The sequence below is a fragment of the Mesorhizobium loti genome, assembly GCF_003148495.1.
Taxonomy (GTDB): domain Bacteria; phylum Pseudomonadota; class Alphaproteobacteria; order Rhizobiales; family Rhizobiaceae; genus Mesorhizobium; species Mesorhizobium loti.
This window is the reverse complement of record NZ_QGGH01000002.1, coordinates 1-916,834: the sequence shown is the minus strand read 5'-3', so window position 1 is coordinate 916,834 and position 916,834 is coordinate 1. Positions and strand designations below refer to the sequence as shown.

Here is a 916,834-nt window from a genome sequence, read left to right as displayed (position 1 = left end):
CCATCGCTTCGAAGCCGAAATAGGGCCGCTGATGACGGCACAAGGCGCACGCCTGCTCGCCGCTTTCGTGACCGAGCATGCCGAAAACAGTTTTCCGCGCCTGCCGGTACGGGCTGATGAAAACGTCTTCATCAGCATCACGGGTTTTGCCAGCGCAGAGGCACATGCCCGCCACAAGGCCACCCTCGTCGCCTCACCGGCATGGCAGGCCTTTTGGCAGGCCGCGCAGCTCGGCCTGACCAAACCAATGGAGACTTTACGACTGTCGCCCACATCGCAGTCGCTGGTCGGGCGTTAGACTTCAAATGCCTCGATGATGGCCTTTGCGACAAGGGCCGGATCTTCCCAATGCGGGTTGTGGCCACAGGTCTCGGCGCGGACGAAGACGGCTTCGGGAAGGGCGGACTGCAATGCCTGCTGGTGTGCCTCGCCGAACAGCGGGTCGCACGCACCGGCGATGATCAGCGTCCGGGCCTGCACGGCTCGCGCCGCGCCGGTCAGGTCGGCGCGGCGGATTTCCTCCAGGATCGCGCGCCAGCGCGGCGCCGGCATCGCCGAGGCATCTTTCGCCAGGCCGGCGAGAAAGGCTGGGGGCACGCCGGGTCGGCAGGCATGCCACCAGGCGTAGAACGGATCGGCCGGCGATATCGGGTCGTGCAGGGCCTCGACGCCGGCGACCAGCGGATGATCGGGCGCGAAATCGGGCTTCAACGTGCCGGCCAGGACCACCAGCCCGCCGATCAGCTCCCTGTGTCGCCCAGCCAATGCGATAGCCACCATGGCGCCCAGAGAATGGCCGACGACGACCGGCCGGTCGAGCCGCAAGCGCAGGATCAGCCCGGCAATATCGTCGGCGAAATCGGCGATGCCGCAGTTCTTGCCCGTTTGCGAGGCGCCGTGGCCGCGCAGATCCGGCATGATCAGCCGACGGCCGGCCAGATATGGCGCCAGAAGCGAAAAACTGCGACTGGTGTCGGTGAAGCCGTGCACCAACAGCAGCGCCGGCTCGGCGCCCGATATCTCGACATAGGCAATGTCGAGATCGCCGACCGTGACGAACTGCTTGCGGCCGGCCCAGGCGTCCTGCTCCGGCAAAGCATCCAGCACCGCCGGTCTCACAGGCCGAGCTTTTCCTTGACCGCGGCAAGGCCCGGCTTGCCGTCGAAAGTGGTGACGCCGGCAAGCCAGGCGTCGAGGCGGTTCTTGTTGAGCGTGATTGCCTTTAGCGCCCCGTCCTCCGGCTTCATGCCATCATTGATCAGATAGCCCATGCCGACATTCTCGAAATCGATGTCGAAGGCGAGATTCCCGAGGAATTGCGCGACGTTCGGGCATTGCTGCAGATAGCCCTTGCGCACCTGCGTCGTCACCGTCGCGGCGCCGAAGTTCGGGCCGAAGAACTTGTCGCCACCGGTCAGGTACTTGAAGTCGTACATCGTGTTCATCGGATGCGGCGCCCAGCCCTGAAAGACGATGAACTGCTTTTCCTTGATCTCGTAGCCGACCTCCGAAAGCATGCCAGCTTCGCTGGACTCGACCACCTGCCAGCCGTCCAGGCCAAAGGTGGGATCGGCGATGGCGTCCATCATCAATTGGTTAGAGCCGGGCTCGATGCCGTACATTTTCTTGCCGAACTTGTCGGCGAACTTGTGCAGGTCGGAGATGTCCTTAACGCCGGCATCCCAGACATAGGTCGGCACGGCGAATGTGTATTTGGCGCCTACGAGATTGACGCGCACATTCTCGATTGAGCCGTCCTTCTTGTAAGGCTCGTAATAGGTGACCATGGCCGGATCCCAGTAGCCCAGGAACAGGTCGAGATCCCTGTTCTTCATGCCCTCGTAGATGACGTTGATACCGAGTACCTGGCTTTGCGGCTGATAGCCGAGCGCCTGCAAAAGGACGTTGGCGACCCCCGTGGTGAAGGCAAGGTCGTTCCAACCGGGTTCGGCCATGCGCACAGTGCTGCACTGCTCGGCTTCGGCCGCCTGGGCCGCATGAGAGGCCAACATGAGGGCAGCAAGACAGACGCCATTTGCAAGGATGCGGAACATTCGGTTCTCCTCATTGTCAAATTGACCAATTGGTCTTTTTATTGTCCCATGGGTCAATTCTTGATCTAAGCGGGCGAAAATGTCAACGTGGATTCGCGATGCATGGACCGATCCCGTGAAACTCAAGCGCCTCAGTGAGATACGCCGCAAGGAGCTGCGGCAGGCGGCCTTCGCGGTGCTGGAGCGCGAAGGCATTGCCGGCGCGACACTGGAAAAGGTGGCGGCCCAGGCTGGCGCCTCAAAGGGCATCGTGCTGCACTATTTCCGCAACAAGCAGGAATTGTTCGAGCACGCGATGCGCGAGGCCAACGCCGTCCTGTGCCAGGCGGTGATTGCGCGGCTTCGCCGGGCGCATACCCCGATGGAGCGCATGGATGCGGTGATCGAGGGCAATTTCGAGGAGCATCTGTTCCAGCCGCCTCTGTGCCATGCCTGGTTGTCGCTCTGCGCCGAGGTGCCGCGCGACGAGAAGATGGCCCGTATCCAAAGAGTGATCCATGCGCGCATGCGCTCTAACCTGCTGTCGGGCCTGCGCGGCCTCGCCTCGCCGGCGGATGCCGACGACATCGCGCTTGGCGTCACCGCGCTGATCGATGGGCTTTGGCTGCGGCTCGGCCTGCAGCCGGGCAGCGTCTCGCGCGAACAGGCCGTCCGTCAGGTCAAGAATTATATCGCGGGCCGGCTGGCCCTGCGGGAGCTTGCGACCGCCGGCGCGTAAACCGGCCTCGGCTGACCTGCCGGCCGGCAGCGGTCGAAGTTCATACCGGGGGATAGGTCGACGGCTTGACCGCAGCCGCCACTATACGGTGCTCTCGACGAGGCAGAAATCCCTCGGGGCGTCGAATGAGACTTCACAACAAGCGCGCGCTGGTCACCGGTGGGTCGGACGGTATCGGCCTGGCGATCGCCGAGGCCTTTTCGCGCGAGGGCGCGGACGTCCTGATCGTCGGCCGCGACACCCGGAAGCTCGACGCCGCCCGCAAGCAGCTCGGCGGCACTATCGAGGCGCTGTCGGCCGATCTTGCCACATCGGCCGGCATCGCAGCCGTCGTCGAGCATGTGAAAAAATCCGGCGGGCCACTCGATATCCTCGTCAACAATGCCGGGGTGGCTTTCCTGGTGCCGTTCGAGACCGTCAGCGAGGCGCAGTTCCAGCAATCCTTCGCGCTCAATGTGACGGCCGTGTTCTTCCTCACCCAGGGCCTGCTGCCGCATCTGGCAACCGGCGCATCGGTGATCAACATCTCGTCCTATTTCGCCAACAAGATGATCCCGAAGCGTCCGTCGAGCCTCTATTCGCTGTCGAAGGGCGCGTTGAACTCGCTGACCAAATCGCTGGCCTTCGAACTCGGCCCGCGCGGCATCCGCGTCAACGCCATCGCGCCCGGCACGGTCGACACCGCCATGCGACGCAAGACCGTCGACAATTTGCCGGCCGAGGCAAAGGCGGAGCTGAAGGCCTATGTCGAGCGCAGCTATCCGCTTGGCAGAATCGGCCGCCCCGACGATCTGGCCGGTATCGCGGTCTATCTGGCCAGCGAAGAGGCGGCGTGGACCAGCGGCGGCATTTTTTCGATCGATGGTGGCTATACTGCGGGGTGAGGAGCTTTTCTCCCCCGTTGAGGGGGTGAGAAGCGGTCCGCGTAGCGGACGGGAAGCCAATTGCTTGGCTTTCCGAACGACGAACGCCCGGAGCGATAGCGAAGGGCCGGTCCGGCAGGCCAGAGGGGGTCGCCTCGCGTGAAGCGCCAGCCTGTTGCGGCAGCTAGGGGAGTTGCGCCGGGACGTACCGACCCCCTCTGTCGCCTTCGGCGACATCTCCCCCTCGAGGGGGGAGATCACCTTCAACCGATTTGCATCCTTGCCGCCCGCATTCTCCGCTTGAAGCCGTTTGTGCAACGCGATACGCCGTTGCCGACTTCGACAAGGAGAGACCCGTGACCGCTGCAAAGACCAGAACCGAAACCGACACGTTCGGCCCGATCGAAGTCGCCGCCGATCGCTATTGGGGCGCACAGGCGCAGCGTTCCCTTGGCAATTTCAAGATCGGCTGGGAAAAGCAGCCGGCGTCGATCGTGCGCGCGCTGGGCATCGTCAAGCGCGCGGCGGCCGAAGCCAATATGGACCTTCAGCGGCTCGACCCGGCGATCGGCAAGACGATTGTCGAGGCGGCGCAAGAGGTCATCGACGGCAAGCTCAACGACCATTTCCCGCTGGTGGTCTGGCAGACCGGCTCGGGCACGCAGTCCAACATGAATGCCAACGAGGTGATCTCCAACCGGGCGATCGAGATGCTGGGCGGCGTCATGGGCTCCAAGAAGCCGGTGCATCCCAACGACCACGTCAATATGAGTCAGTCGTCGAACGACACCTATCCGACGGCCATGCACATCGCCTGCGCCGAGCGCATCGTGCACGATTTGCTGCCGGCCCTGAAACATCTGCACAAGGCACTTGAAGCCAAGACCAAGGCCTTCGCGCACATCATCAAGATCGGCCGCACGCACACGCAGGATGCCACTCCCCTCACGCTTGGCCAGGAATTTTCGGGCTATGCCGCGCAGGTCGCCTCGTCGATCAAGCGTATCGAGCTGACGCTGCCGGGCCTGCAGGAACTGGCGCAGGGCGGCACCGCCGTCGGCACCGGCCTCAACGCGCCGGTCGGCTTCGCCGAACGGGTGGCGGATCGCATCGCCGCCATCACCGGCATCGCCTTCGTTACCGCGCCGAACAAGTTCGAGGCGCTGGCAGCCCATGATTCCATGGTGTTTTCGCACGGCGCCATCAACGCGGCGGCCGCGGCGCTGTTCAAGATCGCCAACGACATCCGCTTCCTCGGTTCCGGCCCGCGTTCGGGTCTTGGCGAACTGTCGCTGCCGGAAAACGAACCGGGCTCGTCGATCATGCCGGGCAAGGTCAACCCGACCCAATGCGAAGCGATGACGCAGGTCTGCGTGCAGGTGTTCGGCAACAATGCTGCCCTCACCTTCGCCGGCAGCCAGGGTCATTTCGAGCTCAACGTCTACAACCCGCTGATGGCTTACAACTTCCTGCAGTCGGTGCAGCTGCTCTCCGATGCCTCGGTCTCCTTCACCGACAATTGCGTCGTCGGCATCGAAGCGCGGGAAGACAACATCAAGGCGGCACTCGACCGCTCGCTGATGCTGGTGACGGCGCTGGCGCCGACCATCGGCTACGACAATGCCGCCAAGATCGCCAAGACCGCGCACAAGAAGGGCACCACGCTGCGCGAGGAAGCGCTCGCCACCGGGCTGGTCAGCGAAGCCGATTATGACCGCCTAGTGCGGCCGGAGGACATGACGCATCCGGGGTAAGCAATTCCAGGAAAAGTGTCTTGCGGTTTTCCGTCCGGAATTGCGTCAACCAGAAAACCCGACATTTCGCGACGGGAGAATTTACTCCCGTCGCGACCTGACCCGACGCGAATTTTGCGCGGGCCGCCCGATCACGGAAATGTAAGCGCTGTGAACAATGTGTCGCCAGTCTGGCGGCTTTGGTGAACAGTCCGCTTGCTCTATCTCACCGGTATCAACCCCTCCCGGAGAGAACCCCATGTCCATCAACACTTCAGTCGCCGCTTCCGGCACGTCCAATGCCTCGACCACCATCCTCCTCGGCCGCGTCCTGCTTGCGGTCATCTTCCTGCTGTCAGGCTTCGGCAAGCTCACCGCCATCGCCGGCACGGCCGGCTATTTCGGCAGCCTCGGCCTGCCCTTGCCGACCGTAACGGCCATTGTCGTCGGCCTGATCGAGCTTCTCGGCGGCCTCGCCATCCTCGTCGGCTTCCAGACCCGGATTGTCGCCTGGGTGCTCGCGATCTTCACTGTCGCCACCGGCTTGGTCGCCCACACCGGTTGGGCCGACCAGATGCAGATGATCCAGTTTCTCAAGAACCTCGCCATCGCGGGCGGCTTCCTCCTGCTGGCTTCCTCGGGCGCCGGCGCCTATTCGATCGACGCCAAGCGCGGCTGATCAACTACCACCAACAAATCAAAAAGAGGGGCGCGGAATTTTCCGCGCCCCTCTTTCGTTGTCTGTGCAGGCCTCCCAGGCAGCCGATTCCTGCTAGGGTCGCTGCGTCGGAATTGGCACAACCGCCCGACCCGACCCGACAACGGAGGTGAACGCATGCCCCGCAACGCGCTGCTCCTGCTTTCCCGGCTGCTGCTCGCCGCCCTGTTCGTGCCCTCCGGTTTCCAAGCGTTGAGCGATATTGCCGGCACGACAGGCTATTTCGCCGGCCTGGGCTTGCCGCTGCCGACGCTTGCCGCCTGGGGCACGGGACTGTTCGAACTCATCGCCGGGCTGCTCATCCTGGTCGGTTTCCAGACCCGGGTCATAGCGCTGCTGCTTGCCGCCTTCTGCATCGCCGCCGGTTTCATCGGCCATTACGGCCAGGGTGGCGGCGACCCGATTCTCGCCTTCCTGCACCAGCAGATGCTGATGAAGGACATCGCCATATCGGGCGGTTTCCTGGCATTGGCGATGGCCGGCGCCGGCGCCTGGTCGGTCGACGGGCGTGGTTTGGCGTAACGCCGACTTCACCGAGACGCTCTATTTATTTGACCGATATGCTGGGACCGCCCTCGACGGCCAACACCAGCCGGCGGTTGGTTATCCTTGCCAGTTGCGCCAGTCGCCCGGCCGGCCGTTCGCCATAGAGATCGGCCAGCGACGCCGGCAAGACCAGCGCCAGCACGCCGTTGCCGCGCTGTTCCCATTTCAGCCTGGGCATGATGCCGGGCATCGACGCCGTCAGCAGATAAACGACGCGCATCATCGCCGCCAGCACCCGTGCCCGCTCCAGATAGCGTGGCGTAGCCAGCGCCTTGATCTCGGGGGCGATGGCTTCGTTGAAGATGCCGTCGTGACGATAGGCGTTGGCCAGTGCCAGGAAGGCGCGGCCGGGATGGTCGACGCCGAAGAAAGACGCATGCGCGATGATATTGAGCGATTGCTTGCCGCGATATTCCGGATGCGCGCGCCAACCGATGTCGGCCAGCAATGCGGCTGCATGGCGATAGCGCGCCTCGTCCTCGGTCTCGTCGATGCCGAAGGCGGCAAAGGTCCTGGCTGTCCATTCGACAAGTTCATGCGCATGAGTGACGGAGCGTGAGCGCAGGCGGGCGAGTTCTTCCGAGGCCGAAATCAGCGGATCGGCCTTTTGCTCGGCCTCGTCGAGCAGCGAATAGAGAAAGCCTTCGCGCACGCCGAGCGCCGAAACGATGATCTTCGACGGCTGCATCGCCGCCATGATCTCCTGCAGCACGATGGCGCCATAAGGCAGCAGCGAACGGCGGTTCTTGGAAACGCCTTCGATCCCCTTGACCTTCTCGATCTCGGCTTTGGCCACCTGCTTGAGGAAGTTCGTCGCGCTTTCGGCCGATATCTCGTAATGGTGCATGACGCCGAGCGGATAGTTGGTCATTTCCATGTGCAGCCGGGCGAGATTTCGCCAGGTGCCGCCCACTGCGTAGAAGGGCCTGCCTTGCCCACCCTTCAACAGCTTCGCCTTCGCCAGTTCGTCACGCGCGATCTTCGCCGCCTGGGTCAGCGAGTTCTTCGCCATGTCCTGCAGGCGCAGGCCACCCAGCGGCAACGTTATGCCGTCACCGATCGCTTCGCCATTGACGTCGACCAGTTCGAGACTGCCGCCGCCCAGATCGCCGGCGATGCCATCGGCCGGATGGAAGCCGGAAATGACGCCGAGCGCCGAATAATAGGCTTCCTGCCGGCCGCTGATCACACGGATTTCGGTCTTGAGCACATCCTCGGCGCGGTGGATGAAATCGGGACCGTTGATCGCCTCGCGAGCGGCGGCGGTCGCCAGCACATACATATGTTCGGCGCCGGCCTGGTCGGAAAGCGCGCGAAAGCGGCGGAACTCTTCCATCGAGCGGGTCACCGCCTCGGGATCGAGCTTGCCGGTCGAAACGATGCCACGGCCGAGACCAGCCAGCATCTTTTCGTTGAACAGCATGGTTGGCGAGCGCGCCAGTCCCTCATAGACGACGAGACGGATCGAGTTCGACCCGATGTCGATGATGGATAGCGGTCGGCGGTCCTGCAACCGGCCCTGGGAATCAGACAGCATCAGCCGGACGCTGCGGCGTTCTTCTTGCGGCGCTTGAACTGCGCAATGCGCTTGGGCGCATGCGACTTCAGCGCGTCACCCCGTCCCGACAGGCTCGGATTGGTCATGAAATATTCCTGCGCGTTGAACGGTTCCTCGCCCTCCTCCAGCACCACGCGCCGGGAGGTTCCATCAGCCAATACGTCGAAACTTTGCTGATTGTCCATGATGTTGCCCAGCATGATCTGGCCAAGGATCTGTTCATGCACAGTTGGATTGGTGATCGGCACCATGGTCTCGACGCGGCGGTCGAGATTGCGCGGCATGAGATCGGCCGAAGAGATGTAGACGATGGCCTCGTCCGACGGCAGGCCGTGACCATTGCCGAAACAGTAAATGCGGCTGTGCTCGAGAAAACGGCCGACGATCGATTTTACACGGATGTTTTCCGACAGGCCCGGAACCTGCGGCCGCAGGCAGCAAATGCCGCGCACCACAAGGTCGATCTCGACGCCGGCGCGGCTTGCATCATAGAGCGCGTCGATGATGATCGGATCGACGAGCGCGTTCATCTTCATCCAGATGCGCGCAGGCCGACCCTCCACCGCATGGGCAATCTCGTCGGCAATGTGCTTCAGGATGCGGCTTCTCAGCGTGAACGGCGAGATCGCCAACCGCATTTCATCGGTCGGCTCGGCATAGCCGGTGATGAAATTGAAGAGCTGGGCGACGTCTCGGGCAATCGTCGGATCGGTGGTGAAGAAGGACAGGTCGGTGTAGATGCGCGCGGTCACCGGATGGTAGTTGCCGGTGCCCAGATGCACGTAGTTGCGCAGCTTGCCGTCCTCACGCCGCACCACCAGCGACATTTTCGCATGTGTTTTCAGCTCGAGGAAGCCGAACACGACCTGCACGCCGGCACGCTCCAGGTCGCGCGCCCAGCGGATGTTGGCTTCCTCGTCGAAGCGCGCCTTGAGCTCGACCAGCGCGGTGACCGACTTGCCGGCCTCGGCCGCGTCGACCAGCGCGCGCACGATCGGGCTGTCATTGGAGGTGCGGTAAAGCGTCTGCTTGATCGCCACCACTTCAGGGTCGGCCATCGCCTGGCGCAGGAACTGCACCACGACGTCGAAGGATTCGTAGGGGTGGTGGACGACGATGTCCTTCTCACGGATGGCAGCAAAACAGTCGCCGCCATGCTCGCGGATGCGCTCGGGAAAGCGCGGATTGTAGGGCGTGAATTTCAGATCGTCGCGGGGAACGGCGACGATTTCGGAGATCTGACTGAGCGCCAGTGGTCCGGTCAGGACGCTGATGCGGCTCGACGACACGCCAAGTTCGCCGGCGACGAAGTCGCGTAATTCGGCAGGCATCAGCCTGTCGAATTCGATGCGGATCACCGATCCGCGGCGACGCCGCTTGAGTGCCGTTTCGAACAGGCGCACCAGATCCTCGGACTCCTCCTCGACTTCGATATCGCTGTCACGGATGATGCGGAACGTGCCGGAGCCCTTGACCTCGTAGCCGGGGAAAAGCTTGCCGATGTAGAGGCCGACCGCCTCTTCCAGCGGTATGAAGCGGACATGATGCTTGCGGTCCGGCAGGCGGATGAAGCGCTTCAGCGCCACCGGCAGACGCAGCAGCGCGCTCATCTCTTCGCCATTCTTGCGGTGGCGCAATTGCAGCGCCATCGAGAAGCCGAGATTTGGAATGAACGGGAACGGATGCGCCGGGTCGATCGACAGCGGGGTCAGCACCGGGAACACCTGCTCCTGGAAATGGTCTTCCAGCCAGACCTTCTCCTCCTTGGTCAGCGCATCGCGGGTGATGCTCTCGATGCCTTCCTTGTTGAGCAGCACGGTGAGCGCCGAAAGGCTCTTCTGCTGGTCTTCCTGCAGCCGCTCGACCTCACGCAGCAGCTGTTCGAGCTGCTGTTCGGGGGTGCGGCCGTCAGGGCTCTTCAGCGTGATGCCCTCGCGCACCTGACCGGCGAGGCCGGCGACACGGACCATGAAGAATTCGTCGAGATTGGCGGCCGAGATCGACAGGAAGCGAACGCGCTCCAGCAGCGGATGATTGAGGTTCAGCGATTCCTCGAGAACGCGCCGGTTGAACTGCAGCCAGGAAAACTCCCGGTTGACGAAGCGATCGGGGTTGCCGCCCTCCGGACGAGCCACCTCGACGTTCACGAATTCGCTCTGCACCGGCTTCAGTTCGTTCATGGTTCCTGCTCTTCCCACCGCTCAGCCGGTTAACCGGCTTAACTTATCCTCTGACAGGCTTTTGCGACAGTTTCATTTCATCGATCTTGCAAAGAGGCCTGTTATGATCCAGATGCAGAAGAGACTGCGTTAAGGAGACGACGATGGCAGGCGGTTCCATTCCCCATTTTCAAAACGATGCGGGCCACCCGGCAATCGACATCGGCGTCAAGGAATTCATGTGCACGGGCGCCAATCCGCCTTTCGACCACCCGCATGTGTTTCTCGACATGGGTGGCGATAATGAAAAAGTCTGCCCCTATTGCTCGACGCTCTACCGCTATTCGCCAAAGCTGAAGGCGACGGAAACGCTGCCGGCCGGCTGCATCTATATCGACCAGGCCGCCTGAGTCTTCGCGACAAGCCCGATGAATGACACGCGATCCCGGCAAGTTGTCATCGCCGGGGCGGGTGTCGCCGGATTGACCGCAGCCCTCGCATTCGCCGAACGCGGCTACCCGGTTCGGGTGTTCGAACAGGCGCAGCGCCTGGAAGCAGCCGGCGCCGGCCTCCAGCTTTCTCCCAACGCGACACGCATCCTTCGCCAGCTTGGCGTGCTCGACCGTCTGCTGCCGGCAGCGGTGCGGCCGGAAGCGGTGGTCTTGAAGGATGCCGCAACGCTGCGCGAACTGGCGCGGGTGCCACTGGGACAAGCCGCTGAAACGCGCTGGCAAGCGCCCTATCTCGTGGCTCACAGAGCCGATCTGCAGAGCGCACTGACCGCGCGCGTTGCGGAGATATCGGATATCCATCTCACCACCGGTGCCCGTATCGGCAGCGTTGCCGCCGGCCCCGATGGCATCACGGCGACGGCCGAGATCGACGGCAAGACCATTGAGGCCGAGGGCTTCCTGCTGGTTGGCGCCGATGGCGTCTGGTCCTCGGTGCGCGCGCTTGTCGATTCGGCCAAAAGGGCGGCCTCGCCAAGAAGCCGGTTTTCCGGCGAACTGGCCTGGCGCGCGACCATTGCAGCGCAAAGTGCCGCAGGGCAGGCTTTCGCGGCGATCGGCGCTCCGGACTGCGTCACCACCTTCCTGCACCCGGGCTTCCATATGGTGGCCTACCCCGTCAGCAAGGGCGACGCCTTCAACCTCGTCGCCTTCACCAGAGGCGAGCGCATTGCCGAGGGCTGGTCCGGCCATGCCGATCCCGGCATCCTCGCCAGCGCAATGCGCGGCACCGCGCCTGGTCTTGCAGAACTGGTGGAAATGGTTGGTGCGTGGCTGACTTGGCCGCTCCACACTGTCGAACAGAACCAGCCTTGGACAATGCCGGACGGCATTGCGCTGATTGGCGACGCCGCGCATGCGATGACGCCGTTCGCGGCGCAAGGTGCGGCGATGGCGATCGAGGACGCGGCGACGCTTGCCGATATCATCGCCGACTTCCCCGCCGATCCGGCACAAAGTCTGCAAATCTGGGAGAACCTGCGGCGGCCGCGCGTCGCCAGGGTCGCTCGTCGCGGCGCCGTCAACCGACTGGCCTGGCATGCCACGGGCCCAGTGGCTATCGCGCGCAATCTGTTCCTGAGAATGCGCGCGTCGGACAAACTCGCGGCGGATTTGGATTGGCTCTATGGCTGGCGGGCAGCGGAGGCTGCTGTCAGGCGTTGAAAGCCTGACAGGCTGGCGGGACAGCGCCCCTCTCTGTCCTGCCGGACATCTCCCCCACGAGGGGGGAGATCGGCTGGCACCGCCGATTTCGCCAATCTCTAACGTTGCAGGAAAGCGCGAGGCGCCGAAACCGCCATCTCCCCCCTCATGGGGGAGATGTCCGGCAGGACAGAGGGGGGCGCGAAGGAATGAGGCGTCTCGCATTGGCGAAACGCGACAAGACGAGACAGCTAATTATACAGCCGCATCGACAGGCCAAGCGATACAGGCAGCGGGTTCCACCAGCCGGTGCGCAGGCCGGCGGTGCGCAAGGCTGCTGCCGTCCAGGTGTTGCAGCCGACCAGCGCGTTGAAATGGCCATTGGCTTCGTAGAAGCCGTCGAACCTGGAATAGGCCGCATCCGGAACAAGGATCGGACCCTTCGGCCCCCGCTGGAAACTCGCATCGATGAAATCGAGCAGCGCCACGAACCGATCCTCACCGATGTCGAACCCCGCGAGGTCCGGGCGCGATTCGACGATGTCACCGGCGACATCGACATGCATGACCGAAGCATCGATGGTCAGCGCCTTCATCACCGGCACCGCCTTCAACTCAGACCATGTCGGCGTCTCCAGGTAGAAAGCGCGGCCGCCCCAGCCAAAGACGATGTAGCGGACCCCCGGACTGTCGGCCGGTATGCCGGCGTCGACCAGGAAGTGGAAGCGCTGGCGCACGCTACCATCGACCGGAATGGCGATGTCCGTGTGGATGGCGTTCTTCAGCACCAGGATGTGGTGCGCCGTGGCGGGCCTGTCGGCGATTGCTTGCCAGAGCGGTCGCGGTACGAAAGTACCCAGCACGACGGCGAGCATAGCCCCAATCAAAACAAGGCCAAGAAAACGTCCCAGTCTTTTCATGAATGGCGGCCCTGCAGACGCGCTCTGGCGCGACACAAATCGCCCGCCTCCTGCTCATCCATACGCAAAAGAGCCCGGCAGTGTTTCAGCCGGGCTCCCCGTGGCCGTCGAAGGCCTAGTGCAGGATCTGCGACAGGAACAGCTTCGTGCGCTCGTGGCGCGGGTGGTCGAAGAACTCGGCCGGCGTGTTCTGTTCAACGATCTGGCCCTGATCCATGAAGATGACGCGGTTGGCGACCTTGCGGGCAAAGCCCATCTCGTGGGTGACGCACAGCATGGTCATGCCTTCTTCGGCCAGACCGACCATCGTCTCCAGCACTTCCTTGATCATTTCCGGATCGAGCGCCGAGGTCGGCTCGTCGAACAGCATGATGCGCGGGTTCATGCACAGCGAGCGGGCGATCGCCACGCGCTGCTGCTGGCCGCCGGACAACTGGCCGGGATATTTGTGCGCCTGTTCCGGGATCTTGACGCGCTTGAGGAAATGCATGGCGATTTCCTCGGCCTGCTTCTTTGGCGTCTTGCGCACCCAGATCGGCGCCAGCGTGCAGTTCTCCAGGATGGTCAGATGCGGGAACAGGTTGAAGTGCTGGAACACCATGCCGACCTCGCGGCGCACCTCGTCGATCTTCTTGAGATCGTTGGTCAGTTCCTTGCCGTCGACGATGATCTTGCCCTTCTGGTGCTCTTCCAGGCGGTTGATGCAGCGGATCATCGTCGATTTGCCGGAGCCCGAAGGGCCACAGATGACGATGCGCTCGCCGCGCATCACTTTCAGATTGATGTCCTTGAGCACGTGGAATTCACCATACCATTTGTGCATGGCGATGATGTCGATGGCGACATCGGTGGTGGAAATCTGCATCTTGGCGGCGTTGACCTTGATCTCTTCCGCGCTGACGGCATTTTCGGTGGCCATGACGGGATCCCCTTGTTCTTTTGTTTAGCGTTTGTGGCCGGTGTCGAGCCGGCGTTCGGTGAACATTGAATAGCGCGACATGCCGAAGCAGAACAGCCAGAAGACGAAGGCCGCGAAGATAAGACCGGACCTGGCGGTCTGCGCCGTTGCCCAGTTTGGGTCGGAGAAGTTCTGCTTCACGATGCCGAGCAGGTCGAACATCGAGATGATGATGACCAGGCTGGTGTCCTTGAACATGCCTATGAAGGTGTTGACGATGCCCGGGATGACCAATTTCAGTGCCTGCGGCATGACGATGAAATACATCTTCTGCCAGTAGCCGAGACCGAGCGAATCGGCACCTTCATACTGCCCCTTGGGGATCGCCTGCAGGCCGCCGCGCACCACTTCAGCCATATAGGCGGCGGCAAACAGCGACACGCCGATCAGCGCGCGCAGGAACTTGTCGAAGCTGACGCCCTCCGGCAGGAACAGCGGCAGCATGACGCTGGCAAAGAACAACACGGTGATCAGCGGGATGCCGCGCACCGTCTCGATGAAGACGACGCATAGCGTCTTGATGATCGGCATCTTGGAACGACGGCCGAGCGCCAGCACGATGCCCAGCGGCAGCGACACGGCAATACCGACGAAGGACAGGCTGAGCGTTACCAGCAGCCCGCCCCACAGCGAGGTCTCGACATGTGGCAGGCCAAACATGCCGCCGACCAGCAGGATGAAGGCGACGATCGGCAGCACAAAGAACAGCAGAATGGCATTCAGCCCTTTGCGCGGCACTTTCGGGATGAGCATCGGCACCAGCAGCGCCACGAAGAAGATGGCGACCAGGATCGGCCGCCAGCGCTCCTCGATCGGATAGCGCCCGACCATGAACTGGCCGAACTTGGCATTGACGAAAGCCCAGCAGGCGCCGGTCCAGCCATCCGGCTGGACGCCGCCTTGCGCCACGGTGGCGCATACGGTCCGGTCCGGTCCCGTCCACACAGCGTTGATGAACGCCCAGTTGATGATTTGCGGCAGGATCAGCGCCACCAGCGCGATGCCGGCGATGGTCAGAATGGTGTCGCCGGCAGAAGCGATCAGGTTCTTGCGCACCCACGCACTGAAACCCGTAACGCCGGCTGGCGCCGGCTGCGCCAGCACCATTTCGGTGCGCACCCAGGACATATCATGTTCTTGCATGTCCTTACCTCTCCACCAGCGCCATCTTGGCGTTGAACCAGTTCATCACAAGCGAGGTCAGGAGGCTGATGGCCAGATAGATCACCATCATGATCACCACGCCCTCGACAGCCTGGCCGGTCTGGTTCAGCACCGTACCGGCGGTCGCTGTCAGGTCCGGATAGCCGATGGCGATGGCGAGCGACGAGTTCTTGGTCAGGTTGAGATACTGGCTGGTCAGCGGCGGAATGACGATGCGCATGGCCTGCGGCACGACGACCAGCCGCAGGATCGATCCGGGCCGCAACCCCAACGCGCCGGCAGCTTCCGTCTGGCCCTTGCTGACGCCCCTGATGCCAGCGCGTACGATCTCGGCAATGAAGGCGGCGGTATAGCAGGACAGCGCCAGATACAGCGACAGGAACTCCGGCCTGACCTGGAAGCCGCCGGTCAGGTTGAAAGTCGATTGCTTCGGGTAGTCGAAAGTCAGCGGAAAGCCGCTCAGCGCATAGGCGAGCAGCGGCAGCCCGACGATCAGCGCCAGGGCTGTCCACAACACCGGAAATTGCTGGCCGGTCGCCATCTGCCGTTGCCGCGCCTTGCGCGCGACGAACCACGCCATGCCGATGCCGACAAGCAGAGCGACGAAGATCAGCCAGGAGCCGTCGCCCCACACGGCGCGTGGAAAATAGAAGCCGCGCTGGTTGAGGAAGGAGCCGAACGGCAGATTGATGCTGTCGCGTGGTGCCGGCAGCACGGCCAGCACGCCGGAATACCAGAAGAAGATGACCAGCAGCGGCGGGATGTTGCGGAACACCTCGACATAGACCGTGCAGATCTTCCTGATCAGCCAGTTCTGCGAAAGCCGGCCGATGCCGACAATGAAGCCGATGATTGTCGCGGTGATGATGCCGACGATGGCGACGATGACAGTATTTAGGAAGCCGACTAGGATGGCGCGGCCATAGGTCGAATCCGATGAATAAGCGATAGCGCTCTCGCTGATGTCGAAGCCGGCGCGGCCCTTGAGGAAGCCGAAGCCCGAAGCGATGTGAAGGCGCGTCAGGTTGGCAATGACGTTGTGGGCAATCCACCAGACGCCCGCCACCAGCAGAACGACGACCAGCGCCTGGAAGAATATGCCCCGGACTTTCGGATCGTTGATAAAGGAACCGCGGCTGGGCTCCTCGCGAAGAACTTCCTGCGATGCCATTCGACCGTCCCCTGGAAAGAGAAACCGGAAGGCAGACGACCTGCCTCCCGGATCACATTTCGATCAGCGGATCGGCGGAGCGTATTGCAGGCCGCCCTTGGTCCACAGCGCGTTGATGCCGCGCGCGATCTTCAGCGGGCTGCCCGAACCGACATTGCGTTCGAACATTTCGCCATAATTGCCGACGGCCTTGACGATGTTGACGACCCAGTCATTGGAGACGCCGAGATCGGTGCCGATCTTGGTATCGGCTTCCTGGCCGAGCACGCGCTTGATCTCAGGGCTGGCCGAATTCTTCATTTCATCGACATTGGCCTTGGTGATGCCGAGCTCTTCAGCCTGCAACAGCGCGAAATAGGTCCACTTGACGATGTGGTACCACTGGTCGTCGCCCTGGCGAACGGCCGGCCCGAGGGGCTCCTTCGAGATGATCTCGGGCAGCACGACGTGATCGGCCGGCGATCCCAGCGTCAGGCGAATGCCATAGAGGCCCGACTGATCGGTGGTGTAGACGTCGCAGCGGCCGGCGTCATAGGCAGCGTTGACCTCTTCCAGCTTTTCGAAGACGACCGGATTGTACTCCATCTTGTTGGCCTTGAAGTAGTCGGCGAGGTTGAGCTCGGTGGTCGTGCCGCTCTGCACGCAGACGGCGGCGCCGGAAAGCTGCAACGCGGAATTGACGCCCGGCAGCTTCTTGGCATTGATCATGAAACCCTGGCCGTCATAGTAGGTGACGCCGATGAAATTCAGGCCAAGTGCCGTGTCGCGGTTGATCGTCCAGGTGGTGTTGCGCGACAGGATGTCGATCTCGCCGGACTGCAGCGCGGTGAACCGCTCCTTGGCGCTGAGCGGCGTGAACTTGACCTTGGTGCCGTCACCAAAGACGGCGGCCGCGACAGCGCGGCAGAAATCCGCGTCGATGCCTTGCCAGTCACCCTTGTCGTCTGGCGCCGAGAAACCGGCGAGGCCGGTCGAGACGCCACACTGGATGAAGCCCTTCGCCTTGACGGTGTCGAGCGTGGTTGCCGACGCGGCCGACGCCACCAACCCAAGCGTGGCGGCGCCAAGAATGCCGATAGCAATATGTTTCATGACCCACAGACCCTTCTTCTGTTTTTCAGGGCAAACCCTGATTTTTTTCCCGTGTGAACGCAGTTCCCATTCCGGCCCATTCCCGGAACCCCGCATCGTAACCGACGCGCCGCCTCCCATTCACAAATGTCATCGAAGGCGATAATTCCTGTGAGGTCAAGGGAAATGACCGAAACCGAAAGAGTTTGAAAACCGATTGCCGCAAATGCCTGATTTACAGACAAACGCGCCCGCGATTTGGTCAGTAGCGCAAATAAAGGCGGCAAAGCTCATTCAATGCCAATGCGAGGCCAATGCGGACCGCGGTAGCGAAATCCTTCCCAGGCAACATCTCGGCGTTATTGACCTCAATGCGCAATGAATTGCCATATCCAAAGACTGTCATCTGTCAGTTGCGGGCCAATACTGGCCGGAGACAAGGGCTGTTCTCAAAGGGCTCGAAAGACGAACCAGGCGCCGATCGCAGCCATCAACGCGCCCGAGACGCGCGGGATCAACTGCCCGGTCGGGACCGTCTTCTCCAGGAGAACAAGGATGGCGATGCCGGCGATCCACAGCACGTTCATGACGCCCCCGACGAACAGCAGAGCCATCAGGGCCCAGCAGCAACCCAGACAATAGGCGCCGTGATCGATGCCGAGCCGAAGCGCGCCGAGCGGAGAGGAACGGAACCCGCCATGGCTGGCGAGGAACGCGATCGGCGCCTGACATTGGCGCAGGCAGACGCCCTTCATCGGCGTCCATTGATAGAGACCAGCGGCGATCAGGACGAGGCCACCGAGGATCGCGCTGTCGGTCGCCATCGAGGGATCGAGCAAGGCGAGACGGGCGAGCAGCCATTGCGCACCGGTTGCCAGGACGCTGAAGACGACCCAGACGGCAAGATAGCCGGCAAAAAACCATCCCGTCGAAGCGATGGGCCGGCCATCCGCGTGCGCCTTGCGGCCGACACCGGCATAGAGCAGCAACATCGGTGCGACCGAAGGCGTCATCATGCCGACCATCATCACCGCCCACATTGTGAAGATGAAAGCGAAATCGGCCGATGACCAGGTCCGGAACCCGGGCGCCACGGTGGCGCCCATGTCCATGCCGCCCGTGTCCATGGTCGACATGTCCATTCCAGCCATGTCGCCGCCTGTGCTGCCCGGTACGGGGGAACCGGGCATGACCATGTCGGCGGTGAGCCACAGCACATAGACCCAGGCGAGCAAGGCAATCACGACGAGCGCGGCCGTCACGACAGCGCGATCGCGCCGCAGCACCGCCTCGAGGGCCGTGTCGCCCATTGGATCAGGTCAATGCACGATGCCGCTCTGCGTGAGATGCAGATTGGCGAAATGGCTGTGCGTATCGGCCAGCTCGAACTTGATCGGGCCCGTCGCCTTGGTCCAGCCACGCCCGACCTCGGCGATCACGTATTCAAAGCCGTGCGGCAGGTCGATGCGCGCCTGATGCTCGGCGCCGGTGACCGGATTCTTGATCGGCTCGCCATGGCCGTCGGTTACGCCCTTGACGTGCAGCCGCCCGGTTCGCGCGTCGACGTCGACCTTGAATTCGATCGGGGCAAAGATCGGGTCGTGGAATTTCTCCAGCGTGGTCGAAAAGACCTGGAATATCGTTGCGCCTGGTTCGGTGTCGAGACCGCCCAATATGCGGAGCAGCGCTGCACGCTGGGCTTCGGTCGCCCGCTCGTCGATAACCACCGCGGCTTCGCCCCTGCCCTGGTGTATGGCGCCGGGCCAGCTGAAAATCCCGACGAACCGCAGTCCGTCGAGCTTGGTGTCGCCATGATGGCCGCTCTCGATTTCCATGCCAGCGACCGCCTGGCAGAATCCGTATGTCGGCATGGCGTTGAACTGGCACGGGCAGCCATAGGCGCAGTTGCAGTTGATGAATTCGCGCGCCTTCATTGTCCATTTGACGTCCGGCATGGCATTCCTCCCTTGCCGCGCTCACGCTCTGTGAGCGCGATCCGGATCGTAGAGGACCAGAAGGTGAACCGGCAACAACCATCCGGCAGCATCTGATCGAAGCAATCCGGCGATTAATATTAGCAATATACCATATACCTTTCACCGCCGCCCACAATAGGCCGATCGGCGGAGACTGGCGCAGCGCCGACAATGCGCCGCGGGGGTCATGCCGCACCCCGCATCGCCGGCTTTTGCCGCGACGAATTGGCATATTCGAAGTCCATCTCCTGGCGGACGGTGGCTGTTGCACGGTCCATGACGCCGCACTATGGCTAGCGGCTTGTCAAACAAGGCGATGCAGAATGGCGAAAGACGGCAGCGAGCACTTTAGCGGCGGGATCGGCATCAACACGCGGCTTGCCCATTCGGGCAACAATCCGCATGACTATTTCGGCTTCGTCAATCCGCCGGTGGTGCATGCCTCGACCGTGCTTTTTCGTGACGCGGCTTCGATGGCGGCACGCAGCCAAAAATACACCTACGGCACGCGCGGCACACCTACGACCGATGCGCTTGCCCACGCCATAGACGCGCTGGAAGGCTCGGCCGGCACGATCCTGGTGCCGTCGGGTCTTGCAGCGGTGACCGTGCCGCTGCTCGCCTTCGTGTCGGCGGGCGACCATCTGCTGATCGTCGATACCGTCTATCATCCGACCCGCAACTTCGCCGACACGATGCTGAAGCGGCTGGGCGTCGAGGTCGAGTACTACGCCCCCGATGTCGGCGCCGGCATCGCCGCGTTGATCAAGCCCAACACCAAGGTGGTGTTCACGGAATCGCCAGCCTCCAACACGTTCGAGGTGCAGGACATCCCGGCTATCGTCAAGGTGGCGCACGCCGCAGGCGCCATCGTCATGATGGACAATACCTGGGCGACGCCGCTTTATTTCCGTCCGCTCGACCATGGTGTCGACATCTCCATCCATGCGGCGACGAAGTACCCGGCCGGCCATTCCGACGTGCTGCTTGGCACGGTGTCGGCCAATGACAGCTGCTGGAAGCATCTTTACGAAAGCTTCTGCACGCTTGGCTGTTGCGCCGGGCCAGACGACGTCTACCAGGTGCTGCGCGGCCTGCGCACCATGGGCGTGCGCCTGGAGCACCATCAGCGCAGCACGCTTGCCATCGCCTCCTGGCTCGAGGGCCAGAAGGGCGTGGCGCGCGTGCTCCACCCTGCCCTTCCCAGCCATCCGGACCACGATCTGTGGAAGCGCGACTTCTCCGGCTCGAGCGGCATCTTTTCCATCGTGCTTGCCGGCGGCGGCCAGAAGCAGCAGCACGCCTTCCTGGACGCGCTGCGGATCTTCGGTCTCGGCTACTCCTGGGGCGGCTATGAGAGCCTTGCCGTGCCGGTCTGGCTCGGCGACCGCGTTGTTGCAAAAGCGCCCTATGAGGGCCCGTTGATCCGCCTGCAGATCGGCCTCGAGGATGTCGACGACCTGAAAGCCGACATTCTGCGCGGCCTGACCGCCGCGGCGGCTGCCTGAACGATTAGGCACTCGCCAAACTGATTCAGCAGACCATCGCAAGCACCTCGAAAGACTGGTGAAATACGCGCCCGCGATACGCAACCCCGGATGCCGCCGTGATGGATGCAGCCGTAACATAGCGGAATTCTATTCTCAGAAATCGTGGCTTGGCGGATCAATTTGGCTTTCAAATTCCACGAGGTCGCGCCATTGCGGTGCGATCATCACGGTTTCGATTTCCCCCTGGAATACCGGCAGAGTTTTCGACGTCATGGCTTTCCGCCTTTTTGTTCCTATTCTTGCCGGCGCGACGCTGCGCGAGCGCATCATCGCCTGCATCGGCGCGACGATCGGCATTGCATTGACCGGCGTGATCGGCGGTCTGGTGCTCGGCAACGGCCCGCACGTGCCGCTGCTGGTGGCGCCGATGGGAGCATCGGCGGTGCTGCTGTTCGCGGTGCCGGCCAGTCCGCTGGCGCAGCCATGGTCGATCATCGGTGGCAACACGATGTCGGCACTGGTCGGCGTGATCGTGGCGCATTTCATCCACGAAACCGCCCTTGCCACCGGCATCGCGGTGGCGCTGGCCATCGCCGCCATGTCGTTCACGCGCTGCCTGCACCCGCCGGGCGGGGCGGCCGCCCTGACCGCGGTGCTGGGAGGGCCTGCCGTCATCAGCGCCGGCTTCCTGTTTCCATTCGTGCCGGTGGCGCTGAACTCGATCCTGCTGGTGGCGCTCGGCTATGGCTTCCACAGACTGGCCCGGCGCAATTATCCGCATGTGCCGGTCGCAGCACCGGCGAACAGCCACGGCACCGTCGATCCGCCGGCACAGTCGCGCGTCGGCTTTCGGTCCGAAGACATCGATGCAGCACTTGGCGCACTCGACGAGACGTTCGATATCGATCGCAACGATCTCGACCGACTGCTGCGGCAAGTCGAATTGCAGGCGATGGTGCGCTCGCACAAGACCCTTCTGTGCGAGGACATCATGTCGCGTGATGTGATCTCGGTCGACGCGCACACCTCGGCCGACGCGGCGCGCCAATTGCTGCTTGACCACAACATCCGCACCTTGCCGGTCGTCAACGCCGAGGCAAGGCTGGCAGGCACCGTGGGATTGCGGGAACTGACCCTGGCCTCCGGCACGGTTGGATCCGTGATAACGCCCGCAGCGACAGCCGCCGCCGGTTTCACCGCCATGGGTCTGCTGCCCGTGCTCACCGACGGCCGCAGCCATGCGGTGATCATCGTCGACGACGACAAGCGGATTCTCGGGCTGATTACCCAGACCGATCTCCTGGCGGCCACCGCGCGCCTGCAGGCTGCTGACAGACCCTCACCGGGCGCGGTAGGGTAGCTGCCGCCGGACCCGGCGAAAAATCTTCGGGAACCTTTTGCCGGCAACGGCGTCCAATCTCTCAGTCGGGGTTCCGGTTCGGAGATTGGGTTGAGGAAACTGGCCATGCCTGCTGTCTTGACGGCCGTGCCTTCTGCTGAGTCAGGCGACATGCATCTCGTGCGGCGGGCGCTGGCGCGCGACGGCGATGCCTTCCGCACCATCATCAAGACACACAATCAGCGGCTCTACCGGATCGCGCGCGGCGTCGTGCGCAATGACAGCGAGGCCGAGGACATCGTCCAGGAGGCTTATGTCAGGGCCTTCGCCCATCTCGATGCGTTTCGCGGCGACTCCTCGCTCGCCACATGGCTGTCGCGCATCGTCATCAACGAGGCGCTCGGCCGCCTGCGCAAAAGGCGCAGAACGGTGGCACTGCCGGAAAATCCGCAAGCCGAGATCATCCAGTTCCCTCTCAACCCCAGCGACGATCCGGAGCGGACGATGGCGCAACGGCAGATCCTCCAACTGGTCGAACGGGCCACCGACAGCCTTCCCGATGTCTACCGGACGGTGTTCGTGGCGCGGGTGATCGAGGGGCTGAGCATCGAAGAGACCGCCGATCTTCTCGGCGTGCGGCCACAAACCGTCAAGACAAGGCTGCACCGTGCCCGCGTTTTGGTGCGCAAGGCACTGAACGACCAGATCGGACCGGTGCTGCTCGATGCCTTCCCCTTCGCCGGCCGACGTTGCGAAAGGCTGACCAGCACCGTCTTGCGGCGGCTCGGGCTGGAAAGCTGACCCTCACCGGATTCAGTTGATTTTGGCGGGAACGTTTGCCGCTGACCAGCATCCAATGACCGTCAACCGAGAAACACTGTCCGGGGCGATTTCAGCGTCCGGACGAAGGAGATGCCATGTCTATCCGACACACTGCTGCCCTTGCCGCCCTGCTGCTGCTCGGCACTGCCCCGTTCGCACAAGCCGCCGACAAGCCGACCGATCCGCAGATCGCCCACATTGCCTACACGGCCGGAGTCATCGATGTTGAAGCGGCCAAGCTGGCGATCGAGAAATCGAAGACCAAGGAAGTCGTGGATTTCGCCAAAGACATGGTTCGCGATCATGAAGCCGTGAATGTGCAGGCGCTCGACCTGGTGAAGAAACTCAAGGTCACGCCGGAAGACAACGCCACCAGCCAGGCGTTGAGCAAGGCGGCCGCCGAGGAGAGGGCCAAGCTCGCCAAGCTCGACGGTGCAGCCTTCGACAAGGCCTATGTCGACAACGAGGTCGCCTATCACAAGCAGGTCAACGGCGCGCTCGAAACCCTTTTGATCCCGTCGGCGCAGAATGCCGAGCTGAAGAGCCTGCTGGAAACCGGCCTGAAGATTTTCCAGGGCCATGAGCAGCACGCCGAACATGTCGCCGGCATGCTGAAGTAAGGACCGGGAGCATGCAGAAACGCCATCTTTGGATTGCCTTGATGCTCGCCGCCGGTACCGTTCCGGCGCGAGCTGAAACCATCCAGGTCACCATCGACAGGCTGGTGTTCTCGCCAGCCACCGTCGAGGCGAAGGTCGGCGACACGATCGAGTGGGTGAACAAGGATGTGTTCGCCCACACGGCCACCGTGAAAGGTAGCTGGGAGGTGATGATCCCGCCGAAGAAATCCGCAAGCCTGACATTGAAGACCGCGGGACCGGTCGACTATTTCTGCCGCTTCCACCCCAACATGAAAGGCCGTTTGGTGGTGGTGCCCTGATCCAGCGCCAACGAGGCCCGCCTGGCCTCATCAGGGCGCGCGATATGCGTCCACGACCCGTCATAGCGGGGCTCGCGGCGTGCGATCCAGGCATCCAGCCCTTCGCGCAGATCGCCGGTCGGGGCCATGCGGGCGAACTGCTCGGCCTCGACCAGCAGGCCTTCGGCGATGCTTTGGTTGAGGCCGCGCGTCACCGCCGTGAGGATGCTGGCGACCGCCAGATCGGAGTGCCGCAGGATACGCCTGGCCAGGCCGATTGCGGCCGGCATCAAATCGCCATGCGGCACCACCTGGTTGACGAGGCCGAGTTCAAGGGCCCGCTGCGGCGGAAACCAGTCGCCGGTCAACAGCAGTTCCAGCGCCCGCTTGCGCCCGGCGAGCCTGGGCAAACGCTGCGTTCCGCCAAAAGTCGGCGGCATCGCAAGGTTGATTTCCGGCTTGGCGAACAAAGCGCGTTCGCTGGCAATAGCCAGCGGCACGGCCTCGGTGATTTCGCAGCCGCCACCGAAGGCAATTCCGTTGACGGCGGCGATGACGGGTTTGCGGAAGGCCTCCAGCCTTGCCGTCAGCCGCTGCCCGCGCATGACGAAGTCCCGTATCGCGACATCGACGCCAAGCGCCACACTGGCCGCGAACTCGGGGATGTCGCCGCCCGCCGAAAACGCCCGCTCCCCTGCTCCGGTAAGAATGACCGCCCGAACACCGTCGTCGACTTCAATGTCGTCGAGGATCGCAAGCAGGCGATCGATCAGGGCATAGTTCAGTGCGTTGAGTTTCTCCGGCCGGTTGAGGGTGAGGATGGCGATCCCATCGCTGGTCTCGTTGAGGACAAGATCGGTCATTTGGCTTCCTTTCCAGCATGCGTTGACCGGAAGGGATCAGGTTTTCGATTGCTTGTATATTCACTAGTCGGTATACTCAACGCTATGCCTGAAGCATCCAGCCCTACCCGCAAACGCATCGTCGATGCCGCGACGAAGCTCTTCTATGCCGAAGGGATTGGCCGCGTCAGCGTCGATGCCATCGCCGAAAAAGCCGGGCTGACCAAGCGGACGCTGTACTATCACTTCAAGAGCAAGGACGATCTGATCGCTGCCTATCTCGATGCTCGCGACCAGCCCAATCTGAAGCAGATGGCCGGCTGGTTCGATGCCGCTGAAGGTGGTGCCGACCGCAAGGTCGAAGCGATTTTCACCAATCTGGCGCGTGTCGCCCGCCATCCCAAATGGAAAGGATGCGGGTTTCTGCGCACGGCCGCGGAGCTTGCCTCGATGCCTGGACACCCGGCAGTCAAGGCCGGATCGCGGCACAAGACAAATTTCGAAAAATGGCTCGCCGCCGAACTGTCGGCCCGCGGCGTCACCGCGCCGCATATGCTGGCGCGCGAGATCGTGCTGCTCATGGACGGCGCCTTCTCGAGCATGCTGATCCACCACAACCCCGACTATATCGGGGCGGCAGGGCACGCCGCGGCGACGCTTGTGCGGGCGCGATCGCAGAACAAGGACTGACTTGCCGTGGCTTGGAACGCAGCCGGCAAGCGTGGTATCGCAATGCCAGGAGGCGGTGATGCGTATCATCTTCCGATGTGATCCAATGTTGGTCGAGCATTTGCCCCGCCCGATCCCGGCGCGCGGCGCTCTGCCGGATTGGCTGCGCGCCATGCCCGCCACCGCCTATTCGGCGATCCACGGCCGCGACATTCGCACGCTCAAGCAGTGCCCACCCGTTATCGATGCGATGACCTACGGCTTCATGGTCCTGCTGCCGTGCGACGTCGTCGTCGACAAAGGCACCTTTTCCTGGGACTGGCAGATTCCAGACCCGGTTACACAGAACCACCCCAGAGCGCCATTGAGCTTCCACACGCCGGGGCAGCTCGCCGGCAGCCCGTTTGCTACGCCCGGTCAAGCCGCCCTCAAATTCAACAGCTTCTGGACCATCGAGGTCGAGGACGGCTGGTCGCTGTTCGCGATGCATCCGGTCAATCGCGAGGATCTTCCCTTCAGGCTGGTGACGGGCCTGGTGGATTCCGACCGGTTCAGCGATGGCGGCATCAATTTCCCGGCGATCTGGACGGAGCCTGGGTTCTCCGGCGTGCTCGGGAAAGGAACCCCGGTCGCGCAGTGCTTTGCGGTTCCGCGGGCCGCGCCGCAGCTGGAATATGAGGTGTTCGACGAGACGCGGCAGGCCGCCTATGCGCAGACGGTCGCGGATGTCCTGTCAACGCCGGGTGTCTACCGCAAACGGTTTCGCGCCCGGCGGGCGCGCTCCACCAGCGAGTGAGCGACGCAGCGCTTCCTCATCAAGCCACAGCCGACCACTCGGTGCCGATGTAAGTGCCATGGCGATGACGCCGAACGTGGATGGGCGCAGACGGTAGGCCGTTGAATACGCCAGCATTGCTTCATCGAGATCACCAGTTTCCTGCAAGACGACGCCCAGATTGACGGCAGCCTCCGGGGAATCCGGGCTCATCTCCAGCACGCGTCGATAGGCCTGGGCGGCGCCGCCGAACTTGCGCATGTCCTGACGCACCAACCCGAGATCAAACCAGGCAGCCGGATGCCCGCCGCCGGCGACGGCGCGTTCGAGCAAGCCCTCTGCCTCAACAGACGCACCGCGTTGCCAGGCAAGGCGCCCGAGGCGCGCCGCAGCTTCCTCGGATTTCGGATCCCGCTGCAAGACAAGTGTCCAACATTCGCGCGCGGCCAAAGCATTGCCTGCCTGATCGAGGGTACGTGCCCGCTCGATCAGTATTTCCGCCTGTGACGACAGCTTTGCCGCACGATCCAGCGGTTGCAATGCTGCTTCGAACCGGCCGTCGGCCCGGGCAATCCTGCACGCGAGAATCAAGGCGGGCACGTTGTCCGGACGAGCTGCCAGACTCGTCTCGATGCGCATGCGAGCCCCCGACAAGTCCGCCCTGGCGAACAGGACCGCCGCCAGAAGATGGCAAAGTGCCGGATCGTCCGGGTGTTGCTTCAGGCCCAGTTCGCATAGATGCGTCGCCTGGCCGTGATTGCCGGAATTGAAAGCGACCACCGCCCGGCGGATCAGATCGGCGCTTTCGCCTTGATTGGTGTTCACCATTGCTTTGCCGCTCCCTCTAGAACCCGAAGGCCAGCCATGCGGTGCCGGCCGCCAGCGTTATCAGCGTCAGCGGCAAGCCGACCTTGAAGAAAGCGCCGAATGACAGCGGCGTACCGGCGACCCGTGCCTGTTCGGCGACGATCAGATTGGCGACCGAACCCAGCAGCGTGAAATTGCCGGCCAGCGTCGAACTCATGGCGACGACCAGCCAGGCCCGCTCGGGGTTTTCGAGGCCGGGTATGAAAGGCCGGAGCGCCAGCACGGCCGGGACATTGCTCATGATGTTGGAGAGCACCGCGGTGAAGCCGGACAGCCGCCAGACATCGTCCAGCCCGAGGTTCTTTGCCGAGGCGATCATGTCGGGCGTGAGAAGTGTCTTTTCAGCGCCGGCGACGACCACGAACAGACCAGCGAACATGAACAGCAGCGGACCGTCGATCTCGCGGTAGATGCGTTCCGGCTTGATGGCGCGGGTGAGCAAGAGGATGGCACCGCCGATGAGCGCGGCCTTGGCGACGGGCACGCCGGCGAAGAAGGCGATTGCCAGTCCGATGCAGACCACCACCGCCTTCAGCACCTGCCCCTTATGCATGCGGCCACGCGAGACCTCGGGCGTCAGTTGGACCGTGCGGGCGAATTCGGCCCGGTAGACGACGCGGATGATGACAACGACCGCGACGAGGCCGAACAGAGCGACCGGAGCGAGCGCTGCCGAAAAGGCCGGATAGGAAATGCCCGACAGCGCGCCGATGACCATGTTTTGCGGATTGCCGGTGATGGTGGCGACGCTGCCGCAATTCGACGCGGTGGCGGTGGCGATCAGATAGGGGATCGGGTTGCGCTTGATGACACGGGTGACGTGGACCACGATCGGCGCCATGACAAGGCAGATGGCGTCGTTGACCAGGAAGGCCGACAGCACGCCGGTCAGCAGCGTCACCATCACCAGAAGCATGAAGGGCGCGTGCGCGTGCTCGATGGCGATGGCGCCAAGGCCGCGAAAGGCGCCTGACACTTTCAGATGCGCCACCACGATCATCATGCCGAGCAGAAGCGTGATGGTGTCGAAATTGATCGCCCGGTAGGCATCCTCCATGCTGAGCGCGCCGATGGCGATCATCGCGGCGCCGCCGAGCAGTGCGATCCCTGCCCGGTCGAGGCGCAGGCCCGGGATGCGGCCGATGGCGACACCGGCGTAAGTCAGGACCAGGATCAGCAGTGCCGCCGCGCCCATCAATGTCATCGTCAAGAAGTCCTGCTCGGTCTGTGGCGCGCCGCTGCCCGTCCGCCCCGTTGGTTCGTTTGCATGCCAGCTTTAGCGCGATGTCGGGATCGATGACAAACAGGCCGGCTTGTTGCGCCGAGAGTGTTCGCTCGGCCCAGGGGATGATGTGCCGCTCACCGGTTCGAGGTTCACGGGTTCAATATCCATGACATAGTACATCCCGTGATATGGGCCGACGGTCGAATGGTGTCGTCAGAACCTTCCCTTGATGGCGAACGGCGAGACCAGCGAAAAGCTACGCCTCGGTCCGGCAAACCCTGACTATCTCGACTTTGTCCGTCCAGACGGTTATCTCGATAAAGGCAACCGGGTGGTTCACCTGGAGAGCAAAAGACTGAATAACAGACCGCGAGCGCTATGGCGGAGACTATTTGGTTAAGTCCCTTCATCCGGGCGCGAAGCACAGATTCCGGATCAAGTTTCAAAGCAGTACCGGAAATCGGTAGATAGCCTGCGGGAGGCATCACATGAAATGCATGGTCATCAACCTTGATCGGTCTCCCGATCGACTTGCCCATGTCACGGCTGAATTCGCGAAAATTGGTGTCTTGTTCGATCGGGTTCCTGCCGTAGACGCGTTGCACCACCCGGAATTTGCCGAGACTTCATCCAGTCTAACCCCCACGGAAGTGGCCTGCCTCATGAGCCACAAGGTTTGCTGGAAAATCATCGCGGATGGTGATGATGCCTTTGGCGCGATCTTCGAGGATGACATCCTTTTGTCCGAAGCGGCTGGCCCGATGCTTTCCGATGATGGATGGATTCCGGCCGACGCGGATATCGTCAAGCTGGAAACGGGCTTAAGGAAGACCGTCATCGCGATGAAGCGCACTTCTGTCAGCCGTGCGTTTTCGGTGGCCAGATTATATGGATTACATTTCGGGTCGGCCGGTTATATTCTTTCCAGGCAAGCGGCGCTCGATCTGATCGCCCGAAGTCTCGTTGCGCCCGCCGATGAGGTCATCTTCGATCCGTCACTTCCGACGTCTTCAAGCAAAACCATATACCAACTCTTGCCCGCACTGTGTGTGCAACATGATCTTGTACGCGAGAAGGCCTCCGGGTTGACCAGCCTCCTTAGTGAAGAGCGGCTAGTGAGAGCTAGAGCAAATTCCGCTCCAAAGCGGAGCCCGGTCGAAAAGCTCGTGGTCGAAACGAGGCGCGTAGCACGGCAGATTTTCGATATCTGCCGGCTCAGGCGTGAGAAGACCATCCCCTTTCTCCAGTCGATGCCCGGGGCCTGATGTCTGTCCCAGCCAACCAGGGATCAGGGACTGTCATGGGGTCCCGAGGCGCGCGCGGTCTTTCCGAGTTGGTGACACAGTCGCTCCGCCGGAGCAGAACGTCTGTCGGAACCACGCTCCCGCAATCGACCCGGCGCGGTTCCGGGCGCTCGGAAACGAGCGACGGCGAGATGCCGCTAGTCCAGATAAAAATCCAGCCGCTGGCGCAGTGCCTGCGGCGAAAACAGCTGCTCGACGGTTTGCCGTGCCTTGAGGCCGACCGTCGCTCGCAACGCCGGGTCGGCTTTGAGATCGGCCAGGATCCGCGTCGCCTGTTGTGTCGTCTCGAACAGAAAACCGTTTTCGCCATGCCTGATATGGTCGGCGTAGCCGCCATGCGAATGACAGACCACAGGCAAACCACAGGCCATCGCTTCGAACACCACCCGGCCGAACGTCTCCACATGCGAACCGGTGCGATAGTAGAACACATCGAGCGTCGGCAGGAACTGTTCGGCCGCCAATTGACCCTGTGGCAGTAGTTCGAGTTGCGAATGCGGCTTGAGCCTGCCTTTGAGCACCGTGCCACCCTGAATCCGTAGCGCGACGCCACCCGCCAGCAATGTTTCGTAGAGCGGCACATCGTCCGCATGATGTTTGTCCGCGGTGTCGCGGCTCAACCGTCCCAGCGTGAAGGGACGACCCGACTTGGCCGGTTGTGGTAAAAAGCGTCCGATATCGATCGGCGACGGATGCACGACGCCATCAACCCGCAGCATGCGTTTTTGAAAATCGGAAATCAGCACCAGTTCGGGTTCCGGCCAGTTCAGCATGCGGGGCATGCGCGCCGTCAGCGCCATGACTTTCGGGTGGAAGGTATTGAAGACGTAGATCAGCCGGCGCGGCCGCGGGATCAGGTAAGGCCACATTTTGTTGCGCCAATGCGCGCCGAGAAAGACGTAGGTACCGCCATCCGGCACATCCCACTTTGGCAGTGAGATGCGGCGTATCGGGAAATGCCGCATCAATTCGCCGGACACCCTGGAGGAGGTTGCCCAAAGACGCACCTCGGAATCGGCACTTAACAGCCGGTGCAGGTCGAGAGTTTCAAGGTCGCTGCCACCGAAGGGATTCTGAAAGCCGTTGAACAAATGGATCATAATTGCTGCGCTTGCCTGACCGTCCCGCCATATGTTCGCCAGCATCAAGAAATCATGACCGCACCGTCGGCCGGAACGCTCAAAAACTCTGGAACCAAGAACGTTTCTGACGACGACGATACATCGTCGACAGAGGGGGAGTATACCGGTAAGAGGTTACAGTCCATGACCTATGGAACCGGCATGCCATCCGTAAAGATAGATTCCCTGCATGTAGTTGTGAGTATTTGAAAGCGTCGAGGGAGCGATCTGCCTCGGGTTCGAGAGCTTCTCGACCTGTCATCGGCAAGTTCTGTCGTCAGTGCACGGTGGCGACGCTGGGCGGAGGCACCGGAGAGACGCCCGCCGGATCGAAGCTGACTTGATCGCGTCCGTTCGACTTGGCCGTGTAAAGCCTTCTGTCGGCGGCGGAGAAGATTTCCTCATAGGTGGTCGGGCCGGTAAAGCTCGTGCCACCGATGCTGACGGAAAGCGGGCAAGGTCTGCCGCCGGGCGAAAAGTCCATCTCCCTGATGCGCCGGCGGATGCTTTCGGCAACCACCCAGGATTGCGAGGGATCCACGCCGGGCAGAAACACGCCGAATTCTTCGCCGCCGATGCGGCCGACAATATCGCCGCCACGCAGTTGCCCTTTGATCGCCTGCGCTATCAGCTTGAGCGCCTGGTCGCCGCAGTCATGGCCCAGGCGGTCGTTGATCAACTTGAAGTGGTCGGCATCGATGATCAGCAGCGCCCCCGAGCGGGTCTGCTCCTGCTTGCGGGTCTGCTCGAGATAGGCTTCGACCAGCATCGAGAAGGCACCACGATTCAGCACCGCGGTCAGGCTGTCGGTCGCGGCAATGACGCTGAGGTCGCGCTGGGCGATGGCCAGCTGGCGAATCTTCCACATGAGGAAAAACAGAAACGAGCCGCCCAGCACCAAAGGCAGCATCAGGTCGGTCATCTGCGCCCGCCACACGGCCTCGGGCGAAAGATAGGGGAAGTTGAAGGAATCGACGAAGAATGCCACGGCAATGAAGAATGCCGTACCGGCTACCGTGACAGCGATCACCCTGCCCCAGCTCGTCGGCGACAGATCGAGCTTCATCGCGTTCAACTCCGTTAGCCGCCGCTACTATGACGAACCAACGCAAACAAATTGATAAGACTTTCCCTCCAATTCAATATCGGGTCGATATCGGGCGGCATAGCGCCGAGCGCGGGGCACCGGAGGTCAGTGGCTTTGCGGCAGGGCAAGCCGCTGTTGGCCGCCCGCGACAGATGCTTGCGCGCGCGGACGCCGCAGGACGGCCGCCGAGAAAGGCGGCCATCCTGATTCCCGGCTTGAGGGTTTGGACCAAGCTGCTGGCAGAGCAAGCGGCGCTCGAAGCCAGACCGCCCGCCGTCAGTTGAGTGTTGGTTTACCCAGCGCGTCGACGACAAAGGATGCCGCGATCAGGTCGTCGGCATCAAGGCGCAGCGAGCCTTCGCCGCCTCCCATGATGGAAGCCACTTTCTGAAAGGCCTTCATTTCGTATTCGGTGATCCGGGCGTCCAGCATCCTGGCCTTGAGATCGGCGATGCGCCGATCCAGGGCCGAAGATATTCCTATTTCTCGGTTCGACATTGCAACACTCCTCCCCACCCGTATTTGCCTCCCACCGATCCGCTTTTTGTATGAGGCTTTGCGAATACAGGCGCCGAAACGCGCCGTGCGCGGGAAAGGTTCCGAAAAGGCTGAGTCACGAAATAATACGACAGCGCCGGCGGCTGCGCGATCCACGTCAATCCGACTCTCATCACACACTAACCACCTGAAATTATTGGCGATCCCGACAGGATTCGAACCTGTGACCATCGGCTTAGAAGGCCGGTGCTCTATCCAGCTGAGCTACGGGACCGCTGGCCGGCCCGTTGGGCCGGCTGGATATTTTTGCGCTGGCCGCCGTTCAATGCGTCCAGGGCGTCCTGCGGTCATAGCGGAAATTCTCCGCATAGGAAATCTGGCGGCGCTTGGTCTCTTTCGGCTCCTCGACGCGGTAGGCGAGCGCTTCCTTTTCGGCGTAGGCCACCGCCTCTTCCCTGGTGTCGAAGGTGAGCCTGATCTGGCTTCTCATGTCGCCCGACGTGGTGTAGCCCATCAGCGGGTCGATCTTCTTGCGCATCTCGGGGTCGAATTCCAGCACCCAGTGGCCGGTCTTGGCCTTGCCGGACTGCATAGCGGTTTTGGCTGGGCTGAAAATGCGCGCGGACATGGCCACCTCGTTATTGTGCAAGGCAGCATCGCCACCCTTCGCCCGTCATTACTGCGCAATGCACGCGGCGGCAAGGTTTTTGCACTTGCCATGCAACGCCGAAATGAATAGGCAACAGACCGTTCGGAGTGTAGCGCAGCCTGGTAGCGCATCTGGTTTGGGACCAGAGGGTCGGGAGTTCGAATCTCTCCACTCCGACCATCCTCTCCCGAAAACACGGTATCGATAGCCATTGGCACGGTCGCATGGTCACCTTGCGCCGTTTCCGCTCGTCGGCCTTGCCGAGGTCGCCGCCGGCTATATCGACGCCCACTCAGCCGTCTACCTGGCGGTCCGCCATTTCGCCAGAATGTGGCTGTGAGATCAGCTCTCAGGACCAGGCTAAATCTCGAATTCGCCCTGCCCTTCATCCATGGCGTTGACGGTTTCGGCGGCGAGCGTGCGCGTGATCGGCGTCTTGCGCTCGAGCGCGGTGCGGTCCAGCCTTTCCACCACGCGCATGGCCGTCGCCAGCGAGCGCTCGATGCGGCGCACGAGATACTGCACGACATGCGGCTCGACCTCGACCTGTCGGTCGGCAAACAGCTTGGTGATGACGCCGGCGAGCAGGAGATCGTCGGGCTCATGGATCTCGACTGTCGCCGCCGCCTTCAGCCGCGAGGCTAGATCAGGCAGCCTGACGCCCCAGGCCGATGGGAAGCGGCGCGCCGTCAGGAGCAGTGTGGAGCCGGCACCCCGCACCGCATTGATCAGATGGAACAGGCCTTGTTCGTCAACCGTCCCGGTATCGACATCGTCGATCAGCGCCGGCCGGGCGCCGAGATTGGCGATGCTGTCGCCAATGTGCCTGGCATCGACCGCCACCGCGCTGGCGCGCGCGCGCCAGATGGAGGCCAGATGTGTCTTGCCGGAGCCGGCGGGACCGGCCAGCACCACCACCGGTGAAGGCCAGTCCGGCCAGCGGTCGACCAAGGCCACAGCCTGATTGTTGGTGCCCGAGACGACGAGGTCGTCGCGCGAATAGCCGGTGCCATGGCCGAGATCGAGCGGCAACTGGCGCGGCGGGTCGGTTGGCTGGGCAGTCACTTCAGCGACGCGGTTGCGTGCGGTGGCCGCCGCCGCGATCGGCCGGAAGCTGCGACGCAGGTGCCGCGCCGTGGCCCTTGTAGAGCGGCGATTCGAGATAGCGGGCTATGGCAAACCGCACCAGCACGGCAACGGCGGCGGAAGCCGGCACTGCGATCAACAAGCCGACGAAGCCGAACAGCGCACCGAAGGCAAACAGCGAAAACATCAGCCATACTGGGTGCAGGCCGACGCTCTTGCCGACCAGCCGCGGCTGCAGGATGTTGCCCTCGATGAACTGACCGATGAAGAACACGACGGCGACGGCAACGATCATGGTCCAGTCCGGCCAGAACTGGACGAAGGCGACGCCGACGGCCAGCACCAGCCCGGTCAGCGAGCCGACATAGGGAATGAAGGAAATCAGCCCGGCGAACAGGCCGATGAGGATGCCGAAATTCAGCCCGGTCAGCGTCAGCCCGGTGGCATAAATTGCGCCCAGCACCAGGCACAGCGTGCCCTGGCCGCGCACGAAGCCGGCTGTGGCTGTGTTGATGTCCTTGGCGATGCCGCGCACCGTCGCGACGTTGTCACGCGGCACCCAGCTGTCGATGACCGCCACCATGCGGTCCCAGTCGAGCAGCATGTAGAAGGCAACCACCGGCGTCACCACGAACAGGCTGACCACCGAGACCAGTGCCACGCCGGAGCTCCACAGCGAGGTGAAGACGGTGGTGACGAGGCCGAAACCGGAGGTCAGCAGCGAATTCAGGCCGTCGCGCAGGCCATTGGCGTTGACGCCGAATTTCTGCTCCAGCCATTTCGGGTCGAACGACGTGATCAGGCTCTGCAACCGGGTCAGATATTCCGGCAATTTTCCGGCGAAATCGGCCATTTGCGTGGCCAGAACCGGAATGAGGATAACGAAGGCCAGCACCAGCACGATGAGGAAGGTGATGAGGATGACGACCGTCGCCATGAAACGGGACAGGCCGAGCCGCTGCAGCCGGTCGGCGACGGGATCGAGGAAATAGGCGAGCACCATGCCGGCGACGAAGGGCAACAGGATGGCGCTGAAGACATAGAGAAAAAGCGCCAGGATGACCGCGCTGGCCAGCCAGAAGAAGATCTGGCGGCGGAAGGCGGCGGACGCGGCAATGTCGACGGCCGCGGCCTCTATCGCCGCCGCTTCTGTCTCAGATGTCCGGAGTGGAGCCTTCGCCATAGCCGCTCATATGCCTCAGCCAAGCCACGAGATAGGCCGCGGCTGAAGCCACGGTCAAGACCCCGGACAGCAATATGAGGGCTGGCCTCAGTGGGTCGAGGTGAACGACAAGGGCGAGTTCGCCCAGCACAGTCGCGGCCAGCACGATCTGGATGGCGGTGTTGGCCTTCGACACGAACAGCGGTTTCATCTCGACCGGATGGGCCATGACGGTGGACAACACGACAGCGCAGACGATCAACGCGTCGCGCGACACCATGGTGACGACCAGCCAGAGCGGCAATTGCCCGATGAAACCCATGACCACGAACACCGAAACCAGCAGCAGCTTGTCGGCCATCGGGTCGAGATAGGCGCCGAGCCTGGACTGCTGGTTGAAACGGCGGGCGATGAACCCGTCGACGCCATCGGAGATGCCGGCGATGAGGAAGCCGGCAAAGGCCCAGTCCCAGCGCGCCTGCAGCATTGCCAGCACCACCGCCGGCACCAGAAGAAGGCGCAGGATGGTGATCAGGTTGGGGATGGTCAAATGCTTGGCACCTCCTCTTGGTCCGAGATAGATGATGAAGATGGTGGGTGGCAACAAGGGAGAAGCTGCCGATCTCCCCACAAGGGGGAGATTGGCTTTCGCCAATGCAGGAGCGCCTATGCGCGCGCCCTGTCCACGGTTTTGTAGGCCGAGATGGCCGTTATCCTTGCGGACCGAAACCGTTCATGCGAAGAGCCCGCGACAAGGAAAATTGTTGAACGGGCACCAGAAATGAGCAAGCGCGACGTGAACAAGCGCAAGAACGGGCTCACCTATGCCGAGGCCGGCGTCGATATCGATGCGGGCAATCTCATGGTCGAGAAGATCAAGCCGCTGGTGCGCGCGACGCGCCGGCCGGGCGCCGATGGCGAAATCGGCGGGTTTGGCGGCCTGTTCGACCTCAAGGCCGCCGGTTTCACCGATCCGGTGCTGGTGGCGGCCAATGACGGCGTCGGCACCAAGCTGAAGATCGCCATCGACGCCGGCAAGCACGACACGATCGGCATCGATCTCGTCGCCATGTGCGTCAACGACATCGTCGTTCAAGGCGCCGAACCGCTGTTCTTCCTCGACTATTTCGCCACCGGCAAGCTCGATCCCGACCAGGGTGCCGCGATCGTCGGCGGCATTGCCGAGGGCTGCCGCAAGGCCGGCTGCGCGCTGATCGGCGGCGAGACGGCTGAGATGCCCGGCATGTATCACGGCAACGACTATGACCTTGCCGGCTTTGCCGTGGGCGCTGCCGAACGCGGCCAGCTCTTGCCCACCGACGACATCGTCGAGGGCGACGTGCTGCTGGGCCTGGCTTCTTCGGGCCTGCATTCGAACGGTTTTTCGCTGGTGCGCCGCATCGTTGCCGTCAGCGGCCTGGCCTGGGGCGATCCGGCGCCGTTCAACGACGAGGCGACACTCGCCGAGGCGCTGCTCGAGCCGACCCGCATCTACGTCAAGTCGATCCTCAAGGCGATCCGCAACACGCATGGCATCAAGGCGCTCGCCCACATCACCGGCGGCGGCTTCCCGGAAAACATTCCGCGCGTGCTGCCCAAGGATTTTTCGGCCGAGCTCGACCTCGAGGCGATCGACGTCCCGCCCGTGTTCTCGTGGCTGGCCAAGACCGGCGGCGTGGCGCCGGAAGAGATGATGCGCACCTTCAATTGCGGTATCGGCATGATTTTGGCGGTCGCGTCCGGCCAGGCAGCACAGGTCGCGGCCGTGCTGCAGGAGGCCGGCGAGACGGTGACGCCGATCGGCCGCATCGTGCCGCGCAGGGATGCCGGCGTCATCTATCGGGGCTCGATTGGCCTATGAGCGCGCAGAGGAAACGCACTGTTGTCCTGATCTCGGGGCGCGGCTCCAACATGACCGCGCTGATCGCGGCGGCCAGCGACCCGGCTTTCCCGGCCGAGATCGTCGGCGTTATTTCCGACAAGGCGGACGCCGCCGGCCTCGGCATCGCCAGGGCGCGCGGCATCGCCACACAGGTCATCTCGCGTGCCGACCATGGCAGCAAGCAGGTGCATGATGCCGCGATCGACGCAGCGCTCGCGGCGTTCAATGCCGAGATCGTGGCGCTGGCCGGCTATATGCGCATCCTGACCCCCGGCTTCGTCCAGAAATGGCAGGGCCGCATGATCAACATCCACCCTGCCCTGCTGCCGGCTTTCAAGGGGCTCGACACCCATGCGCGCGCACTGGCCGCCGGCATGCGCATCCATGGCTGTACCGTGCATTTCGTCACTTCCGAGATGGATGACGGCCCGATCATCGCCCAGGCGGCCGTGCCGGTGATGGTTGGCGACACTGTGGATGCATTGGCTGCCCGTGTGCTGAAGACCGAACACCGGCTCTATCCGCTGGCGCTGGGGCTGGTCGCCGAAGGCAAGGCGCGCATGGAGGCCGGCCGCACCGTGCTTGCCCACTTTGCCGACGATGCCGACAACAGCACCTCGGTGGTGATGGCCCCCGACCCGCTGCGTGAGGAAGCCGACCTCGAGCATCTGGCGCGCATCACGCCGTGAGTCGAGAGCGTAACGATGAAACAGCTTCTCCTGCTTCGCCACGCCAAATCGAGCTGGGACGACCCTGATCTCGATGATTTCGACCGCCCGCTGGCCGAGCGCGGACTGAAAGCAGCCCAATTAATGGGCCGTGAGCTTGCGGCGCGCAACTGGCTGCCGGAGCTAGCGCTGGTGTCGCCGGCGCTGCGCACCCGCGACACCTGGCGGCTGGTGGCAGCGGAACTGTCCGTCCGCCCTCGGGTCGAACTCGCCAAAGCGCTCTACGATGCTTCAGCGGCGGATATTCTGAGCCAGATTCGTAAAACAGACGGGTCGAGCGGATGCCTGGTCGTGATCGGCCACAATCCGGGCCTGGAGGATTTGGCCAGACAGCTTGCCGGACCAGAGTCGGAGGCCAAGGCGCGCAAGAAGCTCGATGAAAAATTCCCGACTGCTGCCCTTGCGCGCTTCGTCTTCGAGGGCGACTGGTCCGGCCTGTCCTCCGCCCGGCTGACACATTGTCTGCGGCCAAAGGATCTGGGCTAGAAATCTGGTGTCGAGCGGGCGCGGCGGGTCAAATCCGCGGCGCCCGAGACATCAGTTGCCCCAGATGCCCTGGCCGGGTTCCGGCCAATCGGTGGTGGTCTTCGTCTTGGTACCGGCAGCCTTGTGCTCAGCCATATTCGTGTTCTTAACCGCCCCGGTGACGGCATGATCGACGCCGGCAACCGGGGCAGCCGGCTGGTTGGCACTGGTGGAGTTGTAGTGGTCACTGCCGGCAAAAGCGCTGCCCGTGGCAACGAGAATGGCGGCGGCGATAAGAGAAATCCTGTTCATTTTCAAGTCTCCTGGTTCTTTCCGTCAGGCGGCGCCTTGGGAGGACGGTTCCGCTAAGGACAAGACCCTGGGCAGTCCGGTTTTATTCCTGGATGTGGAATGTTTTTTTTGCCGGCTGCAGGATTGGCGCCTTTAGCCGAAGCCGCCCGGCCGGTGCCTCTTCCTCCGCGCAAAAAACAAGAGCGGTGGGCCAAGCCCACCGCTCTTTGTAGTCAAGTAATCAAGGCCTGCGTTGTTCAGTGGCCCCAGATGCCCTGGCCAGACTGAGCCGGCACCTTGGCATTAGCGTCGCCCTGTGCTTTTTCGGACTTCACGATCGAGCCGGTGTGCGAGGTGTCGATGTTGGAAAGCGACTGGCTCGAAGCCGACTGGTTGGCAACCGGCTGGTTGGCATTGTAAGAGCCATAGTTGTCGCTGCCGGCAAAAGCAGTGCCCGTGGCAACGAGGATAGCGGCGGCGGTAAGAGCGATCTTGGTCATTTTATTTACTCCTGAATTCAAGATTGGATTGATATCGGCAGTCGCGATTAGCGGCCGAAGAGATTGCGGTCAGCGCCCTGCGAAGCGGGGGCCTGGACGGTCTGCGTCGACTTCGAGATCGAAGCAGTGACCGACTGGTCGACAGTGACGGCAGGCTGATTGGCGTTGGCCGAGCCATAATTGTCGCTGCCGGCAAAAGCAGTGCCCGTGGCAACGAGGATGGCGGCGGCGGTAAGAGCGATCTTGGTCATTTTATTTACTCCAGTGTTTGTTCTGTCCGTCTAGTGGCGTGCCCTTGGGAGGAATTTCGCGTCGCTCGGACCACCCCGAGATGGGTTTGCCTCGCTGCGGATTCCAATCACGAAGATGTTCCATAGGCCGTGTGAATCCGCCCCTTGAAATTCAGCAAGGGGGTTCGGCGGGAGTAATTTTTATAAACAATATCAGATACTTATTGAAAACGTCGTTTTCCACACCAAGGCATTCGGGCCGCCGGTGTTCACTACGTGCTGCACGGTCCGTCAACAGAAATCGAACCGATCGGTTCGATTTGTGCGGCCACGCCACCATCTGAACTTCTGGATCTCCTGCATTTGCCTTGCGGATGGATCGAGATTATCGCTTGTGCACGATCATCAATCGGGCGCGACTTGGCGGTGCCAGTTGAAGAAGCGGGCGGAAATCCGGGTGACCTGCACCCCAGGACAGCGATAGAAATGCGGTTGCTGCTTGTAGAAGACAATCGCGAACTGGCGGATTGGCTGGGCAAGACCCTGCGTCAGGCGAACTATGTCGTCGACATCGTCCATGATGGCGAGGATGTCGAACACGCGCTCGCAGCCGGCGACCACGCGCTTGTCATCCTCGACCTGGCGCTGCCGCGCATGAGCGGGCTGGAGGTGCTGCGCATGTTGCGGGCCCGTGGCAACCGGGTGCCGGTGATCGTGCTGACCGCCAATGCCAGTCTCGACGGTCGGGTCAAGGGCCTCAATGAAGGCGCCGACGACTATCTGGCGAAGCCTTTCCAGATCGAAGAGCTCGAAGCGCGCATCCGTGCGCAATTGCGCCGAGCCAATGACCGCACCGCGCCGGTCGTTGCCTGCGGCGATCTCGTCTTCGACACCAACACGCGGCTGTTTTCGCTCGCCGGCGAGACGCTGGCGCTGACGCCGCGCGAGCACGCGGTGCTCGAACAGCTTGTAGTCAAGGCCGGGCGCACGGTGAGCAAGGCGGCATTGTCGGCCGCTATCTATGATTTCGAGACCGACGCCGACCCCAGCGCCATCGAGATCTATGTGCACCGCGTGCGCAAGAAGCTCGAAGGGGCGCGGGTCCGTATCGTCACGTTGCGCGGCCTCGGCTATCTCCTGCGCCTTGAAGACTAGGCGCCATGAGGATTAACAGTCTCCGCTTGCAGCTTCTTGCTTGGGTGGTGTTGCCGCTCGTCGGCCTCGCCACCATCAATCTGTGGACCAGCCACCGCAACGCGCTGGCAACCGCGGACCTCGTCACCGATCGCATGCTGATGGGTTCGGCGCGTGCTATCGCCGAACGCGTCGCCGTGACTGACGGCATGCTCGACGCCACGATACCGCCGGCGGCGATCGAGATGTTCGACACCGGCGATCACGACAGCGTCTACTACCATGTCAAGACCGCCGGAGGGCGGCTGCTGACCGGCTATCCGGATCTGCCGGAGGCACCGAAGTCCCCGGACACAGAGGCAACCTATCGCGACCATCGGCTGCGGTTGCTGACCTTCAGCCACACGGTGGTCGGCGCCGGAGACGATTCGCCGATCACCGTTACGGTCGGCGTCACGCTTGCCGGACACGACGCCATGGTGCAGCGTCTCTGGTTTGGCGCCTTTGCCCAACAATTGGCGCTGGTGGCGATTGCCGGTTTGTTCGTTCTGCTGGGCTTGCATCGCGGCCTTGCGCCCTTGATCCGGTTGCGCGACGCGGTGCGCTCGCCAAGCCGCAGCGAGTTGGATCCGGTCGAAGTGCCAGGGGCGCAAAGCGAAATCCGCCCGCTGATCGATGCGCTGAACGCCTATATGGAGCGCGTGCGGGCGCAGATGGCGGCGCAACGCCGCTTCATCGCCAATGCGGCGCACCAGTTGCGGACACCGCTGGCGCTGCTGTCGACACAGGCAAGCTACGCGCTGCGCGAAAGTGCCTCCGACGCGCGCCAGGAAGCGCTGATGGCGCTGCAGGCCAGTTCCGGCCGGCTGGCGCGGTTGGCCGAACAGCTCCTGACCCTGTCACGGGCGGAGCCGGGCAGCCGGCGGCCGCGCGCCGACCATATTGACCTTACCGAAGCCGCCCGCCACGTGCTGGAAACGCAGGCGCCGACAGCGATCGGCCGCAATATCGATCTCGGCCTCGAGGAGACCGGTCCGGTGCCGGTCATCGGCGACGGCACCATGTTGCGAGAGATGATCGTCAACCTCGTCGACAATGCGCTGCGTTACTCCCGGGCCGACGGCAGCGTCACGGTGAAATTGGCGACCATCGACGGCGAAGCCGTGCTGACGGTCGCCGACGATGGGCCCGGCATCCCGTTGGATGAGCGAGACCATGTGTTCGAACGCTTCTACCGCATTGCCGGATCGACCGAGGAAGGCAGCGGGCTTGGCCTGGCCATTGTGCGCGAGGTCGTCGACAATGCCGGCGGCCGCGTCACCCTTGGGGATGGCGCGGCCGGCGGTCTGGTGGTCGAGGTAAGGCTGCCGCTGGCAAGCAGCTAAGGTCTGTCGCCGCTCACTGCGTCTCATGCAGGGGCTGGGGACGCCATTTCGCCAGGCGATCCTCGATTATGGTCATCAGATATTCAGCACCCAGCGCCACCACCATCACGATGACGATCGCGGCGTACATGCCGGCGGCGTCGAAGGATCCCTTGGCGATGTTGATCAGCAGGCCGATACCGTAACGCGAGCCGACGAACTCGCCAACGATCGCGCCGATGATGGCAAAGCCGAAGCTGACATGCAGGCTGGCGAAGATCCAGCTCATCGCCGAAGGGACAATCACCGAACGGGTCAGCTGCCAGTTGGACGCGCCCAGGATGCGGGCGTTCGCAATCATTGCCCTGTCGGCTTCCCGCACGCCCTGAAAGGCATTGTGAAAGACAACGAAGAAAACCATCACGAAGGCAAGCGCCACTTTCGAAGCGAGGCCAAGGCCGAGGATCATGATGAAGATCGGCGCCAGGACGACGCGCGGAATGGAATTGATCACCTTGATGTAGATCGAGAAAATGTCGGCAGCCATGCGGTTGCGCCCGAGCGCGACGCCGATGATGATACCGGCAACCGAGCCGGTGACGAAGCCGATGACCGCCTCCTCCATGGTGACATAGAGATGATACCAGAGGGGACCCTCGGACGTTCCTTCCGTCGTCCATTCATAGAGCCGCTGCGCGATCGTACTCGGCATTGCGTAGAAGAACGGGTCGATCCACGCTTGGCGCGCGGCAATTTCCCACAAGCCTAGAAAGGCGACCAGAATGGCGACCCGCCAGAACATCACCGTGCGGCGGCGATTCCGTGCCGCCTTGGCGGCGGCGGCCTCGATTTCCGCATCGGAAGTGCCCGGCCTGAAAGCTCCTGCGCTGATATCGATGGTAGCATCGGTCATGGCGTTCCTCCTCAGGCCGCGGCACGTGCATAGCTGGTCTCGACCTCTTCCTTGAGATCAGCCCAGATCGTGCGCGAGTAATCGATGAAGCTCTGCTCGTAGCGGATATCGGCGACCACGCGCGGCCTCGGCAGATCGATCGTGTAGACCGACTTTACCGTGGCCGGTCCGGCGGTCAGGACATAGACCTTGTCGGCGAGCGCGATCGCCTCTTCGAGATCATGCGTTACGAAGACCACGGACGCCTTTGCCTCAGACCACAGGCGCAGCAATTCCTCATGCATCAGGACGCGTGTCTGCACGTCCAGCGCCGAAAACGGTTCGTCCATCAGCAGGATCTCAGGGCCGTTTATGAAGGTTTGGGCCAGCGCCACACGTTTGCGCATGCCGCCGGAAAGCTGGTGCGGATAGTGCTGCTCGAAACGCGACAGGCCGACGCGCGCCAGCCAGTCGCGTGCCGCGGCCGTGGCATCCGACTTCGTCCTGCCACGAAAGAGCGGGCCAGCCATCACATTCTCGATCACATTTCGCCAGGGAAACAAGGCATCGCTTTGGAAAACAAAACCGATGCGCGGGTCTATTCCCTTGACGGGCGCGCCCATGACACGAACCTCGCCGGCGCTTGGACTGGCCAACCCGGTGACGAGGTTGAGGGTGGTGGACTTTCCGCAACCGGTCGGACCGACAACGGCGACGAATTCGCCGCGCTCGACGGTCATGGTGAAATCGCGCAGCGCCGTCAGTGATTTGCCGGTGGGTGTGAGGAACCGCCGACTGACATTGATCAGTTCAATCGCTGGTGTGGTCTTTTCATGGGTCATGATGGAACTCCGGGTTCGAGCGGACGCCCGCCGTCGGCCAGAGCCGCCGGACGTGAAAAACCGACGGTTGCCGGCGCGACGACGCGCATCGCGCCGGCATGGTCTGCTACTTGGCGTTCTTGACGAATTCCGAGGTGTAGGTCTTGGAGAGGTCGATCTGCTTGCCCTGCAGTTCCTTCTTGAAGGCTGAAAGAACCGTCAGCACAGTCTCCGGGCCGCCTTCGGGCATGATCCCATCGGGGGTGAACATTGCCTTGCCGGCATCGAGGGCCTTCACGTAGCCTTCCTTGTCGCCGACATAGTAGTCTTGCGGCATCTTGTCGGCGATCTCGGCGCCACTATGCGTGTTGATGAATTTCTGCGTCTTGACGAAGGCGTTGGCCAGCTTCTGCACGATGTCCTTGTGCGCTTCGACCCAGTCGGTCTGCATATAGAGCGATGCGGCCGGGTAAGTGCCGCCCAGCGCAGCCTTGGTGCCTTCCATTGTGCGCATATCGATAAGAACGGACGCTTCGCCGGTCTTCACCAACCGGGTGATCGTCGGCTCTGTCGTCATGCCTGCCTGGATCTTGTCCTGCTGCATGGCGGCGATGAAGGTGGTGCCTGCGCCAACCGGAACCGAGGTGAAGTCACCGAGCTTCAAACCATTCTTGACGGCGAGATATTCCGTAAGAAAATTCGTCGATGAGCCCAGACCGGTCACGCCCAGGCTCATGCCCTTGAAGTCGGCAGGTGATTTGATCTCGGGGTGTTTCGTCGAAACAAGCTCGACCTCGCCTGGCGCCTGGCTGAACTGGACGATGGATTCGACGAATTTGCCCTTTGCCTGCAGATCGATGCAGTGGTCGTAGAAACCGACAACGCCTTGCACGGCACCGGCCAGCATCTCGTTTTCGGCATCGACGCCGGCCGGTTCATTCAGCAGCTCGACGTCGAGACCCTCGTCCTTGAAGTAACCGAGCGCTTCGGTCAGCTTGGCGGGCAGATAGATCTGTTTCTCATAGCCGCCGACCATGATGGAAACTTTTTCGTCGGCGCGCGCGGACGGCGCCGACAAGGCCATGGTGGCGACGAGTGCGGTTGTGGCGGCTGAATCAAGCAGAGTTCGCGCGAGCGACATGGCCTCTTCCCTTTGTTCGTTTCCCGCGCCCCTCTCTCTCCCATCGCTTTCCGCGACAATAATGGGGGCGCCCATGAACACTAAGGGCATCAACCTTTCATCCAGCTTTCAAGGAAAAGCTGAAAATCAAACCATACAGATTGGTAAGCTGTGGGTATTAGCCGGCCGCTGCGAGGCGGTCATGCCGCGAACACACAAGCCATCCCCCTGTTTCAATTGTTCAGCCCCAGCACGTCGCGCATGTCGTATTCGCCGGGCGGGCGTCCCGCCACCCAGAGTGCGGCGGCGATGGCGCCGCGGGCGAACATGATGCGGTCGCCGGCCGCATGCGACAAGGTAACAAGCTCGCCCTCGGCGCAGAAGCGGACGCTGTGCTCGCCGATGATGCTGCCGCCACGCATCACCGCAAAGCCGATTTCGCCGGCCGGACGCGCGCCGATGACGCCGTCGCGTACACGCCTTGCGACCGTCTCCAGCTCGATGCCGCGCCCGCCGGCTGCGGCTTGCCCCAGCATCAGCGCCGTCCCCGATGGTGCATCGATCTTGTGGCGGTGATGCGCCTCGACAATCTCGACATCCCAGTCGTCGGGGTCGAGCGCTCTCGCCGCCCGCTCGACCAACCCGACCAGCATGTTGAGGCCAAGCGAAAAGCTGCCGGAGCGGACGATCGCGATGGTCTTCGCGGCATCGGCAATATCAGCCAATTCCGCCGCATCGAAGCCCGTCGAGCCTATGACCAGGGCTGGCCCGCCGCGCCCAGCGCAAACCCTGGCCAAGTCGGCCGAGGCAGCCGGCGTGGTGAAATCGATCACGATTTCGGCCATAGCAAGCGCCTCGTCGCGGCTCAACAGACCTTCGCCGACGATGCCCGGCCGGTGGAAGCGGGCGGCGAGCGCCAGCCGCGCATCGTCCTGCACAGCGTCGGCCATCTGGCGGCCCATGCGGCCCAGCGCACCCGCGATGGCGACCCTGACCGGTGGTTGCGACATGGCGCTATCCCCGCGGCTATTTCCACATGCCGCGCATGCGCGCGCCGATGTCGACGCGCACCTCCGGCCGGGCCGCCCTGCCCTGTGCCGCCTGCGCGCTCGGCCATGATACCTGCTGGAACGCAGCGAGGATCGAAGCCGGGATGAAGCGGGTGCGCGAGGCATAGAGATGGCGGTCGCCGCGCGCCGCCTGGCCGTGCGGAAAGAAGCGCTGCGGCATGACCAGGTTGAGATTGTCCTTGGCCCGCGTCATCGCCACATAGAGCAGCCGGCGCTCCTCCTCGATGTCCTCCTTGGTGCCGACGCCGAGATCGGCCGGGATGCAGCCGTCGACGGTGTTGAGCACGAAGACATTCTTCCATTCCTGGCCCTTGGCCGAATGGATGGTCGACAGGATCAGATAGTCCTCGTCACGATGTGGCGGCCCGGCCTGGTCGCTGGTGGCGTCCGGCGGGTCGAGCGTCAGTTCGGTGAGGAACCGTTCGCGCGAGGCATAGCCCGAGCCGATCTGCTCGAGCTGCAACAGGTCGGCTCGGCGCGTCGTTGCATCCTCGTGGATGCGCTCCAAATGCGGCTCGTACCACAGCCTGATCCGTTCGAGATCGGCAGGCCATTTGGCGCCGGCCCGCAGGCCGGAATAGAGCGAGACGAAGCCCGGCCAGTCATCCGCCGCGCGTTGCGGCGGGCGCCAGCCGGCTAGCCCCATGGCCTCGTCGAGCGCTGTCGTCATCGTCTCGACGATCTGCGCCGCGGCCGAAGGGCCGATGCCCGGCATCAGCTGCAGCACGCGGAAGCCGGCGACCCGGTCGCGCGGGTTTTCGGCAAAGCGCAGCACCGCCAGAACATCCTTGACATGGGCGGCATCGAGGAACTTCAGGCCGCCGAACTTGACGAAGGGAATGTTGCGCCGTGTCAGCTCGATCTCCAGCGGCCCGCTATGATGCGAGGCGCGAAACAGCACCGCCTGGGATTTCAACGCCGTGCCGGCCTCGCGCTCGGCGAGGATGGTGTCGCAGACGAAATTGGCTTGCTCGACCTCGTCGCGCACGGTCACCAGCCTCGGTCTGTCGCTGGATTTGCGCTCCGACCACAGGTTCTTGGTGAAGCGCTCCGAGGCCTCGCCGATCACGGCATTGGCGGCGGCAAGAATGGTTTCGGTCGAGCGGTAATTGCGCTCCAGCATCACCACATCGGCGGCTTGCGCAAACTGGTTTGGAAAGTCGAGGATGTTGCGTACTTCGGCGGCACGGAACGAATAGATCGACTGTGCGTCGTCGCCCACCACCGTCAGCCCGGCGCCGTCGGGTTTCAGCGCCATGAGGATCGACGCCTGCAAACGGTTGGTGTCCTGGTATTCATCGACCAGCACATGGTCGAAGCGCCCACCCAGATGCGCTGCTATTTCAGGCTCGGCTGCCATTTGCGCCCAGTAGAGCAGCAAATCGTCGTAATCGAGCACGTTCTGCGCCTGCTTGGCCTCGACATAACCGGCGAACAATTGCTTCAACTGCTCCGCCCAACCGGCGCACCAGGGAAAGGCAGACCCCAACACCTCGTTAAGCGGCGCCTGCGCGTTGACGGCACGCGAATAGATGGCAAGGCAGGTGCCCTTGGTGGGGAAACGCGCTTCCGTCTTCGAGAAGCCGAGCTCGTGGCGGACCAGATTCATCAGGTCGGCGGAATCCTCGCGGTCATGGATGGTGAAGGCAGGGTCGAGGCCGATCTCCAGCGCATAGTCGCGCAACAGCCGCGCGCCGATGCCGTGAAAGGTGCCGGCCCAGGTCAGCGCATCGGTGATCACCGCGGCATCGCGGCCGAGTACTTCGCCGGCGATGCGCTCGACGCGCCTGGCCATTTCGGCCGCGGCGCGGCGCGAAAAAGTCATCAGCAGGATGCGGCGCGGATCGGCCCCTTTGACGATCAGATGAGCGACGCGATGCGCCAAGGTGTTGGTCTTGCCCGAACCGGCGCCGGCAATGACCAGCAGCGGACCGGCTATCTTGCCGTCGCCATGCTCGACGGCCTGGCGCTGGGCATCGTTCAGCCGGGCGAGATAGGCAGGCTGGACGGTCGGATCCCGAAAGGTCGAATCAGCGGTGGCGAGGTTCATCGCCCATCAAGCATCGTTTCCGCTTTGTTCGCAACGTCGATGCGAGGCAGACTTAGCCCCCGCAGACCGAGGGGGATCACGCCTAGCGTTGCGGATCGACACCAATCGCGGCTGACTGCCGACGCAAGGCTTCGCGATCATGTTGCGACGGTGGCAGCAACAGCGGGTCGACTGTATCGGGCACGTCATCGATCATCTGCCTGGTGAGGCGGTATGTGACATAAGCCAAAGCGCCGGCGATAAGCAGACGGAACATGGTTGCGTACTCCATTGGAACAGAACCAATCCGAGGGGACGGCATTTGGTTCCCTCCCGATTATCAGGGTATGTGATCGAGAGCCGCGATCGCTTCCGCTAACACTCAGCCCGTTCCGGTATTTCGGCGATGCATTCCTCCAGACGCTCCAGGCGGAACTTGGCATTGCGAAGTTCGTGTCCTGCCTCGTGCCGCCTATGGCGGCCCTGCGGAGAGGTCGCCATCAGGTCGCGCTCCAGTTCGGCAATGCGCGCACGCACCTGCCGGGCCTCGTCCTGACGCAACGCCTTGATCCATCCACGCCCGCGCATCGGTTTTCCTGCCAGCACCTTCGAAAGGCATGCCGGATTTATGTCGGAAAGACCCTAATTTCAGGCAAGCCCAAACGCTCTAAATTTAACTTCCGCTAATTTAGCATCAACAAAGGGGCTCTTTGGGGGAAGAAGGCCGGCGCCGCTTGGGAGGAGGAATGAAGCGCCGGCCAAGCGGATAATTAGGTCCGCCGCACAGCAGAAGGTAGCTGAGTCTTTCCCTGGCGTCATCGGGCGATTGTTTTCGTTAAAAACGTACCCTCGCCGGCCCGTCACCCGCGTGTCTTGACCATCATTCCGGCAATCTCCTTGAGGAGTTTTGCCGCCACGCCGGCGGTCAGGCCGGCGATGTCGCGAGCGGGATTTAACTCAACGATATCAGCCGCCACGATCGGCTGGTTGATCGACTGAATCAGGTTGATGACCTGACGAGTAGTCAGGCCGCCGGGTTCGCGATGCGAGACACCCGGCGCAAAAGCCGGGTCGAGCCCGTCGAGATCCATCGAGATATAGACCGGCGTCGTGAGGTCGAGCCGCAGATCATCGCTGAACCGCGCGGCCTCGATGACCTCGACACCAAACCGATCGAACTGGTCGCGATGATGGTCGTTGACGGTGCGCAATCCGACCTGGATGAGGCGGTCGGCAAGCCGCTCTTCCATGATGCGGGCAAAGGGCGAGGTGTGGGAGCGCGGATTGCCCTGATAGGCTTCATACATGTCGGGGTGCGCGTCGATGTGCAGAATGGTCAGGCTGGGGTGTCGGCGGCGCACCGCGCGCAGCACCGGCCAGGAGATGGCATGGTCGCCGCCGAGGCAGATCAGCGGATCGCCCAGTTCCAGCACGCGTCCAACCTCGCCTTCGATCAAATCCCATGGATCGGTGGCGGCGTCGAAACGGATGTCGCCATGATCGACCAGCCTGTCGGTCAGGTCGAAACCGGTTTCGCTCCACATGCTGTAGGCATCACAGAACAATTCGGGACGGATATGGGCGGGCGCAAGCGCTGCGCCCTTGGCGAAGGACGAATTGTCGTCGTGGGGAATTCCCAGAAGCGAAATCCTGGTCATCGGCATCCGGGCTCCGTCACTGGGAGTTCACAAAACTGGGGGAGTTCAATAAACCCCGGAGCTGGCTGGCAATAGCAGCGGTGCTTGGGCCAGCGGCGAGCGCGGTCTGGCGATCAAAAAAGCGATCATCTTCCCGCCTCGCCACACAGCCTTTGCCTGACCACGGCGACGTGGAAATTCGTGCCGAACAACAGCCCGTCATCGTTGAAGTCGTAGCTGGAATTGTGCAGCGGCGCGGAAGCCTCGCCATTGCCGAGGAAGACGAAACAGCCCGGGACGTGGTCGAGGAAACGGGCGAAATCCTCGGAGGCGGTCATCGGCTCGCGGGCGACAGCGATGTTGCCGGGCTCGAAGACGCCTCTTGCGGCCGCGAACGCGGCATCGACCAGTTCGGCATCGTTGCGCAGCGGCACGAACTCCCTGCTGTACTTGACTTCGGCGGTGACATTGTAGGCGGCGGCGGTACCCTCGGCGATGATGCGCATCTGCCGCTCGATCTCGGCGCTGACCTCGGGACGGAAGCTGCGCGCATCGCCGAGGATGCGGGCAAGGCCGGGCAGAGCGTTGCGGGTGCCGTCGGTGATCAGCTCGGTCACCGAAACCACCGATATGTCGGCCGGGCTCAGCCGGCGCGAGACGATGGTCTGCAGATTGGTGACCAGCGCGCAGGCGGCGACCAGTGTTTCGTTTCCCGCATGCGGCCGCGCGGCATGGCCACCGAGCCCTTTGAGCACGATCTCGAAATTATCCTCGGCCGACATGACCGGGCCGGCGCGGGTCTCGAAATGCCCGATCGGCAGGCCGGGCATGTTGTGCAGGCCAAAGATCTCGTCGAAGGGAAAGCGCCGCATCAGCCCATCGTCGAGCATGGCTAGCGCCCCCCTGCCCCATTCCTCGGCCGGTTGGAAAATGAAGCGCACAGTGCCGTCGAAACCGCCCTGCTCTGCCAGCAGCTTTGCCGCGCCGAGCAGCATCGTGGTGTGGCCGTCATGGCCGCAGGCATGCATGATGCCGGGATTGCCGGAGCGGTAGGGCGCGTCCGACTGCTCGGTGATGCGCAATGCATCCATGTCGGCCCTGAGCGCAATCGCCCGGTTGCCGCTGCCGCGCTTCAGCGTGCCGACGACGCCGGTGCCGCCAACCCCTTCGGTGACATCGTCCAACCCAAATTCGCGCAGTTTGGCGGCGACGAAGGCGGCGGTGCGCTCCTCCTCGAAACCGAATTCGGGATGCGCGTGCAAATCGCGCCGCCAGAAAATCATCTCCTGCTTCAGTGCATCGCGATCGAGTTCAGACATTCTTCTGCCCCTCCTGACCTACTTTGCCAGTTGCGCGGCCACATCAAGCAGGATGTTGGCGCCGGCAACAAGCTCGCCATCTTCGGTGTGCTCGCGCGGATTGTGGCTGATGCCACCGGCGCTCGGCACGAAGATCATCGCTGCCGGCGCGATCCGCGCCATCATCTGTGCGTCGTGGCCGGCGCCGGATGTCATCCGTTTGACGCCAAGACCACGGGCCCTCGCGGCGGCCTCGATACGTTCGACGATGCGGAGATCGAAGATCACCGGCTCGAAGCGGGCCAGTTGCTCGACCGAGATCGTCACCTTCTCGGCGGCGGCAAGCTGCTCGAGATAGGCGGCAAGTTCCGCCTCCTCCGCCTGCAGGCGCTGTTCGTCGGGATCGCGCAGATCGATGGTGAAGACGGCGCGCGAGGGAATGACGTTGATGGCATTCGGCTCGAAGCGGATCGTGCCGACAGTGGCGACGGTCGGCGCGTTCGAGGCTTTGGTCCGGTCGAGCAGGAAGGTGATGACCCGGGCGGCGGCGTGGCCGGCATCGCTGCGCATCGACATCGGCGTGGTGCCGGCATGGTTGGCGACGCCGTCGATGGTGACGCGTTGCCAGGAGATGCCTTGCAGATTCTCCACCGCGCCGATGGGCAAGCCCTCTCCCTCCAGCACCGGCCCCTGTTCGATATGCAGTTCGAGATAGGCGTGCGGCCTGAGAAAGCCGGGTTCCCGGTCGCCGGCATAGCCGATGCGGGCGAGTTCCTGCCGCAGCACGCTGCCGTCGGTGCCGACAGCCGCCAGCACCGTTTCGGCGCTGACCCCGCCGGCATGGGCCAGCGAGCCCATCATGTCTGGGGTGTAGCGCACGCCCTCTTCATTGGTGAAAGCGGCGACCGCGACGGGGCGCGACGGCAAGAAGCCTGATGCCTTGAGCGTTTCGATCACTTCCAGCCCGGCAAGCACGCCGTAGCAACCGTCATAGATGCCGGCATCGATGACGGTGTCGATGTGCGAACCGATAAGCAGCGGCGCCTGCCCGGCATTTTCCGGGCTTTGCCAGATGCCGAAGATGTTGCCGACCCGGTCGATGGCGACATCGATCCCGGCCTGCCGCAGCCAGCCGACGAAGAGGTCGCGGCCCTGCCTGTCGGTGTCGGAGGCGGCCAGCCGGATAAGCCTGCCCTCGCCATCCCGGCCAACAGCACCGAGTTCGCGGATACGGCCAAGCAGGCGCTGTGCATCGATCTCGATCATGCCGTTGCCTCTGCAGTCAACTTGCCGGCCAGCACATCGGCCGGGCTCATGCCAACCAGTTCGGCATAACGATGCGGGTCGGTGGCGCCTTCCGTGTTGATCGCCAGCACACGGGATTTGCCGTCGAGTTGAAGCTCGGCTCGGTTGTCGGCCACCGCCCGGATCAACCCGGCAAGGCCGACGCCGCCGCTTTCGCCGGCAACGATTACCGGATCGCCGGCGCTCGGCCGCGCCAGGCGCCGCATCACCGCGACGGCGTCGGCCTCATCCACCGTCATGAAGGCATCGGCGGCACGTGCCAGCACCCGCCAGGCGACCGGCGAGGCCCCGTAGCATTCGAGCATGGCCATCACCGTCGGCTGGCCGTGCGCGACCTTGACCGGGCGCCCGACCTGGGCGGCTGCAAAAACACAAGCGGCACGCGCCGGCTCGACCACGATGAAGGTCGGCCTGGCATCATCGAACACGATGGCCAGATGGCCGGCCAGCGCCGCGGCAATGCCACCGACACCGGCCTGCACGAAGACGTGGGTTGGCGTCCGAGGGAGCTGGCGCAAGGCTTCGCGCACGATCGCCGTATAGCCTTGCATGACCAGGCCGGGAATGCGCTCGTAGCCCGGCCATGAGGTGTCGGACACCACGGTCCAGCCCTTGTCGGCGGAAACCTGGGCGGCTTGCCTGACCGAATCATCATAATTGCCGTCGACGCGGATCATCTCGGCGCCATAGCGGGCGATCGCCGCGATGCGCTCCTCGCTGACGCCGGCGTGGACGAAGATCGCCGCTCGCGCGCCGACGAGTTGAGCGCCTTGCGCGACGGAGCGGCCATGATTGCCGTCGGTCGCACAGGCAAATGTCATCGCCGCGGCGACGGCCCGCACGTCAGGCCGATCGAGATCGGCCACATCGATGGGTCGGCCAAGCCGGCTGCCTGCCTCCTCCAGCACCAGGCGGAAGACGGCATAGGCACCGCCAAGCGCCTTGAAGCTACCGAGGCCGAGGCGAAAGCCCTCATCCTTGATGTGGATGGCGCCAAGTCCGAGTTCGGTGGCGAGCGCCGGCAGCGCATGCAGCGGCGTTATCAGGTGATTGTCGCGATGGGCAAGAAAACGCTCGACAGTGTCGGCGCCGGCCACGCCAAGGGTATCGGCATCGGCCGGATCGAGCGGCAGGCGATGCAGAGTATTGCGGTTGAGCAGGAACACTGGCGGCCTCCTTAGAGCCGGATGATTTCGGGTCGAATCGACCCGAAATCTGAATCCGTCTCTAAATCAAAGAGATAGAGAGCATGATGTCTGGACAAACGGTACCCGTTTGTCCGAGAAAACCGCTTCGCACTTTTCGGCATCATGCTCTGACGTTCAGCGAGAATATATTGCAGGATCGACGCAAAGGGCGCTGTAATATGGCCTCCCAAATGCAAGTTTGTTTCGCTAGGGATATCTCCATTGCCTGCATTGCCACCCTCGCTCGACAGTTTCGATCTCGCCATCCTTGCCATCCTGCAGCGCGACAACACGACGCCGCAGCGGCTGATCGGCGAGGCGGTGAACCTGTCGGCGCCGGCGGTGCAGCGCCGCATCAAGCGGATGGAGCAGACCGGCGTCATTGCCGGCAATGTCGCCGTCATCGAGCCCGCGGCTGTCGGCCAGCCCATCACCATCTTCGTCGAGGTGGAACTCGAGAGCGAACGCGCCGAACTGATCGACGCAGCCAAGCGGCAATTCTCGGGAACCCCTGAAGTCCAGCAATGCTACTATGTCACCGGCGAGGCCGATTTCATCCTGATCATCACCGTGGCCGACATGGGCGCCTATGAGGCGCTGACGCGAAAACTGTTCTTCGATAGCAACAATGTCCGAAAGTTCCGCACTTTTGTTGCCATGGACCGGGTCAAGGTCGGACTGACGGTGCCCTTGCCCGGCTGAGCGTTGCTGGCATGGCAGGCGCCGGCGGCCATGCTTTTGCCATTCTCCGGAAGCGAATTTGTCGGCGGAGGCGCGCTTGGACGAAACTACACCAGTTGCGATCATCGGTGCCGGGCCGGCAGGCCTGGCCATTGCCGCGTGCCTGCGGCAGGCCGGGGTCGACTTCGTCCTCCTCGAAAAAGAGCAGCAATCCGCCCCTGCATGGCGACGCCACTATGAGCGCGTCCACCTGCACACGACCAAACGCTATTCCTCGCTGCCCTTCGTGCCCTTTCCCAGGGATTATCCGCGCTATGTGCCGCGCGATCTTTTCGTCGACTATCTCGATGCCTATGCGCAACGCTTCGACCTGCGGCCCCGATTTGGAGAAGTGGTGCGGGCGATCACCCGGCGAGGCAGAAGCTGGCTCGTGGACACGACAACAGGTCCCCTGCCCGCTTCACAGGTGGTGATCGCGTCGGGCAACAATGCCGAGCCGCTGATGCCCGGATTTGCCGGCGCCGATGCCTTCAAGGGCAAACGACTGCATAGCGCCGACTATCGCAACGCCATGCCTTTTGCCGGCCAGTCGGTGCTGATCATCGGCATGGGCAACACCGGCGCCGAGATTGCCCTCGATCTGGTGGAAGGCGGTGCGCGGCCGACGATTTCGGTGCGCGGCGGCGTTCATATCGTACCGCGCGAACTGCTTGGCGTGCCCATCCAGATGATCGGCATGGCGGCGCGCCTGATGCCGGAACGCATCAACGATGCCTTGTTTCCTATCATCCTCGATCTGGCGCTGGGCAGGCTGGGGAAATATGGGCTCAGGCGGCCGCAGCAAGGAATGCTGCAGCAAATCGCGCTCTCGTCGCGCATTCCGACGATCGATGTCGGCACGGTCGGCAAGATCCGCGAAGGTGCGATCAAGATCGCACCCGATATTGCCGAGATCACCGAACAAGGCGTCCGTTTCACCGATGGCAAGCATGGCGAGTTCGATGCGATCATCTTCGCCACCGGCTTCCGGCCCGGCTATGCCAGATTGCTGGAGCCCGGCGTCCAGCCAGGCCGCAGCGGCGTCAATGCGAGCGCTTCGGATCTCGGTCTTTATCTCATCGGCTTTCACAATCCGGTCACCGGATTGCTGCGCGAAATCTCGATCGAGGCAGAGCAGATCGCTGACAACATCCGCCTCCGGCGAAACCGAAAGAAGGCAGCAGAAATCCTGCCGGTATGATTTGGCGCAAGAGGAACTGAGTTCTCGCCAACCTCACCCTGCCGCGCGCAGCCAGACCTTGTTGTCGTGGAAGGCAGCACCCCCGTAGGGCGCCGGCGCGTCGGCTCCGGTCAGCACGTTGATGCCTTCGCCGCGCTCATGCGCGCTGTTTGGCCAGATGCCTTCGGCGATGACGACGCCGCGCTTGATGCCTTCGAAGAGTTTTGCATGCAGCACGACTTCGCCGCGCGTGTTGCCGACCTCGACACGATCGCCGTCGGCCAGCCCAAGTGCTGCGGCATCATCGGGGTGCAGCAAGAGTTCCGGCCGGCCTTCCTTGGCCTTGGACACCGGTGTTTCCGAGAATGTCGAATTGAGAAAATTGCGTGCCGGCGATGTTGTCAGCCGGAACGGATGCGCCTCGTCGGCGACCTCGATCAGGTCGAAATGGTCGGGGAATTCCGGCAGCCGCGCCACCGGCCCGAACAGGCCCATGCTTTTCGGCGGCCGGTTGGGCGCCGCCTGCCCGGTCCAGTCGGCGCGAAAGTGGAATTTTCCATCCGCATGGCCAAATCCCCTAGTGAAATGCGCGGTGTCGAAATCCGGCTGCAGGTCGATCCACTTGTCTTCCTTCAAGCTGTCGAAGCTGCCCAGCCCGCGCTTGCCCAGGATGATGTCGATATGCTGCTGCTCGGTCAGGCCGAAGCCCGGACGGTCGGCGACGCCGAGCCGCTCAGCCAATTGCTCGATGACGAAATGGTTGGTGCGCGGCCCTTCCGGCGGCTCGATCAGCTTGGGGCCAAGCGTGATGTGCTGGTTGCCGCCGCCCTTGTAGACGTCGTCATGTTCCAGGAACATCGTCGCCGGCAGCACGACATCGGCGAGCTTGGCCGTGTCGGTCATGAACTGCTCGTGCACGCAAGTGAACAGATCCTGGCGCAGGAAGCCCTGCGTCACCAGCCGCTGCTCCGGTGCGACATTCACCGGGTTGGTGTTCTGGATCAGCATCGCCGTTACAGGCGGGCCGCCATAAAGCGCGTCGCTGGCACCGGTCAGCACCGGGCCGATGCGCGAATGGTCGAGATAGCGGATCGAGGGATCGCGCATCTTCGTGCCTTCCAGCACATCCTGGTTGAGCTTGAAGATGCCGGAATTGGAGTGGAAGGCGCCGCCGCCCTCATATTGCCAGCAGCCGGTGACCGCGGCGATGCAAGATGCGGCATGCATGTTGACGGCGCCATTGCGCTGGCGCGCGAAGCCATAGCCGAGCCGGAAATAGGTCCTTTTCGTCGTGCCGACGAGGCGGGCGAAGGCCTCAATCTCGGCGACCGTCAAGCCGGTGATCTCAGCCGCCCATTCCGGCGTGCGCGTCTTGAGATGTGCCTCCAGTCCCTTTGGATCGTCGGTGTACTTTTCGAGATAGGCACGGTCGGCCATGCCCTCCCGGAACAGCACGTGCATGACCGCGCAGGCCAGCGCGCCGTCTGTACCCGGCCTCAGCACCAGGCCGAGATCGGCCTGCTTCATCGTCGCGTTTTCGTAGACGTCGATGACGACGATCTTGGCGCCGCGCTCCTTGCGCGCCTTGATGGCGTGGGTCATGACGTTGACCTGTGTGACCACCGCATTGGTGCCCCAGATCACCACGCAATCGGATTTCGCCATCTCGCGCGGGTCCGGCCCGCGCAGCGCGCCGGCCCCCATCATCCAGCCGGTCCAGGCGAGATTGGTGCAGATCGAGCCGAAAAAGCCGGAATACTTTTTCGCATGGCGCAGCCGGTCGATGCCGTCACGCTGCACCAGCCCCATCGTGCCGGCATAGTAGTAGGGCCAGACCGTCTCCGAGCCGTATTTTTCCTCGGCCGCGATGAACTTTTCGGCGACGAGGTCGAGCGCGGCTTCCCAGCTCGCTTCTTTCCAGGCGCCGTCGCCCTTGGCGCCCGCCCGCACCAGCGGCTTCAACAAACGGTCCGGATGATGGACGCGGTCGGCATAGCGGGCGACCTTGGCGCAGATGACACCGGCCGTGTAGCTGTTGGCCTTGGCGCCGTGGACGCGGCCGATGCGGTTGCCATCGAGCAGTTCGACCTCGAGAGCGCAGGTCGAAGGGCAATCATGCGGGCAGGCCGAATGGCCGATCCTGAGCTTGGCGTGCTGGTTCATGGCACTTGTCTAACGGCTTTCGGGCGTGACGTGTAGGGCCAGTTACACGCCGTCAGTTCGCTTGAAGAGCGCATTGTAGGCACCGCATTTTGGGCAATGCATATGGCGTTCTACATGCGCGGCCCCTGCGCCGGCGTCGACGGTAACCAGATTGCCTTCTCCGCATTCAGGACATTTTACGACAGCCCCGGGATTGATCGCCAAAACCTTCGCAGCCCCAAGCCAAGATTCCTTCGACACACTCACTCCGCCGTGCCTTCCTCATATTCGGCCGACATGGTCAGCCACTTTTCCTCGTGGCCGGCCAGCGTCTGGGCCAGTTGCGATCGCTCCTTGGCCAGCCGTGTCGCCGTCGAGGGATCCTTTTCATAGACCGCCGGATTGGACAGCTCGTCCTCAATGCCGTCGATGCGCTTGCGGATGCGGTCCATCAGCGCCTCGGTGGCGCGGATCTCCTTGGCCAGCGGCTCGAAGGCGGCGCGGCGTGCGGCCGCATCGCGGCGGCGATCGGCTTTTGACGCCTTGTCGGCCTCGCGCTTGCCGCGGCGGTCGCCGGACACGCCGGTGACCAGCGTCTTGTAGTCCTCGAGGTCGCCGTCATACGGGTTGACCGCGCCGTCCTTGACCAGCCACAGCCGGTCGGCGGTCGCCTCGAGCAGATGGCGATCGTGCGAGATCAGGATGACGGCGCCGGGAAATTCGTTCAACGCATGGATCAGCGATTCGCGGCTGTCGATGTCGAGATGGTTGGTCGGTTCGTCGAGGATGAACAGGTTCGGGCCTTCGAAGGCCGACAGGCCCATCAACAGCCGCGCCTTCTCACCGCCCGACAGATCCTTGGCGGCGGTGTTCATCTTCTCAGTGGTGAGGCCGAACTGGGCGACGCGGCCGCGCACCTTCGATTCCGGCGCCTCCGGCATCAACCGGCGGACATGCTCATAGGCGTTTTCGTCAGGGCGGAGATCATCGAGTTGATGCTGGGCGAAGATCGCCACCTTCAGCCCGGGCGCCACCGTCATGGTGCCACTCTCCTGCTTGAGCCGGCCGGACAGCAATTTGGCGAAGGTCGACTTGCCATTGCCATTGGCGCCGAGCAGCGCGATGCGGTCGTCGGCGTCGATGCGTAGCGTCATCTTCTTGAGGATCGGCTGTCCGTCGGTGTAGCCGACATTGACGTTGTTCAGCGCCACGATCGGCGAGGCCACCGTCTTGACCGGTTCGGGGAACGAGAACGGCCGCACCGAATCGTTCACGATGGCCGCGATCGGCTTCATCTTTTCCAGTGCCTTGATGCGCGACTGTGCCTGTCTCGCCTTGGAGGCCTTGGCGCGGAAGCGTTCGACGAAGGATTCCATGTGCTTGCGGGCGGCTTCCTGCTTGACCCGGCCCTTTTCCTGCAATTCCTTCTGCTCGGTGTATTGACGCTCGAACTGGTCGTAGCCGCCGCGCCAGAAGGTCAGCTTCTTCTGATCGAGATGGACGATCGAATTGACGGCGCGGTTGAGCAGGTCGCGATCATGCGAGATCAAAAGCACCGTGTGCGGGTATTTCGACACGTAGTTTTCCAGCCACAGCGTGCCTTCGAGATCGAGATAGTTGGTCGGCTCGTCGAGCAGCAGAAGGTCGGGCTCGGCAAACAGCACCGCGGCGAGTGCCACGCGCATGCGCCAGCCGCCGGAGAAGGACGAGGCCGGACGGCGCTGCGCCGCGTCGTCGAAGCCGAGGCCGGCGAGAATGGTAGCGGCGCGAGACTCGGCCGAGTGCGCATCGATATCGGCCAGCCGCATATGGATGTCGGCGATGCGGTGCGGATCGGTCGCTGTCTTTTCCTCTTCGAGCAGCGCCGTGCGTTCGAGATCGGCCTTGAGGACGATCTCGATCAGCGGGTCCTCGGTGCCTGGCGCTTCCTGCGCCACCTGGCCGATGCGGGTACTCTTCGGCAGGCTGATCGAGCCTGTCTCGGACGGGAAATCGCCGGTGATGGCCTTGAACAGCGTCGTCTTGCCGGTGCCGTTGCGGCCGACAAGGCCGGCCTTGGTGCCGGCCGGCAAGGTCAGCGAGGCATGGTCGAGAAGCAAACGTCCGGCCATGCGGAGCGATAGGTCATTGATGATCAGCATGGCCGCGCTTTTGCACCGGACATCAACGCTTCGCAAGACCTTGTGGGCCAGTTGGCCGCACAAGGTCTTGAAACGACGCCCATGAGGGCGCCGTCAAAGCAGTCGAACAGTGGCTCGCCTACCGGGCAGGCAGCGCTCAGGCAGTCGCCTTGCGCTTCGTCGCCTTGGCGACAGTCGCCGGCGCTGCTGCCGGTTTGCGGCCAAGTCCTGTCGACTTTGCCAGCGCCGATCGTGTCGCCGAGTAGTTCGGCGCAACCATCGGATAGTCCGGCGGCAAGCCCCATTTGGCCCGATAGTCGTCCGGGCTCAGGCCGTAGTCGGTCCGCAGATGCCGCTTGAGCGACTTGAACTTCTTTCCGTCCTCAAGGCAGATGATGTAGTCGGGAAACACCGACTTCTTCGGATTGACTGCCGGAACCAGGTTTGGGGTTTCCGCGACAACTGCACCAGCGAGCTTGCGGACCGAAGCACTGACGCTGGCAATCAACTCAGGCAGACCGGAAGCCGGAAGAGGATTGTTGCCTACATAGGCCGAGACAATATCGGCCGTCAGCTCGATAACGGTCTTATCATCGATATTTGACAATTCTTTCACCTTATTTGCGACAAAATCATCCACCCCAGCGAAGACTTGTGTCGATGTATCTCTTTAACCGCGTCCCCCAACGGACCGCCAAGTCTCAAAAGGAATTAAGAATCGGCAAAAGTAGCTTTCATGCGAAATCGGCGCTATGCAAATTAGAAAATCTAATACTTGGAACTTGCAGACTTCGCAGCAGGGCTGTCGGCCAATATCTCCAGAATACGCTTCCAGCGGGCGCAACGCCCGAAATCCTTTTGTTCTATCGCCTTTTCGGCCTTCATCGCGGCGTAAAGCGGCGCCTCAGCGCCAAACTCCTTGATCAGCCAATGCGCTTCCTGAATGGCCAGACGTTCATTTTCGTCAAACATGGCTTTCGGCCTCCGAACGTTCCACACCGACCGCGACGCAACTGCCGATGACGAGGACGGCTCCGACAATGGCCGTCATCGTCATCCGTTCACCGGACAGGGTCAAAAGCAGGGTCGAAGCGATCGGCGTGAGATAGGCGACGACCGCGACCCTGCCACTGCCTTCAAGCTTCAAGGCGCGTGACCAGAAATAATAGCCCAACCCCATCGGACCGGCGCCCAGATAGAGGCCGAGAGCCAGGTCCGTACCGACGGGCCAGGCGAAGCCGTCGCGAACGCACCACAGAAACGTCAAGGCGACGCCGATCAGCGCCGATGGCAGCAACAGACGATCCGGCGAGGTGGCAATCCGTCCCACCATGATCGAATAGAAGGCCATGCACAGTGCGGATCCGAATGCGGTGAGATAGCCGACGAGATCGCCCTGGAGCCAAGACTGGTTACGCCCTCCCGAAATCACCAGTGCAACGCCAATGAAGCCCACCACCGCGGCAAGGCCCAGCACTGCCGGGCGCCGCGGATTCTCCAAGGCGATGACCGCCGCCGCGACCATCAACGGCCAGGTATAGGCCATCAGATTGGCCTCGATCACCGGCATCGAAGCGAAGGCGATGTATTGCAGCACCATGGTGCCGACCAGACCAATGAAACCGACCGCGAGAGAGATGAGCGCGGCCCCGGCCGTGACCGGCGCGGCTCTTTCCCGGCTCATCAGCCGGATGGCGGCGAAGACGAGTGCAGCGCCCGCAAATTGCAGGAACTGCACCTGCGACACCGGGTGGCTGGCCAGCAGGGATTTGCCGACCAGCGCATTGGTCGACCACAATGCAACCGCGCCGGCAGCGAAGACCAGCGCGGATATCGAGCCTGATCCATGCCGAAACAACCGGCATGGGACTCTATTTTGCTGTTCGACCATGATCCTGTCCGGAAACCGGTTCCCACTTTTCGGGATCATGGTTCATTACCATGATTCCCTGGCTCCGCCCGGAACCGACGCATCGACGGGGGCGGGTACCGGATGCTCTGCCTCGAACCGGCGATAGGCTGGCAGCTGGTTGGTCCAGACATCTTCGGCCAGCTCGTTGACCCACTCACGGTCGTGGTCGTTGTCGGCGGCGAGATAGAACATTCTATTATCGTCGACATAGGGTTTGGCCACCGAGCGCTGGTTGAGCACCAGTGTGACGCGCTCGCCGAACCGGATCGGGGCGGTGCGATGCAGGACGCCCAGGAACTGCCCGAGCGTCGCGTAGTTCATCTTGTGATCAATGCGCATGACACGATTGCGCGGGATCTCGCGGCCGGATTCGAGGATGGCGCGGCCGGTTTCCGAGTCATCGCAGAAGATTTCGAGGTGGCCGCCGACCAGCGGGTTGCTGATCGACAGCGGAATGAGTTCGGTGACCGGAACGCCATCGCAATGCCATTCGACGGCGCCGTCCTTCGGATTCATGAAGGTAACCGTCGAGCCGACGATCGACAGCGGATAAGGCTCCAGCTTGGTGCCCATCATGTCGGACAGCCGCTCCAGGCGCAGCTTGTCATGCAGCAATTCCTTGATCTCGGGGATGAAACGGTCGGCCCCGGTGATGAAGGTCAGATCGAGGTGCTTGTGCACGGCGTGGCTGGCCTTGAGTTTCAGAGCAGCCTCCTCGATCGCGGCAAGCAGTGCCGGGTCATAGCCGTGCAGATATTGCGCGACGCCGAAACTCGACACTTTCCAGGCTGTCTCATGGCCGATAATGGCTTCACGGCTCATCGCATAGCGCAGTTCGGGGATTGTATGGGCGTTCATTGTACTTCTCCAGGAGGGGGGCAACACTTGGTGAACAGTCGATTAATTCACCCACCCCTGTAAAATTAGGAATGCTGGTGCTAGTGTAAGCCAAGCTTAAGGTCGAAACCGTGCGTCTGCTCAGTCAGGTCAACCTCAATTCGCTTAAAATCGTGGAGAGTGCTGCGAGGCACGGGAATTTCACGCGTGCCGGCGAAGAACAGTTTATCACCGCTTCAGCGGTCAGTCAGCGCGTGAAAAGTCTTGAGGATCAGCTGCGCTTCAAGATCTTCCAGCGTGGCGGCAATGCGGTGTCGCTGACGCCGGAGGGCGAGACCTATGTCTCGCGCGTTCGCGAGGCGCTGGAGCGAATCGTCGCCGCCAGCATGGAAGCGACCGGGCAATCGCAGGAACATGTGTTGAAGATATCGGTGCTGCCGACCTTCGCGGCACGCTGGCTGTTTCCGCGCCTACCGCTGTTCCAGCGGCAATACCCGGACATCGAGATGCGCGTTTCGACCTCCTACGCGACGCATGAGTTCACAACCTCCGAGTTCGATCTTGAAATCCGCTATGGCGACGGTCACTTTAACGGGCTGCAATCCGATCTGCTGTTTCGGGAAGACCTGACGCCGGTGTGTAGCCGTAAGCTGTTCCGTGAGGTTCTCGGCGACACACCGCCGTCGAAGGTGACACCGGACGACCTCAGGCACTTCACGCTGCTGCATTCCGATACCTGCACGCAGAACTGGCAATCCTGGCTTGGTTTCGCCGGCGCCAGCTTCGTGCTCAGCGAGACCAAAAGCATCTATTTCGATTCGTGCATGATGTCCTATGAGGCGGCCAGTGCCGGGTTGGGGTTTGCCGTGGCCAATCGTGCCTATATGGCCAGCGATATCCGCGCCGAAAGGCTGGTAGCTCCCTTCGACGTGCACCACCCGAATACGGCGGGTTGGTATTTTGTCTCTCCCCCAAAGAGCCTTGCCGCTCGCAAGGTCCAGTTGTTCAAGCAGTGGGTGATGGCGGAAGCGGCTCTGACGCAGTGCCAGCTGGACAGCGAAATCAGCGGCGAGGCTTCGACGGCCGCCTGAATCTCGGGCAAGCATTTGGTTGTCTGCCGAGATTAGACCGGCAAGAAGCAAGTTGAGGCCTGCAGATTGGTGGCCTGATGTAGAGACGATGCTGCAACACAAAATGTAGCGATAGTCCGCGCGGGGCCTTCAAACTTTCGGACTCACAACCGCCGAACGTCGCAGGGATCAGGCGAAAGCCCTGCCCTCTTCGGTGCGCTGGAAGAGCATCAGGTCCAACCCCAGGCTTGGTCGTCCCAGGATGGTCAGAATCGTATGCGCCTGGCCGCGATGGTGGGTCTGGTGGTTGAATACATGATCCAGCGCCGGCGCCAGCCTTTGCGAGACCGTGCGCATGTCCGAGACGGTCATGTAGGTGAAGCGGCCCGTCAACGCCTTCTCGCTGAGGCCGCCGACCCAATCGATGATCCTCCGGTCCTCGGCTTCACGCGCCATCCGCAGACCGGTCAGCCCGCGATGCAGGATAGCGTCCAGCGTCGTCGGCGCGTCGCCCTCGCCGGTGAAGCGCTTCATCCAGATGCGGTCGGCCGTCAGCAGGTGGTTGAGCGTGCCCATCATCGAGCCGAAGAAGGCGCCGACATTGCGATTGAATTCCTCGTCGTCGAGCTCGGCGGCCGCATCGTAGATGCGGCCATTGGCCCATTGATTATAGGCCGCAAACATCATGAAATGCTGTCTCATGGCTTCCCCTCGGCTCGCGTCGATGCGGGGCCTACCTAACCCGCGAGGGGGCCGCCGCCAATGACCATTCTGCTCTATGACCTCGTCGGACGCGACACCACACGTCCGTTCAGCCCGCATTGCTGGAAGGTGGCGATGGCGCTTGCCCACAAGGGGCTCGACACATCAACCGCGCCGACGCGCTTTCTCGAGGTGCCCACTGTCGAGGGCGGCGTTTCGAAAACCATTCCGGTGATCCGCGACGGCGAGACGGTTGTCGCGGATTCCTTCGCCATCGCGCTTTATCTCGATGAAGCCTATCCGGATCGGCCGACGCTGTTTGGCGGTGAAGGCGGCAAGGCGATGGCGCGCTTCATCGAACGCTGGTCGCAACTGACCATCCATCCCTATGTGACCACCGCGGCGATCATGGACCTTCATGCCATGCAGGACGCGGAAAACGCCGTCTATTTCCGCCAGAACCGGGAGCAGCGTCTCGGCAAGCGGCTGGAAGACGTGATGGCAGCCCGAGACGCCGGGCTCGGCACTTTCAGGGCCTCGCTGGAACCCTTGCGTTCAATGCTCTTCTATCAGCCATTCATCGGTGGCGGTTCGCCGCTGTTTGCCGACTATATCGTCTTCGGCGCGCTGCAATGGGCGCGCATAGCCTCGCCTTACCAACTGCTCGACGACGGCGACGTGGTGGCGCAGTGGTTCACCCGCTGCCTCGACCTGCATGGCGGGCTGGGACGAAAGGTGGCCGCAGCAGCGTGACGCCGCAACGCCTGCCCTTGCCGCAAGGCAACACGAGGGCCGTCAATGTCCTGCGGAAAGGTCAGCAGCGAGGAGATAGCTGGGGCCTTACTTGGCCGCCGCCTTCTTTGGCTTGCTGGCCTTCGTGGTAGCCTTTGTTTCCTTGGGGGCGGCTTTTGCCTTGCCGGCGCCAGCTGCCTTCTTGGTTGGCTTTTTGGCTACCTTCCCCGCGGCATCCTCCTGGTCGACATCGGCCGCCGCCTGATGCCAATGGCGCTCATGGTGTCCGGCCGGCTGTCCCTCTTGCAGCCAGATCTGATGCGCGCGGTTGCGAATGCGTTCCTGACGATCGTCTGTCATGGTCATGTTGCTCCATGCGGGCCGACTTCAGCGCGGCGCCGACGCGCGAGTATAGCAAGCAACGCGTTGCTGTGCAGCCTCCGCCTCGCGGACCATCCGGCCCTCCGCTGGCGCTCCGGGCGTTCGTCACTCGGAAAGCCAAGCAATTGGCTTTCCGTCCGCTGCGCGGACCGTTCCTCACCCCTTGGCAATGGGCCGGGCGGCTTGTATAGAGCCCGCCACTCTCAATTCCATTCTCAGACAAGGACGACCCATGGCGCTCGAACGCACATTTTCCATGATCAAGCCGGACGCAACCCGGCGCAACCTCACCGGCGCCATTACCAGGATGCTGGAAGAGGCTGGCCTGCGCGTCATCGCCTCGCGCCGGGTCTGGATGAGCCGCCGCGAAGCTGAAGGCTTCTATGCCGTCCACAAGGATCGCCCGTTCTTCGGCGAGCTGGTGGAGTTCATGTCGTCGGCACCGACAATCGTGCAGGTGCTGGAAGGCGAGAATGCCATTGCGCGTAACCGCGAAGTGATGGGCGCCACCAACCCGGCCAACGCCGCCGAAGGCACCATCCGCAAGGTGCATGCGCTATCGATCGGCGAAAACTCGGTGCACGGCTCCGACGCGCCGGAGACCGCGGCAGAAGAGATCAAGTACTGGTTCTCGGACACCGAGATCGTCGGCTAAGCCGACAGTCCACACCTTGGATCTCGTAAAAAAGGCCGGCGTTTCGCCGGCCTTTTTCATTGACTTGAAACGGATCAGGTCTCGCGCACGAACTGCATGTACCAAGGTAAGACATGGAGCGTATATTGCCGACAATGGAGCGGACCACAGCATGACCAGTGCCATTCCGGGCTTCTTCCAGGGCACAGAGATGCCGAACAGCGGCTGGTGGGAGGCGCTGTGGCCCGACCCCGCCGCCGTGCTTTCGGCAACGGGGATCAAGCCAGGCATGGAGGTGATCGATCTCTGCTGCGGCGACGGCTGGTTCACGCTGCCGATCGCCAGGGTGGTTCGTCATGTCGTGGCCATCGATATCGATGCCGATCTGCTTGAAGCCGCCAGACGCAGGTTGGCCGAAAGCGGCGCGACGAATTGCGACTTTGTCGCGGGAGACGCCTATGAGCTTGCAAGCCTGGTGTCTCGACCCGCCGACTTCATCTTCATGGCCAACGCCTTTCACGGCGTTCCGGACCGGCCGCGTCTGGCGCGCGCGGTGCGGGCGACACTCAGCCCAGGCGGCCGTTTCGCCATCGTCAACTGGCACCAGCGCCCGCGCGAAACAACGATCGTCCAGGGCGAGCCTCGCGGACCTAGGACCGAATTGAGGCTGTCGCCAGAACAGACCATAGCAGCCGCCGAGGCGGGTGGCCTCAGGCTTACCGAACTGGTCGAGGTGCCGCCCTATCACTACGGCGCCGTGTTCGCACCGGCTGAGTGAGAGCATCTGTTCGCTACGGCACCAGCGTGCCGAGATCCGTGGTCAGGCCATGAGCCCGACCATCAAGATGCCTCAGCTTGCAGCGCTAAGGCGCAGGATTTCGCGGCCATCCTTGTCGGCGATGGTGAGCTTGCCGGCATCGACAGTGTATGATGCTGCCTTGGCCAATGCATCGAACAGCGCCTTTTCCTCAGCCATCACCTCCGGCGCGCAGGCCTTGTAGGTCGAGCCGATGTCGCTGATCGCGATCGTTTGGCCATCGACCTTGGCGGTGGCGAAATAGGTGTTGCAGGGGCCGCTGCCGCCTGCCTTGCCGGCCTCGCTGACCCTGAACGTCGCTTGCGGGGCGGTGATGGCACCGATGCCGTCGACATAGTCGACCAGCCAGAGCTGGTCAAAGACGGAAACCGCCGGCTCGGCGCTCGGCGTCACCATCTTCAGCATGATGGTCTGCGGCACGTCGGTCAGCGGATCGACCTGATGGCGCATATCGGAGATGAACAGGAGCTTGTCGTCGACGGTGATGCGGGCTTGCAACGCATAAGTCATCTGCGACCGGATGACGGAAGGGTCGAATTTGATCTCGAAGCTGATCGGCACCTGGCCGGCCGGCTTCACTTTCTGTTCGCCGATAATGGTGGCCGGCGCATCGGCCAGCGACACATCGGCAAGCTGGACAGAGAGCACGGCACTGGGCGGCAAGGCGATGCGCTCGCGATAGATCACCTCGCCTCTCACGGAATTTTCGGCGGCAACAGACAGTTCCGGCACGGCCAATATGCCGACGACCAGAGGCACGAAACCGAAGACGAAGAACTCCGCGATCCTGTCCAGCATGACCATCTCCCTTGCCCCGGGCCGCCAGTGCCCAGGTTGGCCAATGCCCCGGGCTGTCAACGCCCAAGCTGACCAACCGCGCTCAATTGGCCAAAGGATTGCGGTCAATGCATGGCTGCGGCGGTATTTTAGTCTGACGATTTCCAGCGGCCGGCCGCCTCGTCGTCGGCCTCCTTGGCCTCGACCCAACCGCCCTCGGAGCCGTCAGCGCGATGCTCCTTCTTCCAGAAGGGCGCGCGCGATTTCAAATAGTCCATGAGAAAGTTCGCTGCCTCGAACGCCGCGTGGCGATGCGCCGAGGCGGTCACCACCAGCACGATGTTCTCGCCGGGCGCGATCTTGCCATGGCGGTGAATGGCGGTGAGGCCCTGCAGCGGCCAGCGCTCGACCGCCTCGGCAGCGATGCGGGCGATCTCTGCTTCGGCCATGCCGGGATAGTGCTCGAGCTCAAGCGCCGACAAGGTGCCCTGCTCATCCCGGCAAAGGCCGGAGAAAGAAACCACTGCGCCGATATCGGCGCGACCTTGGGTCAGTCTGGCGATCTCGGCGGCGACGTCGAAATCCTGCGCCTGGATGCGCACGACAGGTACGACTGCGCTGGTCATGTCAGCCCCCGGTCATCGGCGGGAACAGCGCAATCTCACGCGCGCCTGCGATCTTCTCGCCGTGCTCTACATGCTCCTGGTTGATGGCGACGCGGATCACGTCGGGATATTGCAGCGCATGCTCGTATTCCTCGCCGCGCGATTTCAGCCAGCGCAGGAGATCGGCGACCGTCTCGACGCCAGCAGGCAGGTCGACGTCTTCCTCAGGCATGCCGATGCGTTCGCGCACCCAGGCAAAATAGATGAGCCGGGTCGTCATCTCATTCGTCCATGATGTGCTTGAGGCCGGCGCGGAAATAATCGTAGCCGGTGTAGAGCGTGACCAGGGCCGCGATCCACAGCAGCACCAGCCCGGTCTGGGTGGTCAGCGGGAAGATCTTGTCGCCGGCAGGCCCGGCCAGCAGGAAGGCGATGGCGACCATCTGGATCGCTGTCTTCCATTTTGCCAGTTGCGTCACCGGCACCGAGACCTTGAGCGCCGCCAGATATTCACGCAGGCCCGAGACGAGGATTTCGCGGCACAGGATGATGATCGCCGCCCACAGCGACCAGCCGGCGATGCCGGCATGACGGTCGGTGTCTGCGGCCAGCAGCAGCAGGCAGGTGGCGACCAGCAGCTTGTCGGCGATCGGGTCAAGCATCTTGCCGATGTTGGAGGTCTGCTGCCAGGCGCGCGCGAGGTAGCCATCCAGATAATCGGTGATCGAGGCGAGCAGGAAGATGATCAGCGCCGACCAGCGAGCGAAGTCGCTCGACTTGAGATGTCCTTCGAGAAAAAAGCACAGCACGACCAGCGGCACCGCGACGATGCGAGCGTAGGTGAGCATATTGGGCAGGTTGAACGCGCGCTTGGCCATATCTAGGGAACTCTTTCTGCCTGCCTACTCAAATCAGAAGCGAATGTGGGGGGTCAACAGGCTAGAATCGATTGGCCAGCCGAAAATACCCGAATCCGTCAGCTCTCATGAAAATGATTGTAGACCAGTTTGGCGACCTGTTCGGAAATGCCGTCGACCTTCCTCAGATCCTCGATGGCCGCGCGGCTGACCGCCTTGGCGGTTCCGAATGCAAGCAGCAGTGCGCGCTTGCGGCCGGGACCGATACCGCTGATCTCGTCGAGCGGGCTCTTGACCATCTCCTTCTTGCGCCGCGCACGGTGCGAGCCAATGGCGAAACGGTGGACCTCGTCGCGCAGACGCTGGACGAAATAGAGCACGGGATCGCGGACCGGCAGAGAAAATGAGTCCCTGCCCCTAACGAAGAAGCGCTCGCGGCCGGCATCGCGGTCCTGGCCCTTGGCGATGCCGATCGCCACCACCCGGTCCTCGATACCGAGATCCGAGAGGATCTTGCGCACCGCCGTCATCTGACCCTGGCCACCGTCGATCAGGATGACGTCGGGCCAGGCCGGGAAGCTGCCGGAGATATCGTCTTCGATATCATCGCCCGCTTCGGCTGCCATCGCCTCGCCTGCCGCCGCATCGCCGGCAACGGCAACATCGCCATGCTCCTTGAGCAGCCGCGAAAACCGCCGCTCCATCACCTCGCGCATCATGCCGAAATCGTCGCCAGGCGTGATCTCGGTCGAGCGGATGTTGAATTTTCTGTACTGGTTTTTGACAAAGCCTTCCGGCCCGGCGACGACCATCGCGCCGACCGCATTGGTGCCCATGATGTGCGAGTTATCATAGACCTCTATGCGCACCGGCGGCTTCGCCAGGCCGAAGGTCTCGGCAAAGCCGGCAAGCAGGCGTCCTTGGGTGGAGGTCTCGGCCAACCGGCGTCCGAGCGCCTCGCGGGCATTCTGCAGGGCGTTGTCGGTCAGGTCCTTCTTCTCGCCACGCTGCGGCACAGAGATCGCGACCTTGCGGCCGGCGCGGGTGGAGAGCGCCTCGGCCAGCAGTTCCTGATCCTCGACGCCATGCGACAGAAGAACGGTCCGCGGCGTCGGCTTGTCGTCATAGAACTGCGCCAGGAACGAACCCAACACCTCGGCTGCTTCCAACGCCGGATCGGCCTTGGGGAAATAAGCACGGTTGCCCCAGTTCTGGCCGGTGCGAAAGAAGAACACCTGGATACAGACCTGGCCGCCTTCCTGGTGGATGGCAAAAACATCAGCCTCGTCGACGGTCGCCGGATTGATGCCCTGGTGGCTCTGCACATGCGACAGAGCCGCAAGCCGATCGCGATAGATCGCGGCCCGCTCGAAATCGAGAGCTTCCGACGCTTGCTGCATCGCGGCCGAGATTTCCGTCTTCACCTTCTGGCTGCGGCCGGACAGAAAGTCCTTCGCCTCGCCGACCAGCTCAGCATAGTCCTGGTGCGAGACCTCTCCGGTGCAGGGGCCGGCGCAGCGCTTGATCTGATAAAGCAGGCACGGCCGCGTGCGGTTCTCGTAAAAAGAGTTGGTGCAACTGCGCAGCAGGAAGGCGCGTTGCAGCGAATTTATGGTGCGGCCGACAGCGCCGGCCGAAGCGAAGGGGCCGAAATAATCGCCTTTGCGCGAGCGTGCGCCGCGATGCTTGTAGATGCCGGGTGAAACATGGTCGCCGGTCAAAAGAATATAGGGAAACGACTTGTCGTCGCGCATCAGCACATTGAATCGCGGCCGCAAGCGCTTGATAAGATTGGCTTCGAGCAGCAGCGCTTCGATCTCGGTGCGGGTGACGACGAACTCCATCGTCGACGTCTCGCGCACCATGCGGCCGATGCGGGTGGTGTGGAAGCGGCCTTGCGCATAGTTGGTGACGCGCTTCTTCAGGCTGCGCGCCTTGCCGACATAGAGCACATCGCCGGCGGCGTTCATCATGCGGTAGACGCCGGGCGCGTTGGGCAGCCGCTTGACCAGCGTCTGGATCACCTCGGCGCCGACCATCCCTTCGGCATCGCCCGCATGCGGCGTCCAGTCGATAGCGGTGAAGGCGACATCGGGACCGGCTGGTTCGACGATCTCCTCGACCGCCTCGTCCTCGAGGTCGATATCGGGGGGCAGATCGTCGGCGCCGCCGCGCGGCTTGTTTTTGTGGTCTACAGGACTCATTCCGTCATGCCTGTCACATCGGGCGTCTGCCACGCAAGATGCTGGCCACCATCAAGCGCAATCATCTGGCCGGTGACCGAGCGTGCTTCCCAGAGATAGCGGATCGTGGCGCCGAATTCCGACAATTCCGGGCCACGCTTGAGGATCAAGCCATCGACTTGGGCGGCAAAATCGCTGTCGTCCTGGCGCGCGTTCTTCAAGGTAGGTCCCGGGCCGATGGCATTGACGCGGATGCGAGGGCCGAGCGATTGCGCCATCATCTGGGTGGCCGTCCACAAAGTCGACTTGGACAGCGCGTAGGAGAAATAGCGCGGCGTCGGCCGCCAGACGCGCTGATCGATCATATTGACGATCAGGCCCACCTGCCCTTCCGGCAACGCGCGGGCGAAATTCTGCGCCAGCAGCGCCGGCGCCTTCACATGAACGGCAAAGTGCCGATCCCAGGCCCGCCAGTCGAAATCCAGAACCGAATCGTCCTCGAACAGCGACGCATTGTTGACCAGCAGCGAGAGCGGTCCGAGCGCTGCTTGCGCCTGGCCGACGAGGTCGCCGACGGCATCCATATCGGTCAGGTCGGCGGCGATCACGGCGGCGCGGCCGCCGCCGGCGTTGATTGCGGCAGCCAACGCGTCGGCCTCCACACGCGAGCGGTTGCAATGGATGGCGACGGCAAAACCGTGAGCGGCGAGATCGTCAACGATTGCCCGACCGATCCGTTTGGCCCCGCCCGTCACCAGCGCCGTGGCTATGCTCATATGGTGTCAATCCTCAATTTCAGCCCGAAAACACGATGCCGGCGAAATATGGCCGGGCAGGCGTTAAATGGCGTTCGCACCTTGGGCAGCATTGTGGCGAAACAGCCTTTTCGGCGTCCCGACTCGCCTTTGACTCCAAACCGTCCGAGCGGAATATAGGACGCTGGACTCCTTGCACCAAGCGGTGTGCAGTGCAGCATGGAACGGCTCCTGCCATTTCGCTGTTGCGAAGATGCAACGTCAAGGTTCCGCCTCATTCGCGCCGGGGAATGACCCAAGTTCAGGTTCGCTTCAGCCGCATTTTGACACGACATTTGGAACCGACGAACGCCAGATCCGTTTCACCCCCCGGACGGGTAGATGGCGATCGTGAGAAACAAGCCTGTGTCCTGTGGCTTAAGGAGTAAAGAACAATGCAAGCCAATCTCAAATTCGCACGGCCGCTGGCCGTGGCGCTCGGGCTCTTCGCCCTCAGCGGAACTGCCTATGCCGCAGACGTCGTCCAGGAAGAGCCGCCGGCACCCGCGCCGATCGCTGAACTTCCGGTCGCTTCGTGGGCCGGCCCCTATGCCGGTCTCAACGTCGGCTATGGCTTCAGCGGCCATACCAAGGAAAAGGATCTGGGTGTTGACAATGTTGATGTCGGCACGAAGGGTTTCGTCGGCAGCGTCTTCGGCGGCTATCAGTGGCAGCAGGAGAACTTCGTCTACGGCGCTGAAGCCGAACTCGGCTACAATGGCGTCAAGGGCGACGATTCTGGCGTCAATTCCAAGGCAGGGTTCGAAGGTTCGCTGCGTGCCCGTCTTGGTTACGCCGTGACCCCGGAAATCCTGCTCTATGGCACCGGCGGTCTCGCCGGAAGGAGCCTGAAGGTGGAAGATCCGGCATTCGGTACGGACCGCGCAACGATGCTCGGCTGGACCGCTGGTCTCGGCACCGACATCAAGCTGACCGACAATGTGTTCGGCCGTGTCGAGTACCGCTACACCGACTTCGGCAGCAAGAGCTTCGATGGTATCGGCAAGGTCAAGGCCACCGACAACCGCGTCACCTTCGGCGTTGGTATGAAGTTCTAAGTCGTTCAAGCCACGACACGAAAAAGCCGGGCCTCGCGCCCGGCTTTTTTTTGAGCCTGAGTGGCCGCACAGGAGATCGAAGCGATCACCCTGGGCTAATCAAGTCGATCAGCCTGGCTGATCGGGCCGATCAACCGGGTTGGATCGGGCCGATCAACCGGGGATGCACGGCCTCAACTCTGGAAACTTCTCGTCGAAGCGCGCTGCCCATCGTGTCAGCCGGGCGCGACCCTTCTCCCATTTTCCGGCAAAGCGTAACGAGAGATAGCCGAGGCAGGCGCGCAGCGCCATTTGGCCGGCGGTGATCTTCTTCGGCAGCTTCGGCGGGTTGGCGTTGAGCAGATCGAGTGCTGCCGTGATCTTTGCCCATTGGCGATCGAGCCAGGGCTGGTAGACCATCTCCTCAGGCCGTGCGCGCCGCTCATAGACCATCGACAGCGCACAATCACAAATGCCGTCCGCCAGCGCCTCCAGCACTTCCGCCTCGAGCCGCTTGTCGGGATTGCGCGGGAAAAGCGCGCTCTTCGAAACCCGGTTGAGGTGCTGGGTGATGGCGCGGCTGTCATGGATCGAGCGGCCGTCGTCGAGCACCAGAACCGGGATCTTGCCGAGCGGGTTGGCGATCATCAAATCGGCCGGCTTCTCCTCGGTCTTGATCGGCACCAGATCGACGGCGATGCCGGCATAGGCCGCTGCCATTCGTACCTTGGAACTGTAGGGAGAAGACGACGCATAGAGCAGTCTGGGCATGATAGGTTCCTGTTTTGCAGGCGGGCAGTGTTGACCGATCAGACGCGATCGAGCAATGGCCACAAGCGGAAAACCCGGCCGCCAGCGAGCGACATGCATCAGCGTCGTTGACCGACACCGTTTAGCGAACGCTCCATGATGATGGTGCGTTCATCACCGTAGCAGCTGTCTCGAACTGCCTTGAATCCAAGCCCGGCGTAAAATGGCTCCGCCGTCACCGAGGACGGCACGGTCAGCACGGTGACGCCGCCAGCGTGCGCCGCTTCCTCAACCTCCGCCATAAGTCGTTTGCCGATACCACGGCCTTGCATTTCAGTATCCACAAAGACGGATCGGACAATGCTTCCATCGAGGCTGGCTGTTCCAACGATCCTGCCACGCACAACCGCGACAGAAACCCTCCGCTTCCTCAAAAGCGCAGAGACAGCGGATGGGCTGAAGTTCTGCTCCACGCGAGCGATGATGTCTTGCGAATAGTCTTTCGCATTGGTCTGTCGCAGAGCTGCCAGGATCACGCGGCTCACGGCTTCCGCGTCGTCCTTGTTGCCCTGCGAATCGTGAGTTCCGAAGTCACTTCACCACCAGGCAGCCGACCCGAATTCTCTGCGGAGCAGACAATGGTGGCACGCGGATCATCCAGTCAACAACCAAGACTGAAAAGCCTTACGCCGAACATTCGATCCGCATAGACGACACAAAAAAAGCCCCACCGGACTTCGCCCTATGGCGAAGTCCTGGGAGCTGCGAAAAGATATCCTCCGTCCGCCTCTGTCTCGCCTTCCGACTACCGAAGCAATGAGCGGGGCGCCTGTCAGGCACCCGCCCCTTGTGTCTCGGCACCGCCCCCGGCGAGGGAAGACGCGATTACTTCTTGCCGGCCTTCGCGGGTGCTGCCTTCGGCTTGGCCGCGGGTGCCGCTTTCTTCACCGGTGCCGAAGACTTCGCTGCCGCCGCCTTCTTTGCCGGTGCAGCCTTCGCTGCCGGTTTCTTGGCAGGTGCAGCTTTCGCAGCCGGCTTCTTTGCAGGTGCCGCCTTCTTCACTGCGGGTTTTGCCGCAGCCTTTGCAGCCGGCTTCTTGGCAGGCGCCGCCTTCGCAGCCGGCTTTGCCGCCGCCTTGGCAGGTGCCGCCTTCTTCACTGCAGGTTTTGCAGCGGCCTTTACTGCCGGCTTCTTGGCCGGTGCTGCTTTTGCCTTGGGCGCGGCCGCCTTCGGCTTGGCAGCAGGTGCTGCTTTCTTCACTGCAGCTGCGACCTTCGCCGTCGCTGCTTTTACGGGTGCTTTCTTTGCCGGTGCCTTGGACGCCGGCGCTTTGGATGACTGCTTAGCCATGCGATGCCCCTTCCGTTGTGCCGATGGCCGTAATGACCCGGCGCGCTCATGCATATCTGACTCGCGGCTTGCTAGCCAGCGAAGCAACAGACTGATTTCTGCAGCTTAAATTTTGGTTACGGATCACACATGATCGTGCTGATCGTCGCAAAAATCCGCTGCTGATCTTCGACCATTGCCTAGAGTGTACCGTCGACATTCTCTACACCCTGCGGGACCGTTCCTCTCGTGAAGCTCCGAAGATCAGTCAGCAGCTTTGCGCATCGATCTTCGGCCGATCATATCATGACCCCTGCTTCATCGGTGCGATCATCTCGTGCAAGCAGACGATCTATACTGCGAGCTGATGGCCGATCGCGGCTTCACCTTGTCAAGCACGATCGCATCACCCGCTTACATGCGAATTGACAGACAACTCTACATCACAGAGTATTCTGCATGGAATGCAGGAGTGCTTCAATGTCGATCGCACAGGATCAAGCGGCCCTGTCGCCGTTCAAGATTGCAGAGCCCCACGGCAGCGACCTCGGCCGTATCGGAGCTGACCGATGAGCGCCGACGAAATCATCCACCAGAGCACGCGGCTCAGGATCATGGCCGCCCTGAACATGCTGGAAAGGCGGCAAACGCTGGACTTCAGCCAGTTGAAGGCCATCATGGATGTCACCGACGGCAATCTCGGCGCGCATCTCGATACGCTGGCCAGGGCCGGCTATGTCGATATCGAAAAGCTGTTCGTCGGACGGCGGCCGCTGACGCGCGTCAGGGCGACGACGAGCGGACGGCGCGCGTTCCGCGGCCACGCGGCGTTCTTGCGCAAAATCCTCGATCAGGCCGAGGCGCCGCCGCGCAGAAAATAGCGCGGCGACTGCGCAAAACTTCTCAGCGCGTGGCGACCACGGCGAGGCCGGCACCGATCATCACACCGCCCGCCGCGCGGTTCACGCGACGCACGATCTTCGGTGTGCGCAACAGGTTGCGGACGCGACCGGCAAGGATGACATGGCCGCCGATCACCACGACCTCGACGGTCAGGATCACAATCATCAGCACACCGAGATGACCAGCGTTGAGTGATGCGCCGACGACGTTCGGCAGCAGCGCAACGTAGAACAAAGGCATTTTCGGATTGCCGAGATTGAGCGCGATGCCGGTGGCAAAAATCGTCAGCAGCCCGTGCCGTCCGGAGACGGGTTGCAGTTCCGGCACGACGGGCATGGCGGTCCACAGCCTGATGCCCATCCAGATCAGATAGGCCGCTCCGCCATAACGAAGCACCGTCATGACGAGCGTCATCTTGGCGGCGATGATCGACAGGCCGAAGGCGGCGAGGATCAGGAAGATGAGAATACCAACCACCGTGCCTGCGCCATAGGCGATACCCGAGGCGGCACCGCTGGAGATAGTGCGCGCGACGATCGTCATGTTGTCCGGTCCGGGGCTGGCAGCGTACACGAAGAAGGCAGCCGCGAAGGCAAGGATGGTGGCAAGGTCCATGAAGACTCCCGAAAGTGATCTGTTGCTCTCGGGCGTTCAGATTAGCCAGTTTGCCTGTCGGCGCCATCACGAAAATTCAGGATCTTCGCGATGCGCATTTTCGTCACGGCTGATAGCCGAGGCAGATGGCGCCGAGCGCGACGATGGCGCAAGCGCCGACCCGCCGTGGCGTCAGCATCTCGCCCAGGAACAGGCGCCCGATGAAGGCCGCGAAGACGACGCTGGTTTCGCGGATCGCGGTGATCGGGCCGGCCGGTCCAAGCGCGAAGGCCGCGACCACGACGCCGTAGGCCAGAAGCGCGAACAGGCCGCCGCCCAGCGCCTTCCAGGTTTCCGGCGCCCGCAGGTCGACGATGAGCCGGCCACGGCAGGCGACGAAGGTCGCCGGCAGCAAGGCGCCGTAGATCAGCAGGACCCAGGCGGTGTAGGCGCCGGCATTGCCCGCCGTGCGAACACCGATCGCATCGACGGTCGCATAGGCGGCGATGATCGCTCCCGTTGCCAGCGCATAGAGTATCGACGTCGTGGCGGCCCTGCCTCTTCCGAGCGAGAGACCCATGATGCCGCCGGCGACCAGCGCGACGCCGACGGTCTGCGACATGGTGAGCTGCTGGTTGGCCAGGAAGAACCCGCCAAGCGTGACAAGCAGCGGCACGCCCCCGCGAACGATCGGATAGACCTGTCCCAGTTCGCCATATCTGTAGGCGGCCACCAGAAACACGCTGTAGCCGACCTGCAGGCAGGCCGAGAGAACGATATAGAACCAGGCCGGTGAGGCCGGAAGGGTGTGGAAGACGGCGAAGGGAATGGCGAGCGCCGTGCTGGAAAAGCTCATGACGGTGACGGTCCACAACCTGTCGGCCCCGGTCCGCAGGAAGGCGTTCCAGGTTGCGTGCAGGACCGCCGCAAACAGCGCCAGTCCGATGACCAACGGGCTCATTGCGGCCTGCGCGAAGCAGCGACGATGCCCAGGGCCGCCTTGCGGGCGTCGCGAATAGCGGTGTCAGCCTGCCCCATCTGCGCAACCAGGGTCGCGCCTTCGATCAGCATCAGCAGCACCGTCGCCACACTCTCGGCGCGGTCACGCGGCATCACCTCTTCGAGGATCGACTGCATGCGCCGCTTGAGGCCGTTCTTCTGCCTGGCGGCAGCCTTGAACACCGGATGCCGGGGATCACCGAACTCGGCCAGCGCATGCGCGAACAGGCAGCCATGGAAATCCGGGCTGCGGAACCAACGTTCATGCCAGTCGAGGATTTTTCCGATTTTTTGCTCTGGCGTGATGCCCTCCTGCGCGAGGCGGTCGAGCTGGCTCTCAAAACGCCTGGCACGATAGTCGAGCACCTCGACGATCAGCTCGTCTTTGCTGGGGAAGTGGCGATACATTGTCATCTTGGCCACCTCGGCCTCGGCGATGATCCGGTCGATTCCAGTGGCATGGAAGCCTGCGCGCTTGAACAGCGCGTAGGCCGTTTCGACGACGTGCTGACGCTTGTCGGAACCAGGCGATGATGTCATGACGCTTACCAAGTAGTGAGACAGGTCTGTCTCATAGCTATGCGGCAGATCGAGCCTTCTGTCAACGCGGTACAGAAAAGCGCCCGCAGCCGATCAAGCCGCGGGCGCGAAAAGAGATAGGAACGGAAAGCCGGTTAGCGCAGGACGCGGCAGCGGCCGTTGTACACCATCCAGCGGTCGAAGCCCGAGACGCAGAATTCGACATTGTCGCCGATCGAGGCAAAACCCTGGCCTTCCTCGATCAGGTACCAGATGGTGCGATCGCGGCCGTCGGAGAGGCTGACGGTGGCGCCGCAGTAGCGGCGGCCGATCGGCCAGCTGTCGTTGGCCGGCAGGTAGCGGTGCTGGTGGATGCGCTGGAAATCGGTGATCTGCACGTTCGGCAGATGCGGCACGTGATGCACCTGGTAGGAGAAGCGGCTGGTGATCTTGTTCAGCACCCAGGCCTCGCCACAGACACCGCTGTCCTCATCGGAATAGATTGTAAGATCGGCCGCCTGCACTGCCTGGGTGACGCCGAGAGGCGCGGCAAGCGGAGTGCAGAGCGAAATCAGGGCGGCAAGTGCGGATTTGGCAAAGCGAGTCATGGCAGCCTCTCAAGGTCGATTGCGCGCACTGTGCGGATTCGCTTGGCGGCGGTCAAGCGGTTGCGGAAACAATGGTTTCCCAGTTGGGAACTGCGTTGGCCAAAGCCGGTCTTGCGCGAGCCCGGGTCGTTGAAGAGCACGCCTTCCTCACCCTTCCGGAACGCGGGCCTTTTCGCGCCTGGCGTCGCGAGATCCGAAGCCCTCCCCCGTCAAGCCTGCTCGCCTGCCAGCCATTCCAACGACCAGTGCGCCGGCCTCCCCACCGCAAGCAATCTGTGCAAAGCCGGCAGCAGCGTCCGCAGCTCGCCCTCCAGCGTGAATGGCGGGTTGACCACCAGCAGGCCGCTGCCGTCGAGGCTGGGCTCCGATGAAGCGGGCCTGATCTCGAATTCTATGTCGAGCAGCTTCGGGATGCCGGATTGCTTCAGCGCCTTGCGGAAGGCGATGATCGCCTTGCGGTCCTTGATCGGATACCACAGCGCATAGATGCCGCCAGGCCACCGCTTGTGCGCCCTCATGAGCCCGTCGACGAGGCGCTCGAACTCACCCGCCTCCTCGAATGGCGGATCGATGAGAACCAGGCCGCGCTTTTCCTTCGGCGGCAGATGCGCGCCGAGCGCCAGCCAGCCATCGAGTTCGATGATCCGGGCCTGGAAATCACCGGCAAAGAGCGTCCTCAGCTTCGCGACATCCTTGGGGTGCAGCTCGATCGCTGTCAGCCGGTCCTGCTTGCGCATGAGATGACGCGCGATCAGCGGCGAGCCCGGATATTTCTGGATACCACCCTCGGGATTGAGCGACCGCACCGTCTCCAGATAAGGCGCAAGCAGTGCCGCCACCGGTGCGGCAAACGGGGCATCGATCAGCCTGCCGATGCCGCCTTGCCACTCACCGGTCTTCTGCGCTTCGACCGACGACAGATCGTAGCGGCCGATGCCGGCATGGGTGTCGATGACCCGAAACGCCTTGTCCTTTTGCTTCAGATAGTCGAGCAGTCGCGTCAGCACGACGTGCTTGGCGACGTCGGCGAAATTCCCGGCATGATAGGCGTGGCGGTAGTTCACGTGGAGCCCCTGCCCCAGCGCGGCGGTGGCGGCTGCGCGTTCGGGTTTTTCGGCCGACCGCCGCCGGAGCGCAGGGTCAGCAAAAACCCGACCAAGCCGATCGCCACCAGCGAGAAGCCGACCGGCCGTGCACGACTGTCGATCTCGCCGACACCGGAGCGCAAGATGAGATCGACAGCTCGCATCGGGATATCGTCGGCATCGCCCGGTCCGACGGTGAAGATATAGGGGCCCGGGCTGACGGTCGCGATCACGCCGGCCTCGTCGCGAAAGATCTTGTCGGGCAGCTGCGGGCTTGCCTGGCGCGGGTTGTCGGAATGGTTGAATTGCAGCGTCGAGGCGAGCACCGTGCGGCCATTGCTGGCGGCGGTCAGCGTCAGCACGGTGCGTTGCTGCGAAACGATACGCTCGGCTCTTGCGGTCAGGTCGACCAGCACCCGCACCGGTGCGTCGCGGGCGGCGAGCGGCACTGTCAGCGGCTTGAAGCGGCCCTGCTCATAGACCCGCCAGGTGCCGATCCCATGGCCCGAGAAATTGCTCATCGCCCAGGGATAGATGACACCGATGCCGGTGCCGGCAAGCAGGATCAGGACAAACAGAAAGCGCATTCACATCACCACAGGATATCGTGACCTTGCCAATAGCGCCCCGACGGTCAAAAGGCGATGGCCAGCGGTGCAGCCATTCAGGAGGTGGATCAGGGTACGGGAACCAGCCGATTGGCAGCGTGGCTGTGCAAAGATGCAGACAAGGTTCCACCTATGCGCTCAAAAGCCGTTGCTAAAATGACCGGTATTCCACTGTGAAATGAACGCGCGCCCCTGAATTGCGCCACGCGGCTCATTCTTGGCGCTCCTCGCTGCCAAGCTTTGATTCTGCCTTGCAACAGCTTGCTGCGTCCGATTGCATATTTTTCAGCGGCCGCCTCAATACACTGATCCACAATGATGATCTGCCCTTGGACGCCCATGGTTCAGCCTCGTGGGCCTCGGCCGGCCTCATGATTAACCATTCGCAAACAGATATGATTAAGGAATTGCTAATTTAGTTGACTGTGATTTCCACAGGTATATTTTCGATGCGTTGGGATGTGCAATTTGGGCGAGCAATCGACGATGATGGCACCAGGCGTGTGATCGCGGCTTCGGGGCGCAGGAAATGCTGAACGGCAACACTTAAGTCGTGTCGTAGCACCAGTTCCTCGAACCCAGAGAACAATTAACGCACATCGGTGATGGCGATTCCGCAGATGCGGAGGTTTGCCACGTTCTCAAGGACGTGGCCGGGCAATGCTTTGTCCCGGCTCGGCGGTAGCGTGTGCGGTGCGTGCGAGGTCAGTATGGGTAAGCTTGTCAAGGTTCTGAAGCTGGAATCCGGCAGTCAAAGGGGCGCCAACCAAAGCCGAAGCCGCGCCCTGGTCGCCGGAGGCGCGGGATTTCTAGGATCGCATTTGTGCGAACGTCTTTTGCGGGACGGATACGACGTTGTCGCGCTCGACAATTTCCACACCGGCAAGAGATACAATCTCGGTGCCCTTCTGCGTAATCCGAGATTCACGTGCATCGAGCACGATATCGTCAATGCACTGCCTTCGGGCCTTCAGTGCGATGAGATCTACAATCTCGCTTGCCCAGCCTCTCCGCCGCACTACCAGGCAGACCCGATCCATACCTTCAAGACAAGCGTGCTTGGTTCGCTCAACCTTCTGGAGCTCGCGCGACAGAACAACGCCAAGATATTCCAGGCCTCGACGTCCGAAGTCTATGGCGACCCCTTCGTTCACCCACAGCCCGAGAGCTACTTCGGCAACGTCAATACGCACGGACCGCGGTCCTGCTACGACGAGGGCAAGCGTTCGGCCGAAACCCTGTTCTTCGACTATTCGAGAACCTATGGCCTCGATATCCGCGTTGCCCGCATTTTCAACACCTACGGCCGCCGCATGCAGCCCGATGACGGGCGTGTGGTTTCGAACTTCATCGTCCAGGCGTTGCGCGGCAAAGACCTGACTGTCTATGGCCACGGCCTGCAGACGCGTTCCTTCTGCTATGCCGACGACCTGATCGAGGGCTTTGTCCGGCTGATGAATGCGCCGAATGCGCCCGCGCACCCGGTCAATCTCGGCAACCCCGGCGAATTCACCATCATGGAACTGGCGACGCTGGTCATCAATTACACCAACGCCCGATCGAAGATCGTGCATCGGCCGCTGCCGATCGACGATCCCAGACAGCGCAAGCCGGACATCTCCTTTGCCAGGGCCAATCTCGGTTGGGAGCCGAAAATCAGCTTGAGCCAGGGGCTCGCGCGTACTGTCGAGTATTTTGACACCCTGCTCTACGGAAGTCACATGGCCAAAGGAGCCGCGGCTTCATGACCCGTGCGGCAATACTGGTGACGGGTGGGGCCGGCTTCATCGGCAGCCACACCTGCAAGCTGCTGGCCGCGGCCGGTTATATGCCCGTGGTTTTCGACAATCTGAGCCGCGGCAACACGAAGTCCGTTGCCTGGGGTCCGCTTGTCGTCGGCGATATCCGGGATCGGGATGCACTGCGGGGGGCGATGGAAACGTACCGGCCGACGGCAGTGATCCACTTTGCTGCGCTGGCCTATGTCGGCGAGTCCGTTCGCGAGCCGGCCGAGTACTATTCGACCAATGTAACAGGCACCATCGCGGTGCTCGATGCGGCGCGCGCTTGTTCCATCGAGAACATCATCTTCTCCAGCAGCTGCGCAACCTACGGCGTGCCGGAAGCGTTGCCCGTTCGCGAAACCTCCTCGCAGAATCCGATCAGCCCTTACGGGCGCACCAAGCTGATGGGCGAACAGATCATCGGCGACTATGCATCCGCATACGGAATGAAATTTGCGATCCTGCGCTATTTCAACGCTTGTGGCGCCGATCCCGACGGCGAGCTCGGTGAGTGGCATTCGCCGGAAACGCATCTGGTCCCCAGGGTGCTCATGGCCGCATCAGGCATCATAGACGAGATCGAGGTTTTCGGCACGGACTACGACACGTCGGACGGCACCTGCGTAAGGGATTATATCCATGTCAGCGATCTGGCCCGCGCCCATCTGAAAGCCCTCATGCATCTCGAGCGCGGCGGACAAAACCTGGCTGTCAACCTCGGCACCGGGCGGGGGGTGTCCATCAAGGAGATTGTCCAGGCGGTCAGCCGAATGACGTCAAGATCGGTTCCGGCCGTCTTCAGGAGCCGGCGCCCGGGAGATCCAGCAGAGCTCTACGCCGATCCCGGAAGCGCACGCGAACAGCTTGGCTTCGTGCCGGAGCTTTCCGATATCGACACGATCGTCAGGACGGCTGCCCCGTTTTTTGGGCTGAAGACGAAACCAATGAAACTGCCGCCAACCGAGGCGGCAGCATCCATCGCCGCTCGACAGATCAGAGGTAACGGGGCCGGCAGCTCGCGCGCTGGCCAAACCCGCTAGGGCTGCAGATAAAGGGCGATCCGCCTAGGAATGGGCCACCATCTCCCGGATTGAAAGAGACTTTCACCGGCGCCGGCGCGCGGACTTTGATCCGCTGCGGCGATGCAAAAGCGTAATCTTTTTCGCTCGTGCGCACTGTGCTGGTCATCTGGATCGTCGGCTCGGCTCTGAGCGAACGCACGAAGAATACAGCTTGGACCGGCTGGACGGGCTGGCTGCGGACCGCGTGGACCGCAGGCGGGAAAAGGACCGAACTGGTTTCGGTCGCATCCATAGCCTGACAACCTGCAACAGCAGAGATCATCGCCACGACCGCAACAATAGATGCGATATTTTTGCTTGGACGAAATGCACCCATCTCAGAATTGTTCATCATGTGTCCCTTGCCATCAAGTGTAAGCCTAGGACGCGTCGCGGCAACCTTTACCCTCGCCGCTTTCACGCCGCATGAGTGGACCACTCGCACATCACACCAGAATATTAGACATCACTAATTATTAAATTTCATCAAAACCGTATGGTCGGCCCATCATCTCGTCGTTCTGCAAGAAAAAATTGAATGCGGTCAATCAGCGGATCGGCGCGCCGACCACTCCAGCCGAACCGCGTGATACCTCACCATAGGCGATTCGCCAGTTTCTTGACAGGCGCCCGGCAAGAGCAGCCAGCAGGGATGGATTTTGGGTGGTTTGTTTAGCCAGTCAGGACGGTCCGTAGTGCCCAAATCTTTGGCTCCGTCCACGCCGAACGGCACATCAGAAACGAAGACGGGGCCACGGGGCTGGTCTGGTCGTGTCCCCGCGCGGCCAAAATACGGCCTAATTCTTGGAATCGACCAGCTTGCGGGTCTCTTCGAACTGCGAGCCCTTGGTGTTGCCTGCTTCGAATTTGCTATATTCGTCGGAAGGATCCTCGGGAGATCGCTTGAAACCGTACCATTCCCCATCCGGATCCTTGCGTTGCTGGATGTTCCCGCCCTGGATGCGGTGGCTGTAGCAGGTGCGGCGCTGCTCGCCAGTGTAACCCTTCGATCGCCAGGCGAGTTCCATGCACATCTTGCCTTCTTTGGTCACCAGCCATCTGCCCTCCGCGACGGATGCCGTGTCCTGTCCGGACGTCCAGGCCTCGAGGCGTCGATTGCCCTGCGCGAAATAGGCTGCTCCGTTCTTCCATACCCATGTTCGGTCGGCATAAAGAAGCTGCAGCTCATAGGCAGTTGGAACATTGGCGGTGTTTGCTTCCGCAGGTGCGCTGTCTTTGGCGGCAGCCGCGTGCGCCGTTCCTGGAAGAGCCATCTGGCCGCAAAGGGCCAGGATAAACAGAAGTTGCGTGCAACTTGCGAACCGACGACGTTCCTTGCATCGCCGACGGTCGACACCAAGGGGTGGCAATCTGGGCGGGGGCAATCTGGTTAGAGCTGTCGGCACAATTGGCGTTCGCATGTCTGTTTGGCTCAAGGCAGCGCTATCAGCGCTTTGACAGCCATGCGAACTATTTAACAGTCGCGAGAACGATGATGTCAACCTTTGCGAAGCAGACAGACGACAACTATTCGAGACACGCGCGCAGCCTGCAGTCGTCAAAATTAAGAATTGCGTCGTATATTCCTCCAACCCTGACAATCGCGCGCAAAAGCAGTATGCGCAGACATCCGGCGGGACGCGGTTTCAAATGACGGACGACCCGGAATTGAATCAGGCCGAAGGTCGGCAATACCTGCAGCAGTCGACCGACCGGGACACGGCTGCGCGCAACTACCTGAGTCCCAACACGGCGATCTTGCTGGGGATCCTGTTCATCGCAGGCATGTTCCGGTTCCACGACATCACCTTGCCGCTGGTCGATGCCTTCAGCTGGCGCGAGACAAGCACGGCGATGATGGCCGACAATTTCCAGCAGCGCAGCTGGAACATCTTCTTCCCGGAGGTCAGCTGGACCGGACCCGGGCCAAGCTATCAGGGCCGCGAGTTCCAGATCGTCAGTTATCTGACCGCCCTGCTCTACCAACTCTTCGGCTGGCACGACTGGTTCGGCCGCATGATTGCGGCCCTCTTCGGCCTGGTGACGGTGTTTTCGCTGCACAGGCTGACAGCGCTTTGCTGGGGCGAAACGCACGCCCATGTAGCGGCGCTCGCCTATGCGCTGATGCCTGCGACGATCATGATCGACAGCTCGTTTCTCCCGGAGCCCTCGATGCTGGCGTTGGTGACGCTCGGCATCTGGCTGTTCGTGAAATACTGGGTAGGCGGCAACGAGCGGCTGCTCCTGTTGGCCACGCTCAGCTTCACGTTTGGTGTGCTAGCAAAGCCCCCGGGCATCGCCGCCGGCTCCGTCATCTTCTATCTGGTGGCCTGCTGGATCTTACAGAAGCGATACAGACCGGCAATACGGACGTCGGTGAGTGGACTTCTCAGCCTCGCTGTCATCGCTGCCTATTTTAGCTGGGCGATACATCTTGGCCGGACATATCCACCGTATCATACCGCTGGTTTCGGATATATCTGGGACAGCGGCTTCTGGACTTTTTTTGACAACTATTTCTATTTGAATTCCGTTTGGAACAAATCGGTATGGTGGTTCTACGGTTATCCGATCATGATCCTGATCGTGATCGGATTCTGGCTGCCGCCAAGGCCAAGCACCGGATCCCAGGAGCGCATTCTTTCAGCCATCCCCTACGTTTGGCTGGCGGGCGCTCTGGTGGTCTATGTTGCTGCAGCGCGTGAAATCACCAGCAACCCGTGGAACTACCATATCTTCCATGTGCCGTTCGCCATGTTCTGCGCTCGCGGCGCGCTTGTGCTGGCGACGCTCGCATCCGGGATGACGTGGTCGCCGATGGTCGTCCTGCGCTCGGTCTGCATCGCGGCCGTGGTACTCGTCTGGTCGACATGTCCGCTGGTGAAGACAATGAAGGCGCCGATCGCCATGAACGGCAAGCTGCTTGGCGAGGAGCTGGCGCGGCTCGCCAAGCCAGGCGACCTGGTCATCGCCGTTGCTCCGGATGTGGGGGATCCCGTTGCCGTCTACTACAGTAGGATGCGCGGCTGGGTATTTCCTCCGGGCGGCGGTGACTTCAACTGGGCAATGTTCGTCAAGGACGACGCTACCGCGATCGCGCAGATCGAGGAGTTGCGCGCCGAGGGCGCGGACTTCCTCGGCGCCACAAAGAATGCCGAAGACGACAACAATCAGCTGTTCGTCGAGCACCATGCCGGGGTGATCGATTATCTCGACAAGATCGGGACCAAGCTCGTGGATTCGGATAAACTGCTGATCTATAAAATCAGCAGCCCTTGATGGAGCCAGAGATTAGGCAAAGGCCGGAAATGCGGCCGCCGCCGGCGGTTGCGCGGACAGCCTCTCCCGCGCAACCCAGGCAATGCGGTCGACCAGGCGACCCGATCCGCTACCAATGCCGTGGATCTTGAGATACAGCACGCCGGGACCGACGGAACTCAGGAGGAATTGTTGAAGCGAACGATTTCGATAATCGTGACGCTGGCCCTGCTGGCTTGGCTCGCCAGCGACTCGCGCTGGCGGATGGTCGGCGACGCCTTCGCCCGCATAACGCCTGGCGTATTCGCGGTGGCGACGATCGCGTTTTTCGTCACCTATGTCTTGCGCGCGCTGCGTGTCTGCGACGAGTTCCGCGACGAGGTGCACGGCCGTTTCGGCGCTTGCCTGCGCGTCATTCTGATCCACAATGCGATGATCAACGTCGTCCCCTTCCGTGGCGGCGAGACGGCCTTTCCCCTGCTCCTGCGCCAAGTCTTCGGCATACCGATCATGCGCGCCAGCGCCTCGCTGCTGTGGTTCAGGCTGCAGGATGCCTTCGTCGTTGGCGTGCTGGCCCTGGCGGTGTGGCCGGGCTTGCATCCGGCGATAAGGATCGCGGGCGTGGCCGCCTTGATCGCCGCCGCCTGGTATCTGCCGCGCTGGGCGCGCGCGCCGCATGACTGGGCCGGCCGCGGCAAGATCGTGGCGAAGCTCGGCACGCTGCGCGATGTCTTCACCGAAGCGACCGGGCGCTCGCGCTACGGCTGGTGGTGGACGATCGCCAACTGGTCGCTGAAGCTCGCTGTACAAGGATGGTTATTGGCAATGCTGCTGGGAACATCCTTTTCGACCGCCTTTCCGGGCGTCGTCGGGGCCGAAGGCGCCGCAATCCTGCCGGTGCAAGGCGTCGCCGGCTTCGGCACCTATGAAGCGGGAGCGGCGGCCGCGCTGCTCACCTCCGGCATCGACATGAAGGCAGGCCTGCAGGCGGCGCTGGCGCTGCACCTGTTCATCTTTTGCTCGGCTATCGCCACGGGCGCGATCGCCTGGCTGTTTCCCTCGAAATCGACGCTGCCGGGGAACCCGGCCGTCGGCTCTGCAAGGAAGTCATCGCTATGAACGTATTGCCTATCCCCGCTTCTGGACTGCCTGACGGCGCGGTGATGCCGGACCATACGCTGTCGATCGTCGTGCCCATGTACAACGAGGCCGAAAACGTCGAGCCGCTGCTGGCACGGATTCACCAGGCAATGGAACGCTACGACCAACCGTGGGAAGTCGTGCTGGTCGATGACGGCAGCACCGACGCGACGGTGAGCGAGATCCGGCGCCTGGCAGCGCATTACGGTCCGCATGTGCATGCGGTCGAGCTTGTGCGCAACTACAAGCAGACCGCCGCGATGCAGGCCGGCATCGACGCAGCGCGCGGCGACGTCATCGCCACGATCGACGGCGATCTGCAAAATGATCCCTACGACATCCCGCGCATGGTCTACCGCCTGCTGAGCGAAGATCTCGACCTGGTGGTCGGCTGGCGCAAGGACCGCCAGGAAGGTTTTTTCATGCGCAGGCTGCCCTCGCGCATCGCCAATGCGCTGATCGCGCGCGTCACCGGCGTGCGCCTCAAGGATTATGGCTGCAGCCTCAAGGTCTATCGCGGCAACGTCATCCGCAGCGTCAAGCTTTATGGTGAGATGCACCGCTTCATCCCGGCATGGCTGGCCACGGTGACGACCCCGAGACGCATTGCGCAGGAGGTGGTGACGCATCATGCTCGCATCCACGGCCAGTCGAAATACGGCATTTCGCGCACCTTCAGGGTCGTGCTCGACCTGGTCTTCATGTATTTCTTCATGCGCTACCGCACGCGGCCCGGTCATTTCTTCGGTGGCATCGGCATCGTGCTGGGCGCGTTGGGGTCCCTGATCCTTGCCTATCTGTTTGGTCTGAAGCTGTTTTTCGGTCAAGACATCGGAACGCGCCCGATGCTGTTCACCGGCTTCTTCCTGCTCATCGCCGGCGTGCAGATGGTGACGTCGGGTGTGCTGGCGGAAATGCTGGCGCGCGTCTATCACGAAGCGAACGGGTCGTCGGCCTATGTCGCGCGGCCGCAACCGGCACCCGGTGAAAATGATGGCGACGGCTGGCGGCGCATCGGCCGGTGACCTCGCAAAGCTGCTTCTGGACCGTGACGACTAGGTCTAGGCTGAAGGTGGCGAGGCTCGCCCGGCTTTCCGCAGGACGGGACTTCCTTCCACGACTGGATATTGCCGAACAGGGCCTCCGGAGGGCAAGAGGTAGCGGGCAGAGCCTGCGCCAACCTCTCGCCCTCGACTCGCCCCCGCCGAAGATCAGTATCGCGAACGGCAGCTCGAGCGTTGGCCAAAGCCGCTCGGGCTGCAGAGCCATGGCGAGCGGCCCAGCAGCGGACCGGCGTCGCCAAGGGTGTAGGAAACCTTCAGAAGCGCCGGCTTGCCGAGGCGCGGCGGCTGGATAAAGGCCGCATAGGCCAGCGCATTGGTGCGGGTCACGCTGGTCATGCGCACGACCGGCTTGCGGTGAAGGTCTCGCTTGTTTTTGAGATAGTGAATCTTGTGGCCGAGCTTGTGGACCGCAGGTTCGCCGCGAATCTGTCCGGTCTCGGCCGCATTAGCGCCCTGGGCACCCGCGACCATGGAGATCAACGCGGCTGCGGCAATAGTGTAGATGCACTTCCTGCCGATATTAACTGGGCCTTCAATGAACTTGTTCATCACCAATCCCCTGTTGCAGACTATAGGCAAAGGCACACCGCGGCATATTTTGTGCTGAGCGTTTTCCACGCCGTGTGAACTTCCTTTTCCATTGCACAATATTAGACTAAGCTTATTAAAATTCAGGCAAACGGCGTAGTGAGCGCCGTCTTTCCGCCTTGCGCTGGATTTTATTAAATTGCGATCGATCTCACGGATGTCGCACGAGGACGCGCGACGGGTTTTGGCGCGACGCGCTTTGGAGCCTCAATAGTCGTCGTTGTGGAAGAAGAGAGCCGTGGGCGGGAAACTGCCTCGTAGCTGTCCCGAGGCCGATTCTCGAGGCGTCAGCGGCTTGCATCCCAACTGGGGTCGAAATGCACCGTATAGTTTCCGAGCCCGCCCTGGCCGGCGCCGGAAACCGGAAAGATTACCCTGACAATGCGCAGATGGCCCGCGCCCTGCTGCAGCCCATAAATGCCTTGCAATCCGCGGTCATAGAATGCGGCGGCCGGAGCCGACAGCGCGAGCACGGCGAGTGAGGTGTGCAGGGCATATTTGGCGACATTGGCGCGCAGCGGGATCTTGTTCTCGATGACGTGCCTTGCGACAATTACGGCGACGAGCAATCCATAAAAGAACGCATTGAAAGCGGCGAACCAGTAGAAGCCGGCGGCGTTCGCAGGGTGGTCGACAAGAAGAACCGGCAATGATGCACCGACCGCAAGCACCACATAGGGAGCAACGACGCGGGTGGGCAGAAGGTTTTTCGGACCGCTGCCCTTTGGCGTAACTCGGAAATCGATGAACGACTTCGTAATATGGTCGCGGACCGCCGAGAGCGTGCCTGCCAGGACCCAAGGCCAGCGCGCCAGGAAAGCGACCAGCGTTCCTTCCCAGCTGATCGTCTTGGCGGTGAGCGGGCGCGACAGACCAAAGGCCTTCAGCAACATCACCAGCACGATCAGAGATGCCGCATTCGGCCCATAGTGGATGAGGAAGTCGACATACGTCACATTGGCGAACGTCTCGCCAGAAAGAAGCGCGTATATCGGCATGGCATACATCAGGAGGGAAAACCCAGCCAACAGCGGATACCAGAGCTGGCGGAACAGGAACTGGAATTTCGCCTGCGCCGTCATCCTCGGCAGGTAGGTCGGCGAGTATTCGAGCATGATGGTCACCAGGCTGCGCGACCACTGGAATTCCTGTGTGACAAAATCGGCAAAACTCTGAGGTCCGTCGCCATGCGCGATGGCATCAATTGCGTGCACGCCGCGCCATCCGGCTGCGATCAACAGCATGGTTGTCGAGTGATCCTCGGCCAGTTCCGGGCCAAGACCGCCCGCCTGCCTCAGCGCTTGGGTTCGCACCGCATAGTGCGAACCGATGCAGAGCGGCGTCCCATTGTTGGTATAGCAGGACTGCAGCGGCCCGTGGAGCATTCCCTCAGGAAACAGCCGGCCCCGCGCGGCCCAGCTTTCGTCGGCGTTCATGTCGCAAATGCTCGGCGCCGAAACATAGCCCACCGCAGGGTCGGCGAAGGGATAGAGGATTTCCCTGAGATAGCTCGGCGTCGGCACATGGTCGGCGTCCAGCTGGGCGACGAAGTCGTAGCGCTCATAACCGTAGTGGTCATAGAAAAAGGCTAAATTGCCTTCCTTGCAGCGGGTCCTGCGCGGCCATGTCTTGCGATGATAGTCGTCGCGCCCGCGGCGCGTAGAAATCAGCACATTGTGGGCTTCGCACCAGTGAACAGTCTCCTCGGAAGGATCTTCGTCGGCCAGCCAGGTGTCATGCGGATAGTCCTGCGCGAGCATCGCCTCCAGCGTGCGCTCGATCACGACGAACGGCTCGGACGGTGCCTTGGTTACCACCATGGCGACTCGCGATCCCTGTGGGACCGTGCGCAGCTTGGACGGTTTTTTCGACGCATGCACATTGGGGAAGAAAAAGAGTGGCATCAGCGTCAGCCACACGAAAGTAAGCGTCACGAAAATATAAGGGACCACGTGCTCGATGTGGTCGGGCTGCAACCACCAGACCCAGAAAATTATGAGGGTGAAGAGCCATGGAACCAAGCCCAGCGCCCAAACCCGTTGTTGAGCTGGCGACAAGGCCGGCACCAGAAAAGGCGCCTCGCCCGCCGGCATGGGTCCGGCAGTCTTCGACCGGCGCGATGACATCATATTGCCGACGACGCCGGCTTGCGCAGAATCACTCATACTACTACCCGCCGCCTGTTCGGGCTGTGGCCGAACGATGGCACACAGCCTTCAACCACCGGCCAGAATCAGCTCGCGCTCAAACAGAGTCAACAGAATTAAGCGTTCGTTAACCAAGACTCTTGAGAACTGGTTAACCTAACACTTTGAATCGACGGCGTTTTGAATGCGTGCGGTCAGACCGTCACCTGGGACACGGGTTGCTGGATCTCTATCCTCAGCAGCAAGCCAACAGACAACCTGGACCCGATCGACCCCACTCGTTAACCATGCTGGCAACAACTAGGTTAAGTATCCGTTAATTGCGCTTGACTCGCGGCATGCATAAGCTCTTATATTAGGACTGGATAATGCATCGGGAATGTTGGCGCGAATTTGTGAGTATCGCGGCGAACTTTCTCTCGTAGGCTTCCATCGTACCGGCGCCTCGGGAGACCACTTGATGGATGGCCTTGCGCAAGCACGCCAGTCCACAGTCGCTCTGAAACCCCACAGATCACGTCGATAGGCTCGATGAATTTGGGTTTGTCGTATCGATCGCTGTCGAAACGACATGGCGAAGTTTCAAGCTCCGCTGGAGATTGAGGCGATGGGAGGTCGACTATGAAATACTTCACAGCAACTACAGCCGCGTCAGCACTCATCCTGGGCGCAAGTCTTGCTTTTCCGGCGGCAGCAGGCTCTCCCGCAGGGACGGACCCTGTGAAGACGAGCTCCGCCGCTTCGGTGTTCGGCTCCTATGACCCCTATGGTGATTTCAGCGCCGACAAGACTGCCTCCATCGAGGAGCTGTTCTTGCCTTGGGAGGACGTTGACCTCTCGACGCTTCCGCTGGCCGACGCCTATGCGCAGCAGCGTGGCCGTTCGCTTTTGATCACCATCGAGCCATGGACCTGGTCGAAGGATTGGCGCATCACCCCGCCCGAATTGCGCGACGGCATTTTGAGCGGCAAATATGACGCCAACATGCAGGCAATCTGCGGCCTGGTGGGACAGATGAAGAGCCCGGTGACCATTCGCTGGGCGCAGGAAATGGAAGACACCAACGGCCGCTTCACCTGGGCCAACTGGGCCCCCAAGGACTGGATCGCCGCCTACCAGCGCGAAGTCGATGTCTGCCGCAAGGTCGCTCCCGCGGCCAAATACATGTGGTCGCCAAAGGGCGCGGAAGGCTTGGAAAAGTACTATCCCGGAGACAATTACGTCGATGTGATCGGGTTGTCGGTGTTCGGCCTCCAGAAGAAGGACAATGATGAGACCGGTCGGGACCGTAACTTCGCAGAGACGCTCAAGCCCGGCTATGATCGCGTCGCGGGTTTCAACAAGCCGATCGTGGTGGCGGAACTCGGCTATGTCGGAAAGCAGGACTATGTCTCGAAGTGGCAAGAGGATTCGCGCAAGTCCTATGCGGAGTTTCCGGCGCTGACTTCGGTCGTCTACTTCAACCAGAAGGAAGTGTGGCCGTGGCTGGGTGGCTATGGTCTGCCCGACTGGAGGGTGACCCAGCACGTCCTGCCTTAGGCGCATCGTGCCATCCCGACGCGATCGGGATGGATCTCCAATTTCCTTGTTTGACGGTGACCCATCCCGAACCGGCGGTTCGGGATGATGGTTGAGGCGTGGCGTAAATCAGTCTGTGGAGAAGTTTCGTGAAACGAGTGGTGGAAAATTGTCTCGGAGCGGCATTCGCCTGCTCCGTTCTTGTTCTTGCCTTCCAGGTTCCTGCGACAGCCAAGACGGCGACGAAAATCGCCGAGCAGGCGCAAAAGGCGGCCGTGGTTCCTGACGAAGGCGTCTACCAGATCTATCAAAACCATTCCTGGCTGTGGGGCAAGAAGGGCGCCGGGTTCTTTGCCGTCAAGCAGCGGCAGTTCGACGCCTGGACCAACGACAAAGGCAAGCCGGGCTATGGCGACGGGTTGTGGTTCATCCCCGGCGGCGGCAAGTTGTGCTGGCGCGCACAATGGCACGGTTCCTGGGGCGTGAAGGGCTCGATGACCTGCTTCGAGCATCGCCAGGCTGGCAAGGTGATCTACCAGCGCAAGGCTCCGGATGGCGACTGGTACGTTTTCGAGAGATTGAAATACGGCGACTACGTCACCAGGAAACAGAACCGGGTCAAGGCAAAGCTGTAGACTGTGTCTGCGACAGGCGGCTGGCCTAAAGCGTGTCGCGTCTGAGCGGTTTCAGGCGACCCGCTTTAGGTTTTGTTTTTGCGCATCTCGTTCCCCAAAACGAAGTCACTTTTGGGCGACATGCACTAGGCCTTGCGCTCCCAGCGGCGGTCTGGCGTCTGCTGCCAGTAGGTGACGGCATGGCCGGCGTCCTTCATCACCTTCCAATGCCCCCGCGCCGCCTCGACCTGCGCGGCGTCGTGGCCGTCGAACAGGAAGACGGCACGCTCGTAGCCACCAAGATCAGGCGGCACAGCGCCGTCAACCAGGAACCTTATCTTGGCCTGGTTGGGATTGCCGTCACCGGTGGTCAACAGGATCGGCTGTTCACCGGGATAAGCCTCACGGTCGGTGGCGTGCGCGAGGAACGAATCGTCGCGGAAGGTCCAAAGATGCTGGTCGAGCGCATCGCGGCGTTCCTCGGTGCCGGTCTGCACCACGGCGCGCCAGCCACGGTCGACGCTGCGCTCCAGGAGGCCTGGCAGCGCATCCTCCAGCGTCGATTCGGTCAAGTGGTAGAACAGGACGTCGGCCATCGCTTCAGTCTATAGTGCCATCGCTTCAGTCTATAGTGATTGAATCCGCTCATTGCTCATAATTGTCGCGCACCAGCCGGTCGAGCAGCCTGACGCCGAAACCCGAACCCCAGGATTGGTTGATCTCGTTCGACGGCGAGCCCATCGCGGTGCCGGCAATGTCGAGATGCGCCCAAGGCGTGTCCTTGACGAAGCGCTGCAGGAATTGCGCGGCGATAATGGCGCCGCCATAGCGGCCGCCGATGTTCTTCATGTCGGCATTCTTGGAATCGATCAGCTTGTCGTATTCGGCGCCGAGCGGCATGCGCCACAGCCGCTCCTGCGTTGCCTGCCCCGCCGCCGTCAGCTTTTCGGACAGTTCGTCATTGTTGGAAAACAGGCCGGCATAGTGCTGGCCGAGCGCGACCATGACGGCGCCGGTCAGCGTTGCCAGATTGACCATGAATTTCGGCTGGAAGCGGTCGTTGCAGTACCACAGCGCATCGGCCAGCACGAGGCGGCCTTCCGCATCGGTGTTGAGCACCTCGATGGTCTGGCCCGACATCGAGGTGACGATGTCGCCGGGGCGCTGAGCGTGGCCGTCGACGGCGTTTTCGACCAGGCCGATGACGCCGACGACATTGGCTTTCGCCTTGCGCGCAGCCAGCGCATGCATCAGGCCGGTGACCGCGGCCGCACCACCCATGTCGCCCTTCATGTCCTCCATGCCCGAGGCCGGCTTTATCGAATTGCCGCCGGTGTCAAAGGTGACGCCCTTGCCGACGAAGGCAACCGGGCTATCCTTTGGCTTGCCGCCGTTCCACTGCATGATCGCCATGCGGGCGCCGCGCGGCGAGCCTTGCGCGACACCAAGCAGCGAGCCCATGCCGAGCTTCTTCATCTCCTTTTCGGCCAGGATCTCGACCTTGACGCCGAGCGCCTCGAGTTCCTTGGCTCGGGCGGCGAACTCGACCGGCCCGAGCACGTTTGCCGGTTCGTTGACGAGGTCACGCGCCAGAAGGACGCCGTCGATCACCGCCTCGGCGTCGGTGAAGGCTTTTTTCGCCGCGGCTGGATCTGCCATGTGAATGGTCACCTTGACCGGCTTTTTCGGCTCTGCCTTGCCGTCGTCCTTGTCCTTCCTGGTCTTGTACTTGTCGAAGGAATAGCTGCGCAGAAGAATTCCCGCTGCAAGGCTCGCCGCATCCTTGCCACTTGGCGACGCGCCGGCGAGATCGAGCACCACCGCCACATCCGTCGCCTTGCGCAGCGACGCGGCAATGGTGCCGCCAAGCTTCAGCCACGCATAGTCGTCGAGCCCCGACACCTTGCCGGCGCCTATCGCCACCAGCCTGTCAAGCGACGCTTCCTGCGGCGCCAGAACCTCCACCACGCTAGCGAACTTGCCGGTGAACTCGGCCACCGGAAAGGCCCGCTCCAGTGTCTTGCCGGGATCGCAAGCCTTGGCGGCGTCGCTCAGGCCACCCTCATCCGCCAACAGCACGAAGGCTGTGCCCTTCTTGTTCGCCGCGGCCTGGGGTGCGGAAAATTTAGCGAATGCGATCGACGGTCTTTGGCTCATCATGTCCTGCTTTCGGGGAATGCGCGGCTTTTGGGGAAGTGGTTCGAAACGATGCGCGACATTTGGTCGTTTTGCTCCATTTGGCAAGACATTGCCAAATTCGCACCCCATATCACCGATGGAATCGATGGTGATTCTTCGCGGCACGGCCCCGCTTTTTGCCGCAACCTGTTGTTAACCATCGATGTTCTCCCTTTCTTATCCATTCCCGCCGACACTCCGGCCCGCCGGGGCGGGTGACTTGGAACGGGAACCGGATCGACCATCTGTTGGAGCCAGTTGTGCAGGCGCTGCCGGACAGCTACCCTTGTGCGGTGGCATGATGCCGTTCGAGAAAATCGAGAAAAGCCTTCATGAAGGTCGTTGAACGCTACATCATGCGCCGCGCTTTCGTGGTCTTCATGGCCGCGCTTGTCTGGACGCTGGCCATCGTGTGGACGACGCAGGTGCTGGCAAAGATCGACCTGGTCACTGACAGCGGCCAGTCGGCGCTGACCTTCTTCGAGGTCGCCGCCCTCATTCTTCCGTCCATCATCCCGATCGTCGTCCCTTTTGCGCTGGTGGTGGCGGTCGCGCAGACGCTGAGTGCCATGAATTCGGATTCCGAACTCGCCGTCGTCAACGCGGCGGGCGCCTCGCGCTGGACCATCGTGCGGCCGATCATGCTTTTGGCGCTGGCGGCCGCGGTCTTCTCCTTTGCCGTCGACAACGGCATCGATCCTTATGCCCGGCAGAAGAACCGGGCCCTGGTGGCGTCGTCACGCGCGGATCTGTTGTCGCTGATCATCCAGGAAGGCACCTTCCGCAAGATCGAGGACGGGCTGTTCCTGCAGATCGGCGAGCGGCTTCCCGACAATCGGCTGGGCGGCATTTTCGTCGCCGATTCGCGCGAAGAAGGCGTCAACCTCGTCTACTACGCCAAGACCGGCAGCATCGTCGAACGCGGCGGCGAAAAGGTGCTGATGATGAATGACGGCGTCATCCATCGCAAAACGCTGACTGGCGATCTCTCAGTCATACGCTTCACCTCCTATGCCTTCGACATGTCGGCCTTCATGGCGGCCGCTTCGGCGGTGACGCTCCTGCCGAAAGACCAGACGACCCAGTACCTGCTCAACCCGAGCGCCAACGACAAGAATTATCAGCAGAACCCCTCCGAATATCAAGCCGAGGTCAACCAGCGGTTTTCGGAATGGACGTATTCCATGGTCTTCGCGCTCATCGCGCTGGCGGTCGCCGGAGACGCGCGCTCGCACCGCGAGGCACGCGTCAATCCGCTGATCACGGCCATCGGGATATCGCTGTTCGTGCGTTGGCTGGGCTTTTTTGCCGCCAGCAAAGCCGATGAGATCCCGCAATATGCCTATATGGTCTATGGCGTGCCGATCGTGGCTTCCGCGGTGGCGATCTGGTTCATCGTCTCCAACCGGACCATGGAACTGCCGGTGGCCTGGGCCGACTGGATGACAAATTTCGCCACGCGCACCGGTGACAGCTGGAACGCTCTCAAACTGCGTTTGTCCAGACGCGGCACTTCAGGGCAAGGGGTCAGCTGATGGGCTGGACGCTGGGCCGCTATTTCTTCTTCCGCTATGTGACGATCACCATCTGGTTCTTCATCGGCCTCCTGGCGCTGGTGTTCCTGATCGATTTCACCGAACTCTCCGGCCGCACCACCGGCCTGCCCGGCTTCACCTACGGAACGGCAGTGGCCATTTCGGGGCTCCGAATGCCGATGATCATGCTGCAGACGGTGCCGTTTGTCGGTCTGTTCTCGGCGATGGCGACGCTGGTGTCGCTCAACCGGCGCTACGAACTGGTCATCGCGCGTTCCGCGGGCGTTTCCGCCTGGCAGTTCCTATTGCCATGCTGCATCGGAGCCTTGCTGTTCGGTGTCTTGTCGGTTGGCGTCATCAATCCGCTCGCCGCGCACGCATTCTCCTGGTCCGAGCAGATCGAAACCCAGCTGCGTTCCGGCAAATCGAACACGGTTTCAGCCGATGCCGCGCCCTGGATTCGGCAGAAAACCAGTTCGGGGGACACCATCATCGGTGCGCGGGCCATCCTGAATCAGGGCCTGGAGATGGCCGATGTCGTCTTTTTCATTCTCGACCCGCAAGGCAACATCGTCGAGCGCAAGGACGCCGCGCGCGCCTTCCTGCGCGACGGCTATTGGGAATTGCAGAACGTCAAGACATTCCAGAACGGCACGATCCAGGCATCGACAACCGATCGCGTGCCGACCAATCTGAAGCCCGAATTCGTGCAAGAGCGGCTGGCGCGCCCCGAAACCATCCCTTTCTATGATCTGCCGGGAAAGATCGAGGTTGCCCGCTCCTTCGGCCTCAAGGCAAATGCCTTTGCCATGCAGTTTGATTCGCTGGTGGCGTTGCCGTTCCTTCTCGTCGCCATGACGCTGATTGCGGCAACGGTTTCAATGCGATTTGCTAGGATGGGGCAGTCGGCAACGATGATTCTGGGTGGCATCATCGCCGGCTTTCTGCTTTATGTCGTTTCGGTGCTGGTGAAGGCATTCGGCGTGGCGGGATTCGTGCCGACTGTCGTAGCCGCATGGGTGCCGGTCGTAGTGGCTATGTTCTTCGGGGTGACTTTCCTGCTATACAAGGAAGACGGCTAGTGAGGGAGGCGTTTTTGCCCAGCAACAGGCAGGCCCGTTTGGCGCGCCTCTATGCGGCGACCGCCTTGGCGTGCGTGCTTGCATGCGTCGTCCCGATGCCGGCGTTCGCGCAGGATGTCGGTGACATGGCGACATCGGTTCCGTCAGGCTCGCAGATGCTGCTCGCTGCCGATACGCTGGTCTACAACAACGACAATCAGACGGTGACCGCCGTCGGTGGCGTGCAGATCGACTATGGTGGCAATCGCCTTGTCGCCCAGCGGGTCGAATACAACCGCAACACCAAGCGGATGGTTGCGAGCGGCAATGTCGAAGTCGTCAACAGCGACGGCACCAAGATCAATTCGGAACATATCGACATCACCGATGACTTCGCCGACGGCTTCGTCAACGCATTGCGTGTCGAAACCATCGACAAGGCCTATTTCGCCGCCGAAAGCGCCGAGCGCATGGGCGGCGTCCTGACCACGTTCCACAATGGCGTCTACACCGCCTGCGAACCGTGCGAGGACAAGCCCGACAAAGCGCCGACCTGGCGCGTCAAGGCCAGGAAGATCATCTGGAACGGCGAGAAGAAGACGGTTCGCTTCGAGAATGCGAATTTCGAGTTCTTCGGTTTCCCGCTCGCCTATCTGCCTGCATTCGAGATTGCTGACCCGACGGTGAAGCGCAAGAGCGGCTTCCTGATCCCCAGCATCGTCTACAAGAGCGATCTCGGTGTCGGCGTAAAAATTCCCTATTATTTCGCATTGTCACCGACCTACGACCTGACCGTCACCGGCTCCGGCTACACCAAGCAGGGCTTCCTCGGTGAGGCCGAATGGCGCCAGCGCTTCAACAATGGCCAGTACAGTTTGAAGATCGCCGGAATCCATCAGCAGGATCCCGATGCCTTCCTCGACACGACTGCCTTCCCCAGCACCGCTGGCCACAATGTCGATTCGGGCGCAGCGGGCGATCCCAACAAATTCCGTGGCATGATGGGCACGCAGGGCCAGTTCGCCATCAATCCGCGCTGGAATTTCGGCTGGGATGTGCTGCTGCAGACCGACAAGAACTTCTCGAACACCTATAACATCGACAAGTACAATGGCAGCGTCCACCAGTCGTCGGTCTATTTGACAGGTCTCAACGGCCGCAACTATTTCGACCTGCGCGCCATGCACTTCGAAGTGCAGGAAGATACACCCAACGACAACATCTCTGCGCGAAGCGGACAGCAGCCCTGGGTGCTGCCGTCGCTCGACTACGCCTATATTCCCGACGTATCGGTGGCTGGCGGCCAGCTGTCGCTCAATGTCAACTCGCGGGTCATCAGCCGCGACGATCTCGATCAGACCTACTTCACCCCTTACGTACCTGGTTCAGGCACGCAGCGTGTCCGTGGCATCGAAGGCGAATCGGGCCGCCTCACCGCCGAGGCCGAGTGGAAGCGGAGCTTCGTCACCGATGGCGGGCTGGTGCTGACGCCGTTGCTGGCACTGCAGGGCGATGTGGACTACCTGAACGCATCGTCGGCTTCGCTCGCCGCCATCAACCAGATGGCAACGAATTTGGGCGAGCAGGACGATATGCGCTCGTCATTTGCCCGTTACATGGCAACCGCAGGCCTCGAGATGCGTTGGCCGGTGCTGTTTTCCATGGCGAGCGGATCCAGCCATGTGATCGAACCGATGGCGCAGGTCTTCATGCGCCCGAACGAGCAGTATGTCGGCGGTCTGGCCGTTCCCAACGAAGACGCCCAAAGCATGGTGTTCGACGCGACCACCTTGTTCGAACGCGACAAGTTCTCCGGCTACGACCGCGTCGAAGGCGGTTCGCGCGCCAATGTCGGCTTCCGCTATTCCGGCTCGTACAACAATGGCTGGGGCACCAATGCCATTTTCGGCCAATCCTATCAGATCGGCGGCGAGAATTCCTTCGCGGCTCCGGATCTGGTCAATGTTGGCGCCTATTCAGGTCTCGACACGACCAAGTCCGACTATGTCGGCCTGTTCGGCATCAACAGCCCCAACGGCTTCGCGGCCTCGGTCAGCGGCCGTTTTGACGAACAGAGCTTTGAGATCCGCCGCGCCGAGGTGAAGGCCGCCTATTCCGGCCTGCCGGTGTCGCTGAGCGCCAAATACGCCTTCATCCAGGCCCAGCCGCTCTACGGTTTCACGACCGACCGCCACGAAGTCACGCTCGGTGCATCGACGCATCTCGCCGAGAACTGGCGCGTCTTCGGCACCGGAACCTACGACCTGCAGGAAAGCCTGTTGGTCAGGGACGGCGTCGGCTTCGCCTACAATGATTCCTGCTTCACCTATTTGATGACCTACTCGCAGTCGCGTGACCTGAACACCAGGGAGGTGTCGCAGACCATCGGCTTCAATCTGTCGTTCCGCACCCTCGGCGATTTCGGCTCGTCGAGCAGTGGCGTCGACACGATCCAGTAACAATCGGCGACATCGTTTCGCCGCATAGGGCTGGCACGGATTTCGCGCACCTGAAAAGATAAAAATTGGGCGGAGCCGGGATAGAATTGGGATGCCAACGATGAGGAAATACCTCTTTTCAGCAGGTTTTGCGCTGCTTGTGGCGGCGACGTGCGTGTCGATCACCGTGATGACGCCACCGGCTTTCGCCAGCGAGATCAAATACGTCGTCAACGACATTCCGGTCACCACCGGCGACATCGCCCATCGCGCCGCCTTCCTGAAGCTGCAGCGCAAGAAGGGTGACGCCGGCCAGGAAATGATCGACCAGACGCTGCGCATGGCCGAGGCCAAGCGGCTTGGTATCCGCATCAGCGACGCTCAGGTCGAAGCGGCGTATCAGCGCTTTGCGTCAAGCAACAAGATGCAGCTCAGCCAGCTCGACGGCGTCATGGAGAAGTCGGGCGTCACCAAGGGCCACTTCAAGGAATTCATCCGCGCCCAGATGGCCTGGAACCAGGCCTTGAGCGCGCGCTACCGTTCCGGCGACGGTACCGGTGCCGTCAGCGAACAAGATCTTGTCAGGAAGATGCTTGAAAAAGGCGGATCCAAGCCGAGCGCCACCGAGTACATGCTGCAGCAGGTCATCTTCGTGGTGCCGGCGGCAGAACGCAGCGCGACGCTGGGCAAACGCAAGCGCGAGGCCGACGCCATGCGCGCCCGCTTCAGCGGCTGCAACACGACGCGCGAATTCGCCAAGGGCCTGATCGACGTCACCGTTCGCGATCTGGGCCGGGTGCTGGCGCCGCAACTGCCGCCGGACTGGGCTGAGCAGATCAAGGCTACCAAGGTCGGCGGCGCCACCGTCACGCGCGAAACCGAACGCGGCGTCGAATTCATCGGCATCTGCTCGTCGCGCGAAGTGTCCGACGACAAGGTCGCGCAGATGGTGTTCCAGGGCGAAAGCTCCGGTGACAAGAACGCCGACGAACTCAGCAAGAAATATGTCGACGAGCTGAAGGCGAAAGCCCGCATCGTCAAGCGCTGACGTGGGCAGCACCGTGGCTGTGCTCGCGCTGAGCGCCGGCGATCCGTCCGGCATCGGGCCGGAGATCGCCATCGCTGCCTTCATGGCGCGCGAGGCTGCCGCCCTGCCTCCCTTCTATCTGCTCGCCGATCCGGCGCTGATCGCCTCCCGGGCGCGTCTCCTCGGCATTTCGCTGCCGGTCGTCGAAACGACATCGGCGCAAGCGGCGCAAGTCTTTGCCCGCGCCTTGCCGATCGTTCCACTGACCACCCGCTGCATCGACCGCCCTGGCCGACCCGACCCGGCCAATGCGGCCGCCACCATCGAAGCCATCGACCGCGCCGTCGCCGACTGCCTCGCCGGCGAAGCCTCGGCCGTCGTCACCTGCCCTATCGCCAAGAAGCCGCTCTACGATGCCGGCTTTCGCTTTCCCGGCCACACAGAGTATCTGGCACATCTGGCGGCCCGGCACAGCGGCGTCCAAGCGATGCCGGTGATGATGCTGGCAGGCCCCGACCTGCGCACCGTTCCCGTCACCATCCACATCGCGCTGGCCGAGGTGCCGAAGGCACTGACCACCGAACTGATCGTCGCCACTGCGCGCATCACCGCCGCCGACCTCATCGGCCGCTTCGGCATCGCCCGGCCGAGGCTCGCCGTTGCCGGGCTCAATCCGCATGCCGGTGAAGGCGGCGCCATGGGCCTCGAGGACGAGCGGATCGTGCGCCCGGCGGTCGACATCCTGCGTGCCGAAGGGATCGACGCTTTCGGTCCGCTGCCGGCCGACACGTTGTTCCACGCCCGGGCACGGGCCGGCTACGACGCAGCCCTTTGCATGTATCACGACCAGGCACTGATTCCGGCCAAGGCGCTGGCCTTCGACGAGGCGGTCAATGTCACGCTCGGCCTGCCCTTCATCCGCACCTCGCCCGACCACGGCACCGCCTTCGACATCGCCGGCAAGGGCGTGGCGCGGCCCGACAGCCTGATCGCAGCATTGAAGCTTGCCCGACGGCTGGCCGACACAAACACGAAGGCAGTTGCCGCATGAGACCGCAGGCATGAGCATCGACGGGCTGCCGCCGCTGCGCGAAGTGATCGAGCGTCATGGCCTGCAGGCAAAGAAGGCGCTCGGCCAGAATTTCCTGCTCGACCTGAACCTCACCGGCAAGATCGCCCGCACCGCCGGCGACTTGTCCGATGCAACCGTGATCGAGGTCGGTCCCGGTCCCGGCGGGCTGACCCGCGCCTTGCTCTCCAACGGGGCGCGTCACGTCATCGCCATCGAGCGTGACGAACGCTGCCTGGCTGCCCTTGCCGAAGTGTCCGATCATTATCCCGGCCGACTGGAGGTTGTGTCCGGCGATGCGCTGAAGACGGATTTCGCGGCACTTGCCAGTCGAGCGGCCGGGGACGGCGGCCCGGTAAAGATCGTGGCCAACCTGCCCTACAACATCGGCACGGAGTTGCTGGTGCGCTGGTTGACGGTCAGCGATTGGCCGCCCTTCTACACCTCGATGACTTTGATGTTCCAGCGCGAGGTAGCCGAGCGCATCGTCGCACCCGCTGGCAGCGACAGCTATGGCCGGCTGGGGGTTCTTGCCGGCTGGCGGACGGAGGCGAGGATCGCCTTCGACGTACCGCCACAGGCATTCACGCCGCCGCCAAAGGTCACCTCCTCGGTGGTGCATCTGGTGCCGCGCCTGACCCCTCTGCCCGCCGAGGTGAAAAAACTCGGACGCGTCACCGAAGCCGCCTTCGGCCAACGTCGCAAGATGCTGCGGCAAAGCGTGAAGAGCCTCGGCGGCGAGGCCCTGCTCGAACGCGCCGGCATCGATCCGACGCGCCGCGCCGAGACGCTCAGCGTCGAGGAATTCGTGCGGCTGACCAATGCGGCATGAGGGCTGACATGCAGGAACTTGGGGTGGTGCCTCGACTTTTCCCGCTTATTGTGGCGGGGCAAAAGACGTCCACCATACGCTGGCGCGAAACGACGATCGTGCCGGGTTACATGCGCTATGTCTGCGATGGTGACGCCACGTCGACAGCCATTGTGTGGGTTACGCGCTGTACGGAGATGCCGTTGTCGAAAGCTGCCGCCTTTGTCGGGCGGCAAAGCGAGTGGCCAAAGGATGTCATGCTGTCCGGAATGCGAGAGCACTATCCTGAGATCGAATGGACCGACAGCGTGCAGATCGTCGAACATCTGACGCCGGCCGATAGCATGCGTCTATCCAACTACCCGGCTGCCACACCGTAGCCGGTTCAGCCAGTCTTCTCGTCCAACAGTCCCGAGACGAAATCGAACAGGCCTGGCCGACGATCGCGTCTTAGCCGCTCGGCGACGACGATGCCGCGCACTTCGGCGAAGGCGCGGTCGAGGTCGTCATTGACGATGACGAAATCATATTCCTTCCAGTGCTCGATCTCGTTGCGGGCGTTTTTCAACCGCGTTTCGATCACCGCTTCCTGGTCTTCGGCGCGGCGCTTCAGCCGCGCCTTCAATTCCTTCATCGACGGCGGCAGGATGAAGATCGAGACGATGTCGGCGCGCATCTTCTCCTTGAGCTGCTGGGCACCTTGCCAGTCGATGTCGAACAGCATGTCGCGCCCTTCAGACAGCGCCAGTTCGGCCGGTTCGCGCGGGGTCGCATAGCAATTGCCGTGCACCTCGGCCCATTCCAGCAGCGCGTCGGAATCGCGCAGCCGCTCGAACTCGCGCATCGTCCTAAAATGGTAGTGGACGCCCTCGATCTCGCTGCCGCGGCGCGGTCTGGTGGTGACCGAGACCGACAGTTCGAGGCTGGAATCGCTTTCCAGAAGATTGCGCGCGATCGTCGACTTGCCGGCGCCGGATGGCGACGACAGGACGAGCATCAGGCCCCGGCGGCGAATGCGGGACCCCAAATCCTTGGCAACCATCGGCTACTCCAGATTCTGGATCTGTTCACGAAACTGGTCGACCACCGCCTTCAGTTCCAGCCCGATCGCGGTGACGGCGGCGGCATTCGACTTCGAACACAGCGTATTCGATTCGCGGTTAAATTCCTGTGCCAGAAAATCGAGCTTGCGGCCGACCGCGCCGCCGCCCTCCAGCAATGCCCGACCGGATGCGACATGCGTTTTCAGCCGGTCGATCTCTTCGCGAATATCGGCTTTGGTGGCCAGGAACGCCGCCTCCATGTGCAGCCGGGTCGCGTCCAGATTGGCGGAAGCGTCCATCAAAAGCCTGACCTGCTCGGCGATGCGCTCGCGGATCGCCACCGTCTCGCGTGACGGATCCGCCTCGGCCCGCAGCGTCAGCGCCTCGATTGTGTCGATATGACCCGACAACAGCAAAGCCAGCGCGGCACCCTCGCTTTGTCGTGCCTGTTCAAGCCCTTTCAGGGCCACATCGAGCGCGGCCATGATCGCGGCATCGAGCGCGGCCCTCGCCTCTTCGGTTTCGACAGTTTCGGGAATGTCGAGTACACCGCGCAGCGACAGCAACCCGTCTGATGTCGCGGGTGCAGCGCCGAATTGCTCCTGCAGCCGCTTGGCGAGCCCAGCCAAGTCCTTCAGGAAGGCTTCGTTGACGACCGGCTGCGCCTGCGCGCCCGCGGCACGGCCGATGGTCAGCGTCGCCTGGAAATTGCCGCGCGCAAAACGCTTCTGAAGTAGCTGCCGGACGGCTGGTTCCAGCCGCTCGAAGCCTTGCGCCAGTCGCAGCCGGACCTCGACGCTCTTGCCGTTGACGGACTTGACCTCCCAGGCGATCGAGGTGCCCTCATGCTCGGCGACGGCACGTGCAAAACCGGTCATGCTCTGCAAATTCATATCGCCCACACGTCCCTGGTGCACCACCCCGAAACCGGCTTTCCGGAGAGGAGCAAGTGCGGCTAGAAAATGACTGCGCCGCAGGCGCGTCGAAATCTGACGCGCGGCGCTCTTCCAAATGTCAGGGCATCGCCTGGTGAGCAATGCCCTTCCTTATTCTACATTCTACTGGGCAGCGCCCGCGTCACCGCCGCTGTCGTCGCCACCGTCAACCGGCACACTGTCAGCCGGCTTATCGGCATTGCTGTCGCCGGCGCCAGTTGTGTTGGCGGCCTTGGCGGCCTCATCTGCCTGCTTCTTCTGCAAGGCGCGATAGCGGGCGACATTCTCGTTGTGCTCGTCAAGCGTCGCGGCAAAGACGTGCCCGCCGGTGCCATCGGCGACGAAGTAGAGGTCGTCGGTCTTCGACGGGTTGGCCACCGCCTCCAGCGCTGCACGACCCGGATTGGCGATCGGCGTCGGTGGCAAGCCGTCGATCACATAGGTGTTGTAAGGCGTCTGCTTCTGGATGTCCGACTGGTAGATCGGCCGGTCCGCCGGCTTGCCCTTGCCGCCGAACAGCCCGTAGATGATGGTTGGATCGGATTGCAGGCGCATGCCCTTGGCAAGCCGGTTCAGGAAGACGGCGGCAACCCGTGAACGCTCGTCACCCTTTCCCGTTTCCTTCTCGACGATCGAGGCCAGCGTAACGAACTCTTCGATGTTGGCCAGCGGCAGGTCCGGCGCGCGCCGCTGCCAGACATCATCAACCAGCTTCTTTTGATCCGCCAGCAGCTTGTCGACCATCTGCTGGCGCGTCGCGCCGCGCGTGAAGCGCAGGGTGTCGGTGGCGAGACTGCCCTCTGGAGGCGTGGTCGCCGGCATATCGCCGCTCAAGGCAGTCTCGTCAGCGATGCGCTGCAGCGCCTGCTCGACCGTCAGCCCCTCTGGAATGGTCAGCGAATACATCACCGACTTGCCGCTCTTCAAAAGCTCCATGATGTCGCGCATGGAAGCCCTGGGCTTGACCTCGTACTCACCGGCCTTCAGTGCGGAATCATTGCCGAAGGCCCGCACGCCAAGGCGGAATACCCGGGCATCGCTGATCAGTCCGCGGCGTTCGAGCTGGTCGGCGATATCCTGGACGCCGGTGTTCGGCTTGACCAGAAAGGTGTCGCCATTGGCCGAGGGGCCGGGCTCGGTGAATTCCTGCTTGCCGAAATAGACCGCGACGCCAGCCGCCAGAACCATCAGCATCACCGAAGAGATGACGAAGTTCATGAACACGACGACCTGGCTGCGTGATGCACGCGAGCGCTTCGGCGGCGGCGTGCCGGCCTCCGGCCGCAACGCCTCGCTGGCCGTTTTCGGCACGATCGGGCCGGATGTCGCCGGCCGTTGCCCGAATTCTCCGTTGCCTGCCGGATTTGTGTTCATTTCGCCCTACCGTTTGATCGCCCAACGAATCCCCAGCGGCAGAGTAGGGGCGAATATGGCAAAATTGACGGCACGCCAAAGCGTCGCCCGATAGCCTGACGATCAGCCATTGTAGCGCTGGAAGACCAGCGACGCGTTGGTACCACCAAAGCCGAAGGAATTGGACAGCGCCACGTCGATCTGGCGGGCACGCGGCTTGTTCGGCACCAGGTCGATCGCGGTTTCGCGCTCCGGGTTGTCGAGGTTGATGGTCGGCGGCGCGACATTGTCTCTGATGGCAAGGATCGAAAAGATCGCTTCGGCGGCACCGGCCGCCCCGAGCAGATGGCCGATCGACGACTTGGTCGACGACATCGAAATCTTCGACGCGGCATTGCCGACAAGCCGCTCGACAGCGCCGAGCTCAATCGTGTCGGCCATGGTCGAGGTGCCGTGGGCGTTGATGTAGTCAACATCGGCAGGTGCCAGCTTGGCCCGATTCAGTGCGGCCGTCATGCAACGGAAGGCACCATCGCCATCCTCGGCGGGCGCCGTGATGTGATGCGCGTCGCCGGTGAGACCATAACCCGTCACCTCGGCATAGATCTTGGCGCCGCGCGCCTTGGCATGCTCGAGCTCCTCGAGCACGACAACGCCGGCGCCCTCGCCCATGACGAAGCCGTCACGGTCGCGATCATAGGGGCGCGACGCCGTTTGCGGCGAATCATTGCGCTCCGTCGACAGCGCCCGGCACGCGGCGAAGCCGGCGATCGAAAGCCGCGTCACCGGCGCTTCGGCGCCACCGGCGACCATCACGTCGGCATCGCCCCACATGATCAACCGGGCAGCATCGCCAATGGCGTGCGCGCCAGTCGAACAGGCCGTGACGACGGCATGATTCGGACCTTTCAGCCTGTGCCGGATCGAAACCTGCCCGGAGACGAGATTGATGATCTGGCCCGGGATGAAGAAAGGGCTGATGCGGCGCGGGCCGCGTTCCTTGAGGATCATCGCGTTCTCGGCGATGCCTTCGATGCCGCCAATGCCGGAGCCGATCAGGACGCCGGTGGCGCACTGCTCTTCATGCGTCTTGGGTTCCCAGCCGGAATCCTTCAGCGCCTCGTCTGCGGCGGCAATCCCGTACAGGATAAAGTCGCCGATCTTGCGCAATTCCTTCGGCTCGAGCACGGCCTCGGGATTGAAGGTGGCATTGCTGCCATCGCCACGCGGAATGACGTGGGCGATCTTGCAAGCAAGATCCTCCACCTCGAACTCTGTGATACGCTTGGCAGCGCTGCGGCCGGTCAGAAGTTCCTTCCAGCTGTGCTCAAAGCCCATGCCGAACGGCGACAGCAACCCAAGGCCCGTGACGACGACACGCCTCATCGCAGGTTCTCCCCGGTGATGACTGCAGAAAGCGTCAGGCCGAAGCCTTGTCGATGTACTTCACCGCATCGCCGACGGTCAGGATGGTCTCGGCTGCATCGTCGGGAATCTCGACGCCGAATTCTTCTTCGAACGCCATCACGAGTTCGACCGTGTCGAGGCTGTCGGCGCCCAGATCATCGATGAAGCTCGCCTGCTCCGTCACTTTGTCGGCATCGACGCCAAGGTGCTCGATGACGATCTTCTTGACGCGCTCTGCGGTGTCACTCATTTGGGCATCCTCGTCTTTTGTTTGTCTGTCTTCGTTAGCGGGCAGAATGCCGCTAATCAAGCTGAAAGATGGTCCTGCCGGAAACGCAACGGCTACAGACCGGTTTTTGCCCGAACCGCCGGGTTGCGGGCCGCATTACACGAAAAATAGCTGAGGTCCAAGCCGAAATGGTCTCTTTTCACAGCCCGCCGGACCTTGTTCAGAATTCGCCCTGCCGGGTCATATGGTGCGGTTTTCGAGAACCGGAGCGGAGCGTACTTGGAGTACGCGAGCACCGGAAGCGCAGACAACCGTAGCAGATGGCCGGCAAGGTGGAATTATCAACAAGGCCCGTCAGATCATCGCCATGCCGCCATTTACATGGATGGTCTGGCCGGTGACGTAGGCGGCTTCGTTGGAGGCGAGATAGGCAACGGCGGACGCGACTTCAGCGCTGGTGCCCATGCGGCGCGTCGGGATCGCCGCCATGATCGCCTCCTTCTGCTTGTCGTTGAGCTTGTCGGTCATCGCCGATTCGATGAAGCCCGGAGCGACGCAGTTGACGGTGATGTTGCGGGTGGCGATCTCCTGCGCCAGCGACTTGGAAAAGCCGATCATGCCGGCCTTGGAGGCGCAGTAATTGGTCTGGCCGGGATTGCCGGTGACGCCGACCACCGAAGTGATGTTGATGATGCGGCCGTGGCGGCGGCGCATCATCGGGTGGGTGAGTTCGCGGGTCAGCCTGAACACGGCGGTCAGGTTGACCTCGAGCACGGTGTCCCAGTCGGCATCCGACATGCGCACAAACAATCCGTCCTTGGTGATGCCGGCATTGTTGACCAGGATGTCGACGCCTTCGAGATCGGCCTCCGCCTTCTGGCCGAGCGCCTTGACGTCGTCACGGTTCGACAGATTGGCCGGAAACAGCTTGACCCGGTCGCCAAGCTCGGTGGCGAGCGCCTCCAGTTTCTCGATGCGGGTGCCATGCAGGCCGACGATCGCGCCTTGCGCATGCAGCACTCTGGCGATCGCCTCGCCGATGCCCCCGGATGCGCCGGTGACGAGAGCCTTGCGGCCAGTCAATTCGAACATTTTTGTCTCCTGATTGAGAAGAGAACACCCTGTTTTACAGGGATGGGATCAAATGACGCTTTATGCAAGCGCTGCCAATGCCGCCTCGACCTCAGCCGCAGAGCCGACCGACGCGGTGGCGATGTCGCGGTTGATGCGCCGCGCCAATCCCGAAAGCACCTTGCCGGCGCCAATTTCGTAAAGCGTAGTGACGCCATTTGCGCCGAACCATTCCACCGTCTCGCGCCAGCGCACGCGGCCGGTTATCTGTTCGACCAGGCGGCGGGCGATCTCGTCCGGATCGCTCGACGGCGCCACAGACACGTTGGAGACGACCGGGACGGCCGGCGCGTTCTTTGTCACACCGGCGAGTGCGTCGCGCATGACGTTCGCGGCCGGCGCCATCAGCGCCGAATGGAAGGGCGCGGATACCTGCAGCATCAGCGCGCGCTTGGCGCCCTTTTCCGTGCACAATTTTGCCGCCAGTTCGACCGCGGCCTTGGCGCCGGAAATGACCAGCTGGCCGCCGCCATTATCGTTGGCGATCTGGCAAACCGCCCCGTTGGCCGAGCTTTTGGCGGCTTCTGTGCAGGCAGCCTCGACATCGGCCTGCTCCAGTCCGATGATCGCCGCCATCGCACCCTCGCCGGCCGGCACCGCCGCCTGCATGGCATTGCCGCGGATGCGCAGCAGCCTGGCGGCATCGGCAACCGAAACGAACCCTGCGGCCGCGAGTGCCGAATACTCGCCCAGCGAATGGCCGGCGACATAGGCGACCTTGCCTTTCAGCGAGAAGCCGCGCGATTCCAGCGCCCGGATCGCGGCCAGCGACACCGCCATCAGCGCCGGCTGCGCGTTGGCGGTCAGCATCAACGTCTCTTCCGGCCCTTCCCAGATCAGCTTCGACAGGTTTTCGCCGAGCGCGTCGTCGACTTCCTGGAAGATCCTGCGCGCCTCGGGAAAGGCGTCGGCGAGATCTTTGCCCATACCGACTGCCTGGCTGCCTTGTCCAGGAAAGGTGAATGCAACGGCCATGCGAGGACTCCCAAGGGCTGGTTTTGCTTATCTGATAGACGAGTTTTTCTTGCCTGTGACGCAAGGCAGGTCGCCAAGTCAAGCCCAGTTCGACCCCGCCCGGCGGCGGCTTCGTCTGCCGAGTGCCTGTTCCGAAAGGCTTTTTGGCGATCACTCCTGATGAAAACCGCTCACGATTCGTTTGCTGGCTCTTCTTATTTTCGCTACAGGCGCTAGCTTTGCGTGACAATTCTATGACAATCGAGTGACGTGTTTGTCGCTGGGTGGGGAAGTTAAGGTGGCAAAGAGTTACAAACGCGCCGGCAAGGCCGCGCCACAGTTCTTGGAAGACGACCCTTCCACCGGCTATCTGCCGGGCAGGAGATGGCCGGTCGTGCGCTATGGGCTGATCAGCCTGGCGATCGCTGCCATGCTGGTGTTTGCCATCGAACTGATCGTGCGCGGCGACTTTGCTGGCACCGTCTCCTTCTTCCTGCAGCCGCTCAAGCCTGGCTGGACCACCATTGTCGTGTTTGCGCTGATCCTGATCGGCCTCGATGCGGTGCTCGGCCGCAGCCACCAGAGCCTGATGATCGTCGCGCCGCTGACCTTGTCGCTTGCCTTCGTCGGTCACCAGAAGTCGCACTATCTCGGCGATCCGCTCTATCCGACCGATTTCCTCTATGCCCGCCAGATTTTCGCGCTGCTGCCGCTCCTGGTGCGCGACCGGCCGATGACCGCGCTTGCCATGGTCGTCGGCATCGTCGCCGGCCTGTCGCTGCTCGTCTATGGCTGGCGGCTGTGGCGCCGCAAGGTTCCGGTGCTCAGCCGCAAGGGACGCCTTGCCCGGCTGACGCTGGCCGTGCCGCTGCTCGCTTTCTTCGTTTCGATCATGGACTATGCCACCTTCTCCTGGACCAGGGACAGGCTGCAGATCATACCGATCATGTGGGACCAGAAGGAAAATTATGCCTCCAACGGCTTTGCGCTGGCCTTTGCCCTCAACGTGCCGATGGCGCATGTCTCGGCGCCATCAGGCTATTCCGACAAGGCAATCGCGGCGATCAGCAGGACTGATGTGACCGCCTCGGTGCCGGCCGAGAAGCCCGACATCATCATCGTCATGAGCGAGTCCTTCTGGGATCCGACCAAGCTGCCCGGCGTCACCATCACGCCCGATCCGATCCCCAATGTGCGGGCGCTGCGCTCGGGCTCGATGTTCTCGCCGGAATTCGGCGGCATGACCGCCAACATCGAGTTCGAGGCGCTGACCGGCTTTTCCAACGCATTCCTGCCGGCCGGCAGCATCCCCTATCAGCAATATGTGCGCACGCCGACGCCTTCGCTCGCAACCTTCCTCAAGAGCCAGGGTTACCGCGCGCGCGCCATCCATCCCGGCACCAATTGGTTCTGGAACCGTGGCGCGGTCTACGCCGATTTCGGCTTCAACGATTTCAAGTCGGAAGAAACGCTGCCGCCGATGCAGAAGCGCGGGCCGCTGGCATCGGATGCGGCGATGACCGACGAGATCATCAGCGAGGCCGACGCCAGCGACGAACCGGTGTTCTTCTTTGCGGTCAGCCTGCAAAACCACGGTCCCTACGAGCCGAACCGCTATTACAATCCCACCCATACGGTGCAGGCGCCGATCAGCCAGTGGGCGCGCGAATCGCTGCTGAGCTACGCCGAGGGCTCAGCCGATGCCGATCGCGGTCTCGAACGCCTGGTCGAATGGGCGAAGAAACGCTCCCGCCCCACGGTGATCGCCTTCTTCGGCGACCATCTGCCGCCGCTGGGGCCGGTCTATGTCGAAACCGGCTTCCTGAAGGACAATGTCGCGCCGCGCAAGGAAGCGTCGCCCGAGGCCGCCCTCGAACACCACGAGACGCCGCTGGTCATCTGGTCGAACCGCACCGGGCCGGCTGAAGACATGGGCGCCGTCAGCCCGGCCTTCCTGCCCTATCATATCCTGAAGACGGCCGGCATCAGCCATCCCTATTACACCGGATTTCTGGGCCAGATGAGCGAACGTTACCGCGTCGTCGACCGCAACCTGTTGCTGACGCCGGCTGGCGAGGCCACGCCCGATTGGGCGCGGCAGAAAGAGATCGACCCGGCGATCCGCGATTTCCGCCTGTTGCAGTACGACATGATGTTCGGCAAACGCCACGCAGCGCCAGACTTCTTCCCCGAAACGGTCGACAAGGTTGTCGCCGCCCATACGAGTTGAACCGATCGATCCCGTGAGGAGCCGGCCGGTCTCTCTCGGGTCGAGCGTTCAATTCGTCAATTGCAGCTTCGTGAACTTGTTGGCGATCTGCAGGAACACGTTCGGCAGTTTGGTAGGATCGTTGACGGCATAATAGTCGCTCGGGTCTGAAGCGCAGGCGCTGTAAAGCGCGCGGTTGGCGGCGGTGTCGGACTGCAGCACCATGGTGTAGATTTGCACCCCCTCGTCCTTTAACTGCGTACAAACGCTTTTGGTCCAGCCGTCGACATTGCGCGCCGCGGTCGTCTGGTTGTCCGATCCGAAGCGGCCACCAGCCAGATAGCCATAAGGTGTGTAGTCGGATTTCGTCGGCTGTTCGCTGGCGCCATAGACGACGTTCTCGCCATCGGTGAGCAACAGCACGATCTTGCTGATGCCCGGCGTCTTCCAAGGCGCGCCATCGGTATAGGGCGCGGCGGGCGAAAGCACCCGCATCCCCCACGATAGGCCCTCGGAGACATTGGTGCCTGAACCGTTCCACTCGGTCATCTCGCCTGCTGCCTTACGCAGCTTGTCGAAATCGTCGGTCAGCGGGACGACGGGTGTGGGGCAAGCGCGGTTCGGGCCGACGGTGATGCGGGTGCCCGTCTCGGTGATGAGCTCGTTGACGGGCGCGATATATTTGGCGATCTTTTCCTTGGCAGGCTTGCCGGGCGTCACCAAATCGCCGACGAGATCACTGACATCGATGCCGAGAGCGTTGCCTTTCTGCTTATCGAGCTTGGTCTTGTCGTAGCCGTCGTCGAGATAGGAATTGTTGTAGTATTTATCTGAATTGCCATAGGAGGCAGACGGGGCCTGGGCAACTTGCGGATCGTCCGGCGCGAAATACGGAACGAACAACGTGTCGGGCCTGGCGGGATCTGGCGGGGTGTCGGAAATGTTGTAGGTGCCCGGTCGCGCCTCGACACAACCTTTCCATCCGGTACCGTTCCATCCGGGCTCTGTCCATCCGGTCTGCTTGAGCTGCTTGAAAAGCGCCATGTGATTGGGACGCTTACCGTCGATGACCGGGAAATTGATGCCGTTGGTGGACGACTTGCCGTCCATATCGATCCAGGACGGGTCGAATTCGTCACCGTCGACGTTGACGGCCGTAACGAATGGAACCAGCGAGGCACGGATCTGGCGCGTCGGCGACTTTGTCGATTCGAGCGTGTCGAGCAATGATTTGGTCGCTGTCCTCAGCGCCGTCATGCGCGCGCCGGCCATGGAGCCGGTGTTGTCGAGCACCAGCACGACTTCGAGCTGGTTGTTCGATTCGACGGCGGAGGCATCGACCACGATGTGCTTGCTGTCGCCGAACAGAAAGGCGAAGTTAAGACTGACGTCAGCGGAGGCAGTCGCCTTTGTCTTGACGAAATTGATGCCCTTGTCGACGGTCAACGTCGCCTGCGCATTGCCGAGTTCACCGTGCCCGACGATATTGGCCTGGAAATAGCGGTTGAAGGCATCATTGCGGGTGATGTCGAGATCGCCAAGATGCGAGGAGGCAAGGTTTGCCCCATCGAGGGCATTCTGCAGATTGCTCTTGGCCCGCATGAGGGTGGAGACATCGGTTGCGAAACCGACAGCCGTCAGGATGACCGGCAAGCCCAGTCCCAGCACGAGCGTGAAATTGCCGCTCGTTGAGCGCCAGAATTTGTCGAAAAGCATCCTTACCCCCGCAAATGCTTGCCGCGCTTTTTGTGCGCGGGCTATACGGCTTCTGCGCCTCCCATGATGAATCGACCGTTGACGGCGGGGGTTCAACTGCGCACAATCTAATAGTGTGGTTAAGGCGCAGTTGCCGGAAACCTCAAAGCCTGGGCCGTTGTTGCTGCTTGATTTTTCCGCCGCATGCGACACAGAGGACGCCGCCCGCCCTTGCGTTGCGGCTGGATTGCTATATAGACGCCCGCAATCTGCCGGTCCTTGCTGGGGGCTGAACGGAGGGCCGGAGGTTTTTTTCGAAAACCTTCGTGTGATGCCAGAAGTGCTTCCGCCTCCCGTGTCTCCGCTCTCGACCGTCTCGAAATGCTCCTTTCTTCCCCGCCCTTCGGGACCAGCGGGTCAGAGAAGTTGCAGAGGCTTTTGCCGCCGGGAACCGGGAGAGAAACGAAGAAAGGCACTGAACCACTATGGCTCTATACGAACATGTGTTTCTTGCCCGGCAGGACCTCTCGCAGCAGCAGGTCGATGCGCTTGTCGAACAGTACAAGGGCGTCATCTCCGCAAATGGCGGGTCCGTCGGTCGGGTCGAGAACTGGGGACTGAAGTCCCTTACCTACCGGGTCAACAAGAACCGGAAGGCTTACTACACGCTGATGGACCTGAATTGCCCCGCGGCCGCGCTCAACGAGATGGAGCGCCAGATGGGCCTGTCCGAAGACGTGCTGCGTTTCCTGACCATCAAGGTCGAGGCGCATGAGGAAGGCCCGTCGGCCATGATGCAGAAGCGCGAAGAGCGCTCGGAACGCGGCGGCTTCGGCGACCGCGACCGTGGCGATCGTGGCCCGCGCTCGTTCGGCGACCGTGATCGTGGCGACCGTGGCGATCGTCCGCCGCGCTCGTTTGGCGACGCTGGTGCCGATCGTGGTCCGCGCCGTCCGCGCGAAGGCTTTGAAGGGGGTGCAGAATAATGGTCGACATCAACCAGATCCCGACCCGGCGCCCGTTCCATCGCCGCCGCAAGACCTGCCCGTTCTCCGGCGCCAACGCGCCCAAGATCGACTACAAGGACGTGCGTCTGCTGCAGCGCTACATTTCAGAGCGTGGCAAGATCGTGCCGTCGCGCATCACCGCCGTCAGCCAGAAGAAGCAGCGCGAACTCGCCAAGGCGATCAAGCGCGCCCGCTTCCTCGGCCTGCTGCCCTACGTGGTTCGCTAGATCTTTTATGAGCGGGCGGTTTGCCGCCCGCTCTTCTCCCACGGCGACGGGCGCCGCAGGGTTGAGCTTCAAATCCCGGGTTGAGGTCAAAACCTCTAACTGCCGCGACAGGCAGGACAGCGACACCAGCGCCCCAGGCGCTCAAGCTTCCTGACCTGTTCCAGAGACATTCGGCGTCGATATCATCGATCGATTGGCGCCCAACCAAAGGAACAAAACCATGGAAGTCATTCTTCTCGAACGCGTTTCCCGCCTCGGCCAGATGGGCGATACCGTCAAGGTCAAGGACGGCTTTGCCCGTAACTTCCTGCTGCCGCAGGGCAAGGCTCTGCGCGCCAACGAAGCCAACAAGAAGAAGTTCGAAGGCCAGCGGGCCCAGCTCGAAGCCCGCAACCTCGAGCGCAAGTCGGAAGCGGCCCAAGTCGCCGAAAAGCTTGACGGCAAGAGCTTCATCGCCGTTCGTTCCGCCGGTGAAACCGGGCAGCTTTACGGTTCCGTTTCGACCCGCGACATCGCCGATCTGCTGACGGCGGAAGGTTTCTCGGTCAACCGCAACCAGATCCTGCTCAACCAGCCGATCAAGACTATCGGTGTCACCAATGTGGCGATCGCGCTGCATCCGGAAGTCGAAGTCACGATCACGCTCAACATCGCCCGCACGGCCGACGAAGCCGAACGCCAGGCCAAGGGCGAGACGCTGACCACCGCCGAAGCCATCTATGGCGACGACATCAACGACAACGCCCGGCCGGAAAACTTCTTCGACCCGAACACCGAGTTCGAGGGCGGCGAAGACAACGCCTGATCATACGTCGCAAGGCGATTGGAGCTGCGCTTCGATCACGATTAGAACTGTTCTGATCACTTTGCCGACATCCAGCAATACTGGACCAACGCCCGGGCCTCGCGCCCGGGCTTTTTTATGCCAAATGGAACTTTTCGAACCCCTATATATTGTTGCAGACTACAGCGTCGCGCGTCCTTTGGCCGCGCAAATGACGCTGTGGAACTTTGGTTCGGCGCAAGACCCTCGGTGAAAATCGATTCCGATTTTCGGGTCACGCGCCAAGACAGCTTGTCTGGCCGAGAGGGGACATTTGGTCATGAATATTCTGTTGAAACGCGTTCTCGACCGCCTGGTGCGGACCGGCAATCTCAAGGTAACCGGCCCCAAGGGCGCGACAGTGGTTTTCGGCGACGGCAGCGGCGAACCGGTGCACATGCATATCAAGACCGCGCATGCCGAGCGCGCCATCACCTTCGATCCGATGCTGGCTGTGCCTGAATCCTACATGGACGGCGAACTCGACATTCTCGAAGGTGGCGTGCTGGGCGTGATGCGCATCGCCTTCCAGAACATGGGCAGCGGCGGCATCGACGCCACCTGGTCGAAGGCCATCGAAGGCCTGCGCCACGCCTTCCGCCGCCTGCAGCAGATCAACACCGCCTCGCGCTCGCGCCGCAATGTGCAGCGCCACTACGACCTGTCGGGGGATCTCTACCGGCTCTTCCTCGACGAGGACATGCAGTATTCCTGCGCCTATTTCGAGCAGCCGGACATGACGCTCGACGAAGCGCAGGCCGCCAAGAAGCGCCACATCGCCGCCAAGCTCCGGCTGAAGGCCGGCCAGACGGTGCTCGACATCGGCTCCGGCTGGGGCGGGCTTGGCCTCTATCTCGCCAAGGCGTTCGACGTCGACGTGCAGGGCGTGACGCTGTCGACCGAGCAACATGGCGTCGCCACCGACCGGGCGCACGCGCAAGGGCTGGAAAGCCGCGTGCATTTCGAGCTCAAGGACTACCGCGAACTCAACGAGCGTTTCGACCGCATCGTCTCGGTCGGCATGTTCGAGCATGTCGGCGTCAACCATTACCGCACCTTCTTCGACAAGAGCGCGACGCTGCTCAAGCCGGATGGCGTCATGCTGTTGCACACGATCGGCCGTTCCGGCGTGCCATGGGCGACCAGCGCCTTCATCCGCAAATACATCTTCCCAGGCGGCTACATCCCTGCGCTCTCGGAAGTCATGCCGGCTATCGAGAAGTCAGGCCTGGTGGTCACCGACGTCGAGATTCTCAGGCTCCACTATGCCGATACGCTGAAGCACTGGGGCCAGCGCTTCGCGGCCAACCGCGACAAGGCCAAGGCGATCTATGACGAGCGCTTCTGCCGCATGTGGGAATTCTACCTGGCTGCCTCGGAAGCCGCCTTCCGCTGGCAGGACCTGGTCATCTTCCAGATCCAGATCACCAAGAAGAACGACACGCTGCCGGTGTCGCGCGACTACATAGCCAAGTGCGAGAAGGCGCTTGAGATGCGCGACATGGGGCATCGTGAAACGGCACCGGTCAAAAAGAGCCCTGCCGCCAGGCCGGCGCGCCGCCGCAAGGTTGCGGACCAGGAATAAGCATTGCCGCTTGCCATTGCCGGCTCCTGCACTGAAAAAGGTCCCGTGATCGTCACGGGACCTTTTTCATGACCTACGTCCTCTATGGCGCTGCCGCCCTGGCCGAGATCGCCGGCTGCTTCTCGTTCTGGGCCTGGTGGCGGCTAGGGAAGTCGCCGCTGTGGCTGCTTCCCGGCCTCGCCTCACTTGCCCTGTTCGGCTTTCTGCTGGCGCTGGTCGGCACGTCAGCCGCCGGCCGCGCCTACGCCGCCTATGGCGGCATCTACATTGCGGCGTCGCTTGGCTGGCTGTGGCTGGTGGAGGACGTGCGCCCCGACCGCTGGGATTTTGCCGGTGCTGCGCTCTGCATTGCCGGCGCTTCGGTGATGCTTCTCGCCCCGCGGGGCGCGTAAGATGGAGTTGCCGGCATCCCTTCGCCAAGGTGTCGAGCGCCTGCTCGAAAACGTTCCTCTGGCGGTACTCAAGCAAGCGGCAAAGACGTTGTCCGACCGCTACCGCGCCGAGCTGCGCGACGGCCGTCTGCACATGGCCGAGGATCTGGCGGTGAAGGCCTATCTGGCGACGCGGCTGCCGGCGACCTATGCCGCGATCCGCGCCAGCCTCGACGCGCTGAGCGACGCAAAGCCCGGCTTTCAACCCAGGAGCCTGCTCGACGTCGGCGCCGGCCCCGGTACGGTGCTTTGGGCCACGACCGATCAGTGGCCCGATCTCGAACAGGCGGTGCTGCTGGAAGCGAGCGCGGCGGTACGCAAGGTCGGCGAGACACTTGCCGGCGACGCAATTGCCGCCCGGACCAGATGGCTGGCGGGTGATGCCACCATCGACCTTGCCGACATCGAGCCGGCCGATCTGGTCACTTGCGCCTATGTGCTGGACGAGATCATTCCGGCATCACTGCCGAAGCTCATCGGCCGGCTCTGGCAACTCACTGGCGACACGCTGCTGATCGTCGAGCCGGGAACGCCCGCCGGCTGGCAGCGCATCCTTGCCGTGCGCCGGCAGCTGATCGAGGCGGGCGCACATGTGCTTGCGCCTTGCCCGCATCACGCGCCCTGCCCGCTCGCCCCGCCCGACTGGTGCCATTTTTCCCGACGCGTCGCCCGCTCGCGCCTGCACAGGCTGGCCAAGGACGCCGACGTGCCGTGGGAAGACGAGAAGTTCATCTATGTCGCAGCGTCCCGAGAGCGGCCCACTTCGCACCAGGCACGGGTTCTTGCGCCGCCGAAATCCGGTTCCGGCAAGGTTCTGCTCAAGCTTTGCCAGGACGACGGCACCGCCGCCGAGCGCTTGTTCACCAAGCGCGACGGCGCCGACTTCAAGCTGGCCCGGCGGTTGGACTGGGGCGACAGGCTGGCTTCCGAATAGGCAGCCGTGGCGTTTCGAACCGCGCCGAAGAAAAATTTCGGAGCGATGTCGAATCCAGGCCGTGCCGTTCGACCATTGGCGTTCTCGGACCTTTCGAGACGCCAAGAGTGTCAAACGACATCAGCCAACAGGAGAAACGCAATGAGCTATATCGCAGGATTTGTCGCCGCGGTGCCCGCCGCCAACAAGGAAGCCTATCGCAGCCATGTCGCCAAGGCGGCATCGGTGCTGAGGGAGTTCGGCACCACCCGCATGGTCGAAGGATGGGGCGACGACGTGCCCGGCGGCAAGGTCACCGACTTCAGAGGTGCGGTGAAGGCAAAGCCGGATGAAGTCATCACCTTTTCGTGGCACGAATACGCGGACAAGGCGGCGGCGGACGCAGCCTATCAGACGATGATGAGCGATCCGCGCATGGCGGAGATCGGCGCGTCCATGCCCTTTGACGGCAAGCGCATGATCATTGGCGGCTTCACGCCGTTCATCGACCTGAACACGACCGGCAAGACCGGCTATATCGATGGCTCGCTGGTGCCGGTGCCGGCCGCCAACAAGCAAGCCTACCTTGCCGTGGCGGCGAAGCAGGCCGCGGTGATCAAGGAACATGGCGCAAACCGCGTCGTGGAAGCGTGGGGCGACGATGTTCCCGACGGCGAGGTCACCGACTACCGTGGCGCCGTGAAAGCGACGGGAGACGAGGTTGTCGTCTATGCCTGGGTCGAATGGCCGTCGAAGCAGGTGCGCGACGACGCCTGGAAAAAGGTGATTGCCGATCCGCGCATGTATGCCGACGCCATGCCCTACGACAACCAGCGCCGGGTCCATGGCGGCTTCGCACCGATCCTCGACGCCTGATCCCAAGAACCCTCGTTTTCGACAATTCCTGGAGAAGGAGACCCACCATGCGTTATGCCTGTCTCATCTACTACCACCCCAAGACGCTGTTCGGCGGCAGCCCGGAGGCCAATGCCGTGCTTGCCGAATGCGCCGGCTATGACGAGGTGCTCAAGGCCAGCGGCCACTTCGTTACTGCCGAGGCCCTGGTGCTGCCGGAAGAGGCAATGACCGTGCAGGTCCGCGACGGCAAGATGTCGTCTGTCGACGGTCCGTTCATGGAGACCAAGGAAATCCTGGGCGGCATCATCGTCATCGAAGCCCGTGATCTCAACGAGGCGGTGCGGGTGGCGAGCGGCCATCCGCTGGCAACGATCGGCTTCGTCGAAGTCCGCCCGGTCGTCGACTTCAGCCAGCCGCCGCCGGTCCTGTGAGCACCGCCGGCCCGCGCGACGCCCTGGAGGCGGCCTACCGCACCGAGGCGCGGCGCGTGCTGGCGACGTTGATCCGCCTGCTCGGCGGTTTCGACGCGGCGGAGGAGGCCTTGCACGAGGCGTTCACTGCTGCCGCCGAACAATGGCCGCGCCAGGGTGTGCCGGCCAATCCCTATTCCTGGCTGGTCTCGGCCGGCCGCTTCAGGACCATCGACCGCTGGCGCCGGGAAGCGCGGCTGACCGGGGCTCTGCCCGAGCTCACGGCTCTGGCCGAGCCGACGCCGGAGCCGGCCGTGCCGGAAGACATCCAGGACGATGAATTGCGGCTCATTTTCGTCTGCTGCCACCCAGTGCTGACGCCGGATGCACGCATTGCCCTGACTCTGCGCGAAGTGGGTGGTTTGACCACCGAAGAGATCGCCCGCGCCTATCTGACGCCGGCACCGACCATCGCCCAACGCATCGTGCGGGCCAAGGCGAAGATCCGGGACGAGGCGATTCCCTACGAAGTGCCCGACCGCGGCGACCTGCCGGCGCGGCTCGAGAGTGCGCTGCAGGTGATCTACCTGATCTTCAACGAGGGGTACGCGGCAACCGAGGGGCCAAACCTGACGCGGGCCGATCTGTGCGCCGAGGCGATCCGGCTCGGCCGGCTGATGGTCGAGTTGCTCGACCAGCCGGAAGTGCAAGGGCTGCTGGCCCTGATGCTGCTGCACGAGGCGCGGCGCGCAACGCGAGTCGATGCCAGCGGCGACCTCGTGCTGCTGGAAGACCAGGAACGCGCGCTGTGGAACCGTGCGCTGATCGCAGAGGCCGACGGCCTGATCGGCCGGGCGATCGCCTCGCGCCGCATCGGACCGTATATCCTGCAGGCAGCCATTGCTTCCGTCCACGCCGAGGCGGCAGGCACGACTGAGACCGACTGGGCACAGATCGTCGCGCTCTACGATGCGCTCGGCCGCATCGACCCCTCGCCGGTTGTGGCACTCAACCGCGCCGCGGCCATAGGCATGCGCGACGGCCCGCAGGCCGGACTGGCGGCAATCGAGACGGTCATGGGACAAGGCGGGCTGGACGGCTACCATCTGGCTTATGCCGCACAGGCAGACATGCAGCGCAGGCTTGGCTTGACCGACGCGGCAAAGACCTCCTACCGGCGGGCGCTTGAGCTGACCCGGCAACCGGCGGAACGCCGGTTCATCGAGGGGCGCCTCAATCAGCTTTGAACGGAGTGGCTGCACAGGAAACCAGTGCTTGTTTTCCTGTTTTGTTCTCCCTATAGACGCGCTACATTCGTTCTTTCGATTCGAGTCAATTGTGATTCTTTCCACTGAAAAATCTTGGCTGTGAATCGCGGGTATCAAAGCTCATTGGACAGGCACTGGTGCAGATAAGTCAGCATGGACTTGTCACGTTCTGATATCGAGAAGCCGGGATCGAAATCGGGGACATCATGGCAGAAGCAGCGCGAAAATTCGGCGTGGCGGAAACACCGCTTTATCGTGAAGCGCCAAACAATATCGAGGCCGAGCAGGCGCTGCTCGGCGCCATCCTCGTCAACAACGATGCCTTCTACCGCGTCTCGGACTTCCTCAAGGCCAGCCATTTCTATGAGCCGCTGCACCGCAAGATCTTTGAGGTGGCGTCCGAGTTCATCCGCATGGGCAAGGTCGCGACGCCGATCACGCTGAAAACCTTCCTGCCGGCCGACGAGAAGGTCGGCGACATGACGATGGCGCAATATGTCGTGCGGCTGGCGGTCGAGGCCGTGACCGTCGTCAACGCCACCGATTATGGCCGCGCCATCTATGATCTCGCCACGCGCCGGGCGCTGATCACCGTCGGCGAGGACATGGTCAACATCGCCTATGACGCGCCGGTCGACATGGCGCCCGGCGAGCAGATCGAGGATGCCGAGCGGCGGCTATTCGAGCTGGCCGAAAACGGCCGTTACGATGGCGGTTTCGAAAGTTTTTCCGATGCATTGAAGAACGCCGTCGACATGGCCAGCGCGGCCTATATGCGCGATGGCCACCTGTCCGGCATTGCCACCGGCCTGCGCGATCTCGACCACCGCATGGGCGGCCTGCAGCCATCGGATTTGATCATCATCGCCGGCCGCCCGGGCATGGGCAAGACGTCGCTGGCCACCAACATCGCCTACAACATCGCGGCCGCCTATGAGCCTGCCCAGCAGGCCGACGGCTCCGTCAAGGCGGCCAATGGCGGCGTCGTCGGCTTCTTCTCGCTCGAAATGTCGTCGGAGCAGTTGGCCACCCGCATCATCTCCGAGCAGACCGAGATTCCATCCTCGAAAATCAGGCGCGGCGACCTGACGGAAGCCGATTTCGGCAAGCTTGTCGCCTACACGCAAGAGAACCACAAGCGCCCTCTCTATATTGACCAGACGGGCGGTATTTCTATCGCCCAGCTTGCGGCGCGCGCGCGCCGCCTCAAGCGCCAGCGCGGGCTGGATTTGATGGTCATCGACTATATCCAGCTGATGCAGGGTTCATCCGCCAAGGCGTCGCAAAACCGCGTCCAGGAAATCACCGAGATCACCACCGGATTGAAGGCGCTGGGCAAGGAGCTTGGCGTGCCGATCATCGCCCTCTCACAGCTCTCGCGTCAGGTCGAAAGCCGCGACGACAAGCATCCGCAACTGTCCGACCTGCGCGAATCGGGCTCGATCGAGCAGGACGCCGACGTGGTGCTGTTCGTGTATCGCGAGGAATACTACATCAAGAACAAGGAGCCGGAGAGAGGCACGCCGGAGCACCTCGCCTGGGAAACAAAGATGGTCGAGGTCCAGGGCAAGGCCGAAGTGATCATAGCCAAGCAGCGCCATGGCCCGACCGGCACCGTCAGCCTTGCCTTCCAGGGCGAGTTCACCCGCTTCTCCGACCTTGCCGAGGAGCATCACCTGCCGGAAAGGTTCGAGTAGCTTTTTGACCTACCCCAGCCCACTTCGCCCAGGCCATTTTCAAGCGGCATCCCTCTGATGGCCAAGTCGCGTGTTCAGTTCATCTGCCAGAGTTGCGGATCGGTGCATCAGCGCTGGGCCGGCAAATGCGATGCCTGCGGCGAGTGGAACACGCTGGTCGAGGAAGGCACGTCGGGCGGCATCGGCTCGGGTCCGGCCAACACGCGCAACGCCCGCAAGGGCCGCGCGGTGGTGCTGACCACGCTGTCCGGCGACATCGAGGACGCGCCGCGCATCATCTCGGGCATCGGCGAGCTCGATCGCGCCACCGGCGGTGGTTTCGTGCGTGGCTCGGCGCTGCTGGTCGGCGGCGATCCCGGCATCGGCAAATCAACGCTGCTCACCCAGGCGGCCGCCGCACTGGCGTCAAAAGGCCACCGCATCGTCTATGTCTCGGGCGAAGAGGCGGTCGCGCAGATCAGGCTGCGGGCGCAGCGGCTTGGCGTCGCCTCCTCTCCGGTCGAACTTGCCGCCGAGACCAATGTCGAAGACATCCTCGCCACAATAGCCGATGGCAAACGGCCTGACCTCGTCATCCTGGATTCGATCCAGACGCTGTGGACCGACCTTGCCGATTCGGCGCCGGGCACCGTCACCCAGGTGCGTGCCGCCGCGCAGGCGATGATCCGCTACGCGAAATCCACAGGGGCGGCGATCGTGCTGGTCGGCCATGTCACCAAGGAAGGCCAGATCGCAGGGCCGCGTGTCGTCGAGCACATGGTCGACGCCGTGCTCTACTTCGAAGGTGAAGGCGGGCATCATTACCGTATCCTGCGCACGGTGAAGAACCGTTTTGGACCGACCGACGAGATCGGCGTCTTCGAAATGTCGGACAAGGGCCTGCGCGAGGTCGCCAACCCGTCCGAGCTTTTCCTTGGCGAACGCCATGCCAAATCGCCCGGTGCTGCGGTTTTCGCCGGCATGGAGGGCACAAGGCCGGTGCTGGTCGAGATCCAGGCGCTGGTCGCGCCCTCCTCGCTCGGCACGCCACGCCGCGCCGTCGTCGGCTGGGACGGCGCCCGGCTGTCGATGATCCTGGCGGTTCTCGAAGCCCATTGCGGGGTCCGCTTCGGCAGCCACGATGTCTATCTCAACGTCGCTGGCGGCTACCGCATCTCCGAGCCCGCGGCGGATCTCGCGGTAGCGGCTGCCCTGGTTTCCTCGCTCACCGGTCTTGCCCTTCCCGCCGATTGCGTCTATTTCGGCGAAATCAGCCTTTCGGGCGCCGTGAGGCCGGTTGCGCATGCGCAACAGCGCCTCAAGGAAGCCGAAAAGCTGGGTTTTGGAAGCGCGGTTCTGCCCTCGGGCAGCGGGGAATTGGCCGGGGGGATCGGGGCCGGTTCTTTCCAGCCGACCGAGCTTGCCGACCTCGTGGCACGCATAGCCGGCTCACGCCGAAGCCGCGTGGACGTAGAAGACTAGAGCATCGGACCCAAGGGCGGGAACCGGTTTTGGGAAAACCCGATGCTCCGCGCTATAATGCGGCTCATGGAGTGGGGCGAAAGACATGCCGATTACGCTGCTTGACGGAATTCTCGTCGGCTTCACTCTGGTCTCGGCGATGCTCGCCATGGTTCGCGGCTTCTCGCGCGAAATCCTGTCCGTCGTCTCCTGGGCAGCAGCAGCCGCGGCGGCGTTCTTCTTCTACAAGCCGGTCCTGCCTTACCTCAAGCCCTACATCGAGAACGAAAAGATCGCCATGGCGGCCTCCGCCGGCGTCGTCTTCATCATCGCGCTGATCGTCGTCTCGGTCATCACCATGAAGCTCGCCGACTGGATCATCGATTCCCGAATCGGCGCGCTCGACCGTACCCTGGGCTTCCTCTACGGCGCCGCGCGCGGCATCCTGGTCGTTGCCGTCGCACTGCTGTTCTTCAACTGGTTGGCTGGCGCCAAGGCTCCCGCCTGGGTCACGGATGCCAAGTCGCGGCCTTTGCTCGAGCAGATCGGCGCCAAGCTCGAAAGCCTGCTGCCCGAGGATCCGGAAAACGCGATCCTCAAGAAGCTCAACCCGAATCAGCCGGCCGCCGAGACGCCCGCAGCTCCGGACGCCCCGGCAGCGGACGCTCCAGCAGGTGGCGACGATGCCAACACGCCGGCGCCTGACGATGACGCCGCAACACCGCCGGCGGACAACGCGCCGGCCAATCCAGCACCGGCTGCACCGGCAAACTGACGCCGAAAACGGCGTCAGGACCTAACGATGGTGTGAACGGCTGCACGGCGCGCGTTGCTTTCGACGCGAACCCGCACTATATGGCGATTTTAGCGGAGCTTAAGATGGCAGACGCAGACGACGTGCTTTCCGCCGAGGCCGACGACCATTTCCACGACGAATGCGGCGTGTTCGGCATTTTCGGCCGGCAGGATGCCGCGGCCATCGTCACATTGGGCCTGCATGCGCTGCAGCATCGCGGCCAGGAAGCGGCCGGCATCGTTTCCTATGACGGCAGCCAGTTCCATGTCGAACGCCATGTCGGCCTGATCGGCGACACCTTCACCAAGCAGCGCGTCATCGACAGCCTGCAAGGCAACCGCGCCATCGGCCACACGCGCTACGCCACCACTGGCGGCGCTGGCATGCGCAACATCCAGCCCTTCTTCGCCGAATTGGCCGATGGCGGTTTCGCCGTCGCCCACAACGGCAATCTGACCAATGCCATGACCGTGCAGCGCGCGCTGCAGAAGCAGGGCGCGATCTTCTCCTCGACCTCCGATACCGAGACGCTTTTGCACCTTGTCGCCACCAGCAAGGAGCGCGATTTGAACTCGCGTTTCATCGATGCGGTGCGGCAGGTCGAGGGCGCATTCTCGCTGGTGGCGATGACGGCCAAGAAGATGATCGGCTGCCGCGATCCGCTCGGCATCCGGCCGCTGGTGCTCGGCGATCTCGACGGCGCCTGGATCCTGGCTTCAGAGACCTGCGCGCTCGACATCATCGGTGCCCGTTTCGTGCGCGACCTGAAACCCGGCGAGATGGTCGTCGTCACATCCAAGGGCATTGAAAGCCTGTTCCCCTTCGAGCCACAGAAGACCCGCTTCTGTATCTTCGAATATGTCTATTTCGCGCGGCCGGATTCGTCGGTCGAAGGCCGCAACGTCTATGAGGTGCGCAAGCGCATCGGCGCCGAGCTCGCGGTCGAAAGCCCGGTCGAGGCGGACATCGTCGTGCCGGTGCCGGATTCGGGCACGCCTGCGGCGATCGGCTTCAGCCAGGCGGCGGGCATTCCCTTCGAGCTCGGCATCATCCGCAACCATTATGTCGGCCGCACCTTCATCCAGCCCGGCGATTCGATCCGCCACATGGGCGTCAAGCTGAAGCACAATGCCAACCGCCGCATGATCGAAGGCAAGCGCGTGGTGCTGGTTGACGACAGCATCGTGCGCGGCACCACCAGCCAGAAGATCGTGCAGATGGTGCGCGACGCCGGCGCCAAGGAAGTGCATATGCGCATCGCCTCGCCGCCGACACGCGCCTCCTGCTTCTACGGCGTCGACACGCCGGAGAAATCGAAGCTTCTGGCATCGCGCATGTCGGTGGAGGAGATGGCCGAGTTCATCCGCGTCGATTCGCTTGGGTTCCTTTCCATCGACGGGCTCTACCGCGCCGTCGGCGAGGCCAGCCGCGACAACGACCAGCCGCAATTCTGCGACGCCTGCTTCACCGGCCAGTACCCGACCCGCCTGCTCGACTTCGAAGGCCACGACAATGTGCGCACGCTGTCGCTGCTGGCGACGAGCGGGACGTAGGATTGCCGGTCTTTCGCCAGAGCGGTTCATCGTTTCACGGAAACGTAGAACCGCTCTATCTCCTTGTTTCGACGCAATTCCGGACGGAAAACCGTTTCACACTTTTCCTGGAATTGCTCCAGCCTTAGCCAGATTTCCGGAATCCATCGCATGACCCTCGACCTTACCGGCCGTGTTGCGGTCGTCACCGGCGCCTCGCGTGGCATCGGCTATTTCATCGCCAAGGAATTGGCTGCCGCCGGGGCGCATGTCATCGCGGTGGCGCGCACTGTCGGCGGCTTGGAAGAGCTCGACGACCAGATCAAGGCAGCTGGCGGCCAAGCGACACTGGTGCCGCTCGACCTCACCGACATGGCCGGCATCGACCGGCTGGGCGGCGCCATCCACGAACGCTGGGGCAAGCTCGACATTCTCGTCGCCAATGCCGGCGTGCTTGGCGTCATCTCGCCGATCGGCCATGTCGAAGCAAAAACCTTCGAGAAGGTGATGACCATCAACGTCACCTCGACCTGGCGGCTGATCCGCTCGGTCGACCCGCTGCTACGGCTTTCGGACGCCGGCCGCGCGATCATCCTGTCTTCCAACGCGGCGCACTCGGCGCGCGCCTTCTGGGCGCCCTATGCGGCATCCAAGGCCGCGGTGGAGACCATGATGCGCTCATGGGCGCATGAGACACAAAGCCTGCCGCTGCGGGTCAACGCCGCCGATCCCGGCGCCACCCGCACCGCCATGCGTGCCCAGGCGGTGCCGGGCGAAGATCCCGAGACGCTGCCGCACCCCTCCGAGATCGCCAAACGCATCGTACCGCTGGCCAGCCCGCAGCTGAAAGAGACCGGATTGATCTTCCAGGCCAAGCACAATCGCTTCGTCGCCTATCGGCAGCCGGAATAGAACTTGAGTCTTTTTTGATGCATGCCGGTTTTCCAAAACCGCTGCACACTTTTGGGCGACCTGCGTAGGGATTAAATAGGCCTCCGGAAACGTTTCTTCGACGTAGTCGAAGCCCAAACTGGAGGAACCACCATGCGTAAACTGCTTTTCGCCACCGCCGCTGTCCTGATCGCAGCTGTGGGCGCCGCCTATTCGCAAGACGCAACGATGAGCTTCTTCGTCACCGGTCTCGGTTCCGGCAAGGGCGCCGATCTCGGCGGCCTCAAGGGTGCCGACGCGCATTGCGCCTCGCTGGCGGAAGCCGCCGGTGTCACCGGCAAGACCTGGGCTGCCTATCTGTCGACCAGCGACACCGATGCGCGCGACCGCATCGGCAAGGGGCCTTGGGTGAATGCCAAGGGCGTCAAGATCGCCGACGACGTCGCCTCATTGCACAGCGATGCCAACGGCATCACCAAGCAAACGGCACTGAACGAGAAAGGCGAAGTGGTCAACGGCCGCGGCGACAAGCCAAACCGCCACGACATGCTGACCGGCTCCAAGCCCGACGGCACCAAGATCGCAGACCAGACCTGCGGCGACTGGACGATGAGCGGGGCGGAAGGGGCCGCGATGATGGGCCATCACGACCGCACCGGCCTCGACGAATCGGCTGCCGCCAAATCCTGGAATTCCTCGCATGCCTCGCGCGGCGGCTGCAGCCAGGAGGCGCTGAAGGGCACCGGAGGCGACGGCCTGTTCTATTGCTTTGCCACCAACTGAGTCGATTGGCTTCAAAAATTGGGGCTGGTACCCCCCGCCACATCACGCGGCTGTGATGTGGCGGTGGAAGGCTGCGCCGCGGTCATGCTTTCGTCATTTCTGTAGAGTTGGTAGGATCGCAGCGACTCCCACAACAAGCGCCCAACTGGCAGAGGAAATCCCCATGGCTACGACCGCAGCAGCGTTGGTCTGGTATCTGGTAATCGCCGGCCCGCAGGGCGGCATGGTCGTGCTGCCCAGCACCTTCGACAAGCGCGAACAGTGCACGGCCGCCATCACCGAATATCAGAAGCAGCCGACACCGGCCGGGTGGTCGGTGCAATGCGTGCCCAGCGCCTCGCCCTTCACCGACGAAGGCGACGCCGAGGAACCATCAGCACAGTAAGCGTCAGCGCCGCGCGCTGACCATCAGCTCCGGCTTCTGGCTGATGGTCTGGAACACCACGCAATAGCGCTCGGTCAACTTCAGCAGCGAGTCTATCCGCTCCTGCGGCTCGTCGGTGTCGAGCTTGAAATTAAGCCGGATGGCGCGAAAGCCGACCGGCGCATCCTTGGCGACACCGAGCGTGCCGCGAAAATCGAGATCACCTTCGGCTTCAACGGTTGCGGCGCCGAGCTTGAACTCGAGCGCCGTCGCCACCGCCTTCAGCGTCACCCCGGCGCAGGCCACCAATGCCTCCAGCAGCATGTCGCCCGAGCAAAGTTCAAGGCCTGAGCCGCCTGTTGCCGGATGCAGTCCGGCGATGGCAAGCGCCCTGCCCGTCTCCACCTTGCAGGCAACCGACTGGTCGTCGATCGAGCCCTTGGCGCGAAGCGTGATCAGGGCCTGCGAAGCATCGTCACGATAGGCCTGCTTCAGCGGCGCCTGCATGGCCTTCAATTCGGTCGCATCCATCGCTGTCCCTTTCATCGACTGTTTCCACCGCCGGCATCAGCCGTCCGATCGAGATTTGCGCCGACCGCCATGGGAAGGCAATGCCATTCCGCAATACGGGCCAGCCGCTGCCGGCGCTCTGTCCAGCCAGACATCTGCCCGCGAAGGGGAAGAGCGGATGTCATGCCGGCTTTCGCCCATCGCCAACGTCGCCAAGTGGCTTGACCGGAGATGCTGCCAGTTTCCCTCTGCCAGGAGTTGTCCGGCAGGACGAAGGGAGACGTGGAGGAACGCGACAGCGGCAGTTGTACGACCATACAGCCATTTCCTTTGACTTCGATCATCTCGGCCATACCTATGCGGGAGTCGTCCTCGCGGAGCCATCATGCCGGTCAAGCTGAAACTGATCTTCCTTATCCTGCCGATGCTTGCCGCCCTGGTGCAGCCCGTCCTTGCTGAAACGGCGGAGCGGCCGGCACCTTCGGGCGGCGTGCTGTCCCTGCTGCCGCCGCCGCAGACCACCAACCATTCGATCACCCTCGCCGGGCGCAAGCTGGATTATCAGGCAAAGGCCGCCACCCTGTCGCTGCTTTCCGGCAAGGGCGACGTCACGGCGGAGATCTTCTATGTCGCGTACACGCTGCAGCAACCGGCAAGCGTGGCCAAAGACCCGCAGCGGCCGATCACCTTCGTGTTCAACGGCGGCCCTGGAGCAGCGTCCGCCTATCTGCATATCGGCGCACTCGGTCCGCGTATTATCGCAACGGGAGCCGACGGCGAATTCCTGCCATCACCGCAAAGACTCATCGACAATCCGGACAGCTGGCTCGACATGACGGATCTCGTCTTCGTCGATCCGGTCGGAACCGGATATAGCCGCGAGGCACCGGGCCAGGACGCGCACGACTTCTGGGGCGTCAATCAGGATGCCAGCTCGATAGGCGCCTTCATCCGGCTCTATCTGGCGCAGAACGGCCGCACCGGATCGCCGCTGTTCCTCGCCGGCGAAAGCTATGGCGGGTTCCGCGCGGCGCTGCTCGCCAGGACATTGCAGGAAGACATCGGCATCAGTCCGAACGGCATCGTGCTGATCTCGCCGGCGCTGGAGTTCACGCTGGTGCAGCCCGACGAATTCGAGCCGCTGCATTGGGCGCTCGAACTGCCTTCACTGGCGGCGGTGCGCCTACGCGCCGAAGGCGTCAGCGGCGATGCTTTGCGGGAGAAGCTGGCCGAAGTCGAACACTATGCACTGGGCGATTACCTTACGGCGCTCACCAGCGGACTGGAGCAAGGCAAGCAACTGGCCAGCCAACGCGTGGCTGACATCACCGGCCTGCCGCTCGACCTCGTGCAGCGCAACTCCGCCCGCATCCCGACCGGCCTATTCGCAAGGGAGTTCTCCCGTGCCAGCGGCAAAGTGCTCAGCCCATATGACGCCATGATCGGCACGGCCGACATCGCGCCCGAGAGCGCCCGCATCGCCGGGCCGGATCCTGTGCTCGACCGCAGCGTACCGGCGCTGACGTCGGCGTTCGTCGGCTATATCAGCGACGAACTGAATTTCCGCACCGATGTCAGCTATCGGCTGCTCAATGGCGAAATCAGCCACAATTGGGATTACGGGACCAGCGCCTCGCGGCAAGGCTATGCCGGGGTGATGGACGATCTGCAGCGAGCACGCTCGCTGAACCCCTCGCTCGGCGTCGTGATCGTCAACGGCTACACCGACCTGGTCACGCCTTACCTCGCCTCGCGCTACCTGGTGAACCAGATCCCGTCGCTCGCCAATGCCAAGCCTATCCGTCTCCATGTCATCGAGGGCGGGCACATGATGTATTTCAGATCCGACGGTCGGCGCGCCCTGAAAGAGGCCGCTTCGGAGCTTTACCCGGCGACGCAATAAGCGTTGCGACAATGCGGCTCGTCATGGAACCCTGCCCCAACACAAGCATGGGGCTGGCGTAGCGCTGCACCGACTTTCACCCGTATAGCTTGGTGCCGAGGGAGCTGAATTCCCAGGTCCCTCGTGTTGCTCCTCACAGCATCACTGCCGTCCCGGCAATTTTGGTCCCACGCGCCTTATGGCCGATATTGCCATTCTCGAAACACGCGAGCGGGTTCTTGCCGGCATCCTGCTGACCGGTGCGGCCTATCTCCTGTTTTCGACGCAGGACGCTTCGATCAAGCTGCTGGTCGTTGGCATGAGCGTCTGGCAGATCATGTTCTTCCGCAGCATCACCATTCTGGGCGCCTGCGCGGCGATCGGCGGGCGACAGCTGTTTGCCGACACGGTGCGCTCGCCGATCGTCCGGCCGATGCTGGTGCGCAGCGCCTTCACGCTTGCCGCCTGGCTCTGCTACTACAACGCCGCGCGCAGGCTGCAACTCGCCGAACTGACCACCGTCTATTATGCGGCGCCGATCATCGTCACCGTGCTTTCGGTGGTGATGCTCGGCGAAAAGGTGCCGATGCTGCGCTGGCTGGCGGTGCTGATCGGCTTTGCCGGCGTGTTCGTCGCTTGCGACCCGACCCATCTCGGCCTGTCGGTGCCGGTGCTGCTGGTGTTGGCGGCCGCCTTTTTGTGGGGCATCGCCATCGTGCTCTTGCGCAGGACCGCCCTTGCCGAGCGCTCGATGATCCAGCTCCTGCTCAACAATTTCTATTTTCTGCTGTTTTCGGCGGTGCCGGCGTTGCTTTGGTGGCGGACACCGGATGGGGCTCAGTTGCTGCTGCTTGCCAGCGTCGGCGCGCTCGGCGGCCTGGCGCAATACCTCCTCTTCGAAGGCATGAAGCGCACACCGGCCTCGGTCCTCGCGCCGCTGGAATACACCTCGCTGTTGTGGGCGTTCGCGCTTGGGTTTGCGATCTGGGGTGACGTGCCGCGTCGCGAGGTGTTCCTGGGTGCTGCCCTGATCGTCGCCGCCGGACTGTTGATCGTCGGCACCGAGCATTTCCGCAAACGGCTATGATGTGGGTCACCATCATTGCTGACACTACGATGTCAGGACCAAGCGGCGTAGGCTGGCGGCATGACTGACATTGCAGCCGCCATCGACACCGCCGCGGAGCGCACGCTCGGCATCATCCTGGTGTCGTCCTCGGCGGCCGTTTTCGGCCTGACTGGCGTTCTGACAAAGTCGATCCATGCCGACCCATTGACCATCATCTGCTGGCGCGGCTTTGTCGGCGCGATCCTGATCAGTCTGTATGTGCTGTGGCGGCGTCACCGTTCCGGCACGCGCGAAACGCTGCGGCTTGGCTGGCGCGGCTGGCTGCTGGCGGTGGAAGGGGCGCTGGCCAGCATCGCCTTCATCTCGGCGTTCAAGTTCACCTTCGTTGCCAATGTCGCCGTCATCTACGCCACCGCGCCCTTCGTCACGGCACTGCTGGCCTGGGTTCTGACGCGCGAACCGTTCCGACTGCAGACGATGGTCGCCGCTGCCGTGTCGCTGTGCGGCGTGGCGATCATGGTCTGGTCCGGCTTCGGCACCGGCAATCTGTTCGGCGATGGACTGGCACTGCTGATGACCATCGGCAGCGGCCTCTACATGATCATGGTGCGCGCCTTCCGCGACACGCCGGTGGTGTGGGCCGGCGCGGTTTCGGCATTCCTCCTGTTTGTGCTCGGTTGGTTCGTCACCGATCCACTGGCAGTTTCGCCAAGGGATGCCGTTCTGCTCGTCACTTTCGGCGCGTCCTTCGCACTCTCCTCGATCCTGTGGACGGAGGGCGCGCGGCTCATCCCGCCGGCCGAATCCGGGCTGCTCGGCTCGGCGGAAGTGCCATTCGCGATCCTGTTTGCCTTCCTGTTCCTGGGCGAGATTGCACCGGCCGCCAGCATGATCGGTGGCGCCATCGTGTTGTGTGCGGTGTTTGCCCATGCGGGGCGGGACTGGCTGATGGCCCGCTCGCAACGCATGACGTCAAATATTTCTTAAAAAAGTGACACAGTCACGGAACCATCATCGGGGTCAGGCATTGTTGGTGCGACGGGCCATCCCCAAGTCCCCCCAAACCCCTCGGCCCGTCCTACTCCCAAGCCGACCGCAAGGTCGGCTTTTTCTTTGCCACTTGGCGACCGCAAGGTCGGCTTTTTGTTTGGGCATTCAGCCCGACAAGGCAAGGTTGCCGCTGAGCAGGGTTGCCAGATCGGCTGCCGAACCATCGGCACCGGCACGCAGCCGGATGGCGAACTCCGCCACAGGAACCGGCGGCAGGCCAAGCTCTCGCGGCGCCTCGACAATGCCGGAATGGGCAAAGCGGGCCGTCCGCAGCGTCAGCGCGACACCGGCGTTCACCGCCGTGCGCAGGCCGGCCAGACTGGCGCTGCCGGCAGCGATGCGGTAGCGGCGGCCGGCCGCGTCGAGCGCGGCCAATGCTGCTTCGCGAAAACCGCAATATGGATCGAGCAGCGCCAGCGGCAATTCCTCCTGCCGCGTGGCCAGCCCCTTTTGTGAGCAGAGCCATATCATCGGCTCGCGCAGCACACCGACCTCGTCCGACGCTGCCGCCTGGCGCATGACGATCGCCAGATCGAGGCCGCCAGACTGCAGCGCCTGCGCCAGTTCGGCGGAGCGGCCGACCCGCAGTTCGATCCTGACGCGCGGATGACTGACGGCAAAGGCACGCAGCAGGTCCGGCAGGCCGCTGTCGGCAAAATCCTGTGTCGTGCCGATGGCGACGCGCCCGGCAGCGCGGGCGCCCTTCAGCGCCAGCCAGGCCTCGCGATGCGCGGCAAGGATGCGCCTGGCATGGCCGACGAGATCCTCACCCGCCGGCGTCAGGCCGCGCCCCCGCCCTTGCGGCGCCAACAGCGGCTCGCCGACGATTTCCTCCAGCCGCTGCATCTGGGCGGTCACCGCCGAGGGCGAACGGCCGACGCTTGCAGCCGCCTGAGCCAGCGAGCCACTGTCGACGAAAGCGAGGAAGGTCCTGAGCAGATCGGGATCGAGGGTTTCCATAATTCGATTGTATCGAATCTTTGATTGAAAACAATTCGATTTTTTTGACTCAATGATGATGACATGGTCCTTCCAACGGCAATCAGACGCCGCTCAAACCAAGGAGAAGAGAAATGCCTATCATCACCGTCAGCGTCACTGGCAAGCCCGACGCGGCTCTTTCCGCTCGCATCGCCAAGGAGGCCACTGAAATCACCGCGACGCAGTTGCGCAAGGATCCGACGATCACCGCCGTTGCCGTGTCCTATATCGATCCGCAGCACTGGTTCGCCGGCGGCAAGTCACTAGCCGAGCATGGCACCAATACATTCTGGCTTGATATCAAGGTGGTCGACGGCACCAACACCAAGCTTGAGTTGGAAGCCTATCTGAAGGCGATCTTCTACGCCTTCAGCCGCCTGCTGGATGGCGTGCACGAGGAAAGCTACGCCTTCGTGCATGAAGTGCCGGCCGCTGCTTACGGCTATGGCGGCAAGACGCAGGAGTTCCGTTTCATCAGCGGACGGTTGGAGGCGGCGTGAGCAGCGCCGACTTCCCTTCCCCACGGGGAAGGCAAGAGACGTACTCATCCGCATTGACCTTGCTCCCACATCGTCTAGGTTCTGGCCGAAGCGGCCGCAAAAGAGCCGAGATGCTAAAAACGTTGGGAGAGACGCGGCATGGTCCTGACACTGGCGCTGCTTGCGGGTCTTGTTCTGGCCTGGCTGCTGATCGGCGTGGTGGAAAAATTCCGCCTCGGCCTGCGCTTCACCCAGGCGCTGCTCTATGTGCCGTTTAAGCTCGCTTACCGGATCGCCGACAACCGTATCAGGATCGCTCGCAAGGCGCAGGCCCCGGTCATCTACGTCATCTCGCATCAATCGCGCTTCGAACCGGCTCTGATGCTGTCGCTGCTGCCAGACGATACGCTGCATATTCTCGATGAGGTCTCGGCGCGCTCGCCTTGGCTCGAACCGTGGCGCGAGCTTGGCCGCACCATCGCCTTCAATGCCGAACATGTCTTCGTCAGCCGCCGGCTGGTGCGCGTACTCAAAGGCAAGGGCCGGCTCGCCGTCTATCTGCCGGATGCGGTCGAGCCTGACGTCAAGACGTTTCGGCTGTTTCGTGCTGTCACCCGCATTGCCATGCAGGCCGACGCTCGCATCGTGCCGATCTTCGTCGGCGGCGCACGCAGCCTGTCGGTGTCGTTGACGCCAGCGGACAAGGCACCGCGGCATTGGTTTCCACAGTTGTCGATCAGCGTGCTGGAGCCGATGACCATCGCCGAACTGGTGGCGCGCAACCCAGACCAGGCCTCGAACACCAATTCGCTGTTCGACCGTGTCGCCGAAGCCCGGCTTTTCGGCACCGACCTCGATCGTGGCCTGTTCCTGACCATGCGCGATGCCGCTGACCGCGTCGGCGCTTCGCACCCGATCATCGAGGACGTCATCTCGGGCGCGCTGAGCTACCGCAAGATGTTCATCGGCGCCCGCGTCCTGGGCAGGCGCTTCGAAGCGATGACGGCGCCGGGTGAAGCGGTCGGTGTGATGCTGCCCAACGCCAATGGCGTCGTGCTGTCGCTCACCGGCCTTCTGTCGGCCGGCCGGGTGGCGGCGATGATCAACTACACGGCCGGGCCGGCGAGCGTGACTGCCGCGGTGCGCACGGCGGTGATAAGGACCGTGATTTCCTCCCGCGCGTTCGTCGAGAAGGCCGATCTCGCCGATATCGTCGCGGCGGTCGAAAAGGGCGGTGCAAAGTTGCTTTGGCTGGAGGATGTGCGGACCAGCGTCACCGCGCTGGACAAGCTTGCCGCCGCCTTGCTGTGGCGCTGGCCGCTGCAACGGCAGGATGCGGCCAAGCCGGCGGTGATCCTGTTCACCTCGGGCTCGGAAGGCACGCCGAAAGCAGTCGTGCTGTCGCACAAGAACCTGCTTGCCAACGCCATGCAGGCCGAGGCGCGCATCACCATCTCGCCCGCCGACATCCTGCTCAACGTGCTGCCTGTGTTCCACTCCTTCGGCCTGACGGGCGGTACGATCCTGCCGCTGGTCACCGGGGTAAAACTGTTCCTCTACCCCTCACCGCTGCACTACAAGATCATCCCCGAGGTGGCGCGCAAGGTGAAACCGACCATCATGTTCGGCACCGACACGTTCCTCGCCAACTATGCGCGCACCGCCAAGGACGGCGATTTTTCCAGCCTGCGCTTCGTCGTCGCCGGTGCCGAGGCAGTGAAGCCGGAAACCCGCCGCGTCTATCGCGAGCGCTTCCAGGCCGAGATCATCGAAGGTTTCGGGCTGACCGAGGCGGCACCGGTGGTTGCCGTCAACACCGCCATCCATGGCCGCGACGGCACTGTCGGGCGGCTGCTGCCGGCCATGCGCATGAAGCTCGAGCCGGTCGAAGGCATCAGCGATGCCGGCCAATTGTGGCTAGACGGACCGAACCTGATGATGGGCTACATGACATCGGACCGTCCGGGTGAGCTGCAGCCGCTGACCGGCTGGCACGACACCGGCGACATCGTTGCGGTCGACCGCGAAGGCTTCATCACCATCCGCGGCCGCGCCAAGCGCTTCGCCAAGATCGCCGGCGAGATGGTGTCGCTGGGTGCGGTCGAGATGCTGGTGCAGTCGCTGTGGCCGGAAGAGCGCCATGCGGCAGTAGCGGTGCCGGACAAGAGGCGCGGCGAGCGCATCGTGCTGGTCACCACCGCCGACGACGCCAACCCGGACGAGTTGCGCAAATTCGGCAAACAGGCGGGCGCCGCCGAACTGATGGTGCCGAACGACATCGTCAAGGTGGAGGAAATTCCAGTGCTGGGATCCGGCAAGACGGACTATGTGTCGACGAGGAAACTGGCGATCGACAGGCTGGGGCTCGGCGTCGCCGCCTGAGTCAAATCAAGCACTCCGGCGAATTTTCTAACCTATATCGGAAGGCGGCACCTTCTCGCCCTCGAGCTTGGCGCGCTTGGAATAGGCGCGCACGCTGAACGGCAGGAAGATCAGGTAGCCGGCGACCGACGCGGTCAGCGTGTACCAGGGATAGGTCATCAGCAAGAGCACATAGAGCACGACACCAAGGATGATCGGCAACACCCTGTCACCCGGGATTCTCAGGCTCTTGCCGGAATAGACCGGCAGCCGGCTGACCAGCAGGAAGGCGACCAGGATGGTGAAGCCGGTGGCGACGAAGGCCGCCGGACGACTGGGCTCCAGCCCGGTGCGCAGGAAATAGAGATAGAGCGGCAGCATCACCAGCACCGCACCCGCCGGCGCCGGCACGCCGACGAAATATTCGGACTGCCATATGGGGCGATCGCCCTTCTCGTCGTCGAGCACGTTGAAACGGGCGAGGCGCAGCCCACAGGCGATGGCGAACAGGAGTGCTGCAATCCAGCCCGGCGAGCCGGCGCGGTCGAGCAGGAAGGCATAGAGCACCAGAGCCGGGGCCACACCGAAATTGACGATGTCGGCCAGAGAATCCATCTGGGCGCCAAATTTCGAGGTCGCCTTCAGCATCCGCGCCAGGCGGCCGTCAATGCCGTCGAGGAAGGCAGCAAGCAGCACCATCACCACCGCCGGCTCGAAGCGGCCTTCGAAGCCGAAGCGGATGCCGGACAGGCCGGCGCAGATGGCAAGCACGGTGACCAGATTGGGCAGCACCATGCGCATCGGGATCTCGCGGATGCGCGGACCGCCGCTGGCATGGGCCTCGAACTTTTTGTATTGCGTGCCCACCGTCAGGAAATCCGCACGAGGGGGGTGCCGGCGACACCGCCGAATTCGGCCAGCACGGTTTCGCCGCCGACGGCCGTCTGGCCAACGGCAACACGCGGCGTGGCAGCCAGGGGCAGGAAAACGTCGACGCGCGAGCCGAAGCGGATCAGGCCAAAACGCTCGCCAGTGCCTATCGAGCCGCCGGCCTCGGCCCAGCAGACAATGCGCCGCGCCACCAGGCCGGCGATCTGGACGGCGGCGATCGTGCCGTTGGGGCTCTCGATGACCAGGCCGTTGCGCTCGTTCTCAGTGCTTGCCTTGTCGAGTTCGGCATTGAGGAATTTTCCGGGCCGATGCTCGATTTTCGCAATACGGCCGCGCACCGGGGCGCGGTTCACGTGGCAGGAGAAGACGTTCATGAACACCGAGATGCGGGTCATTTCGACATTGCCGAGGCCGAGTTCACGCGGCGGCACAGCCGGCCCGACCGCCGAAATGATACCGTCGGCGGGGCTGACCACGAGGCGGTCGTCGACCGGCGTGACGCGCTCGGGATCCCGGAAGAAATAGACGCACCAAGCCGTCAGGATAAGGCCGATCCAGAACAGGATCGAAGAGAAATAGCCGAGGAAAAGGGTTGCCGCGCCAAAGGCCGCGATAAAGGGATAGCCTTCGCGATGGATCGGTACGAACGCGTTCTTGACCGTATCGACAAGGCTCATCGGGCTGGGGCGGGCTCCGTTTCAATTGCGGCCTCAATAGCCGAAAGCCCCCCTCGCCGCAACGCAACAATCGGCAAGGCCACATTGGCCGCAACCGGCAGCAGCGGTGATGCGCTAGCCTGTAGGCGTCGTTGCCGGCGGAATTCAGTGTCTCGCCGACCCACAACGCGCACGATGGCCGCCATGGGTGCTGTTCTGGCCACGCTGTCGGTGTCGGAACCGGGCCCCCTCGCACGTCCTTGGTGAGACAGCGTCCTCAACAGCCCTTCCGGCATGGCAACGCACAACCAGGAGTTCCACACATGCAGAAACCATTAGTCACCCCAGCGCGTCTCGTCACGGAAGGCCTTGCCTTCGGGGAATCGCCACGCTGGCATGACGATCGGCTCTGGCTCTGCAACTGGGGCACCGGCGAGATTGTCGCCATCGACGCCGGCGGCAACAAGGAGGTCGTGCTCACCGTGCCAGCCGTCCTGCCCTACTCCATCGACTGGCTGCCGGATGGTCGGCTGCTCGTCGTGTCAGGTCGCGAAGGCTTGCTGTTGAGGCAGGAAGCCGATGGAAGTCTCGTCATACACGCCGATCTGCATGACCTGTCGAAAAGCCCGTGGAACGAGATCGTCGTCGACGGGCGCGGCAACATCTATGTCAATGGCGGTGGCCCGGCGCCGGCGCCGGGCGAGCATTTCGGCCCCGGCACCATCGTGCTGATTGGCCCCGACGGCGCGGTTCGACAGGTGGCCGAGGATATCGCCTTTGCCAACGGCATGGCGGTGACCCCGGACAGCCAGACGCTAATCGTCGCAGAATCCCACGCCAACCGGCTGACCGCCTTCGACATCGCCGCCGACGGCAGCCTCGCCAACCGACGGATCTGGGCCGATCTCGACGGCTATCCCGACGGCATTTGCCTCGATGCCGAAGGGGCGGTCTGGTATGCGGATGTACCCAACAAGCACTGCGTGCGGGTGCGCGAAGGCGGTGAGGTGTTGCAGACGGTCACCGTCGATCGCGGCTGCTTTGCCTGCATGCTGGGCGGTGCAGACAGGCAAACACTGTTCATTCTCGCCGCCGAATGGCGCGGCTTCGAACACATGGTCAGCGACGCCCGCACAGGCCGGGTGCTCAGCGTCGAAGCGCCGGCACCTGGCATCGGCTGGCCGTAAGAAGCCCTACTACAGCCCGGGAACCCGCTGATAGTTGGCGATGTCGGCCCGCACGCCGAGCCGGGCGATCGTCTCCTGCGGGTTGAAGGCGATGCGCTCGTGCGCCGCCTTGACGATCGGCACGACGTTGTCGACCGCCGCCTGGCTTTCCCATTCGACGATGGTCACAAGGTTGAATTCGCCCGGCCCCGAGAATTGCTCGAGCAGGAAGTCCTGCACGAAGCCTTGTTGCAGGCGCAGCAATTCATGCGTTGTCCGGACCTTGGCGAGTATCTCCTCGCGGGCCGCGGCCGGGACGACGAACTTGTCCACCCTGAACACGCTGCCGCCATCAACATTCTGATTTGTCTTGCTCATTTCGATTGTTCCGTTCTTGATTCAAGCTGGTTGGCGGGCTCCAAGAACGGCCTACAATCTCAACTTAAGTTGAGGTCAAGCGGAAATTTCGATTGATTTGTAGAAGGGCTCGGACGGCGACGCTGCCGATCTCCCCCCTCGTGGGGGAGATGTCCGGCAGGACAGAGGGGGCGTGAAGGGTCGCCAACTTTTGGATGTCTTCAAAAGAATAGCCGCGCCTGCACGAAAAGAACCGGAGATGACAGCGGGACAGCGCCCCTCTCTGCCCTGCCGGCCAATCTCCCCCACGAGGGGGAGATTGGCACTCCATCGCCTATGACACCTCCGACGTCCGCCGGCGAACGATGACGCCAAGTTCGTCGCCCTCGCGGGCGATGCGCAGCCTTTCCTCGGCCTCGGTCGCCTCGCGTTGGCGGTCCCACATCGAGGCATAGAGGCCATGCTTGCGCATCAGTTCGGCGTGGGTACCGCGCTCGGCGATCTGGCCATCCTGCAGCACGATGATCTCATCGGCGGTAATCACCGTCGATAGACGATGGGCGATGACGATGGTGGTGCGGCCACGGCTGACCAGATCGAGCGCGGCCTGGATCTCCTGCTCGGTGTGGCTGTCGAGCGCCGAGGTCGCTTCGTCGAGCATCAGGATCGGCGGCGCTTTCAGGATGGTGCGGGCGATCGCCACGCGCTGCTTTTCGCCGCCCGAAAGCTTCAGCCCGCGTTCGCCGACCATCGATTTGTAGCCATCGGGCAATCGCTCGATGAACGGCCCGATCTGGGCGAGTTCGGCAGCCTTTTGCATATCTTCCTCGCTGGCGCCGATGCGGCCGTAGCGGATGTTGTAGGCAATGGTGTCGTTGAACAGCACGGTGTCCTGCGGCACCATGCCGATCGCTCCGCGCAGGCTCTCCTGCGTTACATCCCTGATATCCTGGCCGTCGATCAGCACCTGGCCGGACTGCACGTCGTAGAAGCGGAACAGAAGGCGCGAGATGGTCGACTTGCCGGCACCCGAAGGCCCGACAATGGCGACGGTCTTGCCGGCCGGCACCTCGAAGCTGATGCCCTTCAGAATCTTGCGGTTCGGGTCATAGGAGAAATGCACGTCGCGGAACTCGACCTTGCCGGCACTGACGGCGAGTGGCCTGGCATCCGGTTTGTCGACGATCTCCTGCGGAACATCCAAAAGGTCGAACATCTGCTCGATGTCGGTCAGCCCCTGGCGGATTTCGCGGTAGATGAAGCCGATGAAATTGAGCGGCACCGACAGCTGCATCAGCATGGCGTTGATGAAGACGAAGTCACCGACCGTCTGCGTGCCGGCCTGCACCTCGAGCGCCGACATGCACATCACAATGACGGTGCCGAGGCCGAAGATGATGCCCTGGCCGAAGTTCAGCCAGCCGAGCGAGGTCCAGATGCGCGTCGCGGCGACCTCGTAGCGTGCCATCGAACGATCGAAGCGCTCGGCCTCCATGCCTTCGTTGTTGAAATACTTGACCGTCTCGTAATTAAGCAGCGAGTCGATCGCCTTGGTGTTGGCGTCGGTGTCGCTGTCGTTCATGTCGCGGCGGATCGAGATGCGCCAGTCGCTGGCGCGGACCGTGAACCAGACATAGACCCAGACGGTGACCGCGACGACGGCCACATATTTCCAGCCATAGGTGTAGGCGAAGATGCCGGTGGTCAGCGCGAATTCGAGGATGGTCGGCGCCGTGTTGAGCATGATGAAGCGCACGATCGTCTCGATGCCCTTGGTGCCGCGCTCGATAATGCGAGACAGGCCGCCGGTGCGGCGTTCCAAGTGAAAGCGCAGCGACAGTTGGTGCATGTGGACGAAGGTGCGGAAGGCAAGCTGGCGCACCGCGTATTGGCCAACGCGGGCAAACAAGGCGTCGCGCAATTGATTGAAGCCTAGCTGCACCAGGCGCACGACATTGTAGGCAACGACCAGCATAACGGGCGCCAGAAGAAAGGTCGGCAGCGGCGGCACCGATTTGGCGTCACCGGCCAGCGCGTCGGTCGCCCATTTGAAAAAATAAGGACCGGCGACCAGCGTCAGCTTGGCGACGACCAGCAACAGCGTCGCCCAGGTGACCCGGGCTCTCAGATCGGCGCGATCCGCCGGCCACATGTAGGGCCACAGGTTGAGCAGCGTCTTGAAGGTGGAGGAGTCGGAGACGGTTTTTTCGGCCATTTCTTGTGCCTTCTTCTTATCTTTCAGCGGCCGGAGCAGCAGGAATTAACGAGCGCGGCGACCGATGCGGAAACATCAGCGAGCGCGGCACGATCGACCTCGTAGCGCGAGCGCTGGCGGTCGGGCTCGAACCGGACCAGACCAGCCTCGACAAGTATCTTCAGGTGTTGGGAAACGGTGGACTGCGCCAAATCGAAACGGTCGACCACCTCACGGCAGCAGCAGGAGTTGTTGGCCGACAGATGCTTTATGATTTCGATACGTGCCGGATGCGAAAGCGCCGCCATGCGGGCGGCGATAGCGCGGCTATCGGAGACGACATCTTCCGGCAAACGGCAGTGGCCGGCGGATTCAAAAGGGGATTCAGTCATCGTCCATCGGCGATAAACGATGAAAAGGCGCGGAGCAAGCTATCCCGATGGGTAGATCGGGCGACGCTGCCGATCTCCCCCCTCAAGGGGGAGATCGGCGCTCAAGCACCTTACTGCGACTTGGCAGGCGCCGTCGTTGCCTGCTCGCCCATCGCCTTGAGGTCGGCGGCTTCGCCTTCCTTCGACTTTTCCGGGACCTTGAACACCTGCCCCGGCCAGATGCGGTCGGGATCGCTGATCTGGTCCTGGTTGGCGAGGTAGATGGTCGAGAAGCGCACGCCATGGCCGTACACGCGCCGCGAAATCCGCCACAGCGTGTCGTGACGGCGGATGATGACGGCGCCATCAGCATGTTCGAGCTTGGGCGCCACGGTCTCGGGCACATCGCTTGGCGGCGTCGCCGCCGCCACGACGGCCGGAGCATCGGTGGCGGGAGCGGGCGTCGTGGCCGGAGCCGCGGCAACGGCCGGCGCCTCTGTAGCTGGTGCGGCAGGAGCAGGTGCCGGGGGCGCTTCGGCGGCAGCAGGTGCGGCCGGTTTTGCTTCGGCAGGCGCCACGGCGGCGATCGCTTCGCCCGGCTCGCGCTCGAACGGCACGGCGGCGCGGGCCACCACCTTCACGCCGTCGGCATCGAGACCGTCGACATGGATGGTGTAGCTGCCGACCGGAATGTCGCGCGTCGCCTCGACGAGGAAATGGCCGTCCGGCGACGTCTGCGCGTCACCGAGCAGGATGTCGTTGGCATAGGCGCGAACCTTGCGACCGGCATCGGCGAGGCCGGCGACAAAGATCTTGTTGCCGTCGATCTCGACCGCCTCGACGACGATCTTAGGCTCGGCCACGGCTGCCGCGGGCGGCGTCGCCGGCGCTGCCGGAGCCGGTGCTGCTTCAACCACGGCTGGCGCTGGTGCCGCCGGGGCGGCTGGTGCCGGAGCTGTGGCCGCGGGCGTTTCGGCTGCGGGAGCAGCCGGCGCGGCAGCCTGGTCGCCGGCAGCCGGTGCGGCCGGCTTTGTCTCGGGCGCGGGAACGGTGAGCAGTTCGGCCGGTTTGCCCGGCTCCTCGACCATGGCCAGAACCTGGCCGGCCGCATCCTTGGGAACAGAGACGACAGCGGTCTGCACCGAGGGCGTCACGACATCGCCCGTGGTCGCGCGCAGCGCAATCGTATAGTCGCCAGGCTTCAGCGGATCGTCGAGAATGATGACGAAGGCGCCATCGGGACCAGCTACGGTCGATCCAAGCACCGTCGAACCATTGAGGATCTCGACCTTTGCATTTGGAGCCGCATTGCCGGCGACGACGATCGAGCCATTGCTTTCGACGCGCACGACATCGAAGGACGGTGCGATCGGGCCGGCCGCAGCCGGGGCGGCCGGTGCCGTTGCCTGGGGCACCGCAGCAGGAGCTGCCGGGACCTCCGCTGACGGCAGCCGCGCTTCCGTGCCGGGATCGGCCGGTTTCGGCGCCGCGGGCGGCGTCAGCGCCGCCACTTCCGCTGGCGGCGTGTGATTGAGATACGGGTCGAGTGCGCCCGATACATAGGCGGTTCCCGCGGCCGCAACGGTCCCACCCGCCGCGAACAGGAACGCCTTCAATGGATTAATTGCCATACTTCCCTACCCCTTAGCCACCTAACGCCGGTCTAGCCTGTTTTGCCAAAGCCGACAAGAAAAAGCCCGCCCTTGTTAACCCTTGGGGCTTGACCGCGCTTTCAGACCCAATCACCAATCATCGTTATGAACACGATTCGATCCGTCTGCGTCTATTGCGGCTCGTCTCCGGGCCGCGATGAAACCTATATCAAGGCCGGACACCTGCTCGGGCGCTCGATTGCCAAAGCGGGACTGCGGCTGGTCTATGGCGGCGGCACCAAGGGTATCATGGGCGCTGTCGCCGAAGGCGCGCTCAAAGCCGGCGGCAAGGTGACAGGCATCATTCCACGCTTCCTGATCAACAAGGAAGCGACGGAAACCGCGCTGGACCGGCTCGATGAGCTCTTGATCACCGACAACATGCACGAGCGCAAACACAAGATGTTCGAGAAATCCGACGCCTTTGTGGCGCTGCCGGGCGGCATCGGCACGGTCGAGGAGATCGTCGAGGTCATGACCTGGGGGCAACTCGGCCATCATCGCAAGCCGATCGTCTTCGGCAATGTCGGCGGATTCTGGGATCCGATGCTGGCGTTGCTCGATCACATGGCCGCCGAGGGCTTCATCCACACCGCGCAGCGGGTCAAGCCGCTGGTCGTCGACGACCCCGAGGCGATCGTCGCCGCCATCATGGTGGCAGGGTCCTCCGTCGATGCGCCGACCGAGGGCGTGCAGTCGGTGATCGACAAACTTTAGGGGAGCAAAGGAGTAGGGCAGTAAGGCAATATGTGAATTGCCTGGAGTGTCTTCCCCTACTGCCCTACTGCCCTACTGCCCTACTGCCCTACTGCCCTACTGCCCTACTGCCCCAGCAGCCTGCCGCAAGCCGGCGATGACCGCGCGGCGGTCATGACGCCGCCAGGCAAGATAGATGGAAACCGTACGGTCGAACCACGGCAGGTCGCGAAACACGATCCGCGGCGGTGCGGCGGCACGCAGGCTGGCCTGCACCGTCGCCAGGCCGAGCCCGGCGCTGACCAGGCCGAGCGAGGTCAGCGGATCCGCCGTCTCATAGGCGATGTCGGGCAGAAAGCCGGCCTTGGCGCAAGCGGCGAGGAACTGGCCGCGATTGGTGTCGTCAGGCTGGCGCACGACGGTGATCCAGGTGCGACCGTCGAGGTGATACGGCCCGATCTCTGATACGTGAACGAGCGGATCATCTTCGGGGATCGCCAGCACCAGCGGTTCGTGCCGCAGCGCCATGGCGGCGACATCCGGGTCATTGTCGGCTGGCGGCGAGTAGACAAAGCCCAGATCCAGAGAGCGCTGCCGCAGTCCCTCCACCTGGGCGGCCGAACGCAAACTTCTCAGTTGCAGGTGGAAATCGGGCCGCTCGCGGCGGAATTGGCGCAGCATTCCGGCGACAAGCCCGGCATGCACGGCGCCTTCGACATAGCCGATGGCGAGACGACCAACGCCGCCGCTGGCCAGGTTGCGGCCGAACTCCTCCAAACGTCGCGCATTGGACAGCAGCGAGCGGGCCTCGGTGAGGAAGGCGCGACCCTCGGCGTTGAGATGGACCCGCTGTTTTGCCCGTTCGAACAGACTGACGCCAAGCTGCTCCTCGAGCTGCATGATCTGCCGGCTGAGCGGCGATTGCGAGATATGCAGCATTTCGGCGGCGCGGCCGACATTGCCGGTTTCGGCGACGGTGACGAAATACCTGATCTGGCGCAGGTCGAACATTTTTTCTCCAGAGCTTCAAGTCCTGCAAAGTCTCAACTCTAGCCTAATCAGTCTTGGACAGTCTGACCAGCGGAAGCGATACTCGGCCATCCCAACCAAAGGAGACCGCCATGCAGTTCTTTGCCCTTCTCACCCGCAACACCGCTGAGTTCAGCGATGCCGATTTCGCCCCGCTTCTGCCCGGCGAAGCCGAACAGCGGCGCACGCTTTACGCCGAGGGCGCGGTGCGTCAGGTCTGGAACCGCGGCGACATCCCGGGCAGCGGCATGATGTTCGAGGCAGCCGATGATGCAGAGGTCCGTGGCCATCTTGCCACCTTGCCGCTGGTCAAGGCCGGCATGATGGACATTGCCGCAATCGTGCCGCTCAAGCCCTACCCCGGATTCGGCCCAAAGCACTGACAGGGCACAATCCGGGGGTGGCAAAGGCGTCACCACCGGATTGGGTGATCGACAGACTGTGATCGGCTGTCAAGAAACCGTCACACGAAACCGGTTCGCTAGTGCTAGGAATCACGGTCAGGCGGCCGCCATGCGGTGCCATGTTCGAAACCTGCATCTGGCACCGCGCCCATGGATATCGCTCTCGCCCCGGAAGGCACTGATCTGTCGCCTTACCTGCCCGACGAGCACGGACTGTTCTTCATCTACCATTTCACGGCCGACGGCCTGCGTACCAAGGACCCGGCACAGGCGTGCTGGACCTGGCGCAGCTATCAGATCACCGACCTGCATGCACGCCAGGAGATCGGCACTGAGACGGCTTTGCCGAGGCCGGTGCGTGACGCCTTCCTTGCCCCCAGCCATGGCTGCCACATCGACTTCGAGGATGGCTGGCTCTATGGCGATCTGCCTGATCTCAGACACGACTTTTCGGAGGCGCGCGGGCTTGTCCATTTCCGCTTCGCCTTCAACGACGCGGTGCTGATCGGCGCGCGCAAGCAGCCGCTGGAATCGGTCGACGCCATTCGCAAGACGGTGGAGAATGGGGCGCGGAAATTCCGCTCGCCGGCGGAACTGATCGAGGCGGTCACGGGCCAGTCGCTCGACGGCATGGCGGCCGAGCTCGGCAAGCTGGGCGACACGCTCGACGGCATCGAGGACCGTGTCGTGCGCGATGCATGGCACAATGAACGACAAGCGCTGGTCGAGGCGCGGCGACAATTGGTGGTGATCCATCGGCAGATGGCGACGATCACCAATCTGTTCCGGCATCTCGATCATTCGCATCGCAACGAACTGCCTGACCCGATCAACGACATGGCGGTCAGGCTCTCGCAACGGGCGCATACTCTCTATCATGACGGCGAGCAGTTGCAGGCGCGCACAAGGCTGTTGCAGGACGAGCTCATGGCCAAGCTGACCATGCAGTCGAACCAGCTCCTCTATGTTCTCTCTGTCATGACAGCGGTGCTGTTGCCGATGACCATCATCTCGGGCCTGTTCGGCATGAATGTCGGTGGGCTGCCGTTGGTCGATACGCCGATTGGCTTCTGGGTGGTGACGGCAGTATCGATGGCTATCGCCGCGGCTACTTATCTGTTCGTCAGGCGGCTGGGCCGCGGATTGTAGCGCCTGCCGGCGGCTTTCAGCTAGACGCGAAGATCCTCGATGACGGTGCCGGCGGCGGCGACTTCCGCTTCGTGATCGGGCTCGCGCCAGGTCTCGGCAAGGCCAGCCGCATACCACTCGCGCATCGCTGGCAGGGCGAGCAACTGCGCCGGATAGGCTGCAGCCGCACCCTCGAAAACGAGACCATAGGACTGTGCGCGAAACGCCACAGGAGCAAAGAAAGCGTCGACGGCGGTGAAATGAGCGCCGGCCAGAAACGGCCCGCCGAAACGGGCAAGGCCATCGTTCCAGAGGTCGTCGAGGCGAAAGAGGTCCTGTTTCAGCGCGTCGGACATTGGAAACGGCTCTACGCGCAGGCCGCAACTCATCGGACAGGCGCCACGCAGTGCGGTGAAGCTCGAATGCATCTCGGCGGCGGCCGAGCGTGCCCAGGCGCGCGCCTTGGCCTCGGCAGGCCACACGCCATGGTGGCGCTCGGCCAGATATTCGGCGATGGCTAGCGAATCCCAGACCGCCCAACCGTCGTCGATCAGGCAGGGCACCCGGCCGCTCGGCGAGAACGGCCGGTAGAGGCTCCAGCTCGATCCGGTCGGGAACGGCGTTAGCCGCTCGTCGAATGGGATATCCAGCTCTCGCATCAACACCCAGGGCCGCAGTGACCATGAGGAATAATTCTTGTTGGCGATATGCAGCAGGTACATCGACACCCCTTACCGTGCGGGCTGCGGCGCGGCCCGGCGCGCTGTCGTCAACATCGACCAGGAATAGACTGCCAAGGCCGCCCAGATCAGCGCAAAGGCGATGGCCTGGGTGGTGCCGAAAGGCTCGTCGAAGATCAGAACGGCGATCAGGAACACCATGGTCGGCGCGATGTACTGCATGATGCCGATGGTGGAGAGGCGCAGCAGCTTGGCGCCGAAGGCGAACAGCAAGAGCGGTATCGACGTGACCGGACCGCAGCCGATCAGCAGCGCCGTATCGGCACCGCTGCTGGACACGATATGGTCCTGCCCGGTCGCGATCAGGTAGACGATGTAGCCAAGGGCCGGCACCGACAGCAGAAGCACTTCGAGCAAAAAGCCCTGGCTCGGGCCGATCGGCAGCGTCTTGCGGAAGAAGCCGTAGGCGGCGAAGGAAAACGCCAGCGCCAGCGACACCCAGGGCAGCTTGCCGCCCTCTATGGTCAGCACCGCGACGGCGACGGCCGCCAGCACCACTGCCGCGATCTGCAGCCGATCGAGCCGCTCGCCAAGCAGCAGCGCGCCGACGACGACGCTGACCAGCGGATTGATGTAGTAGCCGAGCGCGGTCTCGACGGTGCGGTCGGCGGCGATCGCCCAGACATAGATGCCCCAATTGACCGAGATCAGCGCCGCCGTCAGCGCGGCCATGGCGATGGTGCGCGGCGAACGCAGCGCCGCCTTGAAATCCGCCGTACGGCCGGCCCAGACCAGAACGGCGGCGGCGATCGGCACCGACCAGACGATGCGATGGGCAATGACTTCGGCGAGCGGCAGATGAGCGACCGCCTTCATGTAGAAGGGCAGCAATCCCCACAAGAGATAGGCGCCAAGCGCCAACAGAAAGCCGCGTCGTGCCTTCGAATCCGCGTCCAGGGCAATTGCTTCAGTGGCCATGAGCCAACGCTATGGCCCAGTCACCTTGGCAAGACCATCGCAAAGTTCTGATGGATCAATGGACTTTCGCTGATGGTTCAACCTTATTCGGCGGCCACCAGCCCGGCCATCTCACGGTTCTTCATCAGCTTGTAGACGATGGAATCCATCAGGGCCTGGAACGAGGCGTCGATGATGTTTTCGGAAACGCCCACCGTCCACCAGCGCGCGCCGGTGCCGTCATGCGATTCGATCAGAACGCGGGTGATCGCCTCGGTGCCGCCATTGAGGATACGCACCTTGAAGTCGGCAAGCTCCATGTCGGCGATCTCGCCCTGGAATTTGCCGAGGTCCTTGCGCAGCGCGATGTCGAGTGCGTTGACCGGACCATGCCCCTCGGCCACCGACATCTTCTCCTCGCCGTCCACCACCACCTTGACGATCGCTTCGGAGACCGTCTTCAACTGGCCGTTGGCGTCGAAGCGGCGCTCGACCATGCAGCGGAACGAGGTAACGTTGAAGAACTCCGGCAGCCCGTGCAGTATCTTGCGCGCCAGGAGTTCGAAGCTGGCATCGGCGCCCTCATAGGCGTAGCCCTCGGCCTCGCGCTCCTTGACCACCGATATCAGCGCGTCGAGCCGGTGGTCGTCCTTCGGCACCTCGATGCCGCGCCGCTTCAGCTCGGCGAGGAAATTGGCCTTGCCGCCCTGGTCCGAAACCATGACGCGGCGGCGGTTGCCGACCGTTTCCGGAGGCACATGCTCATAGGTCGCCGGCTCCTTGGCAAGTGCGGAGGCATGGATGCCGGCCTTGGTGGCGAAGGCGGAAGCGCCGACATAGGGCGCCTGCGCTTCCGGGGCGCGGTTCAGGAGTTCGTCGAAAGCGCGCGACAGGCGCGAAATGCCGGTCAGTGCCTCAGTCGAAATGCCCGTCTCGAAACGATTGGCGAAGGCCGGCTTCAGCGCCAGGGTCGGCACGATCGAGATCAGGTTGGCGTTGCCGCAGCGCTCGCCGATGCCGTTGAGCGTGCCCTGGATCTGGCGCACGCCGGCCTCGACAGCGGCCAGCGAATTGGCGACTGCCTGGCCGGTGTCGTCATGGGCATGGATGCCGAGATGATTGCCTGAAATACCGGACGAGATAACCTTCTCGACGATGGCGCGGACTTCCGATGGCTGCGTGCCGCCATTGGTGTCGCACAGCACCACCCAGCGCGCGCCGGCATCGTAAGCGGTCTTGGCGCAAGCCAGCGCATAGGTGGGATTGGCCTTGAAGCCGTCGAAGAAATGCTCGCAGTCGACCAATGCCTCCTTGCCGGCGGCGACCGCCGCCTCGACGGAGGCCTTGATGGCGTCGAGATTCTCCTCATTGGTGCAGCCGAGCGCGACACGGACATGATAGTCCCAGCTCTTGGCAACGAAGCAGATGGCGTCCGACTTCGACTGCACGAGTGACGCAAGGCCGGGATCGTTGGACGCCGACACCCCTGCCCGCTTGGTCATGCCGAAGGCGACGAATTGGGCGCGCGACGTGCGTTTCTCCTGGAAGAAGGCTGTGTCGGTCGGGTTGGCGCCGGGATAGCCACCTTCGACATAGTCGAGGCCAAAAGCGTCGAGCAGTTTTGCGATGGCGATCTTGTCCACGACGGAAAAGTCGATGCCCGGCGTCTGCTGGCCATCGCGCAATGTGGTATCGAAGAGATAGAGGCGCTCGCGGGTCATGGTCATTTGCTTGCAAACTTGTCCGTCGCGCGGATCAGCCGATCAAGGATGCCCGGCTCCGAATAAGCATGACCGGCGCCCTCGATCAGGTGGAAATCCGCCTTCGGCCAGGCCTTGTGCAGCGCCCAGGCATAGTGCGCCGGGCACGGCATGTCGTAGCGGCCATGGACGATGGTGCCAGGAATGTCGCTGAGCTTGTGCGCATCGCGCAGCAGCTGCCCTTCCTCAAGCCAGCCGGCGTGGACGAAATAGTGGTTCTCGATGCGGGCGAAGGCGACGGCATAGTCGTCCTGCCCAAACGGTCCGCTGGTCTCCGGCTCCGGCAACAGCGTGATCGTTTCGCCTTCCCACAGGCTCCAGGCGCGGGCTGCCTCGATCTGCGCCTTGCGATCCGTGCCGACCAGCCGCTTGCGGTAGGCGGCCATCATGTCGCCGCGCTCGGCCTCCGGGATTGGCGCCAGGAACCGCTCCCATTTGTCCGGAAACATTTCCGAGACGCCGAACTGATAGTACCATTCGAGTTCTGCACGCGTCAGCGTGTAGATGCCGCGCACCACCAGTTCGCTGACGCGTTCAGGGTGCGTTTCGGCATAGGCGAGCGCCAGCGTGGAGCCCCAGGAGCCGCCGAACACCAGCCATTTGTCGAAGCCGGCCATTTCGCGCAGCCGTTCGATGTCGGCGACCAGGTGCCATGTCGTATTGGCGTCGAGCGAGGCGTTGGGCGTCGATTTTCCGCAGCCGCGCTGGTCGAACAGGATGACGTCGTAAAGCTTCGGGTCGAACAGCCGCCGGTGTTTTGGCGAGATGGTGCCGCCTGGCCCGCCATGCAGGAACACCGCCGGTTTGGCGCCTTTGGTGCCGGAGCGCTCCCAGTAGACCTGATGGCCGTCACCGACATCGAGCATGCCGGAATCGAACGCCTCGACCTCCGGATAAAGCGTACGCAATTGATTGCTCATAGTTGTAAACCTTTGGTCGGCCAGTCCGCTGTTTCATGGTCGGGGTGCTGGAAGGAGATGATGGATTCCTGCCTGTTATAGTAGTCGGGATCCTGGTGGACGGGCTGATCGAAGATCGTCTCCACCCAGGGCAGCCGCGCAGCGTAGTTGACCTGTATCTGCGGGGCGAGATCGGAGCGGTCGTCGAAGGCACCGATAGCGATCTCAAGTCCTCCGGGCTGCCGGTAGGTCAGCGGCGTCCCGCAGCGGGCGCAGAAACCACGATCGATGTTGACCGACGACTGGAAATAGCTCGGCTCTTCATGGGTCCATTCGACGCCGTCCCTGGGTACCGTGACCAGCGCACCGAAGAACGAGCCGAACTGCTTCTGGCACATGCGGCAATGGCAGATCGACGGACGGCCGAGCGCTCCATGAATGCGGAAGCGTACGGCGCCACACTGGCAGCCGCCGGTTCGTACTGTCTCGGTCATGATCTTTCCTTCGGCGGCCATTGTTCGGTGTCGTGGTCGGGGTGCTGGTAGGAGACGAGATCGGCCAGATAGGAGGCCGACGACATATCGGCCATGGTGTCCTCGCCCGGCAGTTGCGGGATCGAGTCGACATAGGGCAGCTTTGCCTCGATGCCCCACTGGATGAGCGGCACGATCTCAGCCGGATTGTCGAACGCACCGATGGCGAGGCCAACGCCGTCCGGCGCGGTGAAGGTCAGCGGTGTGCCGCAATCCGGGCAGAAGCCGCGGTGGACATGGTTGGACGAGCGGAAGTATTTCGGCTCGCCGCGCGTCCAGTCGAGCCTGGCGCCGCGCACCGAAACCAACGGCGCGTAGAACGCGCCGAACGCCTTCTGGCACATGCGGCAATGGCAGATCGAAGCGTCGCCCAACGCGCCTTCAACGCGAAAGCGCACCGCGCCGCACTGGCAGCCGCCGGTGTAGATCGGCCGGTTGTCGAGGCTCATCGCCGCTCACTCCGGCGCATGGCAGACGGCCTCGACATTGTTGCCGTCGGGATCGAAGACGAAGGCAGCGTAGTAGTCCGGGTGATAGTGCGGGCGCAGGCCCGGCCCGCCATTGTCCTTGCCGCCGGCGGCAAGCGCGGCGACATAAAAGGTATCGACCTCGGCGCGGCTGCGCGCGGTGAAGGCGACGTGCTGGTGATCCTTGGGCTTGTCCTTGCCGGTGCTCAGCCAGAACACCGGCCGGTCACGGCCATAGCCACCGACCTTGGCACCGCCGGTGTATTCCAGCGGCACCATGTAAAGCAGGGAGGCTCCAAGCGGCGCCATCGCCTTGTCATAGAAAGCCTTCGAAGCGTCGAAATCGGCAACGGTGATGCCGAGATGGTCGATCATCTTTTTACCTCCCAGGTGGTGATGCGTTCGCCGGTGACGGGGTCCTTGCCGTCCTTCAACTGTATACCTTGTGCCAGCAGTTCGTCGCGGATGCGGTCGGCCTCGGCCCAGTTCTTGGCGGCGATGAATGCGAGACGCTTGGCGATAGCCTTGGCGACGTGGTCTTCATCAACCTTCGCCGACGCGACATCGAAGCCGAGGAACAGCAAAGACGCCTTCAGCGATGCAGCCGCATCGTTGCCGTCCGCTGCCTCGCCGGCCAACTGGGCCAACTGGGTCAGTATCTGGAAGGCGGCATAGGTGGCGAGATCGTCGGACAAGGCATCGATGATCTCCACGGGCAACTGCCCTGCCGCCGCCGGCGCGAGGTCGGCCGCCCGCTTCCATTTGCGCAGCATGTTCTCGGCCTCCTCCAGCTTGCGCACGGAAAAGTCAATCGGTTCGCGATAGTGCGTCATCAGCATCGCCAGCCGCAGCACCTCGCCAGGCCATTTGCGGCCGCCAAAGGTCTCGGTCTCCAAGAGCTCGTTGATCGAATAGAAATTGCCGAGGCTCTTCGACATCTTTTGCCCTTCGACCTGCAGGAAGCCGTTGTGCATCCAGATGTTGGCCATCACGTCCGTGCCGTGGGCGCAGCGCGACTGGGCGATCTCGTTCTCATGGTGCGGGAAGATCAGGTCGAGGCCGCCGCCATGGATGTCGAAAACCTCGCCGAGATAGGCGGCCGACATTGCCGAGCATTCGATGTGCCAGCCCGGCCTGCCCCTGCCCCATGGCGAATTCCAGCCCGGCTCCTCCGGCGACGACAGCTTCCAGAGGACGAAATCGCCAGGATTTTTCTTGTGCGCGTCGACGGCGATGCGAGCACCCGCTTGCTGCTCGTCGAGATTGCGCTTCGACAGCTGGCCGTAGTCCGGCATCGACGCCGTGTCGAACAGGACTTCGCCCGCGGCGACATAGGCATGGCCGCGTTCGATCAGGCTTTGAATCAAAGTGATCATGTCGGCCTTGCCGTCGGCGCGGGGCTCGACGAATTCGGTGGCGCGCGGCTCGACCGTCGGCTCCAAGCAGCCGAGAACCGCCACATCCCTGTGGAACTGATCGGCGGTCTTTTCGGTCACCCGCCGGATCGCCTCGTTGAGCGAGAGTTTTCCCGAAGAAATCTCGGCGCCGAAATCACGCAACGCGCGGGCGTTAATCTTATCATCGACATCTGTGATGTTGCGCACATACGTGACGTGCGCCTCGCCATAGACTTGGCGCAACAAACGGAACAGCACGTCGAAGACGATCACCGGCCTGGCATTGCCGATATGGGCAAAGTCGTAGACCGTCGGACCACAGACATACATGCGCACGTTGTTTGGATCGATCGGAACGAAATCCTCTTTCGTCCGCGTCAGCGTGTTGTAGAGGCGCAGGCCCTGCGATGCGTCAGACATTCGTGCCTTCCCGGTCCGTTACTTTATTTGAGCATGATCTGGTCCGAAAACCGGTTCCCACTTTTCGGGATCATGCTTTGGCTGAAATCGAGCGCGCCAAGGCGCAAATCGGATTCCAGCCTGCTGGCCAGGGCGTTTGTCCAATCTGGGGAAAGATGAGGCGAAAACGTCCGGACCAGCGCGAGGCTAGCCAATAATGCAAATGCCACAAATGGCGAAAGACGTTTTCATGGGCGGCTTTATCGCCTTGGCTTGTGTTGCCGTCAAGTCGCAAGTTTCGGCAAAAACGTCGCTGGATCACAGGTAATGACCCAGTGAAACATTTTATTAAACATGTCGGCACAGTCATGAAACATTCGTCGGCTAGATCAGCAGGCGTCACGATTTGGTCAGAATCGGCCATCAAACGCAGACACGAAAATGTTACCAGGGAAGAGAGACATGCCCCGAAGCAAGCAGGAATCCAACCGCGCCAAGCAACCGGCGCTGGCTAACCACTATCGCGCAATCGGTCCGGCCGCGATCGTCGCCGCCCTTCTCCACACCGCGAAGAAGAAGAAGCCGGCACAGAAGATCGTATCGCCCCGCGCCGCCTGAAGCGGTGTACGGCCGGCGCTCAAGGCGCCTGGCATGAGGGCGCTAACATGCGCCTCTGAAGAACAGCTGAGCTAGAACAACGTCATCTGACTGTCGTCCGCGCCGGGCTTCTGGCGCTTGACCTTCTCGGGCTCCGGCCCGATCTCGCCCCGCTCCTGTATCTCTGGTCCGGTGTTGGCGACCTTGTTGACGAGGTCGGAGATGGGAATTGCCTCGAAGAAATCCAGCTGCGCCGGCCGCAACAGATCGGCGACATCGCGCGGCTCGAGCGTGCGGCAATCCAGCCAGCGGGCGAAATCCCTGGGATCGATCACCACCGGCATGCGGTCGTGGATATGGGCGATGTCGGCATTGGCGTTGACGGTCAGGATGGCGCCGGTGTCCATTTCCGAACCGCCCGGCTCGGCATAGGTCTCGATCAGGCCGGCGAAGGCGACCAACCCGCCGTGCCTTGGGCGTATCCAGTAGGGCTGCCCCTTCTTGCCACCGGTTTGCCGCCATTCATAAAAGCCGGACGCCGGCACCAAAGCGCGGCGATGACGCATGGCCGCTTTGAACGAAGCCTTTTCGGCAGCGCCCTCAGAGCGCGCGTTGAACAGCAGTGGAAATTCCCTGGTGTCCTTCACCCAGGTCGGGATCAGCCCCCAGCGCACCAGCATCGGCTGCCGGTCCGGCAGATTCGAGCCCGGCGTCCGCGGGGGGCCGGCGATCGCCACCAGAATCGGCTGCGTCGGGGCGATGTTGTAGCGCGCCGGGAAATCCTCCAGTTCGGCCAAGCCTAGCAAGGCGGCAGTCTGGTCCGGCGTCGCGGTCAAGGCAAAACGTCCGCACATGGTCGATTGGCGCCCTTCGAATGGTTCGCTTTGAAAGTGGCGATGCAACCGGCGTTGCGCAACCGCTAAAGCTTCCCCATGCTGGGCGATCCACAACAGACCTGCCTTCACCTGATCGGGAATCCATGAACGAAGCGCGCAAGATACTTCCGGCAGTCTCGGTCGCCGTCGTGCGCGCAGACACCGTGCTTCTGGTCAAGCGAGCCCGGCAACCCTCGCAAGGGCTCTATGCCTTCCCGGGTGGCAAGGTCGAACCCGGCGAGACGCTGGAGGCAGCGGCAGAGCGCGAACTTCTGGAAGAAACCGGTTTACGCGCCACCGATTACCGCCCGCTGCAGGAAATCCACATCGACGGCAGGGACGACAGCCACCCGGTCGATTATCTCCTCACGGTCTTCGGTGCCGTCTATGCCGGCGGCGAGGCAGTGGCCAGCGACGACGCCGAGACCGCCGCCTTCTATACGCTCAGCGAGATGGCGGTACTGCCGCTCGCCGGCTCGGTGTTCGCCGTTGCGGAGGACTTGTTGGCCCCCGGCGGAGACGCCAGGCCGCAGCCCTGAAAATCGCCTTGCAGGCGACAAATTGTTTCGCCACAAAGACTTATGCTGTTTGGCAGAGCCAGAACGGCTTACGCCGTTCGGCAGACCACAACGGCTTACGCCGTTCGGTAGACCACAACGGCTTACGCCGTTCGGTAGACCACACGGCTAGCGCCGTTAGGTAGAGAAGGCTTATGAACCGTCCATCCTTGCTCCTCGCCGTGTGTCTTGCCGTCAGTGCGGCCGTCTCGGCACTGCCTGCGTTCAGCGCCGAGTCGCCGTTCGAGCCGGGGCTGATGCGATTGGCGGAGGTTCTGGGGTCGCTGCATTTCCTGCGCAATTTGTGCGGCGAGAAGGGCGACCAGTGGCGTGCCGAGATGGAGAAGCTGCTTGATTCGGAAAATCCGGACGCCGAGCGGCGCGCCCGCTTCATCGCCAGCTTCAATCGCGGCTACCGCTCGTTCGGCGGCACCTATACGCGGTGCACCCCCTCGGCGACCGAAGCCATCAGCCGCTATATGAAAGAAGGCGAGACGCTGTCCCGCGATATCGCCTCGCGTTACGGCAACTAATGCATATCGCCCAAAACAGCGGATTTTGGGACAACGACATGCATAAACAAAAGCCTGGAACGCGTTGACCGAATCCGTTTCAACGCGATCCGTTTAGGCAGGCAGGCCTGCTCATCAACAACTATCAGCACCATTGCTGGCGACGACTGAGATATCCGGCTTGTGCGAGCCGATATCTTGGTGCAATCCTCATGTTGCACTTCTGCAACAGTATTAACGAAACCTTACCGCGCGAAAGCGGAATTAACTCAAACTGAAGGTTTTCGCCCCGCAGGCCGCCCCAATCGGCTAAGTTTGACTCGAGCTGAACGCAGCTTCGCACAAGGCAATCGGGCTTTGTAAAAGACGATCAAAAAAATGTCGTATTTACAAATACTTAATTGTCCCTGCGTGTGAAATGAACAGATCAGGCCTGATCCACATCGACGGATCGCTGCTTGAAAGGGTGGACATTCGCTTATGGAACATGGTGTCAACGACATCGACGCGCTGGTCAGAGAAGAAAAACGCCTGACCGCCGTGGAAAGCCACAGCGAGGCCTGGGCGGAAGGTCTCTCCGCCGGCATAGAACCCGAGATCATTGCCGAAGCAGCGCTCGAAACCGCCTTCGGCGAGATGTTGCGTGCCAATGGCGAGACCTCGGCCCTTGCCCTGCTCGACCGTATGCGTGAAAAGGTGATTGCTGGCGCCTTCGAACCCGAACGGCTGCGGCACTGAACCGACGTCCGGTTCTTTGACGGCAAAATGCCGCTCGGGCGTCATGCCCGGAAGCAGGGAGAAACGGGCAGTGAGTTTTTCGATGTCAGGCAAGCCGCGTGGCTTGGTCCTCTGCATCTCCTTCGCCGCTTGCTGTGCCGCGATTCCCCTGGTTGTGTGTCTCGCGAGCAGCCCCGCCTATGCGCTGAGCGAGATCAAGCGCGAAGAGCTCCCGCCAACAGTCACGCCGCCGGCGGACGACGACATGTCGCCCCCGGGAAGCACCGTGCCAATGCCCAACCCGGTCGGAACGCCGCCGCCGACCACTGAACCGGCTGCTCCCAATGAAGCCGAGCCGGACAGTCCGGCGGATGGCGGCGTCACCAGACCGCGCGTCGATCCGGAGACGCCGGTACCCGAGGTTGTCTATGATCTCGGCAAGCTGCCGGAACCGGTGCGGCGCATGCACGATCTGATCGTCGAAGCCTGCAAGGGCGGCGACATCGAAAAGCTGCGGCCCTTGATCGGCAAGGGCGACAGCGCCACGCAGATATCGCTGACCGACATAGACGGCGACGCCATCGCCTTCCTCAAGGGGCTCTCCGGCGACCCGGACGGCCAGGAGATCCTGGCTATCCTGGAGGAGGTGCTCGATGCCGGCTACGTCCACCTCGATGCCGGCACGCCACAAGAACTCTATGTGTGGCCGTATTTCTTCGCCCTGCCGCTGGACAAGCTGGACGCCAAGCAGCGGGTCGAATTGTTCAAGATCGTCACCGCTGGCGACTTCGACGACATGAAGCAATTCGGCGCCTATATCTTCTACCGTGTCGGCATCACGCCCACTGGGCAGTGGACATTCTTCGTCGCCGGCGACTGAGCCTCTTAGGGAATCTAGACGACAAGGGCCTCGGCAAACTCCACCGCCCTACCCTGGCCTGGCGTGACGATTTCGCCCTCCCACATGACGCGGCGGCCGCGAATGACGGTGCCGACCGGCCAGCCGGTCACGTCTCTCCCGTCATAAGGCGTCCAGCCGGCTTTCGAGCCGGCCTGCGCATTGGTGATGGTCTGGCGCCGCTTCATATCGACGATGGTGAAGTCGGCGTCGTAGCCGGCGGCGATGCGGCCCTTTCTCGCCATGCCGAAGATGCGTTGCGGGCCGTGGCTGGACAGGTCGACAAAGCGCTGCAAAGTCAGCCGGCCGGCATTGACGTGGTCGAGCATGATCGGCACCAACGTCTGCACGCCGGTCATCCCCGACGGCGAGGCCGGATAGGGTTTTGCCTTCTCGGCGAGCGTGTGCGGCGCGTGGTCGGAGCCGAGCACGTCGACGATGCCTTGCGAAATGCCGTGCCAGACGCCGTCGCGGTGGCGCTTGTCCCGAACAGGCGGGTTCATCTGGATCAGCGTGCCAAGCCGTGCATAGTCGTCGGCGCTCAGCGTCAAATGATGCGGCGTCGCCTCGCAGGTCGCGACATCCTTGTGCTGTTCGAGGAACAAAATCTCCTCGGCGGTCGAGATGTGCAGGACATGGATGCGGGCGCGAACTTGCTGAGCGATGCGTATAAGCCGCTCGGTGCAGCGCAGGGCGGCGATCTCGTCGCGCCAGACCGGGTGCGATGAAGGATCGCCCTCGATGCGTTCGCCAAGTCGCTCGCGCAGCCGGAACTCGTCTTCCGAATGAAAGGCGGCACGGCGGCGCGTATTCCGGAGGATCGATGCCACGCCCTCGTCATCCTCGACCAGCAGATCGCCGGTGGACGAGCCCATGAAAACCTTGATCCCGGCCGCGCCCGGCAACCGCTCAAGCTCGCCGACATCCCCGGCGTTTTCGCGGGTGCCGCCGACCCAGAAGGCAAAATCGCAATGCATGCGATCCGTGCCGCGCCGAACCTTGTCGGCAAGCGCTGCCTCGCTGGTGGTCAAAGGATTGGTGTTGGGCATCTCGAACACGGCCGTGACGCCGCCAAGCACGGCCGCGCGCGAACCCGTTTCCAAATCTTCCTTGTGCTCCAGTCCCGGCTCGCGAAAGTGCACCTGGCTATCGATGACACCGGGCAGGATATGCAGGCCGCGGCAGTCGATCGTCTCGCCGGCCGACGCCTGGCGGAGATCGCCGATGGCAGCGATGCGCCCGTCCTTCACGCCGATGTCGCGAGCCCCTTCGCCGTCATGGTTGACCACTGTGCCGCCTGTCAGGATGAGGTCGTAGATCATGGCCATGCTCTCTTGCGGGGGGAGTGCCAGCGGCTTACGTAAAGGCCGACCGTTTTGCAAGATCAGGTTGCTTTTCCGCCCATGCCCTTTGCCCAGCTCAAAGACCGCGCCCTCATTTCCGTATCAGGCCCGGATGCCGAGCATTTTCTGCAGAACATCCTGACCACCGATCTCGACATCCTGGCTCCCGGCGAAGCCAAACCCGGTGCGCTGCTGACGCCGCAAGGCAAGATCCTGTTCGATTTCCTGATCTCGCGCGACGGTGAGAATGCATTCCGGCTGGAATGCCGGGCCGACATAGCGGACGATTTCGTACGCCGGCTGACGCTCTACAAACTGCGCGCCAAGGTCGAGATTGCCAAGGCAGATCAGGCGTTTGTCACCGTCGCCTGGGGACATGAATCAACACTCTCACAATCCGATTCAACGACGGCCGCCGACACGCGCTTTCCGAAGGGCGCCGTCACGCGTTCCTATGGCGAACCAGATGAGCGCAGCGATCTTGCCGCGTGGCAAGCCTTCCGCATTGCCGGCGGCATTGCCGAAAGCGGCAGCGACTACCAACTCGGAGACGCCTTCCCCCATGATGTGCTGCTGGACGAAACCGGCGGCGTCGGCTTCAAGAAGGGCTGCTATGTCGGCCAGGAGGTCGTCTCGCGCATGCAGCATCGCGGCACGGCCAGGCGACGCGTGCTGATTGTCTCGGCCGATAGGCTCCTGCCCGCACCGGGCACCGAGCTAACCGTCGCAGGACGGCCGGTTGGCACGCTCGGCTCGACCGTCGGCACGACCGGTCTGGCGATTGCCCGCATTGACCGGGTCAAGGCGGCGCTCGACGCCGGCCAGCCGATCATCGCCGCGGACGCCACCGTTTCACTTGCCATCCCGGCCTGGGCAAAATTCGCCTTCCCGCAGGAAGCCGTCAGCGCGGAGGAGGCCTGATGGCCGCCGACCGCGTCGGCGCGCCGGCACGCGCCTGGCAGCGCATGCTGTCGGGCCGCCGGCTCGACCTGCTCGACCCCTCGCCGCTCGATATCGAGATTTCGGATATTGCGCACGGGCTCGCCCGCGTAGCCCGCTGGAACGGCCAGACCAGCGGCGAGCATGCCTTTTCGGTTGCCCAGCACTCGCTGCTGGTCGAGGCGCTATTCTGTGACCTGGTGCCTGAGGCTTCGGCCGACGCCCGGCTGGCGGCGTTGCTGCACGACGCCCCCGAATATGTCATCGGCGACATGATCTCGCCGTTCAAATCGGTGATGGGCGGCAGCTACAAGGACTGTGAGTTGCGGTTGCAGCGCGCCATCCATCTGCGCTTCTCGCTGCCGCCGGAACCAACGGCTGCGCTGCGCAAGGAGATCAAGCGCGCCGACCAGATCGCCGCCTATTTCGAAGCAACGCTGCTTGCCGGTTTTTCGGCCTCCGAAGCTACCGAGTTCTTCGGCCGTCCGCGCGGCTTCAATGCCGACCGCTTCGATTTCACGCCACGCTCGGTGACCTGGGCGCAAAATGCGTTCCTGAAGCGGTTTTCCGCGATCGAGACGTCGCGGCACCAGGTTTCGGCACCCGCAATCGGCTAAAAACGCTAAATTAACCGGAACGGGTAACAGTGCGGTGTTCGATCACGACCCGCAGGCGCCTCATGCCCGTCGCTGATGCCAAGGATGGTTCGGCCGTCCCGGAACGGGAGGCCAAAGGCATGGATCGCTCGCGCCATATGGAAGATGAACTGCGCGAACAGAATGAACGCTTTTCGGCCGCAGTCGAGAACATGTCGCATGGGCTGTGCATGTTCGATGCCGAAGAGCGGATGATCATCTGCAACGGCAACTACATCAATATCTTCTGTCTCGACGCCAAGGTGATACGCCCCGGCATCCGGTTCCTCGACATTCTGCGGCACAGCGTCGACATCGGCGTCGCCTCGCAAAGCGCCGATGAACTCTACGCCATCCGCAAGCCCTATATCGACCAGGCGAAACCCTCGACCTACGAGGAGATGCTGTCGGATGGCCGCATCATCAACATCTCGCATCGCCCATTGGCTCTGGGCGGCTGGGTCTCGATCTACGAGGACATCACCGAACAGCGCCGTGCCCAACAGGATCTCAAGGAGCAGCACCGTCGCTTCGACGCAGCACTTGCCAACATGTCGCAAGGCTTGCTGATGTACGACGCCGACGGCAAGATGATCGTGCGCAACGGGCGTTTTCTGGAACTCTACAACGTCACCGCGGCGGACTTCCCGCTCGGAACGACGCACCGCGACGCGCTCGAACGATTGCTGGAACTCGGCATCTATACGAAGATCGACGTCGACAGCGAAGTCGCCAAGACCGAAGCCTGCCTGGTGGCGAAAAAAATGCATTCCGCGTATCGGCATCTTACCGACGGCAGGACGGTTCTGGTCACCCGCCAGCCGATGAGCGGCGGCGGTTGGGTGGCGACCTTCGACGATGTCACCGAGCGCCGCCGTACTGAAGAGCGCATGACCCATCTTGCGCATCACGATATGCTGACCGGACTGCCCAACCGCTCGATGTTTCGCGAACGGCTCGACCTTGCGCTGGAGGACGCGGCGGCCACGCCGTTGGCGATTTTCTCGCTCGATCTCGATCGCTTCAAGGTGGTCAACGACACCTGGGGACATCCGGCCGGCGACTGGCTGTTGAAGGGCGTGGCCGACCGGCTGCAGCGTTGCCTGCGCGGTGAAACGGACGTCGTCGCTCGCTTCGGCGGTGACGAATTCGTCATCATCCAGTTCAATTTCAAGGGCATTGCCGATGCCGAAAAACTGGCGAAGCGTGTCATCGAGGCGATCGCAAAACCGTTTCGCGACAAGAGCCGCGACATACATGTCGGCATCAGCCTGGGCATCGCCGTTTTCCCCGACGATGGCGGCGACGCCAATACGCTGCTGAAAAACGCCGATACGGCGCTCTATCGGGCGAAGAGCGAAGGGCGCAACCTGTATCGCTTCTTCGAACCCGGAATGGACGCCATGGTACAGGCACGGCGCGCACTCGAGATCGACCTCGAGACAGCGCTGCCGCGCCAGGAATTCGATCTGGATTTCCAGCCCATCATGAACATCGCCTCCGGCGAGATCGTCGGCGCCGAAGCCTTGATGCGCTGGCATTCCCCGACGCGCGGCACCGTGGCGCCGGACAACTTCATTCCGGTCGCCGAAGAAACCGGAATGATCGTGCCGCTTGGCGAGTGGGCGCTGAGGAAGGCTTGCACGGCGGCGGCAAGCTGGCCTGCTGGCCTGCGCATCGCGGTCAATGTCTCGGCCGTGCAGCTCAAAAGCGGCAGCTTTGCCCGCAACGTCATCTCGGCTCTGGCCTTTTCCGGCGTACCCGCCGGCCGGCTGGAACTGGAAATCACCGAAACCGTGCTGATGGACGAGAGTGAAGCCGTGCTGAGGACACTGCGACAGTTGCGCGGGCTCGGCATTCGCATCGCACTGGACGATTTCGGCACCGGCTATTCCTCGCTCGGTTATCTTAGGCGTTTTCCCGTCGACAAGATCAAGATCGACCGTTCGTTCATCCACGACTTGGGCAATCGCGACACCGCGGCGATCGTTCGCACCGTCATCGGGCTGGGTGCCGAACTCGGCATCACTGTCACCGCCGAGGGTGTCGAGACCGAGGCGCAGCTCGACATCCTGCGCGGCAATGGCTGTACCGAGGCGCAGGGCTACCTGATCGGCGTGCCGTCAAATGCGGCCGATATTCAGCGTCTGTTGAAATCCCGAGCGTTGCACAGCCAGACCGGCTGAGGTCGGCCACCATCAATGCAGCGTCTCGATGTACTTTTCGTGGAAGCTGACATAGCCCGGCTCGACCACCTTCAAATGCCGCTCGATCAGCGCATGAAACTGCGGCAGTTGATGAAACGGCACGCCGGGATAGGCGTGATGCTCGGCATGGAACGGCATGTTCCACGCTAGCTTGCGGACCAGCCAGTTGGTCAGCGTGGTCCTGGTGTTCTCCAGCATGTTGGCGACAAACGGACAACGGCCGTGCTCGGCCAGCAAGTAGAGCCGCAGAAACGGCTGGCCGAGCAAGGCCGGCAGGATCCAGACATAGAGAAGCACAGTGAGCCGGAAATAGACGGCCAGCAGAATGACCACGGCATAAAAGGCAATCATGGCGCGCGCCTCGATGCGCACCTTGTCGTGGCCTTTGGGCGGAACGTAGCTTTCCCCGCCGCGGTCCATCGCATTGGCATAAAGCGTCTTGAGGTGCCCCCACCACAACGGGATACCAGAGACATGGACGAGATATTGCCGCCATGTCTCCGGTTTGGGGAAGGCCAGTTCAGGGTCGTTCTCTGGGTCTTGCGTGTATCGATGATGGGCGAAGTGGAAGTAGCGAAACCAGTCCGCCGGCAGCGCGATCGCCAGGCTGCACACCCGTGCCACGGCATCGTTCAGCCATTGCGTTTCGAAAGCCGTACGATGAACCGTCTCGTGCAGCAGCGTGAACAGGAACACGATGAGGATACCTTGCGGCAGCATCAGCAGCGGCCAGAACGGCACCTTGGCGGCGATCAGTGATCCGATAATCACGATCGCGCCCCAATGAGCCGCAAGCTGAGCGAGGCCCGCGACATCCGACTTGGCGGTCAGGCGGTTGCGCTCTTCCTGCGTCAACGATGAAATTACGTCGCGATGATCCACGGGTTTCGATCCTGGCTGGGATTGATGAAACCTACTGTAGCCAATGAAAAAACTTTCCAAAAACGACGATTTCTGCAATTTTGATAAGCTGAGCTTATCTATCCGGTGATCATGGTCACACTTCCATCTCTCAAAGGACTTCAGGCCTTCGAGGCCGCGGCGCGTGCAGGCAGCTTTGCCGCGGCGGCGGAAGAGCTTTCGGTGTCGGCCGCCGCCGTCAGCCAGCTCATCCGGGCCGCCGAGGAGCAGATGGGCCGCAAGCTGTTCCACCGCGTCAACCGGCGCGTCGTCCTCACCGAGGCCGGCGTCGAGATGCTGCCCAGGCTGACCATGGCCTTCCAGGAGATCGGCAGCGTCTCGCGCGAACTGGGTGGCGATGCATTCCGCCCGCGCCTGGTCGTATCGGTACCGCCATCCATGGCCATGGGTTGGCTTTCTCAGCGTCTCGCCGGTTTTGTCGCAGGCCATGGCGCAGTCGACATATCGCTCAGAGGCGACGACGACCCGGTGCCGTTCGACCGTGAGTTGATCGACATCAGGCTCAGTTATGGCCCGCATTATCGCGAGCACCCGACCGAGGATATCGTCCAGGACGCAGTCTATCCCGTGTGTGTGCCCGGGCTGGCGGACACGGTCAAACCCGAAGGCCTCGCCAGCCTGCCGCTCATCCATACCGGCTGGGGACCGACTGGTGCGTCCTTTCCGTCCTGGCACAGCTGGTTCGAGGCCGCCGGCATCGAGCCCGGCCGGGCAGCGCAGCGCGGCCTCTCGGCCAACTCATCGCGCGCAGCACTCGACCTTGCCATTTCGGGATTGGGCGTGGCGCTGGCGCAAGGGATCTACTGTGCCGCGGCGCTGGAAGACGGCCGGCTTGTCAGGCCCCTCGCCCGGGCGCTGGAGCTGCGCCAGCCCTATTGCCTGACGATCCCGGAGCGCAGCGCGAGGCGCGATGTCGTGGCGGCATTTCGCCAGTGGCTGATCGACGAATGCCGGCGCGTAGTCGGCTCGCCGGCACTGCGTTGACCTGACAGGCGGCTATGGTCAGAGGTGGCCGCTCAATGCCTCTGCCATGTCCTTGCTCGTCGCCACGGGAACGATCTCGAATTCCACCAGATCCGCCCATTCGATGACCCAGCGCTGCAGCAGCGTGGCGTCATCGGCCTCCACCAGCAGGAAACAGCGGCTCATGTCCGCCGCGATCCAGCTGTGGTGCACGAGAAGCTCGTCCGGCTTCAGGCGGCCCCGGTCGCGAAAGCGGCGGTAGATCTCCTTGCGATCGCAGCCGGTAAAATCCTCGATCACGATGAACAGCATCTTTTCCCCCGATCAAATTACCGCCCGGGCCGGTCCAGCCGCTCCAGGAACCATTGCGTCAGCCGCACCCAGACCTCGTCCTTCTCGCCGGAATCCTCCCAGCCATGGTCGAGGTTGGGATTGTCATTCACCTCGATGACGAAGACGCCGTCCTTGGTCTCCTTGAGGTCGACGCCATAGAGCCCGTCACCGATGCAGCGCGCCGCCTTCACTGCCGTCTCGACGACATGCGCCGGCGTTTCCTTCAGCGTGAAGGTCTTGATGCCGCCCTGGTCGGGCTTGCCGTTGGCCTTGTGGTTGACGATCTGCCAGTGCTTCTTGGCCATCAGATAGTGCACGGCAAACAGCGGCTGGCCGCCGAGCACGCCGACGCGCCAGTCATATTCGGTCGGAATGAATTTCTGCGCGATCAGAAGGTCGGAATCCTCCAGCCATTCGGTGGCGAGCGTCTTCAGTTCCTCGAAGTTGGCGCATTTCTTGACGCCGCGCGAGAACGACGAATCCGGAATCTTCAGCACCAGCGGAAAGCCCAGCGTCTGCGCCGCCAGTTCGAGATCCGAGGTGCCGGCGATCATCACCGTCGGCGGCACCGGGACCTTGTTGTAGGCCATCAGCTCGTTGAGATAGACCTTGTTGGTGCAGCGGATCATCGATAGCGGGTCGTCGATGACTGGCATGCCTTCTTGCTGGGCGCGGCGGGCGAAACGATAGGTGTGATTGGAGATCGAGGTCGTCTCGCGGATGAACAGCGCGTCGTAATTGGCGAGCTTGGCCAGGTCCCGCTTGGTGATCGGCTCGATTTCGACGCCCATCTTCTCGGCGATCTTGGCCCAGTAGCGCAGCGACGAGATCTCCGAGGGCGGCAATTCCTCATGCGGGTCGACCAGCGTGGCGAAGGTGTAGCGCGCCGGTGTGCGGCCCTTGGTGTCGCGCCATTCCCGGTTGGTGTAGGTCTCCAGGCACTGGATAAAGCTTTTTTCCTCGTCCTCGGTCATGCGCGCCAACGGATGGAAACCGATCTTGCGGATCGAGGCCCATTCGGCGCTGTCCTTGATGTGGACTTCGAGCGCCGGTGCGCGGAACCAGTCGAACAACAGCTTGGCGAAACGGTCCCAGATTTTCGACGGCCCGATGCCGAAGAAGATGCAGACCTTTTGCGGAAAGACCCCGCCAATATCCTTGCGGCATTTGTTGAGCGCCAGTTCCAGTTCCGGCAGCGCGTGCTCATAGAGCTTGCGCTCCGACAGGTCGATCATCGTCTCGACGGTCGGGATCACCTTGTGGCCGCGCGAGCTTGCCAGCAGCGAGGCATAGTAGCCGCGGCTCTGGTAGGCGTAATTGTTCGACAGGTTGATGACCTTCGGCCGCTGGCCGCGAAACAGCGACGGGTGCGCGAGATAGTCGCGATTGGTGATGATCTTGTGTGGTGTCGCCACCTGGTCGAGATCGCTCTGCCTGCCTGTAAGAATAACCCAGGTCATTGTTATCAGCGCTTTCCCAGAGTGATGGCGGCACGCAGTCCGTCGCGGCCGAACTGCGCCATGTTCATGAAGATGCCGTAAGGCACTGGAATGTTGGCGGCATCAAGGATGGTCTCCTGCCTTTCGTCCTCGACCCAGGGGTCGTGGATCAGGATATGGTCGCCGTCATCGCCGATCGCCAGCACCCAGTGCGGCACCTTTTTGCCGAACATCAGGAAGCCGCTGATCAGCACCAGCACCAGTTTTCCCTCCGCGATCGAAGCCCTGATATCATCGATGGTGAACGGACGGTAATTCACCGGGATGCCGTAAAGTTCCGCGCGCCGGCGAAAGTCGACCTGAGCGAGTTCCATCACCCGACGCTTGTCCTCGCTACGCACCGATTGCAGAAACAGCGCGCCGTAGAAGGACACGTAGATCTCCGCCGCAAGCCCGCTCTCGTACCCCGAGACAGCGAGGCCGAATGGTTCGCATCCGCCAGGACCCGACATCATGAAGACGGTCGTCGCTTCACGCCACAGCCGGATTTCCATGACCGGATCCGGCACGAAGCCACGGTCGAAATTGGCCATCGCCATCATCAGGCAGCACGGGCCGCAGGTGAATTCGCAGGTCTGCTGGTAGAACGGCACCTTGGTTGCAATCGGAATGTCGCCGCGCAAGGTCTTTTCGTAGCGAAGTGCTGTCCCGCCATCCTCATAATAGCCGGGTTCGCGGCCGATCTTGCGATAGCCGGCCTGTTCGTAGATGCGGATCGCGCGGCTGTTGTCCTCGCGCACCTCCAGACGCAGCATCATGCGGCCGTGCTCGAAGGCGGCGTCTTCGGCGGATCCGAGCAGCATGCGGCCAACACCCAGCCCACCGAAGAACGGACCGGTCGCAATCGAGTAGAGGCGCGCCACGCCGCTGCCCTTGCGAAACAGCACGATCGCATAGCCGGCCACGCGGCCGTCGACTTCGGCGACCAGCGTCTCGGCGGTTTCACGCTCGATGAACAGGCGGAAGGAACGGCGGGAAATACGGTCGCTCGAGAAAACAGCTTTCTCGATGGCGGCGAGATCATCGACGTCAGACGCGCGGGCCGTGCGGATCTCGGCAGGCATGCGGCTTGAGAAAACCTCGATTTGGTGGTGGGAAATGCCCTACTGAAAAACGTTCAGGACATCAGCCGAAATACTGATGGCCACAAAGCGCTATCGCACCTTGAATAGGGCCGAATTGTGACAGATTCGGCAGCAGCCCGGCGATGCAAAACGCTTTGAACAGGATCGCTATTTACAGACTGGCGCCACCACCAAAAGCGGCGCCTTTCAACTGGCCAGGCCTGCCAGAAGCTGGCCATAGGCGCTCTTTGCCACGACGGCCAGTTGCTCGCGCGGCAGCGAGCCGACGACGGCGCAGCCATAGCCCTTGTCCAGCCAGTAGACGGCCTCGGGTCCGTCCTGCGCGGCGATGTAGGTGCCCTTGGCATTTTCCGCCGATTCCGCCGTGACGAACAGGGATATACGCTCGCCCTTGTCGTCCTCGTAGAGCAGCATCGCGGCCTTGTTCTCGCCCGCCGGAAGCAACCGACCGCCGACCAACTGGAAACCGTTCGCGGTCAGATCCGGCGCCACCAGCTTCAGCCCTATCCGGTTGGACAGCCAGGTCTGCAGATGATCCTTGTCGCTGGCCGGCACTTCGACGGCATGCCGCTTTTCGGCGGCATAGATGACATGGGCCGCGATTGCCTGCTCGGCCAGCCGATCTTCCGCGGGATCCTCCTGCCCCATGCCGTCGACGCCGGCAAGGTAGCCACCAAGCCCTCCGGCGACCAGAAGTACGGCAGCGGCTGCGGCAAGCCACCAGCGCGAGCTTGGCACAGCCGCCTTGACCGGCGCCTCGCCGAGCACGACCTTGCGCAGCCGCGCCGGGACGGCTTCGTCCAGCACGCCGGCGAAGGCCGCCCGCAAGGCCGTCCGGTCGGCGGTGAAGCGGGCGCTCTTGGCTTTCATCTCGGGATTGGCGTCGAGCCAGGCATCGTAAGCGGCGCGCTCGTCGCTGGGCAACTCGCCATCGAGCGCCATGTGGATGTCACGTTCGGAAAAGTCGCGGCGGATCATTTCTCGACGATCCTTATCGCGCGGCGACGCGCCGTGTCGTCCAGCAACCCGCGCAATTCCTCACGCCCGCGCGCAATGCGCGACATCAGCGTGCCGGCAGGCACGCCCAGAATGTTGGCTGCTTCGGCATAGGAAAAACCTTCGATGGCAACCATGACAAGGGCTGCGCGACGGTCGGGGCTGATCGCCTGCAATGCGTCGATGATCTCGCGCGACGCGATGCTCTCCACCTGCTCGGCCGGCTGGGCAACAGCCTCGCCCGCTTCCAGCGGCAACATCGCTGCCTCGCCGCGACGGTTCACCTTGCGCATCTGGTCGATGAACAAATGATGCATGATCGTAAACAGCCACCTCCGGGGGCTTTCTCCTGTCTGCCAGTTGTCGAGCCGCACAAGCGCCCGCTCGAGGCAATCCTGGACGAGATCGTCGGCAGCGTCGCGGTCGCGCAAAAGCGAGCGTGCGTAGCGGCGCAGGCGCGGTATTTCGCCAAGGATTGCTGCCTTCTTTTCGTCCATGACCGCTGGTTCTGTGGTCGCCCTTGTTGATCCCAATTGAACGCGCCTTCCGGGCGCGGCGCAAGCGGCCAGCGCGAAGCGGTCCGCCGCTCCGGTCACCCAAGCAATGAGATAACGAGCTCATTGACCGATTTATTCCCGGCCAGACTAAAATCGTATTGTTCTTGCTTGCCTTTATCCGTTTTCCTTCGCCGCCCGTGTCAGCAGCCGCTGATAAAACAGGCCGATGCCGATCAAAACCGCGCCAAGGCCGATGAAGGATAGTGCCCGTAGCACGCCTTCAAGCTCCGACATGTCGAAGATGAAGACTTTCAGCACGGCGATCGCGATCAGCGCGGCCGAGGCAATGCGCAGCACCTGCGATTTCAACCAAACGCCGGCTGTGAGCAACGCCACGCCGATGACCAGCCAGAGCGCCGAGTAAGTGTAGGTCTCCAGTTGGCCAAGCCCGCTCCACAGGCCGATGAATTCGCCCTTGAACAGGCGCCTCACCGACAGCGTGGCATAGGCGAAGGCAAGCACTGCGGCCACCAGAGCCAGCATCTGCGTATACCATTTCGGCCGCTTGTCCCTCGCATAGAGCGCCAGCCCGCCGGCGGCCGCCGCCGGCAGGAGATAACCAAGGAACAACAGGTTGAACACCGGGATCTGGCCGGTCGATTCGTCTGACAACAACGGGTTCAGCACCACGAAGTGCCTGACAACGATGAAGGCGACGGAGACCACGCCGGCGGCCATCGAACCGTAGCGCAGCACCGAGCTTGGCGAGCGGATGTCGATGGCGACGAGGATGGCGCCGGCGCCGATGGCGATCAGCGTGTAGATCGACTGTTCAGCGAGCGTCATGGCGCCGGTGTCGATGACGCCGCCATGCATGGCATGGCGCACCAGCATGGCGAGCGTGAGCAGCGCAAACAGCGCTGCCGCCGCTTCCATGGCGAGGCGTGGCCGGCCATTGGTGGTGCGGGCGAGCTGCCAGGCGGCAAAGCCGAAGGCGAGCGCCGGCACGCCGTAGCCCGGCAGCAGCCAGTTGAACACCGGTGTCGTCGACAGGAACTCGGCGCCGACAATAGTCGGGTCGAAGGCGACGCGGCCAAGCACCGCGATTACCGCGCCGACCGAAATCCAGCCGAGCACCGGATAGGAGCGCCAGCGCGTGGCCAGCGCCGGCACGATGGCCGCCGCACCGAGCAGGATGGTGGTCCAGCCGGAATCGAAAGCCATATGCAGCATCAAGAGCCCGGCGATGGCCGCGCCGCCCAGGGCAAACGACACCGCGATACCGCCCTTGAGCGGCGGCTCTTCTGCCCGCGCGATCCACTCGCCGCCGGCGGCGAAGACCGCGACCAGCAGTACTGCTGCGGCAGCGTAGACAAGGTCGCGGTCGAGATTGCCAAAGGTGAACCAGAGTGCCAGCAGGATGACCAGCGGCACGATGACGCCCCACGCCGCCCATGAGGCCGCGCGGATTTGCGTCCCGGCGGCGAACCTGCGCGCGGCCCAGAAGCCGGCGCCGATGAAGACCAGGCCAAGTGCGATGCCGATGCGCAATGTCAGCGCATTGGACGTGGCCAAGGGCAGTCCATCGACGCCCAGGGCACCGCCCGAAAAATCGGAAGCGATCGAGGTTGGCGGGATGATGCCGAGATAGATCAGCACCGTGACCAGTCCGGCCGCATAGAGGAGCGGCAGCGCCAGCGGACGATAGAGCGCGACGGCCACCATTGCGGCGATCACCACGGCGCCCGGCAAGGCATAGCCGGCGGCGGCAAAGACCGGGTCGACCGACAGGCCCAGCGCCGAAAATGCGACGAACAGACCAGGCACGATGGACGGCCAGTCGAAAGCCCCGGCTGGCCCGGCTTCATCGCCACGGCGAGCGAGCCAGACAAGGGCGAGCACGGCCAGTGTGACGGCGTCGATGAACAGGATGGCAGAGAGGTTCGCTCCCGGTGCATCGGTCATGTAAAGGATGGTCCAGACGCCGGTACCGAAAAAGGCCGCCGCCATCAGCGACTTCCAGTCGCGCATGCGGGCGATGACGCCAGTGGCGGCGAGCACGATCGCGAGATAGCCGAACAGCGCCCAGGGATTGGGCGCCTGCGAGGCGATCAGCACCGGGGTCACCATGGCGCCGACGAGGCCGATGCCGGCCAGCGCCTGGCCATGGACCAGGGCTGCTGCGATCGTCGCCACGCCGATGGCGCCGAGCAGCGTGAAGGCGAGCGCCGGGCCAATGAAGCCGTAAATGCCATGCGCGGCATAGACGGTGCCGAACAGGATGAAGGCACCGGCGGCAGTCAGGATCGCTGGAATATAGGCGCCGGCAACGCCTTGCACCGGCACTTTGAAGCCGGTGCGGCGGATGAACTCGCCGCCGGCGACCAGCACAAGGCCGAGCACGCCGGCCATGGTCAGCCGCACCCCGGGGCCGAAAATGCCGGCCTCGATGGTGTAGCGGATCAGGAACAGGCCGCCCAGCGCCAGCGCGATGCCGCCAACCCAGACAGCCCAGCGGGTGCCGAGCGCGGTTTCGACATCGGACTGGCGGGCGGCTTTCGCCGCGGCAGCCGGCGCTACAGGTTCCGCTGCTTTCGGCGCCGCCTCGCTTGGCGCCCATGGCCCGGATACGACCTCACCGATTGGCGCTTCCACTTCCATAGCTGGCGCCTGGGCGGCGATTGGCTCGCTCATCGCTGGCGAGGGAATGTCGGCCGCTGCCGCAACGGCTGGAATCACATCGGCGGGCGCGGCCTGTTCGGACGGCTTGGCCAAGGGCGGCACGGCGCCGGAAAGAACCAGGCTGCGCAGCGCGCCAAGCTCGCGCTCGACAAGGCCGATGCGGTTCTGCTGGCGCGAAATGATGACGAACAAGGCGATGATGGCGACAAGGCCGATCAGGCTTTCAAACATGGCGGTTCCCCCAAACCAGGCCAGTTTTCACTGACGTTCAGTCTCACTGACACTCAAATGCGCTGGCCAAACGACCACAAAACTCAACGCGCTGCCAGATTGGCGGCCGGAAAGATCGAGCATGTTTCGGTGCCGAAAGCCAGCAACTTGCCGCCTGCATCCTTCAACGTCGCCTCCGACACCGCCAGCGTGCGGCCTTTGTGAACAACCTTGCCCTCGCAGACCACCTCGCCGGTCTTCGGCGTGATCGGCCGCGTCAAATTCACCTTGAACTCAGCCGTCGTGTAGGCCTCGCCCTTCTCGAGCAGCGTCTGCACGGCGCAGGCCAGTGCCGAATCGAGCAGCGTCGCCGCCCAGCCGCCATGCACGCTGCCCAGCGGGTTGAGGTGGCGCTCGTTGGGCATACCACGGAACACGGCACGGCCTTCCGACACTTCGGTCAGCGAGAAGCTGAGCTGGAAGGAGATCGGCGGCGCCGGATACTTGCCGTCGACGATGCGCTGCAGCAGCTCAAGACCGGTGTATTCCAGGATGTCGGCATGCGGAATGGTGCCGAGGCCAAGCGGCGAGACCCGGCCGGGATAAAGTTCGACTTCGCTCATGTGATGATTTCTCTGGCCGCGTCCTCGCCGGCAATGGCCTTGCCGCGCGCGTGGTGCTTGCGCAAGGCGGCAAGGAAGCCGGCGCGAGCGTCGGGCGGCTCGATGCCGCGCGGCTCATAGACGTGGCGGGTGAAGAAGAAGCCGGTCAGCCGGAAGGCGTCGTCGACCGCTGCCGCATCGGCGCGCAGGCCGGAGCCGCGCTGCAGGAAGGCTGGCAGAGCCAGCATCTTGTCGCGCCATGGCAAGCCTGCTTCGCGCGATACCGCGCGACCCGATTTTGGCGAGACATAGGCAAGATCCTGCCGCGTGCCGGTCGCGGCGCATTGGCTGAGATCGAGGCCAAAGCCGAGTTCGTCCAGCACCAGAAGCTCGAAGCGCGCGACCAGTTCGCCGGCGGCGTCGGCATCGTCGAGATGGACGATCATCACGGCAAGCGTTTCGTAGAGACCTTCATGGGCGTCGCGCTCGGGCAACAGGCGCAGATGCGCGGCCATGGTCTGCAACCCGTAGACGGCGACGGCGCTGTCCATCAGCCGGGCCGCGTTCATCTCGATCGCCTCGGCCTGGAACGTGCCGAGATGTTCGTCAAGGCGTGCCCGCCACAACAGGTCGACGCGATTGCCGGGTTGGAGAACGGGCTGCTGCTTGCGTGAGCGGCCACCACGAACGAGGCCGAGATGTCGGCCATGCGCGCGCGTCATCACCTCGAGAATGGCGCTGGTTTCGCCATGCTTGCGGGTGCCGAGAATGATTCCCTCGTCGCGCCATTCCATACAAGGAGCTTTTCACCGGTTGGATGGCGAAATCAAGGTATGGGTTGGTGCCCGGCAGATCGGCACCTCGTATCAGCATACAAAAAGCCGCCCGCAGCGATGTGCTGCGGGCGGTCTGGTAAGGTCAATCGGTCCGTTAGAACGAGCGCTGGAAGCGGAGAATGCCGCCGAGGCTGCTCTTCTTGTTGGCCTTGGTCCAATTGCTGAAGTCGGCGTCGTCGAACTTTCCAGCATTGAGGTAATCGACTTCAGCCGTGACCGTAAAGCCGGGCACAACGGTGTAGGCAACGTTAGCGGCGATGCCGAGGTTCTTCCAGTCGTCATAGGAGACCTGGGCGTTGAACGAGGTCTTGTCGTTGAACTTGTAGGTGCCACCGCCCCAGACTGCCCAGTTACCGCCCCACTGCTTGTAGAAGCCGCGACCGGTGCCGAAGTCGGTGAGGTTGTCATCCGTGCCGTAGCCGGCCATCAAGAACAGCGACAATTCGTTGGTTGCCTTCACGTCAAGGCGAACCTTGCCGGCGACTTCTTCATAGTTGCTGTCATAGGCGACGACGCCGGTGATCGAACCCCAGTCGCCCTTGTACTTCAGGCCGCCGACCACATGCGGGACATAGCTGTCGATCGTGTTGGCGCCCGTGCCTTCTTCGAGCGAGACCAGCCCCGAAAAGCCATTGCCTGCGTCGAAGTAGTACTGAACGACGTTGCTCTCCTGCCCGCCATACGGAACCAGCGTATCCTGGATGACGTTACCGGCATAGCCAATGAACGTATCGAAAGCCGTATCGTCTTTGCCGACGCGCAAGCCGCCGAGCTGAATCCAGGCAAAACGCAGCGAGAGAGACTTGTTGCGGCCCTGCCAATCGCTATTGGCCGGAGTCTGATCTTCATAGTCACCGGAGCTGTTTCCAAAGTTGAAGCGGGTCTCGGTGTAGGTCTTCAGGGTACCGAGCTCGGTCTCCTGACCGGTCCAGGTCTTCAGCGTGAAGCGGGTGTTCTTGTAGTAGGTCGAATGAGTACCATCGTCCATGTGGTCCGGGACATGGTTGACACCATCCAACGAGCCGGCGTCGCCGACGCCGATGTCATAACGGACATAGCCGCCGATGCGCAGGCAGGTCTCGGTGCCGGGGATATAGAAGTAACCGGCACCGTAGACGTCGCAGATCTTGACGTATTCGGCCGGCTCCGGTTCGGCGACGACGACAGCGTCAGCCGCGCGCGCGCCACTGACCGCGATCAGTGCCGCGGCTGAGCCGAGAAGGAGGCTCTTGATGTTCATTTTCTGACCTCTCCAGTCAAAGTTTTAAATGGCTTCGGATTTGTGGCTGGCGGCAATGTTTTCCCGCCTCACCCCCACAACGAAAAAGGCTCGCACCGCTTCCCCTTTTCGAGGGCGAACATACCCATCGATCTTCCGCCTTCAATGACGATTTTCGAAATAACGCCGATTCCGTGAACAGATTAATGCTGTGTTGCACAAATAACACTTATCCAATGCGCTATGGCACAATCGGCACAACGTCATATATTCAATATATATTGAGATTATTTCCTGGCTAACTATATTTTTCGGCACGCAATTCTTCTGTGATATCGCCAGGAATACGAAATATATGCCCCGTTTTCCGTGAAAACTGCCTGATTGTTTTCCGCCCACCGATCATCAGATGACACCAATCCGGCAAATGGTGCTCTGCTGTGACGAAACGCCGGGCGACACCGGCTAGGCAGCTTGGCTTCTTGCCGAAGCGATCGAAACTCAGCGAGGCGCTGTCGCGTTTCTGATTGTGACAGACGCCAACTGTTGAAGACGATTCCTCAGCAAGAGGCCGGTGGTGGCGAAAGCCGGCTTAAGTCACCCGCTGCGCGTGATCGGCAAGCACTTCATCGATCACATGCCGGGATTTTTCAACCTCGACCGGGTTGACGTCTATCTGTCCGGCGACCGTGATCAGCGCCTTCCACAGCGTCCAGCCACGACCGCGCGCCCACATCGCCTCATCGGCCGGAAGGTCGGCACGAAACGCCTCCCGGCTTTTGCCTTCAAACAATGTCCAGGCAACCGCCAGATCGCAGGCGGGATCGCCGACGCCGGAGGTTCCGAAGTCGATAACCGCGCTCAACCGGCCTTGCCCGACCAACAAATTTCCCCAACTGACGTCACCGTGGAACCAGACCGGCGCGCCGTGCCATGGCGCAGCAAGTGCTGCCTCCCACACCGCGCTGGCTGCGTCCGTATCGATCTTGCCGTCGAGGGCAGCAATCGCGTGCCGGGCTTCGCCATCGTAGACGCTGAGTGATCCACCGCGAAAGAAGTTGTGTTGTCCCGGCGCAGGTCCGCCGGTGGCATCGATCCGCTGCAAGGCGACCAGGAACGCGGCCAGGTCAGTCGCAAATTGCGACAGGCCGGCAACACGCTCCCGCTTTGCCGTCTCGCCTTCGATCCAGCGGTAGACGGACCAAGGCCAGGGATAGGTTCCAGCCGGCACCCCCATCGCCAGTGGCACGGGGATAGGCAGCGGCAGCAGCGGCGCCAGCCTTGGCAGCCAGCGATGCTCCTTTTCCACTTGCAGGGAATAGGCTGCCGCGCTCGGCAACCGCACGGTCATCTCGTCGCCGAGATGAAAAGTCCTGTTGTCCCAGCCGCCAAATTCAACCGGCCTGACCGCAAGATTCTTCCAGCGGGGAAACTGCGTGGCGATCAGCCGGCTGACAAGCGCCGTGTCGATGCTCGGCTTGCTGTCCATAAGCCCTAGCGCGGGAACTCAAGACCCATTTCGCGGTAGCGCTCGGGGTCGTCGCCCCAGTTCTCGCGCACCTTCACGAACAGGAACAGGTGCACCTTCTGTTCGAGGATGCCTGCTATCTCCATGCGCGCCGCCTGGCCGATGGCGCGGATGGTCTCGCCCTTGTGGCCGAGCACGATCTTCTTCTGGCTGTCGCGCTCGACATAGATGGTCTGGTCGATGCGCACCGAGCCATCCGGCTTCTCTTCCCATTTCTCGGTCTCAATATGCGAGGAATAGGGCAGTTCCTGATGCAACCTGAGATAAAGCTTCTCGCGGGTGATCTCGGCGGCGAGCTGGCGCATCGGCAGGTCCGAGATCTGGTCTTCCGGGTAGTACCAGGGGCCGGCCGGCAGAGCCTCGGCCAGATAATCGAGAACGTCCTTGCAGCCGGAACCGGTCAGCGCCGAAACCATGAAGGTGCGCTTGAACGGCACCCTTTCGTTTGCTGCCGCCGACAAAGCCAGCAGCGCCTCGTGCTTGACCCGGTCGACCTTGTTGAGGATCAGCACCATCGGCTGGCGCACATCCTTCAGTCGCTCGAGAATGGCGTCGGCGTCGCCCCTGATGCCGCGCTCGGCGTCGATCAAAAGCAGCACGATATCGGCATCCTTGGCCCCGCCCCAGGCGGTGGTCACCATCGCCGTGTCCAGCCGCCGCTTGGGCTTGAAGATGCCGGGCGTGTCGACGAAAACGATCTGCGCATTGTCATGCGTGGCGATGCCGCGCACTATGGCGCGGGTCGTCTGCACCTTGTGCGTGACGATCGACACCTTGGCGCCGACCAGCTGGTTGACCAGCGTCGACTTGCCCGCATTGGGCGCGCCGATCAGGGCGACAAAACCGGAATGCGTGTGGGCAGCTTCCGTTGCCGGCTCTTCGGTGGCGGTCATGCCGCGCTCCCTTCATTAGGACGCCGCGCGCCCTCCGATTTTTGGGTCGATGTATCGACCCAGACGCCTTCGCGCAAAAGAAATGCCGAAGCCGCCGCTTCTTCCGCGGCCCTGCGAGAGCCGCCAGCGCCGCTTATCGGCGCAAAGCCGCGGACCTGCAAGGACACCGTGAAGACAGGCTGGTGGTCCGGGCCTTCGCGCTTTTCGATCACATATTCGGGGCGCGCATCGCTGGTCTTGGCAATCCATTCCTGCAAATCGGATTTCGGATTGAGCGGCTTTGCCACGACCGTGCGCGAGCGCGGCTCCCAGTAACGCAGGACAAACCGCCGCGCGGCGTCGATGCCACCGTCAACGTAAACCGCCGCGATCAGAGCTTCGACCGCATCCGCCAGATAGTTTCCGCCCGAGCCACGCGACCGCATCTTCAAGGCAGCGTCGGCCCGGACCAGATCCTCCAACTGCATTTCGATGCCGATCTCGGAGCATGTCCGCGCATCGACCAGCGCATTGAAGCGGGGGGCGATTTCCCCCTCCGGCGCTTCGGGAAATTTCTCGAAAAGCATGTCGGCGACGACAAGCCCAAGCACGCGGTCGCCAAGGAATTCGAGGCGCTGATTGTTGCTGGCCGCCTTGACCGCACTGGAATGCGTCAAGGCGGTCTCAAGCAGTCGGATGTCCTGGAAGACATGGCCGGTCTTGGCCTTCACCAAACCGGCCAGTGTTTCGCCTATCGGGCGCTTCAAAGCCATCAATTGACGAAGTGGAACAGGCGCGAAGCGCGCATCAGCGACGGCCATTTCCAGATTTCGAGCGGGCTCGCCTTGCCGGCGATCGAGAAGAAGACAAGGTTGGCGCGGCCAACCAGATTTTCCTCGGGAACGTAGCCGACGGTGAAACGGCTGTCGGCGGAATTGTCCCTGTTGTCGCCCATCATGAAATAATGGCCAGGCGGCACGTCGAATTCGCGCGTGTTGTCGCCGATCGAGTTCGAATTCAAGTCGAGCGTGTCGTAGCTGACGCCGTTGGGCAGGGTTTCGCGATAGACGTCAATCGGGCGCGATTCCTCGGTGATGTCGGGATTGTCGATCTGGCCGGTCTTCACGCGCGGCACGCCGACGCCATTGATGAACAGCTGACCGTCCTTGACCTGGATCTTGTCACCCGGCAGGCCGACAACGCGCTTGATGTAGTCGACAGACGGATCAGGCGGGAACTTGAACACCGCCACGTCGCCGCGCTTGGGCTCGGAACCCCAGATGCGGCCCGAAAAAATGTCGGGGCCGAAAGGCAGCGAATAGCGCGAATAGCCGTAGGACCATTTGGTGACGAACAGATAGTCGCCTTCCAGAAGCGTCGGCCGCATTGATCCCGACGGGATCGAAAAAGGCTGAAACAGCAGCGTACGGATGACCAGGGCGAGCAAAAGCGCCTGGACGATGACGCTGACGGTCTCGCCAAGCCCGCCGGATTTCTTCTCGGATTTTTCAGCCACGCTCATGTCGTCCTCGATTGTGCGTTGGATGGTATAGAGTCTCGGCGCGCGCTGGGCAACGTCATGCCGGTCGTCAGATGCAATCAATGTGGCGCTTCTTCGACGGGCAACGCCTCGATGATCACAAAGGCTTGAGCGAGCGGGAAATCATCCGTGATGGTGAGGTGGATTGCCGCCCGGTGGCCCTTTGGCAGGATTTTGCCCAGCCGGGTCTGCGCCCCTCCAGTCAGCGCCATGGTCGGCGCGCCACTGGGGAGGTTGACTACACCCATGTCACGCCAGAACACGCCCTGTGCCAGACCGGTGCCCAACGCCTTGGCGCAGGCCTCCTTGGCGGCGAAACGCTTGGCATAGGAGGCCGCACGCGCCCGGCGCCCTTCGGAGCGGGCCTGCTCGAGGTCGGTGTAGATTCTCTGGATAAAACGCTGGCCGTGACGCTCCAGCGACTTTTCGATGCGTCTGATATCGATCAGGTCGCTGCCGATGCCGATGATCATCGTGCGGTGGAACCGATGCTTGGGCTGGGATGGGACGATTGCGCATGACGGAGCGCACGCTCGGCCAGGCGCTTGCGCCGCTGCTCGCGGAAGGCATTCATACCCCAGCGTGTGATGGCGTAGAACAGCAGCCCGAAGACCAGCCCGAGCGGCACCGCGCCGATCAGCATCGGCTCAAGGATGGGCTTCCACAATTGCGCAAAAGAGAGGTTATGCAGCATCTCGCCCAGATGCGCCGGCGGGCCGTGCGCCGGCAACCGATCATGCAAGATGAGCTTGCCTGTTTCCCAGGATGCGCCCCACAGCAATGGAAAGGTCAGCGGGTTGCCGAAAAAAACCGCGCCCAGGGCCGCCGCCACCAGATTACCGGCAATCACCCAGCACAGGATGGCGGCAATGATGAAATGGAAACCGACGGGAAAGAAAGAGGCGAAGACGCCGGCCGCAACGCCGGCCGCCACCGCATGCGGTGTGGCCTTCAGCCGCAGGATGCGCTTGGAAAAATACTGAAGCGAGCGCGAAAACGAGCGGCGCGGCCAAAGGTAGGTACGCACCCGCTCGAAAAGACCATCAGGCTTGCGGCGTCGAAAAAGCACTCTGTTCCCGTTCCACAGCTTCCGCGCCGACAGCTTAAGCCGGACGTGACAGCCACATCTTGCGCTTGACGATCACCCAATGGCAATCGCTACCTTATATAACGACGCGCTGGCGCAAGAACAACCAAACACCGTCTGTGCGGCGCGCTTGTTGCCGCCCTTCGGGGTGGCAGGTCTTGCTTCGAACATTGGACAATCGCGGCGAATTTAAGGAACCGGCAGTCGCATCACCGAAAGGTGCAGCGTCGCCGGCAGCTACGGCAGGTATTCGCTGACCTCGACCAGATTGCCGTCCGGGTCGCGGAAATAGACCGACATCATCGGACCTCGGGCCCCGATGCGTTCGACCGGCCCGGCTTCCACGACAACCCCATTGGCCGCCAGGCTGGCGCATATCTCGGCGAGCGGCCGGGCAGTGATGAGGCAGAAATCAGCTGATCCGGGCGTTGGCGACTTCGCTTTCGGCTCGAAGGTGCGGTCGACCTCATGCACATTGATCTTCTGGGTGCCGAAAGCCAGTGCCGTCGGCCGACCCGGCGTATCGATGCGCTCAAAGCCAAGCACACGCTGATAAAAGGCGCAGGTTACCTCCAGCGAAGCGACCGTCAGCACAAAATGATCGATGCCGGCGATCATCACCGCCTCCTCGTCAGATATTGCGGCTGCCGGGCTTGATCGCCGGAATGGCGGCCAACTCCGGTGGCAGCCGGTCGGCCGGATAGGCCGGAACCTCATATTCGGCGAGCGCGATCAGCGGCACGCCGACGTCGGTCTTGCCGGCCGAACGGTCGATGATGCAGGCGGCGGCAACCACTTCGGTGCCAAGCTCGCGCAGGCACTCGATGGTCTCGCGGATCGACAGGCCGGTGGTGACGATGTCCTCGACAATGACGACGCGCGAACCTCTGGCGATCTCGAAGCGGCGCAAGCGGAACTCGCCCCCTTCCCGCTCGACCCAGATCGCCGGCACGCCGAGATGGCGCGACGTCTCGTAAGCCGGGATCAGCCCGCCGATCGCCGGGCCGACGACATAGTCGATCTTGCCAGGTACCGCCGCACGGATCTTTTGCGCCAGCGCCCTGCACAGCCGCTCGGTCTTGTCGGCATGCATGAACACGCGTGCCTTCTGCAGGAAGACGGGACTGCGCAGGCCCGAGGTCAAAATGAAATGCCCTTCCAGAACAGCACCCGCCTCGCGGAAAATGCCCAGCACTTCATCGGTGTTCATGTCTGCCTCTTTTGATTGACCATGATCTTGTCCGAAAACCGGTTCCCACTTTTCGGGATCATGGTCTAGCCGTTCACGCGCCTTGCATCGCTGACGCTCGAATTGTCCTTGAGCTGCGACAGCAGCCGGTTGAGGTGCTTCAGATCCCAGACTTCGAGATCGATCAGCATTTCGGTGAAGTCGGGCGCGGTGCGGACCATCGACAGCGTATGGATGTTGGCATCGTTCGACGCAACGACCTGGGCGATATCGGCGAGCGAACCTGGTGCGTTGATGGCGGTGACCGAGACGCGCGCCGGAAAACGCTCCTTGGTGCGCTCGTCAATGTCCCAGCGCACGTCGATCCAGCGCTCGGGCTGGTCGTCGAAAGCCTGCAGCGCCGGCGACTGGATCGGATAGATGGTGATGCCGGTGCCCGGCTGGACGATGCCGACGATGCGGTCGCCAGGCACCGCGCCTTCCGGCGCGAAACGCACCGGCAGGTCGCCGCGCACGCCGCGGATCGGCACGGCGCCATCGCGCGGCTGGTCCTTGTCCTTGCGCGCGGCACGGCCCGGAATCTGGAACAGCATGCCGGCGGCATTGCGGATCTTCGACCAGCCCTCCTCGCGCGGCTTGGGTGCGGCCGTGGTGACGCGCTCGTCCTTGTAGTCGGGGAATACTGCCTTCATGACGTCGGCGGAGGCAAGCTCGCCACGCCCGACCGAGGCCAGCACATCCTCGATGTCCTTGCGCGCCAGCCGGTGCAGCACCTGCTTCAGGCTCTCCTTGGTGAAGGTCTTGCCGGCGCGCTCGAAGGCGCGTTCCAGGATACGGATGCCAAGACCCGAATACTGCTTGCGGATGGCGTTCTTGGTGGCCCGGCGGATGGCCGAGCGTGCCTTGCCGGTGACGACGACCGATTCCCACGCCGCAGGCGGCACCTGCGCCTTGGAGCGGATGATCTCGACCTCGTCGCCGTTCTTCAGTTCCGTCATCAGCGGCATGATGCGGCCGTTGACCTTGGCGCCGACGCAGGTGTCGCCGACATCGGTATGCACCGCATAGGCAAAGTCGATCGGTGTCGCACCGCGCGGCAGCGCAATCAGCATGCCTTTCGGGGTGAAGCAGAACACCTGGTCCTGGAACAGCTCAAGCTTGGTGTTCTCGAGGAAATCCTCGGGATTGTCGCCCTCGGCAAGCTGCTCGATGGTGCGCCGCAGCCAGGCATAGGCGTTGGTCTCCTTCGAGATGGCGTGGGCAGCACCATTCGTCTTGCCGCCGGTGTCCTTGTAGATCGAATGCGCAGCGACGCCGTACTCGGCGATCTTGTTCATCTCGCGGGTGCGGATCTGCAGTTCGACGCGCTGGCGCGACGGCCCGACGATGGTGGTGTGGATCGACCGGTAGTCGTTCTGCTTCGGCGTCGAGATGTAGTCCTTGAAACGGCCAGGCACCATCGACCATGTGGTGTGGATGGCGCCAAGCGCCCGGTAGCAATCCTCGACCGTGTCGACGACGACGCGGAAGCCGAAAATATCGGACAGCTGCTCGAACGACAGCGCCTTGGCCTCCATCTTGCGGAACACCGACCACGGCTTCTTCTGGCGGCTCTTCACACCTGCCTTGATCTCATGCTTTTCGAACAGCGTGGATAGCGCCTTCTCGATATCGGACAGCACATCCTTGTTGCGCTCGAAAATTTCTGCGAGCCGGGCGGTGACGGCGCGATAGGCTTCCGGATTGATGTAGCGGAAGGCGAGCTCCTCCAGCTCCTCGCGCATGCCTTGCATGCCCATGCGCCCGGCCAGCGGCGCGTAGATGTCCATCGTCTCCTCGGCGATGCGCAGGCGCTTGGCCTCCGGCATATGATCGAGGGTGCGCATGTTGTGCAAACGGTCGGCGAGCTTGACCAGAAGGACGCGGACGTCTTCCGAAATCGCCAGCAGAAGCTTGCGCAGGTTTTCCGCCTGTTCGGCCTTCTTCGACACGAGGTCGAGCTTCTTCAGCTTGGTCAGTCCCTCGACCAGCTTGCCCATTTCGGGCCCGAACAGCTCGTCGATCTCGGCCCGCGTCGCGGTGGTGTCCTCGATGGTGTCGTGCAGCAAGGCGACCGCGATCGTCGCCTCGTCCATGTGCATTTCAGTGAGGATGGCGGCGACTTCGAGCGGGTGTGAGAAATAGGGATCGCCGGAAGCGCGCTTCTGATGGCCATGCTTCTGCATGGCATAGACATAGGCCTTGTTGAGCAGCGCCTCGTTGACGTCAGGCTTGTAGCGCTGGACGCGCTCGACAAGCTCATACTGACGCATCATGGGCGGAATCTCGCGGTGCTGAAATGATTGATGCGCCGCACTAGCGTACGGCGCATCTCATAGATAGCCACGAAACTGACTGGACGGAAGTGCCGGAAACGTATTCCAGGCAGGTCCAGAGCGCTCGCTTAGTAATCGTCGCTCTTTTCCGGCGGCACCAGTCCCTCGATGCCGGCCAGGAGATCTTCCTCGGTCATCCGGTCGAAGGTGATGTTCTCCTCGGCGTCATCGGCGTCGGTGGCCGCAACGGCGGCGCCGGTCTGATCGGCAATCGCCTCGCCATCGGCCTCGGGCTCGTCGACCTCGACGTGCTTCTGCAGCGAATGGATCAGGTCTTCCTTGAGGTCGTCGGGCGAAAGCGTCTCGTCGGCGATCTCGCGCAGCGCCACGACCGGGTTCTTGTCGTTGTCACGCGGCACGGTGATCGGCGCGCCCTGGCTGATCTGCCGGGCGCGGTGGCCGGCCAAAAGCACCAGCTCGAAGCGGTTGTCGACCTTGTCGATGCAATCTTCAACGGTTACGCGGGCCATGGATGCCCCTTTCATGCGATGGATTTGATGGAAAACAGGCGCGGTCCATAACCCGAACGCCGCCAAAATACAAGCATCATGGCAATGGCCGAGCCGCAGGGCGCCCAATCCTTCGTTCGAACGCCCGATTCGGCAAAACCAGCCTTTACTTATGCGTTCGGTGTCCCGATCACAATTGCTTGCAGTGCGGCAACACGCCCTTGGATTGCCGCGAAACTGGCGCTATCTCGGATGGCGTAGAGGTCGGCCGGTTTATTATGAGCCTGACCGAACGTCGCTATCGCATTTCGTTTAGACGGCCGTTTATTTCGAGAAGGAATATTTTCCATGTTCGACCCTCGTGAAAAAATCGCCCTATTCATCGACGGCGCCAATCTTTATGCGACGTCGCGTGCGCTCGGCTTCGACATCGACTATCGCAAGCTTCTGTCGAGCTTCCAGAAGCGTGGCTATCTGCTGCGCGCCTATTACTACACGGCACTGGTCGAGGATCAGGAATACTCCTCGATCCGTCCGCTGATCGACTGGCTCGACTACAACGGCTTCAAGGTGGTCACCAAGCCGGCCAAGGAATTCACCGACTCGACCGGCCGCCGCAAGATCAAGGGCAATATGGACATCGAGCTCACGGTCGATGCGCTGGAACTCGCCGATGTCGTCGACCACTACGTCATCTTTTCCGGCGACGGCGATTTCCGCACGCTGGTCGAGGCACTGCAGCGGCGCGGCCGCAAGGTGTCGATCGTCTCGACTATGGCTTCCCAGCCGCCGATGATCTCCGACGATCTGCGCCGCCAGGCTGACCATTTCATCGACCTGACGACATTGAAGAACGAGGTCGGCCGCGATCCGTCCGAGCGGCCGGCGCGCCGCCCCGAGCCAGCTGAAGTCGACGAGGACGACTACTGAGGCCGGTTGCCTTGACCGCCCTTTCCGCCTCCGAACCCAGCCGCGACTGCCCGCTCTGCCCGCGGCTCCACGATTTCATCGCCGAGTGGCGGCAGCGCGAGCCATCCTGGTTCAACGCTCCGGTGCCGACTTTCCTTCCGCCGGAAGGCGACGATGCCGTCCGGCTTCTGATCGTCGGGCTGGCGCCCGGCCTGCGCGGCGCCAACCGCACCGGCCGTCCTTTCACCGGCGACTATGCCGGCGACCTGCTCTACTCGACGCTGATTTCGCACGGTTTTGCGCGCGGTGAATTCAAGGCGCGGCCAGATGACGGATTGGAGCTTGTCGGCACGGCGATCACCAATGCGGTGCGCTGCGTGCCGCCGGAGAACAAACCGGTGGGCGCCGAGATTGCCACTTGCCGGACATTCCTGGTGCCGACGATCGCCCGGTTCCCCAACCTGCGCGCCATGCTGGCACTGGGATCGATCGCGCATCAGTCGACCGTGCGGGCACTCGGCGGGCGCGTCGCTGCCTACCCGTTCAAGCATGGCGGACAGCTACCGGCCGGCGGCATCACGCTGTTTTCGAGCTATCACTGCTCGCGCTACAACACCAACACCGGCGTGCTGACCGAAGCGATGTTCGTCAGCGTTTTCAGTAAGATCGCGGCGTTTCTGCAAGGCTAGATTCGACCTCAGTCAGAAACCCTCCAGCACGATCTTGCCCTTGGCCTTGCCGGTCTCGATCAGCGCATGGGCGCGCTTCAGATTGGCGGCATTGATAGGACCGAAGGTCTCGCCCAGTGTCGTGCGGATGGTGCCTGCGTCGACAAGCCGGGACAGTTCGTTCAGATGCTTACCCTGTGCGGCCATGTCCTGCGTCTCGAACAGTGAGCGGGTGAACATCAGTTCCCAATGGACCGAAACGCTCTTGCGCTTGAACGGATTGATGTCGAGCGTCTGGGGATCGTCGATCAACCCAAAGCGGCCCTGCGGCGCGATCAATTCGGCAATCTCAGCCAGGTGCCGGTCGGTGTTGGTTGTCGAGAACACAAAGGCCGGCGCGCCGATGCCGAGGGCTGCCACTTCAGCAGCGAGTGGCCTGGAGTGGTCGACGACATGATGAGCGCCAAGGCCAAGGACCCAGTCGCGCGTCTCGGGCCTTGAGGCGGTGGCGATCACAGTCAGATCGGTCAGTTGGCGCGCAAGCTGCACCGTGATCGAGCCAACGCCACCGGCGCCGCCGATGATCAGGATGGCGTTTGCGACGCCCGCAACAGGCTTCTTGACATCGAGGCGGTCGAACAGCGCCTCGAAGGCTGTAACCGCCGTCAGCGGCAGCGCCGCCGCCTGCGCATAGTCGAGCGAGCCGGGCTTGCGGCCGACAAGGCGTTCATCGACAAGATGGAACTCGGCATTGGTGCCTTGCGGCGCCAGCGCGCCGGAATAAAAGACATCGTCACCCGGTTTGAACAGGCTGGCGTCCGGACCGGTCGCAACGACCCGGCCGGCGGCGTCCCAGCCGAGCACCCGCCACGTTCCGGCTTCGGGTCTGGCGCTACGTCGCACCTTTGTATCGACCGGGTTGACCGAGATCGCCTTCACCTCGACCAGCAGTTGACGGCTTTTCGGCACTGGCTTGGGCAGGTCGATATCGACAAGAGAGGTCTCATCGGTGATGGGGGCTGGGATTTGATAGCCGACGGCGCGCATCTTCTTCTCCATGTTGTGTGGGATAGAGATGCCGTCTACGATCTTCATCCGCAAGAATGCACATATAAAGCACATAGTGTCGAAAAGGATACCGTCATGCCACGCGTTCGCCATGAGCGATTTGATTGCAGCCCCGGCTGCACCGTGGAGGGAACGCTGCGCTATATCGACGGAAAGTGGAAAGGCGTCGTGCTCTACCATCTGTTCGAGGGCACGATGCGCTTCAACGAGATCCGCCGACGCATTCCGAACTGCACGCAGCGCATGCTGACCAACCAGTTGCGCGAGTTGGAGACGGACGGGCTGATTGCCCGCAAGGTCTATGCACAGGTACCGCCGAAGGTGGAATACAGCCTGACACCGCGCGGCAGAAGCCTGGAGCCAGTGATCACCGCCCTGAAAATCTGGGGCGATGCCAATGTCACGCTCGCGCCGGAGGTTCCCCAAGCAGCGGCATGAATAACTTCACCGGGTTCAGGGGGATAATGGAGCCTCGGGAGTGAGCAATCCCGCCGCAGACAGCGCAGCCAGCACGGCCGGCCCACCCTGCAGCACATTCAGGTCGACATCGCCATTGATGCCATCGACGCGCCCCCTGTTGTGGTATTGCCAGTAGATCCAGTCGTCGCGATCCGGCTCCAGGAGCAATGAGCGAAGCCAGAGCGGACGGGCAGCGATGCGTCCGGCATAGGTCTGTGCTGCCTCATCGGTCAGGTAGACAATCGCGGGCTTGCCGAACGCCGCCTCGACTGGAGCAAGGAATGCGGCCAGTTCGGCGCTCAGTTGCTCGGGCGTCGGCCGTTGCGGGCAGTTGCCGCCGAATTCGATGTCGACGACCGGCGGCAGCAGCGGCTGATCGTGCGGCACAACCGAGATGAAATTCTTCGCCTGGTCGGCGCCAGGCCGGCAGAAGGTGAAGAAGTGGTAGGCGCCAACGGCGAGACCAGCGGCGCGGGCCTCCTCCAGATTCCTCGCAAAGGCATCGTCGACATGATCGCCGCCTTCGGTCGCCTTGATGACGGCAAAGGCGACATCGTCGGCGGCAACACGCCGCCAGTCGATCTGGCCCTGATGATGGGAGACATCGATGCCCCTGACCGGATATTTATCGCGGTCCGGTGAGAACGCCCTGAAATAGAGATAGCCGCCTGCTGCGACGAAACATAGCAAGACCAGGCTGGCCAAACCAAAGAGGACAATCCGGTTCTTCAAGACTATCCTCTTCGGCTTCCCGGCCCTTCGCTATGGCTCCCTGCCCTTCGGGCGTTCAGTCCCTTCAAAAGGTCCTTCGGACCTTTTGATCCGCCCGAAGGCGGACCGGCCCTTCACCGTTCGTCGCTCGAAAAGCCAAATCGTTGGCTTTTCGTCCGCTTCGCGAACCGCTCCTCACCCACGCTCTTTTAAGAGCCGACCCTTCTCTCGCGACCAGTCGCGCTGCTTCTCGGATTCGCGCTTGTCGTGCAGCTTCTTGCCGCGGCCGACGGCGAGCAGCAGCTTGGCGCGGCCCTGGTCGTTGAAATAAATCTTCAGCGGCACCAGCGTCATGCCTTCGCGGTCGACGCTCTGCGACAGTTTCGCCATTTCGCGCTTGTTGAGCAGCAGCTTGCGGCGACGCCGTGGCTCGTGGTTGAAGCGGTTGGCCTGCAGATATTCCGGCAGATAGGAGTTGATCAGCCAGATCTCGCCGCCTTCGACCGAGGCGTAGCTGTCCTGGATGTTGGCCTGGCCCTGGCGCAGCGACTTGACCTCGGTGCCGGTCAGCACCAGACCGGCCTCGATCGTGTCGAGCACCTCGTAGGAAAACCGCGCCTTGCGGTTTTCCGAAACGGTCTTGTTGTTGGGATCGGCTTTTCTGACTTGATTCATGATGTGGAGAGGTGGCGCCTCATCCCTAATTAATCAAGCCGGCGTGCTTCATGGCCGCATCAATCTTTGCCGCGGTCACATCCTCGACCGTCACAAGCGGCGAGCGCAGCACGTTTTCGACCTTGCCCAGCTTCGACAGTGCGTATTTGGCGCCGGAAACGCCAGGTTCCAGGAAGATCGCCTTGTGCAGCGGCAGCAGGCGATCCTGCAGATCCAGCGCCTTGGCGCTGTCGCCGGCAAGTGTTGCTTCCTGGAATTCGGCGCAGAGCCGCGGCGCGACGTTCGACGTCACCGAAATGCAGCCGACGCCGCCATGCGCGTTGAAGCCAAGCGCCGAGGCATCCTCGCCCGAAAGCTGGATAAAATCCTTGCCGCACGTGGCGCGCTGCTCGGAGACCCGTTCGACCTTGCCGGTGGCATCCTTGACGCCGACGATGTTCTTGAAGTCGTGCGCGAGCCGGCCCATCGTCTCCGGCATCATGTCGATCACCGAGCGCGGCGGAATGTTGTAGATGATGATCGGCAGCTTGGTCGCCTTGGCGACAGCCGCAAAGTGCTCGTACAGGCCGCGTTGTGTCGGCCTGTTGTAGTAGGGCGTGACGACCAGGGCGGCATCGGCGCCGGCCTTCTCGGCATATTGCACGAGCCCGACGGCTTCCTCGGTGTTGTTGGAACCGGCGCCGGCAACGACCGGAACGCGGCCCCTGGCAACCTCGATGCACACCTTGACGACCTGGCGGTGCTCGTCATGCGACAGCGTCGGCGACTCGCCGGTCGTGCCCACGGGAACCAGTCCTGTCGTGCCCTCCGCGAGTTGCCATTCGACGAACGCGCGAAAGGCTTTCTCGTCGAAACGCCCGCTCTTTTCGAACGGTGTCACGAGCGCAGTAAGCGAGCCTCTCAGCATATCGTCCAACTCCTTGGGACTTCTGGTATTTGCGGTGCGCGCCTTCTAGCCGAAAGCGAAGCGGCGCACCATAGTCTCGACATGGTTGCGCGGCAAGCATTGCCATGGTGCCAGCAAGCGCAATTCGAACGGCCTCGCTAACTCTTTGTTTACGGGCTCTTCACGACCTAAGTTTAGGCTTCGAGGCATCTTCGCCTGCTGGTAGAATGCCAGGACAAGGAAAGACTTAAGATCATGCCGGGCAGTCGGCCTCACCTTTTCGCGCTGCTTGGCGCCACGCTCGCGCTGATGCCGGGCATGGCGACGGGCGGCAGCGTCGATGTGCAGGTCACTTCGGCCATCCCGATGCCAGGCTCGGTCATCCCAATCCCCAACCTGCAGGACAAGGCGCAACAGGCGCCCTCGCAGAGCGTCGCTCTCTTGAAGAGCGGGCTGGATGCTCTGGCGGCCGGCGACATTCCCGGCGCCCTTGCCGTGCGCGATGCCCTTCCCGCTCAGTCGCTCGACCAGCACATCCTTGCCTGGGCGATCGCGCTTTATGGCGGCGACAAGGTTCCGAGCGGCGATATCGCCGCCGCGGCGAAGATGCTGCCCAACTGGCCGGGCACCGTCGCACTGCGCAAGAACAGCGAGCGCGCGCTCTATCGCGAGAACCCTGCCCCCAACATCGTCATTGCGGCGTTCGATGGCAGCCAGCCGCAGACATTCGAAGGCGTGATGGTTCTTGCCCGCGCCTATGTGGCGTCTGGCAATACCAAAGCGGCGCGCTCGGTGCTGTCGCCATTCTGGCGCACCGCTATCCTGGAGGCCAAGGATGAGACGGCGCTGATCAAGGAATTCGGCGGCCTGATCCCGGCTGCCGACCACCGTTTTCGCATGGAGCGCATGTTCTATGCCGACCGCGCGAATTCCGCGCTGCGCGTCGCCGGCCTTGCCGGGGCCCAGCAGCTCGCCGATGCCTGGGCGGCGGCGGACAAAGGCGACAAGAATGCCGCCAAACTGCTGAAGGCAGTGCCGGCGGCACAATTTTCGGCCGGCTATTTCTTCGCGCAGGCCGAATATCTGCGCAAGCAAGAGGATTTTGCCGGCGCCGCAGCCATTGTGATGCAGGCACCGGCCGATCGCGACGCTCTGGTCGATCCGGATGCCTGGTGGGTCGAGCGCCGGGTGTTGTCGCGCGAACTGGTCGACCAAGGCGACATGAAAACGGCCTACCGGATCGTCGCCACACACGCCGCCGAAAGTGCCACCAATGCTGCGGATGCTGAATTCCACGCCGGTTGGTACGCGTTGCGTGGCCTGGACGACCCCAAGCTTGCTGCAACGCATTTCGCGCGCATCGCCGACCTTGCCCAAGGCCCGATGACGCTGTCGCGGGCCTATTACTGGCTCGGCCGTGCCGCGGAAGTCGGTGGCCCGGGCAGCGCCAAGGACTATTTTGCACGCGCCGCAGCCTATGGCACGACATTTTACGGCCAGCTTGCCGCCGAACGCGTCGGCCGGCAGGCGCTGAACATTGTCTATCCGCAGCCAAGTGCAGCCGACCGGCAGAATTTTGCTGGCCGCGAGGCCGTCAGCGCCATCAAGCGGCTGCAGGAAGCGGGCTACGACCGCTATGCAGAGACGCTCTATCGCGACCTTGCCGGGCAGTTGACCAGCCCGGGGGAACTCGCGCTGCTCGCTGTCCTTGCGGAAAAGCAAGGCAACCATTTCATGGCGCTGAAAGTTGGCAAGATCGCCGGCGCGCGTGGCATCGATGTCGGCGCGTTGTCGCATCCGCTCGGCGTCATTCCCGATTCGGCCAACATTTCCGGCTCGGGCAAGGCGCTGGCCTATGCGATCGCCCGCCAGGAGAGCGAATTCAACATCGGTGCCGTGTCCAGCGCCGGCGCGCGCGGCCTGCTGCAGCTGATGCCGGGAACCGCCAAGCAATTGGCGAAGAAAGCCGGATTGCAGTTTTCACAGACACGACTGACCACCGACGCCGGCTACAACGCGACGCTTGGTTCGGCCTTCCTCGGCGAACAGCTCGATCGCTTCAACGGCTCCTATGTGCTGACCTTCGCCGGCTACAATGCCGGCCCCAACCGTGCCAGTCAGTGGGTGGCCAGATATGGCGATCCGCGCGGCAAGGACATCGATGCTGTCGTCGACTGGATCGAGCGGATACCCTACACGGAAACAAGAAGTTACGTTCAGCGTGTGATGGAGAATTACGAAGTCTACAAGATGCGTATTTCGGGCAAATACGACATAGTTGGCGATCTGGTGAACGGGCGGAGTTGACGGCTCGATAGGTGGGGCCGCCTTCTTGTTGCGGTATTTGCACAGCGCTCGACATCTTTGAATCGAGTCCCTTCACATCCCCTCTGTCCTGCCGGACATCTCGCTCGCAAAAGGGGAGATCGAATGTCACGTCGGCCTTCGCCAATCTCCAGCGCAACAGGATGAGCTGAGCGCCGAAGCTGCCAATCTCCCTCCTTGCGGGGGAGACGCCCTGCCGGCCAGAGGGGGTACTGTCCCGCCGAATTTCAAAATTCCCCGCGCCCACGTCCTTCAATTTGACCGTCCTTGTCCCTGCCTGTAGCAGTCGCAGACGATCTACACGACGGAGGAGTCCGCATGCCAAACCACGAAGGCTTTTCCGACTTTTTCTATACCTCAGCGGACGGGCTCCAGCTCCATGCACGCGTCTATGGTGAAACAAATACCGGCCCTTGGCCGGTCGTCTGCCTGGCAGGCTTGACTCGCAATGCCAAAGATTTTCACGAGCTGGCGCTCGACCTTTCGGCGCGATCTGCAACTCCGCGCAAGGTGGTTGCCTTCGATTATCGCGGGCGCGGGCAGTCGGCGTATGATCCCGAGGTCAAAAACTACAATGTCGGCGTCGAGGCCGGCGACATCCTTGCCGGACTGGCGGCGCTGAGTATCGGGGAAGCCGCCTTCATCGGCACGTCGCGCGGCGGGCTGATCATCCATGTGCTCGGCATGATGCGGCCGGCCGTCCTGAAAGCCATTGTTTTCAACGACATCGGACCGGTGATCGAGGCGGCTGGGCTTGCCCATATCCAGTCTTATCTCGAGCGCGACCCGATGCCGAAAACCCGCGCACAGGCAACTGCCGCCCAGCGCGGCGTACACGGCAAGGACTTCTCCGCACTTGCCGGGGCGGATTGGGACCGGATGGTGTGGGCTCTCAATCGTGAAACGGACGCTGGCCTGGTGCCGGATTTCGACCCGAAATTGGTCGATACCGTCGCCAGTCTCGATCTGACGCAGCCGCTGCCTGATCTATGGCCGCAATTCGAAGCGTTGGCGGCCATTCCCTTGCTCGCCATTCGCGGCGCCAATTCGAGATTGCTGTCTGTAGACACGCTGAAACAGATGCGAGAGCACCACTCCATGATGGAAGCGATCACCGTCGCGGGTCAGGGCCATGCGCCATTTCTCGAGACCGGCAGCCTGCCCAACGACATTGCAGCTTTTCTTGATCGGGCCGAGCGGCAGAATAGCCAAAAGTAACCCCCAAGACCAAACAAGGTCCTGGGATAATTACAATAGTATAGGCTGGGCTCGCCAGCCTATTTGGCCAGCCTACTTGGTTTTTGAATTTTTCCGAGGCGCTTTCGGCGATTCCTTTGCCGCAGCCGTTTCGTCCCTCTGTTTCCGCTCTGCCGTCGGCGACGAAGGCGTCGTCACCGGTGAAGAAAACATGGAGCCTTCGCATTTTCCAGCCGGCTGAGCCGATCGAGGCGTTTCCAGCACGATGACACAGCCGTCGAGATCGTTCGTGGCCAAATGCGCATAGCGCATGGTCATCGACAGCGTCTGGTGGCCGAGCCACATCTGCACACGCCTGATGTCGATGCCGCCCTGGACAAGTCGCGAGGCGCAGGTGTGGCGCAATATGTGCGGCACCACCTGGTCGTCGGCGCCGAGACCGACTTCGGCCTTTGCGTCGTTCCAGATGGCACGGAACTGTGCCTGGCTGAGCTTGGTGAACGGTCCCTTGGGCCGGCGGCCTTCCGTGGGAGGCAGCTTGATGACCTCCTTGACCCGCTCGGTCATCGGAATGGTGCGGCTGCGGCCGGATTTGGTGATCCAGAAACTGACGCGATGCTCCTGGATGTCGTTCCAGATCAACCCAAGCGCCTCACCGAGGCGGCATCCGCTGTCGACCAGGAAGACGGAAAGCCTGTAGGCATCCTCGCTGCGGGTCTTGATGGCGGCAAACAGCCTGGCCTCTTCGTCCCTCTCGAGGAAACGAATCCGTCCAGCCCGCTCCTTCTGGCGGCGGAACTCGGGCAGGCTGTGGATATCCCCCATCTTGTGAGCCTTGCGCAGCAGTTTGCTGAGGGCAGCCATCTTTCGATTGATGGTTGCGTTGCTGTTGCCGCGCTGGCGCAAGGTGCCGATAAGGTTGTCCAGGGTACTTTGGTCAAAGGCGCTGAATCGCTCCCCAAGGAGAAGCTCATCTATCTCGCCGATGAAAGAGCTGACATTGTATTTATGCCGCCCATCATCCCACAATATGTCCCGATATGCTAAAAAAAGCTCTCCGACCCTATGCGATTTTACTTCTCTGATCTTGTTGTAACTGTATCGTATCGTCGAATTCTGAGAAGAAAACATCGAAAAATGATCAGAGGGCTCACCCTCTTGAATCGCTTCGTTCGTCATCGTTTGCCACACCCCCGAGTGGATAGATCAGCCCTATCCGCTTGGAAGCGTCCTTTCAAGAGATTTGAATCACGCGATTGTGATCTCATCCGCCATCAGCGGATCCCACGAAATCACCCACGGACCCTATTCAGCTACCGATTCCCCCTCTTCCTTCGTTTGCGTTGACCAGTCACGAAACAAAAACAGCCCGGGCGTTTGTGCGCCCGGGCTGGATTTTACCTGTGTAGAACCAGCCCTTAGAACGAGCGCTGGAAGCGGAGGATACCGCCGATGCCGTCGAAGCTGGCGTGATAGTCACTGTCAGCGGCGTTGATGTAGTCAACTTCGCCGGTGATCGTGAAGCCGGGGACGATGTCGTAGGCAATGTTGGCCGCGAGGCCCAACTTCTTGCCTTCGTCATACGAAGCCTGCAAGTTGAACGAGGTCTTCTCGTTAAACTTGTACGAGCCACCACCCCAGATCGCCCAGTTGCCATCCCAGAGCTTGAAGAAGTTGGTGCCGCTGGCGTTGTCGCTTTCGCTACCCCAGCCGCCCATCACGAAGAGCGAGAGCTCGTTGGTTGCATTGACGTCCAAGCGAACCTTGCCGGACAGGTCTTCCCAGTTGCTGTCATACGCAATGACGCCGGTGATTGCGCCCCAGCCCTGGGTCCACTTCGCGCCACCCACGATATGCGGGACATAGCTGTCGATCGTGCCGCCACCAGCGCCTTCTTCGAGCGAGACCACGGCCGAGAAGCCATTGCCAGCGTCGAAGTAGTACTGGACGACGTTGGTGTCGAACGAGCCGTAAGGAACCAGCGTATCCTGGATGACGTTGCCGGCGTAGCCGATGAACGTATCGAAGGCCGATTCGTCCTTACCGACGCGCAGACCACCGAGCTGGATCCAAGCGAAGTTCAGCGAAACGCCCTTGTTGTAGGCGAAGTTGTCGCCGGAGCCAGCAATGGGGGTGCCGTCTATGGTGTAGGTGTGGCCGAAACCACCCTGATTGCCGAAGTTGAAGCGGGTCTCGGTGTAGGTCTTCAAGGTGCCGAGTTCGGTTTCCTGGCCGGTCCAGGTCTTCAGCGTGAAGCGGGCGTTCTTCTGCCAGGTGTCATTGATGCTGCCGTCCTGACGATCGGTCGTCTTGGCACCATCAAACGATTCAATGTCGCCGGCGCCGATGTCATAACGGACATAGCCGCCGATGCGCAGGCAGGTTTCGGTGCCGGGGATGTAGAAGTAGCCAGCGCCGTAGACGTCGCAGATCTTGACGTATTCAGCGGGTTCCGGCTCGGCGACGACGACGGCGTCGGCGGCGCGCGCACCGGAAACTGCGATCAGGGCCGCAGCGGAGCCGAGGAGAAGGCTCTTAATGTTCATTTTCTGACCTCCAGTCAAAAGTTAAAAAACGGGTCTGGGTATTCTTTGCTGAAGGACAGCGTTCCCTGCCCCATCCCCACTACCGAAAAAGATGCGCACCGCGCCGCTCCTTCGAAATCGACATTACCCATGAGCCGGCGGCGTTCAACCATGATCGTACCGGCGAAAGGGCTGTTCGGCTGCTATCCCCTGCCGTTGTTGCACAAATGACACGATTTGGCCTCACTCAGAAAGCTCTCGTTAACCATCAGGCCCGCCGCAACCCCTTATTTGCCGCCGAATCCGGCGATCGGCCGACGGAATCATGGCCGTGCCCCGAGTCGCTAGCCAGGAAACTGCCGCAGAACCGCCGCATCCGTGGAAAGCCGCGCTTCGGTGCGTTGTTATTTTCCATATAATGGCTTCTTTTTCCGAGATAATGACTGGGGCTTGTTGATTGTGCCGGCGCTTTTCTTTATCCAGCGGCGCAACGGAGAGGTGGCCGAGTGGTCGAAGGCGCTCCCCTGCTAAGGGAGTAGAGGTCAAAAGCTTCTCGTGGGTTCGAATCCCATCCTCTCCGCCACTTTTGCCCGCACCCTTGGCGGCATCTCAAAAATTACCCCATTAGAACAGACAGATAGCTAGGTATCTCGCTATCGGCGCCGCGCGTTTCGACGCCAAAATACGCCGAAATCAACGCGATTTCGTTCGATTCTGACTGGAGGTCAGAAAATGAACATTAAGAGCCTTCTCCTCGGCTCCGCTGCGGCCCTGATCGCAGTTTCCGGTGCGCGCGCCGCCGACGCCGTCGTCGTCGCCGAGCCGGAACCCGCTGAATACGTCAAGATCTGCGACGTCTACGGCGCTGGCTACTTCTACATCCCCGGCACCGAAACCTGCCTGCGCATCGGCGGCTATGTCCGTTATGACATCGGCGTGGGCGATGCCAACTCGTTCGACGGCGCCAACCACGTTGCGGACCACATGGGCGATGGCGACCATTCGACCTATACCAAGAATGCCCGTTTCGCGTTGAAGACCTGGACCGGCCAGGAAACCGAGCTCGGCACCTTGAAGACCTACACCGAGCTCCGCTTCAACTTCGGCAACGGCTATGGCGACGCTGGCGACCCGAATTCGCCTTTGGCCGGCGGCCATTCTTCGGTGAATTTCGCCTGGATCCAGCTTGGGGGCCTCCGTGTCGGTAAGGACGAATCGGCCTTCGATACGTTCATCGGCTACGCCGGCAACGTCATCAACGATACGCTCGTTCCCTATGGTGGCTTCGACACCAACGTCGTCCAGTACTATTTCGACGCCGGCAACGGCTTCTCGGCCGTGGCTTCGTTGGAAGAAGGCTCGGGCACGGACACGATCGACAGCTATGTCCCGCATATCGTCGGCGGCTTGAAGTGGACGCAGGGCTGGGGCGCGATCACCGGCGTCGTCGCCTATGACAGCAACTACGAAGAAGTCTCCGGCAAGGTTCGCTTGGACGTCAACGTTTCCAACGAGCTGTCACTGTTCATCATGGGCGGCTATGGCTCGGACGACAACCTCACCGACTTCACCAGCAACGATCGCGGCTTCTACAAGCCTTGGGGCGGCAACTGGGCAGTCTGGGGCGGCGGTACCTACAAGTTCAACGAGAAGACCTCGTTCAACGCGCAGGTTTCGTATGACGACTTTAAGAACCTCGGTGTCGCGGCAAACGTTGCTTATGACGTCGTTCCAGGTTTCACGGTCACGGCCGAAGTGGACTACAACCACGCCGACAACGTCTTGGACTCTTTCCCCATCAATCCCGCACCGAAGAAGAGCAGCCTCGGCGGCATCCTCCGCTTCCAGCGCTCGTTCTAATAGAGTTCGACTCGTCGAAATCGAAACCCGGCGGGCAACCGCCGGGTTTTTTCTATTCAGTTGACGAGGAAATGTGTCGCTTCTGACGTTATGCTAAGATCTTGAGGCTGGAATGAACAGCCGCATTGCCCTTGCCGCAACGAGCCGTTGCCCCGTTGGAGTCAGGAATTCGAAGCGGCCAGGCACCAAACGCAAACTTGACGGCTTCCAGCGCAAGCGTGCCTGGATCAATTCCCGGCCAAATCACCCAAGGCATCGATCAGCGGTTTGATGGCGCTGCCATAGCTCTTCCAGCGATTGACGGACGAGGTGTAGATCGGTTGCCGAACCTGCCAGCGACTGAACGTGTTCACCGCACCGCCCTTGTCAAAGAATCGCAAGCAGGCATCGTCCCAAGGCAGACCCAAATGGTCTATCAAGCGGCGCGATTGCCCTTCCTGATCGGAGACCATGTCCTCATAGCGGTTCTGCAGGATTTGCCCCGGAAAAACCACGTCCCAGTGACGCATAAGCCGGTCGTACTCACGATAATACAGTCCGAGTGTATTCAGATCGGCGTTGTAGATATTATCCTCATTGAAACTCAGGAAATAGCACGAGATGCAATTGTCGGCGGCATCGCGACGGCAGTGAATGATGCGTGCCTTGGGAAACAGGATTCTTACAAGTCCGATAAGCTCAAAATTGTGCGGTAGCTTGTCGACGATTCGCCGTGCGTCGGGTGATCGTTGCCTGATGTGGCTGAGATATTCTTCGGCCAGGGACTTGGACTGCTCAACCGTCATGTCCACGATCGACTTTCGCAATTCCTCTGGCGAGCGCGTTTTAGGCGCAAGCCTGTTTGTGATCCGCCGGAGCTTTGTCAGTTCGCCGGCCCCGTGTACGTCTGGATGGCTCGCACAGATTTGCTCGGTCAAAGTGGTGCCTGAACGTGGCATGCCAAGCACGAATACAGGCACGTCCGACGTGCTCCCGTGCCGTGCCTTGGTCGCCGCCATCCGCGGGCTGAACAACTCGATCATGAAATCGACGCTGCGGCGATAGGACTCTATATCGAAGCGGCGGGGTGAAAGTTCCTTTGCCTGCCGGAAGTGATCCATCGCCTCGTCATAGCGCCGAAGATCATTCAGTATCTTCCCGGCAGCATGGTGGAATTGCTGAATGCTTTTCCTGTCGAGTTTCGGATTTTTCAGCTCAGCCAGAATGGATTGCAGTTCCGCCGGCTCTTCAGAGAATTTTCGGATGCTGACCAGACCGTCGTAGGCGGCTGCGACACCCAGGCGATGGCTGATCGCCTCTCTCATATAGGTGGTCGCCTCATCCATACGGCCGAGGCTTACAAGCGCATTGGCCAACCCCGTTCGGACGAGAGGATGGCGGCCATTGATTGTGAGCGCCCGTTCATAGAGCGGCACCGCAAGATCGGCCTTGCCGAATCCGGTGTAGGCGCGGCCCAGAGCGCAAAGCGCCTCGACCCAGCCAGTTTTGAGCTCGCAAGCACTCTCAAAATGTCTGATTGCATCCGCATGCTCGCCGACTTTCAGATAGGTCTCACCCAATGTCAGATGGTAATGTGGATTTTGAGGTGCCTCCTTTACCGCGCTCTCAAAACATCGGATGGCCATCTCGTCGTCCGAACTGAGCGCAAAGGTACCCAACAAGTACAGAGCAAGGGGATGTCGCGGCGAATGAGCCAATACGCGCTGACACAGAGCCTCCGCCTCCGGCAACCGATTTGCCCGATGAAGTTCTAATGCCTGCCTCAGCAATGCATCATCGAGTTGCGCGCGCGATGGAGGGTTCGTTTTCGGTTGTGCGGTTTTCGGCTGCGGGTTTTTCGGTCCGGACGGAGCTTTCAGGTGTTTGGACCAGGCTGGCGGCAGACGATTGTTCATGGTGCCTCGCTAGCAAAAAGAGGCGAAGGAATCCAGCATTACGGCTGCATGCCGCGGAGTGCTTGCGCCAACCATCCGCCCACGCTAGCAAGAAGGCCCTTTTCAACTGAGCTTTTTGCCATGCGCCAGCGCCCTCCCCTCACGCCGCTCGTCGACGCGCTTCCGTCGACCGTGCCCTTCGTCGGCCCCGAAGCGCAGGAGCGCGAGCGGGGCCACGCTTTTCGCGCCCGTATCGGCGCCAATGAGAGCAGTTTTGGGCCTTCGCCGCGCGTCATCGAGCGCATGGCCGAGATCGCCGGCGACATGTGGATGTATTGCGATCCCGACAATCACGATCTGAAGGTGGCAGTTGCCGCGCATCACGGCGTGAAGGTCGAAAACGTCGTTATCGGCGAAGGTATTGATGGCCTGCTCGCCCTGGTGGCACGCATGTATGTGGCGCCTGGCGATGCCGTGGTCACGTCGCTCGGCGCCTATCCGACCTTCAACTTCCACATTGCCGGTGTCGGCGGTCGGCTGGTGACGGTCCCTTACGAGAACGATAGGGAAAGCCTCGATGGCCTGCTGGCAGCGGTGCGCAAGGACAAGGCGCCGCTGGTCTATCTCTCCAATCCGGACAATCCAATGGGCAGTTGGTGGGAGGCGAACGAGCTCATCCGCTTCATCGAGGCGTTGCCGGAAACCACCATGCTCGTGCTCGACGAGGCCTATGGCGAACTCGGACCGGCCTCGGCGCTGCCGCCGATCGATATCTCGCGGCCAAACGTCATCCGCATGCGCACCTTCTCGAAGGCATATGGGCTGGCCGGCATACGCTGCGGCTATGCGGTGGCCGAAGCCCAGGTGATCCGCGACTTCGAGAAGATCCGCAACCATTACGGCGTCAGCCGCATGGCGCAAATCGCCGGCGTCGAGGCGCTTGCCGATCAGGATTATTTGCAGAGCGTGGTGCCGCGGGTCGCCGCCGGCCGCCGACGCATCGCCGGGATAGCCGAGGTGAACGGGCTGAAGCCACTGGCGTCGGCAACCAATTTCGTCACCATCGATTGCGGCGGCGACGGCGCTTTCGCGCTGAAGGTGCTGCAAGGGCTGTTGTCACGCGACGTGTTCATCCGCAAGCCGATGGTGCCAGTGCTCGACCGCTGCATCCGCGTCAGCGTCGGCCTCGATCACGAGCTCGATATTTTTGCCGAGGAACTTCCCGGCGCTTTGGCCTTGGCGGCAGCGCGGGGGAATTAGGATAGCGCTGACGCGCAAACCAGCAGCAAAAGCTGCCTACAAATCCATCTCCCAGGTCTGGCCGATCAAATCCTTGCCGAAACTGTGGTGGCGCTCTTCAGAGACCAGCTTGAAGCCGGCGCGCTCGTAGATCGCGCGCGCCGCGAGAAGGATGTCGTTGGTCCACAGCACCAGCCTGATGTAGCCGCAAGCGCGAGCCTGGTTCACGCATTCCGCGACCAGGCGCTTGCCGATGCCGAGGCCGCGCGCCGACGCCTCGACATGCAGCATCCTGAGCTTGGCCACTTCGTCGTCCTGATGAACCAGGAACACCGCGCCGACTGGCTGACCGCCGCGTTCGGCGATCCAGCAGAAGTCGCGGCCGGGCGCGAAATTGCGGATGAAATCGGCGCCGATCTCGGCGAGCATCGCCTCGAACTCAATGGTCCAGCCATATTCCTCGGCATAGAGCTGGGCCTGCCGCTGCACGACCCAGCCGACGTCGCCGACGCGATGCGGCCGCAGCGTCACCTGGCTGTTCTCAGGGGCGGGATCGCCGAGCAATTCCCTCGCCTTGCGCAAGGCGCTGCCAAGTTCCTGCAATCTGTGGTCAGGCACGCTTTCGATCAGCCGCGCCGTGTCCCGATTCGCCGCAGCCTGGAGCCCTGAAAGGGCTGCCTCGCCTCTTGCCGTGAGCGACAGAATCCGCCGGCGCTTGTCGGCCGGATCGGTCCGGGTTTCGGTCAAGCCCTCGCTGGCGAATTTGCGCAGAATTCGTGTCAGATAAGCGGCATCGACGCGCAGTTGCCTGGCGATGTCGGAGGCAGTCGGGCCCATCTCCAGATGAAAAGCCTTGGCAAGAAAACCTCGCTCGCCTGCAGTTTCAGAAGCCGCCGGACGATCAAGGTGGCCGAGTTCGAAAAGCACGCGCGCCTCGGTCAAAGTGAATGCGCTTTGCGTCAGCGTCTCGTCGAGAAGGCCAACGGTGCGCGTGTAGAAGCGATTGAAGCGCCTGATATCGGCCACCAATGCTTTTCGTTCATCCAGCATCTGCGTCGAACTCCGGCTAAGGCAGCTCTATTTTCAAAATTAGTGGACTGAGTCAATTAAATTTCGAAAGGCGAGGGAGCCAGCTACCGCGTCGTGCCCGCAATTCTCAGATTGCATTCCCTGCACCATGCGCCAGATTCATCGAGACAGGCTTGGAGAAATTCATGGCTGACCATCGCAGGAACGTGCGGGCACGCGTCTACGGCAATGTGCAAGGCGTCGGCTTCAGAATCTGGGCTCGGGGCGAGGCCACAGGCCTTGGTCTTGCGGGCTGGGTTCGCAATGAAGCGGATGGGTCAGTAGCGGCCCAAATTGCAGGCGTCGATGAAGCGGTCTCGACAATGATCGAGCGCCTCTGGGAAGGGCCGTCCGGGGCTTCGGTTTCCAGAGCCGACGTCGAGGAGTTGGCGGCCGAAAACGCCTTTGTTGGGTTCAGGATCGTAGCATAAAGGCGGATTTGGTTCGGACGCCCCTTGAATTAATTGAACGTTTGTTTTATTAGTGCCTCGCAAGAGGACTGACATGGCACGCACCACCGGATCCGATGGCGAAAAGACCGAAGCGACCATCCGTGAGGCGGCGGTCAACCTCATCGCGCGCCTTGGTTACGAAGCGATGTCGATGCGTCAGTTGGCCAGCGAAGTCGGAGTGCAGGCAGCCGCGCTCTACCGCTATTTCCCAACCAAGGAAGAGCTTCTGTTCACGCTGATGCGCGAGCACATGGAAGGTCTGACCGAAGCGTGGGAAGCAGCCCGCCCGGTCAGTGCGGATCCCGTGCAACGGCTCTCCGCCTATGTCGAAAACCACATTGCTTTTCATATCGAGCGTCGGCACGCCACGCATGTGTCGAACATGGAATTGCGCAGCCTGTCGCCCGAACGGCTGACGCAGATCCTGCGCATGCGCACAGCTTACGAAAAGGAGCTGCGCGCCATCCTGCGCGATGGTGCCGAGACGGGCGTCTTCAGCATCGACGACACCGGGCTGACGGCGATGGCGCTGATCCAGATGATGACCGGCGTCATCGTCTGGTTTCGGCCGGGCGAACGGCTGTCGATCGCTGAAGTGACCACGACATATCTTTCAATGACAATGCGGCTCGTCGGCGCGAAGATCGACGCCTACAGCGCCGCGCGTCCCTTCGGACGCGCAAAGGACGCTGTAGCATTTTGATTTCGCGCATGATCCCTTTCCGAAAACCAAAGGCGATTTTCGGGGTCATGCGCAGGGAGGATAGCATGTACACGAACACGCTCAGCTTCGGGCATGACGAGGAGATCGAGGCGCTGCGCGACATGGTGCGGCGCTTCGCCCAGGATCGCATCGCGCCGATCGCCGCCGACATCGATCGCTCGAACGAATTCCCGGCGCATCTGTGGGGCGAACTCGGCGCACTCGGCTTGCTTGGCATCACCGCCGACCCCGATTTCGGCGGCAGCGGCATGGGTTATCTTGCGCATGTGATCGCCGTCGAAGAGATTTCCCGCGCTTCGGCCTCGGTCGGCCTCTCCTACGGCGCCCATTCCAACCTCTGCGTCAACCAGATCAACCGCTGGGCGACGACGGCGCAGAAGGAAAAATTCCTGCCGCCACTGTGCTCGGGCGAGCGTGTCGGCGCGCTGGCGATGTCGGAATCCGGCGCCGGCTCGGACGTCGTCTCGCTCAAGCTGCGCGCCGAAAAGCGCAACGACCGCTATGTGCTCAACGGCACCAAGATGTGGATCACCAACGGGCCGGATGCCGAGACGCTGGTCGTCTATGCCAAGACCGATCCGGACCGGAAATCACGCGGCATCACCGCTTTTATCGTCGAGAAGGCAATGGCCGGGTTTTCCGTGGCGCAAAAGCTCGACAAGCTCGGCATGCGCGGCTCCAGCACCGGCGAACTGGTGTTTAGGGATGTCGAGGTGCCCTTCGACAATGTGCTGCATGAGGAAGGACGCGGCGTCGAGGTGCTGATGTCGGGCCTCGACTATGAGCGCACGGTGCTTGCCGGCGGCCCGATCGGCCTGATGGCGGCGTGCCTCGACGTTGCAATCCCCTATGTGCATGAGCGTAAGCAGTTCGGCCAGGCGATCGGCGAGTTCCAGCTGGTGCAAGGCAAACTGGCTGACATGTACACGACGATGAATGCCGCGCGCGCTTACGTCTATGCTGTCGCCGCCGCTTGCGACCGCGGCCAGACGACGCGCAAGGATGCCGCCGGCTGTGTGCTGTTTGCCGCCGAGAAGGCGACGCTGATGGCGCTCGACGCCATCCAGCTGCTTGGCGGCAATGGCTACATCAACGACTATCCGACCGGCCGCCTTTTGCGCGACGCCAAGCTCTACGAGATCGGCGCCGGCACCAGCGAAATCCGCCGCTGGCTGATTGGGCGGGAAATCATGGCGGAGGGGGTATAGCATGGCAACGCTGCAAACCCAGATCTCGCCCTCCTCCGAAAGCTTCCGTGCCAATGCCGAGCGCATGCGGGCGCTGGTCGCCGACATTGCGGAGAAGGCTGCCACCGTCGAGCGCGGTGGTTCGGAGGAAGCGCGTGAGCGCCACGCTTCCCGTGGCAAGCTCCTGCCGCGCGAGCGCCTCGCGCAATTGCTGGATGTCGGCTCACCCTTCCTTGAGATCGGCCAGTTCGCCGCATGGTCGATGTATGGCGAGGAGATTTCATCGGCCGGTATGATCGCCGGCGTCGGCCGCGTCGAGGGCACCGAGGTGATGGTGGTCGTCAACGACGCCACGGTGAAGGGCGGCACCTATTATCCGCTGACGGTGAAGAAGCATCTGCGGGCGCAGGAGATTGCGCTGCAGAACAATTTGCCCTGCATCTATCTCGTCGACAGCGGCGGCGCCAACCTGCCCAACCAGGACGAGGTGTTTCCCGACCGCGAACATTTCGGCCGCATCTTCTACAACCAGGCCAACATGTCGGCGGCCGGTATCCCGCAGATCGCCTGCGTCATGGGTTCGTGCACGGCGGGTGGCGCCTATGTGCCGGCGATGTCGGACGAAACGATCATGGTGCGCAACCAGGCGACCATCTTCCTCGGCGGCCCGCCGCTGGTGAAGGCGGCCACCGGCGAGGACGTCAGCGCCGAGGACCTCGGCGGCGCCGATGTGCACACCAGGCTCTCCGGCGTTGCCGACCACTATGCGCTGGACGACGACCATGCGCTCGCCATCTGCCGCCGCATCGTCAAAAACCTGAATCGGAACAAGACTGTAAGCCTGAACTCTAGGAGAGCGATTCCGCCGCTTCATCCGGCGGATGAACTCTATGGCATCGTGCCGACCGACCTGCGCCAGCCCTACGACGTGCGCGAGGTGATTGCGCGCATCGTCGACGGTTCCGAGTTCGATGAGTTCAAGCAGAACTACGGCACCACGCTGATCACCGGATTTGCCCATCTGCACGGCATGCCGGTCGGCATCATCGCCAACAATGGCGTGCTGTTTTCCGAAAGCGCGCTGAAGGGCGCGCACTTCATCGAGCTCTGCTGCCAGCGCAAGATCCCGCTGGTCTTCCTGCAGAACATCACCGGCTTCATGGTCGGCAGGAAATACGAGGCGGGCGGCATCGCCAAGGACGGCGCCAAGCTGGTGATGGCAGTCGCTACCGCAAAGGTGCCGAAGGTGACCATGATCATTGGCGGCTCGTTCGGCGCCGGCAATTACGGCATGTGCGGCCGCGCCTACTCGCCCCGCTTCCTGTGGATGTGGCCGAATGCCCGCATCTCGGTGATGGGCGGCGAACAGGCGGCAACCGTGCTCGCCATGGTCAAGCGCGAAGGCATCGAGCGCAAAGGCGGGGAATGGAGCGCCGAGGAAGAGGCGAAATTCAAGAAGCCGATCCTGATGAAATATGAGCATGAGGGCCATCCCCTCTACTCGTCCGCACGCCTTTGGGACGACGGCATCATCGACCCGGCGAAAACGCGCGACGTGCTGGCGCTCAGCCTGTCCGCCGCGCTCAACGCCGAAATCGAGGAGACGCGCTTCGGCGTGTTCCGGATGTGAGATGAACGATAGTCCGCGGATTCAGGTTCACACCGGCGACATCACCAAGCTGACGGTCGACGCCATCGTCAACGCCGCCAACACCTCGCTTCTGGGTGGTGGTGGAGTCGATGGGGCCATCCACCGCGCGGCCGGCCGCGAGCTCGAGTTCGAATGCCGGATGCTGAACGGATGCAAGGTTGGCGACGCCAAGATCACCAAGGGTTATAGACTACCGGCTCGACATATCATCCACACGGTCGGGCCGGTCTGGCAAGGCGGCGGCAAAGGCGAAGCCGAACTGCTGGCATCTTGCTATGTCAGCTCGCTCGAACTCGCCGCCGCCAACGACTGCAGCACGGTGGCATTCCCGGCGATTTCGACCGGTGTTTACCGCTACCCGAAAGATGAGGCGACCGAGATCGCTGTCGGCACTGTCAGCACATTCATCGAAGACAAAACGCTGCCGGGAGTCGTCATCTTCTGCTGCTTCGACGAGCTTACGGCAGAACTATACGAGCAGACCGTTGCTGCGCTTCGGAAAGGTTGAACTGTATGGACCAACCGATTCATCAGCACAGGCAAACTCGAATCCCCAACAACGAACTGGCGGCGAGGAAAAATATTCGCTACTGCTTGCCCCGCGCAATGCAATGGGGACGGGGTGGAAATGGAACTGAAACATTGCCGGGGGACGTCTGTCTCGACACTTGCAAGCTTACTAATATTCGCAACGACTGGTGCCAGTCAGGCGGAATCGCTCGCAGGAAGCAAGGGAGATGTGCGTTTTCCGCCGACCCTAGGCTCGGGCGAATGCAACGTTGCCTACAAGGGCTACGTCGCGGCGAGCGGTCATTCGGCCTACGCCACAACCTTTTATTCGCGCGTTGTCGACCTCTACATTATCTGCGGGACGAAGCTCAACGCGCCGTCCCAGAAGGCAGCGGAAGAAATAGCGCTGCGCAACTGCCAGGCCGGCTTGACGCGATGGAAACTCAAGACCGCGAGCGGCGGCTGCGCGATCTCGGCATCGAAGTAGGCAAATGCACTTCGCGCCTAGAGCACTCCCTTGGCAAGGGAGTGCTCTACATCAAGTGCCGAACTGCAAGGCAGTATCCGGCGAAGGGAAAGCCTACCCATATAGGTTTGCGGGAGAGCGCGAAGGAACGCCTGCGTCGCTTTCAGCAAGCCCTGGCTAGGGAGGCTCCATGTTCGCCAAGATCCTGATCGCCAATCGCGGCGAGATCGCCTGTCGGGTGATCCGCACGGCTCGAAAGATGGGCGTGCGTACCGTTGCCGTCTATTCGGATGCCGACGCGAAATCCCTGCATGTCGAGATGGCCGACGAGGCGGTGCATATCGGCGCCTCGCCCGTTGGCGAAAGCTATCTGCGCGGCGACAAGATCATCGCCGCGGCTTTGGCCACGGGCGCGCAAGCCATTCATCCCGGCTACGGCTTCCTGTCGGAAAATCCTGATTTCGTCGACCAGGTGGTGGCGGCGGGGCTCATTTTCATCGGCCCGTCGGCGGCCTCGATCCGTGCCATGGGGTTGAAAGATGCCGCCAAGCGGCTGATGGAAAAGGCCGGCGTGCCGGTCGTGCCGGGCTATCATGGCGAGGCGCAGGAGATCGTGCTGCTTGCGTCCAAGGCACGCGAGATCGGCTATCCCGTGCTGATCAAGGCGCGCGCCGGCGGCGGCGGCAAGGGCATGCGCCGGGTCGAACACCCCGATGAGTTTTCCGAGGCACTGTCCAGCGCACGGCGCGAGGCGAAAGCCGCTTTCGGCGACGACCGCGTGCTGGTCGAAAAATATGTCGACAAGCCGCGCCATATCGAAGTGCAGGTGTTCGGCGACAATTTCGGCAATGCGGTGCATCTCTACGAGCGCGACTGCTCGGCGCAGCGCCGCCACCAGAAGGTGATCGAGGAAGCGCCCGCCCCTGGCATGACCGAGGCTTTGCGCAAAGCGATGACGGAGGCAGCGGTGAAAGCCGCCAAGGCGATCAATTATTCGGGCGCCGGCACCATCGAGTTCATCGTCGATGCCTCGCAGGGCCTGAAGGCCGACCGCTTCTGGTTCATGGAAATGAACACCCGCCTGCAGGTCGAACATCCGGTCACCGAAATGGTGACCGGCACCGATCTGGTCGAGTGGCAGTTGCGGGTCGCATCGGGCGAGAAGCTGCCGAAGATGCAAAGCGAGATCGCGCTCGCCGGCCATGCCTTCGAGGCGCGCATCTATGCCGAGGATGCGGCAAAAGGGTTCCTGCCGGCGACCGGCACGCTGCATCATCTGAAATTTCCGGATGCAACCCCCGAAGGCGCGACTATGCGCATCGAGACCGGCGTGCGGGCGGGTGACGCCATCTCGCCCTATTACGACCCGATGATCGCCAAGCTGGTCTTCCATGCAAAGGACAGGCAGGCGGCACTCGACGCGCTCGGTTCGGCGCTGTCGCGAACCGAGATCGCCGGTTCGACCGTGAACACCGCCTTTCTTGCCGCTCTCGCCGCCGATCCGGACTTTGCCGCAGGCGATGTCGACACCAGCCTGATCGCCAGGCACCAGACGGCGCTGACCGAGATCGCGCCGCCGACCGGCGAAACCATTGCTGCCGCGGCCGTTGCGGCCTCCGGCGCCGGAGCAGCGCCGCCATCCAACGATCCGTGGTCGTCGATTGCCGGCTATGCGCATTTCCACAGCGTGGCGCGACGCACACGGCTGAAGTTCGGCGAAGACGATATCGCGGCGAAGGTCTCGGTACGGCCGGACGGGCGATTCCAGGTCGCGCTGGACAAGCCTTATGACGACACCAATTCGCATGATTTTCGCGCCGCGCCACGCCTCGCCTGCTGGCCAGGCCACATCACGGTGTTCGAGGGTGCTGTTGGCTATACCTTCGCCGTGCCGGACCCACTGGCACGGGCCGATGATGCGGCGGCAGGCGCCGGCAGCCTGCGTGCGCCGATGCCGGGGCTGGTCAAGCTGGCGCGCGCGGCAATAGGCGATGCCGTGATCAAGGGCCAACCGCTGCTGATCCTCGAGGCGATGAAGATGGAGCACACCATCGCCGCGCCACATGACGGCGTGATCGCCGAGATCGCCACAGAGGGCGCGCAGGTCACCGACGGGACTGTGCTGGTGCGGTTCGTCGAGGACCAAAACGCCTCGACCGCAGCGGTGAGCTGACGATTCGGAAGATAAACGACAGGGCAAACAAGAAAATGGCCGGGACGAGCCCGGCCATTTCTCTATGCTATTCAGCCACCAGGGCAGCGATTACTGGGCAATCGGCGCGTATTTTCCGTCATGCCACTGGTTGATGTCGTAGCTGGCATTCTTGAGGTCGCCCTTCTCGTCGAAGGTGACATCGCCGACAACAGTGCTGATCGGCGTGCCGTTCTTCAACGCTTCGGCAACCTTGGCCGGATCGTCGCTGCCGGCGCGCTTGATGCCTTCAGCAAAAGCCTGGATGGTGGCGTAAGAGAACAGCGTGAAGCCCTCCGGCACGAAACCGCCGGCCTTGATCTTCTCGACGGCTGCCTTGGCTTCCGGCTTTGCCTGGGGATCCGACGGGAAGACGAACATGGTGCCCTCGCCGGCCGGGCCAGCGACCTGCCAGAATTCGGGCGAGGCGATAGAGTCCGGCATGATCAGCTGGAACTTCAGGTTCTGTTCCGCCGACTGACGCAGGATCAGGCCAGCTTCAGGATGATAGCCGCCGAAATAAACGACGTCGGCTTTCAAGTCCTTGAGCTTGGTGACGAGAGCCGAATAGTCCTTCTCGCCAGCGTTGATGCCGTCATAATAGACCTCCTTGAGGCCGCCGGCATTCATCGTTGCCCTGACCGCGTCAGCCACGCCCTGTCCGTAGGCGCTCTTGTCATGCAGGACGACGACATTCTTGCCGGCAAACTTCTTGGCGATCCACGGACCGATGAAAGCACCCTGCGCATCGTCACGCGTATAAAGCCGCATGATCGTCGGCCAGCCGGCCTTGGCCGCCGCGTCGGTCAGCACCGGGTTGGAAGAAGCCGGGCTCATCATCAGAGCGCCGGCTTCGGCATAGACGGCCGAGGCAGGGATGCTCGAACCCGAGCAGGCATGGCCGTCGATGAACTTGACGCCATCGGCGACGACGCGGTTGGCAACCGACACGGCCTGCTTGGGATCGCACTGGTCGTCTTCGATATCGAGCTTGATCATCGACCCGTTGACGCCGCCAGCGGCGTTGATGGCGTCAGCAGCGGCCTGTGCACCCTGCTTGAACTGATCGCCGATGGTGGCGAGCTGTCCGGTCATCGGGCCGATCACCGCAAAGGTGATGTCGTCGGCGAATGCGACCGGCGTGCTCATCATCAGGCCGAATATGGCCGCGTTCAAAATACTCAATTTTTTCATGATGGTAGAACTCCTCCACTCACGCGCGGCCGCCCCGGCCGCGCTTCTTCCAGAGAGGCCGGACAATTTCATCCTTCCTTGGGCCTGTCTAGGCGCATTGGCGCCGCTCGATTGGGCCTGCAAGACGTCATTCACGCAAAAAGCCACGCCAGCCTTGTTCCGGCTGGTCGTGGCTTTTTGCCCGTCGAGCAATCTCCAGGCGCCCCTGCGCCTAAAAATCCCGCTCACCTTCCCTGTGTCGCGCACGACTGGGCCCTGCGGCCCGCCGCGTTCTCTTTCTTAACATCGTGACCGTCTTGCGCGGCCTTCAATTCCGCCGGGTCTGGCCGTCTGTGCGGTCTTGATCCCGGAGCTTCCCTGTCTTCGATAGGCGTGTCTGCGATTGGCAGGTATCAGTGCATGGTCATCCATTCGCGGGCTTCGCGAAGCGCCTTGGCGATCTCGACCTTCGACATGGCCGCCGACAGTTCCGAGCGCAGTTCCGCGGCGCGGGCCGAGCCCTTGATCGCGGCGATGTTGAACCATTTGTGGGCGGCAACGACATCGGTCTCGCAATCGCGGCCGGTCGCATACATCATGCCCAGTTCGAAAAGAATGTCGGCCTGGGCAGTTGCCCCCATGGCGCCGAAACCTGCTTCAAGCATTTCAAAACGTGCCATTTCAATCCCCTGTTTCCGGCCCCTGTCAGGCTCCCGAGAGCTGCCTTCTTTCGTGCTTGCTGGCTGCTCTTCCGATGCTTTCGAGAATGCCGTGCGGGCTTGAATCCGTCGTTAAATGGCGTGCTTAATTTGAGGAAAACAAAGCTAAAACAAGAGGTAAACACCGAAATTCGTTAAGGATACAAAGCCAGCAATTCAGCCTGCTTGCGTCAAATTTGACGAAAATTTTCCGATGCCAAGTCAAGACTTCGCTAACCACGGGAGACAAAGGCGATGCGCCGATCGTTTCATTTCCTTGGCCAGGAGGCGCATTCAGGGGCTTTCAAAATCCGAAAGTCTTCCGTTGCGGCACCGCTTTTGTTTTGCTGGGAGCTGGATTAGCTTACGTTTGCGTAAGCGGCAGACCGGCGAGGCGGAGCATCCGGCCGGACATCCAAAGGGAGGAAGACATGTTTCGAAAAGCGAGCCTGGCCCTTGCGGCCACATTGATCATGGCCGGTGCGGCCTGGGCCGATCCGATCGAGGGCAACTGGAAAACGCAGGCCGGCGACACCGCGGCCATCGCTGGCGGCGGCACGTTTTCCATCACGCTCAAGTCCGGCAAATATGCCGGCAAGACCATCGGCTCGCTCAAGGCGGCAGGCGACAACAAATATGCCGGCAACATCACCGATCCGGCAAACGACAAGACCTATTCGGGCAAGGCGACCCTTTCGGGCAGCTCGCTGAAGATGAGCGGCTGCGTGCTCGGCGGACTGATCTGCAAGAGCCAGACCTGGCACAAGCTCTGATCGAGCGCATCCTTCTGACATGAGGACGGGGCCCCGACGGGCCCCGTTTTCGTTTTGTCGCGGCGCAATGCCCTGGCCTCGTCGCCTCCCGCCGGCACCTGTCGAAACCGACGCCGGCGCGGTCAAAATCCCGTCAATCATTTTGAACCGCAGATGAACGCCGGCATCAGAGCCGGTTCAGTTGCATCAGGGCATTCTCCGGCGTGTTGAAGGAGACCCGACCCAATGCTTGCTCGCCGCTTCACCATCGTCTGCCTGCTGGTGAGCCTGTTTGGAATGTTCTTCGCCATCCTCGTCGCCGAAGCGGGCCGTCCGGCCCGCGCCTGGGACGAAGCCAGTTCCAGAACCTGCCGCCTCGCCTGCCCCACCCATCTTCGCAACTGAACAAAGAAACCAAGACCTCGAAAAGAAAAGCTGAAACACCATGAACCGCATCGCCGCCAACGCTCTCAAGACCCTTCGGCTTCTGCCGCGGGCGGCGCTTATCCTGACGGTTCTGGCCGCTCCGGTTCTGGCCGTGCCGATGATGCGCACTGACGCCGGCTCGACGATCGACGCACCGGCTCTGAAGAAGTCCGGCGTCGGCTTCGTGCTCCTGGTCAGCCTGCAGCGCGGTTGAAGAAAAATGACGCTTTGGCGGCCTTCGGTCGCGACACCCCTCCCAAGTGCCGATCCGAGTCTCTATATTGAGCCATGGAAAAGCGAATCTACCCACAAGCTATCGAATCTGTCGTCATGCCGGAGCCTTTTGGCCGGCAAAGCTTTGATAGCGCTGAAAAGGCAGTCGCGGCACTGCAGGCGCTTTACGACCGCAACACCAAATTCCTGCGCGACTCCTTTGCAGAACTGGCGGCAGCGGGCGGCGACAATGGCAAGCGCTACCGGGCCTTTTATCCGGAGATCGGCGTCACCACCAACTCGTTCACCCAGATCGACTCGCGCCAAGCCTATGGCCATATGCCGACACCGGGGCATTTTTCCACCACCATCACCCAGCCGGGCCTGTTCGAAAGCTACCTCGTCGAGCAGTTGCGCCTGATCATGCGCAATCATGGGGTTGCGGTCACGGTGTCGGAATCGACCACGCCGATCCCGCTGCATTTCGCCTTTCTCGAAGGCACCCATGTCGACGGCGCGGCAGCCGAGCGCATCAAGCGGCCGATCCGCGACCTATTCGACGTGCCGGATCTCGACGGCACCGACGACCAAATCGCCAACGGCACCTTCGAAGTGGCCTTCGGCGAGCCGAGGCCACTGGCGCCCTTCACGGCGCAGCGCATCGACTATTCGCTGCACCGTCTTTCGCACTATACGGCGACCACGCCGCAGCATTTCCAGAACTTCGTGCTGTTCACCAATTACCAGTTCTACATAGACGAGTTCGTCGCCCGGGCCCGCGACCTGATGGCCAATGGCGGCGGCGGATACACCGAGTTCGTCGAGCCCGGCAATGTCACCACCAGGGTCGGGCAAAGCGCGCCCAGCGAAGGGGTAGCACCACCGCGCCTGCCGCAAATGCCGGCCTATCATCTGAAGAAGCCGAACCATGGCGGCATCACCATGGTCAATATCGGCGTCGGGCCCTCCAACGCCAAGACGATCACCGACCACATCGCGGTGCTGAGACCGCATGCCTGGGTGATGCTTGGTCACTGCGCCGGCCTGCGCAACACCCAGGCGCTAGGCGACTATGTGCTGGCGCATGCCTATGTGCGCGAGGATCACGTGCTTGACGACGATCTTCCGGTCTGGGTGCCGATCCCGCCGCTGGCCGAGATCCAGGTGGCATTGCAGGAAGCTGTCGCCGAAGTCACCGGCCTGTCCGGCTATGACTTGAAACGCATCATGCGCACCGGCACCGTCGCCACAATCGACAACCGCAACTGGGAACTGCGTGACCAGCGCGGCCCGGTGCAGCGGCTGTCGCAGTCGCGGGCGATCGCCCTCGACATGGAATCGGCGACGATTGCCGCCAACGGCTTCCGCTTCCGTGTGCCCTACGGCACGCTCCTGTGCGTTTCGGACAAACCATTGCATGGCGAGTTGAAGCTGCCTGGCATGGCGACCGAATTCTACAAGCGCCAGGTGGCGCAGCACCTGACCATCGGCATCAGGGCTATGGAGAAGCTTGCGGAAATGCCGATGGAGCGGCTGCATTCGCGCAAGCTCAGAAGTTTTTCGGAGACGGCGTTCCAGTAGGTCGGTTCCACGCATCGCATGGGCATTTCGTCATCTTGATTGAGCCGCATTTTTGCCGATAAGCAGGCGGTATGGAGAGAGCGAGCTTCGGGACATTGCTGATGTCGGTTGCATTCTTGGCAATGCTCGTCTGTTCGGTCGCGCTGGTGGCCGGGTTTTTCGGAACGCTGCATCCGGCCTTCGATTCTTTCTCGCATTTCCGCGTCCACCTTGCCGTGCTGATGGCGCTTTGCGCGCTGCCGCTGCTGGCCACGACATTTCGCTTGCAAGCAGCCGTGGCGCTGCTTTTTGCCGTGGCGGCTTTTGCCACGACCTTGAACACTTTGCCCAGTCCATGGCCGGTTCAAGCTGCCTATGAAGCCAAGAACGAAAATCGTGCGACCTACAAGCTGCTGCAGATGAACCTGCGCTACGACAATCCGACGCCAAAGAAGGTGCTGTCGCTGATCGGCCGGACCAATCCCGACGTGATCACCCTCGACGAGGTGTCGGCGATGTGGGCGACCGAGCTTGGCTATATCAGCAGCGCATATCCATACCGGATCCTCTGCCCGTATCCGAACGGCATATTCGGCGTCGCACTGCTCTCGCGGCGGCCGTTTGCCGCCGGCACCGAGGCGCGTTGCGAACGGCGCGGCGCGATGGCGACAGCGACCGTCGACTTCGGCGGCATTGACGTCGACGTCGCCGCCATCCATCTCAGTTGGCCGTGGCCACGCGAGCAGTACTGGCAGATTGGTGAGCTGACGGAATCGCTGTCGGCTCTCGGCGAGACGGCGATCATGGCGGGAGACTGCAACGCCGTGCCATGGAGTGCCGCCGTGCGGCGCGTCGCCTCGCTCGGCGGGCTGACCGTCATGCCGTCCGCCGGCCCGACATGGATCCACATCAAGCTGCCGGATTTCCTGCGGCGCTTCGCCGGCCTGCCGATCGACCAGGTTTTCAGCAAGGGCGGCGTGACCATCCATTCCGCGACACGGCTGGAGGATACCGGCTCGGACCACCTGCCGGTCATGGTGGAATTCTCGCTCAGGCTGAACCAGCAAAAGCCGGCGGACGACCATGAAACCGCGACCGCGTCGCTGATACCGGCTGCTGGAAAAACGCCAGGCTAAAAGATCAAGGTCTGACCAAAGCGGTGACGAGATGCTCGACATGGCCACCGTCGCGATGCTCGCTGGCGTCGAAAGCGATCTGCTTCGCCTCATATGCGGCATAGGTGGCATGGATACGCCGCTGCGCCTCGCGGCGCGTCTTGTAACAGGACCGGTCGTCGGCAATGCTGAGGCCGGTGATCGATCTTTCGGTGGCGCGCATCATTTCCCTGGCGAGGCGGCCATGGGTTTCTTCGTGAGCGCGGACGCCGGCGAAGAACCGCGCCCAGCGCTTCTGGAGCGCCGGCGGAGTGGTCGAGGCGACACGCGGAAACGTATAGAAGAGATTGAGCGTGCCGTTGGCGCTCCGCAGGCGGCAGACGCCATTGTCCTGGCCGGCGTCAAGGTTCCAATCCACGGTGTAGCCGGTCTGTGCGATGGCGTGCGTCATGAAGCCGTGCTTCGGCCCTTTGCGGTCCATCGCCCCCATCAGCGCGAGACCCGTGGTCCCGGTGATATCATAGGTCCGCGTCCTGACCACCACCCTGGTGCCGGCCGAGGCCATCGGAGCGGAACCGAACAGCGCGCCGATCACCAAAAGGCATGCCAGAACCGCCAAGCGCATTGGCCATCTCCCTGTCGTCAGGAGATGGAACCATAAGCGCGCGGCAGTTTCAACAGTCCTAATATTTCACAGGCCCGGAAGACCCAAACCATCGCCGGCATTTGTGCTTGCGGCGGCCAAGCCTGTCCGGTCGGCGCGTGGCTTACATGCCCTGGTAGACCGGGCCTTCGCCGCCTTGCGGAGGCACCCAGTTGATGTTCTGGTTCGGATCCTTGATGTCGCATGTCTTGCAGTGGACGCAGTTCTGCGCGTTGATGACGAAGCGCACGTCCTTGGCTGCGGGATCGGCGGCGGCATTGCCGTCCTTGTCGACCCATTCATAAACGCCGGCCGGACAGTAGCGCGTCGAGGGCCCCGCAAAGACATCGTGCTCGGAACGTTTCTGCAGCTCCATTTCGCCGACAAGCAGATGGACCGGCTCGTTTTCCTCGTGGTTGGTGTTGGACAGGAACACCGAGGACAGCCGGTCGAAGGTCAGGACGCCATCGGGCTTCGGATAGGCGATCTTCTTGTGCTGGGCGGCAGGCTCGAGCGTGGCATAGTCGGCCTTGCCATGCTTCAGCGTGCCGAAGGGCGATATCCCGAACAACGTGTTCAGCCACATGTCGAGGCCGCCGAGACCGACACCGATGATGGTGCCGAAGCGCGACCATAGCGGCTTGACGTTGCGCACCCTCTTCAGATCCTTGCCGATGTCGGTCGCCCGCCAGGCTGCCTCATAGGAGGAAAGTTCGTCATTGGCACGACCGGCACCGATCGCCTCGGCGACGTGCTCGGCCGCCAGCATGCCGGACAGCACGGCATTGTGCGACCCCTTAATGCGCGGCACGTTGACGAACCCGGCCGCACAGCCCATCAGCGCGCCACCGGGGAAGGACAGTTTCGGCACCGACTGCCAGCCGCCTTCGGTGATGGCGCGCGCGCCGTAGCCCAGCCGCTTGGCGCCTTCGAAGGTACCGCGGATTGCCGGATGGGTTTTGAAGCGCTGGAATTCCTCGAACGGCGACAGCCAGGGATTCTTGTAGTTGAGATGGAGGACGAAACCGACCGCCACCTGATTGTCCTCGAGGTGGTAGAGGAACGAGCCGCCGCCGGTCTTCAGGTCGAGTGGCCAGCCGAAGGAATGCTGGACAAGGCCCGGCCGGTGATTCTCCGGCTTGACCTGCCAGAGTTCCTTGAGGCCGATGCCGTATTTGCCCGGTTCGCGGCCATCGGAAAGCTTGTATTTGGCGATCAATTGCTTGGCGAGCGAGCCGCGCGCGCCCTCGCCGATCAGCACATACTTGCCCATCAGTGCCATGCCGGGTGCGAAACCCGGGCCGTGCGTGCCGTCCTTCTCGACGCCCATGTCGCCGGTGACGACGCCGGTGACGGCGCCTTCTTCATTGTAAAGCAGGCCGGACGCGGCAAAGCCTGGATAGATCTCGACGCCGAGCGCCTCGGCCTTGGTCGCCAGCCAGCGGCAGACATTGCCGAGCGAGACGATGTAATTGCCGTGATTGTTCATCAGCGGCGGCATCAGGATGTTGGGCAGACGGAACGAGCCTGCAGGGCCAAGGACGAGGAAATGGTCCGCCGTGACCGGCGTCTTGAAAGGGTGGCCTTCCTCATCACGCCAGCCTGGCAAGAGCCGGTCGATGCCGATTGGATCGACGACGGCGCCGGAGAGGATATGGGCGCCGACTTCGCCGCCCTTTTCCAGGACGACAACCGAGAGCTCGGGATTGACCTGCTTGAGGCGGATGGCGGCGGCGAGGCCGGCCGGGCCGGCGCCGACGATAACCACGTCGAATTCCATGCTTTCGCGTTCGATGTCGCTCATCAACCCCTCCGCACTGGCTTATCCCATTCGGGTATCTTGCTGGCTCCTGCGCTGCATAGCGCATCAATTGGCGACAGGAAACCGGCGCATACGTGACAATGCGGTTTTGGCCAAAAAGTCGCGCATCGCGAGGCTGGGCGCGTGCTTTTCGTCCGGCATTGCCCTGGGCGCTTGCGTTTTTAATTGTTCGACGGCTTGCTTATCGGCCATACTTCACGCCATGCGCATTCCTGGGCCAGCCGGCTTTTCATCGACGCGCTTTGTTTTCCCGCCCGGCCGGACCCGCCGGGCGCTCCTTTTGGCCCTTCTGATGTTGGCACCGGGTCACGCCGCCGCGGACGAGGTGAAAGTCTGGGCGACGGGCGCCTACTCCTTCTCCGATGAGCTTGGCGGCTTCCACATCACCGGCGCTTCGGGCATCGGCACGAAGGATGATCCGCTGGTGATCACCGAAGAGCTGAATTCGTCAACGCCGGTCACGCTGACCATCCGCACGACAAAGCCGATCCAGGCTTTCGGCTCGGCCGGCGAATTCGCCAACGGTATCATGTATATGCGCATCGACGTGCTCAACAACAGCGGCCAGGCCTGGATCGAGTTCCAGTTCGAGCTGCAGGAGATCCTGAACCAGCCGAGCGTGTTCGGCGACGGGCTTTCGTTCGACCAGCGCAACAAGACACCTGACAACATCTGGTCGAGCAATTTTGCCGATTTCGATCGTGATTTCGAACCTTATGACCGGCTGCTGTTCAGGAACGGCAAGGTCGACCCGCTGAAAACCGCCAGGTTCGAATTCCTGATGACCGACTACACGCCGCGCTGGACTTTCTATCTGGTGCAGGATCCGCGCATACCGACGGGGTAGAGCAAGCGGCCAGCCTTGCAAATTGCCGCCACGCGGACGAATGTGCCGGCATGACTGCCGCTTTCCCAAACAACAGACCCGATATCGCCGACCTGCTGGCCTTTTATGCCAGCGTGGGCGTCGACGAGGCGCTTGAAGATCGGTCGGTGAACCGATTCGCCGAGGTTGCGCCAAAGCCTATGGAGCGCGCGCCGACGGTGGCGTCTTCGGGCGACACCGTCGCACCGCAGCGTTCGACGAACATCTCTCGCGCCGAAGCCGGAGACAGAGCAAATGCGCCACCGGTTGCGCGGCCGCCATCTGCGACGACTGCGGTTCCCGACGAAGCGCAAGCAGCACTTGCCCGCCAGTTGGCAACGACGGCAACGACACTGGACGAGCTTCGCCAGCACATGGCGTCGTTCGACGGCTGCAATCTCAAGACCACCGCCAAGAGCCTGGTGTTCGCCGACGGCAACCCGGAAGCAGCTGTGATGCTGGTCGGCGAAGCGCCTGGCCGCGACGAGGACATCGAGGGCCTGCCCTTCGTCGGCCGCTCGGGCCGGCTGCTCGACCGCATGCTGGCAGCGATCGGGCTCGACCGCACTTCGGTCTATATCGCCAACGTCATTCCCTGGCGGCCGCCGGGCAATCGCACACCGACGCCGCACGAAACCGAGATTTGCCGGCCGTTCATCGAGCGGCAGATCGAGCTGGTCAATCCGAAGGTGCTGATCAACCTTGGCGGCCCGTCAGCCAAGACCTTGCTCAATACCTCCGAAGGCATCCTGCGGCTGCGCGGCAACTGGCGGGTCCATACGACGGCATCCGGCATCGCCATTCCCGCCATGCCAACGCTGCATCCGGCTTATCTCTTACGAACGCCCGCGCACAAGAAGCTGGCGTGGCGGGATTTTCTCGAGGTGAAGGCAAAGCTGCGGGCGCTGGGAGATTAGCCAATCTCACCCCTCGTGGGGGAGATGTCCGGCAGGACAGAGGGGGGCGCGAAGGATCGCAAGCCTTTGCGATCTTCCCTTTGGTTTCGCCTCAAACACAGTCTTGCTGGCACGTCGGCGGGACAGCGCCCCCCCTCCCTCTGCCTTGCCAGGCATCTCCCCCACGAGGAGGGAGATCGGATGTCACCTCGGCCTTCGCCAATAACCTCCCAGGTAATTGAAATACGTCTCCTCTCGGCCTAACCATGCCCTCATGACCACATCCCAAACCTCCGCCGGCAGCCTTATTCGCGAATGGCGCACGCGACGTCGTATGAGCCAGCTCGACCTCGCGATGGAGGCCGAGATCTCGCAGCGGCATCTGAGTTTCGTCGAAAGCGGCCGCGCCGCGCCCTCGCGCGACATGGTGCTGCATCTGGCCGAGCAGCTCTCCATTCCGCTCAGGCAGCGCAACCAGTTGCTGCTCGCCGCAGGCTTTGCCCCCAGCTTCGGCGAGCGCTCGCTCACCGACACGACGCTGGCGCCGGCGATGGCGGCGGTCGAGATCGTGCTCAAGGGGCACGAGCCTTTCCCGGCACTCGCTGTCGACCGCCACTGGAACCTGGTTTCGGCCAACGCCGCCATCGCTCCCTTCCTTGCCGATATCAGCGAGGCTTCGCTGCTGACGCCGCCGGTCAACGTGCTTCGCCTCAGCCTGCATCCCGGCGGCATCGCACCACGCATCGTCAATCTCCAGGAGTGGCGAGCGCATCTGCTTGAGCGCCTGAAACACCAGAACGACGCCTCCGGCGACCCGGTGCTGGTCGAGCTGGAGCGTGAACTGCGGACCTATCCGTCCGGCTTGAAGGGCAGCCGGCCGACGCCTGTCGAGCCGAATGCCATCGTGCACCCGCTCAGGCTGGCGCATGGCGATCAGGTGCTGTCATTCATCAGCACCATCACCGTCTTCGGCACGCCGCTCGACGTGACGCTGTCGGAACTGGCGATCGAATCGTTTTTCCCGGCCGACGAGCAGACGAGGACGGTGCTGGTGCGATTGGCGAAGGAGCGGGCCGAACTGTCGTAATCACCCTTCAGGCAAAGATGCCTTTCGCGTGCGGGTGCGCTCCAGGCCAAGCTGACGCTCGCGCCAGATGATGAAAATCCCGGCGGCAACGACGATCAGGCCGCCGACGAGCATGTTCAGCGTGGCGACGTCGCCGAAGACGAGATAGCCGACGACGACGCCGAGGATCATCGAGGTGTACTCGAACGGCGCCACGACCGAGGCCTCGGCATGGCGATACGCCGCCGTCATCAGGATCTGGCCGAGGCCGCCGCAGAAGCCGGCGGCAACCAGAAGAGCCGCCTGGAGTGGCGTCAGCGCCTGCCAGCCGAACGGCAGCGACAGCAGCGACATGATGCTCGCCGTCACCGAAAACCACAGGACGATGGTCGCGGTGCGCTCGCTTTGCACGAGATTGCGCACCAAGAGCATGGCGACGGCCGAGATCGCCGCCGCGACCAGAGCGGCCACGACGCCGAGCACCTCCTGGTCGTCGAGCGCCTCGTCGGAACTCAAGAGCGTCAGCTCCGGCCAGGAGATGATCAGCACGCCGACCAGACCGACCGCGACCGCGCTCCAGCGATAGACGCGGATGGCTTCGCCGAGAAAGATCGAGCTGAACACCACCACCAGCAAAGGCTGCGCATAGTTCAGCGTGATAGCCTCCGGCAGTGGCAGCCGGGTCAACGCGAAAAAGCCAAGTCCCATGGCGCAGACGCCGACGACGCCGCGCGCGATATGGTTGAACGGACGCTTGGTGGTGAACGCGGTGCCAAGTTTTCCCCTGAAGGCCAGGAACGCGATGATCGGGAAGATGGCGAAGAAGGAACGGAAGAAGACGATCTGCCCCGCCGGAACGGTACCGGCGGCCTTGATGCAGGTCTGCATGCCGACGAAGACCGCCACTGACACGATCTTGAGCATGATGCCGGTGAGCGTGTTGTGCCCGCCAGCATGATCGCTGGCTGTGGCTGAGGAATTGCCGGGACCTGCTGTCACGCTCCCGCGGCTTCCCGGATCGTTGCCCAGATGCGCGCCGGCGTTGCCGGCATGTCTATGTGCCTGACGCCGTAGGCGCGCCAGAGGGCGTCGGTCACCGCATTGAGCGCCGCCGGCGTCGAGCCGATAGTGCCGGCCTCTCCTGCCCCCTTGATGCCGAGCGCATTGGTGGTCGATGGCACGTTGCGGGTCTCGAAATGGAAGAACGGGAAATTGTCGGCGCGCGGCATGGCGTAGTCCATGAAGCTCGCCGTCAGCAGCTGCCCGTCCTCGCCATAGATGGTGTCCTCGGTCAGCGCCTGACCGATGCCTTGCACGACGCCGCCATGCACCTGACCGGCAAGCAGGATCGGATTCACGGTGACGCCGAAATCGTCAACGATGGTGTAGCGGACAATCTCCGTCGCGCCGGTGTCGGGATCGATCTCGACCTCGCAGATATGGGTGCCGTTGGGATAAGTGCACTCGTCCTGCACGAACTCGCCGAAGCCCTTGAGATCATCGGGCGTCTTGGCGGCTTTGGCGATGGCGGAAAAATCGATCGAGCGATCGGTGCCGACGATACGGGCAATGCCATCAGACAGCTCGATGTCGCCGGCCGAGGCTTCAAGCTCGTCGGCAGCGATTCGCTTGATCTTGTTGGCCAAATCCTCGCCCGCGCGGGAAGCTGATACACCCCCAAGCGGAATGGAACGCGAGCCGCCGGTGCCGCCGCCGGCCTTCAACTCGTCGGTGTCGCCCTGGCGGACGTGGATCTTGTCGATGTCAAGATTGAGCTTTTCCGACAGGAACTGCGCATAGGCGGTGGCGTGACCCTGCCCGTTGGTCTGGGTGCCGATCTTCAGCGTCACCGTGCCGTCGCCGTTGAGTTCGACGAAGGCCGGTTCGGAGCCCGGAAAGGCGCAGGCCTCGATATAGGTCGCCATGCCGAGGCCGCGGATCTTTCCGCCGGCTTTCGACTGCGCCAGCCGCGCCGGGAACGCTTTCCATTCGGACCGTTCAATGGCGCGCTCCATATGGCCTTCGAACTCACCATTGTCGTAGAGGCGGCCGGTCTGCGTTCGGTAGGGAAACTGCTCCGGCCGGATGAAGTTGCGGCGGCGGATCTCCTCGACCGGCAGGCCGAGATCATGGGCGCAGGCATCGACAAGCTTTTCCAGCAGGAACGCTGCTTCCGGCCGGCCGGCACCGCGATAGGCATCGACCGGGCAGGTGTTGGTGTAGAGGCCGGTGACCGAGACATCGAGCGCCTGGATATCATAGACGCCGGTCGACATGGTGACGCCGATATAGGGAATGAACGGACCGTATTGCGAGATATAGGCGCCAATGTTGGCGAGCAGGTCCACCTTCATGCCAAGGAAACGGCCATCCTTGTCCAGCGCCATCTCGGCCGTCACGAAATTGTCGCGGCCTTGCGCGTCGGTCAGGAAGTGCTCGGTGCGGTCGCCGGCCCATTTCACCGGACGGCCAAGCCGCTTTGCCGCCTCCAGCACCAGCGGATATTCGCGGTAGACGAAGCTCTTGGGCCCGAAACCACCGCCGACATCGGGCGTGATGACGCGCAGCTGAGCCTTCTTGATCTTGAACAGGCCGGCCAGGATGTATTGCATGGAATGCACGCCCTGCGACCCCGTGGTCAGCACGAAGCGGTTCTCCTCAGCGTTCCACTCGCCGATCGCCGAGCGCGGCTCCATGTAGTTGCAGACCAGCCGGTTGTTGACGAATTCGATGCGGGTGACATGGGCAGCTTTGGCGAAAGCCGCCTTGGTCTTCGCCTTGTCGCCCATGTGGTAGGTGAAGGCCCGGTTGGAACCAAGCTCCGGCCAGACCAGCGGTGTGCCTTCGGCAAGTGCCGTTGCCGTCCCGGAGGCCGCATCTTCGCTGTCATAGTCGACGTCGATCAGTTCGGCGGCATCCTGCGCCAAAGCACGGCTGTCGGCGACGACGAAGGCAACGGCATCGCCGACATAGTTGACGCGGTCGCGGCACAGGATCGGAATGTCGCGCGTCGGAGCCTTGGTGCCGTCCGGCTGTTCCTGCATGACGCCGGACTTGAGATCGCCGAGATGGGCAAGGTCCTTGCCGGTCAGCACCAGATGGACGCCGGGTGCGGCTTTGGCCGCTTCGGTCGAGCCGATGGTGAAACTGGCCTTGGCGACTGGCGAGCGCAGAACATAGCCATGCAGGACGCCAGCCGGCTGGATGTCGTCGGTATAGCGGCCCTGTCCCTGGATGAAGGCGGCATCCTCGCGCCGCAGCACGGATGCGCCCATGCCGAATTTCGGTGTGACGACGGTCAATGGATGCCTCGCGGTGATGACGGAGAAGGAAGGCCTGAAATAGGCATTGCCTCAGTTTTGTCGAGGGGCCGTTTCGTGTAAAGAGCGCGGACTTCAAATTTCTTGGACCAGCGGACACAATCCGCCCCCAACGCCATCGACAGGAAAACCCACGGAATGCGCACGGACACCGGCCAGGTCTTCAAGCTCGAAGACTATCGCCCCAACGATTACCTCATTCCGCAAACCAACCTCACTTTCCGCCTTTCGCCAGACGCAACGCACGTCACCGCCTTACTCACGGTCGAGCGCCGTGATGGCGTCTCCGTGTCGGCACCATTGGTGCTCGACGGCGACGGGCTGACGCTCAAGCGCATCGAGATCGACGGCAAGAAGGTGAAACCGGCGGATATGCTGGCGAGCCCGGACCAGCTGACCATCCTCAAGCCGCCGGCCGCGCGCCGCTTCCAACTGCTGATCGAGACCGAGTTGGCGCCGGCGGGCAATGAAGCGCTGATGGGCCTCTACCGCTCGAGCCATGTCTACTGCACGCAATGCGAGGCCGAGGGCTTCCGCCGTATCACCTATTTCCTCGATCGACCCGACATCCTGTCTGTCTACACGGTGCGCATAGAGGCAATGCGCGACGAGGCGCCACTGCTCCTGTCCAACGGCAACCCGGTCGACAAGGGTGACCTCGGCGACGGCTGGCACTATGCTAGTTGGCACGACCCCTTCCCCAAGCCGTCCTATCTGTTCGCATTGGTGGCCGGCAATCTCGGCCAGCTCGCCGACAGTTTCGTCACCCTGTCCGGCCGCACGGTCGAGCTCGGCATCTATGTCGAGCCCGGCAAGGAGAAGCTGGCCGGCTATGCGATGGACGCCCTGAAGCGGTCGATGAAATGGGACGAGGAGGCGTTCGGCCGGGAATACGATCTCGACGTCTTCAACATCGTCGCCGTGTCCGATTTCAACATGGGTGCGATGGAGAACAAGGGTCTCAATATCTTCAACGACAAATATGTTCTGGCCGATCAGGAGACCGCGACGGATGCCGATTTCGCCAATATCGAGGCGATCATCGCGCATGAGTATTTCCACAATTGGACAGGCAACAGAATCACTTGCCGCGACTGGTTCCAGCTCTGCCTGAAGGAAGGCCTGACCGTTTTCCGCGACCACGAGTTCTCCGCCGATCAGCGCTCGCGCGCGGTCAAGCGCATCGCCGAAGTGCGGACCTTGCGCGCCCACCAGTTTCCCGAGGACCAAGGCCCGCTGGCGCATCCGGTGCGGCCGCGCCGCTACCGCGAGATCAACAATTTCTACACGGCGACGGTCTACGAGAAGGGCTCCGAAGTGGTGCGCATGATCCGCACAATTCTCGGAGTCGACGTCTTTCGCGCCGGCATGGACCTCTATTTCGAGCGGCACGATGGTGACGCGGCGACGATCGAGGATTTCATCAAGGTGTTCGAGGATGCGTCCGGCCGCGACCTGTCGCAGTTCGCACTTTGGTATCATCAGGCGGGAACGCCCAACCTGACGATCAGTTCGACGCACAATCCGGCTGCGCGGGAGTTCACTCTCGAAATCGAGCAGTCGGTGCCGCCGACACCCTCCGAAAGCCGCAAGCGGCTGATGCACATCCCGCTCGCCTTCGGCCTGATCGGCGCCGGCGGCAAGCCCGTGGACTACAGCGGTGTCGAGGGCGCCAGCGTCGAGGACGGCGTCATCCATGTCCGCAAGCGCCGCCACATGGTGCGGTTTTCAGGCGTCACTGAGCGCCCGGCCGTGTCGCTCAACCGCGGCTTTTCGGCCCCAGTAACATTGTCCGTCGAGCAGAAAGCCGACGACCAGTTCTTCCTCGCCCGTCATGACAGCGACGCCTTCTCGCGCTGGCAGGCCTTCAACACATTGCTGACCGATGCGCTGATATCAGCCTTCCGCGAGATCCTCGGCGGCAAGCAGCCGGCCTTTGCGCCGCGGCTGATCGAACTCGCCGGCGGCATCGCCGGCGACGAGACGCTGGAGCCGGCCTATCGAGCACTGGCGCTGGCCCTGCCGGGCGAAGCCGACATTGCCCGCGACATCGGCAGGAATATCGACCCCGACGCCATTTATGCGGCTCGCGAGGCGCTGGCGCTGGCGATCGGCACTGCGAACCGCGACGCTTTTTCGGGGCTCTACGAGCGCCTTGCCGACAGAGAAGCGTTCAGCCCTGACGCGGCGAGCGCCGGACGACGCGCCTTGCGCAACACCCTGCTGGATTATCTGTCGCTGCAGCCGGGCGGAGCGGCACTTGCCGCCGGGCATTTCCAATCCGCGACCAACATGACCGACCGCGCGGCCGCACTTGCCGTGCTCGCGCATCGTCACGACGGTTCGCCCGAGGCGATCAAGGCGCTGGCGGCTTTCGAGACGGCCTATGGCTCCGACCCGCTTGTCATGGATAAATGGTTCCAGATCCAGGCCAGCGTTCCGGGGCCGCAAACCGTCGACACAGTGAAGGCCCTGACCAGCCACCCGGCCTTCTCGATGGGCAATCCGAACCGGGTGCGCTCGTTGATCGGCACGTTCTCAAGCGCCAACCAGACCAGCTTCCATCGTGCTGACGGCGAAGGCTACTGGTTCTTTGCTCAGACTGTGCTCGAGGTCGAAAAACGCAACCCGCAAGTGGCGGCAAGGCTGGCGACGGCGCTCAGATCGTGGCGTTCGCTCGAACCTTTGCGGCAGGCCAAGGCCAGGGAAGCGCTGCTGTCGATCGCCGGCGCCGAAAACCTGTCGGCTGATCTGCGGGATATCGTCGAGCGCACGCTGGCGTGAGTGCGTAATCTCTTCAAGCGCCCGTTAGACCAGTCCCGGCTGATGGGACTGGGGCCTAGCGGTCAACTCGATTCCGAGCGCCTTCATCACGGCAATCGTCGTTTTCAGGGTCGGATTGCCGTTCTCACTGAACGAGCGATAAAGCTGTTCACGCGAAAGTCCCGTCTGGCTCGCTATCTGGGCCATGCCTTTGGCGCGGGCCACGACCCCCAGCGCGTGCGCGATATAGCCGGAATCCTCGGAAGCAAATGCTTCCGCCATGAAGGCCGCAATGGCCTCATCGGAGGTCAGGCCTTCCGCCGGATCAAAGGTTGTCAGTTTTTCAGCCATGTCATTCACTCCATTCTTTTGCCAGCCGTTTCGCTGTCGTGATGTCCTTCTTCTGAGTGCCTTTGTCGCCCCCGCATAGGAGGACGATGATCGTGCTCCCCCGCTTCTGAAAATACACGCGGTAGCCGGGACCGTAGTGGATACGCAACTCGCTTATCCCCTCCCCCACGGGCTCGACATCTCCCGGATGCCCATAGGCAAGACGGTCGAGCCGGGCAAAGATCGCTCCTCGGGCGCGCTCATCCCTCAGTCGCGTCCACCATTTTCGGAACGTTTCGGTCTGCTTCAGATCGATCATGAGAGAGTGTAGTTTATAAACTACAATCTGTCAAGCAAACCTCAGAGAGATGGTCGCGCACTCCATAGGGGGCATTGGCCCATTTCGGCGTTATTTTAGTCGATTTTTAATCTTTTTTCGCCGGACCACTGGACAAGGCGAATCACCTTTGATTCTTTACTGACGATTCGGATGTGCGGCGTTTGCCGGATCAACAAGCAGCATAGGCAAATTCGGGGAGTGCCATTTATGGCGAAGGCGGACGCGTGGGGCGCGCCCGGAGGGACGGCTTTTGCGCATCGAGAGACGCGCAGCGACGGCCTTGCTGGGAATACGCGGCTCATCGCCGAACCGGCCTACCGGCGGCTTCTGGCCGCCGAGCCGCTGCTGCGCCGATCGATACCCGTCCTGATCATCACATTCCTGATCGTCATCGCGGCACTGCGCGTGCTGTCGCTGATGAACGAGCGCGACGATGTCGAGCGCAATGCCAAGGCGATCCTGACGCTGGCGGCTGGCCAGCTGGCCAGTTCGCTCGCCACCACCTCGGACACGGTGCCCGGCGCCATCCAGGATCTGCTGGAGACCACCAGCCGTCAGGGCGCGATGGGCCGCAGCCATGTGCTCGTCATCACCGACAGTGCGTTCAAGATCGTCGCGGTGACACCGCGCTCGGTGCCATGGCAGGGCCATTCGCTCGACGGCCTCGTCGAAGGCGGCCAGCCATTGTTCATGTTCGGCGATCGCGCCGGCGTCATGGACGTCAACATCGACGGACGCGACTGGTACGCGGCGGTCAGCCTGGCGAATGGCCAGAAAGGTGCGTCGGCGGCCCTGGTGCCGCAGGACGCGGTTTTCGATGCCTGGCGCAAGACTGTTTCGCTGAACGTCACCCTGTTCGTGCTGACGGCCGGTGTGCTGATCGTCATCCTCTACGCCTATTTCGGCCAGGCGGCGCGTGCGCAGGCGGCTGACCGCATCTACCTCGAAGCACATCAGCGCATCGACATGGCACTGGTTCGCGGCCGCTGCGGCCTGTGGGACTGGGACATGGTGCGCGGCAAGATGTACTGGTCGCGCTCGATGTACGACATGCTCGGCTACAAGCCCTGCGACACGATGCTGTCCTTCGGCGAGGTCGATCAGATCATCCATCCCGAGGACGGCGACCTGTTCGAGCTCGCCAACAGAATTGTCGCGCGCGAGATCGACCATATCGACCAGGTGTTCCGGATGCGGCATTCCGACGGCCAATGGGTCTGGATGCGCGCCCGGGCACAAGTCATCGATCCGGAAGCCCCGGAGATCCAACTGATCGGCATCGCCGTCGACGTCACCGAACAGCGTCATCTGGCGTTGCGTTCCGAGGCAGCCGACCTTCGCCTCAGAACGGCGATCGAGAACATCAACGAATCCTTCGTGCTGTGGGATTCGGCGCAGCGCCTGATCATGTGCAATTCCAAATACCAGCAGGACAACGGGCTTTCGGACCGCGACGTGATGCCGGGCGTCACGCGTGCGGCATTGGAAGAACGCATGCTGGCCTTTGCTTCCGAACGGCGGCTTGCCAACACCAGCGGACTGCAAGGCGGCGCCACTTTCGAGCGCCAGCTGGCGGATGGACGCTGGCTGCAGGTCAACGAACTGAAGACCCGGGATGGCGGCATCGTCTCGGTCGGTTCCGACATCACCCAGATCAAGCTGCACCAGGAGAAGCTGGTCGACAGCGAGCGCCGGCTGATGGCGACGATCCATGATCTCAGCCTCGCCCGCCGGGCGGAAGAAGAGCGTTCGCGCGAACTGGTCGACCTCAACCGCAAATACATGAAGGAAACCGAACGGGCCGAAGCGGCGAACCGGGCGAAATCCGAATTCCTGGCCAACATGTCGCATGAGTTGCGCACGCCGCTGAACGCCATCATCGGCTTCTCCGAACTGATGGAACAGGGGCTGTTCGGCCCGCTCGGATCGGAGCGCTACGAGGAATATGCCACCGACATCAACAGCAGCGGCAAATATCTGCTGGGCGTCATCAACGACATTCTCGACATGTCCAAGATCGAGGCCGGCCAGTTCTCGCTGGACCGGGAGGAGATCGACCTCGGCCCGCTGATCAGCGAAACGGTTCGCGTCGTTTCGCTGCAAGCGGCGCAAAAGGCCATCACCGTGGAAACCCGCATCGCCGACGCGCTGACGCTGGTCGCCGATCGCCGGGCGATCAAGCAGATCGTCATCAACCTTTTGTCCAATGCGGTGAAATTCACCGGCCAAGGCGGCCACATATCGGTCAGGGCCCGCAACACATCCGGCGCGCTGGTGCTGACGATCGAGGACAATGGCTGCGGCATCCCCAAGGATGCGCTCGGCAAGCTCGGACGGCCCTTCGAACAGGTGCAGAACCAGTTCTCCAAGAGCCACACCGGGTCCGGCCTTGGCCTCGCCATCTCGCGCTCGCTGGCTGAACTCCAGGGCGGCGCGCTGAAGATCCGTTCGACCGAAGGTGTCGGCACGATCGTGTCGGTGCGCATTCCGGTGAAGAAGCCCGCGCCGGCCATCAGGGTCGCGGCCTGAGCAGCAGGCTCCGACTGACACCGCCGGAGCCTGCTCCAGACAGCCTCACTGCATATCGCTGTTGTCTCCGTCGTCACTCCATTGACGGTGGCGGCCGAAGCGGCCGCCCTTCGGCAATTCGCTCTTTTCGATCTTGCCGTCATTGTTCTTGTCGAGCATTGCGAAGACCTTCTTCTCACGACTGGTGAGATCGTCTGTGGTCAGCGTGCCGTCGCCCTTGGTGTCGTAGCGGGCGATAATGCGTTTGGCCATCTGCTCGAAACGCGCTTTCTCAAGCGCATCGGCAAGCTGGGCGACGGTCAGCTTGCCGCCATTGTCGGCGACGAGCTTTTTCAGCCGCGCGTTCATAGCGCCGGAAAACTGATCGAAGGTGATGGTGCCGCCGGAATCGCTCATCGCCTTGTTGAGGCGCATCATCGTGCCCTCACGCATTTTTTCACTGGCATTGTTTTCGGCATAGGCCGTGGTGCCGACGGCGCCGGCCAAGGCTACGAAGGCAAGGGCAAGTTTCGTTGACTTTCTCATGGTCTTCTCCTGTTGCATCGTCACCCCCGATGCGGTCCGGCAGGCCGTTCATCACGGTCGTCCGGCACGAAGCAAAAGGTCGAAGTCTCTCCTGACCTTTTGCGACGTCTCTTTGAGGTGTGCTTCCAGCACACCGAAATCCGGCAGGTCAGTCACTGCCAGAAGCAGATCCGAAAGCCCCGGCGGAACATCGTCGCGCTCAAAGGCTCCGGTGAGGCACAGCCGCGTCATCTGGGTCAGTGCCAGATAGAGCGCGTAGGCGTCGCCAAGGTCCTGCCTGATCCCGGCATTGGCGAAACTCGGCGCAAGGCGCGACAGGATCTCGGCCGTGCCGGTAGCGCGCGGCCCAGCTTCGACCTGCCCGGTGATCTCAGCTACCTGGGCAATGAATTCGAGATCGATCAGACCGCCGGGGATCAGCTTGATGTCCCACAGATCGCGTGGCGGCTTTTCCTTTTCGATCATGGCCCGCATGTCGGCGGCTTCGGACATCACCTTTGCCGCGTCGCGCGGCTGGCCAAGCACTGCCGTCACTTCCGCTTCAACCTCGCCGCACAGGCTGGCGTCGCCGGCGATGGCGCGCGCGCGCGCCAGCGCCATGTGCTCCCAGGTCCAGGCCTCCTGGCGCTGGTATTTCTTGAAGGCATCGATATGGGTGGCCACAGGACCCTTGTTGCCGGATGGCCGCAGGCGCAGGTCGAGCTCGTAGAGCACTCCCTCCGCCGTCGGCGCGGACACGGCCGCGATCAGCCGCTGCGTCATGCGGGTGTAGTAGTGCGAAGGCGCCAGCGGCTTGTCGCCGTCGGATTCCTCGGCATCCGGCGCGTGGTCGTAGAGCAGGATCAGGTCGACATCCGATCCGGCGGTCAGTTCGCGGCTGCCGAGCTTGCCCATGCCGAGCAGCGAAACCACACCGCCGGCAATCGTGCCGTGGCGTGCCGCGAATTCTGCCGTCACCGCCTGCAACGCCGCCTCGATGGTGAGATCTGCCAGATCGGAAAAGGCGCGACCGGCCCGCGCCGGATCGATCGAGCCGGCGAGCAGCCTGACGCCGATCAGGAACTTGTGCTCGGAGGCAAAAATGCGCAGCCGGTCGAGCACGTCCTCATAAAGCCGGTCGCCCTCGACAAAGGCGGAAAGCCGCGCCGACAGATAGGCCCGGTCCGGTAGCTCTGTCAGCAAGGCCGGATCAAGCAGACCATCGAAGACATGCGGCCGGCGGGTGATGATCGCCGCCAGCCGGGGTGCAGCCCCCATGATCGTCGCCAGAAGCTTCAGCAGGGCCGGATTGGACTGCAGCAGGGAAAACAGCTGGATGCCGGCCGGCAGGCCGGCGAGAAACTCGTCGAAGCGCATCAGGGCTTCGTCCGCCCGGCGCGTCTGGCCGAAGGAGCGCAGCAGCGCCGGCGTCAGTTCCGTCAGCCGCTCGCGCGCCTCCGCCGACTGGGTGACGCGATAGCGGCCGAAATGCCAGCCGCGGATGACGCGGCAGATGTCGCTTGGCCGCTGAAAGCCGAGGCCGTGCAAGGTCTGCAACGTATCGGGATCGTCGACATCGCCGGTGAACACCAGATTGCCTATGCCCGTCGACAGTTCCGGCGCGGTTTCGAAAAGAGCCGCGTAATGGCGTTCCACCTGCTGCAGCGAGGCGCGGAACGCCAGGGCAAAGGCAGAAGCATCGGCAAAGCCGAGCATGCGGGCGATGCGTTCCAGTCCTTCATCGTCTTCCGGCAGCGTGTGCGTCTGCTCGTCGGCAACCATCTGCACGGCATGTTCGACGCGGCGCAGGAACCAGTATTGACGAGCCAACGCGTCGCACGCATCGGCGGTGATCCAGCCGCGTGCGGCGAGCTGGCCGAGCATCGGCACGGTCTCGCGGCCACGCAGTTCCGGGAAGCGTCCGCCGGCGATGAGTTGCTGGGTCTGGACGAAGAACTCGATCTCGCGGATTCCACCGCGCCCGAGCTTGACGTTGTGACCCTTGACGGCGATCTCGCCATGACCCTTGTGGGCGTGGATTTGGCGCTTGATCGAATGGACGTCGGCAATCGCCGCGTAGTCCATGTATTTGCGCCAGATGTAGGGCTGCAACTCCTTGAGGAAGGCAACGCCCGCGGCCAAATCGCCGGCCACCGGACGTGCCTTGATCATGGCGGCGCGCTCCCAGTTCTGGCCGCGTGCCTCATAGTAGCGCAGTGCCGCCTCAACCGGGATCGCCAGCGGGGTCGAACCGGGATCGGGGCGGAGCCTCAGATCGGTGCGGAAGACATAACCGTGCTCGGTGCGGTCCTGCAGGATGCGCACCAGGCGGCGCGTCAAGCGCGAGAACAGCTCGGTGGCATCGAGGGGATCAGCGACAGCGGGCGCTTCCGGATCGAAGAAAACCACAAGGTCGATGTCGGACGAGAAATTCAGCTCGTGCGCGCCGAGCTTGCCCATGCCGAGCAGGATCCAGCCCGATTGCTTCGACGGATTGTCGAGATCCCGCAGTTTGAGCTTGCCCTGGCCATATGCGTCGCGCAGCAGGAAGTCGACAGCGGCGCGGGTGCAGGCATCGGCAAGGTCGCTCAGCCGCCGCACCGTCAGCGCCGTTTCGGCTTCGCCGGCAAGATCGGCCAGCGCGATCAGGAAATGCGCCTCGGCCTTCCATTGGCGCAGCTCCATCATCAGGCTGGATTCCGAGACCGCCTCGGCGAGATAGGCCTGGTCGATGGCAGCGCCGATCGCTTTCAGCCGAGCCTCGACGGGCTGGTCGAAGAGGCCGTCCAGAATCCGCGGCCGGCGGCGTGCCGTATCGCGCAGGAACGGAGACAGATCGAAAACGGCGGCGAGGAAATCCTGGCTCTCCCCTTTGCCGGCCAGGAACTTGGCCAACCGCGTCAGCCCTTCTTCCCGCGCCGCTGAAGCGATCTCGGCCAGTTCTTGCCGCGCATGGCCTTCATCCAGCGGAGCAAGCCTGGCCGCCGGCTTCAGCAGCCAATCCGTCGCCGCCCGCTTTGCAGCCGTGCTCATCAGTGATCCTCCCGTGCCGGGAAACTCATGACCACGGATAATCCGGGATTGCCAGGCAAGAGATCAAGCCGGCCATTGTGGAACGTCATGACGGCCTTGGCGAGACTGAGGCCAAGACCGGAACCCGGCTGCGAACGGCTCTTCTCCAGCCGCACGAAACGTTCCGTCGCACGGGCGCGGTCGCCGTCGTCGGGAATACCATGGCCATTGTCGGCGACCGACAGCCGAACGCCCGCACCGACCCGCTCAAGTGCCACGCGTACGGCCGGCTGTGCGGTGGCGTCGGTCGAATATTTGATGGCGTTGTCGACGATGTTCGACAGCGCCTGGCCGATCAGTTCGCGGTTGCCGTTGACGAAGGTCGCCTCTCGGACATCTGCCTCGAGCGAGACGCCCGCCTCCTCCGCCACCGGCTCATAGAGCTCGACGACATCGCGCACGGCTTCCGCAAGATCGACGCGGTTCGTATTTTCAGACGAGTAGCCAGCCTCCAGCCGGGAGATCATCAGGATGGCGTTGAAGGTTTTTATCAGCTGGTCGGACTCGGCGATGGTGCCTTCCAGCGCCTGCCGGTAGTCTGATGTCTTGTGCTTGCCCGAAAGCGTCGCTTCGGCCCGGTTGCGAAGCCGGGTCAGCGGCGTCTTCAGATCATGCGCGATGTTGTCGGAAACCTGTTTCAGACCCTCGTTGAGCGTGGCGATTCTGGCCAGCATGGCATTGAGGTTTTCGGAGAGCCGATCGAACTCGTCACCGGCCCCGGTCACCGGCAGCCGGCCCGACAGATCGCCGCCCATGATGCGGCGGCTAGCTTCCGACACGCTGTCGATGCGCTTCAGCGCGGCGCGGCCGACAAAGAACCAGATTAGCAGTCCGCCAAGCCCCATCATGCCGAGCGCCAGCATCAAAGCACGGCGGATGACAGCGCGGAACCGCTCCGGCTCGCCGAGGTCGCGGCCGACCAGCATGATCATCTGGTTCGGCAGCCGCAGCACCAGCGCAATGGCGTTGTGGCCCTTTTCGCCCTGCGCCTGCGCATCGCTCTGTTCGGATTGGGTGCTACCCTGCTCGGCGGGCAGATTGCGCAGACGCTCAAGTTCTCCTTCGCCAAAGCGCTGATAGGAGAAAGGGCTGCTGGTCCAGCCTTCGGCTTCGAGAACGCCAGGTTCGAGACTCTGCACATTGCCGGTCAGAATCTGGCCGTTGGCGTCGGCGATCAGATAGAGATTGGCGCCGGGCTGACGTGAGCGCGCCTCGACCACACGGACCAACACCGGCAGGCCGCCGCGTTGATAGGCGTGAGCCAGACCGAGCACCTCGTCATTGATGGTGTCCTGTGTCTGCGCCGTCAGCATGCGTGCCGACAGCGAGGTCATGTAGAAGACGAGCGCCACAGCGCAGAGTGCGAAGAGCAGGAGGTAGAGCGCCGAAAGCCGCGCTGCCGTCGTCTTCATGATGGCTGGCACGGAAAGAGCCATGCTGCTGCTAGCCGCTCTTCAGCATATAGCCGGCGCCGCGAACCGTGTGCAGGATGGGCTTGTCGAAGCCCTTCTCGATCTTGCCGCGCAGTCGCGAGACATGGACGTCGATGACATTGGTCTGCGGATCGAAATGATAGTCCCAGACATTTTCGAGCAGCATAGTGCGCGTCACCACCTGGCCGGCATGACGCATGAGATATTCGAGCAGGCGGAATTCACGCGGCTGCAGCGTGATCTCGCGTGCCGCACGACGCACCGAATGCGACAGCCTGTCGAGTTCGAGATCGCCGACGCGGTAGACGGTTTCCGCTTCCTTGGCGCTGGCGCGACGGTTCAGCACCTCGACGCGGGCCAGAAGCTCGGAGAAGGCATAGGGCTTGGTCAGATAGTCGTCGCCGCCGGCGCGGAGGCCGGTGACCCTGTCATCGACCTCGCCGAGCGCCGACAGGATCAGCACCGGCGTCGTGTTGCCCCTGGATCTCAGACCGGCGATGACCGACAGGCCGTCGCGACGCGGCATCATCCGGTCGATGACCATCACGTCGTAGTCGCCGGCATCGGCGAGCGCGAAGCCGGTTTCGCCGTCACCGGCGACATGCGCGGTGTGACCGGCCTCGGTAAAGGCTTTCTGCAAGTAATCCGCAGCCTCGCGATCGTCTTCTATGACGAGAATCTTCATAGGGCTGTTATACGCGATTTCGCCGGAAGGTTGAGTGGCAGACATCTGCATTGTGGCCTTTGCCAAAGCGCATCGCGATCAAGATCATCCGAAGCCGTGCGCGATAAGTCCTCGCTCCCGATGTTGTTGCGTCAGACCGCAGAAGCGCTTTTGAATTGTGCGGCAGCGGGCGATAGGAGGCCCGCTGCCGCCGGGGGAGAGCGCGATGACTGACTAACGCGCGCTCCTCCATGCTTTCCCGTGCGGCGGCTCGGGGGTGTTTGAAACTGCCGCACTGGAAAAGTCGAACAGCTTCCGAAACCGAACTCCGGTTCCGGAGCCAGCGTCAGCCCTTGGCGACGGGCAGCGCGACGAAACGATTGGCGTCGTCGTGGGTGATCTGCATCAGCACTGCCTTGCGGCCGGATTTGACTGCTTCGGCCATCGCCTTGGTGACGTCTTCGATGCCGTTCACTTCGTTCGAATTGACCGACGTGATGATGTCACCGGGCTGGATGCCGCGATCGGCGGCGTCGCTGTCGGGGTCGACATCGGTCACCACCAGCCCCTTGCCGTTTTCGGACTTGGTAACGGTCAGGCCGAGATCAGCGAGCGAATCTGGCTTGGCCGGAGCGGCGGGCTGCGGCTGGTCGGCAGACGCCTGCTTGTCGCTTGAGGGCAACGTGCCGAGATCGACCTTGACCGTCTGGCTCTTGCCGTCGCGCCACACGGTGACATCGACCGACTTGCCAGGCGAATAGGCGCCGATCAGCCGGGCCAGTTCCTTCGGCGAAGCAACGTCCTTGCCTTCGACCTGGGTGATCACGTCGCCGGCCGTGATACCGGCCTTCTTTCCTGGGCCGTTGTCCTGGGCGCTGGAAACCAGCGCGCCGTTGTTGGACTTCAGACCGAGCGACTCAGCGATGTCGGAAGTGACCGGCTGGATTTCGACACCGAGCCAGCCGCGCTGCACGGAACCGCTCTTCATCAGGTCCTGAACGACCTGCTTGGCGGTCGAAGCGGGAATGTCGAAGGCGATGCCGACGCTGCCGCCGGACGGCGAGAAGATCGCGGTGTTGATGCCGACGACCTGACCGTTGAGGTTGAAGGTCGGGCCACCCGAATTGCCGCGGTTGACCGAAGCGTCGATCTGGATGAAGTCGTCGTAAGGGCCGGCGCCGATGTCGCGGCCACGGGCCGAGACGATGCCGGCAGTGACGGTGCCGCCGAGGCCGAACGGATTGCCGACGGCCACCACCCAGTCACCGACGCGAACCTTGGAATCGTCGGCGAAGTCGACATAGGTGAACTTGCCGACGCCATCGACCTTCAACACGGCGAGATCGGTGCGCGGGTCGGTGCCGATCAGCTTGGCGTCGAGTTCCTTGCCGTCATTCATCACCACGGTGAAGGCCGAGCCTTCCGAAACGACGTGGTTGTTGGTGACGAGATAGCCGTCATCGGAGATGAAGAAGCCGGAGCCCTGAGCAACCGGCCGCGGCTGGTCGTTGTTGTGATCGCGGTGGTTGAAGCGGCGGTTGCCGCCACCCTGGCCGTTCTGGTCGCCAAAGCCACGGAATTCCTTGAAGAAGCGGCGCAGCTGCGGATTGTCGGGCATGTTGTTCATGCCGTCCGGATCGTCGCCCTGGTCCGAGCCGTCATCGGCCGCGGGCTGGATCTTGGCCTTGACCTTGACGCTGACGACGGCAGGAGAAACGCGCTCGACGACATCGGCGAAGCCCGGCACCTGCGGCGCCTCGACGCGCACGGCGTCAGCCAGAACAGGGCTGGTTCCACTGGTCAGCGCGCCGACGCCGATAGCACCGGCCACGGCGATGGACGCGACGGCAGCCATGAGACGCTTGCGGGTGACGGAATATGAATTGGGGGCAATATTCATGGATTTCTTATCCTCTTTCAACGGACGCTGCTTGATCGGCATCCTCAGGAAAAGAGAATTAGAGCGGCGCACATTACCGCGCCATTTCCGACGCATGAAACTTTGGTAATGTTTGGAGGGTGACGGCGGTCGTCAGTCGCGGCGCAATATGGCGTCCAACGAGGCCTGCTCTTCGGCGGACAGGGATTTTGTCGCGAGCGTGCGGCGCGACCGCGCGGTCAGCACGATGAAAACGCCGCCAACCAGCAAGAGCAGGACAGGCGTGCCCCAAAGCAACGCATTGCGCAGGTCGAAACGCGGCTTCAGCAGTACGAACTCGCCGTAACGCGAAACCACGTAATCCATCACCTGCTGGTCGGTATCGCCGGCAACGAGGCGCTGACGTACAAGGATGCGCAGGTCACGGGCAAGGTCGGCGTCGGATTCGTCGATCGACTGGTTCTGGCAGACCATGCAGCGCAAGCCTTCCGACAGCGCCCGCGCCCGCGCCTCCAGCGCCGGATCAGGCAGCATCTCGTCAGGCTTCACCGCCAAGGCGGTGCCGGCAAAGAACAGTGCCAGCAGCAGGACAATCGAGGTCAGCGAAAACCGTGCGTTCATGGCAGGCCTGCGGACGTCACCGCGCTCGCCTGCTTGCGCCGCCGCGACGGCGCACCGACGCGCAGGCGCCGGTCCATCAGCGACATCGCCGCGCCCGCCATCATCATCAGGCCGCCACCCCAGATCAACGTCACCAGCGGCTTCCACCACAGACGCACCACGACGGAACCGTCTTTGCCCTCGTCGCCGAGCGAAATGTAGAGCTGCGAGAAGCCGATCGTCCTGATGCCGGATTCCGTCGTCGTCATCTGCCGCACCGGATAAAACCGCTTGGCGGAGCTGATCTCACCGACAGGACTGCCGCTGACGCCTATCAATTCGAAGCGGCCACGATCCTCGGCGTAGTTCGGTCCCTGGGCCGGATAGAGCCCGACGAAACGCAGCGTATGGCCGGACAGTTCGACGGTCTCGCCGGCATGCATCGACAGTATCTTTTCGGTGCCGAAGCAAAGCGTGCCGACGATGCCGAGCGTGGTCAGCCCAAGCCCAAGGTGGGCGAAGGCGGTGCCAAAGACCGAACGCGGCAGGCCGAGCAAGCGCTTGACCATGATCCTCGCGGCAACATTGCCGACCCCAGATTTGACGGCGAGGTCGGTAAGCGCGCCGAGGATCAGCCAGACGGCAAGGCCGACGCCCAGGGCTGCAAACACCGAGGCGCCATCGATGAACAAAGCGGTGACAAGCGTCGCCAGGAGGGCCGCGGCGAACGCCACCATCAGGCGTTGCGCGACGGCGAAGACATCGCCGCGCTTCCAGGCCAGCAGCGGCCCAAACGGAACCACCAGCAGCAGCGGCACCATCAGCGGTCCGAAAGTCAGATTGAAGAATGGCGCTCCGACAGAGATCTTGTCGGCTGAAAAGGCTTCGACGGCCAGCGGATAGAGCGTGCCGACTAGCACAGTCGCGGTCGCCGTGGTCAGGAACAGATTGTTGAGCACGAGCGCGCCTTCGCGCGAAATCGGATGGAACAGGCCGCCGGCCGTCAGCCTGGAGGCGCGCAGCGCAAATAGTGCCAGCGAGCCGCCGATGAACAGCGTCAGGATGCACAGGATGAAGACGCCGCGCGTCGGATCGGTGGCGAAGGCGTGCACCGAGGTCAAGACGCCCGAGCGCACCAGGAAGGTGCCGAGCAGCGACAGCGAAAAGGTCAGGATGGCGAGCAGCAGCGTCCAGATCTTCAGCGCCGAGCGCTTTTCCATGACGATGGCCGAATGGAGCAGCGCGGTGCCTGCCAGCCACGGCATGAAGGAGGCGTTCTCGACTGGATCCCAGAACCAGAAACCGCCCCAGCCGAGCTCGTAGTAGGCCCAGTACGATCCCATGGCGATGCCGCCGGTCAGGAACATCCAGGCGACCAGTGTCCACGGCCGCACCCAGCGTGCCCAGGATGCATCGATGCGCCCTTCGATGAGGGCGGCGACCGAGAAGGAAAAGCAGATCGAGAAGCCGACATAGCCGAGATAGAGAAACGGCGGGTGAATGGCGAGGCCTAGGTCCTGCAGGATCGGGTTGAGGTCGCGGCCTTCGATCGGCGCCGGATTGAGCCGGATGAACGGATTGGAGGTCGCCAGGATAAACAGGAAGAAGGCGGCGCCGATCGCGCCCTGCACCGCAAGCACGTTGGCGCGCAACGTCGCCGGCAGATTGGAGCCGAAGGCGGCGACAAGCGCGCCGAAGAAGGTCAGGATCAGCACCCAGAGCAGCATCGAGCCTTCATGATTGCCCCAGGTTCCGGTGATCTTGTAGATCAATGGCTGCAGCGAATGCGAATTTTCCCACACGCTCGCCACCGAGAAGTCGGAGCTTGCATAAGCACTCGCAAGTGCTGCGAAGGACAGCGCCGTTAAGGCAAAGCCGGTGACCGCGACCGGCCCGCCGACGGCCATCAGGCGCTGGTTGTTCAGGCGGGCGCCAAACAGCGGCACAAACGTCTGCACCAGCGAAAGCGCAAACGCCAGCACCAGGGCGAAATGTCCGGTTTCAACCATGGACTGTTGCTCTCCTGCCAGAGCTATTCACTCTTGCTCTCCTGCCAGACGCCCTTGGCTTTGAGGCCATCGGCCACTTCCTTGGGCATGTAGCGCTCATCATGCTTGGCGAGCACGCTGTCGGCAACAAAGACGCCATCCGGGCCGAACGTGCCTTCGGTGATGACGCCCTGCTCTTCACGGAAAAGATCGGGCAGGATGCCGGTATAGGTGACCTTGACCGATTTGTGCGTGTCGGTGACCGAAAAGCCAACCATCGCCCCCTGCCCGCGCTGGATCGTGCCTTTTTCAACCAATCCGCCCAGCCTGATACGCTGGCCAGGCATGACGCTGGCGGTGGTGAGGTCGACCGGCATGTAGAAATAGGACGCCTTCTGGCCAAGCGCATAGAAGGTCAGCCCGGTGGCCGCGCCCAGGAAAGCCAGCCCGCCCGCGATCACCGACAATCGTTTCTGTTTGCGCGTCATGTCTGTCTCTACTCCGTCGCCGTCAGGCCAAGCGAGGCGGCAACGGCGGTGAATTTTTTCGCCTCGTTACTATCGGCTCCGAAGACGGCAATGGCACGACCGAGCGCCTCACGCGCCTGATCGACCTTGCCCAGCACGACGTAAGAACGAACAAGCCGCATCCATCCTTCCGCGTCACGCGGATTTTGTCGCAGTTTGTCGTCGAGGCCGGCGACCATGGTGTTGATCATGGCTTCCCGATCCTGCGGCGACATCGAGGATGCGGCGTCGATATCGCCGGCATCGGGCCCGTTGGTGGTGCCGCCGGAAGCGACTTCGGGGCTGCCGGATTTGGCCAGCGCCTGCTCGAATGCACCGCGCCATGGCGACTCCGGCGGCAGCTTGCCGAGCATCGCCTGCCAGGCAGTGACTGCTTCCTTGGTTCGGCCCTCCTGCGCCAGCGCCATGGCCAAGTAGAAACTGGCCTTCGCATTGGCCGGATCGAGCTTCAAGGCCGCCTCGAAGGCATCCTGTGCATCGGCCGAGACAATGCCGCCTGCCGCGCTGGCGATTGCCTCGCCGAGACCGGCCTGGCGAACAGCGCTGTCGCCATCGAGGCGAATGGCGTTGCGATAGGCTGCCGCCGCGTCGGAAAAGCGCTGCATGCGCAGATAGACCGGTGCGAGCACATCCCAACCCCTGCCATCGGCAGGATTGGCGGCCAGATGGGCTTCGGCCCGCGCCACCAGTTCGTCGACCGAACTGTCGGCCGGATTCTTGGCCAACCGTTCGCTGAGCGGTTGCGATGGCAGATCAGGAGAGCCGAGCTTGACATAGAGGCCCCAGCTGACCAGCGGAACAGCCAACACGGCTGCGGTTGCCACCAGCCTTGCCGCGACCGACGCTCGCCCAACAGATCCGCCGCCTGCCGTACCCGCATTGTCAAGGCGAAGGATGCGGCGAGCGATCTCGGCGCGGGCCTCGGCGGCGTCCGCCGGCTGGATCAAGCCACGCGCGGCGTCCCGGTCAAGCTCGGACAACTGGTCGCGATAAACTTCGAGATCGTGATCACCGCTCGACGACGCGCCCTTCGAGCTGGCGGCCAGTGGCAGCAGCACCGCCAAGCTTGCACCCAGCGTGAGAATTGCGGCTATGACCCAGAACAGCATGGTTCTTCCAATAACGACAGAGCTCTGCCGTGCCAACACAGGTTTCCTGCGACGCTTTGACGGCAGGTGCGCCGCATGTCCTTGATCGACATCAACCGGCCGGATACCAACCAGCTCCGATTGACTGTCAGGTCAGCGGCGTCCAGCTGCCGTCGGCGTTGCGGCAAGCGGTTCCACGCGCCGTGACCCCGGCCCCGCCGGTGAACACCGTCTGCGTGTACTGGCGGCAGTCCTGCGAACCGACGCGATAGGGCTGTGCCGGAACCACCTCGCCGTAGCGCGAAGCCTGGGCGCCCTTCCACGTCACCTTCTGGCCGCTGGTCGTATATTCGAGCGCCTTGTATTCAGCCTCCAGCGCACTGCGCTTTTCCGCCTCGCTGAGGCCGGCGCCGATCGATCCACTGACGAGGCCGCCGCCCATCGCCGAAATGATCGTCGTGGTCACCTTGCCGCTGGAAGGAGGCGTCGAGGCCGGTGTCGGCGTTACGGTAGGGGCCTTGCCGCTCAAGGTGGTGCAGCCGGAAACGGCCAGCAATGCGGAAACAAGGGCGACGCGAATCTTCATGCCAACAACCGGTTTTCTTGAGTTGGAGCCTGCCATGGATGCGCCGGGGGCCGCGTCATCGGAGAAGTCAGCGTGGCCATAGTATTGATATTTGTCGGAAATTTGGCCGCTGCCGGCCGCTTCGGGACCAATCGACATGCCGCCAATAACATCTCCCGTCCCTCGATGTCGATTGGCCCTGGTGAACATCACTGAAGGCTCCGCAATCGCACCACCGCCTTCAATCCGCCCATGCCGGACCGTTCGAGCGCCAGGACGCCTCCATACTCGTTGACGAGGTCGGCGACAATGGCCAGCCCCAGTCCTGTTCCGGGCTTCGTCTCGTCCAGACGCCGTCCGCGCTTCAGCGCATCGCGCGCCTTGTCCTCGGGAATGCCCGGGCCGTCATCCTCGATGCTGATCTCGAACAGGCTGGCCGGATCGTCCTTGCCGGTCGAAGGCACGACCGAGACCAACACCGAACTCTTTGCCCATTTCATCGCGTTTTCGAGAAGATTGCCCAGCAATTCCTCAAGGTCCTCGCGCTCGCCGGCGAAGACGATTTCGGTCGCCGGCAGCGACAGCGACAGGTTTGTCTGCGGATTGAGCTTCTGCAGAACCCGCACCATGCGCTGCACCAGCGGCGTCACCGGTGTGCGGTAGACGACACTGTCGCGTTGCGCCGCGACACGGGCGCGCTGCAGATAGTGCTCAACCTGCTTCTGCATGGAAGCGGCCTGTTCGGCAATCAGCTGTCCCTTGGCGCCGCCAAGCGCCCGGCCCTCGTTGAGCAGCACCGCCAGCGGCGTCTTCAGCGAATGGGCGAGATTGCCGACCTGGGTTCGCGACCGCTCGACGATGCGCCTGTTGTTTTCGATCAACGCATTGGTTTCGTTGGCAAGCGGTTCTATCTCGGCCGGGAAACGGCCGTCGAGCCGCTGCGCGGTGCCCTCGCGCACCATGGCGAGCGCGTTTCTGACCCGGCGCAGCGGCTGCAGGCCGAGCAGGATGGCGATCGCGTTGATGGCGATCATACCGATGCCGAACAGGCTGAGATAGGTCAGCAGGCGGCGCTGGAAGGTGGCGATCTCCTGCTCGAGTTCGCTCTGGTTGCCCATGACGCGGAAACGCGCGGCGCGGTTCTTGGAGTCGAGAACGAATTCGCTCTCGAACACTTCGAGTTGTTCGCCATCGATGCCTTCGGCCGCATAGCTGCGCTGGAAGCTGGCGTTGAACGGCACATCGGCGACGCTTGGCGATGGAATCGTCGTGGTCATCGACGACGAGTGAAGATCGCCATGCACGCCTTCCGACGCGGGCTCCACCGACCAGTACCAGCCCGAATTCGGCTCCGAGAACCGGAGGTCGCCGAGGTCGGGCGCGCCGGTCAGCGCACCGCTGTCGGAAATGCCGATGGAGCCGATCAGATTGAACAGATGCGCCGAAAGCAGGCTGTCGAAGCCGCGCTCGCTGGCCTGGCGGTAGAGCGTGGTGATCAGGGTGAAGATGACAACAAGCGTCACAATCGCCCAGACCGTGGAAAAGGCGATGACGCGGAACGTCAGCGAACGCGGCCACAAACGCAGCGAAAGCGGCGCCCTTGCGGTTGGTTTGAGCGGTTCCGAGTTACGCCTCCGGCTCACGCATGCGGTAGCCCATGCCGCGCACGGTTTCGATCATGTCGATGCCCATCTTCTTGCGCAGCCGCCCGACAAAGACCTCGATGGTGTTGGAATCGCGGTCGAAATCCTGGTCGTAGAGATGCTCGACCAGTTCGGTCCGCGAGACGACCTCGCCCATATGGTGCATCAGATAGGCAAGCAGGCGGAATTCGTGCGACGTCAGTTTCAGCGGCACGCCGTCGACATCGGCCTTGGAGGCCTTGGTGTCGAGGCGCAGCGGCCCGCAGGTCAGTTCGGACGATGCATGGCCGGCAGCGCGCCGGATCAAGGCTCGTAGCCTCGCCAGCACCTCCTCGATGTGGAACGGCTTGGTGACATAGTCATCGGCGCCGGCATCGATGCCGGAGACCTTGTCGCTCCAGCGGTCGCGCGCCGTCAGGATCAACACCGGCATCTTGCGGCCGCCGCGCCGCCAGCGCTCGACCACGCTGATGCCGTCCATCTGCGGCAGGCCGATATCGAGCACCACGGCGTCGTAGGGCTCGGTGTCACCGAGGAAATGGCCTTCCTCGCCGTCGAAGGCGCGGTCGACGACATAGCCGGCATCGACCAGCGCATCCGATATCTGCCGATTGAGATCCTTGTCATCTTCGACGACGAGTACGCGCATGCGGAGTTCGATACCTGTTGAAGGACTAAGGGTCAGATATAGGCCGATTCCGGCGGCCTGGGAAACGGAGGTCTGTAAGATGGAAGATTGGGTCAGTTCAGCGGAACGACGATTTCGGAACGGCGCGGACGTTGTCCGTCCTTACCCGGAACGAGCACGACGATGACACAGACAGGCTGACCGCCGCGTGTCGATTGCGAGGCCTTGGCCAGCGTTCCGCCATTCTGTTCGGCCACCTGCTGGCCGATCGCGTAGCAATCGGACGCCGCCAGCAGGATCGGGCTGGCCTGGTCGGGTGCGATGACCGGCATCGCCATCGCCTGCGACGCAAACAGCCCGGCAACACAGAGCGCCAGTGTCGCGGTTCGGAAGTGGGAGCGAAGCGTTTTCATGGTCGGCGTTGTAACGCATCGGTGCTGAACGTGAAATGAACAGTGAACGCCGCCAAGACCATGCCCACTACACCCCTGAAACACGAGACAACCGATCGGGATTTCGCCGCCCAACCAAGCGAAATCCTGGAAACGCCAGTCTAGACTCCGTTTCGACCATATTGAAAGCACATCAGGCATTTTCCTGCGTTATGGCGCGAAAGCGCAGAAGCCCGTGATGCACGAGCAGATCCTCGTCATGGCGGGCCTCGGCGAATTCCAACGTCAACCGAGTCTGGCCACGAGGGCCAATCACCAGCGCTGCGTCGGCAAGGCGCGCCTTGATGGCGGCCATGATGGCAAGCGTTTCGGCTTCGCCATGGGCTTTCGACCAGATATGCAGCGTAATCAACTGGTCATCGGTGTTCTCAGCGCCGGTATCCCAGTCGAAGGCGCTGGTCTGGCCGCAGGTCACGTATGGAAAAGCGGTATTATCCGTTGCCCGTTCGAGCAGTCCGGCGCCGCCCAGCAACGCCGACAGTGATGCATCGCTTTTCAGCCTCAGAAACAGTGCCTGCTGCAAATCACCGGGCGCGGTCATCGTTTCTTCCTCCCTGTCGCGGCCTTGCGGATCATTGCCGCGCCAGAACCGCCGCTCAAGCGTATCCGGCTTCTGCCCGGCTTAGCCAATCAGCGGGCGCCGCGCAGCCTAACGATGAAGCTGCGAAGCGCAAGCACTCAGGGGCTGACAGAGGGCAGCTAGCTATGTTTGGCGAGCGGGGCATGAATGTGGACACTCGGTTCCTGGTCACCTAACCTTGCCGCATATGGGCGGGTCCACATGGCGGAATGTTTCTTGCTGGCTGTTCTCCACGAAGCGGCGGGCTGCGAATGCCTTCTTTCGATTTCCGGGGCTGATGATGCTTGATCCAGAACAGGCCAGGGCTGCGTCGCAGTTGCTGGTGGGCCATTGGGACAAGGGCACCCGTCTCGACGCCATACCCCCGGAGTTGCGGCCACAAACGCGGAGCGAAGGTTACGCTATCCAGTCGCATGTGCTGGATCGCTCGGTGGCTCCGCTTTTCGGCTGGAAGATTGCCGCAACCAGTCTGGCCGGACAAAGGCATATCAACGTCGACGGCCCGATGGCCGGGCGTCTGCTGGCAGAAAAAGCGGTCGAGGTCGGCGGGGCAGTGTCCCTGGCGACGAGCAAGATGCGTGTGGCCGAGATCGAATTCGCTTTCCGTTTCGGCCGCCAGCTGCCACCTCGCCCAGTACCCTATGAAATCGCCGAGGTGATGGAGGCCGTGGCGACCTTGCACCCGGCGATCGAAATACCGGACTCACGCTATGACGATTTCTGCGCCGTCGGGGCGCCGCAGCTCATAGCGGACAACGCCTGTGCCAATCTGTTCGTGATCGGCGAGGCTGTAGAAGGAGATTGGCGCGACGTGGATCTCGCGGAGCACCCGGTGGTCGCTTTCGTTTCTGGAAAGTCGCAGCACAACGGGACAGGGGCAGCTGTGTTGGGCGACCCTCGTATTGCGCTTACCTGGATCGTCAATGAACTGTCGGGGCTGGGCATAGCACTGCAGCCGGGACAGGTGGTGATAACCGGCACCTGCGTGACGCCGATAAGTGTCGAGGCCGGCGACGAAGTCACCGGCGATCTAGGCAGATTTGGTCGCGTCTCGGTGCGTTTTATCTAGTGCGCTCGGTGCTGCCTGACCGCAACGTGCTTCAGAGATGCCCAAGGGATTGCAGGATCAGAACGCTTGAAAGACCAAGCAGTGCGATACCATAGAGCCGGTCGATCCACACTGCGTTCGGGCCGGCCAGAAGCCTCGCCGCCCGTGATCCAAGCGTGGCATAAAGCATCAGGACGAAAACGTCCGCCGCTGCGATGATGATTGCCAGGACCGCGTATTGCATCGCGATCGGCTCGTTGCTGTCGACAAAGGGCGGCAGGACGGCGGGAAAGAACAGCCATGCCTCCGGGTTTGTAACCGCCACCACGAAACAGCGAACCATGAGAGCCTTGGTCGAGTGAGCCTTGTCGGGAAAGCCTGGATCGAACGCATGGCGGGATCCGGTGGAGCTGCGAAGCGCGCCGATAGCGATGAAAAGCAGATAGAAGGCGCCGACCATCCTGACAGCTGAAAGGTAGAATTCCGAAGCCACCAGAAGCGCTCCGAAGCCAAGCGCCACCATGCAGATTAGGACGATGTCCGAGAGCACCACACCGGCCATGCCAAAGAAGGCGTGCCTGATCCCGTAGCGTGACCCGTTGGTGATGGCGAGCACGACATCCGGCCCCGGAACCGCCATTCCGAGCACCGATATGAAGGCAAACGTCACCAGCGGCAGGTTTTCCATGGCGCTGGATAGTGTGCCGGCCGCAGACCTTCCGTAACGTCCTTCACATAGCGGTTAGGACTGTCGCGGATTTCCGTATGAATGGACCCGTTACGGTTGGGCGGTTTCGCCTAGTGCCCGCCGCGCTGCCTGGCCACGAAACTGCGCACCGCCAGCACCAGCACGGTGATGATGATCAGGATCACCGACAGGGCAGCGATCGCCGGGTCGATGTTGTCGCGCAGGCCCATCCACATCAGCCTGGGCAGCGTGATGGCGTTGACCGAGGTGATGAACAGGGTGACGCCGATTTCTTCCCAGGACAGGACGAAGGAGAGCAGTGCTGCGGTGATGATGCCGAACTTGATGTTGGGCATGATGACGCGGGTGGCGCGCTCCCACACCGTGGCGCCAAGACCGCGCGCGGCAAGGTCGATGCGCCGGTCGAGTTGGCTGAGCGAGACCAGGATCAGCACCGTGGCAAAAGGCACCGTCATCACCGCATGCGCCATAGCGACACCCAGCCAAGTGTCGTAGCCGAAAAAAGAGCTGAACCCCGAGATCGAGGTCAGCAGAAAGTAGAGCGTGATAGCCGAGACCACCGGCGGCACCACCATCGGCAGCAGCACGAAGCCGACCAGGGCCGCGGTGAAGCGCGGTTGAAACATCCACACGCCAAGGCTGAAACACAGTGCGAGCACGGTTGAAAAGGCGCTGCTGACGATTCCGATGCGGATGCTGAGCAGGATCGATTGGAGCCAGCGTGGATCCTCGATCAGCGCCCGGTAGTGGCGCAGCGACAGTTCGCCCGACGGCATCGCCAGCATGCGGCTCGGCGTCAGCGATACCGGGATGACGGCAAGCAGCGGCATCAGTAGGAACAACGCTACGAAGGCAGCGATGATCAGCGAGACGGGACCGGGGCGATAGGTCGGCATCAGATCAACTGCTTCGGTCTGACATAGCGGAACAGCAATGCCATCAGCGCGCCGACGAACAGCACCAGCACGACGCTGATCGCCGCCCCCAGACCCCAGTCCGGGCTCTGGAAGATCCTGAGATAGATCAGCTCGGCGATCATGACGCTGCGGCCGCCGCCGAGGATCGCCGGCGTGACGAAGAAGCCGAGTGAGAAGACGAACACGATCATCGCCGCGCCGATGATGCCGGAGCGCGTCATCGGCACGAACACGGTCCAAAAGGTGCGCATGCGGCTGGAGCCGAGCCCGCGCGCGGCCAAGAGCACGCGATCGTCGAGGCTGCGCATGGCCGATGCCAGCGGGAAGACGGCGAAAGGAATGAGGAAATGCGTCATGCCGACGATGACGCCGAATTCGTTGCGCACCAGCGCCAGCGGTTCGGAAGTGAAGCCGATCGCCTGCAGCCAGGTGTTGATCAAGCCGCGGTTGGACAACAGCGCCACCCAGCCGAAGGCACGGGTCAGCACGGAAATCCAGAAGGGAACGAGAATGCAGAACTCGGCGATCAGGCGCTGTGCAGGAGTTCCACGCACCCAGACGACGGTGATGGCGTATGCAGCGGCCACCGAAACTACGGTGACGACCGCCGCGATGCGCAGCGTGCGGATGAACACCGACTGTACCAGATCGTCGGTGAGCAGCGCCTCATACTGTCCGAGCCCGGGCGTCGGCAGCGTAAAGCTCCATTTGACGACGCCGAGGAACGGCCAAGCATAGGCCACGACGAGAAACAGGAGCAGCGGCGCCATCAACAGCGCCGCGCCCATCCTGTCGGAGAGATAGGATCTCATTTGAACCAGATTATCCCGGCCGTGGTGGTCAGGCCGAGATGATCTTGGTGTATTCGTCGAGCGCCGGCCCGTAATTCTTGGCGTACCAGTCCATGTCGAGCGCGATCTGTTTCTTCATGTTCTCGGGGTCGACCGGGTTGATGCGCTTCTTGTCGGCGGGGATCAGCGCGTCGGCGGCCGGGTTTGCAGGACCCTGGCCGAGCTTGTCGAACATGACCAGCTGCTTTTGCGGATCCTGGGCGCTGGCGATGAACTTCATCGCCGCATCCTTGCCGCCGGGGTTATTCTTGAGCACGGCGAGCGCGCCGGGCGAGATCAGGCCCTGGTCCCAGATGAACTTGATCTTGCCGCCCGAGTCCTGCTCGATCAGCGAAGCGCGGGTCGACCAGACGATCGCCATAGAGGCCTCGCCATTGAGCAGCACGCTCTGGCTCTCGGCGCCGCCACCCCAATAGGCAACGACGTTTTCCTTGAAGGCGGCGATCTTGTCATGCGCGCGCTTGAGATCGAGCGGGTAGAGCGAAGCCGGCGCGATGCCGTCGGCCAGCAGGGCGGCCTCCCAGCTCGACACGCCCCATTTGTAGAGAGAGCGCTTGCCGGGGAATTTCTTCACGTCGAAGAAATCGGCCATACCGGTCGGCGCGTCCTTGCCGTACTTCTCGGAATCATAGGCGATGACATAGGAGAAGAAATAGGTCGAGGCAGCGTATTCCCAGCCAAAGCCCTCGCGCATCTTCTTCTTGTCGACGATCGCATAGTCGATCGGCTCGAGCGCCCCTTGGGCGCCGAGCGTGATGGCTGAGAATGGGTCGACGTCGACGAGGTCCCAGGTCGGCGCGCCGCTCTTGAACTGCGCGGCGATGGCGCCTTCGGTCGGGCCCGAACCGTCCATCTTGACGGTGATGCCGGTGTCCTTGGTGAAGGCTTGGCCATAGGCCGCATCATAGGCGGTGATGGCGTCACCGCCCCAGTTGACCAGCACCAGTTCCTTGGCAGCGGCAAAGGCACCGGTCGAGCGCAGCAGCATCGGCGTGCCGGCCAGCACGAGCGCCGCCAGCTGCGTGAACTGCCGGCGCGAGATCTCGCCGCGACCTGCCCTGACGGACAGGCTCTCGATGGCTTGTTTTTTAGTATTATGTGTCATGTCAGTTCCCCTTTTTTGTCGTTGATAATACTGGAAAACGGTGGTGCGCGTGTCTCGCCGCACCGTTGGTCATTGTCCTCCACGCGGAAGGAGGAAACCCTTTTCCGCCGGCCAGGTGAGCCAGACGGAATTGCCCTTGCTGAGCGCTGCGGCCGCTACCTCGTTGGGCACCGAGACCGTGACCTTGGCGCCTTGCCGCGTCGTCAGGTCAAGCCGCGTCGCCGCGCCGAGATAGGTGGAGTTTGTCGCGGTCGCGGCAATGCCGTTCTCGCCGTCTGCCGCCTCGCCCGATATCGACATGTATTCGGGCCGGATCGCCAGGATTGCATCGCCGCGCACCAGTTCGGCCTTGCAGCCCATGCTGATCGTGCGGTCTTCGCAGAGGCCGGTCGAGCCATTGCCGGACGGGCGCACGCCCTTCAGCGGCAGCATGTTGATCTCGCCGAGGAACTCGGCGACGAAGCGGTTGTCCGGCCGGTCGTAGACCTCGTCGGGCGCTCCGACCTGCAGCAGTTTGCCGTGATTGAAGATGGCGACGCGCGACGACAGCGCCAGCGCCTCGCTCTGGTCGTGGGTGACGAAGACGAAGGTGGTGCCAGTCTCCTGGTGCAGCCGCTTCATCTCGGCCTGCATCTGGCCGCGCAGGCCCTTGTCGAGCGCGGAAAACGGCTCATCGAGCAACAGCACGCCCGGCTCGAACACCAGCGCGCGCGCCAGCGCCACGCGCTGCTGCTGGCCGCCTGACAGCTGCGCCGGCAGTTTTTTCTCGTGGCCCTTGAGGCCGACGCGCTCGATCATCTCGCCGACCCGGCGCTTGATGTCGGCCGCCGATTTCTTGCGCACCTTAAGTGGGAAGGCGATGTTGGCTTCGACGCTCATATGCGGAAACAGCGCGTAGCCCTGGAAGACCATACCGGCGGCGCGTTGCTCGGCCGGCCGGTCGGTAATGTCGACGCCGTCGCTGAACAGCTTGCCCTCAGTCGGCTGCACGAAACCGGCAAGGATCATCAGGAAGGTGGTCTTGCCCGAACCGGACGGCCCGAGCAGGGTCAGGAACTCGCCACGGCCGATGTCGAGCGACAGATTGTCCAGCGCACGGAACGAGCCGAAGCTCTTGCCGATCCCGATTGCCTTGATCTCTGCGGCACGGCCGGGTTGCTGCATACTGCCCTTTCCCTAACGCTTATCGAAATCGTAGGCAGGGTGCCGGCTCACCGCAACCGAATAGTTTTCGCGTGATCGGCAAATTTGATTCATCTATGGCGGACTGGCCCGCTATGCCCTCAATACGGCAGAATGCGGTTCTCCGATAGCTTCGACCTCAGCCATCCCGCGAACGCTTCCAGCACCGGATGCGAAGCCTTGGCGTGTTCGGAGACCAGGAAATAGGAGCGCGGCGACTTGATCGCGATGTCGAACGGCCTAACCAGCCGGCCTTCGCTCAGCGCCCGACGGCTGGTCAACTCGTCGCCCATGGCGATGCCCTGGCCGGCAATCGCCGCCGAAAAGACCAGGTTCATGTCGGAAAAGAAGATGCCACCCTCCGTGTCGGGGTTTTCCACCTTGGACAGGGCAAGCCAGCGCGCCCAATCCTCGGTGTCATCGAGATGCAGCAGATTGGCGCGCAGCACGTCCGACGGTCTCGAAAAGCCACCGACCTTGTTCAGCAGCGTCGGGCTGCAAAGCGGTGTGAACGAGATTTCGCAGAGCGGTTCGACCGCCCGGTTCGGCCAATTGCCGACACCAAACGCAATGAAGGCATCGGCCTCGGCATTGCTGACATCGTCGAGCCGGCGTGGCGTCAGGATGCGCAGCGCGACATCGGGGTACATCTGCCGGAACTCGCCGATATGGGTACACAGGAACAACGAGGCGAAGCCGGGCGTGCAACTGACGGCGAACGAGCCGCCGACGCCGGTGCCGGCATCGCGCGTCACCGCATCGCCCAGCACGGTCAATGCCTTGCGGACATCGCTGGCGTAGCGCTGGCCGCGCGGCGTCAGCGCCACGCCCTTGCCGATGCGTTCGAGCAGGTCGAAGCCGAGGTCGCGCTCCAGCAGGCGAAGCTGGTGGCTGACGGCGCTGCGGGTCAGGTGCAACTCGTCGGCGGCGCGCCAGACGCTGCCGTGGCGGGCGAAGCTGTCGAGCGCGCGCAGCGCTTGTGTCGATGGTATGCGCAAGGAGCCTCAGGTGAACCGAATTTGCATGAGCCGGGAAAACATATCACTTTTTGGCGAACCGCTTCACTGCTTTCTTCTCATGCCATGGAGAACCCGGTGGCCACCTCGGCGCAAGCAACCGCCCTTGCCTGTCTCGACGGCATCCAGCCGTTGCTGTCCGCGTGGACACGCACCATCTTCGATTTCGGCGAGACGGCGTGGCGCGAGTATCAATCCGCCGCCTGGTATGTTGAGCGGCTGAAGCGCGAAGGCTTTTCCGTCGAGGAAGGGTCCGGCGGCATGCCGACCGCCTTCTGCGCGCATTGGACCAACGGCCCCGGCCCGACCATCGGCATGTACGCCGAGTACGACGCGGTGCCGGGCAATTGCCAGGATGCGGTTACGGTCGAGCGCCCGCGCCCAGGCCTCTCCGAACATGCCGGTGGTCATACCGACCCGCATTCCGGGCTGGGCATTTCAAGCCTCGGCGGGCTGCTGGCGACCAAGGCGGCGATGCAGCACCACGGCATATCAGGCACACTGCGCTTCACCGGCGAGCCGGCGGAAAAGGTGCGTGGGTCAAAGCCGATCCATGCCGCCAAGGGCTATTATGACGGCCTTGCCGGTATGATCTCCTTCCATCCCTTCTACATGCTGCCGCTCTGCAATACGGCGCGCTGGGACACGCATTGCGGCGCGGCTTACGCGATGATCTATCGCTTCATCTGCGACCAACCGGAGCGCTGGGCGCGGGCGGCGGGTGCAGCACCCATTCCGCAAGCGCATTCGGCGGCGCGCGCGCCCGGTGCCAACGACGCACTGTTGATGATGTACATGGCCTCCAAGGCTCTGCGCGATTCCATGCTGCCGCACCAGGGCGGCTGGTCAATCAGCGAGGCGATCCTGACGGCCGGCCAGGCGACCGCCGACAACCTGCCGGCGGAGCTGGCCGAGATCCAGTACATGATCCGCGTGCCGACGCTTGCTATGGCCGAGCAGGTCACCGCCGTGCTCGACCGCAATGCCGAGGCGGCGGCAGCGATGAGTGGTTGCCGCACCGAGCGGCATTGGGTGTCGAAGTCACGGCCGGGACTTGCCAACCATGCCATGGCCGAAATCGCCTATGGAGCACTGTCGGCCGTCGGGCCGCCGCGCTGGGACGAGGACGCCAAGGCAGTCGCGCGCGAAATACAGGTCAATGCGGGGCGCATGGCGAGCGACGAGCCGTTCATCGAAGAGCTGGAGCGCCTGATCGAGCCGCAGGCGGCGGAAGCGATCCTGCGCCGCGATCTGCCGCCCTCGCAGGTCAATTCGACCTCCGACGATTACACCGACATGAGCTGGCATACGCCGACGGCGCGCTTCTATGTCGCCCGCCCGGCGCTGCGTTCGGAAACCGGCTACCCCTATCCGTCATGGGTAATGAATGCGTTGGGCGGTATTCCCGCCACCATCGACCCGATGGTGGCCTGCGCCTCCCGCACGATCGCACTCGCCGCCCTTCGCCTGCTGGAAGACCAGACCGCCCGCGATGCGGCGATGAATGAATTCGTCGCCCGCACCGGAGGCGGAATCGGCGGCTCGAACTGGATCGCGCCGCTCTGTGACTACGAGCCGCCGATCCATTTCCGCTGGCCTGAATATGTCACCACCCCGCGCGGACGCGATTGGTGGATACCGAGCATTCCCCAAGCCAAATGACCGCTGATCTGATCACGAGGAGAACCCAATGACCGTCCATGACCGCATAGTTGCAGAACCGTTTTCGCTGCAGCGCCGCAACCCGGCCGGCGGCACCAAGCCGCTGACCGCCTGGGGCTTCGCCAACGAGACCGACGTCCTGACCGACGTCCTGCTCGGCTCACCCAATTTCCTGCGCCATCTGTCGACCAGTTCGCTGTCGCGGAAGCATCTGCGCGAGGCGCCCTGCAACGTCCAGATCGCGCAGGCGCAGCACAAGGACCTCGTCGCCGCCTACGAGCATTTCGGCGTCAACATCCACTGGCACGAGCCGACACCGGAATTGCCGATGCAAGTCTATTCCCGCGATTCCAGCGTCATGACGCCCTACGGCGCCTTCATCACCGCAATGGCCAATTGGTGGCGGCGCGGCGAGAACTACGCCGCGATCCGCACCTATGAAAAACTCGGCATCCCGATCTACGACATGGTCACGGCGGGTACGTTCGAGGGCGGCGATTTCAACGTCATCGAGGACGGCGTCGTGCTGATCGGCTGCGGCGGCGCCCGCACGCAGGAAGAAGGCGCCCGCCAGGTGCAGGCCTGGTTCGACAAGGAAGGCTGGGAAACCCGCATCGCCTTCATCGACGAATACTATGTCCATATCGACCTGATGGTGGTGCCGATCGCCGAGAAACTGACCGCTGTCTGCCTCGCCTGCGCCGAACCCGGCATCGTCGACTGGCTGAAGGGCAAGGGCCACGAGATCATCGACGTGCCGTTCCAGGATACGATGGCCCTCGGCTGCAACTTCATGTCGCTGGGCAAGGACCGGGTGATCGCGCCGACCTCCAGCCAGACGCTGATCGGCCAGCTCAAGGCGCGCGGTTTCGAGGTCGCGGCCGTCGACATGAGCGAGATTTCGAAGACCGGCGGCGGCATCCACTGCATGGCGCAGGCATTGAAGCGCGAACCGGCGTAAGGGACTGCTACTCTTGCAGGTATCGAAACGGCGGGCGCGGTGCCTGCGCTAGACGGGTCCGTGGTTCCGAGCCGACGCGTTGTCCGACTTTCATGAGGATGGACAACGCCCTGGATCGGTTTTACGAGTCAGCCCAACCAGCGGAGATGTTCGCGTCCCCCAATGAATAAGATCGATACCCACAACAGCAAGGGCGGCGACGAGCGCTCGACCGCCACCAGCCTCTTGCGGCTCGGCACAAGGTTGAAGCTCTCCCGGCAGACACGTGGCCTGACCTTGAAGGCGCTCGCCGCTGCCGCCAATTGCTCCGAAAGCCTGCTGTCCAAGGTCGAGAACGGCAAGGTCTCGCCCTCGCTTCCCATGCTTCACCGGCTTGTCGAGGTGCTCGGCACCAACATCGGCTGGATGTTCGAGGAGTCCGATGGCGAGGAAGGCATCGTCTTTCGGGCGGGAGCGCGGCCGTTGATCGCGCTCGATCCGCTTCGGCGCGGCGAAGGCATTTCGCTGGAGCGGGTCATCCCCTATTCGCCAGGCCATCTCCTGCAGTGCAACATCCATCATATCGAGGCGGGCGGTGAAAGTGCTGGCCCGATCCAGCATGCCGGCGAGGAAGTCGGCTATCTCCTGGAAGGCGCCATCGAGCTGATGGTCGGTGAAAAGACGTTTCGCCTGTCCGTGGGCGACTCCTTCGTTTTCAACTCCGAGCTGCCGCACTGGTACCGCAATGTCGGCGACGTACGCGCCAGCATTTTCTGGGTGAACACGCCGGCGACATTCTGATCTGGCGATCCCCGTTCCCTTCGTTGATGCTAATTCAAGTCACTTGACAAGGAATCAAGTATCTTGAATTATGGCTGTGCGCTCAGGCGCCATGTGAGCCCGATCAAGGGCCTTTCGCAAAACCAAGGGGAACCGGAATGCGTCTTACCAAGATCCTTTCAGGCTGCGTCGCAGCCGTCGCCATGACCCTCGCGCTTGGCTCCGCCTCCGCCATGGCCGAAACCTATGCACTCGTCACCATCAACCAGCAGGCGCTGTTCTTCAACCAGATCAATGACGGTGCCACCGCCGCTGCAAAGGCTGCCGGCGTCGACCTCGTCATCTTCAACGCCAACAATGTGCCGAGCGCGCAGAACGACGCGATCGAGAACTACATCACCCAGAAGGTCGACGGCATCATTCTCGTCGCCATCGACGTCAACGGTGTGAAGCCGGCGATCACCGCGACCAAGGCCGCCGGCATTCCGGTCATCGCGATCGACGCGCAGATTCCCGATGGCGACAACGTCGCCTTCGTCGGCGTCGACAACACCAAGGCCGGCGAGGATATCGGCAAATTCTACGCCGAATACGTCAAGACCAAATTGAACGGCACTGCCAAGATCGGCGTCGTCGGCGCGCTCAATTCGTTCATCCAGAACCAGCGCCTCGACGGCTTCAAGAAGGCTGTTACCGACAGCGGCCAGAAGGTCACCTTCCTCGACACGGTCGATGGTCAAAACGTCCAGGACGTAGCCCTGTCGGCTTCCGAAAACCTGATGACCGCCAATGCCGACATGACGACGCTTTATGCGACCGGCGAGCCGGCTCTGCTCGGCGCGGCTTCCGCCGTCACCAGCCAGGGTCGCACCGGCGACGTCAAGGTGTTCGGCTGGGACCTGACCAAGTCGGCTGTGCAAGGTCTCGAAGAGGGCTGGGTGATCGCCGTCGTCCAGCAGGACCCGGCCGGTGAAGGCAAGGCCGCTATCGAAGCCTTCGGCAAGCTCAAGAAGGGCGAGAAGATCGATCCGATCATCAATGTTCCGATCACCATCGTGACCAAGGAAAATGTCGGCCAGTTCAAGGACATGTTCAAGTAAGATCCTCCCCAGACCGCCGGGCTGCGCAATGACCTGATGGTCACCTGCGCGGCCCGGCGACCGATTGACCATGTCGCGCCCAGAGAATTGGAACCATGATGAGCGATGGCGAGACCTACCGCGTCAGGATGACCGGTATTTCCAAACGGTACGGCCCTATCCAGACGCTGGACGATGTCTCGCTGAACCTGAAACCCGGCGATGTGCTCGGTCTGGTCGGCGACAATGGCGCCGGCAAATCCACCCTGAGCAAGGTTCTGTCCGGTGCGGTCATTCCGGATTCCGGCACCATAGAGATCGACGGCAAAGCCGTTTCGTTCTCCTCACCGGCCGATGCCCGTGCCGCGCGTGTGGAAATGGTCTACCAGGACCTTTCGCTCTGCGACACGGTGGACGTGGCGGGCAATCTCTTCCTCGGCCGCGAGCCGCGCCGCCACGTGCTCGGCGTCCCCTTTCTCGATAACAGACGCATGCATGACCAGACGCGTGAGATGCTCGACCGGCTCGGCATCGTCATTGCCGACACCAGGCTCAAGGTCGAAAACCTCTCCGGCGGCCAGCGCCAGTCGATTGCCATCGGCCGCGCCGCCTCCTTCGATCCGTCGGTGCTGATCATGGACGAGCCGACGGCCGCCCTTGCGGTAGCGGAAGTCGAGGCGGTCCTGGAACTCATCCGCGCCGTCAGCGCCCGTGGTGTCAGCGTCATCCTCATCACCCACCGGCTGCAGGATCTGTTCCTTGTCTGCGACCGCATCCAGGTCATGTATGAGGGCCGCAATGTCGCCGAGCGCAACATCGGCGACACCAGCATCGAGGAGGTCGTCAACCTGATCGTCGGCCGGAAATTCACCGCGCGTTCGGCACGCGCCAGCCGCGACGAGGGGATACAGCCATGAACGTCACCTCCGCCGGCGTTGGCGCCTCGCCGCCCAAACGCGTCCACAACAGCACATGGAAGGATGTGGCGATAGCCAATGGCAGCGCCGTCTCCATCGCGCTGTTCTTCATCGTCGTCTGCGTGGTCTTCTCCCTGGTCACCGGTTCCTTCCTGACGACGCCCAATCTGCTCAACATCGTGCGCCAGTCGGCGCCGCTGCTGATCGTTGCGGCTGCGATGACCTTCGTCATCACCACCGGCGGCATCGATCTCTCGGTCGGTTCCGTGCTGGCGCTGACGGCGACCCTGTCGGCCGTCTTGCTGCAGGCCGGCCTGCCGTGGCCGCTCGTCGTCCTGGCCATGCTGGCGCTCGGCGCGGCGATCGGCGCCTTGCAGGGCTTCTTCATCGCCTATGAACGGATACCGGCCTTCATCGTTACGCTTGCCGGTCTCTCCGTGATCCGCGGCGTGGCGCTGCTGATCACCGGGGGCTATTCGATCCCGGTCGAGCCCACCAGCTTCTTCGTCAACATCGGCAGGGCCTGGTTTCTCGGTGTGCCGGTACCCGCCCTGCTCGCCCTTGTCGTCCTGATCGTCGCCTATCTCGCCTTCAACCAGACGCCGTTCGGCCGCTATGTGACCGGCATCGGGGCCAACACCGAGGCCGTGCGCCGCGCCGGCGTCGATACACGCTTCATGACGCTCTTTGTCTATGTCCTGTCGGGCATGGCGGCGGCGGTGGCCGGCATTATTCTTGCCGCCCGGCTCGGTTCTGGCTCGTCGAATTCCGGCCAGGGTTTCGAGCTCGATGTCATCGCCGCCGTAGTGCTTGGCGGCACCAGCCTGTTCGGCGGGCGCGGCACGATCATCGGCACCGTGCTCGGCGCGTTGACCGTCGCGGTCATCGGCAACGGCCTGATCCTCGCGCATATGTCGCCCTTCCTGACACCGATCGTTACCGGCACAATCATCCTCGTTGCCATCTGGCTGAATTTTCGCCTGTTCAAGGGCGCAACGCGGAGCCGCTGACATGGATCATCTGTTCGACAACACGCCCAGGCAAAGGATGCCGATCGGTGTTCGCTCCGGCACCGTGATGACCGTTGCCGGCCCGGTCGCGATTGCCGACATGGGCGTGACGCTGATGCACGAGCATATCCTGCTCGATGGCGCGACATCGTGGAAATGCCCTTGCCATCCCGACGAGAAGAAGATCGCCGAGCATCCGGTCAGCATGGAGATCATCGGCGAGCTGCGGATGAACCCCTATATGAACCGCGACAACGTCTCGCTCGACGACAGCGACCTGGCGCTTTCGGAACTGGCGAAGTATCGGGCGCTGGGCGGCCATACGGTGGTCGATGCGACCAATATCGGCATCGGCCGCGATCCGGCAAAGCTGGCGCGCATCGCCCGCGCCTCCGGATTGCGCATCGTCATGGGCACAGGCTTCTACCTGCAGCACACCCATCCCGACTGGCTGAAGGCCATGGACGTCGATGACGTCACCGAATTCCTGGTCAATGATGTCGGCGGCGGGGCGACGCAGCCCGAAATCATGGCCGGCATCATCGGCGAAGTCGGCGTCAGCAAGGATTTCACCGACGAGGAGCGCAAGTCGCTGCGGGCTTCGGCCCGCGCCGCGAAAATCACCGGCGTGCCGTTGACCATCCATCTGCCCGGCTGGGAACGGCTGGCGCATGACGTGCTCGACGTGGTCGAGGCGGAAGGCGCCGATCTCAGGCACACGGTGCTTTGCCACATGAACCCGAGCCACAACGATCTTGCCTACCAGAGAAGCCTTGCCGCGCGCGGCGCCTTCCTGGAATACGACATGATCGGCATGGATTTCTATTATGCCGACCAGGATGCGCAATCGCCGTCCGACGAGCAGAATGTTCAGGCGATCCGCTCATTGATCGAGATGGGGCTGGTCGATCGTATCCTGCTTTCGCAGGACGTCTTTCTGAAGATCATGCTGACGCGCTTCGGCGGCTTCGGCTACGGCTTCATCCTCAAGCATTTCGTGCCGCGGCTGAAACGCCATGGTGTCGAGCAGGCGGCGATCGACCGCATGCTCGTCGATAATCCAAAGACCGTGTTCGCCGAGGGCCTATGAGCCGCGGCTCCAAGCAGTAAAGGGAGTATGCATGTCCAGGAAGAAGGTTCTTCTCGCAGGCGAGTCCTGGGTCTCGACCGCGACCCACATCAAGGGCTTCGACCAGTTTCCGACCGTGACCTATCACACCGGAGCCGATGAACTGCTGGCGGCGCTGAAGGACAGTCCGTTCGACGTCACCTTCATGCCGGCGCACGAGGCACAGCGGAATTTCCCGCAGACCATGGAAGCGCTTTCGGCCTATGACGCGGTCGTGCTTTCCGATCTCGGCGCCAACACGCTGCTGCTTCACCCCGATACCTGGGTCCACTCCAAGCCAACGCCGAACCGGCTGCGCCTGCTGCGCGACTATGTCGGCAACGGCGGCGGCCTGCTGATGTTCGGCGGCTACTACAGTTTCCAGGGCATCAATGGCGGCGCGCGCTATCACAAGACGCCGGTCGAGGATGTCTTGCCGGTTACATGCCTGCCGGTGGACGACCGCGTCGAGGTTCCGGAGGGCTATGCGCCGGTCGTCGTCGGCCCGCAGAGCCATCCGATCCTCAAGGGCCTCGGCAAGGATTGGCCTATTCTGCTCGGCTTCAACGAGGTCGTGGTCAAGGACGGTGCGGAAGTTCTCGCCACGGTGTCTTCCGACTACCGTTCGCTGCCGCTGCTGGTGACCGGCAAATATGGCCAGGGCCGCACCGTCGCCTGGACCTCGGATGTCGGTCCGCATTGGCTGCCGACGAGCTTCATCGCCTGGAATGGCTACAAGACGCTGTTCGAACAGATGCTGGGCTGGGCGACGGCCAGGGATTAGCGATGCGCGTCCATGTCGTCGGCAATGTCTGCGTCGATACGACGTATCGGCTGGACCGGTTTCCGGCAGCGGGCGAGACGCTGAACGCATCGGAACATGCCGACGGGCTTGGCGGCAAGGGTGCGAACCAGGCGGTAGCCGCCGCCCGCACCGGAGCCGATGTCCGCTTCCACACCGCGATCGGCAGCGATGCCGCCGGGACCTGGATAAGGGAACAGTTAAGCCGCGATCTCGACGCCAGCCATCTGACGATGCTGCCTCTGCCCAGCGACCGGTCGGCGATCATGGTCGATGGGCGAGGCGAAAACCTCATCGTCACTGGGGCCAGTTGCGCCGCCGCCTTCGATCCGCTGGCGGACGGTGGTTTCGCACGGTCGATCGAGCACGGTAACATCGTGGTGATGCAGGGCAATCTTTCTCCCGAGACAACGAGGGCCTGTCTCAGGGCGTCGCGCGACGCCGCAGCCGTTACGATCTTCAATCCGAGCCCGCTCACGGCTGGCTACGCACCGATTTCGAGCGACGTCAGCCTCGCTATCGCCAATGCAGGCGAGGCGGCGCTTCTGACCGGAGCCGCCGAACCTGCCGCGGCAGCCCGCGAGATGATCCGGCAAGGCGCCGGAGCCGCCATCGTGACGCTTGGCGCGCAGGGCTGCCTGGTGGCCGATGGCGAAGGACGGATCGACCGGATCGCGGCGCCCAGGGTGACTGTGGTAGACACCAGCGGCGCGGGCGATGTCTTTTGCGGCAGCCTCGCCGGCTGCCTTGCGGCCGGGATCGACCTCGCCACGGCGGCGCGGATCGCGGTACGCGCCGCCGCCATTTCGGTCGGCCGTGCCGGCACGCTCGGCTCCGGCCCCGACCGGCGGGAGATGAAAATACTCATGGAAACGACGGAAGCGGAAGCCGCATGACAAAATCCCCCAAATCCATCGGCTCCAAACAGGTCGCCAATGACGCGCTGCAGTCGATCTTCGGCAAAAGCAAGGTGGTGATCGGCGTCGTTCATCTGGCACCGCTGCCGGGCGCGCCGCGTTACGATGGCGGGGCGGTCGAGGCCATCTATCAGCGCGGCATCGACGACGCCAAAGCCTATCTCAACGGCGGCTGCGACGGCGTGATCGTCGAGAACCATGGCGACGTGCCGTTCGCCAAGCCGGACGATATTGGGCCTGAAACCTCCGCCTATATGTCCGTCGTCTCCGACCGCATCCGCCGAGAACTCGGCCGGCCGATCGGCATCAACGTGCTTGCCAATGCCTCCATCCCGGCACTGTCGATCGCCAGCGCCTCCGGTGCTTCCTTCGTCCGCGTCAATCAATGGGCCAACGCCTATGTCGCCAATGAGGGCCTTATCGAGGGAGAGGCGGCACGCGCCATGCGCTTCCGCGCCAGGCTTCGGGCCAACGGCATCCACATCTTTGCCGATGCCCATGTCAAACACGGCGCTCACGCGATCGTCGGCGACCGGCCGGTCGAGGAACAGGTCAAGGACCTGGTCTTCTTCGATGCCGATGCGGTGATCGCGACCGGTCAGCGCACCGGCCACGCCGCCGACCTCGACTATATCAGGATGATCAAGGATGCAGCCGGACTGCCGACGCTGGTCGGCAGCGGCGTGACGTCCGACAACGCCAACGATATCCTCGACATCGTCGACGGCGTCATTGTCGCCAGCTCGCTGAAACATGACGGCGTCTGGTGGAACCAGGTCGATCCGCAGAGGGTGAAGGCCTTCATCCGCGGCCTCAAGCGGTGACTTTGGTGCCGGAGATCGACGGCGAGCGACTGCTCGCACGGCTCGACGCTTTCGCCCGGATCGGCGCCACGCCAGCAGGCGGCGTCAACCGGCAGGCGTTCAGCGTCGAGGATCGCGGCGCCCGGCGCCTACTGGCGAAGCTGGCGATGGAGCGCGGCTTCGCGGTGTTTCAGGACGGCATCGCGAACCTCTTCGTCCGCCGCGAGGGCACTGATGCCACGCTGCCGCCGCTGCTGATCGGCAGCCATCTCGACAGCCAGCCGACCGGCGGGCGCTTCGACGGCGCGCTCGGCACGCTTGCCGCTTTCGAGGCGCTGGAAGCACTGGAGGACGCGAAGGCTGAAACCGCAATGCCGATCGAGGTCGTCGCCTGGTCCAATGAAGAAGGCAGCCGTTTCGCGCCGGGCGTGATGGGCTCCATGGCCTTCACCGGTTCGGATCCCGCCGCATGGAAATCAAGTGTCGGCGCCGACGGCGCGTCCCTCGCAACGGAGCTTGAGGCGACGATCGCCGCCTTGCCGGAGGCTGCCCTTCGTCCGATCGGCAAGCCGATATCAGGCTACATCGAGCTGCATATCGAACAGGGACCGTCGCTGGAAAAGGAGCGGTTGCCGATCGGTGTCGTCACCGGCGTGCAGGGCACGCGCTGGCTGGAAGTCTCCATCGAGGGCACTGCCGGTCACGCCGGCACGACCGGCCTTGCCTACCGCAGGGATCCGATGGTCGCCGCCGTTGCTGCAATGCACAGGCTGCAGACGACGATCATGCCGCCCGACAGCAGCGCGCGGCTGACTGTGGGCCGGATCGCTGCCAAGCCGGGATCGATCAACGCCATACCGCAATCCGTGGCCTTCACCGTAGACATCAGGCATCCACGGATGGAGCGGCTCGACGCCATCGAGGCCGAGCTGCGCCAGGTCTGCGGGGCGGAGGCAGAGACCCAGCATTGCACGGCAACGATCAAACGATCGTTCGACATGCCTGGGGCGGCATTCTCTCCCAATATGGTCAAAATCGTCGAGGCGGCCGCCAGTTCCCTGGGGCTGCCGCACAAGCAGATGATATCCGGCGCATTCCATGACGCGCTGTTCCTCGCCCGAGTGGCGCCTGCCGCGATGATCTTCGTGCCGTGTCGTGACGGGCTTAGCCACAACGAGGCGGAATATGTGGAACCTGCCTACGCTGTCACCGGCGCACGGGTTCTGCTGCAGGCGGCCATAGCGGCGGCTTCGCCGCGATGACCATTTGAGAACATCGTCTCTGACAGGCCGATCGGGCAGACATCGAGCCGGCCAGCTCGACGGGCGCGTTTCGAGGTGGCGGCGGACGCCTTTCATGCCTGCCCCCTACCTTTGCACCAACAAACCGTGCAGCTGTGTCCTCCCCGCCCTTGTGAGTGGCCGCAAAATGGATGAATAGTCGGGACGGCGCCCGCCCTGAAATTGCCGGTTTGCGGTTCTCAGGTCGTGCAATCGCTAGCCGGATTTCCCAATGGCCAGTCCCGAACCGCGCAAGAGAAGAGGTCCGATCGCCGCCCGGCTGCTGGCGCTCGACGCGTGGATCGATTCCTCGCTCTACGAGATCGGTTTCAAGGCGCGCCAGTTCTGGGAAGCCGCGACGATCTTCTCGCGGCGCTTCCGCGTCAACGGCTGGCGTCGCGGCATCATTGAAGTGTTGAGCGAGGGTTTCACGCTCGGCGCCGGCGGCATTGTGGTGATGCTGGCACTGGCCATTCCGGCTTTCCAGGACACGGCCGGCGACTGGCGCGCCCAGGGCGACTTCGCCGTCACCTTCCTCGACCGCTACGGTAACGAGATCGGCCAGCGCGGCATCATCCAGCGCGACTCGGTGCCGGTCGACGAGATGCCCGATCACGTCATCAAGGCGGTGCTCGCCACCGAGGATCGCCGCTTCTTCGATCACTACGGTATCGATGTGCTCGGCCTGTCGCGTGCCATCTTCGAGAATGTGCGGGCCAACTCCGTCGTCCAGGGCGGTTCCAGCATCACCCAGCAGCTGGCCAAGAACCTGTTCCTCACCAATGAGCGCACGCTGGAGCGCAAGATCAAGGAAGCCTTCCTGTCGCTGTGGCTCGAGGCCAATCTGTCGAAGAAGGAAATCCTGCAGCTCTATCTCGACCGCGCCTATATGGGCGGCGGCACGTTCGGCATCGAGGCGGCCGCCGATTTCTATTTCGGCAAGAGCGTCAAGGACCTGAACCTCGCCGAGGCGGCGATGCTGGCCGGGTTGTTCAAGGCGCCGACCAAATATGCTCCCCACATCAACCTGCCCGCGGCGCGTGCGCGTGCCAATGTGGTGCTGTCGAACCTTGTCGACGCCGGCTTCATGACCGAAGGTCAAGTCCTGCAGGCCAGGCTGCATCCGGCCGATGTCGTCGATCGTGGCGAGCAGAAAAGCCCGGATTATTACCTCGACTGGGCGTTCGACGAGGTCAAGAAAATCGCCAAACCGGGCCAGCACTCGCTCGTTGCCCACACCACCTTCGACGCCAACATCCAGAAGGCGGCGGAAGAATCGGTGGAGTTCCACCTGCGCCAGTTCGGCAAGGAATATAATGTCACCGAGGGCGCGGTCGTCGTCATCGAGACCAACGGCGCGGTGCGTGCGATCGTCGGGGGCCGCGACTATGGCGCCAGTCAGTTCAACCGCGCCACCAAGGCGCTGCGCCAGACCGGCTCGTCATTCAAACCTTATGTCTACGCAACGGCGATGGAACACGGCTTCACCCCCAACTCCATCATTTCCGGCGGCCCGATCAGCTGGGGCAGCTGGTCGCCGCACAATTACAGCGGCGGATCGGCGGGCAACGTCACGCTGATCATGGCAATGGCCAAATCGATCAACACCGTGCCGGTGCGGCTGGCCAAGGACTATCTCGGTATTCCGCCGATCAAGGCCATGGCCGAGGCGATGGGCGTGGAATCGCCGCTCGAAGCGCACAAGACCATGGTGCTCGGCACCTCGGGCATGACGGTGATGGACCAGGCGACGGGCTACAGCGTGTTCGCCGACAACGGCTTCGTCGGCTCCCGGCACGGCATCACCCAGTTGGTGACCCGCACCGGCGAGGTGGTTTATGATTTCGCCAAGGATGCGCCGCCGCCACACCGGGTGCTGTCGGAGCAGGCGCTCAAATCGATGAACACCATGCTCGCCGCGGTGCCGGTGATGGGCACGGCGCGGCGGGCCCAACTTCCCAACATCGTCGTCGCCGGCAAGACCGGCACGACGCAATCCTACCGCGACGCCTGGTTTGTCGGCTTCACCGGCAACTACACGGCGGCAGTGTGGATGGGCAACGACGACTTCACGCCGACCAAGAACATGACGGGCGGCTCGCTGCCGGCGATGGTGTGGCAGCGACTGATGGTCTACGCGCACCAGAACATCGACCTCAAGCCGATCCCGGGTATCGACAAGCCCTTCATCGACGAGGAGATCGCGGCCAAGGCCGAGGAAGCGCAGAAGAAGACCGACGCGCAGGCGGCGGCCGACGCAGCCGCCGAACGGCCGCCGGTGCTGTCCAGCCGGACCACCCAGACGCTGCGGGACATGACCAGGCTGTTCCAGTCGGCGCCCGCCCTCAGTACGCCTCAATCGCCGGAGACGCTGTCGGCGCTGTGATCCTTTCCGACAGAGTGGGGCTTTCCGACCGGTCTGGGCGAGCAAATCCATCGGCCCGCTTGCCACAAGGCCCCACGCCGCGATATCCCCGAGCGGCAACTCTTCGGTGTCCCCGGCCCTTCATGCTCAAAAATGCCTTCCTGACGCTGCTTTCGCTTGCCATAGCCATCGTCGGCGGTGGCGGCAGCGTCTGGTATGCGCTGAAAGTCCAGGATGGCGTCGGCGCCATCCGGATCGGCCAATGGACAGCCTTTCCCGATATCGGCACGCCGTCCGCCGACCCCTATTCCAAAGCCCGCGTGGCGCGCGAGGGGGTGCTTGCGCTCGGCCGCGCCGAAGGGTTGTCCTTCGTCGCCGAGCGCGACACGGGCGGCGCCGAGCTCAAGCGCGAATGCACCTACACCATCGAGGGCGGATTTCCGACGGCGCGGTTCTGGACGCTCTATGCCGCCGACCAGTCGCTCGGCGTGGTCGAAACCGGCAAACCCCGGCTGGCGGCGCTGCAATCCTATGGTGTTGTACGACAACCCGATAACTCGGTCGTCATTTCCGCCGGCCATCACCCGATGCCGGGCAACTGGCTGCTGACCGACGGCTTCGGCAGGATGTATTTCGTGCTGACCTTCTACGACACGCCGATCGCCAGCAGCACCGGCCTTTCGGACGTTTCGCTACCGCGGATCGTCAAGGTCGGCTGCGATGCGTAGCTTTTATGCAACGATGCGCAGACTTCTGCATGCCGTCCTGCTCGGCCTGCTCGGCGCCGGCATCGTGCACATCGCCGTGCTGCTTCTGGTGCCTGAGTTTTCCGAACGCGATGCCTGGTCGCGGCTGTCCATGGCGTCGGATCTCTACAGGATGACGCGGCTCGATGCCGAGGCCGGTGGCGCGCCCGTGGTGAAATCCGTCGATCCGCTGTTCTACGCAACGGCATGCCGTTTCGACCTGGGCGAAGGCATGGTCCGGATCAAGGCACCTGGACACGTGCCGTTCTGGTCGGTGTCGGTCTATGACCGCAGCGGCCACAACATCTATTCCTTCAACGACCACACCGCGACCGGCGGCGTGCTGGATGCCGTCGTGCTGACGCCGGCGCAGATGATCGACGTGCGCAAGGACCTTCCCGAGGACCTTCAGGGAACGATCTTTGTCGAAGCGCCGATCGAGGAAGGCATCTTCGTCATCCGCGCCTTCGTGCCCGACGACAGCTGGAAGCCGATCGTATCGCGCTTCTTCGAGCAGAGTTCCTGCGAGTTGCAGGACTTCTAGAGCCTGTTCCATCCCGATGGAATCGGGATGGGCTCTATCTTATTGTTTGAGCATGATCTTTTCCGAAAACCGGATTCCACTTTTCGGGATCATGCTCTAGTGATGCGGGACCGGCTTCGTCCCTGGCGATCCCGGCTTGTCGGGATCGACCGGCCGCACTTCGCCGGCATGAGACCGCTCATAGCGGATGCCGGGAAAGATGATCACCGCCGCCGGAATTTCGGCGGTTTGCTTTGTCCGATTGCTTGGTGCCGTACGCGGCACGAAAGACAGTACCATGCCCATGGTTCGCGCATTCCTCTCGGTTTCCCCGGAGCACAACGCAACGCCTCCAAATATCATTAAGGCCGGCAGAGGGTTAACGGAGCGCTAACGGATCGTCGCTAACTTGATCTTTGTTCTTGGCACTCGCGAAACCGACACAGTCCCGGTCGAGCGTGGCCGAGCTTGTGTCGAGTACGGGCGTATCCTTCGTGTCATCTTCGGACTTCAGGCAAATCGCGGTACGAAAAGACTCGGGAAAGGCCGAAAGGCTGTTCCGCGCCGCGGTGTCGGCGTTCTGCTCGCTCACCCGCCCTTCACGCCGTGAGATCGGCCAGCTCGAAGACCTGACGCTGCCGCTGTTCGACAATGTGTCCGTCGAATCTCGCCGTTACGTGGCGGCCGCCCTTTCCGAATGCGAATACGCCCCCGCCGCTTTGGTGCGCCGTCTCTGCGAGGAACCGGTCGACATTGCCGCGCCGCTGCTCATCCGCTCCCGCGCCGTCAGCGACATCGATCTCATCGCGCTGATCGGGCGACATGGCCTGCCGCATGCCCGCGCCATTGCACGCCGCAAGGGCCTGAACCCGACCATCGCCGATTTGATCAGGGCGCTGGAAAGGCCAAGCCTGGTGCGCGTGCGGGAACCGGATGCGAAAGCCATCGCAGCAGACGAGATCGTGCCGGTGCGCACGGAAACGGCCTCCGACGAGTCCGCCCGAGAACAGGCGCTCGGCATCGCAGCCGAGAATGCACGGCGCAGGCTGCGCTCGATGATGCGCACGGGCGACGAGGCGGCAGCGGCGACCGCCGATCCTTTTACGGGCGCCGATACTTATGTGAAATTGCGCGAGACAGCGCTGACGGGAAACGCCGCGTTCTTCCAGACCGCGCTCGCCGATGCGCTCGATATCGATTTCTCGATCGCACGATCGCTCACCGCCAACCAGAACTACGCGTCGCTGCTTGCGGCACTGCGCTCGCTAGACCTCAGCGAAGACAGGGCCTTCCTGATCACCGTAGCCGTCTACCCAGCGCAATTCCCGCATCCGCAAGCCATCCGCACCTTCCTCGACCGCTACCGCCTGCTACATCGCGATGTCGCCCTGGACAAGGTACGGTACTGGAAAGCCGAAACCCTCTCGAGGGTGGTTCGCGACGCCGCACCGGCAAACAGCGACACCCGCATGGCATCGAACAGCGACGATGCGGCCGAGACCTCCGGCCTCAGGGCGTCTTCACGGAAATAAGTTCCTCGACGGGCACAGTGCCGGCCTCGATCTCGACCACCCAGATGTCGGGATCGAATTTTTTCTCCCTTTCCAGCCTGGCATCGAGTACGGCGGCATCGTCACCGGCCCCGAGCAGACTGAAAAACCGGTCGTCGGGCTTGGCCGAATCGTAGCTTGTCTGCGGCGCCGGTCCGAACAGGGCAACCTCGCCCAGCCTGCCCCGCGCCAGGACGAAAACAGCGCCGGCTTCGGTTGCGCCCCGCTTGACCACGGCGGCAAATCCGCCGGCGCCGAAAACCCGGCGCAGTAGGGCCGAAACCCACAGATCTGAGGTGACGCGCATGAGACAACTCCGGAAGGCGTGCGGCTGTCTATCGATATTTCCGCTGCTCGGCGAGCTGTCATTTCCCAGTCAGTTGGTCAGGCCGATCTCGCGCATCTTGACGTAGACGATCTCATCGGGCTCGCCCGTTTGCGGCAGCCCGAACAGCGACTGGAATTCCTTGATCGCCGCCTTGGTGCGCGCGCCGACGACGCCGTCCAGCTGCATGTCGTCATTGCCGAACGCCTTGAGCCCGGCCTGGATCTTGACGATGCGGGCATCGGGCGCCTGCGTCGCGACATTCGGATCGGCGGCATTCGCCTGCCCTGAAGTCGCTTGCCCGGAATTTGTCTGCCCCGAATTTGTCTGCAAAGACACCGGAACAGCGGCCGGCATATCCGGACGCGGCTGCGGTCTGGGTACGACGGAAGCGGTTTTCGGCGTCGCGCCCAGTTGATCCAACAGAAGCGCGTCGATCTCGCCGGACGCGTTGAGCCCGACCTTCTGCTGATAGGCCTGGATGGCCTTGCGCGTGTTGGGCCCGGAAATGCCGTCGACCGTTCCGGGGTAGAAATCGAGATCCTTCAGTATGCCTTGCACCTGCTCGACCACCGGATCGCCTTTGATCGGCGCCGGCGCGCCGGATGGCCGCACGATGTTGAACGTCGTCTCAGGTTCGTCGGACGCCGCGTGCGGAAAGCCCTGGATGCTGCGGGTGGCAAAAAACGCGCCGGCATGCGGGAAAGGCTGATACCACAGGGCATTGGCGGAAACGTAGAACAACGTCACCAGGAATGCCGTCGAGCCGCCCACCAGGACAGGATTGCGCGAGATCATGCCGCCGACGGCGACGACGCCGTCCTGAAAGGCATTGCTGCGGCGCTTGACCGCCTTAGGCTGTTTTGCGGAGCGAGCCATTTCTGTCCCCTTTCGCCATGGCCACAGGCATCGTCAGCACGCCGGCCTTCTCCGCCTGATGCCCCTTCGGTCCGTTCACCGGCAGGCTGATGGTCACGGTGGTGCCCTCGCCCGGCATGCTTTCGATGGACATCGTGCCTTCGTGCAGCGCCACCAGGCCCTTGACCAGCGACAGGCCGAGACCGGTCCCCTCGAAACGGCGGGTGTAGTCGTTCTGGATCTGCATGAAGGGCTTGCCGAGATTGGCAAAATCCTCCTCGGCGATGCCGATGCCGGTGTCCCTGACCCAGAAATGCAGGCGCGAACCGATCCGCTTGGCGCCGACGACGACATCGCCGCCATCGGGGGTGAACTTGATCGCATTGGAGACGAGGTTGATGAGCATCTGCTGCACGGCACGCTGATCGGCATTGATGTCGCCGGCGTCCGGCGCGATCTGCACCTGCAGATCGATGTTCTTGGCCTGCGCCTGCAGCTGCATCATCGACTGGCACATGTCGACCGCGTCCGCGAACCGGAACGGCTCCGGTTCGGTCGCGTAGACGCCTGATTCAATCCTGGACACGTCGAGTATCGAGGTCACGACGGCAAGCAGATGCTGGCCCGAATCCCGCACCAGGCCGACATATTCCTTCTGGCGCGGATCCTTGAAGGCGCCGAACATTTCATGCAGCAGCATGTCCGAGAAGCCGATAATGGCATTCAGCGGCGTGCGCAATTCGTGGCTGACCACCGCCAGGAAGCGCCCCTTCGCCACCTCGGCGGACGCGGCCGCCTCATTGGCCGCCGCTAGATCCTCGCGTAGCCGGGCAATCTCGTCATTCTCGCGCAGGACAAGCGTGAAGACGTCGCCCTGTTCCTCAGCTCGCACCAGATCGAGCGAGAACGGCCGATAATTGTCAGCGACCAGGCCATTGCCGTTCTGAGGCAGCCTGATGCGCAATTCGAGCCGGCGCGACAGCGCGCCGTCGCGCATGTCAGCCAGGGCGCTGAGATAGGAGACGCGATCCGACAGATGGACGCGGTCGAAGAGGCCGTTTCCGGACAGCAGTTCGGGCGGCAATTTCAAAAGCGTGCGTGCCTTTGGCGAAGCGTCCAGAACCTCGCCGTGACGGGCGACGCGCAAGATCACCGCATCGATGATGTCTTCGAGCCGGTCGGCAGTGTCGACCACATCAGCCGCATCTGCCGTGTTTCGAAACGCCGATGCGCGCGGGATCAAGGTAAGCGCCCAAGCCAACGGCACCAGCCAGTGCCAGGCCGCGGTCTGCGCTCCTGCGAACGGGAACACGGTTCCAGCCAGAGGCTGAGCCAAGATGGCCACAGCGGCCGACACGGCTCCCCACAGCGCTGCACGCCGCGAGGCGCCGATCCACCAGGCTTCGAACGGCAGCGCCACGACAAGCATGGCGACAGGCGAACTCAGCCCGCCCGCGGCGGCAATGAGACTGCCGAGAGAAATGCCCGCCATCGCCAGGGCGATCCAGCTCGCTATCGCCATCTTGCCGGTCGCCGCCACCAGCAAGGCGACGAACCAGCACAGGCCAAAGGCCGCGAAGATGACGGCCATGGTGACGGCGGCGCCCAGGCCCGAAGTGACCAGCGTGACCGCGGCACCCGCGGCAAAGAAAGGAGCGGCGAGCATGACGCCGATGAAGCGGCGCTGGCGCTCGCGGTCGCTCTGCCCAATAATGGACGGATGGACCATACGTTCGCAACCGGCGGCAATCGCGCCAGGTAATTCAACGTATCTGGCCTTGATTGAACTCAACTCAACGCACCCGTAATCGTCGTGGACAGCTCTGCTTTGCAGATCGTTCTGGTTGGCTCTGAAACTCGCATCCAGCGTTTAAGGAATGGATAAGGCAGGGCCGACCAAGGCCCCGGCCTGGGGCAAATATCGGGATGCCGGCAGCCGAAAGCCCGGGCAAATGCAGCCATAGTAAACGGAGGGTTATCCGGCGACGGTGCCCATCGGGTGGCTGCAGGCGGCACCTGGACTCCGGGATTTCAGGAAAAATGCAGGAAAAGCATGGAGATAGATGGTTATCTCGGGTTAAGAAAACTCATTCGGATTTGAGATAAATCGATTGCACAACGGCTCGTTTCGAATTTGCCTAAAATTTGAGGAAAATTGTCGCTTTGCCTGCAAGCCGTCCTTTGCGCCTGTGTGCCAACATCCTGCCTACAAAAGAGGTCATGCCATATGGATGCATGATCCGGTCACGACGAGAGGGCAAGGGCATGGTCTTCCTCATAAGAATGGCTTTCTGGTTTTCGCTGGTGCTGCTGGCGCTGCCGCTGACTGTCGGCCCCGATGAATCGGGCCGCGAAAGCGTCGGGCCGATCCAGGCCTTGTTTGCGGCACGCGAAGCAGTTGGCGACATCGCTGGCATTTGCGAACGCAAGCCCGATGTCTGTGAAACCGGCAAGTCGGCAATGCACACCATCACCGCCCGCGCCAAGGAGACCGCCAAGATCGCGGCGGCGATGCTGGACGACAAGTCCGCCGCCGGGCCCGATACATCGACGATGACCGGCAGCGTGCCGGATGAAATCGTCTTGCCCGAGACAGTTAACCTGCCGGCGCAGAATTAAGCCGTTTCGACGGCGCACCGCGGGCTGTCTGCCCTCTCGACGCCCGCGGTGTCCTTGTTTTTCCGTGACGCGGAGCCGCCGCGTGACTATATCCGGCATTATGACCACCACGATACAGACGATCCGCGACGACTTCTCGTTCCTCGAGGAATGGGAAGACCGCTATCGTTACGTCATCGAACTCGGCGAGGCGTTGCCGCCGTTTCCGGACGAGCAGCGCAGCGCCACCAACAAGGTGCCGGGTTGCGTCAGCCAGGTCTGGTTGACCACTGAACGCGGAGCTGGGGCCGACCCGGTCATCACCTTCACCGGCGATTCGGACGCTCATATCGTGCGTGGGCTGGTCGCGATCATGCTGGCGCTGTTTTCCGGCAGGACCGCCAGCGAAATCCAGAAGACCGATGCGGAAGCGACATTGAAAGAGCTCGGCCTCGACGAGCATCTGTCGCCGCAGCGCGCCAACGGCCTTCGCTCCATGGTCAAGCGCATCAAGCGCGATGCCGAGGCGGCGCTCAAGCAGACCGCCTGAAAAGCTCTCCCTGGAATTGCTCTACTCGATCAGCGCGTTGCCACCCGCAAAATCAAACGGCGCCCGAAGGCGCCGTTAATGTCGATCAATCTGGCTGGCAGCGATTACCGTGCCTTGCGCTTGCGGCCGAGGCCCATCTTCTTGGCCAGTTGGGACCGGGCAGCGGCGTAGTTGGGTGCAACCATCGGATAGGTCGGGTCGAGGTTCCACTTTTCGCGATACTGATCCGGCGTCAGATCATAGTGGGTCATCAGATGGCGCTTCAGCGACTTGAACTTCTTGCCGTCTTCGAGGCAGACGATGTAGTCGTCATGAACCGAGCGCTTCGGGTTGACCGCCGGCTTTTGCTTGTCGGCAGGCGGTTGTTCGGCGGTTCCGCCCACACGCCCGAGTGCGGCATGGACATCGGATATCAGGTTCGGCAATTCGCCGACCGGCACGGGATTGTTGCTGACATAGGCGGCCACCACATCGGCGGTCAATTCGATCAGCGCATCGCTGTTTCTGGAAGGTGTTTCGACAATATCCATGGTCTTCAGGCCCCAACAAGAGTTACTTCGATCTGCGCCCTTTTTTTACAGGCAGGGCATTGCACGAACTTTGTGCAGGTAGAGCTTCTACGATTCGTGTCGCGCGCACATCAATGAGCCCGCAGACCAAGTAAGTCAATTCGCCCCTTGCGCTATATTGAACGATGTTGGTCAATTGTTCCCGGATCAGCTTCAATCTTTCGTGCATTGTGTAATTTATCGATATTTCGCGCGCCAACCAGCAACGGCTGACGCAACGTCAGCTCGCCGTTACATTCGCGGCAACTCACAGAGCAGGTTTCAATGCTTGATTTTGCTTGGCTATTGCACGCGCAAACTTGGTTGTTCACACCTGTCTACAAAACCACAGGTTGCTGCATGTCTGTCATGCGTGAGCAAGCAGGCGACATGCCTGTCACCCGACCGGTCCGGATCCATCGCTGCAGGGTCAATCAATGCGGGGTGATGTATTTGCCATAGGCCCATCCGGTGACGAAGTTGCCGTTCTGGGCCGGATCATGCCAGACTTCGCACCAACGGTAGCGAACCGTCTGTTCCTGCTTCCATGCCGGCTGATTGGCGATGTCGAGCAGGTTTATCGCGCCGGTGCATCGTCCAGTCATCTGCAGAACGGTCCCGTTCGGGTATGCCGCCTGCTTCTGGGACGTGCCCGACGGGTATTTGCGCACATTGAGCGTGTCGCCGAACGGCACATTGGCCACTTGCCAAGCCGCGAATACGGTCGCATGAGACTGACCGGCAAAGGCCAGAGTTAGCGAAGCAACGGCGAAAGCCGCAGCGGTCCGAGACCGAATAGTCATCATCTTTCCTCCCGGCTCATCTTCGGCAGCCGACACAACCCATAGGCTGCGGCTCTTGAACCCGCCCTGATCGGCGTGTTCATTCGCCATTCAAGATACTTCCCCATTCAAGATATTGGCAAAGCGAGACGCAATGACCAAGACATCCATATTTCCGATCGTCACCCCGCCAACGCCCGAGAAGCGGCCGGTTTCCGACACGTATCACGGCATCACGCGAACCGACGACTATGCCTGGCTGCGAGCCGACAACTGGCAGGAGATGTTCCGGAACCCGTCATTGCTCGATGCGGGGATCCGCGCCGAGCTCGACGCAGAGAATGCCTACCAGTCAAAGCTGATGGCCGACACGGTCGAGCTGCAAAAGCAGCTTTTCAAGGAGATGAAGGGCCGTATCAAGGAAGACGATTCTTCCGTGCCTATGAAGGATGGGCCCTATGCCTATGGTTCGTCCTTCAAGCTTGGCGGCGAGCAGCCGCGCTATTTCCGCATGCCGCGCGACGGCGGCGCCGAGCATATCCTGCTCGACGGCGATGCGGAGGCCGCGGGCAAGGCCTATTTCCGTCTTGGCGGCGTCGACCATTCGGCCGACCACGCCAAGCTGCTGTGGGCATTCGACGATAAGGGCTCCGAATTCTACACGCTTCGCGTGCGCGACCTCGCCGATGGCAAGGAGCTTGCCGACCAGATACCCGACACCGGCGGTTCAGGTGTCTGGAACGCCGGCAATGACGGCTTCTTCTATACGCGGCTCGACCCCAACCACCGCCCGTCCAAGGTGCTGTTCCATGCGCTGGGCGACAGCCCGCAAAGCGATCGGCTGATCTATGAGGAAGCCGATCCCGGCTTCTTCATGAATGTCGACGGAACCCGCAACAGCGAATGGATCATGATCGGTATCAACGATCACGAGACTTCGGAATATCGCCTCTTGAGCGCCAGCGATCCGTTTGCCGAACCGAAACTGGTCTCGCCGCGCGAGATCGGCCTTCAGTATGACCTTGAAGAAGGCGGCGACATCTTCTTCATCCTGACCAATGCCGACGGCGCCAAGGATTTCAAGATCATGACGGCGCCAGTGAGCGACCCGGTCCGTGCCAACTGGCAGGAACTGGTGCCGCATGAACCCGGCCGGCTGATCCTGTCGGTGATCGGCTTCAGGGACCACATGGTCCGGCTCGAACGCAAGGAAGGCCTGCCGCGCATTGTCGTGCGCGACCGCAGCAGCGGCGAGGAGCATCTTCTGTCCCTAGACGAGGAGGCTTTCTCGCTCGGTCTGTCGGGTTCCTATGAGTACGACACCGAGATCATGCGCTTTTCCTACTCGTCGATGACGACGCCGGCCCAGGTGTTCGACTACAATATGCGCACCCGTGAGCGGATGCTGCTGAAGACCCAGGAAGTGCCGTCCGGCCATGATGCGGACAACTATGTGACGCGGCGGCTGATGGCGCCGGCCGCCGATGGCGAATTGGTGCCGATCTCGCTTTTGCACCACCGCGACACGCCGCTGGATGGATCCGCACCTTGCCTGCTTTACGGCTACGGCTCCTATGGCATCACCGTGCCAGCCGCCTTCAACACCAACTGGTTCTCGCTGGTCGATCGCGGCTTTGTCTTCGCCATCGCTCACGTCCGCGGCGGCAAGGACAAGGGCTATGGCTGGTACGACGACGGCAAGCGGGCGCACAAGATGAACACGTTCACCGATTTCATCGCCTGTGCGCGCCACCTTGTTGCCGAACGCTATACGGCGCATGACCGCATTGTCGCGCAAGGCGGTTCGGCCGGCGGCATGCTGATGGGCGCCATCGCCAACATGGCGCCGAATTGCTTCGGCGGCATCGTCGCCGAAGTTCCTTTCGTCGACGTGCTCACCACAATGCTCGACGCAACCCTGCCGCTGACGCCGCCGGAATGGCCTGAATGGGGCAATCCGATTGCATCCGCCGACGACTACCGGACGATCGCTGCCTACTCGCCCTATGACAATGTCGCAGCGCTCGACTATCCGCCGATCCTGGCGCTGGCCGGGCTCACCGATCCGCGCGTCACTTATTGGGAGCCGGCCAAATGGGTGGCGCGGCTGCGCGAGCGCAAGAGCGGCGACAATCCGGTGCTGTTCAAGATCAACATGGATTCCGGCCACGCCGGTGCCTCCGGCCGGTTTTCGCGGCTGGAGGAGATCGCCTACACCTATTCCTTTGCACTGAAGGTGATGGGCAAGGCGGAGCTTACGGGAGAAATCGACCGATGATCGATCTGGCCACATTGATCGCTTATGTCGCAGTTGTGCTCGGCTTCGTCTTTATTCCGGGTCCGGCCACGCTCCTTACCATAGCGCGGGCAACGAGTTCCGGAACCAAGGTTGGCATCGCGACCGGCGCCGGGATCGCTGCCGGCGACGTGTTTCACACCGTCATGGCGATGGTCGGCATCTCGGCGATCATTGCCACGTCCGCGACGCTGTTCAGCATCATAAAGTACATCGGCGCGGCCTACCTGGTTTATCTCGGCATTCGCGCTATCATCGAGAGAACACCGGCCAACCCGGCCGCCGGTGCGCTTGCGATCTCCGCTGGCAAGGCGTTTCGACAGGCCGTCCTGACCGAAGTGCTCAACCCCAAGACTGCGCTGTTCTTCCTCGCTTTTCTGCCTCAGTTCGTGCGACCTGAAAACGGATCGGTGATGCTTCAGTTGACCACATTGGGGGTCATCTTCGTCCTACTCGGCTTTTTCAGCACGGTCGTCTTTGCGATGAGCGCCGGTCGGCTCGGCGCGTTCCTGCGCCGAAATCCGACAGTGTTGAAGTGGCAGGGCAAGGTTGTTGGCGGCATCTACTGTGCTCTGGGTATTCGGCTCGCGCTGCAGCTGCAGCGCTGACCTTTTCATCCCTATTCAAAGCAACCTCGCCGTCGGTCAGCGGAACGGGTCGCGAACCGACCACCGCTGTTCCTCGACGGATTTCCAAGGTCATGAATTTTTGATTTGCGCATGATCTTTTCCGAGGCTTCATTTCGCGGTCATGCGCCGCGATTTTCTGCTCGCAATTGCCACCATCGCGCGCTACCCAATGCCCAGCTTTTTCAAAGCCGCGACTGCCAGTTACCATCTCGCAAGGGTTCGCCATGCTGCTCGTTGACGTCTATCTCGACAAATCGTCCATCCAGGGCATCGGTGTGTTTGCCAGGGCCCACATTCCGCGCGGCATGCTGATCTGGAAGCTGGACCCGAGATTCGATCGGATCATCGACGTGGAAACTTATGAGAGCGAAAGCGGATCGGTGAAGAGCTATCTCGACCGCTATTCCTACCCCGACCGACGCGACCCGAACTACATCGTCTTCGAAGCCGACGATGCGCGCTTCATGAACCATGCGGATGAGCCGAATTGCGACGTCTCCTCACCTGAGGAAACATACGCCTTGCGCGATATCGCGCCTGGCGAGGAACTGACCTGCGACTACAATCATTTCTTTGAAACCGGCTTCGATTTCCTCGGCGACCGCCACCTGTCGCCGGAAAACTAGCTCGCTGGCTTTTTGCGCGGCGGATAGCCGTTTGGATGCGGCGGTATCGCCTTGAGATAGGCGGCGATGGCCGCACGGTCCTCCGGCGCCAGTTCTGCCATGTTCCGCTGCACGTCGACCATGGCGCCGCCGACGGAATCGAAAGCAGGCGTAAAGCCGGTTTCGAGGTAGTTGACGATGTCGGCTTCCGACCAATCGCCTATACCGCCCTTGCCCGATGTGATGTTCGACACGACGCCGCTGCCTTCGGCAGCCACCGCACCGGCAAGCCACGCGTTCTTTTTCGTACCACCTGCAAAGTCGCGCGGCGTGTGGCATTCGCCGCAATGGCCCGGCCCTTCGACCAGATAGCGGCCGGCCATCACCGGATCAGGCGTGCCATCAGGGAATGGAACGACCGGCTGGTCGCTGAGGTAGAGCAATTTCCACAGGCCAATGCCGCGACGAATGTTGAAGGGAAAACGGAGCGAATTGGCCGGGGCCTTGCCGGCGACCGCCGGCAGCGTCTTCAGGAAGGCGTAGAGATCGGCAATGTCGGCCGGCTTCATGCGCGCGTAGGACGCATAGGGAAACGCCGGATAGAGATGCTCGCCCGAGGGCGATATGCCCTTCAGCATGGCGTTGGCTAGGTCTTCGGTCGACCAGGCGCCGATGCCGTCCTTGGGATCTTGCGAGATGTTGGGCGGGACGAAGGTGCCGAACGGCGTCTTGAGCTCGAGCCCACCCACGAGTTGAAGCCGCGCATCGCCCTGCGAGCCCGGCTTTGCGTGGCAGGAAGTGCAGCCGCCGGCATAGAAGATGCGCTTGCCCCTGGCCGGGTCGCCAGGGCCGAGCTTGGCCAGGGTCTCACTGTCGAGCCTCACCGGCGCCGACAACACCCACCCGGCAACCGCGCCGACGCCGCCCAGAATGACGAGGGCGCCGACGAGTTTTTTCAGCCAGGGCATCGCCCGCTATCAGCCCTTTTTCACTCGATAGGTCTGGTGGCAGGTGCCGCAATTGGAAGCAATCGCGCCAAACTGCGTCTTCAACGTATCGACATCGGCGGGAGCGGCGGCGGTGGCTGCCTTGATGTCGGCGAGATATTTGTCCTCGACAGCCTTGAAGCCGGCCATGTCTTCCCAAATCTTGGGCGCCGCTGTCGTGTCGCCTGTATCGCTGCCTGACGGGAACAGCGCATCGGCATCGAATTTCTCGGCATTCGCCTGCAATGCCTGCAGCTGCGTCAACACGGCAGCGGCATCAAAAGGCTCCTCATCCTTGACCACTTTCGAAATGCCGCCAACGATCTTTCCACGTTCCTTCATCAGTGCCTGCCGATCGAGGATCGGATCGGCAAAGGCCGCCGAGGCGGCGAGTGCAAGCATAGAGATGGCGATAACAAGCTTTCTCATTCAATTGGCTCCGTGATGAAGGCATTTCGGGACAGGACGTTAACGGATGCTACAGGGGGAAAATTCCCTTCCCCCGGATGATTTTTTCCAGACTTTTGCTGTTACGGGAACCTCGACGCAGAAAAAGAAAAGCCCCGGGAATGCCGGGGCTTTCTACGATCGATCACTTCGCCTTTTCGTACAATTCCAGCACGTGATCCCAATTGATCAGGCTGTCGACGAACGCCTCGAGATATTTCGGCCGGGCGTTGCGATAGTCGATGTAATAGGAGTGCTCCCAGACATCGACGCCGAGGATTGGCGACGCGCCATGAACGAGCGGGTTTTCGCCATTCGGCGTCTTCGAGATCGCCAGCTTGCCATCCTTGACTGAAACCCAGGCCCAGCCGGAGCCGAATTGTGTCGTGCCGGCGGCAATGAAGTCGGCCTTGAACTTGTCGTAGCCACCGAGATCGCTGTCGACCGCCTTCTGCAGGGCGCCCGGCAGCTTGTTGCCGCCGCCGCCCTTCTTCATCCACTTCCAGAAATGGATGTGGTTGTAGTGCTGGGCGGCATTGTTGAAGAGGCCGGCATTCTTGCCGAACGACTGCTTGACCACTTCTTCGACCGACAGGTCGCCCATGCCGGCTTCGGCGGCGAGCTTGTTGCCGTTGTCGACATACGCCTTGTGGTGCTTGTCGTGGTGATATTCCAGCGTCTCTTTCGACATGTAGGGCTGCAAGGCCTCATAGTCGTAAGGCAGAGCGGGCAATTCAAAAGCCATGGATGGTACTCCCTCGTGGAAAAATCCGGTGTCGATACCGGACTAAGATAGGTCTGGAATGGGTTGGGACAACTCCGGGACGAAGCGTCGATCGCCTTTTTATCCGCTCAAGCGGCGGAAGTCGAATGCGCCCAATCCCAATAGAGTTCGCGCGCCTTCTTGGCCACCGGCCCGGGTTGCAGGTTGCGGTCTTCGATACGGGTGATCGGCACCACCTTGGAATGGTTTCCGGTCGAAAAGATTTCGTCCGCCTCAAGGAAATCGCGCACCGACAGCGTTTTTTCCGTGGTCTTGAAGCCGTACTCGCCAAGCAGCGTTATGGTGCGCGAGCGGGTGATGCCGGACAGGAAGGTGCCGTTCGGCGCCGGTGTAAAGACATGACCGTCCTTGACCAGGAAGATGTTCGAGGTTCCGGTCTCGGCGACGTTGCCCAACATGTCGAGCACCATTGCATTGTCGAAGCCGCGCATCTTGGCTTCGAGAATGGCACGGCCGTTGTTAGGATAGAGGCAGCCGGCCTTGGCGTTGGTCGGCATGGTTTCGATGGTCGGGCGCCGGAACGGCGATACGGTCACCGAAAAGCCGGTCGGCGGGATCATCGGCGATTCGTAGAGGCAAAGGCAGAAGCGGGTCGATGCGGGATCGGCCGGCACGCCCATATAGCCGCCATGCTCGGCCCAGTACATCGGCCTGATGTAGACAGCAGTCTTGCCGTCGAACTTCTTCAACCCATCCCACGTCAGCCCGACGATCTTGTCGGCGGTCATCGACGGCTTGAGGCCGAGCGCAATCGCCGAGGAATTCACCCTGGCGGCGTGGAGCTCGAGGTCGGGGGCGACGCCTTCGAACCAGCGGCCGCCGTCGAACACGCTGGTGCCGAGCCACATGGCGTGGCTGCGCGGCCCCAGAATGGCGACATTGCCCTCGTGCCAATCACCATCGACGAAAGTCCATGTCGCGGATTGCGCCGCAGCAGCCAGTGTCATCGTGTTGTCCCGTCTCAATTGATTGGTCTCGTCAAGAGCCATTGGAAGATGCTTTGGTGCACGGCGTCAACCAGCATCAGGGAGTTTTGTTGAGGCCAGCGCCGGGGCGCGATGCAATCAAAGCTTGCACCTTGTCGCGCCTGCCCTCAAAACTGTTGTCATGCAATACTCCGCCTATGTTTTCGACGCCTATGGCACGCTGTTCGACGTACATGCCGCCGTGCGCCGCCATGCCGACCGGATCGGGCCGGACGGCCAATTGTTGTCCGAGATCTGGCGCGCCAAGCAGCTCGAATATTCCTGGGTGCGCACGCTGATGGGCGCCTATGCCGATTTCTGGCAGCTGACCGAACAGGCGCTCGATTTCGCCTTGCGCAAGGTTCCTTCGGCCGACCCCGGCCTCAGGGCGACATTGCTGGATGCCTACTGGCGGCTGGATTGCTATCCGGAAGTACCGGCCGTGCTCAAGGCGCTCAAGGCTTCGGGAGCGAGACTGGCGATCCTGTCCAACGGCTCGCCCGAAATGCTGCAGGCAGCGGTCAAATCCGCCGCGCTCGACCAGGTTCTGGACGATATCTATTCGGTCGATACGGTGCGGCGCTTCAAGACCGATCCGGCGGTCTACGACATGGTCGCCACCGGCTGGCGCCTCTACCCCGGCGCCGTATCCTTCCAGTCCTCCAATCGCTGGGACATTGCAGGCGCCACCAAATTCGGCTTCCGCACGGTGTGGATCAACCGTTCCAACCAGCCCGAAGAATACCGGGACTTCCCGCCGGCCCTGATCCTGCCATCGCTCGAAGCTTTGGTGCCGGGTAGCTAAGACCTGTGGCCCTGGCGCCACAGTGGCGGCGCAGTCACAGCTTCGCCTTTGTTTGTCCACCTTCAGGCCAGAATCGGAACCGCCTATCGCCCCAGGTGTTGTCAGGCACCCGCGCAACGGTCGGCGAATTCATGCTTTGTTGCGATTTGAGACCTAAAGAAGGCAACCATGTCCAAAACCGAAATCGAAACTTTTCGCCTGAGCCGTCGCGGCTTTCTCAACGCCGCAGCCCTGGGCGCCGCTTCGGTCGCGGTTTCCGCATGCGCCACCACCGGGCCGGGGCCGGTCGAGCCGCCGCCGCCAACCTATGTCGAGCCGACCCTGCCCGACTATGCGACGATGTACGCGGCCGTCAGCGATGGCGGTTTCGACCTTCCGGCCATACCGTTCGACAAAATCGATCCGCAGTTTCTGCGCCAGATCGTTCCCGATCCGACGGGGCAGAAGCCCGGCACCATCATCGTCGACACGACAGGACACCATCTCTATCTGGTGCGCCCGGGCGGCCAGGCGATCCGTTACGGTGTCGGTCTCGGCCGCGCTGGCTTCGAATGGTCCGGCGACGCCGTGGTCCAGTGGAAGCAGAAGTGGCCGAAGTGGACGCCGCCGGATGAAATGATCGCCCGGCAGCCGGAATTGAAGCCATACAGCGCCGACAATGGCGGCATGCCCGGCGGCTTGAAGAACCCGCTCGGTGCGCGTGCGCTCTATCTTTTCCAGGGCAACGTCGACACGCTCTACCGCCTGCACGGCTCGCCGGAATGGAAGTCGATCGGAAAGTCGGTCTCGTCAGGCTGCGTGCGCCTGATGAATCAGGACATCATCGACCTTTATGACCGCGTGCCCTCGAAGACGCCGGTCATCGTGACCAGCGACGTCAGCCAGCCGATGGTGGCGACGGCCAACCGCCAGGCGATCCCGATCGACGCCGGCGTGCCGGACGGCTCGGTGCTGCTCGGCCCGGTAAAGGCGATCACCAACTCGATCTTCTGAGCCGACGAGGCAGCGGCACCACCGCTGCCTCAAGTCTCACCGCCCCCGGGAAAGACTGCCCAGGATCCCGCGCACGATTGCCCGCCCGACCGACGAACCGACCGAGCGCACCACCGACTTGATCGCTGCCTCGGCCACGGTCTGGCGGTTGGACGGGCGCGGTGCAGGCGCACGCCTGCCACCGGATTGCGGCGCCGGATCGTCATTGCCGAAACCCGGAATGGTCCAGCGCGAGCCGCCGCTGCCGGCCTGCTGAGCCTGCTCTTCGGCATCCTGCGCGTCCTTGGCCTTTTTCTGCAGCATCTCGAAAGCCGATTCGCGATCGATGACCTGATCGTATTGGCCGGCGACCGGGCTTTCCTGGATCAGCTTTTGTCGTTCGGCGGCCGTGATAGGCCCAAGCCGCGAGGATGGCGGGCGGATCAGTGTCCGCTGCACCATGGACGGAACACCCTTGACCTCCAGCGTCGAAACCAACGCCTCGCCAGTGGCGAGCTGGGTAATGGCGGTCATGCAGTCGAAATCGGGATTTGGCCGGAACGTCTCGGCTGCTGTCCTCACCGCCTGCTGCTCACGCGGCGTATAGGCGCGCAGCGCGTGCTGTACGCGATTGCCGAGCTGGGCCAGAACCTTTTCAGGGATATCCAAAGGGTTTTGCGTAACGAAATAGACGCCGACGCCTTTCGAGCGGATCAGGCGAACCACTTGTTCGACGCGATCGATCAGCACTTTGGGTGCTTCGTCGAACAGAAGATGTGCCTCGTCGAAGAAGAACACCAGCTTCGGCTTGTCGGGGTCGCCGACTTCCGGCAGCACCTCGAACAGTTCCGACATCAGCCACAACAGGAAGGTCGCGTACAGCCGCGGATTCATCATCAGCTTGTCGGCGGCAAGCACGCTGATGGCGCCGCGTCCGTCGCGCGTGGTGCGCATGATGTCGGCGATGCGCAGTGCCGGCTCGCCGAAGAAGTTTGCCGCGCCCTGCTGCTCCAGGACGAGCAACGTGCGCTGGATGGCCCCGACCGACGGCTTCGTCACATTGCCGTAGCGCGAGCCGATCTCGTCGGCGCGCTCGGCAATGTTGGCCAGCAGCGCCTGCAGATCCTTCATGTCGAGCAGCAGCAGGCCTTCCTCGTCCGCCAGGCGGAAAGCGATGTTCATGATGCCTTCCTGCGCCTCGGTCAGGTTCATCAGGCGCGACAACAACAACGGCCCCATTTCCGAGACCGTAGTGCGGATCGGATGGCCCTGTTCGCCGAACAGATCCCAGAAGATGACCGGAAATTCCTGGAAGTCGTAGGGGTCAAGCTTGACCTGTTCGGCCCGCTTGACGAGAAAATCCTGTGCCGTGCCCATCATCGCGATGCCGGACAGGTCGCCCTTGATGTCGGCGCAGAACACCGGCACGCCGGCATTGGAAAACCCTTCCGCCAGAATCTGCAAGGTGACAGTCTTGCCGGTACCGGTGGCGCCAGTCACAAGGCCGTGGCGATTCCCGTATTGCAGCAACAGTTGCTCGGCACGCTGATAGCTGTCGTCAGGCTTGCGGCTGGCGCCGATGAAAATACTGGTGTCGTCAGCCATATATCCGGTCTCCGCAAACTGATGTGTCTAAAGCCAGTGGCCTTGCCGCAGGTATAGTGAGGCCGTTGCACAGCGACAATGCCAGTCGTTCAAATCGGGCCAGTCGTTCAAATCGGGCCAATCGTTCAAATCGGGATCGGCCTCAAAATCGGCTTTTTTGGAGCTTGCGGATTTTGCCGGTGTTTGGCAATCGTTCATGGTTCGTCCACGCAGGCTAACCTATATCTGATGGATCGAATTCGGTCTCTGAATGCGCATTGCATTGCGATATCGGACCGGGGACCGTAGACTGAACTGCTCCCGGCTGGTGCGGCCGCGTAGAACGAGGAAGACGGATGGGTGCCGGAGCCTTGACTAGGGATGATGAACCCGAGAACGCCGAGCGCCAACGATGGCTGGCCTTGGCTGAAAAAGCGCTGGCCGGCGCATCCTTCGAGGAGAAGCTGGTCTCGCATAGCGATGACAACATCCGCATCGAACCGCTCTACGACCGCAGCACCGCAGCAGAACCGATCGTGCGCGCAAATCCAAAATTGCCCTGGATCGTCAGCCAGCGCATCGACGATCCGGACATCGACCGTGCCAGAACCCAGGCACTGGAGGACGTAGCACAAGGCGCTACGGGATTGTCCCTTGTCTTCGAAGGGGCACCGAACGCGTTCGGTTACGGCCTGCCGAGAACGGCGAAGGCGCTGGAGACGGTGCTGGACGGCGTACCGCTCAACCGCATCCAGGTTCGCATCGACGCCCATCCCTGGAGCCGCGCCGTGGCCGACTGGCTGGTCGCGTTCCTGAGCAAGCGCCGTTCGGACCCGGCAAAGCTCAACCTCTCGTTCGGCATCGATCCGGCGGCCATCTTCGCCGGAACCGGCCGGCTGCGCATGTCGATCGAGGCGCTGCAGGCCTCGATGCCGCAGTCGCTGGCGCATTTCTTCTCCATGGGCGTTCCAGGCGTGCTGCTGGAGGCGGACGGGCGTGTGTTCCACAACGCCGGTGCGACAGAGGCGCAGGAGCTTGGCATCATGCTGGCTTCGGCGGTCTCCTATCTCAGAATGTTCGAGACGGCGCGGCAGCCGCTTGTCTATGCCGCGCCCCATATCGGCTTTGCGCTCAGCGTCGACCAGGACCAATTGCTGTCGATGGCCAAGGTGCGGGCCCTGCGCAGACTCTGGGCACGGGTGCAGGAGGCCTGTTCGATCCCGACATCCACCGCCAACATCCATGCCGAGACGTCGTATCGCATGATGACGGCGATGGACCCGGAGACCAACATCCTGCGCACCACCATTGCCTGCTTTGCCGCGGCGTCCGGCGGCGCCGATTCCATCTCCATCCTGCCGCACACGATCGCGCATGGCTTGCCCGCGGGATTTGCCCGTCGCGTTGCCCGCAACGCACAGCTGATCATGGCCAATGAAAGCCATATCGATCATGTCGCCGATCCCGCCTATGGTTCCGGCGCGGTCGAAGCGCTGACCGCGGAACTCTGTGAGATGGCCTGGGCGGAATTGCAGACAATCGAGGCCGAGGGCGGCGTCCTGTCCAGCCTTCAGGACGGACATATCCAGAAGCGCGTTCACTCCGCGGCAGCGCAGCGCAATGCAGCCTACCGGGCAGGCGAGCGGGCCATCATCGGCACCACGCTCTATCCCCTGAAAAACGAACAGCCGGTCGAGACGCTGGTAGCGGAGCGACGGCCCGCCTTCACCGAAGGCGTTGCCGTCTGCGAGCCGCTGTTTCCGGCCCGCATCGACCAATCGATCGGAGCCGCCTCTTGATCCCGGATTTCGGTCAGATCGGCTGGGTCCCGCCACGCCGCGCACCCGTCGAGGTCAAAGGCCAGCGGACGACACCGGAAGGCCTTATCGCCAAGCATCTTTACAATCAAAGCGACCTCAAGGGATTGCCGCATCTCGACACCTACCCAGGCCTGCCGCCCTTCGTGCGCGGCCCCTACCCGACCATGTATGTCCAGCAGCCCTGGACCATCCGGCAATATGCCGGCTTCTCGACGGCCGAAGAATCCAACGCTTTCTACCGGCGCAACCTCGCCGCCGGCCAGAAGGGACTGTCGGTCGCCTTCGATCTTGCCACGCATCGCGGCTATGACAGCGACCATCCGCGCGTCGCCGGCGATGTCGGCATGGCGGGCGTCGCCATCGATTCCATTCTCGACATGCGCCAGCTCTTCGACGGCATTCCGCTCGGCGAGATGACGGTGTCGATGACGATGAACGGCGCGGTGCTGCCGATCATGGCGCTCTACATCGTCGCGGCGGAAGAACAGGGCGTTGCGCAGAAGGATCTTGCCGGCACCATCCAGAACGACATTCTGAAGGAGTTCATGGTCCGCAACACCTACATCTATCCGCCGAAGCCCTCGATGCGGATCGTGTCGGACATCTTCTCCTACACGTCGAAGAACATGCCGAAATTCAATTCGATATCGATCTCCGGCTATCACATGCAGGAGGCCGGCGCGACGGCCGACCTCGAGCTCGCCTATACGATCGCCGACGGCATCGAATATGCCCGCGCAGGCGTTGCGGCGGGCCTCGACATCGACCGCTTTGCACCGCGCCTGTCCTTCTTCTGGGCGATCGGCATGAACTTCTTCATGGAGGTCGCCAAGCTGCGGGCCGCGCGCCTGCTGTGGGCGACCCTGATGCAGAAGAATTTTTCACCGAAGGACGAGCGTTCGCTGTCGCTGCGCACCCACTGCCAGACTTCGGGCTGGTCGCTGACGGCGCAGGATCCCTATAACAACATCGTCCGCACCATGATCGAGGCGATGGCGGCGACGCAGGGTCACACGCAGTCGCTGCACACCAATTCCTTCGACGAGGCGATGGCGCTGCCGACCGACCATTCGGCACGCATCGCCCGCAACACCCAGCTCATCCTGCAAATGGAATCCGGCACGACGCGTGTCATCGACCCGTGGGGCGGTTCGGCCTATCTCGAACGGCTGACGCACGACCTGGCAGCGCGAGCGCTTGCCCACATCGAGGAGATCGAGGCGCTCGGCGGCATGGCCGCCGCGACCGAGCAAGGCATTCCCAAGCTGCGCATCGAGGAAGCCGCCGCGCGCACGCAGGCGCGCATCGATTCCGGCGAGCAGATGCTGGTCGGCGTCAACGCGCATCGTCCCGAGACCGACATCGAGGTCGACGTGCTGAAGATCGACAATGCCGAGGTCAGGGCCCGGCAATTGTCGAAGCTGCAAAGGCTGAAAGGCACGCGCGATGTCGCCGCCGTCGAAAGCGCGCTCGATGCGCTGACCCGTGCCGCGCAAGGCAAAGAAAACCTGCTGGAGTTCGCCATCCGCGCCGCGCGCGCCAATGCCACGGTCGGCGAGATTTCGATGGCGCTGGAGAAAGCCTTTGGCCGCCATGTCGCCACGGTGCAGACCATTTCCGGCGTCTATCGCAAGGCCCTCGGCGACAATGCCGTGGTCGACGGACTGCAGGGCAAACTTGAAGCCTTCGAGAAGAAATCCGGCGGCAGGCCGCGCATTCTCGTTGCCAAGATGGGACAGGACGGCCACGACCGTGGCCAGAAGGTCATCGCCACGGCCTTCGCCGATCTCGGCTTCGACGTCACTGTTGGAGCGATGTTCCAGACACCCGATGAGATCGCCAGGCTCGCCGTCGCACAGGACGTCCATATCGTCGGCGCCTCGTCACTGGCGGCGGGACATCTGACGCTGATCCCCGAACTGCGCGACGCGCTGAAGAAGCTCGGCCGAGGCGATATGCTGATCGTCGCCGGTGGCGTCATCCCGCCGCAGGACTATGACGCCGTGCTGCAGGCGGGGGCGGCGGAGATCTTTCCGCCGGGCACGGTCATTCCAGAGGCAGCGGATCGTTTGTTGGACCGGCTGCTGGCTTAGGCCTGTTATAATATCTGTTGCAACTTCTCGTTGGTCGAGTTATAATCGACGTTGCAACAGGATATCCGTCATGAACACGACCATACGCAAGATCGGCAATTCCGAGGGCGTGATCCTACCGAAGGAGCTGCTCGACCGTTTGAACATGAAGGCAGGCGACAGCATCGTCATCGTTCAGGAAGGCGAAGAGCTTCGTTTGCGTCGCACCGAAGACAGCGCCGAGGAGTTCGAGCGCAAGATGAAGATCGCACGCGAGCGGATGAAAAAGTACGAGGTTGCCTACCGCGCGCTCGCGAAATGACCGAACATCATTCGCGGGAGTTCGTGGAGTCGCTTCACGCCGAGCAGTTGCGCCTGCACGGCGGGGCGGTAGGTATACGAGATGAGGGCATGCTGGAGTCGGCGCTCTCCCGTCCACAGCAGCGAGAGATCTATGGCGATCCGGATTTGTGCGAACTGGCGGCGGCATATCTGTTCGGCATCGCCAAGAACTACCCCTTCGTTGACGGCAACAAGCGTACTGCCTTTGCCGCGGCCGATCTGTTTCTTTATTTCAACGGACTAAGCGTCGAGGCCGACCAGCAGGACGTGATTCAACTGGTCTTGATGGTTGCCGCTGGCGAGATCGATGAAACTGGAGCCGCAGCCTTCTTCCGCGACCATGTCGTCAAGCTCGAGGATTAGCTCTCGGAGAGCTTGACGATTTCCCATTCCTTGCCGTTGACGCTGGCCAAGTCGCCGACCTTCTTGCCGAACAGGGCCACGGCCATCGGCGAAACATGCGAAATGCTACCCTTGGTCGGATCAGCCTCGTCCTCGCCGACGATTTTCCAGTGCACCTTCCTGCCGTCATCGCCCTCGAGCGTGACGCCCATGCCGAAGCGTACCAGGTCGCTGCCCGGCTCCGGTACGGAGAGCTCGGCGCTTTCGCGTCGGGCGGTCCAATAGCGCAGGTCGCGCGACACCACCGCGATGCGCTCGCGGTCTGCTTTCCGCTCGGCCTTCGCCAGGAGATCGCGCAGATCGGCGAGATTTTCCTCGATCTGCGCCAGACCGTGCTCCGTCACCAGATTGCGGTGCTGGCTGACCGGTCGCTCACCGACACCCGCGATGGCGTTTTCGCTGTCTTCCTCGCGGGTAAAAGCTCTGCTCATTCCGTGAACTTAGGCGCGGAAAGGCTGCTCGACAAGCCATTGTCTCCGGTCTTGAGAGGAGGCAGACCGTCTGGCACGATTCCTGCGACGCCAAGATTGAACGCCAGGACCCTGTGCCGATGTTGAACAGACGAACGCTGCTGACCGGAACCGCCGGCTTTGCCATCATGGGCCTCTCGTTCGGCAAGGCGGCGGCAGCGAGCCTGACCGGCATCGAGAAAGCCTCGATGCGCGGCTCGATCAATGCCACGGAACTCGGTGTGCAGCCCGGCACCTTCGACGATCAGAGCAAGGCCTTCGCCAAATTGCTGCGCGACGCCAACGACCGCGACATGCCCGTGTTCCTGCCGCCCGGCACCTATGTCGTCTCTAACCTCTCGCTGCCCGGCCGCGTGCGTCTTTCCGGCGTGCCGGGCGCAACGCGGATTGTCTATGGTGGCGACGGCCACCTGTTCATGGCCGAACAGGCCGACCATATCGAACTCAGCGGGCTGGTCTTCGACGGCGCAAACCACTCGATGGGCGATTATGCGCAAGGATTGCTCGATCTGCGCCGGGTCGCGCACCTCGTCGTCGACAATTGCCAGATCACCGGCAGCGGCAAGAACGGACTGGCGCTGGAACACGCTTCGGGCCGGGTCGAGCGCTCGGAGATATCGGGGGCTGCCGATGCCGGCATCTATTCGGTCGAGGCCAGCAGGCTGGCCATCACAGGCAACACCGTCTCCGACTGCGCCAATGGCGGCATCCTCGTGCACCGCTGGCAGGCGGCGGAAGACGGCACCATGGTCACCGGTAACCGCGTCGAACGGATCCAGGCGCGCAGCGGCGGAACGGGACAGAACGGCAATGGCATTAACGCCTTTCGCGCCGGCAATGTCGTCATTTCGGGCAACATCGTCTCGGACTGCGCCTTCTCGGCGATCCGTGCCAACAGCGCCAGCAATCTGCAAATATCGGGCAACACCTGCTCGCGTTCGGGTGAAACGGCGGTCTATTCGGAATTCTCGTTCGAAGGCGCCATCATCAGCAACAACATTGTCGACGGCGCCGCCAACGGCGTCTCGATCGTCAATTTCAACGAAGGCGGCCGCATGGGCGTCTGCTCGGGCAACATCGTGCGCAATCTCTCGACCAGCGGCCCCTACCCTGCCGACTCGCCAGGATTTGGCGTCGGCATCGGCGTCGAAGCCGACACGACCGTTTCCAACAATGTCATCGAGAACGCACCGCTCTACGGCATGCAGATCGGCTGGGGGCCGTATCTGCGCAATGTCGTGGCCACCGGCAACATCATCCGCAAGGCTGGAACCGGCATCGTCGTGTCCGTCGTCGAGGGCGCCGGCACGGCCGTCATATCCGACAACGTCATCGACGGCGCCCTGAACGGCGCTATTGTCGGCCAGCGCTGGGCCGAGCCGGCGACAGGCGATCTCGCCTCGTCAAACGATACCGGCTATGCGCATCTGACCGTCGAGCACAATCACGTCAGTTGAGGGCCGCGGTGGGCCTGAGCCCCCCGACCTTGGCACCGTTCCGGTTTTCGATGGGCGCGCTTGCCAGTTCGCTCAGCTTTGACGCCAGGGCCTCGTCGGCGCGCAACAATTTGGCAAGAACGGCGGCAACCATGGCTCCGCCGGCGCGGCCGGCGCCATCATCGCATTTCAGCGCGATGCCGAGGCCAAGTTCCGGAATCGCGGCACAATGGACGCCTTCTGCGCCGCCTTTCGTGAAAATCCGCCCTGGTGCGGCCTCCATCAGCGCGACGTCTTCGCGGCCGGTGCCGGCAACGAAGAAGGGCTCGGCCATGCAGGCGGCCAGCAGCCGCTTTGCGGCCTTGGCTCTCTCGGGGCCAAAACCATTTGTCGTGGCCATGCGGGCAAAGCCGAGCGCGAAGCTCCTGAGCGGCACCGCATAGGTCGGGATCGAGCAGCCATCGGTGGCCCGCTCGTCTGCGCCATGGACAGCGCCCGTCACCGCCTGCATGGCGTCGCGCACCATCTCCTGCAGGCCGTGCTCCGGCTTGACATAGCCGCGGTGCGCAATGCCGGCGTGGACGCAGGTGCAGAGGAAGCCGGAATGCTTTCCGGAGCAATTGTTGTGCAATGCATTCGGCGAACCGCCGGCGCGGGCGAGCGCAATCTCGGCGTCATGATTGGACGGCCAATGCGTACCGCATTCGAGTGCTGATCCCTCCAGCCCGGCCTTGGCCAGCATGGACCGCGCCAGTTCGACATGTGCCGGCTCGCCCGAGTGGGACGCACAGGCAAGCGCCAGTTCGCGGTTGCCGAAACCATAGGCATCCGCCGCCCCGCTTTCGACCAGCGGCAATGCCTGGATCGCCTTGACCGCCGAGCGCGGGAACACCGGCTTGGCGGTATCGCCGATCTCCCAGACCGGCTGGCCATCGGCATCGAAGACCGCGACCGCACCACGATGCGCACTCTCGACGATCGCGCCGCGCAAGACTTCGATCAGAACCGGATTTGTCATGGCTACCCCGTAAAAATACGGGCTGCTTCTACCTGATCCGGTCCAATATGGAAACGTAGTTGGCGACCGCCGCACCGCCCATATTGAAGATGCCGCCAAGCTTTGCGCCTGGCACCTGGATGCCGCCGGCCTCGCCGACAAGCTGCATGGCGGTCAGTACATGCATCGACACACCCGTGGCACCGATCGGATGGCCCTTGGCCTTCAGCCCGCCGGACGGATTGACCGGCAGGCGGCCATCCTTGGCCGTTGTACCGTCCAGCGCCAGCCTGGCGCCCTCGCCCGGCTTGGCCAGGCCCATCGCCTCATATTCGATCAGTTCGGCAATGGTGAAGCAGTCATGCGTTTCGACGAAGGAGAGATCGTCGAGCGTCACGCCGGCCGATTTCAGCGCCCGGGTCCAGGCCTGCTCGCAGCCTTCGAAGGTCAGGATGTCGCGCTTCGACATCGGCAGGAAATCCTGCACATGCTCATTGGCGCGGAAGGCAACGGCACGCCGCATCCTCAGCGCCGTCGCGGTGTCGGCGAGGATAAGGGCAGCGGCACCGTCGGAGACCAGCGAGCAATCGGTGCGCTTCAGGGGACCGGCAACGAACGGGTTCTTCTCGCTCTCCTGGCGGCAGAACTCGTAGCCGAAATCCTTGCGCATCTGCGCATAGGGGTTGTCGACGCCATTCTTGTGGTTCTTGGCGGCGATCATGGCGAGCGCGTCCGACTGGTCGCCATAGCGCTGGAAATAGGCCTGCGCGATCTTGCCGAAGACGCCGGCGAAACCCGCAGGCGTGTCGCCATCCTCGGGCAGATAGGACGCCTTGAGCAGGTTCTTGCCGATCTCTGGCCCCGGCGTCGTCGTCATCTGCTCGGCGCCGACCACCAGCACGATGCGGGCGGCATTGGCGTCGATGGCGCGGATGCCTTGCCGGACCGCCGCCGATCCCGTGGCACAAGCGTTCTCGACGCGCGTCGCCGGCTTGAAGCGCAGCCGGTCGTCGGCCTGAAGCACCAGGCTGGCGGTGAAATCCTGCGCCGAAAAGCCGGCGTTGAAGTGGCCGAGCACGATCTCGTCGACCTCGTCGGGACCGATGCCGGCATGGTCCAGCGCGTCCGTTGCCACCTTGACGATCAGGTTTTCGAGCGTTTCGCCCTCGAGCTTGCCGAAGCGCGAATGCGCCCAGCCAACGATACATGCGGTCATGGCGGTCTCCATCCTTGGCGCCAGCCTAGCATGTGGGCTCACGGCGCACGTCGCATTTATTGTTCAAATGTAAACAATCCTGTCCGCTTCGTGAAGGGCTGGAACCAGACAATCGCTTGGTACAGACGAAGCCAGTGCCAATTTTTTTGTTGATTGACCCGTCAATAAAAAATAATCCTGCCTCAAAGGACGTAGTGAGATGCCGAAAGTCGGAATGGAGCCATTGCGCCGCAAGGCGCTCATCGACGCGGCGATCTCGGCGATCGGCGAGCGCGGTTCGCTCAACGTGACCATGTCCGAGATCGCCGGACGTGCCGGCGTGTCGTCAGCCCTTGCCCATCACTATTTCGGCGCCAAGGACGAGCTTCTGCTGGCAACGATGCGGCACATCCTGGCCGAACTGACCACCGACATGCGACGCGCCCTTCAATCCGCTGCCACCCCGCGCGAACGTGTTTCGGCCGTGGTTGCCGTCAACTTCTCCGACATCCAGTTCCAGCCGGAAACCATCGCCGCCTGGCTCGCCTTCTATGTCGAGGCACAGAAGTCCCCGGCCTTGCGCCGGCTGCTCAGGGTCTATGCACGGCGACTGCATTCGAACCTGATGAGCGGGCTGACCGGCATCCTCCCCAGAGCCGAAGCCGACCGCGCCGCCGAAGCGACCGCGGCGATGATCGACGGGCTCTACATCAGGCGGGCGCTGAAGGACGGCGTGCCTGATGCCGCGACCGCGATCGCGCTGGTCGAGGACTATCTCGAAACCAAACTCGGCGAGCGGCGCAAACAGTGACAACGAAGCGACCCAATTTCTTGATCGTCATGGTCGATCAGCTCAACGGGACCCTGTTTCCGGATGGGCCGGCAGAATTTCTGCACGTACCGCATCTGAAGGCGTTGGCCGCGCGTTCGGCGCGCTTTGCCAACAACTACACGGCGTCGCCACTCTGCGCGCCGGGCCGTGCCTCGTTCATGAGCGGGCAATTGCCGTCGCGCACCGGCGTCTACGACAATGCCGCCGAATTCGCCTCATCGATCCCGACCTTCGCCCATCATCTGCGCGCCGCCGGCTACTACACCTGCCTGTCGGGCAAGATGCATTTCGTCGGGCCGGATCAGTTGCACGGTTTCGAGGAGCGGCTGACCACTGACATCTACCCGGCCGATTTCGGCTGGACGCCGGACTACCGCAAGCCGGGCGAGCGTATCGACTGGTGGTATCACAATCTGGGCTCGGTGACCGGCGCCGGCATCGCCGAGATCACCAACCAGATGGAGTATGACGACGAGGTCGTGTTCCTGGCCACGCAGAAGCTCTATCAGCTTTCGCGCGAACAGGACGATGCGAACCATCGGCCCTGGTGCCTGACCGTCTCGCTGTCGCACCCGCACGATCCCTATGTCGCGCGCAAGCAGTATTGGGATCTCTACGAGCATTGCCAGGCGCTGGACCCGGAAACCGGGTTCAGCGCGCGTGACGAGCAGGATGCGCATTCCCGGCGGCTTTACCACGCCAGCGACTATCCCTCTTTCGAGATCACGCCAGAGCAGGTGCGTCGTTCGCGGCGCGGCTATTTCGCCAACATCTCCTATGTCGACGACAAACTCGGCGAGCTTCTGGACGTTCTCGAGCGCACCCGCATGGCCGACGACACAATCATCCTGTTCTGCTCGGACCATGGCGACATGCTCGGCGAGCGCGGCCTGTGGTTCAAGATGAGCTTCTTCGAGGGTTCGGCGCGGGTGCCGCTGATGATTGCCGGCAAAGGCGTTCGCGCCGGGCTGATCGAGACGCCGGTCTCCAATCTCGATGTGGCGCCGACGCTTTGCGACCTCGCCGGCATCGACATCGCCGCGATCGCGCCGTGGACCGACGGCCAGTCGCTGCTGCCGCTCACCGAGGGCATCGAGCGCACGGCGCCGGTGCTGATGGAGTATGCCGCCGAAGGCTCCAACGCGCCTTTGGTGGCGATCCGCGACGGCAGATACAAATTCGTCCATTGCGAGCTCGATCCGCCGCAACTGTTCGATCTCGAAGCCGATCCGCTCGAGCGGGACAATCTGGCCGACGATCCCGCCAATGCGGGCCTGGTGGCGGCATTCATGGACAAGGTCCAGGCGCGCTGGGACATGGCCGGCTTCGACGCCGCCGTGCGCGAAAGCCAGGCGCGCCGCTGGGTCGTCTATCCGGCGCTGCGCAACGGCGCCTACTACCCCTGGGATTTCCAGCCCCTGCAAAAAGCGTCCGAGCGTTACATGCGCAATCACATGAACCTCGACAATCTCGAAGAGAGCAAAAGGTATCCGCGAGGCGAATGATGTCAGACCTTCTCGTCCCCTCCCTCGACCATCTCAAGCAGGCCTATGCCGTCACATCCAGGGCGACGCAGATCACGCCGCTGCTGGAATCGACAGCACTGGCCAGGGAGACGGGGGCGACCCGCGTCTTCATCAAGCCGGAATCGCTGCAATGGGCCGGCTCGTTCAAGGTGCGCGGCGCCTATTGGCGGCTGAAGCAGCTTTCGCCCGACGAGGCGAAGAAAGGCGTCGTCGCCTATTCCTCCGGCAATTTCGCGCAAGGGCTGGCGGCCGCCGGCCAGGCGCTCGGCATTCCCGTCACCATCGTCATGCCGATCGATGCACCGGCCGCCAAGCGCGACGCAACGGCGGGTTATGGCGCCCGCGTCGTGCTGACCGACCATGGCGAGCGGGCGCGTGAAGAAGTCGCCGCCGCCAAGGCACGCGAGATCGCCGAGACAGAGGGGCTGGCGCTGCTGCATCCTTTCGACGATCCGGAGATCGTCGCCGGCCAGGCCGGCGCCGGCCTCGAAGCGCTCGACCAGCTTGAGGCCAAGGGTGCCAGCGCCGACCTCTTGTTCTGCTCGGTCGGTGGCGGTGGGCTGATCGGTGGCGTCTCGCTCGCCTTCCACTATCTGTCGCCCGCGACAGAGATCATCGGCGTCGAGCCGGAAGGTTTCAACGGTATGGGCTCGTCGCTGGCGCATGGCGCTATCGAGACGATGCCGATCGGGCCGAAGTCGATCTGCGACGGGCTGATGTCGCGCCGGCCGGGCGACGCGCCGTTTGCCGCGGTCAAGACCGCCGGCGTTCGCGGCATCACCGTCGATGATCAATCGGTGCGCAGCGCCATGCGGATCGCCTTCGAGCGCATGAAGCTGGTGCTCGAACCATCGGGGGCGGCGTCGCTGGCAGCACTCCTCGGCGGCAAGGTGGATGTGAAGGGCAAGACCGTCCTTGTTGTGGCTACCGGCGGCAATGTCTCGCTCGCCGATTTCATGGCGCATATGAACCATGCTTGAAGCGGATTTCGTCATCATCGGCTCCGGCTCGGCCGGCTCGGCCATGGCCTATCGGCTGTCTGAGGACGGCAAGCATTCGGTCATCGTCATCGAATTCGGCGGCAGCGATATCGGGCCGCTGATCCAGATGCCGTCGGCGCTGTCGATCCCGCTCAACATGAGCCTTTACGACTGGGGCTTTGCCAGCGAGCCGGAACCGCATCTCGGCGGGCGCGTGCTGGCGACGCCGCGCGGCAAGGTCATCGGCGGCTCGTCCTCGATCAACGGCATGGTCTATGTGCGCGGCCACGCCCGCGACTTCGACCATTGGGCCGAAGAGGGTGCGGCTGGTTGGGGCTTCGCCGACGTGCTCCCCTATTTCAAGCGCATGGAAGACTCCGACGGTGGCGAGGATGGCTGGCGGGGCAAAAGTGGTCCGTTGCATGTACAACGCGGCTCGCGGCGCAATCCGCTCTACGGCGCCTTTGTCGAGGCCGGCAGGCAGGCCGGGTTCGAACTGACCGACGACTACAACGGTTCCAAGCAGGAAGGATTTGGGCCGATGGAGCAGACCATAAGCGGCGGCCGCCGCTGGTCGGCGGCATCAGCCTATCTGAAGCCGGCGCTGAAGCGCAAAAACGTGAGTCTGGTCAAGGGCTTTGCGCGGCGGGTGATCATCGAGAATCAACGCGCCGTCGGCGTCGAGATCGAAGCTCACAAACAGATTCAGGTCGTTAAGGCGCGACGTGAGGTGATCGTCGCCGCATCGTCGATCAATTCACCCAAGATCCTGATGCTGTCCGGCATCGGCCCGGCCGAGCATTTGCGCGAAAACGGCATTACGGTGGTGGCCGACCGACCCGGCGTCGGGCGCAATTTGCAGGACCATATGGAGCTCTACATCCAGCAGGAATCACTACTGCCGATCACGCTCAATTCAGTGCTGAACCCGTTCTCGAAAGCACTCATCGGCGCGCAGTGGCTGTTCTTCAAGACCGGCCTCGGCGCCACCAACCATTTCGAAGCGGCGGCCTTCGTGCGCTCACGTGCAGGTGTCGACTACCCCGACATCCAGTACCATTTCATCCCCGCCGCAGTCCGCTATGACGGCAAGGCGGCGGCCAAGTCGCATGGCTTCCAGGCGCATGTCGGGCCGATGCGATCGAAGTCACGCGGCTCGGTGACGCTGCGCTCGCCGGACCCGAAATCGCAGCCGGTGATCCGCTTCAACTACATGTCGCATCCAGACGACTGGACGGAGTTCCGCCACTGCATCCGGCTGACGCGCGAGATCTTCGGCCAGTCGGCGTTCGATCCCTATCGGGGCAAGGAAATCTCGCCGGGCAGCCAGGTGCAGTCGGACGACGACCTCGATATCTTCATTCGCGACCACGCCGAGAGCGCTTACCATCCTTGCGGCACCTGCAAGATGGGCCGCGCCGACGACATGATGAGCGTCGTCGATCCGGAATGCCGGGTCATCGGCGTCGAAGGCTTGCGGGTAGCGGATTCCTCGATCTTCCCGCGCGTCACCAACGGCAATCTCAACGCGCCATCGATCATGACCGGCGAGAAGGCATCCGACCATATCCTTGGCCGCACGCCGCTGGCGCCGTCCAACCAGGAACCATGGATCAATCCGCGCTGGCAGGCGTCGGACAGATAGAGCATGATCCGGCGAACGTTCCGCCAAAAGCGAAGACGATTTGGAGACCTCCCATGCGCGCCCAGCCCACGGCATCGCACTATGTCAATGGACGCTACATCGAGGACGACGGCGGCGCGCCGCTGCCTGTCATCTATCCGGCAACCGGTGAGACCATCGCCATGTTGCGCTCGGCGACGCCGAACGTACTGGAACTCGCCGTCGAGGCAGCACGCGCTGCGCAGCCCGCCTGGGCGCGGCTGAAGCCGGTAGAGCGTGGGCGCATCCTGCGCCGCGCCGCCGACATATTGCGCGCCCGCAATGCCGACCTCGCCCGCATCGAGACGCTGGACACCGGCAAGGCGATCCAGGAAACGCTGGTGGCGGACGCCCCGTCGGCGGCGGATTGCCTTGAATATTTCGGCGGTGCGGTTGCCGCCTACAATGGCGAGTCGGTCGATCTCGGCGGGCCCTTCGCCTACACAAGGCGCGAAGCGCTCGGCGTCTGTGTCGGCATCGGTGCCTGGAACTATCCGATCCAGATCGCCGGCTGGAAATCAGCACCCGCGCTCGCCATGGGCAACGCCATGGTGTTCAAGCCGTCGGAAAACACACCGCTGTCAGCACTGGCGCTGGCCGAGATCTACAGCGAGGCCGGCCTGCCCGATGGGCTGTTCAATGTGGTGCAGGGCTATGGCGATGTCGGCGCCGGGCTTGTCGGCCACGATGTCGTCGCCAAGGTCTCGATGACTGGCTCCGTCCCGACCGGCCGCAAGGTGCTGTCGCTCGCCGGCTCGAAAATGAAGCACGCGACGATGGAGCTCGGTGGCAAGTCGCCGCTGATCGTCTTCGACGATGCCGACATCGAGAACGCCATCGGCGGCGCCATGCTCGGCAATTTCTATTCGACCGGCCAGATCTGCTCTAACGGCACGCGCGTCTTCGTGCAGAGCGGCATCCACGACCGCTTTGTCGACCGTCTGATAGCGCGGACCAAAAAAATCCGCATCGGCGATCCGCTCGATCCCGAAACCCAGATGGGCCCGCTGGTCTCCAAGGCGCAGCACGACAAGGTGGTCGGCTATATCGACATCGGCAAGCAAGATGGCGCCGTCCTCGCCTGTGGCGGCAATGTGCCTACGTTGCAGGGTTTTCAGGGCGGGTTCTTCGTCGAGCCGACGGTGTTCACCGGCGTCACCGATGGCATGCGCATCGCCCGTGAAGAAATTTTCGGGCCAGTGATGAGCGTGTTGAAATTCGACGGCGAGGACGAGGTGATCGACCGCGCCAACGACACCGAATTCGGTCTCGCCGCCGGCGTCTTCACGCGCGACCTGCCGCGCGCCCACCGCGTCATCGCCGAGCTGCAGGCCGGTACCTGCTGGATCAACGCCTACAATCTGACGCCGGTGGAGATCCCGTTCGGCGGCTTCAAGCAGTCAGGCATCGGTCGTGAGAATTCTCTGGCGGCGCTGGCGCTCTATTCACAGCTGAAGTCGATCTATGTCGAGACGGGCGACGTGGCGAGCCCTTACTGAGCCGATCCTACGCGGCTTTGTCTGATGTGCTGTCCAGATATTGCGTCAGCGCACAGACCAGATGATAAAAGATGCTGGCCGGCACATCCGTCGCCAGCGAGCGGCCGCGCTCGTCGATGCGGTCGATCCACAGGCCGAGCGGCGCCGGGTCGATGTGCCAGCGGAACAGCCTGCCGACGCGTGCCTCGATCTCCGGCTTGAGGTCAGGGCCACCCGAACCGTCCAGCGCGATCGCCGCCTTCACCGCTTCGGCCTGCGGCCAGCTGCGTGATATCAGGTCGAGCGGCAGGCCCTGCCGCGAGACGGCGCCATAAGCAAGGCCGGTGGCGCGGTTGAGGCCATTGGCGATGGCCGAGGCATAGAGTTTCCTGGCAAAGCCGCTCAACTCGGCCTGGCCGCTGCGCCCGGCGAAATCGACCAGCAATGAGGCCCATTCGAAATGGTGGCCGGGCTCGGTCCATGAGCCTTTCTCGCCGGCGGAGGGTTTCCATTCGGCGTCGAAATACTCGCCAAGTGTCCAGCTTTCCGGATCGAAGAAATGACTGCGGAAGAGGTCGATGATGCGCGCCGCGCGGCGCAGATGGGCGCGCTCGCCTGTGGCCTGATGCCAGGCCATGAAAGCTTCGAGCAGGTGCATGTGCGGGTTGGAGCGGCGCTCGCCTTTGCCGTCCGATGTTTCGAGGAAGCCGGTCATGCGGCTGTCTTCGAGATGCGCATCAAGAAAGGCGAGGGTTTCCTCGCCGAGCCGCAAGGCGTCGGGATTGCCCGACATATGCGCATGCGCCAGTGCCAGGAGTACGCAGGAATGATCGTAGGCATCCTCGGTGGCGTCGGCGACGGAACCGTCGACATTCAGCGTGCGAACCCAGCCACCCCTGTCGGTGCGGCCCTTCCCGGCCATGAAGGCGATGCCGTGGCTGATCAACCGGTCGGCCGGACCGTCCCAGCCGCGCGCCCGGGCGACGGCGAAGGCATAGACCTGCCTTGCCATGGTGCGCATGCGCTTGGGCTTCATCAGCGGTGAGGCGTCCAGGCCGAGCGCCTCATGAAAACCACCATGGCGTTCGTCGACGCCTGATGTCGACCACAGCGGCAAGGTCTCCTGAAACAGCCAGTGGTGCACGCGCCGGCGCCAGGCGCCGCTTTCGATGACGCGGTCTTGCGCCGGCGTGAACCTGGTTTCCAGCCGGCCCGATTTTTCGAGTTGCTCGACGATCTTCTTGACGTGCTGGCTGTGGCTGACCGGGGCGACGAAGGTGGCGTCCGATGTCGAGACGATGGCGACGTCCTTCATGCCGATCGCCGACAGCAGGCGGCCGTCACTGCGGATGTAGGAATTTTCGCAATCGATGGCGACGACATCGCCAATGATGACATTGCCCTGGTTGTCGGCGGGGCCGACATCGAGCAGTGACTGCCACGAGCCGAGATCGTTCCAGCGGAAGCCTGCCGGCACCATGGCGATGTCTCTTGCCCGCTCCATGATGGCGTAGTCGATCGAGTTCGACGGGATGGCGGCGTAGAGTTCAAGCGGCATGTAGAGGCCGGACAGGTCCGATGTCGCTGCCTTGTAGGCTGCTTCGGTGGCCTGCCAGATATCAGGCTGGAACGCCATAAAGGCGTCACGCATGGCGCCGGCGCGAAACAGGAAGATGCCGGTGTTCCAGTAGAAAGTTCCGGCCTTGAGATAAGTTTGCGCGGTCGCAAGATCCGGCTTTTCGACGAAGCGCGACACGTCGAAGGTGCCGCCGCTTTCGGTCGCGACCTCGATATAGCCGTAGCCGGTCTCGGGCTGTGTCGGCTTGATGCCGAACACCACCAGCCTGCCCTCGCGTGCTGCCTCGGTGCCGGCTTCTACGCTCTGCCAGAATTGGCGCGGGGTCGATATCTCATGGTCCGACGGCACCACCAGCACCAGGCTGTCGCCGAACTCGGACAGTGTGCGCAGCGTCGCCAGCGCGACGGCGGCGGCTGTGTTGCGCCCCGTCGGCTCGAACAGCGGACCGCCGCCCGCGAGGTCAAGACCAGCAAGATCGGCGTGGACACGATCGGCATGGCGCTCCGCGGCGATCAGGAAGATCGGCGTTTCGCCTTCCGGTCGGGCCGTCAGCCGGCGCAAGGTCTTAGCCAGCATCGAGCCGTTGCCTGACAGATCGTGGAACTGCTTGGGATTGTCCTCGCGCGACAGCGGCCACAACCGCGAGCCGACGCCACCGCTCATGACAAAACTGACAATCCGCTCGGTCATTCGATTACCATTTCAAAACGTCTGATTGTAGGCACCGACTTCGGGGCTGCGGCGCAGCACGGCGTCGACGGCGTCGAACATCTGCCGGCGACGCTGCGACGATACCGGGCTTTCGACGACCACCACGAGCTCCGGCTTGTTCGACGAGGCGCGCACCAGCCCCCAGGTGCCGTCCTCGGCGACGACACGCACGCCGTTGACGGTGATGAGATCTGCAATCTTCTGGCCGGCGAAAACCCTTCCATCCCGCTTCATGGCCTGAAAGTCGGCAACCACCCGCTCGACCACGCCATACTTCACATCGTCCGCGCAGTGCGGCGACATGGTTGGCGTGCCGAAGGTCAGCGGCAGCGCGCGGTAGAGATCGGCCATCGAACTGCCGGGGCTGCGATCCAGCATCTGGCAGATGGCGATGGCAGTGACCAGACCGTCGTCGTAACCGCGGCCGATCGGCGGGTTGAAGAAGAAATGGCCCGACTTTTCGAAACCGGCGACCGCGCCAAGCTCGGCGACGCGGCGCTTGATGTAGGAGTGGCCGGTCTTCCAGTAATCGGTGACGGCGCCGTTGGCACGCAGCACGCTATCTGTGTTGAACAGGCCGGTCGACTTGACGTCGACGACGAAGGTCGAGCCCGGATGCTGGCTCGAAATATCCCGCGCCAGCATCACACCGACCTTATCGGCAAAAATCTCGTTGCCTTCATTGTCGACAACACCGCAGCGATCACCATCGCCGTCGAAGCCAAGGCCGACATCGGCACCGGTCTCCAGCACCTTGTCCCTGATGGCATGCAGCATCCGCATGTCCTCAGGATTGGGATTGTAGCGCGGGAAGGTATGATCGAGTTCGACATCGAGCGGGATGACCTCGCAGCCGATGCGCTGCAGCGCTTGCGGGGCAAAGGCGCCGGCGGTGCCGTTGCCGCAAGCGGCGACCACTTTCAGCTTTCGCGTGATGCGCTTGTCGCGGGTCAGATCGTCGAGATAGGTCGCGCGAAAATCATGGACGAAATCATAGGAGCCGCCGCCGACAAGGTCGAAATCGCCGCCCAGCACGATCGCCTTCAGCGCGCTCATCTCTTCGGGACCAAAAGTCAGCGGCCGCGCCGCGCCCATCTTGACGCCTGTCCAGCCATTCTCGTTGTGCGAAGCGGTGACCATGGCGACCGAGGGCGTATCCAAGGCAAACTGAGCGAAATAGGCCATCGGCGACAACGCCAGGCCGATATCCCTCACGCGAGCGCCCGCCGCCATCAGTCCGGACACCAGCGCCAGCTTGATCGACAGCGAATAGGCGCGAAAATCATGTCCGGTGACGATATCCGGACCGGCGCCGAGACGGCGAATCAGCGTGCCAAGCCCCATGCCGAGCGCCTGGACGCCGATCAGGTTGAGCTCCGGCAGTTGCGCGGAGCCGGGACGGCCGAACCACCAGCGCGCGTCATATTCGCGAAAGCCGGACGCCTTGATCAGCGCTTCGGTTTCGAATTCGAAACTGTTGGGCCGGGCGTCGCCAACGATTTTTGGGGGCAAGACAGCAGAACTCCAGGCGGCAGAAAATACGATCTATCGAGAGCTGAGGCTTAGCACACAAGGCTTTAAGCCACGTTTATCCCGGACCGAAATCCGGGCCTTGCGGAAATGCCCTGAGAAAGCGGACGAAATGCGACAGAAGCGCTGCCATTGCCGCTTGCAGGAACGAGATGTGGCGGCTATAAGCCCGCGGTCTGGTCACGGAGTGTAGCGCAGCCTGGTAGCGCACCTCGTTCGGGACGAGGGGGTCGCAGGTTCAAATCCTGCCACTCCGACCAGAAAAAACAAAGTGTTAGCGCATCCCGACTTTGGCGCTCAACCTGATATCCCGCCTGAAAACAAGCGAGATGGCTTGCTCCTTGGGGAGACAGGCTGGGAGTCTTGTCTTTCGTTGTCAGCACGTCGCGCCAGTGAGCTTCTCGAAGTCGCCGACGACTACAGGTTTGCCGGTCATTGCGAGTGAATTTTCATGAGCCGCGCGGCATTCAACAATGCCGCGCCGTCTGTCTCGATCCTGTCGACAAGTTCGCAAGCCTGATCCGCGGTGATGCCTGTTTCATTGGACAGGAACCAGATGCGAAAGCTCTTTTCCTCGGATGGCACAGAGGCAATGCCATCCCTGCCATCGTGTCGATCTTCGGCCGGCCGCTTGCGGCGCTTTCGCAGTGTCCGCTTCGGCTGATCACATTCAGATAGAGGGTCGATGGACATCGCTCACGTCGCGCTTAACGAAGGCCGAAAAAGCTCAATATCGCTAGGACGATGACCACCGCTCCGACGAGCCAAATGATGTTGTTCATAATCTCTCTCCTGTTGCCTCGGGGATGCCCGCGCCTCTGGCGGAGAACGCGGGCCGACCAGCCTTTGCCGACTGATCTGCAGCAGACGACAAACCGTGCCGGCTGTGAGAAATAGAACCATTAGGCTCGCCTAATGTTCCATCGTTTGGCCAGGTCGAGCGAAGGTCCGGTGAATTGCAGCAACAGAATGCCGGTCAGGCTCGGAGGCATCATGCGCAAATTGGTTCTCACAACAGCCGTTGCGCTGGCCTGCCTCCCGCGCGCCCTCCCAGGCGGGCGACGAGCGGTCAAGCGAAATAGTGGCGGCGGCTGCGCAGTTCTCCGGAAAGACCAACTGTCGCGAAGGTGATGTCGCTACCATCTCCGGCATGCGCAGCAAGGAACTGCCGGAGGCAGTGGCCAGATATTGCGATTTTTGGGGACAGATCGTTGTGCTGCCTGACGTGGGCGAGACTGATGCGGCGAGGCAGATCGTTCTTTGCAAGTGTCATCAGCGAGAGGCGAGGCGATCGCCCGTTCTTCGACTTGCCGCAAGTGTTCGGGCTGGTCGTTGGAAGGCCGGAACCAAAGTGATCAGAGGCAGTTATCCAACGAAGGGCTAATTAAGGAAATGGAGAAACTGCAATGAAAACAATGATCATGTGCGCGTTGGCGCTTTCCATGGGATTGCCCGTTATGGCTTCGGCAGCCGAGGCCGATGTGGTTATCAGAACCCACCATCGACACCAAAACAGCGTCAAGATCATCAACGAAGATGGCCAGCGCTTGCACCATCGCCGCCACGGCGAGGTTGCGTTCTATGACCATGGGCGCCGGCATCATCGTCGAGACACCGTCGTCGTGACAGGCTCCGTCTCCACTCACCGCCACCACCGCCCGGTGGTGATCGAAAACGACGGCTACTGATCCCCCGACCCACGGCCCGGCTCTTGGGAGTCGGGTCGTTTTTCCTTGACGCGCCCAGCCGACAAATTTTGGATCTCTGGATCAAATTGAATGCTGGCGTGACCGACAAACCATTTGCCGACGCGCCGTCCGAAAGCTCACAGAATCTGACTCGCCTGAATGCTACGAGCTGCCGCTCGTGAAAGTTGAGGGTTCGCCCGCCACACAGGTACAGCGAGCGAACCCTATCAGCGCAGGAAGGGACATAACAGCGCCGATGTGTAAAACTCGTGGGCGACCTCCGGGATGCTCAGCCAAGAGCTATGCCCATCACCATGAAGGTGATGGCCACGGCGAAGACCGGTGCGAGCAACCAGCGCGCTTGGCCAACACTCCTCTCCATCAGCTTCCTCCCGCAAACGTGCAGCGGACAACGATCGCAAGCAGTGGCCGTTCCGAGCGACATCCCAGATAAGACCATTGCGTTTTGCGATCGGACTTAGGTCCGGTTCCCTGCCCGACCGAAGCCCGACCTGGGAACCTTTTGCACTTGCCCCAAGTTCGGTTGGTTGGGCGCAAAGACCATCAAAAATGAAACGGATGACCATCATCATGTCGAACATTGAGACTGCAAGATCCCATGCCTTGGGGATGCGCGTCGCTGACCTCAAGGCCAAGATGGAGGAGGCCCAAATTACCGAGGGCGAAATGAAGGCCTTCCACAAGGTCGCTGCCATCATGGGGGACCGCCAGGGCCGAATTGAAAGCGACGACCTGATTGCCGCATCCTTCGTCACCGACACGCTGCCGAATAGCCAAAAGCCTTGAGTGACCATGCCAACAATCAGCAGACTTTTTGATTCCCATGCCCAAGCGGCCCGGGTCGCCGGCGACCTTGTGGCGGCCGGAATTCCTCGGGTACAGATTGCCGTCATCGGACCTTACAATGACGAAGTGGGATCTCTGTGGGCTTCCGCTTTGGGGGCCATCCTTGGCGCTGCCGCTGGCGGGTTGACCTGCCTGAGCGCAGTTGCAGCCGACGGCATCAGTGCTGCGAGCGTATGGGCGACAGCGGTCGCAGGTGCGGTCTGCGGCGGCATTGCTGGCGGCCTGCTTGGAACATTCACCGTGACAGCCGTGAAGACGGATGATCGCAGTAGTGCTGAGGGGATCGTTTTGGTGACGGCTCATGTCGATGAAAATGAGACCGACATCGCCCAGGCAGTGCTCGGCGGTTACGCCCCGACTACAATCGTCGCCGAAGCAGCGTGAGAATTTCTAGGGAATTGAATAAACAGCCCGACAACCGTTGTGGCCGGAGATCACCAAAATGCGCGAAAAGCCCGCCCCGGCGTCAGCCGAGACGGGCTCTCTCCGTTTACCAGTGATTGAATTAAAGCACTCGACGGGTACCAACTTCGAGTGCCCGAGAATGTTCCTGCCTTAGCCGGTAAGGCTGAGCGCAGTGGCAGGGTCCTTCGCAGTCGCAAACTTTGACGAAATGGCCTTCGGCCCTAGATAGTTCGGTGGATACTATGGGTCGATGAAACGGCGAGCCGGATGCGACATGAATTTGAATTCGACGACAGCCTTGCCACCGGCCCTGATGATTGCACTGTTTCTTGTCGCTGGCTGTTCATCGATCAGCAGAACCGTCGATCCGGCGAAATACGATTCGATGACATGCACCGAGCTCAACAGCGCGCTGGGAGACATTGCCCGTAACATCTCGCAAACCGCAATCACCCGCGGCAAGGTCGTGAACACCAGTGTTCCGCGCTGGCTGCTGGGCGGCTCGCGCGTGAAGACCGCAGTCGCCGGCCGCGAAACGGCCAGGATCGACCGGCTGAAGCAGCAACAAGATGCCATGGTCGCGGTACGGGCAAACAAGTGCCCGCGGTCAACGGACTGAGTGAACAGACCATCTGCGGCTACTGCCTTCCAGTGGCTCAGGCGCTCAGGCGAAACCGCGTGACGTCGATCGCCGCGGCCATCAGCGTCTGAGTGTAGACGTGCTGCGGATTGCTGAAGATCGCCTCGGTCGGCCCCTCCTCAACGATCTTGCCCTGCTTCATGACAATGATGTAGTCGGCCATGGCGCGCACGACCGACAGATCGTGGCTAATGAAGAGGTAGGACAGTTCGTGATCTGCCTGCAGCTTGCGCAGCAGTTCGACGATCTGTTTCTGCACCGAGCGGTCGAGCGCCGAGGTCGGCTCATCCAGCACCACCAGCTTGGGCTTCAGGATCATGGCGCGGGCAATGGCGATGCGCTGTCGCTGGCCGCCGGAGAATTCGTGCGGATAGCGGTTGCGGGCATTGGGATCGAGGCCGACCTCGCGCAGGGCCTCGACCGCACGCAGGTCGCGTTGCTTGCCCGAAAGGTTCGGCTCGTGCACCAGCAGCCCTTCGGTGATGACCTGGCCGACAGTCATGCGCGGCGACAGCGAGCCGAACGGGTCCTGGAAGACGAGTTGCATCTGGCGCCGCAGCGGCCGCATCGCCTGCCGGTCGGCCTGGGAGATGTCGCGATCGCCAAAACGGATCAGGCCGTCGCTCGGCAACAGCCGCAGCAGGGCGCGGCCGAGGGTCGATTTGCCGGAGCCGGATTCACCGACGATGCCGATGGTCTGGTTGCGCTGCAGCCTGATCGAAATGTGGTCGACGGCACGTAGCATCAGCGGCTCACCGGCAAGAAAGCCGCCGCCGATCTTGAACGTCACCTCGACATTCCTGCCTTCGAGCAGCACCGGGGCATTGGCGGGCGGCGGTGCCTTGCTGCCGGTCGGCTCGGCCGCCAGCAGCATTTTCGTATAGGCATGTTGCGGGTTGACGAAGATGGCTTCGGCCTCCCCCTCCTCGACAACCTCGCCCTGACGCATGACATAGACCCGGTCGGCAAAGCGCCGGACGATGCCAAGATCATGGGTGATGAAGACGATCGCCATGCCGAGCTTGCGCTGCAATTCGGCCAAAAGCATCAGGATCTGCGCCTGGATCGTCACGTCGAGCGCCGTCGTCGGCTCGTCGGCGATCAATATGTCGGGGTCGTTGGCGAGCGCCATGGCGATCATGACACGCTGGCGCTGGCCGCCCGACATTTCGTGCGGATAGGATTTCATCCGTCGCTCGGGATCGGGGATATGCACCAGCCGCAGCAGCTTGAGCGCCTCTTCGTGCGCCTCCGCAGCATTCAGGCCCCGATGCCGGCGGATCGGTTCGATCAGCTGGTTGCCGATCGAATAGAGCGGATCGAGCGAGGTCATCGGCTCCTGGAAGATCATGCTGATCTTGGCGCCGCGGACCTTGTTCAGCTCGGATTTGCTTAAAGTCAGAAGATTGCGGCCGCGATAATCGACACTGCCTGTCGCTTCGCCATTCGATGCCAGCAGGCTCATCGCCGCCATCATCGTCTGGCTCTTGCCGGATCCGGATTCGCCGACCACGGCAACGGTTTCGCCCGCGTTGACGTGGATGTTGATGCCCTTGACCGCCTCGACCGCGCCATCGAGCGTGCGGAAGCGAACACGCAGGTCTTTGACGCTGAGGATCGTTTCGGAAGCAGCCATTTCAGCGATCCCCATCTTTATCGATCCCCATCTTAGCGATCCCTTGGGTCGAGCGCGTCGCGCAGGCCGTCGCCGACGAAGTTCAGCGCGAACAGCGTCGAGACAAGGAAGAAGGCTGGAAACAGGAGCAGCCAGTTGGCGGTGCCGATGTTCTTGGCGCCGACCGAGATCAGCACGCCCCAACTGGTCATCGGCTCCTGCACGCCGAGCCCGAGGAACGACAGGAAACTCTCCAGGATGATGACCTGCGGCACCAGCAGCGTCATGTAGATCACCACCGGGCCGAGCAGATTGGGGATGACGTGGCGCAGCAGTATACCGCTCTGGCCGACGCCCATGGCTTCCGCGGCCTGGACATATTCCTGGCGGCGGATCGACAGCGCCTGGCCGCGCACGATGCGCGCCATGTCGAGCCACAGCACGGCGCCGACCGCCAGGAACATCAGCACGAAGTTGCGGCCGAAGAACACCACCAGCATGATGACGAAGAAGATGAAGGGCAAGGAATAGAGCACGTCGACGATGCGCATCATCACCTCGTCGACCTTGCCGCCGGCAAAGCCGGCAGCGGCCCCGTAGACCACGCCGATGACCACCGCCACGACGCCAGCGAGCAGGCCGATGGCCAGCGATATGCGCCCGGCCATCAGCGTGCGCGAGAGAAGATCGCGGCCGGTGTTGTCGGTGCCGAACAGGAAATATTGCTGCTTTATCGACGCGCTCATCGTCACTTCGAGGCCGTCGGGCGACTTGCTCTCGATCTTGGTGTCGTCAAAGGCATCGGAGCGGTCGAGATAGCGGATGTTGCGGTCGTCGATCGGCTTGGTCGACTTGACGGTGACGAAGACCTGGTTGCCTTCCTGCCGCCACTCCTTGATGTCGACCCGCATGCGCTTGATCGCTTCGGTGAGCGCCGTCTCGATCATGTCGGCCTTCGGATAGGCCGACATGCTCGGCGGCATGCGCACATAGTCGGCATAGATGGTGGTGTATTGATGCGGCACGAACCAGGGCCCGAACACGCTGACGACACCGATCAGGGCGAGGTAATACAGGCTGAACATGGCGGCGCGATTGGCCTTGAGGCGCGCCCAGGCATCACCCCAGAGCGAACGGCCGATGACGGCGGGAGCCGTGGCTGCGATGTCAGTCATAGCGCACCCTCGGGTCGACGACCGCGTACATGACGTCGACGATCAGGTTGAAGACGATGGTGAAGATGGCGATCACCACCACCGTTCCCATCACCAGCGTGTAGTCGCGGTTGAGCGCGGCATCGACGAAATAGCGGCCGACGCCCGGAATGGAGAAGATGGTCTCGACGATGACCGAGCCGGTCAGCAATGCCGCCGCTGCCGGGCCGGTAAAGGAGACGATCGGCAGGATGGCACCGCGCAGCGCGTGCTTGACCACCACCGACCAGTCGGAAAGGCCAAGCGCGCGTGCCGTGCGAATATGGTGAGACCGCAAGGATTCGATCATCGAGCCGCGCATCAGCCGGGCGACGATGGCGATCTGCGGCAGAGCGAGCGTCAGCACCGGGCCGACCTTGTTGATGAAAGCACCATCGCCCCACCCACCGATCGGCAACAGCCTCCAGGTCAGCCCGAACAGGAGCTGGATCACCGGTGCGATGACGAAGGTGGGGATGGTGCTGCCGGCGGTCGCCAGCGCAATCACCGTATAGTCGCCGAGCTTGTTCTGGTTGAGCGCGGCAATGGTACCAAGCACGGACCCGAGCAGAAGTGCCAGGATCAATGCCGAGGCCCCGAGCTGAACCGAAATGGGCAGTCCCTTGGCGAAAAGTTCGGTGACGGTGAAATCCGGCATGTTGTAGCTCGGGCCGAAATTGCCGCGCAGCAGATTGCCGAGATAGTGGACGAATTGCAGCCAGAGCGGATCGTTGAGGCCGAACTGGGCTTCAAGGTTGGCCCTGATCTCGGGACTCAGCCCCCGCTCCTGGTTGAATGGACCGCCTGGCGCGACGCGCATCAGGAAAAACGCCATGGTCACGATGACGAACAGCGTCGGGATGGCGGTCAGAAGCCGCCGTAATACGTATCGCAGCATCGGTGCCCCGCTTGATCCAGAGCAACGCCCGTCCAACTGGACGGTTGCGCTCTAGCCTTCAAATCTTCGCACCGACATGCCGAAAATCGATTCCGGTTCCCGGGCCGATGCGATGGCAAACCATCGCCGCCGCGCCCTTCGGGCGCGACGGCTTGGCCAGGGAGTTAGTCCTTGCTGACGAAGCGGGACGGATGCACGTCCATCACGTTGTCCACGAAGCCATGCAGCTTCGAGGAAACGATATCGTGGTAGCTGTAGTAGAGAAGCGGGATCTGGCCGACGTCATCGACGAGGATGCGCTCGGCGTCGGCAAGTTCCTTCATGCGCTCTTCGGGCTTGCCGCCGGCGGCGGCCGCCTTGTCCATGGCCGCTTCATAGGCCGGGCTGTTGTAGTCCGAATAGTTGTTGCCGCTGGCCTTGCGCGAGATGCCGAGGAAGGTTTCCGGATCCTTGTAGTCGGCGATCCAGGCGGCACGTGCCAAATCATAGTTGCCCTTCTGCTCGAGGAAGGAGTAGTGGGTCTTGGTGTCGGTGTTGAGCAGCGTGACGTCGACGCCAAGCGGCTTCAGCTGTTCCTGGATGGCGACCGCAGTGTTCTTGTGGTTTTCCGACGTGTTGTAGCGGATCTCCATCTTCAGCGGTTTTTCGGGCGTATAGCCGAGTTTCTCGAGGATTTTCTTGGCTGCGTCCTCGCGGTCGATCTGCGGCATGTCGGCGTATTTGGCCATTGCGGGCGTGTAGCCCTCGATGCCGGGAGGCACCATCGAATAGCCGGGCAGCATCGAGTTCTGCCAGACTTTCTCGGCGAGGAAGTCGCGGTCGATCGCCATCGAGATGGCGTTGCGCAGCTCGACATTGTCCCACGGTGCCTTGTCGGTCTTGATCGCATAATAATAGGTGCCGAGATACGGGCCGACGTGGATCTGGTCGCCGAACTTGGTCTTGAGGTCAGCGAGCTGCTCAGTCGGGAGATCGTCGTAGCTGTCGAGTTCGCCGGCCTCGAAGCGCTTCATTGCCGATGAACGGTCCTCGGTCGGGATGTAGTTGACGACGTCGAACTTGACGGTCGCAGCGTCCCAGAATTTCGGATTCTTGACCAGCTTCATGTGATCGTTGGGAACCCATTCCGCCAGCGTATAGGCGCCGTTCGAAACGAGATTGCCGGGCTTGATCCAGTCGGCACCGAGCTTTTCGATGGAGGCCTTGCTGACAGGGTAGGTCGCCTGGTGGGTCAGCATCTCCAGGAAGTAAGGCGTCGGCGCTTTGAGCGAGACTTCCAGGGTATTTGCATCAATCGCCTTGACGCCCATATCCTCGGGCTTGCCCTTCTTGGTGTTGAAGTCTTCCGCACCCTTCACCGGATACAGCATCGAGGCGTATTCGGCGCCGGTCGCCGGATCTTCCAGCCTGTGGAAAGCGTAGACGAAGTCATCCGCCGTCACCGGGCTGCCATCCGACCAGAGGCCGTCCTTGCGCAGCTTGAACGTATAGACGGTGCCATCGTCCGACACTGTCCAGCTCTCGGCGGCGCCGGGAATGACATTGGCCTTCTCGTCCTGCATGACCAGGCCCTGGAACAGGTCGCGCAGGACATTGGCTTCATAAACCGTCGAGGTCTTGTGCGGATCGACCGATTCCGATTCAGCGGCGGTGCCGCGGTTATAAACGGTCTCGGCGAAAGCCTGCGTGTAGAACGTGCCGGCGGCCAGCGTCATGGTTGTGGCGAACACCGTCGCCTTCAGCATGTTTTTCATCAGCATGAAGAGTTCTCCCTGTCGGCGCTGCCGTCGGCGCGCCTTCTAAGTGTTGACGCCCCGGAGCCGATATCTGACCCCTTTGAGCGCGCCACCGGTTCCCTCCGATGGCTGGTGGCAGGAGACTAGACAGGAGGTAAGCTCTTTTCAACCGAGTACTGATTGACCTTAAGTCAAGAACCAGAAGTCAAAGAAGACGTCCGCTAAATTAGTGCGAGCTTTCAATCATTCACAGCCGCAGGTTGCACCAAGAGTTTTCGCTTTTTGCATGCGAACTTTGGCATGCTCAGACCCATGGTTCGCAATCTCACTCCCATGGCCAGAGGCCGCCAATTCCGGATAGACGCTTCGGGAACTTCGGCGGTTGAGTTCGCCCTGCTCTCCCCAATCTTCATCCTGATCCTGCTCGGAATGGTTGCATACGGCATATATTTCGGTGCGGCGAACTCGATCCAGCAAATCGCGGCGGACGCCGCCCGGACAGCCATTGCGGGGACGAACCAGACCGAACGGCAAACACTGGTGGCGAGCTTCGTCACCAACAATGCCGGCGGATATCCTTTCGTGGATGTCAGCAAGCTGACCTACCAGGCCAATGACAGCGTTGCCGATGGAAGTCAGTTCGTCGTGTCCATCCAATACGATGCCCGCAACCTGCCGATCTGGAATCTTTTCCCAGGCATAGCGATGCCAGGCACCACGATCACGCGCCAGTCAACGATCAGGGTCGGGGGCATCTGAATGTTGCTACGTGAGCGCAAGGAGATCTTCCGGCTTGCACGGTTGATGTTGGGCGACAGAAAGGCCAATTTCGCCGTTATGACGGCGCTCATGGCGCCGGTCGCGCTGGCGCTGGCTGCGGTGGCCATCGACGAAGCTTCGATCTACACCGAGCGCCGCGAGGCGCAGGCAATGGTGGATCTGGCGGCGATCACCGCCGCCTCGAACATCACCAACATCAATGCCGCGGTCGTGACCACGTTGACCGACAACGGCATGCCAAATGTTGTCGTTGAAACCTCGGGACAGACGATCACTCCGGCCGTCGGGAAAACCGTGGTGTCGGTCACGCCAGGGCGATACGCGGCATCCGGCGCCAATTTGAGCCAGCGCTTCCAGGCCAGCGTAACCCCCTACAATGCCGTCCGTGTGACCCTGAAGAAGATCCCTGCCCGCTATTTCGCGAGTTCGCTGATCCCCTCTCCCGTCATCGGTACCCAGGCCACGGCCAGCATGACGCCGCAGGCGACGTTCTCGGTCGGGTCGAGGCTCGCCAGCGTCAATGGCGGCATCCTCAACGCACTTCTCGGCAGTCTTCTCGGCGGCAACATTTCGCTCAGCGTCATGGACTACAACGGATTGATCTCGGCCGACGTCAGTGTCCTCTCCTTCATAAGTGCCCTTGCCACACAAGTGAACGTGACCGGCGGCACCTATTCGGATGTGTTGGCCTCCAAGGCGACCGTCGGTCAGATCGCTACCGCCATGGCCAACGTGCCCGGACTTGGCAACACGGCCAAGGTCGCCCTGCAGACGATTGCTTCCAAGTCGACCAGCACGGTCAAGATCCCGCTCAGCAGCCTTGTCGACCTCGGCTCCGCGGGCAGCCTTGGACTGGGACAAACCCCGACAGGCCTTGGGGTCGATGCCAGCGCCATGGGAATGCTGACTGCCGCCGCCGTGCTGGCAAACGGCACCAACCAGGCTCAGGTCAATCTCGGAGCCACCGTACCCGGGCTTTTGTCCACCGCGCTTACCATTGCCATTGGCGAGCCGGCGCAATTCTCGCCTTGGCTGGCCGTCGGCGGTATCGGTACTACGGTGCGCACCGCCCAAACGCGTATCAAGCTGGTGGCGACCGTCGGGGTCGGCACGCCCGGTCTCGGTGGCGGCATCAGCTTGCTGGCCGTCAATCTGCCGCTCAATGTGGAAGTCGCCTATGCCGAAGCCAAACTGACCGACATCACCTGTCCGACAGGGCCTTCCAGCATCAAGGTTTCCATCGCCGCGCACCCAGGCATTGCCTCGCTACACCTGGCCAACAGCAACAGCTCAGGCTTTGGCGACTTCAGCCAACCGCAGACATTCACCGACGCGGAAATCGCGGATGTGAGCCTCAAGCTGCTGCTGATCAACATTCCGCTGATACAGGTGATGGGCTCCGCCGCCACCGCGATCACCAACAACAACCCGACGACGCTGACCTTCGACGCAGCCGATATCACCAACAAGACGATCAAGACCGTTTCGACGCGCAACGTCACGCAGTCGCTCACCACATCGCTGGTCAGCAACCTGTCGCTTTCGGTCAATGCGCTTGGTCTGGGAATCGATCTGACCGCCCTGCTCGGAACGGTTAAGCCGGCAGTGATGGCTGTCCTCAACGGTATAACGGCACCGGTCGACGACCTGCTCTACAATGTGCTTTCAGCCCTTGGCGTGGGTGTCGGCGAGGCCGATGTGCGGGTTACCGGCGCGACTTGCGGACGCTCGGTACTCGTCCAGTAAAGAGGCCGAGCCATCAATCGAGGCGACCAAAAAAGTATCCGAGCGCGGGCAACGAAAGTTCGGCCTCGTCGATGACCGCCGCATCGCCGTCAAGCTTTGCGATTGCTCCGACATCAGGCGGCAACGGCCAAGTCCCTTGCTCCCCAGCGAAATTGAAGACACAGAGCAATCTTTCACCGCCGCCTTCGCGGACGAATGCGAGCACGTCGCCCTCAGCGTCAAAAAAGCGGATCGACCCTGATACCAGCGCCTCGTGCCCCCTGCGCAACGCCAGCGCGGCCCGATAGGACGCGAGCACCGATGCCATGTCGGCATTCTGGACGTCGACCGCGCGGGCGCGATGGCTGGCCGGTATCGGCAGCCATGGCCTGGCCGTCGAGAAACCCGCATTGTCAGCGCCGGCCTCCCAGACCATCGGTGTGCGACACCCATCCCTGCCCTTGACGCCCGGCCAGAAGCGGATGCCGACGGGATCGCGCAGATCCTCATAGGCAAGCTCCGCCTCTTCCAGGCCGAGTTCCTCGCCCTCGTAGAGGCAGATCGAGCCGCGCAGGCAGGACAGCAGCGTGATCGAGAATCTGGCGATGGCGTCGGGATCGCTGCCCGACCTTGTCCAGCGGCTGACATGGCGCACCACATCATGGTTGGAAAACGCCCAGCAGACCCAGCCATCGGGAACGGTCGCCTCGAAAGCTTCGACGCAGCCACGCACATGTGTCGCCGAGAACTGCGGGCCGAGCAGGTCGAAGGTGTAGCACATATGCAGCTTGTCGCGGCCTGAGGTGTAGGCGGCGAGCGTCTGCAATGAGCGGCCTTCATCGCCGATTTCGCCGACGGCGGCACGATCCTCGTACTCATCGAGCAGGGCCCTGAAGCGGCGAAGAAATGCCAGGTTTTCCGGCTGCGTCTTGTCGAACAGATGCTCCTGGTAGAGATAGGTGTTGGTCTCGCTGTTGGTGCCGGCGACGCTCGACGCCAAAGGCGGATTGCCGCGCAGCCAGCGGTCGTGGACATAGTAATTGACCGTGTCGAGCCGGAAACCGTCGACGCCGCGCTCCAGCCAGAAGCGCACCGTTTCCAGAAGCGCGTCCTGAACCTCCGGATTGTGGAAATTCAGATCGGGCTGCGAGGCGAGGAAATTGTGCATGTAATACTGCCGGCGGGTCGAATCCCATTCCCAGGCCGGGCCACCGAAGACGGAGAGCCAATTGTTGGGCGCGCTGCCATCGGGCTTGGTATCGGCCCAGATATACCAGTCGGACTTAGGGTTATCGCGGCTGGCGCGGCTTTCGACAAACCAGTCGTGCTTGTCGGATGAATGGGACAGCACCTGGTCGATGATGATCTTTAGGCCAAGACGATGCGCTTCGGCGACCAGCGCATCGAAATCCTCAAGCGTGCCGAACATCGGATCAACATCGCAGTAATCCGACACGTCATAGCCCATATCGGCCATCGGCGACTTGAAGAAAGGCGACAGCCAGACGGCGTCGACACCAAGCGAGGCGACATGGGCGAGTCTCGATGTAATGCCGACGAGATCTCCGCTGCCGTCGCCGGTCGTGTCCTGGAAGGAGCGCGGATAGATCTGGTAGATGACGCAACCGCGCCACCATCCGGCCTTGTCACTTGCCGCCATTGCGCTTCTCCCTTGTGCCGGCCTGCGCTCGTTCGATCATGAAGATCACCGTCCGCCCCGATACCGGGCGCGAGATGTCCACTGCATCGCCTGTCTCCAGGGCTGGCGCCCAGAAAAATCCTTCGCGCTCGGGCAACGTGACCATGCAGGCCCGGCGATCGCCGTTGATGATGACGGCAAGGCGGCTGGCGCCGCCCAGGATCATGACCAGGCGGTGCCGCTGCGGATCTTGCCAGCTCTGTTCGTCGAGCGGCGCGCCTGTCTCGGTCAGCCATGCGACGTCCGGTATCTCCGAACCTGCCGGTGGCTGGCCAGTGAGGAAGCTTGTGTCGGAAAACGCGGGCACTGTGCGACGCAGCGCCGCGAGCTGCGCCGTGTAGAGTTCCAGCGGCTGATCGCGGCCGGCCCAGTCGAGCCAGGTGATCGCGTTGTCCTGCGCATAGGCGTTGTTGTTGCCTTGCTGGGTCCGGCCGAATTCGTCGCCCGCGGTCAGCATGATGGTGCCGCGTGAGGCAAACAGCGTGGCGAGCAGCGCACGCTGGTCGTTGAGGCGAGCCGCGGCCACGGCCGGGTCGTCCGCATCACCCTCGACACCATTGTTCCACGACAGGTTCTCATCGTGGCCGTCGCGGTTCTGCTCGCCATTGGCTTTGTTATGCTTGTGTTCGTAGCGCACGATGTCGGCGAGCGTCATGCCGTCATGGGCGGCGATGAAATTGACACTGCGGCTGGCGCCTTGCCCGTTCGCGGCAAACACATCGGACGAGCCGGCAAGCCGGGTCGCCAGGGCGCCGACCATGCCGGCGTCGCCACGCCAGAAGCGCCTGACATCGTCGCGGTACTTGTCGTTCCATTCGAGGAAAGGCGGCGGGAAATTGCCAAGCTGATAGCCATCCGGACCGATGTCCCACGGCTCGGCGACCAACACACGATCGGCCAGCAGCGCGTCGTCGCGCGTCGCTCTCAGCAGCGGCGCCTCGGCATCGAATGTGCCGTCAACCCGCCCCAGGATGGGCGCCAGGTCGAAGCGGAAGCCGTCGACGCCGGCATCCCTGACGAAATGGCGAAGCGTGTCGAGGACCATTTCCTGGACGACAGGATGGTCGCAAGCGACCGTGTTGCCGGTTCCGGTGTCATTGGCCAGCCTGCCGTCTGATGTGTGCCGGTAATAGGCGTGGTTGTCGAGGCCGCGCAGCGACAGCGTCGGGCCTAGCCTGTCGCTCTCGCCGGTGTGGTTGAAGACGAGATCGAGGATGACGCCGATGCCAGCCTGGCGCAGCACGGCAACCGTGTTTCGCAATTCCATGATGCCGCCCGGCGCCAGACGCGGATCAAGGGCCATGAACGTGACAGGATTGTAGCCCCAGGCATTGCGCAGCCCAAGCGGCGGCAGATGCCGCTCGTCGATCGACGCGGTTACCGGCATCAGTTCGACCGCGCCAACGCCGAGTTTCTTCAGGTGCTCGACAACCAGCGGATGAGCGAGAGCGGCAATGGTACCACGCAACTTTTCCGGAACGTCCGGATGCAGCATGGTGAAGGCGCGCACCGGAATTTCGTAGATCAGGCCGCCGGGCTGGAAGAGCGGCGGCGCTGCCTGCACTGGCTTCGGCAAGGCAGCGGCAATCGCCTTCGGCATCAGTTGCGCGGTATCGGCCCCCTCGCCCCGGCGCTGGGCCAGCCGCCAGTCATAGGTGTAGGACCTGTCGATCTCGACCGCGTAAGGGTCGGTGAGGAGCTTGGCGGGGTCGAACCACAGCCCGCGCTCCGGCGCGTAGTCGCCATCGGCGCGAAAGCCGTAGCGGGTGCCGGGGCCAAGGCCCGCAACGAACAGCGCATGGACGCCCTCGCCTTGCGGCTGCAGTTCGAGCCGTTCGATTTCCCGCTTGCCCTGTTCGTCGAAGATCGAGACCCAGAGCCGGCGGGCGGCCTGCGACCACGCGGCAAAGCGGATGCCGCCCTCCGAAACAAGTCCGCCAAATCGCGGCCGATCAGCGGCCGGCATCGCAGATTTCATTAAGTGATAACGCTTGGCTTGGGGCGGCCGGTATGACTGTGAATCCCGGCAATATCATCGGCCGCGGCAATCAGATCGGCAAGGGCGGCCTGCGTGTCGAGATCGTGCCTCGACTTGTCCGGCTCGTAGCGCTCGATGTAAACGCGCAACGTCGCGCCCGACGTGCCGGTGCCGGAAAGCCGGAAGACGACGCGCGAGCCGCCTTCGAACAAGATCCTGATTCCCTGGTTCTTGCTCACCGAACCGTCGACCGGGTCGTGATAGGCAAAGTCGTCGGCATTGGCGATCTTCAGGCCGCGCACGCTGGTGCCGGGCAGCGAAGCGAGCTTGGCACGCAACTCGTCGACCAGCGCATTCGCCCGGTCGCTCTCGACCTCTTCATAGTCGTGCCGCGAATAGTAATTGCGGCCATAGGTCGCCCAGTGCTCGGTGACGATCTGCTTGCAGCTTTCGCCGCGCGCGGCAAGGATGTTGAGCCACAGCAGCACCGCCCACAGGCCGTCCTTTTCGCGGACATGGTTGGAGCCGGTGCCGGCACTTTCCTCACCGCAGATCGTCGCCATGTCGGCATCCAGCAGATTGCCGAAGAACTTCCAGCCGGTCGGCGTCTCATAGATGCCGATGCCGAGTTTTTCAGCAACACGATCGGCCGCGCCGCTGGTCGGCATCGAGCGGGCAATGCCTTTCAAACCGGCCTTGTAGCCGGGCGCCAGGCGGGCGTTGGCGGCGAGCATGGCGACCGAATCCGACGGGGTGACGAAAATGCCCTTGCCGATGATCAAATTGCGATCGCCGTCACCATCCGAGGCGGCGCCGAAATCCGGCGCGTCCGGTCCCATCATCTCGTCATAGAGGTGTTTGGCGTGGACAAGATTCGGGTCCGGATGGTGGCCGCCAAAATCCGGCAGCGGCTTGAAATTGCGGCAGGTGCCGTTGGGCGCGCCAAGCCGGTTTTCCAGGATTTCCTTGGCGTAAGGGCCGGTCACTGCATGCATGGCGTCGAAGCGCATGCGGAAGCCGGATTTGAACAATTTGCGAAGTGCGTCGAAATCGAACAGGCTTTCCATCAGTTCGGCATAGTCGGCGACCGGGTCGATGATCTCGACCGTCATGCCGGCGGCCTTGACCGTGCCTGTTGTGTCGATGTCGATCGGATCAATGTCGGCGATCTTGAAGCTCGAAATCGTCTTGGTCTTTTCGAAGATCGCGTCGGTCAGCTTTTCCGGCGCCGGGCCGCCATTGCCGGCATTGTACTTGATGCCGAAATCCTCGTGCGGGCCGCCCGGATTGTGACTGGCCGACAGGATGATGCCGCCAAAGGTCTTGTATTTGCGGATGACATGCGAGGCGGCCGGCGTTGACAGGATACCGCCCTGCCCGACCATCACCTTGCCGAAGCCGTTGGCGGCGGCCATGGCGATGGCCTTCTGGATGACTTCGCGGTTGTAGAAGCGGCCATCGCCGCCAATCACCAGCGTCTTGCCCTTGAAGCCATCGAGCGCGTCGAAGATCGACTGGATGAAATTCTCGGCATAGTGCTCCTGCTGAAAGACAGGCACCTTCTTGCGCAGGCCCGACGTGCCAGGCTTCTGATCGGAATAGGGTTTGGTGGGAACGGTCCGTATCATGCTTCAGGCAACCCTTTTCGAAAGCAGCAAGCGATAGAGTTCAACATATTTGTCCGCGCTCTTGTCCCACGACACGTCGGCCTTCATGCCCTGGCGCTGCAGCGATTCCCAGACCGCCGGACTGGCATGGGCGTCGACGAGGCGGCGGATGGCGTGCAGCAAGGCACCGCCATTGTTGGGCGCGAACTGGAAGCCGGTGGCGACGCCGGCCGAAACAGCGGCCTCATTGGCATCGATGACCGTATCGGCCAGGCCGCCGGTGCGGGCAACCACCGGCACGCAGCCGTAGCGCAGGCCGTAAAGCTGCGTCAGCCCGCACGGTTCGAAGCGTGAGGGAATGACGATGGCATCGCAGCCGCCCTGCATGATGTGCGACAGCCCCTCGTCGTAGCCGATGACGACCCCGATGCGGCCGCGATGCCTGGCGGCGGCGGCAAGCAGCGCGCCTTCGAGGCCGGCATCGCCTGAACCCAGGATGGCCAGGCGCGCCCCTGTGGCAACGATGCCGTCGACCACCAACGCCAGTATGTCCATGCCTTTCTGCCAGGTCAGGCGGCTGACGACACAGACGATCGGGCTGTCGTCGCGATCGAGGCTGAAACGTTCCTCGACGGCGGCCCTGTTGGGCGCGCGCGCCTTCAGCGTGCTCGCCGTGTAGGGGGACACCAGATGCTTGTCGGTTTCGGGATCCCAGATGCCAGTGTCGATGCCGTTGACGATGCCATAGAGATCGCTGGAGCGCATGTTGATGAGGCCGTCGAGGCCCATGCCGAATTCCGCCGAGCGGATTTCCTGCGCATAGGTCGGGCTGACCGTGGTGATCGCCCAGGCGGCCTGCAGGCCCGCCTTGAGGAAGCCGACGCCGCCATAATATTCAACGCCGTCAAGCGCCATCGCCGCTGCCGGCAAGCCAAGCTCGCCGAAGATGCCGGCGCCGAACTGGCCCTGGAAGGCGAGATTATGAACGGTCATCATCGACGGTATGCCGACCGCCTTGCCGTAGCGCATGTAGGCCAGCGTCATCGCCGACTGCCAGTCGTGGGCATGGACGATGTCGGGCTGGTAGCCCGAGATGGCACCGCCGGCGATATCGCCGCCGACCTGGCTCAGCGCCGCGAAGCGCCGCCAGTTGTCGGGCCAATCGACGCCGGTCGCATTGCCATAAGGACCGCCGGGACGGTCGAACAGGTGCGGCGCGTCGAGCACGAACAGCTCGAGCCCGGCAAGCTGGACGGAATGGACAGAGGCCTTGCCGCCCTGCAGCAAGGGATATTGCAGAACCGCCCTCTTTTTCTTGAAGGCGGCCATAACGGTTGGAAAACCAGGAATGAGCGTGCGCATGGTCACGCCCTTGGCCGCCAGCGCAATGGGCAGCGCGCCGGTCACGTCGGCAAGCCCGCCGGTCTTGATCAGCGGGAAAATCTCGGGCGTGACCGACAGAACCTGCATGCGCCTATAATCCGATCCTGTCTGTCCTAGAGTTCTTTGTCTTGACGCAATTCCGGACGGAAACAGTTTCACACTTTTCCTGGAATTGCCCTAAAGCGCCAGCTTGTCGATCATATCCTGTGTGACCAGGCAGATGCCTTTTTCGGAAACGCGGAAGCGCTTGGCGTCGAGGACGGGATCTTCGCCGACCACCAGCCCTTCCGGTATCCTAACACCATGGTCGATGACGACGCGCTTCAACTTTGCGTTCCGGCCGACATGAACGTCGGGCAGCATGACGACTTCTTCCAGCGTAGAATAGGAATTGATGCGCGCCCCGGTGAAGATCAGGCTTCTCTTCAGCGAAGCCCCCGAGACGATGCAATCGCCCGAGACAAGCGAGGACACGGCCGAACCGCGGCGGCCATCCTCGTCATGCACGAACTTTGCCGGCGGCTTCAATTCGGCATAGGTCCAGATCGGCCAGTCGCGGTCGTAGAGGTCGAGCTCCGGCGTGATATCGGTCAGGTCGATGTTGGCTTCCCAATAGGCGTCGACCGTTCCGACGTCGCGCCAATAGGCCTCGTTCTCGGCGGTCGAGCGGACGCAGGACTTGGCGAAGCGGTGCGCAATCGCCTTACCGTGCTGGACGATGTAGGGGATGATGTCCTTGCCGAAGTCGCGGCTCGAGCCCGGCTCGGCCGCATCGCGGCGCAACTGCTCCATCAGGAACTTGGTCTTGAAGACATAGATGCCCATCGAGGCCAGCGCAAACTCCGGCTTGTCGGGAATGCCGGGCGGGTCGGCGGGTTTTTCGACGAAGGCGATAATGTTGTCCTTGGCATCGACATGCATGACGCCGAAGCCGGTGGCTTCCATCCGCGGCACTTCGAGGCAGCCAACGGTGACGTCGGCATTGGCGTCGACGTGCTGGCGAAGCATCATCTCGTAGTCCATCTTGTAGATATGGTCGCCGGCCAGGATGACCATGTATTCGGGCCCATAGGCCTCGATGATGTCGATGTTCTGGTAGACGGCGTCGGCCGTGCCCTCATACCATTGCGTTTCCGAGACGCGCTGACTGGCCGGCAAGATGTCAAAACTCTCGTTTCGCTCGGGCCGCAGGAAGTTCCAGCCGCGCTGCAGATGGCGGATCAGCGAATGCGCCTTGTACTGGGTGGCGACACCGAGGCGGCGAATGCCGGAATTCAGAGCATTGGAGAGCGCGAAGTCGATGATGCGCGTCTTGCCGCCGAAATAGACAGCCGGCTTGGCACGCCGGTCGGTCAGTTCCTTGAGGCGGCTGCCGCGGCCGCCGGCCAATACATAGGCCATGGCATCGCGCGCCAGCGGCTGGGTCCGTTTCAAGTCTGCCATTTTTACCCTCCCAAGTTACTCGATCTCGACATGCATCCAGTTTCGATGGGCTCAGTCCGCGACGAGTTCGAGCATGATCGTCGACAGCGGCGGCAAAAGCATCGTCGCGGAGATGCTTCCTCCCTCCGCCCGCGCCTCGACCATGCCGCCATTGCCCTTGCCGGAACCGCCATATTCAGAAGCGTCGGTGTTGATGATCTCGCGCCATTTGCCGGCCGTCGGCAACGGCACGCGATAATTGTCGCGCGGCACCGGCGTAAAATTGGAAATGACGGCCACCGGGTTGCCACCCGGTGCGCTGCGCAGCCAGGCAAAAACCGAATTCTGGCTGTCGTCTACGATTAGCCAGGAAAACCCTTCCGGCTCGCAGTCGCGGCCATGCAGCGCCGGGCGCGAACGGTAGAGATAGTTGAGATCGCGCACCGTCTGCCAGACGCCGCGATGCGGCCGGAACTCAAGCAGGTTCCAGTCGAGCGCGCGCGCCTCGCTCCATTCGCGGCGCTGCGCGAACTCCTGCCCCATGAACAGGAGCTTCTTGCCGGGATAACCCCACATGAAAGCGTAGTAGGCGCGTAGCGTCGCGAATTTCTGCCAGTCGTCGCCGGCCATCTTGCCAAGCAGCGTGCCTTTACCGTGCACGACCTCGTCATGCGAGAGCGGCAGCACGAAATTTTCCGAGAAGGCGTAGGTCAGGCCGAAGGTGAGGTCGTTGTGGTGATGCTTGCGGAAGATGGGCTCCTTGGAGAAATACTCCAGCGTGTCGTGCATGAAGCCCATGTTCCACTTGAAGCCGAAGCCCAGGCCGCCTTCATGCACCGGTGCCGAGACCTTCGGCCATGAGGTCGATTCTTCGGCGATGGTCATCACGCCCGGATGGTGGCCGTAGACCTCCTTGTTCATCTTCTGCAGGAAGCTGACCGCCTCGAGGTTCTCCCGGCCGCCCTTCTCGTTGGGGATCCATTCGCCGGCCTTGCGCGAATAGTCGAGGTAGAGCATCGAGGCGACCGCATCGACGCGAAGTCCGTCGACATGGTATTTCTCGGCCCAGAACAACGCGTTGTTGACGAGGAACGACACAACCTCGCGGCGGCCGAAATTGTAGATCGCGGTGTTCCAGTCGGGATGAAAACCCTTGCGCGGATCGGCATGTTCATAGAGCGCGGTGCCATCGAAATTGGCCAGGCCATGCGCGTCGACCGGGAAATGCGCCGGCACCCAGTCGAGGATGACGCCGACGCCGGCGCGGTGGGCGCCATCGACGAAACGAGCAAAGCCGTCCGGGTCGCCGAAGCGGGCCGACGGCGCGTAGAGGCCGGTCGTCTGGTAGCCCCAGGACGGGTCATAGGGGTGTTCAGAGATCGGCATGAATTCGATATGGGTGAAACCGGTCTCGACCACATAGGGGATCAGCCGGTCGGCCAACTCATCCCATGACAGGAACGTACCGTCGTCGTGAAGCTGCCAGGAGCCGGCATGGACCTCGTAGATCGAGATGGCTTCGCGCCGGTGATCGGCATTGCGCCAGAAATTGCGGTGCGCCTCGTCGCCCCACTCATGCGCCGGCGGCACGGCCACGACCGAAGCGGTGGCCGGACGCAGTTCGGATTTGAAGGCGAACGGGTCGGCTTTCAGCGGGAGTCTTACGCCATCGGGGCCGATGATCTCGTATTTGTAGGGCCGTCCGGCACCGATGTCGGGTACGAACAGTTCCCAGATGCCGGTGTCGCGGCGATCACGCATCGTGTGCCGGCGGCCGTCCCATTCGTTGAAGTCACCGACCACCGAGACGCGCCGAGCATTGGGAGCCCAGACGGCGAAATGCACTCCGGAAGCGCCTTCGTGGTCAATGACATGGGCGCCGAGCTTGTCGAACAACCTTAGGTGCGAGCCTTGGGCGATGTAGTAGTCGTCCATCGGGCCAAGCACCGGACCAAACGAATAGGGATCGGTCAGCCACCAGTCACCGCCGGCATTGCGCGCGTGATAGCGCAGGGGCTGCCGCTTCCTGATCGAGAGCTTGCCTTCGAAAAAGCCGCCATCGTCGCGCCTGGACAGTTCACCCGCTATGGTGCCGGTCAGCGTGTAAGCGGTGACGAATTCCGCATGCGGAACGAAGCAGCGGGCATACAGGCTCTTGCCGACCTCATGGACACCAAGGACCGCGAAGGGATCTCCGTGCGTGCCGGCAACAATCGCCGCAACATCGCTGGCTGGCGCCAGTCCGTCCGGCCCGCTTGTCGCAGCGGTCGCGCGCGGCTTCTTCATCAGGCAGTGTCCCTCCCCGGGCACCAAGTTTCTAGTGATGAGAATCCGACATTCAAACTCACATCACCGGGACCACATTGTTCGCGGCCTCATGCAATCACATCAGACAGGCACGTTCCAGATTTCTTTCGCATATTGGCGGATCGTGCGATCGGAGGAGAACCAGCCGACACACGCAACGTTGCGGATTGCCCTGGCGTACCAGTCGGGACTGTTGCGCCAGACCGCATCGACCTCGCGCTGGGCGGCGGCATAGGCATCGAAATCGGCGGCAACCATGAACCAGTCGCTGTTGTAGAGACCGTTGATAAGGTCGCGGTAACGCTCCGGGTCATCAGGCGAGAAGACGCCTGACGAAACGGCGGCAACCGCTTGCGCCAGCTCAGGCGATCCCTCGATGACGGCGCGCGGGTTGTAGCCATTGTTGCGCCGCTCGGCGACCTCGGCCGTGGTCAGGCCGAAGATGAAGATGTTGTCGTCGCCGACGCATTCCTTGATCTCGACATTGGCGCCGTCGAGCGTGCCGATGGTCAACGCGCCGTTCAGAGCGAACTTCATGTTGCCGGTGCCCGACGCTTCCATGCCGGCGGTCGAGATCTGCTCGGACAGGTCAGCGGCCGGCATCATGATCTCGGCCAGGCTGACATTGTAGTTCGGCACGAACACCACCTTCAGCAAACCGCGCACGGCCGGATCGCGGTTGATGACCTTGGCGACGTCGTTGGCGAGTTTGATGATCAGCTTGGCATTGTGGTAGCTGGGCGCCGCCTTGCCGCCGAAGAATTTCACGCGCGGCATCCAGTCGCGCTCGGGATGCGAGCGGATCTGATCGTAGAGAGCGATCGCCTCGAGGATGTTCAGAAGCTGGCGCTTGTATTCGTGGATGCGCTTGATCTGGATATCGAACAGCGCCGAGGGATCGACCTTGATGCCGAGCCGGTCGGCGACGAGGTTGGCCAGCCGCGCCTTGTTGGCGCGCTTGACGGCGGCGAATTTGTCGCGAAAGGCGGCATCGCCGGCGAAGACATCGAGATCCTTGATGGCATCGATGTCGTCGAGAAAACGGTCGCCGATCGCCTCACGAGCGAGCGACGTCAGCCCGGGATTGCACTGGATCAGCCAGCGCCGCGGCGTGATGCCGTTGGTCTTGTTGTTGATGCGATCGGGATAGAGCTTATGCAGGTCGGCGAACACCGTCTCCTTCATCAGGTCGGTGTGAAGCGCCGAAACACCGTTGATCGAATGCGAGCCGACAAAGGCCAGATTGCCCATGCGCACCCGGCGGTCGCCATTTTCCTGGATCAGCGAGATGCGGCCGATCTGTTCGTCCGAGAACTGGTTGGAGGCACGCGCCTCCAGAAGCACCTCGGCGTTGATGGCGTAGACGATCTGCATATGGCGCGGCAAAAGCCGCTCGAACAGCGGCACCGGCCAGCTTTCCAGCGCCTCGGGCAGCAGCGTGTGGTTGGTGTAGCCGAAGGTGCGCTTGGTGATGCTCCAGGCGAGGTCGAAATCCATGCCGTGCACATCCATCAACAGGCGCATCAGCTCGGGCACCGCGATGGCCGGATGGGTGTCGTTGAGATGGATCGCAGCCTTATCGGGCAGCGACTTCAGGTCGCCATACTGGCTGAGATGGCGCTGGACGATGTCCTGCAGCGAGGCGGTGGAGAAGAAGTACTCCTGCCTGAGCCGCAGTTCCTGCCCGGCCTTGTGGGAATCGGCGGGATAGAGCACGCGCGACAAGGCATCGGCCTTGTTGCTTTCGGCAAGCGCGCCGATGTGGTCGCCGGCATTGAACTTGTCGAGCAGGATCGGATCGACAGGCATGCCCGACCAGAGCCGCAGCGTGTTGACGCGATTGGCCCGCCAACCGACGACGGGCGTGTCATAGGCGACGGCCAGCACATGCTCGGTCGGCTTCCAGACATGGCGCTCGAGCCGGCCGTCCTTGGAGGTGATCGATTCCACCGAACCGCCGAACCCGACCTCGAACGAGCGCTCCCGGCGTTCGAATTCCCACGGGTTGCCGTGATCGAGCCAGGTCTCGGGCAGTTCGACCTGCCAGCCGTCATGAATCTCCTGGCGGAACATGCCGTTGGCATAGCGGATGCCGTAGCCATGCGCGGGAATGTCGACGGTCGCCATGCTTTCCATGAAGCAGGCGGCAAGCCGGCCGAGGCCGCCATTGCCGAGTGCCGCATCCGGCTCGAGTGCGGCGATGAGATCGAGATCGACGCCCAGCGACGACAGCGCCTCGCGCATATTGTCCATCAGGCCGAGATTGGAGAAGGCATCGCGCATCAGGCGGCCGATGAGGAACTCCAGCGACAGATAGTAGACGCGCTTTTCCTGCTGGTCGTAGGCCTCTTTCGTCGCTTGCATCCAGTGGTCGACGATGCGGTCGCGCACGACCTTGATCGAGGCGGTCAGCCAGTCGTACTGGGTCGCGACGGTGGTGTCCTTGCCGACCCGGTATTTGAGGGCCATCAAGACTTCCCTTGCGAGCGTCTCTGGATCAGGATTTTCGAGCAGTGGCGGGAGGGGTTCGGATGTCATCGCGCTCGTCATGCTGCCTCTCGTGCGGTTGCCATGATCATACCGGCTTTCATGGTTCCTCCCAGCCCATGCTAGCTGATACCGCTATATATTCAATCGATTTAGATTAGCTCATGCTAGCTTACCCTGCGGCAATTTGCCAATTTAAAGCGCGGCGCGCTCAGACATTCCGCGCGACGCGCTTCAAGTTTTTGTTCCGTGCATGCCGTCCCAAAACCGCTACGCACTTTTGGGCGACATGCATCAGGCAGCCAGCGCCGCCTCCGGCGGGACCTTTGCTCCGGTCATGAAGGCGACGGCGTCGGACATCGTATATTGCTTGGGATCGATGACGCAGAGGCGACGGCCGAGCCGATGGATGTGAATGCGGTCGGCCACTTCGAAGACATGCGGCATGTTGTGCGAGATCAGCACGATCGGCAGGCCGCGCTTCTTGACGTCGAGGATCAGTTCAAGCACGCGGCGGCTTTCCTTGACGCCAAGGGCGGCCGTCGGCTCGTCCATGATCACCACACGGCTGCCGAAGGCGGCGGCGCGCGCCACAGCCACGCCCTGGCGCTGACCGCCAGAGAGCGTCTCCACCGCCTGGCTAATGTTCTGGATGGTCATCAGGCCAAGCTCGGTGAGCTTGTCGCGGGCGCGCTTTTCCATCGCCGGACGGTCGAGCATACGAAGCCAGTCGCCCAGAAAACCCGGTTTGCGGATTTCGCGGCCAAGGAACATGTTGTCGGCGATCGACAGCGCCGGCGACAGCGCCAGATTCTGATAGACGGTCTCGATGCCGGCTTCGCGGGCTTCCATCGGTGATTTGAAGGCGACGGGTTTGCCTTCAAGCCGGATCTCGCCTTCATCGGGCACGGCCGCGCCGGAAATCGCCTTGATGAGCGACGACTTGCCGGCGCCATTGTCGCCGATGACGGCGAGGATTTCACCCGGGTAGAGGTCAAAGTCGGCATTGTCGAGGGCGGTGACGCGGCCATAGCGCTTGACCAGGCCACGAGCGGTGAGAATGGGTTCCTGGGTCATGGTCATGCCGAAACCTTTCTGATCCATTGGTCGACCGCCACGGCGCCGATGATCAGCACACCGGTGAGCAGCACTTTCCATTGCGGATCGGCGCCCAGCATGTTGAGGCCCATGGAGACGACGCCGACGATCATTGCGCCGAACAGCGTGCCCAGGATCGAGCCGCGTCCGCCAAACAGAGAAATACCACCGATCACCGTCGCGGTGATCGCTTGCAGATTGTAGTCGGTGACGGCGGCTGACGGCGAGATCGAACCATTGCGGCCGATGGAGACCCAGGCCGCGAAAGCGGCGATCAGCCCGGCAAGGGTGTAGACCGTCATCAGCACCTTCTTGGTCTGGATGCCCGACAGCTTCGCCGCCTCCTGGTCATCACCAACGGCGTAGACATGGCGGCCCCATGCCGTGTGATTGAGCACGTACCACAGGATCAGAACGAGCACGACCGTGGCAATGACGCCGAGCGTCAGCACCGCCGTGCCGACCTTGAAGCTCAATGCAAACAGATGCAGCAGCGGCGCCTGGGTGTCGACGTCGGTGTCGCGGATCGTCTCATTGGCCGAATAGATGAAGTTCGTGGCCATGACGATGTTCCAGGTGCCAAGCGTCACGATGAAGGGCGGCAGCTTCATGTAGGCGACCAGCACCCCGTTGAGCAGCCCGCAGGCCGCGCCGGCGGCAAGTCCGATCGCCACGGCGAGCACGCTGGGCATGCCGTAGCTGACCGCGCAATTGCCCATGATCACCGCTGAAATCACCATGATCACGCCGATCGACAGATCGATGCCGGCGGTCAGGATGACCAATGTCTGCGCAGCACCCAGAATGCCGATGATGGCGATCTGCTGCAGGATCAACGTCAGCGTGTAGGACGAAAAGAAACGCCCTCCGATGGTGATGCCGAAGACGATGATCGCCAGAACCAGCACGATCAGCGGCACCGCTGCCGGCGTTGAATGCAGGAAATGCTGGATGCGCTTGACGGCCGATTTATGCTCGTCAAAAGCGGCAACGCTTGTATCGCTGCTCGAGAGAACCTTCTCGAATTCCTGAGCTTGAGCCATGTTTCCTCCCCGTTGGGTGCCAGCCACGCGCCAACACCCGTCCACGCTTTTCCGGTCTATTGCCGGGATTGTTCGCGGTCACGCGACCCATCGTCCACCCGAAGCGGCCGGGGATCAAGCCCCGACCGCTCAGGTTCCGTAGATGCCGGTCAGACCGGCATCAGCCCCAGCACTTGGCGAGACCTTCCTTGGTGTCGATGGACTTCACGCCAGTGGCCGGCTTGTCGGTCACCAGGTTGACGCCGGTATCGAAGAAATTCTTGCCTTCGGTCGGCTTCGGCTTGGTTCCGTCCTTGGCGAAAGCGGCGATCGCCTCGATGCCAAGTGCTGCCATCTGCAGCGGATATTGCTGCGATGTGGCGCCGATGACACCTTCGGCCACCGACTTCACGCCGGGGCAGCCGCCGTCGACGGAGACGATCAGCACCTGGCTTTCGAGGCCGACAGCCTTGAGCGCCTGGTAGGCGCCGACAGCGGCCGGTTCGTTGATGGTGTGGATGACGTTGATGGTGTTGTCCTTCTGCAGAAGGTTCTCCATCGCCTTGCGGCCGCCCTCTTCGTTGCCGTTGGTGACGTCGTGGCCGACGATGCGCGGATCGGTCTCGTCGCCGATCTTGTTGGGGTCCTTCACGTCAATGCCGTAGCCCATCATGAAGCCCTGATCGCGCAGCACGTCGACGGTCGGCTGCGACGGCGTCAGGTCAAGGAAGCCGATCTTGGCGTCCTTGGCCTTGTCGCCGAGCGTGGCGGCGGCCCAGGCGCCGATCAGCTTGCCGGCTTCGAGATTGTCCGTCGCAAAGGTCGCGTCGGCCGCGTCGATCGGATCGAGCGGCGTGTCGAGCGCGATCACCAGTAGGCCGGCATCACGCGCCTTCTTCACGGTCGGCACGATGCCCTTGGTGTCGGACGCGGTGATCAGGATACCCTTGGCGCCGTCGGCGATGCAGCTTTCGATCGCCGCGACCTGGCTCTCGCTGTCGCCGTCGATCTTGCCGGCGTAGGTCTTGAGGTCGACGCCGAGTTCCTTGGCCTTCGCGGTCGCGCCTTCCTTCATCTTGACGAAGAAGGGATTGGTGTCGGTCTTGGTGATCAGGCAGGCGCCGACACCGGCCGCGGATGCGGACGAGGCAAACGCCATCAGGCCCAGAGCCGCGGCGGCAAACACGGTCGATTTCAATAGTTTTGTATTGGTCACGATTTTCCTCCCAGTGGAACCATTCCGATGCCGGCCAACCGGCACCTGCAGCGCATCCACGATATTCTCCCAGCGCGGACGCCGCCTCAACAGACACTAGGCCGAAGCCTCTGTCAATAATTAAATCACTCTTATTTATTATTGACAGCCTTGCTTCGTTCACCCATTCTGGCCCAAAAGCATTGAGGGGAAACGACGGGAGGAACAGGGTGGAAACCGCCATTGCGAGGCACGGTTCGCCCGAGGTGAATGACAGCCTCATTCACCGCGGCACCAACCAGAGCGGCATGCGCGACCACAACGAGCGGTTGGTGCTCTCGCTGGTGCGCCAGCACGGCAGCCTGGCGAAATCCGACATCGCCCGCATGACCGGACTTTCGGCGCAGACGGTTTCGGTCATCATGCGCGAGCTGGAGGAAGAGAGCCTTCTGCTGCGCCAGGCGCCGTTGCGCGGCAAGATCGGCCAGCCCTCCATCCCGATGGCGCTCAATCCCGAAGGCGCTTTCTTCATCGGCCTGAAGATCGGCCGCCGCAGCGCCGAACTGGTGCTGATCGATTTCCTCGGCAATGTGCGCTCGATGCTGCAGCATTCATACCGCTACCCGGCGCCGCGCGAGACGGTGGACTTCGTCAGCAACGGCATGCGGCAGATGCGCAGCGCGCTGACGCCCGCACAGGACAAGCGCATCGCCGGACTCGGCATCGCCATGCCGTTCGAATTGTGGAACTGGGCCGATACCGCCGGCGCCCCGCGCGACGTCATGGACGAATGGCGCCACCGCGACATCAGGGCCGACATCCAGGCGCAATGCGATTTTCCGGTCTATTTGCAAAACGATGCGACTTCGGCCTGCGGCGCCGAGCTCGTCTTCGGCCAGGCGGGGGCTGCGCGTGACTTCGTCTATTTCTATATCGGCGCCTTTGCCGGTGGCGGCATCGTGCTGAATGGCCGGCTTTTCGGCGGCCCGACCGGCAATGCCGGAGCACTCGGCTCCATGCCCGTGCCCGGGCCGGACGGCAAACCGACCCAGCTGATCGACGTGGCGTCCATCGCCATGCTCGAAAAGGCGCTCAATGCGCGCGGCGTCGAGGCCTCGCATCTATGGACATCGCCGGAAGATTGGGGCGAGATCGGACCCGAGCTCGACGACTGGATCGCCAGCGCTTCGCGGGCGCTCGCCTACGCCATCGTCGCCGCATCCTCGGTCATCGATTTCGAAGCGGCGGTGATCGACGGCTGGATGCCGAAGGCGGTGCGCCGCCGGCTGGTTGACGCCATCATCGCGGCCATCGCCACGATCGACGGCGAAGGCCTGAAGCTGCCCGCCGTCCGCGAGGGAACCGTCGGCATTCACGCCCGGGCGCTCGGCGGCGCCAGCCTGCCACTATCCGAACGCTTCCTGATCGGATCGACGACGATTTCCAGGAGCGCCTGATGCTGATCGGAATCCCGGCGCTGCTCGGTCCAGAGCTTCTGGCGATCCTGCGCGGCATGGGCCATGGCGACGAAATCGCCCTTGTCGACGGAAACTATCCGGCCGAGCAACAGGCAACCCGGCTGGTACGAGCCGATGGTCACCACCTCATCCCGGTGCTCGACGCAATCCTGAGCGTGCTGCCGGTGGATGACGCCGTGCCGGAGGCGCTGTTTCGCGCCTCGGTCAAGGGCGACCCCTCGCTTGCCGATCCCGTCCATCATGAAATCGAGGCGATCTGCGCCAAACGCGCGCCGGGCCGCAAGGTGGTTGCGCTGGCCGGCGCCGACTTCTATGCACGGGTCAAATCGGCGCATGCCATCGTCGCGACAAGCGAGCCGCGGCTCTACGCCAACATCATCATCCGCAAGGGCGTGATCTATCCGCCGGAGACCAGGAAGCCATGATCCTCTGCTGCGGCGAAGCCCTGATCGACATGCTGCCGCGCACGACGACAGCGGGCGAGCCGGCCTTTGCGCCTTATGTCGGCGGCGCCGTGTTCAACACGGCGATCGCACTTGGCCGGCTCGGCGCGCCGGCCGGCTTCTTTTCGGGCCTGTCTTCGGATCTGTTCGGCGGCCAGTTCCGGGATGCGCTTGGGGCGAGCAAGGTCAGTTCCACCTACGCACACACTTCGCCTCGGCCAACGACGCTGGCCTTCGTCAAGCTCACCAACGGCCAGGCGACCTACACCTTCTATGACGAGAACACCGCCGGCCGCATGCTGACCATCGACGACCTGCCGCAGCTCGGCAGCGAGATCGAGGCCATGCTGTTTGGCGCCATCAGCCTGATCTCGGAGCCCGCCGGCGGCGCCTATGAAGAGTTCATGCGGCGCGAGCAGGCAAGCCGCGTCATGATGCTCGATCCCAACATCCGGCCGAACTTCATCCCGGACAAGGCCAAGCACCTCAGGCGCATCCGCGCCATGATGGCGATGGCCGACATCGTGAAACTGTCGGACGAGGACCTGAACTGGTTCGGCGAAGCCGGCTCGCACGAGGATGTCATCCGCAACTGGCTGGACCGCGGCCCTAAGCTGATCGTCGTCACCCATGGCAGCGAAGGCGCCGTCGGCTACAGCAAGGAGCACACCGTCACGGTGATGCCGGAAAAGGTCGAGGTGGTCGACACGGTCGGCGCCGGCGACACGTTCAACGCCGGCATCCTCGCCTCGCTGCACGAGCAGGGCCTGCTGACGAAGGCGGCAATCGCGGATCTGTCGAAAGATGCCATTCAAACGGCACTGGCACTTGGCGCCAAGGCGGCGGCGGTGACCGTGTCGCGGGCCGGCGCCAACCCACCCTGGCGGCATGAGATCGTCTGAACGGACCGCAACCTGCCGAGGATTGGTTGAGCTGGTCGATCACTTTATGTTTCGCAGGGTCGATCCCAGGGATTATTGAGGTAGGATTGTGCCTGACGAAGCCCGGATTTCCGGCATCTCGCGAAGACACGCCGGAAGATACAGGTAACAGACTGCGACACCTAGGCAATTCGCTGCTCTGCCTGCCCGGCTTTCTCGGCAGGCGCAACTCTGGTACCAGCGGCCGGTTATCTGGCTAACCCGTTTTGAGGCCGACATGCAGTTCATCGATCTTGGCGCGCAGCGCGAACGAATCCGCGACCGGCTGAAGGCCGCGATCGACCGTGTCGTCGACGAGGGCCGCTATATTCTCGGCCCGCAAGTCACTGAATTCGAGAACAAGCTCGCTGCCTATATCGGCACCAAGCATGTCGTGGCCTGCGCCAACGGCACAGATGCACTGCTATTGCCGCTGTTTGCGGCCGGCGTCGGCCCGGGTGACGCGGTGTTCGTGCCGAGCTTCACTTTCGCCGCCACCGCTGAAGTGGTGGCGTTGGCCAAGGCCGAGCCGGTGTTCGTCGATGTCGACCCGCATACGTACAACATCGACGTTGCCAGCCTCGAAGCGGCCATCGCCATGATCAAGAAGGAAGGCCGGCTGAAGCCCAAGGCAATCATTCCCGTCGATCTGTTTGGCCTTGCCGCCGACTACGAGGCGATCATGGCGATCGCCAACCGCGAAGGGCTGATGGTGATCGAGGATGCCGCCCAGTCGATGGGTGGTTCGCTCGACGGCAAGATGTGCGGCTCGTTCGGCGCGGTCGGCTCGACCAGCTTCTACCCGGCAAAGCCGCTTGGCTGCTATGGCGACGGTGGCGCGATGTTCACCAATGACGATGCGCTGGCCGAGCAGCTCAGATCCTTCGCTTTCCACGGCAAGGGCGAAACGCAATACGACAATGTCCGCGTTGGCATCAATTCGCGGCTCGACACGCTGCAGGCGGCGATCCTGATCGAGAAACTGGCCATCCTCGAAGACGAGATGGTTGCCCGCCAAGTGGTGGCAAAGCGCTATGCCGACGGGCTTGGCGACGTCGTCACCGCCGCCCGCAATCTGGACGGCAGCCGTTCGGCATGGGCGCAGTACGCCATCGAGACGCCGAAGCGCGACGGGCTGAAGGCGCATCTCGGCGAAAAGGGCATTCCGTCGGTCATCTATTATGTGAAGCCGCTGCATGCCCAGGTCGCTTATCGCGACTACCCGCGCACGCCGACCGGCCTTGCCGTGTCGGAAGACCTGCCGAAGCGGATTCTCTGTCTGCCGATGCACCCCTATCTCAGCGAAGACGACCAGGACCGCATCATCGAAACGATCCGTAACTATATCGGCTCGAATTCAGCGCAGGCCGCAGCCGAGTAGGCTGCGGGGCCTTCTCAGGCGGGGCTGACCCCTGCCCTGCCGCTGGCAATGAAATGCGGATTGGCGAAGTCCTCGTCGTCGCTTTGCCTGCGCTTGCCATAAACCAGAGGCTGGCCATCGAGCGTGCGCGTCATGCCGCCGGCCGCGCGCAGCACGGCGTCGCCCGCCGCCGTATCCCATTCCATGGTGCGGCCGAAGCGCGGATAGACATCCGCCTCGGCACTGGCGAGAAGACAGAATTTCAAGGACGAACCGACCGAGACGATTTCGGCGGCACCCAAGTCGCGAATATAGGCCTCGGTCTCCGGCGTGTTGTGGGAACGGCTGGCAACGACGGCCAGCGGCGCCACGGCTGTTCTCACCGAAATCGGCCGGCGGCCGACGATCTGGTAGTCGCCATCGATTTCGAGAGATTCCGCCCTGCCCGGCAGACCGGAAAAGAAGCGGCCGGTGCAGGGCGCAAAGACGACGCCGACTTCCGGCACGCCATCGCGAACCAGCGCTATGTTGACGGTAAAATCGGTGCGGCGGTTGACGAATTCCTTGGTGCCGTCGAGCGGATCGATAAGGAAGAAAGCCCCGTCCAGGTCGGGCGGCACGATGCCGGCGGATGCTTCCTCCTCGGCCACGCAGGGAATGTCGGGAAATGCGGCGCGCAGTCCGGTGAGAATGATCTTCTCGCTCTCACGGTCCGCCTCGGTCACTGGCGACGAATCGGACTTGCGGTCGACCGCGCAGCCGGCGTGGAACACGCGCATCACCTCGCGCCCGGCCGCCAAGGCCAGCCGCTCGAAGATTTCGAGCATCAGCCTGTCGTCAGATGCCGCCGCCGCTGTCGTATTGGTCTTCGGCAATGTCGCGCTCGTTCAGCCAGTGTTCCAGGGCATCTACCATCTCTTCGGCCGATTTGCCGAGTGTCTTTAGATGGATTTCGGGGTTTTCCGGCGCTTCATAAGGAGAATCGACGCCAGTGAAATTCTTGATCTCGCCATTCAGTGCGCGCGCATAGAGGCCCTTCGGATCGCGCCTGGCGCATTCCTCGAAGGGCGTATCGACGAACACCTCGATGAACTCTCCGTCCGCCATCAATTCGCGCGCCATGCGCCGCTCGGCGCTGAACGGCGAAATGAACGAAACAATGACGATCAACCCGGCATCGGCCATCAAACGCGCCACTTCGGCGACGCGGCGGATGTTCTCGACGCGATCGGCGTCGGTGAAACCAAGATCGCGGTTGAGACCGTGACGGACATTGTCGCCGTCCAGGATATAGGTATGGCGGCCGGTGGCGAACAGCTTCTTTTCGAACAGGTTGGCGATGGTCGACTTGCCGGAGCCCGACAGCCCGGTGAACCAGAACACGGCGGGCCGCTGGTTCTTCATGTCTGCGCGCACGTGCTTGCCGACATCGAGCGACTGCCAATGGATGTTTTCGGCGCGGCGCAGCGAGTGCAGGATCATGCCGGCGCCGACCGTGGCGTTGGAAATGCGGTCGATCAGGATGAAGGCGCCGGTGATGCGGTTTTCGGCGAAGGGATCGAAGGCGATCGGCGTCCGCGTCGAGATGTTGCAGATACCGACTTCGTTCATTTCGAGCGACTTGGCCGCTTCATGGGCAAAGTCGTTGACGTTGATCCGGTACTTCAGATCGGTGACGGTGGCGCTGGTCTGATCGGTCTCAGTGCGCAGAATGTAGGAGCGGCCGGGCAGCAGCGCATGTTCGTCGAACCAGACGATGTTGGCGGCGAACTGGTCTGCAACCTGCGGCCGTGCGGCCGGCGAAACCAGCATGTTGCCGCGTGAGATCTCGACCTCATCGTCAAGAACGAGTGTGACGGCCTGGCCGGCAGCCGCCTGGGCGAGATCGCCGCCATAGGAGACGATCCGCTTGACGCGCGAGGATTTGCCGGACTTGGCGACAACGACCTCGTCGCCGGGTGCAACCGAGCCGGACGCGATCGTGCCGGCAAAACCGCGAAAATCGAGATTGGGGCGATTGACATACTGAACCGGAAAACGGAACGGCAATTCAACCACCGCTTCATCGACCGACACGGTTTCGAGCTGCTCGATCAGCGTCGGGCCGGAATACCATTCCGTCTTGTCCGAACGGCCGGTGACGTTGTCGCCGTAGCGGGCCGACATCGGGATCGGCACGATGGTTTGGAAACCGAGATCGCGCGAGAATTGCCGGTAGTCTTCAACGATCCGGTCGAAGACCGCCTGGTCGAACCCGACGAGATCGATCTTGTTGACGGCCAGCACGATGTGGCGGATGCCGAGCAGCGAAGCGATGATCGAGTGACGTCTGGTCTGGCGCAACACCCCTTGCCGGGCATCGATCAGCACGATCGCCAGGTCGGCGGTCGAGGCGCCGGTCGCCATGTTACGCGTGTATTGTTCGTGGCCGGGCGTATCGGCAACGATGAACTTGCGCTTCGGCGTGGCGAAGAAGCGATAGGCAACGTCGATAGTGATGCCTTGCTCACGCTCAGCCTCGAGACCGTCGACCAGCAGCGCAAAATCGATGTCGTCGCCCGTCGTGCCATGCTTGCGCGAATCGCGTTCGAGCGCGGCGAGCTGGTCCTCGAAAATCTGCTTGGTGTCGGACAGCAGGCGCCCGATCAACGTCGACTTGCCGTCATCGACGGAACCGCAGGTCAGGAAGCGCAGCAGCGACTTCTTCTCCTGCGCTGCCAGATACTCGCGGACGCCGTCGGTGGGTGCGAGGCTCTTTGCCATGATGTGGCGCATGGTCAAAAGTACCCCTCGCGCTTCTTCTTTTCCATCGAGCCGGCTTCATCGCGGTCGATCAGGCGACCCTGCCGTTCGGACGTGCGCGCGGTCAGCATTTCGCCGACGATGGCTTCCAGCGTATCAGCATCCGATTCGATGGCGCCGGTCAGCGGATAGCAGCCCAGCGTGCGGAACCGCACCAGCCGGTTCTCCACCGTCTCGCCGGGGCGCAGTTTCATGCGCTCGTCATCCCTGAGGATCAGCATGCCGTCGCGTTCCACCACAGGCCGTTCCTTGGCGAAATAGAGCGGCACGATCGGAATACTTTCCTGCAGGATATACTGCCAGATATCGAGTTCGGTCCAGTTCGACAGCGGAAAGACGCGAATCGATTCACCCGATGCAATGCGGGTGTTGAATATCTTCCACATCTCGGGGCGTTGGTTCTTCGGATCCCACACATGCTGGGCGTTGCGGAAGGAAAAGATGCGCTCCTTGGCGCGCGATTTCTCCTCATCGCGACGAGCGCCGCCAAAGGCCGCGTCGAAACCGTATTTGTCGAGCGCCTGGCGCAGCGCCACGGTCTTCATCACATGGGTGTGCGTGTTCGAACCATGGTCGAACGGATTGATGTTGTCGCGCACGCCATCTTCGTTGACATGAACCAGAAGATCGAAGCCGAGTTTCTGCGCCATCTGATCGCGAAAGGCGATCATCTCGCGGAACTTCCATGTCGTGTCGACATGAAGAAAGGGGAATGGCGGCTTGGCGGGATAAAAGGCCTTCATCGCCAGATGCATCAGCACGGATGAATCCTTGCCGACCGAATAGAGCATGACCGGCTTGGTGAAAGCGGCCGCAACCTCGCGGAATACATGAATGGATTCGGCTTCAAGCCGCTGAAGATGCGTAAGCGCGGTTGTCATGGACTGTGAGCGTTCTCTCGTGCCTTTTAACAGAAGGCCTTGCCTCAAATCGTCGAGCTTTTTGCGCCCGGTTCAAGCTTTGCTTCTGGACAATCTCTGTCGTGCCGGCGTTCTAGCAGATCGCTGTTGTCAAGAACAATGCTGGACTGGCCCCGCAGCACATCGTTCGAGAATGAATTTTCCACGGATACCTAAAAACCCGGAAATTCCTGCTCGCAAGCTCAACAGTTGAGAAAACGCGAGGAAAATATTGCTTGAACGGACCGGCTGCGGCCGCTCCCGGGACCTCCCCTGATCGATCAGCGCCGGCTGCCGATTTTCAGGGGCAATCGGCTCCGACACACTATCGAAAAAGGAGCCCAGCCGCTATACCAGCCTCGGGAAGCTGGGCAAGTGCATCATGAGGCATGGGCAATTTCGAGGCGAGCGCATTGTACTTCGCTAAACAAGATCCGCCGCATGAAACGCCCCGAAAATAGCGAGCCCGAAAATTGAGCCGGCCTTCATCCCTGAGACAGCAATTCACGCCTTGTCGGATCAATATCTACTTCTCCATTCTTTGTTTCTTTTTTCCACCGGTTCTGGGATCGGTGGTCAGCTTCCTGTTCAACGGCGGCGGCCTCTCATCCGTCCTGCTGATTGCTTTACGGAAAAGGCGCTTCAACGCCGACCGGCCGATGATCTGGCTGACGGTCGCGATCTATGCCTACTGCGCTGCCAATCTCCTGGCTTCCATCGTCAACAACTCGTTCGTCCGGGATGCGCCACATCTTATCCCGCTCGTGACCTTCCTGTTTTTCCCCGTGTCCTATTCGACCTGGAGCATCACGCGGAAAACCACGCTTGCCCGCATCGTCGTGCTCAGCAGCATGGCCGCCTGTTTTGTCGCGCTGCTCATGGCCGTCATCCAGCAATATTGGATTGGGGTCAGGGCCGAGGGTGGGGCCGGAAATCCGATCGTCTTCGCAACCGTCGTCTGCCTTGCCGTGGTGATCTGTGTAGCCGGCGCCTTGTCCGGCATCGAGCGAGCCCGGAACCCCCTCTTCTACGCGACATTGGCCGGGACGATCGCCGTCATCTATTCCGGCTCGCGTATCGCCTGGCTGGCGCTGCCGATAGCCGGCATCGCTGTTTTGCTGATCAACCGTCAGAGGCTCAGGGGCAAGAACGCCGTTCGCCTGCTGCTGCTGCTGGCGGCGGTCGGCGTCGTGATCGCCGCTTTCGGCTTCCAAGCGATATCCGGGCGCGTGGACTTTCTGCGCTCCGATTTGAACGCGCTTGGAGCCAGCAGCAATTACGACACCTCGGTGGGAATACGTGTTGCGCTTTGGCAGATCGGCCTCAAGGCATTCCATGACATGCCAGTGTTCGGACATGGTGTGGGTGCGACTCAGCTACTGATAAAGCAAGGCTTTCATGACCAGTTCGCGATGGACGCCGGCTTCAACCATTTCCACAACGGCTTCCTGACCGCCTTAGTGCAAGCTGGAATTCTGGGCGCCGTGACGCTGGCCGCTATCTTTGCCGTTGCGGCTGGAAATGCCGCCCGGGTCTTGCGAAACAGCAGCGATCCGATCGAGCGCTTCGGCGCGACGATGATTGTCGTCGTGGTGATCACCTATCTGACGGCCGGAATGACAGGCATCCTGGTCGGCCATGACATTCTGGACTCGGTGCTGATGGTCTTCCTGGTGAGCGGAACATATCTCGCCTCCGGACGCCAGGTTCCCTTGTTGGAAGAGCAGGCACTTGCATCAGTGATGGAAGAGCGAGCCCTTCCGTCAGCCACGCAAGATCTGTTTCGGGCAAGGCCATGAAAGTCCTGGTCACGGGCGCGACGGGTTTCATCGGACGTCTTGTCGTGCAGCACCTTCGCGAAGCCGGTGCCGAGCTTCGCCTTGCCTCCCGCCATCCGGAGACATTTGGATTGGCGGATGGCGCGGTGCTGATGCCCAATTTCGATGCGCCGGCCGCGGCTTTCCTGGCACTCACCAGGGACGTGACCCATGTTGTCCATTGTGCCGGCCTCAACAATGATCAGGGCGATGTCCGCGAAGACGACTATCGGGCGGCCAATGTGGAATTGAGCGCGCGGCTGGCACATGCAGCGGCCGCACAGGCAAGCGGACGCTTCATCCATCTCTCTTCGATTAGGGCCGTGATCGGCGCTCGCGTCAGCGCGACAATTGACGAGAACACGCCCCCTGCCCCGCAATGCGTCTATGGACGCTCGAAGCGCGAGGGCGAGATTAAGGTTTTGGACGCCTATGCGTCGCATGGCCGCTCCGACGCCGCCGTGTTGCGCCTGCCTCCGGCCTATGGAAGCGGCATGAAGGGAAACCTCGCGACGCTGATGCGCCTGGCCGATACGGCGCTGCCGCTGCCAACGGGCGCCTTGACGGGAATCCGCTCGCTGATGTCCCGCGAAGCCACAGCGCGAGCGGTGTCGCACCTGCTGAGCCATTCGGGGCCACTTCGCCCCATCTATGTTGGCGCCGATGTGCCACCAGTCACCGTCGAGGCTATCATCGCCGCCTTTCGCAAAGGTTTCGGGCGGCCGAGGCGCCTGATGACTGTGCCGGCCGGCCTGATACGGCCGGCAGCAAGCGGGCTGGGCAAGCGAGCGTTTTGGGACAGCCTGACCGCGACTCAGATATGCGACCCTGCCCTGCTGGTATCGCAGGGCTGGGCGCCTGAAACCGCCACGCTGGAGCGGTTGGCCGAGCTAGCGCGGCTCAGTAAATCCTGACGTCTTGTTTGACCTTGATCGTTCCCAGAACCGGCTTCCACTTTTGGGGATCATGGCTTTTTGTCTGAACCATGATCTTTCCCAAAAACCGGCTTCCACTTTTGGGGATCATGGTCTGTTCAGCTTCGATAGAGCGTTCCAAGCAGGATCCGAAGGTCGAGCCAGAACGACGCCGTGCGGAGATAGGCGGCATCCGTTTGCGCCAAAAGCTCCGGGTTCGACATGTCGATGCCCTTGATCTGGGCCAGGCCGGTTATGCCCGGAAGTGCCGCCAACACGCCCAGCCGCCTGCGATACTCGATCAATTGCGTTTGGGTCGGCAGGCAGGGGCGCGGCCCAACAAGGCTCATCTCGCCCTTCAGGACGTTCCAGAACTGCGGCAGCTCATCGAGCTTGAACTTCCGCAAGACCCTTCCAACCGATGTCACGGAATTCGCCGGCGCTTCATGCGAGGGCAATGATGGCGTGCCGACATACATCGTGCGCAACTTGTGACAGCGAAAAAGCAGGCCGTCACGGCCGACCCGCGTCTGCGAAAAAATAGCCGGACCGGGCGACGATGCCCTGATGGCAAGGACGGCCAGCATCAAAACAGGAGATGTGGCCACCAGCAGCAGAACCGCACCGGCAAGATCGAAGATGTGCTTGGCTGCCTTCATGAACGGCCGATAATGCTCCCTGCCAAAGTCCCGAGGCAACGCCGCAGGCCAAGCCCGTCAATCCGGTCGACGTAGCATGAGCTCATCTCCTGACCAAGCGCGCCACGCAGCTGTTCGATGCTCAAATGCGTCCCAGGATGAAAGCGAGATGGAGCCCCAGGGTCCCGGAAAGAGTCTGCCGATAGACACCGCTTTTGCGCAAGGCTGCCAAGCGGCGGAAGAGACCGCCCTGCCGCCCGCTGGTGAACAGGTCGAGGCATGCCGCCGCGTCCTCGGTCAGGAGGTCGCGATTGACGGCAAGACCGTCAAGGTTGAGATCCGTCCAGCCGGCGAACTCACCCTTGAACAGGCGGCCAAGCCGGGAAACCCTTGCTCGCCACGACACGTTGGCGCCGACCAGGTTTGCCGCGTGCTGCCGGTAGCGCACCAGCGGCCGTGGATCGTAGCGGACGCCGCCGCCGGCGGCGGTCACGATGAGATAGGCCCACCAGTCGTGGCTGACGAACCCGGTCCGCGCGCAGGCCCTGGCCAGCAGGTCGCGTGCCGCGGCGTTGAGCAGGATGGTGTTGCCGCCGGCGATGCTTTGCACAAGCGCGTTGCGAAAGGATGGCGGCCGGGCAAACAGCGGCGAATGGCCGACAAGGCTTCCCGTTTCGGTCATGGTCGCGGTTCGCGAGCAAAACATCAGTGGGGTCTTTGCGTCATGGGCCTGCATCCAGCGGATGGCGCTCTCCAGCCTGTCGGGCTCCCAGATATCGTCCTGGTCGCAGAAGGCATAGCAGTCCGCATCGATGCGTCGATCGAGGATCATCGATCGGAAATTGGCGGCGAAGCCTTGCCGCGGCCCCTCCACGAGGGTCATTCGACCCTTGGGCCAGCGCGATTTCCATGTCTCGATGATGGCGGTCGTGCCATCGATGGAACCATCGTCGGATATCCACAGGTCGACCAGAGGGTGCGACTGCGCGAGCAGGGACTGCAGCTGTTCATCGATGAAGGCAGCGCCATCCTTCGTGCCCATCAGGACCGCGACGCGCAGATCTGCTTTGCTCACGGGCAAGATCGCTTTCTGAATTCTGAATCGGGCCTAGCTCGCCTGCCCGGCCGTTTTCGGGATCGCGCCCTGATGAATGCTTTCCCGGGCCTTCTTGGCGCGGTCAAGGCCTGCCAGCACGGCGAGCGCGGCAGCCTTGTCCTGGTTTTTCGCCGATTGCTGCAGCGCCGTGAGCGCGATCTGGACATCCGACCATTCCACGACGTCCGTGCTAAGGCCAAAAATCTTCGAAATGCCGAGTTCGACGAGTTCCTCATCTTCGCCATGCAGCGTTTCGTGGAGTTTTTCGCCCGGCCTTATGCCGGTGAACCGGATTGCGATGTCCTTGTATGGGCTCTTTCCTGACATGCGGATCATCGTTTCGGCCACTTCAAGAATCGGCACCGGCTTGCCCATGTCGAGCATATAGACGGCATAATCGTCTCCGCTGTGCCGCGACGCGGCGTCAGCCGCCGATATGATGACGAGATCGACGGCTTCGGCCACGGTCATGAAATAGCGTGTCATGCGCCGGTCGGTGATGGTGACGGGCCCTCCGGCCTCGATCTGCGCCTGGAATATGGTCGCCACCGAACCGTTGCTGCCAAAGACATTGCCGAACCGCACGGCTATGAATTTGGTGGCGGAGCCACGCCCGCCCGGCTCGCCTGCTGGCGCCCCGTGCAAGGCGCTGACGATCTGTTCGGCGGCCCGCTTTGTCATGCCAAGCACCGATGTCGGATCCACCGCCTTGTCGCTCGATATCAGGACAAACTGTGCAACACCGCATTTGGCGGCGACCTCGGCACAGACGAGTGTTCCGAAAATGTTGGTCTGGATGGCCGAATCCCAGTTTTCCTCGAGCAGCGGAACATGCTTGAGCGCCGCAGCATGAAAGATGATGTCCGGCCGGAATTCCGTGACGACACGCGTTATCTGGCGTCGGTCCGCGACATCGACGATACGGACCTTGAGACGGTCGTGGTCCTTCTCGTCAATATACTGGCTCAGCTGGAAAATGCCGAACTCGGAGTTGTCGGCGACCAGCACCGCCTCCGCTCCCAGCTGCAGCGACCGTTTGACCAGGGTTTGGCCGATCGAGCCCGCGCCGCCCGTCACCAGAACGCGTTTGCCGCCCACAAAGGCGCCGATGCGCTCGATATCGGACGCGACTGTCGGACGGCGCAGGATCGTTTCCATCTCGACGGTGTCGAGAACCAGCTTTCCGTGCTGTTCCAGCTCCGAAAGACCTGAGAATTGCACCACATTTATGTCGCCGTGCCGGGCAACGCGGACGAGTTCCGAATATTCCTCGATCTCGTGTTCGGCGCCGCTGCCGAAAATCAGCAAGTCCAGGCTTTTGGTGCCGGTCGCGTAGTCTTCCAGGACATCGATCAGACGCGGCCGGGTCGCCACCACGGGAACACCTTGAATCCGCGTCCCCAACGGCGCGCCGCGCTCGGTCGCCATGATGCCCGCGATGGAATAGTCCGCCGGCTGCGCCGTGCGCGTGAAGCGAATGATCAGGTCGGCCTCGCCGAGCCGGCCAACGAACAATGCTCGCTTGGCCTGCGTCTTGTCGGTCTTGCCGCCTAGAATGCCCCAGCTCGCGCCGTCGCGCAGGAAGCGGTAGAACAGCCGCGGCGCCGATATGACGGTGAAGGAGACGAGGAAGAAGACGATGAACTGACGCTCGTTGAGCCCAGCCACAGGCTGGAAAGAACGAACCAGCAGCGAAGCCAGGTAAAGAGTTAGCGTCAAAATCGCACAGCTCTTCAGGATGTTGAAAAAGTCCGGCGTCGAAGCAAAGCGCCAGACCGTGGTGTAGAGACCACCATATCTGAACAGCAAATGGCTGATGACAACGATGCTCGCCCAGGTGACCAAGCCCTCTTCGGAGAGCGCTTCGAACGAAAGATCCGACCGCGAAAGGACGAGGCTGAGCGCCACGGCGACCAGGACCATGACCACGTCCTGGACCATGATGAAGGCGCGCCGCATCTGTGGCCGGAGCCCGAATACTGATTCGAGGTAAGAATTCATTGGACGGCACTAGACTCCAGGCTCACGGACATGAACACCAGAAAAAGTGCGAACACGAAGATACTTCGCGGCCGATCACCTTTCTCAAAGTGCCATCCCCGGCCCCCGCCGTCATGTATCGCATACTGCGGGGTTGAAGGCATAGCTAGATGTTTTTTCGGAAAGGCGCATGAATTAAGTAAGCTTGACGTCCTGTTCCTGGATCGGTGGAGTCCGACCTTTCGGTGCCTTGCGATTTGGACACTTCCCCAACGTCAGCGTGTTTCGGTTTTGCCGCAGTTGACTCTGCTCTCGACCTCCTTCGGACGCAATGCGTTGCCATATACTCGCCGAGATGGCTATTAGGGACGGGCTTGGCGGTTCGCTATGGCCAGCGAAGGATCAGGCGCCAGAACAATAGATTGCGGTATTCCCAACCATGATTGCGGCACTAAACGGCGCTTTTGACGACATCTCGAAGGCCATGAGATTACACCGGGTCTGGATCGCGCTTGCCCATGAGGACATCGGCGACCAGCACAGACGCACGACGCTCGGCCCGCTTTGGATGCTGGTCAATTATTTTGCTTTCGTCGGCACATTTGCCTTTGTTTTCGTGACCAAAGACGCCGGCAACCCAAGCTATATAGCGTATGTGGCCATCGGCATGCTGGTCTGGTTCTATCTCACCGAAACCATCACCATGAGCGTGTCACTCTTCCAGCGCGAAGCGAGCTTCATTCAAGGCACGACGCTGCCGTTGTTCGTGTATGTGATGCGATTGACGATGCAATGCATCATCAGGGCGGGTTATTCGCTGGCGGGTTGCGTTCTTATTCTGCTGCTTGGCGGTTACGGAATCAACACGAATTGGCTAGTGTCGATGCTGGGTCTGTTGCTCATCGTCTTGGCAACCCCCGCGTTTGTCATGGTTTTTGCGTTCCTGGGCGCTTTCTTTCCCGATAGTGAGTTCATCGTCGGGAACCTGATGCGGGTGGGCATGTTCTTCACGCCGGTCTTCTGGGTCTATAGCGGTCAAGAGGGCGTCCAAAAATACGCCTATCGTTGGAACCCGTTCACCTATTTCCTGGAGGGCGTGCGTGAGCCGATCACGGCGGGCATATTTCCGATCCAGGCGTTGGCGGTGACAGGTTACGTCTGCCTCGGCCTCTGGGCTCTTGCCTTGCTATTGCTGGGCCTTTATCGCAAGCGCATCGTTTTCCTGATCTGAGTTCCATGACCTCCATCACACTGAACAATGTCAGCCTCGTTTATCGCCTGTTCGAAAAGTTGACACTTTCGGCGCCTGGCCGTCGTCGGAGCGCTCTCGGCGGCAACATAGCGAAGTCGGGCACCAAGCAGGTCGTACAGGCGCTCGACGATGTCAGCTTTGAGCTCAAGGCAGGCGACCGGTTGGGGCTAGTCGGCCCGAATGGCGCCGGCAAGACGACGCTGCTCAAGGTTCTATATGGAATCTACCAGCCGTCGGGCGGAACGATATCGATCGCGGGCAAGGTCGATGCCCTGTTCAACATCCACATAGGGTTTCGCCCCGAGGCCACCGGGCGCAGAAACATCGTGCTGAGGGGGTTGATCAGCGGCTGGACGGCGGCCGAAATCGAAGAGAAGATGGAAGAAATAATCGATTTCAGCGAACTGGGTGACTTCATCGACCTGCCGTTCAAGGCGTATAGCCAGGGTATGGCGGCACGCCTGGCATTTGCGGCGGCGACGGCGCTTGAACCTGAAATTCTGCTGATGGATGAATGGATTGGCGCCGGGGACGCGTCATTCCAGGAAAAAGCCAAACGGCGGATGGACGAACTAGCGGAAAAGGCCGGCATCATCGTACTGGCCAGCCACGACGATGCGCTCATCCAGCGCGTTTGCACGAAAAAGATGACACTTCGAGCCGGTCGGGTGGAATCGCTGACTTAAAAGCGCCTCTCAAACGCCGTGCGCCTCAGCGAAGAACGATCAAATTCCTAACGAAACGCGCGAGCGGTCGGACCAGGTTGAGAAGCCGCGGACGCCGCACAACATGATCAGCATAGAGGCGCTCGAGTTTCCGGTAGATCCATCTGCGAATCGGCGCCTCTGACCGCTTCTGCAAGAGATATTCATACTGCATCGAGATGTTGTGGCTGGGAAGTTGCGCTGCGAGAAGTTGCAGCTTGTATTCAAGCTTCACATAATTGCGCGCAGCCGCGTAGCGATTGCAGATCGTGAGAGTGCGGAAATGGCGGCTTTGGGCGCAATAGCCCATCAGCCTTTCCAGAAGGTGGGCCAGGCCGCCGTCGACATGATGGGGTTCGGGGTTGAAGTCCGTCCATTTCCACGGATGCTCGAACAGGGGCCGCAGCGCCTCGGTGCGGAACCAGAACATCGTGCCATAAGCGGCCACTGGCGTGTCGCGATCAACGGGAACCTTGATCCCAATCTGAGCCGCCAGCTTCAGCATGGGAGCCTTGTTCGTGTACCAAGCATGACCGAGCGTGCCGAAACCGATATGCACCGTAGGCGGTATGACGAAGCCGATCTTGGGATTCTGGTCGAGGACATCGTAAAGATTGCGCACGTAGTCGCTGTTGAAGATCAAATTGTCGAGCAGATGGTCACGGAATGAGTTGCCGATCTGCCGGCCCACCTGCGGCGTCCGTTTCGAATGGAGGCGCAGCGCCACTTCGTAATTTCCGGCAAGGACGACGTCTTGAAAGGTTATGAACAGCGAGGACATGTCGCGGCCGCGATTCGCCGCGACCACCCGAACCTCCCACGCCCCTATCGGCCAGCCTTGATCCGCGATAAAGGCTTCGATGTGCCCCTTGTTCTCCTCGGACGCCGTTGAAATATAGAGATCCGCCTTGCCCGGAAGTTGCTTGAGGCTGGGCCAGATGTCTTTCAGCACGTCAATGTAGAAGGCGTGAATGAATACCGCCACCGTGCCGAAAGTCCATCCGTCTTTCGGTTCCCCGACGTAGCGGTCGTCCAGTACGGCGTGCTCCTCGAGGTTGGTGTGAAGCGTACGCAATTCCCCCTCGGTCAAAAGCACGTTCCACAGCAGGTTGCATAGTTGCGGATCGCGCAGTGCAAGCGCATCAAGCGCCCGCCGGGCATAGATCGCTTGTAGGTCGTGGATCAGCGGATCGAGCAGGAACAGATTTTTCGGAACGGCCGGTCCGCCGAGTTCGACGATCTTGTGGACCTCGAACATGCGGGGATCGAACGATTCAAGTTGTTCCGGGTCCAGTAAATACTCGACCTTGAAGCCGGAGCTTTCGACCAACTGGCCGAACGCGATCAGTATCCCAAGGAAATCCGACCAGTAGTCCGAAGTGGGCTCGGCACGGTCCCAAAATCGACGGAAACTCTGCTGCACAAGCAGGCTGCGCTTGAAAAAAGTGAAGTCGAAATAGGGAATTCTGGCCGGAACATCTCGCGTCGCGAGTCTCGGATCAATTTTCGGGGCGTGGAAATAGGGCGCCACAAGATCAGCGTCCGAAGCGAGCGCCCGCTCCAGGTACGGCTCGAAGGCCCCGATCGGCCCGGCCATGTGCGATCCGGTGACGAAAACGCAGTCCGCCAGGTCAGGCGCCGTTTCATAGATGTGTTTCAGGCCCAGACGAATCCCCTCCTTAAACGTCAGGCGAACGTGCGGACCCACGACCGCGTCGGCGAGATCGGCTAGAAGGACGCCGACTGTACTGTTGAAAGGAGCCAACGCCACCACCAATAGATAGTCCGCGGCGCCCTTGATGCGACGCAAGGCTTCCCCTGCAAGTGCCGCCGAAGTCTCGCTGACATCATCATGGAAGACATAAATCGCATAACATCGCATAAGATCACCTTCGCCCTTTCTTTTGGAAAGACGGGGGCGATGCAACATTTTGTCATCGTCCGTCAAGCCGGCTTCGGGCGGATCGCCGCGATCCGCAATGTCAGGAGGATTCCTTCAGCGGCGCCAGCCAACCCCCGGGTGCTACGGCGGCACTTTGCAGGTAGGGCTTAAGGCGATCGGCAAAGCGCCTCAACTGATTGCTGACGGTGGCGTTCGCCCAAACGTCCCTCCGATCATAGTAATGCAGCGTAAGGGGATCTACAGGGAAAATCCCGCCTTCCGGCACCTGCGTCTTCAAATATTTTCCAAGGCCATCGTAGCTCGCGATTTCCCGCTCCAGCATCTCATGGTGATAGGTGTCCCTGGAAAATACAATTTTCCCTTCTCGACAGATTTTCGACGTATACTTTTCGATCCTTTTGTAAATATCCGGCATTTCCTTGAGCTGCAACGCATACATCGCTTCTCTTACTTGCCCTCTCAAGGCACCATGTTCTTCGCTAAGATGTTCATTTAGCCTCAGCATCGCGTCGATTACTTCGATGGAATGGGATTCGTTGGTGCTGCCGGCGCCTACGGAAAGATCGCTCATGCCGAATGAATTTCTGGCCATAGCCAAGAATATATCTGCCCTTTGTCGCCTGAGAACGTCATATAGGTATATATGACAATCTAATTCAGGCAACGATTCAAGTCTAAATTTAGTAAGATCTCCGATAGGATTGTACCTCCACGAATATTTCGGATCCGTCGAATTCTTTACCAAAAAATCACGCACATTTTTATTATTTTTTAAGATATCGATCCATTTCGAATAAAGATCTGAATCAGCCTTATCGCCAATATACTTCTCGGCCGCTAACGAAAACCCGTGATGGCCTGGGTATCGGCCGTGAACAGTCATGTCGCCCGAGTGTCGGATAGCAAAATTCCGGTCCGCGAAAGACCTCCAAATTCGCGACCAACATCTCCTGAATGTACGTGGTGCCGGTCTTCGGCGGACCGATGTGCAAGAATAAAGTCATTCAGGCTTCCGCCTCCGTGCCCGTTCTTCCGGCCCGAATCCGTCGCCTAAATTCGTCCACCAAATCTGGTTAATCATGGAATGCGGTTTCTTGCAGAGATCATCAATCTTTGCGTTCCAGTCTGAAATGACCTCGGAAGTTCACGTCCATGTTAATTTGCGTTGCCGCATCAAGAACATGGCACGATCGCTGATTTGCGTATCGGTTTATCCAGCCTCACACCCTCCTCATAGGAAGTGTTCCCCCTAGTATCAATATATATTCATCTGCAGTCACCTGATCAGAAAGTCGGCAATATCCGTAGCCACTTTCTGAGTTCAATGAGAAATGCGATCTACGCGCGTGTCGAAAATCGACTGCGTTGTTTCAGCGGGATTTCGCTTCGGCGCGGACCGGCCGGAGATATCACTCCCCGCTCCACTCCAGGAACTTTGACATGCCGGCCTCAAGGGTCACCTGCGGTCGCCAGTCGAGATGTCGGATCGTGTCGGAAATATCGGCCACTGCGTAGCGCACGTCGCCGGCGCGAAATTGCCCGGTAACCCGAAGCTTGTCCTTCGGCTGCCCCATCATCGCCAGCAGCATCCGCGCCATGTCGATGATTTGCGTGGGTTCGCCCGAGCCGATGTCGAGGACTTCGCGCGGGCACTTCTGGGCAAGCCCGATCAGCGCAAAGGCCCGCGCCACGTCATCCACGTAGACGAAGTCGCGAACGATAGCACCGTCCTCGTAGATGTTGAGGATCGACTCCTCTTCAATCTGCTTTCGAAAGATCGAGATTACCCCCGTGTAGGGATTGGAAAGCGATTGTCCCGGTCCGTAGACGTTTTGCAGGCGCAGAATCCCGACCTCGACGTCGGTGCCCCAGAAGGCCTGCGCCAGCATATATTCCTGCAAGAGCTTGGTCGACGCGTAGATCGAGGCGGGGCTCACCGGACAAATGGCGGCGCGCGTAGCGACGGGGGTCAGCAGTTCGTCCGTGGCGGCGCGCGGCGTGAATATTCCCTTCGCCATGTCCGCCGCGGTGCGCGCCCTCGCCAGGACATGATTGCCGCGCGCATCCACACACGCGCCCTCGCCATAGACGGAGCGCGAACCCGCGACGAGCACCCTGCTTACGCCGGCCTGCGCCCGGACCGCGTCGATGAGGTGGGACGTGCCCATGATATTGACCATGTTGTAGCGGGTCGGTTCGTCGTAGGACTGGCCGGTTCCGGTTTCCGAAGCGAGGTGATAGACGCGTTCCGGCCGCGCCTCGCGGAACGCCGCCGCAAGTGCCGCCGCGTCGCGCACATCCCCCCTAATGACGTGGACGCCTTCCAGCATCGGCGATGGTGCCGCGTCCGCTCCATGCACCTGAGGGAGGAAATTATCGTAGACGGTGACCTCGTGGTCGACCTTGAGCAGCGTGCACAGGCGTCTGCCAATGAATCCCGCTCCGCCTGTAATGAAAATCCGCATCCTTGGGTCGCTCCGATCGCGGTGCTACAATTGCCAGCCTCGGTCGGCGCAGCTTGTCCCACGGCGATGTGCCTAAATCAAGGTACAACCCCAACTCTGGCGGACACATATTGATCGACGAGCCTGCAAGTTGGAATGGAGTTGTCCGCTTCAGTCAGGAGGGAGGCTGCGCGTATCCATATGGCGCGGCTGGTTCACCCACGAACGCGTCGAGGCCGAAGCACGAGGCATCGAATATTTGCATCAATTCTTCGGTGAGTTTCGGTGGAAGTGACCAATCAATCCCCGTTGCGGCGATTTTGGGATCTTGATTGAGAACCCAATGCAGCTTGATCTTTTCGCGCATCTCCACGCTCCAAGCCGAAAATGTACCGTCTGAAACGTCCAAGTAATGGGCAAGCCACTCGAGTTGGGCACGATCGCGCTCATGGATCTTTAAGAACTCGGAAGGCACGGGCGCCAGCGCAAACGCCCCGCCAAGCATTGCCAGGTTCTGTGTCCGCAACCACTCGAGAGCCTGATCGCCCGCCGTGGGGTTTTCGTGCGGTATCTCCTGCGGCGGCTCGGGCGCTCCCATTACGGAAAAAAACCGGTCCCGATATGATTGGTCGGAGATGAACCGTTCGAACAGAAAGACGTGGAAATCGACCCCCGACTGTGCCATCGACGAAAAGAGGCGAGCGTAATTCCACTTGTGCAGCATGCCATAGTGGCGCGTCGAGATCAGATCGACACAGAAATGCCGGAAGTCGTAGGGCATGCCATTTTTCACGCGCTCCTTGTAGGTGGATCTGAGCAGATCCCAGTGATTTCTCACAACAAAGACGAAACTCACATCGGGGCCGAAGAGGTTCGCAATATTGAGGCAGATTTCGAGGGGCGGCATGGTTGCTGGAAAATTCGTCAGGTCTTCTTCTGATACCGCAACTGTCGCTGCGCCCGCCGCCGTCGCCATGTTTTCAATTTCGCGCCGCCATTCCGCGAGCAGATGAACTGGCGTGTTCCATCGGGTCAGGTTTGGCAACCAGCGCCGAAGTATTAGTTCGCCCTGCTGGCCATGCACAAACCCCTGCTCCTTCCCGGCAAAAAAAACGCCGGAAAGCGCGGGCAAAACCGCCTGAATGGATGTCGTGGCGGTCTTTGGAAATCCCATATGGAATACCCAGCGCATGTAATCTCCTTTCTAGCGTGTCGAACGTCACGCAATCGAGACGTGACATTAGAGGAGGGGTCGTTCAACGCCCAGTGTAGCGTCGCAAATCGTGCGCAGCATTGTGTGCAAAGCTCTTGAGCCGGGCATATCGCGCTGATCCACTATTGCCAACCAGTCTTAAGACGGTCAATTTCGAAGTCCTGACTGCTGAACGTCGGCGTGATGCGGAAGACGCTGCCCATGTAGTCGGCCGGCAGCAGCAGATTGACTTCGCCCCGTCCCTGGTGATCCAGCGGCACAGTCACAACGGAATACTTGGAAAATGCCGCACCGTGGCCGGGTATCGCTAAGCCAACGATCTCCGATCCAGGCGCCTTGATGGCGAGCGAGAAGCAGAAAGTTCTGGTTCCGGCCGGGGCGGCGCCCGGCTCGATAAGAATATAGGGGTCCCCGGCGGTAACATGGAAACGGGTCAGTGAAACACGTTCTAGATTCTTGAGGGTCAGTGACGATTCAGGCGCGTCCGCTGCGGAATCGGAACCGCAGCGCGCCTTTGCAACGGTACTATTGCGGCGAAGGATTTCCTGCCCAAGAACGCTATCCCACGACAACGCCGAATTGACATAGCGCATGGCCATAAAACGCTCCACCGAATTCACGATGATCCGGTCCGCCCGCTTGAGGCTCGCGACGATTTCGTCGTACTGAGCATTCGGCCGGTTGCGGAACGCAGCGGCAGCGTCTTCGAGATGGATGAACTTGACGTCCTGGAAATGTGGGCTGAGCCGATTGGCGAGGGCCATGTAAAATGAATCGTGGAGAATCACTGTCCGGCCAGGGATCTTCTGCAACTGGGCAGCCCATTTTGCCAGATCGTCATTGACGGCGTCAGGAATAGTCTCCGGGTCGTTCTGCGCGACCATCCCCGTCAGTTCCAAGTTTCTGGTCTGCGTGGTGGTGTTTATGGTCGTAAGGCGGGCGGGATAACCAAGCCATTTGCGTATGTCTTCTATTGCCGCGATGTGCATTGCGGGCACCCAGTGGGTGTCGTAGCGGGCATAGCGCTGGCCGACGCGCGAGCCAATTCGACGAATCGAATCCTCGTGGCTGTGAAACATGCCACGGCCATAGCGTTGGTACGCATCGGTCTCGATCTGGCGGATTTCGTCGTAGCACTTGGCATAGATCGCGGCTCGGCCAGTCACCGAGTCCTTCTCGATCGTTTCCTTGTTCGGCGACATGGTAATCATCAAATCCATGCCGGCCGCGGCGGCCAGCGCCATGTGAAGGCGATAGGCTTCGAGGCTGGCGGTGATATCGTCCTTCTTTGAGCAGGCACGGCTGACGATGCCTGGTTTGTAGAAGAGATATCCGTTCCCGCCGGAGACGACGGTGTCGGTGTCGAGAAAACCAAAGATGCGCCAATCGATCCAGTTGCGGGCGCTCACGGCCCATTTTCGAGGGTAGAAACGTTCGACCAGGGCGTCCGACAGCTGTTTGCGCCCGACATTATTATTTGAGAGTACGTGACCAAGCTCCGGAAACGACGTGAAGTCGCGCCGTTCATAGAGATCTGGAAGACCGAAGATTGAAAGGGTCACCAGCGGTCCGGTCAAGAACAATGCGAACAGCGCGATCTGAATCTTCTTGAGGGCGGATTCCCCGCGAAACAATGCGGTCAGTGGAACTCCCCGCAAGTCCTGAACGTCCTGTTTCATTCCCGATCGCCTCCATGAGGGTTCTGCTGCCTGGACACAGTCGCTGGGTAGTGCGAGCGGAACGAAGAAAAGAGCTTCAGATCAAACCGTTCAAGCTGCAGCGGTGACTTTGTTAAGGCATGGAGATATTGTCGTCGCCCATCCGCTTTGCTCGCGCCCCTCAACCTGGCCTCCATGTTATTTACGATCCTGACCGGCCTTAGAAACGGAAATACAGAAATGGACTGAACGAACTCGATAGCACGAATACCCCGGCAAGGATGAGACCGACCGCGGTATAGGGCACACGACTGAGGACGCGAAAGCGTGTGGGATCCTGCGCGAGCCAGGCCCCAATCGCAGGTCCGCGCGGCGCCACGAAGATGAGAAGCCCGATTGCGAAAAATAGAAGTGTTCGTGGATTGAGCGCGGCGGCCACGGGTTCTGGCAGCGGCGCGCCGAGTTCGCCCAGCGCGAAGAGGTTCGTCATAAAAGTCCACGCTTGGGTGAGCGAATCGGCCCTAAAGATGATCCAGCCGATGATGACTACCGGCAGCAGGTAGACGATCCGAAGCACGTGGCTTTTCTTCTCTGAGGCCGCGTTTCCGATGACCAGCTTTTCGCAGATGAGAAAGGCACCGTGATAGAGGCCCCAGATCACAAAGGTCCACGCGGCGCCGTGCCATAGGCCGGTGACCAGGAACACTATGGCGAGGTTGCCATAGGTACGGATTGTGCCCTTGCGGCTGCCGCCCAGCGGTATGTACACATAGTCGCGAAACCATGTGGAAAGCGAGATATGCCAACGCCGCCAGAACTCGGTCACCGTCGAAGCCGAATAGGGCCGCATGAAATTCTCGTTGAAACGGATGCCGAAAATCCGGCCTAGCCCGATGGCCATGTCCGAATATGCCGAGAAGTCGAAATAGATCTGGATCGCGTAGGCGAGCGCGCCCAGCCAAGCTACCGTGATGGTTACGTCGGCGCCGTGAACTGCGAAGCATCCATCAGATATAGCGCCCGCGGCATCGGCAACGATCACCTTCTTAAGCAGACCATGGACGAACCGGGCGACTCCGGCCGAGATATTTTCCATCGATATTTGCGGATTGTGGAAATCCTCGCCGACATCGCGGAATCGCACGATCGGGCCGGCAATCAACTGCGGGAAAAAGGACTTGTATGCTCCGAAGATTATGACGTTGCGCTCCGCGGGAACATCTCCACGTTTTATGTCGATCAGATACGATATCGCCTGAAAGACGAAGAACGAGATTCCGATCGGCAGCACGACGTTTTTGAAAGGATCGGAAACATGAGTTCCGATTGCTTCATCAATGTTCGAGCCGATGAAGTAAGAATACTTGTAGTATAATAGAAGCAAAACGTTTACCGCAACGCCGATCATCAAAACCGTGTTCGTCCTGTTTCTCTCGATTACTCTGCCGTAGGCCCAGTTGAAGACGATTGAGAAGACAAGCACGGTAACGATAGCGCCGGATCCCCACGCATAGAAGATCAAGCTGGTAAGGAGCACTATGGGTGCCGTGAATCTTTTTCCTCCGACCATGACAAGGGCCAAGGCGATGGGCAGAAAGGCAAAAAGGAAAACCGGTTCGGAGAATACCATTCATCTGTCCCGCGTTGCAGCGCGTTTGTTCGACATTTTGCCGCTGTGGGTGTTGTACAAGCTGTGGGTGTTGTACAGTAAGTCACGAAGTGAACCGGCGTGTTCTCTACGCGGCGCGGCATACGCCTTGGTCCCAGCGCGCGGTGACGCTTCGCCGACCACCTGCGGGCGGACCGCTTGCGTACCGCCTTTTGCATCGCGCATGTTTTTCGGCGATAGGTCGTTCATGCCTTAAGGCCCATTCCGTCTCTCACACCAGGACACGGTGCACCACCGCTTCCGTCGATTGCCGCCAGTCCGGCGCATTCGAGCCGAAGACGGAGGCGAACTTTGTGCTCGATAGCCGGGAATTGGCAGGGCGGCGCGCCTTGGTCGGATAGTCCATCGTAGCAATGTCCCGTACCCGCGCCCAAGGACCACCCAACACGCGGCTTGTGTCTAGGATGTGACGGGCAAAGCCGCTCCAGTTGGTCTCGCCCGCGCCAGCCAGATGATAGATGCCGGATGCGTCGGAGCCCTTGTTGCCATGCAGCTGTGCCGCCGCATGCAGGATTGCGTCGGCGATATCAAGTGCTGAGGTGGGGTTTCCCCACTGATCTGCCACCACCGTGATCTCGTCGCGGTCGGCGGCAAGCCGCAGCATCGTCTTGACGAAATTCTTGCCGAACGGGCTGTAGACCCATGCCGTGCGCAAGATCAGATGGCGCGGGTTGGCTGCTGCAACCGCCTGCTCGCCGGCAAGTTTGGAGGCGCCGTAGACGCAGCGCGGTCCGGTTGCGTCGGTCTCGACATAGGCACCAGCAGCGCTGCCGTCGAAGACATAGTCGGTCGAAAGATGGATGACGGGAACGCCAAGCCGCCTTGCTGCTTCCGCCACCTTGCCGGCACCGACGGCGTTCACCGCAAATGCCAGATCGGGCTCATCCTCGGCCTGATCCACTGCCGTGTAGGCGGCAGCCGACACGACGATGTCCGGCTTCGCGGCCGCAATGGCGTCGATGACAGTATCGGGTTTTGCCAGGTCGAGGCTCGGCCGGCCAATGGCGATGACCTCAACGCCGGCGCGCCCCCGGCCGGCCTCCAGAAGGCTTGCCGCGACCTGGCCCTCGCGTCCGGTGACAACGAGCCTCACGCGCCCCCCTTGCGTGCTTCACCCAACCGTTCGCCGGCATAGCGCTGCTCGCGGATCGGCCCCCACCACCATTTGTTGTCCAGGAACCAGTCGACGGTCTTGGCCAAGCCGCTGTCGAAATTCTCATTGGGCGCCCAGCCCAGGTCACGGCTGATCTTCGAAGCGTCGATGGCATAGCGGCGGTCATGGCCGGGGCGGTCGGTGACGAAAGAGATCAGGTCGCGATGGCTCTTGCCGCCTGCCCGCGGCCGCCTGATGTCGAGCAGATCGCAGATCGTCTCGACAACGCCCAGGTTTGTCCGCTCCGAATTGCCGCCGACATTGTAGCTTTCGCCCGGCTGCCCCCTGGTTGCGACAAGTTCCAGCGCGCGTGCGTGGTCCTCGACGAACAGCCAGTCGCGCACATTGGCGCCGGCGCCATAGACCGGCAGCGGCTTTTCATCGAGCGCATTGAGGATGACCAGCGGGATCAGCTTTTCGGGAAAGTGATAGGGTCCGTAATTGTTCGAGCAGTTGGAAAGCACGACCGGCAGACCATAGGTTTCGTGCCAGGCCCGCACGAGATGGTCCGAGGCCGCTTTCGACGCGGAATAGGGCGAAGACGGCGCGTAGGGCGTTTCCTCGACGAACATGCCACCATCGAAAGGAAGATCGCCGAACACCTCATCGGTCGAGACATGATGGAAGCGGAAGCGGCTCTTCCTGTCCTCGGGCAGGCCGCGCCAGTATTCCAGCGCGGAATTCAGGATCTTGTAGGTGCCGACGATGTTGGTCTCGATAAACGTGCCTGGACCGTCGATCGATCGGTCGACATGGCTCTCGGCGGCAAGGTTCATGACGATGTCGATATCGTCCCGATGGAGGATGTCGAGCACCGCCCTCTCGTCGCAGATATCGGCATGAGCGAAGCGGTAATTGTGTGCATTCTCGATCGGCCGCAGCGAGGCCAGATTGCCCGCATAGGTAAGCTTGTCGAGATTGGTCACCCGATAGGCCGGGTTGGCGCACAAATGCCGGCACACCGCCGAACCGATGAAGCCAGCACCGCCCGTCACCAGAAAATTCATGCCGCTGTCCTCACGCCACGCACCCTTTTGACAACACCCATCAGGCGAACACCTCGGCGGCGGCCAGCAGCGGCGCCTTGAGGTCCTTGTCCGAGAGCTGGAACCCGCCGGTCAATGACGGCCATCCGATACCGATGGCGGGATCGTCGAAGCGGATCGACCGGTCATGCTCCTGCGAATAGGTGTCGGTGACCTTGTACAGGACCTCGGTGTCGGGCACGAGCGTCACGAAGCCGTGCGCGAAGCCTTTCGGCACCAGAATCTGGTTGCCCTTTTCGGCCGACACTTCGAGAGCGACCCATTTCCCGAAGGTTTTCGAACCGCGGCGAATATCGACCGCAACGTCGAGAATGCTGCCACGAATGACGCGCAGCAGCTTGTCCTGGGCGCGCGGCGCAAGCTGATAATGGAGCCCTCGCAAGACGCCCGCCGCGGCGGAATAGGAATGATTGTCCTGCACGAAAGCCAAGTCTATGCCGGCCTGCGAAAAGCGCTCGGCATTGTAGGTTTCCACGAAGAAGCCGCGCGCGTCGCCATGTCGCTTCGGAACGATTTCCAGCACGCCATCGATGCCAAGGGACCTGACTTCCAGCACCTAGCCCTCTGACAGGTCGACAACACGCCGGCGCAGATAGGCGGCATACTCATTCTTGCCCAGGCGGTCGGCGCGACGCAGAATCTGGTCCACTGTCAGCCAACCCTGTTCAAAGGCGATCTCTTCTGGACAGGCGACCTTGATGCCCTGGCGGTGCTCGATGGTGCGCACGAATGACGAGGCCTCATGCAGGCTGTCATGCGTGCCGGTGTCGAGCCAGGCATAGCCGCGCCCCAACCGATGCACATGCAACTGGCCGCGCTCGAGGTAGACATTGTTGACCGCCGTGATCTCAAGCTCGCCGCGCGCCGAGCGACGGATGGCAGGGGCGATGTCGACGACGTCGTTGTCATAGAAGTAGAGACCGGTGACCGCCCAGTTGGATTTCGGCACCAGCGGCTTTTCCTCGATCGTCAGCGCCGTTCCTGTGGCCTTGTCGAAGGAAACCACACCATAACGCTGGGGATCCTCGACATGATAGGCGAACACCGAAGCGCCCTTTTCGCGCGAGGCAGCGTCGCGGCAAAGCTGCGACAGCCCATCGCCGAAATAAATGTTGTCGCCGAGGATCATCGACACATTGTCCTTGCCGATGAAATTGCGGCCGATGATGAAGGCTTCTGCCAGCCCGTTGGGCTGCGGTTGCTCGGCATAGGACAGGTCGAGGCCGAACTCCGATCCATCGCCAAGCAGATCGCGAAAAACCGGCAGGTCACGCGGGGTCGAAATGATCAGAATTTCACGGATGCCCGCGAGCATCAGAACGCTCAGCGGATAGTAGATCATCGGCTTGTCGTATATGGGCAGAATTTGCTTAGAGACTGCTAATGTTAGTGGATAAAGACGCGTTCCACTGCCTCCAGCAAGGATAATTCCTTTCAAGAAGCCCTCCTTGACATGCCTGAACCCCCCGGCCCCAGCCGCCCGTGCTTAGGTTCCATGCAATGGCTTGTCAATCTCGGCGTTCGGCGAACGGGCCAGATTCGGCAGCAACCCCATAGCCCATTCCAGGCAAATCCAGCCTCTCACCTTGCCAGAACCGACGGCCTTGCGGGAACAAGCAGATTGTCATCATTGGCCTCGGTCGACTCGCCTCTCTGGCCGTTCGAATGGGATAATCGACCAGGGAATGAACGAGCAGAAACGATACTGGGAGAAACGCCATTCTGAATGGGGAATGCCCAGTCACAGGCAAACGAATATGAGGGCTGGATTCGACAACAAAATTCAAAGGGTGCATGATTGGTTTGGTGTCGGGGGATACCGTATGAATTGGCGTTGGTTTTCGACTGCAATAGTTGTTGCGTTCATCTCAGGCTGCACTGCCGACTATTTGAATAATTATGACTCGGTGACGCTCGCTGCAGGCGATGCGAACCGCTCAAACATGCTTTTGCAGACCGTCGATCCGTTCAATCCGAACAGCCAAAACACGCGTATCGAGGGCGACGGAGCGCGCGCCGTGGCAGTCTTCAATGGATATCGAGGAGCGACCCGAGCGCCGTGGCGCTGACCTGGACTGTGCAAGCGGCAGCGGAAACAATGCAGTGGTTGCCCCTGGGGTGCAGATCACAGGCTCTGACCCTAACAGGCTCGATGGTGACCACGACGGCATTGGGTGCGAGCGAAAATAGTTTGTCTCGCGCAAGGAAAGGAGGGCTAGGCTGGCTCGCAGATATTGCGTTGGTCGCCTATTACTATCCCGTTCCGCACCAGAGGCCAGCCATTACCTCACCAAATCCAAAGGCCACCGTTGAGATCAAACCGGAAGCCAGCGGCCTGAGCCAGAGCGTTACTCGGCAGGTCGAGGAACCGGCCGCACCCAGTCAGCAAACCAACGGGGAAGTGCTTCGAAGCCGCGCATCGGCAATTGATGGCGATACAGTTGAAATTAATGGGACGCGCGTTCGGTTCAACGGCATCGACGCGCCCGAGTATGATCAACAGTGCGAGGGTGCGAAGCACTTCGGTATTCATGTGGATCGCAGGCCACAGCTTCCCTCGAAAAATTCATGGCTAAGTCGAAGCCCTTACGATGCGAGTTTGTCACTTGGGATCAATACGGACGCTTCGTTGGCAATTGCTACCGGGCGGACGGAGCCGACGTGGCGGCCTGGCTGCAGCGTCCCCGAGACGCCGAGACCGGCACCGCCGCCGCTGATCGCCGCGTCGGCGGGAGCGGTCGATGGTGCGGGCGTGGCGTCCTCCACGAATGCCTTTGCTTGGCCGCCGCTGACGAAGTTGGCCGCCTGTGGCACCTGACCTGTCGCCCATGCCTGGCCAATCGAGCGAACCTCGGCAACGCGAGCGGACCAGCCACGACCAAAGGTAGCGAAGGTGCTGAGACGCCGCAGGAAAGCCATGCGCGCGTTGCAGATGCGATCGATCAGAGCATCGTTGTTCTTGTCGGCCTTCAGCGCTGCCAGCGTGCCGATGCCCAGCCCGCCGTCAATGCGCCCGGTGTAGGCGGGCCGCAGCGCTTGCTGAAGCCACATGATCGAGCGGCCGGGGCCGGAGTTGACCGCGCCGTCAAACAGCACGTAGTCGACGCCGGGCGGCAGCGCATCGCCCCGCACCGCGTCCCAATATTGGGCACGGTATATCGCATTGAGTTCGTCGGTGGTGATGCCCTTCACCGATCGAGTGGAAAGCCCCCGGCCTTTTCGATACCCGTCATAGACGCGCTCCGTGACGCCCTTCATCATTGGGCCACCGGGGTCCAATTTGTTGTTCGAATAGCCGCCTTCGTGCGCAAGCACCTTGGCAAGCGATTCCTTCTCGCGTGTAGCGACCATGGGTCTTCCTTTCGGATGTTGATTGGCTATGGGCCGGGCCGGGAGCGCCGACGGGATGAAGTACGACAAACCGCGAGGTCACTTGTTTTCGCTGCCTAAGCCATGGCTGGAGGTACGTCAGGCGTTGCGAGACAGCGTTGTGAGGGCCGCCGGCGAGATCAGGACCCATTATGACGGGCAACTGATCCGGGTTCACGGATTATGGGAAGTCGTGAAGAGCGGCACTCACAATGATGCCGATGTGGTCCAACGCGCTGCGGAAGGCGAACTATGATCATACGCCCCTTTGAAGGGTTCGCAGCTATGAGAGCTATATCCCTATTTTGAAGTCGCGGGGCCAGCGGCCCTAGATGGCACTTGTGCCCTATTTGCAATAGTGCTCTTCTAAAATTACTTCGCCAGGGCAATAATGACAAAAATAACTTTCTCACTGCTTTGGGCTCTGCAATAACCGCCGTTGCATGTAGCGCGTTTGCGTACAGCAGCAGCACCGACGCTAGCGAGTCCACATGAATCACATGACCGGCATGCATTCACGGCCACTGAAGATCACGCCTTTCGGAGGGACACAAACATGCTGAAGAACATCATGTCGATCTTCGCGAAAGTCAGATTCGACGCTCACCTCATCGATGCAACTCGCGTGGAAATACCCAAGGGTGCGTCCGTCGTCCGTATCGCTGTAAAAAGCAGCGATCCGGGCATGCTCTATGCTGGCTACCACAGCTACGGCGACCTAAATGAAAGATGGGCAGAGTTCCAGGCGGGGAGCGGGACCGCAGAAATATGGGTTCGGCAACCAGTCGATGAGTCGCATATTTGGCTCCAGATCGAGAAGCCAAGACCGAAGTTCTTCAAGATCCGGAGCATTCAGGTTGTTTCGATGAAGGAAGAAAGAAATTTTTCGTTCTAATTAAGTGAGCAGTTCAGCTTGCTTGTCCGATGCCGGCCTTGCGCCTTGGATTTCCACCACCTGCCGGTTCATATTAGCTGGCGCCTGCAGCCGCTTTTCGCTTGTCACGCCTTGAAATCGAACTCACAACCAAATTAGAACCCTTCTTAGAAGGGCGTCCGAATGATTGCGAACATCCAGGTTATGCGCGGCGTTGCAGCGCTCATGGTGGTGCTTGCCCATCTCTCGCTGGCTCGTGGCGGGATGGGCCTCGACACATTCTACCCACGCTATTGGTGGTTCGGCCCGAGCGGGGTCGACATATTCTTTGTCATTTCCGGCTTCGTTGTCACAACCTCGGCCGTCAACCACGGACGAAATTCGACAACCCGATGGCGGACAGCCTGTTCGTTCGCATTGAAGCGGGTCGTTCGTATCTATCCGGTGTACTGGGTCGCCCTTGCGACAGCCGTGGCCGTCATGCCGCCTGTGGGGTCTGCCGTAGGGGGCCTGCCGGAGCGAAGCATGATCGCCAAGATTTTCCTCGCCACTCCATTCAACGACTTTATCGCCCTCTCTTGGTCGCTCTGTTTTGAGATGTGGTTTTATGTCGTCCTGACTGGGATCCTGATTGTCGCCCCTAAAAAGGTCTACTTTGCTCTGTCCGTATGGGCCGCCCTGACCTTGGCAATCGTGCTCTATGGATACGTTTATCATCCCGAATGGTCATGGATTGCCGCCACCAGTCCATTCCAGGTCGAGTTCATGTTCGGCTGTTTCGTCGCGTGGCTGACGAATGCCCCGAAAGAGACGCGTTTCGGTTGGACGGCGTTTGCCGTCGGCGTCGCATGGTACGCCGCTTCCGTCTATTTGAACGCTCAGTATGGCGGCTACGACCCGCGCTGGCGGGCGCCGTTATTTGGCTTGGCATCGGGCTTCATCATCTACGGCGTAGTCGCGCTGGAACTGCGCAAGGCCTTTTTCCTGCCCCGCATGATGTTGCCGATCGGAGCTGCATCATACTCGTTGTATATATGGCATCAGTTCATTTTTTTCGTGTGTATCTACGTCACGGAACAATTCGGATTGTTCGAGGCTGTGCCAGGACCAGTGCTTCTAATCGCCTGGGCCGCCATTGCCGGGTTAGTCGCTTTTTCGAGCTATCGCTTAATCGAGTTGCCCACGATGAAGCTCATCAATCGTCTGTTAGGGGAGCATCGTCGCCCATTGAGCGAGGTAGCGTTGAACGGTGAGCGGAAGGCGTCTCTCGGCGCAACCACAAGCTAATATCGATCCAGAGAAAGTTGAGCATCATGAGCGTTTCAGAAACTAGTCAACCGTTTGAGAGTTCCGAGCCGCCAGCAGTGGCCACTTCGCATTTCGTTCGCGACTATCGCAACCTCACCAAGGGCCTCATCGAGGCTGTGGGCCATGAAAAGGCGATGCACCAAGGCGTCGGTGGCGAATATGAAGGCATTGGCAAGATCGAGGCGGCATTGATGACGCATCTCGGGCTGGCCGAGGGACATTTCGTTGTCGATGTCGGTTGCGGTTCCGGGCGATTGGCGGCCGCGCTCTCGCGTGGACGAAAAATCGCCTATCATGGCACTGACGTCGTGCCCGAATTTTTGGACTATGCGAGAGCACATTCGGCGGAGGATTTTCGGTTCAGCCTTGTCGACGGATTGTCGATTCCCGAGGCTGATAGCGTCGCCGACTTCGTGACCTTCTTTTCAGTCGTGACGCATTTGATGCTCCACGAAACTTATACCTACCTGTTGGAGGCCACGAGAGTGGTCAAAGCAGGTGGCCTGATCGTTTTGTCATTTCTCGACCCTTCAAATATTTGGCATTGGGAAACTCTCCTACGCACTGCGACAGAGGCTCGTGCTGGCAGGTTGGTTCATCTGAACGCGTTCATCGAGCCGAAAACGATGAAGACGCTCGCCGATCGGCTAGGCTTGGAAGTCCAAGCCATCCACAATACGGGCACACGGTTCATCCCCGTCACGGAGCCAATTGCGCTGTCTTGGGGCGGGATGGTTAGAGAAGGAACGACTAACTATGCTCCAGGGGACCTTTGTGAGCTCGGTCAATCCATCGCTGTCCTTCGCAAACCCCTGTTCCCGTCCGCTTTCTGACCTATCGGCGCAATCGAAATTGGGGCAGGTCAAAGCAGGGGCGCATTCGCCCTGGCGCGTTAGGTGACAATTGTCAGAGACCTACACCGCCTTCGGTGTGACATCAAACAGACAGAACCGCATGGCGATTTCATTTGGAACGCCGCCAGTCGTATTCTGGCCAGTGATGAAGAACGATTGGCCGATGCCCACCCGGCATCGCGAAAGCGGTGTCGATCTGCACCACGCCAGCGGTTGTCGTGTGGTAGCCAGAGACGTAGGTGAATCCATCGGCGCCGACCACGAAGTCGATGTCGATCTTCATGTTGCCGCCGTTCTGGGCACCGGCGTAGGTGTAGACCGTGGTACCAGGCAGCTTGACGCGGATGGTCTTGGTGTTGGCGTCTGCTGCAATGTTGAATGCCGCCGTAATCCGACCGCGCTGGCCAGCCGCGACGAAACCGGCCGCCATCGCCTTTGAGGCCAACGCGGTTTCTACCGTGGTGTTTGGCGTCACAGCTTGTGCGCCTTGATAGAGAATAATTCCACTCGGTGCGCGAAAGTTTAGTTGCTCCAAGACCGGCAGACAGATCATTTCACAGCCGGCCGAGGTCGGGTGATTGATCACCGCCATCAGCCGTGTAATAGGCGCTATCCCACAGTTCCTTGTTGGTGATCAAAGTACCGTGAAGGCTCTCATGGCCTACAACGTGAGCTTGAGACCCAGATAGTCGCCATCGCCCATCGACATCCGGCAATAGTTGCAATCAGTTTTGATCTACGCCACCCGTGCTGGGATGACCTTTAAATGAGTCGCCTGAATTTTGCAGGAGAGCTTGAGAGCGCCGCCGACCAGATAGCGGACATATCCCGCGCCGATCTCCAAATTGTACTTCGTAGGGCCGCACTGATGCTTAGAAACGTCGCCGGCGTCGATCTGGGCGCGAGAACAGACGAATTGCTTTTTTGGAGTCGCAGCGGAGATGGAGGTTTCCAAGTCCGATTTGATCAAAAACGATCGTCAGCGATTGGCTTATTGCCAAGCTTATCTGCCTGATTTGCCAGAGCTTGACGAAGACAACGAGAGACCACTCCAAATCTGAGCATGAAACCGGCGCCTTCCGCTATCCCTGTCCGAAATACGCCTTGTACCACTCGACGAACCGCCCGACGCCCTCGGTTACCGTCGTCGCCGGGCGGTAGCCGACCGCCTGCCCAAGCGCCGTGGTGTCGGCAAAGGTATCGGGCACATCGCCGGGCTGCAGCGGCAGCAGTTCGATGATCGCTTTGCGGCCAAGCGCATTTTCCAGCGCCTCGACATAGGCGGTCAGCTTCACCGGGTTGTTGTTGCCGATGTTGAAGATGCGCCAGGGGGCGCTGCTTGTGGCCGGATCGGGACAGCTGGAGTCCCAGGCGGCATTGCCCGTGGGCGGGCTGTCGCTGGTACGGATCACGCCTTCGGCGATGTCCTCGACATAGGTGAAGTCGCGCGTGTGGTTGCCGTTGTTGAACAGCTTGATCGGCTCGCCGGCAAGGATGTTCCTGGTGAACAGGAAAAGCGCCATGTCCGGGCGCCCCCAGGGGCCATACACGGTGAAGAAGCGAAGCCCGGTCGTCGGCAGCCCGAACAGATGGCTGTAGCTGTGCGCCATCAGCTCGTTGGCGCGCTTGGTCGCGGCGTAGAACTGCAGCGGGTGGTCGGCCGGCCGGTGCTCGGAAAACGGCATGTCGGTGTTGGCGCCGTAGACACTCGAAGTGCTGGCATAGGTCAGGTGCGCAACGGCTTTGTTGCGGCAGGCCTCCAGCATGTTGGTGTAGGCGATGATGTTGCTTTCGACATAGGCGTGCGGGTTTTCCAGGCTGTAGCGAACCCCGGCCTGGGCAGCGAGATGGATCACCCGGTCGAATGCGTGGTCGGCAAAGCAGGCATCAACCACGCTTTTGTCGGCGAGATTGCCGCGAATGAAATGATAGCCCGCATTGGTCTTGCGGCTCGCCTCCTCCAGCAGCCGGAGCCTCGCCTCCTTGATCTGCGGATCGTAATAGTCGTTGACGTTGTCGATGCCGACAACCTCATCGCCGCGCTCCAGCAGCCGTTTCGATACGTGATATCCTATGAAGCCGGCAGCGCCGGTGACCAGAACCTTCATCTGAAACGCCCGCCCGTATAGCCTGACGACAAAGCCTTTACCTAGTAGAGCACACTTGGGTTTTCGCAAAGCTCCTCTTTGTAACTTGACAGATCAACCAGTTGAATTGTCCCGGCCAATACCCGCAAGTTCGGCCAAAAGACCGGCCAAATACTCCCCGCGACCACGACTTTGTGCATGGATATCAGAACGTTAGGCATGTAGAAACATCGGCCACCTGATCATCATCCGCATGGGCGACATCGCTGGCGCCCAATGCCGCAGCGGTGACAGATGCCTATATCCGGCGGAAGCAGCCATCGCGCTCGGTCTGTTGGCGTCGGAACACCCAATGGCCCAGTATCACTACGCTTCACGGCCGACGCATTAGATGCGCTGTTTCCGAAACCTAAATGATTGCCTAGCGGACACCACGCCGAAAATCCGCCGTGCCAAGGCTTGATTGCTCAAACCTTGGCCCTGCTCGCGCCCTCAGCCGCGCTTCAGCAACGTCCACACAGCCGGCACCAGGCTTGCCGCAAGGGCAACCTTGATCAGGTCGCCGACGATGAAAGGCACGACGCCGAACTGCCACGACTTTTCCGGGCCGATCAGCAGCGCCAGCCAGGCAAAGCCCATCGCCATCATGACGATTTCGGCAACCAGCATGGCGTTGAAAAGCTTGATCGGATGGCGGTCCCAGCCGCGATCGGCGGCCCAACCAACAATTGCCGCCATGACCACGAAGCCGGCGAGATAACCGCCGGTCGAGCCGAGCATGTAGGCAATGCCGATGCCCTTTTCCGGGGTGCTCTGGAAGACGGGGAAGCCCATGGCGCCCTCCGCCATGTAGAGCAGCAGGGTGGCCACGCCGAGACGCATGCCGAAGGCGGCGGCGATCAAAAGCACGGCCAGCGTCTGCATCGAAATGTCGACCGGCCCGAGCAGCACCTTGGTCTTGGCCGACAGGGTCAGCACCAGCGTTCCGGCGATGGCCAGGAGAAGCTGCGTTGCCAGCCGCGCCGCGCCATTTTGCGGCAGAGCCAGAGACACAAGCGGACGCATCGTAGTTGCAATTGCCATGGTATTTCCCCAATCCGATCGCCGCTATCCGATGTTCGCGGCCTCGCATTCTCCTATATTGGCTTGCGTGTTATGCGGCAATCGGTTTTGCCGTTTCCTGAAACAAGGCGCGGATACATCCGTCATGGCACTCAAATTCGATACCTCCTTCGACCCCTTCTATGGCCAGGGGGTGAGCGTCGCACCCGATATCCAGCGCATCACGGCCCGAAATCCGAGCCCCTTCACCTTTTACGGCACGAACAGCTACATCGTTGGCCGCGATACGCTGGCGGTGATCGATCCGGGACCGGACGACGAGGCGCATCTACACACCCTGCTCGATGTGATCGCGGGCCGGCCGGTCAGCCACATTTTCGTCAGCCACACGCATCGCGACCATTCCCCGCTGGCGGCCCGGCTGAAAGAGCGCACCGGCGCTACCGTGCTGGCAGAGGGGCCGCACCGGCCGGCAAGACCTTTGCACATCGGCGAAACCGACGCGCTCGATGCAAGCGCCGACACGGCTTTCGTCCCCGATTTCGTCCTGCCAGACGAGGAGGTGGTCGACGGCGACGGCTGGTCGATCAAGACGGTTCTGACCCCAGGCCACACCGCCAATCACGCGGCATTCGCGCTGGAGGGAACCGGCATCCTGTTTTCCGCAGATCATGTCATGGCCTGGGCGACATCCATCGTCGCACCGCCGGATGGGGCGATGGCTGATTACATGACATCGCTGGACCGGCTGATCGAACGCGGGGACCGCCTGCTGCTGCCTGGACATGGCGGGCCGGTGACGGCACCGCGCGCCTTCATGCGCGGGTTGAAGACGCATCGCAAGATGCGCGAGCGCGCGATCATGGAACGGATCAGCGTCGGCGATCGAACAATCGCCGACATGGTCAACACGATATATCGCGACACCGATCCCCGCCTACACGGCGCTGCCGGACTGTCAGTGCTTGCCCATATCGAAGATTTAATTGCGCGTGGTCTGGTCAGGACCGATGGTGCCCCGGCCATCAATGGTATCTTCACCCCTGCCGCGTAGGACTCTCAGGTGTCGTCAGAATTTGTCACTCCGGTTTGAAACCACACCTAGATTTCTGCCTTTTTCCGAAAAGGACGACTCCGGATTGTTCCCTTGCGAAAGCGCTTTTGACCGGGAAGCCTTCTTTGCAGCCGTTCTCGAAAACTCACTTCCAGCATCCGCTGCCGTTCTGTTTTGCTCATGCGCGAAACATCCTGCGCGCTTATTTCGCGATGGACCGGTATCGGTAATGCAACGATGAACGCGATATCGTTGGCCGCCGGCACGGTTTCATCGTGATCGGGATTATAGACCCGCTCATGAAGCGGCGGCCGGTGGTCAAACTGGATCCCGACCAAGATCGCATCAAGGGGTGTTCCGTCCGGGGCCTTCCCTCGTTGATTGACGATCACCTGGAATTTCACGGCCAATGGTATCGACTTTCGCCAGCCTTTGGGCGGTCGCAGAACCTTATCGCGGGATGCGTTCGGCAGCTTAGTTGCCATTGGCCATCTCCACAGGCTGCTTCGATGCCGTTGCCTCGATGGCCTCGAACTGGCGTTTCAGATCCAGCCCGGCATTCTTGTCGTGAACAAAGAATTGGCGAAATGCGATGCGCTGTTGATCGCGCCACGCAATCAATTCACGCAGCTTGGTGCCGTTGTAGGATCTGATGAATTTGCTAACACGGTCGTGAAAAGCGTTAATGGGAACCGCCGATAGACCGTTACCGTCCCACATGTCGATCAGTATCGTGCCGCGCGGTTGTGTCCGCTCCAACAAACGCGTCTTCTTAGCCTCATCCGCAGCCTCCGAAGGCGTAAGCTCAGAAAGCCTGGCGCGATCCATCTCGTCTTCGGCATGGACATTTGCGAGATCGTCGGGCCACCCTGCCCTAAGGGCCGCGGCTTCCGCACATTTGATGATCTGCCCGCGTGGGCGAAGCGGCCAAGGCGTGCGGCTATCAAGGCACCTGTCGCCATCCTCACCATGCCGGATTGGCGCGATTTCATCCCACCAAACCTGCCCTACAATTCGGTGCCATCGCCCCTTCGAATGCCGAAACGGTGTGACAATACAATCAACGATTCCATGTGGGTTTGAACGAGGGTTCTTGGCGCTCTCGCTAAACGTCATCCGCGCCGCCCCCGAGTCCGGGCGATACGTCCCCGTTCTGTCGGCAATCGCTCGCAAACCGCCAATCGTGGTGACAATAACAAATTGCCTTTTTTTTGAGTTCTGCTCGTTCAGGACAAAGGCGCAAATCTGCCGTCTAAACGGGTTGAGCCCCAATGCCCGGCTCGTTTCAATGAACTGATCAAACTCCCGCCGACTCAGGCCGCGATTCATGTCCCAGACAAGGTCGAGTTGTGCGGGCGTAAGTTCGTATCTTTGGAAAGTTGATGTCGTTGGCGGAAACAGATCCGGCCGAGAAGCGATGTTCATGGTGGTTCATGCCCCTCGAATTCGAATGGAGATTTCGCCATTGCCTAGCGACGCGCCCGCGATATCGGGAAATTCTCGATCAATCTGCGCCAGCCGTGCGCGCCTTGCACCCGAGGTGTGGCACTCCTTCAAAAGGTCGATCAGTGCTTGACGTTCAAGAAGATGTTTTCGGATCGCCGTTTCATTGAGCTTAGGATCCTGCGCGACCCAGAAACTCGACGGAATCACGCTTTCATCCGTGACGATCACTCGCGGGTCGACATCAAACGCTCGGACATGCGCCAATGGATGGCGATAGACTCTTCCCGGCAATTCCGTGATGACGCTTGCTAGGAGGGTTCGAAGCCGCGTCGTCCTGTCCTCCAAGCGCTTTTTCCTGTCTCCTAATTTCCTCAGGTAATTCTTGAGGCCTTCGCAATCGGCTTGGTCGGTTTGAATGATCTCAATCATCTTGCCGATGAATCGATCAACATTCGATTCGGCGTCAATCATGTCTGTCAGGAGATCCTCGTCGTCATCGCCACAAATTTCTCTCAGATAGGAAATTTGTGATCGAATTTGGTTTGCATCCAATCTATGCAACTCGTTCATTTCTCACCTCTACATACTCTATACAAATCTACAAAACCGGTACGCGCATCCATTAACGCTCCACGTTCTTAAGCAGTCAACTGCAATCATTATGGATTTATTGCTTGCTTTGAGATTTATTCTCTCTGCGTTGGACTGCTCCCCTGCCGCCGCAGCGACCGCCGTTTGGTGGCGATCGTGCGCGGCAAAAAAGGGATGGCGTCCTCGCTGACACTTGCTGGTCAGAACATTATCCGAATCGGCGTTTGATCTCGCGCGACCGTTCGATCAAGCCTCTCGCTGTGGAAGGCAATCAAAAACCGCTTGCGGTCGACTTCGATCGAGCAACCGCAACCAATGTCGGCGTCGATTCGTACCCTAGGCACGAGCAGATAGTCGTTTCTTGCTCGGCAGCCACCCTTTCGGGGTGTTCCTGGGCCATATCTTGTAGCGATGATCGATGTCTATGTGCCGAATTGAACGAAAAGGGCAGAGCGCCGCGCTTCAAACGCCGCGCGATCTTTAAGCCCAGATGCTCAAATGATCACGTATTTCGGCATTGGACGTTCGGGGCTACGAAATTCTTCTGGCATATCGGTGGGCGGCGACTTCGACAACCAAGCCTGATAGGCGATTGCATATTCTTCGTATTCCTTGGTCCAAGCTGGTGCCGCCGTAGACATTCTCGGACCGGTGTAAGGTACTCCGAATACCTTATGAACCATGCAATCCACGTGGCGAATTCGGACGAGCCCGCCGAATGTACCATAAGGTGGCTTTGCATCTGGTTTTGGCACTTCCCAGAGAAATTTGCAGTCTGTCTCGTTCTCAGTAAAATAAATTCCGCCGCCCTGGAGGTATTGACCACTAAATTGGAAGCTTCCAATCTGACGTAAAACATCCAGAAGTCGCGCCCAGCTCTCTCTATCCGGATCCAACGGCTGATATTTCTCTCGATGCCATACTCTTCCATTTGATAGCCGCCATGTCTCATTTTTAAGAGCAATGGCCGATAGAGCTATCCGCTTGAAGCTGGGATCATGGTTTAGGATGTGGGCGGACAAATCTTGAGAATGGACCCGCTGCATGATCACCAAAATCGCTCCACCCTTATCGTTAAGGCGCGTCGCGATGTCGGCTTTATAAAATTGATTTACGAAACTGCGCCGTTTCTCATTTTTGGCATGGCTTGGCGATAGCGGGTCATCAACGATAATGAGATCGGCGCCTCGGCCGCTGATTTGATGTCCAATGATCGCGAAGCGGATCGAACCGCCACGCGAGAGAGCGATGTCAGAAGCGGCTTTGTCAAAATTAACATGCGGGAATAACGCCCTGTAGCGCGGCGATGACATTAGCTTTCGCAGCTTTGCGAGTAGCTCGATCCCAAGCCCTGGATTTCCGACCACTATCAGAATTTGCTTTGTCGGATTCCTGCCGAGCAAAAATGCCGGCAAAGCGATCGATCCGCAAAACGACTTCAACGAGCGCGGCGGTGCGTTTAGAATCAACCGCCCCTGCCCGCCGTTGGCGATGCCCGCCAACGCGTCCACCATAACGTCGATATGCCAGTTGGCATGCAATGGTCCGGGGTGAATTTCGCGAAACGCAAAATCCACAAACAATCGAAACTGCGTGCGGTAGCCCAGCTTAAGCTTGGTGGACTTGTCCATTGCTGCCGTCTCCATAGTCTGGGTCCTTCTTAGTCAGATCGCTGACGTAGGCGTCGAAAGCGGCATGGTCCTCGTCGGTCGTTACAAACGCTTCCGCCGGGGTCGACACATCCAGAATTTTCAGTAGCAATTGGCGTGCCTGGTTTTTCCCAGTTATGGCGTCGTTCACCAAACTGGTGATGAGCGCTTCTCGCTTTGTTAGCTTGATCTCTTGGCCGCTTTCCCGAACGACAATGATCTTATCAAGTTCGTTTGCCAGCAGAACGCTCGCGCTCTTAATTCTCGGAGGCCGACCTTTTGGATTGCCGGACCTTCCCTTCTTGAACCTGGTTTCACGCGGCGGATTTTTGTATCCGACAGGCTTTTTCTCGTCCATGTTCATGCCTCCTTCTGGCTTTCACGCTGTTGGTGAACCACAGAAAGCGGTGTCATATCGGGTAAGAGCTTTGGTTCGACCCCGGTCCGTTCCCGGAACCTTCGCATGGTCACATCGACAAACTTCGGTTCAATCTCAATCAGGCATGCACGACGCCCGGTAAGCTCCGCCGCTATGAGGGTCGTCCCTGAGCCGCCAAATGGATCGAGAACCACATCGCCAGGATTTGTGGCATCGCGGATCGCATCGGCAATCATCATGAGTGGCTTTACGGTCGGGTGGTCTTTAAGATCGCGCTTGCGCGTTTTGGAAAAGCCTGAAGCGCCCGCATATTGCCAAACATTTGACCGATAGCGTCCCATACGGCCAAGCTGCACGTTGTTGATATGAGCAGCTTCACCGTGTTTGAAAACCGCGATCAGCTCGTGTTGGCTCCTATAATGAGACCCTAGCCCGGCGTTGGGTTTGACCCATGCGATGATGTTGAGAAGCTTTGAATAGGCCTCCTCGCCAATCCCGATCAGCAGGCCGATCATGCGCCAGTCGCTGAACACGTAATGCAACGAACCGTCTCGCGAGTGCAGACATGCCAACGAGAGCGCTTTGCACAGAAACTCCCTGAACTCCTTTCGCGACATTTCACCCGAAGCCATCTGAAAATCCGGGTGCTTGACTGATCCCTTGCCGCTTACGTTGCCTGCGATAGGGGTATTGTAGGGCACGTCCGCAACAACGGCTTGAGCAAGCTCTCCGCGCAACACCGCACTATAGCTGGCGGCCTCTCGCGCATCACCGCAGACGATGCGATGGCTTCCCAGCGCCCAGACGTCTCCATCTTGCGTAACCGGATCGTTGGGCGGAGCGGGCACCTCATCGTCCTGGTCAGCAACGCTCAAAGAGGGTGTGACCAGCCTATCAATTTCAATGCCATCGAACCCAGTCAGGGTAAGATCGAAATCTGTTGTGATTAGGCCTTTAAGCTCCTCCGCGAGCAGCTCAACTGACCAAACCGAATCCAGCGCCAGCTTGTTGTCGGCTAGGCGCAGCGCGCGCTTCTGAACGTCAGACAACCCCAGTATGCGGATCACGGGAACTATCTGCAGGCGCAGCTGCTTAGCCGCCGCGACGCGGCCGTGCCCGGCAATGATCTCGCCGTTCTCGTCAATCAGCGGTGGGTTGGTGAAGCCGTACTCGGTGATGCTGTGAGCAATCTTCGCGATCTGTTGTCTCGAATGAACTCGGGCATTGCGCGCATAGGGGCGCAGCGCTGTCACGTCCATCATTTCCATACTGGTTATGCTGCCCGACATTGCGGCCTGCTCCACACCCACCAGATCATCTGGTCGGGCACCATAAGGCAACCTCACCGAAAAACTCTCTTTATGTCAAGCAAATAATGAGGTTTATCTGACGTTTTCATATCTTTTATAAGTATGTACCCTCGTCAATTGACTAAATTCGCTTGTGTAAATTCGATTTGTAAACGGCGGATTCCACATTTCAATTTACTGCACATAAAACCGTTGATTTCAGTATTGATATTATGGTGCCAATTCTCGCTAATTATGAACTGTTAGTTACCGCGCACTGAGCCTCGGCTGGTTTCCGCGAAATTGAGACGGCGGATAATCGCGGTGAATTACCGCGAATTGAACCCGGCCAGTTTATGGCGAATGACCGTTCTGGTCAGGCGGGAGGAAAAGTGTCTGCGGAGGTCGCCGGCTTACGCGCATCGCCTCGAAACCAAGTGCGGACCATACTCCGAGCGGGCTCCCTATGCCGGGCCTGGCGCCGGCAAAAGCAACCTCGAAGCGTGCACTCGTCTGCTGACAGGCGTTGAGCAGCCGTTAAAGTTTGAGTAATCGCGTTTCCCAGCGGGAAAGCAGTCTTGTGTATTCTAGCCGAATGCGGCGACATAGAATGCAAGCCCGGATACAAGACCTCAAGCTTGGCTGGAGCCTCCCTCCGCCAACCGATGGCCGTACCGAATATTTTCTTATTGAGCGGAGCTGCGGGTACCGGCTATTTCGGCGACGACTTCTCCGCCAATGACTATACGGCGGCTGCGCTGGGAACCGCTTGTAATGTCAAGGGTAACATTTCTATCGAGAGGGGGGCGCATTTATCATGTGCCCGGTCAAAAATTCTATTCGCAAACCATCATCCGACCGGAATTCGGAGAGTGCTAATTCTGTTCAGAGGCGGAGCACGACGGGCGGGTTGGCGAATATCGAAGCGATGAGCCGAGTTGCCAGCGATGAGGCCTATGTGTTGGCCATCTGCGATGAGGTTTTCGGAGAAATATCCGAAAAACAAAAACGCTTCGAGTTCCTACGTGGTGATCCCGGCAAGAACGGCGCCCGCCGCAAGCTTCCGATTGACGCATATTATTCGGGTCTGAGCATTGCCATCGAATATCGGGAGCAACAGCACGCAAAAGCCGTGGCTCACTTCGACAAGCCAAATCGTCTGACGATCAGCGGCGTCCATCGCGGTGAGCAGAGACGTCTCTATGATCTACGCCGCCGTGACGTACTGCCGGCAAATGGAATACGGTTGATAGAGATCGATTGTACCGATCTCGCCCACAACAACAGACACCGGCTTGTGCGTGACCGAGTTCGGGACCGCCAAGTGATCGAAGGGATGCTGGGACCACTTCGAATTGCCGGCAACTATCACGCCGCCAGCTTCTAGGCGCTCCTCGATTTGGTTACCCTGCGCATCACTGTTATTCCGATTTCTATCCCTGATGGCCCAAATAAAAGTCCCTGTTGAATTGAGTAGGGAATCTGTCTGATATCTTTCTCATTTCATTGGATATTTCCAGGCGGGTATCCTCCAAAAACAAGCGTTTTTGGGCCAAGATCCCTGTATATTGCGCTCGAACAGGGATTGCCGGCCTATGGCGCTCAATTACCCCAATGCCCTACTCGGCCGGAGCCGCGCCAACCTGACCGGCAACTTCCTGGTCCAGCTCCGCCAGGAAATCGGTGATGCGCGCGGCGTTGTCGCCGAGGTCGTAGCGGCCGTATCGCGAAGCTGATCGCATATCGACGATGACCGTATCGCCATCGTCCGTCACGCGGATCGCCACATCGGCGGGAAGGCCGAGCACAAAGCCCTTGGCGACGGCGGTAATGGTCACGTCGCTTTGCCCGGCGAGGTCGGGATAGGGTTCCGACAGATCCCAGTTGCGCCGGTCGAGGACGGTTTCGACGGCATTGACGACAGTCTCGAACGGCAGGTCGTAGCTGCGTGCGCTGACCAGCGGATAGCTGTCGGTCTGCAACCGCTGTTCGCCAGGCGTCGACGGCGCAAGCACGTTCATATCCTTCGTCCGGTCGCTCACGTCGAGCGCCGGCGGTTCGTCGAAATCCGTCGAGATATCCCTAAGCGGCGGATAGATTGTCGCCCAGTAGGCGGCGACGCTATAGGGTGCGAGCACCAGCAGCGCCAGCAGCGCGCCGACCGTCAGGTCGCGACCGCCGCGGTCGCCGAAGTTCCACAGCCGCGAAAAGGCAAACCCGGCAAACAACAGCGCCAGGGCCGCCAGCAGCGCGACAATGCCCAGCACCCACAGGAAGACCGGTGTTTCGACGAGATCGAAGCGGTGGCCGACGAAGACCGTCAGCAGCAACACCAACGAAAAAGCGGCCGTGCGCCGCGACCATCCGGCCGCCTTCGACGTTTGCCGTTCGGGAATGCTAACCATCGTTTTCTGCGCTGCCCCAACCCGAACGGACACTTAGTGCCTTTTTGCGATGGCATGAAGCCGAAACATGCACCATCGCGTCAATCCGTCGGCAAGCGATAGTCCTTGAACTGCTGGCGCAAGGTGATCTTCTGGATCTTGCCGGTGGCGGTGTGCGGAATTTCGCCGACGAAGGCGACATCGTCCGGCATCCACCATTTGGCCACCTTGCCGTCCATGAACTCGAGAATATCAGCCTTGCTGGGTTCCTTGCCCGGCTTGCGGACGACGACCAGCAACGGCCGTTCGCCCCATTTCGAATGATGGACGCCGATGGCTGCCGCCTCGGCGACATCGGGATGGCCGACGGCCAGATTCTCGAGGTCGATGGTCGAAATCCATTCGCCGCCGGATTTGATGACGTCCTTGGCGCGATCGGTGATCTGCATATAGCCGCCGGCGTCGATGTGAGCGACGTCGCCGGTGTCGAACCAGCCGTCCTCGTCGAACTGTTCCGGGCCGGCGCCCCCATAATAGGCGCGGGCAACGGCCGGCCCGCGCACTTTCAGGCGGCCAAATGTTTTGCCATCCCAGGGCTGCGCGTTGTTGTCGTCGTCGGTGACCTTCATTTCGACGCCGAAGGGCGGGTAGCCCTGTTTCTGCTGCACATCGAGCCGGGCTTCCCCCTCAAGACCGGCATAGTCCGGCTTCAAGGTGCACAGCGTGCCGAGCGGCGACATTTCGGTCATGCCCCAGGCATGGATGACCTGGACATCGTAGTTCTGCTGGAACTTGGTCATGATCGCGCGCGGGCAGGACGAGCCGCCGATGACGACCTTGTTGAGATGGGGAAGCTTCTTGCCGGTCTCTTCCAGATGCTGCAGCAGCATCATCCAGACGGTAGGCACGGCGGCGCTGAAAGTCACCTTCTCGGTGTCGAGCAGTTCGTAGATCGAGGCGCCGTCCATCTTGCAGCCAGGCATGACCAGCTTGGCGCCGATCATCGGCCCGCTCTGGCCAAGGCCCCAGGCATTGGCGTGGAACATCGGCACCACCGGCAAGATCGTATCGCGTGACGACAAGCCCATGGCGTCGGGCATGGCGGCGATCATGGCGTGCAGCACGTTCGAACGGTGGCTGTAGACGACGCCCTTTGGATCGCCCGTGGTCCCCGACGTGTAGCACATACCGGCGGCGGTCCCTTCGTCGAAGGTCTTCCAGGCGAAGTCGCCATCCGCCTCATCAAGCCAGTCTTCATAGGCGACCACATTGGGCAATGTCGTCTGCGGCATGTGTGCCTTGTCGGTCAGGACGATGACCTGTTTCAGCGACTTGACGGCACCGGCTATCTTCTCGATCAGCGGCAGAAAGGTCAGGTCGACGAAGACGGCCTTGTCCTCGGCATGGTTCATGATCCAGACGATCTGCTCGGGAAACAGCCGCGGATTGAGCGTATGGTAGATGGCGCCGATGCCCATGATGCCGTACCAGGCCTCGATGTGGCGCGCGGTGTTCCAGGCCAGCGTGGCGATGCGGTCGCCCAAGCCATAGCCGTCACGTTCCAGCCGCTGGGCGACCTTCAGGGCGCGGCGATGGATGTCCGCGTAGGTGGTGCGCACGATCGGCCCCTCGATCGAGCGCGACACGATCTCGCGCACGCCATGCTGCCGCTCGGCATTGTCGATGAGCTTGTGGCAAAGCAGCGGCCATTCCTGCATCAGTCCGAGCATTCGGTCCTCCCTCACGCTTTTGCGTTGTGCTTTTTGTGCCATTGTGGAGCGAACCGGCGGATTGTCCAGCCGCCAGCACCGTCGAGTGCTGCATTGATCGACATGACAGCGGCAGCCGCCACAATCCGGCCATCGTCGGCATTAAGTTTCGTTAACGGGCAAAGGGGTGCGATTGGCGACTGAAAGAGGTTCGCATGGACGCGCAGCTCGACGACAAGGCTCTCGAGAGTACGCTTGCCGAAAGTCTGGCCGATCTGGTGCCGGATACCAAGACTGTTTCCGAAGATGAATTTGTTGAAGTTGTCGGCGGCGCGCTCGAAGCGGTCGGCGGCACGCTGCTGTTCAAGATGTGCGTCCAGAACCATGGTGAAGGCCAGCACGTCGCGGCCGCATCCGTCGGCAATGGCGGCAATCGCCAGTTCCTGCTGCTCACCTTGCCGACCGGCGGTGGTTCCTTGAAAGTCGAGACCGTATCGAGAAGCAGCAATCCGGTCGCCGGTATCGCTGCTGCCTATGCCGGTCTTATGGACGTGTTCAAGGCCGCCGCCTGATCGCTTGCGGAAAGTAGTTCAAGGATCTTCGGAGGCGCGATCCGTCAGTTGCAGGGCCACAGCAGGCCTTGCGCAATGCGCTTGCGCGACACACTTAAAGTCGACGCAAGGAGACCCCCATGGATCAGATCGCCAATCCCGCCCCCGGTTTTCAACGCAATCCCGATAAGGTCATCACCATCGAGCCCTTTGCCGGCACGGTTATAGTGCGCGCTGGAGACGTGGTCATTGCTTCAACAGCGAAGGCCAAGGTGTTGGCCGAGGCCCCCTATCCCGCGGCCTTCTACATTCCGTTCGCCGACATCGATTTCGGCAAGCTCAGCAGCACCGAACACTCGACCCATTGCCCCTACAAGGGCGATGCGAGCTATTGGAGCGTGCTGCCTGCCGGCGAGACCGGCCAGAACGCTATGTGGGCCTATGAACGGCCTTTCGACGAAATGACTGAAATCCGCAACCACGGCGCATTCTACGCCAGCAAGGTCACGATCGAAGCCACGCCTGACTGAGCAAAACCGCCTTCGTACTGGAAGCATGATCTTTCCTGGGCCGTACCATGCTCCACGGTATATTGAGATTCAGGTCAGGCCGCGCCGAGAATGGTGGTTTCCGAGAACCGGAGCGGAGATGTGCCTTAGTCGGTGGTGCCGTGATTGCCGACCCCGTCGGCATCGTCGAGCCGCACAAAGGTCAAGCCCTTGGCCTTGAGCGCCAGCAGCCCCTGCACTACGCCTTCGCCGGCCGCATGGGTCGGCTGGTTGATGTGCGAGATAATCACATCACCGTCCTTGGCCGCTGCAATGCGCCGCGCGGTTTCCTTGGCGCCAAGCAATGAGCCACCGTCGCCATTTATCGAGAATCCCGCGATCTTGAAGCCAAGCTTGCGGATCATGGCGATTGCCGACGGGCTGTATTCGGCGGTCGCGCCACGAAACCATTTCGGCGCCGGCTCGCCGGTCCTGGCAAGAGCGGCGGCACCCGACTCGACCTCGGCCAGCACCGCGTCCGGGCTGCCGGCGCTGCGGATGCCGTAGATTTTCTGCGGCGTATCGACCGCCGGGATATGATGGCCGCCGTGATTTTCCAGTTCGAACAGATCGGGATGCGCCCGCATGATCTCGACAGCGGCGGCGTTTCGCTTCAGCCAGATGCCGGTCACGAAAATGGTGGCGGGGATCTTGTTGTCCACCAGCGCCGAAAGGATCCGGTTGTCGGTCTGTCCGCCGCAGGCATCGAGCGTAAGCGCAACGCGGCCGGCTCCGCTCGCCTCCGGTCTGATGTGCAGCGTCGGCTCGACGAGCGGCGCGGCATGGCCGGCGGATATCATCGCCAACGACATGGCGATCATGCAGAGATTTTTTTGCAGCAGGCGCATCAAACCGAATTCCTGACCGGTCATTTCAAGCAGGCATCCCAAGACCCGCATGAAGGCGGAAATCGGGATGCTGCATAGCAGAAAAGCGCCCGGCGCGACAATTTGACCGTTCGTGTGGCGAACAGGCCATTCCACGACGGCGATAGCGGTTTGCGCGGCGCATGATCTCAGATGGCGCGCTCCAGCTTCATTTCGGTGCGCGAAAGAACCTCGCGCACCGCGTCGACAACAGGCTTGACCTCCAGGCCCCAGACGCAGCAGGCCTTGCTGGGATCCGGCGCGCGGCAGAGGTCCTTGGCCACGCATATGCAAGGCAATGGCGGCTGGAGCGAGATGCTGGGCACGCCGACTGGCCCCCAGCGCGACGGATGCGTCAGACCGAACAGCCCGACAACCGGGGTCCCAGTGGCTGCGGCCATGTGCATCGGGCCGCTCTCGTTGCCAAGAAATAGCCGGGCTTGCTTCAGCACCGCCAGCAGACTTTCGAGCGACAGGGCCCCCACGAGATTGACGACCGACGGCGCGGTCCTGGCGACGATACGTTCGGCAATCTCCCGCTCGTCCGGGCCGCCCACCAGAACGACGTCCAGGCCGGTTTCGCCCGTAATCTCGACGATCGCCGCGGCAAACCGCTCCGGCTGCCAACGTCGCCCCTCGAAGCTTGCACCAGCATGCACGGCAATGAAGGCGTTTGGCCGCAGATGGTGCTTGCCCAGCAGCGCCAATGCTTTCGCCGTTTCCAACGGCAGCGGCTGAAGGCTCGGAATCACCGTGCGAAGGTCGATGCCGAGCGCTTCGAGCGGCGACAGGTAACGGTACAGAAAATGCTGGCCATCAAAGCCGTAGGGCCTGGCAAAGACATTGGCGGGCTGCCGCTCCAGCATACGCAAGGGTCTTTCGGAAGGATTGTAGCCGACGCGGGTCTTTGCGTTGACCAGCCCGCTGACAATGCGCGACGTCTTCGAATCGGTCAGGTCGATCGTCAGGTCGAAGCGGAAGCGGCGCAACGCCCGCACCATGGCGTAAAGCTCTTTCCCGCGCTCCAGGGGGGTGCCGCGCATGCGGGCGCGCCTGAACGTGACCACCTCGGAAGCGATGCCATGGGCGATCACGAAGCTCTCGAAGCCAGCCTCACACAGAAACACGAGCCTGGCGCCGGGAAATTCGAGCCGCAAATTTTGTGCAAGCGCCGAGGCGAGGACGAGATCTCCTATGAACTTCGTTTGAATGACCAGGATCGAGTGGAACGGCGCGGGTGAACTCTGCAACATCTGTTTCCAGGAGCAATTGGCGGGGTGTCCGCAAATTGGGCGGAAAAATTGTCGAGATTATGCAAACCCGCCAGCACGTTCGCGTGACTTGTTTTACAAAACGGTAAGCTCAGCCGGGATGGACTTCTATCCGCGGCCGGCCTTCGCGACCAGCACCGCTGCCTGCGCGGCCGCCAGCCTGGCGATCGGCACGCGATAGGGCGAGCAGGACACGTAGTCGAGGCCAACCTCTTCGCAAAAGCGGATCGAGGCCGGGTCGCCGCCATGTTCGCCGCAAATGCCGAGCTTGATGTCGGGCCGCGTCGCCCTGCCTTTTTCGGCGGCCATGCGCACCAGTTCGCCGACGCCGTCGATATCGAGCGAGACGAACGGATCCTGATCGATGATGCCCTTCTGGCGGTAGGTCTCCAGGAACGAGGCCGCATCGTCGCGCGAAATGCCAAAGGTCGTCTGGGTCAGGTCGTTGGTGCCGAAGGAGAAGAACTCGGCCGTAGCGGCGATGACATGGGCGCGAATCGCCGCGCGGGGGAGCTCAATCATGGTTCCAGTCAGATAGTCGATCTTGACGCCGGTTTCCTCCATGACGCTCTTGGCAACCGCATCGATGCGCGTCTTGACGTAGTCGAGCTCCTTCACCAGGCCGACCAGCGGCACCATGATCTCGGGAACCACCAGCGCGCCGGCCTTCCTGCCGGCCTCGACGGCCGCCTCGAAAATGGCGCGCGCCTGCATCTCGGCGATTTCAGGATAGGAGACGGCCAGCCGGCAGCCGCGATGGCCGAGCATCGGGTTGAACTCGTGCAGGGCCTCGGTGCGCTGCCTGAGCTTATCGGGCGAGACATTCATGGCGGCGGCGACTTCTGCCACTTCACCTTCGGTCTTTGGCAGGAATTCGTGCAGCGGCGGGTCGAGCAGGCGGATCGTCACCGGCAGGCCGGCCATGATCTCGAACAGTTCGAGGAAGTCCGAGCGCTGCATCGGCAAAAGCTTGGCGAGAGCGATGCGCCGGTCCTTTTCGGTGTCTGCCAGGATCATCTCGCGCATGGCGACGATGCGCTCGCCGTCGAAGAACATGTGCTCGGTGCGGCAAAGGCCGATGCCTTCAGCACCGAAGGAGCGCGCCATGCGCGCGTCGAGCGGCGTTTCGGCATTGGTGCGCACCTTCATGCGGCGCACCGCGTCGGCCCATTCCATGATGGCAGCGAAATCGCCGGACAGTTCCGGCTGCAGCATCGATACGGCGCCCTTCAATATCTGGCCGTTGCTGCCATCGATGGTGACGATGTCGCCCTTGCGGAAGGTCGAGCCCATGGCCATCAGCGTGCCGGCCTTGTAGTCGACGCGCAACGAGCCGGCGCCCGATACGCAAGGCTTGCCCATGCCGCGCGCCACCACCGCGGCGTGGCTGGTCATGCCGCCGCGCGTGGTCAGGATCCCTTCGGCCGCATGCATACCGTGAATGTCCTCGGGGCTGGTTTCGATGCGCACCAGGATCGCCTTGCGGCCTTGCGTCTTCAATTCCTCGGCATCGCCGGAGGAAAAGACAATCTCGCCGGTGGCGGCACCGGGCGACGCCGGCAGGCCGATGCCAATGACATCGCGCGCAGCCTTGGGGTCGATGGTGGGGTGCAGCAGCTGGTCGAGCGAGGCCGGATCGATGCGAGCGACCGCTTCCTCTTTCGTGATCAGTCCGTCCCGCGCCATCTCGACGGCAATTTTCAACGCCGCCTTGGCGGTGCGCTTGCCGGAGCGGGTCTGCAGCATCCACAATTTGCCGCGCTCGATGGTGAATTCGAGATCCTGCATGTCGCGGTAGTGCTTTTCCAGGCTGTCGGAGATGGTGACGAAGGACTGGAACGCGTCCGGCATCAGCTTCTGCAGCGATGGTTTGTCCGAGCCCGCAGCAATGCGCGCCGCCTCGGTGATGTTCTGCGGCGTACGGATGCCGGCAACGACGTCTTCGCCCTGCGCGTTCACCAGGAACTCGCCATAGAGCATCTTTTCGCCGGTCGACGGGTTGCGGGTGAAGGCAACGCCGGTGGCCGAGGTTTCGCCCATATTGCCGAACACCATGGCCTGGACATTGACCGCCGTGCCCCAGCTTTCGGGAATATCGTGCAAGCGCCGGTAGGTGATGGCGCGATTGTTCATCCAGCTCGAGAACACGGCGCCGATCGCGCCCCACAGCTGCTCGTGCGGATCCTGTGGAAACGGCTTGCCGAGTTCTTCCTCGACCTTGGCCTTGTAGAGCGCGATGACGCCCTGCCATTCGAGCGCCGTCAGTTCGGTGTCGAGCTCATGCCCAAGCCCGCCCTTCTGGTCCTCCAAGATTTCCTCGAAGACCTCATGGTCGAGGCCCATGACGACATCGGAATACATCTGGATGAAGCGGCGGTAGCTGTCATAGGCAAAGCGCGCATCGCCGGAATCGGCGGCCAGCGCCTCGACCGTCTCGTCGTTCAGCCCGAGATTGAGCACGGTGTCCATCATGCCGGGCATCGAGGCGCGGGCCCCCGAACGCACCGACACCAGCAGCAGTTTCGACGGGTCGCCGAACCGACGCCCGCTCAGGTGTCCGATATGATCGAGCGCAACCGCGACATCGGCTTCCAACCCGTCCGGATAGGTACGGCCATTGGCATAATAGGCGTTGCAGACCTCGGTGGTGATGGTGAAGCCCGGCGGCACCGGCAGGCCCAGGCTGCACATCTCGGCCAGGTTGGCGCCCTTGCCGCCCAGCAGATTCTTGTCGCCGGCACGGCCTTCCGCCGCGCCATCGCCAAAGGTGAAAACCCATTTGGTCATGCTTTGCTCTCCGGTTGCAGGAGATTGGAAAGATTGGCGAAACGGAAAGTTCCGCCGCGTCCGACTGTCGAGCGATATGATGCTGCAGTGCGAAAGGCAAGGCGTCGGCAAAGCCGTGCGACCCCTACAATCGATTAAGCAAAAGCTACGTCCAAAGATGCGTCAAAAAGACTTGCCATGCGGGGGCATTTGATATAGAACATAAAGGGAACAAATAGGTACTCCATGAAACTGGCCGGAAAGCTCGACTATCTGGAAATGCCGGCAACCGGTGGAACGTTGGACCGGCTCAAGGCTTTCTACAGCGCTGCTTTTGCCTGGTCGTTCACCGATTATGGGCCGACCTATTCGGCCTTTGCCGAAGGTCTGGACGGGGGTTTTCAGGCCGACGCCGCCGAAGCGCCATCAAAGCCACTGCCCGTGCTCTACAGCAGGGAACTGGAGGAAACGCTGCGCGCTGTCGAAAGTGCCGGCGGCACGATCGTCAAGCCGATCTTCGCGTTCCCCGGCGGCCGGCGCTTCCACTTCGTCGATCCGGCCGGCAACGAGATGGCGGTGTGGTCCGAATAGCCCGCACGCATGCCCTCTGGCGGCAGCTGCGTTGGCTGCCCGATTGGACGTTCTGACCATTGCTCATAAGGATTGTGCTTTTCGGCTGCTCTGCTAATAACGCGCCGCACAAGCGACTCTGACGGCAATTGGGGCGTCGCCAAGTGGTAAGGCATCGGTTTTTGGTACCGACATTCCCAGGTTCGAATCCTGGCGCCCCAGCCATCCCGCCGCGGTTTATTTCGGCCAAGAGGACGCGAGAGTACCTTTGCGATCTTCCATGAAGCCGATCGGCTAATAATTCGACTGCCAACGCCGTCGCGGCAAATTCGGTCACCACTTGCGTGATCTGGACAGTGTCACCTTGAACATCTCTCTCTTTCCATACATAGGTCGACCGGTGGGTGGCGGCTCAACATGGACCTTCGATGAACCTTCCTATCTTCGCCATCAACCTCGATCGCGAGACCGGTCGCTGGAGCGAATTGCTCGCCAGCGCCGAAGCGGCGGGCCTCACCTTGCAGCGCATTGCCGCCGTCGACGGCCGCGCCCTCGCCAAAAAAGACTGGACGGAGATCGATCTTCCAGCCGCGCGCAAGCTGAGCGGGCGTGACATTCTGCCCGGCGAATATGCCTGTTACCGCAGCCATATCCAGGCGCTGGAAACGTTCCTGACCGGTGGCAGCGCCCATGGCCTGATCGTAGAGGACGACGTCCTCTTCAGCGAAAACACCATGCGGCGCATCGAGGCCATCATCGCGGCGGTGGCGGATTTCGACGTCATCAAGCTGACCAACCATCGCATGAGCTTCTTCATGCGCGCCGTCGAGACGACGGAAGGCGACGAGATCGGTCGCGCGCTGCATGGCCCGCAAGGCTCGGCCGCCGCCTATCTGGTGACGCGGGAGGGGGCGCAGGGGCTGTTGTCGGCGCTCGCCGTAATGAAAATGCCATGGGACGTCGCACTCGAACGATTTTGGGATACCGGCTTGAAGGTCTATTCGGCCCGCCAAAACGTGCTTGGCTTCGCCGCCAGCAGCAAGATTTCCGGCATCGCCGGCCCTTCGGGGAGCTACAAATCCGCAAGGCTTGGCGGGCCGAGCCGGCTAAGTGCCGGGGCGTTGCGGGCCAGCGACGAGCTGCGCCGCCTGCATCACGTCCTGCTGCGGCCCCCTTTGCCTCGAGAAATCCCGGACTACGCCCGGCACGACGCGCCGCGTAACGCCCTGCTTCTGTTGCTGACGTCATTCGCCATTCTCGCTTTGGTCTCCTCGGTCTGGCGCGAGGCCGACACCTATCGCTATGCGGGCCTGGCGCTGGCCTTGGTCGCAGTCGTCCGCTGGTTCAGGGTGGATTTATGGACCTACGGCAAACCGCTGATCGGTTGGGTCGGCGGTCTGTGCATGGGTTGGTCGCTCTATGTCTTCATCCGACTGGCGATCGTCTATTTCGGTACCCACCAGTTGGGTGGCTCCGAAGGCATTTACATGTTTCCGTTGTTCTACGCGACGACCGGCTTCGCGTTTCTGCTGTTTGTCAGGCAGCCCGCGCGGCTCGTGCTCTGGTTCATGATCCTCAGTCTTGTCTTCCTGGCGGCGGACACCTTCTATTCGGACATGTTTCAAGGCATCCAACCGACCCCGCGGCTTTTCAACAATCCCATCCACGCGTCGGTGGCGGCCGGTTTCATCTTCCTTTGCGCGCTGCAATTCATGGCGTACACGGCCCAAAGAACGGACCTGAGGAAAGCAACCAAGAACCTGCATTGGGCGCTGTCGGTAGCCGTCCTGCTGTTTGCCCTCGTCAACATCATTGAGATGCGGTCAAAGGGTGTCTGGCTTGCGCTTGCGCTCGCCCTGCTCTTGTTGGCGGTCATGACCCTGGCGAGAGGCCATCGCCGCGAACTGCTGGTTTCGGCTGGCGTGCTGGCCATCGTGGCGGCCTGCATCGTCGCAACACACAACGTGTTCTCGTCCACCGCCAGCGACACCATGATCTTCGTCAAAGCCTTGGTTCCGGATGTCTTGAGGCATGGCGTCCTCCCGGCCTTCGACCGCGCCATCGCGAGCGATACGGTTCCGCTTGCAGCCAAGGAACGGCTGATGCTGTGGGCGGATGCGATCGAGATCTGGAAACGCCACCCGATCTTCGGAGCCAGTTCGAGCTGGCTGACCGAATGGGAGCACAGAACCTATCATCCCATGATCTTCAACGTCTTTCACAACGGTTATCTGGAGATTGCCGTGCGCTATGGTGTGGTCGGACTGGCGTTCTTTGCCTTTCTCTACGCCTGGTCGTCCCGGCAGGTTCTGATGGCCATGCGGGCCAAGCTTATCGCTCCGGCCGCTTGGTCCTGCTACATCTCAACACTGGTCTTCTTCGCCATAACCATCCTTACCAATTCAAACAACCGGCTGGCTATGGGTGAGGCTTTCATGTGGTTCGCTGCAGCGTTTGGCTTCTATTGTTTTTATATTCGCCAGCAGAAGAACCTTGTCGCGCCGCGAACCTATTTTTAGGGCCGGCTTTCGCACCAAGCCGGTTTCGGCCTTCCCGGCAGTCGTGCACAGAGTGTTGTTGGAGCAGGATGAGATTTTATTCAGTCGCCGAACGGGTCGCTTTTCTCGTTACGCTCATCGCTGTTCTTGTGCTTGCGCTGCTGCCGGTACCCCGTCTCAAGGAATTCGGCATCGACGTCGGCTTCCACTACGACAAGCTGAACCACGCCAGCGCCTTTGCCGTCCTGACTTTCCTTGGAGGGCTTGGCTGGCCCGATCGGAAAGTGCAGGTGATCATCTTCCTCGCCCTGGTCGGAGCAGCGATCGAGGTCCTCCAGGGCACGGCGCTGATAGCGCGCGACCTGGATGTGTTCGACTGGGTCGCCGATTGCATCGGCATGGCATGCGGCCTCGTGGCCGTGATCTGTGTGCACTGGATCTCGCGGCGCAAAGGCTGAGCTTGTCCTCGAGTCCGGGCACGCTGAAGGTGAAGACCTACCGCGAACTGCGTGATCGCGAGCGGGATCGCAGAGTGCCTGTGCTGAAATTGGGATCACTCTATTTCGTCTGGTCCTCGGCCAAACATCATTCGCACAAACACAGTCCGCCCCTCTGACTGTTTGTTTTGCCGGGCGGAAAGCCGTTTACACTTTTCTGGAAATGCTCCGGCGCGGCCCATTCGCAGGCAGCGCGACCTGGATCAGCTTGCCTCGCGCATCGCTTCGGCCGCCTGTAGGTCGACCGAGACCAACTGGCTGACGCCCTGCTCGGCCATGGTCACGCCGAACAGCCGATTCATGCGCGCCATGGTGATTGGATTGTGGGTGATGATGACGAAACGAGTCTCGGTGGTGGCAGCCATTTCGTCCATGAGATTGCAGAAGCGCTCAACATTGTGGTCGTCGAGCGGCGCATCGACTTCATCGAGCACGCAGATCGGCGCCGGATTGGTCAGGAACACCGCAAAGATCAGCGACATCGCCGTCAGCGCCTGTTCGCCGCCGGACAGCAACGTCATGGTCTGCGGCTTTTTGCCAGGCGGGCGGGCCAGGATTTCAAGCCCCGCTTCGAGCGGATCGTCGGACTCGATCAGCTGCAATTCCGCCGTGCCGCCGCCGAACAGATGCGAGAACAGCCGCTGGAAATGGCCGTTGACGACGTCGAAGGCGGCCAGCAACCGCTCACGGCCTTCGCGATTGAGGCTCTGGATCGCCTGCCTGAGCTTGCGGATCGCCTCGATGATGTCCTCGCGCTCGGAGACGATCGCCTCGAGCCGGTCGGAAAGCTCCTTCTGCTCCTCCTCGGCGCGCAGGTTGACGGCGCCCAGCCGTTCGCGCTCGATCTTCAGCCGGTCGAGCTGACGCTCGATCTCGGCCATTTCCGGCATCGGGCTGTCGGCTTCCAGGCCGGTATGACGGATAACCAGATGCGGCGGCGTGTTCAGCGTCTCCTGGATGCGCGCCTCGACCTCCAGCCGGCGTTCGTCGGCCGCGGTCAGCCGCTCTTCGGCGCGAACGCGGGTCTCGCGCGCCTCGGCCAGGAACTGGATGGCGCCGGTGGCGGCCTTGTCCATTTCGGATTGCCGGTTCTCCGCTTCCTGCAAACGGTCGGCCGCCGCTTTGCGCAAGGTCTCGGCCTCGGTGAGCTGCGACAGCAAGGCGCGCCGCTTGGCGTCGATTTCATCGGGAGCATCGGCCAGCCGCTCGCGTTCGGCCTCGGCCTCAGCCTTGCGTTCGCCAAGCGATGCGATCTGCGTCGAAGCGTTTTCGGCCCGCTCCAGCCAGTTGCTGCGCTCGGCGCCAATGGCATCGAGCCGGCGCGCGCGCGCCTCGGCTTCGCGGCGCAGGCCCTCATGCACGGCACGCGCATCGGCAAGCGTGGCGCGGTCGCGGGCGACATTGGCCGAGGACTGTTCGAGCTGCAATTGCAGATCGCCGAGATCGGGCGCGTCCTGCAGCAGCATTTCCGCCTCGGCGAAGGCCGCCGAAATCTCCTCATGGCTATCGACGATGCGGGCGCGCGCCTCATCCAGTGCGGCGCGCCGGCTCTGCAATTCGCCGCCGGCCCTCTCGGCCTCGGCCAGCGCATTGCGGGCAGCGTCCAGCCGATGCTGGGCATCGCGACCGGCCTGGCGTGCGTTGCGCTCGGCCTCGCTTGCGAGGCGAAGCGCCTGTTCGGCCTGGGCAAGTGCCTCTTCAGCCTGACGCAGGATGAGCGTCGCCTGTATCGCCTCGGCATCGAGCTCGGCCAGCCGGTTCTTCTGCGCCAGCCGTTGTGCTGCGGCGGTCGGCGCGTCGGCGCTGGCGGTAAAGCCATCCCAGCGCCAGAGCGCACCCTCACGGCTGACCAGCCGCTGGCCCGGAGCAAGCAGCGCCTGCAGCCGGCGGCCATCGCCGGACTCGACGATACCTATCTGCGCCAGACGGCGGGCGAGCTGTGCCGGCGCATGGACCACGCTGGCAAGGCTCTTCACGCCTTCCGGCAGAGCCGCATCGCCGGGCTGGATCCCGCTTTCGCCCCAATGCACCGGCGCGCTGCGGTCGAGCGGCACGTCGAGGTCTTCGCCAAGGGCGGCGCCCAGCGCCGTCTCGAAACCGCGATCGACGCTGATCTGTTCCAGCACAGCCGGGAAGAGATCGCCGCTGGCGGCGTTCAGAATTTTTGCCAGCGTGCGCGCTTCCGTCTCGATGCGCGCCAGCTCGGCCCTGGCATCCTGAAGCGGTGGCCGGGCAGCGCTTTCCGTGGCGCGGGCATCGATGACCGACTGCTCCGCCTCCGATACGGCAGCTTCGGATTCTTCCAGCAGCGCCATGGCCTGTTCGACCAGCACGCGCTTCTCGGCCGGATCCGGCAAGCCGGCGACCTTGGAGAGTATTTCCGACAATTCGCGGTCGACATCGGCAAGCTGGCGGGCGAAGCGGTCGCGACGCTCGGCGGTGTCGCGCAGTGTCCGTTCGATCTGGTTGCGCGAGGCGGCAGCCTCTGCCCGCTCGGCGGTCAGCGCGGCGAGTTTGGCTTCGCTTTGTGAAAGCGTCGATGCAGCCTGCTCGAACGTGGCCCTGGTGCTGGCCTCGCGCTCGGCGGCACCGGCATTTTCGGAATTGAGCGCGGCTTCCTCGGTGCGCAGGCGCTCGAGGATATCCGCATTGTCGCGGACCATGCGCTCCTCACGCGCGATATCGCCATCGAGCTGCTGCAGCCGGCGCTCGAGTTCGCTCTGACGAGCGCGGATGCGGCCGGCTTCCTCCTCGATCTGCGACTTGGCGATCGACAGGCGCTGGAAGGCGGCGGCAGCGGCGGCTTCCGCGTCGCGCAGGTCCGGCAGGCGATGAGCACCGATGCCTTGCTCCCTGGCGGCGGCCATCTGGGCGGCGGCGCGGTCGCCGACCAATGCCGTGGCAACGGCAAGCGCCGAGCGCGCCTCGCCTTCCTGCGTCTTGGCCAGCGTCCAGCGCAGATGCAAGAGCGTTGCTTCGGCCTTGCGGATATCGGCTGACAGGTTCTTGAAGCGGGAGGCCTGGCGCGCCTGGCGCTTCAGGCTTTCGATCTGGCTTTCCAGTTCGCCGACGACGTCGTCCAGCCGTTCGAGGTTCTGCTCGGCCGCCTTCAGCCGCAGTTCGGCCTCGTGGCGGCGGGTGTGCAGGCCGGAAATGCCGGCCGCCTCTTCGAGCAGGGCGCGGCGCGCCTGCGGCTTGGCCTGGATCAGCTCGCCGATGCGGCCCTGGCCGACCATGGACGGCGACCGCGCGCCGGTCGACTGGTCGGCGAACAGAAGCTGCACATCCTTGGCGCGCGCCTCCTTGCCGTTGATACGGTAGAGCGAGCCGGCCTCGCGCTCGATGCGGCGCGACACCTGCAATTCGTCGGCATCGTTGAAGGCAGCCGGCGCCGAGCGATCACTGTTGTCGAGGAAAAGCGTGACTTCGGCGGTGTTGCGGGCGGGCCGAGTGCCCGAGCCGGAAAAGATCACGTCGTCCATCCCGGACGCGCGCATGTTCTTGTAGGAGCTTTCGCCCATCACCCAGCGCAGCGCCTCGACAAGGTTCGACTTGCCGCAGCCATTGGGCCCGACAATGCCGGTCAGGCCGCGTTCGATGACGAACTCGCCGGGCTCGACGAAGGACTTGAAACCGAGGAGGCGAAGGCGCGAAAACTTCATTCGCGCCGCCCACTAAGCGGATTTCCGTGGTTTTGCGAAAGGAATTCGCGGCACGACAAGAAGCCGCGCACGCCGAAGCGCCGCCACCTCAGGGCTGACTGGACGTCAGAGCAGAGGGTCGATGATGGCCGACATTTCCTCAATCGACATCGCCCCTTTGTAGGTCTTACCGTTGATGAAGAAGGTCGGTGTCGAGTCGACCTTGAATTCATTGGCGCCGCGCTTCTGGACCGATCTCACATCGTCCAGAAGTTTCTGGTCCGTCAAGCAGGCCTCGAAGGACTCCTGTGTAAAACCGGCGAGCTTCGAGATTTGCAGCAGCGCATCCTTGGTATTCTGGACGCCAACCCAGTTCGCCTGCTGCCGGAACAGGACGTCGACCATCGGGAAATAGTTATCCTTGGCGCAGCGCGCCAGCATGAAACCGGCTTCGGCGCTCGGATCGAACGGGAATTCGCGCAGGATGTAGCGCGCTTTGCCGGTGTCGATGTACTTGGTCTTCAGGTCCGGAAAGGTGGTCTCGGCGAAATGCGCGCAGTGCGGGCAGGTCATCGAGGCGTATTCGACGATGGTGACCTTGGCGTCGTCCTTGCCAAGCTGCTTGTCAGGCAGTGCACCCGGCTTCATCAGTTCCACCATATCCACGGTGCCCTGGGCTTCCGGCGCGGTAGCGGCGGCCGGCGTGGCCGGCTTTGCGGGAGCGGCAGGATCGGCGGGCTTCACATCCGCGGCCTTCGCTTCCTCGCCAGAGTCGCTGCAGGCGGCGAGCAGGGCGACCGCCGGAATGGCGGCCAGCGAAGACAGGACGTTTCTGCGAGACAAGCTTTGGCCGAACGGGGGACGGTTCATACGAATCACCTGACAAGGGTTGGATTTTGCAATGCAAAGGCACGAAAAGGCGAGAGTTGGCGCGAATTAAGGCATCTCGATCCCCAATCCAATCGCGAAACCTGACAGGGGCGATCACGAATGCGAGATATTGACGACAAATCCATGACTTTCTTCGAGAGGCCTATGACTTTCTCTCCCCAATAATGGTCGCGCCAAGTTTTTCCAGAGAGGCGCGCAACGCATCATTGTCGACCAGGCCGACGGTTCCCGACAATTTCATCTTCTCGGCAGCCGTCAGCGGCCTGAGGGCCGGCTTGCGCCGTCCTTTATCAGTTGTCACCGGCTTCTGCAGGATCCTGATGCGGCTGATGGCGGTGAAACCGAGGAAGGCGTTGACCCGGTTGATGATCTCGCCGGTCTCGTGCTGCAGATGAAGTGCCGCCATGCCTTCGCAGGCGATGACCAGCACCGCCGGCTCGAACGGATCGTCCTCATGCATGCGGCGCGGCCACTGGATTTTTTCGGGGCGCGAGTGGCTGGCCAGCCGTGGGCCGGCAATCTCTTCCCATGACTGGACGAGGCCGATCGAAATGCCGGCCCGCTTGCGCAGCACCGGATCGAGGATCTTGGTCGCGAGATCGCTGACCGGGACGGGATTGCCGTAGGGCGTTCTCCCTGCCATGTACGTTCTCCAGCCACGACCCCAGCAGATACCGGCCAGGCCAATACAAGATCAATGGCATCAGCAGACCAGACCCGCAAGACCGCATCCGGGGATAGTGGTAAAGCCACATCCGGGGATATCGCATCCCGCCTGCTCGACTGGTACGATGTGCACCACCGTGAGTTGCCATGGCGGATCACGCCACGTGAGCATGCGCAAGGCGCAAGGCCCGATCCCTACCGTATCTGGCTGTCCGAGGTCATGCTGCAGCAGACCACCGTCGAAGCGGTGAAGGCCTATTTCCGGGTTTTCGTCGAGAAATGGCCCGATGTCGAGGCACTGGCCGCAGCACCGACCGAAGACGTGATGAAGGCCTGGGCCGGGCTCGGCTACTATTCCCGCGCCCGCAATCTCAAGGCCTGTGCCGATCTGGTGGCTCAACGTGGCGGCCGGTTTCCCGACACGGAGACGGCTTTGAGAGAATTGCCTGGCATCGGCGCCTATACGTCGGCGGCGATTACGGCGATCGCCTTCGACCGCCCCGCCGCCGTTGTCGACGGCAATGTCGAACGCGTCATCTCCCGGTTGTTTTCGATCACAGCGCCGTTGAGCGAGGCCAAGCCCGAGATCCGCGCCCATGTCGAGCGCATGGTGCCCGGGGCAAGGCCTGGCGACTTCGCTCAGGCGATGATGGATCTCGGCGCCACCATCTGCACCCCACGGCGGCCGCTATGCATCCTGTGCCCGCTGCGCGAAGACTGCAGCGCCGTCCTTTCAGGCGATCCCGAACACTTTCCGGTGCGCCTGCCAAAGGCCGACAAGCCCCTGCGGCGCGGCGCGGCCTTCGTCGCGGTCAGAAGCGACGGCGCTATCCTTCTGCGTAAGCGGGCGGAGAAAGGCCTGCTTGGCGGCATGACCGAGGTACCGACGACTGGCTGGACCGCGCGGATCGATGGCGACACCACGGAGGCGGCAGCGCCCTTCCCCGCCGACTGGCGGCATGCAGGCCGCATTGCACATGTCTTCACGCATTTCGCTCTCGAACTCGAAGTCTTTCACGCCCACATCAAAGGTGATGTGCCGGCGGGACATTTCTGGTCGCTGGCCCATGAAATTTCCGGGGAAGCACTGCCGACCGTCATGAAAAAGGCAATTGAAGCGGCGATACCCGACGCGACGAAAAAGCCGTCGCCGCACAGTGCAAAGAGGCCCCATGACTGAAATACGCCACATCGTTTTCGACATCGGTAGAGTGCTGATCCACTACGATCCCAACATTCCGTTCAGCCGCCTCATTCCGGATGCCGAAGAGAGAAAGTGGTTCTTCGACAATGTCTGCACGCATGAATGGAACATCGAGCAGGACCGCGGACGGACCTGGGAAAAGGCCGAGGCGCTGCTGATCGCGGACCATCCCGATCACGCGGAAAACATCCGCAGTTTCCGCCGCCACTGGCACGAGATGGTGCCGCATGCCTATGACGACAGCGTCGCCATCATGGTCGGCCTGATCGAGAGCGGCCACGACGTGACCATGCTGACCAATTTTGCCAGCGACACGCTGGCCGAGGCCCGCGAGCGCTTCGATTTTCTCGAACGGCCGCGTGGCGTCACGATCTCCGGTGAGATCGGCCTGATCAAGCCGGATCGCGGCATTTACGATCATCACGTCGCTGCCTTCGGCCTCGAACCGGCGGCGACGCTGTTCATCGATGATAGCCAGAAGAATGTCGACGGCGCCAAGGCGGCGGGCTGGCAGTCGGTGCTGTTCACCGATGCGAAAACGCTTCAAGCAGACCTTGAACGTCACGGAATCAAGGCGTGATTTGAATCGCTTCGCGCGATCCGTTGCGACTTTGAATCAACGGAATTCGACGCAATTGGCAGGGGCTCAGGCCCCTGCCCGCTCCATGCCAAGCCGTGCAATGCGGCGAAGCTCGTCAATCGGGGTCAGGCCGCCGCTGCGCTCATAGTGCCAGAAGGTCCAGCCGTTGCAGGCATCCAGGCCCTGCACTTCGGCGCCGATCTTGTGGATCGAGCCGGCGCTGTCGCCGATCGCCACCGTGCCGTCGGCGCGCACCTTGGCCGCCCAGCGCTTCTTGGCGTCGTAGAGCGTCGCACCCGGCATCATCAGCCCGGTGTCGATGAGGCTGACGAAGGCAACGCGCGGCTCGGCGCGCTTGCCGGTAAGCACGGTCAAGTCAGCACTATCCAGCGGCCGCACCGCGTCGATGCGCTCGTTGGCGGCGTCGATATAGGCCTGCTCGCGTTCGATGCCAACGAAATGGCGGCCGAGGCGTTTGGCCACCGCGCCGGTGGTGCCGGAGCCGAAGAAGGGATCGAGCACGATGTCGCCCGGTTTGGTCGAGGCCATCATGATGCGGGCAAGCAGCGCTTCCGGCTTCTGCGTCGGGTGCAGCTTGTCGCCATTGTCGTTCTTGAGCCGCTCGCCGCCGGTGCAGATCGGGAACAGCCAGTCGGAGCGCATCTGGATGTCGTCGTTGGACGCCTTCATCGCTTCGTAGTTGAAGGTATAGCCCTTGCCCTTCTGGTCGCGCGTGGCCCAGATCATCGTCTCATGCGCGTTCTGGAAGCGGCGGCCGCGGAAATTCGGCATCGGGTTGGTCTTGCGCCAGACGACGTCGTTGAGGATCCAGAAGCCTAGATCCTGCATCTTGGCGCCGACCCGGAAGATGTTGTGATATGAGCCTATGACCCAGATGGTGCCGTTGGGCTTCAGCACCCGGCGCGCCGCCAGAAGCCAGGCACGCGTGAAGGCGTCGTAAGCTTCAAAACTCTCGAACTGGTCCCAGTCGTCGTCGACGGCGTCGACCTTGGACTGATCGGGCCGGTGCAGGTCGCCGTCGAGCTGCAGATTGTAGGGTGGATCGGCGAAGATGACGTCGATCGACTTTTCGGGCAGCCGGTCGAGTGCGGCGACGCAGTCGCCCTTGAGGATCGTATCCAGCCATTCGGATTGCTGGGGAGCGTGGGATAGCTCGTCGAGAAGACGCACGGCAGACATTCTGACACCCAAGGCACGCGTTACTGTTTTACTCTCTGTTATGGTTACCGATCAGCGTAAATATTCGGTGAAGACTGCCGAATTTGCGAAGGTGGCCCTGTTGGTGTATGCCGCGCCGCCTGAGCCTCCCGAGGCCCCTTCATCCTCCCATTGTCCGGATCACCATGCCCCAGCCAGACCTTGTCATCTTCGATTGCGACGGCGTGCTCGTCGATTCCGAAATCATCGCCGCCCGCGTGGAGGCGGAACTGCTGACCCTGGCCGGGTACGAAATATCGGCTGAGGAGATTTCCGAGACCTATGCCGGACTGACCTTCAAGGACATCATGATGCGGGTCGAGGAGAAATCCAGCATTCCATTCCAGGCCTCACTGATCGACCGCGCCGAAGACCTGGTCGACCGCAAATTGCGCAGCGACGTGCGCGCCATAGACGGCGTGCGCGAGGCGGTCGCCGCAGTAACGGCGCCGCGCTGCGTCTGCTCGAATTCGCGCTCGGAGCGGATCGAATTCATGCTGGAAAAGGTGCACCTGCTGCCGTTTTTCGCCGGCCGGATTTTTTCGGCGCTGGAAATACCAAGCAAGAAGACCAAGCCGGCGCCTGACGTGTTCCTGTTCGCGGCGGAGACACTCAACGCCAACCCAGCGAACACGTTCGTCATCGAGGATTCCGTGCATGGCGTCCACGGCGCCAGGGCGGCAGGCATGCGCGTGATCGGCTTCACCGGCGCGGCCCACAGCTATCCCGGCCATGCCGACGCATTGACCGAGGCCGGCGCCGAGACGGTGATCCGCCGCTGGGCGGAGCTGAAAAGCGTGATCGCGGCGCTGTCGGAGTGGTCTGACGCCTGAGAAGCGTGCGTAGCGACGCACGCCTCGTGCAACTGCCGCGCTCTAGTTCGTCGCGGCAGTTCTCTTGCGGTGGGTCCTCTTCGGCTTGTCCGTCGTCGCCTTCGGCGCGTTTTCATCATAGCCGGCAAAGGCCTGATAGTCCTGCGCCGTCGGCTCGGGCACGACAATATTGGAATCGGTGAAGACGAACTGTGTGGCGACCGAGGGGTCGGTGACCTGGACCTGATACTGGTGAATCTGCGAGTAAAGCACGTCGGTGCCATGCATCACCGCGGTGCGGATCGGCATGGTGATGGTGCCGGGCGAGAACTTCGGTCCCGGCACGATCTTGCCGGCGACCGCGATCTTCATCGTCAGCTGGCCGTTGGCACGGCTGCAGTCGCGTGTCACGTCGCTGACCGATGCCTGGTAGATGATGTTCGCCGACTCGTCGGGCGGAGTTGCAGCGGCGGCGTCGGCCTCAGCCTGGGCCGCGGCATCCTGCGCGGCGTCGCCGGTCTTCTTGAGCTTGGGCTTGGGCTTCTGGACGCCCTTGGCGTAGGTGTTGAAGAAGGCCGTGCCGTCGCGCACTGTCACCCGGGGGCAATAGGCCTGCAACTGGCTGGCCAGGATCTTGGGATCCTGAGGCGGCGGTGGAACCGTCGGATCCTTCTTGCCGATGCCGAGGTTCAGGATGCCATTGTCGCCCGATTGGCAGCCGGCGGCGGCAAGCATAAAGCCGGTGAGCGCAAGACCCGCCAAAAAGCGACCACTGAATGTACGAAACGCCATGAAACTGCACTTCCCTCTCGCAAAGCTGGTGACGTATATCAACCGCGCGGCAAAAATGCGACTGAGCCAGCGCAGAAATTAACCACCTTGCGGTGGACGGAAAAGCCAAGCAGTAACGGATTTGTGACATGCAATATGTGAGTACCCGCGGGGAAGCCCCCGTTCTTGGATTTTCCGACGCCGTGCTGGCTGGGCTGGCGCGCGACGGCGGGCTTTATGTGCCGCGTGAGTGGCCGCAGTTTTCCGCGGCCGAGATCCGCGCCATGCGCGGCCTTGCCTATCCCGATCTTGCCATCCGCGTGCTGTCGCCGTTCCTTGGCGGCGAAATCCCGGCGCCCGTCTTTGAACGGCTGGTGCGCGAAGCCTATGCCACCTTCCGTCACGAGGCCGTCTGTCCGCTGGTGCAGACCGGCCCCAACACCTTCATCCTGGAACTCTTCCACGGGCCGACGCTCGCCTTCAAGGACGTGGCGATGCAGCTTCTCGCCCGGCTGATGGACCATGTGCTTACCGAACGCGATCAGCACGCCACCATCGTCGGCGCCACCTCTGGCGATACTGGCGGGGCGGCAATCGATGCCTTTGCCGGGCGCAGCCGCACCGACATCTTCATCCTGTTCCCGCACGGCCGCGTCTCGCCGGTGCAGCAGCGGCAGATGACGACGTCGACGGCTGAAAACGTCCATGCGCTGGCGATCGAAGGCAATTTCGACGATTGCCAGGGCCTGCTCAAGGACATGTTCAACGATCACAGCTTCCGCGACCGGGTTGCGCTTTCAGGCGTCAATTCGATCAACTGGGCCCGCATCATGGCCCAGATCGTCTATTATTTCTCCTCGGCGCTGTCGCTCGGCGCGCCGGACAGGCCGGTCTCCTTCACGGTGCCGACCGGCAATTTCGGCGATATCTTCGCCGGCTACGCGGCCAAGAAGATGGGCCTGCCGATCGAGCGGCTGGTCATCGCCACCAACGACAACGACATCCTGGCGCGGACCTTCGCGACCGGCGAATACCGCACCAAGGGCGTCTTTGCGACCACGTCGCCGTCGATGGATATCCAGGTGTCGTCCAATTTCGAACGCTTGCTGTTCGAGGCCTCCGGCCGTGACGCCGCGACCGTGCGACGCTACATGGACAGCCTGAAGCAATCCGGCGCTTTCACCATCGAAACCCAGCAAATCGCTAGCATGCGGTCCGAATTCGACGCCGGCCGGGCTGATATGGACGAGGTCGCCGCCACCATCCGCGCGACGCTCGCGGCCAGCAACTATCTGCTCGATCCGCACACAGCGGCGGCTGTACATGTCGCGGCAGGCAAGGCGGCAGGCGCCGTGCCGATGGTGGTGTTGGGCACCGCCCACCCGGCAAAATTCCCGGCCGCCGTCGAAGCCGCCAGCGGCGTCTTCCCCGCACTGCCCGCATGGCTAGGTGAGTTGATGACATCGGAGGAAAAATACACGGTACTTCCATCCGACCTGAAAATGGTGGAAGATTACGTCGGCCGCCGCGCGCGGGCGGCGCGTTAGGGAGTAGTAGCCATATGGGTGTTGAGGTAAGCCGTCTGTCGAACGGCCTGACAGTCGCCACCGAAACCCTTCAAAGCATCGAATCGGTTGCCCTTGGTGCCTGGGTCAAGTCGGGTGCCCGCAATGAACGCGACGACGAGCATGGCATGGCCCATCTGCTCGAGCACATGGCGTTCAAGGGCACGAAAAGGCGAAGCGCCTTCGAAATTGCCTCGGAGATCGAGGACGTCGGCGGCGAGATCAACGCCGCCACCAGCGTCGAGACCACCTCCTACTATGCCAGGGTGCTCTCCGACGACGTGCCGCTGGCTGTCGACATTCTTGCCGACATCCTGCAGGAGTCCGAATTCGATCCGCAGGAGCTTGAACGCGAACAGCATGTGATCCTGCAGGAGATCGGCGCCGCGCACGACACGCCCGACGACATCGTTTTCGACCGCTTCACGGAAACCGCCTATCGCCATCAGACGATTGGGCGCTCCATTCTCGGCACGCCCGAAACGGTCAAATCCTTCACCTCCAAGCAACTCCACGACTTCATCGAGCGGCAATATGGCGCCGAGCGCATGGTGATCGTCGCCGCCGGCGACATCAAGCACGACAATTTCGTGCGCGAAGTCGAAAAGCAGCTCGGCGGCTTCCGCAGCAAGGCCGACAGCACCATCCCGCAATATGCGCAATATGTCGGCGGCGACTTCCGCGAAGACCGCGACCTGATGGACGCGCAGATCGTCCTGGGATTCGAAGGCCGCGCCTATCATGTGCGCGATTTCTATGCCTCGCAGGTACTGTCGATGATCCTCGGCGGTGGTATGTCGTCGCGTCTGTTCCAGGAGGTCCGCGAGAAGCGTGGCCTGTGTTATTCGGTCTATGCCTTCCATTGGGGCTTTTCCGACACCGGCGTCTTCGGCGTCCATGCCGCCACCGGCCAGAGCGACATCGCCGAACTGGTGCCTGTCATCATCGACGAACTGCAGAAGGCCGGTGAGAAGATCCTGCAGGAGGAACTCGACCGCGCTCGCGCCCAATATCGCGCCGGGCTGATCATGTCCGCCGAAAGCCCGGCCAGCCGGGCTTCGCAGATCGCACGGCAACTGCTTCTGTTCGGCCGGCCGATCGCCAAGGAGGAACTGATGGAACGGCTATCGGCGCTGACGATCGAGCGGCTGACCGATCTGTCGTCGCGATTGTTCTCGACCAAGCCGACGCTTACCGCTGTCGGGCCTGTGGGTACGCTGGCGCCATACGAAGCGATCCTCGAATCGCTCGCGGGCACGCAGACCACGGCCCGCAAGCTCGCCGTCTAAGCCCCTCAAAGCGTCGTGTTCGCGCTCCCTTTCTTTCGCCGAGACCTGCCGGCGCTGAAAGGCGACCGCGTCACGCTGCGCGTGCCGTTCACCAACGACTACCGCGAGTGGGCGGCGGTGCGCGGCGAAAGCCGGGCCTTCCTCGAACCTTGGGAGCCGCGCTGGACGCCGGATGAACTTGACCGCACCGCATGGCGGCTGCGCATCAGCCGCTATCGCGAAGACTATGCGCAAGGGACCGCCATCGCCTTCTTCATCTTCGAGAGGAGCAGCGGCAAACTGGCCGGCGGCATCACGCTCGGCAACATACGCCACGGCGTCTCGCAAAGCGGCCATGTCGGCTACTGGATCGGCGAACGCTTTGGCGGCCGCGGCCTGATGACCGACGCGGTCAAGGTGGTGGCCCGCTTCGCCTTCGATACGCTGAGGTTGCACCGGATCGAAGCGGCCTGTATTCCCGACAATATCCGGTCGATCCGCGTGCTTGAAAAAGCCGGATTCCGGCGCGAAGGACTTCTGCGATCCTATCTCAGGATCAACGGCATCTGGCAGGACCACTACCTCTACGCCCGGATCGCGGACGATCCGCCGGGCGTTGGAACGAAGGACTGATTTTTGACGAAATTCCTGCGCAACGGGCCGCTGTTCGCCTTTGTCCTCGGGACAATCCTGACGCTGTGCGCGGCATCGTCGGCCTTCGCCGTCGAACCGATCAAGATTGCCCGTGACGACGTCGCGCTCGACCTTTCCGGCGCCGTCGAGATCTATCGGAACCAGGGCGAGAATTTCCAGGTGTCGACCGCGCCGGGACCGGACGGCATCGTGCGGCGCATCGAGGTCGAGGCCAATGATGCGCGTTCGACCGGCGACTGGGCGGTGTTCGCGCTCGCCAACACCACCGACCAGCAGCTCGACAGGCTGATCGTCGCACCGCATTTCCGCCTGGTGAATTCCGGTATCTTCTGGCCGGATCTCGGCTCGACCCGCATCGCCGCCATCACGCCAAGCGAGGGCTTCGCGCTCGACCGCCAGACCAGCCCCGACGCCGACGTATTCCGGGTGACGCTGAACCCCGGCACGGTGATCACCTTCATCGCCGAACTCGCCTCGCCGAAGTTGCCGCAGGTCTACCTGTGGGATCCGGAATCCTACAAGGACTCGGTCAATTCCTACACGCTGTTTCGCGGCATCGTCATCGGCATTGCCGGCCTTCTGGCGCTGTTCCTGACCATCCTTTTCGTGGTCAAGGGAACCTCGATGTTCCCGGCGACCGCCGCACTTGCCTGGGCGGTTCTCGCCTATATCTGCGTCGATTTCGGATTCCTCAACAAGGTCATCGAGATCTCGCCCGGCAATGAGCAGATGTGGCGAGCGGGAACGGAGGTGGCGCTGGCGGGAACCTTCGTGGTGTTCCTGTTCGCCTATCTCAATCTCAACCGATGGCACGGCCATTTCAGCTATGGCGCGCTGGTCTGGATCCTCGGACTGGTGCTGATCGCCGGCGTCGCCATCGTCGATCCGGCGGTCGCCGCCGGCATCGCCAGATTGTCCTTCGCCGCCACCGCGCTGACCGGGCTCGGCCTGATCATCTTCCTCGGCATACGCGGCTACGACCGCGCCATCATGCTGGTGCCCAGTTGGGTCATGGTGCTGTTGTGGCTATGCGGGTCGTGGATGGCGATCACCGGCATGCTCGACAACGATATCGCCCAGCCGGCCCTGGGCGGCGGGTTGATCCTGATCATCCTTCTGATCGGCTTCACCGTCATGCAGCATGCCTTTGCCGGCGGCGCGCTGCATCAGGGCCTGTTCTCCGACCTCGAGCGGCAGGCATTGGCGGTGGCTGGATCGGGCGACACGGTGTGGGACTGGGACGTGCTACGCGACCGCGTCGTCACCAAGCCCGATGTCAGCATCCAGCTAGGACTGGCGCCGAACAGCCTCGGCGGTGCGGCGCGCAACTGGTTGCCCGTGCTGCATGCCGACGACCGCGACACGTTCCGCACGACACTCGACGTCGTGCTCGAACACCGGCGCGGCCGGGTATCGCAGAATTTTCGCCTGCGCGGCGCCGATGGGCACTATCACTGGTTCTCGCTCAGGGCACGGCCGGTGATCGGATCGGACGGCGAAGTGATTCGCTGCGTCGGCACCATGGTCGACGTGACCGAGCAGAAAAAGTCCGAGGAAAGGCTGTTGCACGACGCCGTGCATGACAATCTGACCGGCCTGCCGAACCGCGAATTGTTGATGAACCGGCTGGAAGCGATCATCTCGATCGCGCGCACCGAAGAGAAGGTGCGGCCAACCGTTTTCGTCATCGACATCGACCGTTTCAAGCAGGTCAATGACGGGCTCGGCATCTCGGCCGGCGACACCATCCTGTTGACCATCGCGCGCCGCCTGCACCGGCTGCTCAAGCCGAAGGATTCGCTGTCGCGCTTTGCCGGCGACCAGTTCGCGCTGATGCTGCTGTCCGAACAGGACCCGGCCCGCATCGCCGCCGTGGCGGATGCCATCAAGCATGCCATCAACAACCCGATCACCTTCGCCAAGCGCGAGATCGTGCTGACCGCCTCGATCGGACTGATCACCTGGAATTCGCCGCAGATGTCGGCCGAGGACATGGTCAAGGATGCCGAGCTTGCCATGCATCAGGCCAAGCGCTTCGGCGGCGACAGGATCGAGCCGTTCCGTCCGGCTTTCCGCACCGTCGGCACCGACAGGCTGCAGTTCGAATCCGACCTGCGCCGCGCCATCGAGCGACGCGAATTCACCCTTGCCTACCAGCCAATCGTGCGGCTCGAGGACGGCAGCGTCGCCGGCTTCGAAGCCCTGTTGCGCTGGGATCACCCGCGCCGTGGCATGATCCCGCCGGCGGATTTCATCCCGGTCGCCGAAAGCTGCGGGCTGATCGTACAGCTCGGCCTGTTTGCCATGCAGCAGGCGGCGGAAGACCTCGCCAGCTGGCAAAAACAGATCGGCGACGCGCCGCTGTCGGTCTCGGTCAATTTGTCCAGCCGTCAGTTGATCCGCCGCGACCTGGTCAGCGATGTCCGCTCCGTCATCGCGCGAGCTAACCTCAAGCCGCGCTGCTTCCGGCTCGAGCTCACCGAATCGCTGGTCATGGACAATCCCGAGCAGACCGCCCATGTGCTGACCAAGCTGAAGCAGCTCGGCATCGGCCTGTCGCTGGACGACTTCGGCACCGGCTACTCCTCATTGGCCTATCTGACGCGTTTCCCCTTCGACACCATCAAGATCGACAAGAGCTTCGTCGACGACAACACGCCGAAGCGCGCGGTGCTGCTCAAATCGATGGTCAACATGGCGCATGAGCTCGGCCTGTCTGTCGTCGCCGAAGGCATTTCGGACGAAAGCGATGCGCTGGAATTGCGCCAGATGGGCTGCGAATATGTCCAGAGCTTCATGTTCGGCGCGCCGATGCCGGGCGACCAGGTGCTAAAGCAGCTGAAAGAGCAGTATCCGCTCACGCAGGCCTGACAGGATTTCGCGTGCGTCGCTCGATCGCACCAAGGTCTCCGCGACGGTGTTTCATTTTAGCCGAACTAGCTCATCGACCTGGAAGGATGTCGAAAGTGTAGGATTTAATCCTACACCGTGCTATAGGGAGACAATCAGAGGATTTCCATAATGCGCACGACGCAACAGATGAGCATCACCCTGCCGCCCGAGATGGCGCAGATGGTCAAGACCAAAGTCGCCTCGGGGGAGTACGCCACCGAGAGCGAGGTCATCCGCGATGGCCTGAGGGCTTTGGCGGCGCGTGACAAGGCTCTGGAACGCTGGCTCGTTGAGGAAGTCGTGCCGACCTTGAAGGATTTCGACGCCCACCCTGAAAACCTTGCTGACCCCGAAGACGTCCGTGGCCGCCTCAAGGCGCGGGTCTCAGCGTTGACGGCCAAGTCATCCCGCAGTGCATGAACTATACGGTCAAGTTCCATCCGGCAGCCGAACGGGACCTCGACGATCTGCTAACGCATCTTGCGCAGGAGGCCGGTGCTACTGTCGCCAACCGGTTTGTCGACCGCATCGTAGACTACCGCCTGGGATTCTCGACGTTCCCTGAGCGCGGTATGCGCCACGACGATGTGGCGAAGGGGCTGCGCACCGTCGGCTGGCGTCGCCGGGCCACCATTGCCTTCACCGTGCGGCAGGACACGGTGGGATTCTCTATGCCGGCCGGACGCTGGAGCTACCGGCGGACGACGAATGACATCCAAGGCCTTGACGCGACCAGAAAGGCACATCGAGCACAGCCAAGCCTGAGTAGCCCCAGATTGAATCCGATTGCGACGCTCTAGGCGTGTCCGGCCGCGAGGCTGAGATGCGCGAGGTCTATGCCGATCGAGGCGAGGATCCGGTCGTATTTGCGCTCGATGTCGGTGTCGAACAGAAGCTCGGCATTGGCCGGACAGGTCAGCCAGCCATTCTCGGCGATCTCGGTCTCCAACTGGCCGGCTCCCCAGCCGGAATAGCCGAGCGCCATCAGCGCGTGACGGGGCCCGCGGCCGGACGATATGGCGCGCAAGATGTCGACGGTCGCGGTCAGGCAGATGTCGTCCGAAACAGTCAGCGACGATTCCACCCGGTAGTCACCCGAATGCAGGACAAAGCCCCGGCTGCGATCCACAGGCCCGCCATTGCGCACGACGAAATCGCGCGCCTGCGCCGGCAAACGGATCGCCTCCTGTTCGTTCATGATGCCCAGTTGCACGAGCAGGTCCGGAAACAGCATCTGCTGTGTCTGGTTGATGATCAGGCCCATGGCGCCTTCATCCGAGTGCGCGCAGACATAGATGACCGAGCGCGTGAAACGGTCGTCCTTCATGCCGGGCATGGCAATCAGGAACTGATCGTCGAGAAAGCCGCGGCTGGCGACCGTCTTCTTGTGGCGCAACAAATCCATGAAAGGGAGCGTAACGCGTTTCCAAAGCGCCGAAAAGATGCGCCGTGCGGGATTCGACCAAAGCCTATGCCGCCGGCTCGAGCATTCTTCTCCCTCGAGGTCACGCAAATATGATACCGCCAAAGCCATGAAATCATTGCGCGGCCATGAACGGACGATCAAATCACCGCCATGCAAAGCTTGAAAATCCTGCTGCTCGGCGCCGCCATCGGATCGGCAACCGCTCTTCCCGCCGCCGCCTCTTCATCGGCTTGGTACAACAGCGAAGGGGGCAAGGTCCGGCTGGTGACGTCGGGCAAAGCCGATGATGCCGGCCGCATCCAGGGCGTTCTCGACATAGCGCTCAAGCCCGGCTGGAAGACCTACTGGCGCGATCCGGGCGACGCAGGCGTGCCGCCGCAGCTCGACATTTCAGCCAGTACCAACATAACCGACGCCGCTCTGGCGTTTCCTGCCCCGCAGCGCCATGACGACGGCTACGGCAAATGGGCAGGCTACAATTATCCGGTTTCGCTGCCGGTAACATTCACGCTGGCGGCGCCGAACCAACCGGCGGTCATCGATGCCGACATCTTTCTCGGCATCTGCGAAACGATCTGCATTCCAGTGCAGACGCGGCTGACCGTCGATCCCGCCTCCGATCCGGACAATGCCGAGGACGCGGCGCTGGTGAAGGCAAGTTTCACGGCATTGCCGGCGCCCGCGAGATCCGATTTCGGCGTCAATGTCCTGCCGGGTGACCATGAGACGCTGATTGTCGAGGCGAGCTTTCCCGGCGATCCGGAGGCGGCGGATTTCTTCGTTGCCGGCGAGCACGATTACATGTTCGGCAGCCCTGCCCGCAGCGAAAAGGACGGCAAGCTGATCTTCACCGTGCCGATCCTCGATCGCCCGTCGACGACGCCGACGGATGGCGGGCTTCACTATACGCTGACGAGTTCGGCGGGCGCGGTCGAAGGGCTTCTGCCTTTCCCTTGATCCAGCCCACCCGAACGGTTGCAGGAAGCCGTTGAGTTCGCTACGCAAAGACACGTCCTTCCCCATTTTCCCAAGCGAGGAATCCATGACCATTTCCGTTGGCGACAAGCTGCCTGACGTGACCTTCAAGACGATGACCGCCGATGGCGCCAAGCCAATCACCGGGGCTGAGATCTTTTCTGGAAAGAAGGTGGTGCTGTTTGGGGTTCCCGGGGCCTTCACGCCGACCTGCAGCAACAACCATTTGCCCGGCTATCTCGAGAACCATGACGCCATCCTGGCGCGTGGCGTCGACACCATCGCCGTCGTTTCGGTCAATGACGTCCACGTCATGGGCGCCTGGGCGCGCTTCACCGGCGGTGAGGGCAAGATCCTGTTCCTCGCCGACGGCAGTGGCGATTTCGCCAAGGCGGTGGGCCTCGACAATGACCTTTCCGCCGGCGGCATGGGGCTGCGTTCGAAGCGGTTTTCGATGGTCGTCGACGACGGCAAGGTCACCGCGCTCAATGTCGAGACCAAGCCCGGTGTCGACGAGTCCGGCGCGGCTCATATTCTGGGACAGCTCTGAACTTCAGCGAGGCGTCAGGCGGGACCGCAACGACGATCGCTGCAGTCCAGGGCCTGCTTTGGGGGACCCTAGCGATGTTTGACGTCTTCTGGCGCGCTATCGTGATCGGCATCGGCGCCACCGTGCTGATGGATCTCTGGGCCATCTTCCTGCACAAGGCGTTCGGCCAGCCACGGCCGAACTGGGGGCCGGTCGGTCGCTGGGTCTGGCACCTGAGCGACAAGGTCTTCCACGACGATATCGGCAATGCAGTGCCTTACGCGCATGAAAAGGCGCTGGGTTGGGCCTTTCATTATTTTGTCGGCATCGTCTATGGGATCATCCTGGTGGTGCTGGTCGGAGCGGGCTGGCTTGCCGCGCCGACATTCCTGCCGGCCTTCATCCTCGGCATCGTCACCGTCGGCGCCGGCTGGTTCCTGCTGGCGCCCGGCATGGGCGCCGGCTGGGCGGCTTCAAAGCGCCCCAATCCGATGCAGGTCCGCGCGCTCAACCTAGTGTCGCATACTGTGTTCGCGCTCGGGCTTTGGGGCACAGCACTGCTGATCCGCTAAGCGTTTACGGCTGCCCCGGCCTGTCGACCGGCTGCCAGCCGTGGAGAATGCGGCGAGCGCCGATATCGTAAGCGAAATAGTTGCCGCCGCCGGCCGGCTGATCCGCTTCGCGGCTGATTTCTCGACCGCTGAGAGACAAGAACAGGAGCGTTCCCACCCCTCCATGCCCGACGAAAACAATGTCGTCGGCGTCATTGGTGCGGAGCACGGTGTCGACCTCGCTCACGATACGATGCTGCGCATCGATAGCCCGTTCCCATCCGCGAACGCTTTCGTGTGGATTGGAAAAGAACTGGTCCGCGACCGCTTCGAACTCCGGCGGCGGCAGGAAACCCGTTGCCGATCGATCGTTCTCATGCATCCGTTCCCTCACCTCGATGGCAAGACGCAGATGCGTTGCAAGGATCTCGGCGGTTTCCATCGCCTTGCGCTCAGCCGACGACACGATACGCCGGATCGACCCGACCCAAGGCTGATCGAGAATTGCGAACGCTCTCGCGCGTCCGATGTCGGATAGTCCCCATTCCGGCACGGGAACTTTGGCATCGACCTGAACCTGGGGATGCGTGACGTAGTAGAGGATCGGCACGATAGAAATCCCCTACCTGAGATCCGTCCGGTTCCCGGGATCAATAGCTCTGGGTCGAGCGCCGCACCTTTGCGACCGCCGGCTGTTTTGCCGGCGCAGCCGGCTTCGGCGCTGCTGTGGACTTGAACGGGCCTTTCTTGAACGGCGCCATGCCTTCGCGCGCGAGTTCGTCGGCGCGCTCGTTTTCGGTATGGCCGGCATGGCCCTTGACCCAGTTCCAGGTGACCTTGTGGCGCTTGTTGGCTTCGTCGAGCGCCTGCCAGAGTTCACCGTTCTTCACAGGCTTCTTGTCGGCGGTCTTCCAGCCGTTCTTCTTCCAGCCGTGGATCCACTTGGAAATGCCATCCATGACATATTTGCTGTCGGTGTGAAGCTCGACCGTGCAGGGTTCCTTCAGCGCGTTCAGCGCCGAGATGGCCGCGAGCAGTTCCATGCGGTTGTTGGTCGTCTCGGCCTCACCGCCGGAAAGCTCCTTGGTGGTGCCATTGAAGCGCAGGATCGCGCCCCAGCCGCCGGGGCCGGGATTGCCCGAACAGGCGCCGTCGGTGAAGATTTCAACCTGTTTGCTCATGATACCCCATATCAGGCCAATCCATATTCCGAAGGAGATCTGATCGCCCGGTGGAACCGCATCCTTCTGATGTACTCGGTCGGATCGCGTTTCGTCACCAGCCCACCATTGGGAACAGTCAGCCAGTCGTACAGCCGGGTCAGCATGAAGCGCAGCGCCGAACCGCGCGCCAGCATCGGCAGCGCCGCCTTCTCCTGGTCGCTCAGGGGACGCACGCTCTGATAGCCGGCAAGCATCGCCTTGCCCTTGGTGAGGTTGAAGGAAAAATCCTTCTCGAAGCACCAGGCGTTGAGGCAGGTGGCGACGTCGTAGGCATAGAGGTCGTCGCAGGCGAAATAGAAGTCGATCAAGCCGGAGAGCTTTTCGCCGAGAAAGAAGACGTTGTCGGGGAAAAGATCGGCATGGATGATGCCTTGCGGCAGGTCTTTCGGCCAGCTCCGCTCGAAATCGGCGAAATCGGCATCGACCTCGGCCGCAAGGCCCGGCTCGACCTCGTCGGCGCGGTCGCGCGCCGCGTTCCAGAGCTTGCGCCAGCCGTCGATGGCCAGCGCATTGGGGCGCGTCATCGAAAAATCGGCGCCAGCCAGATGCAACTCCGCCAAAGCTTTGCCGACCTCGGCGCAATGCGTTGCCGCTGGCCGCCGCAGCGAAAGCCCTTCGAGGAAGGTGATGATGACCGCCGGCCGGCCGGCGAGCGTGCCGATGACGGTGCCGTCATGCGCGGTCACCGGCAACGGGCAGGAGACGCCTTTGTTGGCGAGATGGCCCATCAGGCCGAGGAAAAACGGCAGATCCGCCTTCTCGACCCGCTTTTCATAGAGCGTCAGGATGTAGGAACCGCTGGAGGTATGCAGCAGGAAGTTCGAGTTCTCGGTGCCTTCGGCGATGCCCTTGTAGGACAGGAGATCGCCGACCGGATAGTGCTTCAGGAACGCGCCGAGTTCGCCTTCCGCAACGTCGGTGTAGACCGCCATGTGCCTTACGCGGCTCCATTGACGAAGGCCATGTCGGCCCGCGTCAGTTCGACATCGCGCAGTACCCGCATGACCGGAAAATCCTCCGTTTCCGTGGCCGTGATGGCCAGGTCGATCGTGACATCGAAGCGCTGCCGGAACGCATCGATGATCTCGTCGACGATGATTTCGGGCGCCGACGCGCCGGCCGACAGGCCGAGCGTCGAGATGTTGCCGATGTCGTTCCACGGAATCTCGGCGGCGCGCTGCACGAGAAGCGACATCGAGGCGCCTGCACGTTCCGCCACTTCGACAAGGCGCCGCGAATTGGAGGAATTGGGCGCGCCGACGATCAGATAGAGATCGGCGCCGGCGGCGGTCTCCTTGACCGCCTCCTGGCGGTTGGTGGTGGCGTAGCAGATCGATTCTGCCGCCGGCGCCTGCAGGGCTGGAAAGCGATCCTGCAAGGCGCGGATGATGCCGGCGGTGTCCTCGACCGACAAAGTGGTCTGGGTGACGAAGCCGAGCGCCTGCGGGTCGGCAGGCGCAAGCTTGGCGGCATCGGCTTCGGTCTCGATCAGCGTCACCGCTCCGTCCGGCAGCTGGCCCATGGTGCCGATCACCTCGGGATGTCCGGCGTGACCAATCAAAAGCACATGGCGGCCCAGCCGCTGATGGCGCATCGCCTGCTTGTGGACCTTCGATACCAGCGGGCAAGTGGCATCGAGATAGAAGAGATTGCGCGCCTGGGCATCCGCCGGCACCGACTTCGGCACGCCATGCGCCGAGAACACGACCGGGCTCTGGCGGTGTTCGGCCGGGATCTCGGAGAGTTCCTCAATGAAGACGGCGCCAAGGCTTTGCAGCCCCTCGACGACGTAGCGGTTGTGCACGATCTCATGACGGACATAGACCGGCGCGCCATATTTCTTCAGCGCCAGCACGACGATCTGGATGGCACGGTCCACACCGGCGCAAAAACCGCGCGGCTGGCAGAGCCGGATCGTCAAGGGAGGCTTGGTGGTTGTCTGGAGCATTAAATCCTGGCCGGTTCGTCAGCGCCGAAATGAGGTGCCTACCCCCGTCCTGTCAAGGGCGATGGCCCTGTCAAGGGTGTCGTTCGCGCTCATTCCTCTTTCGCGGGACGGCGAAGCCGCAGGATGAGCACGGCGGCGAGCGCCGCGGCAAGCCCATACCAGGTCATCGCATATTGCAGATGGCTGTTCGGCAGGTCGATGATGGTGACGCCGCCAACCGGCAATCCGCCTGGATTTGGCGTCTTGTCGGCGTCGATGAAGATCGGCACCAGCGCAGCACCCGCCGGCAGCCCGGCGCTCGCCGCCATCACATCGCGGTCCTTCCAATAGAAGATGTTTTTCGCCACATCGTTGTCGGGGAGCATCATCGACGGCTTTGCCGGCAGCGGATTGCGGGCGAGCCCGGTGACCGTCACCTTGCCTGTCACCTGTCCCTTGGCGCGCTTGGCGGCATCCTTCAGATCGTAAGGCACGAAGCCGCGATTGATCAGGACGAAGCGGCCATCGTCCAGGGCAAGCGGCGTATAGACGTTGAAGCCAGCGTCACCTTCCCAGGTCGCGTAGAAATGCCGTTCGCCCTGATGCAGGAAGGTGCCGGTGACGGTGACCGGCGTGTAGTCGACGTCCCCAGTGGCGGCGAATTCTTTCTCAACCTCGGCCAGCGGCCGTGGCACCGAATGGGTGCGCTGGTCGATGGTCTCAAGAAGACCTTCCTTCCAGTACAGGCGTTGGACCTGCCAGGTGCCGAGCGCCAACAGGATCGCGAACAGCCCCAGGCCAAGGCTGAACAGCAATGCCATCCGTGGCCGCGAACGGCCACCGGCTTTGACGGACGCCTCGCTCATTCGCCGCGATCCAGCCGGCCCTCGGCCGCCTTGTTGCGGTATTGCAGGGTGAGCAGCACGCCCTTGATCAGCCGCAGCGCCGTCAGGCACAGCACGACAGCCAGCGGGATCCAGACCAGCAGATGCAGCCAGAGCGGCGGGCTCAGCGTGACTTCAACCCAGAGCGCCAGACCGACAATGAGGAAGCCTATGATCAGGATGACGAAGACCGCCGGCCCGTCGCCGGCATCGGCGTAGGAATAATCGAGGCCGCAATTGACGCAGCGCTTGCCGACAGTGAGGAAACCGGCAAACAGCCGCCCCTCGCCGCAGCGCGGACAGCGGCCGTGCAGGCCTGCCGAAATCGGGTCGATCGGAGGCCAGATCGCCCTATCTTCACTCATGGAAGCGTCGTCGCTCATTGCTTACCGCTCGATCTCGATCGGTGTGCCATCGGCCACCAGTGCCCAGATTTCGTCCATGTCGGAGTCCGTAACCGCAATGCAGCCATCGGTCCAGTCGACCAATTGAAGCAGCCAGCCCCACCAGCCATAACCGTTTGGCTGGCCGTGGATCATGATCATGCCGCCCGCGTCGACATTGCGCGCCTTCGCGCCCGCCAGATCGTCGGTATTGGGATATGAAATATGGATCGACTTATGCGCGATACTGTTCGGGTTGCGCCAGTCGAGGACATAGCTCCCCTCGGGCGTGCGTTGATCGCCCTCTTGGTGCTTGTGCCCGACAGGATCGCCGCCGAGCGCGATGCCGTAGCTTCGCAGGACCTTGCCGTCGCCGATCAGTTCCAGCCGCCGTTCCGACTTGTCGACACGCACCAGATCGACCCTTTCCGCGGCAAGGGCCGGGAATGCCGTGATCGTGAATGCGCAAATCGCCCACGGAATTGTCAGCCGCATGGGCTATCGATCAGCGATCATTGCGCCGAAAAGAAGAAGGCGGCCACGTTGCCGTGGCCGCCTTTTCGAAATGGAAATCCCAGATGCTAGATCAGTGGCCTTCGATCACCGCGCCGACCGATCCCCAGACGTAGATCGAGGCGAACAGGAACAGCCAGACCACGTCGACGAAGTGCCAGTACCAGGCGGCCGCCTCGAAGCCGAAATGCTGCTTGGGGGTGAAGTCGCCCTTCATCGCCCGGATCAGGCAAACCAACAGGAAAATGGTGCCGATGATGACATGGAAACCGTGGAAGCCGGTCGCCATGAAGAAGGTGGCGCCGTAGATGGAATCCTTGAAACCGAACGGAGCGTGCATGTACTCATAGGCCTGCACCATGGTGAACAGCATGCCCAGGCCGACGGTCAGCACCAGGCCGTTGATCAGCCCCTTTCGATCGCCATGGATGAGCGAATGGTGCGCCCAGGTGACCGTTGTGCCCGACAGCAGCAGGATGATGGTGTTGTAGAGGGGCAAATGGAAGGGATCGAGAACTTCCATGCCCTTCGGCGGCCAGACGCCACCGGTAAATGTGTGGCGCGCGTAGTTCTGTGCCTCGCCGGCAAAAAGGCTGGCATCGAAATAGGCCCAGAACCAGGCAACAAAGAACATCACCTCCGAGGCGATGAACATGATCATGCCATAGCGCAGATGCAGCGACACGACCCGCGTGTGATGGCCCTCATGCGCTTCCTTGATCGTGTCCGACCACCAGGCAAACATGGTGTAGAGGACGATCACGATGCCGATGAAGAACAGCCACGGATTGGCGATGTTGAAGCCGAAGATCGGGAAGCTGCCGCCCTTCAGGTACTCCATCAGGCAGACGCCGCCAAAGGCCATGACGAGCGCCCCTATCGAACCCAGGAAAGGCCATGGGCTCGGGTCGACGAGATGATAGTCATGCTGTGGTTTTGCGTGTGCGTGCGCGTCTGCCATATCAACCCCCGAGATTTGCTTCGGTATTGGAAATTGTCTTGCTATTGCCCTGTGCCGGCTCCGAGGAGGCGACCGGCTTGGTCTTCTCGATCGGGAACATCGTGTAGGACAGGGTTATCGTCTTCACGTCCTTCAGTTCCGGCACGTTGACAATATCGGGGTCCACATAGAACAGGACCGGCATGTCCAGCGTCTCGCCGGGCTTCAGCGTCGTGTCGGTGAAACAGAAACACTCGACCTTGTTGAAGTAGGGACCCGCCAGTTCCGGCTGCACATTGAAGGTGGCACGGCCGGTCACGGGGCGATCGAACTTGTTGGTGGCCTTGTAGTGCGCCTGCACCGTCTCGCCGATCTTCATGGTCATCGAGCGCTGGACCGGTTGGAACTCCCACGGCACGCCGGCGATGTTGGCGTCGAAGCGAACGGTGATCTCACGGTCGAGCACACGACCAGCATACTGCTTCTCGGCACGCTGCGTCGTGCCGCCATAGCCTGTCGCCTGGCAGAACATCTTGTAGAGCGGCACCGCGGCATAGGCCATGCCGATCATGCCGGTGAAGAAGGCAAGACAGACCGCCGCGACAATGACGTTGCTGTTCCTGCCCGTCGCTTTTTTGGACGTCTCGACGCTCATCACATCGTGCCCAGATTGTGGCCGAACTTCACGATGGTTGCGATGTAGAAAATGACGACCAGCAACGCCAGCGCCACGCCAATGGCGATGGAACGGCTACGCTGGGCCTTCTTCTGACGCTCGGTCAACGTGATAGTCTCGAGCTTTTCTTCGATCATAGTCATGCTCCACCCATGGCAAGCGCGCGTTCGACAACGCTGTCGGCCAGATAGGCAGCGAAGATGGCGAAGAGATAAAGCAACGAATAGGCGAACAAGGCCTTAGCCGGTTTCATCACGCGGTCGTCGTCGGCCATGCCAAGCACTTTCCATGCGTACCAGACAAAACCGACCCCGAGCAGCACGGCGGCCACGCCATAGATCGGCGTGGTGTAACCAAGCAGCCACGGCGCCACCCCGACCGGGGCCAGCACCAGCGCGTAGGCGAAGATCTGGCGGCGCGTCGAGGCGTGTCCGGCGACATTCGGCATCATCGGGATACCGGCCTTGGCGTAGTCCTCGGACTTGAACAGCGCCAGCGCCCAGAAATGCGGCGGCGTCCACAGGAAGATGATCAGGAACAGGATCAGGCTTTCGAGGCTGACCGTTCCGGTCACCGCGGCCCAGCCGATGACTGGCGGAATGGCGCCTGCAGCACCGCCGATGACTATGTTCTGCGGCGTCCAGCGCTTCAGCCACATCGTGTAGACGACGGCGTAGAAGAAGATGGTGAAGGCCAGCAGCGTCGCCGACAGCCAGTTGACCAGCACGCCGAGCGTCATCACCGACAGCACCGAAAGCACCAGCCCGAAGCTCAGCGCCTCGTGCGGCTGGATGCGACCGGCCGGGACCGGACGGCTGGCGGTCCTGGTCATCACCGCGTCGATGTCGGCGTCGTACCACATGTTGAGCGCGCCGGAGGCGCCAGCACCTATCGCAATAGCCAGGATGGCAATCACCGCCAGCAGCGGGTTGATGGTCACCGGTGCGGCGACGAGACCGACAAAGGCGGTGAACACCACCAGCGACATGACGCGCGGCTTCAGCAGGGCGAAGAAATCGCCCGCCGTCGCTTCCGACATGCGAAAGCCCGCTTCGTCAATCAATGGGTCGTCGACAAGGGCCATGCGTACTCAAGTCCATCATTCCGTTGGCCAAAACCGCCGGCGGACCGGCGGTTTCGTATTCGAGAGGGCAGCCGCCTTACTTGATCTTCGGCAGCTGTTCCCACTGGTGGAAAGGCGGCGGCGAAGGCAGCTGCCATTCGAGCGTCGTTGCGCCCTCGCCCCACGGGTTGGCACCGGCAACCCGCTTCTTCTGGAAGGCTTCGAACACGCAGTAGAGGAAGATCAGTACGCCGACGGACGAGATATAGGAGCCAATGGACGACACATAGTTCCAGCCGGCAAACGCATCCGGATAGTCGATGGTGCGGCGCGGCATGCCGGCGAGGCCGAGGAAGTGTTGCGGGAAGAAGATCAGGTTCACGCCGACGAAGGTAACCCAGAAGTGGGTGTTGGCGATGACGGGCGAATACATGTAGCCGGTCATCTTCGGGAACCAGTAGTACCAGCCGGCGAAGATGGCGAACACCGCGCCCAGCGACAGCACGTAGTGGAAGTGCGCGATGACGAAATAGGTGTCATGCAGCGAACGGTCGAGACCGGCATTGGCCAGCTGGACACCGGTGACGCCACCGATGGTGAACAGAAAGATGAAGCCCAGCGCCCACAGCATCGGCGTCTTAAACGAGATCGACCCGCCCCACATCGTCGCGATCCAGGAGAAGATCTTCACGCCTGTCGGCACCGCGATGACCATCGTGGCGAAGACGAAATAGCGCTGCGTGTCGAGCGACAGGCCGGTCGTATACATGTGGTGCGCCCAGACGATGAAGCCGACGGCGCCGATCGCCACCATGGCGTAGGCCATGCCGAGATAACCGAACACCGGCTTCTTCGAAAAGGTCGAGATGACGTGGCTGATGATGCCGAAGCCCGGCAGGATCAGGATGTACACTTCCGGGTGACCGAAGAACCAGAAAAGGTGCTGGAACAGGATCGGATCGCCGCCGCCATCGGGAGCAAAGAAGGTGGTGCCGAAATTGCGGTCGGTCAGCAGCATGGTGATGCCGCCGGCCAGAACCGGCAACGACAGCAGCAGCAGGAAGGCGGTGACCAGCACCGACCAGGCAAACAGCGGCATCTTGTGCAGCGTCATGCCAGGCGCGCGCATGTTGAAGATGGTGGTGATGAAGTTGATGGCGCCAAGGATCGACGACGCACCGGCAATGTGGATCGACAGGATCGCCAGATCCATCGCCGGTCCGGGCTGGCCCGAAGTCGACAGCGGCGGATAAAGCGTCCAGCCGCCCCCGACGCCAAAGGCGCCCGGCGCGCTCGGCATGAACATCGAGGTGAGCAGCAGGATGAAGGCCGGCGGCAGCAGCCAGAAGGAGATGTTGTTCATGCGCGGGAACGCCATGTCGGGCGCGCCGATCATGATCGGGACCATCCAGTTGGCAAAACCGCCGATCAGCGCCGGCATGACCATGAAGAAGATCATGATCAGGGCGTGCGCGGTGGCGAAGGCATTGTACATGCTCTTGCCGCCGTCGATCGCGGCGTCACCGTTCATGCCGTAGACCATCTGCGCCAGACCGCTGAATATCTGGATGCCAGGCTCCTGCAGCTCCATGCGGATGGCGACCGACAAGGCACCGCCGATGATGCCGGCCATGATCGCGAAGATCAGGTAGAGCGTGCCGATGTCCTTGTGGTTGGTCGAATAAACCCAGCGCACCCAGCCGTGATAAGGCTTGTGGTCGTGCCCGTCGTGAGCTGTAGCGTCTGCCATGTTCCGCTCCGTTCCCTAAATCTTGCTAACCCGCGGCATCAGTTGCCGGCGGCCGCTACCTTGTTCTGGCCGTCGACCGCGGCCATCAGCGTCTTGTTGGCGCCGGGCAGATCGGTCTTGGCTGCCGCCAGCCAGGTCTTGAACTGCGCGTCGGAGACGACACGGATGGCGATCGGCATGAAGGCATGGTCCTTGCCGCAGAGCTGCGAGCACTGGCCGTAATAGAGGCCTTCCTTCTCCGCCTTGAACCAGGTCTCGTTGGTGCGGCCCGGAACGGCGTCGATCTTGATGCCGAACGACGGCATGGCAAAGGAGTGGATCACGTCGGTTGCGGTGACGAGCACGCGGGTCATGGTGTTGACCGGCACCACCAGTTCATTGTCGACGGCGAGCAGGCGCGGATATTCCTTACGGTCCTCCTTGCCGGCGGCGGCGCGGTCGGTGTCCTGGAGGATCGCGGAATTGAAGGAGAGCGTGTTCTCGGTCTGGTACTCGTAGTCCCAGTTCCACTGGTTGCCGGTCGCCTTGACGGTCAGCTTTGCTTCTTCCGGCGGCGTGTACTGCGCGGTCAGCAGCTGGAACGAGGGAATGGCGAGGCAAAGCAGGATGACCACCGGGCCGACAGTCCAGATCACCTCGATCAGCGTGTTGTGGCTGGTCTTGGACGGAACCGGGTTCGCACTCGCGCGGAATCTGACGATGCAATAGGCGAGAAGGAGCAGCACCAGGATGGTGATCGGGACGATGAACCACATCGTGTAGTTTCCGAACCACTCGATCTGCCGCATCATGTCGGTCGCCGGCGCCTGGAAGGTTGTCTCCCAGTCCTTGGGCTGGTCGGCATGGGCGGATGTGCCAGCGAAAAACGTGACAGCGGCACAAGCACTTAGAAACTTGGCACTTGCTGGAACCTTGGCGTTTGCCAGGAAATTTCTCATCGCCCTCATCGTCTCCCAGTTCCTCGCGGCTGTACCACAAGAATAACGAACAATGCCGGGACGGGAATCCCGACAGTCTCAAGGTGGTTCAAACCATACTCTTTTTCCCTCCGCAAGAAAGGAGCGGACGAAACCGTGCGGCATTTTTGCGCGCAAGCCCGGATGTGCCTTTGAAGGCAGCGGCGGCGGCCCCGAATCGCCTATGCTGGGCCAACGATGGCATTGCTGCGGGCCGCGCGTGCCGAACGTCGCAATTCGGGCGAAATTGGCAGGGAAAAGCGCCGTATTGGCTTTTTCGGGGCAGACCGGTTGCGGTCTCGTCCTTTACTTGGCTTTGGCGCGGCTTAAAGTGCCGTGATTCGCAATGGAGCCGTCATGATCCCTTGGCTTTCGAGAACCTTGGCGAAGGTCATCTTTCTCGCCGCCCTGTCTGGTGTCGGCTTGTCCGCGATCGGCCTGTCCGGCACGGCCAACGCCGCGCAACCGAGCGGCACGGTACGCTCGACGCATGGCGCGTGGTCGATCATCTGCGACACGCCGGCCGGCGCCACCTCGGAACAATGCGTGATGATGCAGAACGTCGTGGCCGAGGACCGTCCGGAGATGGGGCTGTCGGTCGTTGTGCTGCGCACCGCCGACAACAAGGCGGAGATCCTGCGCGTGCTGGCGCCGCTGGGCGTGCTTTTGCCCAACGGACTCGGTCTCAATGTCGATGGCAAGGATATCGGCCGCGCCTATTTCGTGCGCTGCTTCCAGGACGGCTGCTATGCCGAAGTCATTCTCGAAAAGCCGCTGCTAGACACGCTGAAGACCGGCACGTCGGCCACCTTCATCGTCTTCCAGACGCCGGAAGAAGGCATCGGCATCCCGGTCGATCTCAAGGGTTTTGCCGACGGTTTCGCCGCCCTGCCCTGACGCCCTAGCCTTGCGTCGGCGACCTGTCGGCGAACCGCATTTGTCATCACAACGCGGCTGGACGATTGTCTCGACGCGCCTTCGCGCCTACATCGTGGCAAAGACCCATTCCTCCTGTGAACGGATGCGCCATGAACAGCCTGATCGGCCAATTCGACATTTCAGACGATCGCATCAAGCAGATCGTCGCTGAGACCATCAACGGCGCCGACGACGGCGAGCTGTTCCTCGAATACAGCGAAAGCGAAGCGCTGATGTTCGACAATGGCCGGCTGAAGACCGCCAACTTCAACACCGACCAGGGGTTTGGCCTGCGTGCCGTGGCCGGCGAAGCCAGCGGCTATGCCCATTCCAGCGATCTCTCCGAGGCCTCGCTGCTGCGCGCCGCCGACGCCGTCTCAACCGTCAAGGGTGGTTATTCCGGCACGCTTGCCGCGGCGTCCGCCCGCACCAACCGCCATCTCTATGGCGACGAGAACCCGATCCCCTCGCCGTCCTTCGAAGCCAAGGCAAAGCTTTTGCAGGAAATCGACGCCTGGCTGCGCGCCGAGGATCCGCGCGTTCGCCAAGTTTCGGCGTCGCTTGCCGCCTCCTGGCAGCATGTCGAGATCGTGCGCGCCGACGGCCAGGTGGTGCGCGACATCCGCCCGCTGGTCCGCATCAACGTCTCCGTCGTGGTCGGCAATGGCGACCGCCAGGAGAGCGGCTCCTACGGCATGGGTGGCCGCAAGGCGTTTGGCGAGTTCCTGGTCGAGGACAGCTGGAAGCACGCCGCCAAGGAGGCGCTCCGGCAAGCCCTGGTCAATCTGGAGGCGATACCGGCGCCGGCCGGCACCTTCGACATCGTGCTGTCGAGCGGCTGGCCGGGTGTCATGCTGCACGAGGCCGTCGGCCATGGGCTGGAAGGCGATTTCAACCGTAAGAAGACCTCGGCCTTCGCCGGCCTGCTGGGCCAGCAGGTCGCCGCCAAGGGGGTCACCGTCGTTGACGACGGCACCATGCCCGAGCGGCGCGGCTCGCTCACCGTCGACGACGAAGGCACGCCTTCGGCCCGCAACGTGCTGATCGAGGACGGCAAGCTGGTCGGCTACATGCAGGATCGGCAGAACGCCCGGCTGATGGGCATGAAGGCGACCGGCAACGGCCGGCGCGAGGGCTACGCCCACCAGCCGATGCCACGCATGACCAATACCTACATGACAGCGGGCGACATGGAGCCGGACGAGATCATCGCCTCGGTCAAGAACGGCATTTATGCCGTCTCCTTCGGCGGCGGTCAGGTCGACATCACCTCGGGCAAATTCGTCTTCGGCTGCACCGAGGCCTACATGATCGAGAACGGCAAGGTGACGCAGCCGATCAAGGGCGCGATGCTGATCGGCAACGGGCCGGATGCCATGCACCGCGTTTCGATGATCGGCAACGACATGAAGCTCGACACCGGCATCGGCATGTGCGGCAAGGCCGGACAGGGCGTGCCGGTCGGCGTCGGCCAGCCGCATTTGCGCATGAACCAGATGACGGTGGGCGGTACGAGGGTTTGAGCGCGTCGTGGAGCGTATTTTGTCGGGATGGGCTCATGCTTGCGCTTTTAAGCCTGAATCCCTGTCGGTACCTTGAAGTGAACACAATCCACGTTAGGAAATTATTAAGTGTTTAAGTGCCTGGGCTGCCTTTTGCGCACGAACGCAGCACCAGCTTCCTCGTTGCGATGGTGGTTTTGGCAATGCGGCATTCCCCCGTCCTGACTTCGTCTTTGCTGCTTGGCTTTGTTTCGTTGATTGGTGCGACATCGCTGCAAGCCAGCCCGGCGGCGGCACAGTCGACATTGTCCAAGTCGCGATCGACGCAATCTTCCGTGGATGGGTTGCGCTCTGCCGCCGTTGGCGGAAGCACCAGCGTCCCCTACGGTTGGATCGATTTCTGCCATCGCCGGCCAAAAGAGTGCAAGGTGCCCGCTCTGCCGGCCGCGAATGTTAAGCTGACCGCGCAGAATCTGCGCATCCTCAAGCGGATAAATCAGAAGGCGAACAGCTCCATCAAGCCCGTCAGCAATTTCGATCACTGGGGCACGATGGCGGACCACTGGGATTACCCCGTGGACGGCAAGGGCGACTGCAAGATCTACGCGCTCTACAAGCGCAAGCTTCTTTTGGAAGCGGGATTCCCCCGGCAGGCGCTGCTGATGACCGTGGTGCGCGACCTGGACAATGAAGGCCACACCATTCTGACGGTGAAAACCGACAAGGGCGATCTTGTCCTGGACAATCTGGTCAATGAGGTCAGGCCTTGGAACGCGACGGGCTATTACTTCCTGAAACGCCAGTCGCAGCAGAACCCAAACACGTGGGTGTCGATCAACCAACGGGGCGGCACGTCGAAACGACTGTCACCAAGCTCGTAGGAGTCGAAGCCTCCGGCTACCGTCGCCGCTTCGGCTTCTCCAGCAGCGCCACCGCCTCGACATGCGGCGACCACAGGAACTGGTCGATCGGCGTCACGCTTTTCAAGGTGTAACCGCCGTCGATGAGGATGCGCAGGTCGCGAGCCAGCGTCACCGGATTGCAGGACACCGCGGCAACATACGGCACATCCGAGCGGGCGATCTGCTTCGACTGGTCTTCGGCGCCCGCGCGCGGTGGGTCGAAGACCACACCGTCGAAGGCATTCAATTCCTTGAACGTCAGTGGCCGGCGGAACAGGTCGCGGCGCTCGCCCGTCACTCGCTTCAGGCCAGTGGCGAAGCGTGATCCCCGGTCGAGCGCCGAAAGGGCTGCCGCATCACCCTCCACCGCATGGACTTCCGATTTCATTGCCAGCCGCAAGGCAAAGCTGCCGCAACCGGCGAAAAGATCCGCCACCTTCTTTGCACGCTTCAGATGTCCGCCGACAATATCGGCCATCGCCTGTTCTGCAGCCTCGGTTGCCTGCAAGAAGGCGCCCGGCGGAATGGCAACGGCCACGCCGCCGAACGTGACCACCGGCTTTTTGGGTTCGATGACGATCTCGTCGTCGATTGAAAGCCGGGCAAATCCCTGGGCCATGACGAAGTTGGAGGCGACCCGACGCTGGTTCTCGCCCAACTTGCCTGACTCATAGACCGCGACATCGAGCCCCGAACCGGTCACGGTGACCGCCATGCGGAACGATTTGGTGGTGGCGCAGACCAATTCGGCGAGTGCCTTCAGGCGATCGAGCGCGGCGACGATCTCCGGCAGCGAGATCGGGCATTCCTCGATCGAGATGATCTCCGGCGACAAATGGCGATGGAAGCCGAGCAGCATGCCTGTATCGGTGCGCCGGGCGGCAAGCACGACACGTCGCCGCGTGTGCGGCGCGCAGGCGACCAGTTCGCCGATCGCGCAATCGATGCCTTTGCCCTTCAGGGTGTGCGCCACCTTTTCGCGTTTCCACTGGCGATAGGCTTCGGCTTCGAAATGCTGGAGCGCGCAACCGCCGCATTCGGTGAAATGGCGGCAGGCGGGATCGATGCGCAGCGGCGAGGCTTCCAGCACCGCCATCAGCATGGCGCGATCCCTTTCGCGCGCGGCGGTGACCGTTTCGCCGGGCAATGTAAAGGGAATGAACAGATCGCCTGTCTCGGTCTCGGCGATGCCGTCGCCCTGGGCGCCGAGTTTCCTGATGCTGAAGCGCGCGCTCATCGGTCCTTGATCCCACCGAGCAGGAATTCGCGATTGCCGTCGCCGCCCTCGATCGGCGACAAATGCAGCCCGAGCGAGCGCCAGCCGGGAACGGCGTCCAGCCAATCCTGCAGCAGGCCGGCGACACGGGAGGCGTCGTAGGGATCTTTCAACAGACCACCCTTGCCGATCGCCTCGCGACCAGCCTCGAATTGCGGCTTGACCAGAAACATGGCCTTGGCGCCAGCCTTCGCAAGGCCAAGCGCCGGTGGCATCGCCAGTTTCAGCGAAATGAAGCTGACATCGGACACGATGAAATCCGGAATATGACCGCCAAGATCGGCGGCTGTGAGATCGCGGGCGTTCAGACCCTCGATCACCGTTACACGCGGATCTCCTCCGACATCAGGGTGCAGCTGACCATGCCCCACATCGATCGCGGTGACATGAGCAGCGCCACGCTCCAGCAGAACCTGGGTGAAGCCGCCGGTCGAGGCGCCGACGTCGAGCGCCTCGCAGCCGGCAGGATCAAGGCCGAAATGGTCGAGCCCACCGATCAGCTTGAGTGCCGCGCGCGACACGTAGCCTTGCGCCGGATCATCGACGGCAATCAGGCATTGCGGCAAAACACTCTGGCCGGGCTTGCGGGCGAGGACACCGTCGACCGTCACCGTGCCGCGTTCGACCGCGTCGCGGGCACGCGAGCGGCTGACAAACAGCCCGCGCTGGACGAGCAGGTCGTCGAGCCGCTGGCGGGTGCTGGCTGGCAGAGGCGAATTCATCGGCCTTCATGGCGAAAGCCGACGACGATGGCAAGGGCGCCAACCGGGCATTGAGGGAGGCATTCGTTACCCACTCCAACCATCATCCCAGCAATATTGGGCTTTGAGACGATGGCGGTTAGTTCTGTCACGCTTCCATCCTTTGAAAATCCGTGCGCTACACTCGTTGAAACGGGTGGTTGCCGAAGCACGAGGCGTCGCCGTTTGCAGACCACTGTCCCGAATTCCAGAAATCTCATGGATCGTTAACCTATTTTCGTCGCATTTGCTTGAGGACTAAATGTTATGACTGCGACAGCCCGCAAAACAGGGTGAAGAGGCGTCAACCTTGGAAATGGCCAGCGATATCGTCTACAAGGTGCTTGACCGGATTTCCGGCGCCGGCCTGCTGGCGACCGGACTTCTGTTGCTGACCGCTTTGGTCAGCGCCCTCGTCGCCTATTGGCGCACGGTCGAGAAAAAGAGCTGGAAGGAATTCTTCGAGTTCGCGATCCCGCACGAGGTGATCACTCATCCCTCGGCAAGGGCCGATCTTTTGTTCTGGGTGACGAGGAAGGCCCTCATGCCATTCCTCATGCTGCCTGCCGGCATCGTCTTCGTCAGCGCCGTCGGCTATGCGACGAACTGGCTGCTCTCGACGCTCCTGGCGATCCAGCCGCCCCTGATCGAGGGCCCGGCAGGCCCGGTGACGGTGACGATCTTCACCATCACCATGCTGCTCGCCTACGACATTTCGTACTATCTCTATCACGTCGCCCAGCACCGCTATCCGGTGCTCTGGGAACTGCACAAGGTGCACCATTCGGCTGAGGTGATGGTCGGCATCACCAAGGATCGCGTCCACCCGCTCGACGAATTGATGAACCGCGCTTGGGACGGTGTCATTCCCGGCATCTGCTTTGGCATCTGGTTGCTGGTGTCGCTGAACCTCGTTGAACTGACGGTCTTCGGCGTCAACGTTTACATCATACGCAACATCCTGATGATGGATTTCGTCAGGCACACGCATTTCAAGATCTCGTTCGGGCCGCTGAACAACCTGATCCTGTGCCCGCACTGGCATCAGTTGCACCACAGCACTGACCCGCGCCACTACGACAAGAACTTCGGGCTGCTCTTCTCGTTCTGGGATCGGCTGTTCGGAACTCTATGCGTTCCCAGACCCGACGAGGACTTCAAATTCGGGTTGATCGAACGCAACGTGCGCGACTATCAGTCGCTCGCAGGGCTCTATATCATGCCGCTGAAGCGGATGTGGTGGCAGATCGCCAGACACTTCCGAACCGGCAAGCCCGAGCCACAGCAATCGTCGCAAAGGGCCAAGCCTTGAACGGGCCTGTCGTGTGCCGGCTGCCGCGAACGCACCGGATCGAAGTCGCAACTTCGGATGCACGCGTGGCAGAAATCGCGCCCGCCTGGGCGGCGCTCTGGCAACGCGCCGGCGGCCTCGTTTTCCAGCATCCGGACTGGATCTCGGCGTGGTGGCGCACGACGCCGCATCAGGATCGGCGTGGCCTCAGGATCGGGTTGGTCTGGAGCGACGAGCGGCTCGTGGCCGTCATTGCGCTCGCGACCTTCAGACGCTCGGGTATCCGCGTCCTGGAATGGGCGGCGAAGGACCACTGCGATTATGGCGATGTCCTGCTTGCCCCGGATTGCGACCCGCAGATCCTGCGGCAGCTCTGGCAACGCATCCTCGACGACGGCGGCTTCGACCTTGTCTATCTGAATCGTCTTTTGCCCGATGCCCGATTGCCGGCCCTGCTCGGTCCCGCCGCCCCAGGCCGCGGTACGATCTTGCAGCCAAATCACCGCAGCGAGGTCAGCTATCGTGTCGCTGGCGCCTGGCCAGGCGGCGCGCAATGGTTCGAAAGCCAATCGAAAAAAGCCCGGCAAAACTATCGCCGTGGCCGCAAATTCATGGAGGAAGGCGGCGCGCTGCGCTTCCGCCTGATGGAAGCGCACGAAGCCCGCGAGCCGGTGCTTGAGCGCGTCGCGGCGCTGAAGCGGCTATGGTTGGCAAAGCACGGCCGCGTTTCGGACCTCTTCGACGAAGGCTCCACCGCTCTGGCAGCACTGGTGTCCGTGCTGGCCGAGCTCGGATTGCTGCGCATCTTCGTGCTCGAACGCGAAAACGAGATCATCGCCATCTCGATCAATTTCGAGCAGCATGGAACGATGATGGCTTTCGTCACAACCTATGACCCGGCCTTCGAGCGTGCCTCGCCGGGCATGGTCCTGATGATGGATTACATCCAGTGGTCGCTTGACCGGGGCTTGACCACGGTCGACTTTCTCTGCGGTGGCGAAGATTTCAAGCGCCGCTTTGCGACGCATTCGGTGACCTTATCGTCGGTGATGGGTGGGCGAAGCCTGCCCGGACGCCTCGCCGCCTTGGCCGACCGCGCCCGCCATGCCACGAAATCCTGGCGCTCCGAGAAACCATCGAAACAAGCGGAGCTGGCGGAGGAGTAAGATTGCCATCGCCTGCATGACGGCGAGCACAATGAAAAGGTCGGGCGCAAACCGATCCGATCATACCCTCTTAAGTTGCCTTAGGCCTACTGGCCTCTAATCTAGAAAATGGTTCGCGAAACTTGGCGCTCGACGGCCGGGGACAACCCGTCGTCACGATCCCCAGAAGCTTGCTCACGTGGAGGCTCGGTCGCAACCGCAGGCGCGGAGACAGGGTCCGGCAGGACCACCAATTGCGGCACCTGTTTGTAGGAAAAACCGCCGCGGATGTCGCCCATCTTGCCGGCGACGATGCCCACCGCCGCCTTTTCGAGGCTGCGATCATAGCGCGTTTCGGCGACGGCCGGCGCGACGAGGACGGCGCAAAGCGCTACGCCGCACAGAAGCGTTTTCATTGTTGTTGTCTCCCTGCCTGGCCAATGATCTAGCAGGGCGCCGTTGAAAAACGGCCAAGAGACACGGTAAGCGAAAAGCCAAACGTCAGCGTAAACAATGCCTTAAGATCGTTGGCCGGCAAACTGATTCAAGTCTTTGAGACTTTGATTCAGGCGCGCTGGGCGCGGGTGCTGTGCCCGAGCGCGACGAAGACCGTGCGCACGATGCCGGCTGCGTCGAGCCCGGCATCGGCATACATCTTCTCGGGCTTGGCGTGGTCGGTGAACGCGTCGGGCAACACCAGCGGGCGCACCTTCAGGCCGCTTTCCAGCAGGCCTTCATGGGCGAGGAACTGCAGCACATGGCTGGCAAAGCCGCCGACGGCGCCCTCTTCCACTGTTACCAGAACCTCATGCGAGCGGGCCAGCCGCCGGATCAGATCTTCGTCGAGCGGCTTGGCGAAACGGGCATCGGCGACCGTGGTGGAGAGCCCCGCAGCGCCAAGCTCCTCAGCGGCGATCAGACAATCCTGCAGCCGCGTGCCGAAGGACAGCAATGCGACCTTGGTGCCCTCCTTGACGATGCGGCCCTTGCCGATTTCGAGCACCGAGCCGCGCTCCGGCATGTCGACGCCGACACCATTGCCGCGCGGATAGCGGAAGGCGATCGGACCATCATCATAGCTCGCCGCGGTGCGCACCATGTGGCGCAGCTCCGCTTCATCCGCCGCCGCCATGACGACGAAGCCCGGCAGCGTCGCCAGGAAAGTGGTGTCGAAGGCGCCGCAATGGGTCGCGCCATCAGCGCCGACGAAGCCGGCGCGGTCGATGGGAAAGCGCACCGGCAATTTCTGAATGGCGACGTCGTGGACGACCTGATCGTAGGCACGCTGCAGGAAGGTCGAATAGATCGCCGCGAACGGCTTGTAGCCTTCGGTGGCAAGACCGGCGGCAAAGGTCACCGCGTGCTGTTCGGCGATGCCTACATCGAAGATCCGCGACGGAAACGCTTCGCCGAACAGGTCGAGACCGGTGCCGCTCGGCATGGCGGCGGTGACGGCGACGATGCGATCGTCCTCACGGCCCTCCTGGACCAGGCTTTCGGCGAACACCCTGGTGTAGGCAGGCGCATTGGCCGGCGCCTTGGCCTGCGCGCCGGTGATGACGTCGAACTTGTTGACGCCGTGATATTTGTCGGCAGCGGCCTCCGCCGGCGCGTAGCCCTTGCCCTTCTGGGTGACGACATGGATCAGCACCGGGCCTTCGCCATTGTCGCGGACATTTTTCAGGACCGGGATCAGATGCTCGAGATTGTGACCGTCGATCGGGCCGATGTGGTAGAAACCGAGCTCCTCGAACAGCGTGCCGCCGGTGACGTAGCCGCGAGCATGCTCGACCGCCCTTGTAATCGCACGATCAGCCCGCTTGCCGAGATAGGACGTCAGTTTCTTGCCGAAATCGCGCAGGCCGATATAGGCCTTGCCCGAGGCCAGACGCGCCAGATAGGCGCTCATCGCGCCGGTCGGCGGCGCGATCGACATGTCGTTGTCGTTGAGGATGACGATCAGCCGCGCATCGAGCGCGCCGGCATTGTTCATCGCCTCATAGGCCATGCCGGCAGACATGGCGCCGTCGCCGATGACGGCGATGACATTGTTGCGGCCGCCGGAGAGGTCGCGAGCTGCGGCCATGCCGAGGCCAGCCGAGATCGATGTCGAGGAGTGGGCGGCGCCGAAGGGATCGTACTCGCTCTCGGCGCGGCGGGTGAAGCCGGACAGGCCGCCTTCCTGGCGCAGTGTGCGGATGCGGTCGCGGCGGCCGGTCAGGATCTTGTGCGGATAGGCCTGGTGGCCGACATCCCAGATCAGCCGGTCATCGGGGGTGTTGAAGACATAGTGCAGTGCCACCGTCAGCTCGACCACGCCGAGGCCGGCGCCAAGGTGGCCGCCGGTGCGGGAAACAGCATCGATCAGCTCTGTGCGAAGCTCGGATACGAGTTGCGGCAGCTCGCTTTCGGCAAGCGTGCGCAGGTCGGCCGGGATGCGGACCTTGTCGAGAAGCGGCGTATGCGGCGTTGCGTTCACGGTGCTCAGGCTTTCGGTTGATGGGCGAAATAGGCCGCCGGCCGGCGAAAGTAAATGCGTGTCAGTGACGCGGTCGTGAGCCTGTCTGTTTGTTGGGCATGATCTCTGGATAAACGGAAACCGTTTGTCCGGGAAAACCGGTTCCCACTTTTCGGGATCATGCCCTAGCTCTCAGGCAGCGGGATAAACTCTTCCTCATCGCCGGGAACGATATCGAAGCGGCCCGTCTTCCATTCCTGCTTGGCCTGTTCGATGCGTTCCTTGGACGACGAGACGAAATTCCACCAGATGTAACGCTGCGAGCCGAGCGAGGCGCCGCCAAACAGCATGAAATGCGCGCCGGTGTCCGACGACACGACGATCTCGTCGCCTGGCCGAAACACCAGCAGCCGTTCCGCCGGAAAGACGTCACCTGATATCGAGACCTCGCCTTCCAGCGTGTAGATGGCTCGTTCTTCCGCATCGGCCGGGATTTTCACACTGGCGCCGGGCACCAGGCGCAGGTCGGCATAGAGCGTCTCGGAGTCGGCCCGCACCGGGGACCGCAATCCCTGGAAATCACCAATGACGATGCGCCCGCTGACGCCCTCGGCGTCGATCTCGGGAAGCCTGAGCGCTGCGGTGTTCTCGAAAACCGGCGCCACTTCTTCCTTGCCGTCCGGCAGCGCCAGCCATGTCTGCAGGCCGGAGATCGACATCGGCGCGCCGCGCAATTCTTCGGGGGTGCGCTCCGAATGAACGATGCCACGGCCGGCGGTCATCAAATTCACGTCGCCGGGCTGGATGACCATTTCGGTGCCGAGTGAATCGCGATGCCTGATCTTGCCGTCGAACAGATAGGTGACCGTCGACAGGCCTATATGCGGATGCGGACGGACATCGAGCGCCTGGCCGGCGCGCAGGATCGCCGGGCCCATGCGGTCGAAGAAGATGAAAGGCCCGACCAGCCGCCTCTTGGCGGTCGGCAGAGCGCGGCGCACCTGGAAACCACCAATATCCTTGGCGTTGGGGATGACCATCAATTCGATCTGGTCGCTGGCGAAGGCATCGCCGGCCTGTGGGTCGTTTCCGGGGAAGAAGCTCACGAGATGATCTCCTTGTCAGCGGACAATGCCCGCTTGGCCGCGTCAGGCAAAGCGGATCGCCGCCTTTGCCCGCAGTTTGGCTGCCACCTCTTCGCGATTGCGAGGATGCTGATGGGTTTCCAAGGAATCGAGCAGTTCGCGCGCCGAGGCGGCAATGGCCTCGACCGCGTGGTCGAAGGCATGCTGGTTCTGCTTCGAGGGCCGCGTCGTTCCGCTCAATTTGCGGACAAATTGAAGTGCGGCGTCGCGGACTTCGTCGTTGGTTGCGGGCGGGTCAAAATTGAACAGGGTCTTGATGTTTCTGCACATCGCTTCCGTATCTCCTCTTGTCCTGGAGCGCTTTCAATCGGGACGAACCCTATCCTCAGTCATGATCGTGTCCAAAAGTCGGTGAGACGGCTGCGGCCTCAGTCCGCGTCAAGCGGCTCCGTTCCAACCGGCTTGCCGTCGCGCGACAGCCTGATCTTCTCGACCTTGTCTTCAGCTGCCTTCAGCAGCCGGTCGCAATGTGCCTTCAGCGCCTCGCCGCGCTCATAGATCCTGATCGACTGGTCGAGCGGCACGTCGCCACGCTCCAGATCATCGACGATCTTCTCCAGCGCGTCGAGTGCCTGTTCGAAGCTCATCGCCTTGACGTCTTCGTTGGTCTCACCAGCCATCATTCATCCTTTCATCAGTCGCCCGACATGGGCGGCGACCGAAAATGCCAATCCTTGCAGATCGTAGCCACCCTCGAGCAGGCTGACGAGCCGGTTGCCGCTGTGGCGCGCCGCACGCTGCATCAGCTGGCCGGTCGCCCAGTCGAAATCGTCCTCGGTCAGGTTGATCTCGGCCAGCGGATCGCGATGGTGTGCGTCGAACCCGGCCGAGATGATGATCAGGTCGGGCGCGAAATTATCGAGCGCCGGCAGCACGCGCGAAAGGAAGGCATCGCGAAAGACCTCGCTGCCAGTCTGCGGCGCCAGCGGCGCATTGACGATGTTGCCGGTGCCGGTTTCGCTTTTTGCTCCGGTGCCGGGATAAAGCGGCATCTGATGCGTCGAGCAATAGAGCACCGTTGGATCGTCCCAGAAAATATCCTGCGTGCCGTTGCCGTGATGCACGTCCCAGTCGACGACGGCAACGCGCTCTACACCGTGTTTCTTCTGCGCGTAACGTGCCGCGATCGCTGCGGTGTTGAACAGGCAGAAGCCCATCGCCGTGGTCTTTTCGGCATGGTGGCCGGGCGGCCGGGCGGCGACGAAGACATTGTCGGCGCGACCTGTGAAGACATCGTCGACGGCAGCGTTGGCGGCACCGATCGCGGTGATCGCCGCCTGCCAGCTCTTCGGGCTGGCGGTGGTGTCGGCGTCAATGCGCGCGATCCCCTCGTCGGGAATGGCGGCGCGGACGCGGGCGATAAAATCGGCGGGATGCGCATAGAGGATGGTGGCCTCGTCGCCTTCCGGCGCCTGGACGCGATCGAGCCCGACAAACGCCTCGTCATCGAGCACGCGCTCGATGGCGCGCAAGCGGTCCGGCCGCTCGGGATGGCCGGGCGGCGTGAGGTGCTCAAGGAAGATCGGATGGGTGTAGAGACGAGTGGTCATCGTCCTAATCTAGTGACCCGGATCGACAAAGGCCATGCGCGGGCGGCCGATGGCTGGGGAAAATCACGCCTGCGTCCATTCGTGTCGCTGCGGGCATTGGCGTCCTCAGCGCTTCGGCGTAAGGTCACTGCCACTGCCTGGTGCCCGCCGCAAGCGGGAGAATCGGGAACACGGTTGAATTCCGTGGCGTGCCCAACGCTGTAAGGGGGACCGCGCCGGTAAATGCCACTGTCGATGACGGGAAGGCACCGGACGCGGGTTGATCCCGAGCCAGAAGACCGGCCTGGCAGGCATCGTCATCCGCATGGTCAGGCGGCTGGCAGTGATTGCAATCGCAAGGGGACAAGCGATGCCGGAACAAATGACTGCTCCTGTCGGCGACGGATTTGACCAGAACGCGCGCGATGCGGTCTATCGCGCCATGTTCACACGGCGTGACGTGCGCAGCCATTTCCTGCCCACCGCGCTCGACGATGAGGTGCTGGCGCGGCTGCTGCTTGCCGCTCATCACGCGCCGTCGGTCGGCTTCATGCAGCCTTGGAACTTCATCGTCATTCGCGACGCCGGGCGGCGGGAAAAGGTGCGCGACCTGTTCCTGGCAGCACGCGAACAGGAACTGCCGGCGATCGAGGAAGAGCGGCGGGCGCTCTACCGCAAGCTCAAGCTGGAAGGCATCTGCGAAAGCGCGCTCAACATCTGTATCACCTGCGACCGGCAGCGTTCGAAGGGTTCGCCGCTGGGACGCTGGCACAATCCGGAGATGGACCTCTACAGCACCGTCTGCGCGGTGCAGAATTTCTGGCTGGCGGCGCGTGCCGAAGGCGTCGGTGTCGGCTGGGTCAGCATCATCGAGGCGCAGGCGCTGAAAGGCCTGCTGTCGATTCCCGAGCATGTGACGCCGGTCGCCTATCTCTGCGTCGGCCGTGTTTCCGAGTTCGCGCATAAACCAGACCTCGAAACGCATGGCTGGGGACGGCGGCTGCCGCTGCCCGAGCTGATCATGAGCGAGATTTTTTGCGGCCAGGGTGAGGTGCCGCTGAAGTCAACCGTGGCGCGTCTCAACGCCGTCGATGCCGCTCCGGATCAGCGTGTCGCGCCGGCTGTACCCCAGCGCGAGCCGCCGAAGGAGGCCAGCGCCTTGTCCTTGAGCTCCCTGAACTTCGACGACGCCTCGGCCAGCCGGGCGTCCCAAGCCGGATCAGGCACCTGGCCCTCTATGATCTTGAAATAGACCTGCATCAGGCAAGCGATGGCGAAAGGCTCGATGAACGCCGCCTTGAAGGCCCAAGCGAAGACGATGGCGAGCACGAAGGCCCAGCCTGCGAGTTGCCCAGGCATCAGGAAAAGAATGGCGCCGGCGGGCGCCAGCATCAGCAGGAAGATGACGAAGGACACGCCCCACATGATGACCGCCAGCCAGATGGCGTTCTTGACCATGACCTTGCCGTTCTGGGCATAGAGCACCACGCCTTGGCGCGCCGTCTCGAACGGCGAGGCTGAATTGATGCGGATGTTGTAGCCGAGGATGATCTCGTCGACATAGGTCAGCGACAGGCGGATCACCGTGTTGATGAAGGAGACCAGGCCGCTCAGGCCCGGAATCGGCAAGAAGGCGGCGATGCCGCCGAGCAGGCCGGTGATGGCGCGGATGGCGCCCTTGACCAGCTGGTCGACGACGAAAAGGATATTGGCCTCGGCAAAGCGCTGGGTCACGATGTCCTTGGCGTAGGCGATCTGGTCCTGGCCGCCGGGAATGTCACGGCCGTCGATCAGATGGACCATGACGGCGATGTGGCCGGCCTTGACGACATAGAGGATATATTCGCGGATCCAGTAGACGGCGATCGAGACGATGCCGAAACCGACCACCCCGCCCCACAAGGCAAAGGACAGCGGCCCGTCGGGATCGGTGGAGATATGGCCGACGCCATAGCCGACGGAGGCGCCGGTGCCGGTCGCCATGATGTAGGCCAGCGTGATGCCGAAATAGACGATCATGCGAAAGACAATGAACGGCCAGGTCCGCATCATGATGGACACCGACCTGCCGATATCGAAATCCCACATGCGCCCCGAATCTCCGCTCAGAGATGGTGGCAAAGGATGAACTCAACCCGGCGATTGTCAATTGCCGGCCGTGGGTCACCGCTGGGACATCAGTTCGGTTGCGGACCCGGCCTCTTGAGCAGGCCTTCGAGCAGTTGCTTGAACGCCGTCACCACCTTCTTCGACGTCGCTTCGGGGTCGTTCGAATTGGCGATCCGTTGCGCCGCCTGACTGCTCGCACCGTTGATCAGCCGCGAGGCAGTCTCGGGATCGAGGCCGGAGACGACAACCCCCTCCTCCTGCAGCGTCGTCAGATGGCCGGCCATTGACGCGATGCACGCATTGGCATTCGGCCATTGTGCGGGATCCCCCAGCACGGCCGGACCATCCCGGAACATGATGCGCTGGATTTCCGGCTCCAGCGCCATCTCGATATAGGTTGTGCATTCGTCGACGAAATGCTGCCAGCGGGTCGGGGCCCTCGCCGCCACTTCGTTCACGCGCGCCGCCATCTCGCCGTCGATTTCTGCGATGACTGCCTGCAGCAATCCCTTCTTGTCGCCAAAATGATGATAGAGCGCGCCGCGCGTCAGCCCGGCCGATGCGGTGAAATCATCCATCGAGGCTTCGGCATAGCCGATCGTACCGAAAGCATGGCGGGCGGCCGCGATCAGCTTGGCGCGCGTCTCGGCAATCATCTCCTTGCGGGGTTTGTGCATGGCTTCTGGACCCATTCACATACGTTACGTATGCCAATTGACATACGCGGCGTATGCTCTATTTAACAATCATACGCTCCGTATGTAATTGTCGAATCGTCCTTTGTCGAGGAACCACCCATGCAAAATCCCTATTCGGAAATCTTTCGCGCCCCCGGAGCCAAGGGCTTTGCAGCCGCCGGCTTCATGGCGCGCCTGCCGATCGCCATGGCGCCGATCGGCATCGTGGCGATGCTGTCGCAGACGCGCGGCGAATACTGGCTGGCGGGTGCCGTCTCCGCGACATACGCGCTGGCCAACGCCTTCGTTGCGCCGCAGATATCGAGGCTGGTGGATCGCCTGGGCCAGACACGGATCGTGGTGCCCACCACCATCATCTCCGTACTGGCTTTCGCAGTCCTGATTGCGGCGGCCAATCAGGACTGGCCGGTATGGACGTTGTTCGTGTCGGCGTTGCTGGCCGCCGCCATGCCCAGCATGCCGGCAATGGTGCGCGCGCGCTGGACCGAGATTTTCCGCGGGCGGCCGCAGATGAACACCGCTTTCGCCTTCGAGTCGGCTGCGGACGAGCTGGTCTATATTGCCGGTGCGTCGCTTTCGGTGGGTCTGAGTGCCGCCCTGTTCCCGGAAGCCGGTGTTCTGGTGAGCACGCTGTTCCTTGCCATTGGTTCGATAGCTTTCATCCTGCAGCGCTCGACCGAGCCGCAAGTGCGGCCGGTGGACCATGGCTCAAGCGGCTCGGCAATCCGCCTGCGGCCGGTACAGATCATCACCTTCGCCCTGATTTTCATCGGCGCGACCTTCGCGACCACGGAAGTGAGCACGGTGGCGATCACCAAGGAGCTTGGCCAGCCGGGCGCCGCCAGCCTTGTCATCGGCGTTTATGCGCTGGGATCGTTCGTGCTGGGCCTCGTCGTCGGCGCGCTTAGCCTGAAAGCGCCACTGCAACGCCAGTTGGCCATCGCAGTCGCCCTCGTCGCGCTCGGCACGCTGCTGCCGCTCACCGCCGACACCGTGCCACTGCTGGCGCTGACCGTGTTCATCAGCGGCGTGGCGATCTCGCCGACCTTCATCACCGCCTTCGGCCTGATCGAGCGGCACGTGCCGGAGGCGATGCTGACCGAAGGCATCACCTGGGTCATGACCGGCATCGGCATCGGCATGGCGCTCGGCTCGTTTGCCGCCGGTGCGGTGGTGGATGCGTTCGGCGCCCAGAGCGGGTTCTGGGTCTCGGTGGCTTCAGGCACCATCGCCCTGGCCACAGTGTTGCTTGGCCAGCGCAGCCTTGCCACGCACGAATGCGAACTGGATGGATGCGAAGCAGCAATCCCGGCCGAGTGATAGCCAGGGTATGTTGAGGCCCAGGTCAGGCTGGCCTTACCTGAATATCGACATACCCTATAGAATCTCGGTCTTGGCGATATGGATGCCAAAACCTTCCAGGCCGACATAGTGGCGTTCGCGCGAGGCGATCAGATTGATCGAGGAGATGCCGAGATCCTTGAGGATCTGCGCGCCGAGCCCGATCTCGCGCCACTCGTTTTCGCGGCGGCGGGCCTCTTCGTGATCCTCGCGGTCGCCGCTCGCCGGCCGTTTGCGCTCCTGATGGGCGACGCCGACGGAGCCTTCTCTGAGATAGACGATGACGCCGCGCCTGCGCTCGCCCATCGACTTCATGATGCCGTCGAGCCGGTGGCTGGTGCCAAAGACATCGGTCACCACATCCTCGGAATGCAGACGCACCGGCACGTCCTCGCCGTCGCGAATGTCGCCGAAGACGATGGCGACGTGATGCATGGAGTCCCAGGGCAGCGTGTAGGTGAAGACCTGCGCCTTGCCGCCGAGCGTGTCGATTTCGGAGCAGGCGACGCGCTCGACCAGCGTTTCCTTGCGTTGCCGGTAGGCGATGAGGTCGGCCACAGAAACCTGCTTCAGGCCATGCTCTTCGGCGAAAGCCTGCACCTGCGGACCGCGCTTGACCGTGCCGTCGTCGTTGACCAGCTCGGAAATGACGCCGACCGGCGGCAGGCCGGCGAGCTTGCACAGATCGACCGCGGCCTCGGTATGGCCAGAGCGCATCAGCACGCCGCCCTCGCGCGCAATCAGCGGGAAGATGTGGCCAGGCCGGACGAAATCCGAACCGCCGACATTGCCGTTGGCAAGATTGCGAACGGTCAGCGTACGGTCCTCGGCCGAAATGCCGGTGGTGGTGCCATGCTTGAAATCGACGCTAACGGTGAAGGCGGTGGTATGCGCGGAGTCGTTGTCGGCGACCATCGGCGCAAGGTTCAGCCGCTTGGCCTCCTCGCGCGGCATCGGCGTGCAGACGATGCCGGAGGTGTGGCGAACGATGAACGCCATCTTTTCGGGCGTGCAGTGGACGGCAGCGACGATCAGGTCGCCCTCGTTCTCGCGCCCGTCATCATCCATGACGACGACGATCTCACCGCGTTCGAAAGCGCGCAGGGCTTCAACGATTTTCTTCTGGTCGTAAGGCATGAACGCTCGCTTCGCTCGCAGGGCAGTAGGGGAATAGGGCAGTAAGGCAGTAGGGAAAAGGAAGATTTGGCTGTTTCGGCGGACGGCGTAACATACCGCCTTACTGCCTTACTGCCCTACTCCCTTTCCTGTTTGCCCCCTATGACGCAGATAGTGATCAGCAATCGCGCAGGCAACCATCGCTTCGCCGATCGGCACGGCGCGGATGCCGACGCATGGGTCGTGGCGGCCCTTGGTCATGATCTCGACGTCCTTGCCGTCCTTGTCGATCGACTTTCGCGGCGTCAGGATCGACGAGGTCGGCTTGACGGCGAAACGGGCGACGATTGCCTGGCCGGTCGAGATGCCGCCCAGGATGCCGCCGGCATTGTTGGACAGGAACACCGGCTTGCCGTCATTGCCCATGCGCATCTCGTCGGCATTCTGCTCGCCGGTGATGCGGGCGGCCTCGAAGCCGTTGCCGATCTCGACGCCCTTGACGGCATTGATCGACATCAGGCCCGACGCGATGTCCTGGTCGAGCTTGGCATATATCGGTGCGCCGAGACCGGCCGGAACACCGTCGGCGACGATTTCGATCACCGCACCGACCGAGGATCCCGCCTTGCGGATGCCGTCGAGATACTGCGTGAAGACGGGAACGGAAGCCGGATCGGGGGTGAAGAACGGATTTTCCGCGTCGCCGATGAAATTCCAGTTCCAGTTGGCGCGGTCGATGGATTTTTCGCCCATCGACACCAGCGCGCCGCGCACCACAACGCCGGGCACCACCTTGCGCGCCAGGGCACCGGCTGCCACTCTAGCTGCCGTCTCGCGAGCCGAGGAGCGGCCGCCGCCGCGATAATCGCGGACGCCGTATTTGACGTCATAGGTGTAATCGGCATGGCCGGGCCGGTATTGGCGGGCGATCTCGCCATAATCCTTCGAGCGCTGGTCGACATTCTCGATCAGCATCGACACCGGCGTGCCGGTGGTGATCATCGTCTCGCCATCCTCATCGAGGATAAAACCGGACAGGATCTTGACCTCGTCAGGTTCGCGACGCTGCGTCACGAAACGTGACTGTCCCGGCCGGCGCTTGTCGAGCTCGGCCTGGATGTCTCGCTGAGTAAAGCGGATGCCGGGCGGACAGCCGTCGACCACGCAGCCAAGCGACGGGCCATGGCTTTCGCCCCAGGTGGTGACGCGGAAAAGGTGGCCGAACGTGTTGTGAGACATGAAATGACCCTGCCCGGCAGCGGAGCCGGCTCAAGGTTGCCTTCTATTGGCGTTTTTCACAGGGGTCAAACTGTGATCTGGCGGATTTAGTTTTGACACATTCGGTTGGTTTCTGCTCTGCTCCATCCGCCGTTGAACGCCCGCCGCCATGCCGGTGCAATGATAAAGAGGAACGATTATGCGTACCCTGATTGGCGCCGTTGCCGCCACACTGCTGCTTTCCACCGCCGCTTTCGCCGGCCAGACCGAAGGCCTGATCAAGAAGATCGACAAGGACACGGCGACGCTGACGCTGGATGACGGCAAGTCCTACAAGCTGAACGCCGAGACCGATCTCGACGCGCTGAAGCCGGGCATGGACATCGTCATCGCCTACGATGTGACCAATGGCGAAAACGTCGTCACCGACATGGAACTGCCGGACAGCTCAGCCAATTAGAGCTTCCAACCTCAATTGAATGCAGTGTTTGCCGTTCAGTTTTCGCTGAGCGGCACTGACCAATGGTCTTTACGGTCTAAAGCCACTCCAGACTTTTGCCGTCAAGCTTGAGCAGGCGATCCTGCGGGATTTCCAGGTTCGCTGCCTCGTCCTCAGCCAATCCCAGAACGAAGCGAAACAAGGTGCGCATGACGCCGCCATGGGTCACGCAGATGGTCTGGCGTTCGATCGCGTCGAAGCATGGCCTCACCCGTTCGAGCAGCATCTGGTAACTCTCCGCGCCTTCACCAGGCGGCTGAAAGTTCCATTTGTCTAGCGCTCGCGTCCTGCTCGCTCCGGGATACCGTGTCTCGAGTTCGGGGAAGGTAAATCCCTGCCAATCGCCGAAATTGACTTCAACGAGGCGCGGATCGGTTCGATAGGCACCCGGATCGAGCTTCATGGCGACGCGAATGCGCTGCATCGTTTCGCGCGTCCGTTTCATCGGGCTGGCGACGAAGTCGAATTCCCAGGGATTGTGGACCAGCTCGGCCAGCCGAAGCCCGTTTCCGGACGCCTGTTCGCGGCCGAGAGCGTTGAGATCGGTGTCGGCCTGCCCCTGAAGCCGGAATTCGGCGTTCCACGCGGTCTGGCCGTGGCGCGCGATATAAACCAGCGGGTACATCAGGTCTTCCGGTGCGGGATCGGGACGGACGACGGTTGGCGGGGTGCTAGTCCTTGACCGTCGAAATATCAGGCGCATCGACCGCCTTCATGCCGACGACGTGGTAGCCCGAATCGACGTGATGCACTTCGCCGGTGACGCCGCGCGACAGGTCGGACAGGAAATAGACGCCCGAATCGCCGACTTCCTCCTGCGTCACCGTCTGCTTCAGCGGCGAATTGTACTCGTTCCACTTCAGGATGTAGCGGAAATCGCCGATGCCGGAAGCGGCCAGCGTCTTGATCGGGCCAGCCGAGATGGCGTTGACGCGGATCTTCTTGGCGCCGAGGTCGACCGCCAGATAGCGCACGCTGGCCTCGAGCGCCGCCTTGGCGACACCCATGACGTTGTAGTGCGGCATCACCTTTTCGGCGCCGTAATAGGTCAGCGTTAGCAACGAGCCGCCATTGGTCATCAGCGCCTCGGCGCGCTTGGCAATGGTGGTGAAGGAATAGACCGAAATGTCCATGGTGCGCAGGAAATTGTCGCGCGTCGTCTCGACATAACGGCCGGTCAGCTCGTCCTTGTCGGAGAAGGCAATGGCGTGGACGAGGAAATCAAGCTTGCCCCAGTGGCTGGCGACATTGGCGAAAACCTCGTCCAGGCTCGCCGGGTCGGTGACGTCGCAATGGCCGGCAACAAAGGCGCCCAGTTCCGCCGCCAGCGGCTCGACGCGCTTCTTGAACGCCTCGCCCTGATAGGTCAGCGCGATCTCGGCACCATGGTCGACGCACGACTTGGCGATGCCATAGGCGATCGATCTGTTGTTGGCGACGCCAAGAATAAGGCCGCGCTTGCCGGCCATCAGGCCCTGTCCACCCGCCATGTGAGCGCTCTCCGCAAGATTTCTGCTTTGTGGAGTGCCCTATCGCACAGGCACAGAGCCCCTTCAAGCACTCAAACCGGACAGTTCGGGGGACAAAAGCCGTCGATCAGTCTTTTTGGCCGCGCAACGCCGCTTCGAGCGCGCTATCGCCACCCTCCGGCAGCATGATCCGCACATGGGCGTAGAGATCACCGTGGCCGCCGGCCTTTTCCGGCAGGCCCCTGCCCTTCAGCCGCAGCACCTTGTCCGAGCTCGACCAGGCTGGAATGTTGACCGCAAGCCTGCCGGTAGGCGTATCGACCGGCACCTTGGCGCCGAGCACCGCATCCGCCAGCGCCACCGGCAGATCGGCGTGCAGGTCGCGGCCCTCGATGCGGTAGCGCGGATGCCGGCGCAGATGTATCTTGACCAGCGCGTCACCCGGCTGGCCCGGCCCTTGCTCGCCCTGGCCCTTCAGCCGGATGGTCTGGCCATCCTCGACATAGGCCGGCAGCTTGACCGCCACCTTGCGGCCGTCGGGGAACATCGCCGTGACTTTTTCAGCGGTCGCCGCTTCCTCGATGGTAACGTCGAGGGTCACGTTCAGATCGGCTGATGTCGCCGGCTGGCGGCGATCGGCCGTGCCTGCACCACGCGCGCCGGAAAAGGCGTCGCCGAAAATCTGGCTGAAAATGTCACTGTTGCCGTCGAACGGATCGCCGCCCGGGCGGCCGGAGCGGAATTCGAATCGCGAACCGCCCGGACCCTGCTGCCGGCGGAACCCGCCGAAGGGATCGCCGCCACCGGCTGCGCCCTCAAAGCCCTGGAATCGCGGCTTGCCGTCGGCGTCGATCTCGCCGCGATCGAAAGCGGCACGATTCTTCTCGTCGCCGACGATCTCATAGGCCTGGTTGGCCGCGGAAAAACGGTCCTTCGCCTTGGGATCATTCGGATTCTGATCCGGATGATGCTTCTTGGCGAGTTTCCGGTACGCCGATTTTATGTCCTTGGCCGATGCGTTCTTGGCAACGCCCAGCACCTCATAGGGGTCGCGCATGCTTACTGCCCTGGAGAAGAGTTGAGTCTCTGGTTGCCTCCTATATGCGCTCGCATAGGAAGAAATTCCAGTGCTGGAGCAGCATATCAAAGGCGGAAAATCAGCGCCTGATCCGAAAGTCGGCGGCTGAGGATTGGTGAGGGATTTTTGTCGAGCCGCAAGAAGCCGATCGCAGCCGGGATATCGGCAAGATTGGCGACGTATCGGGCGGCGAAAGGACCCGCCGAGCCGACCCGATCGACTTTCGGATCAGGCTCAGAGCGCCTTGAAGTCCTGCATGCGCCAGCCGCCGGCGCTGGCTAGGCACAGCTCGCCTTCGAACATGGCAACGCCATCAAAGCTTTCGCGCGAGGCCTTGAAGCGACGGCATGTCTGGCCGTTGTCCTTCAATTCCGCCAGCCCGGTGATGGAGCCGCGTGACCCCGTACCGGCATTGGCCCACGGCACGGCCTGTCCGCCGAGTTGCTCGATGTCGGCCGAGGACACGGCGTTGCCGATCGTCGTCTGGTCGGAGTCGCGATCCGAACTGGCCGGTGTCGCCGAGACCGATGTGCTGCTGGTCAGGATCGAGCGGTCGACTTCGGCCTTTTCCAGGCTGAAGCCACCGGCGCCGCAGGCGGCAAGCGGCAAGGCGACTGCCACGATCACGGCTTTCGTGCTGGCCGAAGCGATAACGCCCCATTGCCTGCTGTCAAAAGCTTGCGCGATACGCGACAATCGGCAACCTCCCCTGCTCCCGTGACAATTTGAGAAAAACTATGAGTGACACAGAGTTAACAAGCAGTGACTTTACCGAGGCAGCCGAGCCGTTTCGTCTCTTTGCCGCATGGCTGGACGACGCCACGAAAAGCGAGCCGAACGACCCCAACGGCGTGGCGCTGGCGACCGTCGATGCCGACGGCATGCCGGATGTGCGTATGGTGTTGCTCAAGGGCTTCGATGAAGGCGGGTTTGTCTTCTACACGAATTTCGAGAGCGCCAAGGGCCAGGAGATTCTTGGCAGCATGAAGGCGGCGATGTGCTTCCATTGGAAATCGCTGCGCCGGCAAGTGCGCATTCGCGGCCCGGTGGAGATCGTCAGCGACGCCGAAGCCGATGCCTACTATGCGACGCGGCCGCGCGGCAGCCGCATCGGCGCCTGGGCCTCGAAACAGTCGCGCCCGCTGGAAAGCCGCTTTGCGCTGGAAAAGGCGGTGGCCGAATACACCGCACGCCACGCGATCGGCGAGATCCCGCGGCCAAAGCACTGGTCGGGCTTCCGCATCGTGCCGCAGACGATCGAATTCTGGCACGACAGGCCGTTCCGGCTGCATGACCGTGTCGTCTTTTCCCGCGATGCGAAAGGCGGCTGGGACAAGACGAGGCTTTATCCCTGAAGGAAAGGCTCAGGCCTTTTTTCTCGTCATGAACGCCGTGAGTGCTGCGCGCGCCTCATCGGATTTCAGCCGCTCACGGAAATGCTCGCTTTCCTCGCCGATGCGGGCGACGAGGTCGTCGCGCGAGCCGCGCATCAGGTCGCGGGCGATCTTCAGCGCTTGCGGCGGCTTGGCCGCGATCTGGCCGGCCGCCGCCAAGACCGAGGCTTCAAGCGCTGCTTCCTCGACCACCTCGTAGATCAAGCCGGCAGCCTTCGCGCGCTCGGCCGCTAAGCCCTCGCCGAGACCGAGCAGCGCGAAAGCAGCTTGCTGTCCCAGGATCCGCGGCGCCAGAAGGCTCGATCCCGCCTCGGGCACCAGGCCGAGATCGACGAACGGCGTCCTGAAGACGGTGCGCTGTGTGGCGAAAGTCAGGTCGCAATGCAGGTTGAGCGTCGTGCCGATGCCGACCGCGATGCCATCGACGCCGGACACGATGGGTTTTTCGACCCTGGCCAGCGCCATCAGGAAATCCCAGACCTCGGTGCCGCCATCGCCGCCGGTGGCGACGATCATGAAATCGGCAAGGTCGTTGCCGGAGGAGAAGGCGCCGGGCACGCCAAGGAACACATGGACGCGGATCGCAGGATCGGCGTCGCCCTCGGCAAGAGCAGCCGACATTTTCGCATACATGGCGCGCGTCAGCGCGTTCTTCTTGTCCGGCCGGTTCATACGGATGATCTGGATGGCGCCCTGGCGCTCGACGAGGATGTGGTCTGTCACGGTCTTTTCCTTGTGAACGTCAGGCGGAAATCAGCGTTTTGCCGGCAACGGCAAGACTCTCGGCGCCATCGACAACGCGCTCCTTCAAGGCATTGACCTCGCCGAGCAGGTTTTCGGCGAAGAAGCGGCAAAGCGCGATGCGGTTGTGATCGGCAAGCGCGCCCTGCGCCAGATAGGCGCCGCCGGCGGCAAGCGAGATCAGCCTGAGATAGGGCGTCGCACCCGCCAGCGCCTCGTCTGGCCGGCCGTCGGCCGCCAGTTTCTGCAGGAAACGGGTCGCTTGCGTCAGATCGCCAAACACTGCGTCGAGAGCATCGGCAGTACGGCCGAAACCCTCGAGATTCGATGTCCGTACGGCATTGGCGACCACAGCAAGTTCGGCGATATAGCCATGCACATGGTCGCCGCCGCCGAGCGGCAGCTTGCGCATCACCAGATCGACCGCCTGGATGCCGTTGGTGCCTTCGTAGATCGGCGCGATGCGCGCGTCGCGATAGAAGGCGGCCGCGCCCGTCTCTTCGATAAAGCCCATGCCGCCATGCACCTGGACCCCGAGCGAAGCAACGTCGACACCGACGTCGGTCGAGAAAGCCTTGGCCAGCGGCGTCAGCAGATTGGCACGGTCGCGCCAGTGCGCCGCCTCATCGCCGTCCGAGACGCGCGCCAGGTCGATGGCGTGGGCACAAGAATAGCTGATCGCCCGCGCGATCTGCGTCAGCGCCTTCATGGTCAGGAGATTGCGCTGCACGTCGGGGTGATGGACGATGGGCGCCATGCCGGCACCAGCGTAGCTTGCCGCCTTGCCTTGCCGGCGCTCATTGGCATAGGCGATTGCCTTCTGCGTCGCGGCCTCGGCGACCGCGACCCCCTGCATGCCGACACAAAGCCGCGCATTGTTCATCATCGTGAACATGCAGGCGAGGCCCTTGTTCTCCTCGCCGATCAGCCAGCCGATGGCGCCCGGCTTGGCGCCCTGGAAACCATCGCCATAGATCATGGTGCAGGTCGGCGAGGCATGGATGCCGAGCTTGTGCTCGAGGCCGGAACAGAAGACGTCGTTGCGCGCCCCCAGCGAGCCATCGTCGCCGACCAGGAATTTTGGCACCAGGAACAGCGAGATGCCGCGCGTGCCGGCCGGTGCATCGGGCAGCCGCGCCAGAACCAGATGGATGATGTTGTCGGTAAAATCGTGCTCGCCATAGGTGATGAAGATTTTCTGGCCGAAGATGCGGTAGCTGCCGTCACCGGCCGGCTCGGCGCGGGCGCGCAAGGCGGCGAGGTCCGAACCGGCCTGCGGCTCGGTCAGGTTCATCGTGCCCATCCATTCGCCCGACACGAGCTTTTCGAGATATTTCGCCTTGAGGTTTTCGGAGGCGTGTTTGTCGAGCGCTTCGACCGCGCCCATGGTCAGCGTCGGGCCGATGCCGAAGGCCATGGCGGCGGAGTTCCACATTTCGAGCGCGGCAACGCCAAGCATGGTCGGCAGGGCCTGGCCGCCATAGGCTTCAGGCCCGGACAGCGCGTTCCAGCCGCCGTCGATCCAGCGGCGATAGAGTTCCTTCCAGCCGAGCGGTGTGGTGACGGCGGCGTCCTTCAGCACGGCGCCTTGCTGATCGCCGATCTTGTAGAGCGGTGCGACCTCTTCGGTGGCGAAGCGGCCGGCCTCGCCCAGAACGGCATCGACCAGATCCTCACCTAGATCGCCGAACCTGCCGGCATCAAGCGCCGACTTCATGCCGGCCACGTGCTTGAGCGTGAACGCGATATCCTCGACCGGTGCCCGATACATGCCGCTCACTCCTCCTGATGCATCGGCCCCGCCGAATCTAGAGCCAGCGCCACTGCAAAACCATCCGCCCTTTGGGCGATCTCCCATCTTCTTTTTACGTAAACGTCAAATTTTGTCACGCGGATTTTGCAATCGCGGCGGCGCGTATTAAATTCAATCGACGCCGGATCTAATCAACCGGCGACAGATCAGAACCAGCAGACCGGAACCCCTGCCATGCTCGCCAGACCCGACGCCTATCGCTGCATCGAATGCGGCCTGCCCTATCGAGCGGAGGGGTTCTGCTACCATGAGGGCAGACTGGAACACGGTGCTGCCTATTGGTCGGATCGCGGCATATTGTGCTCGCCGCAATGCTCTCTCGCCCATCACCGCAAACGCGCCGCCGAAGGCACGCTGCGGCAAGAGCCAGCGCCCGACCCGTTTGGATTCTAGCCGCTGATGCGACGCCAGCTTTCCTGACGCCGGCCCCCGAAAGCAAATCCTTAACCATAGCGGTTCAGCATCTACCCTTGATCAACGGGGATTCCCTGTTTGAAAAGGACGGCGCGGCTCCTTCGCCGCACAGCGCTTCTCGCACTCGCGGCGACGATGGCGCTGTCGACGGCGGCAAAGGCCTCGGATTTTTCCGAGCCGTGGAAGAACGCTGACCGCGCCCTCATCATCGACGCCTACGAATACAATTCCATCGACTGGGCCCAGCTCGCCACCGACAAGCGGGTCGTCGGCTTCATCAACAAGGCGTCCGACGGCATGCCGCCGCCCTATTTCTGTTTGGGCGGCGACACCGAAGTGAAGCTATGCAAGGCGCTGTGGAAACGCCACGCGGTGACGCGCGAACTGTTCCAGACGCGCCGGGTCGTGGCCAAGGCACTCGGCCTGAAATGGGGCGCCTATCACCTCGCCCGCCCCGGCAACCCCGTCGAACAGGCCAACAACTTCCTCGATTTCGCCGAACCCGCGCCGGACGATCTCATGGCGCTCGACATCGAAGGCAACGATCCCTCGCAATGGATGTCGCTCGACGATGCCGAGGAATTCGTGCGCCAGGTTCATCGGCGCATCGGCCGCTTTCCGGTGCTCTACACCAACGGCAAGACGGCCCAGTACATCGCCGACAACAGCTACAGATACAGGCTGCTGTCGCGGCTGCCGCTCTGGTATGCCCGCTACAAGTCCGACATCGACGTGCATTTCCCGATGGGCAACTGGCAGGGCTACGCGCTGTGGCAGTTTTCGGCGCAAGCCAATTGCGGCCGGTTCCGCTGCCCTTACAGGGTCGCCGGCACGCCTAACGACATCGACGTCAATGTCGCGCCTATGGACGCCGCCACACTGCGTGCGCAATGGCCATTCGGTGGGCTCATCGATGTGCCGCCCGACTATCTCGCCTCGATACCGCTGCCTGTCTCACGCGAAGCCGGCCTCGCCGGCAATGTCACCATCACCTACGCCTCGGTGGCGGCGCCGCCGACCTTCGAGGAAATGATTGTGGCGTTGGGCACGCGCTGGACGAGGTTTCGCGACGGCTTCCGCATGCCAGTCGTGAAGACGGTGCCGCGGCGGCCGGGTTTCGGCATTGTCCAATATGTCGCCTGGAAGCGAACCGAACAGCGTTCGCCGGCGCAACTCGACGCCGCCTTTGCCGCCGCCGATCCGCTCAGCACCGCTTCGACCAAGATCGATCGCGGTTTGCGGTAGACTGCCGTCTCCCAATACAGAATTTCAGCCAGCCTGCTCGCGCGCCACGGCCTGCCAGCCGATGTCGCGACGGCAGAAGCCGTCCGGCCAGTCGATACGGTCGAGCGCGGCATAGGCTCGTTTCTGCGCCTCGCCGACCGTGCTTCCCGTCGCCGTGACATTGAGGACGCGGCCGCCATTAGCAACCAGCGCGCCGCCATTGATGGCGGTGCCGGCGTGGAAGATCTGGACACCGTCGCCCGCCGCGTCTTCGACGCCGCGGATGACCGATCCTTTTTCCGGCGTGCCGGGATAGCCTCTCGCCGCCATCACCACAGTGAGCGCGGCCTCGTCGCGCCAGCGCACGGACATATGCGCAAGCTGGCCGTCGGTTGCCGCGTTGAGCAGGACCAGCAGATCGTCCTTCAGCCGCATCATCAGCACCTGGCATTCCGGGTCGCCGAAACGGGTGTTGTATTCGATCAGCTTCGGCCCCTTGTCCGTGATCATCAGCCCGGCGAACAGCACGCCGGAGAACGGCGCGCCAAGTTCCGCCATGCCGCGCATGGTTGGCTCGATGATCTCGCGCATGGTGCGCTCGACCAGTTCCGGCGTCATCACCGGGGCCGGCGAATAGGCGCCCATGCCGCCGGTGTTGGGGCCGGTGTCGCCATCGCCGACGCGCTTGTGATCCTGCGCGGTGCCGAAGGGAAGTGCTGTGGTGCCGTCGCAGAGGCAGAAGAAACTCGCCTCCTCGCCGGTCATGAACTCCTCGACCACAACTTCCGCGCCGGCCGCGCCGAAGGAACCGTCGAAACAGGCATCAAGTGCTGCCCGCGCCTCGTCCAGTGTCATGGCGACGGTCACGCCCTTGCCAGCGGCGAGGCCATCGGCCTTGATGACAATCGGCGCGCCGGTCTTTTCGAGATAGGCTTTGGCGGAGGCCAGATCACTGAACCGGCCATAGGCGGCGGTCGGGATGTTGTAGCGGGCGCAGAGATCCTTGGTGAAACCTTTCGAACCCTCCAGTTGCGCGGCAGCCTTGGAGGGTCCGAAGACGCGAATGCCTTGCGCGCGCAGATCGTCGGCAATGCCGGCGACCAGCGGCCCTTCCGGGCCAACGACGACGAGGTCGATCTTTTTCTCTTTGCAAAAGGCGCCAACGGCGGCGTGATCGGCGATGTCCAGCTTCACCAGTTCGGCCTCGCTGCCGATGCCCGGATTGCCGGGGGCCGCATAAAGCTTCGTCAGCAGCGGCGACGCGGCGATCTTCCAGGCGAGCGCATGTTCGCGGCCGCCGGAGCCGAGAAGAAGAACGTTCATGGCCACCTCTTGATGCCGACTATCCCTTAGAGCACCCGCTATTGCTCTCTGGGCGACGGGTCAAGGCATCAGGATGCATTGGCGGGAATTGCGCACGGGAACGTTACCCCTGCCGAAAATGGGCGCCAAATACCGGCGCCCATTTTCTGGCTCCCGCTCAGCCCTGGTAGACGACCGGAAACCAGTCCTCGCGCAGCCTCTCGCCCGGCTGCATGCCGTGGCCGTGATAGGGCGGCGAGGTGCGCCCCGGCCGCTCGACATAGCGGGCATCGTCACCGACCCAGCGCAGCGACAGCGCCCGGCGTCGCGCCGCGGTCAGGTTGCCACGCGCGCCATGCGCGGTCCTGAAGTCGAACAGAATGGCGTCGCCCGGCTCCATTTCCCATTCGAGCACTTTCAGCGACGGATCGTTATCGGGATCGGGCACCGGCAGATAGTCGCCCTCGCCGGCATAGAAATTGCTGTCGTCGAGCCAGCGCACCGGCAGGATCATCTTGTCCCATTTGTGCGAACCAGCGATCAGCCGCAGCGTCGCTTCCTTCACCGGGTCGATGGGTATCCAGAAGCTCACGGTCTGCTGGCCATCGACGAAGTAATACGGAATGTCCTGATGCCAGGGCGTCGGCTTTTGCGTGCCGGGTTCCTTGACCAGCACATGATCGTGGAAGAACTGCGCGGTGCGCGACTGCATCACCGCCGCCGCCAGTTCGGCGACCGGTGATTTCCGCACCACCTCGACGAATTCGGGGATGCGCTCCCAGTTGCAATAGTCGTCGAAGAAACTGCCGCGACCGTTGGCGATGTCGGACGCGGTTTCGCTGCGGTTCTGCATGTTGCGCTCGATGCCGGCGGCAATCGTGTCGACCCAGCCCTTGAAGGCGCCGCGAATGCAGACAGCACCGTCACGCTGATAGTCGGCGATGGTGCCCGCATCGATCATGGAGGCGTTGGAAGTGTGGGTGGCAGCTTGGGAAGCCATGGCGTTCTCCTCTTGGAATGAACCGACTATCGCAACCCTCATTCATTCAGTAAAATAATAACTTTCCATCCAGCACATAGAGTTTCCTTATGAATGTGACCCTCACGCAGTTGCGCTATCTGGTCGCCGTGGCGCGTCATGGCAGCGTCACCGGCGCGGCCAAGGTGCTGAACGTTTCGCAGCCGTCGATCTCGGTGGCCATTGACGCCGTCGAAAAGAATTTCGGCCAGAAACTGTTTGTTCGCCAGCGGGGAAGCGGCGTGTCGCCGACATCGTTCGGCCGCGCCGTCGTGGCCAAGGCAAGACAGGTTCTCACCGAAACGGAGGAACTCATCGGCCTGGGCTCAAGCAAATCGGCTGTCAGCGGAGAACTGGTGCTAGGATGCTTCGAGGATCTGGCGCCGTTCTTCGCGCCGGCCCTGCTGCGCGCCTTCTCCGAACGCTATCCAGCCGTCAAGGTCGTCGTCCGCGACGAAACCTTCGAGACGCTTGGGCGGCGGCTCGGCGATGCGGCCATCGATCTCGGCCTCACCTATGACCTCAGCCTGCCGACGCATTTCGCCCGCATCCTGCTGCGCGAACTTCGCCCGCATGCGCTGTTGCCGGCAGGCCATGCCCTGGCGGACCGGGCAACGGTCAGCCTTGCCGATCTGGCCGCCTATCCGCTGATCACCACGGACCAGCCACACAGCTGGCAGCACATGCTCGACCTGTTCCGCAGCCGCGGCCTGTCGCCAGTGGCTGATACGACGACAAGCTCGTTCGAACTGCAGCGCAGCATGGTCGCCAACGGGTTCGGCGTTGCGGTCAGCTACACCCGCCCGCATGGTGACCGCAGCTATGACGGGCTGCCGCTCATCTGCAAGCCACTGTCGGATCCGCTGCCCATGCAGCGGATCTTGCTCACCTACGACACGCATCAGCGTGTGTCGAATGCGGCGCTGTCCTTCATCGACGTGGCCAAGGGTTGGTTCGCCACCCGCGACATCTTTGCCTCGTGAAAGGCTGACGGTCGCCGCGTCGCCGCTTGCCGCTTGACGGTTTCCGCCGCTGCTGCCACTCCATGGAGATGGAACCTATCCAGTCGAAAGCGGCCCAGGGCCGTGTCGCCGATGCGCCGAACGGCCATTGGGTCTACCGCGTGCTGCCGCGCTCGATATGGCCCTATGCGCAGCTTGCCCGGTGGGACCGGCCAATCGGCTGGCAGTTGCTGCTGTGGCCCTGCTGGTGGTCGGCGGCCCTTGCGGCGAGCGCCTATCCGCGTCCCGGCGACCCGCTGCTCTCGCTGCTGCCGGCGCCTTGGTATCTCGTGCTGTTCCTGGCCGGCGCCATCGCCATGCGCGGCGCCGGCTGCACCTACAACGACCTCGTCGACGAGGACATCGACAACCAGGTCGAGCGCACGCGCTCGCGGCCGCTGCCGTCCGGCAAGGCCACGCGCCGGCGGGCATGGTTTTTTATTGCCCTGCAGGCCCTGGTCGGCCTCGTGGTGCTCATCCAGTTCAACAGCTTCGCCATCCTGCTCGGCATCTGCTCACTGGCGATCATAGCCATCTATCCGTTCATGAAGCGGATAACCAACTGGCCGCAACTGGTGCTTGGCCTTGCCTTTTCCTGGGGCGCGCTGATGGGATGGGCGGTCGAGTTCGGCGATCTCGATGGACCTGCAATCATGCTCTATATCGGCTCGATCCTGTGGGTGATCGGCTACGACACGATCTACGCGCATCAGGACAAGGAAGACGACGCCATTGTCGGCGTGCGCTCGACGGCACGCCTGTTCGGCGACAACACCAAATCGTGGCTGGCAGGGCTCTATGGTGGCGCGCTGATCTGTTTTGCCATCGCCTTCGCGTCGGCGCAGGCTCCGGTGGTGGCACTGGCAGGACTGATCGCTGCCGGCGCCCATATGGCCAGGCAAATTGCCGTGTTGGATATCGACAACCCGGACCAATGCCTGCGTCTATTCAGATCGAACAACCAGGTCGGCTGGCTGATCTTCCTGGGCCTGATCGGCGGCGCTGTGTGGGTAGCACTGAAGCCGCTGGTTTAGCGGCTTCGCTTTTCCTGCATGTTCCCTCTCGGGATCATGCTCACTCGCGCGAGATGATCTCCTGGCCGTCGATGACCAGCCTGAGACCGAGGTCGCCGGCCCTGCGGCGAGCGAGAAAACGCGGGCGTCGGGTGTTGGACAGACGGCCTTTGCGGCGATCCTGCGGCGGCAGCGTCTTGATGGCGGCGCCGAGCGATTCTTCCAGAGTGCGGGCGACGCCGTCCGATTCGATCAGCAGCATCGGCAGACGGTAGGCGTCGGCCCACGCGCGCCAGTCGGCGGCGACATCGTCGAGATCGTCGGCGACCAGCAACGGCACCGACAGCATCGGGTCGTTGTGCAGGAGTTCCAGGGTCACCGTGACATTGCCGTCAGGGTCCTCCATGGCGCGGGCGGCAACGCCGCGGAACGCATTGGCGGGCAGAACGATGATCGCCGGCAGGCCGCTCATCTCGAGCAGGCGGCGGATCACGGCGCCACGCTGGTCGATGGTAAAGGTCACATCGCCGTAGTCGTCGCGTGTCGCGTAGCTCACCACTTGCGGCAGGCGAAATGGGTCGAGACGCATGTTGCGTCCCGCCCAGACTGGCTTCAGTCCGGTGTTCATAGAGTGCCTTCCTGTCTGTCTCCTGAGAGCCGGTGTCCGGTTCTCTCCGGGCCGGTTTTTCCAGCCTCGTTTGTATGGAGACAGTAGCGCGGGCTCCTTACCGCCCCGCTTAAGAAAGTCGGTTAAATTTTGCTGATCTTAGGGATGGTTATCGGAATCCCACCAACCACAAGATGTCGAAAGGATCAGATAACCTTACCCGGATTCATGATGCCGGCCGGGTCGAAGGCCGCCTTTACCCTTCGCATCAGATCGATCGCCATCGGCGGCGCGGTGGCAATCAGTTCGTCGCGCTTCAACTGGCCGATACCATGCTCTGCCGAGATCGAACCGTGCAGGCTGCGCACGACGTCGTGCACCGCCTTGTTCATGGGATGATAGAGGGCGAGAAATGCCTCGTCATCGCCATCGACGGGCCGCGAGATGTTATAGTGGAGGTTGCCGTCGCCCATATGGCCGAAGCAGACCACGCGGGCGCCGGCACTCACCGACGCCACGGCGCCGGCGGCCTCTGCGATGAAGCGCGGGATCATTGCCACAGGCACCGAAATGTCGTGCTTGATCGAGGCACCCTCCGGTTTTTGCGCCTCGGGCAGCAGCTCGCGGAAATTCCAGAAGGCATCCCCCTGCCCGAGGCTTGCGGCGATGACGGCGTCGCCGACGAATTCATGTTCGAGGCCGGCCGAGAGCACGTCCTCGATCAACGCCCGCGAATCCTCCGATGAACGGCCGGACGAAATCTGCATCAGCACATACCACGGCCAGTCGTCGACCAAGGGCCGCACCACGCCCTGTGCATGCGCCAGCGTGAAATCATATGGCCGCTTGCCGATCAGTTCGAAGGCGGTCAGCGCGGCCCCGGCGCGGTCCATGGCCAGGCTGAACAGGGAAAGCGCGGCCTCAGGCGACGACAGGCCGACGAATGCGACCTCGCGCCCCTTCGACTTCGGAAACAGCTTGAGCACGGCGGCGGTGATGACGCCGAGCGTGCCTTCGGCGCCGACGAACAGGTTTTTCAAATCGTAGCCGGTGTTGTCCTTCTTCAGCTTGCGCAGATCGTCGAACACCTCGCCGGTCGGCAGCACCACCTCGACACCGAGGCAGAGTTCGCGCGCATTGCCGTAGGCAAGCACGCCGGTGCCGCCGGCATTGGACGACAGGTTGCCGCCGATCTGGCAGGAGCCTTGCGCGGCCAGCGACAGCGGAAACAGCCGGTCGGCGGCGTCCGCCGCCTCCTGCAGCGTCTGCAGGATGACACCGGCCTCGGCCGTCACCGTGTTGGACAGGACATCGATCTCGCGAATGCGGTTGAGCCGCGACAGCGACAGGATGATCTCGCGCCCGGAGGTGTCTGGCACTTGGGCGCCGACCAGCCCGGTGTTACCGCTTTGCGGCACGATCGGCGTTCCCGTCTCGGTCGCCAGCCGCATGATCCGGCTGACCTCGTCGACGCTGCCCGGCCGCAGCACCAGCGATGTCGCGCCATGCCAGAGCCCACGCCGCTCAATGAGGTAAGGCGCGATGTCCTGCTCGTCGCGCAGTGCATATTTGTCGCCGACGATCGCCGCGAAGCGATCGATGAGAGCAGGGTCGAGTTTGTCTGGAATTTCGGTCATGGGGGAAAACTATGTTGCGGGCTGTTAGATGTCACGAGGGGCGGCGGCACGCGAGAGGCGATCGTTGATCGCCTCTCCGAGACCATCAAAAGGAACCGGCTCGACGGCGATGGTCGGCGCACCGCTGCGGTCGAGTTCCTGCATGTAGGCGAACAGATTGCTCGCCGCTTCGCGCAGGTCCCCGGTCTCGGATAAATTGAGAAAAGCAGCGGCGCGGCGCCAGCCTTCCGCCCGCTGGCCGCCGAAGCCGAGCAGGGCCTCGCCCTCGCCGATCGTCCCGGCGTTGAGCCGCATCGCGGCGCCCGGCGCATAGTGCGAGGCAAGCATGCCGGGCGCCTCGACGCCGGCTGCACCGCCGCGCAACAATTCCATGCCGATGGCCGCCTCGATCTCCTCGGCGGCAATGCCGCCGGGCCTCAGCAGCCGCATTCTGTCCCCCTCGGCCTTGACGATGGTCGACTCCAGCCCGACGGGGGTCGCGCCGCCATCGACCACCAGCTTGATCCGCGCACCGAGATCGGCCGCCACCGCTTGCGCGGTCGTTGCACTGATCTTGCCGGATGAATTGGCGCTGGGTGCTGCAAGCGGGCGGCCGAGCCTGGCGATCAGGTCGCCGCCAAAGCCCCTCGGCATGCGCAAGGCAATCGTATCGAGCCCGGCCGTGACCAGCGGATGGATGCTGTTGCCGGGCCGTTGCGGCAGCACCAGCGTCAGCGGACCGGGCCAGAATGCCAGCGCCAGTTTCTTCGACAGCGGATCGAACAGCGCGAGGCGCTCGGCCATCGCCATGTCGGCGACATGGGCGATCAGCGGGTTGAAGCGCGGCCGCCCCTTGGCTTCAAAGATGCGCGCCACACCGATGCCGTTGGTGGCGTCGCCGGCAAGCCCGTAGACGGTTTCCGTCGGGATGGCGACGACATCGCCACCCCTGAGCAGCGCCAGCGCCCGCTCCAGCGCCTCGCCGACGGCAAGTATTTCAGCCACTCTCGTCACCTCACAGATGCCGGGGTGCGTAGTACGATGGCGGCCGTTGGGCAAGCCGGCTGTTGGGCAAGGCGACTGTGGCAACACGGGGCATTGGTGATTTATCAATTCCTAAAATGCTACGTTTCGGCGAAAGCCCACGTCAATCACGGCCTGCTATTGAGCAGCTTCTGGGCAAAAGGGGAGCTATATCAGTGTCCGTGCGCATACTGATGGGGATCGTTCTGGCTGCGGCGAGCGGTGGGGCTCAGGCATCGTCGCTGGTTTTTCCCAGTGCGCCGTCCTCGACACCGTCGATTGTCAGGGTCGGTATCCCCGACCAGCCTAAAACCGCCGAAGCAGCGAAACCCAAGCATGCGCCGTCGGTGCTGGCACTTGGCGCAGCAGAGCCCGACGTCACCTATGAAAAGGTGGCGGCCATACCGGACAAGCCAGAGGCCAGGCATGGCTTCCAGCCAGGCCCGATGGTCATTCGTGGCGGCGTTACCGGTCCCGACTTCCCAGCACCGGCGCCAACCGCCGCGCCAGCGACAGGTGCCGCGCCGACCACAGGCACCGCGCCGGCGGCAGGCGCTGCTCCGGCGGCAGGCACTGCGCCGGCAACGGCCACCGCCTCCGCAGCCCCCTCGGGAAACGCCGAGAACCAACCCGCCCCGCCGAGCGCCCCGGCGCCGGCAGCAGGTCAGCGCATGCCTCCCAACGGCTACACCAAGTAGCCCCGGCTCAAAGACAGCCTGACATTGATGGCGTGACTTGACGGCGGTCTGGCGCTCGGCGCACCATTGCCAGACAAACGCCGTTTCAGTTTATGTCAGCCGCGGGACGCCATCGCCTGAGTTCGGCAAGCGGCCCTGGCAGACCGGATATTATCGCTAGGGGTAAAGGGGGGTAATCATGAGAAAATCTGGAATCGTAACCGCGGCAGGCCTTCTGCTGGCGTCACTGCTTGGCGTCGTCGCGGCTCATGCCGACGATATGCTGGGATCCTATGTCGCGCGCATTTCCGATCGCGATCATCAGGCGAGTGACGGCTATGCGCTGGACAACGCCGCGCAAATGGTGAGGCAGGACCGCGCCAACTGGCACAAATTCCACCGCCGCGACAGCGACGATGAGGGCGATGGCTGGTTCAGGACCAACGACCAGCGCGCCGATCTGCAACGCATGCTGGAGCGCGGCGGCGCGATGAGTTCCTCGACCAAGCGCGCCATCGTCAATGGCGAACCGCTGATCCAGGTCGACGTCTACGAAAACAGCGTGCGCGTCAGCATTCTTGAGAACTGACCGGGTCAGCATCCGGGACGACTGACAGAAAAGGGCGGCGTGTCAGCGCCGCCCTGCCATCGATAGAACCGGCAGCTGAAAAAATCAGGCTGCTTCTTCCTTGTCGTCGTCCTCTTCGGACTCGCCGTCTTCAGCTTCTTCTTCGGACTTTTCGTCGTCGCCTTCAGCCTTCACACTGTCCTCGGCGTCGTCTTCGTCCTCATCTTCGTCTTCTTCATCTTCGTCGTCATCCGAGAGCGTGGCAGCTTCGGCGCCGTCGGACTCTTCGCCTTCTTGATCGTCGCCGTCTTCGTCGTCATCCGACAGGTCAGCGGCTTCGACCGCGGCGGCAGCGGCATGATCGAGGATGGTTTCGGAAGCGGATTCAAGCGCCTCGGCGGGAGCCGGGGTTTCTTCTGTCACTTCGATTTCGTGATCGGAATTCATGGAAGCCTCCGTGGGGTTGGGGAACATGTCCCTTTTGCCACGGAGAGATCATCGTCATATGACTGTAAGCCGGCTCGAACGGCCGACCGGAAGATTTTTTCTTAGCTTCTCAACCAGCTATCTTCGAGAAATCCGCGACCTGACCGGTCGCCGCGCGGATGCGGGCGAGCAGCGCCAGGCGATTGGCGCGCACGGACAAGTCCTCGTCATTTACGAGGACATGCTCAAAGAATGAATCAACCGGTTCACGCAAAACGCTAAGCGCCAACAGGGCGCCGGAAAAGTCATCGTTTTGAATCGCTTCGCCGGCTTGCTTCTCAGCCTGATTCACCGCCGCAAACAGCAATTTCTCGGTATCCTCGCGAAACAGCGCCGGCTCAACGGTTTCGGCGACCGCCGTTTTCTTCTTCTCCTCGGCGGCCAAGATGTTGGCCGCACGTTTGGTGCCGGCGAGCAGGTTTTTGCCGTCCTCTGTATCGAGGAAGGAGCCCAGCGCCTCGACGCGGCGCACGATCTGCAGCAGGTCATCGGACTGCGGTGTGATGACCGCATCAATCAGATCGTGGCGTGCACCCTGGTCACGGAGGTAGACCTTCAGGCGGTCGTGGAAGAAGGCGACGAGATCGGCAACGAATGGCGAAAGCGATGCTTCCAACTCCATCATACGCTGGCCATCGAAGAACTCTCGTTCCTGATCGGCGGAGCCGAAGGTTTCCGAATTTGCGTTGGCCAAGCCGCCCTTCAACAATCTGGAGATCAAGCCGGCTTCCGACAGCAACTGGCTTGCCCCCTTGTACTCGCGAATGCGGGAATCGAGCATCGTGACCACACCACGGCTCTCAACCCCCTCACCGAACCGTTCATATGCGGCGAGCGCCGAGGCCACCGTCGCTGCAATGGCGACACCCAGGGAAAGCCTGATCCTGTTTTCCAGTATGATCCTCACCACACCCAGCGCCGCTCGACGCAAAGCATAGGGGTCCTTCGACCCGGTCGGCTTTTCGTCGATGGCCCAGAAGCCGGCCAGCGTGTCGAGCTTGTCGGCAAGTGCCACGGTGATCGAAACCGGATCGCTCGGTACGCGATCGGATGGGCCTTGTGGCTTGTAGTGTTCCTCAATGGCTGCCGCGACCGAAGCATGCTCGCCCTGCAGCAACGCATATTTGCGCCCTATTGCGCCTTGCAGCTCGGGGAACTCGCCGACGACTTCAGTGGTGAGATCGGCCTTGGCTAAGACAGCCGCACGGCGCGCCAGTGCGGGATCGGCGCCGACGATCGGCGCCAGTTCCTCGGCAAGCTGAGCAATCCGCTCCACCCGCTCGCCCTGCGTGCCGAGCTTGGCGTGAAAGGTGACGGCGAGATGGTCGAGGCGGGCCATGCGCTGGTCGAGCGGTTTCTTCAGATCGAGCCCGAATTTTTCCGCCGATGCTTCAAGCTGGTCAAGATCAGGCAAATCGCCCTGATCGGTCGTCCAGAAATAAAGCGCGTCGGACAGACGGGCGCGCACCACCTTGCCGTTGCCGTGGGCGATCTCCTTGCCGCCATCCTTGGCCTCGATGTTGGCGGTGAGGATGAAGCGGTTGGAAAGCGCATCATCGACACCCTGCGGCCGCGTGACAAAGCACTTCTGGTTGGCGCGGATGGTCAGCCGGATCACCTCGGCCGGAATGGCCAGGAAAGCCTCCTCGAACTCGCCCATCAGCACGACCGGCCATTCGACCAGCCCGGACACCTCTTCCAGCAGCCCGTCGTCCTCAACCAGGTCGAGCCCGTTGGCGAAAGCGAGATTGCGGGCGTCGGCAAGGATGATCTCCTTGCGCCGGTCGGCATCGAGCACGACCTTCGCCGCTTCCAGCTTGGAAACATAGTCGTCGAAGCGGCGCACCGTAATGGCATCAGGCGCGTGGAAGCGGTGGCCATAGGTGACGTTGCCCGAGCGGATGCCGTCGATCTCGAAATCGACCACGACAGGCTCCTCGGTCTCCGGGCCGAAGGTGCACAGGATCGATTGCAGCGGCCGCACCCAGCGCAGCGAGCCGGGCTTGGCCGAGGCCGGCCCCCAGCGCATCGATTTCGGCCACGGAAAATTGCGGATGATGCCCGGCACCAGCTCGGCGATAATCTTTTCGGCCGCCCTGCCCGGCTTCGAAATATGGGCGACGTAGAAGTCACCCTTCTTCGGATCGGAATGGACATGCGCCTCGGCGATCGAAGCAAGTCCGGCCTTGCGCAGGAACCCCTGGATCGCCTGTTCAGGCGCTGATGTCGAAGGTCCTTTGATCTCTTCGCTTACATCCTTCGAGCGCGCGGTCAGGCCCCTGATATCGAGCGTCAGCCGCCGCGGCGTCCAGTACTCGCGCGCCGCCTCATAGGTCAGTCCCGCCTCGACCAGACCGTCGGTCAGCATCTTCCTGAGATCACCCGCCGCCTTGCGCTGCATGCGGGCAGGGATTTCCTCGGAACGAAGTTCGAGCAACAAATCCGGCATCAGAGTGTCTCCGCCCGCATGCCATTTTCCTGTTTGCGCGTCCTCGCGCCTCCGGCGCTGCGGTCGCGCGGCTGGGCAGGAATCTCTTCCGAGCGGAGTTCTAGAAGCAGGTCAGGCATGGATGGGGCTCACGCGGCAAAATGGTCCGGGCGGGGCATAGCAACTCGGCTGGCCGCTGTCACCCTTTCCGCGCGGCGATCGCCGATTTGCGCCCATTTCCAGAAATTTTGGCCGCCCTGTCGGGACGAGACGATCCCGCTCGTCCTTGGATCAAAGATTTCCATGAACCGAACGCAGCGCTGAAGCGACCCACGCTCAGGCAGGGAACTATTGGCTCAACGACCATGAAAACGGCATCCAGACTTCTACAGATCCTCGCGCTCAGCGCCTGCTTCACCGCGCAGGCCCATGGCGCCTTCTCGATGCCGGGCGTGCGGCAGGCATTGCGCACGATCGACGGTACCGGCACTCAGAACGTCCTGCCGATCAACATTTCCTTCGAGATGATGAAACGGGTCTGAAACTCAGGCTGCCAAGCCACCCGCCTGCGTCTTCAAAAATGCCTCGCCGCAGGCCTTCGCCAGATTGCGCACCCGCAGGATGTAGCTCTGCCGTTCGGTGACCGAAATCACACCGCGTGCGTCGAGCAGGTTAAAGACATGGCTGGCCTTGATGCACTGATCATAGGCCGGGAAAACCATGCGATGCATCGGCAGATTGTCGTTAGACGCCGGCGCGCCGGCATCGAGCAACGCTTTGCACTCGGCCTCGGCGTCCTCGAAGTGGCGCAGCAGCATCGCCGTGTTGGCGTATTCGAAATTGTGACGCGAATATTCCTGCTCGGCCTGCAGGAAGACATCGCCATAGGTGACCTTGTCGGCGCCTTCGCGGCCGTTGAAGTTGAGGTCGTAGACATTGTCGACGCCCTGCACATACATGGCCAGCCGCTCCAGCCCGTAGGTCAGCTCGCCGGCCACCGGCGCGCATTCGATGCCGCAGACCTGCTGGAAATAGGTGAACTGCGACACTTCCATGCCGTCGCACCAGCACTCCCAGCCGAGGCCCCAGGCGCCCAGTGTCGGGCTTTCCCAATCGTCCTCGACAAAGCGGATGTCGTGCAGCAGCGGGTCGACGCCGATCGCTGCCAGCGAACCGAGATAGAGCTCCTGCAGGTTGGGCGGGTTGGGCTTCAGGATCACCTGATACTGGTAATAATGCTGCAGCCGGTTCGGGTTCTCGCCATAGCGGCCATCCTTGGGACGGCGCGAAGGCTGGACATAGGCGGCATTCCAGCGTTTTGGCCCAAGCGCGCGCAGCGTCGTTGCCGGATGAAACGTGCCGGCGCCGACCTCCATGTCGTAGGGCTGCAAGATGACGCAGCCATAGGCCGCCCAGTAATTGTGCAAGGTCAGGATCAGCCCCTGGAACGAGCGGCTGGGATGCATATGGGGGGGGATTTCAATCGTCATGGTGGCCTCGACAGCACGGGCTAGCTTGCCGGCACGTCCTAGAGACACGGCGGCAAAGCGTCAAGCAAGGCGCGCCGGCGCGGATCGCCGGAAGCGTGCGGGACGATGTTGAAAGCATTGCGAGGGCGTGGCCCATTGCCGGTCATGGCAGCCTGAGGTCTGTTCGATGCGTCGTCCATGTCAATGACAACAGGTCCAGCCATGCCCAGCCCGATCGTCATCCGTCCCGTTATGCGCCGGGATTTCGAGCAATGGCTGCCGCTGTGGGACGGCTACAACGCATTTTATGGCCGCTCGGGTGAAACGGCCCTGCCGGGCGAGATCACCCAGATGACATGGTCGCGTTTCTTCGATGCCTATGAGCCGGTCCATGCGCTGGTTGCCGAGAGCGAGGGACAGCTTCTCGGCCTCGTACACTATCTCTTCCATCGCAACACCACGTCGATCGCACCGAATTGCTACCTGCAGGACCTTTTCACCACACAGACCTCGCGTGGCAAAGGCATCGGCCGGGCGCTGATCGAGGGCGTCTATGAGCGTGCCCGGGCCGCCGGCTCAGGTCGGGTGTACTGGCTGACGCATGAAACCAATCACACGGCGATGAAGCTCTATGACAAGGTCGGCGAACGCTCCGGGTTTGTCGTCTATCGGAAGATGTTCTGAGGCCGTCTCCGCAAATCGGCGAGCGTCTGGGCGGGCGCATGTGGCCCAAACGAAAACGGGGCTCCGAAAAGAGCCCCGTTCGTATTCAAAATAGTCGACTTCACCCCTTCGGGGCGGGCACCGGCTCTGGCTTGACCTTCGGGGTTTCCTGCGCCGTGTTGGATTCGATCGGCGGCAGGCCCTTCATCAGCTTCTGCTGCAAGGTGGCCAGCACATCGGGATCCGGCTTCAGGTCGCGAGCCTGGTTCCACTGGAAAGTTGCTTCCAGCTTGCGGCCGACGCGCCAGTAGGCATCGCCGAGGTGATCGTTCAGAACCGGATCTTCCGGCTTCAGCGACACGGCGCGTTCCATTTCGCGCACGGCGTCATCGAACCTGCCGAGGCGGAAATAGGCCCAACCCAGCGAATCGACGATGTAACCGTCGCTCGGCCTGAGGTCGACGGCCTTCTGGATCATCGCCAGGCCTTCCTTGAGGTTGGTGTTCATGTCGACCCAGGAATAGCCGAGATAGTTCAGCACCTGCGGCTGGTCGGGGAACAGCTCCAGCGCCTTGCGGAAGTTCGGCTCGGCCTTGGGCCATTCCTTCAGGCGCTCATATGCGATGCCGCGCTGGTAGAAGATATTCCAGTTGGCTGAAGTCGGCGTCTTCAGCACATCGACAGCCTTGTCGTAGAGATTGGCGGCCGAGCGGAAATCATCCTTCGAGGAATAGACGCCGCCGAGCGCCAGATAGGCGCGCATGTCGTCGGGATGGGCGTCGACGAAGGCCTTCAGATGGGTGATCGCTTCTTCGTGACGGTCGAGATCGGCAAGGTTGAGGCCGAGCTGCAGGTCCGAAAGCTCCTTCAGCGGCGAGGTAGCGGGGATCCGCCGATAGAGCGCAATGGCGCCCTCGCCATCCTTCAGCTGCTCGGATACAGCAGCGAGTTGCACCAGGGCGGCGTCGCTGTCAGGCTTCAGGGCAAGCGCATATTGCAGATAGAGGCGAACGAACGGCTCGCCGCCGCCACGGTTGAGCGCGGTGGCAAGGTCGAGCAAAATCTCGGAGGCACCGTCCGACGGGCCAGTAGCGAAGGGCGCAATCTTGTCGCCCTTGGCGATCCTGTCGCGCAAGGCGACGATCTCCAGCTTGCCCGGCGAAAACGCCTCGGCCTGGTCGAGCACCGACAGCGCCTTGGCCTTGTCGCCCTTGCGGGCCAGGAACGACGCGTAGGCCTGGGCGTTGCGCATCCAGGTTTCGGGAGCGGCGCCGCCGGCGGCGGTGTCCTGCATGGTCGCGGCGTAGATCGCTTCGGCCTTCTCGGGCATACCGGACGCATCGGCGATCAGCGCGCGGTGGAACGACTTGAACAGGCCGAACCAATCCGGCCCCTGCAGCTTGTCGATGGAGGTCATCGCATCGGAGGCCTCGCCGGCGCCCTGTTGGGCCCAGCCGGACATCACCCCGGAGATCAGCCGGTCGAGATCGGATTCCAGCGACAGCTTGAGCCAGTACTGCGCCTTGGTGAAATCCTTCTTGTGGAAGGAATCAACGGCGAGTGCCAGGCGCGAAAAGCGCTCGACATCTGGAACTTCCTTGAGCTTGTCGGCATAGACGAGGGATTCGTCGAAGCGGCCCTGCGCGATCAGCGACAGCATCAGGCTCTGCTGCAGGCCGGTGTCGCTCGGGTCGAAGGCCAATGCCTGCTTGTAGTAGGCTATGGCACTGTCGAGGTCGTTGTCGCCTTCGGCGATCCGAGCTGCCAGATAGGCGCCCGAAAACGACGTGATCTTGACCGGTTCGGTGGTTTGCTTGGCATAGGCCGGCAAAGTCGAGATCGCCATGCCTGTAACAATTGCCAGCCTTGTCAGCCAGCGCGCACGTCCTTGCCGCATCGTATCCCTTTCAGCCAGGCGCCATCTCCGCGTCAGCGGGATCGGCGTAGACTCGATCTTTCCAGGCAAAGCATGGCCTTTTTGGGGTCACGCTTCAATCCGCCTCGAATTCACAATCCGGGCACCCGATTAACAAACCATGGCGACAGGCACCAGTTTCCGATCTTGAATTTCGGCCATGGCCCTGCGCGGCGCCGACTATATCACAGATTCGACCATTGAGGTCAGCGCCAATATCAGCCCTTGCCTGGCGAGGCGGACCGGTGCACCAGCGTGTCGCTATATCCGCCGGCCGCTATCGTGCTGCACAGCTCATTCCACTCACAGCTGCCGCAAGCCTTGCGCACGCGGCCCGCCGAAAACGCCTGCCGCATCCGAGCCAGGATTGCCGCATCGAGATCGAGACTGGCGCCGACGCGGATTGATTGCGCCAGCAATTCCTCCACGTCCTGTGCAGCGAGCCGGTCCCGCTCGACGACGCTCTCGTTGAGACAATGCGGTTCCGGCTCGTCGAGCAAGGGAGCGCAGACATCGTCGGGGCCGGAAACGAGGAGGACGTCCTCGCCCCGGCTCAGGCGCTCCGCGACGCGATCATAATTGGCGGTGAAGGCGGGGCTGTATCCCTTGCCCACATAGGTGAGCAGGCAAAGGAGGTGATGGGCGCGTAGCCTGATCGTCATTTATTCTTGTGGCCTGAGGTCGGTCGGCTCGGGTTTGTAGCCCGAAAACAGCTTGAGTGTCGCAGCACCCAGCGCCGACTTGAGCAACCCGCCGACGAGAAAAGGCAGGAAGCCGAAGGTGATGGCCTTCTCAGTGCCGATCATGACAGCGAGCCACATGGTGCCGAGAACCAGGCAGGCAAGGTTGCCGAGCAGCATGGCGGCGAAGGCGAGCACCACCCTGTTGCCGTTCCAGCCGCGTTCGGCCAGCCAGCCGACAAGCGCGCCGGTGATCGGGAAGGCGAAGAGATAGCCGCCCGTCGGCCCGACGAAATGCTGTACGCCGGCGGAGCCTCCGGCCAGGACTGGAAAGCCCACCGCGCCTTCGACCAGCCAAGCGGCGATGGTCACAGCGCCAAGCCGCCAGCCATAGAGCGCGCCGATCAAGGTCACGGCGAAGGTCTGCATGGTCACTGGAACCGGCACCATTGGCACTTCGATGTAGGACGACAGTGCCAGGAACAGCGTGCCGAGCACGACAGCTCCGGCCTGCCAGCCGAGGGAGCGATCCTGGAGCCGGAGCGGGCTGAACGAGGGCTTGCTGGACAAGAATGCGATGTCTGCCATTGGGATTCCTTCGATCGGTTGCAAATTATAGATAATTTCTGTTTTCGATCTATTATCGAATCCACAATTCCGGTGAGATAGCAAGCCCTGGCTGTGCAAAGGGTCGTCCTAGCCGACGATGGCAAAGGCTTCGCGCGTCGTCCCGGAGGCCGTCCTGACCGGCTTGCGGCCAATCCACTGGACATGCCGCCCCAGCGTCACGGCCGCCGATTCGGTGTTCCCCTGCCGCAAGGCGGTGAGTATCGCGCGATGATCCTGATCGGTGGGTGTCTCCCACTCCGAGCGCCATGCCGCAAACAGGAAGCGGGCACTCGCCGCGTGCAGATCGTCGATGGTGGCGAGCAGGCGCGGCATGCCGCATGGCGCCAGGATCAGCCGGTGGAAGGCGCGATTGGCTTCCTCCCATGACCTGACGTCGCGGGACTTGTCGCCGGCCTTGGTTGCCTCTTCGGCGAGATCGAGAATGGCAGATGTCAGGTGTGGCGCCGCGTGGCGCAGCGCCAGCACTTCGAGCGCCGCCCGCATTTCGGCGACCTCCTTGACCTCGCCCAGATCGAAAGACGCCACACGCACACCACGGCGCGGCTCACCGATGGCCAGCCCTTGCGCCTCGAGGCGGCGAAAGGCCTCGCGCACGGGAACATGACTGGTGTGGAATTCCTCGGCGATATGATCCTGCCGAAGCCTGGCCCCCGGCTCGATCGCGCCCGAGATGATGCGGTCCGCCAGCACCTTGCTGATGCGCACCGCGATGGTGTCGTCTGTGCCCTTTGCCATGTTTTATAGATAATTTGCGGCGGGGCAGTTTGTCGAGACGGCAACACCAGGATTCGGTGGGTTGCCTCTTGTGCGGGCGTCCTCGTCAGCCGTGCCGGAGAGGCGCGGCAACGTTTCTCAGTTCACCCGGCTGATGCAGAAATCGATGACGTCGATCAGCGCCGATTTCTGCGGCGTCGCTTCCAGCGGCGCCAGCGCGTCGCGGGCGATCTCGCCGAAATGGCGGGCGCGCCCGATCGTGTCGGCAATGGCGCCGTGGCGGGTCATCAGGCCGGTCGCCTTTTCCAGACCGGCGTCATCGGTGACATTGTCCTCGATGGCGCGCTTCCAGAAGGTGCGCTCGGCCTTGGAGCCGCGCCGGTAGGCAAGGATGACCGGCAAGGTCACCTTGCCTTCGCGGAAATCGTCGCCGACGTTCTTGCCCAGATCCTTGCTGGTGCCGCCATAATCCAGCGCATCGTCGATTAGCTGGAAGGCAAGGCCGAGATTCATGCCGTAGGAGCGCAGCGCGGCACGATCATTGCGCGTCGCCTGGGCGATGACGGGACCGACCTCGGCAGCAGCCGAAAACAGCGCCGCGGTCTTGGCCTTGATCACCGCGAAATGCTCGTCCTCGGTGGTTTCGAGGTTCTTGGCGGCGGCAAGCTGCATCACCTCGCCCTCAGCGATGATCGAGGCCGCACTCGACAGGATGTCGAGCGCTTCGAGCGAGCCGACATCGACCATCATGCGGAAGGCCTGGCCGAGCAGGAAGTCGCCGACCAGTACGCTTGCCTGGTTGCCCCAGATCATGCGGGCGGTCTTCTTGCCGCGGCGCATGCCGCTCTCGTCGACGACGTCGTCGTGTAGCAGCGTCGCGGTGTGCATGAATTCGACCGAGGTGGCGAGCTTGACGTGGCCCTCGCCGACATAGCCGAACATCTGCGCGGCAGCGAGTGTCAGCATCGGCCGCAGCCGTTTGCCGCCGGACGAGATCAGATGATTGGCGACTTCCGGGATCATCTCGACGTCGGAGCCGGCCTTGGACAGGATCAATTCATTGACGCGCCCCATATCGGCGGCAGTCAGATCGATCAGATCCTTGATGGAGGCAGGCTCCCGCTTCCCGTTTTCGATGTTGAGAACGACACCCACGACAATCACTCCCGTCTTGGTATAACGCGTGCGACGGCACCCTTAGTCCCTCCATGGACTCTAGGGCGGCGGACATGGCCACGGCAAGTGGCGAATTGGCGCGGCGGCGATGACGGAATGTCAACCGACGCCGAAAGGGAGTTCTACTTTGCCACGGGAATCCGCCTGCCCGTTTACATCAGCGCTGCAAACTGAGAGTTTCGCCCGATGATTGAGCTCATTCGCACCAACGACGCCGTCATCATTTCCTTTGTCGAATCGCTGATGCGCGATGCCGGCATCGGCTGCTTCGTCGCCGACCAGAACATGAGCGTGCTCGACGGCTCGCTCGGCATCCTGCCGCGGCGCGTCATGGTCGACGCCGACCAGGCCGACGCGGCACGGCGCATCCTGACGGATGCCGGCATCGCCAACGAGATTCGCGGAAAATAATGTCCGCCGCGCCGGCCACCCTCGTCCCGGACACGCCGGCCCATACGGTCGACGCTTTCCATCGCGGCCGGTTCTGGCTGGTGCAGCCCAAGCAAGGCGGCCATCGCGCCGGCATGGATGCGATGATGCTGGCGGCATCCGTGCCATCCGCCTTTGCCGGGCGTCTCGCCGATTTCGGTGCCGGCGCCGGGGCCGCCGGACTGGCGGTGCTGTCACGCTGCCCGGCCGCCGAGGCGGTGCTGGTCGAACGCGCGCCCGAAATGGCGGCCTTCGCGGCGGCCACCCTTGCCCACCCCGGCAATGCCCATCTCAGCGATCGCGCCTCTGTGCTCGTCGCCGATGTCACCGTATCGGGCCGGGCGCGGGCGGCCGCCGGCCTCGCCGACAATGATTTCGACTTCGTCATCATGAACCCGCCTTTCAACCCCGCACGGGACCGCGCCACGCCCGATCGCCTCAGAAAAGAAGCCCATGTCATGGAGGACGGGTTGTTCGAGAGCTGGATTCGCAGTGCGGCAGCGGTCGTCAGGCCGCGCGGCGGGCTTGCCGTGATCGCCCGCCCCGAACAGCTCGGCGCCATTCTCGATGCGATCGCAGGGCGCTTCGGCGATGCCGAGATGCTTGCCGTCCACCCTCGCCCCGACGCAGCGGCGATCCGCATTGTCGTCAGGGCAGCGCTCGGGGCGCGGGGAAAGCTTGCCATCCGCCCTCCTTTGATGCTTCACGCGCAATCAGGCAACGGCCCCGATGAGCGCAGCGAAATGATCACCAACGGCCTCGCCTCGCTGTTCGGAGATTGAGCTATTCTGCCCGGCCACATTGCCGTTGGCCGGGAAATCCCTACATGCCTGCAACCCACCGACCGGAGACCGCGCCCTCGTGAAACGACTTATCAACCGCCTGCTGCCGAAATCCTGGCGCTCCACCGTCGTCACCATTCCGGTCATCCGGCTGCACGGCACCATCATGGCCGGCGGTGGCCAGTTCCGACCGAGCCTGTCGCTGGCCTCCACCGCCGGCCTCATCGAGAAGGCGTTCTCCTACGACGCGCCGGCGGTCGCCATCTCGATCAATTCGCCGGGCGGCTCGCCGGTGCAGTCGCGGCTGATCTTCAAGCGCATCCGTGACCTGGCCACGGAAAAGAACAAAAAGGTGCTGGTCTTCGTCGAGGACGTCGCGGCATCGGGCGGCTACATGATCGCGGTCGCCGGTGACGAGATTTTTGCCGATCCGTCCTCCATCGTCGGTTCGATCGGCGTGGTCTCGGCCTCGTTCGGCTTCCCGGAACTGATGAAGAAGATCGGCGTCGAGCGCCGCGTCCACACCGCCGGCCAGAACAAGGCGGTGCTCGATCCGTTCAAGCCCGAGAGGAAGGAAGACGTCGAACGCCTGAAGGCGCTGCAGCTCGAGGTGCACGGCACGTTCATCGATCTCGTCAAGGAGCGGCGCGGCACCAAACTGAAAGACGATCCGGACCTGTTCACCGGCCTGTTCTGGACCGGCATCAAGGGCCTCGAACTCGGCCTGGTCGATGCGCTCGGCGACATGCGCACGGTGCTGAAGACCCGTTTCGGGGCAAAAACCCAGCTCAGGCTGATCACCGCGCCGCGCGGTTTCCTCAGCCGCTTCGGCCTGTTCGGTTCGAGCAAGGGCTTCTCAGTGCCCGATATCGCAGCCGCTGCCGCTAGCGGCGTGATCGATGCGGCGGAAGAGCGCGCGTTGTGGTCTCGGTTCGGGCTTTGAAAACCCGGCAAAACCGTCTAGCATGACAGTTAGAAATCTCATGCATGTCGTTACCCAAACCGAATCCACTTTTGGGCGATATGCATCAACCGACCCGACCGGCCGCCTTCGCCGGCCCAGCGTGGGAGGAGTTTTGGTATGCCGCAGATCATTTTCTTCACCGTCGTTGGCGTCGCCGCCTATTTCGGCTACCGCACCTTCATTAGGGAAGCTGAGCGCGTGACCGCCAAGGTGCGGCGCACCGAAAAGCAGGCGGCCAACGGCGCGATCGGAACGCTGGTCAAGGATCCGAAGACCGGCGAATACCGGCTGGCCAAGGACTGAGCATCATTTCGCATACCATTGTGGACACCGACATCGGGTCGCGTAGCTGGCACGCGCACGCCAAGATCAATCTTGCGCTGCATGTCACCGGCAGGCGCCCTGACGGCTATCATCTGATCGAAAGCCTGGCGGTGTTCACGCGCTTTGGCGACCGGGTCGAAATCGCCCCCGCCGAAAGCGACGGGTTTGCCGTGTCCGGCCGTTACGCACCGGCCGTTCCTCTCGATGCAAGCAATCTGGTGCTCAGGGCACGCGATGCCTTGCGACAGGCGGTCGGGCACGACAGAGCACCTCCAGTCACCATCCGGCTCGAAAAGAACCTGCCGGTTGCCTCCGGCGTCGGCGGCGGGTCGAGCGACGCGGCGACCGTGCTGCGCGGGCTGGTGGAAACCTGGGCCCTGGACATCGATGGCGCCGAGCTGGCGCGGATCGGCCTCTCGCTTGGCGCCGATGTGCCGATGTGCCTGGCGGCCAAGCCTCTGGTCGCGCGCGGCATCGGTGACGAGCTGTCGATGGTGCCGGATTTTTCGGCGCTTGGGCTGGTGCTGGTCAATCCGGGCACGCCGGTCTCGACCACCGAGGTTTTTGCAGCGCTTTCCCGGCGCGACAACGAAGCCTTGCCGCCGCTGCCGCGCAGCATCGATTTTCACAGCCTGCGCAACTGGCTGGAGATCACCCGCAACGATCTCGAGCCCGCAGCGCTGGCAATGCAGCCCGCCATCGGCAGGGCGCTTTCCTGGCTGAACAAGGCTGGATCGGGCTTTTCACGGATGTCCGGATCCGGCGCGACCTGCTTCGGCCTGTTCGAAACCGGCAATGTCGCCAAGCGCGCGGCCGCCGAGATCCGCGGCCGCCAGCCCGACTGGTTCGTCGCGGCGACGCGCAGCATCGCATCGGAGGGCGCTGATGGCCAGAATTGACGAGAGCCGTTCCTTCATTCCCGTGCGCATCGCGGTGCTGACCGTTTCCGACACACGCAGCCTCGCCGACGACAAATCCGGCCAGACGCTGGCCGACCGCATCACCGAGGCCGGGCACATCCTGGCTGCCCGCGATATCGTCACCGACGACCGCGAGAAAATTCGCGACAAGGTTCTGGCGTGGTCGCGGGACAAGGATATCGATGTCGTGATCACGACCGGCGGCACCGGCTTTACCGGCCGTGACGTGACGCCGGACGCGCTGGAGCCGATTTTCGAAAAGCGCATGGACGGCTTTTCGGAAGTGTTCCACCGCATCTCCTATGACAAGATCGGCACCTCGACGATCCAGAGCCGGGCGACCGGCGGCGTCGTCAACGCCACCTTCGTCTTCGTGCTGCCGGGCTCACCCGGCGCCTGCAAGGACGCCTGGGACGGCATCCTGAAAGCCCAGCTCGACTACCGGCACATGCCGTGCAACTTCGTCGAGATCATGCCGCGCCTGGACGAGCATTTGCGGCGCGGAAAATCGGCTCCGTAGAAGCCGAGGCAAAGCGCCGGTTTCGCGCCGCGTTTGCCAGGCAGAACGGCACCGGCGCCTTCGAAACGCCATTCCAAACCCGCCCCCGAAAAAAGTACCTTGCTTGAAGGCGATCATCGCCGTCACGACAAGGCAGATACGATGACCGTGCATACCGGTGGATGCCATTGCGGCAACATACGCCTTGGATTTTCAACCGAGCTCGACCCGCCGCAGATCGAAATTCGCGCCTGCCAGTGCTCGTTCTGTGTCAGACATGGTTCGCGCGCCATTGCCGATCCCGACGGTAGACTGGTCATCTCGGTCAAGGACCAGGCGCGATTGCGCAGATATCAGTTCGGGCTGAGGACGGCCGACTATTTGATCTGCCGGGAGTGCGGCGTCTTTGTCGCCGCAATCGCCAGAGATGACGAGGCAAGGGCGATCGTCATCATCAACGCGCTGGACGACCGGGAGCGGTTCAATCAGGAGCCGATCCGTGTCGACTTCGATGCCGAAAGCAAAGCGCAGCGCCAAGCCAGGCGCCGCACACACTGGATGCCGGTCGAAATGAGCTTCGGATAGTTTCCTTTCAGCGGATGACCGGCTCGCCATGAAAGCGACGGCGTGACGGCGGCGATACGCCGAAGCCGACTTCCATCATCAGCCGCGGCGTGCGCGCCGGCACGGTGCCCATGTGGAAGCCAAACGGGTCCTCGACGAAGCCGAGACCGGCCTCGCCCGTCAGCGTCACCGGGCACTGCTCGCCATAGACATCGAGAACCTCCTGCGCGGAATGGCCTACCAGCAGGGTGAGCTGATGCTTGAGGCTGCGGCGCTTGTGACTGCCTTTGACATAGACATGCGGACCGGTGTCGGCATCGACCGGCTTGAGATAGAAAAAGAATTTCAGCATGCGCCAGTCGTCGAGGTCGAAATGATACTTGCCGAGCGAGGCAAGGTTCTTGTCGGCATCCGAAGCGGCACCCGTCGGAAAACTCCACCAGACCCGTGTCGTGATCAGTTTTGCCTGGCCGCCGAGATAGTGCGCGGCAACATCCAGAAGCAGCGGATCGCGCTGGATGGCCAGCGCCGCCTGGCAGTCAAGGATGCGCTCGAAAAAATGCCCGCTGAGCAGCGAGCGGCCGAAGCGCTTCTCGGCCTCGGCATGTTCACCCGGCATGAATTCGAGGCGGCGGTCGAAATTGCCGAAGCAAGGCGTGCGCCCGGCGAAGTCAGCGATCTCTTCATGGATATCAGGCGGCAGGACCAGGCCCGAGAACAGCCCGTCGGAGCGCAAAGCTTCGACCACCGCTCCCCGTTCGACACCGGCAAACATCGTATCCCCCGCATTGTCGACCGGACGGGCGCGTTCTGCGCCCAGCCAATGCATGCGGCGGCCAGGCATTGTGCGCGCCAGCACGAACATCGGCAGCCAGGCGGGGTTCTCGCGAAGATCCTTGAGATAGGTCGGAATGCGCACGGCGATGCGCCGCAGCAGGCTGCCGTTGCGCGCAATGGCCTCGAGACTGGCCGTGCCGGAATTGTTGGGGGATGAAAGGTGCATTGGGTCCTCGGCTATGAGAGCGCCACCGATGCCGCATCGGTGTTCACCACTCGGCATGACCCAAACCCAATTCACCGCTTGGGATGGAAACTAACCCCGCGTCAGATTTTGTGCAATGCACAATGGAGAGAGCAGCTGCAAAAAATCATTTCGGGGAGCGATGCTTCTGCTTTACCGGCGCTACCCAGATTTCGGCGTCGAGCCGCTTTGTCGCGAGGCCGCGGGCGATGGCCTCGGCGCTGCCGGCACTCTTGGCCGAGGCCGCGGCCTGACGCTTGCTGATCAGCAATCCGCCGGCCAAGGCACGGTTTCCCGAAAAGACCCGCGCCAGGAACGGCATACGGCTGCCGCGCGCCCGCGAAAACCGTGCCGCCATGGTTTGCCTGGCCGTATGGTCAACGACCGCGTCGATCCAGCCCTCAACCAGCCGCGCGCCCGGCTCCAGCAGCAGCAGCCAGTCCCCCTTGGCCTGGCGGATGCCGGCAGCAACGCCGCCAGTCACGTACTGACAGCCGGCATGCTCGGCCACGCGATGCGTCTGGTCGGTGGAACCCGTGTCGCAGACGATGACTTCACGCACCACGCCCTCGACCGCGCCGCCAATCAGCGAGGCGAGCGTGCGGGTAAGGCCTTCCTCGTCATTGCGGGTTTCGATGAGAACACTGAGCATCATTAGCCGAATAGCGGAAAGCGCGGCACAGCGCCAGTTACTGCAGCGCACCATAAAAAGTTCTTGCTTTGTTCTCATCAACAAAATAGGAATAATTTCATGAACAGAGCGATTCGACACAACATGGACAGTCCCTGGGAGCGGGCGAAGATGGAACAGATCGTGCGCGCCGACATTGCAGCTTTCGGAGCTGGAAGAGCCGAGATGGCCAATGCGATGATCGAGCAGAGTGGCGTGCGTGTCCGTCCGGACCGCAACCGCGGCAGGTCGGCGGGCATCAATCCGTCCGGCCGCTTCGAGCCGGTCAGCCGGCATGTCTTCGACGATGGCTGGAATTCGCTGGAAGAACTGCCGCCCTTCAAGACCGAAGTGCAGGTCGAGAAGCCGCGCACCATCATCACCCGCAACGAATCGCCCGACATCTCCTTCGACCGTTCGATCAACCCCTATCGCGGCTGCGAGCACGGCTGCGTCTATTGCTTTGCCCGGCCGACGCACGCGTTCATGGGCCTGTCGCCGGGTCTCGATTTCGAATCCAAGCTGTTCGCCAAGCCGGACGCGGCGTGCTTGCTCGACAAGGAGTTGTCGAAGGACGGCTACCAGCCGCGCACCATCGCCATCGGCACCAACACCGACCCCTACCAGCCGATCGAGAAGCAATACCGGATCATGCGCGAGATCCTCGAAGTGCTGGAAGCGCGCGGCCATCCGGTCGGCATCGTGACAAAATCCGCTCTGGTGACGCGTGACATCGATATCCTGTCACGCATGGCCGAACGGGGGCTCGCCAAGGTGGCGCTGTCGGTGACGACGCTTGACCGGATGCTGGCACGCACCATGGAGCCACGCGCGTCGACGCCGACCAAGCGGCTGGAGGCGATCCGCCAGCTTTCGGATGCCGGCATTCCGGCTTCGGTCATGGTCGCGCCGATCATCCCGGGCCTGACCGACCAGGAGATGGAACGCATCCTCGATTCGGCACGTGCCGCCGGCGCCCGTGAGGCAGGCTATGTCGTGCTGCGCCTGCCGCTGGAAGTCAGCCCGATCTTCAAGGACTGGCTGCTGCGTCATTATCCTGATCGCTACCGCCACGTGATGTCGCTGATCCGTTCGATGCGCGACGGCAAGGACTACGATTCGGAATGGGGCAAGCGCATGAAGGGCGCCGGTCCCTATGCTTGGCAGATCGGCCGGCGCTTCGAGATCACCGCCAAGCGGCTCGGCCTCAACGCCGAACGGCGCACGCTGCGGACCGACCAGTTCGTTGCCGCTGCCAAGGATCAATTGCAGCTGACGCTGCTTTGAGAATGCACTTCACCGCGGCGGTCTGATCTGTCGCAGAGCGCAAGAATCCCGTCCGGCCTGCCCCGGCCTGCAGACGGTGCCCTCCCGGTCCGGCGCCCCACCCGACCCGGAGGGACTTGCGGAGAATCGGAGCCGATGCGAACCTCGCCGCAACATGGCTCGCGCGCGTTCCGATTCTCCGCTTCTCTTTGAGATCATCGAGAAACCCGACTTCTCCTTCGAGACGAAGGCGATGGCGGACGGCCTGTGGCCAGTCGCCGGGATGGATGAAGCTGGCCGTGGTCCCCTGGCCGGGCCGGTGGTCGCAGCGGCGGTTGTGCTCGATCCCGCCAACATTCCGGACGGGCTCGACGATTCCAAACGCCTCAGCCATTTGCAACGCGAAGCGCTGTTCCTGCGCATTCTCGGCTCCGCGCAGGCGATTTCCATGGCCTCCATCAGCGCCGAGGGCATCGACGGCAGCAACATCCTCAAAGCAAGTCTCGAAGCCATGCGCCGCGCGCTGGTCGGGCTGTCGGTTCAACCGAAGCTCGCCCTTGCCGACGGGCGCGACGTGCCGCCGGGACTGCCTTGTGAAGGGCGCGCGTTGATCAAGGGCGACCAACGTTCGCAATCGATCGCTGCCGCCTCGATCGTCGCCAAGGTGATGCGCGACCGCATGATGTGCGGCTGCGGCAACCATCACGACCGCTACGGCTTCGAAGTCCATATGGGCTACGCCACGGTCCGCCATCGCACGGCGATCGAGGCGCATGGCCCGGTGGCGCGGCTGCACCGCGTGTCGTTCGCGCCGTTCAGGCTGGGCGGGGCTGAGGTCAATGAGGAAGAGAGCTTCGTCGGGTTGGAGTGAGCGGACGGCGATGGCAGCTAATCTCCCCTCGAGGGGGAGATGGCCGGCAGGCCAGAGGGGGTCGTCGCGCGTGAAGCGCTGGCGCCCTTCTTGTCTGCGAGATGGCGTCGCGCCCAGTCGAAGCGACCCCCTCTGTCGCCTTCGGCGACATCTTCCCCTCGAGGGGGAGATTATCCGCGCAGACAAACAAAAAAGCCGCCAGGTTGCCCGGGCGGCTCCATGTCGGCGGCTTGAGAACCGCTCAGTTCAGCTTCGACTTCACGTCCGCAAGCGAAGCCTTGAACAGATCGGCACCGGCCTTGGCGTCGATCTTGCCGGCGAGCAGCGTGCGCGCTGCCTCGACGGCGATATCGACGGCGCTGGCGCGGACTTCGCTGATGGCGTCGCGTTCGGCCTGGCCGATCTTCTGTTCGGCAAGCGCGGTGCGCCGGACGACGTAGTCCTCGGTCTTCTTGTGCGCGTCCGCGGCAAGCATGTCGGCTTCGCGCTTAGCGGCGGCGACGATGTCGGCGGCCTCCTGCTCGGCTTCCTTGCGCTTGCGCTGGTACTGGCCGAGCAGTTGCTGAGCCTCCTCGCGCAGCCGGCGCGCTTCGTCCAACTCATTGCTGATCCTGGCGGCGCGGGCGTCGAGCGCCTTGGCGATCATGCCAGGCACCTTGATGTAGACGGCAACGCCCACGAAAATGATGAGGGCTATCGTGGCCCAGAGCGTCGCGAGAGATGTGTAATCCATGATGCGCTCCTCACCGGGCCACGGATTTGACCGCGGCCGCGATCTCGGCCTTGCTGGCCTTACCGCCGACCAGAGCTTCGACGATCGCCGAAGCGGTGTCCTCGGCGATGCTGCCGACTTCCTTCATGGCATTGGCCTTGATGGAAGAAATGCGGGCTTCGGCCTCGCCGAGCTTCGCGTCGAGCGCGGCCTCGACCTTCTTGCGTGCGGTCTCGGCCTCGGCCTTGGCCGCATCGTTGGCCTGCTGGCCGATCGCGTTGGCCTTGGTCTTGGCTTCCGCCAGTTCCTGCTCGTAGGCAGCAACCGCAGCGTCAGCCTCGCCCTTCAACTTGGCTGCCTGATCGAGATCCTGCGTGATGCGATCGTTGCGGACATCAATGATGCCCCCAACGCGCGGCATCACAACCCGCTTCAGGAAGAGATAGAACAGCCCGAAAGTGATCGCCAGCCACAGAAGCTGCGACGGGAACGTCGAAGGATCAAACGGCGGGAACGCGGCATGCGCCTCGGCGGGCACGGAAGTGCCCGAATGCGTATCGCCTGCCGCGCCGGCGGCCGGCGCGGTCTCTTCCGCAAAGGCAGATGTCACGAACATCTTATTTCCCTGTCCATACGGTGAGGTCGCACCATGCGCCTCACTTCGTCAGCCGGTGTTTCTTACTTGAACACCAGGAGGAGAGCGATGAGGAGCGAGAAGATGCCGAGCGCTTCGGTCACAGCGAAGCCGAAAATCAGGCGGCCGAACTGGCCGTCGGCAGCCGACGGGTTGCGCAGCGCGCCCGAGAGGTAGCTACCGAAGATGTTGCCGAGGCCAATGCCCGCGCCACCCATGCCCAGGCAAGCGATACCGGCGCCAATTGCAGCTGCTGCAGATACGTCCATGTCAAACTCCTGTCGTTCCGTTGTCGTTACAGTTTGTAGTTGGCGTCACGCGCCGGTGAAACTTATTAGTGGCTGGGGTGGAGAGCGTCGTTGAGATACATGCAGGTCAACACGGCAAAGACGTAGGCCTGCAGGAAAGCGACGAGCAGTTCCAGCGCCGTCAGCGCCACAGCCATGGCCAGCGGCAGGATCGAGCCTGCAATGCCCAAGGCGCCGAATGCACTGAGGCTGACGACAAACCCCGAAAACACTTTCAGCGTAATGTGGCCTGCCAACATGTTGGCGAAAAGACGAACCGAGAGGCTGATCGGACGCGATACGAAAGAAATCACCTCGATCGGAACAACAAGCAGCATCATCACGAGAGGCACACCTTTAGGCACGAACAGCTTCAGGAAGCCAAGGCCATGCTTCATGAACCCGTAGATGATGACGGTGGCAATCACCAGAATGGCCAGACCGAAGGTGACGATGATGTGGCTGGTGATGGTGAAAAAATACGGGAACAGGCCGAGCAGATTGGCGACCAGCACGAACATGAACAGCGAGAACACAAGCGGGAAGAACTTCATGCCTTGCGTGCCGGCGGCATCGCGCAACATGTTGCCGACGAACTCATAGGCCATCTCGGAGACCGACTGAAGCCGGCCGGGAACGAGGCTGCGGCTCGAGGTCGTGAGAAACAGAAACGCCGCCGCGACGACCACGGTTGCAACCATGAACAGCGCCGAATTAGTGAAAGACAGGTCGTAGCCGCCGATGTTAATCGGAATCAGCTTGATGATATGGAACTGGTGGATCGGATCGACCTTGTCAGCTGCCACGTTCTAACCCCATCAATGCCGCGTACGGCTAAATTACCATTGCCGCATAGAGGCGGCTATTTCCAAATGCCGCCTGGAGGGCGGTCATTTGCTGTCGTCACGTCCAGGACGCGATTTGTCGCCCTGCCCGAATTCTGCCACAACGCCCGCGGAACGCATGACATTGAGCACGCCGGCGCCAAAACCAAGCAGCAGGAAAACGATCAGACCCAACGGCGATGTCCCCGCCATACGGTCGATGATCCAACCGATGCCGGCGCCCACCACCACGCCAGCGATAAATTCGCTGGAGAGTTTGACCGCCTGGCCATAACCGGCCGCACTGCCCGCTTTCGCGTCGTCTTTCCCCTCGAGCCGGTCCGGCCGCCTTGTCGCAAGCGAAGCTTCAAGGTCACGCCGGCGGCGCTCAAGATCGTCATCGCGGATGTCGGGCTCATGCTGCTTGCCGCGGCCGGTTTCTCCGGTTCCGTCTGGCCCATTCTTGTCGGCCATCGCAACCCCCCTGCCCGGTCAGACCGTCACCGTCCGTCCGCTTCTAAAGTCGCCGGCAACATAGTTAGAGGGTTTGCGCCCGTCAAGCCACGGGCGGAAGTTCATTGCCATGTATTTTAGGCAACAAAATCAAATAGTTATAAAGGTGCGACATCGTGCCCGCCGCGATGATGGGGATGCATGGCGCGAATCCCCCGGGCAATGGCTCTTCGATCGCCTGCGCGGCGCGCCAAAGATCAGCGGCTATTGCGCGCTCAGCTCCAGCCGCCACCATAGGTCCGATAGAAGATATGCAGACCGATCTTGGTCATCTTCTGCATCGTGCGCGCCCAGACGGGATGGACATATTGGGCGTAGTAGTGGGTCGACGATCCGACCTCCGGGATGAAGATCTTGCCGGCGGTGACGGCCATGGCGATATCCTGGGCAGTCTTGTAGGCGACAGGGCTGTCGATGCGCTTCTTCCTGCCGTCGCAGGCGAAGGAGAACTGGCAACGGTTGAACCAGCTGTCGTTCTGGTAGACGACGCCGCAGATCGAATTCGGATAGGCCGGGTTGCGGACGCGATTGAGGATGACCTGGGCGACAGCGGCCTGACCGCGCACGGACTCGCTCCTCGCCTCGAAATAGATGCCGTTGGCAAGGCATGCCTGCTCCTTCTTGGAGAAGACACTGGCGGGCAGCGGGTTCTGGATCCAAGAATGATCGCCCTTGGTCATCGGCGGAATGAAACGGCCGTCGTTGGGCTGCTCGTCCTGAAGCAGGGCTTCGAAGGGCGATGCCTTGGCATAGTCGGGCTCGGACTGCGCATAGGCGGTCGCCAGCACGTCCGGATGGTCATTGTTGACCAGGGCTGCCAGCATGGCCGGCACGCCGGGATCCGGCTTCTTGTCCTCGCGTGCATGGAATGCCGCGGCAATCTGGATTTCCTTGCCTTTGATCTGCGGCTTAGCGAAGGCCATCTTCAGGCCGCTGTCCATGCTGGGCCGCAGCAAGGAGGAGGTGCGCTCGAAGATCGAGCCGGCATTGAAGTTCTTCGGCGGCGCCACGGGAGACATCTGGACGATGCGCCCTTTCTTCTCGGCGCGCACGACGCGATCCTCGTCGGGCGTGCCGCTGACCTTGCCGCCCTTGCCGCGAAACGACACGTTGCCGACGCCGGCCAGATGGACGCCCGATCCGGAGATGGAGCCGGTGATGTCGGAATCGACAAAAGGCATCTCGGCCGCATGGGTCGAGCCGGCGACGGATTTCTCGACATAGGAATTCCAGCGGGTGCTCGATGCTTCGAGGCCGGAGACGAGGCTCGTCATGTCCTGGTAGGCGGCAACGGTCGGAAAGCCGATCCAGATGCCGAGACCGATGACAAACGGGGGCAGAAAGCCGCGTTTTCTCTCACCGGCGGCGGCAACCAGCCGCTTCAACACACGTCGATGCACGGAACTCTCTCCAGGAACGCTACAGACCCCACTGGAGAGCAAAATGATGCATTAACCTTGATGGGACGTTAACGGGTTCGATCGGGTTTTCCTGATCGGCTGGAGGTGGTGGTTCCGAAGTCGGGCGGTTTTGCGGCCGGCATGCGAACTCAGGCCGGGCGCAGGAAGATCGGCCAGGCGAGCAGCGCGCAGATGGCGGCCGCCAGCCAGACGCCGGACCATGACCAGAGGTGCAAGAGCCCCGGAATGGCCACCGGCACCAGGAAGAAGCCGACGAAAACGAAGCTGTTGGCAAGGCTGAGCGCGGTTCCGACATGGCCAGCGCCGGCAAGTGTGGCAAGTTCGGTATAGGCGACACCGTGCCAGGCGGAGACCGAGATGCCTGCAACAATCAGCACGACGGGAAGGACAGCCATCGGGAAGAACTGTCCGCCCGGCATGGTGGGGCTGACCAGAACCAGCAACCAAAGCACCAAGAAGGCAAGCGCGCTCAGCGCGCTGCACAAGCGAAGGAGCTGGCGGCGGTTGCCGTGGCGGTCGGTAAAGCGGCCGCTCCAGATGCGCATGACCATGGCGCCGATCTGCACGGCGGCAAGGCTCGCGCTGATCGCTGCCGTTCCCAGTCCGACGAAGTCATGCAGGAACACCGATGCGAAGGTGAGCACGGCCACCTGTGGAAAGCAAAGCAGGCCGATGGCGGTCGCGATACGCCAGACGTCCGGGTTGCGCAGCGGCGCCGGTCCGACCACCGCCGCCGCGGCGACGGCCCCCTCGCCTGTCGGCGGCTCGTGCAGCCAGCGCCAGGCGAACAGGGCAGAGAGAGCGGATGCGCCCGCCAGAACCCCAAACACCGCGCCAAAGCCGAAAGCCAGGGCAAGCGAGGGCAGCACAAGCGCGCCAAGTCCGCCACCGAGCGGCACCGCCGTCTGCCTGATGCTCATGGCAAAGCCGCGCTCGTTTTCGCGGAACCAGCCCATGATGGCGCGGCCGCTCGAACCGTTGACGCTGCCGCCGAGCAGTCCGGTGATGAGCAGGCTCGCCGAGAGCAGCGTGACATCGGGAATGCCGCTCCTTGTCGGGACAACCAGCATCGCCATGACCAGGAGCCACGCCGCCGTCGCACCGAGCCCGATCAAAAGCACGCGGCGATCGCCCCAGCGGTCGGTGAGCAAGCCCCAGGGCAGTTCGCTGAGCGCGACCCCCAGCCCGAGAAGGCCGAGTGCCAGGCCGAGCTCGGCATTGCCCAGATGATAGCCCTGACGAAGCACGACCGCCGTTGCCGGTATGCCGGAGAAAGTGGCGGAGAAGCTGGCATTGGCGGCAACGCCTATGCCCAGGACCTTCCAGCGATGGCCGGGCTTGAATGCTCTTCCGGTGAAGCCGGTATCTTCCAGAAGTTCCGGCTTCTGTCGGTCAGTGCAATTGACAATGGCGGACATGATTTCATTCCCGTGCTGGCCAGTGGTCTGGTCTTGACGGTCTGTTTCTAGCGCCGTAGTTTCATCCTAAAAATCAGTAATTTTTAAACTTACCATCCTGAAAAGCAGGACTAACAATATGCGACGCGTGACATTCGACCTCGACGTCCTCCGCAGTTTCGTCACCGGCATGGAGTTGGGCAGCTTTGCCAAGGCGGCTGACCGGCTTGGCCGGTCGACGTCGGCGGTCAGTGCGCAATTGAAGAAACTGGAAGAACAGGCGGCGACGCCGATCTTCCGCAAGTCGGGACGCGGCCTTGCCTTGACCGAGGCGGGCGAAACCATGCTCGGCTATGCACGCCGGCTGATCGAGCTGAATGACGAGGCGGCATCCGCCATCCATGACGTCGAGCTTGAGGGCTGGGTAAGGCTCGGCCTGCAGGAGGATTTCGGCGAGGCGGTGCTGCCGGACGTGCTCGGCCGCTTCGCCCGGGCGCATCCCAAGGTCAAGATCGAAGCCAGGATCGCGCGCAGCCATGAACTCGCCGAGCGAATCGTGTCAGGCAGTCTCGACATCGCGCTCGCCTGGCACTGCGGCGAGACGCTGCCTTACAGCGAGCACGTCGCCGATGTGCAGATGCGCTGGATCGGCCCGACCAAGCGCATCGAGACCAGCCTGCGCCACAGTGAGCCACTGCCGCTGGTGGCGCTCGAAGCGCCATGCCTGTTGCGCACGGTGGCAACCGAAACGCTCGACCGCGCCGGCCTGTCGTGGCGGATGGCCTTTTCCAGCCCGAGCCTTGGCGGCATCTGGGCAGCGGTTGCGGCGGGGCTGGGGCTGACGATCCGGACCGACATCGGCCTGCCGGCCAGCGTCAGCGCGATGACGCCTGAGATCGCCGGATTGCCGGCGCTGCCTAAGATGTCCTTGTTCCTGCATCGCAAGGACGCCGAGGCCGAGCCGGTGGCGGCCCGCCTCGCCGACATCCTGCTGGACGCCGCGCGGCAAGCGCTGCCTGAGAATACGCGGGCCAGCGACCTGCGCAGCGTGGCGTGATCATGGCGCACCAAGGGGGCGCCGATGACAATCAGCTTCGCTTCTTGTTGGACCTGCCTGCGAAGGGATTGTCCGACGTGCGCAGCGCGATGCGGATCGGCACGCCTGGCATGTCGAAGGCTTCGCGCAGGCTGTTGGAGAGATAGCGGACATAGGATTGCGGCATCGCATCGGGCCGCGAGCACTGGACGACGAAACCCGGCGGCCGGGTCTTGGCCTGGGTGACGTATTTGACCTTCAGCCGGCGCCCGGCCACGGCAGGCGGCGGGTGGTGCGCCAGGATGCCTTCCAGCCAGCGGTTGAGCTTGCCGGTCGAGACGCGGCTGTTCCACACCTTGTGGGTCCTGATGACGGCATCCATCAGCTTGTCGAGACCGCGCCCGGTCTCGCCGGAGACCGGTACGGCCTGGAGGCCGCGCGCCTGGGGAAGAAGACGTTCCGTCTTCTCGCGCAGTTCGGCCAGAAGCTCCTGGGGATGGTCGATCAGATCCCATTTGTTGAAGGCGATCACCGGCGCCCGGCCTTCCCTGATGATCAGGTCGGCGATCTGCAGATCCTGCTTCTCGAAGGGAATGGTGGCGTCGAGGACGATGATGACGATCTCGGCGAAGCGGATAGCGCGCAGGCCGTCCTGCACCGACATCACTTCTAGCTTTTCGTGGATCCTGGCCTTGCGGCGCATGCCGGCCGTATCGAACAGTTTCAGGCGGCGGCCATGCCAGTCCCAGTCGACGGAGATCGAATCACGCGTGATGCCGGCTTCCGGTCCGGTGAGCAGCCGTTCTTCGCCGATCAGCGCGTTGATCAGCGTTGACTTGCCGGCATTGGGACGGCCGACGACAGCGATACGCATCGGCTTGGTGTCGTCATAGGTGTGCTCGGCATCCGGGTCGGCGATATCCTCGCCGATCAGAACCTCGCCAGCAGCGACTTCTTCGTCTTCGCCATCTTCTTCGCCGAAAGCACGCGCTTCGCCGAGCGCGCCGATCACGGCGTCGCGCAGGTCGGGCATGCCCTGGCCATGCTCGGCCGAAACCGGGATCGGTTCGCCAAGGCCGAGTTCCCAGGCCTCCAGCATGCCGCCCTGAGCGCCCTTCGCCTCGGCCTTGTTGGCGACCAGCACGACCGGCTTGCCGGACTTGCGCACGATCTCGGCGAAGGTCCTGTCGTCAGGCAACAGCCCGGACTTGGCGTCGATGGTGAAGAAGATCAGGTCGGCCTCGCGGATGGCGATCTCGGTCTGCGCACGCATGCGGCCGGGCAAGGTCGAGGCGCCCGCGTCCTCGAAGCCGGCGGTGTCGATGACATCGAAATGCAGGTCGTAAAGCTTGGCGGTATGGACGCGACGGTCGCGGGTGACGCCCGGCGTGTCGTCGACAAGCGCCAGCTTCCTTCCCACCAGCCGATTGAAAAGAGTCGATTTGCCGACGTTAGGTCTGCCGATGATGGCGACTTTGAAGGTCACGACGCACTGCCCGACCCGCGGATCAGTTCGGACATCAACGTTGCGCGCTCGCGGGTGTTGCGCGGGGCGCCGTCATCGGCGGCGATCTGGTCGAACAGTTTCAGCGCATCCTGGGTCTTGCCTTCCTTCCAGGCGGAAAGGCCGAGTGCCTCGCGCGCCGTATGGCGCAGCGTGTTGGTGTCGGATGTGAGCGCCTCGACACGGCTGGAGACATCGGCAAAGGAGCCATGGTCGACAAGCAGGAGTGCTGCCCGCAGCCGCGCCATGTCGCGAATACCCTGGGGAATAGCCGTGTCGGCGGCGACTTCGTCGAAATCCTTGACGGCGGCGTCGATGTCGCCCTTGTTGGCCTTGACGGTCGCGCCGCGCATGCGGGCGAGCAACGGATAGGCGCCGTAGCCATCCTTCTCCAACTGATCGAGTGCGGTCAGCGCTTCGTCGCTCTTGCCGTCATTGGCAAGCTTCAGCGCCTGCGAGAACGCATCGCCCGAGCGGTTGGCGCGCGTCTCGTCCCAATAGCGATAGCCAACGAAGGCGGCGGTGCCGAGCACTACGAGAATCGCAACGACTATCAAGGCGGGACCGAAACGGTCCCACAGCGCCTGCGCCTGTTCGCGACGGATCTCGTCGTTGACTTCACGGATAAAACTGTCGTCGGACATCAATCAAACCATTCCTGCCCGGTCGGGCCTTTGTCAGCCCGCGTTTTAGCGAAATTTTGTCGGCATGGAAGGGGTTCAACCGGAAAATCGCCTATTCCCGAGGGCAAACGGATGTTTGCCCCGGGCAAGCAACCGAAAAGGCCAATCGCACCCACGCCACATTTAGGCGATAGCCGGCTTCGATACGTCCCCTAGAGTGCAGATCAGATTGCCGATGTACCGTCCGTTCCGCGTTGTTGCGTTTTCCCTCGCCGCGCTCGCCACTGCCGGCGCGGCTTTGGCCGATCCGCCCGCGCCACCAGCGCCGGCAAAGCCGAAACAGGTCGTCATCATCTCGTTCGACAGCGCTCGCGACATTTCGCAGTGGAAGCGCAGCCGGGCGCTGGCGCAGCGCACCGGCGCGCATTTCACCTATTTTCTCTCCTGCGTCTTCCTGCTGTCGCCGGAAACACGCACGGAATACACCGCACCCGGCAGAAGCGCCGGCAAATCCAACATCGGCTTCGCCGCCTCGAAGCAGGAAGTCACTGAACGGCTCGAGCAGATCGACCTTGCCGTGCATGAAGGCCACGATATCGCCAGCCATGGCTGCGGCCATTTCGACGGCAAGGACTGGAGCAAGGCCGACTGGTTGAAAGAGTTCAGTTCGTTCGAGCACATTCTCGAGAACGCCTATGCGATCAACGGCATTGCGCCCGAACCCGAGGGCTGGCGCGATTTCGCGCGGCATGCGGTTGTCGGCTTTCGCGCGCCGTATCTGTCGACTGGCAAGGCGCTTTATGAAGCGCTGCCGGCGGCCGGCTATCAGTTCGACGCGAGCGGCGTCTCACAGGGCCCTGCCCGGCCGGCGGCCAGCAACGGCATCATGCACTTTTCGCTACCGCAGATTCCGGAAGGACCGAAATCAAGGCCGGTGATCGCCATGGATTACAATCTCTATGTCAGACATTCCGGCGGCTTCGAGCGGCCGAGCAAGGCGGACGAGTTCGCCAACCGGACCTATGACGCCTTCCGCGCCGCCTTCGACAAGCAATATGCCGGCACGCGCATTCCGCTGGAACTCGGCTTCCACTTCGCGCTGATGAATGACGGCGCCTACTGGAACGCGCTGGAGCATTTTGCCGGCGAGGTCTGCGTCAAGCAGGATGTCGAGTGCATCAGTTTTCGCGACTACATATCGCGCCAGGATGCTGCCCAGAAGCAGGCTTCGGTCGGCGGCTGAGCCGCCAACCCGGTTCGATTTCCAAAAACCCGGTCTTTAGGCCGGATCCTCGGCGCCCTGTCTTGCCAGATAGCGCTGGTCGATATCGGGCAACGGCTCGCCTTGCAGCGTCGCCTCGAAGGCGCGCAGGCGTTTGTGGACCGATTGCAGTTCGACGATGGTCGACCAGGAGGTGAGCAGAAACTGCAGCGACCCCGTCACCTTGCCGAACGCGTTCGAAATCTGGTTCAGAGCGCCGAACGTTATCTTGTGCGCCACCAGCGACGGACCCAGGATCAGCAGCGAGAAAATGTTGTCGGCCTGCAGGTAGGTGTAACGGACGACGTTGAAATAGATGTAGTGGAAATAGAGCCTGAAATAATTGTGACGAACATTCGAAAACAGTTCGGCAGTGGTGGCTGGCTGGGCCCGGTCCGCGTGATCCTCGCCGTAGACGAGTTCCTTGCGATAGGCGGCTTCGACACGCTGGTTGCGGAATTGCAGCCCTGGAAGTTTCAGGCCGGCAATCATGACCGAGATCGTCCCGAACAGACACCAGGCAAGAGCTGCGACCACCAATGGCTGCGGGATTGCGCCGATAATCGGCAACTCGGTGATATGAGCCTGCAACTGGATCATGACCGGCAGGAATGCGATCAAGGTCATGATCGACTGGACAAAGCTGGAGCCGAGATCTTCCATGATCTGCGAGAACCGCATCGTGTCTTCCTGGATACGCTGCGAGGCACCCTCGATATGGCGTAGCCTGCCCCAGTTCTCGACGAAGTAGTTGTTCATCGCCGTGCGCCAGCGGAAGATCCAGTGGCTGACGATGAAGGCATTGACCACCTGCACATTCATGCCGACCAGAGCTAGCCACGAAAAATCGGCCAATCCGATGTAAAATTCGCCGTTGGTCGACTTTCCAGTCCCCGACATCAGTCCCTGCACATAGTCGAAGAACGGCCCGTACCAGGCGTTGACGGCGACACTGACCTGCACATTGAAATAGATGAAGAACAGGATGACCGCGGTCATCAGGATCGACCAGCGCTGCCACGGATGCGGCGAATACCAGCTCCAGAATGCGTAGAAGACGAGCACGCAGAACGCGAAGTAGAGATAGAACCAGAGGAACGGCTTCGATACGAGGATGGCGATGCCAATGATGGGCGGCGCGCCTGCTGCCGCTGGCGGCAGCCCAAAAACCGCGCCCAACTGCTCACCACCGAAAAACCAGAACAGGATCGCCGCAAGGCTCCAGACGGCGGCCGAAGTGAAGAAGAGCTTCGGCTGCGGGAAAAAGGATACGAACACTGTGGCGAATTCCTCGATCTAGGCGCAAATCAGCTGACTACGGCGGGCATAAAGTCACACATTAGTGGGAAAGAAAATGCCCGTGCACGATGCCCGGCACAGCAAGCCCACAATCATGGCGATTTTGGCGCAGCCGACCATGTGATGGCGCCGGAAACGACAAGAGCGCCGGCCGCGACAATCGAGGCGAGGAAGAAATCACCTGACGCCTGCGCCAGAAACCCAGCGGCAACCGGACCGATGATCTGGCCAAGTCCGAATGAGGCCGTCATCACGGCAAAGATCCGGCGTGGCGCCATTGGCGCCAGCTGCCGTGCGGCCTGCAGACCAAGCGCGGTGATGGCAATGAAGGTGACGCCGAGCAGCAGGCCGCCAAGCAGCGGCCCGGTGCGTCCGCCGATGGCGACGCTTGCCGTGACGCCGACAACTTCGATGAAACACGCCAGCGCATAGGCGACATAGAGTCCGATCCGTACGGCGATCTTCTGCCAGAGCCAGGTCGAGGGAAATCCGGCAAGGCCGGCGACCATCCACACAACAGCCTCGAAGACGCGGCTACCGCCGCCTTGCCGGACGATGGCGACCAGGAATGTCGCCGTCACCACATAGCCAAACCCAAACAGGCCGTAGGCAATGATGATTTTCAGCAGCGACCGGTCTTTCGGCAATGCCGGCTCAGGGCCAGTTTCGCCATTGGCGAGCGGACCCTCGTCCACCAGCAGCGCCACGACCACGAAACCGCAAGCCGAAATTGCCGCCGACCACAGCCAACCTGCTGCCCAGCCGGCATGTTCGGTGACCAGGACAGCCATCATCGCCGCGGACACCGCGATGCCGAGGCCAACGCCGCCGAAGTGCCAGGCCTGCAAGTCACCTCGACCGACAGCGGCGATATGGCTGAAAACGATGCTGGCCATGAACACCATGACAAAGGCACTGGCCAGACCGGCAAGAAAGCGGATGATGAGAAAGGCGACCATCGCGTCAGTCAGGCCCATCAGTGCGGCCAGGACAGTGCTGGCGCCGAGACCCGACAGCATCAGCAGGCGCTCGCGCCCATGCGCCCAGCCGCCCGCCGCCGCCAGCGCGCCGACGAGATAGCCGAGATAGTTGGCAGAGGCGATCCAGCCGGCATCGGCCGGCGACAGGTGGAGCTCCTCCATCATGCCAGGCAGGATCGGCGTATAGACGAAGCGGCCGATGCCCATGGCGACGGCCAGGGCAATCATGCCGGCGAAAGCGTAGCGCAGCGCTGTCGAGGTGGGCGATATCATTGCAGCGCACAATAAGTGCGCGAGCCGGTGAAACAATCCGCCTTTTGTTGGGCCAGCGCAACCGCGAGGCGGCGCGATCGCCTCGACTTCTGCTTAAGCCGGAACCCTTGGCGTCCGCTCAGCAGCGTCCACCGGGAGCGGCACGCAATGAAGTCGTTTCGTGCACGGTCCGCCGCGCCGTCAGCCTGAACGGCACATCACCAAGTTCGCGCTCCGACATGGTGTTCAGCACTGGGTGCGAAAGCGGATCGATCAGCCATCTCTGAGTCTCGCCTTCACGGCACGGCTCATACGGCGTATTCGCGGCGAACAAGACCTTCAGCGACGACAACATCCTCAGCATTTCCGGCTCCGTGGGCCTGTCTCCCGCCAATAAGTCTGCCGTTTCGATATGTCTTTCAATTGAGATTTCAGCCGGAACGGTTTAGAAAAACTCAAATGGCCATGCTCAATCGCGTCCATCTCAACGGCCTTCGCGCCGTCGAAAGCGTTGCCCGTCTCGGCTCCCTTGCCGCGGCGGCCGGCGAGCTCACCGTTTCCGTCAGTGCCGTCAGCCAGCAGATAAGCCGCACCGAAAAGCAGCTCGGCCAGGCGCTGTTCGAGCGGACGGCGAGCGGTCTCGTACTGACCGAATTCGGCGCCGTTTTCGCTGCCCGCCTCGGTGCCGGATTTCGCGAGCTTGCCCAGGCCGTGGCGCTGGCCGATGAGGCGACGCAGTGCACATTGGTGGTTTCGGTGGCGCCGGCCTTTGCCTCGAAATGGCTTTTGCCGCGACTGTCGCGTCACTTCGACCGGCATCCCAACGTGCTGCTGCGCATCGACGCGTCGGTGCGGTTGGCCAATCTCGATCACTCAGACATCGACATCGCCATCCGGCTCGGCGACGGCAAATGGCCGGGCGTGCGCACGGAACTGCTCCTGACGCAGGAAGTCTTCCCGGTCTGCGCGCCGGCGATCGCCCAAAAACTGAAGTCGATCGAGGACCTTGCCCAGACCTGCGCCATCACCGACGAGCGGGCGATGATCAACTGGGAAAGCTGGTTCGAGGCGGCTGGTGTTCCACCGGTCACCTTCCTGAAGGGGGCGCGTTTCACCGACCCGATGCTTTGCCTGGAATCGGCGATTGCCGGCCATGGCGTGATGCTGGGCTGGCAATTGCTCACCGCGGATGCGCTGGCCGATGGGCGGCTCGTGGCGCCTTTCGGAATCCGCGCTCAGAGTGGGCTCGGCTATTGGCTGGTGACCTCCGCCACCCGGTCTGAAAGCCGCAAGGTCAGGGATTTCAAGGTCTGGGTCCGCGAGGAGATCGAGGCGACAATGGCGCAGTTCAGGTCGCTTGAAAGCGCGGCCTAGGTCTGGCCCAGCGCAATCGCGGTGGAAAGGATGCGGACTGCGGTCTATGTAAGACCATATCAAAACATTACGGCAGGCAGGATCATGACCACACATACGCGCGGCGTTTCCGCATCGATCGACCCGGTGAAGCTCGACAGGCTGGCGGAAGTTGCCATCAAGGTCGGGCTGCAATTGCAGCCAGGACAGGATCTGGTGCTAACATCCTCCATCGCGGCGCTGCCGCTAACCAGGCGGATCGTCGAGCACGCCTACAAGGCCGGTGCCGGGCTGGTGACGCCGATCTTCAACGATGACGAGATGACGCTGGCGCGCTACCGCTTCGGCGCCGATGCGAGCTTCGACCGCGCCGCCGGCTGGCTTTATGAAGGCATGGCGAAGGCCTTTTCCAACAATGCGGCAAGGCTGGCCGTACGCGGCGAGGATCCGTCGCTGCTGTCGGCGCAGGATCCGGCGAAAGTGGCACGTGCCAACAAGGCCAATTCGATGGCCTACCAGCCGGCGCTGGAAAAGATCACCGGCTTCGACATCAACTGGAACATCGTCGCCTATCCGGACCTCGCCTGGGCCAGGCAGGTTTTTCCGGAAGACAGCGACGACGTAGCTGTAGCCAAGCTTGCCGACGCCATCTTCGCTGCCTCGCGGGTCGATGTGGAGGACCCGATCGGCAATTGGACGGCGCATAATGCAGCGCTTCGCGGCCGCACCGAATGGCTCAACGGCCATAATTTCCACGCGCTGCACTTCACCGGACCGGGCACCGACCTGACCGTCGGACTGGCGGACGGCCATGAATGGATGGGCGGCGCCTCGACCGCCAAGAACGGCATCACCTGCAATCCCAACATCCCGACCGAAGAGGTCTTCACCACGCCGCATGCAAAGCGCGTCGAGGGCCATGTTTCCTCGACCAAGCCGCTCTCCTACCAGGGCACGCTGATCGACGAGATCTCGGTGCGTTTCGAGGCGGGCAGGATCGTCGAGGCCAAGGCATCGAAAGGCGAGGACGTGCTGAAGAAAGTGCTCGACACCGACGAGGGCGCGCGCCGCCTCGGCGAGGTGGCGCTGGTGCCGCATTCCTCGCCGATCTCGGCGAGCGGGCTGTTGTTCTTCAACACGCTGTTCGACGAGAACGCCGCCTGCCACATCGCGCTCGGCCAGTGCTATTCGAAGTGCTTCGTCGACGGCGCCTCGCTCAGCCAGGACGAGATCGCGGCGCGCGGCGGCAACAAGAGCTTCATCCACATCGACTGGATGATCGGTTCGGACAAGATCGACATTGACGGCGTTCACAAGGACGGCCGCAAGGTGCCAGTGATGCGCAAGGGCGAGTGGGCCTGACCACTTGCGGAGGGGCCGATGACCTTCGACCTGGCGGTCAAGCGTATCTACGAGCCACCCGCTCCCGATGACGGGCAGCGGGTTCTGGTCGACCGGATCTGGCCGCGCGGTGTCAGCAAGAAGGACGCCGCGCTGGCATTGTGGTTGAAGGACATCGCGCCGAGCGACGAGTTGCGCAAATGGTTCGGCCACGAGCCGGCGCGCTGGGCGGAGTTTCAGGAGCGTTATGGCGCTGAGCTGGATGGAAATGGCGAGGCGGTGGGTGAATTGCTTGGCCTGCTTCGCCACGGCAAGGTGACGCTGCTCTATGGCGCGCATGACGAAGCCCACAACAATGCGGTGGCGCTGGCAGGGTATTTGCGCACGGGCTGAGGCGCCTACGTCTGCGACGCCGGCCATCGGCGAAAGCCGTGGCTACATCTGATCTCCACCCTTGCGGGGGAGATTGGCAGCGTCGCCGTCTCGCTACGCTACTTCACTGCCGCTTCATAAACATCAGCCTTGAATCCAACCAGAACCCGATCCCCGACCTCCAGCACCGGTCGCTTGATCATGGTCGGCTTAGCCAGCATCAGCGCCTTGGCCTTCTTTTCGTCGAGGCCCTGCTTGTCCTTGTCCGGCAACTCGCGGAACGTCGTGCTCGCCTTGTTGAGCAGCCTTTCCCAGCCGGCCTTTCCGACCCAGCCATCCAGACGCTTGGCGTCCAGCCCCTCGGCCCTGAAATCGTGAAACCGGTACGCCACGTCATGGCCCTCCAGCCAGACGCGCGCCTTTTTGACCGTGTCGCAGGTGGTGATGCCGTACATCGTGATCGTCAAAACAGTGGCCCTTCGGATTTCGAATCTGATCACAGATTAAGGACGCTCTGCGCGCTTTGCCAGCGCTCTGCGGCGTGCTTTTGGTTTTGCCCTTGCCAATACTAAGGATTTTTCCTAAGTATATCGAGCCCCTTTTGACAGCGCCTCGACACCGACCATGACAAGCCTTCAGACCGCAACTCCCGGCCCTCCAACGATCGACGGCATCTTTCGCGCTCTTGCCGACCCGACGCGGCGACGCGTTGTGGAGCGACTGAACCGCAGTCCAGCCTCGGTCAGCGAACTCGCAGAGCCTTTCGAGATGGCGCTGCCGTCCTTCATCGAGCATCTCAAGGTGCTTGAGGTCTGCGGACTGGTGCGCTCGCAAAAGACCGGCCGGGTCAGGACCTATCAACTGGCAGCCGAGCCATTGAAGCTCGCCGAAAACTGGCTGGCCGAACAGCGCACGCTGTGGGAGCGCCGCCTCGACCAGTTCGACGCCTATGTGATGACCCTCAAGGAGAAAGAAGAATGAGCTATCTCTTCAAGCCGGATCCCAGACTGGACCTCGTGCTGGAGCGCGTCATCGACGCGCCGCGCGAATTGCTGTGGCGCGCCTTGACGACGCCGGAGCATGTCAAACAGTGGTTCACGCCGAAGCCGTGGATGATCACCGACTGCGAGATCGACCTCAGGCCGGGCGGGCTGTTCCGGACGCGCATGCAGTCGCCTGACGGCAACGAGGTCAACGACCGCCATTGCTGCTATCTCGAAATCGCGCCGAACGAGCGGCTGGTTTGGACGGACGCACTGCTGCCGGGCTACCGGCCGTCTGGAGAGCCGTTCATCACCGCAGTCATTTCCCTCCAACCGGATGGCCGGGGCACGCGCTACAGCGCCACCGCCATCCACCGCGACGAGGCGACCCGCAACAACCACGAAGAGATGGGTTTCTTCGACGGTTGGGGCACGGTGGCCGATCAGCTTGCGCAGTATGTGAAGACGATCTGATCTTCTCACATGACGGCTAGGACGTTGTCCTGGCCGTCATGCTTGTTTTCAATCCAGCAGCAGAGAGAGCGGGCTCCCTAAAGCCGGTGGTATTTCCGCCTCAATAGTAGAAGCGCTCTTCGGTGATCTTGCCGTTCTTGACCGTGTAGAGGCCAACTTCATCCATGGTGACACGCTCGCCAGTGGCCTTGGGCGTTATGTCGAACTTGAAGCGCACCGCGAACTGGTCGCCGTTGACATAGGGGCCCTCGACCGAGCCGCCATGCACTTCGTTGTTCTCCTGCCACCATTGGCCCTTCTGCCTGAGCGCCTCCTTGCCACGGGCGATGGCCATCGGCCCCTCCATGGCTTCGAGGCTGACAATATCATCGGCATTGTACTTCTCGGCAGCACCGACATGATCGCCCTGCTGGAGCAGCTCGGTGAAATCCTTGGCAATTTCCGCGATGGTCATTTGTGTTCCTCCTGTTCAGACGCACTGCAAATAGGGAACGATTTGCTGGCCGGCCATCGTCAGTCCGCGCTTTAGCTGACAAGCCATGTCAGGATGATGGTCGCGCGGACCATGTGACGATGATTTAAGGCGTTTACATCGCGGGCCGGGCATCGTCCTGGCCCGTCAATGGCCAATGGTGAGGCACATCGTACCGACCTTCCTGGATGAAGCTATGGACGAGCGCAAAACCCCGCACTGTCCAACTGATGGGGTTAATCGCCCTTTCGCGAATTTTGGGCACTCCCACTTTGTCGCGAAGCAGCGTGATATGCGGTTCAATGGACTTTGTGAGAAAGAACTTTAACGGGCTATCCGAAATCACTGCCGTGAGGTTTCGCCAGAACTCTTGCAGCGAAGGATTGCCGTCGCTGCTGCGTAAAACAAGCGCGCCACCGCCAAAAGCGCACAAACGATCAAAAGAAACGTCGAATGGTTTTGCGACAATCATCGAGCCGATGTGGTGAGCGAGTTCGACCAAGCCGTCCGGCAGTCCGCCATGGTCGCCGAGTCCAACAAGCGAGATGTGATTGGCAATTATTTTCCCTTTCAGCCCGAGTTCCTGGCGCCAAGCGGTCGCTTGTAGAGCGACAGGGTCGGCGATGGTGCCTTCCATCAGGTGACAGAAGAACAACCGATCAGTGCGACGACGCCTGTTCCGCTCATGCCAATTGAAAGATGTTTGACCGTTTTCAGCTGTGTTGAATGTGGGCAGTTCATTCATGTCATTCCTCCTTTGCGCCACCCACCTCCGCCAAGCTGGAAATTTTAGAACAAAAAGGGAACAAATCAAGCAAAAACGAAGCGAGCGTTGGTGCTTTCCGCATCAGCGCCCGCGAGTTCAACGGTTGAAGAAGCTGAGTTGGACTTGAAGCCTACGCCCCGTAGCCGATGATGCCCTTGACCTCGAGAAAATCGTGGGTCGCCCAGTCGGCATATTCGCGACCGTTGCCCGACTGCTTGTAGCCGCCGTGCGACGTGTGCTCCGTTTCAGGTATCGATGAACTAACCTGGCAGGATGGGGCAGTTGGCGCCACGCCGCAGACTGATATGCGCCACGTCGCCGGCGCTGAATTGAAAACCCTCGGCCTGGCGCGGCGCGTCGATGACAACAGGTGCGCCCTGCCCGAGTTCGGCATGGAGGCGCAGCGTGCGGCCGTGAAAGACGATGCTGTTGACGCGTGCCGGTGCGGTGCCGGGCGCGGCCTCGGTCATCGCCAGCAGATCCTCCGGACGCACGCCAATGGTCCGCACCTCGCCTTGCCCGGGTGACTGGCCGGTTTCAGAAATAGCCTCCAGCGGCAGGGTGCCGGCGGTGAAACGCAAGCGATCGCCATCGCGGCCGATAAACCGTGATTGCAGGAGATTCATGGTGCCGATGAAGCTCGCCACAAACTTCGTGGCGGGCCGGTCATAGAGCGTCGCCGGCGGCGCGATCTGCTCGATGCGTCCCTTGTTCATGACGACGATACGGTCGGAGATCGACAGCGCTTCGGTCTGGTCATGGGTGACCATGACGAATGTGGTGCCGAGCCGCGACTGCAACCGCTTCAGTTCAACCTGCATCTGTTCGCGCAGATGCGCATCGAGCGCCGACAGTGGCTCGTCGAGCAGGAGCACGCGTGGCTCGCAGACGATTGCGCGCGCTAGCGCGACACGCTGGCGCTGGCCGCCCGACAGCTCGGAGACGCGGGCGCCAAGCTTGTCCGCGAGACCGACCATGTCGAGGGCTTCGCCGGTGCGCTTTGCCTGCTCGCTGCCGGAAAGCTTGCGCAGCGACAGGCCGAAGCCGACATTTTCGGCGACATTCATATGCGGAAACAGCGCGTAGTCCTGGAACACAGTGTTGACCGGCCGGTCGAAGGGCCGAAGGGCCGTGATGTCGCGACCGTCGAGCACCACCTTGCCGCTCGACGGGCTTTCGAAGCCGGCAATGACGCGCAGGCTGGTGGTCTTGCCGCACCCGGAGGGCCCGAGCAGCGTGATGAATTCACCGCTGATAATGTCGAGATCGACAGCGTCGAGCCCGACGATGCCGCCGGGAAAAATCTTCGACACCGCCTGCAGCCGCACAAGGGAATCAGGCGCCATCGCGAACCTCGGACGGCTTCGTGGTGTTGACCCAGAGGATCTGGCAGCGCTCTGCGCCCGGATTGCGGAAGGCATGCAAAAGCGTGCTCTTGAACGCAAAACTGTCGCCGGCCTTCAGCACATATTTTGTCGAATCCACCACCAGTTCGACCTCGCCGGCCAGCACGAAGCCGAATTCATGGCCGGCATGCGCATAGGCCTCGGCGGTGCCGCCGCGGGCTTCCACCGTCACCAGCATGCCGGTCAGCGTCGCGCCCGGCGGCGACAGCAGCGCCTTGGCAATGCCTTCCGATTTCACCGGGATTTGCCGCCGCTTGTCGGCACGCACGCAATAGAGATCGTTGGCCGCATCGTTGCCGTCGGCGATCAGCGCCGACGGCTCGATGTCGAGGGCGGCGGCGAGCGGCCAGATCACCTTGACGCGCAGCGAGGACATGCCGCGCTCGATCTGGCTCAGTGCCCCGATCGACACGCCAGCTTTTGCGGCAAGATCGGCCAGCGACAGATTGCGCTCCAGCCGCAGCGCCCGCACGCGCCGGCCGACGCGAATGTCGGCATCGTCTTTCGGCTTCTCAGCCGCCTCGTCCAGCATGTCCATCAATTCCCGACCTCGTTTGCAGTGTCTCGGGTGACACCACGCGGCTAACGCCGCGCGGTGCTCTAAGGTTCAGCCGCCTGCCTTGACCTTTTCGAACATCTTGGCGAGGTCGTCATTCTGTTTCATCGGGCCGGTGAAGATGGTGGTCTTCAGCATCACTTCCGGGTCGGACGGCAGCTGCAATTTCTCCAGCTCTTCCTTCGGCACGGTGGCAAAGGCGGAACTCAGCGAGCTGCCATAGCCATAGGCCTCGATCAGGTATTTGCCGGAGTCGGCGTCCAGGCGGCTGTTGATGAAGTCATAGGCGAGATCGACGTTCTTGGCGTCCTTGAGCATGACGAAGCCGCAGGCCCAGGTCAGCATGCCTTCCTTCGGCTTCATGAACTCGACCGGCACTCCCTGCTTCTTCAGCGAGGTGGCGGACGCGTTCCAGGTCATGGCGGCGACCAATTGGCCGCTGGCCAGCGCCTGTTCGACGGAGGTCATGTCGGTGGTGTAGTTGGAGAGCAGCGGGCGCTGCTCGCGCAGCTTCTCGGCCACCTTGTCCATCTCGGCGGGCGTCATGTCGAACGGATTTACGCCGGCCAGAAGCGCGGCAACGATCGGCGTGTCATGCACCGCGTCGATGGTCGCCATGCGGCCTGCATACTGCTTGTCCCACAGAAGGTTCCAGCTCGCTTCCGGGTTCTTCACCAGATCGGTGCGGTAGAGGATCGAGGTGTTGCCCCAGTCCCACGGCACCATCCAGACCTTGCCGTCGCCGGCCTGCAGGTCGGGCAGGTTCTTGAACACAGGGAAGATCGAATCCCAGTTCTTGATGCGCTTGGTGTCGATCGGCTGCAGCAGGCCTTCCTTGTTCCAGCGCGCCACCTTGTCATAGCAGGGATGCGCAATGTCGGGGCGGAAGCCGGCCTTGACCTTGGTGAAGGCGTCATCGTCGTCGCCGAAGATCGAGGCCTCGACGCCATCGGGATGCGCGGCGAGGAAGCTCTTGTTGAAATCGGGCAGTTCGTAACCCGACCAGGTGAAATATTGCAGCTTGTCGCCGGCGAAAGCGACGGTCGACGACAGCGCCAATGCCAGGGCGGCCAGGCCGGCCCGGGCCGTCTTTCCGGATATCAGGTCGCCAGATTTCAGGTCGAATGCCATTGCAGTTCTCCTCTCTTGGTTTGTTTTCGTTGTGATGGATCGGCGGGCGCCGGCGCGGACAGGCCGCGATGGCGCAGGATTTCGGCTAATGCCGCGATGATAAAGGACACCGCCAGAATCGACGTGCCCAGCGCCATGACCGTCGGCAGTGATCTGGGGAACCTGAGCTGGCTCCAGATGTAGAGCGGCAGTGTCGGCTCGGTGCCGGCGAGGAAGAAGACGACGATGAATTCGTCGAAGGAGATCAGGAAGGCCAGCATGAAGGCCGAGACGATGGCCGGCAGGCTAAGCGGCAGCATGACCCGCCGGAAGGTCGTCCAGTCGGAGGCACCGAGATCGAGAGCCGCCTCGCGAATGGTTTTCGGGATGGCGGCGAAGCGGCTGCGCATGATCACCACGGTCGTCGGCAGCGCGACCAATATGTGGCCGAGAACGATGGCGATGCGCGATGGCCCGAGACCGATGAGGTTGATGAGGATCAGTAGCGATATGCCGACGATGACGCCCGGGATCAGGATCGGCAGCCGGGCGATGGCGCTGATGGTGGCGGCCAGCGGCGAGCGGCCATAGAGGTCCATGTAGGACACGGTGATGCCGCAGAGCGTAGCACCCGTGGCTGCAATGACACCGATGACGAGGCTGTTCAGGAGCGCACTGGTCAGCGCCGAATTGCCGAACAGCGTCGCGTACCAGTGCAAGGTAAAACCTTGCAGCGGAAACGCTGCCTGGATCGAGTTGTTGAAGGAAAACAGCGGGATCAGCAGGACCGGCAGATAGAGAAAGACCAGATAGGCAATGACGTAGACGCCAAGCCAGCCGCCGCCTCGCTGTGTGTGCCGCCCCTCGCTCATGTGCGGCTGCCAAATCTGCGGTCGGCGAAGCGCGCGACCAGCACCACGCACAGGATGACCAGCATGACGGCGACGGAGAGCGCTGCGCCAAACGGCCAGTCATTGGCCTTGCCGAACTCAGCCTGGATCAGTGTGCCGATCATGGTGCTGGCCGGACCGCCGACGAGAGCCGGCGTGACATAATCGCCGACCGTCGGCACGAAGACGACGAGGGCTGCCGCCAGCACGCCCGGCATCGAATTGGGCAGCACGACACGGCGGAAAGAGGTGAATGGCCGCGCGCCAAGATCGGAAGCGGCCTCGACCAGCGATTTCGGTATGGTGTCCAGCGCCACATAGATCGGCAGGATGGCAAACGGCGCGTAGGCGTGCGCCAGCGTGACGACAACGGCGGCCGGCGTGTTGAGAAAAGCCAATGTCGGCTCGGACCAGATGCCGCTTTCGATCAGCGCCGAGTTCAGCACGCCATTATAGGCGAGCACGATCTTCCAAGCGAAGACGCGCAGGAGATAGCTGGTCCAGAACGGCAGCGTCACCAGGAACAGCAGCAGGCCGCGCCGCCGGCCGGCGTGGAAGGCAAGGTAGTAGGCGACGGGATAGGCGGTGACCACCGTGGCCAGCGTTACCAGAGCGGCAATCACCAGCGAGCGCAGCGTCACCGTCCAGTACAGCGGATCTGACACCACCATGACAAAATTCGCCACGGTGAAGCCGGCGCCGAGCAGCGAACCGTCATTGGTGCGGAAGGCGAGGAAAAGCACGAGACCAAGGGCAAACAGGATCAGCAGGAAAGTGACCAGAGCGCCCGGCAGCAGCATGGCGACCCGGAAGCCCTGAGAAGACCGGGGCTCTGGCACTGGTGTTGCAACTAGGGTCGACATCGACCTGCCTATCGGAATTTTGAAATTAGCCTAGAGTTTTTCATATTCATGAAACTGTCAAGCGGATTCCCACTGACGGGAAGCGCCCTGGTCAGCGCTCCAGCGCATCGAGCAGGCGATACCAGGCGATGGTCGCGGCGACGCCGACCTGGCGGAAGGCGTGAAACGGGATCGGCCGGATTGGCGAGACCGGGAAGGGCAATTGCCTGGCGTCGCCACTTTGGAGATAGCCGGCGATGCGCTCGCCAAGCGCGGTCATCAGGCCGACACCACGGCCCTGGCAACCGACCACGGCGAGCAGGCCCTGCTCGGGCTCATGGATGTGCGGCAGGTGGTCCGGCGTCATCGCCACCCGGCCGAACCAGCGCCTCTCGATGGGGACGCCGGACAGCATGGGATAGAGCCGTACCAGTGCACGCTCGAGATGCGCCCAGTCGCCAGCGCTCGTCGGCAGCGCCATGCGGCCCCTTCCTCCAAGCACCAGCCGGCCGTCGGCGCTCTTGCGGTAGTAGACGAGGATGCGACGGGAATCCGACACCGCCTGCCCTTCCGGCAGGATCGTGGCCGCCAGATTGGGCGACAGCGGCTCCGTGGCGATCTGAAAGGAATGCAGCGGCACGATCGTCTGGGCGAGACCGGGGATCAGACCATCCGTATAGGCATTGGTCGCCAGCACGACTGCCTCTGCCTGCAATTCCGGGCCGTTTTCGGTCGAAATTCGCCAAATGCCGGCGGCATTGGTGAGCCGCACGACTTTTTGGCGCTCGGCTATCCTCACCCCAGCCGCGGCCGCGACACGGGCGAGTTCCGACGTGTAAGCGAGCGGATCGATGACACCGGCGCGGCGGTCGAGCCAGCCGCCGAGATAGCCCTGTGCACTGGTCTTGGCTGCGATCTCCGCCGCGCTCAGAAGCTGAACATCGGCGCCGCGCGCCCGCCATTGCCGGTCGCGGTTCGCCGCCGCCTTCAGCGCAACCTCGGTGTGCGCCGCCTGGATCCAGCCATTGCGAACGAACGGCACCGCCAGCTTCTCGTCGCGGATCAGTTCGAACACCGCATCGGCCGTCGACGCCGCGAAATTGACGAGCGCCTCGCCGCGCTCCGGACCAAAATGCTCCAGCAGCCATTCCGGATCATATTTCAGGCCGGGAATGACCTGGCCGCCATTGAGGCCCGATGCGCCCTGGCCGATCTCGCCAGCCTCCAGCACCTGCACCGACATGCCAAGCCCGGCGGCATGCAAAGCCGTCGACAGGCCCATAATGCCGCCGCCGACAATGACGACATCGGCCTTTTCGCCGCTAGGAAAAAGCGATTGAAACTTGGAAGTCGCCTGCGGCTTGTGCCAGATCGGATCGGAGAATGGTGCGGGCAAGGGTCACCTAGGATTCATTGGCAAAATGAAAATCCTAGATGTGATTTCACTATTTTGAAAGTGGGTTTTGATCCGGCGGCTCACAGATCGGAGCCCGAGGGTTTCCCGGCACAGCGAGTAGCGTCGGATAAAACAACGCTCCTCCTGCCGTATGGACGCGCGAGTCCTTGCCCGGAATTGTGGAGATTGCCGCCGCAGGATCCGGCAAGTTGCCGTCTTGGGATAGTTGGGTAGAGCTATCTCATCCGAACCGGTTGGTCGGCATGCCCCGAACGCCTGTCCGCACCGCGAACAATCCGCCCTCTTGCGGATTTGCCTGCAAGTGTCCCCTGCTCATGGTAAATCGCGCCGACGTGACGAAGAGAGTATCGAAATTCTCGCCACCAAAAGCGCAACTCGTAGGCCAGCTGCAGGGCAGGTCCACGACCTTGTCGAGAACTCCACCCGGAGAAATGCGGACGAGGCAGCCGCCGCCCGCAACGCGGCAATTCCAGACATAGCCCTCCGCATCCATGCACGACCCATCTGGCAGACCGCGCGGAAAACCCGAGAAGAAAAGTCGCCTGTCGGTTATTCGCGATTGCACCCTATCCCAGCGATAGCGGAATATCTGGTTCTTCGTCGTATCCGCCGTGATGAAAGTATCATCCGCCGTCCAGATCATGGTGTTGGTGATGCCGAAACGATCGGCGCTGAGCGCCTCCACAATGCCGGTCGTGTCGACGCGATAGATCTGCCCCGCATCTCGCGAGATATCGCGCGGAAGATCGTCCGGGCCGATATTGTTTTCCATGGTTCCGACCCACAATGAGCCGTCTGGGGCGACCACGCCCTCATTCAACCGTGTGTCCGGGCTATCCGGTTCGATCGTCGCGATGGTCCTGAAGGTTTCCCCGAAATCCCACAGCGCCACATCTTTTCGCAGCCCGACGATTGCGCCACCGTTCCGGCACAGGCCGATCGAGGTTGCGAGGTCCGGTGCTTGCCAGCTCCGGTGATCGAGAGTGTCCGGATCGAGCTGGTGGATACGCCGCCCGATAATATCCACCCAGATCAGTGTTTTCCTGTTTTCGTCCCAGATCAGGCTCTCGCCGACGACATCCCGGGCATCGAACACGAAAATCGCCTGCATCTCTCCGCTATCCATGCATTGCCTCGTTTGTCGCGCTTGTTGACTTCACTTGACAGACAGCATTTCACAAAGATATAGGCATTTCAAGAAAACATGTCATACAGGTTGAGGGCAAATGGTGGCCAATCGTAGCATGATGCCGGACGAGACCAATCCCGGGCTGGTCAGCGCCGCTATCCAGGCCATCACCCAATACATCCGCGTTGAAGGCCTCGGCCCTGGCGACCTCTTGCCCAGCGAAGCCGATATGACCCGCAGGCTCAGCGTCTCGCGGACAGTGGTGCGGGAGGCGTTTCGATCGCTGTCGGCGATGCGCCTCATCGATATGAGCGCCGGTCGGCGCGCCAGCGTCGCCAAGCTCGACATCGGTGCCATGTCGATGGTGATCGAGCACGGCGTCACCACCGAACAGATCAGCGTCCACCAGGTTTATGATGTTCGCCGCACCATCGAAATGCGCACGGTGGCGCTCGCCGCACTCCGGCGGAGTGATGCCGAGGCGGCTGAAATACAAGAATACGCGCGACTGATGCGCGAGAACTATCATGCGCCCGAGATCGTCATGGAGCACGACATCGCATTCCATGAGGCGATCGCGCGGGCCTCTCACAACCCGGTGTTCTCGTTGATCATCACCGCCTTCAGCGGGGTCACGCGACGCACCTGGGTGATCGGCTGGCGTACACGCGCCTCCGTGGAAGATCAGATCAAGATGATCGAGGGGCACGCAGATATTGCCCGGGCGATCATCGCGGGAAATCCGCAACTTGCCGCCGAACACATGGCCGCGCATTTCGACAAAAGCGTCAAGGCGCTGACCGACGCGGGGATCGCATGAAAATCCGCGCGATCGAGACCATTCGCATCGAAGAGCGACCCAATCTGCTCTGGGTCGAGGTGCACACCGACGAAGGCATCACCGGCCTTGGCGAAACATTCTTCATGGCGCGCACGGTCGCGGAATACCTGCACGAATATGTTGCGCCACGCGTCATCGGCCGCGATCCCTTGCAGATCGATCTGCTTTCCGCGGATCTGGTTGGCTATCTCGGTTTCCGCTCAAGTGGCGTCGAGGTTCGCGGCAATTCCGCCTTCGACATCGCGCTCTGGGACATTTTCGGCAAGGCGACAAACCAGCCAATAGCGCAGCTTCTTGGAGGCTTTTCACGGCAGTCCATCCGCACCTACAACACTTGCGCCGGCACCGAATACATCAAGGACGGCAAGGGACAGACCACCGCAAACTATGGTCTCGGCACAAAGCAAGGCTACGACGACCTGAACGGGTTTCTCCACCGCGCCGACGAATTGGCGGCGGAGCTCCTTGAAGACGGTATCACGGCCATGAAGATCTGGCCCTTCGACCATGCCGCCGAGAAAAGCAGGGGGCAGGATATCAGCGCCGCCGACCTCAAGGCTGCGTTGCAGCCTTTCGAGAAGATCCGCAGGGCGGTCGGCGACAGGATCGACATCATGGTCGAGTTCCATTCGATGTGGCAGCTCCTGCCCGCGATCAAGATCGCAAAGGCGCTCGCACCTTATGGCACATACTGGCACGAGGATCCGATCCGCATGGACAGCCTCGGCGATCTCAAGCGCTATGAGGCAGCGAGCCCGGCGCCGATCTCGGCGTCAGAAACCTTGGGCAGTCGCTGGGCATTCCGGGATCTGCTGGAGACCGGCGCTGCAGGCATCGTGATGTTGGACATTTCCTGGTGCGGCGGACTTTCGGAAGCACGCAAGATCGCCGCGATGGCGGAGGCCTGGCACCTGCCGGTCGCCCCGCACGACTGCACCGGGCCCGTGGTTCTGGCGGCGTCCACACATTTGTCTCTCAACGCGCCCAACGCACTCGTACAGGAGAGTGTGAGGGCATTCTACCGGACCTGGTATCGCGACCTTGTGACCGCGCTGCCTGAAGTCAAGGACGGCATGATCACCGTGCCGCCCGGCCCGGGCCTCGGGCTGGAACTCAATCCCGACCTCGGTCGGGCCTACACCGTCCATCGCCGCGTCTCCGACAAGGCGGACATCTGAAGTACACTCAACGGGAGGAATAGTAATGAAACGACTGACTGCAACGCTTTTGCTCGCTACGACACTGTTCGCCGGGCCTTCCATCGCCAGCGCTGATGGGCTCAACATCGTCTTTACGCACCATTCGTCGGCCTCGAACACCTTCTGGCAGGCGGTGAAGAAGGGCTATGACGATGCCTGCGGCAAGGTCGAAGCCAAGTGCAACATGATCTTCACGCAGACCGAGGGTTCGGTCGAGCAGCAGCTCGCCAACATGCGCGCAGCACTTGCCGCCAAGCCGGATGCCTTGCTGACCTCGATCGTCGACAACAAGGCGTTCGACGACGTCATCAAGGAAGCGCGAGACGCCGGCGTCCTGGTGATTGCGGTCAATGTCGATGACACGGAAGGCGCCAAGGGCAATGCCCGGCAGGCCTTCATAGGGCAAGGTTTCAAGCCGGCGGGCTATTCGCTCGGCAAGGCGATTTCCGAGAGCTTCCCGAAAGAAGGGCCGATCAAGGTTCTGGTCGGCATTTCCGCACCCGGCCAGAACTGGTCGGAAAGTCGCGGCGCAGGCGTGATGCAGTTCCTGGAAGAGTACAAGGCCGCCCATCCCGACCGCCAGGTCTCATGGGAGCGGATCGACAGCGGAACGGACCTTGCGGTCACGTCCGATCGTGTCGGCGCCTATCTCAACGCGCATCCCGACACCACAGCCTATTTCGACACCGGCTTCTGGTGCGCGGGCGTTGCGCGGTCCCTGCAGGACCGCGGTGTCGCGCCCGGCAAGGTCCTCCTTGGCGGCTTCGATCTGGTGCCGGAAGTCCTGCAGCAGATGCAGAAGGGCTATGTGCAGGCCCTGGTGGACCAGCAGCCCTACATGCAAGGCTTCATGCCAGTGATGGAAGCCTACCTGAACAAGAAGGTGGGCCTGGCACCCTCCGACATCGATACGGGCCAGGGCATCGTACGCCCGGACCAGGCTGATGCGATCATGGCGCTTTCCGCGCAAGGTCTGCGCTAGGCCCACACGCGCCATGTGTTCACCCGGCGGCGCCCGCGCCGCCGGGTGGTCCCTCGCCTCAATTCCTGGAGCCTGCCTTGAAACGCCTCTTCAAGACCTATCTGGAAAAACCGGAACTGGCTGGACTGATCCTGCTGGTGCTTCTGGTGGTGATTTTCGAGATCCGCTCGGACGGCGTGTTCCTCAACCAGGACAACCTTCGTGGCATACTCGGCATTCTGCCGGAAACGGGCCTCGTCGCCATCGGCGTCACGATCCTGATGATCAGCGGCGAGTTCGACCTGTCGGTTGGATCGGTGTTTGCGCTGATGCCGATGTCCATGGCCGTCCTCATGGTCGAGGGTGTGCCTTTCCCGCTCGCGTTGCTGACCGGCCTTGGCGTTTGCGCGGTCATCGGCTTCATCAACGGCTATGTGACGATCCGGTTCGAGATTCCGAGCTTCATCACCACGCTTGGCATGCTGTTCATAGCCCGGTCGCTGACGATCGTCGTTTCGGGCGGGTTTCCACCGCTGCTTCCCGCTGATCTGCCGAACTGGCTGTTCACCTCGTTTGTCGGTCCCGGCCACATGTTCCGCATGTCGTTCCTGTGGTTTGTGGGAATTGCCGTGCTGACGTCGCTGATGCTTTCCCGAACCAATTTCGGCAACTGGATAAAGGCCACCGGTGGCTTCCATCCCGCTGCCGCCTCGATGGGCATTCCGACCGCAAGGGTGAAACTCGCATGCTTCATGCTTTGCTCGATGCTGTCCGGTTTCGCCGGCATGTTGCAGGTGCTGAGACTCGGCTCTCCTCTGCCTTCCATCGGCGAGGGTCTGGAACTCCAGGCAGTCGCCTCGGCGGTCATCGGCGGCGCTTCGCTGGCAGGCGGCATCGGTACGGTCGCAGGCGGCATCATCGGCACGATCCTCATCCGCATTATCGACAACGGGCTTGTGCTCTCGCAAGTCGATGCGAACTGGTTCAAATTCGCGATCGGCTTCCTGACCATCTTCGCCGTCGTCGCCAATGCCTGGATGCGCAAGCGTGCCAAGGCGATCAAGATGGAGAATTGAGATATGGACGACGCGATCATCTCCGTCCGCAATCTTCACAAATGGTACTCGGGCGTCCATGCGCTGAAGGGCGTGAGCCTCGACTTCAAGCGGGGCGAGGCGCTCGGGCTGATTGGCGACAATGGTGCCGGCAAATCGACGCTCATCAACATTCTGTCCGGCGTCCAAACGGCCGATGAGGGCGAAATCCTGGTCGACGGCAAGCTGGTGCGGATCGCCAGGCCGCGCGATGCGATGAACCTCGGTATCGAGACCATCTACCAATACAATTCCATGGTTCCCACCATGTCGATTGCCAGGAACCTGTTTATCGGGCGGGAACCGACGCGGTTTTCCGTGTTCGGCGTGGGCATCCTCGACCAGAAGAAGATGGGCAGCGAAAGCATCAAGGCGATCGCCAATGTCGATCTGCATCTGCGCTCGCCCGATGCGCTGGTCGGCGAACTGTCAGGGGGCCAGCGGCAGGGCGTCGCCATCGCGCGCGCCATGCACTTCAAGTCGAAGGTGATGATTCTCGACGAGCCGACCAACCATCTGTCGGTGAAGGAAACGCAGAAGGTGATCGGCTTTGTTCGCGGCTTGAAGGAGCAGGGTGTCACCGGCGTCTTCATCAGCCACAACATGCACCACGTTTTTGACTGCTGTGATCGTGTGGTCGCGATGGCGCGCGGCGAGGTCGTGCTCGACAAGCGCATCGAGGAAACCTCCATCGACGAAGTCCACAACGTGCTTTGAGAAGCGGGGAATGGTGATGACGAACCTTTCCGGCAAAGTTGCGCTGCTGACGGGCGGTCTGGGTTCGCTCGGCCGTGCCCAGGCTGCCGCACTCGCTCGCGCCGGCGCTCGCGTGCTTTTGCTTGACCGCCCTGAGACTGTCGAAGGACCTGGGATCGCCGCTGAATTGGCGTCGGCAAGCAAGGGTGCGATCGTCTATATCGGCTGCGACTTGAACCAGTTGGCCGAAGCCGAAGCGGTGGTCAGGGCGCTCGCCGACGAAGAAGGCGCGATCGACATTTTGATCAACAACGCGGCGCTTATCATCAACCGTCCCTTCGAGGACTTTTCACTTACCGAATATGAGGACCAGATCCGCGTGAATTCCTCGGCTGCCTTCGCGCTGGCGCGCGCCTGCGCTCCTGGCATGAAGAAGAAGGGCCACGGGAGGATCGTCAATTTCTGTTCGGTGACGCTGAACGGCCGCTGGGAGGGTTACGTGCCTTATGTAGCCTCGAAGGGCGCCATGCTGGGTCTCACGAAGTCGCTGGCGCGGGAATTGGGACCGCACGGCATTACCGTGAACGCAGTGTCGCCGGGCGCTGTCGTTTCCGAGGCGGAGGAGCGCGTTTTCGGGGAACGGCTCCAGGAATACAACGACTGGATTCTGACCAACCAGAGCTTGAAGCATCGCATCGAGCCGCGGCACGTCGCCGATCTCGTGCTGTTCATTGTTTCCCCGGCCTCGGACATGATCAGCGGCCAGAACATCAGCGTCGATGGTGGCTGGTAGAAGTGGCTTTCCGTCGATGACAAACAGTGATGCGGTCGAGCTTGCCGACGGGCGCGCAAGCCTAGTGGTGAGCCCTCGCCAGGGCGCCGCCATCCTGCGCTACGACGCGCTGCGCCCCGGCCGGGTGCCCACGCCTGTTATCAAGCCATCGACGGGCCTGCTGAAGTTCGGGTCCCAACTGTTGATTCCATGGTCGAACCGTATTTCCGGCGGGGGCTTCGAGTTCGAAGGGCGCTACCATGCGATCGAACCCAATGTCGAAGGCGAGCCGTTCCCGCTCCATGGCGACGGTTTTCAAAGGCCGTGGCGGCTGACACGACGAACCGGCACTGAAATGGAGCTGGTTTTGGAAAACGGTGCAATCGGGCCCTATCGCTACCATGCAAGTGTCCGCTACGCGCTGGAGGATGGCGCGCTGGCCGCGGCCCTGACCGTCGAGAACCGCGCCGCCATGTGCTTGCCCTACGGGCTCGGCTTCCATCCCTGGTTTCCGCGCAGCCCGCACACCTCGCTCCAGGCATCGGCGACAAGGATCTGGCTGGAGGACGAACGCCATCTGCCGACGGCGGTTGTGCCGCTCGCCTCCCGCCCGGACTGGGATTTCTCGCAAGCTGTGCCCCTTCCCGACACCTGGGTCAACAATGCGTTTGAAGGCTGGGACGGCCGTGCGTCGATCGCCCAGCCGGATGACGCCATCATTGTCACGGTCGAGGCATCGTCGACGCTGAACGTCTTCGTCCTTTATTCGCCAGCACGAGATGCCGATTTCTTCTGTTTCGAACCGGTTTCACATGTCGTGGACGCCCATCATGGCAGTGGCCTGATCGCGCTGGAACAGGGCAGATCGACAAGCGCGCATTTGCGTCTACGCTGGGATGAGCTGTAGCGCCGAATCGTGAGTTGCTAGGCGGCGTTCTTCGGCGCAGGGACATGGCCTGTCCGACTTGAAGAAGAGACCATGGCACTCCACAATGTTGAAACATCCTGCCCTGTGACGAGAGAGTAGTGACGAACATGATCTTTCTGCTTGATGACGATGGTGTCTTCCTCGGCCGCGCTCGATCACCGGCCGCGCCCCATCCCCTGATGGTCACGGTCCGCGACGGCACGGTTTTCGACATCACGTCGCGTGCGGCTCCGACTGTGCGTGACATCTGCGAGATGCCGGATCCTGCCGGCCATGTGCTATCGGCCAAGGGCAGACCGATCGGATCGCTCGATGACATCGCCGCCAACAGTTTTGAGGCCAAGCGCGATCCGGCAAAACCGTATCTGCTCTCCCCGGTCGACCTGCAGGCGGTCAAGGCCTCGGGCGTCACCTTCGTCGTCAGCCTGCTGGAACGGGTGATCGAGGAACAGGCGCGCGGTTCGGCTGAAAAAGCCGACGCCATCCGCGCCGACATTGCCGGACTGATCGGCCACGATCTGTCGAAGCTGAAGCCCGGTTCGCCCGAAGCGATGGAGATCAAGGCCAAGCTCATCGCGCGCGGCGCCTGGTCGCAATATCTGGAAGTGGGCATCGGCCCCGATGCCGAGATCTTCACCAAGTGCCAGCCGATGGCCTCGGTCGGCTTCGGCGCCGATGTCGGCCTGCACCCGGTGTCGACCTGGAACAATCCGGAGCCCGAGATCGCCATGATCGCCGCCTCAAGCGGCAGGATCGTCGGCGCCACAATCGGCAATGACGTCAATCTGCGCGACGTCGAAGGGCGTTCGGCGCTGCTGCTCGGCAAGGCCAAGGACAACAATGCCTCGGCCGCTCTCGGTCCCTTCATCCGGCTGTTCGACGACACATTCTCGATCGATGACGTCAAGCGGGCCGTCGTGCGCCTGAAGGTCGAGGGCGAGGACGGGTTTTCGCTGGAGGGCGCAAGCTCGATGGCCGAGATCAGCCGCTCGCCGGAAGAACTGGTTGCCGCCGCCATGGGCTCGCACCACCAGTATCCGGATGGGCTGGCGCTCTATCTCGGCACCATGTTCGTGCCTTCCAAGGATCGCGGCGAGAAAGGCAAGGGCTTCACCCACAGGGTCGGCGACATCGTCACCATCTCGTCGGAAAAATTCGGTGCGCTGGTCAACCGGGTGCGGCTGTCGCCCGACTGCCCGCACTGGACCTACGGCGCCAGCCATCTGATGCGGGAATTGGCGAAGGCCGATCTGATCTAAGCCGGCTTTCGCCCCGGATCGCCATCAACACAATTTTATGCGGAATCCGAGTGACTAAGGACGCAATCCGCTCCAAGATCGCGGCGCGGTCGGGGGGCCGTCCGTATGTCCGATTCGCCGATACTATTGGTGCGCAATGTTGCCAGAAGCTTTGGCGGCACGGTCGTGCTCGAAGACATGAACCTTGTGATCGAGCGCGGCTCGATCCACGCGGTGGTCGGCGAAAGCGGCGCCGGCAAATCGACGCTGATCAAGGTGCTGGCAGGCATCGTCCGGCCGGATAGCGGCACCATCGAGTTTGACGGCAAGAAGGCAACGATCAGCAGCCCCAATGCGGCGCGAAAGCTCGGCATCGGCGTCGTCCTGCAGCAGCCCGGGCTGTTTCCGGAGCGCCCGGTGCTCGCCAATCTGTTCGTCAATCGCGAACCGCTGCACAATGGACTGATCTCGCGGCGCGAAATGGAGGCGCGCAGCCGTGACCTGCTTCGCCAGCTTGGCCTCGCCGTCGATGTTCGCGCCCCGCTCGGCGATCTCGGGCCGGGTGAGCGGCAACTGATCGCGATCGCCCGCGCGCTTCTGGAAAACCCGAGACTGCTCATCCTCGACGATCCTCATTCGGCGCTCGACCGGCGCGGGACAGATCGGCTGTTCGCGGTGCTGCGAGGGCTGAAGGCCAAGGGCATGAGCATGCTCTACGCCTCGAACCGGCTGGAGGATGCGCTGGCCATTGCCGACCAACTGACGGTCATCCGCAACGGCCGCGACGTGCTGTCAAAGGCGCGACAGGAGCTGACGACATCGGAGGAAGCGATGATCGGCCAGTTGCGCCAGTCGCTGTTTCCGCTGCCGCTCAGGGCCATGCCGACGCTTGCCGGCACGCTGCGGCCGCAGCTCGCAGTTTCCGGGCTCGGCGGCGGCAGATTGAACGGGATCAGCTTCACGGCGCGCGCGGGCGAGATCGTCGGCCTTGCCGGGCTCGCCGGCTCCGGCGTGTCGGACCTGCTTGCCCTGTTGTTCGGACAGCACAAGGCGCGCGTGAGCAGAGTGCGCTTCCCGGACGGGGACGGGTTGCCGAAGACCCGCACGGAAGCGGCGCGGCGCAACATCTGCATGATTTCAGGCGAGCGCGGCAACGGGCTGATGCAAGACAAGTCCATCGCCTTCAACCTGGCGAACGTCGTCGTCGGCGCACGCGACTGGGGGTCGCGCTGGTATTCACCCGTGATGGCGGTCGCGCGCGCCGCGCGGCAGATCGAGGCGCTGCGCATCAGGTCCGCTCCGGAGACGCGGGCGGGCTCGCTGTCGGCCGGCGGCCAGCAGAAAGTGATCATCGCCAAATGGCTGGAAATCGGCCCGCAAGTGGTGCTGTTCGATGAGCCGGCGCGCGGCATCGATATCGGTAGCAAGCAGGAAATCTACGCGTTGATCCGGCAGATGGCGGCCAGCGGCTGCATCGTGCTGCTGCATTCGAGGGAGTTGTCCGAGCTGACCGGCTTGAGCGATCGCATCCTTGCCTTCCACCAGGGCCGGCTCGCGGGCGAGATCGCCGGCCCCGACATGGATGGCGGGAGGCTGCTGCAGCTGATCGCGGCGGGCGAGGCAGAGGGCGAAGGCCGACAGATCAAGCTGGAGAGCGTTGCATGACCAGAACCGATACCGCACCGCCTTTGGCCGGATCGGCGAACCGTAGGCCGGGGCGCCGCATTCGGCTACCGGCTGAGACCGGTGCCGCCGTCGGGCTCGCCGCCATGCTCGGGCTGCTCGGCTGGCTCCAGCCTTCCTCCGTCGATGCAGCCAATCTGTCGTCACTGCTGGAGCAAGCCGCCCTGCCCGGCCTGCTGGCGATCGGCATGGTGTTCGTGCTCGCCATGCGCGAGATCGACCTCTCGGCCGGTGCGGTGTTCCATCTCACGGCAACCTTCGCAGCCCTGCTCGTGGTTGCCGGAATGAACCCCTGGCTCGCCGCCCTGGCGGGTATCGCGGCCGGCGCCGGGCTCGGCCTGATCAACGGCCTTCTGGTGATCGCGCTGCGCCTGCCAGCTCTGCTGGTGACGCTCGGCACGTGGTGGATGATCCAGGGCCTGTCGCTGGTCGTCGGCAAGGGACAGACAATCGCGCCGCCGGGCGCGGATGGGAGTGTCTTGGCCACGCTGTCGGGCAAGGCGTTTGTCATTGTGCCGGTGACAGGCATCGTCTTTGTCGTGCTGGCGATGGCAATGCATGTCGTGCTTCACCGCACCCGCTTCGGCTACCGGGTCCAGGCCGTGGGCAGCAATCCGCGGGCTGCCGCCTATGCCGGCATTCCAACAGGCAAGGTCAGGGTGCTGACGCTGGTGCTGATGGGTGCGATGGCTGGGCTTGCCGGCGTGATCCATCTCGGCGCCCAGGGCGCCATTGCCCCCGGCGACGGCGGCACTTTCGCACTGCTGGCGATCACGGCGGCCATCATTGGCGGCACATCGCTTTCGGGCGGCAACGGCAGCGTCATCGGTGCCGTGATCGGCATGCTGGTCCTGCAGGCGATACTGAGCGCCATGACCTTGCTTGGCGTGGATGCCATCTGGGCCGCCTTCGCCACCGGTGCCCTGATTGTGCTTGCCCTCGCGATCGACAGGCTGGTCAATCTCTGGCGCAACCGGCGCGCCGGACACGGTGAAGACAATCTGCTCGGCTGAGCCTCGACACCAATTATCCGACAGTCGGAAAATCACCTGAACTGATGCAATCTGATGGGAGCGTTGATGGCGCCTCGTCAGACGACAACTACATCTGCAGATGGAGGCTTGCCATCCGCCGAAAAAGGGAATGCTCTGACGCATTCAACCGGCGCTGGCAAAAGACGCAATCCGGCGGTCGCCGGAACACAAGGGACGGATCCGGAACTGATCATCTGCAAACGGGAGGAAATCAAATGCTGACACGGCTAAGACTCGTTCTATACGGCCTGTTGGTGGCGCTGATGGTGATACCAGCAGCGGCACAGGCCAAGACGTTCTACTGGATTTCGCATGGCGGCCCGGCCGACCCGGTCTGGACCTACTTCCTGGCCGGCGCCAAGCAATGGGCCAAGGACACCGGCAACACCGTCAACACCTCGTTCCACAATGGCGATGTGGCCTCGCAGCAGGAGGCGGTTCGCGCCGCCCTCTCCGCCAAGGCCGATGGCATCGTCACTACGAGCCCCGATCCGGGCAGCCTTGTCGAGATCGTCAAGGAAGCGCGTGCGGCCAACATTCCGATCATCAACTTCAACACGCCTGACCCGAAAGCCAATTTCAACGCCTATGTCGGCGGCGACAACGTCACCTTCGGCAAGCACTGGGCGCAGTATCTGGTCGACAAGGGCCTGGTGAAGAAGGGCGACTTCGTCTGGATGCCGGTCGAGATCCCCGGCGCCACCTATGGCGTCCAGGAAGAGGAAGGCATCAAGAGCGTCTTCGGTCCGCTCGGCATCACCTATGAAATCACCGAAGCGACGCTCGACCAGGCCGAAGTGATCAACCGCATGGTCGACTACCTCACCGCCAACAAGGCCAAGGTCAAGGCGATCATCGGCCTCGGCGACCTCGTCACCGGCTCGATCAAGCGGGTGTTCGACCAGGTCGGCGTCAAGCCGGGCGAAATTCCGGTCGTCGGTTGGGGCAACTCGCTCGACACCACCCAGGAAGTGCTGAACGGCTATGTCAATGCCGGCCAGTGGCAGGACCCGCAGGCGACCAGCTATGTCGCGCTTTCGCTGGCCAACATGGCGGCCAGCGGCATTCCCCCGGGCTTCAACGTGATCACCGGCGCGCTCTACGAAAAGGACACGGCCGCGGTCTACGACAAGATCCTGTCCGGCAAGTAAGATCCCAAACCCAAGCAGTCGCGATCGCCCTGGCGGTCGCGACTGGCTTCTCCATTCGCCGAGCCTTTCGCACGCCTATGTGCAGGTGTCAGCCAATCCCCATCATGTCGCGGGTTATCAGTGGAAAACCATTCCCTCATCCAACGCCTGATCGCGCGGCCCGAGTTCGGCCCCTTCGTACTGCTCGTCGTCGAGATCGCCGTCTTCTGGAGCTTCAATCACGACTTCCTGTCGCCGCAGAACATCTCCAACACGCTGGCCTTCACGGTCGAGCTCGGCCTGATCGCGCTGGCGATGACGCTGTTGATGACGTCAGGCGAATTCGACCTGTCCGTCGGTTCGCTGTTCGGTTTCTCGCCGGTGCTGATGTGGACGCTGTTCAACAGCGGCCTCACTTCGCTTGAGGTCGGCTTTGTCGCCGCGCTGCTGGTTGCCGCCCTCATCGGGCTGGTCAATGGCTGGTTCGTGACGCAGCTCAAGATCCCGTCCTTCCTGGTGACGCTCGGCATGCTGCTGGTGGTGCGTGGCACCGCCCTCTTCGTCACCGACGGTTTTCCGCAGCGCACCTGGAGCGCCGAGGGCAGCTGGCTCGCCAACATACTGGTCGGCGACTTCTTCATCGGGCCGTTCCGCATCTACATGTCGCTGTTCTGGTTCATCGCCGCGGCGATCGCGCTCGGCTATGTGCTGACGCAAAGCCGCACCGGCAACTGGATCCAGGCGGCCGGCGGCAACCCCAGTGCGGCGCGCGCGCGCGGCGTCAATGTCAGCGGCGTCAAGATCGGCCTGTTCGTGCTGTCGTCGGTCATGGCGTCGCTCGCCGGCGTCATCTCCTCGCTGCGCACTTCGGCAGCCAACCCCAACAGCGGCACCGGCTATGAGCTCGAAGTCATCGCCATGGTGGTGATCGGCGGCACGGCGCTGACCGGCGGGCGCGGCACCATCATCGGCACCGTGCTCGGCATCCTGATCCTGCGCGTCATGCGCAACGGCATTGTGCTGATCGGCGTGCCCGGCCTTGCCTACAACATCTTCATCGGCGCCATCATCCTTGGCATGATGGCACTGCATTCATGGCTGGAACGCCGGCATCAGGCGGGGACTTGAACCATGGCCGAGCCGCTGATCCGCATGCAGAACATCCGCAAATCCTATGGCCGCGTGCAGGCCCTGGAGGATGCCAATTTCCACGTCAATGAACAGGAGATCGTCGGCCTGCTCGGCGACAATGGCGCCGGCAAGTCGACGCTGATCAAGGTGCTTTCAGGCGCTGTTCCGCTGACCAGCGGCGACATCTTCATCCGCGGCAAGAAGGTGAGCCTGCGCAGCACCAGCGACGCCATCGCCCACGGCATCGAGACGATCTACCAGGACTCGGCACTGGTCACGCAACTGTCGATCGCCCGCAATTTGTTCCTCGGGCGCGAACCGATCAAGCCACCGCGCTTCCTCAACCGGATGGACCAGGACGCCATGAACAATGTCGCCCGCGACCTGCTCAAGCAGGTCGGCATCTCGAAGAACATCCCGCCGACGACACCGATCGGCTCGCTCTCCGGCGGCGAGCGTCAGGCGGTGGCGATCGCGCGCGCCATGCATTTCGACAGCGACCTGATCATCTTGGACGAGCCGACCAACAATCTCGGCGTCGCCGAAACACAGGGCGTGCTGAGTTTCGTGCGCAGCGCCCGCGATTCCGGCCACTCCTGCATTTTCATCGCCCATAACATCCACCATGTCTTCCAGGTGGTCGACCGCATCGTCGTCATGCGCCGGGGCAAGGTGGTCGCCGACGACATCGACCCGAAGAAAACCAGCGTGGCGGAGGTCGAACGGATCATCACCGGCATGTCGGACAAGGAAATCCGCGATGCCATCGCCGATGGCAAGCCATCGCACTGACTATCGGGTGATGGGTGGCAATCATCCGTCACCTCAAAACGCATCGCTCGTCTGGCGCAGCATCGCATCGGCGCATAGGGTTGCGGCATGAAAGCCACCGTCTCGGATATCGCCCGCAATTGCGGGCTGTGGGTTGCGGCATGAAAGCCACCGTCTCCGATATCGCTCGCAATTGCGGGCTGTCGACCGCAACGGTCGACAGGGTGCTCAACAACCGGCCAGGTGCGAGTGCCGCCAACCGGCAGCGCGTTTTGGAGGCGGCCAAACAGCTCGGCTATCTGCCGGTCGCCGATCAGGTGACGCTGCCCTCGCGGCCCGCCCATCTCGAATTCCTGCTGCCGATCGGCAGCAATGCTTTCATGCGCGATCTCGCCGGGCATATCGAGGATTATGCCGCGCGCCTGCCGCTCGTCGCCTCGTGCCGGATCCACAACCTCGCCGGAATCTCGCCGAGCGCGCTGCAGACAGCCGTCGAAAACCTCTCGCTCAGGGCCAATGGCGTCGGTGTCATCGCCGTCGACCATCCGCGCACGCGCAACATCCTGCGCGACATCGTCGACGCCGGCATGCGCCTGGTGACGCTGGTGTCCGACGTTCCGGCGGCACCGCGCTCGGCCTATGTCGGCATCGACAACCGGGTCGCGGGACGAACGGCGGCGCTGTTGATGGGACGCTTCCTTGGCGGCTGCACGGGCCATCTGGCGATGGTCGTCGGCTCACGCTCCTATCGCGGCCACGAGGAACGCGAAATGGGTTTCCGCTCCGTTCTCAATGAAGAATTCCCCAATCTGACGGTCAGCAGCGCCGTCGACATCAACGACGAACCTGACGTCAGCTACACCGAGACCATGAAGGCGCTGCACAACCAGCCGGAGCTGCTCGGCATCTATTGCGTCGGAGCCGGACACTCAGGCGTTGCAAAGGCGATCCGGGAAGCCAGGCCGAACCGCAAGCCGGTGTTCATCTGCCACGACTTGACGAAGGACACGCGGGGACACCTCGTCGACGACCTGCTCGATGTCGTCATCGACCAGAATGCCAGGCTGATCGCGGAACAGTCGGTCATTCGCCTGCTCGGCTCGATTGCCTCCTCGGCGCCCTATCTGACGCGAAAGTTCATCGAGCCGCGTTTGATCTTCAGGGAAAACGTCCCGGTGCAGTAAGGCGGAGTGGCCTGGCAAAGTCTGTTTCCGGATTTGTAGGATAATTGATACGGCAAATCTGCACAGCAGCTATGCACAATTCATTGTTGCCGAATCATTGGGCAATTCGTAGTTTCTGGTTGTCGGCCATCTACTCCTCCCAGATGCGATGCCGACGCTGAATGGGGTGCACCTCCTCCCGCGCCACATTCGAAATCGAGCCCGCTGCCACCTCCTCCCGGCAGCGGGCTTTTTTCGTTCAGCGTCGGAAATTCCGGTGCCGCCCTGCGCCAAGGGGCGTTAGGCATCCCTCGGTCGCAGATCGGCAAATCGCCAACAGTCGCGGCGGATTTCAACCGGCGGCGGTACCCCGGAAGGAAACGATCAACCCTTCGGCCATGCGCACGAACTGCGTGCTCGGACCTTCGGCACCCACGGTCTGCACACTGACACGCGCGCCCTCGAACAGCAGCGACAGCGTATCGGCGAGCAGTTCGGCCTGACCAATGCCGGCATCTCGACATAGCGTCACAAGGCGCTGGCGCTGGACTTCCTTGAGCTCCCTGATCACCAGCCTGGCCGGATGGTCGGGCTCGGTCAGCTCAGCGGCGGCATTGGCCATGTCACAGCCACGGCCGTCAGCATTGAGCATGGCAGCCGCCTTGCGAACCCAGGCGTGCAGCTGCGCAAGCTTGTCACCAGGAAATTCGGCCTCGAATGCATCCCACATGGCGCCAGCCTTGGCCGCATTGGCGCGCAGGCATTCGACGATCAGCTCGTCCTTGGATTCGAAGTGACGATAGAGCGTCATCTTGTTCGTGCCGGCAGCCTCGGTGATGGCGTCGACGCCGACGCCCTTGATGCCGTGCTTGTGGAACATGTCACGCGCCGTCTCCAGAATTCGATCCCGGGGACGTGAGCGCTCCACGACGCCGTCTGTCATCATGATCTCCTTTCGTTTCCTAAAAACCACGGCCACCTCTTGACTAGGGTGTTACCGGTCTGTAACTATGCAAATGTTACTTACTGGTAACACCTATGTCGCCTCCCGTCAATAACAAGGCCGTGAACTGGTCCTGCCAGATCGGAATGGGCGAAAAACTGCGGTTCATGCGGCCTCGGCCGGTGAAGAGATGAAAAACGGTTCGTGAGCATGGGCTGCGAATCGACAGACAAGGAGCCGGCCAATGCCACAGCGCCGCGATCTTACCATAGATGAAGCCGTCCGGGATCCGATGATCCGGCTGGTCATGAAAGCAGATGGCGTCGACCCGCGCGCCTTTGAAAAGATGCTGCGCTCGCTTGCCGATGCGCAACGCCATGAGGTGCCGTTGCTGCGTTCGCTGGACGAGCCCGGCGACGGGCGCGGTCAAGGGCTGTCCAGGGTTGCCAGCGCCTTCGGGCGGGCAAGAGCAGCCGGGGAGGCTTGCGTGTCGTGGTAAACTTTTTCATCCACCGCCCGATCTTCGCCTCGGCGATCGCCATCATCATGGTGCTCGCCGGGACGATTTGTTATTTCCTGCTGCCCGTCTCGCAGTTTCCCGACATCACACCGCCGCAGGTCGTGGTCAGCGCCCACTATCCGGGCGCCAGCGCGCAAGTGGTGGCCGACACGGTGACGACCCCGCTGGAGCAGCAGATCAACGGCGTGCAAGGCATGACCTACATGTCGTCGACGAGCTCCAATGACGGCTCCTCGACCATCACCATCACCTTCGATGTCGGCTATTCGCTCAGCACCGCCGCCGTCGACGTGCAGAACCGTGTCTCGCAGGCCGCCTCGTCGCTGCCGGCGATCGTCAACCAGGGCGGCGTGACGATCAAGAAGCAGAACCCGAATTTCGTGCTCATCGTCAACCTGACTTCGCCGGACAGTTCGGTCGATCCGGTGGCGCTGAGCAACCTTGCCTATCTGCAGGTGGTCGATCCGCTGAAGCGGTTGCCCGGCGTCGGCGACGTGCAGATCTTCGGCGAGCGGCGCTATTCGATGCGCGTCTGGCTCGATCCCGACAAGCTCGCCAACCTCGGCATCACCGCCGTCGACGTGCAAAACGCCATCGCCGAGCAGAACGTCCAGGTGGCGGCCGGCAAGATCGGCCAGTCGCCGGCGCCGGCCGGCACCGCCTTCGAGATGCAGGTCAATGCCGTCGGCCGCCTCAGCGACCCTAAGGAGTTCGGCGACATCGTCGTGCGCGCCAACACGGACACCGGTTCGCTGGTCAGGCTGCGCGACGTCGCCCGCATCGAGCTCGGCGCACTGCAATATTCGTCGTCGGCCTTCTTCGGCAAGGATCCGACCGTGGTGCTTGCCGTCTATCAAATGCCCGGCTCCAACGCGCTCGATCTTCAGCAGCGCGTCAAGGACAAGATGCAGGAGCTTTCGGGCCGGTTCCCGAAGGGCGTCTCCTATGCGATGCACTACGACACGACCCGCTTCGTCTCGGCCTCGATGCATGACGTGCTGATCACGCTCGGCGAAGCGCTGGTGCTGGTCGTCGCCGTGGTGTTCCTCTTCCTGCAGAGCTGGCGCACGACGATCATCCCGACCATCGCCATTCCGGTGTCGCTGGTGGCGACGCTGGTGGTCATGGAGATGCTCGGTTTCTCGCTCAACATGCTCTCTTTGCTCGGCATGGTGCTGGCGATCGGCCTCGTCGTCGACGACGCCATCGTCGTGGTCGAGAATGTCGAACGACAGCTGGAGGCCGGGCTCAAGCCGCTTGCGGCGACCAAGGCCGCTATGGCCGAGGTCACCGGTCCGATCATCGCCACCACCGCCGTGCTGATGGCGGTGTTCGTGCCGGTCGCTTTCATTCCCGGCGTCTCCGGCAAGCTCTACAACCAGTTCGCGCTGACGGTGGCGATTTCCGTCGGCATCTCCGCCTTCAATTCGCTGACGCTGAGCCCCGCGCTCAGTGCTGCCTTCCTGCGGCATCGCGGCGAGACGCAGTTCGCCCCGTTCCGCTGGTTCAACACCGGCTTCGATAGGCTGTCGCACGCCTATGCCAATGGTGTGCGCATCCTCATCCGCTTGCGCTGGATCATGCTCGGCCTGTTCGCGGCCGGACTGGTCGCCACCTATTTCGTCTGGCAGCGGCTGCCCTCGACCTTCCTTCCGGTCGAGGACCAGGGCTATTTCTTCGTCGTCATCCAATTGCCCGACGGCGCGTCGCTGGAACGCACCGACGCGGTGGCGCAAAAGGCGCGCGACATCCTGCAGGCGACACCCGGCGTCGACATTGTCGGTTCGATCAGCGGCCTAAATTTCCTGACCAGTGCCGCGCAGTCGAATTCGGCGGTCGAATTCGCCATCCTGAAGCCATGGGAGGAACGCGGTCCCGACCAGAATGCCTCGAAGCTCGTCGCCGACGTGCGCGGCAAGCTGATGCAGATCCCGGAAGCTTTTGCGCTGAGCTTCGATCCGCCGTCGATCCCTGGTATCGGCACCACGGGCGGCTTTGAATTCGTCGTCGAGGATCTCACCGGCCGCGGCAGTTCAGCCCTCAACGATGCCACGCAAGCCGTGATCGCCGAGGCGCGCAAGCAGCCGGAGATCAATCCGCAACAGCTGTTCTCGCCGTTCTCGACCTCGACGCCGCAGTTCAACTACGACCTCGACCGCAGCAAGGCGAAACTGCTCGGCCTCAACCTGCCTGACATCTTCAACACGCTGCAGATCTATCTCGGCTCGCTTTACGTGAACGACTTCAACCTGTTTGGCCGCACCTTCCGGGTGACCATTCAGGCCGACAAGGATGCACGCGCGGGTGCAGCCGACATTTCGCGGCTCTATGTGCGCAATGCCTCCGGCGGCATGGTGCCGCTCAGCACTCTGGGCAAACTCGTACCCTTCGTCGGCCCGGAAACCGTGCCGCATTACAACAACAACGCCTCGGCCTCGATCAATGGCGGTGCCGCACCCGGCTTCTCCTCGGGCCAGGCGGTTGCCGCGATGGAACGGGCGGCCGCCACCGCACTGCCCAGGGATTTCGGTTTTGAATGGACCGGCATCACCTTCCAGGAGCTCAAGGCAGGCTCGATCGCGTCGGTCGTCTTCGGCCTCGCCATCGTCTTCGTCTTCCTGATCCTGGCGATGCAGTATGAGAGCTGGGCGATGCCGTTCATGGTGCTGCTGGCGGTGCCACTGGCCTTGTTCGGCGCCTTCGTGGCTTTGTTGCTGCGCGGCATGCAGATCGACGTCTACTCGCAGATCGGCTTCGTCATGCTGATCGGCCTGGCGGCGAAGAATGCGATCCTGATCGTCGAATTCGCCCGGCGACGGCGCGAGGAAGGCCTCAGCATCGTTGACGCGGCGATGGAAGCGGCACGTCTGCGGCTGCGGCCGATCCTGATGACGGCTTTCGCCTTCATCCTCGGCGTGCTGCCGCTCATGTTTGCGACCGGCGCCGGTGCCGCCAGCCGTCAGTCGATCGGCACCACCGTGTTCGGCGGCATGGTCGCGGCGACCATCCTGTCGCTGGTGTTCGTGCCGGTCTTCTACGCGGTCATCGAACAGCTGCGCGAACGCCGCGGCCATGACGAGCCCGCCTCTCAAGACAATGAACCAACTGCCGAACCCGCCTTCCCTCCCCTGGCGGAAGCGGCCGAATAAGATTGGAGACTTATCATGCGTAAATGGAAAATCGCGTTGGGAACAGCTGTCGCGCTGGGAGCGATCTCGGTGGCCAGCGTCCATCTGCTCGACATGGGCAATCTCAGCCTCAATGCCGGCACGGCAGGCGCGGCGCCTGCTCCAGCGGCGTTCGTCATGCCAGTGCCGGTGGTCAGTGTCGTCAAGAAGACGATCCCGATCTACCTCGACTACGCCGCGCGGACGGAGCCGATCCGCAACATCACCTTGCAGGCCAGGATTCCAGGCTACCTGCAGGAGCAGACCGCAGCTGACGGTGTCGATGTCCGGCAGGGCGACCTCCTCTACAAGATCTCCCCGGACGACTTCCAGGCGGCTCTCGACCAGGCGAAGGCGCAGGTGCAGCGCGACACGGCGACGCTCGACTATGCCCGCTCCAATCTCGGCCGCGGCACCGAGCTTGCCAAGAGCGGCTACCTCGCCAAGGACGGCTTCGACCAGCGCACCAGCACCTTGCGCGAAGCGCAGGCGTCACTGGCGGTCAACCAGGCCGCCGTTAGAACGGCCGAGCTTAATTTGAGCTATGCCGAAATCCGGGCGCCGTTTGGTGGACGCCTGGGCCGCAACCAGGCCTCGGTCGGAACACTGGTCAGCGTCGCCGGAACGGTGCTCAACACGCTGGTGCAGCTCGATCCGATCTACGTCACCTTCAATCCGAGCGAGACGGATCTGGCCGAGATCGAGCAGGCCCGTGCGAACGGCCCGATCGAGGTCGAGGTGCTGCTTCCTGGCCAGACCGAGGCCAGCCAGAAGGGCGAACTCACCTTCATCGACAATTCGGTCGACCGCTCGACCGGTACCATCACAGCACGCGCGACGATCGGTAACGGCAAGTTCACGCTGCTGCCCGGCCAATATGTTCGTGTCCGGCTGCATGTGAGAGAGCAGGCTGACGCGCTGATGGTGCCGCAGACGGCGCTGGGCTCGAGCCAGCTCGGCAAATACCTCTTTGTCGTCGGCAAGGGTAACACGGTCGACCAGCGGCTGGTTTCGCTTGGACCGACGAGCGGCGATCAGGTCGCCATCCTCAGCGGCGTCGCCGAGGGCGACCAGGTGATCACGGGCAATCTGCAGAAGATCGGACCCGGAGCGCCTGTATCGCCGATACCGGAAAAGCCGGCCACCTGAACACCCCCGTCAGGACCCGGCTTCAGCGCGGCGCCCCGACCTTCCCACAGGTCGCGGGCGCCGCTCGACTGAGCAGCTCCACCAGACCGGCAACATCGGCGCGGTCGGCCTTGGCCGGCGGCACGAACTCTGGCAGGCCCGGCATTTGCTGTGTATCATTTGGTGTGTATGAGCACGCACCGAATGACAAACCAGCAAGATCGTTCATCCGGTACATCCGCATGGGTATAATAACCAACTGATCGGAAGATAACCTCATGTCAGTCGACACTATGGCGCTGTACATCGACTGCACGGGCCTGACTGTTTATATGACACGTGACGCTTTGCGAAAACTGGCCACGGAGTTGACGCGGATAAGCGAGGCTCCGCCTCAAGACTGTTTTGAGATACACGTGCGTAGCGCATTTTCGCATTTCGATGAATATGACAACTACGCAAGCCCGTCGTTCAAGTCTTCCGGCGGTTTGGCTGCCATGATTGAAGGAATGCATGCCGCTGTTGTCAATGACGCAATTCAACGAGGCGAGGCTCCGCCCGATGCCTTGCCCTCTCCCTTCGAGCTGACTTTCATGCATGTCGGCGCAGAGGCGGTGAAGGAGGTGGCAACGCAGCTCGACAACTAAGCGGTTGCTGTTGAGGCGTTGTGGCAGAAGCCGGCAGGAATTTTTTCACCGATCCGACGCGGCGCCTTCAGGCGCCGTTTTCGTAAGCAGTTCCACCAGGCCGGCGACATCGGCGCGGTCGGCCTTTGCCGGCGGCATGAACGCGCAGTAGGGATGCCCGAGGCGGACCGAGACGGAGGACAGCGCGATCAGCCGCCCGGCCTCGAGATCGGCGCGTGCCATGACCCGCTGACCAAGGGCGATGCCCAGCCCCAGCCTTGCCGAGGCAATCGCCAGGCTGGACAGGCCGACCCGCCGCCCGTGCGACGGGTCGGGTGAGCGGCTGCCGCCGGAGGCCGCGAACCAATCCGCCCAGGTCGGATGCGAGGCATAGTTCGGCCCCCAATTGGTGTGGATGAACTGGCTCTCGTGCAGATCGGCCAGACTGGGATCGCCATCGCCGTGCCGGTGCCAGAACTCCGGCGCGCAGACCGGCAGGACGTCGTCGTGAACGAGACGAACAAGTTTCAATCCGGGATAGTGATAATCGCCATAGCTGATGCGCAGATCGATGTTCTGGCGCATCAGATCGACCGGATCGTCCTCGACCCGGACGTCGATCGCCATCTGCGGAAAGGCATCGAGAAGTACCGCCAGCCTCGGCGCCAGCCACAGTTCGGCCAGCGAGAACGGCACGCTGACGACCAGACGCGTCCGCAAGCCGCCCTCCAGCATGCGCCGGCCGATCGCCGCGATGTCGCCCAAAGCCTTCGCCGTCTGCGGATAGATGGCGTGGCCGGCGTCGGTGAGCGCGATGCGGTTGCCGCTGCGCACGAACAACTGCTTGCCGAACCAGCTCTCGAGATTGCGTATCTGCTGGCTGACCGCCGCCGAGGACACGCCGAGTTCAGAGGCGGCCAAGGTGAAGCTGCCGGCGCGGGCGGCGACTTCGAAGGCCTTGATCGCATTCAGCGGGGGCAACCGTTCCACACGGGCTTCCAAAAGTTTTTCTTGCCCAATCCTAACTATTTTCCGCGTTGAGAGAAAGATTTTTTTGCCGTCTCATAGGCTCGAAACCTCGGAGCCCATGACGATGAAAGACATCCTCGATCTCGACCGCTATCCGCTCGACCGCGAAGGCAGCGCCGAATGGCAGCGCCTTGTCGAACAATCCATCGCCGCGCTCGAAGCCGACGGCATGTTCAATCTGGAAGGGTTTTTGCGCCCGGGCGTGGCTGAAAAAGCCGTGCGCGAAATCGAGCCGGTGATGGCCGCGCGATCGCATGTGCACAAGCGCATGCACAACATCTACTTCAAGCCTGACATTCCCGAGCTAGGGCCCGATCACCCGGCGCTGCGCAAGGTCGAGACCATAAGCCATACCGTCTGTGCCGACCAGATTCCGGGCAGCGTCGTGCTCGCTATCTACGAATATGAGCCATTGCTGCGCTTCCTGGCCGCAACGATGGGCAAGACCAAACTGCATGTCATGCAGGATCCTCTGGCGCGAACCAACGTCATGGCCTATCGCGCCGGCGAGGCCCTGAACTGGCATTTCGATCGTTCGGAATTCACGACGACGCTGTTGTTGCAGGCAGCGGAGCGTGGCGGCGACCTCGAATACCGCACTGATCTGCGATCTGACGACAATCCGAACTATGATGGCGTCGCCAGATTGCTCGAAGGGCGTGACCCCGATGCAAAAATCCTGCGCATGAAGCCTGGCACACTGAATGTCTTTCGCGGCAAGAACACCGCGCATCGCGTCACCACAGTCGAAGGCGAGCGTGAGCGCATGATCGCGGTGTTTTCCTACTATGAGAAGCCTGGTGTGATGTTCAGCGCCGAGGAGCGGGTCGGCTTCTACGGCCGCGCAGCCTGAGGCTGAAGAGACAGCCATGCCAGCGGTCCCAAAGAATCCGAAGATGACCTCTTGTTAGATTGTCGACAATCTGCTTGTCTTACTTTCGGTTTCCTTGGGAGCAGCCGAATGGGGAAAGCGGATTTCAGTCCGATCGCGGACACCACGCGCCGCGCCGAGATCGTTGCGTTGCTGCGGCGCGCGATCCTGACCGGCCAGCTCGAACCCGGCCAGAAACTCAACGAGCTCCGTATCTCCGAACAAATGCGAGTCAGCCGCGCGCCGCTGCGCGAGGCGATGCGCGAGTTGGTCCAGGAAGGCATCCTGACCAGCATTCCCTATGCCGGCACCTTCGTCATCGAGGTCACAGCCAAGGACATCGACGATGCCTATTCGTTCAACAAGGTGATGGACGAGCTGGCCATTGAGCGGGCGTGGCCGCTCCGCGACCAGCGCTTCTTCGACGAGCTCGACCGGCGCCACGAAACTGTCAAGCAGGCGACCCGTGAGTTGGACACGACGCGCCAAATCGAAACCGCGCTGCAACTGCATGGCCTGATCTACGAATGGGCCGACAATTCGGTGCTGCTGGAAACCTGGCAACGGCTGACCAGCCGGCTGCAGATGTATTTTGCGCTCCACCAGCATGCCCGCAATGAGCCGGTGCCGGCCGAAGACGTTCACGAAACCTATGTGCGGTTGCTGAAGGGCAAGGACATGCGTGCAGCCCAGCGCCATGCCAGGGAGCACATCGATCTCGATTTCGAGGAGCTGCTTTCCTACGCGCGCGGCCTCGAACAACGCCCATCGAGGGGCGCCTGACCCGTTCCCAACATCACAGACAGCGGACAAGACACGTGCAGATCGAGACCATCAAGGCCTACCATGTCGTACAGCCCTTCGTGGACGGGCCCTATCGCATGTCGAAGGGGCGCGAGGCCGACGCTTTCGACGCGGTGATCGTGTCCATTACATCAGACAGCGGCATCACCGGCTGGGGCGAGATGGCGCCGCTCGGCAATTTTTATTCGCCCGCCTTCGCCGCCGGCGTTCGCGCCGGCGTGGTCGAGATCGCGCCGCATCTGATCGGCCACGATCCGCGTGGGCTGGCCAGCGTCGGCCGGCTGATGGACACGGTGTTCAAGGGCCATCCCTACATCAAGTCGGCGCTCGACATGGCCTGCTGGGATCTCGCGGCGCGCGCTGCCGACGTGCCGCTGGTCACGCTGCTCGGCGGTCGGGAGAGCGAGACGGCCGAACTCTACAAGGTCGTCACCCATGGCAGCGTCGACGCCATGGCAGCGCTGGCCAAGCGCATCGTCAACGACGGCTTTCACCGGCTGCAGGTCAAGGTCGGCGGCAATGTCCATGACGACATCGAACGCGTCACCGCGGTCGCCGCCTCGGTGCCGAAAGGCACGGTCATCTTCTGTGACGCCAATGCCGGCTGGACACCCTATCAGGCGCGCCAGTTTGCCGACGCCACGCGCAGCATCGACTACACGTTCGAGCAGCCCTGCACGACGATCGATGAGAACATGTCCGTGCGCCGCATGCTCGACAAGCCCATGGTGCTCGACGAATCCGTCACCTCGCTCGAAGAGATGCTGGAAATTCATCGCCTGGGCGCGGCCGACGGGCTGACGCTGAAGATCTCGCGGCTGGGCGGCGTGACGAAGACCCGGCAGATACGCGATGTCGCCGTTGACCTCGGCTTCATGATCACCGTCGAGGACACTGGCGGCGCCGAGATCGATACGGCGGCGATGGCCCATCTGTCGCTGTCGACGCCGGAAGAGCGCCGGCTGCACGCCATCGCCTTCCATGAATGGGTGACGGTGCGCACGGCGTCGAACATGCCGCCGGTGACCAGCAGCCGCATGGGCATTCCGGACGGGCCAGGCCTTGGCATCGATGTCGTTCCTGACCTGCTGGGTAAGCCTTTCTTCGTGATCGGCCGCTGAGATGAAAATCCGCAACATCAAAGCCACGCCGATCAATCTGCGCCTCGAAGCGCCTTACGCTTGGGTGTTCGGCGAGCTCGACGGGTTTTCGCCGACCATTGTCGAGGTCGAGACCGAGGATGGCTTGATCGGCCTTGGCGAAGCGCCGACGCCGGCGGCTGCCGCGATCATCAATGACAGTCTCGCCCCACGCCTAATCGGCCGCGATGCCTTCGACATTGCTGGCGCCGAGCATGTCTGCCTGCCCTATTGGACCGGCGTGCAGTCGATCAACGACCGTACCCGCATCATGGCTTTCGGCGCCATCGAGATGGCGTTATGGGATCTGCGCGGCAAGGCGTGGAACCAGCCACTCTACCAGCTGCTTGGCGGCGCCGTGCGCAAGGACATCCCGTTCACCGACTATTTCTCGCTGCGCGGCGATGGGCCAGAGGTGAAGGGGGAGACGACGCCGGAAGAGGTCGCCGATTATTGCGTCGAACTGCACGAGACACATGGAACGACCTTCTTCGAAGGTAAATTCTCGACCGAGGATCCGAAAGTCTCGCTCAAGATGGTCGAACTGATCCGCCGCAAACTTGGCGACGATGCGATGATCCGCATCGATTCCAACCAGGCCTATTCGCTCAGCACCGCGCGTCGGCTGGCGCGGCCGTTGGAAGAGCTCGGGGTGCGCAATTGGGAGGATCCGGTGGCGACCATCGAGGAGATGCGCGAATTGCGGCGCCATTGCTCGATCCCGTTCTCGACCCATAACATCGACATTGCGCGCGCCATGGAAACCAAAGTGCCGGACGCCATCGTCGGCAACCCGACGACGCATGGCGGCATTGGCCGCCTGCTGCGCTTCGTCGGCGCTTGCGAGCATGCCGGCATCGATTTCTGGTGCTACAGCGGCGACAGCGGCATCGGCAGCGCTGCCTATCTGCATCTGTGCGCGGCACTTGGCTGGATCAGGGAGCCAAACCAGTCGCTGTTTCGCATGCTGCCGATGGATGTCACCGAGGAAGGACCATTCTCCCCAAAGAACAACGTCGTGCGCGTGCCGGAAGGTCCCGGCCTTGGCGTCACCCTGTCGCGGGAACACCTCGCTGCCTGTCACAGAGACTTTACCGAGAAAGGACCGTGCAACAAGTATCATGACCCGGCAAAGCCTGGGACCTATCGCCGTTTGCCGCTGAACTAGATGACGGCAGCGGCCAAGACCAGTGACCAAGAGACGAGAAGCCAGCCGCCGCGACTTCGGTCGGGAAGGTCGGACAAGACGGTGGAAGCAAGTGCAGCCAAGAATCCGGCACGTCCACGCCACGACTGGATGGACCGGACAAAACCACATGCTAAAGTTCCGGTCGACAGACCTCTCTGGCGGCCGAAAAACGGAGCAGTCCACGAAATTTCGTCAACCATAAGAAATAGGGGAAAGGGTAAAAACCCATGAGCAAGAATTACAGCATTCTCGACCTGATCCGGCGCAATCGCTCGCCGCTTGAAAATCACCTGATCGACGGCCTCGTCGACGGCAGGGTCAGCCGCCGCGACTTCGTCCGCCACGGCAGCCTGCTTGGCCTGTCGCTGCCGCTGCTCGGCCGTATCGGCATGGCAGCCGGCCTCGGCGGCATGCCATCGCTGGCGCGCGCCCAGGGCACGCCTGGCGCCACCATCCGCGTTGCCAGCAGCGTGCCTGCGGCGACGATCGACCCGGTCACCATTGCGGACGCCGGCGGTCTGCTGGTGATGCAGCAGGTTGCCGAATTCCTCTGCGTCGACGGCCCCGACCTCGTGCTGCAACCGGCACTTGCCGAAAGCTGGAAGCCGAACGACACCGGCACGGTGTGGACTTTCAAGCTGCGCAAGGGCGTAAAATTCCACAGCGGCGGCGAGATGAAGGCCGACGACGTCGTGGCCAGCATCGACCGCCTTGCCGACCCGGCAAACTCGTCCAACGCGCTGTCGGTGTTCAGCGGGACCCTGCAGAAGGGCGCCTCAAAGAAGGTCGACGACTACACGGTGGAATTCCACCTCGACGCCCCGAACGGCAACTTCCCCTACATGCTGTCGTCCGACAATTACAATGCCGTCATCATCCCGGCGAGCTACAAGGGCGACTACGAGAAGAGCTTCGACGGCACCGGACCGTTCAAGATCGAGAAGTACACGGCAAAGGTCGGCGCGTCCTTCGTCCGCAACGAAGACTATTGGGGGCCGAAGGCACTGCCGGAGCGCACCGAATTCACCTTCTTCACCGACACGCAGCCGCAGATCCTGGCGCTGCAGGGTGGACAGGTCGACATCATCAACCAGCTGCCGGTGCTGGCCGGCGTCGCACTGCTCAACGATCCGAACATCGACATCATCAGCCTGAAGTCGTCGGCCCATCAGCAGCTGCACATGCGCTGCGACGAGGGCCCGTTGAAGGATGCGCGCGTGCGTCGTGCCATTGCGCTGTGCCTCGATCGCGACAAGCTGGCCGCCGGCCTGATGAAGGGACGTTCCGCACTGGGCAATGACAGCCCGTTCGCCGCCGTCTACCCTTCGACCGATACGAGCGTGCCGCAACGCAAGCAGGATATCGCGCAAGCCAAGCAGCTCATGGAAGCAGCCGGCCTTGGCCAGGGCTTCAAGATAACGCTGACCACCGAACGCTATCTGGAAATCCCTGAATACGCCCAGCTCATCCAGAACTGGGTCAAGGAGATCGGCGTCGAGCTCGACCTCAACATCCTCGACCAGGGCGGCTATTACGGAGACGCGGTGTTCGGCAAATCGAACTGGCTGGATTCGGTGATGGGCATCACCGACTACGGCCACCGCGGCGTGCCCAACGTCTACCTAGCGGCACCGCTGAAGAGTGAAGGCACCTGGAACGCGGCGCACTTCAAGAACAAGGACTATGACGCGCTGGCGACCAGCTATATCGCCGCACTCGACCTCGAGGCGCAAAAGGCGACAGCAGGCAAGATCCAGAAGCTGCTGCTCGAGGAAACGCCGGTCATCTTTGGCTACTTCTACGACTATCTGACGGCGACGGCGAAAGGCGTGGCCGGCGTGCAGCCGACCGCGATGTCGCAGCTGTTCCTCGACAAGGCATCGAAGGCCTGAACAAACTCGTTGTTGGAGCATGATCTCCGGACAAAACGGTTCCCGTTTGTCCGAGAAAACCGGTACCCACTTTTCGGGATCATGCTCAGAAGGGAAAGCCAATCCTCTAACAGCCAGCTCCCGCATGGGGGCTGGCTCCACAAGGAGTCTTAGCCATTCTCTCCTTCCTTGCCCGGCGTGTGTCGCTGTCGCTGGTGACGCTGTTTCTGCTCAGCATCATGGTGTTTCTGGGCGGCCAGGTGCTGCCCGGCAATGTCGGGCGTGCCATATTGGGCCCGTTCGCCGACCAGCGCGCGGTCGATGCGCTCAATCACACGCTCGGCGTCGACCGCCCGCTGCTGACCCAGTACTGGGGCTGGATCTCCAACTTCGTCCAGGGCGACATGGGCACGTCATACATCTTCCGCTCGCCGGTCGCGCCCTTCGTCATCGATGCGCTGGGCAATTCGATGAAGCTTGCGGCGGTCGCCTTCGTGCTGGTGGTGCCGATCGGCATCCTCGGCGGGGTCGTTGCCGCACTCAATCTCAACCGCCCGCTCGACCGCATCATCAGCCTCGGCGGCCTGTCGGTGACGGTGCTGCCGGAGTTCGTCACCGGCATCATCCTGATTCTGATCTTCGGTGTCTGGCTGCGCTGGCTGCCGATATCGGCAGCATGGCCGCGCAATGCCGGCTTCTTCACCCAGCTCTATTACCTGATCCTCCCTTCGCTGCCGCTGTTCCTGGTGCTGTTCGGCTACATCGCCCGCATGGCGCGCTCCGGCATGATCGAAGCGCTTGATTCCGACTACACACGAACGGCCGTGCTGAAGGGCCTGCCGTGGCGCACGGTGATCTGGCGGCATGTGCTGCGCAACGCGCTGTTGCCGACCATCACCGTCATCGCAACGCAGACCGGTTATCTCATCGGCGGCCTCGTGGTCATCGAAACGCTGTTTCGCTACCAGGGCATCGGATCGCTGATCTTCACCGCCGCGCGCGGCAAGGATTTCCCGATGCTGGAATCCGGCATTCTCACCATCGGCATCGTCTATGCCGTGGCGACACTGATCGCCGACTTCCTCTATTCCATGCTCAATCCGCGCATCCGGCTGGAGTCAGATCAATGAGCGCCGTCCAAAGCACTTCCCCCGTTCCCGACGACACGCGCCGGCGCGGCCCGCTGGCCGAGGTCTTTTACTCCCTGCTGCGCTCGCGAACCTTCCTCGTTGGTCTCGCCATCGTGCTGTTCTGGGTTGCCTGCGCGCTGTTCGGCGAGCATTTCGCGCCTTACGATCCGCTCGCCGACGACATCATCAATGCGCTCGCACCACCTTCTTCCGAACACTGGTTCGGTACCGACCAGATCGGCCGTGACGTCTTCTCGCGCGTCATCGTCGGTTCGCGCGACATCCTCACCGTCGCCCCGCTGGCGACCTTGCTGGCGACGGTGGCCGGCACAGCGCTTGGCCTTATCACCGGCTATTTTCGTGGCCTCGTCGACGATGTCGTCAGCCGTATCCTCGAAGCCTTCATGGCGATCCCGGTGGTCATCGTCGCGTTGCTGGCAATCGTTGCGCTCGGCACGTCGAAGACGACGGTCATCGTCGTCATCGGCCTGAGCTTCGCGCCGATCATCGCGCGCACCGTGCGGTCCGCGGTGCTCGCCGAGCGTGAACTCGACTATGTCGCCGCCGCGCAGCTTCGACATGAAAGCGCATTGCATACGATGTTCGTCGAGATCCTGCCCAACGTCATCCCGCCGATCCTGGTCGAGACCACCGTGCGGCTCGGCTATGCCATTTTCGCGGTCGCCACGCTCTCGTTCATGGGCTTCGGCATCCAGCCACCCTCTCCCGACTGGGGGCTCTCGATCTCCAACAATTACGGCATGATCGGCGGCGGCTTCTGGTGGACGGTGCTGTTCGATGCGCTCGCCATCGCCTCCTTGGTGATCGGCGTCAATCTGGCGGCCGACGGCGTTCACGGAGCGCTCAATGACTAGTTCCGCCAAGGCCAAAAACGCACTCGAACTCACCGATCTGTCGGTTGCCTACCGCGTCGCCGGTCGCAACCGCGCGGTGCTGCGCAACCTCAGCCTCACCATCGGCCAGGGCGAGGCCTATGGGCTGGTCGGCGAATCCGGCTGCGGCAAATCCACCGTCGCGCTCACCGTCGTGCGCTATCTGCCGCGCAACGGCTCGATCACTGGCGGCGCCATCTCGCTCGACGGCCAGGACGTGATGAAGCTGGACGCCGAGGCGCTCAGGCGGGCTCGCGCCGAAAGCGTCTCCATGGTCTATCAGGACCCGGGCAAGGCGCTGAACCCGTCGATCCGCGTCGGCCGGCAGCTGACCGAGATTTTTGAACTCGGCGGCGTCTCGGGACAAGCGGCTACCGACCGGGCGATCGCGATGCTCAACCGCGTCCGCATCTCCGATCCCGTCAGCGTCATGCAGCGCTACCCGCACCAGCTTTCCGGCGGCATGCAGCAGCGCGTGGCGATTGCCATGGCGCTGGCCAACGATCCCTCAATGCTGATCCTCGACGAGCCGACGACCGGCCTCGATGCGACGGTGGAGGCCGAAGTGCTCGACCTGATCGCGCAGCTCAGGCAAGAACTGTCGGCCTCGATCCTGTTCATCAGCCACAACCTCGCGGTCGTCTCCAACATGTGCGACCGGGTCGGCGTGCTCTATGCCGGCATGCTGGTCGAGGAAGGGCCGACGGAGGTCGTGTTCAACGATCCGCGCCATCCCTACACCGTAGCCTTGCTGCGCTGCCTGCCGCGCGGTGGCCAACGCAAGGATCAGGGCCGCCTCGATACCATTCCGGGCTTCCTGCCCGGCATTGGAACTGACATCAAGGGCTGCGCTTTCGCCGACCGCTGCGCGCTCGCCGATGACCGCTGCCGCAGCGAATTGCCGCCGCTCTATGATCTGGGCGGCCGGCTGTCGCGCTGCTTCCATCACGACAAGGCACAGGCGCTGCCGCGCGCGACACCGAGCGATGTGGCGGCTGCACCAAAGGCGGCAGCCGCACCAGTGCTGCGGGTCGCGGGGCTGAACAAGACCTATGCCAGCCATGGCCACGCGCTGCGCGCCGTCAAGGATGTCTCGCTCGACCTACGGCCCGGCGAAACGCTCGGGCTGGTCGGCGAGTCCGGCAGCGGCAAAACGACCTTCGCCAGGCTGCTGCTCGGCCTGGTGCCACCGGACGAAGGTGGCACCATCGAGCTGGAGGGCAAGGCGCTGGCGCCGCGGCTGGAGAACCGCAGCGACGACCAGATCAAGGCGATGCAGATCGTCTTCCAGAACCCGGACTCCGCACTCAACCGCTCACATTCGATCCGCCACCTGATCGGCCGCGCGCTGAAGCGGCTGGCGGGCCTCTCCGGTAAGGCGCTGGAGGCGCGTCTCAACGACCTCGTCCGCTCGGTGCGGCTCACCGACCGCCATCTGGCGGTCAAGCCACGCCAGCTCTCCGGCGGCCTGAAGCAGCGCGTCGCCATCGCGCGCGCCTTCGCCGGCGACCCGCGCATCGTCGTGTGCGACGAGCCGACCTCGGCGCTCGACGTCTCGGTGCAGGCGGCCATCCTCAACCTGCTCGCCGACCTGCAGTCGAAGGAAGACGTCAGCTACATCTTCATCTCGCATGATTTGGCCGTGGTGCGTTACCTCTCCGACAAGATCGCCGTGCTCTATCTCGGCCGCATCATGGAACTCGGACCGTCGGAAGACGTCTTTTCCGGTCCGCATCACCCCTATACCGAAGCGCTGCTGTCGGCCGTGCCCAAACTCGACCAGACCGAGACGGCACGCATTCGTCTCGACGGCGAAATCCCCAGCGCCACCAACCCGCCGTCGGGCTGCGTGTTCCACACGCGCTGCCCGCGCAAGATAGGCCCGATCTGCGAGCAGCAGGAGCCGCCACTCAGCGAGGCCCAGCCCGGCCATTCGATCCGTTGCCACATTCCTTACGCCGAACTGGCAAGGCTGCAGAAGGCGGTCGTGACCGAGCCGGCATAGCGCTGCCGCTCCCGTGACTTGGCAGTCAGATCTGGCCTGCCATGCTAAGGGAACGATCCCCTTCCGAAAAGCCCTGCCCTTCGGCCCAGTCCCTGGCCAGCATGCGCAGGCCGGTGAGCGCGACATCCAGAACATCCGAAGAGAGGGGGTTCGAAGGATAGGCGAGGTAGATCGGCCGCTGGAACACTGGGGCGTTGTCGATGCGCCGCATCTCGCCACGCTCGATATGACCGCTGACGGCGCTGAGCGGCAGATAGGCGGCCGCCTGCTGTGACAGCACGTGCTGCAGGCCAATAAAGACCAGTCCGGCCGATATGGCCGGCTTCACCATGCCGGCAAAGGCGCGGTCGTGCTCGATGCGGAATTCCAGCCCCCAATCCATCAGAATGTAATTTTCGGTCCACGGCTTCGTCTGCGCGGCATGCTGGACAAGTACGACCTGATCGACGGCCAGCGTTTCGTAGACGATGCCGGGATGCGGCCGCGGCAGATAGAGGATGCAGATGTCGAGCAAGCCTTCCGCCAGTTGGTCGATCGCCAGATCCGGGAAACTGCCTTCAAGCCGCAGCGCCACATTCGGCCGCCTGGTGCGCATCCACTCGACCCATGGCGAGGTGATGCGGTCCCACAGATAGGCAGGCGCGGTTAGCCGCAGCAAAGTCTCATAGCCATCGGGAACGGCGATGTCCTGTCTCGATTGCTCCCATGTGCGGGTGATGGAAGAGGCATGCGGCAGGAACTGCCGGCCGGCCGGCGTCAGCGTGACGCCATCGCGGTCGCGCACGAAAAGCCGGCGGCCCAACTGATCTTCCAGCCCCCTGATTCGCGCGCTGACGGTGGACTGGGCGAGGTTGAGCCGGCTGGCCGCGACGGTGAAGCTGCCATGGGCGGCGACTTCGAGAAAGCTGCGCAGATTTTCCGTGTCCATGCCCACCTCTTGCATCGAAAATTTCGATGACCCCTATCAAAAAATATCGCTTTCCGGCGACAGTCAACAATGAACTAGATGGCCGAGCCCCAAGGCAAGCGAGGAATCCAGCCATGCCCAAGCATTTCCGGATGATCGACAACGCTCGCAGAACGCTCACCGCAATCGAAAATTCCGCTGTTGACGAATTGCTTGCCGGCAGGATGGGCCGCCGCGATTTCCTGCGCCATGGCAGCGTGCTTGGCCTCTCCCTGCCGTTCCTGGGCAGCCTTGTCGCGGCCGCCGGCCTCGGCACGCCGCAAGCACGCGCCGAGGGCAAGCCGGGTGGCACGGTGCGCGCCGGCGTAGCGACGCCGGGCGGCGCTATCGATCCCGTCACCTACTATGACAGCGGCAGCTACCAGCTGGTTTTCCAGACCGCCGAGTTTCTCTGCGTCACCCAGCCGGACCTCACCCTGAGACCGGTGCTGGCCGAGAGCTGGGCGCCGAACGAGGACGGCAGCGTGTGGACCTTCAAGCTGCGCAAGGGTGTGAAATTCCACAATGGCGAAGACTTCAAGGCCGACGATGTCGTCGCGACCTTCGACCGGCTGGCCGATCCCAACGGCGCTTCCAACGCGCTATCGGTATTCAAAGGCCTGTTGTCGAAGGGCGGCACCCAGAAGGTCGACGACCACACTGTCGCCTTCCATCTCGACGCGCCGAATGGCAGCTTTCCCTATTCGGTGTCGATCGACAATTACAACGCCGTCATCCTGCCGGCGAGCTACAAGGGCGACTACGAAAAGACCTTTGAGGGCACCGGGCCGTTCCGGCTGGAGAGCTACACGCCGAAAGTCGGCGCGACCTTCATCCGCAACCCCGACTATTGGGGTGAGAAGGCGCTGCCCGACCGGCTCGAATTCAAGTTCTACGGCGACGTGCAGCCGCGCATCCTGGCGCTGCAGGCCGGCGAGGTCGACATTCTCGACGCGGTTCCGCTCGATGTCAGCCAGGTGGTGCTCAACAGCCCCGACATCACCGTGCTGCGTGTCGCTTCGACCGCGCACCGCCAATTGCATATGCGCTGCGACACCGGTCCCTTCACCGACAAGCGCGTGCGCCAGGCGCTGGCACTGTGCATCGATCGTTCGAAGCTGGTCGACGGCCTGTGCCGTGGCATGGCGGCGACCGGCAATGACAGCCCGTTCGCGCCGGCCTTTCCCGCCACTGACAAGACGGTGCCGCAGCGCGTCCAGGATATCGCCAAAGCAAAGCAATTGCTTGAAGCGGCAGGATTGGCGAGCGGCTTCGATATCACGCTGACGACGCTGCGCTATTCCGACATTCCCGGCTACGCGCAATTGTTCCAGAATTTCGCCAAGGAGATCGGCGCGCGCATCGCGCTCAACATCGAGGACCAGGACAAATATTACGGCAAGGCAGTGTTCGGCCAGTCGGACTGGCTGGACAGCCCGCTCGGCATCACCGACTACGCGCATCGCAGCGTGCCGAACGTGTTCCTCAAGAGCCCGCTGGTCAGCGACGGCCCGTGGAACGCGGCGCATTTCAAGAACCCGGCCTATGACGGCATGGTCACCAGCTATCTCAAGGCGCTCGATGTCGGCGCGCAGCGCAGTGCCGCCTCCGACATCCAGAAACTGCTGCTCGACGAGACGCCTGTCATCTTCAGCTATTTCCCCGATCTGTTGGTACCGGTGCGCAAGAATGTCAGCGGCCTGCCGCCGATCGCCGCCGGGCTGCTGCTCGATCGCGTGTCCCTGGGATAGGGCTGATTGGACAATTCCGCTTTTCGGGCGGTGAGACTATTTCGCGGCAAGACTGCGAAGAACGATGGGGGGCCATCGTTCGAGCCGCTCGATGCCGGAGAAACTCGCCGCCCGAAGCCCTCTTCGACTTAACGGCCCGATACAGGCTTATCTCGCTTTGCGGCAACGCTCGATGACAAAAGAAAAGAAACGGGAGACTACCATTCGCAAGCCCCATCTGCGCGGCCGTGGGCCGCATTTTCCCTTGCTCGACGCCATCGTGCAGTACGAATTCGAGCCGGGCTATATAGCCTTCACCATGCCCACGCAGAAGCGCCTGCGTGTGCAGGTGGGGTCAATGACCGTCGCCGATACGACCAGCGCCTTGGTGTTCTACGAATCCGATCACCTGCCGGTCTACTACTTCCCGATCGGCGACGTTCGCGAGGAGTTCCTGCTGCCGAGCAAGACGACGACAGAGGACCCCTTCAAGGGCATAGCCACCCACTATTCGCTCAACACCGGCATCACGCTGGTCGAGGACGCGGCCTGGCGCTACCTCGATCCGGTCAAGGGCTGTCCGCCGATATCGGACTACATGTCGTTCACCTGGAGCAAGATGGGCCACTGGTTCGAGGAGGACGAAGAAATCTTCGTCCACGCCCGCGATCCGTTCCGCCGGGTCGACTGCCTGCCGTCCTCGCGGCGCGTGCAGGTCATCCTCGACGGCGAACAGGTCGCTGATTCACGCCGCGGCGTGTTTCTGTTCGAGACCGGCCATCCGGTGCGCCACTATCTGCCGATCGCCGACACGCGGCTCGATATGTTTGCGCCCAGCCGCTACATCTCGCGCTGTCCCTACAAGGGCATCTCCAACTATTATCACGTGACGACCAAGGCCAAGCGCCACGAGAACCTCGTCTGGTATTATCCCGAGCCGGTGCACGAGGCGGAGCGCATCAAGGGGCTGGTCTGCTTCCACCACGAACTGGTCGACAAGATCCTGGTCGATGGCGTCGAAATCCCGAAGGAAGCCACGGCCGCGTCGAGCGGTTATTTCTGAGCATCGAAGCCGCTTGCGTGCGGGCGCTTGATCGAAGCACGGCTCAGCGCATACGCTCCCTGAGACAGGGAGGGCTATCGATGGATCTTTTCAAGCTGGACGGCGATGTCGCGCTGGTTACTGGCGCCGGTAGCGGCATCGGCCAGGCGATCGCGATCGGACTGGCCGAGGCAGGCGCCGACGTCGCCTGTTTTGGCCATGCATCAAAAGGTGGGCTGGACGAAACGGCCCACCGGATCACGGCGCTCGGCCGCAAGGCGCTGGTGCTGACAGGCACGGTGACGTCGCAGAGTGATCTCGCGGCGGCGATCGATCGCATCGAGGCCGAACTCGGCGCGCTGACCGTCGCCGTCAACAATGCCGGCATTGCCGGCTCTGAACCTGCCGAGACGATGCCGCTGGAGACCTGGCAGAGGGTGCATGAGGTCAATGTCGCCGGCGTCTTCCTGTCCTGTCAGGCCGAAGCGCGCAAGATGCTGGCGCGACGCAAGGGCTCGATCATCAACATCGCCTCGATGTCAGGCACCATCGTCAACCGGGGGCTGACGCAAGCGCACTACAATTCCTCGAAAGCTGCCGTCATCCACATGTCGAAAAGCCTCGCCATGGAGTGGGCGGACCGCGGCCTGCGCGTCAATGTCGTCAGCCCGGGCTACACGCTGACGCCGATGAACAAGCGGCCGGAGGTGGCCGAAGAGGTCAAGATCTTCAAGCGCGACACGCCGATGGGGCGCATGGCGGCGCCGGAGGAAATGGTCGGGCCGACGGTGTTCCTTGCCAGTCGCGCCGCAAGCTTCGTCACCGGCCTCGACCTGATTGTCGATGGCGGCTACGTCTGCTGGTAAGGGTTCGACTTCGCCTGCAGTCTGAATTTATACGCCTCGCGAGGTGTTAGTCGTTGCGCGACATGAACCTTGGTATATATAATTTCATCCTATGAAACGGCCTTGGCGAGATGGGGCTTGCCGGGTCGACAGCCGAGAACATGGGACCTTGATGGCTCGCACCTTGCAGGGCGCCGCAAGACTGGCAATCGATCCGCAGATGACCGCTCCCGCAGCGATCCGTCGGCAGTCATGACGCCGACACTCGAGTCCTGTTCCATCATCACCGAGATTGAGCACCATCTTGCCTGCGCTGGCCAAAGCCGGGGCAACAATTTGGCGCCGACGGCCTTGCGCAAAGACCAGCCTTTCCAACACAATCAAGAAAAGCCGCAAGAAGGGAACGAACGATAATTTTCACAGCTTGAAGGAGAACAAGCATGTCACTTCGCAGTGTGATTTCGAACTTAACAATGGGAGCCTTCGCACTCGCCGCGGCGAGTGCACTGACACCTTCCGCCCAAGCCGCCGCACCCGAATCCAATGACCCGATCAAGATCGCGCTGTTCGACTGGACCAGCGTCAATCTCAACGCCAAGATCCTCGGCGGTATCCTGGAAAAGCTCGGCTACACCGTCGAATATCCGACAGCCGACTACCTCTCCAGCCTGACCACAGGCCTCACCAACGGCGATCTCGATGTCGGCCTGGAATTCTGGGACACGACCGCCGGCGAGGCCATGAAAGCCTCCGATGCCACCGGCCAAACCGAGCGGCTGGGCAAGCTTGGACCGAAGGCCAAGGAAGAATGGTGGTTTCCCGAATACATGAAGGAGAAATGCCCCGGCCTGCCAAATTGGGAAGCGCTGAAGGATCCGAAATGCGCCGAAGCCTTCTCGACGGCGGAGACCGCACCGAAGGGGCGCTATCTCGGCGGCCCGGTGACTTGGGAGGGCTTTGACGACGAACGCGTCGAGGCACTGAAACTGCCCTTCACCGTCATCCATGCAGGCACCGACGCGGCGATGTTCGCCGAACTGGACTCGGCCTATCAGCGCAAGGCGCCGATCATGCTGTGGATCTATTCGCCGCACTGGGCGCCGGCCAAGTACAAGGGCGAGTGGGTTGAATTCCCCGAATACACGCCCGAGTGCTACAACGACCCGAAATGGGGCGTGAACCCCGACGCCAAATATGACTGCGGCAAGCCGCATGGCGAGATCTGGAAGTACTCCTGGTCCGGCATGAAGGACAAATGGCCGGTCGCCTACAAGGTGGCAAAGGCCTACACGATCGACACCGACGAGCTCAACAAGATGAGCGGCGAGATCGATCTCGGCGGCAAGACGCCGGAAGACGTCGCCGCGGCCTGGATCGCCGCTCATGAGAAAGACTGGAAAGCCTGGGCGCAGTGATCGTTCCGACTGGAAAAATGAGACCCGGCTGCCTGATCAGCCGGGCCTCACTTCTTGATGTTCCAGAAGGACGTTTGAATGTCGGACAAGACTGAACAGGAGCCAATCGTGGCGGGCACGCCAAAAGATGTCCGTCCGATAAAGCTTGCCTGCCGCAATGTCTGGAAGCTGTTCGGATCGAATGCGACCAGTTTCATCCGCGAACGCGACGGCAAGGCCAGCATGGCCGATGTCACCGCTGCCGGGCTGGTCGGCGCGGTGCGCGCCGTCGACCTCGAAATCCGCCAGGGCGAGATCTTCATCATCATGGGCCTGTCGGGCTCCGGCAAGTCGACGCTGGTGCGCTGCATGTCGCGGCTGGTCGAGCCGACCCACGGCAAGGTCGAATTCGAGGGCAAGGACCTGCTGAAGATCTCGGATGCAGCACTCATCGAATTGCGGCGACACCGGATGGGCATGGTGTTCCAGAACTTTGCCCTGCTGCCGCATCTCAACGTGCTGGAGAACATCGCCTTTCCGCTCAGCATCCAGGGGCAGGACCGGCCGACACGCGAGGCACGGGCGCGCGAGGTCATCGAGCTTGTCGGCCTGCGTGGCCGCGAGCATTTCTATCCGCGCGAACTGTCCGGCGGCCAGCAGCAGCGTGTCGGCATTGCCCGCAGCCTGGCGACCAAACCGGAAATCTGGTTCCTCGACGAGCCGTTCTCGGCGCTCGACCCGCTGATCCGCCGCGAGATGCAGGACGAGCTGATGCGGCTGCAGACCATGCTGCACAAGACCATCGTCTTCATCACCCACGATTTCGACGAGGCCATCCGGCTGGCCGACCGCATCGCCATCATGAAGGATGGCGAGGTCATCCAGATCGGCACGCCGGAAGAGCTGGTGGTCAATCCGGCCACCGACTATGTCGCCGAGTTCACCCGCGACGTCGACCGCGCCAAGGTGATTTCGGCACGCAGCCTGATGCGCGCCTGCGACGGCTCAGAGCATGGCGGCACCATTGCCCCAGATGCCAAGATCGCCAGCTTCTCGGCCGGTATCGTAGCCGCCAACAAGCCGTTCGCGGTGGTCAACGGCACCGGCAAACCGATCGGCGAGGTGACGCCGCAAGCGGTGATCGACCTGCTGGCCGGCATCGATCGCTCAAGGGCCGGCGCATGACGGTGACGGCAAGCGCCAGCGAAACGCATTCCCGCCCGGCTCAGATCTGGCTTCTGATCTGGGCGTGCGCGCTTGCCATCGTGCTTGTCGTGTTCCTGCTCGAGGACCGCCTGCCCTGGGCCGTCAACTATCCGGCCAGCGCCGTCGTGCCGGTCGCCGACTGGATCAGCGCGCTGATGCGCTGGATCAAGTCCAACCTGTCGTGGCTGACCCGCTCGATCACCGCCGTGCTCGGCGTGCCACTCGACTTCGCGCTCAATCTGCTGGCCAAGAATTTCAAGATCGGCCATGGCGCTGAAGCCTATGTCCTGCCGCGCCTGTCCTGGGTTGGCGTCTGCGCTGCCGCCTTCCTCGCCGGACATACCGTTGGCGGCAGAAAACTCAGCCTGCTGGTTGGTGGCTGCTTCCTCTACATCGCGCTGTTCGGCCAATGGACCAGCGCCATGCTGACACTCGGGCTGATCTCCATCGCGGTGCCGTTCTGCATCGTCACCGGGCTGTTCGCCGGCATCTGGGCGTGGCGCAAGCCATGGGCCGAAAGGCTCATCGTCTCCCCTGCCCTTGACCTGATGCAGACGATCCCGACCTTCGCCTACCTGATCCCGATGCTGCTGCTGTTCGGCAACAGCCCGGTGTCGGCGATGATTGCGACCGCCATCTTCGCCACCCCGCCGATGGTGCGGGCGACGATGCTGGGCCTGTCGCGGGTGCCGTCAGAGATCGACGATTTCAGCGAGATGGCCGGCTGCACGGCGCGGCAGAAACTGTGGCGAGTGCTGCTGCCGTCGGCGCGGCCGACGCTGATGATCGGCGTCAACCAGGTGATCATGCTGGCGCTGAACATGGTCATCATCGCCTCGATGATCGGCGCCGGTGGTCTCGGCTACGACGTGCTTCTCGCACTGCGCGCGCTGAAGGTCGGCGAGGCGATGGAAGCGGGCCTTGCCATCGTGGCGCTCGCGATCGCACTCGACCGGCTGAGCCAGGCCATCGCGCACAAGCAGGCAAAGGGCCATGTCCATCAGGAGATGAGCCCGAGCCTCTGGCGGCGCCACCCTAACCTGACGCTGGCCATCGCCATCCTTGTCGTGACAACGCTGCTCGGCCTGTTCGTTCCCGCCTTCGCGGCGGTGCCGAAAGCGATCACCTTCACCACGGCCCCGCTGTGGAAGGCGGCGGTGAACTGGGTGACGATCAATTTCTTCGACACGATCGAAGCGTTTCGCGTGGCGCTCATCCTGAACCTGCTGAACCCGCTGCGCGCTTTTTGCGAAGGGTTTCCGTGGCTGGGTGCGGTGTTCCTGCTCGGCCTTGCCGGCTATCAGCTCAGCGGCTTCCGCCTGGCCGTATTGGTCGCAGCACTGACCGCCTTCTGCGCCGTCACAGGGCTGTGGGAAAAGACCATGGCGACCGTCTATCTCTGCGGCATCTCGGCCTTCATCGCCTGCCTGATCGGCATCCCCATCGGCCTGATGGCGTCGCGCAGCGACCGCTTCGAGAAGATCGTCACACCGGTCATCGACACGCTGCAGGTGTTGCCGTCCTTCTGCTTCATCATTCCGGTGGTGATGCTGTTCAGGGTCGGCGACGTCACCGCGATGATCGCAACGATAGCCTTCGCCGTGGTGCCGGCGATCCGTTACACCAATCATGGCATCAGGCAGGTGCCGCCGGCGCTGATCGAAGCGGCCAAGGTTTCGGGCTGCACGCCGCGCCAGACCTTCTTTCGCGTGCAATTGCCGCTGGCGCTGCCGGAGATCATGCTGGGCGTCAACCAGACGATCCTGATGGCGCTGGCGATGATCATCATTTGCGCCATGGTCGGCACCCGTGACCTCGGCCAGGAAGTGTTCATCGCCCTGTCCAAGGCCGATTCCGGCCGCGGCATCGTCGCCGGTCTCGCCATTGCCTTCATCGGCATCGTCGCCGACCGGCTGTTCAGCGCCTGGACTGCGAAGGCCAGGGCAAGGCTGGGGTAGCCTGCGGCCCGACGTTATTCCGCCGCAACCCCCTTCACTTCGAGATAACTCTCCATGGAATCGTCCAGCGCCTGCAGCCAGGGCGTATGATGCAGCGGCGCCATGGTGCCGGTCATCAGTGAACGGTAGGCATGGTCGCGGAAGCTCATAATGTCTTCGCCCTTGTGGTGCTCCCACTCCATGAAGGTCTGGTTGACCGCCTCGACGTCGAAGCCGGGATAGTCGGTCTGGTCCATCAATTCCTTGGTGTAGTCGCCCTGGAACCAGATCATCTGCTCGGCGTCTTCCAGCGTTTCCTCACGCGCGCGCCACTTTGCGCCGTGCTCGGCCATCGCCTCGGCCGAGGGCAGCTTGATGCGTCCCATGATGACGTCGCGCGCGAACCAGGCCTGCGCGTCGAACATGTTGAAGGTGTAGAACTGGTCCTGCATGCCGATATAGGAGAGCTGCGGGTTCTTTTCCCAGACGACGCCTTCATAGAGGTCAAGCGGCCACATGCGGTTGGCGGTCTTGAGCTTGAGGTCGTCGGTGAGGAAGGGGAAGGAATGCAGATAGCCGGTGCACAGGATGATGGCATCGACATCCTTGGTGGTGCCATCCTTGAAATGCGCAGTCTTGCCGACAACCTTCTGCAGCAGCGGCACCTCTTTCCAATTGTCAGGCCATTTGAAGCCCATCGGCTTCGAGCGGTAGCTGGAGGTGATCGATTTGGCGCCGTATTTGTAGCATTGCGAGCCGATGTCCTCGGCCGAATAGGAGCGGCCGATGATCAGGATATCCTTGCCCTTGAATTCCATCGCGTCGCGGAAATCATGGCTGTGCAGGATGCGGCCGTTAAAGGTCGAAAAACCCTCGAAATAGGGTACGTTGGGCACAGAGAAATGGCCGGAGGCGACGACGACATTGTCGAACTCTTCCGAATAGGTGACGTCATTGGTGCGGTCATGCGCGGTGACTGTGAACTTCTTCGTCTCGTCCGAAAACGTCACCATGCGCACCGGGCTGTTGAAGCGCACCCATTTTCGCAGGCCGGATTTTTCGACGCGGCCCTTGATGTAGTCCCACAGCACGGCGCGCGGCGGGTAGGAGCCGATCGGCCGGCCGAAATGCTCCTCGAAGGTGTAGTCGGCGAATTCCAGGCACTCCTTCGGTCCGTTCGACCAGAGGTAGCGGTACATTGAGCCGTGCACCGGGTCGCCATGCTCGTCGAGGCCGGTGCGCCAGGTGTAGTTCCACAGGCCGCCCCAGTCCGACTGTTTTTCGAAGCAGACGATCTCTGGAATGTCGGCGCCCTTGTCAGCCGCCGACTTAAAGGCCCTGAGCTGTGCCAGGCCGGACGGGCCGGCTCCGATGACGGCAACGCGACTTTTCATGGCAGGCCTCCCGATCTGAATTGCTCTTACGAAACAAATTTCACTCACAGGGACAGTAATTCGCCCTTTCGTACTGTCAACAGTCCGGTGCTGAAACTGGGTTCCGCTACGGTGGATTTCCTGCGAAAAACCAGACGCGGCCAAACGCCGGATCGTGCGCATGCGCTTTCAGGCGACTTGCCGTCGCAGTTGCGCTGCTGTATCGGCACCTGACATGTTCACCTAGAGTGAAATAAATCCGCAGAGTGCCGGGGGCGACATGGCGAAGACAGTTTCCGATACCAAGGCTGGTCCTGCGGCCGCGAAAGCCAAACCGCTGCCAAAGGTCTCGGCCGACGGGAAAACCATCCGCGCGCCGCTGACGCAGAACCCGCATGCCATTCGCGACACCCGCGAGAAAGTGCTGGAGGTCGCGATCGGCCGCGAGGTGCGCGCCTTCCGCAAGAAGCTCGGCATCACTGTCGCTGATCTCGCGGTCGCCACCGACATCTCGCTGGGCATGCTGTCGAAGATCGAGAACGGCATCACCTCGCCCTCCCTGACCACCTTGCAGGCGCTGTCGCGGGCGCTCGGCGTTCCGGTCACTGCCTTTTTCCGCCGCTTCGAGGAAGAGCGCAGCGCCGTCTTCGTCAAGGCCGGCCAAGGGCTCGATGTTGAGCGCCGGGGCACCCGTGCCGGCCACCAGTACAATCTGCTCGGCCATATCGGCTCGAACACCAGCGGCGTCGTCGTCGAACCCTATCTGATCACGCTGACAGAGGATTCCGACGTGTTCCCGACCTTCCAGCATGAGGGCATGGAGTTCCTCTACATGCTCGAAGGCGAGGTCGTTTACCGGCATGGCAGCAACCTCTACCCGATGAAGCCCGGCGACAGCCTGTTCTTCGACGCCGACGCACCGCACGGGCCGGAGCAGCTGACGAAACTGCCGATGCGCTATTTGTCGATCATCTGCTATCCGCAGAGCGCGGGCTAAGCGGGACACAAGCAGCCCCCTCACCCGGATCGCCAACCGAATTGCGAAGGGCAATTCGGGGCAATCCGACCTCTCCCCGAGGGGAGAGGAGGCTGGCGCCAGCGTTGGCTATCTCTTCTCCCCTCGGGAGAAGGTGGCCGCGTAGCGGCCGGATGAGGGGGCCTTGCTCAATCCGGCCCAAACCCCGGACTTGTCGCACTCCCATCGTCGAGCTTCGACAGCCACTCGACCAGCGTCGGACGAAAGCGCGTCAGGCCCTTGTAGTTGGCGAGTTCGTCGGGCAGATCGCGGATGACGCGATGCAGGCGCCGGGCCCATTTCGGCTGCGTCACCAATTCGTCCATCTTGATCAGATAGCAGCGGATCGGGAAGACGATGCCGTTCGAGCGCGGCAGGCGCCAGAAGCTCTGCAGTTCGACCCGCAGATGCACCTTGTCGCCGACATTCTCCGGCGTCACCGTCGCCCGGTCCGGTCCCCATTTGTGGTAATTTTCCGGGCTGGTGTCGAGGCGTGGATTGATCGTCATCGTCCAATTCAGGCGCCGCGCCGGCTTGCCCTGCTGGATGTTGGTGAGGAACTTCAGCGCCCTGACGAAAATCCCCTTCTCATGCGCCAGCGGCACCGGCGCGTGCCATTCGAAGAAGTTCATGCCGATGTCGAAATCGAGCGACCAGTCGGCCTGGGTGGTGACCATTCCAGCATCCATCCATAAATTTCCGTCGCGCTGGTCGAGGATGCAGAAATCGCCCTGACTCTGCCGGGTGATGTATTCCATCGGCCCGTAGGGCAGCGTCGAGGTGTCGCCGAAGGTGAAGGTGTCGTCGATGCCGAGCGGCCGGTTGATCCAGCGCCAGCGGTCGCCGTCGCGGGTCAGCGTGAAATGCTCGGGATAGCCCAGTGCCTGCTGCTCCATCAAAAGCTCGAGCAGGTCCCAGCCGGCCAGCGTCATGTGCGGCAGCGACTGGCAACGCAACGGATCCTCGGCCAGCACCAGCGCCCGGTCCTGCATCTCGGCGACGTAGTGCTCGTCGACGTCGATCAGGTTTTCCAGCACGCTGCCCTTCGGCCCGACGACATGCGGCTCGATGTTGACCGCATACATGTAGGCGTCTTCGTGGAACGGAAACGGGAACCGCCTGATGTGCTCAGGGCTGTTCTTGAAGGTGAAGTCGTCGCGGAACGTTTCCTTGCGAAAGGTGATTCCCAAGCTCGCCTCCTATCTTTCCAACACCAGCGACCGACCCTCGAAGCGCGATACGCACGGCATGATCTTCTTGCCCGAACGGTGCTCTTCCTCGCTTAGCCAGTGGTCGTTGTGGATGAACTTGCCGTCATATGAGACGACGTTGGTTTCGCACTGGCCGCAGACGCCGCCGCGGCAGAGATAGGGCGGATCGACGCCGGCCGCCTCGATCGCCTCGAGCAGGCTCTGCTGTTCATCGACGCGGATCGTCTTGCCGCTTACGGCAAGCGTCACGTCGAACGGCAGCCCGGGCTGGGGTGCCGCGAAATGCTCGAAATGCACGGTCTCCGATGGCCAGCCGAAGCTTGCCGCGCGGTCACGCACCCAGTTGATCATCCCCGCCGGACCGCAGACATAGAGATGCGTACCGAGCGGCTGCGTCGACAGCAACCGGTCGAGTTCGATGCGCTCGTCAAGGTCGTCATGATAGAGCCTGACCCGGCGGTCGTAGCGCTCGCGCAGCACATCGGCGTAGGTGCCGAGCGATGCGGTGCGGCAGGTGTAGTGCAGTTCGAAATTGCCGCCTTCCGCCGCCAGTTGCGCGGTCTGCGCCATGAATGGCGTGATGCCGATGCCGCCGGCCAGCATCAGATGCTTTTTGGCGCGCAGGTCGAGCGAGAACAGATTGACCGGATAGCTGACCACCATCTCCATGCCGGGCCGGACATTCCGGTGCATGAAGAGCGAGCCGCCACGGCCGACATCGTCGCGGCGCACGGAGATCGTGTACTCGCGCGTGTCGAGCGGCGAGCCCATCAACGAATAGGGATTGAGCCTGGTCCGCTCGCCATCGCGCATCTCGACCACGACATGGGCGCCGCCGGAAAAGGTCGGCAAAAGCTCGCCGTCGCGCCGGCGGAAATGGAAGCGGGTGACCAGATCGTTGACCGGGACGACATCGCTGACCACGACATCGAGTTTTGTTGTTCCGGTGCTCATCGAAAAATCTCCTCCATCGGAGGAATCTCTGAGCGATCTTCCGCATTGATGCAGACGCCCTGGAAGGCGGCGATGCGCCTGGAATAGTGATCGCGCACCAGAAGGAGCAGGCCGCAATGCGCGCAGGTCGCCGGCTGCGTGGTCACATTCTCGGTGATGCCCTTGCAGTGCACGCACTGCATGCGCCGCGCCAGCGAGCCGCGGTGCTCGGTCTGGATCGAGGTGTGGTCGATGCCGGCCTCGAGCGCTACCTGCATCGCCTGGCCGATCAGGCCTTCGGTGCCCGAGAGGTAAAGGCGCAGGCCCATATGCGCATTGGCGAGTGTCTGCCTGAGCCGTGGCAGCAGGCTGGCGAAGGACGGCGCCTGATGAAACTGTGCCGGTTTCAGCGCGTCGAGCGCGGCGATGTGGTTGCCGTCAGGCCCAGGAATGAAGACGATTTCGGCGTCGTCGAAAAACCCGGGCGGCGCCCTCTCGGCCATCTCCGCTATCGCCAGCGCCCCTTCCGCATCCGCGATGAAAAGATGATGCTTGCCGGGCTGCGGAGACAAGGTTCCGTAAACGGGTCGGCTGATGATACTTTTGGCTGCCATTTAAGTCTTCGTGCCTCGAACCCCTCGCCGTTGACTATGCCTCAACCTTTCGCCGTGCGCTTGGTCTTCTTGGGATCGTCGAATGGCAATGGCTGGGCGGTGGCCTTGATGGCACCGCTCTTGTTGCGGATTTCGAGCTTGGTATCCTTGACCGCGCAGTCGACGTCGAGGCGGGCGATGCCCATCGATTTCTTGACCAGCGGCGAATACATGGCGCAAGTCACCACGCCGACCTTCTTGCCGTCGCGATAGATCGGCGCGCCTTCATCGGCCGGCTCCTTGCCGTCGAGCAGAACGCCATAGATCTTGAAGCGTTCCTTGCCTTTCAGGCGGTAATGCTCCTCGGCGCCGCGGAAGCCGGTCTTGCCAGGACTGACGGTGAAATCGAGGCCGAGTTCCCACAGCGTGTCGCCGGGGCCTTCATTGTCGAACGGATATTTTTGGGAATTGTCGTAGGGATAGAAGAGCAGATAACTTTCGACGCGCAGCATGTCGAGCGTGGTAAAGCGGCATGGAATGATGCCGGCGCTCTTGCCCTCGTCGAGGATCCTGTCCCAGATCGTGCCGGCATCCTGGCCACGGCAGAAGATCTCGTAGCCGCGCTCGCCGGTATAGCCGGTGCGCGAGATCATCACCGGAAGGCCGAACAGCTGCGTCTGCATGTGATGGAAATAGTTGAGGTCGCGGATACCCGGCACGTGCTTGGCCAGATAGTCGACTGATGTCGGCCCCTGCAGTGACAAATCGTGCAGATTGTCGTCGAAGCGCAGCGAGACATCGCGTCCTACGGATGCACGCTGCAACTCCTCATGGCCGGTGCCCGAACCGTGCACGACCATCCATGCATTCGGTCCAGTTCGGTAGAGGATGCAATCGTCGGTGAATTTTCCCGCCTCGTTCAGCATGCAGGCATAGGCCGACTTGCCTGGGTAGATCTTTTCGACATCGCGGGTCGTCGCCAGGTCGATCAGGTGTGAAGCATGCGGCCCGGTGATGTGGACCTTCTTGAGGCCGGAGACATCCATCAGGCCGGCCTTGGTGCGGATGGCGATGTACTCCTCGTCGGCATCCTTGTCGTAGGTCCAGGCGGTTCCCATCCCGCTCCAGTCTTCGAGCTTCGAGCCGAGCGCGCGGTGGCGATCCGCCAGGGTCGAAAATCTCCAGGATGCCGTCATCCGCTCGTCCTCCGTTTCGAAAACTCTCTGCTGTTCCCTGCCCCCTGCGCAGCGGCGGGAGCTTTGGCCGAATATTGACCGCAAACCTCCGGGCGCCGCAATACCCATAAGCAATTAATTTCATTGTCAGGCAAAATCCGCCGCGCGAAGCAAACAGTTAACTCAACGTAAATCGCGCTTGACAATTGCGGAATTCGGACTGAACTTATGAAAAAAATTTCACTCTCTTGAAAGAGGGCAACGCGAAACCAATTCGGGGTCTGGCGTTGGAAAAAGGGGAAAACCGATGTCAGACATGCAGCAGCGCATCGAAGCGCTGTACCGTTCCGACGTGCGCGGATCCGCGCTCCTGATCGTCTGCCTGTGGGCGACGATCCTCTTCGTCCTCCTCATGACGTGGCCCTACATCCCGCATGGCGGCATCAAGGCCGTGGTCGCGATCGCCGCCGCCGCCGTGCTGATCTTCAACACGGCCGCGATCCTGGCGATGGTCAAGCACTACAAGGAAGACAAGGATTTCATCTACGGGCTCGATATCAAGAACGCCGACGCGTTCCGCAACCGCAAGTCCTGAGGGGTAGAAGAGATGTCCCGTTACACGCCACCGGAGCAAAGCAAGGCCGGGCAAGTTTTCGACATCGCCGTCGTCGTGGTGGCCATTTTCGTGGCGCTGTGGCTGCCGCTCAAGCTGGGCCTTGCCGGCGCGGCGAAATCCATCGATGCGCTCGACGCCAAGACGTGGGAAGCGCTTGGCCAGAACCCGACAATGGCGTCGATCTGGGAAAAGCTCGGCTACACGCCCGAGACCGCGCACGACATCATCCAGAACCGCTTCCACTATGTCATCGATTGGCCGACGCTGATCATCATGGCCGCGGTGCTGGTCGGCTATTTCGTCTTCCTGTTTCGCGCATCCGACCGCGAGTATCGCGACGTCATCAACGAAAAATTCGACGACAAATAATCGAGGGACGCAACATGTGGACGGTACTCTCCTATGCATGCTGGGGCATCTCGATCGTACTTGCCCTTTGGATGCTCTACGACTGGTTCAAGGTCGACACGACCTTCTCCGAGGAGGTGCTGACCTCATCGCGCGAAGGCGAGCTTGAAGCCGTTTCCGAAAAACACCGGATCTGAGTGGGGATTGAACAATGACGATCACACTTGAACCGGCAATTCACGGGGACAGGGTTTCACTGCTCCGCGTGCTTGGCCCCGCCCATGTCTGGGCACTCGGCGTCGGCATCGTTCTGGTCGGCGAATTCACCGGCTGGAATTTTGCCGCCGACAAGGGCGGCGCGCTGGCAGCACTGATCGTCTGCTGGGTCGTCGGATTGCTCTACACCTCGGTCGCGATGATCGATTCCGAGGTCACATCGACCGTCGCCGCCGCCGGCGGTCAATATGCGCAGGCCAAGCACATCGTCGGACCGCTGATGGCGTTCAATGTCGCGCTGTTCCTGGTCTTTGCCTACACCATGCTCGAAGTGTCCGACGCCATCCTGCTCGGCGATACCATCGTCGCCAAGGCGGGGGTCGAAGGCCTCACCCACAATTCCTTCATCGCAGCGACCATCGTCGTACTAGCGTGGCTGAACTATCGCGGCGTGCTGATGACGCTCAACGTCAACTTCGTCATCACCGCGATCGCCTATATCTCGATCGTCATCCTGTTCTTTTCGGTCAGCCCGTGGACGCAAGGCGCGGTGCTGAAGCTCAACGAACTGGTCACTCCCGGTAATGCCCTGCCGTATGGCTGGATCGGCGTCATCGCCGCCTTCCAGTTCGGCATCTGGTACTATCTCGGCATCGAGGGCACCACGCAGGCCGCCGAGGAAGTGCGCTCGCCCGCCCGCTCGCTGCCTTATGGCACCATGGCCGGCATGATCACGCTTTTGATCGCCGCCGCCATGACCTGGTATGTCTGCGCCTCGATGATGCCATGGGAATATCTGGGCATCACCTATTATCCACTATGGGACGCGGGCAAGCTGACCGGCAGTCCGCTGCTCGAGAATCTGTTGTTTGTCGCCACGCTGCTTGCCGCGATGGCCTCCGCCAATGGCTGCATCAACGATGCGGCGCGCGCCTGGTTCTCGCTCGGCCGTGACCGCTATCTGCCGACATGGTTCTCGGCGGTGCATCCGAGATATCGCACGCCCTATCGCTCGATCCTGTTCCTGCTGCCGATCGCGCTGGCCTTCGCCTTCATCGCCGACCTCAACCAGGCGATCACCTTCTCGATCCTGTCAGGCGTGCTGCAATACACCTTCATGAGCATCAACATCATCATGTTCCGCAAGAAGTGGCCACTCGGCTCGATCCGCCGCGGCTATACGCACCCCTTCCATCCGATCCCAGCCATCGTGCTGTTTTGCCTGTGCGTGGTGACCTTCTTCGCCATCTTCCTCGGCTTCGGCTCGCAGCTGATCGCCATGGTCGCCTTCTACTTCCTGATCTCGCTGTGGTTCCATTTCTATCGCTACAAATTCGTGCGGCGCGGCGATCAGTTCACCATGCCGTGGCCAAAGCCGCAGGGTTATTGATGGGAGTAGGCCCGTCCGGATCCTGGGCGGGCCTGGCATGAGAAAATGTCCGAGGTGACATCAGCACTGCTTGCCGGGGCCATTGTCCTGGCTGTCGTCCTCCACCTTGCCTGGCAGGCGCGTGCCAGCCGCAGCAGGGCGTCGATGGCGCTCGCCGTCGAGCAGGACCGCATCCGCGCAGTCATCGCCGACGCAGCCAATGTTTCGGACGGCACCGTCGGCGTCATCACCTGGGAAGGATCGTGGAACAGCAAACGTGTCCAGGTGCGCACCATCGTCGATACGCTGGCGACGCGGAAACTGCCTGCGCGCTGGCTCAGTGTTTCGATCACCGAAGAGGTCGCGGTGCCAGCTACGTTCGACATGATGATGCGGCCGGGCTCGCCGACGACCTTCTCCAATTTCGATCATCTTGAGCACACACTGCCCAAGGCTCCCGGATTTCCTGCCGAGGCGGTGCTGCGCACCGACCGCAGGGCGGCGCGCTTCCCACAAGGCCTCATCTCCAGCCATATCGAGATCTTTGCCGAAGGGTGCGCCAAGGAACTGCTGATCACGCCCAAGGGTATACGCATCGTCTGGCTGCTGGCGGAGGCCGAACGGGCACGCTATGGCGTTTTCCGGCAGGCCGAATTTGGCGGCGCCACACTCGATCCCGCACTGATCGAAAGACTGCTGGTGTCGGTGTCGGCGCTTCGCGACGCCATCAACAAAAGCGAACGGCAGGCCGCATGACCAGTTCCATCACTGCGCCCACCAACCCCTATCTGGTTCTCGGCGCTGCAATCGTGCTGCCGGCAAGCGGGCACGTCATTCTGGGCGTGCCGGTGCGCGGCCTTCAGTTCCTCTTCTTCTTGGTGATCCTGGCATGGGTCACCGCCAAGATCGCGCCGCCAGACGCCAGCTTTGTCGGTCGTCATGCCGGCGGCTTTCTAATCTATGCCTTGTCGATCCTCGACGCCTACAAGATCGCCCGCATCCGCACCGCCAAATGGGTTCACAATGCCCGGCGAGACGGCGACAATGCACAGAGCGGCATTGGGCCGCATACGTAACTAGAGGAAAATTTTTTTCATATGATTGAATTTATGGGACTCATTCGATACATCATCTCTTAGCTACAAACGATCTCTTAGCTACAAACCACCGGGAGGCTGACATGTGTGGAATTGTCGGACTGTTTTTGAAGGACAAGGCGCTGGAACCCCAGCTTGGTGCGATGCTGTCGCAGATGCTGATCTCGCTCAGCGATCGCGGTCCGGACAGCGCCGGCATCGCCATCTACGGCGCGCCTTCCAAAAATGAGGCCAAGATCACCATCCAGTCGGCCAAGCCCGACCGCGATTTCCGCGGTCTCGAGGCGGAGCTCGCCAAGGCCATCGGCACGCCGGTGACGATCGCGGTGAAGTCGACCCATGCCGTCGTCAGGACCACGCCCGCCAAGATCGACGAGGCGCGCGAAACCATCCAGGCGCTGCGCCCCGACATCCGCATCATGGGCGCTGGCGACGTTGTCGAGATCTACAAGGAAGTCGGCCTGCCCGAGGCGGTCGTCGATCGCTTCGATGTCCGCAAGATGACCGGCACGCATGGCATCGGCCATACCCGGATGGCTACGGAATCGGCGGTGACGACGATGGGCGCGCATCCGTTCTCGACCGGAGCCGACCAGTGCCTGGTGCACAATGGTTCGCTGTCCAACCACAACAATGTCCGCCGCGAACTGATCCGCGAAGGTATGAAATTCGAGACCGAGAACGACACCGAGGTCGCTGCCGCCTATCTCTCCTCGCAGATGGCGCATGGCAAGAATCTCGGCGAGGCGCTGGAAGGCACGCTCTCCGATCTCGACGGCTTCTTCACCTTCGTCGTCGGCACCAAGAACGGCTTCGGCGTGGTGCGCGATCCGATCGCCTGCAAGCCCGCCGTGATGGCCGAAACCGACCAGTATGTCGCCTTCGGCTCGGAATATCGCGCGCTGACCAAACTGCCCGGCATAGACAATGCGAGGGTCTGGGAACCCGAGCCCGCAACCGTCTATTTCTGGGAGCATTGAGTTCATGCCGGCAACCACGCTTTCAAAGACTGCGGCGCACGACCCTCGGGTCTTCGATCTCGACCAACTGTCGTTGCGCGAACTCAACCAGGCGCTTCACAATCTGGCTCCCGGCTCGAACGAAACGGCATGGGAAGTTCTGAACCCGAAGGGCAGCCATTCGGTCGCCGTCGGCGTCGACCAGCCTGTTGCCATCGATGTGCGCGGCAGCGTCGGCTATTACTGCGGCGGCATGAATTCCGGCAGCACCATCACCGTGCATGGTTCGGCAGGCCCCGGCGTCGGCGAGAACATGATGTCGGGCTCGATCACCATCAAGGGCGACGCCAGCCAATATGCCGGCGCCACCGGCAAGGGCGGCCTGCTGGTCATCGAAGGCAACGCCTCGTCACGTTGCGGCATTTCGATGAAGGGCATCGACATCGTCGTGCACGGCAATATCGGCCACATGTCGGCCTTCATGGCGCAATCGGGCAATCTGGTGGTGCTGGGCGATGCCGGCGATGCGCTCGGCGATTCCATCTACGAGGCGCGGCTGTTCGTGCGCGGCAAGGTCGACAGCCTCGGCGCCGACTGCATCGCCAAGGAGATGCGGCCCGAGCATCTGGAATTGCTGCAGGGCCTGCTCGATCGCGCCGGCGTGACCGGCGTCAAGCCGGCGGAATTCAAGCGCTACGGCTCGGCGCGCACGCTCTACAATTTCAATATCGACAACGCCGACGCGTATTGAGGCAGCATGACCTACAGGAACCCGCCGACGACGCCGCGCAAATCCGCGACCTTCGACGACTATACGCTTTCCGAGATCCGCCGTGCCGCGGCGACCGGCATCTATGACATCCGCGGCGCTGGCGCCAAGCGCAAGCTGCCGCATTTCGACGACCTTCTGTTCCTCGGCGCCTCGATCTCGCGTTACCCGCTCGAAGGCTATCGCGAACGCTGCGACACGAGCGTCGTGCTCGGCTCTCGCCATGCCAAGAAGCCGATCGAACTGAAAATCCCGATTACCATCGCCGGCATGAGTTTTGGCTCGCTGTCAGGCCCCGCCAAGGAAGCCCTCGGACGGGGCGCGACCCTGTCGGGCACCTCGACCACCACCGGCGACGGCGGCATGACCGAGGAAGAGCGCGGCCATTCCAAGCAACTGGTCTATCAATATTTGCCCTCGCGCTATGGCATGAATCCACGCGATTTGCGCCGCGCCGATGCGATCGAAGTCGTCGTCGGCCAGGGCGCCAAGCCGGGTGGCGGCGGCATGCTGCTTGGCCAGAAGATTTCCGACCGTGTCGCCGAAATGCGCACGTTGCCGAAAGGCATCGACCAGCGCTCGGCCTCGCGCCATCCCGACTGGACCGGACCCGACGATCTCGAGATCAAGATCCTCGAACTGCGCGAAATCACCGACTGGGAAAAGCCGATCTACGTCAAGGTCGGCGGCGCCCGGCCCTATTATGACACGGCGCTTGCGGTGAAGGCGGGCGCCGATGTCGTCGTCGTCGACGGCATGCAGGGCGGCACCGCCGCCACACAGGAAGTGTTCATCGAAAATGTCGGTATGCCGACGCTTGCCTGCATCAGGCCGGCGGTGCAGGCGCTGCAAGACTTGGGCATGCACCGCAAGGTGCAACTGATCGTCTCCGGCGGCATCCGCAACGGCGCCGATGTCGCCAAGGCGCTGGCGCTCGGCGTCGACGCGGTCTCGATCGGCACGGCTGCCCTTGTCGCGCTCGGTGACAACGATCCGCGCTGGGAGGCGGAGTATAACGAGCTCGGCACCACGGCCGGCGCCTATGACGACTGGCACGAGGGCCGCGACCCGGCTGGCATCACCACGCAGGACCCCGAATTGATGAAGCGGGTCGATCCGGTGGCTGCCGGACGCCGGCTGGCGAACTTCCTCAAGGTGATGACGCTTGAGGCTCAAACGATCGCCCGCGCGTGCGGCAAGAACAGCCTGCACAATCTGGAACCCGAGGACCTCGTCGCCCTGACGATCGAGGCAGCGGCCATGGCCGGCGTGCCGCTGGCCGGCACCAACTGGATACCGGGGAAGAACGGCTTCTAATCAACGAAGGGCCGAAGCCCACACGCTCTGGGGCCACAATCGACAAAAAAATGGGGAACTTCCGTGACAGCTGATCTTGCAGAATTCGCAAGGGCGAAAAACGTCAAATATTTCATGATTTCCTACACTGACCTGTTCAGTGGCCAGCGTGCCAAGTTGGTGCCGGCACAGGCAATCGCCGACATGCAGAAGGACGGCGCCGGCTTTGCCGGGTTCGCCACCTGGCTGGACCTGACGCCGGCGCATCCCGACATGCTGGCGGTGCCGGATCCGGATTCGGTGATCCAGCTGCCGTGGAAGCCTGAGGTCGCCTGGGTCGCTGCCAACTGCATCATGGACGACAAGGAGGTCGACCAGGCGCCGCGCAACACGCTGAAGCGGCTGATTGCCGAAGCGGCCAGCGACGGCATGCATGTCAAGACCGGCGTCGAGGCCGAGTTCTTCCTGATCTCGCCCGACGGCAAGACGATTTCCGACGAATACGACACGGCCTCAAAGCCCTGCTACGACCAGCAAGCGGTGATGCGGCGCTACGACGTCATCGCCGAGATCTGCGACCACATGCTGGCGCTCGGCTGGGGCGCCTACCAAAACGACCACGAGGACGCCAACGGCCAGTTCGAGATGAACTGGGCCTTCGACGATGCGCTGGCGACCGCCGACAAGCATTCGTTCTTCAAGTTCATGGTCAAGTCGATCGCGGAAAAGCATAGCCTCCGCGCGACCTTCATGCCCAAACCCTTCCAGGGCCTGACCGGCAATGGCTGCCATGCCCATATCTCGGTCTGGGACAAGGCCGGCAAGACCAACGTCTTCGCCGACAATGCGATGGAGCTTGGCCTCTCGGCCAAGGGCAGGAATTTCCTCGGCGGCATCATGAAGCATGCCTCCGCGCTGGCCGCGATCACCAATCCGACGGTCAACTCCTACAAGCGCATCAACGCGCCGCGTACGATCTCGGGCGCGACCTGGGCGCCGAACACAGTGACCTGGACCGGCAACAACCGCACCCATATGGTGCGTGTGCCCGGCCCCGGGCGCTTCGAACTGCGGCTGCCGGATGGGGCGGCCAACCCCTATCTCCTGCAGGCCGTTATCATCGCCGCCGGCCTCGACGGCATCCGTTCCAAGGCCGATCCCGGCAAGCGCTACGACATCGACATGTACCAGCACGGCCATACGGTGAAGGGCGCGCCGAAGCTGCCGCTCAACCTGCTCGACGCCTTGCGCGAGTTCGACAAGGACAAATCGCTCAAGGCGGCGCTGGGTGAGGAATTCTCGTCGGCCTACCTAAAGCTGAAGCACCAGGAATGGAATTCCTATGCTTCGCACTTCACGCAATGGGAGCGCGACCACACGCTGGACATTTAGTCGACCCAGCGGTGCGAGCGACCTCGGAATGAACTGATGAAATACTCGATCTTCTCGCTCGCCCGCGCCGCCCTGTCCGGCCACAAGAATTGGCAACGCACCTGGCGCGACGCCACGCCGAAGGACCGCTACGACGTGGTGATCATCGGCGGCGGCGGCCATGGCTTGGCCACCGCATGGTTCCTGGCCAGCGAGTACGGCATCAAGAATGTCGCCGTGCTCGAAAAAGGCTGGATCGGCTCCGGCAATGCCGGCCGCAACACCACCATCATCCGCTCCAATTACGGCCTGCCCGGCAACACCGGCTTCTACGAACTGTCGATGAAGCTGTGGGAGCGGATGGAGCAGGACCTCAACTACAACACGATGGTCAGCCAGCGCGGCGTCATCAACCTCTACCACTCCGACGCGCAGCGAGACGCCTATGCCCGGCGCGGCAACACCATGCGCATCAACGGCATCGACGCCGAACTGCTCGATCTCGCCGCGGTCAGGAAGATGATACCGTTCCTGAACTTCGACAATGCGCGCTTTCCCGTGCAAGGCGGGCTCTTGCAGCGGCGCGGCGGCACCGCGCGGCACGATGCGGTGGTCTGGGGCTACGCGCACGCGGCGAGCGCGCTCGGCGTCGATATCATCCAGAATTGCGAAGTCACCGGCTTCGTCAGGGACGCCAATGGCAAGGTGACCGGCGTCGAGACATCCCGCGGCAAGATCGGCGGCGGTAAGGTCGGCATGGCTGTCGCCGGCTCCTCGTCGCGCGTCGCGGCGATGGCCGGTCTGCGCCTGCCGATCGAAAGCCATGTGCTGCAGGCCTTTGTCTCCGAGGCGATCAAGCCGCTTATCCCCGGCGTCATGACCTTCGGCGCCGGCCATTTCTATGTCAGCCAGTCCGACAAGGGCGGGCTGGTCTTCGGCGGCGACATAGACGGCTACAATTCCTACGCCCAGCGCGGCAACATGCCTGTGATGGAGGACGTCTGCGAGGGCGGCATGGCGCTGATGCCGATGATCGGCCGCGTGCGCCTGCTGCGCCAGTGGGGCGGCATCATGGACATGTCGATGGACGGCTCGCCGATCATCGACAAGACGCCGGTCGACGGGCTCTACATCAACGCCGGCTGGTGCTATGGCGGCTTCAAGGCGACACCGGGTTCCGGCTTCGTCTTTGCCCATCTTCTAGCCCGCGACACGCCGCACGAAGAAGCGGTGCGGTTCCGCCTCGACCGCTTCCGGCGCGGTGCGATGATCGACGAAAAGGGCCAGGGCGCCCAACCGAACCTGCATTGAAGGCGGTTTAGAAGAAAATGCGCATTGTCTGTCCCTTCTGCGGTGAACGCGAACTCGGTGAGTTCACCTATCTCGGCGACGCCAAGCCGATGCGGCCGGTTGCCGGCGCCTCGGAAGACGAGGTCTTCGACTATGTCTATCTGCGCGATAACGTTGCCGGTGAGACCAGCGAATACTGGTACCATGGCGGCGGTTGCCGGGCCTGGCTGAAGGTCACCCGCAACACGCTGACGCACGAGATTTCTTCGGTTGAGGCGGCGGCGGGCGCCGGCGCTGCGAAGGTTGGTGCGTGATGGCCAGCGCGCAGACAAACCGGCTCGACGATGGCGGTCTCATCGACCGCTCGGCGCCGCTGAACTTCCGTTTCGACGGCAAGGCTTTCTCCGGCTTCCAGGGCGACACGCTCGCCTCGGCGCTGATCGCCAATGGCGTCAAGCTGGTCGGCCGTTCGTTCAAATACCATCGCCCGCGCGGCATCCTGACATCAGGCTCGGAAGAGCCCAACGCGCTGGTCGAATTGCGCACGGGCGCACGGCGCGAGCCGAACACCAAGGCGACGACGGCCGAACTCTATGAAGGGCTTGAAGCCGCCAGCCAGAACCGCTGGCCATCGCTGCGCCACGACGTGATGTCGGTCAACCAGTTGTTCGCGCCGATCTTCGTCGCCGGCTTCTACTACAAGACCTTCATGTGGCCGGCGAAATTCTGGGAAGCGATCTACGAGCCGGCGATCCGCCGTGCCGCCGGCCTTGGCCGCGCCGCAGGCGTCGCCGATCCCGACCACTACGACAAGGCATGGGCGCATTGCGATGTGCTGATCGCCGGCTCCGGCCCGGCCGGTCTGGCCGCAGCCTTGGCAGCCGGCCGCTCTGGTGCCCGCGTCATCCTGTGCGAAGAGGATTTTGTCCCCGGCGGCCGCCTGCTGTCGGATGGCGGCACGATCGATGGTGTTCCGGCAGCCGAGTGGCTGTCGCGGACGCTGGCTGAACTGGCTGACATGCCCGACGTCGGCATCATGACCCGCACGACATTGTTTGGCGTCTACGATGGCGGCACCTATGGCGCCATCGAGCGGGTCAACGACCACCTGCCCTCGCCGCCCGAGCACCAGGTGCGCCAGCGGCTGTGGCGGATCGTGGCGAAGCGCTGCGTCGTCGCGGCCGGCGCCATAGAACGGCCTATCGTCTTTGCCGGCAACGACACGCCCGGCGTGATGATGGCTTCGGCGGTGCGGACCTATGTCGCGCGCTACGCCGCAGCGCCGGCCAAACGTATCGCGCTTTTCACCAACAATGAGGATGGCTGGCGCACGGTCGAGACCGCACTCAGCGCCGGATTGCAGATCGCAGCGGTCGTCGACGCGCGACCTGACGTGTCTCCGGCGCATCGTTCGCTGGCCTCCAAGGGCGGCTTCCCGGTGCTGCACGGCTCCGTCAGCGGCGTCGACGGAGGCAAGGATGGTGTCAGGAAAATCGCGGTGTCGCTCACCGGTGGTGCGCGCGCCGAAGTCGAAGCCGACGGGCTTGCCGTTTCCGGTGGCTGGAATCCGGCAGTCGGATTGACCTCCTTCCATCGCGGCCGACCGACATGGAATGACGACATCTCCGCCTTCGTGCCCGATGGCGCGCCTCCCGGAATGACTGCCGCCGGTGCCGCCAACGGCGACTTCGGCCTCGGCGCCTGCCTGAGCCAGGGGTTTGCAGCCGGCGCGACAGCGGCGCGTGACGCAGGGCACAACGGCAAGGCGGGCATCGCACCTGTCGCCGATGACGAAGCCTTTTCGCTGACGCCGCTCTGGCACGTCGCCGGCAAGGGCAAGGCCTTTGTCGACTACCAGCACGATGTCACCGCTTCCGACATCGAACTGGCGCAGCGTGAAGGTTTTGAATCGGTCGAACACCTGAAACGCTACACAACGCTCGGCATGGCGACCGACCAGGGCAAGACCTCGAATGTCGCTGGCCTCGCCATCATGGCGGCGGTGAGCGGCCGGTCGATCCCCGAGACCGGCACGACGATCTACCGGCCTCCTTACGTGCCCGTCGCCATCGGCGCTTTCGCCGGCCATCACCGCGACGAGACTTTCCATGCGACGCGGCTGACGCCGTCGCACCACTGGGCTGTGGAACAAGGTGCTGTCTTCGTCGACACCGGTCTGTGGAAGCGGGCGCAATGGTATCCGCGCGCCGGCGAGAAGGACTGGCTGGAATCGGTGACCCGCGAGGTCAAGGCGGTGCGTAGCGGCGTCGGCTTCTGCGATGTCTCGACGCTGGGCAAGATCGACGTGCACGGGCCGGATGCCGGCGCCTTCCTCGACCGCGTCTACATCAACACCTTTTCCAATCTTGCCGTGGGAAAGGCCCGCTACGGGCTGATGCTGCGCGAGGACGGCATCGTCTACGACGATGGCACGACGTCGCGGCTGGCCGAGGATCATTATTTCCTGACCACCACCACGGCCAAGGCCGGCCTGGTGATGCAGCATCTCGAATTCTGCCGTCAGGTGCTGTTCCCGGAGCTCGACGTGCAGTTGACCTCCGTCTCCGACCAGTGGGCGCAATTCTCGATTGCCGGCCCGAAAACGCGAGACCTGTTGAAAGAAATCGTCGATCCGGCCGAGGACCTTTCCAACGAAGGCTTTCCGTTCATGGGCGCACGCGAAGTGACGTTGCGCGGCGGCCTCGAGGCGCGGCTGTTCCGCATCTCGTTCTCCGGCGAGATGGCCTTCGAGATTTCGGTGCCGGCGCGCTTCGGCGATGCCATGGCGCGCAATCTGATGCTGGCCGGCGCGCCCTTCGGCGTGACGCCATACGGCACCGAGGCGCTCGGCGTCATGCGCGTCGAAAAGGGGCACATCGCCGGACCGGAACTGAGCGGCACGACGACGGCAGCCGATCTTGGTCTGGGCAAGATGATGTCGACCAAGAAGGATTATATCGGCCGCGTCCTGGCCGGGCGCGAGGCGCTGACCGCGCCGGACCGGCAGGTCGTCGTCGGCATCAAGCCGACGGACAAGGCGCGCCGGCTGCGCTCCGGCGCGCATATCATCCCCAAGGGGCAGACGCCCGGACCGGGTAACGACCAGGGCTATGTCACCTCGGTCTGCTTCTCGCCGACGTTGGATCAGTGGATCGGGTTGGCCCTAGTCGAACGCGGCCGCGAGCGCATCGGCGAGATCGTGCACGCGCATGACCCGCTGCGCGGCGAGGACTATGACGTCGAACTCTGCAATCCCGTCTTCTACGATCCGGATGGAGGGCGCCAGCGTGGCTGAGTTTTCCTGGGCTCCTCGTAGCTCGCTTGAAAAGGCACTTGTTGCCGGTGCGCATGGCGCGCGCGGAATCGAAGCCGGCGTCTCGCTGACCGAGATCCGCAACTTCGACCTGATCCAGGTGATGGCGCGGCGCGGCAAAGGAGCAGAACTGGCAAAGGCGACCAAGGCCCGTTTCGGCGTGGTGCCACCGGATGCGCCGAAGGCGGTACAGACTCCGGATGCCACGCTGATCTGGTCGGGACCGGATCAGTTCTTCGTCTTGTCGAAAGGCGGCAAGCACACAATGCTAACGCTGGCGCCGGCATTGTCCGGGCCTGCCTCGCTGTCCGATCAATCGCATGCGCGCGTGCTGATCAGTATCTCCGGCGCCAAGGCACGGACAACGCTCGCCAAGCTGTCGTCGATCGATCTGTATGCGGGAGCGTTCCCGATCGGCGCTGCTGCAGCGACGTCGATGGATCACACCAGCGTCACGCTCTGGCGCGGCGGCGATCGGCCAGATGAGCTGGCTGTGTTCAACCTGCTGGTGTTTGCAACCTTCGCCGAAAGCCTTTGGCACACGATGCTTGATGCCGCTGCTGAATTCAGCGTCGACATCAGCCATTCCGAGGAACTGGCGTAGAGCCAACGCGCCCCGCCGCGCCACCTTCGCCTTGCCAAACTGGCAAGCACTGCTATTCTTGCTGCTAAAATAATTTCACGTACAGGCAAACTTGTTTCTCTAACCGCAAGGCCGAGATGAGCCAGTCGCCCTACCCTGCAATTGCAGCCGGACCGCCCAAGCCCAGCCCCATCCTGAGGCCCGGCCAGATCGCGCTGCCGCCCGGCATGGAGCGTTATACGATCCAGGGCAACGGCGCGGTTCTCATCGAGATCGAAGCCGGCGACACGATCACCGTGCGCAATGTCGAGGGTGGCCAGGCCTGCGAACTTCTGGCCTGGCACAAGAGCGGCGCGACCGATCCAGGCATTTTTGGGGAAACATCGAATAGCAATGCAGCCGGCATCAAGGCCTTGCTGGCGGAAGGCGACGACAGCCTCGCTTCCCTGCGGGGCGGGCTCGCGCACCGTCAGGTGCAACTCGATCAGGCCAAGGCGGTGCGCGTCTTCGGCGGTGCCACACCGGCCGGCACCGAACAGGCCTTCACGATTGCGCGCGACGGCGCGATGGTCATCGCCGCCCCCGGCGGGCCGATGCTGGTCGATGGCCACGACACGGCGACGCCCCTCACCGTCATCGTTCGCCGCGCCACGATCCGTCCGGCGGCGAAATCGCAGCTGGCCGATCCGCTTGCCGATCCGGTGCTCGACCTGCGCGTCCATTCGGCGACGGCGCAATCCTATTTCGTCAAGGCCGGCGACTATCTGCAGATCATCGATGTCGACGGCCGCCAGTGCACCGATTTCCAGTGCTTTTCGGCGCGCAAGCTGGACAGGGGCCTTGACCATCCGCTCGACGTGACGACGACGCGCACGCTGATGGGTGCGAGCTACCCGATGCCAGGCCTGCATTCGAAATATTACGACCAGGACATGGAGCCGCTGGTCGAGGTGGTGCAGGACACATGCGGACGGCACGACGCATTCGCGCTCGCTTGCGCCGCAAAATATTACGACGACATCGGCTATCCCGGCCACACCAACTGCTCGGAAAATTTCAACCGTGCGCTGGCCGACAAGGGCGTCACGCCCCGCGCAGGCTGGATGGCGATCAACTTCTTCTTCAACACGGCGATCGATGCGCACGGCGTCATGGTGTCCGACGAGCCGTGGTCGCGGCCGGGCGACTATGTGCTGCTGCGCGCGCTCACCGACATCGTCTGCGTGTCCTCCGCTTGCCCCGACGACACGACGCCGGCCAATGGCTGGAACCCGACCGACATCCATGTGCGAACCTATTCCGGCCAGCACAAATTCTCGCGAGCGATCGCCAGACGCATGACGCCTGATTCGGAACCGAAAATGACCCGCGAGACTTCATTTCATTCGAGCTTTGCCAAGCACACCCGCAACTTCGCCGAGTACAGGGGTTATTGGCTGGCCAATGCCTTCGCCAAGGACGGACCGATCACCGAGTACTGGGCCTGCCGGCAGGACGCGGTGATCATGGACCTGTCACCGTTGCGCAAATTCGAGGTCACCGGCCCGGATTCCGAGGCGCTGCTGCAGTACACGCTGACCCGCGACGTCAAGAAGCTTGGCATCGGCCAGGTGGTCTATTCGGCCATGTGCTACGAGCACGGCGGCATGATCGACGACGGCACGCTACTGCGGCTCGGCAAGGATAATTTCCGCTGGGTCGGCGGTGACGACCTGTCCGGCGAATGGCTGCGCGAGACGGCGGCGAAGCTTGGCCTCAACGTTCTGGTGCGATCGTCCACAGACCAGATGCACAATGTCGCCGTGCAGGGCCCGAAGAGCCGCGACATCCTCAGGGAAGTGATCTGGACCTCGCCGCTACAGCCGTCGATCGATGAACTCGAATGGTTCCGTTTCGCCGTCGCTCGCATCGGTGGCGGCAACGGCATTCCGGTGGTCGTCTCGCGCACCGGCTACACCGGCGAACTCGGCTACGAGATCTGGTGCCATCCGCGCGACGCCGAAAAGGTGTTCGACGCCATCTGGGAGGCCGGCCAGCCGCATGGGCTGAAGCCGATGGGGCTGCAGGCGCTCGACATGGTCCGCATCGAGGCCGGGCTGATCTTCGCCGGCTACGAATTTTCCGACCAGACCGATCCGTTCGAGGCGGGTATCGGCTTCACCGTGCCGCTGAAGAGCAAGACCGACGATTTCATCGGCCGCGAAGCGCTGATCCGCCGCAAGGAGCACCCGCAGACGAAGCTGGTCGGCCTCGACATCGATGCCAATGTCGCCGTCGGCCATGGCGACTGCGTGCATGTCGGCCGCGCCCAGATCGGCGTGGTCACGTCAGGCATGCGCTCGCCGGTGCTCAACAAGAACATCGCGCTGGCGAGGCTCGACGTCACCCATTCGGCCATTGGCACCGAGGTCGAGATCGGCAAGCTCGACGGCCATGCCAAGCGGCTGCCGGCGCGCGTCGTTGCGTTTGCGCATTATGATCCGCAGAAGACCAAACCGCGCTCCTGAAAGCCGCTTTCGCAGCTGACAAGCCGACCGGCTGGCGATGTCACCGGGCGTTTGAGTCTGTGCGCTCACAAGCGTGATGTGCATGGCGCCACAAAACGCTTGACCTGAAAGCGCGCCGGATCAATCTTCACTGTTAAGAAAAAAATACGACTGAGTGGAAACACGGGCAGTGGCCCAAAGCATGCGTCGATGATGAAGCCACGCGAAGTCGCGGCCGTCACGAACGGGGAACATCAAAATGGGGAACAAAGACACATGAGCACAATAGCGACTGCACTGGAGCAGCCTGCCGAAAGCAAGCTGCACCGGAATATCGACTGGCGCGGCGCCTTCTGGGTGGCGAGCGGCGTTCCGGCCCTCGTCCTGTTTTCGATCGGCGGCATTGCCGGCACGACCGGCACGCTGGCCTTCGCGATCTGGATCTTCTCCATGATCATGGGCTTCCTGCAATCCTTCACCTATGCCGAGATCGCCGGCCTGTTCCCGAACAAGTCGGGCGGCGCCTCGATCTACGGCGCCACCGCCTGGCTGCGCTATTCCAAGTTCATCGCGCCGCTGTCGGTCTGGTGCAACTGGTTTGCCTGGTCGCCGGTGCTGTCGCTCGGCTGCTCGATTGCAGCCGCCTACATCCTCAACGCGCTAGCGCCGGTGCCGCTGTTCACCGATGCCTCGCCGGATGTCGTCGCCTATATCGCCGCGCATGCCGGAACGAGCGCCGCCGACGCCGTCACGGCGGTGACTGCAGCCGCAACGCCAGGGATTCGCAACTGGACGCTTTACAGCCACACGCTGGGACCGGTCTCGTTCACGTTCAACGCGACCTTCTTCATCGGCGCGGTGCTGATGCTGATCATCTTCGCCATCCAGCATCGCGGCATCCTCGGCACCGCCAATGTGCAGAAATATATCGGCCTGCTGGTCATCATCCCGATGCTGATCGTCGGCGTCGTGCCGATCATCACCGGCCAGATCAACTGGGCGAATTTCTCGCCACTGGTGCCGCTGGCGGCCGCCTATGCGCCTGAACCCGGCGCCTGGAACATCGCCGGCTGGACACTGGTGCTTGGCGGCATGTTCATCGCCGCCTGGTCGACCTACGGCTTCGAGACCGCCGTCTGCTACACGTCCGAGTTCAAGAACCCCGGCACCGACACGTTCAAGGCCATCTTCTATTCGGGCCTTCTGTGCATGCTGCTGTTTATCCTGGTGCCCTTCACCTTCCAGGGCGTGCTTGGCCTGAACGGCATGCTGGCGACGCCGATCGTCGACGGCTCCGGCGTCGCCGATGCCTTGGCCGGCATGGTCGGCGGCGGCGCACTGATCCACAGCCTGCTGGTGATGCTGATGATCCTGGCCTTGGTGCTGTGCATCATGACCGCCATGGCGGGCTCCTCGCGCACGCTCTACCAGGGCTCGGTCGATGGCTGGCTGCCGCGCTATCTCAGCCATGTCAACGAACACGGCGCACCGACGCGAGCGATGTGGACCGATCTGGTCTTCAACCTGATCGTGCTGGCCATCGCCTCGGCCGACGCGACGAGCTTCTTCTTCATCCTCGCCGTGTCGAACTGCGGCTACATCATCTTCAACTTCCTCAACCTCAACGCCGGCTGGATCCACCGCATGGACAACGGCCATATCGCCCGGCCATGGAAGGCGCCGAGCTGGCTGCTCGGCGTCGGTGCCATCTTCGCCTATGTCAACGCCATCTTCATGGGCGCCGGCGCCAAGGTCTGGAACCCGATGGCGCTGTGGGCCGGCCTGATCACGGCCGCGCTGATCATCCCGGTGTTCTGCTTCCGCCACTACATCCAGGACAAGGGCAAGTTCCCCGACCATATGCTGGCCGACCTCGGCATGAGTTCGTCCGATCTGGCAGTCAAGAAGGCGGGCATGCTGCCCTATCTGACGCTGGTCGCCGGCGTGGTGGTAATGCTGCTCGCCAACTGGTTCTTCGTCATCTGACGGCAAACTGAAGGGGTCGAGCACGTATCGCGCTCGACCCGAGCCTCCCGGCTGAAGCCCACTCCGATACTATCGAGGTGGGCTTTTTCGTTGCGGCCGGTGACAGGTCCATTGCGTTCCGTCAGTCGTGCGAATATGCTTGTTGTACGATCGTTCAACAAGCATATTCGCGAAGCTCTGATGACCTGCAATCCTCGCTACGAAATCCTGTTCGAGCCGATGCGGATCGGGCCTGTCACCGCGCCGAACCGCTTCTATCAAGTGCCGCACGCCAGCGGCATGACCAACGCCTTGCCACGGGTGCGCGCCGCCTTTCGCGAAGCCAAGGCCGAGGGCGGATGGGGCGTGATCTGCACCGGCGCCTGTTCGATCGACCCCAGTTCGGACGACGCGCCGCTGCCCTTCGCCACGATGTGGGACGACAACGACATCCGCGCCCATGCGCTGATGACGGAGGCCGTGCACCGCCATGGCGCGCTGGCCGGCGTGGAACTGTGGCACGGCGGCGCCTCGGTGATGAACAGGACGAGCCGCCTGCCGCCGCTGTCGCCGTCGGGAATTCCGTGGATGGCCACCCATGTCGGCTTCATGGGCAATTTGCGGCCGAAGACCATGGACAAGGCCGATATACGCGAGGTCTTGAGGTGTCAGGCCGAGGCGGCGCGCAAGGCGCGCACTGCCGGCTTCGACGTGGTCTACGTCTATGCCGGCATGGGCTATCTCGGCTACGAATTCCTGCTGCCGGAATACAATCATCGCGTCGACGAGTACGGCGGATCGATCGAGAACCGGGTGCGCTTCGTGCGCGAGATGATCGAGGTCACCAAGGATGCCGTCGGCAAGGATTGCGGCGTCGCCTTGCGCGTCAGCCTCGAGGAACTGCGCGGCAGGCCCGGCCGCAACCAGCCTTCGGAAGCGCACGAGCTGATCGAACTGCTGGCCGAGCTGCCGGATCTGTTCGACGTCAAGATGGATTCCAGTCCGACCGATTGTTCGGCGTCGCGCTTCACCGGCGAAGGCAGCCATGAGCCGGTGATCGACTTCGTCAAATCGCTGACCACGAAGCCGGTGGTCGGCGTCGGGCGCTTCACCTCGCCCGACACCATGGTCTCGCAGATTAGGCGTGGCGTGCTGGACTTCATCGGCGGCGCGCGGCCTTCGATCGCCGACCCCTTCCTGCCCAACAAGATCCGCGAGGGCCGCGAGACCGAGATCCGCGAATGCATCGGCTGCAACATCTGCATTTCGAGCTGGCATGACGGCGTGCCTGTGCGTTGCACCCAGAACCCGACCGCCGGCGAAGAGTGGCGGCGCGGCTGGCACTCCGAACGCGTCGAGCGCACTGATGCGCCTGAGCGAATCCTGATTGTCGGCGGCGGACCCGCTGGACTCGAATGCGCGCTGACGCTCGGTCGTCGCGGCCATGAGGTGATGCTCGCCGACAGCAGCCGCACCTTCGGCGGGCGGCTGACCTTCGAAAAGACGCTGCCCGGCCTCTCGGCCTGGAACCGCGTCGTCGACTATCGGCTCGGGCGCCTCAGCGAGATGAGCAACGTCTCGCTCTATCCCGAGAGTGTTTTGGGCGCGGACGAGATCGTCGATCTGGCGCCGGACCGCGTGGTGCTGGCGACCGGCGCGCGCTGGAGCAACATGCTCTACTCCTCGCTGGAGATTCCGGTCGGCAGGCTCGATCATCCTGATGTGCTCACCCCGGATGATATCGCCGCCGGCCGGCTTCCGCAGGGACCGACGCTCGTCTTCGATTTCGACAACTACTATATGGGCGGCGTGCTGACCGAACATCTGGCGGCACAAGGCATCCCGGTCAGCTACGTGACCCCCGCAGGTCAGGCGTCCGCCTGGACGATCATGACCAACGAGCTGCCGTTGGTGCATCGCGCGCTGGCGCGGCGCAAGGTGTCGGTGACGACACTGCATCTCCTGAAATCCTTCGACGGCGAGACGGCGACGCTAGCGCATCTGTTCACCGGCGAGGAAAGCCGAATGGCCTGCCGCTCGGTGCTGATCGTCGGGCTGAGGCTGCCGCGCGGCGAGCTGTTCGAGTCTCTGACGCAACGAGCGGAGGCGCTTGCCGCTGCCGGCATCCGCAGTGTCGATCGTATCGGCGACACGCTGGCGCCGGGCGCCATCGCGCACGCGGTGCACAGCGGCCATAAGCTCGCTCAGGAGATCGGTGCAAAAATCCGCTGGCAACCCTACCGCCGCGACACGCCGATCGTCGATGCGGTGGCGGATTTCGACATGCGCACAGCTGCAGAATAGAGCAATTCCAGGAGAAGTGTGAAGCGGTTTTCCGTCCGGAATTGCGACAAACAGGGAGTTCAAGAAAACCATGGAGCGCATCACGGCACGTCGCAGGCCCGGCCGCCCGCAGCGCGAGATCGGCGGCATCGAGCAGCGGCCGTGGAAGCAGCTGACGCGGCCCTATGCACCGATCGAGATCCTGTCGGCCGATCAGGTGCAGACGATCCACGAAATGGGCCTCACCATCCTCGAAGAGATCGGCATGCGGGTGCTGCAGCCGCAGGCGCGGCAATTCTACCGCTCGGCCGGCTGCGATGTCGACGACGGCGAGATGCGGGTGCGTTTCGACCGCGCCATGGTCATGGAGCGCGTCGCCATGGCGCCATCGTCGTTCGAGTTGCGTGCCCGCAATCCGGCGAAGAACGTCAAGGTCGGCGGGAAACACTGCATCCTGTCGTCGGTCGGTGGACCCGCCTATGTCATGGACAATGATCGCGGCCGCCGTCCCGGCACCTATGCCGAGATGTGCGATTATCTCAAGCTGATCCAGTCGTTCAACGTGCTGCACCAGGAAGGCGGCGGGCCGTTCGAGCCGCTCGACCTGCACCAGAACACGCGCCATCTCGACCTCTACTATGCCGAGATCACGCTGCTCGACAAGAACTGGCAACCGCAGGCGCTCGGCCGCGGGCGCGCCATCGACGCGCTGGAGATGGTGGCGATTTCACTGGGCACGACGCGCGAGAATCTTGCGCAGGAGATGCCTGTCTTTACCGGCATCATCAACACCAACTCGCCGCTGCAGCTCGACGAGCCGATGGCGGAAGGCCTGATCGCGCTGGCCGAACATGGCCAGGTCAATGTCATCACGCCGTTCACACTGGCCGGTGCGATGAGCCCGGTGACGCTCGCCGGAGCGCTGTCGCAGCAGCATGCCGAGGCGCTGGCCGGCATCGTGCTGACGCAGATCGTGCGCCCCGGCGTACCGGTGATGTATGGCGGCTTCACCTCCAATGTCGACATGAAGACCGGTGCGCCGGCCTTCGGTACGCCGGAATACACGCAGGCCGCGCAGATCACCGGCCAGCTCTGCCGGCTGATCGGCGTACCGTTCCGCTCCAGCAATGTCACCGCCGCCAATTCGGTCGATGCGCAGGCGGCCTATGAAAGCGCCATGTCGCTGTGGGGCTGCCTGATGGGCGGTGCCAATCTGGTGCTGCACGCCGCCGGCTGGCTCGGCGGCGGGCTGACGGCATCGTTCGAGAAACTGATCATCGACGCCGAGATGCTGCAGATGATGTGCGCCTATTTCGACCCGCCGGTGGTCGATATCGACACGCTGGCGCTGGAAGCCGTGCGCGAGGTCGGGCCGGCCGGGCACTTCTTCGGCGCCGCGCACACGATGCAGCGCTACGAACGCGCGTTTTATTCGCCGCTGGTCTCCAACTGGGACAACTACGACACCTGGATGGAGCGCGGCCAGATCACCGCGCGCGAACGGGCCAATGTGGTCTGGAAGCGGATGGTCGCCGAATATGAGCAGCCGCCGATCGATCCCGGCATCGATGAGGCGCTGCGCGACTATATGGAGCGCCGCAAGCGCGAGGGCGGTTCGCCGCTGAACTAGGCATCCCGCAAAGGCCCGACCTGAGCTTCCAGCATCTCGAAGCCGGCGGCTTCGGCGGCCTGCGGCGTCACCACGCTTTCGTCGAGGCACCATTCGAGCCAGAGCCCGTCGACCAGGGCGATGAAATTGCGCGCCAGCGTCGGAGCGTCGACATCCCTGCCGCGCGGCACGGCGACCGCGGCTATGTCCTCGGCGAGTTCCGCCCGGTAAGCGTCATAGAGTTCGCGATGCGCCGCCTTGAGGCGTAGGTTGACGGCGATCTCGCCCCACAGCGATAGCCAGATCAAGAGATTGTCACGGCTGAAATAATCGGGCGAAAAATTCGAATGCACCAGGGCGGCAAGTGCGGCCTGCGGCGACCAATCTGATGTCTCGGCGCGGCGGCGCTTGGCTTCGGCGATCTGGTTGTTGACGCTGGCATAAAGCGAGGATTTGTAGACCTCGACCAGCAAGCCATCGAGGCTTTCGAAGTGATGGTTGATGAGGCCGCGCGAAACGCCGGCCTCCTTGCAGATGCGATCGATGGTGAAGGCGCCGATGCCGCCGACCGACAGGCATCGCGTCGCCGCCTCGACCAGCATGGAACGGCGGACATCCGCCTGCTCGCGGCTGAAGCGCGGTGGCGATTTCTTGGCGCCGCGCTTGCGTCTTTCGGGTGCTGGTCCTGCTTCCGTCATGCCCCCAGCTAAACGATCACATCTTTGCTGTCCACGGAAGCGATCATGCCTTCTTCTTGAACAGCACCGGATTGGGGTGGCCGTCCGGATAAATAACCGGCTCGAAACTGGTCTTGTGGATAACGACCAGCGGCTGGTGGCAGATGAAGATGAAACCGCCAGACTGCTCCATCAGGTCCTCCATGCGGTTGGACAATGCGATGCGCTTGGGCTCATCGCTTTCCGCCACCAACTGCTGATAGCTGGTTTCGAACTCCGCGCTGTCGAAGCCCGACCAATTGTAGGCGCCGATCTGGTCCGGGCGGAACCAGACCAGGTTTTCGGAAGGATCGACGCCGCCAGCAAAATCCATCAGCGCCAGATCGATGTTCTTGTAGCCCTCACCTTGCGTCTTGTCGCCGACGCCCCAGAAGGCCGCCTCGTCATAGGGCTGGATCTCGACCTTGATGCCGGCCTGTTCGAGACTGGCCTGGATGATCTGTGCGGTCGCGGTGCGGATGGAATCGTTCATCACCGTCAAGGTCAGCGACAGGTCGCTGACGCCGGCTTCAGTCAGAAGTGCTGCGGACTTCTCGTAGTCGGGTGCGGCGATCAGATTGCTGGCGCGCGCGAACTTGGTGCCGGGCTGGACGACACCGGTGGAACGCTTGGTGAGATCGTCATAGACGCCGGTGAGTATCTGCCCGACATCGACGCCATTCTGCACGGCCTGGCGGACTTTCAGATCCTTGAGGCGCGGGCTCAGCATGTTGATGGTCAGCCAGACATAACGGGTCGACTGCGCCTCGATCAGGTTCGTGTCGGCGGGTGGGCTGGCCTTGACCGTCTTGGTCGCTGAAATGGCGATCTTGGTGTAGTCGAAGGCGTCGGCCTCATAGGCCAGCTGGGCTGCCTGATCGTCGGCGACGACATAGATCTCGACCTTGCCGAAATCCGGCTTCGGCCCCGGCCAGTCAGGGTTGGCGGTCAGTGTCACCTTCTGCTTCTGCTGCCAGTCGGAGAAGAGGTAGGGACCGCATGTCGCCGGCGGCTCGGTGGTGAACTTGCCACCCGCCTTCTCGGTGCCGGCGCGGCTGATGATGTGTCCGCCATAGTAAGGCAGGCTGGTGACGAAGATCGGCTGGTAGGGCTCTTTCAGGTGGATGATGCCGTTGCGTGCATCGACGACCTCGACGCGGTCGAGTTTTTCGAACTGATAGGCCCAGGGCGACGACAGGGCCTTGTCGGCGATGCGCTCGAACGAGAACTTCACGTCATCGGCGGTGACCGCGCCAAATCCACCAGACCATTTCAGCCCGTCGATCAAGGTGAAGGCGATGGTCCTCGGATCTTTCTGTTCGAGCTTTTCGGCGCCCCACAACGACCAGGGCGAGCCTTTCCTGATATCGTCGAAACGGTTCAGCGAGACATAGATACCTCGCATCATGACATCCTCGATGCCGCCATTCATGAAGGCAGGATCGAGGCATTGCAGATCGCCCTCCATGCGGATGCGCAAAGTGTCGCCGGCGGCCGACCAGGCGAAGCCCGGCTTCATCGTCAGGCCGACACCCAGCGCGCCCGCCGCTTTCAGGAATGCACGTCTGTCCATGTTCCATTGTGTCATGTCAGTTTCCCCTGTGGTTTGCGGAAGCGCGTGAGAAGGCTTCCCGTTCTTGCCCGCCTGTCACCAGCGGGAAATGGCAGCGCACCATCCGATCGGTGCCCATCGGTCGATAGGCCGGTGCCTCGGTCTTGCAGCGATCGCGCGCGATCGGGCAGCGTGTGTGGAATTCGCAGCCAGATGGCCGCCGGAATACACTTGGGATCTCGCCAGTGACGGCGGGGTTCTGGCTGCGCCGGCGTGGGTCGGGTATCGGCTCGGACCGGATCAGCGTCGCCGTGTAGGGATGCAGCGGTGCCGAAAACACATCCTGCGTCGGTCCCGTCTCGACCAGCCGGCCGAGATACATGATGGCCAGCCGATCGCTGACATGGCGGATCATTGCCAGATTGTGGGTGACGATCATGGCGGCGAAACCAAGCTCGCGTTTCAGCTCGCCGATCAGGTTGAGCACGTCGCCCTGCACGGAGACATCGAGGCCGGCGGTCGGCTCGTCGGCGAGCAGCAGATGCGGCTTCATTGCCAGCGCGCGGGCGACGCCGATGCGGCGCGCCTGCCCGCCCGACAGCTCATGTGGAAAGCGGTCGACGAAGGAGGCCGGCAGGCCGACCAGCGCCAGCAGCGCTTTTGCCGCGGCGCGGCGATCCGGCATCGGCACGCCTTGAATGATCTGCGGCTCGGTCAGCAGTGTGCCGATGCGCAGGCGCGGGCTGAGCGAGGCAACAGGGTCCTGGAACATCATCGCCGAGCGCCTTCGCATGGCGCGGAAATCGGCCGGCGTCGCCACGTCCCTGCCCTCGAAGGTGATGCGGCCGGCAGCGGCGCGCACAAGGCCAAGAATGGTACGGGCAAGCGTCGTCTTGCCGGAACCGGACTCGCCGACCAGCCCAAGCGTCTCGCCCGGCATCAGCGACAGCGTCACGCCGTCGATGACATTGAAGCTCGGCAAGGGGAACGGATTGATCAGGCGGCTGAGCAAACTCTTACGTGCGAAGGTCACCGACAGATCATTGATGGCGAGCAGCGGGCTCATGGCGTCACCGCATGGCAGCGCGCGACATGCGAGGCGGACAGTTTCACGAGTGGTGGCGCGACCGAACCGCATGGCGCGAACGCACGATCGCAGCGCGGCGCGTAGACGCATCCCATTGGCGGTTGGGTCAGATTGGGAAGCGAGCCGGGAATGGTCGGCAGCCTGTCCAGTCGCTCGTGGAAGCGGGCAGGATCGCAGGCGAGCAGCGCTTGCGTATAGGGATGCCGCGCATCGTGGAAGATGGCGTCGACCTCGCCGCCCTCCACCACCTCGCCGGCATACATGACATAGACGCGGTCGCAGAGCTCGGCGATGACGCCGAGATGGTGCGAGACAACAATGATGATGCCGTTGTAGTCGCGCCGGAGTTCGCGCAGCAGATGGATGATCTGCGCCTCCATGGTCACGTCGAGCGCCGTCGTCGGCTCGTCGGCGATGAGCAGGCCGGGATCGGTCAACAGGGAGGCGGCAATCGCCACGCGCTGGCGCATGCCGCCGGACAGTTCGTGCGGATAGCTGTTCATCCGCCGTTCGGCATCCGCAATGCCGACGCGGCCGAGCATGGCGGCGATGCGCGCCCGCTTCTGCGCACGGCCGAGATCCTTGCGGTGGTGCTGGAAGTCGACGAGCTGGTCGCCGATGGTCAGCACTGGGTTGAAGGCGGTCATCGGATCCTGGCTGACCAGCGCGATCTCGTCACCACGCAGCAGGCGCTGGTGGTGCGCGTCGAGCTTTGCCAGGTCGACGCCGTTGTAGCTGATCGATCCGTCGATGCGGGCATTGGCCGGCAACAGGTTGGCCAATGCGGTGACCAGCGTGGACTTGCCGCAGCCGCTCTCACCGACAATGCCGATCACCTCGCCGGGATGCGCTTCGATGTCGACATGACGCAAGGCATGCACTGCGCCATGCGGCGTCTCATAGCGGACGCTGAGATCGATGGCGGAAAGCGAGCCGGTCATGCCGGCCTCCGCAATTGCAGGCGCGGGTCGAGATAGTCGCGCAGGCCCTCGCCGAGGAAAGTGAAGCCGAGCGTTGCGAGCACCAGCGGCAGCCCGCCGAAGATGACCATGAACGGTGCCGAGCGGATCGAGGTGTAGCCATCATAGAGGATCGAGCCCCAGGACGGTGTCGGCGGCCGCACACCAAGGCCGAGGAAGCTAAGGCCGGCCTCGACCATGATGACGACCGGAATGTCCATCGACAGAAGGATGATCAGCGGGCCGACGACATTGGGCAGGAGGTGGATGAAGATGATGCGCGCTGCACTGGCGTCGAGCAGGCGCTCGGCGAGGATATAGTCGCTGTTCTTCAGCGCCAGCGTCTGCGCCCGGATCAGCCTGGCATAGCTCGGGAACGAGGTCGCGGCGATGACGATGATCAGCGTGCCGGTGCCGGCGCCGAGCACGGTGATGATGGCGAGCGCGAACATGATCATCGGGAGCGAGTTCAAGCTGTCGAAGCTCAGCACCAGGATGGCGTCGAGCCAGCGCGGCCCGTAGCCGGCGATCAGGCCGAGCAGCAGGCCGATGGCGCCGGCGATGGCCACCGAGACCATGGCGATGGTCAGCGCCGTGCGCGCGCCAAAAATGACGCGCGACAGGAGATCCCGGCCGAGATGATCGGTTCCGAACCAGTGCGCGAGCGATGGCGGCTGCAGCTTGTGCAGCACATCGATCTTGATCGGTGAATAGGGCGCCAGCCATGGCGCGAAGATTGCGGTGATGAGGAAGCCGGTGACCAGGATCAGCGCCACGCAAGTGAACGGATCGGCAAGCAGCGCCCGCAGCAGCGGCAGCCTTTGTCGGTCCGGAAGGGAGAGCGAGGCGTCAGCCACGGAAGACATCGCGCACCCTCGGGTCGAGCCGCGCAATCAACAGATCGGCGGCGATGGTGATGGAGACGTAGATGGCGGTCATGATCAGCACCGTGCCCATGACGACCGGATAATTGCGGGTGTTGACGGCGTCGGTGATGAGCTTGCCGATGCCGGGTCGAGCGAACACCGCCTCGACGAAGACGGCGCTGGACAGGATGCTGCCGAGGCCGACGGCGACCAGCGAGATGGTCGGGATGATGGCGATGCGCAGCGCGTATTTGGAGACGATCTTCCATTCAGGCAAACCAAACGAGCGCGCGGTGCGGATGTGCGGTTCGCCCATCACCTCCATCATCGAGGCGCGCACCATGCGGGCGATGTAGCCGATCCAGCCGAGCGCTATGGCTGCCGCCGGCATGATCAGCGCCTTGGCCTGGCTGACGAAGTCACCGGCCTCGCCGGCACCGATGGCCGGCAGCCAGCGCAGCGTCACGGCAAAGAGCAGCAGCGAATAGATGGCGACGACGAAGGACGGCACGGCGATGACGCCGACCGACAGCACGCCGATGATGGCATCGGCTGTTGTGCCGCGCCGCATCACGGACAGGCAGCCGAGCGGAACGCCGATGAGAAGCGCGACGGTGAGCGCGGTCAGCCCGAGGATCAGCGTGTTCGGCAACGCTTCCAGCACCAGGGTGGAGACGGGCCGGTTCGACCAGACATCGTAGCCGAGATTGCCGGTCAGCGCGTTGCGGAAGAATTCGACGATCTGCCACCAGACCGGCTGGTCGAGGCCCATGCGCTCGATCAGCAGCCGCTTCAGTTCCGGCGTGGCGCGTGGACCAAGCGCCACGGTTGCAGGATCGCCCGGAACCAGGAAAACGGCCGCATACATGGCGATCATGACAAGCACGAGGATCAGGAGGCCGAGACCGATGCGCTTCACTGCATATGCAAGCATGGTCTCCTCTCCGCTCCTGTCAGGCGAAATCGCGCCTGATGCGCCGCGTCGCCGAGGCGCTGTGGACGAGCGTGCACCGTTCTCGGGCCTCGAGCCGCCAGCTCAGGTTGAAATGGGTTTCGTCCGATGTCAGTTCGGTGACTGCCATGGCTTCGATGTCGGCATCGCCGCTGGCAATCGCCCAGCAGTATTCGGTGACGAGCTTGGCCGACAGCGGATCGTCGGCACGGATGCTCATCGTATCGCTGTTGGCCGAGAACACGGTGATAGCGCGATCGTCATAGCGCCGGCGTCCATGGTCGGAACTCAGCGCGATGGTCTGCACGCCCGAGCCGACATCGTCGGTGACGATGCGACGGTCGAAGCCGTCGTCAAACGTCGTGGTCGGGACCGGCGGCGCCGTTTCGGCGGGTTCAAAGCGCACGTCGCGGTCGCGAGCCGACGGCGGCCGCACCGGCAGCATCACCGTGCTGTCGCCGCTCGCCATCGACAGCGTCGACAGTTTCGGCTGCGGCCACAAGATCGGCCAATGCTGGTTGGCCAGCGCCAGCCGGATGCGGTGGCCCTTGGGCACCGTGCGAGCGAAATCATTGAGCTTCAGCCGCACGCGGAACGGTGTTCCGACCGGACACGGCTCTGGATGCTCGTGGCTGTCTCTGTGGCTGAGGTTGAGCACGCCATAGGTCATCAGCGCCGAGGTGCCGTCGGGATAGACATCGCACAGCCGGGCGGCGAGGTTGACATGCGGCTGGTCGACAATGACGAGCAGATCGAGTTCCGGCGCGCCGAGCAAGGTCAGGTCGCTGTCGAGCGGGGGCGTGTCGAAGCACAACGCCAGCCCGTCCTCACGACGCTGGTCGATGGGCATATCCGGGCAGGAGCCGCCATAACCGCCCCAGCGGCCGCAGTCTCGCCCGGCGGTGGCCGGCGAGCGCACGGAAAGCACGGCACCCGGTGCGGGTTCGCTGCCAAGCCCAGTGGCGTTCAGATGCAAAGCGCGGCGTTCGATGCGCGGCGACGGCCACTGGTCCTCGGCGGCCCAACTGCCGGCATGATCGGGGAGATAAAAAGGTTGTGGCCGTTCTTCGCCGGTGATCCAGACGCGATAGAGTGGCTCGTTCATGATGCCGGTGTCTTCGCCGCAGAGCCAATGGCGCCACCAGCGCATCGCCTCCTGCAGATAGCCGATCAGCGGCCCAGGCGCACCGCGACAGGGATAGGCATGCGACCAGGGGCCAACGATGCCGAGCTTCGGCCCCGGCAGATGTTCGAGCAGGCGCGGCACGAAGTTGGAGTAGCTGTCCTCCCAGCCGCAGACGGCCATGACCGCGCATTCGATCGCCGCGTGGTCTTCGCAGACCGAGCCCTGCCGCCAGTAGTCGTCGCGGCGCTGATGCGCCAGCCAGATTTCCGACAGTGAGCTTGTCGCCGCAAGGCGGTCGGCCCACATGGCGCGCCAAGCGTCGCCGACGATCTGCGGGTCGGGCGCCATCGCCTTCTTTACCAGCATGAAGTTCGACCACATCTCCTGCTCGGTCAGCAGCGCGCCGCCCATATAGTGGATGTCGTCGGCGTAGCGGTCGTCGGTGGCGCAGTTGGTGATGATGGCTTTCAGAGCCGGCGGCCGGCGCGCCGCCACCTGCAGCGCGTTGAAGCCGCCCCAGGAAATGCCGGTCATGCCGACATTGCCGTTGCACCAGGGTTGCGCGGCGAGATGGGCGATGATCTCGCAGGCGTCCTCCTGCTCGCGCGGCAGATATTCATCGGCCAGATCGCCGTCGGAATCGCCCGAGCCCCTGATATCGATGCGGGCGCAGGCGATGCCGTGGCCGGCAAGCCAGGGGTGGATATCGATGTCGCGGGCCACGGTGCCGTCGCGCCGGCGATAGGGCACCATCTCGACGACGACAGGCACCTTGGTATTGGTGCGCGGGCGCCACAAAGTGGCGGCGATGCGCGTGCCGTCGGCCAGCGTGATCCAGAGCGGATCGACGGTTTCGACGGCAAAGGGGAACTCGGTCCGTACCACGGCAGGCACTCGTTAAATCGCCTTGTTGAACGTTCGTACAACAAGGCGATTTAAGGCGCAATCCCGCCGCGCGCTTTTTGGCGCCGAATGCCGTTTAAGCTCTGCGCCGTTCGGGCGGACCAGCGAGAGATCGTGGCGTTGGATGGTGGAAGCAAACCTTGCCGGCCGGACGGTATCGCCCGGCCTGCGATCTTTATTCGGCGGCCAGCGCCAGTTGCGGCTTGTCGGCCTTTTGGCTCAGCTCCAGATCGTCGGTCGGCTCCGCGGCACCGCGCTTCTTGGGCTCGCGGCCGAAGAACAGGGCATAGCCCGCCGGCAGCACCAGGATGGTCAGCACGGTGGCGACGACGATGCCGCCCATCATGGCGTAGGCGAGCGGCCCCCAGAACACGGCGCGCGAGATCGGGATCAGCGCCAGCACGGCCGTCATCGCCGTCAGCACGATCGGCCGGAACCGGCGTACAGCCGAGCCGATGATCGCTTCGGAGCGTTCCATGCCCTTGGCAATGTCCTGGTCGATCTGGTCGACCAGGATGATCGAGTTGCGCATGATGATGCCGAGCAGCGCGATGACCCCGAGGATGGCGACGAAGCCGAACGGCGCACCGCTGATCAAAAGGGCGGCGGCAGCACCGATGATGCCGAGCGGACCGGTCGCCAGCACCAGCATCGCCTTGCCGAAATTCTGCAGCTGGATCATCAAGAGCACGACGATGATGGCCAGCATGATCGGTGCCTTGGCGGCGATCGAGGCCTGGCTTTCCGCCGAATCCTCGGCACCGCCCTGGATCTCGATCTTATAGCCGGGAGCCAGACCGTCACGCAGGCCCTGCATGTCCTTGTAGAGCTTGGTGACGACGTCGTTGGACTGCACGCCGTCGGGCAGCGTTGCCCCCACGCTGATGGTCGGCAGGCGGTCGCGGCGCCATTCGATGCCTTGCTCCAGCACCGGGACAACCTTGGCCACCTGCGACAGCGGCACGAAGCCGCCGAAATCGGTCGGGATGTAGACGGAGTCGACCGAGGACAGCAGGCTGCGGCTGGCATCCGGCTCGCGGGCGACGATGGACACCGTCTCCTCGCCGTCGCGGAAATCGTCGAGCGGCGCGCCGGACATCGATGCCTGCAGCATCTGGCGGATGCGCTGCGAGGTGACGCCGAGCGCGCGGGCACGATCCTGGTCGATGACCAGCTTCATCGCCGGCACCGGCTCCAACCAATCGTCGTGCACGGCGCCAAGCAGCGGATCCTCGCGGAACTTCGCCTTCACCTGGTCGGCGATGCGGCGCACCTCCTGCCGATCCGGCCCCATGACGCGCATCTGCACCGGCCAGCCGGTCGGCGGACCGAGGAAAAGGCGGTCGACCTTGGCGCGGATGGACGGGAAGTCTTGCGCCAGGACGGTGCGCAACTTGACGATCAGCCGTTCGCGGGCCGGTTCGTCATTGGCCATGACGAGCAGTTGGGCGAAGTTGGGATTGCGCAGTTGCTGGTCGAGCGGCAGGAAGAAGCGCGGCGCGCCTTCGCCGATATAGGTGGCGATGAAACGCTTGTCCTTGTCGTCCATCATCTTGCTTTCGAGCGCCTTGGCCTGCGCCTCGACTTCCTTGATGCTGGTGCCTTCCGGCAGCCAGAGGTCGACGAGGATTTCCGGCCGCGACGATTGCGGGAAGAAGTTCTGCGGAATGAACTGGAACGCCCACAGGCTGGTGCCGAAGGTCACCAGCGTCATCACCAGGACGATGATGCGATGGCGCACCGCCCAGCCCACCGTAGCGCGAAGCCGGCGGTAGAAGCGCGTGTCGAAGACATCGTGATGGCTGCCGGCATGCTTGCGCTGCTTGAGGATCATGTTGCCGAGCCACGGCGTGAAATAGACCGCGACGAACCAGGACACGATCAGCGCGATGCCGACGACATAGAACAGCGTGCGGACATATTCGCCAGCCGTGGAAGCCGCGAAGCCGACCGGGATGAAGCCGGCGGTGGTGATCAGCGTGCCGGTCAGCATCGGGAAGGCGGTCGAGGAATAGGCGAAGCTCGCCGCCTCGATCTTGACCAGCCCCTCCTCCAGCTTTCGCTCCATCATCTCGACGACGATCATGGCGTCGTCGACAAGCAGGCCGAGCGCGATGATCAGCGCGCCGAGCGAGATGCGCTGCAGGTCGATGCCGAGTTCGTACATGATGGCGAAGGTGGCGGCGAGCACCAGCGGAATGGCGATAGCGATGACCAGGCCCGAGCGCCAGCCGATTGACAGGAAAGAAACGACCAGCACAATCAGCAGCGCTTCGCCAAGCGCATGCATGAATTCGGCCACCGCATCCGTGACGACGCCCGGCTGGTCGGAAATCTGGTCGACCGAAACGCCGTAGGGCAGCGCCTCTTCGAAGCGCTTGTAGGTAGCCTCGACATCCTTGCCGACATCGGTGACCTTGAAGCCCTTGGCCATGACGACGCCAAGTTGCACGCTATCATGGCCATTGAAGCGGTATTTGCGCTGGAACGGATCTTCGAGCCCCGACGTCACCGTGGCGATGTCGCCGAGCCTCGTGACCTGGCCGCCGGCGCGCAGGCGCAGGTTCCTGATGTCCTCGACCTTGCTGACATCGCCCTCGACGGAAATGCGCACCGAATTGGTGCCGGTGTCGACGGAGCCGGCCGGGTCGACATTGTTCTGTCCCTTGATCGCGTTCTGCAGGTCGGTCAGCGTCAGGCCGCGTTCGGCCAGCGCCTTGGACGAAACGTCGATATAGAGCTTTTCCGGCTGGTCGCCGATGATGACGGCCTTCTCGACGCCGGGCGTCGTCAAAAGCATGTCGCGTGCCTGGATGGCGAATTTCTTCAGTTCGGGATAGCTGAAGCCATCGCCGCTGATCGAATGCAGCGTGATGAAGGTGTCGCCGAACTCGTCGTTGAAATATGGGCCGAGCAGGCCTTGCGGCAGATCGCCCTGGATATCGCCGACCTTCTTGCGCACCTGGTAGAAGGCGTCCGTGACTTCGGCGGCGTTGGTGTCGCCCTTGATCTGCACCGTGATGATGGCGCTGCCGGCGCGGGTGAAGGAGCGCACGAAATCGAGATGCGGCGTCTCCTGCAGCTTGCGCTCGATCTTGTTGACGACCTGGTCTTCCATCTCCTTGATCGAGGAGCCCGGCCAGATCGCCTGGACGACCATGACCCGGAAGGTGAAATCGGGATCTTCCTTCTGGCCCATGCGCATCAGGCCGAGCGCACCGGAAATGATGATCAGGCCGAACAGGAACCGTGCAATGGACGGATGGCCGATTGCCCAGCGCGACAGGTTGAAAGGCCGCTTCTCTTCCGTGGAATTGGTCATCGATGCTGGTCCATCTTTTCAAAGCAACAAGATCGAATGCTTGGTAGTGGCTTCCGGGCGGCAAGGCTCTCCGAGCGGAGAAACGCTCATCGCGGTGGGACGCGAAAATCGATGTGGGGGTTACATCAATCGAGCGCCTCGGTTCGAGCGCTTGCCGCCCGGAAACCAGCGGCTGCGGGAACGCGCAGCCGGTTGTCTGTCGTTAGCGCACCTGCTTGGCGTCGCCGTCAGCCGCAGATGCGGACTGCAGTGCCGCATCGCCGGCGAGTTTCACCTTGAGGTTCTCGGTCATGAACTGCGTGCCGGCAGCGACCACGACGTCGCCGGGCTTCAGTCCCTCGGCAACACGCACGCCACCGGCGGCGAACGCGGCGACCTTGACCGGACGGGCGTGAACGGTGTCGGCGCCGCGATCGACGGTCCAGACGATCGACTGGCTGCCTTGCTCGGCCAGTGCGCTCAGCGGGATCGACACGAGCTGCCGCTCATTGGCCGCCGAGGCTTCGATGCTGGCGGTCATGCCGAGAAGCACGCGCGGATCGTTGGGCAGGCTGACGCGAACGGCGAAGGTGCGCGATTGCGGATCGGCGCTGCCGGCGACCTCACGGACCTTGCCGTCGAGCGCCAGCGCGTCGTCGGACCAGAAGCCCGCCTTGACGATCTTGCCCGGCTTGAATTCGGCGATTTCCATTTCCGGCACGGCGATCAGCACTTCCTTTTCGCCGTCGACGGCAACAGTGACAACCGGCGCGCCGGACCCAACCACCTGGCCTACATCGGCGCTGACCGCGGTGACGATGCCGTCCCTGTCGGCCTTGAGATCGGTATAGCCGACCTGGTTCCTGGCCTGGGCAAGCGTCGAGCGAGCGGAATCGCGGGTGGCGACAGCCTGGTCGTAGCTCAGGGTCGCCTGCTCAAGCTGCGATTTCGGCGCGAACTTCTTGTCAAACAGCTGCTCGGCGCGCTTGCGGGACAGCTCTGACGTCTCGACCTGCCGATCGGCGGCATCAAGGGCTGCCTGCGCACTCTTGACCGACAGGTCGTAATCGATGGGATCGATGCGGGCGAGCACGTCGCCCGCAACCACATGCTGGCCGATGTCGACGAGGCGCTCGGTGATCTTGCCGTTGACGCGGAAAGCCAGTGCGCTTTCGGTGCGAGCCCGCACCGAGCCGGAATAGGAGAGCGTGCGGGTGTCATGCGCCTGGGCGATCTCGACGACCTTGACCGGGCGGATGATGTCCTTGACTTCGGCTTTCTCTTGGCTGCAGCCGGCAAGCCCGAGCGCCGCGACAATCAGGCCGGCAACTGGCAGCTTACGGAGGATGGAATTGGACAAAGACATCTTGGTACTCCGACTGGAGATGAATGGTCGACACCGGCTGGCGGGGGCTATTTCAGTGCCTTGATTGCATAATCGATGAGGTCGTCGGGCATTGCCCGGTTGGTCTTGGCAAGGCACTGCGCCACCATCTGCGGATGGCACAGGATGACGGTTGCGGCGCCGAAGCAGCGCGACGCGATCACGGGATCCTGCTCCCTGAACTCACCGGCCTCGATGCCATCGCGGATCACTTCCGCAAACAGGTCGTGAATGCTGTCGACATGCTTGTCGATCACGCCCCAGTCGCGTTCGAGGGCAACGATGACCATCTCGTGGACCTTCTGGTCGTCGAGCATGACCTCCATCGTCATCTTGTATTGCGCATGCACGTAACGCCGAAGCCGCTCCTCGGCGTTGACCGGCAGGTGCATGATCTCGTAGGCCATCTTGTAGCTGGCGCCGAGCATCCGGCCACAGACGGCCTGGTGGATTTCGACCTTGGAGGCAAAGAAACGATAGATGTTGGCCGGCGACATGCCGAGTTCACGGGCGATGTCGGCGACATTGGTCTTGCCGTAGCCGTAGTGCCGGAACAGGCGCTCGGCGCAGTCGAGAATGCGCGTCACATTTTCCTGTCGGGCGGCGTCGGCGACTATGGTGGCGGCTTCGGACATGATCCTCTGTCAATTTACGAGTGACGAATTTCAACTTTCGTCATTCGTAAATCGAAATGGACGGTCTGTCAACGCAGATTCTGTGTACGCGTACGATTGGTGACAGATGGTGACATCCAATAGACGTCACGAAGCGGCCCGAAGATGCGAGCCACTGAAAATATTTTCCGCGAAAGGCCGTCGGCGTTTCAGGTGACCTTGGCCATCTCGCGCAGCCGGAACTTCTGGATCTTGCCGGTCGAGGTCTTCGGGATTTCGGCGAAGATCACCGCCTTCGGCACCTTGAAGCGCGCCAGCAATCCCCGGCAATGTTCGATGATCTCGGCCTCGGTCGCCGCCTTGCCGGGCTTCAGTTCGACATAGGCTACAGGCACCTCGCCCCATTTGTCGTCAGGCCTGGCGACGACGCCGCAAGAGGCAACGGACGGGTGTTTGTAGAGCGCGTCCTCGACCTCGATCGAGGAAATGTTCTCGCCACCAGAAATGATGATGTCCTTGGAGCGGTCCTTGAGCTGGATGTAGCCGTCGGGGTGCATGACGCCGAGATCGCCGGAATGGAACCAGCCGCCGGCAAAAGCTTCGTCGCTCGCCTTGCCGTTCTTCAAATAGCCTTTCATGACGATGTTGCCCCGGAACATGACCTCGCCGATGGTCTCGCCGTCGGCCGGTGTCGCCTGCATCGTTTCGGGATCCATGACGGTCAGGCCTTCGAGCGCTGCATAGCGCACGCCCTGCCGCGCCTTCTTGGCGCTGCGCTCGCCCTTTTCGAGGTCGTCCCAGGCGCCATGCCATTCGTTGACGACCGCCGGGCCATAGGTCTCGGTCAGGCCGTAGAGATGGGTGACGGCAAAGCCGGCATCGGCCATCCCCGACAGTACCGCTTCCGGTGGCGGCGCTGCGGCCGTGTTGAAGGTGACCGTCTGCGGAAATGCGCGCTTGTCCTCGTCCCTGGCATTGATCAGCACCGACATGACCACCGGCGCGCCGCACAGATGGGTGACGCCCTGATCGGCAATCGCATCGTAGATCGGCTTCGGCCGCACCCAGCGCAGGCAGACATGGGTGCCGGCCTGGACGGCGAGCGTCCAGGGAAAACACCAGCCGTTGCAGTGGAACATCGGCAACGTCCACAGATAGACCGCATGCTTGGCCATGCCGGCATGGATGGTGTTGGTGTAGGCCATCAGGGCCGCACCGCGATGGTGGTAGACGACGCCCTTCGGATTGCCTGTCGTTCCGGAGGTATAGTTCAGCGAAATGGCATCCCATTCGTCGTCGGGCATCGACCAGGTGAAGTCCTCGTCGCCGCCAGCAACAAACGCCTCATAGTCCAGAGTGCCAATCCGCTCGCCTTTCGGATACGGCGCGTCAGCGGCGTATTCGGGATCGTCATAGTCGATGACCAGCGGCTTGACCTTGGCCAGTTCCAGAGCCTGCTTGACGACGCTGGAGAATTCGCGGTCGACGATCAGCACCTTGGTCTCGGCATGATCCAGCTGGAAGGCGATGACCGCGGCATCGAGGCGGGTGTTGAGCGAATGCAGCACCGCCTTGGTCATCGGCACGCCGAAATGCGCCTCCAGCATCGGCGGCGTGTTGGACAGCATGACGGTGACGGTGTCGCCCTTGCCGATGCCGCGCTTGTCGAGCGCCGAGGCAAGCTTCAGCGACCGGCGCCAAAAGGTGCGATAGTCGATGCGCTGGCGGCCATGGATGATGGCGATCTGGTCGGGATAGGTCTTTGCCGCGCGCTCCAGATAGGTAAGCGGCGTCAACGGCTGATGGTTGGCCGCGTTCTTGTCGAGATCCTGTTCGTATGGATTGCCCATCCCATGCTCCCCGCGTTTTTCTTTTAGACCTTCTAATCACAGGCTGGGGCCGCGTCACCATCAACGATGCCTCGCTATAGCGCATTTGGAACAATGATGATCCAGATTCGCCCGGCAAAAGGGCATCGCATACCTTTGCCCAATTTGACTTTTGTCGAGAGCTGTGAATAATGTCAGCCGAGGAGACGGCATGGCGATCCGACCGGCAGAACAGCTCATCCACAAGGCCGCCTGGCTTTATTATGCTCATGGCCTGCGGCAGGACCAGGTGGCGAGCCAGCTTAACATTTCCCGCGCCTCGGTCGCCATGTATCTGCGCAAGGCGCGCGAGACCGGCATCGTCAACATCTCGACCTCGACGCAGCTTTTCACCGACGATGTGCTGGCGCGCAAGCTCGAGGATGCGCTGGGCCTCGACGCCGTCTGGATCGCGCCCGAAAACGCCCATATCGCCGACCCGTCGACGGAAATCGCCGTGCTGGCGGCAAGCGTCTTCCTCGAACTGGTCAAGAAGGGCGACCGCATCGGCGTCGCCTGGGGCCGCACCGTCTACATGATCGCCGACATCATGTCCTATGCCGACCTGCAGGATGTCACGGTGGTGCAGCTCTGCGGCAATCTCGGCGCGCCCTATTCCTACCGGCCCGACCAGTGCACCATGGAAATCGCGCGACGTCTCAACGCCAAGGGGCTCAACTTCTACGCGCCGCTGGTGCTGTCGACGGAAGAGCTGGCGCGCGCGCTGCGTGCCGAGCCGGTGATCCGGGAGCAATTGTCGGGCGTGCGCGACTGCGACCTGGCGCTGTACTCGGTCGGCGCGGTTGACGCCGACAGCCATCTGGTCAAATGCGGCGCGCTCACTCCTGACGAAATGGCTGGCCTGCGCAGCCGAGGCGCTGCCGGCGTCATTGCCGGGCAGATCATCGACGCCGAGGGCAAGGTGCTCGACTGCAGTTATAACCGGCGTGTGATCTCCGCCGAACTTGCCTCGCTGCGCGCCATCGCCAGGCGGCTGATGGTGGTGCAGGAGGACAGCAAGTTCGAACCGCTGCTCGCGGCGATCGCGGGCGGCCTTTGCACGCATCTGGTGGTCGGCGCGCGCATGGCGCAGCGGCTTCTGGATCATGCGGCCGCCACGACAGAAAAGGCCTCCTAGGAAACCGCCATCTCCGTCGCCGGCGCATTGTCATCAAAGCGTCGCGGCATTCCTGTTTCACCATCAAAGACAGCAACCGGACGAAGCGAACATGAAGAACCTGTGGAATGACGATGCAGCCGAAAAGCTCGTTGCCGACTATGCAAAGAAGGGTGTCGGCCGCGACCTGGCGCTGCGCGTCTACACGACCCGGCTGCTCGGCGGCGAACCAAGGCTGGTCCTGCATGGTGGCGGCAACACCTCCTGCAAGACGACGGCGACCGATCTTGTCGGCGACCAATGGGACGTGCTGTGCGTCAAGGGCAGCGGCTGGGACATGGGCGTCATCGAGCCGCAGGGCCTGCCGGCGGTCAAGCTCAAGCCGCTGCTCAAGGCGCGCGCGCTGAACAGATTGGCCGACGAGGACATGGTCGCGCTGCAGCGCGTCAACCTCATCGACCCGTCGTCACCCAACCCCTCGGTCGAGACGCTGCTGCACGCCTTCCTGCCGCACAAATTCGTCGACCACACGCACTCGACCGCTATCCTCGCCATCGTCGACCAGGAAGACTCCAAGCCACTGGTCAAGACGGTATTCGGGTCGAAGATGGGTTATGTGCCCTACATCATGCCCGGCTTCGACCTCGCCAAGGCGGCCGCCGATATCTTCGACGCCGACCCTGATGTCGAGGGCCTGATCCTCGACAAGCATGGCATCTTCACCTTCGGCGACGACGCCAAACAAGCCTACGACCGGATGATCCACTATGTGAACGTCGCCGAGGACTACATTGCCAATCACGGCAAGCCTTCGGCTGCAAAGGCAGCCTTGCCGGCAAAGCTCGCGACACCCGCGTCCATCGCACCTACGCTGCGCGGCGCGGTGGCGGTAGCGCGCGGCGAAGGCCGCTTCGACCGCATGATCAGCGATTTCCGCACTTCGCCGGCAATCGTCGATTTCATCAATTCATCCGAGATTGCCGACTATGCCGGACGCGGCGTGTCGACACCCGATCTGTCGATCCGCATCAAGACCGGGCCGATGGCGCTGCCGGCGCCCGATGCGGACAAGGCCGGTGACTACAAATCCGTGATCAAGAGCCATGTCGACGCCTTCGCCAAGGATTACCGCGCCTATTTCGAGACCAATGATGCGCTCGACGACGTCAAGCGCACCATGCTCGACCAGATGCCGCGGCTGACACTGGTGCCAGGCCTCGGCATGTTCGGCCACGGCCGCACGCTGAAGGACGCGAAGATCGCGTCGGATGTCGGCGAGATGTGGATCGAGGCGGTGCGCGGCGCCGAGGCGGTCGGCCGGTTCCATCCGCTCTCCAAGGCCGACCTTTTCCCGCTCGAATACTGGTCGCTGGAACAGGCCAAGCTCGCCTCCAACAAGCCGAAGCCGCTGACCGGCCAGGTGGTGCTGATCACCGGCGGCGCCGGCGCGATCGGTGCGGCGACAGCGAAACTGTTCGCCGACAATGGCGCCCATGCCGTCGTCGTCGATCTCGACGCCGACAAGGCCGCAGAGGCGGCGAAGAAGGCCGGCAACAGTTCGATCGGCGTCGCCGCCGACATCACCGACCCGGCCCAGGTGCATGCCGCCTTCGACAGGGCGGTCGCCGTGTTCGGCGGTGTCGACATCCTGGTCTCCAATGCGGGGGCGGCCTGGGAAGGGCGGATCGGCGAGCTCGACGATGCACTTTTGCGCAAGAGTTTCGAGCTCAATTTCTTCGCCCACCAGTCGGTGGCGCAGAACGCGGTGCGCATCATGCTCGAGCAGGGCACAGGCGGCGTGCTTTTGTTCAACACCTCCAAGCAGGCGGTCAATCCGGGGCCGAAGTTCGGCGCCTATGGCGTGCCGAAGGCGGCGACGCTGTTCCTGTCCCGGCAATACGCGCTCGACTATGGCGCGCACGGCATCCGCTCGAACGCGGTCAATGCCGACCGCATCCGCTCAGGGCTTCTGACCGACGCCATGATCGCCAGCCGTTCGGGCGCGCGCGGCGTGTCGGAGAAGGACTACATGTCCGGCAATTTGCTCGGCCAGGAAGTAACGGCGCAGGATGTAGCGCAGGCCTTCCTGCACCATGCGCTGGCCGATCGCACCACCGCCGACGTGACAACGGTCGATGGCGGCAACATCGCGGCAGCGCTGCGGTAGGCAGAGCCGGCCGAGACTGGCGCAAAAACAGGCGAAGATATTCGGGATCTGCGGCTACAGCAGTTCTCGGATGCCTTCCCAAGCCATTCTGCCCAACTGTGAATCGGCCTCGTCATTGCCGCCATGTGCATGCAATGTCGAGCGTGGTGTGCCCTCTCCCGGCAACAGAATGCGGTGACCCGCATCGGGCGATGTGACGAGACGTGTGACTTTGCCTGCGTTGTCTCGCCGCCGAACAATGTCTGTCGCGAACCATAGGGAGGGCCACAGCGCATCGTCGCCACCGGCGACAAGCAGTATCTCGGCCGACGCGGTCTCGACGGGGATGGTTGCCGCCTTTGCTTCGCGCTCGAAGGTTTTCAAACAATGTTCGAAAAGCGCTCGGTAGGACACCAGGCCATCCACAGACTCTCGGCTCCAATTCGGATCCGTAGGCACGAACGGCAGGGGAGTACCGTCGAGCGACCATGAGGATCGTTCGGGCCAACTGACGCCGTCCCGGCCTGCACCGATATTTCCCCAAACCACCGACGATCGGCTGATGGCGACCACGGCGTTGATGCGCGGGTCATGGACCGCCGCGAGCAATGCGGCCTCGGCACCTTTGGATGTGCCGACATAGACGATGCGATTGCATCCTGTTTCAAGGAGGTAGTCGGTTGCCGCAAAGAAGGTTTCGAGGGGAATTTCGCATATTCCGGGAGCCTGGCTCTCGCCGCCAAACCACAGCAGGGCCAAGGCCGACGAGCGCTCGTTTGCAAAGAGCCGTGCGCGCCCGACATCGACGCGGCCACTCGATCCACCCAACACCACGACGCCAGTGGTGGCGTGCGGGCATCGAAACAATGTTCCGGCGACGGCGCCGGACAGGTTTTCCTCGATTGCCGCCTGGACTTCCATATGCACCGAACCTTGGGCCGGAACCTGCGAGCCAGCCTTGCAAATATTCGGCAAAAAGGCCGCCTGCAGCAAGCGGCTGCAGGCGGCCTTCGATAGCGAAACCTACTTCGCGTTCGGGTTCGGCATCCAGGCCGGCATCGCGACATCGGCATGGGCGAACTGCGGCAGCTTGGCAGACAGGTCCTCCATGTTCTTGATGTCCTTGTCGATGAGGTCCTTCTGGGTGATCAGCGTCGGCGGCACGACGACGTTGTGGCCGGGATCTTCACCGGCCAGCAGCTGCGCCAGCGCACGCACCGAGACCTGGCCGACGACGGCCGGATTGGTGGCGGCGGTCGCTGCCCAGGCGCTGTCGGGCTCGCGCATCGCTGCGATATCCGAAGTCGAAATATCGGCCGAATAGATCTTGATGCCCTTGTTGAGGCCGGCCTCATCGATAGCGATCTTCACGCCCTTGGCGAATTCGTCATAGGGAGCGAACATCACCTTGATGTCGGGATGAGCCGACAGCACCGAGCGCGCCTGATTGGCGACGGAGTTGGCGATCGGATTGTCGAGCGTGCCGAACATCGCGACTTCCTTGATGCCGGCGTACTTCTTCTTCACGTCGACCCAGGTCTCGTTGCGGCGGTCGAGCGGCGCGATGCCGGCGACGTAGACATAGCCGGCATTCCAGCTCTCGCCATTGTCCTTGACCGCCTGCTCGAGCGCGAGCCGCGCGAGATCGCGGTCGGACTGTTCGACCTGCGGGATCTTGGGGTTTTCGACATTGACGTCGAAGGCCACCACCTTGATGCCAGCATCCACTGCGCGCTGCGCGGCGTCCTTCATCGACTCTGTCAGGCCGTGCTGGATGATGATGCCCTGCACGCCGAGCGCGATGGCCTGATCGACCATGTCGGACTGAAGGGCGGCATCCTGGCGGCTGTCGAGCACGCGCAGGTCGATGCCAAGCGCCTTCGACTGAGCCTCGACGCCCGAGAGGTAGGCCTGGAAGAAGTCACCGGTCGAGAGATAACGCACCAGCGCGATCTTGACGCCAGGCTTGTCGAAAGGCGCCGGCTTGTCCGCGGCCAGAGCCGGGAACTGCATCAGCATGGTTGCGCCGGCCAATCCGAGCGCCACCTTCCCCAGAAGTCTTCTTGTAATGCTCACCTTGTTTTCCTCCACTCTTGTTGAACCCAAAATCCTGTTCCGGTCGAAAGCTACCTCCTGCCTCTGCCTGAAAGCGCAAAGGTGAAGACAAGGGCGACGACCAGAACGACGCCCTTGACGAAATCCTGCGTGTAGTAAGGCGCGTTCATCATCGTCAGGCCTTGCAGCAAGATGCCGACGAACAGCGCACCGACGGCGGTGCCAAAGGCGTTCGGCTTGGCGGCGCCAAGCACCGCGTAGCCGATCAGCGCCGCGGCAACTGCATCGAGCAGCAGATTATTACCCGAGGCGATGTCGCCGCGTCCAAGCCGGGCAGCGAGCAAAATGCCGCCGATCGAGGCAAAAACTCCTGAAATAACGTAGGCCCAGATCTTGTATGCCTTGACAGGCGCACCGGCGAGTTCGGCGGCGCGCTCATTGCTGCCGACGGCATACATCATGCGGCCGAAGCGGGTGTATTCGAGGAAGAACCAGATCAGCACGGCGAGCACGAGCAGCACCACCACCGACACCGGAATGAGGTTCGGGATGAAGAAGTCGAAGCGGTGGCGGCCGAGCGCCAGGAAGGCGTCCGAGAATTTGCCGTTGGCGACCGAACCGTCGGGCATGGTCATGCCAGTGGCGATCGAGCGGCCTTCGGTCGGAATGCGCTGCAAGCCGACAAGCAGGAACATCATGCCGAGCGTCGCCAGCAGATCGGGCACACGCATGTAGACGATCAGCCAGCCGTTGATCAGGCCGACAATGGCGCCGATCAGCAGGCAAACGACCACCGCGACAAGGGCGTTCTGCTCCAGCACCACCATCACATAGGCCGCTGCCATCATGGCGGAGGTGGCGACCGAGCCGATCGACAGATCAAAGCCGCCGACGACGAGCGTGGCGGTAACGCCGAGCGCCAGAACGCCGGTGATGGCGACCGACTGGAAGATGAAGACAGCACTTTGCGGCGAAACGAAACCGTCGGCGGCGATCGAGAAATAGGCGACGAGCCCGAACAAGAGCACGATGAAGCCGTAGCGGATGGCGTGGTCGCGCAGCGTCATTCAACGCTCCCGCGCGCTGCTGCCGTCTTTACCCAACTCGAACCCATACTCTCTCCATTCCAATTCCTGTTAGCCACGCCCTTCAGGCCGCGCTGTGCAGCGGTCCGCCCGCAACCTCGGCCAGCAAGCGATCGAGATCGACGTCGGCGTTGCGGTGTTCGCCGACGATGGTCTGCTCCGACATGACCAGGATGCGATCGGCGGTCTCCAGCGCCTCGTCGAGCTCGGTGACGAACAACAGCGTGGCGCGGCCGTTTGCACTGGCCCTGAGCTTGGCGGCGATGTCGCGCCGGGCGGAAATATCGACGCCCTGAAACGGCTCATCCAGAATGAACAGTCTTGCATCCTGAGCCATCCAGCGGGCGACCATCACCTTCTGCTGGTTGCCGCCGGACAGCTCCGACATCTCGTCCTTCTCGGAACGACAGACGATGCCCAGTTCCTCGATCTGCCGGCGGGCCGTGGTGCGTTCGAGACGGCGCCTCAGGATGCCGAAGCGCGACATGCGCTTGTGAAACGGCAGGCCAATATTTTCCTGGATATTGAAGCCGCCAACGATGCCATTCTCGCCGCGGTCCTTGGCGACGAGAAACACGCCGGCGGCGATCGCCTCGCCGGTTGTTTCAGGCGCATAAGGCTTGCCGTTCATCGTCATGGTGCCGGACAATGGCTGGCGCACGCCAAACAGCGTCTCGGCAAGCGCCGTCTTGCCGACACCGACGAGGCCGGTGATGGCGACGACCTCGCCGTCGCCGAGCATCAGCGAAATCGGCCGGGCATCTGGTGCTATGCGCAGGCCATCTATCTTGAGGACGGCATTGGCCGAATCCCTGACAACGATCTGGTCGAGATGGATCTTGCGGCCGAGCATGGCGTTGACCGCGCCTTCATAGTCGAGCGGCTTCTTGTCGAAAATGCCTGAAATGATCCCGTCTCGCATCGAGATGATGCGATTGGCCAACCGCCTGATGTCCGACATGCGGTGCGAGATGTAGAGGATCGCCACGCCTTGCTCGCGCAGCCTGTCGATCAGCGCAAACAGCCGATCAGCCTCGGCGCTGGAGAGCGATGAGGTCGGCTCATCGAGGATCAGCACTTTCGGCTGATGCGCCAGCGCGCGGGCAATCGCCACCATTTGGCGATCGGCCAGCGAAAGATCACTCACCCGCGCCTTCAAATCGATGGCCAGCCCCATGCGGTCGGCAACCGCCTTGGCCTCTCGGCGCACACGGACCGGATTGAACAGGGTCGGCGCGCCGCTACCGCTCAGCCTGTCGAGAGTGAGATTGGTGGCTACGTCGAGATCGGCGACGACACCGTCATTGATGTTCTGGTGAACGGTGACGACGCCGGCGCGGATCGCCTCGGCCGGGGTTTTCGGTGCAAAATCCTGGTCGGCGAGCGCCATCGTGCCGCCGCCGCGCTCATAGACGCCAGAGATGATCTTGACGAGGGTGGATTTGCCGGCGCCGTTGGCGCCCATCAGCACGGTCACTTCACCGGCATGCAATTCGAGCGAGACGCCGCCAAGCACCTCGTTCTGGCCAAAGGATTTCCTCAGTCCCTCTACGCGGAACACGGCATTGCCGACCATGCGTTCCTCCCTGACATGACGCTATGGGCTGCATCGGCAATTGTCAACACGATTGACAATTGCCAGATCGCTTCCTAGCTTGGCCCAGCCGCCATGCCTCCGTTATGTTCGGAGCGCATATGCGGGAGGATGACGATGACTGAAGAATTGCCGTTCGAAGCACTGTCGGTCGAGACCCTGGCTGCCCGCCTCGGTGACAACGACGCGCTATGCGCGAAGATCGGCAAAGACACGACACGCTGGAAGGTCCGCGAGGTCGGCGACGGCAATCTCAACCTGGTGTTCATCGTCGAGGGCGCCAGCGGTGCGGCAGTGGTCAAGCAGGCCCTGCCCTATGTCCGCCTGGTCGGCGACAGCTGGCCGCTGCCGCTGAAGCGATCCTTCTTCGAATATCACGCGCTGACAAGGCAGGAGGCGCGCGCGCCGGGCTCGGTGCCGGCGATCCATTACTTCGATGAAGGCCAGGCGCTGATCATCATGGAATATCTTGCGCCGCCGCACATCATCCTGCGCCGCGCCCTAATCGACGGCCGCCAGTTGCCGAACATTGCACGGGACATCGGCCTGTTCATGGCCCGCACGCTGTTTCGCGGCTCCGACCTGCACATGGCGGCCAAGGACCGCAAGGCCGATCTGGCGCTGTTCGCCGACAATGTCGAACTCTGCGACATCACCGAAAGCCTGGTGTTCTCCGACCCCTATTTCGACGCCAAGATGAACCGCCACACCTCGCCGCAACTCGACGGCCTCGTCGCCGAACTGCGTGCCGACCGCGACCTCAAGGTCGAGGCGCAGCGGCTGAAGCACATTTTCGCCGCCAATGCCGAAACGCTGCTGCATGGCGATTTGCATTCCGGTTCGATCATGGTCACCGACCAGGAAACCCGGATGATCGATCCGGAATTCGCCTTCTACGGTCCGATGGCCTTCGATGTCGGCATGCTGCTCGCCAATTTCTGGATGTCGTTCTTCTCGCAGCGCGGCCACCAGCAGAGGGGCAAGCGCGACGCCATGCGCGCCTATCTGCTCGAGGTGACGACCGAGACCTGGTCGGTGTTCCGCGCCGAGTTCTCGCATCTGTGGCGTACCGAGCGCACCGGCATGCTCTATCAGAAGAGCCTGTTCGAGGATCAGGGCGACAGGCTCGGCGCCGAGCAGGCGCTCGACCATGTGCTGCACCAGATCTGGACCGACCTGCTCGGCTTTGCTGGCATCGAGGTGCACCGGCGCATCCTCGGCCTCGCCCACAATGCCGATTTCGAGACCATTGCCGACGAGGATTTGCGCGCCAGTTGTGAGGCAAAGGCGCTGAAATTCGGCCGTCACATCGCCGTCAACCGGCGCCAGATCCACAGCATCGACGAGGTCAACCAACTGGCCGCGCTGATCGAACAGGAGAGCAGCATTTGAACGTCGGCGACCGCCATTATCGCACCATCTGGCTGAGCGACGACGGGCGTTCGGTGGAGATCATCGACCAGCGCTGGCTGCCGCATGATTTCCGCATCGAAAAGATCGGCAGCGTTGCCGGCATCGCCACCGCCATCCGCGACATGTGGGTGCGCGGTGCACCTCTCATTGGCGTCACCGCAGCCTATGGCGTCGCCATGCAGATGGCTGATGATCCGTCGGATGCCGCACTTGATACCGTGTGGGAGACCCTGCACGAAACGCGTCCGACCGCGATCAATCTGCGCTGGGCGCTCGATGAAATGCGGCGCTTCCTGCGGCCCCTGCCGACAGAACAACGCGCCGCAGCCGCCTACCGGCGCGCCGGCGAAATCGCCGACGAGGATGTCGAGCTCAACCGCGCCATCGGCGAGAACGGTCTTGCCATCATCAAGGCGATCGCGGCGCGCAAGCAGAAGGGCGAGCCGGTCAACATCCTGACCCACTGCAATGCCGGCTGGCTGGCGACGGTCGACTACGGCACCGCCACCGCGCCGATCTACCTGGCCACGGAGGCCGGCATTCCGGTCCACGTCTATGTCGATGAAACACGGCCACGCAACCAGGGCGCACAGCTGACCGCCTGGGAGATGGCCGGGCACGGCGTGCCGCACACGCTGATCGTCGACAATGCCGGCGGTCATCTGATGCAGCGCGGCGAGATCGACATGGTCATCGTCGGCACCGACCGCACCACCGCAGATGGCGATGTCTGCAACAAGATCGGCACCTATCTGAAGGCACTCGCCGCCGCCGACAATGATGTGCCGTTCTATGTCGCGCTGCCGTCGCCGACCATCGACTGGACGGTGCATGACGGACTGGCCGAGATCCCGATCGAGCAGCGCTCGGCCGACGAGGTGTCGCTGGTCTGGGGCAAGACCGCTGCCGGCGAGATTGCCCAGGTGCGCATTTCGCCCGAGACGACGCCCGCGGCCAACCCGGCCTTCGACGTGACGCCGGCGCGGCTGGTGACCGGCCTGATCACCGAGCGCGGCGTTGCCAAGGCATCGCGCGAGGGCCTGAAGGCGATGTTTCCCGAGCGCGCGTAGCCGCTCGCTTCTAGTACAGAGGCTCGGCCATATGCTTCGGGGTCGGCCATGTCTCGGTAATGCCCGGCTGCACCGGCCGCTCCAGATAGGTCGATAAAACCACATAGCTGCGCGTCGAGGTGACCCCCGGCGTTTCGTACAGGCGCGCCAAAAGGCCTTCGAGTGCCCTCGTGTCTTCCGTGCGGATCTTCAGCAGCATGCAGGTATCCCCGGCGACGGTATGGATCTCCTCGACTTCGGGATATTGCGAGACCGCCATCAGTTCGGGTGTCTTTCCCCAGCCCCTGGTGTCGATATGGACAAAGGCAAGCAAAGCCTTTTTCACCGCCCGGGGATCGATGATGGCGACTGTGTTGCGGATGGCGCCGCTACGCCGGAGCCGTTTGACCCGCTCATGCGCTGCCGGTGGCGACAAGCCCACGCGATCGCCGAGTTCGGCGTAGCTGATCGTGGCGTCATCGACCAGGACGCCTAATATTCTTCGGTCTATCGCGTCGAGGTCGCGGGCCGCAGGCCTGTTCTGCAGAATGCCATCTGTTTCTTCATCCATGGCGAAATTCCTGGTTCTCTGCTGAATAGAATACGGCCATTATGCTGATATGTCGAACATTGATCAAGTTGCACCATTGACTGCCCGAGCACCGATTCCGGCGCTTGCCTATCTGCTGACCGGATGCATCGCCGTGATCGGCTCGAACTCGCTTGTGCTGGGTCCGATTGCACCTGCCGTGGCCTCGTCGTTCGGTACCAGCGTGCCGGCCGTGATGATTGCGGCGGCCGCGTTCGGCCTCGGCACTTCCGCAAGCGCCCTGTTCCTGGCCCGCTACATCGACCGGCTCGGTGCACGCCGGATGCTGCAGGGCGCACTATTGCTGCTGGCACTGGCGCTGGTCGCGAGTGCCGCGGCACCCACGGTGATCATGCTGGTCGCAGCGCAGCTGCTCGCCGGCATTGCCGCTGGCGTCGCCATGCCCTCGATCTATGCCAGCGCCGCGGCCATCGCTCCGCCGGGCAGGGAGAGCGGCACGATCGGCGTCGTGCTGACCGGCTGGACGCTCAGCATGGTGGCCGGCGTTTCGCTGTCGGCCGTGCTTGCCGATCTCGTACACTGGCGCGCGGTCTTTGCCGCGGTCGCGGTGCTTGCGGCCCTTGCATGGGTGGGGCTTACAGTGACGTCGCTCAGCGACATCAGGAAGGCCGGGCCGGCGCCTGCCCCGCTGGAAGCGCTCGGCATTCCCGGCATCGTGCCGCTTCTAATCGCTTGCGCCGCCTTCATGACCGCCTTCTACGGTGTCTATGGCTATCTCGGCGACCATCTTCATGTCGGACTGGGAGAGCCGGTCAGCGCCAATGGGCTGGCGGCGCTTGCCTATGGCGTGGGTTTCGGCATGGCAGCACTTCTCGACGGTGTCATCGACCGGATCGGCGCGCGCCGCGTCATGCCGTTCGCTTATCTTCTTGTCGCCGCCGTCTATGTCGCGATTGCAGCGGCGAGCAACAGCTTCAGCCTGATCCTGGCCATGGTGGCGATCTGGGGACTGGCCAATCATTTCGGATTGAACGTCCTGGTGACGCGCCTGTCGGGGCTCGATCCGTCGCGGCGCGGCACGATCATGGGCCTGAACAGCGCTGTGACCTACCTCGCGGTCTTCGTCGGCACCACCAGCTTCGGACCGCTTTATTCCAACTTCGGCTTTGCTGTCTGCGCGATGGTTGCAGCACTGCTCATGCTGGTTGCCGCATCGGCGGCGGCGTGGCGCACGCGGTAGTCGAACGTGCTTGGCCCAACCTTCTCACGGTTGACAGCGGCGCCCTGCCCTTCCATACAAAGCCCGTTAATGTTCTCAGGGCGGGGTGAAAGTCCCCACCGGCGGTAAAGGCTTCGGCCTGAGCCCGCGAGCGCTTTCCGGTTTCGGAAAGGTCAGCAGATCCGGTGTGATTCCGGGGCCGACGGTTAGAGTCCGGATGGAAGAGAACGAAACGGAAGCCGGCCCGCTTTTCGCGGGCCTAATCCGTATCGTGCGTCCTGATTCTGGTTCGAAACGGAAGGATGGACCCATGAATCAGCATTCCCATAAAGACTATGAAACGACCCGCGTCGCCGTTATCAGGGCGCGCTGGCACGCCGACATCGTCGACCAATGCGTGCAGGCCTTCGAGGCGGAACTGGCCGACATCGGAGGCGACCGCTTCACCGTCGATGTCTTCGACGTGCCGGGCGCTTATGAAATCCCCCTGCATGCCAAGACCCTGGCCGGGACCGGCCGCTATGCCGCGATCCTCGGCACCGCCTTTGTCGTCAATGGCGGCATCTACCGGCACGAATTCGTCGCCAGCGCGGTGATCGACGGCATGATGAACGTGCAGCTGTCGACCGGCGTGCCGGTGCTGTCGGCGGTGCTCACCCCGCACAACTACCACGACAGCGCCGAGCATCACCGCTTCTTCTTCGAGCACTTCACCGTCAAGGGCAAGGAAGCGGCCAATGCCTGCGTGCAGATCCTGGCGGCACGGGAGTTGATCGCGGCGTGACGTAACGCGCAGATCGCACGCCGCGCTCCCTAAATCGGCCTGCTGCCTCCCTTCGGGCAGCAGGCTCTTACTGGCTTGAAAAGGTCCAGCGGAACTACAGGCTGTTGAGCCGGGCTATATCCGCGGGAGTGGCTCGACGCTCGACAATGGTGCGGCCTGACGCATCTTTTGTCTCAAGCCTACCGTTCTCTATCTCCTCCTTGGTCCCGTCAGGATGAGTGACCTCGATCTTGTTGCCTTCCACTTCGACTTTGTCGCCAGTCGCAGCGTTCACATGCTCGTGTCCGTGGTGACCGCTGTCGTTTGCGCCGTGATCGTCACCTGGGCCATCATCGCCACCACCCCCGGGCCCAGAATTGCCACTGTCATGGTCACCGCCGTCATCGCCACCCCCGGAACCGGAATTGCCACCGGAACCCGGGCCGCCGGAACCACCACCGCCATGGCCTTCTCCGCCACCACCGCCATCCCCACTCTTAGCGTAAGCCGCCGCGGGTCCGATCTTGGACGCGGCGTCCAGACTGAGATGATAAGGCGCTACGGTCAGGGCCAACGCTGTCGAGGCGCGCAGTGCGAACCAGATGAACCGGCTTGAGGTCGATTTATGCATAGCTGGATTCTCCGTTGCTAACCTGGAGGCAACGCAGCCAAATGTTCGAATATTCCTGAGCTTGCCCAGGAAAGGCTGTTGAGACAACGCGCAGGACCTATGCGTGCGATATCTCAGACCAAAGTCCGACCTGCTCGCGCACTGGATGACCAAACAGGCAGGATTTCAGCGCTGCAACAAGAATTGCGATCGACAGGGCCTGTGAAGGTTGCGATTGGCTCGAAATCCGGCCAGAAGCATCCAGGGCCGACCGGCGACCGGCCGGCCCGCGACGTTGCGCTTGAAACCAGATACGGGAGACTATTGGGTGGCTCGCATAACACTGAGACAATTGCTCGACCACGCCGCCGAATACGGCTACGGCGTACCCGCTTTCAACATGAACAACATGGAACAGGGCCTCGCCATCATGGAGGCCGCCGAGGAGACCAAGTCGCCGGTCATCCTGCAGGCAAGCCGCGGCGCGCGCGCCTATGCCAATGACGTCGTGCTGGCCAAGCTGATCGACGCGCTGGTCGAAATCCATCCCGACATTCCGGTCTGCATGCATCTCGACCATGGCAACAACGAAGCCACCTGCGTGACCGCCATCCAGTACGGCTTCACCTCGGTCATGATGGACGGGTCGCTGAAGGAAGACGGCAAGACACCGGCCGACTACGCCTACAATTCCGGCATCACCAAGCGCGTCGTCGACATGGCGCATTGGGGCGGCGTGTCGGTCGAAGGCGAGATCGGCGTGCTCGGCTCGCTGGAGAGCGGCGGCGGCGAGCAGGAAGACGGCCACGGCGTCGAAGGCGCGATCAGCCACGACCAGTTGCTGACCGATCCCGAACAGGCCGTGGAATTCGTCAAGGATACCCATGTCGATGCGCTGGCGGTTGCCATGGGCACCAGCCATGGCGCCTACAAATTCTCGCGCAAGCCCGACGGCGCGGTGCTGGCCATGAACGTCATCGAGGAGATCCACCGTCGCCTGCCCAACATGCATCTGGTCATGCACGGCTCGTCCTCGGTGCCGGAGGATCTGCAGGAGATCATCAACAAATATGGCGGCCAGATGAAGCCGACCTGGGGCGTGCCGGTCGAGGAAATCCAGCGCGGCATCAAGCACGGCGTGCGCAAGATCAACATCGACACCGACAACCGCATGGCGCTGACCGGCGCGATCCGCAAGGTGCTGACCGAGAACCCGAGCGAGTTCGACCCACGCAAGTACCTGACGCCTGCCATGGCCGCCATGCGCAAGCTCTGCAAGGAGCGTTTCGAACAGTTCGGCACCGCCGGCAACGCGCAGAAGATCAAGCCGCTGCCGGTCGCGGAGATGGCCAAGCGGTATAAGTCGGGCAGTCTCGACCCGAAGTTTGGCTGAGCTCCAGCGATCTCTACCAGAGCTGCCAGGAGCATCCTGGCAGCTCTGGTACCAGCTGTTTCACTCCGGCGCTTCGGATTCGGCACGAACAAGCTTGATGTCGGCGCCGGCCGCCCATGCGCCGATATCCTCGCGTCGCAATGCCGCCGCCATCATGTCTGGAAACAGATCCGGCGTGCAGGCAAAGACCGGAATGCCGAGCGCGGCCACCGAGCCCGCCATCTTCGGATCATAACCGGGCCTGCCTTGGTCGGTCAGCGCAAGAAGCACCACGACATTGACGCCGGAGCGAACCAGTGCTGCAAGCCGCCGCAGCAGTTCCTGACCGTTGCCGCCCTCATAAAGGTCGGTGATGAGCACCATATGCGACTTGGTCGGCCGCTCGATGCGGTCCGCGCAATAGGCGACGGCCTGGTTGATGTCGGTGCCGCCGCCAAGCTGCACGCCGAACAAGACTTCAACAGGATCGCTGAGCTCCTCGGTCAGATCGACGATCGCCGTGTCGAAGCAGACAAGCTTGGTCCGCACGACCGGCAGAGAGGCCATCACCGCGGCGAATATCGAGGCGTAGATCACCGAGCTTGCCATCGAGCCCGACTGGTCGACGCACAGCACGACCTCATCCAGGTCGACCAGCCTTCGCTGTTTGCGCATGAAGCCGACCAGCTTCTCCGGCACGATGGTTTTGTGCTCGGGCTGGTAATGACGAAGGTTGGCCGAGATCGTACGCGGCCAGTCGATGTCGCGCTGTCGTGGGCGGTTGGTGCGTTGCGACCGGTCGACCGCGCCGCGTATCGCTTCGGCTGTCTTCTGCTCCAGCCGCTGCATCAACTTGGCGACGATATCGGCGATGATCGTACGCGCAATGTCCTTGGTCTTGGCCGGCATGACCGAGCGCAGCGAAATCAGGTCGGCGACGAGATTGACGTCCGCCTCGATCGCCTTGAGGAATTCCGGCTCCATCAGCATCTGCTTCAGGTTGAGCCGCTCGAAAGCATCCTTCTGGACGATCTGGACGACCTGCGCGGGAAAGAACGACCTGATATCGCCCATCCACTGCGCTACTCGTGGGGCCGAGCGGCCGAGCCCGCCGCGCCGCTTGCGCGGATCGGCAGCGGCATCGCCTGCGCCATCCCCATAGAGCGCATCGAGAGCCGCCGAGAGCCGCTTGTCGTTGTCGGAAAGCGCTGACGAGGCCTCGTCATCGGCACCGATCGCCAGCCGCCAGCGGCGCTCCCGTCCGTCGCCAGCCGGCTCGGTTTTGTCGATATCGGGCTCTTCATCCATTGCCGTTCTCGCTCATCAGCAAAGGCCCAAGCCGTTCCAGGTGCCGGCGCCAGGCTTCACTGCCATCCGGCGTCGGCGTCAGCCCCGCCGGCAAGCGCCTGGCCCGGCCGAGGACCGCTTCGATCAGTCGCCGCCGCTCCATCGAGTCCAGATGCGAGAACACTCGGCGCAGCAATGGCAGATGGGCAATGAAGGCGTCTTCGTCGAGGGATTTGAGCCAGGCATCAACCGCGCCGCGCAGTCCCTCGTCATAGATCAGTCGTTGGCCGGCGGTGCTGAAGAAACCCTCGAAGAACCCTGCCGCCTCGGCGACCGGCGTTCCCGGAGACAGACGCCTTGCGATCAGGGCCGCCGCGGCGTCGGCAGACACATGGCCGGCTTCGTAAAGCAGATGCGCGGCACAGCCCGCCACGAGCGCCGTCGATCGCGATCCATCGAGCACGGCGGCCAGTCCACTGCGCCATGCGTCCAGAACGCCCTGCTCAGGTTCGACCAGCCTGATCGCTTCATCAGCCTTGCGCATCGCGCCAACCAGCGTCGTTGAAGCCTGGGCATCGAGGTCGCGGGCGGCATAAGCAAGTGCAATCCCACCTTCGACGATCAGCCGCTCCAGCAGACCGGAGAGACGGGCGGTTTCCGTCTTGCGGGCCTCACCGTAGCGGATGATGTCGGCGAGCGGCGGCACCGATGCCAGGATTTCCAGGCATTCGCTGCTGCGCGCCGCGCGTTCCTCAAGTGTCGCCAGACCCGCGGTCGACGCTTCCGACAGGTTTGCCGTGATGGCGCCCTGGACCAGCGCGGCCATCGCATCAAGAGACGTCGCCGCGCCGATCATCTGGATCAGCCGGCCATTGGCGGCCTTTTCGATGGTCGGCCCATAGACCAGATTCTCGACCAGGCGCACGGCATATTCCGGCTCCCAGGCGAGTGCCCAGCGCTCGCGAAACGTGCCGCGGCTGCGGCCGCTGTCGGCCAGTTTGCCCCAATGCACGCCAAGCACATTCAGCCGGTGCAGCAAGGTCGACCGAAACAGCCCGCTCTCGCTGCGTAGATCGACCGACAGTTCGCGCTCCAGCGCCTCGGGCTTCAGCCGCGCTGCCTTCTGGTTGCGTTGCAGATCCTCGATCAACGGTGCCAGCGGCGTGTCTGGCGGAATTTCACCGACATCGGCGCCCAGCAGCAATTCGGCTTCGACCAGCGCCCACAGCAGCGCTTCGCCGTTGAACAGGGCCGCGATCGAGGCGTCGCGCAGTTCCTCAAAGCCGGGCTTTGGCCGCTCGCGAATCACAGCCAGCGTCCGGGCCAGCCGTTCGGCTTCGATCAGCGAGGCGGTCGAGACCATGTGCCCCTTGGCCCGCAGCACTGCCGCGATGCGCGCAAGCCACAGGACCGAGGCGTCACCTTGTCCACGCGTCTGCCACAAATGCTTGCACCAGCCGGGTGCGACGACGCCGGCGCCATAGCCGAAGCCGAGCGCAAGGCGCGGTCCGGTCCATGGCGCCCAGGTCATCATACTCTTGCGCCGAGCAAGCCCCTTGAGCAGGGCCTGGTCGTCTTTCTGCGGTCGTGTCGCTTTTAATGCCGGCACATGGAAGGCGCCGCAGACGACGGCGATCGGGCCATCGAATTCCTTGCGCGCGGCGGTGATTTCAAGCCGCATATGCGCTTCGCGCTTTGCCTCGAATGCGGCGAGCGGACCTTCGCCGTCCCGCAGCGTCGTCATCGCATCGGCTATGGCAGCGAAGATGGGGCCGGGCTGCGGGTTCTGCTCGATGATATCGGACCACCAGCTCTCGCCATCCTCATAGCCGGCGGCCTGTGCCAGCGTTCCGATCGGGTCCCGCAAATGCGGCGCCAAGTCAGCCTCTAGGTTGGCTTCAGTTTTATCGTCATCGGTTTCCCCCTCGGCCTCAATGGGCACAGCCCGGGCTGATGACGGCAGGTCGATGAACCGCACTGTCGCGTTGTTGGCGACGGCCCAGAGCGTCGCCTGATACTCCGGCGAGAACTCAGCGAAGGGCCAGAAACCGGTCGAAGCCGGATCATCTTCGGGATAGCAGAGCAGCGCTACCGGTGGCCGCATTTCGGCGCGGGCAAGCAGCGGCAGCAGCGCCGAGGCGTCGGCCGGCCCTTCGATCAGCACGGCGACCGGTTTCAAATCCTGCAACGCCTGCACCAGGCTGTCGGCGGAGCCGGGCCCGTGATGGCGTATGCCAAAATAGGAAACGTCGCTGAGCGCCATGGCGTCAGATCGCCGCGTTCAGGGCCGCATAGTAGCCGGCATAGTCGGGCCGCTTCTTGAGCACGGTTTCCAGATATTCCTCCAGCACCAGTTTGTCCTGCACCGGATCTTTCACGATGGCGCCGACAAGGCTGGCGGCAAGGCCTTCGGCGCCAAGCTTGCCGCTATCGAACCACGCCGCCTGGCTGAGGCCGCCGACCACCGTTGCGATCGCCTCCGCCGTGGACAGCGAACCGGATGGCGTCTTCAACGTCACCTTGCCGTCTGATGTCGCACCGGAGCGCAATTCGCGGAAGATGGTCAGCACCCGGGCGATCTCCTCGCCGACATTCTTCGGTACCGGCAGGTCGAGACCGCCGGCCATCTCGCCGACGCGCTTAGAGACGATCGCTACTTCCTCGGCCATATCTTCAGGCAAGGGCAGCACGACGACGTTGAAGCGGCGCTTGAGCGCCGAGGACAGCTCGTTGACACCCTTGTCGCGGTTGTTGGCGGTGGCGATGATGTTGAAACCGCGCTGCGCATAGATCGATGTGTTGAGTTCGGGGATCGGCATCATCTTTTCGGACAGCACGGTGATCAGCGTGTCCTGCACGTCCGAACCCATGCGCGTCAGTTCCTCGAGGCGGCAGAGCTTGCCGTCTCGCATGGCGCGGTAAAGCGGAGTCGGCACCAGCGCGTCCTGGCTTGGGCCCTTGGCCAGCAGCTGCGCGTAGTTCCAGCCATAACGGATCTGGTTCTCATCGGTGCCGGCCGTGCATTGCACGATCAATGTCGAGTCACCCATGATGGCTGCGGCGAGATGCTCCGAGACCCAGGATTTCGCCGTGCCCGGAACGCCGAGCAGCAGCAGCGCGCGGTCGGTGGCGAGCGTCGCCACCGCGGTTTCCATCAGCCGGCGGCGGCCGACATATTTCGGCGTTATCAGCGTGCCGTCGTCAGCCTTGCCGCCAAGCAGATAGATCAGAACCGCCTTTGGCGAAAGGCTCCATCCGGCAGGCCTTTGCCGGTCGTCATTGCGTGCGAGCGCCTGCAACTCGGCGGCATAGGCCTGCTCGACCGGAAGACGGATGGCTGCGTTCATTAGCTGTTCTCCGGATTGATCATGTGTCGATTCAAGGCTCGGCCAGTGATGCGTTGAGGCGCAGAAGACCGAGCGAAGGCGCTGCCGGGGCCATACCGGCCACAACGACGTCCCCGATCAATTTTTCCGCTGTCGCCGCCGTGGCGAGAAAGCCCATTGTTTCCAGTAGCTGATCGACGCCTCGCTTGACGGCGTCATCGTTTCCGGCAACTGCAGAACGCAGCATTGGCAGGGTCTGGCCATTTGTCAGGTCAGCCCACTCCAGCCAGCTTGCTTCGAGGCTCTCGGCCAGGTTGAGCGCACCAAGATATTGCGTATCTTTCAGGATCAGCCTGACCAGGACACGCTTCCTGCGGTTGTCCAGACGCGGCATGAGGTGGAGGACGAAAAGCGCCGGCTTGCCGCCTTCGGCGACAAGCGTATCCGCCATGTGCGTCACCGCCGCTTCGCTGCCCGACGCGGCGACCATTCGGGCAACAAGGATATCGGCATCGTTCTCGGCGCCGAATTGCCACGCCCCGATAAACTCGGATTCGGTGGTGCCGAAGCGCGTGGCGAGGTCGACCAGGTTACAGGTCTCGAACAGTTCGGCACGACGTCTTTCCTGCGCCGGCGATTTGAGTTTTGCCGGCGTGTAGGTGGTGCGGCGGCGGATGAAGCCGGATTTGCCTTCCGCGATGAAGGCGGCGAGTTCTGCTGTTGGATCTTCCGGCCCGCCATCGCCAAGCTGGCCATGCTCTCCGAGCCTTGCCAGCAGCCGGCCGGCCAATTCGCGTACCTTGCCGGAACGATCGGCGGAGAGGCTCTTCAGGAACGGCACGTCATCGGCGCCGAGGCCGAAGCGCATGAGTTCGATGAGTGCAAGCCTGATCTCGGCCGGCTCGCCGGATCCCTTGGTCTCGATCAGTTGCCGAGCCGATGCCGGCGCGGTGCGGCGCATATCCGCGAGCGCCGTACGACGCGCGGCGGGATAGAAGTCATCCCAGTTTTCCGCGGTCAACTTTTCCTGGCGGGTGTGTTTTTCGCCGTCCGCGCCTGCCTGCCAGTCGATCCAGGGTGCATAGACGTCCGGGCCGTTCTGATCCGACACGGCCGGCATCCAGTCCATCGGATGCAGCACGAAGCCGCGGCTGGCGACGAGCGACACCACACGCGTCTTGCTTCTTGTGTCGCCGGCGTGTTTCAGCGCCGCTCGCAAAAGCGGCCGCAGCCGCTCCGGCAGCATCGGCAAGGCAAGTTCAGGCAGCACTGGGCGGCGCTTCAGCGTCTTGGGCGCGGCTGGCCGCAAGGCAATGTCGAGGGCCTGCGCGGCGATTGCCAACAGGCGACGCTCGCGCTCGTCGAGGCTTGCGCCACCGGCAATCTCCTTCCACGCGGCTGGAGCCAGATCGAAGCTGGTCCCGCCGGTGATCCAGCTGTCGCGCATGGTCGCCAGGCCGGTCTGCTCGATCTCGTTCACGACAGGTCAAGCCTCCCGAACCTGCTTTGCGCAGCCAGCAGGTCCAGCCGGCTGCCGTTCCAAAGTGCTGCCGTTGCCGTGAGGTCCAGCCCAAGCAGCGTTGGATTGACGGTGTCGGCGATCGGCAAGGCGATACCATGCGGATCGCCGGTTGCCTGCCACCAGGCGGCACCGCGATCGTCCAGCAGGATCGCGCCGGGCGGCAGCATGACGGGACAGTCGGTGAGCCAGGGGGCTGTGTCCTGGTGAGCGACATGGGCCGCGAGCGGATCGCCTGCGTCAAAGCCGAAATCAGGCCACTCACCTGACGGGACATCGCCCTTGCGGTCCGTCATTAGTGCTCGCAACGGCTGGCGTGCCGGATAAAAGACCAGCCTGGCATCAAACCGGTCTCCTGACGTGAAGGCGTTCGACCGGCGACCCGCTGAGGCCGGAAAATAGTCGAGCAAGAGAGCAAATTGCGGGCTCGCGCTCTTCAGGTTGAGCAGCCAGGTCGAATGGCTGACAAGACCGTCACGGCGGGTTTCGATCTTCTCGCCGAGCACTTCCCAGATGCTTTCTACCTGGATCGCTTCGGGATTGGCCAGTACCTGCTCACGGTTTTCGGAGGTCGATACGAGCCGCCTCAGTTCGGCGTCGCCTGGTGTCGATCGCCAGGCCTTGGCCAGTAGCACAAGCTTGCCGAGTTCGCGGATCGCCGCGTCCGGGCGCTCCTCGCTGCGCAGCCCCATCAGCCGTGACGGAATCTCGTCGATACGGCCGGCAAGCGCCGTTGCTTTCATGTCGACCAGCCGTGCCGCAATCCGGCGGCAACGGTCGCTGCTGTTGTCGACAAAGCCGGCAAGGCCAAGCCGCAATTGATCAGCGATCCATTGATCCAGTTCATCCAGCGCCGCCGACACGGCGGATTGCGTGTCCTGCGTCCGCTTTCGCTGCGCTGCCTCGCGGCGCTCGACCGCAGCGGCGTCCTCGACAACGGTACTTTCGTCGTCGAGCGAGATTTCGCCAATACTCTTGCCTCCCGCACCGGGCGCCGGCCCCGTCGGCTGCGGTGAGGTCTTCCTGCGGCGACCGAGCCAATCATTCACCCATTCGGGGGTCGAGCCCGCGGCGGCAAAACTGGCCGGCGTGGTGGCGGCTATCCACATCAGCGCTAAGGTGTGCTTGCAGGGGAACTTCCGCGACGGGCACGTGCATTTGTAGCCGTGGTCCCCGGTGTCGACCACCACGCGATAAGGATTGGAGCCGGAACCCTGGCACTCCCCCCAGAGGAGCGCCAGCTGTTCGCTCTTCTCGAGTCGTGGCCAGTTCGATTGCTTGGTCAGCCTGGAAGCGGCACTCAACGAGGCCTGATCGGGCGCAAGCGCTTCGATGGTTTTCAAGTCAAATTCCAAGCCGCGCCTCTCGTCGCTCGAACGATACGGGTAGCCAGTATAGATGGCCGTCTATGACGGATTCTTGTAGCAGCAGCGGTACAGAGGTCGATACAGCTGACCGTCGGCCAATCTGCCCCGCTGGCGATGTCTCCCCGAAAAAACACATCTCGGCAAGGAAATGCGCCGAACCCCCTTATTGAAGCGTCCGCGCTGGCGGCTGGCCGGCGTGGTCGCGGGCGATGCCGGCATCGCCATCTTCTGCTCCAAACGCACGGTCGAGGCCCGTCGCCACCACCGAGACCCTGAAGCGGCCTTCCATGCCCTTGTCGAAGATGGCGCCGACGATGATGTCGGCATCCTCGTAGACTTCTTCGCGAATGCGGGTGGCGGCCTCGTCGACCTCGAACAGGGTCATGTCCCTGCCGCCCGAGATCGAGACCAGGACGCCCTTGGCGCCCTTCATCGACACTTCGTCCAGCAACGGGTTGGCGATCGCGGCTTCCGCCGCCTTCATCGCGCGGCCTTCGCCGGACGCCTCGCCGGTGCCCATCATGGCGCGGCCCATGTCGCGCATCACCGATTTCACATCGGCGAAGTCGAGATTGATGAGGCCTTCCTTGACGATGAGATCGGTGATGCAGCTGACGCCGGAGTAGAGCACCCGGTCGGCAATGACGAACGCGTCGGCGAAGGTGGTCTTGGCATCGGCGATCCGGAACAGGTTCTGGTTCGGGATGACGATCACCGTGTCGGCGCTCTCGCGCAGCCGCTCGATGCCCTCTTCAGCCATCTGCATGCGGCGCCTGCCCTCGAAGGCGAAAGGCTTGGTGACGACGCCTACCGTCAGGATGCCGGCCTTGCGCGCCGCCTGAGCGATGATCGGCGCTGCACCGGTTCCCGTGCCGCCGCCCATGCCGGCGGTGACGAAACACATATGCGTGCCGGCCAGATGGTCCATGATCTCGTCGAGCGATTCCTCGGCCGCGGCGCGGCCGATCTCGGGAAGCGATCCGGCGCCCAATCCTTCGGTGACATGCGCGCCAAGCTGGATCAGCCGCGTCGCCTTGGACATGGTCAGCGCCTGCGCGTCGGTGTTGGCGGCGATGAACTCGGTTCCTTGAAGCTGCTCCGCGATCATGTTGTTGACGGCATTGCCGCCACCACCACCAACGCCGATGACGGTGATCTTGGGTCTCATCTCGGAGATTTCGGGCTTCTTGAACTCGGCCATGCCTGTTTCTCCTTCGTCAATTGCGCGCGCTTCACGACCCACCCGCAGACTGCTTTTGGGCAGATTGCAATCGAGCGGCATGACGCGAATCAGTCCGTTGCGATGGGTACCCCAAAAAGCCAGAGAGCGGCCAGAGGTGCAAGTGCGCGGAAGGTCAAGATTTGTGATGACGGTTTTGCACAAATTGGCAGAGCGCCCAACAATCTGGCCGCAAGGCCTCAGGTGCAACTGCCGGCAGGGTAGCGGCTGGCTTGCCGCACAACGATCGAAGCGTCTATCATGTGTCGATAAATCGCTGACTTGGCGTTCTCGCCGCGATCGGCCAGGCAAGATTATCTGCGGCTGTTGTCGTCAGGGCAGATTTCAGAACGAATGAAGTAGCGCCCCCGCCAATGGCCGACAAAACACAATTCGGGTTGACCGCCGTCGACACCGTTCCCTTGCATGAGAAGGTCTATCTGGAGCTCGTGCGGGCGCTGATGTCCGGCCAGTTCACGCCGGGCCAGAAGCTGACGTCGCGAAAACTCGCCAAGGAACTCGGCACCAGCGACATGCCGGTGCGCAGCGCCTTCATGCGGCTGCAGGCACTGCGGGCGCTGAGCCCGATGCCGAACGGCAGCGTGGAAGTGCCGGTCATTTCGGCGGAACGGTTTTCGCAATTGAGCGCTGTGCGCACGATCCTCGAAGGCTCGGCGACCGAGCTTGCGACAAAACGCATCAACGGCAACAATCTGCGGACGATCCGGCGCCACTGCACCGACCTGACCTTGGCGGCCCGCAAGGGCGATATCGACGATTACCTGCGCAAGAACCACGATTTCAAATTCTCGATCTATCGCCATTGCGGCAACGAGCAGATGATCTTCCTGATCGAGACCGTGTGGATGCAGGTCGGCCCGTTTCTCAGGAACCTCGCCATGGGGTTCGAGGATGATCTCGCCTCCATTCTCGACATCGACTATCACGAGGAAGTCGTCGCCGCGATCGAAGCCCAGGATGGGGAGCGCGCCCGCGCGGCCATCGTGCGTGATATCGACGAAGGCGCCTCGCACATCCTGCGGCAGGCCAGATTTCCGAAGACGAGAAGCTGAAGTCGCCCCTTGGCTTTCCGTGCTCTTGCCTCTATGTTGCGATCGCAGATCGCGCAATTGGTTTTGAAATGCCTCCCGACATCCCGGCTAGTGACTTGAAAAAATAAGGAAAAGCCCCTTGGCGACAGCCAGGTCCGTTTTTCAAAAACTCACAAGCTATTTACCAGGGACAGTGCAGCCGGTCAGGCTTGCGGAGACCTTCAAAAACCAGAGGTTATAAATTGAGCGATGCAATTGCGGACGTTTTGAACTGGCTTGAAAGCAGAACCGACATCCAGAGCCTCAGGGCCGCGGTGTGCGATCTCAACGGCATCATGCGCGGCAAGCGCATACCGGTCGAGCAGGCAAGAAAGGCGCTGGAAGGCAAGCTGCGCATGCCTTACTCGCTGATCGGGCTCGATGTCTGGGGCGAGGATATCGAAGGCAATAGCCTGGTTTTCTCGACCGGCGATGCCGATGGACTGTGCCAGTGGACGGGGCGCGGCATTCTCCCGGTGGCCTGGACGGCCCATCCGACGGCGCTCATCCCGCTCTGGCTTGCCGACGAAAGCGGCGCGCCCTATCTCGGCGACCCGCGACGGGCGCTGGCCCGCATCCTCGATCGCTACAAAGCCTTGGGCCTGACTCCGGTCGCGGCAACGGAACTCGAATTCTATCTCGTCGATCCGCAATCGCAGCGGCCGGTCGGACCTGTTTCACCAGTGACCGGGCGCCGTCTCGATTCCGACGCGGCACTGTCGATCGATGAGATCGACGACTTCGAATCCTTCATCCACGACGTCTATGAAGCCTGCCGGACGCAAGGCATTCCCGTCGACACCGCCATCGCCGAAAACGGCGTCGGTCAGTTCGAGATCAATCTGAACCATGTTGCGGACGCCTTGCGGGCTGCCGACGACGCGGTGCTGTTCAAGCGCACGGTGAAGGGCATTGCCCGCAAGCACGGCTTTGCCGCCTGCTTCATGGCCAAGCCCTATGGCGACCGGGCCGGCAATGGCTTTCACGTTCATTTCTCCCTGGTCGACGGCGAAGGCCGCAACGTCTTCGACGACGGCACAGACCAGGGCTCGGAGACCATGCGCCATGCGGTTGGCGGCCTGCTTGCGGCAATGGCCGAGAGCACGCTGGTGTTCGCACCACACTTCAATTCGTACCGCAGGCTACGCCCAAGATCCTACGCACCAACCGCGGTCGCCTGGGGTTATGAGAACCGCATGGTCGCGATCCGCATTCCCGGCGGACCGACCGGTGCGCGTCGTATCGAGCATCGCGTTTCCGGAGCTGACGCCAATCCCTATCTGGTGCTTGCGGCCATACTGGGCGCCGCGCTGACCGGCATCGAAAGACAGCTGTCGCCAGGGGATCCGATCGGCACTGACGGCCAGGGACTTCCGCCGGCAAAGCTGCCACCGGACTGGGCGTCCGCGATCGCCGCCTTTGAAAGCGGGACGCATGTGGCGGAGATCTTTCCGGCCATCCTGCGCGACTCTTTCGTTGCCTGCAAACGGCAGGAATTGAACACGTTCGCGCTCAATGTCAGCGATTTCGAGATCGAGACATACCTCGAAAGCGTCTAGACTGACCTATAGGGGCACCGTGGTCGACCAGATTGTCGGCGGTGTGAACTACGACCGCATCGACCCCGATGCGTTACTTCCCCTGGGCGATCATCTGGATTGTCAAAACGCCTCGACCCAGGGCCGCAGCTCAAGCTCCGAGCTCCAGGCGCTGCGATGCTGGCGATGGGTTGTGAGATAGGCCTCGGCGATGGCGTCCGGCGATAGCCGGCGGTCCGGCCGCTCGGGATCGGCTGCTTGTCCGGGCGGCTCGATCTGGCCGTCGATGATGAAGTGGGCGACGTGGATGTTCTGTGGGGCGAGCTCGCGGGCCATGGACTGCGCCAGGCCGCGCAGGCCGAATTTAGGCATGGCAAAGCCGGCCGAGCTGGGAAATCCCTTCACACTGGCAGTGGCGCCGGTGAACAGGATCGATCCGGAACCCCGCGCCAGCAGCCGCCGCGCCGCCTGCTGGCCGACCAGGAAGCCGCCATAGGCACCGACCAGCAATGCCTGTTTGACCGCTTCGGCATCGAGCTCGGCGATCGGGCCGCGCGTGCGCGCGCTGGCGTTGAACACCGCGAGTGCCAGCGGGCCGGCCTTGTCGGCGGCGTCGAACAGCCTGGCGACGGACGCAGCGTCGGCGACATCCGTCTCGACGGCCAGCGCACCGGTCTCGTCGACCAGAGCGCTCAGCTTCTCGACGTTGCGGGCGGCCAGAACCACGCGAAAGCCCTCCCGGGTGAGAAGGCGCGCAAGCGAGGCGCTCAGACCAGCGCCTGCGCCTGCAATGACGGCCACATCGGATGTCATGATTTTCTCTCCTTGCGGATTTGGACTGAAGCAGGGTCGCGCCTTCGCGGGTGACAGGCAAGAGATGGCATTGCTGCAGTTGTTGAGCCAGACGGCTGCAGAACCAGCGTGCGCAATCCAATATCGCCTGTGGCGCTACGAAGACCGCTCGGCCTTCAGCACCGAGACCGCCGCTTCGCTGTTGTGGACATACTCATTGGCATCCGGCTGCTTCTGCACCAGCAGGATGAACAACAGGTCGGTCAGCGTCAGCTGCGCGTCGCGCGCGGTGATGGAGGAGGATCGCGCACGCTCTTCGTCGGCGATCGTGTAGAGGCAGATGTCGGCGACCCGGCTCAGCGGATTGTCGTGCAGGCCGGTGACGGCGATCACCATGGTGCCGCGCTTGCGGGCAAGCTCGGCAATGCGCAGGGTTTCGATGCTGGCGCCGGAATAGGACAGCGCGAACAGCACATCGCCCGGCCCGAGCGTCGAGACATTGGCCATCTGGATGTGGCTGTCGCTGTCGTGCAGGACATTGCGGCCGAGCTTCATCAGCTTGTAGGAGAAATCGCGCGCCACCAGCGAGGATGCACCGACGCCGACCAGATGGATGCGGCGCGCCTTGTCCAGCAGTTCCAGCGCCCTGGAGATGATCCGCTCGCTGTTGGCCTCGGCGGTCCGCTGCATCGACAGAAGCTTGCTGCCGATCAGCTTCTTCAAAATGACCTGGTAGCTGTCGCCGACCTCGATAGAACCGTGGATCATGCCGGCCGGCACCTGCCATTCCTGCGCCTTGGCCTCGCTGACGGCGAGCTTGAGTTCCTGATAGCTGGCATAGCCGAGCTTCTGGCTGAACTTGACGACGCTCGACTGGCTGCGTCCGATCTCGGCCGCGAGTGCGGCCGTCGACAGGCGCAGCATCTGGTCGGGATTGTCGACGATGTACTGGCCGATCTCGCGATCGCCGGGCGCCATGCCGTCGAGTTTCGCATTGATCCTGTTCAGAACGGACACGGGATTTCCTCGCGCTTTCAGATGCCGGGCTAAGGAATAAAATATTCCAATTCCGATTGACAGCCAAGAACGTAGAATTAACTCTCCAACTGGACCGGGCCAAAATCCGGGATTCGGAGCAGCGTCTCCAGAGAGAAGCCGCCCGGGTGTGGCCGGCTTTCGTCGCACAAGGTTGCAGCCCATGGATAGATTGCGGATCGTCGGCGGCCAAAGACTGGAAGGCGCGGTCACCATATCCGGCGCCAAGAATGCGGCCCTGCCGCAGATAGCGGCGGCGCTGCTCAGCCCCTACCCGCTCGAACTGACCAATCTGCCTGATGTGACCGACGTCGAAAACATGCTCGGCGTGGTGCGGCTGCACGGCGCCGAGGTGGCCCGGTCGGCCCATGCCGCGACGATCGACACCAGCGCCGCCGTTTCCAAGGAGACGTCCTACGACACGGTGCGAAAGATGCGTGCGACGGTGCTCGTGCTGGCGCCGCTGCTGGCCCGGTTCGGCCATGCCAGGGTTTCGCTGCCGGGCGGCTGCGCGATCGGCGCGCGGCCGGTCGACATGCATGTCGCGGCACTCGCGGCACTGGGCGCCAGGATCGCCATCGAGAACGGATCGATCGTCGCCTCTGCGCCGAACGGGCTGAACGGCACGCGCATCGTCTTGAGCTCGCCATCGGTCGGCGCGACGGAAACCGCTATCATGGCGGCGACCACGGCCAAGGGCGAAACAGAGATCCTCAACGCGGCGCGCGAGCCCGAAGTGGCGGATCTCGCCGCTTGCCTCACCGCCATGGGCGCGGATATCGAGGGCGCCGGCACGCACCGCATCCTGATCGCCGGCGACACCAGTTGGCATGCGGCGAGGCACGACATCATCCCGGACCGGATCGAGGCCGGCACCTACGCCATCGCCGCTGCGATCACCGGCGGCCAACTGGAACTGACGCACGCCCGGCTCGAGCATATGGCCTCGGTGGTGCAACTGCTGGAGGCCACCGGCGTCAGCGTCTGGCCCGGCGACCGCGGGCTCATCGTCTCGCGCGACCGGCCGCTCAGGGCTGTCGACCTGACGACTGAACCCTATCCGGGGTTTCCGACCGATCTCCAGGCGCAGTTCATGGCGCTGATGTGCTGCGCCGACGGCGCGTCGCTGCTGCGCGAAACCATCTTCGAGAACCGCTTCATGCATGTTCCCGAACTGATGCGGCTCGGCGCCAACATCAAGCTGCAAGGCACCACGGCGCTGGTGCGTGGTGGCGAGAAACTGCATGGCGCGCCTGTGATGGCCACCGATCTGCGCGCATCGGTATCGCTGGTGCTGGCCGCACTTGTCGCCGAGGGCGAGACGACCATCAACCGCGTCTATCACCTCGACCGCGGCTATGAACAACTGGACCGCAAGCTGCGCCTGTGCGGCGCCGACATCGAGCGGCTGAGCGCATGAACGGTGTGGAACACTATTTTCTGGGCGTCGACGGCGGCGGAACCGGTTGCCGCGCCCGTATCGAAGACGCTGACGGGACGGTGCTGGGGCAAGGCCTGTCGGGGCCGGCGACAACGCGGCTCGGCATCGATGCGGCCTGGGCGTCTGTCGCAAAAGCCTTTGGCACTGCCATCGAGGAGGCTGGCTTCGGTGCAGTGGAGATCGCCCGGATACACACCGGCATCGGACTTGCCGGCATCGGCCGCAAAGGTGCGCTGGAGGCGTTGCGGGCGATCGTGCATCCGTTTGCCAGCATCGATTTCGTCAGCGACGGCGTCGGCGCCTGCCTGGGCGCGCATTCCGGCCAGGACGGCGCCATTGTCATCGCCGGAACGGGCTCGATCGGCCTTGGCTTCGTCGAGGGACGCGACCTGCGTGTTGGTGGCTACGGCTTTCCGATCTCCGATGAGGGCAGCGGTGCCGACCTTGGCCTGAAGGCTGTGCAACTGGCGTTGCGCGCGCATGATGGAAGGCATGAGCCGACAGCGCTGCTGGCGGAGGTGATGCAGCGTTTCCATAGCGACCCGATGGAAGCGGTTGCCTGGATGGATCGGGCAACCGCCACGGACTACGCAGCCCTGGCGCCGATGGTGATGCGCCATGCTGACCAGGGCGATCCGGTCGGACGGCGCATCGTGCAAAGTGCTGCCGAGCAGATCGATACGCTGGTGCGGGTGCTGTTCGAAAAAGGCGCGCCGCGCGTGACCTTGCTGGGCGGCCTCTCCAGTCCGCTCGAACCCTGGCTCTCTCCCGATGTCCGGCGCCGCCTGAAGCCCGCAGACGGCGATGCTGTGTCGGGCGCGATCATCCTTGCCAAAAGGTCCCTCGACGGACAGTAACGCCTTGCCAGAGAAGGAATAAAATATTCCAATTTTTTGTTGACTGCATGAATATAAAATTCTAAAAAGTTAACAAAGAAAACAGGGCAGCGACGACGGACCCTTGGTCCGTGTGTGCTGGCGCTGGTTGGCCTTGCTGTTCCGGCTGTGCCGCATGGTTTTGAAAGCAAGCTAATGACCGAGCAAGGGTTGATGTCCGAACTGGACCGGCTGGTTTCCGAGGGCCGGAACCCGAGGACGATGGACATCGACCTGCTGCCGACCATCGACGTGTTGCGCAAGATCAACGACGAGGACAAGGTCGTTCCGGCGGCGGTCGAGAAGGTCGTGCCTGAGATTGCGGCCGCGGTGGATCGGATCGTGCTTGCCTTCCAGAAAGGCGCGCGGCTTGTCTATATGGGTGCCGGCACCAGCGGCCGGCTCGGCGTTCTCGATGCCTCGGAGTGTCCGCCCACCTTCGGCGTGCCCGAAGGCATGGTGGTGGGCCTGATCGCCGGTGGCCCCGACGCGCTGGTGCGGTCGACGGAAGGCGCCGAGGACGATCCGAAAATGGGCGCCAGGGCGTTGCAGGAGATCGGGCTCACATCAAACGATGTTGTGGTCGGCATCGCGGTCAGCGGCCGCACGCCCTATGTCATCGGCGGGCTGAACTATGCCAAGCAGGTGGGCGCGACGACGGTCGCCCTGTCCTGCAATCCGGCCTCGACCATTGCCGGCATCGCCGACATTGCCATCTCGCCGGTGGTCGGCCCGGAGGTGCTCGCCGGCTCGACCCGGCTGAAGTCGGGAACCGCGCAGAAGCTGGTGCTCAACATGCTGACCACCGCCTCGATGATCCGCATCGGCAAGAGCTACCAGAACCTGATGGTCGATCTAAACCCGTCCAACAAGAAGCTGGTCGCGAGGGCGATCAGGATCGTCATGCATACGACCGGCTGTACCGCGCAGCAGGCCAAGCAGGTGCTCGCCCAGACCGGCAATGATGTGAAGCTGGCGATCCTGTTGACGATCACCGGCATGGGCGTCGAGGAGGCGCGCGCGGCGCTCGGCAAAGCCGGAGGCTTCCTGCGAAAGGCAATCAGCGACATGACGACATGAAGCTGCATGAGACAAGACGGCTAAAGCCGCTTTAGACAAGACGGCGTGAAGCCGCTTAGACTGGGCCGATACTCCAAATCATGTGTGTCTTGGAAGCGGTCGGCAGAAACTGCAAGGCATCAAGTCAAATCAGAATGGGAGACGAAAATGATAGGGCATCTCACAAGAACACTGCTATCGGGCATCACGCTGGCGGCAATGCTCGGCATCGCCACGGTTTCGACGCAAGCGGCAACGCTGCATATGGCCTGGTCGCAAGACGCCACCGGGCTTGACCCGCATAAGCAGACGGCCTTTTCGTCGCTGCGGCTACTGGAGCTGATCTATGAGCCGCTGGTGCGGGTCGACGCCAGCCTGCAGATCATCCCCGCCATCGCCACCTCCTGGGAGTTTTCCAAGGACGGCAAGGCACTGACCTTCAAGCTCGATCCCAAGGCGAAGTTCCAGGACGGCACCGCCGTGACTTCGGCCGACGTCAAGGCATCGTTCGAGCGTATCCTCGACGAGAAGACCGGGGCGGCCGCGCGCGCCAACTTCCTGTCGATCGCCGGCATCGACACGCCTGACGCGGCAACCGTCGTGTTCCATCTGTCGCAGCCTGATGCGCCGATCCTGACGGCGATGAGCGACGTCAACGCGGCCATCGTTCCGGCAAGCGAAATCAAGGCCGGTTCGATCGGCACCAAGGCGGTCGGTTCCGGCCCGTTCAAGCTCGACAAATGGGACCCGAATGCCAAAGAAGTGCTGAGCGCCAACAAGGATTGGGCCGGCGGCGCGACCGGCGTCGACGGCATCGAGATCAGCGTGCTGCCGGACGAAGCGGCGATCCTCGCCGCCATGCGCACCAAGCAGATCGATTTCGCGCTGCTCAACGACCCACTGGTCGCCACGCTGGTGCCGAAGGAGGCCAGCCTGCAGCTGAACCGCGTACCGGTGCTCTCCTATCACGTGCTGCAGCTCAATCCGTCGCGCAAGCCGATGACCGAGCTCAAGGTGCGCCAGGCGATCTCCTGCGCCATCGATCGGCAGGAGGTGCTCGACACCGCTTCGCTCGGCGAAGGCAAGGTCACCGGACCGCTGACCATCCCGGCGCTCGCGACCGAGCCCAGTCAGCTGTTTTGCTACAAGCGCGACGTCGACAAGGCCAAGAAGCTGATGGCAGAGGCCGGCTATGCCGATGGCTTTTCGGCGACTGTGATCGGCGCTACCGGCGAACCACCGACGGCAGCGGCAGAAGCCCAGGTCATCCAGTCGCAGCTCGCTGAAATCGGCGTCAAGCTCGACATCAAGATGATGGAGCTCAACGTCTATGTCGACGCCTGGCTGAAGGGCGATTTCGATATGGCGATTGCGCTCAATGGCGGCCGCGCCGACCCCTACACCATGTACAACCGCTACTGGACCAAGGCGGGCAATCTGCAGAAGGTGGCGAACTACATCGACGACACGCTGGACAGCCAGATGCAGCAAGGCCGCGCCGAGACCGATCCGGCGAAGCGCAAGGTGATCTTCGCCGAATTCGAGAAGCACCTCGCCGAAATGTCACCGTGGATCTGGCTCTACACGTCCTACAGCTATACGGCCCAACAGAAGAACATCGCCGGGTTCGTGCCGACGCCGACGGGCACGCTGTTCAGCCTGAGCAAGGTTACCATCCAGCAGTAGCCGCCGCAGGCTCTAGAGTCGGATGATTTCAGGTCGATTCGACCTGAAATCTGAATCCGCCTCTAGATCAAAGGGATAGAGCATGATGTCGTCCGAAAACCGCTTACACTTTTCGGCATCATGCTCTAGACGAGAGGACTTCTTCGCGTGAACTATCTGATGCGACGACTGGCGACGTTTCCTCTCGTCCTGCTTGGCGTGTCCATCCTGGTCTTCGTGGCGATCCGGATGGTGCCGGGCGATTCGATCACGGCCATGCTCGGCACAGAAGCCGGCCTGCTGACGCCGGCACAGCGGGACTCGCTCGCTGCCTATTTCGGCATCGACCAGCCCTGGTTCATCCAGTACTGGCGCTGGATAGGCGGCATCCTGCACGGCAATCTCGGCATCTCGGTCACCTATGGCAGGCCGGTGCTCGACGTCATCATCGAGCGCTTCCCGCTGACGCTCGAGCTGGCCGTCCTGTCGATGATCATCGCGCTCGCCGTCGGCATGCCTGCCGGGATCTTCGCCGCCACGCACAATGAGAAACTGTCCGATCTGGGCGTGCGCATCGTCGCCATGATCGGCCAGTCGACGCCGAGCTTCGTGCTCGGCCTGCTGATCATCTACACGCTGTCGGCCGGCTTCGGCGTGCTGCCGGCGATGGGCGAATTCGCGCCGCTCTGGCAGGATCCCTTGCGCAATCTCAGCCAGATGATCCTGCCCGCGATCACACTCGGCTTTGCCTTCGCGGCCTCGGTCACCCGCATATCGCGTTCGTCGATGCTCGACGTGTTGAGCGACGACTATGTGCGGACCGCCCGCAGCAAGGGCGCGTCGGCGCGCAGCGTCATCTGGCGGCATGCTTTGCCCAACGCGCTGATCCCGGTCGTGACGCTGAGCGGCATCGAGTTCGGCTATTTGCTGGGTGGTGCCGTCATCGTCGAGCAGATCTACGCGCTGCCCGGCCTTGGCCGCATGGTGCTGGATGCGATCCAGCAGCGCGACTATGCGCTGGTGCAGGGCAGCGTGCTGTTCATCGCCTTCAACTTCATGATCGTCAATCTCCTGGTCGACCTCGCCTATGTCGCGCTCGATCCGCGCATCCGGCTGGGGGAGTCCTGATGCGCATGCTGCGCGCCATCTTCAGCCACGGCAGCGGCCGCATCGGCGGCGTCATCGTCGGCGTCTATCTGCTGGTCGCCGTCCTCGGCATGCTGGGGCTGACGCCGCACAATCCCATCACGCAGTTCCGGGTCGACCGGCTGCATGCGCCCAACAGCGCCTACTGGATGGGCACCGACCTGTTTGGCCGCGACGTGGCCAGCCGGCTGATGGCGGGCATCGGCCAGTCCTTCACGGTTGCCTTCTTCTCGGTGGCCTTCGCCACCCTTGCCGGCACGGTTCTCGGGCTGGCCGCCGCCTGGCTCGGGCGCCGCTGGGACGGCGTCGTGATGCGGATCATGGATGTGCTGCTGGCCTTCCCTGCCATCCTTTTGGCGCTGCTCATCGTCACCGTTGCCGGACCGGGCACATGGACCAGCATCGTTGCCATCGGCATCGTCTACACGCCGATCTTCACCCGCGTGGTGCGCGGCCCTGCTCTGTCGCTCAAGGCGCGCGAATTCGTCGACGCTGCGCGCACCTTCGGCAGCAGTTCGTCCTACATCGTGACGCGGCACCTGCTGCTCAATCTGGTGGCGCCGTTGACCGTTCAGGTGACACTGGCATTGGCCTGGTCGCTTTTGACCGAAGCCGGTCTGAGCTTCCTGGGTCTCGGCACTCAGCCGCCGGCGGCCTCGCTCGGCCTGATGCTGAGCGACAGCCGCAATTTGATGGAGACCGCGCCCTGGCTGATGATCTTCCCGGGTCTGGCGATCATGATCAGCATCCTCGGTTTCAACCTGCTTGGTGACGCCTTGCGCGACATCCTCGACCCGAAGATGCGGAGGGCGCCGGCATGACCCCGCTTCTCTCCGTCAGCGACCTGCGCGTCGGCTTCGGCCGCGACCGCCAAGCCAACGAGGTGGTGCGCGGCGTCAGCTTCGACCTCGCCGAGGGCGAAACACTTGCCATTGTCGGCGAAAGCGGCTCGGGCAAATCCGTCACCGCGCTGTCGATCAATCGTCTGATCGATTTCGGCGGCGGCCGCATCACCGGCGGCGCCATGAAACTGAAGCGCGCCAACGGCAGCCTTTTCGACCTGATGACCGCCACCGAGCCGCAACTGACCGGCATTCGCGGCGCCGAGATCGGCATGATCTTCCAGGAGCCTATGACCTCGCTCAATCCGGTGCTGACCATCGGCTCGCAGATCGAGGAATCGTTTCGGCTGCACCGCGGGTTGACCGGCAGGCAGGCCACCGCGGCGGCCAAGGATGCGCTCGACCGCGTGCGCATTCCCGATGCCGCGCGGCGGCTGAAATACACGCCCAATCAACTGTCCGGCGGCATGCTGCAACGGGTGATGATCGCCATGGCGCTCGCCTGCAATCCGCGCCTGCTCATCGCCGACGAGCCGACGACGGCGCTCGACGTGACGGTGCAGGCGCAGATCATGGCGCTGCTGGCCGAACTGAAGCGGGAAACCGGCATGTCGATGATCTTCATCACGCATGACATCGGCCTGGTCGCCGGCATCGCCGACAAGGTGATGGTGATGCAGAACGGGCAGGCCGTGGAACAAGGCGAACTCAACCAGATCCTCGACAACGCGCAGCACCCCTACACGCAGCATCTGCTGCAGGACGTGCCGCACTTCACCAATGGCAGCACGACGCGTTCGGACGGACGGCGCGACAAGGACGCAAGCACGGAACCGGCCTTGAAGGTCGACGGTCTGGTGGTGCGATTTCCCCTGAAGAGCAGTTTCTTCAGCCGCGCCACCGGCGCGGTGCATGCCGTCGACGGCGTCGATTTCGACCTGATGCCAGGCGAGACGCTGGCCATCGTCGGCGAGAGCGGTTCGGGCAAATCGACCACCGCGCGCGCCGTGCTGGGGCTGGTGCGGTCGACGCGCGGCAGCTTCTCGGTCGGCGCCCGAAAGGCTTCCGCCGAGCAGAGCGCCCTGCCCGTGCAGATGGTGTTCCAGAATCCCTATGCCTCGCTCAACCCGAGGCTCAGCATCGAGAGCATCCTGGCCGAACCGGTGATCGCCACCGGCGGCCGGGTGAATGTTGCAGCGAAGGCCAGGATGGCGAGCCTGCTGAAACGCGTCGGCCTGCCAAAAAACAGCCTGGAGCGGTACCCGCACGAATTCTCCGGCGGCCAGCGGCAAAGGCTGTGCATCGCCCGCGCGCTGATGCTGAATCCTTCCGTGGTCGTTCTCGATGAAGCGGTTTCGGCACTCGATGTCTCGGTGCAGGCCAAGGTGCTGGAACTGCTGGTCGACCTGCAGAGCGAGTTTGGGCTGGCCTATCTGTTCATCTCGCACGACATGGCTGTCGTCGAGCGGATCGCTCACCGCATCGCCGTCATCTATGCCGGCCAGATCGTCGAGATCGGCGATGCAACCTCGGTGCTGTCAAAGCCCAGGCATTCCTATACCAAAAAACTCATTGCCGCGGTTCCGACCATCGACCGGCGGCACGAGCATTTCGAGCTCGACACGCGCCAGGTTCCGTCGCTGGTGCGCCCACAGGGGTTCGAGCCGGCGCCAGCGAGGTGGGAGCAGTTTGGGCGGGATCACATGGCGAGGGCGGAAGCGTGAGCGCGGCGGCCCAGCTCTTCGACCGCGCATTCCAACCGCTAGCAGCAGCGGTTTCCGCCAAGCGAATCCCAGGCGGCGTGCTCGGCATTGTCGATAAAAGCGGCAGCCGTATCATCCGATCAATCGGCTCCGCGCAACTCGCGCCGAAGCCGCGCCCCATGCAGGACAACACCTGGTTCGACCTGGCATCGCTGACCAAAGTCATCTTCACCACGCCGCGCATCCTGGCGTTGGGGGAAGACGGCGTCATCGATCTCGATGCGCCGCTGGTCTCCGCCCTGCCGGATCTTCGCCAGTATGATGCCGAAGCCTGGGAACGGAAGGTGACGTTTCGCCAATGCCTCGGACACCAGACGCCATTTCCGGCGGTCGAGCCGATTTACACTTACGGACGCGATCCCGAGCTGCTGCGCGCCTTCATCCTGCAGCGCGAATGGCGAGCCCGCGATCCCGTTTATTCCGACATCAACTTCATCCTGCTCGGCTTCGCGCTGGAGCGGCTGTCAAGCAAGACCATCCACGACATGGATCCTGGCCCCGGCTTTGCCTGGTCAACGGAGCCCGATGTCGCCGCAGCGACAGAGGACTGCACTTGGCGGCATCGCGTGTTGTCCGGCAAAGTCCACGACGACAATTGCTCGGCGCTGCAAGGTGCGGGGCATGCCGGCCTGTTCGGAACAGCCGCTTCCGTCCTCGATTTCGCGCAAGGGCTGCTGACCGGCACCGGCGCATACGAAGGTTCGATCGCACTGATGCGCGCACCTTTGTCCGCCACCCGCACCCATGGCTGGGAGCGTCCCTATGAGGGCTGGTCCGGCGGGACGTTGTGCAGCCCGGGAACCATTGGCCATACCGGCTTTACCGGCACCGGGCTGTGGATCGACTTCGACAAAGGCAAGGCCTGGACCTTGCTCACCAACAGGATCCATCCGACACGTCATTTCGACAGCGGAATCGTTCAGCTTCGGCAAGCGGTCGGTGATCTCATGAATGGAGCTCAATGATGAAACCAATCTGGGCCGTCGGCCTGATGACCGGCACCGTGCTCGACGGCAACATCGACGTTGCCCTGATCAAGACCGATGGCGAGCACATCGAGGATTTCGGCACCTATCGGCTGATGCCTTATCCCGCGTCGATCCGCTCCCTGCTGGAAGAGACGCTGACGGTGGCGAGAGCCTGGAATTTCGTTGGGCCGGAGCCGGCGATTTTTCGCACCGCGGAGGAAGCCCTGACACGTGCCCAGTCGGCGGCGGTCAAGGAATTGGTCGAAAGCTATGGCATGACGATGGCCGATATCGGCGTCGTCGGTTTTCACGGCCAGACCGTGCTGCATCGCGCGCCGCAGGTCGGACGTCTCGGCCAGACCCGGCAGCTCGGCGACGGCGAGCTGATGCACGCCCTGTTGGGCACCAAGGTTGCCTACGATTTTCGTTCGGCCGACATGCGCGCCGGCGGGCAAGGCGCGCCGCTGGCCGCTGCCTATCACACCGCGCTGATGCGCAGCGCCGGCGCCAGTGGCGAGGTGGCGGTGCTCAATCTCGGCGGTGTCGCCAACATCACCTGGTGGGACGGCGCCGACAATGTCATTGCCTTCGACACCGGACCGGCCAACGCGCCGCTCAACGATTTCATCAAGTCGAAGGGGCTCGGCGACATGGACCGCGACGGCGCACTTGGCCGCACGGGAACGGTCGACGAGGCCCGGCTCGCCAAGCTGCTGCAGCATCCTTACATGACCAAGCCCTATCCCAAATCACTGGACCGTTTCGACTTCGGTGCCGCGATGGCGGACGGCCTGAACGTCGAGGACGGTGCCGCCCTGCTCACCGCCTTCACCGCCGGCGCCGTCGGCAAGGCGCTCGACCTTCTGCCACACCGGCCTAGAAAATTGGTGGTCAGCGGCGGCGGCCGCCACAACCCGACAATGATGGCAATGCTGGCCAGCCGCGCCGGCGTCGAGGTGGTGCAGGCCGAAAGCCTCGGCTGGAGCGGCGACGCGGTCGAGGCTGAGTGCTTTGCCTTCCTCGCGGTTCGCGTGCTGCGCGGCCTGCCGATCAGCTTCCCGAGCACCACCGGCGCGCCGCAACCGATGCGCGGCGGGAAGCTTGCTGGCTGATCAGGCAAGCAGTTTCTTCTGCAGGAAAATACGACTGCGGCCAGCGGGGAAATCGGCAAGCGCGCCAAAAGGCTGATAGCCCTGGCGCTGATAGACCTTGGCGGCGTTTGGACTGAAGGTATCAATCCAGGCATTGTTGCAGCCGCGCGCAACGGCTTCCTGCTCAGCCGCGTCCAGCATTGTGCCGGCCATGTGCCGGCCACGCAGCCGCTCATCGACCCACAGCCATTGCACGTAAAGCCAGCCCCAGGCGGTGTAGCCCGAAATCCCAGCGACCACCGCGCCCTCCTCATCGCGCACGAACACGGCAAGCGCCTTCCTTTCGGAAGCGCCGACATCGCCGTCGTTGAACGCCGTCAGACGTTCGCCGAGAAAGGCGAGTTCCTCCGGCAAGGGATTTGCTGTCGTTTCAAGTGCTGTTTTCATGGCTTCTTCCGAGATGCGCAACTGGATACGAACCAAGCGTTACGAAGAGCAGCGCGCTTGCGCAATGTCTATACCTGTCCCCGAACAGGGTGCGCATCCGCATCGCCGCCATTGCGAAATTCGGACGCGGCAATGCCGTAGCGCTTGAGCTTGTCGTAAAATGTCTTGCGCGGCACGCCGAGCGCGTCGATGGCGCCGCGCACATCGCCGCCATGGTCACGCAGCGCTTCGCGGATGAGTTGCGCCTCGTAGTGGCCGACCCGTTCGGGCAGTGTGGCCTCTGGCTCCGGCAAGTGTGCGGGAACCGCCTTCGTCTCATCCTCCGGTCCGAGACCGAGCGCGACGCGGTCGGCGAAATGGGCGAGCTCACGCACATTGCCCGGCCAGGCGTGCGACTGGAGATGATCGCTGACCGCGGCGTTTACCTTAGCGACAGGCCGGCCGAACCGTTCCGCCGCCTTGCCGAGGAAATGCCCGAACAGCATCGGGATGTCGCCGCGCCGTTCGCGCAGTGGCGGGATGCGCAGCGTCACCACGTTGAGGCGAAAATAGAGATCCTCGCGAAAATCGCCGCGCTCGTCCTCCCGGCCGAGATCGACCTTGGTCGCCGCGACGACCCTGAGATCGATCCGCCGGATCTCGTTCGAGCCAAGCGGGGTGAGGCTGCGCGTTTCCAGCACCCGCAGCAACTTGACCTGCAGCGCCGGCGGCATGGATTCGATCTCGTCGAGAAACAGCGTACCGCCGCTGGAATGCTCGATGCTGCCGATCCGGCGCCGCTGCGCGCCGGTGAACGCGCCCGCCTCGTGGCCGAACAACTCGCTTTCTATGACAGTCTCCGGCAGCGCGCCGCAATTCAGCGCGACGAAGGGTTTTGCCCGCCGCCGGCCCCATCTGTGCAGCAGATCCGCCACCACTTCCTTGCCGGTTCCGGTTTCTCCCTCGACCAGCACATCGACATCCATGTCGGCGATCTGGCGCAAGGTCTCGCGCAGCCGCCGGATGGCCGGCGCCTCGCCGATCAGCGGCAGGCCGTCGGCGGCCAGTGCCGCGGCTTCGCGCAGGCGGCGGTTCTCCATCACCAGACGCCGTTTCTCCGATGCCCGTTTCAGCGCCTCGACGAGGCGATCGCCGGCATAGGGTTTCGGGATGAAATCGTAGACGCCGTCCTTGAGGGCGGCCACGGCGAGATCGACATCGCCATGCCCGGTGACCAGGATCACCGGTATGTCGGGGTCGATCGCCTTGATGCGGTCGAACAGCTGCAGCCCGTTCATGCCCGGCATGCGGATGTCGCTGACCACCACGCCTTCGAAATTCCGGTCGACGACGGCAAGTGCTGCCTCGGCGGCGTCGAGCGCGGCCACGCTGAAGCCGGCAAGCTCGAGCAATTGCGTGGTGGCGTGAAGCAGGTCCGCGTCGTCTTCGACGAGCGCGACCAGCCCTGATCCCTGCGTCATTCTATTCGCCTCAAATCGATGGTGAAGGAGGCGCCGGTACCATTGCCGGGATCGAGGCGCAGCGTGCCGCCCAGCTCCTGGGCGATCTCCTGCGAGATCACCAGCCCGAGGCCAAGCCCCTTCTCCTTGGTGGTCTGGAACGGCATGAACAGATTGCCGGCCGCCTCCGGACCAAGACCAGGACCATTGTCGCGTACCGAAATCAGCGCCCTGTTGTCGCGCTCGGCAAGTTCGATCTCGATGCGGGGATCGGGCTGGTCCTTCATCGCGTCCAGCGCATTCTGCAGCAAATTGACCAGGATCTGCTCCAGCCGGATGCGGCTCGCCATGACCACCGGTGACGCGGTGCCGCGCGGCTTGACTATAGTCACGCCGGAATCGCGGATACGCCCCGACAGCAGTGACAGTGCACCGTCGATCGCCTCGCGCACCGGCAGCGGCGAGGCGGCGACACCCGGCCGGCGGGCGAAGGTGCGCAAGGTGCTGGTGATCGCGCCGATGCGTTCGGTCATCGAAACGATCGACGTCAGATTGCCGCTGGCCGCTCCGGTCTTGCCGCCGTCGAGAAAGCGGCCGGCATTCTCGGCATAGGTGCGGATCGCGGCGACCGGCTGGTTGATCTCATGCGCCACGCCGGCCGCGATCTGGCCGAGGATGGACAGCCGGTTGGCCTGGGCGAGGTCGTCACGCAGCCGGCGGACCTTGGCCTCGGCATTCTCACGCTCGGCGATTTCGCCTGCAAGTGCGGTGTTGGAGCGCGTCAGCTCGGCCGTTCGCGTGCTCACGCGGCTCTCCAGCTCGGCATTCATGCGCGCCAGCGCCTCCTGCCGCAACCGGCGTGCGCGGCGGCGCCGGGTGAGCACATAGGCAAGCAAGCCCGTCAGCAGCAGCCCGAGCAGCGTGGTCAGGCGCGCCGTGTTGGCGGCAGACGAGAGGGCAGCGTCGGCAGGCGTCAGCAGCCAGAGACGCCAGCCGGGAACCGCACCGGGCAGATCCTGCACCACCTCGACGAACTGGCGCGGTTTTCCGTCGCTGTCGATTGTCGCCAGGCCGTCCCCGGCGCCGCGCCGTATCGGCAGGGGTTCGAAACCGGCATCGGCCAGCTGAAGCTGGTCATGGGCGGCGGCGGCGTCTTCGGCGGAGAGCGGCGCCAGCGCGTGAAACCGCCATTCGGGCTGGCTGGTGGCAAGCACGACGCCGTGTTCGTCGGTGACGAAAACAAGGAACCCGCTGGAGCGCCAATTGGCTTCGACGCCGTCGAGCTCGACCTTCAACACCGCGACGCCAAGCGGCTTGCCGTTATCGTCGACGCGGCTCGAAAGGTAGAGTCCCGGCCGTCCGCTGATCGTGCCGAGCCCGTACTGGCTGGCGCCGCCGTCAGTCATCGCTTCCCTGAAATAGTGACGAAAATTATAGTCGATGCCGACAAAGCTGGTCGGCTCGCCGGCATTGCTGGCTGATATGGCGATGCCCGCCGTGTCGATGACATAGATGGCGGACGCCGAAGCATCGCCGGCAATCGCCTTGAGTTTGTCGTTGAGGGCTTTTTCTTCCATCTTTCCGGCCCGGCGCAGGGCGCCGCGCACCGCATCGTCGCGGGCAAGGACCAATGGAACCAGGCGCTGCTTTTCGATTTCGCCGGTCAGGGTTCCCGCCGCCAGCGGCAGAGCGGCAAGTGCTGTGTCGCGCAGATTGTCGGCCGCCTGGCCGGAGGCGATGCGCCCGGCGATGGCGATCGCGCCGGCCAGAAGGGCAAGGGCGACGACCACGACAAGCCAGCGGCCATTGCGCAGCCGGGCCACCGCCTCGCGCAGCAACTCATGGCCGGCAAATCCTTGGGATTCGCTATCGGTGCCTGCCTGCGGCGTCTGCCCTCTCCCTTTTTGCTCGCGGCCTTATGGCCAGTGTAATGCGAAAATCCGCCCAGGCAAACGCTGCCTGTGCGGAAATCCGCACAGGCATTGCCCGCATGGTCTTGAACAAAGGCCGAAATGCCAGGATTCCGGCCTTTCCCCGATCTGGCACGACGCTTGCAAAAGTCCTGGCTAGCGGCGTGCGACCGGAGCGCCGCGATGGGAGAAGTCACGCAGGGCGGTGCATTCCGCCCCATCCGGCAGGGAGAGTTCGATGCACATCGCAGACCAATCAGGCGCGTCTTCCGCGCAGCGCAAGCCTTTCTATGCCCAACTCTACGTGCAGGTGCTCGTCGCGATCACCGTCGGCATCCTGCTCGGCCATTTCTATCCGTCCGTCGGCGAAAGCATGAAGCCGCTCGGCGACGCCTTCATCAAGCTGGTCAAGATGATCATCGCCCCGGTCATCTTCCTGACCGTGACGACGGGCATTGCCGGCATGAGCGACCTGCAGAAGGTCGGGCGTGTCGCCGGTAAGGCGATGCTCTATTTCCTTACCTTCTCGACGCTGGCGCTGATCATCGGCCTGGTCGTGGCCAATGTCGTACAGCCGGGCGCCGGCTTCAACATCGACCCGGCGACACTCGACGCCTCGACCGTCAACACCTACGCCGCCAAGGCGCACGACCAGTCGGTCACCGGCTTCCTGATGAACATCATCCCGACGACCATCGTCGGCGCCTTCGCCGACGGCGACATCCTGCAGGTGCTGTTCTTCTCGGTGCTGTTCGGCATCGCGCTGGCGCTGGTCGGCGACAAGGGCACGCCCGTCCTCAACTTCCTGCAGGCACTGACGACGCCGATCTTCAAGCTGGTCAGCGTGCTGATGAAAGCCGCCCCCATCGGTGCCTTCGGCGCCATGGCATTCACCATCGGCAAATACGGCATCGGCGCGGTGATCAATCTCGCCATGCTGGTCGGCACCTTCTACGTGACGTCGTTTCTGTTCGTGTTCGTCGTGCTGGGTGCTGTCTGCCGCTACAACGGCTTCTCCATCCTGTCCTTGATCCGCTACATCAAGGAGGAGCTGCTGCTGGTGCTGGGCACCTCCTCGTCTGAAGCCGCCCTGCCCTCGCTGATGGAAAAGATGGAGAAGGCCGGCGCCAAGCGCTCGGTGGTCGGGCTGGTCATCCCGACCGGCTATTCCTTCAACCTCGACGGCACCAACATCTACATGACGCTGGCGGCGCTGTTCATCGCGCAGGCAACCAACATCCACCTGTCGATCGGCGACCAGATCCTGCTGCTGCTGGTTGCCATGCTCTCGTCCAAGGGAGCCGCCGGCATCACCGGGGCCGGGTTCATCACCCTTGCCGCCACGCTGTCGGTGGTTCCGGCGGTTCCCGTTGCCGGCATGGCGCTGATCCTCGGCGTCGACCGCTTCATGTCGGAATGCCGGGCGCTGACCAACTTCGTCGGCAATGCCGTCGCCACGCTGGTGGTGGCGCGTTGGGAAGGTGAACTCGACGAAGCCAAGCTGGCGAGAGCGCTGGCGGGCACGGCGGATGACAGCCTGCCGGCGGATATCGTACCCGCCGAGTAATCCGCGCGGTCAATGCGTAAAAGGCCGGAGGCGTGCTGCCTCCGGCCTTTGTCATGCAGGTCGCAACGTCAGACGGCGCCGGTCTTGGTCAGCGGCGTGTCCGGATATGTGCTTGGACCGACAGGCCTGCGGGCTACCAAAGTGCCCACATCATCGAACAGGACGAGGCTGGCGGCGCCGACCAGCCCGGCATGGCGGCCGAGCTGGGCCTGCACCACCGGCACGTCGCGATAGGCGCGCATGGCGCGTTGCCGGATGGTCGCCTCGATGACCGGATGCATCAGGTCGAGGCCATTGGCGATGCCGCCGCCGACAACCAGCACGTCGGGCGAATAGAGATGCAGGAGATTGGTGAAGCCGACGCCCAGCCAGCGCGCCTCCTCCTCGAGCAAGGCCAAAGCAAGAGCGTCCTGCAGCCGTGCCGCCTCGACGACATGGCGGCCGGTCACCTCCGCATCCGCCGACAGCCGCCGCAAGGCCGAGCCGTCGCCTACAACCGTCGCGGCGTTGGCGCGGCGGCCGAGCGCGGTGCCCGAGGCGATGGCCTCGAAGCAGCCGACGACGCCGCAGACGCAACGCTCGCCTTCATTGGTGATGGTCATATGGCCGATCTCGGCGGCAAGGCCGCGGCGGCCGTGCAGGATGCGCCCGTCGACAACGACGCCACCACCGATGCCGGTGGAAACCGTGACGAAGACCAGCGAGCGAGCGCCATGGCCGGCGCCGAAGCGCCATTCGCCGAGCGCCGCCGCATTGGCATCGTTCTCCAGCCGCACCGGCAGGCCGAGCCGCCGCTCGAGGATGTCGGCAAGCGGCACGTCCAGCCAGCCGGCGAGTGTCGGCGGACCGACGGCGATGCCGGCTAGCGGATCGAGCGGCCCCGGCGCACCAACGCCGACGCCGACGATCGAAAGTGCCGGTGCCTCGGCATGGACGGTCGCCGCGAGCGCCTCGATCTGGCCGATCACCACATCGGGGCCGGCCTGCGCCTGCGTCGGCACCGCAGCGAATGCCAGGATCTTGCCGTCGCGGTCGACCAGGGCGGCACGAAGCTCCGTCCCACCAAGATCGATCGCAAGGGCGGCTTCTGTTGTCATGCCGCGACCTTCAAGCCATGCAGCCAGCCGATGCGGCCGGCGAGATCCTTGTCGCCGAAGGCGAGCGAACCGAGAACCACCGTCTCGGCACCGGCGGCACGTAGCAACGGCACGGTCTCGTGGCGGATGCCGCCGTCCGCCGCCAGAACCACCTGCGCCTCGCGACCGGCCTTTCTCAAGATGGCGCGGGCAGCGCCCAGCCTGTCGCAGGCCTTATCCGATAGGCTCTGGCCCTTGACGCCGATTGCGGTTCCCAGAAGCGTGACGAAAGCGACCTCGGAAACGAAAGGCGTCACCGTCTCGACCGGGGTCTCCAGCCTGAGCACGACGCCCGCCTCGGCGCCGAGTTCGCGTGCCAGTCGCACGGCGCGCAACCCCGCTTCGCCATTCTCGGCATGGACGCTGATCATGTCGGCGCCGGACTCGATGAACTGGCGCGTCTGCGCCTCGACGATTGCGGCATCGACCATCAGGTGGACATGGATGGGCTTGGCCGTCAGCCCGGCAATGCGGGCGACGAGGTCGGGGAAGAACAGGAAGGACGGGGCGAAGTGACCGTCCGCCACATCGATGTGGTGAAGATCGACATAGGGCTCGATACGCCTGAGGTCGCTCTCGAAATTGGCGAGATTGGCCGACCACAGCGAGAATTCGGCGATCATGCGATCGCGTGGCAATGCGGCGATGGCGGCCGGGCCGGAGAGAGGTTTCGAGATCATGATTGGTCCTGGTTGTTAAAACGATCTTCGAGGAAGCTGCCGATGGCGGCGCGGATTTCGGCGAAATGGCGCTCCTTGTCGGTGGCCTTCGGCGTCACCTCCGCAAAGGCAGCGTTTGGGATGGCGTCGGCGAGGCTGCGCGCGGTCGCCAGCGGATGTACGAGATCGATGCCGGTGCCGATGACGAGCGTGGGCGTTTTGAAGCCAGCGGCTTCGGCCCGTGTCACGCCAGGCCCATCGTTTGCGATCGATTGCATCACCTCGGCGAAAACGGCGGCGTTGTCGCGCGCGAAGAAGCCGAGCAGGGAAGCAAGGTTGTCCGGCGCCTCGGTGCGAAAGCGTGCGGCAGTCGCGGAAGCGGCGAAGATATCCCGCCCTTCATCCAGTTGACGGCTGCGGATAAGCTCCGCCACTTCCGCGTAGGGGAGCATGTTTTGCGGCGCCGCATCGAAAGCCCAGGCAGGGCGAACAAGCACCAAACCCAGGATGCGGTCCGGGTGCCGGGCGGCAAGCCGCAAGGCGATGGCCGCGCCCATCGAAATACCGCCGGCGACGAAACGATCGATCCCGGCCGCATCCGCGGCGGCCAGCACATCGTCGGCAAACATGGCGATCGAAAAGGGCCGTGTCGTGCCCGCGCCGGAGCCGCCCTGCGCGCGGCATTCGACGGTCAGCCGGCGGTATGAAGGGCCGTCGGGAAAGTTTTGCGCCACTTGGATGGCATCACCGCCAAGTCCATGCTGGAAGATGATGGGAAGCCTGCCCTGCCCCGTGTCGAAGACACGAAGTGCTGCATCGTCGCGAAGCATGGTCGCCGGCCCGGCGCTCATCAGAGGAGCCCCCGCAAGAAGGCGGCGACGCCGGGGGCTTCGTCGGCGGACAGTCCGTGGGTGACAATCGATCCCTCGAAGCCGGCTGCCTTCAGCCGCGCGACGAAATCGGGAAAATTGACGATGCCTTGCCCTGATGTGGCGAACCGACCGTCGCCAAAGCGGTCCTTGGCGTGCGCCATAGCGATATGGCCGGCAGCCTCGTCGATCGCCGCGACAACGATGGCGCGCGCTTCGTCCGGCGTCGCGTGCTCGAACAGGTTTGCCGGATCAAGCACGATCTTCAGATGCTTCGATCCCATCTCCGCGATCAGCCTGGTCGCGTCCTTGGCCGAGGTGACGATGTTGGCCTGCTCAGGCTCGATGCCGAGATCGACGCCGGCGGCTTCGGCCAGTGCCAGCGCCTTCTCCATCTCGGCGGCCATGTCGAACCAGGCGGCAGGCGTGGCATTGTCGGGGTGATACGCCCATTGATCGGCGGCGTTGCGCGAGCCGGTGCAGAGCGTGACCAGCGGGATGTCCAGGGCAGCAGCGGCCTCGATGACCACGGCCAGGCGCCTGAGACCATCGTCGCGGACGGCCTTGTCGGGATGCGCCATGTTGTAGGTGCCCGACAGTGCCGCAAGGGAAACACCGCTCGATTGCGCGGCGGCACGGATGGAAGCAACAGCTTCCGCCGGCACCGCATCCGGCATCGACGGCAGGCCGGCACACGCGAGATTGAACTGCGTCGTCTCATAGCCCGCTTGCCGAACGGCCGCGAGCACCGCGGCCGGCTCGGCGCCGGAAAAAGTCTTGGCGAAAATGCCGAGACGCATCACACCGCTCCCGAAACCGAGGCGAGTTCGACCCGCTCACCGGTCTCCACCGAACGCGCAATGGCGACCATGGCGCGGATCGAGGCGATGCCGTCCTCGACATTGGCGCCGCGCATCGGCGTGCCTTCCAGCACCGTTTGGGCAAGACCTTCCAGCTGGCGGCGGAAGAAATGGCCGTCGGCGCCGAGCGGCTTGTGGGCGGTGGCGGTCTTCTCGTGAAAGATCTCGACCTCGCTGGCGCGGAAGTACCAGGGGTTGAAGGTCCTGGCGATGACGGAACCGTTCTCGCCATAGAGCTGAAAGCCTTCGTGCCAGTCCATGCGAACGGCGACGGTCAGGTCGAGATGGCCGAGCGCGCCGCTGGCGAACTCGGTCTCGACGAACCAGCAATAGGCGCCGAATTTCTCATTGAGCCGGGCGCGCACGGCGACGATATCACCGCACAGGAAACGCGCCGTGTCGACGAGATGCGAGCCGTGCGCCAGCATGAAATACTGCCTGAGATCGGCCTTCGGATTTCCCGCCGGCTTCCTCGCCAGCTTGCTGGTGACGGGCAGCGGCTGCACGGCATCGGTGTTGGTGTAGCGGTGGGTGGAATCGCAATACCAGGCCTTCAGCGCCAGCACCTCACCGATCTCGTCGTGGACGAAGTCGCGCGCCGCCTCCAGCGCCGGATCGAAGCGTTTCATGTGGCCGACCTGCAGCACCTTGCCCGAGCGCCTGACCGCCTGCGCCAGCGCCTCGCCTTCCTCGACCGAGGTGCCGATCGGCTTTTCACACAGAACATGCTTGCCGGCATCGAGCGCCTTGATCGACATCGGCACGTGATAGGCGTCCGAGGTGGCGACGATCACGGCTTCCAATTCGGGATCGGCGAGCATCGCATCATAGTCGGCATAGATCTTCTGCGGCTCGTAGGTGGCGCCCATGCGGGCGAGCAGGTCGGGTGCCGCGTCGCAGATGGCGTAGAGGTCGGCATTGCCGGCCTTGACGCAGGATTCCAGATGCGCGAACTGCGCGATGGGGCCGCAGCCGAGCACGCCAACCCTGAGGCGTCTGTCCTGTTTCTTGATCATCGTCTCGTTCTTCAGGCGCTGTAGGAGCGCATCGTCTGGCGGTTGGTCTTCACCGCGCCGGCGGGATCGGCGGCGGCCGTCTCGGATTCCTCCTCCAGCACCAGCCAGCCGTTGAAGCGTGGCGCGGTGCCTGCAATCTCGATGACCGCAGGCGTGTCGCAGACGCCCTTGCCGAGCATGGCCCAGGTGCCGTTGGCATCGACGTCCTTCAAGTGGATGTAGCGGATGCGGTCGCGGTGGGTGCGCAGCGTGTCGGCCATGTCCTTGTGGCCGCGCAGGATATGGCCGGTATCCGGCACCCAGCCGACCAGATCGGGGTCGAGCAAGGCAAAGATCGTGTCGTAGTCGGTGCGGTCGAACAGCAGCGTGTTGTGGTGCGAGCTTGGATGCACGGCAACATCGACGCCGGCCTTGCGTCCGAGTTCGCCGGCTTTGTTGTAGACCTCGGCCGCGATCGCGAACTTGTCGTCGCGCGGACCATCGGAGACCACCGTCGCAGAGCCCATCGACACCAGCGCGCCTGGGAAGGCAGCGGCGAAGTCGATCCAGCGTTTGGCGGTATCGAGGTCGGTGCCGATCTTCTCCTTCAGCGTAAAACCACTGTTCGAGCCGAAGGCGAAGGAGACCAGCATCAAACCGGACGCCTTCAGCGCGGCGGCGAATTCCGCTGGCTTGCCGGCATAGTGGCCGATCATGGTGTCGGTGATCTCGATGCCGGCATAGCCGCCATCGGCGATCGCCTTCAACAGATCGTCGGGGCCGCCAGTCCAGGCCTTGCCAAGCATTTCCCAGGTGAAGGTCTGGCAGCCGACTTTGAGGTCTTTCACGTTCATACTTTCATTCCTTGATTCCGCTTATTGCTTGATGCCACTCTGCGTCGCCGTGGGAAGGACATCCTACTTGACCGAGCCTGCGGTCATGCCGGCGAGGAAGTACCTCTGGGCAACGAGGTAGATGAGCAAGAGCGGTAGCGAGCCGAGCACGCTCATCGCCATCATCTGGTTCCATTCGAAGGCGTGCTGCCCCATCAACAGCTGGATGCCGATCGGGACGGTGCGCATGGACGTTGACTTCGTCAGCGTCAGCGCAAAGAGAAATTCGTTCCAGCACAACAGGAAGGTGTAGACCGACGTCGCCACGATACCAGGCAGTGAAATCGGGACGATCACCCGCCAAAGCGCTGTCCAACTGGTGCCGCCATCGACAGCCACGGCTTCATCGAGATCGCGGGGCAAGGTGTTCAGATATCCCGTCATCAGCAGGATCGCGTACGGCAGTGTAAACACCAGGTAAGTCAGGATCAGTGCGACGTAGGTATCGAAGATACCGTATGAGACGACAAGCCCGAAGAAGGGGATCAAAAGTGTGATCGGCGGAATCGTCTGCGTGCTGATGATGATTGTGTTCAGGCTGCCCTTGCCGCGGAAGTTGAAGCGGCTGAACCCGTAGGCCGCCAGCAAGGCGATCAGCACCGTCAGCACGGTCACCGATCCCGCCACGAAATAGCTATTGAAGAAGAAACGCAGCTTTACCGGGTCGCCAAGGATGGCTGCATACGCTTCCAGCGTGAAGGCCTTTGGCAGGATGGTTGGTGGCAGGGCAAAGATTTCGGTGTTCGACTTGAACGAGCTGCTGAGCATCCAGTAGATCGGGAAGGCTGCGAAGAACAGTCCAGCCGCAAGAGCAACATGCAGCGCGACAGTGATCAGCTTGTCTTTGCCAGAGTTTCGTTTCCTCATGGTGACTACCGAGCCTTCTGATAACGGATGTAGAACAGCGTCAGGCCGAGAGAGATCAGCAGGATGACCACGGCGCTCGCCGACGCCTGTGACAGGTTGTAGCTCGAAAACGCCAGCTTGTACGTGTAGGTGCTGAGGACCTCGGTCGAGTAGATCGGGCCACCGCCCGTCGTTATCCAGATTAACGGGAAGACCTGCATGGTCCAGATGAAGTCGAGCAGCGAGATGCTGATGATGATCGGCATCAGCTGCGGGATGGTGATGAAGATCAGCTTCTGGTAGGCTTTCGCCCCGTCGATATCGGCGGCCTCGTAGAAATCCTTGGGAATGCCCTGCAAACCCGCGAGCAGGCTGACCATGAAGAGCGGATAGCCCGCCCAGATATTGGCAAAGGTGACGGCGTGCAGCGCGGTCTGAGGCGAGGAAAACCATTCGACCTTGGAACCGATGATGCCGATTTGCATGAGAATGCTATTCACGACACCGTTCGGCTCAAGCAGGAGGCGCCAGATCACGGCGATAATCACCGCGGTGAACAGCCAGGGCAGTATGTAGAGCACGCGCAGAATATTGCGCAGCGTCGGATTAATGCGGTCGCTGTTCAGCATGAGCGCGAAGGCCATGCCGATGGTCATGTGGAAAATGACACTCATGCATGTGAAGTAGAGCGTGTGCCACAGCGAAGCCCAGAACACGGGGTCGTCGAAGATCGCCTGGTAGTGTTTCAGTCCGGCAAAGGATGGGTCACGACGCAGCACCGCACTGTTCTGGAACGAGTAGGCAATCACCGTCACCATCGGCAGCAGCATCAGCAGCCCGATGATGAGCAGCGAAGGCGACAGATAGAGGTAGGGTGCGACCGCTCGCTTCAGCTTGTGGTGGGAGCGTTTTTGCCGGGTCATGTGCCAACCTTGGGATACGCCTTCAAGAGAAGGTAAGCTTCAAAAACAGGTTCATCTCAAATTGCCGATCCGTTGTTGCCGAGTGGCCTGCCCGAAGTCAGGCCACCCGGTCGAAGATAGCAAACGGGAACAGGCCGATCAGAATTTCGCCATCCAGCCCTTCTGAGCGGCGGCGGCGGCTTGTTCGGGAGACTGCTCGCCGGCGAGCATCTTCTGGGCTTGCACGTCGAACTGGGTCATCAGGTCTTCAGCCACCGGTAGGCCCGTGAACTCATTGGCGAGATAACCGGTCTTGAAGATTTCAAAAGCCTTGCCGAAAGCCTTGTCCGAGGTCACGAAGTCGGGCTTGGCGTTGACGTTGCCCGGGAAGGCGTTTGCAAGCGACACGAGCTTGGCGTTCACCTTTTCACTCATCAGATATTGGACGAGTTTCCAGGCCTCTTCCTGATGTTTCGAGGCAGCAGAGATGCCTATGCCCCAGGAGGCATAGGGAAGGCCGCGCTTGCCGGTATAGTTTTCCACGACAGGGACCGGGATGAGGTCGAAGTTCAGCTTGGGATTGCGCTTGCGGATGAGGTTCACATGCGCGAGCGAGTCGATCATCATCCCGACGCGGTCGTTGACGAACTCCTCGACCTTTTCCTGCTCGGTCTTGGTGGCGATGCCGGGCGAGATGGTGCCGGCGTCGTTGAGTGATTTGACGAAGGTGAGCATATCCACCACCGGTTTGCCCTCAAGGTCTGGCTTGCCGTTCGCCATCATCGACTGACCCGAAGCCCAAACCCACGACATCATGTCGTTCTGGACGCCGGATGGCGTTTGCAGCGACAGGGGCAGCACCCAGCCATACTGGTTCTTGTCGGCCTTCGTCATCTTCTTGGCGGCTTCCAGAAACTCCGCACGGGTCGACGGCAGCTTGGTCACGCCTGCCTGGGCGGCGAGGTCCAAATTCACGAAGACCGGATAGACGAAGGAAGCCACGGGAAACATCACCGCCTTGCCGTCCACCTTGATGATGTCCGCGACCTGGCTCTTGTCGAAACCGCTCGCATCCATCATCGGATTCATGTCGGCGAGTGCGTTCTGCGCATTCAGATTGTTCACCCAGGCACCGTCGAGACCGACGACGTCGCTGAGCGTTCCGGTTGCAGCACCAACCGAGATCTGGTCTCGCGTGGTCGCGTAGGGGCCGCTGACCAGCGTCACCTTGACTCCGGGGTTTGCGGCCTCGAAGTCATCCATGATCGCCCTGAGCGAGCCAGCCGGCAATTCGGGCTCCCACCATTGGGTGAATTCCAGCGTCGTGTCCGCCATGGCGCCGGTTGCGCCAAGCAACCATGCGGCCGCGGCTATTTTCAGCATCGCGGGTTTAATACGAAACATCATTTTCTCCTCCTTCTTTGGGATCGACCGCACAATGCGGACGATCGTCTGGTTATTCAGAAGTCTTCTTACGCAGGCGCCTCACCCTCGCCTGCGGGCCTTGCCGCGGATATTCAGATCGCCAGATGCGTCTCGGGATCGAAGAAATGGAGCTTGGCGTCATCCAGGGCCAACCGGATTTCCGAGCCGGAGCGGACTGTGCTGACCGGTTCGAATTTCGCCACCGCGTTCGACGCCAGGCCGAAATCCTGCACTGCGTCCGGGTCGCCGGAGTCCACTCGGACCGCATCGATGTTGAGATGGACGATTTGTTCGGATCCAAGTTCTTCGATCGAGGTCACCTTTGCCGGTATCGTCTGATACTTGCGGCCGGATTCGAGGCTGCTGTCATAGAGATCCTCCGGTCGTATCCCGAACACGACCTTGCGCCCCGCATACGACCTCAAGCCCGGCCTGCGCACGAAGGCTGCATCCTGCAGCCGGATGGCTAACGCGCCGGACATCAGTTCGTCGCCCGTCAGGGTCGCCTCGAAAAGGTTCATCGAAGGAGACCCGATGAAGCCGGCAACGAAGGCGTTCACCGGCGATTCATAGAGCCTCTTGGGTGTGTCGACCTGCTGCAGCACGCCGCCTTTCAACACCGCGACCCTGTCGCCCATCGTCATGGCTTCGGTTTGGTCGTGGGTCACATATATGGTCGTGACGCCGAGCTGCTTTTGCAGGCTGGTGATTTCGGCGCGCATTTGAACACGCAGTTTCGCGTCCAGATTGGAAAGGGGTTCGTCCATGAGAAAGGCTGCCGGCTCGCGCACCATGGCGCGGCCCATGGCAACCCTTTGACGCTGTCCGCCTGAAAGGTTCGCGGGTTTGCTGTCCAGCAGAGACGTCAGTTGAAGGGTTTTGGCGATCTCGTCCACGCGCTTCTTGCGCTCGGCCTTCGACTTGCCTGCCAGCCGCATCGAAAAGCCGATGTTTTCGAACACCGTCATATGCGGGTAGAGGGCGTAGCTCTGGAAGACCATCGCGATGTCGCGGTCCTTGGGCGGCATGTCGACGACGTCGACGCCACCGATCCGCAGGCTGCCGCTGGTGACGTCCTCCAATCCCGCGATCATCCGCAACGCGGTGGATTTGCCACAGCCGGAAGGCCCGACGAGAATCAAGAACTCGCCGTCCTCGACCGACAGGTTCAATTGGTCGATTGCGTGAAAATTGTTCCCGTATGTCTTGCAGATATTCTCAAGAACGACTTCTGCCATATTCCTCCCTCCACAAGTCTAAGCCACTGATTTTTATGATTGTCCTCGGCCTATGTTCACCTGCGAATATTTTCCTCGGATAGTTCGGGCAATGTTTCGGTATCGAGCCGCGCATATTTCAGTTCGACTGCCGACGGCGCGTTCGTCGATGCCAGGAGTTCCGTGACCTGGTCGTCGGTCGGAAGTGCCTCGCGCCCGCCCCGCCCGGTTATCGAAAGGGCGGCCGCCGCGGCGGCGAATGCGACCCGGCCTGCGGTGTCGGCACCGCGCGTCAATGCATGGGCATAGGCGCCGTGAAAGCAGTCACCGGCGCCGGTCGAGTCGACGACTGCAACCCGGTGCGGAGGCAGGTGCCAGAGCCCTATCTCGTCGCGTCCGCGATAGTACACGCCCCTGCCGCCATCGGTCAGAACGACGGCGGATCGCGACGGCGACCACAATGCATCGAGCATCTCGGCGGGCAATCGGCAGCCCGTAGCGGTCCGCGCAAAGCCCAGGGGAAGAATGAGGTGGTCGCAGAGCCCGATCAGCCGCTCCGTGGCTGGGCCGCTGCTCCATTCGATATCGCCGAGGATCGCAAGGCCGAGATCGCTAGCCCGAGCCACGACATCCAGCGACCGGATCGCATAGCTGTCGACGATCAGGACGGTCGCGCGGCTGAGAACCCCGTCCGGAAAGTCCGGCGCGGTGCCCAGCATCGCTTCGTCGTCATACGCGATGAACCGCTCCCCATCCGAACCGACGGTGATGCGCGAGCGCACCGGGCGCGCGTGCGGGTGGCGCGGCGCGAACACGGTTTCAACGCCGCTCGCAGCGAGATCGCACAGCACGGCGTCATCCGCGGCACTGCCCAGCCATCCGACGAACCCGGCGGTTCCGCCGAGCCGCGCGACGGCGGCAAGTGCCGTCGCGACATTTCCCCCGAAAGCTCGGGCACTTTGCAGGACCTTCCCCTTGCCCGCCGACAACGGCTGATCGACATAGACGATGTCGTCGATCGCAATAGCTCCGAAGCCGAGGATTGAAGGGACGGTTGGCATCGTTCAGGCACCCGCCTTCGCCAAGGCGTCTTGCGCCGAAAGGCCGTCATGGATGACGCCCCGAAAGGCAATCGCTGCCTTTTCCGGATCGCCATGCCCCCAGAGATTGCGGCCCACCACGGCACCGCGCGCGCCGGCACGGATGGCGTCCGCCGTCTGCTGAAGGGCGCCGAGCAGCGTGTCTGTCTTCGGACCACCGGCGATCACAACCGGCACCGGGCAGGTCCGAACGGTCTCTCGAAACGACTCGAAATCGCCGGTATAACCGATCTTGATCACGTCGACGCCGGACTCGTAGCCGATGCGTGCCGCATAGGCGATCTCGTCGGGGGTGAAGACGATTTTTGCCCCGTCGGTGAAATCGCGAGGGTAGATATGCGCCACCACCGGCATGCCGTAACGGGCCGCCGCATTCACCGAATCGGTCAGCCAGCGTATGTATTTGCCCTCGGTCGCGCCGCGCACCGGAATGGCCACGGCCAACGCATCGGCGCCAGCGCGCACCGCATCCTCGGGCGTTGCAATCAGTTCACTGATGCGATCGTCTGGGGTGAAGCAGCCGGCCTGGATCACCAGGGAAGCCTTGCCGGCGTATTGCGGCCATAGATGACGCGCGGTGCCAGGCTGGATGCTGACGTAGTCGGGTTTGCCCACCATGACGCGTGCAAGCGCGCCCGGCAGGTCGGCAAGACCTCCTTTGCGCACGTCGCCATAGCCGACAAAGTGGTCGACCGCGCCGCCAAAAAGATTTCCCGATGGGTGTGAGAAGAGGCGCGCCAGGCGCACCTTGGTTCCGAGGCTCATGAGTCCAAAACTCTCCAATCGATTGATTTAAAAACCCTGGACCCAGTGTTTGCGAAAGAAATGATAAATGCAATCTTTCGAAAGCTTTCGAATTCGCATATTTTTGATAGAGTGAACCGAGGCCAAAGCGATCGCTTGGCGCATGGAGGCAAGGACAGGGCAATGTTGTCAGAGCAGAGACGCCAATCGATCCTGGGTGAAGTGCAACGCAGCGGACAGGTTCGCATCAAGGACCTGTCAGACGATTTTGGCGTGTCGGAAGTCACGGTGCGCTCCGACCTCGAGATTCTGGACCGCAAGGGACTGCTGACCAAGACCCGTGGAGGCGCGGTGACCCGGACCACGGATTCGACCACAGCCGCGTTCGCCCGGCGAATGCAAACAAACCTCGATGCAAAGAAACGCATCGCCCGGGCAGCGGTAGAACTGTTCGAGGACAACCAATCGGTTATCTTCGACGGCGGCTCGACATTGATGCAGGTTGCCATGCTGTTACCGCCGCTCAGCAATGTCGTGGTCGCGGCCACGGCGATGAATATCGTGCAGCATCTGATGCATCGGCCCGGGCTCGACGTTCACATGATCGGTGGCCGGGTCTATCCAGACACGGTGAGCACGCTGATCACCGATGCCGACACGGCTCTCGGCGGCTTGGTAGCGCATCAGGTCTTTGTTGGAGCGCATGCGATTGACTCGTCACTGGATGTGGTCGACGTGAACGAAGACATGGCGCGAACGAAGCGAAACCTCGTGCGCATGGCCCGGCGCGTTGTCCTCCTTGCGGATTCGAGCAAATGGGGCGTCAGCGGGACCTCCAAGGCCTTTTCGCTGTCGAGCGTCGATGTTGTGATTACCGACGATGGCCTGTCCGACCCGATACGCCGCCAGCTTGATAGGACCGGGGCCAAGGTGATCTATGCCTGACCCCGTCGCGGCCCCTGGCCGTGACGGAAATATCCAATGCGCTCATAGCCCACGGGATCCCCATCGGCGGTCGGCCGTTTTTTCACGTCTGTCATTTTCTCCTCCCAGGGCTGGCAGCCTCCCGATATCGCGCCAGCATTTTCGCATGTTGCATAAAAATTTTACGCGCGTCAATATTTAAAATGTTGTATAGCCCTTTGCGAAGGCGATCCGTCGCCGGCTGGGCGGATCCGGCAGACCATGGCGCATTGGGAGGTACGATCGAAAATGCACGGGATATCAACGACCAAACTCGGGATCGGCGTCATCGGATGCGGCAATATCTCGATGACCTATCTGCGCAATGCCGCCCTCTTCGGCGGCATCGAATTGCGCGCCTGCGCCGATATCTCGGCCGACATGGCGACGGTGCGGGCCAAGGAATATGGCATAAGGGCCCTCGGCGTCGATGCGCTGCTGGCCGACCCCGAGATCGATCTTGTCCTCAACCTGACCATTCCGGCGGCGCATTTCGACATTTCGTTTTCAGCGCTTTCAGCGGGCAAGCACGTCTTCACCGAAAAGCCGCTCGCCACCTCGGCCGCCGACGGACGGCGCCTGGTCGACGAGGCGCGGTCGCGCGGCCTGCTGCTCGGCTCTGCGCCCGACACTTTTCTCGGTGCCGCCGGACGCCGCGCTCGCCGGCTGATGGACGACGGCGCCATCGGCCGCCCGGTCACCGGCACCGCCTTCATGATGGGGCGCGGCATGGAGCATTGGCATCCCAACCCGCAATTCTACTACCAGCCCGGCGGCGGCCCGGTGTTCGACATGGGGCCATATTATCTGACCATGCTGGTCAACCTGCTCGGCCCGGTCGAGCGGGTGATGGCGATGGCGACACGCGGCCAGGAGGAAAGGCTGATCACCGCCGACGGGCCATTCAAGAACACCACATTCAAGGTCGGCACGCCGACCAACGTTTTGTCGCTGCTCGAGTTCCGCTCCGGCGCGACCGTCACCTTCGGCGCGTCGTGGGATGTCTTTCGCCACTCCAACCATCCGATCGAACTGCACGGCACGGAGGGCTCGCTGCGCCTGCCCGACCCCGACACGTTCGGCGGCACCGTGTCGCTGTCCGAACGCGGCACCGAGTGGAAGGATTTCGCCAGCGAAGGCGAGCTCTATGGCGCCCGCAACTGGCCTTACGCGGCACCCGACCGCGCCAATTACCGCATGCTCGGTGTCGCCGATCTGGTGCGCTCGCTTCAAACCGGCAACACGCCACGCGCCTCCGGCAGCCTCGCGCTGCATGTGCTTGACATCATGGAGGCGATCCTGCGCTCCGGTGAAACACAGGGCTCGGTCGCCGTCTCGGGCGATGTCGTCCAGCCGGCCCTGCTGACCGAGGAAGAGGCAAGCGACCTGCTGGCCTGAGGACATGACCATGACACTCGATCCGGATGCGCGGCGCGTCCTCGACATCGGTCGCGCGGCCGGCGGCGAGCCTTTCGAGAACGGCAGCGTGGCGGCGGCGCGTGCTGCCTACAACGCCTCGTTTCCGACGCTGCAGGGCGAGCACGAGCCGGTCGCAACGACCCTGGAACAGCAGATCGACGGGCCGAACGGGCCTATTACGCTCCGCATCCATCGCGGCACCGGCGCACCGCAAAGCGGGGCGCCGGCGTTGCTCTATCTGCATGGCGGCGGCTGGGTCATCGGCAATCTCGATTCGCATGACGAGATCTGCCGCTCAATGGCCAATCTCGGCAACGCCGTCATTGTCTGCCCCGATTATCGCCTGGCGCCGGAACACAAATTTCCCGCCGGGCTGGAGGATTGCCTGGCGACACTTCGCTTCATGGCGCAGAGCGCCGCCGATCTCGGCATCGACAAGGCGCGCATCGGCGTTGCCGGCGACAGCGCCGGCGGAAATCTCGCCGCCGTGCTGGCGTTGCTCGCCCGCGATGGGCTCGCTCCGCCGCTTGCCACGCAGATCCTGATCTACCCCAACACCGATGCACGGCAGACATCGGACAGCTACCAGCGTTTCGGCGAAGGCTTCGGGCTCACCGCAACCACCATGGCATGGTTCCGCGACCATTATGTGCGAACGCCCGACGACATCATGGACTGGCGCGTCTCGCCCTTGCTGGCGCCTGATCTTGCCGGCGTCGCGCCGGCCTTCGTGGCGCTGGCCGGCTGCGACATCCTCGCCGACGAAGGGGCCGCCTATGCGGCGCGCCTGCAAGCCGCGGACGTGCCTGTGATCCTGCGGCAGTGGTCGGGCCAGATCCACGGCTTCGTCTCGATGGGGCGCCATATTCCCGCTGCCCGGCAAGCGGTGGCCGAGGCGGTGGCTGCCTTGCGCCAATTCGAGAGGGGTCGCTGACGATCAGGCCGACTGACGCATCACCAGGGTGGCGCCAAGCTTGACCGTGCGCGCCAGGCCCTGCTTTGGCGGGTCGGCCTCGTCCAGCAGAGCCAGCAGAATCTCGACGCTGCGGCCGGCCATGGCGGTGAAATCCTGCGCCATGGTGGTCAGCGCCGGGCAGGTGTAGCGGCTCAGCGGATGGTCGTCATGCGCGGCAACGCGCAGGTCGCAGTCGGGCCTGCGGCCGACCTTCAGGCCGCGCGAGTAGGCGGCCGCCATCACGCCAAAGGCGAGACGATCATTGGCGCACAGGATGGTGCGGCCAGGCAAGGTCCCGGTCTCCAGCATTTTTTCCGTCTGCTCGTAGCCGATGCGTTCGAAGTCCCAAGTGTAATCGCGCGCGGCCTCGATGACGACCGGCTTGAACCCGGCGGTCTCCATCGCGACGATGTAGCTCTCCTGGCGTTCGCCGGAGTTGTGGTTGACATGCGGAATGTCGAGATAGGCCGGCGGCTCGCCCGAGCGACACAGATAGTCGACGATGGTCGACACGCTCTGCCGGTTGTCATTGCCGACGAACGGCGTATCGCCCTCGATATAGGTGTCGAAATAGACGATCGGAATGTCCTGCCCGAGCTTGTCGAAAACGCTGCGGTCGGAGGCAAGGCCGAGCGGGGCGATGATCGCGCCGGCGACCTTCAGGGACAGCAGCGTCCTGACCGACTCCGCTTCCAGCTTCGGCGAGCCATGCGAGGAGATGACGATCGGCCAATAGCCCTCGTCGCGGCAGCGAAATTCGATACGGCTGACCATCTCGGCGTAGAACGGATCGGTGATCGTCGGCACGACGATGCCGATGTTGCGGGTGCGCTTGCGGTTGAGGTTGCGGGCGAAAAGGTTCGGCTGATAGTCCGAAGAACGCAGGGCGGCTTCGATGCGCGCCCGCGTCGCCGGCTTCACGCTTGCGGGATCGTCGAAATATTTGGACAGCGTCGGCCGTGACACGCCGCATGCCTGGGCGAAGTCATCCATCGTGCGGTGCGTCTTCTCCGCCATCGATATTTCAGTTCCCTTCCCCATTCGCCTGCCGGACCGATCCGGCCGTCACAGTCATGCGGCCGTTGCCCGGGAGCGGCAATGCTCGACCGAACTTATTCAGTCAAATTTTCACAGTTCCCAATACAACGCAAAAACATTACGTACGTCAAATTATTTATTGACGCCCTGAAATCAAAAGGCGCATCGATGCAAGCACTAGGCGATCGTGACAGGGGGTATCGCGCCAAAGGCCAGGGATCGGCTGATTGGCGGGTGACAGGAGTGCGAGGTATTCAAGCCAGCGCAACGGGCGGGCATGCGCGGCGCCGCGAAGAAGCGGTTGCCGTGCGGCGCGGGCTTTTCCGGCATGCGGGCGTGGTTGGGCCGTGAAATGGCGCGCAACCTGCTGAGACGGTAGCAGTCAATCGGGGGGCGCACGCGGCGCCTCCCGATCGCAATTATCATTCGATCATTCGCCGCGCATCGTCGCCTGGAAGGTCGGCAGGTGCTTTTTCTGGGCTTCCAGCATGCGCTCGCGATAGACGCCGTAGATGACGTCGGTATCGTGCAGCGTCACGCCGGCAATCGTCGGCGAGGCGAAGACCGGCAGTTCGATGCCGCGCTTGGACAGCGCTTCCGCGGTGCGGGCGATCAGTTCGTGCGCCAGGATCATGGCGAGCACGGTCGACGAACCCGAGACCGGACGGCTCCAGCCTTCGACCGGCACGATCGCGTCCTCGATCGGCGAACAGGTGTCGATGACGAGGTCGGCCGCGTCCGCAAGCCGCTTGCCGGAGGAGTGCGTCGCCGGCTTGTCGAGGTTGTTCTTGCTGGTCACCGCGACGACGAAGATGCCGCGCTTCTTGGCATAGAGCGCTGTGTCGATGCCGGACGAATTGCGGCCGCTGTGACCGAAGATGATGATCGAATCGCCCTTGTTGAGCGGCTGGTGGTCGAGGAATTTTTCGGCGTATTTCTCGGTCCGCTCCAGCCACAGCAATTCGCGCACGCCGCCGGCGCCGAGCACGTTGTGCCACATCACGCGCGGGTCGGTCAGCGGGTTGAAACCGACAAAGCTGCCGTAGCGCGGAAACACTTCCTGCACCGGCAGCACCGAATGGCCCGAGCCGTAGAGATGGACCAGCCCGCCGCCCTCGAGCGTGTCGGCAAAGCGGCTGGCGGCCTGGCCGAAGGCTTCTTCGTTGGTTTTCGCCGCCTGGTCGATGAGGGCTGCGAGACGGTGGATGTAGAGATCGGACACGTGGGTACTCCTGTTTAAGTGTCGGCTTGGGATGGATCAGCTTCTTGGGGTTGACGGGACGCGCCCGGCGCGCAGCGTCGAGCGGATTTCGTAGCGGTCACCACGCATGATGGAGACGGTGAATTCGAACGGACCGCGCTCGTCGGTGGTGATGCGCTCGACGACGAAGGCGGGGCTGCCAACCGGGAGATCAAGCAATTCGGCATCCGCAGCACCGACGGCGCCGACGCGATAATTCTCGCGCGCCGCCACCGGCACGATGCCGTAATGGCGCTCCAGCGCCTCGTAGAGCGATCCCTGCAGCAAGCCGGCGTCGAGGAAACCAGGCACGCGCACGGCCGAGAGCTGCGCCGTCTGGATACCGATCGGTTCGCTGTTGCCGAGTCGCAGGCGCCGGATGCGCACCACCGGATCGCCCTCCTCGATCTCCAGCGCACCGGCCGCCGCGGCATTGGCCGTGGTCAGGCCGCAATCGAGCAGGCGCGAGCCTGCGACCACGCCCATATTGCCCATCTCCTGGGTGAAGCTGGTCAGCTCGCGGGTGCCGGCGACCAGCGTGGTCGAGCGCACGAAGGTGCCGCGGCCATGCTCGCGCCGCAGCAGCCCGGCCTCCTCGAGATTGCGCAAGGCGTGGCGCAGCGTGATGCGGCTGACCCCGAACAGGGCGCACAGCCTGTCTTCGGCTGGGATCTGATCGCCCGTCGCCCATTCGCCGCTCTTGACGATGGCGCGGATCGCTTCCTCGACCTGATACCAGAGCGGCTCCGGTCGTCTGCGATCCGGTTGCTGAAAGCTTGCTTCGCTCATCGCACCTGCCTCCACTCTCTTCCCGCGAGCCCGGCCAGCGCCGCCCCGACGAGACCCGCGCGAGAACCGAATTGACCGGGTCGCAGAACAATATGCTTGAGATGCGGCGGCAGTTGCCGCTGCATCGCGGCAAGCAGCGGCAGCCGGATCATGTCCAGCGCTTCCGCCAGGCCGCCGGAGATCAGCACCGCCTGCGGATCGAGCAGCGCGACGGCGCCGGCCAGCGCAGTGCCGAGCCGACGCGCCGGCGCCTCCAGTGCGGCAAGTGCCGCCTTCTCGCCGGCCCGGGCGGCTTCGATCAGCCTGCCGCCATCCGCCAGGCCTATCTGCTGGGCAAGGGCGTCGAGCGCCCGGCCGGAGGCGACGCGCTCCAGCCAGCCGCTACGCTCCTCGCCTTGATCCTCTGTGTCGGCGCAGGCCCATCCGAAGGAGCAGGCGCCGCCACGGGCGCCGGCGACGATGCGGCTGTTGGCCAGCACGGCGGAACCAATGCCGGTGCCGATCGCCAGCAGGATCGCGTCGGACATGCCTTTCGCACTGCCTTCGACGGCTTCCGCGAGCATGGCGATCTGCGCGTCATTGCCGAGCGCGATGCGCAGGCCCGGAAACAGTCTCGCGACATCGACACTGTCGAGCCAGGGCAGGTTCGGGACCCAGCGACAGATCGAGCCTTCGACCAGGCCGGGCACCGCGATGCCCAGCGCCTCCACCGCACCCGCCTCGGCGCACAGCGCGCGGATGCGGATGACAAAGGCGTCGAGGTTTGCCGGCGCCGGTTCGCGGCTTAGCGCCTCCAGCATGCGCACATCGCCGGTATGGACGGCGGCGCGCAGATTGGTGCCGCCGAGATCGATAGCCAGAACCCGCGTCATCGGCCAGGCCCCTTGCCGAACGGCGGTGAGAACAGACCGCTGCCGGCATTCCACGAATGCGACGCCGCCGCGAAAGCCTGCGCATGGCGCGTGCCGCGCAGGCAGCCGCGCAGCCGGTAGAGCGCGCTGTAATAGTCGACATAGGGAAAGCTGCTCAGGCCGCGCGCCAGCTCGTATTCCTGGACCGCTTCGCTCCACGCCTCGAAGCCGTCGCTGACATCGACGAGATGCTCGGGGCGGAAACCGTCATCGTCCTCCCAGTTCTCGCCGAACAAAAGCAATTGCGGTGTATGCGCCGCATGGTCGCTCGCAACAGTCGGCAGTGCGGCGAAGAAGATGCCGGTCTGCGTCAGATGCGCGGCGGCGCGATGGTCCTTGTGCCAGCTGCCGTGCCAATGGGTGATGACGATCTCGGGTTTCAACTCGCGAATGACATCGCACACCTCGAGCGCCGTCTGGTCGTCTGAAGGCAGGAAAGCGTCGCGCAGGCCAAGGCTACGCATGGTGACGCCGAGCCGGGCAGCCGCCCTGCCCGCTTCCTCTTCCTTCTGCACGCAATAGTGCTCGGGGATGAGGCAGGGGTGACCCTGTTCGCCCATGGTCAGGTGCAGGAAGGTCACGGTCGTACCGCGCTTGACGGCAGCGGCCGCCAGCGGGCCTGCGATGACCTCGGCGTCGAAGGCGTGCGCGCCCGCCACCAGGATGGAGCTTGCGGCGTAGATCCTGTCCTCGATCATTTCATGCCTCCCCCGGCGCCGACGCCTTCGCGAATCTGGCGGGCCAGCAGACAATACATGATCAGGATGGGCGCCATGGAGATCGCCAGCGAGGCAAACACCAGGCCCCAGTCGGTGCGGAACTGGCCGACGAAGACGCTGATCGCCAGCGGCACGGTCTTGTAGCGGTCGTCGAAGATGAAGATCAGCGGGAAGAAGAAGTCGTTCCACACGGCGATCGCGGTAAAAATGGCGACGATCGACACCGCCGGCTTCACCATCGGCAGGATGATCTGGAACAGGATGCGGACCTCACCGGCGCCATCCATGCGCGCCGCTTCGTCGAGTTCGGAGGGCAGCACACGCATGAAGTTGGCGAAGATGAAGACGGCGAAGGGAATGCGGATCGCCGAATAGACGAGGATCAGGCCGGTGAGCGAATCGAGCAGGTCGAGATTGCGCATCAGCGTGAACAGTTCGACCGAAGCGAGCCGGATCGGCAGCATGATGCCGGCCAGGAACAGGCCGAGCATGAGGCCGTTCCAGCCCAGCCGGTAGCGGCTGAGCGGATAGGCGGCCATGGCCGAGACGACGATGGTCAGCACCACCGCACCGCCGGTGACGATCAGGCTGTTGACGAAGTTCTGGCCGAGGTGAGCACGCGTCCAGGCGTTGACGAAATTGTCGAAGGCAAAGCTTTTGGGCAGACCGAGCCGGTTGTCGTAGATCTCGGCCGTGGTCTTGAAGCAGGAGATAACGAGAATGTAGAGCGGCAGCAGAACGGCAGCCGCCCACACGACCAGCACAGTCCATCCAGGCAGCCGCGCAATTCGCCGCGAGATGGCGGGCCTTTGCGAAATCGCCAGCGCGCTCATAGCTGCACCGTGCGGCGGTCGAAGAAGCGCAGCATCATGAGCGTGCCGATGCTGAGGATCAGGAACAGCATGGTGCCCAGCGCCAGAGCCAGGCCGATATCGGTGATGCCGACCGCCCCCTCCGCGCCGAAGGCCAGCCGGTAGAAATAGGTCACCAGCGTGTCGGTCGAATAGCTCGGATTGCCCTGCACGCCCTGCATCACATAGACGATGTCGAACTGGTTGAAGGTGTTGATGAACGACAGCGTCGTCAGCGTGCCGATGGCCGGCATCAGCAGCGGCAGCGCGATCGAAAACAGCATGCGCGCATTGCCTGCGCCGTCGAGCTTTGCCGCCTCGAAGATCTGGCCGGAAATCTGGCGCAGGCCGGCGGTATAGATCAGCACCGGCAGGCCCATCCAGTTCCAGGCGTCGACGGCGATCAGCATAGTGAGCGCCGTATGGCTGTTGCCGAGCACGGTCAGGCTGCCCTGATGCAGGCCAAGCCCGTTGAGCGCCCATTCGACGACGCCGCCCGGGGCCAGCAACAGGCGCCACAGCGCGCCGACGATGACAGGGCTCAGCACCGCCGGGAAGAAGAAGACCGACTGGAAGAAGGCAGCGCCCCTGTCTCGCAGGAACAGCAGCCAGGCGAACAACAGCCCGATGCCGTTCTGGAAGACCATGATGCCGAAGAACCAGGCGGTGTTGTGCCACAGCGCGCCGTAGAGCCGGGCGCCACTGGGGAAGATAAACAGCCGCGAAAAATTCGACAGGCCGGCGAACTCGACCATGCGCAGCCCCTTCCAGATGAAGAAGCTGCCCCATAGCGACATCGCCAAGGGATAGAGGACGAACAGCGCATAGACCGCCAACGCCGGCAGGATGAACAGCACAGCCATGCGCTGCTGCGTGCGGCGAAGGCTGCTGGTGCGGCGAAGGTTGCTCATGCGCTGTTTTTTGTCCGTGAGAGGCCGGCCGCGATGCGACCGGCCGACTCCTACTGCTTCGGCTTGAACCAGGTGGCGACAGCGGCCTGCATGTCGGCCGCCAGCTTCTCCGGCGCGATGTTGCCTTCGACCATGTCGATGATCTCCGACTGCAGCACCGAGGAGGCCGTCGGCGACTGCCAGCGGAAGCCGACCAGCGTCAGGTAGGGCGTCGAATTCTTTGACATCTCCATCATCTCAGCCAGCACCGGGTCCTTCACCGTGACATCGGTGCGGGCCGGCGGCCAGCCGAGCTCATCGGCGAACATCTGCGCGAATTCGGCCGAGGCCATGAAGCCCAGCACCTTGGTGGCGGCTTCCTTGTTGGCGCTTTCGGAAACGAGGCCATAGGAACCGTCGGAGAAGGCCGAGGTGTAGAGTTTTGCCCCCGCATCATCGGCGGGGAACGGGAAGATCGAGAATTTCAGCTTCGGGTTCTGCGCCTTGAAACTGCCGTTCTCGAACGAACCGCCAAGGAACATCGCCGCCTTGCCGCCGATAAACTGCTGCGTCGCGGTGGTGTAGTCGATGCCGGCGAAACCATCCGGGAAATAAGGCTTCAGCTCGGCGAAACGCTTCAGCGCCGCGACATAGCGCGGGTCCTCGAAGGTCGCCTTGCCGGTCATCATCTCGTCGTAGAAACCGGGGCCGTAGATGGTAGGCCCGACGACACCGACGGCGATCTCCAGTTCCCAGGCCGAGCCATTGGCGCCGCCGGTGGCGATCGGCGTGATGCCGGCCGCCTTCAGCTTGTCGCAGGCGGCGACGAAATCCTTGTAGGTCTTGGGTATCTCGATGCCTTGGGCGGCAAAGATGTCCTGGTTGTAGAACACACCCATCATCGGCACTGAATAAGGCACGCCATAAACCTTGCCGTCGGTGCGGCCGCGCGCGCCGCCAAGGGCCGCGTCCGCCATGTTCTTCAGCTCCGGCACGCTGTCGTCGAGCGCATCGAGATAGCCGGCATCGACAAAGGGCTGCAATTCGCCATAGGCCTTGAGCTGGGCGATATCCGGACCGCGGCCGCCGCGCAGCGCCGTGCTCAGCCGATTCTGGTAGTCGGCATCCGGCGTGAACTGGATGTTGACCTTGATGCCTGGATTCTTGGCCTCGAAGGCGTCGAAGATGCGGCGCATCGCGGCTTCGTCCTCGGTGCGCCAACTCCATAGCGTCACGGTGCTGTCGGCCCTCGCCGGCACGGTGGAAAGGATGCCGGTGCAAGCGGCGGCAAGGCCGCCGATCAGGCCAAGTGCGACGCGTCGGTGAATCGAAAGCATGCTCATTGCCAGTCTCCCATTGTTCTCAGTCCTTGGCGTTTCGCGGCGCTTCGGCACCGCGAAAGAGTCAATCGCTCGGAAAAGTCATTATAACGACATAGCGCCATTCGCAAGAGGTCTGGCGCGTCTGCGAAACGGCGATGGCAGGCTCTTTCGCCCAAGAATTCGACATAATTCACTGTTAAATATACATAAATTTCCCGCCGAAGCTGCTGCAAGGAAATTCTGCTGGATGTCATCCATAGCTTTTTCGCAAACAGACACTTGCGCCATCGTCTCATGTTGTCATAACGTCATCGCGATCGATATGCCAAGTGGAGGATGAGGAATGTCTGTTGCCTGGACTTCGAAACTGGCCCTGGCCGCGAGCCTGGCGCTCCTGCCCGTCACCAGTTGGGCGCAATCGGTCAACATCTCCTATTTGACGCATTGGTCGCCCGAGACCGTCGCGCTGCTGGAAGCGGCGGCCAAGGACTATGCGAAGACCAATCCCGACGTCAGCGTCACCGTACGCGCCGTTCCGTTCGGCGATCTCTTGACCACGCTGCGCTCCCAGGGCGGCGGCTCGGACGGCCCGACCATCGGCGGTATCTACGATCTGTGGCTGCCCGAACTCGCCCGCGACAAGCTTGTCGCGCCTGCCCCCGATGCGGTCGCCGGCGAGGTCAAGGACGCCTGGCCGGCGGGCGTCGTCAGCGCCGCCTCGGTCGGCGGCAAACTCTACGGCATTCCCAACGAGATCGACGTCTACGCGCTGAATTACAACAAGGCGCTGTTCAAGCAGGCCGGTATCACTGCTGCCCCGAAGACCTGGGACGAGTTCAAGGACGCGGCCAAGAAGCTGACCAACAAGGATGCCGGCCAGCAGGGTTTTGGCATGATCAATTCCTGGGCGGCGGGCGTCGTCCACCCCTTCGCCTCGCTGCTGGTGTCCAACGGCGGCGATCTGGTCAAGGACGGCAAGCCGGTACTGGACAGCTCGCAGGCCACTGAAGCCTTCCAGCTCTACGAAGACCTGATCAAGTCGGGCGCCAGCGTGCCCGCCATGGCGACGGCCGACGCCAACACAACCGGCCCGTTCCTCGACAATTTCGTCTCCGGCAAGACCGGCATGATCATCATGGCCAACTGGTGGGAGAGCGCGCTGAAGAGCGGCATGGGCGACAAGTTCGCTGATATCGCCACCGCGCCGATCCCGGTCGGCCCGAGCGGCGACAAGCCGCATTCGATCTCCTATTCCTGGATGACCGTGGTCAACGCCAATGCCGGCGCGGCCGAGCAGAAGGCGGCCTGGGATTTCCTGGCCTGGCTGAACAATCCGAAGTCTGGCAAGAACGGCGCCTCGGCGATGTCCGACATCCTGATGTCGATGGGCATCCTACCGTCGCGCCTGTCCGATATCGAGGCACACAAGGACAAGCTCGGCTCCGAGTTCCTGTCCGGCTATGTCAGCGTGCTGGCCGATGCAAAGCCCTTCCCGGTGGTGCCGGGTGGTCAGGAGTTCAGCGAATCCCTGCAGCAGACGCTCGAAGCATTGCAGTATGGCCAGGTCTCGGCCAAGGATGCTCAGGCGACGGCGCAGGCCGACGCCACCTCTATCCTGGAGCGCGCCGCCAAGTAGACTGGAGCCATGATCAACAGGTACCGTGCCTCGGCGGGCATCATGCTGGCGCCCGCCGTGACGCTGATTGGCGTCTTTGTCCTCTTGCCGATGCTGCTTACCGTCTGGCTGTCTGTCCAGGACTGGTCGACGCAGACACCGTTTTCCAGTGCAAGCTTCATCGGCCTCGACAATTTCCGCGAGATTTTTGGCCCGACCTCGGTCGGCCGTGACTTCAAGGGCGCGCTTGCCAACACCGCGATCTACACGGCGCTGTCGGTCATCCTGATCCTGCCGCTTTCCGTTGTGTTCGGGCTGATGGTCTATCAGCGCGACGTCGCCGGCGGCACGGCGCTGAGAACCGTGCTGTTTGCCACCTACATGGTGCCGATGATCGCTGTGGCGCTGGTCTGGTCAAAACTCTATTCGCCGAGCGAAGGGCCGCTCAACCAGATGCTCGGCCTGATCGGCATCGGCCCGCAGCCGTGGCTGTCCTCGCCGCGCTCGGCGCTGCTGTCGATCGTCTTCCTCAATGTCTGGCAGCAGGTCGGCTATTTCACCGTGCTGGCGATCGCCGGGCTGACGCAGATCCCCGGCAGCCTCTATGAGGCAGCAAAGCTGGACGGCGCCAACCGGCGCGAGCAGTTCCGCTTCATCACCCTGCCGCTGCTGCGGCGCACGCTGTTGTTCAGCGCCGTCATCGCCATCATCAACGCGGTGCAGGTGTTCGAGCCGGTCGCGCTCATCACCCAGGGCGGGCCGGTCGGCTCGACCAATGTGCTGACCTACCACATCCGCCGCGTCGGCATCGAGCGCGCGCAGGGCGGGCTGGGCTCAGCGATGGCGGTCATGCTGATGCTGTCGCTGATCGTCGTGGTCTGCGCGCTGTTCGCCCTGGTCAACCGGAAGGACGACGAATGACGGCGCGGGGGTTTTCCGGATCGTCGAGCTGGTTGCCGCGCAGACGCCCGTCGGGCCGCAAGGCGCTGCTGGCAACGCTGATGCTGCTCGTCGCCGTCGCCTCGGCCTTCCCGCTGCTGTGGATGGTGCTGTCGAGTCTCAAAACCCCGGCCGAGAGCATGCAGGTGCCACCGGTGTGGATCCCCGGCACGCCGAGCCTCGACGCCTATGAGAAGGTTTCGGGCGTGGTCAATGTCGGCCGCTCGATGTGGAACTCTCTGGTCATCGCCTCGATCACGACCGCCGGCATCCTCCTCACCAGCATGATGGCCGGCTACGCCTTCGCCAAATACCACTTCCCCGCCAAGTCGCTGCTGTTTTCGGTGCTGATCGCCACCATGTTCCTGCCGCCGATCGTGACGCTGATCCCGCTCTACCGCCTCGTCGGATCGATCGGGCTCAACGCCAGCCTGGCGGGCATCATCGTACCCAATCTCGCCAATGCCTTCGGCATCTTCCTGATGCGCCAATTCATCGCTGGCGTGCCGGACGATCTGATCGACGCCGCGCGCATGGATGGCGCGTCGGAGCTGCTGATCCTGTTCAAGATTGTGGCGCCGAGCGTCGCGCCGGCGATCGCGGCACTGGCGCTGTTTGCCTTCGTCTATCACTGGAACAGCTATTTGTGGCCGCTGACCGTGCTGCAGGGCAATGCGGACGCCTATCCGATCGTCATCAGCCTCAGCCGCCTGCTCAGCTACAACAGGGGCGCGGTCAACACCGGCCTGGTGATGGCCGGCGCCACGCTCGCCGTACTGCCGCCGCTGCTGCTGTTCGTCTTCCTGCAGCGCTTTTTCGTCGATTCCATCGTCGGCTCCGCGATCAAGGGATAAGCTGCAGAAGCTTGCCGCTCGGACCACGGCCCTGCTTGCCAAATGCCGTCATGCCGCCCATACAGCAGGGCAATCGCCCGCCCGAGGTCGTGGTCCGCCTCTCCTTCGATTTTGCCAGGGATACTGTCTAATGTCCGCGACGCCGTGGTCAAAGCCGTGACGGATCACTCCACGCCATCGCTCGCCAGCCTGGGCTGGACGGAATTTTTCGGCGACCAGCTCGAACCCGGCGACGCCAATTTCGTCCCGACGCGGATCGCCACGGTCCATCGCGACCGCCTGACCGGCCTCTCCCAGGCAGGGCCGGTCGATCTGACGCTGCCGGCACAGGCGAACACCGGTGACTATGCCGTCGGCGACTGGGTGCTGGTCGATGGGCATGAGCACCTGGTCCAGCGCCGCCTGACCCGCAAGACGGTGCTGGAACGCCGCACCCAGGGCGGCAGGGTGCCGCAGCTTGCCGCGGCCAATGTCGACACACTGTTCATCGTCACCTCGTGCAATGCAGACTTCAATCCCGCCCGGCTCGAGCGCTATCTGGCGCTGGCCAATGAGGCCGGAACGACGCCGGTGATCCTGCTGACCAAGGCCGACACCGCTGAAGACGCCGAGGCGTATGAAAGGCAGGCTGCGGCGTTGCAGCGTGGATTGCCGGTCGTGATGCTAAATCCCCGCACATCGGATGCGGCAACCGTCTTGGCTGCCTGGTGTGGTGCTGGCCAGACGGTGGCGCTGATCGGCTCCTCCGGGGTCGGCAAGTCTACGTTGGTCAACACGCTGGCCGGATCGGCGCAGCAATCGCCGCAACAGACCGGAGGCATTCGCGAGCACGATTCCAAGGGACGCCACACCACCACGTCGCGATCGCTGCATTCCATTGCCGGCGGCGGCTGGGTGATCGACACGCCGGGCATGCGGACGCTGCAGGTCAGCGATGTCGGCTATGGCATCGACACGCTGTTTGCCGAAATCACCGAGCTCGCCCCGCTGTGCAAGTTCCGCGACTGCACGCATGTGCATGAGCCAGGCTGCGCGGTGCAGGCGGCCCTGAAGGCCGGGACGCTCGACCCGGAGCGCCTTGCCCGTTGGCGCAAACTGTCCGACGAAAACCAGAACAACACGCCGGTTCAGAGCGGCCCTCGCGGCGCGAAGTCACCCGGGGGTCGCGGCAAAAGGCGTTGAACGGCCGAGGCTGAACTGGCTTCAGAGCCGCGCCGTACCGAAGACCCGATCCCAAAGTGCCGACGTAACACCGAAATTAACCGATTCGTCGATGTGATGATGCACGGCGTGGCGGCGCTTGAGCGTGTAGAGGTAGCTCGGATGGGTGGGATGCCAATGATGAATCATATGGTGGACGCTGATGTACCAGAGGTACCCCAGCATCAGCCCGCAGCTTACCGCGCTCGCGGTTGCGAAGTCCGAGACCACCCAAACGGGCACAAACGCGACCAGGGCATGCACCCCGAGGCTGAGCCAGGTCGGCGTGCCCACCGAACTGCGCTCCTCGACATGATGACGATCATGCAGGTCCTTGATGTAGGGAATGTGGTGAAGGACGAACCTGTGCAGGAGGTATTCGGTCAGCGTCCAGAGGCCGAGACAGGCGAGGACCGTACCTATCCAGCCTGGCGCACTCTCTTCGCCGGCCTCAAGCAATCCGGCCACTGCCAGCACGGCGATCACCAGCGGATACACCACGAAGTCGCTATAGTAGCCAATAAGACCGAGTTGCATCGTCACCTAGCCTTCGTGCCGCCAAATAAGCGATGGTGTCAGATTGCCGGACTCGCGCGTGAGGTGCAATGCAGACGCGCCAGACATAGCGTCGCAATCCCTTGGTGCAAGGTTCGCGTCAACGATTCAAGGACCATCGGCAGGCTGCCGGCTTTGCAGACGGACGTATAAAATGGCAAAACACAGCGCGGGATTGCTGATCTATCGCCGCAGCGACGGCGATCTCAGGGTGTTGCTGGTCCACCCAGGCGGACCGTTCTGGGCGAAGAAGGACGATGGTGCGTGGTCGATACCGAAGGGTCTTGTCGACGAGAATGAGGACGAGTTGACGGCAGCGCAACGCGAGACAGAGGAAGAGCTTGGCGTCAAGGTCGATGGCTCGTTCGCGCGGCTCGGCGACTACAGGCAACCGGGCGGCAAGATCGTCTCGGCCTGGTCTGTCGAGGCGACCATCGACATCGACGTAACCACCATCAAGAGCAACAGCTTCACCATGGAATGGCCGCCAAGATCGGGATCCCTGAAGGCGTTCCCGGAGGTCGACAGAGCAGGCTGGTTCACCTTGCCCGAGGCCGAAGTGAAGATCCTCAAGGGGCAGCGCCCGATGCTTTTGGATTTTGCCAGGCAGCAAGGCGCCGGATGATCCGCAGCCTTCAGTAAGGCAGGCCGACATAGTTCTCGGCGAGTGCGGTCGATGCGGCACGCGACTGCACGAGATAGTCGAGCTCGGCCTCCTGGATGCGCTGGCCGAACTCGCCGGTGTCGGGAAAGCGGTGCAGCATCGTCGTCATCCACCAGGAAAAGCGTACGGCCTTCCAGACCCGTGCCAGCGCCTTTTGCGAATAGCAATCAATGCCAGCCATGGTTTTGTCGCGATAGAAGTCACGAAAACCTGGGAAGAGATAGCGCACGTCGCTGGCAGCGAGGTTGAGGCCCTTGGCGCCGGTCGGCGGCACGATGTGGGCGGCGTCACCAACCAGGAAAAGCTTGCTGAAGCGCATTGGCTCGGCAACGAAGGAGCGCAGCGGCGCGATCGATTTCTCGAAGGATGGCCCGGTGACGACATTTGCCGCCGTCTGCTCCGGCAAACGGCGGCGCAACTCGTCCCAAAAGCGATCGTCCGACCACGCCTCGACGCGATCGTCCTGTGGGCACTGCACATAGTAGCGGCTGCGATGCGTCGAGCGCATCGAGCACAGCGCAAAACCCCGCTCATGATTGGCATAGACCAGTTCGTGATCGGCAGGCGGCACTTCGGCCAGCACGCCGAGCCAGCCGAACGGATACTGCCGCTCGAAGGTTTTCAGCGCACGCTCAGGCACCGATTTCCGGCTGACGCCGTGGTAGCCGTCGCAGCCGGCAATGAAGTCGCAATCGATCCGATGCGTGACGCCGTCCCGGTCATAAGTGGCGAAAGGTGCGGCGCCATCGAAATCGTGCAGAGCGACATTTGCCGCCTCATAGATCGTGGTCAGTCCTGCCGCGTCGCGCTTGTCCATCAAATCGTGCGTCACTTCGGTCTGGCCGTAGACGGTGACATGCCTGCCGCCGGTCAGTGCCTCGAGGTCGATGCGGTGCAGGCGTCCGTCGAAGGCGAGCGAGATGCCGGAATGCGGCAGCCCTTCGGCATGCAGCCTTGCTGCCGCACCGGCCTGTTCCAGCAGTTCGACCGTGCCCTGTTCGAGCACCCCTGCCCGCACGCGGCCAAGCACGTGCTCGCGGCTCGCCCGTTCCAGAATGACCGTCTCGACGCCGATGCCGGCCAGAAGCTGCCCGAGCAGCAGGCCGGACGGTCCGGACCCGATGATGACGATTTGTGTGCGCATCAGTGGCCCAGACTTTCGATCTGTCCGGTCAGCTCGGCGGCAAGGCGCAGCGACGCGGCCGTTGCGACGACCATTTGCGGCAGCAGCAGCCATTCCAGCGTCCAGGCCGCGCCCGAGCGCTCCTGCTCATGCACGAGCGCCTGATGCATCCCGGAAAGCTGCGTGGCGTTGAAGCGGGCAAGCGCCACCAGTGCCTCTGCCTTCACGGGATTCTGCTTGTGCGGCATGGCCGACGAGCCGCCGCCGCCCGAGAGTTCGATGTCGATTCCACCTTGCGCCATCAGTGCGATGTCCTGACCGACCTTGCCGAGGCTGCCGGTCACCAGCGACATAAGGCCGGCAAAATCGGCGAGTGCATCACGCTGGCTATGCCATTGCGGTGCGTCGCCAAGGCCGAGTCTTGCGGCAAGGGCTGCGCGCACCGCCGGCCCTTTATCGTCTAGCTTCTCCAGTGTGCCGGCGGCCCCGCCAAACTGCACCACCAGCAGGCGTCTCGACTGTTCGGACAATCTCTCCTGGTGCCGTTGCAGCGGCGCCCGCCACGCCGTCACGCGATCCGCAACTTTGATCGGAATCGCCTTCTGCATGCGCGTCATTCCGGTCAGCGCCCTGCCGCCAAAACGCTCTTTGAGCGAAGCGAGGCGCATGACGGTTTCGGTCAACAGCAGATCGAGATGCTCGACGACGGATTTCAGCCGAAGCATCAGGCCGGTGTCGATGACATCCTGGCTGGTCGCGCCGAAATGCACTTTCTGGCCATGCGGTTCGCCGACCGCCGCCCTGATCTGGCGCACCAGTTCCGGCACAATGACGCCGTCCTTGGCGACGGCGGCCCGCAGCAAGGCGGTATCGGGACGGAACTTGGCCAGCGCCACCACGATAGCTGCGGCATCTTCCTTGGTGATGATCCCGTTTTCGGCCTCGGCTTCGGCCAACGCCTGCTCAAATTCAAGCATCGCCTCGATTTCCGCCTCGACGGAAAAATGCCTCGCCGCTTCCTCGTCACCGAGGAGTGCGGAGAGCAGTGGATGGTCGAAGGGCGATACGGTCATGTCGCACGTCTCCTGAGCATCAGCTGTCGAAGAAGACCGTTTCCTTCTCCCCCTGGAGATGGACGTCGAAGACGTAGGTGTCGCCGTTGCGCTCGGCGATCAGCGTCGGCACGCGAACGCGATGCTCGATGCGCGCCAGGATCGAATCCCCGGCATTGGCCTTTTCCTCGTCGGAAAAATACAGCCGTGTGTGCAGGCCGAGATTGATGCCGCGCGCGACGATCCAGAGGGTGATGTGCGGGGCCATCAGGCGGCCATCATTCGAAGGCACGCGGCCCGGCTTGATCGTGTCGAACGTGCACAGACCGGTGTCCATGTCGGTCGGGCGACGGCCCCAGCCGAAGAAATTCGGATCGGCAGCGCCGCGCAATTCGGCCGGCGAATTGTAGAGCCCGTCGGCATCCGCTTGCCAGATCTCGATCAGCGCGTCCTTGAGCGGTGTGCCGGTGCCGTCGAGCACCCGGATGCGCAAGCCGATGCGCTCGCCTTTGGTCTTGTCGTTGACCATGGTGGCGCCGAGATCGCTGGGATAGACGCCGCCGATGCCGCAGAAATTGGGCGTCAGCCCGATATGGACGTAGGGTCCGGCGGTCTGCGAGGGGCTTTCCCTGAGCCGGTCGAGCGATTGAGCCATCAGTTGCCCTCCGGCCTGTTTTCGAACAGCGACGCGCGGCGCCCGCGCAGCACGATGTCGAACTTGTAGGCGCGCGCGTCGAAGGGGATCGTCGCTTGCATGTCGAGCGCAGCGATCAGCGTCTCGATGGCCGCCTTGTCGGGGATGCCGCGCACGATCGGGCATTGCCAGATCAGCGGGTCGCCCTCGAAATACATCTGTGTGATCAGCCGCTGCGCGAAGCCGTGGCCAAAGACAGAGAAATGGATATGCGAGGGCCGCCAGTCGTTCGGCCCGTTCGGCCAGGGATAGGGACCGGGCTTGACGGTGCGAAACGCATAGCCGCCATCCTCGCCTGTAATAGTGCGGCCGCAGCCGCCGAAGTTCGGGTCGAGCGGCGCCAGATAGCCGTCCCTTTTGTGGCGATAGCGGCCACCGGCATTGGCCTGCCAGAATTCGAGCAGCGCGCCGGGCACGCCAACGCCGCGTTCGTCGAGCACCCGGCCATAGACGATGATGCGCTCGCCGAGCGCGCTCTCGCCAGGTCTGGCGAAATTGTGGATCAGGTCGGCGTCGAGTTCGCCGAGCATGGCGTGACCGAAGACCGGGCCTGCAATCTCCGACAGCGTGTTGTCGAACGACAGCGGCGCCTTTTGCGGCGAGCGCAGTACGGAGGTCTTGTAGTTCGGCGTCAGAACAGGCGGATGCCAGGTCCGGTCGCGCTGGAAGAAGGCGCCGGTCTCAGGCCTCCGGTTCGAGCCGGACTTAGCGGGCATTCTGGCTTCCGTCCATTTCCGAAAACACGTCCTTGGCGATCTTGAAGGCACGGTTGGCTGCCGGCACGCCGGCATAGATGGCGACGTGCAGGAAAGCCTCGCAGATATCGTCGCGCGAAGCACCGGTGTTGACGGTGGCGCGCACATGCATGGCGACCTCCTCATCATGGCCGAGTGCTGCCAGCAGCGCCAGCGTGACGATTGAACGCTCACGCTTGGTGAAGCCCGGCCGCGCCCACACGGTTCCCCAGGCGGCCTCGGTGATCAACTCCTGGAAAGGCTGGTCGAAATCGGTGGCGGCGACCTCGGCCCGGTCGACATGGCGGTCGCCGAGCACCGAGCGTCGAACCGCGAGACCGGCGCGATATCTGGCAGCGTTGCCGGGGACTTCATCCATGGGTTTCTGCTCCAGGGGCAAGCGATGCGATAAAACTGCGGATCAGGGCGACCAGCGCTTCGGGCTGTTCGACGCAAGGAATGTGCCCCGCATCGCGGATGATCTCGAAGCGCGCGCCAGGGATCAGTTCGGCCAGCGAGCGGACGAGATCGGGAGGCGTCGAGCCATCCTGGTCGCCGGCGACGCAGAGCGTCGGCACCGCGATGCGGCGTGCGGCATCGGTGAAATCCGCATCGCGAACGGCAGCGCAAGTCCCGATGTAACCGGCGAGCGCTTGCCTGGTCATCATGTTCCAATAACCGTCGAGCTCGGCCAGACGCGCCGCGTGGAAGGCGGGGGTGAACCACACTTTGAGCACGCCATCCGCAATGGCCTGGATGCCCTTGCTTTCGACTGTCGCGATGCGTGTGTTCCAGCTCTCTGCCGTGCCGATCTTGTGGGCCGTGTCGCACAGGATCAGGCCTTCGACAATTTCCGGGCGCCTGCGATAGAAGCCTTGTGCGATCAAGCCGCCGACCGACAGGCCGCACAGCACGACCTTGCTCAAGCCGAAATGATCGATGAGCGCCGAGAGATCATCGACATGATCGTCGATCGACCTGATGTCGCCGATATCGGACAGCCCATGGCCACGCTTGTCATAGACCAGTAGCGGCATTTCACCATCAAGCGCCGAGACAATTTCGTCCCAGATCCGGAAGTCGGTGCCGAGTGAATTGATGAATATGATTGGGCGCGCATTGCCGGTCGCCTTGATGTGGCGATGGTGCAGCGTGATGCCGCCAATGGTGACGAATGGCACGATTTCGGTCCTCCGCCCCCACATTGCACAAGGCGTTTGGTTCGGTAAAATGATATTTTGCGCCGTTTCATTAACTCAGGGGTTATCAAATTCATGTCCGAGAGCCGCATCCGGTTCCGTCACCTGCAGGCATTCCTTGAAGTTGCGCGACAAGGAAGCGTGGCGCGAGCGGCTGACTTGCTGCATGTCAGCCCACCGGCGGTGACCAAGACATTGCGCGAACTGGAAGAGGCGCTGGGTGTGGCGGTGGTCGAGCGTGACGGCCGCGGCATCCGGCTGACGCGCATCGGCGAGATCTTCCTTCGCCATGCCGGCACGGCGATCACGGCACTCAAGCAAGGCGTCGATTCCGTTCGGCAGGACGGAGCAGTCAACCGGCATCCGATCCGCATCGGCGCGTTGCCGACGGTGTCGGCGCGGGTGATGCCGCTTGCCATGAGCCTGTTCCTCAAGGAGGGCACCGGTGCGGCGATCAAGATCGTCACCGGCGAGAATGCGGTGCTGCTCGAACAGTTGCGCACCGGCGCACTCGATCTCGTCGTCGGACGGTTGGCGGCGCCGGAAAACATGACCGGCTTCTTCTTCGAGCACCTCTATTCCGAACCGGTGCTGTTCGTGGTGCGGGCGGGACATCCGCTGCTCGATCCGGGACAGGATGTGTTCGCACGGCTCGACGAATTCCCGATGCTGATGCCGACACGGGAATCGGTCATTCGCCCTTTCGTCGACCGCCTGTTCATCACCAACGGCATGACGGCGCCGGCAACCGAGATCGAAACCGTTTCGGACTCCTTCGGCCGCGCCTTCCTGCGGCAGAGCAATGCCGTCTGGATCATTTCGGCCGGCGTCGTTGCCAACGAACTTGGCAGCGGCGCCTTCGTCGCCCTTCCGGTCAACACCGAGGAAACCAAGGGGCCTGTCGGCCTGACGATGCGGACGGATACGGCGCCCTCGCCGGCCTTCTCCATCCTGCTGCAGACCGTCCGCGAAGCGGCAAGGCAGGGCAGCTAGGGCACGAGATGATCGCTGTCAGTTCCGAATTTCATAACCCAGGGGTTAACGAAACACCGCAAAATATCATTTTACCGAACCAAACCACTGGTGCACTGTGACGATGGAGGACCACAAAGGGAGGAACATATGACGCACGCACTCGGCAGCAGATCCACGAATCCAGGCATTTCGCGACGCCAGTTCATTGCGACCTCCATCGCCGGCGGCACGGCGCTGGCGCTTGGCGGCGGCAGGGCTTTTGCGCAAGCAGGCGACACGCTCAAGGTCGGCTTCGTCAGCCCGCGCACCGGGCCGCTCGCCGGGTTCGGCCAGACCGACGGCTACGTGCTCGATCTGGCCCGCAAGGCGCTGGCCGGTGGCATTGAGATAGGCGGCAAGAAATACAACGTCGAGATTCTCGACCAGGACACGCAATCCGATCCGTCGCGCGCGGGCCAGCTGGCCAAGGACCTGATCAACAACCAGGCCATCGACCTGATGCTGGCGGTGTCGACGCCCGAGGTGATCAATCCAGTGGCCGACGCCTGCGAGGCCGCCGGCGTGCCGTGCCTGTCGACGGTCATGCCGTGGGAGGCCTGGTATTTCGGCCGCGGCGCCAAGCCGGGCGAACCCTCGCCGTTCAAATGGACCTATCATTTCGGCTTCGGCGTCGGCGAGTTCTTCAAGGCCTATATCTCGCAATGGAACCTGATCGAGACCAACAAGAAGGTCGGCGTCATGTATCCCAACGATGCCGACGGCAATGCCATCCGCGCCCATTTGGCGCCGCTGCTGGCCAAGCAGGGTTTCACCATTGTCGATCCCGGCGCCTATGAAACCGGCACGACCGATTATTCCGCGCAGATCGCACTGTTCAAGCAGGAAGGCGTCGAGATCTTCAACTCGTTCCCGATCCCGCCGGATTTCGCCGCCTTCTGGCGCCAGGCGGCACAGCAAGGCCTGATCAAGCAGATCAAGATCTGCCAGGTTGCCAAGACCGGACTGTTCCCGTCCGACATCGAGGCGCTCGGCGATCTCGGCATGAAGATTTCGAGCGCCGCCTACTGGCACAAGGCCTTCCCCTATAAATCGCCACTGACCGGTGTCTCGGGCATCGAGCTGGCCGACGGCTACGAGGCGGCGAGCGGCAAGCAGTGGACGCAGCAGCTCGGCGCTTCGATGTCGCTGCTCGACGCCGGCTTCGAGGCACTGAAGGCAAGCAGCGACGCCAAGGACAAGGCGGCGGTGGCCAAAGCGTTGAGCACGCTCAAGACCGAGACGATGGTCGGCAAGGTCGACTTCACCAGCGGGCCTGTGGCCAACGTCTCACCCGGCCCGATCATCGGCACGCAGTGGGTGGCCGCCAAGGAAGGCAGCAAATTCCCGCTCGATTACGTCGTGACCGAGAACGCCACCGATCCGAAAGTGCCCGTCGAAGCCAAGCTTCTGCCTTACAACGGCTGATGGACCGCTGACGAGGATCGCCTGGTGACCCATCCGCAACAACAGGCGATCCTCGCTGCCGCCGGTATCCACAAACGCTTCGGCGCGCTTGTGGTGCTGGATGCGGTGGACTTCTCCATGGCTACCGACGAGGCGGTCGGCATTGTCGGCCCGAACGGCGCCGGCAAAACCACGCTGCTCAGCGTGCTGGCCGGCGCCTTTCCTCCCAGTGCGGGCACCGTCAGCTTCAAGGGCGGCGACGTGACGGCGCTGGCGGCGACGCAGCGTTGCCGGCTCGGCCTGGTGCGCACGCACCAGGTGCCGAAACCGTTCAGCGGCATGACCACCTTCGAGAATGTCTTCGTCGCCGCCTCGCATGGCGCAGGCCTTGGCCGCGACGAAGCCTATGAGGAAGCGCTCGGCTCACTGAAACTGTGCGGCATGCTCGGCGTTGCCAACCGGCGCGCCGAAACGCTCGGGCTGCTCGACCGCAAGCGGCTGGAATTGGCGCGCGCGCTCGCGGCAAGGCCGACGCTGCTTCTGCTGGACGAGATCGGCGGCGGATTGACCGATGGCGAAGCCGGTGAGCTTGTCGACACGATCAAGGAATTGCGCCGGCGCAAGATCGGCATCGTCTGGATCGAGCACATCGTCCACATTCTGCTGCAGGTGGCCGAGCGGCTGATCTGCATGGACGCCGGCAAGATCATCGCCGATGGCGAACCGCAAACGGTGATGGCCGACCCCGAGGTCGTCCGTGCCTATCTCGGCGGAGGCCCCAAATGAGCCTGCTTGCGGTCGAGGACCTGGTTGTCCGGCACGGCCTGCTGCAGGCGGTGCGCGGCGTGAGCTTGACGATCGAACGCGGCGAAACGCTGGCGCTGGTCGGCGCCAACGGCGCCGGCAAGACGACGTTGCTGAGGGCAATCGCCGGCGCACACCAGCCGGCAGCCGGCCGCGTGCTGCTCAGCGGCGCCGATCTCACCAGCGTGCCGTCGCACAAGCGTGTCGGCATGGGCATCGCGCTGGTGCCGGAGGGGCGAAAACTGTTCGTGCAGATGACGGTCGAGGAGAACCTTCTGCTCGGCAAGACCACTGGGCGGCCAGGCGACTGGAGCGTCGACAAGGTGCTCGAAATGTTCCCTAATCTGAAGCCGCGACGCCATGCCAAGACGGGCCATCTGTCAGGCGGCGAGCAGCAGGCGACGGCGATCGGCCGCGCGCTGATGAGCAATCCCGACGTGCTTTTGCTCGACGAGGTCTCGCTCGGCCTGTCGCCGCTGATCGTCGATCGCGTTTATGCTGCCCTGCAAGGGCTGATCGCCTCCGGCACGACGATCATCCTCGTCGAGCAGGACCTCAACCGCGCGCTCGCGGTTTCCGACAGGGTCATCTGCATGCTCGAAGGGCGTGTCGCGCTCGAAGGGCCAAGCAAACAGGTTTCGCGCGAGGATGTGACGAAGGCCTATTTCGGCCTGCACCGGAAAAGCCCCGGGAGCGTTCCCGCATGAGCAACCAGATCATCCAGGGCATCCTTCTCGGCGGCTACTACGCGCTGATCGCCTGCGGCCTGTCGTTCATGTTTTCGGTAATGCGCATCATCAACCTCGCCCATGGCAGCCTTGCCGTGTTCGCTGCCTTTGCGCTGTGGTGGCTCGCCTCGCGGTTCCACATCTCGCCCTTGGTCGGCCTGCTCATCGTGCTTCCGCTGATGGCGGCGACCGGCTGGGCGCTGCAGCGCTTCCTACTTGAACGCAGCGCACGCGGCGGTGCGCTGCTGCCGATCCTGACCACATTCGGCCTGGCCATCGTTATCGACAATCTGCTGTTCGAGCAGTTCGGCGCCGATACGCGTTCGCTGGCGCCCTATATCGGTAGCCTGTCCTATGATTCCTGGGAATGGCCGGGCAGCATCTATGTCGGCAAGCTCGCTGTGATCATGTTCGCCAGTGCCGTGATCCTGCTGGGCGGGCTGCAATTGTTCCTCACCCACACAAGGCTTGGCCGCTCGATCCGCGCCACGTCGGAGGACCCCGACACCGCCGGCCTGGTCGGCGTCGATGCGCGCCGCGCCAATGCGATCGCCGCTGCCATCGCCATGGTCACGGTCGGCCTTGCCGGCGCGTTTCTCGGCATGCGCGCCACCTTCGATCCCTATGCCGGCGCGCCCCAACTGCTGTTCGCTTTCGAGGCGGCAGTCATCGGTGGCGCTGGGTCGCTGTGGGGAACGCTGATCGGCGGCATCGTGCTGGCGCTCGCGCAGACACTGGGCGCGCAAGTGCATCCGCAAGGTTTTCTGATCGGCGGCCATGTCGCGTTCCTGATCGTGTTGTTCATTCGGCTCTCCACTTCGGGCCTCGGCCTGCGCGGCCTGCTGCGCTTGCCCACGAGGAAGCCGACGTGAGCGCCGTTTCGACATCCCCCGTCATCGAGCGCGGCACGGCGACGTCGCGCATCGCCGCGATTGCGGTCGCGGTTATCATCGCGCTACTGGCGATTGCTCCGCAGTTCCTGTCGGCTGGCGCGGTCGACAGGATGACCGCCCTGTTTGTCTATGTGATCCTGGCGGCAATGTGGAATGCACTGGCCGGCTTCGGCGGTCTGGTCTCGGTCGGCCAGCAGGTGTTCTTCGGGCTCGGCGCCTATTTCGCCATCCGGCTGGCCGATGCCGGCCTCAACCCGTTCCTGGCGCTGTTCGCCTCCGGAATTATTGTTGGCGCCGTCTCCTGGCCGCTCTCGCTGTTCATGCTGCGGCTGAGGAACGGCGAGTTCGCCATCGGCATGTGGGTGATCGCGGCGCTGACGCATCTGCTGGTCAATCTCGACCGGCTGGTGCAGGGCGAAACCGGCACATCGCTGATCTCGCTCAACGCCTACGACGCCGGCGCTAGGCGGGCAGCGATCTACTGGCTGGCGCTGGCATCGATGACCGCCCTGCTCGCCATCCTGTTTGGCCTGCTGCGCGGCAGCACAGGTGCTGCGATCCGGGCGATCCGCGACAATGAGGATGCCGCCGCCTCGGTCGGCGTGCGCGTCACCGGCACCAAGCGGCTGCTGTTCGTGCTTGCCGCCTTCGGCATCGGCATTGCCGGGGCGCTGTGGCTGGCGACCTCGATCACCTTCCAGCCCAAGACCTACTTCAATGTCCAGTGGACCGCCTACATGATCTTCATGGTGCTGGTCGGCGGCATCGGCACTTTCGAGGGCGCCATTCTGGGCGCGCTGGTGTTCTTCCTCATCGAGACGTGGTTCGGCGGCACCGGTGTCTGGTATCTGGTCGGGCTCGGCGCCACCGCCGTGCTGTTCTCGCTTTTCCTGCCGCGCGGCCTGTGGGGGACGATCGAGGAGCGTTTTGGGCTCCGCCTGCTGCCGGTTGGTTACCGCGTGAGGTTCCCAGCCGCCACCGATGGCGATGGAATGCTTTCGCCACAGCAAGCCACACCATATCGGGAGAAGGCATGACCATGCTTTTCGGCAAGACGATCCTCATCACCGGTGTCGCCTCCGGCATCGGCGCGCGCACGGCGGAACTCGCCGCTCAGCTTGGCGCAGACGTGATCGGCGCCGATGTGCGTGAGCCGACTGCTCCGGTCGGCAGCTTCGTCAAGGCCGACATCTCGTCGAAGGCCGGTGTCGACGAGCTGATTGCTCGCCTGCCGCAGCGCCTCGACGCGCTCTGCAACGTCGCCGGGCTCTCCGGCAATACCGGCGCAGCGTCGACGCTGGCGGTCAATTTCTTCGGGCTGCGGGCTCTGTCGGAAGGTCTGGCGCCAAGACTTCGTGAAGGCGGCGCGATCGTCAACGTTGCGTCGATTGCCGGCTATGGTTGGCGCGCCAATCTCAACCGCGCCGCCTCGATGGTCGGCATCGAAGGTTTCCCCGATGTTGCCGACGTGGTCTGCACGCACGCGGTCAGGAACGAGGAAGGCTATCCCGTCTCCAAGGAACTGCTGCTGTTGTGGACCTTCCGCGCCGCGCATCAGGATCTGTTCAAACGCCGTGGCATCCGCGTCAATGCGGTGAGCCCAGGCCCGGTCGAGACACCGATCCTGAAACAGTTCCGAACCGTGCTTGGCGACGCTCGTGTCGACAGCGACATTGCCAGGGTCGGGCGGGCCGGCACGTCCGGCGATATCGCACCGGTGGTGCTGTTCCTGTGCTCGGACGGCGCGCGCTGGATCAACGGCGCCAATTTGCCGGTCGACGGCGGCCTCGAAGCATCGATCAATGCCGAAATGTTCGGCTTCTAATCACGAAGCTCCAATCGGGGCGATGGAGACAATCATGGACATCGGACTTCTGATCGACGGCGACAAAAGGGATGCGTCCGGCTCGGCCTCCTACGACCGCATGGACCCGTTCACCGGCAAACTGGCGACGCGCGCCGCCGCAGCCAGCATCGCCGACGCCAATGCCGCGGTCGAAGCCGCCGCGGTCGCCTTTCCGGCCTGGTCGAAGACCGGGCCTGGCGAGCGCCGCGCCTTGCTGTCAAAGGCTGCTGACGTGATGGCCTCGAAGGTCGGCGAATTCACCAGGCTGATGATGGAAGAGACCGGTGCTACTGGTCCCTGGGCCGGCTTCAATGTCATGCTGGCGGCCAACATGCTGCGCGAGGCGGCGGCGATGACGACGCAGATCTCGGGCGAGATCATCCCCTCCGACAAGCCGGGCACGCTGGCCATGGCAATCCGCCAGCCAGCCGGCGTCTGCCTCGGCATCGCGCCGTGGAACGCGCCGGTCATTCTCGGCACCCGCGCCGTGGCGATGGCGATCGCCTGCGGCAACACCGTAGTGCTGAAGGCCTCCGAAATGTGCCCCGGTACGCACCGGCTGATCGGCCAGGTGCTGGTCGAAGCCGGGCTGCCCAAGGGCGTCATCAATGTCGTCACCAACGATCCCAGGGATGCCGCCGGCATTGTCGAAGCTTTGGTCGCGCATCCCTCGGTCAAGCGCGTCAACTTCACGGGCTCGACCAAGGTCGGCAGGATCATCGTCGAACTCGCCGGTCGGCACCTGAAGCCGGCGCTGCTCGAACTCGGCGGCAAGGCGCCTCTGCTGGTGCTGGACGATGCCGACGTCGACGCGGCGGTCAACGCCGCCACCTTCGGCGCCTTCATGCATCAGGGCCAGATCTGCATGTCGACCGAGCGGCTGATCGTCGACGAAAAGATCGCCGACGAATTTGTCTCCAAACTCGCCACCCGCGCCTCGCAGCTGCCGGCCGGCGACCCGCGCGGCCATGTGGTGCTCGGTTCGCTGATCAGCAGCCAAGCGGCCGACAAGATGGAGGAACTCATCGCCGATGCCGTCGCCAAGGGTGCCAAGCTGGTGGCCGGCGGCAAGCGCACCGGCACCGTGGTGGAGGCGACATTGCTCGACCATGTCACGCCGGCGATGCGCGTCTACGCCGAAGAGTCCTTCGGGCCGGTCAAGCCGGTGATCCGCGTGAAGGGCGAGGACGAGGCCGTGCGTGTCGCCAACGACACCGAATACGGCCTGTCGTCAGCTGTGTTCAGCCGCGATATCAAGCGTGCGTTTGCCGTCGCCGCGCGCATCGAAGCCGGCATCTGCCACATCAATGGCCCGACCGTCGGCGACGAAGCGCAGATGCCGTTTGGTGGCGTCAAGGGTTCGGGCTATGGCCGCTTCGGCGGCAAGGCCTCGATCGCCGAGTTCACCGATTTGCGCTGGGTGACGATCGAGGATCCGGGCCAGCATTATCCGTTCTGACCCGGCCTCGCTTGGGCGGCTCGACATTAGCAATCAGACCGCCTGCGAAGGCGTGAAGCGAACGCTTGCGGATCGCATCTGCCCGGGCGCCAGTACGATGCAGCCGGTGTCGATGCCCGCGTCACTCCTGCGATTGAAGGCATCGGTGATGTTGCTGACCGGCTCGGCGCAGAAGAACGGCTCACCGGGCGGCGTGTAAAGGACAAGGAAATCGAGCGGCACCTCGGCCTCGATGTCCAGCTGCCGTCCATGCTCCGGCCAGGAGATCCGCGCGCGGCGCGCCCATCCGGTGAAGACCGTGTCGAAGTCCGTCTCCGACACGTCGAAGCCCATAGTCGGGTTGGCGCCAGCGGGTGGCAGGACGTGCCGGGTGGGCAGGATTTCCGCATCGGTCTCCCACATGCCGGACACCCACGCCTGGACATGCGTCCACGGTGTCGACGGGAAATAGGGATGCAGCCCGAAGCCTGCCGGCATCGGCGTGTCCGAGAGGTTGCGCAGCGAGAGGGCAATGACCAGCCCGCCATCGACCAGCGAGATCGCTTGCCTTGCTTCATAGCTCCACGGCCAGGAATCGGCGGCATGACGATAGGATAGGACGGTGGTGCTGGCTTGGTGCCGCACGATTGTCCACGGCCGACGCCAGCCATGGCCGTGCTCATAGTGCGGATCATCAGGCCCTGTCGGCAGTTCGACGGCGCGGCCGGCGAATGCGAAGCGGCCGCCCCTTATGCGATTGGAATAGGGAACCAGCGGGAAGCAGGCCATGGCGCCGGCATCGCGGCTGTCGATCGCCGCCGGATCCGCAGGGCGCAGCCAATCCACGACTGATCCGTTTTGCCGCCAGCGATACGACGCCACGGCGCCGCCGGCGGCAGGGGCAATCTCAACTGTCGCAATGCCATCGCTGATCGAGACCAGCTCTTGGTGCTGCTCGGCAACGGCAGCGGAATTCTTTGTCATCGGCACTCCCCCATCCCTTGACTCCAATCGCCACGCCTATAAGACATATCATATGAATAGTATGAAGAATAAGAAATCTTTCAGCACGGCGCGAACGTCGAGGATTGCGGTGGCGGTCGCCAGCGGCTCCACCGCTCTGCATGCGACCGTCGTCGAGCAGATCGGGTTGCGCATCGTGCAAGGCGATTTCCTGCCCGGCGAGGCACTGCCCAATGCCGACGATTCCAGCGAGATGCTGGGGGTCAGCCGCACGGTGCTGCGCGAGGCGATCAAGGTTCTGGCCGGCAAGGGGCTTGTCGAATCGCGGCCGAAGACCGGCACAAGGGTGCGTCCCCGCTCCGACTGGAATTTCCTCGATCCGGACGTCCTGTCGTGGCGCTACGCCAGCGGTGTCAGCGCCGACGATGTCCGGGCGCTGTTCGAGCTGCGCCGGGCCATCGAGCCGATGTCGGCCGCGCTCGCCGCCAAGCGCGCCACACCGGCACAGATTGCCGAGATCAATGCCGCGCTGGCTGAAATGGAAGCCGTTGTCGACGACGGCGATCGCTTCGCCAAGCCTGACCTTTTGTTCCACCAGACCATTCTGCGCATGACCGGCAATGAGCTGATCGGCTCGCTGGCGGCACTCGTCGAAACCGCATTGGTGATGAGCTTTCGCCTCTCCAACGACAATCCGGACGGGCAGCGCCATTCTTTGCCGCTGCATCGGGAGGTGGCCGAAAAGATTGCATCCGGCGACGCGACAGGCGCGCAAAAGGCACTCCTTGTGCTCATCGACAATGCCGAGGAAGACGTGCGCCGCAGCGTCGAAAATCGCAACAAGCGCCGCCAGGATCGGGAACAGACATCGTGACGGACACCAAACGCAAGCTGCGATCCGAGGCCTGGTTCGGCGGTGAGGGCAAGAACGCCTTCATGCACCGCAGCTGGATGAAGAACCAGGGCATTCCCGCCGACGCTTTCGACGGCCGCCCGGTGATCGGCATCTGCAACACCTGGTCGGAACTGACCCCATGCAATGCCCATCTGCGCGCGCTGGCCGATCACGTCAAACGCGGCGTCTATGAAGCCGGCGGCCTGCCGCTCGAATTCCCGGTGATGTCGCTGGGCGAGAGCAACATGCGCCCCACCGCCATGCTGTTTCGTAATCTGGTCAGCATGGATGTCGAAGAGTCCATCCGTGGCAATCCGATCGACGGCGTCATCCTGCTGGTCGGTTGCGACAAGACCACGCCGGCGCTGCTGATGGGGGCTGCGTCGTGCAATCTGCCGACCATCGCTGTTTCCGGCGGACCGATGCTCAACGGCAAGTTCCGCGGACAGGATATCGGTTCGGGCACCCATGTCTGGAAATTCGCCGAGGAAGTGAAGGCCGGTCGCATGCCGGTCGCCGACTTCCTCGCCGCAGAGCAGGGCCAGAGCCGATCGGCGGGCAGCTGCATGACGATGGGGACGGCTTCGACCATGGCCAGCATGGTCGAAGCGCTCGGCATCGGCATGCCGGACAATGCCGCGATCCCGGCTGTGGATTCACGCCGTGGCGTGCTCGCGCAGATGGCCGGACGCCAGATCGTCGATCTCGTGCGCAGGGACGTCACGATCGCGCAGATCCTCACCAGGCAAGCGTTCGAGAACGCCATTCGCGTCAACGGCGCGATCGGCGGCTCGACCAATGCGGTGCTGCATCTGATCGCCATCGCCAACCGGGTCGGTGTCGATCTCAGCCTGGACGACTGGGACCGACTGGGCCGCGACGTTCCAACCATTGTCGATTTGATGCCGTCGGGCCGGTTCCTGATGGAAGATTTCTACTACGCCGGGGGGCTAGCTGCGGTCATGGCGTCGCTTGATGAAGTGGGGCTTCTTCATCGCGACGCCATGACCGTCAGCGCCAAGACCATCGGTGAATTGATCGACGGCGCGCCCAACTACAACAGCGAGGTGATCCGGCCGCTGAGCCAGCCGCTGACCAAGGAAGGCGGCATCTCGATCCTGCGTGGCAATCTGGCGCCTGACGGGGCGGTCATCAAGCCGTCGGCGGCAACGCCCGAGCTGATGCAGCATCGTGGCAAGGCGGTGGTGTTCGAGAACATCGAGCACTACTACGCGCGCATCGACGACCTGGAGCTGGATATCGACGCCTCCTCGGTGATGGTGCTGAAGAACTGCGGGCCGCGCGGCTATCCTGGAATGGCCGAGGTCGGCAACATGCCGCTGCCGGCGAAACTGCTCAAGCAGGGCGTCTCCGACATGGTGCGCATTTCGGACGCGCGCATGAGCGGCACGGCCTACGGCACAGTGGTGCTGCATGTGGCGCCGGAAGCAGCCGCAGGTGGCGCGCTTGCGCTGGTGCGCGACGGTGACCTCATCGAGCTCGACGTCGCCGGCCGCAGGCTGGAACTCCTGGTGTCGGACGAAGAGCTCGCCATCCGCCGGCGTGACTGGAAGCCGCCGGCGCCGCCGGAAGGTGGCTATCAGAGCCTTTATGTCGAGCGCGTGCTGCAGGCCGACAAGGGCTGCGATTTCGACTTTCTCGTCGGCCGGCGCGATGCCGGCATTCCTCGGCATTCGCACTAGAGAGGCGCGCGATGACGGATGAAATCGGCTACGCGATCTATCCAAGCCTCAAGGGCCGCAGCGTCTTCATAACCGGCGGCGGCAGCGGCATCGGCGAAAGCCTGGTGCGCCATTTCTGCGCGCAAGGCAGCCGCGTCGCCTTCGTCGACATGGCCGAGGGGCCTTCACGGCGTCTGGTCGATGCGATTGCGGCCGAGGGACATGCCGCACCGCTGTTCATTCCCTGCGACCTGCGCAATGTCGAAGAGTTGCAGGCGGCAACCGTTCAGGCGATGCAGCACAACGGCCCTATCCAGGTCCTGTGCAACAATGCCGGCAATGACGATCGCCATCAGACCAAGGATGTGACGGTGGCCTACTGGGACGACCGCATGGCGGTCAATCTGCGCCATCAGTTCTTCGCGGCGCAGGCGGTGCGTCCGCAGATGAGCGCGCAGGGCGGCGGCTCGATCATCAATTTCGGCTCCATCACCTGGATGGTCGGCGATCCTGATTGCCCAGCCTATGTCACCGCGAAAGCGGCTGTTTACGGCATGACGCGGGCGCTGGCCCGCGAACTCGGCCCCGAACGCATCCGCGTCAACTGCATGGTGCCGGGCTGGGTGATGACCGAGCGCCAGATGCGTCTTTGGCTGAACCCGGCCGGCGAACGCCAGATCGCGGAAAGGCAGTGCCTGCCCGACCGGCTGCAGCCCTCCGATATCGCGCGCATGGCGCTGTTCCTCGCCGCCGACGACAGCCGCATGTGCACGAGCCAACAGTTCATCGTCGATGCGGGCTGGGTGTGACCCGTACGGTTTCAGAGGAAGAAGGTTAGTTCATGCGTCTTGTTCAGTTCAGAATGGCCGACGGCAGCAGAGGGGTTGGCCGTGTCTCGGATGACGGCAATCATCTGCACCCGCTCGAAAAGACCAGCAGCGTGCTGGAGCTGGCCGAAGCGGCAATCGCCCAGGGCACGTCGATCGCAGCGCTGGTCGAGAAACGGACCGGCACAGCGACGATCGACTACGACCAGCTGTTGCGCGACGGCCGCGTGCTCGCTCCGGTCGACCATCCGGAACCGGCGCGCTTCCTGGTCACAGGCACGGGCCTGACCCATACGGGAAGTGCCGCTGCGCGCAACCAGATGCATATTCTGACCCATGGCGAAGGTGCCGACGAATCCGATTCCTTGAAAATCTTCCGCATGGGGCTGGAGGGCGGCAAGCCTGGCGCTGGCAAGATCGGCATCCAGCCGGAGTGGTTCTTCAAGGGTGTCGGCACCTGCGTTGTGCCGCCCGGCGCGCCGCTGCCGATGCCGGCATTCGCGAAAGCAGGTGCAGAGGAAGCCGAGATCGTCGGGCTTTATGTCAATGGGCCTGACGGCCATCCCTATCGCATCGGCTATGCGCTCGGAAACGAATATTCCGACCACGTGACGGAGGGCGAGAACTACCTCTACCTCGCCCATTCCAAGCTTCGCTCCTGCTCGATCGGTCCGGAACTGCTGATCGGCGACCTGCCCGAAGAAGTGCGCGGCCATTCGCGCATCCTGCGCGACGGCGCTGTCATCTGGGAGCAGGAATTCCTGTCGGGCGAAGCGCACATGTCGCACTCGATCGCCAATCTCGAACACTTCCATTTCCGCTACCCGATGCACCGCAGGGCGGGCGACCTGCATGCCTATTTCTTCGGCGCGGCGGTGATGAGCTACGCCTCCGGCGTCAAGACGGCTTCCGGCGACGAATATGAAATCCAGGCACAGACATTCGGCAAGCCACTGCGCAACCGGATGGTGTCGGTGCCGGACGAGGGACTGGTCGCTGTCACCCAGCTGTGACGGCGAAGGTCCGGAAACTGCGGTCCACCAGAATGACAATGGGAGATTGAAAATGGGACTGAAAAAACTGTTTCTAAGAATGGCAACGATCGGGCTCGGCATCGGCCTGATGACATCGGCGGCGCTCGCCGCGAACCTGCGGGTTCTGGCCTGGGACGGCTACGCCGATGCCGACTGGGTCAAGGACTTCACCGCTGCAACAGGCATCGGCGTCGATGTCGTGTTCATCGGCAGCGACGACGAGATCTGGGCCAAGATCAAGGGCAGCGAAGGCCAGGACTTCGACGTCTTCGCCGTCAACACCGCCCAGCTGCAGCGCTACATCAAGGCCGACCTGGTGTCGCCGATCGACGTCACGAAGCTCGCCAACCAGAAGGAAGTGCTGCCGCGCTTTCGTGATCTGACGGCGGTGAGCGGCGTCACCAAGGACGGCAAGGTCTACGGCATTCCGTTCTGCTTCGACTCCATCGGCCTGATCTACGACACCGACAAGGTCAAGCCGGCGCCGACCTCGATGTCGGTTCTGTGGGACCCGGCATACAAGGGCAAGGTTCTGGCCTACGACAATGGCGAGCACAATTTCTCGTTCACCGCACTGACGCTCGGCTACAAGGATCCGTTCAACCTCAACGAAGAGCAGATGGCGGCGGTCAAGGCCAAGCTGGTCGAACTCAAGCGCAACGTGCTGAGCTTCTACACCACCGCCGACGAGGCGCAGCAGATCTACCAGAACAATGATGTGGCCCTGATCTGGGCCAATTACGGCCAGCAGCAGGTCAAGGCGCTGCAGAAGATCGGCGCTCATGTCGCCTACGTCAATCCAAGCGAGGGTGCGCTTGCCTGGCTCGACAACTGGGTCATTTCCAAGGGTGTCCGCGACAATGCGGCGGCTGAGAAGTGGATCGACTTCATGCTGAGCAAGAAGGTCAGCGGCGCGCTTTCCGAACGCACCGGCTTCGGCAACACCGTGGTCGAGTCGAGCAGCGCCGGCGGCAACGACAAGCTGGTCTGGCTCAACAATGTCGAGGACCCGCTCAAGCGTTCGGACATGTGGAACGAGGTCAAGGCCACGCCCTGACCTTTCCGTTCTATGCCTTCGAAGGACCCGGCGGTCCGGAGGTTCCGGACCGCCGAAGCGTATGCGAGAGTATTTCATGAACCAGAACACCGACCTGCTGACGCTGCGGTCCGTCTCGAAATCCTACGGCACGGTTCCCGTGCTGCACGACATCGACCTGTCGATCCGGGACGGTGAGTTCCTCACCGTGCTCGGGCCTTCGGGCTCCGGCAAGACCACGGTCCTGCGGCTGATCGGCGGGCTGGAGCCGCTGACCTCAGGCGAGATCCGGCTGGACGGCCAGGACATCAGCCGCATGCCGATCAACCGACGGCCGTTCAACACCGTGTTCCAGGATTATGCGCTGTTTCCACATCTGACCGTTTCCGGCAATGTCGGCTATGGGCTTTCGGTTCGCCATATCCAGCGCAAGGAAATCGCGCGCCGTGTCGCGGAGGCCCTCGACCTGGTCCAGCTCGGGCGTTTCGCCGACCGCTTTCCCGCGCAGCTCTCCGGCGGCCAACGCCAGCGCGTCGCACTCGCCCGTGCGCTGATCTGCCAGCCGCGCCTGATCCTGCTCGACGAGCCGCTGGCGGCACTCGACCTCGAACTGCGCCGGCAGATGCAAGTCTTCCTGAAATCTATCCAGCGCGAAATCAAGACCACCTTCCTGTTCGTCACCCATGACCAGGAAGAAGCCATCGGCATGGCCGATCGGATCTGCGTCATGGAGGCCGGCCATATCCGCCAGCTCGGCACGCCGCACGACCTCTACTACAAGCCGAATTGCGAGTTCGTCGCGCGCTTCTTCGGCGAGAACAATCTGGTGGCCGGGAAACTCGGACCGATCCAGGGCGAGCTGCGATCGATCGAGACGGCGCTCGGGCGCCTGGTCTGCTCGATCAGCAACCAGCCGCATTTGAAAGCCGCGACGGATGGCGCCAGCGCCTACGCTGCATTCCGCCCCGAGGCCTTGCATCTTGCGGATGCAAAGGACACCGACAACCGCTTTCCCGGTACGATCTCCGACATGGCCTTTGCCGGCTCATCGACCGTCGCCACCATCACGGCTGGCGCCGACAATGCCGCGCAACGCTTGCGGCTGCGCGTGCCGAGCCGGGTCGACGGCAGCGCGCTCAAATCCGGCGAGGCTGTATCGCTTTCGTTTGCGCCGCATGAAGGCCATCTGGTGCTGGCATGAGCAAAGCCGACTCGACGCTGCCTGCGGAAAGACGACTGTCGCTGCTGGTGACAGTACTGGCGTTTGCCTTGCCGGTGATCTTTGTCCTGGTGCCGCTGGCGATCTTCCTCGGTTACAGCTTCTTCAGCGTCGACCAGGGCACGATCGTCTACGGGTTGTCACTGGGCAACTATGCCAGATTCTTCACCGATCCGGTCTTTCTCCCGGTGTTCTGGAACACCATCGTGCTGTGCGTCTCGGTGGCCATCATCTGCATCCTGCTTGCCTATCCCGCCGCCTATTTCCTGACGACGCTGAAAGGCCGCTGGCGCTACGCCTTGCTGATGCTGCTCTTGGTGCCGCTGTTGATGAGCTACGTCATCAAGATCTATGCGATCCGCAGTATCCTCGGCCTCAACGGCTTCCTGAACAAGGCACTGGTAGCGCTCGGTATCCTGCAGGAACCGTCGACGCTTTTCGTGTTCAACATGAACGCCATCCTGCTGACACTGACCCTGCTCTTGATCCCCTTCGCCGTCCTGCCGATCTTCCTGTCGCTGGAGCGGATTCCGCAGGTGCTGCTGCGCGCCTCGGACGATCTCGGCGCGAGCGGCTTGCAGACCTTCCTGCGCATCACCTTGCCGCTCAGCCTGCCCGGCGTCGCTTCGGCGGCGAGCTTCGTCTTCGTGCTGGCGATCGGCGATTTCCTGACGCCGCAAATGGTCGGCGGGATCAGCGGCTTCACCTTCGGCCGCATCCTCTACAGCCAGTTCGGCACGGCCTATAACTGGCCCTTCGGCGCAGCGCTGTCGGTGGCGCTGGCCGTCGTGGTGATCGCGGCAATCCTCATCGGCGAACGCTTCGGGCGCAACCGGGGGATTTCGGTATGAGCGCCCTGCCCCGCCTGTCCGCCATCTTTCTGGCTGCGATCACGACGCTGGTCGCGGTGCTGCTCTACAGTCCGCTGTTCGTGCCGATCGTGTCGTCGTTCTTCACCATTTCGCATGGCAATGTCGACTGGTCGTCGCCGACCCTTGCGACCTATGTCGCGCTGGCTGAAAATCACGACATATTGGCCGCCTTGCGTACCACGCTGATCGTTGGCGTCTGCACCGTCGTCCTGTCCGTGGTCAGCGGAACGCTGCTGGCACTCTACTATCACAGCCGGCGTTCCGGGCGTTCGCTCCTGCAGTTCATCATCTTCCTGCCGTTCCTGATGCCGCCGATCATCAGCGGCCTGGCGCTGCTGATCTTCTTCCGCGAAATCGGCCTCGAACGCTCGCTGCTGACGGTCGTCATCGGCCACACGGTCTTTGTGCTGGCGATCGTCTATCGCACGGTGCTGATGCGGCTGCAGTCGATGAGCCGCACGCTGGTCGAAGCGTCCTACGATCTCGGCGCCACGGGCTGGCAGACGTTCTGGCGCATCATCCTGCCGAACCTATCGAGCGCCATGGTTGGCGGCGCCATCCTGGCCTTCGCGCTGTCGTTCGACGAGACGATGATCACCATCCTGGTCACCGGCACCCAGAGTACGCTGCCGGTCAGGCTGTGGGCGATGATGCGGCTTGGCTTCTCACCCGACATCAATGCGCTGGTGGCACTGATCCTGATGTTCACCGTGCTGCTCTGCGTGCTCGCCGCCCGGTTTCTCATCCCCAGGCAAGTCGCGACCGAACGGACTTGAGTGCAGGCAGATATCATCGAGGCAAGGCTGATGGACCGAGGTCGAAGACCCGTCCCCTATTGAGGATGTTCCTGGGGTCAAGGGCTGCCTTCAGCCGCCGCATGGTGGCGATCTCGGCATCGCTGCGCACCAGATGCAGCCACTTCTTCTTGTCGAGGCCGATACCATGTTCGGCCGAAACACCACCTCCGGCCGCCGCCACGCCGCGATAGACGATGTCATAGGCCGCCGCCGGATCGACCGTCAGGACCTGATAGTGCAGATTGCCATCGCCGAGATGGCCGAAGACATAGATGTCGGCGCCAGGGTCGATGGCATGGATGGCAGCGTCCGCCTCTTCCAGGAACGTTCCCATGCGCGCCAGCGGGATGCTGATGTCGACGCCGATCAGACCCTTGATCGAAAACAGGACGCGATTGGCGTCCTCCCGCACGTCCCAGAGGGCACGGAATTCGCGCGGCGACTGCGAGACCACCACATCGTCGATGACACCATCCTCGACCGCCTGCATCAACACCTCGGCGAAGCGCTCGCCGTCGCGTTCCGGCTCGTTGCCCTGGATCTCGGCCAGCACATAGACGGGCGAGCCCGCCGGCAGCGGCGCCGGCATTGCCATGCTGGCGACCATGAGGTCATAGAGCGGTGCGAAGTTGACCTCATAGGCGGACAGGAGTGGACCGAGCTTTTGCCGCAGGAGCCCAAGCAGGGCGATCGCCGCGTCGAGCGAGGAGAGCGCGCAGAAAGCGTTGACCTCGGACGCCGGCTTGGGATGCAGCCTGAGCGCGGCGCGGGTGACGACGCCGAGGGTTCCTTCCGTGCCGATGAAGAGCTGGCTGAGGTCGTAGCCGGAATTGTCCTTGGGCAGGCCCTTGAGCGACGTCAGCACGCTGCCGTCGGCAAGCACGGCTTCCAGCCCCAGAACCTGCGCCCGGTACATGCCGTAGCGCAGCACACGGATGCCGCCGGCATTGGTGGCGACATTGCCGCCGATCGTGGCCGAACCGCGTGCGCCGATATCGACGCCGAACATCAGCCCGGCGCCGTCGGCTGCCTCCTGTACCGCCTGCAATGTCGCGCCCGCTTCGGCGACGATGCTGGCAGCCTGGCGATCCGGAACGGCAAGGCCGGTCATGCGCTCCAGCGACAGCACCACCTCACCCGGCTGCACACGCGCGGCGCCTGCCAGGCTGGTGCGTCCACCCTGGACGACAATTGGCTGACCGAGATCGTTGCATGCGGCAAGTGCTGCCGCGACACCTTCTGTATCACGCGGGCGCAGCACCGCTTCGGGAAGCGCGCCGAGCATGCCGTCGGGATCGTCGCGATAGCGCTGGTCCACCTCCGGACCGGCGAGCAAGCCGCCGGCGCCCAGCCGACTGTCGAGAGCAGATAGAAGTTGTTGTGTTTCGGGTGACATCGGCCAATCCTATTCATGATCGGCTTCTGGTCAAACTCTGATCGGTGCAAACGCCGCATGATCGGTCGTGACAATGTGGGGCTGGCCGACCGTCCGGCATCGATCGCGATGAGATCGGATCGACGCCGGACGACAAGTCGTTTTACTGAAGCTTCGCTTGCAGGGCGTTGACGTCGTCGGTGGTCATTTCGCCGTCGGTCGCCACCTTGCCGTCGACGATCTTCCACAGGCGGAAGGGGCCGGTGATGTCGCCATATTTGTCGAAGGCGACCGGGCCGATGACGCCTTCGTAGCGGATCGGCTTGCCGTCCTTGATCAGGCCGAGCGCTTTGGCGAACTCTTCCTTGCCAGCAAAGATCGGCGTGCCGGCCGGATCGACCGCCTTGTACATGGCGTCCTTGATCTTGGCCGGATCCTCCGAACCGGCAATGGCGATGGCGAGACCAACAATCGCGCCGGCGTCATAGGAACGGTCGGCCGCCGGATTGGTCGGTTCGATGCCGGAGAATTCCTTGTAGTTCTTGGTGAAATACTCCGTCGAGGCCGTCGGGCTGGTGCCGGACGACGTGCCGTAGGCTTCCTTCAGATAATCGGCGCCGACAGATTCAATGAAGTCCGGGCTGTTCATGCCGTCATTGAGCAGGAATTTCTGCACGCCGCCCTGCGAGATCCAGGTGCGGGCAACCGTGGCGCCGTCGACCGGCGTGCTGACGAGATAGAGCCCGTCCGGTTCGCCGGCCATCGCCGCCGTGACTTCCGATGCATAGCTCGACTGCTTCTCATTGTAAGGCGTGTCGGACACGATGGTGCCGCCGAGCGCTTTGTAGGCGCGCGAGAATTCGGCCACCATGTTGACGCCGAAGTCGTTGTTGACGTGGATGATCGACAGCTTCTTGAAGCCCTTGTCGACGGCATATTTGGCGGCGGCGACGCCCTGCAGCGCGTCCGAGGTGATGGTGCGGAAGAAGATGCCGTTGGTCTTGCCGTCGCGGCCGAGTGCGGTCAGCGTCGGCGAGGACGACGCCGGCGAGACCTGAACGATCTTGGCCGGTGCGGTGACCGAGGTCAGGATCGGGATCGACACCGACGAGATGATGCCGCCGATGATGACCGGCACCTTCTTGACCTGAACCAGCTGGGTGGCGGCGTCGACCGCGATGTTGCCCTGGCTCTGGCTGTCGCGCGTGTCGGTGATGAGATCGCAGCCGCGTACGCCGCCGGCGGCGTTGATGTCGCGGAAGGCCATCTCGACCGACTTGGCGCCGGCCTGGCCGTATTCGCCCGCCGGGCCGGTCAGTTCCATGACGAGGCCGACGGTGATCTTGCAATCGGCGGCCTGTGCCGCACCCGCCATCGTCACAAGAGCGAGCGCGGTTGTGAGTTGGAGTATCGTCTTTGCCATTGTTGTTCCCCTTTCGTTACTCAACTGTATTTGATCTCTGGAGCCTGTTTCAGCGTTCCGGCACCTGCAGCCAGGTTTCATGCAGATGTCGCCATTCGACGCCGTTGGGCGCCGATGAACTGGTGGTGAAGACGGCGCTCGACTGGCGACGGCTGTGCTTGCCCGCGCGTAGCTGCGCTTCGACATAAAGGACGACGATGGTATCGGCGTCCTGCCAGCCGGGCCGGATGTCCTCGATCGAAATGGCAAAACCGTCGTCGCAAGAGGCGCGGCTTGAGCGGACATGATCGACGACCGCTTCGCGATCGAGGACCTGCCCGTCCGGCGCCACCATGCTGAGGTCTTCGCCCATGGCGCGTTCGAAGCGGCCGAAGTCCACCGTGTTGGCTCGCGCGGCGACGAACCAGTCGACGAAGAAGCGATGCAGATCGATGATTTCGGCGCTGGCGCGTGAAAACAGGGAGGGTTCGCCGCTCATTTCTTCCCCGCATTGAGGTTGTAATGCATGATCGAACCGTGGCGGCCGTGGCGGTCGCGCTCCAGCGTGTAGACGTCACCCTCGAGGCCGGTGCCCTGCGCGATGATGGCCGCTATCTGCGCCCGGTCCTCGGCGTCGAGCGCAACGTCCATGGTTTTCGCATTGGCAATGGCGTGCGCCTGGTTGCGGGCGCCGACGATGACGGCCGCCACTTGCGGCTGCTCCAGCACCCAGGCGCTGGCGATGGTGGCAATGTCGACGCCATGGCGGTCGCCAACGGCCTTCAGTGCCTGAAGCAATTGCTGGAACAGGTCCCAGCCGCCGAAATCATCGATGATCAGCTTGTATTTGACCAGCGAACGGTTTTCGAGCGGCGTGACCGGTTCGGCCACGCCGAGCCATTTGTCGCTGAGAAAGCCGCCGGCAACTGAGCCATAGCAGAGGAAGCTGACGCCGTTCTTGGCGGCGAGGCCCACAAGGCTGTTGCCAGGCCGCTGGTCGAGCACCGAATATTGCAGTTGCTGGCTGACCAGCGGAATGCCGGCGGCGAGGATTTCGGCAAGCCGCGGCGTGTCAAAATTGGTGGTGCCGAGATTGCGCACCTTGCCTTCCAGCCGAAGTTCGTCGAGCCAGCCCATCGCCTCGACATAGCGAGGCTGATCATAGTCCCACCAGTGGAACTGCACGAGATCGAGCCGCTCGGTCTTCAGCCGCCGCAGCGACTGGTCGACAATGCCCCTGATGTAATCGCGGCTGATGCTGGCCAGCCGTTCGAGGTCGGGCACCAGCTTGGTGTGCACCTTCATCCGGGCCGCAACGTCGAGGCCGCGCTCGCTGGCCAGCCGCAGGCGCGCGGCGCCGATGAGCTCCTCGACACCGGTGTAGATGTCGGCGCAATCATAGGTCCAGATGCCGGCATCGAAAGTGGCGATCAGATCGGCAACCGCTTGGCTGCGGTCGATGGCGCCGTGGCCACCGGCCAGCTGCCAGCCGCCGCGAATGACGCGCGAGATGGTGTAGCCGGGGCCGAGTTCGAAGGTCTTGGCGGTCATGTCAGGTCATCCTCTTTCGGCAGCGGCACCGCCGTGGTCTCGGCGTGGCTGAACCGCCGCTTGGCCACCCTGACGATCCGGAGCCGGCTGGCGCAATTGGGATCGGGACAAGCGATCTCGGCGTCCGAGGTCATCCAGTCGTTCGGGTGGGTCAGGCGCTGCTTGGCCGCCAGCAGCGGCAACACGGCGGCGAGCGAATAGATCGAAAAGCCCTGCCCTGCCGGCATCGACAGCATCTCGCCCTTGAGCTCGAAATAGTCGCCGGCCTTGGCGCCGCAATAGATCGGTCTGCCCTTCGGGATGATCGCCTCGACGCGCAGATCGAACAGCTCGAAACTGTCGTCGGTCATGTCAAGCCTCCACCAGACTGAAGGTGACATCGCAGGCGCCGTTGCGGCGGATGACACCGCAAGCGGCGGCGAATTGATCGCGCTCCCCGGCACGCACCTGCGCCACCACGCTGCCGGCCAGCCAGCCGATCGGGAACAGCAGCCGCGCCCCCTGCCCGTAATAGAGGCCGATGTCGAAGATCGCATTGGGGTTGCCACCCCACATGTGTGGCGGCACATAGGATAGCACGATGTCGCCCGGCTGCGGCGTCAGCGTCGCGTTCTCGGCCGGCAACGGCCTGGCATAGGCCTGGCCCTCAAGATCGGCTGATGGAACCGGACATGAGATTTCCGGCCCTGTCCACATCGCATGGATGCCCGGGACGACGCGTGGCGTGCCGAGATAGGCCAAGAGGAAGGCAGCGTTTTCCGGTGCCTTCTCGGGCAGCAACAATGCCGTGACGGAAAGCTGCGAACGCGGCTCGGTGATCCTGATGGCGGTCATGTCTGGTCTTTCGCGGCGGCGGCCTGCAGCTTGCTGCGCAGGAAGGTGAAGGGTCGGCTGATGTCGGCGACCAGTGATTCACGCGCGGCCTGCGCATCCTGCGTGGACAGCGCCGTGACGATGCGGCGGTGATACTGGGCGGTGTCGACCTCGCCAGCTTCCGAGAAGGCATAGATGGCGACGCGGATGCAGGGACCCGATTGCAGCCACAGGCTCTCGATCATCGGGATCAGCACGGCCGAGCCGCAGGAACGATAAATCTCGAAATGAAAGCTCTGGTTGAGCGTCACTTCGCGATCGACGTCCTTCTTGTGCTTCAACGCCCGCATTTCGTCCCATTCGGCAAGAATGGTTTCGATGGTAGCGATCTGGCGCGGCCCCATGCGGGCGGCGGCCAGTGCGATTGCCTCGCCTTCGATCAGGATGCGGGCACGCAGGAGATCGTCGAGGCGTTCCAGCGTGATCGGCGGCACGCGCACCGAACGATTGGGCAGCGCCTCCAGCGCCTTTTCCGTGATCAGCCGGCCGAGCGCCTCGCGCACCGGCATGGTCGAGGTGACCAGCGCATCGGCAAGGCCACGGATGGTCAGCACCTGGCTCGGCTCGAACAGGCCGCCAATCAAGGCGCGGCGCAGTTCGGAGTAGACACGGTCCTGCACGGTTTCGCGGCCGACCGGCGCAAGCTGGGCAGCGATCGCCTCGTTGTTCTTTTCGATGGCAGCCTTTTGCATGGAATTCCGTTCTTGGCCGGTTTTCGGCTTGCGGATGAAATTAAAGCCGAATAGCGTGATCAAAGCAAGTGTGATCACAAATCATAATCAGGAGGCGGCAACGATCGCCTTCGGCCAGAGGGTTTGATGAGCGAGGCAACCAAACGGCAAGGGGAAACCCGCGCGCCGGTTCTGACGGCAAAAAATGTCGTCAGGCGGTTCGGTGGCCTTGTCGCGGTCAACGACGTCTCGTTTGACGTCAAAGCGGGAGAAATCCTCGGCCTGATCGGCCCCAACGGCGCCGGCAAGACGACGATGTTCGATCTGCTCGCCGGCAGCATCCTGCCGACCAGCGGCGAGATCCTGCTCAACGGCACGCCTGTCTCGGGCGAAGCCGCGCATCTGCGCATCGGCCGTGGCCTTGGCCGCACCTTCCAGATCCCGCGCCCGCTGCCCAATCTGACGCTGATCGAAAACATCATGCTGGCGGCACAGGGCCAGGCCGGCGAAAAGCTGCTCGCCAATTTCGTCACGCCATGGCGGGTGGCGGCGCAGGAGAGAGCCGCTAGGGCAAAGGCGCTCGAACTGCTGGAACTGGTCACCCTCACCCACCTCGCGCACGAGCCGGCGCGCGTGCTTTCGGGCGGCCAGCGCAAGCTGCTCGAACTCGCCCGCGTGATGATGGCCGACCCGGCGATCATCCTGCTCGACGAACCGGCGGCCGGCGTCAACGCGACGCTGCTCGAAGTCATCATCGACCGCATCCGCGACATCAATGCGCGCGGCATCACCTTCCTGCTGATCGAGCATAACATCGACATGGTGACGCGGCTCTGCCATCGCGTCCTGGTCATGGCGAGCGGCCAGTTGCTCAGCGAAGGTACGGCCGAAGAGGTCGCGCGCGACCCGCGCGTCATCGAGGCCTATCTCGGAGGCGCCGCATGAGCGAGATCGTCCTCGATGTCCGCGGCCTTGAAGCTGGTTACGAGCCCGGCGTGCCGATCGTGCGCGGCGCCTCGATCACCGTCAAAAAAGGCGAGATCGTCGTCGTGCTCGGCCCCAACGGCGCCGGCAAGTCGAGCTTCATCAAGGCCATCGCCGGCCTCGTCCCGATCACCGGCGGCACGGTGTTTTTGGACGGCAAGGACATCACGGCCGCCCCCGCGCACACCATGGTGCGGCTTGGGCTGGCCTTCGTACCGCAGACCGAAAACATCTTCCCGCTGATGTCGGTCGAGGACAATTTAAAAGTTGCCTGCGGCATCCTCGAGCGGCGCGAAATCCCTGCCCGCATCGAGGAAATGTATACCGCCTTCCCCGACCTCGTGCGCCAGCGCCGCACCGCCGCCGGCAACCTGTCGGGCGGACAGCGGCAGATGCTCGCCGTTGCCCGGGCCCTGATCGTCCATCCCAAGGTGCTGGTGCTCGACGAACCGTCGGCCGGCCTGTCGCCGAAATTCGTGTCGATGGTGTTCGAGATGCTGGCCGGCATCCGCAAATCCGGCGTCACCATCCTGCTCGTCGAGCAGAACGCCAAGGCAGCGCTCGCCATCGGCGACCGCGCCTATGTGCTGGTCGAGGGCAAGGACCGGCACGAGGGCATCGCCTCCGAACTGTGGAACGATCCGGTGGTCGCCGAACTCTATCTCGGCCAGCGCCCGCTGCACGCCGAGAAAGGAGGTGGGGCATGAGCCTGCAATTTGTCGTCGACGGGCTGCTGACGGGTTCGATGATCGGCCTCGGCGCCATCGGCGTGACGCTCACCTATTCGATCCTGCGCTTCTCGAACTTTGCCCATGGCGACTTCATGGCCTGGGGCACCTATGCGACGCTGGCCGTCGTCAGTGCTATCGGCGCGATGGTTGGCAAGGTGGCACCCATTGGTCCCCTCTCCTTTGGCTGGCCGCTGATTGTTGCGCTCGCTGTCGGCATGGCCTTCACCGCCCTCTTGGCGCTGCTGCTCGACAAGGTGCTGTTCGCGCGGCTGCGTTCGCAAGGCCAGGCGATCATCGTGGTGATGGCGAGCTTCGGCGCCTCGATGGCGCTGCGCAGCCTGCTCGAATTCACCTTCACCTCGCGGCCGACCTATTTCAGCCGGGCGATCCAGATCGCCATGCCGGTCGGCTTCGGCATCCGCATCACGCCCGACCAGATCGCGCTCTTGCTGCTGACCGCCGTGCTGGTGCTCGCCGTGCATCTGTTGATGACGCGCACGCAGACCGGCCGCTCGATGCAGGCCTTGAGCCAGAACGCGGCACTGGCCCGCATCGTCGGCATCGACGTTGCCAGCGTGGTGCGCGTCACCTGGGTCATCGGCGGCGCGCTCGCCTGCGTGGCCGGCGTGATGATTGGCATTCTGGTGCAGATCCGCCCGTTCATGGGCTTCGACATGCTGCTGCCGATGTTTGCCGCCGCCATTCTCGGCGGCATCGGCAGCATCCCCGGTGCGGTGCTCGGCGGCCTGATCATCGGGCTCGCCGAAGCAGGTGCCGTGCAATTGATCGGCGCCGAATGGCGCGCCGCGGTCTCCTTCATCATCCTGATGGCGGTGCTGTTCGTGCGGCCGATCGGCCTTTTTGGTGTGAGGGAACGCTGATGGACCTGCTCGGCTACGGCGCCTTCTTCCTGACCACCGCGCTGATCTTCTCGCTGGTCACGCTGGGTCTCAATCTGCAGTGGGGCCTGACCGGCCTGTTCAATGTCGGCCTCGCCGGCTTCGTCGCCATCGGCGCCTATACATCGGCGCTGCTGACCACACCGGACGATGCCGCGCGGCTGGGCGGCTTCGGTCTGCCGATCCTTGTCGGCTGGCTCGGCGCCATGGTCGTCGGCGGCATCGCCGCAGCGCTGACCGGCATGGCGACGCTGCGGCTGCGATCCGACTATTTGGCGATCACCACCTTCGGCGTTGCCGTCGTCGTGCAACTGGTCGCGCTCAATGCGCAGAAGCTGACGGGCGGCCCGTTCGGCATCGGCTTCATCCCGCGCCCCTTCGGCGGCCTTGCCGAGACGCCGCTGCTGTTCAACCTGTCGAACCTCGCAGTGGTCTCGGTCGTCACGCTGGTCGCCTATCTCGCCTTGGAGCATTTGTCGCGCAGCCCGTGGGGGCGGGTTTTGAAAGCACTGCGCGAGGATGAGCGGGCGGCGATCTCGCTTGGCAAGAGCGCGCGTTTCTACCGTGTCCAGGCCTTTGCCGTCGGCGGCGCCATCATGGCGCTGGCCGGCGCGCTGCAGGCGCATTTCACTGGCTTCATCGCGCCGGACAATTATTTGCCGATCCTGACCTTCCAGGTCTGGGTGATGCTGATCGTCGGCGGCTCGGGCAGCAATCTCGGCGCCGTCATCGGCAGCATCCTGGTGTGGGCGATATGGGCCGGCTCGGGCACGCTGACCAGCATCCTGTTCCCGCCCGAACAGCAGGCGCGCGCCGCCGCGCTGCAGATCGCCGCCATCGGCGTCATGCTCTGCGTCATTCTGCTGATCCGACCGAACGGCCTGTTCGGCGACAGGCCGCGGCGGCCACGTTTCAGCAAGCGGGCGAAGATCGCTGCGGGCGAGAGCAGTTCCGGCTCATGAATGCCGTGATCTGGCAGGAGGCACAAGGCACTTCGCTGTGGCATGCCGTCAGCCGCAACCGGCGCGAGCGGCCAGCGCTGCAAGGCGGGATCGATGTCGACCTGGCCATCGTCGGCGGCGGCTTTTCCGGCCTTTCAACCGCGCTGCACGCCGCCGGGAAAGGCATTTCCGTCGCCGTTCTCGAAGCCGAATTCATCGCCTGGGGCGCGACCGGCAGGAATGCGGGCTTCGTCGTACCGAACTTCGCCAAGATGGACCCGGTCGACATACTGGCCCACCTCGGACCTTCGCGCGGCGAAAGGCTGATCGATTTCGCCGCCGGCAGCGCCGACCTGGTTTTCCGCCTGATCCGGCAGCATGGCATCGACTGCGACGCCGTGCCGAACGGGTGGATCCAGCCGGCGCATTCGCCTGCCGCCTTCGAGAAGGTCAAGTCACGCGCGGGGCAATGGGCGCAGCGCGGCAGGCCGGCAGTCACATTGGATAGGCAGGAAATCGAAGCCCTGACGGGCGTGCCAGGGTATATCGGCGGCTGGATGGATCGTTCCGGCGGCGTGCTCAATCCAGTCACCTACGCGCGCGGGCTCGCCGATGCGGCGGAGAAGGCCGGCGCGAAGATCTTCGAGCAGACGCGCGTCACCTCGGTTGATCGCATAGCCGATGGTTGGATGCTGAAAACGCCGACGGGATCGGTACGCGCCGGCAAGGTGCTGATCGCCACCAACGCCTATGGCTGGTCCCTCAATCCAACATTGCAGCGAACCTATTTCCCGCTGAAAGTTTTTCAGATCGCGACAGCGCCACTGCCTCGTGACGTGCGCAGCCGGTTGCTTCCCGGCGGGCAAGGTGTCGGCGACACCAGGCGCAATCTCTTCACCTTCCGCTTCGACGCGGATAACCGGCTGATCAGCGGCGGCATGCATATTCTTGGTGCCGGCGCCGATACGCGCGTACCGCAGACGATCTGGCAGCGGCTCGCCCGGCATCTCGACCTGCCCGAATTGCCGCCGCTTGCCTATAGCTGGTCGGGAATGGCAGCGGTCGAACCGGATTTCCTGCCGCATCTCCTGGACATTGGGCCAGGGCTGATCGCCGGTCGCGCCTGCAACGGCCGCGGCATCGCCATGACCACGGCGATGGGCAAGGTGCTGGCGGACTGGGCCGCTGGAACCGAGGCCCGCGACCTGCCGCTGCCCTTTGCGCCGCCGGCGCCGATCCCGTTCCATACGCTGCTGCGGCATGCGCCCAACATACTGCTTGGCTGGAGCATGCTGCGCGACCGAATGGACGAGACGAGCTAGACAGTCACTTCACTTTGCCAAGGTTGTCGACAGAACCGCGGCCGCCACGGCGATATCCTCTTCTATGAAAATCCGCACAGTGGGACCACTGCGCTGCTCCAGCGCGGCGACGATCCTGCGATGTGCGTCGTTCGACTGCGGGATGTAGCGATCGGCCTGCATCAGCAGCTTGAGATAGGGCCCGACCCGACCCCAGAGATCGCGGATCATGTTGAGCAGGATCGGCGCGCCGGCGTGCTGATAGATGGCGAAGTGGAAGGCCTCGTTCAGCGTCAGATAGGCCCGGGTGTCGCAGGCCTCGATGGCACGCTGCATGCCGGCGAGGGTCGCCTGTATGTTAGCCAACCCGCTTTCGCTCATCCTGGTCGCCGCCATCTCGCCCGCCAGTCCCTCGACGGCGATGCGGATGCGCGTCAGTTCCTCGAAGGCAGGCGCGGACAGCAACGGCACGATGACCGAGCGGTTGTTCTGCATTTCGAGCAGCCGTTCGGCGACCAGCCGCTGCAGCGCCTCGCGGATCGGCGTCGTCGAGATGCCGAACGTCTCGGCGAGCTTGCGGATGACCAGCGTCTGGCCCGGGCTGAAGCCGCCTGAAATCAACTCCTGCTTGAGCGCGCCATAGGCGCGGTCATTCAGGGTTTGATGTTCGAGCTTCAGCATGCGCGGCCCGCTCCGATCACCAGTTCGACAGCGCGCGATCGACCGTCTCGGCCAGTTGCTCGGCATTGTCCCTGGCAAACGGCAGTGGCGGCCTGATCTTCAGCACATTGCCGCGCGGACCGCAGGACGAGATCAGAACGCCGTCCTCGCGCATGGCATCGACGACCGCCGATGTCTTGGTAGCGGCCAGAGCCTCGTCGCCGTCCGCCGTCAACTCGACACCGAAATAAAGGCCGTTGTGCCTGATATCGGCGACCGCGCCATGCCGGCTCTGCAGGGCGCGCAGCAGTTCACTCGTATAGGCGCCGACGTTGCGGGCATTCTCGATCAGTCCTTCGCCTTCGATCACCTCCAGAACGGCGATGCCGACGGCGGCCGCGACCGGATTGCCGCCGAATGTGTTGAAGTAGCCGGTGTTCGAACCGAAGGATGCGACAAGCTGCGGCCGCACCAGCACCGCGCCCATCGGATGCCCGTCGCCGATCGGTTTGCCCATCGTGACGATATCAGGCTCGATGCCATAATTGGCGAAGCCCCACATGCCCTGGCCAAGTCTTCCGAAGCCGGATTGAACCTCATCGGCGATGACAATGCCGCCGACCTTTCTGACGTGATCCGCCGCCTCGCGCATCACCTTCGCATCGGGAAAGAAAATACCGTCGCTGGAAAAGGCCGAGTCGAGAAGCAGCGCTGCCGGCCGGATATTTTTTGCGCGCATGTCCGCGATGGCGGCGGCAACATTTTTTGCGAAATCATGCGCGGCACGGCCATGGTCGCGGAACGTGTCCGGCGCTGCCACGGTGCGATGCTGCGCGGGGACGCCCTTTGCTCCGACCGCCGCCGGTGACAGTTGCGCCGTCGCGATCGTGGCGCCGTGATAGGCGAAATCGGTGATGATTACCCCGGTGCCGCCGCTGGAATGCTGGGCGATGCGGATGGCGAGATCGTTGGCCTCGCTGCCGGTGCAGGTGAACATGGCATGGCCGAGATAGGCCGGAACGGTGCCTAGGAGTTTCTCCGCGTAGTCGAGGATGATCTCGCTGAGGTAGCGCGTATGCGTGTTGAGCGTCGCGGCCTGCCCCGACAGCGCCTCGACCACGCGCGGATGGCAGTGGCCGACCGAAGCGACGTTGTTGTAGGCGTCGAGGAATTTGCGGCCCTGGGCGTCGTAGAGCCACACACCGCTGCCGCGCACCAGATGGATCGGGTTGCGGTAGAAGGCGCGGTAGGTCGGCCCGAGCAGCCTGGCGCGGCGTTCAAGCAACGCGCGCTCCGATGCCGCATCGGCATTTGCAGGGTACGGCGAGGACTGGGACACGAGCATCTACTCCGGATTGGAATGGTCGAGAAAATAGCGGCGGGCATCCGCGGACGACAGCCCGTCCAGCCGTTCGAGCGAAGCCCACACCTCGGTGATGAGGCGCAGCACATAGTCGCGCTTGGCCGGGAACCGCTCGGCCTGCCAACTGGCGATGTTGGCGATGAGCGCGAGGCGAGCGCGGATCAGATCGAAGAGGATGCCGATCTCTTCCGCCTCAAGCGGCTGCACCGCTTGATAGCCGGCGACGAAGCGCGCGGCCGGCGCCAGTGGATGGTCTTCAGCCGGCCAACGGTAGACGGCGCCGATGGCCAGGTCGCAGATCAGCGGCGAATGGATCATGTCGCCGAAATCGAGGATGCCGCTCACGATCTCCGGCCGCGACGCGTCCATCACCACATTGTAGGAGTTCATGTCGTTGTGGACGATTTGCGCGCGCAGGCTCGGGATGACCGGCGCCGCATGCTCTTCGAAGGCGTCGATGACGCGTTCGACCATCGCCCGCCGGCCAACGTCAGTGATATGCGTCATCATCGGCCGTGTCTTGGCGACCTTGCGGATGTCCCAGAGCAGGTCGCTGCCGGCGGCCGGATGGAAGAAGCCGCGCAGCGCCCGGCCAAGGCGAGCGAGGAAGATGCCGAGATTGCGATCCTGCGCCGCTGATGGGGGCGAGCGCGACAGCAACTGGCCAGGCAGATAGCTGACCAGCCGGATGATGCGCGGCGCCGATCCGCCGACGCTGATCGCGAACTGCGCTTCGCCTTCAAGGCTCTTGCGCACCGAAGGAACCGGCAAGGTCGGGTCGACCTCGAGGATGTGGTCGAGCGCCTTGTTCTGGAAGTCGGTGAAGGCTACCTCTTCCGCCGGATGGGAGATCTTCAGAACAAAGTCGGCCTGACCATCGGTCTGGATATGGAAATTGTGGTCGCGTTCGCCAGGCAGCGGACGCGCGCTGCCGGTGAGCCCGTAGTGCCGGCGCATGATGGTAAGCGCATCGGCGGTCGAGACATCGGGCGCATCCTCGGCGAGCGTTTCGCCGAACGCATCGGGGACGACCGCACTCATGGCTTGGCCTCGACAGGCTCGAGGCCGCACCAGTCGGCGATGAACAGAGCGATCGTCTGGGTGACCTTGCGCACCGAGTCGAGATCGACGGCCTCGTCATAGCCATGCGGCATGCGGCAGATCGGGCCGTAGACGATCGCCGGCGTGTCGGCATAGAGGCCGAAAAAGCGCGCATCCGTCGTCGCCGACGTGACGTGTTCCGTCAGCGGCTCGCCCCAGACGGCGGTATGGCTGCGGCGCAGCACCGCTTCCATCTCGTCGGCGCCCTCCAGCACATAGCCCTCGGCCATGAAGCCATTGTAGGTGAGGCTCGGCGGGCGGTTGGCCAGGAACGGGTCCGCGCGCGCCGCATCGGCGATGCAGGCTTCAAGCTCGGCCTTGGCGTCTTCGAGCCTCTGGCCGGGATAGGTGGCGACGCGCATCTCGAAGACACAGCGCGCCGGAACGCTCGATGTCCACTCGCCGCCTTCGATCTTGCCGAGGTTGAAGCGGATCGGGTGCGGGTGATCGTGGAAATGCTTGTCGTCGACCTTGCGCGCGTTCCAGACGATTTCGAGCTGCTTCAGTGCCTGGATGATGACGAAGGCCTTTTCGATGGCATTGGCGCCGGCCGAGAATGCACCCGACGCATGCTGCGGATCGCCGTCGACCTCGACCCGGAACCAGATCGGCCCGACCTGCGCGCGCATCAGTCTCGGCTCCAGCGGCTCGGGAATGAACGCGGCGTCGGCGCGGTAGCCACGCTGCAGGCAGGCGAGCGCGCCATTGCCGGTGCACTCTTCCTCGACCACCGACTGGAGGTAAACGTTCGCGGCCGGCTGATAGCCGAGGCTGCGCAAGGCGGTCAGCGCATAGAGGCAGGCGGACAGGCCGGCCTTCATGTCGCCGGCGCCGCGGCCATGCATCCAGCCATCCTCGATCGCAGGATCGTAGGGATCGCGCACCCAGCGGTCGAGCGGTCCTGTCGGCACGACATCGATATGGCCGTTGAGGATCAAAGAGCGGCCGGTCGCGTTACGCGGCGTATGCGTGGCAACGACATTGAAGGCGTCGTCATAGGAGACCGCCACGGGTGAAAAACCGGGCAGGTCGCGAATCGCATCGACATCGACGCGCCACATGTCGACCGCATAGCCATCCGCTTCGTATGCGGCGGCCATGAACGACTGCGCGGCATGTTCTTCGCCGCGTTGGGAGGGAAAGCGCACGAGGTCTTGCAGAAACGCGACCTGTCGCGCGAAGCCGTCATCGACCGCGCTGAGAATGGCCTCGTCCGCAATCCGCTCAGGCATCATATTCCGCTTTCATCTGGATGGTGTATCATATCTCATATGCCATTTCTGTGAAATGCAAGAGGCATACGGGCCGAAACGTCAGGCCAGAGCTTGCCGTTCGATGCCGCCACGCCGCTGGGGAGTTGGCATCGGATGCAGCAAGCCGATACTGCTGTCTGGAAGACATGACGGGGAATGCGTTGATCAGCGAAGACACGATGCCGGCCGAAATCACCGATCTCGCCATTGGCTACCGGCGCCTGCCGGCGGGCAAGCTCGCCAATGCGGTGACGTGGATGGAGGCGCGCGCCCCGCAGCCCGATCTCGCGCAACCTCTGGCGATGACCCGGATCACCATGCCCGACTGCGCTTCGTATCGGGCGGTCTTCCTCGAGATCGGCGCGCCCTGGCTGTGGGATCGCGTCTCCGAAATGTCCGACGCCGAGATCGCTGCGCATTTCGCCGACCCGCGCCAGCATCTCTACTACGGCTACGATGAAAGCGGCGCGCATCTCGGCATGGTCGAATTCTTCGTCGCCGACGGCTGCGAGATCGAGATCACCTATTTCGGCCTGTTTCCGTCCTTGACCGGCCGAGGGTTCGGCAAGCGGCTGATGGCCGGCGCACTGGATCTCGCATGGCGCCTCAACCCGAACCGTATCTGGCTGCACACAAGCAGCTTCGATCATCACAGCGTCATCGGTTTCTACAGCGCCTGCGGATTTGTGCCCTTCGCGACAGGATTTGAAATCGTCGACGATCCCCGGATCAAAGGTACTTTGCCGCGCGATGCCGCGCCGCAGATTCCGCTGATCGAAGCAGAGTGGAGCAATGGCAAGGGAGCCTCGCCCTCCCCTGAGAGCCAGCAGGTTGCGCGGACCTAGATGAGAGCAGCTCCGCAATCCGTCAGCCAAGCGTCGCCGCACCATCGCCGATGGGTGCGCCGCGAGACCATTCTGTCGACGCTGGAGCGCCATATCGACACGCGCATCGTGCTGTTCGCCGCGCCGGCCGGCTTCGGCAAGTCGACGACGATGGCGCAATGGGCTGCGGAAATCGCGCGCCACGGCCGGCTGACAGCATGGCTGTCCTGCGAGACGACAGACAATGACGAGGGCGCCTTCCTGTCGCATCTGGTGGGCGCGCTGCGCCATCTGGTCCAGAGCCCGGCGGAACTCGACCTTGCCTTCCAGTCGAGCCCGATCCCGCAGCTCGACGTCGTGCTCGCAGCACTTGTAGCGGGTCTTGCGGCGCGCGCGGCCGACATCACCTTGTTCTTCGACGACTACCACGCCATCGAAGCGCAGGCAGTGAAGCGGTTCATGGAGCGCCTGACGCGACAGGCGCCGGCCAACGTCGCCTTCGTCATCGGCTCGCGCAACCTGCCCGACCTGCAGCTCGGCAAGCTCAGGGTGCTTGGCGACGTCTTCGAAATCGGCCCCGACGATCTGCGTTTCGCCTCGTCCGAGGCCGAAGCCTTCTTCAACGAGAAACTGGGCCTGAGCGTCAGCAGCGGCACGGTGGAGACCTTGTGCTCGCGCACCGAAGGATGGGCCGCCGGCCTGCAACTGGCCTCGCTGTCGCTGAGTGCCGCGCATGCACCCGAGACAGTGATCGGCAATTTCACCGGAGCCAACCGCAACGTCGCCGACTTCCTGATGGGGGAAGTGTTCCTGGAACTGCCGCCGGCGATCGCGAAGTTCCTGCTCTACAGTTCGATCTTCGAACGCTTCAGCGCCGAAGCCTGCCGGGCGGTGATGCGCGCGGCGGATGCAGAGGCGGCGATCACAGAAATCGAAACGCGCAACTTGTTCCTTGTCCCCCTCGACGAAGAGCGGCGCTGGTTCCGCTACCATCATCTGTTCCGCGATTTCCTCAGCCGCGAAATGGAACGGCGCGAACCGGAGATGATCGCGCCGCTGCATCTGGCAGCCGCCGAATGGTTCGGCGAGCGCAAGATGCTGACAGAGGCGATCGGGCACGCGCTGGCCGCCGGCGACCAGGCCCGCGCGGCGGTGTTCGTCGAGAACAACGCGCTCGACCTCATCGCCCAATGCCAGCTTCTTTACGTGCGCCAGTTACTGGCACTTCTGCCGAGGAAGCTGATCGACCAGCGCATCCGGCTGCAGCTCGTGGTGCTGTGGCTGGCGGTGCACAGCAGCCAGCCCGAGATTGCTCAACAGACGCTGAGCAATGCGCGCAAGCTGGTCGAGACCGGACCGACTGACAGCAATGACCCAGGCACCATGACCGGAACCACGATCGAGGCCGAGCTCGTGGTTCTCGCCGCTGCCGTCCACAGCACGCTGGAGCAGTTCGATCAGGCGCGCGACACAGCCCTTGCGGCGCTGCGCGTCATCGCGCCCGATGCCTGGTTCATGGAGGGCGCGACCGCCAATGTCATTGGCTACAATCTTTATGCGCTGGGCGACCTCGAAGGTGCGCGCGCCGCGATCGATGCGGCGCGACGGGCGCATGAGCGAAGCGGCAGCCTGCTCGGCGTCACCATCGCCAATTGCTACATGGCCGTCGTCGAGCGTTCGGCGGGCCGCCTGCCCGCCGCCGAGCGGCTGCTGCGCAACGCCATCATCGAGGCCAGGGCGCGGATCGGCGCAAATTCCTATGCCGAGGCCCTGGCCGGAACGCTGCTTGCCGAACTCGCCTACGAGACCAATGCGTCGGGCGAGGCGCTGACCCTGGTCGAGAATCTCGGACCGCAGATCGAGGGTGCGGCGGTCATCGTCTATCCCCTGGCCAGCGTGCCGACCTATGCCCGCGTGCTGCAGCTGACCGGTCGCACCGAAGCGGCACTGGACATGCTGGAGCGCGTCTATCAACGCGTGCACGGCACGGTGTATCGCCGCCTGGCATCGATGATCATGCATGACCGCATACGCGTGCTGCTCGACCAGAACCGCAATACCGAGGCGCGCGCGCTGCTGACCGAGCATCGCGGCGAAGAGACCGAGGCGTCGATGGTCATCACCACCGCCAACGAGTTCGAATTCTTCGCAGAGGGCCGCCTGCTGACGGCCGAGAAATCCTATGCCGATGCAGCGGGGATTTTCGATGCGCTTCTGGAGCGCACGAAAACCAGCGGGCGCATGCGCCGCCATATATTAGCACTGATCCTGCGCGCCAAGGCGGCCAGCGCCGCCCACGATCCGCGCGAGGCCGACCGCACTCTGCTCGACGCGCTGCGACTCGCACAACCCTCTGGCTTCATCCGTTCCTTCGTCGACGAGGGAAGGTCTGTCGTCGAAGGGTTGATGCGGCTGCGTGCGGCTCAGGCAAAGACCGATCCCGCGCTGTCAGCCTATGCGACGCGCATCATCGACGCCGCGCAGACAATGCCCGCGGCGACGCGCAAGCTGGCCGCACCAGCCGCCGAGAAGGAACAGCTCACCCAACGTGAGGCCGAACTGCTGCGCTATCTCGCCGAGGGTATGTCCAACCGCGATATCGCCCTTGCGTTGTCGGTGAGCGAAACCACGGTGAAATGGCATCTGAAGAACATTTTCGGCAAGCTGGCGGTGACCAACCGGGTCCAGGCTGTGCGCGCCGCGCAAGGGTCCGCAGGCGCCCATAGCCCTCCGAAAGGAGGGGCATAGATAACAGGCACAACCCCTCTTTCGGGTCGGGCCACATGATCGTTAGCCTGCTAGCGTCACCTGGTTTTTAGAGGACGCTGCGGATGGCGACAGGCTACGTTTTTCACGAACAGCTGATGTGGCATGACACCGGCTCCAGCGCCGACATGATGCCTCCCGGCCGTTTCGTGGAACCCGGCCGCCATCTGGAATCCCCCGGCTCGAAGCGCCGGCTCAACAACCTCATCCAGGTCAGCGGCCTGTCGCGCCACCTGGTGCCGATCATCCCCGAGCCGGTCTCGGTCGAGGACCTGCTGCGCGTGCACACGCAACGCCATGTCGACGATATCCGTATGCTCAGTGAGCGCGGCTCCGGTTTCGCCGGGCCGCAGGCGCCGATCGGTCTCAACAGTTTCGACATCGCGCTGCTGTCGGCCGGCACCACCTATGCCGCCATGCGCGCCGTGCTGACCGGCCGCGTCGACAACGCCTATGCGCTGGCGCGACCGCCGGGACACCATGCCGAACCCGACCAGGCGATGGGCAACTGCCTGTTCTCCAACATCGGCGTCTCTGTGCGCCGGCTGCAGCATGAAGGCCTGCTTGGGCGGGCCGCCGTGGTCGACTGGGATGTGCATCACGGCAATGGCACCGAGACGGTGTTTTATTCCGACCCGTCGGTGCTGACCATTTCCGTGCATCAGGACAATCTCTATCCGACCGGGCGCGGCGCGCTGGCCGACAACGGCAAAGGCGACGGCGAAGGCTACAACATCAACATCCCGCTGCCGGCCGGCAGCGGTACCGGCGCCTATGAAGCAACCTTCGACCGCGTCGTCGCCCCGGCACTGCGCGCCTACAGACCGAACCTCGTCATCGTCGCCTCTGGCTTCGACGCGTCAGGCTTCGATCCGCTCGGCCGCATGATGCTCAACAGCGAATGCTTCCGGCGGCTCGCCGCGCGGATGGTGGCGCTGGCTGCCGAGACCTCGCAAGGGCGCCTGATCATGACCCATGAAGGCGGCTATTCGGAAGGCTATGTGCCGTTCTGCGGCCATGCCGTTATCGAGACGCTGGCCAATCACCGCACCGAGGTGGTCGACCCGCTGTCGGACCATATCGACGAATGGGCCGGGCAGGATCTGCAGCCGCACCAGGCAGCGGTGATCGATGCCGCCGAAGCCCTGCTCGCCGGCCTGCGCCAACGCCTCGCCAGCGCGGCCTGACGCGATGGATTTTCTCATCACCACGCTTCTCAATGCGCTGACACTGATCAGCATCCTGATGCTGGTCGGGCTCGGGCTGGCGATCAGCTTCGGGCTGATGAACGTGACCAACCTGGCGCATGGCGAGTTCGTCACCGTCGGCGCCTTCGCGGTCTATTTCGTGCAGAGCATGGGCGGCTCGTTCTGGCTGGGATTGGCCGCGGCGCCCATCGCCGGCGCGGTGGTCGGCTGCATCCTCGAGTTCGCCATCATCCGCCATCTCTACTCAAGGCCGGTCTCGACCGTGCTCGCCACCTGGGGCGTCAGCCTGATCCTGCAGCAAGGGCTGGAACTGACCTTCGGTCTCGGCGCCAAGCCGGTGACGCCACCGATCGAGGGCACGCTCGACCTCATCTTCACCGTCTATCCGGCCTACCGGCTGATCCTGATCGGCATCGCCATGTTGACCCTGCTCGGCGTCATCCTTCTGATCAGCCGTACGTCCTTCGGTCTCGACATCCGCACCGTTATCCAGAACCGCGAGATGGCCGAGGGCGTCGGCATCAACACAAGGCGCACCTACGCTATTGCCTTCACCTTCGGTGCGGCCATCGCCGGCCTCGCTGGCGGGCTGGTCGCACCGCTGGCGATCGTCCTGCCGCAGATGGGGGTGAACTACCTCGCCAACGCCTTCTTTGTCGTCATCGTCGGTGGCGTCGGCTCGATCGGCGGCCTTGTCGCCGGCAGCGTCTTCGTCGGCGGGCTGACCAGCATCCTCAACTACCAGATCTCGCCATCGCTGGCGCAGGCGATCGTGCTGCTTGCGGCCATCGTCGCTGTCCGTCTGCGGCCCAACGGCTTGTTCAACGGAGCATCGCGATGATCACCCGCGACCGCAACTGGCTGCTGATCTTCGCCGTCTGCGTGGCGCTCGCGGGCGTCTATCCCCTCTTCGCCGACGGCCACCAGCTGACGGTGATCCGCGACGCGCTGATCTTCGGCCTGTTCGCGGCGAGCCTCGACTTCTTCTGGGGCCGCACCGGCATCCTGTGTTTCGGCCACGCCGCCTTTTTCGGCATTGGCGGCTACATCATGGCGCTGGTCACGCTCAACGACGCCATCCCCTTCGGAAGCCTGCTTGGTATCATCGGGGCGGTGGCGGGTGCAGCCTTCGTCGCCGCGATCATCGGCTACTTCCTGTTCTTCGGCGGCATCCGTGGAAGCTATTTCACAATCGTCACGCTGGCCATGGGCGTCATCTGCCAGCAGGCCGCGGTGTCGTGGAGCTCGGTCACCGGCGGCGACAGCGGCCTGATCGGCATCCCGCCGATCGAATTCGATGTTGGCGGCACGCATGTCGATCTTAGCCAGGACCTGCCCTCCTACATCTTCGTGGCGGCGATCGTCTCGGTGGTCGTGCTGGCGCTGTGGTCTATCAGCCGTGGCCGCTGGGGCACGGTGCTCACCGCCATCCAGGACAATGAAATCCGCGCCGCAGCCCTTGGCCACAACGCGCCACTTCGGCTGCTCGTCACCTTCACCCTGTCCGCCGCCATCGCCGGGCTTGCCGGCGCGCTTTATGTCTGCATGGCCGGGCTGGTGGCGCCCGACCTTTCCGGGCTGCTTCTGTCGACGGAAGTCATCGTCTGGGTGGCTGTCGGCGGGCGCGGCACGCTGCTTGGTCCGGTGCTCGGCGCGATCTTCATCCAGCGCGCGCAGCAGACGATCAGCAGCTTCAACCCGAGCCTGTGGCCGCTGCTGCTCGGCTGCGTCTTCGTCATCATCGTCTTCGTCCTGCCGGACGGCATCCTGTCGATCTACGCGCGGCTGAAGAGCCTGTTCAAGAGCCGGAGGCGCGCGCAATGAGCGACGTCCTGCTCCAGGCCAAGAATGTCGGCATCCGCTTTGGCGGACTTCAGGCGCTGGAGGCGCTCGATCTCACCGTGCACGACAAGGAGCTTTGCTGCATCATCGGGCCGAACGGCGCAGGCAAGAGCACCTTCCTCAACGTGCTGACTGGCACGCTGCGCCCGACCAGCGGCAGCGTGCGCTTCCTCGGCCGCGACATCGCCGGCTTGCCGCTGCATCGCATCGCCCGGCTCGGTATCGCGCGAAAATTCCAGATCCCATCGGTCTTCTCCAGCCTGTCGGTGGAAGACAATCTGAAGGTGGCGCGGTGGGGCGTGCCGTCACCGGCCCGGCCGGTCGGCGAGCTGCTGGAGCTGGTCGCGCTCACCAATCGTGCCGCGACGCTGGCTGGCGAACTCGCGCATGGCCAGAAGCAATGGCTGGAGATCGGCATGGCGCTGGCGATCGAGCCACGGCTGCTGCTGCTCGACGAGCCGACCGCCGGCATGACGCCGCAGGAGACGCTGGCAACGGCCGAGATGCTGCTGCGGCTGAAGGGCGAATTCTCGATCGTCGCGGTCGAACACGACATCCGTTTCGTGCGGGCGCTGAATTGCGAGACGCTGGTGCTGCATCAGGGACGCCGGCTGCGCAGTGGTCCTTTCCACGACATCGAGGCCGACGAGATGGTCCGCGACGTCTATTTGGGGAGGCGCTGACCATGCTGCGGACACTTGCCGTCTCGGCCGGCTACGGCCTGCTCCCGGTGCTGAACGGCATCGACCTCAGTGTCGCGCCGGGCGAAGTCGTCGGCCTGCTCGGACGCAACGGCGCCGGCAAGACGACGCTGCTGCGCGTCATCGCCGGCGGCTTGCGGGCGAGCGGCGGTGCGGTGGTTCTCGGCGACCAGGACCTCACGAACGCACCCGCCTTCCGCCGCGCGCGGGCGGGCATCGCGCATGTGCCGCAGGGCCGCGGCATCTTCAATCAGTTGACGGTGCGGCAAAACCTGGAAGTTGGCACCCGCGCCGCCAAGGACCGTGGCGACGACGGCATTCCGGCCGACATCTTCGGCTATTTTCCGATCCTGCGCGAACGCGAAGCGCAGGTCGCCGGCACGCTTTCGGGCGGCCAGCAGCAGATGCTGGCGATCGGCCGCGCCTTGTGCGGCCTGCCGTCGGTGCTGCTGCTCGACGAACCCTCGGAAGGCATTCAGCCGAACATCGTGCAGTCGATCGCCGAGCTGGTGCCGCGCATCGCCCGCGAACGCGGCATCGCGATCGTTCTGGTCGAGCAGAATCTCGATCTCGTTCTCAAGGCATCGGACCGCTGTCTGGTGATGGAGAAGGGCAGGATCGTCCATGAAGGCGCGCCGGAGGCGTTCGCCGACGAGACCCTGCTGAAGGACCTGTTGGCTTTGTAAGGCGTGCATGGGGCGCGCCTGGGACTAGAAGGGAACACAACAATGATAAGCAGAAGAACTGTCTTGAAATCCGGCGGCGCCGCGGCCGCCTTTGCCATGGTCGGCGCGCCGTCAATCCTGCGCGCCGCAGACACTGTCAAGGTCGGCCTGTCGATCCCGATCACCGGGCTGCAGGCGATCCTCGGCGAGACGCTGCTCAATTGCTACAAGCTCGCCGCCGCCGAACTCAACGCCGCCAACGGTATTGGCGGGCGCCAGGTCGAGCTCATCATCGAAGACAACCAGACCACCACCAAGGGCTCCATCGACAAGGCGCGCAAGCTTATCAACGAAGACAAGGCCGACGTGATCATGGGCACGATCATTTCGCCCGAGCGCAGCGCGACGCTCTCGGTCACCTCAAAGGCCAAGAAGCTGTTCTTCTATCCGACCAATTTCGAAGGCGGCGAATGCAACCGGTACTTCGTCGCCACCGGCCCGATCCCGATGCAGCAGGTCGATCCGATGATGCCGTGGGTGGCCGAGAACCTGGGCAAGACCATCTATGTCATGGCCTCGGACTATGCCTGGCCGCAGAAGATGACCGAGGCGATCACGGCGGCCTATGAAAAGGCTGGCGGCAAGATCATCGGTGCCGACTACTATCCGTTCGGCACCACCGATTTCGGCCCGGCCTTCCAGAAGATCAAGTCGCTGAAGCCCAATGTCGTCTGGTCGATGGTGGTCGGCAACGACGCCGTCACCCAGCTCAAGCGGTATCGCAGCTTCGACATCAAGCAGCCGCTGATCGCGCCGCTCGACGAGGTCTTCAACAAGGACGCACTGCCGCCCGGCGTGGCGGCCGGCACCTACGCGCCGCAACCCTACTGGATGGCGCTCGACAACCCGGTCAACAAGAAGTTCATCTCGAGCTTCCGCGAAAAGTTCGGCCAGGAAAAGATGGTCAACGGCATCGGCGAAGCCGGCTACAACGGCCTGCATCTCTACGCGCTGGCCGCCGAGAAGGCCGGATCGCTGAAGGACGACGATGTACTTAAGGCGCTGCCGTCGATCGAGTTCGACGCGCCGCAAGGCAAGATCCGCGTCGACGCCACCAACAACCACACGCTCTGCCATTCCTATGTCGGCAAGGCGGCGGGCGACGGCATCGGCTACGAGATCGTCAAGGATTTCGGCACCATCGCGCCGGTAACGCCTTATTGCAAGGTCTAGGCGCTTCGGCACCAGTTCCAGGCAATCCTGACGGCGGCATTGTTGCCGCCATCAGGATGCTTGGGGCGCTGGGAGCCGCTCGCGCAACTCGTCGACAAGCACCCTGATGTTCTCGGAATAATCGATGGGCACGACGACGAGATGCACGCCGCCGCCGGTGAAGGCCTGTTCCAGCGCGGGCCGCAATTCGGCGATCGCGCCAACTCTGGTCCCCTTGGCGCCATAGGCCTCGGCGTATTTCACGAAGTCGGGATTGCCGAAGGTCATGCCGAAATCCGGAAACTCGTCGACCGCCTGCTTCCAGCGTATCATGCCGTAGGCGTGGTCCTCGAGCAGCAGGACGACGAGGTTGAGCTTGAGCCTGACGGCGGTCTCCAATTCCTGGCTGTTCATCATGAAGCCGCCATCGCCGCAGATGGCCATGACACGGCGCTGCGGATAGAGCAGTGCCGCCATCATCGCCGACGGCAAGCCCGCGCCCATGGTGGCCAGCGCATTGTCGAGCAGGATCGTGTTTGCCATGCGCGTCCGGTAGTTGCGCGCGAACCAGATCTTGTACATGCCGTTGTCGAGGGCGAGGATCCCGTCGGCCGGCATCACGGCGCGCACGTCATGCACGATGCGCTGCGGCGTGAAGCGATCTTCGGTGGCGCGCGCGGCGATCCGACTCAAAATACCTTCACGCAGCGGCAGCAAAGCCTGCGCGTTGGGGATGTTGCCCTCGATGCGGTCCGCCAGCAGCTTGAGCGAAGGACCGAGGTCGCCGACAATCTCCGCTTGCGGGAAATAGACCTGCTCGACATCCGCGGACTGATAGCCGACATGGATGACTTCAGGCCCCTTGGCGCCCATGATGAAGGGCGGTTTCTCGACCGTGTCGTGGCCGATGGTGATGATCAGATCGGCCTGCTGTATGGCCTCGTGCACATAGTCGCGCTCCGAAAGGGCTGCCGTTCCCATATAGAGCTCGGTGCCGCCGGGCACGGTGCCCTTGCCCATCTGCGTGGTGAAATAGGGAATTTGCGTGCGCAGCACGAACTGGGCGACATCGGGGGTCACGCGCGGCCGCGACGCCGCCGCGCCGAACATCAACAGCGGACGCTTGGCTTCCATGATCATACGGGCGGCGCGATCAAGCGCGCCCGGGCTGGCCAGCGGCAGTTCGACCGGGTGCGTCGGCACCAGTGCGATCGGCTCGCACTCCGCAGCCGCAATATCTTCCGGCAGTTCCAGATGCACGGGGCCGGGACGCTCTTCCTGGGCGACGCGAAAAGCTTCGCGCACCAGCGAGGGGATCATCTTCGGTGAGACGATCTGGCGCGACAGCTTGGTCAGCGGCTTCATCGCCGCGACGATGTCGACGATCTGGAAGCGAGCCTGCCGGGATGACAGGATGCCCTTCTGGCCGGTGATCATGATCATCGGCATCGCGCCGAGCAGCGCATAGGCCGAGCCAGTCGTCAGATTGAGCGCGCCGGGGCCAAGCGTGGTGATGCAGACGCCTGCCTTGCCGGTGAGCCGGCCATAGGTGGCGGCCATGAAGGCGGCCGCCTGCTCGTGGCGGGTCAGGATCAGCTGGATCGACGAGCGGCGGATCGATTCGACGATGTCGAGATTTTCTTCGCCCGGAATGCCGAAAATCCGTTCGACCCCTTCGTTCTCGAGGGCCGCGACGAACAGATCCGAACCTTTGGTCATGACCACCTCTCCCGCAACATTCCGTCGGCCACCTTCATATGGCATCGGAACGCGACGCTTCAAAGAGGCGTCTTCAGCCGCAGGTCAGAGCCGTGTATTGCAGCTCGCCGCTTTCGGCGATGCGAAAAGCTCCTTCGGCGCGGACCACTGGCTGAGCGGCGCGCCGCGCGTGCCTGTGAGCAGCGACCGCAGTTCCGACAGGTAGGTCTGCACGAAGAACGACGTCTGGCCTTCCAGCGGCGTGTAGGGCCCCGGCCGGTAGGCGCGCGACATGATGCCGTCGGCATTGTCCTCGGTGATCTTCTTGTCCTGCACCGTGGTGACGTCCCACATCCAGCTGATCGCATCGGCGTCGATGTCGCCATCGGCATCCTTGTCGACAAGCCAGGTCAGGATGACGTCGGTTTCCGTGGCGCTGCGCGGGATCATCTGGAACAGCGTGACATAGTCATTGGCAGCACTTGCAAACGACAGGCGCCCGAGGCGGAAGCCGCTTTCGCCGCCATCATAGGCGTGACGGCCGCCCATCAGGCGTGACACTGCTTGGCCGGTATTGGACAGCGTGTTGCGGCCGGAGCCGATCGGCTTGCGGTGCATGGCAAACGGCATCGTGTCGAGGTCGCCGGCCTGCCATGCGCCCTTGTGGAACTCGGCATCGCCGATGACGCTGTGCCAGGCCTCGATTTCGTTCTGCCACTCGACTGCCTTGTCGACGTCGCGGGTCGCGGTCACTTTGACGTGGCCATTGACGCGGTAATATTCGGGGTGAGCCGGCCGGCAGTGATAGCATTCGAGGAAGTTCTCGAGCACCAGCTTCCAGTTCGCCTTGGTGAGATAATTCTTGCGCGCGACGATGCGTGCACGGTCGAGGCCGTTTTCGCGCAAGCCGCCCGTCAGCCCGTCCGCGACAGGCTGGATGTCGGGCAGCGAATTGGCATCAAGGCCGCAGAAGACGAGGCCGCCGAAACTCTTGCAGGGCACGCGGTGCAGTCCCAACGCTTCCGGATCGACGCTTGCCGGAAGATCCTGCCGTGACTTCAGTTCGCCGGTCAGCCTGAACGACCAGGCATGATAAGGGCAGACCAGAAGCTTGCCGCGACCATCCTTGGCGCAGAGCCGCGAGCCGCGATGGGTGCAGACATTGTAGTAGGCAGCGATGTCCTCCTCGCCGTCGCCGAAGCGCACGACGATGATCTCCTCGTCGAAAAGCTGGCGCACGATGTAGCGGCCCTTTTCAGGCACCTCGCTGGCATGGGCGACAAGCATCCATTGGCGCGGAAACCACAAGTCCCGTTCCAGCGCGAAGATTGCCGGGTCGGCATAGAAGGCCTGTTCCAGCGACCAGTCAGGACGCTGCCGGTCGATCAGCCTGACGGTCTCGCTTCTGTCGATAGGCTGGCTGTTCGGTGTGTAGGCCTGCACGGCAAACACCTTTCTGCTCGCTGGCGTTAGGATGATGTTTCGATAGAGTGTGCGATGCGGAAAGGCTTGCGGCAAATACAGATATGATAGACCTTCATATCGAAAAGGCATGAAGGCAGGTTTGGACCGTGAAAACCCTCAAGACATCGCTTCCCCTGCTGAACGCCATGGTCGTCTTCGAGGCTGCCGCCAGGCATGGCGGGCTGACACTGGCCGCGCAGGAGCTCAACATCGCGCAATCGGCGGTCAGCAGGCATGTCGCCAATCTTGAGCGCCAGCTGTCGGTCGAACTGTTCACGCGCAAAGGCAATCGCGTCGCCGTCACCGGGGCCGGCAACACGCTGGCCGAAGCGATCCGCGAGGGTCTCAGCACCATCAGGCAAGCGGTCGAGGATTTGACCGCGCACGATAGCGATACATTCGTGGTCGGCTGCAGCCACGACCTCGCGCAGGCATGGCTGATGCCGCGCTTCGACCTCATCACCTCGCGGGTGGCAGATGGCCGGGTGCTTTTGCAGACATCCACCGACTACAGGGATTTCGACCAGCCTGAAGTGGCATTGTCGATCCGTTTCGGCGAAGCCGGGCAATGGCCCGAATTCTTGACCGAAAAACTGCTCGACGGTGAATGGTTCCCGGTTTGCGCGCCGGCGTTCCTGGCGCGTTATCCGGCGCTCGGCTCGGAAGAGCCCGAGGCTTTCATGACAGTGCCGCTGCTGCATCAGGTGACGCCGCCGGGCGCGATCGACAGTTGGCAATCGTGGATCGGGACCGACCGGAAACTCGATGGACCTCGGTTCACCGGCTACATGTCGATGATACACGAAACCATCGCCGGGCGCGGCGCGGCACTCGCCTGGGCGGGATTCGCCGACGAGCATCTGCGTCGCGGCCAGCTCGTCCGGCTGACCAAGACCTCGCGTCGCCACGCCGGCTCCTTCCACATCGTCATGAGGAAGAATGCCGGCCCGGTGGTCAGGGCGGTGGCGCAGGCGCTGCTCGATAGCGTCGGCGACAGCTGACAGGCCAGCGTCGGGGACAGCTCCGATCAGGCCTCGCGACCAAACCGCGACGCCTCATGACGCGCGCCCCAGACCGGCATGGCGGCTTCGATCTCGGCTTCCGACTTGAAGGCGTCGGAGGCATAGCGATCGACACGGAACCGCTCGGCGGAAACGAACGGGGTCTGCCCGAGGACCAGTTCGCAGGAGAGCCGGCCAAGACCTGGTCCATGGGTGACGCCGCTCTCGTTGTCGCCGCCGACAACCACGACGTTGTCGCTGCCGGGCACCTTGCCGACGATGAGGCCGTTGTCAGGCGTGTAGCACGGCACGCCTTGCGCCCAGCTCGCGATCGTCGAACCGCGCAGCGGCGGGAACACCGTCTGCAGCTCGGCAAGCTCCTGCTCGGAGGTCTCCCGCATCAGCTCGAGATTGTGCGGCTGGCCGGGTTCGATTTCGCTGTCATTCGTCTTGTACAAGGGCTTGTAGTGCCGGCCGGTTCCCCACATGACGGCGCCGAATGTCTCGCGCAGCCACAGCCGCAATTCGCGGCACTGGACGGTGGGAATGGTCGACGGCAGCCCACGGTCGTCGGTGACGATGCGCGTTGCGACGACCCGCAGCAGCGGCAATTGCCAGCCAAGGCCTGATATGACCTGGTTGTTCCAGGCGCCGGCGGCAACGATCACGCCGTCGGCCTCAAGGCTGCCCTGATCGGTCTCGATCGTCACCCGGTCGCCGGCATCACGGACGGCATTGACACGTGTCTTGCTGCGGAAAATGCCGCCGAGCTCGCTGATCTGGCCGGTCAGCACACCCATCGCCAGCTTGGTGTCGAGCTGGATGCCATGCGGATTGTAGGCCGCCGAATGAACCCGCGCCGGATCGATGAGGCCCTGCATCTTCTGGCCGATCTGCGCGGCGTTCAGATCCTGCATTTCCGGCGGCGCATAGGGAGAGTCCAGCACCGGGCGGACGAAGCGTTCGCGCCCGTCCTCGGTCAGCGCCATGATCAAGGTGCCGTTTGGCCGATAGCCGATCTCGACGCCGACCTCGTGCAGCCGGCGATAGAAATCGAGGCCATATTGCTGCAGCTGAAAACCCTCTTCGCCGAGCGGGATCATGCCGGCGGACCAATGGGAGACAAATCCCGCGCCAGCGCTGGTGGTTGCGGCACCCGGCTGGCCCGCATCGATGACCGTCACCTGGCGCACGCCGGACCGCAGCAGATGAAAAGCCGCGCTGCAGCCGATGATGCCGCCGCCGATCACCGCGATATGTCTGTTATCGCCTCCGCCATGGCTGCCGTTTGAACTCATCCCTGGTCTCCCTTTGCTGATGGTCCGGTGCCGTTGGCTGGACCGACATGTCTTTCCAGCCACCACAGAATGCGGGCGGCGCTATCGATGTATTCGGGATAGCCGCGCAGGCTGTGTCCGGCATTCGGATAGATGACGAGCGCGCTCGGCGCCCCCGATCTGAGCGCCGCGAAATGGCATTCTTCGGCCTGGCCGGGCGGTGTGCTCTTGTCGATAGCGCCGGCCATGATCAATGTCGGCACGATCTTCTTCTGTTTGTGGAAGGCAGGGCTTCGCGAAAAATAGTCGCCACCGGATTCCCATGGCGACGTCGTCAGCATGATCTCGTCGAATTCGGGGATCTGCGATGTCCGGTGCTGGCTGTACCAGTCGCCGACCGGAGAGATCGGTATCGCCGCTGCGAAACGGCCGGTTTGCGAAGGCAGCCATGCCGACATGAAGCCGCCATAGCTGGTACCCGTCACGGCGACGCGCGCGGTATCCACCAGGCCCCGCTCGATCAACGCGTCGACGCCGCAGATGATATCCTGCGCGTCGGCGCCGCCCATGTCGCCCTTCACCGCGCGGGCAAAGTCGTCGCCGCGTCCGGTGCTGCCCCTGGGGTTGGGGAAGAGGACCGTCCAGCCGCGGCTGGCGAGAATGGCGCCGGCGCGTGACCGGGCAAGCCAGCGATTGCGGTGCGCGGAGACCGGGCCGCCATGGACGTCGACCAACAGCGGCGTCGGGCCGGTGACCGCCTGTGGCCGCACCAGCCAGCCCTGGATCTTCAGCCCGTCCGGCGCTGTCCATTCGAACGGCTCGATCGTGCCGCACGGTGCTGTGGCGCCGGCTTCACCTTGTGCCGCCAGCGAGGCCAGTTCGACAATTGTGCCGTTGGTCTCTTCGGCCAGGAACGGGGCGCGCGACCAGGATTCGGCGATGAACAGCGAGCCCTTGTCACCGATCGGACTGGACGCGGGCACCCACTCACCATGGGTGAGTTCACGCGACGCCCAATGTTGCGTGGCAACCGACCGCTCGAGCGAGAAATCTCCGCTTGCCGTTTCGGGACCGCGCGCGCCGGCGAAATGGATCATCGTCGTCGAGCGCCATTCGATCGACGTCACATCGATGCCCAGCGTGTCCGCCGTTGCAACGTCGCCCGTCGTCACGTCGAGAATGGAAAGCAAGCCTGAAACCAGTCCGCGATCGCTGCAGAAGGCCTGCACGAACGCGACCTTGTCGCCGCTCGGATTGCCTCTGACGCAGCCGATCTGGTCCCGCGGCGTGTGAACGATCCGTGCCTCACCCGAGCCGGCGTCGACCAGTGCCAGCCGCGCCCTGTACCAGCTGCCTTCGCTGTGATCGTCACTGACCAGTGCCGCGATGCTGTCCTTGCCGGACCAGCTTGCTTCCCAGACATTCAACGGCGGTGCCGTGAGCTGGCGCGCAGCGCCCTCAAGATCCCATATCCACAGGGTGCGCCACAAATCCTCGCCTTCGCCGAGCCGCACCTCGGGCAGCCAGGCCTCGGCTTCAGCGGGCTGCTTCTGGGCATAGCCGCCATGGATGCCGGCAAGGTCCGCGGCGGCGCCGGCAACCACGAGAAGAAGCCTTTTGCCGTCCGGCGACCAGTCAATCTGCTCGATGCGCCCACGCAAGGCGACGCTCGCGACAACGGCGCCGCCTGATCTCGTCTCGATTAGGTCCGTCGCAGGACCTTCACCCTGGCAGGCGAATGCCAGCAGTCTGCCGTCGGGCGACAAGCGGATCTGACGCGCTTCCCTGTCGCTGAGGCGCTTGATCGCGCCACTGCCGCGCTCGACCTCGTAGAGCCTGCTGCTGGTTCCGCCCTCGATCGGTCCTTCGAAACTCTGGCCGATAAAATAAAGCTGCCCAGCACCCTGATGACCACACAGCGAGCGGCCGCCGAAAACATGTCCGGGTGCGCCCAGAAGATCGCTGTAGAACCTGTGGACGGCTTCGAATTCCACTGACGAGCGAAAATCCCGTTGCATCGAATACCCTCACACAAGGATGCGTTCAGGACCCGTCGCGCATCCATTCGCTGGAGCCGCGCCGCATTGTCCAAATGGCAGCGACGGCGACCATACAGGCTCATTCCGGACTGTCTAGACACATGTGTCTGTGGCCTGATACTTGATGCGCACTGCATCTGAATCGCACGTCCGGAACGCCGCTTGATCCGGTCTTCCGTCGTGTTGGTGTTGCCGAGAGAGCGAGGAAAAGTGAGCGTTTCGACTGCCGCCAAGGCCATTTTCGACAGTGAAATCATATGGGATGCGCATTCCGGCTTCATGCCGGACCCAGCCGCGGACCTGAACAATCTGCAGATCTGGCGTGACGCCGGCATCAACTATCTGTCGATCGATGTCGGCTTCGACCTGTTGCCCTGGGAGCAGACAGTGCGGACCCTGGCGAATTTCCGCCACTGGATCCTTGCCAATCCTGAGCACTACACGCTGGTCTCCTCCGTCGCGGAAATCCGCAAGGCCAAGCTCGAGGGCACACTGGCGATCACCTTCGACATCGAGGGCATGAACGCGCTCGACGGCCGCATTGAGATGGTGGAGTTCTATCACCATCTGGGCGTCCGCCAGATCCTGTTTGCCTACAACAGGAACAACCTCGCCGGCGGCGGTTGTCACGATGTCGAGACCAATCTGACGGCGTTCGGCCGCCAGGTCATCGACGAGATGAACCGTCTCGGCATGTTCGTCGACGTCACCCACACCGGCTACCGCACCTCGATGGAGGTGATGGAGTACTCCAACAGGCCGGTCATATTCTCGCACTCCAACGCCAAGGCCCTGTGCGGCCATGGCCGCAACATCACCGACGAGCAGATCAAGGCCTGCGCGCGCACCGGCGGCATCGTCGCGATCGTCGGGCTCAATCGTTTCCTGGGAGAAGGACGGACGGACTCGGACAGGCTGGCTGACCACATCGAATATCTCGTCGATCTGGTTGGTCCAAATCATGTCGGCATCGGACTGGACTACGCCTTTCCGGTAGACTTCAAAGGCATTGACCGCATCATTTCCGACAACCCGCAATTCTGGCCCAAGAGCGAATATCCGGAGGGGGCGACAAGCTACTCGGCTCCAGGTCAGATGCGCGAACTGACCGAGGTTCTTCTCCGCCGTGGCCAGTCCGAGCAAACCGTGCGCGACGTCCTGGGCGGCAATTTCATGCGCCTGGCGGCTGAAATCTGGAAGTGACCGGCGGCGGAGAGGCGCATCTCCGCTCCAGCACTTGATCCAGATCCCACCGAATGGCGGGCCAGGCCGCGCCATGTGGGCGATCACATTTCGCCCGCCCGCCTGCCAAAGTCGACGCGCCGGCGGGTCGGAACAGATATCGAGATTTTCCGCAAGATCGTCCGTATCCAAGATTCGGACGTGCCGGCAAAATTTTCGCTAGACATGTGTGTCTATTATTAGCAGTTTTAGCCGAACGACACATTCGGCCCGGCTTGGAGAATGGCCAGCGGCCTGAAAAACAAGACTACGAAAAACAGCAGAGGGGTAGAGCATGTCCAATCTAGCCGACACTAGGGTTTCCCGCCGCAGCCTGCTTGCCGGAGCCGGCGCCTTTGGTCTCGCCTCAATGGTCAATCCACGGGTTTCCTGGTCGAGCGACGGTCCGATCCTGAAGGTGCGCTCCTATGCCGACATCCAGACGCTCGACCCCTGCTTCCGGCTGGCAGCTCCTGAAGGCGACATCACCAGCGTCATCTTCGCCGGCCTCGTCGTCACCACGCCGGGCGACAGCTGGGGCTGGCGGCCGATGGCGGCGGAAACGATCAAGCAGCTCGATCCGCTGACCGTCGCCTTCCAACTGCGCGACAATATCGGCTTCACCGATGGCTACGGCCAGATGACGGCCGAAGACGTCAAGTTTTCGATCGAACGCATCGCCGACCCCGCCAACAAGAGCCCCTATTCCGGCGACTGGGCCACGCTCAAGGAGGTCGAGGTCAAGGACAAGCTGTCTGGCCTGATCCACCTGAAGCAGGCCTTCGCACCGCTGTGGACGTCGACCTTGCCGACGCCGTCCGGCACCATCCTGTCGAAGCGCGCCATCACCGAACTCGGTGGCAAGATGGGCGTCAAGCCGGTGGCCCAGTCGGGCCCCTACATCCTGAAGGAATGGCTGCCCAAGCAGCGCACGGTGCTGGTGCGCAATCCCGACTGGAAATACGAGCAAGGCGCCTTCGCGGAAATCCACATCCATCCGATCGAGGACGAGAAGACGGCCGAACTCGGCTATGAGGCCGGCGACCTCGATTACACCTGGACCGCGGTGTCCTCCATCTCGCGGCTGAAGCAGACGCCGCCGCCAAAGACGACAGTGGTCGAGAAGCCTTCGCTGGCCTTTGTCTGGCTGGGCATGAACCAGGATGTCGCTCCCTTCAACAATCCCAACATGCGCCGCGCGGTTCAGTACGCCGTGGACCGCAAGGCAGTGGTCGACGCCGCCTATTTCGGCGCCGCCGCCATCGCCACCGGCATCATCGCGCCCGGCCTGCCCGGCCATCGCGAGAAGAACCTTTTCGATTTCGATCCCGACCGCGCCCGCGACATGATCGCCAAGGAAGGGCTGGCCGGCACGACGATCACGCTCGACATCCTCAACAAGACCGAGCGCCTGACCGCGGCGCAGGTCGTGCAGTCGAACCTGCAGGATGTCGGCCTCACTGTGGAGATCAAGCAGAACGACAGCGGCACCTTCTGGACGCTTGGCGCCAAGGAAGGCGACTACTGGAAGAAGCTGCAGATGATCGTCAGCCGCTTCTCCATGCAGCCGGATCCGAGCTGGGCGACTGCCTGGTTCACCCGCGACCAGATCGGCGTCTGGAACTGGGAGCGGTTTTCCAGCGAGGAGTTCGACAAGCTCAATGCCGAAGGCATGGTCGAGCTCGATGCGGCGAAACGCGATGTCATCTACAAGAAGCTGCAGGACCTGATGGAGGAGAACGGCAATTACGTTTTCCTGACGCATGAGGTCACCGGCATCATGAATCGAGACAGGCTTGTGGCCGGCCTGAAGCCGAATGGCGAACCCGTGTTCACCGATTTCAAACCGGCATGATATCGGCGGGCGGGGCTCGTCCCCGCCAAAGACCGTCCCACAGGTACCGAAAATGATCCGCTACGCCTTCAAGCGTCTGTGGCTTGGCGCCATCATCATCAGCGTCGCCATGATGATGATGTTCGCCATGGTTTACCTCATTCCCGGTGACCCGGCCTCCGTCGCACTGGGGCCGCGCGCGACGCCGGAGATGATGGAGGCGCTGCGCGTGCGCATGGGCCTCGACCAGCCGGTGTGGCGGCAGTTCCTCCACTTCTACGGATCGGTCCTGCGCGGCGACCTGGGCACCGAGGTGCTGTCGAACCGGCCGGTGCTGGACGTGGTGATGGAACAGCTTCCGTTCACGCTGGCGCTGGTGGTCGGCGGCATCACCTGGTCGGTGGCGCTCGGCATTCCGCTTGGCTGCATCGCGGCAGTGCGGCGCGGCGGCTTTGTCGATCAGGTGATCGGCGTGCTGTCGGTGGCGATGATCGCCGTGCCGTCCTTTGTCGTCGCCATCTATTCGCTGCTGGTGTTCGCGGTCGCCCTGCAATGGCTGCCGGCGATCGGCGCCGGCGAACCGGGCGACCTCGCCAGCCGGCTTCAGCACCTCATCTTGCCATCGCTGGCGGTCGGCCTTGGCTGGATCGGCTACATCTCGCGCATGGTGCGCGCCTCGATGCTGGAGACGCTGGAAGCCAGCCATATCCGCACGGCGCGTGCCTTTGGCCTGACCGAGCACCGGATCGTCTATACCTACGCGCTGCGCATCGCCGTGCTGCCGACGATCACCTTGCTCGGCGTCGGCATCGGCCACATGCTGTCGTCTTCCGTTTTCGCCGAAATCGTCTTCGCCCGCCCCGGCATCGGCAAGCTGGTCTACGAGGCGATCTCGGTGCGCAACTACCCCATCGTCTCCGGAGCCGTGCTGGTCACCACGGTCTTCTTCGTCCTCGTCAACGTAGCGGCTGACATCCTGGTCGGCCTATTGGATCCCCGTGTCAGATCAAGTTTCAACTGAGCTGCCATCCCGCAGCTTCCGTCTCGGCATGATGTGGCGCACCGTGCGCCGCATCATGCGCGAGCCGCTGGGCGCCATCGGCCTGACGCTGGTGACGGTGGTGGTACTGTCGGCAGTGTTTGCCAGCGCCCTGACCAGCTATGCGCCGAGCAAGATATCGCCGGCCGAACGCTTCGCTCCGCCAAGCCTCCTGCACCTGCTCGGCACCGACCATCTCGGCCGCGATCTTCTGACCCGCGTGCTGTACGGCGGCCGCGTCGCGCTTTTGATCGCGCTCGGCGCGACGGCGGTGTCGCTGGTTGTCGGCGTCGTGCTGGGGCTGATCGCTGGCTATGGGCCGCGCTGGCTCGACAATGTGCTTCTGCTGATCTTCGATGCCGTGAAGAGCTTTCCCACCGTCATGTTGGCGCTGACGCTGGTCACCCTGTTCGGCCCCTCGCTCTATGCGGTGGTGCTGGTGGTGATGCTGGTCAACGTGCCGGGTTATGCCCGCATCATCAGGACGCAGACGCTGGTGCTGAAGTCGGCCGAACATGTCATGGCGGCGCGCTCGATGGGCGCCAGCGCCGGCCGCATCCTGCGCGTCCATATCCTGCCCAACATCATCGGCCCGATCCTGATCCTGATATCGATGGACATTCCCGTGGTGGTGGCGATCGAGGCCGGAATGAGCTTCCTCGGGCTCGGCGTGCGGCCGCCGACGCCAAGCTGGGGCGCGATCCTCAATGACGGCTTCGCCAACATCCGCGATTCCTACTGGATCGTGATTGCCGGCGGCCTGCCGATCGTGCTGACCACGCTCGGCTTCACCTTCTTCGGCGAGACGCTGCGCGACCTCTTCGACCCCCGGCTGAAGGGACGCTCATGACGGTTCTCGAGGTCAAGAATCTGAACGTCGCCTTCCACACCGAGAGCGGAAGGCTGGAGGCGCTGAAGCAGGTAAGTTTTTCCGTGCCGGCCAACCGCAGCGTCGGCGTGGTCGGCGAATCCGGCTGCGGGAAATCGACGCTCATCAACGCCATTCTCGGCCTGCTTGCCGACAATGGCGAAATCACATCGGGCGAGATCATCTTCGAGGGCGACCAGGACCTGGCCCGGCTCGGCCCCACGGCGATGCGTGGTCTGCGCGGCCAAAGCATCGCCACCGTCTTCCAGGATCCGATGGGCGCGCTCAACCCGGTGCTGTCGGTGGGGCGCCAGATGCGCGACATCCAGTATCGCTCGGGTCTGTCGAAGCGGGACAAGGATGCACGCTCCGTCGCCATGCTGCGCAAGGTGCGCATTCCCGATCCGGAAAGCCGGCTGACGCAGTTTCCGCATGAATTCTCGGGCGGCATGAAGCAGCGCATCGCCATCGCCATGGCGCTGATGATGGAGCCGGCGCTGCTGATCGCGGACGAACCGACCACGGCGCTCGACGCGACGCTGGAGGTGGCGACCATCGAACTGCTCAAGGATCTGCAGCGCGACATCGGCTGCTCGGTGCTGTTCATCTCGCATCATCTGGGTGTGATCGCCGAACTCTGCGACGAGATGATCGTGATGTATGCCGGCGAAGTGGTGGAGAGCGGCACGACCCGCGAGATCTTCCACGACGCGCGCCATCCCTACACGCAGAAGCTGCTGGCCTGCGACCCCGCGCGGCTGTCGCAGCGTGTTGCCCGCCTGCCGACCATCGCCGGGACCTTGCCGGACCTGCGCCGCCGGCCAAGCGGCTGCGTCTTCCAGCCGCGCTGCGATCGTGCCGACGCCCAATGCCTGACGACGCCTCCCAACGCCCCTATCGGCGGATCTCATATCGCCCATTGCTGGCACGCGGACGTTTCCCTGGGGGCGATGAGCGCATGAGCGAAGACCTGCTCCGTGTCAGCGATCTGCGCGTCTCGTTCCGGGTCGGCGGCCTGTCCGCCAGGCTCGCGGGGCGGGCCACCGAAATCGAAGCGGTCTCCGGCGTCAGCTTCACCCTTCAACGAGGCAGCACCTTCGCGCTGGTCGGCGAATCCGGCTCGGGCAAAACGACGCTGGCGCGCACGCTCAACGGTCTGCAGCCCGTGAGAGCGGGCACGATCCTGTTTGAAGGGCAGGAACTGCAAGGCCTGTCCAACGCCGCCCTGAAGCCGGTGCGGCGGCGCATGCCGATGATGTTCCAGGATCCGGTCGGATCGCTGTCGCCACGGCTCAGCGTGCGGTCGCTGCTGTCGGAGCCTTTCGTCATTCACGGCCTGTCGGATCGCGATCTGAGCGCCGAAGTCACACGGCTTCTTGCGCTGGTCGGGCTGCCGCGAGATTTCGCCGACCGCTACCCGCACCAGCTTTCCGGCGGCCAGGCGCGCCGCGTCGGCGTGGCGCGGGCGATCGCGCTGGACCCGGTGCTGGTCGTCGCCGACGAGCCGACCGCCGGTCTCGACGTCTCCGTGCAGGGAGAGGTGCTGAACCTGCTCAACGATCTGCGCGACCGCATGGGCCTGTCGATGCTGATCATCACCCACAATCTGCACGTCGTGCGGCAGATCGCCGACCGCATGGCGGTGATGTATCTCGGACGCTTCGTCGAGCAGGGCGAAACCGAGGCGATCTTCCGCGCCCCGCACCATCCCTATACGGCAGCACTTCTGTCAGCCAATCCCGAGCCGGACCCAGATCGGGTTCATCAGCGCATCACGCTGCCGGCTGACGTTCCCTCCTTGCTGGCGCGCCCTTCAGGCTGCGAATTCCACACACGCTGCCCGCAGGCCCAGCGCCGTTGCGCGGTGGATGTCCCTGCCCCGGTCGCGGTCGGCAACAGCCGCCTGACCTGCCATTTCCCGTTGAACACGTAAGGATCGTCACTGGCGCAAGTGTCGGCCGGGGCGTTGAGAGGAGCCGTCATGCAAGATATCCGCGTCGTCACCGATTTCCCGCGAAAAATCCGCGAGATCGAGAATTTGTGGATTCCGATGCCGGACGGCGTCAAGCTGGCGGCGCGTGTCTGGCTGCCGGAAGACGCGGAGGCCGACCCGGTGCCGGCGATCCTCGAATACCTGCCCTATCGCAAGCGTGACGGAACGGTGGAGCGCGATGCGCTGACGCATCCCTATTTCGCCGGTCACGGCTATGCTGGCGTGAGGGTCGACATGCGCGGTTCGGGCGACAGCGAGGGGCTGTGCAAGGGCGAATATCTGAAGCAGGAGCAGGATGACTGCCTGGCGGTGATCGAATGGTTGGCCCGGCAATCCTGGTGCTCGGGAAGCGTCGGCATGATCGGCATCAGCTGGGGCGGTTTCAACGGGCTGCAGGTCGCTGCCCGCCGGCCGCCGGCGCTGAAAGCCGTCGTCTCGCTGTGCTCGACCGACGACCGCTACAACGACGACGTGCATTATCTCGGCGGTGCCATGATGTGCGACAATCTGATGTGGGGAACCACCGCCTGGGCGATCGCCATGACGCCGCCGGACCCGCTCATTGTCGGCGACCGCTGGCGCGATCTTTGGGAGCAACGGCTGAACGGCAATGGCATCTGGATGCAGGACTGGTTCGAACACCAGCGCCGCGACGATTTCTACAAGCACGGTTCGATCTGCGAGGATTATTCCGATGTCGAAATCCCGGTCTATGCCGTGGGCGGCTGGGCCGACGGCTATCCCAATCCGATCTTCCGGATGCTGGAAAAGCTCAGCGGTCCCCGCAAAGGGCTGATCGGACCCTGGGGCCACAAATATCCCCATTTCGCCATGCCCGGGCCGCGCATCGGCTTCCTGCAGGAGTGCCTGCGCTGGTGGGATCAGTATCTCAAGGGCATCGACACCGGCATCGCCGACGAGCCGATGCTGCGCGCCTGGATTCAGGATCCCGCACGGCCGGCGGCGATCTATGACGAGAGGCCCGGCCGCTGGGTGGCGGAGCCGTCGTGGCCGGGACCCGGCGTCGGCGAAAAGGTGTTGAACCTTGCGCCGCATGCGCTGAGCGAGGCCAGGGGCGAAGATGCGATCCTCGAGATTTCGTCGCCACAGACGGCCGGCCTGTCTTCCGGCGCCTGGTGCGGCTATGGCGTGATGCCGACCTTGCCGGTCGACCAGCGCATAGAGGAAGGCAATGCCCTGATCTTCGAAACCGCGCCCTTGACCGAAGCGGTCGAGATCCTCGGTTTCCCCGAATTCGAGGTCAAGCTCTCCTCCGACAAGCCCGTCGCGCTCCTCTCCGCCACTCTGTCGCAGGTGTTCGCGGACGGTGCTGCCGCGCGCGTCAGCTACGGCATCCTCAACCTCAGCCACCGCAACGGCGATCTGGACATCGCGCCCATGGTGCCGGGCCAGGCGGAGACGGTCCGCATCAAGCTGCGCTGCTGCGGGCAGCGTTTCGAGGTCGGCGAGCGTATCCGGCTGGCATTGGCGACATCCCACTGGCCGATCGTCTTCCCGACCGCCGAGCAGGCGATGTTGTCGATCCATTGCGGCGACAGCCGGCTGATCCTGCCGGTGCGCCCACCGCAGCCGCTGGACGACACGCTGGCGGCCTTCCCCGGCCCAGAAAGCGCCAGGCCGATGGAGCAAGAGGTGCTGGCCAAGGGCGACGGCTTCCAGCGCTCGGTGTCGACGGACCAGGTCACTGGCGAAACCGTCTATCAAGTGGTCAATGATGGCGGCACGGTGCTGCATCCGCATACCGGAATGGTCCTTTCGGCGAGGCACGTCGACCGATTCACCATCCACCCGGACGATCCGAATTCGGCGGTTGGTACCTGCACCTGGGACAAGTCCTATGGCCGTGGCGACTGGCAGGCGCGGCTTTCGGTAAAGGCGACGGTGCACGCGCTGCGCGATGTCTGGCGGATCGAGACCCACATCACGGCCCATGATGGCGATGAATTGATCGTCGACCGTGCCGAGGTCAGGGAGTATCCGCGCGACCTCAACTGAGAGCGGCAGCGGGGCTGGCGATCAAAGCCCGCAATGGCGAACAAATCATTCTCGCGGGCAATATCGCTCTTGAAGGCGCGGCGCTGCATTCCTAACTGTCTCGTGCGGGCCGGGCCCCTCTGACTGTCGCTTTGGCGATTGTGATGTCGGACCGCTTTAACGGGCCCGTTTCCATCCTTTTCGGTCAAGCGGGCTCATTCCTTTCGGTTCGGAGCCCCGTATGACATCTTCCCTCCTTGGTATGATTTGCCCCTCCTGCCGCGTCGCGCTCGTGATGAGCGAACGCCAGGGTATCGAGATCGATTACTGTCCGCAGTGCCGCGGCGTCTGGCTTGATCGAGGCGAACTCGACAAGATCATCGAGCGTTCCGGCAGGGAGGTGTCGCCCGCCCCGCAGCCACAGCCGGCAGCATTCTCCCCGCCGCAACATGGCCAGGGCCGCGATGACGATTATTCCCGCTCGCAGGGCCACCGCTATCCGAAGCGGAAGAAATCATTCTTCGAAGAGCTGTTCGATTGACCGCATGACGCCCGATACCGGACCGGCGTTTGCTGAAATTTCCGAAACCACACCGATAAAGGTCAATTCCCGATGATGTCTCGCACCAGCCGATTTGCCGCCCTCTTTGCAGGACTGTTCCTGGCATTCTCGATGGTCGCGATGGATCATGCCGAGGCTCGTCGCGGCGGCAGTTTCGGCAGTCGCGGCATGCGTACGTTCCAATCGGCACCGCCGACCAGAACAGCGCCAGCGCCGACCGCCCCGGTCGAGCGTTCGATGACGCCCAACACCGGTGTGAACACCGCGGCCCGGCAGCCGCAGGCCAGCCTGCAGAGGCCCGGCTTCATGAGTGGCTTCGGTGGAACAATGATGCGCGGCCTGCTGCTCGGCGGCCTGATCGGCCTGCTTGTGGGCCAGGGCTTCGGCGGCCTGGCCGGCATGTTCGGCTTCGTGCTTCAGGCGCTGCTCATCGGTGGCGCAATCATGCTGGCTATCAGGTTCTTCCGGTCGCAATCTGCGCGAGGCCCTGCGCCTGCGCTCGCCGGTGCCGGCAATGCCCAGGCTTCGCGATTTGAGAACCGCGCAACGGCACAGCAGCAGACTGCAGGCTCCTTCACAATTCCCGGCTTTGGCGGCGGTTCAAGCGGAGGCTCTCCGGCCGCCGCCTCTGAGGAGATCACGCTGGCTCAGACCGACCTCGACGCATTCCAGCAGCTGTTGACCGATGTCCAGGAGGCATTCGGGCGCGAAGACCATGCCGCTCTGCGCCGGGCGGTGACGCCCGAGATGGTGTCCTATCTGTCCGAAGAGCTGGCCGACAATGCACAGAAAGGTCTGAGGAACGAGGTTACGGACATCACCTTGCTGCAGGCCGACGTCGCGGAAAGCTGGCGCGAGGATGACCGCGACTACGCCACGGCCGCATTGCGCTACGAGTCTCGTGACGTGACGCGCGAACGGGCCAGCGGCAAGGTCGTCGCAGGCGACGAGGATCATCCGACAGAGACGACAGAGTTGTGGACATTCGTGCGTGAGAATGGCTCGAACTGGAAGCTGTCGGCAATACAACAGGCTTGAGCCCGGCCGATTTTGCCCGAGGCTTCGATGCGGATGTGGTTGCGGGCGTTCAGCGCACGATCTTGACGCACATAGGCGTGCCGATCTCGATGGCGCGCCCGGTGTCGGTCAGCATGCCGCTGTCGGCGTCGCGGGCAAAGATCGAGATGCGGTCGGCATTCTGGTTGGCCGAGAACAGATGGCCGCCTGACGGCGTCAGCGCCAGGTTGCGCGGCGTCGCACCCCCGCAAGGGACATAGCCGACGAGGCTGAGCGCGCCGGTGTTCTGGTCGACCGCCATGACGACGACGCTGTCGTGGCCACGGTTGGAGCCGTAGACAAAACGGCCATCCGGCGCGATCTGGATATCGGCGCAGTGGTTGCTGTCGCGCGCCTCGGCTGGCACCGCCGGCTTGGCATCGATGAACGAGAGCTTGCCGGTGGCTTCGTCCAGCGCCATCGACACGATGGTCGAATCCAGTTCGTTCATGACGAAGACAAAGCGGCCGTTCGGATGCAAAGCGAGATGGCGTGGGCCGGCGCCGGGCGGCAAAGCGGATTCGGCCAGCTTGACCAGATTGCCACCGCGCTCGATTCGGTAGGACACCAGCCGGTCGATGCCGAGGTCAGCGACGATAGCCGTTCCCCCGGTGATGGTTTCGGTGACGCTGTGGGCATGCGAGCGCTCCTGACGCGCCGCATTCGGGCCGCTGCCCTTATGCGAAACGCTGGCCAGTGGCGCTGACAACGCACCATTCTCCTCGAAGCCATAGACCGCCACAGCGCGATCCGGGCCACCCTCACCCATGCCGTAGTTCGCAACCAGCAGCTTCGTCGCATCGCGAGTGATGGTGTTGTGGGCGGTGATGCTGCCGAGCGAAGGCTGCTTGTTCAGGTAAGTGAGCGCACCCGAGGCACGATCGAAGCTGTAGGCTGAGACGGTGCCCTCACGCCAGGTGAACACTTCCGAATTGGCGTAGATATGCGAGCCGTCCGGCGTCACCGACAGGAAGGTCGGGTTGTCGACGTCATTGGTCTCGGCCAGTTTTCGTGTTTCCAGCGTCGTCCCGTCAAAGCTGTAGACGCCGAGACCGACGCCCCGTGCGCCCTGAAAATACGGCGCTTCCCGGTTCAGGCTGCCGACAAAGACCAGACAATCCTTGCGCATGATTTCCTCCCTGCCCGCCAGCGCTTCGGCGCGCGGGTGCAGCCAAAATTTCGCCTGTTCACGCTTGCAACGCAACCCCATATGTGAAAATACTATTTACAAAAGAAGATTGATGGGAGGAAACGTCTTGCATTTCGACGCTTTGATGCGTTTTCCGACAGCTGTGACGTGCCCAACGCAGAGCTGGCGGAGCCAGCCATGAACGATTTTGCGCCCACCGTCGGCGTCGCCTCGACGCACCCAAAAAACATGCCCGAAGAACACGCCGCGCTGCCGGTGTGGAACGCCGAAAACTGGTTCTACGAGGACTGGCCGGTCGGCCAGAAAATCCGTTCATTGCGGCGCACGATGGCCGAGGGCGACAGCCACCTTTTCAACACGCTGGTGCTCGACATCCACCCTTACGTGCAGGATCAGATGTTTGCCGAGAGCGAAGGCATTTTCGGCAAGCGGCTGATTGCCGGCGCCTTCGTCTTCTCGGCTGGGCTGGGGCTGGTCGCCACCAATTGCGTTAACGCCTTTTCCTATGGCTACGACAAGCTCCGCTTCATAAAACCTGTCTTCATTGGCGACACGATCTATTCGATCCGCTCCAACCTCGACAAAAAGCCCCGCTACAAGGAGATGGGGCTGATCCGCGCCAGCTATGAGGTGTTCAAGGGCGAAGGCGAGCTCGTTCTCTATTGCGAGCACCTGCAGACGGTGAAGTACCGCAACCCGGCCGACTTCGTCGGCAAGACGGAGAAATAGCATGCCGGCAGCAGCCGAATTGCCGCTCGCCGGTCTCCTCGTCGTCGACATGAGCCAGTTCCTGTCCGGGCCCTATTGCTCGCTCAGGCTGCTCGATCTCGGCGCCCGCGTCATCAAGATCGAACGTCCTGATGGCGGCGACCTGTCGCGTCGGCTCTATCTCAGCGACACCGAGATCGGCGGCGATTCCACCATCTTCCATGCGATCAACCGGGCCAAGGAAAGCCTCGCCATAGACCTCAAGAACGAGGCGGATCTCAAGGTGCTGCGCGGCCTGCTGGCCAAGGCCGACGTGCTGATCCAGAATTTCCGGCCGGGCGTCATCGAACGGCTCGGCTTGGACTACAAGGCCGTCCGCAAGATCAACCCACGGCTGGTCTATGCCTCGATCAGCGGCTATGGTGAGGATGGTCCGTGGGTCAAACGTCCGGGCCAGGACCTGCTGGCACAGTCGCGCTCAGGCGTGATGTGGCTGAACGGCGATGAGGGCCAGGGGCCGGTGCCGTTCGGCCTTGCCATCGGCGACATGCTGGCGGGTGCCGCCTGCGCGCAAGGCATTCTGGCCGCACTGGTGCGGCGTGGCATCACCGGCCAGGGCAGCCATATCGAAACCAGTCTGCTGGAGGCGCTGGTCGATTTCCAGTTCGAGGTGCTGACCACGCATCTCAATGACGGTCGCCGCGTGCCCAAACGCTCCAACTTCCGCAGCGCGCATGCCTATCTGTCGGCGCCTTACGGTGTGTATCCAGCCAAGGACGGTTATCTCGCCATCGCCATGACGCCGATCCCCAAACTGGCCGACCTGCTGTCGCTCGGCGAACTCGCGCCCTATCGTGACAGACCGGCGTCCTGGTTCACCGCGCGCGACGACATCAAGGCGATCATTGCGCAAAGGATTGCGACCAAAACCATCGACGAATGGCTTGATATTCTCGAGCCTGCCGACATCTGGTGCGCCAAGGTGCTGACCTGGCCGGAGATGCTGGCAAGCGAAGGCTTCCAGTCGCTCGACATGCTGCAGACGGTGACGCGCGAGGACGACGTGTCGATCCTCACCACCAGTTCGCCGCTCCGGGTCGATGGTGTCAGGGCCAAGGTCGATCGGGCAGCACCGCGCATCGGCGAGCACAGTGCTGCGATCCGCGAGGAGTTCGGCCTGTGAGCCTGCCCACGCTCAAGGGCATGACCTGGAGCCATCCGCGCGGCTACGATCCGATGGTCGCCTGCTCGGCGCTGTGGCAGCAGAAGACCGGTATTGCCATCGAATGGGACAAGCGCTCGCTGCAGGATTTCGAATCCTTCCCGGTCGAGGAGCTGGCGCGCGCCTATGACCTGATCGTCATCGACCATCCGCATGTCGGCCAGATCACGGCGGAGCGTTGCCTCGAGCCGCTGGATGTCGTCGGCCGCGAGGCGGAGCGTGCCGCACTTGCCTCGGGCAGCGTCGGCCAATCCTATCCGAGCTACAACTGGCAGGGACGGCAATGGGCGTTCCCGATCGATGCGGCGACACAGGTCCAGGCCTGGCGGCCGGATGCGCTCGATGCACCACCCGCGCGGTGGAGCGAGGTGCTCGACCTCGCCCGACAAGGCCGTGTGCTGCTGCCGTTGCGGCCGCCGCATGTGCTGATGGTGTTCTATACGTTGGCGGGCAATCTCGGCCATTCCTGCGCAACTGATCCGTCCGGCGATCTCATCGACGCCGACGCCGGTAGTGAAGTGTTTGAAGTGATGCGCGAGATTGCGGCGCTGGTCGAACCGGCGTGTTTCGAGATGGATCCGATCGCCGTTTCGGAGCGCATGGCAGAGGCTGATTCCCGGATCGTCTGCGCGCCGCTCATCTATGGTTATGTCTCCTATGCGATGGCCGGGTTTCGGTCGAACCGCCTGGCCTTTGCCGACATTCCGGTGATCGGTTCCGGCGGCCCGATCGGTTCGGCGCTCGGCGGCACCGGCATAGCCGTATCAGCCCTTTCCAAGGCCAGAGATGCGGCGATCGACTTCGCCTATTGGGTCGCGAGCGGCGACGTACAGCGCGGCGCCTATGCCGCTGCCGGCGGCCAGCCCGGCCATGCCGCCGCCTGGGAGGACCAGGCTGTCAATGAAGCGACCGCCAATTTCTACCAGGATACGCGCGCGACGCTGGAAGGCGCATGGGTGCGGCCGCGCCATGACGGCTACATGGCGTTCCAGCAGGTGGCGTCCGACCGCATCCTGTCGGGCATGACCTCCCGGCACAAAGCCGCCGAGGTTGTTGCCGATCTCAATCGCCTGTTCCGGGAGAGTTTTCCGACACCTGGCGCTGCCTATAAAGCGTGAGCGAACTCGGTCAGTCGAGCCGCCAGAGTTTGCGGGCATTCACGGACAGGAGCTTGTCGCGCTCGGCAATGCTGCAACCGACAAGCAGCGCATGGGTCGCCGCCGCCCAGGTCGAGAGGCCGCCGCCGAGCGTGCAGACCGGCCAGTCACTGCCCCAGACAACGCGGTCCCAGCCGAACGCACCGATTGTGTGCTCGACATAGGGCCGCAGCGTCTCGGTCGTCCAGCTGCCGGCATCGGCATAGGCGACGACACCGGAAATCTTGGCCACCACATTCGGGCGGCGGGCGATCTCGCTCATGTGTTCGCGCCACGGATGTTCGCCGTTGCCCTTGATGTCGGGGACGCCGCAATGGTCGAGGACGAACTGCACATCGGGCGCCAGATCGGCCAGCGCAATTGCCTTTGGAATCTGGTGCGGCAGCACGACGAGATCGAAGGTCAGGCCGGTGCCGCCAAGCCGCTTGATGTTGTCGCGAAACAGTGCGCCTTCCGAAAGCTCGTCGGGCACGACATGGAGGACGCGGCGAAAGCCTTTGACGAATGGGTTTGCTCGCTGCCTTTCGAGATAGGCCGGAAAGTCGGCCTCTTCCGGCCGGCAGGATGCGATCACCCCGGCCAGCATGCTGCCAGGCTGCCGTGACAGTCCTTCGACACGAGCGGTCTCGGCCTCGATGTCTGCCGGATCGACATCGACTTCCATATGCAGCACGCGCTCGACGCCGACACGCTGCGCCTCCACGGCGTAGTCCTCATAGGAGAAATCACGGTTGAGCGACGGCACGCCGGCGAGCCAGGGGTAGCGCAGGGCCGAGCGATCGATGAGATGCAGATGGGTGTCGATGATCATGGCTGGCTCCTCCTCCGGGCGTTTCAAATCATCTCACGGAGGAATTCTTCATTCAAATAAGAATTTATGCCGATGAGCCGACTGCAGAGCCGGCGAGGTGCGACAGCTTTTCCGCCGTGACCAGCAGCAGCTCGATTGTCCTTGTGATGTCGGGCGCCGAAGGCGCGTTGACGACGGTGATGTAGGGAATCGACAGCGCGGCGATCGCCTTGCCGTCGGAACTGCGCACCGGGGCGGAGAGGTTGAAGACGCCGGCGGTCTGCATCGAGGCCATCATCTCGTAACCGCGGTCGCGGATCTGGTCGAGACGGGTGAAGAACTCGGCCGATTGCGCCGTCTTGTCGGTGCTGCGGACGTGTTCGGAAATCATCATCTGCCGCTCTTCCGGCGAACGGAAGGCGAGCAGCACATGCCCCGACCCGGTGTCGAACAGGCTGATATGCGAGCCGACCCGGATCGATATGCCCCAATAGTTCGGCGCCTCTTGCTGACCGATGACGACAGCAGAACCGCGATCAAAAACAACGAGTTGGTTGGCCTGCTGCGAAGTCTCTGCCAGTTCGCGCATCAGTGGCGTGGCGTAGGAAACCAGCCGCCGCACCGGGGCATGCAATTGCGCCAGGCCGAACAGCTTGAGCGTCAGCGAATAGCGGTCGCCGTCGAGCCTGGTGACGTAGCCGCGCCGCACCAACCGGTCGAGCATGCGGTAGAATTCGTTGGGGCTGCGGTCGAGTTTCTTGGCGATTTCGGCCTGCGTCAGGCCGCCGTCAACGCCCGCCAGCAGTTCAAGGATGTCGAGCCCCTTGTCGAGCGCCGGCGCGCGATAGCGCTCGTCTTCGCTGTCGTCCATGGCTCATCCCTCCAGTGAATTTCACCCTTCATATACGCAGGAACACACCCGGCGGAAACAAATTTCGCCTTGACGTATCCGTGAATGTTTTGTTTGTATATGAATGTAGCACTTCTTGTCATCAGACGAGTTGCGGTCGCCGCTGAGGCGCACCAAGGGAGGATACCAATGAACAGACTGCTTTCCGGCGTGTGCGCCGGTGCATTGTTGCTTGCGTCAGGCGCAGGCGCTGCCCTTGCCGGCGACCTGCCCGGCAAGTTCGAAGGCGTGACCGTCGACGTGAAGCTGATCGGCGGCCAGCAATATGAAAAACTCTACGAGCGCATTCCCGAATGGGAAAAGGCGACCGGCGCCAAGGTCAACATCCTGACCAAGAAGAACGGCTTCGACATCGACAAGGAGCTGAAGTCCGATATCGCCTCGGGCAGCACCAACTGGTGCGTCGGCTGGAACCATTCGTCGTTCGCGCCGCAATATACGGGCCTCTACACCGATCTCAGCAAATTGCTGCCCAAGGCAGAGATCGACGCCTTTGTGCCGTCGACCATCAAGTCGGCAACGATCGACGGCAAGCTGGAGATGCTGCCGCGCGCCCAGTTCGACGTTTCGGCGCTCTACTACCAGAAGAGCCTGTACGAGAACGCCGACAACAAGACCAAGTTCAAGGCGAAATACGGCTATGACCTGGTGCCGCCGGACACCTGGAAGGAAGTCACCGACCAGGCCGAGTTCTTCGCCAACCCGCCCAATTTCTACGGCACGCAATTCGCCGGCAAGGAAGAGGCGATCAACGGCCGCTTCTACGAGATGGTCGTCGCCGAAGGCGGCGAGTACCTCGACAAGGACGGCAAGCCGGTCTTCAATTCCGAGGCCGGCATCCGGGCGCTTGACTGGTTCGTCAACCTCTACAAGGCCAAGGCCGTGCCGGCCGGCACCACCAACTACCTCTGGGACGATCTCGGCCAGGGCTTTGCTTCGGGTACCGTCGCCATCAATCTCGACTGGCCGGGCTGGGCAGGCTTCTTCAACGATCCGAAGTCGTCGAAGGTCGCAGGCAATGTCGGCGTCAAGGTCGCGCCGAAGGGCTCGTCCGGCAAGCGCACCGGCTGGTCCGGTTTCCATGGCTTCTCGGTGACCGAGAACTGCCCCAACAAGGAGGCCGCGGCTTCCCTGGTGTGGTGGCTGACCAACGAAGACAGCCAGAAGCTCGAGGCCGCCGCAGGTCCGCTGCCAACCCGCACCGCGGTCTGGGACTGGGACCTGAAGCAGGCCGAAAACGATCCCTACAAGAAGGAGGTTCTTACCGCCTTCCAGGAAGAGGCCAAGCACGCCTTTGCCGTGCCGCAGACGCCTGAATGGATCGAGATCTCGAACGCCGTCTACCCCGAATTGCAGGCGGCGATCCTCGGCGACAAGACCTCGAAGCAGGCACTGGATGAAGCCGCCGCCAAGGCGACGCAAATCCTCCAGGACGCCGGCAAGCTTTAGTAACGGCTCCCAGGGCCGCCTCCCCCATCAGCAATGGGGGAGGCGATCGCGTTTCGCGGGATGCCAGCGGTTTACGCTAACCCTTCGCTCCCGGCCCTCGCACCGCCGCCCAAATGCAAACACCTCAAGGATTCTGATGAAGGGCTTCAAGCCATCCGCGCCATTCCTGCTGCTGCTTCCGGCTGGCATCGTGCTGGCGGCGGTTGTCGTCGTGCCGTTGTTGCTGTCGCTCTACTCCAGCTTCACGCCGTTCCGCCTGACGCGGCCCGAAACGTTCTACGTCTTCATCGGCATCCGGAACTATCTTTCGATCCTGTCCAACACCGATTTCTGGTGGGCCTTCGGCCGCACGGTGCTGCTGCTGACTATTGCGCTCAATCTCGAAATGCTGCTTGGCCTTGGCCTCGCCATGCTGGTCGAGAAGGCGACGCGCGGCCAGCGCATCCTGCGCACGCTGATGATGTTCCCGATGATGTTCTCGCCGATCCTCGTCGGCTTCCAGTTCAAGTTCATGTTCAACGACAATATCGGACTGGTGAACAATGCGCTGCAATCACTCGGCATCACCAGGGATGCCATACCGTGGCTGATCGAAGGCCATCTCGCCTTCATCGCCATTTCGATCGCCGAGATCTGGTCGTCGACGGCGATCTTCGCCATCCTGATCCTCGCCGGTCTGCTCGCCATGCCCAAGGAGCCGATCGAGGCAGCGCGGGTCGACGGCTGCACGCCGTGGCAGACATTCCGCTATGTGACCTGGCCCTTCGTCATGCCCTTCGCCTACATCGCCATGACCATCCGTTCGCTCGACGTGGCGCGCGCCTATGACATCGTCAAGATCATGACCGATGGCGGACCGGCGGGCCGCACCGAACTGCTTTGGACCCTGGTGGCGCGCACCGCCTACAGCGACGGGCGCATGGGCATGGCCAACGCCATGGCCTATTTCTCGATCCTGCTGTCGATCGCATTCACGGTCTACTTCTTCAACAAGCTCGCCGCGGCGCGCACGCAGATCGGCGCGGAGTGGTGAAGATGGACGAGAATTCTTCCGCCCGCCTGAAGCGCCGGCTGTTGGGCGTCGTCTATCGCATCGGCCTGTTCCTGGCGATGCTGACGATCTGCCTGCCGGGTCTGTGGATCGTCATCTCGTCGCTGCGGCCGACGGTCGAGATCATGGCCAAGCCGCCGGTGTGGATCCCGCAGGAGATTTCGTTCGACGCCTATGTCGCGATGTTCAGCGGTATCGGCAAGGGCGGCATCCCGGTGATCGAATACTTCCGCAACTCGCTGATCATCTCGGTGACCTCGACGGTCATTGCGGTGGCCATCGGCATGGCCGGCGGCTATGCCTTCGCGCGCTACCGCTTCCGCGGCAAGTCGAGCGTGTTCCTTGGCCTGATGCTGACGCGCACGGTGCCCGGCATTGCGCTCTCGCTGCCGCTGTTCTTCCTCTATGTGCGGCTCGGCATCATCGACACGCATTTCGGACTGATCCTTGCCTATGTCGCGCTCAACGTGCCGTTCACGATCTGGCTGATCGACGGCTTCTTCCGCCAGGTGCCCAAGGACCTCGCGGAAGCGGCGCAGATCGACGGCTGCACGCGCTGGCAGGCGTTCTGGCAGGTCGAGTTCCCGCTTGCCGGGCCGGGCATCGCTTCCGCAGCGATCTTTGCCTTCCTGACCTGCTGGAACGAATTCGCGCTGGCCTCGCAACTGACCCGCTCGGTGAGCGCCAAGACGCTGCCGGTCGGCCTGCTCGACTACACCGCCGAGTTCACCATCGACTGGCGCGGCATGTGCGCGCTCGCCGTGGTGATGATCATTCCGGCGCTCACCCTCACCTACATCGTCCAGAAACACCTTGTCGGCGGCCTGACCTCCGGCGCGGTGAAAGGCTGATCCAATGGCAACCGTTACCCTCACCAAGCTGACCAAGCGCTACGGCACCGTCGGGATCGTACACGGCATCGATCTCGACATTGCTGACCGCGAGTTCATTGCGCTGGTCGGCCCATCCGGCTGCGGCAAGTCGACGACGCTGCGCATGATCGCCGGGCTGGAAGAGATCAGCGCCGGCTCGATCGAGATCGGCGGGCGCGTCGTCAACGACCTGCCGCCACGCTCACGCAACATCTCGATGGTGTTCCAGTCCTACGCACTCTACCCACACATGACGGTGCGCGAGAATCTCGGCTTCTCCCTGAAGATCGCGGGTGCTGCCAAGGAAGACATGGAGCGCCGTGTTGCCGAGGCCTCGGCCATCCTCGGCCTCGACACGCTGCTCGACCGTCGTCCGTCGCAACTGTCGGGCGGCCAGCGCCAGCGCGTCGCCATGGGCCGCGCCATCGTGCGCGACCCGGACGTGTTCCTGTTCGACGAGCCGCTTTCCAACCTCGACGCCAAATTGCGCACGCAGATGCGCACCGAGATCAAGAAGCTGCATGCCAAGGTTCAGTCGACGGTGATCTACGTCACCCATGACCAGGTCGAAGCGATGACGCTTGCCGACCGCATCGTCATCATGCGCGACGGCCATATCGAACAGGTCGGCACGCCCGACGAGGTTTTTCGGCGGCCGGCGACGCGCTTCGTTGCCGGCTTCATCGGCTCGCCGCCGATGAACCTGCACGAGGCGACGATCGATGACGGCCAGATGGTTTTCGCCAGCGGCGAAAGACTGCCGCTGCCCGGCCAGTTCAAGGCCAATGTCGCCACCGGCGACAAAGTCGTGTTCGGGCTGAGGCCGGACGACATCTATCCGACCGGCCATGGCATCAGCTCCGGGGGTGCTGCGGATGTCCATCAGATCGAACTGCCGATCACGGTCACCGAGCCGCTCGGCAACGAGACGCTGGTGTTCGTCGAATTCAACGGCACGGACTGGGTGACGCGCATGCTGAATCCGAGGCCATTGAGGCCGGGCGAGCGGGTCGCCATGAGCCTCGACATGTCGCAGGCGCATCTGTTTGCCACTGAGACCGGAAAGACATTGCGGAGCTGATCGGCATGACCAGAATCGAGAAAGTCGAGCTGCGGATGGTGGACCTTGTGCCCAAGGTCAAGCGCACCGACGCGATCCAGAGCTTCGTCAGCCAGGAAACGCCGATCGTTACGATCACCGATTCCGACGGCGCGGTCGGCACAGGCTACAGCTACACGATCGGCACAGGCGGTTCGTCGGTGATGCGGCTTCTGTCCGACCATCTAGTGCCGCGCCTGATCGGCCGCGACCCCGACATGATCGAGGCGATCTGGCACGATCTCGAATTCGCCACCCATGCCACGACGATCGGCGCGATCACGGCCATCGCGATCGCCGCGATCGATACCGCACTTTGGGACCTGCGGGCGAAGAAGCAGGGTCTGCCATTGTGGAAACTCGCTGGCGGCGCCAAGGACCGCTGCCCGCTCTACACGACCGAAGGCGGGTGGCTGCACATCGAGACGCAGGCGCTGGTCGACGACGCGCTGGCCGCCAAGGCCAAGGGCTTTCGCGGCTCGAAAGTGAAGATCGGCAGGCCGCACGGCTCGGAAGATCTGGCGCGCCTGTCGGCGGTGCGCAAGGCGGTTGGTGACGGCTACGAGATCATGACCGACGCCAATCAGGGATTTTCGGTCGACGAGGCGATCCGGCGCGCCGCAAGGCTGCGCGAGCTCGACCTCGCCTGGATCGAGGAGCCGCTGCCGGCCGACGACATTGACGGTCATGTGCGATTGTCGAACTCGACGCCGACGCCGATTGCCATCGGCGAGTCGCTCTACTCCATCCGCCATTTCCGCGAATATATGCAGAAAGGCGCCTGCTCGATCGTGCAGGTCGATGTCGGCCGCATCGGCGGCATCACGCCCTGGCTCAAGATTGCGCATGCGGCCGAGGCCTTCGACATTCCGGTCTGCCCGCATTTCCTGATGGAACTGCATGTCAGCCTGACCTGCGCTGTTCAGAACGGCCGATATGTCGAGTACATTCCGCAACTCGACCAGTTGACCGGCAAGCATATGCGCATCGAGGATGGCCAGGCGCTGGCGCCAGACGAACCGGGCATCGGCATCGACTGGGACTGGGACGCGGTCAAGGCCATGAGCATCGCCGAATTCACCACGGCGATCATCAGATAGGAGACTGATATGCAGCGGATGGGGATGGTTCTGGGGTTGAAGCCGGAAAAGGTCGAGGAGTATGTGCGCCTGCATGCCGCCGTCTGGCCTGACGTGCTGACCATGATCTCGGCCTGCAACATCAAGAACTATTCCATCTACCTGAAGCGACCGGAGAACCTGCTGTTCAGTTATTTTGAATACCACGGCACCGATTATGCGGCCGACATGGCGAAGATGGCCGCCGATCCGAAGACGCAGGAATGGTGGGCGGTCTGCATGCCTTGCCAGGAGCCGCTGGCAACCCGTGGGGAAGGCGAATGGTGGGCTGAGATGGACGAGGTCTTCCATCATGACTGAAGGCGGTTTCGACCCTGCCTTGCTCGTCCAGTCATGGCCCAAACCCTCCAAGCCTCGGCCAATCGTCACCTTCGGCGCCGGATCGATCGTTGGCGACGCGCATTTCCCGGCCTATCGGAAGGCCGGCTTTCCTATCGCCGGCCTTTATGATCCTGACCATGCCCGGGCTGAAAAGCTGGCCAGCCAATGGGGCGTGACAGCCTTTCGCTCGGCCGAGGAGGCTGCTGCTGTCGAGGGTGCGATCTTCGACCTCGCCACGCCGCCCTCGCGTCATGCCGACGTGCTGAAATCCTTGCCTAACGGCGCCGTAGCGCTGATCCAGAAGCCGATGGGCAGCAACCTTGCCGAGGCGACCACGATCCTCGAGATCTGCCGTGCCAGGAAGCTGCACGCGGCGGTCAACTTCCAGTTGCGCTTCGCGCCGATGATGCTGGCGCTCAAGGACGCGATCGCCAAGGGCTGGCTCGGCGAGATCGTCGACTTCGACGCCTGGCTGGCGCTGGCGACGCCGTGGGAGCTGTGGGAGTTCCTGCTCAAGGCGCCACGCGTCGAGATCGCCATGCATTCGATCCACTATCTCGACCTGATCCGGCAGTTGCTCGGCGACCCCAAGGGCGTGCACGCCAAGACGCTCGGCCACCCCAGCCACGCGGTGGCGCAGACGCGCACCAGCGCCATTCTCGACTATGGCGACACCGTGCGCTGCGCACTGTCGATCAATCACGACCACAAGTTCGGCCGCCGGCATCAGGCCTGCGAGTTCCGCATCTGCGGCACCGAGGGCGCCGCCTATCTCAAGCTGGGTCTCAATCTCGACTATCCCACAGGCGAACCGGATATTCTGGAGATCCATCCGAAAGGCGGGACGGACTGGATCGCGGTGCCCTTGGCCGGCGAGTGGTTTCCCGACGCCTTCGTCGGCCGCATGGCCAATGTCCAGCGGTTTGCAGCCGGAGAAGATGCTACGCTGATCAGTCCGGTCGAGGATGCGTGGAGCACGATGGCGCTGGTCGAGGCCGCCTATAAATCGAGTGCGGCGCCGGCGACGTCGATCGCGGAAAGGCCATGATGGAACAGATCCAGTATTTCGAGGACTACGAGATCGGCTCGTCGCGCCTCACCAGCGGCCGCACCATCACCGAGACCGACTTCATCGTCCATGCCGGCCACACCGGCGATTTCTTCCCGCATCACATGGACGCCGAATTCATGAAGACGACGCCGTTCGGCCAGCGTATTGCCCACGGCACGCTCGTGTTCTCGGTCGGCATCGGCCTGACGGCAACCATCGTCAATCCCGCCGCCTTTTCCTACGGCTATGACCGGCTGCGTTTCATCAAGCCGGTGTTCATCGGCGACACGATCCGCACGCGCACCACCATCGCGGCCAAGGAGGACGATCCTAAGCGGCCTGGTTCAGGGCGGGTGATCGAGCGCTGCGAGGTGATCAACCAGCGCGGCGAAGTGGTGCTCGTGGCCGACCACATCTACATCGTCGATCGCAGGCCGGCGCAGGGCTGAAGCCATCGCTATGCCTTTTGAGCCGACCTAGGATTTTCGCGACAGGCCATCTTCCCTGATCGCGCTAACCAGCGTCTCGCTTCCTTCGCGAAGATGCTGCCTCAGAATGCTTATGGCCTTGTCGCCGTCGCGCCGCCGGCAGGCGGCCAGCAGGTCGCGGTGCTCCGTCTGCGAGCGGTTGCGATAGTCCAGGTTCGACAGCAGGATGCGAACGTAGCGATCGGCCGCATTGTGGTGCGCCTCGATCAGGCCGAGCAATCGATGGTTGCCGCAGGCATCGTAGAGAGCCAGATGAAAGGCACGGTTCAGTGCCCCCCATCGGCCGACATTGCGCTCGGCGTCGATCTGATCGAGCACCTGTTCCGCCTCGTCGAGCTTCGCGCCGGCAAGGCCGGGTACCGAGAGCCGGAGCGCCTCGCTTTCGAGCAGCTCGCGCAGCGCATAGATTTCGCTGATCTCGGCGCTGTCCATCCGGGCGACCTGCGCGCCCTTGGTCGGGTGGATGGAAACAATGCCCTCGGCTTCCAGCTGGCGCAGGGCATCACGAATGGGCATCCGGCTGAAGCCGAACTGCTCGGCCAGTTCGTCCTGGCGCAGCGGAGTGCCTGCCTTGATGGTTCCATTGGCAATCGCTTCGCGCAGGACATTCGCGACCTGCTCGGCCACGGTCCGCGGCCCCTGCATCACGCTTTCCGCAAATCCTTGCAATCGATGCTCCCGTTCACGTGGTACCAGCCTAATGGAAAACCGCCTTTGTGGATATAAGTATGCCCGTATACATCCGGCATCATTTGCGAGAATTTCCTGCCCGAACATGGCCACTGACCTGCACGCCGTCCTCGGCACGCAAATACAGGAAGCCGGGGATGGACAGCAGCGGGATGACCGCGGTCAGCAGGAACACCTGGTGAAAGCGTTCCGGTGTCACGATGTGGGTTTCTCCTGCGACCAGACCCAGCACCATGGCGGCGATCGAAACGCCGAGGGAAACGCTAAGCTGCTGCAGGACGCCGCCGAGGCTGGTGGCGCGGCTGAGCTTGTCGGCCGGCAGGTCGGCATAGGACAGCGTGTTGGAGGTCATGAATTGCGCCGACCGGATGATCCCAAAGACAAAGACGTAGAGGCCGATCATCCAGTGCGGCGTATCGGCCTCGATCGAGGCGAAGCCCGCCACCGCGGCTGAGCCGACCACCGCGCTGCCGATCAGCACGACATTGAAGCCGAAGCGCCGCAACAGCGGCGACAGCAGCGGCCGGATGAGCAAGGCGCCGAAGCTGCCGACGAATGTCAGCGAGCCTGATGTGACCGGGCTCATGCCGAAGCCGACCTGCAGCATCAGCGGCAACAGGAAAGGCACGCCGTTGAGGCCAACGCGGCACAGACCGCCTGCCAGCGTGCCGACCCAGAACGAGCGAAATCGAAACAACGTCAGATCGACGGCCGGCGCGACGACGCGGCGTGCATAGCGCCCGAAGGCGAGCAGCAGCAGGATCGCCGCGGCCAGCACCAGCAGTGTCGCCGAAACAGGGACGATCGGCCGGCCGATGCTCTCCAGTCCGAACTGCAGCAGGGCCACGCCGCAGCCCACCATCAGGAACCCGGCGAAGTCGAAGCGTTGCACCGCCTCCTCGCGAAAGTCGTCGACGAAGCGCAGCGCCGCCAGAATGCCAAGGCAGCCGAAAGGCACGTTGACATAGAATATCCAGCGCCACGATGCATAAGTGGTCAACAGGCCGCCGAGCAGCGGCCCGATCACAGGTCCCATGATGGCGGGCAAGGTCATGTAGGTCATGGCTGTGATCAGCCCGCTGCGCGGAAAGCTGCGCAGCAGGATCAGCCGGCCGACCGGCGTCATCATGGCGCCGCCCAGCCCCTGCAAAGCGCGCATCGCCAGCAGCATGCCGAAACTGTTCGCCATGCCGCACAGCGCCGAACCAAGGGTGAAGGTGAAAAGTGCCAGTGCGAACACTCTTCGTGCGCCGAACCTGTCGGCGAACCAGCCGCTGACGGGGATGAAAACGGCTAGGGTCAGAATGTAGGTGGTGATCGCCAGGTTCAGCCTGACCGGCGTCGTGTCGAGGCTGCGCGCGATGGCCGGGATCGCGGTGGTGATGATCGTGGAATCGAGCTGCTCCATCAGAAAGGCGATGGCGACGATGATCGGAATAATCAGTCTCAGCCTCGGGTCGCGCTCGGTGGCAAATTGAGGCTGTTCCAATGCTGTGGCCGATTCCGTCATGCAGGCGGCTGCTCTATCCCAAAGGCAGGATCGCCTTCTGTGCGGCAAGCCAGCCGAGGCCTGATCACACGGCCAGTCTTATGGTCCGACAAATGGGCAAGCGGTAGTCATTTCCTCTGTGATGGAAGTCAACAAATCTTGACTACCAATCCGGTGGAGAGGAGATCGGCAAAGTCAGCGGCGATCGGCGTCCGAACTGCCGTCGCCTGAAGGTGCATTTGCGTTCAGCGCGCGCCCATCCCGATTTCGTGAAGGAACGTGTCGAGTGAGAGGCCGTTTTCTTCCCCATCTATGTCTCGCATGTACAGGGGGCATCCTCATGAATCCATTTTCCTCCCGTCAGCCGCCGAAGCGCGGTTCCGCGACGCCCTTGATGCCAAGACCGGTGATGGCAAACAGGCTGCCGCGCAAGACGCCGTCTCCGGGAAAACGCGGCAGCGGCGGCTTGGCCATCGAGGTCACGTAGAGGATATCGAGCTTCGGTCCGCCGAACATGACGCTGGTGATCTTCTTGACCGGCATGTCGATGACGCGGTCGATGCTGCCATCCGGCGCGTAGCGCACCAGCCTTCCATCATAGACCAGCGCGTTCCACAGATAGCCCTCGGCATCGACGGTCGAGCCGTCAGCCGCACCACCCCGGCTGGTGTCGACGCCCACGAAAGTGCGCCGGTTGGTGGCGGTGCCGGTGGCGATATCATAGTCGTAGGCCCAGATCTCGCCGGTCCAGGTGTCGGCGAAATAGAAGGTGCGGTCGTCGGGGCTCCAGCATGGGCCGTTGGAACAGATGATGCCGGAATCGATCCGGGTGACGGAGAAATCCGGATCGAGCCTGTAGAGACCGCCGGACGGCCCCTCTTCCATCGTATCCATGGAGCCGGCGAAGAAACGGCCGCGCCGGTCGACCTTGCCGTCGTTGAGTCGGTTCATCGGCTTGTCCGGCTCGGGATCGTGGATCAGCGTTACATCGCCGGTGGCAAAATCGAGCAAATGGAAGCCGCGCTGCAGCGACACCACGGCGCCGCTGCCATCCTTGCGCAATGCCATCGAGCCGATCTTCATCGGCACGTCCCACGACCGGATCTCGCGTCCGTCGGCGGTCGCCCGGAACACGCGTCCGTCGAAACTGTCTATCCAGTAGAGGCGCTCCTGTTCGACGTCCCACAGCGGTCCCTCGCCCAATGTGGTCTTCACATCCACCACGACTTCGATCTTCATGCCGTCCTCCTTGGTATTGGCGTCACGCAGCGATTGGTCGGGCCGCGTCAGAAAGCGACCTTGTCGCCGCCTTTCAATGACAAGATCTCGCGCGCCTCGTCGGGCGTCGCCACTTCCATGCCGAGCCCCTCGATGATCTTGCGGGCCAGCAAGACCTGCTCGGCGTTCGATTTGGCAAGCTTGCCCTTGCCCGCCCACAGACTGTCCTCCAGCCCGACGCGGATGTTGCCGCCAAGCGCCGCCGACTGCGCGGCGATGCGAAGCTGGCTGGCGCCGGCGCCGAGCACCGACCAGCGGAACTGGTCGCCGAACAGCCGGTCGGCGGTGCGCTTCATATGGGCGACGTCTTCGGGATGCGTGCCGATGCCGCCCAAAAGTCCGAATACCGACTGCACGAAGAAAGGCGGCTTCACCAACCCGCGGTCGGCGAAGTGGGAAAGGTTGTAGAGATGGGCGATGTCGTAGCACTCGAACTCGAAGCGCGTGCCATTGTCGTAGCAGGTCGCCAGAATGTACTCGATGTCCTTGAACGAGTTGCGGAAGACGAGGTCGCGCGTCGCTTCCAGATGCGGCTTTTCCCAGTCGAATTTGAAGGTCTCGTATTTGTCAGCCAAGTGATAGAGCCCGAAATTGATCGAGCCCATGTTGAGCGAGGCGACTTCCGGTTTGAACTGGGCGGCCGGCCGCACACGCTCCTCCACCTTCATGTAGGGACTGCCGCCGGTGGTGATGTTGATGGCGGCTTTGGTGCCTTGCTTGACGCGCGGCAGGAAGCGGGCGAAGGCCTCGGGCGTCTGGTCCGGCTTGCCGGTTTCCGGGTCGCGGGCATGCAGATGCAGGATCGCGGCGCCGGCTTCGGCCGCGGCGATCGCCTCCGACGCGATCTGGTCGGGCGTGATCGGCAGATGGGGCGACATGGTCGGCGTGTGGATGGCGCCCGTCACCGCGCAGGTGATGATGACCTTGCCTCTGGTCTGCGCAGTACCGGGCTTGCGGCTCGTTTCGATCATTGTCCGTACTCCTGGTCCGTTTTTTTCTTGTGCGCCGCCAGCGCCATCAGCCGGCGGTCGCGCCACACCTGCCGTTCGCCGAGGCTCTCGCGCGGCAGGCGTTCGCGGCGGTCGGCTTCGACCGTTTCCATCACCTCGCCCGCCCAGTCGACGCGGCGCAGCATCTGCGGAAAAATGTTCGAATAGATCGACTGATAGCGCTCGACATAGTCGCGCACGCCGCCGGGTGCATTGAGATCGATGGTCTCGAACGGGCCCATGAACGACCAGCGCAGCGCCAGCCCGTCGCGGATGCCGATGTCGACATCCTCGACGCTGGCGTACCCGTCGGCGACAAGCCTGAAAGCCTCCTCCAGCAACGCCCCTTGCAAGCGGTTCATGATGAAGCCGTCGAGCTCGCGCTTCATCACCAGCGGCGCGTGACCGGCGTCGATGAGGAAAGCGCGGGTTCTCTCGACCGTCTCGGCAGAGGTCCACGGCGCCGGCACGATTTCGGCTGCCGGAATGAGATAGGGCGGATTGATCGGATGCACGACCAGACAGCGGTGCCGTCCTTGCAGATGATCGGTGAATTTCGACGGCAACAGCGCCGAGGTAGAGCTGGCGATGATCGTTTGCGGATCGGCAAGCCTGTCGATCAGGGAGAACACCTCCCGTTTCACCTCGAGGTTTTCAGGCGTGTTCTCCTGGACGTGGACCGCACCAGCCAGCGCCTCTACCAGCTCGGCGACAATGGTGATCCGGCTAAGCACGGCGTCGATCGCCTGTCCTCGCAGCAGGTCGTTTGCGGCAAGATCGCCAAGCACGCCGGCAATGTAGTCGCGGGCGCCGCCTGTGGCAGTGGGCGACTGGTCCCACATCCGCACATCATGGCCGGCGCGGGCAAAGCTGATCGCCCAGGCCCGCCCGATGAACCCGCTTCCGACGATCGCGACATTGGCCATGGATTGTTCCTCAAAGTGTTTCGACGTTTCCGTCGACGCCGAGCGACTGGCCCGAAATGTTGATCCCTGCATCGGATAGCAGGAAGGCGACCATCGCAGCGACATCATAGGGGCTGGTCATGCGGCGCAGCGAGATGTTCTGCAGATAGCGCCCGGTCATCTCCTCGTGGCTGATGCCGACCTGCTTGGCGCGTGCCGAGATGACACCTTCGATGCGCGGTCCCTCGATGATGCCGGGCAGGATGGCGTTGACCCTGATGCCATGCGGTCCAAGCTCCTTGGCGAGACTCTGCGTGAAACCGATGACGCCGAACTTGGCCGCCGAATAGGGCGTGCGGAAGGCGTAGCCATGGCGGCCGGCGGCCGACGACATCGAGACGATCGAACCGCCGCCCGCCGCCTTGATCAGCGGCACGGCGCGACGGGCGCACAGAAACTGGCCGGTCAGGCAGATGTCGATACAGCGCCGCCAGTCGGCCGGATCGATCTCGTCGACGCCGCCGGTCGGCCCGGCAATGCCGGCATTGTTGATCAGCGCGTCGAGCCCGCCGAGTTCTTTCTCGACCGCTTCGAACAGCCGGTCGACTTCGTCTTCCCGCGACACGTCGGCCTTGACCGCGGCGACCAGATCGATCTTGTCGGGCGCAGCGGCCAGCGCCTCGTCGGAAACGTCGCAGACGACGATGCGGGCGCCGAGCCGCGACAGCGTGTCGGCTATGGCAAAACCGATGCCGCCGGCGCCTGCCGTCACCAGCACGCGCTGGCCTTTCAGCCCAATCAGAAAGTCGTCCGCCGAAACCGGCGCCCTTGTGCTCATCGTCCTGTCCTTCTCATTGCAGCCGCCGTTCGCGCAGCGCCATGACGGCGCCCAGAACGACCAGCCCGTAAAGAATTGCCCTTGTGGCGTAGGGAAGCGTGGTGCCGGCCAGCAGCATCTGCAACGCCGTCAGCAACAACACGCCGCCGAGCATGCCGAGATAGTGGCCGCGACCGCCGGTGATCAGCGCGCCGCCGACGACCACCACGGCGATCGAGGGCAACAGGTAGTCGTCGCCCATGCCAAGGCTCGCCTGCCCCGAAAAGCCGGTCAGCATGATGCCGACAACAGCCGCGCAGACGGCCGACAGCATGTAGACCAGGATCAGCGTGCGCTCGACGCCGATGCCCGACAATCGCGCCGCGCGCAGCCCGTTACCGATGCCGTAGACCCGGCGTCCGAACGGCGTGCGCCCGAGCAGCAGCACCGCCGCCACGACAAAGACGACCATCAGCAGCACGATCGGCGTCAGCAGGCCGGCGAGCCTTGCCGTCATGACCCAGCGCAGCATCGGCGAGGAAAAGCCGGCCGGCGTTCCCTGCGAATAAAGCAGCGCGCAGCCTTGCAGGATGCCGTTGGTGGCGAGCGTCATGACGATCGGCGAGATGCCGAGATAGACGATCCCGAAGCCATTGGCGAAGCCGATCACGCAGGCCATCAACAATACGACCGGCAAGGCGTAGACAAGAGCCGCGTCGGAGCCGTTGACCATGCCGGCCAGAATGATGCCGGAAATGCCGATCGTCCACGGCACGGAGAGATCGAGGCCGCCGGTCAGAATGACGGTTCCCTGCCCGAGCGCCAGGACAGCGAGGAAGGACGACAACACAAGCAGCGAGTTCCAGTAGCCCGGATTGAGGATGGCGCGGCCGAGCCAGATCTGGGTGACAACCACGATGAGCAGCAGGCAGACATAGGCCGGCAGCGCATAGCGCAGCGTCTCCGCATTGCGCAGATGGAAGGCAGGGCGCGGCGATGCCGGACCGCGCTGGTTAGGCGATGGTTCGGCGACCTTGAGGCGCCGGTCCACGCGCTCGAGCTGCGAGGGCAATATGCCGGCGCGCCAGGCGGCAAGCCGGGCGCGCGCGGCCCGCAATTGCACGGCAAGAACCGATGCGTGGGAAATGGAGCCGGCAAGTGCCGCCAGCACCAGAATGGTGCCTTCGGCGATGGTCGCATAGTAGGCCGACACATTGAGCACCAGCAGGATGTTCACCACGATCATCAAGATATAGGCGCCGAAGACAGAGCCCACCGGGCCGCCCTGCCCGCCACCGAGACGCGTGCCGCCGACGACGACCGCCGCGAACATCGACAAAAGCAGCGGATTGCCGACCAGCGGATCGCCGCTGCCGGTCTGGGCGCTGATGAACACTCCGGCAAGGCCATAGCAGCCGCCGGCGATGACATAAACAGCAAAGCGCACCAGCACGACATTGATGCCGACGGCAGCGGCCGACTCCGGATCGCTGCCGACCGCATAAAGTGCTGTGCCGAAGCGTGTTCCCTTCAGCCAGAACCAGGCGAGCAGGACGACGCCGATCACCACCAGCGGCATCGGCAGCCAGCCGGTGATCGCGTCGCCGAGGTAGAAGGTGCCGAGATCGGGCGACACGAAGCCGCCGGGCTTGTCCATCACCAGCAGCGTCACGCCTTGCAGGATGAACATGGTGGACAGCGTCACCACGATGGGCTGCATGCGCAGCACCGCGATGAAGAAGCCGTTGAAGGCACCCACGGCCATGCCGACGCCGATGCCGACGGCGGTCCACAAGATGATGCTGGCGCCTGGTGCCATCGGGTCCATGCTCGATGCCAGCACGGCATTGACCAGCGATATTACCGCGCCGGCGGACAGGTCGAAGCCGCCCGACAGGATGACGATGGTCTGGCCTATCGCCGCGAGCGCCGAAGTCGCGCCGCCGCTCGACAGGAACGACACATCGAAATAGGTGAGCGGCCCGGCGCTGATCCAGTCGACGATGAAAAGCAGGATCGCCAGGACGGCCGCGGCGATCAGCGCGCCGCGGTTGCGCATCAGCGCGCGACGCAGCCCCAAGCCACCGGAACCAGGTGATGAAAGGCTTGCGCTGCTCATGCGACGGCTTCCCCGGCATGGCCGAGTGCCGGGCGCATGATGGCCGGCTCGGTGATGGCGTCGCCTTCGAGCTCGGCCGCGATGCGCCCGTCATAGAGAATCAGGACCCGGTCGCATTGGTGGACGAGTTCGGGGATTTCGGTCGAGTGCAGCAGGATGGAGCCGCCAGCGGCCACGTAGTTTCGCATCATCACATAAAGCTCGTGCTTGGTGCCGACGTCGATGCCGCGGGTGGGATCGAACAAAAGCAGGATGCGGCTGTGCGCCACCAGCCATTTGGCGATGGCGATTTTCTGCTGGTTGCCGCCGGAAAACGCGCCGGCCCGCGTCCACAGCGCGCGGCGGTCGACTTCGACAGTGGCGAACGCCGCCTCGACGGAGCGGGTCTCGGCTTGCGCGTCGACAAGGCCGAAACGGGTGAAGCGCGATATCACGGGAAGCGTGGCGTTCTGGCTGCCCGACAGTTTCAGGAACAGGCCTTCGGATTTGCGATCCTCCGGCACCAGGCCGATCGCCATGTTGGGCAGCAAGGCATCCGCGGGCGAACCGAGCCAGACCTTGCGGCCATCGACGAGGATGTGGCCGCGGGTGATTTCGGCCATGCCGAAGCAGGCCAGGAACAGATCCTGCTGGCCCATGCCCTGCAATCCGGCGACGCCGAGGATCTCGCCTTTGCGCAGGTCGAAGCCGGCGCCGTCGAGCTTGCGCCCGACCTTGAGGTCGCGCACGCCCAGAACCGGCGGACCGAAGGCCTGGGCGCCGTCGGGCTTGGGCGGAAAGGTCTGCTCGATGCTGCGGCCGATGATCTTTTCGATGACATCGGCGTCCGAGACGTCGGCAACCGGCGCGGTGACGATGTGGCGGCCGTTTCTCAGGATCGTCAGCGTCTCGCAAAAGGCGCGGACCTCGCGCATCCGATGGGTGATGAAGACGATCGTGGTGCCCGCCGCCTTCAGCCTGGAGATGATATCGCCCAGCCAGTCGACGTCGCGGCCGGCGAGCGTCGAGGTCGGTTCGTCGAGCAGCAGGATGCGCGGCTTGCGATAGACGGCACGCGCGATTTCGATCTTCTGGCGCACCGAAAGCTCGAGCTCGCTCACCTCCGCGTCGAGATCGACGGAAAAACCGAGATCGTCGATGTGGCGGCGGACAGCCTTGCGGGCAGCGCTGCGCCGGATCAGGCCGGAGACGCCGACGGGGGCGTAGGGCAGCAGCATGTTGTCGAGAACGGAGAGATCGCGCACCAGGGTCATCTCCTGGAACGCCGTCTGCATGCCCAGCGCATGTGCTGCGCGTGGTGCGCCGTAAGCGATCTCCTTGCCGAAGACACGGACATGACCTTCGCTTGGCCGGACCAGCCCGGACAGCAGTTTCACCAGCGTCGACTTGCCGGCTCCGTTTTCACCGAGCAGTGCATGGACGCTGCCGGGCGCGATCCGGAATGACACGCCGTCCAGGGCGACGGTGGGGCCGAACGCCTTGCTGATGCCGTCGATCTCGATGGCGGGGAGCGCGGTATGTTCTGTCATATCCTCGATCGCAGGCTGCGCATTTTGGGACGCCACGCATGAGCGCGGATCGACGATGCACGGACAAGACATCCGTACATCGTCGCGATTTGCCTTGGGAGGCTCAGTTCTCCGGTTGTCCAACGAGGGCAGCGGCTAGGCCGACCTCGGGTGTCTGGTCCGAAAAGATCGAGGCAAACCAGCCGGGATTGGAGACCAGCGACGGCTTGAAGGCGTTGCAGCCTGCCTTCATCTCCGCCCATGTGCCTTCGTCGCACAGCTTGATCGTCTCATTGGTGACGACCGGCAACGGCAGGATGGTGGTCTTCGACACGTCCTTGCCTTCGATCGCCTCGACGGCGAGCTTCAGCGCCAGCGCACCGGAATAGGGCGGCGACGCATAGGAAATGCGTTGCGCGCCCGCCGGTGCATAGGGCGGCGCCGCGCCTTCGACTTCGGTGCCCTCCGGCAGCATCTGGATGCGGCCGCCATTGGAGCCTTCACCGGCGCAAGGCAGGAGTTCGCTGGTCTTCTTGCCGGCCTCGAGCTGCATCGAGTTGGCGGTGAAGCAGCCGACCTGCATCCACAGCCCGTTGATGTCGTCCCAATTGCGGGTAGCCAGGATCTTCGAAAGCTCGGTGCGGGCGACAGCCTGGCTCCACATGCCGACAGCCTCGCCGACGATCTTGATGTCAGGATACTTGGCGAAGACTTCCTTGGCGGCCTTTGTCCGCTGATCGTCGACGGATGTTCCCGGAACACCCGTGATGGCGATGATGTTGCCCTTGCCATTGAGCTTCTTGACCAGCCATTCGGCGGTCACCCTGCCCGCTTCCAGCTGGTCGATGTGGACGTTGTAGGCACAAGGCTCGGTGATCTCGGCGTCGTAGGCAAACACCTTCACACCCTTGTCGCAGGCATTCTTGACGACCTGATTGAGCGCGGTCGGCGAGATCGGGTACACGATGATCGCCTCGGCGCCGCTTTGCACCATTGCATTGATCTGCTGAATTTGGCGTTGCGCGTTAGGGCCGGCGACCTGGACCTGCAGGTCGACCTTGTCGGCCAGGCTCTTGTGAGCGGCCATGGCCTTGACCATGTTGGCCGCCTCCGCCTGCCAATCATTGCCGATGTAGCTCATGCTGAGAAAGATCTTGTGCTTCTCGGCTGCCTGCGCGCCGGGCAGCCCAAGGGCGCATACAGCCATGGCGGCCAGCAGCGCGAGCCGCCGGACTTTCAATCCGATACCCATATGAAACTCCTCCCGATCCGAACGACCGAATGCCTCCCAAGGGCACGAACGTAACCCTTGTCATTCGATGCCGGTGACCCTAACATGATTTGATCAAAGATCAATGATGAAATCATCTAATATCAAAACCGGGACCCTTGGGCGCTTGACGTGGCACCTTGAACCTTGCATTCCGGACGCCAGAGTGGCTCCGCGTCTCTGTGAAACGCGGAGCCACTCTGTCTCTTTGCTTTGGCGCAATTCCGGACGGAAAACCGTTTCACACTTTTCCTGGAATTGCTCTGGCGGTAGCGTCGCCCTTGGGCGGGAAGGTTGACGGGAGATGGCTGGATCGGCGTACAAAAAGTCGGGGGTCGAGATCACACCCCTGTCCAGGGAAACCCTGCAGGACAGGGTCTATCGCCATGTCACCGAACTGATCCTCGACGGCAGCATCGTGCCGGGCGAGATGGTCACGGTTCAGAGCCTTGCCGATGCTTTCGGTGTCAGCCCGATGCCGGTCAGGGAAGCACTAAGGCGCCTGACGGCGGCCAACGCACTGATGGTGGTTTCAGGCCGGTCGATCGGTATTCCGGCATTAAGCCGCGCACGCCTCATCGACCTCAGGAATGTCCGGTTCGAGATCGAGGCGATCGCGGCCGCATGGGCTGCGGAGCGCATGGACGACCAGGCCGTGGCGCAGTTGCGCCAGCATCTGGATGCGCTCGAACAGGCCAATGCCGCCGGCGACGTCAAATCCTATCTGCGCGCCAACTACGCCTTTCATTTCTCGATCTATCGGGCGGCGGGTTCGGAGAACATGCTCAACATCATCGAGAACCTTTGGCTGCAGATCAGCCCCTACTTCAACATGCTGCACGATTCGGGAAACTACTCGACCGCCAACGAACACCACCAGGAGATGTTCGCGGCATTGAAAAACCGGGACGCGGAGGCCGTCAGGGCCGCGGTCCGCGCCGACATCGACGCCGCTTTCGACGTGCTGGTCGATCTTTTGAAGTAGCGCTCGGCCCGGCCTCTCAAGGCTTCTGTCCAAAGAGCGGCTTGTAAGCCGCCGCAGAAAACGATCACGAATTACCATCCCATCGAGGTAGCGGCCGCAACAACAGGCGATGCGCGGCAGTGTCACTGTCGACGCTTGCCTATTTGGTATGCTGGTATAATATGTACCTGACATAGCGTGTCCCTTGAGGTTACGCTGTGTTCGTGTGGCAAGCCAAGCCGATCGTGTTTTTGGGAGGAAATACCATGAGATTTGTAACTGTGGCGGCGCTCGCCGGCGCCGCAATGGTGGGCGCTGCTGTGTTGCCGGCAATGGCATCACAGGACGCGCCGGTCATCGCGCTCGCCAACGCCTATTACGGCAACACTTGGCGGCACCAGATGGTGGAAGCGTTCGAAGCCTCTGCCAAGGAAGCCAAGGCCGCTGGTCAGATCGCCGACTATATCGTCATGAACGGCGATGGCTCGGTGGCGCAGCAAAACAGCCAGATTGCCGAGCTGATCCTGAAGAAGGTCGACGTGCTCGCCGTCGACGCCGCCTCGGAAACGGCAGTCAATGGCATCATCGAAAAAGCCTGCAAGGCCGGCATCATCGTCATCTCTTTCGATTCGGTGGCCTCGGCACCCTGCAACTACCAGCTCAATTTCGACTTCAAGGGCTACAAGGCGACCCAGGCCGAGGCGGTCTTCAAGATGCTCGGCGGCAAGGGCAACATCCTGCAGGTGCGTGGCGTGAAGGGTTCGGCGCCCGACAACGACATGTTCAATGCGCAGCAGTCGGTGCTGGCGAAGTATCCCGACATCAAGGTGGTGGCGACCGTCTATGGCCAGGCGACCGCCTCGGTGGCGCAGGCGGCGATCGCCAATGTGCTGCCCTCATTGCCGCATGTCGACGCCGTGCTCGGCCAGGGCGGCAGCGACGATGTCGGCATCGCGCAGGCCTTCGTCCAGTATGGCGGCGACTACACCGGCAAGATGCCGATCATCGAGGGTGGCGGCGGCACCGACTTCGTCAAATGGTGGGCCGATGAGAACGCCAAGAACGGCTATCAAACGGTGTCCATGAACACCACGCCAGGTATCGGAGGGGCTGCCTTCTGGCTCGGCCTGTCGCTGCTGAAGGGTGCCCAGGCGCCCAAGCTGATGATCATGCCGGTGGCGACGGTCGATGCCGGCAACCTCAAGGAATACGCCAAGCTGCCAGGCGGCCAGATCATCAGCCCGAGCTATTCGCTGGACTGGGTCAAGCAGAACCTGCTGAGCAAGTAACGCGATCCAGCGCTACCGGATCGGGCGGTGCCGGAGCACCGCCCGATCGTCGCTGTCGAAGAAACGGAGGGCGAATGTCCCAGTCTGCCGTCGCCGATCAGGACAGAGCCGCCGCCAAGGTGCCTGCCGCACCAATCGGGCAAAGTGTCGTTTCGCTCACCGGGATCACCAAGAGCTTTGGACCAACGCTCGCCAACACGGGGATCGACCTCTGCGTCGGTGCCGGCGACGTGATCGGGCTGGTCGGTGGCAATGGTGCTGGAAAATCGACGCTGATGCGTATCCTGTGCGGCGCGATGTGGCCTACGCTGGGCTCGATTTCCTTTGCCGGCGAACATGTGAACTTCGCCGACTACGGCACCGCCGAGGCGCAGCGGCGAGGCATCCGCATGGTGCATCAGGAGCTTTCGCTCTGCGCCAACCTGTCGGTCGCCGAGAATTTTTTTCTGGAGACACCTCAGGATGCGGCGACCCGACCGGGGTGGAGAACGGTTTACAAGGCTCGGGCTCGCGCAGCGCTCGACGCTGTCTTTCCAGGTAACGGCATCGATGCCGACGCCGAAGTCGGCCACCTCTCCATCGCCGAACGGCAGATGGTGGAGATCGCGCGTGCCGCGGCAACGCCCGGCGTCAGGCTGATCGTGCTCGACGAGCCGACCTCGTCGCTCGATCTCGACCGCTCCAAACAGCTGCGAGCCTTCATTCGCGAGCGGGCAAAGGCCGGCCTTGCCTTCATCTTCATCAGCCACAAGCTGCAGGAGATCATCGACATCGCCACCGAGATCGTGGTGCTGCGCAACGGCCGCACGGCGTGGCAGGGCCAGGTCGCGGACGCCTCGATCGGCAGGCTGGTGCAGCTGATGGGCGGCGATGCCAATCCGGTGCATCAGCACGCCGTCTCCGCCGCCTCCGCCCAGGACGTGCTGGTGCGGCTCTCCGGCCCGCTGACATCAGAACTCGGCCGCGACATCGAGATCGTGCGCGGCGAGATCGTCGGGTTGGCCGGCCTCGAAGGCAGCGGCCAGAAGGAGCTGCTGCATAGGATCTTCAGCCCCGACCGCAAGCAGAATAGCGAGGTCACACGACATGCGCAGGCAGGCTTCATCGCCGGAGACCGGCAGAAGGAAGGCGTGTTCCCGCTGTGGAGCGTGCTGGGAAACATCAGCATCGGCGCACTGGCCCGCCGCCCGGCGCTGGGCCTGGTTTCCGATCGCGCCAATCGCGAGATGGCCGCCGGTGCCGCCGGCAAACTGCGGCTGGATGACAGCCGCTTCCAGTCCAACATCACCGAGCTCAGCGGCGGCAATCAGCAAAAGGCGCTGGTCGCGCGAGCGCTAGTCGCCGACACGCCGATCATCCTGCTCGACGACCCGACGCGCGGCGTCGACATCGCCACCAAGCAGGATTTCTACCGGCTGTGCAACGAGATTGCGCGCAGCGGCCGCGCACTGGTCTGGCATACGACCGAGGATGCCGAACTGCTCGCCTGCGATCGCGTGCTGGTCTTTGCCGGCGGACGGATCGTCAGGGAACTCACCGGTGACGCGATCACGGAATCGGCTGTCGTCGGCGCATCCTTCGCCCAGCCGGCTGACAGGCTTGCGGCTGCCCGAGACAAGGATGCGCCAGCGACAAGGCTTGGCCGCAGGCTGGTGGATGCGGCGCCCTTCATCGGGCTTGCCGCCGTGCTGGCCGTGATGGTCTCAGCCAATCCAGCCGTAGCCTCGATCTTCGGCCTCGATCTGCTGCTGATGCCGGCGCTGTCGCTGGTGCTGGTGACGGCCGCACAGATGTTCATTGTCGGCGGCAGCGAGATTGACCTCGGTGTCGGCGCCTTCGCCGGCCTCGTCAGCGTGCTCAGCGCCACGCTGCTTTACGACCAACCATGGCTCGGCGCGCTGGCGCTGGCGGGAGCGCTCGCCGCCTATGCCGGGCTTGGCGGGGTGATACAGGCGCGCAAGATTCCGGCCATCGTCGTCACGCTCGGCGCCTCCTTCATCTGGGTCGGACTGGGCTATGCACTGCAGCCGACGCCCGGCGGCGCCAGCCCGGAATGGCTGTCGGCGCTCTTCAGCTGGTCGCTTGGCTTCGTGCCCACCTCCATCATCCTCATCGCAGCCGTCGCGCTGATCGTCTTCGTCATCGACCGGCTGCCGCTCGGCGTGGTGCTGCGCGGCTTCGGCAACAACCCGACAGCGATGATCCGTTCGGGATGGTCGCCGACGCGCTATGCGCTGGTGCGCTATCTCATTGCCGGGCTGTTTGCGGGTGCAGCCGGCCTGTCGCTGACGGCGATCAACACGGCGAGCGACATCAACTCCGGCAATTCGTTCACTCTGCTTAGCGTCGCCGCCGTGGTGATGGGCGGCTGCTCGCTGCTGGGCGGTATCATCTCGCCGGTCGGCGCCGTCGCCGGGGCGGTGACGCTGTCGCTGATCGGCGCGTTGCTCGGCACGCTGAACGTCAGCAGCGATTTCAACGCCGCGACGCAAGGCCTGATCCTGATCGCTCTTTTGACGCTGCGCAGCCTAACCGCTGACCGCAGGAGCGAACAATGAACGCTCTGACCGCCTTCAGCCTCTGGACGCAGAGAAACCGCTGGATCTGGGCGGCGATCGGCGTGCTGCTTCTGTGGCTGGTGCTATCGATCGTCACCAACCGCTTCAGCCTGTCCAGCCTGTCGGGCATCATCTTGTCGGCATCCTTCCTGACGATCGTCGGCATCGGCCAGATGTTCGTGGTGACGACCGGGCGCGGCAACATCGACCTCTCAGTTGCCTCGGTGATCACGCTCAGTGCCTTCGTCGCGCTGCTCACCATCAAGGGCCAGGATGCCAATCTCGCCATCGGCGGTGCCGCCGCGATCCTGCTCGGCCTTGCCGTCGGCGCGCTCAATTCGCTGCTTGTCGTGGTGCTCGGCATCCCAGCCATCATCGCCACGCTGGCGACCGGCTACGTGCTGGCCACCGCAACGCTGCTGTCGAACCGGGCGATCTCGGGTTTCAGCGTCAGCCCGGCGCTGAAATACCTGGCATCGGGCCGTATTTCCGGAGTGCCGATCATGGCCGTTATCGCCATATCAGGCGTCGCGGCAACCTCCTTCGTGCTGCGCTACACGGTGTTCGGCCAGTTGTTGTCGGCGGTCGGCCAGAACCGCACTGCAGCTCGGCTCGCCGCCATCAGGACCGGCCCGGTGATCGCATCGGCCTTCATCATCTCGTCGGTGCTGGCGTCGCTCAACGGGCTGCTGCTTGGCGCCTATATCGGCGGCGCCTTCCTCGAAATGGGCCAGCCCTACCTGTTGCAGTCGATCGCTGCGGTGGTCCTCGGCGGAACGCTGATCTTTGGCGGCTCGGCAACCGCCGTCGGCACCTTGTTCGCCAGCATCCTTTTGATCCTGATCGTCACAACGATGCAGATCATCGGCCTTCCTCCGGGCGCCCAGGATATCGTGCAGGGCGTCGTTGTCATCTTCGTGCTCGCGCTTGCCGGACGACAAGCGATGACGCGGCGAGCGCCGGTCGAGCCGACAGACGGCGACGCCGCAATGTCGGCGGGAGACCGGCAGTCGTGACCTGCATCGCATTCACCATTATCGGATTGCCAAAATCTGGTAGCGTGATTATACCAGTTGATAAGTTGACGACGGGCGATACCGTCGGCTGAGATCAGGAGTAGTGACCAGATGACAACGATTGCGCTGTTCGGTGCCGGCGGAAAAATGGGCTACCGCCTGTCGACCAATTTTAGCGGATCGCCCTACACGATACGCCATGTCGAGGTCAGCGATGCCGGCCGCGAACGGCTGAAGACCGGACTGGGTTTCGACACGGTCAGCGCCGACGAGGCGCTCAAGGGTGCCGATGTTGTGATCCTGGCCGTTCCGGACACGCATATCGGCAAGGTGGCGACCAGCATCGAGAGCAAGCTGGTATCAGGCACGATGGTGGTGGTGCTCGACGCGGCGGCACCCTTCGCCGGCCATCTGCCCAACCGACCGGACCTCACCTATTTCGTCACCCACCCCTGCCATCCGCCGATCTTCAACGACGAAACAGACATGGCGGCCAAAAAGGACTATTTCGGCGGCGTCAAGGCCAAGCAGCATATGGTCAGTGCGCTAATGCAGGGGCCGGAAGAAGATTACGCCAAGGGCGAGGCGATCGCGAAAATCATCTGGGCGCCGGTCATGCGTTCACACCGTGTCAGCGTCGAACAGATGGCCCTGCTGGAGCCTGGCCTTTCGGAGACGGTGTGCGCCTCGCTGTTGGTGGTCATGAAGGAAGCCGTCGACGAGGTCGTGGCACGCGGCGTCGACAAGCAGGCGGCGCTCGACTTCCTGCTCGGCCATATGAATGTGCTCGGCGCCGTCATCTTCGGCGAGACCAAGGGCGTTTTCTCGGACGCCTGCAACAAGGCGATCGAATTCGGCAAGCCGGTGCTGATGCGTGACGACTGGAAACGCGTGTTCGAGCCGGAAGAGATCGCCGCCAGCATTCAGCGCATCACCTGAAAGAGGACAGGCGCTTGCCGCAGCGCCTCGATGCGTCGGCGTACAGATGCCGACGCTCGGTTTTCACCGCTCATCAGGTACATGTTACCTGAATTTGTGATTGACTCATCATACCAGTTGGCTTAGCTGTTCATGGCTCGGATCGACAGGGTTTCGCAGGGAGTTCGAAGCCTGGGCGAATGGGGGATGGCTGGGGAGCGACGATCCGTGGAGGGCAAGCCGGCAAACGGCTCTTTAGCCCGAAAGCGATCCGCCGCCCCCGCCGCCTGACGAATTCGGATGCCGACAGAGCCTTGGTTGACCAAGGCAATTTTTCAAACGGGAGGACTTCATGAAACTCACACGCAGAATGACGCTTGCGGCTTTCGCCGGCATGCTGGCGCTTGGCACGGCCGTGCCCGCCTACGCGGCGGATCTCATCGCCATCATCACGCCGTCGCACGACAATCCGTTCTTCAAGGCGGAAGCCGTCGGCGCCGAAGCCAAGGCCAAGGAACTCGGCTACGAGGCGCTGGTGCTGGTCCATGACGACGACGCCAACAAGCAGTCCGAGCTGATCGACACCGCGATCGGCCGCGGCGCCAAGGCGATCATCCTCGACAATGCCGGTGCCGACGCCACCGTCGCCGCCGTACAAAAGGCCAAGGACGCTGGCATTCCGTCCTTCCTGATCGACCGCGAGATCAACGCCACCGGCGTCGCCGTGGCGCAGATCGTTTCCAACAACTACCAGGGCGCCCAACTCGGCGCGCAGGAATTCGTCAAGCTGATGGGCGAGAAGGGCAATTTCGTCGAGCTGGTCGGCAAGGAATCCGACACCAATGCCGGCATTCGCTCCAAGGGTTATCACGACGTCATCGACGACTATCCGGATCTGAAGATGGTCGCCCAGCAGTCGGCCAACTGGAGCCAGACAGAAGCCTATTCCAAGATGGAATCGATCCTGCAGGCCAATCCCGACATCAAGGGCGTCATTTCCGGCAACGACACAATGGCGATGGGCGCCTATGCAGCACTTGCCGCGGCGAACCGCAAGGATGTCATCGTCGTCGGCTTCGACGGATCGAACGACGTGCGCGACTCCATCAACTCGGGCGGCATCAAGGCAACCGTGCTGCAGCCCGCCTTCGCGCAGGCGCAGATGGCGGTCGAGCAGGCCAACGACCTCATCAAGAACAAGAAGTCGCCGGCCAAGGAAAAGCAGCTGATGGACTGCGTTCTGGTCAATGGCGACAATGCCGCCAAGCTGGAGACATTCGCGCTGACGAACTGAGTCCGCGTGAGATGAACAGCGAGGGGCGAACCCAGGGTCGCCCCTCGCTGCCATTTTCCGTGGACCGCCCACGATGCTGAACGACAGGCCGCCATGCTGAACACCAAGCCGAACTGGCCGATCCTTGCCGTGATGGTCGGCATCAGCCTGACCGCCTGCAAGATCCTGCCGACGAAATCGGGAGATGGCGGCAACGCTCCCGCCTTCAATCCCGACAAGATAGTCGAGGAGATCTGGGCGGCAAAGGTCGTGCCTTATCTCCAAGAGAAAGCCGGGCCGTTTGCGCAGGTTCACACCCTGGCGACAACCGATGCGGCCGCTGCCGGCGCCAAATACGGCAATCCGAACAAGCAGGCGAACTCGCCATGGACTTTCGCGGTTCGCCTGGAAGGCAGGATCGTGGCGGCGAACACACAGTCGCGCGCGGCGACGGTCGATGTCGATGTCGACGGCGACGGCAAGGCCGATGCGCGGGTGCAGATCGGACCGGCGGTGCGCGGTACCGCGCTGCGCGACAGCCTGGACTTCATCCAGTTCAACGATTTCACCAACCAGATCGACTTCGCCCAGTTCGGCAAGGCGTTCAACAGCTACGCCGACAAGACGGTGCTGTCCAAGCTGCCGCGCGAGGCGCTGGAGGGCCGCAGCGCCAAGGTGGTGGGCGCCTATACGCTGGGCAGCGGCCAGGACCTGCCGCTGGTGACGCCAGCGGAGGCAGAGATCGGGCCGAAGCCATGAGCGCCGCAGAGCGCGACATCATCCTGAAGCTGGAGGACGTCTCCAAGGTCTATTCCGGCACCGTTGCGGTCAAGCGCGCCAATTTCGAGGTGCGCAAGGGCGCGGTTAACGTGCTGGTCGGCGAAAACGGCGCCGGCAAATCGACGCTGATGAAGATCATCGCCGGTGTCGAACGACCGACAGCCGGCCGCATTCTGCTGGAGGGCGAAGAGGTTTCCTTTTCGTCGTCCGGCGATGCGGTGAACCGCGGCATCGGCATGGTGTTCCAGGAGTTGAACCTGTTCGGCAATATGAGCGTCGCCGAGAACATCTTCGCCACCCGGGAGATCACCAACCGCTTCGGCAAGATCGACCGCGAGGAACAGGAAAACCGCGCGGCTGAATTTCTGGAACGCCTGCAGGCCGGCATACGGCCCGACATGCTGGTCGAGGATCTGCGCATCGGCCAGCAGCAGCTGGTCGAGATCGCCAAGGCGGTTTCGCTCGACGCGCGCATCCTGATCATGGACGAGCCGACCTCGGCGCTGAGCGCGGCGGAAGTCGAGATCCTATTCAAGGTGATCGCCGACCTCAAGGCGCGCGGCGTGGCCATTGTCTACATCTCGCACCGGCTGGAAGAGCTGATCCGCATCGGCGACTACATCACCGTGCTGCGCGACGGCCGCATCACCGGCCAGGAAGAGATGAAAAACGTCGACACGCAGTGGATCGTTCGCCAGATGATCGGCTCCGATGCCAAGGATTTCGCCAAGGCCGACGGCCATCTTCCGGGCGAAGAGATCTTCCGTGCCGAGGACATCTGTCTGCCGCGCGCTACCGGCGGGCTTGCCGTCGACCACGTCTCGCTGTCGCTGCGTGCCGGCGAGATCCTCGGCATATACGGCCTGATGGGCGCCGGGCGCAGCGAATTGTTCGACTGCATCATGGGCCGCCACGGCCATTCCACGGGCGAGATCTTCATTGGTGGCAAACAGGTCAAGGAGCGCGACACGACGCGGCGCATCCGGCGCGGGCTGGCGCTGATCCCCGAGGACCGTCAGCGCGAAGGGCTGGTGTCGATCCTCTCGGTCGCCAGCAACCTGACGCTGGCCAGCCTGTCGCGATTTGCCCGCCTGTTCCATATCCGTAGCACCGACGAAAGGCAGGCGGTGACACAGATGGTGCGGGAACTGGCGATCAAGGTCGCCGACCCAGCGCAGGAAGTGTCTTCGCTGTCGGGCGGCAACCAGCAGAAAATGGTGATCGGCAAGGCGCTGCTCACCGAACCCAAGGTGCTGTTGATGGACGAGCCCAGCCGCGGCATCGATGTCGGCGCCAAGGCCGATGTCTTCCGCACCATGCGTAAATTGTCCCGCGACGGATTGGGGATTTTGTTCGCCACCTCGGATCTCGATGAGGTGATGGCGCTGTCCGACCGCATCGCGGTGATGAGCAACGGAAAACTGACCGGCATGTTCGACCGCGCCGAGGCGACGGAGGCGGCACTCGTGGCTGCATCGGCACTTGGCCACGGACCGGCCCCACACACGGAGAGCACCGCCCATGACTGACATCCCAGCCAAGGCGGCCGCTCCCTCCGCTTCCAGCGGCTCGGTGTTGTTGACGCTGATGAAGCTCAGGACCTTCATCGCGCTGATCGCCGTCCTGATCTTCTTTTCGATCGCGGCGCCGAATTTCCTGTCGACCGCCAATCTGATCCTGATGTCGAAACACGTGGCGTTGAACGCGTTCCTGGCGATGGGCATGACCTTCGTCATCATCACCGGCGGCATCGACCTTTCGGTCGGTTCGATCGTCGGCCTGTGCGGCATGGTCGCCGGCTATCTTGTGCTCAACGGCATCGACCTGCAGATCGGCTACACGATCTATTTCAACGTCTTCGAGATCGCGCTGATCACGCTTGCCGTCGGCATACTGATCGGCGCCGTCAACGGATTGCTGATCACCAGGCTGAACGTCGCGCCGTTCATCGCCACGCTCGGCGTGCTCTATGTCGCGCGTGGCCTGGCGCTGCTGTCGTCGGATGGCCGCACCTTCCCCAACCTCGTCGGCAAGCCGGAGCTTGGCACCACCGGTTTCGGTTTCCTCGGTGCCGGCCGGCTGCTTGGCCTGCCGGTGGCGATCTGGATCCTGATCGTCGTTGCGCTGGGAGCGGCCTATCTCGCCAAGTACACGCCGCTCGGCCGCCACATCTTCGCCGTCGGCGGCAATGAACGAGCGTCGCGGATTTCGGGCGTCCGTGTCAACATGGTGAAGATGTTCGTCTATATGTTCTCCGGTTTCTGCGCGGCGATCGTCGGCCTGATCATCTCGTCCGAGCTGATGGCCTCGCATCCGGCGACAGGCGAAAGTTTCGAGCTCAACGCCATTGCGGCGGCCGTGCTCGGCGGCACCTCGATGTCAGGCGGCCGCGGCACGATCGGCGGCACCATTGTCGGCGCCTTCGTCATCGGCATTCTTTCGGACGGTTTGGTGATGATGGGTGTGAGTTCGTTCTGGCAGATGGTGATCAAGGGTCTCGTCATCATCGTCGCCGTCGTCGTCGACCAGGCGCAGCGCCGGCTTCAGCAACGTGTCACCTTGATGCAGATGGCAAAGGCAGGCTGAGCATGGCGGAGTTGCGTGGAGCATTGATCGGCTGCGGCTTCTTTGCCGTCAACCAGATGCATGCCTGGCGCGACATAGCGGGCGCCGCGATCGTCGCCATCTGCGACCGCGATCCGGAACGGCTCAGGATCGTCGGCGACCAGTTCGGCGTTGCGAAGCGCTATGCCGATGCGGCGAATCTTTTTGCCGGCGAAAGCCTCGATTTCGTCGATATCGCCACCACCGCGCCCAGCCATCGTCCGCTTGTCGAAATGGCGGCCGCCCATCGCGTTCCGGTGATCTGCCAAAAGCCGTTCGCGCCGACGCTTACCGACGCAAAGGCGATGGTCAGGGCATGCGCGGAGGCTGGCGTGCCGCTGATGGTGCATGAGAATTTTCGCTGGCAGTCGCCGATCCAGGCGGTGCGCGCCGTGCTCGACAGCGGCGAGATCGGCACGCCTTTCTTCGGGCGCATCTCCTTCCGCTCGGCCTATGACGTGTTTTCCAGCCAGCCCTATCTGGCGACGGGAAAGCGCTTCATCATCGAGGACCTCGGCATCCATAGCCTCGACATCGCCCGCTTCCTGCTCGGCGACGTCTCGACCATCACAACGCGAACCGCCCGCGTAAATCCCGGTATCGCGGGCGAGGACGTCGCGACGATGCTGATGGATCACAACAGCGGTGCCACCTCGGTGGTCGACTGCAGTTACGCGACGAAGCTCGCCACGGAGCCGTTTCCCGAGACGCTGATCGAGATCGACGGCAGCGACGGCACGATCCGGCTGGCGCAGGGATACCGGCTGACCGTCACCGGCAAGAACGGCACGGCCGTTACCGACGTCTCGCCGCCGCTACTGCCTTGGGCGTCGCGGCCATGGCACAACATCCAGGAAAGCGTCGTCGCCATCCAGCAGCACTGGGTAGACTGCCTGGCAAAAGGCATCGAACCGGCGACCTCAGGCGCCGACAACCTCAAAACGTTCGCGCTGGTCGAGGCCGCCTATGCCGGTGCTGCGAGCCGCGAGCCGGTGCAACTCGACGCCTTGCTGACATGACGGCCGACGCCTTCCTCCTCTACGGCACGCGTACGGTCGAGGCCGAGCCGGTCAGGCTGCGCGCCGGCGCGCTCAGCGCCGACTTCGTCAACGGCAATCTGCGCACCATCCGCCATGGCGGCACCGAAGTGCTGCGCGCCATCGCCTATATCGTCCGCGACCGCGACTGGGGCACTTATGAGCCAGCGTTGACGGACCTTATCATCGACCAGGGTGCCAACGCTTTTTCAGTCAGCTATTCGGCAAGCTGTGTGGCCCTCGATGGAAGCCGGCTCGGCTTCCGCGCCACCATCAAAGGCTCCGCCGACGGCCGTCTGGTCTTCGACGTCAGCGCCCTCCCCGAAAGCGATTTCGAAACCAACCGCTGCGGCTTCTGCATCCTGCACCCGATCGCCAACCTCGCCGGCAGCCTGGTCACGGTCGAGCATACAGACGGCAACGTGGTGGCAACAAAGCTTCCCGAACTGATCGACCCCTGGCAGCCTTTCAAGGATATCCGCGCCATCACCCATCAGGTTCGACCTAGTGTCACCGCTGAATGCCGGATGGAAGGCGATACTTTCGAAATGGAGGACCAGCGCAACTGGTCGGACGCCTCCTACAAGACCTATGTACGGCCGCTGGCGCTGCCTTGGCCGTACGTGCTGCCTGCCGACCAACCGCTGCGCCAGACGATCAGCCTGAGCATCACAGGTGAAGGCGAAGCGCCGGCTGCCGCCGTGGCCAGCGAAGCGGTCCGCGTCGAGCTCGGCGAGGCCGGACCAAGGCTGCCCGATGTCGGCGTGGTCATCTATCCCGAGGATGTCGAGACGGCGCTGGCGAACCTCTCCACGCTGACGACACTCGGCCCACAACAGCTGCTGTTTCACTACGATCCGACGCGCGGCCACGGGCTCGATGCTTTGCGCGCTTTCGCCCGGCTCGCAAATGCCTACCCAGCTGAAACGTCCCTCGAATGCGTTGTTACCTGCGCTGGCGATCTTGACGCCGAATTGTCAGGCGTCGCCGGGCTCGTACGCGAGGCCGGGCTGAAACTCTCGGCTATTGCCGTGTCGCCCTCGGTCGACCGGCAGTCGACGCCGCCGGGCAGCGCGTGGCCGGACTGTCCGCCGCTCGACGACGTTTATGCGGCGGCGCGGCGCGCCTTCCCCGACATCCGCCTCGGTGGCGGCATGTTCAGCTATTTCACCGAACTCAACCGCAAGCGCGTGCCGGCAGACCGGCTCGATTTCGTCACCCATTGCACCTGTCCGATCGTGCATGCCGCCGACGATCTCAGCATCATGCAGTCGCTGGAGGCGCTGCCTTTCATCACCCAATCCGCACGGGCGATCTTCGGGGCGAACCCATACCGGATCGGACCATCGACCATCGCCATGCGGCAGAACCCCTATGGCGGCGCGACCAAGCCCAATCCCGGAAGACAGCGCATCGCCATGGCCGACAGCGATCCTCGCCATACCGGCCTGTTCGCCGCGGCGTGGACGATCGGCTATGCCGCACGCGTCGCGCCCGCCGGACTGGAACAGCTCACGCTCTCCAGCTTCACCGGACCGTTCGGCGTGCTGGCGTCATCCGGAGAACCCGTCGCGGAACGATCACCCCGGCCGCTCTTCAGGGCTATCAAGGGGCTTTGCGAACTGGCCGGCCTTGCGCATGTGCCGGCAAGGACGAGCGATGAGACCAGAGTGCTGGCGCTGGCTGGACGCTCGGCCTCGGGCAAGACTGTCGCGTGGCTGGCGAACCTGACGGCGGACGACGTGCGGGTCGACATTTCAGCTTTTGGCCCAGACCATCTCGTGATGACGCCTTATGCGATCACCCGGCTCGGCTGAAATTACTTTTCGGAGTTCATCACATAGAGCGCGCGCGAGCGCTCGAGATGCTTGATCATCGCCTTTTCGGCGCCGTCCGCATCCATCTTCTCGATGCGGCCGATGATCTCTTCATGCTCGGTCAGCGTGAACTGTTCCTTGCCGGTCCAGATCAGCATTTCGGTGTGATACTCCTTCAGCCAGCCCAACATCGCCTCGCTGACGGCGACATAGATCGGGTTGCCGGAGATCGCGGCGATCTGGGTATGGAACTTCATGTCGGCGGAGATGAAGGCTTCGGAGTTGCCACGAAAGCCGCGCTGTTCTGCAACGGTGGCCCGCAGCCGCTGCACATCCTCGGCGGTGGCCTTTTCGGCGGCTTCCCTGACCATGCCGCGCTCGAAGAAGATGCGCGCGGTCTTCAAATGCTCCAGCGTGTCTTTCGATGACGACAGGATGATCTTGGCGGCGCCATCGACCTGCTTGATGATCGACTTTGCCGTGAGCTGCAGCACCTTGGCGCGTTCGCCATGCGAGATCGCGACAAGGCCCATATTGCTCAGCGCCTGCATCGCCTCGCGGATCGCCGGTCGGCCGACCTCGAAGCGCTCCATCAACTCACGCTCCGACGGCATGTCGTCGCCCGGCATCAGCTCGCCGCTGGTGATCAGGCGCTTCAGTCGCAAGAAGACCTCGTCGGAAAGCTTGCGCCGGACAATCGGTTCCGAACGGTTCATCGTCGCGAATCACTCCCTTGACCCGGCCCTATCTAACACTGCCGCCACATTTCCTGGAAATTGCCGTCTGTCGATCTGCCTAAAACTTCCAGTCGGATATGCCTTGCAATACTTATGTACTCATTATACCAGATTTAGAACACCGGTGAACCTTTTTCGAACGCCTCGGCCTGAGACAGCAGACCATGATCACCCTCACCTATCGCATCGAAACGCCTGGAAGCATTGAAACGCTCGCGGCCAAGATCGCCAGCGACCAGTCGACCGGCACCTTCGTCGCGCTGCCCGGCGAGACCGAAGAGCTGAAGGCCAGGGTGGCGGCGCGTGTGCTGGCGATACGGCATTTGCCCGACGCCGAGCGGCCGTCAATCCCCGATGACAGCAACGGGCCATTCAGACGTGCGGACGTCGATATCGGCTTTCCGTTCGATGCCATCGGCACCGACCTTTCGGCATTGATGACGATCGCCATCGGCGGCACCTATTCGATCAAGGGCCTCACAGGCATCCGCGTCGTCGACATGAAGCTGCCGGAGGATTTTCGCGGCGCGCATCCCGGCCCACAGTTCGGTGTCGCCGGCAGCCGCCGGCTGACTGGTGTGACGGACCGCCCGATCATCGGCACCATCGTCAAGCCGGCGCTCGGCCTGAGGCCGCACGAGACGGCGGCAATGGTGGCGGAACTGATCGCCGCCGGCGTCGATTTCATCAAGGATGATGAAAAGCTGATGAGCCCCGCCTATTCGCCCCTGTCGGAACGGGTGAAGGCGATCATGCCGCTCATCCTCGATCATGAGCAGAAGACCGGCAAGAAAGTGATGTATGCCTTCGGCATCTCGCATGCCGACCCGGACGAGATGATGCGCAACCACGATATGGTGGCGAAGGCCGGCGGCAATTGCGCTGTTGTCAACATCAATTCCATCGGTTTTGGCGGCATGACGTTCCTGAGAAAACGCTCCCGCCTGGTGCTGCATGCTCACCGCAACGGCTGGGACATCCTCACCCGCCACCCGAGCCTTGGCATGGACTTCAAGGTCTGGCAGCAGTTCTGGCGGCTGCTTGGCGTCGACCAATTCCAGATCAACGGCATCGCCTCAAAATACTGGGAGCCGGATGACTCTTTCGTCGAGTCGTTCAAGGCAGTGACGACACCGATCTTCTCGCCCAAGGACTGCGCCTTACCGGTGGCGGGCTCCGGCCAGTGGGGCGGCCAGGCGCCCGAGACATATGCGCGGACCGGACGGACGGTCGATCTTCTCTATCTCTGCGGCGGCGGCATCGTCAGCCACCCCGACGGACCGGGCGCCGGCGTGCGTGCCGTGCAGCAGGCCTGGCAAGCAGCCGTCGACGGCATTCCGCTGGCGGACTTCGCCTTGAGCCATCCCGAACTGGCACGGTCGATCGAAAAATTCGGCGACGGCAAGGCAGCCTGAGGCCATGCAGGACCTGCTTCTCAGCTATTATGGCGACGATCTGACCGGCTCGACCGATGTCATGGAGGCGCTAGAACTCGGCGGCGTGCCGACCGTGCTGTTCATGCGCCAGCCGGACGCGGCCTTGCTGTCGCGATTCGCGCATTGCCAGGCGATCGGACTGGCCGGCACCAGCCGCAGCGAGACGCCGCAGTGGATGGACACGCATCTGCGCGAAGCCTTCGCCTGGCTGAAGACGCTGAAAGCCGCGATCTGCCACTACAAGGTCTGCTCGACTTTCGATTCCAGCCCGACGATCGGCAGCATCGGCCGAGCGATCGAGATCGGCCGCGCGGTGTTCGCGCAGGACAGCGTGCCGCTGCTGGTCGGTGCGCCACAGCTCAAGCGCTACACCGCCTTCGGCCATCTGTTCGCCGCCTATCGCGACCAATATTTCCGCATCGACCGTCACCCGGTGATGAGCCGCCATCCGACGACGCCGATGGATGAATCCGATCTGCTGATCCATCTGTCGCGGCAGACGGCGCTGAGCTCCGGGCTGGTCGACCTCGCAACGCTGCAGTCCGCGTCGCGGTCGGTGGCCTTCGACCGCCTGACCGGAAACGGCACCGCCATCGTGCTTGTCGATGTCGACAATCTGGAAACGCAGGCCCTGGCCGGCAAGGAGCTGTGGCGCGTTCGCAAGCCGGGCGGTTCTTTTGTCGTCGGCTCGTCCGGGGTCGAGTATGCGTTGCTGGCCGAATGGGCGTCGAATGGTATCGTCAGCGCGGGGCAAGGCTTCACGCCGCCGGGCACAGCCGAGCGGATAGCCGTCGTGTCGGGCAGCTGCTCGCCGACCACCGAACGGCAGATCCGGCATGCCCTGACCGACGGCTTCGACGGCATCGAGGTTGACCCTGTCGAGCTGGTTTCGCAGGCGTCGGAGAAGGCGATCGCACGCGCAACGGCAAGCGGCCGTGCCAGTCTGCAAGCCGGGCGCAGCGTCATCCTCTACACCGCGCTTGGCCCCACTGCCGACAGGGGCGCCGAAATCGACCGACAAGAAGGCGCCCGCCACAAGCTTGGCCGCGGCCTCGGAGAAATCCTTCGCAGCCTGACGATCGAACAGAGCCTGCGGCGCGTGGTCATTGCCGGCGGCGACACGTCGAGCCACGCACTCGGCGGGATGGGTGTCGATGCCCTGACAATTCGCATGCCGCTGCCCGCTTCGCCGGGGTCCCCGCTTTGCGTTGCCCATTCACGCGTCAAGGCGATCGACGGACTGGAGGTTGCGCTCAAGGGCGGCCAGGTCGGAACCGATCGCTATTTCTCAGCCATTCGCGACGGCCTCGGCGATTGAAACGGCCGACGCTGCGTCCAGGTGCCGGCCTCTAGGCACGAAATGCTCCTTGCCGGGTGGAAATCCCGGTAACACCCGGTAGTATCTGCGAAAATGCCGAAATCGGGAGGATGCGGGTGCAGACCAAGAAGATCATCAACGACGGCAACCGAGCCGTCGACGAGATGCTGGAAGGCATTCTCGCCGCGCATCCCCGCCATCTCAAAAGCGTGGACGGCAGTCCACGCTCCATCATCGCCCGCGACGGACCACGCCAGGGCAAGGTGGGCCTCGTCATTGGCGGCGGCTCGGGCCATGAGCCGAGCTTTCTCGGCTTCGTCGGCAAGGGATTGGCTGACGCGGCGGCCATCGGCAATGTCTTTGCCTCGCCGCCGCCAGACCCGATCCTCGAATGCGCCAAGGCAGTCAGCGGCGGCGCCGGCGTGCTGTTCATGTACGGCAACTATGCCGGCGACGTGATGAATTTCGACATGGCCGCCGAGATGGCTGCCATGGACGACATCGAGGTGCGCACGGTGCTGAGCACCGACGACGTCGCCTCGGCACCGCGCGACCAGCGGCACAAGAGACGCGGCGTCGCCGGCAATTTCTTCATCTTCAAAGCGGCAGGCGCCGCCTGCGACAAGATGTTGTCTTTCGATGAATGCGAGCGCATCGCTAGCAAGGCCAACGACCATACCTTCACCCTGGGCGTGGCGCTGTCGCCCTGCTCTCTGCCACAGACCCGCCGGCCGAATTTCGAGATCGGTCCGGACGAGATGGAGCTCGGCATGGGCATCCATGGCGAGCCCGGCATCGCGCGCGAAAAGTTGAAAACAGCCGACGAGATCACCGACGAGATGCTGGACAGGATCCTCGACGAAATGGCGCCGACGCGGGGCGACAAGGTCGCGGTGCTCGTCAACTCGCTCGGCTCGACGCCGCTGATGGAACTCTACATCATGAACCGGCGCGTGAAGCAGAGGCTCGACGACATCGGTGTGTCTATCCACGCAAGCTGGGTCGGCAATTACTGCACCTCGCTCGAAATGGCCGGGGCCTCGATCACGCTGCATCGGCTGGACGGCGAGTTGCAGACGATGCTGGACCACCCTTGCGACTGCGCCATGTTTCGCGCCGGCTGAACCTGGGACAATAACATGACGACAATCGACACCGCCCGCCTTGTTGCGATGTTCGCAACGATCGCAACCGCCACGTCAGCCGACAGGGACCGGCTGTGCGCGCTTGACGGGGTTATCGGCGATGCCGACCACGGCATTGCGATGGAGCTTGGATTTTCCGCGGCGCGCGATGCGGTTGCCGCACTGGACACCGGAGCGACCGATCCGACCACTTTGCTCAACACGGCGGCAAAGTCGTTCCTGAATGCCGTCGGCGCCTCCTCGGGTCCGCTCTATGCCACTGCTTTCATGCGCGGCGCGGCAGCCGTCAAGGGCAAGACAACGCTTGATGACGCGGACGTGGTCGCCCTGTTCCAGGCCATGGCGAAGGGCATTCAGGATCGCGGCAAGGCCGAGCCAGGCGAGAAAACCATGATCGATGCATGGGCGCCGGCAGCGCAAGCGGCGGGCGAAGCGCTGGCCTCCGGCAAGAGTCTTGCGGGCAGTCTCGAGGCTGCGGCGCAGGCGGCAAAAGCAGGCGCGGAAGCGACCAAGGCGATGGTCGCCACCAAGGGCCGGGCCTCCCGCCTCGGCGAACGCTCGCTTGGCCATATGGACCCGGGCGCCGCTTCGGCCGTGACCGTGATCGAGGCGATACGGGTCACCTTGACCGACTGATCAGCAGCGGACCGCCGCGTCTTTCAGCGCTTGGCGTCGAGCTTGTCGACGGCCTGCACGTTTGCGGCAGACGGGCCGTTCGGATCGAACTCCGAGGCCAGCCACGCGTCGGCGATCGATTTCGCCAGTTCCGGGCCGATGACGCGGGCGCCCATGGTGATGATCTGGGCGTTGTTGGACTTGGCGGCGCGCTCGGCGGAATAGGTATCGTGGGTCAATGCGGCGCGAATGCCCGGAACCTTGTTGGCGGAGATGCTGACGCCGATGCCGGTGCCGCAAAACAGGATGGCCCGGTCGTAGTTGCCGTCCAGAATTTCGTGGCCGACTGCGGCGGCGATATCGGCGTAGAATCCGGCCTGGCTGAGATCAACGACCTGCAGCTCGGGCTTGGTGGCGAGATGCTTGGCGATGACGTCAAGCAGCGGCTTGCCGGCGCTGTCGGCTCCGAGTGCGATCCTCATGATAATGAACTCCTTTGCTTTCGTGTCGTAGCAGTCAGCGCGCGATGGCGGCCGACGCTTTTTTCAGAATGTCGATATAGCCTTCTGCTTGCCACGCCGAGCGGCCGATGAACAGCCCGTCGATATGCGGCTGGCCGATCAGTTCGGCTGCGTTGCCGGGATTGACGCTGCCGCCATAAAGCACAGGCGGGGCAATCGGCAGCCGGTCGGCGGCGACCTGCTTGATCAGTGCCTGCTGCTTGTCGGCATAGTCAGCACTTGCGGGAATGCCCTTCTCGCCGATCGCCCAGACCGGCTCGTAGGCAAAGAGGATTTCTGCCTTCAGTTGATCACCGCCGAGCTCCCGCAGCGCGCCGAGAACCTGTGCCGTCAACACCGCCTCGGCGCGGCCGGATTCACGCTCGGCCAGCGTCTCGCCGACGCAGATCAGCGGTACGAAGCCATGCTTGACCGCCGCCGCCGTTTTCAGTCCGACAGTCGCATCCGTCTCGCCGAAATGCTCGCGGCGCTCGCTGTGGCCGAGTTCGATCACATCCAGCCCGCAGTCTTTCAACATCACTGGCGAAATCTCTCCCGTCCAGGCGCCGGCGTCAGCCCAATGCATGTTCTGGGCGCCGACCTTTACGCGGGTCTTGGCCAGCGCCCCCTTGACCTGGCGCACGGCGGTGAAGGGCGGGATGACGAAAGGCTGTATCGCCTGATCGAAGTCAGGCACGAAGGCCGCTAGCGCATCGGCGAACCGCAATGCCTCCGACAGCGTCTTGTTCATCTTCCAGCTCGTGCCGACCCAATATGGGGCCATTCTTCTTCTCCTTCGATACTTTTTGCGAGCCGACATCGGCGCCGGCTTTCGGGCGACGTGTTCGCTCAGGCCCGAGGCTTGAGACTGTCGCGACCACTGTCGACGTAAGGCGCCCAGAAATCCACCGACTCGCGGATCATCTCGATAACCTGATGATCGACTGGTTCCCTCTCCCTGAAGGAAAGTTCAAGGCAAATTTCATTGTCGGTTCCGCCGCCTTGCCGAACCGCATCCAGCAGCTTTTGCGGAACTATGCGGCCGTCCTTGTTGTAGGCGGCCGTGAACGGCCAGTGCCCGCCCTTGTTCATGGAAGACTGTTTGATGTGGATGATCGGCGATTGCAATGGAAACGCCTTCGCCCAGGCATAGGGATCGGTGTCGGCGGGATCGGCCGAGGTCACGTCGCCATGATCGATATCCACCATCATCTTCATCGGTATGGGCAGCTTCGCCGCGTCGATGGCGCCTTGCAGCGTGACGCAGCTTTCGATCGTGTGGCCGAACTCACGGCCGACCGACATCGGCTCCCAGAACAGGTATGTCAGGCCCGCCGCCCTCGCGTGCTCGGCCACCTCGCGCCAGCATTCGAGCGCGATGTCGAGCAGTGCCGCCCGCCGTTGCGGATCGTCAAAGTCCTTGTAGGTGAAGATCGCGAACTGCGTGCCCATGCCTGACGCGCCGAGCTCGGCGGAAATGTCGGCGAAGGTCTTGAACCAGTCGACATAATAGCGCCGGACATCCGCATCCGGGTGGCCGAAATGGTTGAGCCGGCCATAGGGTCCGGTCATGCCGGAAGTGATCCTGACACCGGTCCGCGAAAGCGCGCTGTTGAACAGGCGCAGGAATTTGACAATCGTCGCCGCCGGCCAGCCCGGATTGACGAATTCATGCGTCAGCTGCACATCGCGGATGCCGATGCCGTAGGCGATCGCGTCGATCAAATCGTCTGGATCGGCGAAGCGGTTGACCAGTGGATTGGTGTTGAGGGAAAGCGTGAAGGCCATCAGTCTGCCGCCGCCATTATGTTACCGAACCAGTCTTCGAATGCTTTCCGCTCGGCTGCATCGATATGCAGGCCATGTTTGGTGCGGCGTTCCAGGATATCGGCTGATGTGCCGGCCCATTCGGTCTCGGCCAGGAACCTTGCCTCCCGTTCATACAGATCGGGCCCGAAGCGGCGGCCAAGGTCCGCTTCGCCATGCGCGCCGGCGAGCAATTTTCTGGCGCGGGTGCCGTAGCTTCGGGCGTAGTGCTTCACCAGCGAGGGGCTGAGCCACGAAAACTCGGCATGCAAGTCGCTCAGGAACTGCTCGAAGTCCGCATTGGGAAGGTCGCCTCCCGGCAAGGGAATTTTGGCCGTCCAGGCTTTCTTCATCGTCGGAAAGAACGGCTGGATCTTTTCCAGCGCATGTTCGGACAGCTTGCGGAAGGTGGTGATCTTGCCGCCGAATACCGAAAGCAGCGGTGCGTTGCCATTGGAGGCGTCGAGTTCGAAAATATAGTCGCGCGTCACCGCGCTTGGATTGTCGGCATTGTCGTCATAGAGCGGACGCACGCCGGAGAAACTGTAGACCACGTCCCGTGGTGTCATCTGTCGCTTGAAATAGCGATTGACCACCTTGATCAGATAGTCGACTTCGCTTGCCTCGGCGGCCACTTCTTCGGGCCTGCCTTCGTAGGGAATATCGGTCGTACCGATCAGCGCCAGATCGTTCTCATAGGGATTGACGAAGATCACCCGCTTGTCGTTGTTCTGAATGAGATAGGCCTGCCGCCCCTCCCAGAATTTGGGCACGACGATATGGCTGCCTTTCACCAGACGAACATTGCGGGTGGAATTCTGCCCGGCGACGCGGCTGACAATGTCGTTGACCCAAGGGCCTGCCGCGTTGATCAGCGCCCGCGCGCGGACTTTCGTGACGGCGCCCGTGCGGCCGTCCTGCATGTCGATCGACCACAGTCCGTCTTCGCGGCGCGCCGCGACACAAGCCGTGCGCGTGAGTACCCTTGCGCCGCGCTGCCTGGCGTCCAGCGCGTTGAGCAGCACCAGGCGCGCATCGTCGACCCAGCAGTCGGAGTATTCGAAACCGCGCCTGAATTCATCCTTGATGGGAGCGCCTTCCGGCGCCGTCCTCAGATCAAGCGTTCTTGTCCCCGGCAAGCGTTTGCGGCCGCCAAGGTGGTCGTAGAGAAACAGCCCGAGCCGGACCAGCCATGCCGGCCTGTCCTGCGGGCTGTGCGGAAGAACGAAGCGCATCGGCCAGATGATGTGCGGCGCCGCCTCGAGCAGCACCTCGCGTTCGATCAGCGCTTCACGAACCAGCCTGAATTCATAATATTCGAGGTAGCGCAGGCCGCCATGCACCAGCTTGCCGGAGCGCGAGCTGGTGCCTTGAGCGAGATCGTCCTTTTCGCACAGGATGACGGACAGCCCGCGACCTGCCGCGTCACGCGCTATGCCGGCCCCATTGACGCCGCCGCCGATCACGAAGAGATCGACGACATCTGTTGTATTGCTCAAGACCTTGCTCCTGTGCGGTGCGCCATGCCCTTCCACACCGGCCTAAGCGCCTGACGCGCTGCAACGAAGGAAGGGAAGAGCGCATCGTAGGTTTGCGACAGCGCCTCGTCATAGGCATCGCAGTCGCCGAGAAGCGGCGTCACCCACTCGGCGGCGCAGTCTTCCATAGAGCCATAGACGCCGAGCCCGACCGCGGCCATCATCGCGGCGCCCGCGGCGCCCGCTTCCTGGCGGCTGCTGGTACGCACCTGCGCCCGGGTCGCCGCGGCGATGATGCGGCGTAGCGACGGGCTGCGCGCGGCGCCGCCTGACAGGCGGATCTCGCTCGGCACGGCGCCCATCGCCTGGTAGCAATCGCGTGCGGCGAAGGCCAATCCTTCGAGCACGCCGCGTGCCAGATCGCCAAAGCCATGCTTGACCGAAAGGCCGATGAAACCCGCGCGCGCGTCAGGGTCGACGAACGGCCCTCTCTCGCCGGCCAGCGATATGTAAGGCTGGTAAATCAGCGATCCAGGCTCCGATGCTTCCACCCAGACGTCGAGTGCCTTCAGTAAGTCGTCATGAGAAGGTTTGCCGCCAGCCGTGGCGAGCACGTCGCGCGCAAGGCCAAGCAGCCAGTCGATGTTGAGTGTCGCCGCCATGTTGGACTGCAGTTGGGCAAAGGCGCTGGGAACAGGCATGGCGATCGTGTAGCCGGAGCCATCGTCGTTCAAAACGACATCGTCGGGAGTGGCGGCGAAGCGCGTGTGTATGCCGGTCGAGCCGATGACCGTGCAGCCGACATTGCCTGAGGGATCATAGAGGCCGGCTCCGAGCGCCGTCATGACCATATCGACGTAACCCAGCACAACCGGCGTGCCTTCGAGCAGGCCGGTCTCTGCAGCCGCCGATCGCGACAGCGGATGATGGGCTGTGGTGCCTTCGAGCATGGGAGGCAACAGGCGGCGATGCGTCGTCAGGTCCAGGATGTCGAGGGCTTCGTCGGAATAGCTGCGCGACCGAAAATCGCCGAAGGTGAAGGTTCCCTCGGAGGGATCCGTTGCGCGTTCGGCCGTCATCTTGAAGTAGAGCCAATCCTTGCAATGCAGAGCGGTTGCCGCCCGCTCCAGCATGTCGGGATGGTTCTTTTTCATGAAGGCAAGCTGGGCGCCTTGCTGGCAGGAATTCAGCCCCGTGCCGGTCAGCTCGAACCGCCTGCGATCCCGGGGATCGGCGCGCATCTCGTCCACCAAATGTCCGGCGCGGGCATCGAGCCACAGCCAGGCGCGCGAGACAGGCAAGCCGTCGCCATCGATCAGCCAGGTTCCGTCGCCCTGCCCGGTGATGGCCACCGCCGCGGTTCGTTGCGCGAGGTCGGGAACCTTGGCCGCCAGATCGCGAACGGTCCGCGCCATGTCGCGCCAGGTCTGGTCGAGGTCCTGCTCGGCGCCGCCGCCTTCCAGCGTGACGAAGCTGTTGGGCACAGACGTCATGGCGAGCTGCCGCCCGGACAGATCGAAAGCGATCGATTTGATCACCGACGTGCCCGCGTCGATGCCGATCAGCAGGTCTTTCATGACACAAATTCCGGTTGGTTGCTAAGGCAGTGCACGAGGGCGGTCTTGTTCATCTCGTAAAAGAGGCAGGGAGTGTCCGCAAGGACACCCCCTGTGCAGGTTTTATTCCGACAGCACGAAGGGTGCCGTGTACTTGTCGACATTGTCCTTGGTGATGAGAAGGCAATCGAACAGCTGCTTCTCGGTCGCCGCACCGGTGGCGCCCGTCTTGATGAACGAGTCCGCCTGCTGCACGGCCTTGGCCGAGAAGATGGCGACCGGCTGCAGCACGGTGTACTGCAATTCGCCGGACTTGATCGCCGCAACCGCATCCGGGGAGCCGTCGAAGCCGCCGACCTTGATGCCAGCGAGCTTGCCGGCTTCCTTCAGCGCCGCAACCGCGCCAAGCGCCATTTCGTCATTGCCGCTGATCACGGCGATGATGTCAGGATTGGCCTGAAGCATGCTCTGCATCTTGTCGTGGCCCTGGGTACGATCCCAGTTGGCGACCTGCGAAGCAGCCTTTTCGAGATCCGGATACTGGCTCAGCACGGTCGCGTAGCCATTCGAGCGCGTGGCCGCATTGTTGTCCGACGGGGCGCCGAGCAGTTCGACATATTTGCCCTTTTCGCCGACTGCCTGCACCCACTGCTGGGCACCGAGAGCAGCACCCTGGGCATTGTTGGAGACGAGCTGACCCTTGGCGAGGCCTTCCTGATTGATCTCGGCATTGACGAGGAACACCGGGATGTTGGCTGCAATCGCCTTCTTCACCGCGCCGACCGAACCGTCGGCGTTGGCCGGGTCAAGGATGATCGCCACCGACTTGTTGGTGATGGCGGTGTCGATCAAATTGCTTTCCGTGTTGGTGTCGCCCTTGTGAGCGCCGACATTGGCCGTATAGCCGAGCTTCTCGGCCTCGGCCTTGGCGACGTTGCCCTCGGTCAGCCAGTAGGGGTTGGCCGGATCGTTGACGATGATCGAGATCAGGCCCGCGGCCGACGCGGCGGCAGTGAACCCGACGACCATCGCGGCGGCAAGCAGACTTTTCAGCATGGTTTTCATGTACATTCCTCCAATGATTACGCGGTGTTGCTGCCAGTCACCTGGCAGTCTTCCCTTGGGCAGGATTGGCCGTTTCGGCCTTCCCCCGTTTCTGAGAAGTCGGTTGGCCACCTGTCGCGCTTGGGAGCTTGCTGCGGCGGCGATACTGAACGGCATTGAGGAGCACGGCGAGCACGATGACCGCGCCCGTGAACACTGTCTGCCAGTAGGATGAGATGCCGATGATCACCAGACCGTCGGACAGGAAGCCGATGACGAAGGCCCCGAGCAGGGTTCCGCGGATATTGCCGCGCCCACCGGTCAGCGCCGCTCCGCCGATGACGACGGCCGCGATGGCCGTCAGTTCGTAGGTGGTGCCGGCGGTCGGTCCCGCCGAGGTCAGCTGCGAGGACAGGATCAGGCCGGCAATGGCGGCGCAGATACCTGACAGCACATAGACGGAAATCTGCACCGTCTTGACCGGAACGCCGGACAGTTCGGCCGCGCGCTCATTGCCGCCCGAGGCGTAGAGCCAGCGCCCGAAAGCGGTGCGGTTCAAGACGATGCTGCCGATCAGCGCGATGACCACGAGAACCACGACACCGGTCGGCACGCCGAACAGGCGGTTGAAGCCAAGCGCATCGAAGCCGGTGTTTCCAAGCTCCGGTTTGCCGCCGAGATTGTTGTAGGTCAGACCGCTGGTCATAAGCAGCGCCAGGCCGCGCGCCATGTACATGACGCCGAGCGTCGCCACGAAGGCTGGAACCTTGAAGCGCGCGATGAGCACGCCGTTGATCAGCCCGACAGCAGCGCCCAGCATGCAGGCCAGCACCGCGACCACCCAGACCGGCGGATAGAGGACGACGCCCAGCCAGGTCAGCGTCACGCCTTGCATCAGGAAGCCGGCAACGACGCCGGCCAAGCCCAGCGTCGACCCCACCGACAGGTCGATGCCGCCATTGAGGATGACGAGCAGCATGCCGACCGCGAGAATCCCGAAGATGGCGACATGCGAGGCCATGGTCAGGAAATTCGCCACCGAGAGGTAGTAGGGCGACAGGATCGAAAACACGACGATGATGACGATCAGGGCAAAGAAGGCCCGGCCCTCGAGCAGCAGCTTGGCGAGATCGAAGCCTTCGCTCGCGCTTGAACTGGACTGTTTTCTGGCCTGGCTGACGTCGGTCATGGGTCTGGGCTCCGAAATTCTGGTGATCAGGCGACCACGGCTTCGCCGGAGGCGGCCATGATCTGCTCTTTGGTGGCGTTGGCGCCGAATTCAGCTGAAATCCTGCCACGCCGCATGACGACGATGCGGTGGGCAATGCTGAGGCACTCGTTGACCTCCGAGGTCGAGAAGACGACGGCAAGGCCCTGCGCGGCGCGTTCGCTCAGCAAGCGGAAGACTTCGGCCTTGGCGCCGACATCAATGCCGCGGCTCGGCTCGTCGAGGAGGATGACCTTGGGGTTGGTCGTCAGCATCTTGCCGATGACCACCTTCTGCTGATTGCCGCCCGACAGCGATCCGATCATGGCGTTGCCGCCGGCGGTCTTGATGGTCACCTTGCGGATCGAATCCTCGACCAGCCCACGCTCCCTGGAGCGGGACAGAAACAGCCCCTTGGCGAACGCTTCGATGCTGGCAAGCGAGAGATTGCGGCCGACGGTCATCGTTTGAACCAGCCCGTCGCGCTGGCGATCCTCGGGGACGAGCACAAGACCTCTGGAGATGCGCTGGGCGATGTTCAGTCCCGAAACGTCCTCGCCTTCCAGAAGCGCGCGGCCGCCCGCCATCGGCACCCGTCCGGCGACGGCTTCCAGTAGTTCCGTGCGCCCGGCGCCCATCAGCCCATAGATGCAGACGATCTCGCCTGCCCGGACATCCAGCGACAGGTGGTCGACGACGGAATAGCCTGAGCCCGAAGTGTCGACGACGCTGACATCCTCGATCGACAAGGCGACCTCGCCGAACTCATGACCGGTCGGCGGTGAGCCGAGGTCGAAGTTCTCACCGACCATGTTGCGCACGATCCACTCGAGGTCGATGTCCCTGGCTTCGGCCGTTGCCGTAATCGCGCCGTCGCGCAGGACAACCGCGTAGTCGGTGATCTGCAGCGCCTCTTCGAGGTGATGTGAAATGTAGACGATGGAGACGCCGCGGCTGGTCAAATCGCGGATCACCTTGAACAGCACCTCCACCTCTGTCGCGCTGAGCGCCGAGGTCGGTTCGTCCATGATCAGGATGCGGGAATCGACCGACAGTGCCCGGGCGATCTCGACGATCTGCTGTTGCCCCAGGCGCAAATCCTCGACCAGGGTCATCGGGTCGATGTCCTCTTCGAGATCAGCCATCAGCGCGCGCGCCTGGCGCTGCTCCTCGGCGAAGTCGAGGCCGGTCCTGGTGCGCAGTTCGCGGCCCATGAAGATGTTGTCGCGAACGCTGAGGTTCGGCGCCAGGCTGAGTTCCTGGTGGATGATCGAGATGCCGCGATCGCGCGCGTCCGAGGATGAGGAAAAACTGACGAGGTTGCCGTCGAGCACGATGTCGCCGGATGTCGGCGTGACCACGCCGGACAGGATCTTCATCAGCGTCGACTTGCCGGCGCCATTCTCTCCAAACAGCGTGGTGACCTTGCCGCGATGGATGTCGAAATTGACGCCCTTGAGCGCATGGACGCCGCCATACGACATGACGATGTTGCGCGCCGAAAGCACGGCGTCGCCATTCACAGATCCGGTGTCGGCAGCCGGTTTCATTTGACTTCCAAGCTCACGGGAGTGACGAGCCAACTCTTCGGGTTGACCAGCTTGAACGCGCCGACCACCGATATGGTCTTGCCGGTCAAGGCGTTAGTGTCGAGCTTTGCCAGGACTTCCTTCTTCATCTCGTTGTTCAGCGCCGAACCGGCATCCTGGTATTCGATCTGGTTGGTGAACTGGCCGAATGTAATCTTGCCGGTGGCGTCGCGCAGTTCCGTTCCGTTGATCGCCGGCCCGGTCTGCACGCGGATCATCAACGTATCCGGCACGCCGTCGACGGCGACCTTGTAGATGCCCGATTTTCCTTCGCCGACGACTCCGCTGAACTTGACCGAGATGACCGGTCCGACACCCGCAGGCACGCCGTATTCCTTTTCCGCCGTCGCTCTGTCCTTGGCGATCGCCGTCGCCACCGTCACCGCGTCGGCGGCGCGTGCCTCGACATCGGCCTGCACCTTGGGAAATTCCGACTTGCCGTAGTCAGTGGCGGAAAACACGGCACTGCGAACGTCGCCGGCGGAGCCGATCCTGACCACCTTGGTGTCGAGCGCCATGGCGCCGAGCAGGACGACAACCGCGGCGCCGGCAAGTGCCCGACGCAAGCCGGGCAAGGCCGGCCTGGTCGATGCGGTGGCGGCCTTCGCGCTCATGACGCAACCGCCAGCAAGGCAGATCTGCCGTTGTCACGCATTTGACGATCCTCCGTTCACATGGCGTTTCGCACCATTGGATTGGTTCTGTTCGACAAGGGCACGGGCGGTGGACTCGTCGGTGATCAGGCCGCTCAGATAACGGCTTTCGAGCACCGCCTTGATCGCGCGTACTTTGATCTTGCCGCCGGCGACGGCGACGATCCGGCGGCCTTTCAACTGGTCTCGCGGAAGCGCCAGGATTCTTTCCGACAGCGCCGTTTCCACCGGGCGTCCCTTGTCGTCGAAGAAGTGGGCGAGCAGCTCGCCGACGCCGCCATCGCGTTTGACCTCATCGATTTCGGAATGTTCGATCATGCCGGTAGCCACCAGCGAGGCTTCCCGCTCGGCGGTGCCTATGCCGACGAACATCAGGTCGGACCGGCCTGCGAGGTCGAAAACATCGCTGATGCCGCGCTGGCCAAGCAGCACCTCACGGTCCTCGGCGGTGTTGGCGACGAAGGGCACGGGCATCACATAGGCCTGCGCGCCGGTCCGCTCGGCCAGTCGATGCATGACGTCGTGCGGGTTGGCTGCGAATTTGCGCGTCACACCGCCAAGCAGCGAGACGAAACGGATATGGGCGGCGGCAGTGCGCGTCAGATATTCGACGCTTGCCGCTAGGGTGCGGCCGTGGCCGACGCCGATCAGCATATCCTCGCCGCGATCGATCTCGCGCTTCAGAAACTGCGCGCCGGCGATGCCAAGCGCCTTCAACGGCAATTCGTCCTGATCGAGATCAGGAACGACCTCGCAGTAATCGAGCCCGTAAGCATCGATCAGCTGCTGCTCGAGGTCGATGCATTCGCCGACGTCGCCGTCGATGATCACCCTGACAAGGCCGTCCTGGGTAGCCCGGGTGATGAGCCGATGCGCCTTGAGGCTGGTCAGGCCGAGCCGCTTGGCCACCTGGGCCTGCGTGAGACCCCCGGCATAGTGAAGCCAGGCCGCGCGCGTGGCGAGGCTGGATTCATGGTCGCGGTTAGCGGTTCCGCCGGATTTCAAGCCATCTCCTCCCTGAGATGATATTATTATCTTTGTGTGCAAAAATTTTCACATCCCTGCATCGCTGTCAATCCCTCGCCGGATTTGGTGCATACGCCCGCGGGGAATTCACAGCTCTCGCCCCTTCCCAAAACGCCGGTCTGCCAGCGTTTCGGCAGGCAACATCGACCTATTAGGAGGCAAGCATGTTATTCGATCATATGATGATGTTAATTTAACGTCAATCTGTGTTATTTCCTGCCGAGACCAGCAGTATTGCACAGCCATTGGCTATCCTATTTTTCATCAACTGTTTGTTTTTAATGAATAATATTCGATAGCAGCAAAATCCCAACCCGTCTGTGAGTTGGGCGATTTGCGGATGCGGCGCATCCATGGGCAAACCGATCGGATTGCCTTGGGAAGAGCATCGGCGACGGGGTGATCACCCCAGCCGCATCAGGTTCCGGCCCTCGAGCTCCACGATTGCGGCCTCGACTTCCTCTGCGAAGCGCCCAGCGCTCCAGCCCAGCGCCCGTCCGGCAATCGCGGCAATCTCCTGCAGGTCCCGGCCTGTCAGCGAACCTGATATCGCCAGGGTGCTGCGGCGCATGACGATATCGGCCAGATGTTCGACGAACTCGTTGCGGACGATGTAGTCAATTTCCGACCGGCTGTAGCTCTCTGAATCCGGCAGCCGACCCTCATCACCCGACCCATGCGTGGCGATTTGCGTGGCTCTGGTGCCATATCGCGACAACAGTTCATCGAGACGCCGTTCCTCAGCGCCCGTCTCCGAGTGCACCAGAGCCAGCCAATTTGCTCGCGCTGCGGCATTGGCCGGAAAATCCTTGCCGCCGCCGATCGGCATGGCTTGCGTCGTCACCTTGCGGCTGCGCTGCAGGCGATCGAGCACGGTGTCGGCGACTTCCTCGGCGAAGCCGCGAAAGGTCGTCCATTTGCCGCCGACCAGCGAGATGACCGCGAAGGGTCTGTTCCGGTCCGGCTCGGCGACCGGCGCCGAGTGGTCACGGCTGATTAACCCGGGCAGCGATACATCCGAGGCCGGCAGCGGCCTGATGCCACTATAGGCATAGACGATCAGGTCGTGCTCGAACGCCATCCCCGGCAGCAGCGTCCGTACGCTGTCGAGCAGGTATTCGACTTCGTCAGGCTCGCAGCGCACCTCGTCGGGATTGTCGGCCTTGATGTCGGTGGAGCCGACCAGCGCTAGGCCGAGATAGTCGTAGACAAGGCAGATACGGCCGTCATCGGCTTCGAAATACAGCATGCGCCCGGCCAGGCTTTTGACCAGTTCGTCATGCTTCAGCAGGATGTGCGAGCCCTTGGTGCCGCCGATCATCTTCGACGGCGCGCCAAGCAGATCGTTGACATCGTCGATCCACGGACCGGCGGCATTGACCACCAGCTTCGGACGCACCGAAAAGGTCGCGCCGTTTTCCGGCTGGAAGGTCAGCACGCCATTGGCGGACTTCACCAGCGTCGTGTAGTTCGCGCTGGCCGAGGCCGGGTTTGCCTGCAGCCCATCGAGGATCAGTTCGAGCACCAGCCTTTCGGGGTGGCTTATCTTGGCGTCGTAATAGGTGCCGGTGGCGACGATCGAGGGGTTGAGCGCCGGCATCTCGCTAAGCGCATGGCGCCGCCCGACCATGCGGTGGCGCGGCATGACCTGGTTTCGCGAGCCATAGAAATCATAGATCATCAAGCCGATCTTGATCAGGATGGCACCGCGGCTGCGCGGTGCGCTGGTCGAGCCGAACAGCGTCCGCAGCGCCGCCAGCATGCCCTTGCTCCAGGAAAAGATCGGGATGATGGTCGGCAGCGGGCTGACATAATGCGGCGCGTTCTTCAAAAGCAAATTGCGTTCGAGCGTCGACTGCGCCACCAGCCCGAACTCACCGGTTTCTAGATATTTCAAGCCACCATGAATGAGCCGCGATGGCGCGGCACTGGTGCCGGAGCCGAAATCCGCCTTGTCGACGATCAGGCAGCTGACGCCTTGCGCGCATAGGTCGCGAAACAGCCCTGCTCCGTTGATGCCGGCGCCAAGAATGACGACGTCGACCTCGCCGGTCCCGGCCATGGCAGCCAAACGCCCGGCGGGATTTTCCGTATGTGTTTCTTCGGCTGGGCTCATGGCACTTTCGTCTTGACGATGCGCAGCTTTACGCCGGCCCGCTCGAGGGCTTGCGCCCGCGCATCGCCCAGGCCTTCGGTCGCCAGCACGACGTCGAAGCTGGTCAGATCGTCGAAGACATGCAGTGCGATCCTGTCGAACTTGGCATGGTCAATCAGAAGGATGCGCTTGACCGACGCCGCCATCATCGCCTGCTTGACCCGCACAACATTGGGGTCCTGGATGAAGGCCGTGGTTCCGGTGATGGCCGAAGCCGAACAGATCAGCACATTGGCGCGCATCTGCGCCACGGCGTTCTCGCAAACGATGCCGATATAGGCGTTGTAGGTGTTGTGGTACTGGCCGCCGAGACAGATGAAGTCGAGTTCGTCGACATTGGTCAGCAGCGACGCCGTCGCCACGGAGTTGGTGATGACGGTCAGCGGCTTGACGTCGAGCAGCAATGTCGCGACGGCGTTTGCCGTCGAGGAATCGTCCAGCATCACCACCTGGCCGGCTTCGACATAGTCGAGTGCTGCCCGCGCCAGCGCATCCTTCTCGGCCCGGTTGACCGTCACCCGGTAGCGGAAGGCGCTTTCGTAGAGACCGGAAGGCTGAACCGTCACGGCACCGTGCAGCTTGCGCAGCACGCCCTGCTGCGCCAGCCGGTCGATGTGCCGGTGGATGGTCATGCGCGATACGCCGAAATGCTCGACGAGATCGTCGATGCGCACCTGGCCGAGCTTGATCACATAGTCGGCGATCTCTTCGCGTCGTTCGTCGGCCTTGATCATGCGCCTCCCCCAGTGTCTTGCCGCGCCAGCTTCTCGATCTCCGGCCAATGCGGTTCGAGCGCACCGGCTATGCGGCCATAGAGGGAAAAGCGCTCGTTGAACACAGCACTTGAGGCCGGCACAGGCTCGTATTGGCGCGCCGTCATGCCGACCTGCCTGGCGCCCTGTTGCGGCGTCGCGAAGATGCCGACCGCGGCACCCGCGCAAAGGGCAGCGCCAAAGGCCGCGGCCTCGTCGGTCGAGGTGACGATGACCGGGGCGTTCAGCACATCGGCAAACATCTGGACGAAGGCCGGATTGCGCGAGCCGCCGCCGGTCAGGCGGATTTCGCTGATAGCAAAGCCCTCGCGCAAGGCTTCGACGTGGGTGCGATGATTAAAAGCAATGCCCTCCAGAACCGCCTTCAGCATATCGCCGCGATTGTGCCAGCCATGCAGGCCGACAAAGCTGCCGCTGGCGACATCGCCAAAGGGGGAGCCGAACAGATAGGGGTGAAACAGGATGGTTGAGGACTTCTTCAGCGCCGCGTCGATCTCCGCCGCCAGCAAGTTGTGAATGGAGCCTCCATCGGCACCTGTCTTGTCCTGCTCCGAGCGGCAGAACGTGTCGAGAAACCAGTCGTAGTTTGCGGTCGAGGCGGGCGAGATCGCCATGTTGTTCCAGCGGCCAGCGTCGATGGCGTTGCGGCAAAGCCAACGCGGATCGACGCGTGGTTCCGTGGAGACGACTTCGTTGATGGAATAGGTCCCGGCGACGATGGCAAGCACGCCCTCCTCGTGACCGCCCATGCCAAGCGCCGAGGCGGTCACGTCATGCAGTCCGCACGCCACCGGTGTTCCCTTGCGAAGGCCGGTCATTTCGGCGGCTTCGGCAGTGACATGCCCGACGATCTCGGCAGAGTGCGCCATCAGCGGCAGCGCATCGAAAAGATCGTCCAGTCCGAAGATGCGCATCGCGTCCGGCGCGAAGGCTTGCGTGCGGAAATCCGTGAATGAGGTGCTGGCCTCGGTACGGTCGGTGCCGATCGTGCCCGACAGGCAAAAGCGCAGCCAGTCCTTGCAGGCCAGTATATGCCCGATGCGCCCATAGCGGTCGGGTTGGTTCTTCCTGATCCAGGCCAGCAGCGCCGATGGCGCCGAGACATGCGGCGCCTGGCCGGTGCGCGCCAACGCGTCTTCGAAGACCCGGTCCGCCGACCATCGTTCGACAATCTCGCCGGCGCGGCTGTCGAGCGAAAGAATCCCGGGGCCTAGCGGCCGACGATCCTTGTCGAGCAAATAGAGACCGTCGCCATGCGCGGTTGCCGCCACCGCTCTGATGTCGCCTGCCAGGCGGCCGGACAGGGCGATCGCCTCCTTGATTGCGTCGGCGGTCGCTTGCCAGAGGCCGGCCATGTCGCGCTCCACCCAGCGCGCATAGGGCATCGACTGCGGAACCCGTCGACGCGCCACGGACAACTGCGTGCCATCGGCATCGAAGATCACCGCCTTGGTGACAGTGAGACCGTTATCGATTCCGAGCAGACTGGGCATGGTCACCGCCTCTTTCAGCAACTGGCGATGCGCACTGCAAGGCAATCCTGCAGGCTGGGGCAAGGGTGACAGACATAGCGACGATCGACGAGCAACGGTGATACAAAAGCAGTGGTACCTTGCGGATCAAACGAACCATATCTCGCTGTTAATTTAACGTCAATATGTGCGACAATGATATTGATGCCAGCCGATATCTGACATCTTCAGTGTCGATATACCGCAAAACTAACTGATTTTGTTCAATTTTTTTCCGCCGAAATATCCCACCTAGATCGTTAGAATCGGCCGACTAGCGCCGTAGATCGGCTTGGTTCGCCGAGAAGTCCACCTCCTGGGCAGTGCGCCTCGGGCTGGGAGGCAAGAAGACGCTGCGCACCCTGGCAAGCCTCGGTTGCCGATGCTTCATCAACATTCGCCTGAAGCTACTCGAAGGAATAGGTGAAGCCCTCCTTGGAGGCGCCGACCGTCACCTTCGTCATCTTTTCGCCCTCGAGCGACCGGTTCAGCACGCCGCGGCTCAATTCCGGCAGAAGCGTGTTGGTCAGGATCGCATCGATCATCCGTCCGCCGGATTCGATCTCGGTGCAGCGGGCCTTGACCAAGTCCATGACGCCATCGCCGATCACCAATTCCGCGTCGTTGGTCGCACGCAGCCGCCGAGCGATCTTGGCAAACTGGTGGCGGGTGATCGCTTCGATCATCGAATCCGAGAGCGGGTAATAAGGAATGGTCACCACCCGGCCGAGGAAGGCCGCGGGGAAGACCTTCAGCAACGGGCTGCGCAGCGCGGTGTCCAGATCGTCGAGCCCTGCCCGCAGCGTGCCATTCCTGGTCCGATCCATGATGACTTCGGAGCCGACATTCGAGGTGAGCAGGATCAGCGTGTTCTTGAAATCGATGCGCCGGCCCTCGCTGTCGTCCATCATCCCCTTGTCGAAGACTTGGAAGAAGATCTCGTGCACGTCAGGATGCGCCTTCTCGACCTCGTCGAGCAGGATCACCGAATAAGGCTTGCGACGGACCGCCTCGGTCAGGATGCCGCCCTTGCCGTAGCCGACATATCCGGGCGGCGCCCCCTTCAAGGTAGAGACCGTGTGCGCCTCCTGGAACTCGGACATGTTGATCGAGATCAGGTTCTGCTCGCCGCCGTAGAGCGTCTCGGCCAGGGCCAATGCGGTTTCGGTCTTGCCGACGCCCGAGGGGCCGCAAAGCAGGAACACGCCCACCGGCTTTTCCGGCGCACCGAGCCCGGCGCGGCTGGTCTGCACACGCCTGGCGATCATCTCCATGGCGTGATCCTGGCCGACCACGCGTTCGGACAGAGTGCTGGCCAGCCGCAGCGCCTTTTCGGTCTGGCTCGACAGCATCCGCCCCGTCGGGATGCCGGTCCAGTCCTGAACGACCGCCGCCACGGCGTTGCGGTCGACCGACGGCAGGATCAGCGGCGTCTCGCCTTGTGCCTCGGCCAGCTCGGCCATCAGTTCGCGCAACCGGGCGAGATTGGCGGCTGGATCGGGTGGAGGGGCATCGGCCGCCGCCGGTGTCTCCAGGTCGATCTTGGCCGTCTTGGTTTTGGTCTTGGGCGATTTGATCTTGGGCGTTTCGCTCTTGGGTGGCCGAGTCTCAACCGCGTCCGCGCCTGTTGCTTCGCTATCGGTCTCCGGCGTCTCCACCAGATCGAGCGGCACACCTTCGCCGCGTAGCCTGGCGCGCAATTCGAGTATTTCGGCAACGAGTGCCTTTTCCCGGTCCCAACGCTCCTGCGCGGCGGCCAGCGTAACTCCGGTTTCGGCTAGCCCGGTGTCGACCCGTGCCTGCCGGTCGTTCACCTCGATGCCGATCGCGGCCTCGCGACCGATAATGCCGCGCTCGACCTCCAGCGCCTGGCGGCGACGCATGATATCTTCGACTTCGGCCGGCGTGGCGTGCTGCGATATGGCGACACGGGCGCAAGCGGTGTCGAGAAGGCTCACCGCCTTGTCCGGCAATTGCCGCGCCGGGATGTAGCGATGCGAGAGGCCGACCGCCGCCTCGATCGCCTCATCCAGGATCTGTACCTTATGGTGCTGCTCCAGAACGCCGGCCACACCGCGCAACATGAGAACGGCCACCGCTTCCGATGGCTCGTCGATCTTGACCACCTGGAAGCGGCGGGTCAGCGCCGGATCTTTCTCGATGTGCTGCTTGTACTCGGCCCAGGTCGTTGCCGCGATGGTGCGAAGTTCGCCGCGCGCCAGCGCCGGCTTCAGCAGATTGGCCGCGTCGCCGGTTCCAGCCGCGCCGCCTGCGCCAATCAAGGTGTGGGCCTCATCGATGAACAGGATGACCGGCGTTTCGGAAGACTGTACCTCATCGATGACCGCCTTCAGCCGTTTTTCGAACTCGCCCTTTACGCTTGCTCCCGCCTGCATCAATCCGACATCGAGCATGCGCACACTGACGCCCTGCAGTGTGGGCGGCACGTCATCCGCAGCAATGCGCAAGGCAAAGCCCTCGACGACCGCGGTCTTGCCGACCCCGGCCTCACCGGTCAGGATCGGGTTGTTTTGCCGGCGTCGCATCAGGATATCGACGATTTGCCTGATCTCCGGATCGCGGCCGACGACCGGATCGATCTTGCCGTCCCGGGCGCGCTGGGTCAGGTCGGTGGCGTATTTCGCCAGCGCCGAATCCCCGCCCGGAGCCCGCTTCGGCGTTTCGGCTGCCGGAACCGCTATGCCCGCGCCGGCTTCGAGTGAGCCCTCCATCACATCGGCGAACCGCGCGATGACCGCGGCGGCGTCGATCTTGTCGAACTCGCCGCTGATCTTCGACAGCAGGCCTTCCAGCACCGGCGTCTTCAGGCAGGCGAGGAGAATATGGGCGCTGCGGACTTCCTCGACGCCGAACTCAAGCGTTGCCAGGTTCCAGGCTTCCTGGATGGCGTGGAAGATATGGTCGGAAAATTCCTCGATCGACGTTGCGCCGTAAGGCAACTTGTCGACGGCGCGGGTCATATCGGCCGTGAGCCGGCTCGCATCCACGCCCGCATCGGCGATTATCATTTGCACATCCGAACGGTCGGAAAGCACCAGTTGCTCGATGAAGTGGACGAGTTCGACGTAAGGATTGCCGCGCAGTTTGGCGGTGTCGGCGGCAGCCTTGAAGGCGCGGACACCCACAGGATTGAGCTTGCCGACCAGTTCCTTGCGTTTGAAGGTCTGCGATGACCGGCGCTGTTCCATCGAACGTGCTCCTGCAATCTGCCAGTCGATAACCTGCCACATAAGCCGTCACTTGACAAAGCGCGTGGTGGACAGCGCCCCTTCCAATTGTGGAGAGTGCCGCACCATCGGATGCAAACAACCACGGAATTGTCCGCCTCCGTGTAATGCATTTCACATACAGGGTCGGCAATCTGGCCAAGGGTTTCGGCACCCAAGACGCGGCCTGGTCAGCTTTCGTTAATTTTTTGAGCAGTGCTTGAATTGTGGTAAAGTACAACCGTGTGATACCGTAGGGTCACGTACGGTTTGAGGGCCGATCGCTGGGGGTTGGTGTGATTGATGTCGCACTCTGGCTTGCTCCGCTCGACGGTGAAAATCCGTCAGGGGAGGATTTGCGCAACGACCCGGCTTTTCATGAGCTGGAGCGCCTGACGGAACCCGAGATCAAGGTCGTCCACGACGGCCAAAACAAACCCGCCTCGCAAAGCACCATTCCGGTCGACTGGCCTGCGGTTCTGGCCAAGGCGGAGGAATTGCGCGCGCATGGCCGGGACCTGCGCCTGCTCGTCGTCGTCACGCGCGCGCTGGCCAATGAAGAAGGACTGGCCGGGCTCGCGCAGGGGCTGACACTCATTGCGCAGACCTTCGACCAGCATTGGGAAACCATGCATCCGGCACTGCGGCCCAACGCTTCGCCACGCGATGCCGCCTTGCGCCGTATCAACGCGCTGCTCGACCTCCAGAATGGTCAGGAGGGGTTGTTGGCGAACCTGCGGCAAATGACGTTCTTTGCGCCGCGTGCAATCGGCCCGATTCAGGGCAAGGATTTGGAAAAGGGTGCGCTCGACGACCGTGTCATGCTCCAGGAAGCCGCCTCGGGATTGAATGCGGCAGAAAAGGCCGCACTGGTCAGTGCGCACGGACAATTGTTGAACCGGGTGCGTGCCGGATGTGCGGCACAGATGGATCAAGCCAACGCAGAGATGGTCTTGCTCGTCGCCGACGCAAGGGCAGCGATCGCGGCCCTTGATGCGGTCGAGACCGCTCTCAACGCGCGGCTCGAGGGTGGTGCTGCTCCTGTTCCGGAATTGAAACGGTTTCTGCAGCGTCTGCTGACGACCCTCGAACGAAATTCGAAAGCCGGCGCCGTGGCGAATGGCGCGGCCAAGCCGCTCACGCCGGCAGAACCGGCAACGCCTGCTCGAAACGGTCATGGAGCCGATACTATGGCAAGTGCGGCAAGCTACACGGACTCGAGCACGGGACTTCCCGACCGGATTTCCTCACGCGACGACGTGGTGAAATGCCTCGACCTCGTCGTCGCCTTCTATGACCGCACCGAACCGTCGAGCCCAATACCGCACCTGGCGCGGCGTGTGCGCCGGATGGTGCATATGGATTTCGTTGAACTGATGGAAGATCTCGCCCCGTCGGGTCTGAAGGAATTCCGACTCCTTGCCGGTGTTCCCGATGCCAAGAAGACGGCTCAGAAGGATGAAAGGTAATAACACATGCCAGCCGAAAGCAAAGCGAAGGTCATCGAACGAAACCGCGCGCCGCGGGTGCAGATCGCCTACGATGTGGAAACCTACGGTAGCCCGACGACGATCGAACTGCCGTTCGTCATGGGTGTGATGGCCGACCTTTCCGGTGCTTCGCAGACCAAGGAAGCGTCAAAGTCGGTGCTGGACCGCTCCTTTGTTGAGACCGACGCGAACCGCTTCCCCAAGTTCATGGAGGCGCTCGGACCGCGGGTAAAGGCCCGCGTGAAGAATACGCTGCCGCAGGCTGAGGGCGCCGAGCGGGACGAGGAACTGGCGCTCGATCTTACGTTTTCCAGAATGGGCGATTTCGCCCCGGACAAGATTGCAGAGCAAGTTCCGCAACTGGCCGAGATCCTCAAGATGCGTCGCCAACTCGAGGAGCTGCTTGGCTTCATGGATGGCCGCGTCGACGCCGAAAAACGCATCGCGCAACTTCTGAACAACGAACCGCTTCTTGGCAAGATCGCCAGCCAGGCGCTGGCTGACGACGACAAGGTTGGGGAGTAAATCATGGCCGAACAGCAAAAGACCGCCGCCGTCGCCGCCGAGGCCGAAGCCATAGACCTTGGAGAATTCAGCGGACTCCTCGAGAAGGATTTCAAAGTCAAGAAGGACGACAGCGAGAAGCTGCAGCAACTCGTCCGCAATCTCGCCCTCGCGGCACAGTCCCGCTCCGATACCACCACCATCTCGTCCAATGCGATCAAGTCGATCAAGTCGCTGATCGCGGGCATCGACAAGATGCTGACGACACAGGTCAACGAGATCCTGCACGCGCCCGAAGTGCGCGAAATGGAAGGCACATGGCGCGGCCTCTGGTATCTCATCAACAACACCGAGACGGATCAGAAGCTGAAGATCCGGGTGATGAACATTTCCAAGGAGCAACTGGCCGACACGCTCGAAGACTATGAAGGCCAGATGTGGGACCAGAGCCCGATCTTCAAGAAAGTCTATACGGACGAGTATTCGATGCTTGGCGGCGAGCCGATCGGCTGTGTGATTGGCGCCTACGAATTCTCGAACCACCCGCGCGACGTAGGTTTGCTGCGCAACATCTCCGGCATCTGTGCTTCGGCGCACACGCCGTTTATCGCAGCCGCCTCGCCGCGCCTGTTTCGCATGGACAGCTGGCAGGAATTGCCGAACCCGCAAGATCTGCAGCAGATCGTCTCCAACCCGGCCTATGCCTCGTGGCAGTCGCTGCGCGAGAGCGAGGACGCGCGCTATATCGGCCTGACCATGCCGCGCGTTCTGGCGCGGCTGCCCTATGGCACGGATACCGTTCCGGTGAAGGGCTTCACCTTCGAGGAAGAGGTGCAGGGCGACCACAACAAATATGTCTGGATGAACGCCGCCTTCCCGATGGGCGTGAACATAAACCGCAGCCACAAGCTCTATGGCTGGGGCACGCAGATCCGCGGTGTGGAGAATGGCGGCACGGTCCTCAACCTTCCGGTGCACAGCTTCCCGACCGACGACGGGTCGATCGCGATGAAATGTCCGACGGAAGTCGCCATCGACGACCGACGCGAGGCGGAACTGGCCAAGCTTGGTCTGATGCCGATCCTGCATCGAAAGAATACCGATCTCGCGGCCTTCATCGGCGCACACTCACTGCAGGACGACGAGACGCGGGCTGGGCGGCTGGTCGACCCCGACGCGCAGTCCAATGAGCGGCTGAGCGCCAACCTGCCCTATCTCTTCCCGGTCTCGCGCTTTGCGCATTACCTCAAGGCCATTGCGCGCGACAAGGTCGGCTCGTTCAAAGAGCGCTCCGACATGCAGATCTGGCTGACCGAATGGATCAACCGATACGTGCTGGCCAACCCGGCCTTTGCCGACGACAAGGCGCGCGCAAAGCGCCCGCTTGCCGCGGCCGAGGTTCAGGTGGACAGCGTCGAGGGGCGGCCGGGCTATTACAACGCCCGCTTCTATCTGCGCCCGCATTACCAGCTCGAGGGCATCAATGCCTCGCTCCGGCTGGTATCGGAACTGCCGTCCGTGAAGACTTGATTTGCAGCAACACCATCTTGGTTTTTTGAAAGCGGTGGAGAAAGACAATGCCCACAGGTACGAAGATTGATGGCTTTCTGAAAGTTCCGGATATCAAAGGCCCAAGCGCTCGAGACGGCCACGAGGATGAAATCGAAATCCACGGGGTCGATTACAAGATAGTCGCGCCATACGATCCGAATTCGCTCTCGCGCCGCGGCCGCGTTTCCTTGGGCATGATCAAGTTCACCAAGCACTATGACAAGTCCTCGCCCTATCTGAAGAAGGCACTGTTCGAGAACAAGGCGCTGGACGAAGTGGTGTTCTCGGCACGCCGGACCATCGATGGCGAGACCAAGGATTACCTGGTCGTCACGCTCACCGATGCCTCGATCATGGAATACGACATGTCGCAGGCCGAGGATGAGGAAGACCTGATCGAGGAAGAGGTCAGCTTCGCCTACAAGAAGATCAAGTTCGTCTATGACGGCAATGACGAAATCGAAATGGATGTCTATGTCGGCAAGTGAGGGCCGGCGGCCCGACGCGGACAAGCTGCAGGTTACCGCTGGTTCGCGAGCAAAACGCGAAGCGGTCCAGCCCTCTCTCTGGGACCGCCTCGTAAACGACCTGCCGGGCATGACCTCCGAAATAGACGGGCTGCGCAAGGCCTTGCAGGACGAGCTCGGCGCGGACCGGCTGGAGAGCCTGGTTGCGGGCAGCGCGCGGCTCATCGATGCCGATGCGGAGCTGACGGCCGATCAGAAGCGGCGTCTGCACCGCCTGGCCTTTCAGACCCAGCACCGCGTGGAGATGGAAAGCCGCGGCGTGGTCGTGTCGGCCCGCGTGCTCCGGGAGGCCGTGCGGCGCGATATCGAGGCCCTGTTCAACACCGAGCGCTTCGAGGCTGTTCCGCTTCTTTCCGATCTCGAAAGCGAGCAGGCAGCGGACAACCCGCCGTCGCTCGCCGATTTTCCGGAGGTGCGCCGAAGCGTGATCAACTACGGCGTGCCCTCCTTCTCGGGTCGTTCCTCCCGCGACTTTGATCGCGAAGCTCTGGCGCGCGAGATCCGCTCGGTGCTTGCAACGTTCGAGCCACGCCTCAAGGAAAGTACGACGAAGGTCACGGTGACGCTTGGCGACAAGAGCGTGGGTTTGAAGATCGAGATTGACGCGGTGCTGATCATGACGCCGACGCCGGAACGCATGCGCCTGCGCACCACGATCAATCTCGACAACGGCTTGGCGCGGACCGAATTTAGGGAGGCCTGAGATGGATCGGGTCTTCGTAGAATATTACGAGGAGGAACTGACCCATATCCGTGCGCTGGCGGCGGAATTTGCCGACCTGCATCCGGCGGTGGCGCGCAATCTCTCGCTCGACACGGTGCCGTGTCCGGATCCGTATGTCGAGCGGTTGCTTGACGGCGTCGCTTTCCTCGCGGCGCGCACCCGGCTGAAAGTCGACGCCGAGCGCTCGCGGTTTTCACGCAGCGTGCTGGATGTCCTGTATCCCGATCTGGTCACGCCGGCGCCGGCAACGGCGATGGTGGTGCTGAAACCCGGCCAGCAGGTCCAGACGATGGTTGCCGGCCATGTCGTCAAGCGCAACACCCGGCTGGTCTCCGGCCTGCAGCCCGGCCTTTCGACGCGCTGCACCTTCACCACCGCCCAGGACATCACGCTGTGGCCGATAGCGGTCACTTCGGTAAGCTATTTTCAGGATCGCAGTGCACTGGCGGCGGCGGGAATAGCGCCGATCGGCGGTGTGACCGGCGAGGCGGCGCTCCGCATCGTGCTCGCCCGGACCGGAAAAGGCAGGCTCGACGAACTGTCGCTCGACCGGCTTGATCTCTACTTTGCCGGACGCACCAAGGCCCCCCTGCTCTTCGACGCGATTTTCGGCGCTTGCTCGGCCGTTGGCGCACGCGCGGAAGGCAAGACCAATCCTCTATCGCCCTTGCCGGAGCCCGAAATGATCGGCATCAGTGACGAAGAAGCCCTGATGCCTCGGACCCGTCCGACATTCGAGGGGTACCGTCTGCTGCGCGAATATTTCATGATGCCCGAGCGCTTTCACTATGCGCGGGTTTCCGGGCTGCAGCCCGTCGTGCGCCGATGCACGGCCGGGCTTGAGATCATCTTCCTGTTCAGGCGTCCAGTGCCCGAGCTTGCCGACCTGACACCGGCTGATTTCGAACTTTTCGCAACGCCGATCATCAATCTCTTCGAGCGTGAGTGCAACGTCATCGAGCTTGATCCGCGCAGGACGCGCCAAGTGCTGCATGCCGACCGAACGCGGGCGCGTGACTTCGAAATCTATCGGGTCCTCCGCGTCGAGGACGCCGACACCGGTGGCAGCGATGCCGAAATTCCAGAGCTCTTCAGCCTGGGTCAGAATCGTGGCAGTGGCTGGGTCTACTCCACCGAGCGGCGCCCCCGTCGCGCGACGGAAGACGAGCGGCGCGACGGGCTGACCCGCACCTCCTACGCAGGGGACGATGTTTTCCTGGCAATCTCACGCCCGCTGGAAAGCCCGGCGAACCGGCCGCTGAAGCGTGTCGACATCGTGGCGCTTTGTACCAATCGCGATCTGCCGATCCTCGATGACAATCCCACTTTGACGCTGGAGGCCGGCGACCCGGTCGAAACGGTGCGGCTTCTCGGCGCGTTGCGTCCGCCTCGCCCGGCCATCCCCGCGGCGCTGCCTTTGGGCGCTGCGGGCGAATCCCGCGCCGACAATCTCGCCTGGCGGCTGGTGGCACAACTGGCGCTCAACTTTCTCAGCCTTGCCAAGGAAGGTCGCGGCGTCGATCCGCTGCATGCGCTGCTTGATCTTTACGCCGACCGAGGAGATCCGAGCCTCGCCCGCAACGTGCATTCGATCGTTCGCATAGACTCGCGGTCGGTCATTGAACGGCTGCAGATCGACGGACCGATGTGCTTCGGACGCGGCACGGAAGTGACATTGCATGTCGACCAGTCGGTCCTTGCAGGGCAAAGCACATTGCTGCTTTCGGCCTTGCTGGCGCGGCTTTTTGCCCGTCATGCTGGTATAAACGGCTTTGTGCGAACCCGCACGCGGCTGCTGCAGAAGCAGGAGGATGTGCCATGGCCGATGACGCCCGGCAATCGCTACCTGATCTAGACACATTCCCGAACCAGGCCGAGGGGCTGTCCGAGACGTTCGACTTCTTCGAGCTGTTGCGCCGGCTCGAACGGAGGGGCGGGCTGTTCGGCTATTCCGGCTCGCCGGAGCGCGAGCCCGCAAGGCTCGGACAGCATGTGCGTCTCAGCTTTTCGGCCAGGGACGTGGTTGAATTCCGCGACGCGAAGGACAAGGCTCCGGCCAGGGTCACTGTCGCAAATCTCGGCCTGATGGGACCCGAAGGTCCGCTGCCGCTGCATCTGACACGCTGGGTGCTCGATCGTCTGTCGCAGCGCTGGTTCACCGGCGCCGATGCCCGGCAAACCAGCGACACGACATTCGTCGACTTCGTCAACATCCTGCAGCACCGCATGATCGCCCTGTATTATCGGGCATGGGCGGATGCGCATCCGGCTGTACAGGTCGAACGCGCGGTCGGCGGGCGCGTTCGCGCCATGCTTGAAGCCATGGCGGGAATCGGACTTCCCGGCACCCAGAACACCGATCTCGATACGGTGAAGCTTCGCCAGGCAGCTTCGCTCGCCAGCCAGGTCGACGGCCCGGAACGGCTGACACTGTTCCTGGCGGAAGCGTTCAAGGTGCCGGTTCAGATCAAGGAGTTCATCGCCGCCTGGATAACCATCCCGACCGGGCTCCAGACCCGCCTTGCAAAGGCCTATGCAGGGCTCGGTCGGGGGGCGACGATCGGCCCGCGCGTCTTCAACCGCCAGAGCCGGATCGAACTCCGTGTCGGCCCGCTGGGGTACGAGGACTTCAAGGCGTTCCTGCCTGGCGGCCAGCGGCTCAAACTGTTCAAGCAGGCCGTTCGCGACATGGTCGGGGAATCGCTCGACATCGACCTGCGCATCGTGCTGGCGCGTGAAGCCGTGCCGCCGCCCCGTCTCGGAACGGTCCAGCTCGGCCGGACCGCCTGGCTTGCGCGACCCATTGAAAGGGGCGATGCTGACGATCTGCGGCTGCGGACAATCGTCGGATGGCGGCCGGAAATGGCGGGGGTCGCGGCATGAGCCTGCTGCTGACGCTGGAGCAAGGGCCACGCACCCAGGCGGTACGGCAGACCCGGCTGGACGAGGGCGAGCTGGTGATCGGCCGCAGCGCGGACGCAGGCTGGCAGATCGACGATCCCGACATGTTCGTTTCGCGGGCTCATTGCAGGATCTCGGGTGGGCGAGATGGATATTTCGTCACCGATACGTCAAGCAGCGGACTGTTCATAAACGACTCTGACAGTCCGCTTGGCGCCGGCAAGTCGACGCGCCTTCAAAGCGGCATGCGGCTGAGACTGGGCGACTACGTCATCTATGTCGATCTGCAGACGCCAACCGCCCAAGCACCCACAGCCGGCCAGCCGGCTCCGGAACGCCTGCCGTCGGCATCCCGGGCGCCGGTGAGCATCGGCCGCGACGACTTCTTTTCCGCCAAGGTCGAAGAAGAGCCGCGACGGCCGCGTCCGGCTGATCTGCCGAACCCGTTCGAGCAGCCGGTTGCGGGTGCGTTCGAGCGTGCAGCCTCCGGCCAGCGCAGCTCGCCTGCTTTCGATGACCCGTTCAGCCTCGATCCGGTTTCAACGCCGGCGCCGAAAAATGCCGCCCCTCACCCCGAATCGGGCGGCGCGGCGAACCAGGCGGACCCATTCAGCCTCGACCCCGTGCCGCCCCCCAGCCGCGGAGCTGAACGCGCTCATGGAAAGCCGTCCGATTTCAATGATGATTTTGGTTTCGGATCAGCCGCGGCGCCCGGCTCGGCAAACGGCACCGGCTCGGCCGGACAGCGCGAGCGCGTCGCCCAACGACCACAATCCGCCAATCCCTGGGATTTGCCCGCGCAAGCGGCTGACGTCCCGCCTCCGGCGCGGACAGGTGCCGCTGCCAAACCCGCCCGCCTGCCGGCAGCGTCGCAGTTGGAGGACATGGCGCTTCGCTCCGCATTCCTGCACGGCATGGGTGTCGAGGAAGCCGATTTCCCCGGGCGCGACAGCATTGCGGAAATGGAGAAGTTTGGCCGCGAATATCGGCTGATGATGGAAGGCCTGATGCAGCTTCTGCGCAAGCGGGCCGAGGAAAAGGGAAACGCTCGCGTCGCCCAGACCATGGTCGGGGCTTCCGAAGTCAATCCGCTCAAGTTTCTGCCGACGGTCGACGACGCCATCGTCACGCTTCTCGCCGAGCGCAGCGCCGGATTTCTCGCCGGCGAAGCGGCAATCGCCGACGCGGTTCGCGACCTCGCTCAACATCACGTGCGCGCCTGGCGGGGCGTACAGGGCGCCTTGCGGCGGATGATTGACCGTTTTGACCCGGCAGCGATCGAGGAAGAGCTGAAATCGAATTCCGCGATTGGCACCCTGCTTTCGGGCGGGCGCGGCGCCAAGCTGTGGGAGCTTTACCAGAAACGCCACCGTGAAATCGCCGAGAGCGCGGAAAAAAGCTTCCTCGGTGAAATCGGCGCTGATTTTCGGGATGCATATGAGGAGGAGTGAGACATGATCGATCGACGCGAATTCATCGTCGCCCTGGGCGCAACCGGGCTGCTTACAGCTTGCCAGAGCGGTCCGCCAAAACCATCGGTGATCACCATCAATGTGACTGGGGCGGCTGGCATGAACCCGGGACCAGGCGGCGGCGACCGGCCGGTGACGGTCCTCGTGATGCGGCTGCGCAGCACCGGCAAATTCAATTCCGCCGACTATTTTGCCCTGCAGGGCGATGCCGGCTCGGCGCTGGCAGGCGATCTTATCGGATCCGACCAGATCGCCGTCGGGCCGGGAAAATCAGCGTCCAAAACCATCACGGTCGAGCCGGATGCGACGGCGCTGGGCTTCGTTGCACTGATCCGCGAGCCTACCGGCAGGAACTGGCGGACGACCAAGTCAGTGTCATCGGGATCAAAGTTCACAATCAATGTCACGCTTGGCAGCGGCGGCATTTCCGCCTAGCGGCCAGGGCAAGGGGAGCTCGATGCAGAGAGTAGCGGCATGAGCGATGCAAACAGGGTGTTGTGGTCCGAAGGTCTGTTTCTCCGGACCCAGCATTTCCAGCAGCAGGATCGCTTCTTCGAGGCGACGGTGCGCGGCGCGTTGCAGGCCGGGCAACTGCATACGTTCGGCTTTCAGCAACTGACGCTGGATCAGGCATTGCTGGAGGCCGGCCAGATCTCGATCCTGTCGGCACGGGGCATCTTTCCGGACGGGACACCTTTCTCCATTCCAGACTTGATGGACGCGCCGCGACCACTGCTGGTCACCCCAGACACGGGCGCCGGGCCGGTGCTGGTCGCCTTGCCGCTGGAGCCTCCGGGCGGTGTCGGCTTCGATCCGGCGCACGCCGCCGCCTCCGGAGCACGCTATCACGGACGGATCGTTTCGGTGCGTGACGCCGTCCAGGGCGGTTCAGACCCTGAAGAAATCGAGATCGCCCGTCCGCAGGCGCTGCTGCTTGCACCCGGCAAGTCGGTCGGTGGCTACACAGCCTTGCCGATAGCCGACCTCAAGGGGGTTCGGGCCGATGGCGGCGTCTCCGTGGACGAGGCCTTCCTGCCGCCGACACTGATCACCGGCGCGGTGGCCTGGTATCGGCAATTGCTTCTGGAGGTTGTCACGGGCCTCGACCAGATCGCCGAGGCGCATGGCAAGATGGTCATGGGCGGGCCTGGGCGCAGCGTCGAAGATCTGCTGATGCTCAATCTCGCCAATGCCGCGCGTCCGCGGCTGGCCCACATGCTGGCGCAGGATGTCTTCCATCCGGCCGAGCTTTACCTGGAACTTGCCGGGCTCGCCGGTTCGATGGCGACCTACGGATCGAGCGCGCGGCGGCTGGGCGAGTTGCCCGCCTACGATCACATGGCGCCAGGCCCCGCCTATTCGGCGCTGGCGGATGCGCTGCGCTCGCTCATCCTCAGCCTGCGTTACATCGAGCCGAAATCGCGTGCGCTGCCTGTCATGCGGCATTCGACCAATGTCTGGAAAATCCGCATCGACAACCCGAAGCTATTGGTGGCCAGCCGGATCGTCATCCGGGTCGGCTCGGAGCTCTCGGAGGACGCGCTGCGCAAGATCTTCGTCAATCAGGCGACTGTCGGCTCGGCCGACCAGTTCGAGGGCCTGTGGAAATCGCGTTTGCCCGGCATTCCATTGAAACCGCTTCATTCCCAGCCGCGCGAAATCCCCTACGATGGTGATCGGCTGTGCCTCGAGCTGGACCAGAAAAGCGAGCACTGGGCGTCGCTGCTCGATGCTCCCGGCTTCGTCATCGGCGTTTCGGGCGTGTTGCCGAGCGAGCCGCAGGTGGACTGCTATTCGGTGAACAGGTGAGATCATGAGCCGCGATGATCCGTTCGGACTGTCGGAGGATCGCGAACGCACTCGCATACGATTGACCGGCGCGCCAATGCCGCGACCGATGGCGCCACTCTTGCCGGGCGCGGCGGTAAAGCGGTCTCGCACCCACCCGAACGCGCTTGTCAACGCATTCGCACCCTTGCTTGAGTTCGCTCCCGAGCTTGAAAGCGCGCTGCCGCCGGAGAATCCGGAAACGTTGCGCACCCGATTGCTCGAAGAACTGGTCCGGGCACGCGACACGGCAATGTCGACGGGATCCTCGATGGAGCGGGCCGACCAGGCAGCCTGGGTCGTGGCTGCGTTGCTCGACGATCTGGCTTTGAACACGCCATGGGGCGGCGCCAGCGCCTGGCCGCGGCAGCCGCTTGTGGTCATGCTGCGCGGCGATGTCGATGCCGGCACGCAGTTCTTCACGCGTCTCGACGAACTGGAACGCCATCCCAACCGCGATCGCGAATTGCTGGAACTGCAGTATGATTGCATGGCGCTCGGCTTTCGCGGCAAATACCGCGTGCCCGGCCGATCAGGCGACCGCTCGCTCAACGCCGTGCGCGTGGCCGCGGCACGCTTCCTGCGCGATGCCGACGCCGAAGGCGCGCCGCTGTCGCCAAACTGGAAAGGCGTGATCGCATCCGACGAGCCGCAGCGCTTCATCGTTCCGATCTGGGTCATGGCGCTCGGTGCGGCGGTTGTTGCCACGGCAATCCATATCGGGCTCTCGATGGGACTGAGCAGCCAGGCGGTCGAGCTTTCCGCACTTGTGCGCGCCTTGCCACCGCCGGCACGCGGCGACATCAGCCGTACTTCGCCCAAGGTCGAGGCCCCGCCACCGGAGAAAGTGGATTTTGCGCTGTTGCCGGAATTTCAGGCCGGAGCGCCGGCCGACCTCAGATCCGCCCTCAGCGGCACCGAGAGCGTCTCGCTGGCCAAGCTGATCATCCAGGCCTCCAACCCCGAACTGTTCCAGTCGTCGCGGCCACAACTGACCGAAGGCTTCGAGCCCCTGATCGGTTCGATCGCCAAGGTGATCCTTGCCAATCAGGAGCTGATCGGCAACATCACGGTGATCGGTCATACGGACGGCGTTCCTCTGCAGAAGACCAATCCGCTGTCGACCAACCAGCGACTGTCCGAGGCTCGCGCGCAGACGATCGCCGACATGCTGGTCCAGAACGGAGTGCCACGGGACCGCGTCCATTCCGAGGGCCGCGCGGCCACCGATCCAGTGGCCAGCGACAGCACGCGCCAGGGGCGAGCCTTGAACCGCCGCGTCGAGGTGCTTGTCGAAAAGAGGCTGTGAGATGTTCATCCTGCGCTTCCTCTGGGCGGTCCTGACATCGCGCTGGCTGTGGACGCTGATCGGCATCACGCTGCTTTCCCTGGTCATCTGGGTGTTCGGCCCGATCGTCAGGGTCGGTCCCTACGAACCGTTCGCCTCCGAAAATGTGCGCATCGTCATCATCGCGCTGCTGGTCATCTTCTGGCTGATCTGGCTGATCGTCGCCCAGCGCCGGGCGATCCGCGCCAACCGCATGTTCGTCGCGGAGATTGCCGCGCCTGCGCTGGAAAAGCCGCTGAGCCCCGGTGAAGAAAACGTCGCTGCCGTGGGTGCTAAATTCGGCGAGGTGATGGCCGAACTGAAGCGCCGCAAGCTGGGCGGACGCAAGTTTCTGCGCGAGATGCCCTGGTATGTGATCGTCGGGCCGCCGGCCACCGGCAAGACCACGGCCTTGCGGCAGTCCGGACTGAATTTTCCGATCGACCTCACGGACGACCTGCAGGGGGTCGGCGGCACGCGCAACTGCGACTGGTTCTTTTCCGAGAACGCGGTTCTGATCGACACCGCCGGCCGCTATGTCCAGCAGGAGAGCCAGCCCGATGTCGACGCGGCGGAATGGCTGGGCTTCCTCGACCTTTTGAAGAAGCATCGCGGCCGCCGCGCGCTCAACGGCGTGATCGTCGCGCTGTCGATCGACGTGCTTTCGGAGGGCGACGAGGCCATCAAGGCGCACGGCCGCAAGATCCGCCGCCGGTTGGCCGAGCTCAACGACCGGCTCGAAATCCGCCTTCCGGTCTACCTGATGCTGACCAAGGCCGATCTGATCAAGGGTTTCGAGGCCTTCTTCGGCGGCTTGTCCACCGCCTCGCGCGAGCAGGTATGGGGAACGACCTTCGCGCTGGATGCGCGCGTGGATGCCAAGACCATCGAACGAGAAATTTCGACACTGGCGACGGAACTCGAGCGGCGGCTGGTGCCGCGCCTGGAGGATGAGGAAAAACTCGCCGCCCGTGCCGAGATCTTCCGGTTTCCCGCCCAACTGGCAAGCCTGTCCGAACCGATCCAGGTGCTGGTCGAGGCGATGTTCGGCGAAAGCCGGTATGAAGAGGCTGCATGGCTGCGCGGCCTCTATCTGACATCGGCGACCCAGGAAGGCGCCCCCATCGACCGGCTGACCGCGGCGCTGTCGTCGTCCTTCGGTCTTCCGCCACGGCGGGCCCTGCCCGCACCAAGGGTCGAGAAACGCAGCTTCTTCCTGAAGAACCTGCTCACCGAAGTCATCTTCAAGGAAGCAGGCCTCGGTACGTTCGACCCGCTGGCGCAACGCCGCCGGGCCTGGATCTGGCGCGGTGCTGCGGCTGCATGTGCCGCGGCGGCCGTGCTGGCCGGCGGGCTGTTCACCTGGTCCTATTTTGACAACCGCAACGCGATCACGGCCCAGGCAGGCCAGTTCGAAGCGCTGCAGACACCGCTGACCTCCGTTGCCGCAAATCCGGCATCGGTGCAGCAGCCCGCCATCGACAGCGCGCTCGAAGCGATGGACGCGGTCGCAAATGCCCGGACAGCACCGCCGGGCGCGGTCCAGGATCTGCTGGGGCCATCGGCCTCGGCGGAACTGGTGCGGGCTCAGACCGACACCTACGATCACGCCCTGCGCAACGTACTTGAGCCGCACATGGTGGCCCTTCTCGAGGCCACCATGTGGCGGCAGATCCGCGATCCGGATTTCATGCTCGGCGCTCTCAAGACCTATCGCATGATGACGGGCCTGTCGCAGATGGACCCCGACTACGCCCAGAACTGGTGGGTGAACAGCCTGCCCGAATTCGCGGCCGCGGCACCATTTCCAACCGCCGATGCCGAAGAGCATCAGCTTGCCGCCATCCGCCGGATGACGGTCGACGAAAGCTATATCGAGCCCGACCAGGCCCTGGTTGCCGAAGCGTTGAAAACGGTGTGCACGATTTCATTGCCGGCGCGCGCCTACAAGCAGTTGCTGGCCGATCCGGAGGTGACCGGTCTCAAGGACTGGATCCCGGCCAACTTCGCCGGCCCCAACGGGGGCAAGGTGTTTGCGCGGCGTTCCGACAAGACACTTCGCGTCGGCATTTCCGGAGCATTCACCTATTCCGGCTTCCACGACGCCATTCTCGACCGCATCGACGATGTTGCCGCCCAGGCAGCACTCGATCGTGCGGTTTTCGCCGGAGGCTGCTCGGAAAATTCCGAAACCTCGGTCTCAGCGCTGTCCGAGGATATTCTGAAGCTCTACTATGACGACTACATCGCGCAATGGGATAGCTTCCTGCGCGACATGCGGCTCGCGCCATTGACCGATCTCAATGTCGCCAGCGAAAATCTGAAGGATCTCTCGAGTGCCGATTCAGCCCTGAAGCGGCTGCTTACGGCGGTCGTCCAGGAGACCGAACTGACGCGCTCCGACGAGGCGCCCGCCGACGACAAGGCGGCTGCCAAGGGCGCCTCCAAACTGCTCGGCAAGCTTGGCAAGCTCGGCAAGCTGGCGACAAGCGGTGCGAAACTGCTTCCCCGCGCCGGGTCGGCCAGCGAGGTGGACCTGACCGGCAATCTGGTGGCCGAACATTTCAAACCGCTCAAGAGCACCATTGCCGAGGTCGACGGCCAGCCGCCGGCATTGGATGCCGCCGTTGTCGCGCTGACCGCGCTTTCGAACGTCCTGCAGACGGTCACCGCGAACCCCAATCCGCAGGATGCCATCAAGAAGCAGGGTGGCCTTGCCGAACTGACGGGTGCGGTGGCCAGGCAGGCACAGATCCTGCCCGACCCGATCAACAACTGGCTGGGCGGGATTGCCGGCGACACCAGCAATTTGACTCAGAAGGCGGTCACTTCGGAGCTCAACGCCATCTGGCGGGCCGACATACTGCCTTTCTGCCAGGCTGCGCTGAACGACCGCTATCCATTCAGTGCCGACAGCGCGGTGGACGTCAATGTGCGTGATTTCGCCAGGCTGTTCGGACCGGCCGGGCTGATCGACGGTTTCATCAATGACCACCTGATCAACTATGTCGACACGACCAGCCAGCCATGGAAATGGCGCGCCGATTTCGGCCTCGATGCTTCGGCGCTGGCGGCGTTCGAGCAGGCCAGGCATATCCGCGACGATCTGTTTCCCGGTGGTACGGGACCGGTGATGAGCTTCACGCTCGAACCGAAAGATCTGTCTCCGAACGTCACGCGCGTGACGCTCAATCTCGATGGCCAGACCCTCGTCTATTTCAACAACGCGACACGGCCGCAACCGATGACCTGGCCCGGCAAGGACGGCACGGGAGTCATCTCGCTCGCCTTCCAGCCCATCGACGGTTCGCCCGAGATCATGCTTAACGAGACCGGCAGCTGGGCGTGGCTGAGGATGCTGCGCAACGGCCGTTTCGCCGGCACGTCACTGTCCGATGTCTACAGCCTGCGCCTGGGAACGAAGGGAATGTGGGCCGATTTCGAGCTCAAGGCCGCCAGTGTCGAGAACCCCTACAACCTCCAGATGTTCAAGAAATTCTCATGTCCGCCGCAGATATGACCTTGCCCGGCTTTTACGGCAAAATGCCCGCCACCGGCGATTTCGTGACGCGGCGGCTGAGGGGCGACTTCGTTCGCGGCTGGGACCGCTGGCTGGCGCAGCATCTCGTCCCGCTGTTCGGCTCGGAATTTTGGCCAAGCACAACCGCGCTGCGCTTCCTGGCTGGCCCGGCTTGCTTCGGCGCATCGGCGGGCATCATTGTGCAAAGCGCCGACCGGATCGGCAGGCAATTCCCCTTGAGCATCGTCGCCCAGCTTTCTGAAGCTTCCGTTGGGCTAGCTGATGCCGAGGCATGGTTTTCCAGTATCGAAGAGGCGGCCATCGCAGCCCAGAACGGCGAATTGACGCCCGACGAACTGGATGCCGCGCTCGCCGGACTGCCGGTGCCGCTTGTCGAGCCAGGCGAAGAGGTCATCAGCGATATGGTGATGTGGACGGCCCGTTCGGACATTTTCGACATCGATCCGCAATCGCCGCAAATGACGCTGGAACAAGTTCTCACTGCAAGTTGGGAGGCCCGGTCGATGCAGGGGCAAATCTGATGTTCGTCAGCCAGAACACGACACCGTTTCTCGCCGAGACTTTTCCTTATCAGGACAAGCATTGCGTGAAGTTTTGTGTTGCCGTGATCCGGGCGACGTACGACGTCGATGAACACGGCAACTGCACGCCCAGCAAGAAGCAGTCGCCTTTCGTCTACGCCGACACCCATTATGGCGATCCGGAAATCACCTCCATTCGCGTCGAGACCGACTTTGCCCCTGTCAAACCGAAATGCGAGGTTCTGCTCGACGCCATGGCGGTCGCTCCGAAAGGGAGGCAGGCGGAAGCGATCGAAGTGCGCCTGGTTGGGCCGGGATTGGACAAGCGCGCGGTGGTCACCGGCCAAAGACGCTGGTTCAGAGGTGGGCTCGGCATCCAGGCATCACGGCCGCACCCCTTCATCTCAATGCCGCTGGCATGGCACCTCGCATTCGGCGGCACCGACCGAACCGATCCTGATCCAACCAAGCATCGCGGTGACGCCGTCAACCCGATCGGAAGCGGTTACCTTGTCGGCCAGGGCAACATTGACGGCACACCGCTGCCCTGTGTCGAGCATCCGCAATCGCGCATGGCTATCTGGAACGACCGGCCCAACCCGGTCGGCTTTGGTCCAGTGCCCCGCTTTGCCAAGGAACGGGCGCGCTATGCCGGCACCTATGACAAGCATTGGATGGAAAACGTCTTGCCGTTGTTGCCGCAGGATTTCGACGACTGCTACTTCCAGGCAGCCCCCCCGGATCAGTGGCTCGACAAGCTTTCCGAAGGCATGATCTTCGGCTGCTTGGGCATGAACGAGAGCGGCAAGTTCAAGGTGAAGCTACCGGCGATGTCGGTTCCGGTGCGGTTCATGTTCGACGACAGGACCGAGCACAAGCTGGTGGCGCCAGATACCCTGACCATCCTGCCGCACGAGGCGAGGATCGTTCTGGTCGGACGGGTAAGCACGAAGCTGCCCCGGAAATTTGTGAAACTGCAACAGGTCCAGGTGGGGAAGGAGCCGGAGCCGATCAGTGGCAAGCCGCACTACGCCGGGTTGAAGGAGGCTGTGGCGGCGTTGGCCGGAATGCGCAGAAAGAAATGACCGCTATTTCCTGCATCAGCCTCGTCTGCCCTGTCGGCTACACGCCGGCAAGTGCTGCTGCCGCCATGCGGGCGAGCATCTCGGTATTCGAGGAGTTGTCGTATCGGGGCAGCGGCGGTCAGCCGCTTCGCGGAGCCAGGGTTGAGGCTGTTCGGCGTGAGACGCGTGGCCGGAGCCGTCTTGCGGCACTGGCTCGACTGGCCGTCGACCATATCGATGCGAATGCCGCCGCCCTGCTCCCTTGGGGCGAGATGCCGTTTCTCCTGTGCACACGCGACGCCGATATGCCCGGCGCGCGCATCAACGGCATCCTGGCCGGACTGACGGCGCCAAACGGTGCGCCGCTGGCTGGCGAGCGCTCCTTGCATATCACGCATGGGCAAATCTCGGCTTTCGTCGCGATCGAACAGGCGCGCAAGCTGCTGAATGAGCGCAAGGTGGAAGCCTGCCTCATCATGGCGATCGACAGCCTGATCGATGCGCGCTCACTCAGCTGGCTGGACAGCCAAATGCGACTGAAGACGAGCGAAGTGACGGATGGCCTCATCCCCGGTGAGGCGGCCTGCATTCTGGTCATCAGCAAACGTCCGATCGTTGCCGGTTCTTTGCGGTTGCGAGGGCTGGGCCTGGCCATCGAAAAGGCAACAGCCAGCAACGAGGAACCGTTCCGGGCCGATGGCCTCAGCGCGGCATTGAAAGCCGCACTTGGCGAGGCAGGCGTGCAGATGCACGAAATTGCGTTCCGCCTCAGCGACGTCGGAGGCGAATCTTACGCATTCGAGGAGCTCGTGCTGGCGCAGATGCGAAACATGCGCAAGACGCGTCCAGGACAGCCTGTATGGCATGCCGCCGACTGCATAGGCGATTGTGGAGCGGCGGCTGGCCCGCTTCAATTTGCCTGGGCGGAGCAAGCATTCAAGCGCGGCTATGCTCCCGGCGAATTCGCGGCGCTGCACGGCAGTTCGATGGCGTTCGGCGGCCGAGCCGCCGCCGTGGTTTCGGCGTAACGGAGCGACGATGACGAAAAACGTCTTTGCCGGAAAGTGGGAGATCGCCGCCGAGAACGGGATGAACAAGTCGATCGCGCGGTTTCCGGACGTATGCATGTCACCACCATCGCCGCCAGCGGGGCCGATCCCGATTCCTTATCCCGATACGTCGTTCTCGAACAATCTGAAGAGCGGCTCTTCCACGGTGAAGATCGGCGGCAAGGGCGCGGCGCTGGCGCAGGAGTCGTATTACCAGGAGTCTGTGCTAGGCGACGAGGCGGCGACGCGCACCTTCGGCGCGAATGTCGTCACACATCAGATCACCGGCAAGACCTACTTCCAGGCCTGGTGCATGGACGTGAAGTTCGAGGGCAAGAACGTTTGCCGGCACTTCGACATCACCACCAGCAACCACGCCTCGGGCGGAACGACGACGGCGCCGCTTACATCGCTTGAGATGATGGCCATCACTGTATTTCAGCAGAAGCTTGATTCGGGTATTTGTCCTTGTTGCGACGAAGCAGCCCACGAATGGCAAAAAGACCCTAAGGGGGGAATGTTCAAACTCGTTACTGAAGACCGGTTCTTGAGCAAGAGAGTGGGCGCAATTCCCGATTCCAGTTCCATGAAAGGGGCGTTGGTGAATGCCGCCAACGACCTGCTGGCAAAGAAGGCTGCCGCCAGGGCCGCAGCCAAAGCCAACCCGGCGGCTGCCTGCAACAACGTCCATCCCGAGCGAACCGACCCCTGCGCCCTGTATTGCGATATCCCCGCGGGCACCAGATATCCGCCGGCGACCCCGGGCGGCAAGGGCAAGACACCAGCACAGAAGTGCTCCGAAAATTTCAGGGAAGCCAAGCGCAAGCAAACGATGCGATACTGGGAGGGAAAGTTGAACGCCGGGAAGCCGCCCGACCAGCATGTCAAATTTGGCAAGAAAGAAAAAATCAACCACAAAACCCCGAAATTTGGTGGGGGATGCAGCAGCCCTAAAAACACTGTTCCGGAGAGCGCGATGGGTGGGCCAGAGTGCACCGATATCGAGACCGCTCAGACCACCTTCGAGACCGAAATGAGTAGAGTGGAGCAGTCCCTTGGCCTCACTTGAGTCTAAAGCCATGAATCTTAGCGACCTGGCTCTCGGGTTCCATTTGCCGGACGTCGACCTCGGCAGTCTCGATTATCGCGAGTTGATCCACAGCAAGTCCGACTGGAGCGTCGTCGCGGGGATCATACTGGCCTGCCGGGAAGGCAACTTCGAATTCCTCAAGGACGTACATAAAGTCATGCAGAGGAACGACGGTTACCTCCTCTGGAGTGCGTGCATCAACATCGTTGGATACGCCGGCACCTGGGAGTCCGTTGTCAATCTTTCCCAACATCTGAGCGCCAATGGCGGTGAAGCGGAGAACGCCCACTTCATTGCAGTCTTGTTTGGCACGTCCTGTGACTTGCGAGCGGTGGACAAACTGCTCCACATCTACATGACTACAAAGGAACTCGACACGCTGAACCAGATCCGTGCGGACCTTTCTTCGCTGCTTGAACCCACGAACGGAGAAGTGTTCGACGGGATCGATGATGACGGCGATGGCGATGACATGCCCTCCAGGGATGGGAGGGAGCGCTACTCGCAGGTGGTTCGCAAACGTCGCGATGCCGTTCTTGCAACACTGCCCGATTCCCGCCCGCCTGTGTTCGAGGGGCAGATTTATAGCGTCATTGCCACAGCACGAAGGCTGCTTGAGCAGATCGAGGCGGAACCAGAATACGGGGAGCGCTTCTTTCGTGGAAAGATGATTTTCGAGGCAGCGACTGGCACTGATTGCTCCGGTTTTTTTGACGAACTCGGCCGATTAAGGCGCATCCAGGCAAGCGCTGTTCTCGAAGGCTTCTTCGATCGTGAAGATCTGAACAAGTATCAGGTTGGGCAACGTTACTTTTTCAATTACCCGATCCCAAGCTAGGCACTGCACTTTCCTTGCGGTGTCCTACGTCTGCAGTCGCGTTCGCAGATCCCACCTTCATGATCGTGTGGTGGCGGTCTGCGCCAGCCACGTCTTCACCTTATCCGGCAATGCGAGCCGTACCACGTCATCCTCGAAGTGCTTCGCGAAGGCCGATCCCAGTTCCATCGGATCGACGGTGAACAACTTCGTCTCTTCCCTGGCTTCGGGATAAAGCTCCAAAAACGCCGTGCAGGCCGCTACCGCCACATGGGGCTCGCGCATACGCTCGATGAGCCAGGCCAGAACGGACCTATCGCCCAGCATACCGATACCACGCACCGCAAGCGGCGCCGTCGGTAATGTCCTCATCAGCCCGCCCATCCACGCGCGGATGTCCTTGTGCGGCCCGGCTTTGACCAGCGCACGCATCGCAACCATGGCGTGGGGTCCGGCGGCGGTTGCGATTTTCCTGAGTTCCTGGCGCGTAAGATCGCCGGACCCCAGTTCGACGAGTGCCCATGAGGCCCATAGGCGGACGCGTTCATCCCCGTGTTCCAGCGCAGATTGGACATCCCGCCCCAGATCGAAACGTCGAAGTTGACCTGCGAGACGCAAGGCGGCAGCCCGCACCCTTGAATCGTTGTCTTTGACCAGCCGGGCCAAAGTCGCGCCCGGGTCGACATTGTGCACAATGCATGACGAGACGCCGAGGAAGCGGGTGAAGGCATCCTGGCTACCGATCCACTCGCGCACAAAAGGCCCGATCGCCGCCGGCTTGTGCCACGCAAGCGCGCCGACCAAGCCTTTGGCATCATCGGCCGTCAGGCTCCCGAACTCGACCGCTTGTGCCACCTTCCCGCCATCAGCCAGTTCCAGTGCCATCCAAGCGAAGGCGAACAGCTCGCCTTTCTCCGGAAAATTCTCGTGCTGCGCGATCAGAAATGGCCATGTAGCAGTGCCCGCGATGCGCAGGCCGTCGAGGTTTGTCTCCAGCCGCTCGTCGATCTGGGCGATGACCTTGGCGTCGGGCGGATCCTCGGCGGACCAGCTGTCACGCTGCGCCCACAGGAAGGCGACGAGTTCCGCATGTTGGCGCACGACCTCCGTCGCGATGCGAACCGGGCGTTCCCCTTCTGCCTTCGACGACGTTCGCATCAGTTCAGGTTGATCGAGCCGCCGCGAATGCGTTGCGCACCACTGGCATGACTGGTGATGTGAGCGCCACGAATGGTGATGCGGCCGTCTGCCTCCATCAGGATCGTCGCCTTGCCGCATCGCAATTCCAGGCGATCCTCGGCGGTGATCTGCACACGCTGTTCATCCCGGATCACGTGTGGAGTCGCTTTGGGGCGGTTGGGCTCGACGATCCGGCCGACAATCAGAGGCCGGCGCGGGTCACCTTCCTGAAACAGCAAGGCCACCTCGCAGCCGATCATGTCCGACGACAACTCGCACAGGCTGCGCGCTGGCAACGCCGTCTTCTCCGGATTGCCGGGAAAAACGACCAACGGGGACTCCTCCCCGAATCCCAGGAAGGCGCCGATCACCACGCCGTCGATCTTGTCCCTGACCTTGCTCATCGTCGCCCTCAATTCTCGTTGATCTTCGAGCCTTTGATGATCACATCGCTCGACGCCTTGATATTGATCGTGCCCGAGCCCTTCACGGTAATATCCTTGCCCTCGATGATGATCGTGCCGTCTTTCTTCATCACGATCTGCGCGCTTCCGGACTTCAGCGTGATGGACTCCTTAGCGTCGAGCGTGAAGTTCTTGCCAACGTCGATGACTCCGCTTTCGCCGACGTCGATCTTGCTGCCTTTGGCGATCTTGAGCATGTGCCCGCCGCCGACGTCAGTGCTGTCGTTGGATTTGATGTTGGCTATGCGTGAGGCGCCTACATCGGTCGCCTGCGACGCGGCGATGGCGACGGTCTGCCCGGCGCCTATGCTGATGCTCTGATCGGCGCCGATGGTCCAGGTGTCGCTCGTCCCTATGCTGTGCGTCTGGCTGATGCCCACGCTCACCGAGCGCGTCGCCCCGATGGTGTTGGTCTGCATCGCTCCAACGGTCCTCGTCTCCGCGGCACCGACGGTGTCGATGCGAGCCGCGCCAACGGTGACTGTCTGAACCAGGCCCACGGTCTGCGAATGATTGGCGTCGATATTCTCCGTCGAGTTCGACACGACATGAATCGTCTCGTTGGCCATGACCGTCAGCGACCGGTTCTTGCCCACCGTCTCGGTGTCGTTGCTGCCGATATTGGTGGTCTGGTCGACGCCGACTTTGACCGTCTTGTTGTTGCCGACGTCCTCGTCGAGGTTGTGGCCGACGGAATGCTTGGCGTCGTGGTCGATGCGGTCCGACTGATCGTGCTGCACCAGCTTGGTTCGGTCATGCTTGATCAGAAGGTTGTGATCCTTCTGCGCCTGGAAATTGACCAGTTCGGAGCCGGCCTTGTCCTCGAACATCAGTTCGTTGTAGCCGCCGCCGCCGAGCGAGGAGTTCGACTTCCAGCCGGATTGCGTGGCATTCGCCGGCAGCCCATAGGGCGGCATCTGCGAGGCATTGTAGACCCGGCCGGTGATGATCGGCAGATCAGGGTCGCCTTCAATGAAGTCGACGATCACCTCCTGGCCAATGCGCGGTATCTGGATAAAGCCCCAGCCGCTGCCGGCCCAAGTCTGCGAGACCCGCACGAAACAGGAGCTGTTCTCGTCCTTCTTGCCCAGGCGATCCCAGTGGAACTGCACCTTCACCCGGGCGTATTTGTCGGTGAATATCTCCTGGCCCGACGGGCCGACAACCGTTGCCGTCTGGGGCCCACGCATGATCGGCCGGGGCGTGATGCGCGGCGGACGATAGGGCAAGGCGGTCGGCGCTACGCCGAGGATCACCTTGAAGTTCTCGCTGTCGACGTCGGCATGGCTTCTGTATCCCGGATCGAACAGCCTGTATTCGGCACTGACCACCAGATACTCCTGGTTCTGGTCCTCGCGCGGAAAGCCATCCAGCTTGAACGTGCAGCCCGAAGAAAGGCCGCGGACAGTGCCGACCGCGGCGATGCGCTGGTGGACGGCCTGGATTTCCTCGCGCCGGATCGCAGCGAGGTTGTCGCCCCGGCCGACTTCGAGATGCGCGCCGGGCTGGCGATAGTTTTCGCCGGCGGCCAGTTTGTGACTGAACGGCTGGGCCGACTTGGCCATAAGGTCGGCGCCCGGCTTCTTGAAATCATAATCGGTGTGGGCATAGGCGCCCGGGCGCACCGAACTGCCCGGTATCCATTCGGTGATGTACTCGACATCGCGCCGGGAGCCCTGCCCTTCAAAATGATAGGGCACTTTCTCGTAGCCCGGCGCTGGCTTCAGCTTGCTCATCGCATCGGTCAGGACAAGCGTGTGTTTGCCCTCGTCATGCTCGAAAAAATACAGGATGCCTTCATGCTCGAGCAGTCGCTGGACGAAATCCAGGTCGGTCTCGTCATACTGCACGCAGTATTCGCGCGGAGGGTAGGATCCCTGCAGACGCAGATCGAATTCCGCCGTGCTGTATTTCTTGAAGACGTCCTTGACGATGTCGACGACGCTCTTGTTCTGGAAAATACGGCAATCGGTGGTGTTGCCGAGGAACCAGAGCCATGGCCTGACGACTGCTTCGTAGTAGGCCAGCCGGTCTTCGATGCGGGTCAGCCGAAACTCGGACACGAGGCCGCTGAACCACCGTTTCGGATCGGATTCACCTTCGACCGAAACGACACCCCCCAGCATCTTCAGCGGATCGATATCGGGGCTGGGGCTGACGAACCCTACCGTATAGGCCAAACAACGGCTGATCTCATCGCGCCCGACAAGATGCGTGAAGGTCAACAGCTCGGCGCCAACAGGTGTCTGCACAACCGTGGCACGTTCGTTCGGCATGGGTCGTGCCCCTCCTGGACGCGGCCGCCAGCGTGGTGGATTTAAAGTTCCCGCTCTATTAACAAGATCACGCTCAGAAACTTTTCGATCCGCCGCACAAGGCCATGTTGAGCCTACCACATGTTGTCCAGCAGACCAAAGGGACGGGGGGGGGGCGACTGAACCCTGCCCTGTCAATGCATCGGCTCGAAACGCTACTGTCCTGTTGTGCGCGCAAACTGCTAGTATGTGGAGTATCGGTCAGCGTTCGACGGCGATCCTGGATGTACATCAGTCTGCAAATCAACAGTATCGACTCCTTGCCCGCTGATATCCCGACCGGCTACGCGGCGCGTGATCGCGGCTTCGAAATCGGACGCGAGGCTTGTGACTGGACCTTGCCGGACCCGGACAAGTTCATCTCCGGTCGGCACTGCGAGGTCCGATACGAGGCAGGCGCGTTCTGGTTGCACGATGTCTCGCGTAACGGAACCTACATCAACGGATCGAGCCAGCGTATGACCGGCCCGCATCGGCTGAGCCATGGCGACCGGATGCTGATCGGCCGCTATGTCATCTTCGTATCGATCGACGACGAGCGCGTCACGACAGGTCATCCCAGCCACAGTTCGACACAACGAGAAATGCCGGCCGCGACAGGCCGGCCGCTGGAATTCGCCGCCGAGCCGTTCTTCACTCCACCGGAGCAACAGTCCGGGCAGCGGGTTCCGGCTCCGGCGTTCTCGTCGCAAGCGCCACTGCCCTCGACCAGAGACGAAGTCCTGCGGGAAATCGCGATCGCGGCCGGCATCTCGCCGGAATTGCTTCAATCGCGCGATCCGCATGAAGTTGCCGCCGAAATCGGCACGGTCCTGCGGACAGTGGTCGAGGAGCTGGCCATGCTTTTGAAAGCGCGCGCGGCCGCGAAAATGCTGGCCAAGAGCACACAACGAACGATGATCAGCGCCGCCGACAACAATCCCCTGAAGTTCGTCCCGGGAACCGACGACATCCTCGAAATCATGTTCGCCCGCCGCAGGGTCGGCTATCTTGATGCCAGGCGCAGCATCGAAGATGCATTCCGCGATCTCAAGACGCACGAATTCGCCACCTATGCCGCCATGCAGGCTGCGCTATCGCGGCTGCTTGATGACCTGTCGCCCGAGGCGATCGGAAGGAAACTCCCCCCTACGTCGTTCTCGTCGAAGAAAAGCCAGGCCTGGGACGCTTTTGTCGCGACCTGGCGAACCATGGAGGAGGCCCATGAGAACGGCATGCTGGACATATTCCTGGCCTATTTCAGCGAAGCCTATGCCAAGGCCGACAAGCAAAAATAGACCGGCCCAAAGGGGATGCGAGGCTGAAGTCGACGAAGAAAACCTCTTCGGTGCGCGGCATCCGGTTCCAATAGAGAGTTTCTGAGATTACGATCACATACGACACTTCGCTAAGCGGGTAAGGCTGATCGACCTGGGGGTCTGCGGCAAATGTCATCTTTCGGCGGGATAGTAAGATATAGCCGACCTTTCGCCGGACACTGCCAGGGTCGGCAGGGGTTGCATTTTCTTCACCTGACGAGAAACCGTTTTGCGCCTGTGTCGCCCAGTCGCGGGCATACAGCCTGCTCGGACGATCGGCCATGAGTTCGAAAGACGATCCTTTCGGCCCGGCAGGCAAGACCGTCATTCGCGCCCCTCCAAGGCGTGAGCGAAAACTGGCGCCAGTCCCTCAGGAGCCCGTCGCGGATGGCGGGCAAGCCTCGCAGATCAAGGATTCGACAGTGTTCGATCCCGGCGTCGGCCGGCATACACCGCCGGGCTGGACATCCGGGACCGTGATTTATCAAGGAGCTCCTTCCGGAGCGGCAGGAGGCGTCGCTTCCGCGGCGGCGCCGGCTCTACGGCAGGAGACCCTGCTCAACGTCACGGACAGTGTCAGATATTCCGCAACAAACCCGATCCTTGCCGCGGCCGCACCGTTGCTGATGCTGTTCGGCCAACTCAGGCTTATCGCCATCGAGAGACAAGCCGGGCCGTTGGCCGAACACGTCACCGCGGCGATTGATAGATTCGACAGGACACTGGAGAAATCAGGTGTTGCCGAAGAGGATGCGCGGATTGCGAAATTCGTCCTCTGCGAAACCGCCGACGATCTCATCGGCAACCTGCCTTGGCCACAGAAAGACGCTTGGGCGCAGCACAGCATGCTGTCGCAGTTCTTTCACCTCGAGCCCAGCGGCACAGGCTTCTTCGAAGCGCTGAACAAGATCCTGGCCAGTCCCGAGGCACACTACGATCTGCTCGAACTGATGCATGTCTGCCTGTCGCTGGGGTTCGAGGGCCAGTACCGGGGCCTGACGGGCGAAGACAGCAATCTCGAACGCGTTCGGCGCGACGTTTACGAAACGCTTCGCTACTTCAGGGCACGCGCAGACGCCGACATCTCGCCCCGCTGGCAGGGCTTGGCGTCGACCATGACGCAATCGTCGACACGCGTGCCGCTCTGGGTCGTCGCGGCAGCTGCGTCGGCGCTGCTGACTGCTGCATTCTTCGCGCTGCGGGTCTTCATCACCAATGAAGGCGATGCCGCCGCCGGTGAATTGCTGGCTCTCACCCCATCGACGCCGATCGCCATCGAACGGGCCAGCGTAGCCCCGTTGGCCGAACCGGTGAAAGTCTCCCCACCCGCAGCCACAACCACGCAGATCGATCGCATCCGTTCGGCACTGGCCAAGGAAATCGAAGGCGGCGGGCTGACCATCGGCACGAAGGGCGACTTCATAGTGGTCGAAATCAACAATCTCCTGCTGTTCCAGTCCGGCAGGGCCGAGGCGAAGCCGGAGTTCCAGCCCATTGCCGCCGATATCGCCGCGGCCCTGGAACCCGAGCGCGGACCAATCAGGATCGTCGGCCATACGGACAATGTGAAGCCGCGAAAATCGAGCCCGTTCAAGTCCAACTTCGATCTTTCCGTCGCCAGGGCGAAGGCTGTCGAAACAATGATGGCACCGAAGTTCAGCGATCCTTCGCGACTGACGGTCGACGGCAAGGGCGAGGACGAGCCCATCGCCGACAATGCGACGCCGGAAGGCCGCGCCAAGAACCGCCGTGTCGATGTGATGATCGCCAAGGAGGAAGCATTGTGAGCACGGCAAGCCGGAAGCAGCCATGACGCGTTGGCTGTTGCGGATATTCAGCATGATCGCGCTGGCCGGTCTCGCGGCGGCGGTGTGGTTTGCCGGCCCCTTGATCCGCTTCGCCGATACCCATCCTCTCGGGCCTGCCTGGCTGCGCGCCACTATGATCGGTGTGATCGTGGCAGCGCTCGCGCTTTTCTACGGCCTGCGTTTCTGGCAAGCGAGAAAAGCGCAAAAGGAGCTCGAAACTGCGGTCGCGCGCAATGACGACCGCGATGACGACTCGCGGGTGCTCGAAGCCCGCATGAATGAGGCCGTGGCGGCGCTCAAGCGGTCGAGCGGCAAGCGCAATTTCCTCTATGAGATCCCCTGGTACGTCGTCATAGGCCCGCCCGGCGCCGGCAAGACAACGGCGCTGGTCAATTCGGGTCTGAATTTTCCGCTGGCCGGTTCGGGTGATGCCCAGCCAGTCGCGGGCGTTGGCGGAACACGCTCCTGTGACTGGTGGTTTACCGACCAGGCCGTCCTGATCGACACCGCCGGACGCTACACGACGCAGGATTCCTATGCCGAGAGCGACAGGAAGAGCTGGCTCGCCTTCTTGTCGCTGCTCAAGAGAGCCCGCACACGGCAACCGATAAACGGCGTTATCCTGGCCATCAGCCTTGCCGATCTCATCAGCCTCGACGATCAGCAGCTTGACTCTCACGTCGTCGAGATACGCAGTCGTCTGCGGGAAATCCACGAGACGCTGAAAATCCAGTTTCCGGTGTATCTGCTGTTCACCAAGGCCGACCTGGTTTCCGGGTTCATGGATTACTTCAGCGACTTCGACGAGCCACGCCGGCGCAAGGTCTGGGGCGCGACATTCCAGACGACGGATCGCAACAAGAATATGGCCGCCGAAGCTCCGGCCGAATTCGATGCACTGGCAAGACGCCTGGCAGAGGAGATGCCTGACCGCCTTCAGGAAGAGGCTGATCCGGTCGCACGCATATCCGTCTTTGGCTTTCCAGCGCAGTTTGGCGCGTTGAAGGAGCGAATTACGAATTTCATTGCCAGGCTGTTCGATCCGACCCGTAGCCAGGTGAACGTCAGCCTGCGTGGACTCTATTTCTCTTCGGGCACGCAAGAGGGAACGCCAATCGATCAGGTGTTGGGCGCGATCGGCCGCAATTTCGGCAGCAACCCCCGCGCCCATCTTTCCGGAACCGGCAAAAGCTTCTTTTTGCACGATCTGCTGACGGACGTCATTTTTGCCGAATCCGGATGGGTTTCGTACGACAAATCAGCCGTAAGACGTGCGGCGATCGCCAGATTCGCCGGCCTTGGCGCCATCGCGCTGATCGCGGCGGCCGCCCTCGGCACCCTGGCCCTGAGCTTTACAGCCAACAGGTCGCTGATCGCCTCCACCACGCAGGCCATGAGCCAGTATCGCCAGACGGCGGACGCGCTGCTCAAAAGCACCGAGGTCACCGATGTCGACCTCGAAAACGTCATTGGCCCGCTCGACCAGTTGCGCAATCTGCCGGCTGGATACGAAACCAGTGACGTGCCGACACCGATCGACGAGACTTTCGGCCTCAGCCAGCGGGAGAGACTTCTTTCGGCATCCAAGACCACCTACCGGCAAGCGCTTGAACGAATGTTGCGATCGCGCCTGCTGATCCAGGCCGAGCGGACGATCCAGGCCAAGATGGCCGATCCCGCAGCGCTCTACGAGCCGTTGAAAATCTATCTGATGCTTGGCGGCAAGGCGCCGAAGGTCGACGACGCGTTGATCGTTTCCTGGATGAAGCAGGATTGGGAACAGAACCGGTATCCAGGCGAAAACAACCGCGAAGGACGCGAGCAACTCGAAAAGCACCTGCGCGCCATGCTTGCATTGGATGATGCCTACGATCCGGTCTTCCAACTCAACCAGCCGCTCGTCGAAGCCGCTCAACGCTCGCTCGGGCGCATGAGCCTTGCCGACCGTGCCTCGGCATTGGTCAAATCCGCGGTGTACGCGGCAGCGCTGGATGATTTTTCTGTTTCCCTGAAAGGCGGGCCGGAGGCGCAGCTGCTGTTCGAGCGTGTCGATGGCGGCGATCTGTCGGGCCTTCGTGTTCCCGGCCTCTATACCTATGCCGGCTTCAACACCTTCTATCTCGGGCAACTCTCGCGCATTGCCCAGACGCTCGTCGACGACCAGTGGGTCCTCGGTGGTGGCGGCGAGCAAGGCGGCATCGACCAGGAGTTGCCCAGGCTCGGCCCCGAACTTCTCGATCGCTATGGGAAGGAGTTCGCAACGGCCTGGAACAGCGTTCTCGACGGGGTGAAGTTCAAAGCGATGCTGAAGGACAAGCCGCACTATATCGCGCTTTCCGCCGTCGCCTCGCCAACCTCGCCGATCGAACAGCTGTTTACGGCGATCGCCGACGAAACAGCTCTGACGCGGGACGCTGCTTCCGGCAAAGGCAAAGGCACCGGGGTTGAAGGCGGCACGGTTCAAGGCCAGCCACAGGACGCAGCGAACATGGCCAAGGGCCTGGCTCGCATCGGCATCCAAATCGCCACCGGAAAATCGCAAAGCCGTGCCGGCACAGGATCCGCAAACGCGGAAAACCAGAATCCAGGCGCCAATATCGAAGCACAATTCAGGTCGTTCCAAGCCCTGGTGAGCGGTCCTGCCGGACACCGCCCGATCGATGCCTTGACCCAGAATTTCCGCGATATCTACCAGAGCCTGCAACTGGCGACCGACGTTCCCTCCCAGACTGAACGCGTCAACGCAAACCTGCAGCTCCAGATCGCCACCCTTCGCGCCAATGTCTCGCGACTGCCCAAGCAACTCGGCCGGATGGTCAATGCGACGGCGGACGAGTTTGAAGGCAACGTCACCGAGACCTCGGTGGCAAATTTGAACCAGATGCTCGACCAGACGGTCACACAGCCCTGCGAGGCGGCGGTCAATGGCCGTTATCCTTTCTCCGGCAACGGCACCGAGGACATTGCGATGGCGGATTTCGCCAAATTGTTCGCTCCGGGCGGACTTATGGACCGGTTCTTCGCGCAGAACCTCGCATCGCTGATCGACATGACCGGTCAGGACTGGAGCTGGAAACAGGATGCGCGCTTCGGGCGAGACCTGTCGAAGTCGACGCTGAAAAACTTCCAGCTGGCGGCCGAAATCCGCAGTGCCTTTTTTCCCCAGGGCGGCTCGGTGCCCTCGGTCAGCGTGACCTTCACGCCGTTCTCACTGCATGGCGATGCCGATGCGGCGGTGCTCGATGTCGACGGCCAGACGGTCCAGAGCAACCAGGCGGGCAACGCGCCAAGCACCGTGACCTGGCCGAACGGCACGGCCTCCGGGTCCGCCAGCCTGAGCCTGACGCCGGAAATGCCGGGCCGCGAATCCGCCATCAAGTTCGAGGGGCCCTGGGCGCTGAAGCGGCTGCTGGACAAGGCGACCGTCACCGGCAACGACAGCAATGTCGAAGCGCGCTTCGTGATCGGCGGCCGCGACGTCACCTATACGATCCAGACTGGTTCCGGCCCCACCCCCTTCTTGCTTCCCGCACTTTCCGGCTTCAGCTGTCCGAAGGCGTTTTGAGATGGGCTTCGCGCTTTTCAATGCGTTGACATCCAGCATGGGCCTCGGGCGCCCAGACCTTAATTTCGATACTCTAATGTTCGAGCCTGTGGCAAAGTGGCTCGAACGGGCGCCTGGCGGTGCGCCGTGGAGGGCGCTTGAGAAGCGCTTGGTGGCAAATTGAACGATGTCGCCCTTCCCTTTGAAAGTTTCGGCGTGAGCCACAAGGGCTGTGTGCGCGAGCACAATGAAGACAGCTATCTGCTCGAGCCACGAACCGGCCTTTGGGCGGTGGCCGACGGAATGGGCGGACATGAGGCCGGAGAGGTCGCCTCAGCCAGCATTGTCGACCATCTGGCCACGATCGGCATCGCAAGCTCTGCGCCGGATCTGCGGGCGCGCTTCGAGGACAGGCTGAGCCGGGCCAATGCCGAGATCCGCGGCATATCGGAATCTCGCGGCATAACCATCGGTTCCACGGTCGCCGCCCTGTTGGCGATGGACGGACGGTTTGCCTGCCTTTGGGCGGGCGACAGCCGGATCTATCTGATCCGCAACGCTTCGATCTCGCAGATTTCGAAAGACCACACCGAAGTGCAGGAACTCCTCGATCGAGGCATGATCAGTGCAGCCGAGGCGCTCACCTGGCCACGCCGCAATGTCATCACGCATGCGGTCGGCGTCAGCGACGAATTCGTCATCGATTTCCAGCAAGGCGAACTGATGCCAGGGGACATTTTTGTGTTGAGCACCGATGGGCTGACGGCGCATGTCACCGACGCGGAGATCGAGGCCGCCGTCGTGTCGGCGACACCTCAGGCGGCGTGCGAAAATCTGCTGGAAACCGTGCTGACGCGGGGCGGAACGGACAATGTCACCATCGTGCTGGTGAAGATCAAAAAAGGGCGCAACGGACAATCGCTCCACCCTGATTGGTCCGGAGCGGAGGGCGAAGGCCGATGAGCGCCGACGACAAGACGCGAATATCGCCGCAGGTGGCCAATACCGCCGTAGGCACGCAGCTCAGCGGCATCTATGAACTTGACGAGCGGATCGCATTCGGCGGCATGGGCGAGGTCTACCGCGGCCACAACATCCAGACCGGAGACCACGTCGCGATCAAGATCGTCCTGCCCGAATTTGCCCGTGACCAGACGATCCTGTCCTTGTTCCGCAAGGAGGCCTCGATCCTCAACCATTTGTCGCATGACGCGGTTGTGCGATACCACGTCTTCACCATCGATCCCGGGATCGGCCGTCCCTACCTTGCCATGGAATTCGTCGACGGCGAGTCGCTGTACGACATCATGCGACGTGGCCCGATGCCGACGGAAGAGGTGCGCAAGCTCTGCCATCGCCTCGCATCCGGCCTGAGCGCCGTGCATCAAGCGGGAGCAATCCATCGCGACCTCTCGCCGGACAACATCATCCTGCCGGGGGGCCGGGTCGACCGCGCGAAGATCATCGATTTCGGTATCGCGCGATCAGCGACCGTAGGCGGGGAGACGCTGATCGGCGGGAAGTTCGCGGGAAAGTACAACTACGTTTCGCCCGAACAGCTCGGGCTGTATAGCGGCGACGTCAGTGAACAATCCGACATCTACAGCCTTGGCCTGGTGCTGGCTGCCGCTCTGCGCGGGAAACCGATCGACATGAGCGGATCGCAGTTCGAGATCATCGAAAAGCGCCGGGCCGTGCCTGATCTCTCCGACATCGACGACGATTTTCGTGACATCGTTGAAGCCATGCTGCAACCGGATCCGCAAGACCGCCCGGTCAGCATGGCTGATATCGCCAGGATGACGCGTGGCGAAGACGAAGGAACAACGCCGCCGACGTCCATCACACCCCGCAACCGGCCGGCTTTGCCACCAGCCGGGCAAACCCTTGATCCCAAGGGCCAGCCCCAGCCATCCAATGTCTCTGGACACAACGCGCCGACGGCAACGGGCCCGGGCGAGCAGCGCTTCGTCCCGCATGTCCGGCCCGCGCATTTGTCCGAACCGCAGCCTTCGCCGGTCGCCGGCCCTCCACGCGCGGTCACGGCGGATATACCCAAGAAATCCACAAAGACCCGAAATATCGCGATCGCTGCCTTGGCGACACTGGCTGTCGCCTCAGGCGCGGGCCTGTATCTGAGCGGCTTCATGACGCCGGCGACGCCGACTGCCGGCAAGACATCGCTTTCCGCGCCCGAACCATCAAAGCCTGCACCGGAAACGTCAAAGCCGACCTCGACGGACAAAGTCGCGAACGCCCCCGAACCGGCAAAGCCAGTTCCGCCTGCGCAGACGAAAACAGAGGCCAGCGTACCGCCGGTTGAAAACCAGCCAGATGCCAAGGCGGCTCAAAAGCCGCAGCCGGCCAAGCCCGCCGAAGTCCCTTCGCAGACCGAGGAACCCGCGAAGCCGCCGGCAATGGAAGCGCAACCGCAAACAGAGGCGAGCCCGCCGCCGGCTGCAAGCCAGGCTGATGCCAAGGCAGTGCAAACGCCGGAGCCGGCCAAGCCCGCCGCGCAAACCGAGGAACCTCCGAAGTCATCGGCAACGGACGCGCAGCCGTCCGAAAAGACACTGCCGGCCGAGCCAGCGGTTGTGGAGAGCCCAAAGCCCGAACCGCAGATCAGCCAGCCGGCAGCGCCCAAGGTGGCCGCGCCGGCGCCCAAACCCACTGCAAGCCAGACGGATGTCGCGAACGCCGAGAGCCAAAAGACCGTGCCACCGGCAACCAAACAGCCGGACCAACCTGTCGTCGCGTTGAACGTGCCCAAACCAGCGGTTCCCCCGGCCGTCGACGACATCGCGCAACGAATCTCCTGGGTTCGCGACTTCGGCGGCGGCGACTGTTTCTATGCGACCGTGAATTCGTCAACCGACACGGCCGCCGCGATCGAAGGATTTGGAATGGCGGTTCAGCCATTCGAACGGATGCTGGGCGATTTCCAGGCAAAATTCCATGTCGAGCCGGACATCAGCGTCCGCCTCATTGAGCCGAGCCAATGCGAAGTCACCAATTTTCTGCGCTTCCTGGAGCAGACTGCGGCCGACAAACCGCAGCTTGTTCTCGACCGGACATCGGTGCCGAACGGTACGCCGATCAGCGGCACGCTGGTGACGCGTGGCGGGCTCATTTCCAGCGTGCTGCTGATCGATCACAAAGGCATGGTGTTCAATCTCGACGACCGCATCGTCGCACAATCGGACAAGGCTACCTTCAGCATCCCGATTGGCCTCGGCGCCGCTGACAAGGCCGCCGGAAAGGCTGTGCCGCAGATCATAATGGTGATCACGGGGCCCCAGGATATTCAGGCGGCTGCGTTCTCCACGCCGACGCCAGCCTCGGTGCTGCTGCCCAAGATTCTCGAGGAAATCGAGACCGACGGATCTCAGTTTTCAGCCACTGCCAAGTATTTCCGGCTCGGCGGATAGCATGGGCGCCCGATGGAAAGCTGCTCGTGTTTGCCCCACTCGTCCGACGACCTGCCCATAAAGCAGCGTGATCCGGTTCGAGCCGTGCTTGCCCTGACGGGGCGCATGAAGCTCGCGGTGATCTCGGGTGCCGCTTTGCTGGCCGTGCTGTCATCCGGCGAAGCGCGCGCCGAGTTCACGGTCTGCAATCAGACACTCGACGTCGTCAATCTCGCGGTCGGCCAGAAGATCGACAATGCTGACCAGACCGATGGCTGGTGGACCATCGGCGCAAATCAATGCGTGAACGTCATCCGCGAGGAGCTGACGAATCGCTACATCTACATCTATGCCACGGACGTGTTTGGCCATGCGATCCTCACCGGATCGACGGAGATGTGTATCGAGCGACGACGTTTCTCGATCCGCGGCATCGACGAATGCTGGCAGCGCGGCCATATTGCGGCGCAATTTCTCGAAGTCGATACGCTTGAACAGGTGCGATGGACGTTCTTCCTGACCGGAAGTCGCCCGTGACGCACAGTATCGACACGAGCTTCAGGCAGAAGAAGGAGGCGCGCCTTGCGCTTCGCAGACGCAAGCTCTGGCGCCGGCTGCTTGCCGGTCTTGCTGCGATTGTCATGGCGTCGATCGCCGTGGGCTTCTACCTCACGGCGGACTATTGGTCGTTCGGCGACGAAGACGAAGAACTTCACGCGGTCGAAGGGGTGGACGACGTGCCGGCCGATGCATCGGTCTATGTGCCTGCCATCATCGACCTTGCCGGGGACCCGATGTGGATTACCCTTGCCCCCGACGCCGCCACGTCGAAGGGCCATTCGATCGCAAGGCCGACGGATCTCGACCAGGCCGGGGTTTCTGCGCAGATCGAAATCCTGTCGGATGTGATGCTCAGCGCCAGCGAAAAATTCATGACGACGATACCGTCGACGCAGGAGGACTTCGCATTCTTCCAGGCGCAACGGCAGACCGCCCCGCCACCGTCCAACGATCTGCAGGACGATCTTCAGCCACCGGCGGGGGATCTGCAGAACGATCTTCAGCCGTCGCCTGCCGCCAACGAGGCTCCGGCTGCCGCGGGACAGCAGATGGGCACCGACGATCCCGAAGCCGGCTGGGGTGAAACAATCGATGCAGGCGAGGCAGCCCTCCCCGCATTCCAGAAGACGCAGATCGAGAACAACACGAGTGTCGCAACCGTCACGAATGAGTATCAGCGGTTCGAGGCGACCGAAGACACGTTCGTGAAAATCCTCAATGACCGCAGTTTGGACAGTGTTGCACTCGATGCCCATTTCTCCGCCGAGGACGCCAAGCTGGCGGGCGAAGCCCTGAAGGCGCTTTTCAACCGGGAAGGCCTGGAACCCGGTTATGTCGTGGCCATGCGCGGTTTCAGGCCGACGCGCGAGACGACGACAATGTCGCTCATGCAGGTGTCGATCTACGCTAAGAACGTCTTTGTCGGCACGCTGACGCGCAACGCCGCGGGCGCATTCGTATCGGGTGTCGATCCCTGGGTCCGCGAAGATCTGTTCAACTATTCGGGCGCACCGGAGGAAGGCACGCACAAGCGGCAGTATCGCCTGCTCGACGCAATCTATTCGACGGCGGCGCGCAACAAAGTTCCGACAGGCGTGATCGGCGAAGCGATCATGTACCTGTCGAGAGGACAGGATCTGGACGCCTTCGCCAGCGAGGACCAGCGCCTTGTCCTGATCTATTCGCAAACGCCGCGCGGCAAGAGCGAGACCGACGGACGCGTGCTGTATGTCGGTGTACAGGGTACTGAAAAGAGCCTCGAATGCTTCGTCTTCCAGCAGAGCGACGGTCAGTTTGCGTGCGTTACCGGCGATGACCAGGTTCGTTCGCTGACGGTCACCAACGGCATGGTCACGCCGGTCAACGGGGTCATGACGTCCACCTTCGGCCCACGCAAGCACCCAATTCTGGGCGTGGTTCGCATCCACAAGGGCGTCGATTGGGCAGCCCCCGTGGGTACGCCGATCGCAGCCGCCTTCGACGGCGAGATCACCTTCCAGGGCGACGGCGGCAGTTACGGCAACCTGGTGAAGATTGCACATCCCAACGGACGCGAGACGCGCTACGCACATATGCAGAAATTCGCAATCGCAAGCGGGGTCGGCACAAAGGTGAAGGCCGGTGACATCATTGGCTACATCGGCACCACCGGCCTGTCGACCGGACCGCATCTGCATTTCGAACTCTATCAGAATGGCGAGGCGATCGATCCGCTGGGCACGGTGACCGCCGCGGTCGCCACCTATGATACTGGCAATTCCGGCAATTCCGGCGATGTTGCCGTCGAAACGCTGACCGAGCGTATCGTTCATGTCGAAAGTGGTGGCAGCGCCCGTGCCAAGAACCCAAATTCATCAGCAACCGGCGCTGGCCAGTTCATCACAAAGACCTGGATCCGGATGATGAACACCTATCGCCCCGAACTTGCACGAACGCTGTCGACGGCCGACCTGCTCGCTCTGCGCTACGACGCCACGATCTCGCGCGAGATGGTGCGAAATCTGGCGCGGGAAGGCGAAGCCTATCTTCGGGCACGCGGCCATCAAATCACAGCCGGCCGGCTCTATCTCTGCCATTTCCTGGGCATGGAAGGCGCGCATCAGGTGCTGTCGGCGTCGGGTTCGGCGCAATTGAGTGCCGTGCTCGGGTCCGCCGTCATTCAAGCCAACCCCTTTCTCACGGGCAAGACGGCCGGCTATGTCGTGGATTGGGCAGAAAGAAAGATGGGCCAGAAGGTTGCTCGCGTCGCGACCGACGCCGGCCAGCAGACAACCAGCACGACGGAGATCCGCCAGACATCACCGGAGTTCGAAAAATACAAGCAAGCCGTCACGGCCGTCATAGGCTCGATTCAGAATACGCTTTGAACCTGCCTTCACGGCATGGTCGCTCAGACCATGGGCGCCACGAGGCACCTTTTTTCAGGCCCTTTGTGAACCAAAACTGTGGTCAAGACCACATACGCTCAGGAGCCATTTTGGCACAAGCGACCCAGTCGCCGACGAAATCAAGCATGCGTAGACATCAACAGTGCACCCTGATGGGTAGAGGGCTGGTCCATGAAAGCGTTCACGGTCTTTCTGAGCGGGATTATCCTGGTTTTCCTTGCCGCTCTCGGCGCCCACGCTGCCGCGCCTGACGCCAAGCGCGTCGCGCTGGTGATCGGCAACAGCAACTATGTCCATGCGGTTACCTTGCCCAACCCCGCCAACGATGCCCACCTCATCGCATCGACGCTGCGCAATGCCGGCTTCGAGGTGATCGAAGGGGTCGACCAGGACAATGCAGGCATGCACAGCCTCATCAGCCGGTTTACCGAGCAAGCCTACGACGCGGACGTCGCGGTCATTTTCTATGCCGGTCATGGCATGCAGGTCGACGGCAAGAACTACCTGATACCGGTCGACGCCGAATTGACGTCGCCGGCCTATCTCAAGACCCGTACCATTCAGATCGACGACTTCATGGCTGCGCTGCCGCCCGACCCGGCGATTGGCGTCATCATTCTCGATGCCTGCCGCGACAATCCGCTGGCAAGGACGCTGGCGGCCTCGCTGCCGAAAAGCCGCTCCACCTCGCTGGGCACAGGTCTGGCGCCGGTCGAAGCAATATCGGACGGCGTCGGCACCGGCGGCCTCCTGATTGCCTATGCAACGGATCCCGGCGCCATCGCCTTCGACGGCAACGGGGTCGACAGTCCTTACTCAACAGCGCTGGCCAGGCACCTGACCGAACCCGGCGTCGAAATCCAGAGCGCGCTGACGCGCGTGCGCGGCGAAGTGACCGAAACCACGCAAGGTCGCCAGAGGCCCTGGCACAACGCATCGTTGGGACGCGAGGTTTTCCTGGGAAGACCAGTCGCGGCAGCAGCGCCTGCTGCAAATCCCGTGGCCGACGCATCGAGCGCCACAGCGACATCCTTTCCTGCCCCCGTTGCCAGTGATCCGCCTTCGTGGGAAGTCGAGCAACGTCTTTGGGATGAGGCTTCGAAGCACAATTCCATTCCGTTCTACCAAGCCTATCTCGACCAGTTTCCGAACGGTCGCTTCGCCACTGTGGCGCGGCTGAACGTCGACGAATTGAACGACCCGAAAGCTCAAAACCGGCAGGTCGCGGCACTTGATGCGGACCAGGCGAACGCCAGTTCCGGCTCTGCAGTGCGCACCTCGGTCGGCGTCCCGGACGAGGTGAAGCAAACACCGGGCACCGAGTTGACGGAAAGTGCCATTGGCCTCGACCGCCAGGGTCGCATCGACCTGCAATTGCGCATCGAAGCATTGGGCAACGAGCTTGGCCGCGTCGACGGAAACATGGGCTCACAGACCCGTAAGGCGATCGGCATCTGGCAAGCGAAGAACGGCCTGCCGCAGACCAGCTATCTGACACGCGAGCAGCTTGCATTCCTCGTGATCCAGACAGATCCGATGATGGAAGCCGTGCGCGCCAGATATGCTGCCGATCAGGCCCGTGCGACGCAGCCGAAAAAGCAAGTGGTACAGAAGGTCCGCACGCAGAGACCGGTGGCACGGAACCCCCGCAAACAACAGCAGGCCGTTCAGAAGTGGCGCAACCGCGAGATCCTAGTGCGGCAGGATGATCCTCCGCCACGCCGATACAATAACGACTTCCTCGCCAAAGCACTGATCTTCGGCGCCGGTGTGGCCGTGGGCGGCGTGCTCAAGTAGTGACAGCTGCGCGCTATTGCGTCTTTATCCGCATTTCCACGCGGCGGTTGACCGGATCGTACGGGTTGGGGCTGCGCGGATTCTTTTCGCCCATGCCGATCGCGTTGATACGGGCAGGCTCGACACCGCTGGCCGTCAGGAAGGCTGCAACCGATTGCGCCCGCCGTTGCGACAGGCCTTCATTGTAGTGCACCGTGCCGGTGGCGTCGGTGAAACCTTCGACGACGAAGTTGAACGTGCTCAGCCGGCTGTCCTTCAGCGCCTTGGCGAACTCGCCGAGTTCAGCGCGCGCAGTGGTGTCGAGTTCGGCCGAATCCAACCCGAAATTGATCAGCATATCGAGGCTGGATTTTTCTCCCGGCGCGTCCTTCGCCTTGCTCTTGCTTTTGCACTCCTCCTCGGTGCCGACACAAATCCCTCGCGACTTGCCGAGGTCGGCCGCCCCGGCAAAAAACTTCACGATGTCTTCTGATTTCTGAACAGGGTCGGCGAAAGCGTGGGTCGAGAAAAACACGACCGCCAACACAAAGGTTGAACTGCCCCACTGCATAGCGGTTACTCCTGCTTGAGCATCCGATTTCGACGGGCGTGATCATACCAAACTCCGGGGCAATTGTCTGTCGATAAACGCCAGGGATACGGCGGTGCCGGCAGTTGTTGCAGCGTCACCGGTTGAGACTTGACCCGCGCCGCGCCTGGGGCTTGATTGGCTAAAGCTCCTCGATGAAAGCGTGGCGGTCATGGCCAACGGGCTTCGATTCAAAACGGCACGGGATCTCTTCATGGCTTGTCCCGCTATTGCCCGGGACATGAGAACCCTTCCAACCGAACAGCCGTCGATCGAGTTTTGTCGCGGCCTCCTCGCCGGGCGCGTTCCCGAGGAGGCGATCACGTTCTGTGCCTACCTGCTTCCCGATCGGGCCGCGGTCTGGTGGGCGCATGAATGCCTGAGCCATCTGAGCGAGCTGCTCGATGGGACCGATCACGAGTTGCTCGCCTATGTTCGCGACTGAGTCGGTGAACCGGACAGCCCCCGCCATCGCGCTGCGGTGAGCCAGGCAGAGGCAGCGCCGCCGACAACGCCGGGCGCCTGGATTGCCCTGGCGGCGGGATGGCGTGACAATGGTTCTGTTGCCGGCGGATCTGTTGCCGGCGCAGAAGCACCATCGGCCTTGCAGCCGTTTCCTGCCGCCCATGCAGTCAATGCCGGTGTCCTGGCCGGGCTGGCGCGTGTCGCACTTGCGGACCGCTTTGCCGTTCTTTCGGCGTTTGTCGAAATGGGCATCCAGATGGCCGAGGTCGAGGCGTTGCGCCAATCGGCGGATGCTTACTTGCAGCCACCTTGAGCCCATTTGGCAAGCGCCACCTTGAAGCGGGTTCCAAGCGGATGCTGCAGGCGCAAAACAGAGGCATCGTTAGCGGCGAAATTTTTGGCCTGCTCGCACAGCCGTGCCTCGTCCCATTCATGGCACCCGTCGCAGTGCTTCCCCTCCCATACCGACTTGTCCAATCCCTCCACCGGGCTGAACAGGGGCTTGCTTCTAATCAACTCAGCGATGCTCTTGCCGTCGATTGCCGGATCGCCAAAATCGATCGGATGGTCGAAAAAGATCGGGGCGTCCGACGCCAACCTAGGGATCTTCTGACGCAGCACATCGAGCGCAAGCTGATCGTCACTTTGGCCCGATGCGCCTGCAGCGCCGGTGTTGCTTGCGCCGGAGCCGCCTTCGGTCGGGGGTGCGCTCGCCTCGCCCACGATCAACGGCGCATTGAGATCGACCTTGTGCAGAACGACCTCCGTGGTCAGCGAAACGTTGATCCAGGGACGCTGCTTGCCGGCGGTTGCCTTGAAGACATCGCTGGTGACCCTGTTCATGGCCTCGGTGATTGAGACGTTGGATTCGCCGATATGCTGGAGGAGCGCCGAGGCGAAAGGCGAATGTTCGCCCGACCCGTCATAGGCGAGTTGATTGGGACTGGCGGCGAAAGCGACGAGCGTGCCGGCGCCACCGTTCTTTATCGGGATCTCTGCAAGGCCGCTGCTAGCGCCGTTGACGCCCGCAGTCTTGGCCAGCACTTCGGCGAGGGGATTGTCACGGCAAGCGTCGAGAAACACCAGCCTGATGCTGGTCTCCCGCGACATCTGGCGCAGAACGAAATCAACCGACACGGCCTCGACGTCGAGGGAGGTTTCGTCCTCCAGCGCGGCATCGACCGGAATCAGGTAGTTCTTGCCCGAAACCTGCAAGCCGTGGCCGGCGTAGAAGAACAGCGCGATGTCGGCACCGCGCACCTGTTTTGCGAACCGCGCGATCGTCGCCTGCGTCTGCGGCTTGGTCAGATCGAAGCCTGAAACCACCTCGAAGTCGAGCTTCGTCAAGCGCTCGGCGATGGCCTGGGCGTCGCGCACCGGATTGGCGAGCGGCGCCGCGTGCTGGTACTGGGAGTTGCCGAGGACAAGTGCTACGCGGCGCTCGGCACTGGCGGCCGTCAACGTCAAAAGCAAGGCGAGCGCCACAAACCCAGCGACGCGAAAGAGGCCACAGCAACGGGCAATCAGATCGCACCTCACCGGAACCTCAGAGCTTGGTGGCGGAAAACTCGATCCGTCGATTGAGCGCCTTGTTCTTGGGCGTATCGTTGGCGGCAACCGGCCGCTCCTCGCCGTAGCCGGTCGCTGTGATCTGCGTGCGAGGAATGCCCGCGGCAACAATGGCGTCGGCAACCGCCTGGGCCCGCCGCTCCGACAGCTGCTTATTCGCCTCCGGCGATCCATCGGAATCGGTATAGCCGGAGACCTCGACCTTCAGACCTGGGCATTTGCCGACGACACCTTCGACCTCTGTCAGCAACGGGCGGCTCTTCGCATCGAGCCGCGCGCTGGCCGGCCGGAAGTAGATGGCGCCGGTGCGTGACAGCACGGCAAACCTGTTCAGGCATTCCTCATCGCTGAAGTTCGCCTTGGCGGCGTCGGTGGCAACGGGGCCTACATCGGCCGGACTCGCCGCGGCGGTCTGGGTGGCGGCTGGCTTGCTGCCGTCGGCGGTGAAGACGAAATCGAACGACACCGACGCGGTGGGCACGATGTTGGTCACATTGGCCGCCTGCTGGAGTTTGTCGACGTTCGGCAGCAGGCCGAAATCCTCGACATGGACAGCCACCGGAGCCTCCGAAGCGACCGACACCATGGTGTCGCTGATCATGGTGACGACGATGCTGGCCTCGAGGTCCTTGTCGACGCCGTGCAGATTGAGACGGAAAGGCAGCGTTGACTTCACCCTGCGCTTTGTCGCGAGATCAGCGAAAGCGGCGGGATCCACCTTGGCCGTCAGCTCGGCCGTCGGGTACTTGAATGTCTCGAAGAACAGGAAGCGCATGCGGACGTTGCGCAGGTCGACGCCGGTATCGACCGAATTGAGGTCGAAGGTGACCTTGGCATCACCCGCCGAGCTGAGCGTGCCGGTGATGTTCCTGATCTTGTTTGTCTCGACGATCGTGTTCTTCTTCACCGACTGGTAGGTGATGACTGAAGCTGTGGGATCAAGCGTCCAGTTCGGCGCGGCGTTGGCGGCTTGCGATCCGAGCAGCAGCAAGCCGGAAAGCGCGACGATCAGGCCTAGACCTCGTGCGGCGGGGCCTTTCAGCCTCGTCTTCCACCAGAATGCGACGACTTCGAACATGGAACGCCCCTGCCCAGGACCACCGTATCGACACGACACCTGGCGGGAGCATAGAGCACTTGCGGCTGATTGGCGAGCAGTAGCAGCCGGTCTTCCAGTCAAGGTCCGAGCCGTGGAGCAGGCGTGTCAAATGGTGGGTCCGAGCCGTGGAGCAGGCGTGTCAAATGGTGGCTGAAGGCCACCGCAAGCGGCGCCGCGAAACCCTGATCTGCCGTTAGCGCTATCCCCAGCCGCCGCCACCACCGCCACCAGTGCCACCAGTGCCGCCGGTGCCGCCATTGCCGCCACCCAAAGGTGGAACGACTACAGGTGCGGTTTCCTCAGTCGGTTCGACGAGTTTCTTGGCGATAAGCTTCTTCTGTTTGGTGATCTTTGGCGTGGTCGTCGTGCGAATGAGCTTCGGCCTGTGCTTTGTCGTCGTCACCGTCGGTTCGGCCTTTGGCGCAACGGACATGCAGCCCGTTGCTGCCACCAGAGCGCCGGATAGAACTGTGGCGATCAATGCCTGCTTCACTGCCCTGCCCACGATTTGCCTCCTCATTGATCAAAACAAGTCCCGACGCGGATTGGCTTGCTCCCAGACCGCTCTGGCCGCGTTGACCAGTTGGTCGTCAAGCGAGCCCTTCGCCGGGATCTTCGACTTGAGTTCGTCGCGCAATTGCTTGAGCGCCGCCGTTTTCGTCTTCACTGCGAATTTCGTCAGCGCCGTCTGGGCGCCCGGCAGTTCCTTGCGAAGATCAAGCGCGACCGTGAAGGCCAGATAGCGCACCGCTGTCGTCTGGTCGGCCTTGTCGCCCTTCTGCATTTCGAGCGCTGCGCGATCATATGCGCCGGACTGATCGCCGCGTGCCGTGGCCAGCTCGAACAGTCTTTGCGCTTCGTCGAGGTTTTGCTCTACACCAACGCCGTCCCGGTACATGCGCGCAAGGCTGGCCGGCGCGTAGGGCTGGCCTAGATCCATAGCCTTCTGGAAAAGCCCTTGCGCTTGCCCGGGATTCTTCTCGACGCCCACACCAGCCAGGTAATTGCGGCCGAGCAGGTTCATCGAATACATGTCCTGCCGCTCCACGCCTGCCTTCAAAAAAGCAACGGCGCGGGCCGGATCGGCGGGCACGCCGTTGCGGCCTTCCGTGAAGATCGCGGCGAGATCGTTCATGGCATAGGTATGCCCCATCGCCGCCCCCTTGAGCAGCAGGTCCAGGCCCTTGCCGGTGTCGCGTTCGACCCCGTAACCATTGAACAAGGCACGCCCCCATGACGTCATCCCGTAAGGATCGCCCTTGCCGGAGGCCGCCGCGTAGAAGGCGTTGGCTTGCTTGCGGTCGATGGGCATTCCCGTTCCCGTCGCGTTGAGGTAGCCGAGTTCGAACACGGCGCGGACGTGGCCCCTGTCGGCCGCCTCCTGAATGGCTTTCTTCGCCTGATCGACCTTGCCGGCCGCCAGCAGCGCTCGGCCCAGTTCGTAGCGGAAGCGGGCGACATCGGGATAGGCCTTCACCGCCGCCTCGCAGGCCGTCACGGCCGCCGCGCCGATTTCATTCGGCAGCAGGCCGGGGACAACGCCTTGCAGATCGAGAGGTTCGCCTGCGACCTGGTCGCAAGGATCGACGCTTGACGACAGCTTCATGGTGGCAGGCTTGGAGGAACTGCTGTCCGCACGGATTTCGAAGCCGACCTCGACCGGCTCGGCGGCACCGATCTGGGGTTCATAGCGCAAATTATCGACCTCATCCGCCATCAAGCTCGACTCTGGCGACAGCGCACGATCCGGCAGGGACAGCGTTCCCGTTGCCGGATAGGTCGCGAGCTTCAGGCTGACCGCAGGGTCCTTGGTCGGGAAGTCCAGCTTCAGCGGAACCGGGCCGACACCGACCGGGACGCTGATCTGCCGGTTTTCGATCGCCTCGGCGGCGCCGGTGATATGGATGCCTCGCTCCAGCACCTGCTGTTTCTGCTCGGTCTCGAGCGAGGCCACAATCTGTTCGCCCTCGGCGCCCTGGCCGCTTTTGACACGAAACACCATGATGCCCTGGGCCCCGCCGCCCCAATTGTCGTGCGTGGCGTAGGCCAGCATGTCCACCTCTTCCGTCGCACCGGCCCCCTTGGGCACATCCAGCTTCAGGCGCGGCAGGTCCTTGCCCTGGATCTGCTCGCCCACCGCGACAGCCTTGCCGTCCAGCAGCAGGCGTCCGAGCGCAGGCGGCCTTTCGATGCTGACGGTGATTGATCCGCCATCGACGTCGACCGGTTCCGGCAAGTCCAGGGCAATAGGCCCGACACCCGACGGCACGACCTTCTCCAGAACCGGCGGCAATGAAGGCCGGCTGGTGCGGCGCATCAGGACCACCTCGTCGATGAGCGAGGAGTTTTCCCACGGAACCTGCTTGCCGTCAGTGGCCTCGACCACATCGCGGCGCACCGCGGCCATGACCGTGCGTATCTCCTGGTTCGGCGCCAGCGCGCGACGAGAGAATGCGGATGAAAACGGGCTGAGGTCTCCCGCTCCATCATAGGCGACCGCTCCTGGCTCGGTGGCAAAGGCGATCAGCGTGTTCAAGGAGCTTTTGACCTGCGCAAGGCCGGTGTTACCCGCCGTGATCAACTGGTCCCTTAGCCAATAATCCTTGCGCGGAAACGGATTGTTGCGACAGGCATCGAGAATGATCACCTGGATCTTCGATTTCGCGCGCAACTGCTGGAGGACATCGTCCAGCTTGACCGCCTGGACCTCTATGTCGGCCGCATTCTTCAGCGAGGCATCCACCGGGATCAGGAAATTCTCGCCACCGATCTGGAAGCCGTGACCTGAATAGTAGACGACGGACAGATCGGCGCCGTCCGCCGCCGCGAGGTAGTTGCGGAACTGTTCCTCGAACTGCAGCTTTGTGAGATCCTTGGCGACGAACACTTCGAAACCGGCCAACCGAAACGTCTTGGATACGTCCTCGGCATCCTTGTCAGGATTCTTCAGAGCGGGGATTTCGCGGTACTGAGAATTGCCGATCACCAGGGCGACCCTTCGATCGGCCGACGCATCGAAGGTCGTGAAGGCCGCTACGAGGAAGACCGCGATGAATCCGCAAAGTCGGAGCATGGCAACTGTTTCAACCGTCGCTACCTGATGACCACAAGCTCCCAGGTTGCGGTATCAAGGTCTGTTAAAGAGCTCACAATCCGCCGAGACAGGAACAAAAAGAAAAACTGTCGCGACAGCAGCCACTTTCCCCATCCGATTGGGGTCTAAATTACCTCAGAGCCGACCCATCCGCAATGAGTGTCAAACTGCACCGGCGTGGCTGTCTGGATCTGACGCACCCGCCAGGCCTCAGCGTCGGTGCCGCCAAAGAATGAAACGAGGATCCAGAGGCGACCTCGGTGGCGTTCACTCGAACCCCGTGTAGCAGCCAGTTGCTACCATCTGTACAAATCTTAGTGCTACCTGATGTGAATGGCGAACCTCACAAGGACGGTGTAGGGTTCGCAGCAAGAAGAACTGAGCCGAACTCACGGCGCCAAGCGAATCTGGGAGGATTCATGGTCGAAATCATCTCCAAGCGGGATGGCCCGCGGCGCGAGGACATGCAGGTCAAAAGACTGATCGAGCAGAACCGCGCGACCATCGTTCGCCTTGCCGACCAAATCAGCGGTGGCGGCTATTCGGCTTCCAGGAAGCCACGCCAGCAACCCAAGGCGGAAGGCCTGATCATCCACGTTGGCGGCAGCGCGGCAAGCGTGGCCGAAGCGAGCCCCTCCATCCGCGTCACCATGAACGGCCGCGTGATCTCCAAGGATCAGAACACCGGCCGCCAGCTTCATCATATCGGCGATGTCCGCGACCGGAATGGGGAACAGATCTTCGTCCTGGCAACGAAGCAGAACGGCTTTTTCTCACCGGTCGACGAAACCGTCGCCGAGGCACTTGCCGAACTGGACGGAGCCCGCCTGACTGCCACCTATGGCGAAGAACAGCTTGCCGCCGACATCGGCGCGAAACTCGGCATCGACTGACCCCGGCACTGGGCGTCGCTGAGCACGCCCAATCCGCGACAGCATACAGAAATGGCATACCTCAAAGGTACTGTGATGACTGAATGAGACACGCGAACGGCCCTGATCAGATGAAGACCAATGCTCTTCCGGCGCGTGCGTCGATGGCCGCCGGACAATTGGTTCTGGACAACATCGACTATGACGAGCGCGCCACCATGCGCGCTTGGGAAAGTTTTCTGGCCGACGAGCCGAAATGCGCCCGCGATCCGGTCCATGTCCGCTCGCTGATCCACGATTCTTGGTATCGCAGCGCCACCGGCGGCATCAACGCGCAAGGCATCGAAGCGCCGCTGAGCAGCGATCGTGACGAGATCGAATATCTGACCCGTGCCAACGCCGAGCTGCTTTCGGCGGCGCGGCGATCGTTTGCGTCCCTTGGCCAGTTGCTGGAAGGGACGGGAGCAATGCTGGTGCTTGCCGACAGCGATGGCGTGCTGATCGACGCGATCGGCGACAAGAAGACCTTGCATGACGGCATGGATATTCATCTGGGTATCGGCGGCAAATGGAATGAGGACGCCGTCGGAACCAACGGCATCGGCACGGCATTGTGGACCGGCGAACCGATTTTCGTGCACGCCGCCGAACATTTCTGCGCCGGCATCAAATCCTGGACCTGCGCCGGTGCACCGATCCGCGATCCCCTGGACGGCAAGATCATCGGCGTTGTCGACCTGTCGGGCTATTCGCCGATCTTCCGGCCGCACAACACGGCGCTCGTCGCCGCCACCGCCAGGCAAATTGAAAAGGCACTCGCCGAACAACAGCAGGAGCAGCGCACGCGTCTGCTCGAAGCCTTCATTTCCTCGGCACCCAGCTACCGCCGGAAAGACGGGTTGGTGATCGTCGATCATCGTGGCCGCGCGATCTTCTGCAACAATGTGCCCAATGGCGACACGACCGAGATGATGGACGGCCCGATGGAACCAGGGCGTGGTCGCTGGCTGATGAACCTGCCGGCCTCCGGCTCCGACACCGATCTCGCCAACGCACTGCCGGCGCATCTGCGATCCTGCCATGTTACGCCGCTGAAGCTTGATGGCGATCTTCGTGGCGCGGCTCTGGTGTTTCCCTCGGTGCCGGCCGTCTCGAGCATGACGGTGATCCGCCGGGAGGAGAACAAGCACCTGCGGACAGCCTCGGCGATGATCGTCGGCGAAAGCGAAAAATTGCTGGCTGCCGTCGATGTCGCCTCCCGGGTGGCCGGGTCGAAGGGTGTCACCTCGTTGCTGATCGAAGGCGAAACGGGTGTCGGAAAAGAGTTGTTTGCACGGCTCGTCCATGCCGGCAGCCGGCGCACCGAAAACGATCCGTTCATCGCCATGAACTGCGGTGCAATCACCAAGGAATTGTTCGGCAGCGAATTGTTCGGCCACGTCGCCGGCGCCTTTACCGGCGCTTCGCGTGACGGCAAGCCGGGCATCTTCGAACTCGCCAATGGCGGCGTGCTCAGCCTTGACGAAATCGGCGAGTTGCCGCTCGAAATCCAGCCTTTCCTGTTGCGTGTCCTCGAGGAGCGCGTGGTCCACCGCATCGGCGACTCCAGAGGTCGGCCGGTGGACGTGCGACTGGTCGCCTCGACCAATCGCGACCTCAAGCAGGAAGTCGCGGCCGGGCGCTTCCGCAGCGATCTCTACTACCGCATCGGCGCGGTCTCGATTCATGTCCCGGCTTTGCGCGATCGCGGCGACGACGTGTTGTTGCTGATCGAGCATTTCAATCGTCAGATCGCGAAGTTGGCAGGCAATGATCCGCTGGAGTTTTCAAACGACGCGCTCGATGCGCTGCTTGCCTATCGCTGGCCAGGAAATGTGCGTGAACTGAAGAACCTAGTCGAGCGCCTGCACATACTGACGCGCGGCAACACGATCGAACTGCAGGATCTTCCTGGCGAAATCAGTGCGGGCAATCGCAACACCATGGCCATGCATGGCGACCATCCCACGGCCATGCTCGAAGCGCCCGTATGTACATTCGAGGATGCGGAACGCCAGGCGATCAAGAATGCGCTCACCGCGGAGAGCGGAAATCTCAGCAAGGTTGCGCTCAGACTCGGCATTTCGCGGCCGACGCTCTATCGCAAGCTCGGCCAATACGGCATCCGGCGCGGTTTCATCTGACACGCGGCACAAAAGAACCCATGGCATTTGAGCCATGGGTTGGGGAGTTGTGGCCGATAAGATCAGTCTGCTAGCCTGCTTCCACGCGCAATCCGGCCGGATGCCTCAGGGCACGATGACGCCACGCCCGGTGAACCGACGGTTCTTGAAATCGTCGAGTGCGGTGTTGATGCTGGCGAGATTATATTCGGTGTAGTGCATCTTCACCTTGCCGTCGGCGTTGAGCTCCATCAGTTCGACAAGCTCGGTGAAATTGCCGACCAGGCTGCCGCCGATGTTGATCTCCTCGATGACGAGATGTGCGGTCGGCACGTTTATGTTGCCGCCATAGCCGACGACGAACAGTTGCCCGCCCTTGCGCACCATCTTCCAGCAGATGTTCTCGACGCCGAGTTCGCCGACGAAGTCGATCACCACATGCGCACCGCCGCCAGTGATCTGGGCGACCTCCTCGACAACGTTCGGCCCCCCGTCGAGCACGAAGTCGGCGCCCAGATCCCTGGCCAGAACTTGCGCCGCCGGCTCGCGATCGACGGCGATGATGCGGCAGCCCGAGATCGCATGCAGCGATTGCAGAGCGATATGGCCAAGCCCGCCTATGCCGAGCAACACGCAATAGCTGCCTGGCCGCAACAGCTTGGCGGCGCGTTTGGCGGCACGGTAGGCGGTGATGCCGGCATCGGCCAGCGGCGCCACCTCGATCGGCGTGATGTTGGCGTTCAACTTGATCAGCGAGCGTTCGCTGGTGATGAAATACTCGGCGAAGCCGCCATTCATGCCAAGGCCGGGGAATTGGCCGTTGTCGCAATACATATCCTCGCCATGGCGACAGTTGAGGCAGATGCCGCATGAGCGGAAGGGATGGCAGATCACGGCGTCGCCGCGCTTGACCGATTTGACGCCGCTGCCGACTTCCTCGACCCAACCGGCATTCTCGTGGCCCATGATGTAAGGCAACAGCGTACCTTCTGGATCCATGGTCGGCTTCCACACACCCTCGATGATGTGCAGGTCGGTGCGGCAGAGGCCGGCGGCACCCACCCGCACGATCACCTCGTCGGGAGCGGTGATTGTCGGCGCCTTGACCTCCTCGATCTTGAGCTGGACGTTCATCTTCGGGTCGTACTCGTAGAGTCTGGCAGCTTTCATGGCTGTGTCCTTTCAACGTCGAAATCGTTCCGTCGGAATTGTCGCCTCAGGCGCGGCCGAGTTTTTCAGAGCCGCCGCCACGTGCCGGTCCGGCCGTCGGATCCTCGTCCTCGGCAAGATCGCCAATCAGCGTTTCGGTGGTCAGGATCAGCGTCGCCACCGAAGCTGCGTTGGCGAGCGCCGTGTAGGTGACGCGGACGGGGTCGATGATGCCTGCCTCGAACATGTTCTGGTATGTGCCGGTTGCTGCGTTGTAGCCGTAGCCGCCATTGATGCGGGTGACCTCGGTCACCACCGCCTCAGGATCGGCGCCGGCGTTGGCGGCGATGCGCCACAGCGGCCGCGACAGAACCGAGCGCACAAGGCGCACGCCTTCGGCGACATCGCCGTCGACGCCAGCCGCTACCTTGTCGAGCAGCGGCGCGATCTGGGCAAGCGCCGAGCCGCCGCCAGCGACCACGCCCTCTTCGGACGCGGCTCGCACCGCGTTCAAGGAATCCTCGATCAGCTGGATGGTCCGCTTCTGCTCGACCGGCGTGACGCCGCCGGCATAGAGGATCGCTGTGCCGCCGGAGAGCTTGGCCAGGCGTTCGCGCAACTTGTCCTGGTCGATGTTCGGCGGCGAGGCGTCATACTGCCGCTGCACCTGGGCGCGGCGCGAGGCGATTGCCGCATGGTCGCCGCCGCCACGAATGATCGAGGTGTAGGACGAACTGGTCTTCACCCGGTCGGCCGTGCCGAGATCCTCAGCGGTGATATCCTCCAGCCGGCCGCCGAGATCGCGCGCGATCACCTTGCCGCCTGTGATGATGGCCAGATCCTCCATCATCGCCTTGCGCCAGTGGCCATATTCCGGCGGGTGGACGACGAGATATCGTCCCGGTCCCTGCTTGCCAAGCAGCGTCACCACCACTTCCGGCGACATTTCTTCGGACACGATCAGCAGCGGCCGGCCATCCTCGTCGGCGATGCGGCGAACCGCATCGAGCTGCCCGGGTTCCTTGATCTTGAGGTCGGTCATCAGGATGTAGGGCCGTTCGAGAACAGCCTCCATCTTCTCCTGATCGGTCACCATGTGATGAGAGAGGTAGCCGCGTTCGAAGGACATGCCCTCGACGACATCGAGCGTGGTCTCTGTGGTGACGCTGAAGTCGGTGGTGATGACGCCTTCGGTACCCACCCGCCGATGGGCTTCCGCCACCAGCGCGCCAAGCTTCGCGTTGGTCGCGGCGATGTTGGCGACCGACGCCAGGATGCCGTTGCCCTTGGCCGGTTTGGCCGAGGCCTTGAGTGCCGCCACAACCGCCGCCACGGCGAGGTCGATGCCTTTGCAGAGATCGACGGACTTCACGCCGCGCTCATTCGCCTCGACGCCACCCTGGATGAGCGCGTTGGCGAGCACGATGGCAGTCGTGGTGCCGTCGCCGGCGATCTCGTTGGTCTGCATCGACACTTCACGGACGACCTGCGCGCCCATGTTTTCGAAACGGTCGTGCAGCTCGATCTCGGAGGCGATGCTGACGCCGTCGCGGGTCACCATCGGCGTGCCGATCGGCCGGTCGATCATGGCGTTCATGCCTTTGGGGCCGAGCGTCGGCTCGACGGCGGCTGCAAGCCGGAAGACGCCACGGGCGAGAGCCCGGCGGGCCTGCGAATTATGAAGCATTATCTTGGGCATGATTCCTCCTTCCGCCTTACGGGCGGGTTGTTGGTTAGGGGCCTCGTGCGGGGGAGGCCGTTGTTGTCGGCTCTGCTTCAGGCGGTCGGCGCGGTTCGTGCCGGCACGCGATCCAGAATGAAATCGACCAGCGTCGGTTCGCCATCGACCACATCCAGTTCCTTGTATCTGGTCTGCTTGAGCCCCCGGCACAGCGCGCCGTTGAACTCCATGTTGATGCGCACACCGCGCAGCTCGGCGAGATAGGCACCGAGCGCGCTAGGCGGTATGCGTTGTCCGACCCAGGAGACGAAGACAGGATCGTCCGCCCGACGGTCGGGAAAACGCGCGAGCAGCGCCGCCCGGTATCGCGGCTTCTGTTTGGCCGCCTCGCCCGGTTCGAACCGCGCGACGTCGTATGCCGGCAGGTCCATGCCGAGGATTTCCCGATCGGTCAGACCGTGCGCCCTGAGGCCGCGCAGGACCGCCTCCTGGCGCCGCTTGAAGGCCTTCATCGCGAAGGTTTCGCGCAAGCCGCCGAGATCCTGATCCTCGGCAAGCAAGGCAAAGATATCGCCGAAGCTTTTGCCCTCTGCCATGCCGCGATTAACCTCTTCGGCGAACATGTGGTCGTGCAGCTTGACGCGATAGGCAGGCTTCCAGGAGAGCTGGTCGAGCGCCTTGCGGACGCCGTCCAGCATCAGGAACGCGAAGTTGGGCGAGCACCAGTAGGTCGGCAGGCGGAAGTCGATCTCCACGCTGCCATCACCCGTCACCGCGGCCCGCTCGACGAAACCCATCTCGGTGACGGGTTCGTCGAGTTCCGGGTCGTTGACCTCACCAAGGCGCCGCCAGAGTTCCTTCTCGCGGCCGCCGGAAACACTGGCGGTTGCCATGGCTCCTACTCCGCCGCAATGCTGAAGGGCGAGCTGGCAAGCGCCTTCTTCTTGGCTTCGACGTCGATGTTGTAGAGACGCGCGGCGTTGAGGCCGAGGATCTTCTCCTTGATCTCGTCGGTCAACTGCACACCCCGCTCAGTGGCGATATCCTCGGGGATCTGATAGGCCCAGAATTTCTCGACCAGCCAGCGCGGCGTCCAGATCGCGTAGTCGGAGCCGAACAGGATCTTCTCCGGCCCAAGCCAGAACAGCAGCTCGGCGATGACCTCGCCGAAATAGCGCGGCCGCGCGTGGATGAAGGGCAGTGCCACCGCCAAGCCGCCATAGACATTGGTTTCCTGCGTCGCGATCCAGCAGAAATCGTCGAGGCGCGGCAGGCCGCAATGCTCGATGATCCAGTTCAGGCCCTGGAAATCCGTCGCCGCGTGGTCGACGTCATGAACGTCGAACGCATCCTTGCTGAGCGGCAGGATGGTCGGGCCCTTGTGGACGTGGATGTTCCGGATGCCGAGCTTGTCGCAGAGTTCGAAGCACTTGTAGGCATCGGGATCGGTGAGCTTCCAGCCCTTGGAAGCGCCATTCCATTCGGCCGTGTACATCTTCACGCCCTTGATGTCGTAGGTCTCCTTGAGGAAGTGGATGTATTCCAGCGCCTTCTCGCCATCGCGAGGATCGAAGGCGCCGTTGACGATGAACCGCTCCGGATAGCGCTTGGCCACCTCGGCGTTGCGCTCGATCGTGTTGAAGCCGTTCTTGTAGAAATCCTTGAGATAGGTCGACTGGACGATCGCCACATCATCGGGCCCGTCGATGAACAGGTCGCGATAGAGGTCGTCGGCGCTGTATTTCTCGAACTTGCTCTTCTCCCACAACTGGTCCTTCGGGCTCAGCCCGGTGTGATAGGCATAGAAGCACTCGATGAACTGCTTGCCGTGGATGTTCTTCTGGTTTTCGGGGCTGCCGTCCCAGAAATGAGTGTGGCCGTCGACCACGAAAATGTCCTTGCCTTCCGGTGTTCTGTACATGGTTGCCTCCGCAGCAATCGCGTTGATCGGTTCGGCGCGCCGCACCCAGCGGCGCGCCGGATTTTTGGGGCGCCTATTCGATGTATTCGAACATCTCGTCCATGTTGCCGAACAGGATCACGGTGTTGTCGTCGATGCGCACCATCCGCCCGTAGTGGGTGGAGCTGTTCACCTCAAAGGTTTCCGCCGTCATCTCGCGGCCGAGATATTCGCTGATCTCGTCCATCTTGAAGATCAGCTTGCCGGTGCCATCGATGCGGATCATCGCCGGTTGGTAGGTGACGGTTACGTTCGGCTTAAGGCCCATGAATTCGGCGATGGCCCTCGCCTCGACCGAGTCGTTCATGGTGACGCCGCACTGGTGCGAAATCGTCTGCTCGAAGGTGATGTCCTTCATCGCCTTGAAGATGTTGGAATGCGTTGCGTCGCGTGCTGATAGTGACATGACGATTTCTCCTGTTTCAGCGCTTGAGGCCGAGTTCGCCGAGGATCTGGCCAATCCGCTCTTCGGATTTGGCGCGAACGTCAGTGAAAGCGACCGGCTTGGAATGCGGCATCGACCAGATCGGCTGAAGGCCGGCGGCTGCCTTGTCGGCGAGTGCGCCGTGTTTCTTGACCCAGCCCTGGAAGAGCTTCTTGTTGGCGGCGCCATGCTTCTCGTCATTGGCGAGGAGATGCATGAGGTCGATCGTGTTGGCGAGGTTGCGCTCATAGTCGGCCTCGGCCGCCGAAATCACCGCCGGGGTGATGAAGTCATGGTTGGCGGCGGCGATCTGCATCAGGAAGCCGGAGCGGAACACTTCGCCCACCAGCGGCTCGAAGACGATGTTGATGGCGAAGTACTGCTCGAGATAGTCGGTCGCGCCCATGATGGTCTCGACCGCTTCGCGCGTGCCTTGCCAGTTCTTGTCCTCGAGCCAGGCCTTCTTGCCGAGCTCATCGTCCCAGTCGGGAAGGTCCATGCCGATCTCGGCAAGGTAGAGCGTGATGTCCTGGGCAAGCCGCAGCTTGTAGGACGAATTGGTCAGCGTCGCGTTGTTGATCATCTGGGTGTAGCCGTAACGCTGCGCCTGCATCAGCGAGGTGCCGAGTCCGAATTCGGCGTGTTTCCAGGCGCCGAGCTGCGTCTGCAGTATCTTGACCCAGGCCTTGTCGAAGGTCTTCGGGGTGCCCGACTTGCGCGCGTTGTTGATGACGCTCTGCACCATCGTCTCGATCTTCGACTGGCGCTGGTAGTGCGTACGCTCCCACTCCTGGTCGGGAGCGCGGAAGGCATGCCAGTTGGAGCTCTGCGCGGCGGTGTTCTGCTTGACATAGGCGCCCTTGCCGTCGGCGAAGGAGATGATCCAGTCCTGGATCAGGTAGCGTTCCGGGTCGGGCTGGACGTCGACCGTCATGTCCTCGTAGTGGGTGGCGCGCTGGCCTTTCGGGTCGAAATACCGGTATTTCCGGCTGTCGGAGTCGGCGAAGATTGCCGCGCCGGCGGCTCCTGATCCGACTGAACTCGAGGTTGCAGGCATAGTCTCTCTCCCTTGTTGCAGTTGTGGTTGGCTGTGCGTGGCCGCCCTCAATGGGCCGGCGTTGCACCTGCCGATGTGGTGAACTTGTCGAAGAAGATCCGCTCCGTTTCGAAGCCGTTCATGAACAGGACCGGCTGCAGCGCATCGATCATCGGCGGCGGGCCACAGGCATGGACATCGCCCTGCCCGTCGACCGCCAATTGCTTGAGCACGGCGTCGACACTCTGGTGCACGAAGCCACGCTCGCCTTGCCATTCGGCGTCGTCGCTCGCGTGCGACAGCACGGGAATGAAGGTGACGTCGGAATGATTGCCGACCAGCTCGGCGATCCTGTCGAGATAGAACAGGTCGTTGCGGGTGCGGGCGCCGTAGAAGAAATAGACCGGACGTTTCTCGCCGCTCTTCAGGTGATCGTTGAGGATCGACCAGATCGGCGACATGCCTGAGCCGGCGCCGACCAGGATCAAGGGTCCTTGCCGTTCGTCGCGGCGGAAGCAGGTTCCGTAGGGTCCGACGACGGTGACTTCGGCTCCGGCCCTGATGCCTCCGGAATCGAGCTCGCCCGAGAACTTTCCCTCAGGGTATTTTTTGATGATGAAGGAGAGTTTTTCGGTTTGGTCCGGCGTATTTGCCATGGAGAACGAGCGCGTAATCGTCTCCCCTTTTTGCGTGGTAACCGTGATGTCGACATATTGCCCCGCCCAGAACTTCATTGGGGAGCCGAGTTCGATCTCGATGCCGCGAATGTCGTGGGTCAGTTGCTCGATGCGAGCAATCCGGCCCTTGTACGTCTTCACGGCGATCGCTTTCGCCAAAATCTCCTCGTCGTAGTTGAGAAGCTCGACTTCCAGGTCGGAGAAGGCGATGCAGCGGCACAGCAGGACGTGCCCGCTCTCCTTCTCCATGTCGTTCAGCGCGAAGGTCGAGTATTTCAGCATGTCGACTTCGCCTTCGAGCAACACGCTTTTGCAGGCCGAGCATTGCCCTTCCTTGCAGCCGTGCGGCAGGGCGATGCCCTGGCGGAACGCGGCGTTGAGCACCGTTTCGCCATGCTCGACGTCGAATTCGACGCCGACCGGGCTGAGCCTGACCGTGTGGGTTTCCGACATACGGACCTCCAGTGAAAGGAAGGGCGGGACGAACCCGCCCCCCTTTGGCCTGATCAGTTGCAGGGGTTGATGGTGAAGCCCTTGGCGTACTCAGCCAGGTGCTTCTCGCGGTCGGCAGGCGACATGGCACGCAGCGCATTGAGCGGCGATCCGAGCGTGTTGCCGCGCACATCGTCGAGCGTCCACATCTCCTTGTCGTCGAAGCGCAGATGCGGCTGCGGAACCAGCGTCTTGCCGTCGGAACGGACGAAGTTCAGGTCCTTGATCGCATCGGCCAGATCCCAGCCGTCATAGAGCGTCTCCCACTCGCGCTTGCCGCTGAAGCGGCCCATCGCGGGCGTCGGCCGACCCTGATACTCGTCGGCGAAGGCGACCGTTGCGGTCCACTTGTCGAGTTCGTGGGCGAAGGTGTGGAGCTGACCGTCGATCTCGCCGACCACCATGTCCTCGCGGATCAGGCAGGGAACGAGGCAGGACCAGCAGCGGTGCGGGTAGACGTAGCCGACGTCGCTGTTGAACAGCAGTACCTTCTCGCCCTTGTGGCTGAGCTTGGCGTACCATTTCCAGAAATCGCCGAACTCGGCATACCAGCCTGGATATTTGTGCTCGAACCACTCGAAGTCCTTGTCAGTCTGGGCTTCGATGCGCCAGAAATTGACCGGCCAGCCAACCGCGAAGAACTGCCCGACCTTGTGGACGTAGTTCTTCTTGGTGATGCGCTCCCAGGCCGCCTGGACGTCGTCGTGATGGACCTTGATGCCGTATTTTTCGAGCGGCAGCATGTACGTGCGATAATAGTCCTCATAGATCCAGCGGTGCCACATTTCCGCGTAGGACTCCTTGTTCTTGTCGCGGTTGGTGGTGCCGTATTCGATGAAGGTGCCGATGGCGGCATCGACGATGGCGTGGTTCTGCCAGAAGGCGTAGCGCAGGTCGCGCTCGAGCAAGAGGTGGTTCTCCGGCTCCTTGAGCGCCGCCATCAGCAGCGAGTGGCCATTGCCGATATGCCGGCTCTCGTCGGACTGCACCGACAGGAACACCGTCGGCAACGCGTAGTCGCCGTTGCGGGCGGCCTCCGAAGGCATGGCGACGAACAGCGTGTTGGTGAAGGCGGTTTCGGCCACGACGGTCAGGTACATGCAGGCGGCGGTCATCGTGTCGCCGGTGATGAAGCCTTCGGCGAACTGCCGGCCGATGGTGGTGGCGTAGCACTTTCCGAAGGCTTCCTCGGTGATATCGAAGCCGGCCGGATCGATGTAGTTCTCCATGTACCATTTCTTCAAATTCATCTGGATCGTCGAGTGACGAAACTCGTCGATCATCTGCATGGTGAAGCCGGTTCTGAGTTCCTCACCAGGCGCGATGCGGGCAACCATCGCCATCGAGCGGGCAGCAGAGATTTCCGGGAAGGGAATGATGGCCAGGAAGAGCTTCATCCACTCGACCCAGCGCGGCTCGACGTTGCGGAACATGTCGCCGCGCAGCGCCGCATCGAGCGCGCCGTAGACGCGGTTGTCCTTTTCTTCCTGCATCGGGAAGTATGACCGCAGGACCTGCTTCATCGGGTCGCGCGGCGTCTTGTTGATCTTGTAGTCGGTCGGAAACGTCATCGCTTCCTGGACGTAGGAAGGATTCCAGCCGAGATCGGCAATCTTCTTGGTTGCCTCGCCGACGGAGATTCCGCGTTGCGAGGTAATCTTGTTGAGCGTCAGAGACGTCATGGTCATAAGCCTCCACCAGGTTTGAGCCGCAGGTCCCTTGACCCCGGCATGAAGCGGCACACAGCACCGCCAGTGAGAGTGCGAGCGGCACGACAAAGGGTTGCGCATCGAAGCGCGACTCATGGTCCGGCCGTTCAAGTGGATCGCGGCAAAGGTTTTCGAGGTGTTTTGGCAGAGACCCGCGGCGCCAACCGCATGTGCGATGGGCGTATCGAAGCGGTCTCTGCTTCCTCCGTTCCTTCGTTCTTTTGGCACCGCGTCAAAAGCGCGATGGGCTTCTTGTGGAAAGGTACAAAGCAAGCGGCGTGCCAATTTGAAAATAGCACCCATGGCCGGGGCTCAAAACAAAATCGCTGATCTTACAGCACATGAGAATACGGCCAACTGTAACGTTCTTTTACAGTCGTAACGTACGCCTGTAATATTTATCGTCTATTCGCAATCGCAATATGTTTAGTTAGCACTCGCAGCGAATACGAAACAAAAATCATCTATTCAATTCTACGTCTTTCTCTACTATTTGAAGGCGAAGCCCATGGACGGGCTTCGCACTGGAGAGAGACAATGCCGAGCGATAGAGACAGGAGTGGGCCGCCTGGGCCAATGTCCAGCCAGGCCGACGGCGTCACCGGCGATCTTGTCAGGCTGATGCCTCGCGATCTGGTCTTTGTCATGCGCTTCATGGGCGAGAGCCAACATCGCCTCCACTTCCAGGACTTCATCCGGGCCGAGCTTGCCGCCGGCGGCGTCACAACGGAAACGCATCCGATGATCCACCTGTTCATCGAAAACCACGCGATCCTGTTGCGGGACTTCGTGTTTTCCGGCGTTTCGCTGTCACGCCAGTTCCGCGTCGACGAGATCGAGCGCCTGACCGGCGATACGACATCGATGATCCGCGTCGACATCTGGGATCAGCTCAAGAGCCATATCGAGACGGCGGAAAAACAGTTCCAGTCACAGGCCAGCACATTGCCAAAATTGCTGTCGGCCTTCGAAAAGCCACCCGGACCTTTGGGGAGCAAAAAATGACGGGAGGATCCGATATCACCAGGCGTGACGCGCTGCTCGCCCGCCGGCTCGATCTGGTCGCCAATGTCTCCGCGCTCACCGCCGAGGCGCTGCGGCTCAATCAGAAACGCGCCGGCTTCGAGATGGATGTGCTGCGCCTGGAGCTGGAAATCGGCAGAACCGGCGCCAGCGAGCAACTGGTGCGGGATTTGCATGAGGCAGAGCAGAGCGCGGCGGCGGTCATGCAGGCATGCGCGGCGTGCGAGGACCGCATCGTCGCGGCGGAAGGCGATGTCGAGGACGTTGATCGCCGGCTTGCCGCGACGGCGAACAAGGACTGACGGGAGAGACAGCATGAACCAACAGACGATGCAGAACCTGACCTTGTTCGACCTCCTGGCGCGGAGCTGGCGTCGTCCGTCGGCGATCGCCGATCTGCGCTTTAGCGCCGATGGCTTGGCTGTCGCCTTCACCTGTGTGGATGGAACCATCGCCATTGCCACGGTCGCGGATCACGAGCCGCCGGAAACGCGGATCAGGGTGAGCAACGATCTCGGGCAGACGACGATCCGCCCAAGGGAAAAGCCACCCGTCCCGTTGATCGCCACAGCGGGATTCGGAGATGGTGATGTCCCGATCGCCGCCTATGCGCATTCCGGCTTTCTGGTCGGCGCGGCCAGCGGCGATGTGCTGCATCTGGCCGCCGACGGTGAAGCGGCGGCCCCCTTGGTTAGGATCGACGGGCCGATCGTCGCCATCGACCACAGCGCCGGGACGGACATGACGGCTATCAGCAATGGGCATGATGTCTTCCTGTCGCGCGGCCAAGGCGGCGCAGTGCAACTGAAACATGCCGTGACATCGTCCATGGACGCCCTTGCCTTCTCACCAGGCGGGCGCCGCCTCGCCTGCGGCCTGGATGAGGGACTATCGATCTGGTCCGTCGAAAGTGACGCCGCCTTGATACGCGATGTCTCTTTTCCAGCGCGCCCGGTGTCGATCCGCTGGAGCGGCGACGGCACGTGGCTGGCCTGCGGGCTCGAAACCGGAGGCCTTGCCCTGGTCGGCATGGCCGACGGCCGCGCGGACATCGTAACGGGATTTCCATCGCCGGTGCGGACCGTGTGCTGGAGCGAGCCGGCGAATGCGCTGTTTGCCTCGGGCGCCTTCCGGATCGCCGGCTGGTCGATGACCGCGCCGCCGGTTGGCGGCGAAACCTCCGGCGCACTGGAGACGGGTCGTGCCGGGCTGGTTCTGGTCGAAACGGTGGCGGCGCATCCGCAGAAGAAACTGATTGCAGCGGGTTACGCCAACGGCCGTATTACCCTCGCCCAGATCGGCGCCCGCGACGAACTCCTCGTCAGGCCTTTGGGCAGTGCGGTCACCGCGCTTGCCTGGTCCGGCGACGGACGCCACCTGGCGGTGGGCGCCGTCGACGGCAGCGCCGCGATCGTCACCTTTCCAGCGCAGATGTTCAAATAACGGACGCAGTCCGCATGAAACAGGAGGATGAAATGCAGACCGAACTCACCGCCGAAGACGAGAGCAAGGACGAGTTTTTCGAACGACTCGCCAAATTGTCGGAAGAAATGGTTGCCAAGCATGGCAAGGATTTCAGCATGGGAGCCTTGGTGCTCGCCGCCCGCTGGATCGCCGAAAACCGCGTCGGCAAGCTGAAGACGAACTGAGCCACCGAGATTGTCCGTCCTCAGGCGACGAGACGAAATGGACAGCGTGGCGCGCGACCAGGCTATGCGCCGGCTTTTGCATCAGACAATCTTTTGGCGTGCCATCTCAGATGGTCGTCCATGAAGGTCGAAATGAAAAAATACGAGTGGTCGTAACCGTCTTGCATTCGCAGTGTCAGCGGAATGCCGGCCTTGGCGCAGGCCGCTCCCAGAAGCCAGGGCCTCAGCCCATCATTGAGAAATCCGTCCGAGGTGCCTTGATCGATCAAAAATTCTGGAAAACGGTGTCCATCCTCGATGAGCGAGGTGGCGTCGTAGCTGCGCCACGAGGCCTTGTCCTTGCCGAGATATTTTTCGAGGGCCGGCCTCGACCAGCCGGCGGTGGCTGGCTGCACGATCGGCGCAAACGCCGAACAGCTTTTGAAGCGTTCTGGATTTTTCAGCGCGATCGTCAGCGCGCCGTGCCCACCCATCGAATGGCCAAAGATTGCCTGACGCCTCATGTCGGCCGGAAACTCCTGCGCGATCAGGGCCGGCAGCTCCTCGGTGATGTAGGAATACATGCGATAATTCTTCGCGTAAGGTGCCTGAGTCGCATCGACGTAGAAGCCGGCGCCGCCGCCAAACTGCCAATTGTCCTTCTCGTCAGGAATATCGGTGCCGCGGGGACTGGTGTCGGGACAGACGACGATCAGGCCAAGCTCCGCGGCCATCCGCCTGTACTCGCCCTTGTCCATCACATTCGCATGGGTGCAAGTGAGACCAGAGAGGTACCACACAACCGGGCAAGGTGTTTCACGGGCCTGCGGTGGCACGAAAACGGCAAAATTCATGTCGCAGGCGCAGGCCTCCGAAGCATGGGAATAGACGCCCTGCACGCCGCCATGCGACTTGGCAGCGGAGATGACCTTCATCTGTTCTGACATGTGCTTCTCTCCGCCAATTTCAAACGCCAACCACGGTCGCTGTCTACGGCATCGGTTGGGATCGCGGCAACCCTGGTGCCACCGAGTTAGCCTTTGACCGCTCCAGCGGTCATCGATCCTGATATCTGCCGATACATCACAAGACCCAGCAAGGCCGGCGGCAAGGCGCCCAGCATCATGACCGCGGAAGCGGTTCCCCATTTTACGCCGCCGCCACTCGCGGCGAAAAAGAAGGATGCGCCGACCGTCATCGGGACCGCACGACTGGTTGTCAGCATCAGGCCGAAGAGGAATTCGTTCCACGCGGTGATGAAGCCGAAGATGAAGGTTGTGACGAGCGCCGGGCGGATCACCGGCCGGACGATCATCATCATCACCTGCAAGGAGTTCGCGCCGTCGACTTTCGCCGCCTCGTCGAGTTCGACCGGCACATCGGAAATCGCGTTCACCAGGATGACAAGCGCAAGCGGCGCGTTGACGATCGTCAGGATGAGCCCGAGCCCGATCCGTGTATCGAGCAGGCCCAGCCACTGGTACATCATGTAAAGCGGGATCGCGAAGATGATCAGCGGCACGGCGCGAAGGTTGATGACGATCGGCAGGACCAAGCGCTTTCCCGATTCGCTGCGCGCGATCGCATAGGCAGCCGGGAACGCGAGCACGATCGCAAGGCCGGTTCCGATCAGCGCTGCCACGGTGCTGTTTAGCAGATAGGCATAGATGTTGAAGCGGCTGGTCTGCGTCAGGACCTCCAGATAGTTGTCGAGCGTCGGCTGACTGATCCACAAACCCGGGTTCGTCGAAAGCTCGCGCTGGCTTTTGAGCGATGTGATCAGCGTCACGATAATGGGGAAATTCATCGCCAGCACGGCGATGGCAAAAACGATCCAGCGCAGTGCCCTCACCATCGTCAACCCTTCCTGCGGCCGGCAAGCCGGTTAAGGCCGTGGAGAACGATGAACGACGCCAGAAACAGGACAACCGAAGCGGCGACCGCCTTGCCGATAGCCCCTTCCTTGAAGAAGGCCTGGTAGATGTAGATCGACAAGGAGGTTGTCGAGCCGCCAGCTCCACTGCCAGTCAGTGCATAGACATTGTCGAACACCCGGAAACCGTCGATGAAACGGATGAAAAACGCGATGACCAGCGTCGGCTTCATCAACGGCAGGTCGATCCACCGGACGATCTCAAGCGGTGATGCGCCGTCGAGCGAGGAGGCTTCGCGCACGTCGAGCGGTATCGCCGAATAGGCCATGTAGAACAGCAGGAAGGCGAAAGGCGTCCATTGCAGCGTCTCCACGACGACAAGGGTGCGGAAGGCATTGTTGATGTCGAGGAAGGCCGGGCTGTCACCGAACCATTCGAAGAGATAGTAGGGGACGGGGCCTGCGAATTCATGCAGCACCAGCCGGTACATGAGACCGACCATGGCCGGCGCGACCATCAGCGGCAGCATCAACGGCGCCATCAGGACCGGACGCTTGCTCAGGAGCGGCGCCAGGAAAATGGCAAGGAAAAGACCGATCAGACATTCGGCCAATGCAGTCAAAAGACCGAAGCGCAGAGAGAACCAGGCCGAGCCCCAGAATTCCCGGTCGTTCAACACCGCGACGTAGTTGCCGAAACCGCTCAACACCGGACTGCGCAGCGTCTCGAATGTGACGGTCGAAACGGAATAGATCAGATTCACGATCGCCGGAAAGCCGAGGAACAGAAGCAGGAAGCCGACCAGCGGCGTCAGATACATCCTGCCTTCGGCACGTGTCACAAGGGCCATATCGATCCGCCAAACGCGCCGGACACCGAGCCTCGACCCGGCGTCCGGCAAATGGTTTATTTCTTGAGGAGGTCCTGCATGCCCGCCTTGGTGTGGGCGAGCGCATCCTCAAGGCTCTGCTGGCCGGACCAGTAGCCGGTGAACTCCTTTGCCTGCAGCTCATAGACCGGGAGCGCACTCGCGGACGTCGCCCCGCTCATGACATAGCCGTACTTGCTGGCGAATTCGCCGAGCTTGACGAGGTCGGGACGTTCCTTCGCAACCTTGGCGACGACATCGGGAGACAATGCCGGCGAACCGCCGCTGCGCGCATAGAGCAAGGCCGCATCCTCGGTGGCGAGCCACTTCAGGAACCTGACGGCGCCTTCCTTGTTCTTGGCGTTCTTGTTGAGGCCCAGGCCAAGGCCGTGGATATGATCAGCGCGTCCGTCGGGACCTGCCGGCGGCGCGACAATCCCGGTGACCTCGGCGACGGCCGGGGACTTTTCGGTGCTGGTCAGATCCGCCGCCGCGGCATTCCACTGCAGCGCTGTCGCAGCCTGGCCGGATGCGAAGGCCGCGTTGGTTTCCGCATATTCGTAGCTCAGCGAATCCTTGGGCGAAGAACCGGCATCATAGAGCTTCTTGTAGAGTTCGAGGCCGGTCCTGTAGGCATCGGAATCCACCGTGACATTGCCGTCCTTGTCCATCCAGTCGCCGCCATAGGAGCGCGGCAGCGACTGGAAGACCATCATGTTGAACAGCAGGTTCTTCATCTGCAGGACCGTGCCGTAGCGCACCGGGCTGCCCGAGTTCACCTGCTTGGTGAAATAGAGCGCGGTGGCTGCCCAGTCGTCCCAGGTCCAGCTGTCCGGGTCTTTCGGCTGCAGCGGCTTGCCGAGATATTTCTGGGCGATTTCACCATAGGTCTTCTTGGCGGCGTCATCCTTCATCAAGGCGTCGATGAGATCCTTGCGGTAGTACATGAAGTGCAGCGAAAGGTCGGTCGGCACGCCGTATTGCCTGCCGTCGAACTGCATCGTCTTGAGAACGGATTCGCCGAAAACCTTGGCCGCGTCCGCGCCAAGATCGACCGGTTCCATGTAAGGCGCGTAGCGGCCGATCGAGTAGGTGGCGACGAGGTTCACGTCGAAGGCACTGGATCCGGCCGCCATGTCGGCCTGCAGCTTGTCGTAAAAGCCTTCGCGGTTGAAGAACAGCAGCTCCACCTTGTCGGCATCGCTTGCCTGCTTGTTGTAGGTTTCCACGGTTGCCCGCAGTGCGGTTTCCTCGGAGCCGCCGGGCCAGCCGAGCACGGTCACGGTTGCGTTGGCAAAGGTCGGCAAAGCCGTCCCGGCAAGGAGGGTGGCCACAAGCGCAAAAGACGTCCTGTTCAGTTTCATGATCGTTCCCTTCTTTTTTGATGATTTTTGCATGGCATGACTGCGCGGCGCCGTTACTTTGCCCATTCGGCGAGGTCGGCTACGCCGATGACGCCGGCGTGGCCTGCGAGCTTCGCCGCAACGAGATCTGAGGAAAGGCGCGGTGGAACCTCGCCCAGATGCGCGCGCACCCGGTCGAGATAACCCTCGGCAAGACCAATACTGCCGCCGATGACGATCGATTTCGGATCGAGCATCATCTGAATGTCCCGGCACAGCGTCGCGACCCGCGAGGCGCTCTGCGAGACGATGGCGCCGGCCCAGGCCTCGCCCTTCAGCGCGCGCCCGAACACATCGGCGGCATCGGCCTTGAAGCCGGCCTTGAGGGCTTGCGAAGCGATCCAGCGGCCGGAGGTGCTGTCTTCGAGCGGGGCCCGGTCTTCAGACAGGCCACGGATCAGACCGAAGTGACCGGCAAGACCGGACAGCAAGCGGCCATTGCAAACGATGCCGCCGCCAATTCCGGTCGAGATGGTCAGAAAGACGATGTCGCGGCCTTGCCCGGCGCCGAATTTGTATTCGCCCCAGGCGGCCGCCTGGGCATCGTTGAACGCACAGACCGGCTTGCCGAAAACAGCGGATGCCCTTTCGACCAGCGGATAGCCATCGGGAATGCCCAGGGTTGCCGGATTCAATGCCGACCAGCGTCCATCCTCTACCAGTCCGGTCACGGCGATGCCGATGCGACGGAAGCGGCCGGACCAGGCCGACGTGCTTTGCGCAAGCGATGCCAGCCAGGCGTCGGGTCCAGCCTCTCGCGCGGTCGGCACGATCATGTCCTCGATCACCGTGCCGCCGCTGACCAGCGCGGCCATGGTCTTGGTTCCCCCGATGTCGATGCCCAGGACGGTTGGGCCCAGGACGGTTTGCGCGCGCCGCGCCGCATAGGCGTCGGAAATCGCCTGGTGGAACCATGAGGTGACATGCTCGGTACGGGTGATCGCCGAGCCGACAACCACGGCACAGGCGCCGGCGCGCGCCGCGGCAGCCGCCTGCTCCGGTGACCGGATACGGCCTTCGGCGATGACGTAGGGGGTCAAGGTTCGCATTTGAGCGATGAGGGCGATATCCGGATCCTCCGGCTCCGGCCCGCCGACATAGCCGGAAAGCGTCGTGCCGACGAAATCGGCACCCGCGGCAAGGGCCCGGCGCGCATCGTCAAGGCAAGAGCAGTCGGCCATAGCCAGCTTGTTCCTGGCCTTGACGGCTTTCACAAGCGCTTCGACCGGAACGGGACGGACGCGGTCCGTCGCATCGAAAGCGATGATATCGGCGCCCGCCTCGGCCAAGGCCTCGACATCGGCCAGATAGGGCGTGATGCGCACGGGGCTGTCGCTGAGATCGCGCTTGACGATACCGATGATCGGCGCGCGTACGGCCAGGCGGGCGGCCGCCACATAGGGCACGGATTCGATGCGCAACGCCTTGGCTCCGGCTTCAAGAGCGGCCTTGGCAAAGCCTGTCACGAATTGCGCACTGTCCATCGGGCCGCCGGGAACCGGCTGGCAGGACACGATGAGACTGTTGGCGATATCTTCTCGCTGCACGTCAGGCACTCCCCTGTCGCCATCACGATAAATGGAAAATACCAGATTACAACCAGTTCATAACTGGTATTATCTCTGCAGCTCGAAGACGAAATCGTAGACGTCGCCCTTGTAGCGTGTTTCGCAGTATTCCACGATCTGTCCGTCGGCGAGAAAGCAGCGGCGCTCGGTCATCAGCAGCGGTGCGCCCGCCTCGCAATGAAGGTGTCTTGCATCCTCCAGCGACGCGCCGCGCGAGCGCATGCGCTGGATTGCCCTCTGAGGCAGGAAGCCGCGTGCATCAAGCGCTTCATAAAGGGAATCCTGAACCATCTCGGGCGAAGGAAGGAAGCGAACCGGCACGGCCGAAACCTCGACGGCGATCGGCGTGCCATCGGCTGTCCGCACACGACGCATGCGAACCACATTGGTATTGCCCGCAATGCCCAGGGCCATCATTTCGGCTGGGGATGGACGGCTTATCTGCTTGGAAAGCCATAGACATCCAGGCTTCAGGCCGCGCGCCAGAATATCCTCCGAAAAACTCGTCAGCGTCGAAAGCGATTTTTCGACCCGCGACCCGATCTCGGTTTTGGAACCATGCCGGCGATTGAGCTGCCCTTCGGCTTCGAGCAACGCCAGGGCTTTTCTCACGGTGACACGCGAGATCGACAGGGCTTCCGCCAGAATCCGCTCGCCCGGAAGAACCGCGCCGGTTTTCAAAGCATTGGAGCGGATCGCTGCCTCGATCGCCGATTTCAACCGTCTGTAAAGCGGCACATCGGACGCCGTCGCTTCCATTTCCCGACTGACAAGCCCGATCAGGTTGTCGGTTGCCATTGCCCTTCCTCCCGCGCGATAAGCACCCAGGATCAAAATATTCCTGACTGGACCTATACTGGTATTATCAATCCGGTGCAAACGGCCCGCGGACGATCCCTCAGCGAACCCGCGGTGACAGCTTCATGGAGATGCGATCGCAGGCAGCGCGCAGGACCTCCAGAGTATAGGCATGGCGGCTTTCACGCGTATGGCGATTGATATAGGCGACGATAATGGAGGCAACGGCGCTGCCGTCCGGTCCGATGACCGGACAGCAGATATCGGTGATCCCGACGAAGTCACGGCTCTCGCGCATCCAGTAGCCGTCCGCGCGGATGATACGAAGCTGCTTTTCCAGCGCATCACGATCCAGCGGCACCGGGGAATGCGCCGCACTTTCGTCGATCATCCGCGCCGCGACCTTCGGCGGCTGGAAGGCAAGAATCACATGGCCGGAGGTCGCGTCGGTGGCCAGGCGGCCGTAGCCGAGGCGCAGCGTGAACGCCATGTCCTCGCCGCCGGGGACGGCCGCGGTCACGACGGTCAAGCCATGATTGAAGACGACCAGGTGCGGCGACTGATTTGAGTCCCCGGCAATCCGCGTCAGCTCGGGCATGGCGGCGGACATGAGATCCTGAGCGCTCGGCGTGTGCAGCCCCAGCTTGAAAAGCTTGTCGGTCAACGAATAGGCGTCGGTCTCGGCGTTGCGCTCGATATATTGACGCTCTTGCAGCGCGATCAGCATCCGGAAAATCTCATTCTTCGAACGGCCGAGGCCTTCCGCGATCTCCTTCATCGTCAAGGGCGCCCGCGCCTCCGCCAGCAGTTCCAGGACATCGAGGCCCTTGGTCAGCGCCGGGGCCGAATAGGTCGGTTTGCCACTTTCTTTTGCGTCATCTGCCATTCGAAGAATCCCCGGTGGTCCACGCACGATAAAGACAAGAAATCGGAATTGCCATTAGTTTTATATCCAAACTTGACACCATATATAAAACTGACATGATGCCCGAGATGATGAATTTCGAGGCCGAACCGATGACCGTACCGAGACCCGCAAACACTGTGCGTGCGGCCATCACACCCCGGAACAACAGTGTTTACACGTCGGTCGATTTCGATCGCGAGGGCAAGCAGATCGGTTTCTTTCATGTGCCTCAATCGCCCCACGACGACGCCTGGGGTACGATCCGCGTTCCCCTCGCCGTCATCAAGAACGGCGACGGTCCGACGGTCCTGATCGAGGGTGGCAACCACGGCGATGAGTATGAGGGTCCGATCGCGCTCGGCGAGTTTCTGCGCGAGATCGATCCACGGGATATTGCCGGACGCATCATCGCGATCCCGGCCATCAACATTCGGGCTGTCGAGGCCGGCACCCGCACCTCCCCGGTCGACGGGTTGAATTTCAACCGCAGTTTTCCGGGCGATTTCAACGGCACGCTGACAAGCCAGATCGCGGCCTATGTGCACGACATCCTGTTTCCGAAGGCCGACTACTTCCTGGATCTCCATTCCGGCGGTTCGTCCCTGATGATCCTGCCGAGCGCGATCATCGAACCGTCCCCGACCGCGCAGGGACATCGCAAGAACATCAAGGCGACGCTCGCCTTCGGGGCGCCGACCGTTGTCATGGTCGACAATCTCGGTGAAACCCGCACCTCGACCGCGTCCGCCAACCACCAGGGGCTGATCGTCATCGGCAGCGAGATGGCCGGCGGCGGCCTTGTCAGTCAGGATGCGCTGGCCATCTGCCGCAGGGGCATCCGCAATGTGCTGAAACATGCAGGCGTTCTGAAAGGCGCGCCTGACATTGCCCCTGGCGCCAACGCACGCGTGCTCAAGGTGCCCGGAAGCGAAGGCTATCTGCTTTCCGAGGAGGACGGTGTCTTCGAGCCCTTGAGCCCGCTCGGCAGTGCCGTCAGTAAGGGTGACCTTGCCGGACGCATTCACTTTCTCCACACGCCGTCACGCGCGCCCATCGATCTCCTTCACCCTATCGACGGCATCGTTTTCGCCAAGCGTCAGCCCGGCCGCGTGCGTCCGGGGAATTGCTGCTTCGTGCTTGCCAACGAATACCCGGAGGCACTGACCGATGGGCCATGAGGACATCGAAGCGGCGGCCCGACGCATTGCCCCGTTCATACGACGCACGCCGGTCGTCAAGCTCGACCATGCCACGGGCGCAAACCTTCAAAATGATGTCTATTTGAAACTCGAATGCCTCCAGGTGAGCGGCTCCTTCAAGATCCGGGGCGCCACGAACCGGGTGAAAACGCTCGAGCCTAACCGGATCGAAAACGGACTGGTCGCCGCATCCGGTGGCAATCACGGCCTGGCCACCGCCTATGTGGCCGCCCAGGCCGGCGTTCCCGCCACCATCTACCTGCCGAACAATGCAAGCCCGCTGAAGGCGGAAAAGCTGCGCAAATGGGGCGCTGACGTTCGCTTCGCAGGCAATGTCTGGGATGAAGCGCACGAGGCGGCATTGGCCGAGGCAAAGGCGTGCGGCGCCTTCTACATGCATCCCTTCGCCGATGCGCAGATCGTGTCCGGTCAGGGAACCGTGGCGCTGGAGATGGTCGATCAGATTCCCGACGCGGACATCTACATCGTCGCGATCGGCGGCGGCGGCCTCATCAGCGGCATGTCCGAAGTCCTGAAGCACGTCAAACCCGACGCCAGGATCATTGGTGTCGAGCCGACCGGTTCACCGACCCTTCACGCCTCCCTGGCTGCCGGCCATGTCGTTCGCTTGCCCGAAATAACGACGAAGGTGGCGACCATGGCCTGCGGCCGTACGGACGAAAGCATCTACGCGATCGTCGCCAAGCACGTCGACGACATAGTCCTTGTCGAGGATGCCGACATGCAGAAGGCCGCTGAATTGCTCTGGTTCGAATTCGGCATTGCCGCCGACCTCAGCGGCGCGGCATCGCTGGCCGCGTTGATGAGCGGAGCTTTCAAGCCACCGCGCGGCGCCCGCATCGCCGGGCTTGTCTGCGGCGCCGGTGTCGAAGGCCTGAACGGCTGAGGTTGAGAAAGGCCGGTCCACGCAGGACGCGGCCCTGACATGGATACGGCACGAGTGCCGCGGAATACCGCCGGAATGGCTGTCGCTGGGACGGTCGTCGTGCGGGACATGAAAAAGAGGCGAAGAATCGCCCTGTCGCAACAAGAGGAGAACTGAAACATGCGCATTTCCTTGAAAGCATCTGTTGCCCTGCTCGCACTCGCCATCGCGACGCCCTCGCTTGCCGCGGAAAAGGTTCTGGGGCTTGCGGCAATCGACCTGCAAAACTCCTTCTTCGTCCGCATGAAGGAAGCCGGCGACGTGGCTGCCGCCGACTATGGGGTGAAATCCACCTGGCAGAGCGCCGAGGGCAGCCTGGAAAAACAGGTCAGCATCATCGAGAATTTCATCAATCAGGGTGTCAGCGCGATCCTGATCGATCCGATCGACAAGAATGCGGTCATTCCGGTCATCCAGAAAGCCACTGCTGCCGGCATTCCGGTGATCACCATGGGCAACAAGGTCGAGGCCGGCTCGAACTACTCGACGCTCTATCCGGACTACGACAACATGTCGATGGTTGCCCGCGCACTCGGCAAGTCGCTTGGCGGCAAGGGCGAAGTCGCTCTGCTCGTCGGTTCGCGCGGCAACTTCGTGTCCGACACGCGCGAAAAGGGCTTTGTCGAAACCCTGAAAAAGGAGTTTCCGGACATCAAGGTCGTCGGTATCGAGCCGACCGGCTGGGACGCAGCCAAGGCAACGAATGCCGCCCAGACATGGCTCACCACCTATCCGGATCTGAAAGCCATCGGCTGCATCTCCGACAGCCTTTGCCTGGCAGCCGATTCCGTTGCCAGCTCGATGGGAACCCAGCTGCTCTACGGCGGCTATGACGGCGACGCCGAGATGAAGCCGCTGATCGACGACGGCAAGATGGTGATGGACGTGCTGACCGGCGCCTATCGTGTCGGCTACTGGAACATCGCCGTTGCCGCTCGTCTGGCCAATGGAGAAAAGCTGCCGCAGGATCTCTTCATGCCGACCTATTTCGTGACCTCGGATGCGACGGCGGCGAAGCTCAAGGCGGATGGCCTCACCTTCGAATACATCAACACCGATAAGGAGGCGGTGGAAGCCAAGAACTATACCGAGCAACTCGGCCCCAAGGTTCCGGCGACCGCCATGACCCTGGCAAAGTAGCTGCCTAAAGCGGCTCAAGCGCCGGATGACATTTCATCCGGCGTCCCCTTTTCCTGACGATCGCCGTCGCCGCTTCCGCGGTGACCGCGCATGATGCTCGACAAGAGGACCGACCCATGTTCCAGTCCTGGACCTCTCCGTTTCTGCGGCGCAACGAACCGGTTCTCATCGCGGTGCTGCTGGTCGCCATCGCCGTCTTCGGCTGGATCGATCCGCGCTTTCTGTCGACCGGCAATCTTGTCAGCATCGCGCAGCAGAGTGCGGTCATCGCCCTCATCTCTTTTGCCATGACGGCCGTGATCATCGCGCGCGGCATCGATATTTCCGTCGGCAGTAACCTCGCCTGTTCCGGCATCGCCGCGGGTCTTGCCTACACGGCAACCGGCTCGGCAAGCTTGAGCCTTCTCGCCGCGATCGGTGGCGGTGCCGCGATCGGTCTGCTCAACGGAGCGCTGATCGGCTTTGCCGGTATCTCCCCCTTCATCGCGACGCTCGCCACCATGGCGTTTGCGCGCGGCCTGGCGCTCAGTCTCTCCGGCGCATCCAGCATCGCGGTCGCCGATCCGGTCCTGCTCTTCGCGGGACGCGAGACAATCGGCCTCCTGCCGGTCTCCGTCATCATCGCCGCCATCTGCCTGGGCCTCTGGTGGTTCGTGCTCAATCGCACGGTGTACGGACGCTGGATCTATGCGATCGGCGGCAATGCGGGAGCGGCGCGGGCCTCTCTGGTTCCCGTCGACCTCGTGCGCATCTCCGTCTACCTGATTGCCGGTGCGACAGCCGGGCTTGGCGCGATCCTCACCATCGGTCGCCTTGGTTCGGCACAGCCGCTTGCTGGCACCGGGCTTGAATTTACAGCCATTACAGCCGCGATCATCGGCGGCACGAAACTGTCCGGTGGTCAGGGCTCCATCTGGGGAACGGCAATCGGGGCGCTGCTGCTGGGCGTCATCAACACCGGCCTGTCCTTCCTGCAGGTGCCGCAGATCCTGATCTATTTCGTGACCGCGAGCCTCATTCTGGTGGCTGTTCTCACCAGCCAGCCAGAGAGTGTTGCCGCCCTGTTCAGGACCAGTGGCCGCAAGTCCATCCCGTCACCCCGCAACAGTGCCGCGACACCGCTCGGCAAACACAGCATCGCGTTGCGCGGCGTCGGCAAGTCTTTTCCGGGCGTCAAGGCGCTCGACGGTGTCAGCTTCGCCGTCTCGGCTGGTGAGGTCGTCGGACTTGCCGGCGAGAACGGGGCGGGGAAATCAACGCTGGTGAAGTGCATCTCCGGTCTGCATCGCCCGGACGAGGGAGAGATCGTCATCGACGGCAACGCCGTCCAGTTCCACTCCCCCAGCGACGCCAAGGGCATCAGCGTCATCCATCAGCATTTCAGCCTTTCGCCGGACCTAACGGTGGCGGAGAATCTTTTCATCGGCCGCGAACCGCACACCCGCCTTGGATTTCTCGACCGGGCCCGGATGCGGCGCGATGCGAGAGCCATCATGGACGAGCTGTCGCTCGATATCGACATTGCCGCGGAGCTGCGAACGCTTTCCGTCGGGCGCCAGCAGATGGTGGAAATTGCCCGTGCCGTTCTGTCCGATGCCTGGTTCTTCATCATGGACGAACCGACCAGCGCGCTCTCCAACCGCGAACGCGACCAGCTCTACGAGCTGATCGACAGACTGAGAACCCGCGGCGCCGGCATCCTCTACATCTCCCACAAGATGGAAGAGATCTTCAGCCAGTGCGACCGCGTGGTCGTTCTGCGTGACGGGCGCTTCATCGGCGAGCGCCAGACCCGCCAGACCAACGAGGCCGAGATCGTCTCGATGATGGTCGGACGCGATGTCGGCGACATCTTCCCCTATCTCGAAACAAAGATCGGCGAAACCGCCATCGAGATCAGCAACGTCTCCAACAGCAAGCTCTTGAAGTCGGCCACGCTCAGCGTGCGCAGGGGCGAGATCGTCGCGCTCGCCGGCCTAATGGGCAGCGGCCGCTCCGAGGTGCTCAGGCTGATTGCCGGCCTCGAGACAATGCATGGCGGCACGATCAGAATTTTCGGCGCGCTGCAGGCCGGCGGTGACATCAAGGCCGCCAATCGCGCCGGCATCGTCTACATACCCGAAGACCGGCACCTGGAAGGCTTCGTCGGTGCGATGTCGATCAAGGACAACCTGTCTCTCGCCTGGATTCGCGACAACAGTTACTTCGGCCTGCTGAGACCCCGCCGCATCCTGGCTCTCGCGCGCGATCTCATCGGCTCACTCGGCGTGCGGCCGGCCCAGCCCGACAAGATGACCATCGAGCTTTCGGGCGGCAATCAGCAGAAGGTGGTCATCGGCAAATGGCTTGCCACCAAGCCGAAAATCATCCTGCTCGACGAGCCGACGCGCGGCGTCGACGTCGGGGCAAAGTCCGAACTCCATCACCTGATCGCAAAATTGAAGGCCGAGGGCGCGGCAATCCTCATGGTGTCGAGCGAGTTGCCCGAGGTTCTCGGCGTTGCCGACCGCATCGTCGTCATGCGCGAAGGCCACTCTGTCTGCACGCTGGCGCGAGGGGCGACGGAAGAAGACGTGATGATGCACGCCTTCGGTGATCGCAAGATCGCGCCACCCGCCAGCACGGCCCCGGCCAGCATCCAGCCTTGCACCTTGCCTGTAGGGAGAGCCCTTTGAGCAAACTGAAGATCGCCATTGTCGGTGCCGGCTACATGGGCCTCCTGCATGCTCAGGTGGTTGCCGCCAGCCCTGTCGCGGAACTGTCGGCATTCGTTGATCCGAATACTGCCACGGGAAGCAAGGCCGCGTCCGATTTCGGTGTCCGGCATTTCACCGATGCCGCCGCCGCGCTGACTGCCAATGCCGCCGACGCCTATATCGTGGCGGCGCCCGACACGCTGCATGAAGACGTCTGCCGCACGCTGCTCGATGCCGGAAAGCCGGTGCTGCTCGAAAAGCCGATGGCCCACAAACTTTCGGCCGCGAAGGCGATCGCCAAAGCAGCTGAAAAAGGCGGCGCGCGCCTGTTGGTCGGCCACATCCTGCGGTTCGACCCGCGCTATTGCGAAGCCGCGGCAGCGGTGAAATCCGGGCGGATCGGCGAGCCGATCCACGGCAGCAGCGGCCGTTTCACCAATCGCGAAGTTGGTCTTCGCATGAACGGAAACTCGAGCGTCTGCTTCTACCTCGGCGTCCACGACGTGGATGCGCTGCAGTGGATCTCGGGTTCGGACATCATCGCCGTCTACTCCCGCCCGGTCGCCAAGCTCATGCCTTCGCTCGGGGTTCAATCGGAAGATGCAATCTTCTCCACCGTCGAGCTATCGAACGGAATGAGCGGACAGCTCTACTTCGGCTGGACGCTGCCACCGACCGCTCCGACCGGCATCTGGGCTCGCACGGAAATCATCGGCACCGAGGGCATGATCGACCTCGACGTGCGCGACCACGGTCTGCGCATCCTGTCGCGGGGACAGTGGTCGCAGCCCGACGCCCTGCATTGGCCGACCGTCAATGGCCGTATCACCGGGGATCTCTTCGAGGAGGTCCACCATTTCATTTCGGCGGTTCGCGACGACACCCCCTTCGTGATGCCGGTCGGAGATGCCCTGCGCGCCGTCGCCGTCAACGATGCAATCCTGCGCAGCGTCAAATCAGGCCTGCGCGAACCGGTCGAAGACTGGCACATCTGATGAGAGAACCGTCATGACCCGCCAACAGAACATCTGGTGCAGGCGCTTTCTCGATCTCTCGCCGTTGATCCTGCTGGTCATCCTGCTGGCGATCTTCGCGCTCATCGACGCCCGCATCGTTTCGACTGCCAGCCTCATCAACATCGTCGCACAGGCGACCCCGATCGCCATCCTGGCGCTTGGCGCCCTGATCGTTCTGCTGACGGCGGGCATCGACCTGTCCGCTGGCGTCGGCGTCGCCTTCTGTGCCGTCTTCATCGCCAGCCTGATCGACGGCGGTGCCGACCTGCCGCTTGCCCTTCTCATCGGCCTTGCCGTGATGGTCGTGATCGGCCTCGCAAACGGCGCCGTTATTGCCCTGTTGAAAATACCACCATTCGTGACGACGCTGGCCACAATGGTCGCGTTGCAGGGCGCAACGCTTGCCGTTGCCTCCAAAGGCGTCCTGATGCTGAAGGATCCGACGCTCCGCGCTGTCGGCATCGAGCGCAGCTTCGGCATTCCCAACGTCATCTTCGCAACGCTGCTGATCATCGCCGTCGCAGCAATCCTGATGCGGCACAGCCGCTTCGGGCTGCGTACCTATGCGCTCGGGTCGGATGCCGGAGCCGCGGAACTTGCCGGCATCCCGGTGAGGAAACACACGATCCTCGTCTATTGCGCCTCCAGTACCTTCGTCTTCCTGACGGCTGTGATCATGATCAGCCGGGTACCGGTCGTGACGCCCAATATCGGCGGCACCTCGCTGCTTCTCGACGCGATCGCCGCGGCCGTGCTTGGCGGCACCAGTATTTTCGGCGGCAGGGGAACGGTGTGGGGCGCGGTCGTCGGCGCGCTGATCGTCAGCCTGCTGACGACGGCGCTTCGGGTGTTCGGCACGGACCCTTCCAGCCTCGAACTCTACAAGGGGGCAATCATCATGGTCGCTCTTCTGGCCGATTCCGGCATGACCTACGCCAAGGCCCGGCTTGTCGAGGCCGCACGATGAGCGAGCCAGTTCCGGCCTTGCCGATCCCGCCCGGGTCCAGCTTTGCGCTGATGACCTCGCCGGATACGGAAAGACACGCGACAGCCGGCGTGCATAAACCCGTCGTCATTCTGCCGCTCGGCGCCGTCGAGCAACATGGCCCGCATCTGCCGCTCGGCGTCGATTGCTGGCTTGCGGAAGCGGTTGCTCTTGCCGCAGCGGAAGGACAGGCCTCCATCCGTGTCGCCGAACCTGTCGCCTATGGCTCGTCCGAGCATCATCGCTCCTTCTCCGGCACGATGAGCCTCAGCCCGCAGACCTTCATCGCCGTTCTTGTCGATCTCTGCACCTGCCTTGCCGAAGACGGCTTCCTGCCGGTCATGCTGAACGGCCACGGCGGAAACCGCGCCGCCATCCAGTTGGCGATCACCACCCTTGGCCAGCGCGGCATCGTCACGGCGGGTTTCTCGTATTTCGATCTCATCGCCGACGTGGCGGCGCAGGCTCTGCCCGACATCGCCACGGGCACAGGTCACGCCTGCGCGCTTGAAACATCCTTGATGATGCATGTGCTTGGCGACAGCGTTCGCCGCGATCTCATCCCGCCAGGCGGGACCCCGCCATCCTGGCCGGATCCTCACCTCTACGCCGCGCCGGCCGTCACCGTCTGGCGCCGTTTCGAAGCCATCCGCGACAACGGCGTCATCGGCACGCCATCGCAGGCGAGCGCAGAGGCCGGCAGCAGACTTTTCATCGCAGCCGTGGAGCGCAGCCGCGTTGCCATTTTGAACATCCAATCCGAATTCGGCCAAAGGAACGCATGATGACAGTTCATTTCAAATCTTCTCTCGACGGTCCCAACCTTCGCGGCATGGCGATCGTCTCGGAGCCGGAAGCAGCCGCCCGCATCGGCATCAACCGCATCGGCGGCGAATGGATTGCCGGCAGCTCCGGCAAGTTCCTGAAAATCGACAGCCCATCGACGGGCGAGCATCTCGGCTATCTCTCACTTTCCACCCGCGCCGATGTCGGCCGCGCGGTGAAAGCCGCCGAAGGCGCACGCGAGGCCATGCGCAAGATGGGGACCTTCGCGCGCGCTCAACTATGCATGCGCATTGCCGACGCGATCGACAGGCGCGCCGAGGAACTGGCGCGCCTGCTCTGCCTGGAACAGGGCAAGCCCTTCCACAGCGAGGCAAAGGCCGAGGCCTCGGCAGCAGCTCTGGGTTTCCGCAATGCGGCAGAGCAGATGAAGTGGCTGGAGACGGCGGCGTTTCCGCTTGCCGATGCCAACAAGCGCGCCTTCAGCTTCCTGCAGCCGAAGGGCGTCTTCGCCATCATCACGCCCTGGAATTTCCCGCTCGCCCTGCCCTGCCTCTATTATCTCGGACCGGCCGTCGCAACGGGCAACACCGTCGTCTGGGTGCCCGCGCCGACGACATCGCTGATTGCCACGGCACTTGTCGAATGCTTCATCGAGGCGGGCCTGCCGGATGGCGTCATCAATCTCGTTCTAGGTGACGGTGCGGAGGTGGGCGACGAGGCGGTCGTTCATCCGGGCACCCATGCCATCGGCTTCACCGGCAGTTCCGCCACCGGCGCGACGATCGCCCGGCGTGGCGCGGGCAAGCCGCTTCTGCTCGAAATGGGCGGCAACGGTCCGACCATCGTCCTGGCCGACGCCGATATCGACATGGCCGCCGCTCAGGTGGGAGCCGGCTGCTTTGCCAATGCCGGGCAGATCTGCACGGCCACCGAACGCGTGCTGGTGCACAAATCCATCCATGACCGTTTCATCGAAGGTCTCGTGAAAGCGGCTTCGAAGGTAAAAATGGGCGACCCTTTCGATCCCGCGACCACGATGGGTCCGATCAACAATGCGGTGGCCGTCGACAAGGTGCTCAGCCACATTGCCGACGCCCGCGCGCGTGGCGCCGATATCGTCACCGGCGGCAATGTGGCATCAGGTTTTGCCACCAATCTCTATTTCGAGCCGTCGATCGTCACAGGACTGACCCGGGAAAGCCTGCTCAATATCGAGGAATCCTTCGGGCCGATTGCACCCGTGCTGACCTTCGAGACCGACGAGGAGGCGATGGAACTTGCGGCGTCCAGCCCCTACGGCCTGTCGGCCGCGGTCTTCACCAGCACCATCAAGAATGCCTTTGCCTATGCTGAAAGCTTGAAGGTCGGCATCGTCAACATCAACGAGATGAGCTGCTATTGGGAGCCGCACATCCCTGCCGGCGGCGCAGCCGGGACGCAGAGCGGCCTCGGTCGCACCGGGGGTCGGCACACGCTGATGGAAATGTGCGACCTGAAGACGATCACCGTGGATGTCACTCGCTGACACCCAACGCCCGCGCCTAGAGCCGCATGATGTCGTCCGAAAACCGCTTCGCACTTTTCGGCATCATGCTCTTGTGCGCGGGCCTGCCCTCGCGCCCGTATGCCGTTCGGCAGCGAGCTGTCAGATGGATCGGCGCAGCCTGTCGGCCATTTTCTCGCCAATCATGATCGAGGTGAGGTTGGTGTTTGCCTGGCAATCGAGCGGCATGATCGACGCATCGATAACCCGCAGCCCTTCAAAACCATAGACCCGGCATTCCGGATCGACCACGGCCTCGCCGGGCCGTCCCATGCAACAGCCGCCAATCCCATGCTGCGCATCGGAAGACTGCGCCAGCAGGAAATTGTCGACCTCTTCGTCACTTGCCGTTTCAAGCCATGACAAAGGCAGATCGGAATCCCCCAGCAGGACGCGCTCGGCGATCTCCTGGATCGGCGCCTGCCGGGCAATCTCGCCAAGGTGGCGATAGGCGATACGCATGCGCTGAATATCCATCGGATCGTCCAGCATGTTCTCTTCCACGATCGGCTGGTCGAAGGGATTGGCGGAGCGCAGCTGCACGGTGCCGCGGCTCTTGGCCTCCATCAGGATCAGATTGACCATGGCCTCGCCAAACTGGGCGCTGTCGGATTCCACACCAATGCCGCCATGGTTCATGGCGACGTAGAGAATGTCGTCGCGCTCGGCACCCAGCACGCCGGAACTCATCCGCACACAGCAGTTGGTATGCCGCGCATCGACATCGGTCGCCTTGAATTCGGGCTTCAGCTTCAGTTCGATGCGGCAATAAGGATGGTCGAAAAATCCTTCGCCGACCGGCAGGTCGGCAAGCACCTCGATGTCCTTTCGGTTCAAGAGAGCCGCCGGGCCGATGCCCGAGCGCTGCAGGATGACCGGAGAGTGGATGGCGCCGGCCGAGAGGATGACCAGCGGCGCCTCGAATTTGCGAACCTGACCGGCCACGATGGCCAAAACGCCGATCGCCGTCTTGCCATCGAAAAGCACCTTGTCGACCGTCGCCTGCCCGATGATGGTGAGGTTCGGCCGGTCGCGGGCAGCTTCCAGATAGCCGTCATTGACCGACACGCGCTTACTGTCTCGACTGTTGATCGGATAGGTGCAAGCCCCTTCGGCGTCCGGAGCATTGAGATCGTCATGCCAGGGATGGCCGAGAGCCATCGCGCTTTGCCGCATGGCCTTGTCGACACTCCCCCAGCTTTCGACGGGCGCGCGGTAGATTGGAATCGGGCCATCGCTGCCGTGAAAATTGGCCGCGATCGGGTCATCCTCCAGGCGGCAGAAGAAGGGCAGCACGTCGGCTCCCGACCAGCCCTTGCATCCGATTTCCTCCCAGCGGTCGAATGCATGCAGCACGCCGCGAATGGCAATCTGCCCATTGACGGCCGTCGAACCACCAAGCCCCTTGCCGCGCCAGTAGACCCGATGCTCCTGCCACTTCGTGCGGCGAGCCATCAGGTCGGGATACATGTATTGTTGCTGAAAATGATCGGGAAGCAGCAGGTTGAAGGGATTTGGACTCTCCATCTCGGCAGGCTGCTCGCCGCTCCGGTAGTCCGGCCCCGCTTCCAGCAAAAGCACGGTCGTGGCCGCATCTTCGGTTAGCCGGGCGGCAAGAACAGCCCCGGCGGCGCCGGCTCCGACAACGATGACATCAAAGGGCATGCCGCACTCCCCGGATCCGACCAATGCACGGCTGGCTTGACCGCGACATCATGTTGATTTCACTTTGCGCACCATCATCTGCCGGCATTCAGGCTCAGCGACGGACGCCGGAACCGATTTAGCCGCCATTGCACGACGGCAAGATCACCATGATTTGTTTTATATGTAAATATGATTTCGTATATGAACCCGCCAGAAATCAAAATTCGTTCCAAGCGGGTTCGATCGGTCAATTCATGACCGCCGGATTGATCCTGAACCAGGAAGCCGACTACGGCTACGCCAAACGCGCCGGCGAAATATCCCTTTCGGATAGTCCATTCGCGAGCAGGTCGGCAGGCAGGCATCCCGAAACGATCAGGTCGGCTGCGGCACGGCCAAGGGCCGGGGCCATCATGATTCCATAACCGCCCTGACCTGCAAGCCAGAAGAAGTCGGGCGCCGCAGCGTCGTACCCCAGCACGGGCGCCTGGTCGGCCACGAAGGAGCGCAGGCCCGCCCAGCGCTTTGCGATATGGCTGACGGTTGCCAGCGTCTCGCGCTGCAGCCAATCGACCAGCACTGCCACGTCCCATTCGTCAGGCTGGACATCCTGCGGTTCGATCGGCGTCTGGTCGCCCGGTGATGCCATGATCCTGCCGGCGTCCGGCTTGATGTAGGCATCGGCGGCGACGTAGTCGACGGCAGGCATTTTGGCGATGTCCAGTCCTGGAGGTCCGTCGACGATGATTGCCGTGCGCCGCTTCGCCACCAGCCCGATCGGGCCAGCGCCGGCCATGTCGCCGATCTCTCCAGCCCAGGCACCTGCCGCGTTGACGACAATTCGCCCTTTCACCGAGAAATCTCTCGCTGAAGCTTTCCACAGGCCGTCGCGGTGATCCAGTTTTGTGATGCGCTTGCCGCAAAGGACGAGCCCGCCGCGCCGCCTGATGCCGCTCAGGAAACCCTGGTGAAGGGAGGCGACATCGATGTCCATGACGCCGCTTTCAAAGGCCGACGCCGCGACGCGTTCGCGGCGAAGCAACGGTGCCAAGGAGAGAGTGCCAGCCGCATCCAGTTTCCGGATTTCGTATCCGTCCGTCGACAGATCGAGGATCGGCGCCAGCAGGTCTTCCTCGCCGGGAGCGGCCACCGTCAACATGCCGCGTTGGGTCAAAAGCGGCCCGTCACAAAATTCGGCTGGCGGGTTCAGGAAGAAAGCCTGGCTTGTCTTGTTGATGCGTCGGACCGTGGCGACGCCGTAGTTGGGTGTGAAGAGCGCGGCCGACCTTCCGGTGCTGTGGTAGCCGGGCGTCGATTCGGCCTCGATGAGCGCGACTGTCCCCAGGGCTGCGAGTTCATAGGCGGCGGCTGAGCCCGAGATGCCCGCGCCGATGACAAGATAGTCGTAGTCCATGACGGCCCGGCCTTTGGCTTGCGTCGCTATCCAGGTGCCGTGGCACGCCGGACGGACGATCCTCCACTATCCGCGTTTGTTCTGGCGGTTCGATCCGGCGCTCTGTCGCCGCCGGCGCACAAGAGTGCAGTTCCTCTAAGAATGCAAGAAAACAAAAATATGTTGACACCATGTAAGATTTATAACTTTGTAATTGGCGGAGGAGAATTGCGCATGATCGGTTCGGTTCGCCAACGGCTGTCGGATTGCCTGGGCAGCGCGTCCAAGGCAGACAAGGCGATTGCGAGTTTCATGCTCGCCCAGCTGAACAGTCTCGCCTTTGAGACCGCCGGCAGCATCGCGAGCAAGGTGGAGGTCAGCGAACCGACCGTCGGACGCTTCTGCCGCTCCATCGGCTATACCAGCTTCAAGGACCTGAAGGATCATCTCAAACAGGATCTGGGCGACCGGCCATGGCTGATCAGCGATCGGCTGCGCGATTTGCAGCGCCGAACGCTTGCCGGAGAGGACCAGCTGGCGCGCGGGCTGCAGCTCGAAATAGCAGGCCTGGTTGCCGTCTATGAACTTGCCCACACGCCGGAATGGAAGCGTGTCGTCAAGCGCCTTGCCACGACACCTGCCATCTTTGTCTCCGGTTTCCAGACCGAGCGCGGTGTTGCACAGACCTTCGTCAATCAGCTGCAGTATCTGCGCGACCGCGTCCATCTTCTCGATCTGGCCGGCGGCAATTTCAGCGAACTTCTGGCCTCCGACAGCAAGCAGTCCTGTCTCGTTCTCTTCGAGGCCAAGCGCTACTCGCGCATGGCGCGCCTGCTGGCGCAGGAGGCGCGAGGGCTCGGCATACCGACCACCCTGATCACCGACGCCTTCTGCGACTGGGGTCGCGAGCTGGTCGACGAGATGTTCGTGGTCCCGACGGAATTCAATCTGTTCTGGGAATCGACCGCCCAGATGGCGAGCCTGACAAACCTGCTCGTCAACGGCGTGTTCATCGAGCTTGGCCCCGAGGTGGAGCAGCGCATGAATGAGGTATCGCGCCTCTACAGCCGCTTCACCGGATATGTCGGCGACCCGACCGGACCCTCGATGGGAGACTGATCCGAGACCTACCGCAGCCCATAACCATAACAACAGGGAACAATGACATGCGTACCATGACCAAGGCATTTCTCTCAGGCTCGGCGCTTCTGTCCGCCGGCCTTTTCATGACAAGCCTGCCATCGGCGGCAATGGCCCAGGAAGCGACTTTCGCGCTTCCTGCCGGCGAACTGGGCGCGACCTCGTACAATCCGGTCACCTCCAGCAACCTCAATTCGGCAACGTCGCTGATCTACGACCGACTGATCGAGCAGGATGCCGATCAGTCGTTCCACCCGCATCTGGCCACGTCATGGCAGGAAAGCCCTGACGGCATGACCTGGGAGTTCAAGCTGCATCCCGGCGTCAAATTCCATGACGGCGAGCCCTTCAACGCCGAGACGATCGCAGCCTGGATTCCGACTTTCGCCGGCACCGAGAATGCCTTCATGGTCGAGGCAATCGACAAGGTCGTGGTCGTCGATCCGTTGACCATCAAATTCGTCATGAAGCGGCCGGAGCCGAACATGCTGTACAACCTCGCCAGTTCCTTCATGGGCGTGCCCAGCCCCAAATCCTACAAGGCGCTGGGTAAGGACTACGGCGTCACCACCGCTGTCGGCACGGGACCATTCAAGCTGGAAAGCTTCTCGATAGGGCTCGAGACCGTGTTGGTCCGCAATGACGATTACGCCTGGGATTCGGACCTGTCGGTCAACCAGGGCGCGGCGAAGATCGCCAAGATCACCTTCCGCGAGATTCCCGATCAGTCGACCGCATTCCTTGAATTGAAGACCGGCGGCGTCGATGTGCTGCTCGGCGTGCCCACCGATTTCCTGTCGATCATCAAGAGCGAAAAGGCCGCCACCATCATCACGATGCCTGGAACCGGCATCAATTACATGCCGATCAATACGTCCGTGGCGCCGTTCACCGACATCAAAGTCCGCCAGGCCACAGCCCTGGCGATCAACCAGAAGGCCATCCTCGACAGCGTCTATGCCGGCGTCGGCCAGGAAGCACACAACTTCCTCATCAGCTCGCTTCCTGAATCCCAGGTCAAGCCCGGCCTCGACGTCAGTTTCGACCTGGCCAAGGCCAATGCGCTGCTCGACGAGGCCGGATGGAAAAGGGCCGACGACGGCGTGCGCGCCAAGGACGGCCAACCCCTGAAGGTGAAGCTCTTCACGCAAAACGATACGGAGTTCAAGCGGCTTACGCAGGTCGTGCAGGCACAGCTCAAGGATATCGGCATGGATGCCGAGATCACCGTGCTCGATTCCAGCACGATCCGCGACGAGTACAAGAAGAACAACCATCAGCTCGCCGTGCGCGGCTACGATTGGAACAACGCCGACATCCTCGACTGGTTCTTCAGCGGCGCGCGGCTCGGCTACCCGAACATCTCGATGTGGAAAGACGCCAAATCCGACGAACTGAACAAAACCGCCATGACCAACTCGAAGACTTCGGCCGAGCGGATCGCGAATTTCAGGACCTATCACGAATATCTTCTGTCCCAGTTCCTGTTCGTGCCGATCTACCAACCGGCAACCAATATCGCCTTCAACCCCAAGACGGTGAGCGTTCCAGAAAAGGTGCGCGGCCCGCGTTTCCGGTCGCAGACCATCATGGACATGCAGGTCCTGCAGTAACCAGCGCTACCGGCGCTTGACCAACAGTGAAGCACCGGAGGAGCCGGGATGATCATCAAATACACGCTGCAACGTCTGCTGATGCTCATTCCGGTGTCCCTCTCAATTTCCGTCGTAATCTTCCTGGTCGTTCATCTCCTTCCCGGTGATCCGATCGACAACCTCATGCGCGTCGGCTCGTCTCCGGAGGACCGGCTCGCAATGACCGTGAAATACGGGCTCGACCGGACGCTGGTCGAGCAATACCTGCTATGGATAAGGAGCATCCTGAGCGGAGATTTCGGCGAGGCAATCGTACTGCGCCGCCCGGTTTCGGCCCTGATCTGGCAGAACCTGCCCTACAGCCTGACACTTGGCGCCCTGGCTTTCGCCTTCTCTTCGATCGTCGGCATGATCGCCGGCACCGTCTCCGCGGTTGCCAAGAACCCGGTCGTGGAACAAGTGGTCAAGGCTTTCATCCTGCTCGGTTCGACGGTGCCCAGCTTCTGGCTGGCGCTGCTGATGATCCTGCTGTTTTCGGTGACGCTCGGCTGGTTTCCGGTCTCCGGCGCCAAGACCTGGACGGCTCTTGTCCTTCCGGTCCTCACGATCGGTTTCGGCGGCATCGCGCTGGTGGCCCGTGTCACCCGCGTGGCGCTGGTCGAGATCGCACGCCAGGATTTTGTCACGCTTTTGCACGCGAAGGGGCTGTCCCGCTCAACCATCCTGTTTCGCCATCTGCTGCCGCACGCCTTTCTGCCGGTCGTCACGATCCTGGCCCTGCGCATTGGCTGGATCCTCGGCGGCGCGGTGACCGTCGAATTCGTTTTCGGCCGGCCCGGCCTCGGCAGCCTGCTTATCCGTGCGCTCGGTCAGCGCGATTATCCCGTCGTGCAGGGATGCCTGCTCATGCTGGCGCTTGCCGTGATGCTCGGAACGCTGATCGGCGACGTCGCCCAGGCCGCGCTGGACCCTCGTGTCAGGGAGGCCACCACATGAACGCATTGGCTCAATCCGGCGTCGGTCGCGCCTTCACCACGCCGCTCGGCCTGTTTTCGGGTGGCTATATCCTGATCCTCCTGGTGGTCGCGCTAACGGCGCCGTGGATCACGCCCTTCGATGTCACCATCCAGGATCTGGCCAACAGCAACGCCGCGCCGGGTTGGCCGCATCTGATGGGCACCGATGAATTCGGCCGCGATGTCCTCTCGCGCGTCATGTACGGCGCGCGCACCTCGCTGTCGGTCAGCGCAACAGCCATCGGGTTCTCGATGATCGTCGGCATGGCGCTCGGCGCAGCCGCCGGCTATTTCGGTGGCCTGTTCGAACGCGCCGTGATGACGGTCGTCGATCTGACATGGTCGTTTCCCGACATCCTGATCGCGCTCATGCTGGTGGCGATCATCGGCCCCGGCCTGTCCAGCACGATGTTCGCCATAGCCGTCGCCTACCTGGCGCAATTCACCCGGCTGACCCGGGCGCAAATCGTCCAGCTGAAGCGCGAGACGTTCATAGAGGCAACCATCAACCTGGGTGCCACGCCCGCCCACATCCTATCGCGCCACCTGCTGCCGAATGCCGTTGCGCCAGTCATTGTGGTCGGCATGCTCGCCATCGGCGACGGTATCATCCTGGAGGCGACGCTCGGCTTCTTCGGCCTTGGCGCGCAGCCGCCCACGCCAAGCTGGGGTGCCATGATGAGCAGCGGCACCGCGCAGCTTTTCCTGGCACCCTGGGTCATCATCTTTCCCGGTCTCGTCGTCGCCGTAACCGTGATTGCCATCAACCTGTTCGGCGATGCGTTGATCCGCGCCCTCGACATCCGCGAACGGCTGCGCGGAACATGAGCACGATCCTGAAAGTGGAAGCTCTGCGCGTTGCGATCGGCGCGCTCACGCCATTGTCCAGCGTATCGTTTTCGCTCGAGAAAGGTGAGACGCTGGGACTGGTTGGCGAATCCGGATCGGGAAAGTCGTTGACCGCCATGGCCATCATGGGGCTGCTGCCGCTGATCGGCGGGCGTATCACCGGCGGCTCGGTGGTCTTTGACGGCAGCGATTTGACCGCTTTGCCTGAACCGGCCTACCGGAAACTGCGCGGTGGCCGCATTGGCCTGATCACGCAGAATCCGATGACGTCGCTCGATCCTCTGAAAAAGGTCGGATCGCAGATCGATGTCGTGGCACGGCTGCATCTTGGCCTGGACAAATCCGCCGCACGCAACCGCACCGTCGAACTGCTTGGCGAACTGCGGATTCCGGAACCGGCTTCCATCTATCACCTTTACCCCCACCAATTGTCCGGCGGCATGAAGCAGCGCATCGTCATCGCCATGGCGCTTGCCGCCGACCCTGACCTGCTGATCGCCGACGAACCGACCACAGCGCTGGACGTCACCGTCCAGGCGCAGATCATCCGATTGCTGAGCGACCTGATCCGCGACCGCGGTCTAAGCATGGTGCTGATTACCCACGATATGAGCGTTGTTGCCCAAGCCTGCGACAAGGTCGTGGTGATGTATGCCGGGACCGCGGTCGAATATGGAACGGTCGCGGCGATTTTCGATGATCCGCGCCATCCCTATACAAAGGCACTGATCGGCTGCATCCCACGCGGATTGGCGGGCGCACAGCGCTTGAAGGGCATCGAGGGTACCGTCCCAAGCGTCGCCCACTATCCGCAGGGTTGCCGCTTTCACCCGCGCTGCCCGCGTGCCGAAGCAATCTGCGCTGCCGTGTCACCACCTTTCATAGCCAGCCGTGATGGCGCGGCCGCATGCCATTTTGCCGGAGCGGTCGGATGAGCGAGTTCCTGGAAGTCAGCAGGCTGTCCAAACGATACACCAGCAAGCGCGGCCTGTTCGGCGCGGCCCGCTCGATGTACGCGGTCAACGATGTGTCGTTCCGGATGACGAAGGGCCGGGTTGTCGGCGTCGTCGGTGAATCTGGCTGTGGAAAGTCCACGCTCGCGCGCCTCATCCTGCGCCTGATCGAACCATCGAGCGGTGCGGTCCGTTTCGATGGGCTGGATTTGCTGAAGCAGCGCCCGCGCGAGATGCGCCGTCTGCGCGCACGCATGCAGATGGTGTTCCAGGACCCCTATTCGGCGATCGACCCCCGCTACACCGTTGCCGACGCGGTGATGGAGCCGTTCCAGATCCAGGGGGTACGCCTTTCGTCAGCCGCGAGATCCGACATGATCAGCGGATTGCTGACCATGGTCGGGCTCAACCCTCAGACAGCATCGAGCTACCCGCATCAGCTGTCGGGCGGCCAGAAGCAGCGCATCGGCATCGCCCGTGCGCTTGCGCTGAAGCCCGCACTTCTGGTGCTGGACGAGCCGACGGCCTCGCTGGACGTCTCGATCCAGGCCCAGATCGTTGGCCTGCTCGAACGGCTGCAGGAAGAAATGGGCCTGACCTACCTGTTCATTTCCCATGACCTCGCGCTGGTAAAGTATTTCTGCGACGAAGTGCTGGTGATGTATCTCGGCCGCGTCGTCGAGGCGTTGCCCAATACCGACGCGCCGGCACGCCATCCCTATACCAGAACGCTGCTCGACAGCACGTTCCAGCCCGATCCGAAGCTGCGTCGCCGCATCCAGCCCCTGGCCGGAGAGGTGCCGAGCCCGTTCGATCTTGGACCGGGCTGCGCCTTCGCGGCGCGCTGCCCAAGGGCGAGTGAACGCTGCCGGGTGGAAACGCCGCTTCTGGCCGCGTCCGGAGGAGGCCACGCCGTAGCCTGCCACCATCCGGACTGACCCACGCGCCGAATTGCCGCCCCTTTGCGGTTGCCGCGCCCGAATCTGTGCATCCCTGGAGTAACTTATGACCTTCAAAGTCCTGACTGCGGAAATCTACCACGAGACCAACACGTTCAGCCGTCATCCGACCGACGAGCAGGCGTTCCGCGACCGCTATTTTCTGACGGGAGCGGAAGCCATTACCCAGCGGCGCGACGCCAACACCGAGCTTGCCGGTTTCCTCGATGTGGGACGCGCTCATGGCTGGGAGGTCGAGCATGTGTTGAGTTCTGCCGCCGGTCCAAGCGGCAGGGTCACGCGCGCTGCGTTCGACTGGTTATGCGAACCATTGATTGCTGCCGCGAAACCTGGAAATTTCGACGGGATTCTGCTTGGACTGCACGGCGCCATGGTTCCCGACTTTCGCGAGGACGGCGAAGGCGAACTGCTTCGGCGCCTGCGCGCCGTGGTCGGCCAGGCCGTGCCGATTGCCATTACGCTTGACCCGCACGCCAATGTCAGCCGGCAGATGTGCGAGCTCGCCGATATCATCGTCGCTTTCAAGACCTATCCTCATGTCGACATGCGCGAGATCGGCCGGCAGGCCGGCGAAATCCTGCAGCGCACGATGGCCGGCGAGATCAAACCGCGCACGATCAGCGCGAGGCGACCCATGCTTGAGGAGGTCAATGGCGGGCGCACCGACATCGGTCCGATGCTCGAGCGGCTCGCATCGGCGCGAGCCTACGAAGCACAAGCCGACGTGTTTGCCGTCAGCATCAATGGCGGCTTCGCCAGCGCCGATATTGCCGAGGTCGGGCCGACCGTTCTGGTCACCGGCCAGGGCGATTTCGATGCGCACCAGGCCTTTGCCGAAACGATCGCCGACGACATCTGGGACAGACGCCACGAGGTGCTGAACGAGTATGTCAGCGTCGAAACGGCGGCAGCCGTCGCCGTGGCATACAAGTCAGACGATGGCCCGCTTGTCATCGCCGACTATGCCGACAATCCCGGTGGTGGAGGCTATGGCGACTCGACCAATCTGCTGAAGGCGATGCTCGATGCCGGCGTGACCGACGCCTGCTTCGGTCCGATGGTCGATGGCGAGGCTGCGGCGGCCTTGCATGGGTCGGCCGTTGGCGAACGCGTTGAGATCGCGCTCGGCGGCAAGACCGACGCCCGCTTCGGCGGCGGTCCGCTCGAGCTCAATGTCGAAATCGTGGCGCTGAGCGATGGCCACTTCGTCGGAGACGGGCCGATGATCGGCGGACTTCCCGGCAACTTCGGTCCAAGCGCGGTGCTGCGCGTCCACGGCATCGAAATCCTGGTCGTGACCATCGCCCAGCAGATGCTGGACCTCCAGCAGTTCAGGGCATTCGGCATCGACCCGGCGGCAAAGCGGGTGGTCGCATTGAAATCCATGCAGCACTTCCGTGCCGCGTTCGCGCAGATTGCCGGCAAGATCATCGTCTGCGACAGTGGCGCGCTTTGTACGCCTCGCTACGAGCGGATGCCGTACCGGAATGTACCGCGGCCGATCTTTCCACTCGATCGGGAATGACGGCACCAACCGGCTGCATGCGCTTGCTCGGGACTCTTCCGGGTTGATCCCATCCACAAGATGCCCGGCTATGACACCGGGCATCTCTAGAAATGATCATTGGATCCCGAGTTCTTACTTTTCGAAATAGGTGGGTTTTCCGTCCTCACCTTTCTTCCATTCATAGATGACGTAGTCCGGACGCGTCGGATCGCCCTTGGCGTCGTAGCCAAAATCGCCGATGGCGGTCTTGAACGGACCGTTCGCTTTGATGGCGTCGGCTACCTTCGTCGCGTCGTCAGCGGAGCCGGTTTTGGCGATTGCGGCGGCGAGAACCTGGACCGCGGCGTAGGAGTACAGCGTATAAGCTTCAGGCTCGAAGCCGGCAGCGCGGAATTTCTCGACGATACCCTTGGCGGCCGGGTTCTTGCGTGGATCCGGGCCGAAGGTGTTGAGTGTGCCGATCACGGCGTCCCCGGCGATCGCGGCGAGTTCGTTCGACACCATGCCGTCGCCTGAGAACAGTGTTGCCTTCAGACCCTGATCAGCTGACTGGCGCATGATCAGGCCGGCCTCAGTGTGCAAGCCACCGAAGTAGATCAACGTAACGCCGGCCTCCTTCATTTTGGCGATCAGCGCCGAGAAGTCCTTGTCTCCGATATTGATACCTTCATAGAGTACTTCCTTGATCCCGTTGGCGTTCAACACGCCTTTCGTTACGTCGACGAGTCCTTGCCCGTAGGGCGTCTTGTCGTGGACGATGGCAATTTTGGCATCCTTGAAGTTTGCCGCAATGTAGCCGCCGGCCACCTTGCCCTGCTGGTCGTCGCGGCCGCAGGTGCGGAATGTGTTCCACAGGCCGCGCTCGGTGAACTGTGGGTTGGTGGACGCGGGACTGATCTCGAGCACACCGTTCTCCGCATAGACCTCCGATGCCGGGATCGAGACTCCCGAGTTGAAGTGGCCGACCACGAACTTGACCCCGTCACCGACGAACTTGTTGGCGACCGAGATACCCTGTTTCGGATCGGAGACATCGTCCCCGACCTCGATCTTGATCTGCTGGCCGAGAATACCGCCGGCGGCATTGATATCGGCGGCCGCCTGTTCGGCACCTTTTTGGAACTGCGCGCCAAAGGCGGCGTTCGGTCCGGTAATCGGGCCGGCAACGCCGATCAGAATGTCAGCGAAGGCGTTGCCGCCGAACGCGACGAGCGCGGTCATGGCAAGCGCGGGCAAGAGTGCTTTCTTCATGTGATGGCTCCCATTAAGCATCGTGGGCGTTGGTGATGCCTCATGCGATACCCACGTCTGGCGCATGAAGCTGACGGATCGAGATCAGCGCCGCCGCTGTTCACTGTTCTGCGACGCCAATAGCTCTCCGGGTCGTTCAAGACATGAGTTCCACCGCCAGGGCGGTGGCTTCGCCGCCACCGATGCAGACGGATGCGATCCCTCGTCGCAGACGATGTTTTCGGAGGGCCGAAACCAGCGTGACGATGATACGGGCGCCCGAAGCGCCGATCGGATGGCCGAGCGCACAGGCGCCGCCATGGGCATTCACTTTATCCGGTGGCAGATCGAGGTCGCGCATCGCTGCCATGGGCACCACCGCGAAAGCCTCATTGATCTCAAAGAGATCCACATCCTTGAGATCCCAATTGATCCTGTCGCGGAGCTTTCGGATGGCCCCAATAGGCGCGGTCGTGAAGAGATTGGCGGCCTGCGCGTGCGTGGCATGACCGCGGATCGCCGCAAGCGGGGTAAGACCCCTTTTGTCAGCCTGCGAACGGCGCATGAGGACGAGTGCTGCCGCGCCGTCCGAGATCGACGAAGAATTCGCCGCCGTTAGCGTGCCGCCCTCCCGGAAGGCAGGCCTCAGGATTGGAATTTTGTCCGTCCGAGCCTTTCCCGGCTGTTCGTCCTCACCGACGGACCGCTCGGCCTTTCCCTCCGTCACAGCAATGGGGACAATCTCTTCAAGAAAGCTGCCGTCGCTGATGGCCTTGCGAGCCTTCTCAAGAGAGCGGAGGGCAAATGCGTCCTGAGCGTCGCGGGTAAATTGGTAGGCCTCGGCGCAATCTTCGGCAAAGGTTCCCATGAGACGCCCTTTGTCATAGGCATCCTCCAGGCCATCAAGGAACATATGGTCGATGATCTTACCGTGCCCCATACGATAGCCGGGGCGGGCACGGTCGAGCAGATAAGGCGCATTGGTCATGCTCTCCATGCCGCCTGCGACGACCACGGCACCGGCCCCCGCCACAATCAGGCCGTGGGCAAGCATGACCGACACCATGCCGGACCCGCACATCTTGTTTACGGTCGTGGCGCCAACGCCCAACGGCAAGCCTGCTTCCAGGGTTGCCTGGCGCGCTGGTGCCTGTCCCTGACCCGCGGTCAGAACGCATCCAAGCAGGACCTCATCAACGAGATCCATTTCGACCCCGGACCGCTCCAAGGCTGCGCGGACGGCGACCGCGCCAAGTCCTACGGCGGTGACGTCCTTGAAGTTCCCTTGGAAGGCGCCAATCGGTGTCCTTGCGGTCCCGACGATTACCACTGGGTCATGAGTGCTCACGCGGCTTGCCCTCCTGCCCGTACACTCAGCGCGGCGCCATGCGCAGCGCGCCGTCGAGGCGGATGACCTCGCCATTCAGCATCGTGTTCTCGCAGATGTGCTTCACCAGGCTGGCGTATTCATCTGGACGGCCAAGACGCGGCGGAAACGGCACGCTCGCGCCGAGAGCATCCCGGACTTCCTGCGACATGGCGGCCATCATCGGTGTTTCAAAGATGCCGGGTGCTATGGTGGCCACGCGCACGCCATAGCGAGCGAGTTCCCGTGCCACAGGAAGCGTGAGCGCGGCGATGCCACCCTTTGAGGCGGCATAGGCTGCCTGGCCTATTTGTCCGTCGAACGCTGCAATAGAGGCGGTGTTGACAATAACCCCGCGCTCGCCGCCGGCGTCGGGCTCTCCCTTCACGATCCGGTCGGCGACAAGTCGCAACATGTTGAAGGTGCCGACAAGATTGACGGCAATCGTGCGCGCAAAGCTTTCGAGGCTGTGAAGCTTGTCCCGCCCCAGGACCTTTTCACCCGGCGCGATACCCGCGCAATTCACCAGTCCGTGGATGCGCCCAAACATCTTCGTGGCAAGATCCACCGCGGCAATGCCGTCGGCTTCGCTGGTGACGTCGGCACGGTGAAAGCGCACAGCGCTACCCAGTTCCGCGGCGACTTTTTCGCCGGCCGCGGCGTTTAAATCGATGGCAAGAACGTTAGCGCCCTCAGCCGCGAACATGCGCGCGACCGCCGCTCCCAACCCGGAGCCCGCGCCGGTGACCAAAAAAACTTTATCCTTGATCCGCATTGTTCATGTCCGCGCGAGAATTCCTCGCCCGAACATGTTGCAACGGAGCAAAGTGGCATACGATGACCGAGGCGCTCAGATTTGGTGATCGATTTTGCAATGTTTGCCATTCGATGCGCGCTGTGCTTGCGGCCCCGCCGACGTTGCGGGCGCGCGGTCCTGTGCAGTGAGCCTCGATGCGGCCTCTCGGCGAAACGATGCGGGGCTTTTGCCGGTCCATTTGTGAAATGCCCGATGAAAGGCACTTGGTTCGGAAAAACCGATATCGGCCGATAGGTCGGCCACGCTTCGGCTGCCGCCAAGCAGGGCTTCCATCGCCAAGGCTCTGCGCATTTCGTCCTTGATGGAACGATAGGTCTGCCCCTCCGACTGCAATCGGCGGCGCAAGGTCGGTGCTTGCATGCGCATTCCCGCAGCGAGTGTTCCGAAACTTGGCCACGCGGACGGAACCGTCATGTGAAGACGCCCGCGAATGGCGGCGGAGAGCCCTGCATCATGGCGATACCGCACCAGAATGTTGGCTGGCGCCTGGCGCAGAAATTCCCGCAATGCGCCCGCATCCCTGATAGTCGGCAGCTTCAGAAAGTCGGCATCGAAGACAAGCCGGCTTTCCGGCTGATCGAACCGCACCGGTGCGCCGAAAAACAGGCGGTAGTCGGTTCCCGTGGGTGGCGCAGGGCATTTGAAATCGACCCAGCGGATCGGAAGGCGCCGGCCCACCAGCCAGCAGTTCACGCCATGGACGATGATCCAGAATGTACGATAGGCAAAGGCGGAGCGCAGCGGACCGGCATCCTTCAAGGTGACCTCGGCAAGTCCGTCCCTGACAACCAGTTCACCATGAGGATCGTCAAGGACCACACGCAGGAAACGCAGGCCTCGCCGCAACGCATGCTCCAGCGTTTCGGTCGTCAGGAGCGCATGACATAGCAGCGCAAAACTGCCCGCTCGCATCGGTCGGGCTCCTTCGCCGAAAAATTCGTCATCCATGGTCTCGGCCACGGCATGCCAAAGGGCGCCGTATTGCTGCGCGGAGATCGGTTCGGAAATGACTGGCGGCAGCCCCACCTGCGCCAGCAGCGGCTCGACCGGCACGTTGTGGCGGCGAAGGCATTCAAGCGTATCGTCCATAAAACAAGGAGCGATCATCCGACGTTCCATCGCTTGAAAACTCCCCGGTGCTAACGCTGTCCCCGATCGAACGTGGCAGCGCTCACACCTCGTTGCCGCAAGGTGTTCCTGGCGACTTTTTCCGTCGGAGTTCGCGGCAGCGGGATATCGGTAATCTCGATGTAGCGCGGCACCATATGGCGAGGCGCGAGTTGCCTGAAGTGGTCGAGCAGATCGGCTGGCTCCAGGGTGGCCCCTGCCCTCCGCTGTGCCACAACCATGATGTCCTCTTCCGTGAATTCTGACGGAATTCCAAAAGCGGCACTCTCAACGATGTCAGGGTGTTTCTCGGCGACGGTTTCCACCTCGTAGGCGGAAATGTTCTCGCCCCGACGCCGGATTGCCTCGTTGAGGCGATGCTTGAAATAGAGCCAGCCGTCTTCATCCATGACGCCTGCATCTCCGGAATGATACCAAAGGTTCCTGAGCGTCTGCACCGTCTTCGCGTCTGCCCTGTAGTAGCCGGAGAACATGCTCCAGCTCTTGTTTGGACGCGACACGATCTCGCCTACGGTGCCGGGCGGAAGGCGCCTGTCCGCCTCGTCGAAGATCGCCACTTCCCAGTCCGGATGAGGGCGGCCGCAGGAACCCGGTCTCGTTTCGTCTACCGTGTCCAACGTCACAAAACTGGTTTCCGTCTGCCCGTAGCCTGTTACCAGTCTCATATCGAAGCGGCGCTCGAATGCTTCCCTGTCGGGAACCATGGGAATGCATTGGCACACCTTGATGGGGTTGCTGCTGTCGTTGTCCGACTGCGGCGCGCGCATGAGGATGACGGCCATGGCGCCCAACAGATTTGTCGCCGTGGCGCCACTCGCGCGAACCTGATTCCAGAATCTTGAAGCGCTGAAACTATCGACCAGCGTTGCTGGCGTGCCGTAGATCAAGGGCAGAAACACGCCGAACATCTGGGCGTCGGTGTGAAACAGCGGCAACGCCGAGAAATAGCTGTCGCTGGTCGTGTAACCCAGATTGGATGCCATTGCCGCTGCCCAGGAATAGCAATGATGGTGAGACATCAACGCGCCCTTGGCGGGGCCGGTGGTACCGGATGTGTACAGGATGGCCATTGGGTCGGAGTAATGGACGTCGGCCAGATCAAAATCCGGCTGCGAGGCCAGGCATTCCTCAAAACGGACAATCCGGCCGATCCGGATGCCTGCCGCCCGCGCTTCCCCCGGATCAACTCCCACGAGGATGAGTGTCCGCAGATTGGGCAGCTGATCCTGGACCTTTGCAAGCTCCACGAGTGCATTGGCATCCGCGGCGAGCACTTCCGCCCCGCAATTGTTCAGGTTGTGACAGAGCAAGTCCCCTTTTAGCCCGGGATTGCTCGGTACCTCGATCGCACCCAGACTTGATGTCGCGAACCACATCGCAACGAGTTCGAAGCAATTCGGCAGCAACATCGCTACGCGATCCGATCGGCCGACACCGAGCTTGCGCAGGCCAACCGCCAGCCGGCTGGAGATATGCAGCATGTCCTCGAAGCTCGCGGAACGTCCGCAAACTTCGATGAATGTCTTGCTGCCCAGCCTCTCGGCCTGCCTCAACAGGATCCTGGGCAGTGCCCGGTCCACGATGTCGTCTTCGTGCTTGCCGGGAATGTAGGCGGGAGATGAGACGTCAAGCATCGTCATGGAGGCGGTCAAAACTCTTTTGCTCGGGCCCGGGCTTCTGGGGACAGAAAGCCGCTGACCGTGGCTTTGGTCTCAAGGCTCATTGCCTCGGCAAGGGACGAGTGAAAGCCCTCGTTGATGGCGTGTTTGATGTCGGATACGGCGCCAGTGGGGCGCTCCGCGATCTTCAACGCGAGTTTTCTTGCTTCGTCGAGCAATTCGGCTTCCGGGACCAGCTTCCAAGCGATACCGACTTCGACCGCCTTCCTGGCGTCGTGACGTTCGCCAAGGATCATCAGTTCCTTGGCAACCTGCGGCCCGACCTGCTTGGTCAACAGCGCCGTCACGCCGCCGGTCACGAAAAGCCCATAGCTGACCTCGGGAAAAAACCAGCGGGTGTTGTCGGCGAACAGCCGAAAATCGCAGTTGATGGCCCATTCGAGGGCGCCCCCAACGCACCAGCCATGCACCGCCGCGATGACGATCTTCCTGGACTGCATGATCTGCAGGGTGATGTTCTGAATGGCCTCGACCCAGGCTTGCGTCGCTGCTTCGGAAGAGGTCTGCGCATCAAGATCCTTGAGGTCGTCTCCGGAACAGAAGGCTCGTCCTTCGCCGTGGAGAATGACGACGCGGATGGCTTCGTCCGCCTCGGCTCGTACAAGCGCTTCGGCGAGTTCATCGACAAGCTGCCTGTCCATGGCGTTGAGCCGTTCCGGCCGGTTCAGCTTGACCCAGGCGATTGCCCCGTCGTTTCTGGAAATGACTGCTGCAGTCATGACATCCTCCTCAGACGATCATCGGTTCGGCGTAAGAGCCCCAGACATCTCGCAGCGCGCCGCAAATCTCGCCCAGTGTCGCTCTGGCTTTCACCAGTTCGATCGTCTTCGGCAGCAGGTTGATGTCATCGGATTCGGCTTGTTGGGCGAGCTCCTGCAAAAGTCGCCGGACGCGACCGTTGTCGCGATTTGTTCGCACCGCATTCAAGCGATCGATCTGCAACTGCGTGCAATGATCGTCGTAGGGATGGATGTGAACCCGCGCGGAACCGCTGGTCTCGTCGACATACCGGTTGACGCCGACCGAGATCTTCTCGCCGCTGTCGATCTTCTTGAACGTGGCATAGGCCGAGTCCGCCAGCTTCTGCTGGAACCACCCTTCCTCGACCAGCTTGATAGCGCCGCCGCGCTCATTCACTTCGTCCAGCACTTTCCAGATTTCGGTTTCCATGTCGCTCGTCAGACGCTCGACGAAGTACGAGCCGCCGAGAGGATCGATCACGGATGTCACATTGATTTCTTCGCGGATGATCTGCTGGGTGCGGATGGCCAGCTTCATCGCCTCTTCAGTCGGAATGGCAAAGGCCTCGTCGAGACCGTTCGTGTGCATGCTCTGGCATCCACCCAGAACGGCACCGAGCGCCTGGATGGCGGTTCGCATGAGATTGTTGTGGTGCTCGACCTTGGTGAGGCTCATCGCCGCGGTCTGTACATGCACCCGCAGTCGCATGGATTCCGGCATCTTGGCCTTGAACCGCTCGGACATGATCTTGGCGTAGACGCGCCGGGCCGCCCTGAACTTGCAGATCTGTTCGAAGAAATCCTGGTGACTGATGAAGAAGAACGACAGCCTGGGGGCGAAGTCGTCGATATCCATGCCGGCATCGATGACCTCTTCGCAATAAGCGATCGTGAAGGCCATGATGAACGCGATCTCCTGGAGCGCATTCCCGCCGACGTCGGACAGGTGATAGCCGCTCAGGCTGATCGGATTGATCTTCGGCGTCGTCCTCGCACTGTGCATGATCAGATCGCGCAGCAACCTGACCGCGGGTCGCACCGGATAGATCCATTCCTTCTGGGCGACATATTCCTTCAGCGGGTCCGCCTGCAGCGTCCCCGTCAGCTTATGCAGGTCATAGCCGCGCTGTTCGGCGACGGTGACGAACATCGCATAGATCACCCAGGCAGAGGGATTGATGGTCAGGGAGACCGAAATCTTTTCAAGGTCGATGCCGTCGAAGAGGCGGTCGACATCGTCCACCGTGTCGATTGCGACGCCAACACGCCCCACTTCGCCGAACGCCATCGGGTTGTCCGAATCCAGGCCAAGCAGCGTCGGCAGATCGAAATCGGTCGAGAGTCCGGTCTGACCCGTCTGGATCATGTATTTGTAGCGCTGGTTCGTGGCTTCCGGATTGCCGAAGCCCGCAACCTGCCTGATGGTCCACGGCCGCCCACGATACATCGTCGGATAGGCGCCCCGCGTGAAAGGATAGGCGCCCGGAAAGCCCAGGTCGCTTGCGGGGATATCGGCGACGTCGGCCGCGGTGTAAATCCGCTTCAGCGCTATCCCGCATTCCGTTTCGTATGCCGGCTTTTCCTCGGGCCTGCTCTTCAAGGCAGCCGCAAGTTCCCCGTCTTCCCACTCGGCCTGCTTTTCCCTGACGTCTTCGATTGCCTGCGCCGAGAACAGATTCATGCGACCCGCGCCTCGCTGTCCCAACCCAACAAGCGGTAAGCGGCGACGAGCGGGTCCACGTCTCTGTTCACCACTGCCTGAATGTGTTTCTCCATCTCCTCGACGTCCTCATTGAACTTGAGCTGGAACAGGTGCCTGGCGGTGCCGAGTATCCGCGTTCTGCACATGCTGCGCTGGCGCTCCGCCAGCTCGCCGCTTTCCTGCAGATGCGCCCAGTGCTGGCCGATGCCGTCTTTCAGATCGCCGATGCGTTCGCCTGAAACTGAACTGACCGGAAGAACTGGGGGATTCCAGCCAGCGCTTGCCTTGACCGTTCCGAGGGCCATCATGCCCTTCAAGGCTGAGACCGTGGCCGAAGCCTCCGGTTTGTCGCATTTGCTGACGGCATGTATGTCGGCGATTTCCAGGATGCCTGCCTTGATCGCCTGGATGTCGTCGCCGAGCCCCGGGGCAGACAGAACCACGATCGTGTGTGCCGCCGTCACCACCTCCACCTCGTCCTGGCCGACGCCGACGGTTTCGATGATGATTGGCGAGTACCCTGCCGCGTCCAGAATATCGACCGCCTGAAGGGTCGAGCGGGCTAGGCCGCCAAGATGGCCGCGCGTTGCCATGCTCCGGACGAAGGCTTGGCAGGACTGCGCCGCATCGTTCATCCGCACCCGGTCGCCCAGAATGGCACCGCCGGAAAACGGGCTGCTCGGATCCACGGCAATGACCCCGACCTTGTACCCGTCCGACGCGAAGGCCTTGATGAGCGAAGAGACCAGGGTGGATTTGCCAGCGCCCGGCACACCGGTGATGCCAACGATATGCGCCTTCCCGGTGTGCCTGTAGATCTCCGCCAAAGCATCCGATGCCTCTGCATATCCGCCTTCGGCGCGTGAAATCATCCTGGCAATGGCCGGAACGCTGCCAGCCAGGACGCCGGACAGAAGCTCGATCGAGGGTATGTAGGCAGCGCGCTTCGCCTGTCTCGAAGAGGTGTATGCGGTCATATGCGACCACGGGCTGCGATCAGGTTCCTGATTGTCGTGACAATCAGATCGGCCCGTGCCTCCTGTGGAACGATGGCATCGACCCCGCTATCCGACAAAGCGGCATAGTCCTGCTCGGGAATCACGCCGCCCGCGACAACGAAAATGTGCTCGGCCTTTTGCTCCCGCAGGCAACGTCCCAATTCTCGAAACAGCGGGACATGGGAGCCCGACAGAAGGCTGACCCCGATAACATCGACGTCTTCCTGTATTGCCGCGTTGACGACCTCATTGGGCGATTTGTAGAGACCGGTGTAGACGACCTCCATGCCAGCATCGCGGAGGATACGGGCGACGATCTTGGCCCCGCGGTCATGGCCATCGAGCCCGAGTTTGGCGACAAGCACCCGAATGGTGCCAGGCGAATGCACTTCGGCATCCGCTCCGGGATTGGAGTCCTGGTCTACCGTGCTCGTTTCGGTCATGGGTCCGAGCGCTTTCACTCTGCGGCGATGCCGGAAAGGCCTGCGGCGGCGGCAAGCCCGGCTTCGATCGACTCGGAAATGATCCTCAAGCCGAGGTCCAATTCCTCCTCGGAGATCGTCAAGGGAGGGGCTATGCGAAACACTCCGCCCATTCCGGGAAGCTTGACTATGTTCATGCTCAGGCCGCGTCTGAACGCTTCAGCCGCAATTCTGGCGCCAAGCTCGTGGTCTGGATCCCTGCGCTCGCCGTTCTTGACGATCTCGACCCCGAGCATGAGGCCACGGCCACGCACGTCACCGACGCATTCGTATCGCTGCTTCAGCGCCGACAGTCCGTCGAACAATCTCGCCCCGAGATGACGTGCCCGTTCGACGAGTTTCTCTTCTTCGACCACATCGAGCACCGCAAGGCCTACAGCCGCCGGCAGTGGGTCGGAAACATGCGTGGTGTAGAACAGGAAACCCCTGTCGTGCGCCGTCTCTTCAATTTCAGCTGTTGTCATGACAGCTGCCAGGGGAAGGCCCGCGCCGATGGTCTTAGAGAGGGTCAGTATGTCCGGGGTGACGCCGTCCCTTTGAAAGGCGAACATATCGCCAGTGCGGCCGATACCGGTCTGTGCCTCGTCCAGGATAAGCAGCATTCCACGCTCGCGGCATTTCTGCTGCAGCGCTGCCAGATAGCCTGGCGGCAGTTCGAGCATGCCGCCGCTCGACAGGATCGGCTCGGCGACGAAAGCAGCCAGGTTTCCTGTCGACTGGCTGTCGATGAGATCAAACGCATCGTTGAGTTCGGTGAGCCAGTCGAGAGATCCGTCGGCATTCTTGAAGCGCGGCCGGAAACTGTTGGGCGCGGGGATTGCGAGCGATCCGACCGCCGCAGGTCCATACCCCTTGCGGCCGGCGCTGTATGTCGCCGACGCCGCGGCTCCCGTCATGCCATGCCAGCTCTTCGAGAAGGCAACGATCTCGTGCTTGCCGGTCACCAGCTTCGCCATCCGGATGGCCGCTTCGTTCGACTCGGCGCCGGTCGAAAGCAACAGCGCCCTGTCAAGGCCAGGCGCCAGCGCCGCAAGGCGTTGCGCAAGCTCGACGACCGGACGCGACAGCATGCCGCTAAAAAGATGCGCGACCCTTTCGACTTGCCGGCTGACCGTCGAAACGATCTTGGGATGAGCATGCCCGAGCAGTGCGCTCATCTGTCCAGACGTGAAGTCGAGGATGGCCCTGTCGTCCGCATCGTAGACGAATGAGCCCGCAGCGCGCTCGATGATGGCAGGTTCAAAGGTGCCGCCATATCGTATGAGGTGCTTCTGCGCCGAAGCCCAAAAACCGCTATCCAAGTTCCTTGACATCTCACAGCCCCGCTAAAGCGTTCAACCAGACAATTAGCGGCTGGCAGGGGTGCAGTAAAATTGATAGTAATCGGATTCAGATATCAGCGGAATTGATATGCAGGCTCCACTCGATCTCAGGCTGCTGGCAACATTCGTTCGTGCGGCCCATTCGGGAACCCTCAGTGCGACAGCGGTACAGGTCGGACGTACGCAGTCGGCGGTGACCATGCAGATACAACGGCTTGAGGAAGCTCTCGGCCAAAGTCTGTTTCATCGAAGCGGCAGCGGGGTCCGCCTCACCGGCAGCGGAGAGCGCTTCCTGGCCTATGCCGAGCGCATTCTCAAAATCCATGACGAAGCGATTTCGGCGCTCTCGGACAAGGGCTTGCACGGTTCGATGACTTTCGGCAGCCCCGAAGACTATTTGAGCGCGTTCTTCCCTGCACTCTTGAAGAGCTTCGGAACCAGATACCCCGATGTCGAGATCAAGGTCGTTTCGGCGCCGACAGTTGAATTGGGAACGCTTCTGCACTCGCGCCAGATCGACCTGGCGCTTGTTTCGACTCCGAACCCAAGCGATGCGCAGGATGTCGTTCGGACAGAACCGCTCGTATGGGTGGGCAGCAAGCCGACCCTGGAGCTTCACGATTTTGGCGACACTGTGCCAATGGCATTGCCGGCGTCGAACGCCATGGACCACAAGGCAGCCTGCGAGGCCATGGCCCGCGCCGGGATACGCTACAAAATATCATATGCGAGCAATAGCCTTGCCGGACTGATTGCGGTCGCGCGGTCCGGTCTGGCGATAAGCGTCATGACCCAGGAGGCCGTCCCATCCGACCTCTATATTCTGAACACGCCTTTTCCCAAATTGCCCCGCCTTGGAATCCTGATCGCTTTTGCCGAATCCGAACGATCGCCTGCGGTAGAGGCATTTGCCAATCACATCCGAAGCGTTCTTCCATCCCTCTAAGACGGCCGATATCCACACGTGTCGTCCGCACGTAGCCGACCGGTTGGCGGATGTCCCGGACCGGAGCTCGCGACGGTTGCGGTTCTCGCCACGGCTGTTGATTCACCCGAATACGGGAGGATTTCAGTTGATCAAACCAGCCTTGGGCGCGCAAACCGCCAGCCAACTCGGAGCCATGCATTCTTTTCGCACACTCATTCAGGATAGGCTGTCGGTTTCCAGATGTGGGTGGAAATGATGTCCCGCAGTTCCGTGCGCACCGCACGGAAGAGTGGGCGAAAATTCGAGGACATCGGTCGCTGCGAGGAGGTCGCGAGGATCAGCTGTCGGGTAATCGGCGGGTCGAATGGCCAGACCTCGATGCGGCCAGCCTCAACAAGGAGGTGGACGGAAGCATAGGGCAGAACCGTATAGCCAGTGCCCTCCTCGACCAGAAGCAAGGTTGAAGGCATTGCCTCCAGCTCCATCTCGACACGCGGATAGATGCCATGCTCCGCCAGGGTATTGTCGATAAGCCGCCGCAGTCCGTGCGGGCGGCTGGGCAGGATCATCGGCAGCTCGGCGAAGATATTGAGGCCGACCGGCCCGCGCGGCAGCACGCGCTCGGACAAGACCGGTCCGATCAGAAACAGCTCGTCATCGGCCAGCGGTTCGGTCAGCACGGAAGGATGGTTCGGCGAATTGTAGAGCACAGCGGCATCGATGCGACCGGCAATAAGCCATTCCAGGATATGGCCGCTGAAGCCTTCGATCACCTGCAGCGCGACATTGGGAAACTCGTTCTTGATCTTCTTGACCAGCGGCACCGTCAGCACGGTGCCGACCGAAGGCGGCACGGCCAGCACCAACCTCCCCTTCGGCGAGGATTTGAGGTTCGAGACCGCATTCTGCGCCAGCCGCATCCGCTCGACGATCTCGTCGGCGTGGGCCTTCAGAAGCACGCCGGCCTCGGTCAGCACGACACCGCGACCGTTGCGATAGAAAAGCTCGACGCCGAGTTCCTCCTCAAGCCCGCGAATATGGCGCGTGACCATTGGCTGGGTGACGTTGAGGTCGAGCGCGGCCTTCGAGAAGCTGCCAGCCGCACCGACGGCGATGAATACCTGTAGCTGCTTCGTGTCCAACTCTCACCCCAACCGTCCGCTGCTGCAGAGCTTCCAGGCTGACCCAGTGGTGTCCGTGTCACGTGCCGAACGGGTATTTCTGGCCTCGGACATTCAGGAACACGGCATAGACCGACGTTGTCGCCGTGATGAACAGCCGATTGTTGCGCGGCCCACCAAAGGCCAGGTTCGCAACCATTTCCGGCACCTGAATTTTCCCGATGAGCTCACCGTCGGGCGTATGGCACTGTACGCCATCCCATGCGCTGATCCAGAGATTGCCCGTGACATCAACGCGAAAACCATCCGGAATGCCAGGCGATATGTCGGCGAAGATGCGGGAATTTACCAACTTGTCGCCGTCAACGTCAAACTGCCTGACGTGATGCGGGGCACTGCGGTCGGTGAGGAAGCCGGAGTCCGAAATATAAAGGCGCTTCTCGTCGGGCGAGAAGGCGAGGCCGTTCGGCATGGAGAAATCATCGGCAACGACGGTGATCGCTCCCGAGCCGGGATCGATCCTGTAGACGCGGCAGCCCGGTTGCTCCTGCACGCCCTTGCGCCCGACATAGTCCGAAATGATCCCGTAATTGGGGTCGGTGAACCAGATGCTGCCGTCGGACTTCACGACCACATCGTTCGGCGAGTTCAACGGCTTGCCATCGAACGAATCGGCCAGCACGGTGATCGCGCCATCCCATTCGGTGCGCACGACGCGACGCTCCCCCTGCATGCAGGTGACCAGTTTTCCGTTCCGGTCGCGTGTATTGCCGTTCGGGTTGGAGACATGGCCGCGGAAAAGCGAAATCGCCCCTGTCTCCTCGTCCCAGCGCAGCATCCGATCGTTGGGAATATCGCTCCAGATCAGGGAGCGAAGGTCGGCGAAATAGACCGGTCCCTCCGCCCAGCGATTTCCCGTATGGATGGTTTCGAGGAATGCGACCGGATCGATCAGGTCCCCGAACCGCGCGTCGATCGTCTCGTAGCAGGACATCGACCGCCTCGCCTATGGCAGCCGGATCGCGACGGTCTTGGTCTCGGTGTAGAGCTGGAGCGCCTGCTCGCCAAGTTCGCGCCCCCAACCCGACTGCTTGAAACCGCCGAACGGCATGGTGACGTCGTTGAAGTTGTGGCAGTTTACCCAGACCGTGCCGGATTTGATCTTCGCGGCCAGCCGATGCACGGCGCCCAGATTGTTGGTCCAGATCGATGCGGCAAGGCCATATTCCGTGTCGTTGGCGTCCTTGGCGAGTCTGTCCAGGTCCTCGTCGTCAAAGGGCATCGCACAGGCCACCGGCCCGAATATCTCTTCGCGGATCACCGACATGTCTGGCCGCGTCCTGGAAATGACCGTCGGCTTGACGAAATAGCCGACGTCGCCGGCGCGCGCGCCACCGGTGACGATTTCAGCACCGTCGTTTCGGCCTTCCGAGATCAGCCTGGTGATGCGTTCCATCTGCTGCTGAGAGACGACGGGCCCGAGCTCGGTCGCAGGATCAAGCCCGGCGCCTAGCTTCAGCGCCTCGGCGCGCTCGGCAATGCCGGACATGACCTTGTCGTAGATCTTCTTGTGAACGAAGAAACGCGTTCCCGCGCCGCAACTCTGGCCGGCATTGAAGAATGCCGCGCTCGAGGCGCCCGCCACCGCCATGTCGATATCGGCATCGCCCAGCACTATGGTCGGCGCCTTGCCGCCAAGTTCCAGGCTGACCTTCTTGAGATTGCCGGTCGCGGCGCGCGCGATCAGCCGGCCGACTTCGGTCGAACCGGTGAAAGCCACCTTGTCGATATCGGGGTGGGCCGCCATCGCCGCGCCAACCGTTTCGCCAAAGCCGGTCAGGATGTTGACCACGCCTTCCGGAAAGCCGGCATCCTGGACCAGCTTGCCGAAGTAGAGCGCTCCGAGCGGCGTCTGCTCGGCCGGCTTGAGCACGATGGTGCAGCCGGCCGCCAGTGCCGGCGCCACCTTCCAGGCGAGCATGCTGAGCGGGAAGTTCCACGGGATGATCTGGCCGACGACGCCTACCGGCTCGCGGCGGGTGTAGGCGTGCCAGTCACCCGGTGCGTTGATGGTCATCGTCTCGCCATTGATCTTGGTGACCCACCCCGCATAGTAGCGGAACGTCTCGGCCGTGAACGGCACCTCGCCGTTGCGGGAATCGCCGATCGGCTTGCCGCTCTCATAGGAATTGAGCGTTGCCAGCATATCGACATTGGCATCAATCAGATCGGCGAGTTTCCAGATCAGCTTGGCGCGCTCGGCCGGGACCATTTTCGACCATGGACCGTCGATCGCCGTCCGCGCGGCCTTGACCGCCAGATCGACATCGGCGCGATCGCCGGCCGGCACCTGCGCGATGACCCGGCCGTTCGAGGGGTCGATGACGTCGAGCGACTGTCCGGAGGCCGCCGGCAACCATGCGCTGCCGATCAGCATCGCGTGCTTGCCGCCGACGAACGCCGCCACCTTGGGATCGAGTGGCGGCACGGCATCGAAACGTATGTTCATGATTTCCTCCCGAAGGGGTCTTCGATCAGCGCTGGACGAACGGCGCGGGAATGGAATTCCCGGCATCGATCCAGATGCTCTTTTCCTGAAGATATTCGTAGATAGCGGTCTGGCCGTTCTCTCGGCCGATGCCCGACTGCTTGTAGCCGCCGAAAGGCGAGAGATAGCTGGTGGCGCGGTACATGTTGACCCAGACGCTGCCGGCCTCGAGCCGCTCGGGCAGGCGGATTGCGCGGCCAAGATCCTGCGTCCACATCCCGGCCGCAAGCCCGTAGATGGTGTCGTTGGCGATGGCCACCGCCTCCTCCTCATCCTCGAAGGGAATGATCGACAGCACCGGTCCGAAGACCTCTTCCTGGGCGATGCGCATGGACTGCTTCACGTTACCGAAGATCGTCGGTTCCACGAACCAGCCGTCGGCAATCGATTTGTCCTCGGGTATCTTGCCGCCGAGCAATTGCGCGGCGCCCTCACCATTGGCGATGCTGATGTAGTCGAGCACTTTCGCGCGCTGCGGCAAGGTGGTGATCGGACCTACCTGGGTCTCGGGATCGAGCGGATCGCCAATCCTCGCGGTCTTTGCGAAGGCGACCAGCTTCTCCGTCACCTGGTCGTAGACGGAGCGCTGCACAAGCGCGCGCGAACCAGCGATGCAGGTCTGCCCCGTCGCGGCGAAGATACCGGAAACGAGGCCGGGAATGGCGGCATCCATCTTGGCGTCGGCGAAAACGATGTTGGCGGATTTGCCGCCGAGTTCGAGTGTGACCTTCTTGAGCCCGCCGGCGGCAGCCTGATAGACGCGGCGGCCGGTTGCATCACCACCGGTGAACGCCACTTTCGCGACATCGGGATGCGTGACGAGGCGGTCGCCGATTTCATGGCCGAAGCCGGTGACGATATTGACGACGCCCTTGGGAAAGCCCGCTTTCTCGAAAAGCCGGCCGAAGAACAATGCCGACACCGACGAGAACTCCGACGGCTTCCAGACGATCGTGTTGCCGGCAGCGAGCGCTGGGGCAAGCTTCCACGTCGCCAGCATCAAGGGCGAGTTCCACGGTGTGATCGCGGCCACAACCCCGAGCGGCTCGCGGCGCGTGTAGTTGAACACGCCCGGTTTGTCGATCGGGATGACACGCCCCTCGATCTTGTCGGCAAGGCCGCCAAAGAAGCGGAACCATTGCGGAATGTATTTGCACTGTATCCGCATTTCATTGATCAGCTTGCCGTTGTCGCGGGTTTCGAGAACGGCCAGGTTTTCGGCCTCCTCCGCCACGAGATCGGCGAAGCGGGTCATGATCTGCCCACGCGCGCTTGGAGTCATCGTCCGCCACTCGCCGCGGAAGGCTTCGACGGCTGCCTGAACGGCCGCATCGACATCGGCTACGCCGGCGCGCGGAACGAGCGCCCAGGCCTTGCCGGTGAAGGGATCGAAGGATTCGAAAAAATCCCCCGACTGCGCGGCGGCCGAGCGGCCGCCGATCAGCATCGAGAGCTTTTCCGTGGCCAGCGGCGGACGGGTTGTCATGCTCCGACTTCCTGCATGGCTTCGCGCGCCACCCGGAAGGAATCGACGCCTGCGGGCACGCCGGCATAGATCACGACCTGTAGAAGGACTTCGCGGATTTCGTCTTTGGTCACACCGTTGGTCAGCGCGCCTTTCACATGCATCTTCAGCTCGTGCGGACGATTGAGCGCGGAAAGCATGGCGAGGTTCAGCATGCTGCGGGTCTTCTTGTCGAGCGTGTCGCGGCCCCAGACAGCGCCCCAGCAATATTCCGTCACGAGTTCCTGCAGCGGACGATTGAAATCGTCGGCGCTGGCGAAGGATTTCTCGACGAATTCGGCGCCCAGAACCGATTTGCGGATTTCAAAACCCTTGTCGAACACGTCTTTGCCCATTGGATGGTCCTTTCCAGTTGCTTAGGAGATCAAAGGCCGGGGGTCGGCCGATATTTGCGGCCACGCGCGACCACCTGGCCGAGCGAGCCGTTGGTCAGGTAGATTTGCGTCGCCTTGGAATCGTAGGGAACGTTCTCCTGGCCGGGGTAGCCGATCAGCTCGCGCACGCGTGGGCTCATATAGTAGGTGGCGATGGCAATGGTTGTGATCGCCGAGAAGGCTTCACCATCCTCCTTGTTGAGGCTTTCCAGGCGAGCTTCGGCGCCGGTGGCCGGACCGACCGCGATGCCGCGCGCGAAGCCCGACTTCAGATCAATACGGAAATCCAGGGACTTCTCGACATCGGCGTAACCGCAGACGTCACTGAATTTCGGCATCTTGCCATGCGCGGGGATCAGGAAGTCTGCGAGTACAAGGAAGGCGTTCTCGTCCGACATGTCAGGCCACCTTCTGGTTGCGGCGCTCGGCGATCATGCGGCGCGTGTTGCGCAGCGCCACGGCCATGATGGTCGCCGTCGGGTTGGTGGCCCCCGAGGTCGGGAAGGTCGAGGCATCCATGACATAGAGGTTCGGCACGTCGTGGCAGGCGCCCCATTGATCGACGACCGAGCGCTTGGGGTCGTCGCCCATGACGGTGGTGCCGATGAGGTGCCAGCCGGATTCACGCACCGGCGTCGAAACCAGCGTCTCGATGGCGCCGGCGGCGCGCACCGATTCCAGGCAACGGTCGATGTTGAACTTGAGCAGCCGGTTGGAGTTCTCGTTGACCTTGTAGATGATCTGCGGTGCCGGCAGGCCATCGGAATCCACCAGATCCTTCGACAGCACCACCTGATTGCTTTCCTCCGGAAGATCTTCCCCGACGATGCCCCAGATCAGCGAATGGCCGAAGCGACGCGCCACATTTTCATGCAGGTTGGCACCCCAGAAATCCTGGAACCGGCCGCTTTCGGCGACATAGACCTTGGACCCGGTCGCGCCGGATACGCCGACCGGTCCGCCCGACGGCATGCAGTTCCATTTCGAACCGCGCACAAAGCCACGGCTTTCGTCGGTCTCATAGAATTCCAGCGAATAGACTTGCTGACCGAAGGGACCACGCCAGGAATCGAGCGGGTCCTGGTAAGAAGCAAGTACACTTGCGAAGGGATGCATCATCAGCCGCTTGCCGACCAGGCCGGACGAGTTGGCGAGGCCGTCCGGAGTTCTGGACCCTCCCGACATCAGCAGCAGCCGAGGCGTGCCGACGCCATTGGCGCACAGAATGACCACCTTGGCGCGCTGGCGCCGGTCGCGCCCGTTCGCGTCGACATAGACGACGCCGGTCGCCAGCCCCTGCTCGTTCGTCTCGATTTCTTTCACGCGAGCACGGGTGACGAGCCGCGCGCCGGCTTTCAGGGCCAGCGGCCAATGCGACCGGTCTGTCGTGGATTTCGCACCCTCCGGACAACCGGTAAGACAGGTTCCTCGGCGCACGCATGGATTGAGTTCGCCGAACTTCTCCGACGGGATGGCATTGCTGCCGGGCCACCAGTGCCAGCCCATCTTCTCCATGCCCAGCGCACCGCGCTGGCCAACGGAGCCCATCGGCAGCGCCGGAAAGGGATAGGCCCCGCGCGGCGGATAGGCCGGATCGCCAGCGAGACCGGAGACGCCCACCTCGCGTTCGATCTCAAGCTGGTAAGGCAGCAGGTCTTCATATGTGAACGGCCAGTCCTCGGCCACGCCATCCATCGACCGCACGCGGAAGTCGGACGGCAGGAAATGCATCCACTGCGCGCCGTAGAGCGTCGCGCTGCCACCGACACCGGCAAACATCAGCGGGTTGATGTCCGTCGTCGACGTATCGACGGGATAGTCGTTGGGATTGTCGCGAACGTTGGGATTGGGATGCCAGAGCTTGGTGCTGACAAGCTCGTGCTCCGGACGCGCGCCGGTATAGTCGGCATAGTCCGGCCATTCGCCCTGCTCCAGCACGACGACGGAAATGCCGGCACGCGCCAGATGAAGTGCAGCGACCGAGCCGGATGGGCCGGCCCCGACGATCACGACATCCACTTCCTCGTCGCGCCTTGCCCGTGCACCGCGATCCGCCAGAACTTCAACGGTCATTCTCTTCCTCCCTTGGGGTCCAACGGCAGCATCGGGTCAGGCGAGCCGCGTCCGATAAAACGCCGCCGCGCCGATGATGATGACACCCTTGATGATGAGCTGCATCTCGATCGGAAATCCGAGCAGCAGCACGAGATTGTTGATCACCACCAGAACGGCCACGCCAAGCAGCGCCGCAAAGATGTTGCCGCGCCCACCGGTAAGCGCGACCCCGCCCATCACGGCGGCAACAATGGAGTCCAGTTCGTAGCCTTGGCCGACCCAGTTCGAAACGGTGCCGACATAGCCGAGCAGGAACAGCCCGCCTATTCCCGCGCAGACAGAGCAGATGACGTAGCAGAGGATGACCACGCGATCGGGCGCGACACCGTTGAGGAACGCCGCCTTCGGATTGCTTCCGACCATGAATATCTCACGGCCGAGGCGTGACCGGTGCAGCACGATGCCGAACGCGATGGCCAGAAATGCCAGGGTGATCAGATTGACGGGCACGCCAAAAATCCGGCCGGAGGCCAGAAAGCCCATGCCCGGCGGCAAGGTGCTGATCGGCGCTCCGCCAGTATAGGCGAAACGGATGCCCTGCAGGATGATCATCATCGCCAGAGTTGCGAGAAACGGGCTGACATTGCGCTTGGCGACGAGCCAGCCATTCACCAAGCCCACCACGGCCGACAGGGCGATCGCGGCGATGAAGATCATCGGAATCGCCTCATTGGTCGTGGCTTTGAAAGCGGTCGCCAGCACGGCCACCGTCGCCATCAGCGAGGCCACGGACAGGTCCAATCCGCGCACCAGGATGACAAAGGTCTGGCCGACGACGACCATGCCAAGCGGTGCCGCGATCGTCAGCACATTGACCAGGTTGGCCGGCCGCAGAAAGGTCGGTGAAGCGAGAGCCGCAACGGTCATCAGCGCGACCAGGAAGACCAGCAGCCCGTAGCGCTCGAAAACAGACGCCATGGACATGCTTTGCGATCGCGGCATCGGGGTATCGAGAGGCGCCATCGTTATCTCCGCCTCGTGGTGTGGATGCCGACCGCGATGATGATGATGAGACCCTGGATGACCCACTGGTAGTAGGATGAGACATTGACGAAGTTGAGCAGGCTGTTGAGCATGGTGACGAGCAGCACGCCGAGGAAGGTACCAAGCACGCCACCTCTTCCGCCGGCCAGAATAGTGCCTCCGACCACGACCGGCGTCACCGATTGCAGCGTCAGCGCGGCGCCGATGCGCGGGTCGCCAACGCCGGTGCGCGCGGTCAGGAAAATCGCAGCTATACCGGCGCACAGGCCAGACAGCGCGTAGGCAAGCACCACGATACGATCGACCGGCAACCCATTCAGCCGCGCCGCTTCCCGATCGCCGCCGACGAAGTAGATACTGCGGCCCGTGCGCGTGCGCTGCAGCCAAAGCCCGGCTAGTGCGAAAATCACGACGAGCACGACGGCGCTGAACGGAATGCCGCCGACCTTTGCATAGGCAATATCCGCGAAGGCGCGCGGCACGGAGCCGCCGGGCTCCTTACGGTACATCAGCGTTGCGCCGAAGATGATCGAAGACATGCCGAGCGTGACGATCAGGGGATGGACGCGCAGCACGACCGTCAGCAACCCGTTGAGCGCGCCGACGGCGGTGGCGGCGACCAAGGCCAGCGGCAGTGCAAGCCAGACCAGATCAGGGCGCCATTCGAGGAAGTTCGCCAGAAAGACGGTGAGCGCACCGACCAGCGAACCGATCGCCAGATCGATGCCGCCCATCAGCACGACGAACGTCTGGCCCAGGCTGACCATGCCCAGCACGATGAGCTGCTGGAACAGATTGCCGATGTTGCGCCAAGTGAGGAACCGATCGGACAACAATCCGCCGGCGACGGCAAGCACAACCAGCAGCACTGCCACGATCAGATAGGAGAGCATCAACCGGTTGCGGCGAAGATCCACCGTGATCGCGCTCATCCGACCGGCTCCGCACGCTGATCCATTTTCGCCTCGCGGTGCCCGACAGATCGCACGGCGAGATCCATGATCGCCTCCTCGCCGAGGGCATCGCCTTTGATTTCGCCGACGACGTAGCCTTGCGCCATGACGAAGACCCTGTCGGAGAGGCCGACGATTTCGGGCAGTTCTGAACTGATCATCAGCACGCCGACGCCAGAATCCGCCAGCCGGCGCACGATACGGTAAATCTCCACCTTGGCTCCGATATCAACCCCGCGCGTCGGTTCGTCGAGGATAAGCAGCCTGCTGGCGATCCGCGACCAGCGGCTGAACAGCACCTTCTGCTGGTTTCCACCGGAGAGATTGCCGATCTTCGCGTCAGGCGACGGCGTCGCGACCGAAAAGTCCTGGATCTGCTGCATCGCCAATGCCCGTTCCTGCTTCCGGTCGATCAGGCCATGTTTGGTTATGCCGTCCAGGTCGGGCGCCACGATATTGGCGGAAATCGGCAGGCCGAGAAACAGGCCGTCGTCCTTGCGGCTCTCGGTCAGGAAACCGAGCCCGTGGCCGATCGAACCCTTCGGAAGCTTTGTCTCGAATGGCTTGCCATCGAATTCGATCACCCCGCTCTCGACGGCACGCGTGCCGAAGATAGCCTCGGCGACCTCCGTGCGCCCCGAACCAACCATGCCGGCCACGCCGACGATTTCGCCAACCTTGACGTTGAGGCTGACGTCACGGACGCGCGGACCAGCCTTGAGATTGCGCACAGTGAGCACATCCGGGCCGCCCGCCGGCGCCGTACGCCGCGGCGGATAGATCTGGCTCAGCCGGCGACCGACCATGCGTGTGATCATCTCTTCACGCGTGAGCGCGCTTACCGGGCTCGTGCCGACGAGCTGGCCGTCCTTGAGGATCGTCACCGTGTCGGCGATCTCGAATATCTCCTCGAGCCTATGGGAGACGTAGACGATGCCGACGCCTTCGTTGCGCAGCCTGCGCATGTTCTCGAACAAGAGATCGACCTCGCGGCCTGCGATGACCGCTGTCGGTTCGTCCAGGATGAGAAGCCGCACCCTGCCGACCAGGGCTTTCGCGATCTCGACCATTTGCTGATCGGCAAGCGGCAATTCGTCGATCTTGGCGTGGGTTGGAATATCGACGCCGAGTTGTGCGAGGATTTCAGCGGCGCGGACGTGGCGGGCGCGGTTCGAAATGAGACCAAACATGCCGCGGGGCTGCGTATCGACCAGAATGTTCTCGGCAACGGAAAGCTCGGGAAAAAGCGCAAGCTCTTGATGGATCACGTGGATGCCGGCAGCGCGTGCTTCCTTCGGCGACTGCCAGGAAACCGGCTTGCCGAGATAGGTCATGGTCCCGGAATTCGGTTTGGTCACGCCGCCCATGACGCGGATCAGCGTCGACTTGCCTGCGCCATTTTCGCCGAGAAGGGCGTGAATCTCGCCCGGCCGCACGGCGAAATCGACCTTGTCCAGGGGTTTGACTCCAGGATAGTCCTTCTCGATCTGGCTGAGTTCAATAACAGACGCTGACATATCCCGGTGCTCGAACTGTTCAATGCACGCCCGGTGCGCGCCCAGGATGGGCGCACACAGGGTCGCTTGGGAAGCTTACTTCGGATAGTCGGGATTGAACGTGCTCGGATTGTAGCCGGCGGGCAGCCCGTTGCTTGGCGACAGATCGCCCGGATCGCTCATGCTGACATGGTCGAGCAGATGCCTGTCGCCCTTGACCGAGATCGTATCCGCACCCGGCGACGTGACGACCTGGAAGCTCACCTCCACCTTGTCCGGGACGGAGATGCCCTTGAGCACGTCGAGCGCGGTCTCGATGCCGGTGATGCCCATCGACGTCGGATAGTCGATGCCGACCATCTTGATGTTGTGCTGGTTGGCCAGCTGATACATCCGGGCAACGTCGCCGCCGGTCATCGGTGGAAATTCGCCGTCCTTGTAGCCGGCGTCAAGAAACGCTTCGATCGCGCCATAGCCCTGAAGCGCACTGTCGGCCAGGACGCCGTTGATGGCCTTGCCGTGCTTCTGGATCAGCGCGGCCATCACCGACTTGCCGGTTGCCGGGTTCCAGTCGCAATACTGCTTCTCCAGCACCTTGATGTCGGGAAATTTCGAGAACACTTCCTCGTTCGCCTTGATGCGGATTTCCGCGACGCTCGACCCAGCGATGCCGGGCAGCATCACGATGTTGCCCTTGCCGCCGAGCGTCTCGCACAACCACTGCGCCTCGAGACGGCCCAGTGCCCAGTCGGATGCCGTGACGTAGGTGATGTAGTTGGCCGGCGTCTTGACCTTGCGATCGACCATGACAACGGGAATGCCTTGTTCGGTTGCGCGGCCGACGACGGAATCGAGCGCGTCCTCGGTCGAGGCCGCAATGAGCAAAATGTCGACACCCTGGCTGATCAGATCCTGGATGTCCGCGATCTGCTTGGAAGGGTCGTCATTGGCGTCGGTGACGAGAAGATGGGCGATCTCGTCGCGATGCTGGCCGGCGGACCAGAGGACGCCATGCTGGAAGGCGACACGCCAGGCATTGGAAATCGAAGCGTTGGAGAACCCGATCGTATACGGACCCGCCTTCTTCCATTTCGTGGTGTCGACCATTGTGTTGGCATTGGGGTTCCACATCCAGGTGCGCGGCGCGCCATAGTAGCCGGGCTTCGTTTCCGGCTCTGAAGCGACGGCTGCGCTGGTCTGGGCGAGTTGGATGGCCGGTGCGGCGGCCATGGCTGCCGCCACGGCCGGCATGCCGCGGATGAAGCTCTTACGCGAGATCTTGTGGTCTAGTATGCTCTTTATTGACATTGGTTCCTCCTCCTGAACGCTCGACAGAGCGCCTAAAATTCTCCTCAGATATTCGCGCACACGAGACAGTATAAACAAACAATAGATGTTTATATCCCGGGCAAATCGCACGACTATTTTCCTGACAACCTCCAATTCAGGAAAATTCGATTGAAAGCGATTTGACGCAAATTAGCAGTCGATTACCCACGATCGTCAATCTGCCGTCTTGTAATAGCTGCTATTACCTTTTTCGCCATTGGGGACGGCGAAGAATACGACTTATCTAGCAGCCGGTGCCGGGCGCTTGAGGTGCGTTCCGTCGGAGGAGAGGCCGTGAATATTCTTGTTGTCTTGCGCATGATCCCGGATTCCGCGGGCGAGCTGCAGCTCGCCGAGGACGGGCGCAGCATCGATCGGGAATGGCTGGACTTCCAGCTCAACGATTTCGACGATCATGCCCTGGAGGAAGCAATCCTGCTCAAGGAAGCCGGCGGCGCGAAGGTGACGGCGGTGGCCGTTGGCGAAGGCGCCAACCGTGTCCTGCAGATGGCTGCCGCGCGCGGCGCCGACGAAGTCGTAGCGCTTCAGTCCGAGGAGGACGCCATGATCTCCTCACGCGAGATCGCCGCCTCCATCGCGGCAATGGCGCGGGCAAAGTCGGCCGACCTGGTTCTGTGCGGCGTCCAATCGAGCGAGGATGTCTTCGGCCAGCTCGCGCCCTATGTCGGCGCGCTGCTCGACTGGCCGCATGTGTCGGGAACCAACCGTATCGTTGCGAACGGCGCCGTGCTTCGGGTCACGCAAGAGCGCGGCGCGGGTGTCGCCGTCACCTATGAATTGGCCACGCCGGCGGTGTTGGGCGTTCAGACAGCGTCGAAGGCGCCACGCTATGTCTCCGGCAGCAAGCTTCGCGAAGCATCCAAGACGCCCATCGGCCGCGCCACGCCCGAATCGTCAGGCTTCGAGCGTTCCGCCGAGATCATCACATTGCGTCTGCCAGTCCAGGGCGGCTCCGGCGAGAACCTCGGCGGCAATGCCGAGACAGTCGCGGATCGGCTGGTCAGCATCCTGGCGGCCAAGGGCCTGGCGAGGAACTAAGTCATGAAATTGATTGCCTGTACCGAAGGCCACTCCAGCAAGATCGAAGCCTTCTCCCTCGAAATGATCGCCGCGGCGCGTTCGATCGCCCAGGCCGGCGACGAGGTCGTCGCCTTTTTCGCCGGTCGTGACGCGGAAGGCGCGTCCGCTTCCTTCGGTGCCGCCGATCGCCTGATCGTGGCCCGCGCGACAAAATCAGATGTCATTCCCGCCGAGACCTATGCGCTGCTTCTGCGCGATGTCATCACCGCCGAGAGCCCCGGCCTGGTCCTGGTTCCCTATTCGGCAAACGGACTGGATGTGGCAGCCGACATCGCGGCGCGAACCGGCTGGCCACTCGTCTCCTATGTCAATGAAATCAAGCGGCATGGTGAAAGCCTGACGATCGTCGCGCAGATGTATGGCGGCAAGATACTGGCCGAATGCGAAATGCAGCTGCCCGCCATTCTGATGATCAACCCGGGGGCCTTCGCGGAGGCAGCGCCAGGCGCGATCACCGCCGTGAGCGTGCAGACGATCGATGCCGACCCCGCGCTGACCAGCGGCAAGGTGAAGATGGTGGCCATCGACGTGCCGGATTATGCCGACGTCGATCTGACGACAGCCGAGAGGATCGTATGCGTGGGCCGCGGCATCGGCGACGAGGCAAGCATCGACCTTGCCCGCAATCTGGCGACGATGCTGGGAGCGGAGATCGCCGGCAGCCGTCCTGTCGTCGACAATGGCTGGCTGCCCAAGCTGCGCCAGGTCGGCAAATCCGGCCAGAAGGTGAAGCCGAAACTCTACCTGGCGCTCGGCGTGTCCGGTGCGCCCGAACATCTCGAGGGCATGTCGCAGGCCGACCTCATCATTGCCGTCAACACCGATCCGAAGGCCCCCATCTTCAATGTCGCGCATTACGGCGCGACCTGTGACCTGTTCGATCTCGTCGCCAATCTGAGCGACAGGCTGCGGGCCGGCTCTGGCCGTTGAGATGGCATCGACCCTGCCACTCTGGATCCTGGTCATCACAGCACTCGCGTTGACGGCCTGGCGCTCGCGCCGCTACGCGATGGCTCTTGCCAATGCACCGGCAGCGGCCCGCTTCGACCGCCCGATGCTGCGTCTCCAGGGCGTGATGGTCGCCATCGGCATGCACCGGAAAATGCTCCGCAAGCCGCTTTCCGGCGTGCTTCACGCAATCATCTTCATTTCGTTCTTCGTGCTGTTCACCGCCACGATCGATGCCTTCGGCTCGCGGCTGTTTCCCGGGTTCTCACTTGCGCCCATCGGTGGCGAAACCTGGATTGCCGCTCTGCAGGATATCTTTTCGGCGCTGATGCTGGTCGGCGTCGGACTTGCACTCTATCAGCGCTACGTGCTGCGGCCTGCCCGCTTCGACGGCTCGAGCGGCAGTGATGCGGCAATCATCTATGTGTTGATCGTCCTGATCGTGGCGTCCCTGCTGCTTGAGGCGGCGGCGCGCATAGTCGGTGGCTCCGACGGCTCGTGGCGGCCGGTCGCGTCGGCGCTGGCAGGACTGCTCGATCGTGCCGGCATGTCGGCGCATGCGGGCGAAGAGCTGTTCTACTGGGTTCACATCGGCGCCATCCTGGCGTTCCTCGTCTATATCCCCGGTTCGAAGCACCGGCACATGTTCCTTGCCGCGCCGAACATCTACTTCCGCAGCCTGGAACCGCGTGGCCTGGCGCCCGCGGTCCCGGAAGCGCGTGAGGCACCAGGCATCGACAGCCTGGGACAGTTCGACTGGAAACAGCAGCTCGACCTTCTGTCCTGCACCGAATGCGGCCGTTGCCAGGCGGTCTGTCCAGCCTATGCGGCCGGTCTGCCGCTCAGCCCGAAGTTGCTGATCACCGACATGCGCGACGCGCTTGCCGCGGGATCATCGGCGGCCCCGCTGGTCGGCGGCGTGATTTCCGAGGAGACGCTGTGGGCCTGCACCACCTGCCGTGCCTGCATGGAAGCATGCCCGGTCGAGATCGAGCATCTGCCCAAGATCATCGACATGCGCCGTCATCTGGTCGACGAAGGCCGTGTCAGCCCAGGTCTGCAGGAGGCGCTATCGAACCTGATCCGTCTCGGCAATTCCATGGGCAAGCCTTCCAAGATGCGGGCCCGCTGGACCAGGGAACTCGGCTTTCCGGTCAAGGACGCGCGCGAGGAACCCGTCGACGTCCTGTGGTTCGTCGGAGACTACGCATCCTACGATCCGCGCGTCCAGGAAATCACCCGCAAGGTTGCCGAACTGCTGACCGCGGCCGGTGTCGACTTCGGCATTCTCTTCGATGCCGAGCGCAACAGCGGCAATGATGTGCGGCGTGCCGGCGAAGAAGGTCTGTTCGAGACGCTCGCTCAGTCCAACATCGATGAGATCAAGGCGTGCAGCTTCAACCGGATCATGACCACCGATCCGCATAGCCTGAATGCGCTGAAGAACGACTATCAGCATTTCGGCGCGGCGTTCGAGGTGCTGCACTATACGGCGCTGCTGGCGGAACTCATCGCGGCGGGAAAACTCGACCTGCACGTCGCCGACGGCGCCAGGGTCACCTATCACGATCCCTGCTATCTTGGACGCTACAATGGCGGCTTCGACGCGCCGCGCGAGCTGATCCGCGCCGCCGGATATACGCTTCATGACATGCCGCGCTGCCGCGAGAATTCCTTTTGCTGCGGCGCCGGCGGCGGCCGCATCTGGCAAGGCGACGACGGCGTGACCGAGCGGCCGAGCGAGAACCGCATCCGCGAAGCGCTGAGCCTGGGCGACGTCGCTTACTTCGTCGTCGCCTGCCCGAAGGATAAGGTGATGTACACCGCCGCGATCGATGCGCTCGGCGTGGCCGACAGGTTGAAGGCCGTGGACATAGCGGAACTTCTGGTGCCGCGCACAAGCCAGGCGCTCGAAATGCCCCCAGTGGAAACGAGCTGACGGAATGCGATCCAGGAGATCGAGACCAAGCACCATGGGCAATAGGCCCCGACGAAGGAGAGAGCGATCATGTCGACCCTGAAAATCGGCTTTGTTGGCATCGGAAAAATGGGCACGCCGATGGCGACCCGTCTCATCAAGGCCGGCTACGAAGTGACTGTCTACGACGTCGACAGCAAAGCCGTTATGGAGTTGACCAATGCGGGCGCGAAGGCCGCCGCCGGTGCGCGCGATGTTGCCGATATTGCGGAGATCGTCTTTGCCAGCCTGCCCAGCCCGCAGATCCTGGAAAAGGTCGTGCTCGGCGACGGCGGCATCGCCGAGGGCAAGGCGGTTCGCATCTTCGTCGACATCTCGACGACCGGTCCGCGAATGGCCGCCAAGGTTGCCGAAGGTCTTTCAGCCAGGAGCATCGCCATGATCGATGCGCCCGTCAGCGGAGGGTTGAAGGGCGCGCGCAATGGCACGCTCGCCGTCATGGTGTCGGGGCCGAAGTCTGCCTTCGAAATGGCAAGGCCGGTGATCGAGAATTTCGGCCGGATATTCTTCATGGGCGAGGTTCAGGGCTCCGCCCAGACCATGAAGCTTGCCAACAACCTGCTTGCGGCGGCAGCACTTGCGATCTCCTCCGAAGCGGTCGTGATGGGCGTCAAGGCGGGCCTCGATCCCAAGGTGATGATCGACGTCATCAACGCCTCGAGCGGCCGCAACAGCGCCACCGAGGATAAGTTCCCAAAATCCGTCCTGCCGCGCACCTTCGATTTCGGTTTCGCGACAGGCCTGTCCTTCAAGGATGTACGGCTGTGCGTGGATGAGGCGGAGGCGATGGGCGTGCCCATGGTGGTGGGCAGTGCCGTGCGCCAGTTGCTGAGCGTGACCAACCAGCTCTACGGGCCGGATTCCGATTTTACCTGTATGGTCAAGACGGTTGAGACATGGGCGCATGTGGAGGTCGGCTCAGCCCAGACCACAGATGTCGCCAAAGCGAGCTGATCATGGGTGATTCCGAACGTTATGAAATCCATGCCGTTCGCTACGGCCATTTCGAACGCCGCTCGGGTGAGAATTTCCTCGGTGGCGACACTCACGATGTTGCGATGCCGCTCGACTACTTCGTCTGGGCGATCGTTGGCGAGAAGCGCACCTTCATCGTCGACACCGGTTTCGACAAGCCGACCGGCGACAAACGCGGACGCAGTGTCGTCAGGCCCGTCGATGACGGCCTGGCGGCAATCGGCATTGACCACGCCGATGTCAGAGACGTCATCATCTCCCACATGCATTACGACCATTGCGGGAACCATCATCTGTTCCCGAACGCGACCTTTCACCTGCAGGATGCGGAGATGGAGTTCGCGACCGGCCGCTGCATGTGCCACCATGCCATGCGCCATCCCTTCGAGGCCGAAGACGTCACCACCATGGTGCGGCGCGTCTTTGCCGGAAAGGTTTGCTTCCACGACCCCGAGTCGCAGATCGCGCCAGGCATCACGCTCCACAAGGTTGGCGGCCACTCGCGCGGATTGCAGGTGGTGCGGGTGGAAACCGGCAACGGGGCGGTCGTGATCGCGTCCGACGCAGCTCATTTTTACGCCAATATGGAACGCCAGAAGCCGTTTCCCGTCTTCGATCGGCTGAGCGATGTCATCTTCGGCGTGGAGCGTATGAAACAACTCGCCAGCTCCCCGGCTCACATCGTGCCAGGGCATGACCCGCAGGTTCTCAAGCGCTTCGCGCGCACCCACCGGGACGTCGAAGACATCGTAAGTCTTGCCCATCCTTTGCCCTGAGCGCCGATCCTGAAGGACTGCATGCTTGGTGGCTTTTAGGCGACGACGATGACTCGAAGGCCTATCCTCGCACTGGGTTCCAGGCCGCATATACGCGACTGAACAGGCTTGTGGGCGCATCTATTCTATTGGTTTTATTACCTTTTCTGTAGAATAATCAGAAACTTCCCCGCTGGCCGAATGCGCGTGACAGTCGCCGGCTTCGGTTGCGGCCGGAACGCTTCAGTTCGATTGGTGTCGAATTCGACCTTGCATCGCTGGCCGGCGGGCAAACGGTTGCCGGCGTGACCCGCGCCTCATTTAGAAAACGCTGCAGACAGCAACGCGGACGTGTCACACACGATTGTGCCTAAGCCCATAGGCGTGCGCGGTTAGTCGAAAATCCGTGTGAACTACCTCATAGTTTAATGCGACACGAAGCGTATCTTCATTGGCATAGTTGCATATTTTGTCACACAGGAGGAAAGCAGTGGCTCGTCCACAGCGCGACATGCGCGGTTATCTGACCGGCTACGGCGGGCCTTTGGCAACCCGAGTTGAGGTGTTTGAGGCCGAGGGCGAATGGTTCGTGCGCATTATCGAACGCGACGAGGAGCGCACCTACTCTTTTGTGCTGAAATCTTTTGCCATGGCCTTCGCGGAGAACCAAAGGATCCACATAAAGCCTCCCACGATCGTGCGGCTGGAGCGTAACCCGTCTCTCCTGTTCGCACATGCCAGATTCACGGCGGCGAATGATCGATTCTAAGATGTCGCGAGACCCGGATCCCGCCTGAACCTCTTCCGCGATCACGCCATAACCCAGCGATACTAAATAGATATGTTGGTAGTCGGCGGCCCCCAACCCGCCCGGCCGGCGCCTTTCCCCAACCAGCCCCCCGCCTGACAGGCGCCGGCCATCGCGCATCGCGCGGCGAAAACGAGTTACATATTGCTAGCTGGTCGGATCGGAGGCGACGGTCGATGCGTAGTTGCCTGCCGCGGTTGAACGGTATATCGGCCGAAGTTGCGCGGATCGGTTTGGTGGTGGCCCATAGGGTATTGGCAGAGCTCGTCAGCAGTTCGCTGATATCTTTGCTACGAGGTCTCGCACCTCCATGGGCACTCCCCCGGGACGGCCGATCCAGTCATGCCTTCGAATCCAACGATGCGGGCTTCTGCTTCGAGGCCATCTCGCCTCTTGGCAGCGAAGGCCAAGCCGCTCTCGACTCGGGCACGCTTGGGCCCCGGCGCCTCACCCATAGCGCCCGACGCCCTCACCTGGTGTGGAGGCCGCCAGAGGCGTTTTGGCGAAGATAGTGGTGTGGACGCGGTTAGCCGCTCGCGCATCAGTGGCCAGATGGCTGCCAAGCGGCCCGACGTCGCAGTGAGTACACCTTTTTGGGGTATCCCTTCATGCCGATGCACTCTGGCTCTTGCATTAGAGAGAGCGCATATTTCGAGCTAGCCAGCATAGCTCTCCTCTAGCTAGACTGGTCAGGCCCAGCGGTCGCCGATGCAAACGTCCCCCTACGACCCTAACCGCTGGGCCGCCCAGAGCTTAACGGTCGGCTTATCTCTTCGATCCGTAGCTACCGCCGACATCCTTCGCCAGTGCCACGTCTGGATAGTCGGCACCATGCGCCAGTACGGCCTCTCCAATACGCTCACTACGCAGGTTGTGGCGGGTTTGTCGGCTGGACGCTCGGCCAAAGTCAACCGCCAGATTCTGAACCCTTAGTGTGGCCGGCACGTCTTGAGATGGCCGTTCGAGGTCGCGCCATCTGTCTGCAGCCTCTGTAGCCTGTTTCACAGACCGCGATGAGGTTTCCTGGCAAATGTGTGACCTGGCGGAACCGGCCACCTTCAACCGGCCTGCCGCCAATTTGAAAATGTGTCTTTAACCTGGAGCGAACAGATGCGGATATTGTTTGCCTTCGACTCGCTTCTTGCCGCAGCGGCTTTCGCTGTTCCGACGATGGCGACCGCCGACGCGTATGTCTTTATCGAGACCATCCCCGGCGCTGTCGTCGACGCCAATTGGGGTTTTGCCCATCACGCTGTGGATGCTCGTGCGTGGTCAATTGTGGTCAAACAATACTGAATCATTTTGAATTTTGGCGGAGCCGTTTCAAACAGAGATTTTCGGTTGGTACGGCAGCATTGCGAGTGCAAGGATTTCGATCACGCAATCATTTCCGCCGCTGCCGTCTGCACGCTTTAGGCCTACCTCCAGCCATGCGTGCAGACGGCCTTCCACAAACAAGGCGAGGGAGAGATCATTCGCGGTTGGGTCTTCTCGCATAGCCGTTGGTTGAGCCGATCGGTCGCGATTCAAGCTGGGCGTTGGGGTGGAGGGGATCGGTTTTTCCGGTCCCCTTTCTTTTGACAAGCGGGCAGCGCTCAAAATCACATTAGCTTTGATCGATCACGCCGTTGCCGTACAGTCATCCTGTCACGACAACATCGGGAAAGCCGTCATGCCAACCGCCAGCGCGAATGCCAGACATGATCTGCCGCGCCTGGCGCGGATCGATCCTCGACAGTTTGATCTCCTTTTCACCGGTTGCAAACTCGAACGCTACGCCGCCGGCCAGCATTTGTTCGTCCAGGAAGATGCCGCCGACCGCATCTATGGTGTGATGAGCGGCACGGTGGAGATCTCGATCTATTCGCCTGGCGGCCAGAAGCTGGTGGCCAATATTGAGCTGTCGCGCAGCTTGGTCGGAGAGATCGGAGCACTTGACGGACACCCACGAACGGCCACAGCGATTTGTCTTACTGCATGCGAGCTGGTTTCGCTCAGCCGAACACAACTGTTTGATCGAATTGAGAAAAACCCATCTCTGGCGCGCGCCATGATCGAACTTTTGTGCGCGCGGCTGCGTTGGGTCAGCGGTGAACTCGGGGATCAGGCCTTTTTCGGCATCGAAGCGAGGCTGGCAAAACGACTGGTCTTTCTGGGCAGCGTGCTGGCCGACGGCGCAGGCTGGATACCGATCTCGCAGTCTGAACTGGGTGAGTTCCTCGGCGCCACGCGCGAATCTGTCAACAAGACGCTAAACGACTGGCGCAACCGGCAGATCATCGCCATCAAGCGCGGCGGCCTGCGCATAGTCGACGCCGGCGCACTTCGCCATATCGCCGAATCGCAGGACGACGACTGACAGCGGAGGCGCCGGGGGCGAATCAGAGTCGCGAAATCAGAAAGCGTAGTGCCGACCGGCTCGGCATGAAGAAATATCCGCCTCCCCGAGTGGTAACGAATTGAGGGATGCCTTTCAGCACCGTGACCTTTTCCCAGGATGGAATGGTGAACCTGCCGGCACTGTCGCGCGAACCAATCGTCGGGTCTTTTTCGGCAACAAGCCCCTGGAATGAAGTCGACGACACCCAGGTTTGCTGGATGAATTCGTACTGCCGCTCGATATCGGCGTTGAGGCACATGAAGAGCAGCCCCTTTTCGACCTTGCCCTTCTTGTCCTGTTTCTCGTAGCTGCGGCCCACCCGGATGATCCGGTGGCGCTTGCCGATCCTGATCTGCGTTTCACGGTCCTCCCCCAGCGAATCGCGAGGATTCGACCGCCGAACATGGGCGCCCAGCGGGCAGCGGTGTCCTTGGGGATCTTCGATGCCGAAGGCAAAATCATTATCGGCACTGCGACCCGGTCGGCCGTCCGGATTGCGCACCAGCGAGGTGCCGTCGGGCCAGCGGCCAAGCATCTTGGCGGCGACCCAGCGCGGGGTAATCGCCGGGTTGTCGGTTTCGCTGGCCGCCTGAATAGCCGCTGCCTTGCAATAGTCGTTGAAGGTGTCGACGTGCTGCTCGAACTGGCGCATGACGAGGAAGGTGCCGTTGCGGCCGAAGTCGCGCGGTGGCGGCGGCAGGCCGGGTATCTGCCGGTTGCGGCGCACCGCCGACAGGATGCCCGTCCGGTCGAGCGACGCCTCGACGGAGGGCGACGCCGGATAGAAACCGTGCTCGTCGCGATAGCCGAACAAAAACTCACCGGGCGCGACAAGATGCATGGGTGCGGCACCGATGTTGGCGCGGGCGGTTCCCCTGACGATCGGTTGCGAGACACCGTCGACGAAACCAAAATGCTCGACCGCGCGTTTGCCGTCGCGCTTTACCGCCAGCGCCAGGTCCGAAACGAGGTTCATGCCTGCGGCTGTCATCTTTCTCTTTGCGGTACCGATCTCCGTCTTCAGCTTCTCCGAACTTTCGGCATAGCAAACCACCACCACGTCAACGGGCTTTTGCGGCGAACCCCACTGCCACTTGTCCGGCACGCTTTCGCCGACATCGTCCAGAATGCGGCTGCGCTCGGGATTGCCCATGCCGTGGCGAAAGGCGACGGGGAATGTGTCCAGCGGCTTGTCGTCGACGCCGCCATCCAGTCCGAGACGGCGAAGACCATCGGGACCGAACGCAACCGTCATCGCCCGCGCCGACGGCACGCCGTCGCCGAAGCTGGTCTGCTCGACGATGAACTCCAGCCAGGCCTTGCGCCTGGCCCTGGAAAGGTTCTCGGGCACGGCGATCGCCAGCATATGGGCATGCCCCAGCGATCCGAACGGGCCGAAGAACAGGGACTGTATCTCGCCGGTTTCTAATTGTTCGAGAGGCAACGGGGTGGACGCAGCGGGGCTGCCGGCCTCTGCCTTCCTTGTTTGCGGGCGCGGCAGGGATCCGAACAGGCTCAACCAGTCACGAGCTTCACTGCTCGTTGCAGAGGCGATGCCAAGCCTGATTCTGGAATTGGCGCGGATGCGCGTCGTGTTGAGACCAGGGTAAGCCGAATACCAGAACAAGGTCGGCACCTGCTGCCGCCGCGCCCAGCGCTTGAAACGGTCGCCGTCGCGCGCGCCATCGAGGAAGAGCCAGCGCGTGCGCGGATAACCTTCGGTGTTGCTCCATACGCCGGTCAGGCCGGCAGCGGCCTTGGCGATGAAATCCTCGAGATAGCTCTCCCAGCTACCACCATAGTTGGAGAGGAACATCAGCCTGTTGGTGCCGGGCAACAGCACCCAGCGGGCGAAGTGGATGGTGTTGATGGTGGCAAGGAACCCTGGCTTGAAGACCTTCTGTGCCGAGATCGAGATCAGGTAGAACGACAGCCTGAGCGCCAGCCTGCGCAACGTTCCAACCTTCATTGTCGAGATCGCCGTCAGATGGTTCTGGGCTTGTCCAGGCTGGTCCTCGTGGGCCAGAATCTTGTCGAGGGCGCCGAGGTCGACCGGCGTGCTGTGCGGGCGATCAATGTCTTCGAGGCGCCGCAAGGCGAGAAAGCACAGGCCGAGGATCAGGGCTGCCAGCGCCAGAATTCCAAGCACAGTCAGCAAAAGCGCCGTGCCGGCTATGACAACGCTGCCGAAAGTGACACCTGGCGGATCGCCGAACACCAGCACGTAGGTCATCCGCCAACAGGCAAGCACCACTGCGGCAACAGTGGCCAGCACGGCCGGCGCCAGCAGCGTGGTCGTTATGGCTTGCCACCATTTTCCGGGCGGCCGTTCGAGCAGGCTTTCGGCAGGCTCGAATGCCCAGTCGAATTTTCCCAGGGATCGGACATGCCGGCGGGCTTCGTCAAGCATGGCGGCCGCCCCGCCATGGGCGGCGCCCGGCTGCTCGACCACGGGCCGAACGGCATCAGCAAGTTCGGCTTCGGCCAGGATGCGCTGCACCGAATGGCCCGGCGTGCCGGAAAAGACCAATCCGGCGTTGCTGCCGAAGGACGGGGATATCTCGACATTGTGCTTGCGCAGGAAATTGTCCAGCGTGTCTTCGTCACGAAGATCACACACGTCCTTGAAGATCGGCCGCAGCCTATGACCGATGGCATGGGTAATGGCGTTGATGACGTCGTCGGTGCTGCCGTCGCCAGATATCTCCAGAACAAGCGCTCCTTCCCCATCAGCCGAGGCATTGCCCGCCTCGCCAGTTGGGACGACAGCCAAGCTGGCGAAATGGATGGTGCCGGCGGTATTGAGCGCGGCACGGATCTCGTCGCTGGCAGGATTGCCAAATCCGGCGACCTGGCCGCGGATGGCGTCCAGTGACGCCGACCGGGTAATCGGGCATATCACCGTGACCATAGAGTGGGTGACCGTGCGGCAAAGAGCGGGCCGCTCGAAATCGACCTTAAGGCCGTCCGGATACGCGCCGACATGCGTCATCCTGCCGGCTTTGCCGCGCACACGTCGGACATTGTCCTTCTGAAACAGGGCGCGAAGACTCTCGCCAATCTGGATCCTGGCGATTTCGGCGCCAATGCATTGATGAATGCCGTAGCCGAAGACTAGGTAATCGCGATGCGGGCGCGACGTGTCGAAGTGGTTGGGCCTCTGCACCGCCTCAGGATCGAACATCGCCGACAGCGTTGCCGGCATGACCACCGTCCCGGCCTTCACCAGACGCTCGCGGCGCGTGCCCCTGGCGATGGTTGCGTCGCGCACGGTGTAGCGCCAGGGGCCAATCCAGATTGGCTTGAAGCGCATGGCTTCCAGAATGGCCTTGTCCAGTCCGCCGGTGTCGTTGCTGGCCAAGGCTGCATCGATAGCCTGCCGCGCATCACTGCGGGACAGGATCACGTCGAGGCAGTTGCTGCCAGCGAGCACATTGGTTGGAACAAAGCCGGCGATCATGCCGAGCATGATCGAATGAATGTCGGGCAGCGACAGGCGATCCTGATCCAGCAGGCGGACCAGCCTTGCCAGCGGCTGCTCATCCTTGGCCCCCTTCTCCCGGATCGCGTCGATGGAGCGGTCGATGATCTTGATCAGCCGGTCGCCGGCCACCACCGCAAGCTGGCGCGTGACCGGGCTCGCCGTTGGATCCGAAAAGAACAGCGCGCTCAACGCCATGGCCCAATCGGCAAACTCGGATTCATCATCGATCTCGAGGCCGAAATAATCGCGGCAGATGCGCACCGGAACGATCTTCATAAGATCCGCGATCGCGTCGAAGCCGGGGCTGGCGCGTGTCATGATGTCTTGTGAATGCTGCGCGGCGATCGGCCTGACCAAGGCCTCGATTTCTGCCGGGGGGAAAGCGCTCAGCACCGACGATTTCATGCGCCGGTAGTCGGCGCCGTCCTGCATGCCGAGAATGAAGTTCGATCCGCGCGCCAGTTCGGTCATCTCCGGCCCGTATGGCGTCTCGAATTCATCCCCGCGCTCCAATATGTCGCGAACGTCGGCGTTCCTGGTCACGAGCAGGAAATTGCCTATGGCGAGATTGGGCCAGAACCGGCGCAGCAGCGCCAGCGCCCAGCGCGGATCATTGAAGAGAAAGCCAGCTATGCGCGACGCGACGCCCTTGGAGCGGAGGCGTCCCAGGTCAAATGGCGGCATTTCAGACAGCGGACGCTGGCTTTTCTGTCCTGCCCGGATGGCATCGAAATACTTTATCCTGATCATGCGCGGTCTGGCCCCCCGGCTGTCCACGTCATTGCGATGCCGGCTACCCAAAGGCCTAGGTTTGCAGCCGTCTCGCGTATGTGAATGTTTTCACAGTTGTCGGTGTTCCGCCACCTCGATTACGCACCGCTCGCTGCATGTCATTTGGCCAGTTCAAAATTGGCGATGAGAAATTCGTTTGCCGCCTTGTCGGCAAACGGTATCCAGCGCACCCTTTGCTCCGAAAAATCCGGATGTCTGGTCATGAGTATAGCCAGTTCCCGCGTGGCCTCCTGCATGCGCCCGCTTCTCGTCAAGGCGCCGATCTTCAGGAACCGGGAATAAAAATAGCCGGGCGACAGATCGAGCGATCGGTCCGCAGTGGAGATCGCGGATGGCCAATCCTCGACGAAGCTGTAAGCGGCGGCCAATTCCCCCAGGTTATGGAACCGATAGAGGTCGAAGGGGCTCAGTCGCTCCGTATCGACAAAGAACGGTATCGCACCAGCGGCATCGCCGAGCAGCAGGCGCGCACTGCCCATCGCCGAGCGCGCAAAGGCGAAGCTTGGATTGATATGAAGCGCTTCATCGAGATGATCGACCGCCGATCCGGGCCGTCCCCTCATGATGTCGATAACGCCGAGATGAGCGTGCGGGCGGGCATCCAGGCTGTCCATCAGCAAGGCCTTGCGCGCATACTGCTGGACCTTGTCCAGATCGTCGCTGTCGCCGAACCGCAGCCAGGCCCGCCAGAAATACCACCATGCCAGTTCGTTCAGCACCGCGCTCGAGTTCGGATCGTCCCGGTAGGCCTTTTCGAAGAACTCCAGTGCGATTTCTGTGTCGCCGCGAGTGCGCCGGTTCATATGCCAGCGTCCGCGCCGCACCAATTGCCATGTTTCCAGACTTTCCCACGGCACTTGGAAGGTCCGCGCCTGTTCGGCCCGGTCGACCTCCTTATCGAGGATCGAAACGATCTCGGCGCCGATCTGGTCGCGCAGACTGAAGATGTCGACCAGGGCCCGGTCGAAGCGCTGCGACCACACCAATCGCCCATTTGAGACGTCGGCAAGCGAGGTGCTCAGACGGATCTGCCCGCCATTGTGCGTCAGCGTGCCGCTGACGATGTAGCGCGCACCAAGAGCGTTGCCTATTACCCGCGTTCCCAAAGTGTCATCGCGAAACTGGAAACTGGAGCTCTTGGCGATCACCGAGAGCCACCTGCTGTTGGAAAGGCCGTAGATGATGTCTTCGGCTATGCCGTCGGCAATGTAACCGACGTCGCGCTCGCCTCCATGGCCCTGGAACGGCAGCACGGCGATCGCGGGCGGACCTTTGGACGACAGCTTCTGGTGACCATTGACGGGAAGCGTGGCCGAGACCAACGACGCCGGTGATGCCCCGCTGCCAATGCGCCCGGCGATCAGAACGCGCACCGGCAGGGCGATGTTCTTCAGCATGAATTCGCCAAGATCGGTGAACTCGGCCGCCGTCTTGTCCTTCACATGGTGCCAGGTCGTTTCCGAGACGGCGAGACCATCGTGCGGCGCGAACTCCTGGATCCTGGCGGCGATGTTGACGTCGTCCCCATAGAGCCGGCCGTCCCGGACGATGACGTCACCGGTGTTGATGCCGGCGCGAAAGGGCATGCGCATGGCTTCGTCGACCGATGAGTTGAGCGCGACAATGCGGCCCTGAAAATCGAACGCCGCGCGCAGCGCCTCGATCGGATTGCCGAATTCGGCCATGATGCTGTCGCCGGCATCGCCGAAGGTGCGGCCGCCAAAGGTACTGCAACTGTCGGCGATGATGTCGCGCCGCTCCTCGAACGCAGCGACGGCCGATTCATCGTCAAGACCCATCAGCCGCGAGAATCCCACGGCATCGATAGACATGATTGTCGCTAGCTGACGGGTGTAGTTCCGTTCAGCCATGTTCGAGCCCCAGTCCCTTTTGCCCCAGCACAGGCGACCACCCGCTCCTGAACCTTCGCCGCGTTGCTGGAAGAGTCTTCCTGGCAGATGCGCCGCGCCGATCTCGCCCTGTCATGTCGGGAACTCTAACAGTGCCTCGGCAAAAGCTCTACCACGATCGACTAATAGATCGCAGACCACCCGCATCGTTGCATGCCTAACCGCCGGTTTGGATCACGCACCAGGCGTCGTGCCGGGAAGCCACGTTGGCACTGCTGACTGACGTTGAAACGGAAAATACGCGCGCCCTATCTGCTGCGTGCGCGCGCTGGCCACGTCATAGGCCGTCGATCCCGATCGATTCCTGCGAGATTACTCGAATGCTCGCCATCACGACTGGTACGGGTTCCGGCATCGACGTGACCAACTTATGCGGCGGAGGGCCCGCGACGCTTCTCGGTCCGCGCGACTGCTGCCAGACCCGCGGCCCCGTCGGTTATCTGGGTGATTTTCTGAATGATGCCAAGGTCACAAGAATAATAGATGGTCTGTCGGTGACGCCTGGTGGAGACCAGTTTGTATTTGCGCAGCTTACTCAGATGTTGAGATAGAGCGCTCTTGCTAAGTCCGACTCGCACAGCCAGTTCACCAACCGAGACTTCACCTTCTGTCAAATGGCTCAGAATCAGAAGTCTTCTCTCATTGCCTAGAAGCGACAGAAATGCAGCCACTGGCTGCGCATGGCTAATGAACCTCCCCGGATTCAGGGAGTTCGCCTGTAGAACATTGGCACGATGCATTCGCCTGATGGAAAATTCTTCGCGATTGTGCTGCATTCGACTTGGCCCGTTCGACTTGGCCTGTTGTCCGGCCAAGCGCCAACGCTGGTCCCAGAGCGCGTCGCTTGAACCGGTTGGAACGCGACGCGCCTTACTAAATTGGATCGCATCAGTCAGGCGCGAAGCGGATATTACAGGGGCTTCAGCAACATCCGAGCCTAGTCGCCGGATTCAAAACTAGTTGCCGGAGCCGCGCCCGGAGTCGCCACCTCTGCCACCGTTATCGCCGCTCTTGCCACCGTTATCACCGCTCTTGCCGCCGTCGTCGCCGCTCTTGCCGCCGTTATCGCCGGTCTTGCCGCCATCGTCGCCGGTCTTGCCGCCATTGTCGCCGCCCTTGCCACCGGGATCGCCGCCACCGCTCGGATCATCTCCACCGCCAGGACCGTTGTTGTCGCCGGAACGTGCAAGCGTGGTCGCAATGAGCGAGGTGGTGATAGGTGGGCATTGCTCGATTTGGTCCGAGGAAAGGATACTCCTGCGATTTATCGCGATACAACACCGCGCATAGTTGGCATCGGTAAGTGGTTGACACTGAGCTGCCGTCAACCGCGGCCTAATACTCTCCTCTGCTTGAGTACAACTCACCCAATTTGCAGTTATAAGCGCAGATGAAATGAGTAAAGCTGAGCGGTACCTGCCCCTCCAAGCCATATATCGCAGCATTTCTTCCTCCAACGGAAAACGCACCCGGCCCCAAACCAAAGCGCTATCAACCAATTTCCGCAGTTTGGTAACATATTGTTATGTATATTGGCGGAAAATACCTTTTTAAGGATTGATTTACCAATTTCTGCGAGGCTTGTTGGCGACTTGACAACGAAAGGAGATGGTAGGTGATGCGTTTCGCTACGCTTGTTGCCGTAGCTGTGGCGGTAACTGGTTGCAGTGAAACCATGCAGACAACCAAAACCAGCCCTGCGATGGTCACAAAGGGGTATGCATTCCCACCGCCGGCCGCCCGGGTCTTCTGTTCGAGCCACCCAAGCCTCTGCAGCACCAACGGGCAGGTCAAGCTGGTGACGCTGACACCGGCACGCAAGGCCGAACTCGACGCCGTGAACACATCCGTTAATCGCAGGATCGAGGAGCGTAGTGACCTCGTCACGGCAGGCAGTGCCGATGATTGGCGTCTACCGACCAAGCAGGGTGATTGCGAGGATATTGCGATCCTGAAAAAGAGCGAGCTTTTGAAGCGTGGATGGCCGGCTTCGGCCCTGCTTTTGACGGTCGCTTCACTCGGCGGCGAGGGTCACACGGTGCTTACGGTGCGAACCGACAAGGGAGACTTGATCCTGGATAACCGTGGCAGCGCCATCCGCGATTGGTCACACACTTCGTACCATTATTTTGCCCGACAGTCGCAGTCCGCCAGCGGGAAGTGGGTGCGGATCAGTTCTTGAGCTTCGGTACAACTTCGGCCCAACCGATGCATATCGACCAATGCGCGGCGGATAACGACGCGCACAAGATGACTTGAGGCCTATCGACGGGATCCACTGCCGTGCGACGCGCTTCAGAGCCCGGATCGGTCTATATGCCCGACCCTCTATACCGGGCGGCTTCCCTCCAGAATGCGAGCGCCATTCCTGGAGAACGTCCTTTCACTTCAAAATCTCGCCCCCGATAGGCTCCTGCCGCAATCCATACTGTCTTTGAACGCTGATAGATCGTGATGCCCCGTGCGCGCGCCCGGGCGCACAGGTCCGCGTCATTCTGAGACATTTTTCCAGCCCCGTTGCTCAACCCTCCGAAAACGATTGTAATGAGGAAGTTCTTCCCACAAAAAAGTCCGCGGCCGGCGCATGGCCTTCGTGGCGGTGGAGTTCGTCAGACCTTGTGCACCGGGCTGCTTCCATCACACGCCAGCGGACACCCCCACATCGCGTGCGGCATGACTTTTGGCAGGTCTTAGGCAAGATTCTCCTTTTGGATTATCTGACGCGGCACGTCTGCCCTTTCGGATGAATGCATTTCTTTTCTATATATTTGATAGAATTAAGTCCGCTATCAACGGAGGCAGAAATGACCAAACCTCATTTCAGGAAACTGCTCGGCGCACTGGTCGCCACATCTGTTCTATCAGGCACGCTCGGTTTCGCGTT

General features: G+C 62.7%; 849 protein-coding genes, 5 tRNA genes, 3 pseudogenes and 2 riboswitches (1 of these 859 cut by a window edge). Of the genes and pseudogenes, 414 read left to right on the top strand and 443 right to left on the bottom strand.

What is annotated here, in order from left to right:
- Positions 1–298, top strand: the end of a protein-coding gene (locus C8D77_RS12945; RefSeq protein WP_109663031.1) for an NIPSNAP family protein. It extends 485 nt beyond the left edge of the window; the window shows 298 of its 783 coding nt (coding positions 486–783); its start codon lies beyond the left edge, outside the window; the stop codon is at positions 296–298.
- On the opposite strand, the gene C8D77_RS12940 is transcribed toward C8D77_RS12945, so the two are convergent.
- Complete coding sequence (locus C8D77_RS12940; RefSeq protein ID WP_109663385.1) at positions 295–1,107, bottom strand: alpha/beta fold hydrolase; 813 nt, start codon at positions 1,105–1,107, stop codon at positions 295–297. The genes C8D77_RS12945 and C8D77_RS12940 overlap by 4 nt on opposite strands.
- A gap of 8 nt (positions 1,108–1,115) precedes the next feature.
- A complete protein-coding gene (gene choX, locus C8D77_RS12935) occupies positions 1,116–2,054 on the bottom strand; it encodes a choline ABC transporter substrate-binding protein (protein ID WP_109663029.1) in 939 nt (312 codons plus the stop codon).
- 79 nt (positions 2,055–2,133) lie between these two features.
- Between choX and betI (C8D77_RS12930) the strand changes: the two genes are divergently transcribed.
- From betI (C8D77_RS12930) to C8D77_RS12910, 5 genes are all read left to right on the top strand, one after another.
- Positions 2,134–2,772, top strand: coding sequence for a choline-binding transcriptional repressor BetI (gene betI / locus C8D77_RS12930; protein WP_109663027.1), 639 nt, complete (start codon positions 2,134–2,136; stop codon positions 2,770–2,772).
- Positions 2,773–2,897: 125 nt separating this feature from the next.
- Positions 2,898–3,656: an SDR family NAD(P)-dependent oxidoreductase gene (locus tag C8D77_RS12925; RefSeq protein ID WP_109663025.1), complete on the top strand. Its 759-nt coding sequence runs from the start codon at positions 2,898–2,900 to the stop codon at positions 3,654–3,656.
- Between the two features lie 335 nt (positions 3,657–3,991).
- Complete coding sequence (gene fumC / locus C8D77_RS12920) at positions 3,992–5,389, top strand: class II fumarate hydratase (protein WP_109663023.1); 1,398 nt, start codon at positions 3,992–3,994, stop codon at positions 5,387–5,389.
- 238 nt (positions 5,390–5,627) lie between these two features.
- Positions 5,628–6,047 carry a DoxX family protein gene (locus tag C8D77_RS12915; RefSeq protein ID WP_109663020.1) on the top strand — a complete coding sequence of 140 codons (420 nt, stop codon included), beginning with the start codon at positions 5,628–5,630 and terminating at the stop codon, positions 6,045–6,047.
- A 156-nt stretch (positions 6,048–6,203) separates the two neighbouring features.
- Entirely contained in the window at positions 6,204–6,608 is a 405-nt protein-coding gene (locus tag C8D77_RS12910; protein WP_109663018.1) for a DoxX family protein, read from the top strand.
- Positions 6,609–6,633: 25 nt separating this feature from the next.
- Here C8D77_RS12910 and ppx read toward each other — a convergent pair whose 3' ends face one another.
- Together ppx and C8D77_RS12900 are read right to left on the bottom strand one after the other, a co-directional pair.
- A complete protein-coding gene (gene ppx, locus C8D77_RS12905; RefSeq protein WP_109663016.1) occupies positions 6,634–8,169 on the bottom strand; it encodes an exopolyphosphatase in 1,536 nt (511 codons plus the stop codon).
- Complete coding sequence (locus C8D77_RS12900) at positions 8,169–10,370, bottom strand: RNA degradosome polyphosphate kinase (RefSeq protein ID WP_109663014.1); 2,202 nt, start codon at positions 10,368–10,370, stop codon at positions 8,169–8,171. The genes ppx and C8D77_RS12900 overlap by 1 nt, the downstream gene beginning before the upstream one ends.
- Positions 10,371–10,513: 143 nt before the next feature.
- Between C8D77_RS12900 and C8D77_RS12895 the strand changes: the two genes are divergently transcribed.
- Both C8D77_RS12895 and C8D77_RS12890 read left to right on the top strand, forming a co-directional pair.
- The gene (locus C8D77_RS12895) at positions 10,514–10,759 is read left to right on the top strand and encodes a zinc-finger domain-containing protein (RefSeq protein ID WP_109663012.1); all 246 of its coding nucleotides are present in this window, start codon (positions 10,514–10,516) and stop codon (positions 10,757–10,759) included.
- Between the two features lie 18 nt (positions 10,760–10,777).
- On the top strand, positions 10,778–12,022 hold the full coding sequence (locus tag C8D77_RS12890; protein WP_109663010.1) for an FAD-dependent monooxygenase: 1,245 nt from the start codon (positions 10,778–10,780) through the stop codon (positions 12,020–12,022).
- Positions 12,023–12,252: 230 nt separating this feature from the next.
- On the opposite strand, the gene C8D77_RS12880 is transcribed toward C8D77_RS12890, so the two are convergent.
- The 7 genes from C8D77_RS12880 to C8D77_RS12850 all read right to left on the bottom strand — a co-directional run bounded on the left by C8D77_RS12880 (position 12,253) and on the right by C8D77_RS12850 (position 19,240).
- Positions 12,253–12,921 carry a TIGR02117 family protein gene (locus C8D77_RS12880; protein ID WP_109663008.1) on the bottom strand — a complete coding sequence of 223 codons (669 nt, stop codon included), beginning with the start codon at positions 12,919–12,921 and terminating at the stop codon, positions 12,253–12,255.
- Positions 12,922–13,036: 115 nt separating this feature from the next.
- The gene (locus C8D77_RS12875) at positions 13,037–13,786 is read right to left on the bottom strand and encodes an amino acid ABC transporter ATP-binding protein (RefSeq protein WP_031260969.1); all 750 of its coding nucleotides are present in this window, start codon (positions 13,784–13,786) and stop codon (positions 13,037–13,039) included.
- A 78-nt stretch (positions 13,787–13,864) separates the two neighbouring features.
- Positions 13,865–15,022, bottom strand: coding sequence for an amino acid ABC transporter permease (locus C8D77_RS12870; RefSeq protein WP_109663006.1), 1,158 nt, complete (start codon positions 15,020–15,022; stop codon positions 13,865–13,867).
- A 4-nt stretch (positions 15,023–15,026) separates the two neighbouring features.
- Complete coding sequence (locus tag C8D77_RS12865) at positions 15,027–16,214, bottom strand: amino acid ABC transporter permease (RefSeq protein WP_109663004.1); 1,188 nt, start codon at positions 16,212–16,214, stop codon at positions 15,027–15,029.
- 63 nt (positions 16,215–16,277) lie between these two features.
- Positions 16,278–17,306, bottom strand: a complete 1,029-nt coding sequence (locus tag C8D77_RS12860) for an amino acid ABC transporter substrate-binding protein (protein WP_109663002.1) — start codon at positions 17,304–17,306, stop codon at positions 16,278–16,280.
- A gap of 428 nt (positions 17,307–17,734) precedes the next feature.
- Entirely contained in the window at positions 17,735–18,595 is an 861-nt protein-coding gene (locus tag C8D77_RS12855) for a DUF2182 domain-containing protein (protein ID WP_109663000.1), read from the bottom strand.
- Between the two features lie 9 nt (positions 18,596–18,604).
- A complete protein-coding gene (locus C8D77_RS12850; RefSeq protein ID WP_109662998.1) occupies positions 18,605–19,240 on the bottom strand; it encodes a DUF1326 domain-containing protein in 636 nt (211 codons plus the stop codon).
- Between the two features lie 344 nt (positions 19,241–19,584).
- On the opposite strand from C8D77_RS12850, the gene C8D77_RS12845 reads away from it, so the two are divergent.
- The 5 genes from C8D77_RS12845 (at position 19,585) to C8D77_RS12825 (ending at position 23,852) form a co-directional block, all read left to right on the top strand.
- On the top strand, positions 19,585–20,769 hold the full coding sequence (locus tag C8D77_RS12845; RefSeq protein WP_109662996.1) for a cystathionine beta-lyase: 1,185 nt from the start codon (positions 19,585–19,587) through the stop codon (positions 20,767–20,769).
- A gap of 253 nt (positions 20,770–21,022) precedes the next feature.
- On the top strand, positions 21,023–22,111 hold the full coding sequence (locus C8D77_RS12840; protein WP_109662994.1) for an HPP family protein: 1,089 nt from the start codon (positions 21,023–21,025) through the stop codon (positions 22,109–22,111).
- A gap of 105 nt (positions 22,112–22,216) precedes the next feature.
- A complete protein-coding gene (locus C8D77_RS12835; RefSeq protein WP_109662992.1) occupies positions 22,217–22,891 on the top strand; it encodes an RNA polymerase sigma factor in 675 nt (224 codons plus the stop codon).
- Between the two features lie 116 nt (positions 22,892–23,007).
- Positions 23,008–23,532, top strand: coding sequence for a DUF4142 domain-containing protein (locus C8D77_RS12830; RefSeq protein WP_109662990.1), 525 nt, complete (start codon positions 23,008–23,010; stop codon positions 23,530–23,532).
- Between the two features lie 11 nt (positions 23,533–23,543).
- Entirely contained in the window at positions 23,544–23,852 is a 309-nt protein-coding gene (locus C8D77_RS12825; RefSeq protein ID WP_109662987.1) for a cupredoxin domain-containing protein, read from the top strand.
- Here C8D77_RS12825 and C8D77_RS12820 read toward each other — a convergent pair.
- Positions 23,798–24,694 carry a crotonase/enoyl-CoA hydratase family protein gene (locus C8D77_RS12820; protein WP_109662985.1) on the bottom strand — a complete coding sequence of 299 codons (897 nt, stop codon included), beginning with the start codon at positions 24,692–24,694 and terminating at the stop codon, positions 23,798–23,800. The genes C8D77_RS12825 and C8D77_RS12820 overlap by 55 nt on opposite strands.
- Positions 24,695–24,778: 84 nt before the next feature.
- Between C8D77_RS12820 and C8D77_RS12815 the strand changes: the two genes are divergently transcribed.
- Positions 24,779–25,363 carry a TetR/AcrR family transcriptional regulator gene (locus tag C8D77_RS12815; protein WP_109662983.1) on the top strand — a complete coding sequence of 195 codons (585 nt, stop codon included), beginning with the start codon at positions 24,779–24,781 and terminating at the stop codon, positions 25,361–25,363.
- A 58-nt stretch (positions 25,364–25,421) separates the two neighbouring features.
- Complete coding sequence (locus C8D77_RS12810) at positions 25,422–26,138, top strand: hypothetical protein (RefSeq protein WP_109663383.1); 717 nt, start codon at positions 25,422–25,424, stop codon at positions 26,136–26,138.
- Here C8D77_RS12810 and C8D77_RS12805 read toward each other — a convergent pair.
- Both C8D77_RS12805 and C8D77_RS12800 read right to left on the bottom strand, forming a co-directional pair.
- Positions 26,076–26,945, bottom strand: a complete 870-nt coding sequence (locus C8D77_RS12805) for a tetratricopeptide repeat protein (protein WP_109662981.1) — start codon at positions 26,943–26,945, stop codon at positions 26,076–26,078. The genes C8D77_RS12810 and C8D77_RS12805 overlap by 63 nt on opposite strands.
- A gap of 16 nt (positions 26,946–26,961) precedes the next feature.
- A complete protein-coding gene (locus C8D77_RS12800; RefSeq protein WP_109662979.1) occupies positions 26,962–28,188 on the bottom strand; it encodes an anion transporter in 1,227 nt (408 codons plus the stop codon).
- Between the two features lie 509 nt (positions 28,189–28,697).
- Here C8D77_RS12800 and C8D77_RS12795 point away from each other — a divergent pair.
- Positions 28,698–29,474: a glycosyltransferase family 25 protein gene (locus C8D77_RS12795; RefSeq protein WP_109662977.1), complete on the top strand. Its 777-nt coding sequence runs from the start codon at positions 28,698–28,700 to the stop codon at positions 29,472–29,474.
- A 176-nt stretch (positions 29,475–29,650) separates the two neighbouring features.
- On the opposite strand, the gene C8D77_RS12790 is transcribed toward C8D77_RS12795, so the two are convergent.
- The 5 genes from C8D77_RS12790 to C8D77_RS12765 all read right to left on the bottom strand — a co-directional run bounded on the left by C8D77_RS12790 (position 29,651) and on the right by C8D77_RS12765 (position 32,847).
- On the bottom strand, positions 29,651–30,658 hold the full coding sequence (locus C8D77_RS12790) for a glycosyltransferase family 4 protein (protein ID WP_245951757.1): 1,008 nt from the start codon (positions 30,656–30,658) through the stop codon (positions 29,651–29,653).
- A 253-nt stretch (positions 30,659–30,911) separates the two neighbouring features.
- Complete coding sequence (locus C8D77_RS12785; protein WP_109662973.1) at positions 30,912–31,700, bottom strand: GGDEF domain-containing protein; 789 nt, start codon at positions 31,698–31,700, stop codon at positions 30,912–30,914.
- Between the two features lie 297 nt (positions 31,701–31,997).
- Positions 31,998–32,219 (bottom strand): hypothetical protein, encoded by a 222-nt coding sequence (locus tag C8D77_RS12775; protein WP_109662969.1) that lies wholly within the window; start codon positions 32,217–32,219, stop codon positions 31,998–32,000.
- Positions 32,220–32,416: 197 nt separating this feature from the next.
- Positions 32,417–32,493: transfer RNA gene (locus C8D77_RS12770), tRNA-Arg, on the bottom strand.
- 48 nt (positions 32,494–32,541) lie between these two features.
- Positions 32,542–32,847, bottom strand: coding sequence for an ETC complex I subunit (locus C8D77_RS12765; protein WP_109662967.1), 306 nt, complete (start codon positions 32,845–32,847; stop codon positions 32,542–32,544).
- Between the two features lie 124 nt (positions 32,848–32,971).
- On the opposite strand from C8D77_RS12765, the gene C8D77_RS12760 reads away from it, so the two are divergent.
- Both C8D77_RS12760 and C8D77_RS38810 read left to right on the top strand, forming a co-directional pair.
- Positions 32,972–33,048: transfer RNA gene (locus C8D77_RS12760), tRNA-Pro, on the top strand.
- A 31-nt stretch (positions 33,049–33,079) separates the two neighbouring features.
- Complete coding sequence (locus tag C8D77_RS38810) at positions 33,080–33,208, top strand: hypothetical protein (RefSeq protein WP_281277016.1); 129 nt, start codon at positions 33,080–33,082, stop codon at positions 33,206–33,208.
- Positions 33,209–33,228: 20 nt separating this feature from the next.
- Here the strand turns inward: C8D77_RS38810 and hdaA are convergent, their stop codons facing one another.
- From hdaA to C8D77_RS12745, 3 genes are read right to left on the bottom strand one after another with little or no spacing between them, the layout of a single operon-like run.
- Positions 33,229–33,933, bottom strand: coding sequence for a DnaA regulatory inactivator HdaA (gene hdaA, locus C8D77_RS12755; protein WP_109662965.1), 705 nt, complete (start codon positions 33,931–33,933; stop codon positions 33,229–33,231).
- 1 nt (position 33,934) lies between these two features.
- Positions 33,935–35,137 (bottom strand): AI-2E family transporter, encoded by a 1,203-nt coding sequence (locus C8D77_RS12750; protein ID WP_109662963.1) that lies wholly within the window; start codon positions 35,135–35,137, stop codon positions 33,935–33,937.
- A complete protein-coding gene (locus tag C8D77_RS12745) occupies positions 35,109–35,666 on the bottom strand; it encodes a CDP-alcohol phosphatidyltransferase family protein (RefSeq protein ID WP_109663380.1) in 558 nt (185 codons plus the stop codon). Before C8D77_RS12745 ends, C8D77_RS12750 begins: the two co-directional genes overlap by 29 nt.
- Positions 35,667–35,897: 231 nt before the next feature.
- On the opposite strand from C8D77_RS12745, the gene purM reads away from it, so the two are divergent.
- From purM to C8D77_RS12730, 3 genes are read left to right on the top strand one after another with little or no spacing between them, the layout of a single operon-like run.
- Entirely contained in the window at positions 35,898–36,977 is a 1,080-nt protein-coding gene (purM, locus tag C8D77_RS12740) for a phosphoribosylformylglycinamidine cyclo-ligase (protein WP_109662960.1), read from the top strand.
- The gene (gene purN, locus C8D77_RS12735) at positions 36,974–37,687 is read left to right on the top strand and encodes a phosphoribosylglycinamide formyltransferase (protein ID WP_109662958.1); all 714 of its coding nucleotides are present in this window, start codon (positions 36,974–36,976) and stop codon (positions 37,685–37,687) included. The genes purM and purN overlap by 4 nt, the downstream gene beginning before the upstream one ends.
- Before the next feature lie 15 nt (positions 37,688–37,702).
- Positions 37,703–38,212, top strand: a complete 510-nt coding sequence (locus C8D77_RS12730; protein WP_109662956.1) for a SixA phosphatase family protein — start codon at positions 37,703–37,705, stop codon at positions 38,210–38,212.
- A 51-nt stretch (positions 38,213–38,263) separates the two neighbouring features.
- On the opposite strand, the gene C8D77_RS12725 is transcribed toward C8D77_RS12730, so the two are convergent.
- The 3 genes from C8D77_RS12725 to C8D77_RS12715 all read right to left on the bottom strand — a co-directional run bounded on the left by C8D77_RS12725 (position 38,264) and on the right by C8D77_RS12715 (position 39,233).
- A complete protein-coding gene (locus tag C8D77_RS12725) occupies positions 38,264–38,503 on the bottom strand; it encodes a DUF680 domain-containing protein (RefSeq protein ID WP_109662954.1) in 240 nt (79 codons plus the stop codon).
- Between the two features lie 236 nt (positions 38,504–38,739).
- Positions 38,740–38,982: a DUF680 domain-containing protein gene (locus C8D77_RS12720; RefSeq protein ID WP_109662951.1), complete on the bottom strand. Its 243-nt coding sequence runs from the start codon at positions 38,980–38,982 to the stop codon at positions 38,740–38,742.
- 47 nt (positions 38,983–39,029) lie between these two features.
- Entirely contained in the window at positions 39,030–39,233 is a 204-nt protein-coding gene (locus C8D77_RS12715; protein ID WP_109662949.1) for a DUF680 domain-containing protein, read from the bottom strand.
- Between the two features lie 465 nt (positions 39,234–39,698).
- Here C8D77_RS12715 and C8D77_RS12710 point away from each other — a divergent pair, with 465 nt between their 5' ends.
- Together C8D77_RS12710 and C8D77_RS12705 are read left to right on the top strand one after the other, a co-directional pair.
- Complete coding sequence (locus tag C8D77_RS12710; RefSeq protein ID WP_109662947.1) at positions 39,699–40,367, top strand: response regulator; 669 nt, start codon at positions 39,699–39,701, stop codon at positions 40,365–40,367.
- Positions 40,368–40,372: 5 nt separating this feature from the next.
- Positions 40,373–41,731, top strand: coding sequence for a sensor histidine kinase (locus C8D77_RS12705; protein ID WP_109662945.1), 1,359 nt, complete (start codon positions 40,373–40,375; stop codon positions 41,729–41,731).
- Positions 41,732–41,744: 13 nt separating this feature from the next.
- Here the strand turns inward: C8D77_RS12705 and C8D77_RS12700 are convergent, their stop codons facing one another.
- From C8D77_RS12700 to C8D77_RS12650, 11 genes are all read right to left on the bottom strand, one after another.
- Positions 41,745–42,623 (bottom strand): ABC transporter permease, encoded by an 879-nt coding sequence (locus C8D77_RS12700; RefSeq protein WP_109662943.1) that lies wholly within the window; start codon positions 42,621–42,623, stop codon positions 41,745–41,747.
- Positions 42,624–42,634: 11 nt separating this feature from the next.
- Positions 42,635–43,444, bottom strand: a complete 810-nt coding sequence (locus C8D77_RS12695) for an ABC transporter ATP-binding protein (RefSeq protein ID WP_109662941.1) — start codon at positions 43,442–43,444, stop codon at positions 42,635–42,637.
- 106 nt (positions 43,445–43,550) lie between these two features.
- Positions 43,551–44,507 carry an ABC transporter substrate-binding protein gene (locus C8D77_RS12690; protein WP_425453733.1) on the bottom strand — a complete coding sequence of 319 codons (957 nt, stop codon included), beginning with the start codon at positions 44,505–44,507 and terminating at the stop codon, positions 43,551–43,553.
- Between the two features lie 269 nt (positions 44,508–44,776).
- Positions 44,777–45,553, bottom strand: a complete 777-nt coding sequence (dapB, locus tag C8D77_RS12685; protein ID WP_109662936.1) for a 4-hydroxy-tetrahydrodipicolinate reductase — start codon at positions 45,551–45,553, stop codon at positions 44,777–44,779.
- Between the two features lie 16 nt (positions 45,554–45,569).
- Positions 45,570–47,663 carry an ATP-dependent helicase gene (locus C8D77_RS12680; protein ID WP_109662934.1) on the bottom strand — a complete coding sequence of 698 codons (2,094 nt, stop codon included), beginning with the start codon at positions 47,661–47,663 and terminating at the stop codon, positions 45,570–45,572.
- A gap of 82 nt (positions 47,664–47,745) precedes the next feature.
- Complete coding sequence (locus C8D77_RS12675) at positions 47,746–47,919, bottom strand: hypothetical protein (protein WP_109663378.1); 174 nt, start codon at positions 47,917–47,919, stop codon at positions 47,746–47,748.
- A gap of 98 nt (positions 47,920–48,017) precedes the next feature.
- Positions 48,018–48,230 carry a hypothetical protein gene (locus C8D77_RS12670; RefSeq protein ID WP_109662932.1) on the bottom strand — a complete coding sequence of 71 codons (213 nt, stop codon included), beginning with the start codon at positions 48,228–48,230 and terminating at the stop codon, positions 48,018–48,020.
- A 272-nt stretch (positions 48,231–48,502) separates the two neighbouring features.
- On the bottom strand, positions 48,503–49,300 hold the full coding sequence (locus C8D77_RS12665; protein ID WP_109663375.1) for an agmatinase family protein: 798 nt from the start codon (positions 49,298–49,300) through the stop codon (positions 48,503–48,505).
- Positions 49,301–49,425: 125 nt separating this feature from the next.
- Positions 49,426–50,598, bottom strand: coding sequence for a M20 aminoacylase family protein (locus tag C8D77_RS12660; protein WP_109662929.1), 1,173 nt, complete (start codon positions 50,596–50,598; stop codon positions 49,426–49,428).
- An 18-nt stretch (positions 50,599–50,616) separates the two neighbouring features.
- On the bottom strand, positions 50,617–51,843 hold the full coding sequence (locus C8D77_RS12655) for a Zn-dependent hydrolase (protein ID WP_109662927.1): 1,227 nt from the start codon (positions 51,841–51,843) through the stop codon (positions 50,617–50,619).
- Entirely contained in the window at positions 51,840–53,048 is a 1,209-nt protein-coding gene (locus C8D77_RS12650) for a diaminopropionate ammonia-lyase (protein WP_109662925.1), read from the bottom strand. The genes C8D77_RS12655 and C8D77_RS12650 overlap by 4 nt, the downstream gene beginning before the upstream one ends.
- Before the next feature lie 243 nt (positions 53,049–53,291).
- Here C8D77_RS12650 and C8D77_RS12640 point away from each other — a divergent pair, with 243 nt between their 5' ends.
- Positions 53,292–53,771, top strand: a complete 480-nt coding sequence (locus C8D77_RS12640; RefSeq protein ID WP_109662920.1) for an Lrp/AsnC family transcriptional regulator — start codon at positions 53,292–53,294, stop codon at positions 53,769–53,771.
- A gap of 76 nt (positions 53,772–53,847) precedes the next feature.
- Positions 53,848–54,990, top strand: a complete 1,143-nt coding sequence (locus C8D77_RS12635) for a flavin-containing monooxygenase (protein ID WP_109663373.1) — start codon at positions 53,848–53,850, stop codon at positions 54,988–54,990.
- A 33-nt stretch (positions 54,991–55,023) separates the two neighbouring features.
- On the opposite strand, the gene C8D77_RS12630 is transcribed toward C8D77_RS12635, so the two are convergent.
- The 6 genes from C8D77_RS12630 to C8D77_RS37595 all read right to left on the bottom strand — a co-directional run bounded on the left by C8D77_RS12630 (position 55,024) and on the right by C8D77_RS37595 (position 62,001).
- Positions 55,024–57,132 (bottom strand): molybdopterin-containing oxidoreductase family protein, encoded by a 2,109-nt coding sequence (locus tag C8D77_RS12630; protein ID WP_109662918.1) that lies wholly within the window; start codon positions 57,130–57,132, stop codon positions 55,024–55,026.
- A gap of 242 nt (positions 57,133–57,374) precedes the next feature.
- Positions 57,375–59,252 (bottom strand): ABC-F family ATP-binding cassette domain-containing protein, encoded by a 1,878-nt coding sequence (locus tag C8D77_RS12625; RefSeq protein ID WP_109662916.1) that lies wholly within the window; start codon positions 59,250–59,252, stop codon positions 57,375–57,377.
- Between the two features lie 136 nt (positions 59,253–59,388).
- Positions 59,389–59,838 carry a Ros/MucR family transcriptional regulator gene (locus C8D77_RS12620; protein WP_109663370.1) on the bottom strand — a complete coding sequence of 150 codons (450 nt, stop codon included), beginning with the start codon at positions 59,836–59,838 and terminating at the stop codon, positions 59,389–59,391.
- Between the two features lie 161 nt (positions 59,839–59,999).
- Positions 60,000–60,203, bottom strand: a complete 204-nt coding sequence (locus C8D77_RS12615; RefSeq protein ID WP_109662914.1) for a hypothetical protein — start codon at positions 60,201–60,203, stop codon at positions 60,000–60,002.
- Positions 60,196–61,122: a DMT family transporter gene (locus C8D77_RS12610; RefSeq protein WP_109663367.1), complete on the bottom strand. Its 927-nt coding sequence runs from the start codon at positions 61,120–61,122 to the stop codon at positions 60,196–60,198. The genes C8D77_RS12615 and C8D77_RS12610 overlap by 8 nt, the downstream gene beginning before the upstream one ends.
- A gap of 45 nt (positions 61,123–61,167) precedes the next feature.
- Positions 61,168–62,001 carry a hypothetical protein gene (locus C8D77_RS37595; protein ID WP_164757705.1) on the bottom strand — a complete coding sequence of 278 codons (834 nt, stop codon included), beginning with the start codon at positions 61,999–62,001 and terminating at the stop codon, positions 61,168–61,170.
- A 110-nt stretch (positions 62,002–62,111) separates the two neighbouring features.
- On the opposite strand from C8D77_RS37595, the gene C8D77_RS12595 reads away from it, so the two are divergent.
- Positions 62,112–63,071: a LysR substrate-binding domain-containing protein gene (locus C8D77_RS12595; protein WP_109662910.1), complete on the top strand. Its 960-nt coding sequence runs from the start codon at positions 62,112–62,114 to the stop codon at positions 63,069–63,071.
- 168 nt (positions 63,072–63,239) lie between these two features.
- On the opposite strand, the gene C8D77_RS12590 is transcribed toward C8D77_RS12595, so the two are convergent.
- Positions 63,240–63,752, bottom strand: coding sequence for a DinB family protein (locus tag C8D77_RS12590; RefSeq protein ID WP_109662908.1), 513 nt, complete (start codon positions 63,750–63,752; stop codon positions 63,240–63,242).
- Between the two features lie 60 nt (positions 63,753–63,812).
- Between C8D77_RS12590 and C8D77_RS12585 the strand changes: the two genes are divergently transcribed.
- A complete protein-coding gene (locus C8D77_RS12585) occupies positions 63,813–64,505 on the top strand; it encodes a glutathione S-transferase family protein (protein ID WP_109662905.1) in 693 nt (230 codons plus the stop codon).
- 87 nt (positions 64,506–64,592) lie between these two features.
- Here C8D77_RS12585 and C8D77_RS12580 read toward each other — a convergent pair whose 3' ends face one another.
- On the bottom strand, positions 64,593–64,844 hold the full coding sequence (locus C8D77_RS12580) for a DUF2934 domain-containing protein (protein WP_245951755.1): 252 nt from the start codon (positions 64,842–64,844) through the stop codon (positions 64,593–64,595).
- A gap of 253 nt (positions 64,845–65,097) precedes the next feature.
- Here C8D77_RS12580 and ndk point away from each other — a divergent pair, with 253 nt between their 5' ends.
- Complete coding sequence (gene ndk / locus C8D77_RS12575; protein ID WP_027048827.1) at positions 65,098–65,520, top strand: nucleoside-diphosphate kinase; 423 nt, start codon at positions 65,098–65,100, stop codon at positions 65,518–65,520.
- A 151-nt stretch (positions 65,521–65,671) separates the two neighbouring features.
- Entirely contained in the window at positions 65,672–66,277 is a 606-nt protein-coding gene (locus C8D77_RS12570) for a class I SAM-dependent methyltransferase (protein WP_109662901.1), read from the top strand.
- A 72-nt stretch (positions 66,278–66,349) separates the two neighbouring features.
- On the opposite strand, the gene C8D77_RS12565 is transcribed toward C8D77_RS12570, so the two are convergent.
- The 6 genes from C8D77_RS12565 to C8D77_RS12540 all read right to left on the bottom strand — a co-directional run bounded on the left by C8D77_RS12565 (position 66,350) and on the right by C8D77_RS12540 (position 71,514).
- On the bottom strand, positions 66,350–67,114 hold the full coding sequence (locus C8D77_RS12565) for a YbaY family lipoprotein (RefSeq protein WP_109662899.1): 765 nt from the start codon (positions 67,112–67,114) through the stop codon (positions 66,350–66,352).
- Positions 67,115–67,242: 128 nt separating this feature from the next.
- Positions 67,243–67,719: a molybdenum cofactor biosynthesis protein MoaE gene (locus tag C8D77_RS12560; RefSeq protein WP_109662897.1), complete on the bottom strand. Its 477-nt coding sequence runs from the start codon at positions 67,717–67,719 to the stop codon at positions 67,243–67,245.
- A 1-nt stretch (position 67,720) separates the two neighbouring features.
- Complete coding sequence (gene moaD / locus C8D77_RS12555) at positions 67,721–67,978, bottom strand: molybdopterin converting factor subunit 1 (RefSeq protein ID WP_109662895.1); 258 nt, start codon at positions 67,976–67,978, stop codon at positions 67,721–67,723.
- A gap of 1 nt (position 67,979) precedes the next feature.
- On the bottom strand, positions 67,980–68,576 hold the full coding sequence (gene pgsA / locus C8D77_RS12550) for a CDP-diacylglycerol--glycerol-3-phosphate 3-phosphatidyltransferase (RefSeq protein WP_023673449.1): 597 nt from the start codon (positions 68,574–68,576) through the stop codon (positions 67,980–67,982).
- A 98-nt stretch (positions 68,577–68,674) separates the two neighbouring features.
- Positions 68,675–70,759: an excinuclease ABC subunit UvrC gene (gene uvrC / locus C8D77_RS12545; RefSeq protein ID WP_109662893.1), complete on the bottom strand. Its 2,085-nt coding sequence runs from the start codon at positions 70,757–70,759 to the stop codon at positions 68,675–68,677.
- Positions 70,756–71,514, bottom strand: a complete 759-nt coding sequence (locus C8D77_RS12540) for an SDR family oxidoreductase (protein WP_109662891.1) — start codon at positions 71,512–71,514, stop codon at positions 70,756–70,758. The genes uvrC and C8D77_RS12540 overlap by 4 nt, the downstream gene beginning before the upstream one ends.
- A 413-nt stretch (positions 71,515–71,927) precedes the next feature.
- Between C8D77_RS12540 and C8D77_RS12535 the strand changes: the two genes are divergently transcribed.
- The gene (locus C8D77_RS12535; protein WP_109662889.1) at positions 71,928–72,590 is read left to right on the top strand and encodes an outer membrane protein; all 663 of its coding nucleotides are present in this window, start codon (positions 71,928–71,930) and stop codon (positions 72,588–72,590) included.
- A 153-nt stretch (positions 72,591–72,743) separates the two neighbouring features.
- Here the strand turns inward: C8D77_RS12535 and C8D77_RS12530 are convergent, their stop codons facing one another.
- Together C8D77_RS12530 and C8D77_RS12525 are read right to left on the bottom strand one after the other, a co-directional pair.
- On the bottom strand, positions 72,744–73,340 hold the full coding sequence (locus C8D77_RS12530) for a glutathione S-transferase family protein (protein ID WP_109663364.1): 597 nt from the start codon (positions 73,338–73,340) through the stop codon (positions 72,744–72,746).
- A 98-nt stretch (positions 73,341–73,438) separates the two neighbouring features.
- Complete coding sequence (locus C8D77_RS12525) at positions 73,439–73,864, bottom strand: GNAT family N-acetyltransferase (protein ID WP_109662887.1); 426 nt, start codon at positions 73,862–73,864, stop codon at positions 73,439–73,441.
- A gap of 347 nt (positions 73,865–74,211) precedes the next feature.
- Here C8D77_RS12525 and C8D77_RS38055 point away from each other — a divergent pair, with 347 nt between their 5' ends.
- Together C8D77_RS38055 and C8D77_RS12515 are read left to right on the top strand one after the other, a co-directional pair.
- A complete protein-coding gene (locus C8D77_RS38055) occupies positions 74,212–74,778 on the top strand; it encodes a hypothetical protein (protein WP_215732057.1) in 567 nt (188 codons plus the stop codon).
- Positions 74,779–75,217: 439 nt separating this feature from the next.
- Positions 75,218–75,529: a transcriptional regulator gene (locus C8D77_RS12515; protein WP_109662882.1), complete on the top strand. Its 312-nt coding sequence runs from the start codon at positions 75,218–75,220 to the stop codon at positions 75,527–75,529.
- 22 nt (positions 75,530–75,551) lie between these two features.
- Here C8D77_RS12515 and C8D77_RS12510 read toward each other — a convergent pair whose 3' ends face one another.
- The 6 genes from C8D77_RS12510 to C8D77_RS12485 all read right to left on the bottom strand — a co-directional run bounded on the left by C8D77_RS12510 (position 75,552) and on the right by C8D77_RS12485 (position 79,943).
- Positions 75,552–76,166, bottom strand: a complete 615-nt coding sequence (locus tag C8D77_RS12510; RefSeq protein ID WP_109662880.1) for a LysE family translocator — start codon at positions 76,164–76,166, stop codon at positions 75,552–75,554.
- A gap of 103 nt (positions 76,167–76,269) precedes the next feature.
- On the bottom strand, positions 76,270–77,106 hold the full coding sequence (locus C8D77_RS12505; protein WP_109662878.1) for a DMT family transporter: 837 nt from the start codon (positions 77,104–77,106) through the stop codon (positions 76,270–76,272).
- Positions 77,103–77,684 carry a TetR/AcrR family transcriptional regulator gene (locus C8D77_RS12500; protein WP_109662876.1) on the bottom strand — a complete coding sequence of 194 codons (582 nt, stop codon included), beginning with the start codon at positions 77,682–77,684 and terminating at the stop codon, positions 77,103–77,105. The genes C8D77_RS12505 and C8D77_RS12500 overlap by 4 nt, the downstream gene beginning before the upstream one ends.
- 134 nt (positions 77,685–77,818) lie before the next feature.
- Complete coding sequence (locus C8D77_RS12495; RefSeq protein ID WP_109662874.1) at positions 77,819–78,271, bottom strand: hypothetical protein; 453 nt, start codon at positions 78,269–78,271, stop codon at positions 77,819–77,821.
- 209 nt (positions 78,272–78,480) lie between these two features.
- Complete coding sequence (locus C8D77_RS12490) at positions 78,481–79,335, bottom strand: 23S rRNA (adenine(2030)-N(6))-methyltransferase RlmJ (RefSeq protein WP_109662872.1); 855 nt, start codon at positions 79,333–79,335, stop codon at positions 78,481–78,483.
- The gene (locus tag C8D77_RS12485; RefSeq protein WP_109662870.1) at positions 79,332–79,943 is read right to left on the bottom strand and encodes a hypothetical protein; all 612 of its coding nucleotides are present in this window, start codon (positions 79,941–79,943) and stop codon (positions 79,332–79,334) included. Before C8D77_RS12485 ends, C8D77_RS12490 begins: the two co-directional genes overlap by 4 nt.
- Positions 79,944–80,674: 731 nt before the next feature.
- Between C8D77_RS12485 and C8D77_RS12480 the strand changes: the two genes are divergently transcribed.
- Positions 80,675–81,712 (top strand): UDP-glucuronic acid decarboxylase family protein, encoded by a 1,038-nt coding sequence (locus tag C8D77_RS12480; RefSeq protein ID WP_109662867.1) that lies wholly within the window; start codon positions 80,675–80,677, stop codon positions 81,710–81,712.
- The gene (gene galE / locus C8D77_RS12475; protein WP_109662865.1) at positions 81,709–82,788 is read left to right on the top strand and encodes a UDP-glucose 4-epimerase GalE; all 1,080 of its coding nucleotides are present in this window, start codon (positions 81,709–81,711) and stop codon (positions 82,786–82,788) included. The genes C8D77_RS12480 and galE overlap by 4 nt, the downstream gene beginning before the upstream one ends.
- Here galE and C8D77_RS12470 read toward each other — a convergent pair.
- Positions 82,742–83,161 carry a hypothetical protein gene (locus tag C8D77_RS12470; RefSeq protein WP_342770038.1) on the bottom strand — a complete coding sequence of 140 codons (420 nt, stop codon included), beginning with the start codon at positions 83,159–83,161 and terminating at the stop codon, positions 82,742–82,744. The genes galE and C8D77_RS12470 overlap by 47 nt on opposite strands.
- Positions 83,162–83,606: 445 nt before the next feature.
- Positions 83,607–84,083 carry a DUF995 domain-containing protein gene (locus C8D77_RS12465; protein ID WP_245951753.1) on the bottom strand — a complete coding sequence of 159 codons (477 nt, stop codon included), beginning with the start codon at positions 84,081–84,083 and terminating at the stop codon, positions 83,607–83,609.
- Between the two features lie 376 nt (positions 84,084–84,459).
- Between C8D77_RS12465 and C8D77_RS12460 the strand changes: the two genes are divergently transcribed.
- The 3 genes from C8D77_RS12460 to C8D77_RS12450 all read left to right on the top strand — a co-directional run bounded on the left by C8D77_RS12460 (position 84,460) and on the right by C8D77_RS12450 (position 88,232).
- Positions 84,460–86,088, top strand: coding sequence for an ArnT family glycosyltransferase (locus C8D77_RS12460; RefSeq protein ID WP_109662863.1), 1,629 nt, complete (start codon positions 84,460–84,462; stop codon positions 86,086–86,088).
- A gap of 171 nt (positions 86,089–86,259) precedes the next feature.
- On the top strand, positions 86,260–87,186 hold the full coding sequence (locus C8D77_RS12455) for a lysylphosphatidylglycerol synthase domain-containing protein (RefSeq protein WP_109662861.1): 927 nt from the start codon (positions 86,260–86,262) through the stop codon (positions 87,184–87,186).
- A gap of 44 nt (positions 87,187–87,230) precedes the next feature.
- On the top strand, positions 87,231–88,232 hold the full coding sequence (locus C8D77_RS12450) for a glycosyltransferase family 2 protein (protein WP_245951771.1): 1,002 nt from the start codon (positions 87,231–87,233) through the stop codon (positions 88,230–88,232).
- 186 nt (positions 88,233–88,418) lie between these two features.
- Here C8D77_RS12450 and C8D77_RS12445 read toward each other — a convergent pair whose 3' ends face one another.
- Together C8D77_RS12445 and C8D77_RS12440 are read right to left on the bottom strand one after the other, a co-directional pair.
- Positions 88,419–88,820, bottom strand: coding sequence for a hypothetical protein (locus tag C8D77_RS12445; RefSeq protein ID WP_109662857.1), 402 nt, complete (start codon positions 88,818–88,820; stop codon positions 88,419–88,421).
- A gap of 326 nt (positions 88,821–89,146) precedes the next feature.
- A complete protein-coding gene (locus tag C8D77_RS12440; RefSeq protein ID WP_109662855.1) occupies positions 89,147–91,024 on the bottom strand; it encodes a glycosyltransferase family 2 protein in 1,878 nt (625 codons plus the stop codon).
- Between the two features lie 603 nt (positions 91,025–91,627).
- On the opposite strand from C8D77_RS12440, the gene C8D77_RS12435 reads away from it, so the two are divergent.
- Both C8D77_RS12435 and C8D77_RS12430 read left to right on the top strand, forming a co-directional pair.
- Positions 91,628–92,545 (top strand): glycoside hydrolase family 26 protein, encoded by a 918-nt coding sequence (locus C8D77_RS12435; RefSeq protein WP_109662852.1) that lies wholly within the window; start codon positions 91,628–91,630, stop codon positions 92,543–92,545.
- Between the two features lie 128 nt (positions 92,546–92,673).
- Positions 92,674–93,159, top strand: a complete 486-nt coding sequence (locus C8D77_RS12430) for a DUF995 domain-containing protein (RefSeq protein WP_109662850.1) — start codon at positions 92,674–92,676, stop codon at positions 93,157–93,159.
- A 125-nt stretch (positions 93,160–93,284) separates the two neighbouring features.
- Here the strand turns inward: C8D77_RS12430 and C8D77_RS12425 are convergent, their stop codons facing one another.
- Both C8D77_RS12425 and C8D77_RS12420 read right to left on the bottom strand, forming a co-directional pair.
- Positions 93,285–93,734: a DNA polymerase III subunit chi gene (locus C8D77_RS12425; protein WP_109662848.1), complete on the bottom strand. Its 450-nt coding sequence runs from the start codon at positions 93,732–93,734 to the stop codon at positions 93,285–93,287.
- A 49-nt stretch (positions 93,735–93,783) separates the two neighbouring features.
- Entirely contained in the window at positions 93,784–95,295 is a 1,512-nt protein-coding gene (locus C8D77_RS12420; RefSeq protein ID WP_109663357.1) for a leucyl aminopeptidase, read from the bottom strand.
- Between the two features lie 353 nt (positions 95,296–95,648).
- On the opposite strand from C8D77_RS12420, the gene lptF reads away from it, so the two are divergent.
- The 7 genes from lptF to C8D77_RS12385 all read left to right on the top strand — a co-directional run bounded on the left by lptF (position 95,649) and on the right by C8D77_RS12385 (position 103,637).
- A complete protein-coding gene (gene lptF, locus C8D77_RS12415; protein WP_109662846.1) occupies positions 95,649–96,851 on the top strand; it encodes an LPS export ABC transporter permease LptF in 1,203 nt (400 codons plus the stop codon).
- Complete coding sequence (gene lptG / locus C8D77_RS12410; protein ID WP_206438822.1) at positions 96,848–97,933, top strand: LPS export ABC transporter permease LptG; 1,086 nt, start codon at positions 96,848–96,850, stop codon at positions 97,931–97,933. Before lptF ends, lptG begins: the two co-directional genes overlap by 4 nt.
- Positions 97,933–100,371: an LPS-assembly protein LptD gene (locus tag C8D77_RS12405; RefSeq protein WP_164548662.1), complete on the top strand. Its 2,439-nt coding sequence runs from the start codon at positions 97,933–97,935 to the stop codon at positions 100,369–100,371. Before lptG ends, C8D77_RS12405 begins: the two co-directional genes overlap by 1 nt.
- Positions 100,372–100,462: 91 nt before the next feature.
- Positions 100,463–101,398, top strand: coding sequence for a peptidylprolyl isomerase (locus C8D77_RS12400; protein WP_164548661.1), 936 nt, complete (start codon positions 100,463–100,465; stop codon positions 101,396–101,398).
- A 13-nt stretch (positions 101,399–101,411) separates the two neighbouring features.
- Positions 101,412–102,428: a 4-hydroxythreonine-4-phosphate dehydrogenase PdxA gene (pdxA, locus tag C8D77_RS12395; protein WP_425453729.1), complete on the top strand. Its 1,017-nt coding sequence runs from the start codon at positions 101,412–101,414 to the stop codon at positions 102,426–102,428.
- A gap of 10 nt (positions 102,429–102,438) precedes the next feature.
- Entirely contained in the window at positions 102,439–103,278 is an 840-nt protein-coding gene (gene rsmA, locus C8D77_RS12390; RefSeq protein ID WP_109662838.1) for a 16S rRNA (adenine(1518)-N(6)/adenine(1519)-N(6))-dimethyltransferase RsmA, read from the top strand.
- Between the two features lie 26 nt (positions 103,279–103,304).
- Entirely contained in the window at positions 103,305–103,637 is a 333-nt protein-coding gene (locus C8D77_RS12385; RefSeq protein ID WP_245951751.1) for an ASCH domain-containing protein, read from the top strand.
- Positions 103,638–103,642: 5 nt separating this feature from the next.
- Here C8D77_RS12385 and gmk read toward each other — a convergent pair whose 3' ends face one another.
- The 7 genes from gmk to fabD all read right to left on the bottom strand — a co-directional run bounded on the left by gmk (position 103,643) and on the right by fabD (position 110,330).
- Positions 103,643–104,299, bottom strand: a complete 657-nt coding sequence (gene gmk, locus C8D77_RS12380) for a guanylate kinase (RefSeq protein WP_013532512.1) — start codon at positions 104,297–104,299, stop codon at positions 103,643–103,645.
- 3 nt (positions 104,300–104,302) lie between these two features.
- On the bottom strand, positions 104,303–105,193 hold the full coding sequence (locus C8D77_RS12375) for a YicC/YloC family endoribonuclease (protein WP_109662836.1): 891 nt from the start codon (positions 105,191–105,193) through the stop codon (positions 104,303–104,305).
- A gap of 165 nt (positions 105,194–105,358) precedes the next feature.
- Positions 105,359–106,609 carry an endolytic transglycosylase MltG gene (mltG, locus tag C8D77_RS12370; protein ID WP_109662834.1) on the bottom strand — a complete coding sequence of 417 codons (1,251 nt, stop codon included), beginning with the start codon at positions 106,607–106,609 and terminating at the stop codon, positions 105,359–105,361.
- 102 nt (positions 106,610–106,711) lie between these two features.
- Positions 106,712–107,974, bottom strand: coding sequence for a beta-ketoacyl-ACP synthase II (fabF, locus tag C8D77_RS12365; protein ID WP_109662832.1), 1,263 nt, complete (start codon positions 107,972–107,974; stop codon positions 106,712–106,714).
- A gap of 34 nt (positions 107,975–108,008) precedes the next feature.
- Positions 108,009–108,245, bottom strand: coding sequence for an acyl carrier protein (locus C8D77_RS12360; RefSeq protein WP_006203723.1), 237 nt, complete (start codon positions 108,243–108,245; stop codon positions 108,009–108,011).
- Positions 108,246–108,578: 333 nt separating this feature from the next.
- On the bottom strand, positions 108,579–109,316 hold the full coding sequence (gene fabG, locus C8D77_RS12355; RefSeq protein WP_109662830.1) for a 3-oxoacyl-[acyl-carrier-protein] reductase: 738 nt from the start codon (positions 109,314–109,316) through the stop codon (positions 108,579–108,581).
- A 60-nt stretch (positions 109,317–109,376) separates the two neighbouring features.
- The gene (gene fabD, locus C8D77_RS12350) at positions 109,377–110,330 is read right to left on the bottom strand and encodes an ACP S-malonyltransferase (protein ID WP_109662828.1); all 954 of its coding nucleotides are present in this window, start codon (positions 110,328–110,330) and stop codon (positions 109,377–109,379) included.
- A gap of 253 nt (positions 110,331–110,583) precedes the next feature.
- On the opposite strand from fabD, the gene C8D77_RS12345 reads away from it, so the two are divergent.
- The gene (locus C8D77_RS12345) at positions 110,584–112,539 is read left to right on the top strand and encodes an LTA synthase family protein (protein ID WP_109662826.1); all 1,956 of its coding nucleotides are present in this window, start codon (positions 110,584–110,586) and stop codon (positions 112,537–112,539) included.
- Between the two features lie 48 nt (positions 112,540–112,587).
- Here C8D77_RS12345 and C8D77_RS12340 read toward each other — a convergent pair whose 3' ends face one another.
- Positions 112,588–114,234, bottom strand: coding sequence for a pilus assembly protein (locus C8D77_RS12340; protein WP_109662824.1), 1,647 nt, complete (start codon positions 114,232–114,234; stop codon positions 112,588–112,590).
- A gap of 464 nt (positions 114,235–114,698) precedes the next feature.
- On the opposite strand from C8D77_RS12340, the gene rpsF reads away from it, so the two are divergent.
- From rpsF to C8D77_RS12255, 16 genes are all read left to right on the top strand, one after another.
- On the top strand, positions 114,699–115,199 hold the full coding sequence (gene rpsF, locus C8D77_RS12335; protein ID WP_013532520.1) for a 30S ribosomal protein S6: 501 nt from the start codon (positions 114,699–114,701) through the stop codon (positions 115,197–115,199).
- Complete coding sequence (gene rpsR, locus C8D77_RS12330; RefSeq protein WP_006203718.1) at positions 115,199–115,447, top strand: 30S ribosomal protein S18; 249 nt, start codon at positions 115,199–115,201, stop codon at positions 115,445–115,447. Before rpsF ends, rpsR begins: the two co-directional genes overlap by 1 nt.
- A 220-nt stretch (positions 115,448–115,667) precedes the next feature.
- Complete coding sequence (gene rplI, locus C8D77_RS12325) at positions 115,668–116,252, top strand: 50S ribosomal protein L9 (RefSeq protein ID WP_109663351.1); 585 nt, start codon at positions 115,668–115,670, stop codon at positions 116,250–116,252.
- A 298-nt stretch (positions 116,253–116,550) separates the two neighbouring features.
- Complete coding sequence (locus tag C8D77_RS12320; RefSeq protein WP_109662822.1) at positions 116,551–117,855, top strand: cyclopropane fatty acid synthase; 1,305 nt, start codon at positions 116,551–116,553, stop codon at positions 117,853–117,855.
- Positions 117,856–117,923: 68 nt separating this feature from the next.
- Positions 117,924–118,247: a YnfA family protein gene (locus C8D77_RS12315; RefSeq protein ID WP_109662820.1), complete on the top strand. Its 324-nt coding sequence runs from the start codon at positions 117,924–117,926 to the stop codon at positions 118,245–118,247.
- A gap of 1 nt (position 118,248) precedes the next feature.
- Positions 118,249–119,220, top strand: coding sequence for a small ribosomal subunit Rsm22 family protein (locus tag C8D77_RS12310; RefSeq protein ID WP_109662818.1), 972 nt, complete (start codon positions 118,249–118,251; stop codon positions 119,218–119,220).
- Positions 119,221–119,361: 141 nt separating this feature from the next.
- Complete coding sequence (locus tag C8D77_RS12305; protein ID WP_109662815.1) at positions 119,362–120,075, top strand: DUF1428 domain-containing protein; 714 nt, start codon at positions 119,362–119,364, stop codon at positions 120,073–120,075.
- 47 nt (positions 120,076–120,122) lie between these two features.
- Positions 120,123–120,488, top strand: a complete 366-nt coding sequence (locus C8D77_RS12300; protein WP_109662813.1) for a YciI family protein — start codon at positions 120,123–120,125, stop codon at positions 120,486–120,488.
- On the top strand, positions 120,485–121,714 hold the full coding sequence (locus C8D77_RS12295) for an RNA polymerase sigma factor (protein ID WP_109662811.1): 1,230 nt from the start codon (positions 120,485–120,487) through the stop codon (positions 121,712–121,714). The genes C8D77_RS12300 and C8D77_RS12295 overlap by 4 nt, the downstream gene beginning before the upstream one ends.
- Positions 121,715–121,941: 227 nt before the next feature.
- Positions 121,942–123,432, top strand: a complete 1,491-nt coding sequence (locus tag C8D77_RS12290) for a replicative DNA helicase (RefSeq protein ID WP_109662809.1) — start codon at positions 121,942–121,944, stop codon at positions 123,430–123,432.
- Between the two features lie 57 nt (positions 123,433–123,489).
- Positions 123,490–124,893, top strand: coding sequence for a DNA repair protein RadA (radA, locus tag C8D77_RS12285; protein WP_109662807.1), 1,404 nt, complete (start codon positions 123,490–123,492; stop codon positions 124,891–124,893).
- Positions 124,894–124,978: 85 nt separating this feature from the next.
- Positions 124,979–125,647 (top strand): CvpA family protein, encoded by a 669-nt coding sequence (locus C8D77_RS12280; RefSeq protein ID WP_109662805.1) that lies wholly within the window; start codon positions 124,979–124,981, stop codon positions 125,645–125,647.
- A gap of 104 nt (positions 125,648–125,751) precedes the next feature.
- Positions 125,752–127,221 carry an amidophosphoribosyltransferase gene (gene purF, locus C8D77_RS12275; protein WP_109662803.1) on the top strand — a complete coding sequence of 490 codons (1,470 nt, stop codon included), beginning with the start codon at positions 125,752–125,754 and terminating at the stop codon, positions 127,219–127,221.
- A 150-nt stretch (positions 127,222–127,371) separates the two neighbouring features.
- Positions 127,372–128,112 (top strand): SDR family NAD(P)-dependent oxidoreductase, encoded by a 741-nt coding sequence (locus C8D77_RS12265; protein ID WP_109662799.1) that lies wholly within the window; start codon positions 127,372–127,374, stop codon positions 128,110–128,112.
- Positions 128,113–128,244: 132 nt separating this feature from the next.
- Positions 128,245–128,874, top strand: coding sequence for a hypothetical protein (locus C8D77_RS12260; RefSeq protein WP_109662797.1), 630 nt, complete (start codon positions 128,245–128,247; stop codon positions 128,872–128,874).
- A 163-nt stretch (positions 128,875–129,037) separates the two neighbouring features.
- A complete protein-coding gene (locus C8D77_RS12255; RefSeq protein ID WP_013532531.1) occupies positions 129,038–129,259 on the top strand; it encodes a hypothetical protein in 222 nt (73 codons plus the stop codon).
- 3 nt (positions 129,260–129,262) lie between these two features.
- Here C8D77_RS12255 and C8D77_RS12250 read toward each other — a convergent pair whose 3' ends face one another.
- Positions 129,263–129,769 (bottom strand): OsmC family protein, encoded by a 507-nt coding sequence (locus tag C8D77_RS12250; protein WP_109662795.1) that lies wholly within the window; start codon positions 129,767–129,769, stop codon positions 129,263–129,265.
- Positions 129,770–129,780: 11 nt separating this feature from the next.
- Positions 129,781–130,101, bottom strand: coding sequence for a hypothetical protein (locus C8D77_RS37275; protein WP_146211783.1), 321 nt, complete (start codon positions 130,099–130,101; stop codon positions 129,781–129,783).
- Between the two features lie 32 nt (positions 130,102–130,133).
- Between C8D77_RS37275 and C8D77_RS12245 the strand changes: the two genes are divergently transcribed.
- From C8D77_RS12245 to C8D77_RS12235, 3 genes are all read left to right on the top strand, one after another.
- Positions 130,134–131,651, top strand: coding sequence for a S10 family peptidase (locus tag C8D77_RS12245; protein WP_109662793.1), 1,518 nt, complete (start codon positions 130,134–130,136; stop codon positions 131,649–131,651).
- A gap of 178 nt (positions 131,652–131,829) precedes the next feature.
- Complete coding sequence (locus C8D77_RS12240) at positions 131,830–132,717, top strand: DMT family transporter (protein ID WP_109662791.1); 888 nt, start codon at positions 131,830–131,832, stop codon at positions 132,715–132,717.
- 60 nt (positions 132,718–132,777) lie between these two features.
- Positions 132,778–133,686: a DMT family transporter gene (locus C8D77_RS12235; protein WP_109662789.1), complete on the top strand. Its 909-nt coding sequence runs from the start codon at positions 132,778–132,780 to the stop codon at positions 133,684–133,686.
- 168 nt (positions 133,687–133,854) lie between these two features.
- On the opposite strand, the gene C8D77_RS12230 is transcribed toward C8D77_RS12235, so the two are convergent.
- Positions 133,855–134,709: a LysR substrate-binding domain-containing protein gene (locus C8D77_RS12230; protein WP_109662786.1), complete on the bottom strand. Its 855-nt coding sequence runs from the start codon at positions 134,707–134,709 to the stop codon at positions 133,855–133,857.
- 113 nt (positions 134,710–134,822) lie between these two features.
- Between C8D77_RS12230 and C8D77_RS12225 the strand changes: the two genes are divergently transcribed.
- Together C8D77_RS12225 and C8D77_RS12220 are read left to right on the top strand one after the other, a co-directional pair.
- On the top strand, positions 134,823–135,230 hold the full coding sequence (locus C8D77_RS12225) for a tautomerase family protein (RefSeq protein ID WP_109662784.1): 408 nt from the start codon (positions 134,823–134,825) through the stop codon (positions 135,228–135,230).
- Between the two features lie 138 nt (positions 135,231–135,368).
- Positions 135,369–137,591 carry an AMP-binding protein gene (locus C8D77_RS12220; protein WP_109662781.1) on the top strand — a complete coding sequence of 741 codons (2,223 nt, stop codon included), beginning with the start codon at positions 135,369–135,371 and terminating at the stop codon, positions 137,589–137,591.
- A gap of 27 nt (positions 137,592–137,618) precedes the next feature.
- On the opposite strand, the gene C8D77_RS12215 is transcribed toward C8D77_RS12220, so the two are convergent.
- Both C8D77_RS12215 and C8D77_RS12210 read right to left on the bottom strand, forming a co-directional pair.
- Positions 137,619–138,437 carry a CDP-alcohol phosphatidyltransferase family protein gene (locus tag C8D77_RS12215; RefSeq protein ID WP_109662779.1) on the bottom strand — a complete coding sequence of 273 codons (819 nt, stop codon included), beginning with the start codon at positions 138,435–138,437 and terminating at the stop codon, positions 137,619–137,621.
- A 2-nt stretch (positions 138,438–138,439) separates the two neighbouring features.
- Positions 138,440–139,138 (bottom strand): phosphatidylserine decarboxylase, encoded by a 699-nt coding sequence (locus C8D77_RS12210; RefSeq protein ID WP_109662777.1) that lies wholly within the window; start codon positions 139,136–139,138, stop codon positions 138,440–138,442.
- A gap of 302 nt (positions 139,139–139,440) precedes the next feature.
- On the opposite strand from C8D77_RS12210, the gene C8D77_RS12205 reads away from it, so the two are divergent.
- Complete coding sequence (locus tag C8D77_RS12205) at positions 139,441–140,304, top strand: SMP-30/gluconolactonase/LRE family protein (RefSeq protein ID WP_109662775.1); 864 nt, start codon at positions 139,441–139,443, stop codon at positions 140,302–140,304.
- Between the two features lie 9 nt (positions 140,305–140,313).
- On the opposite strand, the gene C8D77_RS12200 is transcribed toward C8D77_RS12205, so the two are convergent.
- The 4 genes from C8D77_RS12200 to C8D77_RS12185 all read right to left on the bottom strand — a co-directional run bounded on the left by C8D77_RS12200 (position 140,314) and on the right by C8D77_RS12185 (position 144,836).
- Positions 140,314–140,661 (bottom strand): antibiotic biosynthesis monooxygenase family protein, encoded by a 348-nt coding sequence (locus C8D77_RS12200; protein WP_109662773.1) that lies wholly within the window; start codon positions 140,659–140,661, stop codon positions 140,314–140,316.
- A gap of 313 nt (positions 140,662–140,974) precedes the next feature.
- Positions 140,975–142,855 (bottom strand): ABCB family ABC transporter ATP-binding protein/permease, encoded by a 1,881-nt coding sequence (locus tag C8D77_RS12195; RefSeq protein WP_109662771.1) that lies wholly within the window; start codon positions 142,853–142,855, stop codon positions 140,975–140,977.
- 23 nt (positions 142,856–142,878) lie between these two features.
- Complete coding sequence (locus tag C8D77_RS12190; protein ID WP_109662769.1) at positions 142,879–143,226, bottom strand: ArsR/SmtB family transcription factor; 348 nt, start codon at positions 143,224–143,226, stop codon at positions 142,879–142,881.
- A gap of 110 nt (positions 143,227–143,336) precedes the next feature.
- Positions 143,337–144,836, bottom strand: a complete 1,500-nt coding sequence (locus C8D77_RS12185; protein WP_109662767.1) for a LysM peptidoglycan-binding domain-containing protein — start codon at positions 144,834–144,836, stop codon at positions 143,337–143,339.
- 126 nt (positions 144,837–144,962) lie between these two features.
- On the opposite strand from C8D77_RS12185, the gene C8D77_RS12180 reads away from it, so the two are divergent.
- Positions 144,963–145,574, top strand: coding sequence for an LOG family protein (locus C8D77_RS12180; protein WP_057143392.1), 612 nt, complete (start codon positions 144,963–144,965; stop codon positions 145,572–145,574).
- A gap of 96 nt (positions 145,575–145,670) precedes the next feature.
- Here the strand turns inward: C8D77_RS12180 and C8D77_RS12175 are convergent, their stop codons facing one another.
- Positions 145,671–146,564, bottom strand: a complete 894-nt coding sequence (locus C8D77_RS12175; RefSeq protein ID WP_109662765.1) for a LysR substrate-binding domain-containing protein — start codon at positions 146,562–146,564, stop codon at positions 145,671–145,673.
- Between the two features lie 110 nt (positions 146,565–146,674).
- On the opposite strand from C8D77_RS12175, the gene C8D77_RS12170 reads away from it, so the two are divergent.
- Positions 146,675–146,965 carry a muconolactone Delta-isomerase family protein gene (locus tag C8D77_RS12170; RefSeq protein WP_109662763.1) on the top strand — a complete coding sequence of 97 codons (291 nt, stop codon included), beginning with the start codon at positions 146,675–146,677 and terminating at the stop codon, positions 146,963–146,965.
- A 171-nt stretch (positions 146,966–147,136) separates the two neighbouring features.
- A complete protein-coding gene (locus C8D77_RS12165; protein ID WP_109662761.1) occupies positions 147,137–148,135 on the top strand; it encodes a transporter in 999 nt (332 codons plus the stop codon).
- Positions 148,136–148,155: 20 nt separating this feature from the next.
- Here C8D77_RS12165 and C8D77_RS12160 read toward each other — a convergent pair whose 3' ends face one another.
- The 8 genes from C8D77_RS12160 to cysS all read right to left on the bottom strand — a co-directional run bounded on the left by C8D77_RS12160 (position 148,156) and on the right by cysS (position 155,227).
- Positions 148,156–148,836, bottom strand: a complete 681-nt coding sequence (locus tag C8D77_RS12160) for a glutathione S-transferase family protein (RefSeq protein WP_109662759.1) — start codon at positions 148,834–148,836, stop codon at positions 148,156–148,158.
- 9 nt (positions 148,837–148,845) lie between these two features.
- The gene (rarD, locus tag C8D77_RS12155; protein WP_109662756.1) at positions 148,846–149,772 is read right to left on the bottom strand and encodes an EamA family transporter RarD; all 927 of its coding nucleotides are present in this window, start codon (positions 149,770–149,772) and stop codon (positions 148,846–148,848) included.
- An 83-nt stretch (positions 149,773–149,855) separates the two neighbouring features.
- A complete protein-coding gene (cimA, locus tag C8D77_RS12150; protein WP_215732056.1) occupies positions 149,856–151,478 on the bottom strand; it encodes a citramalate synthase in 1,623 nt (540 codons plus the stop codon).
- The gene (gene pip, locus C8D77_RS12145; protein ID WP_109662754.1) at positions 151,475–152,431 is read right to left on the bottom strand and encodes a prolyl aminopeptidase; all 957 of its coding nucleotides are present in this window, start codon (positions 152,429–152,431) and stop codon (positions 151,475–151,477) included. The genes cimA and pip overlap by 4 nt, the downstream gene beginning before the upstream one ends.
- Positions 152,428–152,904 carry a GFA family protein gene (locus C8D77_RS12140; RefSeq protein WP_109662751.1) on the bottom strand — a complete coding sequence of 159 codons (477 nt, stop codon included), beginning with the start codon at positions 152,902–152,904 and terminating at the stop codon, positions 152,428–152,430. The genes pip and C8D77_RS12140 overlap by 4 nt, the downstream gene beginning before the upstream one ends.
- Complete coding sequence (locus C8D77_RS12135; protein ID WP_109662748.1) at positions 152,901–153,392, bottom strand: GFA family protein; 492 nt, start codon at positions 153,390–153,392, stop codon at positions 152,901–152,903. The genes C8D77_RS12140 and C8D77_RS12135 overlap by 4 nt, the downstream gene beginning before the upstream one ends.
- A 6-nt stretch (positions 153,393–153,398) precedes the next feature.
- On the bottom strand, positions 153,399–153,785 hold the full coding sequence (locus tag C8D77_RS12130; protein WP_109662745.1) for a VOC family protein: 387 nt from the start codon (positions 153,783–153,785) through the stop codon (positions 153,399–153,401).
- Entirely contained in the window at positions 153,782–155,227 is a 1,446-nt protein-coding gene (cysS, locus tag C8D77_RS12125) for a cysteine--tRNA ligase (protein ID WP_109662743.1), read from the bottom strand. Before cysS ends, C8D77_RS12130 begins: the two co-directional genes overlap by 4 nt.
- Positions 155,228–155,668: 441 nt before the next feature.
- Here cysS and C8D77_RS12120 point away from each other — a divergent pair, with 441 nt between their 5' ends.
- Positions 155,669–155,824, top strand: a complete 156-nt coding sequence (locus C8D77_RS12120; protein WP_109662740.1) for a hypothetical protein — start codon at positions 155,669–155,671, stop codon at positions 155,822–155,824.
- A gap of 71 nt (positions 155,825–155,895) precedes the next feature.
- Here the strand turns inward: C8D77_RS12120 and C8D77_RS12115 are convergent, their stop codons facing one another.
- The gene (locus tag C8D77_RS12115; protein ID WP_109662738.1) at positions 155,896–156,657 is read right to left on the bottom strand and encodes an SOS response-associated peptidase; all 762 of its coding nucleotides are present in this window, start codon (positions 156,655–156,657) and stop codon (positions 155,896–155,898) included.
- Between the two features lie 125 nt (positions 156,658–156,782).
- On the opposite strand from C8D77_RS12115, the gene C8D77_RS12110 reads away from it, so the two are divergent.
- The 4 genes from C8D77_RS12110 to C8D77_RS12095 all read left to right on the top strand — a co-directional run bounded on the left by C8D77_RS12110 (position 156,783) and on the right by C8D77_RS12095 (position 159,344).
- On the top strand, positions 156,783–157,217 hold the full coding sequence (locus tag C8D77_RS12110; protein ID WP_109662735.1) for an NUDIX hydrolase: 435 nt from the start codon (positions 156,783–156,785) through the stop codon (positions 157,215–157,217).
- Positions 157,218–157,390: 173 nt separating this feature from the next.
- Positions 157,391–157,768 carry a TIGR02301 family protein gene (locus C8D77_RS12105; RefSeq protein ID WP_109662733.1) on the top strand — a complete coding sequence of 126 codons (378 nt, stop codon included), beginning with the start codon at positions 157,391–157,393 and terminating at the stop codon, positions 157,766–157,768.
- A gap of 459 nt (positions 157,769–158,227) precedes the next feature.
- Positions 158,228–158,485 (top strand): hypothetical protein, encoded by a 258-nt coding sequence (locus C8D77_RS38320; RefSeq protein ID WP_008874920.1) that lies wholly within the window; start codon positions 158,228–158,230, stop codon positions 158,483–158,485.
- 82 nt (positions 158,486–158,567) lie between these two features.
- Positions 158,568–159,344, top strand: a complete 777-nt coding sequence (locus tag C8D77_RS12095) for a hypothetical protein (protein ID WP_109662731.1) — start codon at positions 158,568–158,570, stop codon at positions 159,342–159,344.
- Between the two features lie 14 nt (positions 159,345–159,358).
- On the opposite strand, the gene C8D77_RS12090 is transcribed toward C8D77_RS12095, so the two are convergent.
- Positions 159,359–160,690 (bottom strand): dihydroorotase, encoded by a 1,332-nt coding sequence (locus tag C8D77_RS12090; RefSeq protein ID WP_245951749.1) that lies wholly within the window; start codon positions 160,688–160,690, stop codon positions 159,359–159,361.
- Positions 160,691–160,765: 75 nt separating this feature from the next.
- On the opposite strand from C8D77_RS12090, the gene ygfZ reads away from it, so the two are divergent.
- From ygfZ to C8D77_RS12075, 3 genes are all read left to right on the top strand, one after another.
- On the top strand, positions 160,766–161,626 hold the full coding sequence (ygfZ, locus tag C8D77_RS12085; RefSeq protein WP_109662726.1) for a CAF17-like 4Fe-4S cluster assembly/insertion protein YgfZ: 861 nt from the start codon (positions 160,766–160,768) through the stop codon (positions 161,624–161,626).
- A complete protein-coding gene (locus C8D77_RS12080) occupies positions 161,626–162,261 on the top strand; it encodes an HD domain-containing protein (RefSeq protein ID WP_109662723.1) in 636 nt (211 codons plus the stop codon). Before ygfZ ends, C8D77_RS12080 begins: the two co-directional genes overlap by 1 nt.
- A 62-nt stretch (positions 162,262–162,323) precedes the next feature.
- Entirely contained in the window at positions 162,324–164,465 is a 2,142-nt protein-coding gene (locus tag C8D77_RS12075) for a putative bifunctional diguanylate cyclase/phosphodiesterase (RefSeq protein ID WP_109662720.1), read from the top strand.
- A gap of 12 nt (positions 164,466–164,477) precedes the next feature.
- Here the strand turns inward: C8D77_RS12075 and C8D77_RS12070 are convergent, their stop codons facing one another.
- Positions 164,478–165,368 carry a fatty acid desaturase family protein gene (locus C8D77_RS12070; RefSeq protein ID WP_109662717.1) on the bottom strand — a complete coding sequence of 297 codons (891 nt, stop codon included), beginning with the start codon at positions 165,366–165,368 and terminating at the stop codon, positions 164,478–164,480.
- 111 nt (positions 165,369–165,479) lie between these two features.
- On the opposite strand from C8D77_RS12070, the gene C8D77_RS12065 reads away from it, so the two are divergent.
- A complete protein-coding gene (locus tag C8D77_RS12065; protein ID WP_109662715.1) occupies positions 165,480–166,391 on the top strand; it encodes a LysR substrate-binding domain-containing protein in 912 nt (303 codons plus the stop codon).
- 18 nt (positions 166,392–166,409) lie between these two features.
- On the opposite strand, the gene C8D77_RS12060 is transcribed toward C8D77_RS12065, so the two are convergent.
- The 19 genes from C8D77_RS12060 to rpoZ form a co-directional block, all read right to left on the bottom strand.
- Positions 166,410–166,682: a DUF3303 domain-containing protein gene (locus tag C8D77_RS12060; RefSeq protein WP_109662712.1), complete on the bottom strand. Its 273-nt coding sequence runs from the start codon at positions 166,680–166,682 to the stop codon at positions 166,410–166,412.
- A 17-nt stretch (positions 166,683–166,699) separates the two neighbouring features.
- A complete protein-coding gene (locus C8D77_RS12055) occupies positions 166,700–168,163 on the bottom strand; it encodes a RimK family protein (protein WP_109662709.1) in 1,464 nt (487 codons plus the stop codon).
- Positions 168,164–168,168: 5 nt separating this feature from the next.
- Positions 168,169–169,266: a peptidase C39 family protein gene (locus C8D77_RS12050; RefSeq protein WP_109662706.1), complete on the bottom strand. Its 1,098-nt coding sequence runs from the start codon at positions 169,264–169,266 to the stop codon at positions 168,169–168,171.
- Positions 169,267–169,473: 207 nt separating this feature from the next.
- Positions 169,474–170,265, bottom strand: coding sequence for an anti-sigma factor family protein (locus tag C8D77_RS12045; protein ID WP_109662703.1), 792 nt, complete (start codon positions 170,263–170,265; stop codon positions 169,474–169,476).
- Positions 170,262–170,780, bottom strand: a complete 519-nt coding sequence (locus C8D77_RS12040) for an RNA polymerase sigma factor (RefSeq protein ID WP_013532577.1) — start codon at positions 170,778–170,780, stop codon at positions 170,262–170,264. The genes C8D77_RS12045 and C8D77_RS12040 overlap by 4 nt, the downstream gene beginning before the upstream one ends.
- Before the next feature lie 174 nt (positions 170,781–170,954).
- The gene (locus C8D77_RS12035) at positions 170,955–173,693 is read right to left on the bottom strand and encodes a DUF2339 domain-containing protein (protein WP_109662700.1); all 2,739 of its coding nucleotides are present in this window, start codon (positions 173,691–173,693) and stop codon (positions 170,955–170,957) included.
- Between the two features lie 83 nt (positions 173,694–173,776).
- On the bottom strand, positions 173,777–174,295 hold the full coding sequence (locus C8D77_RS12030) for a PaaI family thioesterase (protein ID WP_109662697.1): 519 nt from the start codon (positions 174,293–174,295) through the stop codon (positions 173,777–173,779).
- The gene (gene recO, locus C8D77_RS12025) at positions 174,292–175,068 is read right to left on the bottom strand and encodes a DNA repair protein RecO (RefSeq protein ID WP_109662695.1); all 777 of its coding nucleotides are present in this window, start codon (positions 175,066–175,068) and stop codon (positions 174,292–174,294) included. The genes C8D77_RS12030 and recO overlap by 4 nt, the downstream gene beginning before the upstream one ends.
- 136 nt (positions 175,069–175,204) lie before the next feature.
- Positions 175,205–176,350, bottom strand: a complete 1,146-nt coding sequence (locus tag C8D77_RS12020; protein WP_109662693.1) for a porin — start codon at positions 176,348–176,350, stop codon at positions 175,205–175,207.
- A gap of 571 nt (positions 176,351–176,921) precedes the next feature.
- Entirely contained in the window at positions 176,922–177,818 is an 897-nt protein-coding gene (locus C8D77_RS12015) for an aminoglycoside phosphotransferase family protein (RefSeq protein ID WP_109662691.1), read from the bottom strand.
- A gap of 5 nt (positions 177,819–177,823) precedes the next feature.
- Positions 177,824–178,750 (bottom strand): GTPase Era, encoded by a 927-nt coding sequence (era, locus tag C8D77_RS12010; protein WP_109662689.1) that lies wholly within the window; start codon positions 178,748–178,750, stop codon positions 177,824–177,826.
- The gene (gene rnc / locus C8D77_RS12005) at positions 178,747–179,502 is read right to left on the bottom strand and encodes a ribonuclease III (RefSeq protein WP_109662687.1); all 756 of its coding nucleotides are present in this window, start codon (positions 179,500–179,502) and stop codon (positions 178,747–178,749) included. The genes era and rnc overlap by 4 nt, the downstream gene beginning before the upstream one ends.
- A complete protein-coding gene (gene lepB, locus C8D77_RS12000; RefSeq protein WP_109663347.1) occupies positions 179,502–180,251 on the bottom strand; it encodes a signal peptidase I in 750 nt (249 codons plus the stop codon). Before lepB ends, rnc begins: the two co-directional genes overlap by 1 nt.
- Positions 180,252–180,328: 77 nt before the next feature.
- On the bottom strand, positions 180,329–180,742 hold the full coding sequence (acpS, locus tag C8D77_RS11995; RefSeq protein ID WP_109662685.1) for a holo-ACP synthase: 414 nt from the start codon (positions 180,740–180,742) through the stop codon (positions 180,329–180,331).
- Positions 180,739–181,338, bottom strand: a complete 600-nt coding sequence (locus tag C8D77_RS11990) for a DUF2062 domain-containing protein (protein WP_109662683.1) — start codon at positions 181,336–181,338, stop codon at positions 180,739–180,741. Before C8D77_RS11990 ends, acpS begins: the two co-directional genes overlap by 4 nt.
- Before the next feature lie 255 nt (positions 181,339–181,593).
- A complete protein-coding gene (locus tag C8D77_RS11985) occupies positions 181,594–181,974 on the bottom strand; it encodes a VOC family protein (RefSeq protein ID WP_215732055.1) in 381 nt (126 codons plus the stop codon).
- 13 nt (positions 181,975–181,987) lie between these two features.
- Complete coding sequence (gene pyrE / locus C8D77_RS11980; protein WP_109662681.1) at positions 181,988–182,566, bottom strand: orotate phosphoribosyltransferase; 579 nt, start codon at positions 182,564–182,566, stop codon at positions 181,988–181,990.
- Between the two features lie 65 nt (positions 182,567–182,631).
- Positions 182,632–184,860, bottom strand: a complete 2,229-nt coding sequence (locus C8D77_RS11975; RefSeq protein WP_109662679.1) for a RelA/SpoT family protein — start codon at positions 184,858–184,860, stop codon at positions 182,632–182,634.
- Positions 184,861–184,988: 128 nt separating this feature from the next.
- A complete protein-coding gene (rpoZ, locus tag C8D77_RS11970) occupies positions 184,989–185,390 on the bottom strand; it encodes a DNA-directed RNA polymerase subunit omega (protein WP_095086596.1) in 402 nt (133 codons plus the stop codon).
- A 327-nt stretch (positions 185,391–185,717) separates the two neighbouring features.
- On the opposite strand from rpoZ, the gene C8D77_RS11965 reads away from it, so the two are divergent.
- Positions 185,718–186,299, top strand: coding sequence for a LabA-like NYN domain-containing protein (locus C8D77_RS11965; RefSeq protein WP_109662677.1), 582 nt, complete (start codon positions 185,718–185,720; stop codon positions 186,297–186,299).
- A gap of 11 nt (positions 186,300–186,310) precedes the next feature.
- Entirely contained in the window at positions 186,311–186,967 is a 657-nt protein-coding gene (locus C8D77_RS11960; RefSeq protein WP_109662675.1) for a uracil-DNA glycosylase, read from the top strand.
- A 12-nt stretch (positions 186,968–186,979) separates the two neighbouring features.
- Here C8D77_RS11960 and C8D77_RS11955 read toward each other — a convergent pair whose 3' ends face one another.
- Entirely contained in the window at positions 186,980–187,993 is a 1,014-nt protein-coding gene (locus C8D77_RS11955; protein ID WP_109663340.1) for a zinc-binding alcohol dehydrogenase family protein, read from the bottom strand.
- Positions 187,994–188,089: 96 nt separating this feature from the next.
- On the opposite strand from C8D77_RS11955, the gene C8D77_RS11950 reads away from it, so the two are divergent.
- Positions 188,090–188,452 carry a winged helix-turn-helix transcriptional regulator gene (locus C8D77_RS11950; protein ID WP_127264628.1) on the top strand — a complete coding sequence of 121 codons (363 nt, stop codon included), beginning with the start codon at positions 188,090–188,092 and terminating at the stop codon, positions 188,450–188,452.
- A gap of 15 nt (positions 188,453–188,467) precedes the next feature.
- Here C8D77_RS11950 and C8D77_RS11945 read toward each other — a convergent pair whose 3' ends face one another.
- The 3 genes from C8D77_RS11945 to dapA all read right to left on the bottom strand — a co-directional run bounded on the left by C8D77_RS11945 (position 188,468) and on the right by dapA (position 190,766).
- Positions 188,468–189,205 (bottom strand): glycoside hydrolase family 25 protein, encoded by a 738-nt coding sequence (locus C8D77_RS11945; protein ID WP_109662671.1) that lies wholly within the window; start codon positions 189,203–189,205, stop codon positions 188,468–188,470.
- Between the two features lie 174 nt (positions 189,206–189,379).
- Positions 189,380–189,859 carry an SsrA-binding protein SmpB gene (gene smpB / locus C8D77_RS11940; protein ID WP_109662668.1) on the bottom strand — a complete coding sequence of 160 codons (480 nt, stop codon included), beginning with the start codon at positions 189,857–189,859 and terminating at the stop codon, positions 189,380–189,382.
- A 25-nt stretch (positions 189,860–189,884) separates the two neighbouring features.
- Positions 189,885–190,766 (bottom strand): 4-hydroxy-tetrahydrodipicolinate synthase, encoded by an 882-nt coding sequence (gene dapA / locus C8D77_RS11935; RefSeq protein WP_109662666.1) that lies wholly within the window; start codon positions 190,764–190,766, stop codon positions 189,885–189,887.
- Positions 190,767–191,000: 234 nt separating this feature from the next.
- Here dapA and C8D77_RS11930 point away from each other — a divergent pair, with 234 nt between their 5' ends.
- Both C8D77_RS11930 and C8D77_RS11925 read left to right on the top strand, forming a co-directional pair.
- On the top strand, positions 191,001–193,052 hold the full coding sequence (locus C8D77_RS11930; protein ID WP_109662664.1) for a lytic transglycosylase domain-containing protein: 2,052 nt from the start codon (positions 191,001–191,003) through the stop codon (positions 193,050–193,052).
- 336 nt (positions 193,053–193,388) lie between these two features.
- Complete coding sequence (locus tag C8D77_RS11925) at positions 193,389–194,288, top strand: alpha/beta fold hydrolase (protein ID WP_109662662.1); 900 nt, start codon at positions 193,389–193,391, stop codon at positions 194,286–194,288.
- Between the two features lie 72 nt (positions 194,289–194,360).
- Here the strand turns inward: C8D77_RS11925 and C8D77_RS11920 are convergent, their stop codons facing one another.
- Together C8D77_RS11920 and C8D77_RS11915 are read right to left on the bottom strand one after the other, a co-directional pair.
- Complete coding sequence (locus C8D77_RS11920; RefSeq protein ID WP_109662659.1) at positions 194,361–195,446, bottom strand: tyrosine-type recombinase/integrase; 1,086 nt, start codon at positions 195,444–195,446, stop codon at positions 194,361–194,363.
- Positions 195,447–195,685: 239 nt separating this feature from the next.
- Complete coding sequence (locus tag C8D77_RS11915; RefSeq protein ID WP_109662656.1) at positions 195,686–196,813, bottom strand: porin; 1,128 nt, start codon at positions 196,811–196,813, stop codon at positions 195,686–195,688.
- A gap of 471 nt (positions 196,814–197,284) precedes the next feature.
- Between C8D77_RS11915 and C8D77_RS11910 the strand changes: the two genes are divergently transcribed.
- Together C8D77_RS11910 and C8D77_RS11905 are read left to right on the top strand one after the other, a co-directional pair.
- Positions 197,285–197,375 (top strand) — tRNA-Ser (locus tag C8D77_RS11910).
- A gap of 149 nt (positions 197,376–197,524) precedes the next feature.
- Positions 197,525–198,652: a porin gene (locus C8D77_RS11905; protein ID WP_109662654.1), complete on the top strand. Its 1,128-nt coding sequence runs from the start codon at positions 197,525–197,527 to the stop codon at positions 198,650–198,652.
- Positions 198,653–198,879: 227 nt separating this feature from the next.
- On the opposite strand, the gene C8D77_RS11900 is transcribed toward C8D77_RS11905, so the two are convergent.
- Entirely contained in the window at positions 198,880–200,547 is a 1,668-nt protein-coding gene (locus C8D77_RS11900; protein WP_109662652.1) for a tetratricopeptide repeat-containing sulfotransferase family protein, read from the bottom strand.
- Between the two features lie 120 nt (positions 200,548–200,667).
- Between C8D77_RS11900 and C8D77_RS11895 the strand changes: the two genes are divergently transcribed.
- Positions 200,668–201,786, top strand: coding sequence for a pyridoxal phosphate-dependent aminotransferase (locus C8D77_RS11895; RefSeq protein ID WP_109662649.1), 1,119 nt, complete (start codon positions 200,668–200,670; stop codon positions 201,784–201,786).
- Between the two features lie 36 nt (positions 201,787–201,822).
- Here C8D77_RS11895 and C8D77_RS11890 read toward each other — a convergent pair whose 3' ends face one another.
- Positions 201,823–202,815, bottom strand: coding sequence for a bifunctional helix-turn-helix transcriptional regulator/GNAT family N-acetyltransferase (locus C8D77_RS11890; protein ID WP_109662646.1), 993 nt, complete (start codon positions 202,813–202,815; stop codon positions 201,823–201,825).
- 164 nt (positions 202,816–202,979) lie between these two features.
- Here C8D77_RS11890 and C8D77_RS11885 point away from each other — a divergent pair, with 164 nt between their 5' ends.
- From C8D77_RS11885 to C8D77_RS11855, 7 genes are all read left to right on the top strand, one after another.
- A complete protein-coding gene (locus C8D77_RS11885; protein ID WP_109662643.1) occupies positions 202,980–203,264 on the top strand; it encodes an acylphosphatase in 285 nt (94 codons plus the stop codon).
- Between the two features lie 73 nt (positions 203,265–203,337).
- Positions 203,338–203,988, top strand: coding sequence for a TetR/AcrR family transcriptional regulator (locus C8D77_RS11880; RefSeq protein ID WP_109662640.1), 651 nt, complete (start codon positions 203,338–203,340; stop codon positions 203,986–203,988).
- Between the two features lie 65 nt (positions 203,989–204,053).
- The gene (locus C8D77_RS11875; protein WP_109662637.1) at positions 204,054–205,217 is read left to right on the top strand and encodes an isovaleryl-CoA dehydrogenase; all 1,164 of its coding nucleotides are present in this window, start codon (positions 204,054–204,056) and stop codon (positions 205,215–205,217) included.
- Position 205,218: 1 nt separating this feature from the next.
- Positions 205,219–206,826 carry a carboxyl transferase domain-containing protein gene (locus C8D77_RS11870; RefSeq protein WP_109662635.1) on the top strand — a complete coding sequence of 536 codons (1,608 nt, stop codon included), beginning with the start codon at positions 205,219–205,221 and terminating at the stop codon, positions 206,824–206,826.
- A 1-nt stretch (position 206,827) separates the two neighbouring features.
- Entirely contained in the window at positions 206,828–207,355 is a 528-nt protein-coding gene (locus tag C8D77_RS11865) for an O-acetyl-ADP-ribose deacetylase (RefSeq protein WP_109662632.1), read from the top strand.
- A gap of 120 nt (positions 207,356–207,475) precedes the next feature.
- Positions 207,476–207,844, top strand: coding sequence for a hypothetical protein (locus C8D77_RS11860; protein WP_109662630.1), 369 nt, complete (start codon positions 207,476–207,478; stop codon positions 207,842–207,844).
- A gap of 169 nt (positions 207,845–208,013) precedes the next feature.
- Positions 208,014–209,996: an acetyl/propionyl/methylcrotonyl-CoA carboxylase subunit alpha gene (locus tag C8D77_RS11855; protein ID WP_109662627.1), complete on the top strand. Its 1,983-nt coding sequence runs from the start codon at positions 208,014–208,016 to the stop codon at positions 209,994–209,996.
- 90 nt (positions 209,997–210,086) lie between these two features.
- Here C8D77_RS11855 and C8D77_RS11850 read toward each other — a convergent pair whose 3' ends face one another.
- Complete coding sequence (locus tag C8D77_RS11850) at positions 210,087–211,208, bottom strand: ABC transporter substrate-binding protein (RefSeq protein WP_109662624.1); 1,122 nt, start codon at positions 211,206–211,208, stop codon at positions 210,087–210,089.
- A gap of 392 nt (positions 211,209–211,600) precedes the next feature.
- A complete protein-coding gene (locus tag C8D77_RS11845; RefSeq protein ID WP_010915070.1) occupies positions 211,601–211,867 on the bottom strand; it encodes an SEL1-like repeat protein in 267 nt (88 codons plus the stop codon).
- 449 nt (positions 211,868–212,316) lie between these two features.
- Here C8D77_RS11845 and C8D77_RS11840 point away from each other — a divergent pair, with 449 nt between their 5' ends.
- The 5 genes from C8D77_RS11840 to C8D77_RS11825 all read left to right on the top strand — a co-directional run bounded on the left by C8D77_RS11840 (position 212,317) and on the right by C8D77_RS11825 (position 215,972).
- The gene (locus C8D77_RS11840) at positions 212,317–212,658 is read left to right on the top strand and encodes a DUF2147 domain-containing protein (protein WP_109662621.1); all 342 of its coding nucleotides are present in this window, start codon (positions 212,317–212,319) and stop codon (positions 212,656–212,658) included.
- Positions 212,659–212,883: 225 nt separating this feature from the next.
- Positions 212,884–213,042, top strand: a complete 159-nt coding sequence (locus C8D77_RS37590) for a hypothetical protein (protein WP_023812838.1) — start codon at positions 212,884–212,886, stop codon at positions 213,040–213,042.
- A gap of 40 nt (positions 213,043–213,082) precedes the next feature.
- Positions 213,083–213,277 (top strand): hypothetical protein, encoded by a 195-nt coding sequence (locus tag C8D77_RS11835; protein WP_056580548.1) that lies wholly within the window; start codon positions 213,083–213,085, stop codon positions 213,275–213,277.
- A gap of 116 nt (positions 213,278–213,393) precedes the next feature.
- A complete protein-coding gene (locus C8D77_RS11830) occupies positions 213,394–214,857 on the top strand; it encodes an AMP nucleosidase (protein WP_244497920.1) in 1,464 nt (487 codons plus the stop codon).
- Between the two features lie 101 nt (positions 214,858–214,958).
- Positions 214,959–215,972, top strand: a complete 1,014-nt coding sequence (locus C8D77_RS11825; protein WP_245468920.1) for an endonuclease/exonuclease/phosphatase family protein — start codon at positions 214,959–214,961, stop codon at positions 215,970–215,972.
- A gap of 4 nt (positions 215,973–215,976) precedes the next feature.
- Here C8D77_RS11825 and C8D77_RS11820 read toward each other — a convergent pair whose 3' ends face one another.
- The 3 genes from C8D77_RS11820 to C8D77_RS37585 form a co-directional block, all read right to left on the bottom strand.
- Positions 215,977–216,576, bottom strand: a complete 600-nt coding sequence (locus C8D77_RS11820) for a DUF922 domain-containing Zn-dependent protease (RefSeq protein WP_109662616.1) — start codon at positions 216,574–216,576, stop codon at positions 215,977–215,979.
- 142 nt (positions 216,577–216,718) lie between these two features.
- Complete coding sequence (locus tag C8D77_RS11815; protein WP_109662614.1) at positions 216,719–218,398, bottom strand: electron transfer flavoprotein-ubiquinone oxidoreductase; 1,680 nt, start codon at positions 218,396–218,398, stop codon at positions 216,719–216,721.
- 63 nt (positions 218,399–218,461) lie between these two features.
- Positions 218,462–218,608, bottom strand: coding sequence for a hypothetical protein (locus C8D77_RS37585; RefSeq protein WP_164548655.1), 147 nt, complete (start codon positions 218,606–218,608; stop codon positions 218,462–218,464).
- A 10-nt stretch (positions 218,609–218,618) separates the two neighbouring features.
- Here C8D77_RS37585 and C8D77_RS11810 point away from each other — a divergent pair, with 10 nt between their 5' ends.
- From C8D77_RS11810 to C8D77_RS11795, 3 genes are all read left to right on the top strand, one after another.
- Entirely contained in the window at positions 218,619–219,263 is a 645-nt protein-coding gene (locus C8D77_RS11810) for a hypothetical protein (protein ID WP_109662611.1), read from the top strand.
- Between the two features lie 50 nt (positions 219,264–219,313).
- A complete protein-coding gene (locus tag C8D77_RS11805; protein ID WP_109662608.1) occupies positions 219,314–220,198 on the top strand; it encodes a uracil-DNA glycosylase in 885 nt (294 codons plus the stop codon).
- A 253-nt stretch (positions 220,199–220,451) separates the two neighbouring features.
- On the top strand, positions 220,452–221,264 hold the full coding sequence (locus C8D77_RS11795) for a helix-turn-helix domain-containing protein (protein WP_109662603.1): 813 nt from the start codon (positions 220,452–220,454) through the stop codon (positions 221,262–221,264).
- Here C8D77_RS11795 and C8D77_RS11790 read toward each other — a convergent pair whose 3' ends face one another.
- Entirely contained in the window at positions 221,265–222,167 is a 903-nt protein-coding gene (locus C8D77_RS11790; protein WP_245463088.1) for a DMT family transporter, read from the bottom strand.
- 71 nt (positions 222,168–222,238) lie between these two features.
- The gene (locus C8D77_RS11785) at positions 222,239–224,545 is read right to left on the bottom strand and encodes a xanthine dehydrogenase family protein molybdopterin-binding subunit (RefSeq protein ID WP_109662599.1); all 2,307 of its coding nucleotides are present in this window, start codon (positions 224,543–224,545) and stop codon (positions 222,239–222,241) included.
- Between the two features lie 156 nt (positions 224,546–224,701).
- Here C8D77_RS11785 and pepN point away from each other — a divergent pair, with 156 nt between their 5' ends.
- Positions 224,702–227,347, top strand: coding sequence for an aminopeptidase N (pepN, locus tag C8D77_RS11780; RefSeq protein WP_109662597.1), 2,646 nt, complete (start codon positions 224,702–224,704; stop codon positions 227,345–227,347).
- Positions 227,348–227,371: 24 nt separating this feature from the next.
- Here the strand turns inward: pepN and C8D77_RS11775 are convergent, their stop codons facing one another.
- Positions 227,372–227,677, bottom strand: a complete 306-nt coding sequence (locus tag C8D77_RS11775) for an addiction module antidote protein (RefSeq protein WP_109662594.1) — start codon at positions 227,675–227,677, stop codon at positions 227,372–227,374.
- A gap of 1 nt (position 227,678) precedes the next feature.
- Positions 227,679–227,975 (bottom strand): type II toxin-antitoxin system RelE/ParE family toxin, encoded by a 297-nt coding sequence (locus tag C8D77_RS11770; protein WP_109662591.1) that lies wholly within the window; start codon positions 227,973–227,975, stop codon positions 227,679–227,681.
- Positions 227,976–228,203: 228 nt separating this feature from the next.
- Between C8D77_RS11770 and C8D77_RS11765 the strand changes: the two genes are divergently transcribed.
- A complete protein-coding gene (locus C8D77_RS11765) occupies positions 228,204–230,525 on the top strand; it encodes a PAS domain-containing sensor histidine kinase (protein ID WP_109662588.1) in 2,322 nt (773 codons plus the stop codon).
- Between the two features lie 45 nt (positions 230,526–230,570).
- Here the strand turns inward: C8D77_RS11765 and C8D77_RS11760 are convergent, their stop codons facing one another.
- From C8D77_RS11760 to C8D77_RS11695, 14 genes are all read right to left on the bottom strand, one after another.
- Positions 230,571–231,050, bottom strand: a complete 480-nt coding sequence (locus tag C8D77_RS11760; RefSeq protein WP_109663338.1) for an EF-hand domain-containing protein — start codon at positions 231,048–231,050, stop codon at positions 230,571–230,573.
- A 51-nt stretch (positions 231,051–231,101) separates the two neighbouring features.
- The gene (locus tag C8D77_RS11755; protein ID WP_109662585.1) at positions 231,102–234,062 is read right to left on the bottom strand and encodes a bifunctional [glutamine synthetase] adenylyltransferase/[glutamine synthetase]-adenylyl-L-tyrosine phosphorylase; all 2,961 of its coding nucleotides are present in this window, start codon (positions 234,060–234,062) and stop codon (positions 231,102–231,104) included.
- Positions 234,062–235,537 carry a sensor histidine kinase gene (locus C8D77_RS11750; RefSeq protein WP_109662580.1) on the bottom strand — a complete coding sequence of 492 codons (1,476 nt, stop codon included), beginning with the start codon at positions 235,535–235,537 and terminating at the stop codon, positions 234,062–234,064. Before C8D77_RS11750 ends, C8D77_RS11755 begins: the two co-directional genes overlap by 1 nt.
- A gap of 7 nt (positions 235,538–235,544) precedes the next feature.
- Positions 235,545–236,219 carry a response regulator transcription factor gene (locus C8D77_RS11745; protein ID WP_164548653.1) on the bottom strand — a complete coding sequence of 225 codons (675 nt, stop codon included), beginning with the start codon at positions 236,217–236,219 and terminating at the stop codon, positions 235,545–235,547.
- A 325-nt stretch (positions 236,220–236,544) separates the two neighbouring features.
- Positions 236,545–238,098, bottom strand: coding sequence for a Do family serine endopeptidase (locus tag C8D77_RS11740; RefSeq protein ID WP_109663335.1), 1,554 nt, complete (start codon positions 238,096–238,098; stop codon positions 236,545–236,547).
- A 132-nt stretch (positions 238,099–238,230) separates the two neighbouring features.
- Positions 238,231–238,698, bottom strand: a complete 468-nt coding sequence (locus C8D77_RS11735) for a cytochrome c-type biogenesis protein (protein WP_109662576.1) — start codon at positions 238,696–238,698, stop codon at positions 238,231–238,233.
- Positions 238,695–240,686: a heme lyase CcmF/NrfE family subunit gene (locus C8D77_RS11730; RefSeq protein WP_109662574.1), complete on the bottom strand. Its 1,992-nt coding sequence runs from the start codon at positions 240,684–240,686 to the stop codon at positions 238,695–238,697. The genes C8D77_RS11735 and C8D77_RS11730 overlap by 4 nt, the downstream gene beginning before the upstream one ends.
- Before the next feature lie 23 nt (positions 240,687–240,709).
- Complete coding sequence (ccmE, locus tag C8D77_RS11725) at positions 240,710–241,153, bottom strand: cytochrome c maturation protein CcmE (protein ID WP_109662571.1); 444 nt, start codon at positions 241,151–241,153, stop codon at positions 240,710–240,712.
- An 8-nt stretch (positions 241,154–241,161) separates the two neighbouring features.
- Positions 241,162–242,301 (bottom strand): c-type cytochrome biogenesis protein CcmI, encoded by a 1,140-nt coding sequence (gene ccmI / locus C8D77_RS11720; RefSeq protein ID WP_109662569.1) that lies wholly within the window; start codon positions 242,299–242,301, stop codon positions 241,162–241,164.
- Between the two features lie 127 nt (positions 242,302–242,428).
- The gene (locus tag C8D77_RS11715; protein ID WP_109663332.1) at positions 242,429–242,866 is read right to left on the bottom strand and encodes a hypothetical protein; all 438 of its coding nucleotides are present in this window, start codon (positions 242,864–242,866) and stop codon (positions 242,429–242,431) included.
- Positions 242,867–243,054: 188 nt separating this feature from the next.
- Positions 243,055–244,488 (bottom strand): ATP-binding protein, encoded by a 1,434-nt coding sequence (locus C8D77_RS11710; RefSeq protein ID WP_109662567.1) that lies wholly within the window; start codon positions 244,486–244,488, stop codon positions 243,055–243,057.
- Positions 244,472–245,137 (bottom strand): response regulator transcription factor, encoded by a 666-nt coding sequence (locus tag C8D77_RS11705; RefSeq protein WP_023812809.1) that lies wholly within the window; start codon positions 245,135–245,137, stop codon positions 244,472–244,474. The genes C8D77_RS11710 and C8D77_RS11705 overlap by 17 nt, the downstream gene beginning before the upstream one ends.
- Positions 245,138–245,229: 92 nt before the next feature.
- Positions 245,230–245,529 carry a hypothetical protein gene (locus C8D77_RS11700; RefSeq protein WP_109662564.1) on the bottom strand — a complete coding sequence of 100 codons (300 nt, stop codon included), beginning with the start codon at positions 245,527–245,529 and terminating at the stop codon, positions 245,230–245,232.
- 172 nt (positions 245,530–245,701) lie between these two features.
- Positions 245,702–246,109 carry a DUF3168 domain-containing protein gene (locus tag C8D77_RS11695; protein ID WP_109662561.1) on the bottom strand — a complete coding sequence of 136 codons (408 nt, stop codon included), beginning with the start codon at positions 246,107–246,109 and terminating at the stop codon, positions 245,702–245,704.
- A 319-nt stretch (positions 246,110–246,428) separates the two neighbouring features.
- On the opposite strand from C8D77_RS11695, the gene C8D77_RS11690 reads away from it, so the two are divergent.
- Positions 246,429–247,217 carry a 2-keto-4-pentenoate hydratase gene (locus C8D77_RS11690; RefSeq protein ID WP_109663330.1) on the top strand — a complete coding sequence of 263 codons (789 nt, stop codon included), beginning with the start codon at positions 246,429–246,431 and terminating at the stop codon, positions 247,215–247,217.
- Between the two features lie 31 nt (positions 247,218–247,248).
- Here C8D77_RS11690 and C8D77_RS11685 read toward each other — a convergent pair whose 3' ends face one another.
- The 6 genes from C8D77_RS11685 to C8D77_RS11660 form a co-directional block, all read right to left on the bottom strand.
- On the bottom strand, positions 247,249–247,884 hold the full coding sequence (locus C8D77_RS11685; protein ID WP_109662558.1) for a LysE family translocator: 636 nt from the start codon (positions 247,882–247,884) through the stop codon (positions 247,249–247,251).
- Between the two features lie 110 nt (positions 247,885–247,994).
- Entirely contained in the window at positions 247,995–248,801 is an 807-nt protein-coding gene (locus C8D77_RS11680) for an ABC transporter permease (protein WP_109662555.1), read from the bottom strand.
- Entirely contained in the window at positions 248,801–249,634 is an 834-nt protein-coding gene (locus C8D77_RS11675) for an ABC transporter permease (protein WP_109662552.1), read from the bottom strand. Before C8D77_RS11675 ends, C8D77_RS11680 begins: the two co-directional genes overlap by 1 nt.
- 28 nt (positions 249,635–249,662) lie before the next feature.
- Complete coding sequence (locus C8D77_RS11670) at positions 249,663–250,778, bottom strand: ABC transporter substrate-binding protein (protein WP_109662550.1); 1,116 nt, start codon at positions 250,776–250,778, stop codon at positions 249,663–249,665.
- A 69-nt stretch (positions 250,779–250,847) separates the two neighbouring features.
- The gene (locus C8D77_RS11665; protein ID WP_109662547.1) at positions 250,848–251,942 is read right to left on the bottom strand and encodes an ABC transporter ATP-binding protein; all 1,095 of its coding nucleotides are present in this window, start codon (positions 251,940–251,942) and stop codon (positions 250,848–250,850) included.
- 119 nt (positions 251,943–252,061) lie between these two features.
- Entirely contained in the window at positions 252,062–252,958 is an 897-nt protein-coding gene (locus tag C8D77_RS11660; protein WP_109662545.1) for a LysR substrate-binding domain-containing protein, read from the bottom strand.
- An 84-nt stretch (positions 252,959–253,042) separates the two neighbouring features.
- On the opposite strand from C8D77_RS11660, the gene C8D77_RS11655 reads away from it, so the two are divergent.
- From C8D77_RS11655 to C8D77_RS11590, 14 genes are all read left to right on the top strand, one after another.
- Entirely contained in the window at positions 253,043–254,638 is a 1,596-nt protein-coding gene (locus C8D77_RS11655; protein ID WP_170136723.1) for a zinc-binding metallopeptidase family protein, read from the top strand.
- A gap of 28 nt (positions 254,639–254,666) precedes the next feature.
- Positions 254,667–255,599: a dimethylarginine dimethylaminohydrolase family protein gene (locus C8D77_RS11650; RefSeq protein WP_109662543.1), complete on the top strand. Its 933-nt coding sequence runs from the start codon at positions 254,667–254,669 to the stop codon at positions 255,597–255,599.
- Between the two features lie 162 nt (positions 255,600–255,761).
- Positions 255,762–256,379: a cupin domain-containing protein gene (locus C8D77_RS11645; RefSeq protein ID WP_109662541.1), complete on the top strand. Its 618-nt coding sequence runs from the start codon at positions 255,762–255,764 to the stop codon at positions 256,377–256,379.
- 137 nt (positions 256,380–256,516) lie between these two features.
- Positions 256,517–257,458 (top strand): ABC transporter substrate-binding protein, encoded by a 942-nt coding sequence (locus tag C8D77_RS11640; protein ID WP_109662539.1) that lies wholly within the window; start codon positions 256,517–256,519, stop codon positions 257,456–257,458.
- Between the two features lie 95 nt (positions 257,459–257,553).
- Positions 257,554–258,354: an ATP-binding cassette domain-containing protein gene (locus C8D77_RS11635; RefSeq protein ID WP_425453717.1), complete on the top strand. Its 801-nt coding sequence runs from the start codon at positions 257,554–257,556 to the stop codon at positions 258,352–258,354.
- A complete protein-coding gene (locus C8D77_RS11630; RefSeq protein ID WP_109662537.1) occupies positions 258,351–259,364 on the top strand; it encodes an ABC transporter permease in 1,014 nt (337 codons plus the stop codon). Before C8D77_RS11635 ends, C8D77_RS11630 begins: the two co-directional genes overlap by 4 nt.
- 1 nt (position 259,365) lies before the next feature.
- The gene (locus C8D77_RS11625) at positions 259,366–260,454 is read left to right on the top strand and encodes a phosphotriesterase family protein (protein WP_109662535.1); all 1,089 of its coding nucleotides are present in this window, start codon (positions 259,366–259,368) and stop codon (positions 260,452–260,454) included.
- A gap of 31 nt (positions 260,455–260,485) precedes the next feature.
- Entirely contained in the window at positions 260,486–261,256 is a 771-nt protein-coding gene (locus tag C8D77_RS11620) for a glutamine amidotransferase (RefSeq protein WP_109662532.1), read from the top strand.
- Between the two features lie 2 nt (positions 261,257–261,258).
- The gene (locus C8D77_RS11615; protein WP_109662530.1) at positions 261,259–262,170 is read left to right on the top strand and encodes a ribokinase; all 912 of its coding nucleotides are present in this window, start codon (positions 261,259–261,261) and stop codon (positions 262,168–262,170) included.
- The gene (locus C8D77_RS11610) at positions 262,167–263,015 is read left to right on the top strand and encodes a BtpA/SgcQ family protein (protein WP_109662528.1); all 849 of its coding nucleotides are present in this window, start codon (positions 262,167–262,169) and stop codon (positions 263,013–263,015) included. The genes C8D77_RS11615 and C8D77_RS11610 overlap by 4 nt, the downstream gene beginning before the upstream one ends.
- Positions 263,012–264,256 (top strand): Zn-dependent hydrolase, encoded by a 1,245-nt coding sequence (locus C8D77_RS11605; RefSeq protein ID WP_109662526.1) that lies wholly within the window; start codon positions 263,012–263,014, stop codon positions 264,254–264,256. Before C8D77_RS11610 ends, C8D77_RS11605 begins: the two co-directional genes overlap by 4 nt.
- A gap of 250 nt (positions 264,257–264,506) precedes the next feature.
- A complete protein-coding gene (locus C8D77_RS11600; protein WP_109662523.1) occupies positions 264,507–266,660 on the top strand; it encodes a transglycosylase domain-containing protein in 2,154 nt (717 codons plus the stop codon).
- Positions 266,661–266,782: 122 nt separating this feature from the next.
- Positions 266,783–267,367, top strand: coding sequence for a DUF1214 domain-containing protein (locus C8D77_RS11595; RefSeq protein WP_109662521.1), 585 nt, complete (start codon positions 266,783–266,785; stop codon positions 267,365–267,367).
- Positions 267,360–267,929: a DUF1254 domain-containing protein gene (locus tag C8D77_RS11590; RefSeq protein ID WP_109662519.1), complete on the top strand. Its 570-nt coding sequence runs from the start codon at positions 267,360–267,362 to the stop codon at positions 267,927–267,929. Before C8D77_RS11595 ends, C8D77_RS11590 begins: the two co-directional genes overlap by 8 nt.
- Positions 267,930–268,025: 96 nt before the next feature.
- Here C8D77_RS11590 and C8D77_RS11585 read toward each other — a convergent pair whose 3' ends face one another.
- A complete protein-coding gene (locus tag C8D77_RS11585) occupies positions 268,026–268,214 on the bottom strand; it encodes a hypothetical protein (RefSeq protein WP_109662516.1) in 189 nt (62 codons plus the stop codon).
- Positions 268,215–268,402: 188 nt separating this feature from the next.
- Between C8D77_RS11585 and C8D77_RS11580 the strand changes: the two genes are divergently transcribed.
- The gene (locus C8D77_RS11580; protein WP_109662514.1) at positions 268,403–269,440 is read left to right on the top strand and encodes a hypothetical protein; all 1,038 of its coding nucleotides are present in this window, start codon (positions 268,403–268,405) and stop codon (positions 269,438–269,440) included.
- Here C8D77_RS11580 and C8D77_RS11575 read toward each other — a convergent pair.
- The 3 genes from C8D77_RS11575 to C8D77_RS11565 form a co-directional block, all read right to left on the bottom strand.
- On the bottom strand, positions 269,418–269,765 hold the full coding sequence (locus tag C8D77_RS11575; RefSeq protein ID WP_056580674.1) for a DUF1491 family protein: 348 nt from the start codon (positions 269,763–269,765) through the stop codon (positions 269,418–269,420). The genes C8D77_RS11580 and C8D77_RS11575 overlap by 23 nt on opposite strands.
- 69 nt (positions 269,766–269,834) lie before the next feature.
- Complete coding sequence (locus C8D77_RS11570) at positions 269,835–270,662, bottom strand: peptidoglycan-binding domain-containing protein (protein ID WP_109662512.1); 828 nt, start codon at positions 270,660–270,662, stop codon at positions 269,835–269,837.
- Positions 270,637–272,370: a sensor histidine kinase gene (locus C8D77_RS11565; RefSeq protein WP_109662510.1), complete on the bottom strand. Its 1,734-nt coding sequence runs from the start codon at positions 272,368–272,370 to the stop codon at positions 270,637–270,639. Before C8D77_RS11565 ends, C8D77_RS11570 begins: the two co-directional genes overlap by 26 nt.
- A gap of 536 nt (positions 272,371–272,906) precedes the next feature.
- Here C8D77_RS11565 and C8D77_RS11560 point away from each other — a divergent pair.
- Positions 272,907–273,260, top strand: a complete 354-nt coding sequence (locus tag C8D77_RS11560) for a DUF5330 domain-containing protein (RefSeq protein ID WP_109662508.1) — start codon at positions 272,907–272,909, stop codon at positions 273,258–273,260.
- Positions 273,261–273,360: 100 nt separating this feature from the next.
- Positions 273,361–273,789 carry a SufE family protein gene (locus C8D77_RS11555; RefSeq protein ID WP_109662506.1) on the top strand — a complete coding sequence of 143 codons (429 nt, stop codon included), beginning with the start codon at positions 273,361–273,363 and terminating at the stop codon, positions 273,787–273,789.
- A 104-nt stretch (positions 273,790–273,893) separates the two neighbouring features.
- On the opposite strand, the gene C8D77_RS11550 is transcribed toward C8D77_RS11555, so the two are convergent.
- Both C8D77_RS11550 and C8D77_RS11545 read right to left on the bottom strand, forming a co-directional pair.
- Complete coding sequence (locus C8D77_RS11550; RefSeq protein ID WP_013532660.1) at positions 273,894–274,319, bottom strand: Ros/MucR family transcriptional regulator; 426 nt, start codon at positions 274,317–274,319, stop codon at positions 273,894–273,896.
- A gap of 452 nt (positions 274,320–274,771) precedes the next feature.
- On the bottom strand, positions 274,772–275,140 hold the full coding sequence (locus tag C8D77_RS11545) for an SH3 domain-containing protein (protein WP_109663324.1): 369 nt from the start codon (positions 275,138–275,140) through the stop codon (positions 274,772–274,774).
- A 133-nt stretch (positions 275,141–275,273) separates the two neighbouring features.
- Between C8D77_RS11545 and C8D77_RS11540 the strand changes: the two genes are divergently transcribed.
- The 3 genes from C8D77_RS11540 to C8D77_RS11530 all read left to right on the top strand — a co-directional run bounded on the left by C8D77_RS11540 (position 275,274) and on the right by C8D77_RS11530 (position 278,670).
- On the top strand, positions 275,274–277,397 hold the full coding sequence (locus C8D77_RS11540) for a S9 family peptidase (protein WP_109662503.1): 2,124 nt from the start codon (positions 275,274–275,276) through the stop codon (positions 277,395–277,397).
- Positions 277,394–278,023: a LysE family translocator gene (locus C8D77_RS11535; protein WP_109662501.1), complete on the top strand. Its 630-nt coding sequence runs from the start codon at positions 277,394–277,396 to the stop codon at positions 278,021–278,023. The genes C8D77_RS11540 and C8D77_RS11535 overlap by 4 nt, the downstream gene beginning before the upstream one ends.
- A gap of 245 nt (positions 278,024–278,268) precedes the next feature.
- The gene (locus C8D77_RS11530; protein ID WP_109662498.1) at positions 278,269–278,670 is read left to right on the top strand and encodes an SET domain-containing protein; all 402 of its coding nucleotides are present in this window, start codon (positions 278,269–278,271) and stop codon (positions 278,668–278,670) included.
- Here C8D77_RS11530 and C8D77_RS11525 read toward each other — a convergent pair.
- The 4 genes from C8D77_RS11525 to C8D77_RS11510 form a co-directional block, all read right to left on the bottom strand.
- Positions 278,667–279,617 (bottom strand): cytochrome c, encoded by a 951-nt coding sequence (locus C8D77_RS11525; RefSeq protein ID WP_109662496.1) that lies wholly within the window; start codon positions 279,615–279,617, stop codon positions 278,667–278,669. The genes C8D77_RS11530 and C8D77_RS11525 overlap by 4 nt on opposite strands.
- A 9-nt stretch (positions 279,618–279,626) precedes the next feature.
- The gene (locus tag C8D77_RS11520; protein WP_109662493.1) at positions 279,627–280,064 is read right to left on the bottom strand and encodes a c-type cytochrome; all 438 of its coding nucleotides are present in this window, start codon (positions 280,062–280,064) and stop codon (positions 279,627–279,629) included.
- Positions 280,065–280,227: 163 nt separating this feature from the next.
- On the bottom strand, positions 280,228–280,827 hold the full coding sequence (locus tag C8D77_RS11515; RefSeq protein ID WP_027053553.1) for a superoxide dismutase: 600 nt from the start codon (positions 280,825–280,827) through the stop codon (positions 280,228–280,230).
- Between the two features lie 107 nt (positions 280,828–280,934).
- Positions 280,935–281,813, bottom strand: a complete 879-nt coding sequence (locus C8D77_RS11510; RefSeq protein WP_056580708.1) for a branched-chain amino acid aminotransferase — start codon at positions 281,811–281,813, stop codon at positions 280,935–280,937.
- 160 nt (positions 281,814–281,973) lie between these two features.
- On the opposite strand from C8D77_RS11510, the gene C8D77_RS11505 reads away from it, so the two are divergent.
- Together C8D77_RS11505 and C8D77_RS11500 are read left to right on the top strand one after the other, a co-directional pair.
- Positions 281,974–282,636: a haloacid dehalogenase type II gene (locus C8D77_RS11505; RefSeq protein ID WP_109663320.1), complete on the top strand. Its 663-nt coding sequence runs from the start codon at positions 281,974–281,976 to the stop codon at positions 282,634–282,636.
- 168 nt (positions 282,637–282,804) lie between these two features.
- Positions 282,805–283,629 (top strand): L,D-transpeptidase, encoded by an 825-nt coding sequence (locus tag C8D77_RS11500; protein ID WP_109662490.1) that lies wholly within the window; start codon positions 282,805–282,807, stop codon positions 283,627–283,629.
- 36 nt (positions 283,630–283,665) lie between these two features.
- Here C8D77_RS11500 and C8D77_RS11495 read toward each other — a convergent pair whose 3' ends face one another.
- Positions 283,666–285,213 carry a helicase HerA-like C-terminal domain-containing protein gene (locus C8D77_RS11495; protein WP_109662487.1) on the bottom strand — a complete coding sequence of 516 codons (1,548 nt, stop codon included), beginning with the start codon at positions 285,211–285,213 and terminating at the stop codon, positions 283,666–283,668.
- A gap of 335 nt (positions 285,214–285,548) precedes the next feature.
- Here C8D77_RS11495 and C8D77_RS11490 point away from each other — a divergent pair, with 335 nt between their 5' ends.
- The 4 genes from C8D77_RS11490 to C8D77_RS11475 all read left to right on the top strand — a co-directional run bounded on the left by C8D77_RS11490 (position 285,549) and on the right by C8D77_RS11475 (position 289,789).
- The gene (locus tag C8D77_RS11490) at positions 285,549–286,991 is read left to right on the top strand and encodes a methylmalonyl-CoA mutase subunit beta (RefSeq protein ID WP_109662485.1); all 1,443 of its coding nucleotides are present in this window, start codon (positions 285,549–285,551) and stop codon (positions 286,989–286,991) included.
- Positions 286,988–289,105: a methylmalonyl-CoA mutase gene (gene scpA / locus C8D77_RS11485; RefSeq protein ID WP_109662482.1), complete on the top strand. Its 2,118-nt coding sequence runs from the start codon at positions 286,988–286,990 to the stop codon at positions 289,103–289,105. The genes C8D77_RS11490 and scpA overlap by 4 nt, the downstream gene beginning before the upstream one ends.
- Positions 289,106–289,175: 70 nt before the next feature.
- A complete protein-coding gene (locus C8D77_RS11480; RefSeq protein ID WP_023760503.1) occupies positions 289,176–289,406 on the top strand; it encodes an AbrB/MazE/SpoVT family DNA-binding domain-containing protein in 231 nt (76 codons plus the stop codon).
- Positions 289,403–289,789, top strand: a complete 387-nt coding sequence (locus tag C8D77_RS11475; RefSeq protein ID WP_109662479.1) for a type II toxin-antitoxin system death-on-curing family toxin — start codon at positions 289,403–289,405, stop codon at positions 289,787–289,789. The genes C8D77_RS11480 and C8D77_RS11475 overlap by 4 nt, the downstream gene beginning before the upstream one ends.
- Here C8D77_RS11475 and greA read toward each other — a convergent pair.
- Positions 289,786–290,259 carry a transcription elongation factor GreA gene (greA, locus tag C8D77_RS11470; protein WP_109662476.1) on the bottom strand — a complete coding sequence of 158 codons (474 nt, stop codon included), beginning with the start codon at positions 290,257–290,259 and terminating at the stop codon, positions 289,786–289,788. The two genes, C8D77_RS11475 and greA, sit on opposite strands and share 4 nt — an antisense overlap.
- 119 nt (positions 290,260–290,378) lie before the next feature.
- Between greA and C8D77_RS11465 the strand changes: the two genes are divergently transcribed.
- Complete coding sequence (locus C8D77_RS11465; protein ID WP_109662473.1) at positions 290,379–291,755, top strand: TIGR03808 family TAT-translocated repetitive protein; 1,377 nt, start codon at positions 290,379–290,381, stop codon at positions 291,753–291,755.
- On the opposite strand, the gene C8D77_RS11460 is transcribed toward C8D77_RS11465, so the two are convergent.
- Together C8D77_RS11460 and C8D77_RS11455 are read right to left on the bottom strand one after the other, a co-directional pair.
- Positions 291,748–292,752, bottom strand: coding sequence for an asparaginase (locus tag C8D77_RS11460; protein ID WP_109662471.1), 1,005 nt, complete (start codon positions 292,750–292,752; stop codon positions 291,748–291,750). The genes C8D77_RS11465 and C8D77_RS11460 overlap by 8 nt on opposite strands.
- Before the next feature lie 28 nt (positions 292,753–292,780).
- A complete protein-coding gene (locus C8D77_RS11455; RefSeq protein ID WP_109663317.1) occupies positions 292,781–293,947 on the bottom strand; it encodes an acetyl-CoA acetyltransferase in 1,167 nt (388 codons plus the stop codon).
- Positions 293,948–294,146: 199 nt separating this feature from the next.
- Here C8D77_RS11455 and betI (C8D77_RS11450) point away from each other — a divergent pair, with 199 nt between their 5' ends.
- Genes betI (C8D77_RS11450) through betB form a run of 5 tightly spaced genes read left to right on the top strand, consistent with a single transcriptional unit; the run spans position 294,147 to position 300,426 of the window.
- Positions 294,147–294,737, top strand: coding sequence for a choline-binding transcriptional repressor BetI (gene betI, locus C8D77_RS11450; RefSeq protein WP_109662468.1), 591 nt, complete (start codon positions 294,147–294,149; stop codon positions 294,735–294,737).
- A complete protein-coding gene (gene betC, locus C8D77_RS11445) occupies positions 294,734–296,263 on the top strand; it encodes a choline-sulfatase (protein WP_109662466.1) in 1,530 nt (509 codons plus the stop codon). The genes betI (C8D77_RS11450) and betC overlap by 4 nt, the downstream gene beginning before the upstream one ends.
- Positions 296,263–297,264, top strand: coding sequence for a threonine/serine dehydratase family protein (locus tag C8D77_RS11440; protein ID WP_109663314.1), 1,002 nt, complete (start codon positions 296,263–296,265; stop codon positions 297,262–297,264). Before betC ends, C8D77_RS11440 begins: the two co-directional genes overlap by 1 nt.
- Positions 297,257–298,909, top strand: a complete 1,653-nt coding sequence (betA, locus tag C8D77_RS11435) for a choline dehydrogenase (RefSeq protein WP_109662463.1) — start codon at positions 297,257–297,259, stop codon at positions 298,907–298,909. Before C8D77_RS11440 ends, betA begins: the two co-directional genes overlap by 8 nt.
- 53 nt (positions 298,910–298,962) lie before the next feature.
- Positions 298,963–300,426, top strand: a complete 1,464-nt coding sequence (gene betB / locus C8D77_RS11430) for a betaine-aldehyde dehydrogenase (protein WP_109662461.1) — start codon at positions 298,963–298,965, stop codon at positions 300,424–300,426.
- A 7-nt stretch (positions 300,427–300,433) separates the two neighbouring features.
- Here betB and C8D77_RS11425 read toward each other — a convergent pair whose 3' ends face one another.
- Together C8D77_RS11425 and C8D77_RS11420 are read right to left on the bottom strand one after the other, a co-directional pair.
- Positions 300,434–302,674 (bottom strand): mannose-1-phosphate guanylyltransferase/mannose-6-phosphate isomerase, encoded by a 2,241-nt coding sequence (locus tag C8D77_RS11425; RefSeq protein WP_109662459.1) that lies wholly within the window; start codon positions 302,672–302,674, stop codon positions 300,434–300,436.
- Positions 302,675–302,686: 12 nt separating this feature from the next.
- Positions 302,687–304,207 carry a phosphomannomutase/phosphoglucomutase gene (locus C8D77_RS11420; protein ID WP_109662457.1) on the bottom strand — a complete coding sequence of 507 codons (1,521 nt, stop codon included), beginning with the start codon at positions 304,205–304,207 and terminating at the stop codon, positions 302,687–302,689.
- 201 nt (positions 304,208–304,408) lie between these two features.
- On the opposite strand from C8D77_RS11420, the gene C8D77_RS11415 reads away from it, so the two are divergent.
- A tRNA-Pro gene (locus C8D77_RS11415) sits at positions 304,409–304,485 on the top strand.
- Between the two features lie 172 nt (positions 304,486–304,657).
- On the opposite strand, the gene C8D77_RS37270 is transcribed toward C8D77_RS11415, so the two are convergent.
- Positions 304,658–304,918, bottom strand: coding sequence for a hypothetical protein (locus C8D77_RS37270; RefSeq protein ID WP_146211782.1), 261 nt, complete (start codon positions 304,916–304,918; stop codon positions 304,658–304,660).
- Between the two features lie 713 nt (positions 304,919–305,631).
- On the opposite strand from C8D77_RS37270, the gene C8D77_RS11405 reads away from it, so the two are divergent.
- The 4 genes from C8D77_RS11405 to C8D77_RS11390 all read left to right on the top strand — a co-directional run bounded on the left by C8D77_RS11405 (position 305,632) and on the right by C8D77_RS11390 (position 307,804).
- Positions 305,632–305,913 (top strand): hypothetical protein, encoded by a 282-nt coding sequence (locus tag C8D77_RS11405; protein ID WP_109662451.1) that lies wholly within the window; start codon positions 305,632–305,634, stop codon positions 305,911–305,913.
- Positions 305,914–306,504: 591 nt separating this feature from the next.
- Positions 306,505–306,720 (top strand): hypothetical protein, encoded by a 216-nt coding sequence (locus C8D77_RS11400; RefSeq protein WP_109663311.1) that lies wholly within the window; start codon positions 306,505–306,507, stop codon positions 306,718–306,720.
- Positions 306,721–306,726: 6 nt separating this feature from the next.
- Positions 306,727–307,164, top strand: a complete 438-nt coding sequence (locus C8D77_RS37580; protein WP_164757676.1) for a hypothetical protein — start codon at positions 306,727–306,729, stop codon at positions 307,162–307,164.
- Positions 307,165–307,459: 295 nt separating this feature from the next.
- A complete protein-coding gene (locus C8D77_RS11390) occupies positions 307,460–307,804 on the top strand; it encodes a hypothetical protein (RefSeq protein ID WP_109662448.1) in 345 nt (114 codons plus the stop codon).
- A 37-nt stretch (positions 307,805–307,841) separates the two neighbouring features.
- On the opposite strand, the gene C8D77_RS11385 is transcribed toward C8D77_RS11390, so the two are convergent.
- From C8D77_RS11385 to C8D77_RS11370, 4 genes are all read right to left on the bottom strand, one after another.
- A complete protein-coding gene (locus C8D77_RS11385) occupies positions 307,842–309,461 on the bottom strand; it encodes an ABC transporter ATP-binding protein (protein WP_109662446.1) in 1,620 nt (539 codons plus the stop codon).
- 32 nt (positions 309,462–309,493) lie between these two features.
- On the bottom strand, positions 309,494–310,615 hold the full coding sequence (locus tag C8D77_RS11380; protein ID WP_109662443.1) for an ABC transporter permease: 1,122 nt from the start codon (positions 310,613–310,615) through the stop codon (positions 309,494–309,496).
- Positions 310,608–311,531: an ABC transporter permease subunit gene (locus C8D77_RS11375; RefSeq protein WP_109662440.1), complete on the bottom strand. Its 924-nt coding sequence runs from the start codon at positions 311,529–311,531 to the stop codon at positions 310,608–310,610. Before C8D77_RS11375 ends, C8D77_RS11380 begins: the two co-directional genes overlap by 8 nt.
- Before the next feature lie 164 nt (positions 311,532–311,695).
- Positions 311,696–313,288 carry a peptide ABC transporter substrate-binding protein gene (locus C8D77_RS11370; RefSeq protein WP_109663306.1) on the bottom strand — a complete coding sequence of 531 codons (1,593 nt, stop codon included), beginning with the start codon at positions 313,286–313,288 and terminating at the stop codon, positions 311,696–311,698.
- A gap of 291 nt (positions 313,289–313,579) precedes the next feature.
- Between C8D77_RS11370 and C8D77_RS11365 the strand changes: the two genes are divergently transcribed.
- Complete coding sequence (locus tag C8D77_RS11365; RefSeq protein WP_245951747.1) at positions 313,580–314,026, top strand: TadE/TadG family type IV pilus assembly protein; 447 nt, start codon at positions 313,580–313,582, stop codon at positions 314,024–314,026.
- Positions 314,027–315,793 (top strand): Tad domain-containing protein, encoded by a 1,767-nt coding sequence (locus C8D77_RS11360; protein ID WP_109662435.1) that lies wholly within the window; start codon positions 314,027–314,029, stop codon positions 315,791–315,793.
- A 13-nt stretch (positions 315,794–315,806) separates the two neighbouring features.
- On the opposite strand, the gene bglA is transcribed toward C8D77_RS11360, so the two are convergent.
- The 10 genes from bglA to C8D77_RS11310 all read right to left on the bottom strand — a co-directional run bounded on the left by bglA (position 315,807) and on the right by C8D77_RS11310 (position 331,934).
- The gene (bglA, locus tag C8D77_RS11355; RefSeq protein WP_109662432.1) at positions 315,807–317,432 is read right to left on the bottom strand and encodes a beta-galactosidase BglA; all 1,626 of its coding nucleotides are present in this window, start codon (positions 317,430–317,432) and stop codon (positions 315,807–315,809) included.
- Positions 317,419–319,437 (bottom strand): glycogen debranching protein GlgX, encoded by a 2,019-nt coding sequence (gene glgX / locus C8D77_RS11350; RefSeq protein ID WP_109662430.1) that lies wholly within the window; start codon positions 319,435–319,437, stop codon positions 317,419–317,421. Before glgX ends, bglA begins: the two co-directional genes overlap by 14 nt.
- A gap of 11 nt (positions 319,438–319,448) precedes the next feature.
- On the bottom strand, positions 319,449–321,077 hold the full coding sequence (locus C8D77_RS11345) for an alpha-D-glucose phosphate-specific phosphoglucomutase (RefSeq protein ID WP_109662428.1): 1,629 nt from the start codon (positions 321,075–321,077) through the stop codon (positions 319,449–319,451).
- Between the two features lie 3 nt (positions 321,078–321,080).
- Positions 321,081–322,526 (bottom strand): glycogen synthase GlgA, encoded by a 1,446-nt coding sequence (gene glgA, locus C8D77_RS11340; protein ID WP_109662426.1) that lies wholly within the window; start codon positions 322,524–322,526, stop codon positions 321,081–321,083.
- 90 nt (positions 322,527–322,616) lie between these two features.
- The gene (gene glgC / locus C8D77_RS11335) at positions 322,617–323,882 is read right to left on the bottom strand and encodes a glucose-1-phosphate adenylyltransferase (RefSeq protein WP_109662424.1); all 1,266 of its coding nucleotides are present in this window, start codon (positions 323,880–323,882) and stop codon (positions 322,617–322,619) included.
- A gap of 51 nt (positions 323,883–323,933) precedes the next feature.
- On the bottom strand, positions 323,934–326,147 hold the full coding sequence (glgB, locus tag C8D77_RS11330) for a 1,4-alpha-glucan branching protein GlgB (RefSeq protein ID WP_109662422.1): 2,214 nt from the start codon (positions 326,145–326,147) through the stop codon (positions 323,934–323,936).
- Between the two features lie 102 nt (positions 326,148–326,249).
- Positions 326,250–328,718: a glycogen/starch/alpha-glucan phosphorylase gene (locus C8D77_RS11325; RefSeq protein ID WP_109662419.1), complete on the bottom strand. Its 2,469-nt coding sequence runs from the start codon at positions 328,716–328,718 to the stop codon at positions 326,250–326,252.
- A 231-nt stretch (positions 328,719–328,949) separates the two neighbouring features.
- On the bottom strand, positions 328,950–329,732 hold the full coding sequence (locus C8D77_RS11320) for an ATP-binding cassette domain-containing protein (RefSeq protein ID WP_027035860.1): 783 nt from the start codon (positions 329,730–329,732) through the stop codon (positions 328,950–328,952).
- Positions 329,733–329,734: 2 nt separating this feature from the next.
- Entirely contained in the window at positions 329,735–330,796 is a 1,062-nt protein-coding gene (locus tag C8D77_RS11315) for an ABC transporter permease (RefSeq protein ID WP_109662417.1), read from the bottom strand.
- A gap of 160 nt (positions 330,797–330,956) precedes the next feature.
- The gene (locus C8D77_RS11310) at positions 330,957–331,934 is read right to left on the bottom strand and encodes a sugar ABC transporter substrate-binding protein (RefSeq protein WP_395316708.1); all 978 of its coding nucleotides are present in this window, start codon (positions 331,932–331,934) and stop codon (positions 330,957–330,959) included.
- Between the two features lie 266 nt (positions 331,935–332,200).
- On the opposite strand from C8D77_RS11310, the gene C8D77_RS11305 reads away from it, so the two are divergent.
- The 4 genes from C8D77_RS11305 (at position 332,201) to C8D77_RS11290 (ending at position 336,192) form a co-directional block, all read left to right on the top strand.
- Positions 332,201–333,427, top strand: a complete 1,227-nt coding sequence (locus C8D77_RS11305; RefSeq protein ID WP_109662414.1) for an ROK family transcriptional regulator — start codon at positions 332,201–332,203, stop codon at positions 333,425–333,427.
- Complete coding sequence (locus C8D77_RS11300; protein WP_109662412.1) at positions 333,427–333,873, top strand: RbsD/FucU family protein; 447 nt, start codon at positions 333,427–333,429, stop codon at positions 333,871–333,873. The genes C8D77_RS11305 and C8D77_RS11300 overlap by 1 nt, the downstream gene beginning before the upstream one ends.
- A complete protein-coding gene (locus C8D77_RS11295) occupies positions 333,870–334,793 on the top strand; it encodes a carbohydrate kinase family protein (protein ID WP_109662410.1) in 924 nt (307 codons plus the stop codon). The genes C8D77_RS11300 and C8D77_RS11295 overlap by 4 nt, the downstream gene beginning before the upstream one ends.
- A 256-nt stretch (positions 334,794–335,049) precedes the next feature.
- Entirely contained in the window at positions 335,050–336,192 is a 1,143-nt protein-coding gene (locus tag C8D77_RS11290; protein WP_109662407.1) for a DegT/DnrJ/EryC1/StrS family aminotransferase, read from the top strand.
- A gap of 14 nt (positions 336,193–336,206) precedes the next feature.
- Here the strand turns inward: C8D77_RS11290 and cysQ are convergent, their stop codons facing one another.
- Genes cysQ through cysD form a run of 3 tightly spaced genes read right to left on the bottom strand, consistent with a single transcriptional unit; the run spans position 336,207 to position 339,854 of the window.
- Positions 336,207–336,998, bottom strand: coding sequence for a 3'(2'),5'-bisphosphate nucleotidase CysQ (gene cysQ, locus C8D77_RS11285; RefSeq protein ID WP_164771280.1), 792 nt, complete (start codon positions 336,996–336,998; stop codon positions 336,207–336,209).
- A gap of 10 nt (positions 336,999–337,008) precedes the next feature.
- Positions 337,009–338,946, bottom strand: coding sequence for a sulfate adenylyltransferase subunit CysN (gene cysN / locus C8D77_RS11280; RefSeq protein WP_164548850.1), 1,938 nt, complete (start codon positions 338,944–338,946; stop codon positions 337,009–337,011).
- Between the two features lie 2 nt (positions 338,947–338,948).
- Positions 338,949–339,854 (bottom strand): sulfate adenylyltransferase subunit CysD, encoded by a 906-nt coding sequence (cysD, locus tag C8D77_RS11275; protein WP_109662399.1) that lies wholly within the window; start codon positions 339,852–339,854, stop codon positions 338,949–338,951.
- Between the two features lie 491 nt (positions 339,855–340,345).
- Here cysD and C8D77_RS11270 point away from each other — a divergent pair, with 491 nt between their 5' ends.
- Positions 340,346–341,671 carry an O-antigen ligase family protein gene (locus tag C8D77_RS11270; RefSeq protein WP_109662397.1) on the top strand — a complete coding sequence of 442 codons (1,326 nt, stop codon included), beginning with the start codon at positions 340,346–340,348 and terminating at the stop codon, positions 341,669–341,671.
- Positions 341,668–342,603 (top strand): NAD-dependent epimerase/dehydratase family protein, encoded by a 936-nt coding sequence (locus tag C8D77_RS11265; RefSeq protein ID WP_109662395.1) that lies wholly within the window; start codon positions 341,668–341,670, stop codon positions 342,601–342,603. The genes C8D77_RS11270 and C8D77_RS11265 overlap by 4 nt, the downstream gene beginning before the upstream one ends.
- Before the next feature lie 119 nt (positions 342,604–342,722).
- Here the strand turns inward: C8D77_RS11265 and C8D77_RS11260 are convergent, their stop codons facing one another.
- The 3 genes from C8D77_RS11260 to C8D77_RS11250 form a co-directional block, all read right to left on the bottom strand.
- Positions 342,723–343,262, bottom strand: a complete 540-nt coding sequence (locus tag C8D77_RS11260) for a sugar transferase (RefSeq protein ID WP_109662392.1) — start codon at positions 343,260–343,262, stop codon at positions 342,723–342,725.
- A 121-nt stretch (positions 343,263–343,383) separates the two neighbouring features.
- A complete protein-coding gene (locus C8D77_RS11255; protein WP_109662390.1) occupies positions 343,384–344,316 on the bottom strand; it encodes a glycosyltransferase family 2 protein in 933 nt (310 codons plus the stop codon).
- A 33-nt stretch (positions 344,317–344,349) separates the two neighbouring features.
- A complete protein-coding gene (locus C8D77_RS11250) occupies positions 344,350–346,338 on the bottom strand; it encodes a nucleoside-diphosphate sugar epimerase/dehydratase (RefSeq protein ID WP_170136722.1) in 1,989 nt (662 codons plus the stop codon).
- A 418-nt stretch (positions 346,339–346,756) separates the two neighbouring features.
- On the opposite strand from C8D77_RS11250, the gene C8D77_RS11245 reads away from it, so the two are divergent.
- Together C8D77_RS11245 and C8D77_RS11240 are read left to right on the top strand one after the other, a co-directional pair.
- Positions 346,757–347,548 (top strand): ABC transporter permease, encoded by a 792-nt coding sequence (locus tag C8D77_RS11245; RefSeq protein ID WP_109662385.1) that lies wholly within the window; start codon positions 346,757–346,759, stop codon positions 347,546–347,548.
- Positions 347,549–347,607: 59 nt separating this feature from the next.
- A complete protein-coding gene (locus tag C8D77_RS11240) occupies positions 347,608–348,255 on the top strand; it encodes an ABC transporter ATP-binding protein (RefSeq protein WP_245951744.1) in 648 nt (215 codons plus the stop codon).
- Between the two features lie 25 nt (positions 348,256–348,280).
- On the opposite strand, the gene C8D77_RS11235 is transcribed toward C8D77_RS11240, so the two are convergent.
- The 10 genes from C8D77_RS11235 to rfbA all read right to left on the bottom strand — a co-directional run bounded on the left by C8D77_RS11235 (position 348,281) and on the right by rfbA (position 360,797).
- Positions 348,281–350,221 carry a rhamnan synthesis F family protein gene (locus tag C8D77_RS11235; RefSeq protein ID WP_109662381.1) on the bottom strand — a complete coding sequence of 647 codons (1,941 nt, stop codon included), beginning with the start codon at positions 350,219–350,221 and terminating at the stop codon, positions 348,281–348,283.
- A gap of 34 nt (positions 350,222–350,255) precedes the next feature.
- On the bottom strand, positions 350,256–350,747 hold the full coding sequence (locus tag C8D77_RS11230) for a hypothetical protein (protein ID WP_109662378.1): 492 nt from the start codon (positions 350,745–350,747) through the stop codon (positions 350,256–350,258).
- An 838-nt stretch (positions 350,748–351,585) separates the two neighbouring features.
- Positions 351,586–352,641: an NAD-dependent epimerase/dehydratase family protein gene (locus C8D77_RS11225; RefSeq protein ID WP_109662375.1), complete on the bottom strand. Its 1,056-nt coding sequence runs from the start codon at positions 352,639–352,641 to the stop codon at positions 351,586–351,588.
- Between the two features lie 154 nt (positions 352,642–352,795).
- Positions 352,796–353,812: a hypothetical protein gene (locus tag C8D77_RS11220; RefSeq protein ID WP_146211781.1), complete on the bottom strand. Its 1,017-nt coding sequence runs from the start codon at positions 353,810–353,812 to the stop codon at positions 352,796–352,798.
- 143 nt (positions 353,813–353,955) lie between these two features.
- Positions 353,956–355,512 carry a hypothetical protein gene (locus C8D77_RS11215; RefSeq protein WP_146211780.1) on the bottom strand — a complete coding sequence of 519 codons (1,557 nt, stop codon included), beginning with the start codon at positions 355,510–355,512 and terminating at the stop codon, positions 353,956–353,958.
- 199 nt (positions 355,513–355,711) lie between these two features.
- Positions 355,712–357,121 (bottom strand): MBOAT family O-acyltransferase, encoded by a 1,410-nt coding sequence (locus tag C8D77_RS11210; RefSeq protein WP_109662367.1) that lies wholly within the window; start codon positions 357,119–357,121, stop codon positions 355,712–355,714.
- A gap of 250 nt (positions 357,122–357,371) precedes the next feature.
- Positions 357,372–358,253 carry a dTDP-4-dehydrorhamnose reductase gene (gene rfbD, locus C8D77_RS11205; protein WP_109662365.1) on the bottom strand — a complete coding sequence of 294 codons (882 nt, stop codon included), beginning with the start codon at positions 358,251–358,253 and terminating at the stop codon, positions 357,372–357,374.
- Complete coding sequence (gene rfbB / locus C8D77_RS11200) at positions 358,250–359,320, bottom strand: dTDP-glucose 4,6-dehydratase (RefSeq protein WP_109662363.1); 1,071 nt, start codon at positions 359,318–359,320, stop codon at positions 358,250–358,252. Before rfbB ends, rfbD begins: the two co-directional genes overlap by 4 nt.
- 40 nt (positions 359,321–359,360) lie before the next feature.
- Complete coding sequence (rfbC, locus tag C8D77_RS11195) at positions 359,361–359,915, bottom strand: dTDP-4-dehydrorhamnose 3,5-epimerase (protein ID WP_109662361.1); 555 nt, start codon at positions 359,913–359,915, stop codon at positions 359,361–359,363.
- Positions 359,916–360,797, bottom strand: coding sequence for a glucose-1-phosphate thymidylyltransferase RfbA (gene rfbA, locus C8D77_RS11190; protein WP_109662358.1), 882 nt, complete (start codon positions 360,795–360,797; stop codon positions 359,916–359,918). It abuts the gene before it with no gap.
- A 247-nt stretch (positions 360,798–361,044) separates the two neighbouring features.
- Here rfbA and C8D77_RS38315 point away from each other — a divergent pair, with 247 nt between their 5' ends.
- Positions 361,045–361,428: a hypothetical protein gene (locus tag C8D77_RS38315; protein ID WP_245951742.1), complete on the top strand. Its 384-nt coding sequence runs from the start codon at positions 361,045–361,047 to the stop codon at positions 361,426–361,428.
- Positions 361,391–361,549, top strand: coding sequence for an excalibur calcium-binding domain-containing protein (locus tag C8D77_RS38310; RefSeq protein WP_245951740.1), 159 nt, complete (start codon positions 361,391–361,393; stop codon positions 361,547–361,549). Before C8D77_RS38315 ends, C8D77_RS38310 begins: the two co-directional genes overlap by 38 nt.
- A 396-nt stretch (positions 361,550–361,945) precedes the next feature.
- Here C8D77_RS38310 and C8D77_RS11175 read toward each other — a convergent pair whose 3' ends face one another.
- Positions 361,946–362,779, bottom strand: a complete 834-nt coding sequence (locus C8D77_RS11175; protein WP_245951739.1) for a glycoside hydrolase family 108 protein — start codon at positions 362,777–362,779, stop codon at positions 361,946–361,948.
- A gap of 505 nt (positions 362,780–363,284) precedes the next feature.
- On the opposite strand from C8D77_RS11175, the gene C8D77_RS11165 reads away from it, so the two are divergent.
- From C8D77_RS11165 to C8D77_RS11155, 3 genes are all read left to right on the top strand, one after another.
- Entirely contained in the window at positions 363,285–363,623 is a 339-nt protein-coding gene (locus C8D77_RS11165; RefSeq protein ID WP_109662351.1) for a hypothetical protein, read from the top strand.
- 162 nt (positions 363,624–363,785) lie between these two features.
- The gene (locus C8D77_RS11160; protein WP_109662349.1) at positions 363,786–364,889 is read left to right on the top strand and encodes an acyltransferase family protein; all 1,104 of its coding nucleotides are present in this window, start codon (positions 363,786–363,788) and stop codon (positions 364,887–364,889) included.
- A 26-nt stretch (positions 364,890–364,915) separates the two neighbouring features.
- Positions 364,916–365,743: a class I SAM-dependent methyltransferase gene (locus tag C8D77_RS11155; RefSeq protein ID WP_109662346.1), complete on the top strand. Its 828-nt coding sequence runs from the start codon at positions 364,916–364,918 to the stop codon at positions 365,741–365,743.
- A 130-nt stretch (positions 365,744–365,873) separates the two neighbouring features.
- Here the strand turns inward: C8D77_RS11155 and C8D77_RS11150 are convergent, their stop codons facing one another.
- From C8D77_RS11150 to C8D77_RS11135, 4 genes are all read right to left on the bottom strand, one after another.
- Positions 365,874–366,356 carry a hypothetical protein gene (locus C8D77_RS11150; protein WP_146211778.1) on the bottom strand — a complete coding sequence of 161 codons (483 nt, stop codon included), beginning with the start codon at positions 366,354–366,356 and terminating at the stop codon, positions 365,874–365,876.
- A gap of 144 nt (positions 366,357–366,500) precedes the next feature.
- On the bottom strand, positions 366,501–366,734 hold the full coding sequence (locus C8D77_RS37575) for a hypothetical protein (protein WP_170136706.1): 234 nt from the start codon (positions 366,732–366,734) through the stop codon (positions 366,501–366,503).
- 112 nt (positions 366,735–366,846) lie between these two features.
- Positions 366,847–367,872: an NAD-dependent epimerase gene (locus tag C8D77_RS11140; RefSeq protein WP_109662342.1), complete on the bottom strand. Its 1,026-nt coding sequence runs from the start codon at positions 367,870–367,872 to the stop codon at positions 366,847–366,849.
- 471 nt (positions 367,873–368,343) lie between these two features.
- Complete coding sequence (locus C8D77_RS11135; RefSeq protein ID WP_109662340.1) at positions 368,344–368,934, bottom strand: biotin transporter BioY; 591 nt, start codon at positions 368,932–368,934, stop codon at positions 368,344–368,346.
- Between the two features lie 124 nt (positions 368,935–369,058).
- On the opposite strand from C8D77_RS11135, the gene C8D77_RS11130 reads away from it, so the two are divergent.
- Positions 369,059–369,967, top strand: a complete 909-nt coding sequence (locus C8D77_RS11130; protein WP_109662338.1) for an MBL fold metallo-hydrolase — start codon at positions 369,059–369,061, stop codon at positions 369,965–369,967.
- Positions 369,968–370,014: 47 nt separating this feature from the next.
- Here the strand turns inward: C8D77_RS11130 and C8D77_RS11125 are convergent, their stop codons facing one another.
- The 6 genes from C8D77_RS11125 to C8D77_RS11100 form a co-directional block, all read right to left on the bottom strand.
- Positions 370,015–370,452, bottom strand: a complete 438-nt coding sequence (locus C8D77_RS11125; protein WP_109662336.1) for a hypothetical protein — start codon at positions 370,450–370,452, stop codon at positions 370,015–370,017.
- Positions 370,442–371,392, bottom strand: coding sequence for a phage recombination protein Bet (gene bet / locus C8D77_RS11120; protein WP_109662334.1), 951 nt, complete (start codon positions 371,390–371,392; stop codon positions 370,442–370,444). The genes C8D77_RS11125 and bet overlap by 11 nt, the downstream gene beginning before the upstream one ends.
- Before the next feature lie 6 nt (positions 371,393–371,398).
- Positions 371,399–371,983 carry a siphovirus Gp157 family protein gene (locus C8D77_RS11115; protein ID WP_109662333.1) on the bottom strand — a complete coding sequence of 195 codons (585 nt, stop codon included), beginning with the start codon at positions 371,981–371,983 and terminating at the stop codon, positions 371,399–371,401.
- A 515-nt stretch (positions 371,984–372,498) separates the two neighbouring features.
- Entirely contained in the window at positions 372,499–373,635 is a 1,137-nt protein-coding gene (locus C8D77_RS11110; RefSeq protein ID WP_146211777.1) for a hypothetical protein, read from the bottom strand.
- Complete coding sequence (locus tag C8D77_RS11105; RefSeq protein WP_109662331.1) at positions 373,613–374,011, bottom strand: DUF5681 domain-containing protein; 399 nt, start codon at positions 374,009–374,011, stop codon at positions 373,613–373,615. The genes C8D77_RS11110 and C8D77_RS11105 overlap by 23 nt, the downstream gene beginning before the upstream one ends.
- Before the next feature lie 2 nt (positions 374,012–374,013).
- Positions 374,014–375,378 carry a site-specific DNA-methyltransferase gene (locus C8D77_RS11100; RefSeq protein WP_146211776.1) on the bottom strand — a complete coding sequence of 455 codons (1,365 nt, stop codon included), beginning with the start codon at positions 375,376–375,378 and terminating at the stop codon, positions 374,014–374,016.
- Between the two features lie 853 nt (positions 375,379–376,231).
- Here C8D77_RS11100 and C8D77_RS11090 point away from each other — a divergent pair.
- Positions 376,232–376,708 carry a hypothetical protein gene (locus C8D77_RS11090; protein ID WP_215732054.1) on the top strand — a complete coding sequence of 159 codons (477 nt, stop codon included), beginning with the start codon at positions 376,232–376,234 and terminating at the stop codon, positions 376,706–376,708.
- Positions 376,709–376,940: 232 nt separating this feature from the next.
- Here C8D77_RS11090 and C8D77_RS11085 read toward each other — a convergent pair whose 3' ends face one another.
- Complete coding sequence (locus C8D77_RS11085) at positions 376,941–377,726, bottom strand: DUF1499 domain-containing protein (RefSeq protein WP_109662328.1); 786 nt, start codon at positions 377,724–377,726, stop codon at positions 376,941–376,943.
- Between the two features lie 80 nt (positions 377,727–377,806).
- Positions 377,807–379,435, bottom strand: coding sequence for a fatty-acid--CoA ligase (locus C8D77_RS11080; protein WP_109663301.1), 1,629 nt, complete (start codon positions 379,433–379,435; stop codon positions 377,807–377,809).
- A 194-nt stretch (positions 379,436–379,629) separates the two neighbouring features.
- Between C8D77_RS11080 and C8D77_RS11075 the strand changes: the two genes are divergently transcribed.
- Positions 379,630–379,986, top strand: a complete 357-nt coding sequence (locus C8D77_RS11075; protein WP_109662326.1) for a hypothetical protein — start codon at positions 379,630–379,632, stop codon at positions 379,984–379,986.
- Between the two features lie 119 nt (positions 379,987–380,105).
- Complete coding sequence (locus C8D77_RS11070) at positions 380,106–380,495, top strand: DUF427 domain-containing protein (protein WP_109662324.1); 390 nt, start codon at positions 380,106–380,108, stop codon at positions 380,493–380,495.
- A 125-nt stretch (positions 380,496–380,620) separates the two neighbouring features.
- On the opposite strand, the gene C8D77_RS11065 is transcribed toward C8D77_RS11070, so the two are convergent.
- The 3 genes from C8D77_RS11065 to ppdK form a co-directional block, all read right to left on the bottom strand.
- Entirely contained in the window at positions 380,621–381,361 is a 741-nt protein-coding gene (locus C8D77_RS11065) for a polysaccharide deacetylase family protein (RefSeq protein WP_109663299.1), read from the bottom strand.
- A gap of 167 nt (positions 381,362–381,528) precedes the next feature.
- On the bottom strand, positions 381,529–382,632 hold the full coding sequence (locus tag C8D77_RS11060; RefSeq protein ID WP_109662321.1) for a glycosyltransferase family 9 protein: 1,104 nt from the start codon (positions 382,630–382,632) through the stop codon (positions 381,529–381,531).
- Between the two features lie 126 nt (positions 382,633–382,758).
- Positions 382,759–385,437 (bottom strand): pyruvate, phosphate dikinase, encoded by a 2,679-nt coding sequence (ppdK, locus tag C8D77_RS11055; RefSeq protein ID WP_109662319.1) that lies wholly within the window; start codon positions 385,435–385,437, stop codon positions 382,759–382,761.
- 225 nt (positions 385,438–385,662) lie between these two features.
- Between ppdK and C8D77_RS11050 the strand changes: the two genes are divergently transcribed.
- The 5 genes and pseudogenes from C8D77_RS11050 (at position 385,663) to C8D77_RS11035 (ending at position 388,942) form a co-directional block, all read left to right on the top strand.
- Entirely contained in the window at positions 385,663–386,007 is a 345-nt protein-coding gene (locus C8D77_RS11050; protein ID WP_109662317.1) for a VOC family protein, read from the top strand.
- Between the two features lie 129 nt (positions 386,008–386,136).
- A tRNA-Gln gene (locus tag C8D77_RS11045) sits at positions 386,137–386,211 on the top strand.
- Positions 386,212–386,414: 203 nt separating this feature from the next.
- Positions 386,415–386,888 (top strand): annotated as a pseudogene (locus C8D77_RS38300) (glycosyltransferase family 25 protein); the annotation flags it as partial.
- A gap of 21 nt (positions 386,889–386,909) precedes the next feature.
- Positions 386,910–388,505 (top strand): O-antigen ligase family protein, encoded by a 1,596-nt coding sequence (locus C8D77_RS11040; RefSeq protein ID WP_245951769.1) that lies wholly within the window; start codon positions 386,910–386,912, stop codon positions 388,503–388,505.
- 68 nt (positions 388,506–388,573) lie between these two features.
- Positions 388,574–388,942 (top strand): VanZ family protein, encoded by a 369-nt coding sequence (locus C8D77_RS11035; protein WP_109662313.1) that lies wholly within the window; start codon positions 388,574–388,576, stop codon positions 388,940–388,942.
- A 242-nt stretch (positions 388,943–389,184) separates the two neighbouring features.
- Here C8D77_RS11035 and smc read toward each other — a convergent pair whose 3' ends face one another.
- The 3 genes from smc to C8D77_RS11015 form a co-directional block, all read right to left on the bottom strand.
- A complete protein-coding gene (gene smc / locus C8D77_RS11025) occupies positions 389,185–392,643 on the bottom strand; it encodes a chromosome segregation protein SMC (RefSeq protein ID WP_109662308.1) in 3,459 nt (1,152 codons plus the stop codon).
- Positions 392,644–392,748: 105 nt separating this feature from the next.
- Positions 392,749–393,492, bottom strand: a complete 744-nt coding sequence (locus C8D77_RS11020; protein ID WP_109662306.1) for a DsbA family protein — start codon at positions 393,490–393,492, stop codon at positions 392,749–392,751.
- 163 nt (positions 393,493–393,655) lie between these two features.
- The gene (locus C8D77_RS11015; protein WP_109662303.1) at positions 393,656–394,156 is read right to left on the bottom strand and encodes a DUF721 domain-containing protein; all 501 of its coding nucleotides are present in this window, start codon (positions 394,154–394,156) and stop codon (positions 393,656–393,658) included.
- 54 nt (positions 394,157–394,210) lie between these two features.
- Between C8D77_RS11015 and mutY the strand changes: the two genes are divergently transcribed.
- Positions 394,211–395,359, top strand: a complete 1,149-nt coding sequence (gene mutY, locus C8D77_RS11010; RefSeq protein ID WP_109662301.1) for an A/G-specific adenine glycosylase — start codon at positions 394,211–394,213, stop codon at positions 395,357–395,359.
- Complete coding sequence (locus tag C8D77_RS11005) at positions 395,352–395,963, top strand: HAD family hydrolase (protein ID WP_109662299.1); 612 nt, start codon at positions 395,352–395,354, stop codon at positions 395,961–395,963. Before mutY ends, C8D77_RS11005 begins: the two co-directional genes overlap by 8 nt.
- Positions 395,964–396,029: 66 nt before the next feature.
- Here the strand turns inward: C8D77_RS11005 and C8D77_RS11000 are convergent, their stop codons facing one another.
- A complete protein-coding gene (locus C8D77_RS11000; protein ID WP_109662297.1) occupies positions 396,030–397,163 on the bottom strand; it encodes a site-specific DNA-methyltransferase in 1,134 nt (377 codons plus the stop codon).
- Positions 397,164–397,327: 164 nt separating this feature from the next.
- Here C8D77_RS11000 and C8D77_RS10995 point away from each other — a divergent pair, with 164 nt between their 5' ends.
- On the top strand, positions 397,328–398,014 hold the full coding sequence (locus C8D77_RS10995; RefSeq protein ID WP_024503624.1) for an HAD family hydrolase: 687 nt from the start codon (positions 397,328–397,330) through the stop codon (positions 398,012–398,014).
- 42 nt (positions 398,015–398,056) lie between these two features.
- Here C8D77_RS10995 and C8D77_RS10990 read toward each other — a convergent pair whose 3' ends face one another.
- Positions 398,057–398,785, bottom strand: a complete 729-nt coding sequence (locus tag C8D77_RS10990; RefSeq protein ID WP_109662294.1) for a hypothetical protein — start codon at positions 398,783–398,785, stop codon at positions 398,057–398,059.
- A gap of 128 nt (positions 398,786–398,913) precedes the next feature.
- On the opposite strand from C8D77_RS10990, the gene thrC reads away from it, so the two are divergent.
- The 6 genes from thrC to C8D77_RS10960 all read left to right on the top strand — a co-directional run bounded on the left by thrC (position 398,914) and on the right by C8D77_RS10960 (position 405,943).
- On the top strand, positions 398,914–400,311 hold the full coding sequence (gene thrC / locus C8D77_RS10985) for a threonine synthase (RefSeq protein WP_109662292.1): 1,398 nt from the start codon (positions 398,914–398,916) through the stop codon (positions 400,309–400,311).
- Positions 400,312–400,325: 14 nt separating this feature from the next.
- On the top strand, positions 400,326–401,618 hold the full coding sequence (locus tag C8D77_RS10980) for a M16 family metallopeptidase (RefSeq protein WP_056580991.1): 1,293 nt from the start codon (positions 400,326–400,328) through the stop codon (positions 401,616–401,618).
- A gap of 15 nt (positions 401,619–401,633) precedes the next feature.
- Entirely contained in the window at positions 401,634–402,230 is a 597-nt protein-coding gene (locus C8D77_RS10975; RefSeq protein ID WP_109662289.1) for a GNAT family N-acetyltransferase, read from the top strand.
- A gap of 3 nt (positions 402,231–402,233) precedes the next feature.
- The gene (locus C8D77_RS10970; protein ID WP_109662287.1) at positions 402,234–405,122 is read left to right on the top strand and encodes an EAL domain-containing protein; all 2,889 of its coding nucleotides are present in this window, start codon (positions 402,234–402,236) and stop codon (positions 405,120–405,122) included.
- 150 nt (positions 405,123–405,272) lie between these two features.
- Positions 405,273–405,563 carry a type II toxin-antitoxin system ParD family antitoxin gene (locus C8D77_RS10965; RefSeq protein ID WP_109662285.1) on the top strand — a complete coding sequence of 97 codons (291 nt, stop codon included), beginning with the start codon at positions 405,273–405,275 and terminating at the stop codon, positions 405,561–405,563.
- Positions 405,560–405,943, top strand: coding sequence for a type II toxin-antitoxin system RelE/ParE family toxin (locus tag C8D77_RS10960; RefSeq protein ID WP_109662283.1), 384 nt, complete (start codon positions 405,560–405,562; stop codon positions 405,941–405,943). Before C8D77_RS10965 ends, C8D77_RS10960 begins: the two co-directional genes overlap by 4 nt.
- On the opposite strand, the gene C8D77_RS10955 is transcribed toward C8D77_RS10960, so the two are convergent.
- Positions 405,940–406,548 carry a YqgE/AlgH family protein gene (locus C8D77_RS10955; RefSeq protein ID WP_023808594.1) on the bottom strand — a complete coding sequence of 203 codons (609 nt, stop codon included), beginning with the start codon at positions 406,546–406,548 and terminating at the stop codon, positions 405,940–405,942. The genes C8D77_RS10960 and C8D77_RS10955 overlap by 4 nt on opposite strands.
- A 171-nt stretch (positions 406,549–406,719) precedes the next feature.
- On the opposite strand from C8D77_RS10955, the gene C8D77_RS10950 reads away from it, so the two are divergent.
- The 3 genes from C8D77_RS10950 (at position 406,720) to C8D77_RS10940 (ending at position 408,645) form a co-directional block, all read left to right on the top strand.
- Complete coding sequence (locus C8D77_RS10950; RefSeq protein WP_109662280.1) at positions 406,720–407,526, top strand: protein-disulfide reductase DsbD domain-containing protein; 807 nt, start codon at positions 406,720–406,722, stop codon at positions 407,524–407,526.
- An 85-nt stretch (positions 407,527–407,611) separates the two neighbouring features.
- Positions 407,612–408,094: a peroxiredoxin gene (locus C8D77_RS10945; RefSeq protein WP_109662278.1), complete on the top strand. Its 483-nt coding sequence runs from the start codon at positions 407,612–407,614 to the stop codon at positions 408,092–408,094.
- A 74-nt stretch (positions 408,095–408,168) separates the two neighbouring features.
- Positions 408,169–408,645 (top strand): DUF2938 domain-containing protein, encoded by a 477-nt coding sequence (locus C8D77_RS10940; protein ID WP_109662277.1) that lies wholly within the window; start codon positions 408,169–408,171, stop codon positions 408,643–408,645.
- Between the two features lie 4 nt (positions 408,646–408,649).
- On the opposite strand, the gene C8D77_RS10935 is transcribed toward C8D77_RS10940, so the two are convergent.
- The 13 genes from C8D77_RS10935 to coxB all read right to left on the bottom strand — a co-directional run bounded on the left by C8D77_RS10935 (position 408,650) and on the right by coxB (position 418,921).
- Entirely contained in the window at positions 408,650–409,234 is a 585-nt protein-coding gene (locus tag C8D77_RS10935) for a histidine phosphatase family protein (protein ID WP_109662275.1), read from the bottom strand.
- Positions 409,235–409,274: 40 nt separating this feature from the next.
- Complete coding sequence (gene rnhA, locus C8D77_RS10930) at positions 409,275–409,805, bottom strand: ribonuclease HI (RefSeq protein WP_109662272.1); 531 nt, start codon at positions 409,803–409,805, stop codon at positions 409,275–409,277.
- Positions 409,806–409,816: 11 nt separating this feature from the next.
- Positions 409,817–410,779: a homoserine kinase gene (locus C8D77_RS10925; protein ID WP_109662270.1), complete on the bottom strand. Its 963-nt coding sequence runs from the start codon at positions 410,777–410,779 to the stop codon at positions 409,817–409,819.
- A gap of 5 nt (positions 410,780–410,784) precedes the next feature.
- Complete coding sequence (gene ispH, locus C8D77_RS10920; protein ID WP_109662268.1) at positions 410,785–411,795, bottom strand: 4-hydroxy-3-methylbut-2-enyl diphosphate reductase; 1,011 nt, start codon at positions 411,793–411,795, stop codon at positions 410,785–410,787.
- An 89-nt stretch (positions 411,796–411,884) separates the two neighbouring features.
- Positions 411,885–412,640 carry an SURF1 family protein gene (locus tag C8D77_RS10915; protein ID WP_164757765.1) on the bottom strand — a complete coding sequence of 252 codons (756 nt, stop codon included), beginning with the start codon at positions 412,638–412,640 and terminating at the stop codon, positions 411,885–411,887.
- Complete coding sequence (locus C8D77_RS10910) at positions 412,637–413,023, bottom strand: DUF983 domain-containing protein (RefSeq protein ID WP_164548642.1); 387 nt, start codon at positions 413,021–413,023, stop codon at positions 412,637–412,639. The genes C8D77_RS10915 and C8D77_RS10910 overlap by 4 nt, the downstream gene beginning before the upstream one ends.
- Before the next feature lie 21 nt (positions 413,024–413,044).
- Positions 413,045–413,536, bottom strand: a complete 492-nt coding sequence (locus tag C8D77_RS10905; RefSeq protein WP_109662264.1) for a L,D-transpeptidase family protein — start codon at positions 413,534–413,536, stop codon at positions 413,045–413,047.
- 91 nt (positions 413,537–413,627) lie between these two features.
- The gene (locus C8D77_RS10900) at positions 413,628–414,515 is read right to left on the bottom strand and encodes a cytochrome c oxidase subunit 3 (RefSeq protein WP_109662262.1); all 888 of its coding nucleotides are present in this window, start codon (positions 414,513–414,515) and stop codon (positions 413,628–413,630) included.
- Between the two features lies 1 nt (position 414,516).
- On the bottom strand, positions 414,517–415,149 hold the full coding sequence (locus C8D77_RS10895; RefSeq protein WP_109662260.1) for a cytochrome c oxidase assembly protein: 633 nt from the start codon (positions 415,147–415,149) through the stop codon (positions 414,517–414,519).
- Positions 415,149–415,307: a hypothetical protein gene (locus tag C8D77_RS10890; protein ID WP_109662257.1), complete on the bottom strand. Its 159-nt coding sequence runs from the start codon at positions 415,305–415,307 to the stop codon at positions 415,149–415,151. The genes C8D77_RS10895 and C8D77_RS10890 overlap by 1 nt, the downstream gene beginning before the upstream one ends.
- Positions 415,308–415,309: 2 nt before the next feature.
- Positions 415,310–416,254 carry a heme o synthase gene (locus tag C8D77_RS10885; protein WP_109662255.1) on the bottom strand — a complete coding sequence of 315 codons (945 nt, stop codon included), beginning with the start codon at positions 416,252–416,254 and terminating at the stop codon, positions 415,310–415,312.
- Between the two features lie 76 nt (positions 416,255–416,330).
- Complete coding sequence (gene ctaD, locus C8D77_RS10880) at positions 416,331–417,983, bottom strand: cytochrome c oxidase subunit I (protein ID WP_109662252.1); 1,653 nt, start codon at positions 417,981–417,983, stop codon at positions 416,331–416,333.
- A gap of 38 nt (positions 417,984–418,021) precedes the next feature.
- Complete coding sequence (gene coxB, locus C8D77_RS10875; RefSeq protein WP_109662250.1) at positions 418,022–418,921, bottom strand: cytochrome c oxidase subunit II; 900 nt, start codon at positions 418,919–418,921, stop codon at positions 418,022–418,024.
- Between the two features lie 375 nt (positions 418,922–419,296).
- Here coxB and C8D77_RS10870 point away from each other — a divergent pair, with 375 nt between their 5' ends.
- The 3 genes from C8D77_RS10870 (at position 419,297) to C8D77_RS10860 (ending at position 422,240) form a co-directional block, all read left to right on the top strand.
- Positions 419,297–419,836, top strand: coding sequence for an invasion associated locus B family protein (locus tag C8D77_RS10870; RefSeq protein WP_109662248.1), 540 nt, complete (start codon positions 419,297–419,299; stop codon positions 419,834–419,836).
- Positions 419,837–419,967: 131 nt separating this feature from the next.
- The gene (tldD, locus tag C8D77_RS10865) at positions 419,968–421,380 is read left to right on the top strand and encodes a metalloprotease TldD (protein ID WP_109662246.1); all 1,413 of its coding nucleotides are present in this window, start codon (positions 419,968–419,970) and stop codon (positions 421,378–421,380) included.
- Positions 421,381–421,562: 182 nt separating this feature from the next.
- Entirely contained in the window at positions 421,563–422,240 is a 678-nt protein-coding gene (locus C8D77_RS10860; protein WP_170136735.1) for a transglutaminase-like cysteine peptidase, read from the top strand.
- 16 nt (positions 422,241–422,256) lie between these two features.
- On the opposite strand, the gene C8D77_RS10855 is transcribed toward C8D77_RS10860, so the two are convergent.
- Both C8D77_RS10855 and C8D77_RS10850 read right to left on the bottom strand, forming a co-directional pair.
- Positions 422,257–423,498, bottom strand: a complete 1,242-nt coding sequence (locus tag C8D77_RS10855; RefSeq protein ID WP_109662244.1) for a class I SAM-dependent RNA methyltransferase — start codon at positions 423,496–423,498, stop codon at positions 422,257–422,259.
- Positions 423,495–424,259 (bottom strand): TlyA family RNA methyltransferase, encoded by a 765-nt coding sequence (locus C8D77_RS10850; protein WP_109662241.1) that lies wholly within the window; start codon positions 424,257–424,259, stop codon positions 423,495–423,497. The genes C8D77_RS10855 and C8D77_RS10850 overlap by 4 nt, the downstream gene beginning before the upstream one ends.
- A gap of 334 nt (positions 424,260–424,593) precedes the next feature.
- Between C8D77_RS10850 and C8D77_RS10845 the strand changes: the two genes are divergently transcribed.
- The gene (locus C8D77_RS10845) at positions 424,594–425,589 is read left to right on the top strand and encodes a sterol desaturase family protein (RefSeq protein ID WP_170136721.1); all 996 of its coding nucleotides are present in this window, start codon (positions 424,594–424,596) and stop codon (positions 425,587–425,589) included.
- Entirely contained in the window at positions 425,586–426,734 is a 1,149-nt protein-coding gene (locus C8D77_RS10840; RefSeq protein WP_109662236.1) for a GNAT family N-acetyltransferase, read from the top strand. Before C8D77_RS10845 ends, C8D77_RS10840 begins: the two co-directional genes overlap by 4 nt.
- 101 nt (positions 426,735–426,835) lie before the next feature.
- Here the strand turns inward: C8D77_RS10840 and C8D77_RS10835 are convergent, their stop codons facing one another.
- The 6 genes from C8D77_RS10835 to C8D77_RS10810 form a co-directional block, all read right to left on the bottom strand.
- On the bottom strand, positions 426,836–427,129 hold the full coding sequence (locus C8D77_RS10835) for a hypothetical protein (RefSeq protein ID WP_109662233.1): 294 nt from the start codon (positions 427,127–427,129) through the stop codon (positions 426,836–426,838).
- A 149-nt stretch (positions 427,130–427,278) separates the two neighbouring features.
- Complete coding sequence (gene dxs / locus C8D77_RS10830) at positions 427,279–429,192, bottom strand: 1-deoxy-D-xylulose-5-phosphate synthase (RefSeq protein ID WP_109662231.1); 1,914 nt, start codon at positions 429,190–429,192, stop codon at positions 427,279–427,281.
- A 164-nt stretch (positions 429,193–429,356) separates the two neighbouring features.
- Complete coding sequence (locus C8D77_RS10825; RefSeq protein ID WP_109662229.1) at positions 429,357–430,277, bottom strand: pirin family protein; 921 nt, start codon at positions 430,275–430,277, stop codon at positions 429,357–429,359.
- Positions 430,278–430,319: 42 nt separating this feature from the next.
- Positions 430,320–430,586: a DUF2277 domain-containing protein gene (locus tag C8D77_RS10820; protein WP_027035955.1), complete on the bottom strand. Its 267-nt coding sequence runs from the start codon at positions 430,584–430,586 to the stop codon at positions 430,320–430,322.
- Positions 430,587–430,684: 98 nt separating this feature from the next.
- A complete protein-coding gene (locus C8D77_RS10815; protein WP_013532792.1) occupies positions 430,685–430,936 on the bottom strand; it encodes an exodeoxyribonuclease VII small subunit in 252 nt (83 codons plus the stop codon).
- Positions 430,937–430,939: 3 nt separating this feature from the next.
- On the bottom strand, positions 430,940–431,866 hold the full coding sequence (locus tag C8D77_RS10810; RefSeq protein WP_109662226.1) for a histone deacetylase family protein: 927 nt from the start codon (positions 431,864–431,866) through the stop codon (positions 430,940–430,942).
- A 121-nt stretch (positions 431,867–431,987) separates the two neighbouring features.
- Positions 431,988–432,167: riboswitch (cobalamin riboswitch) on the top strand.
- Positions 432,168–432,170: 3 nt separating this feature from the next.
- Between C8D77_RS10810 and bluB the strand changes: the two are divergent.
- Positions 432,171–432,845, top strand: a pseudogene (gene bluB / locus C8D77_RS38295) (5,6-dimethylbenzimidazole synthase); the annotation flags it as partial.
- Positions 432,846–432,949: 104 nt separating this feature from the next.
- On the opposite strand, the gene C8D77_RS10800 reads toward bluB, so the two are convergent.
- Both C8D77_RS10800 and C8D77_RS10795 read right to left on the bottom strand, forming a co-directional pair.
- Positions 432,950–433,933, bottom strand: coding sequence for a hypothetical protein (locus tag C8D77_RS10800; RefSeq protein WP_245951736.1), 984 nt, complete (start codon positions 433,931–433,933; stop codon positions 432,950–432,952).
- Between the two features lie 89 nt (positions 433,934–434,022).
- Positions 434,023–434,631 carry a TetR/AcrR family transcriptional regulator gene (locus C8D77_RS10795; protein WP_109662224.1) on the bottom strand — a complete coding sequence of 203 codons (609 nt, stop codon included), beginning with the start codon at positions 434,629–434,631 and terminating at the stop codon, positions 434,023–434,025.
- Positions 434,632–434,751: 120 nt separating this feature from the next.
- Between C8D77_RS10795 and C8D77_RS10790 the strand changes: the two genes are divergently transcribed.
- Positions 434,752–435,972 carry an MFS transporter gene (locus C8D77_RS10790; RefSeq protein WP_109662222.1) on the top strand — a complete coding sequence of 407 codons (1,221 nt, stop codon included), beginning with the start codon at positions 434,752–434,754 and terminating at the stop codon, positions 435,970–435,972.
- 57 nt (positions 435,973–436,029) lie between these two features.
- Here C8D77_RS10790 and ribB read toward each other — a convergent pair whose 3' ends face one another.
- Both ribB and aroC read right to left on the bottom strand, forming a co-directional pair.
- Positions 436,030–437,130: a 3,4-dihydroxy-2-butanone-4-phosphate synthase gene (gene ribB, locus C8D77_RS10785; RefSeq protein ID WP_109662220.1), complete on the bottom strand. Its 1,101-nt coding sequence runs from the start codon at positions 437,128–437,130 to the stop codon at positions 436,030–436,032.
- 108 nt (positions 437,131–437,238) lie between these two features.
- Positions 437,239–438,348 (bottom strand): chorismate synthase, encoded by a 1,110-nt coding sequence (gene aroC / locus C8D77_RS10780; protein WP_109662217.1) that lies wholly within the window; start codon positions 438,346–438,348, stop codon positions 437,239–437,241.
- Positions 438,349–438,526: 178 nt separating this feature from the next.
- On the opposite strand from aroC, the gene C8D77_RS10775 reads away from it, so the two are divergent.
- Positions 438,527–438,787: a DUF1344 domain-containing protein gene (locus C8D77_RS10775; RefSeq protein ID WP_109662215.1), complete on the top strand. Its 261-nt coding sequence runs from the start codon at positions 438,527–438,529 to the stop codon at positions 438,785–438,787.
- A gap of 76 nt (positions 438,788–438,863) precedes the next feature.
- On the opposite strand, the gene C8D77_RS10770 is transcribed toward C8D77_RS10775, so the two are convergent.
- The 4 genes from C8D77_RS10770 to C8D77_RS10755 form a co-directional block, all read right to left on the bottom strand.
- Positions 438,864–439,451 carry a histidine phosphatase family protein gene (locus C8D77_RS10770; protein WP_109662213.1) on the bottom strand — a complete coding sequence of 196 codons (588 nt, stop codon included), beginning with the start codon at positions 439,449–439,451 and terminating at the stop codon, positions 438,864–438,866.
- A gap of 46 nt (positions 439,452–439,497) precedes the next feature.
- Complete coding sequence (fabI, locus tag C8D77_RS10765) at positions 439,498–440,316, bottom strand: enoyl-ACP reductase FabI (RefSeq protein WP_109662211.1); 819 nt, start codon at positions 440,314–440,316, stop codon at positions 439,498–439,500.
- 106 nt (positions 440,317–440,422) lie between these two features.
- Entirely contained in the window at positions 440,423–441,352 is a 930-nt protein-coding gene (locus tag C8D77_RS10760; protein ID WP_109662209.1) for a DnaJ C-terminal domain-containing protein, read from the bottom strand.
- 255 nt (positions 441,353–441,607) lie between these two features.
- The gene (locus C8D77_RS10755) at positions 441,608–442,069 is read right to left on the bottom strand and encodes an RT0821/Lpp0805 family surface protein (protein WP_109662207.1); all 462 of its coding nucleotides are present in this window, start codon (positions 442,067–442,069) and stop codon (positions 441,608–441,610) included.
- A gap of 41 nt (positions 442,070–442,110) precedes the next feature.
- Between C8D77_RS10755 and pdxH the strand changes: the two genes are divergently transcribed.
- Positions 442,111–442,728 (top strand): pyridoxamine 5'-phosphate oxidase, encoded by a 618-nt coding sequence (gene pdxH, locus C8D77_RS10750; protein WP_109662205.1) that lies wholly within the window; start codon positions 442,111–442,113, stop codon positions 442,726–442,728.
- A 9-nt stretch (positions 442,729–442,737) separates the two neighbouring features.
- Here pdxH and C8D77_RS10745 read toward each other — a convergent pair whose 3' ends face one another.
- Together C8D77_RS10745 and C8D77_RS10740 are read right to left on the bottom strand one after the other, a co-directional pair.
- On the bottom strand, positions 442,738–443,490 hold the full coding sequence (locus C8D77_RS10745) for a crotonase/enoyl-CoA hydratase family protein (RefSeq protein ID WP_109662202.1): 753 nt from the start codon (positions 443,488–443,490) through the stop codon (positions 442,738–442,740).
- A gap of 19 nt (positions 443,491–443,509) precedes the next feature.
- Positions 443,510–445,279: an acyl-CoA dehydrogenase family protein gene (locus tag C8D77_RS10740; protein WP_109662199.1), complete on the bottom strand. Its 1,770-nt coding sequence runs from the start codon at positions 445,277–445,279 to the stop codon at positions 443,510–443,512.
- A 216-nt stretch (positions 445,280–445,495) separates the two neighbouring features.
- Between C8D77_RS10740 and C8D77_RS10735 the strand changes: the two genes are divergently transcribed.
- A complete protein-coding gene (locus C8D77_RS10735; protein ID WP_109662197.1) occupies positions 445,496–445,714 on the top strand; it encodes a hypothetical protein in 219 nt (72 codons plus the stop codon).
- 156 nt (positions 445,715–445,870) lie between these two features.
- Positions 445,871–446,980: a glycoside hydrolase family 25 protein gene (locus tag C8D77_RS10730; RefSeq protein WP_109663290.1), complete on the top strand. Its 1,110-nt coding sequence runs from the start codon at positions 445,871–445,873 to the stop codon at positions 446,978–446,980.
- A 24-nt stretch (positions 446,981–447,004) separates the two neighbouring features.
- On the opposite strand, the gene purD is transcribed toward C8D77_RS10730, so the two are convergent.
- On the bottom strand, positions 447,005–448,282 hold the full coding sequence (purD, locus tag C8D77_RS10725) for a phosphoribosylamine--glycine ligase (RefSeq protein ID WP_109662194.1): 1,278 nt from the start codon (positions 448,280–448,282) through the stop codon (positions 447,005–447,007).
- 157 nt (positions 448,283–448,439) lie between these two features.
- The gene (locus C8D77_RS10720; protein WP_109662192.1) at positions 448,440–449,261 is read right to left on the bottom strand and encodes a phytanoyl-CoA dioxygenase family protein; all 822 of its coding nucleotides are present in this window, start codon (positions 449,259–449,261) and stop codon (positions 448,440–448,442) included.
- A gap of 89 nt (positions 449,262–449,350) precedes the next feature.
- Here C8D77_RS10720 and C8D77_RS10715 point away from each other — a divergent pair, with 89 nt between their 5' ends.
- Both C8D77_RS10715 and ubiA read left to right on the top strand, forming a co-directional pair.
- Positions 449,351–450,262 carry a LysR family transcriptional regulator gene (locus C8D77_RS10715; RefSeq protein ID WP_109662190.1) on the top strand — a complete coding sequence of 304 codons (912 nt, stop codon included), beginning with the start codon at positions 449,351–449,353 and terminating at the stop codon, positions 450,260–450,262.
- A gap of 68 nt (positions 450,263–450,330) precedes the next feature.
- A complete protein-coding gene (ubiA, locus tag C8D77_RS10710) occupies positions 450,331–451,314 on the top strand; it encodes a 4-hydroxybenzoate octaprenyltransferase (RefSeq protein WP_170136734.1) in 984 nt (327 codons plus the stop codon).
- Between the two features lie 40 nt (positions 451,315–451,354).
- Here the strand turns inward: ubiA and C8D77_RS10705 are convergent, their stop codons facing one another.
- From C8D77_RS10705 to C8D77_RS10695, 3 genes are all read right to left on the bottom strand, one after another.
- Positions 451,355–451,921, bottom strand: a complete 567-nt coding sequence (locus tag C8D77_RS10705) for a DUF6101 family protein (protein ID WP_109662185.1) — start codon at positions 451,919–451,921, stop codon at positions 451,355–451,357.
- Between the two features lie 185 nt (positions 451,922–452,106).
- Positions 452,107–453,537, bottom strand: a complete 1,431-nt coding sequence (locus C8D77_RS10700; RefSeq protein WP_109662183.1) for an FAD-binding oxidoreductase — start codon at positions 453,535–453,537, stop codon at positions 452,107–452,109.
- A gap of 24 nt (positions 453,538–453,561) precedes the next feature.
- The gene (locus C8D77_RS10695) at positions 453,562–454,521 is read right to left on the bottom strand and encodes an L-threonylcarbamoyladenylate synthase (protein WP_109662180.1); all 960 of its coding nucleotides are present in this window, start codon (positions 454,519–454,521) and stop codon (positions 453,562–453,564) included.
- 194 nt (positions 454,522–454,715) lie between these two features.
- On the opposite strand from C8D77_RS10695, the gene C8D77_RS38045 reads away from it, so the two are divergent.
- Positions 454,716–455,237, top strand: a complete 522-nt coding sequence (locus C8D77_RS38045) for a hypothetical protein (protein WP_109662178.1) — start codon at positions 454,716–454,718, stop codon at positions 455,235–455,237.
- Positions 455,238–455,415: 178 nt separating this feature from the next.
- Positions 455,416–455,805, top strand: a complete 390-nt coding sequence (locus tag C8D77_RS10685) for a hypothetical protein (protein WP_109662176.1) — start codon at positions 455,416–455,418, stop codon at positions 455,803–455,805.
- An 84-nt stretch (positions 455,806–455,889) separates the two neighbouring features.
- Here C8D77_RS10685 and C8D77_RS10680 read toward each other — a convergent pair whose 3' ends face one another.
- Positions 455,890–456,231, bottom strand: coding sequence for an ATPase (locus C8D77_RS10680; protein WP_109662173.1), 342 nt, complete (start codon positions 456,229–456,231; stop codon positions 455,890–455,892).
- A 109-nt stretch (positions 456,232–456,340) separates the two neighbouring features.
- On the bottom strand, positions 456,341–458,719 hold the full coding sequence (glyS, locus tag C8D77_RS10675) for a glycine--tRNA ligase subunit beta (RefSeq protein ID WP_109662171.1): 2,379 nt from the start codon (positions 458,717–458,719) through the stop codon (positions 456,341–456,343).
- 344 nt (positions 458,720–459,063) lie between these two features.
- Between glyS and C8D77_RS37565 the strand changes: the two genes are divergently transcribed.
- Complete coding sequence (locus C8D77_RS37565; protein WP_164548640.1) at positions 459,064–459,240, top strand: hypothetical protein; 177 nt, start codon at positions 459,064–459,066, stop codon at positions 459,238–459,240.
- 3 nt (positions 459,241–459,243) lie between these two features.
- On the opposite strand, the gene C8D77_RS10670 is transcribed toward C8D77_RS37565, so the two are convergent.
- Positions 459,244–460,188: a glycine--tRNA ligase subunit alpha gene (locus C8D77_RS10670; RefSeq protein WP_109662169.1), complete on the bottom strand. Its 945-nt coding sequence runs from the start codon at positions 460,186–460,188 to the stop codon at positions 459,244–459,246.
- Positions 460,189–460,389: 201 nt separating this feature from the next.
- On the opposite strand from C8D77_RS10670, the gene C8D77_RS10665 reads away from it, so the two are divergent.
- Positions 460,390–460,851, top strand: a complete 462-nt coding sequence (locus C8D77_RS10665; RefSeq protein WP_109662166.1) for a GNAT family N-acetyltransferase — start codon at positions 460,390–460,392, stop codon at positions 460,849–460,851.
- Positions 460,852–460,951: 100 nt separating this feature from the next.
- Here C8D77_RS10665 and C8D77_RS10660 read toward each other — a convergent pair whose 3' ends face one another.
- The 5 genes from C8D77_RS10660 to C8D77_RS10640 form a co-directional block, all read right to left on the bottom strand.
- The gene (locus C8D77_RS10660; RefSeq protein ID WP_109662164.1) at positions 460,952–462,727 is read right to left on the bottom strand and encodes a tetratricopeptide repeat protein; all 1,776 of its coding nucleotides are present in this window, start codon (positions 462,725–462,727) and stop codon (positions 460,952–460,954) included.
- Positions 462,728–462,963: 236 nt separating this feature from the next.
- A complete protein-coding gene (locus C8D77_RS10655) occupies positions 462,964–463,407 on the bottom strand; it encodes a DUF1284 domain-containing protein (protein ID WP_109662161.1) in 444 nt (147 codons plus the stop codon).
- Positions 463,408–464,013 carry a biotin transporter BioY gene (locus C8D77_RS10650; RefSeq protein ID WP_109662158.1) on the bottom strand — a complete coding sequence of 202 codons (606 nt, stop codon included), beginning with the start codon at positions 464,011–464,013 and terminating at the stop codon, positions 463,408–463,410.
- Between the two features lie 108 nt (positions 464,014–464,121).
- Positions 464,122–464,790 carry a GntR family transcriptional regulator gene (locus tag C8D77_RS10645; protein ID WP_109662156.1) on the bottom strand — a complete coding sequence of 223 codons (669 nt, stop codon included), beginning with the start codon at positions 464,788–464,790 and terminating at the stop codon, positions 464,122–464,124.
- A gap of 117 nt (positions 464,791–464,907) precedes the next feature.
- Positions 464,908–465,924: a polyprenyl synthetase family protein gene (locus C8D77_RS10640; RefSeq protein WP_109662154.1), complete on the bottom strand. Its 1,017-nt coding sequence runs from the start codon at positions 465,922–465,924 to the stop codon at positions 464,908–464,910.
- Positions 465,925–466,131: 207 nt separating this feature from the next.
- Between C8D77_RS10640 and C8D77_RS10635 the strand changes: the two genes are divergently transcribed.
- The 7 genes from C8D77_RS10635 (at position 466,132) to C8D77_RS10605 (ending at position 470,448) form a co-directional block, all read left to right on the top strand.
- A complete protein-coding gene (locus C8D77_RS10635; protein ID WP_015318845.1) occupies positions 466,132–466,356 on the top strand; it encodes a putative signal transducing protein in 225 nt (74 codons plus the stop codon).
- A complete protein-coding gene (locus C8D77_RS10630; protein ID WP_109662152.1) occupies positions 466,356–467,156 on the top strand; it encodes a tRNA1(Val) (adenine(37)-N6)-methyltransferase in 801 nt (266 codons plus the stop codon). Before C8D77_RS10635 ends, C8D77_RS10630 begins: the two co-directional genes overlap by 1 nt.
- A gap of 79 nt (positions 467,157–467,235) precedes the next feature.
- On the top strand, positions 467,236–468,099 hold the full coding sequence (locus tag C8D77_RS10625) for a S49 family peptidase (RefSeq protein ID WP_109662149.1): 864 nt from the start codon (positions 467,236–467,238) through the stop codon (positions 468,097–468,099).
- A 138-nt stretch (positions 468,100–468,237) separates the two neighbouring features.
- A complete protein-coding gene (locus C8D77_RS10620; RefSeq protein WP_056581167.1) occupies positions 468,238–468,423 on the top strand; it encodes a hypothetical protein in 186 nt (61 codons plus the stop codon).
- 20 nt (positions 468,424–468,443) lie between these two features.
- Positions 468,444–469,343, top strand: coding sequence for a 4-(cytidine 5'-diphospho)-2-C-methyl-D-erythritol kinase (locus C8D77_RS10615; RefSeq protein ID WP_109662147.1), 900 nt, complete (start codon positions 468,444–468,446; stop codon positions 469,341–469,343).
- Complete coding sequence (moaB, locus tag C8D77_RS10610) at positions 469,330–469,884, top strand: molybdenum cofactor biosynthesis protein B (protein ID WP_109662145.1); 555 nt, start codon at positions 469,330–469,332, stop codon at positions 469,882–469,884. The genes C8D77_RS10615 and moaB overlap by 14 nt, the downstream gene beginning before the upstream one ends.
- A 141-nt stretch (positions 469,885–470,025) precedes the next feature.
- Positions 470,026–470,448 (top strand): GFA family protein, encoded by a 423-nt coding sequence (locus C8D77_RS10605; protein ID WP_146211775.1) that lies wholly within the window; start codon positions 470,026–470,028, stop codon positions 470,446–470,448.
- A gap of 7 nt (positions 470,449–470,455) precedes the next feature.
- On the opposite strand, the gene C8D77_RS10600 is transcribed toward C8D77_RS10605, so the two are convergent.
- Together C8D77_RS10600 and C8D77_RS10595 are read right to left on the bottom strand one after the other, a co-directional pair.
- Positions 470,456–471,430, bottom strand: coding sequence for a phytanoyl-CoA dioxygenase family protein (locus tag C8D77_RS10600; RefSeq protein ID WP_109662141.1), 975 nt, complete (start codon positions 471,428–471,430; stop codon positions 470,456–470,458).
- 145 nt (positions 471,431–471,575) lie between these two features.
- The gene (locus C8D77_RS10595) at positions 471,576–472,100 is read right to left on the bottom strand and encodes a glycosyltransferase (RefSeq protein ID WP_109663288.1); all 525 of its coding nucleotides are present in this window, start codon (positions 472,098–472,100) and stop codon (positions 471,576–471,578) included.
- A 150-nt stretch (positions 472,101–472,250) separates the two neighbouring features.
- Between C8D77_RS10595 and C8D77_RS10590 the strand changes: the two genes are divergently transcribed.
- Together C8D77_RS10590 and C8D77_RS10585 are read left to right on the top strand one after the other, a co-directional pair.
- The gene (locus C8D77_RS10590; protein WP_146211784.1) at positions 472,251–473,405 is read left to right on the top strand and encodes a PA0069 family radical SAM protein; all 1,155 of its coding nucleotides are present in this window, start codon (positions 472,251–472,253) and stop codon (positions 473,403–473,405) included.
- A 154-nt stretch (positions 473,406–473,559) separates the two neighbouring features.
- On the top strand, positions 473,560–474,255 hold the full coding sequence (locus C8D77_RS10585; protein WP_109662136.1) for a ribonuclease HII: 696 nt from the start codon (positions 473,560–473,562) through the stop codon (positions 474,253–474,255).
- Between the two features lie 241 nt (positions 474,256–474,496).
- Here the strand turns inward: C8D77_RS10585 and C8D77_RS10580 are convergent, their stop codons facing one another.
- The 7 genes from C8D77_RS10580 to C8D77_RS10545 form a co-directional block, all read right to left on the bottom strand.
- On the bottom strand, positions 474,497–474,988 hold the full coding sequence (locus C8D77_RS10580) for a F0F1 ATP synthase subunit B (protein WP_109662134.1): 492 nt from the start codon (positions 474,986–474,988) through the stop codon (positions 474,497–474,499).
- Between the two features lie 10 nt (positions 474,989–474,998).
- On the bottom strand, positions 474,999–475,583 hold the full coding sequence (locus C8D77_RS10575) for a F0F1 ATP synthase subunit B (RefSeq protein WP_109662132.1): 585 nt from the start codon (positions 475,581–475,583) through the stop codon (positions 474,999–475,001).
- 62 nt (positions 475,584–475,645) lie between these two features.
- Entirely contained in the window at positions 475,646–475,870 is a 225-nt protein-coding gene (locus C8D77_RS10570) for a F0F1 ATP synthase subunit C (RefSeq protein WP_109662130.1), read from the bottom strand.
- 65 nt (positions 475,871–475,935) lie between these two features.
- Positions 475,936–476,694: a F0F1 ATP synthase subunit A gene (locus C8D77_RS10565; protein WP_109662128.1), complete on the bottom strand. Its 759-nt coding sequence runs from the start codon at positions 476,692–476,694 to the stop codon at positions 475,936–475,938.
- A gap of 84 nt (positions 476,695–476,778) precedes the next feature.
- On the bottom strand, positions 476,779–477,186 hold the full coding sequence (locus tag C8D77_RS10560; RefSeq protein ID WP_109662126.1) for an AtpZ/AtpI family protein: 408 nt from the start codon (positions 477,184–477,186) through the stop codon (positions 476,779–476,781).
- Between the two features lie 254 nt (positions 477,187–477,440).
- Positions 477,441–478,625: a cell wall hydrolase gene (locus C8D77_RS10550; RefSeq protein WP_109662121.1), complete on the bottom strand. Its 1,185-nt coding sequence runs from the start codon at positions 478,623–478,625 to the stop codon at positions 477,441–477,443.
- Positions 478,626–478,774: 149 nt separating this feature from the next.
- The gene (locus C8D77_RS10545; RefSeq protein WP_109662119.1) at positions 478,775–480,064 is read right to left on the bottom strand and encodes an MFS transporter; all 1,290 of its coding nucleotides are present in this window, start codon (positions 480,062–480,064) and stop codon (positions 478,775–478,777) included.
- Between the two features lie 118 nt (positions 480,065–480,182).
- Here C8D77_RS10545 and C8D77_RS10540 point away from each other — a divergent pair, with 118 nt between their 5' ends.
- Positions 480,183–481,100: a LysR substrate-binding domain-containing protein gene (locus C8D77_RS10540; RefSeq protein ID WP_109662117.1), complete on the top strand. Its 918-nt coding sequence runs from the start codon at positions 480,183–480,185 to the stop codon at positions 481,098–481,100.
- A 31-nt stretch (positions 481,101–481,131) separates the two neighbouring features.
- Here the strand turns inward: C8D77_RS10540 and der are convergent, their stop codons facing one another.
- The gene (gene der, locus C8D77_RS10535; RefSeq protein ID WP_109662115.1) at positions 481,132–482,565 is read right to left on the bottom strand and encodes a ribosome biogenesis GTPase Der; all 1,434 of its coding nucleotides are present in this window, start codon (positions 482,563–482,565) and stop codon (positions 481,132–481,134) included.
- Complete coding sequence (locus C8D77_RS10530; RefSeq protein ID WP_109662112.1) at positions 482,562–483,227, bottom strand: tetratricopeptide repeat protein; 666 nt, start codon at positions 483,225–483,227, stop codon at positions 482,562–482,564. Before C8D77_RS10530 ends, der begins: the two co-directional genes overlap by 4 nt.
- 214 nt (positions 483,228–483,441) lie before the next feature.
- Here C8D77_RS10530 and C8D77_RS10525 point away from each other — a divergent pair, with 214 nt between their 5' ends.
- Positions 483,442–484,449 (top strand): polysaccharide deacetylase family protein, encoded by a 1,008-nt coding sequence (locus C8D77_RS10525; protein WP_109662109.1) that lies wholly within the window; start codon positions 483,442–483,444, stop codon positions 484,447–484,449.
- Positions 484,450–484,485: 36 nt separating this feature from the next.
- On the opposite strand, the gene sbmA is transcribed toward C8D77_RS10525, so the two are convergent.
- From sbmA to C8D77_RS10510, 3 genes are all read right to left on the bottom strand, one after another.
- Positions 484,486–485,745, bottom strand: coding sequence for a peptide antibiotic transporter SbmA (gene sbmA, locus C8D77_RS10520; protein WP_109662107.1), 1,260 nt, complete (start codon positions 485,743–485,745; stop codon positions 484,486–484,488).
- 113 nt (positions 485,746–485,858) lie between these two features.
- A complete protein-coding gene (locus tag C8D77_RS10515) occupies positions 485,859–487,019 on the bottom strand; it encodes a YbfB/YjiJ family MFS transporter (RefSeq protein WP_109662105.1) in 1,161 nt (386 codons plus the stop codon).
- 118 nt (positions 487,020–487,137) lie between these two features.
- Entirely contained in the window at positions 487,138–487,362 is a 225-nt protein-coding gene (locus C8D77_RS10510) for a hypothetical protein (protein ID WP_109662103.1), read from the bottom strand.
- Positions 487,363–487,457: 95 nt separating this feature from the next.
- Here C8D77_RS10510 and C8D77_RS10505 point away from each other — a divergent pair, with 95 nt between their 5' ends.
- The 3 genes from C8D77_RS10505 to C8D77_RS10495 all read left to right on the top strand — a co-directional run bounded on the left by C8D77_RS10505 (position 487,458) and on the right by C8D77_RS10495 (position 490,085).
- Positions 487,458–488,372 carry a LysR substrate-binding domain-containing protein gene (locus tag C8D77_RS10505; protein WP_109662100.1) on the top strand — a complete coding sequence of 305 codons (915 nt, stop codon included), beginning with the start codon at positions 487,458–487,460 and terminating at the stop codon, positions 488,370–488,372.
- Positions 488,373–488,456: 84 nt separating this feature from the next.
- Positions 488,457–489,713 carry an aminopeptidase gene (locus C8D77_RS10500; protein WP_109662098.1) on the top strand — a complete coding sequence of 419 codons (1,257 nt, stop codon included), beginning with the start codon at positions 488,457–488,459 and terminating at the stop codon, positions 489,711–489,713.
- Between the two features lie 18 nt (positions 489,714–489,731).
- On the top strand, positions 489,732–490,085 hold the full coding sequence (locus C8D77_RS10495; RefSeq protein ID WP_109662096.1) for a DUF488 domain-containing protein: 354 nt from the start codon (positions 489,732–489,734) through the stop codon (positions 490,083–490,085).
- A gap of 98 nt (positions 490,086–490,183) precedes the next feature.
- Here C8D77_RS10495 and C8D77_RS10490 read toward each other — a convergent pair whose 3' ends face one another.
- Positions 490,184–490,531 carry an ArsC family reductase gene (locus C8D77_RS10490; protein ID WP_109662093.1) on the bottom strand — a complete coding sequence of 116 codons (348 nt, stop codon included), beginning with the start codon at positions 490,529–490,531 and terminating at the stop codon, positions 490,184–490,186.
- Between the two features lie 157 nt (positions 490,532–490,688).
- Here C8D77_RS10490 and C8D77_RS10485 point away from each other — a divergent pair, with 157 nt between their 5' ends.
- Positions 490,689–491,045, top strand: coding sequence for an ArsR/SmtB family transcription factor (locus C8D77_RS10485; protein WP_109662091.1), 357 nt, complete (start codon positions 490,689–490,691; stop codon positions 491,043–491,045).
- Complete coding sequence (locus tag C8D77_RS10480) at positions 491,042–491,521, top strand: SRPBCC family protein (protein ID WP_109662088.1); 480 nt, start codon at positions 491,042–491,044, stop codon at positions 491,519–491,521. The genes C8D77_RS10485 and C8D77_RS10480 overlap by 4 nt, the downstream gene beginning before the upstream one ends.
- 100 nt (positions 491,522–491,621) lie before the next feature.
- Here the strand turns inward: C8D77_RS10480 and C8D77_RS10475 are convergent, their stop codons facing one another.
- From C8D77_RS10475 to C8D77_RS10435, 9 genes are all read right to left on the bottom strand, one after another.
- Positions 491,622–491,975 (bottom strand): nuclear transport factor 2 family protein, encoded by a 354-nt coding sequence (locus C8D77_RS10475; RefSeq protein ID WP_109662086.1) that lies wholly within the window; start codon positions 491,973–491,975, stop codon positions 491,622–491,624.
- 133 nt (positions 491,976–492,108) lie between these two features.
- Positions 492,109–492,738: a 2'-5' RNA ligase family protein gene (locus C8D77_RS10470; protein ID WP_109662084.1), complete on the bottom strand. Its 630-nt coding sequence runs from the start codon at positions 492,736–492,738 to the stop codon at positions 492,109–492,111.
- 281 nt (positions 492,739–493,019) lie between these two features.
- Positions 493,020–494,105: an ABC transporter ATP-binding protein gene (locus tag C8D77_RS10465; RefSeq protein WP_109662082.1), complete on the bottom strand. Its 1,086-nt coding sequence runs from the start codon at positions 494,103–494,105 to the stop codon at positions 493,020–493,022.
- Entirely contained in the window at positions 494,095–494,703 is a 609-nt protein-coding gene (locus C8D77_RS10460) for a cupin domain-containing protein (RefSeq protein ID WP_109662080.1), read from the bottom strand. Before C8D77_RS10460 ends, C8D77_RS10465 begins: the two co-directional genes overlap by 11 nt.
- 69 nt (positions 494,704–494,772) lie before the next feature.
- Entirely contained in the window at positions 494,773–495,852 is a 1,080-nt protein-coding gene (locus tag C8D77_RS10455) for an ABC transporter substrate-binding protein (RefSeq protein ID WP_109662078.1), read from the bottom strand.
- Positions 495,837–496,703 carry an ABC transporter permease gene (locus tag C8D77_RS10450; RefSeq protein ID WP_109662076.1) on the bottom strand — a complete coding sequence of 289 codons (867 nt, stop codon included), beginning with the start codon at positions 496,701–496,703 and terminating at the stop codon, positions 495,837–495,839. The genes C8D77_RS10455 and C8D77_RS10450 overlap by 16 nt, the downstream gene beginning before the upstream one ends.
- The gene (locus tag C8D77_RS10445; RefSeq protein WP_109662073.1) at positions 496,700–497,584 is read right to left on the bottom strand and encodes an ABC transporter permease; all 885 of its coding nucleotides are present in this window, start codon (positions 497,582–497,584) and stop codon (positions 496,700–496,702) included. The genes C8D77_RS10450 and C8D77_RS10445 overlap by 4 nt, the downstream gene beginning before the upstream one ends.
- Before the next feature lie 91 nt (positions 497,585–497,675).
- Positions 497,676–498,959, bottom strand: coding sequence for an NAD(P)/FAD-dependent oxidoreductase (locus C8D77_RS10440; RefSeq protein WP_109662071.1), 1,284 nt, complete (start codon positions 498,957–498,959; stop codon positions 497,676–497,678).
- A 241-nt stretch (positions 498,960–499,200) separates the two neighbouring features.
- Positions 499,201–500,106: an SMP-30/gluconolactonase/LRE family protein gene (locus C8D77_RS10435; RefSeq protein ID WP_109662069.1), complete on the bottom strand. Its 906-nt coding sequence runs from the start codon at positions 500,104–500,106 to the stop codon at positions 499,201–499,203.
- 100 nt (positions 500,107–500,206) lie between these two features.
- Between C8D77_RS10435 and C8D77_RS10430 the strand changes: the two genes are divergently transcribed.
- The 14 genes from C8D77_RS10430 (at position 500,207) to C8D77_RS10365 (ending at position 514,771) form a co-directional block, all read left to right on the top strand.
- Positions 500,207–500,929: a FadR/GntR family transcriptional regulator gene (locus C8D77_RS10430; RefSeq protein ID WP_109662067.1), complete on the top strand. Its 723-nt coding sequence runs from the start codon at positions 500,207–500,209 to the stop codon at positions 500,927–500,929.
- Positions 500,926–502,128 carry a mandelate racemase/muconate lactonizing enzyme family protein gene (locus C8D77_RS10425; RefSeq protein WP_109662065.1) on the top strand — a complete coding sequence of 401 codons (1,203 nt, stop codon included), beginning with the start codon at positions 500,926–500,928 and terminating at the stop codon, positions 502,126–502,128. The genes C8D77_RS10430 and C8D77_RS10425 overlap by 4 nt, the downstream gene beginning before the upstream one ends.
- Positions 502,129–502,153: 25 nt before the next feature.
- A complete protein-coding gene (locus C8D77_RS10420; RefSeq protein ID WP_109662062.1) occupies positions 502,154–503,131 on the top strand; it encodes a sugar ABC transporter substrate-binding protein in 978 nt (325 codons plus the stop codon).
- Positions 503,132–503,208: 77 nt separating this feature from the next.
- A complete protein-coding gene (locus tag C8D77_RS10415) occupies positions 503,209–504,186 on the top strand; it encodes an ABC transporter permease (protein ID WP_109662061.1) in 978 nt (325 codons plus the stop codon).
- Positions 504,187–504,189: 3 nt separating this feature from the next.
- Complete coding sequence (locus tag C8D77_RS10410; protein WP_109662060.1) at positions 504,190–504,921, top strand: ATP-binding cassette domain-containing protein; 732 nt, start codon at positions 504,190–504,192, stop codon at positions 504,919–504,921.
- Positions 504,922–504,937: 16 nt separating this feature from the next.
- The gene (locus C8D77_RS10405; RefSeq protein ID WP_109663286.1) at positions 504,938–505,693 is read left to right on the top strand and encodes an SDR family oxidoreductase; all 756 of its coding nucleotides are present in this window, start codon (positions 504,938–504,940) and stop codon (positions 505,691–505,693) included.
- Positions 505,694–505,709: 16 nt separating this feature from the next.
- Positions 505,710–506,579, top strand: a complete 870-nt coding sequence (locus C8D77_RS10400; RefSeq protein WP_109662058.1) for an aldose 1-epimerase — start codon at positions 505,710–505,712, stop codon at positions 506,577–506,579.
- 119 nt (positions 506,580–506,698) lie between these two features.
- A complete protein-coding gene (locus C8D77_RS10395) occupies positions 506,699–507,859 on the top strand; it encodes a fumarylacetoacetate hydrolase family protein (RefSeq protein WP_170136720.1) in 1,161 nt (386 codons plus the stop codon).
- 105 nt (positions 507,860–507,964) lie between these two features.
- The gene (locus tag C8D77_RS10390) at positions 507,965–509,503 is read left to right on the top strand and encodes a sugar ABC transporter ATP-binding protein (RefSeq protein WP_109662054.1); all 1,539 of its coding nucleotides are present in this window, start codon (positions 507,965–507,967) and stop codon (positions 509,501–509,503) included.
- Positions 509,500–510,534: an ABC transporter permease gene (locus C8D77_RS10385; RefSeq protein ID WP_109662051.1), complete on the top strand. Its 1,035-nt coding sequence runs from the start codon at positions 509,500–509,502 to the stop codon at positions 510,532–510,534. The genes C8D77_RS10390 and C8D77_RS10385 overlap by 4 nt, the downstream gene beginning before the upstream one ends.
- Positions 510,535–510,770: 236 nt before the next feature.
- Positions 510,771–511,706, top strand: coding sequence for a substrate-binding domain-containing protein (locus C8D77_RS10380; RefSeq protein ID WP_109662050.1), 936 nt, complete (start codon positions 510,771–510,773; stop codon positions 511,704–511,706).
- 120 nt (positions 511,707–511,826) lie between these two features.
- Complete coding sequence (locus tag C8D77_RS10375) at positions 511,827–512,813, top strand: ABC transporter permease (RefSeq protein ID WP_109662047.1); 987 nt, start codon at positions 511,827–511,829, stop codon at positions 512,811–512,813.
- A 3-nt stretch (positions 512,814–512,816) separates the two neighbouring features.
- Entirely contained in the window at positions 512,817–513,608 is a 792-nt protein-coding gene (locus C8D77_RS10370) for an ATP-binding cassette domain-containing protein (protein ID WP_109662045.1), read from the top strand.
- A 140-nt stretch (positions 513,609–513,748) separates the two neighbouring features.
- Positions 513,749–514,771 carry a LacI family DNA-binding transcriptional regulator gene (locus C8D77_RS10365; protein WP_109662043.1) on the top strand — a complete coding sequence of 341 codons (1,023 nt, stop codon included), beginning with the start codon at positions 513,749–513,751 and terminating at the stop codon, positions 514,769–514,771.
- A gap of 331 nt (positions 514,772–515,102) precedes the next feature.
- Here C8D77_RS10365 and C8D77_RS10360 read toward each other — a convergent pair whose 3' ends face one another.
- Positions 515,103–515,693, bottom strand: a complete 591-nt coding sequence (locus tag C8D77_RS10360) for a TetR/AcrR family transcriptional regulator (RefSeq protein WP_109663284.1) — start codon at positions 515,691–515,693, stop codon at positions 515,103–515,105.
- 244 nt (positions 515,694–515,937) lie between these two features.
- Between C8D77_RS10360 and C8D77_RS10355 the strand changes: the two genes are divergently transcribed.
- From C8D77_RS10355 to C8D77_RS10345, 3 genes are read left to right on the top strand one after another with little or no spacing between them, the layout of a single operon-like run.
- On the top strand, positions 515,938–516,192 hold the full coding sequence (locus tag C8D77_RS10355) for a hypothetical protein (protein WP_109662041.1): 255 nt from the start codon (positions 515,938–515,940) through the stop codon (positions 516,190–516,192).
- Positions 516,186–519,362 (top strand): efflux RND transporter permease subunit, encoded by a 3,177-nt coding sequence (locus C8D77_RS10350; protein ID WP_109663282.1) that lies wholly within the window; start codon positions 516,186–516,188, stop codon positions 519,360–519,362. The genes C8D77_RS10355 and C8D77_RS10350 overlap by 7 nt, the downstream gene beginning before the upstream one ends.
- A gap of 15 nt (positions 519,363–519,377) precedes the next feature.
- Positions 519,378–520,529: an efflux RND transporter periplasmic adaptor subunit gene (locus C8D77_RS10345; RefSeq protein ID WP_109662039.1), complete on the top strand. Its 1,152-nt coding sequence runs from the start codon at positions 519,378–519,380 to the stop codon at positions 520,527–520,529.
- Positions 520,530–520,551: 22 nt separating this feature from the next.
- On the opposite strand, the gene C8D77_RS37265 is transcribed toward C8D77_RS10345, so the two are convergent.
- Positions 520,552–520,737, bottom strand: a complete 186-nt coding sequence (locus C8D77_RS37265; RefSeq protein ID WP_146211774.1) for a hypothetical protein — start codon at positions 520,735–520,737, stop codon at positions 520,552–520,554.
- A 49-nt stretch (positions 520,738–520,786) separates the two neighbouring features.
- On the opposite strand from C8D77_RS37265, the gene C8D77_RS10340 reads away from it, so the two are divergent.
- Positions 520,787–521,155: a hypothetical protein gene (locus C8D77_RS10340; protein WP_109662037.1), complete on the top strand. Its 369-nt coding sequence runs from the start codon at positions 520,787–520,789 to the stop codon at positions 521,153–521,155.
- A gap of 45 nt (positions 521,156–521,200) precedes the next feature.
- Here C8D77_RS10340 and C8D77_RS10335 read toward each other — a convergent pair whose 3' ends face one another.
- Positions 521,201–522,124: a LysR substrate-binding domain-containing protein gene (locus C8D77_RS10335; RefSeq protein WP_109662035.1), complete on the bottom strand. Its 924-nt coding sequence runs from the start codon at positions 522,122–522,124 to the stop codon at positions 521,201–521,203.
- A gap of 103 nt (positions 522,125–522,227) precedes the next feature.
- On the opposite strand from C8D77_RS10335, the gene C8D77_RS10330 reads away from it, so the two are divergent.
- The 8 genes from C8D77_RS10330 (at position 522,228) to C8D77_RS10295 (ending at position 532,065) form a co-directional block, all read left to right on the top strand.
- Positions 522,228–523,016 (top strand): HalD/BesD family halogenase, encoded by a 789-nt coding sequence (locus C8D77_RS10330; protein ID WP_109663279.1) that lies wholly within the window; start codon positions 522,228–522,230, stop codon positions 523,014–523,016.
- Positions 523,017–523,124: 108 nt separating this feature from the next.
- A complete protein-coding gene (locus tag C8D77_RS10325; protein ID WP_109662033.1) occupies positions 523,125–523,817 on the top strand; it encodes a GntR family transcriptional regulator in 693 nt (230 codons plus the stop codon).
- Positions 523,818–523,852: 35 nt separating this feature from the next.
- The gene (locus tag C8D77_RS10320) at positions 523,853–524,959 is read left to right on the top strand and encodes a mandelate racemase/muconate lactonizing enzyme family protein (RefSeq protein WP_109662031.1); all 1,107 of its coding nucleotides are present in this window, start codon (positions 523,853–523,855) and stop codon (positions 524,957–524,959) included.
- A 1-nt stretch (position 524,960) separates the two neighbouring features.
- Positions 524,961–526,145: a mandelate racemase/muconate lactonizing enzyme family protein gene (locus C8D77_RS10315; protein WP_109662029.1), complete on the top strand. Its 1,185-nt coding sequence runs from the start codon at positions 524,961–524,963 to the stop codon at positions 526,143–526,145.
- Positions 526,146–526,393: 248 nt separating this feature from the next.
- The gene (locus C8D77_RS10310; protein WP_109662027.1) at positions 526,394–528,058 is read left to right on the top strand and encodes an ABC transporter substrate-binding protein; all 1,665 of its coding nucleotides are present in this window, start codon (positions 526,394–526,396) and stop codon (positions 528,056–528,058) included.
- A gap of 155 nt (positions 528,059–528,213) precedes the next feature.
- Positions 528,214–529,167 carry an ABC transporter permease gene (locus C8D77_RS10305; protein WP_109662025.1) on the top strand — a complete coding sequence of 318 codons (954 nt, stop codon included), beginning with the start codon at positions 528,214–528,216 and terminating at the stop codon, positions 529,165–529,167.
- Positions 529,164–530,042 carry an ABC transporter permease gene (locus tag C8D77_RS10300; RefSeq protein WP_109662023.1) on the top strand — a complete coding sequence of 293 codons (879 nt, stop codon included), beginning with the start codon at positions 529,164–529,166 and terminating at the stop codon, positions 530,040–530,042. Before C8D77_RS10305 ends, C8D77_RS10300 begins: the two co-directional genes overlap by 4 nt.
- On the top strand, positions 530,035–532,065 hold the full coding sequence (locus tag C8D77_RS10295; protein ID WP_109662020.1) for a dipeptide ABC transporter ATP-binding protein: 2,031 nt from the start codon (positions 530,035–530,037) through the stop codon (positions 532,063–532,065). The genes C8D77_RS10300 and C8D77_RS10295 overlap by 8 nt, the downstream gene beginning before the upstream one ends.
- Before the next feature lie 25 nt (positions 532,066–532,090).
- On the opposite strand, the gene C8D77_RS10290 is transcribed toward C8D77_RS10295, so the two are convergent.
- The gene (locus C8D77_RS10290; RefSeq protein ID WP_109662018.1) at positions 532,091–532,993 is read right to left on the bottom strand and encodes a LysR family transcriptional regulator; all 903 of its coding nucleotides are present in this window, start codon (positions 532,991–532,993) and stop codon (positions 532,091–532,093) included.
- Between the two features lie 113 nt (positions 532,994–533,106).
- Here C8D77_RS10290 and C8D77_RS10285 point away from each other — a divergent pair, with 113 nt between their 5' ends.
- From C8D77_RS10285 to C8D77_RS10260, 6 genes are all read left to right on the top strand, one after another.
- Positions 533,107–534,762 (top strand): ABC transporter substrate-binding protein, encoded by a 1,656-nt coding sequence (locus tag C8D77_RS10285; RefSeq protein WP_109662016.1) that lies wholly within the window; start codon positions 533,107–533,109, stop codon positions 534,760–534,762.
- A 172-nt stretch (positions 534,763–534,934) separates the two neighbouring features.
- Positions 534,935–535,804 (top strand): DUF427 domain-containing protein, encoded by an 870-nt coding sequence (locus tag C8D77_RS10280; RefSeq protein WP_109662013.1) that lies wholly within the window; start codon positions 534,935–534,937, stop codon positions 535,802–535,804.
- Positions 535,805–535,884: 80 nt separating this feature from the next.
- Complete coding sequence (locus C8D77_RS10275; RefSeq protein ID WP_109662011.1) at positions 535,885–536,649, top strand: SDR family oxidoreductase; 765 nt, start codon at positions 535,885–535,887, stop codon at positions 536,647–536,649.
- A 419-nt stretch (positions 536,650–537,068) separates the two neighbouring features.
- Complete coding sequence (locus C8D77_RS10270; protein WP_109662009.1) at positions 537,069–538,043, top strand: ABC transporter substrate-binding protein; 975 nt, start codon at positions 537,069–537,071, stop codon at positions 538,041–538,043.
- A 78-nt stretch (positions 538,044–538,121) separates the two neighbouring features.
- A complete protein-coding gene (locus C8D77_RS10265) occupies positions 538,122–539,207 on the top strand; it encodes a quaternary amine ABC transporter ATP-binding protein (protein WP_109662007.1) in 1,086 nt (361 codons plus the stop codon).
- On the top strand, positions 539,204–541,186 hold the full coding sequence (locus tag C8D77_RS10260; protein ID WP_109662004.1) for an ABC transporter permease: 1,983 nt from the start codon (positions 539,204–539,206) through the stop codon (positions 541,184–541,186). Before C8D77_RS10265 ends, C8D77_RS10260 begins: the two co-directional genes overlap by 4 nt.
- Positions 541,187–541,200: 14 nt before the next feature.
- Here C8D77_RS10260 and C8D77_RS10255 read toward each other — a convergent pair whose 3' ends face one another.
- Positions 541,201–542,559 carry an NAD(P)-binding domain-containing protein gene (locus C8D77_RS10255; protein ID WP_109662001.1) on the bottom strand — a complete coding sequence of 453 codons (1,359 nt, stop codon included), beginning with the start codon at positions 542,557–542,559 and terminating at the stop codon, positions 541,201–541,203.
- 259 nt (positions 542,560–542,818) lie between these two features.
- On the opposite strand from C8D77_RS10255, the gene C8D77_RS10250 reads away from it, so the two are divergent.
- Positions 542,819–543,535, top strand: coding sequence for a helix-turn-helix domain-containing protein (locus C8D77_RS10250; protein WP_109661999.1), 717 nt, complete (start codon positions 542,819–542,821; stop codon positions 543,533–543,535).
- Between the two features lie 167 nt (positions 543,536–543,702).
- Here the strand turns inward: C8D77_RS10250 and C8D77_RS10245 are convergent, their stop codons facing one another.
- The 4 genes from C8D77_RS10245 to C8D77_RS10230 are packed head-to-tail and all read right to left on the bottom strand — an operon-like array spanning position 543,703 to position 547,486.
- Positions 543,703–544,743, bottom strand: a complete 1,041-nt coding sequence (locus tag C8D77_RS10245; protein ID WP_109661997.1) for a heme-dependent oxidative N-demethylase family protein — start codon at positions 544,741–544,743, stop codon at positions 543,703–543,705.
- Between the two features lie 9 nt (positions 544,744–544,752).
- Positions 544,753–545,718, bottom strand: a complete 966-nt coding sequence (locus C8D77_RS10240; protein WP_109661995.1) for a PDR/VanB family oxidoreductase — start codon at positions 545,716–545,718, stop codon at positions 544,753–544,755.
- Positions 545,715–546,311, bottom strand: coding sequence for a dimethylamine monooxygenase subunit DmmA family protein (locus tag C8D77_RS10235; protein WP_109661992.1), 597 nt, complete (start codon positions 546,309–546,311; stop codon positions 545,715–545,717). Before C8D77_RS10235 ends, C8D77_RS10240 begins: the two co-directional genes overlap by 4 nt.
- 41 nt (positions 546,312–546,352) lie before the next feature.
- A complete protein-coding gene (locus C8D77_RS10230; protein ID WP_109661990.1) occupies positions 546,353–547,486 on the bottom strand; it encodes an aminomethyl transferase family protein in 1,134 nt (377 codons plus the stop codon).
- 286 nt (positions 547,487–547,772) lie between these two features.
- On the opposite strand from C8D77_RS10230, the gene C8D77_RS10225 reads away from it, so the two are divergent.
- The 18 genes from C8D77_RS10225 (at position 547,773) to C8D77_RS10140 (ending at position 569,056) form a co-directional block, all read left to right on the top strand.
- Positions 547,773–548,060, top strand: coding sequence for a hypothetical protein (locus tag C8D77_RS10225; RefSeq protein WP_109661989.1), 288 nt, complete (start codon positions 547,773–547,775; stop codon positions 548,058–548,060).
- Positions 548,061–548,072: 12 nt separating this feature from the next.
- Complete coding sequence (locus C8D77_RS10220; RefSeq protein ID WP_109661986.1) at positions 548,073–548,450, top strand: hypothetical protein; 378 nt, start codon at positions 548,073–548,075, stop codon at positions 548,448–548,450.
- 14 nt (positions 548,451–548,464) lie between these two features.
- The gene (locus C8D77_RS10215) at positions 548,465–548,626 is read left to right on the top strand and encodes a hypothetical protein (RefSeq protein ID WP_023759014.1); all 162 of its coding nucleotides are present in this window, start codon (positions 548,465–548,467) and stop codon (positions 548,624–548,626) included.
- A gap of 14 nt (positions 548,627–548,640) precedes the next feature.
- Positions 548,641–550,035 carry an APC family permease gene (locus C8D77_RS10210; protein ID WP_109661984.1) on the top strand — a complete coding sequence of 465 codons (1,395 nt, stop codon included), beginning with the start codon at positions 548,641–548,643 and terminating at the stop codon, positions 550,033–550,035.
- Positions 550,036–550,080: 45 nt separating this feature from the next.
- A complete protein-coding gene (locus C8D77_RS10205; RefSeq protein WP_170136718.1) occupies positions 550,081–550,770 on the top strand; it encodes a hypothetical protein in 690 nt (229 codons plus the stop codon).
- Complete coding sequence (locus tag C8D77_RS10200) at positions 550,767–551,090, top strand: hypothetical protein (protein WP_109661982.1); 324 nt, start codon at positions 550,767–550,769, stop codon at positions 551,088–551,090. The genes C8D77_RS10205 and C8D77_RS10200 overlap by 4 nt, the downstream gene beginning before the upstream one ends.
- 104 nt (positions 551,091–551,194) lie before the next feature.
- Positions 551,195–552,091: a class II glutamine amidotransferase gene (locus C8D77_RS10195; protein WP_109661980.1), complete on the top strand. Its 897-nt coding sequence runs from the start codon at positions 551,195–551,197 to the stop codon at positions 552,089–552,091.
- 4 nt (positions 552,092–552,095) lie between these two features.
- Complete coding sequence (locus C8D77_RS10190; protein ID WP_109661978.1) at positions 552,096–552,821, top strand: GltB/FmdC/FwdC-like GXGXG domain-containing protein; 726 nt, start codon at positions 552,096–552,098, stop codon at positions 552,819–552,821.
- A 6-nt stretch (positions 552,822–552,827) separates the two neighbouring features.
- Positions 552,828–554,156 carry an FMN-binding glutamate synthase family protein gene (locus tag C8D77_RS10185; RefSeq protein WP_109661976.1) on the top strand — a complete coding sequence of 443 codons (1,329 nt, stop codon included), beginning with the start codon at positions 552,828–552,830 and terminating at the stop codon, positions 554,154–554,156.
- A 63-nt stretch (positions 554,157–554,219) separates the two neighbouring features.
- A complete protein-coding gene (gene glnT / locus C8D77_RS10180) occupies positions 554,220–555,527 on the top strand; it encodes a type III glutamate--ammonia ligase (RefSeq protein WP_109661974.1) in 1,308 nt (435 codons plus the stop codon).
- A gap of 36 nt (positions 555,528–555,563) precedes the next feature.
- Positions 555,564–556,817 carry a sarcosine oxidase subunit beta family protein gene (locus C8D77_RS10175; RefSeq protein ID WP_109661972.1) on the top strand — a complete coding sequence of 418 codons (1,254 nt, stop codon included), beginning with the start codon at positions 555,564–555,566 and terminating at the stop codon, positions 556,815–556,817.
- A 17-nt stretch (positions 556,818–556,834) separates the two neighbouring features.
- Complete coding sequence (locus C8D77_RS10170) at positions 556,835–557,110, top strand: sarcosine oxidase subunit delta (protein ID WP_109661970.1); 276 nt, start codon at positions 556,835–556,837, stop codon at positions 557,108–557,110.
- Entirely contained in the window at positions 557,110–560,091 is a 2,982-nt protein-coding gene (locus C8D77_RS10165; RefSeq protein ID WP_109661968.1) for a sarcosine oxidase subunit alpha, read from the top strand. The genes C8D77_RS10170 and C8D77_RS10165 overlap by 1 nt, the downstream gene beginning before the upstream one ends.
- Positions 560,084–560,713, top strand: a complete 630-nt coding sequence (locus tag C8D77_RS10160; protein ID WP_109663274.1) for a sarcosine oxidase subunit gamma — start codon at positions 560,084–560,086, stop codon at positions 560,711–560,713. Before C8D77_RS10165 ends, C8D77_RS10160 begins: the two co-directional genes overlap by 8 nt.
- A gap of 116 nt (positions 560,714–560,829) precedes the next feature.
- Positions 560,830–563,199 (top strand): trimethylamine N-oxide demethylase, encoded by a 2,370-nt coding sequence (locus C8D77_RS10155; protein ID WP_109661966.1) that lies wholly within the window; start codon positions 560,830–560,832, stop codon positions 563,197–563,199.
- A 255-nt stretch (positions 563,200–563,454) separates the two neighbouring features.
- Positions 563,455–565,164: a trimethylamine N-oxide permease gene (locus C8D77_RS10150; RefSeq protein WP_109661964.1), complete on the top strand. Its 1,710-nt coding sequence runs from the start codon at positions 563,455–563,457 to the stop codon at positions 565,162–565,164.
- Between the two features lie 180 nt (positions 565,165–565,344).
- Positions 565,345–567,447 carry an oxidoreductase gene (locus tag C8D77_RS10145; RefSeq protein ID WP_109663271.1) on the top strand — a complete coding sequence of 701 codons (2,103 nt, stop codon included), beginning with the start codon at positions 565,345–565,347 and terminating at the stop codon, positions 567,445–567,447.
- Between the two features lie 70 nt (positions 567,448–567,517).
- On the top strand, positions 567,518–569,056 hold the full coding sequence (locus tag C8D77_RS10140; RefSeq protein WP_109661961.1) for a trimethylamine methyltransferase family protein: 1,539 nt from the start codon (positions 567,518–567,520) through the stop codon (positions 569,054–569,056).
- On the opposite strand, the gene C8D77_RS10135 is transcribed toward C8D77_RS10140, so the two are convergent.
- The 11 genes from C8D77_RS10135 to C8D77_RS10085 all read right to left on the bottom strand — a co-directional run bounded on the left by C8D77_RS10135 (position 569,053) and on the right by C8D77_RS10085 (position 584,345).
- Entirely contained in the window at positions 569,053–569,733 is a 681-nt protein-coding gene (locus C8D77_RS10135) for a TetR/AcrR family transcriptional regulator (RefSeq protein ID WP_109661959.1), read from the bottom strand. The two genes, C8D77_RS10140 and C8D77_RS10135, sit on opposite strands and share 4 nt — an antisense overlap.
- Positions 569,734–569,776: 43 nt before the next feature.
- Entirely contained in the window at positions 569,777–571,339 is a 1,563-nt protein-coding gene (locus C8D77_RS10130) for an ABC transporter substrate-binding protein (RefSeq protein ID WP_109661957.1), read from the bottom strand.
- Position 571,340: 1 nt separating this feature from the next.
- Positions 571,341–572,369: an oligopeptide/dipeptide ABC transporter ATP-binding protein gene (locus C8D77_RS10125; protein ID WP_109661954.1), complete on the bottom strand. Its 1,029-nt coding sequence runs from the start codon at positions 572,367–572,369 to the stop codon at positions 571,341–571,343.
- Positions 572,366–573,331, bottom strand: coding sequence for an ABC transporter ATP-binding protein (locus C8D77_RS10120; protein ID WP_109661953.1), 966 nt, complete (start codon positions 573,329–573,331; stop codon positions 572,366–572,368). The genes C8D77_RS10125 and C8D77_RS10120 overlap by 4 nt, the downstream gene beginning before the upstream one ends.
- A complete protein-coding gene (locus C8D77_RS10115; RefSeq protein ID WP_164548636.1) occupies positions 573,328–574,215 on the bottom strand; it encodes an ABC transporter permease in 888 nt (295 codons plus the stop codon). Before C8D77_RS10115 ends, C8D77_RS10120 begins: the two co-directional genes overlap by 4 nt.
- On the bottom strand, positions 574,199–575,149 hold the full coding sequence (locus tag C8D77_RS10110; protein ID WP_109661951.1) for an ABC transporter permease: 951 nt from the start codon (positions 575,147–575,149) through the stop codon (positions 574,199–574,201). The genes C8D77_RS10115 and C8D77_RS10110 overlap by 17 nt, the downstream gene beginning before the upstream one ends.
- A gap of 19 nt (positions 575,150–575,168) precedes the next feature.
- Positions 575,169–577,178 (bottom strand): CocE/NonD family hydrolase, encoded by a 2,010-nt coding sequence (locus tag C8D77_RS10105; RefSeq protein WP_109661949.1) that lies wholly within the window; start codon positions 577,176–577,178, stop codon positions 575,169–575,171.
- 193 nt (positions 577,179–577,371) lie between these two features.
- Entirely contained in the window at positions 577,372–580,518 is a 3,147-nt protein-coding gene (locus tag C8D77_RS10100) for an efflux RND transporter permease subunit (RefSeq protein ID WP_109661947.1), read from the bottom strand.
- Positions 580,519–580,720: 202 nt separating this feature from the next.
- Positions 580,721–581,863, bottom strand: coding sequence for an efflux RND transporter periplasmic adaptor subunit (locus C8D77_RS10095; RefSeq protein WP_109661945.1), 1,143 nt, complete (start codon positions 581,861–581,863; stop codon positions 580,721–580,723).
- Between the two features lie 47 nt (positions 581,864–581,910).
- A complete protein-coding gene (locus C8D77_RS10090; RefSeq protein WP_109661943.1) occupies positions 581,911–582,516 on the bottom strand; it encodes a TetR/AcrR family transcriptional regulator in 606 nt (201 codons plus the stop codon).
- A 188-nt stretch (positions 582,517–582,704) separates the two neighbouring features.
- Complete coding sequence (locus tag C8D77_RS10085) at positions 582,705–584,345, bottom strand: acyl-CoA synthetase (RefSeq protein WP_109661941.1); 1,641 nt, start codon at positions 584,343–584,345, stop codon at positions 582,705–582,707.
- Between the two features lie 190 nt (positions 584,346–584,535).
- On the opposite strand from C8D77_RS10085, the gene C8D77_RS10080 reads away from it, so the two are divergent.
- Both C8D77_RS10080 and C8D77_RS10075 read left to right on the top strand, forming a co-directional pair.
- Positions 584,536–585,501 (top strand): sugar-binding transcriptional regulator, encoded by a 966-nt coding sequence (locus tag C8D77_RS10080; protein WP_109661939.1) that lies wholly within the window; start codon positions 584,536–584,538, stop codon positions 585,499–585,501.
- 91 nt (positions 585,502–585,592) lie between these two features.
- Entirely contained in the window at positions 585,593–587,647 is a 2,055-nt protein-coding gene (locus C8D77_RS10075) for a bifunctional aldolase/short-chain dehydrogenase (RefSeq protein WP_109661937.1), read from the top strand.
- Between the two features lie 54 nt (positions 587,648–587,701).
- On the opposite strand, the gene C8D77_RS10070 is transcribed toward C8D77_RS10075, so the two are convergent.
- The 4 genes from C8D77_RS10070 to C8D77_RS10055 form a co-directional block, all read right to left on the bottom strand.
- Entirely contained in the window at positions 587,702–588,547 is an 846-nt protein-coding gene (locus C8D77_RS10070) for an acyl-CoA thioester hydrolase/BAAT C-terminal domain-containing protein (RefSeq protein WP_109663265.1), read from the bottom strand.
- A gap of 102 nt (positions 588,548–588,649) precedes the next feature.
- Positions 588,650–589,702: a substrate-binding domain-containing protein gene (locus C8D77_RS10065; RefSeq protein ID WP_109663263.1), complete on the bottom strand. Its 1,053-nt coding sequence runs from the start codon at positions 589,700–589,702 to the stop codon at positions 588,650–588,652.
- Between the two features lie 50 nt (positions 589,703–589,752).
- Positions 589,753–590,748, bottom strand: a complete 996-nt coding sequence (locus C8D77_RS10060; protein ID WP_109661935.1) for an ABC transporter permease — start codon at positions 590,746–590,748, stop codon at positions 589,753–589,755.
- An 82-nt stretch (positions 590,749–590,830) separates the two neighbouring features.
- Positions 590,831–592,342 (bottom strand): sugar ABC transporter ATP-binding protein, encoded by a 1,512-nt coding sequence (locus C8D77_RS10055; RefSeq protein ID WP_109661933.1) that lies wholly within the window; start codon positions 592,340–592,342, stop codon positions 590,831–590,833.
- 135 nt (positions 592,343–592,477) lie between these two features.
- On the opposite strand from C8D77_RS10055, the gene mtnK reads away from it, so the two are divergent.
- Both mtnK and mtnA read left to right on the top strand, forming a co-directional pair.
- Positions 592,478–593,752 (top strand): S-methyl-5-thioribose kinase, encoded by a 1,275-nt coding sequence (gene mtnK / locus C8D77_RS10050; RefSeq protein ID WP_109663260.1) that lies wholly within the window; start codon positions 592,478–592,480, stop codon positions 593,750–593,752.
- Complete coding sequence (mtnA, locus tag C8D77_RS10045) at positions 593,749–594,843, top strand: S-methyl-5-thioribose-1-phosphate isomerase (RefSeq protein WP_109661930.1); 1,095 nt, start codon at positions 593,749–593,751, stop codon at positions 594,841–594,843. The genes mtnK and mtnA overlap by 4 nt, the downstream gene beginning before the upstream one ends.
- 10 nt (positions 594,844–594,853) lie before the next feature.
- Here the strand turns inward: mtnA and C8D77_RS10040 are convergent, their stop codons facing one another.
- Entirely contained in the window at positions 594,854–595,393 is a 540-nt protein-coding gene (locus C8D77_RS10040; protein WP_109661928.1) for an Lrp/AsnC family transcriptional regulator, read from the bottom strand.
- 49 nt (positions 595,394–595,442) lie between these two features.
- On the opposite strand from C8D77_RS10040, the gene C8D77_RS10035 reads away from it, so the two are divergent.
- Both C8D77_RS10035 and C8D77_RS10030 read left to right on the top strand, forming a co-directional pair.
- Complete coding sequence (locus tag C8D77_RS10035) at positions 595,443–596,612, top strand: MFS transporter (RefSeq protein ID WP_109661926.1); 1,170 nt, start codon at positions 595,443–595,445, stop codon at positions 596,610–596,612.
- A 67-nt stretch (positions 596,613–596,679) separates the two neighbouring features.
- Positions 596,680–596,824: riboswitch (FMN riboswitch) on the top strand.
- A 77-nt stretch (positions 596,825–596,901) separates the two neighbouring features.
- Positions 596,902–597,375 carry a 6,7-dimethyl-8-ribityllumazine synthase gene (locus tag C8D77_RS10030; protein ID WP_109663258.1) on the top strand — a complete coding sequence of 158 codons (474 nt, stop codon included), beginning with the start codon at positions 596,902–596,904 and terminating at the stop codon, positions 597,373–597,375.
- Positions 597,376–597,645: 270 nt separating this feature from the next.
- On the opposite strand, the gene C8D77_RS37560 is transcribed toward C8D77_RS10030, so the two are convergent.
- Positions 597,646–597,843: a hypothetical protein gene (locus C8D77_RS37560; RefSeq protein ID WP_170136717.1), complete on the bottom strand. Its 198-nt coding sequence runs from the start codon at positions 597,841–597,843 to the stop codon at positions 597,646–597,648.
- Between the two features lie 449 nt (positions 597,844–598,292).
- On the opposite strand from C8D77_RS37560, the gene fba reads away from it, so the two are divergent.
- The gene (fba, locus tag C8D77_RS10020) at positions 598,293–599,357 is read left to right on the top strand and encodes a class II fructose-bisphosphate aldolase (protein WP_013532928.1); all 1,065 of its coding nucleotides are present in this window, start codon (positions 598,293–598,295) and stop codon (positions 599,355–599,357) included.
- 60 nt (positions 599,358–599,417) lie between these two features.
- Here the strand turns inward: fba and C8D77_RS10015 are convergent, their stop codons facing one another.
- From C8D77_RS10015 to ftsZ, 6 genes are all read right to left on the bottom strand, one after another.
- Positions 599,418–600,644, bottom strand: coding sequence for a VWA domain-containing protein (locus tag C8D77_RS10015; RefSeq protein ID WP_109661922.1), 1,227 nt, complete (start codon positions 600,642–600,644; stop codon positions 599,418–599,420).
- Entirely contained in the window at positions 600,637–602,886 is a 2,250-nt protein-coding gene (locus tag C8D77_RS10010) for a DUF5682 family protein (RefSeq protein ID WP_109661921.1), read from the bottom strand. The genes C8D77_RS10015 and C8D77_RS10010 overlap by 8 nt, the downstream gene beginning before the upstream one ends.
- A gap of 4 nt (positions 602,887–602,890) precedes the next feature.
- Positions 602,891–603,970, bottom strand: a complete 1,080-nt coding sequence (locus C8D77_RS10005) for an ATP-binding protein (protein WP_109661919.1) — start codon at positions 603,968–603,970, stop codon at positions 602,891–602,893.
- A gap of 31 nt (positions 603,971–604,001) precedes the next feature.
- Positions 604,002–605,429: a DUF5691 domain-containing protein gene (locus C8D77_RS10000; RefSeq protein WP_109661917.1), complete on the bottom strand. Its 1,428-nt coding sequence runs from the start codon at positions 605,427–605,429 to the stop codon at positions 604,002–604,004.
- Positions 605,426–606,811 carry an SWIM zinc finger family protein gene (locus C8D77_RS09995; protein ID WP_245951733.1) on the bottom strand — a complete coding sequence of 462 codons (1,386 nt, stop codon included), beginning with the start codon at positions 606,809–606,811 and terminating at the stop codon, positions 605,426–605,428. The genes C8D77_RS10000 and C8D77_RS09995 overlap by 4 nt, the downstream gene beginning before the upstream one ends.
- A 187-nt stretch (positions 606,812–606,998) precedes the next feature.
- Positions 606,999–608,036, bottom strand: coding sequence for a cell division protein FtsZ (gene ftsZ, locus C8D77_RS09990; protein ID WP_109663255.1), 1,038 nt, complete (start codon positions 608,034–608,036; stop codon positions 606,999–607,001).
- 392 nt (positions 608,037–608,428) lie between these two features.
- Between ftsZ and C8D77_RS09985 the strand changes: the two genes are divergently transcribed.
- Both C8D77_RS09985 and C8D77_RS09980 read left to right on the top strand, forming a co-directional pair.
- The gene (locus C8D77_RS09985) at positions 608,429–609,127 is read left to right on the top strand and encodes a GntR family transcriptional regulator (protein ID WP_109661913.1); all 699 of its coding nucleotides are present in this window, start codon (positions 608,429–608,431) and stop codon (positions 609,125–609,127) included.
- Between the two features lie 221 nt (positions 609,128–609,348).
- Positions 609,349–610,704: a glutamine synthetase family protein gene (locus C8D77_RS09980; protein WP_109661911.1), complete on the top strand. Its 1,356-nt coding sequence runs from the start codon at positions 609,349–609,351 to the stop codon at positions 610,702–610,704.
- 102 nt (positions 610,705–610,806) lie between these two features.
- Here the strand turns inward: C8D77_RS09980 and C8D77_RS09975 are convergent, their stop codons facing one another.
- Complete coding sequence (locus C8D77_RS09975; RefSeq protein ID WP_109661909.1) at positions 610,807–611,496, bottom strand: SDR family NAD(P)-dependent oxidoreductase; 690 nt, start codon at positions 611,494–611,496, stop codon at positions 610,807–610,809.
- A 135-nt stretch (positions 611,497–611,631) separates the two neighbouring features.
- Positions 611,632–612,492 (bottom strand): MurR/RpiR family transcriptional regulator, encoded by an 861-nt coding sequence (locus C8D77_RS09970; RefSeq protein ID WP_109661907.1) that lies wholly within the window; start codon positions 612,490–612,492, stop codon positions 611,632–611,634.
- 181 nt (positions 612,493–612,673) lie between these two features.
- Here C8D77_RS09970 and murA point away from each other — a divergent pair, with 181 nt between their 5' ends.
- The 9 genes from murA to C8D77_RS09925 all read left to right on the top strand — a co-directional run bounded on the left by murA (position 612,674) and on the right by C8D77_RS09925 (position 623,381).
- Positions 612,674–613,930: a UDP-N-acetylglucosamine 1-carboxyvinyltransferase gene (gene murA / locus C8D77_RS09965; RefSeq protein ID WP_109661905.1), complete on the top strand. Its 1,257-nt coding sequence runs from the start codon at positions 612,674–612,676 to the stop codon at positions 613,928–613,930.
- Positions 613,927–614,808 carry a glucosamine kinase nucleotide-binding domain-containing protein gene (locus C8D77_RS09960; protein WP_109661903.1) on the top strand — a complete coding sequence of 294 codons (882 nt, stop codon included), beginning with the start codon at positions 613,927–613,929 and terminating at the stop codon, positions 614,806–614,808. The genes murA and C8D77_RS09960 overlap by 4 nt, the downstream gene beginning before the upstream one ends.
- A 174-nt stretch (positions 614,809–614,982) precedes the next feature.
- A complete protein-coding gene (gene murQ / locus C8D77_RS09955) occupies positions 614,983–615,906 on the top strand; it encodes an N-acetylmuramic acid 6-phosphate etherase (protein WP_109661901.1) in 924 nt (307 codons plus the stop codon).
- Between the two features lie 147 nt (positions 615,907–616,053).
- Positions 616,054–617,571: an ABC transporter substrate-binding protein gene (locus C8D77_RS09950; protein ID WP_109661900.1), complete on the top strand. Its 1,518-nt coding sequence runs from the start codon at positions 616,054–616,056 to the stop codon at positions 617,569–617,571.
- 147 nt (positions 617,572–617,718) lie between these two features.
- Positions 617,719–618,678 (top strand): ABC transporter permease, encoded by a 960-nt coding sequence (locus tag C8D77_RS09945; protein WP_109661898.1) that lies wholly within the window; start codon positions 617,719–617,721, stop codon positions 618,676–618,678.
- On the top strand, positions 618,678–619,517 hold the full coding sequence (locus C8D77_RS09940) for an ABC transporter permease (protein ID WP_109661895.1): 840 nt from the start codon (positions 618,678–618,680) through the stop codon (positions 619,515–619,517). Before C8D77_RS09945 ends, C8D77_RS09940 begins: the two co-directional genes overlap by 1 nt.
- Entirely contained in the window at positions 619,514–621,262 is a 1,749-nt protein-coding gene (locus C8D77_RS09935) for an ABC transporter ATP-binding protein (RefSeq protein ID WP_109661893.1), read from the top strand. The genes C8D77_RS09940 and C8D77_RS09935 overlap by 4 nt, the downstream gene beginning before the upstream one ends.
- A complete protein-coding gene (locus C8D77_RS09930) occupies positions 621,259–622,266 on the top strand; it encodes a serine hydrolase domain-containing protein (RefSeq protein WP_109661891.1) in 1,008 nt (335 codons plus the stop codon). Before C8D77_RS09935 ends, C8D77_RS09930 begins: the two co-directional genes overlap by 4 nt.
- Positions 622,266–623,381, top strand: a complete 1,116-nt coding sequence (locus C8D77_RS09925; RefSeq protein ID WP_109663252.1) for an anhydro-N-acetylmuramic acid kinase — start codon at positions 622,266–622,268, stop codon at positions 623,379–623,381. Before C8D77_RS09930 ends, C8D77_RS09925 begins: the two co-directional genes overlap by 1 nt.
- On the opposite strand, the gene C8D77_RS09920 is transcribed toward C8D77_RS09925, so the two are convergent.
- From C8D77_RS09920 to C8D77_RS09910, 3 genes are all read right to left on the bottom strand, one after another.
- Complete coding sequence (locus C8D77_RS09920) at positions 623,382–623,807, bottom strand: GNAT family N-acetyltransferase (RefSeq protein WP_109663250.1); 426 nt, start codon at positions 623,805–623,807, stop codon at positions 623,382–623,384.
- A 68-nt stretch (positions 623,808–623,875) separates the two neighbouring features.
- Positions 623,876–625,267 (bottom strand): sigma-54-dependent transcriptional regulator, encoded by a 1,392-nt coding sequence (locus C8D77_RS09915; RefSeq protein WP_109661889.1) that lies wholly within the window; start codon positions 625,265–625,267, stop codon positions 623,876–623,878.
- Positions 625,264–627,084: a sensor histidine kinase gene (locus tag C8D77_RS09910; protein ID WP_109661887.1), complete on the bottom strand. Its 1,821-nt coding sequence runs from the start codon at positions 627,082–627,084 to the stop codon at positions 625,264–625,266. Before C8D77_RS09910 ends, C8D77_RS09915 begins: the two co-directional genes overlap by 4 nt.
- Before the next feature lie 310 nt (positions 627,085–627,394).
- Between C8D77_RS09910 and C8D77_RS09905 the strand changes: the two genes are divergently transcribed.
- The gene (locus tag C8D77_RS09905; protein ID WP_109661885.1) at positions 627,395–628,723 is read left to right on the top strand and encodes a dicarboxylate/amino acid:cation symporter; all 1,329 of its coding nucleotides are present in this window, start codon (positions 627,395–627,397) and stop codon (positions 628,721–628,723) included.
- 68 nt (positions 628,724–628,791) lie between these two features.
- On the opposite strand, the gene C8D77_RS09900 is transcribed toward C8D77_RS09905, so the two are convergent.
- The 12 genes from C8D77_RS09900 to C8D77_RS09845 all read right to left on the bottom strand — a co-directional run bounded on the left by C8D77_RS09900 (position 628,792) and on the right by C8D77_RS09845 (position 640,390).
- Positions 628,792–629,820, bottom strand: a complete 1,029-nt coding sequence (locus C8D77_RS09900) for an ROK family protein (RefSeq protein WP_109661883.1) — start codon at positions 629,818–629,820, stop codon at positions 628,792–628,794.
- Positions 629,817–630,539 (bottom strand): ribulose-phosphate 3-epimerase, encoded by a 723-nt coding sequence (locus C8D77_RS09895; protein WP_109661881.1) that lies wholly within the window; start codon positions 630,537–630,539, stop codon positions 629,817–629,819. The genes C8D77_RS09900 and C8D77_RS09895 overlap by 4 nt, the downstream gene beginning before the upstream one ends.
- A complete protein-coding gene (locus tag C8D77_RS09890) occupies positions 630,536–631,369 on the bottom strand; it encodes an alpha/beta fold hydrolase (protein ID WP_109661879.1) in 834 nt (277 codons plus the stop codon). Before C8D77_RS09890 ends, C8D77_RS09895 begins: the two co-directional genes overlap by 4 nt.
- The gene (locus tag C8D77_RS09885) at positions 631,369–632,187 is read right to left on the bottom strand and encodes a sugar phosphate isomerase/epimerase family protein (protein WP_109661877.1); all 819 of its coding nucleotides are present in this window, start codon (positions 632,185–632,187) and stop codon (positions 631,369–631,371) included. Before C8D77_RS09885 ends, C8D77_RS09890 begins: the two co-directional genes overlap by 1 nt.
- On the bottom strand, positions 632,187–633,263 hold the full coding sequence (locus C8D77_RS09880; RefSeq protein ID WP_109661875.1) for a Gfo/Idh/MocA family protein: 1,077 nt from the start codon (positions 633,261–633,263) through the stop codon (positions 632,187–632,189). Before C8D77_RS09880 ends, C8D77_RS09885 begins: the two co-directional genes overlap by 1 nt.
- 11 nt (positions 633,264–633,274) lie before the next feature.
- Positions 633,275–634,096, bottom strand: coding sequence for a sugar phosphate isomerase/epimerase family protein (locus C8D77_RS09875; protein WP_109661873.1), 822 nt, complete (start codon positions 634,094–634,096; stop codon positions 633,275–633,277).
- A gap of 63 nt (positions 634,097–634,159) precedes the next feature.
- A complete protein-coding gene (locus C8D77_RS09870) occupies positions 634,160–635,002 on the bottom strand; it encodes a carbohydrate ABC transporter permease (RefSeq protein ID WP_109661871.1) in 843 nt (280 codons plus the stop codon).
- Positions 635,003–635,007: 5 nt separating this feature from the next.
- Positions 635,008–635,904: a carbohydrate ABC transporter permease gene (locus tag C8D77_RS09865; RefSeq protein ID WP_109661869.1), complete on the bottom strand. Its 897-nt coding sequence runs from the start codon at positions 635,902–635,904 to the stop codon at positions 635,008–635,010.
- Between the two features lie 138 nt (positions 635,905–636,042).
- Positions 636,043–637,290 carry an ABC transporter substrate-binding protein gene (locus C8D77_RS09860; protein ID WP_109661866.1) on the bottom strand — a complete coding sequence of 416 codons (1,248 nt, stop codon included), beginning with the start codon at positions 637,288–637,290 and terminating at the stop codon, positions 636,043–636,045.
- A 110-nt stretch (positions 637,291–637,400) separates the two neighbouring features.
- The gene (locus C8D77_RS09855) at positions 637,401–638,546 is read right to left on the bottom strand and encodes an ABC transporter ATP-binding protein (RefSeq protein ID WP_109661864.1); all 1,146 of its coding nucleotides are present in this window, start codon (positions 638,544–638,546) and stop codon (positions 637,401–637,403) included.
- A 56-nt stretch (positions 638,547–638,602) separates the two neighbouring features.
- The gene (locus tag C8D77_RS09850) at positions 638,603–639,586 is read right to left on the bottom strand and encodes a PfkB family carbohydrate kinase (protein WP_109661862.1); all 984 of its coding nucleotides are present in this window, start codon (positions 639,584–639,586) and stop codon (positions 638,603–638,605) included.
- A 3-nt stretch (positions 639,587–639,589) separates the two neighbouring features.
- Complete coding sequence (locus tag C8D77_RS09845) at positions 639,590–640,390, bottom strand: beta/alpha barrel domain-containing protein (RefSeq protein ID WP_023756676.1); 801 nt, start codon at positions 640,388–640,390, stop codon at positions 639,590–639,592.
- A 162-nt stretch (positions 640,391–640,552) separates the two neighbouring features.
- Here C8D77_RS09845 and C8D77_RS09840 point away from each other — a divergent pair, with 162 nt between their 5' ends.
- From C8D77_RS09840 to C8D77_RS09830, 3 genes are all read left to right on the top strand, one after another.
- Positions 640,553–641,314, top strand: coding sequence for a DeoR/GlpR family DNA-binding transcription regulator (locus C8D77_RS09840; RefSeq protein ID WP_109661860.1), 762 nt, complete (start codon positions 640,553–640,555; stop codon positions 641,312–641,314).
- Positions 641,315–641,581: 267 nt separating this feature from the next.
- Complete coding sequence (locus tag C8D77_RS09835) at positions 641,582–642,730, top strand: Gfo/Idh/MocA family protein (RefSeq protein WP_109661858.1); 1,149 nt, start codon at positions 641,582–641,584, stop codon at positions 642,728–642,730.
- A gap of 10 nt (positions 642,731–642,740) precedes the next feature.
- Complete coding sequence (locus C8D77_RS09830; protein WP_109661856.1) at positions 642,741–643,685, top strand: alpha/beta hydrolase; 945 nt, start codon at positions 642,741–642,743, stop codon at positions 643,683–643,685.
- Between the two features lie 3 nt (positions 643,686–643,688).
- Here the strand turns inward: C8D77_RS09830 and C8D77_RS09825 are convergent, their stop codons facing one another.
- Positions 643,689–644,723, bottom strand: a complete 1,035-nt coding sequence (locus C8D77_RS09825) for a LacI family DNA-binding transcriptional regulator (RefSeq protein ID WP_109661853.1) — start codon at positions 644,721–644,723, stop codon at positions 643,689–643,691.
- Positions 644,724–644,804: 81 nt separating this feature from the next.
- Here C8D77_RS09825 and C8D77_RS37260 point away from each other — a divergent pair, with 81 nt between their 5' ends.
- Positions 644,805–645,095: a hypothetical protein gene (locus C8D77_RS37260; protein ID WP_146211773.1), complete on the top strand. Its 291-nt coding sequence runs from the start codon at positions 644,805–644,807 to the stop codon at positions 645,093–645,095.
- A 79-nt stretch (positions 645,096–645,174) separates the two neighbouring features.
- Here the strand turns inward: C8D77_RS37260 and C8D77_RS09820 are convergent, their stop codons facing one another.
- From C8D77_RS09820 to C8D77_RS09790, 7 genes are read right to left on the bottom strand one after another with little or no spacing between them, the layout of a single operon-like run.
- A complete protein-coding gene (locus C8D77_RS09820) occupies positions 645,175–645,966 on the bottom strand; it encodes a sugar isomerase domain-containing protein (protein WP_109661851.1) in 792 nt (263 codons plus the stop codon).
- A 36-nt stretch (positions 645,967–646,002) separates the two neighbouring features.
- Entirely contained in the window at positions 646,003–646,773 is a 771-nt protein-coding gene (locus tag C8D77_RS09815; RefSeq protein ID WP_109661848.1) for a GntR family transcriptional regulator, read from the bottom strand.
- The gene (locus C8D77_RS09810) at positions 646,770–647,645 is read right to left on the bottom strand and encodes an ROK family protein (RefSeq protein ID WP_109661846.1); all 876 of its coding nucleotides are present in this window, start codon (positions 647,643–647,645) and stop codon (positions 646,770–646,772) included. Before C8D77_RS09810 ends, C8D77_RS09815 begins: the two co-directional genes overlap by 4 nt.
- Positions 647,642–648,382, bottom strand: a complete 741-nt coding sequence (locus tag C8D77_RS09805) for a PIG-L deacetylase family protein (protein WP_109661843.1) — start codon at positions 648,380–648,382, stop codon at positions 647,642–647,644. The genes C8D77_RS09810 and C8D77_RS09805 overlap by 4 nt, the downstream gene beginning before the upstream one ends.
- Positions 648,379–649,236: a carbohydrate ABC transporter permease gene (locus C8D77_RS09800; protein ID WP_109661841.1), complete on the bottom strand. Its 858-nt coding sequence runs from the start codon at positions 649,234–649,236 to the stop codon at positions 648,379–648,381. The genes C8D77_RS09805 and C8D77_RS09800 overlap by 4 nt, the downstream gene beginning before the upstream one ends.
- Positions 649,233–650,165 carry a carbohydrate ABC transporter permease gene (locus C8D77_RS09795; RefSeq protein ID WP_109661839.1) on the bottom strand — a complete coding sequence of 311 codons (933 nt, stop codon included), beginning with the start codon at positions 650,163–650,165 and terminating at the stop codon, positions 649,233–649,235. The genes C8D77_RS09800 and C8D77_RS09795 overlap by 4 nt, the downstream gene beginning before the upstream one ends.
- Before the next feature lie 50 nt (positions 650,166–650,215).
- Complete coding sequence (locus C8D77_RS09790) at positions 650,216–651,487, bottom strand: extracellular solute-binding protein (protein WP_109661837.1); 1,272 nt, start codon at positions 651,485–651,487, stop codon at positions 650,216–650,218.
- A 322-nt stretch (positions 651,488–651,809) separates the two neighbouring features.
- On the opposite strand from C8D77_RS09790, the gene C8D77_RS09785 reads away from it, so the two are divergent.
- The 4 genes from C8D77_RS09785 to rsgA all read left to right on the top strand — a co-directional run bounded on the left by C8D77_RS09785 (position 651,810) and on the right by rsgA (position 656,056).
- Complete coding sequence (locus C8D77_RS09785; protein WP_109661835.1) at positions 651,810–653,102, top strand: ABC transporter substrate-binding protein; 1,293 nt, start codon at positions 651,810–651,812, stop codon at positions 653,100–653,102.
- A 9-nt stretch (positions 653,103–653,111) separates the two neighbouring features.
- Positions 653,112–654,002 carry a carbohydrate ABC transporter permease gene (locus C8D77_RS09780; protein ID WP_109661833.1) on the top strand — a complete coding sequence of 297 codons (891 nt, stop codon included), beginning with the start codon at positions 653,112–653,114 and terminating at the stop codon, positions 654,000–654,002.
- Positions 653,999–654,874: a carbohydrate ABC transporter permease gene (locus tag C8D77_RS09775; RefSeq protein ID WP_109661831.1), complete on the top strand. Its 876-nt coding sequence runs from the start codon at positions 653,999–654,001 to the stop codon at positions 654,872–654,874. Before C8D77_RS09780 ends, C8D77_RS09775 begins: the two co-directional genes overlap by 4 nt.
- A gap of 144 nt (positions 654,875–655,018) precedes the next feature.
- Positions 655,019–656,056 carry a ribosome small subunit-dependent GTPase A gene (gene rsgA, locus C8D77_RS09770; RefSeq protein ID WP_109661829.1) on the top strand — a complete coding sequence of 346 codons (1,038 nt, stop codon included), beginning with the start codon at positions 655,019–655,021 and terminating at the stop codon, positions 656,054–656,056.
- A gap of 21 nt (positions 656,057–656,077) precedes the next feature.
- Here the strand turns inward: rsgA and C8D77_RS09765 are convergent, their stop codons facing one another.
- Complete coding sequence (locus tag C8D77_RS09765; protein WP_109661826.1) at positions 656,078–656,611, bottom strand: sterol desaturase family protein; 534 nt, start codon at positions 656,609–656,611, stop codon at positions 656,078–656,080.
- Between the two features lie 172 nt (positions 656,612–656,783).
- Between C8D77_RS09765 and C8D77_RS09760 the strand changes: the two genes are divergently transcribed.
- Complete coding sequence (locus C8D77_RS09760; RefSeq protein WP_109661824.1) at positions 656,784–657,254, top strand: NUDIX hydrolase; 471 nt, start codon at positions 656,784–656,786, stop codon at positions 657,252–657,254.
- Between the two features lie 10 nt (positions 657,255–657,264).
- Here C8D77_RS09760 and pobA read toward each other — a convergent pair whose 3' ends face one another.
- From pobA to pcaD, 6 genes are read right to left on the bottom strand one after another with little or no spacing between them, the layout of a single operon-like run.
- Entirely contained in the window at positions 657,265–658,437 is a 1,173-nt protein-coding gene (gene pobA / locus C8D77_RS09755) for a 4-hydroxybenzoate 3-monooxygenase (protein ID WP_109661822.1), read from the bottom strand.
- A complete protein-coding gene (locus tag C8D77_RS09750) occupies positions 658,437–659,489 on the bottom strand; it encodes a 3-carboxy-cis,cis-muconate cycloisomerase (RefSeq protein WP_109661820.1) in 1,053 nt (350 codons plus the stop codon). Before C8D77_RS09750 ends, pobA begins: the two co-directional genes overlap by 1 nt.
- A gap of 19 nt (positions 659,490–659,508) precedes the next feature.
- The gene (gene pcaG, locus C8D77_RS09745) at positions 659,509–660,123 is read right to left on the bottom strand and encodes a protocatechuate 3,4-dioxygenase subunit alpha (protein WP_109661818.1); all 615 of its coding nucleotides are present in this window, start codon (positions 660,121–660,123) and stop codon (positions 659,509–659,511) included.
- Positions 660,123–660,878, bottom strand: a complete 756-nt coding sequence (gene pcaH / locus C8D77_RS09740) for a protocatechuate 3,4-dioxygenase subunit beta (protein ID WP_109661816.1) — start codon at positions 660,876–660,878, stop codon at positions 660,123–660,125. Before pcaH ends, pcaG begins: the two co-directional genes overlap by 1 nt.
- A complete protein-coding gene (gene pcaC, locus C8D77_RS09735; protein WP_109661814.1) occupies positions 660,868–661,275 on the bottom strand; it encodes a 4-carboxymuconolactone decarboxylase in 408 nt (135 codons plus the stop codon). Before pcaC ends, pcaH begins: the two co-directional genes overlap by 11 nt.
- Positions 661,268–662,077, bottom strand: a complete 810-nt coding sequence (gene pcaD / locus C8D77_RS09730) for a 3-oxoadipate enol-lactonase (protein WP_109663248.1) — start codon at positions 662,075–662,077, stop codon at positions 661,268–661,270. The genes pcaC and pcaD overlap by 8 nt, the downstream gene beginning before the upstream one ends.
- 93 nt (positions 662,078–662,170) lie before the next feature.
- Between pcaD and pcaQ the strand changes: the two genes are divergently transcribed.
- The 8 genes from pcaQ (at position 662,171) to C8D77_RS09690 (ending at position 670,243) form a co-directional block, all read left to right on the top strand.
- Positions 662,171–663,088: a pca operon transcription factor PcaQ gene (gene pcaQ, locus C8D77_RS09725; protein WP_109661812.1), complete on the top strand. Its 918-nt coding sequence runs from the start codon at positions 662,171–662,173 to the stop codon at positions 663,086–663,088.
- 129 nt (positions 663,089–663,217) lie between these two features.
- Entirely contained in the window at positions 663,218–664,534 is a 1,317-nt protein-coding gene (locus C8D77_RS09720) for an ABC transporter substrate-binding protein (protein WP_109661811.1), read from the top strand.
- A gap of 21 nt (positions 664,535–664,555) precedes the next feature.
- Positions 664,556–665,299, top strand: coding sequence for an ABC transporter ATP-binding protein (locus C8D77_RS09715; RefSeq protein ID WP_109661808.1), 744 nt, complete (start codon positions 664,556–664,558; stop codon positions 665,297–665,299).
- Entirely contained in the window at positions 665,296–666,024 is a 729-nt protein-coding gene (locus C8D77_RS09710; RefSeq protein ID WP_109661806.1) for an ABC transporter ATP-binding protein, read from the top strand. Before C8D77_RS09715 ends, C8D77_RS09710 begins: the two co-directional genes overlap by 4 nt.
- Positions 666,021–666,917 (top strand): branched-chain amino acid ABC transporter permease, encoded by an 897-nt coding sequence (locus tag C8D77_RS09705; RefSeq protein ID WP_109661804.1) that lies wholly within the window; start codon positions 666,021–666,023, stop codon positions 666,915–666,917. Before C8D77_RS09710 ends, C8D77_RS09705 begins: the two co-directional genes overlap by 4 nt.
- Positions 666,914–667,975 (top strand): branched-chain amino acid ABC transporter permease, encoded by a 1,062-nt coding sequence (locus tag C8D77_RS09700; protein WP_109661802.1) that lies wholly within the window; start codon positions 666,914–666,916, stop codon positions 667,973–667,975. Before C8D77_RS09705 ends, C8D77_RS09700 begins: the two co-directional genes overlap by 4 nt.
- Before the next feature lie 2 nt (positions 667,976–667,977).
- Positions 667,978–668,763, top strand: coding sequence for a coniferyl-alcohol dehydrogenase (locus tag C8D77_RS09695; RefSeq protein WP_109663246.1), 786 nt, complete (start codon positions 667,978–667,980; stop codon positions 668,761–668,763).
- A 34-nt stretch (positions 668,764–668,797) separates the two neighbouring features.
- Positions 668,798–670,243 (top strand): aldehyde dehydrogenase, encoded by a 1,446-nt coding sequence (locus C8D77_RS09690; RefSeq protein ID WP_109663243.1) that lies wholly within the window; start codon positions 668,798–668,800, stop codon positions 670,241–670,243.
- A gap of 33 nt (positions 670,244–670,276) precedes the next feature.
- Here C8D77_RS09690 and C8D77_RS09685 read toward each other — a convergent pair whose 3' ends face one another.
- Positions 670,277–671,206 (bottom strand): aldose 1-epimerase, encoded by a 930-nt coding sequence (locus C8D77_RS09685; RefSeq protein WP_109661800.1) that lies wholly within the window; start codon positions 671,204–671,206, stop codon positions 670,277–670,279.
- Between the two features lie 109 nt (positions 671,207–671,315).
- Between C8D77_RS09685 and C8D77_RS09680 the strand changes: the two genes are divergently transcribed.
- The 8 genes from C8D77_RS09680 (at position 671,316) to C8D77_RS09645 (ending at position 679,526) form a co-directional block, all read left to right on the top strand.
- The gene (locus C8D77_RS09680; protein ID WP_109663241.1) at positions 671,316–672,059 is read left to right on the top strand and encodes a FadR/GntR family transcriptional regulator; all 744 of its coding nucleotides are present in this window, start codon (positions 671,316–671,318) and stop codon (positions 672,057–672,059) included.
- Complete coding sequence (locus C8D77_RS09675) at positions 672,056–673,783, top strand: IlvD/Edd family dehydratase (protein ID WP_109661798.1); 1,728 nt, start codon at positions 672,056–672,058, stop codon at positions 673,781–673,783. The genes C8D77_RS09680 and C8D77_RS09675 overlap by 4 nt, the downstream gene beginning before the upstream one ends.
- 11 nt (positions 673,784–673,794) lie before the next feature.
- A complete protein-coding gene (locus tag C8D77_RS09670; RefSeq protein WP_109661796.1) occupies positions 673,795–674,571 on the top strand; it encodes an SDR family NAD(P)-dependent oxidoreductase in 777 nt (258 codons plus the stop codon).
- Positions 674,572–674,603: 32 nt separating this feature from the next.
- The gene (gene araD1 / locus C8D77_RS09665; protein ID WP_109661794.1) at positions 674,604–675,602 is read left to right on the top strand and encodes an AraD1 family protein; all 999 of its coding nucleotides are present in this window, start codon (positions 674,604–674,606) and stop codon (positions 675,600–675,602) included.
- 52 nt (positions 675,603–675,654) lie between these two features.
- Positions 675,655–676,680, top strand: coding sequence for an ABC transporter substrate-binding protein (locus C8D77_RS09660; protein WP_109661792.1), 1,026 nt, complete (start codon positions 675,655–675,657; stop codon positions 676,678–676,680).
- A 76-nt stretch (positions 676,681–676,756) separates the two neighbouring features.
- Entirely contained in the window at positions 676,757–677,860 is a 1,104-nt protein-coding gene (locus C8D77_RS09655) for an ABC transporter ATP-binding protein (RefSeq protein ID WP_109661790.1), read from the top strand.
- Positions 677,857–678,729 (top strand): ABC transporter permease, encoded by an 873-nt coding sequence (locus tag C8D77_RS09650; protein WP_109661788.1) that lies wholly within the window; start codon positions 677,857–677,859, stop codon positions 678,727–678,729. Before C8D77_RS09655 ends, C8D77_RS09650 begins: the two co-directional genes overlap by 4 nt.
- On the top strand, positions 678,726–679,526 hold the full coding sequence (locus C8D77_RS09645; RefSeq protein ID WP_109661786.1) for an ABC transporter permease: 801 nt from the start codon (positions 678,726–678,728) through the stop codon (positions 679,524–679,526). The genes C8D77_RS09650 and C8D77_RS09645 overlap by 4 nt, the downstream gene beginning before the upstream one ends.
- 13 nt (positions 679,527–679,539) lie before the next feature.
- On the opposite strand, the gene C8D77_RS09640 is transcribed toward C8D77_RS09645, so the two are convergent.
- The 7 genes from C8D77_RS09640 to C8D77_RS09610 all read right to left on the bottom strand — a co-directional run bounded on the left by C8D77_RS09640 (position 679,540) and on the right by C8D77_RS09610 (position 685,440).
- Entirely contained in the window at positions 679,540–680,943 is a 1,404-nt protein-coding gene (locus C8D77_RS09640; RefSeq protein WP_109661784.1) for an FAD-binding oxidoreductase, read from the bottom strand.
- A gap of 142 nt (positions 680,944–681,085) precedes the next feature.
- Positions 681,086–682,345 (bottom strand): ABC transporter substrate-binding protein, encoded by a 1,260-nt coding sequence (locus tag C8D77_RS09635; RefSeq protein ID WP_109661782.1) that lies wholly within the window; start codon positions 682,343–682,345, stop codon positions 681,086–681,088.
- Between the two features lie 49 nt (positions 682,346–682,394).
- Positions 682,395–682,823, bottom strand: a complete 429-nt coding sequence (locus C8D77_RS09630) for a DUF4440 domain-containing protein (protein WP_109661780.1) — start codon at positions 682,821–682,823, stop codon at positions 682,395–682,397.
- Positions 682,820–683,875, bottom strand: a complete 1,056-nt coding sequence (locus C8D77_RS09625) for an aldo/keto reductase (RefSeq protein ID WP_109661778.1) — start codon at positions 683,873–683,875, stop codon at positions 682,820–682,822. Before C8D77_RS09625 ends, C8D77_RS09630 begins: the two co-directional genes overlap by 4 nt.
- Complete coding sequence (locus C8D77_RS09620; RefSeq protein ID WP_109661776.1) at positions 683,872–684,225, bottom strand: TIGR04076 family protein; 354 nt, start codon at positions 684,223–684,225, stop codon at positions 683,872–683,874. The genes C8D77_RS09625 and C8D77_RS09620 overlap by 4 nt, the downstream gene beginning before the upstream one ends.
- 1 nt (position 684,226) lies before the next feature.
- Positions 684,227–684,709, bottom strand: a complete 483-nt coding sequence (locus tag C8D77_RS09615) for a DUF3830 family protein (RefSeq protein ID WP_109661775.1) — start codon at positions 684,707–684,709, stop codon at positions 684,227–684,229.
- Positions 684,706–685,440, bottom strand: a complete 735-nt coding sequence (locus tag C8D77_RS09610; RefSeq protein WP_013532980.1) for a GntR family transcriptional regulator — start codon at positions 685,438–685,440, stop codon at positions 684,706–684,708. The genes C8D77_RS09615 and C8D77_RS09610 overlap by 4 nt, the downstream gene beginning before the upstream one ends.
- Positions 685,441–685,566: 126 nt before the next feature.
- Between C8D77_RS09610 and C8D77_RS09605 the strand changes: the two genes are divergently transcribed.
- The 5 genes from C8D77_RS09605 to C8D77_RS09585 are packed head-to-tail and all read left to right on the top strand — an operon-like array spanning position 685,567 to position 690,296.
- Positions 685,567–686,364 (top strand): ABC transporter ATP-binding protein, encoded by a 798-nt coding sequence (locus C8D77_RS09605; RefSeq protein WP_109661772.1) that lies wholly within the window; start codon positions 685,567–685,569, stop codon positions 686,362–686,364.
- Entirely contained in the window at positions 686,361–687,110 is a 750-nt protein-coding gene (locus tag C8D77_RS09600) for a branched-chain amino acid ABC transporter ATP-binding protein (RefSeq protein ID WP_109661770.1), read from the top strand. The genes C8D77_RS09605 and C8D77_RS09600 overlap by 4 nt, the downstream gene beginning before the upstream one ends.
- Positions 687,107–688,015 (top strand): branched-chain amino acid ABC transporter permease, encoded by a 909-nt coding sequence (locus C8D77_RS09595; protein ID WP_109661768.1) that lies wholly within the window; start codon positions 687,107–687,109, stop codon positions 688,013–688,015. Before C8D77_RS09600 ends, C8D77_RS09595 begins: the two co-directional genes overlap by 4 nt.
- Complete coding sequence (locus C8D77_RS09590) at positions 688,012–688,995, top strand: branched-chain amino acid ABC transporter permease (protein ID WP_056581931.1); 984 nt, start codon at positions 688,012–688,014, stop codon at positions 688,993–688,995. Before C8D77_RS09595 ends, C8D77_RS09590 begins: the two co-directional genes overlap by 4 nt.
- Entirely contained in the window at positions 688,992–690,296 is a 1,305-nt protein-coding gene (locus C8D77_RS09585; protein WP_109661766.1) for an NAD(P)/FAD-dependent oxidoreductase, read from the top strand. Before C8D77_RS09590 ends, C8D77_RS09585 begins: the two co-directional genes overlap by 4 nt.
- A 9-nt stretch (positions 690,297–690,305) precedes the next feature.
- Here the strand turns inward: C8D77_RS09585 and C8D77_RS09580 are convergent, their stop codons facing one another.
- Genes C8D77_RS09580 through C8D77_RS09565 form a run of 4 tightly spaced genes read right to left on the bottom strand, consistent with a single transcriptional unit; the run spans position 690,306 to position 694,631 of the window.
- A complete protein-coding gene (locus C8D77_RS09580) occupies positions 690,306–690,956 on the bottom strand; it encodes a GntR family transcriptional regulator (RefSeq protein ID WP_109661763.1) in 651 nt (216 codons plus the stop codon).
- Between the two features lie 16 nt (positions 690,957–690,972).
- Positions 690,973–692,280 carry an aspartate aminotransferase family protein gene (locus tag C8D77_RS09575; RefSeq protein ID WP_170136714.1) on the bottom strand — a complete coding sequence of 436 codons (1,308 nt, stop codon included), beginning with the start codon at positions 692,278–692,280 and terminating at the stop codon, positions 690,973–690,975.
- Positions 692,281–693,339, bottom strand: coding sequence for a phosphotransferase (locus C8D77_RS09570; RefSeq protein WP_109661761.1), 1,059 nt, complete (start codon positions 693,337–693,339; stop codon positions 692,281–692,283).
- On the bottom strand, positions 693,336–694,631 hold the full coding sequence (locus C8D77_RS09565) for an ArgE/DapE family deacylase (protein ID WP_170136732.1): 1,296 nt from the start codon (positions 694,629–694,631) through the stop codon (positions 693,336–693,338). Before C8D77_RS09565 ends, C8D77_RS09570 begins: the two co-directional genes overlap by 4 nt.
- A 182-nt stretch (positions 694,632–694,813) precedes the next feature.
- Between C8D77_RS09565 and C8D77_RS09560 the strand changes: the two genes are divergently transcribed.
- The 8 genes from C8D77_RS09560 (at position 694,814) to C8D77_RS09525 (ending at position 703,891) form a co-directional block, all read left to right on the top strand.
- Complete coding sequence (locus C8D77_RS09560; protein ID WP_109663237.1) at positions 694,814–695,497, top strand: GNAT family N-acetyltransferase; 684 nt, start codon at positions 694,814–694,816, stop codon at positions 695,495–695,497.
- Positions 695,498–698,224 (top strand): winged helix-turn-helix domain-containing protein, encoded by a 2,727-nt coding sequence (locus tag C8D77_RS09555; protein ID WP_109661757.1) that lies wholly within the window; start codon positions 695,498–695,500, stop codon positions 698,222–698,224.
- 83 nt (positions 698,225–698,307) lie between these two features.
- A complete protein-coding gene (locus C8D77_RS09550; protein ID WP_109661755.1) occupies positions 698,308–699,429 on the top strand; it encodes a class II histone deacetylase in 1,122 nt (373 codons plus the stop codon).
- 4 nt (positions 699,430–699,433) lie between these two features.
- Positions 699,434–700,291 carry an urea ABC transporter permease subunit UrtB gene (urtB, locus tag C8D77_RS09545; protein WP_109663235.1) on the top strand — a complete coding sequence of 286 codons (858 nt, stop codon included), beginning with the start codon at positions 699,434–699,436 and terminating at the stop codon, positions 700,289–700,291.
- Positions 700,288–701,274 carry a branched-chain amino acid ABC transporter permease gene (locus C8D77_RS09540; protein WP_109661753.1) on the top strand — a complete coding sequence of 329 codons (987 nt, stop codon included), beginning with the start codon at positions 700,288–700,290 and terminating at the stop codon, positions 701,272–701,274. The genes urtB and C8D77_RS09540 overlap by 4 nt, the downstream gene beginning before the upstream one ends.
- Positions 701,271–701,975 (top strand): ATP-binding cassette domain-containing protein, encoded by a 705-nt coding sequence (locus tag C8D77_RS09535; protein ID WP_109661750.1) that lies wholly within the window; start codon positions 701,271–701,273, stop codon positions 701,973–701,975. Before C8D77_RS09540 ends, C8D77_RS09535 begins: the two co-directional genes overlap by 4 nt.
- 2 nt (positions 701,976–701,977) lie before the next feature.
- Positions 701,978–702,679, top strand: coding sequence for an ABC transporter ATP-binding protein (locus tag C8D77_RS09530; RefSeq protein ID WP_109661748.1), 702 nt, complete (start codon positions 701,978–701,980; stop codon positions 702,677–702,679).
- A 42-nt stretch (positions 702,680–702,721) separates the two neighbouring features.
- Positions 702,722–703,891 (top strand): substrate-binding protein, encoded by a 1,170-nt coding sequence (locus C8D77_RS09525; RefSeq protein WP_109661746.1) that lies wholly within the window; start codon positions 702,722–702,724, stop codon positions 703,889–703,891.
- Positions 703,892–703,942: 51 nt separating this feature from the next.
- On the opposite strand, the gene C8D77_RS09520 is transcribed toward C8D77_RS09525, so the two are convergent.
- Together C8D77_RS09520 and C8D77_RS09515 are read right to left on the bottom strand one after the other, a co-directional pair.
- A complete protein-coding gene (locus tag C8D77_RS09520; RefSeq protein ID WP_109661744.1) occupies positions 703,943–705,589 on the bottom strand; it encodes an acetolactate synthase large subunit in 1,647 nt (548 codons plus the stop codon).
- Between the two features lie 84 nt (positions 705,590–705,673).
- Positions 705,674–707,011 (bottom strand): aromatic ring-hydroxylating oxygenase subunit alpha, encoded by a 1,338-nt coding sequence (locus C8D77_RS09515; RefSeq protein WP_170136712.1) that lies wholly within the window; start codon positions 707,009–707,011, stop codon positions 705,674–705,676.
- Between the two features lie 128 nt (positions 707,012–707,139).
- Here C8D77_RS09515 and C8D77_RS09510 point away from each other — a divergent pair, with 128 nt between their 5' ends.
- On the top strand, positions 707,140–708,033 hold the full coding sequence (locus C8D77_RS09510; RefSeq protein WP_109661741.1) for a LysR family transcriptional regulator: 894 nt from the start codon (positions 707,140–707,142) through the stop codon (positions 708,031–708,033).
- 26 nt (positions 708,034–708,059) lie between these two features.
- Here the strand turns inward: C8D77_RS09510 and C8D77_RS09505 are convergent, their stop codons facing one another.
- Together C8D77_RS09505 and C8D77_RS09500 are read right to left on the bottom strand one after the other, a co-directional pair.
- On the bottom strand, positions 708,060–709,331 hold the full coding sequence (locus tag C8D77_RS09505) for an NAD(P)/FAD-dependent oxidoreductase (protein WP_109661739.1): 1,272 nt from the start codon (positions 709,329–709,331) through the stop codon (positions 708,060–708,062).
- Positions 709,328–711,328, bottom strand: coding sequence for a S9 family peptidase (locus tag C8D77_RS09500; protein ID WP_109661737.1), 2,001 nt, complete (start codon positions 711,326–711,328; stop codon positions 709,328–709,330). Before C8D77_RS09500 ends, C8D77_RS09505 begins: the two co-directional genes overlap by 4 nt.
- Positions 711,329–711,559: 231 nt before the next feature.
- Here C8D77_RS09500 and C8D77_RS09495 point away from each other — a divergent pair, with 231 nt between their 5' ends.
- The 9 genes from C8D77_RS09495 (at position 711,560) to C8D77_RS09455 (ending at position 721,899) form a co-directional block, all read left to right on the top strand.
- The gene (locus C8D77_RS09495) at positions 711,560–712,552 is read left to right on the top strand and encodes a dipeptidase (protein WP_109661735.1); all 993 of its coding nucleotides are present in this window, start codon (positions 711,560–711,562) and stop codon (positions 712,550–712,552) included.
- A gap of 313 nt (positions 712,553–712,865) precedes the next feature.
- Positions 712,866–714,425 (top strand): ABC transporter substrate-binding protein, encoded by a 1,560-nt coding sequence (locus C8D77_RS09490; RefSeq protein ID WP_109661733.1) that lies wholly within the window; start codon positions 712,866–712,868, stop codon positions 714,423–714,425.
- A gap of 52 nt (positions 714,426–714,477) precedes the next feature.
- On the top strand, positions 714,478–715,425 hold the full coding sequence (locus tag C8D77_RS09485; protein WP_109661732.1) for an ABC transporter permease: 948 nt from the start codon (positions 714,478–714,480) through the stop codon (positions 715,423–715,425).
- Between the two features lie 28 nt (positions 715,426–715,453).
- Positions 715,454–716,293, top strand: a complete 840-nt coding sequence (locus C8D77_RS09480; protein WP_109661729.1) for an ABC transporter permease — start codon at positions 715,454–715,456, stop codon at positions 716,291–716,293.
- Positions 716,290–717,273, top strand: a complete 984-nt coding sequence (locus tag C8D77_RS09475; RefSeq protein WP_109661728.1) for an ABC transporter ATP-binding protein — start codon at positions 716,290–716,292, stop codon at positions 717,271–717,273. Before C8D77_RS09480 ends, C8D77_RS09475 begins: the two co-directional genes overlap by 4 nt.
- Entirely contained in the window at positions 717,270–718,244 is a 975-nt protein-coding gene (locus C8D77_RS09470) for an ABC transporter ATP-binding protein (RefSeq protein WP_109661726.1), read from the top strand. The genes C8D77_RS09475 and C8D77_RS09470 overlap by 4 nt, the downstream gene beginning before the upstream one ends.
- Before the next feature lie 48 nt (positions 718,245–718,292).
- Positions 718,293–720,320: a CocE/NonD family hydrolase gene (locus tag C8D77_RS09465; protein WP_109661723.1), complete on the top strand. Its 2,028-nt coding sequence runs from the start codon at positions 718,293–718,295 to the stop codon at positions 720,318–720,320.
- Positions 720,321–720,540: 220 nt separating this feature from the next.
- Positions 720,541–720,840, top strand: a complete 300-nt coding sequence (locus C8D77_RS09460) for a TFIIB-type zinc ribbon-containing protein (RefSeq protein ID WP_109661721.1) — start codon at positions 720,541–720,543, stop codon at positions 720,838–720,840.
- A 72-nt stretch (positions 720,841–720,912) separates the two neighbouring features.
- Complete coding sequence (locus C8D77_RS09455) at positions 720,913–721,899, top strand: Tim44 domain-containing protein (protein WP_109661719.1); 987 nt, start codon at positions 720,913–720,915, stop codon at positions 721,897–721,899.
- A gap of 49 nt (positions 721,900–721,948) precedes the next feature.
- Here the strand turns inward: C8D77_RS09455 and C8D77_RS09450 are convergent, their stop codons facing one another.
- On the bottom strand, positions 721,949–723,046 hold the full coding sequence (locus C8D77_RS09450) for a lactonase family protein (protein ID WP_109663229.1): 1,098 nt from the start codon (positions 723,044–723,046) through the stop codon (positions 721,949–721,951).
- Positions 723,047–723,244: 198 nt separating this feature from the next.
- Here C8D77_RS09450 and C8D77_RS09445 point away from each other — a divergent pair, with 198 nt between their 5' ends.
- Genes C8D77_RS09445 through C8D77_RS09435 form a run of 3 tightly spaced genes read left to right on the top strand, consistent with a single transcriptional unit; the run spans position 723,245 to position 726,115 of the window.
- Positions 723,245–723,796 (top strand): MaoC family dehydratase, encoded by a 552-nt coding sequence (locus C8D77_RS09445; RefSeq protein WP_109663227.1) that lies wholly within the window; start codon positions 723,245–723,247, stop codon positions 723,794–723,796.
- Position 723,797: 1 nt separating this feature from the next.
- Complete coding sequence (locus tag C8D77_RS09440) at positions 723,798–724,958, top strand: CaiB/BaiF CoA transferase family protein (protein WP_109661717.1); 1,161 nt, start codon at positions 723,798–723,800, stop codon at positions 724,956–724,958.
- Positions 724,955–726,115, top strand: coding sequence for an extracellular solute-binding protein (locus C8D77_RS09435; protein ID WP_109661715.1), 1,161 nt, complete (start codon positions 724,955–724,957; stop codon positions 726,113–726,115). Before C8D77_RS09440 ends, C8D77_RS09435 begins: the two co-directional genes overlap by 4 nt.
- A gap of 10 nt (positions 726,116–726,125) precedes the next feature.
- Here C8D77_RS09435 and C8D77_RS09430 read toward each other — a convergent pair whose 3' ends face one another.
- Both C8D77_RS09430 and C8D77_RS09425 read right to left on the bottom strand, forming a co-directional pair.
- Positions 726,126–726,965, bottom strand: coding sequence for an amidohydrolase family protein (locus C8D77_RS09430; RefSeq protein ID WP_109661713.1), 840 nt, complete (start codon positions 726,963–726,965; stop codon positions 726,126–726,128).
- A gap of 64 nt (positions 726,966–727,029) precedes the next feature.
- Entirely contained in the window at positions 727,030–727,815 is a 786-nt protein-coding gene (locus C8D77_RS09425) for an IclR family transcriptional regulator (RefSeq protein WP_109661711.1), read from the bottom strand.
- Between the two features lie 168 nt (positions 727,816–727,983).
- Here C8D77_RS09425 and C8D77_RS09420 point away from each other — a divergent pair, with 168 nt between their 5' ends.
- The 8 genes from C8D77_RS09420 (at position 727,984) to C8D77_RS09385 (ending at position 735,285) form a co-directional block, all read left to right on the top strand.
- Positions 727,984–729,303 (top strand): ABC transporter substrate-binding protein, encoded by a 1,320-nt coding sequence (locus C8D77_RS09420; RefSeq protein ID WP_109661709.1) that lies wholly within the window; start codon positions 727,984–727,986, stop codon positions 729,301–729,303.
- Positions 729,304–729,439: 136 nt separating this feature from the next.
- On the top strand, positions 729,440–730,336 hold the full coding sequence (locus C8D77_RS09415) for a carbohydrate ABC transporter permease (protein WP_109661707.1): 897 nt from the start codon (positions 729,440–729,442) through the stop codon (positions 730,334–730,336).
- Positions 730,337–730,338: 2 nt separating this feature from the next.
- A complete protein-coding gene (locus tag C8D77_RS09410) occupies positions 730,339–731,205 on the top strand; it encodes a carbohydrate ABC transporter permease (protein WP_107648637.1) in 867 nt (288 codons plus the stop codon).
- 4 nt (positions 731,206–731,209) lie between these two features.
- Entirely contained in the window at positions 731,210–732,307 is a 1,098-nt protein-coding gene (locus C8D77_RS09405) for an ABC transporter ATP-binding protein (protein WP_109661705.1), read from the top strand.
- Positions 732,308–732,312: 5 nt separating this feature from the next.
- Positions 732,313–733,425 carry a mandelate racemase/muconate lactonizing enzyme family protein gene (locus tag C8D77_RS09400; protein WP_109661703.1) on the top strand — a complete coding sequence of 371 codons (1,113 nt, stop codon included), beginning with the start codon at positions 732,313–732,315 and terminating at the stop codon, positions 733,423–733,425.
- Between the two features lie 9 nt (positions 733,426–733,434).
- Positions 733,435–733,764 (top strand): L-rhamnose mutarotase, encoded by a 330-nt coding sequence (locus C8D77_RS09395; protein WP_109661700.1) that lies wholly within the window; start codon positions 733,435–733,437, stop codon positions 733,762–733,764.
- Positions 733,757–734,833: a Gfo/Idh/MocA family protein gene (locus C8D77_RS09390; RefSeq protein ID WP_109661698.1), complete on the top strand. Its 1,077-nt coding sequence runs from the start codon at positions 733,757–733,759 to the stop codon at positions 734,831–734,833. The genes C8D77_RS09395 and C8D77_RS09390 overlap by 8 nt, the downstream gene beginning before the upstream one ends.
- Positions 734,830–735,285 (top strand): MaoC/PaaZ C-terminal domain-containing protein, encoded by a 456-nt coding sequence (locus C8D77_RS09385; RefSeq protein ID WP_170136711.1) that lies wholly within the window; start codon positions 734,830–734,832, stop codon positions 735,283–735,285. Before C8D77_RS09390 ends, C8D77_RS09385 begins: the two co-directional genes overlap by 4 nt.
- A 27-nt stretch (positions 735,286–735,312) precedes the next feature.
- Here C8D77_RS09385 and C8D77_RS09380 read toward each other — a convergent pair whose 3' ends face one another.
- The 9 genes from C8D77_RS09380 to C8D77_RS09340 all read right to left on the bottom strand — a co-directional run bounded on the left by C8D77_RS09380 (position 735,313) and on the right by C8D77_RS09340 (position 746,371).
- A complete protein-coding gene (locus tag C8D77_RS09380; protein ID WP_425453714.1) occupies positions 735,313–736,101 on the bottom strand; it encodes a GntR family transcriptional regulator in 789 nt (262 codons plus the stop codon).
- On the bottom strand, positions 736,073–737,524 hold the full coding sequence (locus tag C8D77_RS09375) for a DHA2 family efflux MFS transporter permease subunit (protein WP_109661691.1): 1,452 nt from the start codon (positions 737,522–737,524) through the stop codon (positions 736,073–736,075). Before C8D77_RS09375 ends, C8D77_RS09380 begins: the two co-directional genes overlap by 29 nt.
- 339 nt (positions 737,525–737,863) lie before the next feature.
- Complete coding sequence (locus tag C8D77_RS09370) at positions 737,864–738,742, bottom strand: SMP-30/gluconolactonase/LRE family protein (protein ID WP_109661689.1); 879 nt, start codon at positions 738,740–738,742, stop codon at positions 737,864–737,866.
- A gap of 47 nt (positions 738,743–738,789) precedes the next feature.
- On the bottom strand, positions 738,790–739,752 hold the full coding sequence (kce, locus tag C8D77_RS09365) for a 3,5-dioxohexanoate:acetyl-CoA acetone transferase (RefSeq protein WP_109661687.1): 963 nt from the start codon (positions 739,750–739,752) through the stop codon (positions 738,790–738,792).
- Entirely contained in the window at positions 739,749–740,696 is a 948-nt protein-coding gene (locus tag C8D77_RS09360) for a 3-hydroxyacyl-CoA dehydrogenase (RefSeq protein ID WP_109661685.1), read from the bottom strand. The genes kce and C8D77_RS09360 overlap by 4 nt, the downstream gene beginning before the upstream one ends.
- Before the next feature lie 10 nt (positions 740,697–740,706).
- Positions 740,707–741,513 (bottom strand): SDR family oxidoreductase, encoded by an 807-nt coding sequence (locus C8D77_RS09355; protein ID WP_109661682.1) that lies wholly within the window; start codon positions 741,511–741,513, stop codon positions 740,707–740,709.
- A 13-nt stretch (positions 741,514–741,526) separates the two neighbouring features.
- Entirely contained in the window at positions 741,527–743,611 is a 2,085-nt protein-coding gene (locus tag C8D77_RS09350; RefSeq protein ID WP_109661680.1) for an ABC transporter permease subunit, read from the bottom strand.
- Complete coding sequence (locus tag C8D77_RS09345; protein ID WP_109661678.1) at positions 743,608–745,140, bottom strand: sugar ABC transporter ATP-binding protein; 1,533 nt, start codon at positions 745,138–745,140, stop codon at positions 743,608–743,610. The genes C8D77_RS09350 and C8D77_RS09345 overlap by 4 nt, the downstream gene beginning before the upstream one ends.
- A gap of 103 nt (positions 745,141–745,243) precedes the next feature.
- On the bottom strand, positions 745,244–746,371 hold the full coding sequence (locus tag C8D77_RS09340) for a sugar ABC transporter substrate-binding protein (RefSeq protein WP_109661676.1): 1,128 nt from the start codon (positions 746,369–746,371) through the stop codon (positions 745,244–745,246).
- Between the two features lie 322 nt (positions 746,372–746,693).
- On the opposite strand from C8D77_RS09340, the gene C8D77_RS09335 reads away from it, so the two are divergent.
- From C8D77_RS09335 to apnL, 11 genes are all read left to right on the top strand, one after another.
- Positions 746,694–747,374: a GntR family transcriptional regulator gene (locus tag C8D77_RS09335; protein WP_109661674.1), complete on the top strand. Its 681-nt coding sequence runs from the start codon at positions 746,694–746,696 to the stop codon at positions 747,372–747,374.
- Between the two features lie 245 nt (positions 747,375–747,619).
- On the top strand, positions 747,620–748,642 hold the full coding sequence (locus tag C8D77_RS09330) for an ABC transporter substrate-binding protein (RefSeq protein ID WP_109663224.1): 1,023 nt from the start codon (positions 747,620–747,622) through the stop codon (positions 748,640–748,642).
- Between the two features lie 74 nt (positions 748,643–748,716).
- The gene (locus C8D77_RS09325) at positions 748,717–751,200 is read left to right on the top strand and encodes an ATP-binding cassette domain-containing protein (RefSeq protein ID WP_109661672.1); all 2,484 of its coding nucleotides are present in this window, start codon (positions 748,717–748,719) and stop codon (positions 751,198–751,200) included.
- Positions 751,197–752,216 carry an ABC transporter permease gene (locus C8D77_RS09320; RefSeq protein WP_109661670.1) on the top strand — a complete coding sequence of 340 codons (1,020 nt, stop codon included), beginning with the start codon at positions 751,197–751,199 and terminating at the stop codon, positions 752,214–752,216. The genes C8D77_RS09325 and C8D77_RS09320 overlap by 4 nt, the downstream gene beginning before the upstream one ends.
- A gap of 111 nt (positions 752,217–752,327) precedes the next feature.
- Positions 752,328–753,155, top strand: a complete 828-nt coding sequence (locus C8D77_RS09315) for a phosphogluconate dehydrogenase C-terminal domain-containing protein (protein ID WP_109661668.1) — start codon at positions 752,328–752,330, stop codon at positions 753,153–753,155.
- Between the two features lie 331 nt (positions 753,156–753,486).
- The gene (locus C8D77_RS09310; protein ID WP_109661666.1) at positions 753,487–754,428 is read left to right on the top strand and encodes a D-ribose ABC transporter substrate-binding protein; all 942 of its coding nucleotides are present in this window, start codon (positions 753,487–753,489) and stop codon (positions 754,426–754,428) included.
- A gap of 93 nt (positions 754,429–754,521) precedes the next feature.
- Complete coding sequence (locus C8D77_RS09305) at positions 754,522–755,166, top strand: DUF2291 family protein (RefSeq protein ID WP_109661664.1); 645 nt, start codon at positions 754,522–754,524, stop codon at positions 755,164–755,166.
- The gene (locus tag C8D77_RS09300; protein ID WP_109661661.1) at positions 755,163–756,716 is read left to right on the top strand and encodes a sugar ABC transporter ATP-binding protein; all 1,554 of its coding nucleotides are present in this window, start codon (positions 755,163–755,165) and stop codon (positions 756,714–756,716) included. Before C8D77_RS09305 ends, C8D77_RS09300 begins: the two co-directional genes overlap by 4 nt.
- A complete protein-coding gene (locus tag C8D77_RS09295; RefSeq protein WP_109661659.1) occupies positions 756,709–757,773 on the top strand; it encodes an ABC transporter permease in 1,065 nt (354 codons plus the stop codon). The genes C8D77_RS09300 and C8D77_RS09295 overlap by 8 nt, the downstream gene beginning before the upstream one ends.
- A gap of 2 nt (positions 757,774–757,775) precedes the next feature.
- The gene (locus C8D77_RS09290; protein ID WP_109661657.1) at positions 757,776–758,810 is read left to right on the top strand and encodes a Gfo/Idh/MocA family protein; all 1,035 of its coding nucleotides are present in this window, start codon (positions 757,776–757,778) and stop codon (positions 758,808–758,810) included.
- Complete coding sequence (gene apnL, locus C8D77_RS09285; RefSeq protein ID WP_109661655.1) at positions 758,807–760,645, top strand: D-apionate lactonase; 1,839 nt, start codon at positions 758,807–758,809, stop codon at positions 760,643–760,645. Before C8D77_RS09290 ends, apnL begins: the two co-directional genes overlap by 4 nt.
- Positions 760,646–760,647: 2 nt before the next feature.
- On the opposite strand, the gene C8D77_RS09280 is transcribed toward apnL, so the two are convergent.
- Positions 760,648–761,361 carry a transcriptional regulator NanR gene (locus tag C8D77_RS09280; RefSeq protein WP_109661653.1) on the bottom strand — a complete coding sequence of 238 codons (714 nt, stop codon included), beginning with the start codon at positions 761,359–761,361 and terminating at the stop codon, positions 760,648–760,650.
- 185 nt (positions 761,362–761,546) lie between these two features.
- On the opposite strand from C8D77_RS09280, the gene oiaX reads away from it, so the two are divergent.
- The 4 genes from oiaX (at position 761,547) to dhaL (ending at position 765,917) form a co-directional block, all read left to right on the top strand.
- Positions 761,547–762,797, top strand: coding sequence for a 3-oxo-isoapionate-4-phosphate decarboxylase OiaX (gene oiaX / locus C8D77_RS09275; protein ID WP_109661650.1), 1,251 nt, complete (start codon positions 761,547–761,549; stop codon positions 762,795–762,797).
- A 4-nt stretch (positions 762,798–762,801) separates the two neighbouring features.
- Positions 762,802–764,136, top strand: a complete 1,335-nt coding sequence (locus C8D77_RS09270; protein WP_109661648.1) for a four-carbon acid sugar kinase family protein — start codon at positions 762,802–762,804, stop codon at positions 764,134–764,136.
- Positions 764,137–764,252: 116 nt separating this feature from the next.
- Positions 764,253–765,260, top strand: a complete 1,008-nt coding sequence (locus C8D77_RS09265; protein WP_109663222.1) for a dihydroxyacetone kinase subunit DhaK — start codon at positions 764,253–764,255, stop codon at positions 765,258–765,260.
- 15 nt (positions 765,261–765,275) lie between these two features.
- Complete coding sequence (gene dhaL / locus C8D77_RS09260) at positions 765,276–765,917, top strand: dihydroxyacetone kinase subunit DhaL (RefSeq protein WP_109661646.1); 642 nt, start codon at positions 765,276–765,278, stop codon at positions 765,915–765,917.
- 23 nt (positions 765,918–765,940) lie between these two features.
- Here dhaL and derI read toward each other — a convergent pair whose 3' ends face one another.
- The 14 genes from derI to tssH form a co-directional block, all read right to left on the bottom strand.
- Positions 765,941–766,378, bottom strand: coding sequence for a D-erythrulose-4-phosphate isomerase (gene derI / locus C8D77_RS09255; protein ID WP_109661644.1), 438 nt, complete (start codon positions 766,376–766,378; stop codon positions 765,941–765,943).
- A 34-nt stretch (positions 766,379–766,412) separates the two neighbouring features.
- Positions 766,413–767,180, bottom strand: coding sequence for a triose-phosphate isomerase (locus tag C8D77_RS09250; RefSeq protein ID WP_109661642.1), 768 nt, complete (start codon positions 767,178–767,180; stop codon positions 766,413–766,415).
- Between the two features lie 65 nt (positions 767,181–767,245).
- Positions 767,246–768,184 (bottom strand): sugar phosphate isomerase/epimerase family protein, encoded by a 939-nt coding sequence (locus tag C8D77_RS09245; RefSeq protein WP_109661639.1) that lies wholly within the window; start codon positions 768,182–768,184, stop codon positions 767,246–767,248.
- Positions 768,184–769,701 (bottom strand): glycerol-3-phosphate dehydrogenase, encoded by a 1,518-nt coding sequence (locus C8D77_RS09240; protein ID WP_109661637.1) that lies wholly within the window; start codon positions 769,699–769,701, stop codon positions 768,184–768,186. The genes C8D77_RS09245 and C8D77_RS09240 overlap by 1 nt, the downstream gene beginning before the upstream one ends.
- Complete coding sequence (locus tag C8D77_RS09235) at positions 769,698–771,257, bottom strand: FGGY-family carbohydrate kinase (RefSeq protein WP_109661635.1); 1,560 nt, start codon at positions 771,255–771,257, stop codon at positions 769,698–769,700. The genes C8D77_RS09240 and C8D77_RS09235 overlap by 4 nt, the downstream gene beginning before the upstream one ends.
- Positions 771,258–771,359: 102 nt before the next feature.
- On the bottom strand, positions 771,360–772,301 hold the full coding sequence (locus C8D77_RS09230; protein ID WP_013533072.1) for a D-ribose ABC transporter substrate-binding protein: 942 nt from the start codon (positions 772,299–772,301) through the stop codon (positions 771,360–771,362).
- A gap of 37 nt (positions 772,302–772,338) precedes the next feature.
- The gene (locus C8D77_RS09225) at positions 772,339–773,469 is read right to left on the bottom strand and encodes an ABC transporter permease (RefSeq protein WP_109661633.1); all 1,131 of its coding nucleotides are present in this window, start codon (positions 773,467–773,469) and stop codon (positions 772,339–772,341) included.
- Between the two features lie 26 nt (positions 773,470–773,495).
- Positions 773,496–775,037, bottom strand: coding sequence for a sugar ABC transporter ATP-binding protein (locus C8D77_RS09220; protein WP_109661631.1), 1,542 nt, complete (start codon positions 775,035–775,037; stop codon positions 773,496–773,498).
- On the bottom strand, positions 775,034–775,690 hold the full coding sequence (locus C8D77_RS09215) for a DUF2291 family protein (RefSeq protein ID WP_109661629.1): 657 nt from the start codon (positions 775,688–775,690) through the stop codon (positions 775,034–775,036). The genes C8D77_RS09220 and C8D77_RS09215 overlap by 4 nt, the downstream gene beginning before the upstream one ends.
- A 33-nt stretch (positions 775,691–775,723) precedes the next feature.
- Positions 775,724–776,734, bottom strand: a complete 1,011-nt coding sequence (locus tag C8D77_RS09210; protein WP_109661626.1) for a sugar-binding transcriptional regulator — start codon at positions 776,732–776,734, stop codon at positions 775,724–775,726.
- Between the two features lie 424 nt (positions 776,735–777,158).
- Complete coding sequence (locus C8D77_RS09205; protein WP_109661624.1) at positions 777,159–778,871, bottom strand: glycerol-3-phosphate dehydrogenase/oxidase; 1,713 nt, start codon at positions 778,869–778,871, stop codon at positions 777,159–777,161.
- Positions 778,868–779,644, bottom strand: a complete 777-nt coding sequence (locus C8D77_RS09200; protein WP_109661622.1) for a DeoR/GlpR family DNA-binding transcription regulator — start codon at positions 779,642–779,644, stop codon at positions 778,868–778,870. Before C8D77_RS09200 ends, C8D77_RS09205 begins: the two co-directional genes overlap by 4 nt.
- Positions 779,641–781,176, bottom strand: a complete 1,536-nt coding sequence (locus C8D77_RS09195; protein WP_109663219.1) for an FGGY-family carbohydrate kinase — start codon at positions 781,174–781,176, stop codon at positions 779,641–779,643. The genes C8D77_RS09200 and C8D77_RS09195 overlap by 4 nt, the downstream gene beginning before the upstream one ends.
- Positions 781,177–781,601: 425 nt before the next feature.
- On the bottom strand, positions 781,602–784,403 hold the full coding sequence (gene tssH / locus C8D77_RS09190) for a type VI secretion system ATPase TssH (protein WP_109663216.1): 2,802 nt from the start codon (positions 784,401–784,403) through the stop codon (positions 781,602–781,604).
- Positions 784,404–784,717: 314 nt separating this feature from the next.
- On the opposite strand from tssH, the gene tssA reads away from it, so the two are divergent.
- The 17 genes from tssA to C8D77_RS09105 are packed head-to-tail and all read left to right on the top strand — an operon-like array spanning position 784,718 to position 804,847.
- Positions 784,718–785,890, top strand: coding sequence for a type VI secretion system protein TssA (gene tssA / locus C8D77_RS09185; RefSeq protein WP_109661620.1), 1,173 nt, complete (start codon positions 784,718–784,720; stop codon positions 785,888–785,890).
- Between the two features lie 6 nt (positions 785,891–785,896).
- Entirely contained in the window at positions 785,897–786,436 is a 540-nt protein-coding gene (tssB, locus tag C8D77_RS09180; RefSeq protein WP_027035514.1) for a type VI secretion system contractile sheath small subunit, read from the top strand.
- A 3-nt stretch (positions 786,437–786,439) separates the two neighbouring features.
- Positions 786,440–787,945, top strand: coding sequence for a type VI secretion system contractile sheath large subunit (gene tssC, locus C8D77_RS09175; protein ID WP_027035515.1), 1,506 nt, complete (start codon positions 786,440–786,442; stop codon positions 787,943–787,945).
- A 47-nt stretch (positions 787,946–787,992) separates the two neighbouring features.
- On the top strand, positions 787,993–788,454 hold the full coding sequence (locus C8D77_RS09170; RefSeq protein WP_109661618.1) for an Hcp family type VI secretion system effector: 462 nt from the start codon (positions 787,993–787,995) through the stop codon (positions 788,452–788,454).
- Positions 788,441–789,196: a type VI secretion system baseplate subunit TssE gene (gene tssE / locus C8D77_RS09165; RefSeq protein ID WP_109661616.1), complete on the top strand. Its 756-nt coding sequence runs from the start codon at positions 788,441–788,443 to the stop codon at positions 789,194–789,196. The genes C8D77_RS09170 and tssE overlap by 14 nt, the downstream gene beginning before the upstream one ends.
- A gap of 1 nt (position 789,197) precedes the next feature.
- Positions 789,198–791,072, top strand: a complete 1,875-nt coding sequence (gene tssF / locus C8D77_RS09160; RefSeq protein ID WP_109661615.1) for a type VI secretion system baseplate subunit TssF — start codon at positions 789,198–789,200, stop codon at positions 791,070–791,072.
- The gene (gene tssG, locus C8D77_RS09155; RefSeq protein WP_109661614.1) at positions 791,036–792,100 is read left to right on the top strand and encodes a type VI secretion system baseplate subunit TssG; all 1,065 of its coding nucleotides are present in this window, start codon (positions 791,036–791,038) and stop codon (positions 792,098–792,100) included. Before tssF ends, tssG begins: the two co-directional genes overlap by 37 nt.
- Positions 792,097–793,569: a type VI secretion system-associated FHA domain protein TagH gene (tagH, locus tag C8D77_RS09150; protein WP_109663214.1), complete on the top strand. Its 1,473-nt coding sequence runs from the start codon at positions 792,097–792,099 to the stop codon at positions 793,567–793,569. Before tssG ends, tagH (C8D77_RS09150) begins: the two co-directional genes overlap by 4 nt.
- Before the next feature lie 3 nt (positions 793,570–793,572).
- Positions 793,573–794,025, top strand: coding sequence for a type VI secretion system lipoprotein TssJ (tssJ, locus tag C8D77_RS09145; RefSeq protein WP_109661613.1), 453 nt, complete (start codon positions 793,573–793,575; stop codon positions 794,023–794,025).
- Positions 794,026–794,064: 39 nt separating this feature from the next.
- Entirely contained in the window at positions 794,065–795,399 is a 1,335-nt protein-coding gene (gene tssK, locus C8D77_RS09140; RefSeq protein ID WP_109661612.1) for a type VI secretion system baseplate subunit TssK, read from the top strand.
- A gap of 4 nt (positions 795,400–795,403) precedes the next feature.
- Positions 795,404–796,726, top strand: coding sequence for a type IVB secretion system protein IcmH/DotU (gene icmH / locus C8D77_RS09135; RefSeq protein WP_109661611.1), 1,323 nt, complete (start codon positions 795,404–795,406; stop codon positions 796,724–796,726).
- Position 796,727: 1 nt separating this feature from the next.
- Positions 796,728–800,264, top strand: a complete 3,537-nt coding sequence (gene tssM, locus C8D77_RS09130; RefSeq protein ID WP_109661610.1) for a type VI secretion system membrane subunit TssM — start codon at positions 796,728–796,730, stop codon at positions 800,262–800,264.
- A complete protein-coding gene (gene tagF / locus C8D77_RS09125; RefSeq protein ID WP_109661609.1) occupies positions 800,261–800,806 on the top strand; it encodes a type VI secretion system-associated protein TagF in 546 nt (181 codons plus the stop codon). Before tssM (C8D77_RS09130) ends, tagF begins: the two co-directional genes overlap by 4 nt.
- A complete protein-coding gene (locus C8D77_RS09120) occupies positions 800,695–801,891 on the top strand; it encodes a DUF2169 family type VI secretion system accessory protein (protein WP_146211772.1) in 1,197 nt (398 codons plus the stop codon). The genes tagF and C8D77_RS09120 overlap by 112 nt, the downstream gene beginning before the upstream one ends.
- Positions 801,888–802,898 carry a hypothetical protein gene (locus C8D77_RS09115; protein WP_109661607.1) on the top strand — a complete coding sequence of 337 codons (1,011 nt, stop codon included), beginning with the start codon at positions 801,888–801,890 and terminating at the stop codon, positions 802,896–802,898. Before C8D77_RS09120 ends, C8D77_RS09115 begins: the two co-directional genes overlap by 4 nt.
- Before the next feature lie 10 nt (positions 802,899–802,908).
- Positions 802,909–803,988 (top strand): PAAR-like domain-containing protein, encoded by a 1,080-nt coding sequence (locus tag C8D77_RS09110; protein ID WP_109661606.1) that lies wholly within the window; start codon positions 802,909–802,911, stop codon positions 803,986–803,988.
- On the top strand, positions 803,975–804,847 hold the full coding sequence (locus C8D77_RS09105; protein ID WP_109661605.1) for a hypothetical protein: 873 nt from the start codon (positions 803,975–803,977) through the stop codon (positions 804,845–804,847). The genes C8D77_RS09110 and C8D77_RS09105 overlap by 14 nt, the downstream gene beginning before the upstream one ends.
- 57 nt (positions 804,848–804,904) lie before the next feature.
- Here the strand turns inward: C8D77_RS09105 and C8D77_RS09100 are convergent, their stop codons facing one another.
- Genes C8D77_RS09100 through C8D77_RS09090 form a run of 3 tightly spaced genes read right to left on the bottom strand, consistent with a single transcriptional unit; the run spans position 804,905 to position 808,745 of the window.
- A complete protein-coding gene (locus tag C8D77_RS09100; protein ID WP_109661604.1) occupies positions 804,905–805,984 on the bottom strand; it encodes a HEAT repeat domain-containing protein in 1,080 nt (359 codons plus the stop codon).
- Positions 805,984–806,409: a DUF6484 domain-containing protein gene (locus C8D77_RS09095; protein WP_109661603.1), complete on the bottom strand. Its 426-nt coding sequence runs from the start codon at positions 806,407–806,409 to the stop codon at positions 805,984–805,986. The genes C8D77_RS09100 and C8D77_RS09095 overlap by 1 nt, the downstream gene beginning before the upstream one ends.
- An 8-nt stretch (positions 806,410–806,417) precedes the next feature.
- Complete coding sequence (locus tag C8D77_RS09090) at positions 806,418–808,745, bottom strand: type VI secretion system Vgr family protein (RefSeq protein WP_109661602.1); 2,328 nt, start codon at positions 808,743–808,745, stop codon at positions 806,418–806,420.
- A gap of 263 nt (positions 808,746–809,008) precedes the next feature.
- Here C8D77_RS09090 and tagH (C8D77_RS09085) point away from each other — a divergent pair, with 263 nt between their 5' ends.
- The 8 genes from tagH (C8D77_RS09085) (at position 809,009) to C8D77_RS09050 (ending at position 823,586) form a co-directional block, all read left to right on the top strand.
- The gene (tagH, locus tag C8D77_RS09085) at positions 809,009–810,061 is read left to right on the top strand and encodes a type VI secretion system-associated FHA domain protein TagH (protein ID WP_109661601.1); all 1,053 of its coding nucleotides are present in this window, start codon (positions 809,009–809,011) and stop codon (positions 810,059–810,061) included.
- Positions 810,062–810,363: 302 nt separating this feature from the next.
- Positions 810,364–811,869 (top strand): type VI secretion system protein TssL, long form, encoded by a 1,506-nt coding sequence (gene tssL / locus C8D77_RS09080; RefSeq protein ID WP_109661600.1) that lies wholly within the window; start codon positions 810,364–810,366, stop codon positions 811,867–811,869.
- Positions 811,870–811,891: 22 nt separating this feature from the next.
- Positions 811,892–815,455 carry a type VI secretion system membrane subunit TssM gene (gene tssM / locus C8D77_RS09075; protein ID WP_109661599.1) on the top strand — a complete coding sequence of 1,188 codons (3,564 nt, stop codon included), beginning with the start codon at positions 811,892–811,894 and terminating at the stop codon, positions 815,453–815,455.
- Positions 815,456–815,614: 159 nt separating this feature from the next.
- The gene (locus tag C8D77_RS09070; RefSeq protein ID WP_109661598.1) at positions 815,615–816,397 is read left to right on the top strand and encodes a PP2C family protein-serine/threonine phosphatase; all 783 of its coding nucleotides are present in this window, start codon (positions 815,615–815,617) and stop codon (positions 816,395–816,397) included.
- A complete protein-coding gene (locus C8D77_RS09065) occupies positions 816,394–818,862 on the top strand; it encodes a serine/threonine-protein kinase (RefSeq protein ID WP_109661597.1) in 2,469 nt (822 codons plus the stop codon). Before C8D77_RS09070 ends, C8D77_RS09065 begins: the two co-directional genes overlap by 4 nt.
- Before the next feature lie 105 nt (positions 818,863–818,967).
- Positions 818,968–819,378, top strand: coding sequence for a DUF1036 domain-containing protein (locus tag C8D77_RS09060; RefSeq protein ID WP_164757591.1), 411 nt, complete (start codon positions 818,968–818,970; stop codon positions 819,376–819,378).
- Positions 819,375–821,768 (top strand): M23 family metallopeptidase, encoded by a 2,394-nt coding sequence (locus C8D77_RS09055; protein ID WP_109663210.1) that lies wholly within the window; start codon positions 819,375–819,377, stop codon positions 821,766–821,768. The genes C8D77_RS09060 and C8D77_RS09055 overlap by 4 nt, the downstream gene beginning before the upstream one ends.
- A 192-nt stretch (positions 821,769–821,960) precedes the next feature.
- On the top strand, positions 821,961–823,586 hold the full coding sequence (locus C8D77_RS09050; RefSeq protein WP_109661596.1) for a caspase family protein: 1,626 nt from the start codon (positions 821,961–821,963) through the stop codon (positions 823,584–823,586).
- A gap of 13 nt (positions 823,587–823,599) precedes the next feature.
- On the opposite strand, the gene C8D77_RS09045 is transcribed toward C8D77_RS09050, so the two are convergent.
- Complete coding sequence (locus C8D77_RS09045; protein ID WP_109661595.1) at positions 823,600–824,136, bottom strand: OmpA family protein; 537 nt, start codon at positions 824,134–824,136, stop codon at positions 823,600–823,602.
- A 190-nt stretch (positions 824,137–824,326) separates the two neighbouring features.
- On the opposite strand from C8D77_RS09045, the pseudogene C8D77_RS39070 reads away from it, so the two are divergent.
- Positions 824,327–824,932 (top strand): annotated as a pseudogene (locus C8D77_RS39070) (DUF6931 family protein).
- Here the strand turns inward: C8D77_RS39070 and C8D77_RS09035 are convergent.
- The 4 genes from C8D77_RS09035 to C8D77_RS09020 all read right to left on the bottom strand — a co-directional run bounded on the left by C8D77_RS09035 (position 824,914) and on the right by C8D77_RS09020 (position 830,360).
- Positions 824,914–826,092 (bottom strand): caspase family protein, encoded by a 1,179-nt coding sequence (locus C8D77_RS09035; RefSeq protein ID WP_245951725.1) that lies wholly within the window; start codon positions 826,090–826,092, stop codon positions 824,914–824,916. The pseudogene C8D77_RS39070 and the gene C8D77_RS09035 sit on opposite strands and share 19 nt — an antisense overlap.
- 73 nt (positions 826,093–826,165) lie before the next feature.
- Positions 826,166–827,266, bottom strand: a complete 1,101-nt coding sequence (locus C8D77_RS09030) for an OmpA family protein (protein ID WP_109661593.1) — start codon at positions 827,264–827,266, stop codon at positions 826,166–826,168.
- Between the two features lie 220 nt (positions 827,267–827,486).
- A complete protein-coding gene (locus C8D77_RS09025; RefSeq protein WP_215732052.1) occupies positions 827,487–827,792 on the bottom strand; it encodes a hypothetical protein in 306 nt (101 codons plus the stop codon).
- Positions 827,793–827,810: 18 nt separating this feature from the next.
- The gene (locus tag C8D77_RS09020; protein WP_109661592.1) at positions 827,811–830,360 is read right to left on the bottom strand and encodes a caspase family protein; all 2,550 of its coding nucleotides are present in this window, start codon (positions 830,358–830,360) and stop codon (positions 827,811–827,813) included.
- A gap of 440 nt (positions 830,361–830,800) precedes the next feature.
- On the opposite strand from C8D77_RS09020, the gene C8D77_RS09015 reads away from it, so the two are divergent.
- Positions 830,801–831,274 carry a hypothetical protein gene (locus C8D77_RS09015; protein WP_109661591.1) on the top strand — a complete coding sequence of 158 codons (474 nt, stop codon included), beginning with the start codon at positions 830,801–830,803 and terminating at the stop codon, positions 831,272–831,274.
- A gap of 83 nt (positions 831,275–831,357) precedes the next feature.
- Positions 831,358–833,436, top strand: coding sequence for a sigma-54-dependent Fis family transcriptional regulator (locus tag C8D77_RS09010; protein WP_109661590.1), 2,079 nt, complete (start codon positions 831,358–831,360; stop codon positions 833,434–833,436).
- A gap of 105 nt (positions 833,437–833,541) precedes the next feature.
- On the opposite strand, the gene C8D77_RS09005 is transcribed toward C8D77_RS09010, so the two are convergent.
- The 8 genes from C8D77_RS09005 to C8D77_RS08970 form a co-directional block, all read right to left on the bottom strand.
- Entirely contained in the window at positions 833,542–834,585 is a 1,044-nt protein-coding gene (locus C8D77_RS09005) for an NAD(P)-dependent alcohol dehydrogenase (RefSeq protein WP_109661589.1), read from the bottom strand.
- A gap of 46 nt (positions 834,586–834,631) precedes the next feature.
- Complete coding sequence (gene groEL, locus C8D77_RS09000; protein ID WP_109661588.1) at positions 834,632–836,263, bottom strand: molecular chaperone GroEL; 1,632 nt, start codon at positions 836,261–836,263, stop codon at positions 834,632–834,634.
- A gap of 77 nt (positions 836,264–836,340) precedes the next feature.
- Positions 836,341–837,138: an iron-sulfur cluster assembly protein gene (locus C8D77_RS08995; RefSeq protein WP_109661586.1), complete on the bottom strand. Its 798-nt coding sequence runs from the start codon at positions 837,136–837,138 to the stop codon at positions 836,341–836,343.
- A 5-nt stretch (positions 837,139–837,143) separates the two neighbouring features.
- On the bottom strand, positions 837,144–838,166 hold the full coding sequence (locus C8D77_RS08990) for an amidohydrolase family protein (RefSeq protein ID WP_109663206.1): 1,023 nt from the start codon (positions 838,164–838,166) through the stop codon (positions 837,144–837,146).
- 73 nt (positions 838,167–838,239) lie between these two features.
- Positions 838,240–838,611: an MmoB/DmpM family protein gene (locus C8D77_RS08985; protein ID WP_109661584.1), complete on the bottom strand. Its 372-nt coding sequence runs from the start codon at positions 838,609–838,611 to the stop codon at positions 838,240–838,242.
- A 16-nt stretch (positions 838,612–838,627) separates the two neighbouring features.
- The gene (locus C8D77_RS08980) at positions 838,628–839,686 is read right to left on the bottom strand and encodes an aromatic/alkene monooxygenase hydroxylase subunit beta (protein ID WP_109661582.1); all 1,059 of its coding nucleotides are present in this window, start codon (positions 839,684–839,686) and stop codon (positions 838,628–838,630) included.
- A 47-nt stretch (positions 839,687–839,733) separates the two neighbouring features.
- A complete protein-coding gene (locus C8D77_RS08975; RefSeq protein WP_109661580.1) occupies positions 839,734–840,795 on the bottom strand; it encodes an NADH:ubiquinone reductase (Na(+)-transporting) subunit F in 1,062 nt (353 codons plus the stop codon).
- A 53-nt stretch (positions 840,796–840,848) separates the two neighbouring features.
- Positions 840,849–842,522 carry an aromatic/alkene/methane monooxygenase hydroxylase/oxygenase subunit alpha gene (locus tag C8D77_RS08970; protein WP_206077143.1) on the bottom strand — a complete coding sequence of 558 codons (1,674 nt, stop codon included), beginning with the start codon at positions 842,520–842,522 and terminating at the stop codon, positions 840,849–840,851.
- Between the two features lie 558 nt (positions 842,523–843,080).
- On the opposite strand from C8D77_RS08970, the gene C8D77_RS08965 reads away from it, so the two are divergent.
- Genes C8D77_RS08965 through C8D77_RS37550 form a run of 4 tightly spaced genes read left to right on the top strand, consistent with a single transcriptional unit; the run spans position 843,081 to position 845,215 of the window.
- Entirely contained in the window at positions 843,081–843,548 is a 468-nt protein-coding gene (locus C8D77_RS08965) for a hypothetical protein (protein WP_109661578.1), read from the top strand.
- A complete protein-coding gene (locus tag C8D77_RS37555) occupies positions 843,545–843,868 on the top strand; it encodes a hypothetical protein (RefSeq protein ID WP_164770997.1) in 324 nt (107 codons plus the stop codon). Before C8D77_RS08965 ends, C8D77_RS37555 begins: the two co-directional genes overlap by 4 nt.
- Before the next feature lie 13 nt (positions 843,869–843,881).
- Positions 843,882–845,009, top strand: coding sequence for a WD40 repeat domain-containing protein (locus C8D77_RS08960; protein ID WP_164770996.1), 1,128 nt, complete (start codon positions 843,882–843,884; stop codon positions 845,007–845,009).
- Positions 845,010–845,041: 32 nt separating this feature from the next.
- Complete coding sequence (locus C8D77_RS37550; RefSeq protein ID WP_164548627.1) at positions 845,042–845,215, top strand: hypothetical protein; 174 nt, start codon at positions 845,042–845,044, stop codon at positions 845,213–845,215.
- 62 nt (positions 845,216–845,277) lie between these two features.
- Here the strand turns inward: C8D77_RS37550 and fghA are convergent, their stop codons facing one another.
- From fghA to C8D77_RS08920, 7 genes are all read right to left on the bottom strand, one after another.
- Positions 845,278–846,141 (bottom strand): S-formylglutathione hydrolase, encoded by an 864-nt coding sequence (gene fghA, locus C8D77_RS08950; RefSeq protein ID WP_109661570.1) that lies wholly within the window; start codon positions 846,139–846,141, stop codon positions 845,278–845,280.
- Between the two features lie 86 nt (positions 846,142–846,227).
- Positions 846,228–847,049, bottom strand: coding sequence for a carbohydrate ABC transporter permease (locus C8D77_RS08945; RefSeq protein ID WP_109661568.1), 822 nt, complete (start codon positions 847,047–847,049; stop codon positions 846,228–846,230).
- A gap of 2 nt (positions 847,050–847,051) precedes the next feature.
- On the bottom strand, positions 847,052–847,918 hold the full coding sequence (locus C8D77_RS08940) for a carbohydrate ABC transporter permease (RefSeq protein WP_109661566.1): 867 nt from the start codon (positions 847,916–847,918) through the stop codon (positions 847,052–847,054).
- A 56-nt stretch (positions 847,919–847,974) separates the two neighbouring features.
- A complete protein-coding gene (locus C8D77_RS08935; RefSeq protein WP_109661563.1) occupies positions 847,975–849,300 on the bottom strand; it encodes an ABC transporter substrate-binding protein in 1,326 nt (441 codons plus the stop codon).
- Between the two features lie 53 nt (positions 849,301–849,353).
- Complete coding sequence (locus C8D77_RS08930; protein ID WP_109661561.1) at positions 849,354–850,886, bottom strand: putative N-acetylmannosamine-6-phosphate 2-epimerase; 1,533 nt, start codon at positions 850,884–850,886, stop codon at positions 849,354–849,356.
- A gap of 69 nt (positions 850,887–850,955) precedes the next feature.
- Entirely contained in the window at positions 850,956–851,705 is a 750-nt protein-coding gene (locus tag C8D77_RS08925) for a GntR family transcriptional regulator (protein WP_109661559.1), read from the bottom strand.
- Positions 851,706–851,805: 100 nt separating this feature from the next.
- Positions 851,806–852,591: an IclR family transcriptional regulator gene (locus C8D77_RS08920; protein WP_109661557.1), complete on the bottom strand. Its 786-nt coding sequence runs from the start codon at positions 852,589–852,591 to the stop codon at positions 851,806–851,808.
- A 95-nt stretch (positions 852,592–852,686) separates the two neighbouring features.
- On the opposite strand from C8D77_RS08920, the gene C8D77_RS08915 reads away from it, so the two are divergent.
- The 8 genes from C8D77_RS08915 to C8D77_RS08880 all read left to right on the top strand — a co-directional run bounded on the left by C8D77_RS08915 (position 852,687) and on the right by C8D77_RS08880 (position 862,905).
- On the top strand, positions 852,687–853,790 hold the full coding sequence (locus tag C8D77_RS08915) for a succinylglutamate desuccinylase/aspartoacylase family protein (protein ID WP_245951723.1): 1,104 nt from the start codon (positions 852,687–852,689) through the stop codon (positions 853,788–853,790).
- A complete protein-coding gene (locus tag C8D77_RS08910; protein ID WP_109661555.1) occupies positions 853,780–854,718 on the top strand; it encodes a threonine ammonia-lyase in 939 nt (312 codons plus the stop codon). The genes C8D77_RS08915 and C8D77_RS08910 overlap by 11 nt, the downstream gene beginning before the upstream one ends.
- A gap of 159 nt (positions 854,719–854,877) precedes the next feature.
- The gene (locus C8D77_RS08905; RefSeq protein ID WP_109661553.1) at positions 854,878–855,897 is read left to right on the top strand and encodes a sugar ABC transporter substrate-binding protein; all 1,020 of its coding nucleotides are present in this window, start codon (positions 854,878–854,880) and stop codon (positions 855,895–855,897) included.
- 116 nt (positions 855,898–856,013) lie between these two features.
- Positions 856,014–858,572, top strand: coding sequence for an ATP-binding cassette domain-containing protein (locus C8D77_RS08900; RefSeq protein ID WP_170136710.1), 2,559 nt, complete (start codon positions 856,014–856,016; stop codon positions 858,570–858,572).
- The gene (locus C8D77_RS08895; protein ID WP_109661551.1) at positions 858,569–859,588 is read left to right on the top strand and encodes a Gfo/Idh/MocA family protein; all 1,020 of its coding nucleotides are present in this window, start codon (positions 858,569–858,571) and stop codon (positions 859,586–859,588) included. The genes C8D77_RS08900 and C8D77_RS08895 overlap by 4 nt, the downstream gene beginning before the upstream one ends.
- A gap of 13 nt (positions 859,589–859,601) precedes the next feature.
- On the top strand, positions 859,602–860,576 hold the full coding sequence (locus tag C8D77_RS08890; protein ID WP_109661549.1) for an ABC transporter permease: 975 nt from the start codon (positions 859,602–859,604) through the stop codon (positions 860,574–860,576).
- Complete coding sequence (locus C8D77_RS08885; protein ID WP_109661546.1) at positions 860,573–861,379, top strand: creatininase family protein; 807 nt, start codon at positions 860,573–860,575, stop codon at positions 861,377–861,379. The genes C8D77_RS08890 and C8D77_RS08885 overlap by 4 nt, the downstream gene beginning before the upstream one ends.
- Positions 861,379–862,905: an aldehyde dehydrogenase family protein gene (locus C8D77_RS08880; RefSeq protein ID WP_109663202.1), complete on the top strand. Its 1,527-nt coding sequence runs from the start codon at positions 861,379–861,381 to the stop codon at positions 862,903–862,905. The genes C8D77_RS08885 and C8D77_RS08880 overlap by 1 nt, the downstream gene beginning before the upstream one ends.
- Before the next feature lie 120 nt (positions 862,906–863,025).
- Here the strand turns inward: C8D77_RS08880 and C8D77_RS08875 are convergent, their stop codons facing one another.
- Complete coding sequence (locus C8D77_RS08875; protein WP_109661544.1) at positions 863,026–864,588, bottom strand: GMC family oxidoreductase; 1,563 nt, start codon at positions 864,586–864,588, stop codon at positions 863,026–863,028.
- A gap of 277 nt (positions 864,589–864,865) precedes the next feature.
- Positions 864,866–865,984: an NAD(P)/FAD-dependent oxidoreductase gene (locus C8D77_RS08870; protein ID WP_109661541.1), complete on the bottom strand. Its 1,119-nt coding sequence runs from the start codon at positions 865,982–865,984 to the stop codon at positions 864,866–864,868.
- 213 nt (positions 865,985–866,197) lie between these two features.
- Between C8D77_RS08870 and C8D77_RS08865 the strand changes: the two genes are divergently transcribed.
- From C8D77_RS08865 to C8D77_RS08835, 7 genes are all read left to right on the top strand, one after another.
- Entirely contained in the window at positions 866,198–867,082 is an 885-nt protein-coding gene (locus C8D77_RS08865; RefSeq protein WP_109661539.1) for a MurR/RpiR family transcriptional regulator, read from the top strand.
- 47 nt (positions 867,083–867,129) lie between these two features.
- The gene (locus C8D77_RS08860) at positions 867,130–868,716 is read left to right on the top strand and encodes an ABC transporter substrate-binding protein (protein ID WP_109661537.1); all 1,587 of its coding nucleotides are present in this window, start codon (positions 867,130–867,132) and stop codon (positions 868,714–868,716) included.
- Between the two features lie 48 nt (positions 868,717–868,764).
- Complete coding sequence (locus tag C8D77_RS08855) at positions 868,765–869,694, top strand: ABC transporter permease (RefSeq protein WP_109661535.1); 930 nt, start codon at positions 868,765–868,767, stop codon at positions 869,692–869,694.
- A complete protein-coding gene (locus tag C8D77_RS08850; RefSeq protein ID WP_109661533.1) occupies positions 869,691–870,542 on the top strand; it encodes an ABC transporter permease in 852 nt (283 codons plus the stop codon). The genes C8D77_RS08855 and C8D77_RS08850 overlap by 4 nt, the downstream gene beginning before the upstream one ends.
- A complete protein-coding gene (locus C8D77_RS08845) occupies positions 870,539–871,498 on the top strand; it encodes an ABC transporter ATP-binding protein (RefSeq protein ID WP_109661531.1) in 960 nt (319 codons plus the stop codon). Before C8D77_RS08850 ends, C8D77_RS08845 begins: the two co-directional genes overlap by 4 nt.
- Positions 871,495–872,454 (top strand): ABC transporter ATP-binding protein, encoded by a 960-nt coding sequence (locus C8D77_RS08840; RefSeq protein WP_109661528.1) that lies wholly within the window; start codon positions 871,495–871,497, stop codon positions 872,452–872,454. The genes C8D77_RS08845 and C8D77_RS08840 overlap by 4 nt, the downstream gene beginning before the upstream one ends.
- Positions 872,455–872,521: 67 nt before the next feature.
- Entirely contained in the window at positions 872,522–874,000 is a 1,479-nt protein-coding gene (locus C8D77_RS08835) for a M81 family metallopeptidase (RefSeq protein ID WP_109661526.1), read from the top strand.
- A gap of 114 nt (positions 874,001–874,114) precedes the next feature.
- Here C8D77_RS08835 and C8D77_RS08830 read toward each other — a convergent pair whose 3' ends face one another.
- The 10 genes from C8D77_RS08830 to C8D77_RS08785 form a co-directional block, all read right to left on the bottom strand.
- Positions 874,115–875,233: a branched-chain amino acid ABC transporter substrate-binding protein gene (locus tag C8D77_RS08830; protein ID WP_109661524.1), complete on the bottom strand. Its 1,119-nt coding sequence runs from the start codon at positions 875,231–875,233 to the stop codon at positions 874,115–874,117.
- 136 nt (positions 875,234–875,369) lie between these two features.
- Positions 875,370–876,560, bottom strand: a complete 1,191-nt coding sequence (locus C8D77_RS08825; RefSeq protein WP_109663199.1) for an acetyl-CoA C-acyltransferase — start codon at positions 876,558–876,560, stop codon at positions 875,370–875,372.
- A gap of 25 nt (positions 876,561–876,585) precedes the next feature.
- Positions 876,586–877,353: a 3-hydroxyacyl-CoA dehydrogenase gene (locus C8D77_RS08820; RefSeq protein ID WP_109661522.1), complete on the bottom strand. Its 768-nt coding sequence runs from the start codon at positions 877,351–877,353 to the stop codon at positions 876,586–876,588.
- A gap of 75 nt (positions 877,354–877,428) precedes the next feature.
- Positions 877,429–878,514 (bottom strand): AraC family transcriptional regulator, encoded by a 1,086-nt coding sequence (locus C8D77_RS08815; protein ID WP_109661520.1) that lies wholly within the window; start codon positions 878,512–878,514, stop codon positions 877,429–877,431.
- 20 nt (positions 878,515–878,534) lie between these two features.
- A complete protein-coding gene (locus C8D77_RS08810; RefSeq protein ID WP_109661518.1) occupies positions 878,535–880,163 on the bottom strand; it encodes an AMP-binding protein in 1,629 nt (542 codons plus the stop codon).
- 8 nt (positions 880,164–880,171) lie between these two features.
- Complete coding sequence (locus C8D77_RS08805) at positions 880,172–880,921, bottom strand: enoyl-CoA hydratase/isomerase family protein (RefSeq protein WP_109661516.1); 750 nt, start codon at positions 880,919–880,921, stop codon at positions 880,172–880,174.
- Positions 880,922–880,931: 10 nt separating this feature from the next.
- On the bottom strand, positions 880,932–882,623 hold the full coding sequence (locus C8D77_RS08800) for a methylmalonyl-CoA mutase family protein (RefSeq protein WP_170136708.1): 1,692 nt from the start codon (positions 882,621–882,623) through the stop codon (positions 880,932–880,934).
- Positions 882,620–883,621 carry a methylmalonyl Co-A mutase-associated GTPase MeaB gene (gene meaB, locus C8D77_RS08795; RefSeq protein ID WP_109661514.1) on the bottom strand — a complete coding sequence of 334 codons (1,002 nt, stop codon included), beginning with the start codon at positions 883,619–883,621 and terminating at the stop codon, positions 882,620–882,622. Before meaB ends, C8D77_RS08800 begins: the two co-directional genes overlap by 4 nt.
- Positions 883,618–884,103: a cobalamin B12-binding domain-containing protein gene (locus tag C8D77_RS08790; RefSeq protein ID WP_245463038.1), complete on the bottom strand. Its 486-nt coding sequence runs from the start codon at positions 884,101–884,103 to the stop codon at positions 883,618–883,620. Before C8D77_RS08790 ends, meaB begins: the two co-directional genes overlap by 4 nt.
- Positions 884,100–885,437, bottom strand: coding sequence for an aspartate aminotransferase family protein (locus tag C8D77_RS08785; protein ID WP_109661509.1), 1,338 nt, complete (start codon positions 885,435–885,437; stop codon positions 884,100–884,102). Before C8D77_RS08785 ends, C8D77_RS08790 begins: the two co-directional genes overlap by 4 nt.
- Positions 885,438–885,534: 97 nt before the next feature.
- On the opposite strand from C8D77_RS08785, the gene C8D77_RS08780 reads away from it, so the two are divergent.
- Positions 885,535–886,392, top strand: coding sequence for a LysR family transcriptional regulator (locus C8D77_RS08780; RefSeq protein ID WP_109661507.1), 858 nt, complete (start codon positions 885,535–885,537; stop codon positions 886,390–886,392).
- A 194-nt stretch (positions 886,393–886,586) separates the two neighbouring features.
- Here C8D77_RS08780 and C8D77_RS08775 read toward each other — a convergent pair whose 3' ends face one another.
- From C8D77_RS08775 to C8D77_RS08725, 11 genes are all read right to left on the bottom strand, one after another.
- Positions 886,587–887,516 carry a LysR family transcriptional regulator gene (locus tag C8D77_RS08775; protein ID WP_109661505.1) on the bottom strand — a complete coding sequence of 310 codons (930 nt, stop codon included), beginning with the start codon at positions 887,514–887,516 and terminating at the stop codon, positions 886,587–886,589.
- Positions 887,517–887,574: 58 nt separating this feature from the next.
- Positions 887,575–888,489 (bottom strand): SMP-30/gluconolactonase/LRE family protein, encoded by a 915-nt coding sequence (locus tag C8D77_RS08770; protein WP_109661503.1) that lies wholly within the window; start codon positions 888,487–888,489, stop codon positions 887,575–887,577.
- Positions 888,490–888,501: 12 nt separating this feature from the next.
- Entirely contained in the window at positions 888,502–890,004 is a 1,503-nt protein-coding gene (locus C8D77_RS08765; RefSeq protein ID WP_109661501.1) for an aldehyde dehydrogenase family protein, read from the bottom strand.
- 25 nt (positions 890,005–890,029) lie between these two features.
- Entirely contained in the window at positions 890,030–891,529 is a 1,500-nt protein-coding gene (locus C8D77_RS08760) for an aldehyde dehydrogenase (RefSeq protein ID WP_170136707.1), read from the bottom strand.
- On the bottom strand, positions 891,526–891,903 hold the full coding sequence (locus C8D77_RS08755) for a carboxymuconolactone decarboxylase family protein (RefSeq protein WP_109661499.1): 378 nt from the start codon (positions 891,901–891,903) through the stop codon (positions 891,526–891,528). The genes C8D77_RS08760 and C8D77_RS08755 overlap by 4 nt, the downstream gene beginning before the upstream one ends.
- Before the next feature lie 29 nt (positions 891,904–891,932).
- Positions 891,933–892,340 carry a hypothetical protein gene (locus tag C8D77_RS08750; RefSeq protein ID WP_109661498.1) on the bottom strand — a complete coding sequence of 136 codons (408 nt, stop codon included), beginning with the start codon at positions 892,338–892,340 and terminating at the stop codon, positions 891,933–891,935.
- Between the two features lies 1 nt (position 892,341).
- The gene (locus tag C8D77_RS08745) at positions 892,342–894,015 is read right to left on the bottom strand and encodes a GMC family oxidoreductase (protein ID WP_109661497.1); all 1,674 of its coding nucleotides are present in this window, start codon (positions 894,013–894,015) and stop codon (positions 892,342–892,344) included.
- A 36-nt stretch (positions 894,016–894,051) separates the two neighbouring features.
- Positions 894,052–894,975 carry an ABC transporter permease gene (locus C8D77_RS08740; RefSeq protein WP_245463037.1) on the bottom strand — a complete coding sequence of 308 codons (924 nt, stop codon included), beginning with the start codon at positions 894,973–894,975 and terminating at the stop codon, positions 894,052–894,054.
- Between the two features lie 47 nt (positions 894,976–895,022).
- Positions 895,023–895,973: an ABC transporter permease gene (locus C8D77_RS08735; RefSeq protein ID WP_109661495.1), complete on the bottom strand. Its 951-nt coding sequence runs from the start codon at positions 895,971–895,973 to the stop codon at positions 895,023–895,025.
- Entirely contained in the window at positions 895,970–897,511 is a 1,542-nt protein-coding gene (locus C8D77_RS08730; protein ID WP_109661492.1) for a sugar ABC transporter ATP-binding protein, read from the bottom strand. Before C8D77_RS08730 ends, C8D77_RS08735 begins: the two co-directional genes overlap by 4 nt.
- Positions 897,512–897,586: 75 nt before the next feature.
- Positions 897,587–898,798 (bottom strand): substrate-binding domain-containing protein, encoded by a 1,212-nt coding sequence (locus tag C8D77_RS08725; RefSeq protein WP_109661490.1) that lies wholly within the window; start codon positions 898,796–898,798, stop codon positions 897,587–897,589.
- A gap of 315 nt (positions 898,799–899,113) precedes the next feature.
- Here C8D77_RS08725 and C8D77_RS08720 point away from each other — a divergent pair, with 315 nt between their 5' ends.
- The 8 genes from C8D77_RS08720 (at position 899,114) to C8D77_RS08685 (ending at position 907,743) form a co-directional block, all read left to right on the top strand.
- Entirely contained in the window at positions 899,114–899,878 is a 765-nt protein-coding gene (locus C8D77_RS08720) for an electron transfer flavoprotein subunit beta/FixA family protein (RefSeq protein WP_126068083.1), read from the top strand.
- Positions 899,879–899,881: 3 nt separating this feature from the next.
- Positions 899,882–900,850 carry an electron transfer flavoprotein subunit alpha/FixB family protein gene (locus C8D77_RS08715; protein WP_109661486.1) on the top strand — a complete coding sequence of 323 codons (969 nt, stop codon included), beginning with the start codon at positions 899,882–899,884 and terminating at the stop codon, positions 900,848–900,850.
- Between the two features lies 1 nt (position 900,851).
- Complete coding sequence (locus C8D77_RS08710) at positions 900,852–902,807, top strand: (Fe-S)-binding protein (RefSeq protein WP_109661484.1); 1,956 nt, start codon at positions 900,852–900,854, stop codon at positions 902,805–902,807.
- A 69-nt stretch (positions 902,808–902,876) separates the two neighbouring features.
- The gene (locus C8D77_RS08705; RefSeq protein WP_109661482.1) at positions 902,877–903,800 is read left to right on the top strand and encodes an NAD(P)-dependent oxidoreductase; all 924 of its coding nucleotides are present in this window, start codon (positions 902,877–902,879) and stop codon (positions 903,798–903,800) included.
- Positions 903,801–903,802: 2 nt separating this feature from the next.
- Entirely contained in the window at positions 903,803–904,597 is a 795-nt protein-coding gene (locus tag C8D77_RS08700) for an N-acyl homoserine lactonase family protein (protein ID WP_215732051.1), read from the top strand.
- 469 nt (positions 904,598–905,066) lie between these two features.
- Positions 905,067–905,345: a hypothetical protein gene (locus C8D77_RS08695; protein ID WP_109661480.1), complete on the top strand. Its 279-nt coding sequence runs from the start codon at positions 905,067–905,069 to the stop codon at positions 905,343–905,345.
- A 1,158-nt stretch (positions 905,346–906,503) separates the two neighbouring features.
- Complete coding sequence (locus tag C8D77_RS37545) at positions 906,504–906,680, top strand: hypothetical protein (RefSeq protein ID WP_215732050.1); 177 nt, start codon at positions 906,504–906,506, stop codon at positions 906,678–906,680.
- A 376-nt stretch (positions 906,681–907,056) separates the two neighbouring features.
- Positions 907,057–907,743, top strand: a complete 687-nt coding sequence (locus tag C8D77_RS08685) for a Crp/Fnr family transcriptional regulator (protein WP_109661476.1) — start codon at positions 907,057–907,059, stop codon at positions 907,741–907,743.
- Positions 907,744–907,765: 22 nt separating this feature from the next.
- Here C8D77_RS08685 and C8D77_RS08680 read toward each other — a convergent pair whose 3' ends face one another.
- The 4 genes from C8D77_RS08680 to C8D77_RS08665 form a co-directional block, all read right to left on the bottom strand.
- Positions 907,766–911,998, bottom strand: coding sequence for a cytochrome P450 (locus tag C8D77_RS08680; RefSeq protein WP_109661474.1), 4,233 nt, complete (start codon positions 911,996–911,998; stop codon positions 907,766–907,768).
- Positions 911,999–912,138: 140 nt separating this feature from the next.
- Positions 912,139–913,911 (bottom strand): adenylate/guanylate cyclase domain-containing protein, encoded by a 1,773-nt coding sequence (locus C8D77_RS08675; RefSeq protein WP_109661472.1) that lies wholly within the window; start codon positions 913,909–913,911, stop codon positions 912,139–912,141.
- Between the two features lie 407 nt (positions 913,912–914,318).
- Positions 914,319–914,657 (bottom strand): ArsR/SmtB family transcription factor, encoded by a 339-nt coding sequence (locus tag C8D77_RS08670; protein WP_425453732.1) that lies wholly within the window; start codon positions 914,655–914,657, stop codon positions 914,319–914,321.
- A gap of 249 nt (positions 914,658–914,906) precedes the next feature.
- Positions 914,907–915,278, bottom strand: a complete 372-nt coding sequence (locus tag C8D77_RS08665; RefSeq protein WP_245951720.1) for a hypothetical protein — start codon at positions 915,276–915,278, stop codon at positions 914,907–914,909.
- Between the two features lie 290 nt (positions 915,279–915,568).
- Here C8D77_RS08665 and C8D77_RS08660 point away from each other — a divergent pair, with 290 nt between their 5' ends.
- Complete coding sequence (locus C8D77_RS08660; protein ID WP_109661468.1) at positions 915,569–916,132, top strand: transglutaminase-like cysteine peptidase; 564 nt, start codon at positions 915,569–915,571, stop codon at positions 916,130–916,132.
- Positions 916,133–916,834 lie beyond the last annotated feature (702 nt).

Excerpts from the sequence above, each read along its gene's own strand:
- choX (WP_109663029.1), bottom strand. The coding sequence starts at position 2,054 with ATGTTCCGCATCCTTGCAAATGGCGTCTGTCTTGCTGCCCTCATGTTG.
- betI (WP_109663027.1), top strand. The coding sequence starts at position 2,134 with ATGTCAACGTGGATTCGCGATGCATGGACCGATCCCGTGAAACTCAAG.
- C8D77_RS12925 (WP_109663025.1), top strand. The coding sequence starts at position 2,898 with ATGAGACTTCACAACAAGCGCGCGCTGGTCACCGGTGGGTCGGACGGT.
- C8D77_RS12915 (WP_109663020.1), top strand. The coding sequence starts at position 5,628 with ATGTCCATCAACACTTCAGTCGCCGCTTCCGGCACGTCCAATGCCTCG.
- C8D77_RS12910 (WP_109663018.1), top strand. The coding sequence starts at position 6,204 with ATGCCCCGCAACGCGCTGCTCCTGCTTTCCCGGCTGCTGCTCGCCGCC.
- ppx (WP_109663016.1), bottom strand. The coding sequence starts at position 8,169 with ATGCTGTCTGATTCCCAGGGCCGGTTGCAGGACCGCCGACCGCTATCC.
- C8D77_RS12900 (WP_109663014.1), bottom strand. The coding sequence starts at position 10,370 with ATGAACGAACTGAAGCCGGTGCAGAGCGAATTCGTGAACGTCGAGGTG.
- C8D77_RS12895 (WP_109663012.1), top strand. The coding sequence starts at position 10,514 with ATGGCAGGCGGTTCCATTCCCCATTTTCAAAACGATGCGGGCCACCCG.
- C8D77_RS12890 (WP_109663010.1), top strand. The coding sequence starts at position 10,778 with ATGAATGACACGCGATCCCGGCAAGTTGTCATCGCCGGGGCGGGTGTC.
- C8D77_RS12880 (WP_109663008.1), bottom strand. The coding sequence starts at position 12,921 with ATGAAAAGACTGGGACGTTTTCTTGGCCTTGTTTTGATTGGGGCTATG.
- C8D77_RS12875 (WP_031260969.1), bottom strand. The coding sequence starts at position 13,786 with ATGCAGATTTCCACCACCGATGTCGCCATCGACATCATCGCCATGCAC.
- C8D77_RS12870 (WP_109663006.1), bottom strand. The coding sequence starts at position 15,022 with ATGCAAGAACATGATATGTCCTGGGTGCGCACCGAAATGGTGCTGGCG.
- C8D77_RS12865 (WP_109663004.1), bottom strand. The coding sequence starts at position 16,214 with ATGGCATCGCAGGAAGTTCTTCGCGAGGAGCCCAGCCGCGGTTCCTTT.
- C8D77_RS12860 (WP_109663002.1), bottom strand. The coding sequence starts at position 17,306 with ATGAAACATATTGCTATCGGCATTCTTGGCGCCGCCACGCTTGGGTTG.
- C8D77_RS12855 (WP_109663000.1), bottom strand. The coding sequence starts at position 18,595 with ATGGGCGACACGGCCCTCGAGGCGGTGCTGCGGCGCGATCGCGCTGTC.
- C8D77_RS12850 (WP_109662998.1), bottom strand. The coding sequence starts at position 19,240 with ATGCCGGACGTCAAATGGACAATGAAGGCGCGCGAATTCATCAACTGC.
- C8D77_RS12845 (WP_109662996.1), top strand. The coding sequence starts at position 19,585 with ATGGCGAAAGACGGCAGCGAGCACTTTAGCGGCGGGATCGGCATCAAC.
- C8D77_RS12840 (WP_109662994.1), top strand. The coding sequence starts at position 21,023 with ATGGCTTTCCGCCTTTTTGTTCCTATTCTTGCCGGCGCGACGCTGCGC.
- C8D77_RS12835 (WP_109662992.1), top strand. The coding sequence starts at position 22,217 with ATGCCTGCTGTCTTGACGGCCGTGCCTTCTGCTGAGTCAGGCGACATG.
- C8D77_RS12830 (WP_109662990.1), top strand. The coding sequence starts at position 23,008 with ATGTCTATCCGACACACTGCTGCCCTTGCCGCCCTGCTGCTGCTCGGC.
- C8D77_RS12825 (WP_109662987.1), top strand. The coding sequence starts at position 23,544 with ATGCAGAAACGCCATCTTTGGATTGCCTTGATGCTCGCCGCCGGTACC.
- C8D77_RS12820 (WP_109662985.1), bottom strand. The coding sequence starts at position 24,694 with ATGACCGATCTTGTCCTCAACGAGACCAGCGATGGGATCGCCATCCTC.
- C8D77_RS12815 (WP_109662983.1), top strand. The coding sequence starts at position 24,779 with ATGCCTGAAGCATCCAGCCCTACCCGCAAACGCATCGTCGATGCCGCG.
- C8D77_RS12810 (WP_109663383.1), top strand. The coding sequence starts at position 25,422 with ATGCGTATCATCTTCCGATGTGATCCAATGTTGGTCGAGCATTTGCCC.
- C8D77_RS12805 (WP_109662981.1), bottom strand. The coding sequence starts at position 26,945 with ATGGTGAACACCAATCAAGGCGAAAGCGCCGATCTGATCCGCCGGGCG.
- C8D77_RS12800 (WP_109662979.1), bottom strand. The coding sequence starts at position 28,188 with ATGACATTGATGGGCGCGGCGGCACTGCTGATCCTGGTCCTGACTTAC.
- C8D77_RS12795 (WP_109662977.1), top strand. The coding sequence starts at position 28,698 with ATGAAATGCATGGTCATCAACCTTGATCGGTCTCCCGATCGACTTGCC.
- C8D77_RS12790 (WP_245951757.1), bottom strand. The coding sequence starts at position 30,658 with ATGCTGGCGAACATATGGCGGGACGGTCAGGCAAGCGCAGCAATTATG.
- C8D77_RS12785 (WP_109662973.1), bottom strand. The coding sequence starts at position 31,700 with ATGAAGCTCGATCTGTCGCCGACGAGCTGGGGCAGGGTGATCGCTGTC.
- C8D77_RS12775 (WP_109662969.1), bottom strand. The coding sequence starts at position 32,219 with ATGTCGAACCGAGAAATAGGAATATCTTCGGCCCTGGATCGGCGCATC.
- C8D77_RS12765 (WP_109662967.1), bottom strand. The coding sequence starts at position 32,847 with ATGTCCGCGCGCATTTTCAGCCCAGCCAAAACCGCTATGCAGTCCGGC.
- C8D77_RS12750 (WP_109662963.1), bottom strand. The coding sequence starts at position 35,137 with ATGGCGAAGGCTCCACTCCGGACATCTGAGACAGAAGCGGCGGCGATA.
- purM (WP_109662960.1), top strand. The coding sequence starts at position 35,898 with ATGAGCAAGCGCGACGTGAACAAGCGCAAGAACGGGCTCACCTATGCC.
- purN (WP_109662958.1), top strand. The coding sequence starts at position 36,974 with ATGAGCGCGCAGAGGAAACGCACTGTTGTCCTGATCTCGGGGCGCGGC.
- C8D77_RS12730 (WP_109662956.1), top strand. The coding sequence starts at position 37,703 with ATGAAACAGCTTCTCCTGCTTCGCCACGCCAAATCGAGCTGGGACGAC.
- C8D77_RS12725 (WP_109662954.1), bottom strand. The coding sequence starts at position 38,503 with ATGAACAGGATTTCTCTTATCGCCGCCGCCATTCTCGTTGCCACGGGC.
- C8D77_RS12720 (WP_109662951.1), bottom strand. The coding sequence starts at position 38,982 with ATGACCAAGATCGCTCTTACCGCCGCCGCTATCCTCGTTGCCACGGGC.
- C8D77_RS12715 (WP_109662949.1), bottom strand. The coding sequence starts at position 39,233 with ATGACCAAGATCGCTCTTACCGCCGCCGCCATCCTCGTTGCCACGGGC.
- C8D77_RS12710 (WP_109662947.1), top strand. The coding sequence starts at position 39,699 with ATGCGGTTGCTGCTTGTAGAAGACAATCGCGAACTGGCGGATTGGCTG.
- C8D77_RS12705 (WP_109662945.1), top strand. The coding sequence starts at position 40,373 with ATGAGGATTAACAGTCTCCGCTTGCAGCTTCTTGCTTGGGTGGTGTTG.
- C8D77_RS12700 (WP_109662943.1), bottom strand. The coding sequence starts at position 42,623 with ATGACCGATGCTACCATCGATATCAGCGCAGGAGCTTTCAGGCCGGGC.
- C8D77_RS12695 (WP_109662941.1), bottom strand. The coding sequence starts at position 43,444 with ATGACCCATGAAAAGACCACACCAGCGATTGAACTGATCAATGTCAGT.
- C8D77_RS12690 (WP_425453733.1), bottom strand. The coding sequence starts at position 44,507 with ATGGCCTTGTCGGCGCCGTCCGCGCGCGCCGACGAAAAAGTTTCCATC.
- dapB (WP_109662936.1), bottom strand. The coding sequence starts at position 45,553 with ATGTCGCAACCACCGGTCAGGGTCGCCATCGCGGGTGCGCTGGGCCGC.
- C8D77_RS12680 (WP_109662934.1), bottom strand. The coding sequence starts at position 47,663 with ATGAACCTCGCCACCGCTGATTCGACCTTTCGGGATCCGACCGTCCAG.
- C8D77_RS12675 (WP_109663378.1), bottom strand. The coding sequence starts at position 47,919 with ATGTTCCGTCTGCTTATCGCCGGCGCTTTGGCTTATGTCACATACCGC.
- C8D77_RS12670 (WP_109662932.1), bottom strand. The coding sequence starts at position 48,230 with ATGCGCGGGCGTGGATGGATCAAGGCGTTGCGTCAGGACGAGGCCCGG.
- C8D77_RS12665 (WP_109663375.1), bottom strand. The coding sequence starts at position 49,300 with ATGACCAGGATTTCGCTTCTGGGAATTCCCCACGACGACAATTCGTCC.
- C8D77_RS12660 (WP_109662929.1), bottom strand. The coding sequence starts at position 50,598 with ATGTCTGAACTCGATCGCGATGCACTGAAGCAGGAGATGATTTTCTGG.
- C8D77_RS12655 (WP_109662927.1), bottom strand. The coding sequence starts at position 51,843 with ATGATCGAGATCGATGCACAGCGCCTGCTTGGCCGTATCCGCGAACTC.
- C8D77_RS12630 (WP_109662918.1), bottom strand. The coding sequence starts at position 57,132 with ATGAACCAGCACGCCAAGCTCAGGATCGGCCATTCGGCCTGCCCGCAT.
- C8D77_RS12625 (WP_109662916.1), bottom strand. The coding sequence starts at position 59,252 with ATGCTGATCATCAATGACCTATCGCTCCGCATGGCCGGACGTTTGCTT.
- C8D77_RS12615 (WP_109662914.1), bottom strand. The coding sequence starts at position 60,203 with ATGTTTGACGAAAATGAACGTCTGGCCATTCAGGAAGCGCATTGGCTG.
- C8D77_RS12610 (WP_109663367.1), bottom strand. The coding sequence starts at position 61,122 with ATGGTCGAACAGCAAAATAGAGTCCCATGCCGGTTGTTTCGGCATGGA.
- C8D77_RS37595 (WP_164757705.1), bottom strand. The coding sequence starts at position 62,001 with ATGAACGCCCATACAATCCCCGAACTGCGCTATGCGATGAGCCGTGAA.
- C8D77_RS12590 (WP_109662908.1), bottom strand. The coding sequence starts at position 63,752 with ATGAGACAGCATTTCATGATGTTTGCGGCCTATAATCAATGGGCCAAT.
- C8D77_RS12585 (WP_109662905.1), top strand. The coding sequence starts at position 63,813 with ATGACCATTCTGCTCTATGACCTCGTCGGACGCGACACCACACGTCCG.
- C8D77_RS12580 (WP_245951755.1), bottom strand. The coding sequence starts at position 64,844 with ATGACAGACGATCGTCAGGAACGCATTCGCAACCGCGCGCATCAGATC.
- ndk (WP_027048827.1), top strand. The coding sequence starts at position 65,098 with ATGGCGCTCGAACGCACATTTTCCATGATCAAGCCGGACGCAACCCGG.
- C8D77_RS12570 (WP_109662901.1), top strand. The coding sequence starts at position 65,672 with ATGACCAGTGCCATTCCGGGCTTCTTCCAGGGCACAGAGATGCCGAAC.
- C8D77_RS12565 (WP_109662899.1), bottom strand. The coding sequence starts at position 67,114 with ATGCTGGACAGGATCGCGGAGTTCTTCGTCTTCGGTTTCGTGCCTCTG.
- C8D77_RS12560 (WP_109662897.1), bottom strand. The coding sequence starts at position 67,719 with ATGACCAGCGCAGTCGTACCTGTCGTGCGCATCCAGGCGCAGGATTTC.
- moaD (WP_109662895.1), bottom strand. The coding sequence starts at position 67,978 with ATGACGACCCGGCTCATCTATTTTGCCTGGGTGCGCGAACGCATCGGC.
- pgsA (WP_023673449.1), bottom strand. The coding sequence starts at position 68,576 with ATGGCCAAGCGCGCGTTCAACCTGCCCAATATGCTCACCTACGCTCGC.
- uvrC (WP_109662893.1), bottom strand. The coding sequence starts at position 70,759 with ATGAGTCCTGTAGACCACAAAAACAAGCCGCGCGGCGGCGCCGACGAT.
- C8D77_RS12540 (WP_109662891.1), bottom strand. The coding sequence starts at position 71,514 with ATGAGCATAGCCACGGCGCTGGTGACGGGCGGGGCCAAACGGATCGGT.
- C8D77_RS12535 (WP_109662889.1), top strand. The coding sequence starts at position 71,928 with ATGCAAGCCAATCTCAAATTCGCACGGCCGCTGGCCGTGGCGCTCGGG.
- C8D77_RS12530 (WP_109663364.1), bottom strand. The coding sequence starts at position 73,340 with ATGCCCAGACTGCTCTATGCGTCGTCTTCTCCCTACAGTTCCAAGGTA.
- C8D77_RS12515 (WP_109662882.1), top strand. The coding sequence starts at position 75,218 with ATGAGCGCCGACGAAATCATCCACCAGAGCACGCGGCTCAGGATCATG.
- C8D77_RS12510 (WP_109662880.1), bottom strand. The coding sequence starts at position 76,166 with ATGGACCTTGCCACCATCCTTGCCTTCGCGGCTGCCTTCTTCGTGTAC.
- C8D77_RS12505 (WP_109662878.1), bottom strand. The coding sequence starts at position 77,106 with ATGAGCCCGTTGGTCATCGGACTGGCGCTGTTTGCGGCGGTCCTGCAC.
- C8D77_RS12500 (WP_109662876.1), bottom strand. The coding sequence starts at position 77,684 with ATGACATCATCGCCTGGTTCCGACAAGCGTCAGCACGTCGTCGAAACG.
- C8D77_RS12495 (WP_109662874.1), bottom strand. The coding sequence starts at position 78,271 with ATGACTCGCTTTGCCAAATCCGCACTTGCCGCCCTGATTTCGCTCTGC.
- C8D77_RS12485 (WP_109662870.1), bottom strand. The coding sequence starts at position 79,943 with ATGCGCTTTCTGTTTGTCCTGATCCTGCTTGCCGGCACCGGCATCGGT.
- C8D77_RS12480 (WP_109662867.1), top strand. The coding sequence starts at position 80,675 with ATGGGTAAGCTTGTCAAGGTTCTGAAGCTGGAATCCGGCAGTCAAAGG.
- galE (WP_109662865.1), top strand. The coding sequence starts at position 81,709 with ATGACCCGTGCGGCAATACTGGTGACGGGTGGGGCCGGCTTCATCGGC.
- C8D77_RS12470 (WP_342770038.1), bottom strand. The coding sequence starts at position 83,161 with ATGAACAATTCTGAGATGGGTGCATTTCGTCCAAGCAAAAATATCGCA.
- C8D77_RS12465 (WP_245951753.1), bottom strand. The coding sequence starts at position 84,083 with ATGGCTCTTCCAGGAACGGCGCACGCGGCTGCCGCCAAAGACAGCGCA.
- C8D77_RS12460 (WP_109662863.1), top strand. The coding sequence starts at position 84,460 with ATGACGGACGACCCGGAATTGAATCAGGCCGAAGGTCGGCAATACCTG.
- C8D77_RS12450 (WP_245951771.1), top strand. The coding sequence starts at position 87,231 with ATGCCGGACCATACGCTGTCGATCGTCGTGCCCATGTACAACGAGGCC.
- C8D77_RS12445 (WP_109662857.1), bottom strand. The coding sequence starts at position 88,820 with ATGAACAAGTTCATTGAAGGCCCAGTTAATATCGGCAGGAAGTGCATC.
- C8D77_RS12440 (WP_109662855.1), bottom strand. The coding sequence starts at position 91,024 with ATGAGTGATTCTGCGCAAGCCGGCGTCGTCGGCAATATGATGTCATCG.
- C8D77_RS12435 (WP_109662852.1), top strand. The coding sequence starts at position 91,628 with ATGAAATACTTCACAGCAACTACAGCCGCGTCAGCACTCATCCTGGGC.
- C8D77_RS12425 (WP_109662848.1), bottom strand. The coding sequence starts at position 93,734 with ATGGCCGACGTCCTGTTCTACCACTTGACCGAATCGACGCTGGAGGAT.
- C8D77_RS12420 (WP_109663357.1), bottom strand. The coding sequence starts at position 95,295 with ATGAGCCAAAGACCGTCGATCGCATTCGCTAAATTTTCCGCACCCCAG.
- lptF (WP_109662846.1), top strand. The coding sequence starts at position 95,649 with ATGAAGGTCGTTGAACGCTACATCATGCGCCGCGCTTTCGTGGTCTTC.
- C8D77_RS12400 (WP_164548661.1), top strand. The coding sequence starts at position 100,463 with ATGCCAACGATGAGGAAATACCTCTTTTCAGCAGGTTTTGCGCTGCTT.
- rsmA (WP_109662838.1), top strand. The coding sequence starts at position 102,439 with ATGAGCATCGACGGGCTGCCGCCGCTGCGCGAAGTGATCGAGCGTCAT.
- gmk (WP_013532512.1), bottom strand. The coding sequence starts at position 104,299 with ATGGTTGCCAAGGATTTGGGGTCCCGCATTCGCCGCCGGGGCCTGATG.
- C8D77_RS12375 (WP_109662836.1), bottom strand. The coding sequence starts at position 105,193 with ATGAATTTGCAGAGCATGACCGGTTTTGCACGTGCCGTCGCCGAGCAT.
- mltG (WP_109662834.1), bottom strand. The coding sequence starts at position 106,609 with ATGAACACAAATCCGGCAGGCAACGGAGAATTCGGGCAACGGCCGGCG.
- fabF (WP_109662832.1), bottom strand. The coding sequence starts at position 107,974 with ATGAGGCGTGTCGTCGTCACGGGCCTTGGGTTGCTGTCGCCGTTCGGC.
- C8D77_RS12360 (WP_006203723.1), bottom strand. The coding sequence starts at position 108,245 with ATGAGTGACACCGCAGAGCGCGTCAAGAAGATCGTCATCGAGCACCTT.
- fabG (WP_109662830.1), bottom strand. The coding sequence starts at position 109,316 with ATGTTCGAATTGACTGGCCGCAAGGCTCTCGTCACCGGCGCATCCGGG.
- fabD (WP_109662828.1), bottom strand. The coding sequence starts at position 110,330 with ATGGCCGTTGCATTCACCTTTCCTGGACAAGGCAGCCAGGCAGTCGGT.
- C8D77_RS12340 (WP_109662824.1), bottom strand. The coding sequence starts at position 114,234 with ATGCTTTTCGACAAATTCTGGCGCTCAACGAGCGGCAATTTCACGCTC.
- rpsF (WP_013532520.1), top strand. The coding sequence starts at position 114,699 with ATGGCTCTATACGAACATGTGTTTCTTGCCCGGCAGGACCTCTCGCAG.
- rpsR (WP_006203718.1), top strand. The coding sequence starts at position 115,199 with ATGGTCGACATCAACCAGATCCCGACCCGGCGCCCGTTCCATCGCCGC.
- rplI (WP_109663351.1), top strand. The coding sequence starts at position 115,668 with ATGGAAGTCATTCTTCTCGAACGCGTTTCCCGCCTCGGCCAGATGGGC.
- C8D77_RS12320 (WP_109662822.1), top strand. The coding sequence starts at position 116,551 with ATGAATATTCTGTTGAAACGCGTTCTCGACCGCCTGGTGCGGACCGGC.
- C8D77_RS12315 (WP_109662820.1), top strand. The coding sequence starts at position 117,924 with ATGACCTACGTCCTCTATGGCGCTGCCGCCCTGGCCGAGATCGCCGGC.
- C8D77_RS12310 (WP_109662818.1), top strand. The coding sequence starts at position 118,249 with ATGGAGTTGCCGGCATCCCTTCGCCAAGGTGTCGAGCGCCTGCTCGAA.
- C8D77_RS12305 (WP_109662815.1), top strand. The coding sequence starts at position 119,362 with ATGAGCTATATCGCAGGATTTGTCGCCGCGGTGCCCGCCGCCAACAAG.
- C8D77_RS12300 (WP_109662813.1), top strand. The coding sequence starts at position 120,123 with ATGCGTTATGCCTGTCTCATCTACTACCACCCCAAGACGCTGTTCGGC.
- C8D77_RS12290 (WP_109662809.1), top strand. The coding sequence starts at position 121,942 with ATGGCAGAAGCAGCGCGAAAATTCGGCGTGGCGGAAACACCGCTTTAT.
- radA (WP_109662807.1), top strand. The coding sequence starts at position 123,490 with ATGGCCAAGTCGCGTGTTCAGTTCATCTGCCAGAGTTGCGGATCGGTG.
- C8D77_RS12280 (WP_109662805.1), top strand. The coding sequence starts at position 124,979 with ATGCCGATTACGCTGCTTGACGGAATTCTCGTCGGCTTCACTCTGGTC.
- purF (WP_109662803.1), top strand. The coding sequence starts at position 125,752 with ATGGCAGACGCAGACGACGTGCTTTCCGCCGAGGCCGACGACCATTTC.
- C8D77_RS12265 (WP_109662799.1), top strand. The coding sequence starts at position 127,372 with ATGACCCTCGACCTTACCGGCCGTGTTGCGGTCGTCACCGGCGCCTCG.
- C8D77_RS12260 (WP_109662797.1), top strand. The coding sequence starts at position 128,245 with ATGCGTAAACTGCTTTTCGCCACCGCCGCTGTCCTGATCGCAGCTGTG.
- C8D77_RS12255 (WP_013532531.1), top strand. The coding sequence starts at position 129,038 with ATGGCTACGACCGCAGCAGCGTTGGTCTGGTATCTGGTAATCGCCGGC.
- C8D77_RS12250 (WP_109662795.1), bottom strand. The coding sequence starts at position 129,769 with ATGGATGCGACCGAATTGAAGGCCATGCAGGCGCCGCTGAAGCAGGCC.
- C8D77_RS37275 (WP_146211783.1), bottom strand. The coding sequence starts at position 130,101 with ATGGCCGAGATGATCGAAGTCAAAGGAAATGGCTGTATGGTCGTACAA.
- C8D77_RS12245 (WP_109662793.1), top strand. The coding sequence starts at position 130,134 with ATGCCGGTCAAGCTGAAACTGATCTTCCTTATCCTGCCGATGCTTGCC.
- C8D77_RS12240 (WP_109662791.1), top strand. The coding sequence starts at position 131,830 with ATGGCCGATATTGCCATTCTCGAAACACGCGAGCGGGTTCTTGCCGGC.
- C8D77_RS12235 (WP_109662789.1), top strand. The coding sequence starts at position 132,778 with ATGACTGACATTGCAGCCGCCATCGACACCGCCGCGGAGCGCACGCTC.
- C8D77_RS12230 (WP_109662786.1), bottom strand. The coding sequence starts at position 134,709 with ATGGAAACCCTCGATCCCGATCTGCTCAGGACCTTCCTCGCTTTCGTC.
- C8D77_RS12225 (WP_109662784.1), top strand. The coding sequence starts at position 134,823 with ATGCCTATCATCACCGTCAGCGTCACTGGCAAGCCCGACGCGGCTCTT.
- C8D77_RS12220 (WP_109662781.1), top strand. The coding sequence starts at position 135,369 with ATGGTCCTGACACTGGCGCTGCTTGCGGGTCTTGTTCTGGCCTGGCTG.
- C8D77_RS12210 (WP_109662777.1), bottom strand. The coding sequence starts at position 139,138 with ATGAGCCTTGTCGATACGGTCAAGAACGCGTTCGTACCGATCCATCGC.
- C8D77_RS12205 (WP_109662775.1), top strand. The coding sequence starts at position 139,441 with ATGCAGAAACCATTAGTCACCCCAGCGCGTCTCGTCACGGAAGGCCTT.
- C8D77_RS12200 (WP_109662773.1), bottom strand. The coding sequence starts at position 140,661 with ATGAGCAAGACAAATCAGAATGTTGATGGCGGCAGCGTGTTCAGGGTG.
- C8D77_RS12195 (WP_109662771.1), bottom strand. The coding sequence starts at position 142,855 with ATGGCCGAAAAAACCGTCTCCGACTCCTCCACCTTCAAGACGCTGCTC.
- C8D77_RS12190 (WP_109662769.1), bottom strand. The coding sequence starts at position 143,226 with ATGACTGAATCCCCTTTTGAATCCGCCGGCCACTGCCGTTTGCCGGAA.
- C8D77_RS12185 (WP_109662767.1), bottom strand. The coding sequence starts at position 144,836 with ATGGCAATTAATCCATTGAAGGCGTTCCTGTTCGCGGCGGGTGGGACC.
- C8D77_RS12180 (WP_057143392.1), top strand. The coding sequence starts at position 144,963 with ATGAACACGATTCGATCCGTCTGCGTCTATTGCGGCTCGTCTCCGGGC.
- C8D77_RS12175 (WP_109662765.1), bottom strand. The coding sequence starts at position 146,564 with ATGTTCGACCTGCGCCAGATCAGGTATTTCGTCACCGTCGCCGAAACC.
- C8D77_RS12170 (WP_109662763.1), top strand. The coding sequence starts at position 146,675 with ATGCAGTTCTTTGCCCTTCTCACCCGCAACACCGCTGAGTTCAGCGAT.
- C8D77_RS12165 (WP_109662761.1), top strand. The coding sequence starts at position 147,137 with ATGGATATCGCTCTCGCCCCGGAAGGCACTGATCTGTCGCCTTACCTG.
- C8D77_RS12160 (WP_109662759.1), bottom strand. The coding sequence starts at position 148,836 with ATGTACCTGCTGCATATCGCCAACAAGAATTATTCCTCATGGTCACTG.
- rarD (WP_109662756.1), bottom strand. The coding sequence starts at position 149,772 with ATGGCCACTGAAGCAATTGCCCTGGACGCGGATTCGAAGGCACGACGC.
- cimA (WP_215732056.1), bottom strand. The coding sequence starts at position 151,478 with ATGACCATGACCCGCGAGCGCCTCTATCTCTTCGATACCACATTGCGC.
- pip (WP_109662754.1), bottom strand. The coding sequence starts at position 152,431 with ATGAGCAATCAATTGCGTACGCTTTATCCGGAGGTCGAGGCGTTCGAT.
- C8D77_RS12140 (WP_109662751.1), bottom strand. The coding sequence starts at position 152,904 with ATGACCGAGACAGTACGAACCGGCGGCTGCCAGTGTGGCGCCGTACGC.
- C8D77_RS12135 (WP_109662748.1), bottom strand. The coding sequence starts at position 153,392 with ATGAGCCTCGACAACCGGCCGATCTACACCGGCGGCTGCCAGTGCGGC.
- C8D77_RS12130 (WP_109662745.1), bottom strand. The coding sequence starts at position 153,785 with ATGATCGACCATCTCGGCATCACCGTTGCCGATTTCGACGCTTCGAAG.
- cysS (WP_109662743.1), bottom strand. The coding sequence starts at position 155,227 with ATGTCTGACGCATCGCAGGGCCTGCGCCTCTACAACACGCTGACGCGG.
- C8D77_RS12120 (WP_109662740.1), top strand. The coding sequence starts at position 155,669 with ATGCCCCGAAGCAAGCAGGAATCCAACCGCGCCAAGCAACCGGCGCTG.
- C8D77_RS12115 (WP_109662738.1), bottom strand. The coding sequence starts at position 156,657 with ATGTGCGGACGTTTTGCCTTGACCGCGACGCCGGACCAGACTGCCGCC.
- C8D77_RS12110 (WP_109662735.1), top strand. The coding sequence starts at position 156,783 with ATGAACGAAGCGCGCAAGATACTTCCGGCAGTCTCGGTCGCCGTCGTG.
- C8D77_RS12105 (WP_109662733.1), top strand. The coding sequence starts at position 157,391 with ATGAACCGTCCATCCTTGCTCCTCGCCGTGTGTCTTGCCGTCAGTGCG.
- C8D77_RS38320 (WP_008874920.1), top strand. The coding sequence starts at position 158,228 with ATGGAACATGGTGTCAACGACATCGACGCGCTGGTCAGAGAAGAAAAA.
- C8D77_RS12095 (WP_109662731.1), top strand. The coding sequence starts at position 158,568 with ATGTCAGGCAAGCCGCGTGGCTTGGTCCTCTGCATCTCCTTCGCCGCT.
- C8D77_RS12090 (WP_245951749.1), bottom strand. The coding sequence starts at position 160,690 with ATGGCCATGATCTACGACCTCATCCTGACAGGCGGCACAGTGGTCAAC.
- ygfZ (WP_109662726.1), top strand. The coding sequence starts at position 160,766 with ATGCCCTTTGCCCAGCTCAAAGACCGCGCCCTCATTTCCGTATCAGGC.
- C8D77_RS12080 (WP_109662723.1), top strand. The coding sequence starts at position 161,626 with ATGGCCGCCGACCGCGTCGGCGCGCCGGCACGCGCCTGGCAGCGCATG.
- C8D77_RS12075 (WP_109662720.1), top strand. The coding sequence starts at position 162,324 with ATGCCCGTCGCTGATGCCAAGGATGGTTCGGCCGTCCCGGAACGGGAG.
- C8D77_RS12065 (WP_109662715.1), top strand. The coding sequence starts at position 165,480 with ATGGTCACACTTCCATCTCTCAAAGGACTTCAGGCCTTCGAGGCCGCG.
- C8D77_RS12060 (WP_109662712.1), bottom strand. The coding sequence starts at position 166,682 with ATGCTGTTCATCGTGATCGAGGATTTTACCGGCTGCGATCGCAAGGAG.
- C8D77_RS12055 (WP_109662709.1), bottom strand. The coding sequence starts at position 168,163 with ATGACCTGGGTTATTCTTACAGGCAGGCAGAGCGATCTCGACCAGGTG.
- C8D77_RS12050 (WP_109662706.1), bottom strand. The coding sequence starts at position 169,266 with ATGCCTGCCGAGATCCGCACGGCCCGCGCGTCTGACGTCGATGATCTC.
- C8D77_RS12045 (WP_109662703.1), bottom strand. The coding sequence starts at position 170,265 with ATGATCCGCCGCGACTTTTCCGAACGTGACATCCACATGGCGCTCGAT.
- C8D77_RS12040 (WP_013532577.1), bottom strand. The coding sequence starts at position 170,780 with ATGGACGAAAAGAAGGCAGCAATCCTTGGCGAAATACCGCGCCTGCGC.
- C8D77_RS12035 (WP_109662700.1), bottom strand. The coding sequence starts at position 173,693 with ATGTTTGAAAGCCTGATCGGCCTTGTCGCCATCATCGCCTTGTTCGTC.
- C8D77_RS12030 (WP_109662697.1), bottom strand. The coding sequence starts at position 174,295 with ATGAGCGAAGTCGAACTTTATCCCGGCCGGGTCTCGCCGCTTGGCCTC.
- recO (WP_109662695.1), bottom strand. The coding sequence starts at position 175,068 with ATGGAATGGCGCGACGAGGGAATCATTCTCGGCACCCGCAAGCATGGC.
- C8D77_RS12020 (WP_109662693.1), bottom strand. The coding sequence starts at position 176,350 with ATGAACATCAAGAGCCTCCTTCTCGGCTCAGCCGCGGCACTGATCGCG.
- C8D77_RS12015 (WP_109662691.1), bottom strand. The coding sequence starts at position 177,818 with ATGGACAGCAAGCCGAGCATCGACACGGCGCTTGTCAGCCGGCTGATC.
- era (WP_109662689.1), bottom strand. The coding sequence starts at position 178,750 with ATGACCGCCACCGAAGAGCCGGCAACGGAAGCTGCCCACACGCATTCC.
- rnc (WP_109662687.1), bottom strand. The coding sequence starts at position 179,502 with ATGGCTTTGAAGCGCCCGATAGGCGAAACACTGGCCGGTTTGGTGAAG.
- lepB (WP_109663347.1), bottom strand. The coding sequence starts at position 180,251 with ATGAGCGTGGCTGAAAAATCCGAGAAGAAATCCGGCGGGCTTGGCGAG.
- acpS (WP_109662685.1), bottom strand. The coding sequence starts at position 180,742 with ATGATCATCGGCATCGGCAGCGACCTGATCGATATCAGACGCATCGAA.
- C8D77_RS11985 (WP_215732055.1), bottom strand. The coding sequence starts at position 181,974 with ATGATCGCCGGCATCGATCATTTTGTGCTGACGGTCGCTTCGCTGGAG.
- pyrE (WP_109662681.1), bottom strand. The coding sequence starts at position 182,566 with ATGAACACCGATGAAGTGCTGGGCATTTTCCGCGAGGCGGGTGCTGTT.
- C8D77_RS11975 (WP_109662679.1), bottom strand. The coding sequence starts at position 184,860 with ATGATGCGTCAGTATGAGCTTGTCGAGCGCGTCCAGCGCTACAAGCCT.
- rpoZ (WP_095086596.1), bottom strand. The coding sequence starts at position 185,390 with ATGGCCCGCGTAACCGTTGAAGATTGCATCGACAAGGTCGACAACCGC.
- C8D77_RS11965 (WP_109662677.1), top strand. The coding sequence starts at position 185,718 with ATGTTCGACCCTCGTGAAAAAATCGCCCTATTCATCGACGGCGCCAAT.
- C8D77_RS11955 (WP_109663340.1), bottom strand. The coding sequence starts at position 187,993 with ATGCGCGCCGTCGGCTATCAAATCCCAGCCCCCATCACCGATGAGACC.
- C8D77_RS11950 (WP_127264628.1), top strand. The coding sequence starts at position 188,090 with ATGCCACGCGTTCGCCATGAGCGATTTGATTGCAGCCCCGGCTGCACC.
- smpB (WP_109662668.1), bottom strand. The coding sequence starts at position 189,859 with ATGAATCAAGTCAGAAAAGCCGATCCCAACAACAAGACCGTTTCGGAA.
- dapA (WP_109662666.1), bottom strand. The coding sequence starts at position 190,766 with ATGCTGAGAGGCTCGCTTACTGCGCTCGTGACACCGTTCGAAAAGAGC.
- C8D77_RS11930 (WP_109662664.1), top strand. The coding sequence starts at position 191,001 with ATGCCGGGCAGTCGGCCTCACCTTTTCGCGCTGCTTGGCGCCACGCTC.
- C8D77_RS11925 (WP_109662662.1), top strand. The coding sequence starts at position 193,389 with ATGCCAAACCACGAAGGCTTTTCCGACTTTTTCTATACCTCAGCGGAC.
- C8D77_RS11920 (WP_109662659.1), bottom strand. The coding sequence starts at position 195,446 with ATGACGAACGAAGCGATTCAAGAGGGTGAGCCCTCTGATCATTTTTCG.
- C8D77_RS11915 (WP_109662656.1), bottom strand. The coding sequence starts at position 196,813 with ATGAACATTAAGAGCCTTCTCCTCGGCTCCGCTGCGGCCCTGATCGCA.
- C8D77_RS11905 (WP_109662654.1), top strand. The coding sequence starts at position 197,525 with ATGAACATTAAGAGCCTTCTCCTCGGCTCCGCTGCGGCCCTGATCGCA.
- C8D77_RS11900 (WP_109662652.1), bottom strand. The coding sequence starts at position 200,547 with ATGAACAATCGTCTGCCGCCAGCCTGGTCCAAACACCTGAAAGCTCCG.
- C8D77_RS11895 (WP_109662649.1), top strand. The coding sequence starts at position 200,668 with ATGCGCCAGCGCCCTCCCCTCACGCCGCTCGTCGACGCGCTTCCGTCG.
- C8D77_RS11890 (WP_109662646.1), bottom strand. The coding sequence starts at position 202,815 with ATGCTGGATGAACGAAAAGCATTGGTGGCCGATATCAGGCGCTTCAAT.
- C8D77_RS11885 (WP_109662643.1), top strand. The coding sequence starts at position 202,980 with ATGGCTGACCATCGCAGGAACGTGCGGGCACGCGTCTACGGCAATGTG.
- C8D77_RS11880 (WP_109662640.1), top strand. The coding sequence starts at position 203,338 with ATGGCACGCACCACCGGATCCGATGGCGAAAAGACCGAAGCGACCATC.
- C8D77_RS11875 (WP_109662637.1), top strand. The coding sequence starts at position 204,054 with ATGTACACGAACACGCTCAGCTTCGGGCATGACGAGGAGATCGAGGCG.
- C8D77_RS11870 (WP_109662635.1), top strand. The coding sequence starts at position 205,219 with ATGGCAACGCTGCAAACCCAGATCTCGCCCTCCTCCGAAAGCTTCCGT.
- C8D77_RS11865 (WP_109662632.1), top strand. The coding sequence starts at position 206,828 with ATGAACGATAGTCCGCGGATTCAGGTTCACACCGGCGACATCACCAAG.
- C8D77_RS11860 (WP_109662630.1), top strand. The coding sequence starts at position 207,476 with ATGGAACTGAAACATTGCCGGGGGACGTCTGTCTCGACACTTGCAAGC.
- C8D77_RS11855 (WP_109662627.1), top strand. The coding sequence starts at position 208,014 with ATGTTCGCCAAGATCCTGATCGCCAATCGCGGCGAGATCGCCTGTCGG.
- C8D77_RS11850 (WP_109662624.1), bottom strand. The coding sequence starts at position 211,208 with ATGAAAAAATTGAGTATTTTGAACGCGGCCATATTCGGCCTGATGATG.
- C8D77_RS11845 (WP_010915070.1), bottom strand. The coding sequence starts at position 211,867 with ATGGCACGTTTTGAAATGCTTGAAGCAGGTTTCGGCGCCATGGGGGCA.
- C8D77_RS11840 (WP_109662621.1), top strand. The coding sequence starts at position 212,317 with ATGTTTCGAAAAGCGAGCCTGGCCCTTGCGGCCACATTGATCATGGCC.
- C8D77_RS37590 (WP_023812838.1), top strand. The coding sequence starts at position 212,884 with ATGCTTGCTCGCCGCTTCACCATCGTCTGCCTGCTGGTGAGCCTGTTT.
- C8D77_RS11835 (WP_056580548.1), top strand. The coding sequence starts at position 213,083 with ATGAACCGCATCGCCGCCAACGCTCTCAAGACCCTTCGGCTTCTGCCG.
- C8D77_RS11830 (WP_244497920.1), top strand. The coding sequence starts at position 213,394 with ATGCCGGAGCCTTTTGGCCGGCAAAGCTTTGATAGCGCTGAAAAGGCA.
- C8D77_RS11825 (WP_245468920.1), top strand. The coding sequence starts at position 214,959 with ATGTCGGTTGCATTCTTGGCAATGCTCGTCTGTTCGGTCGCGCTGGTG.
- C8D77_RS11820 (WP_109662616.1), bottom strand. The coding sequence starts at position 216,576 with ATGCGCTTGGCGGTTCTGGCATGCCTTTTGGTGATCGGCGCGCTGTTC.
- C8D77_RS11815 (WP_109662614.1), bottom strand. The coding sequence starts at position 218,398 with ATGAGCGACATCGAACGCGAAAGCATGGAATTCGACGTGGTTATCGTC.
- C8D77_RS37585 (WP_164548655.1), bottom strand. The coding sequence starts at position 218,608 with ATGGCCGATAAGCAAGCCGTCGAACAATTAAAAACGCAAGCGCCCAGG.
- C8D77_RS11810 (WP_109662611.1), top strand. The coding sequence starts at position 218,619 with ATGCGCATTCCTGGGCCAGCCGGCTTTTCATCGACGCGCTTTGTTTTC.
- C8D77_RS11805 (WP_109662608.1), top strand. The coding sequence starts at position 219,314 with ATGACTGCCGCTTTCCCAAACAACAGACCCGATATCGCCGACCTGCTG.
- C8D77_RS11795 (WP_109662603.1), top strand. The coding sequence starts at position 220,452 with ATGACCACATCCCAAACCTCCGCCGGCAGCCTTATTCGCGAATGGCGC.
- C8D77_RS11790 (WP_245463088.1), bottom strand. The coding sequence starts at position 222,167 with ATGCTCAAGATCGTGTCAGTGGCGGTCTTCGTCGGCATGCAGACCTGC.
- pepN (WP_109662597.1), top strand. The coding sequence starts at position 224,702 with ATGCGCACGGACACCGGCCAGGTCTTCAAGCTCGAAGACTATCGCCCC.
- C8D77_RS11775 (WP_109662594.1), bottom strand. The coding sequence starts at position 227,677 with ATGGCTGAAAAACTGACAACCTTTGATCCGGCGGAAGGCCTGACCTCC.
- C8D77_RS11770 (WP_109662591.1), bottom strand. The coding sequence starts at position 227,975 with ATGATCGATCTGAAGCAGACCGAAACGTTCCGAAAATGGTGGACGCGA.
- C8D77_RS11765 (WP_109662588.1), top strand. The coding sequence starts at position 228,204 with ATGGCGAAGGCGGACGCGTGGGGCGCGCCCGGAGGGACGGCTTTTGCG.
- C8D77_RS11760 (WP_109663338.1), bottom strand. The coding sequence starts at position 231,050 with ATGAGAAAGTCAACGAAACTTGCCCTTGCCTTCGTAGCCTTGGCCGGC.
- C8D77_RS11755 (WP_109662585.1), bottom strand. The coding sequence starts at position 234,062 with ATGAGCACGGCTGCAAAGCGGGCGGCGACGGATTGGCTGCTGAAGCCG.
- C8D77_RS11750 (WP_109662580.1), bottom strand. The coding sequence starts at position 235,537 with ATGGCTCTTTCCGTGCCAGCCATCATGAAGACGACGGCAGCGCGGCTT.
- C8D77_RS11745 (WP_164548653.1), bottom strand. The coding sequence starts at position 236,219 with ATGAAGATTCTCGTCATAGAAGACGATCGCGAGGCTGCGGATTACTTG.
- C8D77_RS11740 (WP_109663335.1), bottom strand. The coding sequence starts at position 238,098 with ATGAATATTGCCCCCAATTCATATTCCGTCACCCGCAAGCGTCTCATG.
- C8D77_RS11735 (WP_109662576.1), bottom strand. The coding sequence starts at position 238,698 with ATGAACGCACGGTTTTCGCTGACCTCGATTGTCCTGCTGCTGGCACTG.
- C8D77_RS11730 (WP_109662574.1), bottom strand. The coding sequence starts at position 240,686 with ATGGTTGAAACCGGACATTTCGCCCTGGTGCTGGCGTTTGCGCTTTCG.
- ccmE (WP_109662571.1), bottom strand. The coding sequence starts at position 241,153 with ATGACGCGCAAACAGAAACGATTGTCGGTGATCGCGGGCGGGCTGGCT.
- ccmI (WP_109662569.1), bottom strand. The coding sequence starts at position 242,301 with ATGCTGTTCTGGGTCATAGCCGCAATTCTCACGCTGGGTGCAAGCTTG.
- C8D77_RS11715 (WP_109663332.1), bottom strand. The coding sequence starts at position 242,866 with ATGAAGATTCGCGTCGCCCTTGTTTCCGCATTGCTGGCCGTTTCCGGC.
- C8D77_RS11705 (WP_023812809.1), bottom strand. The coding sequence starts at position 245,137 with ATGCGCGTACTCGTCGTCGAAGATGACAAGGATCTCAATCGGCAGATA.
- C8D77_RS11700 (WP_109662564.1), bottom strand. The coding sequence starts at position 245,529 with ATGAAAACGCTTCGCTCCCACTTCCGAACCGCGACACTGGCGCTCTGT.
- C8D77_RS11695 (WP_109662561.1), bottom strand. The coding sequence starts at position 246,109 with ATGACCGCGCCCGGTGATTTGCAGCAGGCACTGTTTCTGAGGCTGAAA.
- C8D77_RS11690 (WP_109663330.1), top strand. The coding sequence starts at position 246,429 with ATGCTTGATCCAGAACAGGCCAGGGCTGCGTCGCAGTTGCTGGTGGGC.
- C8D77_RS11685 (WP_109662558.1), bottom strand. The coding sequence starts at position 247,884 with ATGGAAAACCTGCCGCTGGTGACGTTTGCCTTCATATCGGTGCTCGGA.
- C8D77_RS11680 (WP_109662555.1), bottom strand. The coding sequence starts at position 248,801 with ATGCCGACCTATCGCCCCGGTCCCGTCTCGCTGATCATCGCTGCCTTC.
- C8D77_RS11675 (WP_109662552.1), bottom strand. The coding sequence starts at position 249,634 with ATGAGATCCTATCTCTCCGACAGGATGGGCGCGGCGCTGTTGATGGCG.
- C8D77_RS11670 (WP_109662550.1), bottom strand. The coding sequence starts at position 250,778 with ATGACACATAATACTAAAAAACAAGCCATCGAGAGCCTGTCCGTCAGG.
- C8D77_RS11665 (WP_109662547.1), bottom strand. The coding sequence starts at position 251,942 with ATGCAGCAACCCGGCCGTGCCGCAGAGATCAAGGCAATCGGGATCGGC.
- C8D77_RS11655 (WP_170136723.1), top strand. The coding sequence starts at position 253,043 with ATGGAGAACCCGGTGGCCACCTCGGCGCAAGCAACCGCCCTTGCCTGT.
- C8D77_RS11650 (WP_109662543.1), top strand. The coding sequence starts at position 254,667 with ATGACCGTCCATGACCGCATAGTTGCAGAACCGTTTTCGCTGCAGCGC.
- C8D77_RS11645 (WP_109662541.1), top strand. The coding sequence starts at position 255,762 with ATGAATAAGATCGATACCCACAACAGCAAGGGCGGCGACGAGCGCTCG.
- C8D77_RS11640 (WP_109662539.1), top strand. The coding sequence starts at position 256,517 with ATGCGTCTTACCAAGATCCTTTCAGGCTGCGTCGCAGCCGTCGCCATG.
- C8D77_RS11635 (WP_425453717.1), top strand. The coding sequence starts at position 257,554 with ATGATGAGCGATGGCGAGACCTACCGCGTCAGGATGACCGGTATTTCC.
- C8D77_RS11630 (WP_109662537.1), top strand. The coding sequence starts at position 258,351 with ATGAACGTCACCTCCGCCGGCGTTGGCGCCTCGCCGCCCAAACGCGTC.
- C8D77_RS11625 (WP_109662535.1), top strand. The coding sequence starts at position 259,366 with ATGGATCATCTGTTCGACAACACGCCCAGGCAAAGGATGCCGATCGGT.
- C8D77_RS11620 (WP_109662532.1), top strand. The coding sequence starts at position 260,486 with ATGTCCAGGAAGAAGGTTCTTCTCGCAGGCGAGTCCTGGGTCTCGACC.
- C8D77_RS11615 (WP_109662530.1), top strand. The coding sequence starts at position 261,259 with ATGCGCGTCCATGTCGTCGGCAATGTCTGCGTCGATACGACGTATCGG.
- C8D77_RS11610 (WP_109662528.1), top strand. The coding sequence starts at position 262,167 with ATGACAAAATCCCCCAAATCCATCGGCTCCAAACAGGTCGCCAATGAC.
- C8D77_RS11600 (WP_109662523.1), top strand. The coding sequence starts at position 264,507 with ATGGCCAGTCCCGAACCGCGCAAGAGAAGAGGTCCGATCGCCGCCCGG.
- C8D77_RS11595 (WP_109662521.1), top strand. The coding sequence starts at position 266,783 with ATGCTCAAAAATGCCTTCCTGACGCTGCTTTCGCTTGCCATAGCCATC.
- C8D77_RS11590 (WP_109662519.1), top strand. The coding sequence starts at position 267,360 with ATGCGTAGCTTTTATGCAACGATGCGCAGACTTCTGCATGCCGTCCTG.
- C8D77_RS11585 (WP_109662516.1), bottom strand. The coding sequence starts at position 268,214 with ATGGGCATGGTACTGTCTTTCGTGCCGCGTACGGCACCAAGCAATCGG.
- C8D77_RS11575 (WP_056580674.1), bottom strand. The coding sequence starts at position 269,765 with ATGCGCGTCACCTCAGATCTGTGGGTTTCGGCCCTACTGCGCCGGGTT.
- C8D77_RS11570 (WP_109662512.1), bottom strand. The coding sequence starts at position 270,662 with ATGGCTCGCTCCGCAAAACAGCCTAAGGCGGTCAAGCGCCGCAGCAAT.
- C8D77_RS11565 (WP_109662510.1), bottom strand. The coding sequence starts at position 272,370 with ATGGTCCATCCGTCCATTATTGGGCAGAGCGACCGCGAGCGCCAGCGC.
- C8D77_RS11560 (WP_109662508.1), top strand. The coding sequence starts at position 272,907 with ATGGTCTTCCTCATAAGAATGGCTTTCTGGTTTTCGCTGGTGCTGCTG.
- C8D77_RS11555 (WP_109662506.1), top strand. The coding sequence starts at position 273,361 with ATGACCACCACGATACAGACGATCCGCGACGACTTCTCGTTCCTCGAG.
- C8D77_RS11550 (WP_013532660.1), bottom strand. The coding sequence starts at position 274,319 with ATGGATATTGTCGAAACACCTTCCAGAAACAGCGATGCGCTGATCGAA.
- C8D77_RS11545 (WP_109663324.1), bottom strand. The coding sequence starts at position 275,140 with ATGACTATTCGGTCTCGGACCGCTGCGGCTTTCGCCGTTGCTTCGCTA.
- C8D77_RS11540 (WP_109662503.1), top strand. The coding sequence starts at position 275,274 with ATGACCAAGACATCCATATTTCCGATCGTCACCCCGCCAACGCCCGAG.
- C8D77_RS11535 (WP_109662501.1), top strand. The coding sequence starts at position 277,394 with ATGATCGATCTGGCCACATTGATCGCTTATGTCGCAGTTGTGCTCGGC.
- C8D77_RS11530 (WP_109662498.1), top strand. The coding sequence starts at position 278,269 with ATGCTGCTCGTTGACGTCTATCTCGACAAATCGTCCATCCAGGGCATC.
- C8D77_RS11525 (WP_109662496.1), bottom strand. The coding sequence starts at position 279,617 with ATGCCCTGGCTGAAAAAACTCGTCGGCGCCCTCGTCATTCTGGGCGGC.
- C8D77_RS11520 (WP_109662493.1), bottom strand. The coding sequence starts at position 280,064 with ATGAGAAAGCTTGTTATCGCCATCTCTATGCTTGCACTCGCCGCCTCG.
- C8D77_RS11515 (WP_027053553.1), bottom strand. The coding sequence starts at position 280,827 with ATGGCTTTTGAATTGCCCGCTCTGCCTTACGACTATGAGGCCTTGCAG.
- C8D77_RS11510 (WP_056580708.1), bottom strand. The coding sequence starts at position 281,813 with ATGACACTGGCTGCTGCGGCGCAATCCGCGACATGGACTTTCGTCGAT.
- C8D77_RS11505 (WP_109663320.1), top strand. The coding sequence starts at position 281,974 with ATGCAATACTCCGCCTATGTTTTCGACGCCTATGGCACGCTGTTCGAC.
- C8D77_RS11500 (WP_109662490.1), top strand. The coding sequence starts at position 282,805 with ATGTCCAAAACCGAAATCGAAACTTTTCGCCTGAGCCGTCGCGGCTTT.
- C8D77_RS11495 (WP_109662487.1), bottom strand. The coding sequence starts at position 285,213 with ATGGCTGACGACACCAGTATTTTCATCGGCGCCAGCCGCAAGCCTGAC.
- C8D77_RS11490 (WP_109662485.1), top strand. The coding sequence starts at position 285,549 with ATGGGTGCCGGAGCCTTGACTAGGGATGATGAACCCGAGAACGCCGAG.
- C8D77_RS11480 (WP_023760503.1), top strand. The coding sequence starts at position 289,176 with ATGAACACGACCATACGCAAGATCGGCAATTCCGAGGGCGTGATCCTA.
- C8D77_RS11475 (WP_109662479.1), top strand. The coding sequence starts at position 289,403 with ATGACCGAACATCATTCGCGGGAGTTCGTGGAGTCGCTTCACGCCGAG.
- greA (WP_109662476.1), bottom strand. The coding sequence starts at position 290,259 with ATGAGCAGAGCTTTTACCCGCGAGGAAGACAGCGAAAACGCCATCGCG.
- C8D77_RS11465 (WP_109662473.1), top strand. The coding sequence starts at position 290,379 with ATGTTGAACAGACGAACGCTGCTGACCGGAACCGCCGGCTTTGCCATC.
- C8D77_RS11460 (WP_109662471.1), bottom strand. The coding sequence starts at position 292,752 with ATGACAAATCCGGTTCTGATCGAAGTCTTGCGCGGCGCGATCGTCGAG.
- C8D77_RS11455 (WP_109663317.1), bottom strand. The coding sequence starts at position 293,947 with ATGACCGCATGTATCGTTGGCTGGGCGCATTCGCGCTTCGGCAAGCTC.
- betI (WP_109662468.1), top strand. The coding sequence starts at position 294,147 with ATGCCGAAAGTCGGAATGGAGCCATTGCGCCGCAAGGCGCTCATCGAC.
- C8D77_RS11440 (WP_109663314.1), top strand. The coding sequence starts at position 296,263 with ATGTCAGACCTTCTCGTCCCCTCCCTCGACCATCTCAAGCAGGCCTAT.
- betA (WP_109662463.1), top strand. The coding sequence starts at position 297,257 with ATGCTTGAAGCGGATTTCGTCATCATCGGCTCCGGCTCGGCCGGCTCG.
- betB (WP_109662461.1), top strand. The coding sequence starts at position 298,963 with ATGCGCGCCCAGCCCACGGCATCGCACTATGTCAATGGACGCTACATC.
- C8D77_RS11425 (WP_109662459.1), bottom strand. The coding sequence starts at position 302,674 with ATGACCGAGCGGATTGTCAGTTTTGTCATGAGCGGTGGCGTCGGCTCG.
- C8D77_RS37270 (WP_146211782.1), bottom strand. The coding sequence starts at position 304,918 with ATGTCCATCGACCCTCTATCTGAATGTGATCAGCCGAAGCGGACACTG.
- C8D77_RS11405 (WP_109662451.1), top strand. The coding sequence starts at position 305,632 with ATGAAAACAATGATCATGTGCGCGTTGGCGCTTTCCATGGGATTGCCC.
- C8D77_RS11400 (WP_109663311.1), top strand. The coding sequence starts at position 306,505 with ATGTCGAACATTGAGACTGCAAGATCCCATGCCTTGGGGATGCGCGTC.
- C8D77_RS37580 (WP_164757676.1), top strand. The coding sequence starts at position 306,727 with ATGCCAACAATCAGCAGACTTTTTGATTCCCATGCCCAAGCGGCCCGG.
- C8D77_RS11390 (WP_109662448.1), top strand. The coding sequence starts at position 307,460 with ATGAATTTGAATTCGACGACAGCCTTGCCACCGGCCCTGATGATTGCA.
- C8D77_RS11385 (WP_109662446.1), bottom strand. The coding sequence starts at position 309,461 with ATGGCTGCTTCCGAAACGATCCTCAGCGTCAAAGACCTGCGTGTTCGC.
- C8D77_RS11380 (WP_109662443.1), bottom strand. The coding sequence starts at position 310,615 with ATGACTGACATCGCAGCCACGGCTCCCGCCGTCATCGGCCGTTCGCTC.
- C8D77_RS11375 (WP_109662440.1), bottom strand. The coding sequence starts at position 311,531 with ATGCTGCGATACGTATTACGGCGGCTTCTGACCGCCATCCCGACGCTG.
- C8D77_RS11365 (WP_245951747.1), top strand. The coding sequence starts at position 313,580 with ATGGTTCGCAATCTCACTCCCATGGCCAGAGGCCGCCAATTCCGGATA.
- C8D77_RS11360 (WP_109662435.1), top strand. The coding sequence starts at position 314,027 with ATGTTGCTACGTGAGCGCAAGGAGATCTTCCGGCTTGCACGGTTGATG.
- bglA (WP_109662432.1), bottom strand. The coding sequence starts at position 317,432 with ATGGCGGCAAGTGACAAGGCCGGATGGTGGCGCGGTTGCGTCATCTAC.
- glgX (WP_109662430.1), bottom strand. The coding sequence starts at position 319,437 with ATGCCGGCCGCTGATCGGCCGCGATTTGGCGGACTTGTTTCGGAGGGC.
- C8D77_RS11345 (WP_109662428.1), bottom strand. The coding sequence starts at position 321,077 with ATGATACGGACCGTTCCCACCAAACCCTATTCCGATCAGAAGCCTGGC.
- glgA (WP_109662426.1), bottom strand. The coding sequence starts at position 322,526 with ATGCAGGTTCTGTCGGTCACGCCCGAGATTTTCCCGCTGATCAAGACC.
- glgC (WP_109662424.1), bottom strand. The coding sequence starts at position 323,882 with ATGGCAGACTTGAAACGGACCCAGCCGCTGGCGCGCGATGCCATGGCC.
- glgB (WP_109662422.1), bottom strand. The coding sequence starts at position 326,147 with ATGAAGAAGCCGCGCGCGACCGCTGCGACAAGCGGGCCGGACGGACTG.
- C8D77_RS11325 (WP_109662419.1), bottom strand. The coding sequence starts at position 328,718 with ATGACGAGCGCGATGACATCCGAACCCCTCCCGCCACTGCTCGAAAAT.
- C8D77_RS11320 (WP_027035860.1), bottom strand. The coding sequence starts at position 329,732 with ATGACCCAGGAACCCATTCTCACCGCTCGTGGCCTGGTCAAGCGCTAT.
- C8D77_RS11315 (WP_109662417.1), bottom strand. The coding sequence starts at position 330,796 with ATGGCTCAAGCTCAGGAATTCGAGAAGGTTCTCTCGAGCAGCGATACA.
- C8D77_RS11310 (WP_395316708.1), bottom strand. The coding sequence starts at position 331,934 with ATGGCGTTTGCCTCGTCCGCATCCGCGGCCGGTGTCGGCGCCTGCCTG.
- C8D77_RS11300 (WP_109662412.1), top strand. The coding sequence starts at position 333,427 with ATGCTGATCGGAATCCCGGCGCTGCTCGGTCCAGAGCTTCTGGCGATC.
- C8D77_RS11295 (WP_109662410.1), top strand. The coding sequence starts at position 333,870 with ATGATCCTCTGCTGCGGCGAAGCCCTGATCGACATGCTGCCGCGCACG.
- C8D77_RS11290 (WP_109662407.1), top strand. The coding sequence starts at position 335,050 with ATGCAGTTCATCGATCTTGGCGCGCAGCGCGAACGAATCCGCGACCGG.
- cysQ (WP_164771280.1), bottom strand. The coding sequence starts at position 336,998 with ATGCTCGAAATCTTCGAGCGGCTGGCCTTGGCGGCCGGGCGCGAGGTG.
- cysN (WP_164548850.1), bottom strand. The coding sequence starts at position 338,946 with ATGCGCCACATCATGGCAAAGAGCCTCGCACCCACCGACGGCGTCCGC.
- cysD (WP_109662399.1), bottom strand. The coding sequence starts at position 339,854 with ATGACAACCGCGCTTACGCATCTTCAGCGGCTTGAAGCCGAATCCATT.
- C8D77_RS11265 (WP_109662395.1), top strand. The coding sequence starts at position 341,668 with ATGAAAGTCCTGGTCACGGGCGCGACGGGTTTCATCGGACGTCTTGTC.
- C8D77_RS11260 (WP_109662392.1), bottom strand. The coding sequence starts at position 343,262 with ATGAAGGCAGCCAAGCACATCTTCGATCTTGCCGGTGCGGTTCTGCTG.
- C8D77_RS11250 (WP_170136722.1), bottom strand. The coding sequence starts at position 346,338 with ATGAATTCTTACCTCGAATCAGTATTCGGGCTCCGGCCACAGATGCGG.
- C8D77_RS11245 (WP_109662385.1), top strand. The coding sequence starts at position 346,757 with ATGATTGCGGCACTAAACGGCGCTTTTGACGACATCTCGAAGGCCATG.
- C8D77_RS11230 (WP_109662378.1), bottom strand. The coding sequence starts at position 350,747 with ATGAGCGATCTTTCCGTAGGCGCCGGCAGCACCAACGAATCCCATTCC.
- C8D77_RS11225 (WP_109662375.1), bottom strand. The coding sequence starts at position 352,641 with ATGCGGATTTTCATTACAGGCGGAGCGGGATTCATTGGCAGACGCCTG.
- C8D77_RS11220 (WP_146211781.1), bottom strand. The coding sequence starts at position 353,812 with ATGCGCTGGGTATTCCATATGGGATTTCCAAAGACCGCCACGACATCC.
- C8D77_RS11215 (WP_146211780.1), bottom strand. The coding sequence starts at position 355,512 with ATGAAACAGGACGTTCAGGACTTGCGGGGAGTTCCACTGACCGCATTG.
- C8D77_RS11210 (WP_109662367.1), bottom strand. The coding sequence starts at position 357,121 with ATGGTATTCTCCGAACCGGTTTTCCTTTTTGCCTTTCTGCCCATCGCC.
- rfbB (WP_109662363.1), bottom strand. The coding sequence starts at position 359,320 with ATGAATTTTCTGGTGACGGGCGGTGCTGGCTTCATCGGTTCGGCGGTG.
- C8D77_RS38315 (WP_245951742.1), top strand. The coding sequence starts at position 361,045 with ATGAACGAGCAGAAACGATACTGGGAGAAACGCCATTCTGAATGGGGA.
- C8D77_RS38310 (WP_245951740.1), top strand. The coding sequence starts at position 361,391 with ATGGATATCGAGGAGCGACCCGAGCGCCGTGGCGCTGACCTGGACTGT.
- C8D77_RS11165 (WP_109662351.1), top strand. The coding sequence starts at position 363,285 with ATGCTGAAGAACATCATGTCGATCTTCGCGAAAGTCAGATTCGACGCT.
- C8D77_RS11160 (WP_109662349.1), top strand. The coding sequence starts at position 363,786 with ATGATTGCGAACATCCAGGTTATGCGCGGCGTTGCAGCGCTCATGGTG.
- C8D77_RS11155 (WP_109662346.1), top strand. The coding sequence starts at position 364,916 with ATGAGCGTTTCAGAAACTAGTCAACCGTTTGAGAGTTCCGAGCCGCCA.
- C8D77_RS11150 (WP_146211778.1), bottom strand. The coding sequence starts at position 366,356 with ATGGCGGTGATCAATCACCCGACCTCGGCCGGCTGTGAAATGATCTGT.
- C8D77_RS11140 (WP_109662342.1), bottom strand. The coding sequence starts at position 367,872 with ATGAAGGTTCTGGTCACCGGCGCTGCCGGCTTCATAGGATATCACGTA.
- C8D77_RS11135 (WP_109662340.1), bottom strand. The coding sequence starts at position 368,934 with ATGGCAATTGCAACTACGATGCGTCCGCTTGTGTCTCTGGCTCTGCCG.
- C8D77_RS11130 (WP_109662338.1), top strand. The coding sequence starts at position 369,059 with ATGGCACTCAAATTCGATACCTCCTTCGACCCCTTCTATGGCCAGGGG.
- C8D77_RS11125 (WP_109662336.1), bottom strand. The coding sequence starts at position 370,452 with ATGGCAACTAAGCTGCCGAACGCATCCCGCGATAAGGTTCTGCGACCG.
- bet (WP_109662334.1), bottom strand. The coding sequence starts at position 371,392 with ATGAACATCGCTTCTCGGCCGGATCTGTTTCCGCCAACGACATCAACT.
- C8D77_RS11115 (WP_109662333.1), bottom strand. The coding sequence starts at position 371,983 with ATGAACGAGTTGCATAGATTGGATGCAAACCAAATTCGATCACAAATT.
- C8D77_RS11110 (WP_146211777.1), bottom strand. The coding sequence starts at position 373,635 with ATGGACAAGTCCACCAAGCTTAAGCTGGGCTACCGCACGCAGTTTCGA.
- C8D77_RS11105 (WP_109662331.1), bottom strand. The coding sequence starts at position 374,011 with ATGGACGAGAAAAAGCCTGTCGGATACAAAAATCCGCCGCGTGAAACC.
- C8D77_RS11085 (WP_109662328.1), bottom strand. The coding sequence starts at position 377,726 with ATGGTTAGCATTCCCGAACGGCAAACGTCGAAGGCGGCCGGATGGTCG.
- C8D77_RS11080 (WP_109663301.1), bottom strand. The coding sequence starts at position 379,435 with ATGCTCGGACTGATGCAGGAATGGCCGCTGCTTTGCCACAAGCTCATC.
- C8D77_RS11075 (WP_109662326.1), top strand. The coding sequence starts at position 379,630 with ATGGACGCGCAGCTCGACGACAAGGCTCTCGAGAGTACGCTTGCCGAA.
- C8D77_RS11070 (WP_109662324.1), top strand. The coding sequence starts at position 380,106 with ATGGATCAGATCGCCAATCCCGCCCCCGGTTTTCAACGCAATCCCGAT.
- C8D77_RS11065 (WP_109663299.1), bottom strand. The coding sequence starts at position 381,361 with ATGCGCCTGCTGCAAAAAAATCTCTGCATGATCGCCATGTCGTTGGCG.
- C8D77_RS11060 (WP_109662321.1), bottom strand. The coding sequence starts at position 382,632 with ATGTTGCAGAGTTCACCCGCGCCGTTCCACTCGATCCTGGTCATTCAA.
- ppdK (WP_109662319.1), bottom strand. The coding sequence starts at position 385,437 with ATGACCAAATGGGTTTTCACCTTTGGCGATGGCGCGGCGGAAGGCCGT.
- C8D77_RS11050 (WP_109662317.1), top strand. The coding sequence starts at position 385,663 with ATGAAACTGGCCGGAAAGCTCGACTATCTGGAAATGCCGGCAACCGGT.
- C8D77_RS11035 (WP_109662313.1), top strand. The coding sequence starts at position 388,574 with ATGAGATTTTATTCAGTCGCCGAACGGGTCGCTTTTCTCGTTACGCTC.
- smc (WP_109662308.1), bottom strand. The coding sequence starts at position 392,643 with ATGAAGTTTTCGCGCCTTCGCCTCCTCGGTTTCAAGTCCTTCGTCGAG.
- C8D77_RS11020 (WP_109662306.1), bottom strand. The coding sequence starts at position 393,492 with ATGAACCGTCCCCCGTTCGGCCAAAGCTTGTCTCGCAGAAACGTCCTG.
- C8D77_RS11015 (WP_109662303.1), bottom strand. The coding sequence starts at position 394,156 with ATGGCAGGGAGAACGCCCTACGGCAATCCCGTCCCGGTCAGCGATCTC.
- mutY (WP_109662301.1), top strand. The coding sequence starts at position 394,211 with ATGGCATCAGCAGACCAGACCCGCAAGACCGCATCCGGGGATAGTGGT.
- C8D77_RS11005 (WP_109662299.1), top strand. The coding sequence starts at position 395,352 with ATGACTGAAATACGCCACATCGTTTTCGACATCGGTAGAGTGCTGATC.
- C8D77_RS11000 (WP_109662297.1), bottom strand. The coding sequence starts at position 397,163 with ATGTCTGCCGTGCGTCTTCTCGACGAGCTATCCCACGCTCCCCAGCAA.
- C8D77_RS10995 (WP_024503624.1), top strand. The coding sequence starts at position 397,328 with ATGCCCCAGCCAGACCTTGTCATCTTCGATTGCGACGGCGTGCTCGTC.
- C8D77_RS10990 (WP_109662294.1), bottom strand. The coding sequence starts at position 398,785 with ATGGCGTTTCGTACATTCAGTGGTCGCTTTTTGGCGGGTCTTGCGCTC.
- thrC (WP_109662292.1), top strand. The coding sequence starts at position 398,914 with ATGCAATATGTGAGTACCCGCGGGGAAGCCCCCGTTCTTGGATTTTCC.
- C8D77_RS10980 (WP_056580991.1), top strand. The coding sequence starts at position 400,326 with ATGGGTGTTGAGGTAAGCCGTCTGTCGAACGGCCTGACAGTCGCCACC.
- C8D77_RS10965 (WP_109662285.1), top strand. The coding sequence starts at position 405,273 with ATGCGCACGACGCAACAGATGAGCATCACCCTGCCGCCCGAGATGGCG.
- C8D77_RS10960 (WP_109662283.1), top strand. The coding sequence starts at position 405,560 with ATGAACTATACGGTCAAGTTCCATCCGGCAGCCGAACGGGACCTCGAC.
- C8D77_RS10955 (WP_023808594.1), bottom strand. The coding sequence starts at position 406,548 with ATGGATTTGTTGCGCCACAAGAAGACGGTCGCCAGCCGCGGCTTTCTC.
- C8D77_RS10950 (WP_109662280.1), top strand. The coding sequence starts at position 406,720 with ATGCAAAGCTTGAAAATCCTGCTGCTCGGCGCCGCCATCGGATCGGCA.
- C8D77_RS10945 (WP_109662278.1), top strand. The coding sequence starts at position 407,612 with ATGACCATTTCCGTTGGCGACAAGCTGCCTGACGTGACCTTCAAGACG.
- C8D77_RS10940 (WP_109662277.1), top strand. The coding sequence starts at position 408,169 with ATGTTTGACGTCTTCTGGCGCGCTATCGTGATCGGCATCGGCGCCACC.
- rnhA (WP_109662272.1), bottom strand. The coding sequence starts at position 409,805 with ATGAGCAAACAGGTTGAAATCTTCACCGACGGCGCCTGTTCGGGCAAT.
- C8D77_RS10925 (WP_109662270.1), bottom strand. The coding sequence starts at position 410,779 with ATGGCGGTCTACACCGACGTTGCGGAAGGCGAACTCGGCGCGTTCCTG.
- ispH (WP_109662268.1), bottom strand. The coding sequence starts at position 411,795 with ATGCTCCAGACAACCACCAAGCCTCCCTTGACGATCCGGCTCTGCCAG.
- C8D77_RS10915 (WP_164757765.1), bottom strand. The coding sequence starts at position 412,640 with ATGAGCGAGGCGTCCGTCAAAGCCGGTGGCCGTTCGCGGCCACGGATG.
- C8D77_RS10910 (WP_164548642.1), bottom strand. The coding sequence starts at position 413,023 with ATGAGTGAAGATAGGGCGATCTGGCCTCCGATCGACCCGATTTCGGCA.
- C8D77_RS10905 (WP_109662264.1), bottom strand. The coding sequence starts at position 413,536 with ATGCGGCTGACAATTCCGTGGGCGATTTGCGCATTCACGATCACGGCA.
- C8D77_RS10900 (WP_109662262.1), bottom strand. The coding sequence starts at position 414,515 with ATGGCAGACGCGCACGCACACGCAAAACCACAGCATGACTATCATCTC.
- C8D77_RS10895 (WP_109662260.1), bottom strand. The coding sequence starts at position 415,149 with ATGAGCGTCGAGACGTCCAAAAAAGCGACGGGCAGGAACAGCAACGTC.
- C8D77_RS10890 (WP_109662257.1), bottom strand. The coding sequence starts at position 415,307 with ATGATCGAAGAAAAGCTCGAGACTATCACGTTGACCGAGCGTCAGAAG.
- C8D77_RS10885 (WP_109662255.1), bottom strand. The coding sequence starts at position 416,254 with ATGGCCCTTGTCGACGACCCATTGATTGACGAAGCGGGCTTTCGCATG.
- ctaD (WP_109662252.1), bottom strand. The coding sequence starts at position 417,983 with ATGGCAGACGCTACAGCTCACGACGGGCACGACCACAAGCCTTATCAC.
- coxB (WP_109662250.1), bottom strand. The coding sequence starts at position 418,921 with ATGAGAAATTTCCTGGCAAACGCCAAGGTTCCAGCAAGTGCCAAGTTT.
- C8D77_RS10870 (WP_109662248.1), top strand. The coding sequence starts at position 419,297 with ATGATCCCTTGGCTTTCGAGAACCTTGGCGAAGGTCATCTTTCTCGCC.
- tldD (WP_109662246.1), top strand. The coding sequence starts at position 419,968 with ATGAACAGCCTGATCGGCCAATTCGACATTTCAGACGATCGCATCAAG.
- C8D77_RS10860 (WP_170136735.1), top strand. The coding sequence starts at position 421,563 with ATGCGGCATTCCCCCGTCCTGACTTCGTCTTTGCTGCTTGGCTTTGTT.
- C8D77_RS10855 (WP_109662244.1), bottom strand. The coding sequence starts at position 423,498 with ATGAGCGCGCGCTTCAGCATCAGGAAACTCGGCGCCCAGGGCGACGGC.
- C8D77_RS10850 (WP_109662241.1), bottom strand. The coding sequence starts at position 424,259 with ATGAATTCGCCTCTGCCAGCCAGCACCCGCCAGCGGCTCGACGACCTG.
- C8D77_RS10845 (WP_170136721.1), top strand. The coding sequence starts at position 424,594 with ATGGCCAGCGATATCGTCTACAAGGTGCTTGACCGGATTTCCGGCGCC.
- C8D77_RS10835 (WP_109662233.1), bottom strand. The coding sequence starts at position 427,129 with ATGAAAACGCTTCTGTGCGGCGTAGCGCTTTGCGCCGTCCTCGTCGCG.
- C8D77_RS10820 (WP_027035955.1), bottom strand. The coding sequence starts at position 430,586 with ATGTGCAGAAACATCAAGACCCTGTTCAATTTTGACCCGCCCGCAACC.
- C8D77_RS10815 (WP_013532792.1), bottom strand. The coding sequence starts at position 430,936 with ATGGCTGGTGAGACCAACGAAGACGTCAAGGCGATGAGCTTCGAACAG.
- C8D77_RS10810 (WP_109662226.1), bottom strand. The coding sequence starts at position 431,866 with ATGACCACTCGTCTCTACACCCATCCGATCTTCCTTGAGCACCTCACG.
- C8D77_RS10800 (WP_245951736.1), bottom strand. The coding sequence starts at position 433,933 with ATGTGGGATTTCGATATCGGCAGGTCGGTGTCCATCATGATGCGGACC.
- C8D77_RS10795 (WP_109662224.1), bottom strand. The coding sequence starts at position 434,631 with ATGCACAAACCCCGCAAGGAGATGATTGCCGAGACGCGCGCCAAGCTG.
- C8D77_RS10790 (WP_109662222.1), top strand. The coding sequence starts at position 434,752 with ATGCAAAATCCCTATTCGGAAATCTTTCGCGCCCCCGGAGCCAAGGGC.
- ribB (WP_109662220.1), bottom strand. The coding sequence starts at position 437,130 with ATGCCTTACGACCAGAAGAAAATCGTTGAAGCCCTGCGCGCTTTCGAA.
- aroC (WP_109662217.1), bottom strand. The coding sequence starts at position 438,348 with ATGTCTCACAACACGTTCGGCCACCTTTTCCGCGTCACCACCTGGGGC.
- C8D77_RS10775 (WP_109662215.1), top strand. The coding sequence starts at position 438,527 with ATGCGTACCCTGATTGGCGCCGTTGCCGCCACACTGCTGCTTTCCACC.
- C8D77_RS10770 (WP_109662213.1), bottom strand. The coding sequence starts at position 439,451 with ATGTACCCGCTGGTTTATATCGCGCGCCACGGCCAGACCGCGTGGAAC.
- fabI (WP_109662211.1), bottom strand. The coding sequence starts at position 440,316 with ATGGCGGGTGGACAGGGCCTGATGGCCGGCAAGCGCGGCCTTATTCTT.
- C8D77_RS10760 (WP_109662209.1), bottom strand. The coding sequence starts at position 441,352 with ATGCGCGACCCCTATGAGGTGCTGGGCGTTGCCAAGAACGCATCGGCC.
- pdxH (WP_109662205.1), top strand. The coding sequence starts at position 442,111 with ATGAGTGACACAGAGTTAACAAGCAGTGACTTTACCGAGGCAGCCGAG.
- C8D77_RS10740 (WP_109662199.1), bottom strand. The coding sequence starts at position 445,279 with ATGTATCGGGCACCGGTCGAGGATATCGCGTTCACGCTCAAGCACGTG.
- C8D77_RS10735 (WP_109662197.1), top strand. The coding sequence starts at position 445,496 with ATGCTCGCCAGACCCGACGCCTATCGCTGCATCGAATGCGGCCTGCCC.
- C8D77_RS10730 (WP_109663290.1), top strand. The coding sequence starts at position 445,871 with ATGGCGCTGTCGACGGCGGCAAAGGCCTCGGATTTTTCCGAGCCGTGG.
- purD (WP_109662194.1), bottom strand. The coding sequence starts at position 448,282 with ATGAACGTTCTTCTTCTCGGCTCCGGCGGCCGCGAACATGCGCTCGCC.
- C8D77_RS10720 (WP_109662192.1), bottom strand. The coding sequence starts at position 449,261 with ATGGCTTCCCAAGCTGCCACCCACACTTCCAACGCCTCCATGATCGAT.
- C8D77_RS10715 (WP_109662190.1), top strand. The coding sequence starts at position 449,351 with ATGAATGTGACCCTCACGCAGTTGCGCTATCTGGTCGCCGTGGCGCGT.
- ubiA (WP_170136734.1), top strand. The coding sequence starts at position 450,331 with ATGGAACCTATCCAGTCGAAAGCGGCCCAGGGCCGTGTCGCCGATGCG.
- C8D77_RS10705 (WP_109662185.1), bottom strand. The coding sequence starts at position 451,921 with ATGAACACCGGACTGAAGCCAGTCTGGGCGGGACGCAACATGCGTCTC.
- C8D77_RS10700 (WP_109662183.1), bottom strand. The coding sequence starts at position 453,537 with ATGACCGAAATTCCAGACAAACTCGACCCTGCTCTCATCGATCGCTTC.
- C8D77_RS10685 (WP_109662176.1), top strand. The coding sequence starts at position 455,416 with ATGAGAAAATCTGGAATCGTAACCGCGGCAGGCCTTCTGCTGGCGTCA.
- C8D77_RS10680 (WP_109662173.1), bottom strand. The coding sequence starts at position 456,231 with ATGAATTCCGATCACGAAATCGAAGTGACAGAAGAAACCCCGGCTCCC.
- glyS (WP_109662171.1), bottom strand. The coding sequence starts at position 458,719 with ATGCCGGATTTGTTGCTCGAACTTCGTTCCGAGGAAATCCCTGCCCGC.
- C8D77_RS37565 (WP_164548640.1), top strand. The coding sequence starts at position 459,064 with ATGAAAACGGCATCCAGACTTCTACAGATCCTCGCGCTCAGCGCCTGC.
- C8D77_RS10670 (WP_109662169.1), bottom strand. The coding sequence starts at position 460,188 with ATGACGATTGAAATCCCCCCCCATATGCATCCCAGCCGCTCGTTCCAG.
- C8D77_RS10665 (WP_109662166.1), top strand. The coding sequence starts at position 460,390 with ATGCCCAGCCCGATCGTCATCCGTCCCGTTATGCGCCGGGATTTCGAG.
- C8D77_RS10660 (WP_109662164.1), bottom strand. The coding sequence starts at position 462,727 with ATGCGGCAAGGACGTGCGCGCTGGCTGACAAGGCTGGCAATTGTTACA.
- C8D77_RS10655 (WP_109662161.1), bottom strand. The coding sequence starts at position 463,407 with ATGACGATCAGGCTACGCGCCCATCACCTCCTTTGCCTGCTCACCTAT.
- C8D77_RS10650 (WP_109662158.1), bottom strand. The coding sequence starts at position 464,013 with ATGGCAGACATCGCATTCTTGTCCAGCAAGCCCTCGTTCAGCCCGCTC.
- C8D77_RS10645 (WP_109662156.1), bottom strand. The coding sequence starts at position 464,790 with ATGGCAAAGGGCACAGACGACACCATCGCGGTGCGCATCAGCAAGGTG.
- C8D77_RS10635 (WP_015318845.1), top strand. The coding sequence starts at position 466,132 with ATGATTGAGCTCATTCGCACCAACGACGCCGTCATCATTTCCTTTGTC.
- C8D77_RS10630 (WP_109662152.1), top strand. The coding sequence starts at position 466,356 with ATGTCCGCCGCGCCGGCCACCCTCGTCCCGGACACGCCGGCCCATACG.
- C8D77_RS10620 (WP_056581167.1), top strand. The coding sequence starts at position 468,238 with ATGCCGCAGATCATTTTCTTCACCGTCGTTGGCGTCGCCGCCTATTTC.
- moaB (WP_109662145.1), top strand. The coding sequence starts at position 469,330 with ATGGCCAGAATTGACGAGAGCCGTTCCTTCATTCCCGTGCGCATCGCG.
- C8D77_RS10605 (WP_146211775.1), top strand. The coding sequence starts at position 470,026 with ATGACCGTGCATACCGGTGGATGCCATTGCGGCAACATACGCCTTGGA.
- C8D77_RS10600 (WP_109662141.1), bottom strand. The coding sequence starts at position 471,430 with ATGCACCTTTCATCCCCCAACAATTCCGGCACGGCCAGTCTCGAGGCC.
- C8D77_RS10595 (WP_109663288.1), bottom strand. The coding sequence starts at position 472,100 with ATGCTCAGTGTTCTCATCGAAACCCGCAATGACGAGGAAGGCCTTACC.
- C8D77_RS10590 (WP_146211784.1), top strand. The coding sequence starts at position 472,251 with ATGGAACAGATCGTGCGCGCCGACATTGCAGCTTTCGGAGCTGGAAGA.
- C8D77_RS10585 (WP_109662136.1), top strand. The coding sequence starts at position 473,560 with ATGGCTCGCGCGCGTTCCGATTCTCCGCTTCTCTTTGAGATCATCGAG.
- C8D77_RS10580 (WP_109662134.1), bottom strand. The coding sequence starts at position 474,988 with ATGGATTACACATCTCTCGCGACGCTCTGGGCCACGATAGCCCTCATC.
- C8D77_RS10575 (WP_109662132.1), bottom strand. The coding sequence starts at position 475,583 with ATGTTCGTGACATCTGCCTTTGCGGAAGAGACCGCGCCGGCCGCCGGC.
- C8D77_RS10570 (WP_109662130.1), bottom strand. The coding sequence starts at position 475,870 with ATGGACGTATCTGCAGCAGCTGCAATTGGCGCCGGTATCGCTTGCCTG.
- C8D77_RS10560 (WP_109662126.1), bottom strand. The coding sequence starts at position 477,186 with ATGGCCGACAAGAATGGGCCAGACGGAACCGGAGAAACCGGCCGCGGC.
- C8D77_RS10545 (WP_109662119.1), bottom strand. The coding sequence starts at position 480,064 with ATGTCCGCCATTGTCAATTGCACTGACCGACAGAAGCCGGAACTTCTG.
- C8D77_RS10540 (WP_109662117.1), top strand. The coding sequence starts at position 480,183 with ATGCGACGCGTGACATTCGACCTCGACGTCCTCCGCAGTTTCGTCACC.
- C8D77_RS10530 (WP_109662112.1), bottom strand. The coding sequence starts at position 483,227 with ATGTCCGACGACAGTTTTATCCGTGAAGTCAACGACGAGATCCGTCGC.
- C8D77_RS10525 (WP_109662109.1), top strand. The coding sequence starts at position 483,442 with ATGTACCGTCCGTTCCGCGTTGTTGCGTTTTCCCTCGCCGCGCTCGCC.
- C8D77_RS10515 (WP_109662105.1), bottom strand. The coding sequence starts at position 487,019 with ATGATATCGCCCACCTCGACAGCGCTGCGCTACGCTTTCGCCGGCATG.
- C8D77_RS10510 (WP_109662103.1), bottom strand. The coding sequence starts at position 487,362 with ATGCTGAGGATGTTGTCGTCGCTGAAGGTCTTGTTCGCCGCGAATACG.
- C8D77_RS10505 (WP_109662100.1), top strand. The coding sequence starts at position 487,458 with ATGGCCATGCTCAATCGCGTCCATCTCAACGGCCTTCGCGCCGTCGAA.
- C8D77_RS10500 (WP_109662098.1), top strand. The coding sequence starts at position 488,457 with ATGACCACACATACGCGCGGCGTTTCCGCATCGATCGACCCGGTGAAG.
- C8D77_RS10495 (WP_109662096.1), top strand. The coding sequence starts at position 489,732 with ATGACCTTCGACCTGGCGGTCAAGCGTATCTACGAGCCACCCGCTCCC.
- C8D77_RS10485 (WP_109662091.1), top strand. The coding sequence starts at position 490,689 with ATGACAAGCCTTCAGACCGCAACTCCCGGCCCTCCAACGATCGACGGC.
- C8D77_RS10480 (WP_109662088.1), top strand. The coding sequence starts at position 491,042 with ATGAGCTATCTCTTCAAGCCGGATCCCAGACTGGACCTCGTGCTGGAG.
- C8D77_RS10475 (WP_109662086.1), bottom strand. The coding sequence starts at position 491,975 with ATGACCATCGCGGAAATTGCCAAGGATTTCACCGAGCTGCTCCAGCAG.
- C8D77_RS10470 (WP_109662084.1), bottom strand. The coding sequence starts at position 492,738 with ATGAATGAACTGCCCACATTCAACACAGCTGAAAACGGTCAAACATCT.
- C8D77_RS10465 (WP_109662082.1), bottom strand. The coding sequence starts at position 494,105 with ATGGCGCCTGATTCCCTTGTGCGGCTGCAGGCGGTGTCGAAGATTTTT.
- C8D77_RS10460 (WP_109662080.1), bottom strand. The coding sequence starts at position 494,703 with ATGGACATGCTGGACGAGGCGGCTGAGAAGCCGAAAGACGATGCCGAC.
- C8D77_RS10455 (WP_109662078.1), bottom strand. The coding sequence starts at position 495,852 with ATGGCATTCGACCTGAAATCTGGCGACCTGATATCCGGAAAGACGGCC.
- C8D77_RS10450 (WP_109662076.1), bottom strand. The coding sequence starts at position 496,703 with ATGAGCGAGGGGCGGCACACACAGCGAGGCGGCGGCTGGCTTGGCGTC.
- C8D77_RS10445 (WP_109662073.1), bottom strand. The coding sequence starts at position 497,584 with ATGTCGACCCTAGTTGCAACACCAGTGCCAGAGCCCCGGTCTTCTCAG.
- C8D77_RS10435 (WP_109662069.1), bottom strand. The coding sequence starts at position 500,106 with ATGGATAGCGGAGAGATGCAGGCGATTTTCGTGTTCGATGCCCGGGAT.
- C8D77_RS10430 (WP_109662067.1), top strand. The coding sequence starts at position 500,207 with ATGGTGGCCAATCGTAGCATGATGCCGGACGAGACCAATCCCGGGCTG.
- C8D77_RS10425 (WP_109662065.1), top strand. The coding sequence starts at position 500,926 with ATGAAAATCCGCGCGATCGAGACCATTCGCATCGAAGAGCGACCCAAT.
- C8D77_RS10420 (WP_109662062.1), top strand. The coding sequence starts at position 502,154 with ATGAAACGACTGACTGCAACGCTTTTGCTCGCTACGACACTGTTCGCC.
- C8D77_RS10410 (WP_109662060.1), top strand. The coding sequence starts at position 504,190 with ATGGACGACGCGATCATCTCCGTCCGCAATCTTCACAAATGGTACTCG.
- C8D77_RS10405 (WP_109663286.1), top strand. The coding sequence starts at position 504,938 with ATGACGAACCTTTCCGGCAAAGTTGCGCTGCTGACGGGCGGTCTGGGT.
- C8D77_RS10400 (WP_109662058.1), top strand. The coding sequence starts at position 505,710 with ATGACAAACAGTGATGCGGTCGAGCTTGCCGACGGGCGCGCAAGCCTA.
- C8D77_RS10390 (WP_109662054.1), top strand. The coding sequence starts at position 507,965 with ATGTCCGATTCGCCGATACTATTGGTGCGCAATGTTGCCAGAAGCTTT.
- C8D77_RS10385 (WP_109662051.1), top strand. The coding sequence starts at position 509,500 with ATGACCAGAACCGATACCGCACCGCCTTTGGCCGGATCGGCGAACCGT.
- C8D77_RS10380 (WP_109662050.1), top strand. The coding sequence starts at position 510,771 with ATGCTGACACGGCTAAGACTCGTTCTATACGGCCTGTTGGTGGCGCTG.
- C8D77_RS10370 (WP_109662045.1), top strand. The coding sequence starts at position 512,817 with ATGGCCGAGCCGCTGATCCGCATGCAGAACATCCGCAAATCCTATGGC.
- C8D77_RS10365 (WP_109662043.1), top strand. The coding sequence starts at position 513,749 with ATGAAAGCCACCGTCTCCGATATCGCTCGCAATTGCGGGCTGTCGACC.
- C8D77_RS10360 (WP_109663284.1), bottom strand. The coding sequence starts at position 515,693 with ATGACAGACGGCGTCGTGGAGCGCTCACGTCCCCGGGATCGAATTCTG.
- C8D77_RS10355 (WP_109662041.1), top strand. The coding sequence starts at position 515,938 with ATGCCACAGCGCCGCGATCTTACCATAGATGAAGCCGTCCGGGATCCG.
- C8D77_RS10345 (WP_109662039.1), top strand. The coding sequence starts at position 519,378 with ATGCGTAAATGGAAAATCGCGTTGGGAACAGCTGTCGCGCTGGGAGCG.
- C8D77_RS37265 (WP_146211774.1), bottom strand. The coding sequence starts at position 520,737 with ATGAACGATCTTGCTGGTTTGTCATTCGGTGCGTGCTCATACACACCA.
- C8D77_RS10340 (WP_109662037.1), top strand. The coding sequence starts at position 520,787 with ATGTCAGTCGACACTATGGCGCTGTACATCGACTGCACGGGCCTGACT.
- C8D77_RS10330 (WP_109663279.1), top strand. The coding sequence starts at position 522,228 with ATGAAAGACATCCTCGATCTCGACCGCTATCCGCTCGACCGCGAAGGC.
- C8D77_RS10325 (WP_109662033.1), top strand. The coding sequence starts at position 523,125 with ATGGGGAAAGCGGATTTCAGTCCGATCGCGGACACCACGCGCCGCGCC.
- C8D77_RS10315 (WP_109662029.1), top strand. The coding sequence starts at position 524,961 with ATGAAAATCCGCAACATCAAAGCCACGCCGATCAATCTGCGCCTCGAA.
- C8D77_RS10310 (WP_109662027.1), top strand. The coding sequence starts at position 526,394 with ATGAGCAAGAATTACAGCATTCTCGACCTGATCCGGCGCAATCGCTCG.
- C8D77_RS10300 (WP_109662023.1), top strand. The coding sequence starts at position 529,164 with ATGAGCGCCGTCCAAAGCACTTCCCCCGTTCCCGACGACACGCGCCGG.
- C8D77_RS10295 (WP_109662020.1), top strand. The coding sequence starts at position 530,035 with ATGACTAGTTCCGCCAAGGCCAAAAACGCACTCGAACTCACCGATCTG.
- C8D77_RS10290 (WP_109662018.1), bottom strand. The coding sequence starts at position 532,993 with ATGGACACGGAAAATCTGCGCAGCTTTCTCGAAGTCGCCGCCCATGGC.
- C8D77_RS10285 (WP_109662016.1), top strand. The coding sequence starts at position 533,107 with ATGCCCAAGCATTTCCGGATGATCGACAACGCTCGCAGAACGCTCACC.
- C8D77_RS10280 (WP_109662013.1), top strand. The coding sequence starts at position 534,935 with ATGACAAAAGAAAAGAAACGGGAGACTACCATTCGCAAGCCCCATCTG.
- C8D77_RS10275 (WP_109662011.1), top strand. The coding sequence starts at position 535,885 with ATGGATCTTTTCAAGCTGGACGGCGATGTCGCGCTGGTTACTGGCGCC.
- C8D77_RS10270 (WP_109662009.1), top strand. The coding sequence starts at position 537,069 with ATGTCACTTCGCAGTGTGATTTCGAACTTAACAATGGGAGCCTTCGCA.
- C8D77_RS10265 (WP_109662007.1), top strand. The coding sequence starts at position 538,122 with ATGTCGGACAAGACTGAACAGGAGCCAATCGTGGCGGGCACGCCAAAA.
- C8D77_RS10260 (WP_109662004.1), top strand. The coding sequence starts at position 539,204 with ATGACGGTGACGGCAAGCGCCAGCGAAACGCATTCCCGCCCGGCTCAG.
- C8D77_RS10255 (WP_109662001.1), bottom strand. The coding sequence starts at position 542,559 with ATGAAAAGTCGCGTTGCCGTCATCGGAGCCGGCCCGTCCGGCCTGGCA.
- C8D77_RS10250 (WP_109661999.1), top strand. The coding sequence starts at position 542,819 with ATGGCGAAGACAGTTTCCGATACCAAGGCTGGTCCTGCGGCCGCGAAA.
- C8D77_RS10240 (WP_109661995.1), bottom strand. The coding sequence starts at position 545,718 with ATGAGCACCGGAACAACAAAACTCGATGTCGTGGTCAGCGATGTCGTC.
- C8D77_RS10235 (WP_109661992.1), bottom strand. The coding sequence starts at position 546,311 with ATGGCAGCCAAAAGTATCATCAGCCGACCCGTTTACGGAACCTTGTCT.
- C8D77_RS10230 (WP_109661990.1), bottom strand. The coding sequence starts at position 547,486 with ATGACGGCATCCTGGAGATTTTCGACCCTGGCGGATCGCCACCGCGCG.
- C8D77_RS10225 (WP_109661989.1), top strand. The coding sequence starts at position 547,773 with ATGTCAGACATGCAGCAGCGCATCGAAGCGCTGTACCGTTCCGACGTG.
- C8D77_RS10220 (WP_109661986.1), top strand. The coding sequence starts at position 548,073 with ATGTCCCGTTACACGCCACCGGAGCAAAGCAAGGCCGGGCAAGTTTTC.
- C8D77_RS10215 (WP_023759014.1), top strand. The coding sequence starts at position 548,465 with ATGTGGACGGTACTCTCCTATGCATGCTGGGGCATCTCGATCGTACTT.
- C8D77_RS10210 (WP_109661984.1), top strand. The coding sequence starts at position 548,641 with ATGACGATCACACTTGAACCGGCAATTCACGGGGACAGGGTTTCACTG.
- C8D77_RS10205 (WP_170136718.1), top strand. The coding sequence starts at position 550,081 with ATGTCCGAGGTGACATCAGCACTGCTTGCCGGGGCCATTGTCCTGGCT.
- C8D77_RS10200 (WP_109661982.1), top strand. The coding sequence starts at position 550,767 with ATGACCAGTTCCATCACTGCGCCCACCAACCCCTATCTGGTTCTCGGC.
- C8D77_RS10195 (WP_109661980.1), top strand. The coding sequence starts at position 551,195 with ATGTGTGGAATTGTCGGACTGTTTTTGAAGGACAAGGCGCTGGAACCC.
- C8D77_RS10190 (WP_109661978.1), top strand. The coding sequence starts at position 552,096 with ATGCCGGCAACCACGCTTTCAAAGACTGCGGCGCACGACCCTCGGGTC.
- C8D77_RS10185 (WP_109661976.1), top strand. The coding sequence starts at position 552,828 with ATGACCTACAGGAACCCGCCGACGACGCCGCGCAAATCCGCGACCTTC.
- C8D77_RS10175 (WP_109661972.1), top strand. The coding sequence starts at position 555,564 with ATGAAATACTCGATCTTCTCGCTCGCCCGCGCCGCCCTGTCCGGCCAC.
- C8D77_RS10170 (WP_109661970.1), top strand. The coding sequence starts at position 556,835 with ATGCGCATTGTCTGTCCCTTCTGCGGTGAACGCGAACTCGGTGAGTTC.
- C8D77_RS10165 (WP_109661968.1), top strand. The coding sequence starts at position 557,110 with ATGGCCAGCGCGCAGACAAACCGGCTCGACGATGGCGGTCTCATCGAC.
- C8D77_RS10155 (WP_109661966.1), top strand. The coding sequence starts at position 560,830 with ATGAGCCAGTCGCCCTACCCTGCAATTGCAGCCGGACCGCCCAAGCCC.
- C8D77_RS10150 (WP_109661964.1), top strand. The coding sequence starts at position 563,455 with ATGAGCACAATAGCGACTGCACTGGAGCAGCCTGCCGAAAGCAAGCTG.
- C8D77_RS10145 (WP_109663271.1), top strand. The coding sequence starts at position 565,345 with ATGACCTGCAATCCTCGCTACGAAATCCTGTTCGAGCCGATGCGGATC.
- C8D77_RS10140 (WP_109661961.1), top strand. The coding sequence starts at position 567,518 with ATGGAGCGCATCACGGCACGTCGCAGGCCCGGCCGCCCGCAGCGCGAG.
- C8D77_RS10135 (WP_109661959.1), bottom strand. The coding sequence starts at position 569,733 with ATGACGGAAGCAGGACCAGCACCCGAAAGACGCAAGCGCGGCGCCAAG.
- C8D77_RS10130 (WP_109661957.1), bottom strand. The coding sequence starts at position 571,339 with ATGACACAATGGAACATGGACAGACGTGCATTCCTGAAAGCGGCGGGC.
- C8D77_RS10125 (WP_109661954.1), bottom strand. The coding sequence starts at position 572,369 with ATGAGCCCGCTGCTCGCCATCAATGATCTGTCGGTGACCTTCGCACGT.
- C8D77_RS10120 (WP_109661953.1), bottom strand. The coding sequence starts at position 573,331 with ATGACCGGCTCGCTTTCCGCCATCGATCTCAGCGTCCGCTATGAGACG.
- C8D77_RS10115 (WP_164548636.1), bottom strand. The coding sequence starts at position 574,215 with ATGTCTTCCGTGGCTGACGCCTCGCTCTCCCTTCCGGACCGACAAAGG.
- C8D77_RS10110 (WP_109661951.1), bottom strand. The coding sequence starts at position 575,149 with ATGCTTGCATATGCAGTGAAGCGCATCGGTCTCGGCCTCCTGATCCTC.
- C8D77_RS10100 (WP_109661947.1), bottom strand. The coding sequence starts at position 580,518 with ATGACCAATTCCACGGAAGAGAAGCGGCCTTTCAACCTGTCGCGCTGG.
- C8D77_RS10095 (WP_109661945.1), bottom strand. The coding sequence starts at position 581,863 with ATGTCTTTGTCCAATTCCATCCTCCGTAAGCTGCCAGTTGCCGGCCTG.
- C8D77_RS10090 (WP_109661943.1), bottom strand. The coding sequence starts at position 582,516 with ATGTCCGAAGCCGCCACCATAGTCGCCGACGCCGCCCGACAGGAAAAT.
- C8D77_RS10085 (WP_109661941.1), bottom strand. The coding sequence starts at position 584,345 with ATGGGCAATCCATACGAACAGGATCTCGACAAGAACGCGGCCAACCAT.
- C8D77_RS10080 (WP_109661939.1), top strand. The coding sequence starts at position 584,536 with ATGGCGATCCGACCGGCAGAACAGCTCATCCACAAGGCCGCCTGGCTT.
- C8D77_RS10075 (WP_109661937.1), top strand. The coding sequence starts at position 585,593 with ATGAAGAACCTGTGGAATGACGATGCAGCCGAAAAGCTCGTTGCCGAC.
- C8D77_RS10070 (WP_109663265.1), bottom strand. The coding sequence starts at position 588,547 with ATGGAAGTCCAGGCGGCAATCGAGGAAAACCTGTCCGGCGCCGTCGCC.
- C8D77_RS10060 (WP_109661935.1), bottom strand. The coding sequence starts at position 590,748 with ATGACGCTGCGCGACCACGCCATCCGCTACGGCTTCATCGTGCTCTTG.
- C8D77_RS10055 (WP_109661933.1), bottom strand. The coding sequence starts at position 592,342 with ATGGTCGGCAATGCCGTGTTCCGCGTAGAGGGACTGAGGAAATCCTTT.
- mtnK (WP_109663260.1), top strand. The coding sequence starts at position 592,478 with ATGACTGAAGAATTGCCGTTCGAAGCACTGTCGGTCGAGACCCTGGCT.
- C8D77_RS10040 (WP_109661928.1), bottom strand. The coding sequence starts at position 595,393 with ATGGATGAAGAAACAGATGGCATTCTGCAGAACAGGCCTGCGGCCCGC.
- C8D77_RS10035 (WP_109661926.1), top strand. The coding sequence starts at position 595,443 with ATGTCGAACATTGATCAAGTTGCACCATTGACTGCCCGAGCACCGATT.
- C8D77_RS10030 (WP_109663258.1), top strand. The coding sequence starts at position 596,902 with ATGAATCAGCATTCCCATAAAGACTATGAAACGACCCGCGTCGCCGTT.
- C8D77_RS37560 (WP_170136717.1), bottom strand. The coding sequence starts at position 597,843 with ATGGCGGTGGTGGCGGAGAAGGCCATGGCGGTGGTGGTTCCGGCGGCC.
- C8D77_RS10015 (WP_109661922.1), bottom strand. The coding sequence starts at position 600,644 with ATGGATGAAGAGCCCGATATCGACAAAACCGAGCCGGCTGGCGACGGA.
- C8D77_RS10010 (WP_109661921.1), bottom strand. The coding sequence starts at position 602,886 with ATGGCGCTCAGCGACGTTTCCTATTTTGGCATACGCCATCACGGGCCC.
- C8D77_RS10005 (WP_109661919.1), bottom strand. The coding sequence starts at position 603,970 with ATGAACGCAGCCATCCGTCTTCCGGTCGAGCAGGCCTATGCCGCCGAG.
- ftsZ (WP_109663255.1), bottom strand. The coding sequence starts at position 608,036 with ATGGCCGAGTTCAAGAAGCCCGAAATCTCCGAGATGAGACCCAAGATC.
- C8D77_RS09985 (WP_109661913.1), top strand. The coding sequence starts at position 608,429 with ATGGCCGACAAAACACAATTCGGGTTGACCGCCGTCGACACCGTTCCC.
- C8D77_RS09975 (WP_109661909.1), bottom strand. The coding sequence starts at position 611,496 with ATGACATCCGATGTGGCCGTCATTGCAGGCGCAGGCGCTGGTCTGAGC.
- murA (WP_109661905.1), top strand. The coding sequence starts at position 612,674 with ATGGATAGATTGCGGATCGTCGGCGGCCAAAGACTGGAAGGCGCGGTC.
- C8D77_RS09960 (WP_109661903.1), top strand. The coding sequence starts at position 613,927 with ATGAACGGTGTGGAACACTATTTTCTGGGCGTCGACGGCGGCGGAACC.
- murQ (WP_109661901.1), top strand. The coding sequence starts at position 614,983 with ATGACCGAGCAAGGGTTGATGTCCGAACTGGACCGGCTGGTTTCCGAG.
- C8D77_RS09950 (WP_109661900.1), top strand. The coding sequence starts at position 616,054 with ATGATAGGGCATCTCACAAGAACACTGCTATCGGGCATCACGCTGGCG.
- C8D77_RS09940 (WP_109661895.1), top strand. The coding sequence starts at position 618,678 with ATGCGCATGCTGCGCGCCATCTTCAGCCACGGCAGCGGCCGCATCGGC.
- C8D77_RS09935 (WP_109661893.1), top strand. The coding sequence starts at position 619,514 with ATGACCCCGCTTCTCTCCGTCAGCGACCTGCGCGTCGGCTTCGGCCGC.
- C8D77_RS09925 (WP_109663252.1), top strand. The coding sequence starts at position 622,266 with ATGAAACCAATCTGGGCCGTCGGCCTGATGACCGGCACCGTGCTCGAC.
- C8D77_RS09920 (WP_109663250.1), bottom strand. The coding sequence starts at position 623,807 with ATGAAAACAGCACTTGAAACGACAGCAAATCCCTTGCCGGAGGAACTC.
- C8D77_RS09915 (WP_109661889.1), bottom strand. The coding sequence starts at position 625,267 with ATGACGCAGGGATCAGGGCTGGTCGCGCTCGTCGAAGACGACGCGGAC.
- C8D77_RS09905 (WP_109661885.1), top strand. The coding sequence starts at position 627,395 with ATGCACATCGCAGACCAATCAGGCGCGTCTTCCGCGCAGCGCAAGCCT.
- C8D77_RS09900 (WP_109661883.1), bottom strand. The coding sequence starts at position 629,820 with ATGACAACAGAAGCCGCCCTTGCGATCGATCTTGGTGGGACGGAGCTT.
- C8D77_RS09895 (WP_109661881.1), bottom strand. The coding sequence starts at position 630,539 with ATGATCTCGAAACCTCTCTCCGGCCCGGCCGCCATCGCCGCATTGCCA.
- C8D77_RS09890 (WP_109661879.1), bottom strand. The coding sequence starts at position 631,369 with ATGAGCGCCGGGCCGGCGACCATGCTTCGCGACGATGCAGCACTTCGT.
- C8D77_RS09885 (WP_109661877.1), bottom strand. The coding sequence starts at position 632,187 with ATGCGTCTCGGCATTTTCGCCAAGACTTTTTCCGGCGCCGAGCCGGCC.
- C8D77_RS09880 (WP_109661875.1), bottom strand. The coding sequence starts at position 633,263 with ATGATCAAGAAACAGGACAGACGCCTCAGGGTTGGCGTGCTCGGCTGC.
- C8D77_RS09875 (WP_109661873.1), bottom strand. The coding sequence starts at position 634,096 with ATGAACGTGAAAGACCTCAAAGTCGGCTGCCAGACCTTCACCTGGGAA.
- C8D77_RS09870 (WP_109661871.1), bottom strand. The coding sequence starts at position 635,002 with ATGAGGAAACGAAACTCTGGCAAAGACAAGCTGATCACTGTCGCGCTG.
- C8D77_RS09865 (WP_109661869.1), bottom strand. The coding sequence starts at position 635,904 with ATGACCCGGCAAAAACGCTCCCACCACAAGCTGAAGCGAGCGGTCGCA.
- C8D77_RS09860 (WP_109661866.1), bottom strand. The coding sequence starts at position 637,290 with ATGATGTTTCGTATTAAACCCGCGATGCTGAAAATAGCCGCGGCCGCA.
- C8D77_RS09855 (WP_109661864.1), bottom strand. The coding sequence starts at position 638,546 with ATGGCAGAAGTCGTTCTTGAGAATATCTGCAAGACATACGGGAACAAT.
- C8D77_RS09850 (WP_109661862.1), bottom strand. The coding sequence starts at position 639,586 with ATGCCAACCGTCCCTTCAATCCTCGGCTTCGGAGCTATTGCGATCGAC.
- C8D77_RS09845 (WP_023756676.1), bottom strand. The coding sequence starts at position 640,390 with ATGAGCCTCGGAACCAAGGTGCGCCTGGCGCGCCTCTTCTCACACCCA.
- C8D77_RS09840 (WP_109661860.1), top strand. The coding sequence starts at position 640,553 with ATGTTGTCAGAGCAGAGACGCCAATCGATCCTGGGTGAAGTGCAACGC.
- C8D77_RS09835 (WP_109661858.1), top strand. The coding sequence starts at position 641,582 with ATGCACGGGATATCAACGACCAAACTCGGGATCGGCGTCATCGGATGC.
- C8D77_RS09830 (WP_109661856.1), top strand. The coding sequence starts at position 642,741 with ATGACACTCGATCCGGATGCGCGGCGCGTCCTCGACATCGGTCGCGCG.
- C8D77_RS09825 (WP_109661853.1), bottom strand. The coding sequence starts at position 644,723 with ATGGCGGAGAAGACGCACCGCACGATGGATGACTTCGCCCAGGCATGC.
- C8D77_RS37260 (WP_146211773.1), top strand. The coding sequence starts at position 644,805 with ATGCTCGACCGAACTTATTCAGTCAAATTTTCACAGTTCCCAATACAA.
- C8D77_RS09815 (WP_109661848.1), bottom strand. The coding sequence starts at position 646,773 with ATGAGCGAAGCAAGCTTTCAGCAACCGGATCGCAGACGACCGGAGCCG.
- C8D77_RS09810 (WP_109661846.1), bottom strand. The coding sequence starts at position 647,645 with ATGACGCGGGTTCTGGCTATCGATCTCGGCGGCACCAATCTGCGCGCC.
- C8D77_RS09805 (WP_109661843.1), bottom strand. The coding sequence starts at position 648,382 with ATGATCGAGGACAGGATCTACGCCGCAAGCTCCATCCTGGTGGCGGGC.
- C8D77_RS09800 (WP_109661841.1), bottom strand. The coding sequence starts at position 649,236 with ATGAGCGCGCTGGCGATTTCGCAAAGGCCCGCCATCTCGCGGCGAATT.
- C8D77_RS09795 (WP_109661839.1), bottom strand. The coding sequence starts at position 650,165 with ATGAGCAACCTTCGCCGCACCAGCAGCCTTCGCCGCACGCAGCAGCGC.
- C8D77_RS09790 (WP_109661837.1), bottom strand. The coding sequence starts at position 651,487 with ATGAGCATGCTTTCGATTCACCGACGCGTCGCACTTGGCCTGATCGGC.
- C8D77_RS09785 (WP_109661835.1), top strand. The coding sequence starts at position 651,810 with ATGTCTGTTGCCTGGACTTCGAAACTGGCCCTGGCCGCGAGCCTGGCG.
- C8D77_RS09780 (WP_109661833.1), top strand. The coding sequence starts at position 653,112 with ATGATCAACAGGTACCGTGCCTCGGCGGGCATCATGCTGGCGCCCGCC.
- C8D77_RS09775 (WP_109661831.1), top strand. The coding sequence starts at position 653,999 with ATGACGGCGCGGGGGTTTTCCGGATCGTCGAGCTGGTTGCCGCGCAGA.
- C8D77_RS09765 (WP_109661826.1), bottom strand. The coding sequence starts at position 656,611 with ATGCAACTCGGTCTTATTGGCTACTATAGCGACTTCGTGGTGTATCCG.
- C8D77_RS09760 (WP_109661824.1), top strand. The coding sequence starts at position 656,784 with ATGGCAAAACACAGCGCGGGATTGCTGATCTATCGCCGCAGCGACGGC.
- pobA (WP_109661822.1), bottom strand. The coding sequence starts at position 658,437 with ATGCGCACACAAATCGTCATCATCGGGTCCGGACCGTCCGGCCTGCTG.
- C8D77_RS09750 (WP_109661820.1), bottom strand. The coding sequence starts at position 659,489 with ATGACCGTATCGCCCTTCGACCATCCACTGCTCTCCGCACTCCTCGGT.
- pcaG (WP_109661818.1), bottom strand. The coding sequence starts at position 660,123 with ATGGCTCAATCGCTCGACCGGCTCAGGGAAAGCCCCTCGCAGACCGCC.
- pcaH (WP_109661816.1), bottom strand. The coding sequence starts at position 660,878 with ATGCCCGCTAAGTCCGGCTCGAACCGGAGGCCTGAGACCGGCGCCTTC.
- pcaC (WP_109661814.1), bottom strand. The coding sequence starts at position 661,275 with ATGGATGAAGTCCCCGGCAACGCTGCCAGATATCGCGCCGGTCTCGCG.
- pcaQ (WP_109661812.1), top strand. The coding sequence starts at position 662,171 with ATGTCCGAGAGCCGCATCCGGTTCCGTCACCTGCAGGCATTCCTTGAA.
- C8D77_RS09720 (WP_109661811.1), top strand. The coding sequence starts at position 663,218 with ATGACGCACGCACTCGGCAGCAGATCCACGAATCCAGGCATTTCGCGA.
- C8D77_RS09710 (WP_109661806.1), top strand. The coding sequence starts at position 665,296 with ATGAGCCTGCTTGCGGTCGAGGACCTGGTTGTCCGGCACGGCCTGCTG.
- C8D77_RS09705 (WP_109661804.1), top strand. The coding sequence starts at position 666,021 with ATGAGCAACCAGATCATCCAGGGCATCCTTCTCGGCGGCTACTACGCG.
- C8D77_RS09695 (WP_109663246.1), top strand. The coding sequence starts at position 667,978 with ATGCTTTTCGGCAAGACGATCCTCATCACCGGTGTCGCCTCCGGCATC.
- C8D77_RS09690 (WP_109663243.1), top strand. The coding sequence starts at position 668,798 with ATGGACATCGGACTTCTGATCGACGGCGACAAAAGGGATGCGTCCGGC.
- C8D77_RS09685 (WP_109661800.1), bottom strand. The coding sequence starts at position 671,206 with ATGACAAAGAATTCCGCTGCCGTTGCCGAGCAGCACCAAGAGCTGGTC.
- C8D77_RS09670 (WP_109661796.1), top strand. The coding sequence starts at position 673,795 with ATGACGGATGAAATCGGCTACGCGATCTATCCAAGCCTCAAGGGCCGC.
- araD1 (WP_109661794.1), top strand. The coding sequence starts at position 674,604 with ATGCGTCTTGTTCAGTTCAGAATGGCCGACGGCAGCAGAGGGGTTGGC.
- C8D77_RS09660 (WP_109661792.1), top strand. The coding sequence starts at position 675,655 with ATGGGACTGAAAAAACTGTTTCTAAGAATGGCAACGATCGGGCTCGGC.
- C8D77_RS09655 (WP_109661790.1), top strand. The coding sequence starts at position 676,757 with ATGAACCAGAACACCGACCTGCTGACGCTGCGGTCCGTCTCGAAATCC.
- C8D77_RS09650 (WP_109661788.1), top strand. The coding sequence starts at position 677,857 with ATGAGCAAAGCCGACTCGACGCTGCCTGCGGAAAGACGACTGTCGCTG.
- C8D77_RS09645 (WP_109661786.1), top strand. The coding sequence starts at position 678,726 with ATGAGCGCCCTGCCCCGCCTGTCCGCCATCTTTCTGGCTGCGATCACG.
- C8D77_RS09640 (WP_109661784.1), bottom strand. The coding sequence starts at position 680,943 with ATGTCACCCGAAACACAACAACTTCTATCTGCTCTCGACAGTCGGCTG.
- C8D77_RS09635 (WP_109661782.1), bottom strand. The coding sequence starts at position 682,345 with ATGGCAAAGACGATACTCCAACTCACAACCGCGCTCGCTCTTGTGACG.
- C8D77_RS09630 (WP_109661780.1), bottom strand. The coding sequence starts at position 682,823 with ATGAGCGGCGAACCCTCCCTGTTTTCACGCGCCAGCGCCGAAATCATC.
- C8D77_RS09625 (WP_109661778.1), bottom strand. The coding sequence starts at position 683,875 with ATGACCGCCAAGACCTTCGAACTCGGCCCCGGCTACACCATCTCGCGC.
- C8D77_RS09620 (WP_109661776.1), bottom strand. The coding sequence starts at position 684,225 with ATGACCGACGACAGTTTCGAGCTGTTCGATCTGCGCGTCGAGGCGATC.
- C8D77_RS09615 (WP_109661775.1), bottom strand. The coding sequence starts at position 684,709 with ATGACCGCCATCAGGATCACCGAGCCGCGTTCGCAGCTTTCCGTCACG.
- C8D77_RS09610 (WP_013532980.1), bottom strand. The coding sequence starts at position 685,440 with ATGCAAAAGGCTGCCATCGAAAAGAACAACGAGGCGATCGCTGCCCAG.
- C8D77_RS09605 (WP_109661772.1), top strand. The coding sequence starts at position 685,567 with ATGAGCGAGGCAACCAAACGGCAAGGGGAAACCCGCGCGCCGGTTCTG.
- C8D77_RS09600 (WP_109661770.1), top strand. The coding sequence starts at position 686,361 with ATGAGCGAGATCGTCCTCGATGTCCGCGGCCTTGAAGCTGGTTACGAG.
- C8D77_RS09595 (WP_109661768.1), top strand. The coding sequence starts at position 687,107 with ATGAGCCTGCAATTTGTCGTCGACGGGCTGCTGACGGGTTCGATGATC.
- C8D77_RS09585 (WP_109661766.1), top strand. The coding sequence starts at position 688,992 with ATGAATGCCGTGATCTGGCAGGAGGCACAAGGCACTTCGCTGTGGCAT.
- C8D77_RS09580 (WP_109661763.1), bottom strand. The coding sequence starts at position 690,956 with ATGCTGAAGCTCGAACATCAAACCCTGAATGACCGCGCCTATGGCGCG.
- C8D77_RS09575 (WP_170136714.1), bottom strand. The coding sequence starts at position 692,280 with ATGCTCGTGTCCCAGTCCTCGCCGTACCCTGCAAATGCCGATGCGGCA.
- C8D77_RS09570 (WP_109661761.1), bottom strand. The coding sequence starts at position 693,339 with ATGAGTGCGGTCGTCCCCGATGCGTTCGGCGAAACGCTCGCCGAGGAT.
- C8D77_RS09565 (WP_170136732.1), bottom strand. The coding sequence starts at position 694,631 with ATGCCTGAGCGGATTGCGGACGAGGCCATTCTCAGCGCGGTCGATGAC.
- C8D77_RS09555 (WP_109661757.1), top strand. The coding sequence starts at position 695,498 with ATGAGAGCAGCTCCGCAATCCGTCAGCCAAGCGTCGCCGCACCATCGC.
- C8D77_RS09550 (WP_109661755.1), top strand. The coding sequence starts at position 698,308 with ATGGCGACAGGCTACGTTTTTCACGAACAGCTGATGTGGCATGACACC.
- urtB (WP_109663235.1), top strand. The coding sequence starts at position 699,434 with ATGGATTTTCTCATCACCACGCTTCTCAATGCGCTGACACTGATCAGC.
- C8D77_RS09540 (WP_109661753.1), top strand. The coding sequence starts at position 700,288 with ATGATCACCCGCGACCGCAACTGGCTGCTGATCTTCGCCGTCTGCGTG.
- C8D77_RS09535 (WP_109661750.1), top strand. The coding sequence starts at position 701,271 with ATGAGCGACGTCCTGCTCCAGGCCAAGAATGTCGGCATCCGCTTTGGC.
- C8D77_RS09530 (WP_109661748.1), top strand. The coding sequence starts at position 701,978 with ATGCTGCGGACACTTGCCGTCTCGGCCGGCTACGGCCTGCTCCCGGTG.
- C8D77_RS09525 (WP_109661746.1), top strand. The coding sequence starts at position 702,722 with ATGATAAGCAGAAGAACTGTCTTGAAATCCGGCGGCGCCGCGGCCGCC.
- C8D77_RS09520 (WP_109661744.1), bottom strand. The coding sequence starts at position 705,589 with ATGACCAAAGGTTCGGATCTGTTCGTCGCGGCCCTCGAGAACGAAGGG.
- C8D77_RS09505 (WP_109661739.1), bottom strand. The coding sequence starts at position 709,331 with ATGAGTTCAAACGGCAGCCATGGCGGAGGCGATAACAGACATATCGCG.
- C8D77_RS09500 (WP_109661737.1), bottom strand. The coding sequence starts at position 711,328 with ATGCAACGGGATTTTCGCTCGTCAGTGGAATTCGAAGCCGTCCACAGG.
- C8D77_RS09490 (WP_109661733.1), top strand. The coding sequence starts at position 712,866 with ATGTCCAATCTAGCCGACACTAGGGTTTCCCGCCGCAGCCTGCTTGCC.
- C8D77_RS09485 (WP_109661732.1), top strand. The coding sequence starts at position 714,478 with ATGATCCGCTACGCCTTCAAGCGTCTGTGGCTTGGCGCCATCATCATC.
- C8D77_RS09480 (WP_109661729.1), top strand. The coding sequence starts at position 715,454 with ATGATGTGGCGCACCGTGCGCCGCATCATGCGCGAGCCGCTGGGCGCC.
- C8D77_RS09475 (WP_109661728.1), top strand. The coding sequence starts at position 716,290 with ATGACGGTTCTCGAGGTCAAGAATCTGAACGTCGCCTTCCACACCGAG.
- C8D77_RS09470 (WP_109661726.1), top strand. The coding sequence starts at position 717,270 with ATGAGCGAAGACCTGCTCCGTGTCAGCGATCTGCGCGTCTCGTTCCGG.
- C8D77_RS09465 (WP_109661723.1), top strand. The coding sequence starts at position 718,293 with ATGCAAGATATCCGCGTCGTCACCGATTTCCCGCGAAAAATCCGCGAG.
- C8D77_RS09460 (WP_109661721.1), top strand. The coding sequence starts at position 720,541 with ATGACATCTTCCCTCCTTGGTATGATTTGCCCCTCCTGCCGCGTCGCG.
- C8D77_RS09455 (WP_109661719.1), top strand. The coding sequence starts at position 720,913 with ATGATGTCTCGCACCAGCCGATTTGCCGCCCTCTTTGCAGGACTGTTC.
- C8D77_RS09450 (WP_109663229.1), bottom strand. The coding sequence starts at position 723,046 with ATGCGCAAGGATTGTCTGGTCTTTGTCGGCAGCCTGAACCGGGAAGCG.
- C8D77_RS09445 (WP_109663227.1), top strand. The coding sequence starts at position 723,245 with ATGAACGATTTTGCGCCCACCGTCGGCGTCGCCTCGACGCACCCAAAA.
- C8D77_RS09440 (WP_109661717.1), top strand. The coding sequence starts at position 723,798 with ATGCCGGCAGCAGCCGAATTGCCGCTCGCCGGTCTCCTCGTCGTCGAC.
- C8D77_RS09430 (WP_109661713.1), bottom strand. The coding sequence starts at position 726,965 with ATGATCATCGACACCCATCTGCATCTCATCGATCGCTCGGCCCTGCGC.
- C8D77_RS09425 (WP_109661711.1), bottom strand. The coding sequence starts at position 727,815 with ATGGACGACAGCGAAGACGAGCGCTATCGCGCGCCGGCGCTCGACAAG.
- C8D77_RS09420 (WP_109661709.1), top strand. The coding sequence starts at position 727,984 with ATGAACAGACTGCTTTCCGGCGTGTGCGCCGGTGCATTGTTGCTTGCG.
- C8D77_RS09415 (WP_109661707.1), top strand. The coding sequence starts at position 729,440 with ATGAAGGGCTTCAAGCCATCCGCGCCATTCCTGCTGCTGCTTCCGGCT.
- C8D77_RS09410 (WP_107648637.1), top strand. The coding sequence starts at position 730,339 with ATGGACGAGAATTCTTCCGCCCGCCTGAAGCGCCGGCTGTTGGGCGTC.
- C8D77_RS09405 (WP_109661705.1), top strand. The coding sequence starts at position 731,210 with ATGGCAACCGTTACCCTCACCAAGCTGACCAAGCGCTACGGCACCGTC.
- C8D77_RS09400 (WP_109661703.1), top strand. The coding sequence starts at position 732,313 with ATGACCAGAATCGAGAAAGTCGAGCTGCGGATGGTGGACCTTGTGCCC.
- C8D77_RS09395 (WP_109661700.1), top strand. The coding sequence starts at position 733,435 with ATGCAGCGGATGGGGATGGTTCTGGGGTTGAAGCCGGAAAAGGTCGAG.
- C8D77_RS09390 (WP_109661698.1), top strand. The coding sequence starts at position 733,757 with ATGACTGAAGGCGGTTTCGACCCTGCCTTGCTCGTCCAGTCATGGCCC.
- C8D77_RS09385 (WP_170136711.1), top strand. The coding sequence starts at position 734,830 with ATGATGGAACAGATCCAGTATTTCGAGGACTACGAGATCGGCTCGTCG.
- C8D77_RS09380 (WP_425453714.1), bottom strand. The coding sequence starts at position 736,101 with ATGTTCGGGCAGGAAATTCTCGCAAATGATGCCGGATGTATACGGGCA.
- C8D77_RS09375 (WP_109661691.1), bottom strand. The coding sequence starts at position 737,524 with ATGACGGAATCGGCCACAGCATTGGAACAGCCTCAATTTGCCACCGAG.
- C8D77_RS09370 (WP_109661689.1), bottom strand. The coding sequence starts at position 738,742 with ATGAAGATCGAAGTCGTGGTGGATGTGAAGACCACATTGGGCGAGGGA.
- kce (WP_109661687.1), bottom strand. The coding sequence starts at position 739,752 with ATGATCGAAACGAGCCGCAAGCCCGGTACTGCGCAGACCAGAGGCAAG.
- C8D77_RS09360 (WP_109661685.1), bottom strand. The coding sequence starts at position 740,696 with ATGGCCAATGTCGCGATCGTCGGAAGCGGGTTCATCGGGCGGGCCTGG.
- C8D77_RS09355 (WP_109661682.1), bottom strand. The coding sequence starts at position 741,513 with ATGAGCACAAGGGCGCCGGTTTCGGCGGACGACTTTCTGATTGGGCTG.
- C8D77_RS09350 (WP_109661680.1), bottom strand. The coding sequence starts at position 743,611 with ATGAGCAGCGCAAGCCTTTCATCACCTGGTTCCGGTGGCTTGGGGCTG.
- C8D77_RS09345 (WP_109661678.1), bottom strand. The coding sequence starts at position 745,140 with ATGACAGAACATACCGCGCTCCCCGCCATCGAGATCGACGGCATCAGC.
- C8D77_RS09340 (WP_109661676.1), bottom strand. The coding sequence starts at position 746,371 with ATGGGTATCGGATTGAAAGTCCGGCGGCTCGCGCTGCTGGCCGCCATG.
- C8D77_RS09335 (WP_109661674.1), top strand. The coding sequence starts at position 746,694 with ATGGCTGGATCGGCGTACAAAAAGTCGGGGGTCGAGATCACACCCCTG.
- C8D77_RS09330 (WP_109663224.1), top strand. The coding sequence starts at position 747,620 with ATGAGATTTGTAACTGTGGCGGCGCTCGCCGGCGCCGCAATGGTGGGC.
- C8D77_RS09325 (WP_109661672.1), top strand. The coding sequence starts at position 748,717 with ATGTCCCAGTCTGCCGTCGCCGATCAGGACAGAGCCGCCGCCAAGGTG.
- C8D77_RS09320 (WP_109661670.1), top strand. The coding sequence starts at position 751,197 with ATGAACGCTCTGACCGCCTTCAGCCTCTGGACGCAGAGAAACCGCTGG.
- C8D77_RS09315 (WP_109661668.1), top strand. The coding sequence starts at position 752,328 with ATGACAACGATTGCGCTGTTCGGTGCCGGCGGAAAAATGGGCTACCGC.
- C8D77_RS09310 (WP_109661666.1), top strand. The coding sequence starts at position 753,487 with ATGAAACTCACACGCAGAATGACGCTTGCGGCTTTCGCCGGCATGCTG.
- C8D77_RS09305 (WP_109661664.1), top strand. The coding sequence starts at position 754,522 with ATGCTGAACACCAAGCCGAACTGGCCGATCCTTGCCGTGATGGTCGGC.
- C8D77_RS09300 (WP_109661661.1), top strand. The coding sequence starts at position 755,163 with ATGAGCGCCGCAGAGCGCGACATCATCCTGAAGCTGGAGGACGTCTCC.
- C8D77_RS09295 (WP_109661659.1), top strand. The coding sequence starts at position 756,709 with ATGACTGACATCCCAGCCAAGGCGGCCGCTCCCTCCGCTTCCAGCGGC.
- C8D77_RS09290 (WP_109661657.1), top strand. The coding sequence starts at position 757,776 with ATGGCGGAGTTGCGTGGAGCATTGATCGGCTGCGGCTTCTTTGCCGTC.
- apnL (WP_109661655.1), top strand. The coding sequence starts at position 758,807 with ATGACGGCCGACGCCTTCCTCCTCTACGGCACGCGTACGGTCGAGGCC.
- C8D77_RS09280 (WP_109661653.1), bottom strand. The coding sequence starts at position 761,361 with ATGAACCGTTCGGAACCGATTGTCCGGCGCAAGCTTTCCGACGAGGTC.
- oiaX (WP_109661650.1), top strand. The coding sequence starts at position 761,547 with ATGATCACCCTCACCTATCGCATCGAAACGCCTGGAAGCATTGAAACG.
- C8D77_RS09270 (WP_109661648.1), top strand. The coding sequence starts at position 762,802 with ATGCAGGACCTGCTTCTCAGCTATTATGGCGACGATCTGACCGGCTCG.
- dhaL (WP_109661646.1), top strand. The coding sequence starts at position 765,276 with ATGACGACAATCGACACCGCCCGCCTTGTTGCGATGTTCGCAACGATC.
- derI (WP_109661644.1), bottom strand. The coding sequence starts at position 766,378 with ATGAGGATCGCACTCGGAGCCGACAGCGCCGGCAAGCCGCTGCTTGAC.
- C8D77_RS09250 (WP_109661642.1), bottom strand. The coding sequence starts at position 767,180 with ATGGCCCCATATTGGGTCGGCACGAGCTGGAAGATGAACAAGACGCTG.
- C8D77_RS09245 (WP_109661639.1), bottom strand. The coding sequence starts at position 768,184 with ATGGCCTTCACGCTTTCCCTCAACACCAATCCACTGGTCAACCGCTTC.
- C8D77_RS09235 (WP_109661635.1), bottom strand. The coding sequence starts at position 771,257 with ATGAAAGACCTGCTGATCGGCATCGACGCGGGCACGTCGGTGATCAAA.
- C8D77_RS09230 (WP_013533072.1), bottom strand. The coding sequence starts at position 772,301 with ATGAAAACCATGCTGAAAAGTCTGCTTGCCGCCGCGATGGTCGTCGGG.
- C8D77_RS09225 (WP_109661633.1), bottom strand. The coding sequence starts at position 773,469 with ATGACCGACGTCAGCCAGGCCAGAAAACAGTCCAGTTCAAGCGCGAGC.
- C8D77_RS09220 (WP_109661631.1), bottom strand. The coding sequence starts at position 775,037 with ATGAAACCGGCTGCCGACACCGGATCTGTGAATGGCGACGCCGTGCTT.
- C8D77_RS09215 (WP_109661629.1), bottom strand. The coding sequence starts at position 775,690 with ATGAGCGCGAAGGCCGCCACCGCATCGACCAGGCCGGCCTTGCCCGGC.
- C8D77_RS09205 (WP_109661624.1), bottom strand. The coding sequence starts at position 778,871 with ATGAGCCCAGCCGAAGAAACACATACGGAAAATCCCGCCGGGCGTTTG.
- C8D77_RS09200 (WP_109661622.1), bottom strand. The coding sequence starts at position 779,644 with ATGATCAAGGCCGACGAACGACGCGAAGAGATCGCCGACTATGTGATC.
- C8D77_RS09195 (WP_109663219.1), bottom strand. The coding sequence starts at position 781,176 with ATGCCCAGTCTGCTCGGAATCGATAACGGTCTCACTGTCACCAAGGCG.
- tssH (WP_109663216.1), bottom strand. The coding sequence starts at position 784,403 with ATGGAACAGCGCCGGTCATCGCAGACCTTCAAACGCAAGGAACTGGTC.
- tssB (WP_027035514.1), top strand. The coding sequence starts at position 785,897 with ATGCCAGCCGAAAGCAAAGCGAAGGTCATCGAACGAAACCGCGCGCCG.
- tssC (WP_027035515.1), top strand. The coding sequence starts at position 786,440 with ATGGCCGAACAGCAAAAGACCGCCGCCGTCGCCGCCGAGGCCGAAGCC.
- C8D77_RS09170 (WP_109661618.1), top strand. The coding sequence starts at position 787,993 with ATGCCCACAGGTACGAAGATTGATGGCTTTCTGAAAGTTCCGGATATC.
- tssE (WP_109661616.1), top strand. The coding sequence starts at position 788,441 with ATGTCGGCAAGTGAGGGCCGGCGGCCCGACGCGGACAAGCTGCAGGTT.
- tssF (WP_109661615.1), top strand. The coding sequence starts at position 789,198 with ATGGATCGGGTCTTCGTAGAATATTACGAGGAGGAACTGACCCATATC.
- tssG (WP_109661614.1), top strand. The coding sequence starts at position 791,036 with ATGGCCGATGACGCCCGGCAATCGCTACCTGATCTAGACACATTCCCG.
- tagH (WP_109663214.1), top strand. The coding sequence starts at position 792,097 with ATGAGCCTGCTGCTGACGCTGGAGCAAGGGCCACGCACCCAGGCGGTA.
- tssJ (WP_109661613.1), top strand. The coding sequence starts at position 793,573 with ATGATCGATCGACGCGAATTCATCGTCGCCCTGGGCGCAACCGGGCTG.
- tssK (WP_109661612.1), top strand. The coding sequence starts at position 794,065 with ATGAGCGATGCAAACAGGGTGTTGTGGTCCGAAGGTCTGTTTCTCCGG.
- icmH (WP_109661611.1), top strand. The coding sequence starts at position 795,404 with ATGAGCCGCGATGATCCGTTCGGACTGTCGGAGGATCGCGAACGCACT.
- tssM (WP_109661610.1), top strand. The coding sequence starts at position 796,728 with ATGTTCATCCTGCGCTTCCTCTGGGCGGTCCTGACATCGCGCTGGCTG.
- tagF (WP_109661609.1), top strand. The coding sequence starts at position 800,261 with ATGACCTTGCCCGGCTTTTACGGCAAAATGCCCGCCACCGGCGATTTC.
- C8D77_RS09115 (WP_109661607.1), top strand. The coding sequence starts at position 801,888 with ATGACCGCTATTTCCTGCATCAGCCTCGTCTGCCCTGTCGGCTACACG.
- C8D77_RS09110 (WP_109661606.1), top strand. The coding sequence starts at position 802,909 with ATGACGAAAAACGTCTTTGCCGGAAAGTGGGAGATCGCCGCCGAGAAC.
- C8D77_RS09100 (WP_109661604.1), bottom strand. The coding sequence starts at position 805,984 with ATGCGAACGTCGTCGAAGGCAGAAGGGGAACGCCCGGTTCGCATCGCG.
- C8D77_RS09095 (WP_109661603.1), bottom strand. The coding sequence starts at position 806,409 with ATGAGCAAGGTCAGGGACAAGATCGACGGCGTGGTGATCGGCGCCTTC.
- C8D77_RS09090 (WP_109661602.1), bottom strand. The coding sequence starts at position 808,745 with ATGCCGAACGAACGTGCCACGGTTGTGCAGACACCTGTTGGCGCCGAG.
- tagH (WP_109661601.1), top strand. The coding sequence starts at position 809,009 with ATGTACATCAGTCTGCAAATCAACAGTATCGACTCCTTGCCCGCTGAT.
- tssL (WP_109661600.1), top strand. The coding sequence starts at position 810,364 with ATGAGTTCGAAAGACGATCCTTTCGGCCCGGCAGGCAAGACCGTCATT.
- tssM (WP_109661599.1), top strand. The coding sequence starts at position 811,892 with ATGACGCGTTGGCTGTTGCGGATATTCAGCATGATCGCGCTGGCCGGT.
- C8D77_RS09065 (WP_109661597.1), top strand. The coding sequence starts at position 816,394 with ATGAGCGCCGACGACAAGACGCGAATATCGCCGCAGGTGGCCAATACC.
- C8D77_RS09060 (WP_164757591.1), top strand. The coding sequence starts at position 818,968 with ATGAAGCTCGCGGTGATCTCGGGTGCCGCTTTGCTGGCCGTGCTGTCA.
- C8D77_RS09050 (WP_109661596.1), top strand. The coding sequence starts at position 821,961 with ATGAAAGCGTTCACGGTCTTTCTGAGCGGGATTATCCTGGTTTTCCTT.
- C8D77_RS09045 (WP_109661595.1), bottom strand. The coding sequence starts at position 824,136 with ATGCAGTGGGGCAGTTCAACCTTTGTGTTGGCGGTCGTGTTTTTCTCG.
- C8D77_RS09030 (WP_109661593.1), bottom strand. The coding sequence starts at position 827,266 with ATGTTCGAAGTCGTCGCATTCTGGTGGAAGACGAGGCTGAAAGGCCCC.
- C8D77_RS09020 (WP_109661592.1), bottom strand. The coding sequence starts at position 830,360 with ATGCTCCGACTTTGCGGATTCATCGCGGTCTTCCTCGTAGCGGCCTTC.
- C8D77_RS09015 (WP_109661591.1), top strand. The coding sequence starts at position 830,801 with ATGGTCGAAATCATCTCCAAGCGGGATGGCCCGCGGCGCGAGGACATG.
- C8D77_RS09010 (WP_109661590.1), top strand. The coding sequence starts at position 831,358 with ATGAGACACGCGAACGGCCCTGATCAGATGAAGACCAATGCTCTTCCG.
- C8D77_RS09005 (WP_109661589.1), bottom strand. The coding sequence starts at position 834,585 with ATGAAAGCTGCCAGACTCTACGAGTACGACCCGAAGATGAACGTCCAG.
- groEL (WP_109661588.1), bottom strand. The coding sequence starts at position 836,263 with ATGCCCAAGATAATGCTTCATAATTCGCAGGCCCGCCGGGCTCTCGCC.
- C8D77_RS08995 (WP_109661586.1), bottom strand. The coding sequence starts at position 837,138 with ATGGCAACCGCCAGTGTTTCCGGCGGCCGCGAGAAGGAACTCTGGCGG.
- C8D77_RS08990 (WP_109663206.1), bottom strand. The coding sequence starts at position 838,166 with ATGTACAGAACACCGGAAGGCAAGGACATTTTCGTGGTCGACGGCCAC.
- C8D77_RS08985 (WP_109661584.1), bottom strand. The coding sequence starts at position 838,611 with ATGTCACTATCAGCACGCGACGCAACGCATTCCAACATCTTCAAGGCG.
- C8D77_RS08980 (WP_109661582.1), bottom strand. The coding sequence starts at position 839,686 with ATGCCTGCAACCTCGAGTTCAGTCGGATCAGGAGCCGCCGGCGCGGCA.
- C8D77_RS08975 (WP_109661580.1), bottom strand. The coding sequence starts at position 840,795 with ATGTCGGAAACCCACACGGTCAGGCTCAGCCCGGTCGGCGTCGAATTC.
- C8D77_RS08970 (WP_206077143.1), bottom strand. The coding sequence starts at position 842,522 with ATGACCATGACGTCTCTGACGCTCAACAAGATTACCTCGCAACGCGGA.
- C8D77_RS08965 (WP_109661578.1), top strand. The coding sequence starts at position 843,081 with ATGCCGAGCGATAGAGACAGGAGTGGGCCGCCTGGGCCAATGTCCAGC.
- C8D77_RS37555 (WP_164770997.1), top strand. The coding sequence starts at position 843,545 with ATGACGGGAGGATCCGATATCACCAGGCGTGACGCGCTGCTCGCCCGC.
- C8D77_RS08960 (WP_164770996.1), top strand. The coding sequence starts at position 843,882 with ATGAACCAACAGACGATGCAGAACCTGACCTTGTTCGACCTCCTGGCG.
- C8D77_RS37550 (WP_164548627.1), top strand. The coding sequence starts at position 845,042 with ATGCAGACCGAACTCACCGCCGAAGACGAGAGCAAGGACGAGTTTTTC.
- fghA (WP_109661570.1), bottom strand. The coding sequence starts at position 846,141 with ATGTCAGAACAGATGAAGGTCATCTCCGCTGCCAAGTCGCATGGCGGC.
- C8D77_RS08945 (WP_109661568.1), bottom strand. The coding sequence starts at position 847,049 with ATGGTGAGGGCACTGCGCTGGATCGTTTTTGCCATCGCCGTGCTGGCG.
- C8D77_RS08940 (WP_109661566.1), bottom strand. The coding sequence starts at position 847,918 with ATGGCCCTTGTGACACGTGCCGAAGGCAGGATGTATCTGACGCCGCTG.
- C8D77_RS08935 (WP_109661563.1), bottom strand. The coding sequence starts at position 849,300 with ATGAAACTGAACAGGACGTCTTTTGCGCTTGTGGCCACCCTCCTTGCC.
- C8D77_RS08925 (WP_109661559.1), bottom strand. The coding sequence starts at position 851,705 with ATGGCAACCGACAACCTGATCGGGCTTGTCAGTCGGGAAATGGAAGCG.
- C8D77_RS08920 (WP_109661557.1), bottom strand. The coding sequence starts at position 852,591 with ATGGCAGATGACGCAAAAGAAAGTGGCAAACCGACCTATTCGGCCCCG.
- C8D77_RS08915 (WP_245951723.1), top strand. The coding sequence starts at position 852,687 with ATGATGCCCGAGATGATGAATTTCGAGGCCGAACCGATGACCGTACCG.
- C8D77_RS08910 (WP_109661555.1), top strand. The coding sequence starts at position 853,780 with ATGGGCCATGAGGACATCGAAGCGGCGGCCCGACGCATTGCCCCGTTC.
- C8D77_RS08905 (WP_109661553.1), top strand. The coding sequence starts at position 854,878 with ATGCGCATTTCCTTGAAAGCATCTGTTGCCCTGCTCGCACTCGCCATC.
- C8D77_RS08900 (WP_170136710.1), top strand. The coding sequence starts at position 856,014 with ATGTTCCAGTCCTGGACCTCTCCGTTTCTGCGGCGCAACGAACCGGTT.
- C8D77_RS08890 (WP_109661549.1), top strand. The coding sequence starts at position 859,602 with ATGACCCGCCAACAGAACATCTGGTGCAGGCGCTTTCTCGATCTCTCG.
- C8D77_RS08885 (WP_109661546.1), top strand. The coding sequence starts at position 860,573 with ATGAGCGAGCCAGTTCCGGCCTTGCCGATCCCGCCCGGGTCCAGCTTT.
- C8D77_RS08880 (WP_109663202.1), top strand. The coding sequence starts at position 861,379 with ATGACAGTTCATTTCAAATCTTCTCTCGACGGTCCCAACCTTCGCGGC.
- C8D77_RS08875 (WP_109661544.1), bottom strand. The coding sequence starts at position 864,588 with ATGCCCTTTGATGTCATCGTTGTCGGAGCCGGCGCCGCCGGGGCTGTT.
- C8D77_RS08870 (WP_109661541.1), bottom strand. The coding sequence starts at position 865,984 with ATGGACTACGACTATCTTGTCATCGGCGCGGGCATCTCGGGCTCAGCC.
- C8D77_RS08865 (WP_109661539.1), top strand. The coding sequence starts at position 866,198 with ATGATCGGTTCGGTTCGCCAACGGCTGTCGGATTGCCTGGGCAGCGCG.
- C8D77_RS08860 (WP_109661537.1), top strand. The coding sequence starts at position 867,130 with ATGCGTACCATGACCAAGGCATTTCTCTCAGGCTCGGCGCTTCTGTCC.
- C8D77_RS08855 (WP_109661535.1), top strand. The coding sequence starts at position 868,765 with ATGATCATCAAATACACGCTGCAACGTCTGCTGATGCTCATTCCGGTG.
- C8D77_RS08850 (WP_109661533.1), top strand. The coding sequence starts at position 869,691 with ATGAACGCATTGGCTCAATCCGGCGTCGGTCGCGCCTTCACCACGCCG.
- C8D77_RS08845 (WP_109661531.1), top strand. The coding sequence starts at position 870,539 with ATGAGCACGATCCTGAAAGTGGAAGCTCTGCGCGTTGCGATCGGCGCG.
- C8D77_RS08840 (WP_109661528.1), top strand. The coding sequence starts at position 871,495 with ATGAGCGAGTTCCTGGAAGTCAGCAGGCTGTCCAAACGATACACCAGC.
- C8D77_RS08835 (WP_109661526.1), top strand. The coding sequence starts at position 872,522 with ATGACCTTCAAAGTCCTGACTGCGGAAATCTACCACGAGACCAACACG.
- C8D77_RS08830 (WP_109661524.1), bottom strand. The coding sequence starts at position 875,233 with ATGAAGAAAGCACTCTTGCCCGCGCTTGCCATGACCGCGCTCGTCGCG.
- C8D77_RS08820 (WP_109661522.1), bottom strand. The coding sequence starts at position 877,353 with ATGCGGATCAAGGATAAAGTTTTTTTGGTCACCGGCGCGGGCTCCGGG.
- C8D77_RS08815 (WP_109661520.1), bottom strand. The coding sequence starts at position 878,514 with ATGGAACGTCGGATGATCGCTCCTTGTTTTATGGACGATACGCTTGAA.
- C8D77_RS08810 (WP_109661518.1), bottom strand. The coding sequence starts at position 880,163 with ATGACGATGCTTGACGTCTCATCTCCCGCCTACATTCCCGGCAAGCAC.
- C8D77_RS08805 (WP_109661516.1), bottom strand. The coding sequence starts at position 880,921 with ATGACTGCAGCAGTCATTTCCAGAAACGACGGGGCAATCGCCTGGGTC.
- C8D77_RS08800 (WP_170136708.1), bottom strand. The coding sequence starts at position 882,623 with ATGAATCTGTTCTCGGCGCAGGCAATCGAAGACGTCAGGGAAAAGCAG.
- meaB (WP_109661514.1), bottom strand. The coding sequence starts at position 883,621 with ATGACCGCATACACCTCTTCGAGACAGGCGAAGCGCGCTGCCTACATA.
- C8D77_RS08785 (WP_109661509.1), bottom strand. The coding sequence starts at position 885,437 with ATGTCAAGGAACTTGGATAGCGGTTTTTGGGCTTCGGCGCAGAAGCAC.
- C8D77_RS08780 (WP_109661507.1), top strand. The coding sequence starts at position 885,535 with ATGCAGGCTCCACTCGATCTCAGGCTGCTGGCAACATTCGTTCGTGCG.
- C8D77_RS08770 (WP_109661503.1), bottom strand. The coding sequence starts at position 888,489 with ATGTCCTGCTACGAGACGATCGACGCGCGGTTCGGGGACCTGATCGAT.
- C8D77_RS08765 (WP_109661501.1), bottom strand. The coding sequence starts at position 890,004 with ATGAACATACGTTTCGATGCCGTGCCGCCACTCGATCCCAAGGTGGCG.
- C8D77_RS08760 (WP_170136707.1), bottom strand. The coding sequence starts at position 891,529 with ATGACAACCCGTCCGCCGCTGGCCACGGAAAAGCTCTCGATGCTGATC.
- C8D77_RS08755 (WP_109661499.1), bottom strand. The coding sequence starts at position 891,903 with ATGGGCAAAGACGTGTTCGACAAGGGTTTTGAAATCCGCAAATCGGTT.
- C8D77_RS08750 (WP_109661498.1), bottom strand. The coding sequence starts at position 892,340 with ATGTCGGACGAGAACGCCTTCCTTGTACTCGCAGACTTCCTGATCCCC.
- C8D77_RS08745 (WP_109661497.1), bottom strand. The coding sequence starts at position 894,015 with ATGACCGTTGAAGTTCTGGCGGATCGCGGTGCACGGGCAAGGCGCGAC.
- C8D77_RS08740 (WP_245463037.1), bottom strand. The coding sequence starts at position 894,975 with ATGGCGTCTGTTTTCGAGCGCTACGGGCTGCTGGTCTTCCTGGTCGCG.
- C8D77_RS08735 (WP_109661495.1), bottom strand. The coding sequence starts at position 895,973 with ATGAGCGCGATCACGGTGGATCTTCGCCGCAACCGGTTGATGCTCTCC.
- C8D77_RS08730 (WP_109661492.1), bottom strand. The coding sequence starts at position 897,511 with ATGTCAGCGTCTGTTATTGAACTCAGCCAGATCGAGAAGGACTATCCT.
- C8D77_RS08725 (WP_109661490.1), bottom strand. The coding sequence starts at position 898,798 with ATGTCAATAAAGAGCATACTAGACCACAAGATCTCGCGTAAGAGCTTC.
- C8D77_RS08715 (WP_109661486.1), top strand. The coding sequence starts at position 899,882 with ATGAAATTGATTGCCTGTACCGAAGGCCACTCCAGCAAGATCGAAGCC.
- C8D77_RS08710 (WP_109661484.1), top strand. The coding sequence starts at position 900,852 with ATGGCATCGACCCTGCCACTCTGGATCCTGGTCATCACAGCACTCGCG.
- C8D77_RS08705 (WP_109661482.1), top strand. The coding sequence starts at position 902,877 with ATGTCGACCCTGAAAATCGGCTTTGTTGGCATCGGAAAAATGGGCACG.
- C8D77_RS08700 (WP_215732051.1), top strand. The coding sequence starts at position 903,803 with ATGGGTGATTCCGAACGTTATGAAATCCATGCCGTTCGCTACGGCCAT.
- C8D77_RS08685 (WP_109661476.1), top strand. The coding sequence starts at position 907,057 with ATGCCAACCGCCAGCGCGAATGCCAGACATGATCTGCCGCGCCTGGCG.
- C8D77_RS08680 (WP_109661474.1), bottom strand. The coding sequence starts at position 911,998 with ATGATCAGGATAAAGTATTTCGATGCCATCCGGGCAGGACAGAAAAGC.
- C8D77_RS08675 (WP_109661472.1), bottom strand. The coding sequence starts at position 913,911 with ATGGCTGAACGGAACTACACCCGTCAGCTAGCGACAATCATGTCTATC.
- C8D77_RS08660 (WP_109661468.1), top strand. The coding sequence starts at position 915,569 with ATGCGTTTCGCTACGCTTGTTGCCGTAGCTGTGGCGGTAACTGGTTGC.